The 737,861-nt window shown below is 40.7% G+C and carries 621 protein-coding genes and 12 tRNA genes (1 of these 633 only partly in view); 313 read left to right on the top strand and 320 right to left on the bottom strand.

All coding sequences use genetic code 11. The features are described 5' to 3' along the window. The 9 genes from SLH46_RS06555 to SLH46_RS06515 all read left to right on the top strand — a co-directional run. Positions 1–500 (top strand): DDE-type integrase/transposase/recombinase (locus tag SLH46_RS06555; protein WP_320280361.1); only part of this gene is annotated, 500 nt, incomplete at its 5' end. 308 nt (positions 501–808) lie between these two features. Then, positions 809–1,276, top strand: coding sequence for a toll/interleukin-1 receptor domain-containing protein (locus SLH46_RS06550; protein WP_320280360.1), 468 nt, complete (start codon positions 809–811; stop codon positions 1,274–1,276). Between the two features lie 32 nt (positions 1,277–1,308). Next, positions 1,309–1,899, top strand: a complete 591-nt coding sequence (locus SLH46_RS06545) for a toll/interleukin-1 receptor domain-containing protein (protein WP_320280359.1) — start codon at positions 1,309–1,311, stop codon at positions 1,897–1,899. An 11-nt stretch (positions 1,900–1,910) separates the two neighbouring features. Further along, positions 1,911–2,339, top strand: coding sequence for a hypothetical protein (locus tag SLH46_RS06540; RefSeq protein WP_320280358.1), 429 nt, complete (start codon positions 1,911–1,913; stop codon positions 2,337–2,339). Positions 2,340–2,341: 2 nt separating this feature from the next. Continuing rightward, positions 2,342–3,013, top strand: a complete 672-nt coding sequence (locus SLH46_RS06535; protein ID WP_320280357.1) for a TIR domain-containing protein — start codon at positions 2,342–2,344, stop codon at positions 3,011–3,013. 296 nt (positions 3,014–3,309) lie between these two features. Further along, positions 3,310–3,951, top strand: coding sequence for a hypothetical protein (locus SLH46_RS06530; RefSeq protein WP_320280356.1), 642 nt, complete (start codon positions 3,310–3,312; stop codon positions 3,949–3,951). A gap of 213 nt (positions 3,952–4,164) precedes the next feature. Then, a complete protein-coding gene (locus SLH46_RS06525) occupies positions 4,165–4,602 on the top strand; it encodes a hypothetical protein (protein WP_320280355.1) in 438 nt (145 codons plus the stop codon). 138 nt (positions 4,603–4,740) lie between these two features. Beyond that, on the top strand, positions 4,741–5,493 hold the full coding sequence (bla, locus tag SLH46_RS06520; protein WP_320280354.1) for a subclass B1 metallo-beta-lactamase: 753 nt from the start codon (positions 4,741–4,743) through the stop codon (positions 5,491–5,493). A 104-nt stretch (positions 5,494–5,597) separates the two neighbouring features. After that, entirely contained in the window at positions 5,598–6,698 is a 1,101-nt protein-coding gene (locus tag SLH46_RS06515) for a glycoside hydrolase family 53 protein (RefSeq protein WP_320280353.1), read from the top strand. 292 nt (positions 6,699–6,990) lie between these two features. Here the strand turns inward: SLH46_RS06515 and SLH46_RS06510 are convergent, their stop codons facing one another. From SLH46_RS06510 to SLH46_RS06470, 9 genes are all read right to left on the bottom strand, one after another. Continuing rightward, entirely contained in the window at positions 6,991–8,655 is a 1,665-nt protein-coding gene (locus SLH46_RS06510) for a nucleoside kinase (protein ID WP_320280352.1), read from the bottom strand. Between the two features lie 114 nt (positions 8,656–8,769). Beyond that, entirely contained in the window at positions 8,770–11,640 is a 2,871-nt protein-coding gene (gene uvrA, locus SLH46_RS06505) for an excinuclease ABC subunit UvrA (protein WP_320280351.1), read from the bottom strand. A gap of 75 nt (positions 11,641–11,715) precedes the next feature. Beyond that, a complete protein-coding gene (locus SLH46_RS06500) occupies positions 11,716–12,630 on the bottom strand; it encodes a lytic transglycosylase domain-containing protein (protein WP_320280350.1) in 915 nt (304 codons plus the stop codon). 314 nt (positions 12,631–12,944) lie between these two features. Then, on the bottom strand, positions 12,945–14,222 hold the full coding sequence (locus tag SLH46_RS06495) for an LVIVD repeat-containing protein (protein ID WP_320280349.1): 1,278 nt from the start codon (positions 14,220–14,222) through the stop codon (positions 12,945–12,947). Between the two features lie 12 nt (positions 14,223–14,234). Continuing rightward, entirely contained in the window at positions 14,235–15,005 is a 771-nt protein-coding gene (locus SLH46_RS06490) for a hypothetical protein (RefSeq protein ID WP_320280348.1), read from the bottom strand. A 63-nt stretch (positions 15,006–15,068) separates the two neighbouring features. Continuing rightward, positions 15,069–15,794 carry a hypothetical protein gene (locus SLH46_RS06485; RefSeq protein WP_320280347.1) on the bottom strand — a complete coding sequence of 242 codons (726 nt, stop codon included), beginning with the start codon at positions 15,792–15,794 and terminating at the stop codon, positions 15,069–15,071. Beyond that, positions 15,791–17,440 (bottom strand): hypothetical protein, encoded by a 1,650-nt coding sequence (locus tag SLH46_RS06480; RefSeq protein ID WP_320280346.1) that lies wholly within the window; start codon positions 17,438–17,440, stop codon positions 15,791–15,793. The genes SLH46_RS06485 and SLH46_RS06480 overlap by 4 nt, the downstream gene beginning before the upstream one ends. 10 nt (positions 17,441–17,450) lie before the next feature. Continuing rightward, on the bottom strand, positions 17,451–18,509 hold the full coding sequence (locus SLH46_RS06475; protein ID WP_320280345.1) for a DUF4249 domain-containing protein: 1,059 nt from the start codon (positions 18,507–18,509) through the stop codon (positions 17,451–17,453). After that, a complete protein-coding gene (locus SLH46_RS06470) occupies positions 18,509–21,226 on the bottom strand; it encodes a TonB-dependent receptor (RefSeq protein ID WP_320280344.1) in 2,718 nt (905 codons plus the stop codon). The genes SLH46_RS06475 and SLH46_RS06470 overlap by 1 nt, the downstream gene beginning before the upstream one ends. 225 nt (positions 21,227–21,451) lie before the next feature. On the opposite strand from SLH46_RS06470, the gene SLH46_RS06465 reads away from it, so the two are divergent. The 5 genes from SLH46_RS06465 (at position 21,452) to SLH46_RS06445 (ending at position 29,234) form a co-directional block, all read left to right on the top strand. After that, positions 21,452–23,998, top strand: a complete 2,547-nt coding sequence (locus SLH46_RS06465) for a M14 family zinc carboxypeptidase (protein ID WP_320280343.1) — start codon at positions 21,452–21,454, stop codon at positions 23,996–23,998. Positions 23,999–24,236: 238 nt separating this feature from the next. Next, entirely contained in the window at positions 24,237–24,608 is a 372-nt protein-coding gene (locus SLH46_RS06460) for a hypothetical protein (protein WP_320280342.1), read from the top strand. Positions 24,609–24,741: 133 nt separating this feature from the next. Continuing rightward, a complete protein-coding gene (locus SLH46_RS06455; RefSeq protein ID WP_320280341.1) occupies positions 24,742–24,939 on the top strand; it encodes a hypothetical protein in 198 nt (65 codons plus the stop codon). Positions 24,940–25,174: 235 nt separating this feature from the next. Further along, a complete protein-coding gene (locus tag SLH46_RS06450) occupies positions 25,175–27,937 on the top strand; it encodes a phosphoenolpyruvate carboxylase (RefSeq protein ID WP_320280340.1) in 2,763 nt (920 codons plus the stop codon). A gap of 73 nt (positions 27,938–28,010) precedes the next feature. Beyond that, positions 28,011–29,234 carry a serine hydrolase domain-containing protein gene (locus SLH46_RS06445; protein ID WP_320280339.1) on the top strand — a complete coding sequence of 408 codons (1,224 nt, stop codon included), beginning with the start codon at positions 28,011–28,013 and terminating at the stop codon, positions 29,232–29,234. Positions 29,235–29,259: 25 nt separating this feature from the next. On the opposite strand, the gene SLH46_RS06440 is transcribed toward SLH46_RS06445, so the two are convergent. Further along, positions 29,260–29,727 (bottom strand): hypothetical protein, encoded by a 468-nt coding sequence (locus SLH46_RS06440; protein ID WP_320280338.1) that lies wholly within the window; start codon positions 29,725–29,727, stop codon positions 29,260–29,262. Positions 29,728–29,955: 228 nt separating this feature from the next. Here SLH46_RS06440 and SLH46_RS06435 point away from each other — a divergent pair, with 228 nt between their 5' ends. Continuing rightward, a complete protein-coding gene (locus SLH46_RS06435) occupies positions 29,956–30,264 on the top strand; it encodes a hypothetical protein (RefSeq protein WP_320280337.1) in 309 nt (102 codons plus the stop codon). A gap of 40 nt (positions 30,265–30,304) precedes the next feature. Here the strand turns inward: SLH46_RS06435 and SLH46_RS06430 are convergent, their stop codons facing one another. Next, on the bottom strand, positions 30,305–33,550 hold the full coding sequence (locus tag SLH46_RS06430) for a S41 family peptidase (protein ID WP_320280336.1): 3,246 nt from the start codon (positions 33,548–33,550) through the stop codon (positions 30,305–30,307). A gap of 504 nt (positions 33,551–34,054) precedes the next feature. Between SLH46_RS06430 and SLH46_RS06425 the strand changes: the two genes are divergently transcribed. Both SLH46_RS06425 and SLH46_RS06420 read left to right on the top strand, forming a co-directional pair. Beyond that, positions 34,055–35,905, top strand: coding sequence for a T9SS type A sorting domain-containing protein (locus SLH46_RS06425; RefSeq protein WP_320280335.1), 1,851 nt, complete (start codon positions 34,055–34,057; stop codon positions 35,903–35,905). Between the two features lie 248 nt (positions 35,906–36,153). Further along, positions 36,154–36,774, top strand: a complete 621-nt coding sequence (locus tag SLH46_RS06420) for a YqaA family protein (RefSeq protein ID WP_320280334.1) — start codon at positions 36,154–36,156, stop codon at positions 36,772–36,774. Here SLH46_RS06420 and SLH46_RS06415 read toward each other — a convergent pair. The 8 genes from SLH46_RS06415 to SLH46_RS06380 all read right to left on the bottom strand — a co-directional run bounded on the left by SLH46_RS06415 (position 36,771) and on the right by SLH46_RS06380 (position 47,442). Then, the gene (locus SLH46_RS06415) at positions 36,771–38,552 is read right to left on the bottom strand and encodes an ABC transporter ATP-binding protein (RefSeq protein WP_320280333.1); all 1,782 of its coding nucleotides are present in this window, start codon (positions 38,550–38,552) and stop codon (positions 36,771–36,773) included. The two genes, SLH46_RS06420 and SLH46_RS06415, sit on opposite strands and share 4 nt — an antisense overlap. Then, positions 38,549–40,318 carry an ABC transporter ATP-binding protein gene (locus tag SLH46_RS06410; RefSeq protein WP_320280332.1) on the bottom strand — a complete coding sequence of 590 codons (1,770 nt, stop codon included), beginning with the start codon at positions 40,316–40,318 and terminating at the stop codon, positions 38,549–38,551. The genes SLH46_RS06415 and SLH46_RS06410 overlap by 4 nt, the downstream gene beginning before the upstream one ends. Positions 40,319–40,334: 16 nt before the next feature. Continuing rightward, positions 40,335–41,702 (bottom strand): glutamate--cysteine ligase, encoded by a 1,368-nt coding sequence (locus SLH46_RS06405; RefSeq protein ID WP_320280331.1) that lies wholly within the window; start codon positions 41,700–41,702, stop codon positions 40,335–40,337. Positions 41,703–41,724: 22 nt separating this feature from the next. Next, positions 41,725–42,729 (bottom strand): glutamate ligase, encoded by a 1,005-nt coding sequence (locus tag SLH46_RS06400; RefSeq protein ID WP_320280330.1) that lies wholly within the window; start codon positions 42,727–42,729, stop codon positions 41,725–41,727. Positions 42,730–42,949: 220 nt separating this feature from the next. After that, positions 42,950–43,804: a phosphodiester glycosidase family protein gene (locus SLH46_RS06395; protein WP_320280329.1), complete on the bottom strand. Its 855-nt coding sequence runs from the start codon at positions 43,802–43,804 to the stop codon at positions 42,950–42,952. Between the two features lie 176 nt (positions 43,805–43,980). Then, the gene (locus SLH46_RS06390; protein ID WP_320280328.1) at positions 43,981–44,643 is read right to left on the bottom strand and encodes an O-methyltransferase; all 663 of its coding nucleotides are present in this window, start codon (positions 44,641–44,643) and stop codon (positions 43,981–43,983) included. 144 nt (positions 44,644–44,787) lie between these two features. Continuing rightward, the gene (locus SLH46_RS06385) at positions 44,788–46,143 is read right to left on the bottom strand and encodes an NAD(P)/FAD-dependent oxidoreductase (RefSeq protein ID WP_320280327.1); all 1,356 of its coding nucleotides are present in this window, start codon (positions 46,141–46,143) and stop codon (positions 44,788–44,790) included. A gap of 546 nt (positions 46,144–46,689) precedes the next feature. Next, positions 46,690–47,442 carry a hypothetical protein gene (locus SLH46_RS06380; RefSeq protein ID WP_320280326.1) on the bottom strand — a complete coding sequence of 251 codons (753 nt, stop codon included), beginning with the start codon at positions 47,440–47,442 and terminating at the stop codon, positions 46,690–46,692. A gap of 245 nt (positions 47,443–47,687) precedes the next feature. On the opposite strand from SLH46_RS06380, the gene SLH46_RS06375 reads away from it, so the two are divergent. The 9 genes from SLH46_RS06375 (at position 47,688) to SLH46_RS06335 (ending at position 57,526) form a co-directional block, all read left to right on the top strand. Further along, on the top strand, positions 47,688–48,356 hold the full coding sequence (locus tag SLH46_RS06375) for a hypothetical protein (RefSeq protein WP_320280325.1): 669 nt from the start codon (positions 47,688–47,690) through the stop codon (positions 48,354–48,356). Positions 48,357–48,368: 12 nt separating this feature from the next. Further along, positions 48,369–49,661 carry a pepsin/retropepsin-like aspartic protease family protein gene (locus tag SLH46_RS06370; protein ID WP_320280324.1) on the top strand — a complete coding sequence of 431 codons (1,293 nt, stop codon included), beginning with the start codon at positions 48,369–48,371 and terminating at the stop codon, positions 49,659–49,661. Between the two features lie 5 nt (positions 49,662–49,666). Further along, complete coding sequence (locus SLH46_RS06365) at positions 49,667–50,368, top strand: CPBP family intramembrane glutamic endopeptidase (RefSeq protein WP_320280323.1); 702 nt, start codon at positions 49,667–49,669, stop codon at positions 50,366–50,368. A 74-nt stretch (positions 50,369–50,442) separates the two neighbouring features. After that, positions 50,443–51,585: a helix-turn-helix domain-containing protein gene (locus SLH46_RS06360; protein ID WP_320280322.1), complete on the top strand. Its 1,143-nt coding sequence runs from the start codon at positions 50,443–50,445 to the stop codon at positions 51,583–51,585. A gap of 441 nt (positions 51,586–52,026) precedes the next feature. Further along, the gene (locus SLH46_RS06355) at positions 52,027–52,731 is read left to right on the top strand and encodes a helix-turn-helix domain-containing protein (RefSeq protein ID WP_320280321.1); all 705 of its coding nucleotides are present in this window, start codon (positions 52,027–52,029) and stop codon (positions 52,729–52,731) included. A 221-nt stretch (positions 52,732–52,952) separates the two neighbouring features. After that, positions 52,953–54,140 carry a DUF418 domain-containing protein gene (locus SLH46_RS06350; protein WP_320280320.1) on the top strand — a complete coding sequence of 396 codons (1,188 nt, stop codon included), beginning with the start codon at positions 52,953–52,955 and terminating at the stop codon, positions 54,138–54,140. Further along, a complete protein-coding gene (locus tag SLH46_RS06345; RefSeq protein WP_320280319.1) occupies positions 54,137–54,307 on the top strand; it encodes a hypothetical protein in 171 nt (56 codons plus the stop codon). Before SLH46_RS06350 ends, SLH46_RS06345 begins: the two co-directional genes overlap by 4 nt. Positions 54,308–54,375: 68 nt before the next feature. Further along, positions 54,376–55,104 carry a head GIN domain-containing protein gene (locus SLH46_RS06340; protein WP_320280318.1) on the top strand — a complete coding sequence of 243 codons (729 nt, stop codon included), beginning with the start codon at positions 54,376–54,378 and terminating at the stop codon, positions 55,102–55,104. A 52-nt stretch (positions 55,105–55,156) separates the two neighbouring features. Further along, positions 55,157–57,526 (top strand): TonB-dependent receptor, encoded by a 2,370-nt coding sequence (locus SLH46_RS06335; protein ID WP_320280317.1) that lies wholly within the window; start codon positions 55,157–55,159, stop codon positions 57,524–57,526. Positions 57,527–57,617: 91 nt separating this feature from the next. On the opposite strand, the gene SLH46_RS06330 is transcribed toward SLH46_RS06335, so the two are convergent. The 7 genes from SLH46_RS06330 to SLH46_RS06300 form a co-directional block, all read right to left on the bottom strand. Continuing rightward, a complete protein-coding gene (locus SLH46_RS06330; RefSeq protein WP_320280316.1) occupies positions 57,618–58,604 on the bottom strand; it encodes a 3-keto-disaccharide hydrolase in 987 nt (328 codons plus the stop codon). Positions 58,605–58,893: 289 nt separating this feature from the next. Then, a complete protein-coding gene (locus SLH46_RS06325; RefSeq protein ID WP_320280315.1) occupies positions 58,894–59,451 on the bottom strand; it encodes an OsmC family protein in 558 nt (185 codons plus the stop codon). 166 nt (positions 59,452–59,617) lie between these two features. After that, positions 59,618–60,481, bottom strand: a complete 864-nt coding sequence (locus SLH46_RS06320; protein WP_320280314.1) for a helix-turn-helix domain-containing protein — start codon at positions 60,479–60,481, stop codon at positions 59,618–59,620. Between the two features lie 414 nt (positions 60,482–60,895). Continuing rightward, the gene (locus SLH46_RS06315; protein WP_320280313.1) at positions 60,896–61,147 is read right to left on the bottom strand and encodes a hypothetical protein; all 252 of its coding nucleotides are present in this window, start codon (positions 61,145–61,147) and stop codon (positions 60,896–60,898) included. A gap of 32 nt (positions 61,148–61,179) precedes the next feature. After that, on the bottom strand, positions 61,180–61,614 hold the full coding sequence (locus SLH46_RS06310) for a hypothetical protein (protein WP_320280312.1): 435 nt from the start codon (positions 61,612–61,614) through the stop codon (positions 61,180–61,182). Positions 61,615–61,629: 15 nt separating this feature from the next. Continuing rightward, positions 61,630–62,100, bottom strand: coding sequence for a hypothetical protein (locus SLH46_RS06305; RefSeq protein WP_320280311.1), 471 nt, complete (start codon positions 62,098–62,100; stop codon positions 61,630–61,632). 10 nt (positions 62,101–62,110) lie between these two features. After that, complete coding sequence (locus tag SLH46_RS06300; protein WP_320280310.1) at positions 62,111–62,884, bottom strand: hypothetical protein; 774 nt, start codon at positions 62,882–62,884, stop codon at positions 62,111–62,113. 182 nt (positions 62,885–63,066) lie between these two features. Between SLH46_RS06300 and SLH46_RS06295 the strand changes: the two genes are divergently transcribed. After that, positions 63,067–63,294, top strand: a complete 228-nt coding sequence (locus tag SLH46_RS06295; RefSeq protein WP_320280309.1) for a helix-turn-helix domain-containing protein — start codon at positions 63,067–63,069, stop codon at positions 63,292–63,294. A 10-nt stretch (positions 63,295–63,304) separates the two neighbouring features. Here SLH46_RS06295 and SLH46_RS06290 read toward each other — a convergent pair whose 3' ends face one another. Next, positions 63,305–63,613, bottom strand: coding sequence for a hypothetical protein (locus tag SLH46_RS06290; protein WP_320280308.1), 309 nt, complete (start codon positions 63,611–63,613; stop codon positions 63,305–63,307). Between the two features lie 281 nt (positions 63,614–63,894). Here SLH46_RS06290 and SLH46_RS06285 point away from each other — a divergent pair, with 281 nt between their 5' ends. Further along, complete coding sequence (locus SLH46_RS06285; RefSeq protein ID WP_320280307.1) at positions 63,895–64,242, top strand: hypothetical protein; 348 nt, start codon at positions 63,895–63,897, stop codon at positions 64,240–64,242. Positions 64,243–64,275: 33 nt separating this feature from the next. Here SLH46_RS06285 and SLH46_RS06280 read toward each other — a convergent pair whose 3' ends face one another. The 3 genes from SLH46_RS06280 to SLH46_RS06270 all read right to left on the bottom strand — a co-directional run bounded on the left by SLH46_RS06280 (position 64,276) and on the right by SLH46_RS06270 (position 66,725). Continuing rightward, positions 64,276–65,262, bottom strand: a complete 987-nt coding sequence (locus SLH46_RS06280) for a DUF3871 family protein (protein ID WP_320280306.1) — start codon at positions 65,260–65,262, stop codon at positions 64,276–64,278. Then, positions 65,234–66,163, bottom strand: coding sequence for an AAA family ATPase (locus tag SLH46_RS06275; protein WP_320280305.1), 930 nt, complete (start codon positions 66,161–66,163; stop codon positions 65,234–65,236). The genes SLH46_RS06280 and SLH46_RS06275 overlap by 29 nt, the downstream gene beginning before the upstream one ends. 127 nt (positions 66,164–66,290) lie before the next feature. Next, positions 66,291–66,725, bottom strand: coding sequence for a hypothetical protein (locus SLH46_RS06270; RefSeq protein ID WP_320280304.1), 435 nt, complete (start codon positions 66,723–66,725; stop codon positions 66,291–66,293). 393 nt (positions 66,726–67,118) lie between these two features. On the opposite strand from SLH46_RS06270, the gene SLH46_RS06265 reads away from it, so the two are divergent. From SLH46_RS06265 to SLH46_RS06250, 4 genes are read left to right on the top strand one after another with little or no spacing between them, the layout of a single operon-like run. Further along, positions 67,119–69,326, top strand: a complete 2,208-nt coding sequence (locus tag SLH46_RS06265; protein WP_320280303.1) for a DEAD/DEAH box helicase family protein — start codon at positions 67,119–67,121, stop codon at positions 69,324–69,326. A 3-nt stretch (positions 69,327–69,329) separates the two neighbouring features. Next, entirely contained in the window at positions 69,330–69,542 is a 213-nt protein-coding gene (locus tag SLH46_RS06260) for a hypothetical protein (RefSeq protein ID WP_320280302.1), read from the top strand. Between the two features lie 7 nt (positions 69,543–69,549). Beyond that, complete coding sequence (locus SLH46_RS06255; protein WP_320280301.1) at positions 69,550–71,748, top strand: AAA family ATPase; 2,199 nt, start codon at positions 69,550–69,552, stop codon at positions 71,746–71,748. A 4-nt stretch (positions 71,749–71,752) separates the two neighbouring features. Beyond that, on the top strand, positions 71,753–72,262 hold the full coding sequence (locus SLH46_RS06250) for a hypothetical protein (protein WP_320280300.1): 510 nt from the start codon (positions 71,753–71,755) through the stop codon (positions 72,260–72,262). 11 nt (positions 72,263–72,273) lie between these two features. On the opposite strand, the gene SLH46_RS06245 is transcribed toward SLH46_RS06250, so the two are convergent. The 11 genes from SLH46_RS06245 to SLH46_RS06195 all read right to left on the bottom strand — a co-directional run bounded on the left by SLH46_RS06245 (position 72,274) and on the right by SLH46_RS06195 (position 84,425). Beyond that, positions 72,274–72,810: a 3'-5' exonuclease gene (locus tag SLH46_RS06245; RefSeq protein ID WP_320280299.1), complete on the bottom strand. Its 537-nt coding sequence runs from the start codon at positions 72,808–72,810 to the stop codon at positions 72,274–72,276. Between the two features lies 1 nt (position 72,811). Continuing rightward, complete coding sequence (locus SLH46_RS06240; RefSeq protein ID WP_320280298.1) at positions 72,812–73,507, bottom strand: hypothetical protein; 696 nt, start codon at positions 73,505–73,507, stop codon at positions 72,812–72,814. A gap of 97 nt (positions 73,508–73,604) precedes the next feature. Continuing rightward, entirely contained in the window at positions 73,605–74,714 is a 1,110-nt protein-coding gene (locus SLH46_RS06235; RefSeq protein ID WP_320280297.1) for a phosphoadenosine phosphosulfate reductase family protein, read from the bottom strand. After that, positions 74,707–77,916 (bottom strand): hypothetical protein, encoded by a 3,210-nt coding sequence (locus SLH46_RS06230; protein ID WP_320280296.1) that lies wholly within the window; start codon positions 77,914–77,916, stop codon positions 74,707–74,709. The genes SLH46_RS06235 and SLH46_RS06230 overlap by 8 nt, the downstream gene beginning before the upstream one ends. Beyond that, positions 77,906–78,784, bottom strand: a complete 879-nt coding sequence (locus SLH46_RS06225) for a DUF4007 family protein (RefSeq protein WP_320280295.1) — start codon at positions 78,782–78,784, stop codon at positions 77,906–77,908. Before SLH46_RS06225 ends, SLH46_RS06230 begins: the two co-directional genes overlap by 11 nt. A 248-nt stretch (positions 78,785–79,032) precedes the next feature. Next, the gene (locus SLH46_RS06220; RefSeq protein ID WP_320280294.1) at positions 79,033–81,186 is read right to left on the bottom strand and encodes a DUF3987 domain-containing protein; all 2,154 of its coding nucleotides are present in this window, start codon (positions 81,184–81,186) and stop codon (positions 79,033–79,035) included. Continuing rightward, positions 81,164–81,469, bottom strand: coding sequence for a hypothetical protein (locus SLH46_RS06215; RefSeq protein WP_320280293.1), 306 nt, complete (start codon positions 81,467–81,469; stop codon positions 81,164–81,166). The genes SLH46_RS06220 and SLH46_RS06215 overlap by 23 nt, the downstream gene beginning before the upstream one ends. Next, entirely contained in the window at positions 81,463–81,735 is a 273-nt protein-coding gene (locus SLH46_RS06210; protein ID WP_320280292.1) for a helix-turn-helix domain-containing protein, read from the bottom strand. The genes SLH46_RS06215 and SLH46_RS06210 overlap by 7 nt, the downstream gene beginning before the upstream one ends. A 278-nt stretch (positions 81,736–82,013) precedes the next feature. Beyond that, complete coding sequence (locus SLH46_RS06205) at positions 82,014–82,859, bottom strand: hypothetical protein (protein ID WP_320280291.1); 846 nt, start codon at positions 82,857–82,859, stop codon at positions 82,014–82,016. 20 nt (positions 82,860–82,879) lie between these two features. After that, positions 82,880–84,091 carry a site-specific integrase gene (locus SLH46_RS06200; RefSeq protein ID WP_320280290.1) on the bottom strand — a complete coding sequence of 404 codons (1,212 nt, stop codon included), beginning with the start codon at positions 84,089–84,091 and terminating at the stop codon, positions 82,880–82,882. A gap of 260 nt (positions 84,092–84,351) precedes the next feature. Continuing rightward, positions 84,352–84,425 (bottom strand) — tRNA-Asn (locus SLH46_RS06195). A gap of 213 nt (positions 84,426–84,638) precedes the next feature. Here SLH46_RS06195 and SLH46_RS06190 point away from each other — a divergent pair. The 13 genes from SLH46_RS06190 to SLH46_RS06130 all read left to right on the top strand — a co-directional run bounded on the left by SLH46_RS06190 (position 84,639) and on the right by SLH46_RS06130 (position 103,629). Beyond that, a complete protein-coding gene (locus SLH46_RS06190; protein WP_320280289.1) occupies positions 84,639–85,115 on the top strand; it encodes a superoxide dismutase [Ni] in 477 nt (158 codons plus the stop codon). 183 nt (positions 85,116–85,298) lie between these two features. Continuing rightward, on the top strand, positions 85,299–86,723 hold the full coding sequence (locus tag SLH46_RS06185) for a leucyl aminopeptidase family protein (protein WP_320280288.1): 1,425 nt from the start codon (positions 85,299–85,301) through the stop codon (positions 86,721–86,723). 122 nt (positions 86,724–86,845) lie between these two features. Further along, positions 86,846–87,952: a 4-hydroxythreonine-4-phosphate dehydrogenase PdxA gene (gene pdxA, locus SLH46_RS06180; RefSeq protein WP_320280287.1), complete on the top strand. Its 1,107-nt coding sequence runs from the start codon at positions 86,846–86,848 to the stop codon at positions 87,950–87,952. A 15-nt stretch (positions 87,953–87,967) separates the two neighbouring features. Next, entirely contained in the window at positions 87,968–88,549 is a 582-nt protein-coding gene (gene ruvA / locus SLH46_RS06175) for a Holliday junction branch migration protein RuvA (RefSeq protein WP_320280286.1), read from the top strand. Positions 88,550–88,632: 83 nt separating this feature from the next. Then, positions 88,633–96,102, top strand: coding sequence for a T9SS outer membrane translocon Sov/SprA (gene sov / locus SLH46_RS06170; protein ID WP_320280285.1), 7,470 nt, complete (start codon positions 88,633–88,635; stop codon positions 96,100–96,102). A 438-nt stretch (positions 96,103–96,540) separates the two neighbouring features. Further along, positions 96,541–97,950, top strand: coding sequence for an anthranilate synthase component I family protein (locus SLH46_RS06165; RefSeq protein ID WP_320280284.1), 1,410 nt, complete (start codon positions 96,541–96,543; stop codon positions 97,948–97,950). A 9-nt stretch (positions 97,951–97,959) separates the two neighbouring features. Further along, entirely contained in the window at positions 97,960–98,538 is a 579-nt protein-coding gene (locus SLH46_RS06160) for an anthranilate synthase component II (protein ID WP_320280283.1), read from the top strand. 34 nt (positions 98,539–98,572) lie between these two features. After that, entirely contained in the window at positions 98,573–99,568 is a 996-nt protein-coding gene (gene trpD, locus SLH46_RS06155) for an anthranilate phosphoribosyltransferase (protein ID WP_320280282.1), read from the top strand. A 20-nt stretch (positions 99,569–99,588) separates the two neighbouring features. After that, the gene (gene trpC, locus SLH46_RS06150) at positions 99,589–100,377 is read left to right on the top strand and encodes an indole-3-glycerol phosphate synthase TrpC (RefSeq protein WP_320280281.1); all 789 of its coding nucleotides are present in this window, start codon (positions 99,589–99,591) and stop codon (positions 100,375–100,377) included. A gap of 79 nt (positions 100,378–100,456) precedes the next feature. Further along, complete coding sequence (locus SLH46_RS06145) at positions 100,457–101,083, top strand: phosphoribosylanthranilate isomerase (protein ID WP_320280280.1); 627 nt, start codon at positions 100,457–100,459, stop codon at positions 101,081–101,083. Between the two features lie 75 nt (positions 101,084–101,158). Further along, positions 101,159–102,340 carry a tryptophan synthase subunit beta gene (trpB, locus tag SLH46_RS06140; RefSeq protein ID WP_320280279.1) on the top strand — a complete coding sequence of 394 codons (1,182 nt, stop codon included), beginning with the start codon at positions 101,159–101,161 and terminating at the stop codon, positions 102,338–102,340. Positions 102,341–102,440: 100 nt separating this feature from the next. Next, a complete protein-coding gene (trpA, locus tag SLH46_RS06135; protein WP_320280278.1) occupies positions 102,441–103,223 on the top strand; it encodes a tryptophan synthase subunit alpha in 783 nt (260 codons plus the stop codon). 214 nt (positions 103,224–103,437) lie between these two features. Further along, positions 103,438–103,629 carry a hypothetical protein gene (locus SLH46_RS06130; protein ID WP_320280277.1) on the top strand — a complete coding sequence of 64 codons (192 nt, stop codon included), beginning with the start codon at positions 103,438–103,440 and terminating at the stop codon, positions 103,627–103,629. A 41-nt stretch (positions 103,630–103,670) separates the two neighbouring features. On the opposite strand, the gene SLH46_RS06125 is transcribed toward SLH46_RS06130, so the two are convergent. Next, positions 103,671–104,147: a GNAT family N-acetyltransferase gene (locus SLH46_RS06125; RefSeq protein ID WP_320280276.1), complete on the bottom strand. Its 477-nt coding sequence runs from the start codon at positions 104,145–104,147 to the stop codon at positions 103,671–103,673. A gap of 693 nt (positions 104,148–104,840) precedes the next feature. Here SLH46_RS06125 and SLH46_RS06120 point away from each other — a divergent pair. From SLH46_RS06120 to SLH46_RS06110, 3 genes are read left to right on the top strand one after another with little or no spacing between them, the layout of a single operon-like run. After that, positions 104,841–107,996, top strand: a complete 3,156-nt coding sequence (locus SLH46_RS06120; protein WP_320280275.1) for a SusC/RagA family TonB-linked outer membrane protein — start codon at positions 104,841–104,843, stop codon at positions 107,994–107,996. Between the two features lie 12 nt (positions 107,997–108,008). Further along, entirely contained in the window at positions 108,009–109,589 is a 1,581-nt protein-coding gene (locus SLH46_RS06115) for a RagB/SusD family nutrient uptake outer membrane protein (protein ID WP_320280274.1), read from the top strand. A gap of 11 nt (positions 109,590–109,600) precedes the next feature. After that, a complete protein-coding gene (locus tag SLH46_RS06110; RefSeq protein ID WP_320280273.1) occupies positions 109,601–110,359 on the top strand; it encodes a hypothetical protein in 759 nt (252 codons plus the stop codon). Positions 110,360–110,430: 71 nt separating this feature from the next. Here the strand turns inward: SLH46_RS06110 and SLH46_RS06105 are convergent, their stop codons facing one another. The 3 genes from SLH46_RS06105 to SLH46_RS06095 all read right to left on the bottom strand — a co-directional run bounded on the left by SLH46_RS06105 (position 110,431) and on the right by SLH46_RS06095 (position 111,963). Continuing rightward, positions 110,431–110,826 carry a hypothetical protein gene (locus SLH46_RS06105; protein WP_320280272.1) on the bottom strand — a complete coding sequence of 132 codons (396 nt, stop codon included), beginning with the start codon at positions 110,824–110,826 and terminating at the stop codon, positions 110,431–110,433. A 77-nt stretch (positions 110,827–110,903) separates the two neighbouring features. After that, the gene (locus tag SLH46_RS06100; RefSeq protein WP_320280271.1) at positions 110,904–111,317 is read right to left on the bottom strand and encodes a bacteriohemerythrin; all 414 of its coding nucleotides are present in this window, start codon (positions 111,315–111,317) and stop codon (positions 110,904–110,906) included. A 67-nt stretch (positions 111,318–111,384) separates the two neighbouring features. After that, entirely contained in the window at positions 111,385–111,963 is a 579-nt protein-coding gene (locus SLH46_RS06095; RefSeq protein ID WP_320280270.1) for a peptidylprolyl isomerase, read from the bottom strand. An 89-nt stretch (positions 111,964–112,052) separates the two neighbouring features. Here SLH46_RS06095 and SLH46_RS06090 point away from each other — a divergent pair, with 89 nt between their 5' ends. Continuing rightward, the gene (locus SLH46_RS06090) at positions 112,053–113,354 is read left to right on the top strand and encodes a S28 family serine protease (RefSeq protein WP_320280269.1); all 1,302 of its coding nucleotides are present in this window, start codon (positions 112,053–112,055) and stop codon (positions 113,352–113,354) included. Between the two features lie 115 nt (positions 113,355–113,469). On the opposite strand, the gene SLH46_RS06085 is transcribed toward SLH46_RS06090, so the two are convergent. Further along, positions 113,470–114,381 carry a DMT family transporter gene (locus SLH46_RS06085; RefSeq protein ID WP_320280268.1) on the bottom strand — a complete coding sequence of 304 codons (912 nt, stop codon included), beginning with the start codon at positions 114,379–114,381 and terminating at the stop codon, positions 113,470–113,472. Between the two features lie 487 nt (positions 114,382–114,868). Here SLH46_RS06085 and SLH46_RS06080 point away from each other — a divergent pair, with 487 nt between their 5' ends. Then, entirely contained in the window at positions 114,869–115,690 is an 822-nt protein-coding gene (locus SLH46_RS06080; RefSeq protein ID WP_320280267.1) for a carboxypeptidase-like regulatory domain-containing protein, read from the top strand. Between the two features lie 58 nt (positions 115,691–115,748). Here SLH46_RS06080 and SLH46_RS06075 read toward each other — a convergent pair whose 3' ends face one another. Beyond that, positions 115,749–116,846, bottom strand: a complete 1,098-nt coding sequence (locus tag SLH46_RS06075) for a TlpA disulfide reductase family protein (protein WP_320280266.1) — start codon at positions 116,844–116,846, stop codon at positions 115,749–115,751. A 127-nt stretch (positions 116,847–116,973) separates the two neighbouring features. Between SLH46_RS06075 and SLH46_RS06070 the strand changes: the two genes are divergently transcribed. Together SLH46_RS06070 and SLH46_RS06065 are read left to right on the top strand one after the other, a co-directional pair. Next, on the top strand, positions 116,974–117,855 hold the full coding sequence (locus SLH46_RS06070) for a patatin-like phospholipase family protein (protein WP_320280265.1): 882 nt from the start codon (positions 116,974–116,976) through the stop codon (positions 117,853–117,855). Then, positions 117,848–118,411: a type 1 glutamine amidotransferase gene (locus tag SLH46_RS06065; protein WP_320280264.1), complete on the top strand. Its 564-nt coding sequence runs from the start codon at positions 117,848–117,850 to the stop codon at positions 118,409–118,411. The genes SLH46_RS06070 and SLH46_RS06065 overlap by 8 nt, the downstream gene beginning before the upstream one ends. 88 nt (positions 118,412–118,499) lie before the next feature. Here SLH46_RS06065 and asnB read toward each other — a convergent pair whose 3' ends face one another. From asnB to SLH46_RS06040, 5 genes are all read right to left on the bottom strand, one after another. Continuing rightward, on the bottom strand, positions 118,500–120,188 hold the full coding sequence (gene asnB / locus SLH46_RS06060; protein WP_320280263.1) for an asparagine synthase B: 1,689 nt from the start codon (positions 120,186–120,188) through the stop codon (positions 118,500–118,502). A 459-nt stretch (positions 120,189–120,647) separates the two neighbouring features. Next, positions 120,648–120,947: a hypothetical protein gene (locus SLH46_RS06055; protein ID WP_320280262.1), complete on the bottom strand. Its 300-nt coding sequence runs from the start codon at positions 120,945–120,947 to the stop codon at positions 120,648–120,650. A 62-nt stretch (positions 120,948–121,009) separates the two neighbouring features. Next, complete coding sequence (locus SLH46_RS06050; protein WP_320280261.1) at positions 121,010–121,231, bottom strand: hypothetical protein; 222 nt, start codon at positions 121,229–121,231, stop codon at positions 121,010–121,012. A gap of 4 nt (positions 121,232–121,235) precedes the next feature. Beyond that, positions 121,236–121,634 carry a hypothetical protein gene (locus SLH46_RS06045; RefSeq protein WP_320280260.1) on the bottom strand — a complete coding sequence of 133 codons (399 nt, stop codon included), beginning with the start codon at positions 121,632–121,634 and terminating at the stop codon, positions 121,236–121,238. 155 nt (positions 121,635–121,789) lie between these two features. After that, on the bottom strand, positions 121,790–123,085 hold the full coding sequence (locus SLH46_RS06040; RefSeq protein ID WP_320280259.1) for an acetylxylan esterase: 1,296 nt from the start codon (positions 123,083–123,085) through the stop codon (positions 121,790–121,792). 107 nt (positions 123,086–123,192) lie between these two features. On the opposite strand from SLH46_RS06040, the gene SLH46_RS06035 reads away from it, so the two are divergent. Next, positions 123,193–123,939, top strand: a complete 747-nt coding sequence (locus SLH46_RS06035; protein ID WP_320280258.1) for an SDR family oxidoreductase — start codon at positions 123,193–123,195, stop codon at positions 123,937–123,939. A gap of 2 nt (positions 123,940–123,941) precedes the next feature. On the opposite strand, the gene SLH46_RS06030 is transcribed toward SLH46_RS06035, so the two are convergent. From SLH46_RS06030 to tamL, 25 genes are all read right to left on the bottom strand, one after another. Beyond that, positions 123,942–124,451, bottom strand: a complete 510-nt coding sequence (locus tag SLH46_RS06030) for a hypothetical protein (protein ID WP_320280257.1) — start codon at positions 124,449–124,451, stop codon at positions 123,942–123,944. A 140-nt stretch (positions 124,452–124,591) separates the two neighbouring features. After that, positions 124,592–125,281, bottom strand: coding sequence for a hypothetical protein (locus SLH46_RS06025; RefSeq protein WP_320280256.1), 690 nt, complete (start codon positions 125,279–125,281; stop codon positions 124,592–124,594). Between the two features lie 144 nt (positions 125,282–125,425). Then, positions 125,426–127,291: a helix-turn-helix domain-containing protein gene (locus tag SLH46_RS06020; RefSeq protein ID WP_320280255.1), complete on the bottom strand. Its 1,866-nt coding sequence runs from the start codon at positions 127,289–127,291 to the stop codon at positions 125,426–125,428. A 326-nt stretch (positions 127,292–127,617) separates the two neighbouring features. Next, positions 127,618–128,559: a hypothetical protein gene (locus SLH46_RS06015; protein WP_320280254.1), complete on the bottom strand. Its 942-nt coding sequence runs from the start codon at positions 128,557–128,559 to the stop codon at positions 127,618–127,620. Between the two features lie 167 nt (positions 128,560–128,726). Then, positions 128,727–130,439, bottom strand: coding sequence for an acyl-CoA dehydrogenase family protein (locus tag SLH46_RS06010; protein WP_320280253.1), 1,713 nt, complete (start codon positions 130,437–130,439; stop codon positions 128,727–128,729). Between the two features lie 22 nt (positions 130,440–130,461). Beyond that, a complete protein-coding gene (locus SLH46_RS06005; RefSeq protein WP_320280252.1) occupies positions 130,462–131,481 on the bottom strand; it encodes an electron transfer flavoprotein subunit alpha/FixB family protein in 1,020 nt (339 codons plus the stop codon). A gap of 32 nt (positions 131,482–131,513) precedes the next feature. Next, on the bottom strand, positions 131,514–132,389 hold the full coding sequence (locus tag SLH46_RS06000) for an electron transfer flavoprotein subunit beta/FixA family protein (protein WP_320280251.1): 876 nt from the start codon (positions 132,387–132,389) through the stop codon (positions 131,514–131,516). Between the two features lie 693 nt (positions 132,390–133,082). Further along, positions 133,083–133,409: a DUF3467 domain-containing protein gene (locus SLH46_RS05995; protein ID WP_320280250.1), complete on the bottom strand. Its 327-nt coding sequence runs from the start codon at positions 133,407–133,409 to the stop codon at positions 133,083–133,085. An 11-nt stretch (positions 133,410–133,420) separates the two neighbouring features. Continuing rightward, positions 133,421–137,689: a DNA-directed RNA polymerase subunit beta' gene (rpoC, locus tag SLH46_RS05990; protein WP_320280249.1), complete on the bottom strand. Its 4,269-nt coding sequence runs from the start codon at positions 137,687–137,689 to the stop codon at positions 133,421–133,423. 42 nt (positions 137,690–137,731) lie between these two features. After that, positions 137,732–141,541, bottom strand: coding sequence for a DNA-directed RNA polymerase subunit beta (gene rpoB, locus SLH46_RS05985; protein ID WP_320280248.1), 3,810 nt, complete (start codon positions 141,539–141,541; stop codon positions 137,732–137,734). 105 nt (positions 141,542–141,646) lie between these two features. Continuing rightward, positions 141,647–142,024 (bottom strand): 50S ribosomal protein L7/L12, encoded by a 378-nt coding sequence (gene rplL / locus SLH46_RS05980; protein ID WP_320280247.1) that lies wholly within the window; start codon positions 142,022–142,024, stop codon positions 141,647–141,649. A gap of 33 nt (positions 142,025–142,057) precedes the next feature. Continuing rightward, positions 142,058–142,576: a 50S ribosomal protein L10 gene (gene rplJ / locus SLH46_RS05975; protein ID WP_320280246.1), complete on the bottom strand. Its 519-nt coding sequence runs from the start codon at positions 142,574–142,576 to the stop codon at positions 142,058–142,060. 11 nt (positions 142,577–142,587) lie between these two features. Then, positions 142,588–143,283, bottom strand: a complete 696-nt coding sequence (rplA, locus tag SLH46_RS05970) for a 50S ribosomal protein L1 (protein ID WP_320280245.1) — start codon at positions 143,281–143,283, stop codon at positions 142,588–142,590. Positions 143,284–143,297: 14 nt separating this feature from the next. Next, positions 143,298–143,741, bottom strand: coding sequence for a 50S ribosomal protein L11 (gene rplK, locus SLH46_RS05965; protein ID WP_320280244.1), 444 nt, complete (start codon positions 143,739–143,741; stop codon positions 143,298–143,300). Positions 143,742–143,761: 20 nt separating this feature from the next. After that, positions 143,762–144,310: a transcription termination/antitermination protein NusG gene (gene nusG, locus SLH46_RS05960; protein WP_320280243.1), complete on the bottom strand. Its 549-nt coding sequence runs from the start codon at positions 144,308–144,310 to the stop codon at positions 143,762–143,764. Between the two features lie 20 nt (positions 144,311–144,330). Beyond that, positions 144,331–144,522 carry a preprotein translocase subunit SecE gene (secE, locus tag SLH46_RS05955; RefSeq protein WP_320280242.1) on the bottom strand — a complete coding sequence of 64 codons (192 nt, stop codon included), beginning with the start codon at positions 144,520–144,522 and terminating at the stop codon, positions 144,331–144,333. 136 nt (positions 144,523–144,658) lie between these two features. Then, positions 144,659–145,846, bottom strand: coding sequence for an elongation factor Tu (gene tuf / locus SLH46_RS05950; protein WP_320280241.1), 1,188 nt, complete (start codon positions 145,844–145,846; stop codon positions 144,659–144,661). Between the two features lie 40 nt (positions 145,847–145,886). Continuing rightward, a tRNA-Thr gene (locus tag SLH46_RS05945) sits at positions 145,887–145,958 on the bottom strand. 65 nt (positions 145,959–146,023) lie between these two features. Further along, a tRNA-Gly gene (locus SLH46_RS05940) sits at positions 146,024–146,096 on the bottom strand. A gap of 261 nt (positions 146,097–146,357) precedes the next feature. Then, a complete protein-coding gene (gene hpf / locus SLH46_RS05935; RefSeq protein WP_320280240.1) occupies positions 146,358–146,660 on the bottom strand; it encodes a ribosome hibernation-promoting factor, HPF/YfiA family in 303 nt (100 codons plus the stop codon). 2 nt (positions 146,661–146,662) lie between these two features. Continuing rightward, positions 146,663–147,559 carry a tyrosine-type recombinase/integrase gene (locus SLH46_RS05930; RefSeq protein ID WP_320280239.1) on the bottom strand — a complete coding sequence of 299 codons (897 nt, stop codon included), beginning with the start codon at positions 147,557–147,559 and terminating at the stop codon, positions 146,663–146,665. Positions 147,560–147,601: 42 nt separating this feature from the next. After that, positions 147,602–147,793: a 30S ribosomal protein S21 gene (gene rpsU / locus SLH46_RS05925; protein ID WP_038556031.1), complete on the bottom strand. Its 192-nt coding sequence runs from the start codon at positions 147,791–147,793 to the stop codon at positions 147,602–147,604. Positions 147,794–147,910: 117 nt separating this feature from the next. Next, entirely contained in the window at positions 147,911–148,888 is a 978-nt protein-coding gene (locus SLH46_RS05920; protein ID WP_320280238.1) for a helix-hairpin-helix domain-containing protein, read from the bottom strand. A 299-nt stretch (positions 148,889–149,187) separates the two neighbouring features. Beyond that, entirely contained in the window at positions 149,188–150,552 is a 1,365-nt protein-coding gene (locus SLH46_RS05915) for a sodium-dependent transporter (RefSeq protein WP_320280237.1), read from the bottom strand. 136 nt (positions 150,553–150,688) lie between these two features. After that, entirely contained in the window at positions 150,689–153,037 is a 2,349-nt protein-coding gene (gene tamL, locus SLH46_RS05910; RefSeq protein WP_320280236.1) for a translocation and assembly module lipoprotein TamL, read from the bottom strand. Between the two features lie 91 nt (positions 153,038–153,128). On the opposite strand from tamL, the gene SLH46_RS05905 reads away from it, so the two are divergent. Then, a complete protein-coding gene (locus SLH46_RS05905) occupies positions 153,129–153,899 on the top strand; it encodes an RNA methyltransferase (protein ID WP_320280235.1) in 771 nt (256 codons plus the stop codon). On the opposite strand, the gene porT is transcribed toward SLH46_RS05905, so the two are convergent. The 3 genes from porT to SLH46_RS05890 all read right to left on the bottom strand — a co-directional run bounded on the left by porT (position 153,887) and on the right by SLH46_RS05890 (position 156,481). Continuing rightward, complete coding sequence (porT, locus tag SLH46_RS05900; RefSeq protein WP_320280234.1) at positions 153,887–154,648, bottom strand: type IX secretion/gliding motility protein PorT/SprT; 762 nt, start codon at positions 154,646–154,648, stop codon at positions 153,887–153,889. The genes SLH46_RS05905 and porT overlap by 13 nt on opposite strands. A gap of 61 nt (positions 154,649–154,709) precedes the next feature. After that, a complete protein-coding gene (gene ubiE, locus SLH46_RS05895) occupies positions 154,710–155,441 on the bottom strand; it encodes a bifunctional demethylmenaquinone methyltransferase/2-methoxy-6-polyprenyl-1,4-benzoquinol methylase UbiE (RefSeq protein ID WP_320280233.1) in 732 nt (243 codons plus the stop codon). Then, positions 155,441–156,481, bottom strand: coding sequence for an AIR synthase-related protein (locus tag SLH46_RS05890; RefSeq protein WP_320280232.1), 1,041 nt, complete (start codon positions 156,479–156,481; stop codon positions 155,441–155,443). Before SLH46_RS05890 ends, ubiE begins: the two co-directional genes overlap by 1 nt. 278 nt (positions 156,482–156,759) lie before the next feature. Here SLH46_RS05890 and SLH46_RS05885 point away from each other — a divergent pair, with 278 nt between their 5' ends. The 3 genes from SLH46_RS05885 to SLH46_RS05875 are packed head-to-tail and all read left to right on the top strand — an operon-like array spanning position 156,760 to position 159,241. After that, on the top strand, positions 156,760–157,470 hold the full coding sequence (locus SLH46_RS05885) for a glycosyltransferase (protein ID WP_320280231.1): 711 nt from the start codon (positions 156,760–156,762) through the stop codon (positions 157,468–157,470). Beyond that, positions 157,471–158,532, top strand: a complete 1,062-nt coding sequence (locus SLH46_RS05880; protein WP_320280230.1) for a sensor histidine kinase — start codon at positions 157,471–157,473, stop codon at positions 158,530–158,532. Further along, positions 158,522–159,241 (top strand): LytR/AlgR family response regulator transcription factor, encoded by a 720-nt coding sequence (locus SLH46_RS05875; RefSeq protein WP_320280229.1) that lies wholly within the window; start codon positions 158,522–158,524, stop codon positions 159,239–159,241. Before SLH46_RS05880 ends, SLH46_RS05875 begins: the two co-directional genes overlap by 11 nt. Here SLH46_RS05875 and SLH46_RS05870 read toward each other — a convergent pair. Then, positions 159,238–159,981, bottom strand: a complete 744-nt coding sequence (locus tag SLH46_RS05870; RefSeq protein ID WP_320280228.1) for a nitroreductase family protein — start codon at positions 159,979–159,981, stop codon at positions 159,238–159,240. The genes SLH46_RS05875 and SLH46_RS05870 overlap by 4 nt on opposite strands. A gap of 96 nt (positions 159,982–160,077) precedes the next feature. After that, positions 160,078–165,378 (bottom strand): T9SS type A sorting domain-containing protein, encoded by a 5,301-nt coding sequence (locus tag SLH46_RS05865; protein WP_320280227.1) that lies wholly within the window; start codon positions 165,376–165,378, stop codon positions 160,078–160,080. Between the two features lie 1,180 nt (positions 165,379–166,558). Between SLH46_RS05865 and gap the strand changes: the two genes are divergently transcribed. Continuing rightward, positions 166,559–167,560 carry a type I glyceraldehyde-3-phosphate dehydrogenase gene (gene gap / locus SLH46_RS05860; RefSeq protein WP_320280226.1) on the top strand — a complete coding sequence of 334 codons (1,002 nt, stop codon included), beginning with the start codon at positions 166,559–166,561 and terminating at the stop codon, positions 167,558–167,560. Positions 167,561–167,935: 375 nt separating this feature from the next. Here the strand turns inward: gap and SLH46_RS05855 are convergent, their stop codons facing one another. Continuing rightward, complete coding sequence (locus tag SLH46_RS05855) at positions 167,936–169,180, bottom strand: ABC transporter permease (protein ID WP_320280225.1); 1,245 nt, start codon at positions 169,178–169,180, stop codon at positions 167,936–167,938. A 266-nt stretch (positions 169,181–169,446) separates the two neighbouring features. Here SLH46_RS05855 and SLH46_RS05850 point away from each other — a divergent pair, with 266 nt between their 5' ends. From SLH46_RS05850 to SLH46_RS05840, 3 genes are all read left to right on the top strand, one after another. Then, positions 169,447–170,058 carry an FKBP-type peptidyl-prolyl cis-trans isomerase gene (locus tag SLH46_RS05850; RefSeq protein ID WP_320280224.1) on the top strand — a complete coding sequence of 204 codons (612 nt, stop codon included), beginning with the start codon at positions 169,447–169,449 and terminating at the stop codon, positions 170,056–170,058. Positions 170,059–170,101: 43 nt separating this feature from the next. Next, on the top strand, positions 170,102–170,809 hold the full coding sequence (locus SLH46_RS05845) for an FKBP-type peptidyl-prolyl cis-trans isomerase (RefSeq protein ID WP_320280223.1): 708 nt from the start codon (positions 170,102–170,104) through the stop codon (positions 170,807–170,809). A 174-nt stretch (positions 170,810–170,983) separates the two neighbouring features. Then, positions 170,984–171,355: a DUF3127 domain-containing protein gene (locus tag SLH46_RS05840; RefSeq protein WP_320280222.1), complete on the top strand. Its 372-nt coding sequence runs from the start codon at positions 170,984–170,986 to the stop codon at positions 171,353–171,355. 260 nt (positions 171,356–171,615) lie between these two features. On the opposite strand, the gene yaaA is transcribed toward SLH46_RS05840, so the two are convergent. Then, on the bottom strand, positions 171,616–172,383 hold the full coding sequence (gene yaaA, locus SLH46_RS05835) for a peroxide stress protein YaaA (RefSeq protein WP_320280221.1): 768 nt from the start codon (positions 172,381–172,383) through the stop codon (positions 171,616–171,618). 838 nt (positions 172,384–173,221) lie between these two features. On the opposite strand from yaaA, the gene SLH46_RS05830 reads away from it, so the two are divergent. Further along, positions 173,222–174,490, top strand: coding sequence for a DEAD/DEAH box helicase (locus SLH46_RS05830; RefSeq protein WP_320280220.1), 1,269 nt, complete (start codon positions 173,222–173,224; stop codon positions 174,488–174,490). Between the two features lie 62 nt (positions 174,491–174,552). Here the strand turns inward: SLH46_RS05830 and SLH46_RS05825 are convergent, their stop codons facing one another. From SLH46_RS05825 to SLH46_RS05800, 6 genes are all read right to left on the bottom strand, one after another. Continuing rightward, positions 174,553–175,359 (bottom strand): DUF6090 family protein, encoded by an 807-nt coding sequence (locus SLH46_RS05825; RefSeq protein ID WP_320280219.1) that lies wholly within the window; start codon positions 175,357–175,359, stop codon positions 174,553–174,555. Positions 175,360–175,560: 201 nt separating this feature from the next. Then, the gene (locus SLH46_RS05820; protein WP_320280218.1) at positions 175,561–176,142 is read right to left on the bottom strand and encodes a hypothetical protein; all 582 of its coding nucleotides are present in this window, start codon (positions 176,140–176,142) and stop codon (positions 175,561–175,563) included. A 115-nt stretch (positions 176,143–176,257) separates the two neighbouring features. Continuing rightward, entirely contained in the window at positions 176,258–177,109 is an 852-nt protein-coding gene (locus SLH46_RS05815; protein ID WP_320280217.1) for a S1 family peptidase, read from the bottom strand. Between the two features lie 352 nt (positions 177,110–177,461). Then, complete coding sequence (locus tag SLH46_RS05810; RefSeq protein WP_320280216.1) at positions 177,462–177,665, bottom strand: hypothetical protein; 204 nt, start codon at positions 177,663–177,665, stop codon at positions 177,462–177,464. Between the two features lie 347 nt (positions 177,666–178,012). Further along, positions 178,013–178,630 (bottom strand): class I SAM-dependent methyltransferase, encoded by a 618-nt coding sequence (locus tag SLH46_RS05805; protein WP_320280215.1) that lies wholly within the window; start codon positions 178,628–178,630, stop codon positions 178,013–178,015. Between the two features lie 490 nt (positions 178,631–179,120). Further along, entirely contained in the window at positions 179,121–181,316 is a 2,196-nt protein-coding gene (locus SLH46_RS05800) for an alpha-galactosidase (RefSeq protein ID WP_320280214.1), read from the bottom strand. A 250-nt stretch (positions 181,317–181,566) separates the two neighbouring features. Between SLH46_RS05800 and SLH46_RS05795 the strand changes: the two genes are divergently transcribed. The 4 genes from SLH46_RS05795 (at position 181,567) to SLH46_RS05780 (ending at position 188,996) form a co-directional block, all read left to right on the top strand. Next, entirely contained in the window at positions 181,567–182,154 is a 588-nt protein-coding gene (locus SLH46_RS05795; RefSeq protein ID WP_320280213.1) for an RNA polymerase sigma factor, read from the top strand. Positions 182,155–182,299: 145 nt separating this feature from the next. Next, the gene (locus SLH46_RS05790) at positions 182,300–183,352 is read left to right on the top strand and encodes a FecR family protein (protein ID WP_320280212.1); all 1,053 of its coding nucleotides are present in this window, start codon (positions 182,300–182,302) and stop codon (positions 183,350–183,352) included. A 234-nt stretch (positions 183,353–183,586) separates the two neighbouring features. After that, positions 183,587–187,063, top strand: coding sequence for a TonB-dependent receptor (locus SLH46_RS05785; protein ID WP_320280211.1), 3,477 nt, complete (start codon positions 183,587–183,589; stop codon positions 187,061–187,063). Between the two features lie 13 nt (positions 187,064–187,076). After that, entirely contained in the window at positions 187,077–188,996 is a 1,920-nt protein-coding gene (locus tag SLH46_RS05780; protein WP_320280210.1) for a RagB/SusD family nutrient uptake outer membrane protein, read from the top strand. 345 nt (positions 188,997–189,341) lie between these two features. On the opposite strand, the gene SLH46_RS05775 is transcribed toward SLH46_RS05780, so the two are convergent. The 3 genes from SLH46_RS05775 to SLH46_RS05765 all read right to left on the bottom strand — a co-directional run bounded on the left by SLH46_RS05775 (position 189,342) and on the right by SLH46_RS05765 (position 194,854). After that, complete coding sequence (locus tag SLH46_RS05775) at positions 189,342–191,699, bottom strand: ammonia-forming cytochrome c nitrite reductase subunit c552 (protein WP_320280209.1); 2,358 nt, start codon at positions 191,697–191,699, stop codon at positions 189,342–189,344. Between the two features lie 118 nt (positions 191,700–191,817). Further along, positions 191,818–193,047, bottom strand: a complete 1,230-nt coding sequence (locus tag SLH46_RS05770) for an alpha/beta hydrolase (RefSeq protein ID WP_320280208.1) — start codon at positions 193,045–193,047, stop codon at positions 191,818–191,820. 208 nt (positions 193,048–193,255) lie between these two features. Continuing rightward, entirely contained in the window at positions 193,256–194,854 is a 1,599-nt protein-coding gene (locus SLH46_RS05765) for a sulfatase family protein (RefSeq protein WP_320280207.1), read from the bottom strand. Positions 194,855–195,007: 153 nt separating this feature from the next. On the opposite strand from SLH46_RS05765, the gene SLH46_RS05760 reads away from it, so the two are divergent. Beyond that, entirely contained in the window at positions 195,008–196,216 is a 1,209-nt protein-coding gene (locus SLH46_RS05760; protein WP_320280206.1) for an NAD(P)-dependent oxidoreductase, read from the top strand. Positions 196,217–196,438: 222 nt separating this feature from the next. Here the strand turns inward: SLH46_RS05760 and htpG are convergent, their stop codons facing one another. Further along, positions 196,439–198,493 (bottom strand): molecular chaperone HtpG, encoded by a 2,055-nt coding sequence (gene htpG / locus SLH46_RS05755; RefSeq protein WP_320280205.1) that lies wholly within the window; start codon positions 198,491–198,493, stop codon positions 196,439–196,441. 191 nt (positions 198,494–198,684) lie between these two features. Between htpG and SLH46_RS05750 the strand changes: the two genes are divergently transcribed. Both SLH46_RS05750 and SLH46_RS05745 read left to right on the top strand, forming a co-directional pair. After that, positions 198,685–200,160, top strand: coding sequence for an aminotransferase class V-fold PLP-dependent enzyme (locus tag SLH46_RS05750; protein ID WP_320280204.1), 1,476 nt, complete (start codon positions 198,685–198,687; stop codon positions 200,158–200,160). A 90-nt stretch (positions 200,161–200,250) separates the two neighbouring features. Continuing rightward, positions 200,251–201,000: a patatin-like phospholipase family protein gene (locus SLH46_RS05745; RefSeq protein ID WP_320280203.1), complete on the top strand. Its 750-nt coding sequence runs from the start codon at positions 200,251–200,253 to the stop codon at positions 200,998–201,000. Positions 201,001–201,276: 276 nt separating this feature from the next. Here the strand turns inward: SLH46_RS05745 and SLH46_RS05740 are convergent, their stop codons facing one another. Then, entirely contained in the window at positions 201,277–201,660 is a 384-nt protein-coding gene (locus tag SLH46_RS05740) for a co-chaperone GroES (RefSeq protein ID WP_320280202.1), read from the bottom strand. Positions 201,661–202,110: 450 nt separating this feature from the next. On the opposite strand from SLH46_RS05740, the gene SLH46_RS05735 reads away from it, so the two are divergent. Next, positions 202,111–202,647 (top strand): hypothetical protein, encoded by a 537-nt coding sequence (locus SLH46_RS05735; RefSeq protein ID WP_320280201.1) that lies wholly within the window; start codon positions 202,111–202,113, stop codon positions 202,645–202,647. A gap of 174 nt (positions 202,648–202,821) precedes the next feature. On the opposite strand, the gene map is transcribed toward SLH46_RS05735, so the two are convergent. Continuing rightward, positions 202,822–203,601, bottom strand: coding sequence for a type I methionyl aminopeptidase (map, locus tag SLH46_RS05730; RefSeq protein ID WP_320280200.1), 780 nt, complete (start codon positions 203,599–203,601; stop codon positions 202,822–202,824). 157 nt (positions 203,602–203,758) lie between these two features. Here map and SLH46_RS05725 point away from each other — a divergent pair, with 157 nt between their 5' ends. Together SLH46_RS05725 and SLH46_RS05720 are read left to right on the top strand one after the other, a co-directional pair. Continuing rightward, on the top strand, positions 203,759–204,496 hold the full coding sequence (locus SLH46_RS05725; RefSeq protein WP_320280199.1) for an acyl-[acyl-carrier-protein] thioesterase: 738 nt from the start codon (positions 203,759–203,761) through the stop codon (positions 204,494–204,496). A 195-nt stretch (positions 204,497–204,691) separates the two neighbouring features. Beyond that, entirely contained in the window at positions 204,692–206,827 is a 2,136-nt protein-coding gene (locus SLH46_RS05720; RefSeq protein ID WP_320280198.1) for a glycoside hydrolase family 97 protein, read from the top strand. Positions 206,828–206,874: 47 nt separating this feature from the next. Here SLH46_RS05720 and SLH46_RS05715 read toward each other — a convergent pair whose 3' ends face one another. Continuing rightward, positions 206,875–207,060, bottom strand: a complete 186-nt coding sequence (locus SLH46_RS05715) for a hypothetical protein (protein ID WP_320280197.1) — start codon at positions 207,058–207,060, stop codon at positions 206,875–206,877. A 35-nt stretch (positions 207,061–207,095) separates the two neighbouring features. Continuing rightward, positions 207,096–208,019, bottom strand: coding sequence for a tRNA (adenosine(37)-N6)-dimethylallyltransferase MiaA (gene miaA, locus SLH46_RS05710; RefSeq protein WP_320280196.1), 924 nt, complete (start codon positions 208,017–208,019; stop codon positions 207,096–207,098). A 169-nt stretch (positions 208,020–208,188) separates the two neighbouring features. Between miaA and SLH46_RS05705 the strand changes: the two genes are divergently transcribed. The 3 genes from SLH46_RS05705 to SLH46_RS05695 all read left to right on the top strand — a co-directional run bounded on the left by SLH46_RS05705 (position 208,189) and on the right by SLH46_RS05695 (position 212,234). After that, entirely contained in the window at positions 208,189–208,821 is a 633-nt protein-coding gene (locus tag SLH46_RS05705; RefSeq protein WP_320280195.1) for a copper homeostasis protein CutC, read from the top strand. Positions 208,822–208,850: 29 nt separating this feature from the next. Then, on the top strand, positions 208,851–210,329 hold the full coding sequence (locus SLH46_RS05700; protein ID WP_320280194.1) for an alpha-L-fucosidase: 1,479 nt from the start codon (positions 208,851–208,853) through the stop codon (positions 210,327–210,329). A 300-nt stretch (positions 210,330–210,629) separates the two neighbouring features. Continuing rightward, the gene (locus SLH46_RS05695; RefSeq protein WP_320280193.1) at positions 210,630–212,234 is read left to right on the top strand and encodes a SulP family inorganic anion transporter; all 1,605 of its coding nucleotides are present in this window, start codon (positions 210,630–210,632) and stop codon (positions 212,232–212,234) included. Positions 212,235–212,307: 73 nt separating this feature from the next. Here the strand turns inward: SLH46_RS05695 and hydE are convergent, their stop codons facing one another. Next, positions 212,308–213,396, bottom strand: coding sequence for a [FeFe] hydrogenase H-cluster radical SAM maturase HydE (gene hydE, locus SLH46_RS05690; protein WP_320280192.1), 1,089 nt, complete (start codon positions 213,394–213,396; stop codon positions 212,308–212,310). Positions 213,397–213,716: 320 nt separating this feature from the next. Here hydE and SLH46_RS05685 point away from each other — a divergent pair, with 320 nt between their 5' ends. The 4 genes from SLH46_RS05685 (at position 213,717) to SLH46_RS05670 (ending at position 217,345) form a co-directional block, all read left to right on the top strand. Further along, the gene (locus SLH46_RS05685; RefSeq protein ID WP_320280191.1) at positions 213,717–213,962 is read left to right on the top strand and encodes a TM1266 family iron-only hydrogenase system putative regulator; all 246 of its coding nucleotides are present in this window, start codon (positions 213,717–213,719) and stop codon (positions 213,960–213,962) included. A 34-nt stretch (positions 213,963–213,996) separates the two neighbouring features. After that, positions 213,997–215,388, top strand: a complete 1,392-nt coding sequence (gene hydG, locus SLH46_RS05680) for a [FeFe] hydrogenase H-cluster radical SAM maturase HydG (RefSeq protein WP_320280190.1) — start codon at positions 213,997–213,999, stop codon at positions 215,386–215,388. A gap of 71 nt (positions 215,389–215,459) precedes the next feature. Further along, complete coding sequence (locus SLH46_RS05675) at positions 215,460–216,854, top strand: aspartate ammonia-lyase (RefSeq protein ID WP_320280189.1); 1,395 nt, start codon at positions 215,460–215,462, stop codon at positions 216,852–216,854. Between the two features lie 188 nt (positions 216,855–217,042). Then, positions 217,043–217,345 carry a hypothetical protein gene (locus SLH46_RS05670; protein ID WP_320280188.1) on the top strand — a complete coding sequence of 101 codons (303 nt, stop codon included), beginning with the start codon at positions 217,043–217,045 and terminating at the stop codon, positions 217,343–217,345. 56 nt (positions 217,346–217,401) lie between these two features. Here the strand turns inward: SLH46_RS05670 and SLH46_RS05665 are convergent, their stop codons facing one another. Together SLH46_RS05665 and SLH46_RS05660 are read right to left on the bottom strand one after the other, a co-directional pair. Beyond that, positions 217,402–218,094 carry a response regulator transcription factor gene (locus tag SLH46_RS05665; protein ID WP_320280187.1) on the bottom strand — a complete coding sequence of 231 codons (693 nt, stop codon included), beginning with the start codon at positions 218,092–218,094 and terminating at the stop codon, positions 217,402–217,404. A gap of 4 nt (positions 218,095–218,098) precedes the next feature. Continuing rightward, complete coding sequence (locus tag SLH46_RS05660; RefSeq protein WP_320280186.1) at positions 218,099–219,361, bottom strand: sensor histidine kinase; 1,263 nt, start codon at positions 219,359–219,361, stop codon at positions 218,099–218,101. A 205-nt stretch (positions 219,362–219,566) separates the two neighbouring features. On the opposite strand from SLH46_RS05660, the gene SLH46_RS05655 reads away from it, so the two are divergent. After that, positions 219,567–219,884 carry a hypothetical protein gene (locus SLH46_RS05655; protein WP_320280185.1) on the top strand — a complete coding sequence of 106 codons (318 nt, stop codon included), beginning with the start codon at positions 219,567–219,569 and terminating at the stop codon, positions 219,882–219,884. A gap of 109 nt (positions 219,885–219,993) precedes the next feature. Beyond that, on the top strand, positions 219,994–221,223 hold the full coding sequence (gene hydF / locus SLH46_RS05650) for a [FeFe] hydrogenase H-cluster maturation GTPase HydF (RefSeq protein WP_320280184.1): 1,230 nt from the start codon (positions 219,994–219,996) through the stop codon (positions 221,221–221,223). Here hydF and SLH46_RS05645 read toward each other — a convergent pair. Beyond that, a complete protein-coding gene (locus tag SLH46_RS05645; RefSeq protein ID WP_320280183.1) occupies positions 221,213–221,641 on the bottom strand; it encodes a hypothetical protein in 429 nt (142 codons plus the stop codon). The genes hydF and SLH46_RS05645 overlap by 11 nt on opposite strands. Before the next feature lie 173 nt (positions 221,642–221,814). Here SLH46_RS05645 and SLH46_RS05640 point away from each other — a divergent pair, with 173 nt between their 5' ends. From SLH46_RS05640 to SLH46_RS05585, 12 genes are all read left to right on the top strand, one after another. Next, on the top strand, positions 221,815–223,848 hold the full coding sequence (locus SLH46_RS05640) for a helix-turn-helix domain-containing protein (RefSeq protein ID WP_320280182.1): 2,034 nt from the start codon (positions 221,815–221,817) through the stop codon (positions 223,846–223,848). Positions 223,849–223,966: 118 nt separating this feature from the next. After that, positions 223,967–224,521 carry a hypothetical protein gene (locus tag SLH46_RS05635; protein WP_320280181.1) on the top strand — a complete coding sequence of 185 codons (555 nt, stop codon included), beginning with the start codon at positions 223,967–223,969 and terminating at the stop codon, positions 224,519–224,521. Positions 224,522–224,590: 69 nt separating this feature from the next. Beyond that, positions 224,591–225,838 carry a T9SS type A sorting domain-containing protein gene (locus SLH46_RS05630; RefSeq protein ID WP_320280180.1) on the top strand — a complete coding sequence of 416 codons (1,248 nt, stop codon included), beginning with the start codon at positions 224,591–224,593 and terminating at the stop codon, positions 225,836–225,838. A 134-nt stretch (positions 225,839–225,972) separates the two neighbouring features. Then, positions 225,973–227,607, top strand: a complete 1,635-nt coding sequence (locus SLH46_RS05625) for a helix-turn-helix domain-containing protein (protein WP_320280179.1) — start codon at positions 225,973–225,975, stop codon at positions 227,605–227,607. Continuing rightward, a complete protein-coding gene (locus tag SLH46_RS05620) occupies positions 227,598–228,017 on the top strand; it encodes a hypothetical protein (RefSeq protein ID WP_320280178.1) in 420 nt (139 codons plus the stop codon). The genes SLH46_RS05625 and SLH46_RS05620 overlap by 10 nt, the downstream gene beginning before the upstream one ends. A 784-nt stretch (positions 228,018–228,801) precedes the next feature. Continuing rightward, the gene (gene rpsO / locus SLH46_RS05615; RefSeq protein ID WP_320280177.1) at positions 228,802–229,071 is read left to right on the top strand and encodes a 30S ribosomal protein S15; all 270 of its coding nucleotides are present in this window, start codon (positions 228,802–228,804) and stop codon (positions 229,069–229,071) included. 119 nt (positions 229,072–229,190) lie between these two features. After that, positions 229,191–231,482 (top strand): polyribonucleotide nucleotidyltransferase, encoded by a 2,292-nt coding sequence (locus SLH46_RS05610; protein ID WP_320280176.1) that lies wholly within the window; start codon positions 229,191–229,193, stop codon positions 231,480–231,482. A 257-nt stretch (positions 231,483–231,739) separates the two neighbouring features. After that, a complete protein-coding gene (locus tag SLH46_RS05605; RefSeq protein ID WP_320280175.1) occupies positions 231,740–232,222 on the top strand; it encodes a hypothetical protein in 483 nt (160 codons plus the stop codon). 40 nt (positions 232,223–232,262) lie between these two features. After that, complete coding sequence (locus SLH46_RS05600) at positions 232,263–234,386, top strand: prolyl oligopeptidase family serine peptidase (protein WP_320280174.1); 2,124 nt, start codon at positions 232,263–232,265, stop codon at positions 234,384–234,386. Between the two features lie 309 nt (positions 234,387–234,695). Then, entirely contained in the window at positions 234,696–235,325 is a 630-nt protein-coding gene (locus SLH46_RS05595) for a deoxynucleoside kinase (RefSeq protein ID WP_320280173.1), read from the top strand. A 95-nt stretch (positions 235,326–235,420) separates the two neighbouring features. After that, complete coding sequence (locus SLH46_RS05590) at positions 235,421–237,172, top strand: tetratricopeptide repeat protein (RefSeq protein ID WP_320280172.1); 1,752 nt, start codon at positions 235,421–235,423, stop codon at positions 237,170–237,172. 142 nt (positions 237,173–237,314) lie between these two features. Next, entirely contained in the window at positions 237,315–238,685 is a 1,371-nt protein-coding gene (locus SLH46_RS05585; protein ID WP_320280171.1) for a dipeptidase, read from the top strand. Positions 238,686–238,891: 206 nt separating this feature from the next. Here SLH46_RS05585 and SLH46_RS05580 read toward each other — a convergent pair whose 3' ends face one another. Both SLH46_RS05580 and SLH46_RS05575 read right to left on the bottom strand, forming a co-directional pair. Further along, the gene (locus SLH46_RS05580; protein WP_320280170.1) at positions 238,892–239,137 is read right to left on the bottom strand and encodes a hypothetical protein; all 246 of its coding nucleotides are present in this window, start codon (positions 239,135–239,137) and stop codon (positions 238,892–238,894) included. Positions 239,138–239,376: 239 nt separating this feature from the next. Further along, positions 239,377–241,128, bottom strand: coding sequence for an alpha-L-fucosidase (locus SLH46_RS05575; protein ID WP_320280169.1), 1,752 nt, complete (start codon positions 241,126–241,128; stop codon positions 239,377–239,379). 254 nt (positions 241,129–241,382) lie between these two features. Between SLH46_RS05575 and SLH46_RS05570 the strand changes: the two genes are divergently transcribed. From SLH46_RS05570 to SLH46_RS05550, 5 genes are all read left to right on the top strand, one after another. Beyond that, the gene (locus SLH46_RS05570; protein WP_320280168.1) at positions 241,383–242,165 is read left to right on the top strand and encodes an ATP-binding protein; all 783 of its coding nucleotides are present in this window, start codon (positions 241,383–241,385) and stop codon (positions 242,163–242,165) included. Continuing rightward, positions 242,158–243,330, top strand: a complete 1,173-nt coding sequence (locus tag SLH46_RS05565; protein WP_320280167.1) for a radical SAM protein — start codon at positions 242,158–242,160, stop codon at positions 243,328–243,330. The genes SLH46_RS05570 and SLH46_RS05565 overlap by 8 nt, the downstream gene beginning before the upstream one ends. A gap of 1 nt (position 243,331) precedes the next feature. Further along, a complete protein-coding gene (locus SLH46_RS05560; protein WP_320280166.1) occupies positions 243,332–244,915 on the top strand; it encodes a polyprenyl synthetase family protein in 1,584 nt (527 codons plus the stop codon). Next, positions 244,908–245,741 carry a hypothetical protein gene (locus tag SLH46_RS05555; RefSeq protein ID WP_320280165.1) on the top strand — a complete coding sequence of 278 codons (834 nt, stop codon included), beginning with the start codon at positions 244,908–244,910 and terminating at the stop codon, positions 245,739–245,741. Before SLH46_RS05560 ends, SLH46_RS05555 begins: the two co-directional genes overlap by 8 nt. A gap of 351 nt (positions 245,742–246,092) precedes the next feature. Beyond that, a complete protein-coding gene (locus SLH46_RS05550) occupies positions 246,093–247,889 on the top strand; it encodes a prenyltransferase/squalene oxidase repeat-containing protein (RefSeq protein ID WP_320280164.1) in 1,797 nt (598 codons plus the stop codon). Here SLH46_RS05550 and SLH46_RS05545 read toward each other — a convergent pair. The 8 genes from SLH46_RS05545 to SLH46_RS05510 all read right to left on the bottom strand — a co-directional run bounded on the left by SLH46_RS05545 (position 247,886) and on the right by SLH46_RS05510 (position 259,636). After that, positions 247,886–248,620: a hypothetical protein gene (locus SLH46_RS05545; RefSeq protein WP_320280163.1), complete on the bottom strand. Its 735-nt coding sequence runs from the start codon at positions 248,618–248,620 to the stop codon at positions 247,886–247,888. The genes SLH46_RS05550 and SLH46_RS05545 overlap by 4 nt on opposite strands. Before the next feature lie 22 nt (positions 248,621–248,642). Next, complete coding sequence (locus tag SLH46_RS05540) at positions 248,643–250,259, bottom strand: hypothetical protein (protein WP_320280162.1); 1,617 nt, start codon at positions 250,257–250,259, stop codon at positions 248,643–248,645. Beyond that, positions 250,252–253,233 carry a hypothetical protein gene (locus tag SLH46_RS05535; RefSeq protein ID WP_320280161.1) on the bottom strand — a complete coding sequence of 994 codons (2,982 nt, stop codon included), beginning with the start codon at positions 253,231–253,233 and terminating at the stop codon, positions 250,252–250,254. Before SLH46_RS05535 ends, SLH46_RS05540 begins: the two co-directional genes overlap by 8 nt. Then, on the bottom strand, positions 253,224–254,819 hold the full coding sequence (locus SLH46_RS05530; RefSeq protein WP_320280160.1) for a cytochrome c3 family protein: 1,596 nt from the start codon (positions 254,817–254,819) through the stop codon (positions 253,224–253,226). The genes SLH46_RS05535 and SLH46_RS05530 overlap by 10 nt, the downstream gene beginning before the upstream one ends. Positions 254,820–254,823: 4 nt before the next feature. Then, positions 254,824–256,158, bottom strand: a complete 1,335-nt coding sequence (locus SLH46_RS05525; protein WP_320280159.1) for an NAD(P)-binding domain-containing protein — start codon at positions 256,156–256,158, stop codon at positions 254,824–254,826. 3 nt (positions 256,159–256,161) lie between these two features. Beyond that, positions 256,162–257,031, bottom strand: coding sequence for a hypothetical protein (locus tag SLH46_RS05520; protein ID WP_320280158.1), 870 nt, complete (start codon positions 257,029–257,031; stop codon positions 256,162–256,164). A gap of 331 nt (positions 257,032–257,362) precedes the next feature. After that, positions 257,363–258,640 (bottom strand): M23 family metallopeptidase, encoded by a 1,278-nt coding sequence (locus SLH46_RS05515; protein ID WP_320280157.1) that lies wholly within the window; start codon positions 258,638–258,640, stop codon positions 257,363–257,365. A 117-nt stretch (positions 258,641–258,757) separates the two neighbouring features. Next, the gene (locus tag SLH46_RS05510; protein ID WP_320280156.1) at positions 258,758–259,636 is read right to left on the bottom strand and encodes a YitT family protein; all 879 of its coding nucleotides are present in this window, start codon (positions 259,634–259,636) and stop codon (positions 258,758–258,760) included. Between the two features lie 264 nt (positions 259,637–259,900). On the opposite strand from SLH46_RS05510, the gene SLH46_RS05505 reads away from it, so the two are divergent. From SLH46_RS05505 to SLH46_RS05495, 3 genes are all read left to right on the top strand, one after another. Beyond that, the gene (locus SLH46_RS05505) at positions 259,901–260,761 is read left to right on the top strand and encodes an AraC family transcriptional regulator (RefSeq protein WP_320280155.1); all 861 of its coding nucleotides are present in this window, start codon (positions 259,901–259,903) and stop codon (positions 260,759–260,761) included. Between the two features lie 102 nt (positions 260,762–260,863). Further along, entirely contained in the window at positions 260,864–261,529 is a 666-nt protein-coding gene (locus SLH46_RS05500) for a cysteine dioxygenase (protein WP_320280154.1), read from the top strand. Positions 261,530–261,567: 38 nt separating this feature from the next. Continuing rightward, positions 261,568–261,936, top strand: coding sequence for a DsrE family protein (locus SLH46_RS05495; protein ID WP_045026273.1), 369 nt, complete (start codon positions 261,568–261,570; stop codon positions 261,934–261,936). 71 nt (positions 261,937–262,007) lie between these two features. Here the strand turns inward: SLH46_RS05495 and leuS are convergent, their stop codons facing one another. Next, positions 262,008–264,659 carry a leucine--tRNA ligase gene (leuS, locus tag SLH46_RS05490; protein ID WP_320280153.1) on the bottom strand — a complete coding sequence of 884 codons (2,652 nt, stop codon included), beginning with the start codon at positions 264,657–264,659 and terminating at the stop codon, positions 262,008–262,010. Between the two features lie 234 nt (positions 264,660–264,893). Here leuS and gdhA (SLH46_RS05485) point away from each other — a divergent pair, with 234 nt between their 5' ends. The 7 genes from gdhA (SLH46_RS05485) to SLH46_RS05455 all read left to right on the top strand — a co-directional run bounded on the left by gdhA (SLH46_RS05485) (position 264,894) and on the right by SLH46_RS05455 (position 276,180). Beyond that, positions 264,894–266,249: an NADP-specific glutamate dehydrogenase gene (gene gdhA / locus SLH46_RS05485; protein ID WP_320280152.1), complete on the top strand. Its 1,356-nt coding sequence runs from the start codon at positions 264,894–264,896 to the stop codon at positions 266,247–266,249. A 138-nt stretch (positions 266,250–266,387) separates the two neighbouring features. Continuing rightward, the gene (locus tag SLH46_RS05480) at positions 266,388–267,239 is read left to right on the top strand and encodes a UDP-2,3-diacylglucosamine diphosphatase (RefSeq protein WP_320280151.1); all 852 of its coding nucleotides are present in this window, start codon (positions 266,388–266,390) and stop codon (positions 267,237–267,239) included. A gap of 78 nt (positions 267,240–267,317) precedes the next feature. Next, a complete protein-coding gene (locus tag SLH46_RS05475; protein ID WP_320280150.1) occupies positions 267,318–269,720 on the top strand; it encodes a TonB-dependent receptor in 2,403 nt (800 codons plus the stop codon). A 155-nt stretch (positions 269,721–269,875) separates the two neighbouring features. Continuing rightward, positions 269,876–270,133 carry a hypothetical protein gene (locus tag SLH46_RS05470; protein ID WP_320280149.1) on the top strand — a complete coding sequence of 86 codons (258 nt, stop codon included), beginning with the start codon at positions 269,876–269,878 and terminating at the stop codon, positions 270,131–270,133. A 207-nt stretch (positions 270,134–270,340) separates the two neighbouring features. Then, a complete protein-coding gene (locus SLH46_RS05465; RefSeq protein ID WP_320280148.1) occupies positions 270,341–273,484 on the top strand; it encodes a SusC/RagA family TonB-linked outer membrane protein in 3,144 nt (1,047 codons plus the stop codon). A 26-nt stretch (positions 273,485–273,510) separates the two neighbouring features. Next, positions 273,511–274,989, top strand: a complete 1,479-nt coding sequence (locus SLH46_RS05460) for a SusD/RagB family nutrient-binding outer membrane lipoprotein (protein ID WP_320280147.1) — start codon at positions 273,511–273,513, stop codon at positions 274,987–274,989. 102 nt (positions 274,990–275,091) lie between these two features. Further along, positions 275,092–276,180, top strand: coding sequence for a hypothetical protein (locus SLH46_RS05455; protein ID WP_320280146.1), 1,089 nt, complete (start codon positions 275,092–275,094; stop codon positions 276,178–276,180). 80 nt (positions 276,181–276,260) lie between these two features. Here the strand turns inward: SLH46_RS05455 and SLH46_RS05450 are convergent, their stop codons facing one another. Next, entirely contained in the window at positions 276,261–276,506 is a 246-nt protein-coding gene (locus tag SLH46_RS05450; RefSeq protein WP_320280145.1) for a hypothetical protein, read from the bottom strand. A gap of 82 nt (positions 276,507–276,588) precedes the next feature. Between SLH46_RS05450 and SLH46_RS05445 the strand changes: the two genes are divergently transcribed. The 3 genes from SLH46_RS05445 (at position 276,589) to SLH46_RS05435 (ending at position 280,476) form a co-directional block, all read left to right on the top strand. After that, the gene (locus tag SLH46_RS05445; RefSeq protein ID WP_320280144.1) at positions 276,589–277,224 is read left to right on the top strand and encodes a DNA-3-methyladenine glycosylase family protein; all 636 of its coding nucleotides are present in this window, start codon (positions 276,589–276,591) and stop codon (positions 277,222–277,224) included. 48 nt (positions 277,225–277,272) lie between these two features. Next, positions 277,273–277,749 (top strand): hypothetical protein, encoded by a 477-nt coding sequence (locus SLH46_RS05440; RefSeq protein WP_320280143.1) that lies wholly within the window; start codon positions 277,273–277,275, stop codon positions 277,747–277,749. Between the two features lie 114 nt (positions 277,750–277,863). Then, positions 277,864–280,476, top strand: a complete 2,613-nt coding sequence (locus SLH46_RS05435) for a TonB-dependent receptor (RefSeq protein ID WP_320280142.1) — start codon at positions 277,864–277,866, stop codon at positions 280,474–280,476. Positions 280,477–280,501: 25 nt separating this feature from the next. On the opposite strand, the gene SLH46_RS05430 is transcribed toward SLH46_RS05435, so the two are convergent. The 10 genes from SLH46_RS05430 to SLH46_RS05385 all read right to left on the bottom strand — a co-directional run bounded on the left by SLH46_RS05430 (position 280,502) and on the right by SLH46_RS05385 (position 293,003). After that, positions 280,502–281,737 carry a hypothetical protein gene (locus tag SLH46_RS05430; protein ID WP_320280141.1) on the bottom strand — a complete coding sequence of 412 codons (1,236 nt, stop codon included), beginning with the start codon at positions 281,735–281,737 and terminating at the stop codon, positions 280,502–280,504. Between the two features lie 18 nt (positions 281,738–281,755). Further along, a complete protein-coding gene (locus SLH46_RS05425) occupies positions 281,756–282,340 on the bottom strand; it encodes a hypothetical protein (protein WP_320280140.1) in 585 nt (194 codons plus the stop codon). Beyond that, the gene (locus SLH46_RS05420) at positions 282,337–282,708 is read right to left on the bottom strand and encodes a BlaI/MecI/CopY family transcriptional regulator (protein WP_320280139.1); all 372 of its coding nucleotides are present in this window, start codon (positions 282,706–282,708) and stop codon (positions 282,337–282,339) included. The genes SLH46_RS05425 and SLH46_RS05420 overlap by 4 nt, the downstream gene beginning before the upstream one ends. Before the next feature lie 219 nt (positions 282,709–282,927). Further along, positions 282,928–286,200 carry a WD40/YVTN/BNR-like repeat-containing protein gene (locus tag SLH46_RS05415; RefSeq protein ID WP_320280138.1) on the bottom strand — a complete coding sequence of 1,091 codons (3,273 nt, stop codon included), beginning with the start codon at positions 286,198–286,200 and terminating at the stop codon, positions 282,928–282,930. Positions 286,201–286,408: 208 nt separating this feature from the next. Further along, the gene (locus SLH46_RS05410; RefSeq protein ID WP_320280137.1) at positions 286,409–288,004 is read right to left on the bottom strand and encodes a MutS-related protein; all 1,596 of its coding nucleotides are present in this window, start codon (positions 288,002–288,004) and stop codon (positions 286,409–286,411) included. Between the two features lie 29 nt (positions 288,005–288,033). Further along, the gene (locus SLH46_RS05405) at positions 288,034–288,783 is read right to left on the bottom strand and encodes a LytR/AlgR family response regulator transcription factor (RefSeq protein WP_320280136.1); all 750 of its coding nucleotides are present in this window, start codon (positions 288,781–288,783) and stop codon (positions 288,034–288,036) included. After that, positions 288,780–289,835, bottom strand: coding sequence for a sensor histidine kinase (locus SLH46_RS05400; protein WP_320280135.1), 1,056 nt, complete (start codon positions 289,833–289,835; stop codon positions 288,780–288,782). The genes SLH46_RS05405 and SLH46_RS05400 overlap by 4 nt, the downstream gene beginning before the upstream one ends. 1 nt (position 289,836) lies before the next feature. Continuing rightward, positions 289,837–290,559, bottom strand: coding sequence for a LiaF transmembrane domain-containing protein (locus tag SLH46_RS05395; RefSeq protein WP_320280134.1), 723 nt, complete (start codon positions 290,557–290,559; stop codon positions 289,837–289,839). 101 nt (positions 290,560–290,660) lie between these two features. Then, positions 290,661–291,050 carry a LiaF transmembrane domain-containing protein gene (locus SLH46_RS05390; RefSeq protein WP_320280133.1) on the bottom strand — a complete coding sequence of 130 codons (390 nt, stop codon included), beginning with the start codon at positions 291,048–291,050 and terminating at the stop codon, positions 290,661–290,663. A 249-nt stretch (positions 291,051–291,299) separates the two neighbouring features. Continuing rightward, a complete protein-coding gene (locus SLH46_RS05385; RefSeq protein ID WP_320280132.1) occupies positions 291,300–293,003 on the bottom strand; it encodes a glutamine--tRNA ligase/YqeY domain fusion protein in 1,704 nt (567 codons plus the stop codon). A gap of 110 nt (positions 293,004–293,113) precedes the next feature. Between SLH46_RS05385 and folB the strand changes: the two genes are divergently transcribed. The 6 genes from folB (at position 293,114) to SLH46_RS05355 (ending at position 298,778) form a co-directional block, all read left to right on the top strand. Continuing rightward, positions 293,114–293,464 (top strand): dihydroneopterin aldolase, encoded by a 351-nt coding sequence (gene folB, locus SLH46_RS05380; RefSeq protein ID WP_320280131.1) that lies wholly within the window; start codon positions 293,114–293,116, stop codon positions 293,462–293,464. A gap of 265 nt (positions 293,465–293,729) precedes the next feature. Next, positions 293,730–293,900 carry a hypothetical protein gene (locus SLH46_RS05375; RefSeq protein ID WP_320280130.1) on the top strand — a complete coding sequence of 57 codons (171 nt, stop codon included), beginning with the start codon at positions 293,730–293,732 and terminating at the stop codon, positions 293,898–293,900. Positions 293,901–293,967: 67 nt separating this feature from the next. Next, positions 293,968–294,038: transfer RNA gene (locus SLH46_RS05370), tRNA-Cys, on the top strand. Positions 294,039–294,181: 143 nt separating this feature from the next. Next, the gene (locus tag SLH46_RS05365; protein WP_320280129.1) at positions 294,182–295,174 is read left to right on the top strand and encodes a bile acid:sodium symporter family protein; all 993 of its coding nucleotides are present in this window, start codon (positions 294,182–294,184) and stop codon (positions 295,172–295,174) included. Between the two features lie 137 nt (positions 295,175–295,311). Then, on the top strand, positions 295,312–297,942 hold the full coding sequence (locus SLH46_RS05360; protein WP_320280128.1) for a M14 family metallopeptidase: 2,631 nt from the start codon (positions 295,312–295,314) through the stop codon (positions 297,940–297,942). Positions 297,943–298,031: 89 nt separating this feature from the next. Further along, positions 298,032–298,778, top strand: a complete 747-nt coding sequence (locus SLH46_RS05355) for a lysophospholipid acyltransferase family protein (RefSeq protein WP_320280127.1) — start codon at positions 298,032–298,034, stop codon at positions 298,776–298,778. Here SLH46_RS05355 and SLH46_RS05350 read toward each other — a convergent pair. Both SLH46_RS05350 and SLH46_RS05345 read right to left on the bottom strand, forming a co-directional pair. After that, complete coding sequence (locus SLH46_RS05350) at positions 298,762–300,123, bottom strand: APC family permease (protein ID WP_320280126.1); 1,362 nt, start codon at positions 300,121–300,123, stop codon at positions 298,762–298,764. The genes SLH46_RS05355 and SLH46_RS05350 overlap by 17 nt on opposite strands. A gap of 11 nt (positions 300,124–300,134) precedes the next feature. Then, a complete protein-coding gene (locus SLH46_RS05345; protein WP_320280125.1) occupies positions 300,135–300,770 on the bottom strand; it encodes an O-methyltransferase in 636 nt (211 codons plus the stop codon). 471 nt (positions 300,771–301,241) lie between these two features. Here SLH46_RS05345 and SLH46_RS05340 point away from each other — a divergent pair, with 471 nt between their 5' ends. Together SLH46_RS05340 and SLH46_RS05335 are read left to right on the top strand one after the other, a co-directional pair. After that, positions 301,242–301,679: a peptidylprolyl isomerase gene (locus SLH46_RS05340; protein ID WP_320280124.1), complete on the top strand. Its 438-nt coding sequence runs from the start codon at positions 301,242–301,244 to the stop codon at positions 301,677–301,679. Positions 301,680–302,097: 418 nt separating this feature from the next. Beyond that, entirely contained in the window at positions 302,098–302,421 is a 324-nt protein-coding gene (locus SLH46_RS05335; protein ID WP_320280123.1) for a hypothetical protein, read from the top strand. 65 nt (positions 302,422–302,486) lie between these two features. Here the strand turns inward: SLH46_RS05335 and SLH46_RS05330 are convergent, their stop codons facing one another. Genes SLH46_RS05330 through SLH46_RS05260 form a run of 15 tightly spaced genes read right to left on the bottom strand, consistent with a single transcriptional unit; the run spans position 302,487 to position 319,334 of the window. Then, on the bottom strand, positions 302,487–302,936 hold the full coding sequence (locus SLH46_RS05330) for a GatB/YqeY domain-containing protein (RefSeq protein WP_320280122.1): 450 nt from the start codon (positions 302,934–302,936) through the stop codon (positions 302,487–302,489). A 15-nt stretch (positions 302,937–302,951) separates the two neighbouring features. Continuing rightward, positions 302,952–304,340 (bottom strand): cell division protein FtsZ, encoded by a 1,389-nt coding sequence (gene ftsZ / locus SLH46_RS05325; RefSeq protein WP_320280364.1) that lies wholly within the window; start codon positions 304,338–304,340, stop codon positions 302,952–302,954. A 24-nt stretch (positions 304,341–304,364) separates the two neighbouring features. Continuing rightward, positions 304,365–305,717 (bottom strand): cell division protein FtsZ, encoded by a 1,353-nt coding sequence (gene ftsZ / locus SLH46_RS05320; RefSeq protein ID WP_320280121.1) that lies wholly within the window; start codon positions 305,715–305,717, stop codon positions 304,365–304,367. A gap of 11 nt (positions 305,718–305,728) precedes the next feature. Next, positions 305,729–307,012: a cell division protein FtsA gene (gene ftsA, locus SLH46_RS05315; RefSeq protein ID WP_320280120.1), complete on the bottom strand. Its 1,284-nt coding sequence runs from the start codon at positions 307,010–307,012 to the stop codon at positions 305,729–305,731. Between the two features lie 2 nt (positions 307,013–307,014). Then, on the bottom strand, positions 307,015–307,767 hold the full coding sequence (locus SLH46_RS05310) for a cell division protein FtsQ/DivIB (RefSeq protein WP_320280119.1): 753 nt from the start codon (positions 307,765–307,767) through the stop codon (positions 307,015–307,017). Then, positions 307,764–309,152, bottom strand: coding sequence for a UDP-N-acetylmuramate--L-alanine ligase (gene murC, locus SLH46_RS05305; protein ID WP_320280118.1), 1,389 nt, complete (start codon positions 309,150–309,152; stop codon positions 307,764–307,766). Before murC ends, SLH46_RS05310 begins: the two co-directional genes overlap by 4 nt. A gap of 1 nt (position 309,153) precedes the next feature. Further along, positions 309,154–310,257 carry an undecaprenyldiphospho-muramoylpentapeptide beta-N-acetylglucosaminyltransferase gene (gene murG, locus SLH46_RS05300; protein WP_320280117.1) on the bottom strand — a complete coding sequence of 368 codons (1,104 nt, stop codon included), beginning with the start codon at positions 310,255–310,257 and terminating at the stop codon, positions 309,154–309,156. Continuing rightward, positions 310,241–311,464, bottom strand: a complete 1,224-nt coding sequence (locus SLH46_RS05295) for an FtsW/RodA/SpoVE family cell cycle protein (protein ID WP_320280116.1) — start codon at positions 311,462–311,464, stop codon at positions 310,241–310,243. The genes murG and SLH46_RS05295 overlap by 17 nt, the downstream gene beginning before the upstream one ends. Beyond that, the gene (gene murD, locus SLH46_RS05290) at positions 311,464–312,801 is read right to left on the bottom strand and encodes a UDP-N-acetylmuramoyl-L-alanine--D-glutamate ligase (protein WP_320280115.1); all 1,338 of its coding nucleotides are present in this window, start codon (positions 312,799–312,801) and stop codon (positions 311,464–311,466) included. The genes SLH46_RS05295 and murD overlap by 1 nt, the downstream gene beginning before the upstream one ends. A 1-nt stretch (position 312,802) precedes the next feature. Beyond that, positions 312,803–314,053: a phospho-N-acetylmuramoyl-pentapeptide-transferase gene (mraY, locus tag SLH46_RS05285; RefSeq protein WP_320280114.1), complete on the bottom strand. Its 1,251-nt coding sequence runs from the start codon at positions 314,051–314,053 to the stop codon at positions 312,803–312,805. Between the two features lie 9 nt (positions 314,054–314,062). Beyond that, positions 314,063–315,520 carry a UDP-N-acetylmuramoyl-L-alanyl-D-glutamate--2,6-diaminopimelate ligase gene (locus tag SLH46_RS05280; protein ID WP_320280113.1) on the bottom strand — a complete coding sequence of 486 codons (1,458 nt, stop codon included), beginning with the start codon at positions 315,518–315,520 and terminating at the stop codon, positions 314,063–314,065. A gap of 1 nt (position 315,521) precedes the next feature. Further along, a complete protein-coding gene (locus SLH46_RS05275; RefSeq protein ID WP_320280112.1) occupies positions 315,522–317,621 on the bottom strand; it encodes a penicillin-binding protein in 2,100 nt (699 codons plus the stop codon). A gap of 2 nt (positions 317,622–317,623) precedes the next feature. Beyond that, positions 317,624–317,935: an FtsL-like putative cell division protein gene (locus SLH46_RS05270; RefSeq protein WP_320280111.1), complete on the bottom strand. Its 312-nt coding sequence runs from the start codon at positions 317,933–317,935 to the stop codon at positions 317,624–317,626. A gap of 41 nt (positions 317,936–317,976) precedes the next feature. Further along, a complete protein-coding gene (gene rsmH / locus SLH46_RS05265; protein WP_320280110.1) occupies positions 317,977–318,882 on the bottom strand; it encodes a 16S rRNA (cytosine(1402)-N(4))-methyltransferase RsmH in 906 nt (301 codons plus the stop codon). Positions 318,883–318,887: 5 nt separating this feature from the next. Then, positions 318,888–319,334, bottom strand: coding sequence for a division/cell wall cluster transcriptional repressor MraZ (locus SLH46_RS05260; protein WP_320280109.1), 447 nt, complete (start codon positions 319,332–319,334; stop codon positions 318,888–318,890). Between the two features lie 377 nt (positions 319,335–319,711). On the opposite strand from SLH46_RS05260, the gene SLH46_RS05255 reads away from it, so the two are divergent. Next, a complete protein-coding gene (locus SLH46_RS05255) occupies positions 319,712–320,563 on the top strand; it encodes a 1-acyl-sn-glycerol-3-phosphate acyltransferase (protein WP_320280108.1) in 852 nt (283 codons plus the stop codon). 163 nt (positions 320,564–320,726) lie between these two features. Continuing rightward, complete coding sequence (locus SLH46_RS05250; RefSeq protein WP_320280107.1) at positions 320,727–321,686, top strand: GNAT family N-acetyltransferase; 960 nt, start codon at positions 320,727–320,729, stop codon at positions 321,684–321,686. Positions 321,687–321,765: 79 nt separating this feature from the next. Here SLH46_RS05250 and SLH46_RS05245 read toward each other — a convergent pair whose 3' ends face one another. Both SLH46_RS05245 and SLH46_RS05240 read right to left on the bottom strand, forming a co-directional pair. Further along, entirely contained in the window at positions 321,766–323,664 is a 1,899-nt protein-coding gene (locus tag SLH46_RS05245; protein WP_320280106.1) for an amidophosphoribosyltransferase, read from the bottom strand. Then, positions 323,657–324,121 (bottom strand): SPOR domain-containing protein, encoded by a 465-nt coding sequence (locus tag SLH46_RS05240; RefSeq protein WP_320280105.1) that lies wholly within the window; start codon positions 324,119–324,121, stop codon positions 323,657–323,659. The genes SLH46_RS05245 and SLH46_RS05240 overlap by 8 nt, the downstream gene beginning before the upstream one ends. A 200-nt stretch (positions 324,122–324,321) precedes the next feature. On the opposite strand from SLH46_RS05240, the gene SLH46_RS05235 reads away from it, so the two are divergent. Together SLH46_RS05235 and SLH46_RS05230 are read left to right on the top strand one after the other, a co-directional pair. Further along, the gene (locus tag SLH46_RS05235; RefSeq protein ID WP_320280104.1) at positions 324,322–324,675 is read left to right on the top strand and encodes a carboxymuconolactone decarboxylase family protein; all 354 of its coding nucleotides are present in this window, start codon (positions 324,322–324,324) and stop codon (positions 324,673–324,675) included. A gap of 48 nt (positions 324,676–324,723) precedes the next feature. Then, positions 324,724–325,044 (top strand): NifB/NifX family molybdenum-iron cluster-binding protein, encoded by a 321-nt coding sequence (locus tag SLH46_RS05230; RefSeq protein WP_320280103.1) that lies wholly within the window; start codon positions 324,724–324,726, stop codon positions 325,042–325,044. On the opposite strand, the gene yjjX is transcribed toward SLH46_RS05230, so the two are convergent. After that, on the bottom strand, positions 325,041–325,559 hold the full coding sequence (gene yjjX, locus SLH46_RS05225; protein WP_320280102.1) for an inosine/xanthosine triphosphatase: 519 nt from the start codon (positions 325,557–325,559) through the stop codon (positions 325,041–325,043). The two genes, SLH46_RS05230 and yjjX, sit on opposite strands and share 4 nt — an antisense overlap. Positions 325,560–325,628: 69 nt before the next feature. Here yjjX and SLH46_RS05220 point away from each other — a divergent pair, with 69 nt between their 5' ends. From SLH46_RS05220 to SLH46_RS05190, 7 genes are all read left to right on the top strand, one after another. Continuing rightward, the gene (locus tag SLH46_RS05220; protein ID WP_320280101.1) at positions 325,629–326,075 is read left to right on the top strand and encodes a GNAT family N-acetyltransferase; all 447 of its coding nucleotides are present in this window, start codon (positions 325,629–325,631) and stop codon (positions 326,073–326,075) included. Between the two features lie 38 nt (positions 326,076–326,113). Continuing rightward, positions 326,114–326,776, top strand: a complete 663-nt coding sequence (locus tag SLH46_RS05215) for an AlbA family DNA-binding domain-containing protein (RefSeq protein WP_320280100.1) — start codon at positions 326,114–326,116, stop codon at positions 326,774–326,776. Positions 326,777–326,865: 89 nt separating this feature from the next. Further along, the gene (locus SLH46_RS05210; protein WP_320280099.1) at positions 326,866–328,020 is read left to right on the top strand and encodes an alkaline phosphatase; all 1,155 of its coding nucleotides are present in this window, start codon (positions 326,866–326,868) and stop codon (positions 328,018–328,020) included. Positions 328,021–328,128: 108 nt separating this feature from the next. After that, the gene (locus SLH46_RS05205) at positions 328,129–329,076 is read left to right on the top strand and encodes a bile acid:sodium symporter family protein (protein ID WP_320280098.1); all 948 of its coding nucleotides are present in this window, start codon (positions 328,129–328,131) and stop codon (positions 329,074–329,076) included. A 129-nt stretch (positions 329,077–329,205) separates the two neighbouring features. Next, complete coding sequence (locus SLH46_RS05200) at positions 329,206–330,543, top strand: 1-acyl-sn-glycerol-3-phosphate acyltransferase (protein ID WP_320280097.1); 1,338 nt, start codon at positions 329,206–329,208, stop codon at positions 330,541–330,543. Between the two features lie 40 nt (positions 330,544–330,583). Beyond that, entirely contained in the window at positions 330,584–331,666 is a 1,083-nt protein-coding gene (locus tag SLH46_RS05195; protein WP_320280096.1) for a DNA alkylation repair protein, read from the top strand. Between the two features lie 8 nt (positions 331,667–331,674). Continuing rightward, positions 331,675–332,130, top strand: coding sequence for a GNAT family N-acetyltransferase (locus SLH46_RS05190; RefSeq protein WP_320280095.1), 456 nt, complete (start codon positions 331,675–331,677; stop codon positions 332,128–332,130). Positions 332,131–332,231: 101 nt separating this feature from the next. On the opposite strand, the gene SLH46_RS05185 is transcribed toward SLH46_RS05190, so the two are convergent. Further along, on the bottom strand, positions 332,232–334,574 hold the full coding sequence (locus SLH46_RS05185) for a beta-glucosidase (RefSeq protein ID WP_320280094.1): 2,343 nt from the start codon (positions 334,572–334,574) through the stop codon (positions 332,232–332,234). Between the two features lie 154 nt (positions 334,575–334,728). On the opposite strand from SLH46_RS05185, the gene SLH46_RS05180 reads away from it, so the two are divergent. The 4 genes from SLH46_RS05180 to SLH46_RS05165 all read left to right on the top strand — a co-directional run bounded on the left by SLH46_RS05180 (position 334,729) and on the right by SLH46_RS05165 (position 337,441). Next, on the top strand, positions 334,729–335,307 hold the full coding sequence (locus tag SLH46_RS05180; RefSeq protein ID WP_320280093.1) for a Crp/Fnr family transcriptional regulator: 579 nt from the start codon (positions 334,729–334,731) through the stop codon (positions 335,305–335,307). Positions 335,308–335,358: 51 nt separating this feature from the next. Further along, the gene (locus SLH46_RS05175) at positions 335,359–335,937 is read left to right on the top strand and encodes a hypothetical protein (RefSeq protein WP_320280092.1); all 579 of its coding nucleotides are present in this window, start codon (positions 335,359–335,361) and stop codon (positions 335,935–335,937) included. A gap of 62 nt (positions 335,938–335,999) precedes the next feature. Further along, on the top strand, positions 336,000–336,452 hold the full coding sequence (locus tag SLH46_RS05170; protein ID WP_320280091.1) for a GNAT family N-acetyltransferase: 453 nt from the start codon (positions 336,000–336,002) through the stop codon (positions 336,450–336,452). Between the two features lie 44 nt (positions 336,453–336,496). Beyond that, on the top strand, positions 336,497–337,441 hold the full coding sequence (locus tag SLH46_RS05165) for a hypothetical protein (RefSeq protein ID WP_320280090.1): 945 nt from the start codon (positions 336,497–336,499) through the stop codon (positions 337,439–337,441). A 232-nt stretch (positions 337,442–337,673) separates the two neighbouring features. Here the strand turns inward: SLH46_RS05165 and SLH46_RS05160 are convergent, their stop codons facing one another. Further along, complete coding sequence (locus SLH46_RS05160; RefSeq protein ID WP_320280089.1) at positions 337,674–338,699, bottom strand: NHL repeat-containing protein; 1,026 nt, start codon at positions 338,697–338,699, stop codon at positions 337,674–337,676. 290 nt (positions 338,700–338,989) lie between these two features. On the opposite strand from SLH46_RS05160, the gene SLH46_RS05155 reads away from it, so the two are divergent. The 3 genes from SLH46_RS05155 to SLH46_RS05145 all read left to right on the top strand — a co-directional run bounded on the left by SLH46_RS05155 (position 338,990) and on the right by SLH46_RS05145 (position 343,126). Beyond that, on the top strand, positions 338,990–340,522 hold the full coding sequence (locus tag SLH46_RS05155) for an alpha/beta hydrolase-fold protein (protein WP_320280088.1): 1,533 nt from the start codon (positions 338,990–338,992) through the stop codon (positions 340,520–340,522). 109 nt (positions 340,523–340,631) lie between these two features. Further along, a complete protein-coding gene (locus tag SLH46_RS05150) occupies positions 340,632–341,171 on the top strand; it encodes a helix-turn-helix domain-containing protein (protein ID WP_320280087.1) in 540 nt (179 codons plus the stop codon). Positions 341,172–341,320: 149 nt separating this feature from the next. Continuing rightward, the gene (locus tag SLH46_RS05145) at positions 341,321–343,126 is read left to right on the top strand and encodes a cation:proton antiporter (protein ID WP_320280086.1); all 1,806 of its coding nucleotides are present in this window, start codon (positions 341,321–341,323) and stop codon (positions 343,124–343,126) included. A 102-nt stretch (positions 343,127–343,228) separates the two neighbouring features. Here the strand turns inward: SLH46_RS05145 and SLH46_RS05140 are convergent, their stop codons facing one another. After that, positions 343,229–343,420, bottom strand: a complete 192-nt coding sequence (locus tag SLH46_RS05140) for a cold-shock protein (RefSeq protein WP_320280085.1) — start codon at positions 343,418–343,420, stop codon at positions 343,229–343,231. A 220-nt stretch (positions 343,421–343,640) separates the two neighbouring features. Beyond that, positions 343,641–345,398, bottom strand: coding sequence for an aspartate--tRNA ligase (gene aspS, locus SLH46_RS05135; protein ID WP_320280084.1), 1,758 nt, complete (start codon positions 345,396–345,398; stop codon positions 343,641–343,643). 414 nt (positions 345,399–345,812) lie between these two features. Between aspS and SLH46_RS05130 the strand changes: the two genes are divergently transcribed. After that, complete coding sequence (locus tag SLH46_RS05130) at positions 345,813–346,259, top strand: nucleoside deaminase (protein ID WP_320280083.1); 447 nt, start codon at positions 345,813–345,815, stop codon at positions 346,257–346,259. 238 nt (positions 346,260–346,497) lie between these two features. Further along, positions 346,498–347,592 (top strand): acyltransferase family protein, encoded by a 1,095-nt coding sequence (locus SLH46_RS05125; protein WP_320280082.1) that lies wholly within the window; start codon positions 346,498–346,500, stop codon positions 347,590–347,592. Between the two features lie 87 nt (positions 347,593–347,679). On the opposite strand, the gene SLH46_RS05120 is transcribed toward SLH46_RS05125, so the two are convergent. Together SLH46_RS05120 and aroB are read right to left on the bottom strand one after the other, a co-directional pair. Further along, a complete protein-coding gene (locus tag SLH46_RS05120; RefSeq protein WP_320280081.1) occupies positions 347,680–348,912 on the bottom strand; it encodes a 3-phosphoshikimate 1-carboxyvinyltransferase in 1,233 nt (410 codons plus the stop codon). A gap of 37 nt (positions 348,913–348,949) precedes the next feature. After that, on the bottom strand, positions 348,950–350,014 hold the full coding sequence (aroB, locus tag SLH46_RS05115) for a 3-dehydroquinate synthase (RefSeq protein WP_320280080.1): 1,065 nt from the start codon (positions 350,012–350,014) through the stop codon (positions 348,950–348,952). A 97-nt stretch (positions 350,015–350,111) separates the two neighbouring features. Between aroB and SLH46_RS05110 the strand changes: the two genes are divergently transcribed. The 3 genes from SLH46_RS05110 to SLH46_RS05100 all read left to right on the top strand — a co-directional run bounded on the left by SLH46_RS05110 (position 350,112) and on the right by SLH46_RS05100 (position 353,072). Then, entirely contained in the window at positions 350,112–350,564 is a 453-nt protein-coding gene (locus tag SLH46_RS05110) for a hypothetical protein (RefSeq protein ID WP_320280079.1), read from the top strand. A gap of 20 nt (positions 350,565–350,584) precedes the next feature. Beyond that, entirely contained in the window at positions 350,585–351,688 is a 1,104-nt protein-coding gene (gene dprA, locus SLH46_RS05105; RefSeq protein ID WP_320280078.1) for a DNA-processing protein DprA, read from the top strand. A gap of 61 nt (positions 351,689–351,749) precedes the next feature. Further along, a complete protein-coding gene (locus SLH46_RS05100) occupies positions 351,750–353,072 on the top strand; it encodes a DEAD/DEAH box helicase (RefSeq protein WP_320280077.1) in 1,323 nt (440 codons plus the stop codon). An 85-nt stretch (positions 353,073–353,157) separates the two neighbouring features. Here SLH46_RS05100 and SLH46_RS05095 read toward each other — a convergent pair whose 3' ends face one another. The 11 genes from SLH46_RS05095 to SLH46_RS05045 all read right to left on the bottom strand — a co-directional run bounded on the left by SLH46_RS05095 (position 353,158) and on the right by SLH46_RS05045 (position 364,180). Beyond that, on the bottom strand, positions 353,158–353,628 hold the full coding sequence (locus tag SLH46_RS05095) for an ExbD/TolR family protein (protein WP_320280076.1): 471 nt from the start codon (positions 353,626–353,628) through the stop codon (positions 353,158–353,160). Positions 353,629–353,637: 9 nt separating this feature from the next. Next, entirely contained in the window at positions 353,638–354,213 is a 576-nt protein-coding gene (locus SLH46_RS05090) for an ExbD/TolR family protein (protein ID WP_320280075.1), read from the bottom strand. Between the two features lie 33 nt (positions 354,214–354,246). Continuing rightward, positions 354,247–354,705 (bottom strand): hypothetical protein, encoded by a 459-nt coding sequence (locus SLH46_RS05085; RefSeq protein WP_320280074.1) that lies wholly within the window; start codon positions 354,703–354,705, stop codon positions 354,247–354,249. An 11-nt stretch (positions 354,706–354,716) separates the two neighbouring features. Next, positions 354,717–355,526 carry a MotA/TolQ/ExbB proton channel family protein gene (locus SLH46_RS05080; protein ID WP_320280073.1) on the bottom strand — a complete coding sequence of 270 codons (810 nt, stop codon included), beginning with the start codon at positions 355,524–355,526 and terminating at the stop codon, positions 354,717–354,719. 141 nt (positions 355,527–355,667) lie between these two features. Then, positions 355,668–355,755, bottom strand: a tRNA-Ser gene (locus tag SLH46_RS05075). A gap of 71 nt (positions 355,756–355,826) precedes the next feature. Beyond that, the gene (locus SLH46_RS05070; RefSeq protein ID WP_320280072.1) at positions 355,827–356,870 is read right to left on the bottom strand and encodes an asparaginase; all 1,044 of its coding nucleotides are present in this window, start codon (positions 356,868–356,870) and stop codon (positions 355,827–355,829) included. A gap of 29 nt (positions 356,871–356,899) precedes the next feature. Then, a complete protein-coding gene (locus SLH46_RS05065) occupies positions 356,900–357,664 on the bottom strand; it encodes a TatD family hydrolase (RefSeq protein ID WP_320280071.1) in 765 nt (254 codons plus the stop codon). A 284-nt stretch (positions 357,665–357,948) separates the two neighbouring features. Continuing rightward, a complete protein-coding gene (gdhA, locus tag SLH46_RS05060; protein ID WP_320280070.1) occupies positions 357,949–359,283 on the bottom strand; it encodes an NADP-specific glutamate dehydrogenase in 1,335 nt (444 codons plus the stop codon). A 384-nt stretch (positions 359,284–359,667) separates the two neighbouring features. Further along, on the bottom strand, positions 359,668–362,085 hold the full coding sequence (locus SLH46_RS05055; protein ID WP_320280069.1) for a beta-N-acetylhexosaminidase: 2,418 nt from the start codon (positions 362,083–362,085) through the stop codon (positions 359,668–359,670). Positions 362,086–362,235: 150 nt separating this feature from the next. After that, entirely contained in the window at positions 362,236–363,876 is a 1,641-nt protein-coding gene (gene groL, locus SLH46_RS05050) for a chaperonin GroEL (protein ID WP_320280068.1), read from the bottom strand. A gap of 25 nt (positions 363,877–363,901) precedes the next feature. Further along, the gene (locus tag SLH46_RS05045; RefSeq protein WP_319270296.1) at positions 363,902–364,180 is read right to left on the bottom strand and encodes a co-chaperone GroES; all 279 of its coding nucleotides are present in this window, start codon (positions 364,178–364,180) and stop codon (positions 363,902–363,904) included. Positions 364,181–364,544: 364 nt separating this feature from the next. Here SLH46_RS05045 and SLH46_RS05040 point away from each other — a divergent pair, with 364 nt between their 5' ends. Both SLH46_RS05040 and SLH46_RS05035 read left to right on the top strand, forming a co-directional pair. Further along, positions 364,545–365,123, top strand: coding sequence for a hypothetical protein (locus SLH46_RS05040; protein WP_320280067.1), 579 nt, complete (start codon positions 364,545–364,547; stop codon positions 365,121–365,123). 163 nt (positions 365,124–365,286) lie between these two features. After that, positions 365,287–365,772 carry a hypothetical protein gene (locus tag SLH46_RS05035; RefSeq protein ID WP_320280066.1) on the top strand — a complete coding sequence of 162 codons (486 nt, stop codon included), beginning with the start codon at positions 365,287–365,289 and terminating at the stop codon, positions 365,770–365,772. Positions 365,773–365,871: 99 nt separating this feature from the next. Here SLH46_RS05035 and secG read toward each other — a convergent pair whose 3' ends face one another. The 4 genes from secG to SLH46_RS05015 are packed head-to-tail and all read right to left on the bottom strand — an operon-like array spanning position 365,872 to position 368,597. Next, positions 365,872–366,237: a preprotein translocase subunit SecG gene (gene secG, locus SLH46_RS05030; protein ID WP_320280065.1), complete on the bottom strand. Its 366-nt coding sequence runs from the start codon at positions 366,235–366,237 to the stop codon at positions 365,872–365,874. 6 nt (positions 366,238–366,243) lie between these two features. Then, positions 366,244–366,843 (bottom strand): tetratricopeptide repeat protein, encoded by a 600-nt coding sequence (locus tag SLH46_RS05025; RefSeq protein WP_320280064.1) that lies wholly within the window; start codon positions 366,841–366,843, stop codon positions 366,244–366,246. A 1-nt stretch (position 366,844) separates the two neighbouring features. Beyond that, positions 366,845–367,360, bottom strand: a complete 516-nt coding sequence (lptE, locus tag SLH46_RS05020) for an LptE family protein (RefSeq protein ID WP_320280063.1) — start codon at positions 367,358–367,360, stop codon at positions 366,845–366,847. A 4-nt stretch (positions 367,361–367,364) separates the two neighbouring features. Then, entirely contained in the window at positions 367,365–368,597 is a 1,233-nt protein-coding gene (locus SLH46_RS05015; protein ID WP_320280062.1) for a sigma-54 interaction domain-containing protein, read from the bottom strand. A gap of 242 nt (positions 368,598–368,839) precedes the next feature. Here SLH46_RS05015 and kdsB point away from each other — a divergent pair, with 242 nt between their 5' ends. The 3 genes from kdsB to SLH46_RS05000 all read left to right on the top strand — a co-directional run bounded on the left by kdsB (position 368,840) and on the right by SLH46_RS05000 (position 372,372). Next, positions 368,840–369,574 (top strand): 3-deoxy-manno-octulosonate cytidylyltransferase, encoded by a 735-nt coding sequence (kdsB, locus tag SLH46_RS05010; RefSeq protein ID WP_320280061.1) that lies wholly within the window; start codon positions 368,840–368,842, stop codon positions 369,572–369,574. A 72-nt stretch (positions 369,575–369,646) separates the two neighbouring features. Beyond that, a complete protein-coding gene (locus SLH46_RS05005) occupies positions 369,647–369,994 on the top strand; it encodes a T9SS type A sorting domain-containing protein (RefSeq protein WP_320280060.1) in 348 nt (115 codons plus the stop codon). A gap of 176 nt (positions 369,995–370,170) precedes the next feature. Continuing rightward, positions 370,171–372,372 carry a phospholipase D-like domain-containing protein gene (locus tag SLH46_RS05000; protein ID WP_320280059.1) on the top strand — a complete coding sequence of 734 codons (2,202 nt, stop codon included), beginning with the start codon at positions 370,171–370,173 and terminating at the stop codon, positions 372,370–372,372. A 64-nt stretch (positions 372,373–372,436) separates the two neighbouring features. Here SLH46_RS05000 and deoC read toward each other — a convergent pair whose 3' ends face one another. Continuing rightward, positions 372,437–373,153, bottom strand: coding sequence for a deoxyribose-phosphate aldolase (deoC, locus tag SLH46_RS04995; RefSeq protein ID WP_320280058.1), 717 nt, complete (start codon positions 373,151–373,153; stop codon positions 372,437–372,439). A 121-nt stretch (positions 373,154–373,274) separates the two neighbouring features. Between deoC and SLH46_RS04990 the strand changes: the two genes are divergently transcribed. The 3 genes from SLH46_RS04990 (at position 373,275) to lepA (ending at position 376,795) form a co-directional block, all read left to right on the top strand. Continuing rightward, on the top strand, positions 373,275–374,282 hold the full coding sequence (locus tag SLH46_RS04990; RefSeq protein WP_320280057.1) for an aldo/keto reductase: 1,008 nt from the start codon (positions 373,275–373,277) through the stop codon (positions 374,280–374,282). A 147-nt stretch (positions 374,283–374,429) separates the two neighbouring features. Beyond that, positions 374,430–374,930 carry a putative molybdenum carrier protein gene (locus SLH46_RS04985; RefSeq protein WP_320280056.1) on the top strand — a complete coding sequence of 167 codons (501 nt, stop codon included), beginning with the start codon at positions 374,430–374,432 and terminating at the stop codon, positions 374,928–374,930. 77 nt (positions 374,931–375,007) lie between these two features. Further along, the gene (gene lepA, locus SLH46_RS04980; protein ID WP_320280055.1) at positions 375,008–376,795 is read left to right on the top strand and encodes a translation elongation factor 4; all 1,788 of its coding nucleotides are present in this window, start codon (positions 375,008–375,010) and stop codon (positions 376,793–376,795) included. Between the two features lie 68 nt (positions 376,796–376,863). On the opposite strand, the gene rprY is transcribed toward lepA, so the two are convergent. The 3 genes from rprY to purN form a co-directional block, all read right to left on the bottom strand. Further along, positions 376,864–377,553, bottom strand: a complete 690-nt coding sequence (rprY, locus tag SLH46_RS04975) for a response regulator transcription factor RprY (protein ID WP_320280054.1) — start codon at positions 377,551–377,553, stop codon at positions 376,864–376,866. A gap of 2 nt (positions 377,554–377,555) precedes the next feature. Then, the gene (locus SLH46_RS04970) at positions 377,556–379,100 is read right to left on the bottom strand and encodes a sensor histidine kinase (protein ID WP_320280053.1); all 1,545 of its coding nucleotides are present in this window, start codon (positions 379,098–379,100) and stop codon (positions 377,556–377,558) included. Between the two features lie 122 nt (positions 379,101–379,222). Then, the gene (gene purN, locus SLH46_RS04965) at positions 379,223–379,795 is read right to left on the bottom strand and encodes a phosphoribosylglycinamide formyltransferase (protein WP_320280052.1); all 573 of its coding nucleotides are present in this window, start codon (positions 379,793–379,795) and stop codon (positions 379,223–379,225) included. Between the two features lie 183 nt (positions 379,796–379,978). Here purN and SLH46_RS04960 point away from each other — a divergent pair, with 183 nt between their 5' ends. The 4 genes from SLH46_RS04960 to SLH46_RS04945 all read left to right on the top strand — a co-directional run bounded on the left by SLH46_RS04960 (position 379,979) and on the right by SLH46_RS04945 (position 382,982). Next, entirely contained in the window at positions 379,979–380,212 is a 234-nt protein-coding gene (locus tag SLH46_RS04960; RefSeq protein ID WP_320280051.1) for an acyl carrier protein, read from the top strand. Positions 380,213–380,251: 39 nt separating this feature from the next. After that, positions 380,252–381,493 (top strand): beta-ketoacyl-ACP synthase II, encoded by a 1,242-nt coding sequence (gene fabF, locus SLH46_RS04955; protein ID WP_320280050.1) that lies wholly within the window; start codon positions 380,252–380,254, stop codon positions 381,491–381,493. Between the two features lie 6 nt (positions 381,494–381,499). Beyond that, positions 381,500–382,231: a ribonuclease III gene (rnc, locus tag SLH46_RS04950; RefSeq protein WP_320280049.1), complete on the top strand. Its 732-nt coding sequence runs from the start codon at positions 381,500–381,502 to the stop codon at positions 382,229–382,231. Between the two features lie 64 nt (positions 382,232–382,295). After that, a complete protein-coding gene (locus SLH46_RS04945; protein ID WP_320280048.1) occupies positions 382,296–382,982 on the top strand; it encodes a lipid-A-disaccharide synthase N-terminal domain-containing protein in 687 nt (228 codons plus the stop codon). 42 nt (positions 382,983–383,024) lie between these two features. Here the strand turns inward: SLH46_RS04945 and SLH46_RS04940 are convergent, their stop codons facing one another. Beyond that, on the bottom strand, positions 383,025–383,438 hold the full coding sequence (locus tag SLH46_RS04940) for a MotA/TolQ/ExbB proton channel family protein (RefSeq protein ID WP_320280047.1): 414 nt from the start codon (positions 383,436–383,438) through the stop codon (positions 383,025–383,027). A 218-nt stretch (positions 383,439–383,656) separates the two neighbouring features. On the opposite strand from SLH46_RS04940, the gene SLH46_RS04935 reads away from it, so the two are divergent. From SLH46_RS04935 to SLH46_RS04920, 4 genes are all read left to right on the top strand, one after another. Then, complete coding sequence (locus SLH46_RS04935; RefSeq protein ID WP_320280046.1) at positions 383,657–384,742, top strand: sensor histidine kinase; 1,086 nt, start codon at positions 383,657–383,659, stop codon at positions 384,740–384,742. Next, positions 384,742–385,446 carry a LytR/AlgR family response regulator transcription factor gene (locus SLH46_RS04930; RefSeq protein ID WP_320280045.1) on the top strand — a complete coding sequence of 235 codons (705 nt, stop codon included), beginning with the start codon at positions 384,742–384,744 and terminating at the stop codon, positions 385,444–385,446. Before SLH46_RS04935 ends, SLH46_RS04930 begins: the two co-directional genes overlap by 1 nt. 41 nt (positions 385,447–385,487) lie before the next feature. Further along, the gene (locus tag SLH46_RS04925) at positions 385,488–386,372 is read left to right on the top strand and encodes a cation diffusion facilitator family transporter (protein ID WP_320280044.1); all 885 of its coding nucleotides are present in this window, start codon (positions 385,488–385,490) and stop codon (positions 386,370–386,372) included. A gap of 134 nt (positions 386,373–386,506) precedes the next feature. Beyond that, positions 386,507–388,045, top strand: coding sequence for a family 20 glycosylhydrolase (locus SLH46_RS04920; RefSeq protein ID WP_320280043.1), 1,539 nt, complete (start codon positions 386,507–386,509; stop codon positions 388,043–388,045). Between the two features lie 61 nt (positions 388,046–388,106). Here the strand turns inward: SLH46_RS04920 and SLH46_RS04915 are convergent, their stop codons facing one another. Then, positions 388,107–389,144 carry a WD40/YVTN/BNR-like repeat-containing protein gene (locus SLH46_RS04915; protein WP_320280042.1) on the bottom strand — a complete coding sequence of 346 codons (1,038 nt, stop codon included), beginning with the start codon at positions 389,142–389,144 and terminating at the stop codon, positions 388,107–388,109. A 101-nt stretch (positions 389,145–389,245) separates the two neighbouring features. On the opposite strand from SLH46_RS04915, the gene SLH46_RS04910 reads away from it, so the two are divergent. After that, complete coding sequence (locus SLH46_RS04910) at positions 389,246–390,619, top strand: alpha-L-fucosidase (protein WP_320280041.1); 1,374 nt, start codon at positions 389,246–389,248, stop codon at positions 390,617–390,619. A gap of 29 nt (positions 390,620–390,648) precedes the next feature. After that, positions 390,649–391,926 (top strand): hexokinase family protein, encoded by a 1,278-nt coding sequence (locus SLH46_RS04905; protein ID WP_320280040.1) that lies wholly within the window; start codon positions 390,649–390,651, stop codon positions 391,924–391,926. Between the two features lie 146 nt (positions 391,927–392,072). On the opposite strand, the gene SLH46_RS04900 is transcribed toward SLH46_RS04905, so the two are convergent. Further along, the gene (locus SLH46_RS04900; protein ID WP_320280039.1) at positions 392,073–392,819 is read right to left on the bottom strand and encodes a hypothetical protein; all 747 of its coding nucleotides are present in this window, start codon (positions 392,817–392,819) and stop codon (positions 392,073–392,075) included. A gap of 39 nt (positions 392,820–392,858) precedes the next feature. After that, complete coding sequence (locus SLH46_RS04895) at positions 392,859–394,883, bottom strand: T9SS type A sorting domain-containing protein (RefSeq protein WP_320280038.1); 2,025 nt, start codon at positions 394,881–394,883, stop codon at positions 392,859–392,861. 151 nt (positions 394,884–395,034) lie between these two features. Here SLH46_RS04895 and SLH46_RS04890 point away from each other — a divergent pair, with 151 nt between their 5' ends. Next, positions 395,035–395,475 (top strand): hypothetical protein, encoded by a 441-nt coding sequence (locus SLH46_RS04890; protein ID WP_320280037.1) that lies wholly within the window; start codon positions 395,035–395,037, stop codon positions 395,473–395,475. Between the two features lie 149 nt (positions 395,476–395,624). Here the strand turns inward: SLH46_RS04890 and SLH46_RS04885 are convergent, their stop codons facing one another. The 3 genes from SLH46_RS04885 to alaS all read right to left on the bottom strand — a co-directional run bounded on the left by SLH46_RS04885 (position 395,625) and on the right by alaS (position 403,576). Further along, positions 395,625–397,415 carry an AMP-dependent synthetase/ligase gene (locus SLH46_RS04885; protein WP_320280036.1) on the bottom strand — a complete coding sequence of 597 codons (1,791 nt, stop codon included), beginning with the start codon at positions 397,413–397,415 and terminating at the stop codon, positions 395,625–395,627. 185 nt (positions 397,416–397,600) lie between these two features. Next, complete coding sequence (gene ccsA / locus SLH46_RS04880; protein ID WP_320280035.1) at positions 397,601–400,678, bottom strand: cytochrome c biogenesis protein CcsA; 3,078 nt, start codon at positions 400,676–400,678, stop codon at positions 397,601–397,603. Positions 400,679–400,954: 276 nt separating this feature from the next. Continuing rightward, on the bottom strand, positions 400,955–403,576 hold the full coding sequence (gene alaS, locus SLH46_RS04875) for an alanine--tRNA ligase (RefSeq protein WP_320280034.1): 2,622 nt from the start codon (positions 403,574–403,576) through the stop codon (positions 400,955–400,957). Positions 403,577–403,754: 178 nt separating this feature from the next. Here alaS and SLH46_RS04870 point away from each other — a divergent pair, with 178 nt between their 5' ends. From SLH46_RS04870 to SLH46_RS04855, 4 genes are all read left to right on the top strand, one after another. After that, positions 403,755–404,735 (top strand): M23 family metallopeptidase, encoded by a 981-nt coding sequence (locus SLH46_RS04870; protein WP_320280033.1) that lies wholly within the window; start codon positions 403,755–403,757, stop codon positions 404,733–404,735. Positions 404,736–404,883: 148 nt separating this feature from the next. Further along, entirely contained in the window at positions 404,884–405,234 is a 351-nt protein-coding gene (locus SLH46_RS04865; protein ID WP_320280032.1) for a MerR family transcriptional regulator, read from the top strand. After that, a complete protein-coding gene (locus tag SLH46_RS04860; protein WP_320280031.1) occupies positions 405,224–406,318 on the top strand; it encodes a Nif3-like dinuclear metal center hexameric protein in 1,095 nt (364 codons plus the stop codon). Before SLH46_RS04865 ends, SLH46_RS04860 begins: the two co-directional genes overlap by 11 nt. Before the next feature lie 28 nt (positions 406,319–406,346). Next, the gene (locus SLH46_RS04855) at positions 406,347–407,123 is read left to right on the top strand and encodes a zinc ribbon domain-containing protein (RefSeq protein WP_320280030.1); all 777 of its coding nucleotides are present in this window, start codon (positions 406,347–406,349) and stop codon (positions 407,121–407,123) included. A gap of 589 nt (positions 407,124–407,712) precedes the next feature. On the opposite strand, the gene SLH46_RS04850 is transcribed toward SLH46_RS04855, so the two are convergent. From SLH46_RS04850 to SLH46_RS04840, 3 genes are read right to left on the bottom strand one after another with little or no spacing between them, the layout of a single operon-like run. After that, positions 407,713–408,504, bottom strand: coding sequence for a TPM domain-containing protein (locus SLH46_RS04850; protein WP_320280029.1), 792 nt, complete (start codon positions 408,502–408,504; stop codon positions 407,713–407,715). A 6-nt stretch (positions 408,505–408,510) separates the two neighbouring features. Further along, positions 408,511–408,948 carry a TPM domain-containing protein gene (locus SLH46_RS04845; RefSeq protein ID WP_320280028.1) on the bottom strand — a complete coding sequence of 146 codons (438 nt, stop codon included), beginning with the start codon at positions 408,946–408,948 and terminating at the stop codon, positions 408,511–408,513. A 12-nt stretch (positions 408,949–408,960) separates the two neighbouring features. Further along, the gene (locus tag SLH46_RS04840) at positions 408,961–409,539 is read right to left on the bottom strand and encodes a LemA family protein (protein WP_320280027.1); all 579 of its coding nucleotides are present in this window, start codon (positions 409,537–409,539) and stop codon (positions 408,961–408,963) included. Between the two features lie 210 nt (positions 409,540–409,749). Here SLH46_RS04840 and SLH46_RS04835 point away from each other — a divergent pair, with 210 nt between their 5' ends. The 5 genes from SLH46_RS04835 (at position 409,750) to SLH46_RS04815 (ending at position 416,406) form a co-directional block, all read left to right on the top strand. Next, the gene (locus tag SLH46_RS04835) at positions 409,750–411,753 is read left to right on the top strand and encodes a urocanate hydratase (protein WP_320280026.1); all 2,004 of its coding nucleotides are present in this window, start codon (positions 409,750–409,752) and stop codon (positions 411,751–411,753) included. Positions 411,754–411,933: 180 nt separating this feature from the next. Next, positions 411,934–413,337, top strand: a complete 1,404-nt coding sequence (locus SLH46_RS04830) for a sodium:solute symporter family protein (protein WP_320280025.1) — start codon at positions 411,934–411,936, stop codon at positions 413,335–413,337. Beyond that, a complete protein-coding gene (locus SLH46_RS04825; protein WP_320280024.1) occupies positions 413,334–415,280 on the top strand; it encodes an FAD-binding protein in 1,947 nt (648 codons plus the stop codon). The genes SLH46_RS04830 and SLH46_RS04825 overlap by 4 nt, the downstream gene beginning before the upstream one ends. Next, positions 415,270–415,569, top strand: coding sequence for a 4Fe-4S dicluster domain-containing protein (locus tag SLH46_RS04820; RefSeq protein WP_320280023.1), 300 nt, complete (start codon positions 415,270–415,272; stop codon positions 415,567–415,569). The genes SLH46_RS04825 and SLH46_RS04820 overlap by 11 nt, the downstream gene beginning before the upstream one ends. A gap of 57 nt (positions 415,570–415,626) precedes the next feature. Further along, positions 415,627–416,406 (top strand): DUF3667 domain-containing protein, encoded by a 780-nt coding sequence (locus SLH46_RS04815; RefSeq protein ID WP_320280022.1) that lies wholly within the window; start codon positions 415,627–415,629, stop codon positions 416,404–416,406. 53 nt (positions 416,407–416,459) lie between these two features. Here SLH46_RS04815 and SLH46_RS04810 read toward each other — a convergent pair whose 3' ends face one another. The 5 genes from SLH46_RS04810 to porU all read right to left on the bottom strand — a co-directional run bounded on the left by SLH46_RS04810 (position 416,460) and on the right by porU (position 422,797). Further along, entirely contained in the window at positions 416,460–416,792 is a 333-nt protein-coding gene (locus tag SLH46_RS04810; RefSeq protein ID WP_320280021.1) for a thioredoxin family protein, read from the bottom strand. A 79-nt stretch (positions 416,793–416,871) separates the two neighbouring features. Continuing rightward, the gene (locus SLH46_RS04805; RefSeq protein ID WP_320280020.1) at positions 416,872–417,234 is read right to left on the bottom strand and encodes a CoA-binding protein; all 363 of its coding nucleotides are present in this window, start codon (positions 417,232–417,234) and stop codon (positions 416,872–416,874) included. After that, the gene (gene ispF / locus SLH46_RS04800) at positions 417,234–417,713 is read right to left on the bottom strand and encodes a 2-C-methyl-D-erythritol 2,4-cyclodiphosphate synthase (RefSeq protein WP_320280019.1); all 480 of its coding nucleotides are present in this window, start codon (positions 417,711–417,713) and stop codon (positions 417,234–417,236) included. The genes SLH46_RS04805 and ispF overlap by 1 nt, the downstream gene beginning before the upstream one ends. Continuing rightward, positions 417,713–418,888, bottom strand: coding sequence for a type IX secretion system outer membrane channel protein PorV (gene porV, locus SLH46_RS04795; RefSeq protein ID WP_320280018.1), 1,176 nt, complete (start codon positions 418,886–418,888; stop codon positions 417,713–417,715). The genes ispF and porV overlap by 1 nt, the downstream gene beginning before the upstream one ends. A 174-nt stretch (positions 418,889–419,062) precedes the next feature. Further along, positions 419,063–422,797 carry a type IX secretion system sortase PorU gene (porU, locus tag SLH46_RS04790; RefSeq protein WP_320280017.1) on the bottom strand — a complete coding sequence of 1,245 codons (3,735 nt, stop codon included), beginning with the start codon at positions 422,795–422,797 and terminating at the stop codon, positions 419,063–419,065. A gap of 207 nt (positions 422,798–423,004) precedes the next feature. Here porU and SLH46_RS04785 point away from each other — a divergent pair, with 207 nt between their 5' ends. Together SLH46_RS04785 and SLH46_RS04780 are read left to right on the top strand one after the other, a co-directional pair. Next, positions 423,005–424,459 carry an SUMF1/EgtB/PvdO family nonheme iron enzyme gene (locus SLH46_RS04785; protein WP_320280016.1) on the top strand — a complete coding sequence of 485 codons (1,455 nt, stop codon included), beginning with the start codon at positions 423,005–423,007 and terminating at the stop codon, positions 424,457–424,459. Between the two features lie 78 nt (positions 424,460–424,537). Next, the gene (locus SLH46_RS04780) at positions 424,538–425,833 is read left to right on the top strand and encodes a UDP-N-acetylmuramoyl-tripeptide--D-alanyl-D-alanine ligase (protein WP_320280015.1); all 1,296 of its coding nucleotides are present in this window, start codon (positions 424,538–424,540) and stop codon (positions 425,831–425,833) included. Here the strand turns inward: SLH46_RS04780 and trxA are convergent. Further along, on the bottom strand, positions 425,826–426,197 hold the full coding sequence (trxA, locus tag SLH46_RS04775) for a thioredoxin (protein ID WP_038556556.1): 372 nt from the start codon (positions 426,195–426,197) through the stop codon (positions 425,826–425,828). The genes SLH46_RS04780 and trxA overlap by 8 nt on opposite strands. A gap of 176 nt (positions 426,198–426,373) precedes the next feature. On the opposite strand from trxA, the gene SLH46_RS04770 reads away from it, so the two are divergent. Next, a complete protein-coding gene (locus SLH46_RS04770) occupies positions 426,374–427,780 on the top strand; it encodes a CCA tRNA nucleotidyltransferase (protein WP_320280014.1) in 1,407 nt (468 codons plus the stop codon). Here SLH46_RS04770 and SLH46_RS04765 read toward each other — a convergent pair. The 4 genes from SLH46_RS04765 to SLH46_RS04750 form a co-directional block, all read right to left on the bottom strand. Beyond that, positions 427,777–428,799, bottom strand: coding sequence for an endonuclease/exonuclease/phosphatase family protein (locus SLH46_RS04765; RefSeq protein ID WP_320280013.1), 1,023 nt, complete (start codon positions 428,797–428,799; stop codon positions 427,777–427,779). The genes SLH46_RS04770 and SLH46_RS04765 overlap by 4 nt on opposite strands. Before the next feature lies 1 nt (position 428,800). Beyond that, positions 428,801–430,240: a right-handed parallel beta-helix repeat-containing protein gene (locus SLH46_RS04760; protein WP_320280012.1), complete on the bottom strand. Its 1,440-nt coding sequence runs from the start codon at positions 430,238–430,240 to the stop codon at positions 428,801–428,803. A gap of 96 nt (positions 430,241–430,336) precedes the next feature. Next, entirely contained in the window at positions 430,337–431,788 is a 1,452-nt protein-coding gene (locus SLH46_RS04755; protein WP_320280011.1) for a sodium:solute symporter, read from the bottom strand. A 9-nt stretch (positions 431,789–431,797) separates the two neighbouring features. Next, positions 431,798–432,967: an exo-beta-N-acetylmuramidase NamZ family protein gene (locus tag SLH46_RS04750; RefSeq protein ID WP_320280010.1), complete on the bottom strand. Its 1,170-nt coding sequence runs from the start codon at positions 432,965–432,967 to the stop codon at positions 431,798–431,800. Positions 432,968–433,130: 163 nt separating this feature from the next. Here SLH46_RS04750 and SLH46_RS04745 point away from each other — a divergent pair, with 163 nt between their 5' ends. The 4 genes from SLH46_RS04745 to SLH46_RS04730 all read left to right on the top strand — a co-directional run bounded on the left by SLH46_RS04745 (position 433,131) and on the right by SLH46_RS04730 (position 438,735). Then, positions 433,131–436,082, top strand: coding sequence for a glycoside hydrolase family 3 N-terminal domain-containing protein (locus tag SLH46_RS04745; protein ID WP_320280009.1), 2,952 nt, complete (start codon positions 433,131–433,133; stop codon positions 436,080–436,082). A 247-nt stretch (positions 436,083–436,329) separates the two neighbouring features. Then, positions 436,330–436,581, top strand: coding sequence for a DNA-binding protein (locus SLH46_RS04740; protein WP_320280008.1), 252 nt, complete (start codon positions 436,330–436,332; stop codon positions 436,579–436,581). An 87-nt stretch (positions 436,582–436,668) separates the two neighbouring features. Continuing rightward, entirely contained in the window at positions 436,669–437,463 is a 795-nt protein-coding gene (locus tag SLH46_RS04735) for a 3-keto-disaccharide hydrolase (RefSeq protein WP_320280007.1), read from the top strand. 66 nt (positions 437,464–437,529) lie between these two features. After that, positions 437,530–438,735 (top strand): uracil-xanthine permease family protein, encoded by a 1,206-nt coding sequence (locus tag SLH46_RS04730; protein WP_320280006.1) that lies wholly within the window; start codon positions 437,530–437,532, stop codon positions 438,733–438,735. A 101-nt stretch (positions 438,736–438,836) separates the two neighbouring features. Here SLH46_RS04730 and SLH46_RS04725 read toward each other — a convergent pair whose 3' ends face one another. From SLH46_RS04725 to SLH46_RS04715, 3 genes are all read right to left on the bottom strand, one after another. After that, positions 438,837–440,141 (bottom strand): DUF6340 family protein, encoded by a 1,305-nt coding sequence (locus SLH46_RS04725; RefSeq protein ID WP_320280005.1) that lies wholly within the window; start codon positions 440,139–440,141, stop codon positions 438,837–438,839. Positions 440,142–440,352: 211 nt separating this feature from the next. Continuing rightward, positions 440,353–441,126 (bottom strand): TIGR03915 family putative DNA repair protein, encoded by a 774-nt coding sequence (locus SLH46_RS04720; protein ID WP_320280004.1) that lies wholly within the window; start codon positions 441,124–441,126, stop codon positions 440,353–440,355. Positions 441,127–441,248: 122 nt separating this feature from the next. After that, entirely contained in the window at positions 441,249–442,538 is a 1,290-nt protein-coding gene (locus SLH46_RS04715) for a putative DNA modification/repair radical SAM protein (RefSeq protein WP_320280003.1), read from the bottom strand. A gap of 235 nt (positions 442,539–442,773) precedes the next feature. On the opposite strand from SLH46_RS04715, the gene SLH46_RS04710 reads away from it, so the two are divergent. Together SLH46_RS04710 and amrS are read left to right on the top strand one after the other, a co-directional pair. Further along, on the top strand, positions 442,774–443,574 hold the full coding sequence (locus tag SLH46_RS04710; protein WP_320280002.1) for an XRE family transcriptional regulator: 801 nt from the start codon (positions 442,774–442,776) through the stop codon (positions 443,572–443,574). Between the two features lie 59 nt (positions 443,575–443,633). Beyond that, a complete protein-coding gene (amrS, locus tag SLH46_RS04705) occupies positions 443,634–444,641 on the top strand; it encodes an AmmeMemoRadiSam system radical SAM enzyme (RefSeq protein WP_320280001.1) in 1,008 nt (335 codons plus the stop codon). On the opposite strand, the gene SLH46_RS04700 is transcribed toward amrS, so the two are convergent. After that, the gene (locus SLH46_RS04700) at positions 444,634–445,548 is read right to left on the bottom strand and encodes a Ppx/GppA phosphatase family protein (RefSeq protein ID WP_320280000.1); all 915 of its coding nucleotides are present in this window, start codon (positions 445,546–445,548) and stop codon (positions 444,634–444,636) included. The genes amrS and SLH46_RS04700 overlap by 8 nt on opposite strands. 124 nt (positions 445,549–445,672) lie before the next feature. On the opposite strand from SLH46_RS04700, the gene queG reads away from it, so the two are divergent. Continuing rightward, on the top strand, positions 445,673–446,605 hold the full coding sequence (queG, locus tag SLH46_RS04695) for a tRNA epoxyqueuosine(34) reductase QueG (RefSeq protein ID WP_320279999.1): 933 nt from the start codon (positions 445,673–445,675) through the stop codon (positions 446,603–446,605). A gap of 60 nt (positions 446,606–446,665) precedes the next feature. On the opposite strand, the gene SLH46_RS04690 is transcribed toward queG, so the two are convergent. Then, positions 446,666–450,418, bottom strand: a complete 3,753-nt coding sequence (locus tag SLH46_RS04690) for a glycoside hydrolase family 2 TIM barrel-domain containing protein (RefSeq protein WP_320279998.1) — start codon at positions 450,416–450,418, stop codon at positions 446,666–446,668. Between the two features lie 207 nt (positions 450,419–450,625). On the opposite strand from SLH46_RS04690, the gene SLH46_RS04685 reads away from it, so the two are divergent. From SLH46_RS04685 to SLH46_RS04650, 8 genes are all read left to right on the top strand, one after another. Continuing rightward, on the top strand, positions 450,626–452,050 hold the full coding sequence (locus SLH46_RS04685; RefSeq protein ID WP_320279997.1) for a hypothetical protein: 1,425 nt from the start codon (positions 450,626–450,628) through the stop codon (positions 452,048–452,050). A 140-nt stretch (positions 452,051–452,190) separates the two neighbouring features. Continuing rightward, the gene (locus SLH46_RS04680) at positions 452,191–453,531 is read left to right on the top strand and encodes a BNR-4 repeat-containing protein (RefSeq protein WP_320279996.1); all 1,341 of its coding nucleotides are present in this window, start codon (positions 452,191–452,193) and stop codon (positions 453,529–453,531) included. A gap of 101 nt (positions 453,532–453,632) precedes the next feature. Beyond that, positions 453,633–455,036 (top strand): putative oxidoreductase C-terminal domain-containing protein, encoded by a 1,404-nt coding sequence (locus SLH46_RS04675; RefSeq protein ID WP_320279995.1) that lies wholly within the window; start codon positions 453,633–453,635, stop codon positions 455,034–455,036. Positions 455,037–455,276: 240 nt separating this feature from the next. Then, positions 455,277–455,987 (top strand): LytR/AlgR family response regulator transcription factor, encoded by a 711-nt coding sequence (locus SLH46_RS04670; protein ID WP_320279994.1) that lies wholly within the window; start codon positions 455,277–455,279, stop codon positions 455,985–455,987. 2 nt (positions 455,988–455,989) lie between these two features. Beyond that, positions 455,990–458,107 carry a sensor histidine kinase gene (locus tag SLH46_RS04665; RefSeq protein WP_320279993.1) on the top strand — a complete coding sequence of 706 codons (2,118 nt, stop codon included), beginning with the start codon at positions 455,990–455,992 and terminating at the stop codon, positions 458,105–458,107. Between the two features lie 134 nt (positions 458,108–458,241). Further along, complete coding sequence (locus tag SLH46_RS04660) at positions 458,242–459,624, top strand: S8 family peptidase (RefSeq protein ID WP_320279992.1); 1,383 nt, start codon at positions 458,242–458,244, stop codon at positions 459,622–459,624. Positions 459,625–460,021: 397 nt separating this feature from the next. Beyond that, entirely contained in the window at positions 460,022–461,554 is a 1,533-nt protein-coding gene (locus SLH46_RS04655) for a TldD/PmbA family protein (RefSeq protein WP_320279991.1), read from the top strand. Positions 461,555–461,594: 40 nt separating this feature from the next. Beyond that, positions 461,595–462,929, top strand: a complete 1,335-nt coding sequence (locus tag SLH46_RS04650) for a TldD/PmbA family protein (protein WP_320279990.1) — start codon at positions 461,595–461,597, stop codon at positions 462,927–462,929. A gap of 74 nt (positions 462,930–463,003) precedes the next feature. Here SLH46_RS04650 and SLH46_RS04645 read toward each other — a convergent pair whose 3' ends face one another. The 3 genes from SLH46_RS04645 to SLH46_RS04635 all read right to left on the bottom strand — a co-directional run bounded on the left by SLH46_RS04645 (position 463,004) and on the right by SLH46_RS04635 (position 468,832). Next, positions 463,004–465,493: an FAD-dependent oxidoreductase gene (locus SLH46_RS04645; RefSeq protein WP_320279989.1), complete on the bottom strand. Its 2,490-nt coding sequence runs from the start codon at positions 465,491–465,493 to the stop codon at positions 463,004–463,006. 210 nt (positions 465,494–465,703) lie between these two features. Then, complete coding sequence (locus SLH46_RS04640) at positions 465,704–467,275, bottom strand: M20/M25/M40 family metallo-hydrolase (RefSeq protein WP_320279988.1); 1,572 nt, start codon at positions 467,273–467,275, stop codon at positions 465,704–465,706. Between the two features lie 24 nt (positions 467,276–467,299). Next, positions 467,300–468,832, bottom strand: a complete 1,533-nt coding sequence (locus SLH46_RS04635) for a M20/M25/M40 family metallo-hydrolase (RefSeq protein WP_320279987.1) — start codon at positions 468,830–468,832, stop codon at positions 467,300–467,302. 140 nt (positions 468,833–468,972) lie between these two features. On the opposite strand from SLH46_RS04635, the gene SLH46_RS04630 reads away from it, so the two are divergent. Both SLH46_RS04630 and SLH46_RS04625 read left to right on the top strand, forming a co-directional pair. Next, the gene (locus SLH46_RS04630) at positions 468,973–470,439 is read left to right on the top strand and encodes a M48 family metalloprotease (RefSeq protein WP_320279986.1); all 1,467 of its coding nucleotides are present in this window, start codon (positions 468,973–468,975) and stop codon (positions 470,437–470,439) included. A 28-nt stretch (positions 470,440–470,467) separates the two neighbouring features. Continuing rightward, positions 470,468–470,956 carry a hypothetical protein gene (locus SLH46_RS04625; protein WP_320279985.1) on the top strand — a complete coding sequence of 163 codons (489 nt, stop codon included), beginning with the start codon at positions 470,468–470,470 and terminating at the stop codon, positions 470,954–470,956. Between the two features lie 70 nt (positions 470,957–471,026). Here SLH46_RS04625 and SLH46_RS04620 read toward each other — a convergent pair whose 3' ends face one another. From SLH46_RS04620 to SLH46_RS04590, 7 genes are all read right to left on the bottom strand, one after another. Further along, positions 471,027–472,292, bottom strand: a complete 1,266-nt coding sequence (locus SLH46_RS04620; RefSeq protein ID WP_320279984.1) for a glycoside hydrolase family 5 protein — start codon at positions 472,290–472,292, stop codon at positions 471,027–471,029. Between the two features lie 139 nt (positions 472,293–472,431). Further along, complete coding sequence (locus tag SLH46_RS04615) at positions 472,432–473,097, bottom strand: hypothetical protein (protein WP_320279983.1); 666 nt, start codon at positions 473,095–473,097, stop codon at positions 472,432–472,434. A 204-nt stretch (positions 473,098–473,301) separates the two neighbouring features. After that, positions 473,302–473,374, bottom strand: a tRNA-Gly gene (locus SLH46_RS04610). Positions 473,375–473,380: 6 nt separating this feature from the next. Next, positions 473,381–473,468 (bottom strand) — tRNA-Leu (locus SLH46_RS04605). Between the two features lie 22 nt (positions 473,469–473,490). Beyond that, a tRNA-Gly gene (locus tag SLH46_RS04600) sits at positions 473,491–473,563 on the bottom strand. 235 nt (positions 473,564–473,798) lie between these two features. Continuing rightward, on the bottom strand, positions 473,799–476,420 hold the full coding sequence (gene mutS, locus SLH46_RS04595) for a DNA mismatch repair protein MutS (protein ID WP_320279982.1): 2,622 nt from the start codon (positions 476,418–476,420) through the stop codon (positions 473,799–473,801). A gap of 315 nt (positions 476,421–476,735) precedes the next feature. Further along, on the bottom strand, positions 476,736–477,896 hold the full coding sequence (locus SLH46_RS04590) for a lipoprotein N-acyltransferase Lnb domain-containing protein (RefSeq protein WP_320279981.1): 1,161 nt from the start codon (positions 477,894–477,896) through the stop codon (positions 476,736–476,738). Positions 477,897–478,140: 244 nt separating this feature from the next. Here SLH46_RS04590 and SLH46_RS04585 point away from each other — a divergent pair, with 244 nt between their 5' ends. Next, positions 478,141–479,412, top strand: a complete 1,272-nt coding sequence (locus SLH46_RS04585) for a PSP1 domain-containing protein (protein ID WP_320279980.1) — start codon at positions 478,141–478,143, stop codon at positions 479,410–479,412. Positions 479,413–479,451: 39 nt separating this feature from the next. Here the strand turns inward: SLH46_RS04585 and SLH46_RS04580 are convergent, their stop codons facing one another. From SLH46_RS04580 to SLH46_RS04570, 3 genes are all read right to left on the bottom strand, one after another. After that, a complete protein-coding gene (locus SLH46_RS04580; RefSeq protein WP_320279979.1) occupies positions 479,452–481,326 on the bottom strand; it encodes a sensor histidine kinase in 1,875 nt (624 codons plus the stop codon). Positions 481,327–481,422: 96 nt separating this feature from the next. Further along, positions 481,423–482,061, bottom strand: a complete 639-nt coding sequence (locus SLH46_RS04575; RefSeq protein ID WP_320279978.1) for an O-methyltransferase — start codon at positions 482,059–482,061, stop codon at positions 481,423–481,425. A 6-nt stretch (positions 482,062–482,067) separates the two neighbouring features. Further along, positions 482,068–483,297: a M16 family metallopeptidase gene (locus SLH46_RS04570; RefSeq protein WP_320279977.1), complete on the bottom strand. Its 1,230-nt coding sequence runs from the start codon at positions 483,295–483,297 to the stop codon at positions 482,068–482,070. A gap of 392 nt (positions 483,298–483,689) precedes the next feature. On the opposite strand from SLH46_RS04570, the gene SLH46_RS04565 reads away from it, so the two are divergent. Together SLH46_RS04565 and SLH46_RS04560 are read left to right on the top strand one after the other, a co-directional pair. Then, positions 483,690–483,762 (top strand) — tRNA-Phe (locus tag SLH46_RS04565). Positions 483,763–484,039: 277 nt separating this feature from the next. Further along, complete coding sequence (locus SLH46_RS04560) at positions 484,040–484,807, top strand: fibrobacter succinogenes major paralogous domain-containing protein (RefSeq protein ID WP_320279976.1); 768 nt, start codon at positions 484,040–484,042, stop codon at positions 484,805–484,807. Between the two features lie 454 nt (positions 484,808–485,261). Here SLH46_RS04560 and SLH46_RS04555 read toward each other — a convergent pair whose 3' ends face one another. Next, on the bottom strand, positions 485,262–486,164 hold the full coding sequence (locus SLH46_RS04555; RefSeq protein ID WP_320280363.1) for a peptidylprolyl isomerase: 903 nt from the start codon (positions 486,162–486,164) through the stop codon (positions 485,262–485,264). Positions 486,165–486,240: 76 nt separating this feature from the next. Next, positions 486,241–486,636, bottom strand: coding sequence for a response regulator (locus tag SLH46_RS04550; protein ID WP_320279975.1), 396 nt, complete (start codon positions 486,634–486,636; stop codon positions 486,241–486,243). A 194-nt stretch (positions 486,637–486,830) separates the two neighbouring features. On the opposite strand from SLH46_RS04550, the gene SLH46_RS04545 reads away from it, so the two are divergent. Together SLH46_RS04545 and SLH46_RS04540 are read left to right on the top strand one after the other, a co-directional pair. After that, positions 486,831–487,781, top strand: coding sequence for a D-2-hydroxyacid dehydrogenase (locus tag SLH46_RS04545; protein WP_320279974.1), 951 nt, complete (start codon positions 486,831–486,833; stop codon positions 487,779–487,781). Between the two features lie 98 nt (positions 487,782–487,879). Next, the gene (locus tag SLH46_RS04540) at positions 487,880–488,380 is read left to right on the top strand and encodes a hypothetical protein (protein WP_320279973.1); all 501 of its coding nucleotides are present in this window, start codon (positions 487,880–487,882) and stop codon (positions 488,378–488,380) included. Here the strand turns inward: SLH46_RS04540 and SLH46_RS04535 are convergent. Beyond that, positions 488,357–488,764: a (deoxy)nucleoside triphosphate pyrophosphohydrolase gene (locus SLH46_RS04535; protein WP_320279972.1), complete on the bottom strand. Its 408-nt coding sequence runs from the start codon at positions 488,762–488,764 to the stop codon at positions 488,357–488,359. The genes SLH46_RS04540 and SLH46_RS04535 overlap by 24 nt on opposite strands. Positions 488,765–488,828: 64 nt before the next feature. Between SLH46_RS04535 and SLH46_RS04530 the strand changes: the two genes are divergently transcribed. Further along, on the top strand, positions 488,829–489,365 hold the full coding sequence (locus tag SLH46_RS04530; protein ID WP_320279971.1) for a hypothetical protein: 537 nt from the start codon (positions 488,829–488,831) through the stop codon (positions 489,363–489,365). Here the strand turns inward: SLH46_RS04530 and SLH46_RS04525 are convergent. Further along, positions 489,362–492,430 carry a glycosyltransferase family 117 protein gene (locus SLH46_RS04525; protein WP_320279970.1) on the bottom strand — a complete coding sequence of 1,023 codons (3,069 nt, stop codon included), beginning with the start codon at positions 492,428–492,430 and terminating at the stop codon, positions 489,362–489,364. The genes SLH46_RS04530 and SLH46_RS04525 overlap by 4 nt on opposite strands. Positions 492,431–492,612: 182 nt before the next feature. Between SLH46_RS04525 and SLH46_RS04520 the strand changes: the two genes are divergently transcribed. The 3 genes from SLH46_RS04520 to SLH46_RS04510 all read left to right on the top strand — a co-directional run bounded on the left by SLH46_RS04520 (position 492,613) and on the right by SLH46_RS04510 (position 494,606). Next, a tRNA-Gln gene (locus tag SLH46_RS04520) sits at positions 492,613–492,688 on the top strand. Positions 492,689–493,056: 368 nt separating this feature from the next. Continuing rightward, the gene (locus tag SLH46_RS04515) at positions 493,057–493,566 is read left to right on the top strand and encodes a hypothetical protein (protein ID WP_320279969.1); all 510 of its coding nucleotides are present in this window, start codon (positions 493,057–493,059) and stop codon (positions 493,564–493,566) included. A gap of 29 nt (positions 493,567–493,595) precedes the next feature. Continuing rightward, a complete protein-coding gene (locus tag SLH46_RS04510; RefSeq protein WP_320279968.1) occupies positions 493,596–494,606 on the top strand; it encodes a patatin-like phospholipase family protein in 1,011 nt (336 codons plus the stop codon). Between the two features lie 204 nt (positions 494,607–494,810). Here the strand turns inward: SLH46_RS04510 and SLH46_RS04505 are convergent, their stop codons facing one another. The 5 genes from SLH46_RS04505 to carA form a co-directional block, all read right to left on the bottom strand. Beyond that, entirely contained in the window at positions 494,811–495,410 is a 600-nt protein-coding gene (locus SLH46_RS04505; protein ID WP_320279967.1) for an L-2-amino-thiazoline-4-carboxylic acid hydrolase, read from the bottom strand. A gap of 173 nt (positions 495,411–495,583) precedes the next feature. Further along, the gene (locus SLH46_RS04500) at positions 495,584–496,510 is read right to left on the bottom strand and encodes a DUF4369 domain-containing protein (RefSeq protein WP_320279966.1); all 927 of its coding nucleotides are present in this window, start codon (positions 496,508–496,510) and stop codon (positions 495,584–495,586) included. A gap of 358 nt (positions 496,511–496,868) precedes the next feature. Then, complete coding sequence (gene carB, locus SLH46_RS04495; protein ID WP_320279965.1) at positions 496,869–500,102, bottom strand: carbamoyl-phosphate synthase (glutamine-hydrolyzing) large subunit; 3,234 nt, start codon at positions 500,100–500,102, stop codon at positions 496,869–496,871. Positions 500,103–500,165: 63 nt separating this feature from the next. Beyond that, positions 500,166–500,513: a four helix bundle protein gene (locus SLH46_RS04490; protein ID WP_320279964.1), complete on the bottom strand. Its 348-nt coding sequence runs from the start codon at positions 500,511–500,513 to the stop codon at positions 500,166–500,168. Between the two features lie 58 nt (positions 500,514–500,571). Next, positions 500,572–501,651, bottom strand: a complete 1,080-nt coding sequence (carA, locus tag SLH46_RS04485) for a glutamine-hydrolyzing carbamoyl-phosphate synthase small subunit (RefSeq protein WP_320279963.1) — start codon at positions 501,649–501,651, stop codon at positions 500,572–500,574. A gap of 220 nt (positions 501,652–501,871) precedes the next feature. Here carA and argR point away from each other — a divergent pair, with 220 nt between their 5' ends. The 15 genes from argR (at position 501,872) to SLH46_RS04415 (ending at position 514,540) form a co-directional block, all read left to right on the top strand. Further along, positions 501,872–502,357, top strand: coding sequence for an arginine repressor (argR, locus tag SLH46_RS04480; protein WP_320279962.1), 486 nt, complete (start codon positions 501,872–501,874; stop codon positions 502,355–502,357). A gap of 8 nt (positions 502,358–502,365) precedes the next feature. Further along, positions 502,366–503,019, top strand: a complete 654-nt coding sequence (locus tag SLH46_RS04475) for a GNAT family N-acetyltransferase (protein ID WP_320279961.1) — start codon at positions 502,366–502,368, stop codon at positions 503,017–503,019. Between the two features lie 85 nt (positions 503,020–503,104). Beyond that, positions 503,105–504,298, top strand: a complete 1,194-nt coding sequence (locus SLH46_RS04470; RefSeq protein WP_320279960.1) for an argininosuccinate synthase — start codon at positions 503,105–503,107, stop codon at positions 504,296–504,298. A gap of 1 nt (position 504,299) precedes the next feature. After that, complete coding sequence (gene argC, locus SLH46_RS04465) at positions 504,300–505,268, top strand: N-acetyl-gamma-glutamyl-phosphate reductase (protein ID WP_320279959.1); 969 nt, start codon at positions 504,300–504,302, stop codon at positions 505,266–505,268. 108 nt (positions 505,269–505,376) lie between these two features. After that, on the top strand, positions 505,377–506,513 hold the full coding sequence (locus tag SLH46_RS04460; protein WP_320279958.1) for an aspartate aminotransferase family protein: 1,137 nt from the start codon (positions 505,377–505,379) through the stop codon (positions 506,511–506,513). 37 nt (positions 506,514–506,550) lie between these two features. After that, positions 506,551–507,348: a pyrroline-5-carboxylate reductase gene (proC, locus tag SLH46_RS04455; protein WP_320279957.1), complete on the top strand. Its 798-nt coding sequence runs from the start codon at positions 506,551–506,553 to the stop codon at positions 507,346–507,348. Between the two features lie 4 nt (positions 507,349–507,352). Continuing rightward, positions 507,353–508,456, top strand: coding sequence for a glutamate 5-kinase (gene proB / locus SLH46_RS04450; RefSeq protein WP_320279956.1), 1,104 nt, complete (start codon positions 507,353–507,355; stop codon positions 508,454–508,456). A 168-nt stretch (positions 508,457–508,624) separates the two neighbouring features. Beyond that, positions 508,625–509,875, top strand: a complete 1,251-nt coding sequence (locus tag SLH46_RS04445) for a glutamate-5-semialdehyde dehydrogenase (RefSeq protein WP_320279955.1) — start codon at positions 508,625–508,627, stop codon at positions 509,873–509,875. 80 nt (positions 509,876–509,955) lie between these two features. Next, on the top strand, positions 509,956–510,903 hold the full coding sequence (locus SLH46_RS04440; protein WP_320279954.1) for an N-acetylornithine carbamoyltransferase: 948 nt from the start codon (positions 509,956–509,958) through the stop codon (positions 510,901–510,903). A 22-nt stretch (positions 510,904–510,925) separates the two neighbouring features. Further along, positions 510,926–511,141, top strand: a complete 216-nt coding sequence (locus SLH46_RS04435) for a hypothetical protein (protein ID WP_320279953.1) — start codon at positions 510,926–510,928, stop codon at positions 511,139–511,141. Then, the gene (locus SLH46_RS21665) at positions 511,141–511,413 is read left to right on the top strand and encodes a type II toxin-antitoxin system RelE family toxin (protein ID WP_442873552.1); all 273 of its coding nucleotides are present in this window, start codon (positions 511,141–511,143) and stop codon (positions 511,411–511,413) included. Before SLH46_RS04435 ends, SLH46_RS21665 begins: the two co-directional genes overlap by 1 nt. Next, positions 511,410–512,141: a 1-(5-phosphoribosyl)-5-[(5-phosphoribosylamino)methylideneamino]imidazole-4-carboxamide isomerase gene (hisA, locus tag SLH46_RS04430; protein WP_320279952.1), complete on the top strand. Its 732-nt coding sequence runs from the start codon at positions 511,410–511,412 to the stop codon at positions 512,139–512,141. The genes SLH46_RS21665 and hisA overlap by 4 nt, the downstream gene beginning before the upstream one ends. 31 nt (positions 512,142–512,172) lie before the next feature. Further along, positions 512,173–512,928: an imidazole glycerol phosphate synthase subunit HisF gene (gene hisF, locus SLH46_RS04425; RefSeq protein ID WP_320279951.1), complete on the top strand. Its 756-nt coding sequence runs from the start codon at positions 512,173–512,175 to the stop codon at positions 512,926–512,928. 85 nt (positions 512,929–513,013) lie between these two features. Continuing rightward, positions 513,014–513,631, top strand: a complete 618-nt coding sequence (hisIE, locus tag SLH46_RS04420; protein ID WP_320279950.1) for a bifunctional phosphoribosyl-AMP cyclohydrolase/phosphoribosyl-ATP diphosphatase HisIE — start codon at positions 513,014–513,016, stop codon at positions 513,629–513,631. Positions 513,632–513,859: 228 nt separating this feature from the next. After that, positions 513,860–514,540 (top strand): hypothetical protein, encoded by a 681-nt coding sequence (locus tag SLH46_RS04415; protein WP_320279949.1) that lies wholly within the window; start codon positions 513,860–513,862, stop codon positions 514,538–514,540. A gap of 84 nt (positions 514,541–514,624) precedes the next feature. On the opposite strand, the gene SLH46_RS04410 is transcribed toward SLH46_RS04415, so the two are convergent. The 5 genes from SLH46_RS04410 to SLH46_RS04390 all read right to left on the bottom strand — a co-directional run bounded on the left by SLH46_RS04410 (position 514,625) and on the right by SLH46_RS04390 (position 520,014). Then, entirely contained in the window at positions 514,625–515,248 is a 624-nt protein-coding gene (locus SLH46_RS04410) for a DUF4494 domain-containing protein (protein WP_320279948.1), read from the bottom strand. Positions 515,249–515,555: 307 nt separating this feature from the next. Next, the gene (locus SLH46_RS04405; protein ID WP_320279947.1) at positions 515,556–516,788 is read right to left on the bottom strand and encodes an ammonium transporter; all 1,233 of its coding nucleotides are present in this window, start codon (positions 516,786–516,788) and stop codon (positions 515,556–515,558) included. A gap of 25 nt (positions 516,789–516,813) precedes the next feature. After that, entirely contained in the window at positions 516,814–517,170 is a 357-nt protein-coding gene (locus SLH46_RS04400; RefSeq protein ID WP_320279946.1) for a P-II family nitrogen regulator, read from the bottom strand. Positions 517,171–517,254: 84 nt separating this feature from the next. Continuing rightward, complete coding sequence (locus SLH46_RS04395) at positions 517,255–517,920, bottom strand: hypothetical protein (RefSeq protein ID WP_320279945.1); 666 nt, start codon at positions 517,918–517,920, stop codon at positions 517,255–517,257. 459 nt (positions 517,921–518,379) lie between these two features. Further along, complete coding sequence (locus SLH46_RS04390; RefSeq protein ID WP_320279944.1) at positions 518,380–520,014, bottom strand: ArnT family glycosyltransferase; 1,635 nt, start codon at positions 520,012–520,014, stop codon at positions 518,380–518,382. 71 nt (positions 520,015–520,085) lie between these two features. Between SLH46_RS04390 and SLH46_RS04385 the strand changes: the two genes are divergently transcribed. Next, positions 520,086–520,772 (top strand): hypothetical protein, encoded by a 687-nt coding sequence (locus SLH46_RS04385; RefSeq protein WP_320279943.1) that lies wholly within the window; start codon positions 520,086–520,088, stop codon positions 520,770–520,772. A gap of 46 nt (positions 520,773–520,818) precedes the next feature. Here SLH46_RS04385 and SLH46_RS04380 read toward each other — a convergent pair whose 3' ends face one another. Beyond that, positions 520,819–521,475: a hypothetical protein gene (locus SLH46_RS04380; protein ID WP_320279942.1), complete on the bottom strand. Its 657-nt coding sequence runs from the start codon at positions 521,473–521,475 to the stop codon at positions 520,819–520,821. Between the two features lie 296 nt (positions 521,476–521,771). Between SLH46_RS04380 and argH the strand changes: the two genes are divergently transcribed. The 3 genes from argH to SLH46_RS04365 all read left to right on the top strand — a co-directional run bounded on the left by argH (position 521,772) and on the right by SLH46_RS04365 (position 529,465). After that, positions 521,772–523,103 (top strand): argininosuccinate lyase, encoded by a 1,332-nt coding sequence (argH, locus tag SLH46_RS04375; RefSeq protein WP_320279941.1) that lies wholly within the window; start codon positions 521,772–521,774, stop codon positions 523,101–523,103. 265 nt (positions 523,104–523,368) lie between these two features. Continuing rightward, on the top strand, positions 523,369–527,961 hold the full coding sequence (gene gltB / locus SLH46_RS04370; RefSeq protein WP_320279940.1) for a glutamate synthase large subunit: 4,593 nt from the start codon (positions 523,369–523,371) through the stop codon (positions 527,959–527,961). A 19-nt stretch (positions 527,962–527,980) separates the two neighbouring features. After that, positions 527,981–529,465: a glutamate synthase subunit beta gene (locus SLH46_RS04365; RefSeq protein WP_320279939.1), complete on the top strand. Its 1,485-nt coding sequence runs from the start codon at positions 527,981–527,983 to the stop codon at positions 529,463–529,465. A gap of 610 nt (positions 529,466–530,075) precedes the next feature. Here the strand turns inward: SLH46_RS04365 and SLH46_RS04360 are convergent. From SLH46_RS04360 to SLH46_RS04350, 3 genes are read right to left on the bottom strand one after another with little or no spacing between them, the layout of a single operon-like run. Next, positions 530,076–530,459, bottom strand: coding sequence for a hypothetical protein (locus SLH46_RS04360; RefSeq protein ID WP_320279938.1), 384 nt, complete (start codon positions 530,457–530,459; stop codon positions 530,076–530,078). A gap of 12 nt (positions 530,460–530,471) precedes the next feature. After that, positions 530,472–531,416, bottom strand: a complete 945-nt coding sequence (locus SLH46_RS04355) for a lysophospholipid acyltransferase family protein (protein ID WP_320279937.1) — start codon at positions 531,414–531,416, stop codon at positions 530,472–530,474. A gap of 11 nt (positions 531,417–531,427) precedes the next feature. After that, the gene (locus SLH46_RS04350) at positions 531,428–532,363 is read right to left on the bottom strand and encodes a lysophospholipid acyltransferase family protein (RefSeq protein ID WP_320279936.1); all 936 of its coding nucleotides are present in this window, start codon (positions 532,361–532,363) and stop codon (positions 531,428–531,430) included. Between the two features lie 271 nt (positions 532,364–532,634). Between SLH46_RS04350 and SLH46_RS04345 the strand changes: the two genes are divergently transcribed. Next, positions 532,635–533,411, top strand: coding sequence for a glycerophosphodiester phosphodiesterase (locus tag SLH46_RS04345; protein ID WP_320279935.1), 777 nt, complete (start codon positions 532,635–532,637; stop codon positions 533,409–533,411). A 182-nt stretch (positions 533,412–533,593) separates the two neighbouring features. Here SLH46_RS04345 and SLH46_RS04340 read toward each other — a convergent pair whose 3' ends face one another. Then, positions 533,594–534,202, bottom strand: coding sequence for a class I SAM-dependent methyltransferase (locus tag SLH46_RS04340; RefSeq protein ID WP_320279934.1), 609 nt, complete (start codon positions 534,200–534,202; stop codon positions 533,594–533,596). Next, positions 534,203–535,135, bottom strand: coding sequence for an alpha/beta hydrolase family esterase (locus tag SLH46_RS04335; protein ID WP_320279933.1), 933 nt, complete (start codon positions 535,133–535,135; stop codon positions 534,203–534,205). A gap of 73 nt (positions 535,136–535,208) precedes the next feature. On the opposite strand from SLH46_RS04335, the gene SLH46_RS04330 reads away from it, so the two are divergent. Together SLH46_RS04330 and SLH46_RS04325 are read left to right on the top strand one after the other, a co-directional pair. Continuing rightward, positions 535,209–536,075 (top strand): ChaN family lipoprotein, encoded by an 867-nt coding sequence (locus tag SLH46_RS04330; protein ID WP_320279932.1) that lies wholly within the window; start codon positions 535,209–535,211, stop codon positions 536,073–536,075. A gap of 185 nt (positions 536,076–536,260) precedes the next feature. Then, complete coding sequence (locus SLH46_RS04325; RefSeq protein WP_320279931.1) at positions 536,261–537,034, top strand: LuxR C-terminal-related transcriptional regulator; 774 nt, start codon at positions 536,261–536,263, stop codon at positions 537,032–537,034. On the opposite strand, the gene nadD is transcribed toward SLH46_RS04325, so the two are convergent. The 5 genes from nadD to SLH46_RS04300 all read right to left on the bottom strand — a co-directional run bounded on the left by nadD (position 537,035) and on the right by SLH46_RS04300 (position 541,459). Next, on the bottom strand, positions 537,035–537,658 hold the full coding sequence (gene nadD / locus SLH46_RS04320) for a nicotinate (nicotinamide) nucleotide adenylyltransferase (protein WP_320279930.1): 624 nt from the start codon (positions 537,656–537,658) through the stop codon (positions 537,035–537,037). Positions 537,659–537,795: 137 nt separating this feature from the next. Beyond that, entirely contained in the window at positions 537,796–538,362 is a 567-nt protein-coding gene (gmk, locus tag SLH46_RS04315) for a guanylate kinase (RefSeq protein WP_320279929.1), read from the bottom strand. Between the two features lie 47 nt (positions 538,363–538,409). After that, positions 538,410–539,285, bottom strand: coding sequence for a YicC/YloC family endoribonuclease (locus tag SLH46_RS04310; RefSeq protein WP_320279928.1), 876 nt, complete (start codon positions 539,283–539,285; stop codon positions 538,410–538,412). A 65-nt stretch (positions 539,286–539,350) separates the two neighbouring features. Next, the gene (mnmA, locus tag SLH46_RS04305; RefSeq protein ID WP_320279927.1) at positions 539,351–540,529 is read right to left on the bottom strand and encodes a tRNA 2-thiouridine(34) synthase MnmA; all 1,179 of its coding nucleotides are present in this window, start codon (positions 540,527–540,529) and stop codon (positions 539,351–539,353) included. A 66-nt stretch (positions 540,530–540,595) separates the two neighbouring features. Then, entirely contained in the window at positions 540,596–541,459 is an 864-nt protein-coding gene (locus SLH46_RS04300; RefSeq protein ID WP_320279926.1) for a hypothetical protein, read from the bottom strand. Between the two features lie 226 nt (positions 541,460–541,685). On the opposite strand from SLH46_RS04300, the gene SLH46_RS04295 reads away from it, so the two are divergent. The 3 genes from SLH46_RS04295 to SLH46_RS04285 all read left to right on the top strand — a co-directional run bounded on the left by SLH46_RS04295 (position 541,686) and on the right by SLH46_RS04285 (position 545,432). Further along, entirely contained in the window at positions 541,686–542,381 is a 696-nt protein-coding gene (locus tag SLH46_RS04295; RefSeq protein ID WP_320279925.1) for a response regulator transcription factor, read from the top strand. Between the two features lie 12 nt (positions 542,382–542,393). Then, positions 542,394–543,863, top strand: coding sequence for a sensor histidine kinase (locus SLH46_RS04290; RefSeq protein ID WP_320279924.1), 1,470 nt, complete (start codon positions 542,394–542,396; stop codon positions 543,861–543,863). 333 nt (positions 543,864–544,196) lie between these two features. Next, positions 544,197–545,432 (top strand): spondin domain-containing protein, encoded by a 1,236-nt coding sequence (locus SLH46_RS04285; protein ID WP_320279923.1) that lies wholly within the window; start codon positions 544,197–544,199, stop codon positions 545,430–545,432. Between the two features lie 50 nt (positions 545,433–545,482). Here the strand turns inward: SLH46_RS04285 and SLH46_RS04280 are convergent, their stop codons facing one another. The 8 genes from SLH46_RS04280 to SLH46_RS04245 form a co-directional block, all read right to left on the bottom strand. Continuing rightward, positions 545,483–546,010 carry a hypothetical protein gene (locus tag SLH46_RS04280; RefSeq protein WP_320279922.1) on the bottom strand — a complete coding sequence of 176 codons (528 nt, stop codon included), beginning with the start codon at positions 546,008–546,010 and terminating at the stop codon, positions 545,483–545,485. After that, complete coding sequence (locus SLH46_RS04275) at positions 546,010–547,260, bottom strand: DEAD/DEAH box helicase (RefSeq protein ID WP_320279921.1); 1,251 nt, start codon at positions 547,258–547,260, stop codon at positions 546,010–546,012. The genes SLH46_RS04280 and SLH46_RS04275 overlap by 1 nt, the downstream gene beginning before the upstream one ends. Before the next feature lie 65 nt (positions 547,261–547,325). Further along, complete coding sequence (locus SLH46_RS04270) at positions 547,326–548,186, bottom strand: protoheme IX farnesyltransferase (RefSeq protein ID WP_320279920.1); 861 nt, start codon at positions 548,184–548,186, stop codon at positions 547,326–547,328. Positions 548,187–548,274: 88 nt separating this feature from the next. Then, positions 548,275–549,225 carry a cytochrome c oxidase subunit II gene (gene coxB, locus SLH46_RS04265; RefSeq protein ID WP_320279918.1) on the bottom strand — a complete coding sequence of 317 codons (951 nt, stop codon included), beginning with the start codon at positions 549,223–549,225 and terminating at the stop codon, positions 548,275–548,277. 2 nt (positions 549,226–549,227) lie between these two features. Next, positions 549,228–549,518 (bottom strand): cytochrome C oxidase subunit IV family protein, encoded by a 291-nt coding sequence (locus tag SLH46_RS04260; RefSeq protein WP_320279916.1) that lies wholly within the window; start codon positions 549,516–549,518, stop codon positions 549,228–549,230. A 10-nt stretch (positions 549,519–549,528) separates the two neighbouring features. Then, positions 549,529–550,158, bottom strand: coding sequence for a cytochrome c oxidase subunit 3 family protein (locus SLH46_RS04255; protein ID WP_320279914.1), 630 nt, complete (start codon positions 550,156–550,158; stop codon positions 549,529–549,531). Between the two features lies 1 nt (position 550,159). Beyond that, on the bottom strand, positions 550,160–551,773 hold the full coding sequence (locus tag SLH46_RS04250; protein ID WP_320279912.1) for a cytochrome c oxidase subunit I: 1,614 nt from the start codon (positions 551,771–551,773) through the stop codon (positions 550,160–550,162). A gap of 5 nt (positions 551,774–551,778) precedes the next feature. Then, positions 551,779–552,600 carry an SCO family protein gene (locus SLH46_RS04245; protein WP_320279911.1) on the bottom strand — a complete coding sequence of 274 codons (822 nt, stop codon included), beginning with the start codon at positions 552,598–552,600 and terminating at the stop codon, positions 551,779–551,781. A 671-nt stretch (positions 552,601–553,271) separates the two neighbouring features. Here SLH46_RS04245 and SLH46_RS04240 point away from each other — a divergent pair. The 11 genes from SLH46_RS04240 to SLH46_RS04190 all read left to right on the top strand — a co-directional run bounded on the left by SLH46_RS04240 (position 553,272) and on the right by SLH46_RS04190 (position 565,149). Next, the gene (locus tag SLH46_RS04240; protein WP_320279910.1) at positions 553,272–554,189 is read left to right on the top strand and encodes a 4Fe-4S dicluster domain-containing protein; all 918 of its coding nucleotides are present in this window, start codon (positions 553,272–553,274) and stop codon (positions 554,187–554,189) included. Between the two features lie 19 nt (positions 554,190–554,208). Then, complete coding sequence (gene nrfD, locus SLH46_RS04235) at positions 554,209–555,567, top strand: NrfD/PsrC family molybdoenzyme membrane anchor subunit (RefSeq protein WP_320279909.1); 1,359 nt, start codon at positions 554,209–554,211, stop codon at positions 555,565–555,567. A 6-nt stretch (positions 555,568–555,573) separates the two neighbouring features. Further along, positions 555,574–556,449: a c-type cytochrome gene (locus tag SLH46_RS04230; protein WP_320279907.1), complete on the top strand. Its 876-nt coding sequence runs from the start codon at positions 555,574–555,576 to the stop codon at positions 556,447–556,449. Beyond that, complete coding sequence (gene ccoS / locus SLH46_RS04225) at positions 556,449–556,634, top strand: cbb3-type cytochrome oxidase assembly protein CcoS (protein WP_320279906.1); 186 nt, start codon at positions 556,449–556,451, stop codon at positions 556,632–556,634. Before SLH46_RS04230 ends, ccoS begins: the two co-directional genes overlap by 1 nt. An 11-nt stretch (positions 556,635–556,645) precedes the next feature. Further along, positions 556,646–559,111: a cytochrome-c oxidase, cbb3-type subunit I gene (gene ccoN / locus SLH46_RS04220; protein ID WP_320279905.1), complete on the top strand. Its 2,466-nt coding sequence runs from the start codon at positions 556,646–556,648 to the stop codon at positions 559,109–559,111. A 1-nt stretch (position 559,112) separates the two neighbouring features. Next, positions 559,113–559,307 (top strand): cbb3-type cytochrome c oxidase subunit 3, encoded by a 195-nt coding sequence (locus tag SLH46_RS04215; RefSeq protein WP_320279904.1) that lies wholly within the window; start codon positions 559,113–559,115, stop codon positions 559,305–559,307. A gap of 10 nt (positions 559,308–559,317) precedes the next feature. Beyond that, a complete protein-coding gene (locus tag SLH46_RS04210) occupies positions 559,318–559,890 on the top strand; it encodes a cbb3-type cytochrome c oxidase N-terminal domain-containing protein (RefSeq protein WP_320279903.1) in 573 nt (190 codons plus the stop codon). Between the two features lie 68 nt (positions 559,891–559,958). After that, positions 559,959–561,320 (top strand): cytochrome c oxidase accessory protein CcoG, encoded by a 1,362-nt coding sequence (ccoG, locus tag SLH46_RS04205; protein ID WP_320279902.1) that lies wholly within the window; start codon positions 559,959–559,961, stop codon positions 561,318–561,320. A 167-nt stretch (positions 561,321–561,487) separates the two neighbouring features. Continuing rightward, positions 561,488–561,928 (top strand): FixH family protein, encoded by a 441-nt coding sequence (locus SLH46_RS04200; protein WP_320279901.1) that lies wholly within the window; start codon positions 561,488–561,490, stop codon positions 561,926–561,928. Between the two features lie 48 nt (positions 561,929–561,976). Continuing rightward, complete coding sequence (locus tag SLH46_RS04195) at positions 561,977–562,738, top strand: sulfite exporter TauE/SafE family protein (protein WP_320279900.1); 762 nt, start codon at positions 561,977–561,979, stop codon at positions 562,736–562,738. Positions 562,739–562,758: 20 nt separating this feature from the next. Next, on the top strand, positions 562,759–565,149 hold the full coding sequence (locus SLH46_RS04190; RefSeq protein ID WP_320279899.1) for a heavy metal translocating P-type ATPase: 2,391 nt from the start codon (positions 562,759–562,761) through the stop codon (positions 565,147–565,149). 38 nt (positions 565,150–565,187) lie between these two features. Here the strand turns inward: SLH46_RS04190 and SLH46_RS04185 are convergent, their stop codons facing one another. After that, on the bottom strand, positions 565,188–566,624 hold the full coding sequence (locus tag SLH46_RS04185) for a hypothetical protein (RefSeq protein ID WP_320279898.1): 1,437 nt from the start codon (positions 566,622–566,624) through the stop codon (positions 565,188–565,190). Then, on the bottom strand, positions 566,624–568,921 hold the full coding sequence (locus tag SLH46_RS04180; protein WP_320279897.1) for a hypothetical protein: 2,298 nt from the start codon (positions 568,919–568,921) through the stop codon (positions 566,624–566,626). Before SLH46_RS04180 ends, SLH46_RS04185 begins: the two co-directional genes overlap by 1 nt. A 303-nt stretch (positions 568,922–569,224) precedes the next feature. Here SLH46_RS04180 and SLH46_RS04175 point away from each other — a divergent pair, with 303 nt between their 5' ends. From SLH46_RS04175 to SLH46_RS04165, 3 genes are all read left to right on the top strand, one after another. After that, positions 569,225–571,441, top strand: coding sequence for an amino acid permease (locus SLH46_RS04175; RefSeq protein ID WP_320279896.1), 2,217 nt, complete (start codon positions 569,225–569,227; stop codon positions 571,439–571,441). A 64-nt stretch (positions 571,442–571,505) separates the two neighbouring features. Then, entirely contained in the window at positions 571,506–571,982 is a 477-nt protein-coding gene (gene coaD, locus SLH46_RS04170; RefSeq protein ID WP_320279895.1) for a pantetheine-phosphate adenylyltransferase, read from the top strand. Between the two features lie 5 nt (positions 571,983–571,987). Continuing rightward, positions 571,988–573,409, top strand: a complete 1,422-nt coding sequence (locus SLH46_RS04165; protein WP_320279894.1) for a redoxin family protein — start codon at positions 571,988–571,990, stop codon at positions 573,407–573,409. Here the strand turns inward: SLH46_RS04165 and SLH46_RS04160 are convergent. Next, positions 573,397–574,023, bottom strand: a complete 627-nt coding sequence (locus SLH46_RS04160) for an NUDIX hydrolase (protein WP_320279893.1) — start codon at positions 574,021–574,023, stop codon at positions 573,397–573,399. The two genes, SLH46_RS04165 and SLH46_RS04160, sit on opposite strands and share 13 nt — an antisense overlap. A gap of 21 nt (positions 574,024–574,044) precedes the next feature. Here SLH46_RS04160 and pyrE point away from each other — a divergent pair, with 21 nt between their 5' ends. After that, positions 574,045–574,677, top strand: coding sequence for an orotate phosphoribosyltransferase (pyrE, locus tag SLH46_RS04155; RefSeq protein WP_320279892.1), 633 nt, complete (start codon positions 574,045–574,047; stop codon positions 574,675–574,677). A 75-nt stretch (positions 574,678–574,752) separates the two neighbouring features. After that, a complete protein-coding gene (locus SLH46_RS04150; RefSeq protein WP_320279891.1) occupies positions 574,753–575,202 on the top strand; it encodes a hypothetical protein in 450 nt (149 codons plus the stop codon). Between the two features lie 265 nt (positions 575,203–575,467). Here SLH46_RS04150 and SLH46_RS04145 read toward each other — a convergent pair whose 3' ends face one another. Next, positions 575,468–576,208 carry a biotin--[acetyl-CoA-carboxylase] ligase gene (locus SLH46_RS04145; RefSeq protein ID WP_320279890.1) on the bottom strand — a complete coding sequence of 247 codons (741 nt, stop codon included), beginning with the start codon at positions 576,206–576,208 and terminating at the stop codon, positions 575,468–575,470. A gap of 79 nt (positions 576,209–576,287) precedes the next feature. On the opposite strand from SLH46_RS04145, the gene rsfS reads away from it, so the two are divergent. The 5 genes from rsfS (at position 576,288) to SLH46_RS04120 (ending at position 581,066) form a co-directional block, all read left to right on the top strand. After that, on the top strand, positions 576,288–576,656 hold the full coding sequence (gene rsfS, locus SLH46_RS04140; protein ID WP_320279889.1) for a ribosome silencing factor: 369 nt from the start codon (positions 576,288–576,290) through the stop codon (positions 576,654–576,656). A gap of 6 nt (positions 576,657–576,662) precedes the next feature. Continuing rightward, the gene (gene ftsH / locus SLH46_RS04135) at positions 576,663–578,738 is read left to right on the top strand and encodes an ATP-dependent zinc metalloprotease FtsH (RefSeq protein ID WP_320279888.1); all 2,076 of its coding nucleotides are present in this window, start codon (positions 576,663–576,665) and stop codon (positions 578,736–578,738) included. Continuing rightward, positions 578,739–579,350, top strand: a complete 612-nt coding sequence (locus tag SLH46_RS04130) for a LutC/YkgG family protein (protein ID WP_320279887.1) — start codon at positions 578,739–578,741, stop codon at positions 579,348–579,350. It abuts the gene before it with no gap. Between the two features lie 128 nt (positions 579,351–579,478). Continuing rightward, a complete protein-coding gene (locus tag SLH46_RS04125) occupies positions 579,479–580,306 on the top strand; it encodes a phosphatidate cytidylyltransferase (RefSeq protein ID WP_320279886.1) in 828 nt (275 codons plus the stop codon). A gap of 13 nt (positions 580,307–580,319) precedes the next feature. Next, the gene (locus tag SLH46_RS04120) at positions 580,320–581,066 is read left to right on the top strand and encodes a CDP-alcohol phosphatidyltransferase family protein (protein ID WP_320279885.1); all 747 of its coding nucleotides are present in this window, start codon (positions 580,320–580,322) and stop codon (positions 581,064–581,066) included. Between the two features lie 423 nt (positions 581,067–581,489). Here SLH46_RS04120 and SLH46_RS04115 read toward each other — a convergent pair whose 3' ends face one another. The 8 genes from SLH46_RS04115 to SLH46_RS04080 form a co-directional block, all read right to left on the bottom strand. After that, positions 581,490–582,653, bottom strand: a complete 1,164-nt coding sequence (locus SLH46_RS04115) for a sigma-54-dependent transcriptional regulator (protein ID WP_320279884.1) — start codon at positions 582,651–582,653, stop codon at positions 581,490–581,492. 138 nt (positions 582,654–582,791) lie between these two features. Next, positions 582,792–583,430 carry a rhodanese-like domain-containing protein gene (locus SLH46_RS04110; protein ID WP_320279883.1) on the bottom strand — a complete coding sequence of 213 codons (639 nt, stop codon included), beginning with the start codon at positions 583,428–583,430 and terminating at the stop codon, positions 582,792–582,794. 26 nt (positions 583,431–583,456) lie between these two features. Beyond that, a complete protein-coding gene (locus SLH46_RS04105; RefSeq protein WP_320279882.1) occupies positions 583,457–584,068 on the bottom strand; it encodes a rhodanese-like domain-containing protein in 612 nt (203 codons plus the stop codon). Positions 584,069–584,081: 13 nt separating this feature from the next. Beyond that, a complete protein-coding gene (locus SLH46_RS04100) occupies positions 584,082–584,684 on the bottom strand; it encodes a YeeE/YedE thiosulfate transporter family protein (protein ID WP_320279881.1) in 603 nt (200 codons plus the stop codon). Positions 584,685–584,708: 24 nt separating this feature from the next. Continuing rightward, positions 584,709–585,245: a YeeE/YedE thiosulfate transporter family protein gene (locus SLH46_RS04095; protein ID WP_320279880.1), complete on the bottom strand. Its 537-nt coding sequence runs from the start codon at positions 585,243–585,245 to the stop codon at positions 584,709–584,711. A 21-nt stretch (positions 585,246–585,266) separates the two neighbouring features. Then, positions 585,267–586,208, bottom strand: coding sequence for an NrfD/PsrC family molybdoenzyme membrane anchor subunit (nrfD, locus tag SLH46_RS04090; RefSeq protein WP_320279879.1), 942 nt, complete (start codon positions 586,206–586,208; stop codon positions 585,267–585,269). Positions 586,209–586,227: 19 nt separating this feature from the next. Further along, entirely contained in the window at positions 586,228–586,761 is a 534-nt protein-coding gene (locus SLH46_RS04085; protein ID WP_320279878.1) for a 4Fe-4S dicluster domain-containing protein, read from the bottom strand. Then, the gene (locus SLH46_RS04080) at positions 586,758–589,013 is read right to left on the bottom strand and encodes a molybdopterin-containing oxidoreductase family protein (RefSeq protein WP_320279877.1); all 2,256 of its coding nucleotides are present in this window, start codon (positions 589,011–589,013) and stop codon (positions 586,758–586,760) included. The genes SLH46_RS04085 and SLH46_RS04080 overlap by 4 nt, the downstream gene beginning before the upstream one ends. Positions 589,014–589,604: 591 nt before the next feature. On the opposite strand from SLH46_RS04080, the gene SLH46_RS04075 reads away from it, so the two are divergent. Then, a complete protein-coding gene (locus tag SLH46_RS04075) occupies positions 589,605–589,997 on the top strand; it encodes a QcrA and Rieske domain-containing protein (RefSeq protein WP_320279876.1) in 393 nt (130 codons plus the stop codon). Between the two features lies 1 nt (position 589,998). Continuing rightward, a complete protein-coding gene (locus SLH46_RS04070; protein WP_320279875.1) occupies positions 589,999–592,704 on the top strand; it encodes a multiheme c-type cytochrome in 2,706 nt (901 codons plus the stop codon). Positions 592,705–593,277: 573 nt separating this feature from the next. Here SLH46_RS04070 and SLH46_RS04065 read toward each other — a convergent pair. The 4 genes from SLH46_RS04065 to sqr are packed head-to-tail and all read right to left on the bottom strand — an operon-like array spanning position 593,278 to position 596,053. Next, positions 593,278–593,781 carry a DsrE/DsrF/DrsH-like family protein gene (locus tag SLH46_RS04065; RefSeq protein WP_320279874.1) on the bottom strand — a complete coding sequence of 168 codons (504 nt, stop codon included), beginning with the start codon at positions 593,779–593,781 and terminating at the stop codon, positions 593,278–593,280. 18 nt (positions 593,782–593,799) lie between these two features. Next, a complete protein-coding gene (locus SLH46_RS04060; RefSeq protein ID WP_320279873.1) occupies positions 593,800–594,111 on the bottom strand; it encodes a TusE/DsrC/DsvC family sulfur relay protein in 312 nt (103 codons plus the stop codon). A gap of 10 nt (positions 594,112–594,121) precedes the next feature. Continuing rightward, the gene (locus SLH46_RS04055) at positions 594,122–594,802 is read right to left on the bottom strand and encodes a DUF1641 domain-containing protein (protein WP_320279872.1); all 681 of its coding nucleotides are present in this window, start codon (positions 594,800–594,802) and stop codon (positions 594,122–594,124) included. A 15-nt stretch (positions 594,803–594,817) separates the two neighbouring features. Continuing rightward, complete coding sequence (sqr, locus tag SLH46_RS04050) at positions 594,818–596,053, bottom strand: type III sulfide quinone reductase, selenoprotein subtype (protein ID WP_320279871.1); 1,236 nt, start codon at positions 596,051–596,053, stop codon at positions 594,818–594,820. A 249-nt stretch (positions 596,054–596,302) separates the two neighbouring features. Here sqr and SLH46_RS04045 point away from each other — a divergent pair, with 249 nt between their 5' ends. Beyond that, entirely contained in the window at positions 596,303–596,893 is a 591-nt protein-coding gene (locus SLH46_RS04045) for a Crp/Fnr family transcriptional regulator (protein ID WP_320279870.1), read from the top strand. Here SLH46_RS04045 and SLH46_RS04040 read toward each other — a convergent pair whose 3' ends face one another. Both SLH46_RS04040 and SLH46_RS04035 read right to left on the bottom strand, forming a co-directional pair. Then, a complete protein-coding gene (locus SLH46_RS04040; protein WP_320279869.1) occupies positions 596,894–597,445 on the bottom strand; it encodes a molybdenum cofactor guanylyltransferase in 552 nt (183 codons plus the stop codon). Positions 597,446–597,499: 54 nt separating this feature from the next. Further along, positions 597,500–597,573: transfer RNA gene (locus SLH46_RS04035), tRNA-His, on the bottom strand. Between the two features lie 167 nt (positions 597,574–597,740). Here SLH46_RS04035 and SLH46_RS04030 point away from each other — a divergent pair. The 6 genes from SLH46_RS04030 to SLH46_RS04005 all read left to right on the top strand — a co-directional run bounded on the left by SLH46_RS04030 (position 597,741) and on the right by SLH46_RS04005 (position 601,976). Then, positions 597,741–598,286: an RNA polymerase sigma factor gene (locus tag SLH46_RS04030; protein WP_320279868.1), complete on the top strand. Its 546-nt coding sequence runs from the start codon at positions 597,741–597,743 to the stop codon at positions 598,284–598,286. A 26-nt stretch (positions 598,287–598,312) separates the two neighbouring features. Next, the gene (locus SLH46_RS04025) at positions 598,313–598,819 is read left to right on the top strand and encodes a hypothetical protein (RefSeq protein WP_320279867.1); all 507 of its coding nucleotides are present in this window, start codon (positions 598,313–598,315) and stop codon (positions 598,817–598,819) included. Positions 598,820–598,832: 13 nt separating this feature from the next. Beyond that, on the top strand, positions 598,833–599,930 hold the full coding sequence (locus tag SLH46_RS04020) for a DUF4097 family beta strand repeat-containing protein (RefSeq protein ID WP_320279866.1): 1,098 nt from the start codon (positions 598,833–598,835) through the stop codon (positions 599,928–599,930). A gap of 156 nt (positions 599,931–600,086) precedes the next feature. Next, complete coding sequence (locus SLH46_RS04015; RefSeq protein WP_320279865.1) at positions 600,087–600,803, top strand: head GIN domain-containing protein; 717 nt, start codon at positions 600,087–600,089, stop codon at positions 600,801–600,803. Between the two features lie 12 nt (positions 600,804–600,815). Next, entirely contained in the window at positions 600,816–601,307 is a 492-nt protein-coding gene (locus SLH46_RS04010; RefSeq protein ID WP_320279864.1) for a hypothetical protein, read from the top strand. 33 nt (positions 601,308–601,340) lie between these two features. Continuing rightward, complete coding sequence (locus tag SLH46_RS04005) at positions 601,341–601,976, top strand: hypothetical protein (protein WP_320279863.1); 636 nt, start codon at positions 601,341–601,343, stop codon at positions 601,974–601,976. Between the two features lie 242 nt (positions 601,977–602,218). On the opposite strand, the gene SLH46_RS04000 is transcribed toward SLH46_RS04005, so the two are convergent. Further along, positions 602,219–603,133, bottom strand: a complete 915-nt coding sequence (locus SLH46_RS04000; RefSeq protein WP_320279862.1) for a sugar phosphate isomerase/epimerase family protein — start codon at positions 603,131–603,133, stop codon at positions 602,219–602,221. A gap of 130 nt (positions 603,134–603,263) precedes the next feature. Here SLH46_RS04000 and SLH46_RS03995 point away from each other — a divergent pair, with 130 nt between their 5' ends. From SLH46_RS03995 to SLH46_RS03985, 3 genes are all read left to right on the top strand, one after another. Then, positions 603,264–604,187, top strand: coding sequence for a DMT family transporter (locus SLH46_RS03995; protein WP_320279861.1), 924 nt, complete (start codon positions 603,264–603,266; stop codon positions 604,185–604,187). A 132-nt stretch (positions 604,188–604,319) separates the two neighbouring features. Then, complete coding sequence (locus SLH46_RS03990; protein ID WP_320279860.1) at positions 604,320–604,685, top strand: endonuclease domain-containing protein; 366 nt, start codon at positions 604,320–604,322, stop codon at positions 604,683–604,685. Positions 604,686–604,816: 131 nt separating this feature from the next. Continuing rightward, on the top strand, positions 604,817–605,317 hold the full coding sequence (locus SLH46_RS03985) for a YkgJ family cysteine cluster protein (protein WP_320279859.1): 501 nt from the start codon (positions 604,817–604,819) through the stop codon (positions 605,315–605,317). Between the two features lie 20 nt (positions 605,318–605,337). On the opposite strand, the gene SLH46_RS03980 is transcribed toward SLH46_RS03985, so the two are convergent. Then, positions 605,338–607,764, bottom strand: coding sequence for a hypothetical protein (locus SLH46_RS03980; protein WP_320279858.1), 2,427 nt, complete (start codon positions 607,762–607,764; stop codon positions 605,338–605,340). Positions 607,765–607,998: 234 nt separating this feature from the next. On the opposite strand from SLH46_RS03980, the gene SLH46_RS03975 reads away from it, so the two are divergent. From SLH46_RS03975 to SLH46_RS03925, 11 genes are all read left to right on the top strand, one after another. After that, positions 607,999–608,322 carry a hypothetical protein gene (locus SLH46_RS03975; protein ID WP_320279857.1) on the top strand — a complete coding sequence of 108 codons (324 nt, stop codon included), beginning with the start codon at positions 607,999–608,001 and terminating at the stop codon, positions 608,320–608,322. Between the two features lie 45 nt (positions 608,323–608,367). After that, the gene (locus SLH46_RS03970) at positions 608,368–609,219 is read left to right on the top strand and encodes an aldo/keto reductase (protein WP_320279856.1); all 852 of its coding nucleotides are present in this window, start codon (positions 608,368–608,370) and stop codon (positions 609,217–609,219) included. 83 nt (positions 609,220–609,302) lie between these two features. After that, on the top strand, positions 609,303–610,331 hold the full coding sequence (gene porQ / locus SLH46_RS03965) for a type IX secretion system protein PorQ (protein WP_320279855.1): 1,029 nt from the start codon (positions 609,303–609,305) through the stop codon (positions 610,329–610,331). Between the two features lie 616 nt (positions 610,332–610,947). Further along, positions 610,948–611,646 carry a (d)CMP kinase gene (cmk, locus tag SLH46_RS03960; protein ID WP_320279854.1) on the top strand — a complete coding sequence of 233 codons (699 nt, stop codon included), beginning with the start codon at positions 610,948–610,950 and terminating at the stop codon, positions 611,644–611,646. Then, positions 611,643–612,506: a 4-hydroxy-3-methylbut-2-enyl diphosphate reductase gene (locus SLH46_RS03955; protein ID WP_320279853.1), complete on the top strand. Its 864-nt coding sequence runs from the start codon at positions 611,643–611,645 to the stop codon at positions 612,504–612,506. The genes cmk and SLH46_RS03955 overlap by 4 nt, the downstream gene beginning before the upstream one ends. Positions 612,507–612,548: 42 nt before the next feature. Next, the gene (gene priA / locus SLH46_RS03950) at positions 612,549–615,020 is read left to right on the top strand and encodes a replication restart helicase PriA (RefSeq protein WP_320279852.1); all 2,472 of its coding nucleotides are present in this window, start codon (positions 612,549–612,551) and stop codon (positions 615,018–615,020) included. 93 nt (positions 615,021–615,113) lie between these two features. Then, on the top strand, positions 615,114–616,109 hold the full coding sequence (locus tag SLH46_RS03945; protein WP_320279851.1) for a bifunctional heptose 7-phosphate kinase/heptose 1-phosphate adenyltransferase: 996 nt from the start codon (positions 615,114–615,116) through the stop codon (positions 616,107–616,109). Positions 616,110–616,233: 124 nt separating this feature from the next. Next, positions 616,234–617,034, top strand: a complete 801-nt coding sequence (locus tag SLH46_RS03940; RefSeq protein ID WP_320279850.1) for a ParA family protein — start codon at positions 616,234–616,236, stop codon at positions 617,032–617,034. Positions 617,035–617,054: 20 nt separating this feature from the next. After that, a complete protein-coding gene (locus SLH46_RS03935; protein ID WP_320279849.1) occupies positions 617,055–617,918 on the top strand; it encodes a ParB/RepB/Spo0J family partition protein in 864 nt (287 codons plus the stop codon). A 58-nt stretch (positions 617,919–617,976) separates the two neighbouring features. After that, positions 617,977–618,597: a DUF5683 domain-containing protein gene (locus SLH46_RS03930; RefSeq protein ID WP_320279848.1), complete on the top strand. Its 621-nt coding sequence runs from the start codon at positions 617,977–617,979 to the stop codon at positions 618,595–618,597. A 1-nt stretch (position 618,598) separates the two neighbouring features. Then, positions 618,599–620,188, top strand: coding sequence for a lytic transglycosylase domain-containing protein (locus SLH46_RS03925; RefSeq protein ID WP_320279847.1), 1,590 nt, complete (start codon positions 618,599–618,601; stop codon positions 620,186–620,188). A gap of 9 nt (positions 620,189–620,197) precedes the next feature. Here the strand turns inward: SLH46_RS03925 and SLH46_RS03920 are convergent, their stop codons facing one another. The 3 genes from SLH46_RS03920 to SLH46_RS03910 all read right to left on the bottom strand — a co-directional run bounded on the left by SLH46_RS03920 (position 620,198) and on the right by SLH46_RS03910 (position 622,947). Then, positions 620,198–620,779 carry a PepSY domain-containing protein gene (locus SLH46_RS03920; protein ID WP_320279846.1) on the bottom strand — a complete coding sequence of 194 codons (582 nt, stop codon included), beginning with the start codon at positions 620,777–620,779 and terminating at the stop codon, positions 620,198–620,200. A gap of 67 nt (positions 620,780–620,846) precedes the next feature. Next, positions 620,847–622,079, bottom strand: a complete 1,233-nt coding sequence (locus SLH46_RS03915; protein ID WP_320279845.1) for a glycoside hydrolase family protein — start codon at positions 622,077–622,079, stop codon at positions 620,847–620,849. 73 nt (positions 622,080–622,152) lie between these two features. Then, positions 622,153–622,947 (bottom strand): hypothetical protein, encoded by a 795-nt coding sequence (locus tag SLH46_RS03910; protein WP_320279844.1) that lies wholly within the window; start codon positions 622,945–622,947, stop codon positions 622,153–622,155. A gap of 96 nt (positions 622,948–623,043) precedes the next feature. Here SLH46_RS03910 and SLH46_RS03905 point away from each other — a divergent pair, with 96 nt between their 5' ends. From SLH46_RS03905 to SLH46_RS03870, 8 genes are all read left to right on the top strand, one after another. Then, complete coding sequence (locus SLH46_RS03905) at positions 623,044–623,559, top strand: TrmH family RNA methyltransferase (protein WP_320279843.1); 516 nt, start codon at positions 623,044–623,046, stop codon at positions 623,557–623,559. 116 nt (positions 623,560–623,675) lie between these two features. Further along, positions 623,676–624,617 carry a LysR substrate-binding domain-containing protein gene (locus SLH46_RS03900; RefSeq protein ID WP_320279842.1) on the top strand — a complete coding sequence of 314 codons (942 nt, stop codon included), beginning with the start codon at positions 623,676–623,678 and terminating at the stop codon, positions 624,615–624,617. A 109-nt stretch (positions 624,618–624,726) separates the two neighbouring features. Continuing rightward, positions 624,727–624,807: transfer RNA gene (locus tag SLH46_RS03895), tRNA-Leu, on the top strand. Positions 624,808–624,886: 79 nt separating this feature from the next. Further along, positions 624,887–626,248 (top strand): trigger factor, encoded by a 1,362-nt coding sequence (gene tig, locus SLH46_RS03890; RefSeq protein WP_320279841.1) that lies wholly within the window; start codon positions 624,887–624,889, stop codon positions 626,246–626,248. 119 nt (positions 626,249–626,367) lie between these two features. Then, entirely contained in the window at positions 626,368–627,042 is a 675-nt protein-coding gene (gene clpP / locus SLH46_RS03885) for an ATP-dependent Clp endopeptidase proteolytic subunit ClpP (RefSeq protein ID WP_320279840.1), read from the top strand. Further along, on the top strand, positions 627,042–628,274 hold the full coding sequence (clpX, locus tag SLH46_RS03880) for an ATP-dependent Clp protease ATP-binding subunit ClpX (RefSeq protein WP_320279839.1): 1,233 nt from the start codon (positions 627,042–627,044) through the stop codon (positions 628,272–628,274). Before clpP ends, clpX begins: the two co-directional genes overlap by 1 nt. A gap of 260 nt (positions 628,275–628,534) precedes the next feature. After that, positions 628,535–629,185, top strand: coding sequence for a fasciclin domain-containing protein (locus SLH46_RS03875; protein WP_320279838.1), 651 nt, complete (start codon positions 628,535–628,537; stop codon positions 629,183–629,185). Between the two features lie 168 nt (positions 629,186–629,353). Next, complete coding sequence (locus SLH46_RS03870) at positions 629,354–630,823, top strand: Gfo/Idh/MocA family protein (RefSeq protein ID WP_320279837.1); 1,470 nt, start codon at positions 629,354–629,356, stop codon at positions 630,821–630,823. A gap of 121 nt (positions 630,824–630,944) precedes the next feature. On the opposite strand, the gene pyrF is transcribed toward SLH46_RS03870, so the two are convergent. From pyrF to SLH46_RS03855, 3 genes are read right to left on the bottom strand one after another with little or no spacing between them, the layout of a single operon-like run. Further along, entirely contained in the window at positions 630,945–631,778 is an 834-nt protein-coding gene (pyrF, locus tag SLH46_RS03865; RefSeq protein WP_320279836.1) for an orotidine-5'-phosphate decarboxylase, read from the bottom strand. A gap of 56 nt (positions 631,779–631,834) precedes the next feature. Further along, positions 631,835–632,920 carry a peptide chain release factor 1 gene (gene prfA, locus SLH46_RS03860; RefSeq protein ID WP_320279835.1) on the bottom strand — a complete coding sequence of 362 codons (1,086 nt, stop codon included), beginning with the start codon at positions 632,918–632,920 and terminating at the stop codon, positions 631,835–631,837. Between the two features lie 8 nt (positions 632,921–632,928). Beyond that, positions 632,929–634,098 carry an AIR synthase related protein gene (locus SLH46_RS03855; protein ID WP_320279834.1) on the bottom strand — a complete coding sequence of 390 codons (1,170 nt, stop codon included), beginning with the start codon at positions 634,096–634,098 and terminating at the stop codon, positions 632,929–632,931. Between the two features lie 322 nt (positions 634,099–634,420). Between SLH46_RS03855 and SLH46_RS03850 the strand changes: the two genes are divergently transcribed. After that, positions 634,421–635,908, top strand: a complete 1,488-nt coding sequence (locus SLH46_RS03850) for a S10 family peptidase (protein WP_320279833.1) — start codon at positions 634,421–634,423, stop codon at positions 635,906–635,908. A gap of 96 nt (positions 635,909–636,004) precedes the next feature. On the opposite strand, the gene SLH46_RS03845 is transcribed toward SLH46_RS03850, so the two are convergent. Next, positions 636,005–637,669 carry an AMP-binding protein gene (locus SLH46_RS03845; protein WP_320279832.1) on the bottom strand — a complete coding sequence of 555 codons (1,665 nt, stop codon included), beginning with the start codon at positions 637,667–637,669 and terminating at the stop codon, positions 636,005–636,007. Positions 637,670–637,859: 190 nt separating this feature from the next. Here SLH46_RS03845 and SLH46_RS03840 point away from each other — a divergent pair, with 190 nt between their 5' ends. Then, on the top strand, positions 637,860–638,534 hold the full coding sequence (locus SLH46_RS03840; protein WP_320279831.1) for an HD domain-containing protein: 675 nt from the start codon (positions 637,860–637,862) through the stop codon (positions 638,532–638,534). A gap of 63 nt (positions 638,535–638,597) precedes the next feature. Next, positions 638,598–638,987, top strand: coding sequence for a VOC family protein (locus tag SLH46_RS03835; protein ID WP_320279830.1), 390 nt, complete (start codon positions 638,598–638,600; stop codon positions 638,985–638,987). Positions 638,988–638,989: 2 nt separating this feature from the next. On the opposite strand, the gene SLH46_RS03830 is transcribed toward SLH46_RS03835, so the two are convergent. From SLH46_RS03830 to gpmI, 10 genes are all read right to left on the bottom strand, one after another. After that, positions 638,990–639,322: a hypothetical protein gene (locus SLH46_RS03830; RefSeq protein ID WP_320279829.1), complete on the bottom strand. Its 333-nt coding sequence runs from the start codon at positions 639,320–639,322 to the stop codon at positions 638,990–638,992. A gap of 66 nt (positions 639,323–639,388) precedes the next feature. Continuing rightward, positions 639,389–639,886 carry a hypothetical protein gene (locus SLH46_RS03825; protein ID WP_320279828.1) on the bottom strand — a complete coding sequence of 166 codons (498 nt, stop codon included), beginning with the start codon at positions 639,884–639,886 and terminating at the stop codon, positions 639,389–639,391. A 1-nt stretch (position 639,887) separates the two neighbouring features. Beyond that, positions 639,888–640,451: a hypothetical protein gene (locus SLH46_RS03820; protein WP_320279827.1), complete on the bottom strand. Its 564-nt coding sequence runs from the start codon at positions 640,449–640,451 to the stop codon at positions 639,888–639,890. Then, the gene (locus tag SLH46_RS03815; RefSeq protein WP_320279826.1) at positions 640,448–643,468 is read right to left on the bottom strand and encodes a carboxypeptidase-like regulatory domain-containing protein; all 3,021 of its coding nucleotides are present in this window, start codon (positions 643,466–643,468) and stop codon (positions 640,448–640,450) included. The genes SLH46_RS03820 and SLH46_RS03815 overlap by 4 nt, the downstream gene beginning before the upstream one ends. 2 nt (positions 643,469–643,470) lie before the next feature. Further along, positions 643,471–644,274, bottom strand: a complete 804-nt coding sequence (locus tag SLH46_RS03810; RefSeq protein WP_320279825.1) for a hypothetical protein — start codon at positions 644,272–644,274, stop codon at positions 643,471–643,473. Positions 644,275–644,314: 40 nt separating this feature from the next. After that, entirely contained in the window at positions 644,315–644,878 is a 564-nt protein-coding gene (locus tag SLH46_RS03805; protein WP_320279824.1) for a hypothetical protein, read from the bottom strand. A 119-nt stretch (positions 644,879–644,997) separates the two neighbouring features. Then, the gene (locus SLH46_RS03800; RefSeq protein WP_320279823.1) at positions 644,998–645,567 is read right to left on the bottom strand and encodes a hypothetical protein; all 570 of its coding nucleotides are present in this window, start codon (positions 645,565–645,567) and stop codon (positions 644,998–645,000) included. 509 nt (positions 645,568–646,076) lie between these two features. Next, positions 646,077–646,634 carry a hypothetical protein gene (locus tag SLH46_RS03795; RefSeq protein ID WP_320279822.1) on the bottom strand — a complete coding sequence of 186 codons (558 nt, stop codon included), beginning with the start codon at positions 646,632–646,634 and terminating at the stop codon, positions 646,077–646,079. 248 nt (positions 646,635–646,882) lie between these two features. After that, positions 646,883–647,458, bottom strand: coding sequence for a DUF3109 family protein (locus SLH46_RS03790; protein ID WP_320279821.1), 576 nt, complete (start codon positions 647,456–647,458; stop codon positions 646,883–646,885). 253 nt (positions 647,459–647,711) lie between these two features. Continuing rightward, on the bottom strand, positions 647,712–649,244 hold the full coding sequence (gpmI, locus tag SLH46_RS03785) for a 2,3-bisphosphoglycerate-independent phosphoglycerate mutase (protein ID WP_320279820.1): 1,533 nt from the start codon (positions 649,242–649,244) through the stop codon (positions 647,712–647,714). A 234-nt stretch (positions 649,245–649,478) separates the two neighbouring features. Here gpmI and SLH46_RS03780 point away from each other — a divergent pair, with 234 nt between their 5' ends. From SLH46_RS03780 to SLH46_RS03740, 9 genes are all read left to right on the top strand, one after another. After that, entirely contained in the window at positions 649,479–651,881 is a 2,403-nt protein-coding gene (locus SLH46_RS03780) for a hybrid sensor histidine kinase/response regulator (RefSeq protein ID WP_320279819.1), read from the top strand. A 66-nt stretch (positions 651,882–651,947) separates the two neighbouring features. Further along, a complete protein-coding gene (locus tag SLH46_RS03775; protein ID WP_320279818.1) occupies positions 651,948–653,225 on the top strand; it encodes an MFS transporter in 1,278 nt (425 codons plus the stop codon). Positions 653,226–653,291: 66 nt separating this feature from the next. After that, a complete protein-coding gene (locus tag SLH46_RS03770) occupies positions 653,292–654,638 on the top strand; it encodes a sigma-54-dependent transcriptional regulator (RefSeq protein ID WP_320279817.1) in 1,347 nt (448 codons plus the stop codon). A 733-nt stretch (positions 654,639–655,371) separates the two neighbouring features. Next, the gene (locus SLH46_RS03765) at positions 655,372–656,316 is read left to right on the top strand and encodes a Cbp1 family collagen-binding glycoprotein adhesin (RefSeq protein WP_320279815.1); all 945 of its coding nucleotides are present in this window, start codon (positions 655,372–655,374) and stop codon (positions 656,314–656,316) included. 131 nt (positions 656,317–656,447) lie between these two features. Beyond that, positions 656,448–657,311 carry a DUF4382 domain-containing protein gene (locus SLH46_RS03760; protein ID WP_320279814.1) on the top strand — a complete coding sequence of 288 codons (864 nt, stop codon included), beginning with the start codon at positions 656,448–656,450 and terminating at the stop codon, positions 657,309–657,311. Between the two features lie 392 nt (positions 657,312–657,703). After that, positions 657,704–659,836, top strand: coding sequence for a TonB-dependent receptor (locus SLH46_RS03755; protein WP_320279813.1), 2,133 nt, complete (start codon positions 657,704–657,706; stop codon positions 659,834–659,836). 348 nt (positions 659,837–660,184) lie between these two features. Next, positions 660,185–660,823, top strand: a complete 639-nt coding sequence (locus SLH46_RS03750) for a hypothetical protein (RefSeq protein WP_320279812.1) — start codon at positions 660,185–660,187, stop codon at positions 660,821–660,823. 242 nt (positions 660,824–661,065) lie between these two features. Further along, a complete protein-coding gene (locus SLH46_RS03745; RefSeq protein WP_320279811.1) occupies positions 661,066–662,106 on the top strand; it encodes a sensor histidine kinase in 1,041 nt (346 codons plus the stop codon). Positions 662,107–662,266: 160 nt separating this feature from the next. Further along, positions 662,267–663,034 carry a LytR/AlgR family response regulator transcription factor gene (locus SLH46_RS03740; RefSeq protein ID WP_320279810.1) on the top strand — a complete coding sequence of 256 codons (768 nt, stop codon included), beginning with the start codon at positions 662,267–662,269 and terminating at the stop codon, positions 663,032–663,034. A 15-nt stretch (positions 663,035–663,049) separates the two neighbouring features. Here the strand turns inward: SLH46_RS03740 and SLH46_RS03735 are convergent, their stop codons facing one another. The 5 genes from SLH46_RS03735 to SLH46_RS03715 form a co-directional block, all read right to left on the bottom strand. Next, complete coding sequence (locus SLH46_RS03735; RefSeq protein WP_320279809.1) at positions 663,050–663,568, bottom strand: hypothetical protein; 519 nt, start codon at positions 663,566–663,568, stop codon at positions 663,050–663,052. Between the two features lie 415 nt (positions 663,569–663,983). After that, positions 663,984–664,280: a hypothetical protein gene (locus tag SLH46_RS03730; RefSeq protein WP_320279808.1), complete on the bottom strand. Its 297-nt coding sequence runs from the start codon at positions 664,278–664,280 to the stop codon at positions 663,984–663,986. Positions 664,281–664,405: 125 nt separating this feature from the next. Beyond that, complete coding sequence (locus SLH46_RS03725) at positions 664,406–666,292, bottom strand: C1 family peptidase (RefSeq protein ID WP_320279807.1); 1,887 nt, start codon at positions 666,290–666,292, stop codon at positions 664,406–664,408. Positions 666,293–666,890: 598 nt separating this feature from the next. Beyond that, positions 666,891–667,775, bottom strand: coding sequence for a carbon-nitrogen hydrolase (locus SLH46_RS03720; protein WP_320279806.1), 885 nt, complete (start codon positions 667,773–667,775; stop codon positions 666,891–666,893). Between the two features lie 5 nt (positions 667,776–667,780). Continuing rightward, positions 667,781–668,824 carry an agmatine deiminase family protein gene (locus SLH46_RS03715; RefSeq protein ID WP_320279805.1) on the bottom strand — a complete coding sequence of 348 codons (1,044 nt, stop codon included), beginning with the start codon at positions 668,822–668,824 and terminating at the stop codon, positions 667,781–667,783. Positions 668,825–669,098: 274 nt separating this feature from the next. Between SLH46_RS03715 and SLH46_RS03710 the strand changes: the two genes are divergently transcribed. Beyond that, positions 669,099–669,482, top strand: coding sequence for a VOC family protein (locus SLH46_RS03710; RefSeq protein WP_320279804.1), 384 nt, complete (start codon positions 669,099–669,101; stop codon positions 669,480–669,482). 116 nt (positions 669,483–669,598) lie between these two features. Here SLH46_RS03710 and SLH46_RS03705 read toward each other — a convergent pair whose 3' ends face one another. The 9 genes from SLH46_RS03705 to SLH46_RS03665 form a co-directional block, all read right to left on the bottom strand. Next, positions 669,599–670,057: a hypothetical protein gene (locus tag SLH46_RS03705; RefSeq protein ID WP_320279803.1), complete on the bottom strand. Its 459-nt coding sequence runs from the start codon at positions 670,055–670,057 to the stop codon at positions 669,599–669,601. 140 nt (positions 670,058–670,197) lie between these two features. Continuing rightward, positions 670,198–670,773 (bottom strand): hypothetical protein, encoded by a 576-nt coding sequence (locus SLH46_RS03700; RefSeq protein ID WP_320279802.1) that lies wholly within the window; start codon positions 670,771–670,773, stop codon positions 670,198–670,200. Positions 670,774–670,995: 222 nt separating this feature from the next. Then, positions 670,996–672,132 (bottom strand): hypothetical protein, encoded by a 1,137-nt coding sequence (locus SLH46_RS03695; RefSeq protein ID WP_320279801.1) that lies wholly within the window; start codon positions 672,130–672,132, stop codon positions 670,996–670,998. Between the two features lie 265 nt (positions 672,133–672,397). Beyond that, on the bottom strand, positions 672,398–672,775 hold the full coding sequence (locus SLH46_RS03690; protein WP_320279800.1) for a response regulator: 378 nt from the start codon (positions 672,773–672,775) through the stop codon (positions 672,398–672,400). Continuing rightward, complete coding sequence (locus SLH46_RS03685; protein WP_320279799.1) at positions 672,768–674,306, bottom strand: sensor histidine kinase; 1,539 nt, start codon at positions 674,304–674,306, stop codon at positions 672,768–672,770. Before SLH46_RS03685 ends, SLH46_RS03690 begins: the two co-directional genes overlap by 8 nt. Next, positions 674,306–674,560 carry a hypothetical protein gene (locus SLH46_RS03680; protein ID WP_320279798.1) on the bottom strand — a complete coding sequence of 85 codons (255 nt, stop codon included), beginning with the start codon at positions 674,558–674,560 and terminating at the stop codon, positions 674,306–674,308. Before SLH46_RS03680 ends, SLH46_RS03685 begins: the two co-directional genes overlap by 1 nt. A gap of 196 nt (positions 674,561–674,756) precedes the next feature. Then, a complete protein-coding gene (locus SLH46_RS03675; RefSeq protein WP_320279797.1) occupies positions 674,757–675,332 on the bottom strand; it encodes a DJ-1/PfpI family protein in 576 nt (191 codons plus the stop codon). 172 nt (positions 675,333–675,504) lie between these two features. Beyond that, positions 675,505–676,740 (bottom strand): MFS transporter, encoded by a 1,236-nt coding sequence (locus tag SLH46_RS03670; RefSeq protein WP_320279796.1) that lies wholly within the window; start codon positions 676,738–676,740, stop codon positions 675,505–675,507. A gap of 53 nt (positions 676,741–676,793) precedes the next feature. Then, positions 676,794–677,312: a Crp/Fnr family transcriptional regulator gene (locus SLH46_RS03665; RefSeq protein ID WP_320279795.1), complete on the bottom strand. Its 519-nt coding sequence runs from the start codon at positions 677,310–677,312 to the stop codon at positions 676,794–676,796. 484 nt (positions 677,313–677,796) lie between these two features. Between SLH46_RS03665 and SLH46_RS03660 the strand changes: the two genes are divergently transcribed. Then, positions 677,797–678,741 (top strand): glycoside hydrolase family 43 protein, encoded by a 945-nt coding sequence (locus SLH46_RS03660; protein ID WP_320279794.1) that lies wholly within the window; start codon positions 677,797–677,799, stop codon positions 678,739–678,741. Here the strand turns inward: SLH46_RS03660 and SLH46_RS03655 are convergent. From SLH46_RS03655 to SLH46_RS03630, 6 genes are all read right to left on the bottom strand, one after another. After that, positions 678,728–680,116 (bottom strand): sulfotransferase, encoded by a 1,389-nt coding sequence (locus tag SLH46_RS03655; protein ID WP_320279793.1) that lies wholly within the window; start codon positions 680,114–680,116, stop codon positions 678,728–678,730. The two genes, SLH46_RS03660 and SLH46_RS03655, sit on opposite strands and share 14 nt — an antisense overlap. Next, a complete protein-coding gene (locus SLH46_RS03650; protein WP_320279792.1) occupies positions 680,113–680,256 on the bottom strand; it encodes a hypothetical protein in 144 nt (47 codons plus the stop codon). Before SLH46_RS03650 ends, SLH46_RS03655 begins: the two co-directional genes overlap by 4 nt. Next, positions 680,249–681,520, bottom strand: coding sequence for an arylsulfotransferase family protein (locus SLH46_RS03645; protein WP_320279791.1), 1,272 nt, complete (start codon positions 681,518–681,520; stop codon positions 680,249–680,251). Before SLH46_RS03645 ends, SLH46_RS03650 begins: the two co-directional genes overlap by 8 nt. A gap of 53 nt (positions 681,521–681,573) precedes the next feature. Further along, positions 681,574–683,901, bottom strand: coding sequence for a GH92 family glycosyl hydrolase (locus SLH46_RS03640; protein WP_320279790.1), 2,328 nt, complete (start codon positions 683,899–683,901; stop codon positions 681,574–681,576). 225 nt (positions 683,902–684,126) lie between these two features. Then, positions 684,127–685,503 (bottom strand): DUF4270 domain-containing protein, encoded by a 1,377-nt coding sequence (locus SLH46_RS03635; RefSeq protein ID WP_320279789.1) that lies wholly within the window; start codon positions 685,501–685,503, stop codon positions 684,127–684,129. A 199-nt stretch (positions 685,504–685,702) separates the two neighbouring features. Then, the gene (locus SLH46_RS03630) at positions 685,703–686,503 is read right to left on the bottom strand and encodes a glycogen/starch synthase (RefSeq protein ID WP_320279788.1); all 801 of its coding nucleotides are present in this window, start codon (positions 686,501–686,503) and stop codon (positions 685,703–685,705) included. A 151-nt stretch (positions 686,504–686,654) separates the two neighbouring features. Between SLH46_RS03630 and panC the strand changes: the two genes are divergently transcribed. The 10 genes from panC to SLH46_RS03580 all read left to right on the top strand — a co-directional run bounded on the left by panC (position 686,655) and on the right by SLH46_RS03580 (position 694,946). Then, on the top strand, positions 686,655–687,491 hold the full coding sequence (gene panC / locus SLH46_RS03625; RefSeq protein WP_320279787.1) for a pantoate--beta-alanine ligase: 837 nt from the start codon (positions 686,655–686,657) through the stop codon (positions 687,489–687,491). A gap of 19 nt (positions 687,492–687,510) precedes the next feature. Continuing rightward, positions 687,511–687,861, top strand: coding sequence for an aspartate 1-decarboxylase (gene panD / locus SLH46_RS03620; RefSeq protein ID WP_045031375.1), 351 nt, complete (start codon positions 687,511–687,513; stop codon positions 687,859–687,861). Positions 687,862–687,930: 69 nt separating this feature from the next. Continuing rightward, positions 687,931–688,413, top strand: a complete 483-nt coding sequence (gene rfaE2 / locus SLH46_RS03615) for a D-glycero-beta-D-manno-heptose 1-phosphate adenylyltransferase (RefSeq protein ID WP_320279786.1) — start codon at positions 687,931–687,933, stop codon at positions 688,411–688,413. A gap of 65 nt (positions 688,414–688,478) precedes the next feature. Beyond that, entirely contained in the window at positions 688,479–689,837 is a 1,359-nt protein-coding gene (gene radA, locus SLH46_RS03610) for a DNA repair protein RadA (protein WP_320279785.1), read from the top strand. Between the two features lie 183 nt (positions 689,838–690,020). Beyond that, positions 690,021–690,407, top strand: coding sequence for a DUF4296 domain-containing protein (locus tag SLH46_RS03605; RefSeq protein WP_320279784.1), 387 nt, complete (start codon positions 690,021–690,023; stop codon positions 690,405–690,407). An 8-nt stretch (positions 690,408–690,415) separates the two neighbouring features. Further along, complete coding sequence (locus SLH46_RS03600) at positions 690,416–691,606, top strand: amidohydrolase family protein (protein WP_320279783.1); 1,191 nt, start codon at positions 690,416–690,418, stop codon at positions 691,604–691,606. Between the two features lie 190 nt (positions 691,607–691,796). Further along, positions 691,797–692,810: a tRNA dihydrouridine synthase DusB gene (dusB, locus tag SLH46_RS03595; protein WP_320279782.1), complete on the top strand. Its 1,014-nt coding sequence runs from the start codon at positions 691,797–691,799 to the stop codon at positions 692,808–692,810. 5 nt (positions 692,811–692,815) lie between these two features. Next, entirely contained in the window at positions 692,816–693,196 is a 381-nt protein-coding gene (locus tag SLH46_RS03590) for a YkvA family protein (protein WP_320279781.1), read from the top strand. Positions 693,197–693,492: 296 nt separating this feature from the next. Next, positions 693,493–694,239: a sulfite exporter TauE/SafE family protein gene (locus tag SLH46_RS03585; RefSeq protein WP_320279780.1), complete on the top strand. Its 747-nt coding sequence runs from the start codon at positions 693,493–693,495 to the stop codon at positions 694,237–694,239. Next, positions 694,239–694,946 (top strand): class I SAM-dependent methyltransferase, encoded by a 708-nt coding sequence (locus SLH46_RS03580; RefSeq protein WP_320279779.1) that lies wholly within the window; start codon positions 694,239–694,241, stop codon positions 694,944–694,946. Before SLH46_RS03585 ends, SLH46_RS03580 begins: the two co-directional genes overlap by 1 nt. A 63-nt stretch (positions 694,947–695,009) precedes the next feature. Here SLH46_RS03580 and SLH46_RS03575 read toward each other — a convergent pair whose 3' ends face one another. Next, positions 695,010–696,299 (bottom strand): hypothetical protein, encoded by a 1,290-nt coding sequence (locus SLH46_RS03575; RefSeq protein WP_320279778.1) that lies wholly within the window; start codon positions 696,297–696,299, stop codon positions 695,010–695,012. A gap of 155 nt (positions 696,300–696,454) precedes the next feature. Here SLH46_RS03575 and SLH46_RS03570 point away from each other — a divergent pair, with 155 nt between their 5' ends. Then, entirely contained in the window at positions 696,455–696,886 is a 432-nt protein-coding gene (locus SLH46_RS03570; protein WP_320279777.1) for an FKBP-type peptidyl-prolyl cis-trans isomerase, read from the top strand. Positions 696,887–697,023: 137 nt separating this feature from the next. On the opposite strand, the gene SLH46_RS03565 is transcribed toward SLH46_RS03570, so the two are convergent. From SLH46_RS03565 to SLH46_RS03525, 9 genes are all read right to left on the bottom strand, one after another. Further along, complete coding sequence (locus tag SLH46_RS03565; protein WP_320279776.1) at positions 697,024–699,150, bottom strand: peptidylprolyl isomerase; 2,127 nt, start codon at positions 699,148–699,150, stop codon at positions 697,024–697,026. Between the two features lie 163 nt (positions 699,151–699,313). Next, the gene (locus tag SLH46_RS03560; protein ID WP_320279775.1) at positions 699,314–700,579 is read right to left on the bottom strand and encodes a hemolysin family protein; all 1,266 of its coding nucleotides are present in this window, start codon (positions 700,577–700,579) and stop codon (positions 699,314–699,316) included. A 7-nt stretch (positions 700,580–700,586) separates the two neighbouring features. Then, positions 700,587–701,252, bottom strand: a complete 666-nt coding sequence (gene lptC, locus SLH46_RS03555; protein WP_320279774.1) for an LPS export ABC transporter periplasmic protein LptC — start codon at positions 701,250–701,252, stop codon at positions 700,587–700,589. A gap of 4 nt (positions 701,253–701,256) precedes the next feature. Continuing rightward, entirely contained in the window at positions 701,257–702,900 is a 1,644-nt protein-coding gene (locus SLH46_RS03550) for a tetratricopeptide repeat protein (RefSeq protein ID WP_320279773.1), read from the bottom strand. A 33-nt stretch (positions 702,901–702,933) separates the two neighbouring features. After that, positions 702,934–704,214: a hypothetical protein gene (locus SLH46_RS03545; RefSeq protein WP_320279772.1), complete on the bottom strand. Its 1,281-nt coding sequence runs from the start codon at positions 704,212–704,214 to the stop codon at positions 702,934–702,936. Next, positions 704,198–704,932, bottom strand: coding sequence for a type III pantothenate kinase (locus SLH46_RS03540; protein WP_320279771.1), 735 nt, complete (start codon positions 704,930–704,932; stop codon positions 704,198–704,200). The genes SLH46_RS03545 and SLH46_RS03540 overlap by 17 nt, the downstream gene beginning before the upstream one ends. Next, entirely contained in the window at positions 704,932–705,777 is an 846-nt protein-coding gene (gene nadC / locus SLH46_RS03535; RefSeq protein ID WP_320279770.1) for a carboxylating nicotinate-nucleotide diphosphorylase, read from the bottom strand. Before nadC ends, SLH46_RS03540 begins: the two co-directional genes overlap by 1 nt. Positions 705,778–705,781: 4 nt before the next feature. After that, a complete protein-coding gene (nadB, locus tag SLH46_RS03530; protein ID WP_320279769.1) occupies positions 705,782–707,353 on the bottom strand; it encodes an L-aspartate oxidase in 1,572 nt (523 codons plus the stop codon). Positions 707,354–707,507: 154 nt separating this feature from the next. Further along, positions 707,508–707,846, bottom strand: coding sequence for a cupin domain-containing protein (locus SLH46_RS03525; RefSeq protein WP_320279768.1), 339 nt, complete (start codon positions 707,844–707,846; stop codon positions 707,508–707,510). Between the two features lie 224 nt (positions 707,847–708,070). Between SLH46_RS03525 and SLH46_RS03520 the strand changes: the two genes are divergently transcribed. From SLH46_RS03520 to SLH46_RS03505, 4 genes are all read left to right on the top strand, one after another. After that, entirely contained in the window at positions 708,071–709,249 is a 1,179-nt protein-coding gene (locus SLH46_RS03520; RefSeq protein ID WP_320279767.1) for an efflux RND transporter periplasmic adaptor subunit, read from the top strand. Between the two features lie 17 nt (positions 709,250–709,266). Next, positions 709,267–712,476: an efflux RND transporter permease subunit gene (locus SLH46_RS03515; RefSeq protein ID WP_320279766.1), complete on the top strand. Its 3,210-nt coding sequence runs from the start codon at positions 709,267–709,269 to the stop codon at positions 712,474–712,476. Then, positions 712,469–713,758 (top strand): TolC family protein, encoded by a 1,290-nt coding sequence (locus SLH46_RS03510; protein ID WP_320279765.1) that lies wholly within the window; start codon positions 712,469–712,471, stop codon positions 713,756–713,758. The genes SLH46_RS03515 and SLH46_RS03510 overlap by 8 nt, the downstream gene beginning before the upstream one ends. A 178-nt stretch (positions 713,759–713,936) precedes the next feature. Next, positions 713,937–715,262 carry an ATP-dependent 6-phosphofructokinase gene (locus SLH46_RS03505; RefSeq protein ID WP_320279764.1) on the top strand — a complete coding sequence of 442 codons (1,326 nt, stop codon included), beginning with the start codon at positions 713,937–713,939 and terminating at the stop codon, positions 715,260–715,262. A gap of 16 nt (positions 715,263–715,278) precedes the next feature. Here SLH46_RS03505 and SLH46_RS03500 read toward each other — a convergent pair whose 3' ends face one another. The 4 genes from SLH46_RS03500 to SLH46_RS03485 form a co-directional block, all read right to left on the bottom strand. Continuing rightward, on the bottom strand, positions 715,279–715,602 hold the full coding sequence (locus SLH46_RS03500; protein ID WP_320279763.1) for a MazG nucleotide pyrophosphohydrolase domain-containing protein: 324 nt from the start codon (positions 715,600–715,602) through the stop codon (positions 715,279–715,281). Between the two features lie 4 nt (positions 715,603–715,606). Then, positions 715,607–716,308: an SDR family oxidoreductase gene (locus SLH46_RS03495; RefSeq protein WP_320279762.1), complete on the bottom strand. Its 702-nt coding sequence runs from the start codon at positions 716,306–716,308 to the stop codon at positions 715,607–715,609. 69 nt (positions 716,309–716,377) lie between these two features. Further along, positions 716,378–717,070, bottom strand: coding sequence for a response regulator transcription factor (locus tag SLH46_RS03490; RefSeq protein ID WP_320279761.1), 693 nt, complete (start codon positions 717,068–717,070; stop codon positions 716,378–716,380). 192 nt (positions 717,071–717,262) lie between these two features. After that, on the bottom strand, positions 717,263–719,011 hold the full coding sequence (locus SLH46_RS03485; RefSeq protein WP_320279760.1) for a sensor histidine kinase: 1,749 nt from the start codon (positions 719,009–719,011) through the stop codon (positions 717,263–717,265). 205 nt (positions 719,012–719,216) lie between these two features. On the opposite strand from SLH46_RS03485, the gene SLH46_RS03480 reads away from it, so the two are divergent. Next, a complete protein-coding gene (locus SLH46_RS03480) occupies positions 719,217–720,131 on the top strand; it encodes a hypothetical protein (protein WP_320279759.1) in 915 nt (304 codons plus the stop codon). 63 nt (positions 720,132–720,194) lie between these two features. Here SLH46_RS03480 and SLH46_RS03475 read toward each other — a convergent pair whose 3' ends face one another. The 7 genes from SLH46_RS03475 to SLH46_RS03445 all read right to left on the bottom strand — a co-directional run bounded on the left by SLH46_RS03475 (position 720,195) and on the right by SLH46_RS03445 (position 726,157). Further along, entirely contained in the window at positions 720,195–721,649 is a 1,455-nt protein-coding gene (locus SLH46_RS03475; protein ID WP_320279758.1) for a nucleoside hydrolase, read from the bottom strand. 356 nt (positions 721,650–722,005) lie between these two features. Then, positions 722,006–722,212 carry an RNA-binding S4 domain-containing protein gene (locus SLH46_RS03470; protein ID WP_320279757.1) on the bottom strand — a complete coding sequence of 69 codons (207 nt, stop codon included), beginning with the start codon at positions 722,210–722,212 and terminating at the stop codon, positions 722,006–722,008. Next, the gene (locus SLH46_RS03465) at positions 722,212–723,291 is read right to left on the bottom strand and encodes a C1 family peptidase (protein ID WP_320279756.1); all 1,080 of its coding nucleotides are present in this window, start codon (positions 723,289–723,291) and stop codon (positions 722,212–722,214) included. Before SLH46_RS03465 ends, SLH46_RS03470 begins: the two co-directional genes overlap by 1 nt. 98 nt (positions 723,292–723,389) lie before the next feature. Beyond that, positions 723,390–723,740, bottom strand: coding sequence for an MmcQ/YjbR family DNA-binding protein (locus tag SLH46_RS03460; protein ID WP_320279755.1), 351 nt, complete (start codon positions 723,738–723,740; stop codon positions 723,390–723,392). A 188-nt stretch (positions 723,741–723,928) separates the two neighbouring features. Beyond that, positions 723,929–724,291: a YraN family protein gene (locus SLH46_RS03455; RefSeq protein WP_320279754.1), complete on the bottom strand. Its 363-nt coding sequence runs from the start codon at positions 724,289–724,291 to the stop codon at positions 723,929–723,931. A 207-nt stretch (positions 724,292–724,498) separates the two neighbouring features. After that, the gene (locus SLH46_RS03450; RefSeq protein ID WP_320279753.1) at positions 724,499–725,404 is read right to left on the bottom strand and encodes a S66 peptidase family protein; all 906 of its coding nucleotides are present in this window, start codon (positions 725,402–725,404) and stop codon (positions 724,499–724,501) included. A 99-nt stretch (positions 725,405–725,503) separates the two neighbouring features. Further along, positions 725,504–726,157, bottom strand: a complete 654-nt coding sequence (locus tag SLH46_RS03445; RefSeq protein ID WP_320279752.1) for an HAD hydrolase-like protein — start codon at positions 726,155–726,157, stop codon at positions 725,504–725,506. An 82-nt stretch (positions 726,158–726,239) separates the two neighbouring features. Between SLH46_RS03445 and metG the strand changes: the two genes are divergently transcribed. Then, on the top strand, positions 726,240–728,369 hold the full coding sequence (gene metG / locus SLH46_RS03440) for a methionine--tRNA ligase (RefSeq protein ID WP_320279751.1): 2,130 nt from the start codon (positions 726,240–726,242) through the stop codon (positions 728,367–728,369). Between the two features lie 244 nt (positions 728,370–728,613). Here metG and SLH46_RS03435 read toward each other — a convergent pair whose 3' ends face one another. Further along, complete coding sequence (locus tag SLH46_RS03435; RefSeq protein ID WP_320279750.1) at positions 728,614–729,114, bottom strand: hypothetical protein; 501 nt, start codon at positions 729,112–729,114, stop codon at positions 728,614–728,616. Positions 729,115–729,309: 195 nt separating this feature from the next. Further along, positions 729,310–729,813: a fasciclin domain-containing protein gene (locus SLH46_RS03430; protein ID WP_320279749.1), complete on the bottom strand. Its 504-nt coding sequence runs from the start codon at positions 729,811–729,813 to the stop codon at positions 729,310–729,312. Between the two features lie 548 nt (positions 729,814–730,361). Here SLH46_RS03430 and SLH46_RS03425 point away from each other — a divergent pair. The 6 genes from SLH46_RS03425 to scpA all read left to right on the top strand — a co-directional run. Continuing rightward, entirely contained in the window at positions 730,362–732,026 is a 1,665-nt protein-coding gene (locus SLH46_RS03425; RefSeq protein WP_320279748.1) for a hypothetical protein, read from the top strand. A 45-nt stretch (positions 732,027–732,071) separates the two neighbouring features. Beyond that, positions 732,072–732,686: a cytochrome c3 family protein gene (locus SLH46_RS03420; RefSeq protein ID WP_320279747.1), complete on the top strand. Its 615-nt coding sequence runs from the start codon at positions 732,072–732,074 to the stop codon at positions 732,684–732,686. Continuing rightward, complete coding sequence (locus SLH46_RS03415) at positions 732,673–733,563, top strand: 4Fe-4S dicluster domain-containing protein (protein ID WP_320279746.1); 891 nt, start codon at positions 732,673–732,675, stop codon at positions 733,561–733,563. The genes SLH46_RS03420 and SLH46_RS03415 overlap by 14 nt, the downstream gene beginning before the upstream one ends. A gap of 56 nt (positions 733,564–733,619) precedes the next feature. After that, positions 733,620–734,870: a sulfate reduction electron transfer complex DsrMKJOP subunit DsrP gene (gene dsrP / locus SLH46_RS03410; protein ID WP_320279745.1), complete on the top strand. Its 1,251-nt coding sequence runs from the start codon at positions 733,620–733,622 to the stop codon at positions 734,868–734,870. A gap of 232 nt (positions 734,871–735,102) precedes the next feature. Then, entirely contained in the window at positions 735,103–736,965 is a 1,863-nt protein-coding gene (locus SLH46_RS03405) for a methylmalonyl-CoA mutase family protein (RefSeq protein WP_320279744.1), read from the top strand. A 13-nt stretch (positions 736,966–736,978) separates the two neighbouring features. Continuing rightward, positions 736,979–737,861: the beginning of a methylmalonyl-CoA mutase gene (scpA, locus tag SLH46_RS03400; protein WP_320279743.1), read on the top strand. It continues 1,274 nt past the right edge of the window; the window shows 883 of its 2,157 coding nt (coding positions 1–883); the start codon lies at positions 736,979–736,981; its stop codon lies beyond the right edge, outside the window.

The following is a 737,861-nucleotide window of genomic DNA, read 5'->3' as shown; positions in this document are numbered from 1 at the left end:
TGTCTACTATTATGGACGATTACTCCCGTTATATCATTGCCTGGGAACTTAGCACCAATATGGAAACGGCCGATGCCAAACGGATTGTCAAAACGGCATTGAAAAAAACAGGACTCAATACGGATAATCGGCCAAGACTTTTGTCTGATAATGGATCCTGCTACGTTTCCAATGAGTTCCAAAAATTCATAAGCGACAGTAAAATGGGCCATGTGCGAGGTGCCCCGTACCACCCGCAAACACAGGGAAAGATTGAGCGATATCACCGTTCGATGAAAAATGTGGTAAAACTCGAAAATTACTTCTTCCCTGATGATTTGAGGGCCAATATTGAAGCGTTTGTGGATTATTATAACAATCATCGTTATCACGAATCATTACAAAATGTAACGCCTGCCGATGTTTATTTTGGACGGGCTAAAGAAGTTTTGAATCGTAGAAAAGAAATAAAATTTGAAACCATAAATGAAAGGAGGAGCATGAATAGAAAGTCGGCTTAAATAGCCATTGAAATATTGCTAACTTTCTTAATGCGATGCTAAAAGTTAGCAACATTTCAACAGCAGATAAAAATTATCATAATTATTAATTTTAAATGTAAAAAGTATCTCTTAAGTTTATAGAAAAATTTGTCCAATAGGTTCTGACGTTAAACAATCTAAAAAGTAATATTAAAAATGCACAAATATTTTATTCAGATATTGAAAACCTTGGTATAGAGTATACTGTATTTGATACTTCGTCTCCTGACTACAACATATTAAGAAAAGAACTTTTTTTATATATCTCAAAGTTCTTTAAGTATAAATTGGAGGACGAAAAAGCGAAATACAAAATTTTCATAAGTCATTGCTCAAAGGATAAAGAATATGTTGTAAAGCCTGTCGCTGATTTATTGATTTCCGATAATATTTCTTGCTTTTATGATGATTATGAAATTAAATCGTTCGATAATATATTGGATAAAATAGATTATGGATTAAGGAACTCTCAGTATGTAGTTGCGTTTATACACGAAGATTATTTTGATAGAAATTATACAACTAATGAATTTAAATCATTTCTTCATAATCTTGGGGCTAAAAAAGGAAGAATATTGCCGATTTTATTGGGAACAAAATTAAAAAAGGTTTTTAATGATTTGTCGTTTGCTAACCTTGTTAAACCTTATATTATTGATGATTACGAGAGAGGAATTCCCGTAAAAAGTGCAGAGATAAACGATTTAGTCAATCAGATAAAAAATCTTTTAAATGAATTAAATGTGAAGGAGTAAAAACTATAACCAAACGCTAAAATTCAAGTGTTATGATTTTTGAAAGAGGATATTTCGATGATAATTTGGTCAATGAATCCGAGATAACCAAGTCTCTCGACAATATTAGAAATTTTAACGCAAGTTCTGAATATTCAAGTAGACCCACCGTATTTATTTCTCATAAACATGATGACTTGAAGGACTTGAGAGGAGTCATTGGCTTATTTGAGAAATACGGTGCCAAAGTTTATATAGATAGTATGGATAATAAAATGCCCAAGCAAACTTCAGGCGATACCGCTGCCCGGATTAAAGACGTCATTAAATTTTGTAAAAAATTTGTACTTCTCGCGACTGAAAAGGCAATTGAATCTTATTGGTGTAATTGGGAACTTGGAATTGGAGATACATATAGGTTTAAAAACCATATTGCGATTCTTCCAATGAAAGACAAAGGAACTTCTGACTATAATTATAAGGGAAATGAATATTTACAAATATATAATCAAATCCACTACCGAAATACTTCAGGTTATAATCTTTGGGGAGAATATATTACTTCTGGATTTTATGTTCAAGACTCAAACAGAAAAGATGGTAAAACGTATATAACACCAATAGAAGATTGGTTAAATCAATAAAAATCGAAATTATGGAAAATGAAATAATACATAAGGAAATCGATTTAATTCAAGGAGTAATTAATCGTATGGCAAGTAACTCATTCCTATTAAAAGGATGGTTAGTTTCTTTAATTGCAGTAATTCTTGCTCTTTCAAAAGACTCAATTCTTACCAATGATTTGACATATTTGAGTCTTGTTCTAATATTACCAGTAATTGTGTTTTGGTATCTAGATGCATTTTTTCTTCATAAAGAAAAATGTTATAGAAAGCTTTACGAATGGGTAATTGAAAATCGGAAAAACACTAATGACTTTTTATATTCACTGGATTATTCTCGCTTTAAAAATAAAGTTAGTAGTCTTTTTTCAATAATGTTCTCAAAAACTTTATTCCCATTTTATGGGATAATTGTGCTAATTCTAATATGTATAACAATTTATAACCAAACACGCTAAATATGGGTAGAAAAATATTCGTTTCATACAAGTACAGGGATAATAATGTTTATCCTTTAAACTATAACTACGGAACCACTGTTCGCTCTTATGTTGATAAGCTTGAAGAATACTTTGATTCAACTGACAATATTTATAAGGGAGAATCGGATAATGAAGATTTAAGTCAATTATCAGAAAATGCGATTTGGGAAAGGCTTAAAAATCGAATTTTTGATAGCACAATTACCATTGTCATGATTTCCCCCGATATGAAAGAACCAGGTCGATATGATAAATCACAATGGATTCCTTGGGAGATTTCTTATTCTTTAAAAGAAATGATTCGAAATGACAGGACTAGTAGGTCTAATGCAATCTTAGCAATCGTACTCCCAGACAGAAACAATTCTTATGAATATTTCCTTCAATTAAACCGCTGTAATAATTGCAGTTGTACCACCTATCTGACAAATACTCTCTTTGGGATTTTGTCAAATAACATGTTCAATCAAAAAGAAAAAATAAGATTTAATTGTGAAACAGGGAATCACGGCAATATCTATACTGGCGAGTATTCATATATAAAAACAGTTAAATGGGAAGATTTTGCTAATTATCCAAATGCTCAAATAAATGCGGCGGTAGCTATTAAGGAAAATATTGATGATTATAATGTTGTAAAAGAAGTTTAAATTTAATAAAACCCAGCCCATAACAAGGTACATATTGCAGGGCGGGGTTCGGTGGTACGCCAACCGCAGATTCTCGTTTCGCAGTTCCGTGTCCTTCCGGACAGGAACGCTCTCCGAAATCCGCCCCGACAACATGTACCAACCGTTAGCAGCCAATTTTAACATTGCCAATGAGATACATCTTCACAATATTAATTTTTTCGATTTCATTTTTTTCTTTTGGACAAAATTTAAATGATATTTCTGCTCGAATAAATCTAGAGCCTCTTGACTCGTTACCAAAGTTTGTATTCAAGATGAATGAAACAGAATATTATTTAGATACTATTCCAGATTCAATAAATCCTAATTGGATTGAAAAGATTGAAGTTTTAAAAAGTGAGGAGCAAAAATATATTTATGGAGACGGAAATGGGATAGTTATAATTTATCCTCATAAAAAATATTTCGAGCAGATTAGTTTGCTGCTTAAAGAATATCCAAATTATCAAAAGCAGATTGACAAACAAACATTGGATAGTATTTATATAAAAGCCTTAAACAGCCGATATGATTTGCTATTATCGAGTGGACAAAAATTCATTGAGCCAAATGAGCAAACTGAAAGGATTAAGAATCATTTTGGACAGAATAGCGTTTACAAATTTCTCTCATCAGACGAGTTATTTAATTACACCTACAAACATGGTAAAACTTTGAGGTTGTATAGACTTACTCATAAACAAATTTCAAAAGACACGATTGATATAAACTTCGGGGATTTAGCATTAAAAGTGAAAAAAGGTATTTTCTTAAAAAATGGACTGCATTTTCGAGAAGCAAATTATACTCTTGCTTGTGGTGGAACAAATGGATACATACCCGATTTCAGATTTATTTATGACAATAAAACAAAGACCTGGAAATTAATTGGTGGTAGTTGTAAATATCCAGAGTGAATAGATAAATAAATGATTTTAAAAAAACTGGCTATAACATTTTATATATTGCATAGCGGTTTCTGTGTGTATGCGTAGCTCGGATTCCCGCCTGATTGTCTCAGTCCGTGCCGGACAGACAATCACCCGCAATCCGCTACGACAACATATAATTTACCGTTACCACTCATTTAGAATCGACCAAGTAGTTACATTATAAGTTTTAATATAATTATGTGGAGAAAGAAAAGTGACGATATTATTCAAAAAGAACAGAGAGAAAATGAAAGAAGTAATTTAAAAGAACGGAGCATATTAGCCATAAAACTAGGACTCGGAGGATTTATTGGTGGCTATCTTCTAAATTTAATTACGGCATTAACGCTAGGAACAGATTATAATCCAATCTTCCCACCAGATCACGGTGAAATTATAGCGCTATATGAAATACCAAAGTATAATTATAAATTTATCAACTCTGGAGTCTTTTTTGGAATTGCCATGTTCTTAGCTGCTTTTGTAGTTCCTAAAATTTTCAGCAAAAATACTGATTCAATGAAGTGTGATAAATGTTTCAATGTGAAAAACTTTGACGATAAAAACAAATGTGATTGTGGAGGAACATTTTACCCGCTTAGTTATTATGAATGGATTAATGATGATGAAATATAAAAACGAGTGCTAACAAATTGCAATATGGCAGGCGAGGGTTTTAGCGATCTGATAAGTCAGACCTCGTGCCCACTCTCCTGCGGGTCTGACACTCCCGATTGCATACAAATGACCATTCACAAATAAAGTCAACTAAAAATGAACAGTAAAACCATCTTCCTGCTGCTAATCGGAATCATCACTATCACTTTCTGTAATGCACAAACCGGTGATCAAATTGTGATTAACGACGATATCCAGCTGGTGCATCTTCAGGATTCGGTTTTTCTGCACATTACCTTTGACGAACAGGAAAACTTTGGCCGTTTTTCTTCCAATGGTTTGCTTATTATCCGAAATGGCCACGCACTGATAATCGACACTCCGATGGACAACGAAAAAACCGAAAAGCTGGCGACATACATTCATGATTCGTTTTCTGCCAAAATGGAAAAACTGATATCGGGGCATTACCACAACGATTGTTTGGGTGGTCTCGCCTATCTGCAAAGTATTGGAGTGGAATCAATTGCCAATTCCATGACTGTTGCCAAATGCAAAGAACTGGGATTACCGGTGCCCTCGATAGCTTTCACCGACTCGCTGAGTTTTGATTTTTACGACGAACCGATAGAGTGCCGCTTCTTTGGTGCCGGACATTCGTTTGATAATATTACAGTTTGGCTTCCCCACGAAAAAATATTGTTTGGTGGCTGCCTGGTAAAATCGGCCAATTCGCGAAACCTTGGAAATCTCAGCGATGCTGTCGTCAACGATTGGGATGCAACGGTTCAGCAGGTAAAGTTACAATATCCTGATGCCAAAATTGTAATTCCCGGTCATGGTCCTTTGGGTGGATCAGAGCTGTTAAGTCACACCATCGACCTGGTTGCGACTGCGAAAAACAAATAAAACCGCGCCCCTGCATTTGCCAAATGTGGAGCAAATATTGTCACAGCTGAAGTTGTGTTTTAGCCGCATGAAACGTACATTTGCGATCATAAAAGAAAACAGAAATGATGACTCGAATAACACTGATTTTTTTGTGGCTGCCGGCACTACTATTTTTTGCCTCCTGCTCCGATGATAATAATGATCCTGTTGATCCAACGCCCGATCCGGAAACCAAAGAACTTATCGCAGCCATGGATCTTTCGCAATTACCCGAAATTGAATTAACGAATCCTACGTTTTACGATTCTGAAAACAATACAAAAGACTTTCTCAGTATCGTAAAAGAAAGTGGTGTGAACACCGTTCGTTTGCGTTTATGGGTTGATCCGGCAAACGAACATTCTGGGTTTAACGAGGTAAAAACATTTGCAAGCGAGCTAAAGACAAAAGGTTTCGACATCTGGTTAACGGTTCATTATTCCGATACCTGGGCCGATCCGGGGCAACAAACCAAACCGGCGCGTTGGAGCGATATTTCTTATGCGGCGTTAAAAGACAGTGTGTACGCCTACACTCAAAAAGTTATGACTGAAATTTCGCCCGATTATATTCAGATCGGGAATGAAATAAACACCGGTTTTTTACATCCCGAAGGAAATATTTCTGACCAGACTTACCAGTTTTTGGAGTTGATGGAGAAAGGTATTCAGGCCGTTCGCGACAACTCATCGACCGCTAAAATTATGATCCATTTTGCAGGGCTCGATAATGCCAACTGGTTTTTTAATGTGGTTCGCAACCTCGATTACGACATCATCGGTTTATCGTATTACCCCGTTTGGCATGGCAAAAGTCTGACCAACCTGAAAACAACCATGACGAACCTGAGTGAAACGTTTGATAAAGAAATTGTACTGGCCGAAACTGCTTACCCTTTTACCCTCGACTGGAACGACTGGACCAACAACATCGTGGGCCTGGATGACCAGTTGATACTACCCGATTACCCGGCAACAGCCGCCGGACAACACGATTTTATGGAGCGCATCCGACAGATTTCGTTTGATGAAGTGGAGAAAGGCCGTGGCTTTTGTTACTGGGGTGCCGAACTCATCGCCTGGAAAGGACCGGAAGCTACCGATGCTTCGCCATGGGAAAACCAGGCTGTTTTTGATTTTGATAACAAAGCACTGCCTGTACTTTCGGTGTTTGGGGAGGAATAAAAAAGATTATTCTATTGTTAAGCAACCACTTTTTTCACCCCTAAATCCCCTAAAGGGGACTTTAAGACTTCCACCAACTGACGGAGAGGTTTGGAAAAATCATACTTGTTTGAAATAGATTGCTTCTCCGCCAACCGGCGGATCGCAATGACAGAAAAAGAGATTAAAATTGTCAGGGACATGGTTGACGGCAAAGCCGTCAACCATGTCCCTGTATTAAAAGTCAAACATCGTCATTACGAGCGTAGCGAAGTAATCTCCTATCTTACCATATATTATTTAGAAACTACCTTCAATACGCGAAACTACTGCCTCCTAAAAACTCGCGGAGTAACGAAGTTGGTGGAATTTCTTCGTCGCTGATGGGTTTAAAGTACGACAGGAATCCAAGCAAACGGTTCGACTCGGTATATTCCGGCTGGTTTTCGAGTACCGATTTTAAGATCGGCTCTGCATATTTTTTCAGGACAGCCAGCTCGTAAATGGTTGCCGAGTTAAACATTATATCGGCATTTTCCTGGTAAGGAAAGATGTTTTTCTCCTCGCCTTTACGCACCGACGGCCAGCGTTTTATGGTTTCCGCCGCACGGTAACCACGGTACTTGCTATCGCGTATCATACGGCGCAGCAAACGGTTATCAGCCGTTGAAATATGTGTATGTTCATCAACAGAAATCTGGGTTAGTGCAGAGATAAAAATCTTGAACGTATTCTGCTCCTGAACATCGGTTAACAAACCGGGATTCATGCCGTGAATACCTTCCACAATCAGAATATCATCTTGTTCGAGTTTTAAGGTTTTTCCATTATCCACACGTTTACCGCTATGAAAATCAAACTTTGGCAGGCGCACTTCCTTTCCTTCAAAAAGTTCGATCAGCTGATGATTAAAAAACTCAATATCGATCGCTTCAAGTGCTTCAAAATCGTACTCGCCATGTTCATCTTTCGGCGTGTGCTCGCGGTCGACAAAATAATCGTCGAGCGATAACTGGTAAGGACGCAAACCGTTTACGGCCAACTGCACACCAAGTCGTTTGCTAAATGTGGTTTTCCCCGAAGCCGAAGGTCCGGCTACTAAAACCACCTTTGTTTCATTTCCTCGTTCCGATATCTGGTTGGCAATTTCTGCAATCTTTTTCTCGTGTAAAGCTTCCGATATTTTTATGATATCGCCGCTGCGTTCCTGAAGGGCAAAATCGTTCAAACTGCCAATGGTGGAAACGTTCAGAATTTCGGCCCAGTCCTTTTGTTCCTGGAAAATTTCGAACAGTTTATCATGAAATACAACTTTGTGTAGTTTCTTGAAATGTTTTCGCCGCGGAATTTGTAGCAATATACCATCGAAATACGGAATCAATCCAAAATTTGAAATATAACCGGTTGAAGGTAAAAGGTTGCCATAGAAATAATCTCCCAGATCATTCAGAAAATAAAGAAACGAGTACATCCGTCCCTGCTGTTCAAACAACTGTGCTTTATCTTCGAGCCCCTGTTTTACCAGCAAATCAACAGCATGCGAGGTAATAATGCCCTTTTTCACAAAAGGAATATCGGCATCGATAATAGCTTTCATTTCCTGCCTGATGGAAAATACATCCGACTCGGATATCTCGCGCTCCAAGCCCTGCAATTCACAAAAATAACCGTTGCTGATTCCGTTCTGCACTTTAAAAGCCACGTGCGGAAAAACCTCTTTTACGGCGGCATACAACACAAAAATCAAACTCCTCAGGTACATTCTCATTCCGTCGGGGTGCGAAAAGTCGATAAACTCTATGTGTTTGGGTTTAACCACACAAAACGACAGCTCTTTTACCTGGTGGTTCACAATTGCACCACAAACCTTATTTTGGAGACTTATATTTAAATCTTTACTGATTTCGAGCAATGATGTTCCCATCGGATAAGTATGGGATGTATGTGTATTCCTGCAATAAATTTCAACGTTTTGCATAGCCACTGTTGTCTGTTTTGTAGGGTAAATGTATAAAAATGGTATGAGCAATTACGGTTGAAACCGAAGTTTTTCGGGCAGACTTATCCCTGTATTTTGCAAAAGAGTACAGATTTACAAACCTAACTCTTGTTTCAAATATTTAGCGGTATGCGATTTTTTATTTTTACAAACCTCTTCGGGTGTGCCGGCACAAAGAATTTTACCACCGTGTTTTCCGCCTTCAGGTCCAACATCGATAATATGGTCGGCAACTTTTATTACGTCCATGTTGTGCTCGATAACGATAACCGTATTCCCTTTTTCTACCAGTTTATTCAACACTTCAAGCAACACTCGCACATCTTCGAAATGTAATCCGGTTGTTGGTTCATCGAGAATATAAATGGTTTTCCCGGTGTCGCGTTTGGCCAGTTCGGCAGCCAGTTTTACACGTTGCGATTCACCTCCCGAAAGTGTTGTTGACGACTGCCCCAAAGTAATGTAACCCAAACCTACATCCTGCAGCGTTTTTAATTTTGTTGCAATCGATGGAATATGTTCAAAGAATTCCACTCCCTGGTTGATGGTCATATCCAACACATCGCTGATTGATTTTCCCTTGTAACGTACTTCCAGTGTTTCGCGGTTGTAACGTTTCCCGTTACATTTATCGCAATGCACATACACGTCGGGTAAGAAGTTCATCTCAATCAACTTCAATCCCCCACCCTGACATTCTTCGCAGCGACCGCCTTTTACATTAAACGAAAAACGACCGGGTTTATAACCACGGATTTTTGCTTCGGGTAGCTGAGCAAACAAACTTCTGATGTCGCCAAAAACGTTGGTATATGTAACCGGATTCGAGCGTGGTGTGCGGCCAATCGGCGACTGGTCGACACGAATTACTTTATCGATCAGTTCCAGACCTTCCACCTTTTTGTATGGCAGCGGATCTTTTAACGACTTATAAAAATGCTGGCTTAAAATGGGCTGCAGCGTTTCGTTGATCAAGGTCGATTTTCCCGATCCGGACACACCCGTAACACAAATAAATTTACCCAGCGGAATCTCTATCGTTACATTGTTCAGGTTATTCCCCGAACAGCCGGTGACTTTAAAAATATCTGATTTCCCGTTTCTGCGTTCGGCAGGAACTTCAATCTGTTTTCTATTGTTCAGGTAATCCGCTGTTAACGATTTTGATTTTAGCACCTCTTGCGGTGTTCCTGCAGCTACAACTTCACCTCCATGACGACCGGCATGTGGTCCCATGTCAATCAAGTGATCGGCATGCAACATGGTATCGCGGTCGTGTTCTACCACAACAACCGAGTTACCCGAGTCGCGCAATTGTTCCAGCGCCTGAATAAGTTTCAGGTTATCGCGGTGGTGCAAACCAATACTTGGTTCATCGAGAATATAAAGCACATTTACCAGCTGCGAACCGATTTGTGTTGCCAGTCGAATTCGCTGCGATTCTCCACCCGAAAGGCTTTGCGCCGTACGGTCGAGTGCCAGGTAATTTAATCCCACACCGAGCATAAACCCAAGACGGTCGCGGATTTCTTTAATTACCTCGGCACCAATCTTTAACTGCCGTTCCGAAATGCGGTCTTCCAAACCATTTAGCCACTCGCCCAATTCATCCAAATCAAGTTTGGCCAGTTCAGAAATATTTTTGCCATCGATTTTAAAATGCAGCGACTCATTTTTTAATCGCATGCCTTTACACTCCGGACATTCGATTGTTTTTACAAACTGGTTTGCCCATTTCTGTGCCGTTTTCGAAGTACTTTCTTCGCGCTGATTATCGATGTATTTAATCACACCGTCGTAACTCATCATGTAGTTCATGCTGTTACCAAGCGGTGTATTTTTTAGTTGAATGCGATCGTTAGTTCCGAAGAGCACCTCATTCAGTCCTTCTTCAGGAATATCTTTAACAGGCGTTTTTAAGGTAAATCCATGCTTTTCGCCCAGTGCCTCGATTTGCCAGAAAATGAGTGTATTTTTGTATGGTCCCAACGGTGCAATTCCGCCTTTACCAATACTTTTATCCTTTTCCGGCATAATTTTGTCGAGATCGATTTCGGTTACACGGCCAAGCCCGTTACACTTTGGACAAGCTCCCTGTGGCGAGTTAAACGAAAAATTATGCGGCGCCGGTTCATTGTACGAAATTCCGGTAGTCGGACACATTAACAAACGGCTGTAGTATTTGGCATCGTTAGTATCGTGATCGAGGATCATCAGAATTCCGTGCCCGTGTTTCATGGCCGTTTGCACACTGTCTTTTAATCGTTTTGTGCTGGCTTCGTCAACCACCAGTTTGTCGATCAGAATTTCGATAAAGTGATTTTTGTATCGATCCACTTTATGGTTGTGCATCAGTTCGGTCAACTCCCCGTCAATTCGTGCTGTAAGAAATCCTTTTCGGCGTATTTGCTCAAACAACTCACGGTAATGACCTTTTCGTCCTTTTACCACCGGAGCCAGGATATTTATACGTTTGCCTGCGAAGTCCTTTTTAATGAGGTTAATGATCTTTTCTTCGGTGTACTTCACCATTTTTTCGCCGGTGTTGTACGAAAAAGCTTCGCCGGCACGGGCATATAACAAACGCAGAAAGTCGTAAATCTCGGTAACAGTTCCAACGGTAGAGCGCGGATTTCGGGTAGTAACTTTTTGCTCGATGGAAATTACCGGACTTAAACCCGTGATCTTATCCACATCCGGGCGTTCCATATTTCCCAAAAACGATCGGGCGTAAGCTGAAAAGGTTTCGATGTAACGTCGCTGTCCTTCGGCATAAATGGTATCGAAAGCCAGCGATGATTTTCCACTTCCGCTTAAACCTGTAATTACAGTGAGTTTATTGCGCGGAATTTCAACGTCAATGTTTCGAAGGTTGTGTACACGCGCTCCCTGAACCACGATCTTTTCTTCCGAGTCAAGCTCAATCTGCTCTTCGATTGTTGTATTTTCTTTCTTTGTCGTCATTTTTTAAGCTAAATCGCTAAACTGAACCGGCCATCCAACACCGGTTCGAAGTACTGTATATTCTGAAGTAGGTTCTTATAGTTCAGGAATTTCAACCCAGTATCGTTTTCTACCGGAATACGTTAAATTATTTTCACGCAGCCACGGGTTAAAATCTTTCAGCATTTTATAACTCACGCCTTGTTTTTGCGCGTAATCGGCAAAATTGGCTACCGAACCTTTAATCTCAACTTTTTTTGTTGGAATAACCTGGTATTTATCTTCTTCCGAAATGTAAAAATTATACTTCTCCGGGTTTTCAATAAGCAATTTTAAAGCTACAATACGGTAAACGTAACGTGCTGTTTCTGTTGTAATCAGCAAATCGTAATAGTCATCCTCTTTTTGCCTTACCAGCTGACGGTTGATTCCGTTCATTCCACGGTTGTATGCAGCAGCTACCATGGTCCAGTTGCCAAATTTTTTGTAGGCATCTTTTATGTATTCGCAAGCCACATGCGTTGCTTTTTCGATGTGGTAGCGTTCGTCAACCTCGCTGTTAATTTCCAGTCCATAATCTTTGGCCGTTCCTTCCAGCAATTGCCAGAAACCTGCTGCACGAGCCGGTGAAATGGCCCTCGGATTTAATCCGCTTTCGGCTACCGCGAGGTATTTAAAATCATCGGGAATACCATGCTCTTTAAGAATAGGTTCGATGATCGGAAAATAACGGGGTACCAATTTTATATACCGAATGGTTTGCGAATGAAAATAAGCATTGGAAAGTAATTCGCGGTCGAGTGCTTCTTTCACGTAAAAACGCTCGAGTGGCATTTTTTCGCCTGCAAAACTCACCGATTCGGGCAGTTCTACAGGCTCGTATTTCACTTCCTTTTTTACTACCACTTCAGTAGTTCCCGACTTTGCCGACACCAGAATTATCACTACTGCCACAACATTCATCACCACCAAAAACGGCGCTACATATCTTCTCCAAATTTTCGTCTTCATCCGTTTATTCTTCCTTTTAACCTGAATTCTACTTTAAATAAATTGAAACTGAGATAAAATTTAAAGTAGAACTCAGGTTATTATTTTCAAACAGCAAAAATACAATTTTGCCCCGATTAGCGACTGAATAATACAGATAAGTGTTTGTCGGTACCCAATAAATTCACGTTGCTCTTTATTGGCTTTCAAATAGCTATCGGCAGAACCGGCTGCCCGGGCAAAATGTCTCAAACGGTATAACAATAAAAAAGCCCGACAGTTTGCCGGGCCTTAAAATATCGTAGAGTTTGGAGCATCAAAACTATAATCACTTATTAATCTTCAGCGTAAACCGGAATTTGACTTATCTGTGTGATATTTTGCAAATCGGAATAGTCGTACTGGTAAAAACCATCGTCGCCAATCATAAACAGGTAGCCGCCAAGCGGAATTACGTCGTAAGCATTTATGTTGGCAAAGTGAGAGATCATGTGGTCGTCGATGCCTGTTTTATCGGCAGAGTCGTACACTTTTAACCCGGCGTCGCCATCGCAAACAAACAGTACGTCTCCATCAATTCCCAATCCATAAGGTCCTTCCATCGGGTACGATGCAATCAAATCATTATTCTCGTAATTTTCTCCCAGATGAATTACATCGAGGCGATTAACCGTACTTCCGCAAGTTGTTCCGCCGCGTAAGGTTACATAAGCATAACCATCGGCAATTACCACCGGGTCGCAACTGGTTATGTGCCAGAAATCGCTGACATAAACCGGGTAAGTTGGTACTTCAATGCTAAAAATTCGCATCCCCGATTGTGTTCCCAAAAACATGTGATCGTCGTAGATGAACATAGTCTCGACATTCCAACCCACGTTTTGCTGACCAATTTCCGTTGGGCTCTCGGGTACTTTTACATCGAAAATATGAAGATTGGCCTGATCGACAGCGTACAAATAATCGTCGTACAAACCAAAACGGGCCATCGATCCACCAACGCCAAATGTGCTTCCTGCTGATCCACTATTACTCGATACATCAGCAGTTTCCATCACATCGTAGACACCCCATCTGTATGTCGGGTAATAATGGTACTCCATTGTTTGGCGCACCTTTTTAATCTCCCATTCGATAACCACACCTTTGTCTTCATCCACCTCGGCATAACGATAGGTATCATCTGCCGGTGGCAAAGTATAAGGCAGCACGTTTTTCACGCGGTCAACTTCTTCAGGATTTGTAATAGTGCTGATATCGATAGCAACCAGGTCGACATAACTGTCGGCGTACAGAATATTCTCCTTTATGGCGATGTCGACATTTCCAGGAATTTCAATAAATCCAATATTTTGCGGATCGGCCGGATTTTGGTTATCGATGATGTGAACGCCTTCAAATTGCTCCACAACAAAGAGGTAACCATCTTTAAAATAGATTTTACCCGGATTTACCAAATCGCGCGACTCAGCAGGTTTTACACCATTACGCAAATCTTCGTACGACAGGTAGACAGGTGAATTGGCCGTAAACTCCTCGGTGTATTCGTCCATACAGGCAGAAAAAGCCAAGGTTATAAAAAGCAGCAGAAATATATTTTTGATTGTCTTCATGTTCGGATTTTTTTAGTTGAAAATAATACCAATTTTTACGGTAACACGGTTGTAGTCGATGTCGAGCGAGTAGTCGTTTTCACCCTCATAATTCAATCGGTGAAACTGGTAACCTACGGCAAAGTTTAGCCCAAAATTAGGCGATAACATTTGCTGAAATCCCAGCCCCGGATTGAAAAGCACACCGCCTCGGCAATCCAATCCATCCTGGCCCATGTCGCTTGGCCACGGAGCAAAGCTGCTCCAAATGGGGTACACATCGTAGTAAATTTCGTTGGAGTCTTCGGTTGGCACCTGGTAGCCCGCTTTAAAAAACACATACGGACTTGTCAGTTGTTTTCGGAACCGGTACTCGAAATTGGCAAACACAGGCATGTACGATTCCTTTAGAAATTCAACTCCAAAACCCAGACCGGCCGAGAAGTTTGGAGTAATAACATAATTAGCAGAACCGGTAATCGAAAATGGAGCCGACTGGCTGTTATCGGAGTTTCCGGCCAAAACACCCAGATCGGTCCTGAAAAACCATTTTACATCGGTTACCATATCTTCATCGAACATTGTTTTTCCTTCGCGCTTTGAGGCAATATGATCCACTTCGTCAGCATCAAAAATCCAGACATTTCCGGCTGACCCTACTTTTAATTGTTTTCCGTCGTTGAAATAGGAATATTTTCCTTTGATAATGGAACCGTTTTTCAGATAAACATGACCTTTTTCGGTTTGCGCAAAAACGGAAAGCACCAAAACCGAGAGACACAGCAGCACAATGAGTTTCTTCATAATAGTTTTTTGTTTTTATGAAGATGCAGGACGCTGCGTTCGGGTTGCGTGAGAAAGTAAAATTTATTCTAACAAACCATTTTCCTGCATCAAACCAAGGACTTTTACCATTGATGCTTCGTTGTTTATGTACATATGGTTTTTACGAATGATTTTTCGGATTTCGGTTTTGTGTTCAGGAAAACGAAGAAACAAGGAACGTTTCTTTAGCCTGATTTTTTCTAATCCATTTTTTTCGGTGTACAAATAATAATCTTTGTGCATCACGTAATTTATCGCGCGGGTTATACCGTTTCTGTCGACGTATGGACTAACCGTTTGTTCGTAAATATACCAGTTAACCAAAAGGCTGATATCTGCTTTATACAGCTCTTCGAGGTACATATTGGTTTGCTGATTGTTGTTTTTTACGAGGCGAATAAATTTGCGGGTCCGGTCAGCGTCTTCAAACGAAAAACTTTCTACCAGTTCTTTTTCAACCAGAAATAAAAACCGGCCGTTTTCGTTATACGCAATCAGTTCATCTTCGAAAGCATGGTAGCGTAACTGTAAATTTTCATACACATTACCATTCATTAGCGTAACCGATCCTGTTACCCAATCGTCGGGATACAAAAAGTAGTAAGTTGCGTCGGAACTCAGCACATGAACCTCGCCAAGCATTTTGCCCTGAAGATTGTTGGCAGCACTGTTTAACTGATAGGTATCGATGCCCAAATCCTGAGCCTGCATTGTTAAACAAAACAGCATCCCGAAAACCACACCTGTATATTTTAATAAGCTGATCATTGTACTGCTATTATTTTTGAAGTTCTGTACAGTTCTCCCGATTTTGTGATCGCTTCAACCCGTATTTCAAGTTCGCCTTTTACATCAGAAAGCTGAAAACGAAAAGGCCAGCTTCCACTCTCTTCGAGCATTTCGTTAAAAAACTGCTGCCGGGTATCGGGTTGAGCCAGACCCTCAACTTTTGCTTTGTAATCAACATGTTTTGTATACTGAACACAAGGCACGCTCAACTGAAAAATATTTGGTTGCTGCGCCAGCCAGCCATTCGACTTATCTTTTAATGCCACCGACAATACACCTTTAAAACGCAAATCACCAAATACCCGCTCAGTTTTTACCAGATCTATATATTCTATTTCTGTTGATTTCAAATTCTGAAAAAAGGAGTTTTTGAATACCGGAATTCCATTGATGAGACGAAGCGGTTCTTTGGTAAAAAACCGGTCTTGTGCGTAGTTTAATATTCTAAAGGTAACTTCATCATTTCTGTCACGGTACTGAAGCCCAATCAACAACTCGCGCGATATTTCCTGAAAGTCGGGTAAATCGATAAAATTATCGGGCACAACATGATTATCGGGCCAGCCGTAAAAAGGCATCCCATAAGGATTTGGCATTTCAAACGATTCGTCAGGCCGTATGGAAACACCATAAAAAAGTTTATTAAAGAATGTTCCTTTTATGCTGTTTTCAATCGTTTGGGCTTGTACCGGATTTACAAAAGTGGTATCGAATTTTAATTGTTGAACTCCCGTCATAAATACAGGCGTTACGTTTATATCAAACAGTGTTTCGCCAACAGTAAGAGGTTGCAAAATGATGTTGGCATTACCCATAGCACGAGGCAGAAAAAAGTGGAATACACCTGATGAATCGGGGTAATAATAATCGAGATACGCTCCGTTACCTGCTACCGATAACAATACAAGTTCTTTGGCCGGATTTCCGCTTGCTTTATCGCTAATATTGCCACTAACCACCACCCCGTCTTTTTCGGTAAATGCGGGAATTGTTGTGGTAAGGTCTTTCATCTTAAAATTCAGAAAACCGGTATTGGCTTTCGAAAACGGATCGATCATCCGGGCACTTGCCACCACAAAAACAAACTCATCGCCGGGTACATTTATCGCTCCTTTTACTTCATCCCGTGTTGTGTAATTGCTCTGATCGGCTGAAATATTTACTGTTTTTCCGTTGGTTGCAGGGGTCATTAAAAACGATTTATCCCTCAACACCGGCAATTGTTCAATCGATTCTTCAAAACGATTATAAACATAAACTGCACGTCCTATACATTCCAAATCGTCGGTATTTCGTTGGGCATTCAAAAAGGCATGAACAAAATACAGTCCCGTTTGCAACGAGTCAGGCACAGCGATAAATCCTTCGGCATGTGAGTTGCCGCGTTTTATGGCACCGGTAGAAATTAAATTTCCACTTTGCGACTCCAACTGCAAATGAACGATATTACCAAACTGATGAACTCCCTCCGGCACAAACACTTTTACCCACAAAGTATCGCCCGAAATACAGAAGTCGCGGTCGGCAAACAATACAAGCTCGTTTTTTACCTTATTTTGCGCATGAGCAGTAACACCGGTTAGCGCCCACACAACAAGAAGTAATATTTTTAATGCTTTGCTCATTTGTTCGTTTTTATGGATACTGCCAAAATTCAGGTATTATGTTCTTCATCTCTCCCGATGGCGGAATTTCATAAAACTCCTCGATTGGCCGTAAAATAAAACCATTCTTTTCCGAAATATATCGCACATAATAACGGGTTTCGTTACTTGACGAAATTTCAAAATTACCCAGGATAATCTGATCGGAGTTAGTGGTGCATTCCATGTTACTTCGCGCCTGTACATAGAGCGGATCAAATATTTTCCCTTCGCCGGCAAGCTGTTTATTCAAATCATCATAATAACCATAGGCATTTTCGGTTATTGCATGCTGGTAGAGGATTACAATCCAACCTTCAAAAATATGGCCTACTGAATCTTTCCGGCTATTTTGGACAAAAAACAGTGGATGCTTTTTTATTGCCTTTGATGCAGAATACTCCGGTGGAGATGCAATATTAAATGATTCGGATTGCGGATATACATGTTTCCAACCATAATAATAATCGGGCATGGGAATTAGGCCTTCACCCGGAACAGAATAGGAATACTGCAAAATATAATGGGTTGTAAAGCGGTAATAGGGCATCTCTTCATTCGACGAAATATCGGTATATAAGCGTACTCCTTTTACTTCTTTTACATTATCTACATCGTTTTCGCCACCTTCAAGTTGAACTAACGTTTCTTCCTCTCCGTAAACAGTGTCCATCGACGGTTTTTGCGGTACCTGCTCATATTCCGACTCGTAAACATCTCCGTTATATTCGATTTTTAAATGATACTGCTTATCGGGATTAATATCCAGATTTAAAACATATTGCCCATGCGAATAATGTGGCAACTGGTACTCAAATCCGTCATTATCAATTAAGCTTACAGTGGCATCTGTAACCGCAGGACCAGAACTTGCATTCTCGTAATAACCAACTGATTCGTACAAATAAACGTAATTCAAATCGTTATCGGCAGAAATACGTGCATCGGCAACTAAAACATTGTCCACCTCGTCGATATCTGGTCGGTAAATATCTTCGCACCCCGTCAGCAGAATGAACAACAAAAAACCATATGTAATTAGATGCTTCATTAAAATTTAAAATTATATGTTAATGAAGGTACCGGAATACCAATTACTGAAAGCTTAAATAATGAGTAGCGTGTATAGTGGTTGCTTTCGCCCGGAACTGTTTTTTTGTAATATACAGAATACGGGTTATTGCGACCGTATAAGTTATAAACTGATAAGGTCCAACTGCCTTTCCACATACGTTTTTTGCGCAGGTTTTCATCAAAGGTGATCGAAACATCTAAACGATGATAAGGTGGCATCCGGTATTTATTTCGGTCGGAATAATACACAAGATCTTCGCCGGCAAATTCGTACTTAATCTCGGGAAGAGTTGTTGGCCTGCCCGAAATGAGAACAAAATTACTAGAGAATCGCCACCTGCGACTGATATTGTAAGTTGCCGTTAGTGAGAAATCGTGTGGTTTATCGTAAATCGACGGATAATAGTCGCCGCGCCATAAATTTTCTTCATCAAACTCACTGGTATTTTTTCGCATCGTACGCGAATACACGTAGCTGGCATAACCGGTAAGTCGGCCAAAGTTTTTTCGTGCACTCAGTTCAATTCCGTACGAATAACCCTTTGTTGGCACCAATGCCGTTTCAACATGATCGTTCATTATCAGCTGCGCACCGTTTTTGTATTCAATCAGGTTTTGCAGGTTTTTATAATACACCTCTGCTGAAAGATCGACATTACTCCACAAGGAATTGTTTTCAACGCCCACTGCTATCTGATCCGAAATGAGTGGTTCCAGATGATAATCGGCTGCTTTCCATGTTTCGGCCGGCGATATCACCGCATTATTACTGAGCTGAAAAATATTTTGTCGTGTACGCTGATAACTTAATTTCAGCGTGGTATACATATCAAAGTCATAGTTCATTGCCAATCGGGGCTCAATTCCTCCGTAAGTTGCCGAAGCTTCGTTTTTGCCAAACTGCAGCGAATCGACAACCGATCCCGGTGTTTTGGGCTGATCCTCATCGTACAGGTATACAACCGGCGTACCGATATTACTAAAATGATTGTAACGTAAACCGGCCACAATCGAAAAGTTGGGTAAAATCTGGAACTCGTCGCTGATGTACACCGACCAATCCAGTGTTTTCTCCATTGCTAATTTACGTCCGACAATTACTGTGGTATCGTTGCGCGGAATAATTTCTCCGGGACTAATTTCGTTGTACACCGCTTTAAATCCAGCTTCTGAGTTATGGCGTTCGTTGGGATGCCATTTAAAATTGTAAGCCGCCGAACTGTATTGTAATTGGTTATCGAGATAATAAGCTTCGTAAGGCTTATCATCGGCAAGGTCGGTAAGTCGGTAATCATAACGGCTGTAGGCTGCATCCAGTTCGCCGTAGAATTTCTCGCCAAAGCGATTGTTCAGTTTTAAGTTACCCAAATAGTTCCCGTATTCGGTTATCGACTGCGAACTTGTACTAAACTCGTCGAAACTGGTGTAAGCCATTACACTTATTTTATTGTGCTGATTAAATTTATAAGTCAGCTTTCCCGACACATCGTAAAAATGTGTTACACCTTCATTTAAATCGAGGTTTGGAATTTCTTTTAAAATCCAGTCGGTATATGAGCTCCGGCCACCAATCGCGGTAGTCAGCTTTTTATTTTTTGTAAGTGGCCCGTCAATTGCCAGGCGCGAGTTAATAATACCGATTCCACCATAAACACGCATGGTTTCTTCGTTTCCTTCTTTAAAATCAACCTCCATAACCGAGGCAACCCGCTCGCCGTAACGTGCCGGCATACCACCTTTAAACAGTCTTACATTCTCAACAACATCGGGATTAATAAGCGACATAAAACCAAACAAGTGCGACGAATTAAATACCGGGCTGCCATTCACCAAAATAAGGTTTTGGTCAGTATTTCCACCCCGCACATTAAATCCCGACGACAACTCACTCACCGTTTGAACACCGGCCAAAATGGTAAGCCCTTTTAACACATCAACTTCTCCCATTAATGCCGGCAATTGTTTAATCTCCTTTCCGGTCATTTGAACCATACTCATCTGTGCACGCGGCACATCGGCATCAGTTCCAAGTACGGTTACCTCATCGATATTATGCGATTCTTCAAACAATCGAAAATCGGCAGCACCGTCTTCAATCAAGCGAATGTCTACTGTTGAACCTTCAAAACCAATGTAAGTGATAGTCAATTTAAAATCTCCTGTTGGCAAGTCGAGGTCGAAATTTCCGTTGGCATCCGAGGTGGTACCTTTCTGATGTTGGTTACAATAAACCACTGCGCCGACTAGAGGCGTACCATCTTTACCATCGAGAACGCGGCCTTTAAGTTTTGCTGCTTTGTATCGCCCTAAATTCATCGGATCGCCAACCACCAACGTTTGACTGTAATCATCAAATTTCGACCGGGTATCAGCCGACCTTCTGAAGACCACAATTCCATTGTTTTGGAAGAAATCATAGGTCAGCTCCGAATCATAAAAAACATTATTTAGTGCTTGTAATAAAGGTGTGTTATTAAACTGGTTGGTTATGGTATAATTCTCAATCCACGAATCTTTGTAATAAACTCTTAGGTTATAATTGGTTTCCAGGTCATTCAGAAATTGCTCAAGCGGCTGGTTCTGGTATGAACCGGTAATTTTCACCTCTTCAACTTGCTGGGCATACACAATAGTATTACTCCCAAGCAAAAGAGATAAAAAGAGGAGCATATAATGAACAAGTGATTTTTTCAACTTTTTGAACCTTGGTTTAGAATTTATTTGACTTTGATTTCCTTCTTAGGTTTAATTTCGACACAATTTAGTACAATTTGCTCAACAAATCCTACAATCAATAACACTCTTTTATCCCAGGGTGACTTTTGTTAGCATTTTTATTTGAAAATGTCTGATTTTTTTTCAATCTTTCGTCGCCAATGAACCTAATTGCCATTCTCCACATTTAACAATAGTATTAAAATGAAGCGATCAGTTACAACACTTTTACTTTTATTCGTAATTATTTTTTCTCAGGCGCAGGAAAAACTATCGTATTTCCTTCCTGATGACGTTACTTACAATCCATCAATTCCAACTCCCGAGGCATTTTTCGGGCAAGAAGTTGGAGAGTGGCACCTCACACACGACCAGGTTTTATATTACATAAAAGAAATTGCAAAAAGCACCGACCGGGCTATTTTATACGAGTATGCCCGCTCGTGGGAAAACCGCCCGCTGGTTCATTTGGTTTTCACTTCCGAAAAAAATCAGGAGAAGTTGGATGAGCTAAAACAACTTCATTACGATTTCTCTGAACCGGGTAAAGATATTTCAATCGAAAATGTACCGCTGGTTGTTAGTTTAACCTACGGTGTCCACGGAAACGAATCGAGTGCCACCAATTCATCGGTGCTTACGGCCTATTATCTGGCAGCCGCTGAAGGCAAAAAAATAGACGAACTTTTGGAGAATACCATTGTTATTGTTGATCCGTGTCTGAATCCTGATGGATTTACTCGTCACAGTACATGGGCGAATATGCACCAAAGTTATGCTACTAACGGCGACAATAACTCCCGCCAATTCGACGAGGTTTGGCCAGGAGGAAGAACCAATCATTACTGGTTTGATATCAACCGCGATTATTTGCTGTTGGTACATCCTGAAACCAAAGGCAGGGTTGAAAAATTTCACGAATGGAAACCGAATATTGTTACTGATCATCATGAGATGGGAGCCAATTCAACTTTCTTTTTCCAACCGGGAGTTCCAACCCGAAACAACCCTTTGACACCCGAAAGAAACTACGAATTAACTCACGAAATAGCATCATATCATGCGAAGTTTTTAGACGAAATCGGCTCAACTTATTTCTCCGAAGAACAATATGATGATTATTACTACGGCAAAGGTTCGTCGTATCCCGATGTAAATGCCAGTATTGGAATTCTGTTTGAGCAGGGAGGTTTCCGCGGACGTGTTCGCCAAACCGAAAACGGTGTAAAGAAACTGGCTTTTGGTATTAAAAATCAGTTTACGGTTTCATTGTCGACACTGGAAGCTGCAATGAATATGCACGATAAATTGCTGACAATGCAGAAAGAGTTTTACTCAACAGCTTTTGACATTGCCGACAACACATCGACAAAAGCCTACGTTTTTGGCAGTGAAAAAGACCAGGTAAAAACGCAAATGTTTGTTGAGTTCCTGAACCGTCACCAAATTGATGTTTACGAGAACACCGGCGAAATTACCGCCGATGCCACAACTTTTAAAGCCGGAACCAGCTTCATTGTTCCGTTAAAACAAAAACAGGTAAGGCTAATCGAATCGATTTTCGAGGACATAACCACCTTTACCGACACTACTTTTTACGATGTTTCAACATGGTCGTTTCCGCACGCTTACGACATTACATGTGCGAAATTAACCTCACTTAAAAATACAAACACCGGCGATGAACCTGTAAAAGCAGACTACCCCGATGGAAAGGTCATCGGAGGAAAAAGCGGTATCGGTTACCTGTTCAGATGGGATGAATTTACGGCGCCAAAAGCATTGTACAAACTGCAGCATACCGGATTAATAACCAAAGTTGCAACCGAAAAATTTTCGTTTGAACTAAACGGAACAACTGAAGATTTTAGTTTCGGAACAATTTTTATACCTGCCAGTGGTCAAAACATAGCGCCAGAAAGTGTTTTCAGCTTAATTGAAAAAACGGCTAAAATTTCCGGAATCGACTTTTATGCAGTAACTACCGGACTATCGCCAAACGGGATTGATATGGGTAGTGGCAGTTTTGCGTCGCTTACAAAACCCAACATTCTTATGTTTGTTGGAGGGAGTGCAAACAGTGCTGATGCAGGATCGATCTGGCACATGTTTGACCAACGTTACCAGATTCCGGTTACATTATCAGAATCGGATAGGATTGGCAGGATTAACCTGAGCCAATACAACACCATTATTTTAACCGGTGCTTTTAAAGAATGGAATTCTACCGATATAGAAAAGCTAAAAACATGGGTAAAGGAAGGTGGCACCTTGGTTGCTTATAAAAGTGCAACAACCTGGGCCGCTCAAAACAAATTTGGAAGTACTACTTTTAAAAAACCGGTATCGCCGGATACCACCCGCTATTTAACTTATGCTGAACGTAGCAAAGAGAGAAGCCTGAATTACATTAGCGGGGCCATTTTTGAAACTGAAATAGATAATTCACATCCGTTGTGTTACGGTTACACCGATAAAAAACTGGCCATTTTTAAATCAAGTATCTCTGTTGCCAATTCGTTGGATAAAAAATATACCGAACCTGTAAAATTCACCTCAACACCTTACCTGAGTGGGTGGGTATCGGAAGACAACATTGACCGCTTAAAAAATGCTCCGGTGGTATCTGTTCAAAGCATCGGGCGTGGTAAACTTATCAGTTATCACGATAATATGACGTTTAGAGGTACCTGGCTGGGAACCAATAAACTCTTCTCCAATTCAGTCTTTTTCGGATCTGTTATCAGGTAATTTCTCAAATGCCTGTCCACATTCCTTAAATCGCTAGAGTACAACCTTTTCGAGGGTTACCTTTTAGCGATTTAAGGAATATATAGTAGAAGGACGCGATAAATTCTCTTATTTAACACATAATTATAGTTCATAAGTTTGAACTATTGATGAATCCGTGGTGCAGTGAAAAGATCAGTTTGATCTTAAATGGAGATGATATGAGATGTTGAATACTAACATTTTTAATTTGAAGGAAATGAAACCACTAGCGAAACTTATTCACCAAACCCCGGCCTCTTACTTACCGACAGTATTCCCGGCCCATTATTACGGAATGCCAAATGGAAAAATCTACCTGGTTTTTTCCCGGTTTTACGAAATGGCTTTCGGACAATCGGGCCTCGAGTTTGTTTTTGCGGAACACCGCGACTATTACTACAATTACGAAACCGACGAGATTATCTCAACACGTAAACGGAATAGAAATTTAAAGATTTTTACCGAGCAAGTTGACCATCCGAACCTTAGAGTCACGATATTCAAAACAAAACGTAATTTACAATCGTACGGACAGGCACAGGCATTTTTAAATGATGAAGCCATGCGAATGTGTGCATGCACGGCTTAATCCTGTCTTTAGAAAAATTATTTAGCTTCCAATTACCTTAAGTGTTTTTCAGTATTTATTCCTTTTTGATTCAGCAATCATTATTTGCCTTTTGTGCGTTTCATTCCGAAATTTGTTAACTCAAAGGAATAAGATGAAAAGTAATTCATTCAGATTAGTTGACGAAATAAGAGACATTCAGTTTATTACTGCTGCCGATATTTGCAAACGTGGCTCGCTGCAATTGTGCGTAGTAAATTCCGAAGTTGTAAACAGCAATAATTATAAAAAACTGTTTGAAGAAGTAGAATTAAAACAGTTACTGCGAAACAAGATATTCGGAATCAACTAAACCACCGGAGTTGATTATCGGCTTCTTTAGCAGGATCGAAAAGCCGAAGTCCCAAGCACTTCCATTAAACATAATTCAATGTAAGACCCTGATTACAAAAATCTTTACTCACTTGTTTTTCTGACCATTACACACTCATTCATTTATAACAAAATAGTATTTATTAAAAAAATGCTGTTGTAATCAGCCTTTTTCTGTTTAAATTGTTAGGGTTATAAACAAAAATTTCTGTGCGATGTCGAATCTGCAAATTTTAATGGAAGAACTCGGAAAACCATATTCTGATCTCAAATTTCTTCTCACCTGCTTTCAGGAAGTTTTACGCGAAAACAACGAACCGGAACTGGCAGAAGTAATGCCTTGGATTTGCGATTCTGAAAAAAACACCACCGTCGATTTTACACAAAAACATTTTCACATGTTCTCGGTATGTTTTCAGTTGCTTAACCTGGCTGAAACAAACGGAGCAGTGCAACAACGAAGAAAAATTGAGGAAGGTAATTCTTTGACATCGGTAAACGGATTGTGGGCAAACAGCATAAAATTGCTGCAGGAAAAAGGTATTACGGAAAACAAGATTCTCGATTCGTTAAAAGACATTTCTATTCAACCGGTTTTAACCGCCCACCCTACCGAAGCCAAACGACCGGTGATTCTGAAAAAGTACCGCGAACTTTATTTGCTTTTGGTAAAACGAGAAAATTCGATGTACAATTCGTACGAGCTGGAAGAAAACCGAAACGAAATGAAACGGGTAATTTCTTCCATTTGGCATATCGATGAGTTTTACATGGAAAAACCAACGGTAGAAACTGAGCTCGATAATGTCATTCATTATTTTGTAAATGTTTTTCCGGAAGTGGTGCAAGTGCTAAATCGCCGGCTTGTTCAGGCCTGGGAGTTTTCAGGATTTGATGAAGCAAAACTTATCGGCAATAACAGTTTCCCGCAACTTAAATTCGGAACATGGATTGGTGGCGACCGCGACGGCCACCCGCTGGTTACAGCCGATGTAACGCGGAAGACCCTTCTAAAATTGCGTGTAAATGCTTTTTTAACGGTTAAACAAGAACTCAACAGGCTAGCCGACGACCTGAGTTTTTATTTTGAGATTTCGGAACTACCCGAACAGATGCTCGACCGTTTTAAAGCTTTGGTCGCAGAAACCGGAGGCAAAGCCAAATCGATAGTTTCGGCATCAAAAAATGAGGCTTTTAAATTGATTGTAAAGTTGTTCATCAACAAACTACCGATCAATATTGGCAGTTCGCAATTACTCAAGCTAAAAGATAAAAAAGGCACTTACCAGTGTTCGAAACAATTGATTGAAGACCTCGAACTTTTGAAAGATGCTCTACTTGATAAGAACTACAACGACCTGGCTTATCATTCGGTAAACCGAACCATATATTTTGTAAAAACCTTTGGTTTTCATTTGGCCGAACTCGACATCAGGCAGAACAGTGCTTATTACCACAAGGCGCTGGAACAATTGGTCAACCGCTCCGATCCGTTTAAGAATAACAACAATGATTGGAGCGATGCAGAAAAGAAAACCTTCCTTGAAAAAGAATTACGCTCTGCACGTCCGTTTTCACGTGAGTACCGCGACCTTGAAACAGAAGCGAAGAACACAATCGAGTGTTTTCAGTTGTTGAACAATCATATTTCGAAGTATGCAAACTATTCCATCGGCTCGTTAATTATAAGCATGACTCAAAGTTCGAGCGATCTTTTAACCGTGTACATCCTGGCACGCGAAGCCGGCCTGACACTGTTTAAAGATTCGATGATTATGCGACTGCACGTAGTACCGCTTTTCGAAACCATTCAGGATTTAATGGACAGTCCGGCCATTTTGGAAGAGTACTTTAGTTACCCTGAAGTACAAAACAGTTTGGAATACCAACGCGAACAACGTAACCTTCCGATGAAAACACAGGAGGTTATGATCGGTTACAGCGACAGCAATAAAGATGGCGGAATACTTGCCAGCGCCTGGTTTTTGTATAAAGCTCAAAAAGAAATTACCGAAGTTGGACGGAAGTTCGGCATTCAAATAAAATTCTTTCATGGCAAAGGCGGATCTATCAGTCGTGGAGCCGGACCTATTCACTGGTTTTTGCGATCGCTGCCACATGGAACGCTATCCGGAAACTTTAAAATAACCGAACAGGGTGAAAGCATTGAAAAGAAATTTGCCAATAAAATAAACGCTGCCTACAACCTCGAGTTAATGTTGGCCGGTAATACGCTTAACACCCTGCTTCACCAAAATACAAACGACGACCAAGATGAGATTTCCGACATCATGGAGTTTATGGGACAGGAAAGTTTTAACGTGTATACCGAATTGCTTAATAATCCGCATTTCCTCGATTATTACCAGGAAGCCACACCCATTGATGTGATTGAACAAAGCAAAATTGGATCGCGCCCGGCACGGCGTACAGGCAAACGCAGTTTCTCCGACTTGCGTGCTATTCCGTGGGTATTTAGCTGGGGACAAGCCCGCTACCACATTACAAGTTGGTACGGTGTTGGTTCAACCCTCGAAAAAATGAAGGCTGAACATCCTGAAAAATATGAGCGACTTAAAAAGTTGATTCGTAAAAATCAGTTTGTACGTTATGTGTTTACCAATGTTGACACCAGCCTTGCCAGCACCGACAAAGACATCATGAAACTTTATGCGGGATTGGTTAATAACAAAGAAACGCGATCGGCTATATTAGATTTGTTACTTCAAGAGTTAGAAAAAACACAAACCCTGATGAACGAACTGCTGGGACGCCCAATTAATGAGAGACGCAAGAACCATTATTACTCTACGCAACTTCGGGCCGAGGCACTAATTCCGTTACACAACCACCAGGTTGAGTACATTAAGAAATGGAGAGCCGCACAAAATTCGGATGCTTCGTTAAAAAATGAAACGATTAATCAATTGTTGTTATCAGTGAATGCCATCGCCAATGCAATGGGAACCACCGGTTAATACCAATATAAAACGTTAAATTACACGCTAAAAATCATTTATAATTCCTGCCGGATACACAAAACCTGATACAATGAAAATCCTGTTAAAAGTTTTAAAATTTATTCTGCTGACTCCCCTGGTTTTAATCCTTGGGCTAATCCTCGTGCTGTGCATAAAATATTCGCCAAGATATGTGTACCGACTGGCAACAATGAATGTGCCTGATGTTTACGACTATCAGAAATTTGAAAACAGAAAAATTGAAGGCTCTGCCGATACTTTTAGGTTTGCTGATAATCCGAATGAAGAATATGTTGAAGCATTGTTTGACTACAGGGTGAAACAATCGGGGTTTAATTCGTTTGATGAATGGGCTGAAAAATCGCAAACTACGGCACTTATTTTTATCCGAAAAGACACTGTTTTATATGAAAAATATTTCAATGGCTTTTCGCGCGATTCCTATTTCCATTCGCAATCGATGGCAAAATCGTTTATCTCCTTTTTGATCGGCGCTGCTATCGACGACGGATTGATTGGTAGTGTTAACGATCCGATGACCAAATACATTCCTGAATTAAAGGAACGCGATCCGGATTTTGAAAAAATAACGATTAAAAACCTGCTTGAAATGCGTTCTGGATTAAAGTATTTTACCGGCTATATTCCGGGCACCTACATTCATCTTCCGTGGCATGCCGAAGCGGTTGGTTATTATCATCCAAATGTTCGGAAACTGTTACTCAAAAAGATAGAAATTGATCGGAAACCCGGACAATCATTTCAATACAACAATTACAATACGAGCTATCTGGGACTGATCATTGAACGGGCTACCAACAAAACAGTGTCGCAATACCTTGAAGAAAAATTATGGTCGGAAATTATGGAATACGATGCGCTTTTTTCTATCGACAGTAAAAATTCGGGCTTCGAATACATGCCAAGTAGGTTAATTGCCCGAGCCATTGACTACGCCCGATTTGGCAGGCTTTTCTTAAACAATGGAAACTGGAACGGGAAACAGGTTCTTTCTGAAAATTGGGTAGTTGAATCAACCCACGAAAACAAACAGATTCCAAGAGATATTTATCCCGGTTGGTTTGGCGGCGACAATTGTAAACACGTTTATTACACCTACCAGTGGTGGGGACACGCCAACTGCGATTCAACTTTTCAGTTTGCGGCATCGGGGAACCTCGGACAGAACATTTATGTGATCCCCGACAAAGAAATTATCATCGTGCATTGCGGGAATTCACTCGAATATTATAGCGATTTTGACCTCTGGAATGTGGCTGACAAATTGAGATAAAAACCAGAGTTTAAATCAGTACACGTTATTTCTTTTCTTCCTGAGGCAGGTATCGTTTAAATTTCTCGTAAAACATTTCCTGTTGCTCCCGCGAGAGTTTTTGCTCAAAACGAATACTTTTCCCGGTGTTATCAAAAAATACTTTCAATGATGAAATATTTGTTCCGTAAACTTTGTATGCCGGATCATTGGTAGTCGTGTTGATACTCCGAAATGTTAATCCCTCTCTATTACCGGACATATCGATGGTTGGATTATACGTTATTTTCGACGTATTTGGAGTTTCATACATTCCTTTACTGTAAAACTCATAAACAAATACCTTTCCTCCTTTGCTCCAATCAAGGGTGTGATTCGGCTGACCTAACCGCGCATAATTATCCATTTCAGTTTGGCCAATAAGTGCATATTTAAATGCTTCCTCCGTCAATTTTCCACTTGTTGAACACGAAAAAACGACCGTTATTACAACTATGTAAAGTATACTTTTCACAAACGCTGTGCTTTGGTTGAACTGTGTTTGGATACGAGTCAAAGTTAAAAAAGTTAGTGTAAAGCAATTCCCTACCCACACAACAACACAACTAACTATCAACGCCTTACAAACCCATCCTAAACTATTACTCAAATCCATTTGTTGAATTTAAACTAACAGAAAGGTGTTGTTAAACCCTGATCTATTCAGGCAATAAACACCGTCAGAACAGATAAAACAAAAGCTATGAGTGACAAAAAGAAGGGAACCGTATTGCAATTCGTCCGGTTAAAAACAACACTATCGGAAGAAGACTTGCTAAAAGTAGCACACGAAAGAGAACCACAATTCCAAGCCATTCCGGGCATCGTTCAAAAGTACTACGTGAAACTTGATGCACCGGGAGAATTTGGTGGCGTATACATTTGGGATTCGCATGAATCATTAAATGAATTTCGCCAATCAGAATTAGCCGCAACCATTGGGAAAGCCTACCAGGTAGTTGAACCACCCACGGTTGAAATTATTGATATACTTTTTGAGTTACGAGATTAAATAAAGAAGGCAGAAATTTTTTAATCCTGCCTTCTCATTTTTATCTGTTGTAATCTACTGATTTATCGGGTAATGGTGGGAATTGTGGAATAGTAATTGGCTCCTCCTCCATTTTCTTTTGCAGGAATTTTATTGCTGCTTCCAACTGTGCATCTTTACCTTTAAAAGTTTCGTACGGCAAATTATCCACCACAATATCCGGTTCAACACCGTGCCCTTCAATAAGCCACTCTCCTTCTTCCGAATAAACTCCCATTTCAGAAGCTGTTGCAATTCCATTGTCAACCAACACGTTGCTCGACGACAACCAAATCTCCCCGCCCCAGGTGCGTGTTCCGATAACAGTTCCCAAATCCAGTCGTTTTATTCCTTCCGAAAAGGCTTCACCATCCGAAGCCGTAAACTCGTTGCACAAAACAACAATATGTCCTCTAAAAGCGTACTGCATGTTCCAATAAGGGCTTCCTGCTCGTGTTTGCCAGTAGAACCAAGCTTTTCTTAATAAACGGCTAAGAACCCAGCTGTCGATATTTCCTCCGCGATTGTTCCGTACATCGATGATCAAACCTTCGCGGTTATACACCGGATAATATCCTTTTACAAACTCCTGGAAATTGCCTCCACCCATTGCACGCATATGAAAATATCCAACTCTGCTATCGCTTTGGTCTTCCACCTCCAGACGGCGGGTGTACTCCCACTCGCAATAACGCAAGTTGGCATCTGCATTCATTGAAATCGGTTTTACAATTTCGTCGAAGGTTTCACCACTCGTTCTTTTTAAACTTAGACGCACTTCCTGTCCGGCTTTTTCACTCAGCAATTGTGTGATATGCTCTACTTCCAACACATCAACACCATTCACTTTTGTTATCACGTCGCCCACCTTAATTTTCAAATGAGGTTGCGAAAGTGGCGATCTTTCCTCCGGCAGATCGGGCTCGCCATTAAAAATATGATCAATTTTATATCCTCCATCAGCTGTACTTTTCTCTAATCTGGCACCCAACGATGCCGGTTTAATATCTTCATCGGCTGTGCGTTTATCACCTCCTCGAACAAAAGTGTGAAGGGCCGAAAGTTCGGATACCATATCAATCAGCACATCATCCAGTTCGTATCGGTCAGTTAAACGGTCAACCAATGGCAAATGTCTCTCCAATACCGCATCCCAATCCACTCCGTGCATGTTTTTATCATAGAAATAGTCTCTCTCCAATCGCCAGGCATCCAGCATCAATTGTTTCCAGTCTTCCACCGGATCAATTTTAAATGTCCAGTCTTTAAGACTCACTTTTGCGTCTTTTAATTCCGCTTTCTTACCATTGGCATCCGTAACATATACTCCGTCTGCTTTTCGGATCAACAGTTTTGTACCATCGCCTGACAGAATAAATCCATTGACTTTGTCGGCTACCTCAACCGGTTTATTGTCTTTTTTATTGGAGATTTCGAAACTGAATAACTTTCTATTTCGGCGGTCGTTCACATCGCTCTGCACCCAATACAAATACTTGTCTGAAATTTCCAGTCCTGCAATATTTTCGGCCGGAACAGGAACTTCATACAACCGTGTTATCGCATTTTCCATATCAGTGTCAGGCATTTTTGTTCCTGAATCCTTTTTGTCCTTTTTATTATCGCCGGTCGTGTACAATTCATTATCGGCGAGATAAGGAGAGCGAATAGTGTCGTTTAACGCCAGCATGTATATTTTGCTGGTTTTGTTGTAAAATGGTTCCGGCTGGCGAGGGCCCCACGGACTTCCAACCGAAGTATTAAATGTTCGGTCGGAAATAAAATAAAGCCAGTTGCCATCGGTACTAAAAACAGGATTGTAACTTTCAAACCTATCCGTGGTGAGATGGTAAGCTTTGCCTGTTTCAACATTTAACACCTTAATCTGATCGGCTTGATTATCGGCTGGGTCAACATAAGTAAGCCACTTGCTGTCGGGCGACCACGATAGATAGCCAAATCCCCCAACATTGTCCAAATCAATTTGTTTGGTAGTTTTCTTTTCAACATCGCACAATTTCAGCGCATAATCTTTTTCGGTATAAACCACATACTTTGCGTTTGGCGATGGAAGGAAATTCATAATCAGCACCTCACTTCCAAATGTCAGCTGTTCAGGTTTTGAGAAACCATCATTTGCGGTTTTCCACAATTCCATTTCACCCGATTCATCCGAAAGAAAAAATACAACATCATCCTCGCCACCAAATTTGGCTTGTTTGTAACGAATCCCGCTTTTACGTGTTATTTCAATCCAACGGCCACCTTCAACCGGAGTGGTAAATATTCGTCCGCGCGAGGTTATTACCACTTTATCTCCATTTTCAGAAATGTCTAGTGCCTGTATTCTCTTATCCGGTTCTTCCACCCAATACGGACGCTTTTGATCAAAATCAGAAATCAAATAAATATCCTGCAATTTTTCCTTGCCACTCTCAAGATCGTACACAAAAATATCAGCCTGCTTCTGGTAGATCACTTTACCATCCTGCAGTTTTGCATCTTTTAAATCCCATGCTACTGAATTGGTAAGTTGTTCAAGGTTACTTCCATCGGGCAGCATCGACCATAAATTCATTGTACCATCACGATCCGACAAAAAGTAGATCTTCCCATTGTAAAACATCGGGTTTTTACTTGTTCCGCTATAGTCGGCGGTTAATGGAACGGCTTCGGATGATCCATCAAATTTCCACAAATTCTGCGCTGTTCCACCTTTGTAACGACGGGTAAAACTTGATTGATGCTGTAACCGTGTAAAATACAAATTACCGGCTTCGTCGTAAACACCTTCATCGGCCTGCGCCAGTGGAATCCGGTCATATCCCAGGTTCTCCGGATCAATCAAAACAAGTTGTCGAGCGGGCAAAGTTGAATAATAACTGGTTGAAACAATTAGTTTCCCGTCGCTTGTCCAGCCGTACAATTCCGGTGCTGTTCGTCCCGAAAATCCTTCGTAGGTAATTCGTTTTGGAATACCGCCTTCAAGTGGCATCACATAAACTTCGGTAGGCCCATCGTATTGTGCATTAAATGCGATCCACTTCCCGTCTCCTGAAATTGCCGCATTTGATTCCATTCCGTGGTGGGTTGTCAGGCGAAGCGTTAATCCTGTCTCCTGATTAAACTTCCACAGATCACCTTCTGCAGTGAAAACCACAAAATTCTTATACAAGGTCGGATAACGGTAATATCCTTTTTCCTGTGCGTTAACATTCAAAAACAAGAATGTTAGCGCCAGTAACGAAATTGATTTTACTAAATTCATTGGATAATGTATTTTTTATTTTTTTGAATAGATGCAGAATTCATTAGCTGAAATACCATGCCTAAATTACTATAATCATCTCATATATCATAACTTTCAGCGCTTCTCATCGGCAGGTCTTAAAATAGGAATCAGAAGGTTTTTCCAGTCATTTTGAGACAATAACAAAACTATTCGGGACAAATTCTAAAGTGTAATAAACCATCATGTACTAACTTCGATCCAAAACAAACTTAAAGTCTTTATTTACAATTAAATAACACGAAACAGGTAACTATCAATGATGGAATACGTTTACGTTTTTAGCCGGAATCGCAGAACTCCGGATTAGCGTATTTTAATTAAAGAAAACTGAAAACAAAAAGCCAAAAATGAGTTGTAAGACTCACTGAACTACTAAGATTGCCTCATTTATAAGACACTCTTTCATCAATTCTACGACTAGTATTTAGCCTTAAAATTGAATGCAGATATTCATTTTCAAAAGCATTTAATTTAAACAACATGAAAACAATTTTACACGCATTAAAATGTATTGCCATTCTTTTAATTGCCATACTTCTTTATGGATGCCCGGTATTTAAATCGATAAAATACCCGAAAACAGTTTACCTCGGCGATACGGTAACTGTTCACGTGAATGTTGATTTAATGGGATTCACAGACAACGATGGAGCTGAGCTTGAAATATTTCTTCCGGAGGGATGGCGACTTACTGACAAAGTGATTGATTTTAATGGAACCAGCAATTCGTCATACACACTAAGTCATAATTTGGAAAGTGATGACGACTATTGGAGCACAACTATTTCAGAACCAATTATTTCCAACAACGTTTTATTCGATTTCGATTTAATGAATACAAAGTCTAGCCCTTCGGTGGATACATTCCGGATAGGATTTAGGGCGATAAATCAGATTTATCACAGCGATCAGAAATTTACAATCCAATCCACAAACAATGAGAATATTCCTACACAGTTTAGATACAACAATGATACTCTCGAATGGAAAATCGCAAAAAATAGTACAGATATAAAGGGTTATAACGTTACCGACAATTTAAATTCGTGGTTTACTACCGACAATAAATTTAAAGTAGTTGCAGGAACCGAGCTACACCGTTATTCAGTATCTGCTGTTACCAATACCGATCAGGAATATGCATTGATCGATACCATATCCATATTTCATGGAGATATGCTATTTGTTTCAGGGATGGGGAACGACAATAATTCAGGAAATGAAACTAGCCCTTTAAGATCGTTGAATTTAGCATTGAATGTTATTGATGAAGACTACGTTTTAAGCCAGGATAAAAGCATTCGGCTATTAGATGGCACCTATGTTCTTGAGTCGGAAGCTCAACTACGCGATCGCCTTTCTTTGATAGGAAACGGCCCTCAAAATTCGATTATCTATTGCACCGGCGACGACATAGCATTCAACTCTCCACATTTGAACAGCGGATTTTCTTTAGAAAATTTAAGTATTCGCGCACTGCAAAATGAAGTAATTCTCAATTTCGGTCTCAATTATTTTGGTGAGCCCAGTATTAAACTAAGCCATGTTCAGTTATATAATGACGGGCATACATCAGATGGAATAAGAGCAAATGCCTCAAAGCTTATTATCGATCATTCTGTGGTAGCGGGCATGGACGGAAATGGAATTGTAGGTTTAAACATCCAAATGTATCATTCCGTAGTTGTTCAGAATCACGTAGGACTATTTGTGGCTATATCAGACCTTGCATGGGGAACTTCAAGGATAGTAAACAGTATATTTTTCGAAAACCAAACATCCATTTCCTCAGATTATCTCTCTTCAGATCTGCAAGGCACAGTATTTATCAATAACACTCTTATTGATGAACAATGGATTTATAATGGAAAAGCAAACTTCTACGCTGACCCGCTTTTTATCGATGATGAAAATTATCCCTACCTACTTGATCCGTACAGCCCGGCAGTTGATGCTGCTATTGATTCATCAAAATATTACGATCCTTCTTTAGAGGACGACAGGCAAGCTCTATTCCCCGCTCGAGGTACAATTCGCGGAGACCTGGGTATTTATGGAGGTGAAGGAAATGATTATTTCAACGCTATTGTAACACATCGTATTTATCATGAGTTGGATGTTTATCCCAATCCTGTAAAAGATGTTTTAACCGTACATTGGCCAAATAACAAAATACCGGATAAACTGTGGCTTTCGAATGTGAACGGTGAGAGATTAAACTTCAATTATAGGAATAACGAAATCGATGTGAGCAATTATGCTCCCGGCTTGTACCTATTTTATGCGGAAATTGATGGGAAATATTACCGGTCGAAAATCATTAAAAACTAAAACACAGTGGTTCAGAACAAATAGATTAAATAAGTTAGTTTTTATTGTTAAGCGATATTGCACCCACTCAGACATCTTATGTAAAACACTGATAATAAATGCAACAGGCTAATGAATATCATCTTCGTAGCAATCGGTTAATGAGATGTTAAAATTTATTTATTTAAGCCTCACGGCACAACATTTGACTAGAAACGGTGTTATATAAGATCGTTTTTTGAGTTACCGGTACCAGTAAAAAGAACATAATGATTAGAAATTTACTATATAGTCTGACCCCCAGGCGCCTGTCGATATTGAACCGATATTACCGTATTACGCAGTTTTATCCGTTTCTGAAAAGCACTGCCTACAAAGCAGGAACGATAGCTGCTGTTTTTGTGCTTTTACTTGTTAGCCTCGAAATTTTCCTGTTGGATTTTAATTTAATACTCAACAACCTGGTGGATACTTATTCGCCAAAAATCATTTATTCGGTATTTCTTTTATCCGAAACATTTTTAGGCTTGGTACCTCCTGAAATGTTTATTGCCTGGGCATCGAAACTTGAAATTCCGTGGGGAGCGTTGTTTATTTTAGCAACACTATCCTACATTGGCGGCGTAATTTCGTATTTTCTGGGAACACGCTTGTTTCTTATTCCCTCGGTTAAAAATCACATCGAAAACAAAATTCAAAAGCATATTATTAACCTGCGGAAATGGGGTGGCATATTTGTATTTCTTGGGGCTGTTTCACCGGTTCCCCACTCTGTTGTAAGCCTGGCGTCGGGACTAATCGGATACAATTTTAAAAGCTACTTGCTATGGTCGCTTTTTAGGTATTTCCGTTTTGTAATTTATGCCCTGGTAATTTTCGGAATTTTTTAAGCTTGCTTCTCTTCCTCTTCAAACTGATGTAAAAGCCGGGCATATTTTCCGCCAAGTTCAAGAAGTTGTTCGTGATTACCGTGTTCGATGATCTGACCGTCTTCCAACACCAAAATCATATCCGAATTTTTGATGGTACTTAAACGGTGCGCCACGGCAATAACCGTTTTTTTAGAGAAAATATTTGCGATAGCTTTTTGAATGTATTGTTCAGTAATTGAATCAACCGCACTGGTTGCCTCATCAAGAATAATTAACTCACTATTTCCGGCAATGGCTCGCGCAAAAGAGATCAATTGTGACTGCCCTTTCGAAAGATTATCGCCATTATCCTGAATAACAAAGTTGTACCGATCGGGTAGCTGGTCGATAAAATAATTGGCATAAACAAACGATGCCGACTGTTCCACGTCACTTCGTGAAATCGATTTTCGGCCAAGCGAGATATTAAATTCAACCGTATCGTTAAACATGTAGATATCCTGCTGCATAATCGAAATCGTTTCGCGAAGTTGGCCAATCGGAATTTCCGACAACTCAGTTCCGTTAATTTTTATACTTCCACGATAACCGGTGTATGTTTTTGCCAACAAACGGATGATGGTAGATTTTCCAGATCCGGTGGTGCCGACCAAAGCAAGTCGATCGCCCTTTTGCAATTTAAACGATACATCTTTTAGCACATCCGGTGTGTCTACCGAGTACCGGAAAAACACATTTTTAAACTCAATCTCCTGCAAAACAATCGCTTCGGGAACTGTGTCTAAATCTTCGGCTTTTGGATCTTCCACCTGTTGCTCAAACAATTCGCTGATGTGCTCGAGTGCCGACATTGCCCGTTGGATGGTTGAAATTTGCTGGGCAAACTGTTTTACGGGAACAAACAGTCGTTCTAAAGTGGTTACAAAGACGATTAGAATTCCCAGCGTATAGCCGTAATCCCAGATCTGAACGGCACCGTACCAAATCACCAAAGCCGTGGCAACCGAAGTAATTCCTTCCACAATCGAATAAAGAAACGAATCGTAAACATTCGATTTGTTTTGCGCATCGCAAAACTGTTTGTTCAGGTCGTCGTATTTACTCAGCACCTTATCTTCAGCGGCAAAAAGCTGAACGGTTTTCATCCCGGTTAATGCTTCCTGTAAATAAGCAGCCGATTTTGCCAAACTCGTACGTGAAGTATTGTAAGCTTGTCGGATTTTTTTCCGCAGAAAGTTTACGACCAACACAATTATCGGCACCACCAAAAGTAACACCAAAGTTAGTCGCCAGTTGATGTAAAAAAGATAGCCCACCAAAGCCAGCGTTTTTATACTGTCGGCCAGTAAACCAAGCACTCCTGCTGCAAACGAATCGGACACTGCCTCCATATCGCTGGTCAACCGTGACAAGGTTACGCCAATTGGTTTTTTATCGAAATAACTTAACGGAAAACGTAATGATTTTCCGAACAAGCGACGGCGCAGATCAACAACTGCCAGCCCACCCGCTTTTGAAAAAGAATAACTGTAAACACCGTCGAACAATATATTTAAGATGAGTGCCCCTGCAAGAAAAATACTTTGTCTGATCAGTCCGTCCACATTGCCAGGAACGATGTAATTATCAACAATATCTTCAATCAGCCAAAGAAACAGTATACCGGCCCCGGTGGTAACCGGAATGGAAGCGATGCTCAGGAAAAACCACTTTTTATGCGGTTTAAAATAGCCGGCAAACTTTCGGAACAGTTGCCAGTCGACATTTTTGATAATATTGTTTTTGCCTCTGCTCATAACTGCTCCTCCTTTTTTGTTTCACCTTCCTGTTGCAGTTTCGCAATGTCGCGGTAGAAATCTGAATATTTTAGCAATTCCTCGTGATTCCCTTTCGCCGCCATTTTTCCATCTTCCAGCACAATGGTATAATCGGTTTTCTCCAATACACTAATCCGGTTCGAAATTACAACCAGGCTTTTCACTGCATGATTTTCCACAATCTGTTTGATCAGAAAACGTTCGGTGTCCGTGTCTACAGCCGAGAACACATCATCGAGAATCAACAATTCGCCTTGCGTATAAAGTGCACGTGCCAGGCTAATTCGTTGTTTCTGACCACCCGAAAGCATGATTCCTTTTTCGCCCACCATTGTTTTTCCTCTTTTCGGAAAACGCAACAGTTCGTCAGCGAAAGCACTTTTGTAAATTACATCATCGAAGCGCTTTTCGTCAATCGTTTCATGCGAGGTTAAACCGATGTTGTTTTCAATGGAATCGGAAAACAGAAAAACCTCCTGGCTTACCGTATTTACCACCGAGCGTATATCTTCGCTTCGTATTGAATCGGCGTCAATATCTCCATAAAAGATTTGTCCTTCTCCGGGGCGTAAATAGCCATTCAAACACTGAATTAACGTTGTTTTCCCCGAGCCAACTTTCCCGGTAATCCCAACAATCTGACTCGGTTTTATCGAAAACGAAATATCTTTCAAAACCGGTTTATCGCCATTATGATAGGTGTAATTCAAATTTTCTACGCGAATTCCTTCTTTAAACAGTTCTTCCTTTTTGTTTTCATGCAGCGATTTACGTTCATCATCGGTTCCATTTCGGTCCATGATGGTTTGAATACTGCTGATCCCCACAAATCCCTGCTGAAAAATAGTAAGCACCCAGCCCAGTCCCATAATCGGATGAGCCAGCAGCGCTGCGTAAGCAATATATTCGGTTAATTCCCCAATGGTAAATTTGCCGTTGATAACGTACATGCCGCCAACAAAAAAGATGATGATTTTTAAAATTTGTCCGAGGTTGCCGAGCAAAGGCATAACAAACGAACGAATCCACGCAATTTTAAGGGACGACTCGTAATACGAGATATTTTCTTTCTCCACCTCATTTTCGGCATGCTGGTAGATATTGTAGCTTTTAATCACACTGTTACCCGAAAGAAAAGAGATGATTTTTCCGGAAAGCGTTTGCAAGGTATCCATCCTAGCATGTGTGTTTTTAACCATTATTTTCATCCCGAAGCGGACGATTACAAAAACAACTACCATTGGGATGACACAATATAGCGTGAGCATCGGCGACAGTTTCCACATTTTGTAGGGCGTTAGCGACAACGCCAGCAGAATGTTTCCGATTTGCAGAATGCCAAAACCGGTAATCATTCGCACACCGTTAATGTCGTTATTCACCCGCGAAATAATATTTCCGGTGGAGTTTTCATCGTAATAATCCTTTCCGAAAGAGGCCAGTTTTTGGAACATTTCGCCTTTTAGCTGTCGTTCAATCAGGCGGGCCGGAAAAAAAATCAATATACGTGAAAGTGTTCGTACCAAAATAAGTCCGGCAGCCAGACCTACAATTATCAAAACATTTTTCTGAAACTCACTTTCATTTCCTGTTCGGCCACCTGCAATCAGGTCGATTGTTTTCTGGATAAATCCGGGTATTGTGATCGAAATCAATACGGTAAGCGTCAGGAAGATAATTCCGCCTGTATACCACCAACGGTATTGATGTGTGTATTTAAGTAAGAATTTTAGTTTCGATAACATGATACCTGTTTTGCCGTTAAGCGTCAATATATTTTTGCATCTGCTCGTTCTGCCAGTTGTACACCAGCTCGGGCAAACTCTCGTTGCCCTCATGATAACGTTTCAAAAGCTTTTCAGCTACGGTCATTCCGCTTTCTGTTATTTCCTGAACCGGAGCTAAAAACCGGCTTTCATCTTTTGAACAACGCACTTTGGCACGTCGCGTAAGACCATCCGAAGCAATCCGGCAAATTTGTTTTGCTATTGTTCCGGCGTGCAGGTTTCCACTTTCTGCATTCAGTGCTTTTACAGGCACCTGCGCACGAAGCTCCTGCATGGTGTCAACGTCCCATTTCGAAATAAGTTCATCGGCCTCTGCCAGACTTTCCCCGTCGTATAACAAGCCAACCCACAAGGCCGAAACCGCTGCAATATGCGAGGCACAACTCGCATCGGCACCTCTCATTTCAATAAATTGTTTAAGTCGTACATCCGGAAAAGTAGTTGAAACATGCGTTTCCCAATCTTCCTGCGTTGGTTTTAACGAATGTTTTCCCTCAAAAAATCCACGGAAAGTAAGATCATTTGCCGAAATATATTCCCCATCACGCAAAATGTAATACATCGGAACATCCAGAAGGTAATCTACCCAACGTTCAAATCCGAATCCTTCATCAAAAATAAAGGGTAAAAAACCACAACGATCAGGATCGGTATGGTTCCAAATATGCGAACGGTAAGTTAGATAACCGTTTGGTTTGCCGGCAGAAAATGGTGAGTTGGCAAAAATGGCAGTAACAACCGCTTGCAATGCCTGCGAAACACGCATCTTTTTCACCATGTCGCTTTCGCTGCCAAAATCAAGGTTTACTTGCGTCGATGCAGTGTTTGCCATCATGTGCAGCCCAAGCTCGCCTTTTGTGGGCATGTAATTACGCATCCAACGGTAACGTTCTTTGGGTACCCACGGCACATCGGCAACTTCCGACAGAGGATCAACACCCATTGGCAGACTAAAAAAATTGAAGTGCTGACTTATTTTATTTAGTTCAAGAAAATGTTTTTTGGTTTCGCGGTACGTTTCGTGGATAGTGCTAAAATTAGCACCCGAAAGCTCAAATTGCCCGCCTGGTTCCAGCGTAATTGAGGCACCATTTTTTCGCAAACCGATCGCGATATTGTTTTCAAGAATTGGCGCCCAACCATCCTGTTGCATTTTATTCAGAATCTTCAAGATTCCGCCATCATGATCAAAACAAAGTCGGCCATAATCCTTTCTGCGAAATAAAAACTTTTCGTTTTCCGTACCGATTCCCCATTTTTCGGGCAGTTTACTCCCCCTCTCAAAATAGTCGATCAGTTGCGATTTATGGTTTATTTCTAATCTTTTCTCTTTTTCTGTCATTTGTTTTTTGTTTTGCCAGCTTTTACTTTGAATTCAAAATGCTGTCGAGAACATATTTTTCCACATGGCGGTTTTTCCCGATGTACGGGTAATCGTGCATCGACAGCATTGCCGGTGCATTCAGCTCAACCACAATGTAATTATCATGTGAGGCAGGCTGCTCCATATCTTTGATAATAATGTCGATTCCGGCAATTTTTAGGCCTGCCGATTTTGCTGCTTCAACGGCTACATTTTTATAAAAATCAGGAATATCATCGGTTACATCAATGCTGTCGCCGCCGGTACTCAGGTTTGAATTTTTACGCAGATACACCTTCTCTCCTTCTTTCAAGATCGTTTTCGGTGTCATCGATTGTGCATTCAAATGCCTGATCACTTCCTCATCGATATTTATTTTTAACAGCGGATGCGTGTAATCAATTCCGCGCCCTATATTCTTTTCGTTAACCAATTGTTGAATGGAAGATTTTCCATCGCCGCTTACATTTGCCGGTTCGCGCCAGGCGATGGCACGCACCACATAATCGATTACCAGGAAACGATACTCCTGCCCCGGACAAAATTCTTCAACAATCACTTTATCCGAAAATTTGAAAGCATTATCGATGGCGGCAATTTGCTCCTCGCGGCTTTGAATATTTGTACTTACTGCAATCCCGTGATCGGTATTTGCCGGTTTTACAACAGCCGGCAACGGAATGGCATCCAGCACATTCGCTTGATAACCGGGCTTCAATAAAATGCCATTGGCCTGGTGAATACCTTTTCGCTGAAGGAATTGCCGGGTCATCCATTTATCGTTGGATATCCAAAAGGCAATCAGGCTGTTGGCATCCGAAATAGTTCCTTCATGAATAATATATTCCTTATTGTCGTGTTGAACCGAAATAAGATTGTTATCCGCATCAATGATTTCAAAAGCCAGATTGCGACGGAGAATTTCTGCAATAATAATCTGGGTTGTGGCTTCAAAATGCTCATAACCAGGTAGCGGTTTAAAATTATAGTTGCTTTTTTCCATCATAATAAATTGCTTTTCGGGAAATATTCCAATCCAATAAATGGTTCTCCTTCGTAATAACTTTTGAAATTAACACATTGTGTTTAGAATAGTTTTCGAAAGGGCCAATTATTGCCTGTAATTTAAAGTTCGGTTGAAATGCAGCGTCCCGCAAGTAGAAAGTTACAGGTAATTTGTGAATGTTTGGATTGAAGATAGGATGGTGATTATTTCAAATGGCACTTCAATTTTTAGAGATTATAATACCATTTGCAATGGTCCGGGCACCCTCGTGATCAAAAACCTTGTTATCAGAGGGGAAATTCAGAACTCCCTTTTTATTCGACCAAAGCGTTGTGGAACCTCCTCCGTCAAGATTCATTGCATCCTTGCAATTTAGCGCCTTCATTAAAAGTCCCAATTCTTTTATCGATAACCCACTGGCTTTGTTCTCATGTCTGCCATCGGCGGTTACAAACAGTAGCTCGTAATCAGAGGTAATTCCAATCGCGGATCGCGGATGTTTGGTTACGGTAAATGCTGTAGAATCAGGTTCAATACATTCTCCCTGCTTGATTAAAAGTGGCCCTGAAACCATTATTTCTTTATAGTTCGCCTGCCAGTTCTTCCAGTCATTTTTTGGAAATGCTGCAATTCGAACCGAATCGCCAACCGTAAAAGCAGCTTCGCGAACGATTACCGGTGCGTCCGGATTTGGCGAGGTAATTATTTTATCACCGGACTTGAGAAACACTACCGATCCTCCTTTTTTCATGTCGAAAAAGGTTCCGTTAATGGCAGCCAAGGCCTTTTGTTTTGTTGCCATTTCGCTTAAAAGAACTCGTGTGGAATCGGAAAAAACAACCGACACATCGTACTCATTCTTTTTTAAATTGATTTTAATTACGTTTATACTTTGAGGTTCGCCAAACAATTCGTTGTCTTTAAGCTTGTACCATTCTACTGAACGGAAAATCTTTTTCTTCGACCAATCTTTACCCGATAATGGACTAACATCTATATCTTGTTGATTTTCCTGCGCACAGACAGGACCAAGAACAATAATCAGCACCAGCCAAAACAACATTTTTCTTTTCATGACAGCATATTTTAACGGGTGCACAAATTATGTTTATATTTTTAAAAAGACGAATTCAGGCTATTAATAAAATGTTAGATTATTACGACTAACAAAATTGCTTGCCTTTTAAGCGATTTTTGGGATGGATTAACCGTTCTTGATTAGCCAATATTTTTAAGTCCAGGTCGTGTAGATTATTTCTCAGCGGTTTTATAACTGATCGAAACACCACCTCCATCGTTATTGTAGGTAGTTTTAAAATTGGATTGCGATTCAATGTACTCCATAAATTCTGTAATTCCGTACTGCCTTCTCCGTTGCGTGATATTGTGCGCAGTAAAACAACCGCCAACACTCATTTTCGGAGCCAGATCTTTAAAATAATTGGTGTACCAAACTTTGTCTGCATCGCTGAACACAAAATCGATCGGACCTTCCAGTTGTTTGGCCATTTCGTGCGCATCACACAAACGTGCATCAACATATTCTGAAACACCGGCCTTTTCAAAATTTGCCAAAGCCTCTTTGTATCGTCGTTCGTCAATTTCCATGGTTATTAATTTGCCGCCTGTTTTGCTTAACGCCCAGGCAATCCACACGCCCGAATGACCCGTTGAAGTTCCAATTTCAACCGCATTTCTATAGCCGTTTTCTACAATTATATCGTACAAAAGCTGTCCGTCGGAAGCGGGAACATTCATATCGCGCCACGTATATCGTTTATCCGACAAGAAGGCTTTTACTTTTTTATCGAGTTCCGGATTTTCAGTTGAAGGTTGCGACATTACCGGGGGAACAATCAAGAATAGTAGAATAAACAGAATCTGATACCTGAGTGAAAGCAATGTAGTTTTCATAATCGCCTCAATTTAAGTTTATAATTCAGTTTGCTCCGGTTTATAAACATAGACAAGCGGAACCACCGATAGTTTAACTAATCGATATCCTTTCATCGTAATTGATGGAGTTACCCACTTCGATCATCATCCTGTTCTGCATTGCTAATTTTCAACTGGTCCCTGTTTTTTGATGTTCCCAACCATAATATTCCAAACCAGGTTAAAAATTAGGCCCGGATGTAAAACCCGTTTCAAAATATTGGAATAAGGTGCACTGCCGGTGAAAGTATCCCACAACACATAACTCATTTCACGTTTTAAGCTACTTTTTTGCTGCTCTTTAATCACCATATTTAAAATCCCTCTTTTTAGAAATGAGGCTTTTTGAATTATTGAAGTTACCGAAAATATAAACTTTCCTATTCGATTATCTTTGTCGAGCGTAGTACAAACAGGTTGAAAGTGTTGCTGAAAATCAGCTTTCGAAAATCCGTTAAAAACTGCTGTGGCGGCTGCCGCTTTTCCTGTTATATAGGCCGCGCCGATTCCATTTTTATACAGTTTCGAGGAAGATGAATCTCCAATCAGCACCACCCGGTCGGCGTAGGCTGTTTTAGCGTTCACCACATTAATTCGGGGATAACACTGACAAGGCATAATTTCATTGATATCAATATCCGGAGGGAAACAGTTTTTTACGGTTTCGGCTAACAAAAATTTATTTACAATTTCCAGGTCGATATTTGATCCCAGCAAAACCGAAGTAACATACTGTCCTTTCGGAATTAATGCGCCAAATTTTATATTCGGAATATTCAACAGGAAAACATGCATCGAATTGCCAAAATACTGGTCTATAATTTGGCGATCGAGTTTTAATTCGGCAACGTATGTTTTTGTTGTCTCGGGTGGTTTAAAGTCGCTTATTAAAGGATTAAATAACGCCAGAGTTCGTGCGTTTAATCCGGCGGCTCCAACAACCAAATCGTATTTTTTTATCAGCTCGTTGCGGGTTTTCACGACAATTCCGTCGGTAACTCTGTTCATTTCAATCACTGTATCCTGAATAAATTGAGCTCCCTTTTTCCGGCACAATTCCAAAAGGTAATTATCAAAACTTTCCTGGTCTTTGTTATCGTCGCCAAGTGGCCCGATTCCTCTAAACATCGACGCTATTCGTTGCTCCCGAAACGGTGTTTCGATTACCGTACCACCCTGTTCAAAATGAAGTGTATAGGATTTTATTCCGCGCCGGATAACAGTTGAAGGAAGTTCGATTCCTTCGGTTGAAAGCATCTGAATTAATGATTCCGAAACAATGCCCCCACAATGATTACATCCTCTGGGGCCGGTGCAATTAAAATCTTTCGCTTCAATGATATCGATATTGATTTTAATACCCTGTTGTTGAGCAAAATCCAGTGCAAAATAGGAGAAAAAACTACCGGCAGGCCCACCACCGATCACCCCGATTGTGGAACCATCATGTAACACCAGATTGTTAACGTTATACCCCATGATTATTGCTCAATTAATTATTGCTGTACCTCAATTCAGATACCGGATAACCAAACCTGCTTTTTTCTGTTTTCTTATCTTTTAAAGGCCTGTATTTCGAGACCTGCAATTACAGCACTTAATGAATGGGTATTATATGTTGAAGGAAGATCGCTAATACACATTTAAGCATTACCGATAGTTTTAATTCATCTATCACAGGCAGCCTTCTTTTGAGCTGATGGTAAACACCTGTGTTAAATCGCTTTAGTCTATAAAATCTGTCTTGTTAGTTGGAGTAAATTAAGAAAAAAAGCAATACGATAGAACACTACTATATTTATTCTATAGACTTGGTAGTATTTGTCTTTCAATTTCAATATCTCAAAAATTGCCACAAATCCGGCTTAATCACTTAAATTCAAACGCTTGAACAAACACATACACCAATTTGTACGAATTCAACTTTTCATGTCTTAAGAAATCACATTTGATTGAGGGATCAACATAAAATAATTTTAAATCAGATATTTATAAATGCGAAAACACAAAACGATTCTCGAATACTTACAAATTTCGCCTATTCTCTTCCATTTTATAAATGCGCCACTCGCAAAGCTGTTTAATTCTCGATATCACATTAGTGGTTACGCGGTCATGCACTCCCTCCCAAATCCGGTTGATTAAATTCAACTTATCAAAGTTTTCTTTGCCATAGAAGTTAAAACTTACCAGAAAGAACAATTGACTTTGCGAATTCTCACCCAACTCTTTAATCGAAGACCGCACATACATGGCAAATATTCCGATGGGGTAACCACCGCTGCTTTTGTAGAGCAAATACCTGGCATTATCAAAGTCAAACGAATCAGGAGTTGATTTAATCCGGATAGAGTTAAGCGAAAACAGTGGGATGAAATGAAATCCCAGAAATCCCTTTTTTAAACCAAAAGGATATTTTTTCCATCCAAAAGGCAGTATCTTAATTTTTTCAATTTTGTCTTCTTTTCGTTTGACTTTTGCCACATGATTTGGCCAGCATGTAGAATCGCCGTTCCAGTTCATGAGTTCGTTAAAAACATAACTTACCGGAGCATCAATCCCGATTTTATGGATATTCAAAACCGAATATTTCTCCGTTTTTATTCCAATCCGCTGCATAATCCGATGATTGTATGCTATTCTTTCTTCGGGAGACTCAAACCGGATGCGCGTTTTTATTTTTGGTTTATGCAGTAGAAAATTCCGAACATCGGTTAGTACCGAATTACTTCCTGACGGAGGTGTAATGGAATTATGTCCCTGATTTGAAAAAGTCATTTCGCGCAGAATGAATTTTTAGATAAAATCTATTTAAATGTAGAAATTATTTCTGAATGACCGGAATGATTTCTTTCAATATCAATTAAAATAGTGAGTGCGCTATTATGCTTCAAAATCAGGCACTCCAGCCACACATAATTCAATTTGAATGATCAAAAATCGAGAATAAAAGCGTTCGACTTTATTTATTCGGTCGCACAGTTTCGCTTTTTGAAGCACATTTGTTTTCAAATGAAAATACAATGAGCAAAAGCAAAACAAACGGATGGCATTATACTTTGGAGATACTGGTTGTTTTTATTGGTATAACTGCCGGATTTATTCTGAATAACTGGCGTGAAGACGCCGTTGAGAAAAAACTGGAAAATAAATACCTCAGCAGTTTTTACAGAGACGTTCAGAACGATGATCTTAAACTCGATTCAATTGCATCAAGCAGTCAGTTGAAAGCAGATAAGCTGATTTCCATTTTAAAAGAAACAGAAGTAGTAAACAAGCCGCTAAGCGAAGATCTCGCACGCGAGATTGTGACAGAAATGATGTACATCGAATGGCTTTCAGCCACCAACGACACCTACGAAGACATCATCAACAGTGGAAATTTAAATCTTATTTCGGATTATCAGTTAAAGGAGAAAATAAGTTCGTATTACACTTTTCTGAATGAGGTGAAGAATGTGGAACAGTACTATCAAAAACACATGGATAACTACGGATTTCCTGTTTTATATAAAACTGTCAATTTATTAACGCTGAAATTTGTAAATGAAGAGAGCTATCAAAACCTGGAATTTACCAACATGTATCTTGGCGTAATTTCCCTTATTCAACAAAACAACATTCACTACAGAAAAGCACTGGAGAAAAACAAAGAGCTGCAAGAGGCATTACGCAATTCATTAAAATTATAAGACTAAAAAGCCATGAAAAGAATTTTATCAATACTAATTATCGCCACGGGTTTATTTGGCTGTGGAATACCCGATTCCAAAATATCCAATCAACAGGTTTTGAATAAGCTGGACCATTTAATTGAGGTTTCAGATTATTTCAAACTGAAAGAAACCTACGGCCACAATCTCAATCAACTTTCAGAAACAGACAAACTTTACTACGGAGCATTGATTTACAATGTATTTAATCAGGCAGAAAAATCGAACCAAACCATTGGTGAATTACTCGAAAAACACAGCGCCACTCTTTCCGATTCGATGCGTAACGAGCTGTACAAAACAAAGCTCCTGAATCATGTAAATCTATACGAATATGCAGAGGCCGCAAATGCCAGCGAATTTATTCAAAACAATTTTGCAGCACTGAATGATTCGTCAAAACTGGAAAACCTGCAAAATGAAATCAAAATCTGGCGCGCTTTAAGTGATGTTCCCAAACAGGAAATCATCAAAACCGCCGATGCAATAATTCCTATGACGAGGGATAAAGTCGGTTTGTTTAATATCGATGTAAGTTTTGGGGATTCCACCAAAAACCTGCTTTTTGATACAGGGGCTAATTTTTCGGTAATGGTTCGTTCGCTGGCAAAAAAGCTGAATTTAGAAATAACCGAAGCCGATTTTTATGTAACCGCAGCAACCGGCTTACGTGTAAAAAGCGATATCGCAATTGCCCCCGAACTTTCAATTGGCGGCATTACATTTAAAAATGTCTTCTTTTTGGTTCTCGATGATAAAGACCTTTCTTTTCCGCAAATCGATTATTATATAAACGGTGCAATTGGATTTCCGGTCATTGAAGCCATGGATGAAATTCGGGTGAGCAAGGACAACCAGATTTTTGTACCAAAGGAACCGGTTGAATACTCGTACAATAATTTTGCTTTGGATGGTCTGATGCCAATTATTGCCGCCGAATACAAGGGCGATACTTTACGCTTTAATTTTGATACCGGAGCGTCAACTACATCTCTTTATCCGCAATTTTATAAAGATTATAAAAGCCCGATTGAGAACACTTACGAAAAAGAAAAATTTACAGCCGGTAGCGGCGGTGGTATTCTTGAGTTTGAAGGTTTTGTAATCGACAATCTCAAATTAAAGGTTGCAGACTCAGAAACCAGCATTGACAGCGTTCGTTTACACATTGAAAATATTGGTGGCGAGGAAAACAATTTCCACGGGAACTTTGGACAGGACTACATTAAACAGTTCGATGAAATGATTATCAGTTTTAAATATGCGTCGGTAACCTTTAACTAATTAACATGAAAGCGAGACAAAAAGCGGCATTCTTTCTTACACAGCCCGCCGTAATTCTATCGATTATTTCCTTAATTCTAACACTTTCGATTGCCACCAGTAATTATGGAACTATCCTCGGATTCGTAATAATCCTAATCACTGCCTGGGCGCTAAAATGGGACTGGTCGTTCTTTGGAATTCAGAAAAATCCGTTTGCTAAAACTGTCCTCAAAGCCATTTTGTATACCATTCTCATCATCATTGTAAACGATTTTATCTTTCAACCCGTAATTGAATATTTTTATGGTGCTACCGATTTAAGCAATTTCGAAGGATTAAAAGGAAACTGGCAAAACTACCTTGTTTTTCTGGCCGTTATGTGGATTTTTGCCGCATTTGGCGAGGAATTTTTATACCGCGGCTACATGCTTAAGCAACTAGCCCGCATTTTTGGAAACAGTCAGTCGGCATGGGCAGCAGCAATACTAATTTCATCTTTTGCATTTGGTTTTGCCCATTTATACCAGGGAACCTCGGGAATAATTACCACCGGATTTGTGGCATTGCTGTTCAGTTCGATATTCTACAAAAATCAAAACAACCTGTGGGTGCTGGTTCTTACACATGGATTTTATGATGTTTTTGGAATAACTATGATTTTTCTTGATAAAGAACGTATGATTACAAAGTGGGCACTCGAGAACATTTTCTTCTTTTTGAGTTAGAATATTTCCCATTAATCTGTGTTTTATACAATCTCCATTTATTTGTATTATTGTATGAAGCAAATTCTAACCAAATGGAAATAACGTTCTTAAATGCAATCGAATTACTTGCGGGATTTCAGGCATTTTTGTTTGCTATTTACCTCATCTTTAATAAAGAAGGGAAAAGGCTAAGCAACTTTTTCATTGCCATCTTTATCATGTTGCTGGCTTACAACGTATTGGATTTTTTTGCCGATTTGATATTAAAGCGCTGGTCGGAAAACATAACAGTATTATTGCAACTCTTTATTTACCTGGCAGCTCCTGCGCTGTATTTGCACATAAAAACTTCGTTGTTCCCCAACTACAAATTAAAAACACAAGACTTGTGGCATACCTTGCCATTCTTTATTCTGCTCGGCGTGGTTCTTTCCCTCATCGTTTATGAAATTAGGCAGGAAAATGTGCCGGCGAAAACAGAAAGAATTGTTGGCCTGGCCTTTTACGCCGTACTGTATTTACAAACCTTTCTTTATCTCTATTTTGCAAACCGTCAATTAACAAAACACAAAGAAATTTTCTTCGAAAACTATTCCAACACCAACACAAAAAGGTATGGATATATCTCAAATTTAATTCTGTTTGTTGCCGTGCTTTTTTCTTTATCCATGGTAAATATCTTTACCCGGTGGGTATTTCAATTCGAGAGTTTTTCGTTCATCTCGTATGTTGTCATAACGGCAGTTTTAATTCTGTTTTGCTGGCTCATTATTTTAGGATTACGTTCGCCCGAACTTTTTATTGACGAGACAGAGGCACAACCTTCTGTTCAAAAACTGGTAAAGCAGAATGTAGATAATTCAGCGTTAAAATCGGAGGATGAAAACAACAAAATGGCAGAGCGTGTAAATCAATATATGAAAGAAGAGGAACCATTTTTAGATGCCTCGCTTACACTGCATACGCTGGCAAAAGAAACGAAAATCTCATCACGCGAACTTTCTATTTTGATCAACCACCACCTCAACAAACACTTTTTCGACTTTGTGAACGAATACAGAATTGAAAAAGCGATGGAATTGCTAACTTCTCCCGACCGCAAAGAATATACGGTTTTGGAGATCTTATATGAAGTGGGATTTAATTCAAAATCGTCGTTTAACACAGCTTTCAAAAAACACACAGGATTTACTCCAACTGAATACCGTCGGAAAAACTCGATGGCTGTTGCATAAAACAAACTTTATAGCCGAAAACTTATGGAAATAATCATAACAACTTTAATTTGGGCAGCTGTTTTTCAGGGATTTCTTCTCGGATTCATTTTCATTTTTTCAAAAAAGCACAAAAGCTTCTCGAACAAACTCTTAGGGTTATTTCTGATTACCTTTATATTAGGAGCAGCGACTGATCTTTTACCTTTTAACCAGATAGGAGGATATTCTTTAGAGCGATATTTTACTCTCCCGGAAGTAAAGCTCTTATTTCCTACACTTTTCCTACATTATGTTCTTGTTAAATTACAGCGGGCATCTCCTTATAAATTATTTATTCGCATTCATTATATTCTGGCGTTTATAGTTGTCGGTTTTACTTTCATCAACCTCGGAATATTTGTTCTGAATGGGAATTCGATTTATAGTTATATCGAATTCGATACTGTCGACAAATTCTTTATGGCGATTCAATATTATGCTTATTTACTTACTTTTTCAGCAGTTTCAATTGCCATCGTAGAAACGATAAAATACCGTAACATTGTGAAGAATGAGTATTCCGACATTACACTTTTGGAAATTAACTGGCTCTGGCAATTTGTACTGATCTTCGTTCCGGTTGTCCTTTTATGGGGAATCGAATTAATCCGGATTCTTACGGGTGGAATTGGTCAATCCGATATTGTGGTGGGAATCTGGGGAATCGTTTCCATCATTATTTATATAGTCAGTTATAAAGCATTCACACAACAGGATCTTTTCTACCCAAAAGCTGAGACTACAGAAAAACCTGTTCGAAAAGATTCATCAGAAGAAGACAAATCCAAATCATCGAATACAATGTGTGAAACCGTTAAAAATTCGATGGAAAGCGGACAATACTATTTGAATCAGGATTTATCAATTCACGATTTTGCCAAAGAAATTTCTGTTTCGGCACGTACTATTTCAACCTGCATCAACAAAAAATTTGGCTACAACTTTAACGAATGGGTAAATAATTATCGGGTTGAAAAGGCTCTGAAAATCCTAAACGATAAAAACAACGATCACCTTTCGATTGAAGGGATCGGTTTGGATTCCGGATTCAAATCACGTTCGGCAATGTACATCGCATTTAAAAAGAAAACCGGAAAAACACCCGGAAATTTCAGAAGCAACTAAAATTATTCTCCCTTTTTTCCTTTCAACGATGTCCTGAATCCTGCAGACACAAATTTTCATTGTCCTGATTTCTGCACTACAAATCTCCTTTTGTCCTGAATTCTGCATTCTGGTACTTAGCTTGTTCTGATTTCGGGATACGCGACACCTAAAACTTTCATAAACCACTGATTCACTTGATATTTGCATTAACGATTTTTCAACACGAAAAAGTTTTAACGATGAATCAGAAACAGGAAATACAAGAAACAAGATTACAACAGACAACGAAAAAGAACAGAATTGATTCTGTTGATGCTTTACGCGGATTCGCCTTGCTGGGGATAATAATTGCAAATATTCCTTATCAGGCGAACTCAACGGTAAGTGGTGAACTGGATTCGTTAATGACCTTTTTATTTCACTTCCTGGTCGACAAAAAGTTCATTACCATTTTCTCGATTTTGTTCGGTTTTGGATTTTACATTCAGATGCAACGGGCAGCCGAGAAAAATGTGGACTTCAAAAAGTATTTTATTGTACGAATGTTACTGCTGTTTGGAATTGGCAGTTTACACTCCTACCTGTTATGGAATGGCGATATAATAATGACCTACGCAGTTGGCGGCCTTTTCTTGCTGGCACTAAGGAATTTGTCGTTAAAAAAATTGCTCGTTTTAGCAATAATATTGAATGTTGTTTTAACCGGCGCTCTTTATATCGGATTAACAGCTTTAGGCTGGGCATCTCACAACTACAATTTCGAACTGGCCCGGGAAGTACCGGTTGCAACCTCCTTTCTCCGATATTTGAAGCTAAATTTCATGTTCAATCCCTGGACAAATTTCCTAAGAGACATGCCCTTGACCATTGCTTTCACTTTTGGAAATATGCTGATTGGATTTATCCTGGCAAAAGTCGATTTCTTTAGCCATCCTGAAAAGCACGGTAAACTGACTACATGGGTTATCACCTTAGGAATGACCTTTGGGTTGGCTGCCAGTTTTATATTCTATAAATTATCGGTTGGCGAACTCGAATTGGATTATTCATTAATCTGGGTCCCCTTTGTGTTGGTGGCTGGAATGATTTTGCAAAGCCTTTTTTATATTTCGGCATTCCTTAAACTATACCAATTCAACTCATCCAGAAAAGTATTACAGTTTTTTAAACCCGTTGGACGGACAGCTCTGAGCAATTATATTTTACAATCGTTTCTCTATGTTTTTGTATTCTATCATTGCTTCAACCTCTTTAATCTTTTCGGGAAACTTACAAATTTTCAATCGTGGATGATTGCCATCGGATTTTATGTATTTCAAACCGTTATCACCTATTTCTATCTGAAGCGATTTAACCAGGGACCTATTGAATTTATCTGGAAAAAATACAGTTACAAAATGGCCAAACCCAAAAAACAAACATTATGAAAACGAATCTAATCAAAGCAGCAACAATCGCATTAAACATCACAACTACTGACACTTACAACAAAGTCGAACGAATTGAGGAATTCAATCGAACCAATTATACTGCAATGAAACAGTTCGACTTTACGCAGTCGGTCGATTCTACCTGTACAATGTCTCAATTTTGACAATGAAATCAACTTTTAAAAACATAAAGTTTAAACAATAACATTAGTAACAATTAAAATTTAAAGTCATGAAAACAAAAGTATTTTTAGCAGCAATTTTAGCAGTAGGAGTTTTATTTACTTCTTGCGAAAAGGATCATTTCGATGTAATTCCATCAGCAAAAATCACCACTACCGATTTTCCTGCGTCGGGTGTTAGCCAGTTAGCCATTTCAGACGTTTTCCATGTGTATGTTAGTTTTTCAGAAACAGAAGAATCCGTTCAGATTGAAGCAAACGAAAACTTGCATTCATTTATCGAAATGAATCAAACAGGCGATCTCTTGTCTGTTGGACTAGCGAAGAATACCAACATTAGCGGCGCCCCGGTTTTAAACGTTTACATTACAACCACTTCCCTTTCAAAAGTTCTGGCAGAAGGTGCCTCATCGGTTGAATTCTACGATGCCTTAATTAACGATCAATTTGAAATTGAATTGACAGGAGCCAGCAAGTTTAAAGGATCTCTTGAAACCGGAACATTAACGACACAGATCTCAGGCGCCTCCGAAATGGAAATCGATGGTGTCTGTACCAACTTCCAAATCGATGCGTCTGGAGCATCTGAAATGACCGGATTTAGCTTTGTAAGCGACCATCTAAATGCCGATCTGACCGGAGGATCTGAAATCGCTTTAACCGTTCAGCAAAAACTCGATGTTACTGCAAGTGGAGCCTCAAAAGTTTATTACAAAGGAAACGGAATCATCCAAAGTCAAGACCTGAAAGATGCCTCACAAATTATCAAGATGAATTAGAAAACAAAGCAACAGAAAACAGAAACTCAAGCGAAACAAGAAACAAAAAGCTATGAAAACAATACTATTAACTATTTTGATATGCATCCTCCCTGCGTTTATGTATGCGCAGGAGCTAACTCAAACCGTAAAAGGAAAAATTACCGATGCCGACACAAAAGGTCCCTTGCCGGGTGCCAACGTTGTTTTGCTAACAGGCGGGAGTACGTTAAAAGGTACGGCTTCAGACGCGAACGGGAATTTCAGGATTGAAAAAGTACCGGTAGGAAGACAGAGTTTTAAAGTAACATTCCTCGGTTATGAGGATGTTACTTTGAATGAAATCATGGTTGGCTCAGGTCGTGAGGTGGTTTTAAACATCGAGATGAAAGAATCTATTTCCGATTTGGACGAAGTGACGGTTTACGCTTTCGATGATAAAAGCAAACCCATCAATCAAATGGCAACCATCAGTGCAACTCAAATCACAGTGGAATCTACCTCACGCATTGCTGCCGGAATTAATGATCCGGGAAGAACTGCACAATCCTTTGCAGGAGTTTCTTCTGCAGATGACGAAAACAACGAACTGGTAATTCGCGGTAATTCCCCACGCGGTATGTTGTGGCGAATGGAAGGAATCGAGATTCCAAATCCGAACCATTTTACCAATGGAGAAGGAGGTTCAGGAGGTGGTGTTTCGGCACTGAGCACACAGGTACTGGCCAATTCCGATTTCTTCACCGGAGCATTCCCGACAGAATACGGAAATGCTCTTTCAGGAGTGTTCGACCTAAAGTTGCGAAATGGTAACTACGAAAAACACGAATATGCTTTTCAGCTGGGAGTGCTGGGAGCACAGGCGGCCCTCGAAGGCCCGCTAAAAAAAGGAAGTGAAGCTTCTTACTTGTTAAACTACCGATATTCAACACTGAAACTTTTAAGTAAAGTCGGTATCGATATCAGCGGAGGTGACATCATTCCCGAATGGCAGGACCTGTCGTATAAATTTTATATTCCCACAAAAAAAGCCGGATACTTTTCAATTTGGGGACTGGGAGGAATTAGCTCTGCCGGTTCAACCGTTGTTCAGGACACTTCGCAATGGATGTACCGGTCCGATCGTTTCCGTGACACGGAAGATCATCAACTTGGAATAGTTGGAATTACCCACAATTATCTTTTCCCCAATTCTAAAACGTATATCAAAACGGTGGCTGCCTACTCGCATACCAAAGATGGTGCAACGGTTGATTCGCTGGATTACGATCTAAAACCGGCCACAATCGCCGACGAAAATTTCACCTACAACACATTTAGTTTTAATTCATTTATCAATCACAAATTCAATGCACAGCACGTGTTGATGGGAGGTTTCATTTTCCATAACCGCGGCTTTAATCTCGATGCCACAGATTTGAATTTTGATACCGGAAAAATGGAACAACAAGTAAAAAGCAAAGGAAGTACCCAGGTTTTTGAATCGTACCTTCAATGGAAATACCGAGTGAATGAAAAAATTGATATCAATTCGGGGCTTCATTACACCTTTCTGGCACTGAACAAGAATTATAGTATTGAACCTCGAATAGGAATCCGCTGGGATATAAATAAGCAGCACCGCATTAATTTTGGAGCCGGGTTACACAGCAAAATTGAGCCAATTTCAATTTATCTGGCAGAGAAAGAGTTAAGCGATGGCAGCATCATTCAACCAAATGAAGACTTGGAAATCTCGAAAGCAGCTCATGTAGTTTTAGGCTACAACTGGAATTTTGCACGCGATTTTCGTTTGAAAGCAGAAGTGTATTATCAGTATTTGTATGACGTTCCGGTTGATCCGAACGACTCGACCAACACGGTAAGTGTGCTTAATTTTAGCAGCGGTTTTACCAACAAAAAACTGACAAACCAGGGAACCGGCAGAAATTACGGCTTAGAACTTACCCTTGAAAAATTCTTCTCCAACAACTGGTACATGTTGACTACCGCTTCACTCTTCGAATCGAAATATACCATGCCCGACGGTATTGAACGAAACACCGCATTTAACAGCAAATACATTTTCAACGTGGTTGGAGGAAAAGAATTTCAAGTTGGAAAGAACAAGCAAAACATACTCGGACTAAACATGAGAACCATGTGGAGAGGTGGCTACCGCACCACCCCGCTTGATTTGGAAGCATCGCTTGATCAAAACCGCGAAGTCAGGGATTATTCACGAGCTTTTGAAACCAAAGTATCCGATTATTTCCGTGTTGACTGCGGAATCAGCTACCGCAAAAACAAACCATCGTGGTCGTGGATCGTTTCGCTGGATGTGCAGAATGTAAGCGGCCGGTTAAACGTTTGGGATGAATACTATAGTCCGGAAACCGGAAAAGTTGAAAAAAACTATATGAATGGAATGATTCCGATTCTGAATTACAGGGTAGAATTCTAAAATCGAGGATTAGATTCGAATAGCAAAAAAAGGTCGCCAAAACTGACGACCTTTTCTTTTTCCCCTGATTACAGGGATTTATAAACTATTGTTAGTTAACCGCCGGTGTAACAACAAATTTGCGGAATTCCACCGGTCCGTGATCTCCCTGAATCTGGAATGGACCAGGTTCTCCTTCTTTGCTATCAAGCGAGCCACCTGTAATTCCAGGAATAGGACGGTTCGAAATAACTTCTATTCCATTCAGCAAAACGGTAACATGGCGTCCAACAAGTGTCACATCGTAGGTTTGCCATTCGCCCGGTTTTTTGGCAGCATAAACCGCCGGTGCAATAAAACCGTAAATACCACCGATGCTTACGTCGTCGGTTCTTCCTTTTGAATCTTCGATTTGAAGTTCGTGACGGCCGCGAAGATAAATTCCACTGTTACTTCCTGCCGGATAGCGGAATTCAACGTGCAGTTTGAAATCTTCAAATTTCTGAATACTTACCAGGTTACCACCCGATTCGGTATTAACCATTACACCATCAATCATCTGGAATTTGCAGTTCTGCGGGATGATCCATTTGTCCATGGTTTCGGTAATCAGATCTACAGGATTTCCCCAAATCGGCGGTTCTGTTCTTTCCAGGGAAGGAGCCCGAACACCTGTCCACTCCAATTTTTGACCATTAAGCATTTGATAGCCCGTAAGTTTATCATCTTTTAAAGAAAACTCGAAATAAAGATCTTCAATATCCATCCATTGTGGTGGAATGGTAAAATGAAATTTATCCGTTTTTTCATCGTAAATAAATTCGGCTACAGGTCTTGCACTGCCTTCGTATCCAACATAGTATCCGGTTAGCGTTGAGAAACCAGATAATTTAACCATTAGCCATCCCGGGAAACCATCAGAAGACATTAATCCGTGTCTGAAAAGTCCAAGACTTTCAATCTGAGCAGGAGTCATATTTATGGTAAGATCCCACTTGCCAATTAATGGAGATTCACTTTCAACGCGCTGTGCCTGCGCAGGAACAAAAGCCGTCAAGGCGATTGCAATCAATAAAATAATAGGTTTTAGTTTGTTCATAATATATCCTTTAAATTAGAAAAATTACAATTTTGATTTAGATTGCTACAAAGCTAATAAAAAGTGGTTTTGATTAAGTAAGTCGTCTCTAAATTCTCGGATTTAAACCGGCGATTTTGTGAATTTCATTCCATCCAGAATCATTCTCCATGAAAATTCAGACATAAAAAAAGGAGATTAAAATTGACCTCCTTTTTTGCGTGCTCCCCAAACAGTCGGAAAATGCAATCGAAATACAAGAGGCCATCTCTTTTGAGACAGCCTCTTGTATTTTCAATTCTCCTGAAGTTTAATGAACTGATACTTGTACATCAGTCGGATTAATCAGAGTGTTAAAAACAGGTGACTGTTTGGCAAAACTTATCAATTGTTCTTTTTCTTCATCGCTTACTCCATCGATATCGAAGTTAACACGAATCTGACTGAACGCTTTAGGAATATCAGGATTCATTCCTAAAAATCCCTGAACATCGACATCGCCTTCGATACTGGAAGAAACTCCGGAAACTTCAATTCCTTTACCTGCCGCCAACAAAACCATTGCCGTTGTCATACAGGCAAGCAAACCATGTAAAAGCACTTCGCCCGGATTAGCTCCTTTATTTTCACCCAGCAATACAGGGGGCTCATCGTTGTCGAATACAAAAGGAGTTTCACGCGATGTGTCTTCCTGGCAGGCACCGTAAAATCCCTGGACAAAACTGCGATTGTGTCCGCCTGAAATCCAGGTATTTTTTGCACGTAGTTCAAACTTTGCAATTTCCGGATTTCCCTGTATTGCAGTTACTGTGTTCATAATTCCTTCAGCACTGAAGCCGTTAATCGTTTTTACTTTTGTTGTTTCCATTTTAATTGTTTTTTAGGTTAAAAAATCAAGTAACAATGCAAAGATACAGGCGAACGATGCCTTAGAGGCAGACACTTCAGTCCATAAAATATACAAATAAGACCAAATGATCTTTTTTGTTATTTTATGAAGAATTTTAACGCTAAAAATAAGAGATACAGTGTGCTTAGGCTTTAACTGATCGATATTGCAGCGGAGTACAATTAAGTTTTTGTTTGAACACACGAATAAAACTGGAGGGCTCTTCAAAACCACTTTCAAAAGCAATCTGGCCCACCGTTTTATCTGTGGTTAACAAAAGATGAGCTGCAAGATCGAGCCTCTTTTGGGTTAGCCACTTGCCAGGAGATATATTATAAACAGAATTAAACATCCTTTTAAAAGAACTCAAACTCATGTTGCACAGTTTTGAAAATTCTTCCAACTTCAGATTGAAGGCAAAATTATCTTCCATAACCTGCCTCAATTGTGTAGTCTGATCTTTGCTGAGCGAATGAAGGTATTTGGCAACATTTTTATGCAATGGACGGGTAAAAATATTTAACAACAATTCTTCCAATTTGTGAACCAGCAAATTTCTATCGGGTACAAACTCAGCCTCCAGAAAATAGGCCAGGGAATTGATGTATGCCTCCAGGTATTCGTCAAGTTGGATGCGAATTACAGAATCCAACTCCGATATATCTTCAGATGTTTTACGAACGACTTCAGCAAAACGGGCCATAAATTTTTTAATAAAATCGTCGGGAATAAATATCATCAATGCACAGTAATCCTCTTCAAAATACTGATGAACCAAATTGGCCCCCTTTTTTACAAATAACGAATCTCCCGTTTCTACAACATACTCATTATATATACTTTTCCACATTTTTTTCCCGCTGGTAACAAACACAAAATAATTTGTATCCGACCAAATACCTGCTCTGGTCTCTTCATATACACATTTGTATTCAACAAATAGCAAGTCATCTATAATTAGCTTTTTATAGTGACTGTTATTTCTGATATATGAATGCAGATCAAGCATGTTGTATAAGGTATTCCTTCGTATTAAAAATGATTAAGAGAGATACTCAAATTACAGCTTATACATTAAGGCATAATAATTTAGTACAAACGACCTGATTAATTTGTTCAAACTGTAATGGCGGCATTTTGTATGTTTTCAAACGAATGCGGGAGATAGATTTGTTACCGGCGAATTGATTCCGGATTGGGTGAATTTTCAAAAATTCGGGAATAAAAAAAGGAGATCAAAATTGATCTCCTTTTAGCGTGCTCCCCAGGTTGGACTTGAACCTATCTTAAATTCGCTTTAATATCAATGATTTCAGAGGGCACAAACCATAGTGGTCTCGATTTTAACACCTCTTTTGACACAATCTCAAATAACGTTAACTCAAATATCGTTATAATACTTCAAGAATAAAAATTACTCTGTTTAGACTATTACATGAAAATACTTAACAGAATATGCTTCTTCTCCAATAATAAAAACGTCCTTGTTTTCATTAGTCGTTTGTACTTTATGTACCCAGACTAAATCATTTGCCTTTATGTCCGGAAAGTTCACCTTTGCTTTTACTTCAAAAGGACAGTTCAGCTCAAAAATTTCTCCATCGCTGGAAACTACCAGTACATTGTATGGAGACACATACTCGTAGTATTCGAATTGAATTTCATCATCGTTCATAATGTTTGGATTTAAATTATTTATAAAAAGCTCTACAGACCGTAGATTAGAAAAAGTACAATAAGCGTGATTACAAAAGCACCAATTGCGAAAAAGTATAAGAACTGAACAATTAGTTTGCAATTTTTGAACTGTTTCACTTTACGTGATTCATTGAAATACTCGTATTCCGCGAGCTGATCGTCAAATGATTCTTCGATATGATCCTCGCCTGTCAAGCTATGTTTATTAGAGATTAGGGGAGTCAATATGCAGTACAGTAATTCAACAAATGAAAGTGGTTTATTTCTTGTCTTGTTGCGATAAACCAGTCCCATTCTTGCTGCTGACAGTTCCTTTTCCGATGGATTTCGCTTTTTAAGTTCCTGTTCAGCCTCATTGTATTCAGGGTGGTCTGAGTACTGAAGAATTTCAAGTAAATCGAGTAATGAATATTGGTAAATATTTCTTTTTACCCTGTATCCCATATTATCAGATTGAAACTATTTAGGAAGAAGATTTCTGGATTTATCCTTCATCAAATAGTCCTTTTTCTGACTAGCACCTGCATACGTTGGAAAAATATAAACCTTTCTATCTAAGACCTCGGCTCTATAGGAATATTTTCTTAATTCTTTAATATTTTCCCAATGTTGATCCATTAATCTATATTTTTCATCTTCGTTTAAATATTGAGGAACTTTAAATATGTTCGAAGAGTTAACTTCGTAATTCCAGTTTTTACATTTAAGATCACCGCCACTCCAAGATGTACACAATCTGAGCTTAAGAGCAATAAATGCGAACCGTTCTAATGGTGGATTAGCAATTGCTTCTTGCGTTTTCAGTTCTTTTTCTAATTCCGTGACTCTTTTTTGTAATCTTTCAACTTCAGATTTTAGAAACAGATTTTCTTGTTTGACATTACAAGATAAAAGCGTGATCAGAACAATTAACAAATAAATGTATTTCATAATCCAGTTTTCAATTTATTACTTCCTTCGTTACATATTTAATATCATAAGTTTCAGATATCAACCCAGTTTCAATCACTCTATCTGGAAATCCCATCTCATTGAACTCCCCAGAAAATGAATATCCAAAACTATTGCCGGTTACTCTAATTGGCATATGTTGTCCTGCATAATCCATTAAATCAAAGTCCATAAAAAAGATAGAAAATGCTTTTATGAATGGAACATCTTTAAAAGGAGAGAAATAACTTTGGTTATATTCGATAGTTAAATTTGTGCTTTCTCCACCATGCTTATCCAACCGCTCAATGCCGACAATATCACCATGCTCATTTAAAGAATAATTCTCTGAGAATTCACCCGATAAAGAAACAATATCATCACTAACGTATTCATATTTTCGTAGTAAAACTTCTGAATCAGAAAGGACTTGTCTGATTTCAATAATTTTCCCACTTTCATCGGTGGTACAGTTATAAACTCTTGTCAATTCGGGGAATCTTGGTTGAGAATTTATTAACTGTGACGGAGCATTTTGCTTATACGAAATTTCCCAGATACCCGTAACCGAAAAGTCAGAGTCGTTGATATACTCTACTCTATATAATAAATTACTTTGGTCATAGTAGTATTGTCTTTTGCCACCGCTGTTAAAAACAATCTCCACTGGAAGTATCACTTCATTCGTTTGCTGTATATCAACTTTTTCTTCAGGTTCACAACATAGAATGGTAACAGCAAGGAAAAGTATAATTACAAAATTAGATTTTCTTTTTAGTTTCATAGGACCTAGTTATAAATCCCACCCAAATCCCTAGATGAGGATTAAACAAGAAAAGCGTGGGACTGCAGCCTGATTTGAAGTTCAAAGTAAGCTAACGCTTTTGGTTTTTATTTGCCGTTATCATAAATGATAACCATTTATCAAATATAAAGAGAAAAATTAGTTGTCAGAAATGATAACTAATGAATATTAGTCTGCTTCAACAAAAAATTGGTAACAGAATCAGGGAATTGCGTGAATCCAAAGGAATTTCACAGCAAAATCTGGCCGCTATCTGCAATTTTGAAAAAGCCAATTTATCTCGCTTGGAAGCTGGTCGTACAAACCCAACCATTTCAACTCTTTATAAAATTAGTCAGGCTCTTGAAATTACAATTACTGAGTTAGTAGATGTTGAAGCTGAGAGTTAACTACTACTATTTAGCCTGATAGGTAAATTTCACCTGACTTAAATTCAATTAGCTTGTTGTATATAATGTTTGACCATTTACTAATCATTTCATCCATGTTTAAGTAGGTAGTTTCTGTTACTGCATTTTCCAGCAGTGCAAAATATTGGCTGTATAAAGTGTCAGGTTTATCATCAAATCCAACCAACGTTAATATTGTTTCACTGATGTTCAAGGTGTAGGCTGTACAATCAAATCCAAGTCTTTCTAATCCTTCCATTAGTACCTGATTTCTAATTTGCTCACCTACTAAGTGAATAATTATGTGTTTAGTTTTCATGAATAACATTTTAAATTTTAATTATTGAATTTAGATGTAGTGATATAAAAACAGCCTATATCTTATTGACATAGACTGTTATTGCCTGTACTCATAAGCGATGTAATAATGGTAGTACCTTTGAATTTAACTGAATATCTTCAACTTTGTTACACTCGTTATACGTTGATAAACCATTTCTCAGGCTAGAAAAATACAGTATTAACCAACTCCTTTTCTTCGGTGGCTTTTTAGTGACAAATTCCGTATCTTTAAAGATAGTATCACCAACCTGTTTTATAATGAGTAAACCACATGCTCTTGATGAACAAGACACTATAAAATTACTAAAGAGACCTAATCCCATTGATGGTCATACCACATGGTTAAGACATAGAATAGGTTCTGAGGCAGGTACTATTGATTTGCTTATCCTTGAAGGTAAATACACCATAAAAGACATGATAAGAATTCTGAAGCAAGACCATACTTTTAGAAAAAAGACAGATAAAGAATGGGAAAGAAGAGTGATGAACCACATAGAACATTTATCAACTATTGAGGGAGATGCTCGTAATTTTACAACAGAGGGTCACAATCTAAAGGTTGAAGTATCTGACTCTACGGGAATAATAAGCTTTAACTATTAAACAACCACTCCCTCGTATGAGAGTGGTTAATATTCAGCTCACAAACCAATGATGCTTATTCAATCCAATCGCTTCGTTTAATCCACCAACAAATTGTTGACAAGCTACATTTCGGTCTAAGAAAGAGTCAATATAGCTCATCTTATTTGCTCCTGTAAATAGATTGTACAGCTTCCATAGGTTGATGTTGCCAAGATCGTTCTTGCAAAAAGACTCATCTGAATAATAATCTTTTACCACCAAATTCACTTGACTATCAGATAATGGAAATTGTGGTAACTCTTTCCTGTCTTTGTAAGGCATATTCTGAAACATCCGGGCGCGACCAATTATCTGTGCAAACTGAGATTCGGAAAGCATTGTTGATGGCAAAGTATTGAACTTGTTTATCTCCCTATGGACATTGAAGTTTCCAAAGAGATCATAAGCTCTGCCTGCCAATTCAGCGATAGAACGAACTTTTACATCAGATTTAAAACCATCGGTACTTACACATAAGTTTGTACATACTTGATTCTGAAATCCTATAAAGAGCTTGAATCGTTCCGAAGATTTCTTGGAATATAAGTTCTCCAGATTGTAAGCACGCACTCCTCCAATTGTTAGATTTAAGCCGTTTTCTGCTACTCTGTCATGGATTGATGGTATTTCTATGGCAAAGGCCATTCGCTCGAAATACAAAGTCTTTTCATGCTCCAGAAGCTCTTTCGCGGGTTTGCCTACGGCTGAAGGGATTCGTCCTTTGATAGCATGAGAAACCCTAATTGCAGGCTTTAAAATAGTCTCTCCCCCAAAGATTTGTTCTGTGACAAAAGCGATGGTTTCGATCATCTCTTGGTGAGAAATGGTTGATTCATTATCCTTGGCAAAAACAGGAATCGTATGATTGTTTCTAATTTCATCCAAAGTCATTTCTTTGGTATTTGCCGCCATAAAATGTTTCCCTGATGTTTCTTCTGCCTGTGCAAATTCTACAATTGGGGATACAGGTTTAATTGTCTTTACTTGTGTTTCTTCCATTTTCTGAAAAATTTGTTGGATTAATAATTGATTTTGATAATTCTTCTTTACGTGCTATTGCCAGTGGATTTAGTACATCTTTGTGTTCTGGGTAAAGCCTAAGTATGTTTCGTAGTTCATCTAATGACTTTGCATTTGATATATCACTTTTGATATTATTTAAGCTAGTTCCTGTATTACACCACTTTAATATTCTTATGCCGTATCCAGCTGAAATAATTCCTTCTGGCTTGTCCATAAATAATCCTGTCCGGTCTTTACTTGCTTTGGCATGATGGCTAATATCCAGATCAAATACTACGGTAAATTCGTAGTCCATACCTTCACGAGTTACGCCCTTCAATCCTACTTTTTCAGGAACCATTTTACCGTTCTTCTCAGTCAAGGTATAGTCCTGCTTACTTCTGATGGTAGCAATGATATGACAAGGGCTATCGAGCATCTTCTGAACAAAAGCATTGTGACGAGGGGTAATCTTTGACCAGTTTGTGAAAGAGTTACCAGCCATCGCACTGTGTATGGATAAAACACCACCAGCTCCCTCCCATTCGTGAGAAACGGAGTCAACAATGATTACTTCTATCGAGGAATTTTCACAGGTTTCAATGGCAGTGATATACCTCTCAGGAGTAAAAGGTTTTGAGAGTTGGAGAACGTTATAATCACCAAGATGAGCATAGAGGTCAGCAGAGTGATTTTCAGTGTCAATTACAGCAATTTTATTCCAATCAGTGATACCTGATGCCAGTAAAAGTGCTGACATGGTTTTTCCAGATCCGGAAGGACCTTGCAAAGCAAGTTTTATTTTCGCCTGTTTACGTTGAGCTTGTCTTAATTCCATATTTAATAAGTTTTGATCAAACAAAAAGGGCGAACCATAGTGGCTGCCCTCTTTTTCCATTTTTTCAGTGGCATTTTTTATCGCATACAAATACAGGAAATACCGTCTCAAAAAACGTGTTCAAAAAATTCAGTAAAAAACCTGTTTTAGTTATAAATGTATGTTGCGCAATTCTTTAGTAATCCAGCTAAGCTTCAACCTGCTCAGTGACTTTACCTTCAAAGCGAATTTCTTCTTTAACCGGTACCTGATCATCATGGCCGATGAAATTGATATAGTGCACATCGGCACCTTGTGAGCCTAATTCAAGCGTGCTCTCTTCATCAACTTCTCCCCAAGCCCACTCCCGAGGATTTAATGCGCTTCCCACTTGATACTTGGATTTGTTAGCTTCTTTGAAGTCCTTTGCAGCTTCTTCCGAGTCAAACTTCTCCCTAAAGGTTATAAAGCCAACTTTTCTTCGTTTAACCTCATCATCTTCACTTTTATTAAAAGATCCAACAAGTTCTCTGTTACCGTTTAAACGGCTAGCAATTGCTAAGCCTGCACTGTATGCTCCCTTAGCTTCTTCTCCCGGAGTTTCATACACGAGAAAATTTGAAATAAATAATTTCGTACTCATTTTTTAATTTTTAAATGTGAAACAATAGGTGGCCCATAAGTCCCCGGGGGGGTAGAGCCCAAAAATTCGGAGAAGTGGGTGTACAGTTGAGGTGGTAAGCGCTCTTTTAGATTCTATTATTTTGAGGAGGTATATTTTAGTTATATAATTAAATCGTGAGGGAATTGCAATACACAGTATATACAAATAAATCCTAATATAGACTTGCATGACACTTTTTTATAGTTTGTATGACGCAAGTCTGATTTTACTCTATTATTATGTAAATTCTCTAGAATTTTTCTACATTTATGGTCGTTGTACTGTGAACTCGCTTTTAAGGAAAAACCAATGCCATTTAGTGATTCTCTACACTAATTTATTTTAAATGTTACTAATTTAACCTGTAGTTAGATGTTGTCTGATCTGAATTATCCTAAAACACTAGAATATAGCTCGGATGGTAAAAACTTGCCAATCGAGTTTTATCTAAAAACAATTCCTCATTGTAAACAGATTGACTTGAAACTGGGATATTTTAGCAGTAATGCCATTCGTGCTTTGTCATATGGTTTTGCTCAGTTCATATTTAATGGAGGGACATTAAGAATTATAACAAATCACTTTTTATCAAAGAAGGATAAAAATTTATTGGTAGAAGAACCAGAAGAGAACTACGCAACTGAGGAGACTTATCGATATTTGAATGAAGATTTGGCTGGTTTAGAGGGAATTATAAAAAAGGGAGATCAGCACTTCTTTAACTGTTTAAAATTTCTACACAAACATCATCGCTTAATTATTCAACCAGTAAAGAAAAAGCCGGGGAAATTAGCACATTACAAGCAAGGAATTTTAGATGATGGGAAGAACAAAATTTACTTTTCCGGCAGTTGTAACTTTACGTATAATGGTCTAGTTGAAAACGGGGAAAATCTTGGAATTTCTCGTTCATGGGGAGAATCTTCTGAAAAGGCTAAAATTGAGGAACAGAGTGAAATATTTGAGAATATATTTTCACAAAAGCATGAACTCTTTGAGTATTTATTACCCGATGAGATTGTAGAGGTAATTCATCAAAATGGTCAGGATAAAGATTTGGAGCAATTAGTGGAGGATGAAATTAACATCGTCAAGAAAATAAATATAACACCCAGGCTTATAAGAACTTACACCAAGCAAATAGAGGATTTTGAAAAAAAGGTATACGAGCAAAAAAATAAGCCGAGATTTCCTTACTCAGAAGGACCGAGGGATTACCAACATCAAGCTTTTAAAAACTGGGTTGCTAACAATTATCAAGGTATTTTTGCAATGGCGACCGGTACAGGAAAGACCATTACAGCTTTAAATTGTTTGTTAGAAGTATATAATTCATCCGGCTATTACCAAGCGTTAATTCTAGTCCCCACAAAGGATTTAGAACAGCAATGGATTAAAGAGGTCGCCAAATTTAATATCCACAATACAATAACTGTTGGTGTCGATAGAGATTGGAAACGGAAATTAAGCAAGCTTACTACTTCACTGCAATTTGGCACAGAAAAATCATTTGTTGTGATTTCAACGTATGCATCTTTTATTAGAAATGCTTTGCAGAATTTTCTACAATATTTTCCATCGACGGCAATGATTATTGCAGATGAAGCTCATAATATTGCAGCACCTGAGGTAAAAAAACTGTTACCGAAGACACATCTTAAAAAGCGTATCGGATTATCAGCAACTCCCAAAAGGATATATGATGCTGAGGGAACTGAGGAAATGAATGAATTCTTTAATGACTCACCTCCATATACTTATGAGTTTTCGATGGAAGAAGCTATTGCAAAAGGAATCCTTTGTCAATATGAATATTTTCCACATTTGGTTACGCTTAACAATGAGGAAATGGAAGAGTATCGAAGTATAACATTAAAACTGGTTCAGTTTTTTGACAGTGATACCGGTCAATTTAAAGATAAAGATGCTGCTACAATGTTGCTCATGAAACGTAAACGAATTATTCATAAGGCAACAAATAAGATTGCAAAATTTAGGGCAATTATAGGAGATGAATATAAAAAGCGCGGTAATCTAAAATACACCTTTGTATATGTCCCAGAGGGTTTTGATAATGAGATTGAAGATGAAAGGATAATGGTATATTATAATCAGGCAGTTATGGAAACACATCCCACGTTAAGGGTATCTAGCTTTACAGGTGAAACAAATGATCGAGAATCGCTATTGGAAGCATTTGAACAGGGGAAAATAGATGTGTTATCTGCGATGAAATGTCTTGATGAAGGAGTGGATGTCCCTCGTACAGAGTTGGCAATATTCTGTTCAAGCACAGGAAATCCCAGACAATTTATTCAACGAAGAGGAAGGATATTACGCACACATATTGACAAAAAGCATGCTGTGATCCATGATCTTGTTGTCGTGCCCAATGAATTATCCTCAGATTATACAAGCCCTTCTTTTAAAATGGAGAAATCGCTTGTGGAAAATGAATTGAAACGAGTAGCGGATTTTGCGTTTCTGGCACGAAACCAATACGAAGCAATGGAAAAAGTTGAATTGCTTTGCAGCCACTATGGATTAGATTTATATGAGATTAATGAAAAAATGAAATAGACGATGAACCAAAACCAAGTTTTTAAAAATTTTATCAAAAATCCAGACTTAAAGGAGTATGTGGATATCTCTGAAAATCAAATGAAGAAGATGGACTTGTTTAATCCATCTAGTGACAAATTAATAGAAGTTATTAAAACTGTTATTCTGCATACTGAGGATGAAAGCAGTATAGACCTTTCCGCAAGACGAGTAAACCAACTATTCAAAAAATAAACCTATTATGATTGTTGAATCTATATCTGTAGAAGATTTTCAGTGCTATTCAGGGAAGTTTGATAAGAATCTATTTGAGTTTAAACCGGGACTTAATGTTATTATTGGGGATAATGGGTCTGGAAAATCAAAATTGTATGATGCATTTTATTGGCTGTTGTATGATAAAGTGTTTAATTCTCAAACGCGTAGCTTTGAATCAACAAGCCATGTTGGAATAAATCTATGTTCGGATAGAGCAAAAGCCAATACGAGTGTTGGCGATAAAATATTTACAAAAGTGCAACTTGTGGTAAGTGAAAAGAAACAAAATAGCACGCGCCCTATAAAGTATCTATTAAGTCGTCAAATCGGTTTTGAACGAATTTCTAATTCCAACGATTATAACGATCCTAACAATTGGAAGGTTGATGCCAGGAGTTTAGCCTCAATCGAAAAGAACGACATTTTGAATTTTGAACCGATGAGAGAAGTTGGGGCTTTTGAAAGAATAAGCAGAAAGCTTCTACCTACAGAGATGGAACCATATTTATGGTTTCAGGGAGAGCAGGTTGACAGCCTTATTGACTTCAAAAATGAAGATTCTTTAACAAATGCGATTGATGTTCTCAGTGATATTAAAATGTATGATTTTTATATCAAAATCGCTCGGAAAGTTGCTAAACAAGCAAATGAAGCTTATAAGAGAGAAGAACGAACTAAGACCAAACTTGATACCTCAACAGAATATTTTATCAAGGATAAAGAGCGATACGAAAAACTTATTGAAAAAGAAGAAGAAAACCTTCGTCAGGTAATTGAAAATCTTGAATTTGCCGAGCAGCATAAAGAAGAATTGTTAGGGAAAATAGAAGATGCGAAGGAACTTGAACGGTTAAAAGGAGATTTGACGAATTCGGACAATAGCATTAAACGAGTTGAGGAGGAATTAAAAGATGCAAGAAAGAATTTTAATAATAATCTCTTTACCAAAAAGTGGTTACTTCGAAATGCTAGTCCATATGCTGAGAAGTTTGAGAAACTACAGCAAAAGTACGACGAAAAACGGGAAGATTTAAAACTGGAATATAAATTAGAGTTGCAGCAAGAGGAAGCCAAAAAACATCGTCTTCCAGAAAATGTACCAAACAAGACTTATCTGGAGGCAATGGTTATAGACAATACATGTTTCTTATGTAATCGGAAATTTGAAGATGGAGATGGAGGACTAACTTACATTGAGGATTTGCTAGAAAAAACAAAATCAAATAGGGTAAAGTACACTGATTTTTTAAAACAAAACCTTAAAAAGAATATTCAAGCACTATATAGCAATGCGTATCAGCTTAGTACATATTCTATTCCAAGAATCGATGAATCAATTCAGAAAGAGCTCGAAAAACTTGATTTACTTGAATTTAAATCCCAAAGTAAAAGAGATGATCGCAAGGCTATTGAAGAAAAATTAAACCATTTATTATCTACAGGTAGTATTGGAAAGGACGAGGCTCAAAATATTGTTCGCAACTTCCGGCAATATGATAATTCAAAGGACAGGTTTACAAATACCAAGTTTCAAATAGAAGCGAGACTTAAAGGATACAAAGAACAGCTTGGTAAGATTAATGAAGAGCTGAAAAAAACTGTTGGTAATGAAATTGATCCAATAATTACTGAAAAGAAAGAAGTTCTTGATGGATTCTTGCATCTAGCTCTGTCAACACGTAATATGGTGTATGAAGAACAGATAAAAAGGATTGAAGTAAAAGCCAATGAACACTTTCATAAAATGACACGTGAAAATAAGTCAGTGCAAGGTGAAATTATTTTAGAAAAGCGAGGTAAAAGTTATATGCCAAAGAATGTAGATGATAAAGGAGTAGAACTTACATCTATAAATGATTCCAATATTATCCTAATAAAACTGGCAACGATTATGGCTATTGTTTCTGCAAAAGGAGGAACAGATCTTCATCCTTTAATTTCGGATGCACCAACTTCTAAGTTTAGTGATAATTATACCATTGGTTTTTGTAAAACTCTTAGTGAAGTGTTTAATCAGAGCATTATAATTAGCTATGATTTTTTCCATAATAAAAAACTAAGAGAGAGACTATTAACTGAAGTTGATAGACTTGGGTCTGTTTATGTAATTGAACCTTCTCAACCAGAATCAAAACGCATGAATAGAATTGACTTATCTACTAATATTTCCTCATTAAACTAGTACCATGATTGATATTATTGAAGATTTAGGGCGAAAAAATCCAAGGTACTCTATGAAGTACCGAAAATTAATTGAAGGTTTTGCTCGTAAAGGAGCGATTGATTACCATGAGTCTGGAGAAAAAAGTTATGATTTAGGTAAGTTTTTTACAAACTTCTATGAATTTTACCTTTATGCTTCCTTTATTGGATTATATATTGATAATCCTCTTCCTTTAAGCAAAGATTTTGAAACAGCTACATTTAAAGTTCCAATGCGTGATTGGACTTCAAATGATTCTGCACCAACTGTGCATTACCTCTGGATGGCTACAATTGTTGAGTCCGGATTAGATTTAAATAATCTTGAAAATATGGAAGATAAGGATGTAGAGCGAGAAATGCGGGGAATCAAAGATCGAATTGAAGCTTATGCAAATGGTGGTTTTGATTTTATTACCTCAAAGGTTGATGAAAATCCAGCGTTTTTTGATGATGATGATTGTTTTGTAAAACTTTTAAAAGAAGTGGAATAAATAAACAGAAACTACTTGAAGGAGATAATTTTCTTATAAACAATATTGGCAAGTCTCGAGTCCTGAAGGGCAGAGTGGTTTGAATCTCGATCAAGTTTATAGAAAGATGCTAAATCATTAAGACTGTTTAAATTATTGGGAATTCTATTACTTTCTTTTAAGTAGAAAACTATTGATTGTATATCAATATGTCTATGATAGATTTTATTATACAATCCCATCATATTATTCAAATGACACATTCTTCTAAAGAAAGTTACATCAAAATTTATATTCCATCCAGCAAATCTGTAGTTTGTTCCCATTTCTTTAAAAAACTTGATCAAAACTTCTTTTTGTGTTGGTGCATTCATCAATGAATTTGTATTGATGCCATGAATATTTTTTGCAGAAGCACTTGTCTTTCTTTTACTTTTTGGTTTGATATAGGAATGAAACTCTTGTAAAATATCTCCCTTTTGATTTGTAAGCGTACACCCTATCTCAATAGGATTGTCTTTAAAAACATCAATGCCCGTGGTTTCAAAATCAATAAAACAAATATCCATACTAAATTTTTTCTATTCCTTTGCCTGATTTAAAAATAAAATCTAAATCTTGAGTTACCTTATTATATAAAGCGCCTTCTGTATCAGTATTTTGAGCTTTAATAGTCATTGGCACAAAATCTTTGGATTCATAATGTTTTGATGGTACGAAATAAATCAGATTATCACAAATGTAAAATGAACTATTAAATGGATATTTATTGTTTTTAAACAATTCCATTTTTCCCTTTAATTTATTCTGTTTTATAAGTTCTCCCTTTTTATTTTTTAATAGTTCAAATGATTCTGTAATCTTATTTTTTAGCTGTTCTTCACTATAATTCCACAGTTCAGCGTAGCCTAATGCGAATGGATTTTTTTCCCCCATCAATACAACTTCTAACTTAGAATCCTTTCTTGATAGTAGATCGCTAATATCTTCGGATAACGTATTTAAAATAGTACTACCATACGTTACATAAATTTTAACGTTCTTAGATTTTCTAATATCCTGCCTTAGATTTTCTATACAATCCTTAAAACTTGGATAATATTTTATAATTCCTGCTTTATAAAAATCATCTCTATACTCAATAATTTTAAGATGCTCTTTTGATATTTGATCTTTTAAAACTATTTGAAAATACAATCCAACCAAAAAACTGGAAACTAATGAGAAAAAAATTGCATTAATGATAGTTTTAAGACTATCTTCCATACAAATTACAAAGTTTAATATCAGATAAAGGATAACAAATATTAGAATTAATGTAATGTACCTATACCTTGTCAATATTTTGTAAATATCCATAATGTTAAATAAAACAATTAGCACATAATTCATCACCATCATCCAAAACATCAAGAAGCTTGTTCGATTGCGGTTTTGTAAGCTTCCTTTTTATTTTCTCAAGGTGTTCTTTCTTTATTTGGTGGATACGTTCTGGTTTAATGATGTCATCTAATGTTTCATTGTCCATCCAAGAATAGCCATCTTTCTCGTATTCTTGTGCTGCTTTAAATAGCTTTGGATGGCGTTCGTACAACCAGATCCATTCTATTTTACGCTGGTAAAAACAGAAGAAACAACCGGAACGACTACGGTTATAGGTTCCAGTTTCACCATCTACCACGTATTCAACCTTATCGTAATATCCAGGTACTTTAATTCCGTTATCCTTAAATAGCTGGAAAACACCGTTAATGTCAACACTTTTTTCATCAGTAAGCAACTCGTAGTCCTCTAATAGTGACATTGGAAGATTTGAATCTTTCATAAAGTGGAATACTGCCTTGTTGAAAGTTGTTGTATCTATATCCAAAAGGTCGTTTAGTTTTTGTGAGAAAAGGTATTTTTTAGACTGAGGAGTTTGTAAAACTTCTTCTGTTCGAGTCTTAAGCTCAGGTTTTACAAAATTAGAATAACTCTTCTCTAATTTGTCGATGGAGGTATTGTGTAGCACTTTATGCAGAACTTCAACACTCCATATGTGTCGGCGAAATGGGAAAACGGACTGTATATTAGGCTTGGTTGAAACATAACCTTCTCGGTCTTCATCCCCACGAATTCCCACATATGAGATGGCATAATCGTTACCAATCCACTTTTCAAATGGTTCTAATTTTAGTTTCTTGGTACACCACCGAGCCATCGAAGATGGCAGGAATCCATTGTATTCGTCTAAATGGTGGTCAAAAGGATTTTTATGACTGTTTAGTATATCAAGTTTTTTTATTGGTTTGCCTAAGAAGGTTTCCAATTCGGCGATGAGTTCATAAGTTTCTGCTAGCTCTTTTCCTGTGTCTGTAAAATAGTATTCTATTTTTTCCGATAAGGTTGGGTGATTCTTTTTTAAATAGATAGCAAGTGCCGCACTATCTTTTCCACCTGATATTCCTAATACATGCCTTACTTTTCTATTCATTGTCAATCTCGTCTTGTAACAGTTTAATCAGAATTGCAATGTTTTCCTGCGTGTTTCCTTTGGTAAGTATTGGTTTTATTTGCTCTTCCAATTTATGTATTTTTTTGCTTTTGCTTTTTGGTAAACGAATTAATTTGTTCTGTACTCCTTTAACAAAGGAAGTAATTTCAAGTTTAAGAACATCCTCCTTCTCTTGGTCAATATCGCGTTTACTTAAATCTGTTAAGTTGTCAAGTTCATAAACACGCTTAGGATAATTTAATGCAAACGAGCTAAAATCTTTATCGGTAAAATTATCGAGAGTTTTATTCTCAAGAGCATAAGCAACTGAACTTATCCATGATTTACGGTCATCTAAGGCAGTTACGATTCGATTATAAAATACCTTTTGTTTTGCACTTAGCTCACTTACTTTGATCTTTTTAAAACGTTCCTGTAATTTTTCCTTGTTTTCGGGAAAACTTATGTGTGTCTCTCCAATTTCAGAATTGATTATTTCTTCAATATCATTGTACAGCTTGTCCTGGGCGGCACTTAGTTCACGTGTTGCGTCTTTTAGGCGCAAGGCAAATTGCTCGATCTTTTCCTCGTCTAACAAGTCTTTTCCTGAATAACCTAGTGCACGAGGAATATCTTCAAAAAACACTTTTTCGGGATTGGTTGCATCAGCAATGGCATGCTTTAAACGGATGCTGTTTTGTGTTAGTAATTCTGTTTGTTGTACGAACGGAGTTAGCCTTTTGTAGAAACTCAAAAATGGTTTAACGGTTTCTATAAAGGTTTCACGAGTTGCAGCTTCGGTTTCAGCTTGATTTAGAAAATATCTGTATTGATTAAATAGTTTTGTCTTTTCAGGCGATAGCTTAAACGTATGGATAAAATACTTTTTTGGTTGCTTCATGGCAACATCTAAAGTATCATCAGTAATATCAGGGACAAAAGTATCTCCTTCATAAAATGCAAAGTCATGTTGCTTGATAATTAAAAATAATGGTACCCAAATTTCAATAAGCCCCATTTTTAATCCAAAAGGTTTTTGCTTTAAATTATCTACTAAGTCACTGAGTTTCCTTGGAGACTCGGCACATTCATTCAAAAATAACTCACAATATTGCCAAAGTTTTTCAAAATTGTTTTTTGTTGGTGCTCCCAATTCCCATCTGCTATTTTTCTTTCGATGAATTCCTGTGTCGGCAATTAAGGACTGATAAATAGTTCTTTGTGGAGGGAAATTATCTTTGTCGAAACCAAGAAGTTCCTCTGCGTCATTCTCTAATAAATGTGTTATAAGGGTCCTTCTAGCAGACGAAATTGTTCCCTGAACACGTTGTCTGTTGATAGATTCATTTTTGAAAGTTGGCACATCATGGTAGAAATCCTCACACATCTTCGAAAGGTGCTTGTTCAGTTCGCGTGATGATTTAAATTGTTTCTTTCTCCCTTTATAATACCAATGCACATTTGAGTTCTCGCCATAAAATCCCTCAATAAATTGCGCATTTAAGGTTTCCGTTAATGCTAGTTCGTTATCATTTAATTCTTTTTGAACAATATTATCATCTTTTGCTTGCTCTTTCACCCAGCGAACTTTCTCAATTTCATAAATTGTATCTTTAATTAGTTCACTATTGCTTAGCCATCCTACTAAAATTGGATTTTGAGCACTAGTACTCTCGCCTTTAAGCTTTTTCTCCGAAATGGAATCGTTAATGATCAGTTGAATGTAACCGTCAATTGAGTCAGTAATATCAATATCGACAAACGATTCTCTTAATTTGAATTCAAAGTAGCGTGGAGTACCTGTTTCGTAAAAAGCTTTTTTGGCTTGTAATATAGGGAATGTGAAATAGTTGTTCAATCGACTTAAGAAGTCAAAGTCTTTCGAAACTATTCGTTCTGCTTCAACTAAAGCTTGAGTGATATCAAAATCAGTTCCTTTAAACAATACGAATCTAGAACTGAAGCTTTGGTATCGTATTAGTTGTCTTCTCTCCAGTAGCTCAATAACTTTTTCTGTATCATTGATATTCAATGCGGTTAAGCCATAAGATCTCAAAAATTCTATATCGATTTTTTGTCCAGGCTTTCCAAAAATATTAAGTAGCCCAATGGTTTTTATGATTTTTAAGATGTCCTTTAACCCATCATCAAAAATAGATTCTGCTGTTAATATGGCATCTCTAATTGCTCTCCACTGTAGGTTGTGAGGATTATATTTTGATACAATACTTCCATTGAAATTGTGACTTAAGTAGTCATATACTTGTGGTAAGGCAAAAAATGGGGCTTCCTCGTTTAGGTCTTGTAGTCCCAAATAATCATCCGCCTTTAGAAAATTAAATAGTGACCTTTCATTTTGACCATATGTTTGAAAGGCGAGAATTAAGGTGGATGCCGAGAGCAAATCAAATGGGTAAATCTTTTTCGCAAATTCGATTGAGAAATAATCTTTAAGTGGAAAAGCCTTAGCATTTTGAATTGCCTTGAAAAGCTTTTTAAATTGCTCAGAACTTCCTTTAAAATCTAGCTTCAAGTTCTCAATATGTTTGGAAGCCAAATACAACAGTTGTTCTACTGGTTCATTAAATGGAACCTCGATGTATCTTCCACTAACTTTCTTCCATTCTTTTTTTTGTGATTCTGATAATTCTGCACTATAACCTTCAAACGGTTGATGCAAAGTAGTAAGAAGAATTACATCGTGCTCAGCACTATTTATCAACTCAGCTAGTTTCTGAAAGAAAAACATTTCTTTCTCAGCCGCTTGTGCGGCAGCATATTCAAGATGTTTTCCAAATTCATCAACAACCAATAGGAGCCTTTGATTCCTTTTTGTGTAGGATTTAAATATTTCATCAAGTTTCCCAAAACAATTTTCAGAACTCTTTATATCAAATGTTTCTCTTATTTGGTCTTCAAATGAGATATAATCACCAATAATAAATTCAGAAACGACTTCTTTATTACCATTTGTATATGGGAAGTGTGTTGCTTGCCCATTCAGAACCTTGTTAAAAGCCAAAATAAAAGCAGACTTACCTGTTCCATAGGCACCGATTAAACAGAAGCTTTTTATTCCATTCTCATACGATCGCAGAATAGTATTAAATGCTGCTTCTCCGTTTCGAGTAGGGATATAATCGATTGTTTGGTCCTTATCTCGAATAATATTTATTGAGGGTGAGTAATATTTAGTCGCCATAGTATTCTTTTAAAATGTCCTCTTTCTCTAGACCCTCCGGAATGTTAAGAATGACATTACCTGCAGTTTCTGAAATGAATAATCCTTCTCTTTTATTTTCTTGTTCTTTCAACTTTTTATATAGTCCTTCCCTGTTTAAACAAAATACTTTAGCAGGACAATTTTTATCAGTCAATAAGTTTCTAAATTGAATAGTTTGTCCTTTGTATCTTGATAAAATAAAGTATAATACAATATCAGATGGAAGATTGTGTCTTTCTGTAGACTCAACAGAATACCATTCAACTATTTTGTCATTTGTGTCCTTAACTTTAGAGGATTTCATCAACTCAAGTTCGAGAAATAAACTACTAACCTCATCCTCAAAGTTCTTCTTTGTATTCTTGTAATCCGGCTGGTTATAAGACTTGCACAGAACATTAATATCTTTTTCTATCGTTCCTCTATTAAATCCATTAGCACCAACTTGTCTAAAAATGGCGGACACAAAGTTTTGCAATTGTAATTTTGAAAAACTTGCTTTTTGGATCCTGAATTCATTGAAGAATAAGTTATAAAGTGTAGCATACTCGGTGGTTACCAATTCTGAATGCAACAACCAAATTGTGCCAATATCCTCCAAAAATGGATCATAACCTTCTTCATCTAATATGGTTATAGCGAATCGAGAAACTTTTCCATCTCCATCCAACAAATTCATTGCTTTCATCCAAAACTGAATGGAAGCAACCATGTTTTTTCCAACTCCTAAAATAGAAGGAGCCTCAATGGATGAGAATTTGTTCTGTTCAACAATAAAATCATAGCCTTTTTTGGGCCAAAATGTTCTACATGCAAAGGTTTCGTGTCCTGAGAATTTCAGATTCATAATAACGTTGAAATATAATTGGTAAAGTTAAAAAATCCTACTTGGTATGAAAATAAAAGTTATTAAGAGTACCGGGCTAAAACCTGCCTGGTTCTTGATGCCCCAGGGAGTTAGAGTTATTAACTTGAATATCTCGTTATGTATCTTAGATTCAGCTTAATTGGTTTAATTAAAATAACTCGCCATTTCTGACGAGTTATTTCATTTGTGCAAGAACTGCAAGAACTGCAAGAACTGCAATGATTGCATTAACACTTAATATAAATACCATTCTTTTTGGGTTGCTTCAGAAGTTCTTTCTGCTTTAATTCTTTTAAATAATTAGAAATACTTCTTTTACCATAATCCAAGATAATGGCTCCTATTACTTCAGCCTCTTTTGCCTGAAATTTTTTCGGCAAAAATTCATATAAAAGCAAAGCTCTTGAGTTCGTTTCCGTAGCTTTCGGCAAGGATCGAAACACCGCTAAAGAATGTTCTAAATAGATACTGGATAACTGAATACTTGAATTGAAATCTTTATCACAACATTTTAGTGTATCACTCAAATCATCATTATCAAAATTACGAATAATCGTGAGAACCATTGCAATCCTAAAAGTTATTAGCCCTAATCGATTAACTACACTTCTCAAATCGGTTTCATTGCCAAATGAATTACAGATTCTTTTTACCATCTTATCAAAATGTCTCACAAAAGTTTCCCCCTGCATTTCGCTTAGCGAAAAGGTAATCTGTTCCATAGATTCAAAACGTTTGTAATTATTGTAGACTACGGTTGCCAGTTTTTTGAAATAGGCGGTATAACTTACAACTCCCTCTTTCCTAAAAACATTTTTAAAGAATGGTGCTTCTTCATTCCTGAATGTATAGAATAAAATCCTGCTAAAAAGCCCATCCTCAGTACTTTTAATCAGTCCTGAAGCTTGATTTGGAGTACCGGTTAAACACATTGATATTCTCGGCAGATCAATTTCTTCGATATTTATATCTCCTTTTTCCCCCATCCTACTATACGAGATGGGCTCATGATGAAAAGCTTTTCTAATGATATCAGAATATTCACCCCATTCCTGCCCCAAAGTAGCACCCAATGTGTCAGCTTCCGTCTCACATATAATTCCTCGACCGGAATTCAAATTCAAATTTCTTTTCACGGCTGCCGCACTAGAATCTGCTGCGACGAATAGTGATCTTTGATGTTTAACCTGATTTGTATCGTCATGCAAACTTTTATTCAATTCAAACTTAGCAGTAATTTCAGAATGTATTTCTGCGGCCAAATCACGAGAGTTAATGGATGCAGATTTTCCATTTCCAGGTCCTGCTATAATAAAACAATTAAGATTTGCGAAAACATCTCTTCCATCGTATATACCATTTATTTTTGAAAAACAACCGCTTAACACAGTAAATGCACTGGTTAAAAAAATATCTTTTTCTCTATCCAAAACAAACGCAGCCACTCCCTTTTGTAGAAGATCAGGCAAGTTTTTTCGTATCTCATCCGGAATAGTTGGGGTGTTCACATCTCTTTTCCTTGCAGTCGGTGCTAAACTTGCAGAACTTGCAGTTTGCATATACGAAGTAGAGAATTTCCCATGCTCATCGGTATTTTTGTATGCACTACTAATCGTTGGCCTAATTTCCCTGTCTAATTGAGGATAGTTACTTCTAATGAAAGATTCTGCATCGTGCTTTGATTTCCCAGCACGATTAAAATTATTAGCTAGCTGATATATGTAATTATTACGGTCTCCAGCAACATATGTAATAATCTTATCGGTAAAATCAACAATATACCTAAAATCGTCCATTTCCGCTGATAAGGAGTTGTCCATGAATACGGGTGGTTCAGAAATCGACACCTGGAACTCAAGAGCATTTTCATTTATATACAGTTTTGGATCATAGGAAACAAAACATGCCCTTGAAATGTCTTTTCCTGATTGATCCACTTCAATACCTAATGCCTCTTCGTACAAAGAAGCAACTTGGTCAAATGCATACCTATGAGATTCTGAATCAGTATCAACCTTCACAAGAATTTTTACTCCTTGTCCTCCCGGACTAAGAAACGCAGCATAGGTATTCTCCATCATCCCTGCGCGATCTCGAACAAAAAGCTCATCACCTTCCAGCTTGTCAATATCAAGAATAATGACTGAATTATACGATGATAAACTATTTTCTTTTCTTCTACCATCAAAGGTTCCCGATGGAGTAAAGTGGGGGAGCTGTTTCTTCAACTCCCCGTATTCTTCTTTGTCTTTAATAGAACGTAAATGCTCTATTTCTTCTTTGAATTGGCCGTTTTTAATGGCTTTAAGTATATCCTCCAAATCAACTTCATTCCCCACGTCTCCAAAATATCCATATCTAGTTACTTTCATTTTCTGCATGTCCTCCATTTTTAGGTTTTTTGTAATGCTTCAATAAAATCAGTTCCCTTGCTTCACGGGGATACCAAATCTTATTCCCAATCTGAACGTAAGCAATTAGACCATTCTTTCGCCAATCAGAAAGCAGTCGGGGTGAAACGCCCCAGTTTCTTTCCATATCGAAATTGTCCCATAACTCCTCCTCTGGTTTAACAATAGATTTTACTATATCAACACTCTCTTTTAGCGCCTTTATTTCTTTTCTAAATTCAGAAATCTCAAAATACCAATCATGATTTAACATGTCTTACCTCCTTTAATTTTACCTTCTTCAATAATTGCGTTAATTTCTTCCAACTTATAGAACCAAATACTTCCCAGTTTATAGGCAGGGACGGTCCCATTAATCCGAAGTGTTTGTAATGTTGAATCTGCGATGTTGAGTAGATCTCTCACATCGGCGGAACGTAACCATTGAGGAGTCTCAACAATTCTCCCCGACTGATGCTCTTTTAGCATTTGTTCCATTTTCCCAAAGAATTCTTCTGGGCTAATACTTATCAGTATCATCTTTAATAAAATTTTTATGCTATGCCACATACTTTGCTTTTACAATCGTCAAAGTAGTCAGTCTGGATACGCAAGAAATGTGTTCCATACTGTACTAAGCCACATAGGTGTTCTTGTTGATGCCTTTTGGGAATTAGACATCTGGGCGGGCATTGTTTTACAAAGATAATACAGCTCGGACTCGGACTTATTTTAAAGTCCGAGTATAGATTCATACTCCGAGTAGAAATGTTCCTTTTTTGAGAAATTACAACTGAAGATTACTCAAGTCGGGTAAGCTAATCTACAACATCATCTTCGATATCTTTAGCAATTTGGTCTACTATTGATGTTATTGAGGAGTAGTCCTTACCTCTTGTTGCACTAGATTTCAAAAATCCTTGTTTGGTGTAAAAATCCTTATTGTGAGGTTTAAAAATATTTGCCACGATTTCCCATTTCCCATCATGAATTTTAGTTGCAAAACAATCCTTGTCGATCAGATTATTAATAAATAGTTTTAAACTATGTTGGTCTCCTTGCCAAATCAGATTCCCAGACATATGTCGTCCAGAGAAAGCTTCTATAAAAGTGTTTTCACTAGTTTCTTTAGATAGAAAACCGTCTTCAATCAATATACTGCAATATTCTTTTAGGGACTCCCTGCTTAGCTTAAGCCTAAAGTCGTTATCAATTGATCTTTTTCTTTGAGACTTTGATTTTACAGGTCTCTCTTTAAAACGTATAATTTGCTTGTCCAACATTTCAAAGGTGGAAACATACAACTGCGCTTTTATAATATAAAAAGGTAACCATCCTTTCTTCTGATTTCCATTTATCGCAGCAATCTCGTGTGCAGCCAGTTTTTTATCGAATTCACGCTCATATTCCAGATTGAAGCAAATCAGAAATTTATTTTTAATGTCCTCTAAATATGACAAGAGGTAATAATCTGATCTTTTTTTATTTCGTTCAATGAACTCGTTACACTCAGAGTTAAAGTCCGACATTAAAGAAAACGAGTGGGCTCTGTAATCCTGAATAGGTATTCCACTTATACTTACCTCTCTAGTTTCAGTATCAATATCAATAGCAACAGGCTTATTAAAGTATGCGTAAAGTTTCTTAAAACTAACTTGTTCCATGTAGGCATATTTGCCTAAAATTAGGAAATCTTTTGTTCAACTAACTTCATATCTTCAGAAATTTTTATATCAACTACTTTAGAGTAAATTTGCGTGGTACTGAGATTTTTGTGGCCCAACATCTTTTGTACTGTTTCAATAGGAACACCATTGGTTAATGTTACAGTTGTGGCAAAAGTGTGTCGTCCCAAATGCATAGTAATATGTTTATCAATTTCACAAAGCTCAGCTATTTCTTCTAAATAAGTATTTAATTTCTGGTTACTTTTTACCGGCAACAGCATATTTAATGCTATACACTCCGTATCATTTTTGTACTTATCAATGACAGCCTGTGCAGGTGGCAATATTGGAATACTAGCCCTAACACCTGTCTTTTCTCTCTCATATATAATCCAGTTTTTCCCATCAATACCTTTTGAAATATCCTTTGGTTTTAATTGTTTCAAATCAGAATAAGACAGTCCTGTGTAGCAAACAAAAACAAAGATATCACGCACTAGATCAAGTCGCCTAATTCTAAACCGCTTTTCTTTGATACATTTAAGTTCTTCGGCAGTTAGAAAGCCCCGATTCACTTCAGTATAATTAGTTTTATAGGACGCAAATGGATCCTTATGAATGTAACCAAGCTCCATTGCAAAATGGATCACTTTTTTCAATTGCTTCAAATACTTCATCGTAGTATTATGCCCTATTTTAAACTCAGCTCTTAAAAATATATCGAAGCGGCGAATAAAATTCACATCAAGTTTTGACAATTCAATATCAGAAATGCCATATTCTGACAAAACAAACTTCTTCAACCTTTCAAAAGTTGTCTCATACTGCATAACAGTAGACTTCGCATATCTACTCCCTTGCTCAAGTTTTACTAACTGAGTATTTTCCTTAAAAACCTGCAGTAATAATTTTTCATCAATATCATCACCTAAAAATTTATGTTTAAAATCTCCAACCGTTACCTGATCGTCTTTTTCTAATAGCTTATTATAATAACGAAGTACATCCGTTTCCAACCCGGACAAATAACTATTTAGAACTCTTGCGTTTTCGCTTCTACCTCTAATCCGTTGCTGACTATTATCCCAATTATCAACATTAACCGCCCTTCGAGTGGCAACTTCAATCCGCTTACCATTCACGGTAACTCTTAGATAAATTGGAGCCTTACCATCTCTTCTCTTTTTGTTTCTCTTTAGTTGAAATCCAACTGTAAAATTTTTAATCATAGTTTTTTATTTCGGCTTTTGCCATTATTACAAAAATACTATGAGAAGAGTCGTTTTAGAAGTGCAAAACATTGCAAACAACTGCAAAGCAATCAGGCAGTTACAGGAATCATAGAGACCATTTTTGAGAATTTTGGATTAGGTCTCGATTAAATCCCCTTTTTTTAAGGTTTTTATGCTATTTTAAATGGTGGGTACAACAAAAAAACGCCTGAAATCAATGATTCCAAGCGTTAATGATAAATATAGTTTCTAAAAAGCTCCCCAGGTAGGACTTGAACCTACGACCTACGGATTAACAGTCCGCCGCTCTAACCAACTGAGCTACTAGGGAATATTGTTTTTGTTCTGTAGAACGTTTGCTTTTCAAAAGCGATGCAAAAGTAATAGCTTTTCTTAAAAGTCAAAACTTTTTTTCAAAAAAAATCATTTAAAAAACCGATTCCCCATCGAATGAAATAATTCAGAAAATTCAAACCATATTCTTCTTTTCTTGTTATACAGTCAGTTATTAAAAACAAATCTTTAAAATCAATAAAAAAGAGAGATGAAAAAAATTACACAACTTTTTTCGGTTGCCTTTATAATTGGCATAATTACACTATCAAATTTTCAGGCAAAAGCCCATTGCGAGATTCCTTGCGGTATCTACGGCGACTCAGTTCGCATTGCCCTGTTATACGAACACATCGAAACCATTGAAAAATCGATGAATCAGATTAACGAATTATCAAAATCTGAAAATCCCGATTATAATCAATTGGTACGATGGGTTATGAACAAAGAAGAGCACGCCAAAGAAATGCAGGAAATTGTAAGCCAGTACTTTTTACACCAACGTGTTAAAATAACTTCTTCGGCCGACGAAGCTGCTTACAGAAAATACGTTAAACAACTGGAGCTTTTGCACCACCTTTCGGTATTTGCGATGAAGAGCAAACAAAGTACCGATTTAAGTATTATTGATACCTTGCGCGAAAAACTTCATCTTTTCGAGCATGCCTATTTTGGAGACGATCATTAATAAATACAACGTCAAAATAAAAAAGGACCTTACCAGGGTCCTTTTTTGTTTTTTACAAGACAAACAAAGCGGGCTTACTAAAACATGTCCCCTAAAAAATTAACAGAGTTTTGTGAGTTCTTTGTATTTAACCACTTCAAACAGTCTGCTTATAATCCGTATTTTAGCCTAAAATTTAGAATTATGATCCCAAAAATATCGGTCACTACAAAAATAGACGACAACATTTCGTTGGCAGGAATATGTACTTCTATCGATGAAATAAGATCAATAAAACTTTCTGATTCGGAAAAGAACTATTTGAGTAAAAAGCTGGAAAAGGAAGGTGATTGTTCCATAAACCGCTATCCGCAATTTTTCTTTTTAGGAAAAATAAAGACCGACGTGTTGCCTTACCAGCAAATTGAATCAGCAAGAGTTGCAGGCACAAAACTTTACGATGTAGTAAAAGCAAGTGGAGAAACTACGCTTCAATTGACCAATTTTTGCAATGTAGATCTGCTTGCTGCATTTTTAGAAGGATTACTTCTAAGCACCTACTCGTTCGACAAATACAAAAAAGAGAAGGAAACCTACCTTCTTGAAAACCTTATCCTCGTTGACAAGCAAATTTCTCAAGAAAAGATCAACGAGATCGTAAATACAACAAAAGCAACTTTTGCTGCGCGCGATCTGGTTAACGAACCACTCTCCTACCTTACGGCCGGGCAATTTTCTGTGGAAATTGAGAAACTGGGTAACGAAGCCGGTTTTTCGCTCGAAGTGTTTAACAAGAAAAAGATTGAAGCCCTAAAAATGGGCGGGCTGCTTGCCGTTAACAAAGGCAGTATCGATCCGCCAACTTTTAACATTCTGGAGTGGAAACCTGAAAACGCAAAAAACAAACAAGCGATTGTTTTGGTAGGAAAAGGTGTTGTATACGACACCGGTGGACTGAGCCTTAAACCAACGCCAAACTCGATGGATTACATGAAGTCGGATATGGGCGGTGCAGCCGGAGTTGTTGCTGCTGTTTATGCCGCCGCGCTGAATAAACTTCCTTTACACATTGTTGGTTTGGTTCCGGCAACCGACAACCGCCCCGATGGAAATGCTTACGTTCCCGGCGATATTATTACAATGTTTGATGGCACCACTGTTGAAATTAAAAATACCGATGCTGAAGGGCGTCTCATTCTTGCCGATGCATTAAGCTACGCAAAAAAATACCAGCCACAACTGGTTATCGATTGTGCCACTTTAACGGGCTCGGCCGACATAATTTCGGGGCCGCATGCCGCAGTGGTTATGGGCAATTCACCTGAAAACATGGAGCTGCTAAAACAAGCGGGACTCAATACTTTTGAAAGACTGATAGAAGTTCCGCTTTGGGAGGAATATGCCGCTCCGTTAAAATCGCCAATTGCCGATCTGAATAACCTCGGCACGCGCGAAGGGCAAACAACAATAGCAGGTAAATTCCTGGAACATTTTACCGATTACAACTGGATTCATGTTGACATGGCAGGAACAGCTTTCAGAAAAGAAAAAGATGCTTACCGACCTGCCGGAGGAACAGGTTTTGGAGCACGTTTACTCTACGATTTTTTAAAATCGCTGGTGAACTGATTTTAATTTTATACTTTGGAAGTCGATGAGCAGGGCTGTTCTAACATTTACATGCTCAATTAAATTAAATAAATTAACTTTGCAGGGCTCAAAAAAGGGCAAATTATCTGAATCAAAATACAATGGCAAAACAAGATACAATACGAATAGGAATAACACATGGCGATATTAACGGAATTGGTTACGAAGTAATACTTAAAACGCTCTCAGATCCACGTATTCTCGAAATGTGTACTCCGGTTGTTTACGGCTCGCCAAAAGTGGCAGCCTACCACCGCAAAGCACTCGATATAAATGACGTAAGCTTCAACCACATTCGTAATACAAAAGAACTGTTACCACGAAAAGCAAACATTATAAATTGTGTTGATGAAAATGTTCGTGTTGAATTGGGTAAATCAACCCACGAAGCAGGAATTTCATCGTTTAATGCACTCGACCGTGCAACCAGCGATCTTCAAAAAGGATATATCGATGCACTGATTACTGCGCCGATCAACAAGGACAACATTCAGAGCGAAGAATTTAACTTCCCTGGACACACCGAGTTTCTGGCAGAAAAATTCGACACAAAAGACTATGCCATGTTAATGGTTAGCGAAACCATGAAAATTGGTGTGGTAACAACTCACATTCCAATTTCAAAAGTGTCGGAAAGTTTAAGTAAAGAAACCATCCTTTCGAAGATCCGAATCATTGCCAAATCGTTACAACAGGATTTTGCCATTACAAAACCGCGTATTGCTGTTTTCGGATTAAATCCACACGCCGGCGATAATGGTTTGATTGGAAAAGAGGACAAAGAAATAATTCTTCCTGCAGTTATTCAGGCTAAAAAAGAAGGTATTATGGCACTTGGGCCATATCCTGCCGATGGCTTTTTCGGATCGGAAGATTACCGGAAGTTCGATGCCATTATTGCCATGTACCACGATCAGGGTTTAATTCCGTTTAAACTTGCCTCTTTCGAGCGTGGAGTAAACTATACAGCAGGATTGCCTGCAATACGCACTTCGCCGGCGCACGGTACAGCCTATGCTATTGCCGGAGAAGGAAAAGCATCGCCCGAATCGTTCCGTCAGGCTTTATATCTTGCCATCGACATTCATAAAAACCGAAGCATCTATCAGGAGATCAGTAAAAATCCGTTGAGGAATTACGAGATCAATCCAAACCAAGTGGATGAGAGTGTAGATATTGAGGCATCGGAAGACGAAGAAACTTTATAAGCAGCACAGGTTACCATGTACGAATATATCAAAGGTACTATTGCCGAAATCAGCGCGACAAATGTGATTGTTGAAGCAGCCGGGATTGGCTATTTCATCCATATTTCGTTAAACTCATACAGCGTTCTGAATGGTAAAAAAGAAGTGAAGGTGTTTTTGCATCAGATAGTACGCGAAGATGCGCACACACTTTATGGTTTTGCAACTACCAGCGAGAGGGAAGTATTCCGTAGTCTGATATCGGTAAATGGTGTTGGTGCGAGCACAGCAATTATGATGCTTTCCTCGCTGACAACCGATGAATTGAAAGCAGCTGTAACCACTGAAAATGTAAACGTTTTAAAAGCAGTAAAAGGTATCGGTGCCAAAACTGCACAGCGAATAATAATCGACTTAAAAGATAAACTCGGAAAAATACCGGAATCGGGCCAAATTTTATCAGTAGCGGACAATACTATCCAGATTGAATCGTTATCAGCTTTAGTCATGCTTGGCTTTGCTAAGAAGGATGCCGAAAAGATAGTATCGAAGATACTTCAGGAGCAGCCTGAAGCAAATGTGGAGAGCGTGATAAAACAAGCATTAAAAAGGTTGTAAAACGTACCCTTTCTGAAGAAACAAAAACAATGACTAGCAACTGCTTTTTCAGGAAAGCCTTTTGAAGTAGTAATTTTAATGAAATGACACTGAGCCGAAGTTTACCAAATATATTCTTCATTATTCTTGTATTGTGTGCCCTGGCAAATCCTTTTAACGGAAAAGCGCAGGAACTGCCCGAAATGGATACCACCGGCACCCTACCCTATCCTTTTAAAGATCAACCCGCATTTGGATACACCGATCAGGATTCAGCTAAATTATACCTGAATAAACCCAGCAATATCAGATACGAAATTGAGTACGATCCGGTAATCGGGCAGTATGTCTTTTACGAAAAAGTTGGGTCGCTGAATTATCGTTTGCCGCAAAGTATGTCGCTCGACGATTATATGGAGTACGATTTCGACAAGTCCATTCGCGATTACTGGCGATCGAGAACACAACAGGAATCAAACGATGCACGCGGAGGATTATTACCAAAACTAACCATTGGAAGCGAGGCATTTAACCGCATTTTTGGTGGAAACACAATTAACATTCAACCACAAGGTTATGTTGAGGTAAGCTTTGGCTACCAGGTAAACAAAACCGACAACCCATCGATTCCCGAACGCTTGCGCAAGGTGCCAACCTTCGATTTCGATGAAAAGATTCAGATGAATGTTAATGGCCAGATCGGTACAAAAATGAATATGCGCGTAAACTACAATACCGAGGCTACTTTCGACTACGAAAACAAAATGAACCTTGAGTATACGGGCGATGAAGATGAAATTTTAAAACGTATTGAAGCCGGTAATGTGTCGTTGCCATTAAATGGTTCCCTTATTACAGGAGCATCGAACCTGTTTGGTGTAAAAGCCGAAATGCAGTTTGGAAAGTTAACCGTTACCACCCTGTTCTCGCAGCACCGTGGAGAATCGAAAACCGTTGAAACCGAAGGAGGCGCACAGATTGCCACTTTCGACATTTCTGCTGTTGATTACGATGCCAACCGCCACTTTTTCCTTGCCCAGTATTTCCGCGATCATTATAACGAATGGCTAAAAAGTACTGCTGTACCGCGTTCGCCCATCACCATTAACAAGGTGGAAATTTGGGTAACCAATAAATCAAATGATTTCGACGATTCAAGAAACATTCTGGCCTTTCAGGATTTGGCAGAGCACGATCCGAACATATACAACAATGTTCCTCAATTTCAACAAACAGTGGGATTGCCTTATCCGCAAAGTGTTTTCCCAAACAACGGTGCCAACGGCCTGTATACCGAAATGAGCACTACGTACAGTGCTGTTCGTCAGGTTGAAAACATTACAAGTGTGATGTCGCAATTCGGACAGGATTTTATCGGCGGTACCGATTTTGAGAAAATTGAACAGGCACGAAAACTGAGCGATTCAGAGTTCACGATTAATAAACAATTGGGGTATATCTCGCTGAACAGTGCATTAAACACTGACGAGGTGCTGGCAGTGGCCTTCAATTTTACCTACAATGGTCAGACTTTCCAGGTTGGTGAATTTTCTACCGATGGTATCGATGCGCCAAAAACGCTTTTCATGAAACTATTGAAAGGCACCAACTTATCGCCGGGTAAACCAACGTGGAACCTGATGATGAAAAACATTTATAACCTGAATGCCTACCAGCTTACAAGCGACGATTTTGAGCTGAATGTTGTCTACCAAAACGATTCAACCGGAACATACATCAACTACCTTCCCGATTCACGTATCGAAGGTCACATCCTGCTTGAGGTAATGCGTTTAGACATGCTTAACTCGCAACTCGACCCGACCAAAGACGGTGTGTTCGATTATGTTGAAGGTATTACTGTAAACTCAAATACCGGTCGTATTATCTTTCCGGTGGTGGAACCATTTGGCAGCCATATTTCCGATTCGTTAATGGATCAATCATCCATCGATAAATATTCATTTCAAACTTTATACGATTCTACCCAGGTAAAAGCAGAGCAGGATGCCGAGCACAATAAATTCAGACTGACGGGTAGTTACAAAGGATCGTCAAGTTCAGACATTGCACTTGGTACTTTGAACCTGACTCAAGGATCGGTTACAGTTACTGCCGGTGGCCAGGTGCTTACCGAGAACGTCGATTATACCGTTGACTATACACTCGGTAGGGTAAAAATTATTAACCAGGCCTTGCTTGAGGCCGGAACTCCTATTTCGGTGGCGACCGAGAGTGAAGACCTGTTTACCATGCAACGCAAAACCTTAATGGGTACACATGCCAACTATGCTTTTTCCGATAATTTTAATATCGGGGCAACCATGCTTTGGATGAACGAACGCCCGTTAACAGAAAAAGTAGATTACGGCCAGGATCCGATTTCGAACTTAATGTACGGATTGGATGCCCGTTACAATACAGAAGCTCCGTTTCTGACCAAAGCACTTGATGCTTTACCGTTTTACAGCACCAACGCTGCCTCTGCTATCGATGTGGAAGCTGAATTCGCCCAGTTGGTGCCCGGTAGTTCAAAATCAATTGACGGGGCGGTTTATGTTGATGATTTTGAAGCGACAAAAACAGCCATTGATATGCGTACGCGCTCGGCGTGGATGTTGGCCAGTACACCGCAATATCAAAACGACATGTTTCCGGAGGCCAATCTCAATAACTCGCTGGATTATGGTGTAAACCGTGCAAAACTGGCATGGTACAACATCGACCCGCTGTTTCTTAGAAACAATTCGCTGACTCCTGATCATATTAAGGATGACAGAGCATTGCAGTCGAATCACCTTGTTCGTGAGGTATTTGAACCGGAAATTTTCCCCGAGCGAGAATTTACTACCGGTGAACCAACAAATATTGCCACACTCGACTTAGCATTTTATCCAACAGAACGTGGACCATATAACTACGATGCAGGTAATTCAAACTATTCGGCTGGTGTTAATTTAGACGGTTCATTAAATGATCCGGAATCACGCTGGGGTGGTATTATGCGCGAAATTCAGACCAGCGACTTCGAGAATGCCAATATCGAATACATCGAATTCTGGATGATGGATCCGTTTGTAAACGATACACTGGGTGAGCACACCGGGGGAGACCTCTATTTCAACCTCGGAGAAATTTCGGAGGATGTATTAAAAGACTCCAGAAAATCTTTTGAGAACGGACTGCCAACAACCGCAGAACTAACCAATGTTGATACAACAATTTGGGGACGCGTTTCAACACAACAGTCGCTGGTGAATGCTTTCGACAACTCAACCGATTCGCGCGGATACCAGGATTTGGGTTTTGATGGTTTGAATGATGATGATGAGCAAACTCATTTCGAACAATACCTGAAAGAGCTGGAGCTAAAAGTAAATAACGATGCTTATTTGCAGGCACTGGAAGACCCGTCGACAGATAACTTCCACTATTTCCGTGGAACTGATTACGACGATGACCAACTGAACATTTTAGAGCGTTACAAAAAATACAACGGTCCTCAAGGTAACTCTCCAACTTCGGAAATGTCGCCCGAGAACTACCCAACGTCGGCAACTACCTTACCCGATATTGAAGATATTAATGACGATAACACATTAAATGAATACGAGCGCTATTACCAGTACCGAATTAGTCTGCGAAAAGAGGACATGGAACTTGGAAATAACTTCATATCAGATGTTCGACGCGCACGTGTTGAGCTTAAAAATGGCGAGGTTGGCGAAGTTGACTGGTACCAGTTTAAAATTCCGGTAAACTCTCCGGAGGAGGTTGTTGGTAACATCAGTAATTTCAACTCCATTCGTTTTATGCGTATGTTTATGCATGGATTTGCCGATCCAACAATTCTGCGTTTTGCCACACTTGACCTGGTACGTGCCGACTGGCGTCGCTACACCGGTGATATTCTGGAAGAAGGTGGCCTGCCTTCAGCCGATGCAGAACTGGATATTGCTGCTGTAAGTATTGAAGAAAATTCAAGCCGCGAACCGGTTAACTATGTTTTACCTCCGGGAGTATCAAGAACAATCGATCCGGCAAACCCGCAATTGCGCCAGTTAAACGAACAGTCGATTGAACTGAAAGTAACAAACCTGGAACAGGGTGACGCACGCGCAGCCTACAAATCGTTGTACATGGATTTCAGAAGGTACAAAACCCTGAAAATGGAAGTACACGCTGAAGAGATTGAAGAATACCCGCTGGATGATGATGAACTGTATTTCTTTATCCGTTTAGGATCGGATTACAATTACAACTATTACGAATACGAAGTTCCGTTAAGTCTGACTCCTCACCGTAACTACGACGGCAACCAAGAAAGTGAACGTTACCTGGTTTGGCCCGATGCCAACCGGATAAACATTCCGCTGGAGTTATTTACCGACCTGAAACTGGAACGAAACGATGTTATGCGCACCGAAGGTTCATCCCTCTCAATTCAGGATATATACGTAGGTTCGCATAGCGACTGGAACGATGGTAAAAACCGCGTAAAAGTAAAAGGTAGTCCAAACCTTGGCAATGTTGAAGTAATGATGATGGGAGTTCGAAACAAAAGAGGCCAGGTAAACACCGGACCAAAATCGGTAATTGTCTGGGCCAACGAATTACGCCTTACCGATTTCGACGATGAAGGTGGCTGGGCTGCCAACGCTAGGGTTTCAACACGTTTAGCCGATTTGGGTAGTGTTGTTGTAGCCGGACGTAAACGTACTGCAGGTTTTGGAAGCATCGACGAAAACATTAACAGCCGGTCGATGGACGACCTGGATGAACTTGACGTGTCAGCTTCAGTTGACTGGGGTCGTTTCTTCCCCGAAAAAGCAGGTGTTCGAATTCCAATGTATTATGGTTATTCGAACAGTACAGCAACACCAAAATACGATCCGTTAAATCCGGACATTGAATTAAAAGAATCGTTGGCTCATGCTCAAACCAGTGCCGAGAAAGACTCAATAAAACACATATCGCAGGATGTTGTTGAGCGAAAAAGTATCAACTTCACCAACGTAAAAGTTGAACCGCAACGTCAGAAAGAAAAAACACATTTGTGGGATCCGGAGAACTTTGCTGTTACCTATTCATATAACGAAACATCAAAACGAAACATTACAACGGAATACAATGTGAATAAAACACACCGTTTTATGTTCTCGTACAACTACAGCAACCGCCCAAAACTGATCCAGCCTTTCAGCAAGGTTCAGTTTCTGCAAAAAGGTCCGTTAAAATTAATTGGTGATTTTAATTTCTATCCGCTGCCAACACAAATCTCGTATCGTACCGATTTGTATCGCAAGTATCACGAACGCCAATCGAGAAATATTACCAATCCGAACCTGATTCTTCCGGCAACTTACGATAAGGATTTCTTGTGGAACCGTTACCTCGATATCCGCTATGATGTTACACGCTCGCTGAAATTTGATTTCTCGTCACGCGGTACTTCACGAATTGATGAGCCCGATGGCCGGATCAATAAAAACGATGATGATTACGAATGGAAACGCGATTCGATCCTTACCAACTTATGGAATTTAGGACGACCTACCGTTTACAACCATAGTTTTAATGCTACTTACCAGGTTCCTATTCGCAGTATAAAAGCGCTGAACTTTATGAGCGGATCTGTTCGTTATTCGGGAACTTATGAATGGGCTGCCGGTTCGCTTACCGAGGATGATATTAATATTGGTAACGTTATTACCAACACACGCAACCTGACACTTCAGGGTAATGCCAATTTTCAGACCTTATTTAACAAGGTGCCCTATTTTAAAGAGGTGAATCAGAAATTCAGGCGAACAGGTCGAGGCCGGGGAAGTTTGAACCAACGAAGTACCAGGGGAAATACAAATCAACAAGCCGAACCGCTTCAAAAGAAAGAGGAAGAAACATATACAAGCAGCATGCGCTTAACGGCCGATCAGGGCCAGCAAATTGCGCACAAATTAAATACTAAAAAGGTAAAAGTTCTGGTAACCGGTGTCGATGGCAAGGTTATTCCGGGACGAACAACAATTGTTGATGCCAATACCATCGAGTTCATTCCAACTGTTGATGCACAACAGGCCATGCTTACTGTTTCAGGTAAACGTGGCGACCAGCCATTTATAAAAGATGTTCTGGATTTAACAACACGAATGGTTATTGGGGTACGTACATTCTCGGCAACCTACAACAAAAGCGGAGGTACCGTTCTTCCGGGTTTCCTTCCTGAACCAACATTGTTTGGAGCCAGCACATTTAGTGGCGATTCGGAATGGGGAACTCCTACCATGGATCCAAAATTAGCTCCGGGACTACCATTTATGTTTGGATGGCAAGACCGCAATTTTGCTGTTAAAGCCGCAGAAAACGGCTGGCTCACCATCGATTCAACTTTAAATCAGCCGTTCCAGATTATGGAAAACGAACGAATTAATTTGCGCGCATTGTGGGAACCTCTCCCCGACTTGCGAATTGATTTAACGGCAAACCGCTCGATATCAAAGAACATCACCGAGTTTTATAATTACGACTATAGTGCCGGTGATTTTGTGGCAAACAGCTACTCCGAGAGTGGTAATTTCAGCATGACGACTCTAACATTGGGAACCGCCTTCTTTAAAATAGGAAAAGAAGACGTAAGCAGTTCAGATGCTTTTGAGAACATGAAAGAATACAGGAAAACTATCGCACATCGTTTGGCGGATCAACGTGGTACAAGCGCGGGCTATGTTCCTGGCACACCACACCCCAATTATCCGGACTACCCTTTCGGTTACGGACCAAATTCTGTGGAAGTTCTTGTTCCGGCATTCCTGGCAGCTTATCAGAATAAAGATCCGGAAAGCGTTTCATTGAGCATGTTCCCGTCGTTAAAATACATCCGTCCGAACTGGAGTATTCGATACGAAGGTATGGTTTCGCGTATTCCGGGACTGAACAAGGTAATGCGTTCGCTGAATTTCCAACATACCTACCGTTCAACTTACAACGTTGGATCGTATTCTACCAACCTCAACTTTATCGATGCAGAAGATGGTTACACCATGGTTCGCGACCTGGCTGATAACTTTGTTCCGGCTTACGACTTTAATACCGTTAGTATTGTTGAAGCTTTCAACCCGTTGATCAATATTGACATCATGTGGTTGAGCGACCTGACTACACGCGGTGAGATTAAACGTACACGTAACCTGAACATGTCGTTATCAAACAACCAGCTTACTGAAATTTTGAGTAATGAATACATTTTAGGTGTGGGCTACCGTTTTACGCGAATGGATTTGATCATTAAAACGAAGAATTCGCAACAAGCTTATTCTAACGATTTAAATGTGCGTGCTGATATTTCGTACCGAAAAACAAAAACGTTGTTGCGCCAGCTTGACGAAGCAAACGACCAGATTACTGCAGGACAAGGTAACTTTACGTTAAAAACTTATGCCGACTACCGCTTAAGTGATAAGTTTGAAATGCGTGTTTATTACGATCGTATTATCAACGATCCGTTCACCTCGCTTTCGTATCGTACAACAAATGCAAATTTTGGTGTGAGTTTCCGTTTTACATTGGCCAACTAATTGTTAAACCAACTTTATTTTGAGAAACAGTTTTTAAAGCTTATATCGACAATATTTTGATTTTTCAAAAAAAACGTTTTTCTTGCAGAGGAATTAATTAAAAAAATGCAAAAAATAAATACAATATGGCTTCCGTGGTGGGGTCTTCTTACGTAAGTTAGGAGTTAAGAGCCATATTGCTATTTTTAAAGATATGACAGGCCTGCTTCTAACAAAAGCAGGTTTTTTTGTTTAATAGAACAATAATTATGAGAACAAACAATAACATTTGGTGGTGGCGTAGCAACTTTTTACAAATATCGTGAAGAGAGGATACGTCATTGCATAAATTAAAAGCGGCTCATCGGATTTCACGGTGAGCCGTTTTTAGTTTAAACACCTTGCTGACAACAATTTTGAATTGAAATACAAACAAAGAACAAAACATAAAAAAACAAAATGGAAAAACTCAATTTTAAACCTGTCGTTCGTAAAATACTTGCCGACACCGTAACTCCGGTAAGCATTTATTTGCGACTTCGCACGCTTTATCCTAAGTCGATATTGCTGGAAAGCTCCGATTACCACGGAGTTGAAAATGCTTACTCGTTTATTGCTTTTAACCCTATTGCCAATTTTAAGGTAAATAATGGCGATGTTATCATCGATTTTCCGGGAAGGGAAAAAGAATCGTTCACGCTTTCTCCCGAAAAAAAGTTACACGATGAACTGGACAACTTCTTCAAAACATTTAATGTTGATTCGGATGAAATTGAATTGCCTGCCAACGGTTTATTTGGCTACCTGAATTTTGATGCCATTCAACATTTCGAAAGCATTCGTTTTTCATCACCAAAAACTGAAGAATACCAAACGCCGGAAGTACACTACAGTTTTTATAAATATGTAGTTGCCATTGATCACCACAAAAACCAAATCCACATTGTTGAGAACCTGTTGGAGGGCGAAGAATCGCAAATGGATTACGTTCATCATTTATTGGTAAACCTTAATTTCTCAACAGCTAGTTTTGATGTGCGTGGCGAGGAAAAATCGAACATCACCGACGAAGAATACATGCACATGGTAACAAAAGGTAAAGAGCACTGCTACCGTGGCGATGTTTTCCAGATCGTGTTGAGCCGTCAGTTCTCACAGGAGTTTATTGGCGACGATTTTAATGTTTACCGTGCGCTTCGTTCGATAAACCCATCGCCTTACCTGTTCTATTTCGATTACGGAACTTACAGTATTTTCGGATCGAGTCCGGAAGCGGAGATCAGGATAAAAGACAATAAAGCTTATATTCACCCAATTGCCGGAACGTTTAAACGTACCGGAAATGATGATCAGGATCGTGAACTGGCTGAAAAGTTAAGCAAGGATCCAAAAGAGAATGCCGAGCACGTGATGTTGGTAGATCTTGCCCGTAACGATTTAAGCAGAAATGCCGATAATGTAATTGTGGAAACTTATCGCGAAGTGCAATTCTTCTCGCATGTAATTCATCTGGTTTCGCAGGTTTCGGGAGAAATTACCGACGATACCAACCTGATAAAAGTATTGGGAGAAACTTTCCCTGCCGGAACACTTTCGGGCGCACCAAAATATAAAGCCATGGAACTGATCGACAAATACGAAAACCAGAACCGTGGTTACTACGGAGGATGTATTGGTTACCTTGGCTTTGACAATTCGGTGAACCATGCGATTATGATCCGCTCGTTCTTGAGCAAGGACAAAAAACTGTTTTACCAGGCAGGTGCCGGAATTGTTGCCGACTCGCAGGAAGAGAGCGAACTACAAGAAGTGAATAATAAACTGGCTGCATTGAAAAATGCGATTGAAATGGCTAAAGGTATAAATTAAAAACTTGAAATGATGAAGATATTAGTTATCGATAATTACGACTCATTTACCTACAACCTGGTACATGCCATCAAAAAGATTTCTGGCCAGCCGGTTGATGTATTTCGCAACGATCAGATTGCCTTGGAAGAGATTGACAAATACGACAAGATCGTTCTTTCTCCGGGTCCCGGAATTCCTGAAGAAGCAGGTCTTTTACTCGACATTATAAAAGCATACGCACCAAAGAAAAGCATGCTCGGTGTTTGTTTGGGTCACCAGGCCATTGGCGAAGCTTTTGGCGGTAAGCTGCACAATATGAACCGTGTTTTGCATGGAATTGCCACACCCGTAAAACAAACCGGAATTAAAGCACAATTATTTGAGGGATTGCCCGAATCATTCGATGTGGGCCGTTACCACTCATGGATCGTTCAGGATGAACAGTTACCGGAATGTTTTGAGGTTACCAGCTACGACGAAGACGGTCTGGTAATGTCGATGCAGCACAAAGAATACGATGTGCAAAGTGTGCAGTTCCACCCGGAATCGGTACTAACTCCGCTGGGAGAAAAAATGATCGAAAACTGGTTGTATCCGAACAAATAGTCTATTCTTTTCAAAAAAACTCAAAAGCTAAAAAATGAAAGAAACATTACAATACCTATTTGAAGGAAATACCCTTACTCGTGAAGAAGCAAAAGCTGCATTAACAGGAGTTGGAAAAGGCCTTTATTCTGAAGCCGAATTTGCCGCATTCCTAACTGTATTTAAAATGCGTCCTTTGCAGTCGGAAGAACTCGGTGGTTTTCGTGATGCGATGGTAGAACTCAGTAAAAAAGTTGATCTGTCAGATTACAACGCAATTGATATTGTAGGTACCGGCGGCGACGGCAAAAACACGTTCAACATCTCCACACTATCCTGTTTTATTGTTGCAGGAGCCGGAGTGAATATTACCAAACACGGGAACTACGCAGCCACTTCAACCAGTGGCTCGTCCAACGTTTTGGAATTTCTGGGATACGAGTTCAGCAACGAAATCGACAAACTAAAAAGCGATCTTGAAAAAGGAGGTTTTTGCTTTTTACATGCACCTCTGTTTCACCCGGCAATGAAACACATTGCTCCGGTTCGCAGAGCCTTAAAGGTGCCAACCTTTTTTAATATACTTGGGCCCATGATCAATCCGTCGGAGCCAAAATACCAGGTTCTCGGAGTGAACAACAGCGAAAATTTCGACCACTACAAAAATGTATACAACACAATGGATGTTAACTTTGCCATAGTGAACAGTGTTGATGGTTACGACGAGATTTCGCTGACTGCCGACACGCATTTTGCCACAAAATCGGAAGACAAACTGATTGCTCCGGAAGAATTTGGAATGCCACAAGTTGCCCCCGAAAAGCTTTTTGGTGGCGAGTCGGTTGAGGATGCCGCTAAAATATTTATCGATATTTTGAAAGGCAACGGTACATCAGAACAAACTAATGTTGTTCTTGCCAACGCTGCCGTTGGCCTGCAAGTTGTTTTCCCTGATAAAACATTAGCTGAATGTGTTGAAATGGCGCGCGAGTCTTTACTAAGCGGAAATGCGTTGAAAAAGTTGGAAGCAGTTACAAACAAGTCCTTTTAAGACAGAGCAAATTAAAGACAATGAATATTCTTGATAAAATAGTAGCAACAAAAGAACAGGAAGTAGCTGCCCAGAAAAAAGTGGTTAGTATTGAGCAGCTGGAAAAATACCCGGCTTTTGCGAGAAAATGTAATTCTTTAAAAGAAAACCTGCTGAAAGAAGGTGCTTCCGGGATAATTGCAGAATTCAAGCAAAAGTCGCCATCAAAAGGAGAGATCAATTTCTCAGCAAAAGTGGAAGAAGTTACCGCCGCTTATAACGCTGCCGGAGCTTCTTGTCTTTCTGTACTTACCGATTTTGAATATTTCGGTGGAACGTTGGCTAACCTGGCGAAAGCACGTGAAGCCAATCCCGATATCCCCATTTTGCGTAAAGAATTTATGATCGACACTTACCAGATTGTGGAAGCAAAGGCTTATGGCGCGGATGTGATCCTTTTAATTGCCGCGTGTCTTTCGAAAGAAAAGGCGCTGGAACTGGCAAAAAAAGCAAAGGAACTTGGGCTGGATGTTTTAATGGAAATTCACAATGCCGAAGAATTGGAGATAGTTAACGACTATGTTGATGTTGTTGGCGTAAACAACCGCAACCTTAAAACTTTTGAAGTGAGTGTTGAAACTTCGGTGGAGCTTTCGAAACTTATTCCGGCCAAATTTGTAAAAATATCGGAAAGTGGTTTGGCGGGAGCTGCCGAGATCAACTACCTGAAAGAGCATGGTTTTAAAGGCTTCCTTATTGGGGAAACCTTTATGAAAACTGATGATCCGGGTGCGGCTTGTAAAAAGTTGATTGGGGAGATTAGAGATTAACAATCACCCCCACAGCCCCCTCAAAGGGGCAATTATCCCCTTGAGGGGATTTAAGGGGTGAAACTTAACAAGTGAAGAGATGACAAACAACCTTAAAATAAAAGTATGCGGGATGAAATTCACCCAAAATCGTGAGCAGGTGGAAGCACTTGGAGTGGATCTGCTGGGCTACATTTTTTACGGCCCTTCAAAACGATTTGTTGGTGACACTCCCGATGCCGGACTCTTTCAATCTGACAAATCCAAAGTGGGTGTTTTTGTGAACGAGAATGCATTTGAGATTCTTGGATTAGCTAAAAACTTTGGATTCGAATACATTCAGTTGCACGGAAAGGAAAATCCAAAAACCTGCGGAATATTAAAAAATCAGGGTTTGCGCGTTTTAAAAGCCTTCCCAATGGATGATGATTTTAAATTTGCTACAACAACAGCATACGAGGGAAACGTGGATTATTTTTTATTCGACACCAAAACCAAACAGCATGGCGGTTCGGGTAAAAAATTCAATTGGCAAATTCTGGAAAACTACACCGGGAGTACGCCCTTTTTCCTGAGTGGAGGAATTGGTCCTGACGACGTAGCAGAGATTAAAGAGCTAAACCATCCGATGCTGGCGGGAGTAGACCTGAACAGTGGTTTCGAAGACGAACCCGGATTAAAAAACATTGAAAAACTGAAAAAATTTATAACCGAATTGAAACAATAAAGTACGGAATACGATTATGCCGAAAAGATGGACAAATCTTCCGGCTTCGGTCTTCCGACTTCCAACTTTAATCATATGAAGTATCAAGTAGACGAAAAAGGATATTACGGCGAATTTGGCGGAGCATGGATTCCTGAAATGATGTTCACCAATATTGATGAACTCAAGCGCCGTTACCTGGAAATTATAGAATCAGAAACATTCACAAAAGAATTCGATCAGCTGTTAAAAGATTATGTGGGGCGTCCGTCGCCGCTGTATTATGCCAGCCGACTTTCGGAGCATTACGGCAGCAAAATCTACCTGAAACGGGAAGATTTGAACCATACCGGCTCACATAAATTGAATAACACTATCGGACAAATTCTGTTGGCGCAGCAGCTGGGAAAAACACGCATTATTGCCGAAACAGGTGCAGGTCAGCACGGCGTGGCCACTGCTACAGTTTGCGCACTGAAAGGTATAAAATGTATTGTTTACATGGGAGCTTTGGATGTTTCGCGCCAGGCACCAAATGTAAAAAAGATGAAAATGCTTGGTGCCGAAGTAATTCCGGTGCACAGTGGTAACAAAACGCTAAAAGACGCAACCAACGAAGCCATGCGCGACTGGATCAACAATCCGGAAGATACGCATTACATTATTGGCTCGGTGGTTGGTCCGCACCCCTACCCGGATATGGTTGCGCGTTTCCAATCGGTTATCAGTGCCGAGATGAAAAACCAATTGCTGGCACAAACAGGCTCCGAATTTCCGACACGTATTTTGGCGTGTGTGGGCGGAGGAAGTAACGCTGCCGGGGCATTTTACAACTACCTGGATGATGAGCAGGTGGAACTGATTGGTGTGGAAGCTGCCGGAAAAGGTGTAGATACAGAAGAAACAGCTGCAACTTTAACTGTTGGGTCACCAGGTGTACTTCACTCGAGTAAAACCATGCTGATGCAAAATGATGATGGCCAAATCACGGAACCTTATTCAATTTCAGCAGGACTGGATTACCCGGGAATAGGGCCATTACACGCGCACCTTTTTAAAACCGGTCGTGCGAAATTTTTGGCTGCCACCGACGAGGAGGTATTACAAGCCGTGCTGCTGATAACACAAAAAGAAGGTATTATTCCGGCACTGGAATCGGCTCACGCACTTGCTGCATTGGAGAAAATTAAAATGAATCCTGACGATGTGAATGTGATTAACCTTTCGGGTAGTGGAAACAAAGACATGGAAACTTACCTGAATTATTTTGGATACTAAAAACGAACACTGATAACACAGATTCAAATGATTTCCACAGATAATAATCAACGAGAATCTGCTAAATCAGCGTCACCTGCGTTCTATTAAAACTATTATCATGAACAACAGAATCAATCAACTTTTCGAAAGAAAAAATAAAAACATACTCTCGGTATATTTTACTGCTGGGTTCCCCAATCTAAACGATACCGTTGAAATTATTCAGCAGCTGGAAAAAAATGGTGTCGACCTCATCGAAATCGGGATGCCATTTTCCGATCCAACAGCTGACGGTCCAACCATTCAGCGAACCAGCGAAATTGCCTTAAAAAACGGTATGTCAATCAAAGTGCTTTTCGAGCAATTAAAAACCATTCGCGAATCGGTTTCTATCCCACTGGTTTTAATGGGCTACCTGAATCCGGTTTATCAATACGGTGTAGAGAAATTCTGCCAGAAGTGTAACGAAATTGGTATTGACGGCACTATCCTGCCCGACCTTCCGTTGGATGAATTTGAGGCAGAATACAAAACAATTTTTGAGCAGAATAACCTGCACAATATTCTGCTGATTACCCCACAAACGTCGGAAGCGCGTATTCGTCAGATCGACGATGCCAGCCAAGGATTTATTTACATGGTTTCATCGTCGTCGACAACCGGTGCCGGCAAAAAAGTTGAAGATTTCCACAAGGATTATTTTGAGCGTATTCAGGCAATGAACTTAAAGAATAATCGCCTCATCGGGTTTGGAATTTCCGACAATGCCACTTTTACCAATGCATGTAAATATGCCAGTGGTGCAATCATCGGAAGTGCCTTTGTAAGCTCATTTAACAAGGAGGTAAAAACAGCCGAATCGATTTCGCAGTTTGTTAAAAATATGCTTACATCTGATTAATACTGGAGTTGTAATTTTGGGTGGTAAATGTTCAAGAACACCGGATGTTTTGAAACACAAATTAGATATAAACAACCTAAGCGACACGCGTTCAACAGGATAGAGTTTAACCTTCAGAAAAGCCCCAGTTAATTAGTGTTAAAGAATATTTTACAGCATACTTTAATTGATTTTTGCATGTTATTTTTAGTAGCGAACAATAAATGTAAGAGCCATGTTTGAATACGCAAAAGTAATTCTACCCAAAGTTAGTTTTAGCAAAGAATTGTTCAGGAAAGAGTTATCCAAATGCATTAACTGGGTGGAGCCCGATCAGTTGCAAAACCTACGCGACTGGTGTTATGAAAATTTTAAAGAAATGTACCCCGATGTACTGGCAAAAGCGTTTGCCGACATCGCGGCTTAAAAGTATTAACCGGGCGGGATTTATTCCCGCCTTTTTTATGGTCAAAGTTTTTTGATCATCCAAATATCACACCCGGTGTGACCTGAGTCTCCCATAGGGTTTTCCAATTTTTTAAATCCGCCCCTTTCATACATACCGACTGCATTGTCAAACTCGGGCAAAGTTTCGATATAGATTTCCGTATACCCCAACTCTTTAGCCGATTCAAAACTTTTCTGCATCAATTGAGTTCCCAAACCTTTTCCCCGGGCTTTCGCCAACAAATAGAATTTTACTAATTCTACACAACCTTCTGGCAAACCATCGGTAGGATAAATGCCGCAACAACCTAAAATTTCGCCCTCGTTTTCTGCTACCCAAAGTACCGATCTTTCATTCTCAAATAATTCGAACAGATTGTCGGTGGTTGGATCTGAATACACAGTCCCTTGTTTCGGAGCATCCGATTCTTCAAAAGCCGCCCGGATTATGTTGGCTAAAAATATATTATCACTTTTCTTTACCTTCCTTATATTCATAATTTAATCAGTGTGATTTTTGCAAAAACAATACTATTTATCATCGTATTCGGCAGATTCCATTTTGCTCTGAAAATATATATATAATTAGGCAAATTCCAAACCATTGTTCAGGATTGCAAACAAGTCTAACATAAACAGTAACAATCTGTAAACACCTTCAAATTTGACTAGTAACACCATACTTTTGTCAGTCAACTGTACGATTTAATCTGCCAACAGCATGAAAACCAACAACAAAGCTCAAATCTAAATATCAGCAACTTTAATATACCGAAGTTTACCGTTGGTTGATTAAAAATGCACTGTATTTCTCCAATCCGTAAGTTTGATCGAAAAGCTAAAAATCCGGCAAACGCTAAAAAGCACTAACCGGTATGTAAACAACATTAAACAGGGGGTTCGGGGAAATTAGAATCGTTAACAGCGGCACTCCATTTTTTTACATAGAAACAGAATTAAACAGCATTTAAAATGTAAAAAGTGCATTATCTGGCCGGCTGGCAGATAATTAAACTCCCGTTTCCCCGACGGGAGTTTTCCTTTGGAATAATAACAAAAGCGAAGGGTAATATCGCTTGAGTATAAACATAAGTTTTTGTCTGTGAATCAAACACGATAAATCCTTTCTGAAAAGTGAAGGATTAAAGTGCACGTTTCACCTGGCAATTTAAAATCTACAATTTGAATCATATGAAAAAACTACTTCTATTAGTTGTTGCTTTGTTTTGTGGAATGAGTATACTATTCGCCCAAACAAAGCAAATTAGGGGAACGGTTACTTCATCTGACGATGGACTGCCAATTCCTGGTGTTTCGGTTGCGGTTAAAGGAACTACGACCGGAACAACCACCGATCTGGATGGTAAATTTACATTAACCGTTCCGGACGATGAAATTCTTGTTTTTTCCTTTGTTGGAATGAAACGACAAGAAGTGCCCATAACCAGCGCAACCGTTTATGATGTTACGCTCGAGTCTGATGTTATAGGCGTCGACGAAGTTATGGTAGTAGCTTACGGTACTGCTAAAAAGGAATCGTTTACTGGTTCGGCCGGCGTGGTCGACAACGAGGTGCTTCAGAAAAGACCCGTTGCCGATATCTCGAAAGCTTTGGAAGGACAGGTTGCCGGTGTTCAAACCACATCAGGAACCGGCCAACCGGGCGAAGGCGCAGAAATTATTATCCGTGGTTTTGGTTCTATCAACTCCAGCAACAATCCGTTGTATGTAGTTGATGGTGTTCCTTTCGATGGTAACCTGAACTCTATAAACCCGGGCGATATTGAGTCGATGACCATTTTAAAAGATGCATCGGCAGGTGCACTTTATGGTTCGCGTGGTGCAAACGGTGTGGTAGTAATTACCACTAAAAAAGGCCAGTCGAAAGAACTTTCGGTTGAACTAAAAGCCACCTACGGATTTTCGAGCCGTGCCATAAAACCTTACGAAACACTGAGCACTGCCGACTTTATCGAAGCATCGTTTCAGGGATACAAAAACGCATTGATTTATACCGACGGTATTCATCCTGATCTGGCAGGACCGATGGCGGTTGAAGCCATGGCCGGAAGTACCGGTATTTTTGGTGCAAACGAAATGTACAATCCTTACAACATGCCAATTTCTGAATTAATCGATCCGCAAACCGGTCAGGTTAATCCTTCAGCTAAATTGCTTTACGAGTCGGACTGGCTCAACGAAGTAACCAACAACGAAGCTACAAGACAGGAATACCAGCTATTTATAAATGGTGGTTCCGAAAATTCTAAAGTGTATGCTTCCATAGCTTATCTGAAAGATGAAGGTTTATTGAAAACCACCGATTTCGAACGTATTTCAGGAAGAATTGGCGCGGAGCTGACGCCTAAAACCTGGTTTAAATATGGCGGTAACGTCAACTTCTCAAAAACGGAAACTTCCTATTTGGGCTACGACGGAACCACTTCAAACTCTAACGTTTGGTATTCCGCGCAATTTATGGCACCAATTTACCCGGTTTATATTCAGGACGAAAATGGTAATCCTATTCTTTCTGAAACCGGCGAGAAACAATACGACTATGGTTTAACCCGTCCGGCGGGAGCAAACCCAAACTGGAACCCCGTGGCAACTTTATTCGAAGATGCTTATGAAACCACTGCCGACAACCTGTCGGGAAGATTTAATCTGAACTTATTGGGTCTTGGTCTTGGCAGCTCATTCGACGGGCTTTCATTTACTACAAACGTTGGTTTCGATTACATTAACACGAACCAAACCGTTTATTGGAATCCGGAATTTGGTAACGCTGCCAACATTGGTGGATACTTAGATAAAACGAACACACGAAGCCTTTCTTATACTATTAACCAACTGTTACGTTACGAGAAAGACTTTGGAAAACATAGCATTAATGTGTTGGCCGGTCACGAGTTTTACAAACTTACCATTAACGAACTGGAAGGTTCAAAATCGGGCTTCCCCTACTCCGGAATTAAGGAACTGGCACCGGGATCAACAACCTCGGGTCTTACTTCATTCGAAGATAATTATACAATCGAATCGTTCCTGAGCAATGTTACCTACGATTATGCTGACAGGTATTACCTCTCGGCAAGTTTCCGTACCGATGGTTCATCGCGTTTCCACAAAGATTACCGCTGGGGCGAATTCTGGTCGGTTGGTGGATCGTGGCGTGTTAGTGAAGAGAGTTTTATGGAAGAAATGACTTTTATCGATAACCTGAAACTGAGAGCCAGTTACGGAAAACAAGGTAACGACAATATTGGTACATACTATGGCTGGCAGTCGCTGTATAACCTCGACTGGGCCAATGCCAACCTGAACGGAGCCTTACTTTCATCGCTCGAAAACACTTCGATAAAATGGGAAGAAAACAACAACTTTAACGTGGGTATTGACGCCGTTCTTTTCGAGCGTGTTGATTTTAGTTTGGAATATTACCGCCGTCGTACCGTGGATATGTTGATGGAAAAACCAATGGCAACATCACTTGGTTTCGACAGTTACTGGGCTAACGTTGGCGAAATGCTGAATACCGGTTTTGAATTTAACTCGAACATGAAACTCATCTCGAAACCAAACTTTGTTTGGAATGCCAACATCAACCTTACTACCTTAAAAAACGAGATTGTTGAGCTGGATGGTGAAACAGATCAAATCGTTAACGGTAACACGATTCAGCGTAAAGGCGAAGAAATAAATTCGTACTACCTGGCACAATCTGCCGGAGTTGATGTAGCTACCGGAGCTCAGCTTTACTGGGTTTACGATCTTGATGAAACCGGCGAACCGGGTGAATCATACCTTTCTGACGATTTCCAGAAAGCATCGCAAAGTAAACGGATTTCGGGCAGCCGAATCCCCGACTTTTATGGTGGTTTTGGTAGCAACTTCATACTATTCAAAAACTTCGACATGTCGTTTATGACCACTTTCTCGGTGGGTGGAGAAGTTTACGAGAGTGTGTATAGCAACCTGATGAATCCGGTTTACATTGGTACCAATTACGCTGCCAATGTTGAACGCGCATGGAGAAATCCGGGCGATGTAACTGACGTACCGCGTATTCAGAACGGAACCGGTTTCTCGCGTCCGTTTACCGATAGTCAGTTGATTGATGCATCGTACTTTGCAATTAAAAATATTACGGTTGGTTACACACTTCCGAAAAATATTCTGCAAAATGTGGGTATCGAGAGCGTTCGCGCTTATGTAGCTGTCGATAACCTGGCCATTTTTTCTCACCTCGACGGAATGAATCCGCAGTACAATTTCTCCGGATCTACCGACTTTTCATACACTCCGGTTAGAACAAGTCTTTTCGGAATTGAATTAAAATTTTAAAACAAACAGATCATGAAAATAGATAAAATTCTAATCCTGTTATTTTTATTGTTTGTAGGTTTTGCCTGCCAGGATGAGCTGGATACAAATCCTACCGACAGTACATCGGGCGATGTGTTATTCTCCGATGTTCAGAAGGCAAATGTGGCGCTAAACGGAATTTATCGTGCCATGTATGTAGCCGACGAGTGGTCGGTAAACTGGGCCCACGAGGAATTTGGCGTAACAGCCTTTATACTTACCTACGACCTGATGGGCGACGATATGGTTCAGAACGAAGGCGGTAGCGGTTGGTTCTGGTTCGACTACATGTACAATGTAAAATCGGATTACACGCATAAAAGCGGGCGCCCTTATTCGGTGTGGTTTTTCTACTACACGGTAATTTCGAATGCGAACTCAATTATTGCTGCCCAGGATAATTTAACGGGAGCACCGTCAGAAATAAGCAGCCTTGTTGGGCAGGCTTATGCCTTACGCGCTTATGCCTATTTCAGCCTCATCCGTTTCTACCAGCAGACTTATGCGGGTAACGAAGATGCTCCGGGAGTGCCAATTTATACCGAGCCAACCACCAATGCGTCGGAAGGAAATCCGAGAGGTACGGTGGCCAATGTTTATACACAAATTGAAGCCGATATTCAGCAGGCACTTACATTACTCGATCCTGAGGTGGCGGCACCGCGCACGCATCCCTCGCATATCGATTATTATGCAGCGAACGGGTTAAAAGCACAGGTGGCTTTAGAAAAGCAAGATTGGGCAACCGCCGAATCAGCAGCAACAATTGCCATGAGTGGAGGAACAACAATGCTTTCGTACGACAACCTGGCAAACGGATTTGCATTTAACGATGCCAACTCAGGAACAGTGTTGTGGGGCTTACAAATTATAGCGGAACAAATAGCAGACACCGAATCGTTATTCGGACACATGGATGCCAGCACATCGTCGTATGCTGAAAATGCCCGCAAATGTGTGAGTTCGTGGTTGTACGACCAAATGGCAGATACAGATGTAAGAAAACAAGTGTGGTGGAATGGCCCGCTGGAAGAAGATGCTCCGCTGGGTACACAGTTAAGCTACAACCAGTTTAAGTTCCGTTTCTCAGATCCGTCTAATGCTTTGGGAGATTATATTTTGATGCGTCACGAAGAAATGATGCTGATAAAAGCTGAAGCACTGTGTATGCAATCCAAGTTCGGAGAAGCCCGTACAATCCTTATGGACCTGATGGCAGAACGTGATCCGGATTATAGTCTTTCAGGATTAAGCGATGCCAATACACTTACAGTAAACGATGCAAATGGACCTACGACTCCTCTTGGAGGATCGTCAACTTTACTCGACGAAATTATCCTGCAACGACGTATTGAATTGTGGGGCGAAGTAGGCCGCATTCTTGATATCAAACGTTTAAAAACAGGATTCTCACGCGATTTCGAAGGCAGTAACCACACACAGAAATTGCTGTCGCGTAATACGCTCGATCCGGAATATCCAGATTTTGTGATGTCGATACCACAATCGGAATTCGACGGGAACAACAACATGGACGAGGTGAATGACCAAAACCCATGGGCTGACAATTAAAAAATACGACTATGAAGAATATACAATTAGCACTATTGGTTTTTGTTCTGGCTTTTGCAGCATGCGACCAGGACAATATTGGAGAACTATACGAAACCGATGCGTACGTAGCTTTTAGCTCCTCCATCGTGGTGGACAACCTGCTCACCGCTGAAAATAATTATTCAGTAAGTGTACAGGTGGTGCGTACAGATGGTACAGGAACTGAAACGGTTAGTATAACTCTTGAACCGAACGATAACATCGATGGCGTTTTTGAACTGGAAAGTAATACGGTAACCTTTAACGATGGAGAAACAGTTGCTTACGCTAAAATTGTTCCGCTGGTAGCAGCTACCGAAATTGCACCGGGTGTTACCTTTAACTTTAACATGAGTTTAAGCGATGCCACTGTGTCGGAGTTTTTTGGAACAACTACCTACAAAGCTTCGCTGAAACTTGACTTCACTTCAATTGGTACTGGTACATTCGACTCTCCATTTTGGGGCGAAGTATTACAACCCGAAGTCTACCAGGCCAGTCTGGGTTCGGTAACATTGTATAAAGCAATGGGATTATTCGAAACCGGTTACGATATTATTTTTATTGTTGATGGAACAACAGTAACCGTGAATGACCAACCGGCGTGGTATTACGATGATGAGTACGGCGAAGTTTATATTACCGGTAGCGGTACAATTGACGGCAAAGTTATGACACTTACACTTACACATTTTATTCCTGATGTGTATGCCTGGGATGCTTCGGTTGAAACATTTACTCTACCATAACGAATCCGACCAAAGATAAAACACTTAACAGGGCTGCCTTTTGGGCGGCCCTTTTTTATGTGGCATTCCTTCTAATTAGCCGATTGAGTTACTTTAATGTGATCAAAATAATCACCTGCTTCCAATTCAATTCCTAATTCTCGTTCTGTATCTCCAGTGTTTTCACTCATCGTAATATAAATCTCGGTAGCGTTTTTTCGCTCAATCTTAAATTCAGTCTCTTCAATTATAAAGTCATCTGAATTCGTGTCCTGGTCTTCTAGATTGATGTATGTTCCGTTAAAACGAACGTCTGTAATCCACCACCATTCACCTTCAGTAGTTATGGTAACACTATTTTCGTTAGCATCAAATTCAACTTCCTTTTGAGAGAGTTTAATGTTATCCTCCCATATACCAATCGGTGACTCTTTATCGTTACAGGAAATGATCGTGAATAAACTAAAAAGTAAAAGCAACTTTTTCATAACAGTAAGTTTTTTGTTTAATACATGATGGAGGAACGACAGAATTAGTTGCGTGAGACTCTTATCTTTTAATTTGTTTACCCGATTATTTTCCCCTTTTTTAACTTTTCATATTTAATGTCAACCGATAAAATATGAGACTGCCACCATTTTTCGAGGAACTTTATAATGTCTCCCGGATCCGGCGGATTAGCTCCCAATAAATCATAATTAAACATTGCAATCTTATAAATATATTCGCCGTGCAATCGAATATGTTTATTTAATTCGGGGTAAGCGATTTCTTCCATATACGCCTCTTCCTTTTTAAAATGAGCCAAACTATAATCAGTCATTTTCGAAAGAATTGCTGCAAAATCATTCCGATTACCGTTCGTTTCCATAAAATCAACCAGGTTATTATAGATTTCTATTAGTGATTGATGATCATTGTCCATTACCCTGTTGCCAATAGACAGCTTATCCGACCATCTAATTTTAGTTAAAGTCATCGTGTATTTGATCTTAATGTTTTAACAAGTTTTGGGAAATTTAAAATTAGAATAAAAAAACTGCTTTCTACAAAATTTCCATGACGGAAACTACAACCTTATCCACAAGTGTTTGCTGTTCATCCTTTTGTTGCTGAATTTTACGAACTACATCCATCCCTGAAATTACCTGCCCGAAAGCTGCAAAACCCTGTCCATCCGGATTTCTTTTGCCACCAAAGTCCAGCTCAGGCTGGTCGTTCACACAGATAAAAAACTCGGTGGATGCTGTTCCCGGTTCGCTACGTGCCATCGACAATGTGCCATCCAGATGTTTTAATCCGGTGGTTTCGGTGGTTTCGTGTGCGATTGGCTTTATTGTTTCAAAACGTGGCTCGGTATATATTCCTCCCTGAATCACCTCTATTTTTACGTCGTTATTGGGCTGGTTATCCATCCTTACCACCCGATAAAATAAGGCATTTTTATAAGTGTCCTCCGTCACATGTTCTAAAAAGTTTTTGGCGCTAAGCGGAGCATTTATCGTATCAATTTCAACAATAATATTTCCAAGGTTAGTTTGCATTTTTACACGCGGAAGTTCCTGAGCTGCGGCTCCAAACACCAATAGCAGAACAGGAATAAAAAAGATTATGGCTTTCCTCATAATTTATTTTGAAGATTATGTTTTTCTTGCAATCAAATGTACAAAAAACGGTTTTGGGAAACCAATCATAAAAATAAAACAAAAAGCTCATGAAGAAATTTCAATTTTTGCTGATTCTGCTGTTGTTATCGGCGCTTACTTTTGCACAAAATACACTAAAAGGTTTTCTCGAAAATCAACCTGAGATTAAAAGTGTTGAACAAATGGACTGCACCGATTTTTTTGCAGCCAAATACAAAATAATGGTTGAGCAGCCTGTGGATCATTCCGACCCGTCGAAAGGAACTTTTTTGCAGCGCGTATTGATTGCCGACAAAGGTGTTGACCAACCTGTGGTTTTTATTACCGAAGGATATAACGGTGGATATTCCGAAAATCCAAAATACATTAACGAACTCTGCCCGATTTTGGGTGCCAACCAAATTTGTATGGATCACCGTTATTTTGGTGAATCGATGCCGGAACCTCTTAACTGGGATTACCTGACTGTGCGCAATGCCGCTGCCGATCATCACCATGTTATTCAGCTGATGAAAAAATATTATTCGGGAAAATGGATAAGTACAGGAATTAGTAAAGGCGGACAAACTACGGTTTATCACCGCTGGCTTTATCCCAACGATGTGGATGTTTCGGTTCCATATGTCGCACCGTTGAATTTTGGTGTTGAAGACGGACGTCATGAGCCGTTTATTGCCAATACCACCGGCACTGCCGAAGGACGAGCAAAAGTACGTGCTTTCCAGTTACAGATTCTTAAAAACCGCGAAACATACCTGCCACTTCTCGCGCAATATTGTGCGGACAAAAAACTTCATCCACTGCTAAATAACGACGAGCTGTTGGATTATGTAGTGCTCGAATTTTCTTATGGTTTTTGGCAATACGACAACTCGCTTGATGATATTCCGGCACTGGATGCACCGGCTACTGAATTATTTGCTGAGTTGGTAAAGGTATCGTCGCCTATGTACCTGGCCAGCGAAGGTGTCGATATTTTTAAATCGTTTTATGTGCAGGCGGCACACGAATTGGGTTACTACGGTTACGATGTAGAACCGTTTGCAGCTTATCTGTCGATTAAATCTGCAGAGGGCTGGCTGAATCGTATTTACCTTTCGGAATTAAATATTGAGTACAAGAAAAAGACTGCAAAAGAGGTGAAAAAATTCATCAAAAAAACGGATGCCAACATGTTGTTTATTTATGGTGAATGGGATCCGTGGTCGGCCTCGGCATTTGAAGTTCCGAACAAACCTAATTTCCTGAAAATTGTAAAACCAAAAGGAAGCCACAGCACCCGAATCGGGAATTTACCTACAGAACAAAAACAACAAGTAAAAGAAACGCTTGAAGACTGGCTGGATATGGAAGTGAATATCGAGATTTAGAAATATTTATTCAATAAAAATGTGACCATTAAAGTCACACTGAGCGAAGTCGAAGTGTTGATTCAATAGTCTTCCCTGCCTGTCGGCAGACAGGGACTTCGCTCAGACTTACGCTCTACAAAAAGAACATTGCAACACCTCCAACAGTAATAACTGCCCCCAGAATTTCTTTCCAATTCACCTTCTCTTTAAACAACAGTATTGCAGGTCCGATGATGAGCACCGGAACAATGGCCATTAATGTAGCAGCAATTCCGGTTTGTGTATTTTGAACCGCGAGCAACGAAAAAGACACCCCCAAAAAAGGACCAAAAAAAGCTCCCAGTGTAATTCGTTTCATGGCCGGGCCATTTTTTAATGCAGCCCAAACGCGGGGCCATCGTTTCATAAAAACAAAAAGGATTGATAAACCAATCATCCCCGCCAAAATTCGTATCTGTGTTGCTGAAAAAGCATCATAATCGCCCATTCCCTTTTTACTAAGTACCAAACCGGCAGCCTGTCCAAGTGCTCCGCCTAAAGCCAGTAAGATTCCCTGAACAGGGTACGACGATTTAATCTTTCGGACCTTTACACCGTTTTCTTCGGTTTTCTCCCGTTTCAGAATAACGATAATAATTCCGGTCATGGTAACAGCCATTCCCAGCCAGCTTTGAGGCGAGAGTACCTCATCCAAAAGCAACCAGCCAATAAGCGCTGCAAACGGTGGCGCCAGTGCCATTAATAACATGGCAATTCGTGCTCCGATTAAAACAAACGATTGAAAAAGGAGTAAATCACCAATGACAAAACCAACCAAACCGGAAAAAGCCAGCCATTTCCAGGCGAACAGACTTGCATCGGTTGGAAAGAAAAAACCGCGGCTTATCCAGCTGAACGTCCCCACGAGAAAGAATGCAATTATTAAACGAATTAAGTTCACGGCCAGCGAACCTACTTTTTTTCCTGCCGACTCGAAGGCCAGCGAAGTTACCGTCCAGAAAACTGCGGTTAGCAAGGCGGCTATTTCTCCAAAGTGATTTTGCATGTGGTAAATGTACTAAATCACTTCGATGTATTTATCTATTTCTTAGGAAGTAAAGTGAATCAATTACAGTGGAATGAAGAAAAAGAAACACCTGAAACCGGTTCAATTATCAATTATTGGACAAAAAAAAATCCCGACATTTTATGTCAGGATTTTCCCTCCTCATCTCTAGTCCTATAAACAACTTAATCTTGGTCACACATTCATAAATGGTCCTTCTCCTCTTCCCTCTATCACAACCTAATTCTAACCAAAAATATGTCTTGTTTTATCTCTTTTTCTCAGGTACAAATATAAATGCTAAACAACAAGAAAATGCAACTTTTTAGCTGATTCGAACACCGAAAAAAACTGATTTTCGACTTCCTTTTTACTGAGTATCAAGTAAGTTTTGAGTAGGCCGGGTAATATACAACATAAACCAAATCGTTTCCGTGAAGGAAAATATTCATAATTTTACTACACTATCATTAACTAACTAAAACCAATGAAACGCACAGCTTTACTTAGTTTGCTACTTCTTTTGTTGCTGGCCTGCGATAAAGATGAGTACCCCGGCGTTATACGAGGCAATGTATGGCTAACCGACAATTACAAATTCGTTTACCTTGATTCGTATGATGACAATAGCGGAGTTAAAATATCGCTTTGTGATAAAAACGGTACGGTTACAAAAACCATTTCTGATGAAGATGGTAACTATGAAATTACGAATGTTAAGCCCGGAGAATTTAAACTGCTTTTTGAAAAGGAAGGTTTTTCATTTTATGAGCTTTTTGATATCAATATTGAAGGTGCCGACACAATCGATCTCACCTACCCCCAGAAAGAAGGCGGCGTGATTTGTTTGCAAAAATTAGAGTCGTTTACATTCCAAACAATCAAAGGGCCCTACATTGATTCGTATAAAGGCAGCCTCCCGGAAGGACCATACGAAGGTCAGTTTGGGTTGGTTTACGACATTGTAACGGAAATAGGAGCATCGAGAGATTTTATGTGTATGGCGTATGTTAGTACAGAGGAAGATGTAGATTACATGAATTACCAAATGGCAATATTCTGTCATAATATGCACAGAAAAAGCATCGGCAACAGAATATTAAAATTCAATTTTCATGATCTTGACCGCGAACTGTTCCCGTTAAATACCACAATATACATCCGCTATTATCCGTACGACGGGGATCCGATAATTTACGATCCCTGGTTAAATATTGATAAGTATTGTACCATGCATTTCGATAAAAGTAAACTGGTTTCTTTTACAATACCTGACGATGAAATGTATTTTGAAGGTTCTCCACTATAAAAAAAGAACCATTCCCCTAACTGAGGAATGGTTCCTTTTTATCGTTAATCCCGATTTATTATTGGGCTAAAAACTCAGCAACTGTTGCTCCCAGTTCTTCGCCTCGTTTATTTTTTGCAACGATTTTACCGTTTTTGTCTACCAACAGACTTGATGGAATAGAACTAACCGCATACATTTTGGCAGCTGCATTGTTCCAGTACGCAAGGTCCGAAACATGCTCCCAGGTTAAACCGTCATCTTCAATGGCTTTTAACCATGCATCTTTATCCCTGTCGAGCGAAACACCAAAAACGCTAAATCCCTGGTCTTTGTATTTGTTGTAGGTAGCAACCACATTGGGATTCTCTGCACGACATGGGCCACACCACGATGCCCAAAAATCGATCAGCGTCAACTCGTTTTTCGAATAGATATCTGAGAATTTTACAGGATTTCCATCCGCATCGTTTTGGGTAAAATCAGGTGCATTTTGTCCAACGGATACCTTTTTCAGTTTTTCAATTTTTTCTTTTAAGGTAACAATCTCAGGTACAGTACTTAGTTTTGGATCCAGGGCATTAACCAGAGCTTCCAGTTCAGCCTCATCTTTTTCGTACTGAATTTGTGTAAGCAGCATAGGCGTAACATACGACGCCGGATTGTTTTTTACAAAGTCCTCCTGCAGTGTACCAACACTTGCATATAACTCCTCAACCTGTTTCATCAACTCCTGGGCTTTTGTTGTATCGCCGGCAGCGCTTGCGGTGCGTGCTTCCTGGTACAGTCCCATATATTCTTCACCAATTTTCTGAATTTCGTCGTTTATCTTTTTAAACTCATCGTGAGTAGACGATCCGCTAATCGCAACACCGGCAATAGAATCGGCTTTGCCAGTAACAGCAATATTTGCATTCTCAACAAAAATAATCGCCTTGTTGCGCTGTCCGTTTACTGATAGGTAATACAATCCAGGGAATTCCACTTCGCCTTCCAAAACAGCAACTCCGTCAACAACATCTGCGGTATCAATTCCAATCCACTGGCTTGCTCCACGTTGTTCAAGCACCACTTTCCCGTCGGCACCATCGAGTTTAACAGTAATTTTAAAACCATTTTGCTGTGTGCAGGCGGCAAACAAGGCAACACTAAAAATAACAACTAATAACTTTCTCATTGTACAGTTTTTTTCTATTTATTGAATTCTGGTCGAAGATACTCATTCTAAGTATTCTTCAAAACAGATTGATTTTAATTATGCGATAGAATTTAGTTAAATTGCAAAAGATAAATCAGAACAATAAATGGACAAGGAAATAGCTTTAGTTCTTTCGGGTGGCGGAGCTCGTGGAATGGCTCACATTGGCGTAATTGAGGAACTGGAAGAACGTGGTTACAAAATAAGATCGGTTTCCGGCACATCGATGGGAGCGCTTGTTGGCGGAATATATGCAGCGGGGAAATTAAAAGAATTTAAGGAGTGGGCCGTTTCGCTCGACCGCCACGACATGTTTCGGATGGTTGATTTTTCGTTTGGCGGGAACGGACTAATTAAAGGTGAAAAGGTTTTATCGAAAATACGCGAGTTTGTACCCGATGAACAAATAGAAAAACTGCCGATTGACTACGCGGCAACTGCTGTTGATTTAAAACACCGCGAAGAAGTGGTTTTTACCTCAGGTAGTTTATTCGATGCCATTCGCGCTTCAATTTCAATTCCTACGGTTTTTACTCCGGTGGAGAAAAATGAGCAAATACTTGTCGACGGCGGCGTAATGAATAACCTGCCAATTTCGAATGTTTTCCGCCGAAATAAAGATATGTTGGTTGCCGTGCATGTAAACGCTGCTATTCCGATACCTCTTCAGTTTGTGCAAAAGGAGGATGTTGTTGAAAAAGAATCAGCGTACAGGAAATGGATGAACGAGTTTTACGACTTTCTACATATCCATCATCCTAAAGAAAAAAAAGAACGGCTTGGTTTTCTTTCGCTCATGGAGCAATCCTTGTCTACAGGAATGTTAAAACAAGTGGATTATTCGATTGAAAAAGGTAAGCCCGACGTACTAATAAATATTTCGCGCGATGCCTGCGGAACCTACGATTTCTACAAAGCCAAAGAGTTAATTGAAATGGGACGTTATGCTGCAATTCTTGAGCTTGACAAAGTAAAATACAATGCCTAAAGTTTTAATAGTAAATAATGCAGAACCGGGAATTCGGGAGTTTGCAGAACCAATCGAAAAAATCATTTCGAGCGTAGGTTCTACTTCTGCGTTTATTGAATATGCAGCTTGTGCAACCACTGACTTGAATGCATTCGACGGCATAATTTTAACGGGTTCGCCACAGGGCGACGATATTGTTGAACATCATCTTCCCTATTTCCGCTGGATAAAAGATTTTGAAAAACCCGTACTCGGCATTTGTGCCGGACACCATGTAACCGGTTATTTATACGGCTCGGAACTTTTGAGAAGCAAAGAACCCGAAGCCGGTGATTTTGAAGTGCTGATACTTCAATCTGATCCGCTTTTTACTAGTCTTCCGGAAAAATTTACGGTGAAACAAATGCACAACGACTCCATAACTTTACCCGATGAATTTGTGTTACTGGCAACATCAAACACCTGTAAAAATCAACTTATGAAACACAAGGAAAAACCATTGTACACCTGCCAGTTTCATCCCGAGTTTTATAATCATCAGCTTCTTCGGAATTTTATTACCCTTTGTGAGTAATTTCCTCCCCGAGTAAAAGACACTGATGTAAAAAAAGCCATCCGTGCAATACGAATGGCTTTCTGAATTGATTGATAAGAAATTAGATTTATTTCTTTTTAATATCCTTAAATGTCGCTCCTTGTGAGTGAACAGTGTTAACTGCACGACCTGATGGATCGGCATTTCCCTGGAACGAAGCATCCCACTCAAGAGCAGCAGCAGTACTACATGCAATTGAAGCCTCAGACGGTACACAAGCTGCAGCCGCATCCGACGGGAAGTGTTCGCTGTAAATTTCGCGGTACACATATTCTTCTTTGTTCATAGGTGGGTTAACCGGGAAACGATATTTTGCATTTTCCATCATCTCATCGCTCACCTTATCTTCTGCAATTTGTTTCAGTGTATCGATCCAGCCATAACCAACACCGTCAGAGAATTGCTCTTTCTGACGCCAAGCCACTTCTTCCGGTAAATAACTGGCAAATCCTTCGCGCAGACAATGTTTCTCCATTTTTCCGTCTTTCGCCATTTTGGCTTCCGGATTAAAACGCATTGCAACGTCAACAAATTCTTTGTCGAGGAATGGAACACGGCCTTCAACACCCCAAGCAGCCAATGATTTATTGGCACGCAAGCAGTCGTACATATTCAGTCGGCCAACTTTACGCACACATTCTTCGTGAAATGCTTCGGCATTTGGCGCTTTGTGGAAATACAGGTAACCCCCAAAGATTTCATCAGCACCCTCGCCGGTAAGTACCATTTTAATACCCATCGACTTAATAACACGCGAAAGCATGTACATTGGTGTTGATGCACGAACCGTAGTTACATCGTAAGTTTCGATGTGGTAAATTACGTCTCTGATAGCATCCAAACCTTCCTGGATGGTATAATTAATTTCGTGGTGAACAGTTCCGATATGATCGGCAACTTTACGAGCTGCTGCCAAATCGGGCGATCCTTCCAAACCAATTACAAACGAGTGTAACTGTGGCCACCAGGCATCTTTTTCACCTTCATCTTCAATACGTTTCGATGAGAATTTTTTGGCCAATGCCGATGTTATAGATGAATCCAACCCACCTGATAACAGCACTCCGTAAGGGACATCCGACATTAACTGACGCTGAACAGCATCCTCTAACGCTTGCGACAGTTCTTCAATACTTGCAGGATTATCTTTTACTGCATCAAATTCCTGCCAGTCGCGCACATACCATTTTTTAATTTCGCCGTCTTTGCTATATAAATAGTGCCCCGGAGGAAACTCTTCGATCTTCATACAAAAACCTTCCAACGACTTTAGTTCCGATGCAACATAGTAGTTACCCCATTTGTCCCATCCCTGGTACAATGGAATAATACCAATATGATCGCGACCGATCAGATATGAGTCGTTTTCTTCGTCGTAAAGGGCAAAAGCAAAAATTCCATTCATCTCATCCAGGAATTTTTCCTTTTTGTCGTTGTACAAGGCTAAAATCACCTCGCAGTCAGACTTGGTTAAAAAATCGTACTTTCCTTCGTAACGCTTACGAATTTCACGATGATTATAAATTTCACCATTAACGCCTAATATAAGTTTCCCGTTTTTACTGTATAATGGTTGTCCTCCTGATTCAGGATCGACAATCGAAAGACGCTCATGAGCGATAATCGCCTTCTCTCCGCAATAAATGCCCGACCAATCCGGTCCGCGGTGACGAACCTTTTTACTCATCATCAACACCTGAGGGCGGAGATCCTCTGCTTTAACTTTTAAATCAAATGCTCCTACAATTCCACACATATTCGTAAATTTTCTTAGCTGTCAAATATTTTGCTTCAAAAATAATCACTTTGTCAATACGGCAAAAATATTTGTGACAATTTTCTACTCAAATTAACAATTACCTATCTTTTTAGGATATAAACTCCGATTATTAGATCAAATTAACAATTTAAATTAATCGAAATACCCCCTAAAAAAGACCAGGCACTTTTGGTTTGCTTTACCATTTTTCGGGAACACCCCCTAAAAAACAAAAGCAAGCCTTCAAAAAAGTACATATTTTTTCACAAACACCCTAACAGTAGTCAGTAAAAAAGAATGTTTATCAACAGCTCAAAAATTTAACCAATCTATTAACAAATGCCCCCTCGTGGTAACAAATTAATTCCTGGCATCCACATTTACTTAAATATGAAAGTTACTTGCAGCTAGAAATTTTACGAATATGTAGGTTTGATTGTCAAATATTAGAAAGCGTTACAGGAACCGAATCTGAATATTGTCGTCTACCTGTTCGAAATTAAAATTACCAGCTTGTTCCAGGTCGCATTTCTTTTTTCCACACTCGTTTTTAAGATTCGCGTATATATTCTGTGCATCCTTTTCGGTACAATCTTCATGAAAAAAACAATGCAATTTATCTACGCGCTCCTCATCAAACTGAATGATAAATGCTCCATGCTCCGGAAAAACCAAATCTTCGTAAGCATAAGTAATGTCTAATCCTGTTGCGTTATTTACAATTTGCCGAACGGCTTCGAGATCTCTGTAATTCATAATAAAAGCTTGTAGCCTGAAGTCAGAAGACCGAAGTTTTCTTATTCAGGACGAATTAATAATTATAAAGATGCAAACCACATACGTATCTGCTGATACACTTCGGCCTGCTCGTATGTTTGGCACTTCACCAGTTGCATATTTATCGCATCATCAAATTCAACATCGGTAAAACCAATTTGCTGCATCAGGCTTTCTTTCGATGGCACTTTGTAACATGCTTTTCGAAATTCGCTCTCGGTGGTTGCCTTTTTTACAAAAGTTATTGCTTTGTCGATTGCCATACCTCTAATTTTTACACGATGTTGAACTACATGAATTGCACCCGCTTTCGCATCCCCACAGTTCGCGTGCGGCTTGCGAGGTAAATGACTCCAACTGGTTTTGGGTAAAAAAATCGATATTCTTTGTTACGTTGCTTCCGCGTGCTTTAAACACCGACAATCCATTGCGTGTAAAAATCTGCAAAACCATTGGCGGCAAATACCCGCTGATTACGTTGTTTATCCCCATACGTTTTAACTCCTGCGTGAGGTCTCCCGGATTCGGGCTGATCTCTTTGGTCTCTTTACATTCGAATGAATTCAACTCCGAATCGTAAATACAAACAAACCTCGCATTATGAAAACCGCGTGCAATTTTCGCTTTTTCTGTCTCCTTCTCGGTAATCGGTAACATTACTCTCATATCCTTCACATTAAAATTGTTTGGCATAAGCTGGGCAAAAGCGATACCACAATTTACAGCACACTGAAAACCAATTCCTTGTAAAAAACAGATTTTACTTTAACCATTCTTTTTTGTAAGAAAACACAGCTAATCCTACAAAAATGTAGGGTTTATTATTTCAAAAAGTCTTTAATAAAACGCTGTTTGGATTGATAGACATTTTCCTCCCAAATACCTTGATAATCGTGTTGACTGAGATGATGCCCGCGATATGGCACTGCGTAGGTTATTTTCTTTCCTTCCGCCTTGTTTATTGCGGCATAAATGGCATACGACGGACAGGTGACATCAATCAAACCTATCTCGGTTACAATCGTTGCGGTACTGCCCTTTAGCAAATGAGCGGTGTCGAAATACGGAATTGTTTTTACTAATAAGGATGAATCTGCATCAAACGACATAGGATTTGGCCAGCCAGCAATTGCATTCCCGAAATGACTCACCATGTTTGACATTGCCGGTACAGTTGCAACAACAGCACTTACCCGGTGATCGAGCCCGGCTGCTGCCAATGCCTGTCCTCCCCCCTGGCTTTCGCCTATTACTAAAATACGTTTTCCGTCCCACTCGGGCTGATTGGTTAAAAAATCGAGTGTACGCATCAGGCGTAAGTACATACCTTTAAAATAATACTCATCGCGACTTTCTGCACCTTGTTTCCAATATTCTTTTAGTTCTCCTTCCTCCAGCGCACCGTAATACTCCTGTGGTTCTCCATTTAACATTCCGTGCGCATTTAAATCGAAAGCCAAAGCGCCATTTCCCATCTTAGCGTATCGAAGTGCTTCTTCAGGTCGCGACAAACACCACGATCCCTTTACACCGGCTGCATGAACATATAGTACGATTGGTAAGGATTTTTCTTTGGCATTTTCAGGTTTTGCAAAATAACCACGCGCCGGTTTGGGTACTGTGCTATTTATCTCTACATCCCAACAGTTGTATCCATTCTCATCCGTCGATACAGCTTCCTTTTTCAGCTTCATCGGCAAAGCCTGCAGTTCCTCTTTTTCTTTTGTCCAAAACCGGTCAAAATCTTCCGGACGTTTTGTTCCCGGTTCGAATTTTTCAGGATTAATTACTGCTCCTAACTCAGCATAATTTTCGCCTGCGCTAACTTTTACAATCACTGCTGACGGCTGCTTAAATAATTCGCTAAACACAATAAATTGCCCGCCGGGATTTGCCATTCGTCGTTTCTCCACCTCAAAACTGTAGTTTTTTCTCACTTCCACAACTATCGAATCCGATTCCACACCTTCGAGATTGGCAGTAAAAATTACTTGCTCACCGGTTTTATAAATACCGGTTTCATTGGTTTGTGCAAGCTGAATTTGTTGTGCACCACAAGTAGCAGTTATAAAAACAGACAAAAAAGCTAATGCGAGACAACGCTGAAAATTACTCATTGGAAATTGGTTTAAATTGAATTACAGTATAAAGTAATCTCAATTTGTAAAAAGAACAAAATGAAACTATCGAAATTTGATTAACTTTATTGTAGAACATCATCGATATGAAAAAACATGTAATTATAACCGGAGGCGCACAAGGCATTGGCAAACATCTGGTTCTTGAGTTGCTGAGCGAGAATTATGCGGTGTCGGTTTTTGAAATTGACATAGAGGCCATAGCTGAATTTCAAAAAGAAATTCCCCAGGAAATGGTTCAGATTTATCATGTTGATGTTTCAGATGAGGAGTCAGTGAAAGCAGCAATCTATAAATCGATGGACAAACACAGGAATATTTATGCGCTGGTTAACAATGCCGGGATAAGCATAAATAAAAACCTGACAGATCTTTCGCTTGATGAATGGAACAAGGTTATTGGCACCAATCTCACAGGTGCATTTCTTTGCTCGAAATATGCAACACCATTTATGAAACTTAAGGGGGGCAGGATCGTGAATATGGCTTCAACAAGGGCTTTGCAATCGGAGTCTAACACAGAAGCGTACTCTGCCAGCAAAGGTGGTATTTTGGCGCTTACACATGCGTTGGCTACAAGTCTTGGCCCCGAAATAAAAGTAAATGCCATCAGTCCGGGCTGGATTGATGTTTCAGCTGTGAAAAAGAGCTCTGTTGCCAATCAGGACAAACTTACAAAAGAAGACCATGCCCAACATCCGGCAGGGCGCGTTGGCAAAGCTTCGGACATTGCCAGCATGGTACTCTTTCTTCTTCAGCCCGAGAATGATTTTATTACCGGACAGAATTTTGTTATCGACGGAGGAATGACCAAAAAAATGATTTATGTATGATCTTATTGAGCTGTTATGGTAACCTCGTATAAACCATCGGTATCCTTGTAGGAAAAGTCAGCATTCATATGATTGGCGATTGTGGATATCAGTGCATCCGAACACACCAAAAAATCGTTGTATGAAACTCCGAATGGTCCTCCTTCTTTAAATGACAGATTCATATTGCTCATCGTAAATCGGACCATCTTTTCATTCTGCTCCTTAATTTCCATCTCGCTATACGGATTCACGCCCTTTAAAATAAACATGATCTGGTTTACAAAAGCTGCGAAACCGGCCTCCGGATTCCAGAAAGCTTTAAACTCTTCGCCAATATACTTGCCATACGCTTCAGGCGAAACTCCTTTTTCTTTCGCCATGTTTAGTCCTGCTGTAAAATAAGCATAAACATGGTTATAAAGCACTTCCTTTTCCTGATCGGGAGTGAGCTGCGGAACAGCAAAAGATTCTTGAGCAACGAGTGTGGTAGTGGATAACAATCCGATTAAAACGATAATTAAAGTCTTCATAAGTCTGGTTTTAATAATTTGAAATTGATACGAAAGAAACCCGCCCTGACAATACCAGGACGAGTCTCATGTTGCGATTTTTAATTCATGGAGGATATACGATATTCCTTAACAAAAGTTATAACCTCAATGTCTTACTATTATATTTTGTATTTTCCCAAACCCGGAGCTAAAGGGCTATTGTAGGAATCCATAAACATATCCGGCACGTTGCCAGTGTTTACTTTTTTAATGAGAATTAAAGTTGGCCAATCAGAAGCCAATCCAATCGCTTCGTCATTCTCATTATACCAAACCCCATCTTCAAGATAGTCAGTAGCTCTTTGTGCTACCAGTTTCTGAAACGACGACCATTTTTCACCATCCTTATCCATGCTATAATGAAAGGTTATCCACGCATTAGAGTCTACCCAACCACTGTAATCCCAGGCATATACCGGATAAATTCCATCTTTTGTTATCAGCGCATCATTCCAGTGCATTACTAGTTTACAATCTAACAAGCTTGGATAAATAGGGAAGAAACCGAATTCATTGACAAATTTAACAATAAACTCATCTCCTTCTCCTTGATACGGGCCCTCATTCCACTTATAAAAAGGCATAAAATCATACAAATAGTCTCCCATAACAGCATTCATTAAATAGCCATTAAAATGGTGAGCATTCCAGTTAAATCCCCACTCATCGAAACCATTTAATTTATCATTACCCGAATTTCCACTTTTTAATTCGAGGCTATCAACAGGATCTTCCACAAAGTTTTTTTCGCATCCGGCAAATACCAGGATTAGGGTACATACCACGAATAATAAGATTGATTTTTTCATCACAATTAGTTTTAAAGTTTATGCTACAAAGTTCCGCCGAAAAGGCTTTAACAACTTATCAGCGATGAAGCATAAACTTTAAAAATTGACGCACACCTTACAATTTTGTAGCATGCCAAAAAGATCAGGTAAAAAATAAAGGTGCTAATCAGGAATGTGTATCCGAAGATCATCGGCCAGAGCAATGTAGCGTTTATTGGTCTTTACAGCTTCAAAAACCGGATGAAGCATCAACACGGGTAAGTCCTCATTCCTATATTCGTAAGCAATATCGAGATAATTAAGCGCTCCCTCTTCCCGGTCGACAAGTAGATGAGCCATAGCAATAATAGGAGGATTTGAGCAGTATAATTTATCGCCGGCCGTAAATTTCGTTAGAATAAAATCTACCGAATGAGCAAAATCATTCACTTCAAAAAAGGCAGCCATATCATTATTCCCCATTGTTTTATGTAACTCTTTCCACGAATCTTTTGCCATTTCACTATCTCCATTAAGATAATAGGCAAAGCCAATACCATCCCACGCAAAACTATAATGTGGATATAGCTCAAGTACCTTCCGGAATTGTTGTACCGACTTTTCATACTCTCCGGCATACATATAACGTTCGGCTACCAAACAACCGATACGGGCATTTAACGGATCATATTTTTCAGCGATTAGTGCATACTGAACTGATTTCTGATTATTCCCCTTGATCAGGTAATAATCAGATAAAAGCATGTAGCCATCCTTATTGTTAGGATTCAACTTTAATCCTTTTTCAGCCATCTCCTTCATACCTTCCCAATCCCAATCAACCTTGCGCATAATCAAACCTTTTGTAATATAAGCTTCGGCCAGTGATCCATCCAATTCGATGGCCTTATCTAAGGCCATATTTATTGCCTTTTGGCTCTCCAATCGGTTCTGTAAATTTTCTTCATTATTGCCGGGAAACATTTTGTTCTTTGCCATGTAAGCTTCTGCCAGACTACAGTAAGCAGGTGCAAAATCAGGATTGATCCGGATTGATTCTTTTAAGTAATTGATTGCTGTGCTTACTGCTTCCGGATTTTGTTGCTGCCACAGCTGCTTTCCTCTCAAATAAAGTTCCTGTGCTTTCGGATCAACTTCTACTTTTGGATTCGTGTCATCAGTAGGCAGAACGGCAAGGTTTATCTCATTTGCAATACGGCTGGAAATATCGCCCGACAATCCGCGTAAATCTGTAGCACGGCTGTCATATTTATTGGCCCATAAATGACGTTCTTTTGGGAATGGTTCGATCAACTGCACAATTACACGTAAACTATCGGCACCATAAATCACCGACCCTTCAAGCAACAAATCAACCCCCAGTTGTTCGGCAATTTCGGAATACAGTTTTACGGAATCTCGAAACAACATGGCCGACCCTCTGGAAATTACGCGTAATTCTTTGAAACGCGATAGTTCAAGAGTAATGGCATCGGTTAGTCCCATTGTCAGGTATTCCTTGTCTTTCTTTTCCGACAGATCGAGCAAAGGCAAAACAGCAATCGAAGCATATTGATTGTCAGAATTTGTTTGTTTCGTGAAGTTCGATCCCCAATAACCAAAAACAACCGTAACTATGATAAACGATATGAATAATGCGAGTACTTTGAACCTGTTTCGCGGTGCAGGTTTCGTGTGTGCCTGCTCCTCGACATTAACACCCTTGTCTTCCAGTTTTTTATAATCGCCGGGCGTGCATCCGTATTTATCATGAAAACATTTATTAAAATACGACGGGCTGCTAAAACCAACCTTATAGGCAATTTCTGAAGCAGTTTGATCGTCATTCGCAATAAGTGCGATGGATTCTTCCAAACGGATATCGCGAATAAACTGGTTGGCAGATTTCCCGGTTTCGGCCTTTATCTTGCGTAGAAATTGAGAGCGGCTCAATCCCATTTTGGCGGCAAGCTCACTAACTCCAAACTTTTCATTCTCCAGATTATCGAGAACGATTTGTTTGGCTTTATTAATGAAAGACTCAGGCATAAGGCTCATTCATTTGGTTTTCGAACGCATCACAATCATTTAAATATACGATTTTTACAACACACTGAAAAACAATCGCCTAACTCACCAATATGATAACAATCAATTTCGAACCTATGTAATTTTCATTAAAATGAAATAAAGAAAATTAACCGTAAAATTTTCATCTGTTCTTTTCGTAGCTTATTCTCCATAAAAATGCAGAACGTTGCTTGTTCGCCGGTTGGTTTTTGATGCGATGGAGGTACGTCCATTACCTTAAAAAGAAAAAGCCACCCCCTTGAAGGAAGCAGCTAATTTCGAACGATATTACAAATTAAGAATTTCTATAATTGGGTTAAAAACCAGAATTTGAAGGATGCACCCGATATCTGCGTGCTGCTTTGAGCAACGCCGCCCATGTTACCTTCGGGCATGCCGCCCGTACCTCCGGCACCACCAGGTCCACCTCCCATTCCCGGGCCGCGGCCTCCGCCACCTCCTCCGGGACCACCACCCGGACCTCCCGACATTCCTTCTTGCCCAAATCCTCCACCCTGTTTCATTTCACTACTACTTGAAACCGGTATCGTTTCAATTCCAAGGGCAAGTTCTTCTCCGGGCCGAATATTAATTTCATCGTATGGAATTCGTACACTCAGCATTAAATAGGTAAAATTATAAGGTTCAAACTTCACCTCAACTTTATCCTTAAACATTGTACTGTAGTAGATGATCTCATTTTGGTTTTTCTCTAAACTAACCAAGTTCAATTTCTTACAAATTTGACTCGGGATATTATCTGTCAATCCTCCTTCGTTCCTCATTTCAGGCTTGTCGCCACCGGCTCCACCCATTTCCGGTCGCTCCATACCGCCCTGTGGATTTTCCCTGTTCCCACCCGATGGTCCATCTCCTTGTCCGGGGCATTTCATTCCTTCGCCTTCAATATTTCCCTTTTGCATGTTCGGAGACTTTTCAATAACCAGCACACAATCTTTTTTCTTTTTCCCTGACTTATCGAGGTAAATATTCAGGCCACCCTCCAGCATTTTTGCCATGTGTTTCTGATCGTGAAAACAAAGCTGTAAATACAAATTTTCATTGTCGGTTGAAACACCATAGTCAATATGCTTTTTCGGATTATATTCATTTGCAATTTCCGAGCTTGAATTTACAGGTAATGGTCCTGCTACACTTTTACTCTGATAAACGGGTAGTTTGGCACACGATGACAGTAAAGCAACAGCAAAAACGGATACACCAATAAAGTAGTTTTTGAATTTCATTCTATTCGATTTAATATCTACAATACAGCCTACAACACCAGTACCCTATCGCATTGACATCTTTTAACTATTCCATTTATAAAAAGAAAAAGCCACCTTCCGTCAACCGAAAAGTGGCTTTATTATTTTCTTGCTAAAAGCTAACAGTTCGTTGCTAGCCGCTTTATTTATTGCATTTCAAATTTGTAATCGCCCATGTCGCTTAATTCCGATGCACGGATAAACTCAGCATGTGCTTTAACCTGCGCTTTAGCGAAATTAATATAGTTTTTGGTCGATTTCAGGAACGAAGGTTCGCGGTTGGTATCCAACAACAACAGGTAACTCATAATAATGTGTCCTGCCATTTCAACCAAACGACGTGCATGGAAATCGATAAACTCGTTATCACCGGCAGCAACCACTTTCTTCACTGCTTCTTCGTAATCGGCAGTAAGAATAATAAGCGTACGTTTCAGGTATTCCAGCGTTGGTGATACTTTTTCTGCTTCATATTCACGAATCTGGTTCAGGTAACCACCGGTTGTTACACCACGGATGGCAGCCACAACCTGCAACTGTGTTGTTCCTTCGTAAATCGATGTAATACGCGCATCGCGGTAAATACGTTCAACCGGATAGTCTTTCATAAAGCCCGATCCACCGTGAATCTGAACTGCATCGTAAGCCAGCTGGTTACTGTATTCACTCGCCATTCCTTTTACAAGTGGCGTGTAAATATCAGCCAAACGCTGGTATTTTTTCATCTCATTACGTTCTTCTTTTTCGAGCTTGCGCTCTTCAGCAATGTGCATGTATGTTTTGTACATGTCGACAAAACGCGAAGTTTCGTACAACAAGGTACGAGATGCATCCAATTTGGCTTTCATCAGCGAAAGCATTTCGTAAACAGCAGGGAATTTAATAATGGCTTTTCCAAACTGCATACGTTCTTTTGCATAAGCCACAGCCTCGCGGTAAGCAGCCTCACAAACACCCACCGATTGAGCAGCAATACCCAAACGTGCACCGTTCATAAGCGCCATTACGTATTTAATCAATCCCATTTTACGCGAACCAACCAATTCGGCAGGAGCATCTTTGAATACCAGCTCGCAGGTTGGCGAACCAATGATACCCATTTTGTGCTCGATACGACGAACGGTTACTCCACCATCCTGCTTGTCGTAAATGTACATCGACAAACCACGGCCATCTTTTGTTCCGGGCTCCGAGCGGGCCAGAACAAGCGAAATTTCACCGTCGCCATTGGTGATGAATCGTTTCACACCATTCAGCAACCAAGTTTGTTTCTCTTCGTTCCAGGTAGCTTTTAACTGCACCGCCTGAAGGTCAGATCCTGCATCCGGCTCAGTTAAGTCCATTGCCATTGTGTCGCCGTTGCAAACACGTGGCAGGTATTTTTCTTTTTGTTCTTCTGAAGCGAACTCATTAATGGTTTCAGCACAATCCTGCAAACCCCAAATGTTCACAAAACCTGCATCGGCGCGCGATACAATATCGGCAGCCATAATATAAGGCACAATCGGGAAGTTCAAACCTTCGTATTTGTAAGGTAACGACATTCCCATTAAGCCGGCCTGGTTTAGTGCTTTGATGTTCTCTTCCGTTCCGCGGGCATATTTTACGTGTCCGTCAATTACTTCCGGTCCCTCAGCATCGATACTTTCTGCATTCTCAGCAACAATGTTACCGCAAATCTCTCCAACAACCTCCAGTACACGATCGTAACTGTCAATTGCATCTTCGTAATCCAGTGGAGCAAAATCAAATTCATCCTTGAAAGCGTACTCACGTTCTTTTAAACGAACGATCTCTTTCATTAAAGGGTGATTCAGGTGAAATTTTAAGTCGCTGTTATCTGTATAATAATTTGCCATTTTTTACAATTTTAAGTCGTGACTACTTGGTGTTCTTTTTATAATACTTGATCATTTTAGGAATGATCTCTGCCACATCTCCGGTAATTACATAGTCGGCTATCGCATTAATCGGAGCTTCAGGGTCGGTATTGATCGCGATGATCTGTGCTGATTCTTCCATTCCGGCACGGTGCTGAATTTGACCCGAGATACCACAGGCGATATACAGTTTCGGCCGAACGGTAATACCTGTTTGACCAATCTGACGCTCGTGACCTGCCAAACCAGAGTCAACTGCAGCACGCGAAGCACCAACTTCGCCACCCAGCACTTCTGCCAAATCATAAAGCAACTGGAAGTTTTCTTTCGATCCTACACCGTAACCACCGGCAACAACAATAGGTGCCCCTTTAACGTTCACCTTGCTTTTTTCCATGTGGCGCTCAATAATCTCAACAACAAAGTCTTCGTCGTTTACATATTTTGCCACATCAAGCTTAACAACTTTTCCTTTGTATTTCGGATCAAGAATCTCTTTTTTCATTACTCCCTCGCGCACGGTTGCCATTTGCGGACGGCAATCTGGATTGATAATGGTTGCAATGATGTTTCCTCCAAATGCAGGACGAATCTGATACAACAGGTTCTCGTAATTCTTATCCTGTTTTTTATCGTAATGATCGCCAATTACCAAACTTGTACAGTCGGCTGTTAAACCACTGTGCAAAGCCGACGAAACACGTGGTCCTAAATCGCGACCGATCGACGATGCTCCCATCAATGCAATCTGTGGTTTTTGCTCTTTAAACAGGTTCACCACAACCGAAGTATGCGGCAAAGTCTGGTAAGGGAACAAACGCTCATCGTCTGCAATATAAAGTGTATCTACACCGTAAGGAATTATTTGATCGCCAACTTTATCGAGCTTGTGCCCAACAGCAATGGCTTCAAGTTTACATTTTAATTCATTTGCCAGTGAACGTCCCTTGGTTAGCAATTCCTGACTAACATCAGCTACCTGGCCATCTTCTATTTCGCAATAAACAAATACGTTGCTCATTTCTTCAAATTTTAAATGTTCAATAAATGGCCTTAGCCAATTGTGTGACTCTTAATTAACTCAACCATCATGGCTTCAATCTCGTCGTCGGCAGCAGAAATCACTTTCGAATCTTTAGCCTGCAGAACGACATTCTCAACCGTTTTTACTTTGGTTGGCGAGCCTGTAAGACCAAGCTGGGATGCGTCAGTTTCAATATCGTTAACGGTCCATTCCTGAATCATCAGGTCTGGGTGCTCGTTGTACAATGCAGTGTAATCTTCATTTTCCTTTTGAAGTTCGGTAACTGTTCTCGCCTTTTTGAATTTCATGATTCGTTTGGCGTTACGTGCACGGCAATCAGGAGCCGAACCGTTAACAGTCATTACCAACGGCAGCGGACATTTTGCAGTTTCCACACCATTCTCTAAACGGCGTTTTACGGTAACTGTTTTGTCTGTTACTTCCAATACCTCTTCAACGTATGTAATTTGCAACATACCCAGTTTTTCGGCCACCTGAGGACCAACCTGGGCAGTATCTCCGTCAATTGCCTGACGGCCTGCAATAATCATATCAATTTTACCCATTTTCTTTAACGCCTGACCAATGGCATACGATGTAGCCAATGTATCTGATCCGGCAAAAGCACGGTCGGTAAGTAAAATACCACCATCAGCTCCACGGAATAAACCTTCGCGAATAATATCGGCAGCCCTACCCGGCCCCATGGTTAAAATATTGATTTTTGATTTAGGAAATTGATCTTTAATGCGTAGTGCTTGTTCAAGAGCGTTCAAATCCTCGGGATTGAAGATCGCAGGAAGCACAGCCCTGTTGATCGTCCCGTCAGCCTTCATAGCATCTTTCCCCACATTTCTTGTGTCGGGAACTTGCTTCGCCAAAACAATAATGTTATAAGCCTTCATTCAGTAAGATTTTTGTTGATTGATATATAATTTCTTTATTTTTTCGATCCTATTGCCGGAGTTTTTAACTGCTCCTTCAATTTGAAAGCTAACAAATATAAAAATCGGTGCAAAACTAACCAAAGAGATTAGGACTCAGAGACCTTTAATGTTTGTTAAAATGTAGAGCTGTCAAGGCATTCAGATAAAAAGCACCGCTCAATGGCAATACTGACAAGACTTTAAAACAATCAACTTCGATATTCTAAAATTCTGAGTGGGGAAAGATGAGTACAATTTAAAACCATTTTAAGTTAATATTAGCCTAAAATGAACGTTTATCGGCTGGTTCGGCAGATTATGGAGCAAGGTCCTTTTTTAAAATGGATTGATTACCGCTGGTGTTTTATAAAAGAATGCAAGAAGCATAAAACGACGCCCCTTAAGGAGCACTTATCAACTCAACTAATCATAAAATTGTTTATAACCCATTTTGTTCGACTTAGATAATTTTGCTATCTTCATCGACGGATTTCAAACCAAATCTAACCAAATTAATTTATAGAACCGGCTCATAATGAGTCGGTTTTTTTGTTTTCCGAACTCCCTACTAATTTTTCAGCTCTTTAAATAGAATACCCATTTTGGTACTTAAAGGCACAAAAAAAGAGGAACCAAAACTGATTCCTCTTTGTATATATTGCTCGTTATTATTTATGCCTGAGCGGTAGGCCCACCAAAATTCATTGGTGGCATCATCGGATCGGAACCCGGTTTTACGTTTTTAATCGGGCCGTGCTGAGCTTCGTATTTTGCAACGTTATCCTGCAAAGCCATTAACAAACGTTTTGCGTGTTCCGGTGTAAGAATAATCCGTGATTTGACATTCGCTTTTGGAATACCGGGCATAATCCGGACAAAATCCACTACAAATTCTGAGCTTGAGTGAGTAATAACAGCCAGGTTCGAATACGTACCCTGCGCTACTTCTTCATTCAATTCAATGTTAATCTGTTGCGATTTTTGTTTGTTATCTTCCATGATAATTGTTTTTATCGATTATCTGAATGTCTCATATCAACTAACCTGTCGTATTCTGATTTTGAACCAACAACAAGGTTTTTGTATTCTTTCAATCCGGTACCAGCAGGTATCAGGTGACCACAAATTACGTTCTCTTTCAATCCGTCAAGGTAATCGATCTTACCATTGATAGCGGCTTCGTTAAGAACTTTTGTAGTTTCCTGGAACGATGCGGCAGACAACCAGCTGCGTGTTTGTAACGCTGCTTTTGTAATACCCTGAAGAATCTGGCTTGAAGTTGCAGGAATTGCTTCACGTGCTTCTACCAATGCTTTATCTTTTCTTCTTAGTTGTGAATTCTCATCTCTTAAACGACGTGCAGAAATAATCTGACCAGCTTTTAAACCTTCAGCATCTCCCGGCTCAACAACAACTTTTTTGTTGTAGATCCAGTCGTTTTCCGACATGAATTCGTTTTTGTCAACCACTTGTTTTTCAAGGAAACGAGTATCACCCGGATCAACGATTTCCACTTTACGCATCATCTGACGGATGATAATCTCAAAGTGTTTATCGTTAATTTTTACCCCCTGCATACGGTACACATCCTGAACTTCGTTCAAAATGTACTCCTGAACTGCAGTAGGCCCTTTAATTGCAAGAATATCAGAAGGAGTTGTTGCTCCGTCAGATAAAGGTATACCTGCTCTGATGTAATCGTTCTCCTGTACAAGAATCTGTTTTGACAGCGGTACAAGATATTTCTTCACATCGCCGTTTTTAGCTGTAACGATGATCTCGCGGTTACCACGTTTGATCTTACCTAACGATACTTCACCGTCAACCTCAGAAACAACAGCAGGGTTAGATGGGTTACGTGCCTCGAATAACTCGGTAACACGTGGAAGACCCCCTGTGATATCGCCTGCTTTACCGGCAGCACGTGGGATTTTCACCAAAATTTTACCTGCTTTGACTTCTTCACCGTTATCAACAGAAATGTGACCTCCAACCGGTAAGTTGTATGAACGAATCATTTCACCTGCATCGTCCAGAATCTTTAAGGTTGGGTTTTTAGTCTTATCTTTTGTTTCGATAATTACACGCTCGCTGTAACCGGTTTGTTCATCTGATTCTTTACGGAAAGTAATACCTTCAATCAGGTTCTCAAACTCAACCTTACCGTTAAATTCGGTAATGATTACACCGTTAAATGGATCCCAATCACAAATCATTGCTCCTTTGCGGATTTCCTGACCGTTCTTCACGTACAGTTTACAACCGTATGGAAGTGGGTGCGTAGAAAGTGGGATATTGGTGTTTTTATCAATAATTTTCAATTCGGCCAAACGGCTTACAACTACCTCAACATCGTTTCCTTCGTCGTCTTTGTAAGATACTGAACGAAGTTCTTCAATCTCGCAGTATCCATCGTATTTCGATTCAACTGTTGATTGCGCTGAGATGTTACCCGCGATACCCCCTACGTGGAAGGTACGAAGTGTAAGCTGTGTACCAGGTTCACCAATCGACTGTGCTGCAATAACACCGGTAGCTTCACCTTTCTGAACTTTCTTGCCGGTTGCCAGGTTACGTCCGTAACACTTGGCACAAACACCAACTTTCGATTCACAGGTTAATACCGAACGAATTTCTACAGTTTCAATAGGTGAGTCTTCGATTACTTTGGCAATTTCCTCAGTAATTTCGTCTCCCGATTTGATGATCAATTCACCATTTAACGGGTGATAAATATCGTGAACTGTTGTACGACCAATAATTCTTTCGAATAATGATGCTACAACCTCTTCGTTATTTTTAACGTCAGAAGCTACCAAACCACGTAATGTTCCACAGTCGTCTTCCGAGATGATAACATCCTGGGCAACGTCTACCAAACGACGTGTTAAGTAACCCGCATCAGCTGTTTTAAGTGCGGTATCCGCCAAACCTTTACGAGCACCGTGAGTAGAGATAAAGTACTCAAGTACCGAAAGACCTTCTTTAAAGTTTGCAAGAATCGGGTTTTCAATAATCTGAGAACCTGTAGAACCAGATTTTTGTGGTTTTGCCATCAAACCCCTCATTCCGCACAACTGACGAATCTGCTCTTTCGAACCCCTCGCACCAGAGTCAAGCATCATATAAATTGAGTTGAATCCCTGACGGTCGGTACTAATGGTTTTCATAACCGAATTAGTAAGCTTGGCGTTCGCATGTGTCCAAATATCAATAACCTGGTTGTAACGTTCGTTATTGGTAATGAAACCCATGTTATAGTTGTTGATTACTTCTTCAACTTCAGCGTAACCGTTTCCTACAATGTCAGCTTTATCCTCAGGAATAATAACATCGCCAAGGTTGAACGACAAACCTCCGCGGTATGCCATAGTGTAACCAAGGTTTTTAATATCATCAAGGAACTTAACGGTAATTGCGTTACCGCTTGAGTTAAATACGTCGGTAATAATTGTACGCAACGATTTTTTAGTCAATAACTGGTTTACGTAACCGGCCTGACGTGGAACAAATTCGTTGAAAATTACACGTCCAACTGTAGTTTCGATGATGTGTTTGAAGTAATCTCCATTCTCATCAACGTCTTCTACTTTAACTTTAATTACTGCGTGAAGATCAATTGCTTTCTCTTCGTATGCAATTTGTACTTCTTCGGCCGAGTAGAATGTCATTCCTTCTCCACGACACCCCTGACGTGGTTTGGTCATGTAGTACAGACCAAGAACCATATCCTGCGATGGAACCTGAATAGGTGCACCGTTAGCAGGGTTCAACAGGTTGTGCGAAGCAAGCATTAACAACTGCGCTTCCAAAATTGCAGCATTACCTAATGGTAAGTGAACCGCCATCTGGTCACCATCGAAGTCGGCGTTAAAACCTGTACATACCAACGGGTGCAACTGAATTGCTTTACCTTCGATAAGAACCGGCTGGAATGCCTGAATCGACAGACGGTGCAGAGTAGGTGCCCTGTTCAACATTACAGGGTGTCCTTTTAGCACGTTTTCAAGAATTTCCCAAACTACAGGATCTTTTCTGTCAACGATTTTCTTTGCCGATTTTACAGTTTTTACAATACCTCTTTCAATCAACTTACGGATTACAAAAGGTTTGTAAAGCTCTGCTGCCATGTCTTTTGGGATACCGCATTCGTGAATCCTTAATTTTGGACCAACAACGATTACCGAACGTGCAGAATAGTCAACACGTTTACCCAAAAGGTTCTGACGGAAACGACCTTGCTTACCTTTCAAACTGTCAGACAGTGATTTCAGTGCACGGTTGTTTTCGGTTTTAACGGCATTAGATTTTCTTGAGTTATCGAATAACGAATCCACAGCTTCCTGTAGCATACGTTTCTCGTTTCTTAAAATTACCTCAGGAGCTTTAATCTCGATCAATCGTTTCAAACGGTTGTTACGGATAATTACTCTTCGGTACAGGTCATTCAAATCTGAAGTTGCGAAACGACCACCATCCAATGGCACTAACGGACGCAAATCAGGAGGAATTACAGGTACAACCCTTACGATCATCCATTCCGGACGGTTAAGGTTTTTACTTGCTCTGAATGCCTCAACAACCTGAAGACGTTTTAACGCCTCGTTTTTACGCTGCTGCGATGTTTCAGTGTTTGCTTTATGACGCAATGTGTACGACAATGAATCCAGCTCTAAACGGCTAAGGATATCAAACAATGCTTCGGCACCCATTTTGGCGATGAATTTGTTTGGATCGTCGTCGTCAAGGAATTGATTTTCTTTTGGAAGTGTATCCAGAATATCCAGGTACTCCTCTTCAGTTAAGAAATCTAATTCTTTAACACCATCCTGATGTTTTACACCCGGTTGGATTACAACATAGCGTTCGTAATAAATAATGGTATCCAGCTTTTTGGTTGGTAAACCAAGCAGGTAACCAATTTTGTTAGGCAACGATTTGAAATACCAAATGTGAGCTACCGGTACCACCAATGAAATGTGTCCCATACGCTCACGACGTACTTTCTTTTCGGTTACTTCAACACCACAACGGTCGCAAACGATACCTTTATAACGGATACGCTTGTATTTACCGCAGTGACATTCGTAGTCTTTTACCGGTCCGAAAATACGCTCACAAAACAAACCATCACGTTCAGGTTTATATGTTCTGTAGTTAATTGTTTCTGGCTTCAGTACTTCACCAAACGATCTTTCCAGAATCTCTTCAGGAGATGAAAGGCTTACTGAAACTTTTGCGAAACTAGTCTTTGCTTTATTATCTTTTTTGAATGCCATAATTCAAATTAACTATCAAATTAAAACTGCACCTAACTTATTCTACTCCATTCTCACGCTAAGACCAAGTCCGCGTAATTCGTGTAGCAGTACATTCAGCGATTCAGGAATTCCCGGTTGTGGCATTGGCTCACCTTTCACGATCGATTCGTAAGCTTTTGCACGTCCCATTACGTCATCCGACTTAACGGTAAGAATTTCCTGAAGGATATGAGAAGCACCAAATGCCTCCAATGCCCAAACTTCCATCTCACCAAAACGCTGACCACCAAACTGTGCTTTACCACCTAATGGCTGCTGCGTAATTAATGAGTAAGGTCCGATTGAACGAGCGTGCATTTTGTCTTCAACCATGTGGCCCAGTTTCAACATGTAAATAATACCTACAGTTGCAGGCTGGTCGAATGGTTCTCCGGTTTCACCGTTAATCAAGCGAGTTTCACCGTAACGAGGAATACCTGCTTTATCGGTGTATTCAGAAACTTCATCCAAACTAGCACCATCGAAAATAGGTGTAGCGAATTTCAAACCAAGCTCTTTACCGGCCCAACCAAGTACAGTTTCGTAAATCTGTCCAAGGTTCATACGCGATGGTACACCAAGTGGGTTCAATACGATATCAACCGGTGTTCCGTCTGCAAGGAATGGCATATCCTCGGCACGTACCACACGCGAAACAATACCTTTGTTACCGTGTCGACCTGCCATTTTATCACCAATTTGCAGTTTGCGTTTTTTAGCAATATAAATTTTAGCCAACTGGATAATACCTGCAGGAAGCTCATCACCGATTGTTACATTGTAACGCTCACGACGTGATACTGCCTCTGCTTCTTTCTGCTTCATAATGAAGTTGTTCACCAATCTAAAAATCAAATCGTTTTTAGCTTTATCGGTGGTCCATTTTGAAGGATCGATATTCAGGTAATCCAGTTCCTGTAATTGCTTCAGTGTAAACTTAACGCCTTTAGGAATAAACTCAGTTCCGTAATAGTCTTTAACTCCCTGCGAAGTTTTACCATTAACCAAAGTGAACAGTTTATCCTCCAGTTTAATACGAAGTGCTGCAATGTCTTTCTCCAGTTTTTCGTCGATTTGGTCGAGCAATGTTTTTGTTGCTTTACCTTTTTTATCTTTCGTTACACGAGAGAACAATTTCTTGTCGATTACAACACCTTTTAATGATGGAGATGCTTTTAAAGACGCATCTTTAACATCACCTGCTTTGTCACCAAAGATTGCACGTAAAAGTTTTTCTTCCGGTGATGGATCAGATTCTCCTTTAGGGGTAATTTTACCAATAAGGATGTCGCCAGGTTTAACGTTGGCTCCAACTCTGATCAATCCGTTTTCATCCAGGTTGCGGGTTGCTTCTTCACTTACGTTTGGAATATCAGAAGTAAACTCTTCAACTCCACGTTTTGTGTCGCGCACTTCCAGCGTATATTCATCAACGTGTACCGATGTGAAAACGTCTTCGCGAACAATACGCTCCGAGATCACAATCGCATCCTCGTAGTTGTATCCCTGCCAAGGCATGAATGCCACCTGCAAGTTACGTCCGAGTGCTAATTCTCCCTTATCAGTTGCATAACCTTCAGTTAGAATTTCGCCTTTTTCAACGCGTTGACCTTTTACTACAATCGGTTTTAAGTCAACTGTAGTTCCCTGGTTTGTTTTAGTATATTTCTGCAAATTATAAGTTACAACCTCAGGATCGAAGCTCACGAAGCGATCTTCTTCCGTCATATCGTAACGAACAATAATCTGTTTTGCATCAACAAATTCAATAACACCATCAGTTTCGGCACAAACCATTACTTCCGAATCTTTAGCCACACTGGCTTCCAATCCGGTACCAACAATCGGTGCTTCAGGACGAAGTAACGGTACTGCCTGGCGCATCATGTTCGATCCCATCAATGCACGGTTAGCATCATCGTGCTCAAGGAACGAAATTAACGAAGCTGCAACAGAAGCGATCTGGTTTGGACCAACGTCCATCAGTTCAACTTCTCCTGCATCAACCACAGGATAGTCACCATCCAAACGCGCTTTAACCTTATCGTTTACGAATTTTCCATCTTCAGCGATTGGCGCATTTGCCTGAGCAATAATCTTACCTTCTTCCTCTTCAGCAGTCAGGTAAACAGCACCTTCTTCTGAAAGGTCGACAATACCATTTTCTACTTTACGGTATGGTGTTGAAATAAATCCAAGGTCGTTAATCTTAGCGAATACACACAAAGAAGAGATCAAACCGATGTTCGGTCCCTCAGGTGTTTCAATCGGACATAAACGACCATAGTGAGTGAAGTGAACGTCACGAACCTCGAAACCTGCACGCTCGCGAGAAAGACCACCAGGACCTAAAGCCGACATACGACGTTTGTGCGTCATTTCAGCAAGTGGGTTGGTTTGATCCATAAACTGCGAAAGTGCGTTTGTTCCGAAGAATGAGTTGATAACTGAAGACAATGTTTTCGAGTTAATCAAATCAATCGGAGTAAACACCTCGTTATCACGAACGTTCATACGCTCGCGAATTGTACGTGCCATACGAGCCAAACCTACACCAAACTGGTTGTACATTTGTTCGCCAACCGTACGTACTCTACGGTTGCTTAAGTGGTCAATATCATCAACATCGGTTTTTGAGTTTACCAATTGAATCAGGTTCTTGATAATCTCAATGATGTCGACTTTTGTTAGGACACGGTTTTCCATGTCCACGTCGATTCCTAATTTTTTATTGATTCTGTAACGACCAACTTCTCCAAGGTCGTATCTCTTATCAGAGAAGAACAGTTTATCAATTACGTCGCGCGCAGTAGCTTCATCGGGCGGTTCTGCGTTACGCAACTGTCGGTAGATATGTAGAACAGCTTCTTTTTCCGAGTTACACGGGTCTTTCTGAAGCGTGTTGTAAATAATAGCAAAATCTTGCTGGTTTTGATCTTCTTTGTGTAACAGAATTGTTTTTACACCCGACTCAAGAATTTCTTCAATGTGGTCTTCTTCAATTTCTGTTTCACGATCAATGATTACTTCGTTACGTTCGATGGATACAACTTCACCGGTATCTTCATCAACGAAGTCTTCAACCCACGATTTTAATACACGGGCTGCTAATCGTCTACCAACTACTTTCTTTAAGCCTGACTTAGAAACTTTAATTTCGTCTGCCAGATCAAATATTTCCAGAACATCTTTATCGCTTTCGTAGCCGATTGCACGTAAAAGCGTTGTAACAGGTAATTTCTTTTTCCTGTCGATGTACGCGAACATCACACTGTTGATGTCGGTAGCAAATTCAATCCACGATCCTTTAAAAGGAATAATACGTGCTGAATATAGTTTTGTACCGTTGGCATGTAAACTTTGACCAAAGAATACACCCGGAGATCTGTGCAACTGAGAAACAATAACACGCTCGGCACCGTTGATGATGAAGGTACCTCTGTCGGTCATGTATGGCACAGTCCCTAAATATACGTCCTGAACCACGGTGTCAAAATCTTCGTGTTCCGGATCGGTACAATAGAGTTTTAATTTTGCTTTTAGCGGAACGCTAAAAGTTAAACCACGTTCTATACACTCATCTATTGAGTATCGAGGAGGATCCACCTGATAATCGATAAATTCCAACACGAAATTATTTCGAGTATCCGATATTGGAAAGTTTTCTTCAAAAACTCTGTATAAACCCTCCCCTTTTCTTTTGTCAGGTGTGGTTTTTAACTGAAAAAAATCTTTAAATGATTTAACTTGTACTTCTAAGAAGTCAGGGTAATCAAACCTGGTTTGTGTTGAGGAAAAATTAATCCTCTCTTTTTTTGCTTGTACTGACATGCATTTATACAGGTTAATTATATAAAATATAAATACACAAAAAGGTTTAGAACCCAACTTACGTAGGGTTCTAAACCATATTACCTAAAAAATAGGTAAGCTTGCTTATTTTACTTCAACTTCGGCTCCAGCTTCTTCTAACTGAGCTTTCAATGCTTCAGCTTCGTCTTTAGAAACTTTCTCTTTAAGAGCTTTTGGAGCTTCATCTACTACTGCTTTGGCTTCTTTCAGACCAAGACCAGTAAGTTCTTTAACGAGTTTTACAACTGCAAGTTTCGATGCACCTGCTGATTTTAAAATCACGTCAAATTCTGTTTGTTCAGCAGCAGCTTCTTCGCCACCGCCTGCAGCTGGTCCTGCAACTGCTACTGCAGCAGCAGCTGGCTCAATACCATATTCGTCTTTTAGAATACCAGCTAATTCGTTAACCTCTTTAACAGTCAAGTTCACTAACTCTTCTGCAAGCTGTTTTAAATCTGCCATTTTTATTTCTTTTTAAATATTATTTCAAAAAAATTATTCTTTTTCTTTCAGTGTATCAAGAACACCGTGAATGATATTACCACCAGACTGCAACTGTCCGAGAACTGTTTTCATTGGTGATTGTAACAGAGCAACAACATCAGCAATAAGCTCGTTTTTAGATTTAACGGCTATCAGTGTTTCCAATTGGTCGGCTCCCATATAAACTGATTCTTCAACAAAAGCTGCTTTTAAAACAGGCTTTGCGTGTTCTTTAGCGAACTGTTTGATCAGTTTTGCAGGTGCATTACCGTTGGAACAAAACATTACTGTAGTGTTTCCCTTTAGTGCATCGAAAATCTCTTCGGCCTCTTTAGCAGAGTTCTCAAGAGCTTTTCGTAATAGAGTATTCTTAACAACAACCAGTTTTACATCTTGGCTAAAACATAGTCTCCTTAAATCACTGGTATCTTCAGCGTTTAAGCCTGCAATGTCGGTCAGATAAAAATGGTCGTATGAATCAATCTGTTCTTGTAACTGATTAATAATAATTTGTTTTTCTGAACTCTTCATAATTCCAATTTTTATTCTGCAAACGACTTAGCTTCTACTTGAATACCAGGGCTCATGGTACTAGATAAGTAAATACTCTTAATGTAGGTTCCTTTTGCAGCAACTGGTTTAAGTTTATTAATCATGTTAATAAACTCAACGGCATTGTCTTTGATTTTATCAGCTGAGAAAGAAACTTTCCCAATTGAAGTGTGAACAATACCAAATTTATCCACTTTAAAGTCGATTTTACCTTGCTTAACTTCGGCGATAGCTTTACCAACTTCCATGGTTACGGTTCCACTTTTTGGGTTAGGCATTAAACCACGAGGGCCTAAAATACGTCCTAACTGTCCAACTTTTCCCATAACCGGAGGCATAGTGATGATAACATCAATATCGGTCCAGCCACCTTTTATTTTCTCAACGTACTCGTCAAGACCTACATAATCTGCTCCGGCATCTTTAGCTTCCTGCTCTTTGTCAGGAGTAACCATTGCCAAAACACGTACTTCTTTACCTGTTCCATGGGGTAACGAAACTACGCCCCTAACCATCTGGTTAGCTTTTCTAGGATCAACTCCAAGTCTCACGTCAATATCAACTGAAGCATCAAATTTGGAGAAAGTAATTTCTTTAACCAATTGAGCTGCCTCGTCAATAGAGTACACTTTGCCTTTTTCGAGTTTTTCCAAAGACGCTTTTTGATTTTTCGTAATTCTGCCCATCGTAAAAGATATTTTTAGTTATTGAATGGTGAATCACCTTTAACTCTGATTCCCATACTTCTGGCAGTTCCAGCTACCATTTTCATTGCTGATTCTACTGTAAAGCAGTTCAGGTCGGCCATTTTGCCTTCGGCAATTGACTTTACCTGATCCCAGGTTACCGCGCCCACCTTTTTAACGTGTGGTTCGGGCGACCCGCTTTTCAGTTTCGCAGCTTCTAGTAATTGAACAGCCACAGGAGGTTGTTTGATTATGAAGTCAAAAGACTTGTCTGCATAAACAGTAATAATAACAGGAAGTACTTTTCCTGCCTGGTCTTGTGTACGACCATTAAACTGCTTACAGAACTGCATAATGTTTACCCCTTTGGCACCCAATGCTGGTCCCACCGGTGGTGACGGATTAGCGGCACCACCCTTGATCTGTAATTTAATTAATCCAGCAACTTCTTTCGCCATAACAATAAATTAAAGCGTTACTATTCCTTTTCGACTTGCATAAAGCTAAGTTCCAAAGGAGTTTTACGTCCAAAAATCTTCACCATCACCTGCAGCTTCTTCTTCTCCTCATTGATTTCCTCAATGGTTCCGTTAAAGCCGTTGAATGGTCCGTCGATTACTTTTACAGTTTCTCCTACCACATAAGGGATATTGATTTCTTCGTCGGTTTCTGCTAATTCATCAACCCGACCCAAAATCCTGTTTACCTCGCTTTGCCGCATTGGTACCGGATCTCCACCTTTGGTGTCGCCTAAAAATCCGATTACGTTTGGAAAATTCCTTAGTGTGTGCGCAACTTCACCCACTAACGCAGCCTCGATTAAAACATATCCTGGAAAAAAGTTTCGCTCCTTACTGATTTTTTTACCATTTCGGATTTGATACACTTTTTCCGTTGGAATAAGAACCTGATCTACATACCCTTTCAGGTCTCCTACCGCGATTTCGTTTTCGATATATTCTTTAACCTTCTTCTCTTTGCCACCTATAGCACGCAGAACATACCACTTTTTACTATTTTCGCTCATAAAGCCTTAAGGGTTTTTGATTAATAAAATAATCCATAAATAAAATCCATTATGTTTCTGAAAGACAGATCCATAACGAAAATAACTAATGATATTATAAAGGAAGCAATCATTACTACCAAGGCGCTGCTTTGCAGCTCTTTCCAAGTTGGCCACGTAACTTTATGTACTAGTTCGTCATAGGCCTCTTGTAAATATATTTTTAGTTTCATACGAATGTAACTTATTTTGTTCGGAAGGTAAGAATCGAACTTACTGTTTTATAACCACTCCCATTAATGAGATTCAACCGAAAAGAGTCCCGAACCGAAGTTCGGGACTTTTATTCTTTATATGTGAACTATTGAATTAGTCAATAATTTCAGTTACCTGACCAGCACCTACGGTACGACCACCTTCGCGGATTGCGAAACGAAGACCGATGTTCAATGCTACTGGGTAGATCAATTCAACCTCGATTGATACGTTATCACCAGGCATTACCATTTCGCGACCTTCTTCCAGGTGAATCTCACCAGTTACGTCTAATGTACGTAAGTAGAACTGAGGACGGTATTTGTTATGGAATGGAGTGTGACGTCCACCTTCTTCTTTTTTCAATACGTAAACCTCAGCTTTGAATTTTGTGTGAGGAGTGATTGAACCTGGCTTAGCCAAAATCTGACCACGCTTGATTTCTTTTTTGTCAACACCACGTAATAACAAACCTACGTTATCACCAGCCTGACCATCATCCAAAATCTTACGGAACATCTCAACACCAGTACATACTGTCTTACGACCTTCAGCACCTAACCCAATCAACTGAAGTTCGTCACCTGTGTGAACAACACCAGTTTCGATACGACCAGTTGCAACAGTACCACGACCAGTGATCGAGAATACGTCTTCAACAGGCATTAGGAATGGTTTGTCGATATCACGTGGAGGAAGTGGAATCCAAGAATCACAAGCTGCCATCAATTCAACAACTTTTTCTTCCCACTCTGGCTCACCGTTCAATGCACCAAGTGCAGAACCCATGATTACAGGAGTATCGTCACCTTCGAATTCGTAGAAGTCTAACAACTCACGAATTTCCATTTCAACAAGTTCTAACAACTCTTCGTCGTCAACCATGTCTACTTTGTTCATGAAAACTACCAATTTAGGTACGTTTACCTGACGTGCAAGTAGGATGTGCTCACGAGTCTGAGGCATAGGACCATCAGTAGCAGCAACAACGATAATAGCACCGTCCATCTGGGCAGCACCAGTTACCATGTTCTTAACGTAGTCGGCGTGTCCAGGACAGTCAACGTGCGCATAGTGACGAGTTTCTGTCTGATACTCTACGTGTGCAGTATTAATAGTAATACCCCTTTCTTTTTCTTCAGGAGCGTTATCAATTTGGTCAAATGCTTTTACTTCTGACCAACCTTTTTTAGCTAATACTGTAGTAATAGCTGCTGTCAGGGTTGTTTTACCGTGGTCAACGTGGCCAATAGTACCAATGTTTACATGGTCCTTATCCCTGTTAAAATGTTCTTTAGCCATAATTGCAAAATTTTAATTTATTTATCTTTTAAATCATCTGAGCCGAAGACGAGAATTGAACTCGTGACCTCATCCTTACCAAGGATGCGCTCTACCCCTGAGCTACTCCGGCCTTATACACACAAAGAGACGGGAATTCAGAATAATTGCTTATTCAAAATTCCAATCTCTGTTCTGAGCGGGAAACGGGACTCAAACCCGCGACCCTTAGCTTGGAAGGCTAATGCTCTATCAACTGAGCTATTCCCGCTTATAGTCTACTGGCAAAAAATGCCGTGCGAAATTACAACTTTTTTCGAAACAACCGAATATTTTTTGCTACTCGAGTGCTTTTTTTTCAATTTTTCTCATTTTTCTTTTCGCAAAGCTAAATCTGAAAAATCATTTCAAAAGCTTCAATTATCTGCAAAGCACTACATTTTCAGCTGTCTTCAGAACGCCCCTAAAAAGGGTGTGCAAATGTAAAAATATTATTTTAAAAAACTAAAAATAAAGCTTTAATTTTTAAATATTATTTACTCTTCAGTTTTTCCTTGTATTTAACTAGCTGTTTCTTAATAGCATCAATGACTAAATCTGTCGCTTCTTCAAATGTATCAGCCTGCTTTTTGGCGAACAAATAGTCTTGTGAAGGAATGGAAACTTTTAACTCAGAAACTTTATTATTTGCAGCTTCGGGCTTGGCAACCTTTAAAGTTACCTCTGCCTTTAATATACCATCAAAAAAAGTATCCAGTTTGCTTACTTTTTTATTTACGAATTCCACCAACTTCTGGTCGGCGTTAAAATGCACTGAATTAATTTTTACTTCCATAATCAATCGTTTTTACCACCACGAGGGTGGGCTTGTTTATAACTCTGTTGCAGTTTCTCAAAAGTAGTATGTGTATACACCTGAGTAGCTGCTAAATTTGCATGCCCCAACAATTCTTTTACTGCGTTCAAATCGGCACCATTATTCAACAAATGCGTTGCGTAAGTATGCCTTAACACGTGTGGGCTTTTCTTTTCAAGAGAAGTCACTTTTGCAAGATTACTCTTCACCACCCGATAAACGAGTTTCGAGTAAACCTGCTCTCCTTTCTCCGTTACAAATAAAAACCCACTTTTGTTTACGATTTCACGATCTCTGTTGGTTACGTACTCTTCGAGTAATTTATTAATTTCTCTCGGATAAGGAACAATTCTTTCTTTATTTCTTTTACCCAATACCCGAATCAGGTATTCAGTTGTATTGAAATCCTGGTCTTTCATATTTACAAGTTCTGCCAATCGTACTCCTGTTCCGTAGAACAATGAAACGATTAGCTTATCCCTGCTCCCCCGAAATCCATTTTCAAAAAGATCATCATCTAACAAATGATGTAGATTGTTCTCTTCAACAAAGTTTGGCAACTTCTTCCTGATTTTTGGAAGCGGCACATTGATAGCAGGATTCGTTTCAACAATTTTTTCGCGCAACAAATAATTATAAAAAGACTTAACCGCGGTTACTTTTCTACTAACCGAGCGAGGACTCATGTCGTGCTCCATCAAATCGACTACCCACGAGCGCATCAATTTCAGGTCAACCTTATTAACATGAAAATCCCCGACCATTTTTGTGCAAAATTCCACAAATCGATCGAGGTCTTTTTTATAAGCCGTCACCGTATGAGGAGAGTATCTCTTCTCATACTTCAAAAAATTGATAAACGATTCCTGATAACTCATTGGCCATCTAAACTAATAATCCAGGAATCACTAAATAAAAATTTAGTCTTCCTGTTGCTGCAAACCTTGTACGTAAGCTGCTTTTTTCAATTCTTCCCTTCTTCTTACAGAAGGTTTGGTGAACTTTTGACGGTCGCGTAATTCTTTGATTACACCAGTCTTTTCGAATTTTCTTTTGAACCTTTTTAAGGCTCTTTCAATATTTTCGCCTTCTTTTACCGGAATAATAATCATATCTATCGGTTTTACATTTTTTAAAATTGAGGCGCAAATTTAGAAATAATTCATAGTATATCAAATTTAAAGCAAAAAAATAATATTTCCTATCCCTAAAATTTAGTTTTTGCTTTTTTAACGACAGCTTACATATGGCCTTATTTTTTCAATAAACTCACTGTCAATTGCTTTTAAATCGGTTAATTCCGCTATATTTTTAATCGGTCCGTTTTTATCCTTTTCGTTAAGTATTGCATTCACGATGGATTTATCAAAATATGGATGCCGAATCATTTCTGCGAAATCGGCGTAATTAATTCGGATCTGCCGGAGCGTTGTTGTATCGGCATACACAAATGGCTCAACAGCCAAAAACAATTCGTTAGAAAAACCATAAACCTCTTTTAATTGACTCGTATTGTAATATCCTCCCAATAAATCCCGGTATTTAATGATTCGTTGAGCATATACCTCCCCAATACCGTTAATTTGCATAAGATCTGTTGTTTCGGCACGGTTAATATCAATATATATTTCTCTTTTTGTTTTTACAGGTTCATCAACAAATTCGGATTCAATTCGGATAAAGCTTCTTATTTTGCCAAAGGCGACAGAATCAATACCGTAAATTTTTAACAGATCTTCGGGCTTGCTATAGCTTCCTCCGCTTTCGCGATAGGCAATTATATTATTTGCCTGAAAATCGTTGAGGCCATAATCTTTCATCACTTCGTTGCTTGCTGTGTTCGGGTCGAAACTTCCTTCCAGGATTTTTACAGGAGCGGTTTTAACGCTCTTTTTCTCTTCCGTGAAGCGTTGCTCCGGAATTTCTATAAACGGCTCTATACTGTTGTATAATGAGTCGGTCATTCCATACAACTTCTGTACATCGTTTTTCGATTTAAAGCTACCACCAGCCTCGCGGTATTTTAAAAGATTACGTTTTATTTGTCCGGGAAGTGCAAAAGAATCTAGCCGACTTTCAGTAACGGTATTTGGATTGATAGTAAAAAGAGAAAGTTGTTCATCAAGCTCAACCTGCTGTTTTTCGTTATTCCACTCTAATAAAATTTCTTCGAATTCTTCCTGCGTTAATAATGGTGTTGGTTCCATTCGATCCAGCACAATTTTAAAAGCTATTGATATTACGATTAAAACCGAAAGAATGATTATTCCAACCCGGTCGCCCCGTGAGTAAGACAAAAATCCATTTCGTATTTTAAGCCAGGCTTTTCTCATTGCGTGCGGGCCAGGAATATTGATTGTAAGCCTTACTAAATTACAATATTAGTATTTAGTTAGCAAGACATTTCCTGCAAGCCACCACAATTACCTTAACACCGACTCAATGCATAAACAAAATACAGGTACTACTTACTCCATATTTTCTCTGCCAGATACACTTAAAGAACCTAGAATTTCAACAGCCCGAAATTATTCAACATTACAATGGCAATCGCAATCGGCGCAACAAACTTAACCAGGAACATAAATATCGATAGAATTGCTCCTGAAAGTGTTCCGCCCTGTGCCACTTCGGCCTGAACTTTTTTGCGTCCGTAATGCCAGCCAATAAACAAAGCAATAAACATACCTCCAATTGGCAAGAATAAGTTCGCCGAAATCCAGTCCATCAAATCGAAAATATTTAATCCGAAGAATGTATATGGTGATAATACACCCATCGACAGGGAGCATAATACACCCAAAATTGAAATAAGAACCGTGGCCAAAATAGTAGAAGCCTTGCGGCCCATATTGAATTCCTCTTTAAAGTATGCAACAACAACCTCAAGAATTGAAATTGACGATGTTAATGCAGCAACAGATAAGAGCACGAAAAACATGATTGAAAAGATAAATCCTCCAGGCATTTGATGAAACACATTGGGGAGCGTAACGAAAATCAGACCGGGTCCCTGGCTTGGCTCAATACCAAAAGCAAAAACAGCAGGAAAAATTGCAATTCCGGCCATAAGCGCAATTACTGTATCGGCAACGGTTACATTTATTACTGTACTTACCAGGTTATTATCCTTTTTAATATATGATCCATAAGTAATAAGTGTACCCATTCCCAAACTAAGTGTAAAGAATGCATGTCCCAGTGCACTCAAAACACCATCGGCCGTAAGTTTCGAAAAATCAGGCTTAAATAAAAAGTTCAAGCCGGCTTTTGCACCTTCAAGCGAAACTGATTTAGCACACAAAAACACAAGAATTACAACCAACAAAGGCATTAAAATTTTAGTGTATTTCTCAATTCCTTTCTGAATACCGATAATAACAATTGCGGCACTCAAAACCATAAAAAACAATTGGAATATAACCGGTTTAATGGGTGATTCAATAAGAGTAGTAAATAGCATTCCTATCTCATCAGGACTTTTAGCTGAGAATCCATTCTTCAGCGAAAGGATGATATATTCTAAACTCCAACCTGCTACTACACCATAAAATGATAAAATCAGGAAAGCTGCGCCTACTCCTAAAATACCAATGAATCTCCAAGGTGTTCCGGGCGCAAGAACTTTAAAAGCACCAAAAGCATTTTTTCTTGAGCTTCTACCTATAATCAACTCCGATAACATAACGGGTAAACCAATTGCAACAATAAAAGCAAGGTAAACGAACAAGAATGCTGCTCCCCCATATACACCTGCTATATATGGAAATTTCCATATATTTCCTAACCCTACTGCCGATCCGGCAGCTGCTGCAATAACACCAAATTTTGAACTAAATGAATCACGGTTCCCCGAAGGAAGATTTGACATAGAAACTAATATTTAATAATTTTTTTGAGCCTTTAACTTACAACCTCAAACGGATTGAGCCCCAAAAATGCAAAAAAATAATTCAACACAAACAATCCGATAAAAAAAAGGGGAAAGATTAAACTTTGGTAAAAATTTAAAAAGGATAACCAATGGCAAAGGAGAAGGTAAAATCATCGCCCGTTAATCCGCGATTACCAATGATCCATCTTTCGCCTTTGGCAGCAGCAGGATCGTGAAGTTTCATCCCAACATCAGTTCGAAGAATAAAATAGGATAAGTCGAAACGAAATCCGGTACCTGTTCCGACAGCAAACTGCTTGTAAAATTTATTGAGTTTAAACTGGGCTCCTTCACGGTTATCATTATTATTAATGGCCCAGATGTTACCTGCATCAAGAAATAAAGCCCCTTCCAGAGATCCTAACAAACGAAACCGATATTCAAGATTTGCTTCCAGTTTTATGTCTGACGATTGGTTAGGATAGGCATTTTCTTCCTCCGGTTTGTAAGTTCCCGGCCCCAACGATCGCACCTGCCAGGCACGAATACCGTTTGCACCACCGGCAAAATATTGCTTTTCGTAAGGTAAAACGCGTGAGTTTCCGTAAGGTAATCCAACGCCGGCAAATGCTCTTCCAACCACCGAGTTATATCGGTCGATTTGAATGGCACGCCGGAATTCAATATCGGCCTTTACATATTGTGCGAAACGTATGTTAAAGAAGCGGTAATACTCCAGTGTTTCGTTTGTAATTGTATCCTGCTCAACCAATTTATCCCTGTTAAAAATTTCGGACAATGAATACAACAGATTTCCGGATGATTCAACATTTAAACGTGCATAGGTATAGTTCTTACTCGATGTAAGCCGCTGATTATTGAAGATTATTGAATAATTCATCGCAAAAATCAGGTGATCGGTAAAACTACTTTTGATGTAAAGGTCCTGAATCGAATTAATAAACGTGGAATCAAATTCGTATAAACGGACAACGTTGACATCGAGAAAATTCCAGATATGCTGAAAATCCTGCGAGGTTTTCCAGTCGTAACCAACTTTAAAGTTGGTAATATTACGTGTATACTCAGGACGGCGCTGGTAGTTAAATCCGGCGGTAAAAACTGTTTTTGGTAAATATTTCCCAAAACTCCGGATATACTTCCCGGGTCCGAGAAGTTTTGGAATCATCAGATTTCCTTCTACTCCAAATTCGCGCGTGTTAAAAGCCTCTGTTCCCCCATCTGTAGTTGTTCTGTGCATTCTTTCGGTTGCACCTTTTAAGCGCAACTGAAAAACCTCTGCCCCTTTAAACATATTCCGGTGCTGATAATAAATGTTTCCGGCAACACCGAGGTTACCCGAAGTATTTGTTCCTTCAATATCAAAAGAGGTGGATTGTTTATTAAGTGGGGCCAAACGAATATTGCAGTCCAACAAGTTTGAATCCTGTTCCGGATAGGTTTCATTAAATTGAATGTCGACAAATCGAAATTGTCGCAGGCGGTTGAGAGCATTAAAAGTACTTTCAACTTCGTTTACTTTGTACAAGTCGCCGCTTTTCATTTGGTTGGTTCGGTTAAACAAACCCGGAGGATAAGAAACCTGCCGGTTATTGTACAGCACCGAATTACCCCAACTAATGGTATCCGAGAAATTAAATGAGTTCTGACGGTTAGCCGTAACGGGTGTGTTTCCGGGCATAACCGAATAGTAAAACTTATTTATGTAATAGGGTTTCAGCAACCGGAAACTATCAATCTGGCTGGCTTGTGCTTCTCCAATAAAAAGATCGAGGTTAACCTGCTTTTCGTACAAAGTTGTATCGGCCAGGTAGCGCACCTGGTTTTTCGAAAAATAGTAATAACCGTTGTTCTGGTATAAATTTACAATTCGTTGCTGTTGTTTCTCCAATTCATAAATGTCGAAAGCTGTTCCCGGCCGCATTCTGAATTTTGTAGAGTCGTTAAAAAATATGGCTTGCAACTCGGGTGTTTCAAAATGATAATCAACACGTTTTATCTTGTACTGATCGCCGGACTCAACCAAAAATTTTAATACCGCCTTTTGCTTTTTTTCATTAAAAACTATTTCCTGATCGATTTTTGCCTGATAATACCCGCGCTGATCCATGTATTGTTCCAGCTGTTCAACCGATCGGTCGGCCAGTACCTTATCATAAATTTGTGGTGCTTCTCCAATACGTTTTAACCAATCGTCGGTTTTCTTTTTCGACGACATATTGTACAGCAACAAATAAAACTTAATGAAACCGAGTATTTTATAATTTTCCTTTTGGCGCAAAACAGCTTTCGCCTCTTCCTTGCTTACATTCTGATTGTCAATTTCCAGCTCAACTTTTTGCAACAAATACTCCTGTTCTGAAACAAAACGGGTTTGGGAACACGATGCCAGCAGCATGGCTGATAATACAGCTATCCACTTAAACCTGACTATACTTTTTTTATAATTCGTATTTCCCAATTCCTGCAACTTTTATCCAACAAAAATAACCAAGAGTTTTTTTAGAAACAGTAACTTTACCCTAAATATTATATTAATTGGTTTAAAATAAATGATTGGTAAAAGTACAATAAAACTTATTAATTCGCTGGCCCTAAAAAAATACCGTTCAAAAGAGAAATTGTTTCTTATTGAAGGTGATAAAATGGTGAAAGAAGCATTGGATTCCGACCTGAATATTGAACACCTTATCGTAACCAGTCAGTTTCTGGCCAGATATGACATTGAGCAAACCAATGCTGTCAGACATACAGAAGTTGACGAGCGGGAATTAAAAAAGATGAGCCTGCTGCAGCATCCTCAAAACAGTTTGGCTATTTGCGAGCTACCTGAAAAACCGGAATTCCCTGCCACTCTGCCAGACGGGTTGTCTGTTTATCTCGATGGAATTCAGGATCCCGGAAACATGGGAACAATTGTAAGAATCTGCGACTGGTATGGCATTAAACATATTTTCTGTTCACCCGATTCGGTCGATCTGTACAATCCCAAGGTTATTCAGGCAAGTATGGGATCGTTTAATCGTGTTACACTTTTTGAATGCGAATTCCCTGAGCTTTTTGCCCTGGCACAAAAATCGAATACACCATGCTTTGGAGCTTTTATGAACGGCGAAAACATTTACCAGCAGCAATTGCCCCAACAGGCAGTTTTGGTTATGGGAAACGAAGGAAATGGCATTCGCGAATCAGTGGAAAAATTAATTACCAACAAACTTAGTATTCCAAATTTTTCTGAAAATAATGTAAAAGCTGAATCACTAAATGTTTCGGTAGCCACTGCAATAATTTGCTCTGAATTTAAACGCAGCTATTCAAAGTGAAATGAAAGGGTAAATATTTTCGATCGCAGATTTTTAATCGATTGTGCGTAATACAAACGTTGTGTTGGCGCAGGCAGATCACCCAATTGATCATTCAAGCCAAAACTAAACTTGGCCTCTACTGAAAATCTGAAAAATGCGAAATAATGATCCCAGCCACCTCCTACTTCAGCATAAAGACCACCACTCTTAAGTTTGATTAAGTCTTCCTGTGCAGTTCGCGAAATATCGTGACGGTAAGCACCTCCAAAAATCACGTAAGGCCGGTCGTTGTTGATCCTGCGTGCCTTGTATTTTATCAACACGGGAAAATCGAGGAAGGTAGAACGAATCGTATAATACGGCAATCCCTCGTTACCCGAAGAGTACACATTTATATCGTGAATTGGCACATTAAAAGTTAACTGGCGCTCACCAAATGACAATCCCGGCAAGAACCGGAGATTTAAATCTTTTGAAAGACGCATGCTGGTAATAATACCAACTGTAAAACCGGGAACTAAAGACGCTACATCCGACCGGACTCTGCTATCCCAAACAACACGATCGAGTGGATAAGGTACAAATTCAGGATTTTCGCCAATAGGATTATAATTTACCACATTAAAATCGAGGGTGTTCATTCCGATGGTAAACCCAAAATGAAAAAGCTTATCATCAAAGGTTGTCAGGTAATTGATCTTTTGTTTTTGAGCAAATACAATACCCCCTGCAATTAGCAATATTATTGTGATAAAAACTTTCTTCACTTTGTTAATTTGTTGCTTTTATGAAAAACAAAAAAACGATTGATTTATTGTTTGTTCAGTTCTAATTGTTGGGTTTATGTGCCTTGTAAATGGTAGCTATTCCGAAAGTCTGTCGATAACATTCGTTTCGAACAAATCCCACATCGGCTAAAATAGTCAAAAATCTTTCACCATCGGGAAATTCGTTAACCGATTCGGGCAAATAGGTATATGCCCGGCTATCTTTCGAGATCATTCTTCCAACAAAAGGTAAAATGCGCGTAAAATAGAACATATAAATTTGCTTGAACGGGAACTTTTCCGGCTTGGAAAATTCGAGCACAAAAAAAGCTCCTCCGGGTTTTATCACGCGCAAAATTTCTGCTAAACCTTTTTCAAGATGCTCAAAATTACGGACACCAAATCCTACAATAGCAGCATCAAACGAATCCGCTTCAAAAGGCAGTTCTTCAGAATCAGCTTTTTTAAACTGTATTTGATTATCCAGCTTTTTTGCTGCCACTTTTTGTCTTCCTACATTCAACATTCCTTCCGAAATGTCGATGCCGGTAACTTTTACATCGCCTAATTTAAGGGCAGCAATAGCAAAGTCGCCTGTGCCAGTTGCAATATCGAGAACTTTTTCAGGCTGATAAGGTTTCAGTTTTTTAATGGTCTTCTTACGCCATATCTTATCGATATTAAACGATAAAACATGATTCAGAAAATCATAGCGAGGAGAAATATTGTCGAACATTTCCTCTACCTGGCCTCTCTTGGATTGTTTTGATTGTTTGTAAGGAAGGGCTGCCATTAAGAACCTACAGTCATTTTATCGATGTAACCTAACGACATATCGTCAATTCTAATCTCTCCTTTTGTAACATGCCCAAGTGTAAAGAATGGAACGTTCATTTCCGACATGGCATCAACAAATTCATCCTCTTTATCAGGATTTACACCAACCATCAATCGTCCCATCGATTCACCAAACAAAAAGGCATCGTTCCTGATTTCGGCATCAGTAGTTACATCGAAACCAAGTTCGTTTGGTATTGCCGCACGTAATAAAGTAAAAAACAGTCCGCCCTTTCCTACAGGACTTGCACTTTCAATAAGTTTGTCTTCTATAAGTTTTTTAATTGCTTTTTGTACGGCAATTTCATCTTCAATGTTAAATGCCGGAAGTGCTGATTCTGAAATTCCATGGAAAAATTCGAGGTATTCAGAAGAATTAATATCGTTAAGCGACCGTCCGATCAGGAAAATATGGTTCCCTTTATTTTTAAAGCTATGCGTAATTAAGTTCTCGCCGTTAGGCACACGCGCCATCATACTAATGATAATTGTTGGTGGCACAGGTCCGTGTTGCGAAAAATGATCGAATCGTATTTTACGGTCCGAAATTTTTAGTCCAAACTTACTTGCTGCATTTTCCAGCCCTTTTTTAGCTCCCGATGCAATAAACTGTCCATTTGGATCGGCAAAGTCGATGTGGTACAAAAATGCACTAACAGCAAATGGTTTTACGCCAAAACACAACATTTTTCTGACAGCTCTCGAAATCAGAATTTCAGTTGCCTTTTGAGGATCGCTCTCGAGATGATGATGAAAGGCATGCGTGCTCATGGCCATGCGCGTACCGTTATCATCCAGTTCAAAAATACCGGTTTCATCTGTTTCACTATCACCAATCGATTCAGGAGAAATTCCCTGCTCGCTAAAATCGTTAAAATAGTTAATGGTAGAAAGGTTTGGATTAACCATTAATGAAAACACTATTTCCTCAATGTTTTCAGGTTCCGATATCATATCAATCGAGAACTCCTTTTCAGTTTGAACAGCATCACTCATACAGCATTTCTTTTCTTGTTAACCTCAAGCAAAGGTAATTAAGTAGCCGATTCTACCATAAATTTTACACTATTTTTTATCCGGTGCATCTGTTTCGATTTTTAGAGGTTTGAATATTTGATATTTATGTTTGAACAACCGAAAAAGGAAATTTTAGAACGCCTTGTAACAAAACGCGCAAATTGGTACTACTATATGTGTAGTTTAACTTAATGATTTTGAAAACCAAAATAATAGTTTCACCGATTTAATTAACTTTGCAATTCAATTCAAAAACAATGTCAGAAGCTATTATAATTACTCCGGTTAAAGATTCGTTATCAACAACTAAACGAACTGTTGAGTCTGTGATGAAGGCCGACGGAGATTTCTCGTATTTTATATTTAATGACTTTAGCCAGCCCGAAACAAAAACCTATTTGGATGAAGCTTCAGCTCAACTTGGCTTTAACGTAATCCACCTTGAGGATATCACAGACACTCCATCGCCAAACTATAAGATCGTGCTCCAGCGCGCCCAGGAAATGGCTTTAAAGGAAGGTATTCCGCTTATTATTATTGAATCGGACGTTGTAATATCGAAAGACACAGTCCAAAATCTTCTGGCCGTTATGAATTCGGAAAAAAATCCGGGTTTAGTCGGTGCTATTACAACCGATGAAAAAGGAGATTATAACTTCCCGTACAATTTTGAAAAGATCAAAAACGACGAGATTGTCGACACTTCGCATAGTTTAAGTTTTTGCTGTACATTACTTACTGTACCTTTTCTTAAACAGTTTGATTTTAATGATCTGGCACAAAACAAAGACTGGTTTGATGTTTTTATCAGCCGGCAGTCGAAGAAAATTGGATTTAGCAACTACCTGGCAAAAGGTATTCGTGTAATGCATCTTCCTCACTCCAGTCGCCCTTGGAAAAATCTAAAATATACCAACCCTGTTTTATATTATTTGAAAAAGATATTTCTAAAACGCGACAGGATATAAATGCAGAAGCACCTACTAAATAAACGAAATAAAATTATCGGGCACGTCCTTTTCTGGATGGCCAGTATCGTTTTTTTGTGTTTCATCTTTTTTATCTACAGCCGGAGTATCGACATCCGAACAATTGCAAAATCGATCACCATTAATGCAGGTTTTGCAGTTGGCGTATATTTTAACCTTTATATCCTCATTCCCCGGTTTCTTATTCGCAAACAGTACATCTATTATATATTTTGGCTGGTTGTTCTTATTTCTGTTAGCAGTCTGTTTATCCAGTTTATAATTATTTACCTGCTTCGAGCGATTCTGGATGTTTCCGAAGAATTACACTCCATCAGTTCAGAAACACATTCGGCCTTTTTCTTCGCAACACTATTCTATGTTAGTATAACTACTTTTTTGAAGCTTTTTAAAGACTGGCTTTCGCTTCAGGATATAAATTACCAGTTGGCCAAAACTGAAAAACAAAAACTGGAGGCTGAACTAAAATCGTTAAAAGGGCAACTAAATCCGCATTTTCTTTTTAACTCGCTTAATAATATTTACTCGTTATCATTAATGCAGTCTGAAAAGGTTCCCGATCTTATTTTGCGTCTGTCTGATTTAATGCGGCATATTATCTACGAATCGAGGGATAATTTTATCAGTTTAAACAAAGAGATTGAGTTTGTAGATAATTTTATTGCACTGCAAAAAATACGAACTGCCGATGATACTGTAATTGAGTATAAAAAACCTGAATTTATTCCAACCGCTAAAATCGCGCCTTTGCTTTTCGAGCCCTTTATTGATAATGCATTTAAACATGGATTGCCGGGTACTGAGAACGATTTTATTAAAATTAGCTTCGAGATTAATAATGACATTCTAATTTTTCGCTTGGAAAACAATTATTCTGACGCAGAGAACCACGATAAGAAAAATTCAGGTATTGGTATTTACAACGTTAAACAGCGTTTAAAGCACCTTTACGGCAAGGATGACTATCAACTACTCATTTCACGAGAAAATGCGTTATATTCTGTTCAATTAAAACTTAAACTAAAATACAATGACAATTAAGGCTCTAATTATCGATGATGAACCCCTTGCTCAAAACGTTATTAAACAGTATGCATTAAAAATTCCGTCGCTCGAGATTATCGGAGCATGCAACGATGCAATTTGTGCGCAACAATTCCTGCACGAAAACGAGGTCGATCTCCTATTCCTCGATATTAATATGCCTAAATTGTCAGGCATTTCTTTTTTGAAGAACTTAAAAAAGGATCCACTTGTAATTTTTACCACAGCATACTCAGAATACGCACTTGAAGGATACGAGCTAAATGCCATCGATTATCTAAAAAAACCGTTTTCTTTTGAACGTTTTTTTAAAGCTTACACCAGAGCCGAGGAGTTGCATTTACTAAAAACAAATGCAAAGAATGTACCCGCTGACGCCGATAAAAATGAGTTCTTGTTTATTAAAGCCAATAAAAAGTCGGTTAAAATAAAGTTTAGCGATATACTATATATTGAAGGATTGGGTGATTATATAAAAATACATTTGACCGATGAAAAACTGGTAACAAATCTTTCAATGAAAAAGATATTCTCCCTGCTTCCGCAAGACATGTTCTATCGAACACATAAATCATTTATTATCTCGGTGGACAAGATAGATTCTCTCGAAGGAAATATGGTATGTATTTCGGGCGAAAAACTTCCTATTGGGAACAGTTACCGGCAAGAATTTTTTGAATATGTAAGCAGGTTTTCTGCTGATTAATCAATCAAAAAACCTTGTTCTTTTAACGTCGCCAACATCTTTGCCGAGAAGAACTCGTTATCAGCCTTTTTGTATCGTATATCGGTAAATACCTGCGCTAATGTTTCCTTATTATTCTCCAAAACAAATTGTTTCGACGATTCCAGGTTTTCTTTGAATTCGTATAGTCCTTTTATTCTATTTTCATCGTAATCAGAATATAGTTCATCGTGTATAATCCCTTCTAATGGAATCCGGTCTGTGAGTTCCGGAACTTCTTCAGGATAACCAATTGCTACTGTCGTTACAGGAAAAGTAAGTTTAGGTAGCCCCAATAGATCGATATGCTCTTTCGCATTATAGGCAGTAGTTCCCAGATAACAAATACCAAGTCCGTTATTTTCGGCAGCAATGCATACGTTTTGGGCAACAAGTACCGTATCGATTAAAGCGTTAGTAAAGGATAACAAGTTGTTATAGCCAGGTTCAGCGTGATCATATTCACACCATTTTGAAAAACGATTAAAATCTGCAACAAAAGTTAGAAGAACTGGAGCCGCTTTGGCCACAGGTTGGTTAAAATGCAATGGCAGCAACTTTGCCTTTCTTTCTATATCCTTTGTTACAATTACACTGTATAACTGCATATTTCCTGTTGTAGATGCCCGGGTTCCAGAGTAAATAATACTCTTTAATAACTCGTCATCTACAGACTTTGATAAAAATTTTCTTACAGTAACATGCTTATTCAGTAGCTCCATCGTGATTACTCTTATTAATGTTTATTCAGTTTACGAAAGTATAGAAAATAAAAAAGGGAAGCTAAAAGCTCCCCTTTTTAATCAATCAATTCGGTATTACCTTTTAATAATCCTTTCTGATTTAACGATTTCGTCGTCAGCAATTAATGTAACAACGTAAACGCCGGTAACCAGATTTCCAGTACGGATAACATTACTTGGATATTCAATATCTAAGATTCTTTGACCAGCAATATTCGAAAGAATTACACGGTCAAGTTTATCTGCATTTTTAATGTTAATCTCATTTACAAATGGGTTAGGATAAACGCTGAACTCAAGTGTTTCGATTTCCAGGTCATCAACATCTGTAGGATATACATCTCCAGTTGTGAATTCCCAAACACCGGTTACACCGTCCCAAGCAAGTCCGTCTCCCATTACAACACCACTGTCAACAGCTACTGTATAAGTTGTATTCAAGTCAAGCATTCCAACAACTGTGTAGTCATAATCAACAGTAATAGTATTACCATCAACCATATCAGCAGTGATAGGAATCATAAGAGTAGCCTCAGATGAATCTTTCTGAGTTACTGTTAAATATCCCATTACGGAATCGTTGAATGTTACAACATCTTCGAATACGATGGTGAATATTGCGTGATTATCAGCAATAGTATCAGTTGGTGTTACTGTGTCAAGAACAGGCATTACTCTGTCTTTCTCTGTTACAACCACATTTAATTCTGCAGTACATGCAGTATCAACGTCGTAGTAGAAAGAATACTCACCTGCATATAACATAGTGTCAAGCATTGCGTCTTCCACTACAAATTGTACAGCTTCACCAGTATATGTTTCTAATGTAGTATCGGCAGAAATACCATAAGCTAATTCAACCTCTTCTACAACCATACATTGGTGTGCATCCATTACTGCAATTTCGTATGTTCCACCGCCTAATGCGAATGTTGTTTCAGTGGTTTCAACTCCATTTACAGAGAATGTATAAGGAGCAACTCCACCTGCAGCAATAACACTTATTTCAGTCGAACATTCATCAGCTTCGCCAACAGTTACAGTGAACTCTAGTGGAGCAGTAATAATTTGATCGAATGTCATGGTATCAATATCAGCTACACATCCCTTATCATCTACAACAGTAAACGCATAGTGAATATCATCTATGTTTTCATTATCAAAGATAAACATCTGATCCAATTTGATCGATTCTGCAAACCAAGCTGAAGTATCAGTATATACACCCGATTCAACTTCGAACTGTTGCCACCATACTTGGAACATACGTCCTGGTTCACCAGTAACTTCAACTAATACTGAAGCCATTGTATCATCTGAACATGTAACGTCAGTAAGTTCGAACTCAATTGGTTCTACAGGATCAATTGTGATAACATTTGAAGTATCAGTACATCCGTTCATATCTCTTACTACAACTTGGTACTCATGACCAATTGTAACTAAGAAAGCATCGTAATTTACGTAATCCGTTTTTAGTTCACCATCTTGCCAAAGTTGGAATTCAAAGTATGGCGACCAATTTTGTGCGCTATTTGCACTCTTCATTTCCATTTCTGGTAAAGCTGGAATAGTTCCTCCAGAAACTGTAGCCTGAATAAACCCTTCAGTTGATCCTGGACAAGTAAATTCACCTTCAGCAATATCTAATACTACATCTAAAACTTCAGGATCTTCAATTACTACAGTATCAACACCGTAACAACCTCCTTCGTGAGTAACAACTACTACATATGTTCCAGCACCTACTCCTTCTAAAGTAGTTGTGTCCATTCCGTTAATTGTTACCGTATAAACTGGATCTTCTAATGCTACTCCGTCTTCGTAAATTGTTACATCTTCTACAACAATGGTATCAGTCATGTCACCGTTACAAAGGATCTCTCCAGTAGAAACAGCAGTTACATCCACAACAATGTCAGGATCCGCTACTTTAACACGCCACTCATTTACAGGCATTCCATCAGGACCTACTTCGCCACCAGCGATACATCCATTTACCATATCATATACCCAAATAACATATGTACCAGCTTCTTCTACAGTAAATGTATCAGACATTTGCCATCCGGCGCTATCAGGACTTGGTACGAAGATGTGACCATCATCAAGAACTGAATTATCTGCATAATACATAAACTCACCTGAACCACCTTCAGCAACAACACTAAACTGTCCAGATTCAAGACATGTCATATCGGCAATTAAATTACCATAAAGCGTAATTGTGTCAGGTTCTCCAATAGTAACAGATTTACTAATTGTACAACCTAGTGCATCTTCTACTGTTACTTCATATTCCCCTGCAATCAAATCAGAGAATGTAATCTCCGTTGCAGTTGAATCTTTAGTTCCAACAACAGGTCCTGAAATTGAAGTTAAGTAAGGAGCAGTTCCTCCAGCAATATTAGAAACAACAACAACACCTTCATCACTTCCTTTACAATGTACAGAATCTAATACAACTGCATCGAAAGTTAAAGTATCAGGCGAAGTAATAGTAGCAAAAGCTGTTATTTCGCAACCATTCCATCCATTTTCAGTTACTATAATTTTATAATCTCCAGCTCCCAAGCCAATATAATCAATCGCTATCGCTGAATCAGCTGCAGAAGGAAGAATTGAATCGTTAACTTGTACTGTATAATTAGCACCTGGTCTTCCCCCTGTTACTGTTATCGCAAGAGCTCCGTTTGGATCTTCTCCACAAGTTTTTGTATTATTTGTAGTATCAACTGCTACTAAAATTTCTGAAGGTTCATCAATTGTGTACACAATTGGTTCGCTAAGCGTACAACCGAGAGAATCTCTTACCATTACAGTTACAACTCCAGGTTCTGTAATTAAAACTTCTTCAGAAGCAACACCAGGACCATAAGCAATATCCGGGAATGGAATCCATGTTGAACCATTAATGCTATATTCATAAGGAGGAGTACCTCCGGCAATAGCAAAACCTACAGCTCCGTCACTTGCACCATAACAAGTAATATCACTAGAGTACCATCCAGAAAGATATACTGGAGAATTAGCTCCACTTACAGTGATTACTCCTGTCTCAGCACCGTCACAACCACCTTCATCTGTAACAACCACTTTGTAGTCTCCAACAGGTAGTCCATCAAACACTGTAGAACTTACATTAACATAAGGAGCTACATCCACCCATGTTCCTTCTACATCAACTTGTAGAGTATATGAGAATGTATCATTACCACCTTCTGCAGGGAATACTTCAATTACACCAACACTGTCGCCATAACACACAATATCAGTAACCGACATGGCAGTATCAGTAATAGTTACCATATCTAAACCTCCAATAGTAAATGGGCCATCGTAAGCTTTAGCTCCACATGCATCTTTAACGACTACATAATAAGTACCTTTTCCTACTTGAATATTTACAGAATCAGCACCTTCTGGCCATGCAGTAAAAGCAAGATCTGAAAGATTCATTGCAGCCTGTACAGTATTTGCATGACCGTAGTGAGTTGGCATACCATCTGCTGCATAAATAGTCATTACACCATCAGTAGTACCATAACAACTTGCTACGCCAGTAACGGTTCCTACAACAGTCAATTGACCTTCCTCAGTAATAATAACTGTTAATTCATTTTTAGCAACACATCCCATATTATCTCCAGCGGTAATTGTATAAGTACCTGCTACAAGATTTGAAATTTCATATGTGCCTTCGTTGTATACCAAAGTGTCAGCAAAATCAGCTCCATCAGTAATTGAAACAGTTACACGACGATCATCATCCTCTGTTTGTTTGGCCCAACTTGTAAGCTCAACCTCAACGTAAGAAGATTTTACGCCAAAACACTCATTAGCAGTATCTAAAGTTTCTTCAACTAAAGCAATTATATTTTCGTCTAATGGCTCTACAATAACCATTGCTTCTGAAGCTACATTGTTTACACATGCAGCATCTCTTACATAAACAGTAAATGTATCTGCAGGAACTGCGAAGATGTTATTTACGTACCATACTACGCTATCAAGAGAATATTCTAAGTCACCTCCATCAGGATGTGTTGCACTTACATTAATTACTCCATCATTTCCTCCAGGACAAGTCGGAGATACTGTTGCAGAAGGAGTATTAATAACTACTACTTGTGGATCTTCAAGTACAATTGTTGGCCATGAGATATCACAAGATCCAACTCCTGCATCACTTACGACTACATCGTAAGATCCAGCAACAACTTTCCAAGATGATTCTGTTCCTACTACTCCATTAAGTGAGTATGAATAAGTACCAGAACCGCCAGTTACATTTGTTACTGTAATAACTGAACTATCACCTAAACAATATGCAGTATCAATAACTACATCGTATACTATTTCACCAGGTGCCTGGATTGAAATTACATTACCATTGGTATTAGTATATTGAACAGAATCACAGGCATCATTTTCGTTGTTCAACCATAATTCATAGTATCCAATTGGCAAACCATCAAAAACAATTGTATCATTAGTTGGAAAAACTCCAGCAATCACTGTATCAGCACTTGCAACTGTCCCGTAAATTGAAGAGTCTGCAGGGCCTGTGATATCAAATACATAAATTGCACCTGTGGTAGAATCAGCACAAGCGACATCATCTAAAGCAATTTTAAAAGTAATTGGTGCAGGATCAGTCAAAACAACTGTACTATCAGAAACAACTGAACACATATTACTATCAACTGCCATAGCAGTGTAAGAACCAGCAGGAACAGCAATCCAAGCAGTATCGTTTACAGTAGTTTCGGTGATACCGCCTACAGTAACAGCGTATTCACCTCCATAGCCACCTGAAACAACAACAGCAACCATTCCATCGCCTTCAATACACTCAGGATCCGTACCGTAAATAGTATCAATAACTAACTCAGCAGGAGTACTATTAATGGCAATAGAATCCCATCCTAAACTAGTACATCCATTTACAGATATAATTCTAACGAAATATTCGGTGCCTGGATTTGCCTGAAACTGTGTACCACTATATTCAGTGTAATCTTCACCTGCTTCCATACCACTTTCATAGAAAGTTGCTGAATCTACAAAATTAACTAGGAAACTTTCAGTTCCACCAGCAACAACTGTTAATTCACCCATATCATCGGCACATTGTGGTTGAGTTACCAACAACGTATCAATATAAACAGGCTGAATTAAATTCTCCCCAGGAACTTCAAGAACCTGAGAATAGCAAGCACCGTCTTTAGAACGAACCTGCACAGTAAACCCAGTACCTTCAGTAACCCAGATAGTGGAATCTAATGTAAAACCAGCAGCAGTAGAATCTCCTGCATAGCTGTTAAAGTTAAAATACGTACTGTCCGGAAAACCAGTGACTGCGTACTGTATCAAGTCGCTGTCACACTTTGTGGTAATGTCGGTAAGCAGCACAACGTCATCCAAGCTTATGACATAATCCTCACACTGCGCCTGAACGACGGACAGAGAACTTGCCAGATACATGAATAACGTCAAGCCAAAAAGCCTTGTAAACATTTTTCTCATAGCATTTTTTTTAAATTGAACTTAATTGATTGATTGATTTTAATTTATTTAATTCTTTAATCATTTATCCTTACTATTTGGTCTCTGTAGGTACAGTAAACTCTACAAACGTATAAAATTTTGCATCAATGTACAAAATATAACTTGCATAAAATGCTTTCTTTTACACAATGTTTTCAACAGGGCCATACCAAATCCAAAGCTTAGTTTTTAATATCTATTTATTTTTTGGGTTTGAACGCTATCCAGACTCTGTATTTTAACCTATTTCAATGCAATTTTAAACTTATTTTTTGAAAAACAGATAATAAATGGATTATTTTTTCGCTTATTTAGTGCTATTAATTCAGTTACAATGAGAGAATTCGAGCATAATTATATAAATATCTGCTTTTTAACAGGATTTAATCTTTTTCCCCTACGACAAACATTACGAAATATAGTATATGCACAAAAACATATTATCTTAATAGTTCTGCTCTTATTTCTTATCCTGTTCTCTGTATCGTGCAAATCATGCAAATGCCCGGCTTATAGTTATCAACCAACATCTGAAATTGCGATTAACGATCAATTGAAATCGTAATTCACATATTCTTATTTTTATTCAACTACAATATTGTTGCGGGTAAAAAATTATTCTTCTCCGTTTTTGAATCTCAAACCCTATACATTTCACCGAAAAAAGTAGCCAAATGCAGTAAGAAAGCACGTTTCCTATTTTTCTGAACCATTTAAACAAACAGCAATATCATGCTTATTACATTGATTTTTCGAAACTTATTCGATTTTTAAGCCCGCGAGAATGCGATATTTACAAGCAAGCTGTGGAATTGGCCGAAAAACACGGCTTATTCCATTCTAAAGACTTTAACTAAATATTAAGGTTCTGACGAAAAAAAAAAGAGCACTTGACTCAATAAATAATTTGTACTTACTTTGTGGGGCTTTTTAAAACAGGCAGTTAAAACCTGAAAGCGAAATAATTACAATAATTTCTTTTAAATAAATTAAAACTTTCTCAACTATGATTAAAATAGGTATTAACGGATTCGGAAGAATCGGACGTTTTGTTTTCCGTCAGGCAGTTGCTAAAGGAACGGTACAGGTAGTTGCTATCAACGACCTTATTGATGTTGACTACATGGCTTACATGTTGAAATATGATTCTACTCACGGTCGTTTCGATGGTACTGTTGAAGTAAAAGACGGTGCATTGGTAGTAAACGGAAACGTTGTTCGCGTAACTGCAGAGAGAAATCCAGCTGATATCAACTGGGGTGCTGTAGGTGCTGAGTACGTTGTAGAATCTACTGGTCTTTTCTTGACAAAAGAATCAGCTCAGGGTCACATCGACGCTGGTGCGAAAAAAGTTGTTATGTCTGCTCCTTCAAAAGACGATACTCCAATGTTCGTTATGGGTGTAAACAACAAATCGTACACTAACGATATGACTTTTGTGTCAAACGCTTCTTGTACTACTAACTGTTTAGCTCCTATCGCTAAAGTATTGAACGACAACTACGGTATTGTTGACGGTTTAATGACAACTGTTCACGCTACTACTGCTACTCAGAAAACTGTAGACGGTCCTTCTATGAAAGACTGGCGTGGTGGACGTGGTGCAGGTCAGAACATTATTCCTTCATCAACAGGTGCTGCTAAAGCTGTAGGTAAAGTTATTCCAGAATTGAACGGAAAACTTACAGGTATGGCATTCCGTGTTCCAACTCCTGATGTATCAGTTGTTGACCTTACAGTTAACTTAGCAAAAGGTGCTTCTTACGCTGAAATTTGTGCAGCAATGAAAGCAGCTTCAGAAGGTGAATTGAAAGGAATTTTAGGTTACACTGAAGACCAAGTTGTTTCTAACGACTTCATCGGTGAAACTCAAACTTCTGTTTTCGATGCAAAAGCAGGTATTGCTTTAACTGACACTTTCGTAAAAGTTGTATCATGGTACGACAACGAAATGGGTTACTCAGCAAAAGTTTGCGAATTGATCGAGTACATGGAATCAGTAAAATAATTACACAATTATATACTGTACGTAAAGGGATGTCGAAAGGCGTCCCTTTTTTTATTGTTGAAGTTGGAAGGATTGATGGACTGAGAATTTGAAATCTTCTATAAATGATTAACAGAAGAAGAGATCGAAGCAGATTGAATGAGAGCGAAAAAAGATTGATACTTTCGATTACTGAACAGATCTCTCGCTCCGCTTCGAGATGACAGGTCAGAAAACTTTTGCATTTCCCATATTTTCAGACAATCGAATAAGGCTCATCGGAAACATTAGATGTTGCCAATTAACTCCACCATCTGAAATCTGAAATCGTTAATCAACATTCGTAATTTCTTCTTGCTACTTTTGCCTTTTTACTTGGTTACTTTTGCCTTTCGATTACTCGTAACGCAACGATTCGATTGGATCGAGCTTTGATGCTTTTTGCGCCGGGTAGTAACCCGAAATTATTCCTACAAAAAAACACAAAACCACACCCAGAATTATCCAGGTCCAGGGAATAAAGAATGGCGATCCAATTAATTTTGCCACTCCGTTACCGGCAAGGATTCCAAGGATAATCCCCACAAAACCACCAATTTGCCCCACTAGAATAGCTTCGATTAGAAACTGTTGTTTTACAGTTGAGCCTTTTGCACCGATGGCTTTTCGTACTCCGATTTCGCGGGTACGTTCGGTAACCGTCACCAACATGATATTCATTAAACCAATTGCAGCACCAAACAAAGTTATTAGCCCGATGATTGTAGCAACCAGCGTAATATTCTTAATATTTTCGAGTAACATATTGGCCAGGTTATCACTTTTTTCGATACTGAAATCGGAATCGTCGAGCGGATCCAGGTTTCGAACAATTCGAAACGCAGCTTCAGCTTGTCCAACTGCTGCATCCATCAGTTCCGGCCGGTCAACTTTCACCTGTACATCAAAATTCATATTTGGGCGCGAGAAATATGCCCGCGAATTGGAATACGGAATAAAGCATACCATATCGCTGTTCGTTCCAAAACCACTCCCCTTTTCTTTTAATACGCCAACCACTTTGTATTTCCCACTACCGATACTTATTACCTTTTGTAATGGATTTTCTCCACCTTTAAACAATCGTTTGGCCAATTCGCTGCCTAATAAAACCACACTTCGGCCCGCTTGTATATCCTGATCGCTAAAACTCCGGCCCGTTCCCACTTCGTAACCGGCTGTACCAAGGTAGCTTTCATCAATTCCACGAACTGAAATATTCGGATTTGTTTTTTCAGATTGATATTTTAATGTTGCCGCTCCCGTTGATGAGACCGAAATTGATGTAGTGGCAGGGAAATCAAAATTTTCCTTAAACTCCTGAGCCTGATAGTATGAAATATAGGAATAGTTTTTTACCCGGTAACGAATATTTCCCTGTGTACGAAGTCCACCGCTTGTTATTGAAAAAGTATTTGCTCCCATTGTTGCAAACTCGCTGGTAATTGAATTTTTTATGGAGTCGATAGCTGTTAAAATTCCGACCAAAGCGGTTATACCAACTGCGATAATCAATACGGTTAAAATGGTACGTAGTAAATTGCTTTTCACCGATGACATAGCAACCCTAATATTTTCGAAAAATAGTGTTGTCGATTTCATTACTTCAAAATTGTCATTCGGTTTTGTTCGTTCCGATAAGTTAATTGCATGGTTTTAAATCGGTATTATCAATTGCAAGTTATACAAATATTCTGTTCAAGCTTAATTGCGTTATATAATTCATTCGTAAAAGTTTAGTCGGAATAATTACCCGCAAAACCGATTTTTTTTCGTTTTAACATTCATTACCAAATAATAAAACATCAATCATCTTATTACCAAAAAATTACCTTATCTTCGCCAACTTGAATTCAGAAAAAATTAAGATGGCAGATTTCGAATTAAAAGACGATTTACAAAAGTTTAGTTATGCGCTGGGCATGAGCATCTCAGCAAATCTTATCCAGTCAGGTGTAAAAACCGTACATCCAACAGCTTTTATTACAGCACTTCAGGATGTATTTTCAGGCATTCCTCCAAGAATGAAACCTGAAGACGCCAACCAGATTCTAGAATCATTTATGGCAGAATCGCAAGCTGCTGATGGCAACCAAAACCTTGAGGAGGGTGCTGCTTTCTTAGCAGAAAATGCAAAAAAAGAAGGCGTTATTGAATTGCCAAGCGGACTACAATACGAAGTAATAAACGAAGGCGAAGGTGATTTGCCAACAGCCACCGATCAGGTAAAATGTCATTACCACGGTACACTTATCGACGGAACTGTATTTGATAGTTCGGTAGAGCGCGGACAACCTGCAACTTTCCCGGTTAACGGAGTAATTCAAGGTTGGGTTGAAGCTTTACAATTGATGTCGGTTGGATCGAAATGGAGACTTTTCATTCCTTCAAACATGGCTTACGGACCAAATGGAGCAGGCGGAGTTATCGGGCCAAACGCTACCCTGATTTTCGAGGTTGAATTAATTGAAATAGTATAATCATAAAAAATACGGTCGTTACCGACCAAAAAAACTTTAACAGATGAAAAACAGTATTATTTATCTTTTCGTAGTGGCTTTAATTGTTGGTGCAACATCTTGTCAGCAAGGCGGCCCTGCAAACGTTAAACTTGAAACAAGCGCCGACTCAGTTAGTTATGCAATTGGTGTTTTGGTTGGTTCAAATAACAATCAGCAATTAGAATCGTTACCGGGAAGTGATGAAATTAACCTGGAAGCTTTGGCTCAGGCATTCCGCTTGGTAACTGTTGGAGAAGATGTAACAATTACAGCTGAAGAAGCAAACGCAATTGTTCAGAATTTCATTCGTAGTGCAAGCGAGCGCGAATCACAGGCAAACCTTGAAGAAGGAAATAAATTTCTGGAAGAAAACGGAAAACGCGAAGGTGTAGTAACTACCGAAAGCGGATTACAATACGAAGTACTTACTGAAGGCACAGGTGAAAAACCAGGTGCAACCGACAAAGTGCGTGTTCATTACCACGGAACATTAATCGACGGTACTGTTTTCGACAGTTCTATTGATCGTGGCGAGCCTATTGTATTTGGTGTTAACCAGGTAATTTCGGGATGGACAGAAGCATTACAATTAATGCCTGTTGGATCGAAATGGAAACTTTTCATTCCTTCTGATATAGCTTACGGTGCAAATCCACGCCCGGGAGGTCCTATTGGTCCTAACGCAGCTTTGGTTTTCGAAGTTGAACTACTGGAAATTGTAAAAGAATAACAAACTGTCATTCCGAAAGAGGAACGACTGAGGAATCTCACACTTCAGAGTGTTGCAATAACAGATTTCTCTCTTCGTTCGAAATGACAAAAACTTGTTGAAAAAAACCCTTTGTCTGATTTTAGGCAAAGGGTTTCTTTTTTTATCTTCGTTCCTGAAACTAAAAATTAGGAAATGGCATTAAGTGTAAAAGGAAAAATTGATCAGATTTTAAAACCTGAATCAGGAGTTAGCCGGGCTGGAAAAGAGTGGAGCAAACAGGAATTTGTAATTGAAACCGACGAACAGTACCCACGCAAGGTATGTTTCACCTTGTTTGGCGACAAAGTTGATTTAATTAAGGGATTGTCTGCAGGTGAAGAAGTTGATGTATCCTTTAACATGGAATCGCGCGAGTATAACGGACGCTGGTTCCACAACATTAATGCATGGAAAATTGACAAGGTGAGCGACGACGGTAACTTCCCTGAACCTCCACCGGAATTTGGCATGACCGACATTCCACCGGAGCCAGCTGACGATGCTGCAGGAGATCTTCCTTTCTAAAGGATTAAGGATAAAAGATTAACGATAATAGAAAATGCCATCTTTGTTTGATACAGAGATGGCATTTTTGTTTGTTGTCATTTCGACGAAGAATGAGGAGAAATCTGTTACAGGTTGCAGGTTACAAGTTTTCAGTCGCAGTGTACAGTCTCAGTTCCGGCGTCCGGCGCCAACATTTTAGCTATTCAACAGTTTGACAATTTCTCACAGTCGCAGTTATCATTGTCTCATAGCCCAGTGCCTAATGACCAGTGACCAAGTTACCCCCTCGTAAACAACGGATTACCCGGTTTCGATAAACGTGGATTAAACACATAACCATCCGAGTCAAAAGCCTGCAAGTCATCCACATTGTTAATGTCGTTCTCAACAATAAAACGAGTCATTAGGCCACGTGCTTTTTTGGCAAAGAACGAGATCATTTTGTACTGACCATTTTTCATGTCTTTAAACTGTGGAATAATAATCTCTGCATCCAGTTTTTTGGTGTCGATACTTTTGTAGTATTCGTTCGATGCCAGGTTGATCAAAACCTTACTGCCCGACTCATCAATCGCTTCCTGCACTTTTGGCGTTATTTTGTTTTTCCAGAACGCATACAAATCAGCCGATCGTTGTATTTTAATCTTTGTTCCCATCTCCAAACGGTAGGGTTGCATCAAATCAAGCGGGCGCAACACGCCGTACAGACCGGACAGAATCCGCAACTTCGATTGTAACTTCAGCAACTGTTCTTCGCTCATGGTAGGTGCTTCCAGTCCCTGGAAAACGTCGCCGCTAAAAGCCAGTACAGCTTGTTTGGCATTTTCGGGTGTAAACGGCTGGTGCCAGGTTTGATAACGATCGTAATTTAATTGCCCCAGCGTGGCAGAAATTCCCATTAACTCCGAGAGTTGTTTCGGTTTCATTTTCCGCAGTTTCGGAAGTATCTTTTCCGACTCGTCGAGCATGTCGGGCATGGTGTATGTTGCGGTTACCGGCGGTGTTTTATAATCCAGCGATTTTGCCGGAGATATTACTATTAGCATATGTTCTGATTTTCTTTTTCAAAATTAACAGCTTTTCTTTTTTAATGTTCAGTACGTTGGTATTTATTCGGTTTTAAAACTTCTATGAAAAAATACCCACAGCGATGAAAGCAAAACTATACTTCAACTAACTCTCCCTCACTCCCTCCTCTAACCGTTATACACATTTTCTTATGGATATTCGCGTTAAATTTCGTCCGGAGGAACCAATTAGCTTCGTTCATTTCCTTTCGCCGGACGATTCAAACCAAATTATCCTGACCCAGGGCGACGTAATTCGATGAATTACTCTGCCCTGGGCTATAACAAAACGCACTTTCAGCGCTCTGTTTTTTTTACTATAATCCAACAGTAAATATGTTATAGGGCTGAAAGTCCGTAATAATTTAGCCCCGGGCAAACGAACCGCCGGATGGCGATAAGTGTCGCCCGGGGTTAATGTTAAGCATTAGAACAGGCGCAAATGCAAAAACAAATTGAAAATGAAACGTGTCATGCGCCTCATATATAAATCTTCGTTCAGAAATTGAGCGTAAAATATTTGTGTAAAGGGTAGCTACAATAGAGAGGCACAATCAGGGTGAGTCTATAAATTTCGAAGCAGATTTTGCGATTAACTTTCATTTGACTTTCAGAAAAAGGACAATTGCAACAGAACCTGATTGTGTCTGCAGACAACGCTCGAAAACCCTAAAATTACCTCAATGGTGCGAAGTTATTAATTGTAGTATCTTTGCAGCGGATTAGAACAAAAACAGAGGGGAAGCGTTTTGGTAGCAATGTGCTCTTTATTCACGGTTATTATTTTGTGAGCCCTTGTTTACCATAGAAAACAATAATGAAATTTGAAGATTTAAAATTACATCCTGCCATATTAAAGGCATTAAAGGATGAAAACTACTCGGAACCAACCTCCATTCAGGCGCAGGCAATTCCACTGGTATTAGAAAGAAACGATGTTTTGGGAAGTGCCCAGACCGGAACCGGTAAAACGGCCGCGTTTGCCATTCCTATCATTCAGCATTTAATAAACACTACCCGCCACGAAAAGGGTAAACGACAGATAAAATCGCTGGTGGTTACCCCTACCCGCGAGCTGGCCATACAAATTGGCGAAAGTTTTAACGCGTATGGCAAATACAGCAACCTGCAAAACACCGTTATTTTTGGTGGTGTGCCGCAAAATCCGCAGGTACGCCAACTGCAAAAAGGTGTTGACATACTGGTTGCCACACCCGGCCGTCTGCTCGATTTAATCGACCAGAAGCATATTTCGTTGCGCGATGTAAAGTATTTTGTGCTGGACGAGGCCGACCGGATGCTCGACATGGGGTTTATTCACGACATTAATAAACTGCTGAAGATTCTTCCCAAACAGCGGCAATCGTTGTTCTTTTCGGCTACTATGCCAACCAAAATACTGAAGCTTTCGCAACAAATTCTGGTGAATCCGAAAAAGGTGGCGGTGAACCCGGTTTCCTCAACTGCCGAAACCATACAACAGCACATCTATTTCACCAACAAAAGCGATAAAAAGGACTTGCTGTTGCACATTCTTAAAAACGAAGACATAGAGCAGGTACTGCTGTTTTCGCGGACCAAACATGGTGCCGACCGTATTGTACGCAACCTGCGGAATAAAAATATCGAGAGTGCGGCCATTCATGGCGAGAAGAGTCAGAACCAACGCCAAAAGGCCTTATTGCGGTTTAAAAAAGGAGAAATACGCGTATTGGTAGCCACCGATATTGCGGCACGAGGAATTGACATTGACAAACTGCGGTATGTGATTAACCACGACATACCCAACGAGCCCGAAACCTATGTACACCGTATTGGCCGATGTGGCCGGGCCGGCGAAGAAGGTGTGGCGATATCGCTGTGCGAACCGGAAGAAAATGCCTATGTAAAAAGCATTGAGAAGTTGATAAAACTACGGATTCCGACAGCCAACAACAATCCTTTTCCGCAGACCGACAGGCCGATGAACGCCAGCGAAAAGAAAGAGTTTGAAGCAGAAAAACAACGTAAACGACAGGAGTTTTTTGCCAACCGAAACAAAAAGCGCGGAAATCAAAATCCGGGATTTAGAAGGAAAAGGAGGTAAGAGTTAGTATGTTTCGAACAGGGCACGGATTACAAATCCGCGCCAGCGGAGGCCTACTATCACTAATTATTAGCGGTTGTAGTATCATTTAATTCACTTAAAATTAAATTTTTCAATGCTTCATTTTGATATAATAAATTCTCAATTATCTTTTCCGACAAAACATGATAATGATATATTTTAGGCATCCATCTAATCGCTTCGCTATTTGAAGAAAGTTCCTCAACAATTCTGGCAACCTCTTCCTCTTCAATGTTAATATCAATAAAATGAGTTGATTTTGAACTATCAATCCATTCCGAATTTTCTATTGCAGCTAAGATCTCTGCTGATAGCAAACCTGCTGTTCCTTGGATAAACTCTTTCTGGCAATCGTCTTGATTTAAAATCATTTCCCAATGGTCCGCAGTACCATAGTATTTTAACAACAATTCTCTCAGATTCTCGGATTTAATCAAAGACATGTTTCCGGAACTTAACAATTCATTATAAACTATTCTTGAAAGAGGTAAATAAGAACGCCACGATATTTTTTCAATACTAACGATAATTTGTTTCGGATTTTTATTTACCAGAACTGGATTTTTAATAACATCCGTTAATAAATTGATTTGATTTATTCTTTCCTGTGAAAGGCCTTTAGAAAGGGTTAGCGTTCCATAATCACTTTCAATATCAATAAGTAATCGTTTCAGATAATTTTGTTCAATCGAACTTTCCTTTCTGTCTTCATTCCAATTGTTAATGCTTAAGGCGATCAAGATTCCGATAACCACCAATATAATTTCTCCAATAGCATACTTCAGGTACTTACCTGTTTTTCCTTCTGCAAGCAAAGAGGCTCTTAATTTTCGAAAGAATGTTATCATAGTTCGTTTTTAGTTTTAATAAAGGCTAGCGGTCACTTGCAAGTTCTCCTACGTTGGTGCGGATTCCTGCCTACCGCAGGCAGGTGTAATCCGTACCTCAGCCATCGGCTGATAAGTTCATTTCAATTCTATCGAGGACACACCCATTACAAATCGGCACGAGCGGAAGATTCTCGCATACCACCAAATCTGATATAAAATTTACAGATTATTAGGTTGAGTTTTTATTTTAAAATCTATAAAGAAGTTTTCTAACTCCATTAACATTCCTATGATATAGTCAGCGACATTAAATAAGTATGGTATGTCAACCTGCTGATTTATTTTATTTAATCCTTTCTTTGCTTTTGCGGTTGTCTTCGTTCGAAATATTTGTTTTGTACTCCAGTCTTTGATAATACTTGAATGAAGAATTTGATTTCTAAATTCTTCACACCGATTAAGTGCTTTTATTAGTTCCTTGAAATATTCATCTTCATAGTTTCTAACCATAATAGTAAATTCGAAGCGCGCTTTTAGTTTATAATAAAGAGAAGCAAATAAGTTCACCTTATTCTTAAATGATAATTCAGCAGTAATAATTTCTCCAATTTCTTTGTCAATGTTTAGCAATTGAATTATTCTAATGCTTAATTCATCTTCGAGGGATTGGAAATTCATTGAAATTCTACCAATTACAGCAGGTAATGCTTCAGGAGGTCCAACTCTTTCTTCGTAATTTGTTGGGTCTTGATTCTTTTCAAAACTAAAAACTCTGTCAATATATTCTTGCAATTGGTTCATTTATCTATATATTATTGCTTTTAACTGATTTTACTTTTTTCGTATTGCACACCGATTGCAAATCGGTGCTTGCGGGCGAGTATTAAACCACTTTACAATATGCTCGTTGTTACATTCAGCTTTTCTTTTCTCTAAATGTATCCAATAATTCTATTATGATGTCTGAAGAGACTGCAACCATATATCCGGAGTTATTCATTTCTACTTTTGATATTTGCGGAATATATTCTACTACAATCCCTGTAAGTTTAAGTTTCTTTTCTTTGGGGTAAATGGTAAAAAGAGGTCCTCCGCTATTCCCCCCGTAGGATGGGCAGTCAACTACTATTGTCTTTTTTGTCCGATAAATTCCTGCAATCGCACCTTTACGCAATAATGGTTTTTCATAATCATACTGAGGATATCTTCCTAATCCTAATGTTTTTGGATATCCAAAAATAAAAGCATCATTCCCAATTTTAACATCCTCAAAGGAAACAAGCATTTTTGAATCTATCGTTGTCCAAGAATTTCCATGAGATACTTTTTGCTTAAAATTTGCTACTGAAGCATAATTCATTTTGTTATCGATTATCTTAGCCAAGAATATTATTGCAGCATCATTTCCTTCATTGAATCTCACTAAATTATGATTCAATAAATTTGCAATATCTATAACGACCTTATTTACTGATTCAGAATAAATATCTCCACTATAAGTTATTTCTAACTCATTTCCAAAAAGAGAAAAATTACCATTTGAGTCAGTCTTTCCCAGTACATGTTTTGCTGTAATTAAATATACAAAATCACCAACTGCTGTATTGTCTCTTATTAAAAACCCACTACCAAATTTAGTTTGATTTCCGATTTTATATTCAAGTAAGAGAGCCGTTTCAATTATCTTATTTTTATCAATGGTATATTGAGAATAAGAAACTGTGGAGAACAGAATTAAGATTAGGATTGTCAGAATGTATTTATTCATTTTCGATTTTTTTAATTGATCGTAACATATAAGTAAACTACAATTCACTAAACATACTATTATGAGGTCAATTTTTTTATTGTTATTACAGAATAAGTATTCAACGGGTTGATTCTTTTTTGTTTAAAGTTACTATTCTGTTTAACAAAAACAATATGGGGTCAACGAAAAGCAGAGGTATACAAAAGTAAGGGCTAAAGCCCGTTTACCGGCGGGACTTCACTAACCCCGGGCTTAAGCCCGGGGTTAAGCAGTAAGCAACCCCTCTATCCCTCGTTTGCAACGAGGGATGAACGTATTGTCGTTTTTAACGACTTAAACAAATAGCATTAAAAATGCTTCTGCTTTTCTTTTATAGTTTATCGTTTCCGATACTCATTCCGCTTTTCATTTTACGTTCTTGTTGATTTATGATGGCAATTTGGTTTAATACGGCCAATATCATCAAAGCAATTCCAATTCCCATCATAAGGATTGAATGGTTTCCTGTTCCTATACCGAATAAAATTGATCCGGCAAAAAAGGTGATTATCTGTAGTACATCTAATAGTTTCATCTGATTGTTTATTTGTTCGGTACAAAGATGTGGGCTTTCTGTCCGGCATTTTGCTCAAAAAGGTTCAGATATTATCCCAAAAAGTTCAATCTGCGAAATTCTATAAATGCTGATTATTACAAGGCTAGTAGCAAGGGGATATTTATTTATAATGAATTAATCACTCGCTGGCGCAGATTTGTAATCTGTACCTCAGCCACAGGCTGATAAGTTGATTTCAATTCTATCGAAGACACACCGATTACAAATCGGCGCGAGCAGGGGAGTTCACTAACCTTGGGCTTTAGCCGTGCATAAGCGGCGCGATAGCCGTTTCTAATGACTAGTGACTAGTAGTGACGAATGTCTTACACTGCCAATCTCCTGAAACTGCAAAAAACAAAGTTCTGAAGGGTATTAAAGGGAGTTTTATGGTCGACAGTTATACACCTGATTTTATTAAAGAAATCCGTTAGCAGGCTGGTCATCGTCGTTTCGGAGTACTGTTTTATTTCTATGCCGCTGCACTTTGTGGGGCCTTGTTCCGAGAAGGTTCCTAACACCAGGTAACCCCCCGGTTTTACATACGAACGGATCGTATCGACATAACTGCTGATCTCCTGCTTATCGGTCAGGAAATGAAAGGCCGCCCTGTCGTGCCAGAAATCGTAGGTTTCGGAAGGTTGAAATTCTGCTGCGTCGGCAACGATCCACTTCACCGTTCTGGCTTTTTCTCCCAGCCGCTGCTGAGCCTTATTAATGGCAGTTTCCGAGATATCGAGCACGGTAATGTTGCCGTAGCCCATTTCCAGTAAACGATCAACCATTAAACTGTCGCCCCCGCCCACATCGATAATACGGGCCGTTTTTGGCAGCTCAAACTCTTTTACAAACTGTAGTGATGTTGTAGGTGAAGCCTGGAACCAACTCACCTGCGTGGTATTTTTACTTTTGTAGATTTCTTCCCAATGTTTTTTCCGATCCATTATCGTTCTCCTTTATTATTCTTTTGCCCGGGAAGAATTGCCGGAAAAATAATAATTATCATCGGGATTCACAACCAATAATAAACCCGGTGCTACCGACATTTCGTCCCGATGGGACGTTTTACCTGTTGCCTATTCCTTCTGAAATCGTCAATCATCATTCGCAATTCATTCTACCGATTTATTGAATCCCGGCGCTTACGCACCGCGCTACCGACATCTCGTCCCTACGGGACGTTTTGCCTGGCGGTTATTGGATATTAAAAACCCGGTGCTCACGCACCGGGCTATTTGATTTCGCCCCGATGGGGCTCATTGCCTATTGTTATTTGCCTATTGCCAACTCCTTCAAAAATCTGAATTCGTTAATCATCATTCGGCATTCATTCTACCGACATTTTGCCCCGATGGGGCTCATTGCCTATTGTTATTTGCCTGCTACCAACTCCTTCTAAAATCAAAAATCGTTAATCATCATTCGGCATTCATTCTATTCCACCTCGTTCACCTCCAAAATAACACTGGTGCTGTTCAAAGTTATATGCGGATTAATACCCACTTTCATCAGGAAATCGCCCGAATACTCTTTTTTAGCATCGATCCACGAGCGTCGTCCCGGGTATACGTTCAGTTCTTTTACGGTGTATTTTTTGGCTGCATCCAAACCGACAAACTTAACCGGAAGCACAGACGCCGTTTGTTTATACCTGAAGTTCGACAGGTAGTTGAACACCACTGCCCTGCTCTTTTCTTCGTTCACATACATTAGCGCGGCAAAATCGTTTTCGTACGGATTGACCAAACGATACTGGTCGCCATGCCACACCACATCTTTAAACGAGTTGTAATTCTGCACCGCCTGTTTGGCAAATGTCAAATCGTTTTCACTCAACTCGTGGGCAACAATATCGAAACCCAATTTACCCATGCTGGCCACATCAACGCGGTATTTTAGCGGAAGACCACTCCAGTCAGTTACGTGGCAATCAGTAACAATCGACGGGAAGAAATACGAATAATTCCACTGCATAAACACGCGCTCCAGCGGATCGGTATCGTCGCTTGGCCAAAACTCGGTAAAGTATTTAAACAACTCGTAGTCGCCACGGCCGCCACCACCCGAACATAGCATAATCGGTACTTTCGGGAATTTCTCGCGCACACGCTCCATCACCTTGTACAGGCCTTTGGTGTATTCGATGTAAATATGTGTTTGCGGAATACCTTCTTTTTCGAGATAAGCCGAATGCGCATTGTAAATTACCGAGTTGCAATCCCACTTAATAAAAGCCAGCTCCGGATTTTCAGAGAGCAGCTTGTCCACCACGCCGAATACAAAGTCCTGCACCTCGGGATTCGACAGATCCAACACCAGCTGGTTACGGAAATATTTCTCGGGGCGCTCCGGCTGACGGATCACCCAATCGATATGATTTTCGTACAATTCACTTTTTGGATTTACCATTTCGGGCTCAATCCAGATACCGAATTTTACCCCCTCTTGTGTGGCTTCTTCTACCAGGTAACCAATGCCGTGAGGCAGTTTCTTAACGTTCTCATCCCAGTCGCCCAGACCGGCATTGTCGCCGTTACGCGGATACTTGTTGGCAAACCAGCCATCGTCGAGCAAAAATAGATCAACACCCAGTTCTTTAGCGTCTTTAAACAGGGCGGTCAATTTGTTTTCATCAAAATCGAAATAGGTCGCTTCCCAGTTATTCAGCAGCGTCAGGCGTTCGCCATTTCCATCCAGCACACGGTAATCGCGCGCCCAGCTGTGCAGGTTGCGGCTGGCTTCGCCTGTTCCTTTGTGCGACACCACATAAACCAAAGCGGGCGTTTTAAACACCTCGCCCGGCTGCAATACATATTCTGACGCAAACGGATTAATACCGGCGATAAAACGAACATTGCCTTGCGGATCTACCTCAAAATCGTAGCGGAAGTTCGAGCTCCAGGCCAACTGCCCCACTACCACTGTTCCGTTATTTTCGGCAGCTTTGCCATCGAACGAAAGAATGAAGTTTGGCGACTGCAGCAAGTAAGCACGAGTACCGAGTTTAGAGTCGATGGATTTTATTCCACGCGTTAATTTCTCCTCGTTGCGCTGCATTTCTTTGGCCCATTCGTTACCGTAACTGGTCAGGTAAAATTCGTTACCGGTAAAAAACAGGTTCGCCGATGCAAACTTTTTCAGCGTTACAGCATCTTTCTGGTTTTGTTGAATCTCGGTCCACTGCTCAATTACATTCTCGTTGGTCCACGCCTTGTAAAACAGCTTCACCTGAAATTTATACTGTGCGTCCTCCAAAACAATTGTTGTCAGCACTGCATTATCCGAAGTAGCTTCCGAAGTGTGGCTCACGTATTTTAATTCCAGCGAAGTATTGCCATCGCTTTGTACCACCTCCATGGCCGGCTCCACCAAGTTCCATGTTCCGGCGGTGGTGTATGTTGCATTGTTAATTGCTCCGTTGTTATCGAGTAAATTGTAGCCTCGCGCAACAGCTGCATATTCGGTTTCATTTTCCAGCGGTTCGCCAAAATACACGGTATTTAAACGGCCATCGGGCGATGTTTGCAGCAACATCAGGTTATCAGAAGTTGAAATGGGAATGATCGTTTCCTGCGCATAAACAGCGGCAGATAGCAATAAAACGATTATCACTGAAAAAATGCTTCTCATGATTATTAGATTTAATTGTTTCTATTTAGAAGGACGAAGATACAAAGGAAAATACCTACACGGGTATATTTTGTTTCAAATGGGGTATCCGTTTGTTACCCGCGATTTTCTTTATTTATTTTTTCCGATTCTCAGCAGGTAATCAACTCAATCGTGCTCCGATTCGCAGTAGAGAAGCCGCCGCCGCAGGCCGCAAATTAGCTGATGTGAAAAGTTTTGATATTTTTGTTCTATTCATCAGATAAACATATTGAGCAATACAAAACCAAATAAGGAGCTTATTGAGCAACTCTGCAAAGACGATCAGGTGGCCTTTTACATCATCTACGAACGTTATTTTAAGAAACTGTATGGTTTTGTTTATCGCTACCTGAAAACCGAAGACGATACCGACGAAATCGTGCAGGAGGTTTTTGTAAAGATCTGGGAATCGCGGCATAAGATTCAAAAGTTCGAGTCGTTTGAATCCTTTCTTTTTACCGTGGCTTACAACACTACTATTTCGCTTTTACGAAAACGGGCCAGCGAACAAAAACACATCGAACACCTGTTTTCTATTCAGGAAATCAATCAGGCTCCCACGGTTATCGATGAAATTCATTACAGCGAACTCAATGCAAAAGTTCGGTCGCTGATGAACGAACTATCCGAGCGCCAACGCGAAATTTTTATACTCAGCCGCGACGAAGGATTAAGCCACGAACAAATCGCCCAACAATTGGGAATATCGGTTAATACGGTAAAAAAACATGTTTCTAATGCTTTGGAATTCCTAAGAACCCGGATGAGTAACTCACTGACAATGAGCACGCTTTTTATAACCTTATTTTTTTCTTAAAAAAAGTCCAATTTCTTATACTCCCTCGCTTTTCTTTCTGCGTCTTACAATGTGAATAGCATGAAGTCAATGATTTTCATGGAGTAAAGTTAAGTTAGTTAGTAGTACTTCCCTGAAATAAGGGAAGTGCTTTTACAATTGAATCATGAACCAGGAACTGCTAAATAAATTTTTGAATAACAAGTGTTCGGAAGAAGAGCTTAAAGAAGTATTAAGCTGGATTAAAACAGGAGCGTCTTCTGCTGAAGGGAAAAAACTGCTTAGCAACGACTGGGATGCTTATTCGGCTCCCGAAAATCTGAGTGTTGACAAGAAATTCACGGAGCTGTACGACAAAGTGAGGCAAAAAATCGAAAGCATTTCTTCGGTTCAACCCAAGCAACGTAAATTAACTGTTATCGACTGGCTTACCCGCGCAGCAGCTATTCTGTTGATTCCCGTTTTTGGATTTTTATATTACACGCATTCCGAAAAAAAATCGATACAGACTACTTATGCCGAGGCAGTAGTTGATTCGCTCGAAATTATTGCGCCTATTGGTTCGCGCACGGTTGTGCAATTGTCCGATGGTTCGAAAGTTCATTTGAACTACAGCAGTAGAATGAAATATCCGCAGGTTTTTTCAGGCGATAAACGCGAAATAAAACTCGAAGGCGAAGGCTATTTTGAAGTGGCGCATAATCCCGATATGCCTTTTGTGGTGCATGCAGGTAGTATTGACGTTACTGCTCTGGGAACAACCTTTGATGTTTTGGCCTACCGCGGCGACGAAGAGGTAAAAACCACACTGGTGGACGGTAAAGTATGCCTCGACCAAAACATTGCCGATGGCAGTATAAAATCGATAGGCACGATGGTTCCCGGACAACACGTGGCATACAATACTACAACCGGCGATATTATCAGCACCCGCGGAAACATAGAAAAACACATTGGCTGGATTGATGGGAAACTGGTATTTGAAGATACTCCGATATCAGAAGTAGCAAAAAAACTCAGCCGGATGTTCAATGTCGAAATACAGGTCGATAAGGAGGTTCAGGATTTTATCTACACCGTAACCTTTGTCGACGAACCACTCACCCAAATTCTCGATTTAATGGCTATTGCAACGCCGGTTAAATACCGGATACTTCCACGCAAAAAATTAGCCGACGGAACTTATTCAACACAAGTGATAATAATTGAAAAAAAATAACTGACTAACTACACTTAAACGAATTGCCTATGTAAATAAACACTAAAAAATTTATTAGAACCAAGAGGAAAGAAAACAGGGAAATGTTGGCCCATTTCCCTGCAAGAGATAAGTTTTTAATCCCTGTAATGTCGTACAGGGTAAGTTCAACCTAATCAGTACAAATGTATGAAAAAAATGACATTTAGTCGGGACTGTAATAATGTCTCCGGCTTGAAAAAATTACTTCGTATTATGAGATTAACGGCCTTTTTGATTTTGATGTCAGTAGGTTTTGCCTTAGCCGGAAAAACCTATTCACAAACCAAAATGCTTAGCTTGAAGATGGAAAGCACCAGCGTTAAGGAAGTGCTAGCCGAAATCGAGAATCAAAGCGAATTCTATTTTATGTACAGCGGTAAACTAATTGATGTGAACCGCGAAGTTTCGGTGGATTTCGAAAACAGTAAAATCGATCAGGTTTTACATGAAGTTTTCGATGGTACCGATGTAAATTATGTGGTAAAAGACCGGTTTATTGTTCTTACAACCGATGAGACCAGTAATGACTTACTTTCCGATCAAGAGCAACGTTCGGTAAGCGGTACTGTAACCGACGACAGCGGTTTGCCTTTGCCAGGAGTTACCGTACTTATTAGCGGAACAACACACGGCACTGTTACCAATGTTGATGGAAAATATACCGTAACAAACATACCCGATGGTGCATCGCTGGTATTTTCGTTTGTTGGTATGCGCACGCAAGAAGTTGCAGTAGGAACGCAATCATCAATTGATGTTAGCCTGGTAACCGATGCCATTGGTTTGGATGAAGTTGTTGCCATTGGTTATGGTACCAAGAAAAAAATTAACCTCACCGGTGCAGTTGCACAGGTAAAAATGGATGAAGTTCTTGGCGATCGTCCGGTAACAAGTGTTGCCAGCGCCCTGCAGGGAACAATTCCTGGGTTACAGGTAACAGGAGGTTCTTCTCCGGGTGAATCGAAAAGTTTAAATATCAGGGGTATTACTTCTATTGCAAGTTTAGGAGACAGTCCAACTTCGTCGGGCGAACCACTGGTTTTAATTGATAACGTACCGGGATCAATCGATTTGTTGAATCCTGAAGATATTGAATCAATTTCGGTATTAAAAGATGCTGCTTCGGCTGCAATTTATGGTGCACGTGGTGCTTTTGGTGTTGTTCTTATCACCACCAAAAAAGCTAAAAAAGGAGAAACTTTCACACTGAATTACGGAAATAACTTTGCTTTCCAGACTGCAATTAACCGTCCGCAACAAGCTTCGGTTATCGACTACCTGGAAACCATGAAAGATTTCCTGAATGCGCCGCTTTTGAACAACGTAAATATCGACGATTATATCGGTTATGTAAATGAATACAATGCCGATCCGAGTGGATTTGCAGCAAATCATTCGGGCGATTATTTCGAAGATGGTCGCTTTATACCGGCAGGTGAAGATTACTATTATTACCTCACTGCAGGAAATCCGCAGGAGGCTATCCTTGATGATTATGGATTCCAGCAAACGCACAACGTTTCGGCTACCGGTGGTACCGAAAAACTTTCGTACCGTATGGCAATGGGTTATACCGACCAAAATGGTCCGCTTATTACCAATAAAGATAATTTCGACCGTATCAACCTAACATCATACATCAGTGCCGATGTTACCGACTGGCTGACTCAATCGATTGATGTTGGTTATACAAAGTCGAACAGAAGTTATGTACAGGATGGCGAAATGTGGTCGGTATTTAAAACTTCCGACCCGGTTGTAACACCAACCGGATCGATGCCGGCCAGCTACGATCTTGAAGGTACCGTTTACCCGGTATTCACTCCGGCCAACTTCCTTCGTTACGCCGATCCGTCGAAATGGGTAACCGAAAACACCCGATTGTTTTCAAGAACTGCTATTCATCCTTTTAAAGGATTTGAAGCTATTCTGGAATATACTTACGAATCGAACACCAGAGATTACAAGCGATATACCAATGCTACTGATATGATCAAGATCTCAAATTCAGTGGACAATCAATCAGGAGATCCAAGGTATTACAACACCAAAACGGGCATCGCACTTAACTCGGTTAATGCTTATGCATCGTACACCAAAGAACTGGGTGACGGACATAATTTTAAAGCAATGGCCGGTTATTCGCAGGAAACACGCGATTATGAAGCACTGGCTGTGAATGCCAACCAAATGATCAATCCTGAAAAACCGTCATTTACAAGTGCTACCGGCATCTATTATGTAAGCGATCGTTTTGTGCAATATGCCATCAGAAGTGGTTTCTTCCGTTTGAATTACGACTACAAAGACAGGTATCTTCTGGAAGTGAATGGCCGTTACGACGGATCTTCAAAATTCCCGACTGATACACGTTTCGGATTTTTCCCATCAGTTTCGGCGGGTTGGAGAATCGACAGCGAATCGTTTATGGACGATACCAACGATTGGTTAGACCTTGCAAAACTGCGTGTTTCTTACGGTGAACTGGGTAACCAGGCCGGTGTTGCCGAATACGGTTATATGCCAACAATGTCAGCAGGATTGGCATCGTGGTTGGTGAACGGTCAGTTTCCTGTAACGTTGAATCCTCCGGCATTGGTACGTACCGACTATTCATGGGAAGTAGTTCAAACGCTTGACTTTGGATTTGACATTGCCATGTTGAACAGCCGTTTAAGTTCTACTTTCGACTGGTACAAACGTAATACAATCGGTATGTTGGCTCCCGGAGTACAACTTCCTGCCGTTGTAGGTGCAAGTGCTCCTGATCAAAATGCTGCCGACCTGGAAACAAAAGGTTGGGAATTAAGCGTTCAGTGGAAAGATCGTATAGGTGAATGGCGTTATGGAGTAGGTTTTAACCTGTTCGATTCAAAATCAGTTATCACAAAATATGACAACGAAGCCGGTTTATTCTACGATGCTGCTACAAACAGCAACTACCGCGAAGGAATGGAATTGGGAGAAATCTGGGGTTATGTAACTGATGGTTTCTACACTGCAGATGATTTCTCCGACCTAAGCAACTTTGTATTAAAAGAAGGTGTTCCAAGTTTGAATGGTTATACAGCAAAACCTGGTGATGTGAAATTTGTAAACCTCGACGGTGACGAAGCAAACATTATCAGTACAGGCGAAAATACGGTTTATGCACCTGGCGACAGAAAAATTATTGGAAACAGTACACCACGCTACCAGTATGGTATTAATGCCAATGCTGGCTGGAAAGCTTTCGATTTATCAGTTCTTTTACAGGGAACAGGCAAAAGAGATGCCTGGGTAAGAAACGACCTGATGTTTGGCCCAACCTTGCACTATGTTGGTGTATACGAGGACAACCTGGATTACTGGCAGCCGGTTGATATGGAAAATGGAGATTTCACTGCTGCAAATCCAGATGCATACCTGCCACGTATCTACAGTGAAAACGAGAACAGAAGCTCTAACTACAGGGTACAAACCAAATACCTTTCTGATGCCAGTTACCTGAGGGTGAAAAACGTGACCTTAAGCTATACCTTCCCAAAACAAACGATGAGCCGTATCGGTCTTGCTGCCGGTAAGGTCTTCTTCAGTGGTGAGAATATTTTAACATTCTCGAGCCTTACAAAAGGTGTTGACCCAGAACGACTGGGATGGGGATATCCTTTTTACGCGACTTATTCATTTGGTATTAACCTGACACTATAAAAGCACAATGATTATGAAAAAGATTATTTTGTCAATATACATCGCGCTGTTGTTTGTCTCGTGTAACGACGATTTTCTGGAAAAATATCCGATTGAATCGCAAACAGAAGCAACAGCTTTCGAAACCTATGATAACTTCAAAACATACACCTGGGGTATGTACGATATTATGATGGACTATGCTGGTATAACCCGTACAATTAACAGCTATCGCGGGCCTGCCCGTGGCGACATGTATGCAGGTTACCTGTCGTACATGGATAATGCACCGAACGACTATGCCAGCCAGGTGGCAACAACTTTTGCAGGAGCAAGCGATTCCGGTCCCTACTGGAATTACGCAACCGGGGGCTGGAGTTTCTCTTATATTCGCCGCGTAAACATCATGTTGGCCAATATCGACGACTCGCAAATGTCGGATGAAGATAAAGCGCACTGGCGTTCGGTAGGCTATTTCTTCCATTCATTTTTGTATGCTGAAATGGTAGCACGCTTTGGCGATGTGCCATGGATCGACCAACCAATTTCGGAAGTTGATCCGTTAAAAGACGCTCCACGTGACAGCCGTACAACCGTTATCGACAATATTATGGACAACCTGCTTTATGCTGAGGAGAACATAAAAGAAGATGGCGATGGCGAGAATACGATTAATAAAGCCACTGTTCAGTTCCTGATTTCAAGAATTGGTTTGTTTGAAGGTACCTGGAGAAAATACCATGCTGTTAGCGACGGCGATGCCAAATACAGCCGCACAGCCTTGTTGCAGCAATCGGTTCGTGCATCTGAAGAATTAATGGCTTCGCACCCGGGACTGGGAACTTACGACGAATTGTTTAACAGTCCAAGTTTGGCATCAAATCCGGGAGTTATTCTTTATAAAGAGTTTATAACCGGTGTTGTGACCCATTTTATCGGCCGCTACTGTCGTACCGGTGCAAATGGTTGGGAAGTTCCAAAACATACAGTTGATTTGTACCTGACTCAAAACGGTTTGCCAATTCATAACGCAGCTAACACTGAATATGCGGGCGATCTTACCATGTTTGATCAATTTCGCAATCGCGATCAGCGTTTGTACGCCAGTGTAGTTCCGCCTTTCTACGATGCAGCCTCTGCAGCATTTAGTTATGCACTTCCTGAGGAATTCAACGTCGATTACAATGAGTACGTTGATCTGATGCCGGGTATTTTCCCAAGCGAAACCAGCAAAAGGCTGCCTGCATCAAACTTTGCAAATACCAAGAATGTTCCGCTTTCTCCGAATATCGATAAATATGGAACAGCCTATCTTAAATCGACTACCGGTTATACTTTCTTCAGGTATTATAACCAATGGGAGGTTAACAAGCCTGCAGGTTTGAATGAAGCTGATATGCCTATTTTCCATATGAGTGAAGTGTACCTGAATTATGCCGAAGCAAAATGGGAACTGGGTTCGTTCGATCAGACTGCTGCCGATGCTTCAATTAACAAATTGAGAGCAAGAGCGGGTGTTGCCAATATGGACGTGGCTGCAATCGGTGCTGATTTCGACCCTATGCGTGACCAGACAGTTGACCCTGTTCTTTGGGAGATCCGCCGCGAACGTATCGTTGAGCTATTAGGTGAAGGCGCCGGTTTCGATGATGTACGTCGCTGGAAACGCGCACCGTGGTACATTAACCGTAATGTTGTTGGATGTTATTTACGTTATGCCGACTACACCGATAAATCATCAGGTGATGTATACAGCAAAGTATATAATATCGACCTGGTTGATGCGAACTTCAACGATGTTGAAAAAACTGCAGAAGGTGAAGGATACGTAAAACGTTTTGCAAACCAGGCGTTAATCGGAAAAGGATGGTTGGAAAAATACTATCTGTTGCCATTACCGCTGGAAGAAACTGCATTGAATCCGAACTTATTACCTGATAATACTGGTTGGTAGGATCAGATCAAATACTTAAAAAGAGACTTTTGATTTGGTCTCTTTTTAAGCTAAAATATTGGATTAAAAATCACAACACTACATCTTTCGCATTGATTTTTGTTGGTAAAGAGGAGGCAAAATGTCTCCTCTTTTTTTATATGTGGCGATGTGTTTTTGTTTAAATGATCGGGCTAATTGGCCAGACATTAATTGAGTTGAAACAGATGAGTTGGTTTACCGGGAATTCAATTTGACAGGCTAGAATATAGATGCCTCAGATATAATTATTCCCAAAAAGATTGCATTAATTGAAGCTACAACTAGCATTCATCCTTTATATTTAATCTTTTATCCTTTCCTCCCCTACATGCTCTGCTGTAACATCGTTATGGTTTGCTGAATAGCAGCTCGGTCCTGTTCTGCAATACCTTCCAGCTTTAGTGCATTTTTGTAGAGTTTTATAGCTTCGTTTTTATTGCCTTCGTTAACGTAAATCTCGGCCAGGTATGCCGTTGCCGAAAGGTATTCAGGTGATGTATTGATCACTTTTTCCAAGGTCTTTTTAGCTGCAGAAACCTGACCATTTTGCAATTGGTAGTACGCCAGTGTATAACCGTAATCAGGATCTTCCGGACGTGTTTTATACGCTATTCCGGCATATTTTACGGCCCCTGCAAAATCGCCGCGTTGTGCCACAATCACACTCAGGTTCTTGGCGGCAACCGGTTGGTTTTCGGGGTTTGCTTCCAACGCTGTTCTTAAAGCTTTTTCGGCTCCATCCATACGGCCCTGCTCGGCCAGCAACAATCCGAGATTCAGGTTAGCTGCTTCGTTATTTGGTTCATATTCCAGCACCTTTTGCAGGTTGGCTTCGGCCTTTTCGTTGTTGCCCACATACGAATACAACACACTGCTGTTGATAAGCGGCAATACCGACGGCGGATATAAACGCGCTGCCGTTTCGTAAGAATTCAGCGCCTCGGTCATCTCTCCTTTATTCTGATGATACAGACCAAGATTGTAATGATTACTCCAGTTATCCTGGCGCGAAGTCATCGACGCTACATATTCTTTTTCGGCGCTTCTAATTACTTTCTGTTGTTCGGCGGTGAATTGGTCTTGCGGGAACGTTAAAATCGAATTCGCGGCTTGTATGCGCACCAAACGAATGTCATCCTGACAAGCTTTCAGCAGGGCTGTTTTTACCTCATCGGTAAATATGCCTCCCAAGCCGTATGCTGCCGAAGAACGCACCAGCTCCGATTGGTTGTTTAATGCGTCGATCAGTACTTCAGCTTTCGAAGCATCAGGATAATTCCCCAACAAGCGGATAAAAGAATTAGCCACTACATCGTCGGTTTTAGGATCACGTACATATTCAAACATCTTATCCACATTCTCCCACTTCATTTCGCGGGCTTCTTTTATCAGCTGCGCCCATCGAAGTGTTTCTTCCTGGTAATTGCCATTGGGGCGCGCCTTAACGATTTTATTGGCCCACTCGGGCGTTTTATCCTTATGACAGGAATTACACGCATTTGGCGAACCAAACTTAATGGTTGCCTCGGGCATTGGCGGACGGAACGAATGATCGCTGCGCAGGAAGCGACCTACAAATTCACGTTTTGGCATGTGACAGCTTAAACAGGTGAGTCCTGCCGAAGCCGGGTGCCCGGTGTGTGTCTCTAAATCCTGAGTACGGTTATTATGGCATTTCAAACAAGCCTGGTTAGGATTGTCCTTATTCCGGTCACGTCCGCTCGAAGTATGACAGGTAACACAATGCAACTCGCTGTTTTCAGCACACGCATTCATCATCCACTCGGTCATGGTATAATTCTCTCCTAACGAGCGACCGTCGGGGTAAAAATCACGGTCCTCTAGCGTAGTCAAATTATAATTGTCGAAAAACTTATCGCCGGGCATATAGCTTGGCGTAATCGGGTTCATTTTTGCATGACAAGGCGAACAGGATGCAACATGCTGTTCCTGCGTAAACACATTGGTACTGATCAGGCCCAACTCATCAGCCTCCTCGCCTTCTTTTAATGCCTTAAAAATACGAACGTGCTCGCCCGCCGGCCCGTGACAGGTTTCGCAGTTAATTCCGGGCTCTTTCCAGGTAGTGTGATAAGTATCAGTTGCCAAATCGTAATTGGTATTCAACTGGCTGATGTGACAACTGTAGCAACCGGTGTTAAAAGCAAACATATCGTCTTTCCATGGCAAAGCTTCATCATCGGGCGAATCTCCTCCAAAATGGCGCATACCGGCCATCGGATAATTGAACCACTCTTTGCGGTTGGCATCAAAAGCCAATGGAATGTTCTGTAGTTTTCCTTTCTCAAACGGCGTGAGAAAAGTATAAACATTATGTCCACCCATTGCCCAGATTACATCGTAGGTATTTACCAAATCGTTTCCATCGCGTTCATAAAGCACCATCGTAGAATCTTTAAATTCCACCTGAAACTGGTGTCCTTCCACATCAATTGGTTCGCTGTCTGGGAGCTGGTGCTCGGCCATAAATTCTGCATTTATCGGCATCATAGCCTGTGCATGATACGACGGCTCCCAAAGTTTATAGAAGTTTTCGTGACATTCGATACAACTTTCCGATCCGGAGAATTCGTTGCTTACCTCTTTTGGTCTTTGTTTGCAGGAAATTGTTGCTGCCAATACTGCAACAACCACCAATAATCGGGATTTCTGGAAATTCATAATTAAATGTTTAGCATCATTGAGTTGATTGGGCAAGATACAAAATTCAGAATTTGTAAAATAAAAAAGCAGCTTATTCATAACGAGAATAAACTGCCCTTTTTATAGTTAGATAATGTTAGTTACTTGGATAAAATACTGAATCAAAGAAGTTTTCCATTTCACCGATATACTTGATACCGTATTCTGCAAAAGTTGCTTTTGTTCTGTCATCAGGTTTCCAATCGAAAAAGGCATGGCCTGCACCTTCCACCTGATCGTACTTCACTCGTTGTCCGGCTGCTTCCAATGCATCGACGTAGGACTGTACCATCTCATCTTTTATCAGCATATCAGTAGTACCGCGTGTAAGATAATGTGGAATCTGACGCTCTTCAGCATTTGGAATATTGCTTAATGGAGCAATTCCTTCTTTCCATGTATCGTCGGCTTTAGGATCTTCAGAATAATGATTTAGAAGTTGGCCACCAAAAACACCATAACTAGGTGCGGCTACCTGAATGGCTGCCATCATTTCATCTCTCACCTGCTCAACGGTTTTGTCCTTTGGAATGTACGAAGGCATAAATTCGAATACACCGGGAGTTTTACCAAAACCACCGTCGCCAATTTTGTTTGGCATGGTTGCAGCAACAGCCGAAAGATGTCCACCGGCACTGTCTCCGGTAACAGCAATACGTGTTGGATCGCCGCCATAAATCTTAGCATGCTCCATAATGTGTGCAATGGCTCCAAAAACATCACTAATTAAATCGGGCATGGTATTTCCAACCTCGTCGCCATCCCCTTTACCGGCCCAACGATAATCGATGCTGAAAACAACATATTTGCCATCTTTTACCAATTCACGCGCCATTCCGCGCATAATATCCTCGGTATTCGACATCCATCCTCCACCATGAATAATGACAATACATGGAAGATTTTTAGCTCCTTCGGGTGCAAACACATCGTATTTTAGCTTTTTAACTCCGGGTTGAGCATACACAATATTTGAGGCAACCATCAGGTTTTTCACCTCTTCCTTATCGATAAACGAAGCGCCCAGGTTTTTATCCTGATCGATAACCACCTTAAAAGTTGGAGCTGTACACTCGTGATACATGGCCCCCCAGCGTCCTTTTACCGAATAGTAAACAGCATCAAGCACATAGCCTTTATCGGCCTTTGCAGTAATGGTTAATTCAGTTCCCTCAGCTACCTGCCCGTCTTTTGGAATTGCAGGCTGAACTTTGATTTTTCCGTTTTTAACTTCGTCAACAGCTACAGAGAATGTTTTTTGAGCTTGTAGAATTCCTGAACACGAAACTACGATCAGAAAGACAAGAATAATTGATTTTTGAATCATTGGTTTTAGTTTTAGTTATTAGAATATCAGCATCGGTCTTCTTTTTACGCCATTTATGATCATCCTGTAATATTCCAAGCGAACATAAAATGCTAACGTTCTATAAATTTAACTTTTCAATAGCAATGATCTATATTTTCAGGGCTGTTCTTGAACATCTCAAGAAACAAAACATATAAAAATTCAATTTTGCTTCGTTCAGCAAACCCTATTTCCAATATTCAATTCGTGGATTGGCTTTTACCTTATCTTTGTATTTATCAATAAATTTTTGGTTGAGTTCGTCGTTATCTCCATACTGTTTGCGTAATTCTTCCAACTGCACATGTAACTGCGCCTGAACTTCAGTGTAAGCCGGATCGTTGTACAGGTTATTCATTTCCATCGGATCTTTCTCCAGATCGTACAATTCCCAATCATCAATGTCGTAGTAAAAATGAATTAGCTTGTATTTTTTGGTGGTGATTCCGTAGTGACGCATTACCGAGTGCTCCGACGGATGTTCGTAGTAATGATAATAATGTGCATCGCGCCAGTCGTCCGGCGTTCCGCCTTTTAAAATGGGCAGAATACTTCGTCCCTGCATTTCTTCAGGAATTTCGGCACCGGCTACGTCAATCAACGTTTCGGCAAAATCGAGGTTCGACACCAAATCATTGTTCACCGAACCGGCTTCAATAACTCCCGGCCAGCTGACTAACAGCGGCGTATTTAACGATTCTTTGTACATCCAGCGTTTATCAAACCAACCGTGCTCGCCCAGATAAAATCCTTGATCGGAAGAATAAACAATGATGGTATTTTTGTCTAAACCCGATTCTTTCAGGTAATCAAGTAATTTCCCCACACTTTTATCCACCGCCGAAATACAGGCCAGGTAATCGCGCATGTAACGCTGATATTTGAAGCTCACCAAATCTTTTCCGGTTGGATTTTCTTCCTTGAACTTTTCGAAAATGGGTTGATAAACGGTATTCCATTTTTCCAGTTGCTCTTCGGTTAATCCACCGCGTGGCGCGTCGTTCATTTTTAAATCGTAGTTTAAACGCATGGTGGTGGCGATGGTCATGTTGTTTTTTGCAGCTGCATCGCGGGTGCTGTAATCGTCATAGAGTGTTTCCGGCTCAGGGAAAGTTGTGTTTTCGTACATTCCCAACTCATTAGGTCCGGGTTCCCACGCACGGTGCGGTGCTTTGTGCCACATCATTACCATAAACGGCTGACCCGAGTCTTTTTCACCTTCCAGCCAGTTAATTGTTTTGTCGGTAATAATTTCGGTGGTGTACCCTTCCATTTTATACTCACCCTCCTGGTTAATAAAAGTTGGATTGTAGTAGCGTCCCTGCCCCGGAAGAATATCAAAATAATCGAAACCGGTAGGTGTACCACCTAGGTGCATTTTACCAATCACCGCCGTTTTATATCCGGCTTGCTGAAGTACTTTGGCATACGAATTCTGACTGAAGTCGAAATGCGAACCTCCGGTGTTATCAATAAAACCATTTAGATGACTGTACTTCCCGCTAAGAATTGTAGCACGCGACGGGCCACAAATCGAGTTGGTAACCATACACTGGTTAAAACGCATTCCTCCTTCCGCTAAGCGGTCGATATTTGGAGTAGGTGCCAGTTCGGCCAGCGGACCACCATAAGCACTAATCGCCTGGAAAGCATGGTCATCACTCATTATAAACACAATGTTTGGTCGCTCCTTGATTTCTTCTTTTGACGAAGTAGCACAACCAAAACCAATAAATGCCAGCACGGCAAGTAATAAAATTCGTGTTGAAATAATTTTGTTAGTCATGTCTAGATATTTTCTAAGAATAGTTGATTTGACGCTAAAAATAGTTATTCCGTTTTGATCACCAATTTAACCACCACTACTTTTCCTGCAATATTGGCTGGTAATGCAGGTTAAGATGTAAAATTTCGTACATTCGGAAAAATTTCACAAACCATGATAGTAGGTATTCTTAGAGAAGGGAAAACACCTCCCGATAAACGTGTTCCGTTAACTCCGCAACAATGCGTTGAAGTGCAACAAACATTTCCACATGTTTCAATTGTTGTTCAGCCCAGCCCCATTCGAAGTTACAAAGATGAAGAATACAGCGCTTTGGGTATTCCGTTAAAGGAAGATCTGTCGGATTGCGATGTTTTACTGGGGGTAAAAGAAGTTCGAATTGAGGATTTTCTGCCCGGAAAAATTTACCTGTTTTTCTCGCACACCATAAAAAAACAATCATATAACCGCAAGCTTTTACAAACTGTTTTAGAAAAAAATATCCAGTTGGTTGATTACGAAGTGCTGACTGATAAAGAAGGATTCCGAATTATCGGATTTGGGCGTTTTGCCGGTCTGGTTGGCGCTTACAACGGTTTCCGTGCTTTTGGGTTAAAAAACGAATTATTCAATCTGAAACCTGCGCACGAGTGTGAAGACCTGGAGGAAATGTTACAACACCTCGACGAGGTTACGTTGCCGCCTTTAAAAATTGCAGTTACAGGCGACGGACGTGTGGCCCACGGTGTACTCGAGATTCTGAATCACATGAAAATAATGCGTGTTTCGCCCGAGGCCTATTTAAATGACCAGGAACCGGAACAAGCCATGTATGTGCAGTTGCTACCCGGAAATTATGCCAAACGTACCGATGGAGAACCATTCGACCTGATGCACTTTTTCAATAACCCGACAATGTACGAGAATAGCTTCCATCCTTTTGCAGAAGCAACCGATATGTTGATTGCGTCGGCGTACTGGGATCCAAAATCTCCGGTACTGTTTACTGCCGATGAGATGAAAGAGGATAAATTCCGTATCAGTGTAATTTCGGATATTACCTGCGATATTGAAGGTTCAATTCCGTCGACAAAAAGGGCATCAACAATTGCTGATCCGTTTTACGATTATAATTTGGAAACAGGCGAGTTGGAGGAGGCTTTCTCGAATCCGAACAATGTGTCGGTGCAGGCCGTTGATAACCTACCTTGCGAGCTGCCAAAAGATGCTTCGCTTGATTTCGGTCGTAACCTTATAGAAAAAGTATTCCCTAGTTTATTTGGCGAAGATACCGACGAAATTATCGCACGCGCGTCTATTACAAAAGATGGAGCACTTACCAAAAAGTTCTCTTATTTACAGGATTTTGCTGACGGGAAATAGTTGCTTGCAGATTTCGCGGATAAACGCAGTATAAAAAATTAAAGCCCCGGTCTGTATTCATAAAGAATATACAGACCGGGGCTTTTCTTATGTGATTTTTTCAGCGTTCTCTGCGCAATCTGCGAGAAACAAAAAAACAAACGCCAATCCGTCATTCGACGGACCGACGTTTTACTCACTCTCCCTTCACCTGTCCGTCAGTCAACTAACGGACTTCTCACACTACTTAATCAGTTCAACACTGCGCTTCACAAATTTATCAAGATCGGCACCTTTTAGCAATCCATTTGCCAATAGCGCCAAATCAACCATTTGTTTTGCCAGCTTATTATTTTTACCAAATCCGCTTAGCTCTTCGCGTTTTGCTTCTTCAAGCTTCGCGAGTTCCGAATTCAGCGTTTCCAGTTTTTCTTTTTCTGCCGATGGTATCTCTTCCTCTTTTTTGCCTTCTTTTGCTTTTTCCAATCCGGCAATTTCTTCTTTCTGAGCAGAGATTTTTCCTGTCATTTCTTCCAGTTTGCCACCCAGTTTTTTGTCTTTGGCATCCAACACTTTTTTCACCAGCGGGTGAGCTGTGTTTACAACCAAATTCAACGAGTCCGGCAGATCGCCGTACATACTCATTCCGCCTTGAGCTGCACTCATATCTTTCATACGGCGCATAAATTCGCTGCGGGTAATTACCATTGGAGAACCGGTTTCACCCAAATCCTGGAAATCCACGATGTAGTTATATTCTTTCGACTCAGGACAAACCGCCTGAAATACCGGCGACAATTCCTGTTTTTGCTCCCAGGTCCACTCTTCTTTGGCCGAATCCTCTTTTTTAATCAGGTTTTCAACCACGTCTGAGTCAACACGCACAAAACGTTTATCGGTATATTTTTGCTCGAATTTGTTGATCAGGTGAGGTGCCAAAACATCATCCAAAATCAATACATCGTAACCTTTGTTTTTAGCTTCCTCAACAAAAGTGAATTGTTCCTCAACATTGGTTGTGTACAGGTAAATGGTATTGTTGTCCTTATCTGTCTGGTTTTCTTTCACCAGTTTTTCATACTCTTCCCAGGTGAAATAACTGCCTTCCGTATTCTTCATCAGGAAGAAATTCATTGCACGGTCGTTGAATTTCTCTTCAGTCAACATTCCGTACTCGATAAAAATTTTCAAATCATCCCATTTACTTTCGAAATCTTCGCGGTTGTCTTTGAAGATCTGATTCAAACGATCAGTCACTTTTTTAGAAATGTGGCTGCTGATCTTTTTCACATTCGAATCGCTCTGCAGATACGAACGCGAAACATTTAACGGAATATCCGGTGAATCGATCACACCGTGTAACAGGGTTAAAAATTCAGGAACAATTCCTTCAACCGAATCGGTAACAAAAACCTGGTTGCTATACAACTGAATTTTGTTTTTCTGAACCTCGAAATTGCTCTTGATTTTTGGGAAGTACAAAATACCTGTCAGATTGAACGGATAATCCACATTCAGGTGAATGTTGAATAAAGGCTCGTCGCCCATCGGGTAAAGTTTCCTGTAGAAACCTTTATAATCTTCGTCTTTTAAATCAGCTGGCATTTTTGTCCAGGCCGGAGCAACGTCGTTAATCTGGTTGTCTTCGTCGGTATCAACCTGCTGTCCGTCTTTCCCATCTTTAACTTTTCCGTAAATTACCGGAACAGGTAAAAACTTACAGTACTTATTCAGAATTTCTGACACTTTTGCATCATCAAGGAAACCTTTTTCTTCTTCGCTGATGTGCATTACAATGTCGGTTCCAACACCTTCTTTTTCTACTTCTTCCAGCTCGTATTCAGGACTTCCGTTACAGCTCCATTTCACCGCCTGCGATCCGTCCTTGTACGATTTTGTAATTACATCCACTTTTTCCGACACCATAAACGAACTGTAAAAACCAAGTCCGAAATGGCCGATGATTGCGTTGGCGTCGTCTTTGTATTTATCAAGGAATTCGTTGGCGCCCGAGAAAGCAATCTGGTTAATGTACTTCTCCACCTCTTCAGCTGTCATCCCGATACCATTATCCGAAACCGTAATTGTTTTGGCCTCAACATCTAAATTAACTACCACCCTGGCATTACTCACATCGCCGCTGTACTCGCCTTTTCCGGCAAGTGTTTTTAACTTTTGTGTTGCATCAACTGCGTTTGATACAATCTCACGCAAAAAAATGTCGTGATCAGAATAGAGAAACTTTTTAATAATTGGAAAAAGATTCTCACTGGTTACTCCAATTTTTCCTGTTTGCATTGTTCTATATTTTAAATTTTAATTTCGATTTTTACGTCCGCCAAAAATCAAACGCTGTGCCATTTGTTTTTTGTGACTATTTGACAGAAATTCGCGCATTAAAACTTAAATTATGGCGGAAAGCTGATTTTTCCCCTATATTTATTTCACCCGAAGACGTTTATTTTGCGTCTTCTAATAAAATGTGATTTATGAGTTTGGAAAGATATTTTAACCAATTCAGGAAAAATATTGTCGGTATCGATCAGGAATTTGAAACTCCTTATGGTACAATGAAAATTAACTATGGCGACTGGATTGCCAGTGGCCGTTTGTACCGCCCTATTGAGTGTAAAATTACTGACGAGATTGGTCCGTATGTTGGTAACACCCACACCGAAACCAGCGAAACCGGAATGCGTATGACGCATGCCTACCATAAATCGCATCAACTGATAAAACAGCATGTTAATGCCGGATCGAATGATATTATTATTACTGCCGGTTTTGGAATGACAGCTGTGATCAATAAATTCCAACGGATTCTGGGATTAAAATACTGCGGAAAAGTTGCCGGAAAAACCTGCATTGCCGAGCGTGAAAAGCCGGTGGTTTTTCTAACACACATGGAGCACCATTCCAATCAAACATCGTGGTACGAAACCAGTGCCGATGTTGTTGTTATTGAACCCGGCGAAGGATTGTTGGTCGACCCTGAGAACCTGCGAAAAGCTTTGGAGAAATATAAGGACCGCCCATTTAAAATTGGTTCGTTTACCGCTTGTTCGAATGTTACGGGTGTGCGTACACCGTATCACGAAATGGCAAAAATAATGCACGAATACGGTGGTGTTTGTTTTATCGATTTTGCTGCCTCGGCACCTTACGACGAGATAAATATGCACCCTGAAGATCCGATGGAAAAACTGGATGCTGTGATGTTCTCGCCGCACAAATTTTTAGGAGGACCGGGTTCGTCGGGTGTAATTGTTTTTGATGTGAGCATGTATAAAAATACTGTTCCTGATAATCCGGGTGGCGGAACTGTTGACTGGACAAATCCATGGGGAAAATATAAATATGTTGACGACATTGAAGCCCGCGAAGACGGTGGAACTCCGGGATTTCTGCAATCGATAAGAACCGCACTGTGTTTTGATTTGAAAGACCAGATGGGTATTGAGAATATTCGCAAACGAGAAGAAGAACTGCTGGAGCGTGCATTCGCAGGTCTCGACAAAATAGATGGTCTAAACATTCTGGCCGACAATGTACGCGACCGACTTGGCGTAATTTCTTTCTATGTTGAAGGCATTCATTATAACCTGCTGGTTCGTTTATTAAACGACATGTACGGTATTCAGACGCGAGGTGGTTGTGCCTGCGCAGGAACCTATGGTCACTTTTTGTTGGAAGTCTCGCTCGAGCAGTCGGAAGCGATTACCTCTAAAATCAACCTTGGCGATCTGTCGGACAAACCGGGATGGGTACGCTGGTCGCTTCACCCTACAGCTACAGATGAAGAAGTTGATAATGTAATTGCAGCGTTAAAGGATATTGTTTCGAACATTGAAACGTATAAAAAAGACTATGTGTATGTAAATCGCACCAACACTTTCTGGCACAAAGACGAAAAAGAAAACCAGGAATTGCTGAAAAAGTGGTTTACGCTGGAACACAATAAATAATAACAGCTTAACTTTTATTTCAATCGTATTATTTAATCCCTGCTTTTTGAAACAGTCGTTTCATTTCAACTGCTTTTTTACCTTTGTGTTATGACACAAAAGTATCAAACAGGCTTGGTTTTAAGTGGTGGCGGAACACGTGGTTTTGCCCACCTCGGTGTTATTGCTGCTCTCGAGAAACTGGGCATTCAGCCCGATGTTATTTCCGGAGTAAGTGCAGGTGCCATTGTTGGAGCTTTTATTGCAGCCGGAAAATCGCCCGAAGAAGTGCGTGATACCTTTAAAAGCGGCTGGTTTTTTCAATATACCAAAATTCATTTCCCTGTTGATGGTTTATTAAAACTCGATGGCGTTAAAGAGATTATCGAGAAAGAAATAGCAGTGGAGAACATCGAAGACCTTAAAACACCTTTCTATATATGTGTCTCGAACCTGAATATGGGAACTGTGGAGTACAAAAGCACCGGTAAATTAAGCGATACAGTACTGGCATCAGCATCGATACCCATTATTTTTGCCCCTGTTGAATTGGGTAAATACTTATATGTAGACGGTGGATTGATGGACAATATTCCGGTTGCCCCCATTCGAAAAGATTGCGAGCGGATTATCGCGTCGAACATTAGCCCCATAAATCCAAAGGCCAAAATGAAAAACCTCATACAAATTGCCACGCGAACGGTTTATATGAGTGTGAACCAAAAGCTCGACGAAATAAAAAAACAGGTTGATGTTTATATCGAGCCACGCGGAATTGATGAATACGATGTTTTTCAACGAAAACATGCCGACGAGCTTTTCGATCTGGGCTACAAAAAAACGCTGGAAGTGTTGAAATAAAAACAGAAATGATCAAAAGCGTACCTCCAAAAGAGCTGAAAGAATAACTGACCCCTCCTAACCTCCCCAAGGGGGAGGGATAAGATTCTTGGTCAAAAATATCGTCCGCAACTGTTATCAATAGGCCAAAAAGTCCCCTTTGGGGATTTAGGGGTCAAAATATTAGCTTGAAAGCCAGTGAAGGAATAATAATGTAAATGATTTAAGAGCCGATTCTAAAATAAAAAAGCCGTCCCAAAATAACGGAACGGCCATACTATATATTTTTAGTAGAATCTATTCAAACAAATTCTCATCCCTGATAATCATCAAAATGGCCGAGTGCGGCAAAATGATGTATTTCTCTTTATTAAATTCAATTTCGTGCCCGCTTTTATTTAAATAAATAGCCAGATCGCCAATGTGCGTTTGCAGCGGAACATATTTCACTTCATCCTTTTTTTCTTTCCACGCCTCTTCTTCTTCGCTCACTGCCGGAATCGGGTAACCCGGCCCAACTTTTACAATGTAACCACTTTGCACTTTTTCGTTTTCCTGAACCGATGGCGGCAAATACAAACCCGACTTGGTTTTTCCCGACGGATTTTTTGGTTTTACCAAAACACGGTCGCCAACCATTATAAATTTTTCCAGATCCTTTTCTTCAATTATTAACGACATAAACAATACATTTTATGTTGACAAAGATAAGAGAATTCGATCTTGCCAAAAAAAATGTTTGTCGTCGACGAATTTTTTTTGCGCTGAAAATCACATGTATTCTCAAGCAACCACTATTTACAATTCGAATTATTTGACTTATTGTTCTATTTTTCCACACACTGCAAATATGCTTAAAACCCTCTTTATCTGTTTTTTACGAATTTTATCAAAAAATATTTTCAAAAAATATACTACTTTGTTTTGCATAGTACCATTTTTTGTCCTTATATTTGCAATACAATGTTCAGGCTATAAGCAAGTACATTTTTAAAAAAAGTTCTAAATATTTTGTAACGAATTAAAATTTCAGGCGTCTTAATATCGAAAACAAGAAAACAGAACGAGAAAACAAGAAACAAAAAAGTCAAGCAAAACAAGAAAACAAAAACGGAAACAGGAGGAAAAGTCATGAAAACAAGAAACAATGTTCAGAAAGCAATCACAAAATCACTGGCGGTTATTATTAGTTTGGTTTTGATCAGCATTACAGTTAATGCACAAGATTTTTGGAGGACCGTATTAGAAAACAACAGCTTCAGTCAAATAGCCATGGTTATGACAGATAACTCTGAAGCGAGCACAGCATCAACAGATGCAACAGCAACAACTGATATGAGTGCATATGCCAAATATGCCGAGGTAGAAACAGAAGAAGCATTAGATGTAGAAAACTGGATGCTTACAGAGAACACTTTCTATTCAACTGTAAGTGTTGCTACCGAAACAGAAAGCGCTCTTGAAGTTGAAAACTGGATGACCAACGAAAGCTTTTTCGACGGAATGGCAAGCTACTTTAAAGTAGAAACTGAAGAAGCACTGGAAGTAGAAGACTGGATGCAAAATACCGACTACTTCGGAGTTCCATCAGTAAACATTGAAGAAGAAACAGAAACCGGTTTGGAACTGGAAGCCTGGATGACAGACGAAAAAACCTGGAACATCTAATTACGAATAACTCATTTTACAAAAAAAACCGCTGCTCTAATTTAAGAGCGGCGGTTTTTTATTGCCTTGTTTTATGATGTCATTTCGAACGTAGTGAGAAATCTGTCAAAACTTAGCTTGAGAACTACAGATTTCTCACTTCGTTCGAAATGACAAGTTTTTTAAATGAACTGTCTAAGTTATCGGATAATCATCGTGAATATCGGTAAGTACTTCGCAACCGGTTGGTGTTACCAAAACGGTATGCTCGAACTGTGCCGACAGTTTATTGTCGATTGTTCGTGCCGTCCAGCCATCGTTTTTATCAATTACTGCTTTTGGTTTTCCCTGGTTGATCATCGGCTCGATGGTAAAAATCATTCCCGGTTTCATTTCTGGTCCAGAGTTTCTACGTGAGGCATGATCTACCTGAGGTTCTTCATGAAACTCTATACCCACACCGTGTCCGCAAAACTCGTAAACCACACTGTAACCTTGTGCTTTGGCATAACGCTGAATGACAAAACCGATGTTTCCAAAACGGTTACCGGGTTTTACCTGCTCAATTCCTAAGTCGAGGCAATGTCCGGTAATATCAATCAAATCTTCTGCCTGTTGACTGATATCTCCCACCGAAAACATACGCGATGTATCTCCATAGTAGCCATTCAAAATTGTGGTGATATCAATATTCAGAATATCCCCTTCTTTTAAAACAGTTTCTTTTGAGGGAATACCATGGCAAATCACATTATTTAACGAAATACAACTCGATTTAGGATAACCGTTGTATCCTTTGGTCGCAGGAATAGCTCCATGGGAACGAATAAATTCCTCTATTTTATCGTCGATAAATTCAGTGTTTACTCCAACTTTTACGAACTGCTCGGCAAAATCGAGTGCTTTTGCTGCCAGCTTTGCACTTTGCCTGATGCCTTCGATCTGCTCCGGAGTTTTAATTATTATTTTTCCCATTAATCGTTATATTTTGCTGCAAAATTGAACATTTGTTGTTGATTTTCAAAAACCGAACAATAAATTTGCGAAAAAGTTTACAAAAAGAACGAAGTTGGAAACACTAAGATAAAAGACTACTTCCAAGGTCGTACTTCGAGCTTCAAATCGTTTTAGCATGAAACACAAACAGGAATTAACCACAAAATCATACTTCATTAACCGTTTTGGACAACTTTCTACGTCCTTCCTTTTTTGGCAAATGCAGGACATTGCCTGGGAACATGCCGAAAAATTAGGATTTGGTTTTGATAATCTCCAAAAGGAAAAACAGTTTTGGGTGTTATCGCGCCTACTGGTTAAAATAAAACGCCGCCCGCAGTGGGGCGAAAAATTTACGGTTGAAACCTGGCCGGCAGGAATCGATGGATTACTTGCACTTCGCGACATTCATTTTATCGATGCCAACGGAGAAAGTATTATTAAAGCGACTACCAGCTGGCTGGTGCTCGACCAGAATACCAAACGGATTGTAAAGCTGGAACTCGGATCGATTCCTTTGCACGACGAACGGGTTTTGGAAATGAATGCAGGAAAAGTAAAGCCGGTTAAATCGGAAGACGAAGTGGTTTTTACCCCGGTACTTTTTAACGAAATCGACGTTAATCAGCATTTTAACAGCGGACGCTACCTCGAGCGAATTATCGACAGCTACGATTTTGAGTTTCACAAAACAAACGAACTTATCGAGTTTGAGGTGAATTTTGTAAAAGAAGGAACTGAAAACGACCGCCTGGGAATTAAGAAACAAATAATTGATAAAAATAATCATATTTGCAGTGTTGTTCGCGAAAGCGACGGAGCCGATCTGATTCGCGCCCGATTGGTTTGGAGCCCGCGGAAACAGGCTCTCTGAAACAACAGTTCTTTCAAATCATAACAGTCTCTTTTTCTTTTAGGAATAAGTAGGACAAAATGATCAAAAAAAAATCAGGCAATTTCAAACGTTTGCATTGATTTTTGGCAGCTTATTTTGAATTATTTATAACAACAAAAGCCAATAATTAAAGATTTATTAAAGCTTTAAACTGGCTGCAATACTTAAAAGGAAATGAAGAGATTATTATTGATTTTTGTGCTTGCCGTTGGAACATTCCTGAGCCAGGCTAAAGAAGTTACTTCTCCAAACGGAAAAATGAAACTCAACTTCGAATTATCGGATGGCACACCGGTTTATCAACTTCAGCTAGAAGACAAAACAATTATTAAATCCAGTAAACTTGGCCTCGAATTAAAAGATGCCGAACCACTGCTGACCGGATTTACTATTGCCGACAGTAAAACTTCCACTTTCGACGAAACATGGGAACCGGTTTGGGGCGAGCAAGGCGAAATTCGTAACCATTACAACGAATTGGAAGTGACTTTATACCAGTCGGCCACCAATCGGAAAATGATCATCCGTTTCCGTGTTTTTAACGACGGACTTGGTTTTCGTTATGAATTTCCCGAGCAAGACAACCTGATTTATTTTGTAGTGAAAGACGAGCGTTCCGAGTTTGCCATGGACGGCGATCACACGGCATATTGGATTCCGGGTGATTACGATACGCAAGAATACGATTACACCACATCGAAGTTGTCGGAAATTCGTGGTTTAATGGAAAAAGCGATTACGCCAAATACATCGCAAACACCAATCTCGGCAACGGCAGTTCAAACCGCTTTAATGATGAAAACCAACGATGGTTACTACATCAACCTGCACGAAGCAGCACTGATAGATTATTCGTGTATGCACCTTGAACTCGACGATAAGAACATGGTATTTAAATCGGTTCTAACTCCCGATGCACAGGGAAATATGGCCTACATGCAGGCGCCCTGCACTACACCATGGCGTACAGTTATTGCCGGCAAAAAGGCCGGTGATATTTTACTTTCGAATATCACCTTGAATTTGAATGAGCCTTGCGCTTACGAAAACACCGACTGGATTAAACCGGTGAAATACGTTGGCGTTTGGTGGGAAATGATCACCGGAAAAAGTTCGTGGGCGTACACCAACGTGCCAAGTGTAAAACTGGGTGAAACGGATTATTCAAAAACCACTCCTAACGGTATTCATGCTGCCAACACCGAAGAGGTAAAAAAATACATCGATTTTGCATCGGCAAATGGGTTGGATGCTGTTTTGGTTGAAGGCTGGAACGAAGGCTGGGAAGACTGGTTTGACAAATCGAAAGACTATGTTTTCGACTTTGTAACCCCCTACCCCGATTTTGATGTTGCTGAGTTGCGCGACTACGCAAAAAGCAAAAATGTACACCTGATGATGCACCACGAAACTTCGGGTTCTGTGCGCAACTACGAGCGTCATTTGGATAAGGCTTACCAGTTTATGGCCGATAACAACTACAACTCAGTAAAAAGTGGTTATGTTGGTGATATTATTCCACGTGGCGAATACCACTACGGACAATGGATGGTAAACCACTACCTGTACGCACTAAAAAAAGCGGCCGATTATAAAATAATGATAAATGCGCACGAAGCGGTTCGTCCGACCGGATTGTGCAGAACTTACCCGAATCTGATCGGGAACGAATCGGCACGTGGAACCGAGTACGAAGCTTTTGGCGGAAATAATGTTGATCACACCACTATTCTACCGTTTACCCGCCAGATTGGTGGCCCGATGGATTATACTCCGGGTATTTTTGAAACGCATGTTAGCGAATACAATCCGGGTAATAATTCGCAGGTTAGAACAACTATTGCGCGCCAGTTGGCTTTGTATGTAACTATGTACAGCCCGTTACAAATGGCTGCTGATCTGCCAACAACTTATGAGAAATATATGGACGCATTTCAGTTCATAAAAGATGTAGCTCTCGATTGGGATAAATCGTTGGTACTGGAAGCAGAACCGGGTGATTATATTACTTACGCCCGAAAAGAAAAAGGCAGCGAAAACTGGTTTGTGGGCCGCACAAACGACGAAGAAACCCGCACTTCAGAAATCAGTTTTGATTTCCTGAATCCGGATCAGAAATATATTGCAACGGTGTATTCCGATGCAAAAGATGCCGATTGGAAAACCAATCCGCAAGCTTATGAAATCAAAAAATATTTGGTTTCAAGTAAGTCGGAATTAAAACAGCAATGTGCTCCCGGCGGCGGTTATGCGATTAGCATTGTTCCGGTTTCTGACAAGTCAGAATTAAAAGGACTAAAAAAGTTATAAGGCTAAAAAAGACAGGAGCTCACATCAAGTGAACTCCTGTCTTCTTTCTATCCTTTTTTCAAGTGGTACTGTAGTTTTATTTCAGCACGTTCTTCCTCTCCCAGCGATTTCATATATCCTTTCCAGCCCGGACACCAGTTAATATGCCAGCGCCAAAAACGGCCGGCAAACGATTTAGGTTTTTCATCGTACTTGGCACGAAGTTTACAATCTGCGCAATTTGATTCAGCCATAATAGTTCGGTTTAAATGATTATTGATTTCTCCTTTTACGAAGCTTGTTCCAATAGTTTCAAAATTTCACCAACTTTTTCCTCCATCGGCAGATGCCCGTTCACCCAGTGAATTTTTGTTCCCCGCTTTTCCATTCCCCTGAACCAGGTCATCTGACGCTTGGCAAACTGATGGATGGCAATTTCCAGTTTGCTGAACATTTCATCAAAAGTTAAATCGCCAATTAAATGCAAAGTCAGAAATTTATATTCCAGACCATAGTAAATCAACTGCTCCGGTGTTAATCCTGAATCGAGCAATGTCTGCACTTCATCTAACATTCCCTCATCCAAACGCTGTTTTAAGCGGGTTGTAATTCGTTGGCGTCGCATTTCGCGGTCGAAATCAATCCCGACGTTTAGACTGTTTATCTCCGGCATTTCCGAATCCTCCTGCGGATGTTCGCGATAATAATGTTCTATTTCTATCGCACGAACAGCTCGCCGATCCGTTTCTACATCCGTCTCGTTGTGCAACTCCGGTTTTAACTTTTTCAGGATTTCAGTTAGTTCCTCCAGACTTTTTCCTTCCAATTCTTTGCGCAATTCTTTATTCGGTGGCACCTCAATCAATCGATAATTTCGAAGAACAGCCTCCAGGTACAATCCGCTGCCACCACACAAAACCGGAAATTTTCCGCGCGATTGAATCTCTTTAAAAACCTCAATAAAATCGGTCTGAAAACGATAAACATTGTAATGCACTCCGGCAGCTTCAATATCCACTAAATGCGATGGAACTTCCACGTCATTTACAAAATAATCAGCGTAATCTTTTCCGGTTCCCAAATCCATTCCACGGTATACCTGGCGCGAATCTGCCGAAATTACTTCTCCGTTTAATTGTGCGGCCAAATGTGCTGCCAATCCGGTTTTTCCGGTTGCTGTTGGACCAAGTATTGTAACTAAATTGATTTTCAAAATCCCGTTGTTTTAACTGCAAATTAACGAAATATAAGTGGCTTATCCATTCATTTAAACACTTATTAAAATTTTTAATAAATCATGTTGTGTTATTACAATTTTTTAGCAAATTGCTTTAACTTTGAAGCCGGTTCGTACTGAAGTTGTTTAAAATTAAAGTAAGACGATGATTAAAGAAGCATGTGTAGAATCGTTTACCGAAGCCAAACTGGCGCAGGAAAAGGGAGCTAATAGAATCGAGTTGTGTTCCGACCTGGCAAACGATGGACTAACTCCGGATTTTGAAACAATGAAAAAAGCCTGTTCGGAACTTGACATTCCGGTTATGACAATGGCTCGTCCGCGCGCAGGCAATTTTGTGCATTCGGCTGAAGAAATCGAACAAATGAAAACGGCTATTGATCAGGCAAAGGAAGCCGGTGCTGCCGGTATTGTTTTCGGATTGTTAACTGACGAAAATAAAATTGATGAAGCCAACACGCGTTTGCTGGCCGAATATGCTAAGCCGCTTCCTGTAACTTTCCACAAAGCGATCGACGAAATGGAAAATCCGGTTGAAGGAGTGAATGTTTTGAAAACCATTCCGAATATTAAACGTATTCTTAGCTCGGGAGGAAAAGCAACTGCGATTGAAGGACAGGAAGTGATTCGTCAAATGATAGCCGCTGCTGAAGGAAAAATTACCATTCTGGTTGCCGGAAAAGTTACTGCTGATAATGTAACGGAAATTCAGCAAATTACCGGAACTACCGAATTACACGGTCGCAAAATTGTTGGCGATCTTACATCGAAAGAATAAAAATCAAATAAAAATTAAATAATCAAACAATGAAAAAGTTATTGGTAATAATACCGGTTTTTCTGGCATTTATGGTAAATGCCCAATTGGAGCACGAAATAACGGATTACGTGTGGCCAACCGATCAGGCGGTGCTTGACAAATTAGAAGATTGGCAGGATTTAAAATTCGGATTGTTGATGCACTGGGGAGCGTACAGCCAGTGGGGAATTGTTGAATCGTGGTCGATTTGCCCAGAGGATTATGGATGGTGCGAACGAAAAAAAGGAAGTAATCCTGATGATTATTTTACTTACAAAAAAGAATACGAAGACCTGAAATTGTCGTTTAATCCAACCGGATTTAACCCAGATAAATGGGCAAAAGCAGCTGCTGATGCAGGTATGAAATACGTGGTTTTCACCACCAAACACCACGACGGATTTTGTATGTTCGATTCGAAATACACCGATTATAAAATTACCAGCAAAGAGAGCCCCTTCAGTGTGAATCCAAAAGCAAACGTTGCCAAAGAGGTTTTCGATGCTTTTCGTAACGAAGGATTGTGGGCCGGTGCATATTTCTCGAAACCAGACTGGCACAGCCCGGATTACTGGGATCCTAAATTTTCTCCAATGGACAGAAACGTAAACTACGATCCTGCCGCCCATCCTCAAAAATGGGAAAATTTTGTACAGTTTACGCAGAACCAGATAATGGAATTGATGACTGACTATGGGAAAATAGATATCCTGTGGCTCGACGGAGGTTGGGTTTCAAAGAAATCTCCTGAACAAATAAAAAACTACTACAATCGTGTTGCAGAAAATGCGACTTCAGGATTTCCAATTTCGCGTGCAGTAAATCAGGATATTCGAATGGATGAAATTGCAGCCAAAGCCCGCGAAAAGCAACCGGGTTTGATCGTTGTTGACCGTGCGGTAAAAGGTCCGAACCAAAACTACCTGACTCCGGAAAACAAAGTGCCGGAAACTCAACTTCCTTACCCATGGGAAAGCTGTATTATTGCAGGTGGCGGCTGGTCGTGGGTTCCTGATGCCAAGTTTATGTCTCCAAAACAAGCCATACATATGTTGGTTGACATTGTAGCTAAAGGCGGTAACCTCTTGTACAATATTGCTCCCGGTCCTGATGGAAGATGGCCTGAAGGAGCGTATACACTGCTAGAAGAAATGGGCGAATGGATTAATGTAAATGGTGAAGCGATCTATTCTACACGCGCCATTGCACCATACAAAACCGACAATATTTGTCTGAGTCAGCAAAAAGATACAAAAGCTGTGTATGCTATTTATCTTGAAGAAGAAGACGGCAGTGGACTACCGGCTTCATTCACAGTAAAAGGAATTAAAGCGGCTAAAAATGCCAAACTTACCCTATTGGGTGCCAAAGGATACTTAAAATGGCAAAACACCGACGAGGGAGTAAAAGTTACAATCCCGGCCAGCATCAGAAAAAACCTGCCTTGCGATTTAGCCTGGGCAGTTAAAATATCAGCTATCCAATAGCATTGAAAAGGAGGCGTTTAAACTGCGCCTCCTTTTTATTTTCATCTCCCAAAAGACATTTTACCCCAACATTAACAATCCCTTCTCAAACATGCTCTACAACATATATTCTGAAATTTTACCCTATTTTCGCGCGCTTTAATTGTATGGTCTATTGAACAAATAGTCTTTTTGAATTTTAATAATAATCCAACGGAACGAGGATTTAGAAAAATGTGAACACATTTCTGTTTTCCGGCAAAAGCGCCGGAGTCTCCTACCATCCGGGTTTAAATCCACAACAGAAAATAAGCAGAACGAATGAAATTTGAGTTTAAATTTATAGATAAGAAGCAGGGAAGTATAAAAGATGATATTCTGTCCGGACTAACAGTGTCGCTGGCGCTGGTACCCGAGGCAGTTGCTTTTGCTTTTGTTGCCGGCGTTTCGCCAATTGTTGGTTTGTACGGCGCATTTATGATGGGACTGATCACTTCCATTTTTGGAGGTCGTCCGGGAATGATCTCCGGCGCTACAGGAGCCATGGCCGTTGTTATGGTTAGCCTTATTCAAGAGGGAAATGCCATGGGCGACGGACAAGGTTTGCAATACTTATTTGCCACCCTCGTTTTGGCCGGAACAATACAGGCACTTTTTGGCGTTTTTAAACTCGGTAAATTTATTCGTTTGGTGCCACACTCGGTAATGATGGGCTTTGTAAACGGACTTGCCATTGTTATTTTCCTGTCGCAGCTGAATATGTTTAAAACCGGCGGCGAATGGTTAAGCGGAGCACCTTTATACACCATGCTGATTCTGGTTGCTGTTACTATGCTGATTATGATTATTTTGCCAAAAATCAGCAAAGCCATACCGGCCGCACTGGTTGGAATTTTGGTCGTTACGGCAGTTGTAATCTTCGGAAATATCGAAACAGAAACAGTAAAAAGTTTTATCCAGAGTGGCGGTGGCGACAGTATTAAAGCCGGATTACCAACTTTTAATGTACCGATAATTCCTTTTAATCTGCACACTCTGGAGTTGATCTTTCCTTATGCGTTGATTCTTGCAGCTGTTGGATTAATAGAATCGTTAATGACATTAAACCTGGTTGACGAATTGACAGAAACACGTGGTAGTGGAAACCGCGAAGCAGCAGCACAAGGGCTGGCAAACATCGTTAACGGCTTTTTTGGCGGAATGGGTGGTTGTGCCATGATCGGACAAAGTATCATCAACATAAAATCTGGTGGTCGTGGCCGTTTATCAGGTATTTTTGCTGCCATTATGCTGCTGATGTTCATTCTGTTTGCATCAACTTATATCGAGATGATTCCGATTGCAGCACTGGTTGGCGTAATGTTTATGGTGGTAATCGGAACCTTTGCCTGGAGTACTTTCAAAATCATCAATAAAATACCGGTTTCCGACCTCATCGTAATTATTCTTGTTACGGGTCTTACTGTGGTTTTCGATCTTGCAATTGCAGTATTGGCAGGTGTTGTTGTTTCGGCACTGGTATTCTCGTGGGAGAACGCAAAACGTATTCGTGCACGTAAATCAGTTGATCAGCACGGAATAAAACACTACGAAATTTACGGCCCGCTATTCTTCGGGTCTACAAGTCAGTTTTTAAGCAAATTTGATGCTCAAAACGATCCCGTCGAAGTAATTGTTGATTTTAAAGATTCGCGAATTATGGACCAGTCGGCCATTGAGGCGATTAACAAACTGGCCGAGCGTTATCAAAAAGCAGGTAAAACCATTCACCTGCGTCACCTAAGCCACGATTGTATTAAACTGGTGAAAAAGGCAGAAGCCATCTGTGATGTGAATGTGGTGGAAGATCCAAACTATTTTGTAGCCATCGACAATTATAACAAGCTAACCAAACTGCAGGCAAGTTTAAATGCAACCTCAAAATAAAAAGACTGTCTTTAAGATATAGAAAAGCTTATACGGATTAGCTTTGAAAGCGGCCTGAAACAATAAACAATGTTCAACTTTCAGTTTTAGGCTGCTTTTTTTTGCGCTGTTGAAAATGTTTCGAGTCGCCCCATTCGTCGTATCCGATTTCGGAACCGGCCATGTGAATACGCGCTTCCAAACAATTCCGACACAATTCTGCATCCTCGTCCAAACACGGTTTATCCTCGTAAAGCTGGTATTCTTCGCGATATGATGTTGGTGTTAAATTCGGCATAATTACGTTTGCACCAATTGCAAGCGCTTTTTCACGCCCGGCCGGGTCAATTGCCTGAAGCGCCGTTGCAGCAGCAATATTTATATCGGGCATCAATAAGCGTAATACAGCAATCATATTCAGCGCCAGATCAAATCGTTCCTGCTTTGTTTTTAGCAGGTGACGGTGTTGATATAGGGGTGTATCTTCGTGCTCGATGTATGGCCCCATTCCGCACATGTCAATATCGAGTTTCTTGAAAAACAAAAGGTCGTCGGCAAGATGTTCGTAGGTTTGAAATGGCAAACCGATCATCACTCCGGTTCCAACCTGGTAACCGGCAGTTTTTAAACTCGCCAACGCTTCCAAACGTTTCTCAAATGAATGGATCTCATTTTCAGGATGAATCTTGTAGTACAATTCCCGGTTCGACGACTCGATACGCAACAAATAACGATGCGCTCCACTCTCGAACCAACGTCGATAGGTATCCACACTTTGCTCACCACAACTTAGCGTAATTCCTAATTCTCCGTTCGAAAGCTGCTTGATCTTTTTCAGCAAACCATCTACCCGCTTAACAAATGCCGGCGACGATAATTCGCCTGATTGCAACACCACCGACGCAAAGCGATTTTCCCAGGCAAAACGGCACGATTCGAGGATTTCGTCATCGCTTACATCATAACGAATGACTTTGTCGTTTCCTTTCCGAATACCACAATACAAACAGTCTTTGGCGCAGATATTCGAGAACTCAACCAATCCACGGAAATAAACCTTATTCCCGGTTTCCTTTACCTTCACTTCCTGCGCACGTTTCAACAACTCAGTGCGGTCATTGCCTGTGGTTTTTAGCAATTGTATGATTTCCTGTTTGTCCAAACCAAATAAATTGAGCCACAAAAATAATGCTTTTCTTTTCAATAAGGCTCAGGAACAAAACGGGAGGCTATGTTTTAGAACTACGTTGCATAACATCAGCACTTTACCACATTTATCATGTTCGCCAATTGAAATTAAAGTTACTTTTGTGCCATAATCCTGCGGGAAGGCCACGGCTGACTTTAGGGAAAACGATAAAAGATCAAGGATTAACGATGAAGGATTAATCATTGATCTGCTTTCCATGTATTTCCCGTAGAATTTATTTGTAAAACCAAAGTTGATGTTGTTGACGGAAATTAAACTTCTGTCTTCCAACTGCCAACTTCTAACTTTTAAAGATGAAACGACTGGGTTTTGTGGGAATAATTATCGAAAACCGCGAAAAATCTTCGGGGAGCGTAAACGAGGTACTGAGCCAATTCTCCGAACTTATTTTGGCACGTACCGGCTTGCCCAATGCTAAAGAAAACTATTCTGTAATTACACTGGTAATCGATGCAACAACCGACGAACTCGGTATGCTAACCGGGAAACTGGGCAACCTCCCGGGCGTATCAGTAAAATCAGGTCTTGCAAAAAAATAGAAGAATATTAACTGATCTTTTAACTCAAAAAAATATGTACAACGTACCTGCCGATTTTATAAACGAAGCCAAAGTTTGGGAAGCCCTGGAACAAAACAAAAATCCCGAACCGGCAAAAATTAAAGAAGTACTGGCAAAAGCCGCCGAAATGAAAGGTTTAAACCTGGCTGATGTGGCAGTATTAACGGGTATCAGCGATCCTGAAATGCTGGCCGAACTTTTTCAAACCGCCAACACGGTGAAGGAAACCATTTACGGCAAACGTCTGGTACTCTTTGCACCACTTTATATTTCCAATTTATGTGCGAACGAATGTTTGTACTGCGCGTTCAGGGCCACAAATAAGGCGATTGAAAGGCACGCACTTTCGCAGGAACACATTGCCCGCGAAACAGAGGTGCTCATCAACCAGGGACACAAACGTATATTGCTTGTTGCAGGAGAATCTTATCCGAAAAGGGGGTTCGATTATGTGCTGGAATCTATTCGAACGATATACGGCGTGAAAAACGAACACGGAGAAATTCGTCGTGTGAACATTAATGTTGCACCACTAACAGTTGACGAGTTTAAACTGGCAAAAGCAGAGGGAATTGGCACTTACCAGATTTTCCAGGAAACCTATCATCGCGAAACCTACCAAAAGGTACATGTTGGCGGTAAAAAACGCGATTACAATTGGCGGGTTTGGTCGTTGCACCGTGCTATGGAAGCCGGCATCGACGATGTGGGAATTGGCGTGTTATTTGGCCTTTTTGATTACCGTTTTGAAATACTGGCCATGATGCAACACATTTTTGAGTTGGAAGAAAAATTTGGAGTGGGGCCGCACACCATTAGTGTTCCGCGTATGGAGCCAGCTACCAACAGCGACATTGCTTCGCATCCGCCGTTCCCGGTTTCGGATATCGATTTCCGTAAGATTGTAGCTATACTTCGTTTGGCGGTTCCTTACACCGGTATTATCATGTCGACTCGTGAAACGGCCAAAATGCGCCGCGATACTTTTGCGTTGGGAGTAAGTCAGATTTCGGCCGGAAGTAAAACCAATCCGGGCGGTTATGAAGAGGATGACGCGATTTCAGGACAGTTTAGTCTTGGCGACCACCGCCCGCTTGATGAAGTGATCCGCGATGTGGCATCAATGGGTTATATTCCGTCGTTTTGCACAGCCTGCTATCGTTTGGGCCGTACGGGACAGGACTTTATGGACCTTGCAAAACCCGGCGACATCCGCTTACATTGTGCTCCCAACGGACTTAGTTCGTTTAAAGAATACCTGCAAAATTATGCATCGCCAGAAACCCGTGAGATTGGAGAAGAACTGATTCGCGAAACAATTGCCGGAATGAGCGGAATTGCAAAACAACGTGCCGAAAAACTGGTTAACCGTGTTGCGGCCGGTCGCGATGATGTTTATTGCTAAAAAAGCTACGAGACACGAGCGTTAAGTGACGAGCAACAGTAAAATCATGTAATCCTTTAATCAAGCAAATCATGGTCAAGACAAGAGAAGAAGCAGACTTTATTGGTAAGAAGCAACTGCCAGCCGATGCACTTTGGGGCATTCATACAGCTCGAGCGATGGAAAATTTTCCGATAGCAAAACAGACGGTTCACGCGGAGCTAATCAAAGCTTACGGAGAGGTAAAGCTGGCCTGCGCTCAAACCAATAATTCGCTTGGTTTCTGGGAAGATAAAAGAAAAGCTTCAGCCATTGAACAGGCCGCTTTTGAAATGAGCCAAGGATTGCAGAATGAACACATTTTAGTGGATGCATTGCAAGGCGGTGCCGGCACGTCTACCAATATGAATGTAAACGAAGTGTTGGCTAATCGGGCGCTGCAAATCCTTGGAAAAGAAATAGGCGATTATACAATTGTTTCGCCACTCGACGATATTAACCTTCACCAAAGTACCAACGACACCTACCCCACTGCGCTAAAAGTTGCTGCAATACGTTTATTGCGGACACTGGAACAAAATGTATTGAACCTACAGGAGGCTTTTCAGCAAAAGGAAAAAGAGTTTGCACACATCGTAAAAATTGGCAGAACACAATTTCAGGATGCTGTTCTAACAACCTTGGGCCGCGAAATGAGCGCTTATGCCGAAGCTTTGAATCGCGATCGTTGGCGCATTTATAAATGCGAAGAACGATTGCGTGTGGTTAATCTTGGTGGTACAGCAATCGGAACCGGTTTAGGTGCACCAAAACAATTTATTTTTAGGGTGGTGGACAAACTGCGCGAAAACACCAACATTGGCCTGGCACGAAGCGAAAACCTGATCGACGGAACGCAAAATGTGGATGTTTTTGTTGAAGTTTCAGGGATATTAAAGGCATGTGCAGTTAATTTATTAAAGATCAGCAACGATCTTCGTTTGCTGTCAAGCGGACCGCATGCCGGACTGGGAGAAATTAATTTGCCACAACTTCAGGCCGGATCATCAATTATGCCGGGAAAAGTAAATCCGGTAATTCCGGAAGCGGTTGCACAGGCTGCCATAAAAGTTATGGGAAACGATCAGGTTATAGCTCAGGCGTGCAGTGCCGGCAATCTCGAACTCAACCAGTTTATGCCGCTTATTGCACACAGTTTCCTCGAATCAATCGATTTGCTGACCAGTGCAAGTAAATTATTAAACGAAAAATGCGTGTCGTGTATAAGCGCCAATGAAGATGTTTGCCGCACACATGTAAATAACTCTACCGCTACAATAACTGCACTGGTCCCTGCCATTGGATACCAGCGTTGCTCCGAGATTGTAAAAATGGCAGAAACCAAAGGTTTATCCATAAAGGAAGCTGTCTTAAAATCAGGGTATTTGAGTGTTGAAGAATTTGAACAACTGATCACTCCTGAGGCAGTTTGCAGATTGGGCAATTAAACTATAACAATTTTAACAACGCATTAACACACTCCTTAACGCCTCTTTTTCAATTATTTATTGAACTTTTAATACTTTCGGATGCATTTGTCTTATTTTATGCTTGCATTTGATGATTTAAGTTATTAATATTGAGTCTAAATAAACATTGAGAAACAAATTTTCATTAATAACTAAAATTTTAAATCATGAAAAAAGTATTATTTCTATTAGCGTTTGTTGCTGTTTACGGAGTTTCATTAGCCATGACTGAAGCTGCAGTTGTTACAAACGACGAGATCGTTCAGGTTGTTGACAACGCTGACAAAGTAGAAAAAGAGAAAAAAGAAGAAGGTAAAAAAGCCACAAAAACTGAAGCTAAATCTGAAGGTTGCGCCGGAGCTGACGCAAAAGCTAAAGCTAAATCTGAAGGATGTTCAGGTGAAAAATCAGCAGAAAAGAAAAGTGACTGCAGCAAAACCTGCGGTGGCGAAAAATCAGGAAAATCATAGTTGATTACCACTTATAAAGGAAGTCGTTCATTTAAAATGAGCGACTTTTTTTTTATTTAGCAATGTAAAATGTAACCAACCTTAACCACATTCTCGATAGAAATTGAGGAGTCTTCGGCAAAGTACTTTCTAAGTTTCGAGATAAAAACATCGAGACTTCTTCCGGCAAAATAATCGTTCTCGCCCCAAATGGCAGTCAGAATCTGCTCACGACGAACCACATTCTGTTTCTCCCTGCAAAGCATTAGCAAAACCTCTGCCTCGCGCGTTGTCAGGCGTTTTATATTTCCGTTGTAACTCAGTGAAAGGTTTTCGTAATCGAATTCATAAGCCCCCACCTGGTATACGCTTTCGGTTTCAGTTTGAATAAAATCACTGCGTTTACTGATTGCTACAATTTTACACCACAATTCATCCTCATCGAAAGGTTTCGTAATATAGTCGTCAGCGCCAATATCGTAGCCTTTCATTTTATCTTCTTTCATCGCCCGGGCAGTAAGAAAAACCACCGGAATTTCGGGCTGAATGGCTTTTACCTTTTTAGCCAGTGTAAATCCATCCATTTTCGGAAGCATTACATCGAATATACAAAAGTTGAAATCGGTTGATTTTTTGAAACCGTCTAATCCCTCTTCACCATCGCGGAACAAGGTTACATTTACACCACGACTTTTTAAAAACTCTTCCAATAAAAATCCGAGATTCAGATCATCCTCAACCAATATGATATTTAAGCTTTTCTCCTCCATCTTGTTACGATTTTTTTAATGGCAGTTGAATACAGAATACAGTTCCTTCATCGCTTGTACTTTCAACATATATGGCTCCTTCGTGCGCTTCAACAATTTGTTTCACATAAGCCAAACCAATACCAAAACCTTTAGCGTCGTGAACATCGCCTGTGGGAACACGGTAGTATTTATCAAAGATATATTTTTGAAACTTAGCAGGTATTCCAATTCCGTTATCTTTTACCTGGATGACCAGGTTTTCGTTTTCAACCCGGGTGAGGATGTCGATATTCGGATGACGTTTCGAGTATTTTATGGCATTCGATAGCAGGTTTACAAACACATTTACAAAGTGCAGTTTATCGACAAACACCTGCGCTCCGTCCGAGTTAAAATCGTATTTAATTCGGCCAAACTTTTCTTCTAATAACATTTCGCAAGTGGAGGCGGCTTCTTGTATCACCTCTTCAATCGATGTACTTTCCTTGTTGTAATCAAACTCATTTCGTTCCACCGCTTCCAGTCGTAGCAGACTTTCAACCAGGTTTTGTAGTTTACGGTTCTCTTTAAAAATTAACTCGGCGTAGTTACCCAACTTTTTATCATCGGTTCCATAACGCTTTTTTCGAATCATGTTCGAAGCCAACGCAATCGACGAAAGTGGTGTTTTAAATTCGTGACTCACATTGTTTAACAACTCCTTGGTATGTTTGGCAATTCGTAACTCCCGGTTGTAAATACGTGCGAGATAAAAAAGCGAAAGGATCAGGAACAGAATAAGTACAACCGAGCCGACAAACATGTAACCCGCTGTGGCAAAAAAGAAGCGTGTCCGCGACGGAAATTCAACGATCAGCTGATAACGCGAGTATCCGATTATTCCCCCCATACAACGGGAATAATACAAGCCTTTGGAATCAGCTTCAAGTGTTTTTAATTCTTCCGAATCGTTTTCCAGAATATACATTTCGTACTCCAGATCGATATCGTACGATCGTAATTCGTCTTCGATGGCATCGTGTATTTTCTGCCAAACACCCGAGGTTGTCAGCTGTGTTTTCAACCGAACGGAATCACACTCCAAACATTCTTTAACCTTATTACAAAGTGGTTTGTCGGCAGTTAATGTGCTCATGGTTTCGCCCAACGCCAACTCAACACTTTTTTGAAACACTTTATCCTGGAAACGAATGGAATAAACAATCCATTTTATTTGTGTAGCCAGCAGCGCCAATATGATTAGCATAGCCAGCAGAAATGAATATTTTCTAAAAACTGTTTTCACTAAATACGAACTTACTTTCTCTGAAGATTATTTACTACCATAACCATATTGATATCCAATTGTTTTATGGCATGACGAAAAGTCAAAAGTAACCATTAATACCACACCTGCTTTTCGTGTTAAAAAGATTAACCTCACGTTAACGCCAAAATTGGTTATCAAACAATATATTTGTGGTACAATCAAAAATAAAAACTAAAAAATCATGAAAAGAATTCTCATTGTAGTTGCTCTTATTGCTGCTTACAGTGTTGCTATGGCTAACACAAGTGTTAAGGTTAATACAACAAAAAAAGCTGAAGTTACTGTTGTAGCCGACGATAACAGCGCTGTTGTAATCAGCAAAGAAGAAGACGAAAAAAAGAAGAAAACTGAAAAGAAAGCCACAACCGTAAAAAAGGCTGACAAAAAAGCAACAGGATGTTCTGAGGCACAAAAGAAAAGTTGTGCAGCATCAGGTAAAACCTGTGGCGACAAAGCAGCTACTTCAGAAAAAAAGAGTTGTTGTGGAGAGAAGAAGTAAAATCAACTTCAGATAAATCAATTAAAGGGTGCTTCGGCGCCCTTTTTTTATGGCAATAATTGCGGGAATTGGATTGAATTTGTACTTTCATTCGCGCAAAACAGAGAACATGAGAGCACCAAAATCGTTTCGTTTACATATCGGGATTTTCGGCCGCAGAAATGCCGGCAAATCAAGTATTTTAAATGCACTTACACAGCAGGATGTTTCCATCGTATCGGATGTTGCAGGTACTACAACCGATCCCGTTGAAAAACCGATGGAGTTGCTTCCGTTGGGGCCGGTACTTTTTATCGACACAGCCGGTATCGACGATGTTGGAGCGCTTGGTGAAAAACGAATTGCCAAAACACTGGCCGTTTTCGACCGGACTGACTTAGGTGTAATTGTCTCGAATTTTAATGAATGGGGAGCTTACGAAGAATCACTTATTAATGAATTCAACGAGCGCGAAATTCCGTTTGTGGTGGTTTTTAATAAGTGCGATCTGTACGAGGAAAATTTTGAAATCATCGGTGCCCTCGACGGTAAAAAGATAAAGTTGGTACAAACCTCGGCAACCGAAAAAACCGGTTTGCTTGATCTTCGCCAGTTGTTGCTGAATTCTGCTCCGCAGGATTTTATTAACCGCCCGAGTATTCTGGCCGACCTTGTTGGAGCCGGAGAAGCCGCCGTTTTGGTGGTTCCCATTGACAAAGAAGCTCCAAAAGGACGACTGATTTTACCACAGGTTCAAAGTATCCGCGACTTGCTCGACAACGATGCCTTTTGTATGGTGGTAAAAGAACGTGAATTACGCGAAGCCTTGTCGCGCTTTAATAAACCTCCAAAACTGGTGGTTACCGATTCGCAGGCCTTTTTAAAAGTTGCTGCCGACACTCCTCCCGAAATTCCGTTAACATCGTTCTCCATTTTATTTGCCCGCCACCAGGGCGATCTTAACGAAATGGTTCGTGGAGCCATGGCCATCGACCAACTTAAAACCGGCGATAAAGTGTTAATTGCCGAAGCCTGCTCGCACCACCCAATCGGTGAAGATATTGGAACGGTAAAAATCCCACGCTGGCTAACTCAATACGTTGGAGGAAAATTGCAAATTGACAGTACGCGCGGGCACGATTTTCCGCCTAACCTTTCGGAGTATAAACTAATTATTCATTGCGGAGCCTGCATGTGGAACCGACGCGAAATGTTAAGCAGAATTATGAAGGCCAAACAAGCCGGGGTGCCACTTACAAATTATGGGCTAACGATTGCTTATTCGCTGGGAATTTTCGAGCGTGCGCTGGAACCATTTCCTGCGGCTCTTGATATCTACAAAAACGAAGTTAAGAAGTAGCTTTCATCCTTTTAAAGAATCCAAAAAACTCAATTTTACCCATTGCATCCTTTTTGAGCAGTTTCAGGTTTCCTTTCTCAAAAGCATACTGAAATTCGATGTTGTTTCTAAAATCTTTCGGGTTGATTAAAGTAATAAAGTTTCGGGCGATGCTCCACTTCCCTTCTGTTGTTCCCTCCAGTATTTTTACAGGCGCATTTCCGGCCTCAATAAATTCGTGATTTTCGAGAAATGAAAAAACAAACAGTACTTTGTTTTTCTTAAGTGCATCTGCATCAAAATGTAACAGCTCTTCACCCTCATCTACATAATATTCAAACAAATGCCACTTGCCGGGAATCAGCTTCTTTTTACTACCAAACACCTCGGGAGATTTTAACCAGCTGACAAATTTTGAAAAAATCGATTTTATTTTCATAACGAGCCTGTTACGTTTGGTAAGACCAAAACTCTACAAAAAAGTTTAATGTACAGAATGATTTTAACCGCAAGTAAACTAAAATTTTAGCCGATCGACGATAATGCAACAATAACTTGCCCGTAACGTATTCTGTTGTATGTAGAAAACCGCTAATTCATTCCATTAATCCGATGAACCTCGATTTTATTCACAAGCTCACCCAAATCGTTCTGGAAAATATGCACGATGAAAATTTTGGACCTGAGCAGCTTGTGAAAATCGCAGGAAAAAGTCATTCAACCGTTCACCGAAGAATTAAAGAAAATTCAGGACAATCCATCAGCCAGTTTATGCGTTCAACAAGGCTAAAAAAAGCTAAAGAACTGCTGGTGAGCCAGGAATATACAATCGCTGAAATTGCTTACAAGGTTGGTTTTAGTAGCCCGGCATATTTTAATAAATGTTTTCACGACGAATTTGGGAAACCGCCCGGAGAGTTTAAAAAAGAGATTCTATCGGAAAAAACACCTAAAAAATATAAGTTGCTAATATTTATAGTGCCCGCTCTTATTCTACTTATTTTTCTGCTAGTTCCCTCGCTTCGAAGCACTGTTTGGAAGACCAATAACACAGCTCAAAAAACGATTGCCGTATTACCGTTTAACTATCATGGAACTGAAAAAGACGAAGAACACCTCGCCCAATCAATGATGCTGGAAATTATGACTCGGCTTTCACTGATCGAAGATTTGATAGTAATTTCTACGCCGCTGGATAATCCTGAAAACGGGATAGCGCCTAATCAACTTGCCAAAAAACTAAATACCAATTACCTTCTTGAAGGGAACCTCCATGTTGAAGACAAAAAGATGAAACTAATAGTCAGCCTCGTAAAAACCAAAAATAATGAACTAGTCTGGTCACGTCACTTTAATTCTAGCCTGGAAAACATACTGGAAGTGGAAAGCCGAATCGCACAGGAAGTGGCACAGCAGTTAAATGCGTTTATCACTCCAGAAGAAAAAGTCCGCTTGACCGAAATCCCAACTCTGAACTCCGAAGCCAACGATTTTTATCAGTTGGGCAGGGCCGCGCATATGGAATACTGGCACGATAACCAGGATCTTGAATCGTTAGACAAGGCAGAGAACTATTATCAAATGGCGCTTAAAAATGACTCCTCTTTTGCTCAGGCTTTTGTTGGACTTGCCCGGGTTGCCTACGATAAAACCACCTGGTCAGATATTTTTAAAGACACCTACCTCGACACCGTATTAATCCTGGCAGACAAAGCGTTAAGACTAAACAACACCTTGTCAGAAGCCTATACGCTGAGAGGAGATTTTTACAGTGCAATCCAGTCGGATAAAGCCATTAATGAATACGAGCAGGCCTTACATTTCAATCCTAATAACTGGCAGGCGTTTTATGGATTAGGAAACTTTTACTTACTAAAGAACAACATAAAAGCCGCTGAGAATATTTTTGAGGCCACCAAAAGACGGAAAGGGCCGGAATATCCGATAATGATGGATAAGCTAAATTTTATTTTTATTCTTAACGGACTTTTTGAAGAAGGGAAAGAAATACTCACTCAAAAACTGACATGGGACAACGATTCAGTGTATTATTTCAAACGATTAGCGCTTATTGAAGAGTACAATGAACATTTCGCTAATGCTGTTAATTATGCACAAAAAGCCCGGTCGATCGACTCCATAAACCTCAATGCAAACCAGCTTTTGGCATTTAATTATACTTTACTAAAAGACTATTCTAAAGCAACATTGTACAACAAGAGGGTTATTCAAATAACCGATCAAATGAACTATAAGTTGAACAATGAACATCACCGCATTGGCTATGTATTTCTGGTTAATGGAGATACAATAACTGCCACAAAATACTTTCAACGGCAACTTGAAGTCGACCGGCAATTAATCAGCATGGGTAACAAAGAAGAAGCATTTTACGACCTGGCAGCAACTTATGCTATTTTGGGGCAAAAAGAGAAAGCTTACCAGAACCTGAATAAATTACTTCAGCAGAATTCAATTCTGTGGTTTTTATATTTCTATATGAAAAACGACCCGCTGTTTAACACTATTCGTGAAGAAGATGAATATCGGGAAATATTGAGCCAGGTTAAAATCCGAACCGAAAAAAAACGCGACCAACTCCGAAACTGGGCTCAACAACAGGAGCTATTTCAACCACTCAATTAGCTCCTGACCAATAGTCTAAACATTTGACACCGATTCGAAACAACCTGCACATAGTTGCTATGTTATGCATTTCTAATTTTCAGAAATTGTAGCCGCTAATAACTTTAAACATAGTATTATGAAACGATTAATCTTCTTACTTATCGGAATATTCATCATGGCTACTGCATGCCAGGATGATTTTGTTGAACCTGATGACAGCCTAAAAAGTGCCAAGTACGAAAAAACGCAAACATTTCAGATTAAAGGTTGGGCAACTGTAAATGGCGACGATGAAGCACCAAATATTACATGCACTCCTGAATATTTGGGAATCGAGTTTTGTAGCAGGGGCTGGATAAGCGGCCATGAAAATATTCTAGGAACCATTGTCCACGATGAAAGCACATACGAAAAATTGTGGTGTGTGGCAGAAATTACTCCTGAAGGTCCGGTTGCACTAAATGTTGTATGGGCAGATATGCTGCGAACAAATGGCAACCGAACATTTGGAACCTGCTACATGTACATAAATGTGGTTACGGGAGATATCTGGGGCTATTTTAACTACGAGGGAGGAACCGGCCGTTTTGAAGGACTTACCGGCACAACACAAATATTAAATGCGAAAATGCTCCCGGATGGTGGAATAAGCTGGGATGAAGAAGGCGAAATTACATTGGTACTTAAATAACGACATCCCCATTGGATTAGCTGCACGGATAAAAACAACCTATGCAGCTAATCTTAAAATCTAAATGCCATGAAACAGCTACTATTACTCTTCACACTTTTAGGTTTGTTGCTGTCGGTTTCGGGACAAAACCTGGAAAACGCCGAATGGAGAACCTATATCGACGGGATTAGTATTCACGATATAACAAATGCCGGCGATTACCTGTGGCTTATCGACGGCTCTGCTACGAGGCTTATTAAATTCGACAAAGAATCGGGAAATTTTGAGACGTTTTCTATTCGAGACGTGAATAGTTCTTCGAACGATTATTTTCTAACAGTTGCATGCGACAATAACGGGACTCCCTGGATTGGAACATTTACGGGATCGTATAAATTGATTAATGGGAATAACTGGAAGGTGATTAATCTGGAGCCTGTCGGGAAAATATCCGGAACACAACGTGGAGTTATGTGGATTGGCTATCAGTACGACCTGAGAAGATACGAGGGAGACAGTATAAAAGTGTTTGATGCCTTTGAGTATCGGGGAATAAATTCGATTACAACAGACCCAGATGGTGATTTATGGTTTATAAGCAGCTCTTTCTCCGGGATTTTCAGCAAGGTATGCGAACTGATAAATGAAAACGGAAACTGGAGCATGAATGAATGGTTCGCCGATAGTATGTCTACCCTGGGATCAATAGGTGTTATTTCTTTAAGGAATTTAAGTATCGATACGGGAAATACAAAATGGATGTCGGGGCTGGCAACTTACAATCACGAAGAAGCTACTTACGAGTCGCAATTAATTTCATATAACGATTCTGGCTGGAATTTGTACCAACTTCCTTCGCCAAGTTACATTCATACCGTTGCTGCTGAAGAAGAAAAGGTTTGGTGCGGAACCGATAAAGGTCTGATGTGCCTGCACGATTCAATATGGAGCGTTTATAACACCGGAAATTCACCATTACCTTCCGATAAAGTTTATAAAATTCTAATCGACTCGGATGGTACAAAATGGATTGGAACAGGCAAAGGACTTGTTACATTGAAGGAAGGAGTATCCGCCATAGAAACTGCCAACAATCTCGAAAACCAAATAAGTATCTATCCTAATCCAGCGCGAGATTTTATTCAGCTAGATGTTTCATTACTGCTGGGTGAAAACCAAATAAGTATTTGCGATTTAAACGGTCGAACGTTAAAACAGACTACCTCTGCCCAAAGCCATACAACATTAAACCTGACGCAGCTTACCAGCGGAATCTATTTACTTAAAATTGAATCAGGCAAGGAGGTTTTCACACAAAAGTTTGTCAAGCAATAGATGAGTATACAATATAGCATATCAGTTTACCGCGTCCTTAAAAAAAATTGTTCACACACTGCAACGCAACCATAATCGGCTTACTACGTATTTTGAGGTATGTGAAAAAACCACTAATTCATACCTTAACATAGATGAACCATGATTTTATTCAAAAACTTACCCTGATTGTCCGGGAAAATCTGGAAAATGAGAATTTTGGCCCTCATCAACTTGCCCACGAAATGAATGTCAGTCATTCAACACTGCATCGTTGGCTTAAACAATACACCAATAAAAATATCAGTCAGTTTATTCGCGAAATCAGGCTAAAAAAAGCGTGCGAATTGCTTCAAGGAGATGACCACACCATTTCGGAAATTGCCTACAAAGTTGGCTTTGGAAGCCCCACCTATTTTAACCGATGCTTTCATGAGCATTACGGATGTTCGCCCGGCGAATTCAAAAAACGGGAACTGCCCCATCAACCTGAAACTTCAGAATCAAAAAGAATACGCTCAAAAAGGTACATGTTTATTGCCGCGTCAATTCTCGTTCTTTCAATTCTCGTATTGATTGTGACAAAAAAATATGGCTTCCTCACAAAAAAATCTCCAATAGAGAAATCAATTGCCGTCCTTCCGGTTAATTACCTTGGCGATACGCAACACAAATACCTGGCCGATGGTGTTTGCGAGGATATCCAGAATAACCTGGCAAGAATTAAAGATCTGCGCGTAATAGACGTCAATTCGGTAAAACTATACCAATCGAAGAAAACAACCGAAGAAGAGTTCGTTGAAGAATTAAAAGTTGGTGCTTTGCTAAAAATGACGTTTCAGGAAATAGAAACAGATATTGTACTTTATGTGAGTCTTATTAATGCCGATGATGGAACAGTTCTGTTTTCGGAAAGGTACATCGGCGATCAAAACAAAATATTTGTCACTCAAAGCGAAATTGCACTGGCCGTCGCGAACAAAATGGGAGCCAATATCTCTACTGAAGAAAGACAACGAATTGAAAAAATACCGACAGTAAGTTTAACAGCCAACGATTTTTACCAACGCGCACGCGAACAACAATGGAAATACTGGATAAACGAAGATAAGCGGGCACTTAAAAATGCAAAAGAACTTTATTCGAGAGCGCTGGAATACGACCCCAATTTTGCACCGGTTTATACCGGAATGGCTCTTTTAGAATGGAACCAAAATTTTTGGAAAAGTAGCATCTCCGAGGAATATCTCGACTCGGTGTTATGGCTGGCTGAAAAAGCGCTTTCGCTGGATAAAAATAACTCCGACGCTTATATCATAAAGGCAGAATACAATCGGATAAAAGGCTTTAATGATTTAGCACTTTCAGATTTCGATAAAGCCATTGAACTTAATCCAAATAACTGGATGGCCTATTTTGGTCTGGCACAGTTGTTTACCTGGAACGATTTTTCAATGACAATACTTTACTGCCATATGGCGGCATCGCGTCATAAGGGAGTTATGTTGCCCACCATCCTACGACTGTTGGGATCTGCTTACAGAAGCATTGGATTCCGCGATGAAGCCAGATATTACCAGACAGAAGCCTTTAAACTGGATAGTGACTCGGCTAAATACTTCTTAATTAATGAGTCGCTCGAAGATGTTCGGGGATCTATTCAGCTATTGGAAAAAGCACTCTCTTTTGATTCAACAAACACATCAGTTCTTTGGGACCTGGCTGTTTACAATTCTTTTGCAGCTCAGCAAAACAAGGCATTTCTCTACATGAAAAATACATGGACTTAACTCAAATCCCCACTAATCTTGCCATTAACGACATGCACAGAATTGGTTACATTTATTACCAACAAGGCATCAGGGATACGGCAGCATATTATTTTCAACTGCAGGAACAAGCCTGTCTCGAGGCAATTGAATCAGGCAGGTTCTATTCCAATTTTTTACATTACGACCTCGCTGGTTTTTATGCTTTTTATGGCGAAAAAGAACAAGCCTATTTGTGGTTAAACAAGCTTACCAGGCAAGTTAATATGCCGATTTGGCTAGTTGACCTTATTAAAATAGATCCTTTATTTGATAAGATGAGAGGAGAAACCGAGTTCGAAAATATTGTTGCCGATGTAGAAACAAAATACCAAAACGAACAAGAACGAGTGAAAATCTGGCTCGAGAACAACAATATCCGGTTAGAATAGCGAGCGACGAAAAACGAGCATAAAACACGTTTTGCAAAATATGTTCAATTCGTGCAATATAATTTCAACTCAAAAGCTATACGTACTATCAAGTGATGCTATAATGATAACATAAGTTTCATTTTATTCCCGAACTTTAAACGTACAAAATATCATTTCTTCATCTTCTGATTAATAAGATCGTGAAAGTTAAGTAATCTCATTCTTCCTTACCACCATATTTAGCTGTCTCACTACATGGAACAAACGAATTTGAAGAAATACCGGGGTTTTCCGAACTATGAAAATCTATTTTCTAAAGGAGGGAATTCCAAAGACCTCCATAGACATTAAGTTTTGGGCCACCTCATAACCATGGGGTGGTTTTTTAATTCCCGTAAAAAGAAAAAGGGTAGCCCAACGACCACCCCCACATTCAATAATGTATAATGATAAAAAATAAGGGTAGTACAAGTTTAAGGAATCAATACTAAAATGTTCATTTTTCATTTCTCTACTTATCAACAACTTACCGTGAATAGCATTCTTAACAACTGTTTATCACGAGCGAAATATCTTTAATTTTATCATTCATAACACTGTTATTAACTTTTTGCATTCGTGGTTAAAAACTGTTGTATATTTGTGCTCTCTATCCTGCTTAAACAATATTAATCAGGAAAAAGATTCAACCCTTTGCCAATCAAAATCTTTTAATTACTTTTGCGCCGAATTAATTTTATGCCGTTTCTATTGAAAGCGATGTTGCGGTGTAAACATTGTATAACAAATAGTTCTTTAAAAAATGTATTTAACAGGAGAAAAAAAACAAGAGATGTTTGCCAAACATGGCAAATCAGCTCAGGACACAGGTAGTGCAGAAGGTCAAATTGCATTGTTCACATTCAGAATCAACCACTTGACTGAACACCTGAAACAAAACAAAAAAGACCACAGCACTCGTCGTGCATTGATTAAGTTGGTAGGAAAGCGTAGAAGTTTGCTCGACTACCTGATTAAAAAAGATATCGAGCGTTATCGTGCGATCATCAAAGAATTGAAATTACGTAAGTAGATTATAATGAAAGGCAATGCATTGGTATTGCCTTTCTTTTTTTGTAAATTGCAAAACCTCACCACCCATTGTAATTAACAAAGGCCGCTTACAGGCCGCAAAAATTATTGATTAAAATTATGGTAAACGCTACAGTTAAAACAATCGAACTTGCCGATGGCAGGACGATTACCATTGAAACCGGCAAATTGGCAAAACAAGCCGATGGTTCGGTAGTGGTTCGAATGGGTGACACCATGTTGCTGGCAACAGTTGTGTCGGCAAAAGAAGCTAAAGAAGATGTAGACTTTATGCCGGTATCGGTTGATTACCGCGAAAAATTTTCAGCCGCAGGACGTTTCCCGGGTGGTTTCCTGAAAAGAGAAGCCCGTCCGAGTGACGAAGAAATTTTGGTTGCACGTCTTGTTGACCGTGCCCTTCGTCCACTTTTCCCGGAAGATTACCACGCAGAAACTGCGGTAATGATCTCATTGATTTCGTCAGGTAAAGACGAAATGCCGGATTGTTTGGCCGGATTGGCAGCATCAGCAGCAATCGCTGTTTCAGATGTTCCTTTCACTACTCCAATTTCGGAAGTTCGCGTAGCCCGCATCGATGGCGAGTTCGTAATTAACCCAACTTACTCACAATTGGCCGAAGCCGATGTGGATATTATGGTTGGTGCATCGTTCGACAACATTATGATGGTTGAAGGCGAAATGGATGAAGTTTCGGAAGAAGTAATGTTAGAGGCGATTAAAGTTGCTCACGAAGAAATTAAAAAGCACTGTAAAGTTCAGGAAGAACTGGCCGCAGAACTTGGAGTTGTTAAACGTGAATATTGCCACGAAAACAACAACGAAGAGTTGCGTACCCAGGTAAAAGCCGATCTTTACGAAAAAGCATATGCTATTGCAACACAACAGATCACTAACAAAAGCCTGCGTATGGAGTCTTTTGCTGCTGTTGTTGACGAATATGTTGAAGCTTACCTTGAGGCAAACGCCGAAAACGAGGAGCTTGATTTGGTAGCCAACGAAAAACTTATTCGCCGTTACTACCACGATGTTGAAAAAGAAGCAATGCGTCGTATGATCCTAGACGATTCAATTCGTTTGGACGGCCGTGCTACTAACGAAATCCGTCCGATCTGGGGAGAAGTTGATTACCTTCCAGGTGCACACGGATCTTCAATTTTCACCCGTGGAGAAACTCAATCGTTAACTTCGGTTACATTGGGTACAAAAATGGACGAGAAAATTATCGACCAGGTAACTGTTCAGGGAAGAGAGAAGTTTTTGTTACACTATAACTTCCCTCCATTCTGTGTTGGCGATCCTAAAACACCACGAGGAACCAGCCGTCGCGAGATCGGTCACGGTAACCTGGCACACCGCGCATTGAAGAAAATGATTCCTGCTGACACGCCTTACGTTGTTCGTGTTGTTTCAGATATTCTTGAATCAAACGGTTCATCATCGATGGCAACTGTTTGTGCCGGGACAATGGGATTAATGGACTGCGGTTTAAAAATCAAAAAACCGGTATCAGGTATCGCAATGGGATTGATTACCGATAAAGGTGCTGAAAAATACGCTGTACTTTCAGACATCCTGGGTGATGAAGACCACTTGGGCGACATGGACTTTAAAGTAACAGGTACTGCCGATGGTATCACTGCAACTCAAATGGATATTAAAGTTGACGGACTTCCTTACGAAGTTCTTGCTGAAGCACTTCAGCAGGCAAAAGAAGGTCGTTTACACATTTTGGGTGAAATGATGAAAGTGATTCCTGAAGTTCGCGAAGACTTTAAACCAAATGTTCCTCGTATCGAAACTGTTCAGATTCCTAAAGATATGATCGGTGCGGTAATCGGACCTGGTGGAAAAGTTATTCAGGCTATCCAGGAAGAAACTGAAACTGTAATCGTTATCGAAGAAGTTGACGATGCAGGTTTGGTTCAAATTTCAGGAGCCGGATTGGAACCAATTGAAGCTGCAAAAGCTAAAATTAAAGCCATTACTGCTCTTCCTGAAGTTGGTGAAATTTACCAAGGTAAAGTAAAATCGGTAGTTTCTTTCGGAGCATTTATCGAGATTATTCCTGGAAAAGAAGGTCTATTGCACGTATCTGAAATGGCTTGGGAACGCGTTGAAAACGCAGAAGACTTTGCAAAAGAAGGCGAAATTGTTGAAGTGAAACTGATCGGTGTTGACGAAAAAACCGGTAAACTGAAACTTTCGCGCAAAGTATTGCTTCCAAAACCTGAAGGTTATGTGGAACGTCCACCAAGAGAAAACCGCGGACCTCGTGCCGATAACCGTGGAGGAGATCGTCGACGCGATGATCGCAGAGGTGGTGACAGAAGACGTGATGACCGCAGAGGTGGTGATCGCAGAGAATTCCGTCCTCGTCGCGATAACGACTAAGAGCTGAATAATTTTCAAGCAAAATAATAAAACGCTCCGCCTTTTGGTGGGGCGTTTTTTGTTTCCCGGTAACCAAGGACAAATGATACCGATTAGAAATTAATTGAGCTTTGGATTCGCAAGCTCCCCAAAGCTTTATAATTCTCTATCGGCATTAACCATTGTAATTTCAAAGTTTCGACAAGGCTCTCTTTGAAATACAATTGGTTTAACTTTTAACTTCCTTTTCTTAACTTCGCCACCAAAATTTGTAAAATATGGGCAACTGGTCAGAGAATTTGATAGAGAAAATTGACGAACAATTAGCAAGTGCAAACGATAAAGACCTGCGCTTTTTCCGCATCGACGAGTTTAAACGAAATATTTCGCGCGTTGATGAATATTCAGCTTCCTGTCCGGATTGTAAAAAGGCACAAATCGATATTGCTGAAGCTGTAAAGACCATTGACAAGGCTGTAAACAACGTTGGCAAACAACGCCGTGATTACGACCGGCTGATCACCCGCCTTTCAAAACACATGCAAAAAGAACATGGTTTTTATGCGCCTTATTATTTTACTTACCTCATTTCATTTTTCGGAATTATCGCCGGCTCCATTTTGGGCTACCTGCTTATGCAACTGAATGCCGACCTCAAACTCGAACTTTTTCTTATCGGATTCTCTATTGGTCTTTTGCCAACTTATGTATGGGGGCATTTAAAAGATAAAAAGATCAGAAAAGACAAAAAGCTGATGTAAAAAATATAACTTTACCCCACTGCATAAAATTTTTTACAAAATGAAAAAACTGTATTATTTACCAGTATTACTGGTTCTGTTGTATGCCTGTACGCAGCAACCAAAAATTGATTATCCTGTGACAAAAAAAGGAGATGTAACTGACACCTATTTTGGTGTTGAAGTAGCCGACCCGTATCGTTGGCTCGAAGACGACCACTCAGACGAAACTGCCGAGTGGGTAAAAGCAGAAAACAAAGTAACGTTTGGTTACCTGAACCAGATTCCTTATCGCGAAGATTTAAAAGATAGGCTTTCGACTTTATGGAATTACGAAAAAATCGGAGCACCGTTTAAAGAAGGCGACTGGACCTATTTTTACAAAAACGACGGGCTGCAAAACCAATACGTGGTTTACCGGTTTAAAACCGGCGAAGATCAATCTACAGCCGAGGTTTTCCTTGATCCAAATACTTTTGCAGAAGATGGAACCACCTCGTTAAGTACTTTAAGCTTTTCGGAAAATGGTAAAATCGCAGCCTATTCAATCTCTGAAGGTGGTAGCGACTGGCGCAAAGTAATCATTATGAATACCGACACGAAAGAGCAAATGGGAGACACACTGGTTGACATCAAGTTCAGCGGTATTTCGTGGAAAGCCGACGAAGGTTTTTTCTACTCAAGCTACGATAAACCTGAAGGCAGTGAGTTATCGGCAAAAACCGATCAGCATAAGTTATACTACCACGAGCTGGGTACTGCCCAAAAAGAAGATGAGCTGATTTATGGTGGAACACCGGAAGAAAAACACCGTTATGTTGGTGGTGGCGTAACCGACGACAATAACTACCTGGTAATTACTGCTAGTATTTCTACCTCGGGAAATAAGTTGTTTATTAAAGATCTTACAAAACCCGGCAGTAAACTGATTACGATAATTGGAACCGATGAAAGCGATACCTATGTTATCGACAATGTTGGTACAAAACTATACCTGGTCACCAATTTAAATGCGCCAAATCAAAAAATCGTAACTGTTGATGTAAGCAATCCAACTCCTGAAAACTGGGTGGATTTTATTCCTGAAACTGAAAACGTTTTGAGTCCGTCAACCGGTTGTGGTTATTTCTTTGCCGAATACATGATCGATGCGGTATCAAAAGTTTATCAATATGATTACAGCGGGAAAATGATTCGTGAAGTTGAATTGCCCGGAGTTGGTTCGGTAAGCGGTTTCAGTGCGAAGAAAAAGGATACTGAAATGTATTACACTTTTACCAACTATATCACTCCGGGAAACATTTATCAATATGATAACGAAACTGGCGAATCGGAACTATACCGTAAACCGGCTATCGATTTCAATCCAAACGATTTTGAAAGCAAACAGGTTTTCTATGCCTCGAAAGACGGTACTAAAATTCCGATGATTATAACCTATAAAAAAGGAACTGAGCTGAATGGTACGAACCCAACGATCCTTTACGGTTACGGTGGTTTTAATATCAGTCTTACACCGAGTTTCTCGGTAACCAACGCTGTTTGGTTAGAGCAAGGCGGTGTGTATGCCGTGGCGAATATGCGTGGTGGTGGCGAATACGGCAAAAAATGGCATGACGCAGGAACCAAACTGCAAAAACAAAATGTATTCGACGATTTTATTGCCGCTGCTGAATACCTGATTGCTGAGAACTACACTTCAAGCGATTACCTTGCCATCCGTGGCGGATCGAACGGTGGATTGCTGGTTGGAGCAGTTATGACACAGCGTCCCGAATTGATGAAAGTGGCACTTCCGGCAGTTGGAGTAATGGATATGTTACGTTACCACACTTTTACTGCAGGTGCAGGCTGGGCATACGATTACGGAACTGCTGAAGACAACAAAGAAATGTTTGAATACCTGAAAGGATATTCTCCGGTTCACAATGTAAAAGCAGGAGTTGCATATCCGGCTACACTAGTGACTACCGGCGATCACGACGACCGCGTTGTTCCGGCTCACAGCTTTAAATTTGCAGCCGAATTGCAGGCCAAACAGGCTGGCGACAACCCTGTTCTTATCCGTATTGAAACCGATGCAGGCCACGGAGCAGGAACACCGGTAAGCAAAACCATTGAGCAGTATGCCGATATTTATGGCTTCACGCTTTGGAACATGGGCATTAAAACACTGGATGAATAAAATTCGGAGTCTCGGGATGACGAATATGACTAACCCCATCCTTTAGGGTGGGGACTAACAGATTCAGACTGATCGCAGGAATAAAAGGGAATTTTGTAAATTAAAAATTACAAAATTCCCTTTTATTCCTTTTTCTCTAACTTGTTTTTCGCCCCCGCCTTAAAAGACGGGGCTAGTTATAACTCTTTCCTCAAAGCCTGTTTCATATTAAAAATAAATTACCAAGTACAGGAATTTTCAATCAAGAAATACTACTTTTGGATTCCCGGTAGCACAATTTGTTACCGGGAATTTTTATGTTGAAGGACGATGCAATTTCTGGTAATTGAGGGAAATATAGGGGCCGGTAAATCAACACTTTCGCGAATGATTGCCGAAGATTACAACGCCAAACTGGTGTTGGAGCAATTTGCTGACAATCCGTTTCTTCCGAAATTTTACAAAGACAAAGACCGCTATTCCTTTCCTCTGGAACTTTCGTTTTTGGCCGACCGTTACAACCAGATTAAAAACGAAGTGTTCGATCTCGATCTTTTCCATTCGTTTATGGTGGCCGACTACTATTTTGCCAAAACAGCAATTTTTGCGGAGAATACCTTAAAAAAAGATGAGTACCATCTTTTCCGGCAAATCTTCGATATAATTTTTGAATCGATGCCCAAACCCGATTTGTATGTTTATCTGCATTCGAATGTCGACCGACTAATGAAAAATATAAAAATGCGCGGGCGCGATTATGAACAAAATATGGATCCTGTTTACCTGGCTAAAATCGGTGACGGATACTTTAACTTTTTTAAACAAATTTCCTCCTTTCCCATACTGATTATCGACATTAATGGCATCGATTTTGTTAAAAATCCTGACCATTATCAGCTCTTGAAAACGGCTATTTTTAATAGTGAATATAAATTAGGGATAAACCGTCTGATATTGTGATAAAAACATGAGTTACAGCTTTCATATAATGAAAAGCTTTTTATTTTTGTCTGCTCGAATGTGAATTTTTAATTTAAGTATAAATAATGTCTGTTATGAGAAGAATCAACTTTAAACCTATCGCCCTTTTCGTTGGTGTTGCGGTTGTATTGTCTGGATGTTCCGGACTGAACAAAATGAAAAAAAATGCCGATCAAATTAACTTCAAAGTTACTCCTGAGGTGCTCGAAGCACACGCGAGTGAAGTTGATTTAGCAATCGACGCCCGTTTCCCCGCCAAATACTTCAATAAAAAAGTAACCTTAACAGCCACTCCGGTATTAAAATACGAAGGTGGTGAAACTGCTTACGGTCCTGTTTCAGTTCAGGGTGAAAACGTTGAAGCCAACAATAAAGTAATTAGCTACAACGGTGGTAACGTAAGTTATAAAGATGCTGTTGCATACGATAAAGCGATGGCAAAATCGGAGCTTTACGTAAACATTAAAGCTTCGCAAGGTGCAAAATCAGTTGATTTCGAGCCAATCAAAATTGCTGACGGTGTTATTGCGACAAGCGAAAAAGTAATCATGATCCCTAAAGCTATTTTAGGTGTTCAGCGCGAGGCAAACAACAGCGGCAAATACGATCCGGCTATCGACGCTTTCCAACGCATCGTTCCTGATGAAATGACAGCAGACATCAAATACCTGATCAACCGTTCGAACCTTCGTCGTGAAGAAACTTCGAAAAGTGATGTTACCGCTTTGGAAGACTTCACTAAAAAAGCAAACGAAGAAGAAAGAATCGACCTGAAAGATGTTGAAGTTTCAGCATATGCATCTCCTGACGGTGAGATCGATTTGAACACTGACCTTGCTGCAAAACGTAAAGAAACTTCTTCAGCATTTTTGGCTAAAAAATTAAAAGAAGCCGGTGTTGATGTTGAATTGAAAACAAAATACACTCCTGAAGACTGGGACGGATTTAAAGAATTATTGGAGCAGTCGAACATTAAAGACAAAGAACTGATCTTGCGTGTACTTTCTATGTACAACGATCCTGAAGTTCGTGAGCGCGAAATCCGTAACTTAAGTGTTACTTTCACTGAAGTTGCTGACCAGATTCTTCCTGAATTACGTCGTGCAAAAATGACTACCAGCGTTGATTTGATCGGTAAAACCGACGAAGAATTAAAAGCTGCTGCAAAAGCTGATCCTGCTTCATTAAATCCTGCAGAATTGCTTTACGCTGCTACTTTGTTCGAAGATCTTAACGAACAACTTTCAGTATACAACTCGTTCATGAAAGTTTATCCTAACGACTGGAGAGGACCAAACAACGCAGGTTACGTAATGGTTCAGCAATACAAATATGCTGATGCTAAACCATTATTCGAAAAAGCTGAGAAATTAGCAAACAGCGAGCCTATCGTTAAAAACAACGTTGGTGCTGTTACTTTAACTTCAGGTGATGTTGCTGCTGCTGAAGCTTTATTCGGAGCTGCTGCAGGTGCCGGCGACGCTGTTAACTACAACATGGGTATTGTTAGCGTTAAAAAAGCTGAGTACGACAAAGCAGTTCAGTACTTCAACAGATTTGCTGATGTAAACTCAGGTTTGGCAAAATTACTTGCGGGTAACAACAATGGTGCAGTTAAAGATCTTGACGCTTGTACAATTGAAGGTTGCTACATGACTGAATATTTCAAAGCTGTAATTGGTGCACGTACTGCTAAAGAATCGTTATTGTTCGACAGCCTGAAAGCTGCTGTTGATATGAATGCCGGTTTGAAAGAAGTGGCCAAAACAGATATGGAATTCGCAAAATATTTCGACAATGCTAAATTTAAAGCTATTGTTGACTAATTAAGTTGTGATAAGCTTAGTAGAAAGGGCGGTCGTTTGATCGCCCTTTTTTTGTACAGGTTCATGACAAAACCTCTTTTTTAATCTCTTGGAATACACTATTTTCAACCTCAATTATTTAAGGAAAATACAATTAAAAGTTATGGAATACATTAATAAATATGTAGAGGAAAACAAAGACCGCTTTCTGGAGGAATTATTTGGATTGATTCGCATTCCGTCGATCAGTTCGATTGCCGACCACAAGCCGGATATGTACAAAGCTGCTGAATACTGGAAAAAAACATTGCTGGAAGCCGGTGCCGACAAAGCCGAGGTTTTTGAAACCAAAGGCAACCCGGTAACTTATGGCGAAAAGATCATCGATCCTGCCCTTCCAACTGTCTTGGTATACGGACACATGGATGTTATGCCGGTTGATCCGGTCGACTTGTGGGACACTCCGCCATTTGAACCCGAAATTCGCGACGGTAAAATATACGCCCGCGGTGCCGATGATGATAAAGGACAAAGTATGATGCACGCCAAAGCTTTCGAGCTGATGGTGAAAACAGATACCCTCCCCTGCAACGTAAAATTTATGATCGAAGGTGAAGAGGAAGTGGGATCGCCAAACCTCGGACTTTGGTGCGAGCAGAACAAAGAAATGCTAAAAGCCGATATTATCTTGGTGTCCGACACTTCGATGCTGGCGGCAGACATTCCATCGATTACTACAGGATTACGCGGACTGGCCTACTGGCAGGTGGAAGTTACCGGCCCTAATCGCGACCTGCACTCCGGGTTATTTGGTGGTGCCGTGGCTAACCCGATAAATGTACTTTGTTCGATGATCGACCAAATGGTTGACGCAGATGGCAAAATTACCATTCCGGGATTTTACGATACAGTGATGGAAGTTTCGGCTGAAGAACGTGCTCTGTTGGCCAAAGCTCCCTTTAATGAAGAGGCTTACAAAAAAGCAATCAATGTTGAAGAACTGAAAGGAGAAAAAGGATATACTCCAAGCGAACACACAGGTATTCGTCCATCGTTTGATGTGTGTGGTATTTGGGGCGGTTACACCGGCGAAGGTGCAAAAACGGTGTTGCCATCAAAAGCTTTTGCTAAAATCTCATCTCGTTTGGTACCCGATCAGGATCACGAAAAAATAGCCGTACTTTTTAAAGAGCATTTTGAAAGTATTGCACCAAAATCGGTTAAAGTTGAGGTGACTTCGTTACACGGAGGCCCGGCTTACGTTTGCCCAATCGACATTCCGGCCTACCAGGCAGCTGAAAAAGCCTACACCGATATGTTTGGCAAACGCCCGGTGCCGGTTCGCTCAGGAGGAAGTATTCCAATTATTTCAACTTTCGAGAAGGTTCTTGGAATTAAATCGGTTTTAATGGGATTCGGGCTGGAATCGGATGCGATCCATTCTCCAAACGAGAACTACCCGTTGGAGCAGTTTTATAAAGGCATAAAAACCATTCCGCTATTCTATAAGTATTTTGCGGAGATGAGTAAATAGAAAGATTCGAAAGAACTGTCATTCTGAGCATGGCGAAGAATCTGTCTCAAAACAGCTCTGTTGTAACAGCTCTCTCCGTCAGCAGATGGATCGAGATGACAAAAAATATTCAGCAAATAGTCCCCCGCTGAATTTCTCAAACAAAAAGGATCCGACCTTATAAAATATCGGATCCTTTTTTATCTCCACAAACGCTGATATTCAGTTTAAGATTCTTCTTCTCCTATTTCTTCAGCAGAGGAAGTAATCCATTTTTTGCCATTTGAGGCTTCAACAAAATAAAGCGGCTTTTCATTTCGTAACATATCTGCCAGGTAAACAAAATTCTCTGCCGGAGGAAACCAGTTTTTGTTGCGCCAGGCATCGCCAATTTTATAATGAAAAATCACCCAGGGTTTGTTTGTGTCCATGTCATATCTTAGTACATAATTCTCTATTTTATAAACTGCCATAATGTTTCTTTTTATGATTTATGGTTGGGAATAAAGTATAATCATAGATTACCCATGATAAAAGAGCGCACGCAATGTGCTTGTGGCATGTTAAAAGACTAAAATATCGTCCAATCTGTAGGATCCAAAGATTTAATGGAAATAAAAGTTACGAAGAATATACGTGAAATCATCGTTCAAAATCCTTTTTCCGGATACTGTCACTAATTACACAATGCGAAGAAGAAGCTTTCTCAGCATTAGAGTTTTATCAATTCCAAATACATCAACTGTTTATCTGCAGCGTTTCCGGTAACAGACTGGAGTGAAATGGCTTGCTCGCCACTTTCTGTTATCTCTATCTGACCTAATTTTAAAAGTTCAAACTCTTCCCCGGTGTCCGGTAACTCCGTTATCAATTCCTCATCTCCGAAAGTTACGGTCAAACCACCCTTTTCGTCATTCCACAACAAGGCTTCAATGCGGTATTTTCCCGGTTCAGCATCAAAAGTCCATTCCAAACGTGTTCTCGCATCTATCCAGTTTGTCACTAATGCATTCGAACCACTACCTTTTAATACAGCATGCTCGCCATAACCCGGATTATAAATATCAGCAAAATCAGCAGGTAGTAAAATGCTACCTTCCTTTAGATGCGGTTTATTACTGGTAACGGTTATGTCGCCCCGCATTTTTACCACCACAACGGTGTTTATTTCATCAAATATCACCGAGGGTGCATGAATATTAAGGTCGCCATCTTCAAATTTCCAGGCAAAATGCTGCTTTTGATTGGCCAACAAGTACACATCCCGAACATTTCCTTCCAACCCCGGAACTTTTAACAATCCATCTTTTGGCCAGTCGAATACATGTAAGTACAGATTGGTAACGCCACCTTCCTTTTTTGTGGTGCAGCGTCCCCACGGAAGTTTATAAAACGGGCTGGCACTCGTACCATAAATCGAATTACCATTTTGTTGCATCCAGTGCCCGATTTCTTTTAAGCGCTCAACGCTTGCTTTCGGAAACTCGCCTCTTGCCGTCGGACCAACATTCAGCAACAGGTTGCCGCCTTTGCTGGCAATATCCACCAACATTTTTATCAGCTCTTCTGATGATTTCCAGTTCTCGTCGTACCACTTATAGCCCCAGCTGGTGTTCATGGTCATACACACTTCCCAATCGTAATCGAGCCCTGTTGGCGGCACATGCTGCTCGGGTGTCTGAAAATCGCCCGGCCACGGACGATACAAGCGGTTATTCGTTATCAGATTTGGATAATCATCTGTAACTTCTTTTAAAGCATTGGCTGCTTCTTCAGTCATTCCGCGTGGCGTGTCCCACCACAAAATATCCAGTCCTCCGTAATTTTCAAGAATTTCTTTTACCTGTGGCACTGCTTTCCCGTTGATGTAATTCATCAATGGTTCGCGTTTCAATTCCGGATCCCAGTGTGGTTTTCCCTCTTCAATATTCCAGTATGTTCCACCCGGTTCGTGCCAGTCTTGCGCCTGCGAATAATAAAATCCAAGACGAATATCTTCCCGTTCACAAACTTCCGCCAGCTCCTTCAAGGGATCGCGATCAAATGGTGTAGCATCAACAATATTGTATTTGCTGGCTTTCGAATGAAACATCGCAAAACCATCGTGATGTTTTGAGGTGATCACAATGTATTTCATTCCGGCATATTTTGCCAGTTTCACCCACTCTTCAGCATCGTATTTGTCGGGATTAAAGGTCTCGGCCAATTGCTCGTATTCCTTCACCGGAATTTTAGCATTCGCCATAATCCACTCGCTAATCCCCGGAATACGTTCGCCCTTCCACTCTCCTGCCGGATCGGCATACAATCCCCAGTGAATAAACATTCCGAAGCGGGCCTCGCGCCACCACTCCATTTTTTGGTCGTGAGCCGATAGTTCAACATTATTTTTTGATTTCTGCTTGTTGGAATCACACGATACAAAAAGCAACGCAAACAGGACGAAAAGTAAAAAGCGGTTCATAATACAAAGTTTGTCGGTTTCAATTTACGAGTATAAATTTCCGAATAATTATTACAAAATTAGGCTATTACGACTCTTTGTTCAAATAAAATCAATGTCCGCATTACTTCCTCTGCCAATCGGGTCTACTCATCTGCAAAACAATTTTATTCATCGCGGTTTAAAGCCTATCCGTCTTAATTGATTGTTAAAGCCGCTGAAGCATTTTTAAGTTGAGCAGAAATTTGCTTATTTAGCTTTTCATTACTTGAAGAATGACAAACAAAACTTGCCTGATTTTTTGCAACTGTGGCGCGGGGATCATTTCCGACGACAAAAAGGAAGAGCTTTCCGAAGCTTTTAAACCGCTCGGAGTTGACATATACGAGCTACACGATCTTTGCGCTTTTTCGCTGAATGAAAAGGATTTCCTGCATAAATTAGATAAAGATTATGATAAAAAACTGATTACTGCCTGTTATCCGCGGGCCATAAAAAATATGTTTGAGCAGAACGAAGTGCAGCTCAGCAACTACGAGGTGTTTAATTTCAGGGAAGCCGGCACCGAACAAATTACCGGTGAAATTTCAGCCAAGATCGACGAAATTCAAGACGCATCCTGTTACGAAATAAAAAAAACCGACCTGAAAGTTCCGGCCTGGTACCCGATCATTGACAAAGAGCGCTGCACCCTTTGCGGACAGTGTGCACGGTTCTGCGTTTTTGGAGTTTATTCGTACAACAAAAAAAGTCTGGAAGTCGTCAATCCGCTATCATGCAAAAACAACTGTCCGGCTTGTGGACGTACCTGCCCGGCTTCGGCAATCATTTTCCCTCGTTTACCTGAAAATTCGGCTTTATCGGGTGCTGAACCTACCGGAGAGAAAAAGACATCGGGAAACGATCAAAAAGGGAATTTGTTTGTTATGCTGAACGAGCGCAACAACGCCCGGAGAAATATTTTCAAACAAGGTGCTTTTCAACAAGCCGTAGAAGAGAAAAAAAGAGCCATCGAAGAACTAAAAAACAGCTTTAAAAACCCAAAAGGCGATGCTTAAACAATTGCTGAAAACAGATAAAAAATGCTTGTATAAATTTGCTTATAACATGGGCATAAAAGGTGCCCATGGCATTCAGCGTTTTCAGAAACGAATAAAAAAGGGCGATTTCTTTCCGGCATTTCATTTTATTTCGGTTACCGACGATTGTAACCTGAATTGCCAGGGCTGCTGGGTGACGCATAAAAAACAAAATGCGCGAATGTCGCCCGAAATGCTGGATTCAATCATCACGCAGTCAAAGGCAAAAGGATCATACTTTTTTGGAATATTGGGTGGAGAGCCGCTGATGTACAAGCCACTTTTCGATGTTTTCAAAAAACATTCCGATTGCTATTTCCAGCTATTTACAAACGGAACTTTACTTACCAAGGAAGTTGCTGAACGATTACGTAAGCTGGCCAACGTTTCGCCATTGATCAGTTTTGAAGGCGACAACGAAGTTGCCGATGTGCGGCGCGGAGGAAAAAACGTATACTCAAAAGCACAGGCAGCCATCGATCATTCAACCGATGCAGGATTGATTACAGGTGTGGCCATGAGTGTTTGTAAATCGAATATCGATCTGGCATTTTCGGATGATTTTATCCAATCGCTGATCGATCGCGGGGTGCTTTATTTGTGGTACTACATTTACCGTCCGGCTGGACAAGATGCAACTGTCGACCTCTGTCTTTCGGCAGAACAGATTAAGCAACTTCGACAGTTCATGGTCGATGCTCGTCAGAAATATAGCATTGCCATCATCGATGCATACTGGGATGAAAATGGAAAAGGATTGTGTCCTGCAGCTTCGGGACTGAGTCACCACATCAATGCATCGGGCGATATCGAACCTTGCCCGGTCATTCAGTTTGCCACCAACAATGTAGCCGATGGAGATTTGGAAAGTATTTACCGCAATTCAGCTTTCCTGGCAGGATTTAAAACAGAAATACCAAAACTAACCACGGGTTGTATCGTTATGGACGATCCGCAATGGTTGGTAAATTATACAAATCAACACGCCGCAAAAGATACATCGGGCAGAGACAACGAAGCCGAACGCCTGAGCAAAATGGAAAAAGTTTCCAGTCATGGTTCGGCCAAACCCGTTCGCGAAAAGAGCTGGGTGTATCGCTTTGCAAAAAAACGGGCATTTTTTGGCTTCGGCGCCTACGGTTAATATGAAGGAGACTAACGGCATATTAAAAGTTCCTGAGGAATCGTTCGTGCGCAACAAAATGCGTAAGTCTGCTGCGGCTATGATCGAAAAAATCGGTCTGCGTCCTCCTGCTAATATTCAGAAACTGGAAGAACTGGCAGCTACACTGGTAACTGAACAGGAAATTTCGGATGAATTTATTCCTTTTGCAATGGTTCTGCTGGGCAACGAATCGTGGCGAAAAACGGTAAAAGCCACGCCTATGAACCGCCGGCTATTGTTGCTTCCACAGTGTTTGAATAATAAAGAAAAATGCGAGGGCATGTTCGACGAACTTGGCCTGAACTGTGCCGGGTGTAAAGGCTGCCCTATCGATGATTTACTGATAGAAGCCGAAACGAAAGGTTACGCGAACCTGGTGGCCGAAGGGACTACCGTTGCCGTTGGTTTGGTGGAAGAAGGATCGATTGATGCCGTAATCGGGGTAAGTTGTATGCCGGTGTTGCAACGTTCGTTCGAGCCGGTGTCAAATGCTGCCGTGCCGGTTATTGGTATTCCGCTGCTTTTTGATGGTTGCGAAGACACGCGCGCCGACATAAAATGGATTCTGGATGAATTGCGTTCGTATGAAACGGATGATGAACACCAGCCCATTTCAGTGTCATTGTTAAAGAACCGGATCGAAGTTTTTTTCACCAAAGAAAACATCGGAAAATATATTCAGGGCCGCGATAAAACAGAACAAATTGCACAGGAATATTTGCTTATCGACGGACAAAGGATACGTCCGCTACTTACGGCTATAGGTTACCTGGCCTACTCAAATATTGATAACAATGAGCTTCTGCAGCCTTTAACGCTTATTATCGAGTGTTTCCATAAGGCGTCACTTATTCACGACGATATTGAAGACAATGCCAACCAGCGTTACAATACCCTCACTGCACATGCAAAATATGGTGTTGCTCAGGCCATTAATGCCGGTGATTTCCTTATTGGTAAAGGCTACGAGTTGTTGAGTGATCTCGATGCATCCAATGAAACCATAAAAAATTGTCTCCGTTTTGTATCACGGTCGCATTTACAGTTAACGCGCGGACAAGGCGTGGACATTCTTTTTAACGACGGCAAAATCCAGCTGCTGCCCGATGAGATGATCGAGGTTTTTAAAAATAAAACCGGTGAAGCCATTAAAGTGGCCTTGTTGCTGGGTGCAATTGTGGGTGGAGCAAACAAACAGGAGCAACAAATTCTTGAACAGTTCGCCGATTATATGGGAATTGCATACCAAATTCGCGACGATCTGAATGAATATACAGAACAACACTCAGCCGAAAAAACCGGTGATTATCCTTTCCTGCTGTCCATACTGAATAAACATTTTGCAGATCAGGATAAAGAGACTCCAGCAAACTTATTCAAGCAGGTAGCCGAATTCAGAAAGCTTATTGATGAAAACGGATTACTGGAAGTTGCAAAAGAATACCTACAGAAATACGTCGACAGCTGTTATGCAGAACTCGATAAACTGGAAAATTCCAAGCTACGTCTGAGTCTTTATGGTGTGATGGGAAAAATCTTTAAGTCAGAAACCACCAATGAGTAAAACAAAGAAGATCGCGATCTACAAAAAACTGGTTCGGCGACTTTCTTTAGGATTTGAAACATTATCGCCCGAAATACAACAGGAAATCATTGATTTTATACAAAGTCAGCAACACACTTCGGGAGGCTTTTGCGACCGTGCCGGAAATCCCGATCCTTACTATTCGCTTTTTGGTTGCTGGTTAAGTTTAGCCACCGGACAAAACACAGAAATCGAGCAATTAAAAACATACATCTCTAAACAACCTGCAACATCAAGTACTGTTGAAGAACTGGCGCTAAACCTGATGAAGACAGAGTTGTTTCCGGAACAAAAAAATGAATCAGTGTTTTCTTTGCTCAGGAAAGTTTTTTCGGGGCACAACTTCATGGATATTTCTTACCGTTTTTTTCTGCTGGCTTTAACCATTGACGCCACTGCAAAAAACCGCTTTCTTTTTAACCTGATGGCCCGCGTTTGGTTACCCTTTTATAAAGTGAAAGAAAACTCGCCGTGTAGTTTGATCGCAGCACTTTGTTTTGCACGTTTCGATTTGGGATTAGGATACAAAAAGTACCAAAAACTGTTATTGGAGTTTCACCAGCAGCAGGCAGGATTCAGGGCTTTTGAAACCACTCCTTTCAGCGACACCTTATCAACCGGCGTAGCACTTTTTTCTTTGGCAGAATCTAACTTCGATCTGCGCCTGATCACTCCCGATTGTCTTGATTTTATTCAAATGAATTATCTTTCAGGAGCCTTTCTTTCCGGCGACGGCGATGAAACACGTGATTTGGAATATACATTTTATGGGCTGCTGGCGTTGGGAAGCCTTGTGAAGGATTAATTGGAAGGATGAGGGATTAAAGCTGAATAACGAATTATGATTAACGATTGATGATTTTTAGAGGAGTTGACAGTTGGCAAATAACAGTTGGCATTGAGTCCTGTAGGGACGTAATATCATTAGCCCGGTGCTTTAGCTCCGGGGTTAGAACACACAAACCAACCGCGCTGCACGACGAGACGTAGATTAGAGATCGGTAGCAGTCTGGAGCAAGAAAGATAGAGCGATGATAAAAGAAAAGGAATATTGAATAATGATTTTTGATTTTAGAAGGAGTTGGCAATTGGCAAATTACAATAGGCAAAATTCGAATGCTACCTATGTGCCTAATGTGGTTTAAAAAGGAAGAAATTGAATAAAGAAAAATTGGAAATACGATTTAAGGAATTGAGCGATATTTTGCTTGACGAACTTAACGATGATGGTTTCTGGTCGGGAGAATTATCGTCGAGTGCGCTTGGTGTGGCTGTTGCTGTTGCTGCGCTTCATTTTCACGATGCCAGTCTTCATCAGCAGGAAATTACAAAAGGACTGAAATGGCTTTCGTCGCATCAAAATAAGGATGGTGGATTTGGCGATACACCCGAAAGTCCGGCCAATATTTCCACTTCATTACTTTCTTATGCGGCGCTGAATCTATATGCGGAAAACAATTCTGAAGTAAAAACAACACAGCAAAAACTGGCTGACTACCTGCTTACTCAGAATGTTGATGTTCGCTCCGATCAGGTGGCAAAAGTAATTCTCGATCATTACCAAAAAGATTATACGTTCTCGGTACCGATTTTAACATTGTGCGCACTTTGCGGCATTCCAGGCGACGATGGATTTAATCACATTCCACAGTTGCCTTTTGAGCTGGCTTTGCTGCCGCGCAAATTTTATCGTTTGCTGAATCTGAGTGTGGTTAGCTATGCAATCCCGGCATTGATTGCCGTTGGGATTGTGGTTTTTCGCAAGAAAAAGACGAATGGAATAACACGAGCGATCCGGGCAAAAGCAGAAAAGAAAGCGCTTAAAATACTGGAACGATCACTTCCTGAGAGTGGCGGTTTCCTGGAAGCGATTCCGCTGACCGCTTTTGTTGCCTTAAGCCTGATAAACGCAGGATTGAGAGATTCGGTAATCGTAGACAAAGGAATTGCCTTTTTAAAGCGCACACAACGTGAAGATGGCAGCTGGCCAATCGATATCGACCTTTCAACATGGGTGACCACATTAAGTGTGAAAGCGTTGGGTGATAGAAAAAACGAAATCTTGTCAGAAACTCAACAAAAACGAATTGTCAATCACTTGATTTCAGTGCAGAATAAAACAATCCATCCGTTTAACGGCACTTCTCCCGGTGGCTGGGGCTGGACTAACTACTCGGGATCGGTGCCCGACTGCGACGATACACCGGGAGCGATTCTGGCGCTACTGGATTTGGCGCCACACCACACAATCAGAGAAGAAATATTAGTAGGTGGCGAATGGCTGCTTCAACTACAAAATAATGATGGCGGTTTTCCAACTTTTTCTCGGGGCTGGGGAAAATTACCTTTCGATCAGAGTTGTGCCGATTTAACCGGGCACTGCGTTTTGGCACTTGCTAAACTGCTACATGTATACAAACCGGAGTTGAAATCAAAACAGAAAAAGCAATTCACGACAGCCATAAACAAAGCAGTCGATTATCTTGAAAAACACCAAAAAGAAAATGGTTCGTGGTTGCCACTTTGGTTTGGCAACCAGCACACTAAAAGTCATGAAAATCCGGTGTACGGTACAGCACGGGTACTCACCTATTTCCAAAAAGCGAGATTGTTATTGAATAATGAGCCGGTTCTAACTGAAAGAATTCACAACATGATCGTTGAAGGAACTAACTTCCTGCTTAGCGTTCAAAATGAAGATGGAAGCTGGGGTGGAGACTTTGGAATCGAAGGATCGATTGAAGAAACCGCACTTGCAGTCGCAGCTTTGAACGGCATAAAATCGGAAGCTGAGATAGAAAAGGGATTAGATTGGCTTAATGATTATTACAAAAAAAACGGGCTTAAAAAAGCCCCTATCGGATTGTATTTTGCATCGTTGTGGTACGATGAAAAGTTATATCCTTTAACAGCTTATCTCGAAGCCATTAAAGGATATACTGACTCCAATTAAATTTCGGCAACCTGCTTATTTACCAGTGTTCCGTCTTCCATAATCACATCGTAGAAATAACCTGCGCCAAAATCTTTTTCCAGCGTAAGTTTTCCTTTAAAAGTTACCTCTTCACCAACTTTAACGTCGGCTTGTGTGGTTATTGTCAGATCAAAATTACCACCGTTTCCGGTGCCGTCCTGAATGTGTACCCAGTTTTTGCCCATCACCTGCTCGTTCACTTTGACCACTACCCCACGAATTTCAAATTCTTTGCTGCTGTAATCGGCTTTGTTGGCATAAACATCAGAAATACTCAACTCGCCTTCTGGTTTAGTAATTTCAACTTCGGCATCGCTGACTGCCACTTTCCCCTGGTGCGACGATGGCATACCACCACTCATGGCCGGCTGTTCAGTTCCCGGAGTTTTGCTGATCTTGTTTACAAAATATATTACATCAAATGTTTTATCGATCTCTTTGCTGTGGAAATTTTCCATTGGCAGGGCATCGTAATAATATAAAACTTCACCCGGATTCACCTCTTGTTTTGATACCGCGATCCACTTTGCAATGCCATTTTCGGTAGCACTAATGTAGGTATAACTTCCTCCCTGAATCACTTCCGAAACCTTAATCATATTAAAAGCGCTCTCGGCCTGAGTCTGAGCTGGTGCACCATTTTTATTTTTTACACATGCAAATAACAAGCTGGCAACTGCCAGTATCATTAAGATTTTACTCGTCTTCATCGTCATCATTCTTTTTATTGTTTTAAAATTTAATTCTCAAGTTAAGGTATAATCTGTTAAACAACTGTTGATCCTGAAAAGTTGCCTCGTAATTGGCCGACAAATACAGTTTTTTTCTGAATTGCCACGACAGATCAAGCTCGCCAATGTGCTGCTGCAAATTAGTTAAAGTATTTACATATTGAAAATCTACCCAACGATAATGCAACATTGTATATAATTTTCCTGAAACAAGATCCTTTGATAAACGTGCGCCATAAACCTGCCCGTCGAGATAGCTGGTTTGCATCAAATTGGCGGTTATACTCAACGATGCATTCAGCGCCGGAACTTTTGTCCAGGTGGCAAAGCCGTTCAATGTTTTTGTTGGTCGCGGATCTTCGTCGCGGAAACGTGTTCCGGCGCTGACTCCGACAATAAAGCCATTTACTGGCCGGTAGTTGATCCTTGCCCGAATTCCTTGTCTGCTTGCCTGTTGCAAAATCTCGTCGGCAAAATTCCTGAATGTTTCGTAGTAAATCACATTCTTCCGATTGTCGTACGAACCAAAAAGAGAAAGGCGTTTTGAAAAACGATAACGTGCCGAAAAATACAGACTGGTTAAACTCACGGTGTTTGTGGGCTTTTCATTTTCAAGTTTGTATAAATCGAGTTCAAGCGAAGAAAACAAGATTAGATTTTTAATGGCAGAGTTGGTATGCTGCATGTAAACAAACCGGCGGTCGACATTTCCGGTATTTCGCTGCTCGAAAAAAGCGAGCGACGACTGCATAAAACCATGGGAAGTTTTTTTACCGTGCCCAACGTATGCACCATATTCAAACAGATCAAAATTGTAGCCATAATCCTGGTAATCGGGACGCGAACCACCAACAATTCCGGCAAACATATTTTTAAATTTATACTCGAACTGCACTCCGTCAATTGCTCCAACATTGGCAATGCGCGGATTTATTTTTCGTCCGGCCCAAACAGTTGCCGACGCGTTGATATCATATCTCAGCGCCAGACTGTATACTTTCAATGCATTGTTCAGATTCTCCTGCACCACATCCCACTGACTTAATTTATGCGTGAATGACACATAAGTTTCGGCAGATATTTTTGATCCTGATAGATGCGATGCTTTTGCCGACAAAGTATAACGAAAACGGTGAATATTATCCGCTTCATTTGAAAAATTCGAGTAAGAAGACATGGACAATCTGCCGTTTATATCCTGTGTTCTTGACGGTTCTTTTGTCGGTTCCTGAGTAATTAAAACCTGTTCATTCACATCGTTTTCAGGCAACTCCTCTTGCAGTTGCACAACTTCTTTAACCGGCCTTTTTGTTCTGACAAGAATAACATCATCTACTTTAAAAGTGTGCTCGCCTAATTTACTACACAAACATGAAATGGAAGACTGATGATCAACCAGCAAAGCCGGCGTAAGACCGGTTTCTTCCCGGATAAACAAGGTGTCCCCGTTTTCAATTTGCTCGGTGGAGGCAAAACGCACATAAATATTGTCCCCGGTAATGTACGATACTTTTCCTTCGAGCAAACCTGCAGATTCCTGAGCACTCACTGCGATTGTTCCCAAAATCAAAAGGAACAATGCCATCAATCCGATATTTCGTTTTTCCAGCTTAATCATCGCCTGCTTCACCTGTTGGATGACAATCGAAACAACTCGTTGCTGTGTACACATAACCACTAACATCACTGTGTCTGCTGTCCGTTTCGGTTTGATTGTGTTCGTGACAGATTATACAAGAAAACAAAGCAAAATTGCTTGCCTGATAGTGACAATCGGCACAAGAATTCCATTCACCATTATGCCTCCCACTATAAATTGGGAAGTACTGACCATCGTGGTTAAATGTTGATGGCTCCCAGGCGTTTTCCGAATGACACGATTCACAATCAATCGGGAAATTAGCGGCGGTATGTGATGGATCTGTTGTATTATTATAATCAGCCGAATGGCAACCATAACAAGTAGTTGCCGTTGTGGTATAATTTCCTTCGTGACACAAAAAGCAGTTGGAGGAAACCACGGCATGCGCACCATTCAATGCATAATAATCGTTGTGATTGGGAAAAAGTGCCGGCTCCCACCCCGGATTAGTAGTATGGCAATCGTCGCAATTTACGGACAATCCCAATGACGAATGGTTTGGATTTGCCGTGTTGTTAAAATCTGTAAGGTGACAAGAACTGCACTGCATTGAAGTTCCTGCATAACCATCGGTATGGCAAGCAGTACACTCGGTAGCGATGTGTGCTCCGGTTAAAGGGAACTCCGTTAAATTATGATCGAAGGTAGCACCTTCCCAGCTGTTTACACTGTGGCATTGCAAACAATCAGTCGGATAATTCGAGGCCAGATGATTTTCTGCTGAATTATAATTTTCCTGGTGACAACTGATACATGCCGGATCGGCGGCGGTGGTTGTTCCCAAATGGCAATCTGCACATTGCCGTCCGTCGTGGCCTCCGGTGAGTTCAAAACCGGTTGTTACAGTATGATCAAACGGAGATGGAATCCACGCTGTAGTGGTGTGGCACACTTCACATTCATTCGACAATCCGGCACTGGCATGATCCGGGTTTTGTGCTGTGTTGTAATTTTCGCTGTGGCACGAATTGCAAAGCGTTGACGTTCCTGCATAACCATCCGTATGGCAAGCTGTACATTCAGTTGCGATGTGAGCACCGGTTAAAGGGAACTCCGTTAAATTATGATCGAAGGTAGCACCTTCCCAGCTGTTTACACTGTGGCATTGCATACAATCAGTCGGATAATTCGAGGCCAGATGATTTTCTGCTGAATTATAATTTTCCTTGTGGCAAGTAATACACGCCGGATCGGCAGCGGAAGTTATTCCCAAATGGCAATCTGCACATTGTCTCCCTTCGTGGCCTCCGGTGAGTTCAAAACCTGTTGTTACAGTATGATCAAACGGAGATGGAATCCACGCTGTTGTGGTGTGGCACACTTCACATTCATTCGACAATCCGGCACTGGCATGATCCGGGTTTAGTGCTGTGATGTAATTTTCGCTGTGGCACGAATTGCAAAGCGTTGACGTTCCTGCATAACCATCCGTATGGCAAGCTGTACATTCAGTTGCGATGTGAGCACCGGTTAAAGGGAATTCTGTTAGGTTGTGATCGAAAGTAGCACCTTCCCAACTGTTTACACTATGGCATTGTAAACAATCGGTCGGGTAACCCGAAGCCAAATGATTTTGTGCTGTATTATAATTCTCCTGGTGACAACTGATACACGCCGGATCGGCAGCAGTTGTTGTTCCCAAGTGACAGTCTGCACATTGTCGCCCATCGTGGCCTTCCGTGAGTTCAAAACCGGAAGTTATTGTATGATCGAATAACGACGGAGCCCAGCCTTCTTCATTGTGGCAGGGTTCGCACTCCAAGGAAATACCTGCCAATAAATGATTAGGGTTAGCCGCCTCGTTATAGTTTGGGGTATGACAACTACTGCAAGCACTTGAGGTATTGGCAAAACCATCGGTATGACAGCTCAAACAATCGCTTTGTACGTGTGCACCTTTCAATGGGAATCCGGTAGTTTCGTGGTTAAATGCTCCTTCTTCCCGCCCCAGTGGATGACAGGCGAAACAAGCCAGACTATTGTACGAGTAACCATTTATTCCCCGATGTTCGTCATCCATTTCATTTTGGTTGTGTTCGTGGCAATCGATACAACTGAATAACGAATAATTATTTTGTTGCGTGTGGCAATCAAAACAATCGTTCCATTCACCTCGGTGTGCGCCTGAATAAATGGGGAAATAATAATCATCGTGAACTGTAAACTCTGCCGGACTCCAGCCGGGATCGGTCGTATGGCAGTCGGTACATTGCGTTGAAAATCCACTGCTTTGATGAGATGGATTTGTTGCCGAAACAAAATCAGTTTCATGACAGCTGAAACAATCTGTTGAAACCGGCTCAAAAACTCCTGAAGTATGACATTCGATACAACTGCTTACAGCATGTCCTTTTGTTAAGGGAAAAAAATCGTGATTTATGCCTTGCGCTGACCACGAAAATGCATCTACACGGTGACACTCCATACAATCGGTCGAGAAACCGGACTCAACATGATTGGGCTCGGTAGTTGCATAATAATTTTGGCTATGACAATCGATACATTCCACACCAAGAGGCTGAAACTCCAACAACGATGCACTTGTATGACAGGCCGAACAATCGGCAGTGTTGTGCGCACCCAACAAAGGAAAGCGGCTGGTTTGATGAATTTCGGGAATATTACTGACCAGCCACGAGCGCGAATCGTGACAACGGTGGCAATCGAGGCCAACCGTGTTGTTGTGCATGTCGTTGTGGCAATCGATACAGTTCGTTTTTGCATCGTTAAAAACCAGGGTTGTGTGACACGCTCTGCAATCGGTAAAAGCATGCTGCCCTTCAAGCACAAATTCAGTTGAATCATGCGAGAAACGTGCCGTTGCTTCCGAGAACGTCCAGCCTTCGGTGGTGTGGCATTCGAGGCAATCAAATAAAAGATCCGCACCGTGCGGATTTTCCTGTGCCCACAGCTGAAAAACCGAGAACAACACCACAACTATTAATGACAACTTACGCATGTTATATCTTCAAATTTGTATACGATATAATTACGGATTAAATTATCGGTGGGTTTATGACAGGCAATACAATCCAGACCTTCATGTTTTCCATCGATCTTAAACCGCGCATTATCATGATTGAATTTTTCGGGCAACCAGTTGTTAAACGTATGGCACCGCTCGCAATCATTTTTCCCAGATTCCGCAAACTGCCTAAAATGAATATCGTTATGGCAGTTCGCACAGTCAGCCGCAAGTCCTGCAAATTGTTGCGTTACAACTCCGACTGTTTCGTTAAAGTGGCAATCGCGGCACGATGCCGCTGTATGTTTTCCTTCGAGCTTAAAATTCGTTCTGTTATGATCAAAATTTATCCGACTCCAGATATCTTCGTTATGACAAACCTTACAATCCGAATCAGGCATAAACTTGTTGCTGATTTTATCCTCGTGAATATTTTCGTGACAAGCAACACAAGAAATTTCTTCGAACTCAAAATTCCATTCTTGAGTCTTTTTATGGCACTCGAAACAAGGTGTCGCCATGTGTGCCCCGTTTAATGTAAATTCAGATTTGTTGTGCCGGTCAAAGCCAAATGAAGAAGGCGAAAATCCATTAACAGAATGACAGGAATTACAATCGGGTAAAAGCCCGTTTTTAGCGAATTGACCTTCATGAAAATCGCTGTGGCAATCGGTACAATTAGTATGCGGCAAAGCTTTTGTGTGATTACCCGAGGTGTGACATTCTTTACAATCTACCGCAACATGTTTGCCCTGCAAAGGATAGTCGGTGTTGTTGTGGTTGAATGCGCCAATATTATTCACCTGCGTGAATGAAAACTCATCGTGGCATTTACGGCAGTCGTTACCAAATTTATTGTTGTGCACATCCTCGTGGCAGCTGGTACAGTTCGAGAACTGTACACCTGCAAACTGTTGAAATGCATTGCCATTAAGTGTTGTTTTTTCGTGGCATTTGGAACAATCAACTTCCCTGTGTTTACCAACCAATGGGAATTTAGTTATTGCGTGTTCAAATCCGGCAGCCGGAACAAAAGCCTTTTGATTATGGCAAGTGATACAAGTTTTCGACAAGGTATTCTGATGTACATCGGCATGGCAATCGATACATTCCGTGCCCATTCCGAGATAAGTGCCGGCAGATTTTTTCTGAGAAATATCGTTTTTAATTAACGCGGTTTTATGACAGTCGATGCAGTTAATTTCAGCATGTTTTGCTTCCAGTTTAAAGCCTGTTAAATCGTGATTGAAAGTATCTTTATCAATCCGAACCAACTTAAAATCGCGACCGTAATGTTCGCCATGGCAGGCAGCACATCGTTGTCGGGTAACTTCTGCCGATGCATGATAACCTTTCTTCCTATCCACTAACTTTTTTATTTCCGTATGGCAAGCCAAACATTTTGCCGACGTTTCCTTCTCTCCCAGAACATGACACTTCGTGCAGTTTGTCAGACCTTCTAAATGAGCGTGAACATCGGACAATTCACCCGGCGACAATTGCGCAAAGGCGTTAACAGCAATAAAAAATACTGCCAAAAGAATTCCGATATGTTTACCTACAATTTTCAAACTTCTAAGCGTGTTTCAATATTGCTTCGCCAAATTTTGTGGTTATTTCAATTCCTGCACTTCGTAAAAACTCAGTGGGCAATTCTCCTCCTGCAAAAATGTAAACCAACTGATTTTCAAGCACCAATTCCTCTTGCTGATCTGCAATTTTCAAACGCACACAATCTTCTTCAATAGCATTTACGTTTGAATTCAAAATCACATCCAATAATTTCGAGTCAATGGCTTCGTCAAGTTTTTTTCTGTTTTTCGGTTTTAGGCGCGAAAAGGTTTCTTTCCGGTACGACAGCGAAACTTCATTTTCGGCAGCCAGCAACAAGGCTGATTCGATAGCCGAATCGCCACCTCCAACAACCAATATTTTGTTTCCTGAAATAAGCTCGGGCTCAAGCAACCGATAGGCAACTTTAGGCAAATCTTCTCCCGAAACATTTAACTTCCGTGGCGTGCCACGCCGACCGATGGCCAGCAAAACGCGTTGCGAAGTGTACAGTTCTCCGTTACTGCATTCCACCTCAAAGCCCTGTTCATTTTTAGTGATCTTATTCACCTTTTGTTTTTCTTTAATTTGGATGTCGTTCTTCGACAGAACTTCGTTCCATAAATCAAGCAATTCGGGTTTGCTGGTTTCATACAGTTTAACTTTTCCATACAAAGGCAGATCCATTGGCGAAGTCATTACAATTTTTGCCCGCGGGAAAGTGTAAACAGTTCCACCCAACGTATCCTGTTCGAGGGTAACTGTTTTCAACTTCAAACGTTTTGCTTCAAGTGTGGCAGAAATTCCTGCCGGCCCGGCTCCAATTACAACCAAATCATATTCAGTACCACTTCCTGATTTTATCCCTTTTGCCAGGTTTTGAACAGCCTGCCGGCCTTGCTCCACCGCATTTCTAATCAATCCCATTCCGCCCATTTCGCCGGCAATAAACATCCCTTTCACATTGGTTTCAAAAGTTTGGTTGACATGTGGCAGATCAACGCCCCGCTTTTCGGTTCCGATAAAAAGCGAAATGGCCTGCGTTGGGCAGGCATGAAAACACGCTCCGTGTCCCACGCACTGACTGGCATTGATAACTGTTGCTTTTCCATTTCGGATTCCAAGAATATCATGTTCGGGACAGGCCCGAATACAGGCTCCACTCTGGATACATGAATTAACGTCGACCACCGGATGTAAGGACACAGGTTCGTGCAATCCGTCTTCTTTTGCCCTTTGTATTTTCTCTTCTACAATTCTTGATTCACGTCGCAATTTCCGGATATAAATGAAAACCACCCCCAGCAGAAATAGTACCACTGCACCGTAAATCAATATTTGTTCAAACAAGTTTTCCATAGTTTAAAAAATCCAGTTGTAACCAAACAGCAAAGCCACAACAATATGAACCAGCATAATCACCAGCATAATTAGAGCAAACGGAAGGTGTGCCACATGCCAGTAGCGCATCAATTGCTGCATGGTTGAAAGCCACGCAATTCTCCGGTTCATAATAATTTTCGACTTCAATATTTTTATCGCCTTCCGGTAATTTTTGCCTTTAAAGCCTTTCTCTTTCAGTTCTTTTCGCAACTCCGCAATTAACGACCGCTCAAAACATAATCGATTTGCCAAACGTTTTACATAATTACCTTCCTCGCGATACGATTGTGTTTTTAATGCAACATTTACTTTTTGCAAACCGGCCGATAGTGCTTCATTCCCATTGCTGATTTGTGCCCAAAGTTCGGCTTCCATTTTATTCAACTCGTTAAGACTCATCTCCCGCCCTTCGATGGTGCGCGGAATTTGAAGATAAATAACCCGGCCAATTACACCGCTAATTACCACTGCCACCATACTCCAAAAACTTACGGCCACAATTCCTCCGAACTTAAATGAGGTGTGAAACAGAACCATGATTGGTCCCAGTGTGCATAAAAAGATATGAAACTCGAGCCAGTGTTTTAACACTCCCAACCTCCACAAAAACCTGAATCGTTTGCGCGCCATGTAACCAAAAACGCCAACGACCATTAATGTAGCTCCTATAATTCCAAGTCCGTGCCCGATTAAACCGGTTGGTCTCAATAAAGCATCTTGTTCGTGAAAATGACGTTCACCGATATCTGTGAGGTAATAATCTGCCCCGTAAACAACCAAAAAGACAAGTACTAGAATTGTAATTGCCACTAATGAAAATAAGTACAGTGAATGCCAAAACCGTCCCATTTATCCACTTAAATTTAGGTTAGTAACTTAAAGCTAGAACTAATTTCTTAAATGATATACGTTCAGAACAGGCAGAATAGTATTTTAAACTATCTAGATATTAGAAAGTTACAATTTTAGCCCAAATTATTACAAACTATGGTGCATATTTTCCCTACACAGGAATCACATAGCTTATTAATTGAGAAATAAATTGAAGTTTTTGCTTCGAACAATTTAAACAGCGTCTAAATTTTAGAGGAGGGTGCAAAAATAGAAATTGAAGAATTGTGATTCAGCTTTAAAAGTTGAATCATCAAACAACTCGGCGGATTCAAATTTGGCTATCGCTCTAATTTGAATTGGCAAGAATTTGTTCCAGATCATCCCACTGAATCTTTTGCAATTCCAGCATCAACGAATCTTTTAATAAGGTGAAGCGTTCCATATGCAAGGAATCTACCGGATCTACCGGATCGGCTTTCATTTTCAGAGGATCGATGGCTCTCCCATTCATATGAACTCTAAAATCGAGGTGCGGACCTGTTGCCAAACCCGTTGCTCCAACATAACCAATAACATCACCTTGTCGCACCCTACTGCCGGTACTTATACCTTTTGCATATCCCGACAAGTGCATATAAGTTGTGGTGTAAGTATGGTTGTGTTTTATCTTCAGGTAATTACCTCCGCCACCTTTTTGGTAAGCTTTGGCAATAACAGTACCATCGCCAATGGTCATAACAGGTGTACCTTTGGGTGCTGCGTAGTCCACTCCATGATGTGGTCGACGAATGCGTAACACCGGATGCATCCTACCGTTTGAAAACCGCGAACTTATACGATAAAATTCCAAAGGAGCTTTCAAAAATTCTTTTCTCAAGCTATTTCCTTTGTCATCATAATAATCCCAGATGCTATCCTGCTTGAACCAATATGCATAGTTGGGTTCACCGTAATGTTCAAACTCAACAGCATAAATATTACCAATGCCTATCGATACTGAATCAACGTATTCTTCATCATAAATTAAACGATAGCGGTCACCTTTTTGAATTCCAAAAAAGTCGATGGTCCAGGCATAAATTTTAGACAGTTCCAGCGAGAGTACCGGATCTTGTCCGTTATCAACCATTGCATTCCATAACGACGATTCAACAACACCATGTGCTGTACGTTGCCGTGTTTTAACTTCCTTTGCTCCCTGGTAAATTCCTAACGAATCGGTTAACTCGAACACAGTATACTGTACCGGAGAGTTTTCGTAAACAAAATATTTAGCAACCGGAACTGAGTCGCGGGTAGAAAGAATGCAGAAATTTTCACCGCTTTTAATTTTGCGAACATCAAAAACGTCTCTCGATTTTCGGGCGATTTTATCAATGGTTCCCATTCCCACACCACGTGCATTTAAAATCTGGCTTAGGTACTGGTTGTTCTTTACTTTGCCCATTTCGAGCGTAAACGAATCAACCGGAAGCCCGTATTTTAATACCGGCATTTTTACTTCAACAACAGTGTCTAACACAGGAGTATCAGCTTGTTTGGTATTTTTTGGTGCACACGAAAACAATTGACTCAGTACAATTACGAGTCCCATCCCCACAAATATCGATCTCAATTTCCCCATCTTCAGATTTTAATAAAGGCAAAAATAAGAAAACTGAATAGATAACAATATTAGTATGTATGCTTTATAAAAAATTGAGGTTTTGGAAAGAAAAATTTGATTTCAGAAACGTTCGGCTTACAATTTCAATTTGTCAAATCCCTGACCATAAACACCCATTACGCTACCCATTGAAATAAATGCATCCGGATCGATCTGTTTTATCTTTCGAAAAATAGCACCGGTTTCTTTTTTACGCACAATTGACATAATTACCTTGGTTTCATTTTTTGTATACCAGCCGGTTCCATCGAGCAGAGTAACACCACGTATCGCTTCGGTATTGATATATTCTGCTATTTTCTCGTATTCTTTTGAGATGATAAACATCTGTGCCGAACGGTTTGCCCCACTCAAAAACGAATCGAGTGCGTAGGATACCACCCACATCATGACATAACCGTAAACCAACTTTTCGATGGATTGAAAAACAAAATAAACAGAGGCAATAATTACCACATCGCAAAGCATAATAACACGACCAGGACTCACATTGCGGTATTTGTTAATGATCATGGCAATAATATCGGTACCACCAGTACTTCCGCCACGCGAAAAAACAATACCCAAACCAACACCGCTAATCATACCTCCCAGCACTGCCGACAAAAACATGTCATCTACCAATGGTTCTGAAAGCGCGTCCTGAAACAGGGCAAAAAAGCCGGAAACAACAACAATGCTAAAAATTGTTTTTACACCAAAATTGGCCCCTAAAAACTTTATGGCGATCAATACCAGAAAGATATTGATGGTTAAGTACGTTAAACTTACCGGAATGTTGGTGGCATAATAAACCACTGCGGCTACACCACTAATTCCTCCACCGGCAATCTCGGCCGGTATAACAAAAAGAGTCCATGCCATAGCAAAGAGAAACAACCCAAAAGTCATAATCACATAATCCTGGATTATTTTGATCAGTTTCTTATCCGTAGCAACCAATTTTGTAAACATTCCGTGTATTTATTTTCGTTAAAAAATCGTGCAAAAGAAAGACTAGAAATGCGAATAAATATTGATGATTGTCAGGTAATTGTATTTTAAAGCAAACTTCTGTTAAGTAGCTTGTACTCAAGCATAAAAAGTTACTTCAATTTTATTTTTCAAACCGCCTGAATTTAAAGGCTTTTTAGTCCGTTTTTCGCAATATCTCATCTATCCACCTTGATATTAAGACAATTATATCTTAAATTGTAATAAATAGTTAACATTCTAAAAGTGCTTAATTTCTACAAAATTGTAAAAGAAAATCTAAAATTTAATCGATTTGAATTTAGAGAAACGGTTTGCCTGGAATACACTTGCCCGATCGACGCAGAACAAATCGGTATTTTTTCGCGAAACGACTACATTGTTTATGTGCTAAGCGGAAAAAAAACCTACAAAACAATGAATGGCGAGTGGACACTTACTCCGGGGCAAACGCTCTACCTTAAAAAGGGTGCAGAAGTTATTCATCAGTATTTCGACGACGAGTATTGTATGCTTGGTTTTTTTATTTCAGATGAACTGATCCGCGAAACCATGCAAGAAATCCAGGGAAAACAGGTGCTTAAAATCAACCAAGAGCCAAACAATTTTACGGCACGAAAAGTAAACACTTCCGATTTCCTTGAAGGTTATTTTCATTCCATGCTCACTTATTTTCGCGGCATAAACCGGCCACCCGATCAGATTCTGGTTCTTAAACTCAAGGAGCTGCTGATCACTTTAATTAACTCCGATCCCACCTTAACGAATTATTTCACCAGCCTCACACAGTCTGACAAACCATCGTTAAAGCGAATTATGGAGCAGAATTTCTGCTTCAATCTAAAACTGGAAGATTTTGCAGAACTATCGCACCGAAGTCTCTCCTCATTTAAAAGAGACTTTCAGCAGATATTTCAAGACTCTCCGGGCAAATGGATTTTGAGAAGAAGAGTTGAACACGCAGCCAACATTCTCGCAAATTCTTCCCAAAGTGTTACGCAAGCTGCTTATGAATCAGGTTTCGAAGACGTCTCACATTTTAGTCGTGTATTTAAAAAGATCACAGGAAAAAGCCCTTCCGATTATAAAAAATCACTGGTTTTTTGACCCATTTTGGCGTATTGGACTAAATCGTCAACACTTCGGACTTTTTAGCAAAGTCTGGCGCCCGGATAGTTCTCAACTTTGTACAAACAAAAACAGAGAACGATGAAAAACTTAATTTACACTTCAGAAAACAGATCCGGACAACATAACGGATTCTCACCTTTCTTCTTTATGAAAGGAACCTCAAACAACAGTCATGAAACATATAACAATGTTGGAAGCACAAGTTACCATCCGGAATTTGGCCAAAGTACACTTTTAACTCCTGAAGCTTCATTAGGAATGAGTGCCGGCAATCTGCCGAATCTTAGAAAAGTATGTCGCGATTTGTTCAACACCTTTCGGGAGCAGCAGGCGCCTTATTCAGCACTTCAGTTTATTCCGGTAATGCAACAAGTTTCTGCTTTTGATAAAGAAGAATTGAAACGCTTTCTGAAAAACAAAGAAACCCGCCATGTGTTGGTCAACAACCGCTGGATGAAAGTAGTTCTGATTCACTGGAAACCTGGAAAAGTAAGCGATATTCACGGTCATCCATTTGGTGGATGTGTATTCAAATTAATACACGGAAAACTGGAGGAGTTACGTTACTCGCCCGACGAAAAACAAACCATTCTTTGTTCAAACGGCTACCGGGCCGGCAGCATGGCCTACATCGATGATCGTATGGGCTATCACGCCGTTGGAAATCCATTTGGCAGCTCGGCAGTTAGTCTGCATGTGTACACACCGGGCACTATAAAAACATACAACGAAAATATTTTTTAATCACACAATTCATTTATTCACCATTAAAATTTCACATCATGGAAACAAAACAAAAATTAGTAGTAGTTATTTCGAGAGGTCACGACGACGAACGTTCATCAGTAGCATGGAGCATTGCTAACGGAGGTATTAATAACGGACTGGAAGTTTCAATCTTCCTTGTAAGCTCGGCCATCGATTGGGTACGCAAAGGAGCCGCAGAAAAAGCACGCCCAAATCCGGAAGACCCAACCATTAAAGAAATGATCCAGAATGTATTTAATGCAGGTTGTAATGTAAGTGTATGTCCACCTTGTGCGAAAGTACGCGGTTACAGCGAAGAAGACCTGGTTGATGGCGTTAAAATTGTTGGATCGGTTGCCATTCATGAAAGAATAAAAGAAGGAGCAGCTTTATTGAGCTTCTAAATTCGAAATACTTTTTTCATGAAAAAAGGGATAGCAGTTTGCCATCCCTTTTTTTGATATCTCTTTAAATACTATCCTATAGCAATGTTGATGATCTTTTTTGGTACAAAAATGAATTTGCGAACGGTTTTTCCTTCCATCCATCTGGCTGCGCGCTCATCGGCAAGCACTGTTTTTTCAATTTCATCTTTAGGCATATCCAAAGGAAGTTCTATTTTGAAGCGCATTTTTCCGTTAAACGATACCGGATATTCATGCGAATCTTCGGTCAACAAACTTTGGTCAACTGCCGGCCAAGCTTCGTATGCCAGTGTCTCTGCATTACCATACATCGACCAAAACTCTTCAGCCATGTGCGGAGCATAGGGTGCCAGTATTTTGGCAAAGGTTTCAGCGGTCTGCTTGGTAACTTTTCCCTTTTTAATAGCCAGGTTATTAAATACCATCAAAGCAGAAATACCGGTATTGAACTTCATGTTTTCAATATCGTGCTCCACTTTTTGTATGGTTTGATGCAGCAACTTTGCCACCTCTTTATCTTCTTCTCCGTCAACGATTTTTTCCTGATCAGCAAAGAAACGGTACGCACGCGCCAGGAAGTTGAAAACTCCTTTCACACCATTTTCTGCCCATGGTTTACGCTCATCGAGCGGTCCCATAAACATTTCGTACAAACGCAGCGAATCGGCGCCGTAGTTTGCGATAACATCATCAGGATTCACTACATTCTTCAGCGACTTCGACATTTTTGCAACGATCTGTCTCAGTTCCTCACCTGTTTCTGTATGGAAATATTTTCCGTCTTTTTCCTCCACCAAATCAGAAGCTACTTTGGCGCCAGTTGCTGTTTCGTAGGCAAAGGCCAGAATCATTCCCTGGTTAAACAGTTTCTGGAAAGGTTCGTCGGTTGAAACAACGCCCAAATCGAACAACACTTTGTGCCAGAAACGCGAGTATAACAGGTGAAGAACAGCATGCTCGGCACCACCAACATACAAATCAACTGGCATCCAGTACTGTTCCTTTTTCACATCGAAAATACTGTCTACGTTATTCGGGTCGATGTAGCGCAAATAGTACCAGCACGATCCGGCCCACTGTGGCATAGTATTGGTTTCGCGGCGCCCCTTACGTCCGTTTTTATCGGTAACAACCAGCCAGTCTTCGGCATTTGCCAATGGCGATTCGCCGGTTGAACTTGGTGTATATTCTTCCAAATTTGGCAACTGCAAAGGCAGGTTTTCGTCTTCTACCAAAGTAACTTCGCCATCTTCCCAGTGGATTACAGGGAAAGGTTCGCCCCAGTAGCGCTGGCGACTGAACAACCAGTCGCGCAGTTTAAAGTTTACGGTTGCCTTTCCAATTCCTTTGCCTTCCAGCCACTCAACCACTTGTTGAATACCGGCAGCTTTATTTAGTCCGTTAATATCCAATCCGGTTTCATCGCTCGACGAATTGATGTAGGCACCGTCTTCAGTCCAGCAAGCATCGCCAGCTAATATCTCATCGCGGTTTTCAGCATCTTTCGGATCAAGAATACAGTTAATCTGAATATCAAATTCTTTAGCAAACTCAAAGTCACGGGTATCGTGCGCAGGAACAGCCATAATCGCTCCTGTACCATAGCCCATCAACACGTAGTCGGCTACCCAAATCGGAATCAATTGATTGTTCACCGGATTTACAGCGTAACGACCGGTAAATACTCCGGTTTTTTCTTTTGCCAAATCCGTACGATCCAAATCCGATTTTAAAGCTGCAGCTTTTATGTATGCTTCTACAGCTTCTTTTTTGTCTTCAGTAACAATTTCATTTACCAACTCGTGTTCCGGAGCAATTACCATGTAAGTTGCACCAAACAAAGTATCAGGACGAGTGGTGTAAACACGCAGATTTTTTCCCAATCCATCGATGGAAAAATCCACTTCTGCACCGGTTGATTTACCTATCCAGTTGCGCTGCATATCCTTTACTCCTTCCGGCCAGTCCAGGTTTTCAAGGCCGCTCAATAATCTTTCACCGTAATGCGGAATACGAAGCAACCATTGTTTCAGGTTTTTGCGAATTACAGTGTTTCCACATTTTTCATGCGAACCGTCAGTCAACACCTCTTCGTTGGCACACACTGTTTTACACGAATCGCACCACCAAACCTGTGCATTGTCGTAATAAGCAAGGCGCTTTTCGCTGATGTAATTTTTTACAGCCTCCTCTCCTTCTGCTTTTACAGTTTCAGGAATTACCAGTTCCGAAATCGGACGACCCTTTTGTTGTTCCTCATCAAAATAGGTATCGTACAATTTTTTGAAGATCCACTGTGTCCACTTAAAATATTTTGGATCGGTAGTGTTTATTTCGCGGTCCCAGTCGTAGCTCAAACCAATAGCTTTAATCTGGCGACGGAAGTTATCGCAGTTTTTCTGGGTAGTAATTGCCGGATGCGTACCCGTTTGTATCGCGTATTGTTCGGCAGGCAAACCAAAAGCATCGTATCCCATCGGATGCAACACATTAAATCCTTTCATCCGTTTGTAACGGCTTAAAATATCGGTTGCTGTATACCCCTCAGGGTGACCAACATGCAGTCCTGCTCCCGACGGATAAGGGAACATATCGAGGATGTAATATTTTGGTTTTGAGTAATCGTCTTCGGTTTTAAACGTTTTGTTTTCCTCCCAGTACTTTTGCCATTTCGGCTCTATTTCTGCGAATTTATATTCCATTTTCTTACTTAATAAGATTCTGATTTTAAAGGCGCAAAGATAAAGATTTTGTTGGATGTATCAGGGCATTTTACACATTCAAAATAAATCAAAACAAAATGTTCGAGTTTACAACTGAATTGCCGGCAAATCTATCAGACTAATATTTTTACGCTTCATTAATATGCTGAAAAGCAACAACATAACTTCTGGCATTTTTCGTAACTTCATCATATAAAAACTAAAACCATTAAAATGAACACCAAGAATAGTCAATTATTTGTTGAGGATTTTATGAACTATGTTCGTTCTAAAGATCCGGGACAACCGGAATTTCACCAGGCTGTGCACGAAGTTGTAGAATCGCTTGCCGATTTTCTTCTCGACAATCCAAGGTACCTTCATGCTCAAATTCTGGAACGAATGGTTGAGGCCGAACGCATCATCCAATTCCGTGTTCCGTGGACTGACGACCGTGGAAAAATTCACATCAACCGGGGTTACCGGGTTGAAATGAACAGCGCCATTGGACCTTACAAAGGAGGGCTGCGTTTTCACCCAACAGTAAACCAGGGAATTCTAAAGTTCTTAGCTTTTGAGCAGGTATTAAAAAACAGTCTCACCTCGTTGCCAATGGGAGGAGGAAAAGGAGGTTCTGATTTCGATCCGAAGAACAAATCCGACAATGAAGTGATGCGTTTCTGCCAAAGTTTTATGACTGAATTATCGCGTCATATCGGACCATATACAGATGTGCCTGCAGGCGATATTGGTGTTGGTGGTCGTGAAATCGGCTTCCTGTTCGGACAGTACAAACGCCTACGAAACGAATTTACCGGAGTACTCACCGGAAAAGGAGTGGAATGGGGAGGTTCACTGATCAGACCTGAAGCAACGGGTTATGGTGCGGTGTATTTTGCCAAGGAAATGATGGAAACCCGCGGCGAGAGTTTTAAAGGGAAAGTGGTAGCTGTTTCCGGCTCAGGAAATGTGGCACAATTTGCCACCGAAAAAGTAATTGAACTGGGAGGAAAAGTGGTGACACTTTCTGATTCAAGCGGTTCGATTTACGATCCTGATGGAATTGATCGCGAAAAACTCGATTTTGTGATGGAGTTAAAAAACGTTCATCGCGGAAGGATAAAAGAGTATGCCGATAAGTACGGTGTTCAGTACCTGGAAAAACAACGCCCGTGGAGTGTAAAATGTGATGTGGCTTTGCCGTGTGCAACCGAAAACGAGCTGAATCTTGAAGAGGCAAAAACGCTGATCGACAATGGATGTTTTGTTGTGGCTGAAGGCGCCAACATGCCAAGCACCGAAGAAGCCGTTCACTATTTTATCGAGAAACAAATACTTTACGGACCTGGAAAAGCTGCCAATGCAGGTGGCGTTGCGGTGTCGGGATTGGAGATGACTCAAAACAGTATGCGCCTGTCTTGGAGCCGCGAGGAAGTAGATACCAAGTTGCACTCCATAATGTGCAATATTCACGAAATGTGCATGAAATATGGAAAAGATAAATCCGGATTTACCAACTACGTTAAAGGCGCAAACATTGCAGGATTTGTTAAAGTTGCAAATTCTATGATGGCTCAGGGACTTGTTTAACTACTAACCAATTTTCATATTTCATCCGGTTTGTTTCGGCAGGCCGGATTTTTTATGTAAAAAACTTCACAAATACTTAGCTTTTTGTTTACACATAATTCATTACTGCACAGCATATTTGTAACAGACTCTTGAATTATGGCAAAGCAAGTTAGAAAACCAGATGTTGTTGTTGTTTCCGATTTTCACCTGGCGACACACGCCTGCAAAGCAACCGAAATCCATAAGTATTTAAAATCCATCCTTCCTAAAAAGTTAATCCTGAATGGCGATATTATTGATGCCTGGCGATTTTCGCGAAACTACTTCCCCAAACCACATTTAAAAGTAGTTCGCCAGTTAATTAAAATGATGGAAAAAGGAACGGAAGTGGTTTATGTTACCGGTAACCACGACGAGTTTTTGCGCGAACTTGGAAATACAACAATAGGTAAACTCAGGATTGTAGACCAGATCACCCTAAACCTAAACAACCGGAAAACCTTAATTTTTCATGGCGACCTCATCGATAATGTCATCCACAAAGCAAAATGGCTGGCGAAGTTCGGAGCTGCAGCTTACGGTTTGGTAACCCTTTTTAATAAACTCATCAATCTTCTGCTAAAAACACTGCGGGTTAACAATATTATTTTGTTTAAATGGTTAAAAGAATTGTTTGGTAATTCACACAAGGAAAACTCGAAATTTGAAACCAAACTCGCCAAACTCGCCTACGACAAAGATGTTGATACTATAATTTGCGGCCACACCCACATCGCAGTCGACAAGGTTCTTCTCTACAACAACCGACTGATTCGCTACATAAACACCGGCGATTGGGTAGAAAATTTTACGGCAGCCGAATTCGAAAACGGAAATTGGACTTTATGCAATTACGCTGAAATATTCAAGGCTGTTGAGGCGAACGATACTGAGCCAGAAGACTTTGTACTACCATCGAAAAAAGAGCTTTACGCTGCACTATTGAATCAACTTGCATTTAACAACTAATTATTCAAAATAAGCTCACAAGGGCATAATTTTTGCTGTAATGCGGCCGATTAATACATTTGAACAAAATTATTCTCGGTGAAAAAATTCAATCTAACTCTATTTATAACTCTGTTTTCTATTTATTGTGTTTTAGGTCAATCGTATGTAAGGGTGGTAAATGCAAAAACAGGCACAGCTGTTGAGCATGCGATGCTTATTTCTGAAAACTTTTTTACCCAAACGGATGAAGAAGGCAAGGCCAAACTCGATGGATTTAAACCAGACGAAAAAATCCTCTTCAAACATTCGTCATATATATCTTATGTAAGCACCCGCCAGAAAATTGAAAATCAAAGCCGAACAGTGCTTTTGGTTGAAAGTCCTGTACGTCTCGATGAAGTGGTAATTTCGGTTAACCGTTGGAAACAGTCGAAAACAGAAATTCCGCATACCATAAAATCCATTCAACCCGAAGAGGTTATGCACTACAATCCGCAAACCACTGCCGATATGCTGGGTACCGAAAGTGGTGTTTTTATCCAGAAAAGTCAGATGGGCGGCGGTAGTCCGATGATTCGCGGTTTTGCTGCCAACCGTGTGTTGATTATGGTTGACGGAATACGGATGAATAATGCCATTTACCGTAACGGTAACCTGCAAAATGTAATTTCGGTTGATGCACAAAGCCTGCAAAATACGGAGATTATTTTTGGTCCGGGTTCAGTTATTTATGGTAGCGATGCACTGGGTGGCGTAATGAGTTTTAATACCTTATCGCCCAAACTTTCAACCAGCGATAATTTTGAAAACGCAGGAAAAGTATATACCCGTTATTCGAGTGCCAATTTTGAGAAAACAGGACATTTTTCGTACAATCTGGGCGGTAAAAAATGGGCATCGGTATTCAGTGCCACTTTCACCGATTTTGATGATTTGAAAATGGGAAGCTCGGGACCGGATGAATATTTACGCCCGCAATATGTTTTGGATGCCGCGTTTACCGGAGAAGACCAGATCATTGAGAATAAAAACGACCGGGAACAAAAATACACCGGTTATCATCAATTCAACGTATTGGGCAAGCTGCGTTTCAGACCAAATGAAACGATAGATATGGAGCTTAGTGCACAGCATTCGGAAACCGGTGATATTCCACGCTACGACCGACTTATTGAATACAGTGGCGATAAACTAAAATATGCACAATGGTACTATGGTCCGCAAGATTGGACACTTTTGTCCGGCCGTCTGCAGTTTCAGAAAGACATGTTGCTATTCGACAAAGCAAACTTACTGCTTGGCTACCAGGATTATACCGAAAGCCGCCACGACCGTAAACGAAACAAAGATGTGTTGCGCCACCGAACAGAAAATGTAAATGTTTACTCCGCCAACCTTGATTTTGGCAAAATTATCGATACAAAAAGTGAGCTGTTTTACGGTCTGGAAGGTTATTTTAACAAGGTTGGATCAACCGGATATTCAGAGAACCTGATTACAGGAGAGCAGGAAGATGTTGCACCGCGTTACCCCAACGATTCGAAATATTCGAGCCTGGCAGCTTATTACTCGTTCAAATATTCGATTAGTCCAAAAATTATTTTTCAGATGGGTTCGCGCTTTACCTACACTCACCTGGAAGGCGAATTTGATACCAACTATTACCAGTTCCCTTTTGATGGTTTTAATATGAATAACTCCGCTTTTAACGGTAACCTGGGAATTGTTTGGCATCCAACCACCGATTGGCAGATCAATATTCATGGATCAACCGGTTTCCGCTCGCCCAATATCGACGATGTTGCAAAAGTGTTTGATTCGGAACCGGGAACGGTTATCGTGCCGAATCCCGATCTAAAGCCTGAATATGCACGCAACCTGGAGTTAAGTATTATCCGTTCGTACGAAAACAAAGTTAAAGTTGAAGTCACCGGATTTTATACCTGGTTAAAGGATGCGATGGTACGAAGAGCTTTCGACGGACTTGGACAAGATTCGATTTTATATGACGGAGAAATGAGTCGTGTTGAGGCACTTGTTAATGCCGAGTCGGCAACAATTTACGGAACAACTGCCAATATTGAATACCTTTTTAATAACCAGTGGCGCACACGACACGACATTACAATTACCAAAGGAGAAGATTCTGACGGTTTACCCATTCGTCATGTGCCACCAACATTTGGTTCGTCGCATATTATTTTCGAAGGTCCAAAATTGTATCTTGATCTCTATGTAAACTACAGCGGTAAACTCGATTTTGATGAGCTGGCGCCAGATGAACAGGACAAGCCACATTTGTACCTACCTGATGAAAACGGCAATCCGTATTCGCCATCGTGGTGGACAGCGAATATAAAATCGAACTACCGGATAAACTCGCACCTCACACTGAGTGGCGGTATCGAAAACATTTTTAGCAAACGCTACCGCCCTTATTCTTCGGGAGTTGTATCGGCCGGAAGAAACTTTGTTATTTCAGCGTTATTAAAAATTTAAATTCCGGCACCGTTTTTTATGACAAATACGAGAAAATCCGGAAATTACATAACATAAGATTAATCTTATACTCCGTTTTTAAACCAATTAAATAAGACTAAGAAAACATATTGTTTACAATTAGTCGTCATCTTGCGGACAACAAAATTATCGCAATGAAACGACGAAATTTTCTTAGAGCACATGAAATCACGGCGCTCGATATATCCATATTTTCCTGTAAAACATATGTAAAAGCTGTATTAAGCGAACACGTTCACCCGGCCGACAGAACCGAACATTCGGGCGTGCACGACCGTTGTAACTATTTGGCATGCGGCAGCTGGAGGAAAGGAAACAACCGGGAATTTGGCCCCGCTTACGGCATTATCAACTTTTATGCTGATAGAACCAACAATACCAGTTTTAATTAACTATAAATTCTAAATCCAACTAAATATGTCCAAATAATGGATACCGGATAACATCCAACGCTCCCGCTTTTCGTGGAGCCATTTTTCAGAAACAATAAACACTGCATTTCATAAGATTGACTTACGCAAATAGGTCAAAATGGGATTACTATGATTAAAAAGTAAATAAAAATTGAAACAAATTATTTAAACAAAATCTACGTATTTATGAAACACTTTATTGTATCTATTGGATTTCTGTTGATGGGCTTTGTCCTTTTTGCCCAGAAGAAGGAAATCACGGGAAAAATTACGGAAACGAATGGAATTTCGTTGCCCGGAGTAACCATTATGGAAAAAGGAACTTCGAACGGAACAGTTTCCGACGCTGACGGAAATTACCGAATTGAAGTGAGCGAAAATGCAACACTTTTCTTTTCATTTATTGGTTATGCGGCAAAAGAATTACCTTTTGAAGGCAAAGCACTAATTAATGTTGTACTGGAAGAAGACTTGCAGGAAATTGATGAAGTTATTGTTACCGCGCTGGGTATCAGCCAGGAGAAAAAAGCTCTTGGTTATACTACTCAGGAAGTAAAGTCGGAAAAGCTCACCAGTGTGAATGCACCAAACGTGGGAAACATGCTGAGCGGACAGGTGGCCGGTTTAACAGTCGATACCAAAACTGGTATTTTTCAAAGTCCTGATTTTGAATTGCGTGGAAAATCTCCTCTGATCGTAATTGATGAAGTTCCGGTTGAGACCGACTTTTTCGACGTTTCGTCGGCCGACATTGAAAACGTTGTTGTACTAAAAGGCCCTACTGCGTCGTCGCTTTACGGGTCGCGTGGAAGAAACGGTGCTATCCTTATCACTACTAAAAAAGCAGCAAAAAAAGGTCTTGACATTACCTTTTCGAACAGTACTATGGTTTCTGCCGGATACACTGTTTTTCCGGAAACACAAACCGAATACGGAAACGGATCGAATGGTCAGTACGAATTCTGGGACGGACAAGACGGTGGTATCTCTGACGGTGACATGATTTGGGGACCAAAATTCTCAGATAACCTTGAAATCGCACAGTGGAACAGCCCGATTTACGACAATGTTACCGGCGAAACTATTCCATGGTGGGGAGACGTATCGGGAACGCAATACGATAATAAATCGCGTTATTCGAGGGTTCCAATTCCATGGGAATACCACAACAACCTGAAGGATTTTATGCGCACAGGCGTAATTTCAACTACCAACTTCTCCATCGCTTCGAAAAATGAAAAGGCCTCAACGCGCTTTTCAGGATTTTACCAGTCTGAGCGGGGAAGAGTGCCAAACTCGAACTTAAAAACCGGTGGTTTAACTTTTAATGGCTTGTACAATCTTACTTCAAACTTTACACTCGATGCAAAATTGTCATTCAACAAAGTTTATTCACCTAACTATCCGCGCTACGGTTACGGCCCCAAAAACCATATGTACACCATCCTGATCTGGATGGGTGACGATGTTGACGGGCAAGATTTGAAAGACCACATGTATATTCCCGGGCAGGAAGGTTACCGTCAGGCCAACTTTAACTATGCCTGGTATAACAATGTCTATTTCGCGGCTTACGAGCTGAATCAAAAACACGACCGAAATACGGTTAACGGACAGGTAAAATTAAAGTGGGACATCACTGAAGACTTAAGTCTGCAAGGAAGAAGTTCGGCTGTGTTAAAACATACTTTCGAAGACCGCGAAAGTCCAAAATCATACCTTAACTACGGAGATCCGCGAGAAGGTGACTACAAAACATGGAATACCGACCAGGTAAATATCGATAATGATATTTTGCTGTCGTATAAAAAAGATTTCTCCGATAAATTTGGATTGAGTGCCAACGCCGGTGCATCGATGTTCTACAAAAAATACCAGCAAGAATACAATGCTACCGATGGTTTGGTTGTTCCGTGGGTGTACAGTTTGAACAACTCGCTCGGCAACGTAAAAGCATCTACTTACTATCAGGAACGCGAAATCCGAAGTGTATTCGGAACACTATCAATGGACATGCTGGATGCCTTCTTCTTGACAGTTACCGCGCGTAACGACTGGTCTTCAACCTTGCCAACGTCAAACAACTCGTACTTTTACCCCTCAGTTTCGTTAAGTACCCTGTTATCAAACCTTATTGATTTACCCGATGCAGTTGATTACCTGAAACTGTATGGCTCGTGGGCCGAAGTTTCCAGCGATTTAAGTCCTTACCAAATATCGTCGTATTACAGCAACAGCGGAATGTACAACGGAAACTCAAAAGTTAGTTATCCTGGAACGATTGTTAATCCGAATATCAAACCTGAAAAATCTACCTCGTTTGAGTTAGGTCTGTCGTCGGTATTCTTAAAAAACCGTTTAAGTTTTGATTTTACGTACTACAACATTGTCGACGAAAACCAGATTATCAACCTAGATATTTCCGAAGCCAGTGGTTTCGATTCAAGAAAAGTAAACGGAAACCAGTACACAACCAATGGTTTTGAGGTGATGTTAAGCGCCAACCCTGTGCGCAAAAGCAATTTCCGTTGGGATCTTGGTTTAAACTGGACTACCAGCGTTAAAAAGCTTACTGATATTTATGGCGGGGAAGAAAAATATGGTAACTACTCGCTGAACGAGCGCGTGGATAATTATTACGCCACAGGATGGATGAAAACTGCCGATGGCCAGCTGATCGTTTCGGAAACAACCGGGTTACCATCAAAAGATCCAAATCCTCAATTGTTTGGACACACCGATCCGAACTGGATGTTTGGTCTACAAAACCACTTTAAATACAAAAACCTTTCGCTGGATGTTGACATAGATGGTTCTATTGGCGGTGTAATCAGATCATTATCAGTAGAAAAAATGTGGTGGGGAGGAAAACACCCGAACTCGGTTGAATACCGCGACGCGGAATATGCTGCAGGTCATCCTGTTTATGTTCCGGATGCAGTGAATGTTGTAAGTGGCGAACTGACCACCGACACCGATGGAAACGTAATTTCCGATACACGCGAGTACCAAACCAATGAAACAGCAGTAAGCTGGCAAACCTGGTCGCAAAACTATCCTTACCGCGCAAAAGTATCGCAGGATGAAAGCGAAACCTTTGCCAATATTTTCGATCGCAGCTATGTAAAACTCCGGAAAGTTGCTTTCAACTACGATCTAACCCATCTCATCAATATCAACGCATTTAAGAAAATTGAAGCTACTGCCTACGGTTACAACCTGGCAATGTGGAAAAAGGCCGACATCATTGATCCTGACTATGGCGATGATAACAACCTGCAGGATCCTTCAACACGCTATGTTGGCTTGGGATTAACCGTAACATTCTAGAACACTAACAATTAAATTTTAAAACAATGAAAAAATATATACTATCAGCACTACTTTTTGTCGGGCTATTAAGCTCTTGCAGCGATTTGGAAGAGCTGAACGACAACCCGAATAACGTACCGGAAACGCACCCGCAGCTTTTGCTTACCGATATTGAGTGGAATGCTTTCCAGGTGGAAGGAGTAAGCCCAATGTTTGCCTCGCGAATGGTGGTTCAAACCGATGGAGAAAATGCCAACCAGTATTACAACTGGACACGTGCCGGTTTTGGCGACTATGCACAGCTTCGTAATGTCACAAAAATGATGGAAGAGGCTGAACGAATTGAAAACACAACGTACACCGCTTTAGGAAAATTTTTCCGCGCCTACTATTTTTACAACCTCACACTTACTTTTGGCGACATCCCCTACTCCGATGCATTAAAAGGTGAAACGGATGAAATTTATGACCCGGTTTACGATTCGCAAGAAGATATTTTCAAAGGGATATTGCAGGAACTGGAAGATGCCGATGCACTGTTGGCAAACGACAACAGCATAATTGCCGGCGATATTATTTACAGTGGAAGTACAAGCCAGTGGCGTAAATGTATCAATACTTTTCGTTTAAAAGTACTGATTACTCTTTCGAACAAGGAATCAGATTCCGACCTAAACGTTAAGAGTGCCTTTGCCAGCATTTACAACAGCGCACCATTAATCGAATCGAACGCCGATAACGGACAGCTTGTTTTTGTCGACGAATTGGGTAGCCGTTACACCGAATACAACAGCAGTAGCTACGGTTCTGCCCGATATATGGACTCTACTTTTGTGAAGCGTCTTCAAGATCTTCAAGATCCAAGGTTATTTATTTTCTGCGGGCAAACACGTAATGCAAAAGAGGCAGGTTTGGCCATCAACGATTTTTCGGCTTACGAAGGTGGCGACCCAATTGCGCCATACAACGAGGTAAACCTGAAAGCGGCTGCCGGAAATGCATCGAAAGTAAACCTGAGATACACCACCGACCCGACAACGGAGCCTCACGTGTTTTTGGGTTACTCCGAGCTGCAACTTATTCTTGCTGAAGCAAGTGTTCGTGGCTGGATCAGCTCTTCGGCACAGGAGCATTATGAAAATGCAGTAACCGCATCGTTCGAGTTCTACAATACAAATGCAGCCGATTATGCTGAATATGTGAGTAGCTCTGCCGCAAACGATTACCTACAGGGCGAATTGGTTGATTTTGCAAACGCAGCATCAAACGACGAAAAACTGCAACTTATTATGCTTCAAAAGTATATTCCTTCGTTTTTACAAGGCGGATGGAGAATGTATTTTGACCAGTTGCGCACCGGATACCCCGAGTTCAGGATAGACGGAACAAATACTCCTCCCCTGCGATGGATGTACCCTACCAGCGAATACCAGCAAAACAGCGAGCATGTTAGCTCGGCTATTGCATCTCAGTTTGGAGAAGGTAACGACAAAATCAGGGAAACAACCTGGTGGTTAAAATAGCACTTTTCACTTTTTTCATAAATCATAAAACTAAAGGTCTGCATGTTTATTGGCAGGCCTTTAAATTCTTAGAATTAATAAAACATACATATTTTTATTCCGATGAAAACGAAAATAATTACCGCAATCTGTTTGGTTTTGGGCATTTCCGCTTCTGCTCAAAACGTAAACAACATTCAAATGCCCGAACTTTTAAATAAGAATTCGCGCCAAACGATAAACGTACCAAATATTTTAGGCTACCAAACCTTAAAATGCGATTTCCATATGCATACCGTTTTTTCCGATGGTATAGTATGGCCTACCGTTCGTGTTGATGAAGCATATAACGAAGGACTCGATGCCATTGCAATCACCGACCATATCGAACGTAATCCTTCGAAAAAGGATGTTGCCGGCGACGATAACTCTTCGTACGAAATTGCTTTGCCACGCGCCGAACAAAAAAATATCCTCCTCATTCATGCGGGTGAAATTACACGCAGCATGGCTCCCGGGCATTTTAATGCGCTGTTTCTGAAAAACACGCAGGCACTCGACACGCCAGATTGGCGCGATGCTTTTGCCGAGGCTAAAAAACAAGGGGCCTATTTTATCTGGAATCACCCGGGCTGGAAAGCTCAGCAACCCGATACTTGTTTGTGGTGGGACGAGCACACCGAACTTTTCGAAAACGGAATGCTAAATGCCATTGAAGTTTTTAATGAAAAAGAATGGTACCCGATTGCGCTCGACTGGTGTATGGACAAAAATATTGCTCCGCATGCGGCCTCCGATATTCACGGAATAAACTCGGAAATGTACAACCTAAAGGATTACCACCGCCCGATGACACTTGTTTTGGCGGAAGAACGCACAGAAGAATCGATTCGCGAAGCATTGTTTGCCAACCGCACCATTGCCTATTTTGGAAATAACCTTGCGGGAAAAGAAGAGTTTCTGAAAGCATTCTTTGAAGCTGCCGTTGAGATTTCTTGTTTCAAGGAAAAAGGCAAGGAAAAAAGCTACAGCATCAAAAACACTTCTGATGTGCCGTTCTTTTTATCATCAGAGGATAAAAGTTTTACCATTCCTGCCAACGGAGAAACTATTCTTATGATTAAGAACGATGCTGAAAATATGTACGCGATAAAAAACTTATTTATTAAAGGAACTGAGAACCTGCAAGTTTCACTAAAACTGCAGGACTAAATACCGAATTAAATACTAAAAAAAGACAATCGTCGTTTTTACACACAGAAGGCAGGAAACAATCTTACGAGAGAAGATTTTCATTTATTTAATTCGGTATTGCCTTCAAAGAGGGACGCCAGGCGTCCCTCTTTTTTTGTTCTCAAAAAAACACGAATAATATTTATTCCCATCCTCTTATCCTTCCCTGCCAGCAAGGAAGGACGATTAGTTTGTGTTTCAAAAAATATACTCAATCCCTGCAAGTCTCTTTTGTTTTGGAGGCCAATCGTCTCTCCTTTCATGAAGGGAGAGACAGGAGAGAGGGTAAATTCACCAACTTTCACTTACTGTAAGTAATTCTCAGGAGATGAGTTTTTTGCTAAACAAATTCTCTAAAAATCAGTTCTTCGTTATAACTATTACAAAATGACCAAAATAAAAAACGAAACGCATTTTAAAGAGCTTTGCAACTGGTGCGCCGACATTGAACCAAAATTCGAGGCGGTGATTCGCGAGTACGACTATCCTCCATTCTGGCACCGTAATCCTGATTTTCCAACATTTATTTTAACGATTCTTGAACAACAGGTTTCACTCGCCTCGGCAAAAGCTGCCTACCTTAAACTGGTTGAGAAGATAAAAGATATTACTCCTGAAAACCTACTAATCCTTACAGACGAAGAGTTACGTGCCTGTTATTTTAGCCGCCAGAAAATTCAATATAGCCGGATTCTTGCCAATGAAATAGTAAGCGGAAAACTCAATCTTTCCGAGTTAAACGAAATGGACGAAGCTACCATTCGAAAGATCCTGATAAAACTAAAAGGTATTGGTAACTGGACCATCGATATGTATGTTTTAATGAGTCTGCATTTTGCAGATATTTTTCCTCCCGGCGATTTGGCAACCATAAAAGCAGTTTATGAATTAAATCTGGTTCCACCCGAAGCCACCAAAGAAGAGATCATTGAATACATGAAACGTTTCTCGCCCAACCGCTCGGTAGCAACTTATATTTTGTGGCACTATTACATCCAAAAACGAAAGCTGGTTCTGGAGTAAATTTTGGAAAGGAAATAATTTTCGCCTTCAATTTACTACCTTTAAACCATGCTCGTAAGCAACAAAATCTCAAGAACACTGGAAGGCCCGTATCGTTTTATAGGCTTTTATTTTGTCATCGCTACCGTAATGGCATTGTTCAACCAGGCCTGGGTTCTTTTTAGCATTCACTTCGTTTTAGGGTGGTTTCTTTTGGGCTCCTACTCCGGTGTTGATATCGACACCGAAAAACAACAATTCCGAAGTTTTAATATGTGGTTTGGTGTGGTAAAAACCGGCAAATGGAAGAGTGTTCACAATTTCGTCGGCCTAACTTTGGTCTCGATGAACAAAGTGTATAGTTTGTACAGCCAATCGAACCGCAGCACCACTTCGCGAAAGAAGGAGTTCCGGATTTATTTTGTGAATGAAAAGAAACGACCTGCAATCGCTGTTAAAAAATGTGTTACGCACGATGAAGGTCAAAAATGTATGGACGAGTTGGCTATCTGGTTACACCTTCCGGTTTACAGTGTAATGCACTAATTTATCCTCATTAAACCTTTATTTGTGGTGCAACGTTTATTCTCATTAACAACGATATATTAATTCCCCCGATTTTCCGTTATTTAATCTAACGAACTCAGAAAATAAAAAAACATGAAAGCTTTTCTCAGTATAATTCTCCTTGTAGTTATTGTTTCAACCTCGTTTGGACAAAGTAAACGACGCGATAAAGTAAAACGCAAATACAGGAATGAGGAAGCTGTTTCTCGCGAACAGCCAACCGTTTATGTGCGGGGCTCGGTATACGACAGCGATTACAAGCTGTTACCCGGAGCCACCGTAACGGTTGACGGGACCTACAAAGGCGTGAATACCAACGAAGACGGCGAATACTTTATCACCAACCTGGTTCCCGGAAGAGCACGAATTCGTGTTTCGTTTATTGGCTACGAAACCCGGACTGTAGATATTATTTTGCAGGAAGGCCGGAATGAAAAAAATGTGATGCTACCAACCGCCGACATTCATTTGGAGCCGATACTGGTGAGTGCACAAAAACGCGAACAACAGTTGCTTGATGTTCCAACTGCGATCTCTTCAGTAAGCAATCAATTAATGAACGAAGCAAACATTACCGAACTCAGCACCCTGGGAGAATTTGTCCCCGGAATGTATGTTCGTGAACAGGGCGCAAACCGCCCCACTTTTGCCATTCGCGGATTAAGCAGCGACGAGGTGAGCCCCAGCGCACAACCACGCGTTTCAGTATTTTTTAATAACGTTCCGATAAATCGTGCCAATTCGGCTTCGCTGGAGTTGTACGACATGGACCGGGTAGAAGTGCTGAAAGGACCACAAAACACCCTTTTCGGGCGTGGAGCACAGGTCGGAGCAGTTCATTACGTGAGCAAAATGCCGGAGAATAAATTTTATGGAAGCATTACTGCAGGCTTGGGCGATTACGGTCAGCAAGAATACCGCGGCATGGTTAACGTGCCGATCATCGAAAACAAATTGATGATGCGGGCTGCGGGGATTTACAATTCGCGCGACGGTTACATTGAAAATACTTTTGGCGGTGACCTGATGGGAAAAGAAACGCTTGCCGGACGTTTTTCAGTACGTTTTAAACCAGCATGGAACCACCGTTTTGATCTCACAGTTAACTACCAGAAAGACGACACTCCGGGAATTGCTTTTATGCCCGACAGTCTGCCAAACGCCAACGGCGACATTGGTATTTTTAGTGGTGTGGCCTCGCACGAACAAGGCGAAAACCTGGGGACGGGGAAAAAGATTTTTGATGCAACACTGAACTACCGCCTTTACATGACCGAACATACGTACTGGACAAGTATCACTTCGTACCGTACGACCGATGCCTCATCGCGTTGGGATGGCGACGGTACTGCTTCGGCAGCCATCGATATGGCTGAGTATGCAGGATCATCACAATTCTACCAGGAAATTCGAGGAAACTTCTCGCAAAACAGCCGGTTGAACGGTTCGCTGGGAGGTAGTTTCTGGAGGGAAAAAGCAGACCAGACATACTGGTTCTCACCCAACGAACAACAACTCGCAAATCTTATGCTGGCAAGCCCACCACTACCGCTGGTGGACGCGAGTGGTCAGCCAATTTCAATTCCGGTCATTCCGAACTACGACCCGGAACTGGATACTACATATTATATTTCACTTCCCACAAATCACGAGGAAGAAATGTACAGCAAAGCCACGAACATGGCAGTGGAAGGTTTTATGGATTTGAACTACCAGATTTCGCGCAAGTTTTTTATTTCGGCAGGAGTGCGTGCAGTTTACGATCGCTACAAACTAAGCAGTGAATCGTCTTTTGTGAGTGGTTCTCCTTCGGTATTGGGCTCATATACGGGGAACTATCCCAACGTTTTCTTTTTGCCGTATGATTCAAAACAGATCAAGAAAAATACCTTGTCGTTTACCTGGCACGGAGGTTTAAAATACCGTTTTAACGAATACGGAAATATTTATGCCAACTACTCGCGCGGACGCCGCCCTGCCGTGTTGCAGTTTACCTCAACAGGTGAAGAGGAAGTACTGGAGCCGGAAATCCTCGACAATTTCGAGCTGGGTTTTAAAGGCTCATTTTACGACCGCGTTTTTGTTGATGTGAACGGATTCTATTCGCTTTACAAAGATTTTCATACACGTGCGTGGGTGGCCGACAGCGAAACAGGCGAATACAACCTGCTGTTTAAAGATGGAGGACAAGCAACATCATACGGAGCGGAAGCGAATTTACGCGTTGCTATTATCGAGCAACTCGACCTATTTGCCAATTACGCCTGGTTAAAAACCGAGTTTGACTCGCTTGATGTTGACGGAGCGGAACAATTGTATGCCGGCAACGTTTTTAGCCTGGCACCGGAACACAGTTTTGCTGTCGGACTGAATGCACGCGTGAACATTACACCGAACATCAAACTGTTTGTAACACCATCCTATTCGTATACATCGCATATGTATTTCGAGGATGCCAACACGCCAGGCCTGGAGCAGGACGGTTATGGATTACTAAACATTAACGGCGGACTGGAACTTGCCGATCCGAATATACGCCTAACTGTTTGGGCCAATAACGTGCTCGACGAACAATTTATTACCAGCGCCGGAAATACCGGAAGTCTATTCGGCGTGCCGACTTTTGTGCCCGGCCCTCCAAGGATGGTTGGTACTAAATTGACATGGAATTTTACAAAGGATGATAGGCGGAGAAGGCGACGATAATCACATAGCATTACTATAAAATAAGCTATTGCACTCTGGTTGTGTCAGCTGCCGCCATAACACGATTCATTCTTGTGGTGAGTTTATCTATCTCCAAATTACGACGGACTGTTTCCTCAGGGAATACATGACGCATTTGTTCCACATGCATACTTTGTTTCCAAAGCACGTAGTTAATCTTACTTATCTCTTTTGAACAAATTTCCTGAGTTCGGGAACCATGTTCGAAAGTGACATTTACACGATAATAATGTTTTGTTTTGTCTGCCTCACTTTTAGCATCCAACTCCTTTTTCCATACCTTTAAATCGTGTTCAAATTCGTCCAGATTTTCGTAAGTTTTGCTGCCCAAAACAATCGTTCCATCGTAGCGCACCAATAGTTCAATTGGAATTGGTTCCGGCGAAGGTTTATCCTCAAATGGCAACCAGGTGCTTGTTCTGGGATTTTTTGGTGTTTCGTACGAAAAGCGGATTGGTACGATCTCATTTACTATTTTCTGTTTCTCTTCATCCAGATCGAAATACTTCTTACCAAACAAAATAAATGCTTTTGCTTCTCTGGCTTCGAGGTATGCTTCACCTATTTGTCGTAAAGTAAAGTTTATCGCTTCTCTGGAAGATTCAATATCGTTTCGATACGAAATCCAACCTTCAGAAACTTTTACTTTACCGATTCCTGCAATTTCTTTTTCAATAAAGTCAGGACCTTGGTTACCATCCGGATTTATTCCGTGCAAATAATCCTGAACTATCTGCTTAACATTTTTACCTACAGGATATTGATTTTCTATCAGATACTCATCTTTTGCATTCATTAATATTACCAAAACATTGTTGGCTTTTTGCTGCGCATTTTTGTCTTTCAAACCGGGTTGATAAATTCCATCGCCAATATTATCAATGTTCCATTTTGCGAGCCACTGCTCGGCCTTATTTTCCGTGTATCGTACCGGAATAAAATCTGCTGATTTTGTAATCAAATCGGGTCTTGCAAATGCTTGTAAAAGCACAATTATCAAGGGCACAAAGAGAATCATCTTCACCATGCCCCATTTCTGACGTTTTGTTTTTGTCATCATTTTTAATCGTTTTACAATGGGTTTTTGAGTAAAATGGTGTGCCATGGCAAAACGTCTTTCGCCAACGGCCTTCTCCAATACCAGCAATTGGTATTTTTGTGCATCGATGCCTGTATTAAGAACGTCCTCATCGGCCTGGTATTCGTGTACCAATTTTAAATCGTGGCGTAAAAGCCACATAAACGGATTGAAAAAATGTCACAAGGTGAACAGCTCGCAAAACAGCAAATCGATGGTATGTTTATGCCTGATGTGCGCGTATTCGTGAGCAAGTACAGTATCCTTGTTTTCCGAATAATCTTTCTCTGATAATACGATTCTGTTTAAAAACGTGAAAGGTTGAATAAAGTCTTTTACAACAGCCAAAATAACCTTTTTTAAACGTCTCTTTTCAGCCCGATTTACAATTTTCATTACCTGAATAAAGCCAATAATCAGTCGAATAACCAGCGCAATAACAGGTAGAAGGTAAAAAATGTGCCATGGATTTACAGCAAGCTCAACAGTTTCTGGCTGTTGGATTGCAGCTGAAGTTGTAGGCCCTTTAGAAAACATGGGAGCTGAAACAGTTTCGCGAAAGAACTGAACCGGCTTTGCCTCCATTTCAATATAAAACAATTGAATGTTCAGAAAAGGAATAATGGCCGATATCAGCAAAATACCCAATAACACAAAGCGGTTCGCCGCGTGCATTTTATCGCGACTAAAGGCAAGTTTAAAAACTGCATATAACAGTGTCAAACAAAGCGACGATTTTATGAGCCAAACGAAGAATGGAGTCATTGCGAATCGTTTTGTTGATTTTCAATTTCTTCAATAAGCTTTTTCAGGTCTTCCACCGAAAGGTTTTCTTCCTCCACCAGAAGCGAAACCACATTTTTATACGAGTTGTTAAAATATTTCTTCACCACATTTCCAAGGGTGCCTTTGCTATAATCTTCTTTGCTTACAACTGCAAAATAACGGTGCGTGTTTCCAAATTGCTCGTGGTTTAAAAAACCTTTTTCTTCGAGCGCACGAACCATCGTTGAGAGTGTATTGTAGTGCAGTTTCTGATCTGAATACAACTCCTTCAGTTCTTTTACAAACATGGGGCCTTTCTCCCAAAACAAACTAAGGATTTCTTCTTCTTTAGGCGTAAGTTTTTTCATGGTTCAGACTTTTAAAATTGAAACGAGAAGTTACATCATTGAGAGATTACAAAACAAATGTAACTATATTTTTTAGTTTATCAACTATTTTTTATAGTTATTAAACTATTTCTCTTAGTTATCCATATAAAAAATGCCACCTGCTAATTAATACAGGTGGCATTTTCTATTATTCAGCAGGTGACTTCAAGTCACCTGCTGAATTACCTCGAGGCTAATTTAATTTTTCCATTCCGGCATACGTCCCGGAGTCCAAGGTGCATTCATTTTGTTGAGTTCAGTTTCCAAAGCGGGAACTTCTTTTTCAACAATGTTTTTTAATGCTTCCAATACCGGCGGGAATTCTTCTGTAAGAATTTCGTACGCTTGTTTTTCGGTAGTGGTAATTCCCGTTGTCGATCCCATATGCGTATAGGTAATATGCCGCAAACGGCTGTTAAGCGCAACCTGCGCCGGAGGTACTTCTTCCCCACTTGCTTTTGCCGGCACACCGTTCATTTTAAAGTTAAGCGCTTCCAGCTCCACACCAATGGCGCGTGCCTTATCCATTAATTCCTGGCTGGCACCCGGAGTGGCATAAATAGCTTGTTTAATCTGCTCAACTTTTGCAGTTGTTTCACTGATCATTCTGCTGGTTCCTGTAACCGCCAGCGCCAGTTTATTCACTTTCTGTGCAAACTCAACATTTTCGTTATAATCTGCAGCCGGCAATACCGTATTGTTTAACTTTTTGCAGGTAAATGCAACCGGCTCAACCAAGTCTTTCAATTCACCTTCGTGCCACAATTTCATACCCACTTTGTAAGTTCCCGGCATTACCATAATACCACGGCCGGCTCTGGTAATCGGATCAAATTTATCGCGAATACGAACGTTGGCAGTAGCTGCGTAAGTCATATTCCAGTTAACGCGGTTCACACCTTTCGAAGGAGCTTTAGTAAACTGATCGATCACATTTCCGTCGTTATCGTAAATGGTAAAAATCAGGTGCGTTTTTTCCTGCTGACCTTCCAATTGCAATTCGCGCCAGCTTGGTTGCGGAATCGGCTTTCCTTCCTTGAACAACTCTTTCTCTTCCTCTTTACGAAGCTGCTTTTGTGTTTTTGGCACTTCTTTCAGGAAATAAGTAAAAGTAGCACCGTATTCCGGGTTTTTAGAAGCAAAGTAGTTGCTACCCTGATTATCTTTTCCACTGTTTTGAATAAACATCTTCGCATCTTTAATTGGGAAGATTTCAGCTTCCGAATTTTCAAGATCTGCTGATATTTCGCGCAATGGACTGTAGTCGTCAAGAATGTAGAAACCGCGGCCAAATGTTGCCGCAACAAGGTCGTTTTCACGCTCCTGAATAGCAATATCGAATACCGGAATAGTTGGCATTCCTGATTTTAGCTGCACCCAGTTGGCACCACCGTCAACAGTGAAAAAGATGCCAAATTCAGTTCCCACAAACAACAACTCAGGACGAACAAAATCCTGCATAATTGCGTGAACCGAACCATTCTCAGGAAGATTTCCCGAGATGGAAGTCCATGTTTTACCTTTGTCGGTACTCTTGCAAACGTATGGTTTAAAGTCGTCGCGTTTCAGGTTATCGAAAGTGGCGTAAACCACATTCGCATCAAAACGGTCGGCACAAATGTCGCTAACTATGGTCAGCTCCGGCACTCCCGGGAAGCTTTTTACCTGGCTCCAGTTTTCACCGTCTTCAGTAACCGAAATAATTCCATCGTCGGTTCCGGCATACAACAAACCTTCCTGTAATTTTGATTCTTCAAGTGCCATAATTGTTCCCCACTGCGAAGTAGATACATCGCGAACAACGGCTTCGGCTGGCCAGTATTTACCCATTACCGGAATAGATGTGCGGTCGATTTGAGCAGTCAGATCATCGCTGATCACTTCCCAGGTGTTACCTCGGTCTTCGCTACGGAAAACCTTGTTGGCAGCCATGTACAAACGTGTGCTTTTATGCGGACTGATAAACAAAGGCGTGTTCCAGTTCCATTTGTAGGTCAACTCACCTTTTCTTTCGCGCGGTTTAATACTTAAGCTTTCGCCGCTTTTTTTATCGTAACGATATGCGTTTCCATACTGGTACTCTGAATAAACGATGTCAGGATTTCCGGGCTCAACAGCGCCACCAAAACCATCGCCACCCAATGTCGGGAACCACTCTTCATTGATCACACCATCGCGGCTTGTATTCTGCGAAGGACCACCCATTGAGTTGTTGTCCTGTGTTCCTCCGTACACATTGTAAAATGGCTCAGCATCGTCAAGGTATACTTTGTAGAACTGCGTAACTGGCAGGTTTTCTTTAAAAATAAAAGTTGAACCTGCGTCAAAGCTTTCGTATAAACCACCGTCGCCACCAATCATCAGGTGATCAGTATCAGTCGGGTCAACCCAAATGGCATGATCATCAACGTGACGACCTGAATTTGAAAAACGGTTCCAGGTTTTTCCCCCGTCCTTCGTATAAAACGAGTATGTTTCTGTTGAATATACTTTATCACGATCAACCGGATCGCAAACAATTTCGTTGTAGTACTGGCCACTTGAATGGTGATCGCTCATTTTCGACCAGCTTTCGCCTTTATCGGTAGAGCGGAAAAAACCACCTTTCCCTTCAGCAGCTTCCACAATCAGGTAAACGTAATTCGGGTCAACCGGCGACACATCAATTCCCATTCCACCGATATGAACTGAAGGTAGACCTTTCATGATCTTGCGCCAGTTCTCGCCACCGTCGGTACTTTTATAAACAGCTGATTCCGGACCACCACCAATTTTTGTGAATGAAGTTCTTCGGCGCTGCTCCGATGTTGCATACAAAATATCGGGATTTGAAGCGTCCATTACGATGTTGTTCACACCCGTGTTTTCGCTAATCTCCAACACCTTGTTCCAGGTTTCGCCACCGTCGGTACTTTTGTAAAGGCCACGCTCCTCGCCCGGTCCCCATGCCGAACCTTCAGCTGCTACAAAAACAACATCAGAATTACGCGGGTCGATAACGATTCCACCGATTTGGCGGCTTTCTTTTAAGCCCATATTTTTAAACGACTTTCCTCCGTCGAGCGATTTGTAAACGCCATCGCCATAACCCAGTGCCCGCTGGTGGTTGTTTTCACCGGTTCCTACCCAAACCACGTTTGAGTTATTCGGATCGAGAACAACAACACCGGTTGAATACGATCCGTAGTTGTCGAAAATCGGTTTCCATGTGGTTCCGTTATTTGTGGTTTTCCAAACGTTACCCGAAGCAACCGCCACATAATACTCCTTGTGGTTGTCAGGATTTACGGCTAAATCTGCAATCCGGCCGCTTGCCCATGCCGGACCAATACTACGCCATTTCAGGCCACTAACCAGCCCCGAATTCACAAAAGGCTTGGCTTCTTCTTTTTTCTCCTCTTCGTTCTTTTTGGAGAAGGCTACCGTCGACATTAAAAATACGGCCGCCATTAACAGTGTGAGTTTTTTCATAGAATTATTTTAAATGTGTATTGTCACTTTTTTAGAAAACAACTGATATAAAACCAATCTTGTTTCCGGTTGTTACAAGCGGTTTTGGTTTAGTTTTAAAGTGCGCTTAATATAACAATTAATAAACTTACGAAAGAAGATTAATGTCACGTAGCAATGCTTTCAGGAATTTCGGGTGAAGAAGAATGGAGCTAACTTAGTTACTATCCTAAATTTGTTTCTTATTATCCAACGTTTTAGACAGCACATTCGCTTCCTTTATAATCTGCTCGGGGTAGTCATTAATTTCAAGAATCCGGATTGCATTTCTTGTTTTCAGTTTCCCGTTTTTAATTCGATAGTCGAAATCTACCGTTTTATGATTTACATTTTCACTGAAATGGAACAAAGCATATTCATCACGCAACAAATCTGCCAATTCAATATCGTGCGTGGAAACCAGAACTATATTTTCTCCTCCGGCCAACGAAGACAAAACCGCTTTACCTGCCGAAATCCGCTCGATGGTATTGGTTCCTTTAAATATTTCGTCGAGTAAAAACAAATTTGGTGTGTTCTCTTTGCCAGCGTCTAACATTGTTTTTATAGTAAGCACCTCTTCAAAATAGTAACTCTTGTCATTCAACAAATCGTCGCTGATTCTGATGGCCGAAAACACCCTCATTCGTGGCATTTCAAAATCTGATGCAAAACAGGTATTTAAGGTTAAACCGGTAATTACATTAATGCCAACGGTACGAATAAAAGTTGTTTTGCCCGACATATTTGAGCCGGTAAGCAAAACCGATTTCTGATCAATATCGATGTCATTCTCTACACAATCAGGAAGCAATGGATGATAGATTTGTTTCCCCTGAAGTTTTTTTGCCTGCGCACTAATCGTGGGCACACAATAGTTAGGAACTCCTTTACGAAGTGAAGCGACCGACAATAAAACATCAATCTTTCCAACAAAGCAGAACACGTCTTCCATTTCCTGTCGCATGGCATCCAGCTTTTTTAAAACACCGAACAAAAACATCGGTTCGATAAGAAAAAGTATTTTAAAAAGCTCAAGAATCCCGGATACCAGCGCCGCCAGATCATTATCCATTTTGGCTTCCAATCGGAAAAATGCCATGCGGTTTTTTATGCTTGAAATCCTTCGAAGTGAATTGTCCAACTCTCTATTCTGGGCGGCAAGCCAATCATATTTATGAAGTTCTGTTGCAACTTTTACCAAGCGTAACAGTTGAGGGATCGACTCTAAATACTGGTATAAATTTCTTTTGTTCCAGAAATGAATAACCATGTTTAATATGAAAATCCCAAACAGTAAAAATATTACCTGTTGAGATACCGGAATCAAAAGCACCGAAGCCAAACTCAACACCGAAAGAATCCTGGTTATAAAAAACCACTTCGGCGCCTTTTTGTGCTCATCCTGAAAAAGCGTGCTAACATAATAAGCATCATTACTTTTTAATTCGGCTAACTTTAGCTGGACTGAAATTCTGAATTCCGGATCATTCAGGAATTGATCAATCAGTGTTTCATCTGAATTATCACGCGAGTTTGGGATTGCACGAAGCGTTTGATATAAAAACTGCTGACCAACTTTTGAATGCGTTCGATCGACAAACATAAACGACTCTTCGAAATCGAGATCGTTGCATGTTTTATCCGAAAGCGTTTGAAAAGTATTCGAATTATCTTTCCCCCGGAAATACCTTTCTATCAAATCAAAATGGAAGGAGTCATTTTTAATTTCGCCAAACGACTTTAGCAGTTCTTCTCTAATCTTCCCTTTTTGATTTAGTATCATCAGGCTATTGTTCGAGGATAACTATGAACTTAGAAATTCAACACATTCTTCAGGTTCTTATAACCTGTTTTACTAACTTTTAACTTGGTTTTGTCGTGCAAAATAACAATGTACGATTCCTTTTCGTATTGCTGAATTTCCTCAATTTCGTCTACCTTAACGATGTAGCTGCGGTGAATGCGTACAAAGTTTTTCGGATTCAAAGCAGTCTCGAAATACTTCATGGTTTTTTGTTTCATCCAGCGGCCTTCGCTGGTGTAAATCATTACATAATCGTCCATCGACTCAATGTAACGCACGGCGTCAACCGGAGCGATATGAATTTTATGACGGTCTTTTACCACCACACGATCGAGGTATTCATCTTTTGGAAAATCGCTGACTTTAACGGCCACATCCGATTCTTTTCCTTCGGTTTGAATACGCTCAACCACTTTCTGAATGGCTTCATCCAAACGGTCTTTTGAGTACGGTTTTAAAAGATAATCGGCTGCATTATAATCGAATGCTTTTAAAGCATATTGGTCGTATGCGGTTGCAAATATTATGTTTGGACGGTGCTCGAGTAACTCCAACAATTCAAAACCAGTGATCTTTGGCATTTGAATGTCGAGAAAAACCAAATCAGGCTTTAATTCGTTGATCTGTTTTACGCCCTCGAAGCCATTTTCACATTCTGCAATCAGTTCAATAGCCTCGTTATCGGCCAGAAACGATTTCATCAGGTTACGGGCCAATTCTTCGTCTTCAACAATAATCGTGCGCAATTTCTCGGTCATGGTTTACAATTTTGTGGAATGGTTAAAGTTACGGTAAATTCGTTTTGATTGTCTTGAATTTTAAGCAAATGCGGGTTTCCGTAGATTACCTGCAGGCGGTCGCGGATATTTCGCAATCCGATTCCTTCGCCTTTTTTGCTGAGTACATCTTTATCGTAGGTATTGCTGATGGTAACAACGAGCTTTTCGTCATCGCAGCGGCAATGTGTAATTACATCAATGGTTTCGGTAGCTTCGTACACACCGTATTTTATTGCATTTTCGTACAGCGGCTGGAGGATCATATTCGGAATTTCGGCCTTCAAACAATTGTCTTCAAGGGCAAAAACCGGATTCAGTTTTTTACCAAAACGCACTTTTTCAATCTTCAGATAAAGTCTGTTGTTATCAATTTCCTGCTGAACGGTTACTTTTTCGCTTTGGTCGTGTTTTAGCGAATACCGCATCAGTTGCGAAAGGTTGATCACCATTTCCTGTGCTTTTGCCGGATCGGTCATTGTTAGCGACGAAATGCTGTTCAAACTGTTAAACAAAAAGTGCGGATTGATTTGCGATTTTAAAGCGTGTAATTCGGCTTCTTTTACCAGTGCTTTCAGTTTTGTTTCATTCTTGGTTTTCTCCTTAAACGCCAGGTAATAATTTACAGCATAAAAAAATGCCACGTTAAAAGTATACAGCAAGTAACCGTTATAAAGCCCGGTAAACAGGTAATTATTTTCTTCCTCAAGTTGCGCCGGATTAATAAGTTTGGTGATTACTGTGCCGATGTATAACCAAATGAGAACGATTATTGAGGCGGCAATAACATGTGCCAGAATTACACGACCAAGACTGTTATCTTCGAGCGTACTGAATTTGATAACGTACCAAATGGCAACTCCTAAAAACCCAAACAGAATGACATTTGCAAAGCGGTCGGTCATTGCCGTTAGGAAATCGCTTTCGCCAACCGATACAACAACCAAAACCAATACAACAGCCAAAACCAGCCAAAAAGCAATGTAGGTGATTGCCAGGCGTGGCGTTTTTATAAAAGGATGCCTAAAGTCCATTTTACAGGTATTTGATCTCTACTCCTCCAAAAGCTGCAAAACCTTTTATCACCAAAGTCTTCGACGGATCGGGTACAATCTGATTGAGAGAAGCACCACGTTTGTCGGTGTAGCCGCCAAAAATTGCTGTTACTTCATTTCTTACCGTCCAATCTGGTGGAACTTTAAATCCACAGCCGCCAAATAAAGCCAGCGTGTCGATAACCGCACCATTGGCAGAAAGTTTGGTCTGACGCAAATCGTATTCGGTACCGCCAAATACAGATGTGGTTTTTCCCCCCATAAAATTCTGTGAATTTACATACACTTCGCGGCCTCCGAAAATTACAAAGTCATCAAAATAATCGATTCCTTTTTGTTCGCCCGCCTCAAAATGCGGAGGTTCAACTCCTCCGCGTTTCCCGGTATGCGTTACCAGAATGGCCACGCCAATACCAATTATTAGTACCGGCCATCCAACCCGGCGCAACTCATACGGAATATGCGCCACCTCGGGAACCAAAAAGAATCCACCGATTATAATGAGAACTGTTCCGGTAGTTTTGTTGCCACCGATAATGGAGAAAACTCCGATACCGATAAGCAACATTTGCCACGAGATTAAAATATCATTCCAAAACGACGGAATAAGGTCGAGCCGTTCGAAAATCCACAATGCTCCAACCACAATTAGAAATAAGCCCAGAAAGGCTCTTCTGTTTGTAATCTCCGGTTTATTATCCATGATAAAAGTTTTAAACTGTCCTAAAATATTGATTATCCCCTAAACACTGTCCTATTTTCAGGGAAATTACTCACTTTTCCTTACACTAATTTTCATGCGGGTTAAAACAAACGTGCGATTAACCCGATTCCCAATGCTATTAAAATAACCGGGAACAGAAATATAATTGTCGCTCCTGAGAACAAAAACAGTTTCGGCAATAAAAATATTCCTCCAATAATAAGCAGCACCAATCCGCCCTTATGTTTACCTGCCATCAACAGCGCTCCAATAATTATAAGAATAATCGGCCACGAGAATATAAAATGTCCTACGCCGTGAAAAGCACCTCTTATAGGACTCAGAATTTCATGAAAGTTTAAAAACGAATGTCTGAAAAATAATCCGGTTTGTTGAAGTATCCAAACAATACCAATACCGATTAAGACCAATGCTAAAACCTCTTTTGGATTTTCTTTTCGTTTTGTTTTTTCCTGTGGCAGTTTTTCCATGATGCTGTTTTTTGCTTACTAACATCAAATGTAAAAATCACTATTCTGCCAAACAGTTTCCATTCGGTTAACAAAGGTTATGAATCGGTAAATGGTTAAATCCTCCTATTAACGGAAAAGAGATTGTGCGCGAGAAACTGATAAAATCCAATATTAAAACATAAAGAATTTCAGCAAAATATGAATTAAAACGCAGGAGTTAAGGCATAAAAAAAGGTTGTTCCCGTTTCGAAACAACCTTTTTCTATATTATTTATTTTGCTTTTTAGACCACGAATCGCGCAAAGCAACGGTTCGGTTAAACACCGGTAATTCCGGCGTTGAATCCGGATCCATATTAAAGTAGCCCATTCGTTCGAACTGAAAATGATCGAGCGCTTTGGAACTTTTAATAAATGGCTCCAGGTAGCAGTTGTCGAGCACTTTTAACGATTCAGGATTCATAAATTCTTTAAAATCCACATCCTTGTGCCCGTCCGGTTCCTCATCGTTAAACAAACGGTCGTATAAACGAACTTCTGCTTTCACTGCATGTTTTGCCGATACCCAGTGTACTACACCTTTAACTTTTCTGCCGTCGGAAGATTTGCCGCCTTTCGATTCTGGATCGTAAGTACAATGCAATTCCACAATTTTGCCGTTTTCGTCTTTAATCACCTCGTTACACTTAATGAGGTAACCATAACGCAAACGCACCTCGCGGCCCGGTCCTAAACGGAAAAACTTACGTGGAGGATCTTCCATAAAGTCACCCTGCTCGATATAAACCTCGCGTGAGAATGGTACATCACGACGTCCCATCGATTCATCTTCCGGGTTGTTTACGGCACTTAATATCTCTTCTTTATCCTCAGGATAATTTGTAATAACCACTTTTAACGGATCGAGAACACCCATTACACGCTGTGCAATTTTATTCAAATGATCGCGCACACTAAACTCAAGCAACGACACATCGGTTGTTCCGTCCACTTTAGTTACACCAATTTTATCCGAGAAATTACGGATCGATTCGGGTGTATAACCTCTGCGGCGTAATCCTGAAATAGTTGGCATCCGTGGATCGTCCCAGCCATTTACGTGGCCGTCTTTTACCAGCTCCAGCAGTTTACGCTTGCTCATTACAGTGTATGTAAGATTCAAACGCGAAAACTCGATCTGGCGAGGGCGGTAATCGGTATCCATCAACTGATCGACAAACCAGTCGTATAACGGACGGTGCACTTCAAACTCCAAGGTACAAATTGAGTGGGTAATTCCTTCCCAGTAGTCGCACTGACCATGGGCAAAATCGTACATCGGGTACACACACCATTTATCTCCGGTGCGGTGATGATGCGCTTTCATAATTCGGTAAATAATCGGATCGCGCATGTGCATGTTCGGAGAACTCATGTCTATTTTTGCACGCAAAACTTTTTCACCCTCGTTGAATTCGCCAATTGTCATTCGTTCAAACAAATCGAGATTGGCCTGAACCGAACGATTTCTGAACGGGCTTTCAGTTCCGGGTTTTTGCGGCGTTCCTTTTTGTTCGCTTATGGTTTCGGCGTTCTGATCGTCGACATAAGCTTTTCCTTCTTCAATTAACTTAACGGCAAAAGCATGTAATTTCGGGAAATTATCCGATGCATAATACAAACGATCTTCCCAGTCGAAACCCAACCAACGCACGTCTTCCATTATCGATTCAACATATTCTGTTTCCTCTTTTGATGGGTTGGTATCGTCGAAACGAAGGTTTGTTTTACCGCCATATTTTTGTGCCAGCCCGAAATTTAAACATATCGACTTGGCATGACCAATGTGCAAATAACCGTTTGGTTCGGGAGGAAAGCGTGTATGCACGCGTTTATCATTTTTACCTGCAGCCAAATCAGCATCGATTTGCGCATGAATGAAGTTCGCCTTTTTTGGCGCCTCCGCATTTGTGTTGGTATCCTTTTCTGCCATTTTTTTGAGTTATCCCCTTTTGAATAAGGCTACAAAATTAAAAAATGATTTGTGAGTACACTTAACACCTGTTCAAATTATTACTTTTGTTGCAATAATCTTAATCAGGAATGGGAGTAATTGAAATAGAGGGCATGAAGTTCTATGCCTATCACGGGCATTTTGCAGCCGAACAAATTGTTGGAAATAATTTTGAAGTCTACGTACGACTTGAAACCAACTGCGTTGCTGCAGCCGAAAGCGACAACCTTGATGATGCTTTAAATTACCAGGCTGTTTACGAAACCATAAAAGAAGTGATGCAGGAAAAATCGGCGCTGTTGGAAAATGTTAGCAAACGTATTTTAGATGCCCTTTACGACCGTTTCCCGAAAATTGAAAAAGCCCGCATAAAAATCTCGAAAATGAATCCGCCAATGGGTGGAGAAATGGAACGGGTAAGCGTTACGTTGGAGCGATAATTTCTGATCGAAGTTATACAGAAGTCATCCTGAGCGGAGTCGAAGGATGGAAGGATTGAAAGGCTGATGGATTGAAGGATTGAGATTTTGAATGCTTTAATGCAGAAATGCTTTAATCAAAAAACTCGAAACTCGTAACCAGTAGCTCCCAGCTAACATAACCACATGTTATTAAATATTTAATCCCCAGCCCAATACTGATAACTATCAAATTATTCGAACTTCTTTTTCGTATTTTCGAAAACAAATATTCAACCATTAACCGATGTTTTACAGTTCGAATAATTTAAACGAAGGCAAGTGCCGAAAATCGTGCGCTACCGAAAAGAAAAGAGAGCTCCCAGAGGGAAATAATCCAAAATCAACCGACACAGGTTGGCAGGTGGGTGCCAGCAACTTACACACAAATGCCAACTGGCAAAATCGCAGAAAATAAGCTGATTTTATTTTTTCTGTTGCGAGAACTGCAAAATTTTATATTTTTGCAGTCCGAAAACGTACAAGGTTCCTTGGCCGAGTGGCTAGGCAGCGGTCTGCAAAACCGTGTACGGCGGTTCGACTCCGCCAGGAACCTCAACAAAAAGAGAGCAATAACAGCTCTCTTTTTTTATTTCCCCAAATACCATTCCCAACTTTTAAACAAATTTTAATTCCCTCCACCTTCATAGAGCTCCTTAAATAAAAATCAACATCTTTACATTTTACACCCTGGTGTTTATGATTGAAAAACTAAAAAGATACCTGCCCGATGGTTTTATTATGGGCATTATTGGAATGATCGTTCTGGCGCGAATTGTTCCGGGCATTGGTCACGAAGGAAGTATCATCGAACTTTCGAAAGTGATAAAGGCCGGAATTGCACTGCTTTTCTTTTTCTACGGACTAAAACTCAGTCCCGAGAACCTGAAAAACGACCTGAGCAACTGGCGGCTGCACGCACTTATCCAGGTCATTACTTTTTTAGTTTTTCCGCTAATTATTCTGGCTTTTTACCCCTTATTAAAAGGAAGTTCATACGAGTTGTTATGGTTGGCCGTTTTCTTTTTGGCAGCTTTACCCAGCACGGTTTCTTCTTCCGTAGTAATGGTAAATATTGCAGGTGGTAATTTGCCCAGCGCCATTTTTAACGCCAGTATTTCGGGCGTAATCGGCATTATTCTCACGCCGGCCTGGATGAGCCTTTTTCTCGATCAGCAGGCAACAGGTTTTGAGTTTTCGGGTGTAATTATTGACCTGGTTATTCAGATACTTATTCCTGTAACATTAGGACTCATCATGCACCGCTGGTGGGGAAAATGGGCGCAGCGTAACAAAGCGCGCATCAGCCTGTTTGATAAGTCGGTGATTTTAGCCATTGTATACCGTAGTTTTAGCGACTCGTTTACCAATGATATTTTTAGCAGTATTCCCAATCTGTCGTTGCTGGTTTTGGGTGCGGTGGTCATCAGTCTTTTCTTTTTGGTATTTGAAGGCACCAAACAGTTAAACAAACTGCTCCATTTTAATCGCGAAGACAGTATTACCGTGTTGTTTTGTGGTTCGAAAAAGTCGCTGGTACACGGCTCGGTAATGGTGGGCGTACTTTTTGCCGGCACCACTGAAGGCAGCCTGTTTCTGGTTCCGGTAATGATCTACCACGCCTTTCAGCTCTTTTACATTAGCCTGGTTGCCCGAAAATACAGCCGCGAAATCGCTCCGTCAACTTTATAACCGCTTTCCGGGAAACACCTCAAATGTAAAAATTGCAGATCGATACAATTATCAACGGGCACAAATTAATTATGTATAAATGATCTTTATTATATTCACCGACAACTTTTCTTTGAATACAATAAAATAATTGAAATATGTCAAAAATTTACGCCGTACTATTACTTTTTGCTTTCCTAAGCACCTCGTTTGTTAAAGCTGCAAACGAAGGGGATGAACTCAAACTTCCGAAAGACTTTTTCGGATTTCAGCCCGGAGCCGACCGGATGTTACTCGATTACGAGTCGCTGATCGACTACATGAAACAGATCTCTGAAGTTTCACCGCGGGTAAAAACGCTGGAAATCGGCGAGTCGCCCATGGGAAAAAAGATGTACATGCTGCTATTTTCTTCGCCTGAAAACATTCAGAACATCGATCGTTTAAAAGAAATAAATAAAGAACTGGCGCTAAATCCCGACCTCACCCAATCTGAAATAGAAACATACAGTAAAGAAGGAAAGGTTTTTATTCTTGCCACTTTATCTATGCATTCCACCGAAGTTGGCCCATCGCAGGCTGCTCCGCTGGTGGCATACGAACTGGCAACTTCAACCGATCCCGCGCTGGTAAAACAATTAGATGATGTGGTTTTTATGATGGTTCCGTCTTCGAATCCCGATGGAATGGACATGATCGTGAAACATTACATGGATTCGAAAGGAACAAAATACGAAGGCGGAAGTTACCCTAAAGTGTACCATAAATATGTGGGGCACGACAATAACCGCGATTTTGTAACACTTACGCAGAAAGACAACAAAGCCATTGCGCGTATTTACAATACCGATTGGTATCCGCAGATTTTGGTCGACAAACACCAGATGGGCTCCACAGGGCCACGCTATTTTGTGCCACCGATGCACGATCCGATTGCTGAAAATGTGGACGAAAAAATTTGGAACTGGACCTGGATATTTGGGTCGAACATGGCAAAAGATATGGCCGCCGACAGTCTGACCGGAGTAACCCAAAACTCGATTTTTGATGATTACTGGCCGGGATCGACTGAAACCGGAATCTGGAAAGGAGTAATTTCGATGCTAACGGAATGTGCGAGTGTACAACTGGCAAAACCGATTTATGTTGAAAAAAATGAGTTGCGCGGCGGTGGTTCAGGACTGGCGGAATATAAAAAAAGCATAAACATGCCTGCTCCTTGGGAAGGTGGTTGGTGGCGACTTAGCGACATTGTTGATTACGAAGTGTCTTCATCGCTTTCGGTAGTAAAAACGGCTTCGTTCCATAAAAAAGATATCCTGACTAACCGTAACGCACTTTGTAAGGGCGAAGTGGAAAAAGGAAAAACACTGGCACCTGCCTATTTTATTTTTCCGGCAAAACAACACGACCAAAGCGAATTGATTGCGATGTTGAATCTGCTTGACGAACACGGCGTGCAAGTTTACAAAACAACAAATTCGGTAACCTACAACGGACGTATTATCGAAAAAGGCGATTACATTGTTCCATTGGCTCAGCCTTACCGCGCATTTGTTAAAGAGGTTCTGGAAAAACAAAAATACCCCGAACGTTATTACACGCCGGGTGGCGAAATGATGAAACCGTACGACATTACCAGCTGGTCGTTACCGCTGCATCAGGGTGTTGCTTCATTCCGCATCGACGAAGTGGTGGAACAAATTGATGCCAATATCGCTCAAGTGGCTTTCCCTTTCGAAAATGATTACGAATTGACTGAAGAAAGCAAAACGCTGGTTTTCCCGGTAACGAACAACGAAAGTTTTAAAATCGTTTTTGCTGCTTTGGCAAATAAAATCGACGTTCAACGGGCAAGTAAGGCTTTCAGTCTTGCCGGAGCAGAGTTAAAGACTGGTGATTTTATTATTTCGGCTACCAATAAAAATTCGGATAAACTGAAAGAAATACTTTCGGGCATCACGGTAAAACCGTTGGAGCTTACGGAAGAAATTACCGAAAATACCACCTCAATGGAATTGCCTAAAATTGCACTGGTAGAAACAGCTTTTCACGATATGGATGCCGGCTGGACACGTTTTGTATTCGATTTGTACAACATTCCATTTACTGTTTTCAGTCCTGCCGATATTAAAGCGAAGGAGCTTGATGATTACGATGTAATTGTTTTCCCCGACAACAAAAAATCGCTTTTGGTGGACGGCAAATACAAAAGCAGCGACGGCAAAACTTCTCTTCCGAATTATGATCCGAAATACATAAAAGGAATGGAAAAAGAAGGTGTGCAAAAGTTGTTGAAATTCGAAAACGAAGGCGGAACGATTGTATGCTGGGGCGAGTCGACCGAATTGTTTTTGGGTGTACAAAGCATTAAAATATCCGACGACGAAAAAGAAGAATTTGAATTGCCGGTTAGCGACATTTCAAAAGGAATAAAAGGAAAAGGGTTTTATGCTCCGGGCACACTCTTTAATGTGGAGTTGCTGCAGGATCATCCGCTTACTTTGGGAATGGACAAGACAGCCTGTATTTTTTCGGAAGGCAAACCTGTTTTTGGTACTTCCATCCCCTACTTTGATGTTGATCGCCGGGTAATCGCTACCTATCCGTACGAAAATGTTGTGGCCAGCGGTTATGCCGAAAAAGACGAATTACTGGAAGGGAAACCTGCAATGGTTTGGGCCAAAAAAGGAAAAGGAAACTTTGTATTTTATGGGTTTAATCCGCAGTTCAGAGCATCAACTTCAGGAACCTACAAACTGTTGTTTAACGCTTTGCTACTGGAGTAAAATAAATACTCAGTAAGCCCCGATAAAAGAGTTGGAGAATTGATTCTTTTATCGGGGACTTACTTAAACAGGAACTAAAACTATTGTTAATGAAGATCGTTCGTATCATTTTATTCTCTCCACTGGCCTTAATCCGGCTGTTGTTTGTGGTATTGATAAGTGCCTATGTAACAACAATCGGCTGGGTTTGGCTTAAAACCTTAGGTTTTAGCCGACGTTTGCAAGAATGGGTGGTTGGCACCTGGGGACGATCTATTTTATTTATGTGCGGTATTAAAATAGACAGCAACGAACTGCCAACATCCGAGCACTTCATATTAATGCCCAACCACCGCAGCTACATCGACATATTTATTGTTGCAGCAACAACGCCAGCAGCCATGGTTGGTAAAGCAGAAATTGCCAAATGGCCTTTTGGAGCGCTTGGTGCACGGGTAAGCAACTCTATTCTTGTTGATCGAAAAAACCAGAAGAGCCTTTTGTTAACCATGAAGCGAATAAAAGAATCGGTGGACAAAGGGATGCCTGTAATACTTTTCCCTGAAGGAACAACCTACAAAGGCCCGCTGACCAAAAAGTTTAAAAACGGAAGTTTTAAAATTGCTGCTGATGGTAATATTCCTGTTATACCGATGGCTATCGATTTTAAGGATGTAAATGACGCCTGGGTGGATAAGGATACGTTTGTGGGGCATTTCTTTCGCCAGTTGGGCAAACCATTTACATACGTTACCATTCGCTATGGAAATCCAATTTCTGAGACCGATCATAAGGAACTGCAAACAAAAACAAAAGCACAAATTGATTCGATGCTGACGGCTATTCAGAACGCTTAGCCTTTTTTCGTTTAAACCAGTAAAAAACAGGAATCCCGGACAAAGCCGTTAACACCGCAATACTCGATTCAACAGGCCGTTCGAAATAAGCAAGCACCAGCATAGCCACACTTACTACAATAAAAAACACCTGCACAAAAGGAAAACCGGACAAATGAAGTACCGAGGTTTTCATTCTGCGTAATTTAATGTTTCCGGCAACTGCAATTATTGGGAATATACCCAGCGAAAATCCCATGTAAGTCAAAATCTGTTCAAAGGTTCCGGATAATACCAGCACAATTGCAATCGCAGCCTGCAGGATAATGGCATTCGACGGTACTTTTCGTTTTGCATTTATTTTTGCAATCGAATCAAAAAACAATCCATCGCGGGCCATTTTATAATAAACACGTGGCCCCAGAATTATAAAGGCACTTAATGATGAAAATAGCGCAAAAGATATCAGCAATGAAATAACTGTTTCGGCAGTGGGGCCAAAAGCCAAACCGACAGCCAGTCCGCCAATTTCAGGTTCGTTTCGCATTTGATCTCCGGGAACTGCGTACACAAAAAACAGGTTCAGCAATAAATACAGAACAGTTACCACCAACGTGGAGATCAACAAAGACCTTGGTATCACCTGTTTTGGTTCTTTTATCTCCGAACCAATATATGTGGCAGAGTTCCATCCGCTGTACGCAAACATTATAAACATCAGCGACAACCCGGCTGCTTTCCAGTTTGCAAAGTTAAATTGAAATGCTTGTGCGGGCCGTAAATTTTGCATATCGCCGTTACCAAAACTCAACCCGACAATGATCAAACCTACTACCAAAAGAATCTTTAACAAGGTAAGTCCATTTTGTATTCTTGCGCCTAAAATGATGTCGCGCGAATGAATTACACTAAAACTAATAATTACCAGAATGGCCAAACACCGGCTAAAATTCTCTGTGCTTAGAATTTCGCTTAACAGTAACCAGTTTTGCAGTTTCGGGAAGGCCCACACAAAGTATTTTGAAAAGCCTATTGCCGACGCAGCAATGGGTGCCGAAAATCCAACAATTAACGATAACCACCCGCTCAAAAATCCTAACAGTGGCGAGTAAAGTTTCGAAATAAAAACATATTCACCTCCGGCTTCAGGGAAAGCTGCACCCAGTTCGCCAAACGAAACGGCTCCACAAAAGGCCACCATTCCGCCAATTCCCCATAAAACCAACATCATTACAGGATTTTGCAAAAAACCCATCAAATAACCGGTGGTTGTGAAAATACCGGCTCCAATTATATTGGCAATAACAATATTGGTTACAGAGAACAGACCAAGTCGTCGTTCCAGTTTTTTTTGCAGCTGTTGCAATCTATGTTGTATTACTTTTTAAAGCTTTTGGATATGCCTGACCTACTAGTTTTGTCGATGGTTGTATCGTAGGTATCCAGGCTTTCAACGTAACGCAAAAACTCTCCAATTCCATTCGCACGGGTGGACGTGTTGTGCGCAGTGAAGCATGCTCCCTGCTTCATTTTTGGGTCCATTGCGATGAAATAGTTTTTGTACCAGTATTTATCGGCATCGCAAAAAACAAAATCGAATTCTCCTTTTAATTTTGGTACCATTTCGTGCGCATCGGCCAATCTCACATCGATATATTTCGAAACACCGGCCTTTTTAAAATTAGCTTTGGCCTGTAAATAGCGTGTTTTATCAATTTCAATGGTAATAAGTTTTCCTCCTGTTTTGCTCAAAGCCCAGGCAATCCAAATGGCCGAATGACCAGTTGAAGTTCCGATTTCAACAGCCGAGGTGTAGCCATTCTCCACAATAATATCGTATAAAATCTTTCCGTCGGTTAACGGAACATTCATATCGCGCCATTCGCTGGCATTGTTTTCAAGAAAAGCCTTAATTTTTTTATCCAAAGAATTTTCGGTTTCGGGATATTGTGCATAAGTGGAAAGAACAAAAAATAGTCCCAAAAAACTTAGTGCGATCGATCTGTAATTCATACGTTTAATACTTGTTATCAAATTGGCTTTAGATTATCGGAGCAATAGAAATCCTGTTTTTCTTTTCCTACGTAACAGGAAATCGGTTATAAAGTTAAAAGAAATATGAATTAAATCGGGCATGATTTGGGAAAAAGCAGCTACATTATTTTAACATAATCAAATATATCGACATTTATAGATAAATAGATAAAAATTTGGCCATTTCGGATAAATGTACCGGTACCTATTAAAAAATTCGTTATATTTGTTATGCATTTGGGATTCATCCCATATTGTGTGTTTGGGGGTTAACATTTAGGAAGGAGACTATTGAGTCTCCTTCTTTCTTTTTATACGAAACGCTCAAACTCCCTTTCACGGCAGGCTTTTTCATCAATCTTAATCCAATTACATTCAAGGCCTTGTACATAGGTCATTATGAAAATTGTTGTTTTTTTCTACTTTTGTGCCGAATTAAAATTTTTGAGAATGAAAACAGCTGAAATACATACTTCAAAAGGAGTAATGAAAGTAAAGTTTTACGAAGAGGATGCTCCGGGAACTGTTGCCAATTTTGTTAAGCTTGCAGAATCAGGCTTTTACGACGGATTAACTTTTCACCGCGTTATCCCTAACTTCGTAATTCAGGGGGGATGTCCGGACGGAACCGGAGCAGGAGGACCTGGCTATTCAATTGATTGCGAAACCGACGGAAATAACCAATACCACGATAAAGGCGTTTTATCTATGGCACATGCCGGAAGAAACACCGGTGGATCACAATTTTTTATTTGCCACAACCGCGAAAACACTCAACACCTCGATCGTCATCATACATGTTTCGGACGTGTTTTTGAAGGACTTGATGTTATCGATGATATCAGACAAGGCGACGAGATTGAAAAAATCATTATCGCTGAAGAGTAAGAGCAATTACATCCAGATAGATAAAGGGAACCGTATTCAGGTTCCCTTTTTTTATGTTGTTAATCAACGAATTTTCGATTGGCTTAAATTGATTTCCTCCGATTCAACTTTTCCTTTGTTTATATAGCAAAATAGTACGTTCTATTATTCGCACTTAACTCCCTTCCGGTACAGATTATCCAGCTTTTTCTAAACGACGAGAAAACGCTCACTCCTGCGTTCTTGATAATTCAACTTTTTGACTCAAAAAGTAGACTTACGAAAAATAGAAAAATTAATATTTAGCTATTGCAAATGTCATTTTCATCCTATTTATTTGTTACGGTAATGTGTACTTAAATTTGTAGATTAATAACTATCAATACCGTTAACATATTTCGTTTTTAAGATCATTTTTAACTCAATTAACTGGCACGAAATGGCAAATAACAAACCGAAAGTAATTAAGGATTATAGCAAGCTGGACAAAGAGCTGCAACAGCAAATCAAATTGATTTATGCAGATGGTTTTGCTGAAAATCTAATCCATTTTTTTGATAAAACCGGGCAGAAAATAACAGTTTTACCTTTTGAAACAGAAGATAAATATTACATGTTAAGAATGACCGAAGGCGAAGCCGTTGCTTTGGTTGACGAAGACGACGACTACGATGATGACGGATTCTTAAAAGACGAGGTGAAACAGGATTACGAAGATAAATATTCGGACCTCGACCACGTAGCAGATCAGTTAGAAGATTAAGCATAAAAAAGCAGGTATACATTTCGTACACCTGCTTTTTCACTTTTAATCGGATACCTGGTTTTCTATGCCAACAAGGCTTTAACTTTATCGGCAATATCTTTTCCGTCGGCCTGTCCGGCCAATTTCTTCGAAGCAATTCCCATCACTTTTCCCATGTCTTTCATGCTGCTTGCACCAACCTGTTCAATAACGGCTTTTACAGCTGCCGTTAAATCTTCGTCCGACATTTTTGCAGGCAGGTAACTTTCGAAAATAGCCACCTGTTTCATTTCCTGTTCGTACAAATCGTCGCGGCCCTGCTCTTTGTAAATAGTTGCCGAATCGGAACCTTGTTTCGCCAGTTTTGAAATAATTTTCAGTGCATCCTCATCGGCCAAAACTTCGCCTGCCCCTTTTGCTGTTTGCGCCTCAATCATTACCTTTTTAATGCCACGCAAAGCTTCCAACTTATCTTTTTCGCGGGCTTTCATTGCCGCTTTTATGTCTTCATTAATTTGATCAAATATTGCCATAACTTTTAGTTTTTATTAATCTACGTTATCGTGAAGATAACTGTTTCTGTCTGATATGCGGTTGTCGCGGCCTACTGAATATCCGGAACGGTCGCGCTTGTATTTTGGGTCGTTGATACGAATATTGCGGCGTTTAAAAGCCGGTACATTTTCCAGCTCGTCTACATCGTCGTCGCTTAGGTTAGCGTAATCGTTCACGTCAATTTCTTTTTCGGCACTATTTCGCTCGCGCGAAGTTATCGGATATAGGTTTTCGAACTCATCATCGTCGTTTCCGTTATTGTTGGTGACGTTAAATTCAAAAGTCGACTGGCTTCTGTTTTCTTCATTTTTCTGCTCCGAAAACTGATCATCCTTTGTTGCCGATACGGTTTCTTTTTCGAGTTTATGCGAAACCACTTTTCGCTGGCTTTGCTCTGATAGTTCTGAAATAATACTTGTTGGAAATCCGGTAGCAATAACCGTTACAGAAAGTTTATCGCCGAGACTTTCATCTTTCCCGTTTCCCCAGATCAAATCGGCATCAAAACCAGCCATGTTTTGCACATAATCGGTAATGCGGCCAACTTCATCCATAGTAACTTCTTTGTTTCCCGAGTTGATATTTACCAAGATATTTCGTGCTCCGCGAATTTCATTGTCGTTTAACAATGGCGAGTTTAATGCTTTTCTCACGGCATCTTCTGCCCGATCCTCCTCGTCGCTCACACCGGTTCCCATAACCGCCATACCGCTTTTTCGCATCACGGTTTCTACATCGGCAAAGTCAACATTTATATATCCGGGAACAGTAATAATTTCAGCAATTCCTTTGGCTGCAGTTGATAACACATTATCGGCTTTGGCAAAGGCTTCCGAAATGCCAAAATCGCCAAACATCTCGCGAATGCGTTCATTATTGATTACCAACAACGAATCGACATAAGTTGCCAGTTCTTTAATGCCCTCGTAAGCTTGTTTTATGCGTCTTTTTCCCTCGTTTCGGAATGGGATGGTAACAATGGCCACCGTAAGGTAACCCTGCTCTTTACAGCACTGTGCAATAACAGGAGCAGCTCCGGTTCCGGTTCCGCCTCCCATACCGGCTGTTACAAATACCATTTTAGTATTTTCCGACAATGTCTTTTTTACATCCTCGATGTTTTCAATAGCCGCCTGCCTGCCCACTTCCGGTTTATTACCGGCTCCGCGTCCTTCGGTTAACGACGCTCCAAGTTGCACCCGGTTACGGATAGCACTTGCCTCCATAGCCTGTGCATCGGTGTTGCAGATTACAAAATCCACATCGCGAATTCCGTGCTTAAACATGTGGTTTACGGCATTCCCGCCACCACCGCCAACACCGATTACCTTTATCGCGGCACCGGGAGTTTTTTCCATTACAAAATCAGCCATATCTTCCATTTTCTTCACCTTGTTTTGTCGTTACTAATCAAGAGGTTGATCTTCATCACCATCATTAAAAATCTTGCTGCCAAAATTTTTATAAAACCAGTTATCGATGTTCGATTCAGTAACAGGCTCGTCTTTCTTCTCTGCCTTTTCCCTGGTTTTGGTCTTTTCTTTTGACTTCCAGCTAAAACCCGTTGATTTGGATTTTGGCCTGGCTTTTGGTTTTGGTTGCGGAGGAACAAACATTATGGTTTCTTCCTCTTCCGGCTCTGGCTCGTATGGTTTTTCTTCGTAAAAATCAGATGTAAATGTATCAGCCGTTTCGTTTATCGGCTCTTGCTCGACAACTGTATCTTCCAGATCGTCGTCGAGGCTAAAGTTTTGCACTTCTTTTTCGGGTTGCAATTCTTTGTTGGGATTGGTATCAAAACCTGTGGCCAAAATGGTCACACTAATTTTGTCGCCAAGTCGCTCGTCGTAGCCGTTACCCCAGATGATATCGGCATCCTGACCAGCTTTTTCCTGCAGCGATTCAATAATTTCTCCAATCTCTCCTATCCTGATCTCCTCACTTCCGGAGATAATATTCAGTAGTATATTTTTTGTTCCGAATATATCGTTACTATCCAGTAATGGCGATTCCAGCGCGGCATTCACGGCTTCCATGGCACGACCTTCGCCTGTGGCAAAACCGGTACCCATTATGAATACCTCGCTTTTTTGCATCACTGTTTCCACATCGGTGTAGTCGATGTTTACATTTCCGTGAACGGTTATAATTTCGGCAACTCCCTTAACAGCCGTTGACACAATATTGTCGGCCATTTTAAAGGCCTGACTTGCCGGCAAATCGCCATAAATATGATGCAATCTGTCGTTACTTATAACCAGCATACTGTCGACAAATTCCGCCATTTTATCAATGCCTTCCTGTGCTTGTGCACGGCGTTTATTTCCTTCGGCCGGCGCCGGAATGGTCACCACCGCAATGGTTAAAATGTCGAGTTCGCGGGCCAGGCTTGCAATTACAGGTGCGGCTCCGGTTCCGGTTCCGCCTCCCATTCCTGCAGCGATAAACAACATTTTTGTATTATCTCCCAGCACCTTTTTAAGGTCTTCGTAATTTTCGCGGGCGGCTTCGGCTCCCCTTTCAGGTTTATTTCCGGCTCCCCGTCCTTCTGTCAATGTGGTTCCAAGCTGAATTTTAATCGGCACAGGACTGTTGTCCATGGCTTGCGAATCGGTATTACAGATGATATAATCAACACCCTTAATTCCCTCTTCGAACATGTGATTGACCGCATTGCAACCACCACCGCCAACTCCAATTACCTTAATAATTGATGATGCTGCCTTCGGAAATTGAAAATTTACTAAATCTTCGGTCATATCTTTTTGTTTTAATTAAATTCAAGATCATCGTTGTCGTCGCCAAAAAAGTTGATTGCACTTTGCAAAGCTCCTTTAACGTTGGTCATTATACCACGTCCGCTTCGGTGCACTTTTGGCTCGGGCAATATTCGTTCTTCACCAACATTTTGTGAAATCGAAAGTTTTAAAGCTCCCAATGCCGTTAAAAATGCCGGATTTTTTGCCTCTTCTCTACGATTTGCTGGAAGAATTACCGGGTGTGCCCTACGCGCATCCAAGCCGGTATGAAATTTCACCAGCGTAATAATGTGCCCCAGGTTTGAGGTTCCTCCGGACAGAACAATCCCGGTTCCCAAACGGTCGGCAACTCCCGATTTTTCGATCTCGGCTACCACACAATCCACAATTTCTTCCAAGCGTGCCTGTATAATGTACGCCAGACTTCGAATGGTAATTTCTTTTGGTTCCCAGCCATTGTTTTTGGCGATGGTAACCGTATCCTCCGTTTTAATCTGATCGCCCAAAGCTTGTCCGTAACGCACTTTTAGCAACTCAGCTTTTTCAAGAAATGTAGAACAACCTACTTTTAAATCGTTGGTTATTACTGCTCCTGCAAACGGAATAACAGCTGTGTGAACCAGCGCATTTTCGTAGTAAATAGCCAGGTTGGTAGTACCGGCTCCAATATCGAGAACCATACTACCCATTTCCTTTTCAGGTTTTGAAAGCGCGGCTTCTGCCAGTGCCAGCGACGAGTGAAAAACTTCCCCAAGCTCAACTCCAACACTTTCCAAAACGCGGTTCAGAATCTGGTATTCCTGATCAGGCATAATCACCAGCTTGTAACGGGCTTCAATCTTTTTCCCTGTGGCTCCTACAGGTTTTAGCTCCTCCGTTTCATCATCGATAATAAACGACGTTGGAATAACTTTCAGAATTCGGTAATCATTATTTATCTTCAGGTTTTTCGCTTCACTATACAGCTCATCGATATCCAGGCTTGTTACCACGCCACCTTCGCCGGTAAAACGCGAAGCTTTGTAGTCGATCGTTCGCATACGTTTTCCGGCGTACGCCACATCAACAACCGTAATTTCGTCTTCCAACTGCACATCCAACTGTTCCAGCACTGCCGTAATGGACTCCGTTGCATCAGCAAGATTAAAAATCATTCCTCTTTTAATGCCTTTCGAGGGCACCTGGGCAGTTCCCAGAATTTCCATTTTCCCCTCGGCAGTTGCCCTTCCTGCAAGCGCAACCAATTTTGAGGTTCCCATGTCGATAACAAACGAAAGATTTGTTCTTGAAGCCATAATTATCTTCTTTTTGCTATTACCTGATCTTTATATTTTAAACTGATCGTTTTGTATTTATTCCAATTATTTTTTGCCATAATCTGCTTGTAGAAAGCTTTCATATTCCGCAATTTTTCCGGGTAATTTTCAAGCCCACCAAACTCAATGGTATGGTCGCCAACCAACGGAATCAACAATACATCGCCATCTTTTTGCACATGAATCTGCTCAATCTGTGCGTTCCAGAATTCGTCGTTTTCAATCGTTAAAACGCAAGGCAAAAGTGTTTCTTTTGCATACTCCTCGCTGATGTTTCCGGTAGCAACCAACACATTGGCCGCATAATTTGTCGACACAGGAATTTTACCACCAAACTCATCGAGGTAGTAATTTCCTTTGTCGGAAAAAATACGAACCACCGGTTTTCGGTGTTGTACATCAATGGCCAGCACTCCTTTAAAAGTAGCGCTGTCGGTTCGGGTAACAACTTTATAAACCTCGGCATTTAAAATCGCTTCGTGTTTTTCAACCGCTTCTTCAATTTGTACTGTGTTTATACTATCAAAATCCTTACCGATTAAATTTTTATCGATCGACTTCACCAGATTTACCAGCTCTGTGCGGTCAACTTTTATCACCTCGTCCGGATCGTAATTTATTTCAATACCGTTGCAAGTGGCATGATTGTACTTCAATGAAGTAAACGCCAGCGTTGCCAGCAGAAACGCCAACAACACCAACAAACCACCTATTTTTGCAAACTTCTGTATCATTTTTCTTTACTTTCCATCAATTCAATTATACTTTCCACCATCCGGTCGATGTCGCCGGCGCCTATCGTTACCACGATTTCGTTCGGGTCTGATTTTAGTATTTTTAATACTTCATCGCGCTCGGCCAGCATCCGGTTCTCCAGTTTCATTTCTTTGTAAATGATAGCCGATGAAACGCCGGGAATTGGTTCTTCGCGTGCCGGGTAAAGTGGAATAAGAATGGCTTTATCCAGTAAATCCAGACTTTTTGCAAACTCTAGCGCAAAATCCTTGGTGCGCGAAAACAGATGAGGCTGAAAAATTCCGGTCACCTTTTTATCGGGGAACAAAGCTTTAACCGAAGTAATAAACGCTTCTAGTTCCGCAGGGTGATGCGCATAATCGTCAATATAAATCCGATTCTCCGAACGGTAGCAAATATCAAAACGACGGGCAACACCTTCGTAATCTTCAATACCTGCTTTTATAGCGTTTGCCGAAGCTCCGGCCAACCATGCCAAAGCACTGGCTCCAACTGTATTTTCAACGTTTACCAGTCCCGGATAATTCATTTTGCAGTTGGCAATTATTCCTCCGGGTGTTTTTAAATCGAACGAATAAAAACCTGTTTCTGCATTCAATTGCAAATTCAGCGCAGCAAAATCGGTTCTACCTTTTAATGAGTATGAATAAACTTTTGCGCTGGTTTTCGAAGTGTCAAGTTCAACACCTTCTTTAATCACCAGGCTTCCGTCGGGTCTGATCTGCGAAATAAATTTCTCGAACGACTCAACGATCTTTTCCTTTTCGCCATAAATATCTAAATGGTCGGCATCAACCGAAGTCACCAATGCCAATTGTGGTTTTAGGTGCAGAAATGAACGATCGAACTCATCGGCTTCTGCAACAATCCAAGGCGAATCGTTTTCAGGAAGCACCAAGTTACTCCTGAAATTTTTTGAAATACCCCCCAAAAATGCACCACATCCTTGCTCTGTTTTACTCAGAATATTGGTAACAATAGTACTTGTTGTTGTTTTTCCGTGTGTACCGGAAACGCCAATTCCTTTGCGCTCGTTGCAAATCATACCAAGCACTTTCGCCCGCTTAAATAAACCTATTGGCTGACTTTTAAACCAGTTCAGTTCTTTATGCTCGTCGGGCAAAGCCGGTGTATATACAGCAATGGTTTCAGCCGGGTTCCATTTCGACGGAATATTTCTGATATCATCATCAAAATGCACATCAATTCCCTCTTTCTGAAGCGCATCAGTCAGTGCCGTTTCAGTACGATCGTATCCTGCCACATTGCGCCCCGAATATTTAAAATACCGGGCCAGCGCACTCATCCCTATTCCTCCGATCCCAAGGAAATATACATTCTTTATTTTCTGAATGTTGTCCATTCTATTGTCTCACTAATTTTTCTACTTCATCAACTATTTGTTTGGTAGCCTCAGGTTTCGCCAGCTCTTTACTTTTTGCTGCCAAAGCACTGCAACGCGCTTCATCATTCACCACCTCAAAAGCCAGCGGAAATAATTTCTCGTTGATCTCATTATCCCGCACCATTAAAGCAGCATCCTGTTCTACCAACGCCATGGCATTTTTTGTTTGATGGTCTTCCGAAACATTTGGCGAAGGCACCAATACAGAAGCTTTCCCAACCAAACACAACTCCGAAATTGTTCCTGCTCCTGCTCTTGAAATCACCAGATCAGCCACTTCGTAAGCAAAATCCATGCGTGTTATAAACTTATGGATCTGCAGGTTTTTCGGTTTTGTTTCTTTCAGCTCTTCCTGAATTTTATCGAAATAATATGCCCCAGTCTGCCAGATCACCTGAACTCCGGAAGCAGCTATTTCCTTTATATTTTTAAGTACGGCCTGGTTTACTGAACGCGCACCAAGACTGCCACCAACAATCAATACAACCTTATCTTCCTCGCTTACTTCAAAAAACTCAAAAGCTACTTTTCTATTTTGTTTTTCGGTCAAATTTTCGCGCACCGGATTTCCGGTAAAGATCAGTTTTTCGGCCGGAAAAAAGCGCTCCATTTTTTCGTAAGCCACACAAATTGTATTCACCTTCTTGCTCAGTAGCTTATTGGTGATTCCGGCATACGAATTTTGCTCCTGGATTAAACAAGGTACCTTCCCTTTTGCAGCTGCACGCAGCAATGGACCGCTGGCATAACCACCAACTCCAATTGCTACTTCAGGATTAAAATCGGCCACAATCCTTTTTGCCAACTTCGAACTCTGACGCAACTTTTTAAAGAACGTAATCATTTTCATGCTGGGTTTCCGAGGAAATCCCATCACCGGCAAACCAATAATTTTATAACCGGCGGCTGGCACTTTCTCCATTTCCATCCGGTCTTCGGCACCAACAAATAAAATGTCAGCGTCAGGATTGCGCTTTTTAATTTCGTTGGCAATGGCCAGTGCCGGGAAAATATGTCCTCCGGTACCGCCTCCGCTAATTATGGCTTTATTTATTCTTGTCATCATTCTCAATTTCGTAATCTTCATCCGGAGCTTTAATCATAATAGGTTGCTCCTCAACTTCTTTGTTCTGCTGATTTTGGTGACTCACACTAAGGATCAAACCAAAAGCCAGCGATGTAAACAACAACGATGTTCCACCTAAACTAATCCATGGCAGCGGCTGTCCGGTCACCGGTAACGCTCCACTTGAAACACCTATATTTATCATGGCCTGAAAGACAAGGACCAATGTTAATCCAATTACCATAAATGCCGGGAATGTTCGTGTGGCCCGCCTGACAATCACCACTCCCCTGAAAAAGAAAATCAGGAAAAGCATGATTACAGCAATGCCGCCCAACAAACCATATTCTTCAACGATTATGGCAAAAATAAAATCATTGTACGCAGCGGCCATGTAATTACTTACATCAGAGTGGCCGGGACCTTTTCCAATAATTCCGCCCGAATAAATGGCCAGCTTTGCATAGTCGGCCTGTGTAATTCCCTGTGATGCTTCCGGTGGCGGAGGATTGACAAAACGTTCAATCCTACCTTTGATGGTATGCACACGGCCAATACTATCCGGCAAAAGATCGGCAGTAAAATAAATTGTTACCACCAAAGCTATTCCAATACCAACTAGCGAAAACAAATATTTTAATGGAATTCGGCCGCAAAACATCATCGTCATGATTGTTGCGAAAAGCAATGCCGAGGTTGAGAAATCGGATATAAAAATCAAACCACAGACAATAGCTGTATAAAAAATTATCTTCTTAAAAGCTTCCCACAAATCGCCTTTTGTTTTTTGGCGTTTTCCTAAAATTTTGGCCGAATATAACACCAACGAAATCTTGGCCATTTCGGCCGGTTGAAAAGTTGCTCCCCAGAAATTAAGTGTACGTCCGCTGGACGAAACAAAGGATGTTCCGCGCATCACAACGGAAAATATCAAAAAACCGATACTTGCAAGCAAAGCCCACCATGCCATTTTTGAGTACAACTTTATGGGTAACACATTCACCATGAGCAGAATTACCCCAATTCCAGTACCTAAAAATACTACCTGACGGAACAGGTATTTCATCGTGTTTCCGTGAGCCACACGATAGGCCAATGCGCCTGTTGAACTGTACACAATAAGCAGCGACAACACCGATAACAGCATCAGCACCATCCAAAGCACGCGGTCGCCCTTAAATAATTTCAGAATGGAATGTTGCATTACAAATTCCTTACTTCTTTTTTAAATTGATTTCCTCTGTCTTCGTAATTCTCAAATAAATCGAAACTTGCACACGCCGGCGATAAAAGTACCGTGTCGCCATTTCTTGCCAGGTAGTAAGCGGCTTTTACAGCCTCTTCCATGCTTGAAGCGTCCACGATGTCAGCCACGCAATCCCCAAAAGCTTCATGCAGTTTTGCATTGTTTTTTCCAAGACAAACAATTGCTTTCACCTTGTTAGTCACAAGTCCTTGCAACATGGTGTAATCGTTTCCTTTGTCCACTCCTCCGGCAATCCAGATCACCGGTTTGTGTACACTTTCCAACGCATACCACGATGAATTAACGTTCGTTGCTTTCGAGTCGTTGATAAACTCGATGCCATGAACTTTCAGAAAACGCTCTAAACGATGCTCCACACCAGTAAAGTCGGAAAGGCTTTCTCTCAATTGTTCATCCCTGATTTTTAATACCATGCTTGCGATGCCCGCGGCCATGCTGTTGTAGGTATTGTGTTTCCCCTGTAAAGATAAATCCAGTATCGACATGCTGAATTGATTTTGATTAAAGTTGATAATTATCCGATTGTCTCTCACACCTGCTCCAGGCCCGGCAGCCTCTCCCAACCCAAAAGGAAGTTGAACAGGTTTTATCTCTCTTTTATTTATTTCGTTTTGAATCACTTCATCGTCGTCGCAATAAACGAAGTAGTCATTTGCTGTTTGATTTTGAAGAATCCTGAATTTCGAGTCGGTGTAGTTTTGCATATCGTAGCCGTAACGATCGAGGTGATCGGGTGTAATGTTCATTAACACCGCTACATCGGCTTTGAAATCATACATTCCGTCAAGTTGAAAACTGCTTAATTCGATTACATACACATCAAAATCCTCTTCGGCTACCTGCCATGCGAAGCTTTTACCAACGTTTCCAGCCAGACCAACATTTACACCTGCTTTTTGCAGAATATGATAAGTGAGCAAAGTGGTAGTTGTTTTGCCGTTGCTTCCGGTAATACAAATGGTTTTGGCCGACGAAAACCGACCGCCAAATTCAATTTCCGAAATCACCGGAGTACCTTGCTCCTTTAGTTTTTTAACCAGCGGTGCAGTTTCCGGAATTCCCGGACTTTTCACAACCAGTTCAGCGCTCAGAATCTTTTCTTCAGAATGATGGCCTTCTTCAAAATCGATTTTATAATTTGAAAGAACGTCTTTGTATTTTTCCTTGATTTTTCCAAGGTCGGACACAAATACATCGTATCTCCTTTTTTGTGCAAGAATGGCTGCTCCAACGCCGCTTTCGCCTCCACCTAATATGGCTACCAATCCTTTCACTCTATCTCATTTTTAATGTTGCAATTGTGATCACTGCCAGAATAATTCCGACAATCCAAAAGCGTGTTACAATCTTCGGTTCGGGGAAACCTTTTTTCTGAAAATGATGATGAATCGGGCTCATCAGAAATACTCTTCGTCCTTCACCATATTTTTTCTTAGTGTATTTAAACCACCCCACCTGAATAACCACCGACAGGTTTTCGATCAGGAAAATCCCACACAAGAGTGGAATCAGAATTTCCTTGCGAATGATCACCGCGAACACAGCAAGAATTCCTCCCAGCGCCAAACTTCCGGTATCGCCCATAAAAACCTGTGCCGGGAAAGAGTTGTACCACAAAAATCCGACAGTGGCACCAATGAAAGCCGCAATAAACACAGTCAATTCACCAATGTTCGGGATGTACATGATATTCAGGTAATCGGCGTAAATAACGTTACCACTTACATAAGCCAAAATACCCAGTGTGGCCCCGCTAATCGCTGAAGTTCCGGTTGCCAGCCCGTCTATTCCGTCGGTAAGGTTTGCCGCATTCGACACAGCAGTAATAATCAAAATTATCGCGATGGCATAAACCAGCCATTTCAACCACCCTGCAGCATCGCCTGCAAAAGCTACCAACCATTCATAATCGAATTCGTTCTTTTTAATAAAAGGAATGGTTGTTTTGGTCGATTTCACATCTTCCATTACAAACTGATCTGTTGTCTCGCCGGTTGCCGGGTCAACAACTTGTTCTGTCAGAAAAGTTCCGTTCTCATCACTTACATGCTCACGAACTTTTACATCTTCGCTGATAAAAAGTGTGGCGGCAACAATGAGCCCCAAACTCACCTGACCCAGAATTTTAAATTTACCGGCCAGTCCTTCTTTATTCTTTTTGAAAACCTTGATATAATCGTCGATAAAACCGATCATCCCCAAGAATGCAGTAGTGATCAGCATCAACAGGATGTAAATATTATCGAGGCGGGCAAACAATAAAGTTGGGATAATAATGGCCATAAGAATGATGATTCCCCCCATCGTTGGCGTTCCCTGTTTTTGCATCTGTCCTTCAAGACCAAGATCGCGTACCTCGTCGCCTATTTGTTTACGCTGCAGAACCCGAATCAGCCTTTTCCCAAAAATCGTTGTAATAAACAACGAAAGAATAATTGCTGCTGCCGAACGAAATGAAATACCCGGTAGCATTCCAATTCCCGGAATATCGTATCCTTCTAAAAGCTTGTATAGCCAGTAAAACATAACTCGATTTTAATTTTTTAGTCCAAAACAGTTCCTTACTTCTTCTCTGTCGTCGAAATGATGTTTCACACCTTTTATTTCCTGGTAGTCTTCGTGTCCTTTGCCGGCAATAAGTATGATATCGCCCGGTTGTGCCAGCATCACCGCAGTTTTAATGGCATCGCGACGACTCACAATCGACACCACTTTATTTTTATATTGCGGCTCCACACCGGCTTCCATATCTTTAATTATTTCTTCAGGATCTTCGCTTCTTGGATTATCAGAAGTTAAAATAACTTTGTCGCTTGCAGCTAAAGCTTCCTGCGCCATTTCCGGGCGCTTTGTTTTATCGCGGTCACCACCGGCACCAACCACAGTAATTACCTGCTCGTTTCTTGTTCTAATTTCAGCAATTGCAGCCAACACATTTTTCAAAGCGTCGGGTGTGTGAGCATAATCAACAATGGCGTATTTGCCGTCTTCACTCCGAATGGTTTCGAAGCGGCCTTGTACCGATTGCAAATTGCTGATAATGGTTAACACCTCATCTTTGTCTTGCCCCAATTCAATGGCAGTGGCGTAAACTGCCAACAGATTCGACGCATTGAACAAACCAACAAAACGAGTCCATATTTCCTGCCCGTCCATATTCAGCAGCATTCCGTCAAAGTGGCTTTCAATTACCTTGCAACAGTAATCTGCCATGGTGCGATTTGAGTATGTCAGTTTTCGGGCTTTCGTATTTTGCAGCATCACCAAGCCATTTTTATCGTCAGCATTAACCAATGCAAAAGCATCTTTTGGCAAACCGTCGAAAAAGGCTTTTTTAGCTTTTATGTATTCAGCAAAAGTTTTGTGGTAATCGAGGTGGTCGTGCGTGATATTCGTAAAAATACCTCCCGCAAACTGAATCCCTGCGATGCGTTCCTGATGAATGGCATGCGAACTCACTTCCATAAAACAGTACTCACAACCTGCTTCTGCCATTTCAGCCATTAACTGCTGAATCTTCAATGCATCAGGTGTGGTGTGCGAGGCAACCTCCTCTTTCTCGTTTATTTTGTATGAAATTGTTGAAAGCAGACCAACATTGTAGCCCTGCATTCTGAATAGTTTATGCAATAAACTGGCGATACTGGTTTTTCCGTTTGTACCGGTAACACCAACAACCTTCATTTTTGATGATGGAGAACCATAAAAAGCAGCTGCTATTTCGCCTAACACTTTATTGGAATCTTCAACTTTTATATAAGTGACTGCAGCGGTTTGTTCTTCCGGAAGATCTTCACAAACAATTGTTGTTGCACCTTTTTCTATGGCAGTTCCAATAAAACGATGCCCGTCAACAGAAACACCCTTTTGCGCTACAAACAAATCATTCGCTGTGATTTTCCTTGAGTCGAACTGAATGCCGGCAACTTCTTTATCCATGCTACCAATGCATTCAACAATCCCTATATGTTCCAACAATTTCTCTAGTTTCATCTTAGCTTAATGAGAGATATACCGTTTGTCCCGGGCGATACGAGCTTCCGGGCCTTAACGATTGTTTTTTCACCTTTCCTATTCCGCTTATTTTCACTTTCAAGCCTGCATTTTCCAGGAGAAATATTGCATTGCTGACGCCCATTCCAACTACATCGGGAACAGCATTAACCGGCACCACATTCTCTTCCAGCACAATGATGCTGTCTTGCGTGTTCATCGACACCATTCTTGAATCGGGTAATCCTTGCACATTCTTTAACTCCAGTGCTTCTGCCAAACGAAGAATATCGTCGCGCTGCCCATTTTTTATCTCAGGAACATCCTCGCCGTCACGCTTATCATTTTCAGGCGATGGATTTGTTATCTGGCTGGCGTAAATCTTCTCTGATATCTCTTTAAAAACAGGTCCTGCTACCGCTGCTCCATAAATCGAATTCCGGGGCTTTTTAAAGGTCACTATCAACGAATACATCGGATTATCTGCAGGAAAATACCCCACAAACGAAGCGTAGTAAGCTCCGTATTCGTAACCTTTACCATCCGAACGAGCCACACGTGCAGTACCGGTTTTACCGGCAACTTTAAAATGTTCTCCCTGCACACCACGACCGGTTCCGTTCTGGCATACGCCTTCCAACATAGCCTGCGCTTTGCCAATGGTTTCTTTCGAAACGATCATCGGATTCAACAATTCGGGTTTAAATGTTTTTACCAAAGCACCACTATTGCGAATTTCCTTCACCAAACGCGGTTTTACCATGGCACCGTCGTTGGCAACTGCATTGTAAAAATTCAATATCTGCAATGGCGTAAGACGCAAATCGTAACCGTACGACATACGACCTAAAGTGGTAGTTCCCCACCAATCCGCATTTCCGGGGTATTTTATATATGGCTGTCCTTCTCCGGCCAGTTCCAGCTCCAAAGGTTTTTGAATACCAAATCCATAAATCCGGTCCACATAATCTTTTGGATTATTTGTATACTTCGACAATATCACTTTTGCCGTACCAATATTCGATGACTGCTCCAGGATTTGTTTCACATTTATTTTTCCGCAAGCATGATCGTCAGTAATTTTTTCCTGCGCCCAATAACCGTTTCCGGTATCAAATACATCACTGGTATCCACCACGCCGTCTTCCAGTGCCACCATTAACGAGACCAGCTTAAATGTAGACCCCGGTTCGTAACAACCACGATGACCGAGTGCGTAATTATCTTTTTCATAGAATCCTTCTTCTGTTTTACCGAGGTTCGCAATCGCTTTTATCTCCCCGGTTTTTACCTCCATCAACACCGCAGTAGCCCATTCCGGATTCGATTTCAGCGCCTGTTTGTACAAAGCACTTTCGGTAATGTCCTGCATTTTTACATTAATGGTGGTAATAATATCCATCCCATTTTGTGGCTCAATCTCAGTTCGTGTTACCCAACGACCGGAAAGGTTTTGTTTGTAGCTGATACCGTTTTCGCCACGCAAATACATTTCGTACGAACGCTCCAAACCGTTGTACCCCACCGGAACCGGAGTTAAGGCATTTTCTTTATTTAAACTACCAATAGTTCGCTGAGCCAAAATCCCAAGTGGGTTGAGACGTTTGTTCTCCTGCTCCACGATTAGCCCACCACCAAATCGTCCGCGGCGCAAAATCGGGAAGTTTTTGAATTCTTGTAATTGATTGTAATCTATTTTATCAGGAGTGAGCAGATAACCACGATTCCTGTTTTTATAGGCAGAACGTAAACGTCGTGCATATTCCTTTTTCGATGCATCTTTGTAAAAACCCGATAAATACCAGGCTAGCGAATCCACCTCGTTATCGAAAACTTTTTTAACGCCTTCGGCTGCCAAATCGATGCGGATTTTATATCCCGGAACCGACGTAGCCAAAACACTGCCGTCGTCGGCACAAATTGTTCCCCGCACCGGTGGAATTACAACCGTATTATTGCTCAGGTTTTTCTCAATTTTCTGCCAGCGTTCGTTTTTAATCTGCTGCACAGAAACAAGTTTCACCACAACATAAGCACCAAACAACGTCAACACGAAGTATACAATTGCAATACGCGATAATATGGTTTTCCTGATCCCCACTTCTAATCTTCTTTTTCAACCGTTATTTTTTGCGGCGGACGCATTGGCTCCTGCAAACCAATTCCGGCCTCCTCAACTCGTTTTGCTACTTCCGACGGACGACTGGCGTCCATCAATTTGGCAGAAAGTGTTACCGATTCCGATCGCAACTCTTCCAGTTCTTCCTGCAACACCACAATTTCGCGCAACGTACTTTCCGACCAGTTTCGGTTAGCGATTAACAACAAACCCAAAACAGCAAGAAATCCCACAAACGGCATTTGCCGCAAAGTGCGCTCATCAGTCAAGATGGTACCTCCGATGAAAGACTTCATTCCGGCACGTTTTCTTGTATTTTTATTTTGTTCTGCCATCCTTAAATTAGTTCTGCTATTCTAAGTTTTGCACTTCTCGACCGAGGGTTTGTCTTCAACTCCTCTTCTCCGGCCACAATCACTTTTCGGTTTATGATTTTAAAAGGTGACTGTACATTTCCGTAAAAGTCCTTCTCGATCTTTCCTTCAAAATTTCCCGACTTCATAAAATTCTTACACAAACGATCTTCCAAACTGTGATAAGTAAGAATTACCAGGCGACCGCCGGGTTTCAGAATATCGAGCGAAGTAGCCAGAAATTCGCGCAAGGCCTCCATTTCTTCGTTCACTTCAATGCGAAGTGCCTGAAAAACCTGTGCTAAATATTTATTCTCGATCGCTTTTGGCGCACACAACGATGCAATTTCTTTTAAACGCGTAGTTGTTTTTATCGGCGCTTCGTTTCGGGCTTTTATGATTTGTGCCACCAGTTTTCGGGCGTTTTTCACTTCGCCATACATCCGGAATATCATCTGAAGCTTTTCTTCGTCGTACTCATTCACCACTTTTGCGGCATCAAGTCCGGCTTCGCGATTCATACGCATATCGAGCGGTGCATCAAAACGAAAAGAGAATCCGCGCTCCGCTTCATCAAACTCGTGCGACGAAACACCAAGGTCCGCAAACACAGCATCTACCTGCTCTACATCGTAATACTTCAGAAAATTGCGTACGTAACGAAAATTATGACGACTAAAAAAAAGCCGGTCATCCTCTATGGCATTCCCGGCAGCGTCTTCATCCTGATCGAAAGCAAACAAACGACCACTACTGTCAAGTGCATTCAAAATCATTGCCGAATGACCGCCACCTCCAAAGGTAGCATCGACAACACTGGCCCCGGGATGCAGATTCATCCCTTCGATACTTTCGGCTGCCAAAACCGGTATGTGATAAACATCAGACATCTTCCCTACAAATCAAATTCTCTCAACATGTCCAGATAAGCATCATCAGATATATCGTCGGCTTGCGCCACGATCTCGTTGCTCAGGCTAATAGAGGCGCCCATTCCAAGAAATGTCACCTTGCCCTCCAGGTTCGCGTACTTTAAATATTCATCAGGAATATTTATCCGACCGTTTGCGGCGAGACTAACCGGAGCAAAATTCCGAAAGTACTGACGCAATGCTGCAAAGTGTGCAGGATTGGTACTGGCGCGTACTTTCGCCTGAAACTTCTCCACTTTCTCCTGCCAAACTTCCATCGGATGAATATCGAGGCATTTTCCCAGTCGGTTTTTCTCCAGAACAACCTGATCAGAAATATCATCGCCCATCGCCTTCTTAAAAGCCGACGGAAGAACCACCCGCCCTTTGTCGTCGATGGTTGCCTGATATGTTCCTGCGAAAAATGCCATAAATTCCTAAAAGTCTTTTTATCAAGTGTAAAAATACAATTTTATTCCATTCTATACCATATTATTCCATTTCATTCCACTACGCGTTTTACACTTTTTGTTGATAAACCACTAACAAAGTGTTTAAAACATGTTCATTCTTGTTAAAAACCCAAATTCAAATACTGATTTCCAACCAATTAAAAACATCAAAACAAAACCAACACATCGTTAATAACTCGCTTTTGGCAGAATTTATTTTACCCGCTAACACTTCACCTTCAGAAAATCAGACCGGAAAAAAGCAAAAGAAGAGAATGACGAAACGAAAGATCAGAATCGTCACATTTTTCAGATTAAGCATTTTTTAGTTAATTGCCGATGCAAATAAACCAGAAATGTCTACAGAAAATAGCACAAAAAGCTACAAGCCAATTCGAATCAGGGAGGTATTTGCCGCCAAAAGTCCGGGACTGGCAAAGTTTATCCCGGGATTTGTATATCGCTACCTGAACAACATTTTGCACCTCGACACGGTAAACACTTTTCTTGAAAAGTACGGACACCTTAAGGGGATTGAATTTGTCGACCAGGTAGTTGAGGAGTTTAATGTGCGGGAATTCGTTCACAATAGCGAAAACATTCCGGAGTCAGGTCGTTACATTTTTGCCAGCAACCATCCGCTGGGAGGTTTCGACGGTATGTTACTTATGAAAAACGTGGAAGCACGACTGGGTTCTTTTAAGTTTTTAGCCAACGATATTCTACTGAATATTCCACAACTAAGCCCGGTTTTTGTACCGGTAAACAAACATGGCGGACATGCGCGTGAAGCTGCAAAAAAACTTTCGGAATGCTACAATTCAGACGATCAGATATTGATCTTTCCATCAGGACTGGCCTCCCGAAAAATAAAGGGGCAGATTATGGATCTGGAGTGGAAAAAGCATTTTATCAGCAAAGCAGTACAACACAAACGCGACATCATTCCGGTTTTTATCAGCGGAAGAAACTCGAACCGGTTTTACCGAACGGCAAAATTCAGGAAGTTTTTCAGAATAAAGTGGAATCTCGAGATGTTTTTTCTTCCGGATGAGACAATGAAACACCAAAATACCGATGTACATCTTTATTTCGGGAAACCAATACCATATACCACTTTCGACCACTCGAAGACACACCAGCAGTGGGCCGAGTGGGTAAAAGCAAAAACTTACGAACTGAAAGAAAGTTCTGATACAGTAAATTAAACAATATTATAGAACAGCTTTAGCATGATTTTTTTAATTTTGTATTCCAATTTTCAAAAAGAGGAAGTTTGAAACAAGTGAGTCAAGTCTAGCGTAATGTCTTTTAGACACAATTTCACACACTTGTTTCAGAAATGGGGTACAGATAGTTAAACAGTTTCTTATGAAGGAAATTATAGCACCTATAGATAGAGAAGCAATTTATGCAGAACTAACACCTGAAAAATTACTTCGCAAAACCAACAAAGGTGGCAACGAAATATATATTGTAACAGCTCACGACTCACCTGCAATTATGCACGAACTGGGTCGTTTGCGCGAAATCACATTCAGAGATGCAGGTGGCGGAACCGGCAAGGAAACCGACATCGACAGCTACGACACAGCAACAAAACCATACAAACAACTGATTGTTTGGGATCCGGATGCTAAAGAGATTCTAGGTGGCTACCGTTATGTGTTGTGCGCCGATGCTCCACGCGATGAAAATGGCGACATTAAACTGGCCACATCGCGGGTTTTTCATTTTTCAAAAGAATTCGAAGAAAATTACCTGCCATATACATTGGAATTAGGACGTTCGTTTGTTCAACCGGCCTACCAATCGAGCAAAGCCGGTGCAAAAGCACTTTTTGCACTCGACAACCTTTGGGACGGACTGGGAGCACTTACCGTTGATCATCCGGAAATAAAATATTTCTTTGGAAAGATTACGATGTACGAACACTTCCACAACGAAGCCAGAAACCTGATACAGTACTTCTTTAAAAAATACTTCCGCGACAAGGAAAACCTGGTGTATCCATACAATCCGGTAGAGTTTGATATTGATATGCCTGCCATGAAAAAACTTTTTAATGGCACAAATTACAATGAAGACTATAAAATTCTGGTACAAAATGTAAGAGCATTTGGAGAAAATATTCCTCCGCTGGTGAATGCCTACATGAACCTTTCTCCTTCGATGAAAACTTTCGGAACGATCAGGAACGAAGTGTTTGGAAATGTTTTGGAGACAGGAATCATTGTAACGATCGACGATATTTACAGCGTGAAAGTTGATCGCCACATTGAAACTTACATTAAAGGGAAAGAAGACAGTGAGTGGGAAACTCCTGAATAGAGAATAAAAAAACAGCTATAAAAAATGCCCCGATGCAAAACAGCATCGGGGCATTTTTTTATCTGATCAGAGCAATTACTTAGTAAGCTCTTTCGTCTTTTCCTTCAACAAAGTTAATGAACGATCCGTTTACCACACGGTTTCCTCCGGGCGTTGGATAGTTTCCGGTAAAATACCAGTCACCCAAATCGTTCGGACAAGCTTTATGCAGGTTCTCGATCGACTGATAAACGATCTCCACCTCAGCTTTACACTCTTCCGGTTTTAACAACTCGGCGATTTTATCAGAAATCTGCTCAGCAGTGAATGGCTTATAAATCTCTCGTACGTAATTCACCATTTCTTCTTTTGGCAGATTCTCCTGATCCTTGCATTTCTTGTACACCTTCTGAATCAACGATTCTTTTCCGTGATCTTTTAACAACTCAATAGCGGCGTTAAAAGCAATGAATTTATCCAGGCGAGCCATGTCGATTCCATAACAGTCAGGATAACGAATTTGTGGTGCCGAAGAAACAACGATGATCTTTTTCGGACTCAAACGATCGAGGATACGCAGAATACTCTGCTTTAAAGTAGTTCCCCTAACAATCGAATCGTCGATAATCACAAGCGTGTCTGTATTCTTATGAATTACACCGTAAGTAACATCATAAACGTGAGCCACCAAATCGTCGCGACTGGCATCGTCGGCAATAAAAGTTCGCAGCTTAACATCCTTTATTGCAATCTTTTCCACACGTGGCTCGAACGATAAAATTCGTTTGATATCCTTATCGGTTAACGAACCATTTTTTTGCTGAATCTGATCAATTTTCCAGTCAACCAAATGGTTGCGAACACCTTCTACCAAACCGTAGAAAGCTGTTTCCGCTGTGTTTGGAATATAAGAGAAAACTGTATTCTCGTAGTCGTAATCAACTGCTTTTAAAACAGTAGACGTCAATAAACGTCCCAATTGTTTACGCTCCTCGTAAATAGCCTTGTCGCTACCACGCGAGAAATAAATACGTTCGAACGAACAAGATTTTCTTTTATGCGGCACACGGATCATTTCTTTCGAAACTTTTCCGTCCTTTTTAATGATCAGTCCTTCTCCCGGGCCAATTTCCTGAACTTCTTGTTCCTGCAGATTCATTACTGTCTGGATTACCGGACGCTCTGAAGCCACAACAACAATCTCATCATCGGCATAATAATGTGCCGGACGAATTCCCCAAGGATCGCGAACAACAAAAGCATCGCCGTGTCCGATTAAACCAGCCATGGCATAACCACCGTCCCAATCTTTTGAAGCACGCTCCAGAATATTCTGAATATCAAGATTCTGCTCGATTAATGGCGATATCTGCTCGTTATCGTATCCTTCGTTTTTGTATTTTCTGAAAAGTAACTGGTTTTCTTCATCAAGGAAGTGTCCAACTTTTTCAAGCGCAGTTACCGTGTCGGTGTATGCTTTTGGATGCTGGCCCAGACTCAACAGTACATTAAAAAGTTCGTCGGTATTGGTAAGGTTAAAGTTACCCGCCAAAACCAGGTTACGCGATTTCCAGTTATTCTGACGCATAACCGGGTGCGTAAAGTCGATACTGTTTTTACCAAAGGTACCGTAGCGCAAGTGGCCCAGGTACAAATTTCCGGCAAAAGCAAAATTTTTCTCCGCCCACTCCGGATCATTAATATCAAAATCGTGTCGCTTTGCTTTTTTCAAAGGTTTGTTCACCTTATCAAAAACATCCTTAATCGGGTTGGTCTCAACCGATCGGAAACGACTTATGTAAGGATTTCCGGGATCAAGGTCTGATTTTACACAACAAATTCCGGCGCCATCCTGCCCGCGGTTGTGCTGTTTCTCCATTAAAAGATACAGCTTATTCAACCCATACTTCCAGGTGCCGTATTTTTTTTGATAATAAGAAAGCGGTTTTAACAAACGGATTAAAGCAATGCCACACTCGTGTTTTATCTGGTCACTCATACTGATTTTGTTTCAACAATGGAAATTCGATTACATCAGGAACAATAAACGCAGAAGGATAATCTTTTTGAACTTGCTTATACAATTTCAGAGCCTCATTTTTGGTTCTAAAATCGCCAACACGAACCCGGAAGTTCGGTGCTATAAATTTTATATGAACCGGAAAATCGGGATAGTCTGTAAGGAATTCGGTTTTGGTATTCAGGGCTTGTTCCTTTGCGTCCATACTCGAACTAAAAAAGATTTCAACTCTAAAACCACTCATCCCCTCTCTTTTCTCGTTCTTTTCGATGTGCCATTTTAGCATTTTGTCCAGCCGCGCGTCTCTGTTCACGTCCAACCCGTCGACAATTGCAATGCCTGTTGTATCAACCGACAATTCTGAAATTGTATCAACCTGAGCGAACGAAAATGTTGTGGCCAGCAAACCAACTAAAATCAGCAAAAAAGTCCTCATTGTTCCTTTTTTATTGAGTGGGCAAATATAATTTAAAAACATATAAAACACGAACGGTTTTTATCCACAAAACATTGCCTTTAATCTTTAAGTAATATGAACAAGGCAAAATCCACCTTTTTAGCTGTTAATATTTTTTATGTTTTTAGAATTTAAAACTTCGAATAACTTTGCCCAAAGGAATTACAAGTAAAAGCATTATGGGAAATTTAGTAGAAGAATTTGGCGCGTACAGAGCAAAAATGAATGAAAAGATTCTGGCTGCCGACAACAAAGTTTTAAAACGAATTTATAGTCTGGATACATTAACCTACCAAGACGGCGCTTTGGGTGCCAATGTTAAAGAAATGCTTGGTTTAGCCACATCGCTGGTATTACGTTGCGACGACTGCGTAAAGTACCACCTGGAAAAGTGCCACGAGTTAAATGTTACTACCGACCAGATATTTGAAGTGTTTAGTATTGCCAATGTGGTGGGCGGCACAATCTGTATCCCGCATACCCGAAGAGCCGTTGAATACTGGGAAGAACTTAACAATTTGAAAAAAGATTAAACAATTTGGGATTTAATTGTTATTATTAAAATCTAATTCAGTTTTATTATGAGTAAAATATTCGCGATCACATCCTCAGGCAAAACCGAAAAGTCGTTTCTCGACCTGCGTTTTGGCAAATGTGAATTCCTCGTATTGTTTGATGTGGAAAAGAACCAGTATTCAATTGAAGAGAATCCTTTTATTGGAGAATCGCACAGTGGAATTAAACTGGTTGACTTTTTGAAAAATCATGGTGTAACTACCATTGTTACAGGCGAAGTGGGGCCGATGGTTAGCGAACGTTTAGAAAAAGAAAAACTTCAACTTGTTTTATTGCACGAAGAACGCATTCGCGTTGACGAAATAATGGATCGTATTAGCAATTAGTACAGGTCGGGATTTAAAAAGGGAACCAAAGCCAACTCAACCGCCTGTTTGTACAAGGCGGTCCTGTTTATTTTATTGTTGGTAAGCAATCCCACCGCTCCTGTTTTTTGCTTCGAATTTTCCTGCTTAAATAATATATCGTTGGCATGGCCCAACTCGTAACCCTGCTCAATTAATTCGGCAACTTTTACTGGCAATTGGAATGTGGTTGTTCGTGCTCTGCCTGTTTTCTCGCCCGACGAGATTACAATCCAGGCAAATGCTTCCAGTTTTCCCTGTTTCGAACAAAGTCCACCTTCGATGCCTACCCAAAAATCCGCAGCTTTAGAGTCCGAGCATGCACTCCGCACCCGGTTCTCTGCTCCAAGTAATGTTTCCTCATCACTTTTGGGTTGATCCGAAACACCCGACGCCACTGAAACTCCTTCCACTTCAATCTTCGAATAGTAGGTAGAAAATCCCAATTGTACTGCATTTAGTTTTACCGGATTTTTTGAGGCAACAACAATTTTCATAAAATAACTTTTGGCGGAATTTAGCGATTTCTAAGGAATTATTACTTTCGTTGATCTCAAACTTATAGCATGATAGTAAGACAAGCAACAAAAAAAGATCACGAGGCAATAGTGCAGTTTCAGTTGGCCATGGCGCACGAAACCGAGGGCATTGAACTGCACCAACCAACAGTTATAAAAGGCGTTGAAGCGGTGCTTAATAACGGCGATAAAGGGCATTATTACGTTACCGAAGTTGACGGCGAGGTAGTAGGATCGTTGTTAACCACTTTCGAATGGAGCGACTGGCGCAACGGTACCATACTTTGGATACAGTCGGTTTACGTTAAGCCGGAATTCAGACGCAAAGGCGTTTATCGAAAAATGTATTCTTATTTAAAAGATAAGGTGAGTAAAGCCGATAACCTGAACGGAATTCGTCTGTATGCCGACAAAACAAATCTTCCGGCCCAAAAAACATACGAAACACTTGGCATGAACCAAGATCACTATGTAATGTTTGAATGGTTGAAATAGGGAGAATTCAACTCCAAACAACAGGAAAAAGGGGAAACATGAGCAGTTATCTATATAAACTTATTGCAGAGGGAGAACATCAGCAGCAGGATTTTAAGTTTTGTATTAACGACTCGAAAAAAATTGCAAAATCGTTGGTGGCATTTGCCAATACCGATGGCGGACGTTTGTTGATCGGCGTTAAAGACAATGGTAAAATTGCGGGCATTAGCAGCGACGAAGAGTTTTATATGATTGAAGCTGCGGCTAAAATTTACAGCCAACCTCCCATAAACTTCACTACTCAACAATGGCAGGTTGAAGGAAAAACAGTGTTGGAAATAGGTATCGAAGCGAGCGAGACAAAACCTCATTACGCAAAAGACGAAAATGGGAAATGGCTGGCCTATATTCGTATTAAGGATGAAAACATTCTGGCCCATAAAATTCAGCTTGAGGTTTGGAAAAAGGAACAAAGCACGAAAGGTGTATATTTTACCTATTCGGAAGACGAACGATTCCTCATCGATTTTTTGAAAAATAATGAATCCATTACCTTCTCGAAATTTATGCGTAAGGCACAGCTGCAACGCAAAAAAGCAGAAGAAATATTAAGCAATTTTGTAATCATCGATATAATTAAAATGTGTACCACCCAAAATGGAACACACTTTGTATTAAATACCGAATTCGATCGGGATGAAATCGACAAGTTCGTATGATCCTGAAAACCATTAATGATTTTTTATTGTTTATTTAAAATTCAATTGTAAAAATGAAATACATTTACAGCTCAATAAAAAGAAAAAATATGTTTCAAAGAATTTTTATCGCACTTACCATGTGCATTTTAAGCGTTGGAGCATTTGCGCAAGATGCTTACCTAACTGCTGAATCGGAAGATACCGACAAAATCTACCAGGGTACTGAACCTTACGAGGTAAAAATGTACACTCAAAAATTTAAAACAGATAAACCCAAAAACATCATCTTCCTTATTGGAGACGGAATGGGAGCTGCTCAGGTTTTTTCGGGTATCACAGCAAATCAGGGTAAATTATTTTTAGAAAACTGTCGCCACATTGGGTTTTCAAAAACACAATCGGCTGACAACTATATTACCGATTCTGCTGCCGGCGGAACAGCTTTGTCGTGTGGTGTAAAAACATACAACGGCGCTATTGGTGTTGATGCTGATACCGTTAAAGTAAAATCGATTTTGGAAGCTGCCGAAGAAAACGGGCTGGCAACCGGGCTGGTTTCGACCTCGGCAATTACACATGCCACACCTGCATCGTTTATTGCCCACCAACCCAACCGTGGAATGTACGAAGAAATTGCAGCTGACTTTTTAGAAACTGATATCGATGTTTTTATTGGCGGTGGTATTTCACATTTTATCGCCCGTAAAGATGGCCGTAATTTAATGACCGAATTAAAGGACAAAGGATATACGGTTGAAAGCGACATAAATAAAATAAGCGAGGTAAAATCAGGTAAACTAGCCGGATTAACTGCCCAGGTTCATAACCCGCGTATGAGCGAACGCGGCAATATGCTTCCTGTTGCCACTACAACGGCACTGGATATTCTTGACAATAACAAGAAAGGTTTTTTCCTGATGGTTGAAGGTTCTCAAATCGACTGGGGCGGCCACGCCAGCAGCACAGTTTATGTGGTGGAAGACATGCTCGATTTTGACCAAACTATTGGAAAAGCGCTGGAATTTGCGGCAAAAGATGGTGAGACGCTGGTATTGGTAACTGCCGACCACGAAACAGGAGGAATGGCACTTACTGGAGGCGACATGAGTACAGGAATGGTTAAAGCCGATTTCCCGACAACGGACCATACTGCAGTAATGGTTCCGGTATTTGCTTACGGTCCCGGTGCTGAGGAATTTATAGGTATTATGGAAAATACCGACATTCATAACAAGATGAAAAAACTGCTACTTGGCAAATAGGAAAAACCTTATATTTCATGAAACCGGCATTGACAAATCACGTTCAATGCCGGTTTTTTTTATGATATCTCGGCATTGTTTACTATTTTTCCGCCCAAAACCACTCTTATGAAAGAAGCATTGGAAGTTCTCGATAATGTCAGGTTAAATTTTTCGCCCTCCGGTTTAGTGGCTCTTAATGTAACCATTGCCTTTATAATGTTTGGCGTTGCCCTCGACATTAAAATCGAGCATTTCAAACAACTTGTAATGCGTCCCAAGTCGGTTATTGTTGGTGTAATCTCGCAATTTGTATTGCTTCCGGCGGTAACATTTTTATTTGTTTTATTATTAAATCCCACTCCTACAGTAGCACTCGGGATGCTGTTAATTGCTTCGTGTCCGGGTGGTAATATTTCGAATTTTATGAGTGCGCTGGCAAAAGGAAATCTTGCTTTATCCGTGAGTTTAACAGCCATTGCAACGCTTTCAGCTACGTTTATGACCCCGATAAATTTCGCATTTTGGGGCGATCTGTATATTAATTTCTACAATAATCAAGGTGCCGGCGACTATCTCGTTCCTATAAAAATCGACTTCCTTCAAATGATTCAAACGGTAGTAGTTTTATTAGGAATACCGGTTATTTTAGGTTTGGCAGCAGCGCAGTATCTCCCTAAATTAACACTCAAGATTAAAAAGCCTATTCGTAAATTATCGATCATAATTTTTATTGCTTTTGTGGTTGTTATGCTGAATAATAATTTCGAACATTTTAAAAACTTCATACACCTTATTTTTCTTATCGTCCTGATTCACAACGCACTGGCTTTGCTGGCAGGTTTTAGCATCAGCAGTGTATTCCGACTGCCCAAAATCGATAAACGTACCATTACTATCGAAACCGGAATTCAAAACTCAGCACTGGCACTGGTACTCATGTTTAATCCTAAAATCTTCCCACCCGAACTGGAATTGGGTGGCATGACAATTATTGCGGCCTGGTGGGGCGTTTGGCATATTTTAAGCGGATTTGCCGTATCTTCGTTTATGGCTCGTTTTAAATTAACGAAATAGTTAGTTTTGCAGGATGAAACAAGCATGCTATTTTCAAAACACATAAAACAGAAATAGTACTTATTTTTAGAAGTTCCCTGTTTGCGACAGACGGGCATTTTATAGCATTGCAAAAACAATTGTAAGATAATGAAATACGAAAAGTGGTCATTTGGATACTGGCTTTTTAAACAGTACATCCGTTTTGCCGACTGGATCATTCATGATAAAATCATTTTAACCGGGGAGGAAAATATCCCGAAAAATAAACCGCTACTTTTTGCACCCAATCATCAGAATGCGCTCAGCGATCCCCTGGCAATTCTTTTGCACACCCGTTTTCAACCAGTGTGGCTGGCTCGGGCCGATATCTTTAAACCCGGTATCATTACACTCATTTTGCGCTTTCTGAAAATTATGCCCGTGTACCGGATGCGCGACGGTAAAGATCAACTCGCAAAAAATGAAAAAACTTTTGCCGACTCCATAAAAGTATTGGAAAATAATTTTGCGCTGGCACTCTTTCCTGAGGCAGCTCATTCGGCAAAACGTCAAATGTTATCGCACAAAAAAGCTGTTCCGCGTATTGTTTTTCAGGCTGAAGAAAAAGCCGATGGGAACCTGGATATCCACATTGTACCAACCGGAATTTATTACAGCAGCTACTGGAAATTCAACCGAAGCGTGCTGGTTAATTTTGGTGAGCCACTGTTGGTGAACGACTTTCTGGAAGCCTACAACGAAAATCCCAGTGCGGCGACACTTAAACTTCGCGATGCTCTGGAGAAAGCCATTGAACCACTTACCTTAAATATTAAAAGTAAGGAGAATTACGAGAGTTTTGAGTTGATTCGTTCGATTTTCGGAAATGCTTTTGCGAAGAAATCAGGGTTGCAAAAAGGATTTGTCAACCGTTTCAAAACCGATCAGCAACTTATGAAAAAGCTCGATGAGCTGGAAATAAGCGACAAAGATAAAACCAATAAAGTGTGCCAGGCAACCACAAGTTTCGAAACCAAAGTGAGGAAACACGGATTACGCTCGTGGCTGGTGGAAAACCCGGAGAACAACTTCTGGAAACTTGGATGGAATAAACTTATCCTGTTAATCACGTTGCCGTTTTTTGCTTTTGGCTTTTTATTCAACGCCATTCCATTTTTTATTATCGATACAATTATTCGAAAAAAAATAAAAGACTTTGCCTTTTGGAGTTCATTCTCGCTAGTGTTGGGATTCGTGATTTTCCCCATCGTATATTTACTTGAACTTTGGGCAGTTTCGGCGTGGCTCCCCTTGTGGTGGCATAAATTATTGTTCTTTGCCTCACTCCCTTTTATCGGGAAACTGGCATTTCGCTGGTACATTCTGCTGCTTAAAACAATTGGCCGAGGCCGGCTTTTCCTGCTGAAAAGCTTCAAAAAGGAACAATGGGAAAAGCTAAAAAATCAACAAATCCAACTTTTTAATGAACTCAACGAAATAGTCTGAAACAAATCATAGACAAGCTGAAACCTTAAAAACTACAACCATGGCCGACAAACTAAAAGACACCTTGTTCCCGTTGGAGAAAGTACAACTTTTCGCAAGCGTTTTAAAAGAAGTGTATCCACCATTTCAGTCGGAAGAGTTTGTTTCTGCCGTGTGCGATAAGGACTGGCCGGAACGCGAGTTAAAAGAAAAAATGCGGCATACCACTTTATGTCTGCATCAGTTTTTACCGGAAGATTTTGAAAAAGCAGTTGAATTATTGGTGGCCATTGTACCAAAAGTTACCGGTTTCGAAGCCATTGTTTTACCCGACTATGTTGAAGTTTATGGACTGGAACACTGGGATGTTGCTTTACCTGCTCTCGGAGAACTCACCAAATGTGGAAGTTCCGAGTTTGGAATAAGACCTTTCTTAATAAAGGATCTGGAAGGCGCGATGAAATACATGCTTGCATGGGCCGATAATGATGATTTTAAAGTGCGACGTTTTGCCAGCGAAGGATGCCGGCCGCGCCTGCCGTGGGCTTCGGGAGTTCCTGCCTTGAAAAAAGATCCGTCGCTCATCCTGCCAATTCTGGAGAAATTAAAAGACGATCCGGAAGAGTTTGTGCGAAAAAGTGTGGCCAATAACCTGAACGATATTTCAAAAGATCATCCGGAACTGGTACTTGATATCTGCGAGCGCTGGCAGGGCAACTCAAAAAATACCGACTGGATTATAAAACACGCCTGCCGCACGCTGTTGAAACAAGGAAACAAAAAAGCGATGTTGCTGTTTGGTTTTGCCAATCCTGAGCTGATGAAAGTAGAGGATTTTCAACTTTCCAACACTTCGCCATCCATTGGCGACGACATTTCATTCAGTTTCGATCTCGCCCTCAATATCAAACAAAAGCAAAAAGTGCGTATCGAATACATTGTTCATTTTGTAAAGGCCAGCGGCAAAACATCGCCAAAGGTTTTTCAGATAAAAGAAGTGGAAATGAAACCGGGCGTGCACACCATCAGCAAAAAACACACCTTCAAAAACATGTCGACACGTAAACATTACCCCGGCGAACATACTTTCGAGATTGTAATTAATGGCGATGTAAAAGCATCGGCCAAACTCCAACTCCGATAATTTTATCCATGAATATTGAAATAAGAAAAGCAACTGAAAAAGATTTTCCGGCAATTTACGGACTCATCCGCGAACTTGCTGAATTTGAAAAAGGCCTCGACAAAGTGAGTAACACTTTGGAACAAATGCACGAGCAGAAGGACTGTTTTGAGTGTTTTGTTGCCGAAACCGAAGACAATGAAATTGTGGGAATGGCACTTTATTTTTTCACCTATTACACCTGGGTTGGCAAATCGTTTTACCTCGAAGATTTGTACGTAAAAGAAGCCTGGCGCGGCAAAGGGCTGGGCACTCGATTAATGGATAAAATGATTGAAGTGGCAAAGGCCGAAAAGTGCAAACGTTTCCGTTTACAGGTGCTTCACTGGAATCAGGCGGCCATAAATCTGTACGAAAAAAGCGGTTTTACTGTGGATAAAACGTGGTACAATTGTGACATTCACGATTTGCATTCCTTTGACTAGATAAAGAATTTGCGGAGTCAACAAACTTTACTTCTCAAAATAATTCACAAAAAAAGGGTGCCGACTTACCGGCACCCCTACTAACACTAACTATCTGAAATTTAAAAAGCTTTATGTACTTTTTCCATCCATTCTGTTTTACTTACTGCGAATGGCAACTCTGCTTTAATATCGGCTGATGATGCACCAACCAATACTTTGTAATCACCTGCGTCGGTAATCCACGCTTGCTCCAAAGTATTAAATGAAGCCACATCAGCTTTGCTGAAGGTAAGCGTTACAGTTTCGCTTTCGCCCGGCTGCAATTCTGCAGTTTTAGCAAATGCTTTCAGTTCTTTTACAGGCTTGTCGGCATACTTGCTTTCAGGAGCCGAAACGTACAACTGAACCACTTCTTTACCTGCGTAATCGCCGGTGTTTTTAACGCTTACTGTTACGGTGTACTCTCCATTGCTTTCGCTCAATTTAGCACCACCGTACGCAAAAGTTGTGTATGATTGTCCGTATCCAAACGGATAAGAAACAGGCACGTCATATTTCTCGAAATAACGGTAGCCAACGTAAATACCTTCGGCGTATACAGTGAAATCAACATTTCTGCGTTTGTCGCTTACTGTTCTTTCGGCGCTCATAAATCCGGCAAAGTCAAGTTTTTGCTCTTCGGCAGTTGCAGGGAAGTTTTCTGATGACCAGTGGTCTTCGAATTTAACCGGGTAAGTAGCTGTTAATTTACCCGATGGATTTACTTTACCTGTTAACGCATCAGCAATGGTATTTCCACCTTCTTGTCCGGCCTGACCGGCTAACAACACTGCATCAGGAATATTTTTCCAACTGGCGGTTTCAATTACACCACCAATATTCAGGATAACAATCGATTTTTTACCGGCAGCCTGGAAAGCTTTACTTACAGCAGAAATCAAACCAATTTCGTTTTCAGAAAGGAGGAAATCGCGGTCTAATTTACGATCCATAAATTCGCCTGAAATACGACCGATAGTAATAATTGCTACATCGTTTGCTTTTACAGCTTTTGCCAGCATATCTTCTGAAGGGATGAACTCATCAGGACGGACTTTAGGCAAGAATGCTGAAATCCCCTCAGCTCCCTGTTCATTTTTGGCAGCTTCTGCTGCTAAATACTCCTCGTACGATTTAGTAATATCTTTGCTCAGTTTGTATCCGGCATTTGTCATACCTTCAATTAATGAAACAGTATAAGCTTTATTTACATCGCCCGAACCTGTTCCTCCGGCAATCAAGTCGTAAGAAGTGATACCAAAGGCAGCAACTTTTTTAACTGATGATGACAATGGCAAAACTTCACCTTTGTTTTCAAGTAAAATCATACCTTCTGCCGCCGACTGACGTGTAATCTCAGCATGCTTTTTTAGGTCTGGCTTATTCGAAAACTCGTAAGCTTTAAAACGAGGCGAACGAAGAACAAGCTCCAACACGCGGTTTACACACACGTCAACATCTTCCATAGAAAGTTTTCCGCTTTTCATTCCGGCTACCAATGCGTTAAATTGTTCAGGACGTCCCGGTTCCAGCAAGTCGTTACCTGCTTCAATTTGTGCTACTGCATCAGTACCTCCAAACCAGTCGGTCATTACCAGGCCTTTGAAACCCCACTCTTCACGCAAAATATCAGTCAGCAAGTCTTTTCTTTCCGAAGTATAAACTCCGTTTACATAGTTGTACGAGCTCATTACTGTCCATGGCTGCGATTCTTTAACGGCAATCTCGAAACTTTTCAGGTACAATTCACGCATTGCACGAGGCGAAACACGCGAGTCGTTACCGGTACGGTTCGTTTCCTGGTTGTTGGCCACAAAGTGTTTAATCGATGTTCCAACACCATTACTTTGTACACCACGCACCATGGCAGCAGCAATTTTTCCCGATACAATCGGATCTTCCGAATAGTACTCGAAGTTACGTCCGTTTAACGGGTTACGCTGAATATTCAGAGCAGGAGCCAATAATACATCAGCACCATATTCCAACACTTCGTTACCCATTGCAGTACCAACCTGTTCAACTAACTCGGTATTCCATGTGCTCGCCAATACAGTTCCCACAGGGAAACCCGTACAATAATAAGTATTCTCATCTCCTTCGCGTGTTGGAGAAATACGTAATCCTGCAGGGCCATCGGCCAAAACAACAGCAGGAACTCCAAGACGTGGTATTGGATAGGTTGTACCGGCTGCACCGGGAACAAGACTTTGGGTTTCGCCAATTACAGCATCATTTCCCGAAAAACCGGCCATTCCGGTTCCAATCAGGATATGTGCTTTTTCTTCAATCGTCATCGCACCTATAACCTTCTCAATAGGATCTTTCCCCAATTGCGGAGCATCCTGCGCTACACTAATTTTTGGACTAACAGCAATTGCCAGAAACAGAGCAATGCTAATAGCTAGAAATCTTTTCTTCATCTGTTTTAGTTCTTATTGATTAAATAATTATTGATTTTCCTTCTTTCGCCAAAAATAAATTCAATCTTAAATTTTGCATTTGATATAGATCAGAAAATACTCCACGTGCCCGTTTATTTCTTTCATTCGCTTTCTTTTTTAAATTTGTTTCTTGATGAATGAAGCCAGGAAAATAGTGCGCATGATCTCGGAGAATTTGCATCCGCTCGATCAGAAAGAACAAGAATTGCTTAGCTCAATCCTGAAAGAGGAAAGACTAAAAAAGGGAGAGCTGCTGTTGAATGAAGGCGAAATTGCCAAATATTTGTATTGGGTTGGAAAAGGCATGCTCCGCCAGTTTTACTACAAAGACGGCCGCGAAGTTACCGAACATTTTGCCTGCGAAGACCAGGGTGCACTTTGTATTAACAGCCTCTTTCGGCAAGAACCATCAGCAATGCTGATTGAAGCATTGGAAGAAAGCACCGTTTTGTTGATGCCCTACTTTGAATTTATCGAGCTTGCACAAAAACATCCGCAGCTTGCAACACTACTTCGAAAAATTCTGGAAGGATCGCTAATAATGTCGCAGCAAAAAGCCGACTCGTGGCGCTATGAGACCGTACACGAGCGTTACGAACGTTTTCAGCGCGAATACCCCGATGCTGCCAAACGCGCTTCGGTAAACCATATTGCCTCCTACTTGTTAATGACACCGGAATCGTTGAGCAGGGTACGCGCCGGAAAATTATAGTTAACATCTGCCCCACTCTCACCGATCTCCATTTGTGAAAAATTATCGGATGTGAGTTATTTCAAAAAAATAGGATTGCCTTTACTCGGCTTGTTTCTGCTGTATCGTACCGTTGATTTACTGCGCGATCTGTCCGCTCAAGAACCTACCGGTTATTCTGCCATAGAAACAGTTGTATTGGCATTTTTACTCACACTATTTATTACCGGTGTTTTTGCATTGCCGGGTTTTGCGTTTCCAACAAACAAGATTCTTCCAAATTCATATTATCGCATCAATAATACAGGCAGTCTTCGGCACTCCTACCGTTTTCTGGGATTGAAATATTACCGCTACCTGCTGCTCATATTTTTTTGGGGCCAAAAGAAAAACCGCACGAAATATTTCGATGGTACACGAAACGGATTGGAAAATCTTGATTACCAAAGCCGTCAATCAGAGTTTGGCCACATGGGGGCTTTTATTTTTATTGTAATTGCGTCAGTATACCTGATCTCGATTGAGTATTTTCTCATGGCTGCTATCGCTCTGTTCATCAATATTATTGGCAACTTATACCCGGCTATTTTACAACGGCATCATCGCATGCGTGTTGAAAGCCTGATAAAAAAGTTCAGCCAGAACTCGTAAGTTTTCCGTATTATTATGCCACTTTTTCATCAACCAGTTAGCGGTTGTCAAAATGCGGAATAATGATACAAATCAGAGAAGCCCAAATAAAAGATGCCGGAATAATATTAGAATGTATTAAAGGTCTTGCCGTTCATGTTGATCAACTGGAGATGGTAACTGCCACCGAGCAGGATATTCGTGATTCGGTTTTTGCACCCGACACACACGTAAAAGTTTTTGTAGCCGAAAACGAGGAGCAGAAAGTTTGCGGATTTACACTGCTTTTTAAATCCTTCTCAACCTTTAAAGCCGTTGCCAATTACCACATCGAAGACCTTTTTGTTTTTCCTGAATACCGCAAACTGGGCATTGGCAGTTTGCTTATGGAACACATAAAAACCTTTGCACAAAACAAAGGGGCAAAAGTGGTGGATTGGTATGTAAATAACCGAAACCTGAGCGCCATGGATTTCTACGACCGGATTGGTGCTAAAAAACTCGATTACAAATCAATTTATTACTTCGACGTATAATCATTCTAAAACCTTATTTCAAACAACAAAATCAACTATACAGCATGAAAAAAATAGCGCTAATAACACTTACCGTAATGCTACTGGGCTGTGGCACAAAACAAAATTCAAAAGAAAAACAGGCAGAAGAAACCGCTTTGGAAGCAGTACCGATGCGACAAATTGTTTTTGAAGGAAACCGCTACGTAGTTGATGCCGATTTTGGATTGGAAAAAACGGTGCCGATGATGGTGCATGGTAACGCCAGTTTTTATATGATGCTGACACACGATGTGGCTGAGCAGTTGAATAATGGAGACACGATACCAAAGATCGACGATTATGGATACAGCGAGCGGGGCCGCGGCAAGATAAATGTTGCAGCGTTCAGTGTTGGAAAAAATGTTTTCGAAGGAGTTGAAAATGTACTGGTGTTCGACTGGCCTGAAGATGTTGGAAAAGCAGCGCAGGGAATGTTAGGTGTAAACTGGTTGCAAAAGGAGAAAGTTAAAATCAACTTTGTAAACGAAGAACTTGAAATTGGCGTACCGGTGAATAAAGATCCGGATGCAGCTCTTATTGAAAAAGGTTACAATTACACCCGTTTCGAAATCAGTGACAGCGAAGTTTTTATGCAGGTCTATTTTGAGGCACTTCAACGTGAAATCCCGATTACCATTGGCACCGTGGCTTCGGATTACAGTCTTGATGTGGTAACGTTTAAAAATGATATTGTTCTGAACGCCACACACATCCGCGACCACAGCCCGGACAATACAACACCCGATGTTTATAAGAACTCTGATCCGATAGTTTACAGTATTTCAGGTGTTAATTTTGAAATTCCGGCAAATCAAGCTGAATTCTCTGATTTTGCGGAATACGGCAATACCACCCACGAAGCATTGCCAAGCTTTGGTATTTTTGGTCGTGATTGGATGGTACGCAACCAGGCAGTTATCGATTATGCCAACCTTATACTCTATTTTAAGGCCGGGGAAAAGGAGTAAGTAGGATTAAATGTGAAGGTTCCCTGCCTTCAATCGTTTCTATATAACAAGACAAGGTGATTTTGCACCGTCCTTTAGGGCGGTGTTCACAGTCTGAAAATAAAATTGGCTTCAGCATTCAATTATTAAAGGCTAAAGCCATTCTTTGAGGTAGCCGACTCAACACCAGGCTAAAGCTCCGGTGTAAAAAAGATTACCAACTTCAGGAACGAAAGATTTTAAACCTTATACTCTACAACTTCAGCTTACGAAGTGTATGATTACTCATTTCAACAAAATAGAGGTAACCGTTATAAACACAAATTCCTCGCGGATTGCTGAGTAAAGATTCCAATGGTTCTTTTTCCGAGAAACCTTCTTCACCAGTTCCGACAAGTGTAACCACCCCTCCTTCGGGAGTTATTTTTCGGACACAGTGATTATAGGTGTCGGAAAAATAAATTGTTCCGTCCGATACGGCAAACAATTCGGTTGGCACATTCAAAACTGCCTCTTCTTTTGTTCCGTCAGAAAGGCCTTTGCGGTGATCGGTTCCGGCCAGGGTTGTTACTTTTCCATCCGGAGTAATTTTACGAATACTGTTATTGTTCGCATCAGCTACAAAGATGTTGTCTTGTGCATCAATTGCCAGTCCGCAAGGTGCGTCAAACCGAGCGGTAGTATCTGCTCCGTCTTTCCAGTCATTAACCACCAGTTCTCCACGTTTACCACCTCCGGCAAAAGTAGTTACCATTCCGTCGGGCGAAATTTTCCGGATGCGGTGATTCCAGCAATCGGCCACAAAAATATTTCCTTTCGAGTCAACACAAACACCACGCGGCGAACTAAAAATTGCCTCATCGGCCGGTCCGTCCTGATAACCTTCTTCACCCGTTCCGGCAACTGCTGTCACCTCTCCGTCAGGCGAAATTTTGCGAACATTTTGACCACCAAAACCTGCAACGTACAAATTGCCTTTTTTATCAAAACAAACTCCCGAAGGACTGTTAAATTCAGCACTTTTAAGCTTACCATCTGCAGCTCCCGGATTTCCGGTTCCGGCAAAAACTTCTATTTCACCCTCGGGCGTTACACGACTAATACAATGTTTCCCAACATCGGCGATGTAAAAGTTGCCACTGCCGTCGGAACACATTCCAAACGGCTCCACCAGTAAAGTGGTATCCGAAATTTCTGCAACCGTGGTTAGAATCGATTTAGGCGACTGATTGCACGCTCCTAAAAACAGGATTGGGATAAAAAATAAAAGTGCTTTCATACGGATGGTTTTGCTTTTTGTTATTCTCAATAAATATAAATGATACAGTTGTTTTAAAATGATGGATGACCTTAATTTTTAGTTTCCTCTGGCAATTTTAATATGACTTTTGTTGGTGTGCAATCTTAATTCTTATTCTCTTGCAGCGAAGAGTTGAGGATGCTTTTAAATCTCTCAGAAAATACATTATATTTAGTGCAATAAATTTCAAAACACTGGAACTGCACAAATCACAAGCATTTCAGAAAAAATTAGGTCTCACAAATCTTACTATTTATAAAAAAACAACGATGAACATTAAGATCTTTCTCCTTCTCTCTCTACTTGCAATCTCCGGGATTACCGCTGTCGGGCAACAGGAAGCAACGGCTTTAACATTTTCTATTTCGGTAAACGATGAAATGAAAGCTTCGTTTAATCCCGACGGACGCTTACTAATTTATCTTTCAAAAACGGAAAAACCGGAACCAAGATATTCATCGGTTTTTGATGGTAAGGCCTTTATTTTTGGAAAGAATTTTCATAACTGGAAACCTAACGAAATAAAAGAGATATCCGGCGATAATGATTGGATAAAAACTTCTGAATGGGATTTTAACTCGGTTCCTCAGGGTACCTATTACGTTCAAGCCCTTTGGGTTCAAAACCGCGATGCTGAATCGCGAAGCAACACTCCCGGCAATTTATACACAACTGCAGTAGAAATCAATACAAATAAAACACAATTGGTTAAACTTAGCTTTTCTGAAACCATTCCTGAAAGGAAATTGGAAGACCACGAGTTAGTTGAGTATTTTGAAATGGAAAGTCCGGTTTTAACCGACTGGTGGAACAAATCAATGCATTTGAAAGCTTCTGTTTTACTGCCTTCAGGCTACAAAAACAATCCTGACAAGAAGTATCCTGTACGCTACAATGTAGCCGGGTATGGCGGTCGTTACACCCGAATAAATTCCTTAATTAAAAATGAAGAATTTATGTCGTGGTGGACATCGGAAGATGCGCCGCAAATCATCACTGTTTTTCTTGATGGCGAGGGGCCATTTGGCGATTGCTATCAACTTGATTCAGAAAACAGTGGTCCTTACGGAGAGGCCTTAACAAAGGAATTGATCCCGCAAATTGAAAAGCAGTATAGAATCGAGGGGACCGCCAAAAGCCGTTTTGTAGACGGTTGTTCTACCGGTGGTTGGGTATCGCTCGCTTTGCAACTTATTTACCCGGAAACTTTCAACGGATGCTGGTCGTATAGCCCGGATCCGGTGAGTTTTGCTAAAATGCAGCTGGTTAACGTTTACCAAAATGAGAATGCTTTTTATAATGATCGCGGGTATTTACGACCAAGTATGCGGGATATTTATGGCGAACCCCGATTTTCGATAAAACAGGAAATTACTGCTGAAAATGTGGAGGGCTACTCAAATACATACGTAACTTCCGGTGGGCAATGGGGAGCATGGAATGCATTGTACAGCCCAAAAGGGAAAGACGGTCTGCCGGTGCCAATTTTCGATCCTGTAACAGGTGCCGTAAATAAAGAAGCTGCCGAGCATTGGGAAAAATATGATTTATTGAAACACACTGCTTCTAACTGGCCGGAACTTGGCCCTAAACTTCAAGGTAAAATAAATATATGGATGGGTGATATGGATAATTTTTACCTGAATAATGCAATGCGTGATTTTGATGAATACATGAAAAATACTACAAATCCAAAGTCTGATGCCCAAATTGAATTTACACCAATGAAAGGACATTGTTCGAATTATTCGCACAAAAAGGTTTTAACTGAGATACAGCAAAAACTAGACGAAATGGAATAGACAAACGATGGAATAAAGCCCACAAATAGTATTTGTCGTGTAAATGTCGTGTTCGTGTTGTTGGAAATTAATGGATTCAGCCTGACATTTGGACTAAAAATGAAACAAAATGGAGACCGGAAAACTCATTAAAGAATTACGGATTAAAAAAGGCATGACTCAGGAAGAGCTGGCCGAGAAAACCGAGGTGAGTGCCCGTACCATTCAACGTATCGAAAACGGTCAGGTAGATCCGCGTGCCTATACACTTCAAATGATTGCTAAAGCACTGGAAGTTGATTACAATTTATTTAAATCAATTGAAGCGGATGAAAAAGAAGAAACAGAAAAACAAAATAACATCTGGTTAGGATTTTTGCATTTGAGTGGCATCATTCCGTTGCTCTTTCCAACCCTGTTAATGTGGCGGGCACGCAAACAAAAAACAAAAACAATGTCCGACCATTATCGTTCTGTTATCAGCTTTCAATTGTTGATTTTTGGCGTTCTTGTTGGTTGCCTTTGGGTTTACTGGAAAGTAAACATCACCACCCCGCTACTGGGCGTACTTTTAATAAACACCTTGCTTTCAATTACAAATGCCGTAAAAGTTATGAATGGTGAATCCTACATTTCTTCGCCCTTCGCTAAACACGAAAACAAAGACTAATAGCTGAAAATAAACTTCAAACTCTTCCCCGCTTATTAAAGGTGGTGATTCTGCGGCAATCACATTAACATCTTATTTAATACTTTGAGGTATTTTATATTGTCCGAATTTTATATCTTGTAAAAAGAGACAACATTTAAAACAGGGCTATGGAGGAATTTCACATTAATATTTTGAATATTTCTGCGGTATTGCTGGCGGCATATTTTGGTGGCGTTGCAATACGAAAAATTGGTTATCCGGCTATTCTTGGAGAATTATTGATCGGTATTATTCTTGGGCCTGCCATGCTGGGTTGGCTCGAATATTCGGAGGCTGTTAAAGTGCTGGCCGAAATTGGTATTATCCTGCTGATGGTGTATATCGGAATGGAAATCGATTTTCGCGACCTGAAAAAAGCTTCCTGGGCAGGTCTGCTGGCAGCCATCGGTGGATTTTTTGTTCCTTTTGTTTTGGGCTATTTTGCCATTGTTTGGACAGGCGGAACACCCATCGCCGGACTGTTTGTTGCCATTGCAATTGGAGTAACTTCGCTGGCCACCAAAAGCCGAATTCTAATCGACTTAAAACTACTGAATACGCGCATCGCCTATGTGTTAATGGCCGGTGCCCTGATCTCCGACACACTCGCGCTTGTTATCTTTTCAGGCATTACCAACTTTGCCGAAACCAATGTGGTAAATATTTACGAACTGCTACTAATTGGAGGAAAGATCCTGTTGTTTTTTGGCGTCACCATTTCGATAGGTGTATTCTTTTTACCGCGCCTCGGGAAGTACATCACCCGTTCGGGCATGAAAAACAGCACCGCCTATTTCACACTCATTTTAATCGTTACTTTTGGCTATTGCGAGCTGGCTGAACTTGCCGGAATGCACAGTATTTTGGGTGCATTTATGGCCGGTTTATTTATTAAAGGCAACCTGTTCCCGAAGAAGATATCGAGGGAATTAAACAAAGCATTCTACGATGTTTCCATTGGTTTTATGGCCCCTATTTTCTTTGTCACGGCAGGATTTTTTGTCGACGTTACCGTTTTTAAAACCGATTTAGGCTTACTGATTCTGGTTACTGTACTGGCGATAGTTGGTAAAATTGTGGGAACTGCCTTGTTCTATCTTCCGTCGAGAAATGGCTGGCGCGAAGGTCTAACCATTGGAACAGGCATGAATGGCCGGGGAGCAGTGGAAATCATCATTGCGGAAATCGGTCTTGAAATGGGGATTATTGATAAAACCATTTTTTCGATACTCGTATTTATGGCCATTTTTACAACCCTCACGGTGCCGGTATTTTTAAGCTGGACAACCAAATGGTTACGTAAACGGGGTGAATTGGTTTATATGGAAGAACGAAAAGGAATTGTTTTCCTTGGTGTAAATCCGCTAAGCCTTCTTCTTGCCAAATATTTTAAAGAACAAGAAAACGTTACCCTTATCGACAATAACCCTGAATTGGCTGCAAAAGCAGAAAAAGCCGGTTTTAACCGTCTTTTTGGCAATGCACTGAATGAAGATACCTGGGAAGAAATACAAGCCGACAACCTGGCAAAAGTGGCCGGATTAACAGCCAATAACCGGGTGAACCTTCTGGCGGCAAAAATGGCAAAAGAAAAGTTTCTCATTCCTGAAGTAGTTGTGGCGCTTTCGCCTTCGGAAGAGATAACTGCAACAAACGAAACAGAGAACATTAACCTGTTGTTTGCTTCGCGGGTAAACCTCAATCTGTGGGAGCATAAAATAGTGCATGATGAAGCGGAAGAAAGCAGTGTTCCGATATCAGCGGATCAGTCTTGCAAACAATGGATTGAAGAGATGAAGATCGACATGAGTCACACGCTGCCGGTTCTCATTCAAAACGATAAAGGAGAGGTACGTTTGTTCTGTACAGAAAACACCTTAACAACAGGCGATAATGTTGTAGTTTTAAAAGACAGGGAAAAGATTGCGGAATAAATTATCGTTTTCGTGAATTGGAGCAAAAAGGGTCGCCGAAAATATGCTAAAACAAAAAAGTCCCGCCAAATGGCAGGACTTTCTTTGTGTGCAATATAATAACTATACAAGTTTTACATTTACCGCGTTAAGACCTTTACGGCCTTCTTCCAATTCAAAAGTTACTTCGTCGTTTTCCTGGATTTCATCTTTACATCCGCTTACGTGAACGAAATACTCTTTTGGTGATTCTGCATCTTTAATGAAACCAAAACCTTTTGTGTCATTAAAGAATTTTACTGTTCCTTTATTCATTTTATTTATAAAAAATTATTGGGCGCAAGCTACAACTATTTCTGAAACAAACAACCATGTTTTTTAAATGTGACCGTTTTTTCGTTAAAATGTTAATTATTTGGCAATTGTGACACAAGTATTACCAGCAATATTTTCCACGCATAACAGTACCCTAACATTATAAAAAACAAAAGGAGCCCAAAAAGGCTCCTTTATTCCAGATTGTATGTAATAAAATCTACTTCTTTTCTTTAAGATCCAGTTTCAGATTTAACTCCTCCAACTGTGCTTCGGCAACTGTCGATGGCGAATCGATCATTACATCGCGGCCCGAATTGTTTTTCGGGAAAGCAATTACGTCACGGATCGTATCCAATCCGGCAAATAACGATACCAAACGGTCGAAACCAAAAGCGATACCGGCATGTGGCGGTGCACCATATTTAAAGGCGTTCATCAGGAAGCCAAACTGTGCTTCGGCCTCTTCTTTTGAAAAACCAAGCAGGCTAAACATTTTCGACTGTAATTCTGCGTCAAAAATACGAACAGAACCACCACCAATCTCAACACCGTTAATCACAAGGTCGTATGCATTGGCACGCACTTTCCCCGGATCAGTATCCATTAGTTCAATATCCTCCGGTTTTGGCGAGGTGAACGGGTGGTGCATCGCGTGGAAACGTTTACTTTCTTCGTCCCACTCTAACAATGGGAAGTCGACAACCCATAATGGTTTAAACACATTTTTGTCGCGCAAACCAAGTTGTTTCCCCATTTCGAGACGTAACTCGCCAAGTGCATCCAACATGTGTTTTTTGTCGCCACTCATTACCAGGATCAGGTCGCCGGCTTCAGCACCCGTTTTTTCTGCCCAGACTTTCAGGTCGTCCTGCGAGTAAAATTTATCCACCGACGATTTGTATGAACCGTCTTCGTTACACTTCACATAAACCAAACCTTTGGCTCCAATTTGCGGGCGTTTTACCCAGTTGGTCAGTCCATCGAGTTGTTTACGTGTGTACTCAGCACATCCTTTGGCACAAATGGCACCAATGTATTCAGCCGAGTCGAACACCACAAAATCTTTTCCTTTTACGGTTTCGGTAATATCGTTAATCAGCATTTCGAAACGGGTATCGGGTTTGTCCGATCCGTATTTCTCCATTGCTTCAGAATAAGGCATCCAAGGGAATTCATCCACCTCAACATTCAATGTTTCTTTGAACATGTGGCGGGTTAATCCTTCGAACATTTCCAGCACATCTTTCTGCTCCACAAACGACATTTCGCAGTCGATTTGTGTAAACTCCGGCTGACGATCGGCACGCAAGTCCTCGTCACGGAAACATTTTACAATCTGATAGTAGCGGTCGAAACCGGCAATCATCAGCAACTGCTTAAATGTTTGTGGTGATTGTGGCAATGCATAAAACTGACCTTCGTTCATTCGCGATGGTACAATAAAATCGCGCGCTCCTTCGGGAGTCGACTTAATTAATACCGGCGTTTCTGTTTCAATAAAGTCTTGTGCGTTCAGGTAATTTCGAACGGCATGTGCCATTTTCGAGCGTAACACCAGATTTTCACGTACAACATCGCGACGTAAATCGAGGTAACGATATTTCATCCGCAAATCATCGCCACCATCGGTATCATCCTGAATGGTAAACGGTGGAAGTTCTGCCGGGCTTAACACCTTAATTTCCGACAAAGCAATTTCCACTTCACCGGTTGGAATATTTTTGTTCTTACTCTGACGCTCGCGAACTGTTCCTTTTGCCTGGATCACAAATTCGCGTCCCATCTCCTCAAGCGCGTTGGCAACGGTCTTGTCGGTATTCTCATCAACCACAAGCTGTGTGATACCGTAACGGTCGCGTAAGTCAACAAAAGTCATGGCTCCCAGGTCGCGGACGCGTTGCACCCAACCGGCCAGAGTTACTTCATTTCCTGCATTCTCTATTCGAAGTTCGCCACAAGTATGTGTTCTGTACATGATATCTTTCTTTTATTTAATGTCTGCAACAAAATCCCAACTTCGGCGTTATGCTTGCCCGAAAAATACTCGATTACATCAGTAAACTGCGTTTTTTCGATCTTCGCAAGCCTTGAATTTGCGCTTTTCTTATCAGACACTTACGTTTTCTTGCAATATTATTCAGGGTGCGAAAATAGTGATATTTTGGCAATTATACCGGAAACATTTGGCAGCTTTTCAGGGAATTATACAGCAGTTGCTCTAAAACCGAATATATTTAGCCCCGTCCTTTAGGGCGGGGACAAATAACATGGGACATTCAAGAATTTTTAGGATTTTTGTATTCTAAATTAAAGTACAAAATCCTAAAAATTCTATCTTCATCGCGAATTTAGAAACCCCGCCCTAAAGGACGGGGCTAAATAATAAATTATGATTGAACCGTTTAACGACGAATATTTTATGAAAAAGGCCTTTGCAGAAGCTGTTCAGGCTTTTGACGAAGGCGAAATTCCGGTTGGAGCAGTTGTGGTATCAAAAGGAAAGATAATTGCACGCGCGCACAACCTTACCGAAACTCTTAATGATGTAACTGCTCATGCCGAAATGCAGGCCATTACTGCAGCAGCGAACTTGTTGGGTGGGAAATACCTTAACGACTGCACGCTTTACGTTACATTGGAACCTTGTGTTATGTGTGCCGGAGCATTGGGCTGGTCGCAAATTGGTAAAATCGTTTACGGTGCGTCAGATGAAAAACGTGGTTTTAAAAAATATGCAGCCAAAGCACTTCATCCCAAAACAGAAGTTGTTAGCGGCATTTTTGAAACCGAGTGCGCTGAACTGATACAGGAATTCTTTCAGAAAAAGCGGAAATAAGAAGCTTTGACTTTATCATCTGCTGATCTTTTTCACCACCTCCCCCGGCATAGCCGGGTACTCCTCCTGCCAGGAGGAGAAAATTCGAATCATGCCTGGTTCTCAAACTTTTTAATTAATCGAATAATTTTAATTGGCCGCAATTCTCATCTCAATATTTTTGTTAAGTTTGACTTTCTAATATTTTTAAAAACAATTTTAAACGTATTAGAATATTTTACTAAACCGAATAAACAAAATGGCTGAATTAAAAAGACTTATCTCGCTTGATGCCTTTCGCGGATTTACGATTGCCGCAATGATTATGGTAAACAATCCGGCTACCTGGGCGCACATTTATCCGCCACTGGAACACGCCAGCTGGAACGGACTAACACCAACCGATCTGATATTTCCATTTTTTATATTTATAGTCGGCGTTTCAATTGCTTTGGCTTACACCAAACGACTTAATGCAGGAGTTGCCAAAGGCCCGATGTATAAAAAGATCGTATTCCGATCGATTAAAATATTCGCCGTTGGGATTTTCCTTTGGTTGTTCCCCAGCTTTAATTTTGAACATGTGCGAATTGCCGGAGTACTTCAGCGAATTGCCATCGTATTTTTAGCCTGTGCCTTTTTGTTCCTGAACTCAAAATGGAAAACTCAGGCCATTGTTGCCGGTGCTTTGCTGGTTGTTTACTGGCTTGTAATGATGTTTATTCCAACTCCCGGTTACGGAAAAGTAATGCTGGAACCGGGTGCCAATGTTGCCGCCTGGATCGACAGTAAATTTCTGCCCGGTTATTTGTGGCAGAAAACATGGGATCCGGAAGGATTGCTAAGTACACTTCCGGCCATTGCAACCGGAATTACCGGAATGCTGGCAGGGCATTTGGTGTTAAGCAAACTACCCGCAGAACGAAAGGTTATTTACCTTTTCTCCTTCTCGTTTTTTGCTTTTATAATCGGTTTCTTCTGGAACTATATTTTCCCAATCAACAAAAATATCTGGACCAGCTCGTTTGTATTGGTTACCTCCGGATTGGCAGGAATGGTTTTAGCCACAAGTATCTTTTTTGTTGATATACTCGGCCGCACCCGGTTTACAAAGGCAGGTATTATTTTTGGTTCCAATGCCATTGCAGTTTATGTATTATCTGATGTGTGGCGATTGCCATTTTATACCTGGAAATTTGGAGGAAGCAGCTTAAGCAACCACTGGATGAACCTGTTTGAGAATGCCGGCTGGAGTATGGAACTGGGTAGCTTTTTATATGCCGCCCTGTTTATTGGCTTTAATTTTATTCCGGCCTGGATACTTTATAAAAAGAAGATTTTTATTAAGCTATAGAAATGTCACACTGAACGAAGTCGAAGTGTGAGAGATACATTCTCGACTTCGCTCAGACTGACATCCCGGCAAACAACCGGGATCTTTTTAATCTTCAATCCAAAATCCAACCTGCTTTAGGTCCTCCCAAAAACCGGGATACGATTTGGTAACTACCATCGGATCTTCAATTCGCATAGCAAATCCGGCCAAAGCCATTGGTGCAAATGCCAGTGCCATCCGGTGATCGTGATACGTATTTATTATTGGATTTTCTTCCTGTACTTCCTGATCAAGTCTACCCTCCCAAGCCAGTTCTCCAAATTCAGGTTCAGTGATGGTCGCACCGAATTTTGCCAGTTCATTCTGTAGCGCAGCAATCCGATCGGTTTCTTTTATTTTTAGTGTTTTTAATCCAGAAAAGTGGAACGGAATATTTTTAGCTACACACAAACACGCCATGGTTTGCGCCACATCGGGATTTTCAATAAAATCAAGTACCAGTTTCTCCGGTTGTCTGTTTTTCTTTTTTGTCAGCAAAACACCATTTTCTCGCTGCGTTGAAGTCACCCCAAACTGTTCAAACCAGCTTGCAATGTGTGCGTCGCCCTGTAAACTATCTAGTAAAAGATTTTCGAGCAGAACTTCTCCCTTGTCTACCAAAGCCATAATCTGGTACCAATATGAGGCTCCTGACCAATCGGCTTCGCATGTAAAATCAAGTGCAAAATACTTTTGTTCCGGCACAACAATCTCATTATCGTCCCAGCGGTACTGAATACCAAACTTCGCCATTAACTCCAATGTAAGTTTAATGTACGATCGCGATGTAATGTTTCCTTTCAATTTTAATGTGAGTCCATTTTCAAGGGTTGGCGCAATCAGCAATAGAGCAGAAATATACTGGCTCGAAACACTTCCGTCCAACTCGATGGTTTGCCCTTTTAAATGGGAACCTAAAATCTTCAGTGGCGGACAACCTTCATTACCGAGGTACTCGATTTGCGCCCCAAGTTGGTTTAACGCATCTACCAAAATTGAAATCGGTCGTTGCTGCATACGCTCAGATCCGGTGATCTCCCACTCGCCAACAATTTTTGCTAAAAAAGCGGTAAGAAAACGCATGGCAGTTCCTGCGTGCCCGATGTCGAATTTATTGCTGTTTGAAAACAAGGCAGTCTGCAAAACTATCGTATCATCGCTGTCCGACAAGTTCCTGATCGGATACGGGCTGTAACTCAGGGCATTTATAATCAGCGCCCTGTTACTGATACTTTTTGATGCCGGAAGATTAATTGTTCCGTTAATTTCTTTTATGTCGGTAGTTACCTGGTAGATCATGTCTGAAGTAATAATGAGATTAACTCCGTCTGTGTAATTACAGATTTTTATAATAATTAAGCGCTTCCAGAATCATTTCTTTGCTACAATTCTGGTTGATGGCGATTTCACCAATTGTTGGAAGCAGCGTAAAATTAATTCGTCCCGAATCGTTCTTTTTATCGTGTGTCATTAATTGATACAAAGCTTCAAAGTCTGATTCCTCGATTTCGAATTTTCCGTAAATATCCAACATCCAGCGGGTCTGTTCATCGCAATCTTGTTGCGGTAATCCACACATTTTTACCGACAGGAACAATTCGGCAATCATCGCATAGGCAACTGCATAACCGTGCAAAACAGGCCGATTCTGTTTCATTGCAAGACTTTCGAAAGCATGTCCAACTGTGTGTCCGAAATTCAGTGCCTTGCGAATATTATTTTCAGTAAGGTCGTTGGCTACAAAGTGTTCTTTTACATTCACCGAATGGCGGATGATTTCCTGTAACAGGTCGTAATCAACGTTGTCGAAATCAAAAGCTTTAAGCTCCGCCAGGTGTTCGGGACTGTGAATCAAGCCATGTTTGATCATTTCGGCAAAACCCGAAATAAAATTATTGCGATCGATAGTTTTTAAAAAGTCGGTATTGATAAGAACGGCAACCGGTTCTTTAAATACGCCGATTTCATTTTTCAGGCCATTAAAGTTAAAACCTGTTTTCCCTCCAACCGATGCGTCAACCTGCGACAACAAAGTTGTTGGAACGTTCAGAAAATCAATTCCACGTTTAAAGGTGCTGGCTGCAAAACCTGCAAGATCGGTAAGCATCCCACCACCAATATTGATAAGTAATGATTTGCGGTCGCCTTCATTTTCAGACAAAAACTGCCAAATGCTTTCAACCGAGCCAATCTTTTTATTGTTTTCACCGGCCGGTACAATCACTTTCTTTATGGCGTTTTTTGTCAAAAAATCATCCAGGTTGGCCACCCAAAGTTTATCAACTGTTTCTTCGGTAGCCAGAAATACCTTTCCCTTTGGATATTTATCGATATAAGCCTGCAGTTCCTGTTCCAACTTTCGGCTGTAAATTATTTTAGAGTAAATTTTTGAATTTCCCATAAGTAGCTGCTAAATTGCGTTAAAGTTACAATAAAATTGGCATTGCCTTTTTTAAAGGTTGCCAGCGCAATTAGTTTTTGATATTTAATAACGAAAGATGACGATAAAGAACACCGATAAAGTTTCGAAGATCAAAAAAATATTCTTCCTGGTTTCTATTATAATTGCACTTGGAATGCTGGCGCTGTTTTTACTCGACCATGTGTTGTATGCGCTGGGCGGGCTGGGTGTTTTTTCTGCCTGGTATCTTTATTTTCTTGTGGCCGATTATCAATACATCGAATTTTCAGACGACGAAGACAAGATTATACTCCGATATTATAAAGTAATCAGTTTTGGTGGCAAGGGCTATCATTCTATTGAATTTCCGAAACACCGGTTAAGAAAGGTGCACTTCGAGAATTCATTTTTTGGAAAATTAACCGACCTCACGCTGATTATAAAAACAAAAAGAGGAATAGCAGAATATCCGTCTGTAAGTTTAGCCGGTTTAAATTTCGACGACCGGAAACATATTCAGGAATCGCTAAATTCAATTCTAAAAACCTAAACCAGAGTTTCCCCCTACTTATGAATGATGACCTTAAATACAAAGTTGCCTTATCGATGCTCCCCAATATTGGCGGCATTCTTGCACGCAACCTGGTGGCCTACATTGGCAGTGCCGAAGCTGTTTTTTCGCAATCGGCCAAAGCGCTAACCAAAGTTCCCGGAATTGGAGAACTTTATGCACGCCAGATCAAAAAAAACAATGTGTTGCCACAGGCTGAAAAAGAGTTGGAGTACATTGATAAGAACGGGATCGGCATTCATTTTTATACCGATAAAACTTATCCGCGAAGATTAAAAAATTGTGTTGATGCGCCACTGATTATTTACACAAAAGGAAATATGAACCTGGATGCCGAGCGGGTAATCAGCATTGTGGGCACGCGCAACGCTACGGAATACGGAAGATCGATCGTTGACGATCTGTGTCGCGAATTTGCCGAGCGAAAATACAAAATACTTATTGTTAGTGGACTGGCGTACGGTATCGATGTACAGGCTCACCGAAGTGCGCTGAATCATAACCTGCCAACAGTTGGTGTTATTGCTCACGGATTAGATCTACTCTATCCTGCCCTACACAAACAAACGGCAGAAAAAATGCAGGAAAGTGGCGGAATAGTAACCGATTTCCCAAGTAATACAAAAATCGATCCTGCTAATTTTATTAAACGAAACCGGATTATTGCAGGGTTGGCCGATGCAACAATTGTGGTAGAGTCGGCAAAAAAAGGAGGTTCGTTAATAACTGCCGACATTGCTTCATCGTATAACCGCGATGTGTTTGCTTTCCCGGGACGTGCCGGCGACACCTACTCCAAGGGATGCAACCAACTGATAAGAAATAACGGAGCTACTTTAATTGAGGGCATCAACGACCTGGAATATTTTATGGGCTGGGAGAAAACCGACAAAGTTGAAGCAGTTCAATCGAGTTTGTTTATTGACTTAAATCCGGAAGAACAAAAAGTTGTGGACCTTCTAAAAGAAAAAGGTGACCTTTTTATCGATCAGATTTCTGCAGAAATCAAGCTTCCGGTTAGCCGTATTTCAGCCATGTTGCTTAACCTTGAGTTTAAGAACGTTGTGCTTGCACTGCCCGGCAAAATGTACAAATTGAGATAAGTCGGCTTAATTTTCTAATTTTGCACCCAAACAGACAATTCTGTTTTTTAAATTTTATAGAATGAAAAAGACTTTTGAAGATTTAAAAGTTGCAAAATCGATATTAAAATCGCTTGACGATATTGGGTTTACAACTCCAACACCCATACAGGAAAAAGCAATTCCGAAGATTAATTCGGGAGTGAATGTTGTTGGTGTGGCCCAAACCGGAACCGGAAAAACTGCGGCTTACCTCCTTCCCTTGCTTACGCGTTTAAAAAAGCCGGAAGGAACTGATCCGCGTGTTGTGATTCTTGTTCCTACCCGCGAACTTTCTATTCAGGTTGGAGAAGATATTGAAGAATTAACAGGATACTCGGAATTGCGCCACGCTGCCGTATTTGGCGGTATTGGCTGGACAAAACATGCTGCGTTACTCGAACCGGGTATCGATATTCTGGTTGCCACTCCGGGCCGATTGTGGGATTTATACCAGGCGGGGGCATTGCGATTAAAAAAGGTAAAATATCTTGTAATCGACGAAGCCGACCGTATGTTGGACATGGGATTTATACCCCAGATAAAACAGTTACAGGAAATTATTCCGCCGCGCAGGCAAAACCTGTTGTTCTCGGCTACCTTCTCGGAAAAAATTGAAACACTTGCAGAGGAATTCCTTGATCACTACGATAAACTTGAAGTAGCACCATCGGCAACGCCAGTTGGTTTAGTTACTCAAACTTGCTACAAAGTTCCGAATTACCGAACAAAACTTAACCTGATTAAGCACCTTTTGCAGGATGAGGAAAACTTTAAGCGCGTAGTTATTTTTGTAAAAACTAAAGAACATGCTGAAGGAGTTTACAAAGTAGTTCAACGAAAAGCAGAGGGAGAAAAACGTATACTTCACTCCAATAAAGCGCAAAACTCGCGGATTAATTCTATACAGGCATTTAAAAGTGGCGAAGTTCGCATCCTTATCACTACCGACGTTTCGGCGCGTGGTATGGACGTAAGCCAGGTTAGTCACGTTATAAACTTCGATCTTCCGAATGATTACGACGACTATATCCACCGAATTGGACGAACTGCACGTGCCGGTAATAAAGGCGATGCAATTACTTTAATTGATCCGTCGGCTGAATGGCACTGGAAAAAGATTGAAAGTTTAATGCGCCAGGAAATTCAACTTCTCGATTTACCGGAAGAGGTTGAAGTGGTTGAATCGGAGTTTAAAGAAAACCAGGATATGTTGCGCGAAATTGATAGGCAACGTAAAATCGACGACCCTACTTTTCAGGGAGCTTTTCATCAGAAGAAAAGAAAAGGCTCTTCAAAACGTTCGTTCGAAGATAAATTTGCACGCACCAAAGCGCGTCAGAAAAGGAAGAAGAGAAAGAATTAATACAAGCAAAAAAGCAATTATAAAAGATAAGAGTAACAAAAAAGGGAAGCAAATGCTTCCCTTTTTTTGTATATAATTCAATGAATTATCTTTCAGCTCTTTTCCTTGATGAATAGTTAATGTTTAGTGCAGCCGATTTACGCAATTCCTGCTTTACATCACCTACAATACTCATCCTTGTATTTTCATCAATTTTCAACGAAGTAACCATAAATGGTTGTTCAGCTTCCTCTCGGACTTCGCGTTCAGCAATAATGAAATCTTGCACTTCATCAACTGTCGCGAATTGATCGTTCAACTGAATACGTGGTGCTTTACCAAATGTACTTTGATACATAGGTAGAGGTTCACCAATATAAATGTAACTTACTAAAGATTTCTTTTCCAGCTTACTTAATTCAGTAGCTTCCGGAATATGCATTCGAACCTTTAGTGTTACTTCACGCATAGTTGTACTAACCATAAAGAAGAACAGAAGCATGAACACAATATCAGGCAACGAAGCCGTTGAAATAGGAGGTAATTCCTTACCGTCGTCTTTTCTAAATTTGCTCATAATCTATTCTTAAATATTTTTACCTTTTGGTTCAGCTTCCGAAATTTTCAGAGGATAGATCTTTTTAATGGCATCTTGTTTGTCACTATCCAGATCCTCATAAGCTTTTCCAAACTCTTGTTTAGCCAACTCGTCTCTTAATTCATTAATGGCAGCAACCAGTTCGTTCTGAACGGCGAGATAAACTCCATATTGAGTATCCAAGTCGTTACGTAACGAAATAACCCCTTTGGTAACCATAACTTGTCCGAAGTATGGTAATTCCACTGGTTCTTTCTCAGGCAAATTTTCAGCATTATATGGGTTCGCCATAAATTCTTTTGCCCTATCACGCAAATTCTCAATTTGTTCGTAGTCTCCTTCTACCAATAGGTCGTTATTCTTGTTAACGAGCACAACGAAAATATTTCGTTCGTTGATTTCGTTATTTTGCTCCTCCAATTCTGCAGGATCAACCCATTGCGGAAGTTTTCTACGAAGACCGCTATCAACGTCCATCGTGGTTGTTACCAGGAAGAAGATCAGCAACATAAAAGCAATATCTGCTAACGATGCTGCCGGTATTTCAGGTATTTTCTTAGCCATAACTTTTTCCTGTTTTTATTACCACGATTAAACTTATCTAAACAAACGCATTACTGATGATGATGCAACCGCTAAAACTGCTAATCCTAAAAGGATATATGTTGCATACAAACCAGTGTCTGTTAATTTTGCTACACTCTCATTAAGGGTTCCGTCTGCCAAGAACTTTTCAACACCAATAAATTGTGGAATTTCTGGTGAAGCAAGTAAGTAGGCAACAAGAACCACCACTGCCATGAATCCCAGGGAAATAAGCCCTGACTTTGCAGCTTTTTTGTCGGTGAACATGTGGAACAATCCTGAAAGGACTGCAACACCTGCACCAACAGCTACAAGTATGTAACTCCATACCAAGTTGGAATTAATCCAACTACCCATGGTTGGGTCTGTATCTACGTCACTTATGTTTACAAATAAAGAAACAAGAAGAATGGTAGAAACAATGATAAGAGCCCATAGTACTATCGTAACTATTTTTGCTGTTTTACCCATTTCTATACTCCTTATTTTTTCATGTTATGTTTTACCAACAAGTCTAACAACGAGATAGAAGCATCTTCCATGTTGTTAATGATGCTATCGATTTTAGCTACACAGTAGTTGTAGAAAATCTGAAGAATAATAGCAACAACAAGACCTGATACAGTTGTAATCAAAGCTACTTTAATACCACCAGCCACAAGAGACGGGCTAATGTCACCAGCTACCTCGATAGCATCGAAAGCGCCAATCATACCGATTACTGTACCCATGAAACCTAACATAGGAGCCAAAGCGATGAAAAGTGCGATCCAGCTTAATCCTTTTTCCAAAAGACCGGCTTGAACACCACCGTAAGAAATAACAGTTTTTTCAACTACATCGATACCGTGATCGAAACGATCAAGACCCTGGTAGAAAATACTTGCTACAGGTCCGCGAGTATTACGACAAACTTCTTTTGCAGCATCAACACCACCGCTCTCTAATGCTTCTTCAACATTAGCTAACAATTTTTTAGTGTTGCTGGTTGCAAGGTTAAGGTAAAGTACTCTTTCAATTGCAAAGGCAAGACCTAAAATAAGGGCTACCAATACGAAACTCATGAAAGCTGGATCACCTTCAATAAATTTTTGTTTCATCTGACTGTGAAGTGATTTTCCCTCTTCAGCAGTAGCTGCAGCATCTTCCTCAGCTATTGCAGCAGATGTTTCTTCTACTTGTTCAGTAGCAGTTTCAGTGGCAGCTGCTTCATCCTCCTGAGCAAGTGCTACATTCGATGCCATAAAAAACAGCATCCCAAATACGGCTATTAACGCGAATAGTCTTTTCATAATTGATTTGAATTTTTAATTAATAATCTCTTTGAATTTGTTTTTGTATTGATTTTTAAAATATTAATCCTCAATTCCCACAAAAAACATGCCCTGTTTCCCGGACTTGTTCCCCTTTTTAAAATGAACGACTCATTTTTGCGGAGAGAGAGGGATTCGAACCCTCGGTACCCTTTCGGGGTACACACGCTTTCCAGGCGTGCCAGTTCAGCCACTCCTGCACCTCTCCAATATTTTTTGGCGTGGCCTCCCAAAAATGAGGGCTGCAAATTAATAAAAAATTGTGAAAAAAAAACTTTGCTATTCACTAATTTCCCCACGCAAACTTTTATTGAGGTACATTTTAATTTCGGCCTGTTTCAGGCCTTGCCCCAATAAAAACATCAACTTGGTTATAGCTGCTTCAGTGGTCATATCTTTTGCCGAAACCACTCCGGCATTTAATAGCTCAATACTGGTTTGATATTGGCCCATAAGAACTTTTCCGCCCTGGCACTGGGTAACATTCAACACTACAATTCCCCGTTTAATTGTTCTTTTTATCGCATTGATCAACCAACGGGATGTTGGCACATTCCCCGATCCAAAGGTCTCTAAAACAACTCCTTTTAATCCCGGAGTATTTAGCACCGAATTAAAAACGTTCTGATTTATTCCCGGAAAAATCTTCAGAATTACCACGTTGTCATCAAAATCGGTATTTACTTTTAGTATCCCTTTATTTTCGGGGTAACAGATAAATTCGCTACTGTATTTTATATCGGTTCCGGCTACTGCTAGTGCCGGATAATTCACCGACCGGAACGCACTAAAAAGTTCGGCATCGCGTTTTAAAGTTCGGTTACCCCGGTATAATTTAAAATCAAAATAAATACACACCTCGGGCACAACACTTACTCCCTCGACTTTTGCAGCAGCAATTTCAACCGCTGTAATCAGGTTTTCTTTACCATCGGTGCGAATCATACCAATTGGCAATTGTGATCCTGTTAAAATTATGGGCTTGTCGAGGTTTTCGAACATGTAGCTTAATGCAGAAGCGGTGTACGCCATGGTGTCGGTACCGTGCAAAACAACAAATCCATCGTACATATTATAAAAACGTTCAACCGTTTTGGCAATTTTAATCCAGCTTATCGGATTCATGTTCGAAGAATCGAGCGCCGGATTAAAGGTGATTGTTTTTATTATAAAATCGAATTTTTTCAACTCAGGAACCACCTCCTGAATTTTTTCGAATTTTACGGGTATCAACGATCCGTTTTTAGGATCCTGAACCATCCCGATGGTACCACCTGTATAAATAATTAAAATGGAAGTCTTTTTTGCTGTCTTTCTATTCATTACTATTAATGAAATTAAGCCGCAATTTATCAAATTCCGAACAAATTGCGGGCATTGGAAGTGGTTATTTCGGCAACACGTGTTAGCGGAAGCCGATATACTTCTGCAATCTTTTGCGCAATATGAATAAGGTACGAACTTTCGTTGCGCTTGCCTCGTTTAGGAACGGGCGCTAAATATGGAGCATCGGTCTCAAGAACCAGATGATGTGGATCAATATTACTTAACACCTGGTCGAGATCGCTGTTTTTAAAAGTCACAACTCCTCCGATTCCAAGAAAAAATCCAAGCTCGGTTATTTTCTTTGCTTCTTCTTCGGTTCCGGTAAAACAATGGAAAATCCCTTTCAAAGTACCGTCCTGCTCTTCTTTTACAATCTCGTAGGTTTGGTCAAATGAATTACGAACATGTACAACCACCGGCAGATTTAGTTGTTTGGCCAAACGAATCTGATAACGGAAAGCATCTTTTTGTTCTTTTTCATATTTGCTTTCCCAGTACAAATCAATACCAATTTCGCCAATACCGTAGAACTTACGTCGTTGAAGCCAATAATCAATGGCATCCAGTTCTTCTTTATAATCTTCTTCAACCGAAGTAGGATGCAGACCTATTAAAGGATAACACAGTTGGGGATACGCATCGGCCAGGTCTAACATATGTTTTATTGAACCTGAATCGATATTTGGCAGAACAATTTTTTTAATTCCACTTTCCGAAGCACGTTTAAGTGCCTCATCGCGATCGTGGATAAAATCCTCGGAGTAAATATGAGAATGTGTATCTATTAACATCTAATTGTTTTCTTTTCCCAATGCCTGTTTTGTTTTATCTATCCCTTTTTATTAAAATCTGTAAGACTGAGTGTTTATGAAAAACAATCGAGCGCCATAAAAATTTCCGACAAATGTAAAAAAGTGTTTTTGGCTTCTGCGCTTTTCAACTTTACCTATAAATTAAATTTAACGTTCAACCTTAATTTTTTATTGAACAGAAGGAAGCGGCAATAAAAAAATCCGCCCGGAAACCGAACGGATTTTATAATATATAATTAACTACAAATTATCTTATTCATTTATCAGACAACGCCTTGCGCTAACATGGCCTCAGCGACTTTAACAAAACCGCCAACATTTGCGCCTTTTACATAGTCAACTTTCTTTCCTTTAGTGCCATAACTCACACAGGTTTCATGAATCGCTTTCATAATCCCTTTCAGGCGTTCGTCAACTTCCTCTTTTGGCCAGTTAATTCGCATGCTGTTCTGCGACATTTCGAGTCCCGACACTGCAACACCACCAGCGTTAACCGCTTTCCCAGGAGCATAGTCCATTGCTTCAGTTAAAAAGTCGACAGCTTCTGCAGTACATCCCATATTCGATGCTTCAGCCAATAGTTTACACCCATTTTTAGCAAGCTCTTTCGCATCTTCCAAACCAACCTCGTTTTCGGTGGCACAAGGCATTGCCAAATCAACCGGCACTTCCCACGGGCGTTTTCCGGCAACAAACTCGGCATCAAATTCTTCGGCATACGGCGAAACAATATCGTTATTGGTTGCACGCAACTCAAGCAGGTAATCCACTTTATCGCCACTAATTCCGTTCTTATCGTAGATGTAGCCATCCGGGCCGGAAATGGTTACCACTTTTCCGCCAAGCTCATTTATTTTAGAGATAGCGCCCCAGGCAACGTTTCCAAATCCCGACACAGAAATTGTTTGTCCTTCAATATCTTTTCCAATACGGTGCAACATGTGCTGAGCAAAATATACCGCCCCAAAACCTGTTGCTTCCGGACGAATTAAACTTCCTCCCCAGGCCAATCCCTTTCCGGTTAATACTCCTGTGAATTCGTTTTTTATTCGTTTATATTGTCCAAACAAATATCCAATCTCGCGTCCACCAACACCAATATCGCCCGCAGGAACATCAGTATTTGGCCCAATATGACGATATAATTCAGTCATAAAACTCTGGCAAAAACGCATTATCTCGCCATCGCTTTTTCCTTTCGGACTAAAATCAGATCCTCCCTTTCCACCGCCCATTGGCAAAGTGGTAAGGCTATTTTTAAAAGTTTGCTCGAATCCTAAAAACTTCAAAATGCTCAACGTTACACTGGCGTGAAAACGCAAGCCACCTTTGTATGGCCCCAGTGCCGAGTTAAACTCAACCCGGTAACCGCGGTTAATCTGAACTTCTCCTCTATCATCAACCCAAGGCACACGAAACATGATTACCCGCTCGGGCTCAACCATGCGTTCCAGGATTTTAGCACGCTGGTATCGCGGATTCTTTTCGTAAAAATCCCAAACCGAACCAATTACTTCTTCCACTGCCTGGTGAAATTCATTTTCCCCCGGAGTTCTGTGCTCCAAATTCGCGATGAATTCATTTATATCTGCTTTCATATGGTTTAATTTTAACTGATAACCCAACCTCGGTTATCCATTTACAATCATGTAATCTTAACTTTAATGATCTAAATTTATTATTTGCCAAAGGTAGAGAAGTAAGTACTAAAAAAACAAGCTTTTATCAAGAATCGAGATTATTTCGGAACAACTGATTACCAATGCATTACACACAAATAAAAAGATGTTAAAAAACACAGGGTGACGATTATCAGGATTCCGGGCATCATTCCTCAAAACACCTCAAAAACAGACAATTGAAAGCGTTAACAACCTAAAACTTTCTATTTAATACTTTCTGATTTTATAAAATTGAAAGGTTGTAACAAACTGTTGTTTTATTCTGTCAAAGTGTAAAACACGACCAACTAAATACCGATTTTAAAAACCATTTAACTTTCGGAATCCTTCTGCAACAGCACACAACATTCCATTTTCACCCTTTTCCAGTAATTCTATAGCTTGCTGCAATTCCTGCTTTTGTTGATCATTTGAAGAACCACCTTCTCTCAATTGAGTTAACGATTGTTCTGCAACCATAGAAAACGTTTCAGATAACCTGGCAACTTTTTGCAGTTCCTCAGAAATCAGCCAAGGTTTTAACTTCTCGTGGTTCGCGCTCCAAAGTTGTAGCTGCTCCCGAATCTCCGACTTAAGTAGGTCATTCTCCGGTGAGGCAACGTAATCTTCAACCATTTTATTGAACTTTCGGGCTGAAAGACTTTCAGGACGCGCTGCATCCACAACTCCGTTCATAGGCAAATCGGGCAAATACACTCCGTAAATATTCCCCAAACTCCCAAGTCGTTCATAATATTTCACCTCCTCTAGTTGTTGTACCAAAGTTTTCAAATAAGGCAAACCTTCCTGTGGAATTAGCGCCTGTAAAATCTGATCTTGCTGATGGAAGAATGGATTTCCCCTTTTTATAAGATAGGATGAAAAGCACTCCAAACGCCGGAACATATCATGAGTGTTTGCTGTCAACTCGGCCGGGCTCCAAAGTTTTTCAGCAATAACAGCCGTTCGTGGCCAAATACGCGAATCAACATTATTCTCTCCAACTACCTCCGACCACATAGCAGCTTCGCCGCCCAAAACCATCATTCTTTGTTCTTCATTCAACGGTTTTACAACTTCAATTTTTGGCAATTTTGTACCTGAAATATCAGAACCGGCAACTTGCTTACCATTCGCTTCAAATTTAAAAAGTGCCAGCGATAGTTTACCGGAAAGTGAGTCACCAATAAGTTCACCTGAAAAGTTTAGCGTTCCCATTTGCGATTCTAACTGAAAGGAAATCCGGTCATCCGTTTTTAGTCCGTTTTTAAAACCGGCACGACTTCCCATCACTTCCATAAATCCATAGACACTCTCCGGATTTCGATCAAACACCACCAACTTACTTACCATTTCTCCCGATGGAATTTCAAGAGACAGGTCGTAAACTTTCCAGTGCGTGGTATCCGGTTCCATGTCAACAGCACCGGGCATAATCAACGGATCTACTTCATAATGTTTATCGGAATGTAGCTTTAAATCGAGGTACCAGCCAGCCGACAGAATTCCTCTTTTACCTTGCTGAACAGCTTCGAATAATGACTTCTGCCCTCTCCACGACTGAATTACAATATCATCATCCAAATTTTCGCTTGTAATTTCTTCCCAGCCTACCATGGTTTTTCCATGCTTTTTTACCAACTGGTAGATTCTCGTATTAAAATAGGCCTGTAATTCATGTGCATCTTTGATTTCATTCTTTTTCATAAATTCCTGAACAGATTCACTTTCATTCCAGAATTTTGGTTCCACCTCATCGCCACCAATATGAAAATATTCATCTGGGAAAAGGGAAACCATTTCCTCAATAAACCGATCGAGAAACTCGTAAACAATTTCTTTTGTCGGATCTAACGGTGGGGAAAACATTTCTCCCCCCTCATTAACAAATGTCTGTTCAGTTGAAAGTGTACTTAATTCAGGATAGGCAATCTGCCAGCTTTTTGAATGGCCCGGGACGTCAAATTCGGGAATGATCCGTATTCCTCGTTCCGCTGCATAAGCCACAATTTCACGAATATCATCCTGGGTATAATATTTTCCGTTTGAACCGACTTTGTGCAACTTCGGAAAAACTTTGCTCTCCACCCGAAATCCCTGATCTTCGGAAAGGTGCCAGTGAAAAACATTCATTTTTACGGCCGCCATGGCATCAATTGTTCGCAACACCACTTCTTTGGGCATCCAGTGACGACACACATCGAGCATCACTCCGCGCCACGGGAAACGAGGAATGTCTTCAATTTCTAATTTTGGAAGAACAACTCCTTCGTCGCTCTTCTTAACAAGTTGCAAGATTGTTTCCAAACCATGATTAATACCGAATTTGGTATTTGCCGACAATGTAATGTGTTTGTCAATTTCCAGACTATAAGATTCGTCGTCGCCAAATTGCGGGATTCCATTCTCTGCATTTTCGCTACAAATTATTTGCAGCATAACACCTTTTTCTCCCGATGTTACTCCATAAATCAACTCAAGATCTTCTGAAAATCGATTTGCTGCTTTGTTCAGGAATTCATTCTGCACATTAATAAACGATATATTAATGCCCTTCGACAGATCAACTTCTCCATTGTGGATTTTTAAACTGCCGGGCAAAGGCATAAGTTCAATTTCAGCCCGATCGTCTTCCGAAATTAAAGGAGGACTGTAAATCGCCAATCGATAATAAAGAAAGCCACCAACTACCAAAATAAATATAAGTACGAGAAGGATGTAAAGTATCTTTTTAATCATGAGTTTAGATTACGGTTTAGTATCAAAGGAAATAAAAAATGAGATGAATGGCTCGGGTACATTTATATTATAAAACAGGAGTGTGAAATTTGGGCACAAAAAAAGCCCTTCCCAACGGGAAGAGCTTTCTATATTTTTGTGAGCTGATTCTTACATCATACCGCCCATTCCACCTGGCATACCGCCACCCATTGGAGGCATTGCAGGAGCATCTTCTTTCTCTTCAACAATTACTGTTTCAGTAGTTAAGAACATACCGGCAATTGAAGCAGCGTTTTCAAGTGCAACACGTGTTACTTTTGCAGGATCGATAACACCAGATTCGTATAGTTTCTGGTATTCATCAATGCGGGCGTTGTAACCATAGTCGCCTTCGCCGTCTTTTACGTTTTGAACAACAACTGCACCTTCTTTACCAGCGTTAGCTACAATCTGACGCAATGGCTCTTCAATGGCACGTTTCACGATTTCAACACCTGTTGTTTCGTCATCGTTGTCGCCTTTAAGGTCTTCTAATGCAGCAATCGCACGAACCAAAGCTACACCACCACCAGGAACAATTCCTTCTTCAACAGCAGCACGAGTTGCGTGCAATGCATCGTCAACGCGGTCTTTTTTCTCTTTCATTTCTACTTCTGAAGCAGCACCAACATAGATCACAGCAACACCACCGGCTAATTTAGCCAAACGCTCTTGCAGTTTTTCTTTGTCGTAATCAGAAGTTGTTGTTTCCATCTGAGTTTTGATTTGGTTAACACGAGAAGCAATAGCTTCTTGTGCACCCGCACCATTAACTACAGTTGTATTTTCTTTGTCAACAGTAATTTTTTCGCACTGACCCAACATATCAATTGTAGCCTGCTCCAGTTTCATACCTTTTTCTTCGGTAATTACAGTACCACCAGTCAGGATTGCGATGTCTTCCAACATTTCTTTTCTGCGATCGCCAAAACCAGGAGCTTTAACAGCACATACTTTTAACGAACCACGCAAACGGTTAACAACCAAAGTTGCCAATGCTTCGCCATCTACATCCTCAGAAATGATCATTAATGGACGACCTGTTTGAGCAGTAGCTTCCAACACAGGAAGAAGATCTTTCATTGTGCTGATCTTTTTGTCGTGGATCAGGATGAAAGGGTTATCTAATTCTGCAACCATTTTTTCTGCATCGGTTACAAAATACGGAGAAAGATAACCACGGTCGAATTGCATACCTTCAACTACGTCAACGTAAGTATCAGTACCTTTTGCTTCTTCAATTGTGATAACACCTTCTTTATGAACTTTTTTCATCGCTTCTGCGATAAGTGCACCGATAACTGCATCGTTATTAGCAGAAATTTTGGCAACTGATTCAATTTTAGCGTAATCGTCGCCAATTGTCTGAGCCTGCTCACGAATGCTTGCAATAACCGCTTCTACTGCTTTGTCGATACCACGTTTCAGGTCCATTGGATTTGCACCTGCAGTTACGTTTTTCAAACCAACATTAACAATCGACTGAGCCAAAACAGTTGCAGTAGTAGTACCATCACCAGCATCGTCACCGGTTTTTGAAGCTACTTCTTTAACCATTTGAGCACCCATATTTTCGTATGCGTCGCTTAACTCAATTTCTTTTGCAACAGTTACACCGTCTTTTGTAATTTGTGGTGCACCAAATTTTTTCTCGATTACTACGTTACGACCTTTTGGTCCTAAAGTAACTTTTACGGCGTTAGCCAGTTGATCAACACCACTTTTAAGCAAATCACGTGCTTCAATATCGAATTTAATTTCTTTAGCCATCTTTTCTGATTTTTACTTGTTGAAATTAGTTAATGTATAAAACGTCAGACTGCGACATCAATAAATAGTCTACTCCATCAATGTTCAACTCAGTACCTGAGTATTTACCGTAAAAAACAATGTCGCCAGCTTTTAATTCCATTGGCTCATCTTTTTTATCAGCTCCAACTAATACTACTGTACCAACTTGTGGTTTTTCTTTTGCTGAATCAGGAATAATGATTCCACTCACTGTTTTTTCTTCTGCTTCCTGTGGTTGAACCAGGATCTTGCCAGCAAGAATTTTACCTTTTAAATCTGCCATTTTGTTTTAGTTTTTTATGATTAAATATTTTTTTCGTTTTAACGCACTTGGTGTATCATATTTTATGCCAATTAATAAAACGCCTAACTGCCTCAAAAAACAAAGACAAAATTACACCAACATCATTACCTCAAAAACCACAACACCCCGTCACCACCTCTTTATCAATCATTTATAAGCATGTCAGCATTTCTGACATGGTGACAGAAAAACTTTGAAGAACCTGCACATAAAGTTAATTAAGATTATTTTGTCTTTTTCTGCCGTTTTTCACAACTATTCTGCCATTTTTTTCGTAAATTACATAGTCAGAAAACATGAGCCCGCATACGCGAGGATAGTTAAACATTTAAAACAAGAAGCCATGAAATTCAAGAATTTATTTTGGATTGGGTTGTTGCTATTATCCGTACTTTCATGCGAAGAACCTGACACAACCTATCTCACAGAAACAGATCTCTCTATCGACATTCCCTTAACTTCTCACGTAAACACACTCTCGCAATCTGTAATGGAGTCATACAATTTTAACGGCATTGCCATTTTCTGCCTCGGCTACGACGATGCTTTAAAAAATTGTCCGGGCGATGTAATTCAAATTACTCCGGGAAGCAGATCGCTGCTTTCTTTCGAGGCACTCCAAAGCAGTGAAACAATTGACCAACTTGAACTTTCAATTTCCTACAAAACGCAAAACGAAGCAGAATATAAACAAATTGGATCGATTGATTTACTTCAAGGCAGTTTTTTAAACAGCGAAACCTACATGGTGGAACTGGACGATGCACTTGCAACACTTATAAACCGCTTGAACGAAAATCCCCGCTATTATATTTCACTTGAAATTAGCGGTTCTGCAAATTTTAATATCGATTCCGATGCCCGGTTTAGCGTTCCACTTGTAATCGAAAGCGAGTATCATTCACCAAGATTTACATTGTAATTTTAACATAAAAGAGAAACGTGAGGACTCATTTTGGAATGCTCACGTTTCTCTTTTTCGTTCTTTTGCTTCGCCTTATCAATCTCACAAAAACAACCCTTACTGCTTGATAATCAATATCTTTTTTTGTACTTTTAAGCCAATACACCAAACAAAACTCAATATGGACTCAAAAAAATCGATGGCTAATCACAGTTTTGAGATGCTTGCCCAATCGGGCGAGTTTATGAATTTCGTCTTAAACAATATCACTAGTTGTGTGCTTTTGCTTGATAAAGACATGAAACTTCAGGCCTTTAACGACGCGCTAAAAACGATATTTTCGAATAAGGCGGACGAAGATCTTATGTACATGCGTTGTGGCGAAGCAATTGGCTGCGCTTATCAGATTGAAGAGGCGAAAGACTGCGGAACTACATCAAAATGCTGCACCTGCGAATTACGGCTTGCAGCTTTTGACTCGTACATTAACGACACCGTTGTTTACAAAGAAAACATCACCCGACCGTTTTTTAATAATCTTGGCGAACGCGTAATGAAAGACCTGCAATTCTCAACCAGAAACTTCTATTTCCGAAAAGAGAAATACATTATTTTAATCATTAACGATGTATCGGGGCAAGTTCAATCAGACAACAAGCAGAATTGAGTTCCAACACTGAAATAAAAATACTGTTTAAATTTACCGACATAAAAAAAGCCGTTCTCTTCAGAACGGCTTCTTATATATGTTTTCGATAAGATTATCTTAGTTTTCACCACCTTCATCGTCAGCAGCAGGAGTTTCATCCGTAGTTGCCGGAGTAGTAGTTGGGAAAGTAGGAACCTGTGTTGGATCAACAGCAGTTTCAATCTGTTCCTGAACACGACTTTGGCCTTCATCAATTTGTTCGCGTGGAATAAAACCTGCACCAACAACTGAAAGAAATAATAAAGCTCCGGCCAAAACCCAAGTACCTTTTTCAAGGAAATCGGTTGTTTTACGTACGCCCATTACCTGACCTGAAGACTGGAAGTTACTTGCCAGACCTCCTCCTTTTGAATTTTGTACCAAAACAATCAGTACCAAAAGGATACACACGATAAATAATAAAACGGTGATTAAAATATACATCTTCTTCTAATTATTAGTCTTTAACAATTCAATTTCTTTTATACGGCCTGCAAAGTAAACACTTTTTTCCGGATATTTCAAACTTAATTTTTGATAGGCATCCAAAGCTTTGTCGTAGTTCTTTTGTTGGTAATAAATTGATGCCAGCGTTTCGGTAACCAGGTCTTCATCTTCTTTTACCGACTGCTCCACATTCACCTTGTCGCCATTATTCCCATTTACGCCCAAATTAACTTTACCCGATCGTAAACGCGAACCATCAGTCGACAAAAATTTATCGATCAACGATTTCTCTGATTTGAGTTCAACATCACCCTCAAGGTTATAAAGAGTAGACCGGTCATCTCGCACACTTACCGGCACATTAACAGGCAGTTCGTTATTTAAATACTTAAAAAGCACTTTCCGGTCGGGAACCATTACTGCCACCTTTTTCAAAACAGCATCATAATCCGGATGCTCCAGGTTTTTCAAATTTTTCAGATAGAGCAACCAGCCGGTGGTAAACCACGGAAAATCGGAGGTGAGCTTTTTAACTTCCTCCAACGACTCTGTATTTAAAGTCGCTGTATTTTGCAGGTACAACTGAAATTGCTCTTTCTCCATTTTACCAGTTTGCTATGGTTGCATTAAAAATATCTTCGATCAATTTTTCAATAATCTCAACACTCAATTCTTCCTCAACTGAACTAATAGAAAGACTACTGTCAAAATCTTCGTAGGCAGAAAACGTTTGTTCGAAGTTATCTTCAGGATGTTTACTGTTGACATATTTTAGCTTAACCGTAATTGTTAAACGTGTTTGTGCCGAAACATCTTCTTTTTGAATCGACATCGGACGAAATTCGTAACCGGTAATCTGTCCTTCAAATTCAAGATCTCCATTTTCCGAAAGTTCGTTCAACGATGTTTGGCGTGTAAGTTTTTCACGCATCTGTTCTGTAAAATTCTGGCTAAGTGTTGGATTGACAAGTCGGGCGCGGTTAGGAAAATAATAAACCGTAAAAGTTTTCACATCCTGCGCAATGTTGGCTCCGGTAAAAGTATAGTTCACACTACACGATGGAGCGCTACTTCCAACCAATCCTGCTAACACAAATATAAACAATAGTTTCCGCAACATATTTTTATCCCTTAATGTCGTATTCTTTAATTTTGCGGTACAAAGTACGTTCAGAAATTCCTAATTCCTGGGCCGCATATTTTCGTTTCCCGCGATGTTTTTCAAGTGCCTTTTTAATCAGCTCTATTTCTTTATCCGCCAAAGAAAGCGATTCTTCCACAAACTCTTCCGTATCCTGAATATTATCTTTATCAACCGAAGTTATATGAATTGGATTTTGCACCTGGTCGTTCGATACAAAATTACCGTCGGCAGTGTTATACAGGTTCCGGATTATCTGCGCCTGATCGCCCGAAATCGGAGCATCGCGATTCTCCATCAAATCGAGCACCAGCTTTTTCAGGTCGTTCATGTCGTTCTTCATATCAAAAAGAACTTTGTACAGAATCTCCCGCTCGTTGGCAAACGACTTGTTATCTTCTTGCTGCGACAAAAGTGCGGGCAGATTATTTCTTCCGTCAACAGGAAGATAGGCTCTTAACGATTCCGAATTTATTTCACGTTCCTGTTCAATTATGGAAATCTGCTCTGTAATATTTTTTAACTGACGGATATTTCCCGGCCAGCGAAAATTTACCAGCGAAGCTCTGGCATCTTCTGTTAAACGAACCGGTGGCATTCGGTATTTCTCGGCAAAATCGCGTGCAAATTTCCGAAACAACAGAATTATGTCATCGGAGCGTTCGCGTAACGGAGGAATCAGAATCGGCACTGTATTTAAACGGTAATACAAATCTTCACGAAACTTACCTTCCTCAATTGCTTTCGGGATATTTACGTTCGTAGCCGCAATTACGCGCACATTTGTTTTTATCACCTGCGACGAACCAACTTTTATAAACTCCCCGGTTTCCAAAACACGTAACAAACGTACCTGGGTAGAAAGCGGCAGCTCTCCAATTTCGTCCAGAAAAATCGTTCCGCCATCTGCTTCCTGAAAGTATCCTTTCCGGTCGGCCAATGCACCCGTAAAAGCACCTTTTTCGTGTCCGAACAATTCCGAATCAATTGTTCCTTCCGGAATTGCACCACAGTTTACTGCGATATATTTTCCGTGTTTCCGGCTCGAAAACTGATGTATAATCTGTGGAAAAATTTCTTTACCAACACCACTTTCGCCGGTTACCAAAACCGACAAATCGGTTGGCGCTACCTGAACCGCAACTTCAATGCCTCGGTTTAATCCGGCAGTGTTTCCAATTATTCCAAATCGTTGTTTTATTGTTTGTATATCCATAGTATTTTCAGTCAACAATTTGCAAATTTACAATTTTTCGCGGGCAATGACAGAAAGTCAGTCACAATTAAGTTTTTTTAGGCTTTTATCACATTGAAAAAAACTTGCATCCCTCCATTTAAGATAATTACGAAGAATATGAATATTCTTTTAAGGGATTATTATCTTTGCCCCATCTGTTTATTTTCTCTGACATTTTGTTAGTTCGAAACAGGTCTAAAGCTATTACAAACAGCAGCATTATGAATTTTATCGGAATAATACCGGCACGTTATCAATCAACCAGGTTTCCCGGGAAACCACTGGCTAAAATAAAAGACAAACCCATGATTCAGTGGGTGTACGAAAATGCAGCAAAAGTTTTGCCCTATGTTTGCGTTGCAACCGACGACGACCGAATTTTCGAGGCGGTAAAAGCATTTGGCGGCGAAGTGGTAAAAACTCTTCCTACCCACCAAAGCGGAACCGACCGTTGTGCCGAGGCGGCATTAAAAATTGCCCAATCACGCAGTTTTGATGTTGTTGTAAATATTCAGGGCGACGAACCTTTTGTAAAGCCGGAACAAATTGAATTGATTAAATCATGTTTTCAGGGCGAAACCGAAATTGCAACCTTGGTAAAAAAGATAGATTCGGAAGAAGAACTTTTTAATCCAAACCGACCAAAAGTAGTGCTCGATAAAAACGACTTTGCCATGTATTTCAGTCGCTCTCCGATTCCTTATTACCGTGGAGAAGAAAATAAAGACTGGGTAAAAAAGTACACATTCTGGGGACATATCGGCATGTATGCATTTAAAACCGATGTACTACAGAAAATCACCCAACTTGAGCAAGGAAAGCTTGAATTGGCCGAATCGCTGGAACAACTGCGCTGGCTTGAAAACGGGTATAAAATAAAAGCTGCCGAAACAACTTATCAAACCATTGGCATCGATACTCCTGAAGATTTAGAAGCTGCCTTGCAACTGTTCTGATTTTTTCCTGTCAGTATAAACGGGCATGTTATTTGTTACACATGCTAAGGAAAACAATTAAACAGTATTGCCATGAAATATATTATACTACTTCTATTCATTTTTATCGGGTCACAATCCTTTTCGCAAGAAGCAGGTTTTCAATCAACCGGCTTCGAAGACGAAGTTAAAAACGAAGTAAAAGTTTATCCAAATCCGTGCAAGAACGACAAGGTTACCATCGAATTTTCATCAAAAGAAATCAGTGAAGTACGCCTCACCAATATTGCCGGCCAACAGGTTTTATTAAAAAAGTACGATTTTCCACTTCCTAAAATTCAACTTCGACTTAATGAAGTTCCGAACGGAATCTATTTACTCCAGATTACAACCACCGACAATAAACCCACGGTTAAAAAGCTGATGATATCGAGAAATTAATTTTTTTGAACAATTCGGCCTTTCCCCTGTATTTTACAACGGTATTTAATACTTTCACCAGAAAATTAAATTATAAGTTGTGAAACGAGCATGGATATTTTACACGCAAATGGGAATGACAAAATTCTCTATGCGAGTTCCATGTGATTCCGCTATAAACAAACTATTTTAATCACATGAAAATCTCTACACTCATTCTATTTCTATTTTTAAGCGTTGAGTTATTTGCTCAAACAAGCATCAGCGAAGCACGTCAAAAAGCAGTTGGATCAACCGTTACAGTTTCAGGAGTGGTATCCAATGGCGCAGAACTTGGCACAATAAGATACATTCAGGATAATACCGGGGGAATTGGTCTTTATGATTATTCTGCTTTAGACAACATACTTCGCGGTGACTCAATAACAGTAACCGGGGAATTAGACAGCTACTACAACCTGCTAGAAATCAAATCTTTTTCAAACCTCACTGTACACAAAACTGGCTCACCGTTATACGCTCCGAAAGAAATTATTATTAGCGATATTGGAGAAGATTATGAAAGTGAATTGATTCAGATAGATAATGTCGTATTCATAAATACTGACAACCTATTTGCAGGAGATAAAAATTATTTATTTACTGATGGAACTAATACTGGAGAAATTCGAATTAATCGCGACAATCCACTTGTTGGACAAGTTATACCTACAGATACTTTTGACTTGATAGCAATCTGTTCGCAATGGTCTCTAGACAACCCGAATTCTGGCTATCAACTTCTTCCGCGAGATGTAAACGATTTTATTTTACACACCAATATTCAACTCACTTCAGGACTCGAAGCAACTGAACACACAACCAACTCAATTACAATCGAGTGGAATACCGACACTGAAGGTACTTCTGAAATCCGCTACGGATCAAGCATGGAAGAATCAGCATTAACCGGCTATGCAAGTGGAGAATCGACAGTAAATTCTGACGAATACACTCACCGGGCACAGGTAACAGGATTGGAAAGTGCTGAAATTATTTACATCCAGGCTTTTTCTGCAAGCGAGAGCGATACCGCTTTTTCTGCAATAGGTGCTTTTGTAACCAACTCTAATTCATCAGGCGACATTAAAGTGTATTTTAACAGCGAAGTTGATGAAAGTTATGCAGGCACAACTATTGCAAGCAATCTCAACGATTCAATGGCCGACACTCTAGCCGCTTACATAAACAGAGCTAACGAAACGATCGATTTCTGTATTTACAATATCGACAATTCAACCATAGCTGATGCGCTGAATGCTGCCTACGATCGTGGTGTAACAATTCGTTTTATCACATGCGGATCAACAGGGCACGCCAGTGTTTACAATTTAAATAACAATATTCCGATACTCGAACGTCCGGATTTAGATGACGGAATTATGCACAACAAATTCGTCATTTTTGATGCAAACGCAACAAATGCTAATGCTTCTTGGATTTGGTCGGGCTCAACAAATCTTACCCAGAACCAGTTAACTTACGACAGCAACAACATGATCTTTATCCAGGACCAGTCGCTGGCAAAAGTTTACGAAGTTGAATTTGAAGAAATGTGGGGAAGCGACAGTGACCAACCTGATGCCGGAAATGCAAAATTTGGTGAGGCGAAGATCAATAACACTCCGCACCATATTCAAGTGGGCGATAAATTGATTACCTGTTATTTTAGCCCGTCGGATAACACGAACCAGCAGTTGATAAATGCAATTAATACAGCAGACCACACCCTCGATATTGAAACCATGTTGATCACACGCTCTGATTTAGGCAATGCTATAACAAATGCTTTCGATCGAGGTGTAGATGTTAATGTTTTAATGGAAGAAGAAAATGAATACACACCTTCGTTTATAAAAAATACCCTGCCGCAGGACAAATACATTCTCGACAATGCCGCAGGACAGCTGCACCACAAAATTGCATTAATTGATGCAAACAATGCAGACTCTGATCCGCAAGTTATCACCGGAAGTCATAATTGGAGCAACTCAGCCAACGACAGAAATGATGAGAATACACTGATCATTCACGACGCTGATATTGCCAACCAGTATTACCAACAATTTGCCTATCGTTTCAAAGAGAATAATGGAACGTTGGTAGTTTCTGCTGAGATAATAAAATCAACTTCTATTAAGGTATTTCCAAATCCAACCGAAGGAAGATTGACCATAAATGCAGCGAGGGAAATCACGAACATTTCGGTGTATAACAGCACCGGTGCAAAGATTGACGAATTACAACCAAATGAGAACCTTGCAGAATTCAGTCTGCCGTATAATCTAACCGGCCTCTTTCTGCTGAAAGTTGAACTCAGCAATGGCGATTATAACACTTATAAAATTTTGAAGAAATAAAACCCGAGTTACAAAAAATTCAAACTCAGGTATAAGAAAATGCTTCCCGAAACGGAAGCATTTTTCATTTATCTCCAAACCTTATTTTTGCTTCCTCAAGAATAGCAACAGTAGCTGTTGCTCCACAACGAGTGCATCCTGCTTCGCGCACAGCCAGCAAACCATCGAGCGTTCGTACACCTCCGGCAGCTTTTATTTTTACGCAGGGACCACTGCTCTCCCGCATAAGTTTTAAGTTTTCAATAGTTGCCCCCATGTATGAATACCGGCCATCAACTCCTTTTACAAAACCAAAACCTGATGAAGTTTTTACATAGTCGGCACCAACTTTTGTACATAGTTGACAAAGCTTTATTATATCCTGCTTTTTCACTACATAGTCGGTCTCGAAAATCACTTTTACAATAGCCCCCAATTTATGACAAGCCTGTGTTACTAAATCGATTTCCTGCTCAATATAATCCCAATCACCCTGTAAAACCTTACCAATATTAACCACCATATCGATTTCAACTGCGCCATCTTTACACGCCGTTTCTGCTTCAAAAACTTTTACCGAAATAGCCGAATTGCCGGCAGGAAATCCGATTACACAACCTATTAGCACCTCCGAATCTTTCAAAAATTGTTTGGCAAGTTTTACTGCATATGGTTTTACACAAACCGAAGCCACATTATATTTTGCGGCTACAGCGCATTCATGTTCCAAATCGTAATCAGTCATGGTTGGATGAAGAATCGAATGATCGATCATTTTTGCAAGTCGTTCAACGGTGCTCATTTTTATTGGTTTTAAGTTGGAGTATAAATTTACGAATTAACCTTGAATCAAGAGCCAAGTTTTAAATGTGAACCTTTTTTCGAATAATAAGTATTTAACTTATATATCTAAATTAACTACCATGACCAACAGAAGATCCTTTTTAAAATCGTTAGCCGGCGCCACCGCCGGAATTAGCTTAACAACAGGAGCGATCGCTTCGGGACAAGACAGTCGAGACAGTCTGGGAGAAGTATTACCCAAAAGAAAACTTGGCAGAACCGGAGAGTATGTCACCATGCTTGGCACAGGTGGCTATCATGTAGGATGGACCACCGAAAGAGATGCTCAGGAAGTGATAGAAGCTGCGCTGGAAGGAGGCGTTCGTTTTTTCGACACAGCAGAAAGTTATTCGAGTGGCACCAGTGAAGAGCGATACGGAAAATACCTCACTCCAAAGTATCGCGACCTTATTTTTCTGATGACAAAATCAACGGGACGTGATGCCAAAACAGTACAGGAGCACCTGGAAGGATCGTTACGCAGGTTAAAAGTAGACCAGATTGATTTATACCAGGTACATGCCATTCAAACACCCAACGATGTCGACCAAAGAATTGAAAACGGTGTTTTAGATGTACTTTTAAAAGCGCAACTACAAGGCAAAATCAAACATCTTGGTTTTACAGGCCATCAAAATCCTTACGCCCACTCCCGCATGTTGGAACAAACTGAAAAGAGCGATATTTTTGATGCGGTACTAATGCCCGTCAACCTTCTTGATGTTTCATATTTTAGCTTTATTGAAAATGTTATGCCGAAAGCGTTGAAGCGCAACATGGGTATTTTAGCCATTAAATCGTTGGCCGACGGACGGTTCTTTTCAGAAAAGAAAGAAGCCAACTGGACATCTGACGATCCGGTTATTCCGAACTATGTAAGCATAAAAGAAGCCATGCATTTTGTTTGGTCATTACCTGTTTCGGTTTTAATATCAGGTAACGAAAATGCCACCTATATGCGAGAAAAGATAGCACTGGCCCGCTCTTTCTCAAAACTAACTGAAGAAGAAAAAACGAATCTGATCGAGAAAGTTAAGCCACTTGCTCTCACAGGGAAAATTGAATATTTTAAAAGTAAAGAATTATAAAAAGAAAAATCCCGGGATCAACATCCCGGGATTCAAACTAAACCTAACTAAACCAAACTTATGAAAAAACAGCTTATTGCTGTGAAGTATTTTGTTTCTAATCTGTTTCCTGAACAACGATAAATCGTCTTCAGTTAAATTGTTTTCATGACAACTACAAAATTACAAATACCGTGCCAAAAAATAATTTCTGGTGGACAAACTGGAGTTGACCGTGCAGTTTTAGACGCCTGCCTGCAATATTCCTTCCCTTGTGGCGGATGGTGCCCCAAAAACAGGAAAGCAGAAGACGGCAAAATACCGGATTTATATCCCTTGGAGGAAATGGAAGAAAGCGAATACAAAGCCAGAACAAGAAAAAATGTCATTGAAGCTGACGGCACATTAATTCTTGCACCCGAAAAACTACAAGGCGGCACATTCCTAACCAAACAATTTTCAATCGAGAATAATAAACCCGTCCGGATAATCCGCCCCGAAACCAATCCCGATAAATTATTGATATGGATTATTATCAATAATATCAGTGTTTTAAACATTGCCGGGCCTCGCCAAAGTGAATGGTCGGAAGCCTATTCTGCAGCCTATCGTTTTACCACCGAACTTATTGTAAAAATTAAATTCTCGGCTTCGGATATACAGCCATAACTTTATTTCAAAAAATAAATATCTTTGCGCAAAATTAAAGGGAACCATTTAGTTGAATGGTTGTTAACAGGTAGTAAATGGAGAATATTCGAAACTTTTGCATCATTGCACACATCGATCACGGAAAAAGTACTTTGGCCGACCGACTTTTGGAGTTTACAAAAACGGTAAGCGAACGCGAAATGCACGCCCAGGTACTTGACAGCATGGATCTGGAACAGGAACGTGGTATTACAATTAAAAGCCACGCCATTCAGATGGATTATGTGCATGACGATAAGGCTTATAAGCTCAACCTGATTGACACCCCGGGACACGTGGATTTCTCTTACGAAGTTTCCAGATCGATTGCTGCCTGCGAAGGCGCATTGTTAATTATTGATGCCACGCAAGGTATTCAGGCACAAACTATTTCGAACCTGTACCTGGCCATCGAACACGATTTGGAGATCATTCCTGTTCTGAATAAAATGGACCTTCCGAATGCCATGCCCGAAGTTGTTGAAGACCAAATCATCGACCTGATTGGCTGCGACCGCGAAGACATCATCAAAGCAAGTGGAAAAACCGGTGAAGGTGTTCAGGAAATCCTTGACCATATTATTGATAAAATACCTCATCCTAAGGGCGATCCAAAAGCGCCGTTACAGGCACTTATTTTCGATTCGGTATTTAATTCGTTCCGCGGAATTATTGCTTATTTCAAAATTCAGAACGGTCAGATCAGGAAAAAAGACTTGGTTAAGTTTGTGGCCACAGGCAAACAATACGACGCCGACGAAGTTGGTGTGCTAAAACTAAGCATGCAACCACGCGATGTGCTGGGCCCCGGTGATGTAGGTTATATTATATCGGGTATTAAAACTGCCAAAGAGGTAAAAGTTGGTGACACGATTACACATGTTGCAAATCCTTGTGAACAAGCAATTGAGGGATTTGAAGAGGTAAAACCAATGGTTTTTGCCGGAGTTTACCCTATTGATGCCGACGATTACGAAGATTTGCGTGCTGCCATGGATAAGCTTCAATTAAATGATGCTTCACTGACTTTTGAACCTGAATCATCTGCTGCTCTCGGATTTGGATTCCGATGCGGATTCCTTGGATTATTGCACATGGAAATTATTCAGGAACGACTGGAACGAGAGTTCGATATGAACGTAATTACAACGGTTCCCAACGTTTCGTATAAAGCGCACCTTACGGATGGTACCGAACTTACGGTTTACAACCCATCGGGAATGCCCGCATCAACCACTGTTGACGAAATTGAAGAACCATATATTCGCGCCAATATTATTACCGCCTCCGATTTTATTGGGCCGGTAATGACTTTGTGTCTCGACAAACGCGGCGAACTGGTTAGTCAGAATTACCTGACATCAGAACGGGCTGAGCTTGTTTTCAACCTCCCTTTGGGAGAAATTGTGTTCGACTTTTACGATAAGCTAAAAAGTATCTCAAAAGGTTATGCCTCGTTCGACTACCACATGAGTGGATTTAAACCTGCAAAACTGGTTCGTCTGGACATTCTGCTTAATGGCGAAATGGTTGATGCTTTATCGACATTAATTCACTTCGACAATGCTTATCCTTTCGGTCGTCGAATGTGCGAGAAGCTTAAAGAACTGATTCCGAGACAACAGTTCGATATTGCAATTCAGGCAGCTATTGGTGCAAAAATTATTGCCCGCGAAACCGTAAAAGCTGTTCGTAAAGATGTTACTGCCAAGTGTTACGGTGGTGATATCACGCGTAAACGGAAGCTGCTGGAAAAACAGAAAAAAGGAAAGAAACGAATGAAACAGGTAGGTAATGTTGAAGTACCTCAGAAAGCTTTCCTTGCAGTACTGAAACTCGATTAAAGTAAAATTAAAAGCATAAAAAAGCCTGATAAATATTTATCAGGCTTTTCTTTTATTGTATTCTTCTATCAAACTATCAGTTTGTAACCTTTTCCATGTACGTTGATAATCTCAACCGTAGGTTCATCTTTTAAATGCTTACGCAGTTTGGTAATATAAACATCCATACTACGTGCATTAAAATAATTATCGTCGATCCAGATTGATTTTAAGGCATAATTACGCTCCAAAACCTTATTGGCATTCTGGCAAAGCAACTTTAGCAAATCCGATTCTTTTGTAGTTAATTTTACAATATCGTCTCCTTCGCTAAGTGTTTGTTTCCGGGTATCGAAAGTAAATTTACCCAACGTAAAAACCTGCTGAGCACTCGCCTGACCTTCCTGCGATGTACGACGAAGAATCGCCTCAATACGCATAATCAGTTCTTCCATACTAAAAGGTTTGGTAATATAATCATCGGCACCAAGTTTAAAACCTTCCAGCACATCGTCTTTCATATTCTTAGCCGTAAGAAAAAGAATTGGAATATCGGTGTTTATAATTCGTATGTCTTTAGCCAGGGTAAATCCGTCTTTTTTAGGCATCATAACATCCAAAATACAGATATCGAAATGCTCTTTCATAAATCCTTTGTATGCGGCTTCACCATCAGGGTAAAGTTCTGCATCGTATCCTTTTGCAACTAAATATTCTTTTAATAATAATCCTAAATTCTCGTCGTCTTCAGCCAGTAGTAATTTTGTTTTTTGTTCCATGGTTAATTATTTACTTGTGGGAAATAAATTTTAAACTTCGTTCCTTTATTTAATGCACTTTCAACTTTAATTGTACCGTTATGTAGGTCAACAATTTTCTTCACATAACTGAGGCCCAATCCGAATCCTTTTACATCGTGAACATTACCAGTTGGCACCCGGTAAAACCGATCGAATATCTGAGCCTGATGTTCTTTTGCAATTCCTATGCCATTATCTTGCACCGATATGAGAACCATATCTTTTCTATTTTCGGTTTTCACCCAAATCTCAGGAATATCTTTGCTGTACTTCATTGCATTGTCAAGCAAGTTAAAAATAACATTTGTAATATGCACCTCGTCACCTTTAATATGTGCGTTTTCTGCTGAAATTTCGGTGTGAAGTGTTCCGTTTTTACTCTTAACCCGCAATTCAAAATTAGCGGTTACAGTGCGAACCATTGTATTGGCATCAAATTCGCGCAGTTTCAGTTTTAAGCGACCTTCGTTAAAAACGGCCATCTGCAGCACCTTTTCCACCTGAAAACTCAAACGTTTGCTTTCCTGGTTAATCACACTCGAAACATGTTCAATTATCGATGGTGTATTGGCAACACTTCCATCCTGCAACATCTGACTCGCCAGCGAAATAGTTGAAATCGGTGTTTTCAACTCGTGCGTCATATTATTTATAAAGTCGTTTTTAATGTTCGACAGCTTTTTCTGCCGCATAATAACCATTAATGCATAAGCAAAAATCGCAATCAGCAAACCGGTTAATATTATCGTAGGAATGATCGTCAATCCGGTTTGCCTGAAAAGGTAGCCTTTTTGATTGGGGAAATACACATTCAGGTAATTGGGTTTAGCGCCACCGTAGTCGTTTTGAAATAATGGCTGGCTAAATTCCTTTGTACTTTTGCTGGTGTGATAATCCGTCGCTCCAACCAGGATAGCTTGCCTGCCTAAGGAAGCATTGGTTACAGCATATCGATATTCCAAATTAATCTCTGCCTGATTTATTGCATGAGCAAGAAGCTGAGTAAGACGTGTTGTGTCAATTCGTTCTTCAATTGGACGATCTTCCAGATAAAGTATCTCGAAGTTCTTCCAGTCTACATCTCTAAGCCATTGTTCTCTTTTTCGTTCAATCTCTTGTCGGTTAATTAAAAGTTGTTCGATACTTAAAAACCCACTTCCTGATGCTGAAGTATCCTGATACTGCATCCGGTAACTTTCTTCCAGCTGACCGTATGGTTTTTGTTGCGTAATTGAAAATTGAAAACTCAACAAGCTCCCGCTGTTAGTTCGGGGAAAAACGCCTCCAAACTCATTGGGATTTCCACTCCCGGGAATACCGCCATTGCGAGCATATTGTCGTGCCATATATTCCTCATCGGCTTCTAATTGCCGGGCCACCTGAGCCAAAGCATTAATTACCTGCTTATTAAACTGCTCTTCCCTGATGTTCGCCGCCGATCTAATCATGGAAACCTGTACCAAGATTAATCCCGACAGCACAACTGCCATCAACACAATTAATGTTATTAACATTTTTCGACTCATGCAGCAAAGATAATTTTATTGAAACGCTGAGATTATGGCACTTAACATTATTTAACAGGATACAGTAAATTGTAAAATTAATTAACCAACCTCTCTTATTTAAGGTATTTAATTGACATTTATTAGCTCATTTCGTTGAGTACTTTCTCTATTATGGGCGGAAAATGCTGATATTCCAGCTCGTGTACTTTTTGGGCTACCATTTCCGGAGTGTCATCCGGAAGCACTTCGCATTTTGCCTGAAAAATGATTTTCCCCTCGTCGTAATTCTGATTTACAAAATGAATTGTGATTCCGGTATGTGTTTCTCTGTTTTCAACCACTGCTTTATGCACATTCATTCCGTACATTCCTTTTCCGCCGTAATTGGGCAGCAAAGCCGGATGAACATTAATAATCGTGAAGTTTTCGATCAGGTTTTCGGGGATAAGCCACAAGAAACCGGCAAGCACAATAACATTCACTTTACGATTTCTTAATGTTTCAACAATTTCGTTTGTATTGTAAAATTGATCCCTGTTAAAAACAAAGGTTTTTATATTCAAATTTTGAGCTCTAACGAGTGCATAGGCATCAGATTTGTTCGACCACAGGGAATCGACTATAATTTTTTCATTTTCAGAAAAGTACTTAATAATATTTTCAGCGTTGGTTCCCGACCCCGATGCAAACAATGCAATTCTTTTCTCTTCCATTTTAACGTTTCTTTAGACTTTAGAACTTTTAAACAAATCGTTCAATTTTAGGCACTTAATTATCATATACCTTTTAACGTTAACATCTTTTTTAATTTTTTTCTTGGAGATTTAAAGCGTAAATGTATTACTTTGCAGCGAATTATTTAAAACAAAATTTAGTATTAATTAAAATTAAGAATTATGTCTGACGTTGCAGCAAAAGTAAAAGCAATAATCGTTGATAAATTAGGTGTTGACGAAAGTGAAGTAACTACAGAAGCATCTTTCACAAACGATCTTGGTGCTGACTCACTTGACACAGTTGAATTAATCATGGAATTCGAGAAAGAATTTGATCTTGCTATTCCAGACGATGAGGCAGAAAAGATTTCTACAGTAGGTGAAGCTATCGCTCACATCGAAGCTGCCCTTTAATTTTTTTAGCACAAGAAGTTATATTCATAGAATTCATTTATGGAATTGAAACGGGTAGTAATAACCGGTATTGGTACCGTTAATCCTTTAGGGAATTCCGTTGAAGAGTATTGGGAGAATCTTAAAAACGGAGTAAGTGGAGCTGGGCCTATAACCCACTTCGACGCATCGTTGCATACCACCAAGTTCGCTTGCGAGGTAAAAGATTTTGATCCTCTACAGTACATGGAGAAAAAGGAAATCCGCAAATACGACCTGTATACGCAGTATGCATTTGCATCTTCAGAACAAGCCGTTGTTGACAGTGGCATGGATCTGGAAAAAGTTGACGGTGACCGAGTAGGCGTTATTTGGGGTGCAGGAATTGGAGGCTTACAAACTTTCCACGAGGAAGTAAGAGCTTACAAAGAGGAGCGTCCTCGTTTTTCTCCGTTTTTTATCCCTAAAATGATTGCAAACATTGCAGGTGGTCTGGTATCAATGAAATACGGTTTCAGGGGTCCAAACTATACCACAGTTAGTGCATGTGCTTCAGCATCTCACGCCATGATCGACGCGATGAATACCATTCGTATGGGCAAAGCGGATATGATCTTGACAGGAGGTTCGGAAGCAGGAGTAAACGAATGCGGTGTTGCCGGATTCAACTCTATGCGCGCACTTTCAACACGCAATGATGATCCAAAAACTGCTTCGCGACCATTCGACAAAGACCGTGATGGTTTTGTTATGGGCGAAGGTTCTGCAGCGTTTATATTCGAAGAATATGAACATGCAAAAGCCCGCGGAGCAAAAATTTATGCAGAAATTGTTGGTGGTGGCATGTCGGCCGATGCTTATCATATGACCGCTCCAGATCCGGAAGGAAAAGGTGCTGGTTTAGTTATGAAATGGGCATTGGAAGATGCAGGGTTAAAACCAGAAGACGTTGATTACATTAACGTTCACGGTACTTCAACTCCGCTTGGCGACATTGCAGAACCAAAGGCTATTCTAAAAACATTTGGCGAACATGCTTATAACCTGAGCATCAGTTCAACAAAATCAATGACCGGTCACCTTCTTGGTGCTGCCGGAGCCATTGAAGGCCTTGCCAGTATTCTTGCCATAATCAATGGTATTGTACCACCTACAATCAACCACACTACACCAGATCCTGAAATTGACGAAAAGTTGGATTTCACATTCAACACCGCCAAGGAGAAGGAAATAAATGTAGCTATTAGCAACACATTTGGTTTTGGTGGGCACAATGCAACAGTAGTTTTCAAAAAACTGTAGTATACTGTGGTAAGAAAAATAGTACAACGAGTAAAACTCTTTTCGTCTGATCGAAAAGAGTTTTATTTGTTTTTAAAAGACCTTTTAGGATTTTACCCCCAAAACCTGCGTTTGTACGATCTTGCCTTTATTCACAAGTCGGCGTCGATGGTCGACTCACAAGGTAATTTTGTAAACAACGAACGACTCGAGTACCTTGGCGATGCCATTCTGGGCGCCATAATTGCCGATTTTTTGTACAACCGTTTTCCGCAGGAAGACGAAGGCTTTTTAACCAAAACACGCTCGAAGCTCGTAAACCGCGCCATTCTTACACAATTGACGCACGAAATGGGTTTGCACATTTTTATCGATTCGAATACAACAAAAAACATCGATAAAAGCCACATCTACGGCGATGCACTCGAGGCCCTTATCGGTGCAATTTACCTGGACAAAGATTACAAAGCGGCCAAGTATTTCGTTACGAAAAAAATCCTTCCTCAGTTTGTCGATCTTAATGAGATTGAGCAGGCAGACTCGAACTTTAAAAGCCAGCTTATTGAATGGAGTCAAAAAAATAAGCGCGAAATTGAGTTCGAAACAACGGAAGAAACCGACGAAAAATTGAAACAACCACGATTTAGAGCGGTGGTAAAAATTGATGATAAAGAAGTTGGCAAAGGCACGGGAACTTCAAAAAAAGAAGCGCACCAGAATGCCGCACAGGAAACATTAAAAAAACTCGACGAGTTGTAAACTCTCAACCGTTACCAACATCAATTTCAGATCGTTTATTAAATTTGCCCCGCAATAACAATACATGGAAAGTATTTTAATCATAGGTCTCGGCTTTTTTGCCCAGGGATTGTTTTTTATCCGAACCATTGCTCAATGGTTTAAATCGGAAAAAGAAGGGGAAGTAATTTCGCCCGTTATTTACTGGCAAATCAGTCTGGTAGCTTCTCTTCTGATGCTTACTTATGGTATTTTACGACACGATTTCGCCATTGTAGTCGGACAGTCGTTGGTGTATGGAATCTATATTCGTAACCTGCAGCTAAAAAAAGTATGGTCGCAAATGTTATGGGTATTAAAAGTGCTGGCCCTGGCCATTCCGGTGGCTTACTGGGTATGGCTGCTTACTACCGGTAATTTTGCCAATATACTGCACAACGATAAGGTTTCGCTGTTCTGGATGATTTGGGGAACTACGGCGCAACTGGTTTTTATCTCCCGCTTTTTCTACCAGTGGATCCATTCCGAAAATAAAAAAGAATCGCTTTTCCCGCTGGGATTCTGGATTATCAGCACCTGCGGTTCGTTAATGATTTTTACCTATTCCATTGCCCGTCTCGATCCGGTGCTTTTTGCCTCGCACAGTTTGGGGCTTTTCACTTACATCCGAAACATTTCCTTACATTACGGCAAAAGCAGCTTATTTGACCGATTGAACAACATTCCTGTGCTGAATAAAGTAATCGGTAAGGTTTCGGACAAAATAAAATAGGCCGGCTTAATTAAAAACCGACCTTCATTTTTATTCTTTCTTTTAATTGTTTTCTGGCCATTTTGCTTTTATCACCTCTTTCACGATGTAATAAAGCAATAGCGCAAAAATAAATACGATCAATCCCCAGATTGGAGCGTAAAAACTCACGATAGCTCCCCCCATTACAATCTCAGGCGAAACATCAGCCGCAGCCTTAATAGCCTCCAGGGCCTGAACAATACCAACTACCTGCGATAAAAGTCCGGTAGCGAGTGCCAACGAGGCCGACATTTTTATCAGTCCTACAAGTTTTGTATTCACTTGTTTTTTGGTAACTATTTCGAAAACCTTCCAGGCAGTTATACCCAGAGCGATCAGACCGAAAATCGTTATCCAATGCATAAATGGCCCGCCTATCCTGTAGGCCTGAACCATATAGCCTAATCCGGTTTCTGCTTTGTCTAGTTCAATCATTTTTCTTTGAATTTAAAGTTACAACTGCAAACTAAATCTTCTTCACACATTCGAAAGAATTTTATCGCTGAACGACACAAAAGCAGCATCTTACATCAATTTTCAGCGCATTTAACGACCAGATAAGCGATTCGGTTGTTCATCTGTGATTTGGTGCATTTTATCGATTGATTTTTTAAAGAACGAAAATCAAGCTTATTTTTTACTTTTATTAGCAAATGACAGAGCAACTGCAACATATTATCCGGCAAGCCAGGAGTTCGAAAAATATCCGAATCTCGTATCATATTGTTTTCTGGATAATTGTAGGGTTTTTCTATTTTCTTGTCTTTAACTGGAACAGTGAATTTCCAGAGGTCTCCATTATATTATCCATCGGATTGCTGCCGGTTGCTGTTATCACAACCTGCGTTTTCAATTACCTGTTGATTCCAAAATACCTTGACAAAAAACGGTACGGCTATTTTTTGTATCTCAGCTTTTTTACACTTTTAGTTTCTAGCTGGTTGTCGTTCCTAATTGTTTTTTATGCGCTGATACACATTCTGTATAAAGAAGCTTCTCTCGAACCGGCAGTGTTGCATCCCGAGCTTCAGGTTATTTCGCTGAATTTTATCGTTTTTCTTGCCATTGCCGTAAAACAAATCAAACGCGCCTTTTTTATTCAACAGGAAAAGAATGATTTGGAACAAAAAAAACTAAACACTGAACTAAAACTAAAAGAAGCCGAATTAAAATTACTAAAAGCCCAGATTCACCCCCACTTTCTTTTTAACACATTAAATAACTTGTACGGCCTCACGATGGAAAAATCGGATGAAGCGCCCGATCTGGTTTTGCGTTTGTCCGATATTCTTGATTACATTTTATACCGTTGTAACGAAAAACGCGTGTTACTTTTCGACGAAATCAGCAACCTGCAAAACTACATTGCCATCGAAAAGCTGAGGTATTCTGAAAAGCTGAGTATTACTGTCGATTTCCCGGACGAAACCGACAACCTGCAAATTGCTCCTCTCCTCCTGCTTCCATTTGTTGAAAATGCGTTTAAACACGGCGTGAGTAACAATCCGGGAACGGCTTCTGTTTCTATTTCCTTAAAAGTGCAGCATACAACGATGTCGTTTTACATTACGAATTCGAAGAATCCGTTGAGTGCACAAACCGACAGCTACTCAAAAGGTATCGGACTTAAGAATGTAAAAAAACGACTTGAGCTGCTGTACCCCAATAAATATGACCTGAAGATCGACGAGAAAGAAGATTCTTTTTCTGTAACTTTATCCTTAGAACTAGCTGAATAATGTACCGGTGTATCATCATAGACGACGAACCCATTGCCATTCGTGTAATTCGAAATCACCTTTCGGTTTTTACCGATTTTAAAATTGTTGCCGAGTGCAGCAATGCGCTTGAAGCCATGCCGGTTTTGCAAAAAGAAAAGATCGATTTATTGTTTTGTGATATCCAGATGCCACAAATAACCGGGGTCGATTTTATTCGCTCATTATCGCATCCGCCAAAAGTTATTTTTACCACCGCTTATCGCGATTATGCCATCGATGCTTTTGAATTGAATGTGGTTGATTATCTTCTGAAACCCATTTCGTTCGAGCGTTTTACAAAGGCTATCGACCACTTTATGGCAGTTCAGTCTCCCAAAGATTCACCGGCGGCAGGAGCAACTAATCAAAACAGCAGGGATTTTATTTTTCTGAAAGCCGATAAAAAACATTACAAAGTGAACCTGGATGATGTCCTGTATTTCGAAAGCCTGGGCGATTATGTAATTGCTTTTACTACCGATCAGAAAATTGTTACGAAAGAACGTATCGGTCACCTTTCGGATACCTTGCCAACGAGCCATTTTTTACAAATTCACCGCGGGTACATTATTTCCATCAACAAAATTGAATCGGTCGGAGCCGGTTTTGTCGAAATCAATGGCAAGAAATTACCCGTTGGCAGAAATTACAAACCCGAGCTTCAAAAATTACTGTCGCATTAAACCTTTCCATTTTTAATCTGTTTTTCCTACTTTTAAACCACATGCAGAACAATAAGTATATATTCCGCGAAGGTTGGATTTCTATTATAGCCAACACCGTACTTTTTGCCCTGAAATACTGGGCGGGAATTGTAACCGGCTCGGTGGCTTTAATCGCTGACGCCTGGCACACGCTTACCGACTCGGTTTCGTCGATAATTGTTTTAATCGGTGGAAAAATATCGAGCAAGCCGGCCGACGACGATCATCCTTTCGGACATGGACGAGCCGAACACATTGCAGCCATTATTATTGGTGTCCTGCTGGCAATTGTTGCGTTCGATTTTGTGTTACGATCGATCGATAAATTTGGTACCCGCGAGCAGACGGTTTTTGGCCCGATTGCATGGATTGTTACGATCATTTCAATTGTGGTGAAGGAATTATTGGCGCAGTATGCATTTTGGGGATTCCGAAAAACAAAATCAGCCATTTTAAAAGCTGATGGCTGGCATCATCGCACCGACGCACTTTCTTCGCTAATTATTTTGATTGGTCTTTTTGTAGGGAAATATTTCTGGTGGACGGATGCTATTCTAGGTTTCATTGTGGCGATTTTAATCGGTTATGCCAGTTTCGAAATTCTGTCAAAAGAAATCAAGTCGCTGCTTGGCGAAAGTCCTTCTGATGAATTATTGGAGAAAATTCATAAAACAGTTAGCCTTAATTGTGTAATCCAGGTAAACCTGCATCATATACACTTGCACCACTACGGTCATCACACCGAAATGAGCTGCCACATAAAACTCCCTCCTGAAATGACACTTTTCGAAACTCACGAAATCTGCACAAAAATTGAGAAAGCTATTAATGAGGAATTTGGTTTTTTCACCACCATTCACCCTGAACCATTAAGTGATAAACTCACGAATTTCGAACGTTATTAAAGCAGAGCTTCATCAAAAATTACTTCCGGCAAATTCCAACTTTTTTAATCGTGCAAAAACACAGTTAGTTCGCTTGAAAAATAAATTTTTTCCATATTTTTATCATCTATTTAAATTTTTTAAAAACTAACTAAATGAGAAAAATATCATTATTGTCAATTTTAGTAATCCTCGTGTCTATGTTTCAGTCCTGCACGGAAAAAGTTGAAACCGACCTCACAAAAACAGCTTTTATACCAAAGCCAACCAGCGTTACAGCGAGCGGCGGAGCATATAATCTTGCCAACGCAAAACTGATTTATGTGCAGGAAGGTGCTGAAGGATTGCTCCCCACTGCTGAGATTGTGGCAGAAAAAATAACGCAACTTACAGGTACTGAAGTAGAAATAAAAACAACCAACAGTACCCCCTCGAAAGGAATTTATATTGCAATTTCCGACAACGATCAGTTAAATTCTCAGGGTTACGAGTTGAAAATCAAAAAGTATATCGCCTCAATTACAGGAGCCGACGCAGCCGGATGTTTTTTTGGCGCACAAACGTTTTTGCAGACCTTGCCTGTAAAAAAAGCTGAATCGCCAATCTACGTACCAACCGGAGTTGTAACCGATTCGCCGGAATACGCGTACCGTGGAGCCATGCTCGATGTTTCGCGCCACTTTTTTAATGTTGAAGAAGTAAAACAATACATCGATTTTCTGGCCATGTACAAAATGAATGTGCTTCACCTGCATATTTCAGATGATCAGGGATGGAGAATTGAAATTAAATCGTGGCCAAAATTGACTGAAATAGGCGGACAAACAGAAGTTGGTGGCGGCGAAGGTGGTTTTTACACCCAGGAGCAATACAAAGAGTTGGTTCAGTATGCTGCTGATCGCCAGATCATGATCATTCCTGAAATCGACATGCCGGGGCACACCAACGCTGCTCTTGCATCGTACGCCGAATTAAATTGCGACGGAAAAGCCCGCGAGTTGTACACCGGAACTAACGTTGGATTTAGTACACTTTGTACCGACAAAGAAATTACCTACCAGTTTATCGACGATGTAATTCGCGAGTTGGCTGCAATAACTCCTGGTCCGTACATCCATATTGGTGGCGACGAATCGCATGTAACTGCACACGACGACTATGTATATTTTGTAAATAAAGTTCAGGACATCGTAAAAAAACACGGCAAAAAGATTATTGGCTGGGATGAGATTGCCAACGCCAAATTAATCGACGATGTTACCGTACAATTTTGGGCCGATGTTGAAAACACAACACTGGGTGTAGAAAAAGGAGCTCAGGTATTGATGTCGCCGGCAGCACGTGCCTATCTCGATATGCAGTATGATTCAACAAGTCATCTTGGTCTGCACTGGGCCGGTTATATTGAAGTGGATCATGGTTACAACTGGGATCCTGCAACATTGGTTGAAGGTATAACCAAAGAAAACATTTTGGGAATTGAAGCGCCGCTTTGGTCGGAAACCGTTACCAATATCGACGAAGTGGAATACCTGGTTTTCCCTCGTCTGCCGGGATATGCCGAAATTGGCTGGACAGCACCAAGCGAAAGAAGCTGGGACGAATATAAAACACGTTTAGCAAAACACGGAAAACGTTTTGAAGCGCTTGGCATCGATTATTATAAATCGGCCCTCGTTCCGTGGGAAGAATAGAAAAATATGATTGGATAAAAATAATAAAAACGGGTTGCAGAAATGCAGCCCGTTTTTATTATCAGTTAAATTCAACCTTTGCAATACGACCAGAACTACCAGCAGCAAAACCGGACAATTGTCCCGGAACCGCTCTGAATGTATAGTATCCTTCGCCGGAAAGAAAATTCCAGTTTATACCACCATCTGTAGAAATATCGCAGCCGGTTTTTCCGATTGCAAATACTAATGATTCCTTACCCACTTTTACCTCCTGAACACACGAGCGGTATTCATTTGGCATTGTTACTGCCGGCAGCCAGCTTACACCTCCGTCAACTGTGTACGATGCAATATTGGTATTTAATTCCGGCTGATCGAAAATTCCTCCAACGATTACTCCTTCGTTGTCATTTATAAATTCTACAGAAAAAATTCCGGACGAAGTTAACCCACGAACCATTGGAGTTTTCGCAACTTGCCACGATTTTCCGAAGTCTGCAGAATAAAACACACGCGCCGCTTTTCCACCGCTGGCTATCCAGGCTCTTCCTGATGGTAAATATTCAATACATGTATTTGATGCTGCAAAATTGGCTTCTCCTTCTTCAACAGAAGGCAGATCCGCAACCTGAGTCCAGGAAATTCCGGCATCCTCGGTTCGTAACACAAAAAACTTTCCATCAATAGGGTCGCTTACTGCCAAACCATGTTTTACATCGGCAAATTTTACCGAGTTGAAGAATAAACCACGAGTTGTATCCTGGAATACGACATTCCAGGTAGCACCGCCATCAATGGTTTTGTAACCAAACTCGGGACCGGCAACACCAAAAACAATGGCTGTTTTGTCGTCCCAGGCGTGAATACTCCGGAAATCATTTTTCTCAGTTCCCGGTACCGTAACATCATTCCAACTATCACCGCCGTCGGTCGAAACCAAAACTGTTCCTCCTGAACCACTCGCCCAAACAACGTTTTCATCTACAACTTGCAGGCCTCGCAAGCTGGCTTCGGTATTGGTATTTAGTTCCGAAAAAACAACATCGAATTGTTTTTTTGTAGCAATTTGACAAGAAAATAAAAGCAAAATAAAAGCGGAAGTCAGAAGCAATTTCATGTAAGTATATTTTTTTATAAAACTAAAATAAAAATTATTGTAAGTTTATAGTATCAGAAATCTTTTCTGAATAACTTAAATCATAATCTAAAACCAACAAAATGAAACGACTTATCTTGCCGTTTTTCCTATCTCTTTTACTCACTGTTTCCTACGCTCAAAAATACGAAGCAAACTGGAAATCGATTGATAGCAGACCAGTTCCACAATGGTTCGAAGATGTTAAATTTGGCATTTTCATTCACTGGGGAGTTTATTCGGTTCCGGCCTGGGCACCGGCCAATGCCGATATCGGTGTGTATGCCAAATACGCAGAGTGGTATGGATACCGGATTAATGACGATAGCAAGGCCGGAAAACTTTTCCGCGAATACCATAACAACATGTATGGTGAAAATTTCCTTTACCCTGATTTTGCTCCACAGTTTAAAGCACAACACTGGAATCCGGAGCAATGGGCCGATTTGTTTAAACGCGCCGGAGCAAAATATGTGGTTTTAACATCGAAACACCACGAAGGTTTTACACTGTGGCCCAGCGCCCAAAGCTGGAACTGGAACAGTGTTGACATTGGTCCGCACCGCGATATTTGCGGCGATTTAACCACTGCCGTTAAAGATGCCGGTTTGAACATGGGATTCTATTATTCACTTTACGAATGGTACAATCCACTCTACCACAACAACCTGGAGAAATATGTCGACGACCATATGATTCCGCAAATGAAAGACCTGGTTACCAACTACGAGCCAGATATGTTATGGACCGATGGCGAATGGGAACATCCAAGCGAAGACTGGAAAAGCACCGAGTTTTTGGCCTGGCTCTATAACGAATCGCCAGTGAAAGACCGGATTTGTATTAACGACCGTTGGGGAGAAGAAACGCGCAGCAAACATGGTGGATTTTACACTACCGAGTACGATTTGGTTCACGACGGTAAAAGTGAAGGAATTGACAAAGCGTGGGAAGAGTGTCGCGGAATTGGAACTTCATTTGGCTATAACCAGATTGAAACGGTTGAAAACTACATGAGCTCTGAAGCGCTGATTCATTTACTGATTGAAAAAGTTGCAGGTGGAGGCAACCTTCTGCTTGATGTTGGCCCAACTGCCGATGGTCGCATTCCTGTAATTCAGCAACAACGTTTACTTGATATTGGCGACTGGCTGGCAACAAACGGCGAAGCAATTTACGAAACAAGAAGATGGGAAGGCACAGAAGACAATGCAATCGCTGATGTATTTTTTACTAAAAAAGGAAAAGACTTGTATGTACATTGTACCCAATATCCTACTTCTGATTTAAAAATAAAGGGACTAAAAAAAGCATCAAAGGTAAGTTTGTTAGGTTACCAGGGCAATGTAAATTTCAAAAAATCGGGAAAAACCATTACCATTTCAGCACCGGTTTTAACTCCTGGTAAACTTACCCGCACTTACGCCTGGGTATTTAAACTTGAAGATGTTCTTTAATTCGAAAACCAAATAAACGTAATACGATCATGACTAAAGCAACTGAATTTCTGAGAAGCCACAAGATGACGGCTGACGACATTAAAATGAAAGAGGTGGTGAACGCCTTTTTAGATGAAATGGCAAAAGGATTGGCCGGTAAAGAAAGTTCACTTCTTATGCTTCCAACCTTCATTGAAGCCGACGGAGAAGTAAAAGCCAACGAACCTGTTGTTGCCATCGATGCAGGAGGCACCAATTTTAGAGCGGCCAAAGTTTATTTCGACGATAATCTGAAACTGGTAACCGAAAACATTACAAAGGCAAAAATGCCGGGCGTTGAAAAAGAACTGACCAAAGCCGAGTTCTTCGATACTTTTGCATCGTACCTGGCCGGTTACAAAAACACTTCGGATAAACTGGGATTTTGCTTTTCCTACGCCGCAGAGATTTTCCCGAACAAAGACGGAAAACTGATTGAATGGAGTAAAGAGGTTAAAGCACCCGATGTGGTTGGAGAAATGATTGGCGAAGGGCTATTGAACGCCATGCAAACACCCGAAAAACAACTGGTACTGATGAACGACACCGTCTCTACACTACTTGCCGGAAAAGCAGCACGAGCGGTAAAAGCCTACGATACTTATATTGGTTTTATTTTGGGCACCGGAACAAACACCAGCTATATTGAGGCCAATAAAAACATTACCAAAACTGATGGGCTGAATATGGAAGGCAGCCAGATCATCAACATCGAATCGGGAGCATTTACATTGGCTCCGCGCACCGATATTGATATTGCTTTTGACAACACCACCGAAAATCCGGGTCGTTATGCTTTTGAAAAAATGTTCTCAGGAGGATACTTTGGCGGTTTGTGTACTGCAGCTTTAAAAACGGCAGCTGCAGAAGGTGTTTTTGCCAATCCTGAAGTTTTTGAGAATCTGCAGGAACTAACATCGGAAGAAGTAAATACTTATGTGCACGGTATTGAAAGTGCCCATAATGTATTACCGGGAGTTTTTACCAGCGATTCGGACAAAATGCTTGTCGCAGAAATTATCGACGGGCTCATTGAGCGCGCAGCAAAACTGGTAGCTGCCAACCTGGCTGCTGTAATTCTGCAAACCGGAAAAGGCAAACATCACGAAAAGCCGGTGTTAATGACCATTGAAGGAACAACATTTTATAAGCTTCATAATTTTCAGAAGCTATTTGAAGACTACCTGCAGGATTTCCTTTCAGGAGATAACCAGCGTTATTACGAAATTGTGGAAGTGGAAAATTCAAGCTTACTTGGTGCAGCCATTGCAGCCATTGTAAACTAAACTATTTGATGAGGTTTTCTTAAAGGAATAGATGTTTTAAAAGAACGTCACCCTGAACTTGTTTCAGGGTTTGTTTCCCGCGAAGCAAGATTCTGAATCAAGTTCAGAACGACGGATGAAGCAGCCTGCAGGAAAACCTCATCGCTCTAATTTTCAACCAGCGGAAACACCCGCGCACGCATCAAATCGAGCACAAAAACCTGCTGAAACCGCGACTCAAATTCCTCGTGACTGATCTTATTCAGGAGATTGATATTCTTATCTGCCCGCAGACAATCAGTAGTAATTAAAAGCCAGTATTCCTGCAACTGTTGTTTTTGGTATATCCGCAGTTTTTCATCCTTTTTGGCAATGGCTAAACGAATATCCTCAACCACATTATTCGAAATTCCCAGGTTATTCGAACGCTCCCAAACAGACTCTTTTAACTCGGGGTGATGCGCCATCATAACCTCACCCAGCCCTTCAGGCAAATCGGGATTCGTAAGAATTTTATGAAAAAATGCTCCTTCCGATTTATCTGCAATGGCGGATTTTATGGTTGCCACAGTTTTCGACCGCACCATTAATTCGCGTTCAGGGGAGATCAACTGTTTCTCCGAAAACATAAATTTCACAAAAAGTTTCGCATCTGAACCGGCTTCAAAAAGCTCCTTCATATCATCAACCAATTCGTCTCTGAAGTTTATCAGCGCTTCCTCTTTTTCTGTTTTTGTTATAGCGCTGGCAGGATTTAGCCTGGTAAGTTCAATTCCGAGTTTGTGTGCGTTTTTCATTTTCACCACAAAATCGGGCGACTCGGATGCCACAACTTTCCCTTTCGGAAAATCGGGGTAGCGATCTCTAAAATAGTTCACCAGTAAAACTTCCAGCTGTTTCTTTACTTCCTGCATATTAAGACCGGATTATTCACTAAAAATAAGAGAATTAGGTCAGTTTATAATAAGCTTACCATTATAAATCTGGTCTGATTGGACTACCCTCCAAAAATAAAGTCCAGAGGTGAGATGATTTACAGAAATTGTTTTCCCCTGTAATAAATCTTTACTTAACCGGAGTTTCCCGTTCATATCATACAATTCCATTCTGCATTCAGTTACATTCGAGTCAATATCGAATGTTACATTTTGACTTGCAGGATTTGGATAAACGCGGAAACCAATATCATCTTTTATAACTTCTACGTCAGTTTCAATCTCCGAATAATAATATATGTGTCTAGAAGTAGGTATCCAGTTCCAGGCAACTTCATTCCACAAATAGTTAGTTGAGGTATCCATTCGGTGCTTCTGAACCCAGCTCTGCTCTCTTTTGTATACTCCTTTCCAGTCATTTATTTCATCATCCCACGTATAATTAGCATTATAAATCGGGTCGTTATTGCCGTCATAAATTGAATAAGTTTTATTGCCCCAATAGATATTGACTCCAAAATTAGTTAAGTTGCCATTCATTATCAGGTTGCCATTCACGTCATATTCATATTCCCATTGTAACTGCAGGATCCATTCACTTTGTAAATTATCCCAATTAAAATTCCTTTGCAATATGATAACACCTTCATTATTGTATTCTAGCTCCCCCTTACTCTGCGGTAGCCATTTCTCTTCGTTCGATTGCCATAAATAAGAAATCGAAATCTTCTTTAGCGGCTCATATATATTCTCGTTCTTTTCATAATTAATCAGACTATCTACTGAGTTTGCTCGTTTTGTTATTTTGAGTACAAGCCTGTTTTCATTGTCATACTCATATTCATACGCCTTATGTTCTGATTGTACCCAGTCATTAAGCTCTTCCTCCCACCAAAGTACTTTGTAATCGTATAGTCGGCCATCGGTATATTCATACTCCAATTTGCGTGAACCTATCCATTTTAAACTATCATCATTCCACGAATAGCTGGTCTCCATTTGTTTCTTTCCACTTTCGGTATATAATGTTTCTATTTTGAATTCATTCTTCCATTCATAACTATCACTGTTCCACCTATACTCCATTTTTAAAATCTCATTGCCCATCGTATCATAATCCCATTCTGTACTACTCGAATTAACTAAAGCTTCCTGTTCCATATCCCAGTACAACCCATATCTACGAACTAATAACGTATCCTCATTATATTCCGATATCTCTTCCCCGGAAATCACCCATTCTTCAATATCATAGTTCCACCAATACCAATAAAGAGTGTCAAGTTTATTTTGCACGTTATAGTGCCATTCCAAATAATGCTCGCCACGCAAGGACAAATCCCAGGTTCCTCCCCAGTGCATCACCCTATCCTTCACTTTGTTACCATACTCATCGTAAGCATTTTCCTGAGTCTCAATTGTATCCCAGACGGCTCGTTCCTCGCTCCAAAGCATGTGCATATAAAAGACCTGATTATCACTCGTATCGTAAGTATATTCTTCTTGATTGGTTTGAACCATTTCTCCATTCCTGAGCGGATCATTATACGAAGTCGTCTTTACTGTTCTTTGATCATCGTGAAATTCAACCTGTTCAACTGTTTTTCCATAAAATATCACAGTGTCTTCCATAAGATTTAAACTGCTGTAATATTTGCGTTCATTATATATCTCTTCACCATCCTCGTTCCAACACTGTTCTGAAATCTTAAAATCTTTCCACACTTGGGTGGAATCATTCCATATTTTAATCCATACTGATCCACAGTTACCGTCTTCTTCATAAATTTGATTATACCGTTTCATCCGTACCCATTCAAACGTTGTGGTATCAAATGATTCATATACAATACTGTCTTGAATCAATTCCAATTCTTCGGGAACAACATAATCGGAAATAAACTGAATTTCAGGATTTCCTTCTTCCTCAATGTTTAGGCTCTGAAAATTTTGGGATGGATCAAACGTTACATTTGATTTTGTTTGTGCGAATACTGAAAATAAAGGAAGCAGTACTGTGACTGTAAGGATTAGCTTTTTCATAAGTCTGTTTATTAGTTAATTAGTGCTTCTAAACTATAAATTTATTCTCAGAAATAAAAATTATGTTCCATTTGCTATTCATAAATTTTCTCAATCAGAAAGAACTTATTTCCATTTTCAATGTTATTCAACAAAATATTCTTATAAAATTATGTATCAAGGACTATTACACGCACATAACGGATTTCGCTGGTTGGTTTTAATTATGCTTGTTGTTTCGGTTATTATGGGTTTTGCCGGATGGATTGGCAAACGAAACTGGGGCAAGGCAAATAACCTAACCGGCCTGATACTGGTAATGATAATGGACATTCAGTTTTTGTTGGGAATCGTACTTTATGCTTTTGTGAGCCCAATTACCAAAGCTGCATTTGCCAACTTTGGTGCGGCAATGAAAAATCCTGAACTTCGGTTTTACGCCGTCGAACATTTTCTGATGATGTTTATTGCACTTGCGCTGGTACACATTGGGAGGGCAAAGTCGAAAAAAGATGTAGCACCATGGAAAAAACACCAGGTAACAACCCTGTTTTTTGGAATTGCGTTGATTTTGATTTTAGCGGCCATTCCGTGGGATAGAGCTTTCTTTTAAACAAGAAATAAGCCAAGGACCGGGGCTGTATAAACAGAAATGATACAGCCCCGGTCTTTTCATTTTTAACAAAAAAAGGCTGCAAGCAAAAAACTTGCAACCTTTTAAGTTTGGTTCAGCATGTGCTTACGCACTAATCTTTTTCGAGGCTACTTTTTACCTCCCACGGAATATATATCATCAATTAAGTGCTGGTATTTTACTGCAACGGCGTTTCTCCGCAGTTTCAGTGTTGGCGATAATTCGCCCGATGTTGGTGTCCATTCTTCGTGCACCAAACGGATACGACTGATTTGTTCGTGCGATCCGAGTGTCTTGTTTATTTTGGCAACTTCTTTCTGCAGCTTATTTATTACCTCCGGAAGTTGGATAAGATCTTCATTGTTTTCGTAGTGCAATTTATGCTCGCCGGCCCAATCGTGAAGTATTGGGAAGCAAGGAGAAATAATGGCACTTGCAAATTTCTCGTTGGCACCGATCACCATCACCTGCTCGATCAACTCCGAAGTTTTTAACTTATTCTCAATCATCTGAGGAGCAATATATTTACCTCCAGAGAGTTTAAAAATTTCCTTTTTACGGTCGGTTATTTTCAGGTATTTATCGTCAACCAACATACCAATATCGCCGGTGTGGAACCAGCCGTTCTCATCAATCACCTCATCAGTCAGTTCTGGCGCTTTGTAATAACCTTTCATTATACCCGGACCTTTACACAAAATCTCGCCATCCGGAGCAAATTTCACATCGTAACCTTTCAGGATCGGACCAACTGTTCCGATCATAATTTCCATTGTACTTGGGTCATTTACGGCAATTACCGGCGAAGTTTCTGTTAAACCATATCCTTCGAGGGTAGTGATTTTTGCCATTCCAAAAACACGGGCAATACGAGGTTGAAGCGCTGCTCCTCCGGATACAACATAAGTAATATTTCCACCCAACGCATCGCGCCACTTCGAATAAATTAGTTTATCAGCCACCGAAATTTTCAGTTTCATTAGCGGACCAAACTTTTTGTTGAATTCAAAATGACGGGTAAGATTAAGCGCCCAGAAATAAAGTTTTCTTTTAATACCGGTCAACTCTTTTCCTTTGGCCACAAAACCATCGTAAACTTTTTCGAGCAAACGTGGTACCGAGTTAAACATGTGCGGTTTCACTTCTCTAATCGACGAAACAATTTGAGCCAGATTACCCACATAATAAATTCCCATTCCTTTGTACTGAAAGTGGTAATTCATAGTACGCTCGTATACATGGCACAATGGAAGAAAACTTAAGGCACGATGTTCAATACCCAAGTTGTGCAAATTAACATGTTCAATAAAATTCGATACCAGGTTTGTGTGAGTCAGCATTACTCCTTTTGGCACACCGGTTGTTCCCGATGTATAAATTAAAGTTGCTAAATCGTCAGGTTTTACATCCTTTTTTATGTTTTCCAGTTCGGCTGAAAACTCCTCTTTTTTTGATTCGCCGAGTTCCAAAATCTGCTCGTAATGTTTAGCATCTTCAACTTCTTCAAAAGTGTAAACGGCATCAACACCATCTATCATATTGGCCAGCGGACACATACTTTTGAAAAGCTTTTTATCGCCCGCCAGAATAATCTTCACTTCGGCGTGTTTCAGAATATACTTGTATTCGTCGTCTCCCAGCGTTGGATAAATTGGCACGTGAACAAAACCGCCCATTGCCAATCCCATATCGGCAAAATTCCACTCGGGCCTGTTGGTTGTAACCGTAGCAACTTTATCGCCACGCTTTAAACCTAAAGCCATCAGTCCCATGGCCAACTGGTGCGATTTTTTATAATATTCTTCGGTTGAATAAGTGTACCATTTACCGTCTTTTTTACCGGCTATGGCATCTTCACGGGGAAATTCTTTTAATGCGCGTTCGAGAACATCAAAAGTGCGTGTAACTGTCTGTCCCATATTTCAATTTTAAAAACTTCGAAATATAAGGCTTTTGTTGTTGGTTGATTTACAAAGCGTTTATGCTATTTTTCAGCTTTTATTATTTATAAGCCTTCTAAATAACACTAATTATCTGTATAACAAAATGTTAAAAACCAAGCTATCGACTTTCCGAGCCGGTTGTTCTAAAATTTAAAACCCTATCAATTCTCACCCGACTCAGTTTCTGCTAATAATTGCTGATACTTGTTGTCTTTTACATAGGCCCAAATAATCAATCCCGCCAATAGTAACAATGATACAGGTACTGCCGGATCAACACCATCGGCAACACCTTTACCGTACGAATGCAATCCTGACAGGTAATAGTTCACGCCAAAATACGTCATCATTACTGAAGCAAAACCAAGAATTGAAGCAAAATTATAATTGAAAATTCCTTTTAAGGAAGGAATCAATCGCATGTGTACAATAAACGAGTAGATCACCACAGTAATCAGAGCCCATGTTTCTTTTGGATCCCAGCCCCAGTAACGGCCCCAGCTTTCGTTGGCCCAAACACCTCCAAGAAATGTTCCGACGGTAAGAAAATACAAACCAACCGTTGCCGACATTTCGTTGATGGTTGTTAGCTGTTCGATAAAGCCATTTACTTTTGCCTCGTTCACTCCACTTCGCAGAACGATTAAAATCATAACCAGAACTCCAAGGAACATACTTAGCCCCAGGAAGCCGTAGCTGGCAGTAATAATTGCCACGTGAATAGCTAACCAATACGATTTAAGCACAGGAACCAGGTTTGTCACTTCCGGGTTCATCCAGCTGAGGTGAGCAACAAACAATGCAATTCCGGTTAAGAATGCAGCCGTTCCCACTACCATCGGGTATTTACGGCCAAAAATAATTCCGGCCAGCATTGTAGCCCAAGCCACATACACCACCGACTCGTAACCGTTACTCCACGGTGCGTGACCAGAGATGTACCAACGCACAATCAATCCAATGGTATGCACCAAAAACAGGATTAGAATAAACCCAAAGAATGATATCCGCAGGAATGACGGCAGTTGCTTTTGCCTGAAAATATTTATAAAAAGTACTGTCAGCAGTAAAAATCCGAATAACAGGTAAAATGGAAATACGCGCTTAAACGGATTGACTTTATTAAAAAGAATTTCAACGTTTTTCTTTTTCTCACCGGGCAAAAGATCGGCGCCGTATTTCACCTGAAAATTGCCGACAGCCTGCAAAACCTGTACGGCATCGGTACTTTTATTCTCAATAATCGATTGCAACAACAACTGAAATCCGCTTTTTATAAAAATAGAATCACCATCGCTATATTCAACGGCAGTACTTCCCGGAGCATACCAGGTATCTTCCACTCGTTCGCGCGGGAAAAGATGGAAAATGGAGCCCTGAAATACCATAAAACAGATGTTTACGCGCTCGTCAACATTAATGTATTCTTTATCCATGCGGTTGCGCATTCCGGGAGCTTTGGCATAAGCCGCCCGCACTTCATCCGCAATTTTATAATTGCCGTTTGCATCAAAAAGCGATTCAACCGTAATAAATTTATTCTGTGCGCCGAGCGCCCCTTCCAACGATTTATCTCCCACTTTAACAATAGGCATGGCTTGCCAGATTTCGGGATATGCCATCATGCTCAGCACCACTCCATCGGCCGACAAACCATACAATCCGGATTTGCGGCTTATTTTGCGAACAATCTCGCCCGACAAAGTTGATACCGGCTCAATTCTTCCATCGACACCCTGCACCCACAATTCGCTGAATTCTTTTACAACTTCCTGATCAATTGATGGAATTCCAGCCCCGACTCCACTCTGTGCCGATGCTGAAAAAGCCACACTTCCCAGCAATGCAACAAGCAAAACTATTTTTACCGAACTAGCTTTTAACTTTTTGACTAAATACTGGAAATACGAATTTGGATTTATTAAGGACAGAATTACACCAACAATCAGCAGGAAATAACCGAGGTACGAAATCCAGGTTCCCCAAAAGTCGTAGTTAACCGAGAGGATTGTTCCTTGTTCGTCAACGTCGTACGACGACTGAAAGAATTTGTAACCCCGATGACTGAGTGTGTTGTTCATGAAAATACGAATATCTTCGTTAATGCCTTTTTCCTGATCCACCAAAACAACTTCCGAAGCAAACGACGATGGAGAGTTTGATCCGGGATAATGTTCCAACTGAAAATCTTTTAAATGGATACTAAAAGGAACCTGAAGCGGCAATGCCCCATAAGCCAGTTTTAGTGTACCGTTGCCAAGCGGAACACGCAGGGTATCCGGACGTTGCCCGGAATGACCAAATACCGGAATATTTTGCTGGCGGATACCATCCGAAACCTGCACCATAACCGCATCTTCCCCGGTTTCCATCTGGCTTTTTACCGCCGTAAATGTTGCACTTGGCAAAAACTTGCGAATCAAAAAGCGAAAATTATCATAACCGTATAAAAACATGGGCTTTACCGGAATGGTATCACCGGGTGATAAATCAATTGTCTCCTGGGTGGCCATGGTTGTTTCTTCCAATTGCGCAAAAGAAGTCATAAATAGCGCACCGTCCTTCATAAAAAAGTTGATCACTTTTTCTTCGTCAACGTCAAATCCGGCTGTAAAACCGGGGTACTCAAGTACATCTCCCTCTTTAAAAGAAAACGACTGCATACCCTGTGCACCTGGTGCCGAAAATACAAAATCGATAACCGGCTCTCCCGAATCGGAAGCGATGGCCTTTTTCTCGGCATTCTCGATAAAACCAACTGCTTTTACTTTTACCGGATTGCCGTTTACATTAAATTTTGCGGAATATTGCTTGGGTGTTATCTCTGAAAACCGCACTTGCGAAACCTTTTCCTGGCCTTCAAAACCGGCGTAAAAATAATCGTTGGTAGAGAGAATAGAATTGGCACTCTCTCCTTCGCGGATGTGCATTACTCCCTCAAAACTTATGAAACGAGTAACTGCACCTCCTAAAATCATCACGATAAATGAGACATGAAAAATGCCAAGCGTGATTCGTCGGTTGGTAAAGAACCGATAACGTAACATGTTATTTATGAGGTTGAGTGCAAACAGTCCCCACAGCACCTCGAACCAATGTGTGTTGTACACCAATGCACGAGCCGTTGGTGTTCCATAGCTACTTTCGATGAACGTTGCTATCGCCATTGAAAATGCCAGAGCCAGAAAAATAAATGCCGCAAAAGGCATTGATGTTATAAACGAATAGAATTTTTTCATTAGGTTAATCTTTTAGGTAACTACCTAAGGGAGAAACAAATCGCAATAATTTTTATCTGAATCTCAACCATGAACGGTATTTTTACCATTAAGTAACAAGTCCTTCCGAACTTTGTTCTGAATAATTTAGCTGATGAAAATAATCCTTATTTAGAACAAATCAAAAAAAGAAATAAAAACAAAAGGCCCTTTTGGCATTTTTCATAACATATACCAAAAGAGCCTCTAATATTTCAGAAAGCCCTCACTCAAAATAAGGACTTCTCTGTTTTCAATTTACTGCAAAAACGAAAGCGCTTTTTCTATTGCAGCCTGCAAACCGCTAACATCTTTTCCACCGGCAGTTGCATAAAACGGCTGGCCACCGCCGCCACCTTTAATCTCTTTTCCGGCTTCGCGAACAATCTGCCCAGCATTCAATCCTTTATCGGCAACAATATTGTCTGAAATCATTACCGTAAGATTTGGTTTTCCGTCGATGTCGGCACCAATAACCAAAAACAGATCATCCACTTCTCCTTTTAACTGGAAAGCCAGATCTTTTACCAAAGCAGCATTAGCAATCGTAATCTTATGAGCGATAATATTAACTCCCGATTCATTTAAGATTTTACTCTTCAGGTTCGCCTTGGTTATTTTCAGGTTCTCCTGCTGGAATATATCGATTTGTTTCGACAGATCTGAATTTTGCTGAAGCAGTGTTGTAACACTACCCAAAATATCTTTAGATCCTTTTATTACTTCCTGGATATTCTTAAGAATGTCTAACTGCTCCTTAATATACGTTTCTGCACGGTCGGCAGTAATTGCTTCAATTCGTCGAACGCCGGCAGCAATTGCACTTTCCGATACAATTTTCAACATTCCAATCTGGCCGGTTGCAGCAACGTGCGTTCCACCACACAACTCAACCGATTCGCCAAATTTGATTACACGAACTGCTTCGCCGTATTTCTCTCCAAACAACATCATTGCTCCTGATGCTTTAGCTTCTTCGATTGGCATTTCACGGTTTTCTTCTTTAACCGAGTTTTCACGAATCTTTTCGTTCACCAGTTTTTCTACCGCTGCAATTTCTTCATCAGTCATTTTCTGGAAATGCGAAAAGTCGAAACGTAAATGGTCTGCATTCACCAGCGATCCTTTTTGCTCAACATGCGATCCTAAAACCTCGCGCAATGCCGCATGCAACAAGTGGGTTGCAGTGTGGTTATTTGCAATATTTGTTCTGCGTTTGGCATTTACCACAGCGTAAAAAGTCTCTTCCGGATTTTCAGGAAGGGCGTTTACCAAATGAACGATAAGATTATTTTCTTTTTGTGTATCGATGATCGATGTTTTTACTCCATCAAATTCAATGTATCCGGCATCGCCAACCTGACCACCTGATTCGCCATAAAATGGTGTTTGATCGAATACCAGCTGGTAAAACGATTTTTTCTTTTGTGTTACTTTGCGGTAACGCGCTATTTTAATTTCGGCTTCCAGTTTGTCGTAGCCTAAAAATTCTGTCTTTTCAATTTTGCGCAGTTCCACCCAATCGTCGGTTTCCTGTGCAGCAGCATTTCGTGAACGATCTTTTTGAGCCTGCATTTCCACTGCAAAACCTTTTTCATCAACACCCAAACCATTTTCGCGGGTGATCAACTCGGTAAGGTCAAGCGGGAAACCAAAGGTATCGTACAATACAAAAGCATCTTTTCCGGCAATTTCTTTGGAGCCGTCATTTTTCGCTTTCGAGATAATATCGTCGAGTAATTTAATCCCCGTTGAAAGTGTACGCAGAAACGACTCTTCCTCTTCTTTAATTACCTTTTCAATTAATGTTTGCTGGCTTACCAACTCAGGGAAAGCTTCGCCCATTGTTTCTTTAAGCACGTCAACCAAACGGTAAATAAAAGCATCTTTTAAATCGAGGAAAGTATAACCGTAACGAACTGCACGGCGCAAAATCCTACGGATCACATAACCGGCTTTGTTATTCGATGGCAACTGACCGTCGGCAATGGCAAAAGCAACCGCACGAAGGTGGTCAGCAATAACACGCATGGCAATGTCAACCTTCTCGTTTTCGCCATATTTTTTATTGCACAACTTGCCCATTTCGGCAATTGTATTTTGGAAAACATCGGTATCGTAATTCGACTGAACGCCTTGTAAAACCATACACAAACGCTCGAAACCCATTCCGGTATCAACATGTTTGGCTGGCAGACTTTCAAGGTTTCCGTTTGCTTTTCGGTTAAACTGAATAAATACCAGGTTCCAGATTTCGATAACCTGCGGGTGGTCCATGTTTACCAAATCGCGTCCCGGAACTTTTGCACGTTCTTCTTCCGAACGAATATCTACGTGTACCTCTGAACATGGTCCGCAAGGTCCGGTATCGCCCATCTCCCAGAAGTTATCTTTCTTATTTCCGTTTAGAATGCGATCTTTTGGCAAATATTGCTCCCAATAACCGGCTGCTTCGTTGTCGCGCTCCTGGTTATCATCGGCACTTCCTTCAAAAACCGTAGCATACAAACGGTCGGCATCAATTCCCATACGAGTTACCAAAAACTCCCATGCCCAGTCGATCGCTTCTTTTTTAAAGTAATCGCCAAACGACCAGTTTCCTAACATTTCGAACATGGTGTGGTGGTAGGTATCCAAACCAACTTCTTCCAAATCGTTGTGTTTTCCTGAAACACGTAGACACTTTTGCGTATCGGCCACACGCGGATATTTTACCGGTTCATTACCTAAAAACTGGTCTTTAAACTGGTTCATCCCCGCATTGGTAAACATCAGCGTCGGGTCGCCTTTTACCACCATCGGTGCAGAGTTTACAATCTGGTGTTCTTTCTCGGTAAAAAAGTCGAGAAAAGCCTTACGTATCTCTTTAGAAGTCTTCATTTTCCGTCTGTATGATTTATGAATTCGTTAAAAATATTTAATGCAAAGAAAACAAATTCATTAATTATGAGTTATTTACTTACCTTTGCCGCGTGAAAAATCACGTTTTATTAAATCCATGCAAAGTTATAGGATTTAATGAATAGACATTAAAAAAGAGATAAAACCGGCCTTTTATATGGCAAAAAAGAAATATAAATTTAACCCGGATACCCTCAGTTACGAGAGTGTAGGATTAAGTTGGAAAGCCAAAGCAACAAAAATACTCACCTATTTTTCGAGTAGTCTGGCCTTGGCAATTATAATCACACTGATCTTCGTAAACTTTTACGACACGCCACGATCAAAACGATTGATGCGTGAAAACAAACGTTTGCTTACTCAATACGAGTTGCTCTCGAAGGATCTGGATAAAGTAGAAAATGTATTGACGGAGCTGCAACAACGCGACGACAATATTTACCGTGTGATTTTTGAAGCCGAACCAATTCCTTCAACTGTGAGGAATGCAGGTTTTGGTGGTGCGAATAAATATTCGAACCTGGAAGACATGGACAATGCTGAGTTAGTAATTGCAACAGCTCATAAGCTGGATGTGATTTCGAAACAGGCATATATTCAATCGAAATCGTATGATGAAGTTTTGGAACTGGCGTTGAACAAAGAAAAGATGCTGGCTTCGTTACCGGCAATTATGCCAATTACGAATACCGACTTAAAACGTACTTCGAGTGGTTGGGGTTACCGTATCCACCCGATTTACAAAGTTCGTAAAATGCACTGGGGACAGGACTTTACAGCTCCTGTAGGAACTCCGGTTTATGCAACCGGCGACGGTAAAATTACCGAAGTTAAAGGATCGAAACGCAGTCGTGTTGGACTGGGTCAAAATATTAAAATCGACCATGGTTTTGGTTACGAAACTGTTTACGGTCACCTGAACGAGTTTAATGTAAAACGCGGTCAGCAGGTAAAACGTGGCGACATTATTGGTTACGTTGGAAACACCGGTGGATCAACGGCTCCTCACCTGCACTACGAAGTGCACAAAGACGGACGCAAAGTGAATCCGGCTTACTACATGTTTAAAGATCTTACACCACAGGAATACGACAAAATGATTGCCATTTCGTCGAATATCGGCCAATCGCTGGATTAATCATTTCGAAATTTCCTGAAGAAAATAGTTGCTTCCATCGGTTTATTCCGGTGGAAGTTTTTTTTGCCGCCTTTTGAAATGCAGCAAAAATTCAGTCACCCTTTTGTAACAGGTTTAAAATCTTTTATCTTGCATCTAAATTTTTAGTGTGCCGTACAAAAAACCCAAAATAGAAAAGATACTGTATTCCATTGGCGAAGTGGCCGACATGTTTGGCGTAAACGTTTCGCATATTCGTTATTGGGAAAACCAGTTTGAAGCACTTAAACCGGTAAAAAATAAAAAGGGCAACCGGCAGTTCACTAAAAAGGATATTGAGACCATCCGTTTTATTCATCACCTGGTAAAAGAACGCGGGCTGACCATTGATGGCGCACGAAAAAAATTAAAAGAAAACCCTGAAGACACCATGAACAATTACGAAGTGGTGAAACGTTTACAGGATATAAAACAAGAACTTATCGCAATAAAAGAAGGGCTCGGGGAAAATGAAAATTAAAGACATCACCAATTTTTTAGAGGATTTTGCACCGTTAAAACTACAGGAATCATACGATAATGCCGGACTAATTCTGGGCGATAAAAACGCCGAAATTTCTTCGGTGTTGGTCACATTGGATGTAACCGAAGCTATTGTTGACGAAGCAATAGAGAAAAAAGCAGGATTGATTATCGCCCACCACCCCATTGTTTTTTCGGGCTTGAAAAAAATTACCGGCAAAAACTACATTGAACGCACGCTGATAAAAGCCATAAAAAACGATGTGGCTATTTACGCAGCACACACGAATCTCGACAGTGTTACCGGAGGCGTAAACGGAAAGATTTGTGAAAAGCTTGGATTGAAAGATTGTAAGATCCTTCAATCGTCGGGCGACATGCTAAAAAAACTGGTAACATTTGTTCCGGTCGATCGCGCAGAGAAAGTTCGCGAAGCAGTGTTTACGGCCGGTGCCGGGCACATCGGAAATTACGATTCGTGTAGTTTTAATATCCACGGCCAGGGGACTTTCCGTGGCAGTGAAACCACTAATCCGTATGTAGGTAAAAAAGGTGAACAGCATTACGAAAACGAAATCCGTTTGGAAACCATTTTTCCATCGTATTTGCAGGGAAAAGTAATTAATGCATTGTTGCAGGCACACCCTTATGAAGAAGTAGCCTACGATATATACTCGCTCGACAATAAATTCGATCAGATTGGTGCCGGAATGATCGGTTCATTACCGAAAGAAAAGGAAGAAAAGACTTTTCTCCGTCAGTTAAAGAAAACCTTTGATGTAAAAATGATCAGGCACACCGCTTTACAAGATAAAAAAGTGAAGAAAATTGCCGTTTGCGGAGGATCGGGTTCGTTCCTTTTAAACCAGGCAATTGCGGCCGGAGCCGACTTTTTTGTGACCGGTGATTTTAAGTATCATCAATTTTTTGATGCCGAAAATAAAATAGTTATTGCCGATATCGGACATTTTGAGGGTGAACAGTTCACTAAAGAACTTTTTTATGAGATACTTACAAATAAATTTCCTAAATTTGCAGTCCATTTATCAGAGGTGAATACCAACCCGGTTTTTTACTTCTGATTTTTATGTATAAAAAAATATTACGAGCATGAATGCACCATATTCAAGGCAAGAAGACAAAGACATCTCAGTAGAAGAGAAATTACGCGCGTTGCATGAATTGCAAAGTGTTGTTTCTGAAGTTGACAAAATAAAAACCCTAAGGGGTGAGCTTCCTTTGGAAGTTCAGGACTTGGAAGACGAAATTGCCGGTTTAAAAACAAGGTTGATTAATCTGGATGATGAAATCAAAAACCTGGATACATCAATCAACAATAAAAAGATTGCGATTAAAGATTCGCAAGCTTTGATTGCAAAATATACCGAGCAGCAAAACAACGTTCGTAACAACCGCGAATTTGACTCACTTTCGAAAGAGATTGAATTCCAAAACCTGGAAATCGAACTTTCGGAAAAACGTATTAAAGAATTTACTGCAGAAATGGCTCAGAAAAAAGAAACCATTTCAAACTCGAAAGAGCAGTTGAAAGAGCGTGAGGAAGATTTGGACAGAAAGAAAAACGAACTTTCTGAAATTACCGAAGAAACCAAGATCGAGGAAGAAAAACTGAAAGGTAAATCGGAAAAGATCGAGTCGTTTATCGAACCTCGTCTGTTAGGTGCTTTTAAGCGTATTCGCAAAAATGCACGCAACGGTTTGGCTGTTGTTACCATTCAGCGTGATGCATGTGGTGGTTGTTTTAACAAAATCCCACCTCAGCGCCAGTTGGATATTGCAAGCCGCAAAAAAATTATCGTTTGCGAATATTGTGGTCGTATTTTGGTTGACCAGAATATTAACGTAGTTGAAGATATTGCTGATTAAGCATTAAGATATTTATAAAAAATAGCCGGTTCAATTTTTTGAATCGGCTATTTTTTTTTTAGCGAGACTTTTAAAAGTACCTCCTAATTTATTAAGATCACCAAATCGATTACACCTTTTGCCTGCCGGCGGCCTTCATCTTTGCCTTGAAGCAAAGACGAAGCAGAAAATTCAAGGCAGCTTTTAGTCCTTCCTCTCCGTTATTTTTAATAATAATTTATGCTGATTAGTACAATAAAAAAATCCCGGCGTCCACTCCGGGATTTTTTCTTCATTGCATCTATGCTTCTTTTTGATTGACTCTGTTGTAAAGAGTTTGTATACTGGGTTTGTATACTGCAAATATAGAGCATAAAAGACAATCATCTCTTTATTTCTTGCCTATTATGAATGGATAAAAGCAGTATTTATTTGCACCCAAGCTGCTCACACTCAAAACATTTTTTACCGAGAAAAAAGGTTAAAAAGCCTGACACAGCTAGGCAAAATACCTAAAAAAGCCGTTTCCTTCCGAAAACGACTTCTTCAAACCAGAACATTGTTTTATTGTTTCAACGATGTTGAAAATGTATTTTGTAGTGTGGACTTTCTACCAACTTCCGCCGGCACCACCGCCGCCAAAGCTTCCGCCACCAAAACCTCCAAAGCCTCCGCCGCCAAAACTTCCACTTCCCGATGAAAAGTTTCCAAACGAACCTGATGAACGATGACTTCCTGACATCATTCCCATGGCCAGCCAGAACGGCAAACTTCTTCCGGGTGAATAAAACCTGCGTCGGCGCCCTCTTCCAAAAATCGATATCAGGATAATAAAAAAGATGATACCAAAAGGTATTCCGGCACTGCCGCCCGCATCAACCTTTTCCTGGTAATTTTCGGCAGTATATTCGCCACGCGAAATATCCATTATTACATTTAATCCTGCTGCCAAACCACCGTAATAATCGTTTTGTTTAAAGCGAGGAATCATTTCTTCATTTACAATCGTGGTATTCAGAATGGCATCAGGTAAAACACCTTCCATTCCGTAACCGGTTGCAATAAACACCTCGCCTCTGCTGTTTCCAACTTTGGGTTTTACCAGAACAACAAGACCGTTATCGTTACCTTTTTGTCCAACTCCCCATTTTTCGCCAAGTTCGCTTGCATACTCCGCCCTGTCATATCCTTCGAGGTCGGGAACGGTAACCACAACTATTTGTGTTGATGTTTTTCGTGCAAATTGAACCAATGCACTTTCCATATTTTGCTGTTCGCCATCGCTTAATACGTTGGCAAAATCGTTTACCAAACGAGCCGGTTGCGGACGTTCAGGAATTTGTGCCAATACGCTTGTAGCGGTAACGATCAGTGCAAAAAATAATATTGTAATTCTTTTCATAGCTTCCTATTTTCCAAACGAAATTTCGTCCGACAGTTCATTTACATCGTCATCCTGGTATGGGAAATGAGCCTTCAATTGCTCGCCCGCTTTTATGATACCGTCGGCCAAAGCTTCGGCATATTTAGCTTCCTTTAATTTGATGATTACCAATTCCTTGGTTGTCTCCCAAAAATCATCAGACACTTTCTGATTGATGCCACCATCACCCAAAATCGCAAACTTTTTATCCTCAACCGCAAGGTAAAAAAGAACACCATTTCGTAATTCGGTTTTGTGCATTTCCAGTTTTTCGAATAGATAAGCGGCACGATCAAGCACCTCTCCTTTACAATGATTTTCGATGTGCACCCGGATTTCTCCGGATGTATTTGTTTCTGCCACACGAATGGCATTTGTAATTTTCAGCTGATCTGCTTCGTTAAAATATTTTCGGACTCCCATTCTATCCTCCTTTTAAAATTGCACTTCAGGAGCCTTTTCCGCACCTTTTTCTGCTTCGAAATAGGCTTTCTTTTCAAAACCAAACCACCCCGCATAAATTACGCGCGGAAATTTTCGGATGTAAGCATTATAACCTTGTGTTGTTTGATTAAATTTCCTTCGCTCCATCGCAATCCGGTTTTCTGTTCCTTCCAATTGCGATTGCAATTCTGAGAAATTCTGATTGGCTTTTAAATCAGGATATCGTTCAACAACCACCATTAAACGGCTAAGTGCCGACGACAGTCCTTCCTGTGCCTGAGTAAATTGTTGCAGCGATTGTGCATTTAAATTTGATGGATCAATATTGACAGAAGTAGCTTTCGAGCGTGCTTCAATAACGCCTGTTAGCGTTTCCTGCTCATGCTCGGCATAACCTTTCACTGTATTCACAAGGTTCGGAATCAAATCGGCACGACGCTGATATACGTTTTCCACCTGTGCCCACGATGCAGTAACCTGCTCATCCATTTCTACCATTTTGTTATACCCGCAGCTCGAAAATAACACCACACTTACCAAAGCGATTAATACAATTCTAATTCTCTTCATTTTCTATTTATTTGATTTACGACTCTTTTTTACTTTCATGAATTAACACCGCTAATAACGGTGTTAATTCTGAAACATTACTCAATTCAATAATCAATTCTGACTTATTACTTACAAATATTTTCAAAAGGTGTGAAATATCAGAAGTAAATTCGGGGAAAGGCGATAATTTGCCGCTGTATTTCGAAATAGAAAGATTAAAGCAGAGAGATGATGAATTTAGCAGACTTTAAAACAGCCATTTTACAAGGAATTCCGGACGAACTTCCACTGCCGAAACCCTATAAACCCAACATTAACCACGCCCCAAAAAGAAAAGACATTTTATCGGCGAAGGAGAAAAAGCTGGCTTTAAAAAATGCCTTACGGTATTTTCCTGCAAAATTTCACGAGGTTCTCGCCCCTGAATTTTTAAACGAACTGGAAACATACGGGCGTATTTATATGTACCGTTTTCGTCCCGATTATAAAATGTATGCCCGACCGATTGATGAGTACCCGGCAAAATCAAAACAAGCCGCATCAATTATGTTGATGATCCAAAACAATCTGGATTATGCAGTGGCACAACACCCGCACGAATTGATTACTTACGGCGGAAATGGTGCGGTTTTTCAAAACTGGGCGCAGTACTTGCTTACCATGCAATACCTGTCCGAAATGACCGACGTGCAAACGCTGGTAATGTATTCAGGTCATCCGATGGGTTTGTTCCCTTCTCATAAAAATGCTCCGCGCGTTGTGGTTACCAACGGTATGGTAATTCCGAACTACTCGGGCCGCGACGATTACGAACGTATGAATGCACTTGGTGTTTCGCAATACGGACAGATGACTGCCGGATCGTACATGTACATTGGCCCACAAGGAATTGTACACGGAACTACAATTACGGTTATGAACGCTGCCCGCCTGCACTCGCCTGGCGATTTTGGCGGAAAGATATTTGTTACCAGCGGTCTGGGAGGCATGTCGGGAGCACAACCAAAAGCAACGGTAATTGCCGGAATGGTTTGTATAGTTGCCGAAGTAAATCCAAAAGTGGTTGAATTGCGTCACAGCCAGGGATGGGTGGATGAAGTTTATTCCGATCTGAATGAATTGATGAAACGCGCATTAAAAGCACGCGAAAATAAAGAAGCTGTTTCGCTGGCCTACCAGGGTAACATTGTTGACCTTTGGGAAAAGCTGGCAGAAGAAAATATACCGGTTGAACTGGGATCGGATCAAACATCGTTGCACAATCCTTTTGCAGGTGGTTATTACCCCGCAGGCTTGAGTTTCGAAGAATCAAATAAAATGATGGCAGAAGAGCCGGAGCAATTCCGCGAAGAAGTGTACAAAACTTTGCGTCGACATGTAGTTGCAGTAAATAAATTGACCCAAAATGGCATGTATTTCTGGGATTATGGAAATGCCTTCTTGTTGGAAGCCGGCCGCGCCGGTGCCGATATTACCAATGCTGATGGTGAATTTAAATACCCGTCGTATGTACAGGATATTATGGGACCGCTGTTTTTCGATTATGGTTTTGGTCCTTTCCGTTGGGTTTGCACATCAGGAAAAGCAGAGGATTTAGAGATTACCGATAAGATTGCAGCCGATGTGCTGGCAGAAATAGCCGCTTCCGCTCCGGAAGAAATTACCGGGCAAATGGAAGACAATATTCACTGGATAAAAGAAGCCGGCAAAAACAAACTGGTAGTGGGTTCGCAAGCACGTATTTTGTATGCCGACTGTACCGGTCGAACAAAAATTGCCAAAGCATTTAACGATTCTATTGCCGATGGACGAATCTCAGCTCCTATAGTTTTAGGCCGCGATCACCACGATGTTTCGGGTACCGACTCACCTTACCGCGAGACTTCAAATATATACGATGGCTCATCATTTACTGCCGATATGGCTGTGCAGAACTTTGTAGGCGACGGATTCCGCGGAGCAACATGGATTTCGTTGCACAACGGCGGTGGAGTTGGCTGGGGCGAAGTAATTAACGGGGGCTTCGGTATGACAATCGACGGGAGTCCCGAAGCCGAAGAACGCCTGAAAATGATGTTGCACTGGGATGTAAACAACGGTATTTCGCGCCGAAGCTGGGCACGCAACAAACCTGCTCGTTTTGCCATTGAGCAGGCTATGAAAGAAAATCCGGATTTGAAAGTTACATTACCGGAAGAAGCAGCTGATGAGTTGCTGGATGGACTTTTTTAGTAGATGTAGAAAGATACATTTAAATATAACAAGGGTCTGATTTCTATCAGGCCCTTATTTTTTGTCCCTGTCACCATTATATATATTCGCTCTAAATTTAATCTTTATGACTTTCTAGAGGGTATTTGGTAAGATATTTTTCTGACATTTATCGACCATAATTACTAAAAGTCAATCAACATGAGCGACAAAACCACCGTTTTACTGGTTTGTTTTGCCTATTTTTTCATCATCATTATTGCAGGTATCATCATGATGTCGCGCAATAAAAAGGCCTCCGATTTTCTGGTGGCCGGACGAAAGCTGAGTCTTCCGCTAACCATAGGGACACTGACAGCCGTACAGATCGGCGCAGGAATAATACTGGGAGGTTCCGACACCGGAAACGAAATGGGAATCTGGCCGGGTATGTGGTACGCACTTGGTTGCGGCGGTGGTTTAATCGTTGCCGGCTTGCTTGTAGCTGCCAAATTGAAAAAGAAAGACAGTTTTGTTCCACTCGATTTTTATGAAGACCGTTATGGAAAAAACAAATGGGTACGCATTTGGGCATGGATGAGCAATGTCCCCAGTTTGCTGGGTATTTTTATTGCACAACTTTTGGCTTGCGGAAGCCTCTTATCAGGATTTGGAATTCCGTTTTACCAGGGAGTGATTATTTGTGCTGCGATCATTTTAATATATAGTACACTTAGCGGAATGTGGGGCGTTGTGCTCACCGATGCCATACAGTCGTCGGTAATTCTAATCGGAATTCCGGTGGTTGCCATTGCTTCACTTTTACTCCTCAATAAACAAGGCATCAGCATGGCCGAAGTTTACCACCAACCGTTTATACCAAAAGGCACATTTACTAAATTCATTTACCTGGTTGTTCCTTTTCTAATTGCCATTTCGGTTTCTTACGATGCTTACCTGCGCTTTCAATCGGCTAAAGATGCCAAAACCGCAAGAAATGGAGCAGTCATTGCCGGAGTTCTGGTCATATTTATTGGCATTTTGAGTTCTACAGTTGGCGTGGCCAGCCATCTTCTTTTTCCTGAAATTAAAGAAGGAGTTTTTTCGCACATGGTAATTACAGCGTTGCCTCCGGTATTGGCAGGAATAACCATTGCCGCAGTTTTGGGGGCAGCCATGTCGAGCGGAGCCGGTTTATTAATGGCACTGGGAGCCACTTTTTCGCGAGACCTTCTGAACTGTTTCTTTTTTCGCGAATATCAACTCGACGAGATGCCGCACTCAAAACTGATCTCACGACTGGCGGTGGGCTTGTCGGTTATTGCAGGCGTTTTATTGTCATTCAAAGTAAGTAACATACTCGACGCAATTATAATTTTCAACTATCCGTACATGGGTAGCCTGCTCATTCCGCTGCTGGCCGGCGTATTGTGGAAAGGAGCCACAAAAAGAGGCGCAGTTGCCGCAATTTTTACCGGCGGAATTATCGGAGTTGGCGCATTTCTTTCGGGAATCTACCCTGCGTTCAACAGAATTATCAGTTCAGAATTGGGGCTGTTTATCGCTTATTCGGTTTCGCTGGGCGTATTGATTATTGTTAGTAAACTTGAAACAAAAAAATTATGAACGAAAATAGCTGGCCTTACCCGTTGGAATACGATAAGGAAGAAACCATCTCTTGCGAGGTTTTGGTTTTGGGAGGAGGAATTGCCGGTTGTATGGCAGCAATTTCCGCTGCGCGTGAAGGCAAAAATGTTGTGCTGGTTGAAAAAGGAGCCACCAAAATGAGTGGTGCCGGAGGTTCGGGCTGCGATCATTGGGAATCGGCAGCCACCAACCCGTGTTCGAAAGTAACGCCGGAAGAATTGACGCAGTCGATGCTGGATGACAACGACGGTTACAACAACGGCATTTCGCATTATATCGAATGCCGCGAAGGCTGGGATCGCATGCTCGATATTGAAAAAATGGGCGGTAAAATACGCGACACCGAAGATGAATTCACAGGCGCCGATTTCCGAGATGACAACTCGAAACTGATGTTTGCCTACGATTACGAAAACTGTTTTACGTTGCGTATTTGGGGAAGCACTTTCAAACCGGCCATGTACAAAGAGCTGAAACGTTTGGGCGTAAAAATATACGACCGCATAATGGTCACGTCCTTGCTGACAACCAAAAACGGCGACGACATTCATTGCATCGGAGCCACCGGGATGCACACCCGCACCGGGAAATTTTTCGTTTTTAAAAGCAAGTCGAGCATCATGTGCATGTCACGCCCGGCAAGGATTTGGCTGTTTTCGGCCGAGTTGCCAGGACTGGCAGAATTCCGTCCGACACAATGTATAGGCGACGGTCATGCCATGGGATGGCGTGCCGGAGCCGAATTCACCATGATGGAGAAGTCGGTGGGTGCCGAGTTCTCGGCTGCCGGAAGAAGTTATCCGCCTTACGGAGCCGGCAACAACCACAATACGTGGTATGCCGCGTCGATGATCGATGCCACAGGCAAAGAAATTCCATATGCTGACCGCGACGGAAATATTTTAAAGACCGTTTCCGATCGATTCAAACCAGCCAAAGGACAGAAATATTTTATGAAGGGCGGAAACATCGACGATGCCAACTACGAAATTGACGGGCCGGAAACCTTGTCGCTGGATAAATTTGCAGAAGGAACTTACAAAATACCACTTTATGCAGACCTGAGCACACTGCCCGAAGCCGAACGAAAAGTGATCTGGGGAATGATGATCGGAGAGGAAGGAAAAACCAAGGTGCCAATTTACCAGAATTACACCCGTGCCGGTTTCGATCCGGAAAAACATGTATTGCAATGTTATGGCACGGGCTGGCGCTCGGGACAATTTTTGCCGCAAGAACGACAACTCTTTGGATTACCTGGAGGATTTATGAACGACTGGCAATTGCAATCGAACCTTAAAGGATTGTTTGTAGCTGGCGACGCCTTGTACGCTTCAAACTGTTACGGACATGCAGCAGCAACCGGTTACTACGCCGGACGCCACGCAGCAAAACATGCAGATAATGCAGAATTAAAGGAACCTTCAATCGAACAAATCGAAAACGAGAAAAAACGGATTTATGCTCCGCTAAAAAATAACCCGGCTAAAAGTATTGGCTGGAAAGAGCTGAACATGGGAATTGCCAAAACCATGCAAAACTACTGTGGCGATGTAAAACACGACGAGTTGCTTGACATTGGCCTCACAGTTTTGAAAGAATACGAAGAAGACATTCTTTCGCAAACCTTTGCCTACAATCCGCACGAGCTTACCCGCCTGCTTGAAGTATTTGATATTCTTACGAATGCACAAATTATCCTTCATGCAAGTAAAGCCCGCAAAAACAATTCAAAATCACTCTGTTTTACCAAGGCCGGAAGCACTGATGAGAAAGCATCGGAGAAAAAACTCATCATTCTGAAAAACGAAGAAGGCAAGATCAAACAACGCGAATTGCCAGTTGATTTCTTTGGAAACCTGCAGGAAAATTATGAAAAACACAACACCGATTACCTAAAAACAAACAGCCATGTCGAATAAACTACAAGCCTTAAAAGCTGAAATGCCGGCAGCCAACCCGATCATTATCGATGACGAAAAATGTATTGCCTGCAATAAATGTGTGGAAATTTGCCAGGTCGACCTGTTTATTCCCGGCCCTGAAAAAGGAACATCTCCCATGGTTTTGTACCCCGGAGAATGTTGGTATTGCGGAAACTGTGTGGTTGTTTGTCCGGTTGAAGGAGCCATTACGCTACGTCATCCGCTAATGAACCAGGCCCGTTGGGTCGCCAAAAGCGATCTTCTGAAAGACATTAAAAACAAATAATAACACTGATCTTTAACATTTTAGTACATTTGGAGATGTAATATATACGCATCACAAATGTCTGATCTACCAAAACCCAATCAATGTCCTAATTGTAGCTCAACGGCTATCGACCATTATTGCAGCAATTGCGGGCAAAAGATCTACCAAAAGCGGTTTACGTTAAAAGGCTTTTTAGCTGTAGTTGGTAATGCGCTTAACATGGAACGCGGATTTATTTACACGCTTGTTTGGCTGTTCCGTAATCCGGGAAAAGTTATCGACGATTACTTGCAGGGAAAAACAAAACCATATATAAATCCGCTGAACTATATCCTTGTTATATGCGGAGTTTATGCGTTTTTAATGCTTTCATTAAATATCTACGATACCGGTGTTGAAACGACAAGCCACTTTATAGGCACCGATCAACACACGTCGTCTCCTGAGGTAATGGAATATCAGGAAAAGTTTATGCAAATCATCAAAAGCTACATGAATCTTTTACCTATTTTGATGCTTCCATTTGCCAGTTTAATTTCAAAATGGTGCTTCAGAAGAAAGCGCCTGTATTATGGCGAACATTTAATTTTAAACGCCTACATTTTTGCGCAAAACATTCTGATATCAGTAATCCTGGCCCCGTTTATTTTTATCATTCCTGCGCTGCTTCCCGCTTTTACACTTGTAAGTTTATCAATTACTCTCTTGTATTTTACCTATGCCTTTCACTCATTCTTTAAACGGTCGGTATTTAATGCTTTTGCGGGTACAATTGCGGTTTATGTTGGCGGACTTATCTTCCTGGTCTTGTTTGTTTCATTAAGCTTTATGATTGTAATACTCATTACCAGATGACTTTTAGGAAGGGCTGAAAACGATTTATCTGAATATTTATAGCCAAACAATTGCTATTCAAACAGCATCGAATAATACCGCGCAATCTCGTTTTGTAATTCATCCACGCCAAAGGCACGGCTTTTACGGATTGTTTCACGGCCATCGAAAAAAACCACGATAGTTGGTGCAGCAAATACGCTGTTTTGAGCAGCCACCTCGGGCAACACATCCGATTTTACGTAAACCAACTGCATTTTAGGAAATTGGGCAGTCACCAGTTCTTCAACCTTTGGTTTTAGAACCTTACATACATTACAGGCATCAGTCGAGAAATAGGCCAGCATTGCAGCCTGCTCTTCTTTTAGCGTTAAAAATTCGTCGAGAGATTTTATTTCTTTGAACATGAAGTAAATGTAATGCTATTTTCTGAAAATCATTGTAGTTTTCCGCTCTCCACATCGTCAGACTGAGCGAAGTCGAAGTCTAGTAATTTCCAATACTCAGTAAAACCAAAGTACAAGCTTCTTCCGCTTGAATACCGCTTGCTTCCAATTTGTCAGCAAATTCCGGATTTTCGGTACCCGGATTAAAAATAACACGCTGTGGTTTCATTTGGATAATATCAGCATAATATTCCGGCTGATGTTGTGGCCCCACATAAAGTGTTACTGTATGAATGTCTTCGTCTCCCGGAAAAGCTGTTTGAATAGCAACGTCATCAACAAGTCCGTTGCGTTTGGCGAGCGCTACAACATCGTGGTTGTTACGACGAAGTGCATGAATTGCTTTATTGGAGTACCGTGCCGGATTTTCGCTGGCACCGATAACAAGAGTTCGTTTGCTCATTACGTGCGTTTTAGAAGCACCACCGCATTTACCGACATACCTTCTTCGCGCCCCTCGAAACCAAGCGTTTCGGTGGTTGTTGCCTTCACCGATACACGGTCGACATCAATTTCCAGAACATTGGCCATACATTGTTCCATTTGCGGAATATGCGGCTTTAATTTTGGCTGCTGCGCCTGAACTGTCGAGTCGATATTTACGATTTCGTAGCCCTTTTGTTTTACCAGCTCGTACGACTTTTTTAGCAGAATTTTACTGTCGATGTTTTTAAATTCGGCAGCGGTATCGGGGAAGTGCGTACCAATGTCACGCAGTTTTAAAGCGCCCAGCATGGCATCGCAAATGGCGTGTATCAGCACATCGCCATCAGAATGTGCGACAGTTCCTTTGTGGTGTGGAATCAAAACACCGCCTAGCCACAAGGTTTCTCCTTCGGCCAGACGGTGTACATCATATCCTTGTCCAATTCTGAAATCCATCAGCGTTGGTTACTAAATGCGTCAATATCAAACGCCAGCGAGAAACGCAGCGTATTTTCCAGTGGGTGGTTACGTTGTGTTGGCAACAGGTACGAGAAATCGAGTGCAAACACGTTCATTTTTAAACCGGCACCGGCAGTAATAAACTGGCGGTTACCTTTGTTTTCGTGCTCGTAGAAATAACCGGCACGCAGCGCAAACTGCTTGTTGTACCAGTACTCCACACCCACCGACCAGGTAATTTCCTGAAATTCTTCTTTCATTCCGCCCGGCGCATCGCCAAACGATTTAAAAATACCTTCGATAACACCAATATCGGAATTAATACCACCCGCGTAGATTACATCACCATCGGTATAACTTGCAGAATCAACCGGTGGCGTTGGTACCAACAGTTTATTTGCTTCTAGCGCAAAACTGAATGAGTTGTAATCGTCGAGTTCCATCGTGTACGAAGCACCAAGTTTTAAGTTGGTTGGGATAAAGTCTTTAACTTCTCCCTCAGTATACGATATCTTCGAACCGATATTCTGAATATTGATACCGGCTGCAAAAATATTGTCTTGTCTTCCGGCTCTGAATTCGTTATAATAATAGAATGCCACATCGGCAGCAAACGAGTTACCGGCATTGGTTTCTACTCCGTTTACCAGCTGACCGGCGGTAAGATCGGAACGAATATAACGTACTGCAACCGCTCCCGAGAAAACGTCACTCAATAAGCGCGAATAGCCAAAATCGATGGCAAATTCGTTCGGACTTTGTTGTCCTGTAATTTCTCCCACATCTGATGTAAAAACGATGTCTCCCAGCGCAAAATAACGCAACGAAGCACTAATGGCTTGAACATCATCAATCTTTTTGTATCCTGTCAGGTAAGCCAGGTTAATGTCGTCAACCAGGTTACGCAACCACGGCGAATACGATAAACCAACACCCATTTCGCTTTCCATAAAAACATATTTCGCAGGGTTCCAGTGTTGCGAGTTCACATCAGCAGTGGTACCCACACCGGCATCCCCCATACCACCTGCACGCGAATCGGGCGTAATTGCCAAAAACGGAACGGCAGTGGTAATTGTATTGGCACCCGACAAAGTTCCTTGTGCCATTACATTCTCTGTTACCATGGCTGCAAGAGCCAACACACATAAAATTCGTAATAATTTGATCATACTGTCTAAAAATTGAGCATGCAAAGATATAATATTTGTCTTTGCAACAATAGGTTAAATCTGGCCTCTGAACATTTTTTATCCTGAGTGCTTCTTTTTTCTTCCGTCGTAGCTTTTAAGCATACAAGAATGAAAACGTAGCTTTTTCTTAAAAATTTTACAGAAACGAAAAAATTATTGGGCCACCAACAATTTCCCTGATTTAGAAGTGATTACTCCACTATTATTTTTCAAAAACACCTGATAAACATAAACCCCCTGGGTAAGCGGAATTTTTGATTCGGAAAGGTCCCAGCGAACCGGATTACTGGTGTTTCCGCTTGAGCTGATCTCGGTTTCAAACTGGTCAACCAGTTTTCCGTTAATGTTGTAAATATCGAAAACAGCGGAGAAACTTTCACCTGCCTGATTATGCTCGATTACAAAATAAGTATAATCTGCGATGGGATTCGGATAGTTGCTAACTTCATTAATGATAAAATCGCCGGTAACTTCAAACTCAATTTCCACTTCTGATGAGTTATTGGCCACGTCCCACGCTTTTAGCGATAAGGTATGTGTTCCAACAGAAAGATCGCTTAAAGGATATTGCAACGAACCACTGGTATAATCATCTTTTTCGGCCTGATAATAATTATTCAACACATAAACTTTTGAATAATCGTTATCGATTACCGCCGTAATATCGTGGCCAATTCCGGTTCCAACGGTGTTAATACCGTTTTCATCCGATAGATAAGCCAGCAACGTTGGATTTTTTCCGGTTTTGTCGCCCGATTGAAAGTCTTCGGAATCCAGGTAAAGTTGAATTTCAGGTCCGTTGTTGTCGGCAACTTCCGATCCTTCGCCGCCAATACTAAAATTGGTAAACGCACCATGCGCATCTTCATCGCCGTTTTGGGCATAATAGATAATTTTTCCTGCTCCAATTTTATATGAAATGTCTTTTGGCACCACAAAACTAAAGCTGAAATTTCCATTAGTTACCGTCGCTGTTCCCGAGTAGATAATGTTATTCTGCACCTGAAAAGTCAACTCCCTGTTGTCGTCGCCATTTCCAAGCGTTTTCATATCCATTTCTTTGTCGTAAACTGTATGTGTAATTTCGCCGTTAAAATCGTCTATCCTGTTATCGAAATAATCGGCAACATAACCTTCGATCGTAATCTTCTCGAGTGTACCAATTGTGTCGGTGTTGCTAGCGGCATCTTCACCATTTATCGAAGTCGTAATTACCTGGTATTTTGGGTACGATAGTTTTAAAGCCGGATCGGCCAATAACGAAAAGTTCCGTTTGTTCGTTCCGTTTGCCAGATTCGATTTTGCCAGACGCATAACGTCGCCCATCCGGTAATGCTCGCCATTTTCATCTTTTGCAAAAATAAAACGGTAAAAACTTTTGCTTAACTGAAAGTTAGCCCCCGAAGTTACAACACGGGTTGTTGAGAATAAACCAATACCTCCGCCATTTGGATTCATTAAAACATACTCGCCCGCCGAAACATCATCGGCATCAAAACGACTGAATTCGCAGGTGGCAGTTACATAAATTGGCAGCTGGTTTCGGTTCGACCACGAATTGATGTCGCTCACTTCCAACACATGCTCGTGCGCCAAAAAACGATTGTTGGCATGCCCGATATAATTTAATACAAGAACCCCGTCCTCTACCCTTTCGTTTATGGCGTCGTTTACATCGGGGTAACGCTCGCCTGCCGGGGTAACCTCTTCGGTGTAGGCATCAAAATATATTTTCTCGGTAATAAACTCGCCATGATTTCTGTTGAGCGAATCCGCAATTTGCTCCGCTTGCCGCATATGAATCCCGGTATCGCCGTCGTCGCCAATCATACAAACCACGTTTCGCCAGCTCCCCAACGCTTCAGGCTCGTAATAACGCTTTATCTTATTAACTACCAATTGAGCCTCGTAAGTTGTTGATGCCGGAATCCGGCCAATTCCCAAATCAATAGAACCATACGAAAGTTTTTCGCCGGCATCGAGCATCACAAAATAGTCATCGCTTACGTATGATATGAGAGGATCTAACGAATTTGATGATTGATAGGTTGGAATAAAATTCAGCCCGTTACCATTAATATTTCGGTTGTCGTAACTACCATCGCCAAACAGCAACACATATTTTAATGTACTGCCCCGGTCGTACATCATTTTAACAAAATTACGTATCCCGGTTGCATTTTTACTTCCCGAACTGAACTCGTTATAAACGGCATCAACGTCAACTACTTCAACACTCATTCCGTCGTACGAACGGTGAAAATCAGCCAGTTCTTCGGCAGAACTTAAAAAGTTTTTGTGCGAAATGATTATAAATTCAGGCGTAGAAATCGCGTGCAGATTTTGATTTTCAACATCTTCAACAAACACCGGCTCAGGAAACGAACCGGAAGTATTGAATACTGCATATTCTTTCATGCTTGATGCTTCCTGAGTAAAACTTAGATTTGAACCGTTTGTCTCGGTACTTATTTCTTTTACATTATTAATATCCGAAACATCCATTACTCTGGTGTCGGCACTTGCATCGGCAATTTGAAATTCAACAATGATTTCTTCCCCAACAGTTTTGGAGTCTCTGAAAAATAATGGAGTGTTTCCAACCACCAGATTTCGTCTGTAATTCAACTCGATATAATCCATCCACGCCTCGGCACTGTTGTTTGATGCGTCGTAGGTAACAGCAATGTCCATATCGGTTCCCGACAGCGTTAAATCCAAAGTGTTTGAGTTGTCATCGGCGTAAACACCATAAGTTTCATCGGTGTCAACACTTTTAAAAGCTACGCTACCTGCCAACAAACTGTTAATGTTCACATCAAAGCTCGACGACTGATACGAACGTGCTGCTCCGCTAACTGTAAGTTTTGCTTCAGGCTCTTCTGACAAATCAGCTAATTCAAAACTATAGTTTCGTTTACCATTGTTGGTAAATCGGTTTCCAAACCATCTTTTTCCCGATCCCAAATCCAACAGGTTGTTTTTATCGTTTTCAATAAAATCGTAACAATCAAACTCAGTTGTAGTGTGTGTCGCTTCTTCCGACACAGTTTCCAGAAACTCCGGTTGTTTTGGCGACTCCTTTTCTCCCACAAAGAAAAAGCCGCTGGCAGTATATTCGTTGGAACTATGAATAAAAAGACCTGATTCGTTTTGAGTCCACTCGGTTACGCCCGGTGCATAAAAAAACAAACATTGTTCCCCCCCGTTTTCAGCGGTCCAGATTGCGCTTTCTTCGAGGTCGTCGTAGGTCAGGTTTCCCGGATCTTCCGACAACATTTTTCCGCCACTTCCAAATACACCAACTTGTGTGGGTTCAGAAAAACCCCAATCATTTAACATTGAAAACGGAATTTTATAGATCCCTTTTCCTGAAGTTCTGATTTTTACCCATTTCCCGGATGCCAAAACCGACTCTGATTTCCAATTTATAGCCTCTACCGAATTTTTATAAACATCGGTTGCCGACCTTAATTGGAAACTTTTTAACCGGTAAATTTTCCCGTTTTCTTCCTTAATCGGAATAATTTGAAGTTCGGCTTTTCTTTCGTTTCCCGACCGGAGAATGTTAGTATTCACCTGCAATTCGGAAGGAATTTCTATAGCCATTTTTCCGCTATAAACAGAAGTAACATCTTCATAAACGGGATTAACAACTGTAAAACGTGGAATTTGATTTGGGGTACTAATTGGATAGATTCGGGAATAAACTGGAAGACTTAAATGCGCTAGATCGCCCGACAAATCAGCATTTTGGAAATATTCCAACACATCGCCCCTCATTTCACCGGAATTCTCCTGCCAGGTTAGTACAACAATCTCTTTCTGTACATCACTAACGGTAAATCCAACCAAAACAACAAATAACAGGAGTATATATTTATTCATAAACACGTTCAATCATTATAAGCTTGTAAACGAAAACCGGCATTAAATATTGCAAAGATTACCAGCAAAGTAAGCCGATTATATCAGCAGACAAAGGCAAAGATATTAACATCCTGATTATTTCAAGTATAAAATAATGAAAAGGCTGAACAATAAGAATTGAACAAATTAGTTATATTTGTGTCGATGCGAAAATTTATACAAACAATGAATTTTAACAAATTAAAACCATTCGTTTTTATCGCCTTAGCCGCACTCGTTACCGGATGTGGATTATTCGGAAAAGGCGGTAGAGGAGAATCATCACGAACTACTGGTTGGGAATACAATGCTGAGGAGACCGGAAATATTCCAAATGTTTCGGGTTATGAGCAGGAAGCCGGACCGGGTTTAGTTTTTGTACAAGGTGGTACATTTACCATGGGACGCGTTGAACAAGACGTTATGTACCGCAATGACAATTATCCCCGAAGAGTAACTGTTGCCTCTTTCTACATGGATGAAACAGAGGTTTCGAACCAGGACTATCGTGAGTTTACCCACTGGACCAGCCGTGTTTACCCCGGCGATGTTGCAAAACTTAAAGCCATTACTCCCGACACATCTGTCTGGAGAAAACAACTGGCTTACAACGAACCCTATGTGAATAATTATTTCCGCCACCCGGCCTATTCTGAATACCCGGTGGTTGGTGTAACATGGGAACAAGCAGACGCTTATTGTGCCTGGCGTACCGACAGGGTTAATGAACAGATACTTGTTGATAAAGGAATTATGACCCACGACAATACACAGGCAGGACAAAATGTATATACTACCGACACCTATCTATCTGGTCTTTACCAGGGCACTGAAGGTGACAAGCCTGTTGAAAACCCTGATGGAACAACCCGTCGCCCAAAATGGGAAGATGGAATTATGCTACCAAATTACCGTCTGCCAACAGAAGCAGAATGGGAATATGCAGCTTACGGTTTAATCGGAAACACCGACGGTGAATTACTTACCGACCGTAAATTATACCCTTGGAATGGTTCTTACCTTCGTCAGGATAATAAAAAAGAAAAAGGTCGCTTAAAAGCCAACTTTGTTCGCGGAAGAGGTGATATGATGGGTATGGCTGGAGCATTAAACGATAACGCAGATATTGCTGCTCCTGTTTTCTCATACGAACCAAACGATTACAATTTATATTGTATGTCGGGTAACGTTAACGAGTGGGTGGCAGATGTATATCGCCCTATGTCGTTAAACGATGTTGAAGAATTTAACCCTTTCCGTGGTAACGTAATTACTGAATACCGTCGCGATCAGAGCGGACAGTTAATGCGTAACGAATACGGAGAGTTAATTAGAGATACTATTGCCGGAATGGACTACCGTAATACTTTAGACGGTGATCCGAATTCTCAGGTTGTTGAAGGTGACACATGGATTGGTAACGAAAGAGCAACCGATGGCATGTACATTCAGGATGACCGACCAGGTGCTTTCTCTTCATTGATTGATGATGAAGTACGTGTATACAAAGGAGGATCGTGGCAAGACCGCCCTTATTGGTTGGTACCCGGAACACGTCGTTACCTGGAGCAAACAAAAGGACAGAACGACCTTGGTTTCCGTTGTGCAATGACAAGAGTTGGAAGCCCGGAGGGTTTCTAAATCATAAAAATATTTAGAGAAAAGCTTCGTAAAACTGCGGAGCTTTTTTTATGCCAAATTGAATCGTATTTTTGCTTTATGACAAGTATTGAAACCTTATACAGTTGTTTTCTACAATCAACACAAGTATCTACCGACAGCCGCAAAATTGAGCAAGGTTGTATTTTCTTTGCCTTAAAAGGTGAAAATTTTAACGGCAATAAATACGCCCATGACGCATTAAAAAAAGGTGCTGGTTATGCAGTGGTTGATGAAGAAGAATACGCAACTAATCCGCAAATACTACTGGTTGACGACGTATTAAAAACCTTGCAAGAACTAGCCCATCATCATCGCAAGCGGTTGGGATTACCGATACTTGGAATAACCGGATCAAACGGAAAAACTACCACAAAAGAGTTAATCGCAACGGTTCTAGCAAAAAAATTCAACGTAAGTTTTACCCAGGGAAATTTAAATAACCACATTGGTGTTCCTTTAACGCTGCTTGCAATGGATAAAAACACCGAGTTTGGCGTGGTGGAAATGGGAGCCAATCACCCCGGAGAAATTGCTGAGCTTTGCCAAATTGCCGATCCTGATTTTGGTATTATCACAAACATTGGTCGTGCTCATCTTGAAGGTTTTGGATCGTTCGAGGGAGTGATAAAAACCAAAGGAGAACTTTACGAGTACCTCTACAAAAAAGATGGAACAGTTTTTTACAATACCGATAATCCAATACTGAGTGAATTAAGCGAAAAGATAACTGACCGAATTTCATACGGAAAGTCAGATGCAACGTTCGTTGGGGAAGCTATCCAAAGTCCTCCTTTTATTCATGTAAAAGCAAATTTTAAAAAAGGCGTTCTTTACCTGAACAGTAATCTTATTGGCGATTTTAATTTTGAGAATATACTTGCGGCCGCATGCATTGGGAATCATTTTGAGGTCGACCCTTTAAAAATTCAACAAGCCATTAAGAAATACCATCCAACCAATAACCGATCACAGCTTATTAGCAAAGGCGATATTAAGATTATTATGGATGCGTACAATGCCAATCCTACAAGCATGTCGGCATCCATCACAAGTTTTTTGGAGAACCTGAAAGGCGATAAAATTCTGATTCTGGGAGATATGCTCGAGCTGGGAGAATATTCGGAAGAAGAACACGCAAAAATTATTGAATTGATTCCAACAGAATTAAAAAGCAACACATTTTTGGTTGGCGCCGAATTCTCGAAAGCCAATAAAGATGCAGCTATCAAAACCTTTATTCCTGTTGACGAGTTATGTGCTTATCTGAAAAATTCGCCCATAAAAAACGGGAACATTTTAATAAAAGGTTCCCGTGGTATTCAGCTTGAAAAAGTACTTGATCTTTTTAATTAGCCTGAGGTTTTTCAACTTTTAGCACATCAGAAATTGCTTTCTCGAAAGTTTGTTTCGGAAGTGCTCCCATTGCCATTTGTGGCTGTCCGTCTTGCGGTACAAACAACAATGAAGGAATACTCTGTACACCAAACATTCCGGCCAGTTCCTGCTGCTCCTCAGTATTTACTTTATAAATAACGATGCTATCGCCATATTCCGACTGCAGCTCTTCCAACACAGGTGCTACCATTTTACATGGTCCACACCAATCAGCATAAAAGTCGATTAAACATGGCTTCTCACCTTCGTATTTCCACTCTTTATTTGTTTCAAAATTGAAAACTTTCTCTTTAAATGTTTCTTTCGTTAAATGTTCCAGCATGATTTTTTATTTTTTCTATATTTATATATCTATTTATTTTGATATTTGCATATCAAATATAATACCATTTTATCAATTCCCAAGTTACCACTTAATTTAAACTAAATAATTGTAATTTTGTCACGATTTTTATCAAAGTGGCAGAATAAGCTATTTTGAGTTACGATTTTTGTCAGATGAACAGCAAGCTAAAAGAAACGATTTTTAAAGATATACAGGCAGTTGCCGACCGTGTTGAAACAGAAACCTATGTGATTGGTGGATATGTACGCGATCTGTTTCTCAACCGCCCCTCAAAAGATATCGATATTGTTACCATTGGCAGTGGTATTGAATTCGCCAGCGAGGTGGCCAAAAGTCTAAAGCCACGCCCGCGAGTTAATGTATTTAAAAACTTCGGCACTGCGATGTTAAAATACAACGACCTTGAAATTGAGTTTGTAGGTGCCCGTAAGGAATCGTACCAGCGAAATTCGAGAAAACCGATTGTTGAGGATGGCACGTTGGAAGACGATCAGAACCGACGCGATTTTACCATTAACGCGATGGCTTTTAGTTTAAACGGACTAAATTTCGGAGAATTGGTTGATCCTTTTAACGGGATGGATGATTTGAATAACAAGATCATTCGCACGCCACTCGATCCTGACATTACCTTCTCCGACGATCCCTTGCGTATTATGCGCGCCATTCGATTTGCCACACAATTGGATTTTGAAATCGAGAATAAAACCTTGCAGGCTATTGCCAGAAATAAAGACCGGATTAAAATTGTTTCTGCCGAGCGCATCATCGAGGAACTGAATAAAATTATTATGGCTGCCAAACCATCAAAAGGCTTTAAGCTTTTGGAGGAAACAGGTTTGCTGGCTATAATTTTTCCCGAATTACAAAAGATGAAAGGTGTGGATGTTGTAAATGGTATCGGTCATAAAGATAACTTTTACCACACTCTTGAAGTTCTCGACCGCCTGGTTCCCAACTCCGATAATTTATGGTTACGCTGGTCGGCGTTGCTGCACGATATTGCTAAACCCAAAACAAAACGTTTTGTCGAAGGGATGGGCTGGACCTTTCACGCCCACAATTTTATTGGGGTAAAAATGGTACCAAAAATCTTCAAACGTATGAAACTGCCTTTGAACGAAAAAATGAAATACGTTCAGAAGATGGTAGGATTACACATGCGCCCCATTGTATTGTCAGAGGAAGTGGTAACTGATTCTGCAGTTCGACGTTTACTTTTTGAAGCCGGTGACGATATTGATGATTTGATGACACTTTGTGAAGCCGACATTACTTCAAAAAACAAGGAGAAGGTAAAACGCTACATGAAGAACTTCAAGGTTGTTCGTGAGAAACTGAAGGAAATTGAAGAAAAAGATGCCATTAGAAACTTCCAGCCTCCTGTGGATGGTGAACTGATAATGGAAACATTTAATCTTTCACCTTGTAAAGAAGTTGGATTAATTAAAGATGCTATTAAGGAAGCTATTCTCGACGGAGAGATTCATAATAATTACGAAGAAGCTTTTGAATTTATGATGAAGAAAGCTAAGGAAATGGGAATAACTCAGAACTAATTCTCCTGAAGTTCCACCATAACCGGTAAATGATCGCTAAAACCGCCATTGTACCTATATCCGGTGTAGGTGCGAAATAGTTTTCGTCCGCCATTTTTTTCGTCCGCCTCAAAAAGAAATGGAAGTTTACAAACAGTAGCTTTCTCGGGATTGGTTTGAAGTCCAACACTTTTATCCAACAAACCCGGAGAAACCATTATCTGGTCGAAAACAAACCACTGCCCCTGGTATTTTAGCGTCCCCTCTTCCTGTTTCATCCAGGGCAACGACAGATTGTACAAACTTGCATTTTGGGAGCCAGAGGGATCAGCTGCTCCCATGTATTTTGAAATACTTTCGTCGTTTGGCTGATCATTAAAATCGCCAACAATTATTACATTGGCATCCCTATCCTTTTCGAGTATTTCGTTGTATTTTGATAACAACAAAAGAGCCGCTTGCTGTCTTGCCGGCCGGGTTTCAAGCAAACCTGAATAACGCGAAGGCCAGTGATTTACAAAAACATGTAACGAATCGCCACCGTTTACAATTCCAAACACGTGTAAAATCTCCCTGCTCCTTCTGATGCTTCCATTTTCATTTATCATCGGATAATAGTCATAATCCAACGGGTAAAATGCTTCTGAGTTATAAAGTAAGGCGACATCGATACCTCGCGGATCGGGAGATTCCTTATGTATTATTTTATAAGGTGTAGTTTTCAGCGGACTGTCAGTTATTAGCTTTTCTAGTACATACTTATTTTCCACCTCACACAAACCGATTAAATCGGGCATTCCCCAGCCATCCGCATTTAGTATAACTTTTGACAGATTAAGAACCTTCGCGTCAAAACGTTTCGTAGTCCAATGACGTTCGCCTTCCGGTGTGAATTCATCATCAGCTGTTAAGCTATCATTTCGGGTGTCGAAAAAATTCTCAGTGTTGTAAAAAAGAACAGAAAATTGATCTTTAGCGTTTTGAGCGTTACAAATGGTAAAGAAAAAAATCAGGGATAAACAAAGAAGTGAGATTCTCATTTTATTTCTCGATGCGTTCGTAAGCGCCTAAATCGGGGCCATCATCAGCAGTTCGACTTTTATTTAAAAGATCAATCGGAAAAATTTCGGAATAACGGGTAGTTCCAATATCCTTTGCTGCAGACAAGGTGTCTAATTCGTAGATGAGATTGTTATAGGGATCAATAAATTCCGGCTCATAATCACTACCTAGCATTACATTTATGTAGTGGTTTTTATCGCTGACATTTAGCGTATCAGGAGCCTGAATAATACAATGATCAAACAAGTAGTTAAAAGTATTTTCATTGTTGTTTCCCAGCTCCATTTCCTTACCAATATTACCGTAGATAATACTGTTGCCAAAAGTAGCTTTCGCCAAATCGCCATTGTATGAAATCTGTTCTCCGTTTGAGTTTTCAACGATCAGTACATTTGAAATTACAAGAGATGGTGTGGTTCGTACGCCCGATCCATAATTTCCCCAGTAATTGGCAATTGTTGTATGATAAAACTCGTACTCTCCTCCAACCAGCAAGGCAGCAGCATAATAACCACAGTTTGCAATTACATCGTTGTAAGCGAATATTTTCGACTTCAAGGCAAACAAACCAGCATAGGCCATATTCTCAATTCTTGAGTTGGAAAGCTGCAGCGATGCATAACCTTCGTTTTCAATTGTACCAACCTGCAAACCAATATTTGCATTCTTGATGGTAACAAAATTTAAAAGGTTATTGTGGCTTCCTGAATACAACACAACCCCGTTCCACTGATCTGGAATATTTTCGTACGATGGTTCCAATCGATCGGCCCGCATTATAATCGGCGAATCAAAAGTTCCGTCGGCAACTAAGTTACCACGTACATACAATCCGGCATCTTTATGAAAATAGATTTTTGTACCGGGCTCGATGGTTAATGTTTCAGTACTATCAACATAAGCATAATCGTAAACCAAATAAGGTTTCTCTGCTGTCCATGTTGTAGTTTTTATTCTTTCGCTTTTAATCAGTTTAAAATCCTGACCATAAGCCTCCAATAGTACACTCTGAAAATTCGTATTGGTAGTAAATTCAATAGAATCCTGAACAACCATTGGTAAATTTTGTCCGTTGGGATCGATGGTTACTTCCACAAAAATGAATATACTGTCTTTTGCAGGAAGGGCAACTTCATACAATTCGCTGCCCATATATCCATTAATATTCAGCTTAAAATTAGATGCATCGCCACCAGCAAGTCTGATTCGCGAAATCAAAACATCTTCATCATAAGGATTCTGAACAGTGAATCGGCGGGTAGTAGAACCTATTGTAGTAAAAATAGTATCGAAGGTAACCGTATCGACAGAAAAGTTTAGTTGTGCATCGGTTGACGACATATATCCCTCGTCTTCGCATGAAAAGAGCAAAAGAACCACAAGGGCTGCAGCCAATATTTGAAGTAGATATCTAACCAATTCTAACTATTTTATAAGCTTATAACGTCCACTTTCGATCGTTATTTTACAAATATAAAAAATCAATTCACAATTTTTAACATTTATTGACAATCCTTAGCGATTAACCAGTTCTTTTTCAGATATGAATAACAAACCAAGCATTGTAATTGCCCCATTTAAAACAAGCAATTCGAATCCGAATTTGTAGCCGTTAAACAAAACTTCGGAGTAGGTTGAAATGAAGTAGCATATTATTGGAGATAAAACGCCAATGTACGGCACCCACTTATCATTCACCTTTCGTTTAGTGTACATTCCAAACAGGAATAACCCTAAAATTGGGCCATAGGTATATCCGGCAACGGTAAAAACAGCCATCACAATACTCTGGTTATTTATTGCATCAAAAACAAGAATAACCACAATTAACAGGATTGAAAACATCAGGTGCGACAGCATTTTTAAACGACGTTTTTTCTTTTCATGGAATTGACTGATCTTCAGAAAATCTATCGTAAACGACGTTGTTAAGGCAGTTAACGCCGAATCAGCACTTGAATAGGCTGCTGCCGTAATTCCAAGCAGAAAGGCAATTCCCACAGGCAATCCAAAATATTTTAAAGCGAGTAAGGGATAAAGGTCGTCGGTATTTTCAGGAATACTGATTCCGTGCTCGCGTGCAAAAATATAAAGCATAACACCAAGGCTCAGAAACAACACCACAGTAACCAAAAACGAAAGGCTGAATACCAGCATATTCTTTTGTGCCTCACGCTTATTTTTACATGTTAAGTTTTTCTGCATCATATCCTGGTCCATACCAACCATAACGAGGGTAATAAACATTCCGGAAACAAACTGCTTAAAGAAGTTATTTCCTGAGCGCCAGTCCCAAAAGAAAAGCTGCGAATTATTATCCTCAGCAATGGTTTTTACCAATCCTGATAAATTCAGATTCAGACTTCGTGAAATTGCGATGATGGTAAAAATAACGGCACTCACCAAAAACAGGGTTTGCAGCGTATCGGTCCAAACAATGGTTTTTATTCCTCCTTTAAATGTGTACACCCAAATTAGCGCAATGGTGACAATAACCGTTAATGAAAAAGGGATATTAAAAGCATCGAAAAATGCAATTTGCAGAACTCCTGCCACTAAGAATAAGCGGAAAGCTGCTCCAATTAATTTCGAGATCAGAAAGAAAAAAGATCCTGTTTTGTACGACCTTGGTCCAAACCTGTCATCGAGAAAAGAATAAATTGAAACCAGATTCAGCCGGTAATAAAGCGGCAGCAAAATACCGGCAACAAGCCAGTAGCCCACTAGGTTTCCCAACACAAACTGCAGGTACGAAAATGCCGAATTACCAACTTCGCCCGGAACAGAGATAAAAGTTACTCCGGAAAGTGTAGCTCCCACCATTCCAAAAGCCACCAGGTACCACGGCGATTTCCGGTTTGCCGTAAAAAATGCTTGTGTATCGGCTTTTCGCGATGTCAGCCACGAGATACATATTAAGACAATAAAATAACCAAGAACAATTCCTAAAACGAGATATGGGCTCATAATTTCAGTTTATTCAAAATCGGGGTAAATCAGGTATTTTTTTCGCATTTGCTTGTATTCCTCCAACTCGGGCTTCCAGCTTTCAATAATCTCATCCTCGCTTTTTCCTTCTCTGATTTGTTTAATCAGCGAGTCGGTTCCGGCCAAAAGGTTTAGCCAACGTTCGCGTGTAAGGAAATCGGCTTCATTCTCGTATTTGTTGTAAAAATCGAGGAAGTACTTCAAAGTAAATGTTGGTGTTTCTTCTAAAATCCTTAGATCAACACCGTAACATTTTTTGTCTTTGTTTAGCGGACTTACAGCCACTCCGGGAATACTGCGTGGAGTAAATTCAAAAGGTCCAAGATCTTCATTCAGTCCACCCAACACCTGAAACGGGAAATCGGTTCCACGGCCAACGCTAACACTGGTTGCTTCAAAAAAACATAACGATGGATATAAACGAATTGCAACATCGTTTGGCAAATTTGGCGATGGACGAACCGGTAAAGAATACGTCATTGAATGATCGTAATTTTTAACAGGAATAACTGTCAGATCGCATTTTTTACCTACAGCGTGCCAATCTTCTTCGTTTATCATTTTTGCCAATTCTCCAACAGTGCAACCGTGTACGATTGGAATCGGATCGAGACTTACAAACGACTCAAAACCGTCTTTACGAATTGGACCTGCAATATAGTCGCCATTCGGATTTGGCCGATCGAAAATAATCAACGGAATATTGTTCTCTGCACACGCCTCAATAACGTAATGCATGGTAGAAATGTAGGTGTAAAAGCGGCAACCTACATCCTGAATATCGAAAATCATTACATCCAATCCCTCAAGATGTTCAGGTGTTGGTTTTTTAGTTTTTCCGTACAACGAAAATACCGGCAGCCCTGTGTTTTTATCCAGTCCGTCTGCCACTTCTCCTCCGGCTGAAACATCGCCTCTGAAACCATGTTCGGGGGCAAATATTTTTGCAACCTCAACATTTTGTTTCAACAAAAAATCAACGAGGTGCTCGCCTTCGGCAATCGATGTGTTATTCACAACCAAGCCTACTTTTTTATCTTTTAAGAGTTGCAAATAAAGTGAAGTACGTTCTGCTCCAACAATTATTTTACTATCTTGCAGAGCCATGCATCCGCTGGCCGAAAACCATAAAACTAAGACCAAAATAATCCTGAACATAGGTTTTAAAATATTACATTTGCGCAAACGAAGATAGATTTTAAATTTTTTTAAAAGCAATCATTCGGACAAAAAATGAAATAAAATTATGATACATAGCTTGTACTATTTTATTTCAACATGCGTTTAACTCGTGTTATTAATTTTTAGCGACATTTTGAAGATGAAACCAACACCTAATATAGTTCTGCTTCTGGTATTATTTGTTCTGATTTTTTCCAAAAACACTTCAGCACAGGAACCACCATTTTTGCAATTTAAAGATGATGAATGGGTAAATCAACAGCTCGAAAGAATGAGTTTAGACGAACGCATCGCTCAACTAATGATGATCACCGTTTATCCGAAACAGAACGACGCCGCCAAAGCAATTTTCAAAAGAAGAATAGAACAGTGGAAACCGGGTGGAATTTTGGTAATGCAGGGTTCGCCGGCAAAAAACGCCGACTGGATCAATCAGTTTCAGGAAGCTTCGGAGACTCCACTTTTAGTTGCTATTGACGGTGAATGGGGACCAGCCATGCGAACCGACAGTACAATCGTTTACCCTTACGCGCAGTCGTTAGGAGCAGTGCAAGACACCGCCTTGCTTTATCAAATGGGAAAAGATTTTGCCGACCAGCTAAAACGCATGGGAATTCAAATGAATTTTGCGCCGGTTGCCGACATCAATACTAATCCGTATAATCCGGTAATTGGCTACCGCTCGTATGGAGAAGACAAACACAATGTTGCACAAAAATCGTGGATGGTTGCCAAAGGGATGCAGGATGCACATGTAGTACCCGTGGCAAAACATTTCCCGGGACATGGCGACACCAAAACCGACTCGCACAAAACACTTCCACTCGTTCAGCATTCAAAAAGCCGTATCGACACCATCGAGAGCTATCCCTTCCGGTATTTATCGAAAAGAGGAATTACCGGAATTATGACGGGACATTTAAATATTCCATCGCTCGATGATTCGGGAACAACCTCATCGCTTTCGAATAAAGTGGTAACCAATTACCTTAAAGACGAGATTGGTTATAAAGGTTTTGTGGTTACTGATGCCATTACCATGAAAGGCGTTGTTACTACGCCCGGAAGAGCAGAATTGGAGGCACTGATTGCCGGCAACGATATGATCGAGTTTGTTGAAGATGTATCAAAAGCGGTTTCAACAATAAAGGAAGCTATAGCAAAAGGTGAAATCAGTGAAGCGGAAATTAACGAAAAATGCCGGACAGTTTTGGCGCTAAAACGTTGGGTTGGTTTAAACAACTACCAACCGGCTGATTTAAAAAATATCACTGTCGATTTAAATGCACCTCAATACCAGGTTACCAACCGAAAACTCATCAAACAATCGATGACGGTTTTAATAAATAACAACAATACACTTCCGGTTCAGGACCTTGAAAACCGCAAAATTGCAACCGTAATTATTGGTGGAAATCAGAAATCGGCTTTTCAGAAAATGCTCGCCAAATACACCGACATGGATCATTTTTGGCTACCAAAAGATGCATCTGAAAAAACGTGGGCCAATCTCCGCCAGAAATTGGGTAACTACAATTTTGTAATTGCCGGAATTGAAGGCATCAATAAATATTCAACGAATAAATATGGTATTTCGGAGATCCAGCAACAAGCGGTTATGGATTTGGTGCACGAGCAAAATGTAGTGTTTTCGCTTTTCGGAAGTGCGTATGCCTTGCAATACTTTGCCAATATTCAGCATTCTGATGCATTGATTGTGGCGCATCAGGACAATGAACTTACCCAGGAACTGGCAGCTCAACTTGTTTTCGGCGCATTCAAAGCCAATGGAAAGCTTCCTGTTTCATCGGATCGACGATTTAATGCAGGCGATGGTTTAGAGGTTAAAGCAAATAAAAGTTTTGCTTACACTATTCCCGAAGAAGCCGGAATGAATTCTGCTACTATAACCAGAAAAATAGACTCACTTGCGAACCTGGGAATTTCTGAACGCGCTTTTCCTGGCTGCCAGGTTTTAGTTGCCAAAGACGGACAGGTGGTTTTTCACAAATGTTACGGCTATCAAACCTACGACAGTATTTATCCTGTAAACAAAGAAAATATTTACGATTGGGCGTCGGTTACCAAAGTAACCGGTCCGCTGCCTGCACTTATGAAACTGGTTGACGAAGGAAAAATAAATGTCGACGATAAGTTTAGTAAGTACTGGCCCGATTTTATTGGCAGTAACAAAGAAAACCTGACGTTTCGTGAGATTTTGGCACACCAGTCGAGTTTAGCTTCGTGGATTGCCTTTTGGACCATGACTGTGCAGGAAGACGGCACGCTTGATAAAAATGTATTTAAAGAATCTCCTTCTTCGCAATTCGATGTTCGTATATCGGAACATTTATGCATGAATCACGATTTCAGAAAAACGATGTTCGACACCATTCGTACATCTGAACTGCTAAAAAGAAAAAAATACCTGTATTCGGGACTGAGCTTTTACCTCTACCCCGATATTATTGAAAACCTGACCGGAACACCTTACGAATCGTATGTAAAAAACACGTTCTACGAACCTTTGGGGGCTAAAACAATTACATTTAACGCATACAAACATTTCCCCATGAACCAGATTATCCCGACCGAAGTGGACGACTTTTTCAGGATGGAAAAACTGCGTGGATATGTACACGACGAAGGAGCTGCCATGATGGGAGGAGTTTCGGGGAATGCCGGTCTGTTTGGATCAGCCAACGATTTGGCCAAAGTATTTCAGATGTATTTGCAAAAGGGCTATTTTGGTGGACGGCGATACATTTCAGAAGCTACGGTAAATGAATTTATCCGAATTCAATACCCCGAGAATGAAAACCGAAGAGGCCTTGGTTTTGACAAACCACTGATCGACAATGATGAGAACAAACTGAAAGATGCTTACCCCGCAGTTTCGAGTAGCAAGAACAGTTTTGGACACAGTGGGTACACCGGAACTTTTGCCTGGGCCGACCCCGACAACGGACTGCTTTACATCTTTATGTCGAACCGAGTTTATCCAACACGAAACAACTCAAAACTCTACGATTTAAACATTCGAACAGCCATGCATCAGGGAATTTATGATAGTATTTCTACGGATAAATAGGCATCCTTAAAAAATGTTAAGATGCCAAAAACCAAACCTGTTCTACAACATATAAGCAAAACCTTTACCCACTGTACTACAGCACATTAACAACTCGACGATCTCCTCTAATACACATAATACTCTCCGTTTTTTATAACATTTAACAATAGCTGTTTGTGAAGCTTTTATTATTAAATTATTAATTATAAATTTAAAGCACGTTCTTTAAATAACAAACATTATTAATTAATAATACCACAGCGATATGGAAAAAAGAATAACATTTAACGAGCTGCGTAAAATTAAAGACAGCTTACCTGACGGTTCAATTAGACAAATAGCGCAAGAATTTGAATTAAGAGAAGAAACCGTCAGGAATTATTTCGGAGGCGCTAATTACACAAGTGGAAGAGCAGTGGGAATACATATGGAACCAGGACCAAACGGAGGAATTGTTCTCTTGGATGATACGGCAATTCTCGATAGAGCTCAACAATTAATCGGAGCTTCGGTTTAAAACAGAAAAGATTAAAAAATATTCAGAAACTGTCCTATATTTATAGGGCAGTTTTTTTTTATCAAATAATTATCTAAACCATTCCTCATGAAAAAATGCTCATTTTTCTTATCATTTATTCTAATTACAGTTTTATTCACGTCTTGTGAAGAACCGTGGCAACCATTGTTTAATGGCGAAAACCTCGATGGTTGGGAAACGTTTATCGGAACACCCCTTAAAGGATTCGAGGAAATTCATGCACAAGCCATTACAGACAAAGTTTTTAAAGTAGTTGATGTTGATGGCGAAAAGCTGATACACATTACAGGAGAAGTTAACGGATCGCTGGCAACAGTTGATACTTTTGCCAATTACCATCTTGAATTGGTTTTTAAGTGGGGCGAACAGGTTTACACCACCCGAAACAGCGGACTGTTGTATCATAGTTTCGGAGATTTTGGTGATGCACTGGGCACCTGGATGACCAATATTGAGTGCCAGCTTATGCACGAAAACCTGGGTGATACCTACCTGATGAATAACACATGTTGCGAAACCGAAGCCACTAAAACCGACGAAGGTTTCCGGTTTTCGAAAGGAGGCGAACTCACCCAATTTGGAAAAGACTTTAACGGGCCTGGCATAAAAAAAGCGGTTGATGCAGAAAATCCGCTCGGCGAATGGAACACCGTTGAACTTTACAGTGTGGGGCGCACCACCGTTCACGTTGTAAACGGACAAGTTACGATGGTGAATACCAACACGGGAGTTAACGAAGAAGACGGAATTCGTCCGCTTAGCTCCGGAAAAATCCAGATTCAATCGGAAGGTGGTGATTTGTTTATTAAATCGGTTCGGGTAAAACCAATCAAGGAAATTCCTGCCGAAATCCTTCAATAAAATATTTTATACCTGTTTTAATTACAACGGGTATATTTGCGCAAATTTTAAACGAAAACAAAAAATATGAGTGGTAAATCTTTACGCGAACAATTAACCGTTAAAAACACCGTATTGGGTGTTCAGTTCTTATTTGTGGCTTTTGGAGCTACCGTTCTCGTGCCGCTTCTGGTTGGTATCGATCCGGCTGTGGCACTTTTTACCGCCGGTATTGGCACATTGCTTTTTCACCTGATAACAAAACGACAAGTACCGGTTTTTCTGGGAAGTAGTTTTGCTTTTATTGCCCCAATAGTTGAAGCCACCAAACTCTATGGCTGGCCCGGAACACTTTCGGGAATTATTGCAGTAGGAGTAGTTTATGGCGTAGTTTCGGCACTGGTAAAATTACGAGGAATAACATTTGTTGAGCGACTGTTTCCTTCGGTAGTGGTTGGTCCAATCATTTTGCTTATTGGTTTATCGCTGGCATCAACAGCTGTCGACATGGCAAAAACCGACTGGGCGCTTGCCATTATTACATTGGCAACAGCAATTGTGATTGTGATTTTTGGCAAGAAGATGCTGAAACTGATCCCTATTTTTATTGCCATTGCGGTAGGTTATATTACTGCACTCATTTGGGGAAAGGTTGATTACACCATCGTACAAGAATCAAGTTGGATAAGCATACCTGAATTTACCACTCCAAAATTTAGCTGGCAAGCCATTCTTTATATGATTCCGGTGGCTATAGCTCCTATTATTGAACACGTAGGCGATATGTATACCATCGGTGGAGTTTGCAACAAGAACTTTATTGAAAAACCGGGCTTGCACCGTACCTTACTTGGCGACGGAATTGCGACTGCTTTAGCCGGATTTTTTGGTGGTGTACCAAATACAACTTATTCCGAAGTAACCGGAGCAATTACTCTGACCAAAGTTACCAACCCGTTTATCCTTCGAATTTCGGCCATTACTGCATTGGTATTTGCTTTTGTGGGCAAAATCAGCGGCTTGCTGGAAACCATTCCGCAATCGGTACTTGGCGGAATTATGTTGTTGCTTTTTGGTATGATCGCATCTATCGGTATAAAAACCATGGTTGACTCGAAAACCAACATGGGCGAAACCCGCAACCAGGTAATTGTTTCGCTGGTACTTACCGTTGGAATTGGTGGGGCTGTAATTCAATACGGAACTTTCTCGCTGGCCGGAATTGGTTTGGCAGCTGCCGTTGGTATTATTCTGAATTTATTGCTACCTGCAACTAAAAAAGAAGATTTATAAAAAGCTTCGAGCAGCGAGTCGCTAGCTTCGTGTGATAAAAAAGGATCCGATCTAATAAAAAGATCGGATCCTTTTTTGTGAATATAATCAGACCAGTTTGACTATTCAGCTTTCACGTCATTTGCACTGATAAAGGCTTTTTTCCCATCAATCAGTTCAATATAAACCCAGTTTTTAACCTGGTGAATTACTTTCAACTTAATGTCTCCCGGAATTTTGGCAATTTCTTTCGACGAACTGCTGGCTTCTTCATAAACAGGAAAACGATCGCTCCGGCTTCCTTTTGTAACTACCCTATCGGCCAAAACAGAACTTCCTCCTTCCTGAAACTCATATTTCTGAATAGGGATGCCCATATTGTCGAGGTATTCTTTTAAAGCTAATCCTTGCTGAGATCTCTTGTAAGCTTCATAAAAAGTCTTGTCATCTTCATCCATCATGTAGGAGTTATTGTACAGCTGATTCGCCATTTCAAAGTCGCCTGTAATTTCATATAAGATACCAAGATTATACGAAACCTCCGGATTATAAGGATCTTCATCGTATATCGCTTTATAAACTTTATAAGCCCTGTCTATCTCACCTATCTTCAAGAAATCCAAGGCCTCTTTAGCGCGATCTTTGTATTCCTTAACTTTTGTCTTTTTTAAATCGAAAGCATAATATTCGTAATGTGGCGCAATGTAGTTGGTAAGTTGATTTGCTAATTCCCGGAAAGCCTCATCAGCCAACTGGTTCACCGACTGAACAGCGCTCAGCGGAACACTTCCTTTACTGCTATATTTTTCATCCTTTATTTCATGTTTTGGAGCAAGCGTTCCCAGAACTTCGGCAGTTTTAACGTCGATCACTTTCATTCTCGCTTCAGAAATAACCGAACGGGTCAGGTAGTGCGTACTCTCCTTTTTATCAGTCTTTTTATTGGTGTATTCCGAAACCCTCCTTTCATCTTTCAATTCAAAAGAAAGACTACCGGTTATAATGGCATCAACACCTAATATCTTCCCAATTTGAACAGCCGTATTATCATCGACACGCGACCCCGCCTGAAAATTTTGTTCCCTTAGAATAGCATCCAGCTTACTGCGTTCAATTACCTGGTAGATATTTGTAATTCCACCTGTCATCATCACCTTTTCCATATCTGCACCATGATATTCTTCAATCAGGTTTGCAGTAATGTAATCAGCCAGTTTTGTACCGAAATCCACTTCGGCAGCCTTTGCGTAATAGGGGCCAAGATTATTAAAATTAAGAACAGCTATACGCTGAACAGTGGTCAGTTGCTTTTCGGGAGCCATATAAAGATACGACTTGAATTTTGGTCCGAACTGGGCCATTACGCACTGACCGGAAACCAAAAGTAATACAGCAACAAAGCTTAAAACAGTTAGAGATTTTTTCATAAAAGCGTAGCGTTGATTTTCAATGAATATAATATTTTACTAAAATAACATAATACTACAACTGTCAAAAAAGTCTACGCAATTAATTCCCTGATAATGTTATAATTAAAAATAATTATAAATAAAACGCCACTAATTCATCATCACTTCCTATAACTGAGGATGGCACCTGCATGAATAAATTCATAAACAGATGCCATCCTTTTTCTGATCAATTGGCCTCCTGCTTTTCCGGCAGATAACGCCAAAACCGACGCGGCATATGTTGACGTTGTAATTTCAGATTTTTACGCTCTTCAATATTGATGTGTTTAAAATATGAGCGCCACAACTTTTGATAAAAATCTTCGCCTTCATGCAGCAACTCCTCTTTCACCTGTCCATTGTACGCGTTAAACTGTTTTTTAGTAAGCTCCACTTCTTCCACCTTGTCGTTACCATACAGAATGCCATAGTTACGCTTCAAATCATAAATCAACCAACGCTGATCGGTAAATCGTTTTTGGTAATGATTGATGATTAGCGGAATCACATCGTATTTTGGTTCGATACCACAAAAATACATCCGGTCTTTCGTGCGCTGAAACCGGACAAACTGCATCATTCGCATGGCTTCCTTTTTTACTTTTTGTGAGGCCTGTGTGAGATGTAATACATCAGGATCGCCATAATCAGTTTCCAGGTTCAGATGCCCGCTAAACATCCGGCGCAAAAAACGGTAGATCTTCATCTCAATGCCCAACTCTTCCGACAGGTAAGCGTAAAAAAGCATTTGTTTATTTTTCCCCGACAAGTGTTTCTGAATGCCTTTCCAAACACGCTCGGCCTTTTTCGGATTTGTAGGGATATCAATGCTTTCAACAAAAAGGTAACGCTGCTCGCTATATCGCGAACAAATATCAACCGGAAAATCTTTTCGGTTGTAACAATCGAAAACGCAGGTTAAAAACCCCTCAAAAGTATTATCGTAGGTGTAAATTTTCATGGAATCTTCAGAACATTAATTTTTTAGAAATTTCATACCCCTCACTCCTTCGTCGCGATTCCCCCTTCGAAGGGGGATTAGGGGGATGATTTTCAGCTAACAAACCTGTTATTTTGTATTGACTAATGCAACGTTGGCAGCACCGGCTTAAAATCAGCAAAAAGCTTCAGCTGTGTATCAAGCGACTTTTTGTATTTCGAGTTCATTTCGCACAACAATTTATGTTTTAATCGCTGCGGTTCCCAGTCCATTTTGTGGGCAGGCAACTCGTTGCAGGTAATAAAATACTTGGCTCGTTTCATCACTATTCCCAGCTTTTTTAGATGCAAGGAATTTAACCAGCGGTGCTTTCGCGCCAGAATAATCTTTTGCGCCGACTGCACTCCTACCCCGGGAATCCGAAGAATCATTTCGTAATCCGCCCGGTTTATATCCACCGGAAACAAGTGCATATTTCTCAGCGCAAATCCGAGTTTCGGATCCACATCCAAATCCAGAAATGGCTGGTCTTCGTTTAAAATCTCTTCAGCTTTAAAATGGTAAAAACGCATCAGCCAGTCGCTTTGATAAAGGCGGTTTTCGCGCACCAAAGGCGGTCGGTTAATCGCAGGCAATCGCTCATCGTAACTGTTCACAGGAAGGTAACCCGAAAAATACACGCGTTTCAGGTTTTGATTTTTGTACAAACCCGACGACAGCAAAATAATCTGCCGGTCGGTTTCGGGCGTAGCTCCAACAATCAATTGTGTACTTTGACCGGCCGGAGCAAACCGTGGTGCTTTTCGATACTTTTTGCGTTCTTCTTTCGCCACAAGAATCGAATCTCGAATTTGTCCCATGGGCGTAACAATGTCAGGGTAGTTCTTTTCCGGCGCCAGCTTTTTCAGGTTCGGTTCCGTCGGAATTTCCATGTTTACACTCAATCGGTCGGCCCATATTCCGGCCTCGTGAATCAACTCGCTACTTGCTCCGGGAATCGCTTTCAGGTGAATGTAACCATTGTAGTTCTCTTCGTTGCGCAACTTTTTAGCCACCAACACCATTCGCTCCATGGTGTAATCCGGATTTTTAATTACACCCGAACTCAGGAATAATCCTTCAATATAGTTCCGTCGATAAAATCCAATTGTAAGATCCACAATTTCCTGTGCCGAAAAAGTAGCGCGCGGTCTGTCGTTTGTTCGTCGATTAATACAGTAAGCACAATCGTAAATACAGTTGTTGGTCATCAGTATTTTAAATAGGCTCACACAGCGGCCGTCTTCGGTAAAACTGTGGCAAATGCCACACGCCACACCGCTGCCGATTCCTTTGCTCGTGTTAGCCCGGTTACTTCCGCTCGATGCACACGACACATCGTATTTTGCGGCGTCTGATAAAATTTTTAGTTTTTCATGTACGGAGTCATTCATGGTATTTCATCTCATATTGCAGTTTGTAGTCAAAAAAATCCCCGGCGTTTATGCCGGGGATCAGGAACCTCAGTTCATTTTGGGTTTAAACATTTAGGAACATTAAGGAAATATGTTGATCTAAAACAAATACATCATTTGATAATTACATTATCATTTCTGTCGATAATAAATTAATCATTTCTTTTTAAACTGCAAGAATATTTTTTACTTTTGATGAAATCATTTTTTTCACATGAACTACTTTGGCAAGAATATCAAACTGTTACGTAATCGAAAAAAACGTACACAAAACGAGGTGGCAATTGCACTGGAGTTAAAGCGAACAACTGTTAATGCACTCGAAAATGGAATTAGCCAGCCAACAGTGTCGCATCTGCAGGCTTTCTCGAAATATTTTGGCATTGCCATCGACACTTTGATAAATATCGATATGCAACAACTTTCAGAGAGCCAGTTTGCTGATCTGCAAAATGGTTTTGATGTGTTTATCCGTGGAACGAAACTTCGTGTGATTGCCACAACGGTTGATTCGGACAACAACGACAATATTGAATTTGTAAACGAAAAAGCCAAAGCCGGTTATGTAAATTGTTTTGCCGATCCGGAGTACATCGGGAAATTGCCGGTCTTTCAGTTGCCATTTTTATCGAAGGACAAAAAATACCGGGCGTTCTCCATCGAAGGCGACTCCATGTTACCCATTCCCGACGGATCCATCGTGATTGGCGAGTTCATCCAAGACTTCTACCAGATTAAAAGCAACGAAGCATATATAATTGTTACACGCGACGAGGGTATTGTTTTTAAAATGGTTCAGAACAATATTACTGCTGACCACTCGCTACATCTGATTTCGCTGAATAAGGAATTTCAATCGTACGACTTGCCAATAGCAGAAGTCACCGAAGTCTGGAAGTTTGTTTGTTACCTGAACACCAAAATTCCGGAACCTGAAACCGACATCGATCGCCTGATGAAACAGATGGACGACATGCAGCAGGCCATCAAAAAGCTCGGATCGAAAATTGGGTAAGGCTAAAGAAACTACTCTCACTTTCCTTTCGTAACTTTAAAAAAGTTTGATTTCAGGAAATGCAGGAAGCATCATTTTATAGCAAAACTACCAATTGTCAGGTTCAGTGTGAACTGTGCCCGTGGAACTGTATTTTATCCGATGGTCAAACGGGCAATTGTAAAGTTCGATCCAATCAAAATGGCGTCTTGCTTACCGAAATTTATAACAAGGTGGCTGCACTCGGCTCCGATCCCATCGAAAAGAAACCACTCTATCATTTTTATCCTGGAAAAAACATTTTATCGGTTGGAGAAGTAGGTTGTAACCTGCATTGTTCCTTTTGTCAGAACCACCGGATTTCGCAATGCAGGGCTTCTGAGTTTTCAGGTTTTCATAACATCAGCGCCAAAAAAATTGTTACCGAGGCCCTAAAAACGTGGAATAACATTGGGATTGCCTACACCTACAACGAACCTTTTACTTTTTACGAGTTTTTATTGGACACTGCTGAACTGGTTCAATCAAAAGGATTAAAAAATGTTGTGGTTTCAAACGGTTACATCAACGAAAAACCACTACAAAAGGTACTTCCTTTTATCGACGCCTTTAATATCGATCTGAAGGCTTTCTCGAATGACTTTTATAAAAAACACACCAAAGGCGAATTGCAACCAGTTTTAAATTCGCTGAAAGAAATCGCTGAAAGTCCGGCTCATCTTGAAATTACCACTTTAATAATTCCCGGATTAAATGATGATATCTCCGAGTTTAAAAACATGGTAAACTGGATTGCAAGTGAATTGGGAGAATCAGTTCCGCTTCATCTTTCACGCTACTACCCACAATACAAATTAAGTGCACCGGCCACGCCAATAGAAACTTTAATTGAGTTATACGATTTGGCCAAACAGCATCTGCAACATGTTTATTTGGGAAATGTCAGCGACACAGAACGGTCTGCTACCTATTGTCCCAATTGCAACACAGAACTAATTGCGAGAAACCACTACAAAACGGAAATTACAAAAATTGATACCTGCGGAAAATGTCAAAAATGTGGCTCAACTGCGTCTATAATTATTTAGCAAGCATTTCGTAAAGCACCCCTTCACGCAACGCAAAATCGGTTTGAACCATCTGTTTTATTCCAATGCTTGAGATAAGTGTTTCAATTAAAATTACTGCCGGCACAATCAAATCTACACGTACATAATCCATTCCTTTCATTTGCAAACGTTCATCACGCGTAGATTGCAGCAATTTTTTGTTAACTGCATAAAATTCATCTAATGTAACGACCTGTGTTACCCGTTGTTTCTCGCCCGGATTTACCTCATCAACCATATCGGCAATCGTATCAAAAGCACCTGAGCAACCGATTAAAGTGCCAACTTTCTTTTCCGTGCAGTTCTGAATTGCCGTTTGATGTTCTGCCGCAAAAAACTTCTGAAGTTGTTTAACTTCCTCCTCGTTTATCGGATCTGAGAGATTAAACGAATTAATAATTCGCGACATACCGGTTGGCCGGCTTTCTTTCCAAAGAACTGCTTCTTTGTGAGTTAATATCATTTCATTGCTGCCACCGCCAATATCCAGAATCACCGAAGGATTTTCAATATTTCGGAATGCCAGCAAAACTCCCTTAAAAATCAGTTCGGCTTCACGCTCTCCTGAAATAATTTCAACTGTACAATTGCAAACCTTTTGAATTGCCGCTACAAATTCAGCTTTATTATCAGCCGTGCGTACCGCCGACGTTGCAAAAACTTTTATTTCATCAACACCAAATCTGTCCATCACTTTTTTATGCTCAACAAAAGCATCGGTCGTGCGCATTGTTGCTTCATCACTAATCTGGTTTTCCCTGATCTTTCCGTCGCCCAATTTTACCAGCTGCTTACTTTGGTGCATTAGCTTAAAATCAGAATTAAGCAGTTCGGCAATAAGCAGGTTGCAGGTATTTGTTCCTAAATCGATAACGGCAATGCGCATAAAATAATTTTGAAATGTTGAAGCACCAAATTAATACACCTTTGTATTAATTTCCAAAGCTTTCGTCTTATTTCACCATCACTCCCTGAAATTTGTATTAATTTGCAAAGCAACAATAATTAATATGCTGAAGCAACTAAAGGAAAAAATACAAGCACTTGGATTCCTTGATCACGCCTTTCTTCCAGTTTCGTTTTTACAGGAAGATGAACCACGATTAAAAGAGTGGCTGACAAAAGATATGCACGGTGAAATGGGCTACATGAATCGCAATATCGACAAGCGTTTGGATCCGTCGTTGCTGGTTGAAAATGCCAAAACAATTATTGTTGTGCTGCTGAATTATTTCCCAGAATCAGCACAGAAAGATTCATCAGCCCCAGTACTTTCGAAATACGCTTACGGCACCGATTATCATTTTGTAATGAAAGACAAACTGAAGGAGCTTCTTCAGTTTATTCAGGAAGAAATTGCGCCTTGTTCGGGTCGTCCTTTTGTTGACTCGGCTCCTGTATTGGAGCGTGCGTGGGCTAGAAAAGCAGGACTTGGTTGGGTAGGGAAAAACAGCAACCTTATTTCTCCGGAATACGGCAGTTTCTTTTTTATCGGAGAGCTGATCATCGATATCGAGCTGCCTTACGATGATCCGAAACTGGTGCGCGACCATTGCGGACGATGTACGAAATGTATTGACTCCTGCCCCACAAAAGCCATTATTGCCGACCGCGTAGTTGATGCCCGAAATTGCATCTCGTACCAAACCATTGAAGTGCGTGGCGAAATGGATGCCAATTTAAAAGGACAATTTGAAAACCGTGTTTTTGGCTGCGATATTTGTCAGGACGTTTGTCCGTGGAACTTAAAATCGGAACCACACAACGAAGCAGGTTTTAAACCTCATCCCAAACTTTTATCTCTTCAAAAAGAGGAATGGAAAAATCTGGAACGACCACTGTTTAACGAGCTTTTTAAAAACTCGGCCGTAAAACGAACGGGTTACAAGGGACTGCAACGCAATCTGCGCTTTCTATCTGAGACAGATGATGAACCCAGATAATACACGCGCTTAGCGGTTTTGAACCGCTTAGCGCACAAAAAGTCTTATTCCGAAACTTTTTTAAAACGGTTTAATCGTAATCGTATACTTTTTCACATCGGGCCGCACCCGATACTTTTGCAACTGACGGATAGCTGTTCCTCCAACTCCTGAAACCTCGTAATCCACATTTAAAATGGTATTGGGAGCCTCGTCCAACTGGTAGGTGTACATTGCCCGTGACAAGTTATCGGTAGTGTATTTATGCAGGCTAAAATTCAGCAACTCGTTCCCTTTAATCAGTAATCCATGCTCCTCATCGTTATGTACTTTTAACCATCGCACATCGCTGCGGTTACCGTAATCCTGCGGAATAATATAAGGCACATACATCGAATCTGCTGATGAATGGTACATTCCCACTTTTGCCCCGGTTTTCCGGTCGGGGTAGTTTTCAAACGGTCCGCGACCATACCATTGCACGCGGTTAAAACTTTTTGGCAACTGAAACTGCAGTCCTACTTTCTGCAGCATATCGGGCATTGGTCCGTGCGGAATAACTTCCTGCTCCAACTGAATACTTCCGTCAGCGGAAAATGTCCATGTTTGTTTTTGTTCGAATGCCGAATAAAAAAACCACTGGTCTTTCCGCTTCGACGGATCGAGACTGGAGTTGGCAAATACATCCATTTTCATCGTCACCTTATCATCGTTCACCTGAAGCAGTTCAAATTCTTCAACTTCGGAATCCAAATCGCGCATTCCAAGCATACGTAGCTGATTATCTATACTACGTCCCATTCCGGGCGTAACATTACCTCGACCAAGCATGTAACTTCCCCACGGATCAATATCATTAGCAATTGGAGCGCGCCAAACCATAAATTCAGGGCCACCTTCCAGGTACTCGGCTCCTTTGTATTTTAACGACACAAAACTTCCTGTCTTTTTATAGATCGTATAATTAAAATCGCTGCCACTTATCCGTATATAATTTTCATCCTCTGTGGCAGTTACTTTTGAGGTGTTCTTTTCCTCTTCAACAAAATAAAAATCAGTAGGAACGACAAACTGTTCCCAAGCAATTTCGTGTCCTTTGGGAGCCCAGTTCAGATCTTCTTTTAACAGAAATGAAACTTCCAGCAAACACTCCGTTTTTGATTCAATTCGTGGTCGTCGGTAATCAATGGTAACTTCCCCGGTTTCTCCAGCAGGGATATCGCAATTAAAAAAACCGCGCTGACTGGTTTCTCCATCCACCTTAATTTGCCAGAATCCTTCCAGTTCATTCAAATTTTTAAAATGATGACGATTGGTAACTTTCAGCACTCCGTTTTCAATGTCCAAGGCTTCAATTTTTATTGGTTGTCCCGATCGTTTTATTTGATTGATTTCAGGCTGAACCGTTCTGTCGGGCCAGATTATTCCGTAAGTTCTTCCGCCCAAACCAACTGCATAGAAATCACCGTCTTTTTCATCTTCCTCAAAATTCAGATGGAGCACCAACCCATCTTTCTCCTTCTCGATATTGTTGATATTTAAAGCTTTGTTAAACACCCGAACTTCGTCAATCACCATTTTTGACATGCGGCCGGAATGCTCACCCTGGTCTTGATTTTCTGCTTCGCGACCAATACAAAGCGGGAAAGGTGTTGAACTGATACTCCCATTAAACGAGGCACTTGCAACACGTTTGTTATCAATGTTGAGCTGTAGTTGATTTCCATTGTAAATACCTGAAATGTGATGCCAGTTTTCATAAAAATCCTTTCCAACTTTTGCTGCGGCCGAAATACGTTCGCGTCCATACACATAAAATTCCAGCGTTTCCGGATCTGCCATTTGAATTCCATAACCATGCTCACCTTTTGCTAAAAACACATTGGATTGTGAGATTTCTGACGGTTTTATCCAAAAATCAAGCGTCAACTGATTTCCGGTAATATCCAAACTTGGATCGCGATAAAATTCCACCCAATCATCGTGCCCCGAGAATTCCAGCCCCCAACCGGAAACGCCTTCCTGAAAAGTCGGACGCCCAATAATCTGTCCATCGTTTTTTTCATCAGAAAGATCTGGCACAATCCAACGTGGCGTTTTTATTCCCGGACTGATCCAGTCCCAAATGGCACCGCCCGTTAAACGCGGGTATTTCCATATGTATTCCCAATATTCGTCCATGCCGCCAAGGCCATTTCCGGTTGCAGCCAGGTATTCGTCCATAAACGAAGCACGCATATCGTTAGCCGGTAAAACTTTGTCTTGCGCAAGATTTTTATAATCAACCGGTACCCAGTAGCGTGGCCCCACGATATCTTCAAAAGGAATATAAAATGTATTTCCGCCATACATCCACGCCGGGCGACTTGGATCGATCGCCTTACCGGTTTTAATTACTTCGTTGATATTTTGTCCACTACCCGACTCGTTTCCGGCACTCCAGACAATCACCGCCGGATGATTTCGGTCGCGATACACCAGTTTGCGAGAACGATCGCGATACATTTCAGTCCATTCCGGCTTCTCCGATAAATTAATATTGTTGTGCGCCTCATCGCCAACTTCATCAAAAATGTACATCCCAAGTTCATCAGCCAAAGCAATATATTCCGGTGTTGGCGGATAATGACAGGTACGAACACAATTAATGTTGTACTGTTTCATCAATAATAAGTCCTGCTTTAAAGTTTCCAGCGGTACTGCCTGCCCGTGCTCCGGATGATGCATGTGGCTGTTCACGCCATTCAGTTTTACAGGAACACCATTCACCGTTAAAATCTTATCCTTGTATTCCACCTCGCGAAAACCGATTTTTTGTGTGAATGCTTCGGTCACTTTCCCTTCAGCATTTTTCAGCTGCACAAGCATTATAAAAAGGTTTGGAAACTCAGCAGACCATTGTGGTGGATCAACGACCAAAGTCGAAAGTTTGACTTTCACGGCTCCCATCGAATCAACTTCAAAATCCTGCTGAAGCGATCCGTCTTTTAATATGGAGCGGCCCTCAAGATCATAAACATCTACAATTACTTCGCCCGTTTCGGCCTCCGGTAATTGATTCTGAATATGGGTTTCCACTGTCAAAGTTGCATCCTTGTAGTCTTCATCAAAATCGGTCACCACATAATGGTCGTGTATAAATGTTTTGGGCTGTGCATATAATTTTACATCACGAAAAATACCCGAAAGGCGCCACATATCCTGGTTTTCGAGATACGAACCATCAGAAAAACGTATCACCTGAACCGACAAGTCGTTTTCACCCTTTTTAATAAACGGGGTAAGATTAAATTCGGCCGGCTCAAATCCGCCTTGATTGTAACCAACCTGCTGGCCGTTCACCCAAATGTAGGAAGCTGATTTTATGCCTTCGAAACGCAACATCACCTCTTTATCTTCCCAGCTTTCAGGAATGGAAAATTTTGTTTTGTAGCATCCCGTTGGATTGTAATAGTTGGGAATATTAGGAGGATCATTTTCAAATGACAGTGCTATGTTTCTGAATTTTGGATGCCCGTAGCCTTCCATTTGCCAGTTGGACGGCACTTTTATTTCATCCCATTCTTCCACATCAAAATCGGACTGCCAGAAATCAGCCGGAACCTGATCAGTCGTTTCAACCCATTTAAACTTCCACTGTCCGTTTAACAACTGGTAATTTTCGCATTTTTTTGGTAAGTTCTGAATCGCATCATCAGCCGATGCATAGGGAATATGAAAGGCATGAGGCGCATTTTGTCCCTTTTCAAAAACGGCCGGATTTTGCCAATCGACTTGTTGTCCCAGTAGCTTAAACGAAAAAAATATGAAGAGGATGAAAACAGAGCGGATCATTTTTGTTTGAATGTTATAGTTTCCTGTAAAATTAAACTTAGTTCGTAAAAAGTCCAGACATAATTCATTTAATCTGCCACAATTGGCAAAGGCGGAGATTAATTTGAATTTATCAGGGACAGAATTCTTTCATGAGATTACCATCTAAATTTACAATGTTAAATTGAATTCTTTTCTAATTTTATCTTCCAAATCAAACTAATAAACATGCAGAAAGAAACGATTCTCAAAACACTACTTCTCTTCTTTATTTTGGCAGATCTAACTTTCTCCTTCTTACAATACTACAATTCTCCGCTTTATGGAGATACAGACAGTCACATTCTGCCTGATAAAAATATTCAAAAAGTTATCGACGATCCGTTTGGTTTTAAAGTAATTTCAAGTGGCGAAAAACATGCCAATCCAAACCGCTATTTTGTCCATTATTCTTACATGAAGTATTTTCAGGAAACTCCTTTGTTGCTGCAGAAATTAACAAATCCGATATCGTCTGTATACTTGTCTGCTGCGCTTATAAAGATTATCATTCAAGTTTTATTTATATACTTATTGGCATCATTTATTAGTAAACAACGATCGATTTTCAACCTTAATTTTTTAATAGCTGCTGCGCTTACTCTTCCTCTGTTTCAGGTGTATGGTTACTGGAGCCGGCTGGGCATAAACGACCAATCCATTGCATATACATTTTTTTATGCGCTACCATTAATCCTACTGATGGTATTTTTCAAACCTATTTTTGACAACCTCCACATTGGAAAAAAAGTTAAAACTCACACCTTTATTTTGTTAGCTCCGCTTCTAATAATACTTCCTTTAAGTGGCCCGCTAATTCCTGCCGTATCCGGAATTATTATTTTACTTATCACTCTTCGCGTCCTCATCAGGCTTAACACAACTAAAATCCCGGATATAAGAAATATTCTAAAAAATTTTCCCAACTGGTTTTATATACTACTCGTTCCAATGGCGCTGGTTTGTTTGTATTCAATTTTTCTGAATTCATACAATTCACAAGATCAAGGCGAAGTAGTGACGCTTTCAGAACGTTATATGCTTTTGCCCATGGGTATTTGGAAACACGTATTTCATTCTCTGGGACTTCCTCTTCTTCTGGCTTTAATTTCGTTAAATATATTTTTGATCAAAAAGACTAATTCTGAAGAAGGAAACAAGTTGATAAGCACGCTAAAATGGATCGGTATTTTTTCGTTGATATATATTCTTTTGCTTCCCATGGGAGGGTACAGAACATATCGCCCACTAATAGTTAGATACGATACAATTATGCCCGTTACAGTTGCTCTCATTTACTTTTTCGGAGCATCAACATTTTACTTACTCGAAACCTTAACTGCCAAACATAAGAAGAGGTTTGGAATTCTAATTGTTGTTTGTCTGTCTCTTTTTACAATTGTAGATGCAGAAGGACTTGATAAAAACGATTGCGAAAAAAAGGCTTTTCAGAAAATGGCAAGTTCACAAGAAAAAATCGTCAGACTACCTAAAGACTGTTACGTGATGAATTGGTCGAATATTTACGATTATAAGAAATCGGAAAGAAGAGCTGAACTTATACATTACTGGAAAATCACCCCTGAACTAAAACTCTTTTATAACGAAGAGTGATCATTTTCCTTAAGAACTCTTCCAACTCACAAAAAATACCGGAAACTTCAAATCTTTAACAGAAAAAATAGAAAATTTGATAAGTCTGAATCAAGGTCAGAAAATTCGATTTACTACCTTTGGCTTCCAAATTTAATATTATGAAATCAGTTCTTATACTACCTATTTTATCGCTTGTATTTCTTTTTGCATGTAACTCGTCGACACAGAAGAACGAGAATAATTCAGAGCAACAAACTCCAACTATTCATACACTTTCTGATGATGGTGCATGGTGCTGGTTTTCGGATCCGCGGGCCATTTACACCGATGCCGACAAAATTATTACCGGCTGGGTTAAAAAAGACGGATCGATTGAAGTAGCCTCATTAAATCCGGAAACCAACGAGGCAAAATTCGATACCATTTATCAGCAGTTGGAATTCGACGATCATGACAATCCTGCATTTACAATGCTCCCCAATGGAAATCTCTTTACAATGTATGCCTGGCACTCAACCCGCAAAGGTGTTATAAGTAATACCACAACAAACGGAACTGATATTAAAAGTTTTGGCGAAAGCATCGCTTTCAAACCAAAAACCGACGAATTGTTGGAGAATTACCCGAGAGAAACATACACTTATGCCAATCCTTTTGTGTTAAGTGAGGAAGACAACAAGCTGTTTGTTTTTGGCCGCTGGATCGGTTATAAACCAAATATGATTATTTCGGAAGACAATGGCGAAACATGGAGCGAACAATATGTGGTAATGAGCGACCAACCTTTTACGCCCAATAACCGGCCTTACGTAAAATATTATTCCGATGGTAAGTCTAAAATCCACATGATTTTTACCGACGGACACCCGCGTGTTGAACCAACCAACTCGGTTTATTACTGCTATTACGAAAAAGGTGCATTCTGGAAAGCTGACGGCACAAAAATCTGCGACATTAACGGGTTGCCTTTTCAGGTTACCGATGCAACAGAGGTTTACAAAGCCAACGAAGAAACCGGTCGTGCATGGATTTGCGACGTTGTTGAGAAAGATGGCGCACCCTACATTTTGTATACCCGCCACCCACAGGAAACCGATCACCGTTATTACTACGCCTGGTACAATGCTGACACTAAGAACTGGGAAGATCATGAAATTTGTAAAGCCGGTAAATGGTTTCCGCAAACACAGGAAGGTGAAACTGAACGCGAACCGCATTACATGGGTAACATGACATTCAATCCGAACAAACCCGATGAAATTTACTTGTCGCGCCAAATCAATGGTGTTTTTGAAATTGAAAAACGGACGACCAGCGATGGTGGAAACTCATGGAAAATTGAGCCGATTACCCAAAATTCGACGCTGGACAATGTTCGCCCGTTTATTCCGCGGTATCAACCAAAAGATGCAAAAACCGTGGTACTGTGGATGGAAAACAAAAAATACATTCATTACACCGATTATGATTGCAACATCAAGTACATTGTTGAGCCTTAACAGTTGAAGAAGAGCTTTGCCCGCAACCTTTTTCAAACTGAATTAAAAGTATAATTTTGCGTGTACGCCAACGAAAATCTAATAACTAATAAATTTATTTCATGAAACATCTATCAACGGCGGCCGTAGCACTCGCAATTTTGTTTTCTGCATGTACGGGTGGCAGCCAAAAATCAACTAACGCTGAAAAAGAAAAAGCCATGTTTACCGGAGCAAAAGGAGAAGTAAAAATTATGACCCTCGATCCGGGCCATTTTCACGCGGCTTTGGTGCAAAAATCGATGTACGAGCAGGTTGATCCTGTAGTAAATGTTTATGCGCCTGACGCTGTAGACGTTGTAGATCACCTGAAACGAATTGAAGGCTACAATACCCGCGCAGAAAATCCAACTGCCTGGGTAGAAAAGGTTTATAAAGGCACCGATTACCTTGAGAAAATGCTGGCAGAAAAACCAGGTAACGTAATGGTAACGGCTGGAAATAACGGCAAGAAGACCGATTACATTCTAAAAACTGTCGAGGCAGGAATCAATGTGCTGGCCGATAAACCTATGGTAATTTCGCCAGAGGAGTTTCCAAAATTGGAAAAAGCTTTTCAGGTGGCTGAAGAAAACGGTGTTTTACTCTATGATATCATGACCGAACGTCATGAAATTACCACCATGCTGCAACGCGAATTGTCGCAATTGCCTGAAGTTTTTGGAACCTTGCAAAAAGGAACGGCTGAAAATCCGGCCATCACAAAAGAAAGTGTGCACCACTTTTTTAAATACGTTTCGGGAAATCCGCTAAAACGCCCCGTGTGGTATTTCGACACCAAACAGCAAGGCGAAGGAATTGTGGATGTAAATACGCACCTTGTTGATTTGATTCAGTGGGAAGCTTTCCCTGAGGTAGTTCTTTCGAAAGAAGATGTGGAAATTGTATCAGCCAAACACTGGACAACTGATCTTACGCCGGAAATGTTTAAAAAATCGACTTCGCTTGATGAATATCCGGAGTTCCTGAAAAAAGATGTTGACGGAGATATTTTGCAGGTTTATTGCAACGGCGAGATCAATTATACGCTAAAAGGTATTCATGCCAAAGCATCGGTGATCTGGAATTTTGAAGCACCCGAAGGTGCTGGCGACACACATTATTCCATTATGCGCGGTTCAAAATGTAACCTTGAAATTATCCAGGGCGAAGCTGAAGGATACAAACCCCAACTTTATATTGAAGTAACCGATGCAGACCCGATGGAATTTGCAGGAAGTCTGAATAATGCAGTTACCGGATTAGCAGAAACTTATCCCGGAATTTCCGTTAAAAAAATCGGTGATGAAAAGTGGGTGATGAATATTCCTGATAAATATAAAGTTGGTCACGAAGCACACTTTGGACAGGTAGCTGAAAAATACCTGCAGTATTTGATCGACGGCAAACTCCCCGAGTGGGAAGTGCCGAATATGATTGTAAAATACTACACCACTACTGAAGGATTAAAAGCTGCAAGGCAGTAGTTATATAAAATATTCAAAAAAAAGCTGTTCCGGTTGGGGCAGCTTTTTTTGATTTATATCGTCAAATTCCCATCAAATTCTAAATCGCCTTACTGACAAAATACTATCCATAATAAATGATTTCCCAATTTATCAGGTAGGATTTCGGTCGCCTTCCTTAACAAACTTATAGTGTAAGTAACTGAAAACCTGTGAAAGAATAAAAAAGTTGCTATTTTTATAAAGCAACAATCTAAATCTATGGATAAAATAAGGGTTATCATAGCTGACGATGAAGAAGATGCCATTGAAGTCCTCAGAAATTTATTTACCGATACCGGTAAAGTTGAGGTAGTTCAGGAAATTTCAAATCCCTTCAAAATTGAAAGTGCTGTCAATAAATTAAAACCCGACGCACTATTCCTCGATATTGAGATGCCCGGTCAAAATGGATTATCCCTCCTTGAAAACATTCGCTCCTATAACCAGGAATTATCTGTAGTCTATATTACCGCCTACCATAAATACATAAAAGATGCGATAAAGCTAAACGTGTACTCTTACCTCTTAAAACCCGTTGACAGACAAGAAGTAGCAGAAGTGGTTGCTAAACTCATCGACCTAAAACAAAAGAGAAGTACGCCAAATATCAACAAACTAAAACTCCCCGTAAAAGGTGGATATATATACATTAAACCTGAAGAATTACTCTTGCTTGAGGCCGATGGAAACTACACCCGATTAAAAACCATTGATGAAGAAGAATATATCTCATCATACAACATGGGGCGGCTGCTTAATAAACTCCCGTCCTCATTTTTTAGAATTAACCGGGGCTGTGTTTTAAATGGTGAGTTTATTTATAAAATCAACAAAACCAACAATACCTGCTTAGTAAGATTAAACGGAGGAGAAATCGAATTTAATGTATCGGGGGCATTTATAACCGAATTTAACCGAACTACAAAATAGGCTTGAACAAATTCAGAAAATTCATATCACAATCAGGTATTAATCAATTCAGTTGGCAGAATCCACTTTTTCTGGCTCTTTTTCCGGCCTTAATAATTATTTGGTTGCAGCCCATCAAGTTTACTCCTCTTCTTTTCGAACTTTATCAAGTTAGCCAGGATTTAACTATCTTTTACGAAGACCTTGAAAACGATGGTAAAGCCGAACGTTTTCTTTATGGAAACGATGGAGCGGAAGGACATGCCCACATCCGCTATTATAACGATGAAGAACAATACATCGGGCAATACAATCTTAAATATCCAAAAGATAAAACCAGAGCTTTTTTAGCCCCCTATTCGGCAGACTTTAATAACGATGGGATTAAAGATCTGGTTTTTATGACCATGCATGAAGATTCGTTGTTTATCGATGCCTTTAACTTTAAAACAGAAAAAGGAATTGTAAGAAATCGTTTTATTACCAATATAGGTGGATATAACGGACAACACCTGGACCATAATGTACACTGGCTAGGACATTACGATACGAATAACGACGGTATTCCCGAAATCTATTTTAGTGTCTGTGCCGGATTTGCATGGTATCCCCGAAAAGTATTTCGTTACGACTTTGCAAAGGATGCATTAATCGCATCTGTGAATACAGGAGCTGGAGATTTAACAGGAGAAATTTTTGAACAGAACGACTCAATGTTACTTGTTTGTGGCAGCGCAGCATATGAAAACATCCCGAAAGAATATCCATTTTCCTATCACGACACCACCACCTGGTTTTTTGGATTTGACAAAAACTTAAACCTTGCATTCACTCCAAAACATTATGGGATTAATCCGAGTGGAATTGAAAGCCCGATTTACCTCGATGGATATATTTACTACCTGTTTGCTTCGAATAATGAACAACCCGAGAATAAACTATTTAAAATGAATTGGGAGGGGGAGGTGGTCGACAGTATTGTTTTCGATTTTTATGTGTCAAAAAGTTTTTCAACAATTGAATTCAAGAACAAAACACGGTATTTCTTTACACAATTAGATGAGGACAGGAATATGTTTGAATTTGATATTGACCAGTTCAGAGTGCATAAAAGCAAAATTTTAAAATTAGCCGCCGGAAGTAAGATTTTCAGTCAGGTAGATTTAAATGACGACAACAAGCAGGAATTGCTTGTGACAAAAAACCTGACGAAGCAGGTTGTTGTATACGACAATCGGCTAAAGGAACAAAACAGGCTTGATATTGGTGACTTCATTAGGCTTATAACCTTTAATTTCTCAGATGACCAAAACTATGGCGAACTCATTGTTAATACCGAAAGTAAGGCATTTAACTACCGATACCACGAAAATCCTTATTACTACCTGAAAATTCCGTTATACTTTGCAATTTACTTTGTTTCGATATTGTTTGTGGCACTTATCCAGTTTTTTCAGAATAAACGAACACAACACCGACAAGCCATGGAACAACAACTTGCCGACCTGCAGCTGCAAAACCTTCGCAATCAACTCGATCCACATTTTACGTTTAATGTACTAAATTCGGTTGGAAATGCTATCTACAAACAAGACAAAGAAGGTGCTTACGATTTATTTCAACGTTTTACCCGTATTATCCGCTCATCGCTGATGAGTTCCGACAAAGTGTTTCGCTCGTTAAAAGAAGAACTCCAGTTTACTCAGGACTATCTCGAATTTCAGAAACTCCGTTTTAAAGAACGATTTAGTTACTCCCTCGAAATTGAAAAAGGGCTTGATACATCCAAAATCGAATTCCCTAAAATGCTGATACAGGGTTTTGCCGAAAACGCAGTAAAACATGCCTTTTTTGGAGTTGAATATACCGGGCAAATTACCATCCGTGTTTTTCGTGAAAACAATCTGCTAAAAGTTATAATTGAAGATGACGGCATTGGAATTAATCACTCAAAAGAATTAAAAATTACCTCAGGCACACAAAAGGGTGAGCTTATAATAAAAGAGCAAATAAGACAACTAAATAAACTTTACAATACGAATTATTCCATCCAAATTATCGATAAATCAGATCTTGACAAGGATAAAACCGGTACCGAAATTATCATCTCATCTTCCCTGAGAACACTGGAAATTCAGTAATTCATAAATAAATCAGTGGGCTTACTCAACAATCCCTTGCGTAGATTAAAAATCGCCAACCTTCAAATATGGTGTCTTTTTCATTTATAATTTTAACTGAATCTTTTTCTCAATACTACTTTAAACCTGTTACTATGAAAACTCTAATAAAAACACTCATTCTTCTTTTTGTAGTTTCCGCTTTCAACAGTTGCGACGAATCCTTATCGGTTGGAGATAGTTTTGATGATGTGCAATTAAAAGCTGCAAAACCAAAATTAACAAGTTGGATTATTCAATTTAGCGATAGCCTGCAGAGCAATATCGATCTGTTAAGTGCCCAACTAATATCGGGAGCATACGAAGCTAATAATGCGATAATAGAGCAACTGGCAGTTGATATTTTTGAGAAGTATAATATCACTTACGGTGAAATTGAAAAGGTATATGGCAATTCTATTTGGGGAGTTTGTGTAACAATCAGTACTGATGATGCACTCTTCCTTGAAGAAGAGACTCCAGAAGTGACAAGCGCAGCAAGAAATACAGGTGTAGCTGCCAATGGAAAACCTGTTAAACCTTCAAAAGATGAACCGACTCCTGACCCAGTTCCTGAAAGCCAGGTTATACCATCCGGAGTTAGTATGGTTTTAGGCAACACACAACCGAGTTCTAATAACGAAGGGAAAAGAGTGTGGATAATAGATACCGGTGTAAGTTCACATGATGAGTTGAATGTACTAACAGGTAAAAGTTGTGTTTCGTATACAGGTTCAGCCAACGATGATAACGGACATGGAACTCACCTTGCCGGAATTATCGCAGCAATAAACGACACGATTGGCGTTGTTGGTGTTGCGCCTGGTACAACTATAATTCCCATAAAAGTACTGGATAGCAAAGGTGCCGGTTACGAAGCAGATGCCCTTGAAGGAATTGACTTTGTTGCGGCAAATTGCGAAGCAGGTGACGTCGTTTTGATTGCCTTTAACGGTAACAGCAGGGACTACATGGACTATGCTGTTGAAGCCATTGCTAAAAAAGGTATCAAAGTGGCCATTTCTGCAGGGAACTTGGGTGTAAACGCATCAGCAAATTCTCCGGCCGGAGCATATCACAAGAACATTTATACGGTTTCTGCCTGCGATACCCTTGGCCAGTTTTGGGGTTCTTCAAACTTTGGAAATCCCCCAATAGATATCTGTGCTCCCGGAGTTGACATTTACTCCACATCGCTTAACAACTCCTACTCAACATTGTCTGGAACATCAATGTCTGCTGCTCATGTTGCCGGTCTGTTAGTTCTTGGTTGGGATGGTGAATATGATAATACTGTATCGGGAGATAAAGAAGACCTCTACTACCCCGTTGAGCCAAGGACCTCTCGAGATGATCTTGGGGCCTATGTTGTTTATCGAGACTATGGCAAACCTGATCCTATTGCATTATTAAATGGTACTTACACTATAAATGACTATTGGAAAGTGTTAGATATTATTAGCATTAATCCATTAGAATGGATTCTTTCAGAAAAATAGCGAATAATAATTTTTACATCAACATAAGCTGATGATAAAAAATAATGGTAATGATTTTAAAAGGCCATCTCAAATGCAATTTTGGGATTCCTTTTAAAAGCTCTTATTAATGTATCCCACATTGTTTTAACAAATTAATTCTATTTCTCACCCAAAAAATTGAGGGTTTCACACTTGTGGAGCCCTCAATAATTCTCAGTGTAAATCCGCGTAATCTGCGAGAATTACTTATTTAAGCAATTTCAGAAATCTAGTCAGCTTCTTTAAAACAGGTCTCACTGACATCCAGAAATCACGCATAATTTTGTTAAACAAAATATTCAATTCATGACATCCTCCCCCATTTTTATAAGAATTAAAAGCTACATTTAAGCTTCAAAAAAATCAAATCAACTGCATGATGAAGAATTATTCTGTCAGCGACATACCACGTCGCGATTTTCTGAAGATGAGCATGAAAGGTGGGCTTCTTATTGCCACTACTCCTGCCCTTTTAACCAGCCTTAACGGCTGTAGCCCGGAAGCAGCAATGCAACAAAGCGGCTTTGGCATCGATCCTGTATTACTCAAAAAAGTTATTGCAAAAGCACTGGAGAAAGGTGGCGATTTTGCCGATGTGTACCTGGAGAACAGGGTTTCGCGCCAGATCGTTATGGAAGAATCAAAGTTCAAAAACGGACTTTATGGTATTAGCCAGGGAGCCGGCGTTCGGGTAATTTCAGGGAATAAAACCGGCTATGCTTATACCGATGAAATCACGGAAGAAAAATTATTGAGAGCTGCAGAAGTGGCATCATACGTGGCACGTAACAGTGCTACAACCACTCCGGTTGACATCAATAAAACAGATAGAAAATCATTCATTACCGTTGAACGCCCGCTGGAGGATATAGCCGATTCGCAGCGCATTGAAATGATTCAACGTGCCAATGATGCCGCCATGAGTTACAACCCGGTAATTAAAATGGCATCGGTTGATTATTACGATGAAATCAGGGGCCGGATCATTGCCAATTCAGAAGGCGTTTATCTCCAGGATGAAAATCCGTTGATGTTTTTTATTGTACAAACGATGAGCGATAACGGGAAAGCCCGCCACATGTCGCGCGAAAGATTGAGTAAACATTCAGGTTTTGAGATGTTCGATAAATTCACTCCGGAACAGGTTGCCGAACGTGCTGCCCGCGAAGCTGTTGCCATGCTGGATGCCGAGGCTGCTCCTGCCGGAATGATGGATGTGGTGATGATGAATGGCTGGGGAGGTGTTCTGGTTCACGAAGCTGTGGGACATCCGCTGGAAGCCGACAACATTTCAAAAGGCATTGGTGCATTTACCGGAAAAATGGGACAAAAAGTGGCCAGCGACGTATTTACTATGGTTGACGACGGCTCGATTCCAAATGCCCGTGGAACCATAAACTACGACGACGAAGGAACACAAGCGCAACGGAATGTACTTATTGAAGATGGTATTCTGAAAGGATACATGACCGACGTACTTAGTGCGAAACAATTAGGCATGGAACGCACCGGTAACGGACGAAGAGAATCGTTTAGAAATATTCCAATTCCGCGAATGACCAATACTTTTATCGATTCCGGCGAAAGCGATCCGGCCGATATTCTTTCTTCAACAAAAAAAGGACTGTATGTTCAAAGCCTTAGCGGAGGAAGTGTAAATCCTGTAACCGGAGTTTTCAATTTTACTTGTCGCGAAGCATACCTCATCGAAAACGGCAAAAAGACCAAACCTGTTAAAGGTGCAACTTTGATTGGTTCATGTCTCGACGTTATTTCAAACATCGATGCTGTTGGCAACGATCTTGACTTTGGCCCCGGAATTTGTGGTAAAGGTCAATCGGCTGAAGTTGATGCCGGTCAGCCTACGGTTCGGATCAGAGGAATAAATGTAGGTGGCAGCAGAAGTTAATTGCCTCGATGAATGCATGTTTAACGTAAAAAAAGTAAAAATGAACTATACAGAATTAACAAATAAACTGGTTTCGAAAGCGCTCGACCTGGGAGCAGATGCGGCAGAAGTGTTCCTGGAAACAGGACGAAACCTCAGCATCCAGGTTCTGAACGGAGAGATTGACACCATTGAGGAAGCAGCTTCAGCCGGTGTTGGCTTCCGTGTAATTGTCGACGGCAAAAGTGGCTTTAGTCATTGCAACGACTTTAGCGAGAAATCGATGGAAGAAACGCTGAAAATGGCCATTGAGTTTGCCAAACTCACCACTCCCGACGAGAACAATGTGCTTACTGATAATGAGGGGATAACTGAAGTTGAAGGATTATTTGATCCCGAAATAAGCAGCATTCCCATGGAACAAAAAATCGACATGGCCCTGAAACTTGAGAAAATGACATTGGAAGATCCTAGAATTTCAAAAAGTTCGGGAGCGTCATTTGGCGAGGCTGAAGGCGAGGTTTTCATTGCAAATTCCAATGGGATCTCGAAGAGTTATAAAACCAACGGATGCAGTGTTGGCGTTAGCGTGGTGGCAGAAAAAGGAGAACAAAAAAATACAGGTGGCGAATACTGTTCCCGCCGGTTTTTTAAGGACCTTACAGCGTTGGATGAAATTGCAAAAAAAGCAGCCGATGATGCCGCTGCTTTGATCGATCCGCAAATGATACCCACACAAAAAGCACCAGTAATCGTTCATCCTGATGCAGCCGGCTCGCTGATACGTGGAATTATCAGTGCCCTGAACGGAGAACGTGTTTTGCAAGGTGCCAGTTTCTTAAAAGATTCAATGGACAAGTCATTTGCCAGTCCTTTGCTGACGATCGTTGACGATGGCACCCGCGCAAAAGGTATGGGCAGCGCTCCTTTTGATGGAGAAGGTGTTCCTACCCAAAAACGTGTTTTGGTAGAAAAGGGAGTTGTTAAAGGATTTATTTACAATACGAAAGTTGCAAAACGGGCAGGCGTAAGCAGCACCGGAAATGCTTCGAGAAGAGGATTTGACGGACTTCCGGGAATTGGAACGCACAACATCTATGTGGAACCCGGTGATAAAACTCCTGAAGAAATTATCGCATCCACTAAAAATGGATTGATGGTAACACAAATTACCGGTTACGGAATAAATGCTGTAAACGGAAATTTCAGTGGTGGTGCCAGCGGTTTCTGGATCGAGAACGGTAAAATTAAGCATCCGGTAAAAGGGGTAACCATCGCCGGAACTGCCGACGAAATATTAAATGCCATCGACATGATGGGCAACGATTTAGATCTGAATAAATCATTTTCTGTCCCTACGTTCAGGGTGAAGGAAATGATGATCGGAGGTGCATAAAAAAATAAAGGGTTTCACATTCGTGAAACCCTTTATTTTTATCAGCGTAAATCCGCGTAATCTGCGAGAAATACTTATATAAACAAATTCAGATTCGACTGGTCAGCCTCTTCCAAATAAGTAGCAACGCCACCAATCTCAACACCTTCCATCAGCTCCTCTTTGTCAACACCCATAACATCCATCGACATTTGGCAGGCGATCATCTGCACACCATTTTCCATGGCAGTCTGAAGCATATCTTCCAGCGAATCTACCTTTTTAGCCAGCATGCGCTTTTTCATCATTTTGGCTCCAACTCCCATCATATTCATTTTCGAGAGTTTCAGATCTCCGGCATTCTTTGCCATCATCGATCCAAACATTTTTCCCATAATATCCTTGTCAACATGTGGCTTATCTGATTTTTTAATCACGTTCAATCCCCAGAATGTGAAGAACAAAGTTACCTTGCTTCCCATGGCTGCCGCTCCGTTGGCAATAACCAGCGATGCCAGTGCACGATCCATATCGTCGCTAAAAACCACCATGGTTTTATTTTTTGCCGGTGCCACACTCGTCTTTGCGCTACTTTCCTCTTGCTTTTTGCCTTTTTCAATCAGGGCTTTTACTTTGCCCTTATCAGCAGAAACAGAAACAAGCTTATTGCCCGTCATGTTACACCATGCTTTCACATCTTTCATAAAACCCATGTCGGTGGCAATTTGCTCCAAACGCTCGCCGGGTTCAATGTTTTCAATCTCCTTTTTCAGCTTCAAAATTGGTCCGGGGCATTGCAAACCGCATGCATCAACCTGGATGGTTTTTACCGGGGCTCCTTCAACTACAGCCTGCCCGTTAGTCTCTTTTCCTCGATAAATGTGGTCGTTTTTGGTAATATAGTTGGCCTCGAAAATATCTTCGTTACTTTGTTTGCAAATTGAGTGCTCGTAAGTTTTATACCCTCCGCTGAGGTTGTATACTTCGCTAAAACCCGACTGCGTAAGAACCCGGCAGGCAATGTATCCGCGCAATCCAACACCACAATAAACGATTATCTTTTTGTCTTTTGGAAGTTCATGTAAACGCTCGCGTATATCGTCAACCGGAATATTTACTGAACCTTCAATGTGTCCCAGTTCATTTTCTGCGGCTGTACGAACATCGAGCAACACAATATTATCCGAATGAAAGTTGTGAATCTCGTCCCAGCTTACAATTTTAAGTTTGCCACTTAAAATGTTCTCTGCTGCAAAACCTGCCTGGTTCACCGGATCTTTAGCCGATGAAAACGGAGGTGCATAAGCGTGCTCAATGTCCTGCAAATCGTAAATGCTCCCGCCTTGTTTCAACACTGTTGCGATCAGGTCGATACGTTTGTCAACTCCTTCGTAACCGATCATTTGCGCACCATACAATTTCCCGTTTTCAGGGTGGAAAAGAATTTTCAAAGTGTACGGAAGTGCATCAGGATAATAACCGGCATGTGATGCACCATGAATTATATTTGCCGTGTAAGGCATCATTTCATTCTTCAGCGTCTTTTCAGGAATACCGGTTGATGCCACAGTGATGTCAAACACTTTAGCAATCGCCGTAGCAATGGCACCTTTGTATTTTCGTGTATTTCCACTAACGATGTTATCGGCTACAATCCGGCCTTGTTTGTTGGCCGGACCTGCCAGGTATATATTGCTCAGTTTTCCGGTGATCGGGTGCGGGAAAGCCATCGCATCACCCAACACATAAATATTCTCGTCGTTACTTAGCAAATATTCGTTGGCAATAATTCCGCCATTTGGTGCCAGATCCAGTCCAGCTTCGCGCGCCAGTTTGTTCTCTGGCTTTACACCGATCGACAAAATTACCAAGTCAGTCTCTATTTGACGTCCCGATTGTAAGGTAACATTCAATACACCGTTTTCACGTTTAAACGAGTTAACACCATCTTTCAAAAAGAACTCAACCTGTTTGGTTTTCAGGTGCTGGTGCACTTCTGCCGCCATTTCGTAATCAAGCGGTGCCATCACCTGTTTGGCCATTTCCACAATCGAAACTTTCATTCCTAAGTGGTGCAGGTTTTCCGCCATTTCGAGCCCGATAAAACCGGCTCCAACAACCACAGCTCTTTTGGGCTGTTGCTCGTTGCAGTACGCCTTAACTTTATCGGTATCGGCAACATTTCGTAGTGTAAAAATGGATGGATCTTTAATTCCCGAAATCGGTGGTTTAATAGGCTCCGCTCCCGGCGACAATACCAGTTTATCGTACGATTCGGTGTACTCTTCTCCGGTTTGAACATTACGAACAACAACCGCCTGCTTTTCGCGATCAATTTTTACCACTTCGTTAAAAACACGAACCTCAACGTTCAAGCGTGCTTTAAAACTTTCGGGCGTTTGCAAAAGCAATTTCTCCCGTTCTTTAATTACATCTCCAATATAATAGGGTAATCCGCAGTTTGCATAAGAAATATGCGCTCCGCGTTCGAACATTATTATCTCCGCCTGCTCGTCTAAACGACGTAGCCTGGCCGCCACTGTTGCCCCTCCGGCAACTCCTCCAATGATTAAATATTTAGACATTTCGTATTGTTATATATAGATATCTAGATTTCTAGAGCACAAAAGTATTTATTTAACTTTTGCTCAATTCAGCCACGATGTTGAGCTTGATATAATTAACACAAATTTATCAGTGAAAAATCATGAAATTGGAGGATCGAAGCGCATAAAAACAAAACAGCTCCTTCAGTAAAAACTGAAAGAGCTGTTTCTCTTACACGGATAATAAACCTATTGAACCGGCTTATCAACAACCAAACGTTTGTTTTGATTGGCCACTTTATAAGCAACCGAAAACGCATATTGCGTAACCCGTTTCATTTTATGGAAATCGATCTTCTCTATCTCATCGGTTATTTTGTGGTAATCTTCGTGTAAACCTGTTGACAATCCGAGAATTGGCACGCCGTTTTTATAAAAATGGTAATAATCGCTTCTGGTCAAAAAAGCTTTTGTCAATTCATCGCTCGGAACCAGTCCCAAGTCTTCACAAACCTCATCACTAATTTTCATTAACTCGGTACTTTGCTTTCCGGAAACGATGTACATCCCATTTGGACCAGCCAGACTTTTCGATTCTGAGTCAATAACTTCCAACTCTTTTTCTGCCGATCGTCCAACCATATCAAGGTTGATATCAGCCAAGGTATTTTCCATCGGAAAGATCGGATTTTGCGAGTAATAATCAGAGCCGAGCAGTCCTTTTTCTTCGCCGGTTACCCAGGCAAAAACAATACTTCGTTTTGGTTTCCTTTTCATACTTTGGAAAGCTTCTGCAATCTCGAGCATCGCCACTGTTCCGGTTCCGTTATCGTCGGCACCGTTGTATATTCCACCTTCACCATCGATTCCCAAATGGTCGTAATGCGATGTAAAAACAATACACTCATTTTTTAATACCGGGTCGCTGCCTTCAATTACCGCAACAACGTTTTTACCTTCAACCGTTTCGTTCGATTTTATCAGTTTTACCTCAGCTGTAAGATCGTTTACCGAAAACGATTTTGGACTTTCGCTTTCAAGGATCTCTTTTTGAAGACCGGCCAACGTTTTGCCCGATGCTTCCAACATTTTGTCTGCAAGTTCTTCGGTTCCAAAAATTAATCTTATCGGAATGATCAACGAGCTTTTAGCTCCTTTTAAAGTCAAACTTCCGCCGGTGGCATATTTTCTGATACTTTCAATGTACTCGGGATTCGGATTCATCGGGTCGCTCACCAAAACTATAGCTTTGGCACCTCCCATCATCGCCCGGGACATTTTTTTCATTTCGGTTTCCATCTCCGGTTCAGCGCCTTCTTTCGACTGCTCGAGGGTACGAGTCATCACCAACACAATTTTGTCCTTTAAATCCAGGTCTTTTGTATCATTGTATTTCGTGTCCTCGTTGTACCAGCCAAAACCGGCAAACACAACATCTCCGATAACAGTGTCGTTTTTAGCAGGTCCTCCCAACGAAAAAATATTCTTTGTTTCGTAGCTGACATTCCCGCTGCCGTCTTTTAAACGCATTACCGTTTGATCGGGGTCAGGAGTTACCGCTTCCAATTCAAATTTCTGGAAATAACCTTCAACTCCAGGTTTTAGCCCCATTTTGGCACATTGCGCTTTCAGGTAGTCGGCCGTTATATTTAATCCGGGCGCTTCGGTAAAAAAGTCGCGGCCCTGCAAATTATCACTGGCAATAAATTCAAGGTGAGCTTTCAGATCACTCTCGGTGATGGTTTGCATTTCCTTTTTTTGTGCAAGCGACAAAAAAGATATCGCTACACAAATCAGTGTAAAAAGTAGTTTGGTGTTCATCGTTTCAGGTTTGATGTTTATTGATTAAAATTCAACGTCTTCCAAATTCGCCAAATCAAAACCCACTAAAAAGCAGAGATCGGCAACACGTTTTATTTTCTCAAAGTTAATCTTTTCCACCTCATCGCCGACCTTATGATAATCGGCATGGTAACCGGTGGCATAGTTTAAAATAGGCACACCGTATTTGTGGAAATGGTAATGATCGCTGGCACGCAAAAAACGTTCTTTTGGCAAACTGGTATCCGGAATTAAGCCCAACTCAGCACAGTGCGCTGCATTTAATTTAGCCAACTCGGGCCACACATCGTTTGAAAGCGTGTACAAGCCATCGAAATCTTTTACTTTTTTGGGCGAGTCTTTCCAAACATCGTCGCGCGGACCGTCGTAAACACGGCCTACCATATCGAGGTTAATCGAAGCAATGGTTTTATCCAACGGAAAAACAGGATGATCGCAATAATAACTCGATCCGAAATGCCCTTTTTCTTCGCAGGTCACCCACAGAAAAACGATACTGCGTTTCGGTTTTTCCTTTAAGGAAGCAAAAGCTTCAGCCACTTCCATTATTGCCACTGTTCCCGAACCGTTATCGTCGGCACCGTTGTACACATCACCGTCTTTTCCAATTCCAAGATGATCGTAATGCGCCATAAAAACGATGTACTCGTTCTTCAACACAGGATCAGATCCTTCGATGTAAGCAACAATATTTTTCCCCTCCAATTCTTCAGGTTCAGATCCAATTTTCAAACTAACCGTTTCCGAAACTTCGGTTACAGTTTTCGAACCCGATGCGCTTGCTTGTAAGTATTTTTCATATTGTCCTTTTTTTCCAAGCAAAGCGTCGGCAAGTTCCGGCTTAGCAACTACTACGGCTGGCTGCACAGTAATTTTATCACTTTTCACGCTATATCCCGGACGATTCATCCAGGCCTGTAATTGTTTAAATGCTTTATTCTCCTTGTCTTTTGGCGAAGTGATCATTAACAACGCTTTTGGATTCTTTGCTGTTATCGCATTCATTTTATCACGTTCAGTGCGGTTTTGCCATTCGGTTGACACTTCATCCGAAAACGTTTTGGCACTTCCCTGCGCAGCTACAACAATCTTTCCTTCAAGGTTAAGCGACTCAATGTTATCGCCAAAACCAATAAACACAACCGCTTCGTTTTCCAGACTGAACACTCCGGCATTTCTATCCAACTTTACCAAGTCTTCTGATTTATAAACCGACTTGCCTTTTTTATTTTTCACTTCAATAAAAGCATCTGTACTTTGGGCTGTATGTAGAATCGGCACCGGCTGAAAATAGTTTTCCACTGCAGGTTTTAGCCCAATCTTTTTTGCATAATCTGCCAGGTAATTCGCCGTTATTTCAAGACCATCAACTTCGGTACCAAGGCTTCTTCCCTGCAATTCGTCGGAAGCAATAAAAGTGAGGTACTCTTTCAAATCAGGAATATCGATTTTTGACAGTGCTTCGGACTGTGCATGTGCCGAATACAGGAAGGCCAACAGGCTAAAATAAACAAGTACAGTTTTACGTATTAACATACGGGTAATTTTAAAATGAAGTAAATATTATCTTTGTATAAGAGCGAATTTAATAATTAAGCTTACACACACAAGCTATCGATTACAATTTGACACAAATGAATAAAAATTCTTAACCATACTTCAATATTTTGAGAAAAATGAAAACAATCAAAACACTTTCCATACTTCTTTTAACCGTTTCGTTAGTCCTACTGATTCCGTCGTGTGCCGTTAACCCGGTTACCGGACAGCGTCAGTTAATGCTAATGTCGGAAGAACAGGAAGTTGCACTGGGTACACAGTACGACCCAACGGTTATTTCGACATTTGGTTTGTACGAAGATGAAGCATTGCTGAATTTTATTTCAGAAAAGGGAACCGAAATGGGCAAGATTTCGCATCGCCCCAATCTGCAATACCACTTCAGGGTGTTGGATTCGCCTGTTGTAAACGCTTTTGCAGTGCCCGGCGGATACATTTATTTTACCCGTGGTATTTTGGCGCAGTTTAATAACGAGGCGGAATTAATGGGCGTTTTGGGCCACGAAATGGGGCATGTTACGGCACGTCACACGGCGCAGCAACAAACACGCCAGCAAATCAGTCAGCTTGCACTGGCCGCCGGAATGATAGCAGTTCCGGAAGTGGCGCAGTTTGCCAACGAAGCTGTGGCAGCCATGGAATTATTGTTTCTGAGTTTTAGTCGTGCAAACGAACGCGAAGCCGACCGTCTGGGTGTTGAATATTCGTCGAAGATTGGTTACGACGCGCATAAAATGGCCGACTTTTTTGATGTGCTGAATAAAATGCAAATGGACAGTAGCCACGAAGGTGTTCCTACCTGGATGTCGACACACCCCGATCCGGGCGAACGTAATATTACGGTAAATCAGGTTACAGAAGAGTGGCAGGCAAAACTACCGGCTCAATCATACCAGATTAACACCAACGAATACCTCAAATTAATTGATGGGATTGTTTATGGCGAAAATCCGCGTCAGGGATTTGTAGAAAACAACATGTTCTATCACCCCGATCTGGCATTTCAGTTCCCGATTCCAAAAGGCTGGACACTAATTAATTCACCACTTCAGGTGCAAATCGTTCCTGAAAGCCAGGATGCCGCTATGATTTTTGAGTTATCGCAGGATAAAGGTGCCGATGCAGTTGCGCAAAAAACGATTACCGATTTACAACTTACGCTGCTTGATAAAAGTAATGTTACACTGAATGGGTTAAACGCTGTGGCTACCGTTTCAAAACAGGTTTCGCAAACCGATGCCGGACAAGAGCAGGTGGTTAAGATCCTGTCGTATTTTATCGAAAAGGATGCGATGGTTTATACTTTTCACGGGCTTTGTTTGGATGATAAGTTTAACGGGTATCAAGCGGCGTTTGAAACAACCATGAAACACTTTGCCCGACTTACCGATTCGTCAAAACTTTCGATTCAACCCGACCGGATAAAAGTGATTTCAATCAGAAGTGCGTCGGTTTCGTTAAAAGATGCGTTTGATTATTACAAAGTGCCGCAAGACAAGTTTGCGGAAATGGCACTTCTTAATAACCGGGAACTCACTGACGAACTGAAAAAAGGAGATATGATTAAGATTTTAAGCAAATAACTATTAATACAGAAAACAATTTTTTAAAATGAAAAAGACACTACAAAGAATTGCACTGACAGCGATATTGGCTGTTGCAGGTATTTTTATTGGAAACGCCCAGGAGATTGGGGTACGTTTTGGCGATGTTTCTGCCGGAAGTGTTGCTATCGATGGTATTTTTTCGACAGGAGAATTTAACCGCCTGCACGCCGACCTCTCATTTGGCGACGGTGTGGCAGCCGATCTGTTATGGGATTTCTTTTACCGTCCGCTGGCCGACGAAGCATTTAACTGGTATATGGGAGTTGGTCCGTATCTGGCCATTTTAGATGAGAAAAAGTATTATGAAGATGGCAGTAAAGACAGCGAAACCAACTTTAACCTGGGGGCTGCTTTTGAAATCGGACTAGAATACCGATTTGTGGATATCCCCCTGGCTTTGGGAATTGATTACCGCCCATCGCTTGAGGTTATCGATGAAACCAACTTCCACTGGGGAGGTTTTGGATTAAATGTCCGTTACGTGTTTCAATAATCACTTTAATATCATATAAAAGAAAAGCGTGCCAATGGCACGCTTTTTTAGTATGTATTCCATTTTTTGATTAAGGCTCCATTGCCATCGCACGAATATACCCCTCATTTATTTCACATTTCGCCAGTTTCAGGTTAGCAATGTACTCCATCATCACTTGCTTCACCAACTCCTGATCGGGACGATTGGCCTGCACTGCCTCATACGTGTCGCGTGGTCCTTCTGCAAACTCTACAATCACATCCCAGTTTTCGGGAGTTGGAATGGTAACCATACAACGCGGGCTTCCCATTTTTTTATAGGGCCAGTAGTGGTAGCCGATATTGTTTCTGCTCATCAGACGGGTCCAGGCAGCTATCCACTCATCGGTATTCTCCCCGGTTTCGCCCATGTAAATTGGCAGATTTACGGAGTCGCGGAAATCAACAAAATCCTGAATATTTGCCTGCATGGTATCGCACCAGTAGCGGTGACAGGTATACATCATTTTATCATCGAATTTCGAGTCGGTGAATACTTTAAAATTACCGTTCCACTGTGCACCTCCCAGCAAAACTATGTGGTTGTTATCTACTTCGCGAATAGCTTTAACTGCTTTCATGTACACCGGCTCCAGCTGTTTGTTCAACATGGCCTCATCTTCCGGGAAATGTGTGGCAATGGGTTCATTCAGCAAGTCGTAGCCCAAAATCATTGGCTCATTTTTATAACGGTCGGCAATGTTTCTCCAGATCTCCACAAACAAGTCCTGACTTTCTTCGCTTACCATTAACCACGGATAACCATAACTATCGTCGATATTTGCACCGGTTTGTCCGCCGGGTGCATCGTGCATATCCAGAATAATGTACAAATCAGATTCGCGGCACCACTCTACCAAACTGTCGATGCGTGCAAAACCGTCCTGGTTGGAATAAAGCCCCATGTAATCTTCATCAGTAAACAGTTTGTAATGAAACGGCAGGCGAATAGAATTTACGCCCGTGCTTTTTATATAGCGAATATCCTCGCGAGTGATGTAGTTGTCTTTGAATTCTTTCCAGAATTCGTTGGTAAAATCGGGTCCCACCATTTCGCGAAACATATTGTCGATAAGCCGTGCCGAACTTGTTTTTTGAAACTTGAACATGTAACCTTCCGGATTCAGCCAGTTACCAAGATTGATTCCCTGGATAAAGAATTTTTCGCCGTTTGGTGCGATCAGGTCCGGTCCGTCGATGGTTATGAATTGAGTTGCGTCAGCCTGCGGTTCTGCTTTTTGCGGCGAAGGTTGACATGAAAATAATACGGTACTTAAAAACAGTACCCAGATTGATAGATGAATTTGTTTTTGCATGATTTAGTTTAATTGGTTGGATGTGAAAATAGCAATAATGTTGGGAAAGAAAAAAGGCATCGTACTCTGAGTAGTTCGATAGACAAATAAATACCTTAACGGAGAACTTTTTAATATCCTATATCGGTGGCTAATTGGATTACGGACAATAACATTCTCCACCAATATCAATAAAATCGTCAAGTTCGAACAAACCAATATTGGAAATATAATATCTGAATGTAGTTGTTACAAAATTTGTATCAGGCACTGGTTCCCACAAACCAGTCCGCCAATTTTCATACAACCAATATTCCTGAGCTTCATCAAACATCAAATAAAATCCGAGCATGTTCATTGAATCAGGCCCCCATGGAATCGTATCTATCTCTATTATTTCAAAACTGGTATCATCGCCGATAGGAAGCCGTCCATATTCAAATCCTGCTTGGTAGTACACAACTCCGTCTCCACTTATCCCATTAATACTTAGAACAGGATAACCTTCCCATGGTTTCTTCGTGTAAGGCAGATGGTTTACTGCTGTCAGATCTGAAGTACCAACAACCAGCTGCATCGAATCTGTTGGTATAAAATTGCTATTGCTACAGTATTCTATCGTGTGTGGATTAATATTGTGCCAATACAAATCACATGACCCACAACAAATATCATATTCAATAAAATAGTCCAGCACATTGGATTCCTGATGTTTATATGTACTAGTTACTACAAATGATATTAGTTCCGGTTCTGTGCATTCACAATCGTTATTACAACTTGAGAAAATAGCAAGACACACTAGTGAGGTTAAAATAGTTTTCATGATATAGGAAAGTTAATTTAAAAAGTTGTGGTTTTTCTTTCCCTTAAAGTTATAAATCTTTTGTTAAACAATAATGATTTTTACACATCGGTTATAAGTCATTCAAATTATCAATACGAAGTGTTTGTACAGAAGAGAACCTGAAGCAACAGTGTAAATTTTAGGCATAAAAAAAGGCCTCACAAAAATGTGAAGCCTTTGAAGAGCGAGAAACGAGACTCGAACTCGCGACCCCGACCTTGGCAAGGTCGTGCTCTACCAACTGAGCTATTCTCGCAAAAAATGGTACCCGAGGCGGGACTTGAACCCGCACGATCATAATGATCATTGGATTTTAAGTCCAACGTGTCTACCAATTCCACCACCCGGGCATCCTTTGGATTATCGTGAATGAGCGAGAAACGGGACTCGAACCCGCGACCCCGACCTTGGCAAGGTCGTGCTCTACCAACTGAGCTATTCTCGCAAAATATTTTTCAAATACCGATTTCAACTTTTGCCAAAAAGTTGTGCTCTACCAATGCCGAAAAACTCAAATTTATAATTTGTTAGTTTTTCGAGCATCCTCGGCAAACAATGAAATCAAAGATTTCCGGTTTGTCGGGACTGAGCTATTCTCGCATATTTTATAGAACGTGCTTTTTCAAAAGCGATGCAAATATATTGCTATTTTTTAATCTGACAAAAATTATTGAAGTCCTTTAAGAAATTCCTGTCAATTTCTTTATTTCATTTAGCTTGTTTAAGGCTTCTATTGGCGTGAGATTATTCACGTCAAGCCCGGCAATTTCATCTCTAATTTGCTTTAGCACAGGATCATCCAACTGAAAAAAGCTTAATTGCATTCCCTCTCTGTTTTCTCCAATCTCCATTAAAGGTTTGCTTAAACTTTCCTTCTCTTTTCCTCCTTCAAGCTTTGTTAAGATCTGTTCTGCACGCTTAATTACCGATTTTGGCATGCCGGCCATCCCCGCCACATGAATACCAAAACTGTGATTACTTCCTCCACGAACCAGTTTTCGCAGGAAGATAACTTTGTTCCCCACTTCCTTTATGGAAACGTTAAAGTTTTTCACCCTCGGGAAAGCTCCCTCCATTTCATTCAATTCGTGGTAGTGGGTAGCAAATAAGGTTTTTGCTTTGGCGTAAGCATGTTCGTGCAAATGCTCAACAATCGACCAGGCGATGGAAATACCGTCGTAGGTTGATGTACCGCGCCCCAATTCGTCAAAAAGGATCAAACTTCTATCTGAAACATTATTAAGGATACTGGCCGCTTCGTTCATCTCCACCATAAAAGTTGATTCGCCCAACGAAATATTATCCGATGCTCCAACGCGTGTGAATATTTTGTCTACAAAACCAATTTTTGCCACTTCTGCAGGAACAAACGACCCCATTTGCGCCATCAGCACGATTAATGCAGTTTGACGCAACAACGCCGATTTACCCGCCATATTCGGCCCCGTAATGATAATGATCTGCTGATCTTCCTGATCGAGTTTTACATCGTTAGAAATGTACGACTCGCCAATTGGCAACTGGTGCTCGATAACCGGATGTCGTCCTTCTTTTATTTCTATCGAGGTGGCATCAGTTACCTCCGGTCGGAAATATTTATAAGCTGTTGCACAGCTTGCATACGACAGCAAACAGTCGATTTGAGCCAATATATTCGAGTTTAGCTGAATAGCGGCAATGTATTCCGACAAAGCAAAAATCAACTCGCCAAAAAGTTTAGTTTCCAGCGACTGGATTTTTTCTTCGGCACCCAAAATTTTCTGTTCGTATTCTTTTAATTCTTCGGTAATGTATCGTTCGGCATTTACCAGCGTCTGTTTCCGAATCCACTCGGGCGGTACTTTGTCTTTATGAGTATTCCGCACCTCAATGTAATATCCAAAAACATTATTAAAACTGATTTTCAGCGATGGAATTCCATGTTTTTCGCTTTCGCGTTTTTGGATTTGTGCGAGGTAATCTTTTCCAGAATATGCGATTTTTCGCAGATCGTCGAGTTCTTCCGAAACACCTTCTGCAATTACTTTGCCTTTATTAATAGCCGTTGGCGGATCGGCAACAAGCTGCTTTTCAATTCGCTCCCGAATCAGATCGCAGGGATTTAATTGCTCTGCAAAACGATTTAAGGCCGAATTATCAACTTCGGCACAAGCAGTTTTTATCGGCATAATGGCAGTCAGTGCATTTCGCACCTGCATCACTTCGCGCGGATTGATCCTTCCCACAGCAACTTTCGAGATCAGTCGCTCCAGATCACCCATCTGACGCAGGTGTTCTTCCAGGTTTTCTTTTGTTTCCGGATCTTTCAGAAAAAGCTCTACCACTTCCAGCCGCGCGTTTATCGGATCGATATCTTTTAAGGGCAGCGCCATCCATCGTTTCAGCAAACGCGATCCCATTGGCGTGATGGTTTTGTCGATCACATTAATTAGCGCCTTTCCACTCTCCTGAATCGGCGCAAATAACTCCAGGTTACGAATGGTAAAGCGATCGAGCCAAACATAGTGTTCTTCCTCAATGCGGCTTAATCCTGAAATGTGACTCAGTTTCTGATGTTGGGTGATATCGAGGTAATGCAAAACGGCTCCGGCAGCAATAATTGCCAACTGCATATTATTTACACCAAACCCTTTTAATGAGCTGGTTTCAAAATGTCGTTTCAATCGGTCGTTGGCAGCATCGTCGGTGTACACCCAGTCTTCAAGATTAAAGGTGTAAAATTTTGTTCCGAAAAGATCGTTGAACTCCTTCCCTCTTCCGCGTTGAAACAACACCTCTTTAGGCTGAAACGAATTCAGTAATTTATCGATGTATTCAAAACTTCCTTCGGCCGCCAAAAATTCTCCGGTGGAGATATCAAGAAAAGCAATCCCTGCTCGTTTTTTATCGAAATGAACGGAAGCAAGAAAGTTGTTTTCACGGTTCTCAAGAATATTGTCGTTGATGGAAACACCTGGAGTTACCAACTCGGTAATTCCGCGTTTTACGATTTTCTTGGTCATTTTCGGATCTTCCAGCTGCTCGCATATTGCAACCCGCTGTCCGGCCCGTACCAATTTTGGCAAATACGTATCAAGCGCATGATGCGGAAATCCCGCCAACTCAACATAACTGGCAGCGCCGTTTGCCCGCCTTGTTAGGGTAATTCCCAAAATTTCAGCCGCCTTTATGGCATCCTCCCCAAATGTTTCGTAAAAGTCGCCCACACGAAAAAGTAAAATAGCATCAGGATGTTTATCCTTGATGGTATAATACTGCTTCATCAGCGGCGTTTCAACATATTTCTTTTCCTTTTTGGCCATAGTTGAGCAAAGATAATCGTTTCGAAGCATGGAAGAAATTCGTGACTCAATTGTTCATCCAAACTTTTCAACAATAGGAGCAAAATGCAACCAAATTACATTGAAAAGGTGTCCCTCAAATTATTCTTTGCATCGTTCTTTAGAGCGGTGTAACAAATAGGATATAGTGGTTATGATTTTTCAGGATTTTTGTAAATTCTATTCTACAAAAATCCTGAAAAATCGAGATGAACTGTCAAATAATATATCACCGCTTTAAAAGACGGTGCAAAGGATATTATTTTGCCAAAATCGATTCCCGAGAGTCAGCCCGGATTATTTGCGAGCCGCTTTTAACGACTTAAAAATTAGCAAGGAATGCGCGAGTGCGCGGATAAAAAATGTTGCTGCCAGAATGAAAAACACCGGATGAAATTTCTGTGGCAAAAAAGATGCAGAAGCAAAAAATACGATCATCCACGCAGCAAAAACCAGGTGATAATAACGTACGGCTGGTCGCCACTTTTTTCGTAAGCGAACAACTACAAACAACAAACTTGCCGGCACCAGCCACATGAGGTTATAATTTGGGCTCATTGCCGGATGTTCGGAATAAATGGTAAACCAGGTCAGTAGTAATCCACCAAGTCCGTTAATGCCGTAAAGAATGATATCAAGCGCTGGTTTCAATTCTCCATTTCTAAATTGTTTGTAGGTAAAATAAGCAACAACAAGCAACAAGAATGAAAAAACCACCAGCGGCCCCCAAATCCAGGTCGGTCCCTGTTTTTGCTCAGGTGCCAGATAAAGCACTTTTACAGGTTGGGCTATCAGTTTGTTATTATCATTTCTTTTTGCTGTGGCAAAATGATTCATCACATAATCGGGCAAAAACATTTCTTCTTCCAAGGTTGCCTCACGATCGGAATCGGCTGCTACCAAAAAATCGATGCCAAAATTCAGCCACAATAATTTGCCATGGTAATCTTTTATCAGCGTTCGCAAGGTTTTATGGCTGGCCTTGTCGGTGTAGGTAATTCCGCCATTTACGTTATTGGCAATTACATCGCGCACCCGCGTTGCACAGTTATCAAAGAAAAAATTATAGCGATACACCCTGTTTTCGGGCTGTGCATTCCATACTAAAAAATCAACTACCACTTGTTTTTCCTGAGCTGTAAGGTTGATTTCCTGTTCAAAAACGCTGCGCTTATCGTGTCGGTATTCATTCAGAAAATCGTTAAAACGGTAAGCTCCGAGCAGGTAATCGGTTTGCCCCGCACAAAAACGATATAGAAAATTCGGGCTGCTAAAATCGAAAATTCCGTAGTTAAAAGCCACGTCGTAATTTAACGCCGGATCTTTTACCCGGATGGCAGAATGGCCGTAAACCGAATACATTTCGTTGCCCGGGCTACAAGTAATAATACTTACCACAGCCTTTTCGGATAAAGTGAAAGCAAATCCGTTGAAGCTAAACACAACGAACAGAAGCACTAAAAGCTTTTTGATAGGATTCATATACGATTTTCTGCCTTATTTTAATTTTCAATAAAGGAACAAAAAAGCTTATTTAAGACATAAAGAATGATTAATATTTTAATTTAGACTCAATCCAGATTAGATAATTCAATTCTTTTTCCAATCTTTGCATGGAATTATTAAACATTGATGTGATTAGAACACAGTGCAATTAAAGCACAACAAAGCCACACATCAGACAGAAAGCAGAGAGGATTATATGAGTTGTAATGGATGTTCGTTCAACAATAATTCAACAAATAGTATAACACAAGGATACGACTGGCTAAGCGACTTGCCGGATACCACTGATAAATCAGACATTGTTGAAGTAAAATTTAAGTCTACCCGAAAAGAATATTTCAGGAATATTGAAAATATACCGTTAAAGCGCGGCGACAAAATTGTTGTTGCCACATCGCCCGGGCACGACGTTGGCGAGGTAACCCTAACCGGCTATCTGGCTGAAAAACAGTTTAAACTTCGGATAAAAAATCCATCACGCTACACCTTAAATTCGGTTTATCGGAAAGCTTCCGAAAATGATATTGAGACCCTGAACATGGCCCGCAACCGCGAAAAAGAGACCATGATTCAATCGCGCCAGATCGCTAACGATTTGGGACTGGCAATGAAAATCGGTGATGTTGAATTCAGGGGCGACAACAAAAAAGCAATTTTCTACTACCTGGCCGAAGGCCGTGTTGATTTTAGGGAGTTGATAAAAGTTTATGCACGCGAATTCCGCATTAAAATTGAAATGAAACAGATCGGTGCCCGTCAGGAAGCCGGATTGATTGGTGGAATTGGATCGTGCGGACGTGAATTGTGTTGCTCGAGCTGGCGAACCGATTTTTCAAGTATCTCGTCTGACGCTGCACTAAAACAAGGTTTATCGCCATCGGCACAAAAAATGGCAGGTGCCTGCGGAAAACTTAAATGCTGTTTGCTTTACGAACTGGATGCCTACATTGAGGCCGGAAACGAATTCCCACGCGAATTGCTTGATTTGGAACTGGCATCGGGAATGGCCAAACCGTTTAAAACCGATTACCTGAAAAAAGAAATCTGGTATGGTTTGGAAGGAAGTATGGGAACCACTTTTAACCTGTCGTTAAAACAGGTTCGCGATATTATTCAGAAAAACAAACGTGGCATTAAACCCGAGGTTCATACATTAAGTGCTCCGGTAAAAGAGCAAAATAAAATGGAAGTTACCCTCGACGAGAGCCTGGATCGTTTCGACAAAAAGAAACCTGTGCGAAACAACAAACCACGTCGAAACAAAAAGGGAGGCCGGAATTTCGAGAATAAAGCCAGAAATCCACAAAACAAACAAAACGCTTCGGAGAACAACGGAGATAAGAACAAAAGGCCAAACAAGCCGAAAAACGGTAATCCGAACAGAAAACGGAAGCCGGGTTTTAAAGCTAAAAGGGGTCCACAAACAACAAATAATACCAATCAGGGGAGCACGCCAGCCGGGAAGTAGAATCGTATTTTTATCGCTCTTTACAAGAGCGATATTTCCCTAGGCGGAAGATGATTCATGGCCGGCTACTTTCTTTACAAGTACCTGTTCATGATTACGTGGAAGTACAATGGTAAATTCGGATCCTGTTTTATGCTGCGATTGCAGTTTAATTTTACCGTTTAGCTTTTTAACAATTCCGTTAACAATGGCAAGCCCCAATCCAAAACCTTCGTACGAGCGCGATTGACCTTCTTCAACCTGGCGAAACAGATCGAAGATATAACTTTGTTTTTCCTCTTTTATTCCAATACCGGAATCCTTTACAAAGAAAATAACCTCGTTTAAATCGCTTTTTTCAACTCCGAACGCTATTTTTCCGCGTTCGGTAAATTTAAACGCATTATCGAGCAAATTATTCAAGGCCTGGTAAATCCATTCTTTATCCGAGTACATTATGCGGTCGTCAGTGCTTTCAACCGGTAACATCTCAAATTTAATCCGCTTTAATTTATCGGCGTTTCCCTTTGAATACATGGTATAAACTTCGCGCAAAAGTTCGTTGATATCAATTGGTCGTTTATCGATCTTAATTTGTCCCGACTGAATCATCGAAACATCAATAATATCGTCGATTATTTTCATCAGCCGTTTGCCCGATTTTTCGATAATCTGCCCGTAATACATCCTGTTTTCCTCGGTTAATCCGCCCTGACTTAATAAGCTCGAAAATCCCAGAATACCATTTAACGGCGTCCGAATCTCGTGACTCATATTGGTAAGAAAATGAGTTTTTAAACGGTCGCCTTCTACCGCCTGTTGTTTGGCTTTTTTTAATTCGATTTCCGACTGAATACGGTCGGTAACATCATTTATAGTTGCCACATAATATCCTTTACCCGGCGAATACGCATAAATTTCAACGTGTTTTTTTAACCAGGGAACATACTCTTTAAACAGCTTTGCTTCACCCGAAAGCGCTTTTTTACCCATGTACTGAATCCACCGGTCCGAGATCTGCGGAAACACCTTCCTAAACGACTCGCCCACAACATCTTCACGCCGAACCCCAAATAAGTTCTCGTAACTGGGGTTCACGTCCATTATCACAATATCGCCAACCTGTCCGTTTTCATCGGTTTCAATTTTATGCTGGGCAAATGCACTGCTCATTTTTTTGAAAAGCATCGACAGATACTCCTGATATTCGATATCGATAACATACTTATTTTCAGCCCCCGTAATATCATGGACTATTCCATAAACCATATTTGTCGACCGGTCGTAAGTGGCAATACCTCTTAACGTTCTGATCGCGCCATCGTTCCGCTGAATTTTATATTTCAGATCGAAACCAACTCCTTTCCGAATCAAATCTGCAAAACTCTGCTCGAACAAATCCCTGTATTCTTTTAGATTTTTGGACTGAATTTCCTCGAATGATATAAACTCTTTATCAATGCCATAAATTTCTCTACCTGCCAGCGATGCATTAAAAATGCGTGTTTTCACATCATACTCCCAATAGCTGAAATTTGCCAGATGCGCAATTCGTTCCAGTTTTTCCGAATTACGTTCCGACTCCTCTTTCTTCTTCATGTAAGCAGTTTCGTCCTCAAGAGTAACCAATGCCAGGTCCTTTTTCAACAGCGTCCCCCGCACCCTGAAATAGCACTTTTCATTATCCTTTGTGTATGAATAATGAAATTCGGAATTTTGATTTTTTGTCAGCTTTTGCTGGAACAAACATTTCCCATGGGAAACATCGCACGGATGTTCACTACAGAAGAAAGCCTTGTGGCAGGCAGTGCCAGGCTCAATTTCTTTGTTATTCGTTTGAAGGATGATTTTTTTACGAAGATGTACAACATAATAATCCACAGGAAGTCCGTCCAAAACCTCCTTATGAACAGGGTATTCACTCTTTGTCGACATTCGGGCTTGTTTTAATGATCGGCATTTAAAGAAGCAAGATAGCCATTTTTTAAGAATTTAACTTAATTCCTAAGCCCTTTATAAATATTTTCGAAACTACTTCTTGCGAATAACGGTCATTCCGTCGCGAAGTGGAAGAATAACCTTTTCTACACGGTCGTCGTTTTTTATTAGTTTATTGAATTCCAAAATACCAATGGTCTGGCCGTCGTCGTGACGGGGTTTATTCAACACCTTACCATTCCAAAGTGTATTGTCGGCAATCAGGTAGCCACCGGAATTCATTTTATCGATTAACAATTGGTAATACTCCACATATTCACGCTTATCGGCATCGATAAAAACCAGGTCGAACGTTTGATTGAGCGAAGGGATCAGATCGGTGGCAGCTCCGATTTTTTGCTCGATTAAATTTGCCACTCCCGCTTTTTCGAAGTATTTAGCGGCCAGTGTTTCCAACTCATCGTCCACTTCAATGGTGATCAGTTTACCATCTTCGGGCAAAGCTTTTGCCAGACAAATGGCCGAATAACCGGTAAAGGTACCCAGCTCAAGAATCGTTTTCGGGCCGATCATTTTTGCCAGCATCGTGAGCACCTGTCCTTGTAAATGCCCCGATATCATTCGGGCACCCAGCACTTTCAGGTTGGTTTCACGATCAAGTTCAGTTAATACCGGATCTTCTTCATCGATATGATCCAAAATATATTGGTGCAACGCCTTTTGCCTGTCCATTTGCTGCTATTTATAAATCAACGTACTCATCTGATTTTTGTCCAGTATCATGTTTGCCACCTCCTGAATATCTTCGGCGCTTATCGCTTCAATTTTTTTGAAGATAACACGCAAAGGATCCACTTTATCAAAAAGCATATAGCTTTTCCCAATGGTCAACATCATATCCTCGCGGCTTTCGGTTGAAATGGCAATCTGTCCGATCAGCTGCTTTTTTGCACGGCTTAATTGAACGGCACCCATTTTTTTCTCGCGTAGCAAATCAAACTCTTTATGCACCAATGCAACTGCCTTGTTCAGGTTCTCTTTGTCGGTGCCGAAATACACGTTAAACAAACCGGTATCGGAATAAGCCGTGTAAGCCGACTCCACATTGTAAGCCATTCCGCGACGTTCGCGCATAGCCAGGTTTAAACGCGAGTTTAGCGCGTGTCCACCTAGTACATTATTGAGCAGGACCATAGCAATACGCTTTGGATTTTTAAAATCGAAAGCAACATTCCCCATCACACAATGCGACTGAAAAGTGTCTTTTATTACCTTTTTTGATTGTGGACGGTAATCCAGAAACTGCTCCCGGCTCGCTTGACGCAACCGCTGTTCCACCTCACCAAAATATTTCTTCAGCATTTTCAGCAAAGCAGCAAAATCGATATTCCCCACCGAGCTGATCACCATTTGATCGGTATGGTAGTTATTCTCGATAAAATTGAAAATCTTATCGCGGTTAAACGTGCGCAAATTCTCTTTTGTACCTAAAATATTCCGGGCAATGGGATGACCTTCAAAAACCTGCTCCTCGAATTCATCAAAAATCAATTCCGACGGCGAATCGTAATACGAATTTATTTCCTCTACTACCACCTCTTTTTCGAGCTTGAGTTCCTTCTCGGGATAGGTGCTGTTAAAAAGAATATCGCTCAGCAATTCGGCCGTGCGATCGTAATGCTCGTTTAAAAAAGTAGCATATAAAACGGTTTCTTCTTTTGTGGTGTAGGCATTCAATTCGCCACCAACACCCTCTATACGGCTAAGCACATGAAACGACTTGCGCTTTTTTGTACCCTTAAAAACCGAGTGTTCGATAAAGTGCGCCAGTCCATGTTCATCCTCCTTTTCGTCGCGCGATCCGGTATTTATTAACACTCCTAAATGTGCCACCGGCGAATCGGTTTGCTGATGAATTATTCGAATGCCGCTATGTAATGTATGTGTCAGATAATCAGTATCAACCATTGTCTTTTAAACTAATCGTGCAAAAGTATAAAAAGTATTGGATTGCAGACTCATACGACATATAAAACGCATGAAAGGATTCTATGTACAATCGAAATCATCAATGATTGCTGAAATTTTCAAATCAGCTATTATTGAATTTAAATCATCCTGCCCTAAACGCACCAAGAGAAAAAAAGTCGTCTCATGGGGGACATAGAGGGCCAAGTAATTCAGCTTCAATGAAACAGCCTTAAAAACAGCTAGTCACTTAACACTACGCAAAATTCGCGGATCAGAAAAAATTGATTTTTTTTCACTTTTTTTTGTGTTGAACTTTGTGATTTTAAAAAAATGTATACTTTTGCAACACCAAAATAAAGGGGGTGCTACTTAAAGCCCAACTTTAGAAAGGTGCCATAGCTCAGTTGGTAGAGCAACGGACTGAAAATCCGTGTGTCCCTGGTTCGATTCCAGGTGGCACCACAAAAGGGAAAAACGATGTTTTTCCCTTTTGTTTTTAGATATAGTCTGTACTCCTGTCAACCTTATTGCAATAACAAACCTTAACCGAAATACAGGCCTCATTTAAAACCTTATTTTCGCTTTAAAGCATTAAAACTCTCTGATCACATACACCCCAAAACTTCAGAACGCGCAAGCAAAATACAATCCTAACAATCACTTGCTTAATCATATTGTGAGAAATCCATTATGATCTAGAGCTACAAATTTTTATATTTATAGAAACTAATTTTTAACCATGAAATTCTCAACTCTCAATTTATTATTTCTAATATTTTTTAGTTCTCTTTTATTCAGCTGTGATAAAAATGATATAGACCCTAATAATGGAGGAATCGTCACAGATATTGATGGAAACAAGTACCATACAGTTACCATTGGTTTTCAGGTTTGGATGGTGGAAAATTTGAAAACTACCAGATTTCGAAATGGAGACCCGATTCCATATATAAACCAACTACCAAAATACGGCTATGGAGGTTATGGCTACGAAGTCGAAACCACTGCCGGTTATTGCAATTATGATGATAATGATGAAATAGCGTCAAAATACGGAAGACTTTACAACTGGTTTGCAGTAAAAGACGAGCGAGAGATTGCTCCCGAGGGGTGGCACATACCGACTAAAGATGAATGGGAAGAGCTTGCTGCTTATGCCCAAGCAAATACTCAGCCCAATAGTTCTGTGGCTAAAGATTTAGCCGCAAAAACGGACTGGGTCATTTCTACACTACCCGGAACTATTGGAAACGACTTGTCTTTAAATAATTCTACAGGATTTACAGCTTTACCAGGTGGAATGCTTATAATAAACGAATACGAAGGATTAAGGGCGACCACCAATTGGTGGTGCTCGGATGATAGCTTTGATGTAATAGGAGATGACGTTATACCTGCTGCATATTATTTCAGAATGGATTTTGGTGAATATGATTATTCAAGAGAATTGAAGAGAAGAATAACAACTCTTGATTATAGCCTTTCTGTGCGATGCTTAAAAGACTGAGTTTACTATTATGTGGATTACTTCGGGAATAGTTAGCTTATTGATGCAAGTGGCACCACAAAAGGGAAAAACGATGTTTTTCCCTTTTGTTTTTTTATATCAATTGGCATTATCAAGCTTATTTCGTCATCACCTCTTTTTATAGAACTTGTCTTTCTGTGCGAAATAAACACACTACATAATTGCAGTGCAAGCCACCAACAAGCTCGAACAACATTCTGACTGCACCGCTTTGCTTGCGATACAATACATATTACCCCGCCTTAAAAGACGGGGCTACGGATATTTCATCCCTCCGGGATTAAAATTCATTCGATCTAGCCATTGGCAAAACAGTCCCGTCAGGGACGATACAACGGTAAAACAAAATGCAAATACAGAAACAAGTCCCGGCGGGTCGACACTCTAAAAAATGCTGTTTCTAAAATCGTTAGAAAAGGAGATCTAATTCCAACTACTTACGCTCAATCATTGTTGCCGATAAAATACGCACATCATCAATCGGTTTATCCGCACTGTCAGTTTCTACACGTGCAATACTGTCAACCACATTCATACCTGTAACCACTTCGCCAAAAACGGTATAGTTCTGATCGAGGTGGGCGGCTCCTCCTTCTGTTTTATAAATCTCGCGGTGCTCTTCGGGGAATCGGTAAGGTTGCATTGTTATTAACTCAATTTCGGTTAACGAATCGAACCTCGCTTTTATTGGTTTTATGTCGGCTTGTATGGCACTCATCAACAAACTGTCTGCAGCATTCTCTTTCTCGTATAACGCTTCCATTTTACCGTAAAGCTGCTTAAGTTTCTCCAACTCGGTTTTGTTCTCCGGTTTGTTGATCACATTATTATAAGCCAGCCACCCGTTTATTCTTTTCTCAGCAATAGCCAGCGTGCTATCGGTGTACACCCTGCCCCGAATAATGGTAAACTGTGTGCCATCCGAGGCCCGCTGAGGATTTTGATCATCGCCCATTCGGGCTGCATTTAAAGCCCCTCTTTTATGTAATAAATCCGGCCTGAACTCGGCATCTATCATGTAAGACAACTCCTCACTGTTATTCTCACTCTTTTGCGCGGCTGGTTTTGTTGCCATATCTCCGGTTTGAATCAAAAAGTTTTCGATAACACGATGAAACGACACACTGTCGTATGCCCCCTGGTTTACCAATTTTATAAAGTTATTTCGGTGAATGGGTGTTTCGTCCGACAAGCGAAGAACAATAGTTCCGAAATCGGTAACCAACTGAACATCTTTCGACAAATCACTTTTTCGTACACCTTTTTCAATCTCGCTGTCGCATGAAGTACAAAAGAGCATAATACACCCAACAAATAGTAGCACTAGTTTTCTCATCACTTAATTATAAAGGTTTTATTACCTGTTTAGCATGAACGCTAAATATCGCTCACACTTTGCTTTCAGGCATCTTCTAAAAATGTTTCGCTATAACTTTTAAAAGGTCGGCTTTTCGGATGGGTTTGCTAACATAATCGTTAAAATCATTTCCGTTAATTGCCTCGCTCTGCGTTTCGGGAGCAAAGGCCGACAATGCAAAAATTTTCACCGCCTGATCCGATTCCCGGATAGTTTTTACAGCCTGATAGCCGTCCATTTCGGGCATCTTTAAGTCCATCAGGATTAAATCGATCCCGAGATTCTTTTCATGCAAACTCACAGCTTCCAAACCTGTTGACGCAATTATCAACTCTTCGGCAATATCATTCAACATGTACGAGAACAACTTTTGGTTAATGGCATCATCTTCGGCCAATAAAATTTTCAGTTTTTTCGCGATCGGATCGCTTACCGGGTTATTTGTTTCCATAGGGTTACCAATTACAGAATAATCACAAACCACAGTTATTGGACATACTGTGCCTTTAAATTACCCTCATTAAAACTCGTCCTTATTTATTCTTTTTGTATAACACATTAAATATATGCTTTTCCTTTCGATTCAGAAAATAAGCGTATCACTCATTTTGTTTATTTTTGCCAACACATTAAAAAATCAGAAGCATGAAGATCGTTGTTTTAGATGGCTACGCCTTAAATCCCGGAGATTTGAGCTGGGACGGAATTAAAGCATTGGGAGAATTAACAGTTTACGACCGGACAGCGCCGGGGCAAACCATTGAACGAGCCGTAGATGCAGAAATTATTTATACCAACAAAGTCATCTTGAACCACGAAATTATTGAACAACTTCCCCACTTAAAATTTATTGGAGTGCTGGCAACAGGTTACAATGTAGTTGATACGGCCGCAGCAAACGAAGCAGGTATTACAGTTTGTAATATTCCGGCTTACAGCACGCAGTCGGTAGCGCAGTTGGTATTTGCACATATACTCCAATTTAGCAACAATGTGGCGCTTCATGCAAGTTCGGTTAACAAAGGCGAATGGACTGCCAGCAAAGATTTTGCATACTGGTTGTCGCCGCAAACAGAGCTGGAAGGAAAAACACTTGGCATAATTGGTTTCGGTCAAATCGGACAAGCTGTTGCCCGCATTGCACTGGCTTTTGGAATGAAAGTTATTTTTAACAACCGAAGTAAAAAAACAACGTCGCTGGATGCCCAACAGGTTGATCTCGACACTTTACTGACAGATAGCGATTTTATCAGCATCAACTGCCCGCTTACTGAAGAGAACAAAGGATTCATAAACAAAAGTACGATCGATAAAATGAAACCTTCAGCCTTTCTGATTAACACCGGCCGCGGACCTCTTATTAACGAACAGGATCTGGCAGATGCGCTAAACAGCGACCGTATTGCAGGCGCCGGACTTGATGTATTGTCGGTGGAGCCTGCTTCCATGGAGAATCCATTGCCAAAGGCAAAAAACTGTTCTATTACACCACACATTGCCTGGGCAACACTCGAGGCCCGCCAACGATTGATGAAAATTGCAGCTGATAACCTAAAGGCTTTTATTGATGGCAATCCGATCAACGTGGTAAATTAACAAGTTTAAAAATCGTTAAGAATATATAAAGGCAGGATAAAGCACGCAACCTTTTTAATTCCCCGTGCGTTCTATCAGCACACGAGGGGTAAATTGTGTTGCTAAAAATACTACATATTGTATTGCTGGCATCGGTAAAGTATATTGTCACACTTCCCTATGCCATGATAATCGGGCTTGATTACAAGTACGCACTGTTGGCTGTTCTAACCGGTGGAATTGGCGGATTCCTGTTTTTTTTCTACATCAGCAAACCGTTGAACCGCGGATTAATGCGAATGTGGCCATGCCTGTGTAATGCCATTCCAAATTCAATAAAAGGACGTTACCACGCTTGGTGTATCACCAGAATGAAAAAGAAGCCCAAACGTATATTTACACGCCGAAACCGGTTTATCACCCGAATGCGATCGAACTATGGATTTTGGGGAGTTATTATTGCCACACCGGTACTTTTAACCATTCCCATTGGTGCATTTCTGGCCAACAAATATTATGCTCAACGTCGACACATTGTTTTATACATGATATTATCAATAATTGGCTGGGCAGGAGTATTATCGGGGTTAGTACATTTATTTCCCAAGGTATTCTTTTAATAACTGCAGATTTTCTTTCTTGGTCAACAAACAACGATCAGCTTCAGCCCAGTCCAATTTAGCCAATTCTTCAAACCCCAACCACTTTACAGCAAGGTGATCATTCAGTTTCAATTTACCTGATTTAATTATACAAACGAAAGGGATTAAACGAATGGCTTTAATTTTATAATCGTGCTCTATCGGCATTAGTTCCCCGGCAACCTCAACGGTCAGACTTAACTCTTCTTTTATTTCTCGAACGATACATTCTCGTTCTGTTTCCCCGCGTTTAATTTTTCCCCCAGGAAATTCCCACTGAAACGGATGATCGGAACTTTCGTTATTTTGGGCAGCAAGAATTTTTCCCGCTTCAATTATTATGGCACAAGTAACCTTAATCATACCGTAAAAATAAAAACTTGGAGATTATTTTCTATCTTTTCCGCAGCGTTGAAATCAACTACCGATGACAGAACAAGAACTTTTTGACCATCTCGATGCCTGGGAAAACATTGAAATTATTGCCGCGTCAATGCTAAACGATCCGGCACAGTTCAATACACTCGTTCAGCTTGCCCTAAACGACACCCGAAAAAAAAGCTGGCGTGCGGCTTACCTTGTCGATAAAATTCATGATGAAAAACCGGAACTTCTGCAGCCTTATCTTCCTGCCCTCGTCGAACAACTTAAAACAGAACAAAATGCCAGCAAACGACGCCACTGGCTGAAGCTTATTAGCATGAACAAGATTGACGAGGCGCATTTCGGATTCCTTTTTGATTTTTGTATAAACACCTTCACCTCGGGCAATGAAGCCATTGCAGTGCGGGTGCATGCCATGCAAATTCTGTACAACATTTCGGAAATGGAACCAGATTTAAAGCCCGAAGTTCTGCAACTGATCGAGCAGGAAATGGAATACCATCCAACGGCCGGAATCCGATCGAGAGGAAAAAAACTGGCAACCAAACTCTTTAAACAGATCGGACAAAAGGATTACTAAGAACTTGCTTTTTGCTGAAATTTAGCAATTAGTTCCTGCAACCTGGCATCCAACTCTTTATTCAATTCGTCTTGCTTGTAATTACGCGTTAGAATAACCATGTTTCTCAAGTGCGAAATCTGGCGATTCTGTTCTCCCTGGATAGCCGCAGCCATATTATCCGGTAACGATGCAAAGTAATCAAGAACTGCAAAGCAATTATCAGCCATCACACGCACCTTTTCGTTACCTTTATCAATAGCGCCGGCACCGTAATACTGCCCAACCATCTGGAACGAACTGTAATCAAGCGGAATAATTTCGTTAGGGAAAAGTTCAAACATTTTATCGGCAACTTCAATGGCCCTTTCTTTGTCACCACCGGCAAGCAGCGACTGCGACAAACGCGTAAACATATAACGCGCCTGCATAATATCTATCTGTTTGCGGTTGTATTCGTCCATGTGAATATCCGGATCGTTTACATTCCCCCATTTAAATTTATTCATCACATTATCGTAAAGAATATCTGTATCGATGCGTCCGGCAGTAATACCTTGTTTCGGCGTTTTTATCGGCACAAAACGATAGGCTAATCCTTCAAACTGCAACCAGTCGAGGAAGTGAATATTTCCGGTAAACACCAAACTGTGATCGATATAAATCGGACGCTCCCAATTGTTGGCGGCAATCATATTCAGCACCGCCATTTCGCTTTTGGTAATCATACTACTGGTGATCTTAAAGCTTACCTGATCGGCGATTTTTCCTGCATCTTCAGGTTTTACCGTTCCGGTTTCCACGGCTTTTTGTTTATCAACTGTAATATGGAAATCGCGCGATGGTAAATAATCCATCATCGCACCACTGGTAACCTGTACTTTTGTCCGCACATCGTCGCTTCCCAAAAACTCCATAGCTTCGCTTAGCTCAACCGATCCTTTTATACGATCCTGGAAAAGCACGGCATCCATACGCCCCATGTAGTATTTATCTTTTGTGAACGAGAATGGAACAGGATCAGCTTCGTAAGTTTTAAACTGCTGCTGGTTAATGTACCAATCCATTCCGAGATAACTGATGTTTACAATTTTAATATCCGGACGCACGCCTTCCACTTCCTGCACATACCACAACGGGAATGTATCGTTATCACCATAAGTAAAAAGTATGGCATTTGGCGCACACGATTCCAGGTAATTTATTGCGTAATCGTGCGTCATATATTTTCCCGAACGGTCATGATCGTCCCAGTTTTGTGAGGCCAAAACACCAGGCACGGCAACCACGGAAATAACTGTGGCCAACACCGCACCCGGAGCACCTTTTAATACTTTTTTCAGTCCGGTATAAACAGCCAGCACACCCAAGCCAATCCAGATGGCAAAAGCATAGAAAGAGCCGGCATAAGCATAATCTCGTTCACGTGGCTGGTACGGATACTGGTTCAGGTAAACCACAATGGCAATACCAGTAAGGATAAACAGCAACATGGTAACTGCAAAGGTTTCCTTTCCCTTTTTGCCCTGATTATACTGAAAGAACAAGCCCAACAGTCCTAACAACAACGGCAAAAAGTAATATACATTTCGGCTCGGATCGTTTTGCATCCACTCGGGCATTGTATCGCGCGGCCCAACTTTTGGCTCATCGATAAACGAAATACCACTTACCCAGTTCCCGTTTTCAAAACTTCCGTGCCCCTGAATATCGTTTTGGCGCCCCACAAAGTTCCACATAAAATAACGCATGTACATGTGCCCCAACTGGTAACTTACAAAGAAGCGAATGTTTTCGCCAAAGGTTGGTTTTTGCAGCGTCTTTACTTCGCCACGCTCTCGAATTCGAACCGGAGTACCTTTTACTTTCCCCCACTCTTTATAAGCCTGAATATGGTTTGCTTTATCGCTATACATTCGTGGAAAAACGGTTTCCATTTTTGGTTCATACACCGAACCTCCCGGCATACTTCCGGTTATCTCATATTTACCGTCAACTTTATTGTATTGATCTTTCGGATTTTCGGTACCGATACGAGGTGCATTGTAATAAGGCCCTTTTGCCAACGGACGATCGCCATATTGTTCGCGGTTAAGGTAACGCACCAATGCGAAAGCGTTATCAGGACTGTTTTGGTTCATTGGCGGATTGGCCGAAGCACGAATAACAATCAATGCAAACGATGAGTAGCCGATCAGGATCACAATAATCATAGTTAACGCATTGTTCCAAACTACCATGTTTCTTTTTCGGGTATAATTGATCCCCCAAACCGAACCGGCAGCTATTAAAGCAATCATGAATAATATTCCGGAGTTAAACGGTAGTCCTAAACCATTTACAAAAATGCGGTCGAAAATAAACGCAATGCGTGGCACTCCCGGAATAATTCCGTACTGAATACCCAATAGAATACCCATCGATGCGGCCAGTGCGTAAACAACACCCTTCCACGAAAATTCATATTTTTTGAAATAATACACCAAAGCGATAGCAGGAATCGCCAGCAGGTTCAACAAGTGAACACCAATTGACAATCCCATCAGATAGGCAATTAGCACCAGCCAGCGGTTGGCATGTTTTTCGTGAGCTACATCTTCCCATTTTAGAATGGCCCAGAATACCATTGCGGTAAATAACGACGATAGTGCGTAAACCTCACCTTCCACTGCCGAAAACCAAAACGAATCGGTAAATGTAAACGCCAACGCACCAACCAAACCACTGCCCCAAACGGCAATTTGTTCACCGGTACTCAATTCTTCCGAAGAAAAAAGTTTTTTGGCAAGATGTACAATTGTCCAATACAAAAACATGATGGTAGCAGCACTTGCAATTGCCGACAAGGAATTAACCATAACAGCAGCTTTGGTGGCATCGGGAGCGAACAAGGTAAATATCCGTCCCAAAATCATAAAAGTAGGCGCGCCCGGCGGGTGACCAACTTCCAGTTTAAAAGCACTTGTAATAAACTCGCCACAATCCCACCAGCTTACCGTGGGTTCGAGCGTAGCAAAATAAGTTATACAAGCTACAAGAAATACAAGCCAACCAAGAATGTTATTGATTAATTTTGTGTGTTGCATGATCTGCTATTTTTTTTGAACAAGGGCAAATATAACCTTTTAAACAGGAATGCTGCGAACATAATTATCAAAATGCATTTCACCTTTTTTTCGAAAGGAGTAATTTTTTTTTGCCCAGATATTGCAGAATAAATTTTTTTTATACTTTTGCACCGTCTTTAAAGAAAAGACGCAATAAGGACTGACCCATGGTGTAATTGGCAACACGTCTGATTTTGGTTCAGAAGAGTCCAGGTTCGAGCCCTGGTGGGTCAACCAAGAAAACTTAAAAGCTTGAAATCATTGATTTCAGGCTTTTTTGTTTTATGAAATTTGCTTAAATAATCGCGGGTTCAACCTCCACTTTACCACCAACACAAATCACTGATATTCAATAGCTAAAATCTACCTCCACTCCCACACTAACATACGGTTTGCGGTCATCGTACTAGCAAATCCGAAAAGAATATCGTAAATTGTATAGGCTTTTTGACACAAACTCTTTACGAGCGAACCAGCAACAGTGTTGCTCTTACTACACAGAAACAAACCCATTAAATCTCTCAGCATCCGTTAATGTAGAAGCAATTTCATCCCCAAAAATCTTCTGCGAAAAATTCCGTTTCAAAAACTTAAAAGTCACAAACATGCCCGATTTACAAATTAGTTTGACAAAAGAGCAATTTGATGCAATAATTGCCGAGTATTATGCCAGAGACGAACATCGCCAACGAATGACCCACGAAGAAGTTGAGAGTCTGGCAAAAAAGGTAAACCAAGAGATCAACTTCCCGTTTATGGGCGAAAAAAGAGAAGGAAAAATTCTTATTAAAATCATTGTCAAGGTAGATAATTTCCTTTACGACAACCTACCCAACGAAATTTATGATTTATTCCGGAGTTTAGATGATGGAATCAGCCAGGAAGAGGCAAGACTACTGGCAAGAAGATTAGCCAAATTGGCCAATAAAAAAATTGATGTTCCTTTTATCCCTGAATCTCTTGAATTTGTTTTGTTCAACCTCATTATTGGATTAATCGTAAATGCCATGCGTAAAAACTGGAATTTCAGTGAAGCCATAAATAAGGTAAACAAGGCCATTGTTCCCAACAATTTAAATGCCAGCGAATTGGAAAATATGATCATTCCCGATTAAATTTATATCAACCATTAAACATTTACATCATGAGAATTTTATCACTTGACGGCGGAGGAATCCGCGGAATTATGCCAGGTCAGGTTTTGGTTGCCCTGGAAGAAAAATTACAAAAACTCAGTAAAAACAAAGACGCAAGAATTGCGGATTACTTCGACCTCATTGCAGGAACCAGCACCGGCGGAATCTTAACATGTATTTACCTGTGTCCTTCGGAAGAAGATGCAACAAAAGCAAGATACAGTGCTGCAAATGCAGTTGATTTATACCTCGAAAACGGAGATGAAATATTCGACGTAACAGCCTGGCAAAAAATATCTTCGGGCGCGGGTGTTTTCGATGAAAAATATTCAGCCAAAGAACTTGAGGAGTCGCTGAATGATTATCTCGGCGAATTAAAGCTAAGCAACTTGCTAAAGCCCTGCTTAGTTACATCCTATGACATCAGGAGAAGAAAAGCCCATTTCTTTAAACAACACAAAGCCAAAACAGGTGATGCATTCGACTTTTATGTGAAAGATGTTGCCCGGGCAACATCGGCAGCACCAACTTATTTTGAAGCCGCAAAAGTAAAATCGATGACCTCTGTTCCGTATCCGTTGGTAGACGGTGGTGTATTTGCAAACAATCCAACCCTTTGTGCTTATGCCGAAGCACGAAATTTACCGGGAGCACCAAAAGCAAAAGATATGTTTATACTAAGCCTGGGAACAGGATCGTCGATAAAACCTTACTATTACAAAGAAGCTAAAGATTGGGGATTAGCGCAGTGGGTAAAACCAATTATCGACATTATGATGTCCGGAGTATCAGAAACAGTTGATTTTCAACTTAAACAAATTTTTGATGCGGTTGGTAAACCCAAACAATACGTCCGGATTGAGCCGGAACTTTATAATGCCAGCCCGGAAATGGATGACGCTTCGATAAAAAACCTTGAAGCACTTAGGATTGCGGGACAAAAATGTGCGGATGATAATGACCAGCTACTAAACGATGTAGCGAAAAAATTGATTGCAATGAGTCCTGCTCAAGCGTAATCAAAAGGCCGGTCTCTTTAATTTCTGAAAAACATGGTAGCTCAATATAAAAGCCTGCAGTAAAACCGCGGGCTTTTTTTTACGACCTTTTTTTTGCCTTTAATCACCACAAAACCAATAAAAAAGGGTTTAACATTATTCAGCTAAACCCTTCATTCTTTACCAGTACAAATTAAAAAACGCTTAAGATATATGCAAAAAATCCTATGCTTTCAATTCGATTCTTTCGATACAAACATCATCGCCTTTCATCAAATTTTTGAGACTTTTACAGGTCATTTTAGGATTATAAGCTTTCACGCTTGTATCGCCGGCAGAGCATTCAATTGACCAGCCAATGTCAGCTGCTCCCATTTCTTTGTAGATCTTTGAAACAAGACATTCAGTATATTTAATTTCTATTGCCTTATCGGTTTGTTCGGAAACCTCATATTTTAGGAGAGAATTATATGGCGGACTTCCAAGAACACTTGCCATTAATGTTGCATAATTTTCAATGTTCTTTTCTTTAATGTCTTTCGACATCATTTTAATTGCATTGGCCCAATTCTCGGCAGAAACCTTTTGCAACATTTTATTCAGATTCTCTTCACCCATTTCTTTGGCTAATCCCTTATAAATAGGGATATGGTTTTGATAAACAAACCTTACGGTTTCTTCAACGGCCTTATCAGGTTCAGCTCCATTTTTACCGACAAAATTAGAAGCGAATAATTTTGGACATCCAAAACCTAATAAACTCCCTGCAATGGCTGTCTTAAATAAGAATTGCCTTCGTGATGATTCTTGGTTCTTGTTTGACATAAATACCTCCTTTTAAAAGTTAGTTATTGATTTTTGGTCTGGATTTATCTAGTCAATTGAGAATGAAAGATATAAGTTACGAAATATTGAATAAAAATAAAACCACTTCCCGAAGAGAGTGGTTGAATAAAGTTGTTTATGTATGACGGAAATAATGCCTGGTAAGTGATTCCCTAATATTTATCTTCGATATAAGCTATCAGCTTATCCATTTTTAAAATTTCAAATCCGTCAACCATATAATCGAGAATAAACTTATGAACCTCTTCGTTTTGATTTGTATTTGCCACAATAATATCAATCGCCTTTTCGTATTCAGCTTCTCTTTGATCTTGCGTAAAACCCTTATCGTTACAAAGTACCAGGTAGTTGAATATTCTGTCGGAATAAGCCGATGAGTGAATTAAAGACTCGTCAGTAAAACCAAGACCGTTAAAGTAATTTGCCTTGTAGTCTTCATCCCTTTGCTCGGCAGACAAGTATGCATCGCGGAAAGGTTCGGAATACATTTTAATCATTTTTGCGGCGTATCTACCTGCAAAACTATTTACTGTTTGCGAAATAAATTGTTCCCGATCCATCTGAAGCTGATTAAATTCGTTTGCTTTCAATGTCGCATTCGAGGTATCTTTTTTTGCCCAAAAATAATCCACTTCCTTTTCCATCAGCTGGAGTTCGTCTTTTAAGATATTTTCCTTCTCATTAAAATCGTACCAAATCTTATTCTCTACCGATTGAATAACTTTCAGACCAGCTACAGGATTCTTAAAATCAGTTTGAAGAATAACGTCTTCGTTATTATAAATAAAATCAAGCTGTTGAGGATCTTTGTCCATCACTTTGGCATAAGCAGTTTTACCCAAAACAAGCCGATAAACACCAATTGGATTTGATGATGACAACTGAAACTTAACCGTACCATTTATGGCCTCAGCAGAATCAATTGGAGTGAACTCATCGCCCTTTATTGTTCCCAGAATGATTTTATTATCAGGCTGGTTGCTTATTTGAATGGTTATATCGTGCGACTGCGCCGACGCATTAAAGATTAGAATCACAAAGAAGAACACGCTTGAGAATGTGTATTTTAATCCTTTCATTTTATTGTCATTTATAAACTTTAAAGTTAGAGGAATTATTTTTTCATAATAATTTTATTGCGAGAGAAAATTCTGTATTTCCAACAGTCTCAATCTTCTAAACAAAGATTCGTCCTTGAACAAGCAAGAACGGACTACTTTGTGTCTGCATGAAAACTCACTAAAAACCAAGTCTTTGATAAGAAAGCGTCAAAGACAAGGCTTTCGAAGGTTTGAAAATCAAGGAATTTACTTTCGTAATCGACTGTTTTCAAACCGAGAGTAACGCAGCATTTGGCGTTTTCTTTCAAAGACTACTTATAAAAACAAAAAGCTCCGACCAACGGCCGGAGCTTTTATATTATCGAAATAAAGTCTTCTATTCTTTATATTCGTCCCAGCTCTTAACTTTAACATCCTCGAGGCTGTATTTGCAAATTCCCGACAGGAATGCGCTAGCAACACGAGCATTTGTAATAAGCGGAACATTATAATCGATTGAACTACGACGAATTGTATAACCATTTTTCAACTCGCGGTTGGTATGGTTTTTCGGAATATTCACAACGAGGTCAATTTCCTTGTTCTTGATCATATCAATGGTATTTGGCGATTGATCTGCCTCATCCGGCCAGTGAACCAGCGTATTTTCAATACCGTTATCGCGGAAGAATTTATGCGTTCCTTCAGTGGCAAAAATGTTGTAGCCTTTTTCAACCAGCATTCGTGTACTGTTCAGCAACTCCAATTTACCCCTCGATGGTCCTGATGAAATCAAAATGTTCTTTTTCGGGAAATTGTACCCTACCGACAACATCGCTTTCAGAATCGCCTCGTAGTAGGTTTCGCCAATACATCCAACCTCTCCGGTCGACGACATATCAACACCCAAAACAGGGTCGGCTTTCAGCAATCGTGCAAACGAGAACTGTGGTGCTTTAACACCTACGTAATCCAGCTCGAACAAGGATTTATCCGGCTTCGGCACATCAATTCCCAACATTACTTTCGTTGCAATTTCGATCAGGTTCAATTTCATCACCTTCGAAACAAACGGGAAACTTCGCGATGCACGCAGGTTACACTCAATAACTTTAATGTCGTTATCTTTTGCCAGGAACTGCATGTTAAACGGTCCGGTAATTTCCAGTCCTTTTGCAATCTGACGAGCGATTTTCTTCACCCTGCGAATGGTTTCAACATATAGTTTTTGCGGCGGGAAAACGATGGTAGCATCGCCCGAGTGAACTCCGGCAAACTCCACGTGCTCCGAAATAGCATAAGCAACCATTTCGCCTTTATTAGCCACTGCATCAATCTCAATTTCTTTGGCCTGCTCGATAAACTCGGTAACAACTACCGGATGCTCTTTCGAAACATTTGCAGCCATTTCAAGGAAGTGCTCCAGCTGATCAGGGTTAGAAACCACGTTCATTGCAGCACCTGAAAGTACGTAAGAAGGACGGATCAACACCGGATAACCTACCTCATCAACGAACTTGTGAATTTCTTCGATGGTTGACAAACGTGCCCAGCGTGGCTGATCTACTCCAAGATCATCAAGCAGTGACGAGAATTTCTCGCGGTCTTCCGCATTATCGATCTTTTTGGCTGATGTTCCAAGAATCGGCACATTTTGCCCGTCGAGTTTCATAGCCAGGTTATTTGGAATCTGACCACCCATAGAAACCACAACTCCATGCGGATTCTCCAGGTCGTATACATCCATTACACGCTCGAATGTCAGCTCGTCAAAATATAGCCTGTCGCAGGTATCGTAATCCGTACTCACCGTTTCCGGGTTGTAGTTGATCATTACCGAACGGTAACCTTGTTCTTTAATCGTGTTGATGGTATTTACACTACACCAGTCGAACTCTACCGAACTTCCGATACGGTAAGCTCCCGAGCCAAGTACCATTACCGATTTATGATCGCCTAAATAATGAACGTCGTTTTCGGTACCGTTGTGCGTCAGGTACAGGTAGTTGGTCTGTGCAGGATATTCACCCGCCAGCGTATCAATTTGTTTTACAACCGGTACAATTCCATTCGCTTTACGATAAGCACGAACTTTCAGAATATCCTCATTAATGTCGACATTCTTACTTCTAAGCACCAATCGTGCGATCTGGAAATCGGAATAACCGGCCTGTTTCGCTGCTTTTAACAGTGGAATCGGTAAAGTCTCCAACTCATTAAAAGTCTTCAGCTCCAGTTTTATTTTGTAAATGTTATTCAGCTTCTGCAGGAACCAACGATCGATTTTTGTTTTATCGTGAATCTGATCGATAGAATATCCTTTGTTAAATGCTTCGGCGATTGCAAAAATTCGGCGATCGGTAGGATTAGTCAACTCTTCCTCGATTCCCTCGATTGTAATCTCCTCTTTGTTGGCAACAAAACCATGCATTCCCAAGCCAACCATTCGGATACCTTTCTGAATGGCTTCTTCAAAAGTTCGTCCGATGGCCATAATCTCACCAACCGATTTCATCGAACTTCCGATATTTTTCGAAACACCTACGAATTTGCTTAAATCCCAACGCGGAATCTTCACCACACAGTAGTCAAGCGCAGGCTCGAAACATGCTGTTGTTACTTTGGTAACCGAGTTTTTAAGTTGGTGCAGACCGTAACCCAAACCAAGTTTTGCAGCAACAAATGCCAGCGGATAACCGGTAGCTTTCGATGCCAGTGCCGACGAACGTGATAAACGGGCATTCACCTCAATTACACGGTAATCTTCCGAGTAAGGATCGAGGGCAAACTGTACGTTACACTCACCAATAACTCCAACGCGACGAATAATCTTAATCGAGATCTCGCGCAGCTTGTGGTATTCCGAGTTCGACAGTGTTTGCGAAGGAGCTACAACGATACTCTCGCCGGTGTGAATTCCCAGCGGGTCGAAGTTCTCCATGTTACAAACCGTGATACAGTTGTCGTATTTATCGCGAACTACCTCGTATTCAACCTCTTTCCATCCTTTAATCGATTCTTCAACCAGGATTTGTGGCGAGTACGAAAATGCACTGCCGGCCAGTTTCTCCAGTTCTTCTTCGTTTTCGCAAAAACCTGAACCTAAACCTCCCAGCGTGTATGCGGCACGGATAATAATTGGAAAACCAACCTCTTTGGCCGCAGCTTTTGCTTCAGCCATATTTGAAGCAGCAATACTTTTACATGTCTTAACATTAATTTCATCAAGCATGTTAGCAAAAATATCGCGGTCTTCCGTGTCGATAATCGATTGAACCGGCGTACCTACTACTTCAACATTGTATTTTTCAAGCACTCCTGACTGGTAAAGTGCAACACCGCAGTTTAGCGCAGTTTGCCCACCAAATGCCAGAAGTATTCCCTGTGGTTTTTCTTTTTTAATTACCTCTTCAACAAAATGAGGCGTAACAGGCAAAAAGTAAATTTTGTCTGCAATATTATCAGATGTCTGAATGGTTGCAATATTCGGATTGATAAGAACCGTTTCAACACCTTCTTCTTTCAACGCTTTAAGCGCCTGCGAACCGGAATAATCGAACTCACCGGCCTCTCCAATTTTTAGTGCTCCTGAACCAAGAACAATTACTTTTTTAATATGTGTTTCTATCATGATGCTTTATTGAATTTCGAATTATGATTAACGAATTAAGATTTTAGATTTACCATTTCATTGCTACTTGTTTCTATTCTTTTTAGCAGTCTCAATACTTTTTACGAAGATCGATATCAATTCATTATTCTCGATGTAACAATCTTCAAGCATATTCAGATTTTTAATAAGACCTGACTGTTTTATAATTTTAATCGCAACAAAAGTTTCTCTTAATTCTTTTAAACAAACACTCATTTTATGGATAAAGTCGTTTTTGCTTTCAGCACCTTGTGCTTCTCCATAATTGAGCGCAGGCGATGTACCTGATCTAACGATTTGACCTTTCATGTGATTACCGATTGGAGTATTTGGAAGCAATTCTGCAAGCCCGATAATCATGGCAGCAAATTTTATTAATCTATCTTCCAAATCAAACTTATTCATATCTGCAATCACAAATCGTTAATCGTCATTCTGCGGTTCAATCCTATTTCTTACTCTCGACGATATTTTTAATGAATTCATCGAATAAAAACTCGGTATCTACCGGACCACTTGAAGCCTCGGGGTGGAACTGTGTCGAAAAGAATGGCTTTGTTTTGTGCTTGATTCCTTCGTTTGTCTCATCGTTAACATTCGTAAAAAGTGGCTCCCAGTCGCTTGGCAAAGTTTCTGTAGCTACAGCAAAACCATGGTTCTGCGAAGTGATGTAACATTTGTTTGTTCCTTCAAGCAGCACAGGCTGGTTGTGGCTGCGGTGACCGTATTTTAACTTGTAAGTTTGGGCTCCTGCAGCACGCGCCAGTAATTGGTTTCCTAAACAGATTCCCATAATTGGCTTTTCTTCACCAATTACATTTTTAATGTATTCAACTGTTGCATCGCACATGGCCGGGTCACCCGGTCCGTTCGAAACAAACAATCCGTCAAACTCTTCTTTTGTATAATCGTAATCCCATGGCACGCGGATTACTGTTGCGCCTCTGTCGAGCAGACAACGTATAATATTGTTTTTTACGCCGCAATCAACCAACACTACTTTGTGTTCTCCATCACCGTAAACCTCACGCTCCTTGCAACTGGCAACGGCTACAAGGTTTTCTTTGTTTGGATCGTAAAAATCAATTTCATCTTCAAACTCGATTTTTCCCAACATCGAACCTTTCTCACGTAAAATTTTCGTTAAGGCTCGCGTGTCAATATCGAACAAACCCGGTACATCGTACTCTTTTAACCAGTCACTCAAACTTTTCTCTGCATTCCAGTGGCTGAACTCGAATGAGTAATCAGAGATTATCAGACCGGAAATGTGCAATTTGTGCGATTCATAATATTTGTGTATTCCGTTCTCTTTCTTGTTAAAAGGAACGCCATAATTCCCAATCATTGGGTAAGTCGACACCAGGATTTGCCCGGTGTAAGATGGATCAGTCAAACTCTCAGGATAACCCGTCATTGCGGTATAAAAAACGACCTCTCCGGCCACTGACTTTTCGCTTCCAAAGGATTTCCCCATAAAAACCGTTCCGTCTTCAAGCGTTAATTTTGCCTGTTTTACTTTGTACATATTCCGATTTAATAATTAAAAAAAATGCGCTTGCCCTAAAATAGTTCAAACGCATTTCAGTTATTCTTTATACTTATTTTCAAATACACTTTATCAGCCATAATGTTAAGAACATGATATTAAAATCATTTCCCGGTGCAAAAATAAAAAATATTCTGAAATTCTTACCTGTTATTTTATATAAATGTATATTTTTGCATTACAAATGAATATTTATTCAATGAAGAATAAAGCACAACGACAACGAGAAATCAGAAAAATAATCCAAAGGGGCAGTGTACACAGCCAGGACGAATTACTGGTAGAATTAAAACGCCGGGGATTCGAACTTACACAAGCCACTTTATCACGCGACTTAAAAGTGTTACAAGTCGCAAAAGTTCCACATCCGGCAAAAGGATATGTGTACACAATTCCTGAAAACGCGCAGGTGCAAAAAGCAAGTTCCGAGCACATTAACCGGATAAATTACCTGGCCGACGGATTTAAGGATATACAGTTCTCGGGAAACCTGGCCGTTTTAAGAACGTTGCCGGGATACGCCAGCAGCATTGCTGCAGTAATTGATGGCGCAAATCCATGGGAAATACTGGGAACAGTTGCAGGAGACGACACTATATTAATAATACAAAGGGAAGGAATATCGAAAAATGATTTGACCGAGGCATTATTCAAAATTATGCCGAAGCTTCAAGACAAATTGTAGATCGAATAATGAAGAGTTTAAATAACATTAAGGTTTTGATTGCCGAGGAAGTTCACCTGAAATTCATCGACGACATAAACGATGCCATCGACAGTGCATCGAAACAACGTGGGACTGGTATTGCCCGTCGTACCTACGAATACCTTGCTGACAAAATGAAGCAGGGAAAAGCCATCATCGCATTGGAAGATGGGAAAGTTTTTGCCGGTTTTTGCTACATAGAAACCTGGCAGGAGAAAGGCTTCGTGGCCAACTCGGGTTTAATTGTTGCCGAAGATTACCGTGGAATTGGGCTGGCAAAGGCGATTAAAAAGAAAGCATTTGAGCTTTCGCGTAAAAAATATCCAAACTCGAAAATTTTTGGACTAACCACCGGTTTGGCGGTTATGAAAATCAACCACGAGCTGGGTTATCGTCCGGTTACTTTCTCAGAACTTACGCTTGACGATCAGTTTTGGAAAGGCTGCGAAGGATGTATCAACCACGACATACTGGAAAGAACCGGAAGAACAAAATGCCTTTGCACCGGGATGTTATACAATCCAGAATGGGAAAAACCAACTTTCACCAGCACAAACGGTATTAGAAAACGTAGTTTAATGGATCTTTTACCAAAAAGAAAGTTCAAAAAAGAAAAACAAGTTAATAAAGAAAATAAGTAGAGTGGCGGCAAGATATTCAAGCAGGCAGCTACAGGCTTTGAATTGAAAATAAACTAGGCCGTCACTCTTTTAAAGATATTGAGTTATGAGTAAAAAATTGGTACTGGCATTTAGCGGAGGACTCGACACATCGTTCTGTGTTAAATACCTAAAGGAAGAAAAAGGTTATGATGTTTACACAGCAATTGCTAACACGGGCGGTTTCTCTGATGAAGAGCTAAAAGCCATTGAAGAGCGCGCACTGGCGCTCGGAGCAATTGAACACATTACATTAGACGTAACCAACGAGTATTACGACAAGTGTATCCGTTACATGGTTTACGGTAATGTTTTGCGTAATAACACCTACCCTATTTCGGTAAGCTCAGAACGAGCATTTCAGGCCATTGCAATTATTGAGTACGCCAAAGAAATTGGTGCGCAGTACATCGCTCACGGAAGTACCGGCGCCGGTAACGACCAAATTCGTTTCGACCTTACTTTCCAGGTTTTGGCTCCTGAAATTGAAATCATTACGCCAACCCGCGATATGTTGCTAACTCGTCAGTACGAAATTGATTACTTGAAGAAATACGGTTTCGAGGCCGACTTCACCAAAATGGAATATTCCATTAACCAGGGGCTTTGGGGCACCAGCGTTGGAGGTAAAGAAACCTTGACCACGGAAAAAAACCTTCCTGAAGAAGCTTATCCAAGTCAATTGGAAGCCACCGAAACCAAAACCATCGAGCTTGGTTTTGAGAAAGGCGAACTGGTTTCTCTTGATGGAGAATTCTACGAAAACGGTCCGGATGTAATCCGTGCGCTTGAGGCTGTAGCATCGAAATATGCCATTGGCCGCGACACACACGTTGGCGACACTATAATTGGTATTAAAGGCCGCGTAGGTTTTGAAGCTGCCGCACCGCTAATTACGATTAAAGCGCACCACCTGCTGGAAAAACATACGCTTACTAAATGGCAATCGTACTGGAAAGAGCAGCTGGGCAATTGGTACGGCATGTTCCTTCACGAGGCCATGTACCAGGAGCCGGTAATGCGTAACATCGAAGATTTCCTTGAATCAACACAGGAAAATGTTACAGGTAAAGTGATCGTAAAATTAAAACCTTACCACTTCGAGCTGGTTGGAATTGAATCGGAACACGATTTGATGAATTCAGGATTTGGCCAGTACGGCGAAACTGTTGAGGCATGGACCGCTGACGATGTAAAAGGATTTACCAAGATTTTATCGAATTCACTAAAAATCTATAATAAAGTAAACGGGAATTTATAGGATGATTAAAGTTGGAATAATAGGAGGAGCCGGGTACACTGCCGGAGAGCTGTTGAGAATTTTACTGAATCATCCGCACGCTGAAATTGGTTTTGTGCAAAGCACTAGCAATGCTGGCAACCTTATTTCGGATGTTCACATCGATTTACTGGGAGAAACCGATATCAAATTCACCGACCAAATGCCTTTCGACGAAGTGGATGTTATTTTCCTTTGTATGGGGCATGGCAAGTCGATTGAGTTCATGGAAGAAAATTCGTTTCCGAAATATTTGAAAATTATCGACTTAAGTCACGATTTCAGATTAAAAAGAGAAGGCAACGACTTTGTTTACGGTTTGCCTGAATTAAATCGGGAAGAAATTGAGTCGTCGGAGCGAATCGCCAACCCTGGTTGTTTTGCAACCGGAATTCAACTGGCATTGTTGCCACTTGCTGCTAACGATTTGCTACAGGATGAAATCCACGTTCAGGCCATTACCGGATCAACCGGAGCAGGCCAAAAACCAACTGCAACGTCGCATTTCAGCTGGAGAAGCAGTAATGTTTCGGCTTACAAAATTTTCGAACACCAGCACGAAGGCGAGATTATTCAAAGCCTGACGCAATTGCAACCGGATTTTGAAAAGGATTTCAACTTTGTTCCGATCCGTGGTAATCACACCCGTGGAATATTTGCAGCTTGTTATACAAAATTTGATGGTTCGCTTGAAGAAGCCAACGAAATATATAAAGATTACTACGCCGATCATCCGTTTGTTTTTGTAACCGACAAGAATCCGGGAGTAAAACAGGTAGTGAACACCAACAAAGGCGTAATTTATTTGGAGAAACATGGGAACAAACTGGTTATAATCAGCTTAACCGACAACTTAATAAAAGGCGCATCCGGACAAGCAGTTCAAAACATGAACCTGATGTTTGGTCTGGATGAGAAAACCGGACTGAATTTAAAACCGGTAGCATTTTAAAAATATTGCACGCAGATCACGCGGGTTAACATAGATAAAGTCAGCGTTTTCAGCGAAATCTGCGAGAAACAAAAAACAGGAACGGCTTCGGTCTTCCGACTTAAGAATATGAAACTATTTGATGTATATCCACTTTTCGACATCACCCCGGTAAAAGCAGAAGGCTGCTATGTTTGGGATGAAAATGGAAAGAAATATCTCGATCTTTATGGCGGACACGCTGTAATTTCAATCGGTCACAGCCACCCTACATACGTTGGAAAAATTTCGTCACAACTTTCGCAGATCGGATTTTATTCCAACTCGGTTCAAAATCCCTTACAAAAAGAGCTGGCAGAAAAATTAGGCAAACAGAGTGGTTGCGAAGACTACCAGTTGTTCTTGTGCAACTCAGGTGCCGAGGCCAATGAAAATGCACTAAAACTGGCTTCTTTTATTACCGGAAAAAAGAAGATCATCAGTTACAAAAAAGGTTTTCACGGACGTACTTCTGCAGCCGTTGCCATTACTGACAACCCGAAAATTATTGCTCCTGTTAACGAAACAGAAAATGCGGTAATTCTGCCACTAAACGACATTGAAGCCACGGAAGAGGTTTTAAAACAAGGCGATGTAGCAGCGGTAATTGTTGAGGGAATTCAGGGAATTGGTGGAATTAACATTCCTGAAAACGACTTCCTGACCAAACTAAAACAGCTTACGGAAAAATATGTGGCTGTATTGATTCTTGATGAAATACAATCAGGTTACGGCAGAAGCGGAAAGTTCTTTGCCTACCAACATACCGACATAAAACCAGATATAATTACAATGGCCAAAGGAATGGGTAATGGTTTTCCGGTCGCCGGGGTACTGATCCAACCGGAAATAGAACCGTGGTTTGGAATGCTCGGAACCACTTTCGGAGGAAATCATCTGGCTTGTGCAGCAGCAATCTCCGTTCTTGATGTAATGAAAGACGAGAAACTGGTAGAGAATGCCGAAAAAGTTGGAAATTACCTGATGGAAAAACTGGCAGCTTTGGATGCTGATTTTGAGATACGAGGTGAAGGATTGATGATCGGGCTGGAATTTAAGCAACCAATTGCCGAAATTCGTAAGAAATTACTTTTTGACTACGGTATTTTTACCGGTGTGTCGGGGCAATACATCATCCGACTTTTACCACCACTGAGCCTGACAACCGAGCAGGCTGATACATTTTTGAAGGCGTTTACAGAAGTACTTTCTACGTTCGCTGAATAAATAAACAGAGATTGAAAACATCTACTAAATTAGACCAATGGAAAATAAAAAAATAACAATAATCGGGGTTGGAAATATGGGAGGCGCCATAGCTGTTGGCCTGTTAAAATCAGGATCAGTAAAGGCTTCAGACATCTCGATTTCTGACAGAAAAGAGTCGACGCTCAAGAAAATGAGTGACCTTGGAATCAATGCCTACGACGACAATAAGGAAGCAGCAAAGGACGCTGACATTATTATTGTGGCCGTAAAACCCTATCACATCGAAGGGGTTATCAATGATTTGAAGCCGGTTTTAACACCCGATAAAATTTTTATTTCTATTGTTGCCGGGGTTGGCATCGACGAATTGGGAGAAATGGCCGGAAACGACCTTCCTATTTTTAGAGTGATGCCAAACACCGCTATCGCACTTCAGGAATCGTTAACCTGTATTTCGGCAAATGCCAACACCGAACAGCACCGCGAGTACGTGGTGGAGTTATTCGATAAACTAGGGAAAACAATTGAGATTCCCGAAGAGTTGATGGCTGCTGCAACTGTACTTTCGTCGTGCGGAATTGCTTATGCACTGCGCTACATTCGTGCTGCAATGCAGGGTGGTATCGAAATCGGTTTTAGTGCAGAAATGGCACAGCTTATCACTGCTCAAACGGTAAAGGGTGCAACTGAATTATTGTTACAGTCCGGCCATCATCCTGAATGGGAAATCGACAAAGTAACTACGCCAATGGGCGTTACCATTACCGGATTGAACGAAATGGAACACAAAGGCTTTAGTTCGTCTCTGATACAGGGAGTTATGGCCTCGTACAAAAAAATAAAAGACCACTAGAAAAGTGCAGACCCGTTACAAAAAAATAACAGTAAAAGTTGGCAGCAATGTGCTGGCAAAAGCCGACGGAACACTTAACGTTGCGCGCATTGCCCACCTTGTCGACCAGATTGCCCGGCTCCAGAAAAATGGCGTTGAGGTGGTTTTGGTATCGTCGGGAGCGGTGGCTGCAGGACGTGCTGTTATGAATGAAACGAAAAAGTCTGACGCTGTTTCGCAACGGCAGTTATGGGCTGCACTTGGTCAGGTAAAACTCATTTCGCGTTACTCCGATTTTTTCCACGAAGAAGGACTTACCTGCGCGCAGGTACTCACTACCAAGGAAAATTTCTCGAGCCGCGGACATTACCTGAACATGAAAAACTGTATCACTACACTTCTTGAAAATAAAGTGATACCGATCGTAAATGAAAACGATACGATTTCAGTAACTGAATTGATGTTTACTGACAACGACGAACTTTCAGGACTGATCGCCTCTATGGTAGATTCTGAAGCCTTGATTATTCTCAGTAACATTGATGGAGTTTACACCGCTCACCCGAAAAGCGAGGGCGCTGAACTGATCGAACGTATTGAAATTGCCGACAAAGAACCTGAAAATGCAATATCTTCAGAACGTTCGGATTTTGGCCGTGGCGGAATGCTCACCAAATTTCGTATCGCCAAAAAAGTGGCCAGCGATGGAATTGGCGTTCACGTTGCCAACGGAACCCAACAGGATGTTTTGATCAATTTATTGGACAAAACCCAAAACCTAAAACACACCTATTTCGTACCTAACAAGAAGTCGTCGAGTGGCGTAAAAAAATGGCTTGGCTATTCCGATGGTTTTACAAAAGGACAGGTAACGATAAACGAAGGTGCCCAAAAAGCACTGGCTTCGGAAAAAGCCGTTAGTTTATTACCCGTTGGGATTATAAACATTGACAGTGAGTTTAAAAAGGGAGACCTTATAAAAATAGTTGATCAAAACGGCGAACTTATCGGGCTTGGAAAAGCCTCGTATGGCTCAGAAAAAATTGAAAAAGAGAAACAATCGGAAAAACAAAAACCGGTGGTTCACTACGATTATTTATACATTGAAAATAAAACAAACGGTACATAGAAATTAAAAATAAAATAGCTCAGAGTAACCTTTAACGAGTGTTTGTCCACCAGGACAAACTATCCTTACTCCCCTTTTTTGATGCCTTAATTTGAACTTATTCTGAGCTCCCTCTCCCTCCCCCGGGAGAGGGTTTTTTCTTAAACGACCGCATAAAACTACTGACAGATGAAAATACAGGGGCAATTACAAAAAACACTGGAAGCATCACGCAAGCTCAATCTTGTGGATGACAAACAGGTAACTCAACTCCTGCTCGAATTAGCCAATGCCGCAAGGGAAAACTCGCAATTGATCCTTGCCGAAAATAAAAAAGATCTTGACCGGATGGATCCTGAAGATCCTAAGTTCGACCGGTTAAAACTTACTGAAGAGCGTATTGAAGGCATTGCTTCCGACATGGAAAATGTCGCCCATCTTGAAAGTCCCGTTGGGAGAATTCTAAAAGAAACCACCCGGGATAACGGTTTGAAGATTACAAAAATATCGGTGCCTTTTGGTGTAATCGGAATTATCTACGAAGCCCGTCCGAACGTTACATTCGATGTATTTGCATTGTGTTTGAAATCAGGGAATGCCTGTGTTTTAAAAGGTGGCAGCGACGCAATTTACTCGAACGAGGCGATCATTTCTGTCATTCGCAAGGTATTGACGAAATTCAATCTCGATGAAAATACTGTCACCTTGCTTCCTGCAGGGCGTGAAGAAACAAACGAAATGCTGCGTGCACACGGATATATCGATTTGATTATTCCACGCGGGAGTCAGGGCCTGATTAATTTTGTACGCGAAAATGCCACCATCCCGGTAATTGAAACCGGTGCAGGAATATGCCACACTTATTTCGATGAATTTGGTGATGCCGAAAAAGGCCGCGAGATTATTTTCAATGCTAAAACCCGTCGCGTTTCGGTTTGTAATGCACTGGATTGTTTGGTAATTCACGAAAGCCGTTTGAATGAATTGAATGACTTTGCAAAAAAACTCTCGGAAGAACAAGTCGTGATATATGCCGATGAAAAAGCTTATAAACAAATAGAACCGGTTTATCCAAAGGAGCTGTTGTTTGAGGCCACTAAGGAATCATTCGGAACGGAATTTTTGTCTATGAAAATGTCGATAAAAACAGTTGGATCATTCGAGGAAGCTTTGAATCACATTAATACACACTCATCAAAACACAGCGAGGCCATAATTTCGGAGGATGCCGATCGGATTCAAATGTTCCGCAAAATGGTGGATGCGTCTTCTGTGTATTCAAATACATCAACAGCCTACACCGATGGTGCACAATTTGGGCTGGGCGCTGAAATTGGTATCAGCACACAAAAATTGCACGCCCGCGGACCGATGGCATTGGAGGAATTGACCAGCTATAAATGGATAATTGAAGGAAACGGACAAGTACGTCCAAGATAAAAGGCAAAAGTAAAAAGGCAAAATATAAACATTGGAAGCTGAAACTTCGGTCTTCGTGCTTCCATTTTCAAACTTATAATATGAAAAACTTTACATCAGTAAAAGATATTCCCAGCATTGAAAAAGCGCTGGCAACCGCATTCGAAGTAAAAAATAACAAGTTTGGATTTCAGCACCTTGGTAAAAACAAAACCATGGTTTTGGTATTTTTCAACTCAAGTCTGCGCACACGCCTCAGCACCCAAAAAGCTGCTATGAACATGGGTATGAACACCATGGTGATGAACGTAAACGAAGACAGCTGGCAGCTGGAATCGGAAATGGGCGTGGTAATGGACGGAAAAAATGCTGAACACCTGCGCGAAGCAATCCCTGTTATTGGTAAATATTGCGATGTAATTGGCGTGCGTGCTTTTGCCAAATTTGAAAATCGCGAAGACGATTACGCTGAAAAAATACTGAGCCAGTTTGTTGAATATGCCGGCGTTCCGGTAGTGAGTATGGAAGCGGCAACTCGTCACCCGCTGCAAAGTTTTGCCGACCTAGTAACCATTGAAGAACACAAAAAGGTTGATAAACCAAAAGTAGTTCTCACCTGGGCACCGCACCCGCGTGCCTTGCCGCAAGCGGTTCCAAACTCGTTTGTGGAGTGGATGCGCGAAACGGATTACGAACTGGTAGTTACACACCCAAAAGGTTACGAACTGGCACCAGAGTTTATGGGCGATGTAAAAGTGGAATACGATCAGAAAAAAGCTTTTGAGGGCGCTGATTTTATTTATGCAAAAAACTGGGCTTCATACAACGAATACGGCCAGATTTTATCGAAAGATATGAGCTGGACAGTTGATGAAGCAAAAATGGCGTTAACAAACGATGCCAAATTTATGCACTGTCTTCCGGTACGCAGAAATATGATTGTTACTGATGGCGTTATCGACAGCCCGAATTCAATTGTTGTTGATGAAGCCTACAACCGCGAAATTACTGCCCAAGCAGTACTGAAGATGATTTTGGAAGATAAGTAAGTTGTTGTAATTTTGTAATGTGATGAAAACAATTACAATTGACATATCCGAGAAAGTCTATACTTTATTCAGAGGGCTTTTAAAACAGCTCCCCAAAGGAAGTTATAAAATCTACGAGGAAGATCCTGATGTTCTTACTGCTGAAGAACAAAAGGAACTTTATTCAATTCAAAACAAATTGGACAAAGGTGATCTAAGTGATTTTGTAGATTGGGATGATGTTCAAGATAAGTTTTAATGTATTCCCTGAAAATTCATAAAAAAGCCTTGAAATTCCTTAATGCGCAAACACCAGCGCTAAAGAGCAATATCAGGCAAAAACTCAACCTTCTCAAAGAAAATCCATTTTCTCATGAGTTGCTTGACATAAAGAAATTAAAAGATACATCTGATTATTTCCGGTTAAGAGTAAGGAACATTAGAATTATTTACAAAATTAATGGAGAAGAATTATTAATTCTAATCACCAATGCCGGAAACAGAGGGGATATTTATAAAAAGAAATCATGACCAAAAAAATAGAAATAATTCCTGCCATCGACTTGATTGATGCCAAATGCGTGCGACTTTCGCAGGGCGATTACAACCAAAAAACGGTTTATAATGAGAATCCACTGGAAGTTGCCAAAATGTTCGAAGATGCGGGAATCACCCGTTTGCACCTTGTTGATTTGGACGGGGCAAAAGCCAAGCACATTGTAAACTACAAAGTACTCGAAAACATCGCCGGAAAAACTAACCTGGTAATCGATTTTGGAGGTGGACTAAAATCGGATAAGGACCTGGAGATTGCTTTTAACTCGGGGGCAGCAATGGTTACCGGGGGAAGTATCGCCGTAAAGGAAAAAGATACTTTTCTGAGTTGGCTGGAGAAATTTGGCAGCGAAAAGATCATTCTGGGCGCCGATGCAAAAGACGGTAATATTGCAGTAAGTGGCTGGCTGGAAACGACTGAATTAGGAGTGATCGATTTTATTTCAGAATTCCATAAGCAAGGAATCAGCAAAGTAATTTCAACAGATATTAGCCGCGATGGAATGTTAAGCGGCCCATCTTTTGAATTGTACGCCGACATAATGAAAACGCTTCCTGAGGTGGAAATTATTGCCAGCGGTGGAATTGCCTCCATGGACGACATATTAAAATTAGATGAAATGGGCGTCCCGGGTGTAATTACAGGAAAAGCCATTTATGAAAATCGCATAACTTTGAAAGAAATTGAGAAGTTCATTTCATAGTGATTGAACTTTTAACTCGGAACTTATAAAAATGCTTGCAAAACGAATAATACCATGCCTCGATATCCGCAACGGACAAACCGTTAAGGGAATCAACTTTGTTGATATTAAAGAAGTGGGCGACCCGGTAGAATTAGGCGCAAAATATGCTGCCGAAGGTGCCGACGAGCTCTGTTTTCTCGATATCACGGCAACTCACGAAGGCCGCAAAACTTTTGTTGAACTGGTAAAACGTATTGCTGCTCATATCAACATTCCGTTTACAGTTGGTGGTGGTATCAGCGAATTGAGCGATGCAGAAAAGCTTTTGGCTGCAGGAGCCGACAAGATCTCGATTAACTCATCAGCAGTTCGAAATCCAAAACTTATCGACGACCTGGCACTAAATTTTGGAAGCCAGTTTGTGGTAGTTGCCATCGATGCGCGCGGCGATGAGAACGAACACTGGACTGTTACAGTAAACGGTGGTCGCATTCCAACTGACAAAGAACTTTTTTCGTGGGCAAAAGAAGCAGAAGACCGTGGTGCCGGAGAAATCCTGTTCACTTCGATGAACCACGACGGGACAAAAAATGGGTTCGCCAATAAAGAGCTTTCGAAAATGGCCGATATGCTCAAAATCCCTATCATTGCATCAGGCGGCGCAGGTACCGAAGAACATTTTGTCGATGTTTTTACTGAGGGAAAAGCAGACGCCGGACTGGCTGCCAGCATCTTCCATTACAACGAAATTCCAATTCCGGTTCTTAAGAAATACTTAAAAGAAAAAGGCATCGTTGTTCGATAGCCAATCAAAATAGTAACTTCGCAGCACAATTACAGAATTAAAAATTGCTCCGGGCTTCAGGCTTCGGACTTCCGACTAAAGAATTATGAGACAGCTAACAGATATTTCAACGATCGATTTCAACAAAATGGACGGACTAATTCCTGCCATCATTCAGGACGCAGAAACGCAAAATGTACTGATGCTGGGTTTTATGAACGAAGACGCCCTCGCAAAAACGCAGGAAATTGGCAAAGTGACATTTTTTAGTCGCACCAAAAACCGTTTGTGGACCAAAGGTGAGGAATCTGGAAATTTTCTGAATGTAGTTTCAATGGCAATTGATTGCGACAATGACACATTACTTATAAAAGTAAATCCTGTTGGACCTGTTTGCCACAAAGGCGACGACACCTGTTTTGAAGAAAAAAACTCGGGTAACGATATTCAGTTTTTATCTTACCTCCAGGATTTTATCGACAAACGCAAAGCTGAAATGCCGGAAGGTTCGTATACTACTTCTCTATTCCAGAAAGGGACAAGAAAAATTACACAAAAAGTTGGAGAAGAAGCTGTTGAAACAATTATTGGAGCAATGGCAAACGACGATGAAAACTTTAAATACGAAGCAGGAGACCTGCTTTATCACCTGATTGTGCTGCTAACACACAAAGGTTATCGTATTGAAGACATTGTTCGCGAACTAAAGAAACGACACAAGTAAGACCCTAAGCTTCAGCACATTACAACATTTTAACATTGTTAAATCCCCACTGTAAAAACTGAGAAAAGATTATATTTATCTGATTCTCAATATATTCTATAACATGGTTATGAAACATAGTTCCATAACATAACTATAAAACATTGTAAATTACCACTTTACAATTAGGTATTTTTAATCGTTACTCCGTAGCTTTGTTCTATCTTCTAACTACAAAATACCGCTTTTATGGAAACATTAACCGTTTGTCCTACCAGCACGGCAACCATTTTAGCTTGCCAACAAATTGCAAAAACATTTAAAGAAAACATCTACGAGCTCTCTGTTTTACGTAGAGAGTGGGATCCCGAATTTGCCACTTCTCTTAGTGTTTGGATCGATGATACCATTGATAAACATTATGCTGACGACCTTGATGTGTTACAGGACGAGCACTACCGCGAGTGGCACGACATTATGGTTGAAGGCCTTCAACACCTCAAAGTTTTGAGGGCATCGATGAAAGTAGATTTTAAAAGAGATAAAGCATTTTTGAAAGATTTCTTCCTGAATACAGGTTATTCCGATTATTTCAGCGATGCCAAAAATGGCGACCATATCAGTTTATTTAAGTTCCTAAAAACCTTTGCCGCCAATATAAATGAAGGAGTAAGACAGAAAGTTGTTGAAAAAGGAACACCTGATATTTTGTTCGACAAAATTTTGGTTTGCGCCAACCGGGTAAGCCAATTTGAAGATTGTTTTATCGCATTAGAGGGAGAAGCATCGCTTGACAATTACGGGAAAAACGAAGTGGCACAGATTTATGAGGCCATCCAGGATATTTGCAGGATAGCTATTGCATATTATCAGTTTGATCCGGAAATGCGTTGTAAATTTAATTACTACAAGGTTATGGTAAACCTATAGGACATTTTTCGTCAACTACTTAATAATTAACTTAAATGCAGTCTGCCCATCGGTTTTCCGACAGGCGGACTGCTATTTTTTTAACTATTCTTCTGGTTTTTCTTCAGCCGAATCTGCAATTTCTTCAGCTACTTCAGTTTCTTCTGCAATTTCTTCAGCAGGAGCTGCCTCCTGCTCTTCTTCGGTGAATGGATTTACACCATCAGTAAATATCGGATTCTTTTTCTCTTCAACCACAGATACCGGCACATAACCATCAGGGATTTGTGCTTCCTCCGGATTATAAGGAAAAACATCTACAATCGGACTAACCGCCAACGAAGTAACAACAAAAGGAATAACCAGGTATTCCAAACTTTCATCCAAACGGTTCAATGCTTCCTTAATATCATCGGCCATTATCAGGTAATTTGTTTTTATCTTTTTCTCCTTACCTGCGTCCTCGTCAATTGTAACCAAATTAATGGCTGCTTTAAACCACCATTCACCGTTTTCATACGGAAAAACTTCGGCAATACGCGATTTTTTAATGTCAACAATCTGAAACTCTCCACCTCTAACTATTTGCTGCATCTGGCGGATAATACGCGTTTCGGCATCGGTGTACGATACCGCATCCAACAAAAAGTTTTCTGTTACCATCGACTCGCTTCCACTCTCGGAAACTTTCATATATTTCACTTTACTCTCGAACCAAGTCTGCATCATAATTTCTACATTTTTAAGAAGTGACAAAAATACATAAGCCTCAAATACTTTAGCTTAAAAGCTTTCATTTTTATCAACAAAAAACCGACTACAAAATTGCAGTCGGTCTCCGATTCTTTTAATCTAACTAAACTAACTAATAACTACCCTTGACCTTAATTAACGTAAAACGAAATGTATTATATGCAGTTAAAATAACGTAGTTCTAATTTTCATTTTTAAGTGTTGTAGTTGAAAAGAAAAATGGCCCCGCCCAACGACGGGGCCACAAACAGACAGCTACAGACTTAAAAGCTGAAGAAGATTATTAATTATAGGCACTCTCACCATGTTCGTAAACATCGAGGCCCTCTTCTTCAATGCGCTTAGAAACGCGCAGAATATTTGCTTTCTTCAAGATGAAGAATAATACCAATCCTAAACCGAATGCCCAGGCGAAGAATGCTAACACTCCGATTGCCTGAATACCCAGCAATTTTGCTCCACCACCGTAGAACAAACCTTCAGAAGTAGAGAATAAACCTACTGCCAGTGTACCGAATGCACCGCTCACACCGTGAACAGAGATTGCACCAACAGGGTCGTCAACTTTAATTACCTTATCAATAAATTCAACTGCGAATGGCAGAATGAAACCGGCAATAATACCGATGAATAATGCTCCCATTGGATTTACAGCATCACAACCAGCTGTAATGGCAACCAAACCGGCCAAAGCACCGTTCAACGAAATTGAAAGTGAAGGACGTTTGTAACGGAACCATGCAACCATCATTGCAGTAACAGCACCGGCTGCAGCAGCAAGGTTAGTAGTAACTGCGATGTGACCAATTGCAACAGCATTATCAGTACCGGCAGCTGCTAATTGCGAACCAGGGTTAAATCCGAACCATCCGAACCACAGGATGAATACACCCAATGCTCCCAATGCCAGGTTGTGTCCTGGAATCGCTTTTGCTTTTCCGTCTTTTCCATATTTTCCAATACGAGGTCCAATGATAGCTGCACCAGCTAAACCAACCCATGCACCAACAGAGTGTACGATAGATGAACCGGCGAAATCGTGGAATCCAAGTTGGCTTAACCAACCACCACCCCATGTCCAGTGACCTGAAATTGGGTAAATAACCACAGTAATTACGATACTGAAAATCAAATATGCTTTAAACTCAGTTCTTTCAGCCATTGCTCCCGAAACAATAGTTGCAGCAGTAGCAGCAAATACAGTTTGGAAAAACAAGTCGGCATAATCAGAATAATTGTCGCCAAAACCGTCGCTCATAAAGAACAGGTCAGGCATTCCAATAAATCCTCCTATAGAGTCTCCGTACATAATTGTAAAACCAATGACCCAATACAGTATTGAACCGATTGAGAAGTCCATTAAGTTTTTCATTAAAATGTTCGCGGTGTTTTTCGATCGTGTAAAACCTGCCTCCACCAAGGCAAATCCAGGTTGCATAAACATTACCAGAAATGCAGCAACCAATAACCACATATTATCTATACCTATTTGTAGGCCTTGCAAAGTTTCTTCCATGATAATCTAATCTTTTATTCAGTTACTACTCTTCTTTACCTTTAATAAAAAGTGACTCATCGCCATTCTCTCCGGTTCTTATTCGGTATGATTCTTCGATAGGAAGAACGAATACTTTTCCGTCACCGATTTCACCGGTTCTGGCTGATCCTAAAATGGCTTGAACTGTTTTATCTACATTTTTATCGCGAACGATAATGGACAATTTTATTCTTTCAATTGTACTGGTATCGTAAACAATACCACGGTATGAACGACCTTCGCGAGCCTGGCCAACTCCTCTTACATCCCAGAAAGAGAAGAATTCAATGCCTGCTTCATAAAGAGCGTCTTTTACCTCATCAAATTTTGATTTACGTATTACTGCTTCAATCTTTTTCATCTTATTATATTGTTTGTTTTTTTAAAAGTATAAGATGTAACGAGTCCGATGAACGGACTCGTTTCATTTCAAAATATCTTTCTACTACAGCGAAATACCAACTGCAACGTGGAATCCTCCTGTAGATGGATTTAGCATAACTGCTCCTGAAACCGGCAGACTGAAACTTTCAGTAATTTGAACTTCTTTTGAAGTACCTACCATTATGTTACAGATACTGAAGTCACCATCGTCAGTGTATTGTCCGTCGCCACCACCAAGGGTGATATCAACAGGACCTGCTGAAACGGCTGCTTCAAGATATAGGTCACTTGTCGTGTTAATTTCGTCGTCTCCAAGTCCTTCCATGTAAGCCGCTGTGAAAGTAAAGGCACCTACTCCCAAGCTTACCATTGGTTCGAAATAATGTGATTCTCCTTCTGTCCAGTCTGATCCTGGGAAGTAGTAATCGGTTAAAGTAAAGCTTAACGAAGCATTTTCACCTAAGTCGAAACCATAACCCATATAAAGGTCGGCCTCTGCTGCTTCTTCAGAACCTGTGCTGTAAGATCCCCATGCACCAATGGCAAATCCTCCTGCACTAAATTCAACTCCGGGCTGAAAAGCTGCTCCTGTTCCAAATTTAGCACCACGCCATAAATAACTGCTGTAGATGTCTAAACCTGTGCTCCATTCCTGAGCTTTCACATTCGTTGTAGAAACAACAAAAAGTAGTAACATACTTACTGTAATCAGTAGTGTCTTTTTCATAATCATAAATTTTAAAAGTTAAACTGCTATTTTGTCTTTTTAAATCTCTGCCCTTAATTAAAACAAGGTATGATTTTCGTTTTTGTACCTTTTCGAGGAATCACCCCCTTGTTTTTTGCTGTTGATTCAAATTAAATTACTTTTTTTCAATCAACACCCTATTTTATTGCCCAGTATTAATTCGCTTAACAAATTATTAATATTTGATGCATTATTGTACCTTTTTGATATGTTTCGACGCATTTTACTGCCGTTTTCACATCAAAATGATTGGTTCAGACCACAAATAAACAGTTTCAGAAGAAATTAATTCGGGGATAATTAATGAGAAAAAATGCGTTATGGATAAAACAGGCAAGACACAACAATCCTCTTATCACATTTCAGCCATGTAACAGAAAGATAAAAGCAAAAGAAAATGCTGTGATTTTCGTTTGGGGGCGCGTCAAATGAATTAAACTATTTTAACTCCACAAGATACATGGTACGAAAACGACTGGCTCTTGTTTTTGGATTCAGAAAGCGTGAAGACTGACTGGTTAATTGTTTGTGCCCGGTAAACTTCTTTATAACCTCCATATCGAGGTTCAATTCCTGCATACTGGCATAACCGTCTTCGGTGGTATAGATCCATGCTCCGGGTTTAGGCAAAAATGCCTCCAGGTTTTCTTGTTCTATTAAATATGTTCCGGGCGCCTTCGAGTAAAGCAGAAGATTCCAAAGGCGCGCCTTTTCTCCATATATATTTAATGTAGCACCATCGGGAGCTTTTTCGTTAAAAATTTCAGCTGCTTCAATCGAAGTATGAAACGTCAACATATTAGGCAACAGATTCACATTAACGGTAAAGAGCATTATTGTAACCGTAAATGTTAACATCATTACCTGTTTTGGCAAATCGTTCTTTTTAACTACCATTACTATAACACCTGCAAAAAGGATCAGGTAAACCGCCCAAAACCACACACGTGTTTCCGGGAAAACCACAATCGGAATCACCATCAGAGCCAAAGCTCCAATTACTGCAATTACTTTATTAATAATAGCAACCGTATTTCTTGCTTTTGATTTATCAGCAGAACTAAACAAACGCACCGTCCATTTTGCACTTATTATATACATAAAAGGAACCGCCGAAAGCATATAATGTGGATTTTGCTGTTTCGCTACCGACAGAATACCCAAATAAACCACAACGGCAAAAATGTTTACCACTTCAAAATCGGTAGTTTTATTTTTTCGTAAGCCGATCAGGCTTCTTATTTCCTGAATAAAACCATAAACCATAAAAATGGTCCACGGCAATAATACGTATAACGATGTATGCAGGTAGAAAGAATAATCAGTACTACTTCCGTGGTATGAACCGGTAACACGTCCAACGTTATTGGTCCAGAAATAAAACTTGATTCCCTCGAGCCCAAACTGATTCAACAAACCGGCCATTGCAGGTACGATCATTATCCCAACAATCACCAGCGCAATCAGCCAACGGTAATTGAAAATCTCTTTCCATTGTTTATGAACAAGCAAACTTCCACCAATTGCTGCAGCAGGAATTACAACTCCCACCGGCCCTTTTGCCAACATCGATAAACCAACGCCAACTGCCCCAAGTAAAAAATTCTTCCACCTGTGATTTTTCAGGTAGGCAGAAAATTGCCACACCGAGAAAACCACAAAGTTTGCGAGTAAGGTATCTGTGTGTATATCGTTATTAAAGTGCTGAAATCCCAATGACGTAATCCAAAAGAAAGCTGCCAGCAAACCGGTTTCTTTTCCGTAAAAAAGTTTTGCGAGCCGGTAAGTGGAGTAAATCCCGATGAATGAAAACAGAAGAACGGCCAGTTTGTATGCCGGTATCGACAAACCAAACAACTTAAAAGTAACCGCTGCAATCCAGAACAACATTGGAGGTTTTTGGTCGTAGGCATCGCCACCAATTGTCAGGTTAATCCAGTCGTGGTTCATCAGCATTTCGCGACCAACTTCTGCATATTTTGCAGCGTTTACAACCAAGGGAACCGGCAAAGCCGAGATAATTATTAAAAGAATGGGAATAATAACTGCAAAGTAAAAACGACGATCATTCATTAGTGATGAATTTAAACAAGCGCAAAGGTAAAAAATACTAATTTTACGCCTTCAATAATAATTTGGTACAAATGAAGAAAAATATTTCGTGGATTACAATTATCGACATTGTAGTTTATGCCCTCATTATTTGTTTTGTGGCTTATGGAAAATACCAAAGTACGATTAGTCGCGAGGCTTTTTTCCGTGTAATTCGCGAAGATGGCTGGGTGGAATACCTAACCGCCCTCTTTCTACTTTTAGGATCGATAATTTTTGCCATTAAAGCCGTTCGAGCTAAAAAAGAAAAAAACAGGAAACGAATATTTTTTAATGCATTGGCTTCTTTTGTTTTCTTTTTTGGACTGGGCGAGGAAATCTCCTGGGGGCAACGAATTTTCTCGGTACAATCGGGCGAATATTTTATGCAAAACAACTACCAAGGCGAAACCAATCTGCACAACCTTGAAATTGGCGGAGTAGATTTAAATATCCTCATATTTTCGCAACTAATGTTTGTTGCACTCATCACTTATTTTATTCTTCTGCCAATTCTTACATGGAAAGTAAAAGCAATTCGTAAACTGGTAATAGATTATGGTGTTCCGATTCCACGCCTTCACCATATAATAGTATTGTTTGCCGTAAACGCATTTATTCCACTGGCAATAAATATGATTAAAGAGAGTGAATTGCACGAACTGGCATTAACAGGAATCATGTTTCTCATCCTTTTAAATCCGGCCAAAAAGATTAAAAACATTAGTTTAATCGGCTAATGCATTTTATTCTGGAGGCTTAAAAATTAGTAAAGAAAAGTTTGTTTTACGGAAGAAGCTCTTCCTTCGAATTGTAAGGATCGAGAAACACCAAAAGCAAAACAGACACAAAAATAGCTTCCCACAACTCCCAAATTCTTCGTTCAGGAATAAGCAAAACCACGCCTGTGCACAGCATTATAATTATTGAATACCTTATTTTAGGAACCGGAATTCCCCATAAATCGATCGTGCGTGTGAAGAATGACCACTTTTTATATAGCAGAAGTACTAACGCAAAATAAGCACCGAACACAACTACCAGCCCGGTAGAAAAAATAAGTTTATTCAGGTTCACGCCTCCCACCTCTAAATTGTGCAGGTTGGTTTCTCCCTGAAAATTATGCTGTGAAAAAAACTCTCCGGTTTGAATTGAAAATATACGCTGCCCCCACGAAATCTCTTCGCCAAAACCAAAGAATGCTCCGGCAGCCACAACCACACTCATGGCCACCCAAAGTTTATTTCGGTCGCCATATTGTTTAAACAAACGCACAGCAAACAGCACCGAAATCAACAGCAAAACCAGAGCCGTCAGGTTTTCAAGCGGCCCATCTTCTTTCACCATCATGTGGCAAAAATCATAATTAAAATAAAAACTTGATGCAGCATATAACGATGCAGCAATAATAAGATAAGCTATAGCTAAAAATACTTTTTTCATGGTAGAATTTTCCAAATCGCCCCTGATTTCTGCGCTATCAGCGGCATAAATAACAAAGTGCAAATCTAATAATATTAAGCAAGAAATATCTCTTCCCGTTTAGCTTATCTGATCGCAAAAATTTCAGCACCATTTTATATCTCTGCTCCGTTTGTTATTTATCGGGTTTAGCCCGGCAAATTGAAAGAAGCTTTCATTTGAAATTTTATCTTTGCAATTATTAATAATAGAGGCGCCGAGGTGCAATCCGGCTTATCTTTCCGTATTCTGCTTGTCGCCTTCTAAGCATCTTTAAAATGAAACTCTGGGATAAAGGAACACCTGTTAACAAGGCAATTGAAGAATTTACTGTTGGTAAAGACCGCGAACTTGATCTGTTTTTGGCAACGCACGACATTTTGGGTTCGATGGCACACGTAACGATGCTCGAGTCGGTTGGACTAATCGATAAGGATGAGCTGCCAACACTTCTTGCTGAGCTTAAGAATCTTTATGCCGTTGCCGAAAAAGGAGATTTTACCATTGAAGAAGGTGTTGAAGATGTACACTCTCAGGTTGAATTTATGCTCACCGAAAAACTGGGCGACCTCGGTAAAAAAATCCATAGCGGACGTTCGCGCAACGATCAGGTACTACTCGACCTGAAACTTTTTACCCGCGATGCCATCAAAGAAATTACTGAAACAACATCCGGTCTTATCGATGTTCTGTTAAAACGTGCCGAAGAAACAAAAGAAATTTTAATGCCGGGTTACACCCACTTGCAAGTGGCAATGCCATCATCGTTTGGATTGTGGTTTAGCGCCTATGCCGAAAGTTTGTCCGACGATTTGGAATTACTTTTATCTGCATTCAACATTACCAACCAAAACCCGCTTGGCTCAGCCGCCGGCTACGGTTCGTCATTCCCGTTAAACCGACAAATGACGACTGATCTTCTCGGATTTAAGAACATGAACTACAACGTGGTTTATGCACAAATGGGACGTGGAAAAGTTGAAAAAATTGTTTCGTTTGCCCTGGCTAATCTGGCAGGAACTTTATCGAAACTGGCTTACGATGTTTGTTTATTTATGAGCCAGAACTTCAATTTTGTAAGCCTGCCCACCGAGTTTACTACCGGCTCGAGCATTATGCCGCACAAAAAAAATCCTGATGTTTTTGAGCTAACGCGCGCTCGTTGCAACAAACTACAAGGTGTTCCGGCACAAATCGGCTTAATTATCAACAATTTACCAAGTGGCTACTTCCGCGATTTACAAATGGTAAAAGAAGTTTTTCTACCGTCGTTTAAAGAAATGAACGACTGCCTGAATATTGTTTCGCTGGCCATCGACAAAATGTCGGTAAATACTGATATACTCAACGACAGCAAATACGACTACCTCTTTAGTGTAGAAGAAGTAAACAAACTTGTTCTGCAGGGAATTCCTTTCCGCGAGGCCTACAAACAGGTAGGTGCACAAATAGAAAGTGGAAACTTTACGCCTGAAAAATCCGTAAACCATAGCCACGAAGGAAGTATCGGGAACTTATGTCTCGATAGCATTAAAAATAAAAAAGAGGAGATTGTTAATAAATTTCTATTTAACAAAATAGAAGAAGCAAAAAATAACTTATTGAAATAGCTCTTCAAGTAGCTGAAAACGTGACAAATGTCACAGTTTTAAAATATCCCATAAAAGCTTTTTAGTTTTTTATGATTTTTCTCAAGGTTAATTGTATGTTATTAAACACAATTAACACCTTAATAGATTGCAAATACACACCTCTTTAATTATTTTTGGTTTCACTTCGTAAGTAAATAAGGGATTTTCACTTACAGATTTGCAGTATTTTGGTATTGACAGCGCCAACTACTGCCTAGTGCGAATTTTAAAGAGAAAGGAAATAATGATGCAGACAAAAGAACCTGTAGCAAAGGGATTGTACCGCCCTGAATTTGAACATGGGAGTTGTGGTATCGGGTTTGTAGCGAACCTAAAGGGCAGAAAGAAACACAGTGTGATTTCTGATGCTTTATCGATGCTGGCTCGTATGGAACATCGCGGGGGTACCGGGTTTGATATTAAAAGCGGTGACGGTGCAGGGATACTACTACAAATTCCACACGAACTTTTTATGGAAGAATGTCCGAAAGAGGGCATTAAATTACCTCAATTTGGAGAATATGGCGTGGCCATGATCTTCTTTCCGAAAGAGGACAGAAAACGTTCGGAGTGTAAAGATATTATCGGAAGAAACCTTAAGAAATTTGGTTTACCATACTTAGGTTACAGGAAAGTTCCGGTTGACAATTCAGATCTGGGTCGCGATTCGCTGGCTTCAGAACCATATGTACAACAGCTTTTTATAGGAAAACCTGACGGTATGTCGGTTGAAGAATTCGACCGCAAACTTTTTGTTTTCAGAAAATACACAGAAAAGCTGGTTCGCGAATCGGTTACCGGAATCGGTTATAACGGACTGAATATTATTTCGTGTTCGTATAAAACCATTATTTACAAAGGTCAGTTAACAACCGAACAGGTTACTCTATATTTTAAAGACCTTACAAATCCGTTGGCTGTGAGTGCTATTTCGTTGGTACACTCGCGTTTTTCAACCAACACTTTCCCCTCATGGAAACTGTCGCAGCCTTTCCGTTATATCGCCCACAACGGCGAAATCAACACCAACAAGGGTAATATTAACTGGATGCGTGCCCGCGAAGTGCTTTTGGAGTGCTCGGCATTTACAAAAGAAGAGTTGGAGATGATCTTCCCGATCTGCGATATCCGCGATTCGGACAGTGCCAACCTCGACATGGCCATTGAAATGCTTGTGTTAAGCGGCAGATCGTTACCTCATGTAATGATGATGCTTATTCCTGAAGCATGGCAAAATAATCCTGACATGGATCCGAAAAAGAAAGAGTTCTACGAATTCTATTCTGCAATGATGGAACCTTGGGACGGCCCGGCATCGGTATGTTTTACTGACGGTGTACTTGTTGGAGCAACGCTCGACCGAAACGGTTTACGTCCGTCGCGTTATTGTTTGACAGAAGACGATACGTTGATCATGTCATCAGAAACAGGTGCAATCGATGTTCCGCACGATCAGGTAAAAATTCGTGGTCGTTTGCAACCGGGGAAAATGTTTGTTGCCGATCTGGAACAAGGCCGTATTATTTCTGACGAAGAAGTAAAATCTGAAATTTGCTCAAGCCAACCTTATGGCGAATGGGTAAAAGAAAATATGACTTATCTGGATGAACTTCCTTTTATTCCTGATCTGGAATTAAAAGAGCCGGATAAGAAAACAGTATTTAAACGACAAAAAGCTTTTGGATTTACCCACGAAGATATTGAGGTGATCCTGAAACCGATGGCGATGAATGGAGGCGAAGCACTTGGCTCGATGGGAGCCGACAATCCGCTGGCTGTTCTTTCTGATCGTCCGGTGCATTTGTCGCACTACTTTAAACAATTATTCGCCCAGGTTACCAATCCGCCAATCGACCCGATCAGGGAGCGTATTGTAATGGACTTGAGAACCTACCTGGGAGGTTTCAAAAATATTCTGACAGAATCGCCAGAACATTGTCGCAGAATTGCAGTTCACCAACCGGTTTTAACCAACGAGCAGTTGATTAAGCTGGCTTATGTGGATCACACGCATTTCCAAACAAAAAAGATCAGTATTGTTTTCCATGCCGACGAAAAAGAAGGCACTCTGGAAACCAAACTCGAGCGTCTGTGTCAGTATGTTGAAGATGCTATTGACGAAGCTTATTCAATCATTTTATTGTCTGACTTTGCGATCAGCACCGACCATGCGCCGATTCCATCGTTACTGGCAGCTTCGGCTGTTCACCATCACCTAATCCGTGTTGGAAAGCGTGGTAAAGCCGATATTATTATGGAGGCCGGTGATGTACGCGAAGTTCATCATTTTGCAACTTTGTTGGGATATGGTGTTTCTGCTGTAAATCCATACATGGCCATCGACACCATCAAAAATTTGGTGAATGAAGGTGCACTTGGCGATTTGACCAAGGAACAAGCTATCCAAAACTATGTAAAAGCTATTGGTGGCGGTCTGTTGAAAGTGTTCTCAAAAATGGGTATTTCTACTCTGGCATCGTACCAGGGAGCACAGATTTTCGAAGCTGTTGGAATTAAGCAAGAAGTAATTGACAAATACTTTACCGGTACAGTTAGCCGTGTTGAAGGGCTTAGCCTTGATGACATTGCTAAAGAAGCAATGATGCGTCACCGAAAAGGATTCCCAACTCGTCAGGGCGGAGCAAAAGTCCTGGAACCCGGCGGTGAATACCACTGGCGTAAAGATGGCGAACGCCACTTATTAAGTCCTGAAGCCATTCAACTGATTCAGGAAGCAACAAGAAAAAACGATTACGAGAAATACAAAAAATATTGTAGTGTAGTTGACGATCAGGCAGAAGCCGCATTCACTTTACGTGGACTTATGGACTTTACTTCTGACCGGAAACCAATTCCACTCGAAGAAGTTGAACCGGCAGAAAGTATTCTTACCCGTTTTGCCACGGGAGCGATGTCGTTCGGTTCTATTTCGTGGGAAGCACACACAACGCTGGCCATTGCCATGAACCGCATTGGTTCAAAATCAAACTCTGGAGAAGGTGGTGAAGACCCGATTCGTTACACCAAGTTGCCAAATGGCGACGATATGTGTTCGGCTACCAAGCAGATTGCATCAGGACGTTTTGGAGTAAACAGCTACTACCTGAGCATGGCAAAAGAGCTTCAGATTAAAATGGCGCAGGGAGCAAAACCGGGCGAAGGTGGTCACCTTCCGGGTCATAAAGTAAATGGCTGGATCGGACGCACACGTAACTCAACTCCCGGAGTAGGATTGATTTCTCCTCCACCGCACCACGATATTTATTCGATCGAGGATTTGGCACAGCTAATCTTCGACCTGAAAAACAGTAACCGCGATGCACGTATTAACGTGAAACTGGTTTCTGAAACCGGGGTTGGAACTGTTGCCACAGGAGTTTGTAAAGCAAAAGCCGATGCCGTACTGATTTCAGGATACGACGGAGGAACGGGAGCATCACCTGTTAGTTCGATCAAACACGCCGGTTTGCCTTGGGAACTAGGATTGTCGGAAACACACCAAACACTGGTTCGCAACCGCTTGCGTAACCGCATTGTGGTTCAGTCCGACGGACAGATGAAAACATCGCGCGACCTTGCTATTGCAACATTACTTGGTGCCGAAGAGTGGGGAGTTGCAACAATGGCATTGGTTGTTGAAGGCTGTATTATGATGCGTAAATGCCACAGCAACACTTGCCCTGTAGGTGTAGCCACACAAAACGAAAGATTACGTGGTAAATTCAAAGGAAATCCTGATCACGTTGTAAATTACTTCGAATTCCTGGTTGAAGGGCTTCGTGAGATTATGGCAGAGCTTGGTTTCAGCACCATCAACGAAATGGTGGGTCAGTCGCAGTGCCTGAAGTTTAAAGACGACATTGATAACTGGAAATATAAAGGTCTCGACCTAAGCCCAATTCTTTACAAAGAAACAACGGGTGAAGAAGAAGGACTTTACTGCAGCAAAAAACAAGATCACCAGATGGAAGAAATTCTCGACTGGAAATTTGTTGAAGCTGCACAAAAAGCAATTAAAGACGGCGAAAAAGTGTCGGCAGAATTTGAGATCAAAAATATCAACCGAAGTGTTGGTACTGTTCTGTCGCACGAAGTAACCAAAGTACATAAAGGAGAAGGTTTGCCTGACGGAACGATCCATTTCAAAATGACAGGTTCAGCAGGACAATCGTTTGGTGCATTTGTTTGTAAAGGTATCGAGCTGGAAGTTGAAGGAGATGCAAACGACTATTTCGGAAAAGGTTTATCCGGTGGTCATTTATCGATCTACCCGGCTAAAAATGTACAGTTCATTCCGGAGCAAAACATTATTGTTGGTAACGTAAGTTTCTACGGAGCAACCGGCGGCGAAGCTTATATCCGCGGTGTTGCCGGCGAACGTTTCTGTGTTCGAAACTCAGGTGCACAAGTTGTTGTTGAAGGTATTGGCGACCACGGTTGCGAGTACATGACGGGAGGAAAAGCTGTTATTCTTGGAAAAACAGGACGAAACTTTGGTGCCGGTATGTCGGGCGGTGTTGCTTATGTTCTCGACATCGACGGAACTTTCCCGGGGCTATGCAACAAGGGAATGATTCAGCTGGAAAGAGTAACGGATAGTGCAGAACAGGAAGAACTGAAAGCAATGATCCAAAAACACCTGGACAAAACCGAATCAACGGTTGCTGAATATATTCTTTCCGACTGGGATGAGACTGTAGGCAAGTTTGTAAAGGTAATTCCTACCGATTACAAGCGCATGCTGAACTACATTGAAGAGGCCCGCAAAACGGGTAAATACGAAAAAGAGTCTGATGTTATTGACGCTGCATTTGATATGCATCTGGCTAACTTGTAATTTTTATAGACGCTAAGACATGGGAAAGCCAACAGGATTTTTAGAATATAAAAGAGTTTCCAATCCAACACGAAAAGTTGAGGAGCGCCTCAAAGATTGGAACGAGGTATACATATTACGCGATAAAGAAACTTGCGAAACTCAGGGTGCGCGCTGCATGGACTGCGGTGTTCCATTCTGTCATCGCGGGGCATTATTGCACAACGGCGCTTCGGGATGTCCGGTTTACAACCTGATTCCGGAGTGGAACGACCTGATTTATAAAGGTCGCTGGAAAGATGCATTGGAACGATTGCACCACACCAACAACTTCCCTGAATTTACAGGAAGAGTTTGTCCTGCACCTTGCGAAGCAGGTTGTGTGTTGGGAATTAACGAGCCTGCTGTTACTATTCACGACAACGAGCGTACCATTATCGACAATGGTTTCGAGCAAGGATGGGTTGTTCCTGAGCCACCGGAATCCCGCACAGGAAAATCGGTAGCCGTTGTAGGATCTGGTCCGGCCGGACTGGCATGTGCAGCACAGCTGAACAAAGCAGGTCATACCGTTACAGTTTTTGAGCGCGATGATCGTGTCGGCGGTTTGCTGATGTACGGTATTCCAAACATGAAACTGGATAAAAGCGTGGTACAACGCCGTGTTGACATACTGGAAGCTGAAGGAATTATTTTCAAAACGAATACTGAGGTTGGTAAAGACATTCGTACTAAAAAGTTGCTCGACGATTTTGATGCGGTTGTTTTAACCACCGGATCAACAAAACCACGCGACCTGAATGTTGAAGGTCGCGAACTGGATGGCGTACACTTTGCCATGGAATTTTTATCGGCCAACACAAAAAGTTTGCTCGACAGTAAACTGGAAGATGGAAATTACATCTCGGCAAAAGGTAAAAATGTAATTGTAATTGGTGGTGGCGATACCGGTACCGACTGTGTAGCCACATCCTTGCGCCACGGTTGTAAAAGCATTACTCAACTGGAGATTATGCCGCAACCGCCAAAAGAACGTAACACTGACGGTAATCCTTGGCCCGAATGGCCCGGCAACGAAAAAACCGATTACGGTCAGCACGAAGCAATTTTGGCAAAAGGAAAAGATCCTCGGAAATATTCGATAATGACCACAAAAATTGAAGGTGACAACGGCAAAGTAAAAGCCTTGCACACTGTTGAGGTGGAGTGGATTAAAACCGACAATGGCGGTAGAATGCCACAAGCGATACCAGGAACTGAAAGATACATTAAAGCAGATTTAGTTCTGTTGGCGATGGGCTTTTTAGGACCAGAAGATAAAATTGCTGAGGAAATTGATATGGAGCGCGATGCACGCTCGAATTACAAAGCCGAATACGGTGAATTTAAAACCAGCATTAAAAAGGTTTTTGCTGCCGGCGATGCACGCCGTGGACAATCGTTGGTGGTTTGGGCCATTAACGAAGGTCGTGCTGCTGCCCGCGAAGTAGACACCTACTTAATGGGCGACACTGTTTTGCCGTAAGGCAAACTAGTTCTGTGACAATATAAATTTAGAATTTAGCAGTAGTCGGATTCGACTATGTTATTTTATAGTGCAGTTTTTTCAGGAGTTCCGGCCGAACGAGGAAATCTATTATCCGAAACGAAATCACTTTCCCTTGACCAGAATGTGAAACGCCGGTTCTCCTTTTTTCTTGCAAAATTTTAATTCAAAATAAAGGGTTTCCCGGTTGGGAGGCCTTTTTTTTGTGGGAGTGATGAGTACATATTGTTAATAAGTCGGTTTAAGAATATCTAACCCGTACCGGGTTATCGGCAACAAGCCCCAACTCGCTTTTACTAAACTAAAATTCGTACCGGATTTTTTAATTAGCTGACCGAAAAACTCCATAAGAATTTGATTATAATAACTCAAATATACCGATTGAATTACAACCCCGTCGGGGTTGGATTATTATCTGGAAAAGCCTTGTATTTAAAAAGGGATAGCTGTCTTTTGTTATGCCGGAGGCATCAAATATTTATAGCTCCATTGAATAAAAAAGAATTCGACTCCGGCCGGAGTCGTACCATCCCCCTGTATTTGAATTTTCTATAAATATTTGAATCCACCGGATTCTTTTTTATCCGACCTATTGATGAATCCGAATCCACTCAACCGATGAATCATCCTTAAATTTAACCACCATAAATTTGCTGTGTAGCGGCCAAAAGATCAGTCGTTCCTGTTTAATCAGGTAATAAATGTAGTTTTCGTTGCTGCGGTCGGGTTCGCCAAGTAAATTTAGAATTTGTGGTTTCTGAAGCGTTCGGATCGTATCGTTATAAACAACCTCATTCACCATTTTATCACGATAAGGATATTTTCTCCCCTTTTTTGTATCCCACTTTGTTTTGTCAAAAACCAACTCACTTGTCGGTTTATCCAACATGCCTTTTTCGTAATTCTTAACATCAGAATTGCATGAGATACAAAAAACAAAAACGAGGATGCTCAATACTCTTATCGGTTTCATTTGCCGAGTAGGTTATATGGTTAGCTCAATTCCCTCAGGGCGTGTATGTTTCCAACGACGGTGCGACCACAGATAATATTCAGGCGTTTCCCTGATCACTTCCTCCATCTTGCGAATGTAAGTCAACAGAATATCTTTCGATTCTACTTTCGACGGATCTTCAAACAGCTGCGAAAAGTTTGCTTCGTAGTGTCCTCGTTTTAACTTTTTCAGATGCAGGAAAAATATGGGCTGGTTCGTTTTAATGGCAATTTTCTCCGGGCCTGTAAAAAATGGTGCTTCGCGGTTTAAAAACATGGTCCAGAATGGTGAATTTGCCGGTGGTGTTTGGTCGGCCGCCAACCACAGAGCAGCAGGTTCGCCGCGTTTTACGTATTGAATGGCAGCACGTGCCGATTTATGTACCGGCACCGATTCGCCTCCCCATTTACTGCGCGAGTGTTCAATAAACTTCTCAAAAGCCATGTTGCCACGAATCGGGTTTACAATCATCAGCAGTTTATGCGCTGATTTTGTTTGAATAGAACTGCACCATTCCCAGTTGTTGTAATGAAATCCAAGCAGCATAAGACTTCTGCCCTCAGCAGCATATTTTTGCGGCAATTCCAATCCGGTAACTTTTAAACGTTTATCCATCTGCCTGACACTCATACTGTGCAACTTAATCGTCTCCAACGAAAAATCGCAGAAATGACGGTAATAGCGCGTCATTATCGCATTTATTTCCTGATCGTTTTTTTCAGGAAAAGCATGGCGCAGGTTATCCTGAATCACCTTTTTTCGGTAACCAATTACATAACGAACAATGAGGTAAAAAAAGTCGGAAATGCCGTAAATCACCCAAAAGGGCAAAATAGAAACTAACTTAAGCAGCAGCACTAATAAGCCGTTTAACAGGCGTTTAAAAAATCCTTCGTGATAACGTTTGTCTTTTTTACGTAAACTTTCGTCAACCATTCTGTAAAATCTTATTGAATTAAAGCCGTCCCTTCCGGACGTTTGTGCTTCCATCGTTTGTGGCTCCAAAGATAATACTCCGGATTCGATTTTATGACCTCCTCCATTTTTTCGATGTAGCGCAACAAAATCTCCTTATCATCCATTTTAGCGGGTTCTTCAACCAGCAACTCATAATGATACTGATACTTGCCCCTTCCCAATTTTTGTGCGTACTGAAAAAATACAGGTTGATTTGTTTTTCGGGCGATTTTAACCGGCCCTGCGAAAAACGCAGCTTCACGATTCATAAACATGGCCCACAATTGTGAGCTGGCCAACGCACTTTGATCGGCAATCAATCCCAACACAACTGGTTCCGTTTTCCCAAAATACTGAAAAGCAACCTTTGCTGCACGTCCCATTTGCACGGCTTCTCCACCCCACTTTTGACGGGCATTTTGCAGAAAATCGTCCATGGCTGCGTTATCGCGCATTTTGTTGTAAACCATTAGCAAACGGCAAGTCAGTTGCTGTTGCAAAGCACTCGACCATTCCCAGTTATTGTAATGAAAAGCCAGCAAAATTGCACCATTTCGTTCCTTTGCCATCGCATCTAATTCTTCCGTTCCTGAAAAAGTTATACGCTTTTGAAGCTGTTTTTCCGACAAATGATAAAGTTTAATACTCTCCAACGACACATCGCAGAAATAACGGTAAAACTTATTTCGAAGAATCAGAATTTCGTTTTCACTTTTCTCAGGAAAAGCATGTTTTAGATTTTCGGTTATTACATTGCTGCGATACTTTACGAGGGCTTTTATTACCACGTACAACACATCCGAAAGAAAATACAAACACCCAAAAGGAAGCAACGCAATGGCTTTTAACAACACAACCACAGTCCATTTTCCCGGGTTACTGAAAAAACCTGATGACTTTTGATTTTGAATTTTCTTTTTGCTCATTGCGTGTACTGCAAGCCCTGTTTAAATAGCTTAAAAAGGAGTTTCAAAACTACACTTTTATACCAATACTACATTAAAATAAGCCTTATTATTTCGTTCTTTTAAGCTTATACTTCGTTTAAAAATATCGACAGAACCTGGCTATGCCTCAATTTTTTGCCTTGTCTAAGCTCAAAATATTCAAAACAATTTAAGACTAATTTTAAAATAGAATTGGTATGCTTACATTAGCTAAAAATATTTTTATATTCGATTGATGAAAACTAGAGATATGAAAACAACACTCGCACTAATTCTTCTTTTAACAGGGATTACAACAATGGCTCAAAATACATTTATTGCACACCGCGGAGCCTCGTATCTTGCTCCTGAAAATACGGTTGCTTCGGCTAAACTGGCATGGGAATTAGGAGCCGACGCAGTTGAAGTTGACGTGCACCTGTCGAAAGACAACCGGGTGATTGTTATTCACGACAAAGACACAAAACGAACCTGCAGCGGAAAAACAAACCTGACCATTGCAAAAACACCTTCTATTTTATTGCGCGATCTGGATGCCGGTTCGTGGAAAGGGGAAGAATTTAAAGGCGAAAAGTTACCATTCCTGTCAGAAATTATTGAAACAGTTCCCGAAGGCAAAACACTGGTTGTTGAAATTAAAGCAGGAGGCGACGATATTATTCCTGCACTGCGCCGAACCATTGACAATAGTGAAAAAATCGATCAAATTGTTTTTATCAGTTTTGGATGGGAAACTATCATTAACACCCACAAGGAATTTCCGGATAACAAATGTTACTGGTTAAGTTCGATAAAACCGGGAATAAAGAAAAAAATGGAAGAGGCTGCTGCGGAAGGACTCACCGGCGTAAACTTAAAAAACTCAATTATCGACGAGGAAATTGTGGCACAGGCAAAAGATCTAAATCTGGAAGTTCTATCTTGGACAATTGATAATCCGGAAGAAGCACAACGCCATACCGATATTGGCGTGACAGGAATTACAACCAACCGCCCAAAATGGTTAAAAGAACAAATGAATCAATAAAAAGGGCTGCCTTTTTTTGAAAGACAACCCAACGTTTCTGACGTTTTCTGAATACTTTTTTCTGTATTCTAACAGCTTTATTTTCCTAAATACATTTCAAAAGTAGCTGATAATTCTGTTAAGACGACTTAACTAAGGCAAATTATTGTTAAACAAGATTTAGGAATGTTAAAAGTGTTAAATCACTCGGAATGATTTCGTGCAACAGTCAATTGGAAGGCTCCTTTACCAATGAGTTTCGATCGTTCAACCGTAAAACCACTTGCAGGCAAAATGGCATTTAAACCACCTGCCCGGTTATAACTTTTAAAATTACGGTTGTGCTCAATCCCTGCCAGAAATTCGGCCACTTTACTTCCCGCACCAGCATAGTTTCTGGGTAAAGGAACAGCATAATCCAACACAACTAATTTTTTTGATACCTTTTTTACCTCTGCGAGAATGACCTTATGAAGGCTCGGATCGAACTGGTGTAAAGCCATAGAAAGTATGGCCACATCAAATTTCTGCTGATAAAAAGAACTTAGGTCGGTAGCGTCGCAAACAACAAACGAGGCGTTGCTAATATTTTCCTTTTTGGCTTTGTTAGTAGCATAACGTATCATTGATGCCGAAAGATCAATACCGGTAACCGAACTTGCTGTATCTGCCAGCTCAAACAACTGAGCACCGGTTCCGCAAGCGATATCAATTACCGTATCGCCTTTTTCAATTTCCAGAGCCAGGCGTTTCCGCAAATTTCCCAACAGCGGATCGATAATTGTGCTATAAATAAAACCGGTTTCCAACATTTAATTTGTTTTTATACTTTTAAAAAACTCCCAAATTTCATCACATCCATTAATATCTTCATTCATATTCCCAATCAGCTTTTTCGGCAAATATTGTCGTGTGCCCGGCCAGGTATGGCCACCATTTTCAATGCGAATATTTATTACCCGGATGCTTGCATCTTTTGGATTCTGCCAAACCGTTTTATGCGCCGTACAATCGTCTGCTTTATTTATATTGGGTAATTCTTTTTCTTCTGTCAATTCAAAACAGCCGTTTTGATCTTTCCAGAAATTAACGCTTTTGTCAACGCTTACCACCTCTCCTCTTTTTTGTTTTAAAACCATTACCGGTCCTCCATTATAAGGAACCAGCGGATCGGCAGTGCCACAAATAAACAGCACCGAGACAGGATTTTCAGGAACCATTTTTTGCTGATCTTCGCTCATATTTGCCGCCACCACTCCAATGGCTTTAAAAACTTCGGAGCGTTCCAATGCCAGACGCTGCACCATAAATCCACCGTTCGAAATTCCACAGGCAAAAATACGTTTCTTGTCAATCGAAAGTTTTTTGTCGAGATCGTCGATCATTACATCAAAAAAGCCCACATCGTCGATATTTAATCTTCGGGCGACAGCCAGCGTATCGCGATCGCCATCGTTCCATCCTTTTTTATAACCATTCGGGTAAACGGCGATAAATCCATCGCGCGTGGCCAGATCATTAAACCGGTAACGTGTAAAATGTGGCATTCGGCCGGCTCTTCCACCTCCGCCATGCAGAATAAATACTACAGGATAATTTTTCCCTTCATCATAATCTTCAGGTACAAAAAGTTCGTAAGTGCGCTCCAATCCATCAACATCAACCTGCATTGTTTCCGTCCATCGTTGTGCGAATGAAAATTCGGCAAAAAAAACAAACATTATTGAAAGCAGGATTTTGTACATTTCAGGCTTTTACTTTACTTCATAAACTCTATGAAGCTTTTTTTGTTGTAAACTGTGTTTAAAAATAACTATAATGAAGAACATCCTGATTTTAAGTATCATCTCTTTGCTTTTATTCTCCTCGTTTAAATCCGACAAACCTGCCTACCTTCTCTATAATAAAGAAGGCAAGCCGGCGAAGTACGAAAAAATGCTGAAGGCTATCGAGGACGCCGATATCGTTTTGTTTGGCGAGTTACACGACAATCCAATTTCGCACTGGTTACAAATGGAACTTACAAAAGAACTGTATCAACAAAACGGTAAAAACCTAGTTTTGGGTGCCGAAATGTTTGAAAGCGACAACCAGGTGATTATGGATGAATACTTGTCGGGGAAAATATCGAACCGGAATTTTGAAGACGAAATTCGTTTATGGCCCAATTACAAAACCGACTACAAACCTTTGGTAGAATTTGCCAAAGACAGCGGACTGTATTTTGTGGCAACCAATGTTCCGCGCCGTTATGCATCGTTAGTAAACAAACAGGGTTTTGAAGGGCTGGAAGAATTATCGGACGAAGCAAAAACCTATTTACCTCCACTGCCACCGGCTTACGATTCAACGCTGAATTGTTACGCCAGCATGATGAAAATGGAAGGAATGGGAAGTCATGTAACATCTAATTTCCCAAAAGCCCAGGCGATAAAAGATGCTACTATGGCACATTTTATCCTGAAAAACTGGGAACCGGGAAAGGTGCTTTTGCATTATCACGGTGCCTACCATTCGCAAAATTTTGAAAGTATTTTCTGGTATCTAAAACATGAAAACCCAAATCTGAAAATTGTAACGATACATTCGGTTACTCAGGATGACATTTCGGAGCTGACTGAAAAAAACACCGGACTGGCTGATTTTACGATTTGTGTGGATGAAGATATGACACGGACGAGATAAAAGGAAAAAGCAGGATCCGGATTCCTGCTTTTATGAATTTCGTGTGACCGGAGAACGTCTTTATTCTCGTTTTATGCTTTTTTAAAGCTTCTGCAAGTTATATCACGAATGCCTAAAAGTAAATACCTAAAATTGGGTATTTTTGCGTACATTGCCAGTTGGGAATTTCACACATTTGTTCAGCCATGGACGAAAAGAGTATTAACAAGATAAAAAAAGCCTGGGAGCCTAATAAGGTTAAAATTCCGGTAAAAACGGAGTTATACCTCAATATAATTGAGCAAGTAGTGAATTTATTCACTCCGGGAAGTTTCTATTATTACATCATGAACTTTGGGACCTTCCAGATGGATTACGTTGATGCGCGAATTGAAACGGTTTTAGGTGTAAACATTAAAGACTGGAATCTTGAACGGATGTTTGAGCTGGTGCACCCCGAAGATCAGGCACAAATGCACCGAAAAGAAGCAAAAGCGATAGAATTTATCCTTAACCGGATTCCAAAAGAACAAATATTAAAATATAAAGTCGTTTATCTTTTACGTCTGCGTCATGCCAACGGAAACTACAAAACCATTTTGCAGCAGTCGAAAGCATTGACACTTTCAGAGGACGGCAAGGTGCAACAGGTTTTAGGTATTCACACCGACGTAACTCACCTGAACATGGCTATCGATCATAAGATTTCATTTATTGGCGATGGTTTGCCATCCTATTATTCGCTATCAACCGATGACGAATTTCATCCGGAAGAGCTCAACTATCATACGCTTTTCACCACACGCGAAATAGAAATACTTGCCAATATTGCCAAAGGAAAAACATTTGCCGAGATAGCCGAAGTTTTAAATATCTCGCCGCACACTATTAATACCCACAAAAAAAATATTCTGAAAAAAACCGATTGTAATAACACCACCGAACTCATTGCCCGTTGTGTTCGCGAAGGAGTGATTTAACTACTTGTAGAAATTCATTTCCTCCAGATATTCCCAGCTTTTTTGCGGAAGAAAATGCCTCACATCCTTTCCTTCCTTTATGGCTTTACGAATAAACGATGACGAAATTTCCATCAACGGAGTATCACCTACAATTGTGATATTTTTCTCAACCTGAACTTTCTTTGGATCAAAACCGGGACGCGGATACACAATTATTCCGTAGTCGTCGATAATGGTTTCGAAATTCTTCCACTTGTGAAAACTCTCGAGATTATCCGAACCCATCAATATTTTAAAACGATAGTTTGGATGCTGATCTTTTAAATAGGCCAACGTATCAACGGTGTAACTGGGTTTTGGCAAACTGAATTCGATATTTGAAGCCCGAAAACGATCGTCACCTTCAATTGCGCGATGAACCATTTCCAGTCGCTGGTAATCATCCAAAAGATTTTTTTTCTTTTTAAGCGGATTGTGCGGCGAAACGACAAACCAAAGCTGGTCGATGTCGGTGTATTCAACCATATAATTTGCAATAGCCAAATGCCCGATATGAATGGGATTATAGCTTCCGAAATAAAGCCCAACCGTTAACTGCAGATTGGTTTTAGGTGCGAGTATGTCGGTAACGATGTTACTCATGCGAAATCAATTTCAACTACCAAAATACGAATTTAATTGTCATTTCGAGAGAGTGGAACGAACGAGAAATCTTTTGATCGAAGCTACGAAAGTAACAGATATCTCACTTCGATCGAAATGACAGAAAATCAATTTCGTTATTTCTTCAGAAATTCAGTGATAACCTTTTCGGCTTCCGTAATGGCCTCCTCCAATTTATCGTTTACAATTACTACATCAAATTGTGAAGCAAAACTCAACTCGTGCTCGGCTTTTGCCACACGCATGGCAATTTTTTCTTCACTGTCGGTTGATCGTCCAACCAAACGGTTACGCAACTCTTCAACCGAAGGCGGTTGCACAAAAACGGCCAGCGCCTCATCGCCATAGTATTTTTTAATATTCAGGCCACCAACCACATCAACATCAAAAACCACATTTTTGCCTTGCTCACGAATTCGTTCAACTTCGCTTTTTAGGGTGCCGTAACTGGTTCCTTTATAAACTTCTTCCCACTCGAGGAACTCTTCGTTTTCCACTTTTGCCAAAAACTCTTCACCCGACAAAAAGTAGTAATCTTTTCCGTGCGTTTCGGTGTGGCGCGGTTCACGACTGGTTGCCGATATTGAAAATTCAAGATCGAAACCTTGTTGTAATAAATGTTTTACGATGGTAGTTTTCCCTGCTCCCGATGGAGCTGAAAATATGATTAATTTTCCTTTCATGATTTTTAGCTACTAGCTGCCAGCCACAAGCCGCAAGCTTTTTTCGACTACAGCACGTTCAATAATTGTTCCTTTACGCGCTCCAAATGGTCTTTCATCTGCACAACGATACGTTGAATATTGGTTTCGTTGGCTTTTGATCCGATGGTGTTGATTTCGCGACCAATTTCCTGCGAAATAAAACCAAGCTTTTTACCCAATGCGCCATTCTGTTTTGCCGTTTCAAAGAAGTACTCGCAATGGTTAGCCAAGCGAACTTTCTCTTCGTTGATGTCCAGTTTCTCTAAATAGAAAATCAGTTCCTGCTCAAAACGGTTTTCATCGACATTACCATTCATTTTCAGTGCCTCCAGGTTATCCGTCAGGCGTACTTTTAATGCATCGATTCGTTGTTTTTCGAATGGCTCGATTTGTTTTAATAAATTACTGATGCTTTCAACATTACCAAGAATATCCGCCTCAAGTGCTTCGCCTTCTGTTGCACGGAAATCGTTAATATCGCTTAGTGCCGCAAGAATATTGGCATAGATAGTTTCCCACTCTGATTCGTCGAGTGTTTCGTACTCGGTTTTCACCACATCGGGTAAACGCATGGCTGCCTGTAATGTACTTTGATCAACATCCAAACCAAGTTCTTTACTTATATCACTCAGGTGGTGGTAATAACCTTTTAAAATCGACTCGTTGATTTTTGAATTGGTTTCATCGCCCAGGTTTTCCACATAAATGTTAAAATCAACCTTTCCTCGCATCAGTTTTTCGGCAATCGCCTTACGAATTATAATATCCTTTTCGCGGTACAAGGCGGGAGTACGGGTATTAATATCGATCTGTTTACTATTAAGCGATTTAATTTCGATGGTAATCTTTTTGTTGTTTACCTCGAATTCAGCTTTACCAAAGCCGGTCATTGATTTTATCATGTGAAAATATTTTTCTACGAAATTAATATTAAAGTCGGAAGTCGGAAGACCGAAGCCTGAAGTTTTTATAAAATCGCTCCCGAACCAATCAGTTCATCTTCAAGGTACCAGGCAGCAAATTGCCCCGAGGTTATTCCGCGTTGTTCGTTTTCGAACAGAAACCAGGCACCGTCTTCTTTCATATGAATCGTTCCTTTTTCCAGTGGCTGACGGTATCGAATACGGATATCAAAATCGCGCTTTTCGCCAACCTGCATTTTCAAATCGGGACGAATCCAGTGCACATTTTCAGTAGCCACAAACAATCCTTTGCGGTATAAACCGGGATGCTCAAAACCTTCGCCTACGTATATTATATTGCGTTTTACATCTGTTCCAATTACAAATAGTGGCTCTTTGCGGCCACCAATATTCAGTCCTTTTCGCTGCCCAACAGTATAAAAGTGTGCCCCCTGGTGTTCGCCGATCACTTCGCCATTCCATGGTTTATACGGAAAATGGAAACACAGTTTTTTATAGTTTTCTTCCGAAACTTCAAGCTGTTTTTTCTTTTCCATAAATTTGGCAGGAATCTCGATTACATTTCCAACTTTGGGCTCCAACTGTTGCTGCAAAAAGGTCGGCAAATCAACTTTACCAACAAAACAAATTCCTTGTGAATCTTTACGCTCGGCAGTTGGCAGGTTTTGCTCACGTGCAATTTCGCGCACCTCTGGCTTCAGCAATTCTCCCACCGGAAACATTGCTTTCGAAAGCTGTTTCTGATTTAGCTGACACAGGAAATAGCTCTGGTCTTTATTCGGATCTTTTCCCGCCAAAAGCTGATGAATGGTCTGTCCATTTACTTCAACCTCCGATTTTCGGCAGTAATGACCTGTTGCCACAAAATCAGCATCAAACTTCAGGGCCTCCTCCATAAAAGTATCGAACTTAATCTCGCGGTTACAAAGCACATCAGGATTTGGCGTGCGCCCGGCCTGATATTCGGCAAACATATAATCCACCACGCGCTTTTTATAATCCTCACTTAAATCGACAATATGAAACGGGATATCAAGCTTTTTGGCAACCATTTTGGCAATCAACGAGTCTTCTTCCCAAGTACAAGAACTTGTAAGAACTCCTTCGCGTTCGCGGTAGTTAATCATAAACAAACCAATCACCTCATGCCCCTGTTCTTTCAACAGCCAGGCCGCCACACTCGAATCGACACCTCCGGAAAGTCCAACTACTACCCTGCTCATTTATACATTTTTAGGGCTGCAAAAATACAATGAAAAAGCGAAAAGGCAAAGATTACGGCTTATCTGTTAAAACGGAATTGAAAAACCTAGCATTGGAATGATGACAAAACCACCCATATCTTCCGCTATTGGGATAACTCCCATAAAATCGAGAGCTGCTTTTTTAATGATCCACCGGCCACCCAATCCGAGGATAACACCCGAAGAATCATCAAAAGGTAAAATATAATTCTCGGAAATAAAGTACATCCTTGGTGTAGTCCGGATCAATGTACTTACGTTTATCAATGGTGCATTTGCCATTTCACCGTCGGCAAATCCGTAGGCCAATCCCAACGATATATTTTTATCCCGGCTTCCAAAAGTTGTCGTTCCGTACAATAAACCGAATGTGGTAAAATCGTCTCCAAGAACAGTACCGGCCAAAACGCCTGCTCCAATATTAAACTTATCGGGTTGAATCGGAATGGATACTTTGGGAGAAATAAATATCGGCGTAGGTGAACCATCAAATAAAAAAAGTGGAATAATGCCTGCTCCAATGGAGAAATTATCGGTAATTCCCACCGAAAACTGATTCCAGAGCACCCATATATTTTGGTAATATCCCTCTCCTTTTTTTAGCCCGTAACCATTGGAACCCCAAAAGTATCTTGTTGCCTGAGGATTTTCAAACCAAAGCTGCCCATCTTTAATCTGATCAGGCGATACTAGTGTCCTGGATTTAATGTCGTTTTTAGAAATTGTGAGTTTCCCCAGAGATTTTGTCTCCAGAATAATTATTTCTGCATCTTCATCTACGATTTGCCCAAAAAATTCATTTCCGTCACTGGTTTCAATTTTTACAATACTTGAATCCTGCATTTGGGCAAAAAGAACCTGAGAGCAAAAAAACATGGAAATACATAAAAGAAGAGTCGTGGTTTTCATTGGGTATGAATTTTGGTTAAATAATAGTGGTCTTAATCAAAGATACAACATAATTATATATAAGCTAGCAAATACAATAAATAGTGACTCAAAACGACACATACACGGAAACAAAACCACTATCACGCTGAAAAACAACACCATGAATCACAAGATTTACTCTTTTGTGATACTTCTGTGATAAACCCAAACTACCTTTCGCCTGTTCAATTAAGAAAACAATATCATGGAAAAGGCATTGATCATTGAAGACGACAAGGATATTTCCGAATTGGTTGCCATTCATCTGGCCGATATGGACCTGGAAGTTGACAAAGCATTCGACGGAAAAGATGGTTTAATGAAGGCGCTGAACAACCAGTACCGATTTATTTTGCTAGATCTTCGGCTTCCCCATCTCGACGGTTTTGAGATTTGTAAACGGCTGCGAATGGAAAAGGTGAATACACCAATATTAATGCTCACATCGAAATCGGAAGAGATCGATAAAGTACTCGGACTTGAAATGGGTGCCGACGATTATATCTCAAAACCATTTGGTATTCGCGAGCTTTTGGCCCGGATAAAAGCTGTTCTCCGCCGTTACGATTCTTCACAAAAGAATGACGAAACAGCAGAAAAAGAATATCGTTTCGAAGATCTGTATATTAATGAAGGAATGCGGATTGTGGAATTAAACGGAAACAGAATTGAACTTTCGCCAAAAGAATTCGACCTGCTGATTTACCTGGCGGCGCACCCGGGAAGAACGTACACGCGAATGCAGTTACTCAACCAGATTTGGGGTTACGAATTCGAAGGATTTGAGCACACGGTAAACTCGCACATTAACCGTTTGCGCTCGAAGATAGAGACCAATATGAACGAACCGCAATATATTCTTACGACCTGGGGAGTTGGATACAAATTCAGAGAAAATTAAAAGCAAGACAAGATGAAGACAAAAATATTTAACCGTTTATACCTCCAGGTTTCAGCCATATTTTTGATTGTATTAATTATGTTTACGGCCATTGCGCTGTATATTTCGGTGCAATCGTCGGCCAACTATTCGGTGGAGGTGAACCAGCGTTTGAACCGTGACCTGGCCACCAGCACAGTTGAAGTTATTCAGCCGCTGATGAAAGACGACATTGCCAGCGACGAGGCCATTGCCGACATCATGCACTCGATGATGGTAATCAACCCCATCGTTGAAGTGTATTTACTTGATCCCAATGGAAAGATACTCAATTACGTTGCACCTGAGAAAGTCGTTAAACTCGAAAGCGTAAACCTGGAACCGATCAAAGAATTTATTGCCGATCCGGATCATAGCATTATTTATGGTGACGATCCCCGAAATCCGGGAGAGTTTAAAACATTCTCGGCTGCCACCATTACGGAAGATAATGTTTTAAAAGGATACATTTATATTGTTTTGGCCAGCCAGGAATATGTTTCGGCAGCGCAAACTGTAATCGGCAGTTACATTCTGGGGCTGTCTATCCGCTCGGTTATCATTATTCTGATTATTTCGGTGCTGGTGGGTCTGCTTGCCATTTGGTTTATTACCAAAAAACTGAACCCTATCATTGACGGAATTCAGGAATTCGAAAAAGGAAATCTGGCATCGAGAATTGCTGTTGAAAGTGAAGGCGAATTAGACCGCATTGCCCTTGTTTTTAACCAAATGGCCGACACCATTGAACAAAACATCAGCGAATTGAAAGGTGTCGATAATCTACGACGCGAACTGATAAGCAATGTATCGCATGATCTGCGAACGCCGGTGGCATCAATCCAGGGTTATGCCGAAACACTAATCCTGAAACAGGATAATATTTCGGATGACGAACGCAACAAATACCATCAGATCATTTTTAAAAGTTGTGGTCGTTTGCAGCGACTAGTGGAAGAGTTATTCGAGTTATCGAAACTCGAAACCAACCAGATAGAACTGCACACCGAGCCATTTTCCATTTCTGAGTTGGTGTACGATATCGTAAATAAATACCGTATTCTTTCACAAAAGAAAGGTATTAACATCGATACGGTAATCGCGAAAAATGTCCCTGTGGTAGAAGCTGATATTTCGCTGATTAACCGGGTATTACAAAACCTGATCGATAATGCGATGAAATTCTGCCGCGAGGGCGATAGTATTCATATCGAAATTGATGCAAAACAACCTGAAAAAGTAGAAATCCGTGTGGTAGATTCCGGCCCGGGAATTAAACAGGAAGACCTTCCGAACGTATTTCAGCGCTACTTTAAAGGACGTAACGATGAACACGGCACAGGCCTCGGACTGGCCATCGTTAAAAAGATCATGGACCTGCATCATTCGAAAATCAGGGTGCAAAGCCAGTACGGAAAAGGGGCAAAATTTATCTTCGATCTTCCGATAGCTTTTTCAGCATAATTGAACATCAATCCAGGTAAGAAATAAATCTTTTCACTGCTGTCCGATAAAAATAAATACATACAAATAGATTGCTTCACTTCGTTCGCAATGACAAACTGAATGGGAAAGTGTAGGGCAGCGGACAGGAGAAAATCCTGCCGGAACCACTTTCGTTGATGTCCGCTACCGGTATTTTTACGACTAATCGTCATTGCGAGGGAGCTTGTGACCGAAGCAATCTTAAAATTTTACCACACCATAAAAAAGTTTATAAAAGCTTGAAATCCTTGTGACTTTGTCGTGATACTTTCTTCGGAATTTTGATTTCAGATAACATTAAAATCTAAAAAAATGAAAGCATTACGATTTACAATGGTCGCAGCTTTGGCTGTATTACTTTTTACACAATGTGAAAAGGACGAAATGATGGAACCGGAAACAAAAAGCGGAACCTTACCCGATGTTGTTCCGGCAAAAATGTACACTATAACAGTTGAAAACGTGTCGGTGCACTACAACTATTTTGAGGCAGGAGCTGAATTTGGCGTTACCGGCGGCGATGCAGCACCTCCGGCTCATCCCGGCGAAACGATTACGGTGAATTTTCATGCCGGACCAAATCACAAATTATCATTTGCATCGATGTACGGTGCATCGAACGACTGGTTTTATTCACCCGGCGATGACGGAATTGAACTTTTCCCCGGTGGATCGGCACTGGAAGGCGATATTACCAACATGATTTATTTGTGGGATGCCGGAACAGAGGTTGACGGATCGACAAGCGACGAAGAAGAAAGTAACCCGATTGGCATGGTTTCTACCACTGAAGAAAACATTCAGGTACTGCTTGACTACTCAGGTGAAAGCATGTTTACGTTAACAATTAACGTTTTGCCCGGATCGGCAACACCACTTTCTCCGGTTGCATGGGTTGTTCATTCAATGGATCAACATCCGATTTTTATGGAAGGTGAGCTGGATTATGGAATGGGGCTGGAAGCATTGGCAGAAACCGGAAATGCGGGTCCGCTTGGTGAGTACCTTGAAATGCACAGCGGTTATGTTTCGCCAATAGCTCCCGTACTTTGGGCAGTGCACGAAAAAGATGAAATGCCAATTTTTACCAATAACACTCCTGACCGTGGAGAAGGATTGGAACTATTGGCAGAAACCGGAAATCCGGGTGATTTGGCTGTCAGTTTAGTTGGAATGGGATATAATGCCGGAGCTTACGCAATTCCTGATGGGGGGAATAGTGCAGGGCCACTTTTTCCTGGCGATAAATACACTTTTAGCATCGACGCTAAACCAAACCAGTACCTGAGTATTGCGAGTATGTTGGGTAATTCAAATGATATTTTCTTTGCCTTTGGCGACAGCGGAATTAAACTGAATTTCGGAAACGCAGATCAGGACATTACCGATGAAGTGATGTTGTGGGATGCCGGCACAGAAGTGAACGAATACCCGGGAACAAAATCGATGGATGAAGATGAAGGAGGAGTAGTTCGTTTGCTTGACGACGGCTTCACCTACCCGGATGTAAATAAAATTATTAAGGTAACAATTCGGAAGAGTAAGTAAACGAGGGAAGTTGTAGAGAGGGAATCCGCCGGTGAAAGCCGGTGGATTTTTTATTGTTTCTTCAATCGGTTGGTGCCAAAACAAGCCATTTCACGCTCCGGAAAACCGACATCGAAAACCGTTTCAATTTCGTTGTCGCCTAAAATATTAATCGTAAAACGTGCCCGGCCTCCCGGAACAAAGTTTTCAATTCGTTCGGTTTCAAAAACCAGTTGCTCTGGTGTTGAAATGGAATCATTCAAAGCATATTCGGTAAAATAACCTTCGTTGTGGTATTGACGAAACATTACCACTTTTCTCGCGCTGTCGAAACTTATAATTCCTTTATCGTCGTGTTTTTCTCCTTCGGCATTTTGTGGTGTTGGTTCAAACTCCGAATGGTGTTTAACTTCGATGTATTGTTTGTTCATCAGCCACGAATAATCGGCAGTTATCTGAGATTTTGCATTGCCAAAACCTTCGCCGGTTCCTTCCCAGTGACCAATAATAGTTTCAAAACGACTTAGTGGATTTTCCTGTGCAAATAAGCTAAATGAAGCTAGAACTAAAATGAAAGTGGCTAGTCCTTTCCAATTCATTATTTCTTTTTTTTGTGGTACGACTGACGGTGTTTGTGCTGGCTGTTTCCCTTTTTGTATTTATGAAATTTCCCGTGTTTGTTCTTTTTCTTTTTAGAAGGTGCTCTCCAAGCCGGACCTTCACCAAACTGCTCGGGCAATGGAATTTTAAAAACCTCGCGCTCGATCAACTCTTCAATACGATGAAACTTGTACATGTCGTCTTCGTTCACCAGCGTTAGTGCCACACCTGTTGAGTCGGCACGGGCAGTACGTCCAACGCGGTGTACGTAATCTTCAGCATCGCCCGGCACGTCGTAATTGATTACCAGGTTAATGTCTTTAATGTCGATACCACGGCTCATTACATCGGTAGCCACCAAAATACGAATGCGCCGTGAACGAAATCCGTTCAGCACATTTTCGCGTTCGCGCTGCTCCAGATCCGACGAAATAGCTTCAGCCTGAAAACCATTCTTTTTTAATTTTCGAGCCAGCTCGTTGGTAACCCGTTTTGTTGAGCAGAATATGATGACACTGCTGTAATCGGGATTCTCTGAAATGAGGTGCGCAACCAAGTCGTTTTTCTGTTTATCGTAAGTGAGGTAAGCGGCCTGCAGTACTCCTTCTGCCGGTTTCGACAGCGAAATATTTATTTCTTTTGGTTTATTCAGAATTTCCGATGCCAGCTTCCTGATTTTAGGTGCCATGGTTGCACTGAACATCAGCGTTTGGCGCTCCTTTGGCAGGTACGAAATAATCTTTGTAATGTCTTCGTAAAAACCAATATCCAGCATTCGGTCGGCCTCATCAAGAATCAGAAATTCGATCTTGTCAAATTTTACGTAGCCCAGGTTGAGGTGAGATATCAATTTTCCGGGAGTCGCGATAATAATATCAGCTCCTTTTGTAAGTGCCTTTTTTTGTTGTCCCCATTCGTCGCCATCGCCACCGCCGTACAATGCAATGGAATGAATGCCCATGGTATAACCTATTCCCTGTACCTGCTGATCGATTTGCATGGCCAGCTCGCGAGTTGGAACAATAATCAGCGTTGAGGTTTCTCCTCCGGGTAAATCGGCAATTAAATCAAGAATCGGGAGTAAAAATGCTGCGGTTTTTCCTGTTCCGGTTTGGGCACAGGCTATAAGGTCGCTACCTTCCAGGATAATGGGAATTGCCTGCTCCTGAATCGGAGTCGCATTTTTAAATCCCATGTATTCTATGGCATCTAACAAATCGTAATTAATGCCAAGTTCTTCAAACGTCATTCAATACTTTTAATATGTGCTTACAAATGTAGTTAAAATAAACGGCACAGAAGGGTTACACAGCTTTATGTATGAACCAAACTGTCAACAATTAAAAAGATCATCATAAAAAGGTAAAGGAAGTTGAGTTTGTAGAAAGATGGACGTACTTTAAACTCGTCCTGAACAAAAACTGCCATGGTTAGCGACGAAAGCAAATAAAAGATGTAGAACATCAGCAAGAACATGATCAGTTTGTTGCCGATTACAAAAAAGATAACCAGAAATGCCGATGCAACCGTTGTAAGAATCCATGTATAGGTGACACGTTTTATTTGCAGATCGGAAAATAGTTGATTTAAGCTTGGCATTTTAGCCAGTTTGTATTGTTCGCCAAACATAAGTAGCAACAACCAGAAATGCGGAATTTGCCCGATGAAAAAGAAAGCGGCGACCAACAGAATAATTTCAGAAGAAAGACTTCCTCCAGCTCCGGCCCATCCGATCATTGGAGGAATTGCTCCAACCATCGATCCGGGAATAACTGCAAAAGCCGACACTTTTTTTAGCGGAGTATAAATGCCATTGTAAAAGAAAAGCGTGAGCCAGCTTAAAAACAAAGCCATAGGTGGATTGCTGAGCAGGAGAATAATTGAGCCTAAAACAGCAAAACCAATGGCCACCAACAAAGCATTTTGGGGACTGATTCTTCCACTTGGTAACGGACGGTCTTTTGTGCGTGGCATTTGTGCGTCTACATCGCGCTCCTGCCAATGGTTGATAACACTCGAACTGCAAGCCATTAAAAATACGCCCAGCAACAACCACCACCCTTGTGCATCAACATTTTTGGTGTACAACACATAACCTGTTAATGCCGACAAAGCAATTGGAAGTGATATTCGCACTTTGCCTAATTCGTATATTATTTTTAGCTGCTGTTTCATTGTTATTTGAACCATATAAGGCACATAAGACACAATAGAATCTTAACTATTAGTTCTGAAATCGTTAATCATCATTCGAAATTCACCGTTATTTCACTGTTTTCAGGTATTCAATAATATTGTCGATATCATCATCCGAAAGTTGCCCCTCGTACGAAAGCATCAATCCTTTATTAAAGCCGTCAACGATATCTGCGTTAGGATCGTAAATCGATCTTCTGATGTATTCTTCGTCAACCGTAACCTGTCGTTTTTCGCGTCCGGTTTCAACTGTATGTTCTGCTCCCCAAATTCCTTTAAAACTTGGTCCAACCAATTTGGTACCGTCGAGTGTGTGACAGGCAAAACAACCAATATTTTGCATTATACGTTTACCTGTTGCCGCGGGCGAATCCATTACTGCTGCCGAAGCTGCGACATTGGTGGTATCGGTTATCCACTCCTGAAAAGCATCATTTTCCATCACCTCCACATAAGTGTACATGTAGGAGTGTTGTAATCCGCAATATTCGGCACAATACAACTCGTAAGTTCCCACTTTTTGCGGCTCAAACCACATGAAGTTATCTTTCTTTCCGGGCACCATATCCTGCTTCACTCTGAAAGCCGGAATGTATAGACTGTGTAATACATCCATAGCCACCAGGTTTAACTTAACCGCCTGATCTTTTGGCAGGAAAAGCGTGTCGGTACGACGGCCGTTTTCGTATTCAAAACTAAAGTTCCACATCCGTCCATAGGCGGTAATTTCCATTGCATCTTTTGGTACTTTTTGCATGGGTTTCCAACCTGCCCAACCGTAATAAAACATCAGCATGGTAATCAGAAACGGAACAACAGTCCAAATAATTTCGAGTTTGGTACTTCCTTCAATCTGGGTTGCTTTCGGATTCTTTTTCTTGTTGTATTTAAAAATAAACACCAGCATTACTACCGTTAGCCCTATGAGGAACAAAAACGATATACCCATTATGACAAGAAATGCAGTGTCGACACCCTGAACAAAATTTGAGGCTTTGGTTATTTCTGAGCTATACATAGTTATACTCTATAGAGGTAATCTAAAAAGGTTATCACAATTACAACCACAAAAATGGCAAACACAAAGGCCACCATAAGTTTAATGTATGGTTTGTCGTATTTCAGGTGCATAAAGTAGGTTAACACCAAAATCGATTTTATTATGGCAAATATTAATGCTGCAGCAACGGTAAATTCGCCCAATTCAATTGATGTTATTCCTATCGAGGCAAAAGTTAATGCCAGCAGCGCCACCAAAACGATGACGTATAATCGGTATGGAACGATATGATGATGTTTATCTTCTGACATAGTGTTAGTTTTAATGGATGAGATAAAATAGCGGGAACAGGAAAATCCAGATGAGGTCGACAAGGTGCCAGTACAATCCGCAGTTATCGAGTAAGGACGGGCGTTTGGCATTTACTTTTCCGTTGGCAACACCTCTGATTGCAAATCCCATAATTACGAGGCCCACAATAATGTGCAGTGCGTGCAAGCCGGTCATTACAAAGTACAAACCAAAGAAAAGAATTTCACCCTGGCTCATTTCATTTAGCATCTGTTCCGATCCCGGCCAAATACCGTGCGAAAATTTTACGCCCCACTCAAAATACTTATTCACTAAAAAGCCAATACCGATTATGAATGTTATTACAACCAGTGCAATGGCTACTTTTTTGTGCCCTTTTTGCAAAGCGGTTGTCGACATCGCAATCGTCATACTACTCACTAACAGGATGACAGTATTAAACGCCCCAATAAAGGTGTTTAGTTCTTCGGCCGCAAGATGAAACGCATCGGGATTCATATAACGGTAAACCGAGTATACAATAAACAGGCCGCCAAACAACAGTAGTTCGGTAAAAATAAACAGCCACATTCCGATTTTCGACGACTCAGGATCGTACATATCGGGGTGTTCTATATGCACATGTTGATGTTCAGCCATATTAGTCGTAGTTATAAGGTCCGTCTTTTTCTCCCAATACCGGTTCTTTCTCGAAATTCAATACGGGCGGCGGCGATGGCACTGTCCACTCCAGTGTTTTACTGTGCCATGGATTTACCTCTGCCGGCTCACCTTTTCGGGCCGAACGAACCAGGTTAACAACAATGATGATAAAACCGGTTACCAATACCCACGAGCCTAAGGTGCTCAGGATATTTCCTCCATGGAACTCTTCCAGATAGTCGTAATAACGCCGTGGCATTCCCATCATTCCGAGGTAGAACATGGGGGAATACAAGGCCAGAAAACCAATCGTGAAAACCAGCCAGCCAATATTAGCCCAGGCCTTATCATACATTCTTCCAAATATTTTTGGGAACCAGTAATGCATTGCCGCAAAAAAGGCAAAACCTGTTCCGCCAAAAACAATGTAATGGAAGTGGGCAACAACAAAGGCAGTGTCGTGTACATAAATATCGGTAGCCAGCGAACCCAAAACAAGGCCGCTTAAACCACCAACCATAAACACAAAAATGAATGACACCGCCCAGTAAAAGGGCGTCTGGATATTTATCGATCCTTTATACATCGTCGATATCCAGTTAAAAACTTTTATTGCACTTGGTATGGCAACAATAAATGTGAGGAGTGAAAAATAGTATTGTGCGGTTCCACTCATTCCTGCAGTAAACATGTGGTGGCCCCAAACCAAATAACCCACAAATGCAATTGACAGTGTTGAAGCGATAATTGCTTTATATCCAAAAATATGTTTTTGCGAAAATGTTGGAATAATCTCAGAAATAGCTCCCATAGCAGGCAGAATCATAATATAAACTGCCGGGTGCGAATAAATCCAAAAAAGGTGCTGATACAGAACAGGGTCTCCTCCCAGTGCCGGATCGAAAACACCAACTCCGAATACTCTTTCCAGTGCAACTAATACCAACGTGATTCCAACAACCGGTGTTGCCAATAATTGTATCCAGGCTGTTCCGTACAATGTCCACACGAAAAGCGGAAGTTTTGTCCATTTCAGACCGGGGCAACGCAGGCGGTGAATGGTCACCAAAAAGTTCAACCCTGTTAAGATGGATGAAAAACCCAAAACAAACGCCCCAAATACGGCGGGTAGTAAGTTTGTCCCTGTTTTAAAACTGTAAGGAGCGTAAAATGTCCAGCCGGTGTCGGGCGAACCCGATCCAAACAGCAGCGCACAAAGTACCAAAACCACTCCTGCAATGTACAACCACCACGAAAGCAGATTCAGTTTCGGAAAGGCCACATCTTTTGCCCCGATCATAATCGGCATCATGAGGTTTCCGAAAACCGCGGGCAAGCCGGGCACAACCACCATAAAAATCATTATAACACCATGAACTGTAAACGTTGCATTGTAAGTTTGTGCATCCATAATTGTTTTACCGGGAGCCAGTAATTCAAATTTCATGGCGAGCCCCAACAAAACACCGGTTGCAAACATGGTAGCTATCGAATACAGATAAAGAAGACCAATACGTTTATGGTCAGTTGAAAAAATCCAACCGAGCAAACCTTTGTATTTCCCCTGATAGGTTAAGTAGTTTGCTCCATTAACAGCATTTGTTGTATGCATAAAGTTTAGTTTAATTTTCTTCTTTTCTTTGGTTTTATTACCAGGTACAGCAGTAAAACCAGCGCGAAAAACATAATTATGGTTCCGCTAACTTTAGTTATATTTAATACATATGTTTGTCCTTGCGGATCGTAGGAATAGCAAAATCGTAATACTTTGTTCAGGGTTGCGCCCGATTGCCCTTTCGAGGCTTCAACAATCGCCATTTTCCATTCGAACGGCAAAAAATACAGACCGTTTAGATAACGGGTGATTTTACCATCGGGACTTACGACTGTTAACGATGCTGCATGCAAAAAGTCGTTTCCGGTTTTTTTGTATTTAAAACCCGTTGCAGTGGTAGCTTTAATAATACTCGCACTATCGGAAACAAAAAAGAGCCAACCGGTTTTTGCTTCTTCTATCTTTTCCGGATTATTCATCAACTGTAGGTAATTCGTCTTTTTTCGAATTCCCAGATCAATGGTTTCGCGTGGATCAAAACTTATGGTTAACACCTGGTAATCTTCTCCCGGAACAAGATCTGATTTGTCCATCACCCCGGCCACAGCTTCCATTAAAGGACTGCAAATTCCCGGACAGCGGTAGTACACAAAATTCAGGATGGTTGGTTTATCAATGAGATCGGCCAGCCAAACCTGTTCGCCGGTTTCGTTAATCAGCGAAATACTGTCGGGTAAATAATCGTCGAGGTGTTCAACAATGCCTATTTCAACATCGTCATCGGTAGCCGCGGGATTAATTATACTTTGAGCATTGGAATCAGTGGCAAGTAACAGAAAAATACCTGCAACAGTTGCGATAATATAATTCACAGTTTTTTTCATAGGAGCCAGTTCGATACGGCAAGGTTTATTTTAGTTTTTAAATGAATAGTACGTTATAACAGGTTTTAAGTTTTATCATTTTTCATTTTCTAACGAAACATTATAATACCTTTTTACCTTATATCATATCTTAAAACCACAAAACCCTGATAATGTTTATGTAAAGCATCAGTTTATTTTCATTTTTTATCGATCATGCTTTAGGAGCAGATATTTCGTCGTATAAATAAGAATGTAAAAAGGCTTGAATTTTCAGCTAATACCCTAACTTTAGCCCATCTGAGTATCAACCAGTGCTTATTTAGAATATGTTATTCAGCATGTTTCTATGTGATACTAGTCACAAATATACAACGGTTAATCCGGCAAAAAAATCTTTATTAAACAACACCCCAATACAATTGTTCACCCCAAAAAACTTTTTTTTTATGCTCTAAAACCTATCTGGTCATATATCAAGTTATTATACCAAAAATTAAATATCCGACTGCATAAAATCCCTGTAACTAACTCACTTATAACATTTAAAGTCTTTTTTGTCTTTTATTATTTGATGCATACAAATAGTTTGTAGCTTTGTGCTTATTTTATAAATTCGTAAGGTTGAGAAACTAAATTTAGCTGGGCAACGACACTTTTAAAGCTGTCATCGTCGTAAAAAATGTTAGTCTATGGAAAATAAATCGCGTAGGAGCTTCGTAAAAAGGCTGGGAGTATCCATTGGTGCTGCCGGATTGGTAGGAGGTTCAAGTATATTGAGTTCGTGTAACCAGGTTGAAACGGCCACGGGTGACAAAATAAAGCTACTCACCTCGAGCGGGGAGCTTGTTGAAGTTGACAAAGCGCAACTTAAACCGGCAGATATGCCAAGTCTTTCTGTAAATCAGGAACGTGGAAGAAAAGGACTGCCAAACCGCAAATGGGTAATGGTTATCGACTTATCGAAATGCCGGAATGCACGCCAGTGTATGAAAGCCTGCCAAAACCACCACCAGTTGCGTCCGGAGCAACACCATATTAATGTGTTGCAAATGCAAGATGCCGAGCACACTGCCCCGTACTACATGCCAAAACCTTGTCAGCACTGCGACAACCCGCCGTGTACAAAGGTTTGCCCGGTTAATGCAACATTTAAGCGCGAAGACGGAATTGTATTGATCGATAACGAACGTTGTATCGGTTGTCGTTTTTGTATTGCTGCCTGTCCTTACTCTGCCAGGGTTTTTAACTGGTTTGAACCACGCGATGCCGACAAATACAAAGGTGTTACTTACAACATTGAAGCCAACGTTCCACAGAAAAAAGGTACCATTTCAAAATGCTTGTTTAGTGCCGACCGCCTGCGCGACGGAAAACTTCCATCATGTGTTTCTGCCTGTCCGAATGGCGTTTACTGGTTTGGCGATCAGAACGAGGATGCCGTTACAAACGGAACGACTCACGAGACTACCAGCTTCAGCAAATTGATTAAAGACAATGCTGCATATACTTTAATGGAAGAACTGGGAACTAAACCGAGGGTTTATTACCTGCCACCAAAAGACAGGGCTTTCCCTTTTCAAGGCGAGATTGAAGAACACCACTCATAAACCGACTAATCTTTAAACGATGGAAAAAACAAAATCGCCGGAAGAATCCCGGAAATTACTCGATAAAATTACCTTCGATCTTACCCGCTCGATTGTAAAACGCGACGAACTCACGCATTTTTGGTATTTCTTACTGATAATGTTTGCCGGTGTTGGACTTTGGGGCTGGGGAATCCAGATTCGCGACGGACTGGGTGTTACCGGAATGCGCGACTACGTATCGTGGGGAATGTACATTGCCAACTTTGTATTTTTTGTTGCAATAAGTTTGATCGGATTTTTAATCAGTTCTTCGTTGCACTTATTAAAAATAAAGTGGTCGCACCCCATTTCGCGGGTGGCGGAGCAGATTGCGATTGCCGGGGTAGCTTTAGCCGGTATTATTATTATTAACGACATGGGACGTCCCGACCGCTTTCTCAATGTATTTCTACACGGACGTTTTGCATCTCCAATTATTTGGGATGTTACCGTAGTTACTACTTACCTGACCATTTCAGTATTACTTTATTATATTCCGCTCATTCCCGATCTGGCATTAATTCGCGATCGTGGTGGCGACGATATTCCGAAATGGAAAATGCAGATTTATAAAATACTGGCATTGGGATGGAATGGAAATGCCGAACAATACAAATTGGTTTACCATGCCATGCGTGTTCTGATGATCCTTATCATTCCGGTAGGTTTATCTATTCACACCGTAACTTCGTGGTTATTTGCAGCCACTTTGCGTTCGGGTTGGGATACTACCATTTTCGGACCTTACTTTGTTGCCGGTGCATTTGTTGCCGGTGCGGCAGCGGTGGTAATCTTAATGTTTGCCTACCGGGTTCGTTACGGATTGCGTGATTATTTTGAAGAGTTGCACTTCGACTATATGGGAAAACTGCTGGTTTTTGTTTGTTTGGTTTACCTGTATTTTAATATCAACGAATTTTGGGTACCGGCCTATAAAATGAAAACTGCTGAAGGCATTCACCTTCGCAACCTTTTTGTTGGAAGTTTTGCTCCTATGTTCTGGTGGACACAAATTACCGGATTGATTTTACCTATTTTCCTGATGCTTTTCAAGTTCTTCAGAAAACCTTTACCACTAACTATTATATCAGTTTTTGTACTGATAGCATCGTGGTTAAAACGATACATTATTGTTGTTCCTACCATGGAGCATCCTTTCTTACCGGTACAAAATGTTCCTGATTATTTTAAACATTACTCGCCTTCAAGTATCGAGATAATGATTACGATATTCTCATTTGCAGCGGCTTTACTAATTATTACTGTCCTGGCAAAAATGTTCCCTGTAATTACCATTTGGGAATACGCTGAAGACAAAGGAGTTGACAAAGCAATTCTTTCTGAACCGAAAAAATAAAAGAACATGAAGATCAAAATATTATTCATCGCATTAATTTTCTTTGCACAGCAGGGAATGGCACAGGAATGGTTGGTTCCTGAAGATCAGAAAAATGTTCAGAATCCTTCGGAATATAACCTGGCAAATGTAAAAAAGGGTAAAGACCTGTATTTACAAAACTGTAAGTCGTGTCACGGCGATCCGGGAAAAGGTAACGGATTACCATTGGTTCCTCCCCCACCCGATATTGCCAGCGACATTATGCAGGCGCAGACCGAAGGCGAAATGTTTTATAAAATTACGCACGGACGTGGTGGTATGCCTCAGTTCGAAACGACGCTTTCGGAAGATGACCGCTGGCGTTTGGTAAATTACATTCGCAATTACAATCCTGCCAACGAACCTTTAATAGTTGAAGCACCGCCTAAAAAAGCCAAAATTCTGGCTTCGGTTAACGAAACAGAAAAGTCGGTGGAAGTTTTTGCTGAGTTCCAGGATAAAGACAGTAACTATGTGGTACTTGCCGAAACACCAATTTTTATCGGGGCAAAAAAAGCTTTCGGAACACTGCCAATTGGTGAAATTCTTACCAATAAAGAAGGGCGAGCCGAATACAAAATTCCTGAAACGCTGATCGGAGACGAACAAGGAATGGTAAACATTGTAGTTGAACTGGGTGAAGGTTTTATTACCGATCAGGTTGTATTGGATGCCGCAAAGGTGGGACAACCAAAACCAACACCAAAACTTATACAACGGGAAATACTATGGTCGACCAACGAGAATATTCAAACCTGGTTGCTATTGTCGTACCTGGCAGCGGTTTTGGGAGCGTGGGGAACAATTGGCTACGTGGTATTTCAGATTTTTAAAATTAAACGTGCCGGCAAAGAGCAATAATGAATATTTTTTATCTGCTGATTGGAGTAAGTTTACTGGCAGCTCTCATTTTTTTGGGCGCATTTATCTGGGCCGTTCGATCGGGGCAATACGACGATAACGAAACTCCATCGATGCGGATACTGTTCGACGATGACGACGTTGAACCGGATTCGGAAGAAGAAAAGAAAAATAACAAACAATAATTATCCAACTCATGGAAAATCAAAAATTTAATTACGACAACAAAATAGTAAAGCTCTTTATTCTGGCTACGCTGGTTTGGGGTGTTGTTGGTATACTGGTGGGAGTTGTGGCAGCGTTGCAGCTGGCATTTCCGGTATTCAACTTCGGCCTGGAGTATACAACTTTTGGAAGGGTTAGGCCGGTCCATACCAATGCTATTATTTTTGCATTTGTAGGGAACGCCATCTTTGCCGGAGTTTACTATTCCATGCAGAAACTGCTTAAAACGAGGATGTTCAGCGATAAACTGAGCAAGTTCCACTTTTGGGGCTGGCAAACCATTATTGTTTTGGCTGCCGTAACTTTGCTGGCCGGATTTACAACCGGAAAAGAATATGCCGAGCTGGAATGGCCTATTGATATTCTCATCACACTGGTTTGGGTGGCCTTTGGCTGGAACATGATCGGCACGCTGGTTGTTCGTCGTGTTCAACATATTTATGCCGCCATTTGGTGGTACCTGGCAACCTTTTTAGGAGTAGCTATTTTGCACGTAGTTAACTCGTTTGAATTACCTATTTCGCTGTTTAAAAGTTATTCTATTTACGCCGGAGCACAGGATGCTGTAGTGCAGTGGTGGTACGGACACAATGCTGTTGCATTTTTCCTGACCACACCGTTTTTGGGCTTGATGTACTACTATCTTCCAAAAGCTGCCAACCGGCCAATTTATTCATATAAACTTTCTATCATTCACTTCTGGTCGCTCATCTTTTTGTACATGTGGGCCGGACCACACCACTTGCTTTACCAAGCTTTACCTGAATGGGCTCAGGCGCTTGGAGTAACATTCTCGATAATGTTAATAGCACCGAGTTGGGGTGGAATGATAAACGGTTTACTTACCTTACGTGGTGCCTGGGACCGTGTTCGCGACAGTGCCTCCCTTAAATTCCTTGTTGTGGCAGTTACCGCTTATGGTATGTCAACCTTTGAAGGCCCGATGATGTCGCTTAAGTCAGTTAACCAGATTACTCACTTTACCGACTGGACGATTGCCCACGTACACATTGGTGGTATGGGCTGGAACGGCGGTCTTGTATTTGGTATGCTTTACTGGCTGGTACCGAAACTGTTTAAAACAAAATTGTATTCCGAAAAACTCGCCAACACCCACTTCTGGATGTCTACTTTGGCAATTCTTGTTTACGCAATTCCATTATACTGGGCTGCCGTAACACAGTGGTTAATGTGGCGCGATTACACAGACGAAGGATTCCTGCAATATCCAAACTTCCTTGAAACCGTTGCTCAAATTGTACCGATGTATGCCGTTCGGGTATTCTCTGGCGTGCTGTTCCTTGGTGGATTTATTATCATGGTGGTGAACCTTGCAAAAACAATGAAAGCCGGAAGTTTTGTTAACGACGAAGCATCGGAAGCTCCTGCATTGGTATTGGCAGGTAAACGAAATCCGGTTACAGAAACTGTTCACCGCTGGATGGAGCGCCGTGCAGTTCGCTTTTCGATTTGGGTATTTATTGCGTTGGCGATTGGTGGTGCTGTCGAAATCGTTCCGATGATCTTTATAAAATCAAATGTTCCGACTATCGACTCGGTAAAACCATATACTCCGCTTGAATTGGAAGGAAGAGACCTGTACATTAAAGAAGGCTGTTATGTTTGCCACTCGCAAATGGTTCGCCCATTCCGTTGGGAAACCGATCGTTATGGCGAATACTCAAAAATTGGAGAGTTTGTTTACGATCACCCTTACCAATGGGGATCGCGCCGTATGGGACCAGATTTGGCCCGTGCCGGTGTAATTGGCGGTCCGATGTACAAAAATGCAGCATGGCATTTTAATCACTTTATGGATCCGCAGAAAATGAACGAACAGTCGATAATGCCAAATTATGCCTGGTTGTCGGTTAAAAATGTAGATCTTTCTCAAACGCCGAAAAAGATCAGGGCAATGCAAACGCTTGGAGTTCCTTATCCCGAAGGATACGACGAACAAGCTGTTGACGATTACCTGACACAGGCCGAAGGAATTGTTGCCGATCTTAAAGCTTCCGGAATTGAAACCGATTCGAAAAAACAAATGGTAGCCATGATTGCCTACATGCACAAACTGGGTAAAGATATTATGGATCAGCCCGATGTTGCACAAGTTGAAATGCACGCCGAGTCGTTTACCAAAGATGATGCTGAAAAAGAAGTTAAACTTCTTGAAGCTGCTGAAGATTTGGAAGCCGGAAAGAAAATGTTTCAAACTACCTGCGTGGTATGCCACGGAGCTGAAGGAAAAGGAATAGCAACTTTCCCAAGTTTGGTAGATGATGAATGGCTGCATGGAAACTCTCCTGCAGAAGTTTATCATTCCATTTCGGAAGGAAATGTGGCCAAAGGGATGGTTCCTTACAAATCGCAGTATTCTGAGAAACAAATCACACAGCTGACAAGTTACGTGCTGATTACCTTACAAAACAAATAGCATGAAGATCGTAAGTAATGTATTAACAAGCATAGAAGAAATCCAGATTTTTTACATCATCGGATTGCTGATTTTTGTGATTCTCTTTATCGTCATCTTTATTCGTACTATGCGCAGGCCGAATGAAGAAATGGAAGATTATAAGAATTCAATATTGACGGATAGTGAGTCCGGAGAAATTAAAATTTCAAATTAAACCATTAGCTATGTCAGAAGAAAATAAGCAAATAGTTGAGCAGGAAGACAACATCATGGACCACGATTACGATGGGATAAAAGAGTTGGACAATCCGCCACCACGATGGATAATGCTGATGTTTTATATAACCATTGGATGGTCGATTATATATGCCGCCTATTTTTTCTGGTTAAAAGAAGGCGATCATCAGGATGCTGAATATGCGCGTAAATCGATGGCACATGACGAGAAATACCAAATCGAAACCATTTCGGCCGACGATCTTGCCGCGTTTACCGATGAAGCATCGATTGCTGAAGGAAAACAAATTTATACCGATTTGGCATGTATGGCCTGCCACGGAATGAACGGCGAAGGTAATGCGATTGGTCCGAACCTGACGGATGAATACACGCTGCACGGATGTGATTTTCAGAGCGCTTTTCATACCATTAAAGAAGGAGTGCCTGCAAAAGGGATGACTGCGTATAAGACTCAAATGAGCGACGAAAAAATCCAAAAAGTGGCCAGCTATATTATGACACTGAGAGGCACGAATCCGGCCAATGCCAAAGATCCGCAAGGAGAAAAATGTGAGTAAAAAGTAATACTTTGATATGGAAGTTGGGGAACTGCGTTTCCCAACTTTTTTACCACTAAATTGAACATATGGCAAGTCAACAGCTCGATTTCAGAGATTACCCCATTAACATGAATGAGCGGGGTGGAAGAAAATGGGTTTATGCAAAAAAGCCTTCTGGAAAATGGTTTACCCGGCGAACGATCGTTAGTTGGTTTTTACTGCTATTCTGGTTGGCAGTTCCGTTTATTAAAATTAACGGCAATCCGTTGATCCTGCTTGATATCGCCAACCGAAAGTTTATCATTTTCGGAGCCATTTTTTGGGCGCAGGATACGTTTATCCTTGCATTGTTAATGCTCTCTTTTGTTCTTTTTGTGGTATTGTTTACTGTCACCTACGGCAGGTTGTGGTGTGGCTGGACCTGCCCGCAAACCATCTTTTTAGAGATGGTGTTCCGAAAAATAGAATACCTGATTGAAGGCGATTACCGCGAGCGCCATAAACTCGACAATAGCCCGTGGACGACTAAGAAAATAGTGAAGAAAACATTAAAGCACATTATCTTCATCGTCATCTCGCTTGCCATGACCAATGTTTTTCTAATGTGGTTTATCGGCGCCGATCGGTGGCTGCAAATGATTAGTGAACCTATTGGAAAAAATCTCTCCGGTTTTTTAATCATGCTTGTAGTTTCAGGATTTTTCTATTGGGTTTATTCATTCTTCCGCGAGCAAATATGTACTATGGTTTGTCCTTACGGAAGAATGCAGGGTGTTTTGCTCGATTCAAAATCGATTGCCGTTACTTATGATTATGTGCGCGGTGAACCACGCGGAGGACGCGGCAGTGGCGACTGTACAGATTGTAAACAATGTATTTCGGTTTGTCCAACCGGAATCGACATCCGCAACGGATCGCAACTGGAATGTATTAATTGTACAGCCTGTATCGATCAGTGTAATAAAATTATGCACGTTACCGGAAAAGCACCCGGATTGATTCGCTACGCTTCAGAAGCGCAAATAAAAGGCCAGCACACTTCGGTGTGGACGACACGCACAAAAGCCTACACGGTGGTATTGCTGCTTATATTTTCGTTTTTTGTTTACACCCTGGCTTCAAGGCCGGAAATTGAAACAACTATTTTGCGCAAACCGGGACTATTATACCAGGAACAGGAGGCTACCATTTCAAATGTTTATAATATTAAAATCGTAAATAAAACACACGAAGAACTTCCGCTCGAATTACGTGTTATCTCTCATGACGGTAAAATACAAATGGCCGGAAATACCATGAGTGTGAAAGACCAGGATATGTACGAATCCACTTTTATATTGTTTTTGCCAAAAAGCGAAATAAAAAGCGATAAAACAGAAGTTGAGTTTGGTGTTTTCAGCAGTAATGAATTAATTGAAACTTACAGAGCCACGTTTGTTGGGCCATAAGAAACTGACAGTTGGCAGTTTTCAGTAGAGAATTAAAAAGATGCTGTCATTTCGAACAAAGTGAGAAATCTTTAACAACTCAGCTCAGATGTAACAGATTTCTCCTCATTCTTCGTCGAAATGACAGGAATTATAAAGAAACAGGAATAATAAATTAGAAAATGCGAATGAAGTTTAATTGGGGAACCGGAATATTTATATTTCTGGCATTGTTTTTAGCCGGGTCGGCTGTCTTTATAGTATTTGCGGTGCGCCAACCGGTAAACCTGGTGCACAAAGATTATTACGAAAAAGGTGTTGATTATTCAGAACAAATGAATGTTAATGCCCGATCGAAAGCATTTGCCCATTCTTTTGATGTAGCACTGAGCAACGATGCTCTGATAGTTTCAATTGACAATACGCTGGTTTCAAAGATCGATTCAGGCACTATGCACCTGTTCCGTCCCTCAGACTATACAAAAGATTTAAAGCAAAAAGTTCTTGCAGGAGATCAATCCATCCTGTTTCAGAAAGCCGACCTGATCAATGGCCGGTACATCTTAAAGTTTTCATGGTACACCGATGGTGAACGATATGAAATCGACCGTCCGGTAAATATCCAATAAATTCACTACCTTTAAAAATACTAACCTTTTGTTCATAATAATATTGCCATGACTATTTTTATCTCAGCACTGATTTTAGGATTAATGGGCAGTTTTCATTGTGCCGGAATGTGCGGACCCATTGCCATTGCACTACCACTTCACGGAAATACTGTACCTCAAAAAATATTCGGAGGAACCCTTTATAATATTGGCAGAGCCATTACTTACGGTATTATGGGCGCTATTTTCGGGTTTCTTGGACAAGGTCTCCAATTGATCGGATTTCAGCAAAAAGTATCTGTAATCATGGGAGCACTCATGATCATTTCGGTACTCTTTCCTAAGCTTTTTAAAAACCAGTACAAAATGGATAAAAGCTGGTTTTCGGCAGTGGGCAAACTCAAAAAGAAAATTGGTGACATGTTTTCCATCCGCTCGTTTCAAAGCCTGTTTTTTATTGGCATGTTGAACGGACTGCTTCCCTGCGGTTTGGTTTATATGGCTATTGCCGGGGCCATTGGAACTGGTGGAATTGTAGAGGGCTCGTTGTATATGATCCTGTTTGGACTGGGAACGATTCCTATGTTGCTGGCCATCTCGTTGGCCGGGAATGTGCTGAGTTTAGCCGTTCGCAAAAAAATCAACAAACTGATTCCGGTGCTGGTTGTTATTGTTGGAATTCTGTTTGTGCTGCGCGGATTAAGTCTGGGCATCCCCTACCTTAGCCCGCCTAAACAAAAGATCGAACAGAAATTTGAAAAAAGTCTGGAAAGTAATAGTGCAGAATTGCATACCGAAACAACGGGCGATTGCTGTAAAGTAGATTAGCAGAAAACGGACATTGGAAAATGGGAAAAAAGGAGGAGAATAGTTGCGTACATTGTGGTGCCGATTGTGGAAGTAATCCCGTGGTTTGGAACGACCGGAATTTCTGTTGTAACGGATGTAAAACGGTATATCAACTGCTGAATGAAAACAAACTTTACAACTACTATAACCTGGAAGAAACGCCGGGAATAAAAGTGGAGACCACCACCGAATTTGGCAATAAATATGCTTTTCTCGACAACGATGAAGTAAAAGAAAAGCTGATCTCGTTTACCGAAGGAGCTATTTCAAAGGTTAAATTTTACGTCCCTGTTATCCACTGTGCATCGTGTATTTGGCTGCTCGAACATTTGCACAAGTTGCACAAAGGAATTCTTCATTCGTTTGTAAATTTTACACGAAAGGAGGTTGATATTACCTTCAACGAAAAAGAAATTTCACTGCGAGAATTGGTTGAGCTGCTTTCTTCAATTCATTACATTCCCGATCTGTCGCAAAGTCAGGCCGGTAAACAGGAAGACAAATCATACAAAAAGCTTTTGTACAAAATCGGGGTAGCTGGTTTTGTGTTTATTAATGTAATGACCTACAGTTTGCCGGCTTATTTTAACGGCGAACCACTTAGCGACAAACTGCAATCGCTTTTTAGTATTCTCAGTTACATTCTGGTTATTCCGGTGGCGTTTTACAGCGGTAGCGACTATTATATTTCGGCTATCAAAAACCTGCTGAAAAAGAATATCAGCATTGATTTGCCCATTGCTTTGGGAATTATTGTGCTGTTTCTGGTAACCAGTTACGAGGTGCTATTTACCGGTGGGCCGGGTTACAGCGACAGTTTATCGGGTCTCATCTTTTTTCTACTGGTTGGAAAATGGTACCAAAGCAAAACTTATGAAGCGCTTTCGTTCGACCGGAATTATAAATCGTATTTCCCGATTGCTGTTACCAAAATCAATAAACAGATTGAAGAAAGTATTCTCATTGAAAAAATCGAGGTAGACGATGAACTGATCATCCGCAACAAAGAACTGGTTCCTGCCGATGCCGAATTGGTTGAAGGTGAAGGCCGAATCGATTATAGTTTTGTTACCGGCGAGTCGACACCGATCGTTAAAAAGCCCGGCGACTTTATATACGCCGGTGGTCGCCAAATGGGCGGAATAATTCGTATCAAGGTGAAAAAAGAGGTGAACCAGAGTCACCTCACCAAACTCTGGAACCAGGATAAATCGTACGAAAAACCCAGTGACTCACTAAAAACATTATCCGACCGGATTAGCCAATATTTCACACTGATTGTTATTGCCATTGCCATTTTCGGATTTACTTTTTGGGCGATCCGAGGAGAATATCACACGGCCATTTTTGTTTTCACGGCGGTACTGATTGTGGCTTGTCCTTGTGCTTTGGCGCTTTCAATTCCGTTTACCTTTGGCAATACCATGCGTATTTTTGGCAAAAAAGGTCTGTACATAAAAAACACCGACGTCATTGAAAAGCTTTCGCATATTAACAGCATTGTTTTTGATAAAACAGGCACCTTAACACAGCCCAACCAAAACAAAGTGGTGTATTCGGGAACCGAACTTTCCGCATCAGAAAAAGATGCTGTTTTTTCGCTAACACGTCAATCGACACATCCTTTAAGTACCGCCCTTTCACAATCGTTCAACGGATCCGCATATCATAATCCGGAGCATTTTGTTGAAGTTGCAGGTCGTGGTATTTTTGGGAAAGTAAACGATTTGGACCTGAGAATAGGTTCGGAAGAATATGTTACCAATTCGCCAACACTTGAAAAGAAAAAAACATCGATGGTTTTTGTTGCTATTAACGAGGAGTTCAAAGGACATTTTACTATTAGCAACCAATACCGCAGCGGATTCGACCGGGTTTTAGCGACGCTAAAAGGAGCTTTCAATCTATTTCTCATTTCAGGTGACAATGATGCAGAAGCCGATAATCTTTCGTCATACTTTGATCGTGAGCACATGCTTTTTGATCAAAAACCCGGTGACAAAGCAGCTTTTATAAAAGCACAGCAAGACAAAGGAAATACTGTGCTAATGACAGGAGATGGACTAAACGATGCCGGAGCGTTGATGCAAAGTGATGTAGCCTTAACAATTGCCGATAAAGTATACCACTTCTCACCGGCCAGCGACGCAGTTTTGGAAGCCGAACAATTTAATCAGCTGGCGAACTTTATCCGTTTCACAAAAACTTCGCTGAACATCGTAAAACTCAGCTTCTTTATTTCTTTCTGTTACAATATTATCGGAATTGCCTTCGCCCTCAGCGGAAACCTTTCGCCGGTTGTGGCAGCTATTTTAATGCCAATTTCTTCGGTTTCGGTAGTGGCTTTTGCAACGTTTGCTACGCGGTTGATGGGTAGAATTAAAATCTAGCTGTGGTATCCAGCAAACATTAACTTGCTTATACAGTGCTACTTCTCCTCTTCTAAATCCAAATATGAATACGCCTCTTCCTGCAAAACAAAGTAACTACTATTCAGTCCGTTATAATTATACGATGTATAAAAAGGTGCTACCATCAGGTTATCCTTTTCCTTCATTCTTGCTTTTACTTCATCCAAATTTGGTGCTGTAAAAACAGTTAACGGCTCCATCGTTTTATCCATTGATGAAAGCATCAAGGTCTCAATTCCCATGGCCCAATTGAATACCATTCGCTGGTTATTTAACTGTTCCCGAGTTATAACATGTTTGCGGACGGATTTTTTATTTGCTATTTCAACAATCTCCTTGAGGTAAACGATACGACCATTATAACTGGATGCCGCACCCTTAATCTTTGCATAGCTAGTAACGGCCATTAATACAACCAGAATACCAAGTATAGGCTTACTGTTTATTTTAAATTCAACTAAAGCGTTAACGGTTACGATTGCAGAAAACAACACCAGCGGAAGAAATATCTTTTCCATTTGCATATCAGAGTCACCTGCTTTAAAAGAAGTACATGTAACCACAAAATATACTATCGAATACAGCACAAAAAAGCCTGTTTCCATCCATTTCTTTCTGAACAGGGCCAGCACAACTCCACCCAAAAACAAGATTCCCAAAGGTCGATACAACAGTTTAAAACGCGTATCAAAAAATTTATACGGATAATAGGTTTTAATTTCTTTTAAGATTGACGAGGGGGATGAAATTAAATTTCCGTAGATACTTTCGTGATGTGAATTATCGCTACCAATAAAAACCTCATGCATAAATATTCCCACTGTGAACAGCACCATCAGATATGGGAAAAATGATTTAAGTTTTCTTTCTGATATTGCGTAATAAACAATGACAAAAAGAAGAGAGAATAAGGCGATAGGGTGTGTTAAATATCCAAACACAATTAAAATCAAAGCACCAAAAAAGTTGACAAGTTCTTTCCATTTACCCAATCTTTCCCACCTGTTTGCATAACAAAGCCAGGCATACAGAAGAATACTGTTTAGCATGGCAATTGTACTTTCAGAGGTTGGCCGGAAATAACTTTGCGCAACACCAACAACAGAAATGGCAATAACCCCAAATCCGGCAGCTTTGTTTTTTAGCACATGATTGACAAGTACAAAATAAACAAACCGAACCGCCACAAATGAGAAGGAATAAAGTGAAATCAGTACATGCAATGGTAATTTCAATTTAACACCAATAAGAACCAAAGGCTGGTTAATTACAGCAGTGTATCGCGTTCCCGGCACAAAAAAATCCGATGAATTAATAATATTAAAAAGATAAAAAGCCGGATCAGTTATCAATATACGAGCCTGGGCGTAGAATATTGACCAAAGTGCGAACCATATAAAAAACAGGTAGGCGGCTACATTGAAATAATTTAGATTTTTATATTTGAAATTCATTAAAATGGTAGTTTTCTTCCGTTCTTAAACTTTACATCCGATGCCGGATAGTACACATCTAAATCCTCTTCCCGTATAATCAATTCATCAATAACTAATGTTTCATTTTTTAAGGTAGTGTTTCGAATTGCAAGCTTTATTACTTCGTTTTCAGTTTTTGTTTCAAAATTTAATTCTATCAAAGCCCATTCATTCTGAAATCCTTTTATGTGTCGATGCGCATCGGAATAGAAATAATTACTTACTTCTTTCGTTTTGCCATCTCGCTGAACAAACTCCACAACAGTTCTTAATCTACCGTCTTCCTTGTAGTCACTCATCCAAAAACTAAGCTTGTATTTTTTACCTGCAGCTAAATTTAATGTATCCTCCAATACAACTTTCCAGTGCTCACCAGGGTATTGCAAAGCTCCGGCTCCATAAAAAACATGCTCGGTTGATGCATCATCAAAAGTTTTATGAATGAACATTTTCGCTGAATCAGTCATCAGATAATTTCCCTTTTTGTACAGCTGGGTTCCTTTTATTTCTGATTCTATTTTTTTTAAATATTGATCATGCAGTCCTTCGAGTTTTTCAACCGACAATTTTCTTAACTCCAGAAACTCATCCTGATAGAGCAAATCTCCCGCCTTAATTAATCGCTCTTCTTCCGGTGTTGCATAATGTTTACGATTAAAAAGTAACAAAAATGGTTTTCCGCTTGGCAGGTCAGACAATATTTTAAACGGCTCAAGTGGCTCTGTAACCAATGCATAGTTTTTATACGTTTGCCCAATTGAGGTTCTGCTAAGCTGAACACCAGTGGTTGGTAATCCGGTTTTAAGCGATGCCAACATGGTAAGCTCCTGCGTATTCTGTTGGCTCTCTATCCAAATATTTTCTGAACCAACATGAAAATATGGTAGAGGTAAAATTGCCTGATAGTCCTCCGGATTAATTTCATTAACCCATTTATTTGCCGGCAACTCATTGTTAACGTCAGTCAATAACGGTTTTTCATTCTGAATAGATCTACTGTTAATCCATGTATTCCAGGCTCCATCGTAGAGTAAAAATAATATTGCAATAGTGCCGATGCCGATCCATATTAAATTTTTCCCGCTGTTTTCTATTTTTTTATACAGGGAATAAAAAACCACAATATTCAGCATATAAAAGAACAGCCATGAGAATCGTGCGAGTGCCCGAAGTTGCCTTAGTGGCCCAAGTTGATCAACCAGACTTTCAAATCCAAATTTAAAAGGAAGTCCAAAAGAAAAAAGTAATGCAACAAAGGAAGCCCAAAACAGAATATTTGAAATAAACTGATCGGTAATATTAAATGGATTTTTCTTCTTAAAGAGTTTCCTGAAAAAATAGAATACTCCAATACAAAAACCAAACAAGGCACTCATACCTATAAATGCAAAACTTTCCCAGGAAACATGCCGAAATGCAGTAATTACCCTTGGAACCCAACTATATGGTTTTCCATACGGCAAAAACACCCCTAAAGGATTACCCATGTATGCCCAGAAACCATATGGGAAAGCAGTGCGATCAGTTACCGGATCGTTGACTGAAATTATTAGTTGAAAAAGAATTACCGGGAAAACATATTGAATAAAAAAGAATATAACTCCCTTTAATAAACCAAACTTTCGATTCTTGTGTAGCAACTGCCCCAATAAATACAGACCAATAATAAAACCATAGAACGCTATAAAATACATGTGCATAGCACCTGCAAGAAATGTCACGCATCCTATTACCAATGCCCTAAGATAGTTCGGTTTTTTATCAAAACGAATCACCAACCAAAGCATCAGAGGTATCCAAAACATCCAGGAAAGCGAGAAATGACCACCAAATCGTGCCAATTGAGGAGAAAGCATACATATTCCGGCTGCAACTACAGAAGCAAATACCCAGTCCACGTCTAATTCATAGAATATCAGAAACATACACAGGGCAGCTATAACAATGGAAAATATCATCAGAAGATTCATAATCCCCACCACATTGTCGCCAATATCAAAAATAGTAGTACTAAACAGTTTTATGGCATTTGCAACCAAAGGTTGACATCCGGTAAAGAATACCATTTCGCCATAAGGATAGTTCATTCCGTTCATCCGCATAAATGTTGAATCATGCTGCACATGATACATGGCACCATAGTAGGCTTTAAAACCATCACCATCAGCAGAAAAGCAAAACTCATTCGGATTTTGAATAATTTTTCCAAAAAAAATGAATACCACAAAAAATGCTAAAATCGTTGTAAGAATGATGCCTTTTACTTTATAACTCATAGGGAACTTTTGGCCGTTTAGTATTACAAATTAAAGTATATTTGAACACAAATTAATACACGGCGGATGATTCCATGCAAAAACTTCCATTGTTTGAAATCATTTCTTAATGTTTGTGAAGCCAATTATTGATAACAATTACAGTCAGTTTGCTAATATCTGTATCATGTTTTAGGATCATCCAAAAGAAGAAAGTTAAACCGTATTCCTGCTTTTAAAATATATGCCCATACTTCTTTTATCATCCAATCGTTTGATTTTTCAGAATTAGTTTTCACCTTTAAGACTACAAACAGAGTTAATATGGCAAAATCGCTGGTAAACACTAATGCAAAATTCGGCACCTTACCGGTTTTTCTTACTGCACTTTCCACCATACTTGGCGCAATTTTATTTCTGCGTTTTGGATGGGCTGTTGGTCAGGTCGGGTTTATCGGCGTTATCGGCATAATCGTTTTAGGCCATGTGGTAACCATTCCTACCGCTTTTGCCGTTGCCGAAATTGCCACCAATCAGCGAGTGCAGGGCGGCGGTGCGTATTACATAATAAGCCGTTCATTCGGGTTAAATATCGGAGGAGCAATCGGTATTGCACTCTACCTTTCACAAGCCATTAGTGTGGCGTTTTACGTAATTGCTTTTGGCGAAGCGTTTGAGCCGGTAATAAAATGGATTGGTGAAACTTATAATTTTTTCATCCCCGATCGGCGGTGGATTTCCATTCCAACAATGTTTTTACTTTCCGTACTGATTCTTACAAAAGGTGCCAATGTTGGAATGAAAGCCTTGTATGTTGTGGTTATTGTATTGCTTTCGTCCATTGCCATGTTCTTTATGGGCGATTCTAGCATTAAACCCGAAACGGTTAATTTTCACAGCACCGTACCCAATCATCTTGATTTCTTTTTTGTATTTACAATTATCTTCCCTGCGTTTACAGGACTTGCAGCAGGACTAGGACTTTCAGGTGATTTAAAAGATCCCAAAAAATCGATTCCCCGCGGAACGCTGTGGGCAACTGTGGTTGGTATGCTGGTGTATGTTGCCGTTGCCTACAAATTTGCGATTTCTGCTAAACCCGAGGATCTAGTTGCCGACCAGTTAATTATGAGCAAAATTGCCCTGTGGGGGCCAATAATTCCAATAGGTTTGGCAGCTGCTTCGTTAAGTTCTGCATTGGGTTCAATAATGGTTGCACCACGGACATTGCAAGCCATTGGTTTCGACGATATATTTCCGCAGGGATACCTGAATCGCTGGTTTGCCAAAGGGCGAAAAAGCGACAACGAACCGATTAACGGCTCATTGGTTACCATCCTTATTGCTTTTGTTTTTGTAGTAATCGGCGATGTTGATTTTGTTGCACAGATCATCTCTATGTTCTTCATGGTAACCTATAGCGCTATCTGCCTCATCTCATTCCTGGAACATTTTGCAGCCGATCCGGCTTATCGCCCAACATTCCGTTCAAGCTGGCATTTGTCGCTCATCGGAACTCTGTCGTCGTTTTGGTTAATGTTTAAAATGAATGCCACCTACGCAGCATTTTCTGTGGTAATTATGGCTATCATTTACTACGTTATCATGCTTAACAACGAAGAGAACCAGGGACTGAATAAACTTTTCAGAGGTGTTATTTTCCAGTTGAGCCGCCAGATGCAAATTATGCTGCAGCGCGCCGACAGCGAGAAAGATAAAAGCTGGCGTCCGTTTGGAGTTTGTATTTCGCACGATACGTTTAAACGCCGTTCGGCATTCGACATTATGCGCTGGATTTCGTACAAATACGGTTTTGGCACCTACATTCATTTTATAAAAGGATTACTGAACGAAAAAAATACCGAAGAATCAAAACAAGTTCTCGATCGATTAATTCAGCTTTCTTCCGGAAGTAAAAACCGTGTTTATCTCGACACCATAATTTCGCCATCGTATACTTCGGCAATTGCGCAGGTGGTGCAGCTTTCAGGAATTTCGGGAAAAGGAAACAACCTTATTCTTTTTGAATTCTCGAGAACCGATCCGGGCAATCTAAAAGAAATTACCGGCAATTATCAGATTGTTGAATCCGCAGGTTTCGATATTTGTATTCTAAATACTTCGTACAAAAGTTTTGGCTACAAAAACGAAATTCACATTTGGATTAGTCCGGAAGATTATGTGAATGCCAACCTGATGATTTTGCTAGGATACATTATTCTGGGACACCCGGAATGGAAAAAAGGAAAAATTAAAATTTTTGCGCTTTACCCCGATGAAGATGTTGAAGAGAAACGTAAACAATTACTGGAACTGATAAAAGCGGGCCGTTTGCCAATCAGTCCTTCAAACATCTCGATGGTGCCGTTTGAGTCGGGCGACCGCAAAAATAAAATCATGAAATATTCGGCCGATGCCGACCTTACAATAATTGGTTTTACAACCGATGCACTTAAAAATATTGAAGAGTTTAGCGAAGGCTACAACGACCTTGGCAACATCCTGTTTGTGAGCTCAAACCGTGCAAAAGCAATAAACTAACCGGACTCTTCGTTTTTACGCTTAGTATTTTTCGCTAATTTTGAAGCACTTTAACGATTCAAAAATGGAAAGAATTGCCATATTCCCCGGATCTTTTGATCCATTTACGATTGGACACGAGTCGATTGTTCGGCGTGCCATTTCAATGTTCGACAAAATTTATATCATGATTGGTTTTAACGCCAATAAAAAATCGTTCTTTCCGATTGAAAAAAGGATAAAGTGGATCAACCAGGTATTTAGCGACGAACCTACTATTGAGGTGCGTTTGCACGATGGACTTACCGTTGATTTTTGCAAGGAGGTAAACGCAAAGTATATTTTGCGTGGTATTCGTACTTCATCCGATTTTGAGTACGAACGTGCAATTGCTCAGGTAAATAAAAAGATGCACCCCGAAATTGAATCGGTATTTTTACTCACCCTGCCGGAGCATACGCCGGTCAATGCAACCATTATTCGCGATATCGTTTCTCACGGTGGCGACGCCAGCATGTTTCTGCCAAAAGGTTTGGATATGAGCGAATTTAAAGTTGATTAAAACACATGAGCAATTTCACTCGTTTTTTATTATTACTCATCTTCTTTGCGAATAGTTCGTTTGCAGGTTTGGCTACTGTTGTAACATGTTCGAATAAAGATTACGCGAACGAAAAACTAAGTTTCTATTCGTTTGCCGACCCTGTTTCAAACACTACCGAACTACTATTTACCTTACAATTCGATAATGCAGGGGAAGCACATGCAACAATAGAAACTAAAAATCCGGTTTTTGCATTTTCTGAATTTGGAATTTACCGGGGCTTGCTACTGCTTGAGCCGGGAACAGATATCGAGCTGAAATTGCCACCATTACAAAAGAAAGCATTTGCCGATGAGAAAAATCCGTATTTCACGCCTGTTTCATTCTGGTTTTTCTCAAATAGCGGAAATAAGATCAATGATAAGATCAGCCGGTTTGAACAGAAGCTGAACGAACTTACGGATAAAGATTTTAACGCCCTATATTTTCATCAATCAAAGACTGCATTTAAAACGTTAACAACAGCTATTGATTCAATTTTCCCGCAGACCAACTCCGAAAGTTTTGAGCTACATAAAAAACTACGCTTAAAACTTATTGAGGCTGACATTTTTAGGATGCGTCCGGAAGATTATTCCGTGGTCTTTCAAGACATCCCAACGAAATTCTGGGAACATCAGGCATTTGAAACGCTGTTCAACAAAACCTTTGATAAACAGTTGAGTTTTTCTGCAAAAGCTATTGGCGGGAGAAAAGTTTCGGAGGCGGTAGCCAGTGAAAATATTGAGGCTTTACTCGCGTTTATCAACGAAAAATACAAGCTCTCTGGCGACATGGCCGATCTGGTATTATTAAAAATGCTTCACGATGGATTTTATTCCAAAGAGTTTTCGGAAAAGGCCATAAAAAATATGATCGCCGATAAACATTTTACCAGCCACAGGGAAATTAAAATCCGGGAAACAGCGCAAAATATTACTACCAAAATTACTTTCCTTGAAAAAGGTAGTGAAGCTCCCGCAATTTGTTTGAACGATCTAAGCGGAGAAAAACGTTGTACCAACACCAACCAGGAGAAATTTAAGTACATCGTTTTTGCCGACGTGGAAACGGTAATTTGCCAGGAACATTTAAAATACCTGAGTCGTCTGGATGAACTTTTCAACAAACATCTCGATATTTTTGTGGTACTACGAAATACCGAACGTTCGGGAATTGATAGCTTTTTTAAAGAAAATAACGTGCCCGGAATCGTCATGATCGACAGTAACAGCGAGGCCATTGCTGAGTACAAGATCCGCTCATTTCCACAATGTATTTTATTAAACGAAAAACACCAGGTAGTTTTCGACGATGCAAAAGCGCCACTAAACGGTTTCGAGCAGCAATTTGGAACCTGGCTCCGTAATGAGCTTTTTATGCGCCAGCGCAATCAAGCCCGGTAAAGTTCGATCAGCGCTTTTAAGTTTTCATAAGTATTTTCAAGCACCACATTTAATTCGTTCGGATGAAACCAACGCACCTCCGTTATACCTTCGTCCAGCTGCGGTGTTAACGTTTCATTGCCGGAATAATCCATTTCAAACCAAAAGGTTTCCTTAAAAATCCATTGTCCAAATGTTTTTTTGTAAGGCGATTTGTAAATATGATAGGTTGATGGCAGCGCTTTTTTAATGGTGTGATTGCTGATTCCACATTCTTCTTCCACTTCGCGCAAGGCTGCATTTTCAATACTTTCGCCTTTATCAATTTTTCCCTTGGGAAGATCCCACTTTCCGTTTCTGAAAATAAACAAAAGCAGTTCCCCCTTTTTCACAACGCCACCCGCAGCATCAATTTGTAAAAATGCCGATCTGAATTGCTGAAACACGTTTTCACACTCGGGATGTTTTACAACAGTTTCTGAGATATTGTTCTTTTCAAAACTTTGCACCCAGCCCATTATGTCTTCAACAGTGCTGTTTTTAGTCAAAATCCCGCTTAGTTTACTCAATGTTATATTCGCGCCCGGCACAAATACTATCCTCTTTTCATTCAAAAAAACTTTATACTTTTGCATTGAATTAAAATTGCACAAATTATGGAATCCATTCAAATTGAAGTAACTAAAAAATTACTTGAAATTAATACGATAAAGATACAACCAGATAATCCATTTACATGGGCATCGGGTTGGAAATCTCCAATATATTGCGACAACAGAAAAACGCTTTCTTATCCTGACACCCGCGCATACATTCGCGATGCGTTTGTTAAATTGATCAAGGAAAAATATCCTGAAGCTGAGGTTATTGCCGGAGTTGCCACAGGTGCCATTGCTATTGGTGCTTTGGTTGCCGACCAACTTGGACTTCCGTTTATTTATGTTCGTTCGAAACCAAAAGGACACGGTTTGGAAAACCTGATTGAAGGTGATTTGAAACCATTCCAGAAAGTTGTCGTTGTTGAAGATTTGGTATCAACAGGTATCAGTAGTTTAAAAGCTGCTGAGGCTGTTAACAACTTTGGTGGCGATGTTGTGGGTATGGTATCAATTTTCACCTACAATTTCCCATTGGCAAAAGAAAACTTCGAAAAAGCAGGTATCGAATTAACATCGTTAAGCCGTTACCAGATTTTGATCGACCTTTCGCTGGAAAATGGCGACATTTCAAAAGACCAGGTAGAATCGCTGATGGAGTGGCGCGAAGATCCTGCAAACTGGGGAAAATAATTAGCTGATTAAAAAGACTTTAAATATATAATCCCGCTCCTTTGGTTATTGGGGCGGGATTTTTTTATGACTGTTATGGCTGTAAACAAGTACACAAGCGAGGTGAAAGTAATTGATCACAATCAGCAGATTGTATTTAATTATTTGTCGAATTTCGAAAACCTTTCTACTTATTTAAATTCAGGATTGATTGAAAAGATCACCGAAAAGGTTCCGCAAATTAAGATTACCGATTTTGAGTCGGATCGCGATTCCTGTAAGTTTAACATTACCGGGCTGGGTCTTGCCGAAATAAAGATTGTTAACCGCGAACCTTTTAAAACCATAAAAGTTGAAAGTTCTGGTGGTCTGCCACTTAGCTTTACATTCTGGATTCAGTTGTTGCCGGTTGACGAATACAAAACAAAAATGCGTCTTACGCTGCACGCCGAAATGAGCATGATGATTAAAATGATGGCCGGAAGTAAACTGGAAGAAGGCATTAACCAATTGGCCGATACATTATCGAAATTACCATATCAGTAGCCGTTTCCCAAATTTCAAATGTTGATTAACGATTGTAGATTTTAGAAGGAATATGCAGTTGGCAAATACCAATAGGCAAAAGGTTAAGATTGTAAAACAACTTTGAGAAACTTTGCGAGCACTTAGAGCTCTTTGTGGTAAAAAGAAAACAGAAAAGACACTCAGAGGAAAAAGCAATTTAGCAGTTTAACCATAAAACAATTTAACAGTTCTCTAATTTTGCAATCCCAAATTCAATCCTTCAGTCCTTCAGCCCCTCATAACTTTATACAACAAACTCCACCTCTTTAAACATGTATTCGGTTATGTTTCCGCCCGATTCCTGAAGCCGGAGTTGACCAAAGCTGCCAATTCCTGCAATTCTGGCGCTAAACTCTTTCCCTTTTGTACGGTAAGTGTGCCAACCTTCGCCACGAAACAGGGTGGAAAGATAAGCCCTGTCGACAGCGGATAAATTTCCTTCAATTAAAAAACCTATCAATTCATCCAGTTTCACTAAAAAAGATTTCAAAATCGTTTCCTTCGAAATCTCTTTTCCGAGCAACTGTTTCATCGAAACCGGATTTGGTGCATCCGAAACAAATTTTTCCTGGTTAATATTCATTCCCACCCCAATAACCGACGAATCGAGGCTATTTCCTTTCATGGTATTTTCGATTAAAATACCGGCTATTTTTTTCACGCCCACATAAATATCGTTGGGCCATTTAATTTTTACATCATCGAGGTATTCACTTAAAACCTCAACCAAAGCCAGGCTAACTACCTTAGAAATATAAAATTGCTTACCGGCTTCTAAAAATACCGGGTACAAAATCAAACTAAAAAGTAAATTTTTACCTGCCTCACTTTCCCAGAAATTACCGACCTGTCCGCGGCCATTTTGCTGATATTGTGCCAAAACGACAGTACCCGAAGCCGCCTTTTCAGCAACCAGTTGCTTGGCATAGTTGTTGGTACTGTCAACCTCACTTAGTAAAATGATATTCTTGTCTGTTAAAAACATATAATTCAAAAGTAAACCATTCTCTTAAAAAATGGTTAATTGACAAAAAGATTATCTTTGTAGGGTACAACAAATTTATATGAGCAAAACAAAAGATTCGAAGATTTTATTAGAAGCCATTCTTGAAGGTATACATCGAATAAAAGGAAAGAACATTATACACGTTGATCTTGAAAGCATACAACATACTGAATGTGGTCATTTTATCATATGCCACGGTACTTCATCAACCCATGTTGATTCAATTGCACACTCGATAGAAGAAACGGTAAAAGAAATAACCGGCGAGGATATTTGGCACCGCGACGGCTACCGAAATGCAATATGGATTTTATTGGATTACGGCGATGTGATGGTACATGTATTTCAGGAAGAAGCACGCCAGTTTTATAACCTTGAAGGACTTTGGGCTGACGCAAAAATTACAAATATTGAAGAAGAAGAGTAAAAGACCATGACAGATAAACAAAATAACAAGAAAGATCAGAACAATCTGAACAACCCCTTTGGGAAATTTAGTCCCAAAAAAGGCGACGGAAAGACACCAAAATTTAATGCATATTGGATTTATGGTATCATAGCCGTTGTATTCCTTATTGTACAATTCTACATCAGCAACAGCCGCGGGCCGGTTGACACATCGTGGCCACAGGTAAAACAAATGCTGCAAAACGGCGATGTTGAACGTATTGTTGTTGTGAACGAAAAAATTGCACGTATTTACCTGAAAAAGGATCGCATAAAAAATTACGAATCGCAGTTTGAAGGAAACTTTTCGAAGCCATCGGATATCGGACCACATTTTAAATTCAATACCGGACCGATTGAAAAGTTTGCCGAAGACCTTACTGTTGCACAGGAAAACTCGCAGGATAAAGTTTTCCCGGTTTACGAAGACGAAACCAACTGGGCACGCGATATCATCTGGTCTATCGGACCATTTATTCTGATTATTTTGCTGTGGTGGTGGATTTTCCGCCGAATGAGCCGCGGTGGTGCCGGAGGCGGTGGTGCCGGCGGTATTTTTAATGTTGGAAAATCGCAGGCCAAAGTTTTTGATAAAGACCAAAAAGTATCGACAAACTTTAAAGATGTTGCCGGACTGGCAGAAGCAAAACAGGAAGTTGAAGAAATTGTAGAATTCCTGAAAAGCCCGGCAAAATACACCAAACTGGGAGGTAAAATTCCAAAAGGAGCGTTGCTTGTTGGCCCTCCGGGAACAGGTAAAACCCTGCTTGCAAAAGCTGTTGCCGGCGAAGCAAATGTGCCGTTCTTCAGCATGTCGGGTTCCGATTTTGTTGAGATGTTTGTTGGTGTTGGAGCATCGCGTGTTCGCGACCTGTTTAAACAAGCAAAAGAAAAAGCACCGTGTATTGTGTTTATCGACGAGATTGACGCGATTGGTCGTGCCCGTGGTAAAAACCCAAATATGGGATCGAACGACGAGCGCGAAAATACATTGAACCAGCTGCTTACCGAAATGGATGGTTTCGACACCAACAGTGGAGTTATCATTCTGGCAGCTACCAACCGCGCTGATATTCTCGACCGTGCATTAATGCGTGCAGGGCGTTTCGATCGTCAGATACATGTGGAATTACCGGACCTTAACGAACGTGGTGAGATTTTCAACGTTCACCTTCGTCCGTTAAAACTAAGTGAAGAAGTAAAAGTTGATTTTCTTGCTAAACAAACTCCGGGGTTCTCGGGTGCCGATATTGCCAACGTTTGTAATGAAGCTGCCTTAATTGCAGCACGTAGAAACAGGGATTCGGTAACAAAACAGGATTTCCTTGATGCCGTAGACCGTATTATTGGTGGTTTGGAAAAGAAGAATAAAATCATTTCTCAGCAGGAGAAGAAAACGATTGCTTTCCACGAAGCAGGCCACGCTACCATTAGTTGGTTGCTGGAATATGCACACCCGCTGGTAAAAGTAACAATCGTTCCGCGCGGAAAAGCTTTGGGAGCAGCCTGGTATTTACCTGAAGAACGTTCTATCACCACAAAAGAGCAGTTGCTCGACGAAATGGCTTCGGCATTGGGTGGACGTGCAGCAGAAGAAATTACTTTTGGAAAAATATCTTCGGGTGCGCAAAACGACCTTGAAAAAGTGACCAAACAAGCTTATGCGATGGTTAGCATATTTGGTATGAGTGAAAAAGTTGGAAACGTAAGTTATTACGATTCAACCGGTCAATCGGACTTTACATTTACCAAACCATACAGCGAAAAAACGGCTGAATTAATCGATGAAGAAGTAAAAATTCTGATCGACAGCCAATATGCCCGCGCAAAACAAATTCTGAAAGATAATTCGGAAGGTCATACAAAACTGGCTAATTTGCTTCTCGAACGCGAAGTAATTTTCAGCGAAGATCTTGAAGAAATTTTTGGCAAACGTCCGTGGGATAAAAAACATGTAATTTCTGAAAACGGCAACGGCGAAAAAGCACTAAAAGCCGAAGAAACAGAAAAGAAAGAAACAAAAGCTAAAGAAACTTCGGAAGAAGAATCAACAAAAGAATAAATGGCAACGGCTCGAGAAGAAATATTGAACAGGCTTAAAAAAGCCATTCACCCCGAGCCGGAAAAGCCAGATTTTGATGCTCCCGTTTATCATTCCATTGAAAAAGCTTTAGACAAAGCTTTTAAAGAAAATCTGGAAGCGGTAAACGGGAGTGTTTATTTGTGCAATTCCCATGAGGAACTAATTGACAAGTTAAAGGCACTGCTTGAAAGTATTCCTGAAAATGCAACCTTCTGTGCCGAACAGGAATTAAAGGAACTGCTTTCTGCCAATGCTATTCAATATCAGGATTACGAGCGTGCAAAAGAAATGGAAGCAGGAGTAACTTCCTGTGAATTTCTAGTTGCTCACACCGGTTCGGTTATGGTTAGTTCTGCATTGGAAGGCGGCAGGCAACTATCAGTTTTTCCGCCGCAACATATTGTGATTGCCAAAAGGGAACAATTGGTCGATTTCCTTGAAACTGCATACAACAAAATTCAGGAAAAGTATTCGGAGCAACTGCCATCGCAAATAACACTGGTAACCGGTCCCAGCCGAACTGCCGATATAGAAAAAACACTGGTGATGGGAGCGCATGGCCCCCGCGAACTGCATGTGTTTATTTATTAGCTTCACACTATTTAACTTATTGCAAACCATATTTTTTTAACTTTGCAGCGTAAAACAAGGTTGGGAAATACTTTGTACACAAAAACCAATGTGTAACAAAAACTACAAACCTAATCAAATATTTAAAGGTGAGTAATATTGTAAAACGCTCTTTAACAGGAATTATCTACGTTGCAGTTATGTTGGGTGGCACACTGCTGCATCCCATTATTTTTGCGATTGTTTTTGCAACTCTTTTATTTTTTACCCAATACGAATTCTACGCCATGGTAGAAAAGGCCGGTCATCACCCGTCGCGCATTATCGGAAGTGTATTTGGCGTTATCTTTTTCCTTATTTGTTTTGGCTTGTCAAATAACTATTTACCACGTCAGTTTGGCTTCGCTTTTATTCCTATTGTCGTCATATTATTGGTTGTTGAGATATTCCGAAGTAACAAACACACGCTCGAAAACGGAGGATTCAGCACTCTTGGTTTTGCCTACATCGCATTACCGTTTAGTTTAATGAATTTTGTAGTACACACTTCCGTTAACGGCCAGAATACTTTTTATCCGTGGATAATGGTTGGCGTATTTTTTATTCTTTGGATAAACGACTCGGCAGCTTATGTGTTCGGAACAAGCTTTGGGAAACACAAAATGTGTAAAAATATTTCTCCGGCAAAATCATGGGAAGGCTTGATTGGAGGTGCCGTATTTGCCATTATTATGGGCATTGTAAATGCGGTCATGTTTCAGGCCATTAGTATGGTGAGCTGGGTGGGAATAGCATTGCTGACAGTTATTTTCGGCACACTCGGCGATCTTTTCGAATCGAAAATTAAACGCGAAATCGATGTAAAAGACTCGGGCACCATTCTGCCTGGTCACGGTGGTTTTCTTGATCGTTTAGATAGTTTACTTTTTGTAATACCGGCAATATTTATCTGGCTAATTTTTACCGGAAACGTGTAAAGCGTAAAATCAAATGAGAAGCATAATAAAACAGATACCCAATTTTATAACCACACTCAACCTACTCTCAGGAGTTATTGCAACAATTTTTGCTATTGACGGACACCTGATTTGGGCAGGAATATTTATTTGTGCTGCATCGGTTTTCGACTTTGCCGACGGACTTGCTGCACGAGCGTTAAAAGCCTACTCTGAAATTGGAAAACAATTGGATTCTTTATCTGATTTGGTTTCGTTTGGAGTTGCTCCGGGAGCGATATTATTTACATTGCTGGAGTTTGCGTTGTTCGGAAAAAATCAGCCAATTCATGAAATAAGTGCCGACTGGTGGGAATGGCTCATTCTGTTTTCAGCTTTCCTGGTGCCGGTTTTTGGTGCTTTACGTTTGGCAAAATTTAATGTGTATTTAAGTGACGAACCTTTTTTCCGCGGTTTACCCATTCCTTCAAATGGAATCTTTTGGGCATCGTTGGGATTAATGCTTGAGTTCCCGAAATACTACGAATATTTCGAGTACATCTACACCGCCAAAAACCTGGTTATTTTGGGAGTTTTTATGTCGGGAATGATGGTGATCAACCTGCCGATGTTCTCGCTGAAAGTAAAAAACCTGCATTTAAAAGATAACTGGTATCGTTATCTGTTCCTCGCTTTATCAGCCGTTCTCCTCATTGTTTTTAATGTGTACGGATTGGCGCTGATCATTTTACTTTACATTATTCTCAATGTGATTTTTTACCTTTTCAAGGTGGAGTTTTAGCAATTGAATAGTAGAGTTAATCCAACCCGTACCGGGTTGTGTGCTTTTTTTTCGACTTCTTACTAAAATCGAACTCCTATGGAGTTTTTAAAGATTAATATCGTTTCACGCAAAGGGGAAAAGAAGCGCAAGGTTCGCAAAGGCTTTAGGGTCTGTTTTGCGTTCTTGGCGAAAACCTAGCGTTATCTGCGTGAAATAACTCATATTAACGCTCGGAGTTTTAGCAAAAGAAAAGCCTCTGAAAACGGAAGAAAATATTTTCCCGAGGGAAAGATTAATAATACGCCATGACAAATTGACTTCCGAAACCAGAGGCTAATATCTTTAATTTATAACTTACAGACTGTTATAAACTACTTTGTTACATACTTAACAACAAATCAGTAAAGTTGTTTTTGGATTGGGGAATAATTTAAAATAATTCTATTTTAAAGGTGCAGCAAATTTTAGTACATCGGCATCAGTAATTTCCTTATCGCACAAGATAATCAGCCTTTCAATCACGTTTCTGAACTCACGGATATTACCTGTCCAATTAATTTTTTGCAGCTCCTGAATGGCTTTTGGCGTCATTGTTTTTTCCTGCATTCCGTATTCGCCACAAATTTGTTTGATAAAATGATTCGCCAGAAGCGGAATATCATCAAGGCGTTCGTTAAGCGTTGGAACGTGAATTAAAATAACACTCAAGCGGTGATAAAGGTCTTCGCGAAATTTATTCTCATCAATCTCGTTGGCCAGGTTTTTATTGGTTGCAGCCACTACCCTCACGTCAACTTTTATGTGTTTGTCGCCACCAACACGGCTAATGATACTTTCCTGCAGTGCACGTAAAACTTTGGCTTGTGCTGAAAGACTCATATCACCAATTTCATCCAGAAAAAGTGTTCCGCCGTTGGCTTGTTCAAATTTCCCTTTGCGTTGTTTTACTGCCGAGGTAAACGCTCCTTTTTCGTGACCAAACAATTCACTTTCGATCAATTCCGATGGAATTGCGGCACAGTTCACCTCCACAAACGGACCAGATGAGCGGTTGCTCTGATCGTGAATACGGCGTGCTACTAACTCTTTACCCGAACCATTCGCTCCGGTAATTAAAACACGTGCATCGGTTGGAGCCACACGATCGGCCATTTCAATTATATTGGAGATGGCTTTTGATTCGCCAATAATTTCAAATTTTTTATTGACTTTCTTTTTGAGGATTTTGGTTTCGGTAACCAAACTTGACTTATCCATTGCATTGCGAATGGTAATCAGCAAACGGTTCAGATCTAACGGTTTTTCGATATAATCAAAAGCACCCTTCTTAATTGAATCAACTGCTGTATCGATATTTCCGTGGCCTGAGATCATTACAACGGGCGTATCGGGTGCCAACACCACTAAGCGCTCCAGTACTTCAATTCCATCCAGTCCCGGCATTTTAATATCACAAAGCACAATGTCGTACTCTGCCGAACGAATTTTCTCAATTCCTTGTGTTCCGTCTTCAGCCAGATCAACTTCATACTTCTCGTATTCAAGAATATCTTTCAACGTGTTCCGAATACTTCTCTCATCATCTATTACCAGGATCTTTGACATGTGTTTCTGTTTTTGTTTCGACTTTAAAAATACGTATAGCGGTCGGTTTACAAAAATGATTCCAAACAAAAAATCCTGAAGAGTAATTCTTCAGGATTCTATATCTCAATGAAAGTTGTTTCTATTGAAATCAGGCTGTTAACATCCGCCAGCAGCCACACTTGTTTTTTCGCGTCGACGTACCTGAACAGGTTTGTTATCCTGATCAGCATTTAAATCAGCTCCATCTTTTGGTGCTGCCAACTCAGCGTAGTCGTATCTTGGCATTCCTTTAAAATAGGCATCATCGTTTATGGTTTCGTACAAATCAGCTTCATTTTCTTTGTAGTAAGAGTACCCCCCCAGCAACAGTTTGATGTTGTTAAAACCTACCTGGCGGAAAAACATCCATGGGCCATTTGCCTGCAATTCGTCTGCGCCATACAAAACGATTGTTACACCCATATCGCGAAGTGCTTCCAAACGTTTAATATTATCAGGATCGGCCAAAGTACTTGCTGACAAATTCTCGGCACCCGGAATATGACCTTGTCCGAAAACAAAATTATCGCGGATATCAAATAAAACGATACTGTCGGGTTTATTGGCGATTACATCTTCCAATTCCCACGGATAAAAATAATCCTCCCCGTTAATCAAAGCTTCAACACTTTCTTCCATGCTCTTTTGGTATTCAAACAAAGGTTTTGGCATGGTTAAAAAACCAACAATGAGAACAACCACAAATACTGAAACAGCTATTAATGTTCTCCACGGATTTAGTTCATGTATATGCATGCTATTAATTTTTCAAAGATTAGGAATTAGCAACCACCAGCAGCAACGCTGGTTTTTTCTCTTCTGCGTACTTGTACTTCAACATTATCGCCTTCAGGAGTAGCCGATTCGGCACCGGTAAAATAAATCTGAGCTCCTTTTCTGAATGCATAAAGTTCGTGATCCACCGATGGTGCATCGGCATCAGGTTGTGTTGGATCGATTATGGTTTGCATCCAACAATTTAAACCGCCTTTCATTACGTAAGTACCATCAATTCCCAAACGTTTGGTCAACACCCAGGTTTGATCGGCAGCTATATCGTCATTAGAAATAAACACCACTTTTACTCCCGGAACTCCAAAGTATCCGAGGTTGCCGTCGTTTAGCAATTCCTCAAGCGGAATGTTTAACGAGCCCGGCAAAGCGTACTCTTCGTAGTCAGCTGCAGGCCTTACATCCACCATTAACAGAGAAGGATCTCCCTGAATGATCATTTTTGCCACCTGATCGGTACTAACATACCTGGTTGGCTGAATGATCTCCTGCAATAATTCCTCCGGAGCTATTTGTTTTGGCTCGTCGCTGCCAGTCAGGAACAAGGTTCCAACAGCTAAAACAAGCATCAATATGGTTAGGAAAATATAGTTTCTATTCATTACTTTCAGTCGTTTAGAATTTATATTGCTTCATGTTTTTACGAACACGTTTCTCGATAAACATCGTTCCCCAGAAAGCTGCAAGTGCCATCACTGTAAATGCAACAGCAAAGTATGATGCAGGAATTCCGGTAATGTCCATAAGCGTTACATTGCCCATATCGCCACTGGTAAAGAAGTCTTCGAACAATGGAAATGCCAGTGAAAAGCCGAAAATACCAAGGTAAAGTCCTATAGCAAAAAATACGGCATCGAGTTTACCGATGGCAATTCCGGTGAAGCTTGTACCCGGGCAAAATCCACCAATTACAAATCCAACTCCCATAATTACTCCACCAACAATCATCGGTGTTAAAAATGTAGGAAGCACAAATATTTGTGATAGGTTGAGCCAGCCAACGTAATCGAAATACATTAGCCCAACCATTGCTACAATCAATGCAGTAAAGAATACACGCAGTACAACAAAGTTATACCCGTAAAATACTCCGGCCAGGTTTCTGGATGAAGAAAAGCCGGATGCTTCGAGAATAAACCCGAAAGCGACACCGATCAAAATTGCGATAACAAAATCCCATCCGCCGCCGATTATACCATTAGGAATTAAAGGTCCCATATTATCTGATTTTTTGTCTGATTACTAAATCCAAAATTTTCTAAAAAAGTAAGCTACTGCGTACCCTGTGCCGAAAATGGCAAACATTACAATTACGCCACCCAATGCAAAAGTTGCAGTACCGCTTAAAGCAGCGCCACTGGTACATCCGCGGCCAAACTGGCTACCCAATCCAAAAAGGGCTCCACCAATCAAAGCTAAAACAAGGCGTTTTTTGCTGGTAATTCTCGGTCCGTGATCGGTTCTGAATTTCTTCATCCGTCCGAAAACAATACCCGAAATAATACCACCAAGTAAAACTCCCAGCGATTCGAAAACCAACCATGTCCACATTGGCGAATGATCGCCGCCAATAAACTGACACATGTATGTGTTGGCTTCTGTAGCTTTTGGCGCAATGGTGTTCGATGTTGTTACAACCGCACTTTTAATGGCTCCACTGGCCCCTAAACCACGACCGGTAATAAATACCGTCACGATTATCAGTAACCCGAGCAGCACTCCACCTAAATAAGGATTAATGTATTTAGGTTCTTGTATATTCGTTTTATCTGAACTCATATTCTGTAGTTAAAAAAATTATCAATACAGGTAGCGTGTTATCTGTCCGGCTTCAACCATGATAAAGCGGAACATAAAACCACCAAATAAAATCATTACCGGAGGCAACCATTTTGGTACGTGCATTCCCCAAATTTCGAGGGTTTCGAATAAGGCAGGGAAAATCAAGCCAATTACCACAACAAACACCCAGAAACTTACGGTGAATTCGCCTCCAAGGAAAAGGTTGGCAGCTTCGATTGCTGTTTCCGAACCGGCCAAAAATCCCATAAAAAGGTGAACGATCAAAAAGATTTCTATAAAAATAAAAACCAGGTCAATGCGGCTTAATATTTTCCGCTCGGCGGCATCCTTACTCATCCAGATTATAGCTGCAAGCCCTGTTGAAAATCCCGAAACCAGGAACAGTGGCCCAAGAATGGATGTGTTCCACAACGGACGCGCATTAAATGCTGAAAGTAATATTCCGGTATAAACACCGAGGATAATTGCGTAGATCATCATAATCCAGGCAAGCGGAACTCTGTTCTTAATAACAAAAGCCTCAAACTTTTCCAGAAAATCAAATTTCCAGTTCCAGCCCGGTACCAGTTCTTTCATGTAACTGGCCACCCAGATAAACGATATCGGAGTAATGATCATCAATGTCCAGGCTCCCCAACCCATTGGCGACTCCAATCGGATGGTGGTATACAATTGCCAAAAGAAAAGTTTATGTTTTAAATCCAGAAACAGTGCAAAAAGACCAAGTACCAAAGCAATTGGGGCAATGATCGGCGCAATTTTTACTGTTGTCTTCATTTCTTTTTCTTTACCCCTGACAACAAAATACCCGGCAAAAAACAAGATACCGGCAGCCAAACCACCTAAAAACAAATAGAGTGGAATTTGCCAGTGCCATATATTAAGGTATGGATCAATGTTCGGAATATTTCGTCCGCTTACAAATAATTCTTCTTTCATTTTCTATCAGGTTTAAGTGTTAGGTTAGAAAATACAATTGTGGTTTTGTTCCGGCCTCAGGAGCCAGTACTTTCCATGAACGGTCTTTGATGGCCAAAGAAACTTCGCTGTTCGGATCGTCCAAATCGCCAAAATACAGACACTTGGTAGGACACACATCAACGCAGGCCGTCTTTTGTCCTTTCTTCACGCGGTGCAAACAGAAGGTACATTTATCAACGTATCCTTCAGGATGCGAGTAACGTGCATCGTATGGGCACGACTGAATACAGGCGCCACAACCAATACATTTATGGTGAGTAACGGCAACAATTCCACCTTCTTCTATATGACTTGCCCCGGTTGGACAACATCTCACACAAGGAGAATTATCACAGTGATTACAACGTTCCGAACGAAATTCAAGACTTAAACTTGGGTAAGTTCCGTCAACGCGTTCAACAATCCAGTCGCGACAGTAACCATGCGGTACATTATTTTCAGTTTGACAGGCCACTACACAGTCGCCACACCCAACACATTTTTTTGTGTCGATCGCCATTGCATATCTCATGCTTTAACCTCCTTTCCTTCCAGTGCAGGATCTTCTGTTAAAAATGTTATAAAGTTTCCTCTCATTCCGGTACCACCCATAATCGGGTCAACAGCTACGTTGGTAATCATTTCGGTATCGGCAGCTCCTTTTCCAAAAGCCCTCGAGAGTTTTTTGTTTTTATGACCAAATCCGTGAACCATGTAAACCGAATCCCAACGAATACGTTCGGTTACACGAACTTTTACAGGGAACGAAGTGATCGCATCGTCCTGGTTTTTCAACCAAACTTCCTGTCCATTTTTCAGTTCCCACAAGTCGGCAACTTTTGGATTTACCCAAACGCTGTTTTCGCTCATAAGGTCTGATAAATGTGGGTTATTTGAAGTACGGCTAAAAGTGTGCATTGGTGCACGACCATAAATCAAACGGTAGAAATTCTGAGGTGGCTCCGGATGTTTCGTATAATTCGGAATCGGATCAAAACCATGGTCGGCAAAATCAACTGAATACAGCTCAATTTTTCCGGTTGTGGTATTAAAATCAAACTCTTCGCCATCGCCCAAATAAAGCGGGCCACTCTTACGCGGGTATTTTTTAATACCAATTTTCTTCATTTCTTCCAGCGAGGTACCCAGCTGTTTTAACTGCCAGTCGATTACTTCCGAATAATCATCGTAGTTAAAGTAATCGTGCAATCCTAAACGTTCGCCAATTTGTTTGGCAATCCACCAACCCGGTTTCGAATCGTATTTTGGTTCGATCGCCGGCATACGCAGAGCGATGTTTGGCTCGCGGTTAGCTGCAGAACGAATAACATCGTAACGCTCCAGGTAAGTTGCTTCCGGGAAAACCACATCGGCATAACCGGTGATATCCATTGGCATGGTATCCATAACTGCGATGAACTCAACTGAGTCAGCAGCTTCTTTAAACAACGGTTTATCAGGCATCGACAGTGGCAGGTTTGTTCCGGCCACCAACCATGCTTTTAGCTGGTGTTTATAATTGTATCTTGGAATAGATGCTTTTAAAGCCTCGGTTGTAATTCCCATTGTTGCCAGCGGGTATCGGTCTTCATTCCAGTCTTTCCATGTCCATTTTGGCTCAGGGAAATGTGGGTGAGGATAAGCAGGAACAGAAACGCCTTCAGGGAAATATAAACCTCCGCGTTTTCCCCATGCTCCCAACAAAGCTGTTAGAATTGCCATGGCGCGTCCGCGTTGTGTATCGTCGCCGTACCAAACAACGTGGCGTCCCGGATGAATAATTACCGAAGGAGCTGCATCTGCCATCGCACGTGCTGTTCTTCTGATTTCTTCCGGCTCAATTGTAGTGATGCCATAAGCCCACTCCGGAGTCATATTTTTTACGTGGTCTTTTAAATAATCAAGACCGAATGTGTATTGTTCAACGTAATCTTTATCGTATAAACCTTCGTAAATCAGCACGTGAATCCAGGCCATCAACAAGGCGATATCGGTTGACGGCTTAATTGGCAACCAGTGATTTGAATGCGCTGCTGCTGTTGAGAAACGCGGATCAACCGTAATAATGGTTGCTCCGTTATCAATAGCATCCGACATTTCCTGCACCTGCGAGTTGTGCATGTTCTCACCAAGGTGCGAACCAATTAAAACAAGACATTTTGTATCTCTGATATCGGTACATTCAGGCGAACCTACATATGCACCAAAAGTTGAGAAGTACGCCGATGAACGTGGTCCACGACAGTTGGCAAATGCTGGCTCAGCATTACTCTCCGAACCGTAAGCGCGTAACAAATGGTGGAAATGACCACCCGGAGTACCGTGATTGAACAAACCAAAAGCTTCAGGACCGTGCTTTTCTTTCACTTCCTTCATCTTGTTGGCTACTTTGTCCAGCGCTTCCTCCCAGCTTGCTTCTCTGAAATATTGTGTACCATCCTTGCGCGTATCTCTGATAAGCGGCGTTTTTAAGCGGTCTTCGTCGTAAACCATACCAACACCACCCGTTCCGCGAGGACATAAACGTCCGTTACAGTGCGGGTCGTTTTTGTTACCAACAACTTTTCGTATAGTTCCGTTTTTGTCGACATAAGCCCACGCAGCACATTTCCAGAAACATACTTCGCAATAAGTAGGATACGGAGTAAGATCCTCATCACTTACCGGGTCTTCGGATTTTGATTCGAAAAGACCAAAACCTTTCGATCCAAATGCTTTAAAGCTTATTGCTGCAGCACCGGCACCGGCAGTTGAAATTTTGATAAAATCCCGTCTTGTCTTCATTCGTCTAAATAGTTTATTTTAATGGTAACTCAGGTAATTCCCTTTTATCAAACTAGCGTCTTAAAATTTCCTTACCGGAGTCTTATATATTTCTTCTACATTGAAGTCAATCCTTCTCTTTCTTCCTTATCCTAAACTGTTTTCGAAAAGAGCTATAAAATAAGAGTTTAGCATCTTTTTACAGTTATTCATATATACCTATCTATATTTTTAGATATGGGCGCAAATATAGAAATGATTTTGTACAATGGTTATTAATGCACTTAATTTGAAACCATTAAAAATAAGGATATTAACAGTGAAAAAAGAACGCATCCTACAAAGCCTATAGTGCTTGTTTACAAACATTTACCCCTAAGCAATAAGAGGAAATAAAAATAGCTATAAATAACTGCGCAACCTTATCATGAAACAGGTTTTTTAACATATAGCCTATTCTTTTGAAACGGAGTTTATTTGATCTGTTTGGTTTCGAAATTTGATTTAATAGCGCTATGTGACTTAAAGCACATTCTTTACTTTTATTAAACAGAAAATTTGCAGGTATTGAGATTTTTTCAGATTATTACTTTTGTGCCAAATAAAACAGGAATGGAAACCAAAAACCGAAGAGTATTTTTGAAAGTTGCAACAGCCGGATTACTAGCGTTTTTCGTATTCATTTGGAACAAATTAACGCTCAATCATATTGCCACTTCCAATTCGCAGGAAGCTACTCTTCCACTAAATAAGAACAAAGAGGTGCAGTTTTTCGATCGGTTTATTATTGTTAATTCCGACAATAAAACAACGGTATTTTCATCGCATTGCAGCCATTTAGGATGTAAGATTGATAAAATGGCCGAAGGAAAACTGGTTTGTCCGTGTCATGGATCGGAATACGATCTGGATGGAAATGTAATAAAAGGCCCTGCATATAAAAACCTGACAATGGTAAATTCGACTATATCGGAAGACGGCAAATCAATAATTATAAAAGGATAAAATGGCAAAAAAGAATGATAAAACGACGTTTGGAACATTGGCGGTGGCGATGTTCTGGCTGGTAATTTTATCGGGCATTCTGCTTGCCGTACCTTTTAATGTTGAGTCGCCTTACCTCAGTGTAAGTAGTATGATCGTTACCAATCCGTGGGCAGCACTCATCCGCAATTATCACTACTGGAGTTCGCAATTCTTTTTGATTTTCAGTCTTATTCACCTTTACGATCATTTTCATTACAAAGAAAACATTGGCCTTAAAAAGGGACTCGCATTTCGTTTAAGTATTGGTGTGCTGATTATTTTTCTGGCCATGATCACCGGATTTTTGTTAAAAGGTGATTCCGACAGTGAGCAAGCCCGACAAATATTACAAACACTGGCTGAACGCGTTCCCTTAATTGGCGAATCGCTGGCTTTTTCATTACTCGGTCACCCGGAAAGTTACCAGCTAATTTACGTGCACCACATTGCAACTTTTACGGTTTTTATTGCGGTAATTATGATTGAGCACAGCCGCAGAAAATACTGGCCGCCTGTACTTGATTTTGTTGCGTCGGCGATTGGAGTTATGGTATTTAGCTACCTTTTCAGCGCACCGTTGCACGACAATCTGAATCCTGCAGTAAAAGGGCCGTGGTACTTTGTTGGCTTCCAGGAAATATTGCACTGGCTGAGTCACCCGGCGTGGTCGTTACTGCTTTTTCTGGTTATTCTCGTTTTACTTTACCTGGTTAATTCGGCCAAAGGTAAAACCGTATTTCTGAGTAAACGAAGCCTATTGGTTTTCACAGCTTTCTACCTTGTGCTAACAGTAATCGGTTTGTTTTTCCGTGGAGAACGCTGGCAATGGAAAAATCCGTGGCAGGAAAATTACAGCTACGAAGTACTTAATAATTTTAAATCGCCGATAGTAAAACTAACGCCTGAGTTTGATTTGGGAACAGCAATCGCGTCCCCGGTTATCCAAGGGAGAAAAGAAAGTTGTCTGGCCTGTCATTCCGAAACGCATGGCCTCACCGATTCACATTCACCGGAAGCTATTGGTTGTGTTTCGTGCCATGGCGGAAATCCGTTTGCAACCGGTAAAAATCAGTCGCACAATAATATGATCCTCATTCCGGGAAACCTGGCTACCGCGCCACAATCATGCGGTACAACACAGTGTCATCCGGAAATTGTTGAGCGTGTACCAACCGGGCTAATGGCAACGTTAAGCGGAATGATCAGTGTTGACCGGTTTGTTTTTAATGAACAGGATAATCCGGATGAGCTGGCCAATGTGCACCATCTTGGGAACTCGGCTGCCGACGAGCATCTGCGTAATTTATGTGTTCGCTGCCACCTTGGAAATCCCAAAACTGAATATGGCCCCGTTGACGAAAGCAGTCGCGGCGGAGGATGTCTGGCCTGCCACCTGAATTACAGCCCCGAAGCAGAAATTGCACTTGCTTTAGCAAAAGACTCCATTGTTAATGCACACCCGTCGGTGAGTCTGGCCATCAGTAACAACCACTGTTTTGGATGCCACAGCCGCTCCGGAAGAATTTCAACTAGCTACGAAGGCTGGCACGAAACAACGATTGAAGCCAGACAAATGCCTCAAAACGATACCAACTACCGATTGATTGAGGGCGAACGTGTTTTTGTTAAAAAACAGCAAGACGTGCACCACGAGTTGGGGATGGAATGTATTGATTGTCACCATTCGTACGAAGTGATGGGCGACGGAACACTTTATACCCATCAGGAAAATCAGGCAGATGTGCAATGTATTGATTGCCATTTTGACGGCGTTGCAAAAACCATAAAAGCTGAAAACCTTGACAATGAATCGGCAATTATTGCGGCTTTGCGTTTGGGTAATATTTCTGACAAAGAATTTCTGGTAACAGGCAAACGCAACCATGCTTTGGTAAATACCTTTGTCGAAAACGACACAGCCTTTTTACAAACCAAAAACAGTAAGATAAAAATGGTTTTAACCCGTCCGGCAGAAGTGTGTACACGAAGTAACGTCCACTCGGATTTGGCTTGCTCAAGCTGCCATTCTTCGTGGGTGCCGACATGTATTGGCTGCCACAACGAATACGACCCGAATGAGCCATCGTACAATATGGTTGCGAACCAAGAGCAAACCGGTGGTTGGGTAGAGTTTTTTGGCGAGTACGAAGCTAAACTTCCTTCGCTGGGAATGCGGACTGAGGGCGAAAAAACAGAAGTAATTCCTGTTGCTCCGGGTATGATAATGACCATCGACAAAAGTACGTACACCGACGATGCTGACAATTCCACAATTTTCCATCGTTTATATGCACCGGTTGCACCGCACACTACCACCAAAGAAGGGAGAGATTGTAAAAGCTGTCACAACAGCTCGCTTGCGCTGGGTTATGGCGAAGGAAAACTGGAATACAAAATTACAAACGGAAAAGGCAAATGGTCTTTTTCTCCGCTTTATCAACGTGACGTAAATGACGGCTTACCCGCTGACGCGTGGATTGATTTCCTACAAACAAGAACCGGGAAAGTGGCTACACGTTCCAACGTTTCTCCTTTGAGTGTTGAACAACAACAGGCAATTTTAACGGTTGGTGCCTGTCTTACCTGCCACGATGAAGACTCGAAAATAATGCAAGCCACGCTTAACGATTTTGAGAGGCAGCTACAAAAACGAAGTTCAGCATGTATTCTTCCGGAATGGGAGTAGGACTTTTTAGTTTGTCTCAATCTTCAAATAGCAACATACCCTCTCTCCTGTCTCTCCCTTCTAAAATCTCCCCTTTTAACACAATTATTTTACGCTCAATTTCTGAAAGAAGGTTTCGATATAAGGCGCATAGCACACTTCATTTTCAATTTGCTTTTGAATTTGCGCCTTTTCTAATGCTTAACATTAACCCCGGGCGACACTTTCCGCCTTCCGGCGGTTCGTTTGCCCGGGGCTAAATTATTACGGACTTTCAGCCCGATAACATATTTCCTGTTGGATTATAGCACTGAAAGTGCGTTTTATTATAGCCCAGGGCAAAGTAATTCATCGAATTACGTCGCCCTGGGTTAGGATAATTTGATTTGAATCGTCCGGCCAACGAAAATGAACGAAGCTAATTGGTTCTTCCGGACGAAATTTAACGGCAATATTCATAAAAAGATGTGAATAAAAGGTGTTGCTGGCAGGGAAGGATAAGAGGATGGGTATAATTGGCCTTTAAATTGGAGTTGACTCATTAAAAAAGCGCCACCTGAAACCAGATGACGCTTAACTTCCACATGTCCCTAATCAGGTAAAAATAATTTGGGTTCCTTCACCCCCTGACATAGCGTATAAGTCTCCAACTGTTATAATAGCTTTTACATGCTCACACAGGTCATCCTTTGTGAGTTTAAACATATCGGCGGCCATTTTACAGGCATAAATCTCGCCACCGCCTGCGGTTATCATATCCAAAAATTCGTCAACGGGCGGAACATCCAGCTCGTCCATTTGCTTTTTCATCATCGATGATACTCCGGCTTCTACTCCGGGAATTGCACCAAGCAAAGTGGGGAAAGCCCATCCGTTTGGCATCCGCATTCCCGGATTGCCAACTGTCGCCGTGTGCAATTTGTTCATCTGCTTTTTGGTAATGGCATCAAGTCCGAAAAAAGTAAAAAACAACTTTGCCTCAATACCTTCCATGACTGCCCCATTCGCCATTATTAAACCTGCGTACACATCTTCAATATTGGCTTTGGCTACAATGATCATTACCTTTTTTAAAGGCGTTTCTTTTACTTCAGTCATATTATTAAGTTTTTGGTTTTAAACGCAACTTGCCGGTTTGGAAATACCAGCGTATTTAGAAGATAGTTTCAACGGTCCGCCAGGAAACAATTGGTAAAGTCCTTTAATATCAACGATACCCGATTTCCCAACTTTTCTAATTGTCAGGGTAACACCGGCCGCCTCTTGCTCACGCAAATAATCCAACACTTCGTAGTGTTTGTCGGTTAGTTCAATACCATCTTCTTTTGCCATTTCTGCAGCAAGTTCCTTGCTCCAGTCCGATTTGTTTACCAGGTAGCCTTCATCGGTTACCTCAACAGTTTTTCCTGCGAAAGTCTTTTCTGCCATAATTTTATTTTTAATTGTTGTTTTTATTGGTTTCTGCAGCCATGTTCTTCATAAAGGTTACAAAGAATCCAAGCGCACGTTTCATCTCCGGTTGATTCATTTCGCGCATAACCTTAAAAATGGAATACTCGGGAACATTCTCCATTTCCATGCTTCCGTAAATTTTAAGGCCATTGTTCATCGCACTCATCATTTCGGGTTGTGTTGCCGAACGCACAGTTTCCATAATGGTGACAATGTTATCGGCCAGCTCTTTCACATCTGTCGGTTTGTAATGGGTAATAATATTATCGAAGATCTGTCCGGCTTCGGCAAAGAATTCGAAGTAGCCTTTTTGATCCAACTCATTAAGTTTTTTCGAAAAATCGATGATCACCTCGTTTAGAATTGGTGATGCATCTTTAATCAGATCGTTCATACTTTCGAATAGCTCCAGAAAACGGTTCATATTATCGATGTTACGCAGAATACGCAACATCAACCCTTTCACCTCATCAATATCAAGATGAACCATTCGGTTATCCAGGTCTTCCACCGCCGTGTCGTACATGTCTTTTCCAACGATCGACAGGTCAGAAATCAAATCTTCCACCTCGTTGGTTTTAAGCCGCTGCTGGTTTACGTACTCCAGCAGTAAATCAACCTTTTGATTCAGCTCCGTTATTTGTACTTGTAATGATTTCTCTTCCATAACAGGCTCCTTTAATTAATTCACCTTCTTTTTCCCGGCCATTGTCATTAGCGGCTCAACCGGCAGTTCTTTACCTTTAAGCAGAATGTGCCAGTAAATCCAACGGAACATCACTTTTCCGTAGTGGTTGATTTTGGTATTTTCCAGTAACCCAAACGGTCCGATTCCCGGCAGCGGGAAAGTTCCCGGAAGTGGTTCAGTATCGTAATTAAAATCGATAAGTGCACCTTTGCCAAAACCTGTTTCGATGTAGCAGTTCGCATGACCATCGAATTTGGCGTGCAAAGGACGACCTTCGATGGCGCTCATCAGGTTCTCGAATAAAATTTCGGCAGCAAAGTGAGCTACCGATCCGGCTTTCGATGTTGGAATATTTGAAGCATCGCCCAGCACAAAAATGTTTTCGTGTGCCACCGACTGCAGCGTATGTTTATCGGTTGGAACAAAATTCAAATCGTCGCCCAATCCACTTCTTTCGATCATTTCGTCGCCCATATTTACAGGCACCACGGTAAGCACATCAAAATCTACTTCCTGTTCATCGTAAGAAATAAGTTTTTTGACGTCGTTATCTACCCGTTCGATATAAAAATCAGGAATTACTTCTATATTTTTTTCGGCCAACAATTCCGACAGCATTTTTGTAGCAACGGGTTTGGTAAAAGCCCCGGGCATTGGTGTTACATAGGCAATCTCAACTTTATCGCGGATACCCAATTCGGTGAAATAAGCATCGGCAAGAAAGACAAACTCAAGTGGTGCAACCGGGCATTTGTATGGCAATTCGGTAATCGCCATTACCAGTTTTCCGCCTTCCCAACCTTTAAAGAATTTTTGCAGTGCCAAAGCCCCTTCGATGGTATAAAAATCGAAAATCTCCTTGTACCACAACTTGTCTTTTAAACCCGTAGTTTCATCAGGATTTGTTTTGGTACCGGTTGCCACAATCAGAAAATCGTAATTCAGCACCTGCCCGCCTTCCAAATGTACTTTATTGGCATCGCCTTCGATTTTATCGATTGCCGAATAAATCATAGTCACCCCGGCTGGAATAAAATCGGCCTTTGGTTTTATCACATCCTCCTTCTGGTAGATACCAAAAGGAATAAATAAAAATCCGGGTTGGTAGTAATGTGTTTTAAACTGATCGACAATGGTAATCGCCCACTCGTCTCTGTCGAGTGCCTTCCGTAGCTTATTAGCCATCATTGTGCCCGCAGTTCCGGCGCCAAGAATTACTATCTTCTTCATTTTAAATCGTTCTATTGGTTTATCTGCGTTTTAAAGTTACCGGAGCAGCAACAAGATGCTGTAAAACCTGCTATGATAATTATCAGAGGATAATAAATATCATAAAAAATTGATACATTGCGGGTTAATGAAACACGAGTAAACCGAACTATGGGAAGCACATCTTGTACTTGCGAATATTGTCAGTTAAAAAACATTTTTTTTGCTCACGTTAAAAGTCATGAGCTCGATAATATCTGCGATTTAAAAGTGGAAAGAAGTTACTCAAAAGGGGAATCGATAATTCAGGAAGGCGACCCGATTACCGAATTTGTGTACATGAAAAAAGGTTTGGTAAAACTCTCAAAAGCCTCAATCGACGGTAAAGATCAGATTATCAGTTTTTCGAAACCTTTCGATTTTGTCAGCCTTTTATCAGTATTTTCATCGGATCAATACAAGTATTCGGTTACGGCCATCGATCAGACTACAGTTTGTATTTTACAATTGGATGTGGTAAAAAAATACGCCGAAGAAAATGCACTTTTTGCCATGGATATGATGTCGAATATCAGCCAGATGACCGATAAAATTATTCACGACAGCCTGGAGATAAAACGCAAACACTTGAAAGGACGGATAGCGCATGTACTGCTTTATTTCTCCGATTACATTTATAAAAAGGATGAGTTTGAACTTCCCATCTCGAGACGTGAGATTGCCGAATATATTGGAATGACCACCGAAAATGTAATCCGCACTTTATCAGAATTCAGAAAGGACAAAATCATCAAAATCTTTGGGAAAGACATTTTGATTGCAGATAAAAAAAGATTGAAAAATATTTCAGATTTTGGTTAATTACAAATCTTCAGGACGGTTCAGGTTGGTAAATAAACGGTTATTCTTTTCCAATAACTTTCCGGCATCCAGCCAATTTGTGTTTGCCTCCTTCAACAAATTTTGCATTCTGTAATCTCCTGATTTTAGTTTTATTTCCATTGTTGGACACATGCTTTTGTTGTATAATGCAATCAAAGGTTCAGCACCTTTTTCGGTAAAAGGAACCACCGCATCAGAATCGCCGGTATTTGATAGTAGAAATTCAAGAAAGTTAGAATCGACATAGGCCGCATCAACACTAAGAACAAGATTCCAATCATTCGACGACTGCTTTAAGCAGGAATAAATCCCGCCAATTGGCCCACAGTTTTTAATCTCGTCTTCAACTACACGGTAACCAAAAGTTGTGTGTGACTGATGATTTGAACTGATGAGCAACTCCGAAGAAAAAGGTTTACAAAGGTTTATTGAACGCTGGAGTAAAGTCTCACCATCAAGCTCCAGTAAAGCTTTGTCGGTGCCCATTCGTTTGCTTTTGCCTCCGGCCAGAATTATTGTGGTTATTTGCATGTGCTAAATGTACAGAAATAAAAAAAGCTCCAGAAAAATCTGAAGCTTTTATCGGGTGGATGATGGGATTTGAACCCACGACCTCCGGAACCACAATCCGGCGTTCTAACCAACTGAACTACAACCACCATTTTGTTTGCGGGTGCAAATATAAATATTTTATTCTTTCCACAACTCAAAATAAAATAATTTTTGAAGGCTATTTTTGATTGAAATTACAAAGTCGAGAAATTTATTGCGTACATTATGCAACCCCACGAACATAATCTTGTCACTAAAATTGAAAGTTGAACAATTGAGACAAAAAGAGCACATACATAAAAAAATTATCGAAGCCTGTAAAAAAGGAGACAACAGGGCACGATACGAGCTGTATGGATTGTACTCTAAAGCCATGTTCAATATCTGCTACCGCATGATGAACAATCGCGAGGAAGCAGAAGACATGTTGCAGGAAGCGTTTACTCAGGCGTTTATGAAACTGGAATCGTTCCGGTACGAATCGAACTTCGGATCGTGGCTGAAACGAATAATGGTAAACACCTGCATAAATGCGATAAACAAACGAAAGGTAGAACTAACGTATTGCGAAGAAATCTACCATTATGACAAGACTGAAGAACAAGACGACCACGATCCGGAATTTACTGTAGCCACTGTTACAAAAGCTATGGAACAACTGCCGGAGGGAGGTAGAATGGTGTTTTCGCTGTATTTACTGGAGGGGTACGACCATGCTGAAATTGCACAGATTATGGGAATTACCGAATCGACATCGAAAAGCCAGTTTATGCGCGCCAAACGCCGCATTGTAGACATTTTAAAAGAACAAACCCATTGAGATAATATGGATAAACAATAAGCCATATGGAGAAGAATAGATTAGAAGAATTTGTAAAAGCCAATCGCGAGGAGTTCGATTTTCGGGCACCCTCGCCTGAAGTGTGGGACAAAATTGAAGCTGCCACCAACAAGCCAAAAGTAGTTTCGTTACGACACTATTTTATGCGCGCAGCAGCCGTGGCTGCAATCGTAATTGCAACCGGGCTTGTACTCTGGCAAGCGAGCCTAAACAGCCCGACACGACTGGCAGAAAATGCAGATCCGGAGTTAAAGGAACTCATTGAAGCCGAAGCATTCTATTCGAGCCAGGTGAACCAGAAAATGAAAGAAATTCAGAAGTGTTACTATACTTTCCCGGAGATTAAAAATGAGATTGAAACCGATTTAAACGAACTGGAAGGTATGTACCAGCTGCTTAAAAACGATTTGGAAGAAAATATTTCGAATAAAAGCGTAATTGAAGCAATGATTGAAAACAACCGTTACAGGTTACAACTTTGCGACGATGTACTTGACCAGATTAAATGTTAGAGAAGGGGGAAAAATGAGAATAATAAAATGTAGTATATTATTGGGCCTGCTTATTTTATTGGTGCCGTCGTTTGCAAAAGCCCAGTTTACCGACACCAGGGAAATAAATAAAACTTTTGCCGTTTTGCCAGAAACGCAAGTTGAGATTAGCAATAAATACGGCAAAATCGATTTAAAGACCTGGGATAAAGATTCGGTGAAATTCCTTATCAATATCAGGGTGGAAGAAAAGAAACTCTCGAAACTGGAAGAATCGATTGACGAGATTGATTTTGAGATTTCGAACAACGAACACTACCTGATTGTACGTACGATGGTTGAAAGAAACAAAAGTGCGTTGGGTCAGGAAATCAAAAAGTTTAAAGAAACACTGTTAAGTTCCGACGGCAACATTCAGGTGGATTACACCGTTTGGATGCCCGACTCGAACCGCTTAAAGATCGACAATAAATTCGGCGACATTTATATTGGCGATTTTAACGGCGAGGCTGATATCTCCTTATCAAACGGCAACATGAAAGCCCACGATTTTAACAACATTAATCTCTCCCTTAATTTTGCCGACGCCACCATTAACAACATCAAAAAAGGCCGTTTAGATTGCAACTTCAGCGATTTGTATGTAAAAGAATTGGGCAACATACACCTTCAAAGTAAATCAACGGAATTTGAGTTGGAAAAAGTGGAAACACTTACCGCCTCATCGCGGCGAGATAAATTCCGAATCCGTCAGATCGAATTACTCGATGCACGCAGCAGTTTTACAACGTTCAGAATTAACGAAGTAACCGACCGCGCAAAATTTCAGGCCGAGTACGGCGATATTGAAATTGAAAAAACAGCAAGCGATTTCAGCAGTGTAAATATCGAGTCGAAATCAACCGATATCAATCTTTATTTCAACGCCGAAACACAATTTAGCTTTGATGTAAAACATGTTAAAGCAGAAGTTGACATGGGCCAGGATTTTGTTGTCGACAAAGAAGAAGTGCTGGATGAAAAAGAATCAGAAATAAGAATGACCGGACATTTTGGAAACGACCCGAAAGCCGCCGAAAAGCTCTATATAAATGCCAATTCAGGGAATATAAGCATACGTACATCTTACTAAATTACAGCTCTTTAAATTTTTTAGCACGCATTTTGCAACCTCATCCAAAAACACCTGTCTTTTAAAACAGAAAGAAAACAATTATTAACCACGCGGGACTAGTTTGCCGAAGCCATGAAAACAATTAAACAAACTTTCCCCGGAAAACAACGTGTTATGAAAACAATTAAACTATTCATTTACGGGCTTGCTATGATTATTGCCGCAAGCAGCTGCATCGACGACATTACGGTGGAAGGAAACGGAATTGAAGCCTCCGAGAGCCGTATTGTTTCGAGTTTCGACCGAGTAAATTCATCAGGAAGTTTCAGGGTGCATATTACCGAAGGCACCGAACACGACGTTCTTGTAACTGCCGACGAAAACCTTCTGCAATACATTGAAACCTATGTTTCGGGAGATGTGCTTCACATTGATGTAAAAGGTATCCGTAACCTCAGAAACACACTTCCGATGGAAGTTTATGTAGTTACCCCCGAACTTGAGGGGATAAAACTTAGCGGGTCGGGAACGATTACTACGAACTATTTTTACACAGACAAAATGGACTTGATCCTTTCCGGATCAGGAAGATTAATTGCCGCTTTTGAAGCCGATGAGACAGATGCTTTACTTTCCGGCTCAGGTAGAATTGAACTTACCGGATCGACTGAAGATGCCAGATTTATAATAAGCGGATCGGGAACTATCGACGGTTACACCTTCGACATCTTAGATTGCAATACAACAACCTCGGGTTCAGGCGACATGTACGTTGATGTTTCCCGCAAATTGCATGCTGATATTTCAGGTTCGGGCAATGTCTTCTACTATGGTGACCCCAATATTGAAACACATATTTCCGGTTCCGGGAGTGTAATCAGTCAAAACTAAAAAACCACTACCATGAAACGTTTCCTCATCATCTTGCTATTTAGTTTACCACTGGCTTTATCAGCACAAACATTCAACAAAGCAATCGGTATCCGAGGTGGACTCTCCGCCGGATTTGAATACCGCTTTTACACCGACGATGCCAACTCGTACAAATTACTTTTGGCAACCCGCGACGACGGTATTCAATTTCACGCATTTAAAGAATTTCACGAATACGATCTGTTTAATTTCTCAGAACAACTATCGCTGTTTTATGGGCTGGGAGCACATTTTGGATATGAGCAGTGGGACAAATATTACGTGCAGGATAACACCAGCTGGTACGAAGAACGAACGGCCTTGCTGGCAGGTATCGACGCCGTTGTAGGTGTAGAATACCTATTTTACGAAGTCCCCTTATCGATAGGTTTTGAAGTTAAACCATACGTTGATGTACTGGGCCGCGACTTTTTCGACCTTGAATTATTCGACTTTGCCTTTACAATCAAATATCTTTTTTAAGCCAAAACAATTACTTAAACAAAATTCAGAAAGATGAAACAATTAACAATTTTAGTGGCCATTTTATTGGCATCATGTTTTGCCTTTGCGCAAGACGATTATTACAACGACCAGGTTGAAACTATTTTCTCGAACAATAGAAGCAATGGTGGTTATGGTGCATTCTCGGTTGGATACACCCAAATTGACGGTCGCGATGCAATGGTGGCCGGAGCTCGTGGAGCCTTCATTTTCGATCACTCATTTGCCATTGGTCTGGCCGGTTACGGTTTTGTAAACGACCTTGAATACCACAAATACCAAACGGCCCCGGAGGACCGCTTCTTTTTAGCCGGTGGTTACGGTGGAGTATTTTTTGAGCCTATAGTTGGCGGAACAAAACCCGTGCATGTTTCTTTCCCAATTGTAGTTGGAATGGGAGGAATATCGCTGGTGGAACACACCGGATGGGACTGGGGTTATTACCACGATGAATATCACGAGTTCGACACCGACCTGTTTTTTGTGTTCGAACCCGGAGTGGAACTGGAGTTTAATCTTACGCGCTTTTTCCGAATTGCGGCTTATGGAAGCTACCGTTTAACATCAGACATAAAATTGTATGATACCGATCCGGATGTACTTAGAGGTTTTAATGTGGGAATGACCTTTAAATTTGGGAAGTTTTAATCGAAGAACAGGAACACATTACCCTCTCTCCTGTCTCTCCCTTAAAAATGGAGAGACGATCGGCCTTCAGACAAAACAAAGTCAAATCAGTAATTTATCTGGTTCAACAAAGATCATCCGACCAATCGTCCTTCCTTGCTTGCAGGGAAGGATAAGAGGAAGAGTATAAATAAATCCGGAAACAAAAAGCGGTTGCCCGAACTAGTTCCGGACAACCGCTTTTTTATTGTTTTTGATTCTTGTTATTCGTATAAATCTACGTAATCCTGTGCTTTTAAATACTCCAGACTTTTTGCACAGCTTTCAATTGGTTCAAAGTTGTAATCTTCAACCTCAACAATTCCGTATTCAGCACCTGCTTTTTCGCGCGCAGCAAAAACTCCTACAAAATCCATTTTACCGCTTTCACCCACTTCTTTTTCATCTTTAATGTGCCACAGCTCAAAACGACCGGGATATTTTTCAAAATAGTCAGTAGCGTTTTTGCCGCCTTCGGCAATCCAATATAAATCGAGTTGGAACATCACTTTCGAAGGATCGGTCAATTCCAACATCCAGTCGTAAAGCGGTTTCCCTTCGTATTCAGTGGTAAATTCCTGATCGTGGTTATGATAGCCAAAACGAATACCGGCAGCGTTACATTTTTCGCCAACGGCTTCAAAATATTTGCAATAATCTTTTAAACCGTCGAGGCTTTGGTAAGCAGTTTCGCCCATCCATGGTTGAACAATCCATTTTACACCGGCTGCTTTATGAGCGGCAATACAAGTATCCCACCATGCCATGGTTTCGTCCCAGGTTTCGTCGGTTGGAACTGCTTGTCCGGTGTGTGCTCCCAAAAATTGGAGGCCACTGCTTTCGCACAAATTTTTAAACTCAACCGGATCGATGCCATACATCAGGCCATCGCCATAACCTGCGGTTTCAACAAACTTGTATCCACTTTCGCCAACTGCTTTAAGTGTAGCTGCAACGTCTTCACCCATATTATCTTTTACCGACCACAGTTGAAGTCCGATAAAAATCTCCTTCTTAACTTCGGCACTTTTCTCTTCAGCCTTTTTGGGAGCTGAATTACACGACGTAAATCCTTGCATAAGCAGCGCAGTGATTGCCAGTACTGCCAACGATCTTAAACTAATTCTTTTTGAAATCATTTTTACTTGGTTTTAGGTATTTAAATAGTAGTCTTTAAACAAGACTATCTCACAAATATGGCTTTTTTCATTCATTATTCCCACTCAGGCTTACACTTTAATATTACTTTTGTGGCTTCAATTTTAATCCATGAAAAACAAAGACCTTACCGCGATACTTTCAGCACTGGGAGCTGCTTTCTTCTGGAGCTTCTCGTTTGTTTGGTTTAAAATCGCGTTTATCGCCTACAAACCTATTACGGTGGTAATCCTGCGGTTAACAATCGCAGCCTTGCTTATTACTTTTATTGCCTGGTTTTTAAAACGCCTGCAAAAACCGGAAAGAAAAGACTACAAACTGTTCTTTTTCATGTCGCTATTCGAACCTTTCCTCTACTTTTTAGGAGAAAGCTACGGATTAAAATATGTATCGTCCACCGTGGCTGCGGTAATTGTGGCTACCATTCCGCTGCTCACTCCGGTTGCTGCCTGGTATTTTCACAAAGAGAAGGTAAGAGCGATGAACCTGATTGGATTGATTTTTTCGTTTGTGGGGGTTGCAATGGTGGTTCTCAATGGTAGTTTCAAGTTCGATGCTTCGCCATTGGGCGTTGGTCTTGAATTTATGGCTGTATTATCAGCCATCGGTTACTCCATTATTCTAAAAAACCTGGCATCGCGCTATAATACGCTTACCATAATCGCTTATCAGAATTTTATCGGGGTAGTATTATTTTTACCCATTTGGCTTGTGCTCGATGTGAAAGACTTTATTCATACACCTTTCCATCCACAGGCTTTTAGAGCAATTGTTTTGCTGGCTGTTTTTTCGTCAACGCTGGCCTTTGTATTTTTCACGCAAAGTGTTCGCAACATAGGTGTAACACGCACAAATACCTTTATAAATCTGATTCCTGTTTTTGTGGCCGTTTTATCCTTTTTTATTCTGAAAGATAATCTGGGACTACAAAAGATTGTTGGAATTTTAGTGGTGGTTGCCGGATTGTTTCTTTCGCAAATAAAAAAACGCGAAACCAACGGACGCAAAAAAGCGGTTGAAGTTCACCGGAAATAAAATGATTGTTTTTGATAATTCTCCTCTACCCTTTTGTCTGTCGACATTTTCCCTTACAAAGGGAAAACTCTTTGAGGGAAAGTTCATAAATTTTCAAATTGCTACCTTTATGGAAACTCAAAAACAAATGCAGTGCTCTACGAACTTATCAAGCAGAAAACACGTGCGTTAAGATGGAATGGAACTCCAGCCGAAAAGAAATTATGGAAATATCTGCGTAGAAAACAATTGAAGGGAAGAAAATTCTTGCGACAACATGCCATCATTTATGAAACAATTGGCGACGAACATTTCTTTTATGTTCCCGACTTTTTCTGCTTCAAAGAAAATATGGCGATTGAATTAGACGGAGAAATTCACAAATTCAATAAAAAGCGAGATGAAAGACGGGATGAAATTTTAAGAAATAAGGGAATAAAAATATTACGTTTTCAAAATGATGACCTGGACGAAATCGAAAATGTTTTGCAAAAGATTATCACAGAGTTTAATCAATAATTACTCTACGTTTTAAAGCGAAAAAATCCCTGAAGAATAACCACTGAACCAACTAAATGCCGGCTCTCCTTTTGAGGGGAGCTCCCGACAGGGAGAGGGGTAAAGAAAGATTTATATAACTTGCACGCCAAATGAACATCAATTATAAAACACCGGAAGAATTAAAACTGCTCACCGATAAGAGCAGGCCGGAAACCAACGCCTTGTTGAAAAAGCTGAAAAAGAAAAAGCCTAAACGGCTCGACGATGTGGTACATGCGCTGCATTACGAAGCTTTTGATAATTTCGACTGTCTGGATTGTGCCAACTGCTGTAAAACAATCGGGCCTCGCCTTATTGTTAAAGATATTGAACGACTGGCCAAACACCTGAAAATGAAAGTTCCCGATTTTACGGAACAATACATCAGGGTTGACGAAGACGGCGACTATGTTTTTAAGGACCATCCCTGCCCTTTTCTGATGCCCGACAACTATTGCATGGTGTACGAAAGCCGGCCAAAAGCCTGTCGCGAATACCCGCACACCGACCGGAAACGATTTTACCAAATCCTTGATCTGACGCATAAAAACTGTGAAACCTGTCCGGTTGTGCTGGAAGTTTTTGAAGAATTAAAAAAGAAAAACTTTTAAGAGTTATTGTAGTAATCCCCCTAATTATCTGCTTCGGGAATAACTTCAAAACGCATTTCGCCCAGACAAACGGTGCCGATGGTTGTAATTCCTTCCACCAAAACTTTATAGCGGGCAATATCATCCGAAGTATAAAACGAGATATTCGCCACTCCGTTATTTAGTTTTACTGAAGGATTCCAGTACAACGTTGTACGATAATCCGGTCGTTCTGAATTCCTGTTTTCGGCAGTATAAACTGGCGAATAAAACTCACGGTATTTCGAGAAACCTTTAATTTTTTGTTTTATCACCCCTTTCAAATATTTTTCACGCACTTCATCCGGAGCTCCGCGTTTTGTGTAAATAAAAATCGCACCGTTTGAACCTCTCACTCCGAGTAATGCCATTCCTGTTGGATTGTGCGTAGTGATTATATCAACACGGTCAATACTCGTAACAGTCAAGGGAGGAAAATGGTAAATAGGATCATTCCAAGGAGATCCATCAACATAAATCAACGGTCCTGTTCCGGCAACCATTGACTTAGGCATACGATTCCCAAAAAATGTGGGCGCTTTTTCAAACAGTAATGCATATAAACTATTCGCCATAAAATCTCCCTCTGTTGGTTTTATCATTATATCCGGTTCCGAATAAATCTGCGAAAATTTTACTTCCTCCTGTTCTGGAGCATTTGCAGTAACTTCCACCTCATCAATCATTATAACATCTTTTTCAGGCTCGAATGCTTTTTCGGCAAGACTTGCGTAATAATTCTGCCGGTATAGTTCGAGCGGAATTTTATTTCGTTCGGAATACTGTTTGAATTTAGCTGGATTAAAATCTGCATGAATGGTAGTTAACGGATCAATTGTTACTCTTGTATTTTCACTCTCGTTACTTTTTCGGGCTTGCAGGGTAATTGCTGCCGAATCGGTCAGATTTATATGCTGAAAAACAAACCGACCATCTGCATCGGTGGTTTGCCACGAGGTAAATAAACTATCGTTTTGCACCATAAGCAGAACTTCGCTATCGGCCAACCGCTTATTATTCCACAGGTTGCTTACGTAACCTTCAAGCGTAAAACCTGCAGTTACAGGATACTTAAATTCCTCTTCATCCATGTCTGCAATTTTGTTCCAGATGTAGTTGCTCCAGCCGTGCGTTAACATCAACAGATCAAGTTTCTGTCCGGAAGATATTTCGGGTTCATCGCTGAAATAATCAGCCGGCGATTCAATGCGTCCAATAAGTTCGGCATCAAGGTACAACTGCGACAATATGTTTTGTGATTGGCCAAAAGCATTCAAACTGTTTTCGTCAACAACAGCGATAGAAAGCCGCGCACTATCGGCAAGAAATTTTTCGTCAGGTTTCAACTGAAAAGCTGCCAACTCACGGTTGGATAAAACCGTATCGGGCGATTCAATCAGAATGGTATTTGTTTCAATATTGTTGTTGAAATACAAACGCTCGGAAACCGGGTTTAAATCTTCGTTTAATAACACCAGGCGGTTTATTCCTGCACCAAATTTATTCTTCTCAATTTTTACGCTAAAGTCGTTTTGGGTGGGTCTTACTTTTTTGTAGAAGATCACTTCTCCCCGATTCATGCAGGCCAGCGTATATTTCTCGCGCTGATAATTTTTAGAGTTGCTTAAAATTCCAACATGCAACAGCTCATCAGTATTGTTATACAATTGTAGTTTTATGCCCGCTTCCTCAGGTTCGCAAAACGCAACTTTTAATCTTGGGAAAGCATTTAAAACCACGGTATATTTTTCGCCGCTGTTTGGGTAAAAATCAAACTTCCCCAGCCCTTTGTAGTTGGTCTCGAAACGGGCAACCACCTTATTATTTTCATTTAGCACCACTCCATTGGTATTGATACTTTCACCATTTCTGGCCGTAATTTTTACGCCGATTACATTCGGAGTATGCTCCAATAAAATACCTCCTTCAGGGAAAAAACGGACAAGAGGTTCTACTTCTGCCCTGCGATTTTCTACAGAAGTATCATTTTCAATTTCGAAAGAGTTTTTAGTTTTTTCAATCGTCAGCGACTTATAAAAAAAACAGTCGCTGCCAAAGTTGCGGAGATGGTTGGTGTACGTTCGAAAAACAAGATCACCAGTGAGCACTGAGTCCTCAATTGGAATATTTCCCTCCCCAAATCCACTGTAAACAGGAAAGATTTCGGATTTTAAGATGGCCCCGGTTGAGTCAATCAAATCAACATACAAATTCTGATCTCCTTTTACCGGAGAATGTGTTTTCCCATTGAGCAAATAAGCACTCAGCCAAATGGTATCGCCAAGGAAATAGATTTCGTGATCGGTTTGCACATAGAGTTTCTGAAAACCCGATTGATCACTGGCGGTAATGAAATCAGGGTCGCTTTGTGCATACAGATTTTGAACTAAAACCAAAACCGGAAATAACCATGTTAAAGGATTGAGCATTGGTTTATTGTTGAGTTTCTGTTGATTTCACTTTAAAATTAGCAATAAAAAACACAATGTTCAACAGCATTTCTTAATGAACAACGCTATTTCTGCGACCCACACTATGTTTTACACCATCTTTTTGTAAATCAGCGACTAATACAAACGTTAATATTTTCAAGGTCCGCTTTGAATCCGATTACCGATCAAAAAGAAATTTATAACTTTAAGGCAAAGCAAAAAACCAATCGCATGGGATACAATGGCCTCGGAATGCAACGTTGGATTTCAACAATGAAACCCAGAAAATACCTTGGAAAACGTAGCAAACCCGATGGTGGCGGTGGAGCTCCGTCTGCCGGGCCTGAAGTAAGCAGTTACTATCACATAAAAAAACGGAACTTTTCGGTTTTAAAAAGCAAAACGTACACCGAAAGCTACAAAAAACAGCTTCGGTCAAAGTTGGCAGAGGACAAAAGAAACAGTAATTGGAAGATTGTTATAAGTATTGCAATTGGTTTGGTAATAATTTTGCTTTTGTTTGTTTACTTTAACGACCGCTTAAACTTATTGTAAAATTGGAATCCCATTGAAATGATCTCCTAAAATAAGATGCAGAATATGAAAAAACTACTTTTAAACGATGGAAACGAACTCCCTGTAATTGGTTTCGGAACCTACCAATCGAAAGAACAGGAAGGAATTGAAGCAGTAAAATTTGCCCTGCAAAATGGTTACAGATTGATTGATACTGCCGCATTTTATTTTAATGAAGAAGCAGTTGGAAAAGGGATTAAAGCCAGCGGCATTCCACGTGAAGAGATAATAGTAACCACCAAATTATGGCGCGATTATTTGGGTTATAAATCCACAAAAAAAGAATTGGAGAAATCATTACAAAAACTCGATCTGGATTACATCGACCTGTACCTGATACACTGGCCGGCCAACGCACGCAACTACAACGACTGGCAGAAAGCCAACGCCGACACCTGGCGCGCTATGGAAGAACTGCAGGCCGAAGGAAAAATAAAATCGATTGGTGTTAGCAATTTCTGGGAGGTACATTTTGAAGCACTTTTTAAGACCGCCAATGTTAAACCGGCGGTAAACCAAATAGAGTTTCACCCCGGTTACTGGCAACCGGAGTTAACAGCCTACTGCAAAAAACATAATATTACGATTGAAGCCTGGTCGCCACTGGCACGCGGACGCGTTTTTGACAATAAAACTTTGCAGCAAATTGCAAAAAACTATAATCAGTCAATTGCCAAAGTTTGCCTGCGCTGGATTACGCAACACGATGTGGTGGTAATTCCAAAATCAACTACGCATGAACGAATTCTGGACAATCTTGACATCTTTGAATTTGAACTTACTCCGGAAGAAATGAGCCTGATTGACAATCTCCCCGAAATGGGATTTAGTGGTGAGTTGCCTGATATCTGGCCGGAGCGGCTACCACGTGTGTAGATGCAGTGAGAAATTCACCAATCTGTTTCCCCTATAATAATAATTAAATACCTTTGGCGTTTTAGAAAAAATGACAATCGCGCATGAAGCGAAAATTATACGTATTAATTTTATTCAGCTTATTATTCTTAACCGGCAAAGCACAGATCGGTGGTGAATACACCTACCAGTTTCTGGAGCTGACCAACTCGGCACGTATTGCAGCTTTGGGAGGCACACAAATTGCCATTTACGATTCGAGCGACCTGAACCTGCCTTACGCCAATCCGGCCCTGCTCCACGCGGAGATGGACAACCGTGTTTTGGTGAACTATGTAAATTACCTTGCTGATGTAAATTACGGCTATGCCTCGTATGCTAAAACTTACGATGGGATCGGGAATTTTGCGGTAGGTATGCACTACATCAACTATGGGCAATTCGAGGAAGCCACAGAAACGGGTGAACTTACAGGAGCCACTTTTAATGCAGCCGAGTATGCGCTAAACCTCATTTATTCGAACAGCTATAAACGACTGAATTACGGTGTTAACTTAAAACCTATTTTGTCGTCGTTCGAAACCTATCAGTCGTTTGGAATTGCTGCCGATTTGGGTGCAAGTTTTGCCAGTAAAAACGGTTATACCAACGTAGCATTGGTGGTGCGCAACTTTGGAACACAGATTTCTACCTACTATGATGGAGCCGACAGAGAACGAATTCCACTGAACATTCAGGCTGGAATCAGCAAACGTCTACAACATGCTCCGTTGATTTTTTCAGCCACGATGCAACACCTCAACCACTGGGACCTGGCATCGAGCGATGAAGAAGAAGAGTTTAACGGCGAAACCATTCACCAGCGCGAAGAGAGTTTTGCCAAACAAACCATGCGCCACCTGGTTTTGGGAGCTGAAATATTACCTTCTGAAAACTTTACGTTGCGGGTGGGTTATAACTACCAACGTCGCCAGGAACTTAAATTCGACGATAAAGCTTCAACCGTTGGATTTTCTGCCGGATTCGGCTTAAAGATCAAACGTTTCCATTTTGATTATGCCATTTCCCGATTCCATTTGGCAGGCTCATCGAACTTGTTTTCGGTGTCGGTTAACCTGAATAACAATTTCTAATTGAAATAATTCTGACATTTCTAAAACAGGCTCCCAGCCTTGGAAATCCTGTATAGTTCAATGATCATACATTCGTCTTTCCAGACGGGAAATACTTTTTCCTTTAGCTGAAAAAGTATTCAAAAAAGCCACCGCTGACGATAAAAAGCTAAAAATAAATTCCTCTCACTAAAATCAAGAAACTCCTCCTTTTAGACCTTCATACTTCAGGCCTAACGAGCGTCAAACAGACTTGATTTTTTAACGTTCCCTCCATTTACTTTCTTAACCCTTTTTCTCAAAGGCGGACTTTAAGGCAAATTTTGTGCGGGCTCGTCAAAAATCCGTAAGTCGGGCTAATCTGTTACATTGAAAAAACGTAAAGGTTATTTTTTGACAAGATTTTTGGTTCCTTTTGATCGAATGCAAAAGGAACTGCCCGTCCGGCATGAGGCCAAAAGCTAGAATTTTGATTTACAGCTCAACTCAACAACAGACCTATCGCATATTTTCAAACAATAAAAACATGCATTTCCAAATGAATTTTAATTCTTTAAAACTTTTTAGAACCACCTAAAACGGACAATTGAATCTTAATTAAAATTTCCCCATCTTTGCTTCAAATTCCTACAGAAACATGAACGATAAAAAGATTATCATCGCCATCGATGGCCATTCGTCTTGCGGAAAAAGCACCATGGCTAAGTCACTTGCCAAGCGGCTTGGTTACGTGTATATCGACACCGGCGCCATGTACCGTGTGGTAACGCTGGTTGCCCTGCGCAACGGATGGATTGAAAATAAGATTCCCGATACACAAAAAGTTATCGACGGATTGAAAGACATTAACATCACTTTTAAATGGGATGAGGTCGCCGGCAAAAACACAACTTTCCTGAATGGCGAAAATGTGGAAGATGAGATCCGACAGTTGAAAGTTTCTGAGAATGTGAGCCCAATTAGTACCATCGCAGAAGTGCGCCACGAAATGGTTCGTCAGCAACGCAAGAATGGCAAAAACAAAGGCATTGTTATGGATGGCCGCGATATTGGCACAGTGGTTTTCCCCGATGCCGAACTAAAAATATTTATGACGGCCTCGCCCGAAATTCGTGCACAGCGTCGCTACCTCGAACTCACGGAAAAAGGAGATAAGGTAAACTTCGAAGACATTCTGGCGAATGTTGAGGGGCGCGATAAAATTGATTCAACACGCGCCGTAAGTCCCTTAAAACAAGCCGACGACGCACTTATTCTTGATAATAGTGAGCTAACCCGCGAACAACAACTGGCTTGGGCCGTTAACAAAGTAAAAGAAATTACAGACGGAATATGATTGTTGAGATAGATAGGAGATCGGGTTTTTGTTTTGGAGTAATCAACGCGATCAAAGCAGCGGAGGATGAGTTGAAGGAGTCGAACCAATTATATTGTTTGGGCGATATTGTTCACAACGGGATGGAGGTGGAACGCCTTGAAAAAATGGGCTTAAAATCCATTACAAAAGAGGAGTATTTTACGCTTAGCAACTGTAAAGTTCTAATTCGTGCTCACGGCGAACCGCCCGAAACATATCAACATGCCGAGGCCAACAACATTAAATTGATCGATGCTACCTGTCCGGTGGTACTTACACTCCAGGAGAAAGTAAAAAGTTCGTATAACAAACATTCTCAGATTGAAGGTCAGGTGGTGATTTACGGAAAACAGGGACATGCTGAAATTGAAGGTTTAAACGGACAAACCAATCACAATGCAATCATTATCGAGAGCATTGCCGATGTGGATAAAATTGACAAAAGCCGTCCTGTTTCGCTGTATTCGCAGACAACAAAACGAATTGAAGACTTTCACGAAATAGCCCAAAAGGTAAAAGAAACCACCGATCCGGGTGTTCCGGTTGAAATAAAAGATACCATTTGCCGGCAAGTATCGAACAGGGTACCAAACCTGAAAAAATTTGCCGAACGTTTTGACATGGTGCTATTTGTAGCCGGCCGCAAAAGCTCAAACGGACAATACCTTTATACCATTTGTAAAGAGGTAAATGATGATTCGTATTTCATTTCAAATCTCGATGAAATTAAAAAAGAATGGTTTGATGGCGTGAAGTCGGTTGGTATTTGCGGAGCCACATCTACACCCAACTGGTTGATGGAAGACGTGGAAAAATGGATCCACGCCAATTTCAGCTAAGATCATTTCATAATTTACCGTACTTTTAGGCAAACATTTTTTATGCCTGAACTTTTTGCACAAGTTATATTACCGCTGTCGTTGCACGATAGTTTTACCTACAAAGTACCTGCATCGTTGGAGAACGACATTGCTCCGGGGAAACGGGTAATTGTGCAGTTTGGCAAAAAGAAATTGTATGCAGCACTGGTCATTTCGCTTTCCGACAAAAAACCGGACGATATTGAGGTGAAGGAAGTGCTTGAAATTCTGGATGAGCATCCCATTATTTTTCCGGTGAATTTTAAATTGTGGCAATGGCTGGCACAGTATTATTGTTGCACACTTGGCGACGTTTTTCGGGCTGCTTTACCAACCGGGTTAAAACTCGAAAGCAAATCGAAATTCTTTTTAACCGGTGTTGATGAGCCGGTTAATTTAAATCCCAAAGAAGAAGTAATCATCCGGCAATTGCAGGAAGACGTTTCGCAGCTTTCCGATCTGGAACACAAACTGGGATCCGAATTTTCGTACCAGGCACTACGCTCGTTGTTGGACAAAAAAATTGTTTACGCCGAGGAAAAGATCAGCAGTAAATACAAACCCAAAACCGAGGCTTTTATAAAATTGCACAGCAGCATTACTAGCGAAAAAGAACTTCAGGAAAAAGCGGACTCCTTAAAACGCGCTAAGAAACAACAGGAACTACTGTTTCATTTTTGCGCTGCTACCAATGCTTTTTCTGATGAGCAGATTAGTGAAATACAAAAAAAGGATTTGCTGACAGGAACTGCCTTTTCGGGCAACCTTGTGAAAGAGCTGGTAAAAAAGAAAATACTTGCCGAGCACCAGAAACAGGTTTCAAGACTGGAAGAGAAAAAGATCGAACAGGTAAGCATTAACCTGTTGAACAAATACCAGGCAAAAGCTTACGAGGAAATTAAAACCACTTTCGAAACACAGCAGGTTACGCTGATTCACGGGATTACTGCCAGCGGAAAAACAGAGATTTACATTCATCTTATCGATGAGATGATAAAAACAGGAAGGCAGGCTTTGTACCTCGTCCCGGAAATAGCGCTTACCACACAAATTGTAAAACGACTAAAAAACGTATTCGGCAATAAAGTGGGGATCTATCACTCAAAACTCAACAGCCAGGAACGCGTTGAGATTTGGGAGAAAGTGTTGCAGTTTAACAATGACCCGAAAGAAGGTTACCAGGTGGTTTTAGGTGCACGCTCAACAGTGTTTTTACCATTTTCGAAACTGGGAATTGTAATCGTTGATGAGGAGCATGAAAATTCATTCAAACAATTTGATCCGGCACCACGCTACAATGCCCGCGACATGGCCGTAGTTATGGGTTACCAGAACAATGCAAAAGTATTGTTGGGTTCAGCAACACCTTCATTCGAATCGTATTACAACGCACTAAAAAACAAATACGGGCTGGTAAACCTCACGAAACGCCACTCCGAAATGGAACTGCCCGAAATAATTGTTTCCGATATAAAACGTGCGTACAAGCGAAAGCAAATGCGTTCGTTTTTAACACCCGAGCTTTTTGAAATGATGGAAACTGCACTGGAGAAAAACGAGCAGATCATTCTTTTTCAAAACCGGAGGGGATATTCGCCTTACGTTGAATGTTTCTCCTGTGGCGATATTCCAAAATGCCGCAACTGCGATGTGAGCCTCACCTATCACAAATACAAAAGGCGGTTGAGTTGCCATTACTGTGGTTTTAGCTACCAACTGCCCGACAAGTGCGACAATTGTGGTTCGCCCGAATTAAAAACACGTGGTTACGGAACCGAGAAAATTGAGGATGAGTTGAAATCGCTGTTCCGCAATGCACGAATTGCGCGCATGGATTTGGATACCACGCAATCGAAAAATGCTTTTGCCAAAATCGTTAAAGATCTCGAGGATCGAAAAACGAATATCCTGATCGGGACACAAATGGTTACCAAAGGACTTGACTTTGAACACGTGAGTGTGGTAGGAATTTTGAATGCCGATAACCTGATCAACTTCCCCGATTTTAGAGCACACGAACGCGCCTACCAACTTATTTCACAGGTGGCAGGCCGCGCCGGACGAAAACATAAACAAGGGAAAGTGGTTATTCAAACCTCGCAACCCGATCATCCACTCATTGATTTGATTCGCGATCAAAACTACCAAGCCACACTGAAAGAACAGTTTGAAGAACGCCAGCTTTTTAAATACCCTCCTTTTTTCAGGCTTGTAAAAATAGTGGTAAAACACAAAAATATTGAGACGGTTGACCGGGCAGCCAACCAATTGGCACAACTGCTAAAAAAACACAAACAGCTGATAGTTATGGGGCCCGAATATCCGTTGATAAGCCGTATTCAGCTGTGGCACCACAAAGAGATCTGGATTAAAATCAACCGAAAATTAAATCTCGATCTGGTAAAAAACGAAATCACTTCATCCGTTAAATCCGTTAAACAACTACCAGCCAACAGCAACTGCATTTTTAACATCGATGTGGACCCGGCATAATAGCGTTTTGTCTTGAAGAACATACATTATTTTGCGTTTTGACATTTTTCTACCACTGTTTTTTTCTTAGATTTGTGGCCTTAATAGCGTTTTGTGAATAAGACAGAAGTAAACGAAATATTCGATCGATTTTCGAAAATGCGTGCCATCGTAATCGGCGACGCCATGGTTGACACCTACCTTTGGGGTAAGGTTGATCGTTTATCACCCGAAGCACCAGTTCCTATTGTAGCTGTAAACACCCGCGAAAACCGACTTGGCGGTGCTGCCAATGTATCGCGAAATATACAGGCACTGGGAGCGACACCCGTACTTTTTGCGGTTGTCGGCGATGATGAAATCGGGAAAGAATTTCAGAATCTATTAAAAAAACGCAACGTTTCGGACAAAGGAATTTTCACCGATCCTTCGCGAAATACAACGGTTAAAAACCGGATCATTAGTTCGGGTAAACAAATCGTTCGTGTTGATGAGGAATCAACTCAACATATTTCTGAAGAGATTGAAAATGCCCTGATAGAAGCGATAACAGAAGAGATTGAAACAAATCCTATTGACGTGATCATTTTTGTAGATTACGACAAAGGAGTTGTTACACAAAAACTTTTTAATGCCGTTAACGAACTGGCGCAAAAAAAAGGAATTCCTACCGCTGTTGATCCGAAAAAACGAAACTTCAGAAATTATAAAAATGTATCGCTTTTCAAACCCAATTTTAAGGAGTTTGTAGAAGGTACAGGACTACCGCTTGTTAAAGGTGATTTGGAAGGACTAAAACAAGCCGCTGAAACTTTTAAAACCGAACAGCAACTGAAACTGATTTTTATTACACTTTCTGAGCTTGGAGTATTTATAAGTAACGGTGTAAAAGAGCAGTATTATCCGGTTGCAATTCGCGATATTGCTGATGTTTCGGGGGCCGGCGACACTGTGATTGGCGTGGCCAGTCTGGCTATGGCAGCGGGACTTCCACCAAAAATTATGGCCTTAATGTCTAACCTGGCAGGCGGATTGGTTTGCGAAAAGGTTGGCGTGGTCCCGGTTGATCAAAATCAGCTTAAAAAGGAGATGAAATCTCAAAAAATTTAATGCCTTTTTAATTCAGTTCCAATAGCTTACTAAATTATCCCCTTTCCAAGACTAAAAATATCATTTCGGTTAATGGTAAATTGTTAACTTTGAAACCACTCATGAACTAATAAAGACGCTGTAAATGGGAAAAATTATTTCGTTAGCTAACCAGAAGGGAGGAGTTGGTAAAACTACCACAACGATAAATCTGGCTGCAAGTTTAGCTGTACTCGAACAAAAAGTGTTGGTGATCGATGCCGATCCACAGGCCAATGCAACATCGGGTTTGGGTTTTGATCTGCACAATGTTCAGGCAAGCATTTACGAATGTATTGTGAATGAAATTGACGCAGAAAAAGCCGTTTTACATACCGATATTGAGAACCTGGATTTGATTCCTTCTCATATTGATTTGGTAGGTGCCGAAATTGAGATGTTAAACTTACCCAACCGCGAAAAAGTTCTGAAAAGCGCGTTGGAAACCATTAAAGATAAATACGATTTTATTTTCATCGATTGTTCGCCATCGCTTGGTTTGATAACCGTAAATGCATTAACAGCGTCCGACTCGGTTATTATTCCCGTTCAATGCGAATACTTTGCATTGGAAGGACTTGGAAAACTGTTGAATACGATTAAAATCATTCAAAACCGTCTGAATCCGGAACTGGAAATCGAAGGTTTCCTGTTAACTATGTACGATGGCCGTTTAAACCTGTCGAACCAGGTTTACGAAGAAGTGAAACACCACTTCCAGGAAATGGTTTTCGACACCGTAATTCAACGTAACGTAAAACTAAGTGAAGCACCAAGTTACGGTAAACCAGTGGTTCTTTACGATGCAAGCTCGAAAGGAGCGATAAACCACATGAACCTGGCGCGCGAAATATTACAGCGCAATGCCATGACTCAAATGTCGCAAGACAATGTTGTTATAAATTAAACACTCTTAAGTAAGTTATGATGGCAAAAAGGAATGCTCTTGGAAGAGGATTAGGCGCACTTATCGACGATGCTGAAAAAATGCAGCAGGGCGCCGGACTGGATGAAATTGAATTAAGCAAGATTGAAGCAAATCCCTTTCAACCCCGATCTAAATTCGACGAGGAGGCATTGGCAGAACTTTCGGCCTCGATCAAGGAAATTGGATTGATTCAGCCCATTACCTTACGAAAAGTTAGCGACGATAAATACCAGATCATTGCCGGAGAACGCCGTTTTAGGGCATCGCAACTGGCAGGATTAAATAAAATTCCAGCGTATGTACGCAAAGCCAAAGACGACGGAATGTTGGAAATGGCTTTGGTTGAAAACATTCAGCGCGAAGACCTTGATTCGATTGAAATTGCACTGAGCTACCAACGTCTGATGGACGAGCTGGAATACACCCAGGAAGAACTGAGCGGACGTGTGGGGAAAAAACGTTCGACAATTGCGAACTACCTGCGTTTGTTAAAACTTCCGGCCGTTGTCCAAAAAGGTTTGATCGACAAAGAAATATCGATGGGACACGCTCGTGCAATCATTAATATCGATGATGCCGACACCCAAATTATGATCTTCGAGCAAATCATTAAACACGGTCTTTCAGTACGAAAAGTTGAAGAAGTTGTTCGCGATTTAAATTCAAGCGAGGAAAAAGTAAGCGACACGAAAAAGCCTAAGTTCCCGAATGAATTTAAGATCATAAAAACGCAACTCGATAAAATTTTCAGCCGACGTATCGACTTCTCCATGAACGAGAAAGGAAAAGGGAAGATTACCATTCCTTTTAAGTCGGAAGCGGATCTGGAAAGAATTGTTAAAATAATTGAAAATCAAAAATAAACCTTAAGGATCACACAATTACTGAGGGTATTTTCTATTTTTGCGCAAAATTATTAGTGTGATTAAACGCGTTTTTTCTTCAAAAATATTGCTTTTTATACTTCCCCTGTTCTTTGGTTTTTCCTCATTTGGTCAAACTGTACTGCAGGATTCTGTTGCTGTTGCCAAAGCCAACGTAGAAGAAAAGGTAGAACACTCGCCTAAAAAGGCAACGATCTATTCGGCTGTTCTGCCGGGACTGGGGCAGGCTTACAACAAAAAATACTGGAAAATACCTTTGATCTACGCCGGTTTCGGGACCATTGGTTATTTTATTCACTGGAACAACGATAATTACAAAATCCTTCGCCAAGCGTACAGCGACCTGACCGATGGTGACGAAACAACACGTTCGTACGAAAATCTTGAGGGAGCGGAATATTACGATCTGGATAATCAAACCGACTATAATAATTTTAAAACAGGACTTAGCAAACAACAAAGTTATTACCGCCGAAATCGTGATTTATTGATTATTAGCATGGTTGGTTTTTACGGCTTGAACATTATCGACGCCAGTGTTGATGCGCATTTATTTGATTTCGACATCAGCGAGGACCTTACATTTAACTGGGAACCTACCATGCAGTACCGGAATTTTCAATACGTTTATGGCGTAAGTTGCACTTTTACTTTTTAAGATGAGAACCATTACGATTTTTATATTTTCGATTTTATTTATTACTAATGCTCTGGCGCAGGAAGTTGACACGACACTTACGCTGGACGATTTAAAATTGGACGCGGATACCATCGGTTTTAACCAACTGGATGTTGACGACATGCTGAACACCGTTTTTACGGATAAGATGGACAGTATGATGAGCACCTGGGATATCCAAAACCGTTTTAATTTCGATCGTTCGGAAGTGAGGACACTCAATTTCCCCAAAAACCTTCCCGATTCAGTTTATATAAATCGTTTAGAAGACATTGAGCAGGTAATTGATCTGTCGTACAATAAAGTGGTAAACAACTACATAAAAATGTACACCGAAAAGCGTCGCGACCTCGTTGAAGTGATGCTTGGTTTATCGGCCTACTACTTCCCTATTTTTGAGGAAACGCTCGATAAATACGACATGCCGCTGGAGATAAAATACCTGGCAATTATCGAGTCAGCACTAAATCCAACGGCCCGCTCTCGGGTTGGTGCAAATGGATTGTGGCAATTTATGTACGGCACTGCCCGCAACATGAAACTGGAGATCACCTCGTTTGTTGACGAACGTCGCGATCCAATAAAATCAACCGATGCTGCCGCGCGTTACCTTACCAAGTTGCATGATATTTATGGCGACTGGCATTTGGCCATTGCAGCCTATAACTGTGGCCCCGGAAATGTAAACCGTGCGATCCGCCGCTCGGGAGGAAAAAGAAATTACTGGGAAATATACTACCGTCTGCCACGCGAAACCAGGGGTTATGTACCGGCATTTATTGCCGCAACATACACCTTCGAATATTACAAGGAACACAATCTGGTTCCGCGTTTTCCGGAGATCGAACTTTCGGTTGACACAGTAATGGTAAACGACTACCTGCACTTTGATCAGGTAAGCGCCAAACTACATATCGACAAGGAAGAAATACGTGCATTAAATCCGATGTACCGCCGCGATGTAATTCCGGCCAAAGAAAGTAAGCCTTATCCGTTGGTGTTACCAAACGACGTGATTTTGGACTTCGTTGATCAAGACACCGCTATTTTTGCTTACGAGCGCGACAAATATTTCCCCAACAATACGTTGATGGATCCGACAACGAGCAATAGCAGTTATTTTACTCCTGTTGATATTAAAGGCAAAGCAAAGGTTTTGTACACGGTTAAAGCCGGCGACAATGTTGGTTTTATTTCGTCGTGGTTTCATGTTCGTGCGTCCGATTTACGCTACTGGAACAACATAAACCGCGATATGATTCGGGTGGGACAAAAACTGGCCATTTACGTTCCTGAGAAGGACAAGGAAAAGTACGAGAAAGTTACTTCGATGAGTTTTGCCCAGAAACAGGCTTCTGTCGGAAAAACATCAGCACCAACCACAACGCGCGTAACAAAACCACTCGATCCAAATTACGAATACTACACCGTTCGAAAAGGTGATACTTTGTGGGACATTGCTCAAAAATATGCAGGAATTTCAGCCGATGAGATTATGCGATTAAATGAGCTGAAAAACGATCGTGGTTTGTATATCGGCCAGAAATTAAAAATTAAACGTAAAGGCTAGATTCAATTATTACTTTTTGGAAAGCTGTTTTGTTCTGCGCATACGTTTTGGCCCGTACCATAACCAAAATCCGGTAAGACAGAATAACATTAACGCCAAACCGGTGATCGTGGAATAAAAAAGTTTTAACCCGCCATCGGTGCGAAACCAGTGATCGAGAATTGAACCATCATGAATATTCTCGATTAAATCCGACCATCGACGTTCAATTTGCAAAACCTCGCCAGTGGCACCGTCTAACTGAACACCCCAGTACCCTTCGTTAAACACAAATTTTATTATCCCTTTGCTTTGCCGGACATCAATTTTATCCAATCCCGGCGAAACTGCAGCAGATATAGAATCCTGGTAGACCTGTAAGGCAATAGTGTGCAAACTATCGAGTGGCAACCATTCGCAAAGTTCGGTTGATGTTCCCTTTTGCGTTTTAGGAAGGATCAGTCCGCCACTGTTCTTTTTCCAGGTTAATAAAAGTCCCGACACCGCAACAAAGACTAAAACCACAAACAAAAAAACTCCGGTTACACGATGGATTTTCCTAAAGCGTCTAATCAGTTTTGCCTGGTTTTCAATGTTACGATTTTGGGTCATACAACTAGATTCCTTGTAAATTATCAGTTAAAAGTAGGGATTCAACGCGCGGCCAAAAGTAACATAATTAATTATTTCGAAGAGGGATTTGCACATTAAACGACTCACCCTTTCTAGTTGGGTTAATGTTTATGATTGAACAAGCCGCATAAAGTACCTCAGGATCTCCGTCCTCGTTAATCAGCAATTGAGGGCGCTCCAGCCGGTTTACCTTTATCGTATCTCCGGATTGTAAAACCACTTGCTTTTTCATAAAAAACGGATCGGCAGGTTTTGTCCATTTTATTCCATCGATTGATTCAAGTATTGCCAATCCCGGCTCTGCTCCGGTTATTTTTCCCGAAAAATCCTTAAACACAGCATAAAATTTCTTCTGTGTTTTGTGGTACCAAACATAAGGATCTTCGGCCGATGCGAGCTTTCCTTCTTCGGTTCTGAAATCAAAAATCAGATCGTCAAGCGGCGTAAATGGACCGGTTGGAGAATCAGAAAGTGCAACACCATGAACACCGCGCCAGCCCGGATCGTACAGGTTTCCTTTAAAATACAACAGGTATTTCCCGTCCGACGGACGATAAGTAACCGAAGGATTTACCACAATAATGTTGTCGGGTTTTGGCTGTGTTCCTTCCGGCGACGGGTTAACAATATTATCAGGTTTTACACGGGTCCGTGGTGACAATATTGGCGCATCAGGACGGCTAAAATTACCCTCCATCAGATCTTCGAAACTATCAAATTCAATTACTGCAATTTTTTGGTTTTGCTGAACACGGTTTCGTTTATTCAGTTTTTCGCCGGGAGAACCAACCGACTGAACACCTGGGTCTTTTGAACCTATAAAATAGAGGTAATATTTCCCGTTAAATTTTTTCAGGTGCGGATTCGACACCATTTGCGCATCCCAGGCAGTGCTGTCGCCTTCGAGTGCACGTCCACGCAATACGATCTTTTTAAACACAAATCCGTGGTCGGGATAATCCGAAACGGCATAAGCAAGTTTCGATCCCAGCACCCAGCCATTGCCAAACGCCGGCAACGAATCGCCACACTCGAAAGTATTGTAAATCATGTGGTATTTCCCATCGACTCCCTTTAAAACACTTCCGCCCCAAACAAATCGGTCAGGGTCGTTAATCACCGAAGGACCGGTGAGAATATTTCCGTCAATTTTGGCCTCAACAGCTAACGCTTGTACACTAATGCTTTTTGGGATTTTATTTCCACATCCGGAAAAAACAAAAAGGAATAAGCTGATAAATACGAGCAACGTGCCCGATTGCATGTAATTTGATTTCATAAAAAGAGAGATGTTTCTACAAATTTGTTTTTAATGAAAACGCGAATTAATAGCAGTGATCACTCGTGCGTGATTACTGAATATTAATTTTTTGCCCCAACGCTTTTATCTCCTGCTCCAGGCTATTGCGTTTTTTTATCGCTTTCGACAATGCCAGCGCATCGCGAACAGCTTCTTTATCGTAGGTTTCAAGAATAATATAGTAGTATTCCTTACCCAGAAAAACAGCTTTCAGGTTACGGTCAACATTATTGGCAATAAATTCCATCACGCCATTGTCTTTTCCGTTTCGGTACGATACCTTTTCCCATTTGGCTTCCATAAAATCGCTGCGGTGATTATCTGTCGAACCAACCGGGATTTCCTCAGTCTTTGCATCGTCACCACTATCATAAACACGAAGTCCGGTATGATTGAGCCAGTTTTCGCCATGATAATTACTGCTTAAATACAGTTCGCCACGTTCATCCAAATGCACCTGAATATAGGAACGATCCCAGGCCCGTTTAAAGGTCTGGCGTTTGTGAATGTATTGCGTGTAACGATCAAATTCCGTTTTCTCTTTTACAAACGATTTTTCCAGCTCTGCCACCTGTACTTCTACCGAATCAAGCTCGGCTTCTTTGCGCTGCATCACCTGAAAACGAACTTCCTGCAACAAGTTTTTTGCTGCGTTGGCAGAATACACCGCTTCGGGGAACAGAATTGAAATGCTGTCTAACTGGTTTATGGCTGCAGCTGTATCGTTTTTTGCCAGTAGATTTTTCGCCAGATCAATCTTTACCCGCGCCTTATCTTCATCAGACGGACCACACGAAACAAATATTATCAGAATTAAAAGGACGAGATATTGAGCAGAAATCTTCATTCGTTTTTATTGTTTATTTTTGGCAACTCATGCCTGTTTCATCTTTTGCACAAAAATAGTATTTTAATAGTAACGAAGAAAAGCCACTTTATTATCATGAACACCAATTCAGTAGAGTTTTTTAATGCAAAAGACGACGAGAAATTTCCCGAAACCAGTGCAATAATAATTGCTGCATGGCACTTGTCGAATGCTGAGAATATCGGAAAAATTATTCGGTTGGCTCATAATCTGGGAGCTACCGAAGTTTTATTTGTTCGTGAGTCGGAAAATCACCGTGAATCGAAGATTAAAAAGACCGCCGGTTTTTCATACGACCAAATGAAATGGCGTTTTATTTCCGAGAATGATTTTATTGATCTGCTTGGTGCCGATTACCAGCTCACAATTGTGGAAACCTGCGATGGAGCAACAAATATTTACCGCGAAAAGTTGCCGCCAAAAACCATATTACTTGCCGGAAGCGAATCGCATGGTCTCCCCCAAAATATCATAAAAATGGCCAACAAAAGTGTATATATTCCCATGCCTGGAGGCTGTAAATCATTAAACATTTCAAACGCATTATCGGTGGCCGCCTTCGAATGGTATCGGCAGCAAACGTGCACTTAATGCCTAACGTTCAACAGTTTAAAAACAACCCGCATTTTACAAAATTGAATTAACATCAACTTAAGCTTCATAATAATAGATTTTTTCTATCTTTAAATCAAAAATCGACTTACGCCATGATTACCCTAACCCAGTTGGAGTATATAGTTGCCGTTGACACGCATCGTCATTTTGGCAAAGCTGCCGAGGCATGTTTTATTACACAGCCAACGCTTTCCATGCAAATTAAAAAGCTTGAAGAAGACCTGGAGATCATTATTTTCGATAGGAGTAAACAACCTCTTATTCCTACCGATGTAGGTACCAGAATTATTGAACAGGCCAGGGTGGTTTTAAAACAGTCCGACGAAATAAACAACATTGTAAAAGACCATAAAAACCAGGTTTCAGGGATGTTGCGTATTGGTATTATTCCAACGCTGGCACCTTATCTGCTACCAATTTTTGTGGGAAACTACAAAAAGAAATACCCCAATATTTTTATAAAAGTTGTTGAAGCAACAACCGAAAACATCATCAAGCTTTTGCACAAAGATCTTATTGATGTTGGTATTTTGGTAACTCCGCTTCACGAGGAAAAGATATTGGAGAAACCGGTTTTTTACGAAGAGATGCTGATTTATGCCAATAGCGGACATAAACTACATACCCAAAAAGAAATTACAGTTGAAGACATTGCAACACCCGAAATTTGGTTGTTGAGCGACGGGCATTGTTTCCGCGATCAAGTGGTCAACCTCTGTTCTTATTTGGGAACTACCGATAGTGAATTACCTTTCCATTTTGAAGCGGGATCGCTTGAAACCCTGATGAACATAGTTGATCGCGAAGGAGGAATTACGCTGATTCCGGAGCTTGCCAAAGCAACGATGTCGCAAAAGCGGGCGTACAATGTGAAAAATTTCACCAATATTAAACCGCTTCGAGAAGTTAGTTTGGTTTACTCGCGACATTTTGCAAAACACAAGTTGATTAACCTGCTTTGGAAAGAAATTAAAGATTCGGTGCCGGAAGAATTACAGGACGAAAACCGCGGAACCATTGTAGAATGGCGGTAGAAAGCGGGTATAATCCACAATTTTGTTTGTCAAATAAAACATACTTCCGAATTTTTCTTGCTGAATTTATTGCAGAATAAAATTTTTATATATCTTTGCGCCGCAATTCGCGGATGTGGCGGAATTGGTAGACGCGCTAGACTTAGGATCTAGTACCTATGGTGTGGGGGTTCGAGTCCCTTCATCCGCACTCAAAAAAACCGCCGACCCTACTTTTAAAAAAGGGTTGGCGTTTTTTGCATTTTAGGGGTATAAATAAATTTATCATCATGAATATTAATTTAGAAAACATCGATCAGGTTAATGCGGTAATCAATCTTACCATCGATAAAACTGACTATGAAAAACAAGTTGCCGATGTTTTAAAAGACTATCGTCAAAAAGCTTCAATTCCAGGATTCCGCCCCGGTAAAGTTCCGGCAGGCCTTATCAAAAAAAGATTTGGAACAGCTGTTTTGGTTGAAGAGGTAAATAAATTGATCTCTCAAAACCTTTCGAAATTCATGATTGAGGAAAAACTTCCTGTACTTGGCGAACCAATGCCAAACGAGGAAAAACAAAAACCAATCGACTGGGAAAAAGACGAGTCGTTTGAGTTTACTTTCGACGTAGCTTTGGCTCCTGAGGTAAAAGTTTCGCTCGACAAACGCAACAAATACACTTACTACAACATTGCCGTTTCTGACGACATGATTCAGCAGCAGGTTGACATGGCAGCTTCGCAGTTAGGAGAAAACGTTCCTGCCGAAGAAGCAAAAGACAACAGCACTGTTCGCGGAAACTTTGTTCAGCTTGACGCTGAAGGAAACGAAGTTGAAGGCGGAATTGCTCCTGAAGGTGTACTTTTAGCCGTTGACAAAATCAAAGACGAAGAAGTTAAAAATGCATTTATCGGTTGTAAAAAAGACGATATCCTTGTTTTCGACCCGATAAAAGCTTTCGAAAATAAACACGAAGTTTCGCACATGTTGAACATCAAACATGAAGAAGCAGAAACTTTGGAAAGCGATTTCAGATATACAGTTACTGAAGTTCTTCAGTTCGAAAATGCAGAGTTGAACGAAGATTTGTTTAAAAAGCTTTACGGCGAAGAAACTGAAATCAAAACGCTTGAAGATTTCAAAGCAAAAATTAAAGAAGACCTGGCTCAAAACCTGGTATTCTCATCAGATCATAAATTTGCATTAGACACCCGCGATGCGTTGGTAGAAAAAACTGCTCTTGATATGCCGGAGGAATTTTTGAAGCGTTGGTTAGTGGCTGTAAACAAAGAATTAACACAGGAGCAAATCGAAACTGAATTCCCTGCATTTATTCTTGATTTGAAATGGCAATTGATTAAAGACGCCATAGCAAAAGAGAACGAACTGAAGATTGAAGCTGAAGAAGCTGAAGACTTTGCCAAGAAAATGGCACTGGCACAATACCAGCAGTACGGAATCCACGATGTACCTGAAGATCAGTTGGAATCGTTTGCAAAAATGATGCTTGACAAACCTGAAGAAAAAGAACGCATCTACAAAAAATTGTTGGAAGACAAAGTAGTAGAAGTAGTGAAAGAAAAAGTTACTATTCAGGAAGAAGAAGTATCGCAGGAAAAATTCAATGAAATGATGCAAGCCGCTCAATAGGCACTGCAATCACCTGAAAATATTTTGCTGAGTGTTTCAGCATGAATCTTTTTTATAACTTTGTGAATCGTGACAAACGTATTTGCAAAGTTATTTTTTTACACAAGCACTTATAAAAGATGGACAACAACGAATTTAAAAAATACGCAACTAAGCATGCTGGAATCAGCAGCTTAACAATGGATAGATTTACATCAGCATACGGCAATTATATTTCGCCTACAATTATCGAAGAACGTCAGTTAAATGTAGCATCAATGGACGTGTTTTCGCGTTTGATGATGGACCGTATTATTTTCCTTGGCGTACCAATCGACGATACTGTTGCCAACATTATTCAGGCACAATTGCTGTTCCTCGAGTCAACTGATCCGTCGAAAGACATCCAGATTTATTTCAATTCTCCTGGCGGTTCGGTTTATGCAGGTTTAGGTATTTACGACACCATGCAATACATTTCGGCTGATGTAGCAACCATTTGTACAGGTATGGCCGCATCAATGGCAGCTGTATTGATGACCGCCGGACAAAAAGGAAAACGTTCGGCTCTGCCCCACTCAAGAATTATGATTCACCAGCCAATGGGCGGTGCTCAGGGACAGGCTTCGGATATTGAAATTACTGCACGCGAGATCAAAAAGATCAAGAACGAATTATATACCATTTTAGCCAACCATTCAGGACAAACTTTCGAGCAAATCGAAAAAGACTCGGATCGCGACTACTGGATGACCTCACAGGAAGCTGTTGACTATGGTATGATTGATGAAATTTTAGTTCGAAATAACAAATAATGTCAAATAAAGAAAAGATGGACAAGTGTTCGTTTTGCGGACGGGAAAAAAAAGAAGTAAATCTTCTGATTGCGGGGATTGACGGACACATTTGCGACCGTTGTGCCGAGCAGGCACATTCAATTATTCAGGAAGAGGTGAAAACATCAAGCTCTTTCGATTTGGATGACATCAAGCTGCTTAAGCCAAAAGAGATCAAAGATTTTCTTGATCAATACGTTATCGGTCAAGATCGCGCCAAACGTGTGCTTTCAGTTTCGGTTTATAACCATTACAAACGACTGACACAGAAAGTCGACGATGATGAAACCGAGATTGAAAAGTCGAACATCATCATGGTTGGCGAAACCGGAACCGGGAAAACGTTGCTGGCACGCACAATTGCAAAAATGTTGCATGTTCCGTTTACCATTGTTGATGCAACCGTGCTTACCGAAGCCGGTTATGTTGGCGAAGACATTGAAAGTTTGTTAACACGCTTGTTACAAGCTGCCGACTACAATGTTGAAGCTGCCGAGCGCGGAATTGTATTTGTTGACGAAATTGACAAGATCGCACGTAAAAGCGATAATCCATCGATAACACGCGACGTTTCAGGCGAAGGCGTTCAGCAAGGTTTGTTAAAACTGCTGGAAGGTTCGATTGTAAACGTTCCGCCGCAAGGTGGACGTAAACACCCGGAACAAAAGCTGATTCCTGTTGATACCAGAAATATCTTGTTTGTTTGCGGTGGCGCATTTGATGGCATCGAACGTAAAATTGCCAACCGATTGAATACAAAAGTTATTGGTTACAGCGCCGCAAAAGATGCCGATCGTATCGAGCGCGAAAACCTGCTTCAATATGTTTCGCCACAGGATTTAAAATCTTTCGGTTTAATTCCGGAGATCATTGGTCGTTTGCCGGTGCTTACTTACCTTAATCCATTAGACAAAGAAACGCTGCGCAACATTTTAACCGAACCAAAAAACTCGGTTATCAAGCAGTACAAAAAACTGTTTAAACTGGATGAGATCGACCTGGAATTTGACGAAGAGGCTTTGGAATACATTGTTGACAAAGCAATTGAATTTAAGCTTGGTGCTCGTGGTTTACGTTCGATTTGCGAGAACATTATGAACGACGCCATGTTTGATGCGCCATCGGATGAGATTTCAGAACTGCACATCACCAAAGAATACGCCGAAAGTCAGATTGACAAATCGGGTATCCGACGATTAAAAGCAAGTTAATAGCTTATAAAATATAGCATTAAAAACCGGACTTCTCAGTTCGGTTTTTTTATTGGTATTACTCCCAAATTCATTTTTATCTTTTTGTTTTAACTTTTATTAACACTACTCCGACAAGCCTTTATAAACAAACTATTCAGACATATTCCCATCATAATATTTCTATTTTGTTCATTCTTTTCATTATTTTATTAAACATTATTTACAGAATTCCTGTTTTTCAGATAAATACTTTTTAAAACTCATTAAAATCTACAACAATGAAAACAGTAAATTTGAAAAGCATGTTCAACTTCAGAAGTTTAACGATCGCTGCAGCGATAATTGTAAGTATGGCATTTGTTAGCTGTGAAAAAGAAAATGATGATTACATTCCTCAAAGTGAAATTAGCGATGAATCGTTAAAAGCCGGAAAATCCCTACCCCCCGCTGAAACATCCATAGCTGCAATTGCAATCGATGCCGGTTTTTCAGAACTGGTTAGTGCACTATTCTATGTTGATGGAGAACTGGAAACTGAATTGGTCGATATGTTTTTAAACGGTACAGACCAATACACGGTGTTTGCTCCAACTAACGATGCATTCCAGGCATTGTACGACAGTGAAGAACTGGAGAGTTTATTGGGAGCTGAAGTAAACGGGATTAACGATATACCCGCCGAAGTGGTACTAAACGTACTTCTTTACCATGTCACTGATGGCCGCAGAGCAGCAAACAGTGTAGTTCCGAAAAAGAATCCGAAAACAATTGAGACCCTACTTGATGGAGCAACATTTAATGTAGACAAAGACCTGAAAATTTGGGCAGTTGGAAACACCGCAAATCTGGTACCTCCTTATGTGAACATTTCAGCATCAAACGGAATCATCCATGTAATTGATGCAGTGATTCTGCCAATTGAATTGTGAGAGAAAAGATATACAATCGCCATGAAAACAATAAGGAAGCGGCTTTAACAAGTCGCTTCTTTTTTTGCTGACAGCAAATTAGTGTTAATCTTTCTTCAAAAAGCTTAAACAGTAGGTTAAGCCTAAGATTTTTTCTATTTTTCCGTGTATTTTTTCGAAAACAAGAAAATGAGCAATTTATCACGCAGAAAATTTATAGGCACAACAGCAACTGGTATTGCTGCAGCCACTATTCTTCCCTCAAATGTAATCGCAGGTTTAGGGCATAAAGCTCCCAGCGACAAACTCAACATTGCCGGAATTGGTGTTGGAGGAAAAGGTTTCACCAACCTGAAATTTATGGAAACCGAAAACATCGTTGCTTTATGCGATGTGGATTGGGAATACGCCGGAAGAAACGCGTTTAAACGTTGGTACCGCGCAAAACAATACACCGATTTCAGGGTGATGCTGGAAGAGCAAAAAGATATTGATGCCGTGATGATTGCCACACCTGACCATACGCACGCTCTGCCCGCGTTAATGGCCATGCGCGAAGGGAAACACGTTTTTCTTCAGAAGCCACTGACACATTCGGTTTACGAATCGCGGATAATGACTGAAACAGCGGCGCGTTATGGTGTTGCCACACAAATGGGTAACCAGGGAAATTCAGCTGACGGAATCCGCCAGATTTGCGAATGGATTTGGGCCGGAAAAATTGGCGAAGTCACCCATGTTGACACCTGGACCAACCGCCCGATTTGGCCACAAGGATTAACACGCCCCGAAAAAGGGAAACGTATACCGAAAACTTTAGACTGGGATTTATTTATAGGTCCGGCAAAATTCACCGAATACAACCCCATTTACCACCCGTGGAACTGGCGTGGTTGGTGGGATTTTGGCACCGGAGCACTCGGCGATATGGGATGCCACATTCTCGATCCTGTTTTTAAAGCACTGAATTTACAATATCCGAAAACGGTTGAAGGCAGTTCAACGTCTTTTAACAACGATTCGGCACCAAATGCAGAGTTTGTCCGCTACGAATTCGATCGACGCGACAACCTGCCAAAAGTTGCCATGCCCGAAGTTACCGTGCATTGGTACGACGGTGGTTTTATGCCTCCCCGCCCGGAAGAGTTAAAAGACGGTGAACAAATGGGTGACGATAGCGGCGGTTGTGTTTTCTACGGAACAAAAGGAAAGATCATGTGCGGAACTTACGCTGCAAATCCGACTTTATTGCCAACCTCTGAGATGGCCCATTTCCAGGAACCTGAAAAAACTATCAGACGTATTTCGAATGCGATGGAAGGCGGTCACGAACAAGATTGGATACGCGCCTGTAAAGAAAGTAAAGACTCACGTGTTGAAGCTTCGTCGAACTTTTCTTACGCCGGTCCACTAAACGAAATGGTTGTAATGGGTGTGCTGGCCGTTCGTTTGCAAAGTCTTCAGCGCAAGCTGGAATGGGACGGGCCAAATATGCGTTTTACCAATATCAGCTCGTCGGATACTATTCGCGTATTGAAGAAAGACAATTTTGAGGTGATAAACGGCGATCCAACATTTGACAAAGAGTACGAAACTTTACCGGCGTTAAAAATGGCCGAAGAGTGGATCCGACACACCTACCGAAAAGGTTGGGAGTAGATTTAGAACAATAAACTCCGATATAAACAAAAAGGGATGCCGATAAACGACATCCCTTTTTCTGTATCCTTTTTCAATGCGCTAAGCGGTTTTGAACTGCTAAGCGCTTAGCGATTTATCGTTAAATCAATCCGGCTTCTTTCAACAGAACTTCCATTTCTTTCTGAACTTCTTCAGCAGCAGCACCCGCTTTTGCAGCAAAATCGTCTTCTGATGAGGCGTAAATAATGCCACGTGATGAATTCACCAACAAACCACATTTGCTGTTCATACCATTTTTAGCAACTTCCTGCAGACTGCCACCCTGCGCTCCCACGCCAGGTACCAACAAAAAGTGATTTGGTACAATCTCGCGAATTTCTTTCAGTTTCTCCGCTTTTGTAGCGCCAACCACATACATCAGGTTTTCTTCTGTTCCCCAGTTTTGCGACGTTTTTAAAACAGTTTCAAACAACTTGTCGCCGGTTTCTTTGTCTTCGATAAACTGGAAATCGTAAGCTCCTTTATTCGATGTCAGTGCTAAAAGAATCACCCACTTATCAAGGTAAGTCATAAACGGTTTTACAGAATCTTCGCCCATGTACGGTGCAACTGTAACCGCATCAAAATCCTGATGATCGAAAAATGCCCGTGCATATAAATTCGATGTGTTACCAATATCGCCACGTTTGGCATCGGCAATCACAAAAATTTCAGGGTATTTCGATTTTACATACATCACTGTTTTTTCCAGGCTTTCCAATCCTTTCGAGCCCAAACTTTCGTAAAATGCCAGATTGGGCTTATACGCCACCGAAAATTCGGCCGTGGCATCAATAATTTCTTTATTAAAAGAAAAGATAGGATCTGATGTATCTTTCAGGTGTTGCGGGATTTTTTGAATATCGGTATCCAAACCAACACACAGAAAACTGCGCTTTTTTTGGATCTGCTCGAATAATTGCTGTTGATTCATGATAAAAAAGTCGGAAGCCGGAAGACCGAAGTCCGAAGACTCCCATTTTATTGTTTTTAAATTTCTGCTTCTTTCAGTTTTGCGGCGTTTTCTTCAACCATCAGTTTGTCGATAATCTCATCGATTTCGCCACCAATAATTGCCTGCAGGTTGTACAATGTAAGGTTGATACGGTGATCGGTTACACGGCCCTGTGGCCAGTTGTAGGTACGGATTTTTGCCGAACGGTCGCCGGTAGAAACCATGGTTTTACGTTTCGATGAAATCTCGTCGATGTATTTCTGATATTCCATGTTGTACAAACGCGTACGTAATTCCGCCATCGCTTTGTCAAGGTTTTTTAACTTCGATTTCTGATCCTGACAAGTCACTACGATTCCGGTTGGAATATGTGTTAATCGAATAGCCGAGTAAGTGGTATTCACCGACTGTCCACCCGGACCTGACGAACAGTATTCGTCACGACGGATATCTTCGGTTTTTAATTCCACATCAAACTCATCGGCTTCAGGAAGAACTGCCACTGTAGCTGCCGAAGTATGCACACGTCCTTGTGTTTCGGTTTGTGGCACCCGCTGTACACGGTGCACTCCTGATTCGTATTTCAGGACACCATAAACGCCTTCGCCGGTAATGTTGGCCACAATTTCCTTAAAACCACCAGCAGTACCTTCGTTGGCATTGGTAACTTCCATTCGCCAGCCTTTTTGCTCGCAAAATTTCGTGTACATACGGAAAAGGTCGCCGGCAAAAATACTTGCCTCGTCGCCACCGGTTCCGGCACGTATTTCGAGAATTGCATTTTTTGCATCCTCCGGATCAGCAGGAACAAGTAATAACTTAACTTCTTTTTCAATGCCCGGTATACGTTTTTCCGAGTCCTCGATTTCCTCGCGCGCCATTTCGCGCATTTCTTCATCGGTCTCTTCGGCCAGCATTTCTTTTCCGGTCAATATATTATCGACCATGTTCTTATACTCCTGAAATTTTGCAACTAACTTTTGCAGGTGTTTATATTCCTGGTTCAGCTTTACGTAACGCTGCATATCAGCAATCACCTCAGGGTCGGTAATCTGCTGTTCTACTTCTTCGAAGCGGTGCTTTATCGATTCAAATTTTTCTAATAATGCGTATTCTGCCATGGTATTCCTTAATAAATAAACTCACCTTTTTCCGACTTAATGGTCAATTTCTTACCGTCGAAAGGTTCAACTTTTCCAATAATTTGTGCATCGATGTTAAACGATTTCGAGATTTCAATGATCTCTTCGGCCACATCGGCACTGCAGTATATTTCGTAACGGTGTCCCATGTTGAACACCTTGTACATTTCTTTCCAGTCGGTTCCTGATTGCTCCTGAATCAATTTGAACAGCGGAGGCACCGGGAACATATTGTCTTTAATCACATGAACATTGTCGACAAAGTGCAGCACTTTTGTCTGCGCACCTCCCGAACAATGAATCATTCCCGAGATTTGTGAGCGGTACTTGTCCAGCACTTCTTTCACAACGGGTGCATAAGTTCGTGTTGGCGAAAGAACCAGCTTGCCGGCATCAATATCCAATCCGTCAATAGCATCAGTCAGTTTCTTTCCTCCTGAATAAACCAGATCAGCCGGAACTGCCGGATCAAAACTTTCAGGATATTTTTCAGCCAGGTAATTGGCAAAAACATCGTGGCGGGCCGAAGTCAAACCGTTACTTCCCATTCCGCCATTGTACTCGGTTTCGTAAGTTGCTGTACCCGATGACGACAAACCAACAATTACATCGCCTGCAGCAATTTTATCGGCCGAAACCACATCCGCTTTTTTCATGCGGCAGGTAACAGTCGAGTCAACAATTATTGTACGTACCAAATCGCCAACATCGGCAGTTTCGCCACCGGTTGAATAAATGCTCAGTCCCATTTCGCGAAGAGTGGCCAGCAATTCTTCGGTTCCGTTAATGATTGCAGCAATAACTTCGCCCGGAATGTTATTCTTGTTACGTCCAATGGTCGACGATACCAAAATATTATCGGTCGCTCCAACACAAAGCAGATCGTCAACATTCATGATAAGTGCATCCTGTGCAATTCCTTTCCAAACCGATACGTCGCCGGTTTCTTTCCAATACATGTAAGCCAGTGCAGATTTTGTTCCTGCACCATCGGCGTGCATTATGTTGCACCACTCATCGTCGCCCCCTAAAATATCAGGAACGATTTTGCAAAATGCCTTTGGGAAAAGCCCCTTGTCAACATTCTTAATCGCTTCATGCACATCTTCTTTCGAAGCCGAAACACCCCTCGCACTATATCTTGATTCCGTTACCATTTACTACGTGATTTTTGTGGGTACAAAAGTAACAAAACTTTCATGATTTTATGAAACTATCAAGTGTATAGGACTGTAAGTTCACAATAAATCAATCCGGTTTAATTCGAATGCAACTAAAAAACAAAGACCAGACCTAAAAGTTGACTTTTCTGATTTTCAAGGAAATTAAATACGATTTAAAACTAATGCTAGCAATCGCCAATAATTAAAACCATAATTCTTATTAGATATAATTTTTAGCAACATTTTACTTTCCCCAACATCGATAATACGACAATTTGACTATTTTAGTTGATCATAATGAAACAACATTAAAATCATGAACAAATCAGTTTTAGCTTTTCTATTTTTAATTTTTGCTTTTACTACTGTTAATAGCCAATCGCGCAAAATATCTGCTGATTCGGTTGTAGTTACTCAGCACGAAGTGACCATAAATGGCAACAAGGTTTCGTACACGGCCACAACGGGCACCCAACCTGTTTGGGACGAAAATGGGAAACCAATCGCATCGCTGTTTTTCACCTATTACAAAAAAGACGGAGCAAAAAACGCCGACCGCCCGTTATTGATCTCCTTTAATGGTGGTCCCGGTTCTGCTTCTGTTTGGATGCACCTGGCCTACACCGGCCCGCGTATCCTAAATATCGATGACGAAGGTTATCCTGTCCAGCCATACGGATTTCGCGAAAACCCCTTTTCGGTGCTCGATGTAACCGACATTGTCTATGTTAATCCGGCAAATACAGGTTATTCGCGCACTATTCCTGAAAGCGGAAAAGAAGTTGATAAAAGCAAATTTTTTGGTATCAATGCCGATATTACTTACCTGGCCGATTGGTTAAACACATTTGTTTCACGATACGAAAGATGGGAATCGCCAAAATTTATTATTGGAGAGAGCTACGGAGGAACACGTGTTTCGGGTCTTGCATACGAGCTACAGGAACGTCAGTGGATGTACCTGAACGGCGTGATTATGGTATCGCCTGCCGACTATAATATTTACAATTCGGATGCAGCGATTTCGAACCTCGATTTACCTTATTATGCCGCAACTGCATGGCACCATAATATGCTTCCGAACGAACTTCAACAAAAAGATTTACTGGAGGTCTTGCCCGAAGTGGAAGATTACACACTTAATATACTGATGCCTGCATTAGCGCGTGGCGGTTCGGTTCCAATAGAAGAAAAGGAGCAAATTGCAGAAAAAATGTCGTTCTACTCAGGACTTTCGAAAGAATCAATTTTAGCACACAACCTGCGTGTTCCGACAGACTTTTACTGGAAAGAACTGTTGCGCAAAGATGGATTTACTGTTGGCCGACTCGATTCGCGCTATTTGGGATTAGATGGAATGGACGCCGGTGACAGCCCTGATTTTAACGCGGAAATAAAATCGTGGTTGCATTCGTTTACTCCTGCAATTAATCACTACTTGCGAACTGAACTTGGCTATAAAACCGATCTAAAATATTACATGTTTGGCCCTGTTCATCCATGGAATAATGAGAACAACCGAACACGTGAAAACCTTCGCACAGCGTTGGCAGAAAATCCGTACCTAAACATTTTATACCAGGTTGGTTATTACGATGGAGCGTGTAATTATTTCGCTACCAAATATTCGATGTGGCAAATGGATCCGAGCGGAAAATTAAGCGACCGTATTGATTTTAAAGGCTACCGGAGCGGACACATGATGTATCTTAGAAGCGAAGATTTAAAAACGGCCAACGACGACATTCGCCAGTTCATTTTAAAAAGTCTTCCGGGCGATAAGCCTGCCATCTATAACAGATAAATGAAATTTGCTTGTTTCTTAAAAACAGGCAAACGATATTTAATAAAAAAGGGAAGCCTGAAACCGGACTTCCCTTTTTGTATTTTATTTTTGATTTTATGCATATAAAAAGCGCTTGATTTTACGCGTTGGCGTACGCTCAAACGGCATTGGATGCAGTACAACCTGGTTAATACGTGAGAATTTATTCACTTCCTGGTTTACTTTTTTCATGATCTCCTGAAGTATTTCATCCGAACGATCAGATATAAAATTTTTAGCTTCCAATTTTAAGTGTTTGAAATGCTCTTCTATTTCTTCTGTATTCAGGTGGATCATAGCAACCAGTTTCCCTTTCTTTTCAACCACCAGCGATTCCAATACAAAACGCATTTTGTTGATCACCGATTCGATTTCTTCAGGATAAATATTTTCGCCGCTCGCGCCAACAATCATTGTTTTTATGCGGCCTTTAATGTGTAATAAGTTGTTTTTATCAAACATTCCTCGGTCACCGGTGCGGAACCAGCCGTCTTCTGTAAACACATCTTTTGTAATATCCTCGGCTTTGTAATACCCTTTCATTACATTTTCGCCTAAGGCTTGAATTTCACCCTCTCCAGTTGCCGGATCAGGATTGGCAATTCGCAACGAAACCCCCTGCATAGCAATTCCTGCAGATCCCACTCTGCGGTTTCGTCCAACTGCTCCGGATAATAGTGGCGCAGTTTCAGTTAAACCGTAACCAATGGCATATGGAAATCCTCCTTCAAACAAAAAGCGCTCAACGGTAGAATCGAGTTTTGCACCACCAATTCCGAAAAAGCGTAATTCACCACCAAATGTTTTGTGCAGCTTTTTAGCCGCCACTTTATGCATCAATTTTCGTGTTGGTGCAAAAGACGTTAAAAAGCGCATTGTTCCGCTTTTTTGGAAAGCAGGCTGAATTTTCGCTCTGTAAACTTTTTCAATAATAAGCGGCACCGACAACATAACTGTTGGTTTTACCTTCTGCAACGCCGGCATTAATACAGAAGCAACCGGTGGTTTTCGCAAGTAATGCACCGATGCACCATACATTATGGGCAACAAAAATCCAACAGTATTTTCGAGCGTATGCGACAACGGCAATATCGAAATAAAACGGTCGTCGGGATTAATTTCCTGTAAGGTCCTACTTTGCTGTGCTGTCCACGCCAGGTTTTTGTGCGTTAACATCACTCCTTTTGAACTTCCGGTTGTACCTGATGTGTAAATTATAGATGCCAAATCTTCTTCAGCCACATCAACAGGCAAAAACTTACGTGTTGTTTGCGGAACAGAAGAAGTTAGTATTGATAGGTGATCTGCCGGAGTTTCTTTTGGAATCACCGCAAAACTATCCACCAAAACCATATGTTTTACCTGCTCGCAAACACCTTTACTAACCGATTTGTATAATCCTTCGGAAACAAACAAAAGTTTTGTCTCCGAGTGTTTAATAATGGTTTCGATCTCGTTCGAGTGAAAATCAGGTAAAATTGGAACAGCAACGGCTCCAACAACGGAAGTGGCAAAAAAGGCTTTTCCCCAATTTGGCATGTTTGTGCTCAAAATGGCTACCTTATCTCCTTTGCCAATACCGAGTTCTACTAACAACTCGGCCAAAAGTTCTACATCTTCTCCTAACTGCCTGTAAGTAAAGTCTTCTTCACCGGCAAATTTCACCGAAGTATTTGCAGCAAATTTCTCTACCGAATTGTAAAACAATGCCGGCAAAGTCAATTTTGTTTTGTCAATCATATTTTAGTCCCCTTAAAGCAAGTCTGTCTGCTCAAATAAACGCGGCAAAAATAGCAAAAAAACAATTCTTCAATGTGACTTCAATAACCAACCAGCAAAACGCTTCAATTTACATCTTACTGATTTTCTGCATCTTACAAAATTTCAAATCAAATATTAACGTTTTTTATGGTTTAAAACATTAGTTTTAATGACTAAAATTCGAATTATGGAGTCCAATATTCAACAAAAAGAGTTGATTTCAGCCACTGAACACTTTATAAAACAACACTTTGCTGCCGACAGCTCGGGGCACGACTGGTTCCATATCGACCGGGTGCGCAATATGGCGTTAAAACTTGCTGAAACAGAAGGGGGAAACCGCTATTTAATTGAAATGGCTGCCCTATTGCATGATCTCGATGATTGGAAATTAGGCAATGGAGAAAATTTTTCGAAAACCAAACAATGGTTTCAACAAATAAATATCGATTTAGCTGATGCCGAAAAGATTGAACAGATAATTAAGCAGGTATCATTTAAGGGAGCCGGCGTTGAAACCAGGGCCGAGAATATTGAAGCCAAAATTGTTCAGGATGCCGATCGGCTCGATGCAATTGGTGCCATTGGAATAGCCCGGACTTTTGCTTACGGCGGCAACAAACAACGCTTACTTTATGATCCTGAAATAGAACCAGAGCTACATAACAGTTTTGAGGAATACAAAAAAACTACGGCTCCAACCATCAATCATTTCTACGAAAAGTTACTTCTGCTAAAAGATCGTATGAACACAAAAACCGCAAAAGAAATAGCCGAAAAACGTCATGTTTTTATGGAAGATTATCTCGCACAATTTTTTTTAGAGTGGGGTTGTAAAAAATAAAAATTGGTATTGTTTTTTTAAGGATTGCTTTCGTAAATTTATAGAGCCTTAAAACAATTGTGTATGAAAGTAGAACATCTGGCCATTTGGACCTACAACCTGGAGGGAATGCGAAGTTTTTACATGCATTATTTCGATGCTTCGTCGGGCGAAGTCTACCACAATCACAGCCGCGAATACCGGTCGTATTTTCTTACTTTTGATGGAGACTGCCGTATTGAACTGATGGAAATGCCCGGTATTCCCAAATCGAAAGACAATCCGCTAAAACAGTTTACCGGACTTATTCATTTTGCCCTTAAAACGGGTTCGAAAAACAAAGTTAACGAGCTAACCGAAACACTTCGAAAGGATGGTTACAAGATTGTTAGTGAACCACGCACCACCGGCGACGGCTTTTACGAAAGTGTTTTTTTGGATCCGGACGGGAACCGCGTAGAAATCACAGCGTAATTTTATAATTCATCACCACATTCCCAAATCAGTATTGGCCGGTGTTTGTTTGCATCAAAATCGGCATGATCCACTGTAACGCCCCATTCCACAGGTGTTCCGTTGTAGTGATAAATTTCGCAGTCTGAGCATGACCAGTAATCACAATACAAGTGATAAAAATATTCTTCATTGTATGTCCAGCGCTGAACCCTGCAACCGTAACATTTGTCAGAGCTTTCCAATTCTGCCAATTGAGGTTTTAACCACTCAGGAATCAGTATCGGCTCCGGCTCGTGACTCTCGCAAGCAAACAAAGCAACAATAAAAACGAGTATATAGAACAGTTTTCGCATTTGATCGGTATTTTTTGAAGTTATTCGCGCCCGGTGTCACTTCGGAACACTTTTCAATCAATAAAGTTAATCATCATAAATGGTAAAAACCACATCTGTCTCAAAATCGTTAGCTCCCATGGTCAACGACAAATCTTTAAGTTGGAAAGCCAGCGGGATATTTGCAATCAAACCCATTCCCCTGAAAAAATAATTCGGAGTATCTGATATTTCAGCATATGAAGTTCCATCATGAATATTAGTCCCTCCTTTATTATCAGTGTTTTCGCCATTCCCTTCTCTTTTCACCTCCAGCTTAATTCCATCATTCCATTCAACATTTGATTTGTGTACATATATACGCCACTTTTCATTTTTCATGTCCCAATAATTGTTCGATTCAATAGAAAGTTGAACGCCCGAATTGGATGTAATTGTGCCTTCAATATCCTCACCTGCCTCGCTAATTACTAACTGCGTTTCGTTAAATGTAACCATTCCCGTTAGCGAAATCTGCAAACCCTGGGCTTGCGTAACCACAGCCGAACAGCAAAAAACTATTAATATCAGATATTTTCTAAGCATTCTAATTATCGGTTAAGGTGTAAAGAATTGTGCAATCGATTGATTCGTTTGCCGTTATCCTGTCCATCTCGCTAATGTCGATCTCAAAATTTAACCGGTGTCCGTTGCCAATTCCGTTTCCGGTGTAAGCGCTGCCGATTCCTGTAATTACCGGACGCGGATCACTGCCGATCATCACTCTCCCGGCAGAAACTCCGGTTTCGCCCGACCCGGTTCCCGTGTATTCATTCGCCTGAATGTATAAATCAAGTCCTGTCGGCAATTCAGCCCCTGTCACCTGTGCAACAATCGAACGGTTCTGACTGAATTTCCCCAGCGCCGACGAATAATTAATCCACAATTCCTGATCAACTGTCTGTTTCATCACCGGAGAACTTCCCGGTTCAGCAGCCGGCAAAAGCTCAAACTCGATAAAACCGTTGCCTGCAAATTCAATGTCAATAAGCGCCGCCTCCGGAATCCGAAAGCCAACACTCACCGATTCCTCATCGTATTGCGCGTGTACCATTTCGCACAACAACATCAAAAGAAATGTGGCTCCTATTACAAAATATTTATTCTTCATTCGTCCTGTTTAATTTGCTCATATTGCTGAACACTGTAGACCTTATCACCATCGATCACGACAATAAACAGTTTCCCAAATTTTGATTTCAGCCGGTTGTATTCTTTTTGTGCCACCTGCAAATCAGCAAACTGTCCAATGTAATATTTGTGTAAGTTATCAATTTGTTTTTCGAAATAAAACTGCTCATCCTTAAAAAACGAATCTCCAGCAGGCAGCTTCCGGCTAAAGGCACCCAGCTGAATACTATAATATGCTTTTTCGGTAGGCTGCACCTTTACCGGCTCCGCTTTTTTTGCTTTCAAATTTAAGCCCAATCCGGTTTTTAATTGCGAATTTCCGGCAGGTTTAAAAATAATGTTGTTCTTTTTGGTCGGCAACGTAATCTCAATTTCTTTAGTCTCTCCTTCACTTAACGAGTACTCATATTCAGGCTCTGCAAGTTTATACCCTTTCGGAACTGAGTTGGCATAAATCTTAACCACATACTTACCCGGTTTCAACAGCGGAAAATCAAAAGTTCCGTCATTCGCGGTTGTGACACGGTATTCGTCGAATGCCGACTTAATTTCGATAATAATGTTTCCAGGATTCACATTTTCATCGGCTGCTGCTTTTAGTTTTACCTCTTCCAGTAGAATTCGCCCTTTTAAAAGAGCACCTTTTAATACTCTTACATCAACATTGCTTATCTGATCTTCGAAAACAGCAACTTCCACCGGGTTGGGAATATTGGTCAATTCATCCAGGTTAAAACTGCTTTCGTCGATGGATAAGAGATGAGTTCCGGGCTGCACCATCTCAAAACTGTAATTCCCGTTTTTATCGGTAACCGCAGTATTATTCAGCAGCCTCACCCAAACGCCTTCAATCGGTTCACCATCGGTGTTTGTTATAACTCCCGACACCACTCCAGCTTTTATTATTTGTTTTAAAGGAATTCCAAATTTATAGGTGTATGTTGCCGAAAGCGTAAATTCAGCCTGCTCAAGTTCGGTTTTAAAAATGGTATAGAAACTTCGTAACGAGATGTTGTGATTATTCAAAAATTTGTAATTCAGGTTTAACTGCATCAGGTTGCGGTTTCTGTAATAATCGTCGATATCGTAAGCATTCTGCACATAAAAATTGGCATTAAAATTTTCGGTTATCCGGCTCGACAGCGACATCCCCGCAGTTAGATTCTGTTGTTTCCCCGAAACAAATTCGTTGATATTCGACCAACTTCCGAAAGCCCTGATGTAATGCCTCGAATTAAAATTATACGAGAAGTCGCCCATTCCGCGAAAACTATTCTGTTGGTTTTCGCCGGGATCGAGCAAAAAGTTGGTTGTTTTTCCCGCTTCCCCGGTAACACTGTACTGAAACCTGCTCCATTTTTGGCTAAACCGCAAATTTGCCGACCGGGTTTTATAATGAAATTTATTGTAGCTCAGCCTGTCTTTTCGCTCGTATTGACGCAAAAAAAGTTTAACCCGACTTTGTTCTCCTAACTTATAATCGATACTACTCTGGTAAGATTCGGTAATTGGCGCCGTAACAAAAAAAGTGTCGAGTTGCGCATTCGAAAAATCGCGTCGCCCATATAAACTCACTCCCAATTTTTCGGTTATACGTGCCGAAATATTTCCGGAATAAAACTTTGAATTATTGTAATATCCGGGGTAGTTTTTCCCGGTATTAAAATAATTACCCGAGACATTAAAAATAGAAAAGCGGGAACTCAAGTTTACACGGTAGGCATTGTCTGACTCGTCGTTAAAATAGCCGCGCGAAAGTTCCAACCCAATATTGGTACCTTCAAAAGGAGCAAATTCAGATAAAAAACTGAAGAGCTGCGTCCGTTCATTCAATCCTTCAAATTGTTTCGACACATAATAAATCTCGGCCTTGTTCTTCGGATTAAAACTGTAGCCTAAAACTCCGCCCATTTCGTTTTTTATTTCTTCGTAAAACCGGGGTTCTACATACAAGAATCCCAATTCGAGACCGTTATTCAGCATCACTTTACTTTCCACTCCCAAACCGTAGCGCGAAGATTCGGTAAGCGGCGTGAACATAAAATTCTTTTGCCCGCCAAAAAGCAATAAATTCTGATTTTGGTACGAGAGATAATACTGGTCGTACAAACCCAGGTAGCTTAAATCGGTGTTGTTTGGCCCACGAGCCATAAACTCCAGCTGATGTTTTCCATCTACATCCAGTGCACCGTGCCCGTACAACTGAAACTGATAGGTGGATTCAAACTGATCATTTTTATCAACCGACAGATACGAACCGGAAAAGGTTACGGGAAATCGGAAGTACAGATCTTTCTTTACGTTCTTCGAGGGAAAAATCTGTGACCAGTTATTTACATTTTCTAAAACCTTATTCCCCGATTTTACCCGAATTGAAAAGTACTCGCGCACGCTGGACGTATAATCTTCGGCGGTTGGTTTCACCACCGTAATCACTTTTGATTCACCGGCCTCAATTTTCACCTCTTCACTATCATCAACCTGGCAATTCTGCGCTTCGATAAAATAACTCTTTGTTGTATTCCCCAAATTTTGCAGAATATAAGTGGCACGAATTTCTTCGCCGGCATAAACATAATCGGGGATTTCAATCTTCTGAACCGATACCTTTTCTATCTCCTGAACGTGAACAATAGCCGAGTCGCGCTGAAGCAGAGAACCATTTTCATCGAGAAACCTGGCAAACACCTGGTAGTCGCCAACCGCGTATGCTGCCGGAACCTGCATCGACAAAATCAGAAACTGTTTTTCCGAAGGTTTTAATTGAATCGAGGAAGGAGGTGTAACCAGTTTCCACCCTTCCGGAAAACTATAATCCGGCTGAATCTCAATGTTCTGCTCTGATTTATTCTGAATAAAAAAAGGAAGGTTACAAACTTTTCCGGGATCGGTTGCTGCGTGTTTTTTTACAAAAGTTGTTTGCAACAACTGCTGGGACAGAAGCTCAAAAGGCAATAGCAGGAAAAACAGGAAGATCAGCTTTATCCCCAAACGCATAATTATAACTCTAGTGTTATATTCGTTCCAAAGATATTATCCTCGTCGCAGTCGGCGATTAACACCGCAGCATATTCTCCGGGCTTTACACCCTCTAATGGAAGTTTTAACAAAATTGATGTGGTTGGATATGTTTTCCTGCGCTCTGCTTTAAACACACCTATAGACTCACCATCAGCATTAAAAATCTCAAGATTTAATTCGGGCTTTAAAATACGCTCACCTGTATTTTCAATGGCAACATTTAAAACCTGTGTTTTATTTTCGCCCGGTGTTAACTCCAGACCAAGAAATTGCAAGTCGCGTTTACCTGTGTTTCCAATGTTGGTAATTACCTGCACCGCATAACGAATGGCCGTGTGAATTTTCATTCCGGCGGAAGCAACCGTATCTTGCGGTTCAATACCTTCAACCATAATTACACTCCAATACGTTCCCTTTAGCGTATCGATGCCAGGAACGGTAACTTCAAAATCAATCATCGCCGTTTCGTCGGGCTGAAGTGTAAGTAAAGTCGGGCTCGATTTTATCCAGGCAGCATTCGACCGGGCAAGCGTACCTGCCTCATCGTGGCGGCTTTCGCCCGAAAACGAATACCAGTAATCCTTTTGATATACTTTTATGCTTCGTGGTTCGGTTCCAGAATTCTGCACCTGAATTCCTCCGCGGTAACTTTCACCTGCTTCGGCTGAATTTTCATGCGTCAAACCATTTAAGATAACAATATTGGCAAAACCTTTTGCCACGGTTATCAACATGAAAAAGAAAAATAAAACTGAAAAGCCGATCAACTTTTGAAATGACATAACGGTTGAATATAAGTTTCGGCTAAAAATAATAAGAAAATTAATTGTCGTCGGTTAATGTATACATTATTTGAAGCGATGTGGTGTTTTCCGACAAAAGCGCGTATTGATCAGATTCATCGTCGAGCTCAACTTTATAGCTGATTAAATGGCCATTCTGAATTCCACGCCCGGTGTAACAACTTCCAATATTTGAAATGACATCTACAGTTCCGTTTTTCAGCGTCACCCACGGCACCGGCTCGCCAAGCTGTCCTTTTCCGGCACCCCTGTTTTCCGATGCCATAACTTTCACCACAACTCCCTGAGGAATATCGCCCACCACGGACGCAGTAACTTTTCTTCTCTGATTTGCTTTTACAATCGATGAATAATTGATCCAGATTCCTGATTGTTCCTTCTGCTGAATTTCTATTTGCTGTCCGGCATAACGAGGTTGCACCGCCTCAAAATTTACAGCGTCGCCATTTTCCGACTGAAGACTCAACAAAGCAACTTCGTCAACATCAATTTTCAAGGCATGTTTTGTACTCTCCTGGGCACTAACAGCAACGTGAAAAGTGATAAAAAAAAGAAAACATGATATTGCGTCCAACAACTTCATGTTTTAAAACTACGCTGAATAAAGTAGAAATCAAATAGCTGAGAACAAAATCAGCAAAAAAAAGCGAGCAAATCAGAAATTTGCCCGCTCCCTTATTTTTTATCTTTCTCTTTTTCCTACTAATCTGAAATCGTATAAGTTACAGTTAAATTGTGATCACCGGCTACCAAGTCCTGGTAATTGTCTTCGTCTGCCGAAATACTGTAAACCAACGAGTGTCCCGAACCTTCGCCAGAACCGGTATAACAAGTTTCGATTCCACTTACTACCTGAACACCGCCTGTAGTCAGTGCTTTAGTATAACCTGTTCCTGTTGTTCCGTTTTTTCCTTGTGCAGCTGCAGCGCTAACTGCTACTTCAATGATCAGTCCGTCAGGAAGATTTGAGATTTCAGCAGAAATAGTATTGCTACTACCACTTGATACAACTGATGAATAGTTCAACCACAAAGCACTTTCGCTTGTCTGGCTGAACGTTACTTTATCTCCTGCCACCTCAGCTGCAACTGCTTCAAATACCACGTCAGTTGAAGAAGATCCAGCTAAAGCTATCATTGCGTGTGTTGGTATAGTTATATTTAATCCGTGAGATGCAACTTTCTCGCTTTCGCCTTCAGGCTTTTTTGCCTTGGCGATAGTTGCTACTCCGAAAATCAAAATCGCTGCTAATAAAAATGTTACTTTTTTCATGATGTTGTGTTGTTATTTGTTCTTATTATTTCTTCAAAAAGCTTTTGTATCCTTTAGGGTCGGATACGCTTTCTAATAAGCAATCGAAATGCCAAAACACGCCAAACTTTGATTTTCAATACATTAGACACTGTGCCAAAAACACCACCAGTCTATATATGGGACATTGTTCTGTCATTTGGGACTCGAGACATTTTTTGGGACACGCAAGAAAGCTCTTTCAAAAAAGCAAAAAACACTACCTCAACCCGGAACTTCACTCCCAAAAAAAACTCTTAATAAAGCCACCGTTCAACCTCCTCCAGCTACACCATTACCTCACTCCTTTGCTGTTATATTTATCCTCAAAACGTCTTCTTACAAAAAGCACCTCTGCCTCATCAATAACACAAGGATCTCTCCCCCATAAAAACAAACCGGATACGCTGCTGCATACCCGGTAAAACACAAAAAAAGGCAAGCCTCTCAGCTCGCCCCTGTCCCTATTTTTTATCTTTCTTTTTTTCCTACTAATCTGTAATTGTATAAGTCACTGTCAAGTTGTGATCTCCGGCTACCAAGTCCTGGTAATTGTCTTCGTCTGCCGAAATACTGTAAACCAACGAGTGTCCCAAACTTTCACCTGAACCGGTATAACAAGTCCCAATTCCACTAACCACTTCAACACCGCCCGAAGTCAATGCTTTTGTGTAACCTGTCCCTGTCATTCCGTTTTTTCCATCTGCGGCTGCGGCGCTAACTGCTACCTCAATGATAAGTCCGTCAGGAAGATTTGAAATCTCAGCAGAAATAGTATTACTACTTCCACTTGATACAATTGATGAATAGTTCAACCACAAGGCACTTTCGCTTGTCTGTACAAAAGTTACTTTATCTCCTGCCACTTCGGCTGCAACTGCTTCAAATTCTAAGTCAGTTGATGAAGATCCTGCCAATGCAATCATTGCGTGTGTTGGTATAGTAATGTTTAAACCGTGAGATGCAACCGTCTTACTCTCCTGTGCTTTGGCAATAGTTGCTACTCCGAAAATCAAAATCGCTGCTAATAAAAATGTTACTTTTTTCATGATGTTGTGTTGTTATTTGTTTCTTATTATTTCTTCAAAAAGCTATTGTATCCTTAGGGCCGGATACGCTTTTATAAAAACAATCGAAATGCCAAAATACGCCAATTGCTGATTTTCTGCCACTTAAGGACTGTGCCAAAAATTTCTACAGTCTCTCAACGGGACATATTTTCACCATCTGGGACACGGAGCGTATTTTGGGACACCTAAAAAGTAATAAGTTAAATATAGATTTACAGCGCCAGAACCTATTTCTCCGATAGAAGATAGTCGGCTGCAATTTCGAGTTCTTTGTACCACTCGGCGCCATATTTTGCCGTTAGCGGTTCTTTAAGAAATTTATAGAGCGGAAGTTTTTCAGATGCACCACACTGACGACCGGGCTTACAGATATCAAGCTCCTGGTAGTTTACAGCGTCAAAACGTTTGTATTCGGTTATTCGAATAGGGAATAAATGACACGACAAAGGCTTACGGAATTTGGTCTTTCCATCAAAATGCGCTTTCTCAATGGCACATTTTAAAATACCCTGCTTGTTATAATAAGAATAAACACACTGACGGTCGTTAACAAGCGGTGTTACCAGATCGCCATCGCTATCGATAACCGAGTAGCCTTGTTTTTCCACCTCGTGCTTGTGATTTTCGGGGAGCAAATCTTCATAAGTGTGATATTCTTCTTCAATAAGAATAGCTTCTTCATCCGTAAGCGGAGCGCCTGAGTCGCCTTCAATACAACAGGCACCTTTGCATTTTAGAATATCACAAAGGAAATGTTTCTCAAAAACATCACGACTTACTATGGCACGACCAATTTCTATCACCTCTTTTAAATTTATCAGTTTGCAAATATAAAGAGTCTGTTTAAAATTTATCCATTTATTCTATTACTCATCTTTTTCACTTATCCTGCCGCAAAATCTCCTTAAATAACTGCGGCTATTCTCGTCAATTTTGCATTGTCTAAGTAAAAAATCCTTCATAATATCTCTAAAAAACAAAGTTTAAACAAACTCTAAAAAAACAAACCTTACTTGTCCTGCAAGTAAGGTTTGAGATATTATCTAATGTATATTCTTATTTCTTAATAAGATTTTTTCCTGTCATTTCCGCAGGAACTTCAAGTCCCATGTCGGCCAACAAGGTTGGAGCAACATCAGCTAAAATACCGTTCTCCAGCGTTACGCCTTCTTTTTCTGTTACAAAAATACAAGGAACCGGATTTAACGAGTGAGCAGTATTTTCCGATCCGTCAGCGTTAACTGCATTGTCAGCATTACCGTGGTCGGCAATGATCATGATATCGTAACCACCTTTTTGAGCAGCAGTAACAACATCTTTTGCACAAGCGTCAACGGCTTGAACTGCTTTGTAAACCGCTTCGTAAACACCGGTGTGTCCAACCATATCGCCGTTGGCAAAGTTCAGACAAACAAAGTCAGCTTCACCGTTTTCCAGTTTCGGGACAATTGCATCTCTCACTTCAGGAGCCGACATTTCCGGCTGATGATCGTAAGTAGGAACTTTTGGCGAAGGAATTAAAATACGGCTTTCACCTTCGAATTCTGCTTCGCGGCCACCGCTAAAGAAGAAAGTTACGTGAGCGTACTTTTCAGTTTCAGCAATACGAATTTGTTTTTTACCTGCCTTTTCAACTATCTCTCCCATTGTATTGGTAACATTCTCTTTTTCGAAGATCACGTTAATACCTTTAAAATCGGCTTTGTAAGTCGTCATGGTGTACCACTGCAGATTCATTTTATGCATGTCGAATTCGTGCTTATCCTCTTGCGTAAATGCAATAGTTGTCTGACGCAAACGGTCGGTACGGAAGTTAAAGCAGATCACCACATCTTCGTCTTCGATTTTTGCCAGTGGCTCGCCAGCCTCGTCAACCATTACAATTGGCTTCAGGAATTCGTCTGTTACACCGGCATCGTATGAAGCTTTCATCGAAGCAAGAATGTCGGTAGATGCTTCACCTTTTCCTTTAGTGTACAAATCGTAAGCTAATTTCAAACGATCGTAATTATTATCGCGGTCCATACCATAGTAACGACCAATCAACGAAGCAAATTTCCCAACAGTTCCGTCAAGTGCTTTCAGGTCATTTTCAAGAAATCCGTAACCTGAACGAGGGTCAGTATCACGACCATCAGTTAAACCATGAATGAAAACATCTTCCAGTCCCATATCGGTAGCAATCTGACAAAGCGCTACCATGTGCGAACTTAAAGCATGAACTCCACCAGGGCCAATCAAACCAATCAGGTGAACTTTCTTATTATTGTCTTTTGCGTAGTTGTACGCTTTCAAAATCTGCGGATGCTGCCACAACGACTTGTCTTTAATGGCACGCGTAATTTTTACCATGTCCTGGTACAAAACACGTCCGGCACCAATGTTAAGGTGACCTACCTCTGAGTTACCCATCTGTCCGTCGGGCAAACCAACATGCTCGCCACTTGCCAACAATTGCGAGTGTGGGTATTTTTCCATCAACGAATCAATAAAAGGAGTTGGAGCAGTTGCTACAATGTCACTTTTCGATCCATCACCGATTCCCCATCCATCGAGAATCATCAATAAAGTCTTCTGATTATCAGCCATTATATTCTGTTTTTATTAAATAACAATTTTAGAACGGACAAAAATATCCTTTTTAAATTCATTAAGGAAATAACTGCCAATATGTTCAGGCGGATTTAACAATCTTTTGGAATTAATTGAGCTTATTAATTTAATTTTGCACAGTGCGCTTTGCGAAACTTTGTTCACTACTAATTCTTTCGCACGTGCAACTTCTAAAGCCTGTATCCGTTTTAGTTGTGAAGTAGATTTTTTATGAAACGAGTAAAAATTGAAATACCGGTTATTCTGCTTACCATCGTGATCATCTCTCTGTTGGGATTTTCGGGAAACTTTGTGTATAAAAGTTTGTCGGAAATCGTGAATTCTATGCTATCAGAATCGAAACCCGACAATACGCTTATCCTGGTTAAAGATGTGGCCTTGGAGCTGAACGAAACCGAAAATATGGTAAAACTTTATTCGTTGAGCAACAATAACGATTACCTCGACAATTACAGAAGTGTAAACGAATCGCTCGACACAAAATTTGAAGAATTACAATCCATTTACAACATTGACAGCACCCGGCAAATGCTGATCGATTCGGTGCTGATTCTGGCCCAGCAAAAAGTGGTGGTTTGGGAAAAAATACTGAACCTTCACCTCTCTCGGGGAAACGAACACGAAGCATTTAACCAGTACGTTGAAACGCTCGATACCGTTTTAAGCGTGCAGGACACCATTCATTTTGAAGAGCCTGAGCAAAGAGGCTTTTTTAAACGTGTTTTTGGTAAAAAGCAGGAGCCGCCAACACCTGTTATTGTCGACAGAACAGTTGAAAAACAGCGTTTGCAACAAGAAATTCAATCGCTGGAAAAAGAACTGAAGCAACGCAACCAGCGGATGAGTTCGGCCGAAGCGGTTTATATGCGTAAGAATTTTGAAATCAGCGAAAGTCTTTCGACGATCATAACTGCGCTGGAGCGGCAGGAAGAAGAAAGTTTTCTGCGGCAATCACAGGAAGCAGAACTGCTGGCAAACGAAACTTACGAGCGTCTGTCGTACTTTGCACTGTCGGTGCTTTTATTGCTTCTTTTGGTACTGATCCTATTTTTCCGCGACCTGCGAAAATCGCGCTCCCACCAGAAAGTGCTTCGGAAAGCAAAAACTCATGCCGAAAACCTGGCGCGCACAAAAGAGTTGTTTGTTGCCACCGTGAGTCACGAAATGCGTACGCCTGTTAATGCCATTTACGGCCTGAGCGAACAGTTGCTGCAAAAACATCACGACGAAAAAACGCAGGAAGACCTGCGAGTGATCTTCGACTCCACCAAACATTTGGCCGAACTGGTTAACGACACTTTCGATTTTTCGCGATTGGAAAAACAAAATATTCAGTTAATACCTGTTCATTTTGCGCTGGACGAGCTTTTACACAAGATTGAGTTGTACAACAAATCGAGCGTAGAAGCTAAAAACATCAGTTTTCATATTGAGAATTCTGTAAAAAACGATCTTGTTCTTTTTGGCGACGAAGGCCGGCTAAAACAGATTTTAAATAATCTGGTAACCAACGCGGTGAAATTCACCGACGAGGGAGAAGTAAAACTGGCGGTTACCGCCAAAGAGCAGAAAAAGCAAATCCTTCTCGATTTCGAAATCTCAGACACAGGAATTGGCATTCCGAAAGAAAGTCAGGAACGTATTTTTGAGGATTTTGTACAGCTGGATACCGACATCAATAAAAAAGCGGGTGGTACAGGTTTGGGACTGTACATTGTAAAAAAACTGGTCGATTTACTAGATGGTAAAATCACCGTTGAAAGCGAAGTGAATAAAGGAACGCACTTTTTTGTTTCCATTCCCCTTCAAAAAGGAGATAGCACTAAGATTCAGCAAACATTTAGAAGTTTCGACACACCTGAAGTACTGAAAGGCCAAACTGTTCTAATTGTAGACGACGAAGCTTTTAACCGCCACTTGCTAAAAAGCATTTTAAACAAATGGAAGGTTGATTTTGACGAAGCAGAAAACGGACAGGAAGCCGTTGAACTGGCTGCAAAAAATAACTACGTCCTCATTCTGATGGATATTCGGATGCCGGTGATGGATGGCATTGAAGCTGCACGCACCATTAAACAGACCGGACACAAAGCGAGGATCATTTCGTTGTCTGCAAATTCAGATTCTACAAATCAAAGTGAAAAAAATGTGTTCGACAGTGCCTTAAAAAAACCTTTTGATGAAGCTTCATTGTACAACATTATTTGCAATACGGTGGATGAAAAGCCGGCACAGGTAAATTCGAAACAGGAAGCAAAATTGCTGTATCAACCCGACCTTACCGAACTAAAAAGGATGGGAAATGACGACCCCGGATTCCTGAAAGAAATGATCGACCTGTTCCTGAAAACCAGTGAAGCCAGCATGCAGTCGATCGATAAAAACCTGGGTGACCAGAATTACGAAGCCATTGCAGAACTGGCGCACAAACTGGCATCTCCGGTAAAATACATGAATGTTACCGGGGTTTACAACACCATTAAAGAGTTGGAGCAGCTTGCAAAAAATGGCAACGGTGGAACAGTTATCGAAGAAAAAGCTGCTCAGTTGCATACCGGAATTGAAGCGCTAAACAAAGAACTGGAAACACTTCTCAACGAAAAGTTCGAATAAATTAATTTTCCCAATCCGGGCATATTCAATACATTTGTTTCTACAGAAAACCAAATCCGAAATTATATGCACGATAAACAAGTTACAATACCGGGATGGCTGCGCTGGGTAGCACTGGTAGCCGTTAGTCTCACTATGTTTGGAAGCTACTACATGTACGACAGTGTAGCATATGTAGCTAAAGATTTTATTGAGCTACTGGGTTTTAGCCAAACGAACATCGGACAATTGTACACCATGTACAGTATTGCGGCCGTAATCGTTTTGTTTTTTAGCGGCGTTTTTATCGATAAATACGGCACACGTGTTTCAATGATATTGTTTGGGGCGATTTGTAGTTTGGCCGGTTTTGTTACCGCTTTTAGCGACAATTTATATGTCATTCTGATCGGCCGTTTCATTTTGGGATTTGGTAGCGAACCTTTAATTGTTGCTTTAACTGTTGCATTGGCAAAATGGTTTAAAGGAAAAGAACTGGGTTTTGCACTGGGAATGAACCTGCTTATCGGGCGTGCAGGGTCTTATTTTGTAGACCGTTCGAATACATGGGCCAGTTCGATTTATGATATGGGATGGCAGCCAGTGTTATACCTTGCCGCCGGAATTGGACTACTCTGCTTCTTCGGTGGTGTAATCTATTATTTTATTGAAAAATGGACACAAAAAAGATATGTGCTTGGCGAAGCAGAAGAAACCGAAAAACTCGATTTTAAAGGACTATTTAAATACAGTCCTTCGTTTTGGTTTGTGGTAATTCTTTGTCTCACATTCTATTCGGCCATCTTCCCATTCCGTGGATTTGCGCCAACGTTTTACCAGGACGCTCATGGCGTAACAGAACAAATGGCTGGTAAACTCAATAGCGTTCTAATTATGGCAACCATGTTTGCCACTCCGTTAATCGGTTTATTGATCGACAAAATCGGACGTCGTGCGCTAATGATGTTTATCGGATCAATAATTATACTTCCCGTTTATTTGATGTTCGCCTACGGAAACATGTCGTTGTACATCCCGGTTACTTTAATGGGAATTTCATTTTCGCTGATACCTGCAGTAATGTGGCCTTCGGTAGCTTATATTGTTGAAGAAAGCAAACTGGGAACCGCTTACGCGTTAATGACTCTTTTGCAACAGGTCGGTGTAGCAGCAATGGCCTGGTTAATTGGTGTAACCAACGACGTTTCGGGAGCATCGGCAACGAATCCGGGAGGATATATTCCCGGAATGTGGATATTCAGTATCCTTGGATTTGTTGGCTTACTATTCAGCTTTCTCTTACGCCGTGCAGAAAAAGGACCGAAAGGACATGGCCTTGAGGAACCAAGCGGAAGTAAAGAATAATTTTAGGCAAACAATACAAAACAATATATTGAGTTTAGAATAGCGGATAATTGAAAGTACCGAAGAATGGAAGTTAAGAACATTAAAATATTTGTTGTTGAGGATGATGAATGGTACCGCCGTTTGCTGGTGCATAATCTTTCGCTGAATCCGGATTATGAAATAAAAGCTTTCGGAACCGGGAAAGAATGTCTGAACAACCTGCACGAACTTCCCGATGTTATTACGCTGGATTACCGCTTGCCCGACATGAAGGGTCTTGAGGTATTAAAGCAGATAAAAGCGATTAACGAGGATATTCAGGTAATTCTCATTTCGGAACAGGACGACATTGAGGTGGTTGTTGATCTGCTCAAGCATGGCGCTTACGATTACATTGTTAAGTCGAAAGACATTCGCGAGCGCTTGCTAAATACCGTCAATAATATTGGCAAGGAAGTAAAACTGAAAGACGAGATCCGCTCGCTACGACAAGAAGTTAAACAAAAATACAGTTACGACAATACCATTGTTGGAAACAGTCCGGCCACGCAAAAAATTTACAACCTGATTGAAAAAGCCACCCGTACCAATGTAACAGTTTCCATTAGTGGCGAAACGGGTACCGGAAAAGAACTGGTTGCCAAAGCCATTCATTACAATTCGTCGCGAGCCAAACAACCTTTTGTTCCGGTAAATATGGCTGCCATACCAACCGAATTGATTGAAAGTGAACTTTTTGGTCACGAAAAAGGCGCCTTTACAGGAGCTGCATCACGACGAATAGGGAAATTTGAAGAGGCACATTCGGGTACTTTGTTTTTGGATGAAATTGCCGAGATGGATATTTCGTTGCAGGCAAAACTTCTGCGTGCTTTACAGGAAAAAGAGATCATCCGGATTGGAAGCAACAAAGCAGTAAAAATTGATTGCCGCATCATAATTGCCACCAACAAAAACCTGTTGGAAGAGGTAAAAAAAGGCAACTTCCGACAAGACCTTTATTATCGTTTTTACGGACTGCCCATCGATCTCCCTCCACTTCGCGACAGGGGAAATGACGTTATCGTTCTGGCAAAAAGTTTTATCCATGAATTTTGCAAAGAGAACAAACTGGAGCAAAAACTTCTATCACCTTCTGCCAGCAAAAAATTACTGGCCTACCCTTTCCCTGGAAATGTGCGTGAGTTAAAATCGGTAATAGAGTTGGCAGCAACCCTCGCCGACGAAAAAGAAATTACCGCTGACCATTTATTGCTTGATGACGCAGAAAACATTGAAAGTTTACTGACCGAACAATTAACGCTGCGTGAATACAACCTGCGTTTGGTAAAACGAATGCTCGAGAAATACGATAACAAACCCAAAGTAGTTGCCGACAAACTCGATATTGGCGTTGCTACCATTTATCGTATGCTAAAAGAAGATCAATAATCTCATGGAATGTTTTAAGTGATCCTTCCCAAAATCTATCATCAGCACCATAAAATAAATGATGTAATTGTCTTTCCAGACGGGAAATACTTTTTCCTATAGCTGAAAAAGTATTCAAAAAAGCCACCGCTGACGATAAAAAGCTAAAAATAAATTCCTTTCACTAAAATCAAGAAACTCCTCCTTTTAGCTCTTCGTTCCTCAGAGCTAACGAGCGTCAAACAGACTTGATTTCTATACGCTCTCTTCATTTATTTTCTTAACGCCTTTTATCGAAGGCGGACCTGAAGGCATCTCTTGTGCGGGCTCTTCAAAAATCCCTGCCTACCGGCAGGCAGGCGTCAGTCGGGCTAACCCGTCACATTGAAAAAACGCAAAGGTTATTTTTTGACAAGATTTTTGGTTCCTTTTCTTCGATTGGAAAAGGAACTGCCCGTCTGGCATGAAGACAAAGGCAACCAAATGGTTGAACATTAAGATTAGAGAGATCTGTTACATCTTGGCTAAAACATGGGGACCCGAATCAATATGCAATATCATCCGGTTCCAATAAATTGCAATTTTATTGTGTGAGAAATTCACTGAAAACTGCTAAGATAGATTATCAAATTGATATTCCACTATCATATTGATAGTGATATCGCTTTTTACCCATTTTGTAATCCCCTTATTTCTAGCTCCTTCCTAGTTTTAAAATTTAATGGCACAGCAATTGGCTATTAAGAGGCAGATTATGCAAAAAACTAAAGAGGAGGAAATAATCATGAAAATTAATCGAAAAATACAAGGAGCTGTTAGCATCGTTTTAGTAGTAGTTCTGGTAATTGCTGCTTTGGTTGGTATTTCAACCTACACCGAAAAAACAAACGAGATTAATGAATTGCATATGCAATATGCCGGTATAAACCAGGATTTGCAGGAGCGCGATTCGATGGTAAACGAACTGGTAAGTGCTTTTGATGAAATTGAGCAAAACCTGAAATTTGTAAAAGAGAAACGCCAGGTATTATCGGTTGAATCGAAACAAGAAGGAAATTACGACAGGAAACAGGCCGTTATCGAGGATATTACTCTGATGAATGAAATGCTTGAAAAAAGCAGTGAGCACATTGCCCAACTCGAGCGCAAGCTGAAAAACTCAGGTTTCGAGATCAGTTCATTCAAAAAGAAAATTGCTGCACTAAATAAAAGTATCGATGAGCAAAACACTCAAATAGTTGCACTGCAACAGCAGATTGAGGAACGCGATATTATGCTGGCAGATATGTCGCAAACAATCGACACGATGCAAATCGTTCTTCAGGCAAAACAAGATACTTTACTACAACAGCAACAGCTGATCGACGAAAAAATTTACCAGCTAAACAAAGGTTTTGTTGCCTACGGAACATTTAAAGAGCTGGAAGAACATAACGTTCTAACAAAGGGTGGTGGTTTCCTTGGATTAGGAAAACAGGTAAAACTGAAAAGAAATATGGATCAGGATTACTTTACCGAGCTTGATATTCACGATACAAAAAGTATCCCATTGTTCTCGAACACAGCCACAATAATTTCAGAACATCCTGACAGTTCATACTCATTCGTAGAACAAGACGGAGTGGTTGCTTACCTGAACATCGATAACCCCGATGAATTCTGGAAGATCTCGAAATACGCAGTGATAGAAATTAAATGATATAGGTTTGCTGAAAGCAGAGGCGCGGGCAACAGAGGTTGTTCCCTTCTGCTTTCATTTTAAAACAACAACGCCCCAGAACGGTAACTGAAAACAAACAAATTTTATAAGAAAGCACAAACGAAAAAAACATGAAGGAATTTGGATTAGCACTAATTGTATTCGTATTTGGAATTTTTTTAATGGTATCATGCAACGACGACAGCGAAACAACAACGTTTGCTGAAGGAAACGGAAAAGTGAACGTGTATCTTACCGATGCACCTTTCCCGATCGGGCTGGTGTCTCAAACAATCGTTACAATTGACAAAGTTGAGATTCGGAAACAGGAAAACGATACAACAGAAGCATCGTTTATTACAATTTTGGAAGAGCCATTTGAGGTTGACCTCTTGACGCTTGCGAATGGTATTACTGAACAACTGGCATCAATTGAACTGGAAGCAGGAACATACGACATGATGCGAATGCATGTGAACGAATCGACAGTTATACTAACTAACGGAACTGAATTTGAATTGAAAATACCAAGTGGTTCAAGCAGTGGTTTAAAAATTAAAATTGAACCTGCTTTAACCATCAATAGCGGAGAAACCGCAGATGTATTGCTCGATTTTGATGTAAGCAAGTCGTTTGTTGCCAAAGGAAACTGGCAAGGTGGAAAATTAAACGGTTTCAACTTTAAACCCGTTGTTCGTTGTGTGTTGCTCGACCGCGCCGGAAGAATTGAAGGAATGGTAAGCGACACTTCAAACGTAGCATTAGAAAACTCATCGGTTAAACTATGGATGGAACTAAACGATGTGGATGCTGACAGTTTATTAACCAGTGCGTTTACCGACGAAATGGGACAATATAAATTGATTGGTATTCCTGAAGGACAATATTATATGACTGCCGAAATCGACAGTTTTATTACCGATACGATTTGGAATGTGGATGTATTAAAAGGAGAGTCAACCCAGATTGACTTTGTGTTGACCCCTGAACTTTAATGGTTGCAAGAGTGAGGATCATACTGTATCAATCAGTTTGGTTAAGCTTAGTGGTTTTCAAGTATGGGCTGTCCGTTTTTCGGACAGCCTTTTTTCATGCAATTTCCTTCTGATAATAAAAAGAAAGTTCACACAGAGATCGCAAAGTTATTCGCAAAGCACACAAAGCAAATTATCGCTACTGCTAAACCTTTGCGAACTTCGCGTTTCTTCATCTCTTTGCGTGAAACGATAATTCTATCCTCTCATTCTTATTGCTCCCCCTGTGTAATAAGAATACATTTTTATTTCCTTACAATTCATCCCACCAATTCCACAGTTCGGTAAAGCAAATTTCATGACTTGATGTTTTCGCCGGAATTTTGAAACGGAAAACAAAACGAAAACAAGTCATGAGAACAATTTTAACATTAAGCATCCTTTTTCTTTCTGTTCTTGCTTATGCGCAGGTAACCATTTCCGGAAAAGTAATTACCAAAAACGGCGAGCCCATTCCGGGAGTGAATATTTACATTGAAAACACTTACGACGGAGCCAGCTCAGATGGCGACGGAAATTTTAGCTTCGAAACATCAGAAACCGGAGAACAAACACTTGTAGCTTCTTTTATTGGCTACAAAACCTGGAACCGGATTATCGATCTGCAAAGCAATGTGGTTGTACAGATAGATTTACAGGAAAGCGTAAACAGCATTGATGCGGTTACCATTACGGCAGGAAGTTTTGCCGCCGATGATGAATCGCGGGCTTCGGTAATGAAATCGCTGGATGTGTACACTACGCCAAGTGCCAACGGCGATGTGATGGCAGCCATTCGTACCATGCCGGGCACACAGGCTTCTGCCGACGACGGACGTTTACTTGTGCGCGGTGGCGATGCGTATGAGACTTCAACCTACATCGACGGACTGGTTGCATCAAAACCGTACTACTCAAAAACACCCGATGTGGCTACCCGTGGACGATTCGCACCTTCATTATTCAACGGTGTACAATTTAACACCGGTGGTTACTCCGCTGAATACGGACAGGCACTTTCTTCGGTTTTGGTGTTAAAATCCACCGACCTTCCTGAAGCTGATAACACCGGCATTTCGTTAATGACCATTGGCGCTGAAGCGAACCGCACCAAGCGCTGGGAAAATACCTCGCTGAATGTTTCGGGAGGTTATACCAACCTAAGTTTGTACGATAAGGTTTTTAAAAGTAATGTGGACTGGGAAAAACCTGTTGAATCGGTAAACGGAACCGCAGTTTTTCGCCATAAAACAAGTTCAAGCGGTATGTTTAAAGCCTACGTGACTACTGATTATGGTAACCTCGCCTACCGTGTTCCGGCAGGTAATGAGGGAGAAACCATGAAAATCAGCAACAACGGTACAACCGTTTACTCCAACCTTTCGTACCGCGACTGTTTTTCGGAGAAATCATGCTACCGTATTGGAGTTTCTTCGACTTATCAGGATAACAAACTTGGCCTGGGAGCCGACGATGTAAACACTAAAGAACTCAACATCGAATCGCGCTTTGCCGTCGTTCACGATCTTTCAGAAGGCGTAAAATTAACCTGGGGAGCGAACGAAACTTACAACAAATACGATCAGGATTATATTGAGAATGAAGGCTCAACATACAATGGTTCTTGTGAAGATCATTTGTTGGGTGCTTTTATTGAGCCGGAAATCAAATTCACAAAAAACTTTGGTGTCCGTCCTGGATTACGCACCGAATATTCGTCGGTAATAAATAAATGGAACGTAGCTCCACGTTTTGCCCTGGCACTAAAAACCGGAGAAAAAGCGCAACTGGCCGGAGCATGGGGATTATATCATCAAACACCACAAGCCGACTACCTGAAAATAAACACCAACCTGGATTTTGAGCGGGCCATGCATTATATTCTCAGCTACCAGTTTGGCGACAACTCAGAACGTTTGTTCCGCACCGAAGCTTACTACAAAAAATACAGCGACCTCATCACATATTCGGTTGGAGAAAACGGATTACCTGAAAATCTCCAAAACGATGGAAAGGGTTATGCCGCAGGTTTCGATATCTTTTGGCGCGATCAGAAGAGTATAAAAGGATTCGATTACTGGGTAACTTATTCGTACATCGATACCAAACGAAAATACCAGTACTATCCAGAAAAAGCCACACCTTACTTTATCTCCGACCACAATTTTTCGGTAGTGGGAAAATATTGGGTGAATAAAATCAACACGCAGTTTGGCGCTTCATTCACGGCTGCCAGCGGACGTCCGTTTAATGATCCTAACTCATCGAAATTCAACAGTGAACGCACTAAAATGTATTCCGACCTGAGTCTGAATATGAGTCATGTCTTTTACATTGGCAATCAATATTCGGTGCTGTACTGCTCGGTAAATAATGTGTTGGGAAATGACAATGTGCTGAGCTACCGCCCAACAAATGTTGCTGATGCCCAGGGCAACTATTCACTTGTTCCGGTAAAACGCGACCTGAAACGTTTTGTGTTTATTGGTCTGTTCCTGAATTTTTAGAAAAAGTCCTATCCCGTATTTGTTTACCACCTCCCATCCCGACGAGTCGCGATGTACTCCTCCGAGCAAGAGGAGAAACATCTGCAATTCAATTTAAATTCGGAAGTAATTATCACGCTTATAGCGTTAAAATTTCCCCTCCTCTCAGGAGGGGGAACCGCGTTTACAGCGGTGGGGTGGTCTAAAATAGGGTGTTTGATTGCTTATAAAACCGAGAATTAGACAACACTTACAATTCATCCCAAAAAAACAACAGTTCGGTAAGGAAGAATTTCAAAAATGCCCATTTCAGCGGAACTTTGAATCAGCAAATAAATCAAACAGTAATAATCATTAAAACTCAAAATCATGAAAACAATTATCACCATTCTTCTCGTAGCAATTTCAACTGCCGCCTTTTCTTCGAAGTACGAAGAAACCATGAAAACAAACATCGATAAATTGTATCAATTGCACACTTCTGTGGAACTGCAGGCATTAGCTAACCAGTTTGAGCGAATCGGCAATGCCGAAAAAGACAAATGGCTGCCGAATTATTACGCAGCATATTGTTTTATCCGTTCTACCTTTTTCGATGAAATGGATGCTGATGCCAAACATGTACAGTTGGACAAAGCGCAGGCTTTGGTGGATCAGCTGATGAAAACCAACGACGACGAATCAGAGATCTATGCTTTGCAGGCTTTGTTGTATCAGATCCGCATTACCGACATGAGCAAAGGCGCCAAGTATTCGATGAAAGCTGCCGATGCCATTAAACAGGCAGAACGTTTAAATCCGCAGAATCCACGGGTATATTACCTGCGCGGAAGCAATACTTTCCATACGCCCAAGTTTTTTGGTGGCGGTGCCGATAAAGCAAAACCAGACCTGGAAAAAGCTGCCGAAATGTTTGAATCAGTTCAGCATACCGATCCGCTAATGCCAACATGGGGAAATGTTCATAACAAGCAGTTGCTTCGCCAGTGTGAAGAGCAGGCTGAATGAGATTCCTCTCATTGTAAGGTTGAAACCAAAGGGAAAAACACCCCCCGTTTCAACCTTGCTCCGCTCAGCGGAGTCTGCGGCCTCAACTGTCCCCCAATTGGGGGACGGCTGGAGCCGGAAACTTCGAAGAAGTCCCGGAGAAAGCCGGGGGGTAAAGCCTGTTTTTTCCAATAATCTGCTTATCTTCAACTCATTCTAATTTTACGATCTTGAAAACTCAAAAATCAAATAAAACAATCTACATGCGTAAGCGCGTAATCATTAACTGGCTGGTTGCCATTGTTGTTTCCATTCTTATTGGCATGATTACAACCGTTTTAATGGGTGGTTCCTTAAACGTTCCCTTTATGCAGTTTGTGTGGAACGCGGGTTATTCCTTAAGTCTCGGACTTCCGTTGTTTGCCAACGGCTACCTTTTCGGCTGGTTCGAAAAACGTTATATCGACTGGGTAAATCGTCCGGTTACAAGTGTTATTCGTGCATTGCTGATGCATTTTGTGTATTCCAGTTTTGTCATCTGGACCGTCAACTGGTTCTGGTTTATTCAGGTAATGGGTCGCGACTGGGCCTCATTTATGGAATATAACAGCGGAACCATTATTTCCGAGTATATAATTTTTGTCATTATTGCGTCGATTATTTATGCCATTTCGTTTTTTAAAGCCTGGCGCACCGAGGTACGACAAAAGGAAGAGGTGAAACGCGAATCGCTGGCGCTGCAATACAAAGTGCTACAAGATCAGATCAATCCGCATTTTCTTTTTAACAGTCTGAATGTACTGGGAAGCCTCATCGATATTGATGTGGAAAAGGCGAAACAGTTTACGCGCGAACTTTCGAAATTTTACCGCGACGTGCTTCAATTTAAAGACCTCGATATTATATCGCTGAAAGAAGAAATCGATTTTGTGACCAAATACATTTACCTGCAGCAAATTCGTTTTGGCGAAGCGCTCCAGGTGGATATTATTGCCAACGAAAAGGTGGAAGGGAAAGTTATTCCGCTGTCGGTGCAGGCGTTGGTGGAGAATGCGATCAAACACAACGAAATATCAAAAGCTAATCCATTAAAGATTGTGGTGGCTATTTCCGACGATTATGAGCTGGTTGTTGAGAATAACCTTCAGCCAAAAACACAGACGGAAGACAGCAGCAAAACAGGCTTAAAAAACCTGGCCGGACGTTATGAATACCTTACCGGAAAACAAATGATCGTTTCGAAGAACGGCGGTTACTTCCGCGTTAGTGTTCCGTTGATAAGGGTTGAAGGACTGAGGGACTGAAGGATAGAATGCATGAATAATAATGAAGAAAGTTTTCAGTCGAAGTCGCAGTTAACAGGCAGTCATCCTGAGCTAAGTCGAAGGATAGACGGATTGAATGCAGAAATGCTTTAATAAAAAACTCGCAACTTGAGCTCGTGACTCGTAACTTGAAGAAAAAATGAAAATACTAATAGTAGAAGACGAACCATTGGCAGCGGCACAACTGGCTGCTCATATTTCTGCCTTGCAACCGGAAGCACAGATCCTGGCGGTGTGCGATACCATAAAAGCTACGGTTGAATGGTTACAAAATAACGAAGCGCCTGAGCTGGCGTTTTTTGATATTCAGCTGGGCGACGGACTGAGTTTTGAAATATTTGAACAGACCAACTTTGGCCAGCCCGTAATTTTTACCACCGCTTACGACGATTATGCCATTCGTGCGTTTAAAGTGAACAGCGTGGATTATTTATTAAAACCCATCGAACGTTCGGAACTTAAAAAGGCACTCGATAAGTTTCAGCAGTTGGCCAAACCGGCAACATCTTCTTTTACTCCCGATATTCTGCACGAGGTGGTGGCCTCGTTGAAAAAGAAAAATTACAAGGAGCGTTTTTTGGTGAAAGTGGGTACGCACCTTCGCGTAATTGAAACCACCGAAGTGCTTTACTTTTACAGTTTTGAGAAAGGTACTTACGCCAAACTTTCGGATGGGAAAGATTACTTGCTCGACCAGAGTCTGGAACTGGTGGAAGCAATGGTTGATCCGAATGTGTTTTTCCGTATTAACCGCAAATACCTGGTAGCTTTAAAAAGTATCAGCGATGTTATTGCTTACAGTAACTCCCGTTTAAAACTAAAGGTGCAACATCCCAACGACGATGATTTCCTGGTGGCCCGCGAAAAAGTGAAAAATTTTAAGAGCTGGCTTGAAGGTGGTGTCTAGTTTTCTCTTTAACCTCTAATTCGCCCTATCCGATACCTCTCTGATTAGATTTATCTTAACGGTTTTTTCCAATAAAACAATGGGGATATTTAGCAGGTCGATGGAATAAAAAAAGCGCTGATTATCCGACGGAAGGTGATATAATATGGCAACTTCAGAAGTATTCCACGATCGTGAAGCAAGAATTTCATCATTGGCATCATAAAAGGTGAACAGGAGCTTATCGTAGTTCCGGTTTTTGGTCTCAATTTCTTTCCATACATACGATTCTTTGGCGATAAATTCAAGATGCAAGGACTGATAACCGTAGCCATATGCGTAACCATAACCACTGTAACTTTCCATATTTGATCTATGCTCAGCCTTTTTCTCTGCACGCTGAATAATAAACTGATCGGTAGCTTTTAAATCTACGGTGTCGGAAACGATTTTATAATTGGTGGGAATCCCACCTAGTGTTTCTGTTAAACTTTGTGCTTTCCCGGAAAATACGAAACATTGCAGTAGTACGACCAGGCAGATAATTGTTTTCATGGTTTGTAAATTTGATGTTCGACAAATGGTTACAATACTAATTATATTGTAAACCTGCCAAGGCAAGAATTATACCACGATTCTATGTTTTCCTTTGTGCTTGGGCATTCGGCAACCTTGCTTCATCAGTATTCTCTATGGAATTGTCTTGCTGCTATTTGGAATATCTATGATTCCTTAAGGAATTATGTCTCGGAAATCGTGCTGAGGCTTTCGGCAAGCTTGCTTTATCAATATTCTCTATGGAATTACCTTTCGGATGTTTGGAATCCCTATGATTCTCGTTGGAATTGTCCTTCGGCGATGGTGCTTTATGGTTATTCGCTGCCTCACGATTCTATCGTGTGGTTTTAGCTATTCTTTTACTACGCGAAAGGATTCGCGCGGGAGTTGTGGTTTGTGGACTACTGTTTTTTCAAGAAACAGTCACATTAATTTCTTTTTCCTTTGCATTACTGTTGGTATCCCAGTCTTTATAACCGATTTTTATTGTGCCGATTCCTTTGGTATGCGCTTTAATAAAAAAGATACTTTCGAAAGCACCTTCCTGTTCCGGGTATTTTGTTTGAAGCAAGGTAAGGTTTTGCGGTAACTCAATAAAAGCTTCAAGATTTAAATGCGGCGGTACAACTGCAACTCTGAAGTTTTCAAGGGTAAATTCGCTGCCTACTTTTAGCGTAATTTCATCGGTATTTTCAGTCAGGAAATTCATTGTTTACAATTTTGAAATTGAATTGAATAAGTTACAATAATTTCGGTGTTTGTGCAGGTTTTGATGTGTAGTTTTTAGCGTGGAAAAAACAAACCGGGAGAATCTCCCGGCTTGCTATTGAAATTTTAGATGTAATAGAGCAACTCGATTTTGGCGTACGAATATTTCTCTACAAAACCTACGTTATCGGAAATTACATGCCACCACAGGTCGGCATATCTTCCTCCGCCGGTTTGTAAGGTATCTACATTGTAGGTGTACGACGATGGAACCATAATTCCCCGTTTATACTTGTATCGAGTTCCGTCGTTGTTCAGTACTTCGAGATAAGAGATCTCGAGGCGGTTATTTATTTCCATGTGCATAATTGCTTTGTACGGGCGATTGGTAGTGGTTTTTCCAACTACCACAGCAAAATTCAGCTTACTTGACGGAATTCCGGCATCGTTAATGGTAAGGCTGTTGATGCGGCTTGCAGTCAGGTATTTCATATCGTACAATACGCAAACTTTTGCACCGTTTCGCGGAACCAGATAATTCACTCCGGGTCGAACAGCTTGCCACCAGAAGTCGGCATCGTTTGATGTTTCACGGCCACTGTCGATATCGCAGAGGTAAGTTCCACGTATAACCAGTCCGCTGCGTTTCAGATGTACCGTTCCATTGGCATTGTAAACCATAATATTTTTCAGGTACAGGTTGGTTCCTGCATAAGCCTCACAAACGGCATATCTTCCTTTCGAGGTTTTAAATGCAATAATAGCAGCGCGCAGTCTCGACCGGCTGATTTTTGAATACGAGTAAGGAGCTCTGAGCAGTCTTCCGGGCACACTTTGAGGTTCGTAAGGCACCGGCTGTTTTACTACATATCCGTATTTGAAATAGGTTCGGATATAATCGTAACTTAAGTAAGCATAACCTGCGTGTCCCCATCCGGCACCCCAGCTGTTTTTAACGATGAAGTAGTTCTGCGTTTTGTTGTAGCCGACAACAAGCATGGCATGCCCTCCGCTGTAGATAGGATTTCCATTGGAGAAACGCGGTTCAAGAATTCCGTCATTATCGGTGTCCTGCCAGGCCACCCATGTACCAATTACAATGTTGTAGCCCTGGTATAATAAGGCTTCCAAATAGCGGGTGTTTTTTATACTCTCACCGGTAAGGCCATTGTCCTGAATAATTTTGTAATACTTAACGCCGTAAGTCTGGTCGCTTGTTGCACTAGCCGGTGGTGCGTAAGTGCCGGCGCTTACCAAAGCGTTTACCTGCGATTGATTGCAGAGGTAAGGCCATTCCGATTCCAGACAGATCTTTCCATCACTACGGGCAAGGTATTTTGCCGAGTCGGTTGTTTTTAGTCCTTGATCGGCATTTTGAGGACGCCCAATGAACTCGTTAAATTTATAGTGAAGGTATTGTTCCGACAGATCGTCGGGGATATGGTCGAATGCCTCGAGTACTCCACATGATGCGTGTGCCACACAAGTACCGCGGGTGCACTGATTTTTAACCGGCGACTGGTCGCTTCGGTGGTCGATTGTAGCAGGCAGTCCCATCGATTCGGATTCAACCATGGTTAAGTCGGTAGCTGCCTCAAGGGTATCCTGCGCATAATACGCCTGGAATTGCTTCGTATCGGCGTTAATTGATTTTTCACTTTTCAGGTCTGCATCATCCAGTTCGGGTTCATAATCAAAATCGTCGGGGTGGATCAGCGTCACTTCAAACGATTCGTAATCTTTGTTTTCGTCACGTTTTTCAGCAATTTGTCTCAGAAGATCCTGGTCTTCAATCTCATTGGCTTCCAGCTTTGCGATGGTCTCGTCGCTCAAATCGATATCTTCGTCGAGCAACTCTGCCAGGTTTTGATGCGTTTTGGCATAGACCTTAAATTTTACTTCTTTTTTTTCGGTTGTAAACCATTTTTGGACTTCGCCTTCGGGAACTGAAACAATACGTCTTTTTAGCGCCGAAGCTTGTTCTTTTGTGAACTTTTTAAATTCATCTTTCATTTTGTCAATTTTAATGATTGGAATTTTTAGTTAAAAAATTGCGGGGGGCAGAAAGTGTCCTTCTTCAATAAAAACAAACAAGCTGTTTACTTTTATGAAAAAGCGTAATGATTGGAGAACATTAGACGTGAGTATCAAATACTCAGCATGTTGGGCATATTAGTTTCCTAATTATGGCACGGCCATAGATCGTACGAAGATTGTAATGAGTAAAGCGATGTAAAGTGGGTTGTATTCATTTTTCGGGTTTATAAACTTTATAAAAGTTACGACAATTAAGCATAAACAACAAACCGTTCCCGTTTCGAAAAAGAGTTTTAATTCGTTGATTTTGACTTAAAATGCAGGATTATCGGGGGCGATTATTCGTTTTATTATTTTTCAAAAAATACAATTTTATCTGTTAATTGTATTTTGGTGTTTATTATAATAATTGGGATTATTGGGGTAGATTTTCTTATATCAAGAGATTTCGTGATGCCGGAGGTATCACATATTTATAGAAAATTAGAATGTAAGGCAATGTGCGACTCCGGCCGGAGTCGTATTTGTTTTTGATCTGTGTTTCTATAGCTATTTGAATCCTTTGGATTCTTTCTTAATCGCGGTATCGTTTCAACAGATCGTTGTAGGCATCGATGCGGCGGTCGCGGAGGAAAGGCCAGATGCGGCGTACATCTTCGGTACGTTTCCGGTCGATTTCCACCACCTCAATTTGCTCGTCGTGCGCCGACAGTTGTTTAATAAATTCGCCCTGCGGACCTGCAACAAAGGAATTCCCCCAAAACTCGATACCGTTACCCATACCTGTTTCATCAGGTTCAAAACCGGTGCGGTTAACGCTGATTACCGGCAAACCATTGGCAACTGCATGTCCGCGTTGCGAAATGATCCACGCATCCAGCTGGCGGGCTTTTTCTTCGTCGGTATCTGCCGGATCCCAACCAATGGCGGTAGGATAAATAAGCATTTCTGCTCCGGCCAGTGCCATTAAGCGCGCTCCCTCAGGATACCACTGATCCCAGCAAACCAGCAAACCCAATCGCCCAACAGAAGTGTCGATGGGTTCAAAACCCATATCGCCGGGAGTGAAGTAGAATTTTTCGTAAAAACCGGGATCGTCAGGGATGTGCATTTTGCGGTATTTCCCTGCCATCGATCCGTCTTTCTCAAAAACCACGGCCGTGTTGTGATACAAACCTGGCGCTCGTTTTTCGAACAGCGAAGTCACCAACACAACACCGTTTTCTTTCGCTGCTGCAGCAAATATTTCGGTATCTTTTCCGGGAATCGGTTCTGCCAGATCAAAAAGGTCGACATCTTCCACCTGACAAAAATAAAGACTGGCATGCAGCTCCTGCAACACCACCAATTCAGCGCCCATTTCGGCACATTTTTTAATGGCCGTCAAACTGTTTTGCGTGTTCTCGTCTTTGTTGCCCGAACGTTTCTGCTGTATGATACCTACTTTTAATTTGCTCATGATCTTTAATTTTCAATGTTTAATCCAACCACCTCCGGGTACTGCATGGTTACGCAGTGTAGCGACCCGTGCTGCTCGATCAATACCCTGCAATTTATTGGAATTATTTCTTTTTCGGGAAAAATCCGCTGCAAAATATCAACGGCTTCGGCATCTTGTTTTAATCCGTAAACCGGAAGCAGAACCGCACCGTTGATAATGGTGAAATTTGCATAGGTCGCCGGCAAGCGATTTCCTTCCTCATCGAAACACGAATCGGCAAACGGAAGTTCAACCAGATTATAGGACTTTCCGTCTCCGGTAGTAAACTGTTCCAGTTCTGCTTTCATTTTTTGCAGCGCCTCAAAATGCTCGTCTTCCGGATCGTTACATCCAACATAGGCAATCGTATTCTCGTTACACAAACGGGCAAGCGTATCGATATGCGAATCGGTGTCGTCGCCGGCCAGGTAACCGCTATTGAGCCACAAAATATGTTTTGCCCCAAAGTTCTGTTTCAGAATATTTTCAATTTCTTCCTGAGAATACTGCGGGTTACGGTTTTCCTCCAGCAAACATTCTGTAGTGGTAAGAATCGTACCTGCGCCATCGCTTTCAATCGAGCCACCTTCCAATACAAAGTCGAAACTTTTTAATTCGGCATGCTGAATAAAACCTTGTTCGAACAAACTTTTTGTGATCTGATTGTCGAGTCCGGCTTCGAATTTTTTCCCCCAGCCGTTAAAAATATAATCCTGTACTATGGCTTTTTCGTCTTCAAGAACGGTAATCCCACTGTGGTCGCGCGCCCAGGTGTCGTTCGACGGAGCTTCTGCAAAATAAACATTTGAAGTATCCTTGAAATAAGCACGAACTCGTTCAATATTGTCGCAAACCACCAACACTTTCTGAAAGCGGGCCGCTGCTTCAATGATGTCCACAAAACAGGCACTGGCTTCCTCTAACAGATAAGCCCAATCGCTGTCGGCGTGCGGAAACGTAAGTTGTAAAAACGACTGCGGCTCCCACTCAGCGGGCAAACGCAGATTTTTATCGGATGAATTATTCATGCTTCTTTATAAAATCTTTCGGCTTCAAAAATAAAACGAAATTACACAGGTTCAGCTATCGGGTAAAAGTTTCTCCACTCTTTTACAGGCGACATTCAGAATCGTATTGATCCGTTAGTTCAATCATCGCTCACGACCGGCGTTTATGTGATGATTTAAAACAGGTTTTGGGGCGTGGTTTTTATAACAAAATAAAGTAACTTTTAAACGGTAAAATTTAACGAACCAGGAAAAGAACTACCAATTAAATTGATACTAACCTTAATACTAAATTATGCGAATAAACATCGTTAGCTGGGTTGAAATTCCGGTAAAACAAATGGCGCGCGCCATTAACTTTTACGAAACAGTTTTTAGTGTTGGATTGGAAAAGAATCATGGCAGGGAATTCGACATGGCCTGGTTCCCCTACTCCGAAGGAAAATACGGATCGGGGGCGGCACTGGTTCATCACAAAGAGTTTTACCAGCCTTCGCCCAACGGAGTAGTTGCTTACATGGCATCGCCGGCAGGAGATTTAGACGTGGAACTGGAACGCGTGGAAGATGCCGGAGGAAAAATCCTGCAACATAAAAACAAGATTTCCGATGAACACGGCTTTCTGGCTGTTATCCTCGATACCGAAGGAAACCGGGTCGCGTTGCATTCGAGGGAATAAGGGATTTTTTGCTGGATACTGGTTGCCGGATACCGGATACTGGATACTGGTTACTGGTTGCTGGTTACTGGATAGTTGTGACTTGTAGCTTGAAACTTGTGACTTGTAGCTAGAGGCTAGTAGCTACTGGTTATAAGTTCATTAATTTTTGATTTTACGATTGAACACCCAACAAAATACATAATTGCCGAAAACAGTAATCCAATAATCGTTGATATTAGTATCATTGAGCCGGCAAAACCGGCAATCAAACCGATTAGCAGTCCAATCGAGACGGATAAAAACAATACTGCATCCAGCTTAACTTCCCAAAATATTCTAATTTTCGTTGAATCAATTCTTTCAATTCGAATTAAGCCTTCTCTTACTAATTTCATCGCTTCGATTTTATTCTGACCGGAATGTGTCGTACTTCTCACAATTCTTTTGAACTTTATCGTATCGTTTTCAATTTCTGATTGGGCTTCAAAGTCTCTTAATGTTTCCTGAATTTTTTTCTTGAAAGAATCAATATATACATCCGAATTTACATGAATTGTCTTTTCTTCTGTATTCGAATATTTTAGTAAGCTCATATACTTTTGCTATTTATTTTCTATAATTATTTGAATCCTTCGGATTCTATGGCTAACACACAATGTATCGTTTGGCTTTTGTCTTTTCTTTTTCCATGCAATTGATTTGTGTCGTTACAAATCCGCGCCAGCTCGTTACTCTATTTATCGATGCACCATTTCCACCAGATTTTTGCTTCACCGGTTGAAAATTCAATATGTCGCTCGATTTTATCTCCGGGATTAAACTCGCTGCCAAATTTCTCATCCATACTTACAAATCCCATATCGCGGTCTTTTATCGTACTCAGTACATTCCCGATCATTGGAAATGCTTTTTTTGAAGCCACGAGCCACGGTAAGCCCGATCCCAGAAGATCGGTAACAATTTCGAAAGCATCGCCACCCAGGGTCTTTTGCAGGTCTTTTAGCGTATCGCCCAAACTACGTGTAGTTTTTCGGCTTTGTCGGAGATAAATACGGGCTTTAACTTTTTTGTCGGAAGGTAATTCGCGTTCGATTACAAACAATCCGTCGGCACCGGGATCGCCTTCAGGTTCGAAGTTGATAATGTTCTCTTTGTTGGGTTTTAACCGGATATAAGGATCGGGAAAAGTGGAAACAATCATTTTATCGTGATCCTCGGGATGTTCGGTAACAATAATAAAATACAGCCGCCATCGTTCTCTGCTTTTCAGAATTTGTAGTTTGGAAAATTCAAGGGTGATCGATTTCATACTGGTATAGTTTTAGGTTTTTATCACGCGAATGGAATTTTGTCGTTGCAAACGATATGCTGTTTACCCCTCCCTCGCTGCCGCACGATTCCATCGTGTGGCTTTTTGCTTTATTTTTTTCCACGCGAAAGGATTCGCGCGGGAGCGGTGTCGGTTGCTTCAACCGAGGCACGGATTACAAATCCACGCCAGCGAAGGTGCAAACGAGGAGGAGTTGAGAATCTATTCTTCTCCTAGAGTATCATCTCCGTTCGTTAACATCTTTAATAGCCCTTCTCCAATCCCCGTAATTTCCTTTATCGTATTTCCGCTCTTTTTTATAAGGTTTGCTTTTTCTCGTTTTTCTTCAAATTTCTTCAAATTTTCTTCTTTTTCTCGTTTAATTACATCAACATCTTCTTCCTCAACTTTCTCTGGAGCCGATAATTCCGGGGGGATAATCTCTATTTCAATACCGTTATCAATCGAACGAGCAATAAATCTCATGCCCTTTTTCAGTCCTGTTGTTAATTCTTGTTTTCTACCTTTTTCGATTTCTTTTACATAGGGTTTAATGATGTTTTCAACCGTTGTATCTATTTCTTTATCTATTAGTTCCTTTTCATGTTTTTCAATAGCATCTGTCTCCGAACTTGGAGCCTTTAATTTTTTCAATGCTAATCTATGCTTTCGTATTTCATTTATCGTTAAATAAATAACTCCAATCTTGGATATTATTGTTCCTATTGATTCAGCGACTTCTACCGCTTGATTAAAATATAATTCGATACTTCCTGTACTTGCTCTTGAAACTTTAATATCAGTAGTTTCATTATTTGTTATTTCATTAAGCGTTTTAAGGATGAAATTCCAATTATGTAATTGCTTCTCAATATTTTGAATATTTGTGTAATCATGCTTACAAGGGATTAGCACACCAATTTCATACACTTCATCCACATAAAAATGTGGTTCAATATTTAATTTTTTTAAATCAACAACAATTTGATTAATGGTTACATTGAAGTCATTCCTACTTTTTATAAAATTACTCAGTTCTGCTACGATAGCAGGAGTATTATATTGATTAGAATTAATTACTTTATTCAGTTCATAAAATAGCCCATGACCAAAATATTTTGCCCCTCCAATCTTTTCAAAATATTTGGATTCTCCGACGGTTAAATCATTTAATAAACTATTATTACAGATTCCTGAAATTTCTTCCCATTTATTATCTATATTTTTTCCAATATTCGGATTATTACCTTGTTGGGCTTGAGTAAAAAAATCTCTCAAATTGTTAAGATGAGTGGTAATTTTTGTTTTTTCTTCGTATTGAAGTTTCGTTAGAAGATTTAAAAGTTTTTCAGTATCCATTAGTTTATATTTTATGTACTTTGATTGTATTGCAACTTATTTAGATGTATACACCAATAGCAAATGTTACTTCAATCCCTGGGGTGGCTAAAAAAATCTCTCGCTTCAATCGTTCTGGGTGTCACCGGATTAGGAATTGCAATTTAACAAAATTAATTTTAGAAAGAAATTAAAGTTCGGACTTGTTTAATCGCACGGATAAGATTTTGTTCGGGAGTGATTGAAAAATGGGGAGTGTCTTTTGTTTTGGGTGGAAAAATCAGATTCAGGAGGCGCCGTTGATATGCTTTTTCACCAGTTGTTCGATGGCTCGTTTATTAAAGGGTTTTGTCATGTAATCCACAATTTCGCCCTTCGCTATCGCTTCGGTAATTTCCGGGCCTTGCTGATACCCCGACATAATGGTGCAGGGGATATTGGCGCTGTATGTTTTAATTTCCCGTATAAATTCCAAGCCGCTCATAAGGGGCATTCGCATATCGGAAATTACAAATTTAATGTCGGGATCCGCACGAAACACCTCAATACCGGTTTCCCCGCTACCGGCGGTTACTACCTCAAAAATGTTCGAAAAAGTTAATTGAAATACCGTGGTGTTTATTTCTTCGTCGTCGACATAAAGTATTTTGGGTCGTTCATTCATTACTGTTAACCTTTAGTGGTAATATAACTATTGCAGTTGTGCCTTTGTTTAACTCCGACTCAAATTTTAGCCAACCTCCGTGTTCTTTAATAATCGAGTAGGCAATCGACAGTCCCAATCCTGTTCCCTGGCCGGGTTCTTTTGTGGTGTAAAAAGGATCGGTAATCCGTACCAACTCGTCTTTTGCAATTCCTTTTCCGCTGTCAGTAATCTCAATCCTAACGCGCTCTTCTTCCCTGAAGGTTTTTACCGTTATTTTTCCATTACCGGCGATGGCCTGTTCAGCATTGGAAAGGATATTTAAAAACACCTGGTGGACATTTCCAACATTACCAAATGTAATAAATGTTTCTTTACTGTATTCCTTCGCAACATCAATTCTGCCTTTTAGTTGGTTTTGTAACATTACCAGGCAATTGTCGATAATTTCGTGAATGTTACAAACCTCGTTTATTTTTGGGGTGTTCCGACTAAACTGGTTAAGGCTGTTTACAATATCAGCCACCCGTTCAACACCGGTTTTCAGGGCATTTAAAAGGATGTCGTAGTTTTCGCCCGATGCATTTTCGCCCTGCAATTTTAGGGCTTCGTATGCGCCCATAATATAATTGAGCGGGTTGTTTATTTCGTGGGCAACACCGGCAGTTAGTACACCCAGCGATGCCATTTTTTCCGAATGAAGAAGCTGCGCCTGTGTATTTTTCAGATCGTTAAGCGTGCGAATTAACTTTGCATTCTGTTTGTTAATTATCTCATTTTTATCCGACAACGCTTCGTTAATTACCTGCAACTCGTAATTGGCAGTTTTTAACTCCGATGTGCGTTTATCTACAATATCTTCGAGGTTCTTTTTGTGTTTTTCCAGCTCGAAGCGCGTTTGTTTTATTTCGGTAATATCGCGGCCTTCGGCTATCAAATAAAGTATTTCTCCGTTTACATCGTGCACCGGTTTCAGCGAAAGGTCGACATAAGAGATTACCCCGTTGATATCGGGGTTTGTGGTTTCGTACCTTACCGTTTCGCCCGCAATTGCCTGTTCAATGGCACGTTCCAATCGTTCGCGCTCCTGAGCGGAATGTGCCCACCATTTTGTTTCGGAAAAGAACATTCCTTTGTATTCGTGATTGTTATATCCGATAAAATCACAGGCGGTTGTGTTGGCCTCCAGAATCCGTCCGTCGCTATCGAGCAATCCGGCAAACGAAAAGGTCTGATCAAAAATTCCCTTAAACTTTTGTTCGCTTTTGATACGTTTCCGCAGTTCCCGGCCAATTATACTTTCGTAAATGGCAAAAATAAAAATGGGCAGAAAAAGTATACTTAAAATCTGCTCAAAATCTTCGGCATTTTTTAGTGCTGATGTGTGTTCGTATACATTTATAATGGATCCGGCCAAGAGAATTATTGACGCCACTCCAAACAATATTTTATACTGAACCCGGTCTTTGTACAGCCTTGCAAACACAATTACTGCCGACACGAAAATAACAATTGAGGAGATAATATTTATGGTGACAATATAGTGTTCCATTACAGCTCCTTTTTTAAAATACTCAGAAAAAACAGGATACAAGCAACTAAAAAGAAGGTGTGCTCGAACACATTAAACTGGTTGGAAAAAATAAGCGATTCCAACACGGAATTAGCTTTAGAACCTAAAATAAAAACGACTCCCCAAAACCAGTACGTTTTACTATAGCTTGAGCTTTTGCCAATTAACGACAAGAGGTACATAAACAGTAATGCGCTAATTGAAAAATCAAGTATCTCACTTATATTTTGCATAAAGGAACTAAAGTTGGGGCAAAGATATAAAATATCGTATTGTGGGCTTAAATTCCTGATTTTTAATAATAGTCCTGATTTTATGGGACTTAAATAAGCATTATCGTGACTCCGTGCGCATTGTTCTTTCCGAGTTCATCGTTCTAAACCGGATTTAGATTCACGACCGGGGTGTTTTTGCCGGCGCGAAATGCTTTTAAAATCCCATGAGTTTACGGACTTTATCGGTGTTCTCTTTGTCGGTTAACAGCTCGAGCAACATAAAAGCAACATTGGCAGCGGTTGCGGGATTCCACGAAGTAATCAGCTTATCGTCGGCAACAATGGGCTGATCGAGCACATTTACACCAAAACTTTTTAATTCCTCGCGACGGTCGGCACGCCGGTATGTTGTGCCGTTTTTACCTTTTAAAACACCGCTCTTCCCCAGCGGCAAAGCACCCGCACAAATAGATGCAATAATTTTATCTTTTGCACTGAACTCGCGTATCAGCTCAAGAAATTTATCGCTGTAGGCATCGTTGTAAAAACCATACACTTCAAATCCTCCGGGAATAGCCAGCGCATCGAATTCGTTTACATCCACCTCGTCGATCAGTAAATCGGCAATCAGGCAATGATTAAAAGCGCTTTTAATTTCCTTTGTTGCGCCACAGGTGTACAATTTTGTGGTGTTGTCGCCTTCTTCGAGGTTCCAGCCGATTACATCGATAAAGACACTTGCTTCGAAAAATTCAAATCCGTTGGCCAATAACAGTAATACTTTTTTCATAGGTATAATTTTGGTAAAAGTTGACTTAAAAATGAGTTATTCCTGTTCTTCCATGGGAGACTTTCTCTCGCTGCTGATCTTTATGGGGCTCGCCGGGATACGATGCGAATTTAACAAAAAATAAGTTTAAAGTTAGTGGAAGATAGTCCTGTAATACAAAGTTAATGAAAAGTCACACCCCTGCCGGAGCCAGCTTTTTTCTCGCGCCAAGCTTAATAAAGAGAATCGTAAGAATGAGCAACATTCCGCTAACTACGGTTAGGATTACAAAGTCAACCTGATCGAGCAGAAAACCGTAAAGTGCAAAAGCGATGGGTAAGGTTATGTCGCCAACCAAACCAGAGATGGCAGCAACACGTCCCAGTTTTTCGGGCGGTGTGTTCAGTTGCATAAACGTTTTCCAGTTAATTGATGCGTAAACAATACAACTACCAATTACAAAAACAGGCAGAACAAACAGCAAAAGCGGCAAGCTGCTAAAAAAGGCAATAATACCGATAGTTATGATACTGCATCCCACAAGAATAAACACTTTTGGCATAGCATCTATCCTGAATTTCTCTTCGCTTCGTCGGCTCAGAATAAATGCTCCGGCTACAAATCCTGCTCCTAACGCGGTTTCTAAAATCCCCAGCAGGTTAAGGTTATCATCCGATATAAATTTGGCCATTACCGGAAGCATTACCGACAGAGCTCCGACAAATAAATGCGCTGCAAAAATGTAAAACAACAGGTTTATTAAGCGGGTATTGGTAAACACATATTGTAATCCGGCCTGAATATCACCGACTATTTCGGTGGTTTTCTTCTGCTTTTTATCCGAAGTTTTTCTCCACACCGGCTTCCTGGTATCATACCGGATAAATCCTTCGAAAAATGCCGACAATAAAAAGGAAATTCCATTAATGAGAAATGCCCCGGCGTAACCGGTAGCAACCACCATGGCAACTCCGGCGAATGGTCCGGCCACTTTTGCCAAACCGTCAACCAGTTGCAAAAGCGAGTTGGCTTTGCCGCATTCGCTTTTCGGAACGATACGTGGTACAATACTGGTTACGGCAGGATTAAAAAATGCCGATGCCAGCGAAACAACCACCGTTGTACTGAACACCGAAAATAGTGTAAGACGTTCAGCCAGAAAGAGCAATCCCAGCAATGTTATTCCTACACCACGCACTATGTCGGCAATTATCAAAACACGTTTTAAGTTCGATTTGTCGATAACCGCTCCGGCAACAATCCCCATTACTACCATCGGCAAGGTGGCGGCCAGTAAATACAAGCCCATCATGGTTGACGAGTTGGTAATTTCAAGTATCCACCAGGCAATGGCAATGGCATACATTTTATCTCCGAGTGCAGATACCAGTTTGCCGGTCCACAACAACAATAAATTTTTGTTTTGCATCTTCTTTGTTGATTAAATTACTCGTACAAAGAAACCAAGCGACGCAAACATTTTCATTTACATTTGTTGATAAAATCCTTTCGAGCCCGGCTTAACTGTGTGGGTGTAATTCCTAAAAAATTGGCAATGTGATAGTGTGGAATACGGTTTATCAGTCCCGGATATTCCTTTAAAAAGAGTTCGTATTTCTGTAACGAATCGAGGTTTAGCAATGCTACCAGCCGCGACTGCAACTGTGTATTTAATTGCTGAAAAGCCTCGGTTATCACTTTGGTTATATCCGTATCGACATTTACATGTGCCATTATCGTGGCATAATCGGCAATCGATAATTCGCATTCATCAAGTGCCTCAATACTCATCTGCGTTGGTACATTGGGAATATAACTGCCAATAACCATATCGCCTTCGTTGTAAAAGTGGGTGGTAATTTCGTTACCGTCAACATCGAGAACAAAACCACGAAGCACACCTTTAACCAAACGTCCTATTTTACGGCACTGGCCCCCCTCTTTCAGAAACAAGTCGCCTTTTTTTAAGAACTCGGTAGCATGTAATTTATCGATAAGCATTTGCCGGTTTTGGTATTTCGATGGTTACGAGCAGCGAATTTAATGAAAATCAGCGGCAAACCGGAAAGCTTTACAATTTATCTAATGCGTACTAAAAAAGAAAAGATCGCAAAACGATCTTTTCTCAATAGAGTAAATTTGGGAAATATTATAAAAGGGACTAGTTTGCTATTTAAGTTATATTCCGGCTAGTAGAACTTATACCGTTAGCAATAAAAACAGCAATCCATTAACACTAATAAGGGTCATTTCTTGTATAACATCATCAAGATATGAATAAAACCAATACAAAGTAAAATACTTTTTAGTATTTATTTATCTTTTTAACCAATTTGTAATAATTCTTCATCACCAATATTAAAAATAAGCAGGCTGCTGTGTTTGTGTTTCAAAGAAATTGATGAATGATTTATAGGAAAATTATCCGGCGAAATAACTTCAAATTAAACATCTCATTGATTAATTTTGAGCAAACAAATTAATTATGAAACAATTTCTATTCAGCGTCCTGATTCTAATCGCCTTAGTTTCCTGCCAGTCAAACACCCAACCCAAATCTGTTTACCTGTTCTCTTATTTTAAAGATAACGGACAGGATGGTTTACACTTAGCCTATAGCAGGGATGGTTATCACTTTCAGGCTTTAAACAACGACGCTTCGATTCTTACGCCACAAGTAGCCGACGATAAATTAATGCGGGATCCCTGTATCATTCAGGGGCCGGACAAACGTTTTCATATGGTGTGGACCGTAAGCTGGAACGACGGAGGAATTGGTTATGCCAGTTCAGAAGATTTGATCAATTGGTCGGAACAAAAATTTGTACCGGTTATGCAGCACGAACCAACTGCCAGAAATTGCTGGGCACCCGAAATTATTTACGATGATGAACAGCAACAATACATGATCTACTGGGCAACAACCATTCCCGGGCGCTTTGAAGCCGGCGAGGCACAGGGCGACAGCGAATACAATCATCGTATGTATTACACTACCACCAAAGATTTTGTAACGTTTACACCAACTGAACTATTATATGATGAAGGTTTTAATGTTATCGATGCTGTTATCAAAAAAATTAACGGCGAATACTTTATGTTTCTGAAGGATGAAACCCGTTATCCGCCTAAAAAGCACATTCGTATTGCCAAAAGCACCTCGCTTTACGGTGGATATACACTGAGCTCTGAAGCCATCTCCCCCGATTGGGTGGAAGGGCCAACAGTTGCCAATGTTAACGATTTCTGGGTACTGTATTACGACGAATATACCCGCCATCATATGGGAGCAATGCGTTCTGCCGATTTAGTCAACTGGGAAGTAATAAACGACAGTATCAGCTTTCCGGAGGGAACGCGACACGGAACTGTATTTAAAGTAAAAGAAGCGGTGTTGGATAATTTATTGCAAGCGTTTAAAACGGAGTAGAATCATTCAACTGCTGGTAGATTTGCTCCGCTGTTTGCAGTAGTACTTCTGAATAATTTTCTGTTCCTTTTCTATTATTCACAAATGAAGGATAATCAGGAACCGGGGCGGAAATACCGGCCTTAGCCAATATTCTACCGATTGTATTTTTGGGATCGCTGCAATAATGCTCATAGTTTATCACAAGCGTATTCTCATGTCGAATCGTTAAAACATAACTGTAGTAATTTATCCAGCTCTGTAGCCAGTAATCCAGATTATCCTTATCCGGATCATCGAATTCCGGCGATGCACTGAACTTAAACGCTTTCTGATTTAGGCCAAACTCATGATGCCCCAGCCAATTCATGTACTCCAAAACAAATGGATCATCATTCTGAAGCTTTTTATAATCGCGATGTTTTTCCAATAACGACATGGCATGTGTTAGCGGATGGCGAAATAAAATCACCATCAAAAAATCGTTGTTGAATTTTCTGACCGACTTATACCTTAATAAAAAGTTATTGTTCTTTGCCAGATAAGTTTTTGGATCGTCCTGTTTTATCAGCGACTGGTAATCGAGATAGTCGTTATAATCTTCAGGTGTAATCTCATATTCCGACAGACAATTGTCATCAATATATGAATCCTTGGCTTTTACTTTAAAAAAGTACTCTTCCAGCGCTTCGTTCGAGTTAAGGCCAATCATTATACCATCATTATGGCTACGCTCTTTTGTCGCCTCATTTTTAGGCTTATATAATTTCTTCCAAAGATTAGGAGCCAATAAAAAAGGCATGTTTGCATAGCCCAGCGTTACAAACTCATCAATTTTTGCGAGGTCGTTCATTAAACTCGTTGTACCCGCGCGCGCCAATCCCGACACCACAATAAACAGTTCTTTTGGTTTTGTTTTTTTCGACCTGTTTTTTCGCAACTCGTACTTAAACAACCTATTTTCAAGATAGTAGTTATTCAATGCCATTCGATGTAATAATCTCGACAATTCGGAATAACCATTTTTGTTTTGGGCACCCAATGGAATAAAAAAAGCCAGTGTAGCACCCAGCGAGATGGCCAGAATGGGGTAAAACGTAAAAAACTCGAGCTCCTTTAGGTTTTGATCAGCGAAGAAAGAATAGATGAAGACCGGGACACTGCCAATGCCAATGGCAACTACTAATAGCAAAATAAGTTTAAGAAGGACTACAAGTAATTTATTGGTATGATGCTGAACCTCTACAACCTTCTGTTCTTCCGCCTCGTCCGATAGCAACTGATTTACCACCGAAAGACTGCCTTCTGCTATTGCATAAAACAGGTTTCGATAATATCGAAGGATTATTGCAATAAGAAAAAAACCAATGAACAGAACAGCGTAAAAAATCATCATTTATTTTTCTTCTTGAACAACTGTTTGATCTTGATCCAAAAGATATAACCAAATGCAAATAATACAATTCCACCGATTATAAACATCAGTACAATCGTTCCAATTCCCAGTCCGGGACCTATATACAGTAAATTACTCATAATCTTTAATTATTCTCGTCCAGTTTGTCAGGTGATGATACCCTTTGTGTTGCGACTGAAATACATTTTTATACAAAACCTCATCTTCTTTTATTATCCACACAACACCGGTATTTTGTTCTTCAACAAAGTATGTCGAACTATCCAGGAAATCGACCAGTCCCTCGGTGTATGTAAATATTTTATTGGCCCTGAAAATGGAGTCGCCCACAAACGACAGCTTATCACCTTTAAAATCATACTCAACAAGGTTCGAATAAAAATCGCCCGCAATAACTAATTTGCTCGAATCGGCTGGTACCGCCTTCCCACCGGTCGATCCAACAGCATAGTAGTTATTATTAAAAAATACCAATTTATCGTCGCCAATAAAATCAACATCGTGCTGGCTTACAAACGGTCCTTCAATAACATTTAGTACTTCGTTTGTTGAAGGTCGGTAATGAAAAATTATTGAAGGACTTCTCAGACTTATAAAAAGATCGCCCTCGTTATAATAGGGTGTAGTTTTAAAAGCAGGTTCAATATCGTTAATATGAAGAGGATCTTTAACCACTTCCGACTTTAACAAATAAGCCGCAAGATCGTTCTCTTTCAATATTTCGGCAACCGATTTATGAAACAATATTTCACCGGTATCGGATTCTATTTTCGTAATAAAATTGTCTTTGAAGAAAACACTTTGACCACGCAAATAATACAAGCCAGTGGCGTAATATACCGGCTCAAAAGTACATACCCAAATATCACCATTACTATCGAGGTTCAGCGAATGGTTGGCATGAATCTTATTTTGTTTCCACAAAACATTGCCCAGCGAATCAATTCGCTGCATGCCTTTCCCCTCGAAATTATAAACCAACTCTTTATTCGGAAACAATAAGGGATTATTGATTCTGTCGTGTTCCTGATGCGGATTTTTTACATTCCACTTATAATAGATCGAATCATTTTTCAAATTCTGAAGAACAATCGATCGGGTTCTTCCGGTGTCGGAATAAGCATATAAAGCCAACACATCTTCTTCAAGGTGGTTTATAGATTTAAAATCGTCAGGAGTAGGAACAAATGTTTTTGGTAGTGTTTTTACCTCTTCCACCGATTTTGAAAACATATCAGGAAAGGTGTACATAAACTTTACAGGTCCGGTTAAAAAGCCAAAGTTTTTGTCTCCGTCTTTTATATGGCTTACCATCCATCCAAATACCGCCAGTAAAAAAAGGAATATGACTGTAAACGAAAATGTTGTGAGTGCTTTTTTCATAAAACGTCCGGAAAATTTAAATGAACCACAAATATAGAGATTAATAACAAATATTATTTCAAGGGCTGAATTTCATTACTCATTTCAAACACCAAATCGCCACCTTTTATTAAATCAAAATGCGAGATTTTTGTGCCTTGAATTTCTTTGCCGTTCAATAAAACTTTGCTGACATATACATTCTCTTCGCTTTGATTTTTAGCTGTAATCGTTAACTGATTTCCATTTTCAAAAGAAACAACAGCCTTTTTCACCGATGGGCTTCCTAATTCGTAAAATTCCGATCCGGGTGCCAGCGGATAAAAACCAAGACTGTTAAAAATGTACCAGGCACTCATTTGTCCGGCATCGTCGTTTCCACAAAGGCTGTTAACCTCCGCTCCGTACATTGTTTTTAAGATCATTCGCACCCGGCTCTGAGTTTTGTACGCTTCGTCGGTGTAGTTGTATAAAAACGGAATATGGTGCCCCGGCTCGTTACCATGCACATAGTTTCCGATCATACCATCGCGGGTAATGTCTTCGTTCTTTTCAATGTATTTATCGTCCAGTTCCATGGTAAACAACGAATCAAGCATTCCCGACAAACGTTTTTTACCACCCATCATTTCAACCATATCTTCCACCTGGTGCGGAACATACAAACCGTAGTTCCAGGCATTGCCTTCGATAAATCCTTGGCCGTGTGTGTCCAGCGGATCAAATTCTTTTTTGAATTTACCGTTTGATAATTTCGGACGCATAAAACCAATGGAAGGATCGTAAACTTTTTGATAAGCCGTTGAACGCTCCAGAAATTCGTTTTCAACAGCTGTATTTCCGGTGTTTTTAGCAATCTGTGCTATACACCAGTCGTCGAAGGCATATTCCAGTGTTTTTGAAACGGAGTATGAATTTAAATCCTCCGGCACATAGCCGTATTTCATGTATTCACCAATTCCATGAAAATACGGAACTTTAGCTGTTGTAACCGCTGCTTCCAAAGCTCGCGTCCGGTCAAAATTACCCACTCCTTTTACCACAGCATCCGCCAGAACGGTTGTTGAATGGTAACCGATCATACACCAGTTTTCGTTGGCGTAATGGCTCCACACCGGCAACATATGATGTACACTCTGGTCGTAATGCGCGAGCATCGATTTTATCATGTCGTTGTTACGTTCCGGTTGAATAAGGTTAAACAAAGGGTGTAGTGCCCGGTAGGTATCCCACAGCGAAAAAATGGTATAATTGGTAAATCCTTCCGACTGGTGAATATTCTGGTCCAGTCCACGATAACTGCCATCAACATCTTCGTAAATTATCGGGCTGAGCATGGTATGGTAAAGTGCGGTATAAAATGTTCGTTTATCTTCTTCCGAAATACTTTCCACATCAATTTTTGCCAGCTCGTTATTCCATTTTTCCTGAGTTTCTGATTTTACCTTTTCAAAATCCCAATGCGGAATTTCTGCTTCAAGGTTATTCAAGGCACCTGCTGTACTCACCGGCGACAGCGCAAATTTCACCTGAATCTTTTCGTTTTCAGTTGTACTGAAGTTAAAATAAGCCCGAATGTCTCGCCCGGCCATTTCGGGAAAATTTTCTTCCTGTTTAAAATACCTGTAATGACCATCGTAGTTATCCTCGTCATACTTTTTGTGGCCATAACTTTTAAACGGCTTCGAAAACTGCATAGCAAAAAATACTTTTCTTGTGCGGCCCCACCCTTTTGTTTGACGGTAACCGGTAACCAGCGAATCGTTCTCAACACGCAAAAATGTCCAAACGTTTTTCTGACCGTAATGGTAAATATTATAAACAAGGTCGAGAATAATATGTGCATCATCGGATTTTGGGAAAGTATATTGATGAAATCCCACACGCTCGGAAGCTGTTAATTTGGCGTTTATATTGTAATCATCCAGTTTTACACTGTAAAAACCGGGGGCAGCCTTTTCATTTTCGTGCGAGAAAACAGAATAAAAACCTTTATCGCCATTTTCTTGCTTAAGTGGCTCCAATACCAGATTTCCGGTGGTTGGCATCACCAAAAAGTCGCCAAGGTCGGAATGCCCGGTGCCACTAAAGTTTGTATGCGCAAAACCAATTATTGTTGTGTCGCGATACTGGTAACCGGCACAATATTCATACGTTTTTTTATTGTAGCTGCCATCGGGATTAAAATAGGGCTGCATATCGGTTTGCGGCCCCAGCTGAACCATTCCGAAAGGCGCTGTAGCTCCCGGAAATGTGTGTCCCATGGTGCTTGTTCCAACCATTGGATTTACATATTGGCAATAATCTGTTTTGGTACTTTGGGTGGCTGTAGTTTCCTGCTTTGTATTGCTACACGAGACAAATAATATTAGCAGGATCGCTAAAGAGAATAGTGGTTTCATTAAATTCTATTTTTTGTAAACCGGAAGCCGTGTTAATTGCTTCAGATTTTCTTGACATGATACAGACCTTGATTAAGTCTGAATAATTAAGTTGTTGGTTTCTGCCTGTAAAAATAGAAGTTTCAATGAATATTAATCAGGTAATACAACCCGATTTATTACCATTTATACGATAATAAGAAATGATTTGTGAACTTGTCGTTATAAATTAGAATCAAACGCGGCCTATTCCAAAAATTTGGTATAGGTAATTCGCATTTGCACTCCGTCGTCCTTAGCGCTTTTCAGAATTACCCTGTTCGCAATATCAACACGCTTACCGGTAGTTACATAAAATCCCTGGTTGCCCACAAAAAGGTCGTCTTCAGGATCAGTAACATCTATAATCCGCTGCACGTGCTGCGTAATGTTAAAGCTGTAGGTATAATCGCTGGTATCTAAATATCCGCCATAGTAGGTTGGATTAAAGAAATAATCGATAGGTTGGTATTCTTCGCCATCAGGAGCCACAAAAGTAAAGAGCAACTGGCTTGGCGGAGGATAATTGTGAATATCGCTGGCGATGGTATCCACATGAAAAACAATTTCAGCTTTATTGATTCCCATGTTAACAGAGTCTTTCCAACTTTCAAGTCCGGTAATTGTAATCCGCGATTTTAAACCACCGGTTGGTTGTACATATACCAAATCCTCTTCTACATCTTCGCTATCCAGATTTTCCAGAAACGGAGTGCCGGTGTAATCATGCACAATGGCACTTACACGTGCACTGTTACTGGTAATTAAATAGGCCTGCGACATGGTATCCGGCTCTTCGTCGTCCTCCAGATCGATGGTATTTTCGTCGTTATTGAAATAAACCAACAATGCTGATCCCTGGAAAGTACTGGTTGGAAGTGTATGGATGTTAATCAAAGCACCTTCACCCGAAACATCTTCGCTTTCGATATAAAGCCCTTTAAAATATTGTAAAAACACGTCGTTATTAATCATGTCCAACGAATCGGCGCCAATTAACTTCTCTCCAAGCGAATTCGCCAACGGAATAGTTAACAACTGATAATTGGTATCCTGAGTAGCAGAGTCGAGTTCAACTTTCGGATTAAAATCAAATTCGGCTAAAGGAACAGTTGAAGCCATCGATTTTAAATCGATATCCTGCGTGTATTCAACATCTGTAGCCGGCAAAAGATCGCTTTCCATCTCATACACTTTTAAACGCTGTGTGGTAAGTGTATCACCATAAATGTTTCGGTAAAAAATGTATAAGCGAACCGAATCGACCACAGGATTAGTTCCAAAATCGGGGTATTCGGTTAAACGGAATTGCGAAGCAAAATGTGCAGTAGTTTTTCCAAAAACAGGATCTTTAAAACTACCCAGCAAATTAACGCTGGCTTGATTCGACACAAGATTGCTTTCGGAAAATGTGAAAGATGCAATTTTGTCGGACACTGAAATATTCCGAACATTTATAAGATCTTCTTCAGGCAGGACACCCAGACCCAGGTCGTTTTGCTCGTTATTACATGCTACAAAAGCACTTACCGCAACCAACAAAACGCCCAACATTTTTACTAACTGCACCGTATTGTATTTCATCCTATAATTCCAATTAATTACACGAAGCAGCACACACTGCAGCAAATAAAGCTGAGCTTTTAAACAGTTATGGTTGCTTCTTCAAATTTCTGATTTCTGAAAAATTACACAAACATAGAAAATTACTACAAGAGCGTTTCTGAAATCAGATGAAAATTGAACTTTTTAAATATAATTTTGATTCTTTAACACCAAAAACTTACACTTTGTCGTAAAACTCGTTGTAAGCGTCAATGTAAGTTTCTTTTGGCTGGTAATCAAGGAATAGTTTACCACTATCTTTTATATGCGATACTACATCAGCATTGATGCTTTCACTTCCCTGGATTACTGCGTCAGAGTAATCAACGGCCATTTTGCTAACATTGGCAAACGTTGGATCCTCAATAGCCTTAACATCATCTTTTGTAATACCTTCTAACAGTAACTTTTCGTTGAATTTACTGTCAAGCGTATTTTTAAAATCGTCGTTATAAACCGAATACACCAGTTTCGAATTCTGGAATAACGGATCGTTGTAGTAATACTTTTTAATATACAACGGAACCAGCGAAGTTAGCCAGCCATGACAATGAATGATATCTGGTGCCCAACGTAGTTTTATAACCGTTTCCAGTACTCCGCGCGCAAAAAACACAGCCCGTTCGTCGTTATCTTCAAACTCGCTGCCATCGGCATCGTGCAATACGGCTTTACGTTGAAAATAATCTTCATTATCGATAAAATACACCTGCATACGCGCTGCCTGAATTGAGGCAACCTTTATGATAAGCGGATGGTCGGTGTCGTTAATAACAAGGTTCATCCCCGACAGGCGGATCACCTCGTGTAACTGGTTTCTTCTCTCATTCACACAACCATAACGAGGCATAAATGTCCTAATCTCTCGCCCTTGTTCCTGAACGCCCTGTGGCAGGTATCGTCCAATTTCCGACATTTCACTTTCAGGCAAGTAGGGAGTAATTTCTTGTGAAATATAAAGGATTCTTTTCTTTTCCATGAACCAAATAAGTGCAGTTAAAAACAGGGTGCAAAAATAATAAAAATAAACGAAATGTCAAGTTAAGTTCGTTAGTTCCAGTTACTATCCTTATTTTTTTCGATGTTTTAACAATTAAAATTACTTACTTTGCAGCCGCAATTTTTTAGCTATGAAACTGGTTAGTACAGTACAAGAGTTACAGACTGAAATACAGTGCATTGCCACAGGTAACAAAGTAGGTTTTGTACCTACAATGGGGGCATTGCATCAAGGACATATTTCGTTGGTAGAACAGGCCGTATCGGAAAATCCGATTGTAGTGGTAAGTATTTTTGTAAATCCAACACAATTTAACGATCCGGGCGATTTGGAACGTTATCCACGCACGCTCGAAAACGACATGAAATTATTGGAACCAACAGGTTGTTCAATCGTTTTTGCACCCAATGCTAAGGAGGTTTACCCCGAACCGGATAAACGTAAATTTAACTTTGGAATTTTGGAAGAGGTGATGGAAGGCAAACATCGCCCGGGACACTTTAACGGTGTAGCACAGGTGGTTAGCCGTCTTTTCGACATGGTAAAACCTACCAAAGCCTACTTCGGTTTGAAGGATTTCCAGCAATTGGCCATTGTTAAAAATATGGTGAAACAACTACAACTTCCTGTGGAAATTGTACCTTGCGCCATTATTCGCGAAGAGAGTGGTTTGGCCATGAGTTCGCGAAATGAATTATTGACAGAAGAACAACGGAAAAATGCGGCCGTAATTTCGGAGACTTTGTTTAAAGCCAAAGAACTTAAGGAGCAGAAATCCGTACAAGAAATCACGGACTGGGTGACCGAAACAATAAACAAGAACCCGTTCCTTGATGTTGAATATTTTGAGATCGTTGACGACGAGCAGCTGCAAGCAGTGAAAAACTGGGAAGAAAATTCGACAAAAGTTGGATGCGTTGCTGCTTTTTGCGGAAAGATCAGGTTAATTGACAATATAGTTTTTTAAGACCGAAATAAGCATAGTTATGCAAATTGAAGTTTGTAAATCGAAAATACACAAGGTTACCGTAACTGAGGCTAACCTGCAATATGTTGGAAGTATTACCATCGACGAAGATTTGATGGATGCTGCTAACCTTATCGAGAACGAAAAGGTACAGGTTGTGAATATTAACAATGGCGAGCGCCTGGAGACTTATGTTATCAGGGGCGAGCGCGGATCGGGAACCATTTGTTTAAATGGTCCGGCAGCACGTAAAGTAGCAGTTGGCGATGTGGTAATTATCATTTCGTACGCTTTAATGGATTTCGAGGAAGCCAAAACATTTAAGCCAAGTTTGATCTTCCCCGATATTGAAACCAACACAGTAGTTTAAAATACATTTTAAATAAATACAAACCTCGTGGTTTAACCGCGAGGTTTTTTTATTTTTATACGTATGAACTTGAATACCAAATCAAAGATATTTCGCGATTTTAAATCATTCCACCCTCTTCTTAAAACCTGGAAAGAAAGCGACAACACCATCGTTTTTACCAACGGTTGTTTCGATATTATACATAACGGACATGTCGATTCCCTGCAAAAATCGGCAGCATTTGGCACCAAACTTATTGTTGGCCTGAACTCCGACACATCGGTAAAGTTATTAAAAGGCGATAAGCGCCCGATTTTAAATGAACAGCCACGAGCCGAAATTCTGGCTGCCTTTGCGTGTATTGACGCGGTAATTATTTTTGAGGAAGAAACACCTGCTGATATTATTGCAAAGATTATCCCGGATGTTTTGGTAAAAGGTGCACAATACGAAATTCACGAAATTGCGGGTCACGATACTGTTCTTAATAACGGTGGAAAAGTGGAAACGCTGGAATTAATTGAAGGGATATCAACCAGCGAAATTATTGACAGAATAAAAAAGCTTTGAGAAACTTTGTGGAACCTTAGTGTACTTTGTGGTTAATCTTTTTCACAAACAAACTAGCATACAAAATGGCAAAAACAAAAACCATATACACTTGTCAGAATTGCGGGGCGCAATCGCCAAAATGGTTAGGAAAATGCTCTACCTGCAACGAATGGAATACGTACGTGGAAGAGATTGTAGAAAAAAAACAATCTACGAGTAAACTCTCCGTGCAGATTTCAGGGAATCAACCCATCACGCTCGAAAACATCGAAATGGCCAGAACCCAACGAATTTCGGTTGGTATTGAAGAATTTAACCGCGTTTTGGGTGGAGGAATTGTTCCCGGATCATTGATACTTTTAGGTGGCGATCCCGGAATCGGGAAGTCAACATTGGCACTTCAACTGGCAATGGGTTTAAACGGGAAAAAGATATTATACATTTCGGGCGAAGAAAGCCTGCAACAAATTAAGCTGCGTGCCGAGCGACTGAGTAATAAAACAAGCGACTGCCTGTTTCTGAGTGAAACATCGCTGGAGCACATTATTGCACAAGCCGAACAAGCAAAACCGGAGTTGTTGATCATCGATTCTATTCAAACCATTTCAACCGAACTTATAGAATCATCGCCCGGCTCGGTTGGACAGGTTCGCGAATGTACTTCGGCTATTTTAAAATTTGCCAAGAAAAACCATGTTGCCGTGGTGCTGATCGGACACATTACAAAGGAAGGTAGTCTTGCCGGGCCAAAAGTGCTGGAACACATGGTCGACACCGTTTTGCAGTTTGAAGGCGACACCAATTATATGTACCGCATTTTACGCTCGAATAAAAACCGTTTTGGCTCCACTAACGAGCTTGGTATTTTTGAAATGCGCAGCGACGGTTTACGTGAAATCACCAATCCATCGGAGCAGTTGATTTCAAAGGTAAGCGACGATGTAAGCGGAACTGCAATTGCAGCAACCATCGAAGGTGTGCGACCTTTCCTGATCGAAATTCAGGCTTTGGTAAGTTCGGCTGCATACGGAACACCGCAGCGTTCGTCAACTGGCTTCGATTTGCGACGTTTGAATATGCTTTTGGCGGTGCTGGAAAAACGGGCTGGATTTAAACTCATTGCAAAAGATGTTTTCCTGAATATTGCAGGCGGACTAAAAATAAATGATCCGGCAACCGATCTTGCTGTTATCTGTTCCATTCTTTCATCCAATATCGACATTGCCATTAATCACAAGATATGTTTTGCCGGCGAGGTGGGATTAACCGGCGAAATACGTGCAGTAAGCCGCATTGAGCAACGTATTGCAGAAGCCGCCAAACTGGGTTTCTCACGCATTTATGTTCCCTCGTTGAACAAAGGTTTTGATGCCTCAAAATTTAAGATCGACATTGTTAAAGTAAGCCGCGTGGAGGAAGTATTTAAAACTATATTTGCTTAAAAGAATATAGGAATATCGGTATGATTCGTCACCCTGAACTTGATTCAGTGTCTATGTCGGTAGATGCTGAAACGAGTTCAGCATGACGTTCTAAGAGTAATAAAATTAAAACTACATACAAATAAGCTTTTTTAACGACCTTTTTTTGATAAACGATTCAACTATTTATAATTTGGCGCCACAATGAAAAAGGCTTTCCTGATATTATTTATTGCCGTGTTCGCAATCACAGCTTGCGAAGATGAGATCATGACCAAACCAGAGCATTTGATCAAAGAAAAGAAAATGATCAATATGCTGGTTGATGTGCATTTGGCCGATGCCAGTTTTACGCATTTCAGGTACGATTCAACGATGATAAATCAACGAACTGAAAACTTTTATTATTCGGTTTTAGACAAGTACGAAGTGCCTGATTCAGTTTTCGAGCAATCGCTGGTTTACTATGCCAGTTTTCCAAAAGATTTTGAAAAAATGTACCGAAAGGTAATGAGCCGTTTGAGTGAAATTGAACAGGAACATTCGGGACGTAAAGAAGAACTTCTTAAATTTGAAGAAGAAGAAAAATAATCAATAAGGTGAGAAAAATCGCCGCCACATACGTCTTCCCCGGAACAGCTTCGCCAATAAAAAATGGAAATCTTGTTTGCGACGACGCAGGAACAATAATCGACATACTTGATCGGGGTGATTCATTCAGAGAAGAAGCCGGAGTGGAGTTTTACAGCGGCATTTTGGTTCCCGGATTTGTAAATGCACATTGTCATCTGGAGTTCTCCCATCTGCATAACAAAATCGAAAAACATAATGGCTTTAGCGGATTTCTGGAGCAAATTAACCGATTAAGAGACGAACCGGCTGACAAAGAAAAGGCCATGCAAATTGCCGATCGAAAAATGTGGGCAGCAGGAATTGCAGCTGTTGGCGATGTTTCCAACTCCGAACTTTCGCTTTCGGTAAAACAGAAAAGCAAAAACTATTACCATACTTTTGTGGAAGTTTTCGGATTTCACCCTTCACGTGCCGAAAGAGCTTTTACCAAAGCGGTTGAAGTAGTTGAATCATTTGAAAATGCAAAACTTAGTGCATCTCTTGGTCCGCATTCACCCTATTCGGTATCTCAAGAACTGTTTGAAAAAGTAAAGAATTACGCTGAGCAAAAAGGAGGATTGTTTTGCATTCATAACCAGGAAAGCACAGCTGAAACGGAGTTCTTTTTATCTGGTTCAGGCGATATTTTAACCCATTTCCGAGATAACTTAAAATTAGAAACCACCCATTGGAAACCAAGCGGCAAATCTTCCTTACAATCTATTCTGCAGTATCTGCCAAAAGAAAATCAACTTTTGCTGGTGCACAATACCCACACCAAAATTTCGGATATTGAAGCACTAAAACAAGATCGCGATCTTGCCAATACTTATTTTGTACTGTGTCCGAACTCTAATCTATACATTCAAAACGAGCTGCCTCCGGTGGATCTCTTGCGGAATGAAGATTTGCAAATCTGTTTGGGAACCGACAGCCTGGCATCGAACACTGAACTTTCTATTTTGAAGGAAATGCTCACCATTCAGCAGAATTTCCCCGATGTTTCGTTGGAAGAACTGATCTCCTGGTCTGGCTTTAACGGCGCCAAAGCGCTAAATATTACAGATACGTTTGGCTCGTTTGAAGAAGGCAAAAAACCCGGTGTAAACCTGATTACCGGTATCGATTTCAAAACAATGAAACTGACCACAAATGCAAAAGTTAAGCGACTGATTTAAACCAAGTTCAATCCCAAATATTTGGTTATTTTTGCAGCAATTTTCAGATAAATGATGAAACGAGTATGATTTTATTAATCGTTAAATCACTCGGGAAAAATGATTAATAAAATTATGCGAGAGCGAAGCGGTTCCATGAGTTCAAATTTTTTAATTAACTCGTTTACCGATAATTAAAAACTTTTAACGAATGAAAATTGGAAACATAGAACTGGAGGGCACTCCCCTTTTTCTGGCACCGATGGAGGATGTCACCTACAAGTCGTTTAGGATGATGTGCAAAAAATTTGGCGCCGATGTAATGTACACCGAGTTTGTATCGTCGGAGGCTTTGGTGCGCGACATCGAGAAGACCAAACAGAAAATGCATTTGTTTGAATTCGATCGCCCGGTGGCCATTCAGATTTATGGACATAACATCGACTCGATGGTGCGTGCAGCGCAGGTGGCCGAAGAATTTGAACCCGATTTTATCGACATCAATTACGGTTGCCCCATGAAAAAGATCGTGCGACATGGTGCAGGATCGGCGATGTTAAAAGACGTGGACAAGATGCAGAAAATGACTGCCGAAATTGTCAAGGCCGTTAAAACTCCGGTTACCGCAAAAACACGATTAGGCTGGTCCGCGGGCAACCTTCCAATTGTTGAAGTAGCCGAACGATTGCAGGACGCCGGAATTCAGGCACTTGCCATACACGGACGAACACGCGAACAATTATATACCGGAGAAGCGGACTGGACCTTGATTGGTGAAGTGAAGAATAATCCAAAAATTCAGATTCCAATTATCGGCAACGGCGATATCAACAGCGGTAAAAAAGCCAAACAATTGCTTGATGCAACCGGTGTTGATGCGTTGATGATCGGACGCGGAGCGATCGGTCGCCCGTGGTTATTTCGTGAGGTAAAGCATTACCTGCAAACCGGCGAAGAACTGCCACAACCAACTGTTAACGAAGTTGTGGAAACACTAAAAGAACAACTCCGGTTAAACCTTGAGTGGCGCGACAATGAACGATCGGGGATTTTAATGATGCGCCGTCATTTTGCGAAATATTTCCCGGGATTGCCAAATTTCCGTGAACTTAAAATTCAACTGTTGCGCGCCGAAACAAACGACGATGTTCACGCAATTCTGGAAAACATAATAGAACAGTACGGTGCTATTCAGCTCGATTTTTCAACGGCCAGCTTAAAATAAAAACAATGGACGACAAGTATTCAAAATATTTCTCGGAACAATCGCTGTGGGACAAGCTTAGAAAGTTTGGAAAAGCTGCCGGAGCAAAAGTTGTTTATGCCGTTTTGTTGTTGTTTTATACCTTTCAGGACAAAAGTGTTGGCATAAAAACAAAACTGAGCATTGCGGCTGCACTTGGTTATTTTATTTTACCCACCGATGCCATTGTCGACCTAACTCCAATAATTGGTTACAGCGACGATTTGGGCGTTTTGCTTTTCACCTTGTCGGCCGTTGCTAAAAGTATAACCCCGGAAATCAAAGCCAAAGCACACGAAAAATTACACGATTGGTTTGGTGAAATTAATCCTGAAGATCTTCAGGAAATTGATAAAAAGACTTTTTAGGACTCTTTTACAAGCAAGTTAACAGAGGTTAAAATCCTGCTTTTGTGAAAGTTATGGCACACGCTTTGCATATATGTAAGTAGTTGCATATGTTGTAAGCAACATGTTTTAAATTGAGTGACTAAGATGATTGAGAATAAGGCTTAGGCCTTAACATGGTTTTTGTTTTTTGTTTTTTTGAGAGGGTAGGTCCTACCTTCGAATTGTTAGCTAGACTGGTCCCGCATTGGCGGGACCTTTTCTTTTCTCCCCTGTTTCATATTTATTACTACATTAGCGGTTTAGCGCTATTTACTATGCTCGAACTTGACTTTTCAATTCTTCAGTGGATTTTATTGGCAGTATGCGGAATGCTTGTTGGCATGTCGAAAGTTGGTGTGCCCGGTGTATCGATGCTGGTTGTGCCAACCCTGGCATTAATATTTGGCGGGAAAGCCTCGACAGGAATTTTGTTGCCCATGTTAATGATGGCCGATCTTTTTGGTGTTGGCTATTATCATCGTCATGCTGAATGGAAATACCTGTGGAAACTGCTGCCCTGGGCTTTTGTTGGAATTGGCATCGCCCTGTGGGTTGGCGAAGTTGTAAACGACACCTGGTTTAAAAACATAATTGCCATTTTGGTTTTTCTGTGTATTGGTCTTATGCTTTGGCGCGACCGCAAAAAAGGACAAAACCTGTTCCCCGATACCTGGTGGTTATCGGCACTAATGGGTGTTTTAGGTGGTTTTGCAACAATGATCGGCAATGTAGCAGGTCCGATATTTGCCATCTACCTTTTGGCAATGCATTTACCCAAAAACAGCTTTATTGGCACCGGAGCCTGGTTTTTTCTGATCGTTAATTTCTCGAAATTCCCCTTACATATTTTTGTATGGAAAACCATTAACCTGGATACACTTACACTCGATTTAATGCTTTTACCTGCCATTGCAATCGGTGCTTTTGCAGGTATTAAACTGGTGCAAAAAATATCTGACAAACTTTACCGAACTGCAGTAATTATTGTAACCGCCCTGTCGGCATTTTTACTCTTAATCTAATGGAACAGCTAAAACAATTTTTTGAGGACAAGTCAATCCAAACCTTATTGGATGTTGGAACCGGAAGTGGAGACTTTATTACCGTTTTAAAAGAAACATTCGACAAAACCAAATTCACTGGGATCGATCCGGATAAAAGCTCGTTGGAAGAAGCCGCAAAAGTACATCCCGATGTTGAATTCATGAACATGACCGGCGAGAAATTGGAATTTGCGGACTCTACTTTCGATGCTGCAAGCATTTCAATGGCCATGCACCATTTACCCGATGTGCAACTTACGTTTAAAGAGATGCAGCGCGTAGTAAAACCGGATGGCTGGATTATTGTAAACGAACTGTTCAGCGACAACCTGAATCCTGCACAGGAAGTACATAAACAAATGCACCATTTCAGAAGTACGATCGACCGGTTAAATGGTGTTTGCCACAATGAAACGTTTACAAGAGCTGAAATTACTGAAAAGATTGAAAAGGCAGGATTGAAAATTTACACCGCCTTTAACAACGATAAAGCACTTGTATCTCCCACCGCGGAAGAAATTGCTGAACGAAAAGATAAACTCACGGAAATGCTCGAGCAAGTTAAGGACAAGCCCGAATACGATCAACTAAAAAATCAAATTCCGGCAATTGAAGCAGCATTAAAACAACATGGTTTCCAGATGGCAACACGAGTTGTTGTTATTGCGAAGGTTGAAAAAGATTGAAAAGAGATTAATGTAGATTGATCCTAAAAACTAGCGACTCGCAACTCGAGACTAGCAGCTCTTTTACAGCCTGTTATTCACGATGTTATTATAGATCGATCCAAATTGCACGCGAATACCAACATTAGCGCCCACCTCAAACGACGATGGTAACTGTACTTTATTAAGCAGAACATCCTCTAACGAAATTTCACCTTTAGGAAGGTAGATCTGATCGTGTACATTTTCTACAGTAAAGCCCATTCTTACAGAAAGACCACGTACAATACGAACCGAGAGATCAGTATCAAAAGTTATTCGGTTCTTCCGCCAGTCATGCATATAATTTGTTGCATTTAAACCGGCCTGTACTTCACCCCAGGTTTGCACAATCTGCAAATCAAGACGTAAGGATTGCTCCCACAGACTTTCTTCCATTTTATCGTATATCGATTCTTCGTAGTAACTCATCCACTCCGGCCCAATATAATAAGCAATGGTAAACACTTTACGGTCCGAAACATCCCACGGAAAGATATTGTATTCAACGGCCGGTTTTACCGACATCGAATACTTTGTGTTGCGATAATTGCTGTTATAAAAACTACCGAATAATCCGGTTGACCATCGCGATGACAAGCTTTTTACGGCACTCGACGAGGCATAGGTTGAGGTATTATCCGAACGATACTCTACTCCATCGCTCGTATATTTTTTGGTATTTACCGAACGGCGTGCATTGTTTCTAATCCTGATATCTTCAGTTACTTTATCGGCACGCGCATTAAACGAATAATTGTAATTCGTTTTACTTTCTTCGAGGTTAACGCGACCACTAACATCGCCCCTGAATGTCCAGTTGTGCCACGGATCTTCAACCGGTTCAGCCTTCCCTACTTCCTCATCGCCCCGGTAACGAAAACTTAGCTGATTGGAAGCTTTTGTCTGGTTTACAAAAGGCATTAATCCCAGCGATAATGCATCTTTTAATTTCCGGCGTTGTTCTTCATTGGTATCGTCGGCGATCGTTGTACAGGTTATTGTAAAGTCGCTAAAATTCTCAAAAGTTAAGTTGTTATACATCAAAGAGTACACCATTCCTCCGGAGCCGCTTGTCTGGTTATTTATAATTATATGGACATCGGCCACGGCAGGATCATTCACAAAATCGGCAAAACGCATGTTTCGTCGCATGTAATCCATATCGAGCCGCACACCCTCGATATACACTTTTATTTTTGCGTCGCGTTTGCTATACGACAGTGAGCCACGACTTTTAATTCGAATATCTTTTTCAGGATTATCGGCAGCAAAAGTTTGAATAAATGCAATACAGATAAACAATATAGAAACAGTAAAAAAGCGAAATATCATTTTGGTCCTCCTTATCAGGTTTTCAGTTGGTTGGAAAGAAGTTAAAAGCTTAAACAGTGCGCTAAAGATAAAATTTCGACTGCAATAAATAAAACATATAAGCAGTTTTTGCGATTTTCGTTTACTTTGTGTTAACGGTAAAAAGCTTGGAACAAATGGCACGCAGAGAGAAAAAAGCAAGAAGTAAAGGATCGGCCGGAAATAACAGAAAATCGGGTGAAGATTTTTTAGTGAATAACAAACAAAAAGCCGGTGTTACAGAAACCGCCAGCGGTTTACAATACCTGATTGTTGAAGAAAAACAAGGCCCCAAACCCGGTCTTTTCGACACGGTAAAAATTCATCAACGTGCCTTGCTGCTCGATGGTAAAATTCTGGAAGATACTTATCGCCAAAACCAGCCCGACGAAGTTAAAATTGAAGAACTAATAGAGGGTTTACAGGAAGGTTTACCTATGATGAGCGTTGGCAGTCGCTATAAATTCTGGGTGCCTGCCGAACTGGCCTGGGGCCGCAAGGGAACGGGAAATAAAATTCCGCCAAATGCGGTGCTGAGTTTTGATATTCGTTTAGTGGAAATTTGCTGATAGTCACTCTGTCCTTCTCTATTTACCGCGAGACATTTTAACCCGGTTAACACCAGGATTCCCCAATTCTGATTCCATAGAAAAAGAAAAAGCCGCCCCAAACGGAACGGCTTTCAATATCTTTAGAGAGCTATCTACTAATAGAATTTCGCTCTTTTGTCTTCAATTTCAACCGAGTTGCGGTGTACATTAAACACCTCGGCTCCAACACGGTAAGTATTTGTTTGTGCCAAACGCATTTTTTCAGCGGCCACATCAACACCCATACCTTCGTTAACCGATGTAGGCATTACAATATAAACTCCGTTGTTTCCGGCAATTGGTGCTGAAATTTTGTCAACATCAAGTGCTGCTACAGTTCCAACAACTGCAGGTTCAAGACCCATTCCTGGAACAGAATAAGAGTTAAAGTTAACACCTGTTGCATTCAGAACTTCGGAATCAAGTGTTGCTGCAACACTTTCAAGATCGCTGCTTCCACTTAACGCAGTTTTTGCTTTTTCAATCAACAATTCAGCTTTTTTCTCTTTTGTAACAGCCAGCTCAACACGTGATTTAACGTTCTCGAAAGGAGCAATACCTTCTTCTGTTACACTTGCTAAAATAGCCACTACAAAGTTATCGCCTAATTCAAAAATTCTCGAGTCCTGGTTGTTGGTAAGAATATCGTTAACCTCAGCTTCGTAAGCCGCTCTGATAAGTGGACGTGCATTTTCCAAACCAACAATGTTACGATCGCTTTCGCCAACATTAGCTACACGTTTTGTAAGGTTTTGCTCGCTAACAGCGGTATTAAATGCTTCTGCACTTGGATTTTCGCCTGAAAACTGGCTTGCCTGTGCGTAAACATTCTGGTAAGTTTTAGTACTTGGTACCACGTTGCGTGTAAGGTAAGCTACCTGCACCTGACGGGTAAGTTTACCACGTTTTGTAGTTTGAATCAGGTGAAGTCCGTATTGTGTTGGAACGATAGTTACACTGTCAGTAGTATTTTCGAATGCAACATTTTCAAAAGGTTTTACCATTTGACCGCGCTGGAACCATCCCAAATCTCCACCGTTAATAGCAGAACCCTGGTCGGCTGAATTTGTACGCGCCAATTCAGCAAATGAAGCACCGTTTTCAATCATTGTTTTCAAACTGTCTGCCAATTGTTGAGCGGCAATCAATTCAGCCTGAGTAGTAACCTGCAATAAAATGTGGCGGGCTTCTACTGAATCCGGCATCATTTCTGATTTGTACAGTTTTGCAAGAGTAAAGGCCTCGCCGTCTTTGTATGGTCCGTAAACCTGACCAACTTCGGCCCCTTCGTCGAAAATCCATGCGCCAACAGCTTCTGGAAGATCTTCTTTTTTATCCCATGCATCGTTAAAACTGATATCCGAATTTGTATTAATAAACTGAACGGTGTTTTCCGATTCTTCAAGATCCGATTTAATAGCGGTGATCCACTCTTCGGCTTCAGCAAAATCTTTTTCCGAAGGCTCTACAGGAAAAGCAACATACTCAATTCTTCTGCTTGCTTCAGATTCGTATGTTTCTTTGTGTGCGCTGTAATAATCTCTCAAATCTTTATCTGTAACAGTAATATCGTCGTCGGAAACACTGCTGTGTGGTAAAGCAATATAATCGAAATTAACTGATTTACTTCCTGCAGTTGCACTTGCTTCGGCTTGCTCGCCGGTAACATACATACCTTTCGCCACCATGTTGGCGTATTTTCCTTGTGTACGTTCTTCAACAATCTGCTGCTCGATGTTTAACCAGTATACACGTTGATCGGCAGCAACTGCTCCTTGTTCCATTCCTTTCAGGAAACGAACTACAGCCGCACGATCGAACTGACCAGTTTCTGGATTGCTAAATATTTGACGAACAATTTGGTGAGGATTTGATCCTTGGAGCATATCGAATAACTCGTCTGCGCTTACTTCAATTCCAAGATCTTCATAAGCCTCTCCCATCACTATCTCAGCAATTTTACGTTGCCAAGCCTGTTCACGAACCTGTGCCCAGGTGTTATCATCTAACTGATTTTGTCCGTAGTTTTGCTTGAATATTTCTCCTAACTCTTCTACTTCCTTCTGAAAATCAGGATACTGAATTGATTCCCCATCAATTACTCCTACTTCTAAACGGTTTCTCTGGAACATTGACGAACCTCCCTGCAATAAATCGCCAAGGATAAACGCTGCCAATGAAAGACCGATTACAATTGCTACCAATAATCCTGCTTTCGTTCTAATTTTTTGTAACGTTGCCATTGATTTACAGTTATTTTTAAGTCTAAATCTTTAATTTTTTTCGAGCTACGAAGATAACAATTTTAACTGTTTTACCTCTAATATTGAACATTTTTTGCGACATCATCGAAGCCACTCTGAATATTCTTATTTACAGCATGTTACAATGGATGTTTTTAACGAATTAATCGTCGAGAAGTTTGAGCTTTACCAATTCAATTTTGGTATTTGTTGCTTTTAGGATTTTAAACTGGAACTTTTCGATTTTGATGACACTGTTTACTTTAGGGATACTTTCGTGGTGATAAAGTATTAACCCGGCAAGTGTTTCAAATTCTTCACTCTCGGGCAGGTCGAGAAAATAGTTTTCGTTCAGGATATCGATTTCAGCGCGGGCAGAAAACACAAATTCGGTATCGCTGATTTTCTTCTCCACAATACCTTTAATGTCGTGTTCGTCTTCAATTTCGCCAAAAATTTCCTCCAGAATATCTTCACTGGTAACCATTCCGGCTGTTCCTCCAAATTCGTCAACCACAATGGCGATACTGCGGTGTTCCTGAATAAACGAACTCAGCAGCTTGTTTGCGGGCATGGTTTCGGGTACAATCTGAACACTTTTTATAAACGGATCGATGGTTTCAGGATTCCGAAACAGCATCGAAGAATGTACATATCCTATAATATTGTCGATATTCTCGTTATAAATCAATATCCGCGAATAACCGGTCTCCACAAATTTTTGGCGAATATCACTTATCGATGCACCGGTTTCCATCATTTCAATTTCGGTGCGCGGAATCATAATTTCACGCAGTTTTACTTTTGAAAAATCGAGCGCATTTTTAAACAGTTTGATCTCGGTTTCAACAAATTCCTTTTTTTCGATATTCAGCCCATCGTTTTCGCTGATAAACTCATCAAGATCGATTCTTCTGAACACCTGATTTTTATCCTCGTTGTTTGGTTTTGTCTTAAAAAAGTTCTTTAAAAGGAAATTGGTGATGCCCATTGAGAACCGTGAAATCGGATAAAAAATTACATAAAAGAATGCGAGCGGAAGTGCAAAAATGTTTAACAAAGAATTAGGGAAGATTCGGAATAAAGTTTTAGGTAAAAACTCGGCCAACAACAAAATTATAAAGGTTGAAATTATGGTTTGCAGTAACAAAACCAACGATTCGGATTGAATGGAATTTTGTAAAACCGGCTCCAATACGGCAGCAAAAGCAATACCGTAAACAACCAACGCAATGTTGTTCCCAACCAACATTGTAGCAATATACTGTCCACCGTTTCCGGTAAGAAATTTTAATAGTTTCGAGCTAAACGGATCAGATTGTTTATCGAGCTCGAGGCGGAGTTTATTCGCTGAAACAAATGCAATCTCCATTCCGGAAAAGAAGGCCGAAAGAATGATTGTGATCAGAATCAGCAAATATGAATTCATAATGGTGTTAGTTAAATTTTAACGGATCTTTTGGTGGTGGTGTTGTTTTTACCGATTTACTCACACTGTCAGCCTGTTTAACATTTTGATCGGCCTGAGCATTTGTTTTATTATTATCAACCGTAACAGTTACAAAACCTTTCGGGTTTTTAATCGTCCAGTTTGTCATATTTTGGTCGGATGTTAATCCGGTACCGGTAATCACTTTATCGGCACTGATAATTTGTACGAATTCTTCGGTAAAAATTGTTTCATTCTTTTGGTCGTAGATAAGGTGTTCGGTTTTTAACGAGTCACCCTTTTCGTTGGTTACCACCACATTATTTTTGGCTTCCCACTTTTCTTCTTTAATAAATTCCTTGGCATAATCGGCCTCAATACTGGAAGTTATTTTATGGTTCTCGTTGTACCTTATTAATAAAAGTCCTTCTGGAAATTCGTGAAAAGTTTTTCCGTCGTTCTCAAAACGAAGTAGTTTTTTTGCTTTTAAAAAGAAGCGCACGGTACCGGAATCAGTATTGAGTGTTTCGAAATTGGTGGCCTCTAATATTGGTAATTCTTCGGGGGAACCAAAAGCTTTAATCTTTTCTATGTCGTTTTTCTTACAGGCAAAGAAAAGTATTGCAGTTCCCAACACGAGAACTGCAATACGAAATGATTTTATGATGTTCAATATTTTAGAAGCGAACTTTTGTGTTTTCATTTATCCAACCTCCTACGTGATAGGTGCTACCTTCCTGGAGTCCTTCCATAAATGCTTCTTCCTTATTCGGGAAATATTTTTTGTAATCTCTTAGTTTTTCTGCTGCTTCGATTGAGCAGTCTTCGCCGCGACGTGCTTTTGCAAAATAGTCGCATGCTAACCAGAATACTGCTGATTTTTCCATTGCTGTTCCTTCGAATTTAGAAGAAGCTGTTGCATAAATGTTACCAATCAGCATGTTTGCATCACATAAATCAGGATCCAATTCCAGCGCTTTTCTTGCGTCGTTACGTGCTCCTACATAGTTTCCGTCTTTTGCAAAACGAATTAAACCACGCTCGTAATGATAGGTTGCTTTAAGTTTTGGATCTGTTTCCTGATCGATAGCCATTTGATAATACTCTCTGGCCTTTTCTGTTTCATCATTTTTCAGGAATCGACGTGCCATGTTAAACGCTGCTTCGGCTGAAGGATCAAGCTCATACAAACGCTCTGTTGCAATACCGAAAAGTTCAGTTTCAGTACATTTAGCTCTACCCAAACGACGTAGCATTGATTTAATCCACTCTGCATCACTTGAATTCTCCTGGTACTGTGGAGCGTAAATATTTACTAAGGCCTCGCAATCGGCAGCACCCGATTTACCGAAAATATTTTCGATATAAGGCATTACTGTTTCCTGCGTTTGTTGCACTTTGCTCTCATCTTCGTTTGCTGCAATAATAGCATTCCCAATTGAAGTACACTCTTCGTAATTTTTAACTACTTGTTCTTTTGGCAATTCACCTAGCTTAAACAAAGCAACGGTAGTTTGCATATACAGTAATAATACAGGTGGTTCAGTATTTTCACCCTGAAGCTGAACTGACTCAGACAACCATTCGTAACCCGATTTGTGAATCGTTTTTAAAGCGTCTCCTTCAGGTGCATTGTCTCTTTCTGCGCTAAGTTTGTATTTCAACCATGAAGTACCTTTTCTACCTAACACATAACCACGCTCGCCAAAATACTTTATTCTTTTGTCATACAATTTCATGTACAAATCAATGTATTTATCACGCTCTGCATCAGTTGCTGCATTTTCGATGAGGTTTTCATACATCTTTCCACCATGAATATAAATATTTGTGGTCGACTTAGGATATTGATTGTATAGCTTCTCCCAGTGGGGCATCGCTGATTTAAAATCATTTTGTTTGAAAAACTCTTGCTCTAATGAAAGTTCATTAAGAAAATCTCTATTCTGAGCTTTCATCAATTCTTCCAACGAACTCAGGTTAACATCGCCGCTTTCAACCTCGTCTCCATCTCCTGATGGTATGCTTCCGGTGAATGCAAAATCGAAAACATCGCCTGATTGACCTTCGATGTTTAATCTTTTTCTTTCGTCAATAAAAGTAAAGTTGATGTACTTTGATTTTGCATCAGCTTCAACTTCGTATTTACCATCAAAACTGGTCATCATGCTTCCGCCTTTGTGGGCTTCAACATTAATTCCAGCTGCCGGTTCTCCATCCATATAAACAGTTCCTTTAATCACTCTCTGCGCCTGTGCAACCGTAATACCGACCATTACAACTGCTGCCATCAAAAGAGTTATGCGTAAAATAGCTTTCATAATGAGTTTTATTTGTTTTTCCTTTTTTGATTTTTATTCAATCTTGCGTTGCATAAACCACAAATCGTGTAAACTAACGCTTAAATTAACTTTTGCATATTTTTCGAGCACCAAATTGTGCTCTTTTGTCCCTCTTTGTCCAAACTCTGCTCCCACATTAAGTGTTGAGTTAGAGCGATACATTGGTATTCCGACACCAAAACTTATGCCAAAGTCGTTTATATGTTGCCCGGCAAAGGTGTGGTAAGTCTGCTCGTATTTAAAACCAGCGCGATAAGCAACACGGTTAATAAAACTTCTGATCGAAAACTTATCCGGAATCCACTCAGCCCCAATCGCAAATTTATTTAAATCTGTCAGAAAATTACTTTTGCCACCTAAGAATTCCGCGTTTGCCCATCCTTCGTGGTAATAATCAACGTTAATTTCATACACATTTTCTTTGGCAAACGACAATCCTGTGCCAAAGGTCATCGGGAAAACCATCGATCCGCGTTGCTCTTCCTCGTAATGCAAAGTGTCCTGATCCAGCGTTCCTCCGTACGAAAGGTTCTTCTGAATAATATCGGATACAAAGTCGGTATATTCAGGCGAACTTGCATACACCAAACCTAATGTTAAACTTTTATCATCTTTCATCGGCAGTGTTGCCTGAAGTCCTAAATCTAAACCAAAGTCACGAATTCGGAGTGTCGAATAACGTTGCACATTATAAAACGATGGATCGGCAAAGGTAACCTCAGTGTTTCGGTTTAGTTGCCCAAAACGATAGTTCAGGTTCATACCCACCGAAACATTTTTTATTGGTTCAATCGCCAAACCCCATTTTGCATTCGATATTGTTCCTGCCCCATAGTAGGTAGTATACACGTTACCAACATTATCCATGTCGGCAACCGATGTTACATAATAACCTACATCAGAATAGGGCGACAAACTCAGGCTTGTTGCCATCCATTCTGTTAGCCGGAAACTCATCGCAAAATATTTGAAATTTACATCATTCGACTGCATACTGTTATCATCAGTATAGTACTTGGCAAATTTGCCTTCCAGGCCGAATTCGAATAAAAAATTAAGCGAATCAAGCGATGTTAAACTTGCGGGGTTAGCCACATTTATCTGCATACTGTATCTGCTTGCCAAACTAGCTCCTCCCATTGCAGCCGAACGCCCCAATGAATAGGGTTGCAAATCACCTAATCCGTAACGCGAATATGGCGATGTGGTACTATTATTAAATTGTGCAAACAATACAGCCGGGATAAATAATAACCCGGCAATTAAAAAACTTACTCTACTTCTTCTCCCCATTATGTTGTAAAATGCGGTTTAAACCTAAGCTGGTTAAATTAAAGTGTACAAAGAAAGAATTTTTTAATTTGTAATCAAAAAATTCAGCATCGCCCCCGGTTATAATAACTTTTAAATTATCATAAATTTCCTTAAATGAGGCGATTGCGCCATCAACCTCAAATACAATACCATGTTGCACACCGGCCCTAATTGCCTGCTCGGTTGTTTTACCAATTAGTTCTTTCAATTCTCCCTTTTCTACTTTTGGGAGTTTACCTGTAAACTGGTTTAGTGCTTTATAGCGCATTTCCAAACCAGGAGAAATATTGCCACCAAGATATTTGCCCTCTGCTGTTAGCAAATCAAAAGTTATCGCCGTTCCGGCATCGATTACCAAAACATTAAAACCCGAATACAAATGATAAGCTCCCACCACTGCGGCAATCCTGTCTTTACCAAGCGTATCTTTTGTATGGTAGCAGTTTTCGATGGGCAAAGCCGTTGCCGGCCCCAATTCAACAAAGGTTTTAAATTCGTTGGATAAAGCATTTTTCAGCTCAGCTGAATAATTTGTTACCGACGAAAGAATTGCTTTGTCAAGCCCGGTATATTCCTTTTTTAGTTCTTTTATAATTGAAGGCAAAAACTCATCAACCGAAAAAGTGTCGAGCACCTCGTCTCGGTTGCAGACCGAATATTTGGTCCGGGTATTGCCGATATCAATCACAAGATTCATTAGTCAATAATACGCTGACTGATATCAAGCGCTTTTACCGAATGTGTTAATGCACCAATCGAAATATAATCAACTCCGGTATGTGCCACCTTGCTAATTCGTTTGATGGTCATATTCCCCGATGCTTCAATTTTTGCACGACGATCAATAATTTCCACACACTCTTTCATCATCGACGAACGCATATTATCCAACATGATAATATCAACGTCGGCAGCCAAAGCTTCTTTTACCTGATCGATGGTGGTAGTTTCCACCTCGATTTTGATACTTTTTGGAATCCGTTTACGAATAGCTTCAACAGCTTTTGTAATGCTTCCGGCAACCTGAATGTGGTTATCTTTAATCATTACCATATCGTACAATCCAAAACGGTGGTTCGATGCACCTCCCATTCTAACTGCATACTTATCGAGGTAACGGTATCCCGGAAGTGTTTTTCTGGTATCCAGAATCTCAACTTTTGTACCTTCAATTTCTTTCATACAAAGGTTGGCATAACTTGCAATACCCGATAAACGCTGAAGGAAATTCAATGCTTTACGTTCGCCGCTTAACAATGCACGGTAGTTGCCTTTAAATTCGGCAATAATATCTCCGGGCACAACGTGACTTCCGTCGGGCATGTTTACATTCCATTCCAGGTTTTGGTCGAATTTTCTGAAAACCATTTCAGCTACTTCCAAACCGGCAACAACACCTTCTTCTTTGGCAACAAACTGTGCGGTTTTTACATCGTTGCTATCAATAAGGTTGTTGGTAGTAATGTCTCCGTCGCCAATATCTTCGGCGTACGCCATGTCGAATAAAACTTCGGCCGATTTTAATGTTTTCTGATCCATCATAGCTTTACTTTCTTATGGGTTCAAACTCTATGTTTTTGTTTTTTTGTTGAATAATATGTGTCTTAAAATCAGGATTCTCCTTTTGGAAATCTTCCCGGATATGTCCGCCGCGACTCTCTTCGCGAACCAGTGCCGATTGCGCAATGAGTTTACTGATAACCGACATGTTCCTGATCTTAATTAAATTGTATTCGTTGTTATCGTTTTCGAATTCGGCAGCAATTTCTGAAAAGCGGTTAAACGCAGTTTCCAGGTCTTCCCGGTTTCTGACAATACCCAGTTTTTCGGACATAATTTGTGCCACCTCGTTCTGATATTTCAAAAATAATTGCTCGTTATTTGCATCCAGCGTAATCGGTTCCGGATCTTCGGGCAATTGCTCCGATGCAACCAGTTTTGCAGCTTTTACGCTTGCACGTTTCCCAAACACCAAACACTCGAGCAAGGAATTACTGGCCAAACGATTGGCGCCCATCACTCCGGTTGATGCAGCCTCGCCGCAAACAAAAAGACCCGAAATATTTGTTTCTGCATCGAGATTGGTACGAATTCCGCCAACCATATAATGTGCTGCCGGTGCAATTGGCAATCGGTCTTCAGTTAAATCGAAACCAAACTCCTTTAAATGCCTGTCGATATTTTTAAACCGGTTCCTGATCTTTTCCTTATCCAAATGCTTTAATGACAAAAAGATATGATCCTGACCGGATTTTTGAATCTGGCGAAAAATACTGTAAGCCACCACATCGCGCGGAGCAAGCTCGGCCAGCGGGTGAATATCTTTCATAAAACGCTCGCCTTTGGCATTCAACAACCACGCACCTTCTCCACGAACGGCCTCGCTAATCAGGTAAGCTTCTTTACCCGGCAAGTATAACGCCGAAGGGTGAAACTGAACAAATTCGAGATCGGCCAGACGGGCGCCGGCATCATACGCCAAAGCAATTCCATCGCCGGTTGCTGTGTGCGGGTTGGTTGACCGGGCAAATACCCGCGACAAACCACCTGTTGCAACAATTACGGCTTTTGTTTTAAAAAGTATGTTCTTGTTGGTTTTAAAATCGTAAGCCTGAATGCCCACGATTGCGTTGTTGTGTTTAAGTATTTTTACCGCCACAACATATTCAAATGCCTCTACATTCTTTGTTTCCCGAATCAGGCGCAGTTTAAAACAGGTCAACTCTTTTCCGGTTGCATCGCCGCCGGCATGTAAAATCCGCCGTTTGGTGTGCCCTCCTTCCAGACCAAGGACAAATTCGCCGTTTTCTTTATCGAATTGCATACCCAAATCGATCAATTCCTGAACACGCTCGCGACCCTCGTTAACCAGTATTTCAACGGCATCATTATCGCAAATTCCACGACCTGTAACCAAAGTATCTTGTGCATGTTGCTCAGGCGAATCGTCGTCGGCAATAGCTGCAGCAATACCTCCCTGGGCATAATAAGAATTACTAACATCGAGCTGCGACTTGGTAACTATCGCAACGCGTCCGTATTTTGAAGAGTGATAAGCGGCCGACAGTCCTGCCAGCCCACTTCCTATTACAACCGTATCAAATTCAAGTACTTGCATCTGTTATATATGCTTCCTGCAAACGAGCGTGCAAAGTTAGCATTTCTTTTAAGCAAATACCTAAATTTTATCACTTTGGTTTTACTTTACGCTTACAAAGTGGCACTTTGCTACGAGAAACAAAAAAATGAATTCACGTGCTATTTTCTTGAGCTTAATCAGCATTTTCATCGGGTAAATAATCGGGGCGAATTGGAGTGAATGCCTCTAAAACTTTAGCCTCCTCAATCACTTCAACCTGATGCTCAACATCCTCAGGAATACACCAACTGTCGCCGGGTTCGGCAACAACCCACTCTGTACCGATGCGAAAATTCAATTTACCCGACAGTAAATAGCCGGTTTGTTCGTAAGGATGACTATGCGAAGGGAGCTCGCTTCCTTTTTGTAATTTAAATTCACACAAAATTGTTTTCTCTTCAAAAGCCAGCGGCCGCATTTCAACGCCTGGCAACAATGGTTTAAACGAACGGAAATTACTTTTAGTAAACATCTTATATCATTTTGTGTTTCTGCTAATGTAAAAAAGTTACGCGACTAATTAAACCTTGTTAAATCAAAGATGTCTTTGTAATTATTCACAAGAAGTATTAGGAAGTTAAATGATTTATTCAATGTGTGCTTTTTACAATATAAAAGTCAGAACATTGAATAATTTGATGATTTTTGCGCTTTAAGTGAACGTATGCTGATAAAAAATTCAAATAAAATAAAGCCATGAGTTGGAGAAAAACCACATTCGTTGTTGTTGCCCTTATTGTACTATTAGGAGGTGCAGCAGCCTTGTCAGAACTGTTTATTTCGATGAAACCGGAGCAAGTTAAAAGGCCCGATGTTGAAATAAAACGATCTGTAAAAGTAAAAACAGTTAACTATTCTGAAATTACTTCACCACTGTCGCTACCGGGAGGACGAGCAGTGTCGGGCAGCGAAGTTATTCTTGTTTCTGAAGCATCGGGGAAAATTGAACCCGGAGCTGTTGTGCTGAGAAAAGGTACATCATTTAAAAAAGGACAGTTACTTGCTGAAATTTATAAAGATGAAGTTGAACTTGCCTTGAAAGCCAGAAAAGCAGGGTTTCTTACTGTAATGACTTCTCTGCTTCCGGACATGAAAGTTGACTTCCCAGATCAGTTGAATGCTTACGAAACATTTTTCAGAGCTATCGATCTTGATACAGACCTACCGGAAATGCCGGTTGTTCGCGATGAAAAGCTTAAAATATTTTTAGCCAGCCAGGGAGTTTTAACCGAATACTACGGTATAAAACAAGATGAAAAAAAGTTGAAACGCCATACACTTTACGCACCTTTCGACGGAACATTTACGCAGGTTAATTACGAAACCGGATCGTATGTAAATACCGGTGGACAAATAGCGCAAATGATCCGCACCGACAATGTAGAGATTGAAGTTCCGGTGCCAAACGAAGACAGCGAATGGATTAAAATTGGAGACAAAGTAATAATTCATTCCAACTTAAACGACAAAACAATTACCGGCAAGGTAGTGCGTAAATCAGACTTTATTGAAGCTGAAACCCAATCGCGAAGCGTTTTTGTAAAAGTTAATCAGGCAGACTCTGACCAGGTACTTCCGGGTCAACTTTATGCCGTTCAGTTTCCGGGACAAAAAACTCCGGATGCCATGGAAATTCCTCGCGGAGCTGTTTTTAACACCAACACCGTTTTTATTGTTGTTGACGGCGAGTTGAAAAAACGCGACATAAACGTGATTAAACGCAACGAAACAACGTTTATCATTAATGGTCTGCCAGAAGGCGCAAAAGTGGTTGCCGAACCATTGATAAATGTAAAAGAAAATACTCCGGTTAATATTTTGGGCGAAGAAAAAACCAACAAACAAAAACCCGGAAACCAGGCCAAACCACAATAGTAAAAGGAGATTAATCGATGAAAAAGATAGTTGAACTTTTTGTAAAATTTCCCTTTTACGCGAATCTGATTTTGCTTTTCCTGATTGTTGTGGGTAGCTTAAGTTTTCTTTCGATGAAGAAATCTTTCTTCCCTGAACGCGAATCGCATATGATCACTGTTCGTGTATCTTATCCGGGGGCATCGCCGGTTGAGATGGAAGAAGGGGTAACTTCGAGGATAGAAGAAGCTGTTCGCGCCATTCCCGGAATTTACGAGATCAATTCGGTATCAGCCGAAAACAGCACCAGTGTGCGTATTGAAATCCAACCGGGTTATGATATCGACGAAGCACTGATTGAAGTGAAGAACGCCGTTGATGGAATCTCTGCATTACCAACAGCAGCCGAACGACCAATTGTTGCCAAGTCGAGAACTACATCGCCGGCCGCACGTTTGCTGGTTACCGGCGACGTTGATTTAATGACGCTAAAAACCTATGCCCAACAAGTTGAGGAAGATTTCCTTGGATCGGGAATTATGAGCCAGGTTAGCATTTCTGGTTTCCCAAGTCTCGAAATCTCTGTTGAAGCCGACGAAGAAGACCTGTTGCGCTACGGCTTAACATTCGACGATCTGCAAAGTGCCATTGCCAATAATAACCGTGACGTTTCGGGTGGACAAATCCGATCGAAAGAAGAAGAACTTTTAATTCGTCTGCGTTCAAGAAGCTCCGATCCGAACAAGATTGGGAACATCATTTTAAGTGCCAACCCTGATGGAAGTGTACTTCGTATTAACGACATTGCTGATGTAAAGATGAAATTCTCCGATGTGCCAAACAAAGCCATCGAGAAAGGAAATCCGCTGATCAGTATTACGGTAATGAAATTGATTACCGAAGACCTCGACGAAATTGATCAATACGTAAAAAAATATGTAACCGATTTTAACGCCGAAACACACGGTGTTAAATTAATTTATTCGCGTTCGTACCTCGATTTGTTAAAATCGCGCCTCGATCTGCTGTACCAAAATGGTGGCCAGGGATTGATACTTGTTGTGCTGATTCTCGGAATCATGCTTAGTACACGTTTATCGTTGTGGGTAGCATGGGGTATTCCGGCTTCATTCCTCGGAATGTTTATCGTGGCCAACTTAATGGGCGTTACCATTAACATGATGTCGCTTTTCGGAATGATCCTGGTAATTGGTATCCTGGTTGACGACGGAATTGTGATCGGGGAAAATATATTCCAGCATTTCGAGCGGGGCAAAAGTCCGATGCGGGCAGCCGTCGACGGAACTGTTGAAGTAATTCCGGCAGTTACATCTTCGGTATTAACCACTGTTGTTGCTTTTTCGCCTCTGATTTTTATTACCGGACGAATGGAAATGATGTACGAAATGGCGGTAATTGTAATTGCCAGTTTGCTCATTTCTTTAGTTGAAGCATTTTTTGTGCTTCCGGCTCACCTTGGAAACGAAAAAGTATTAAACCGCAAAACACTTCACCGCAAAGCAAAAGGGATTCGGAAATATACCGAACGCTTTTTTAACTGGCTACGCGATTATGCTTACGACCGAGTTATCAGACTGGTGTTGGAATGGCGTTACATTGTGCTGGGTATTCCTGTGGCAATGATCGTAATTACCCTGGGGCTGATTGGTGGACAGATGATCAAAACCACTTTCTTCCCGCGTATGGAGTTCGACTCATTTAATATCAACATTGCTTTTACTCCGGGATCTGGAGAAAAACAAACGATGGAATACCTCGAGCGTTTCGATAGTATTGTGTGGGTTGTAAACAAGGAGATGATGGAAGAATACAACGACACGCTCCCAATTATCGAAAACAGTATTATCAATCTTGGTTCGGCTTTTAGCCGCGACGAAAGTGGTGCCCACTGTGGTAATATTGATGTATCGCCACGAAATTCGGAAGAAACAGGAATCAGTTCATTTGATATTATCCGCCGTTTAAACAAAAAAATAGGAACCGTTCCTGAAGCAGAGAAATTTACAATTGGTGCAAGTAACCGATTTGGCGATCCTGTATCGATTGGTTTGATGGCGAGAAATACTGACGAGCTGGAAGCTGCACGCGACTTCCTGATGGCTAAACTGCTGGAATATCCGCAACTAAAAGACGTGGTGAATACCAACGCCATGGGTAAACAGGAAATCCTGCTTGAGTTGAAACCAAAAGCATACATGCTCGGCTTAAACGAAACATACATTGCAGGCCAGGTGCGTCAGGCATTTTATGGTGGACAAGCACAACGTATGCAGGTGGGTCGCGACGAAATTCGAATCTGGGTGAGATACCCGGCTGAAGGTCGCGAACGAATTGGGCAGTTGGAAAAAATGAAGATTAAAACTTCTCAGGGCGAATACCCGTTAATGGAACTTATTGATTACGACATGAAACGTGGACCGGTAAACATCAACCGTTTTAACGGAAAGCGCGAAATTCGTGTAAATGCCGATATGGTTGACCCGGATGCTTCAGTTACCGAAACACTCGACCTTATTAAAGCCGAAGTTATACCAGAACTTCAGGTATTACACCCCGGAGTTTCGGTGCTGTTCCAGGGACAACAACGCGAAAGTGAACGAAACATGGGCGACTTGTTCTTCCTGTTCCCGATGGCTTTCCTTGCAATTGTTTTCATCCTGATGATCAGTTTCCGTTCGTTTGAACAACCAATGATCATTATTATCATGATTCCAATCTCGATTTTGGGAGCAGTTTGGGGACACGGTATTCACGGCAAGCCACTATCGATAAATAGTTTGTGGGGAATTGTAGCACTTACCGGTGTAATCGTAAACGACGCGGTGGTACTTTTGGCCAAATTCAACCTACTAATCGAAGAAGGAGTAAAAGTGAAAGATGCAATTATTCAGGCAGGAAAATCAAGACTTCGTGCAATTATTCTAACCACGCTCACTACTGCTTTTGGTCTTTTCCCACTTATCCTCGAAAAAAGTTTCCAGGCACAGTTCCTAATTCCAATGGCCATTGCACTGGTTTATGGGGTTGCTTTCGGAACCATGTTTATCCTGCTGTTCTTCCCGGCACTCATTCTGGTGCTGAACGATATCAGGAAATTTATTCGCGAACAGTGGCACGGAAGAGAATTTGAAAGAGAGCACGTGGAAATTGCATGGCTAAATGCACAACGCAAAATTGATAACAGCATTTATCACGAAGACAACAAGGAGGAGAATACCAATGAATAAGATAATAACACTACTAATACTGCTGGCTACGGGTTTGTTTGCACAGGCCCAGCAGCCACTGTCGCTTACCGATGCGATTGGCAAGGCATTGGAGAATAACTACAATATTGTTATTGCAAAACAAAACCAACAGATTGCCGAAATTGATAACAACTGGGGAACTGCCGGCCGATATCCATACATCAATCTGTCGTTGGGAGACAACAACTCATTAAGAGCAGTTGACGGCGACAACACCACTTCTGTTAGTTTATCGGGTGGTGCATCGGTTAACTGGACAATCTTTGATGGTTTTTCGGTAAAAATCACCAAAAGCCGTCTCGAAGAACTGGAGAACCTTTCGAAAAACAATACAGCCGTTATGGTTGAAAGTACCATTCAGTCGGTTATTTTAGCCTACTACGATGTGTTGCTACAGAAAGAAATTCTTGCAACTTATTACGAAGTAATGCAACTTTCGCAAGACCGTTTCCAGAAAACCGAACAGCAGAAAGAATACGGATCGGCTGTAACTTACGATGTATTGCAGGCACAAAATGCTTACCTGGCCGACCGGGCGAGTTACCTGTTACAGGAAGTTGCCTACAAAAATTCGAAAAGAAACCTGGCCTATTTAATGGCAGAAAAAGAAGCTGTTGATTACGATTATACCAACGCATTTGAAGCCATTACACAGGATTACACAGTTGCTGATCTGAGGGGACAAATGATAGAAAACAACAAGAGTTTACAAAACCAGTACATCAACCAGCGTTTACTGCAAAGTGCCGTTGCATCAGCAAAAAGTTCTTTTTCTCCTTCGTTAGGAGTTACAGGTGGAGTTACAGGAACACATGCCGGCAGCAAAACAGGCGACATGGATATGGACTGGGGCAACTCTGCAAATTTCTACGGCAATTTTACGCTTAGCTGGAACTTGTTTAGTGGTGGAAACAGAAAAAGAGCGCTGCAAATTGCCGAGATCGACAGCAACATCGGAGAAATTGAACTCACCGACATGCAGCACGATCTGGACAATAGCCTGGCTAATCTTTTTGAGTTTTACCAGGTGCGCAAAGAGTTGCTTACAGTAGCCGACGAAAATCTGGCAGCAGCACAACTAAACCTGCAAATTTCGCGCGATAAGTTTGAAGCGGGAGCTATTAACTCGTTCAACTACCGCGATGTACAGGAAATTTATCTTCGTGCCGCACAAGGCCGGCTTCAGGCGATTTACAATTTTATAAATGCTCAAACTTCCTTATTGCGTTTAACCGGCGTAATTGTACAGGAATACGAATAAAAACAAAACAAGCCGATGAAGAGAACTTCATCGGCTTGTTTTTTAATACTCTTCAAACCACGGTCCTTCCTTTTTCAACACATCCCCATTCGCCTGAAAACTATTCTGCTATATCAGGTATTATTGAACCATTATGGTTAAATTTGATAAGTTTTAATGGAACCACAAAAATATGGGTATGGCTGATGAATTTTATGTTGACAGACTGGGAAAGTGCACCGTTAAATCACCGCTCAACCTCTCAACAGTTAAAGGAGACGGAATATTCGATTTTATTCGTGATGACGAACGCATCCTTTACTACAACACAGTAGCAAAAGTAAAAGAGCAATTAGCAAAAGGCGAAGAACCGCTTTCGTTTGAGCGGGCCGGCCCCAGAGAAAACCTGTATTTCGAACCGGCCAAAACGCGCGTTGCAATAGTTACTTGTGGTGGTTTATGTCCCGGCCTGAACAATGTGATTCGCGGTCTTGTAAATAACCTTTGGGAACGATACGGGGTGAAGAAAATTTATGGAATTAAATACGGCTACTCCGGTTTTATTCCCGAGTACAATTTCCCATATATTGAGCTTGATCCGGATGTAGTTGACGATATCCACAAAGCGGGTGGCACAATGTTAGGATCTTCGCGCGGAGTACAACCGGTAGAAACGATCGTAGACTCGCTCGAACGCCTGAATATCAACATTCTCTTTACCATTGGCGGTGATGGAACTCAGCGTGGAGCACATGCAATTGCCGAGGAAATTAAGAAACGGGATCTGAAGATTTCAATCGCCGGAATTCCAAAAACGATCGATAACGACATCAACATGATAGAGCGTTCTTTTGGTTTCGAAACGGCTTTTTCCATTGCCATGACTGTCATTCAAAACGCACACTACGAAGCAAAAGGCGTGTACAACGGTATTGCGGTTATAAAACTAATGGGCCGAGACTCAGGATTTATTGCCGCCAATGCCGCTCTGGCTTGTCCGGATGTAAATTTTGTACTGATCCCGGAAATGAATTTCGACCTGGATGGGGAAAAAGGCTTTCTTACTATTCTGAAAAAAAGGCTTGAAGAAAAGCAACATGCTGTAATTGTTGTTGCTGAAGGTGCGGGCCAGTTCTTTTTTAACGATGATAATGGGAAAGACGCCTCAGGAAATAAAGTTTATGAGGATATCGGCTTGTACATTCGTGATAAAATTCGGGAGGAATTCGAAGCTTCCGATTTCCCCTTTACCATGAAATACATTGATCCGAGTTACATTTTGCGCAGCACACCGGCCAATGCTAACGACAGCAAATTTTGTTTTCAACTGGCACAAAATGCGGTACATGCCGCCATGGCCGGAAGAACTGATTTTGTGGTTGGTTACTGGCAGGGAGCTTTTACCGTGCTACCTATTCCACTGGCAACAAAAGAACGTAAAAAAGTGAACCTCGAAGGAAACTTATGGGGAAGTGTTTTGGAAGCTACCGGGCAACCCGTTTGTTTGCAAAACAACTGCCCCTGATAATTTTATATTCTGATTAAACCCGAACCCATTTTCTTTTTTTGTTCTTTTCCTCTTTGCTGCGAAAAGCCTCTTCCAAATCAATTCCTTTTCGGTTGGCAATGGCACACAGATAAATAAAAATATCTGCCAGCTCATCTGACACTTCGGTAAAGTCAGAATTTGAATCAACGAGCAATCCTTCTGATTTCCTAACGGCTTTAAACAACTCTCCAACCTCTTCGCCCAGTAACAGGCATTTATCGATGGTTGTTTGAGAAGCAAAACCGCGCTCCTGTTCTAATTCGGTTACATATTTCTGAAAATCGGCGAGTCGTGGGTTATCTTTTAATGAAGGCATAGTTTTAACTTATACTTTTTGGTGATTCTAATACTACTTCTTTTACACATGCCGCAGGAGAAAGCTGCAGCAACCATTCGATGGTTTTAAACAAATCTTCGGGCTGAATCATTTCCTCGCTCTCAAGCGGCGTTCCGGCATCATAAGCCATATCGGTGTTTACCCAACCTGGGCACAAAGCTGTTACCTTTATTCCGAGTGGATTTAATTCGCGGTACAGCGACTCGCTTAATCCAACCAATCCAAATTTTGAGGCGCTGTAAGCTCCGCCACCTGCAAAGCCAACTTTCCCTGCACGCGATGCCACGTTAAAAATGTACCCCGATTTTTGTGCTTTCATTACCGGAACAACTTCCTTTAATAACGAAAATTGAGCAGTCAGATTTGTCTTGAGCATTTTTTCAAATTCCTCGTCGGGAAGATCAACAGATCCGTCAAAATAAATCCCGGCATTATTTACAAGAATATCGATGCCTCCCTTTTCTGAAACGATCTTTGCAATGGCTTCTTTTACGGCTGGTCTGTCGGTGATATCAAGCTGCAAAACCTTTGCATTACTACCAATCTCTTGGGCTGCGTTCTCAAGATTTTGTTTGTTTCGGCCAACAAGAATAGTATTGTAGCCAAGCTTTGCCAGCCCGATGGCAATAGTTTTACCAATTCCTTTTCCTGCTCCTGTAACAACAGCAGTTTTGTTTTCTTTCATAGAATTCAATTTGAATCTTAAAGATAGGAAGTGGATTGGATATTATGCGGTTTTTTGTTGTTTTTCCGGTCAGGAGTTCACCTCTAACAGGAATCCGCTGCCGTGAATATTTTTGATCTCGATGTTCGGATCGTCCTTCAAATACTTACGCAATTTGGTAATAAAAACGTCCATGCTGCGTGCTGTAAAATAACCGTCTTCGCCCCAGATCTTTCGGAGAGCCGTTTCACGCGATAGCAATTCGTTTTTATTCTGACAGAGCAGCTTTAGCAAATCGGCTTCTTTTGGCGATAACTTTTGTTTATTCCCGTTACTACTAATTACCCGAAGTTTTGAATCAAACTCATATACTCCGATAGAAAAAACGGTTTCGTCATTTATCGGCTGCACGGACTGCCGTTTTATAATCGCCTGAATTTTACACAACAACACCTCGGTGTCAAAAGGTTTGGTGATATAATCGTCAGCACCCACGTTGTATCCCTTCAGAATATCTTCCTTTAGCGTTTTAGCCGTCAGAAAAACCATTGGGATATTCGCATCAAGCTTTCGTATTTCTGCACCAATCGTGAATCCGTCGATATTCGGCAACATCACATCCAAAATGCAGATTTCGAAAGACCCGGCTTTAAATTTATCCACTGCATATTTTCCGTCGTCCACCCAGGTAACTTCAAAGTCGTTCAACTCGAGATACGATTTTAAAACGGCCCCAAAACTTAGGTCGTCTTCCACCAAAAATATGTGTTGCTTTATTGTCATTCTTGTTACTCTGTCATTCCGAAAAGGAACAGACTCTCATTTTAACAATACCCCCCGGCTTACTCCGAAACTTCTTCGAAGTTACCGGCTCCAGCCGTCCCCCTACAAGTAGGGGGACAGTTGAGGCCTCTGCCCCGATCCATCGGGCAAGGCCGAAACGGGGGTAGGGTTGAAATCAGAATAGCCCTTTATTTACTCCCTCACAAAAGGTAAAAATACATCAAATTTGCTTCCCTTGCCCGGCTCACTGCTTACGGAAATAGTTCCGCGATTGGCTTCCAACACAGCTTTTACATAACTAAGTCCTAAGCCAAAACCTTTTACATTATGAATATTTCCACTGGTTTGGCGATAAAAACGTTCGAATATTTTTGCCTGAACCGCCTTGTTCATTCCAATTCCCTTATCGCTTACCGAAACCACTACGCCTTTTTGCTGGTTAACAGTCCAAACAGTAATTTCAGGTGCATCGCCGGAATATTTATTGGCATTGTCTATCAGGTTATAAACCACATTCGTACAATGAATCCTATCGGTTGTCACCATCGAATTAATGGCTTTTAAATCCAGCTCAATTTTTCCGCCACGTTTTTCTACCTGTAATTTAATTCCCTGAACAGCGTCACTGATCAGGTCGTGCACATCGATGGTTTCCCAATGAAATTCAAAATCTTTTTTGTCGAGTCGTGCAATGGTGAGAATGTCCTCCACCTGCCGGTTCATACGGGTGTTTTCCTTTTTAATCATACCCGCAAAATATTTTATACGCTCCTCGTCTCCCAGCACTTTCGGATTGGTAATCGAATCGGTTGCCACCGAAATAGTTGCAATAGGCGTTTTAAATTCGTGGGTCATGTTATTAATAAAATCCGACTTCATCTCGGAAATTTTCTTCTGCCGGATAATGTAAAAAATACTGAGGGCAAAAGTCATCAAAATAATCACCGAGAATAAAAAGGAAGCGATCAACAACCAGTTCAGCGAGCGATAAATAAAACTGTCGCGTTCGGGAAATACAACGGCTAATTTTATGTCCTTCTGAAAAATATCGTTGGGATAAAGCTCCACCTGAAAAATGGTGTTTGCCACCTCCAGCGAATCGGTTACCGGCTTTGGGAAGCTCAACGATTCCCCTCTGAAAATTCCGTACTCGAAATCGAGCGGAATATTATTTACGTTTAGCTCCTTTTTAAGTACATCGTAAATCAGGTTCTCATCCAGCTGACGAACGTCCCAAGCGGCAACTTCGGTAACCACTTTGTTTGCCATTCGCTTCAGGCTGGTAGCTTTTAATTTTACACGTTTTGAAACATCGGGAGCAAGTATTTCAAAAGTATCCAGATCGGTGAGCAGTGAGTCGATCTTCACCGTGCTAATAGTGTACAGCGAATCGGCACTTCTTATTATGGTGTCGCTTTTTACAAATACAACACTCCCGGGCTCAGGACTGTCGCCTGCAATTACCATATGATTTTTTGCGTTCGTAGAAGTACTTACATTATAAGTGTACGACTGCACGTTTCTACTGTCAGAATCATTGTCGATATGAATTTCAATACGTGCTTCATCATTTTCCGGCGTAAATTCACGAATGATCTTTACGGGGCGCGGGGCAGAGTCAATGCGTTGTCGCCAGGCACGTGCCTGCGCAGGTCGCACATTCCAAATAACTGCATCATCCGAATCGGAATCAAAATCGAAAGTAAAATCATGAACCAGCTCGGCTGAGTCGCCGGCAAACACCATTTCGTTTACCACGCCAAGGTTGTGGAGATCTTCCAAACGACTTACTGTTTGCTGCATCGCCTGGTTTACGCCACGTTCAAACATCTCATTTTTTACCCTGATCGCGTTGTTCATCCAAACCAACTGAACAGCGATAATCCCCAAAATGGAGATCCCCATTAAAATGATCAATCCGGTAAAAAGTTTTCTGTTCATGCCTCAAATATAGGCAAATACACCAGCCCATTGCAGATTTTAACTTTTCCTTAACAGATTTTAACCGGCCTTTAACGGAGTGATTGACAGACCTCACACTATATTTGTTGACGAGAGAACTTTAATTATTTTCCGAATAAAGGAAACGTAAAAATTACTTACTTGTAAACTTAATTTTTGAAACATATTCATAAAAAATAAAAACATGAAACGAATTTTATCACTTACCGGAATTTTAGCCCTGGCCCTGTTATTTACTTCTGCAATCTCAATTAATGAAGCACCGCAAGATCCTCCAACAACTAAAAAAGGGAAGAAGCACATTAAAATGATAAAGCTTGGTGACGACGGCGAGAAAATGGAACTCGATACGGTTATCGATGCCCACGAGGTTTTTGTATGGAATGGTGATACTGTTGGTGGTAGCAAGACTTTAAAATGGGTATCGGAAGAGGATTTCGATTTTGATATGGACTTTGATTTTGACATGGAAAACGACGGAAACGGAAACGTATTTGTATTAAAAGGAAAAGGTGACTCAGAGCCAATGATCTACGAATTCAGAACCGAGGATGGCGACTCAACGAAACACGTAAAGATGAAAGTTATTGCTGATGGCGACGTATCGAACGCGATGAAATGGCACAGCCGAAGTGGCAACGACATGTTTTTTGGTGCGCCAGCAACTGCCGGCCCAAAAATGATTCGTATTGAGAAACAAAAAAATGACAATGTAATCGACTTAAGCGATCCTGGAATTATTTCTTACGAAAAAAAGGAGCTGAAAGACGGCAAGGAAAAGATTGTGATCGTTCGTGAAAAACCAAGTGAAAAAGATGTGGAACTACACGAAGAAATCATCATGCACGGCGGCAGTGCTGCTCCAATGATCATTCACGAAGGCATGCCAAACATGACTAAAAAGATTAAGGTGATTGCCGACGACGAAGGACACGTTGAAATTTTAGAGGACGGAAAAACCTGGAATGTTGAAAAAAGTGATGAAGACGTGCAGGTAATTGAAAAAGACGGAAAAAAGATCATCATCAAAAAGACCAAAAAAGATGGTGAGATGAAGGTTAATGTTGAGGTAGAAGAAGAAATCGAAGAAGAAAACTAATTAAGCGATACGCTCAATATTGAAATGCCGGGGAAGAAATTCTCCGGTATTTTTATGTCCTGTCTACAATTTCTCGATGGTAAAAATCTGATTCCGGTCGAACTCGCTCCAGTAACGAATCGCCAGCTTTTCAATATACAGCCAGTACGGCTCGGTTAACAATCCATAAGTCTGAACACCATATTTTATCTCTTCCTGCATTTGCGCTGCAATTTCAGGCTTTACCGAGATTTTTATTTTTTGCTTATTGAATAAAGCCGTAATAGTCGGTACATCCAAAACGGTATCGGAAACCGTAATCAATCCCTGCCCGATTGTGGCTCCGCTGCTTATTTGAATACCATCATTAAAACAGCTCAGCGGAGGTTTCTTCCCGGCAAAAGTGGTAACGGAAAGGTTATTCACCCCCACATTAAAATACTCCATTGCACGAATACCCATTTTAGCACCGATGATGGAATAAATGCCGGTATGCCCGTGAATTTCATTGGTCATACTTATGGCTTTCCATTCAATCAATCCATAATTTTCTATGGTCGACTCCAGCATTTTGGCGTAAGCCGGTTTATATAAATCAGCAGCTACAGGGAAAGTATTAAATACGCGATTCGTTGTTTGATTTCCCGATACAAGTATTGCAGAAATTGCCTCGTTAACAACTGCGTCAGGCAGTTCGTTTTGCAGGGTTACATAACTTACTTCTCCTCCCGCTTTTTCGGTTTGAAAGAGAATCGGCACTGTTAGATAAAGCGCCACCAGATCGTCCCAAAGTTGCAGGTGTTCGGCTTCCATCCGCGAAACAATTTCAGGATGTTGGTGTACCCAGGCAATCTGTTTTGCATATTTTGAATCGGAACCTTTAATCGTTTCAAGATAAGCTTCATCAACATTGTAACGATCGGTGTTATTTCCCACCACCTCCAGCGGAATGTTCCTTTCTTTGAAATAGGTGTAGCTTTCCGGCGAAACCGATTCATTAAAGTCGGTATCGATATATGGATTATTGTACCACACAATACGTTCGATTTTATCTACATATTCGGGATGCGCTTTAACTAATTCAGCATAAGTTTTAAGCGAACCCAGTGCTACCAAAGTAATTTTATCAGAATAGTTGTTAAACACCGACGAAATCAAATCTACCGAACTTATCTTTTGACAAGCAAGCTGCGAACTCACTGATGATGCCCATTTTATTTTTTGAGTGTAAGCAGCCCACGGTGGCAAATCTGTCTCCAGTTTTTTATCCAATCCAACAGGAATTCCCTCGTGATGAAATGCCGAAAGCAGATTGTTTACTTTCACAAAAATGGAATCGGGAGCCAGTGTTCCCTGCGAGCAGGTGATAGCCAAAACACGCGTGTCGTTCTGCGCCAAAAACATCGAAATAGCCCGCATGTCGTCAATTGCACCATCGGTATCAATAATTACATGATACTTGGGTTTGCCGGAATGTGCCGACACAACCGCATTAAAAACAAGGCTCAAAAACAACAGTGCTATTATCTTTTTAAACATGGACGACGGTTTAATTTGATTGGCTAAAATATTTAATAATTTGAACATTATCTACTTTCAGAAATGTCGGGGAAACAAAGATTAGCATTTGTTTTAAAATCGAGGATGAATTTTCTTTCTCAACAATAAAGATAAGCGACTTCTTTTACCCTCTCTCCTGTCTCTCCCTTAAAAATGGAGAGACGATCAACCTCTAATCATAACAACGAGGTGAATTATATGACTGACACTTAGTTTTGAACTATTTACTGTCGTCCTTCCTTGCTGGCAGGGAAGGATAAGAGGATGGGTAAAGACATACACAAATCATATAGCAAAAAACAAAGCCGGTAATCAATCTTACCGGCTTTATCAGTCTATATTATTTTTATGGTTTCTCCCATAATTTCGAGCACATCGCCTTTTACGAGTTTGGCTCTTTTTCTGAACTCAGGTTCCCCGTTCCGAATCACCTCGCCATCCTCGACGATGATCTTTGCATGGCCGCCGGTTTGCGCTATCCGCAAAAGCTTTAACAGTTTTACCAGTTCGATGTATTCCGTGCTCAGTTGAAATTCGCGCATTATATTCCGAGTTTTGATTTTACGGCGTCAGGAATGGCATCTTTGTGTACCAAAATTGCAATGGTTTTCAAACGCACATAATCTTCAGTCATATGCAGGTAACCGCCATATTCGTTACTATCCGGTCCCCACGAGTTTTTGGTGTAGAAACAATCTTTTCCTTCACCATCTTTTGATAAACCAACCAGGTGCATCAGGTGATCGTCGGTAGTAGTGCGGTCGTAAAACGTTTTCTGACGTTCTTCCTGAGTTACTTTACCCTGCAACTTGCCAGGAACATCGGCTTTTCCGTCTTTGTGTACAAAGGTTTTTTCGCTGGTATCGCCATCCCAGGCAATACTAAAACCGTTGTTCAGTGCGTAGTACATTACATCCAACAGATCGTCCAACGGCATATTATAGTACGATGCGTGCGCCCAGTTATCCGGCACCTCAACAACACACTGTTTCCAAAATGGGTGATGACTGAAAGAAGTCAACTCCACATAATCTTCAGGATTTAATTCGAATTCATCGCGGAGTTCAGTTGCCGAAAAAGTTCCGTTATCAGTAGTCACTTCTTTTGGCAATTTTCCCAGTTCTTTTTTCATTACCGGCTGAAAACCTTTCAAGTCCGATGCATCGATCTTACCCTTTTTCTCTTTATTGATCTTATCAGTTTCTTCGAGCAACTGTTTAATCAACTCCGAATGATTATATTTTCCATCCTTTTGAATTCCGGGAAATTCATCGTACAACATTATTCCCTGATCGGCTACAACTTTTAATACATCGTGCGAAAGACTTCCTTCGCCAAAATTGTTTTTGCCATGATAAAGCAAATACTGAAAAGCTTTGTTTTGATAATTGTAGTACACAAAAAACATTTCCGACAGGTTGGTTTCGGCAAATCCTTTGCGCATAATCTCCGATTCGAGGAAACTGGTGGTAGCAAAACTCCAGCAGGTTCCGGTACGTCCCTGACTGATAACCGGTGTATGCTCCACCTCTTTAACAATGGTAAAATCTTCTTTTTCTCCCTCTGCGTAAACAGTTGACACGAACAGCAGCAACGCCGCAAACAACGATAATAACTTCATATGATTAAAATTTTTAACTTTTTAAGGTATCATATGTAACTCGCACTTAAGTCTTTTCTTTTGATGTATAGACTAATTATGCTCGTTTCATAATAGTGCTATAAATTTTTTAATTCTTCTTTTAACTTTTTTGTCAGGCTCACAACGATCAGATCGTATGATTCGTCGATCATTTCACACATCAATTTTGAAGGAACAGTTCCATTCAGCTCAATGGTGTTCCACATTTGTTTGTGCAAATGATAACCTTCGTAAATGGCCGGGTAATGCGCTCTCAACTCAATATTTTTATCCGGATCATTTTTTAAACTCAACCGAAAATCGTCGAGCCCCAACAAACAAAACATCTTATTCATCACCTTAAATACCAAAGTGGTTTCATCAAAAGGGAAACTTTCAGTAACTCCTTTTTTCTGCAGGCAATACTCTCGAATCTCTTCAATATTCATGATGCTTCAATTGGAAAGTCTAAAAATAGAAGATTCGGGGGGAAATAAAAATGATGTAGTGGTTTATAATTGAAAAAAGAACGTAACATTAACTCACAGTATCACCCCTCTTCAGTTCTCCCCTCAAGGGGAGATGTCGCTCCCGGGCATCGGGAGAGACAGTGGGGTGAATCGCCTGTTAAAGTAATTTACATCGTCGGATAAAATGCATCTTTAAAATGCTCCAGCTCATGACCTTGCTGAAAGAAGATAACGGTGATTACATCAAAACGTGTGTCGAGTTCGCTGTTGTGCTCGATAATGTAGGCATCGGCAGCTTCAACAATTCGTTTGATTTTTGAGTTGGTTACCGCTTCCGACGGATGCTCGTATCGTAATCCTGATCGTGCTTTTACCTCTACAATTACCAGCTCCTCATTGTCTTGAGCAACTATATCCAGTTCTAAATGCCCATGGTACCAGTTGGTGGCTTTAATCTCGTAGCCCAGCTTTCGGAGATAATCCTGTGCCAGGCCTTCTGCCAAATCACCCAATTCGCGTGTTGATACCATGTTATTAGAGTTTAAAGTTCAGTGTTCAAGGTAAAAGTAAAAAGGCAAAAGTACAAAGGAAAAGTTGAGCGAAGCGAAATCCCGGCCATAGTGTCGGGAGCAAGAGTCAGTACTTTTTATTCTCTCGCAAAGTCGCGAAGACGCAATGCAATTTTACAATTTATCAGTTTACCAGTACTTCAGTTCACTAACCATCTCAACTTCAATCTACCCCAATCTTAACCTGGTTCCTCCTTCAGCAACTTCCATTTCCCATTCAAGACCAAAAGCAAGTGCCAGGTTCTTTTTATCGTGTCCTCCCGGAAAGCCAAAACACACGGGATAATCAAACTCTTTTACAGCCTCTGCAAATATCTCATGAACCGTTTGCCCAAAAGGCGATTCATTATCTTTCATGTCGGTAAAATCACCGAGAATCAGACCGGCAAGATTATCCAGCATTCCGCTCATTTTTAGTTGATGCACCATACGGTCGGTGTGATACAAAAACTCGTCAATATCTTCCAGAAAAAGTATTTTACCATCCGTATCGATATCGTATTTGGTGCCATGCAAACTGTTTACAATCGACAAATTTCCTCCAACCAACTGACCGGAAGCCGTGCCCGGACGATCGAATTCAGTTGCATCCACGTTATAACTGATCCCCTCTCCTTTTATCAGTTTCATCATCGACATTAAATCTTCACGCGGTGCGCCTTCCTCATCAAAAAAGTAGCGTGGCATCACGCCGTGAATTGTCGGAACTTCAAGATTATGCATTCGCGAATGTAAAATGGTAATGTCGCTAAAACCTACCAGCCATTTTGGATTTTCAAGAAACTGGGTGAAATCGAGGCGATCGATAATGCGCACCGTTCCGTAGCCGCCGCGCGAGCAAATTATAGCGTCGCAATCGGGATCATCAAGAGCTTCCTGAACATCGGCAGCGCGTTGTTCGTCGGTTCCTGCAAACTGGAAATGTTGAGCAAAAACGTGTTCGCCAAGTATTACTTTATAACCTTGTTCTTCCAGCCACTTAACGGCTGGCATCACATGTTTTTCTTCAATTTTTCCGGCCGGAGAAACAATTCGTATCGTTGAGCCGGGTTGTATGGCTTGTAGTGTAATCATAAAATTCGTTAGAAATTTGAAGATCGAAGCCGGCAGCTAATTATTCATCCAGCTTCAAAATCACAATTGTAAAAATACAAAGTAAACGGCAAAACCAAATTAAAGGGTTAACAGCTCATACAGCTCTTCCACATCCGCAGCAAAATAATCGGGATTGGCGGCACGTAAATCGGCCTCTTTCCCAAAACCATAGCCCACCGCAATGGTAGAAATTTCGTTTTCCTTACCGCCTTCAATGTCGTAAACCGTATCGCCGACCATGACAATTTCTTCCGACGGCACCAGTTGCTGCATGGTCAGTACATCAGCAATGATCTGGTTTTTAGCCGCTTTTTTAGCCTGATAATCCGCCCCTTTTAGTTGTAGAATGTAACGATCCATTTCAAAATGTTCGATAATTTTATTGGCATACTTTTCCAGTTTGGCGGTAGCCACAAACATCTTTTTCCCTTGTGCATCCAGCTCAGCCAGTAACTCCATAATTCCATCATACGGATCGTTTTGGTGCCAGCCATGTTCGCCATAGTACTCGCGGAAATAATCAACAGCTAGTTTTGTGTCTCGCTCGTTCATTCCAAACAGTGTACTAAACCCCCATTGCAACGGAGGACCAATAAAATTATCGAGAATATTTTCGTGGTAACCATCAACCTGCATTTGTTCCAACGCGTACTTCAACGAACTTTTTATACCCTGCGTATTGTCGGTCAACGTACCATCAAGATCGAATATAATGTGTGAAAATTGTGCCATTTAACTAAAGTTTTCGCGAAGGTAACACTTTTGAAATTTCGGATAATGATTGACCAAATTTTTGGAATACAAAGCTTGTTAATTGCTGCCTGAATTTTGTTATCTTTGCAGCCCTAAAAATCAGTTTAAAAGGGAATTGACAGCAATCAGTTTGTTGCGATTCCACCAAAATAGAAATATGAGTAAGTTCAAACGTACGCTGATAACAACAGCACTGCCTTATGCCAACGGCCCGATTCACATTGGCCACCTTGCCGGAGTTTATGTTCCTGCCGATATTTATGCACGCTACCTTCGCCTGAAAAACGAGGATGTAATTATGATCGGCGGTTCTGACGAACACGGTGTTCCTATTACTTTGAAGGCAAAAAACGAAGGCATTACACCGCAGGATGTGGTTGACAAATTTCACGGAATCATTAAAGATTCATTCGAGAAATTTGGTATTTCGTTCGACGTTTACTCACGTACAAGTGCACCTATTCATCATGAAACAGCTGCCGAGTTCTTCAAGAAATTATACGACGAAGGTAAGTTTGTTGAAAAAACATCGGAGCAATATTACGACGAAGCCAACAACCAGTTTTTGGCCGACCGTTACATTATCGGGACTTGCCCAAAATGTAGTTTCGAAAAAGCTTACGGCGACCAGTGCGAAAGCTGCGGAACTTCGTTAAGCCCAACTGAGTTAATCAATCCAACTTCAACAATTAGCGGAAACCAGCCGGTTTTAAAAGAAACCACACACTGGTACCTGCCGCTCGACCAGTACGAGCCATGGTTGAAAGAGTGGATTTTGGAAGGTCACAAAGAATGGAAAACCAACGTTTACGGTCAGTGTAAATCATGGATCGACAGTGGTTTAATGCCACGTGCCGTAACCCGCGACCTTGACTGGGGTGTACCAGTTCCGGTTGAAGGTGTTGAAGGCAAAGTGCTTTACGTTTGGTTCGATGCGCCAATCGGTTATATTTCTGCAACGAAAGAATTGACCGAAGATTGGGAAACTTACTGGAAAGATCCCGAAACCCGCATGTTGCACTTCATCGGAAAAGACAACATTGTATTCCACTGTATTATTTTCCCAAGTATGTTGAAAGCTGAAGGAACTTACAACCTGCCTGAAAACGTGCCGGCCAATGAATTCCTGAACCTTGAGAATGATAAAATTTCAACATCAAGAAACTGGGCTGTTTGGTTACACGAATATTTGGAAGATTTCCCGGGTAAAGAAGACGTACTTAAATATGTACTGACAGCCAACGCTCCTGAAACAAAAGACAACGATTTTACCTGGAAAGATTTCCAGAACCGCAATAACAATGAATTGGTAGCTGTGCTCGGAAACTTTGTAAACCGCGCATTGGTACTTACTCAGAAATATTTCGATGGCGAAGTTCCTGCCCGTGGCGAATTGTCGGATTACGATAAAGAAATACTGGCAGAAATTGCAAAAATTAAAGGCGAAGTTGAAAAGAGTATCGACAACTTCCGTATTCGCGAATCGCTGAAAAATGCAATGGATCTGGCTCGTTTGGGTAACAAATACCTGGCCGACGAAGAGCCCTGGAAAGTGGTAAAAACTGATGCCGAGCGTGTAAAAACGATTATGAACATCTGTTTGCAGATTACCGCCAATCTTACCATTTGCCTGGAGCCGTTCCTTCCTTTCAGCATGGATAAACTGCGCGGCTTCCTGAACCTGGAAAAAATGGATTGGGAAAAACTAGGTGAGACTGAATTGTTGCCAACCGGCCATAAGGTAAACAAGCCTGAATTGTTATTCGAAAAAATCGAAGACAATGTAATTGAAGCACAATTGCAAAAACTGGCCGACACCAAAAAAGCCAACGAAATGGCTGAGGCAAAAGCAGCGCCTGCAAAAGAGAACATTGAATTCGACGATTTTGTTAAAATGGATGTTCGTGCCGGAACCGTTATCGAATGCGAGAAAGTAGCCAAAACCAAAAAGCTGCTGAAATTGACAATTGACACAGGAATTGACCAGCGTACTGTTGTTTCGGGAATTGCAGAATATTACCAGCCGGAAGAACTGATTGGGAAACAGGTTTCTATTTTGGTAAACCTTGCACCGAAAAAACTACGTGGAATTGAATCGCAGGGAATGATCCTGTGTGCTGAGAATGCCGATGGAACTCTGTCCATCGTTTCGCCGGACAAAGCGGTTAAAAACGGATCGGAGATTCGATAAGTCTGAAAAACAATTTTATCACCCCTTTGTCTCACCCGAAACTTCGGGATCGACATCTCCCCTTGAGGGGAGAACTGAAGAGGGGTGACGACCGAGAAATATAAGTTTTGTGATAAATAAAGATTAAGATAATAAGTGCCAACATAGCGTTGGCGCTTTTCCGTAAGGTTTCTTGCCGCACTGGCGGGTAGAAAACTTACTCAACATATATAACCGTTCTTGTACGCAGGAACGGTTTTTTTATTTAGACGATCACAAAGAACAACACCACCAAAATCAGTAGCATAAACAGAATAAACTGGTTACGAACAAATAAACCGAGCAGAATTAGAATTTCAACCTCTTCGTTCATGGGTGTTGCCAGTTCAATTGTTCCTTTGTCTTTTGAAATAAATTCGTGCGAAGTAAACGTGACAATCTCAGCACCGTTGTATTTCCAGCTCCAGCGCGACTGCCAGAAGTTTTTTATTTCCAGTTCAAAACGTTTGCCGTTTATCAGCACATCGCTGCGCGGGTTAAACACATTAACCATTACCATGGCCAGCAAAGACTTACTGTTTCCATCGTAAATCTCCAGTTTCGACAGGAAAAACTCACGATTAAGCGTAAAAAAGCGGCCATTAATAATAGCCTGTGCCTTCGCCCCCACCATGCTGTCCCAATTTATATTTCCAACCTTCTCACCGCCTTGCATGATCTCCAGCTTCGACCCAAATATTTGCTTACTCCACTTTAGCTCTTCCATTTCAACCAATTTCGTAATCAGAAACGCAATTTATGAAAAATAGCATGAATTACTTCAATGAAAAAAACAGCTTCATTTCATTTTTACATTCTTTAACGAAAAAACCGGCTCCTTTCGAAGCCGGTTCAAAGTCATGGAAATCTTAACCTAAGTGTCATAGCGTATTTTTGCAATCAAAATCTATTCACCTGATTTCTATTCAGGAATAAGCACTTTATCAATTACATGTATTACTCCGTTTTTCCCTTTAATATCGGCTGCAATTACATTGCTATCGTTAATTTTTACTCCATTTGACAAGTCTATTTTAATCTTCTCGCCATTCAAGGTTTTCACCGAAGTATTCGACAGATCGCTCGACATTACCTTACCCGAAACCACATGGTAAGTTAAAATCGGTGTTAGTTGTTCTGCTGAAAGATCCTCAACGCCTTTCACGCCCAAACTGGCAAACAATGTTTTAAAGGCGTCGTTGGTTGGGGCGAATACCGTAAACGGACCGTCAGCACTTAAAGCTCCTGCCAAATCGGCTTTGGTAACTGCTTCTACCAGAATTGAAAAATCGGGATTTGATACTGCGATCTCAACTACTGTCGACGATGATGTGTTGTCAGCACTTTTTGCTTCTGAATTTACTGTCAGACCAAAAGTGATTACTGCCACAAGGGCGATCGAAAAAATTTGTTTTACTGTTTTCATGATGTTTAATTTTAAAAGTTAAAAATGTTTTCTGTTTTCGTTCTCTGAAATTGTTTTCTTGTTCTCATTTTGTTTAACTATCAACAAGACAATCTTAAACACTTTTTGTTTATTTTTTTTATCTGATTATTAAACATTAATAATGACAACAGCACTCATACCCCAATAATCACAGCACTTTTGTAGTATTTGTTAATTTTTGTTAATTCAATTTGTTTTAGAAACAAACAAGACTATGGTGAATAGCCGAATAATTTTGAAAGAGCCAATAAGACCCTGTACCGCTCAAGAAAAGTCAGGTAAAGCGGGGCTGTGGTAATAGAATGATTTTAACTTGCTCCAAATTGACATTTATCACAGAAGATCTTGATATTCAAATGGCAACTGCTTTTTATCATAGTAAAACAGTAGGATAATTCGATCAATTCTCTTAATTTTAAACTGACACGATCTGAAAACAAAATGATAGCCGGCCAAGAAGCTTGGTTTCTATCAATTATACTGCCTGAGAGCTGTTTGTATTCTTCGTAACCTGACATTTTTGGACCATGCAAAAGGACAAATCCGATTTCCTGGAAATTGAACTCCTCAGAAAAGATATTTTTGTCCTAACCCAACGTTTAAACCGTGTTGAAACCAAACTGGAAGAACTGCAAACAAAAGGGGATTCGAGCAACAAGAATGTCCCTGTTGAACAAGTTGAAGATTTTGATGTACAATTTTCTTTCAAAGAAAAAGGCTCCATAGAGTTTGGAGTTGGAGAATCAGGAATGGCCTGGTTAGGCAACATTGTACTTTTTATTGGTATTACCTTTCTTGGTTCATACATTCAAAATACGGGCTCAGCAATTCTTTCTTCGTTTGTAGGATTTGTTGCTGTGACAGGATTATATATAAGTTCATGGCTTACGCGCCGTTCTTACTCATTTCTTTCAAAACTATTTGCTTTTAACGGCCACTTACTGATCTTTTATTTCACCCTGCGTCTGCATTTTTTTCAGGAAAATCCATTAATAAAAAGCGAGACTTTCGGCCTGATCCTTTTGTTTCTGGTGAGCTATTCGTTGTTGTACATTTCATACCAGAAACAATCAAAGATAATGTCGGCCATCGTTCTTATCATGTTGCTGTTTTGCGGAATTTTAGGAAAAGAAGTAAGTATTGTATCGGGAGTAACTTTACTTGTTGCAATTATTTCTATGTTTTTATACTACCGCTTTGGGTGGCTGAAACTTACATTTGCATTCATTTTCCTGGTTTATCTCGCCCATGTAAATTGGCTGATCAACAACCCGGTACTGGGCAATAATCCTGAATTTATTCCCTCACCAGGTTTCGGTTACTGGTTTTTTATTCTAAGCTGGTTTAGTTTCTCCATGCTGGCACTCATTCCTCGCAAAGAAACAAATTCAAACGAATTTGTTATTGCTTCGGTGGTATGGAACGGACTTGGTTTTATCGTAATTCTCGGTCTGATCGTCGTTACCTACTTCACCGAAAATTATATCCCAATATTTGTCCTGCTGACCATTTTCTGCCTCATCTATTCCGTAGTTCTAAAACTATATTCGACATTAACCATCACTGCTCCAATGTACGTGCTCTTTGGATTTTTGTCGTTAAGTGTTGCCATCTATGGCATTTTCGGACTACCCGAATCGCACTCGTTTTTTGCACTCCAAAGTTTGTTGGTTGTGTCGATGGCCTTGTGGTACCGCTCGAGATTTATTGTGATAATGAACACGCTCCTTTTTCTGACATTACTTTCGGTTTACCTTTCGCAAAATGAAAGCCAAAACCAGATTAACCTGTCGTATATGCTTGTGGCTTTTGTGTCGGCGCGCATAATCAATTGGAAAAAGGAACGCCTCAACATTAAAACAGAAATGGTTCGCAACCTTTATCTGCTGACAGGCTTTGTAATGACGCTCGTAACTTTTCACCATTTATTCCCCGTATCATACAATACCGCGTCGTGGATTTTTGCAGCAGTACTTTTCTTCATCGTAAGCCTGCTGCTAAAAAGAAAAAAATACCGCTGGCTGGCTATCGCATCGCTTGTTGCTTCGGCCATTCGACTGTTATTCGTCGACATGAAAAACGTAAATATCGGATACCGTGTTCTCATATTTCTTGCTCTGGCTATTATTTCGATTACGGTATCCATCTTATACACAAAATACTATAGCAAAAAGAAGGAAGACCTGGAATGATTCCTTCCCTGAGAATAAAATTCGCAACTGACTAATCAAACAAATATGAAGCTCAAAAAAAATCAAAATGGTCCATTACTCCTCATGGTTCTGGGACTATTTATTTTCTGGTACAGTTGTTCAAATCAATCCTCTGATGCTGACAACCCGGAAATAAATTATTCTACAGAACAAAGCACAGTTAAAACAGCCAACATCACAGAAATTGCCGTTGAAGCCCCCCCATTAACCGATGGCATTTTCCCTTGCAATGATTGTCATTCGGAGATAGAACCCAATCCGGACAGAAGAGAATTGGTAGATATGCACGATGATATTACTGCAATGTTTAACCATGATAGTAAAAACCGATGGTGTCTGGATTGCCACGACCTTAACAACCGCGATTCGCTTCGTTTAGCCAGTGGACAATTACTGGATTTTAAAGAATCGTACAAATTGTGCGGACAGTGCCATGGATTAAAACTTCGTGACTGGAAAGTAGGAGTACACGGCAAAAGAACCGGCGAATGGAACGGGAAAAAGGAATATTTGCTTTGTGTGCATTGTCATAATCCGCATGCGCCAAAATTTGAGCCACTAACACCGGAGCCCCCGCCGGTAATGCAGGAAAGTATTAGCTACATGAACCTTAAAGTGAACGACGATGAAACAGAATAAATCAAGACGGTCTTTCCTGAAAAATATATCCCTTGCTTCACTGGCTACACTTACCGCTACCGGATGTAACATGAAAGAACTGGAGGAATTTTTCCAGCGAAACTTCAGAACATTGTCAGATAAGGAGAAGGAAGACATCATCAGGAATTTGGAGCAGAAATACATAGAGAAATACAACAAGGAGTTTCAGGTTTCGGCAGAACCGGCAATGGAGCAGGTTGAATTTGCTTATGGACTCGATTTATCAAGATGTATCGGTTGCCGCAAATGTGTTTATGCCTGTGTCGGCGAAAACAATCAATCGCGGTCGCCACAAATTCACTGGATTCAGGTGCTTCAAATGGAAAAGGAAAAAGGAGTTGATTTTGCCCATTCCGATGTGCATTACAACCCGGAGAAGGTTCCTGAGAAAGGACACTTTTATCTGCCTGTTGCCTGCCAGCAATGCCGCACTCCGCAGTGTACAACCGTTTGCCCGGTAAAAGCAACCTGGCAGGAACCCGATGGAATTGTTGTAATCGATTATAATTGGTGTATTGGATGCCGGTATTGTATGGCAGCCTGCCCATACGGAGCGCGACACTTTAACTGGGGCGAACCGGAAATACCCGAAGAAGAACTCAATACCGACATGCACTATTTGGGAAATCGCCCAAGGGTAAAAGGTGTAGTTGAAAAATGTACTTTCTGTATTCAGCGAGTACGAAAAGGCAAATATCCGTCGTGTGTTGAAATTTGTCCGGTTGGAGCCCGCAAATTCGGGAATCTGCTCGATCCGGAAAGTGAGATCAGATACATACTCGAAAACAAACGGGTACTGGTGCTTAAAGAAGAGTTGAACACACAGCCGCGGTTTTACTATTTCTTCGGCGTTTAACACGTTTCTGCAAGCTATTAAAAAAAGAATTTAAGGAATAACTAAGAATTTTCGCTATGAATTTTATTCGCTTTATAAACGGGAGTGTCAAATTAATCCTAAAAGGATCCAAGGCTTATTACACCTGGTTGTTCTTTCTTATTGCACTGGTACTTTGGGGAGCATTTGGTTATGCTGATCAGCTGAAAGACGGCCTGATTACAACAAATATGCGCGATTCCGTTTCGTGGGCCTTTTATATTGGCAACTTCACGTTTCTGGTGGGAATTGCAGCTGCCGCAATTATGCTTGTAATTCCGGCATACATTTACAACTGGAAACCCATAAAAGAAATCGTGATTTTTGGAGAATTACTCGCTGTTTGTGCAGTAATTATGTGTATTGCATTTATTGTTGTCGACATTGGAAATCCCCTGCGTTTCTGGCACATGCTTCCACTGCTGGGCACCATGAACTTTCCTTATTCAATGCTCTCGTGGGACTTTTTCTTCCTGCTCGCCTACCTTATTGTTAACCTCACCGTAGTTACACATCTCTTGTATTCCATTTTCTACAAAAAACCCTACAATAAAAAAATGGTACAGATCATCGTGCTAATTAGTATTCCTATGGCCGTTGGAATTCATACGGTAACTGCATTTTTATACAATGCTTTGCCTGCCCGCCCGTTTTGGAACAGCGCCTTGCTGGCACCAAGGTTTTTAGCCTCTGCGTTCTGTTCGGGACCGGCCATACTTATTATTCTATTTCAGATACTCCGTAAAATCACCAAGTTCGAAATTCAAGACAAAGCAATCTGGACCATCGCCGAGTTGATGGTATATTCCATGTTTATCTATTTGTTTTTCACCATTGCCGAACTCTTTAAAGAGTTCTATTCGGGTACTGAACACCTGTTGTATTGGAAATACCTGCTATTCGGAATTGACGACTCGAAAGAAATTGTGCCTTACAGTTGGTCATCCATAACGATGGGATTTATAGCCTTTGTGCTCTTCCTTATCCCCAAAACCCGCAAAAATTTTGTGACGCTAAATATTGGAGCTGTGTTAATTTACGCCAGTGTGTACGTTGAAAAAGGAATTGCCCTGATTATCCCCGGATTTACTCCAGATGTTTTGGGCCAAATTTACGTTTACACACCTTCGATGACGGAAATCAGAACGGCAGCAATGATCTTTTCGCTGGGATTTTTACTGTTTACATTTCTGGTAAAAATTGCCATTGCCATTGTTTTTGAGAATTATAACATATCTGACATTAGCAAAAAAGAAACGCATTTAATTCGGGAAATACCAACGACATAGAAATACAATTTATTTACATTTCGCACGCATAAAGTCTGTATTTATACATTTACAGACTGCTTTTTTTAACCTAAAAATTGAGAACAAAATGTTTATAGTTTAAGCAAACCTTAAGCCCAAACGATCATTAACATGATTTTTGTTAACATTAGTCAAAAACCATAGTGATATTGAGGTGCGTACATTTAAAACCCCTAATTTTGCGACTCGATTTTCAATAACAATTTTCAACATGGCAGATAAAGAGCAAAAACTGTTCACCGATTTTGCACCCATCACAACAGAAGAGTGGGAAGCAAAAATTAATGCCGATTTAAAAGGCAAAGACTACGAGCGCTCTCTCGTTTGGAAAACTTACGAGGGATTCAAAGTACGCCCGTATTACCGTCAGGAAAACCTTGCAGGAAAAGACTACCTGGAAAACTTACCGGGAGAATTTCCATATGTGCGGGGAAACAATAAAACCAACAACGATTGGTTCATTCGTCAAAACATCTTTGTTACCGATTTTGAAGAAGCTAACAAAAAAGCTTTAGAAGTTCTTGGAAAAGGTATTACTTCATTGGGATTCCTTTTCAGCGAATGTGGTTCGGTTACCAAGGAAAGCCTGGGAGTGTTGCTAAAAGACATTTGTCTGGAAGCAGCCGAAGTTAACCTGGTTTGCCCTTGCGATAACAACCACTGCGCTGAAGCTTTTGCAGCTTACGTGGCAGAAGGAAGCTGGGATAACGATAAAGTGATCGCTTCGGCATCACTCGATCCTATCGGAACTTTCACTTTAAAAGGTAAAATTGAAGAAGATGCAGTAGCAAAACTGGTTCCGGCTGTAGAGGCTGCAAAAGCCGTTAAGAATTTCCGCGTAATTGGCGTTCACGGAAAATTCTTCGCAAACAGCGGATCATCTATCGCTCAGGAGTTGGCGTTCGCGCTGGCACAGGGAGCTGAGTACTTAACACAACTCACCGAAGCCGGTGTTAGTGCTGACGATGCAGCTAAAGCGATTAAATTCAACATGGGTATCAGCAACAACTATTTTATGGAAATAGCCAAGTTGCGTGCCGGCCGACTTTTATGGTCGAAAATTGTTGAAGCTTACGGACCGGAGTGCAAATGTTCGGCAAAAATGATCGTTCACAGCGAAACTAACCGTTTCAACAAAACGGTTTACGATCCGTATGTAAACATGCTGCGTACACAAACCGAAGCGATGTCGGCCACTTTGGGTGGTGCACACTCGGTTACTGTACTTCCTTTTAACGCTATTTACGAAGAAACTACTCCATTCTCGGAGCGTATCGCTCGTAACCAGCAAATCCTGTTAAAAGAAGAATCGCATTTCGATAAGATTGCCGATCCTTCAGCAGGTTCGTACTACATTGAAACACTTACTGAAGCGTTGGCCGACCAGGCCTGGGAACTTTTCCTTGCTGTTCAGGAAAAAGGTGGTTTCATTGCGGCGTTCAAAGAAGGTTTTGTTCAGGCAGAGGTAAAAGCAATGGCTGCTGACCGTGATAAAAAAATCGCACAGCGTCGTGAAAACCTGTTAGGAACCAACCAGTTCCCTAACTTCACTGAGAACATGAAAGCTGATTTCGACGGTTCGTTGTTCGAAGCGGTTGATCTGGCTGAAGAAGGTGCTGAAGTGGAAACACTGAAACCTTACCGCGGTGCTCAACCATTTGAAGCATTGCGCTACACAACCGACATGTACTCGCGCGAAAACAAACGCCCACTGGCATTTATGCTTACCATGGGTAACCTTGCTTTCCGCAAAGCGCGTGCACAGTTCAGCTGTAATTTCTTTGCAGTTGCCGGTTTCGATGTACAGGATAATAACGGATTCGCAACAGTTGAAGAAGGTGTTGCTGCAGCAAAAGCAGCAGGCGCCGACATTGTTGTAGTTTGTAGTTCGGATGATGAGTATGCTGAGATTGTTCCTGCAATTGCAGAGCAATTGGGTGAAGAAATTTTGGTGGTTGCAGGTGCTCCTGCTTGTGCAGACGAGTTGAAAGCAAAAGGCATCACAAACTTCATTCATGTAAAAAGCAATATTTTGGAAGAACTGAAGGGATATCAAGACAAGTTGGGAATCTAAAAAAAGCAGTACAATGAAACCGAATTTTAAAGATATAAATATCAAAGCAGCGGCGGCACAGAAAGACCTGGCCGACTGGACTGCAAAAAATAACATTAAAAAAGACTGGGTAACACCGGAGCAGATTCCTGTAAAACCGGTTTACACCAAAGAAGACCTTGAAGGAATGGAGCACCTGAACTATGCAGCAGGTTTGGCACCTTACCTTCGCGGACCTTACTCGGCAATGTACGCTATGCGTCCCTGGACAATTCGTCAGTACGCTGGTTTCTCAACTGCCGAAGAATCAAATGCATTCTACCGTCGTAACTTAGCGGCCGGTCAGAAAGGTTTGTCAGTGGCATTCGACCTTGCTACACACCGTGGATACGACTCTGATCACGAACGTGTGATTGGTGACGTTGGTAAAGCAGGTGTGGCTATCGACTCTATCCTGGATATGAAGATCCTTTTCGACCAGATTCCTTTGGATAAAATGTCGGTATCGATGACCATGAACGGCGCTGTTCTTCCTGTATTGGCATTCTACATCGTTACAGGTTTGGAACAAGGCGCTACTCTGGATCAACTTTCAGGAACAATTCAGAACGATATTCTGAAAGAATTTATGGTGCGTAACACATACATTTACCCACCTGAGTTCTCGATGAAAATTATTGCCGACATTTTTGAGTATACTTCTCAAAACATGCCGAAATTCAACTCGATCTCAATTTCGGGTTACCACATGCAGGAAGCAGGTGCAACTGCCGACATTGAAATGGCTTACACGCTTGCCGACGGATTGGATTACTTACGTACAGGTGTTAAAGCTGGTTTGGATATCGATGCTTTTGCTCCACGTTTGTCGTTCTTCTGGGCAATTGGTATGAACCACTTTATGGAGATTGCAAAAA

The sequence above is a fragment of the Draconibacterium sp. IB214405 genome, assembly GCF_033963885.1.
GTDB lineage: Bacteria > Bacteroidota > Bacteroidia > Bacteroidales > Prolixibacteraceae > Draconibacterium.
Note: the sequence above shows the minus strand (reverse complement) of the source record. Positions and strands in the feature narration are given on the sequence as shown.

What these genes read in the sequence shown, in the direction of transcription:
- SLH46_RS04065 (WP_320279874.1), bottom strand. Translation starts at nt 593,781, where the DNA reads ATGACTGAAGTAAAAGAAACGCCTTTAAAAAAGGTAATGATCATTGTA.
- SLH46_RS03405 (WP_320279744.1), top strand. Translation starts at nt 735,103, where the DNA reads ATGGCAGATAAAGAGCAAAAACTGTTCACCGATTTTGCACCCATCACA.
- SLH46_RS05655 (WP_320280185.1), top strand. Translation starts at nt 219,567, where the DNA reads ATGAAAAGAATTCTCATTGTAGTTGCTCTTATTGCTGCTTACAGTGTT.
- SLH46_RS03870 (WP_320279837.1), top strand. Translation starts at nt 629,354, where the DNA reads ATGAGCAATTTATCACGCAGAAAATTTATAGGCACAACAGCAACTGGT.
- SLH46_RS05200 (WP_320280097.1), top strand. Translation starts at nt 329,206, where the DNA reads ATGAAATACGAAAAGTGGTCATTTGGATACTGGCTTTTTAAACAGTAC.
- SLH46_RS04535 (WP_320279972.1), bottom strand. Translation starts at nt 488,764, where the DNA reads ATGATTAAGGTTACTTGTGCCATAATAATTGAAGCGGGAAAAATTCTT.
- map (WP_320280200.1), bottom strand. Translation starts at nt 203,601, where the DNA reads ATGGGAAAAATAATAATTAAAACTCCGGAGCAGATCGAAGGCATCAGG.
- SLH46_RS04650 (WP_320279990.1), top strand. Translation starts at nt 461,595, where the DNA reads ATGAACTATACAGAATTAACAAATAAACTGGTTTCGAAAGCGCTCGAC.
- SLH46_RS04230 (WP_320279907.1), top strand. Translation starts at nt 555,574, where the DNA reads ATGAAGATCAAAATATTATTCATCGCATTAATTTTCTTTGCACAGCAG.
- SLH46_RS03980 (WP_320279858.1), bottom strand. Translation starts at nt 607,764, where the DNA reads ATGCTCAATCCTTTAACATGGTTATTTCCGGTTTTGGTTTTAGTTCAA.
- SLH46_RS05875 (WP_320280229.1), top strand. Translation starts at nt 158,522, where the DNA reads ATGACAATTAAGGCTCTAATTATCGATGATGAACCCCTTGCTCAAAAC.
- SLH46_RS05920 (WP_320280238.1), bottom strand. Translation starts at nt 148,888, where the DNA reads ATGGAACCAACACCATTATTAACGCAGGAAGAATTCGAAGAAATTTTA.
- SLH46_RS05260 (WP_320280109.1), bottom strand. Translation starts at nt 319,334, where the DNA reads ATGGCATTTTTCGCAGGAACATATCAGGCAACCATCGACGACAAAGGG.
- SLH46_RS03525 (WP_320279768.1), bottom strand. Translation starts at nt 707,846, where the DNA reads ATGTTTACTAAAAGTAATTTCCGTTCGTTTAAACCATTGTTGCCAGGC.
- SLH46_RS06535 (WP_320280357.1), top strand. Translation starts at nt 2,342, where the DNA reads ATGGGTAGAAAAATATTCGTTTCATACAAGTACAGGGATAATAATGTT.
- SLH46_RS04990 (WP_320280057.1), top strand. Translation starts at nt 373,275, where the DNA reads ATGACCAACAGAAGATCCTTTTTAAAATCGTTAGCCGGCGCCACCGCC.
- SLH46_RS03940 (WP_320279850.1), top strand. Translation starts at nt 616,234, where the DNA reads ATGGGAAAAATTATTTCGTTAGCTAACCAGAAGGGAGGAGTTGGTAAA.
- ccsA (WP_320280035.1), bottom strand. Translation starts at nt 400,678, where the DNA reads ATGAAAAAATTCTATTCGTTTATAACATCAATGCCTTTTGCGGCATTT.
- SLH46_RS05095 (WP_320280076.1), bottom strand. Translation starts at nt 353,628, where the DNA reads ATGAGCAAATTTAGAAAAGACGACGGTAAGGAATTACCTCCTATTTCA.
- SLH46_RS04270 (WP_320279920.1), bottom strand. Translation starts at nt 548,186, where the DNA reads ATGAAACAGCAGCTAAAAATAATATACGAATTAGGCAAAGTGCGAATA.
- SLH46_RS05635 (WP_320280181.1), top strand. Translation starts at nt 223,967, where the DNA reads ATGAAACGATTAATCTTCTTACTTATCGGAATATTCATCATGGCTACT.
- SLH46_RS03470 (WP_320279757.1), bottom strand. Translation starts at nt 722,212, where the DNA reads ATGCGCGAATTTCAACTGAGCACGGAATACATCGAACTGGTAAAACTG.
- SLH46_RS03545 (WP_320279772.1), bottom strand. Translation starts at nt 704,214, where the DNA reads ATGGGGAGAAGAAGTAGAGTAAGTTTTTTAATTGCCGGGTTATTATTT.
- SLH46_RS06035 (WP_320280258.1), top strand. Translation starts at nt 123,193, where the DNA reads ATGAAAAAACATGTAATTATAACCGGAGGCGCACAAGGCATTGGCAAA.
- SLH46_RS06530 (WP_320280356.1), top strand. Translation starts at nt 3,310, where the DNA reads ATGAATGAAACAGAATATTATTTAGATACTATTCCAGATTCAATAAAT.
- SLH46_RS04715 (WP_320280003.1), bottom strand. Translation starts at nt 442,538, where the DNA reads ATGAATGACTCCGTACATGAAAAACTAAAAATTTTATCAGACGCCGCA.
- SLH46_RS05420 (WP_320280139.1), bottom strand. Translation starts at nt 282,708, where the DNA reads ATGAAAAAACTTACGCCTAAAGAAGAAGAAATCCTTAGTTTGTTTTGG.
- nadB (WP_320279769.1), bottom strand. Translation starts at nt 707,353, where the DNA reads ATGCAAGTACTTGAATTTGATACGGTTGTAATAGGAAGTGGGCTGGCA.
- ftsA (WP_320280120.1), bottom strand. Translation starts at nt 307,012, where the DNA reads ATGGCTTCAAGAACAAATCTTTCGTTTGTTATCGACATGGGAACCTCA.
- SLH46_RS06310 (WP_320280312.1), bottom strand. Translation starts at nt 61,614, where the DNA reads ATGGGATACAGGGTAAAAAGAAATATTTACCAATATTCATTACTCGAT.
- SLH46_RS06130 (WP_320280277.1), top strand. Translation starts at nt 103,438, where the DNA reads ATGTTTGAATACGCAAAAGTAATTCTACCCAAAGTTAGTTTTAGCAAA.
- SLH46_RS06305 (WP_320280311.1), bottom strand. Translation starts at nt 62,100, where the DNA reads ATGAAATACATTTATTTGTTAATTGTTCTGATCACGCTTTTATCTTGT.
- SLH46_RS06185 (WP_320280288.1), top strand. Translation starts at nt 85,299, where the DNA reads ATGATCCCAAAAATATCGGTCACTACAAAAATAGACGACAACATTTCG.
- SLH46_RS04470 (WP_320279960.1), top strand. Translation starts at nt 503,105, where the DNA reads ATGAGTAAAAAATTGGTACTGGCATTTAGCGGAGGACTCGACACATCG.
- SLH46_RS04445 (WP_320279955.1), top strand. Translation starts at nt 508,625, where the DNA reads ATGAAAATACAGGGGCAATTACAAAAAACACTGGAAGCATCACGCAAG.
- SLH46_RS04725 (WP_320280005.1), bottom strand. Translation starts at nt 440,141, where the DNA reads ATGAAAAAATCTCTAACTGTTTTAAGCTTTGTTGCTGTATTACTTTTG.
- SLH46_RS03605 (WP_320279784.1), top strand. Translation starts at nt 690,021, where the DNA reads ATGAAAAAGGCTTTCCTGATATTATTTATTGCCGTGTTCGCAATCACA.
- SLH46_RS04240 (WP_320279910.1), top strand. Translation starts at nt 553,272, where the DNA reads ATGGAAAATAAATCGCGTAGGAGCTTCGTAAAAAGGCTGGGAGTATCC.
- SLH46_RS05245 (WP_320280106.1), bottom strand. Translation starts at nt 323,664, where the DNA reads ATGAGTGACCAGATAAAACACGAGTGTGGCATTGCTTTAATCCGTTTG.
- SLH46_RS05150 (WP_320280087.1), top strand. Translation starts at nt 340,632, where the DNA reads ATGGAGACCGGAAAACTCATTAAAGAATTACGGATTAAAAAAGGCATG.
- SLH46_RS05820 (WP_320280218.1), bottom strand. Translation starts at nt 176,142, where the DNA reads ATGAACCAATTGCAAGAATATATTGACAGAGTTTTTAGTTTTGAAAAG.
- argH (WP_320279941.1), top strand. Translation starts at nt 521,772, where the DNA reads ATGAAACTCTGGGATAAAGGAACACCTGTTAACAAGGCAATTGAAGAA.
- SLH46_RS05120 (WP_320280081.1), bottom strand. Translation starts at nt 348,912, where the DNA reads ATGATCTACCAGGTAACTACCGACATAAAAGAAATTAACGGAACAATT.
- SLH46_RS04515 (WP_320279969.1), top strand. Translation starts at nt 493,057, where the DNA reads ATGCCCGATTTACAAATTAGTTTGACAAAAGAGCAATTTGATGCAATA.
- SLH46_RS05190 (WP_320280095.1), top strand. Translation starts at nt 331,675, where the DNA reads ATGAATATTGAAATAAGAAAAGCAACTGAAAAAGATTTTCCGGCAATT.
- SLH46_RS03725 (WP_320279807.1), bottom strand. Translation starts at nt 666,292, where the DNA reads ATGAAAGATGAATTTAAAAAGTTCACAAAAGAACAAGCTTCGGCGCTA.
- SLH46_RS06055 (WP_320280262.1), bottom strand. Translation starts at nt 120,947, where the DNA reads ATGAATTACAGAGATCTCGAAGCCGTTCGGCAAATTGTAAATAACGCA.
- SLH46_RS04200 (WP_320279901.1), top strand. Translation starts at nt 561,488, where the DNA reads ATGAAGTTTAATTGGGGAACCGGAATATTTATATTTCTGGCATTGTTT.
- SLH46_RS03415 (WP_320279746.1), top strand. Translation starts at nt 732,673, where the DNA reads ATGAAACAGAATAAATCAAGACGGTCTTTCCTGAAAAATATATCCCTT.
- SLH46_RS05785 (WP_320280211.1), top strand. Translation starts at nt 183,587, where the DNA reads ATGAGATTAACGGCCTTTTTGATTTTGATGTCAGTAGGTTTTGCCTTA.
- SLH46_RS05620 (WP_320280178.1), top strand. Translation starts at nt 227,598, where the DNA reads ATGGACTTAACTCAAATCCCCACTAATCTTGCCATTAACGACATGCAC.
- SLH46_RS04560 (WP_320279976.1), top strand. Translation starts at nt 484,040, where the DNA reads ATGAAATTCTCAACTCTCAATTTATTATTTCTAATATTTTTTAGTTCT.
- SLH46_RS05525 (WP_320280159.1), bottom strand. Translation starts at nt 256,158, where the DNA reads ATGGAAAACTTGTTTGAACAAATATTGATTTACGGTGCAGTGGTACTA.
- SLH46_RS06125 (WP_320280276.1), bottom strand. Translation starts at nt 104,147, where the DNA reads ATGAATATAAGGAAGGTAAAGAAAAGTGATAATATATTTTTAGCCAAC.
- SLH46_RS05005 (WP_320280060.1), top strand. Translation starts at nt 369,647, where the DNA reads ATGAAATATATTATACTACTTCTATTCATTTTTATCGGGTCACAATCC.
- SLH46_RS03475 (WP_320279758.1), bottom strand. Translation starts at nt 721,649, where the DNA reads ATGTTTAAAAAGATAATAGCACTGTTGTTTTTGAGCCTTGTTTTTAAT.
- SLH46_RS05460 (WP_320280147.1), top strand. Translation starts at nt 273,511, where the DNA reads ATGAAAAAATATATACTATCAGCACTACTTTTTGTCGGGCTATTAAGC.
- nusG (WP_320280243.1), bottom strand. Translation starts at nt 144,310, where the DNA reads ATGAGCGAAAATAGTAAAAAGTGGTATGTTCTGCGTGCTATAGGTGGC.
- SLH46_RS06225 (WP_320280295.1), bottom strand. Translation starts at nt 78,784, where the DNA reads ATGAATCTGAAATTCTCAGGACACGAAACCTTTGCATGTAGAACATTT.
- SLH46_RS04195 (WP_320279900.1), top strand. Translation starts at nt 561,977, where the DNA reads ATGACTATTTTTATCTCAGCACTGATTTTAGGATTAATGGGCAGTTTT.
- purN (WP_320280052.1), bottom strand. Translation starts at nt 379,795, where the DNA reads ATGGAAGAGAAAAGAATTGCATTGTTTGCATCGGGGTCGGGAACCAAC.
- SLH46_RS04670 (WP_320279994.1), top strand. Translation starts at nt 455,277, where the DNA reads ATGGATAAAATAAGGGTTATCATAGCTGACGATGAAGAAGATGCCATT.
- SLH46_RS05745 (WP_320280203.1), top strand. Translation starts at nt 200,251, where the DNA reads ATGACACAAAAGTATCAAACAGGCTTGGTTTTAAGTGGTGGCGGAACA.
- SLH46_RS05070 (WP_320280072.1), bottom strand. Translation starts at nt 356,870, where the DNA reads ATGAATAGAAAGACAGCAAAAAAGACTTCCATTTTAATTATTTATACA.
- SLH46_RS06485 (WP_320280347.1), bottom strand. Translation starts at nt 15,794, where the DNA reads ATGATCAGCTTATTAAAATATACAGGTGTGGTTTTCGGGATGCTGTTT.
- SLH46_RS03905 (WP_320279843.1), top strand. Translation starts at nt 623,044, where the DNA reads ATGAACACCAATTCAGTAGAGTTTTTTAATGCAAAAGACGACGAGAAA.
- SLH46_RS03480 (WP_320279759.1), top strand. Translation starts at nt 719,217, where the DNA reads ATGAAACGAATTTTATCACTTACCGGAATTTTAGCCCTGGCCCTGTTA.
- SLH46_RS05760 (WP_320280206.1), top strand. Translation starts at nt 195,008, where the DNA reads ATGATAGTAGGTATTCTTAGAGAAGGGAAAACACCTCCCGATAAACGT.
- ubiE (WP_320280233.1), bottom strand. Translation starts at nt 155,441, where the DNA reads ATGGCAGCCCTTCCTTACAAACAATCAAAACAATCCAAGAGAGGCCAG.
- SLH46_RS05825 (WP_320280219.1), bottom strand. Translation starts at nt 175,359, where the DNA reads ATGATAACATTCTTTCGAAAATTAAGAGCCTCTTTGCTTGCAGAAGGA.
- SLH46_RS06365 (WP_320280323.1), top strand. Translation starts at nt 49,667, where the DNA reads ATGAAAGCGAGACAAAAAGCGGCATTCTTTCTTACACAGCCCGCCGTA.
- SLH46_RS06455 (WP_320280341.1), top strand. Translation starts at nt 24,742, where the DNA reads ATGAAAAGTAATTCATTCAGATTAGTTGACGAAATAAGAGACATTCAG.
- SLH46_RS05130 (WP_320280083.1), top strand. Translation starts at nt 345,813, where the DNA reads ATGATTGAACCGTTTAACGACGAATATTTTATGAAAAAGGCCTTTGCA.
- SLH46_RS03495 (WP_320279762.1), bottom strand. Translation starts at nt 716,308, where the DNA reads ATGAAAGAAAACAAAACTGCTGTTGTTACAGGAGCAGGAAAAGGAATT.
- SLH46_RS04675 (WP_320279995.1), top strand. Translation starts at nt 453,633, where the DNA reads ATGAAACATCTATCAACGGCGGCCGTAGCACTCGCAATTTTGTTTTCT.
- SLH46_RS06045 (WP_320280260.1), bottom strand. Translation starts at nt 121,634, where the DNA reads ATGAGAGTAATGTTACCGATTACCGAGAAGGAGACAGAAAAAGCGAAA.
- SLH46_RS04685 (WP_320279997.1), top strand. Translation starts at nt 450,626, where the DNA reads ATGCAGAAAGAAACGATTCTCAAAACACTACTTCTCTTCTTTATTTTG.
- SLH46_RS03425 (WP_320279748.1), top strand. Translation starts at nt 730,362, where the DNA reads ATGCAAAAGGACAAATCCGATTTCCTGGAAATTGAACTCCTCAGAAAA.
- SLH46_RS04015 (WP_320279865.1), top strand. Translation starts at nt 600,087, where the DNA reads ATGAAAACAATTAAACTATTCATTTACGGGCTTGCTATGATTATTGCC.
- uvrA (WP_320280351.1), bottom strand. Translation starts at nt 11,640, where the DNA reads ATGACGACAAAGAAAGAAAATACAACAATCGAAGAGCAGATTGAGCTT.
- SLH46_RS05850 (WP_320280224.1), top strand. Translation starts at nt 169,447, where the DNA reads ATGGCAGATTTCGAATTAAAAGACGATTTACAAAAGTTTAGTTATGCG.
- SLH46_RS05700 (WP_320280194.1), top strand. Translation starts at nt 208,851, where the DNA reads ATGAAAAAGTTATTGGTAATAATACCGGTTTTTCTGGCATTTATGGTA.
- rplA (WP_320280245.1), bottom strand. Translation starts at nt 143,283, where the DNA reads ATGGGCAGAATTACGAAAAATCAAAAAGCGTCTTTGGAAAAACTCGAA.
- SLH46_RS04410 (WP_320279948.1), bottom strand. Translation starts at nt 515,248, where the DNA reads ATGATGCAGACTTGGTTCGAGAGTAAAGTGAAATATATGAAAGTTTCC.
- SLH46_RS05365 (WP_320280129.1), top strand. Translation starts at nt 294,182, where the DNA reads ATGATTGAAAAACTAAAAAGATACCTGCCCGATGGTTTTATTATGGGC.
- SLH46_RS06105 (WP_320280272.1), bottom strand. Translation starts at nt 110,826, where the DNA reads ATGAAAAAGTTGCTTTTACTTTTTAGTTTATTCACGATCATTTCCTGT.
- porQ (WP_320279855.1), top strand. Translation starts at nt 609,303, where the DNA reads ATGAAGCGAAAATTATACGTATTAATTTTATTCAGCTTATTATTCTTA.
- SLH46_RS06100 (WP_320280271.1), bottom strand. Translation starts at nt 111,317, where the DNA reads ATGACTTTAACTAAAATTAGATGGTCGGATAAGCTGTCTATTGGCAAC.
- pyrE (WP_320279892.1), top strand. Translation starts at nt 574,045, where the DNA reads ATGGAATCCATTCAAATTGAAGTAACTAAAAAATTACTTGAAATTAAT.
- SLH46_RS04900 (WP_320280039.1), bottom strand. Translation starts at nt 392,819, where the DNA reads ATGCAGGAAGTAAAGAAACAGCTGGAAGTTTTACTGGTGAACTATTTT.
- SLH46_RS04770 (WP_320280014.1), top strand. Translation starts at nt 426,374, where the DNA reads ATGAACAGCAAGCTAAAAGAAACGATTTTTAAAGATATACAGGCAGTT.
- SLH46_RS03445 (WP_320279752.1), bottom strand. Translation starts at nt 726,157, where the DNA reads ATGGCACAATTTTCACACATTATATTCGATCTTGATGGTACGTTGACC.
- SLH46_RS05595 (WP_320280173.1), top strand. Translation starts at nt 234,696, where the DNA reads ATGCAATTTCTGGTAATTGAGGGAAATATAGGGGCCGGTAAATCAACA.
- SLH46_RS06230 (WP_320280296.1), bottom strand. Translation starts at nt 77,916, where the DNA reads ATGGCGACTAAATATTACTCACCCTCAATAAATATTATTCGAGATAAG.
- SLH46_RS04250 (WP_320279912.1), bottom strand. Translation starts at nt 551,773, where the DNA reads ATGCATACAACAAATGCTGTTAATGGAGCAAACTACTTAACCTATCAG.
- SLH46_RS05430 (WP_320280141.1), bottom strand. Translation starts at nt 281,737, where the DNA reads ATGTGGCTTTTACGCCACGATTTAAAATTGGTACACGAATACCAGGCC.
- SLH46_RS05145 (WP_320280086.1), top strand. Translation starts at nt 341,321, where the DNA reads ATGGAGGAATTTCACATTAATATTTTGAATATTTCTGCGGTATTGCTG.
- SLH46_RS05630 (WP_320280180.1), top strand. Translation starts at nt 224,591, where the DNA reads ATGAAACAGCTACTATTACTCTTCACACTTTTAGGTTTGTTGCTGTCG.
- SLH46_RS04660 (WP_320279992.1), top strand. Translation starts at nt 458,242, where the DNA reads ATGAAAACTCTAATAAAAACACTCATTCTTCTTTTTGTAGTTTCCGCT.
- SLH46_RS03675 (WP_320279797.1), bottom strand. Translation starts at nt 675,332, where the DNA reads ATGAAAAAAGTATTACTGTTATTGGCCAACGGATTTGAATTTTTCGAA.
- SLH46_RS05035 (WP_320280066.1), top strand. Translation starts at nt 365,287, where the DNA reads ATGGACTCAAAAAAATCGATGGCTAATCACAGTTTTGAGATGCTTGCC.
- SLH46_RS03820 (WP_320279827.1), bottom strand. Translation starts at nt 640,451, where the DNA reads ATGAAGAATAAATATTTTGTAATAGGAGCCACATTTCTTTTGATGTTG.
- SLH46_RS05415 (WP_320280138.1), bottom strand. Translation starts at nt 286,200, where the DNA reads ATGAAAAAACTCACACTGTTAATGGCGGCCGTATTTTTAATGTCGACG.
- SLH46_RS06465 (WP_320280343.1), top strand. Translation starts at nt 21,452, where the DNA reads ATGAAGCGATCAGTTACAACACTTTTACTTTTATTCGTAATTATTTTT.
- SLH46_RS05055 (WP_320280069.1), bottom strand. Translation starts at nt 362,085, where the DNA reads ATGATTAAAAAGATACTTTACATCCTTCTCGTACTTATATTTATTTTG.
- SLH46_RS04550 (WP_320279975.1), bottom strand. Translation starts at nt 486,636, where the DNA reads ATGGAAACAAATAACCCGGTAAGCGATCCGATCGCGAAAAAACTGAAA.
- bla (WP_320280354.1), top strand. Translation starts at nt 4,741, where the DNA reads ATGAACAGTAAAACCATCTTCCTGCTGCTAATCGGAATCATCACTATC.
- SLH46_RS03985 (WP_320279859.1), top strand. Translation starts at nt 604,817, where the DNA reads ATGAACATCAATTATAAAACACCGGAAGAATTAAAACTGCTCACCGAT.
- SLH46_RS06400 (WP_320280330.1), bottom strand. Translation starts at nt 42,729, where the DNA reads ATGATGGAAAAAAGCAACTATAATTTTAAACCGCTACCTGGTTATGAG.
- SLH46_RS05810 (WP_320280216.1), bottom strand. Translation starts at nt 177,665, where the DNA reads ATGAAACTATTAGATGTACTACAGATAATCACCTTTTTTGCCGGATCA.
- SLH46_RS05435 (WP_320280142.1), top strand. Translation starts at nt 277,864, where the DNA reads ATGAAAGCTTTTCTCAGTATAATTCTCCTTGTAGTTATTGTTTCAACC.
- SLH46_RS05125 (WP_320280082.1), top strand. Translation starts at nt 346,498, where the DNA reads ATGGCTGAATTAAAAAGACTTATCTCGCTTGATGCCTTTCGCGGATTT.
- SLH46_RS05375 (WP_320280130.1), top strand. Translation starts at nt 293,730, where the DNA reads ATGTTTTACAGTTCGAATAATTTAAACGAAGGCAAGTGCCGAAAATCG.
- SLH46_RS04730 (WP_320280006.1), top strand. Translation starts at nt 437,530, where the DNA reads ATGAGTGGTAAATCTTTACGCGAACAATTAACCGTTAAAAACACCGTA.
- SLH46_RS05335 (WP_320280123.1), top strand. Translation starts at nt 302,098, where the DNA reads ATGGCAAATAACAAACCGAAAGTAATTAAGGATTATAGCAAGCTGGAC.
- SLH46_RS06500 (WP_320280350.1), bottom strand. Translation starts at nt 12,630, where the DNA reads ATGAAGACGAAAATTTGGAGAAGATATGTAGCGCCGTTTTTGGTGGTG.
- SLH46_RS06270 (WP_320280304.1), bottom strand. Translation starts at nt 66,725, where the DNA reads ATGAGTACGAAATTATTTATTTCAAATTTTCTCGTGTATGAAACTCCG.
- SLH46_RS06110 (WP_320280273.1), top strand. Translation starts at nt 109,601, where the DNA reads ATGAAGAATATACAATTAGCACTATTGGTTTTTGTTCTGGCTTTTGCA.
- SLH46_RS04290 (WP_320279924.1), top strand. Translation starts at nt 542,394, where the DNA reads ATGAAGACAAAAATATTTAACCGTTTATACCTCCAGGTTTCAGCCATA.
- ftsH (WP_320279888.1), top strand. Translation starts at nt 576,663, where the DNA reads ATGACAGATAAACAAAATAACAAGAAAGATCAGAACAATCTGAACAAC.
- SLH46_RS03430 (WP_320279749.1), bottom strand. Translation starts at nt 729,813, where the DNA reads ATGAAAACAGTAAAACAAATTTTTTCGATCGCCCTTGTGGCAGTAATC.
- trxA (WP_038556556.1), bottom strand. Translation starts at nt 426,197, where the DNA reads ATGCTGGAACATTTAACGAAAGAAACATTTAAAGAGAAAGTTTTCAAT.
- SLH46_RS05280 (WP_320280113.1), bottom strand. Translation starts at nt 315,520, where the DNA reads ATGAAACTAGAGAAATTGTTGGAACATATAGGGATTGTTGAATGCATT.
- SLH46_RS05180 (WP_320280093.1), top strand. Translation starts at nt 334,729, where the DNA reads ATGAATGAAGCCAGGAAAATAGTGCGCATGATCTCGGAGAATTTGCAT.
- SLH46_RS05040 (WP_320280067.1), top strand. Translation starts at nt 364,545, where the DNA reads ATGAAATTCAAGAATTTATTTTGGATTGGGTTGTTGCTATTATCCGTA.
- SLH46_RS06300 (WP_320280310.1), bottom strand. Translation starts at nt 62,884, where the DNA reads ATGAAACTAAAAAGAAAATCTAATTTTGTAATTATACTTTTCCTTGCT.
- SLH46_RS05410 (WP_320280137.1), bottom strand. Translation starts at nt 288,004, where the DNA reads ATGATACTAAATCAAAAAGGGAAGATTAGAGAAGAACTGCTAAAGTCG.
- SLH46_RS04275 (WP_320279921.1), bottom strand. Translation starts at nt 547,260, where the DNA reads ATGACGTTTGAAGAACTTGGCATTAATTACGATTTGTTAGATGCCATA.
- mraY (WP_320280114.1), bottom strand. Translation starts at nt 314,053, where the DNA reads ATGTTTTACTGGCTATACAAGCTTTTAGAAGGATACGATATTCCGGGA.
- SLH46_RS04825 (WP_320280024.1), top strand. Translation starts at nt 413,334, where the DNA reads ATGAACGAAAATAGCTGGCCTTACCCGTTGGAATACGATAAGGAAGAA.
- SLH46_RS06290 (WP_320280308.1), bottom strand. Translation starts at nt 63,613, where the DNA reads ATGAAAACTAAACACATAATTATTCACTTAGTAGGTGAGCAAATTAGA.
- SLH46_RS06190 (WP_320280289.1), top strand. Translation starts at nt 84,639, where the DNA reads ATGAAAAAAATTACACAACTTTTTTCGGTTGCCTTTATAATTGGCATA.
- SLH46_RS06010 (WP_320280253.1), bottom strand. Translation starts at nt 130,439, where the DNA reads ATGGCAAATTATTATACAGATAACAGCGACTTAAAATTTCACCTGAAT.
- coaD (WP_320279895.1), top strand. Translation starts at nt 571,506, where the DNA reads ATGGAAAGAATTGCCATATTCCCCGGATCTTTTGATCCATTTACGATT.
- SLH46_RS04970 (WP_320280053.1), bottom strand. Translation starts at nt 379,100, where the DNA reads ATGAGTCGAAAAATGTTAATAACATTAATTGTGTTGATGGCAGTTGTG.
- SLH46_RS05600 (WP_320280174.1), top strand. Translation starts at nt 232,263, where the DNA reads ATGAAAAAACTGTATTATTTACCAGTATTACTGGTTCTGTTGTATGCC.
- SLH46_RS04365 (WP_320279939.1), top strand. Translation starts at nt 527,981, where the DNA reads ATGGGAAAGCCAACAGGATTTTTAGAATATAAAAGAGTTTCCAATCCA.
- gltB (WP_320279940.1), top strand. Translation starts at nt 523,369, where the DNA reads ATGATGCAGACAAAAGAACCTGTAGCAAAGGGATTGTACCGCCCTGAA.
- SLH46_RS03505 (WP_320279764.1), top strand. Translation starts at nt 713,937, where the DNA reads ATGGCTGATGAATTTTATGTTGACAGACTGGGAAAGTGCACCGTTAAA.
- SLH46_RS04845 (WP_320280028.1), bottom strand. Translation starts at nt 408,948, where the DNA reads ATGGGAGTCCGAAAATATTTTAACGAAGCAGATCAGCTGAAAATTACA.
- SLH46_RS03690 (WP_320279800.1), bottom strand. Translation starts at nt 672,775, where the DNA reads ATGAATGAACGACCCAAAATACTTTATGTCGACGACGAAGAAATAAAC.
- gmk (WP_320279929.1), bottom strand. Translation starts at nt 538,362, where the DNA reads ATGAAAGGAAAATTAATCATATTTTCAGCTCCATCGGGAGCAGGGAAA.
- SLH46_RS04745 (WP_320280009.1), top strand. Translation starts at nt 433,131, where the DNA reads ATGAAACCAACACCTAATATAGTTCTGCTTCTGGTATTATTTGTTCTG.
- SLH46_RS04160 (WP_320279893.1), bottom strand. Translation starts at nt 574,023, where the DNA reads ATGCAAAAGTATAAAGTTTTTTTGAATGAAAAGAGGATAGTATTTGTG.
- SLH46_RS05995 (WP_320280250.1), bottom strand. Translation starts at nt 133,409, where the DNA reads ATGGAAGATAACAAACAAAAATCGCAACAGATTAACATTGAATTGAAT.
- SLH46_RS05110 (WP_320280079.1), top strand. Translation starts at nt 350,112, where the DNA reads ATGACGATAAAGAACACCGATAAAGTTTCGAAGATCAAAAAAATATTC.
- rpsO (WP_320280177.1), top strand. Translation starts at nt 228,802, where the DNA reads ATGTATTTAACAGGAGAAAAAAAACAAGAGATGTTTGCCAAACATGGC.
- SLH46_RS06510 (WP_320280352.1), bottom strand. Translation starts at nt 8,655, where the DNA reads ATGCAAAACGTTGAAATTTATTGCAGGAATACACATACATCCCATACT.
- SLH46_RS04100 (WP_320279881.1), bottom strand. Translation starts at nt 584,684, where the DNA reads ATGGGACCTTTAATTCCTAATGGTATAATCGGCGGCGGATGGGATTTT.
- SLH46_RS05610 (WP_320280176.1), top strand. Translation starts at nt 229,191, where the DNA reads ATGGTAAACGCTACAGTTAAAACAATCGAACTTGCCGATGGCAGGACG.
- SLH46_RS04575 (WP_320279978.1), bottom strand. Translation starts at nt 482,061, where the DNA reads ATGGACAGGCAAAAGGCGTTGCACCAATATATTTTGGATCATATCGAT.
- deoC (WP_320280058.1), bottom strand. Translation starts at nt 373,153, where the DNA reads ATGAGCACCGTTGAACGACTTGCAAAAATGATCGATCATTCGATTCTT.
- SLH46_RS04010 (WP_320279864.1), top strand. Translation starts at nt 600,816, where the DNA reads ATGAAACGTTTCCTCATCATCTTGCTATTTAGTTTACCACTGGCTTTA.
- clpX (WP_320279839.1), top strand. Translation starts at nt 627,042, where the DNA reads ATGTCAAATAAAGAAAAGATGGACAAGTGTTCGTTTTGCGGACGGGAA.
- rsmH (WP_320280110.1), bottom strand. Translation starts at nt 318,882, where the DNA reads ATGTCTGATGTTTATCACATACCGGTTTTGGCAGCCGAAAGTATCGAA.
- SLH46_RS03510 (WP_320279765.1), top strand. Translation starts at nt 712,469, where the DNA reads ATGAATAAGATAATAACACTACTAATACTGCTGGCTACGGGTTTGTTT.
- SLH46_RS05575 (WP_320280169.1), bottom strand. Translation starts at nt 241,128, where the DNA reads ATGAACCGCTTTTTACTTTTCGTCCTGTTTGCGTTGCTTTTTGTATCG.
- SLH46_RS06260 (WP_320280302.1), top strand. Translation starts at nt 69,330, where the DNA reads ATGAACCAAAACCAAGTTTTTAAAAATTTTATCAAAAATCCAGACTTA.
- SLH46_RS04325 (WP_320279931.1), top strand. Translation starts at nt 536,261, where the DNA reads ATGGACGAAAAGAGTATTAACAAGATAAAAAAAGCCTGGGAGCCTAAT.
- SLH46_RS06250 (WP_320280300.1), top strand. Translation starts at nt 71,753, where the DNA reads ATGATTGATATTATTGAAGATTTAGGGCGAAAAAATCCAAGGTACTCT.
- groL (WP_320280068.1), bottom strand. Translation starts at nt 363,876, where the DNA reads ATGGCTAAAGAAATTAAATTCGATATTGAAGCACGTGATTTGCTTAAA.
- SLH46_RS05330 (WP_320280122.1), bottom strand. Translation starts at nt 302,936, where the DNA reads ATGGCAATATTTGATCAAATTAATGAAGACATAAAAGCGGCAATGAAA.
- SLH46_RS04830 (WP_320280025.1), top strand. Translation starts at nt 411,934, where the DNA reads ATGAGCGACAAAACCACCGTTTTACTGGTTTGTTTTGCCTATTTTTTC.
- SLH46_RS03760 (WP_320279814.1), top strand. Translation starts at nt 656,448, where the DNA reads ATGAAGGAATTTGGATTAGCACTAATTGTATTCGTATTTGGAATTTTT.
- SLH46_RS04935 (WP_320280046.1), top strand. Translation starts at nt 383,657, where the DNA reads ATGACAGAGCAACTGCAACATATTATCCGGCAAGCCAGGAGTTCGAAA.
- SLH46_RS03490 (WP_320279761.1), bottom strand. Translation starts at nt 717,070, where the DNA reads ATGACAATAAAGCAACACATATTTTTGGTGGAAGACGACCTAAGTTTT.
- alaS (WP_320280034.1), bottom strand. Translation starts at nt 403,576, where the DNA reads ATGAAGACTTCTAAAGAGATACGTAAGGCTTTTCTCGACTTTTTTACC.
- SLH46_RS03435 (WP_320279750.1), bottom strand. Translation starts at nt 729,114, where the DNA reads ATGGAAGAGCTAAAGTGGAGTAAGCAAATATTTGGGTCGAAGCTGGAG.
- SLH46_RS06495 (WP_320280349.1), bottom strand. Translation starts at nt 14,222, where the DNA reads ATGAAGACAATCAAAAATATATTTCTGCTGCTTTTTATAACCTTGGCT.
- SLH46_RS05295 (WP_320280116.1), bottom strand. Translation starts at nt 311,464, where the DNA reads ATGCAACATTCCATTCTGAAATTATTTAAGGGCGACCGCGTGCTTTGG.
- SLH46_RS06525 (WP_320280355.1), top strand. Translation starts at nt 4,165, where the DNA reads ATGTGGAGAAAGAAAAGTGACGATATTATTCAAAAAGAACAGAGAGAA.
- SLH46_RS05870 (WP_320280228.1), bottom strand. Translation starts at nt 159,981, where the DNA reads ATGGAGCTACTGAATAAGCATGTTACTGTAAGAAAATTTTTATCAAAG.
- SLH46_RS05905 (WP_320280235.1), top strand. Translation starts at nt 153,129, where the DNA reads ATGATTGGTAAAAGTACAATAAAACTTATTAATTCGCTGGCCCTAAAA.
- clpP (WP_320279840.1), top strand. Translation starts at nt 626,368, where the DNA reads ATGGACAACAACGAATTTAAAAAATACGCAACTAAGCATGCTGGAATC.
- SLH46_RS04500 (WP_320279966.1), bottom strand. Translation starts at nt 496,510, where the DNA reads ATGAAAGGATTAAAATACACATTCTCAAGCGTGTTCTTCTTTGTGATT.
- SLH46_RS04855 (WP_320280030.1), top strand. Translation starts at nt 406,347, where the DNA reads ATGAATGCACCATATTCAAGGCAAGAAGACAAAGACATCTCAGTAGAA.
- SLH46_RS04735 (WP_320280007.1), top strand. Translation starts at nt 436,669, where the DNA reads ATGAAAAAATGCTCATTTTTCTTATCATTTATTCTAATTACAGTTTTA.
- SLH46_RS04960 (WP_320280051.1), top strand. Translation starts at nt 379,979, where the DNA reads ATGTCTGACGTTGCAGCAAAAGTAAAAGCAATAATCGTTGATAAATTA.
- SLH46_RS04025 (WP_320279867.1), top strand. Translation starts at nt 598,313, where the DNA reads ATGGAGAAGAATAGATTAGAAGAATTTGTAAAAGCCAATCGCGAGGAG.
- trpC (WP_320280281.1), top strand. Translation starts at nt 99,589, where the DNA reads ATGAATATTCTTGATAAAATAGTAGCAACAAAAGAACAGGAAGTAGCT.
- SLH46_RS04475 (WP_320279961.1), top strand. Translation starts at nt 502,366, where the DNA reads ATGAAGAGTTTAAATAACATTAAGGTTTTGATTGCCGAGGAAGTTCAC.
- SLH46_RS03835 (WP_320279830.1), top strand. Translation starts at nt 638,598, where the DNA reads ATGAAAGTAGAACATCTGGCCATTTGGACCTACAACCTGGAGGGAATG.
- SLH46_RS06425 (WP_320280335.1), top strand. Translation starts at nt 34,055, where the DNA reads ATGAAAACAATTTTACACGCATTAAAATGTATTGCCATTCTTTTAATT.
- SLH46_RS04530 (WP_320279971.1), top strand. Translation starts at nt 488,829, where the DNA reads ATGACAGAACAAGAACTTTTTGACCATCTCGATGCCTGGGAAAACATT.
- pyrF (WP_320279836.1), bottom strand. Translation starts at nt 631,778, where the DNA reads ATGAATCAACAGCAATTATTCGAGCAGATCCAAAAAAAGCGCAGTTTT.
- SLH46_RS05235 (WP_320280104.1), top strand. Translation starts at nt 324,322, where the DNA reads ATGGGAAATTTAGTAGAAGAATTTGGCGCGTACAGAGCAAAAATGAAT.
- SLH46_RS05740 (WP_320280202.1), bottom strand. Translation starts at nt 201,660, where the DNA reads ATGTCGTTAATAATTGAAGAAAAGGATCTGGAAAAATTTATAATGGTT.
- SLH46_RS04390 (WP_320279944.1), bottom strand. Translation starts at nt 520,014, where the DNA reads ATGAATGATCGTCGTTTTTACTTTGCAGTTATTATTCCCATTCTTTTA.
- SLH46_RS06240 (WP_320280298.1), bottom strand. Translation starts at nt 73,507, where the DNA reads ATGGAAGATAGTCTTAAAACTATCATTAATGCAATTTTTTTCTCATTA.
- SLH46_RS06445 (WP_320280339.1), top strand. Translation starts at nt 28,011, where the DNA reads ATGAAAATCCTGTTAAAAGTTTTAAAATTTATTCTGCTGACTCCCCTG.
- rpsU (WP_038556031.1), bottom strand. Translation starts at nt 147,793, where the DNA reads ATGATTATTATTCCGGTAAAAGAAGGCGAAAATATTGAAAGAGCCTTA.
- SLH46_RS05465 (WP_320280148.1), top strand. Translation starts at nt 270,341, where the DNA reads ATGAAACACTTTATTGTATCTATTGGATTTCTGTTGATGGGCTTTGTC.
- SLH46_RS05770 (WP_320280208.1), bottom strand. Translation starts at nt 193,047, where the DNA reads ATGATTCAAAAATCAATTATTCTTGTCTTTCTGATCGTAGTTTCGTGT.
- SLH46_RS04105 (WP_320279882.1), bottom strand. Translation starts at nt 584,068, where the DNA reads ATGAATAGAAACTATATTTTCCTAACCATATTGATGCTTGTTTTAGCT.
- SLH46_RS03695 (WP_320279801.1), bottom strand. Translation starts at nt 672,132, where the DNA reads ATGGATACTGAAAAACTTTTAAATCTTCTAACGAAACTTCAATACGAA.
- SLH46_RS06220 (WP_320280294.1), bottom strand. Translation starts at nt 81,186, where the DNA reads ATGCAGAAAATGAAAGTAACTAGATATGGATATTTTGGAGACGTGGGG.
- SLH46_RS03565 (WP_320279776.1), bottom strand. Translation starts at nt 699,150, where the DNA reads ATGGCAACGTTACAAAAAATTAGAACGAAAGCAGGATTATTGGTAGCA.
- SLH46_RS03500 (WP_320279763.1), bottom strand. Translation starts at nt 715,602, where the DNA reads ATGCCTTCATTAAAAGATAACCCACGACTCGCCGATTTTCAGAAATAT.
- SLH46_RS03750 (WP_320279812.1), top strand. Translation starts at nt 660,185, where the DNA reads ATGAAAACAATTATCACCATTCTTCTCGTAGCAATTTCAACTGCCGCC.
- SLH46_RS03765 (WP_320279815.1), top strand. Translation starts at nt 655,372, where the DNA reads ATGCAAAAAACTAAAGAGGAGGAAATAATCATGAAAATTAATCGAAAA.
- SLH46_RS05400 (WP_320280135.1), bottom strand. Translation starts at nt 289,835, where the DNA reads ATGGACTTTAGGCATCCTTTTATAAAAACGCCACGCCTGGCAATCACC.
- SLH46_RS05015 (WP_320280062.1), bottom strand. Translation starts at nt 368,597, where the DNA reads ATGGATATACAAACAATAAAACAACGATTTGGAATAATTGGAAACACT.
- SLH46_RS05625 (WP_320280179.1), top strand. Translation starts at nt 225,973, where the DNA reads ATGAACCATGATTTTATTCAAAAACTTACCCTGATTGTCCGGGAAAAT.
- SLH46_RS05100 (WP_320280077.1), top strand. Translation starts at nt 351,750, where the DNA reads ATGAAAAAGACTTTTGAAGATTTAAAAGTTGCAAAATCGATATTAAAA.
- SLH46_RS04750 (WP_320280010.1), bottom strand. Translation starts at nt 432,967, where the DNA reads ATGTTCAGGATTATTTTGGTCTTAGTTTTATGGTTTTCGGCCAGCGGA.
- fabF (WP_320280050.1), top strand. Translation starts at nt 380,252, where the DNA reads ATGGAATTGAAACGGGTAGTAATAACCGGTATTGGTACCGTTAATCCT.
- SLH46_RS04755 (WP_320280011.1), bottom strand. Translation starts at nt 431,788, where the DNA reads ATGAGCCCATATCTCGTTTTAGGAATTGTTCTTGGTTATTTTATTGTC.
- SLH46_RS06115 (WP_320280274.1), top strand. Translation starts at nt 108,009, where the DNA reads ATGAAAATAGATAAAATTCTAATCCTGTTATTTTTATTGTTTGTAGGT.
- SLH46_RS05590 (WP_320280172.1), top strand. Translation starts at nt 235,421, where the DNA reads ATGAGAAGAATCAACTTTAAACCTATCGCCCTTTTCGTTGGTGTTGCG.
- yjjX (WP_320280102.1), bottom strand. Translation starts at nt 325,559, where the DNA reads ATGAAAATTGTTGTTGCCTCAAAAAATCCGGTAAAACTAAATGCAGTA.
- SLH46_RS05065 (WP_320280071.1), bottom strand. Translation starts at nt 357,664, where the DNA reads ATGTTAATAGATACACATTCTCATATTTACTCCGAGGATTTTATCCAC.
- SLH46_RS06030 (WP_320280257.1), bottom strand. Translation starts at nt 124,451, where the DNA reads ATGAAGACTTTAATTATCGTTTTAATCGGATTGTTATCCACTACCACA.
- SLH46_RS05425 (WP_320280140.1), bottom strand. Translation starts at nt 282,340, where the DNA reads ATGACTCCATTCTTCGTTTGGCTCATAAAATCGTCGCTTTGTTTGACA.
- SLH46_RS05775 (WP_320280209.1), bottom strand. Translation starts at nt 191,699, where the DNA reads ATGAATTTCCAGAAATCCCGATTATTGGTGGTTGTTGCAGTATTGGCA.
- SLH46_RS03815 (WP_320279826.1), bottom strand. Translation starts at nt 643,468, where the DNA reads ATGCGTTTGGGGATAAAGCTGATCTTCCTGTTTTTCCTGCTATTGCCT.
- SLH46_RS04150 (WP_320279891.1), top strand. Translation starts at nt 574,753, where the DNA reads ATGGCTGTAAACAAGTACACAAGCGAGGTGAAAGTAATTGATCACAAT.
- SLH46_RS03580 (WP_320279779.1), top strand. Translation starts at nt 694,239, where the DNA reads ATGGAACAGCTAAAACAATTTTTTGAGGACAAGTCAATCCAAACCTTA.
- SLH46_RS03845 (WP_320279832.1), bottom strand. Translation starts at nt 637,669, where the DNA reads ATGATTGACAAAACAAAATTGACTTTGCCGGCATTGTTTTACAATTCG.
- SLH46_RS05160 (WP_320280089.1), bottom strand. Translation starts at nt 338,699, where the DNA reads ATGAAAGCACTTTTATTTTTTATCCCAATCCTGTTTTTAGGAGCGTGC.
- SLH46_RS03900 (WP_320279842.1), top strand. Translation starts at nt 623,676, where the DNA reads ATGATTACCCTAACCCAGTTGGAGTATATAGTTGCCGTTGACACGCAT.
- kdsB (WP_320280061.1), top strand. Translation starts at nt 368,840, where the DNA reads ATGAATTTTATCGGAATAATACCGGCACGTTATCAATCAACCAGGTTT.
- SLH46_RS03515 (WP_320279766.1), top strand. Translation starts at nt 709,267, where the DNA reads ATGAAAAAGATAGTTGAACTTTTTGTAAAATTTCCCTTTTACGCGAAT.
- SLH46_RS05670 (WP_320280188.1), top strand. Translation starts at nt 217,043, where the DNA reads ATGAAAAAAGTATTATTTCTATTAGCGTTTGTTGCTGTTTACGGAGTT.
- dprA (WP_320280078.1), top strand. Translation starts at nt 350,585, where the DNA reads ATGAATGATGACCTTAAATACAAAGTTGCCTTATCGATGCTCCCCAAT.
- sov (WP_320280285.1), top strand. Translation starts at nt 88,633, where the DNA reads ATGACACTGAGCCGAAGTTTACCAAATATATTCTTCATTATTCTTGTA.
- SLH46_RS03770 (WP_320279817.1), top strand. Translation starts at nt 653,292, where the DNA reads ATGGAAGTTAAGAACATTAAAATATTTGTTGTTGAGGATGATGAATGG.
- SLH46_RS05455 (WP_320280146.1), top strand. Translation starts at nt 275,092, where the DNA reads ATGAAAACGAAAATAATTACCGCAATCTGTTTGGTTTTGGGCATTTCC.
- sqr (WP_320279871.1), bottom strand. Translation starts at nt 596,053, where the DNA reads ATGAAGAAGATAGTAATTCTTGGCGCCGGAACTGCGGGCACAATGATG.
- SLH46_RS06065 (WP_320280264.1), top strand. Translation starts at nt 117,848, where the DNA reads ATGCCTAAAGTTTTAATAGTAAATAATGCAGAACCGGGAATTCGGGAG.
- SLH46_RS05215 (WP_320280100.1), top strand. Translation starts at nt 326,114, where the DNA reads ATGAGCAGTTATCTATATAAACTTATTGCAGAGGGAGAACATCAGCAG.
- SLH46_RS21665 (WP_442873552.1), top strand. Translation starts at nt 511,141, where the DNA reads ATGTATTCCCTGAAAATTCATAAAAAAGCCTTGAAATTCCTTAATGCG.
- SLH46_RS05765 (WP_320280207.1), bottom strand. Translation starts at nt 194,854, where the DNA reads ATGACTAACAAAATTATTTCAACACGAATTTTATTACTTGCCGTGCTG.
- SLH46_RS06435 (WP_320280337.1), top strand. Translation starts at nt 29,956, where the DNA reads ATGAGTGACAAAAAGAAGGGAACCGTATTGCAATTCGTCCGGTTAAAA.
- SLH46_RS05495 (WP_045026273.1), top strand. Translation starts at nt 261,568, where the DNA reads ATGGAAACAAAACAAAAATTAGTAGTAGTTATTTCGAGAGGTCACGAC.
- SLH46_RS05390 (WP_320280133.1), bottom strand. Translation starts at nt 291,050, where the DNA reads ATGGAAAAACTGCCACAGGAAAAAACAAAACGAAAAGAAAATCCAAAA.
- ruvA (WP_320280286.1), top strand. Translation starts at nt 87,968, where the DNA reads ATGTACGAATATATCAAAGGTACTATTGCCGAAATCAGCGCGACAAAT.
- SLH46_RS03460 (WP_320279755.1), bottom strand. Translation starts at nt 723,740, where the DNA reads ATGAATATTGAAGAGATTCGAGAGTATTGCCTGCAGAAAAAAGGAGTT.
- SLH46_RS06025 (WP_320280256.1), bottom strand. Translation starts at nt 125,281, where the DNA reads ATGAAAAAATCAATCTTATTATTCGTGGTATGTACCCTAATCCTGGTA.
- SLH46_RS06405 (WP_320280331.1), bottom strand. Translation starts at nt 41,702, where the DNA reads ATGACAGAAAAAGAGAAAAGATTAGAAATAAACCATAAATCGCAACTG.
- SLH46_RS03645 (WP_320279791.1), bottom strand. Translation starts at nt 681,520, where the DNA reads ATGAAAAAAGCACTCACAACATTTTCGTTTACAGTCATATTCCTTTTT.
- SLH46_RS05640 (WP_320280182.1), top strand. Translation starts at nt 221,815, where the DNA reads ATGAACCTCGATTTTATTCACAAGCTCACCCAAATCGTTCTGGAAAAT.
- SLH46_RS04785 (WP_320280016.1), top strand. Translation starts at nt 423,005, where the DNA reads ATGAATTTTAACAAATTAAAACCATTCGTTTTTATCGCCTTAGCCGCA.
- SLH46_RS06050 (WP_320280261.1), bottom strand. Translation starts at nt 121,231, where the DNA reads ATGGCAATCGACAAAGCAATAACTTTTGTAAAAAAGGCAACCACCGAG.
- SLH46_RS03855 (WP_320279834.1), bottom strand. Translation starts at nt 634,098, where the DNA reads ATGGTAACGGAATCAAGATATAGTGCGAGGGGTGTTTCGGCTTCGAAA.
- SLH46_RS05355 (WP_320280127.1), top strand. Translation starts at nt 298,032, where the DNA reads ATGAAGATCGTTCGTATCATTTTATTCTCTCCACTGGCCTTAATCCGG.
- SLH46_RS05240 (WP_320280105.1), bottom strand. Translation starts at nt 324,121, where the DNA reads ATGAGGACTTTTTTGCTGATTTTAGTTGGTTTGCTGGCCACAACATTT.
- SLH46_RS05360 (WP_320280128.1), top strand. Translation starts at nt 295,312, where the DNA reads ATGTCAAAAATTTACGCCGTACTATTACTTTTTGCTTTCCTAAGCACC.
- SLH46_RS04765 (WP_320280013.1), bottom strand. Translation starts at nt 428,799, where the DNA reads ATGAGAATCTCACTTCTTTGTTTATCCCTGATTTTTTTCTTTACCATT.
- SLH46_RS03915 (WP_320279845.1), bottom strand. Translation starts at nt 622,079, where the DNA reads ATGAAATCAAATTACATGCAATCGGGCACGTTGCTCGTATTTATCAGC.
- aspS (WP_320280084.1), bottom strand. Translation starts at nt 345,398, where the DNA reads ATGTACAGAACACATACTTGTGGCGAACTTCGAATAGAGAATGCAGGA.
- SLH46_RS03630 (WP_320279788.1), bottom strand. Translation starts at nt 686,503, where the DNA reads ATGGAAAAGAAAAGAATCCTTTATATTTCACAAGAAATTACTCCCTAC.
- mutS (WP_320279982.1), bottom strand. Translation starts at nt 476,420, where the DNA reads ATGGCCAAAAAGGAAAAGAAATATGTTGAAACGCCGCTGATGAAGCAG.
- SLH46_RS05705 (WP_320280195.1), top strand. Translation starts at nt 208,189, where the DNA reads ATGATTAAAGAAGCATGTGTAGAATCGTTTACCGAAGCCAAACTGGCG.
- SLH46_RS04545 (WP_320279974.1), top strand. Translation starts at nt 486,831, where the DNA reads ATGAAGATCGTTGTTTTAGATGGCTACGCCTTAAATCCCGGAGATTTG.
- SLH46_RS04395 (WP_320279945.1), bottom strand. Translation starts at nt 517,920, where the DNA reads ATGAAAAAGACACTACTGATTACAGTAAGTATGTTACTACTTTTTGTT.
- SLH46_RS06265 (WP_320280303.1), top strand. Translation starts at nt 67,119, where the DNA reads ATGTTGTCTGATCTGAATTATCCTAAAACACTAGAATATAGCTCGGAT.
- SLH46_RS05790 (WP_320280212.1), top strand. Translation starts at nt 182,300, where the DNA reads ATGAACCAGGAACTGCTAAATAAATTTTTGAATAACAAGTGTTCGGAA.
- SLH46_RS03585 (WP_320279780.1), top strand. Translation starts at nt 693,493, where the DNA reads ATGCTCGAACTTGACTTTTCAATTCTTCAGTGGATTTTATTGGCAGTA.
- SLH46_RS03775 (WP_320279818.1), top strand. Translation starts at nt 651,948, where the DNA reads ATGCACGATAAACAAGTTACAATACCGGGATGGCTGCGCTGGGTAGCA.
- SLH46_RS04635 (WP_320279987.1), bottom strand. Translation starts at nt 468,832, where the DNA reads ATGTTAATACGTAAAACTGTACTTGTTTATTTTAGCCTGTTGGCCTTC.
- SLH46_RS04190 (WP_320279899.1), top strand. Translation starts at nt 562,759, where the DNA reads ATGGGAAAAAAGGAGGAGAATAGTTGCGTACATTGTGGTGCCGATTGT.
- SLH46_RS06450 (WP_320280340.1), top strand. Translation starts at nt 25,175, where the DNA reads ATGTCGAATCTGCAAATTTTAATGGAAGAACTCGGAAAACCATATTCT.
- trpA (WP_320280278.1), top strand. Translation starts at nt 102,441, where the DNA reads ATGAACAACAGAATCAATCAACTTTTCGAAAGAAAAAATAAAAACATA.
- SLH46_RS06080 (WP_320280267.1), top strand. Translation starts at nt 114,869, where the DNA reads ATGAAACGCACAGCTTTACTTAGTTTGCTACTTCTTTTGTTGCTGGCC.
- SLH46_RS05780 (WP_320280210.1), top strand. Translation starts at nt 187,077, where the DNA reads ATGAAAAAGATTATTTTGTCAATATACATCGCGCTGTTGTTTGTCTCG.
- SLH46_RS04920 (WP_320280043.1), top strand. Translation starts at nt 386,507, where the DNA reads ATGAGAAAAATATCATTATTGTCAATTTTAGTAATCCTCGTGTCTATG.
- SLH46_RS03740 (WP_320279810.1), top strand. Translation starts at nt 662,267, where the DNA reads ATGAAAATACTAATAGTAGAAGACGAACCATTGGCAGCGGCACAACTG.
- tuf (WP_320280241.1), bottom strand. Translation starts at nt 145,846, where the DNA reads ATGGCTAAAGAACATTTTAACAGGGATAAGGACCATGTAAACATTGGT.
- SLH46_RS04580 (WP_320279979.1), bottom strand. Translation starts at nt 481,326, where the DNA reads ATGTCGACAAAGAGTGAATACCCTGTTCATAAGGAGGTTTTGGACGGA.
- cmk (WP_320279854.1), top strand. Translation starts at nt 610,948, where the DNA reads ATGAACGATAAAAAGATTATCATCGCCATCGATGGCCATTCGTCTTGC.
- SLH46_RS05220 (WP_320280101.1), top strand. Translation starts at nt 325,629, where the DNA reads ATGATAGTAAGACAAGCAACAAAAAAAGATCACGAGGCAATAGTGCAG.
- SLH46_RS06085 (WP_320280268.1), bottom strand. Translation starts at nt 114,381, where the DNA reads ATGCAAAATCACTTTGGAGAAATAGCCGCCTTGCTAACCGCAGTTTTC.
- proC (WP_320279957.1), top strand. Translation starts at nt 506,551, where the DNA reads ATGGAAAATAAAAAAATAACAATAATCGGGGTTGGAAATATGGGAGGC.
- SLH46_RS06040 (WP_320280259.1), bottom strand. Translation starts at nt 123,085, where the DNA reads ATGAGTAATTTTCAGCGTTGTCTCGCATTAGCTTTTTTGTCTGTTTTT.
- SLH46_RS04710 (WP_320280002.1), top strand. Translation starts at nt 442,774, where the DNA reads ATGAACTACTTTGGCAAGAATATCAAACTGTTACGTAATCGAAAAAAA.
- SLH46_RS05340 (WP_320280124.1), top strand. Translation starts at nt 301,242, where the DNA reads ATGAAAACAGCTGAAATACATACTTCAAAAGGAGTAATGAAAGTAAAG.
- SLH46_RS06460 (WP_320280342.1), top strand. Translation starts at nt 24,237, where the DNA reads ATGAAACCACTAGCGAAACTTATTCACCAAACCCCGGCCTCTTACTTA.
- yaaA (WP_320280221.1), bottom strand. Translation starts at nt 172,383, where the DNA reads ATGCTAATAGTAATATCTCCGGCAAAATCGCTGGATTATAAAACACCG.
- SLH46_RS05815 (WP_320280217.1), bottom strand. Translation starts at nt 177,109, where the DNA reads ATGAATAAATACATTCTGACAATCCTAATCTTAATTCTGTTCTCCACA.
- SLH46_RS04095 (WP_320279880.1), bottom strand. Translation starts at nt 585,245, where the DNA reads ATGAGTTCAGATAAAACGAATATACAAGAACCTAAATACATTAATCCT.
- SLH46_RS04120 (WP_320279885.1), top strand. Translation starts at nt 580,320, where the DNA reads ATGAGAAGCATAATAAAACAGATACCCAATTTTATAACCACACTCAAC.
- SLH46_RS06090 (WP_320280269.1), top strand. Translation starts at nt 112,053, where the DNA reads ATGAAGAAATTTCAATTTTTGCTGATTCTGCTGTTGTTATCGGCGCTT.
- SLH46_RS03650 (WP_320279792.1), bottom strand. Translation starts at nt 680,256, where the DNA reads ATGAGTAATTTACTGTATATAGGTCCCGGACTGGGAATTGGAACGATT.
- SLH46_RS04860 (WP_320280031.1), top strand. Translation starts at nt 405,224, where the DNA reads ATGAAAATTAAAGACATCACCAATTTTTTAGAGGATTTTGCACCGTTA.
- SLH46_RS04130 (WP_320279887.1), top strand. Translation starts at nt 578,739, where the DNA reads ATGGCAACGGCTCGAGAAGAAATATTGAACAGGCTTAAAAAAGCCATT.
- SLH46_RS04285 (WP_320279923.1), top strand. Translation starts at nt 544,197, where the DNA reads ATGAAAGCATTACGATTTACAATGGTCGCAGCTTTGGCTGTATTACTT.
- SLH46_RS04780 (WP_320280015.1), top strand. Translation starts at nt 424,538, where the DNA reads ATGACAAGTATTGAAACCTTATACAGTTGTTTTCTACAATCAACACAA.
- SLH46_RS04070 (WP_320279875.1), top strand. Translation starts at nt 589,999, where the DNA reads ATGGCAAAAAAGAATGATAAAACGACGTTTGGAACATTGGCGGTGGCG.
- SLH46_RS03995 (WP_320279861.1), top strand. Translation starts at nt 603,264, where the DNA reads ATGAAAAACAAAGACCTTACCGCGATACTTTCAGCACTGGGAGCTGCT.
- priA (WP_320279852.1), top strand. Translation starts at nt 612,549, where the DNA reads ATGCCTGAACTTTTTGCACAAGTTATATTACCGCTGTCGTTGCACGAT.
- SLH46_RS06420 (WP_320280334.1), top strand. Translation starts at nt 36,154, where the DNA reads ATGATTAGAAATTTACTATATAGTCTGACCCCCAGGCGCCTGTCGATA.
- SLH46_RS06275 (WP_320280305.1), bottom strand. Translation starts at nt 66,163, where the DNA reads ATGGAAAAAGAGGGCAGCCACTATGGTTCGCCCTTTTTGTTTGATCAA.
- SLH46_RS03640 (WP_320279790.1), bottom strand. Translation starts at nt 683,901, where the DNA reads ATGAAACCACTATTCTCTTTAGCGATCCTGCTAATATTATTTGTCTCG.
- SLH46_RS06000 (WP_320280251.1), bottom strand. Translation starts at nt 132,389, where the DNA reads ATGAAGGCTTATAACATTATTGTTTTGGCGAAGCAAGTTCCCGACACA.
- SLH46_RS04310 (WP_320279928.1), bottom strand. Translation starts at nt 539,285, where the DNA reads ATGATAAAATCAATGACCGGCTTTGGTAAAGCTGAATTCGAGGTAAAC.
- SLH46_RS05915 (WP_320280237.1), bottom strand. Translation starts at nt 150,552, where the DNA reads ATGTCAAATCTTCCTTCGGGGAACCGTGATTCATTTAGTTCAAAATTT.
- SLH46_RS05170 (WP_320280091.1), top strand. Translation starts at nt 336,000, where the DNA reads ATGATACAAATCAGAGAAGCCCAAATAAAAGATGCCGGAATAATATTA.
- SLH46_RS04005 (WP_320279863.1), top strand. Translation starts at nt 601,341, where the DNA reads ATGAAACAATTAACAATTTTAGTGGCCATTTTATTGGCATCATGTTTT.
- SLH46_RS04380 (WP_320279942.1), bottom strand. Translation starts at nt 521,475, where the DNA reads ATGAAAAAAGTATTTTTAGCTATAGCTTATCTTATTATTGCTGCATCG.
- argR (WP_320279962.1), top strand. Translation starts at nt 501,872, where the DNA reads ATGAAGAATAAAGCACAACGACAACGAGAAATCAGAAAAATAATCCAA.
- SLH46_RS04180 (WP_320279897.1), bottom strand. Translation starts at nt 568,921, where the DNA reads ATGAGTTATAAAGTAAAAGGCATCATTCTTACAACGATTTTAGCATTT.
- SLH46_RS04615 (WP_320279983.1), bottom strand. Translation starts at nt 473,097, where the DNA reads ATGAAAACTATTTTAACCTCACTAGTGTGTCTTGCTATTTTCTCAAGT.
- SLH46_RS03920 (WP_320279846.1), bottom strand. Translation starts at nt 620,779, where the DNA reads ATGACCCAAAATCGTAACATTGAAAACCAGGCAAAACTGATTAGACGC.
- SLH46_RS04985 (WP_320280056.1), top strand. Translation starts at nt 374,430, where the DNA reads ATGACAACTACAAAATTACAAATACCGTGCCAAAAAATAATTTCTGGT.
- SLH46_RS03795 (WP_320279822.1), bottom strand. Translation starts at nt 646,634, where the DNA reads ATGAAAAAAGTAACATTTTTATTAGCAGCGATTTTGATTTTCGGAGTA.
- SLH46_RS03825 (WP_320279828.1), bottom strand. Translation starts at nt 639,886, where the DNA reads ATGCTTAGAAAATATCTGATATTAATAGTTTTTTGCTGTTCGGCTGTG.
- SLH46_RS04720 (WP_320280004.1), bottom strand. Translation starts at nt 441,126, where the DNA reads ATGAAAATTTACACCTACGATAATACTTTTGAGGGGTTTTTAACCTGC.
- SLH46_RS06345 (WP_320280319.1), top strand. Translation starts at nt 54,137, where the DNA reads ATGAAAACGAATCTAATCAAAGCAGCAACAATCGCATTAAACATCACA.
- SLH46_RS06395 (WP_320280329.1), bottom strand. Translation starts at nt 43,804, where the DNA reads ATGAAAAGAAAAATGTTGTTTTGGCTGGTGCTGATTATTGTTCTTGGT.
- SLH46_RS06350 (WP_320280320.1), top strand. Translation starts at nt 52,953, where the DNA reads ATGAATCAGAAACAGGAAATACAAGAAACAAGATTACAACAGACAACG.
- SLH46_RS06540 (WP_320280358.1), top strand. Translation starts at nt 1,911, where the DNA reads ATGGAAAATGAAATAATACATAAGGAAATCGATTTAATTCAAGGAGTA.
- SLH46_RS06255 (WP_320280301.1), top strand. Translation starts at nt 69,550, where the DNA reads ATGATTGTTGAATCTATATCTGTAGAAGATTTTCAGTGCTATTCAGGG.
- SLH46_RS04060 (WP_320279873.1), bottom strand. Translation starts at nt 594,111, where the DNA reads ATGGCAGAAAAGACTTTCGCAGGAAAAACTGTTGAGGTAACCGATGAA.
- SLH46_RS05210 (WP_320280099.1), top strand. Translation starts at nt 326,866, where the DNA reads ATGTTTCAAAGAATTTTTATCGCACTTACCATGTGCATTTTAAGCGTT.
- SLH46_RS05695 (WP_320280193.1), top strand. Translation starts at nt 210,630, where the DNA reads ATGAAATTTGAGTTTAAATTTATAGATAAGAAGCAGGGAAGTATAAAA.
- SLH46_RS06205 (WP_320280291.1), bottom strand. Translation starts at nt 82,859, where the DNA reads ATGGAACAAGTTAGTTTTAAGAAACTTTACGCATACTTTAATAAGCCT.
- trpD (WP_320280282.1), top strand. Translation starts at nt 98,573, where the DNA reads ATGAAAGAAACATTACAATACCTATTTGAAGGAAATACCCTTACTCGT.
- SLH46_RS04850 (WP_320280029.1), bottom strand. Translation starts at nt 408,504, where the DNA reads ATGAAAAGAATTACAATATTATTTTTTGCACTGATCGTTACCGCTACA.
- SLH46_RS05195 (WP_320280096.1), top strand. Translation starts at nt 330,584, where the DNA reads ATGGCCGACAAACTAAAAGACACCTTGTTCCCGTTGGAGAAAGTACAA.
- SLH46_RS05205 (WP_320280098.1), top strand. Translation starts at nt 328,129, where the DNA reads ATGAAAGAAGCATTGGAAGTTCTCGATAATGTCAGGTTAAATTTTTCG.
- rplL (WP_320280247.1), bottom strand. Translation starts at nt 142,024, where the DNA reads ATGGCAGATTTAAAACAGCTTGCAGAAGAGTTAGTGAACTTGACTGTT.
- SLH46_RS05725 (WP_320280199.1), top strand. Translation starts at nt 203,759, where the DNA reads ATGAAACACAAACAGGAATTAACCACAAAATCATACTTCATTAACCGT.
- SLH46_RS03655 (WP_320279793.1), bottom strand. Translation starts at nt 680,116, where the DNA reads ATGATGATTTTTTACGCTGTTCTGTTCATTGGTTTTTTTCTTATTGCA.
- SLH46_RS03710 (WP_320279804.1), top strand. Translation starts at nt 669,099, where the DNA reads ATGCGAATAAACATCGTTAGCTGGGTTGAAATTCCGGTAAAACAAATG.
- SLH46_RS05735 (WP_320280201.1), top strand. Translation starts at nt 202,111, where the DNA reads ATGAAAACAAGAAACAATGTTCAGAAAGCAATCACAAAATCACTGGCG.
- lptE (WP_320280063.1), bottom strand. Translation starts at nt 367,360, where the DNA reads ATGTTGCGGAAACTATTGTTTATATTTGTGTTAGCAGGATTGGTTGGA.
- SLH46_RS04625 (WP_320279985.1), top strand. Translation starts at nt 470,468, where the DNA reads ATGAAAAAGACACTACAAAGAATTGCACTGACAGCGATATTGGCTGTT.
- SLH46_RS06095 (WP_320280270.1), bottom strand. Translation starts at nt 111,963, where the DNA reads ATGAGGAAAGCCATAATCTTTTTTATTCCTGTTCTGCTATTGGTGTTT.
- SLH46_RS06165 (WP_320280284.1), top strand. Translation starts at nt 96,541, where the DNA reads ATGGAAAAACTCAATTTTAAACCTGTCGTTCGTAAAATACTTGCCGAC.
- SLH46_RS03850 (WP_320279833.1), top strand. Translation starts at nt 634,421, where the DNA reads ATGAACAAATCAGTTTTAGCTTTTCTATTTTTAATTTTTGCTTTTACT.
- SLH46_RS06245 (WP_320280299.1), bottom strand. Translation starts at nt 72,810, where the DNA reads ATGGATATTTGTTTTATTGATTTTGAAACCACGGGCATTGATGTTTTT.
- argC (WP_320279959.1), top strand. Translation starts at nt 504,300, where the DNA reads ATGATTAAAGTTGGAATAATAGGAGGAGCCGGGTACACTGCCGGAGAG.
- SLH46_RS05500 (WP_320280154.1), top strand. Translation starts at nt 260,864, where the DNA reads ATGAAAAACTTAATTTACACTTCAGAAAACAGATCCGGACAACATAAC.
- SLH46_RS05585 (WP_320280171.1), top strand. Translation starts at nt 237,315, where the DNA reads ATGGAATACATTAATAAATATGTAGAGGAAAACAAAGACCGCTTTCTG.
- panD (WP_045031375.1), top strand. Translation starts at nt 687,511, where the DNA reads ATGCAAATTGAAGTTTGTAAATCGAAAATACACAAGGTTACCGTAACT.
- SLH46_RS05270 (WP_320280111.1), bottom strand. Translation starts at nt 317,935, where the DNA reads ATGAAGTCTTTCATCGGAGGTACCATCTTGACTGATGAGCGCACTTTG.
- SLH46_RS04840 (WP_320280027.1), bottom strand. Translation starts at nt 409,539, where the DNA reads ATGAAGAGAATTAGAATTGTATTAATCGCTTTGGTAAGTGTGGTGTTA.
- SLH46_RS05445 (WP_320280144.1), top strand. Translation starts at nt 276,589, where the DNA reads ATGACCAAAATAAAAAACGAAACGCATTTTAAAGAGCTTTGCAACTGG.
- gdhA (WP_320280152.1), top strand. Translation starts at nt 264,894, where the DNA reads ATGAACACCAAGAATAGTCAATTATTTGTTGAGGATTTTATGAACTAT.
- SLH46_RS05440 (WP_320280143.1), top strand. Translation starts at nt 277,273, where the DNA reads ATGCTCGTAAGCAACAAAATCTCAAGAACACTGGAAGGCCCGTATCGT.
- ccoS (WP_320279906.1), top strand. Translation starts at nt 556,449, where the DNA reads ATGAATATTTTTTATCTGCTGATTGGAGTAAGTTTACTGGCAGCTCTC.
- amrS (WP_320280001.1), top strand. Translation starts at nt 443,634, where the DNA reads ATGCAGGAAGCATCATTTTATAGCAAAACTACCAATTGTCAGGTTCAG.
- SLH46_RS05155 (WP_320280088.1), top strand. Translation starts at nt 338,990, where the DNA reads ATGAACATTAAGATCTTTCTCCTTCTCTCTCTACTTGCAATCTCCGGG.
- SLH46_RS04890 (WP_320280037.1), top strand. Translation starts at nt 395,035, where the DNA reads ATGTATCAAGGACTATTACACGCACATAACGGATTTCGCTGGTTGGTT.
- queG (WP_320279999.1), top strand. Translation starts at nt 445,673, where the DNA reads ATGCTGAAGCAACTAAAGGAAAAAATACAAGCACTTGGATTCCTTGAT.
- SLH46_RS06490 (WP_320280348.1), bottom strand. Translation starts at nt 15,005, where the DNA reads ATGAAGAAACTCATTGTGCTGCTGTGTCTCTCGGTTTTGGTGCTTTCC.
- SLH46_RS04440 (WP_320279954.1), top strand. Translation starts at nt 509,956, where the DNA reads ATGAAAAACTTTACATCAGTAAAAGATATTCCCAGCATTGAAAAAGCG.
- SLH46_RS04700 (WP_320280000.1), bottom strand. Translation starts at nt 445,548, where the DNA reads ATGCGCATTGCCGTTATCGATTTAGGAACAAATACCTGCAACCTGCTT.
- SLH46_RS03590 (WP_320279781.1), top strand. Translation starts at nt 692,816, where the DNA reads ATGGACGACAAGTATTCAAAATATTTCTCGGAACAATCGCTGTGGGAC.
- SLH46_RS05580 (WP_320280170.1), bottom strand. Translation starts at nt 239,137, where the DNA reads ATGGCAGTTTATAAAATAGAGAATTATGTACTAAGATATGACATGGAC.
- SLH46_RS03745 (WP_320279811.1), top strand. Translation starts at nt 661,066, where the DNA reads ATGCGTAAGCGCGTAATCATTAACTGGCTGGTTGCCATTGTTGTTTCC.
- SLH46_RS04245 (WP_320279911.1), bottom strand. Translation starts at nt 552,600, where the DNA reads ATGAAAAAAACTGTGAATTATATTATCGCAACTGTTGCAGGTATTTTT.
- SLH46_RS06210 (WP_320280292.1), bottom strand. Translation starts at nt 81,735, where the DNA reads ATGATACTGATAAGTATTAGCCCAGAAGAATTCTTTGGGAAAATGGAA.
- asnB (WP_320280263.1), bottom strand. Translation starts at nt 120,188, where the DNA reads ATGTGTGGAATTGTAGGAGCATTTGATTTAAAAGTTAAAGCAGAGGAT.
- SLH46_RS06005 (WP_320280252.1), bottom strand. Translation starts at nt 131,481, where the DNA reads ATGAGCAACGTATTTGTTTATTGCGAAATAGAAGATGGCCAGGTAGCT.
- SLH46_RS04175 (WP_320279896.1), top strand. Translation starts at nt 569,225, where the DNA reads ATGGCAAAATCGCTGGTAAACACTAATGCAAAATTCGGCACCTTACCG.
- SLH46_RS04870 (WP_320280033.1), top strand. Translation starts at nt 403,755, where the DNA reads ATGGCAAAAAAGAAATATAAATTTAACCCGGATACCCTCAGTTACGAG.
- SLH46_RS06215 (WP_320280293.1), bottom strand. Translation starts at nt 81,469, where the DNA reads ATGTTAAATCATGATTGGTATTTTGAGATTTCTGAATTTAGAAAAGAA.
- nadD (WP_320279930.1), bottom strand. Translation starts at nt 537,658, where the DNA reads ATGAGTAACATCGTTACCGACATACTCGCACCTAAAACCAATCTGCAG.
- SLH46_RS06515 (WP_320280353.1), top strand. Translation starts at nt 5,598, where the DNA reads ATGATGACTCGAATAACACTGATTTTTTTGTGGCTGCCGGCACTACTA.
- SLH46_RS06070 (WP_320280265.1), top strand. Translation starts at nt 116,974, where the DNA reads ATGGACAAGGAAATAGCTTTAGTTCTTTCGGGTGGCGGAGCTCGTGGA.
- rplK (WP_320280244.1), bottom strand. Translation starts at nt 143,741, where the DNA reads ATGGCGAAAGAAGTTGCTGGATTAATTAAATTACAGATCAAGGGTGGT.
- SLH46_RS05230 (WP_320280103.1), top strand. Translation starts at nt 324,724, where the DNA reads ATGAGTAAAATATTCGCGATCACATCCTCAGGCAAAACCGAAAAGTCG.
- SLH46_RS04300 (WP_320279926.1), bottom strand. Translation starts at nt 541,459, where the DNA reads ATGAAAACCACGACTCTTCTTTTATGTATTTCCATGTTTTTTTGCTCT.
- SLH46_RS05570 (WP_320280168.1), top strand. Translation starts at nt 241,383, where the DNA reads ATGACAAACAAAACTTGCCTGATTTTTTGCAACTGTGGCGCGGGGATC.
- SLH46_RS06295 (WP_320280309.1), top strand. Translation starts at nt 63,067, where the DNA reads ATGAATATTAGTCTGCTTCAACAAAAAATTGGTAACAGAATCAGGGAA.
- SLH46_RS03665 (WP_320279795.1), bottom strand. Translation starts at nt 677,312, where the DNA reads ATGCTTATCGATAAATTACATGCTACCGAGTTCTTAAAAAAAGGCGAC.
- SLH46_RS04340 (WP_320279934.1), bottom strand. Translation starts at nt 534,202, where the DNA reads ATGTTGGAAACCGGTTTTATTTATAGCACAATTATCGATCCGCTGTTG.
- SLH46_RS05540 (WP_320280162.1), bottom strand. Translation starts at nt 250,259, where the DNA reads ATGATTAAGCTGGAAAAACGAAATATCGGATTGATGGCATTGTTCCTT.
- SLH46_RS06320 (WP_320280314.1), bottom strand. Translation starts at nt 60,481, where the DNA reads ATGCTTGATCTGCATTCATATATCAGAAATAACAGTCACTATAAAAAG.
- SLH46_RS04805 (WP_320280020.1), bottom strand. Translation starts at nt 417,234, where the DNA reads ATGAGCAAACGAACTCTTGTTATCGGTGCCAGCGAAAATCCGGCACGG.
- SLH46_RS05140 (WP_320280085.1), bottom strand. Translation starts at nt 343,420, where the DNA reads ATGAATAAAGGAACAGTAAAATTCTTTAATGACACAAAAGGTTTTGGT.
- SLH46_RS03420 (WP_320279747.1), top strand. Translation starts at nt 732,072, where the DNA reads ATGAAGCTCAAAAAAAATCAAAATGGTCCATTACTCCTCATGGTTCTG.
- SLH46_RS06145 (WP_320280280.1), top strand. Translation starts at nt 100,457, where the DNA reads ATGACAAACAACCTTAAAATAAAAGTATGCGGGATGAAATTCACCCAA.
- leuS (WP_320280153.1), bottom strand. Translation starts at nt 264,659, where the DNA reads ATGGAATATAAATTCGCAGAAATAGAGCCGAAATGGCAAAAGTACTGG.
- SLH46_RS05080 (WP_320280073.1), bottom strand. Translation starts at nt 355,526, where the DNA reads ATGAAAAGACTATTCGCGTTAATAGCCGTATTTGGGATGCTGTTTTTT.
- SLH46_RS04570 (WP_320279977.1), bottom strand. Translation starts at nt 483,297, where the DNA reads ATGGTTGATACTGATTATCTGACACATACATTACATAGCGGCATTCGA.
- SLH46_RS05555 (WP_320280165.1), top strand. Translation starts at nt 244,908, where the DNA reads ATGAGTAAAACAAAGAAGATCGCGATCTACAAAAAACTGGTTCGGCGA.
- SLH46_RS05855 (WP_320280225.1), bottom strand. Translation starts at nt 169,180, where the DNA reads ATGAAATCGACAACACTATTTTTCGAAAATATTAGGGTTGCTATGTCA.
- SLH46_RS06160 (WP_320280283.1), top strand. Translation starts at nt 97,960, where the DNA reads ATGATGAAGATATTAGTTATCGATAATTACGACTCATTTACCTACAAC.
- SLH46_RS06020 (WP_320280255.1), bottom strand. Translation starts at nt 127,291, where the DNA reads ATGCCTGAGTCTTTCATTAATAAAGCCAAACAAATCGTTCTCGATAAT.
- SLH46_RS04355 (WP_320279937.1), bottom strand. Translation starts at nt 531,416, where the DNA reads ATGGTTGACGAAAGTTTACGTAAAAAAGACAAACGTTATCACGAAGGA.
- SLH46_RS04885 (WP_320280036.1), bottom strand. Translation starts at nt 397,415, where the DNA reads ATGGGACAGACAGTTACACGCACTTTTGATGTTCTCGAACGCGCATTA.
- SLH46_RS03805 (WP_320279824.1), bottom strand. Translation starts at nt 644,878, where the DNA reads ATGAAGTTGTTGGACGCAATATCATGTTTTCTTTTTTTTATCACTTTT.
- SLH46_RS04085 (WP_320279878.1), bottom strand. Translation starts at nt 586,761, where the DNA reads ATGAGATATGCAATGGCGATCGACACAAAAAAATGTGTTGGGTGTGGC.
- SLH46_RS05665 (WP_320280187.1), bottom strand. Translation starts at nt 218,094, where the DNA reads ATGGAGGAGAAAAGCTTAAATATCATATTGGTTGAGGATGATCTGAAT.
- SLH46_RS06075 (WP_320280266.1), bottom strand. Translation starts at nt 116,846, where the DNA reads ATGAGAAAGTTATTAGTTGTTATTTTTAGTGTTGCCTTGTTTGCCGCC.
- pdxA (WP_320280287.1), top strand. Translation starts at nt 86,846, where the DNA reads ATGGCAAAACAAGATACAATACGAATAGGAATAACACATGGCGATATT.
- SLH46_RS05890 (WP_320280232.1), bottom strand. Translation starts at nt 156,481, where the DNA reads ATGAGTGATGCTGTTCAAACTGAAAAGGAGTTCTCGATTGATATGATA.
- SLH46_RS04655 (WP_320279991.1), top strand. Translation starts at nt 460,022, where the DNA reads ATGATGAAGAATTATTCTGTCAGCGACATACCACGTCGCGATTTTCTG.
- SLH46_RS03540 (WP_320279771.1), bottom strand. Translation starts at nt 704,932, where the DNA reads ATGAATCTTGTGATTGATATCGGCAATACCCGGACCAAATATTCGGTC.
- dusB (WP_320279782.1), top strand. Translation starts at nt 691,797, where the DNA reads ATGAAAATTGGAAACATAGAACTGGAGGGCACTCCCCTTTTTCTGGCA.
- SLH46_RS04350 (WP_320279936.1), bottom strand. Translation starts at nt 532,363, where the DNA reads ATGAGCAAAAAGAAAATTCAAAATCAAAAGTCATCAGGTTTTTTCAGT.
- SLH46_RS06475 (WP_320280345.1), bottom strand. Translation starts at nt 18,509, where the DNA reads ATGAAGCATCTAATTACATATGGTTTTTTGTTGTTCATTCTGCTGACG.
- ispF (WP_320280019.1), bottom strand. Translation starts at nt 417,713, where the DNA reads ATGGATTTCAGAATTGGACAAGGATATGATGTACACCGTCTGGCCGAA.
- SLH46_RS04525 (WP_320279970.1), bottom strand. Translation starts at nt 492,430, where the DNA reads ATGCAACACACAAAATTAATCAATAACATTCTTGGTTGGCTTGTATTT.
- SLH46_RS04690 (WP_320279998.1), bottom strand. Translation starts at nt 450,418, where the DNA reads ATGATCCGCTCTGTTTTCATCCTCTTCATATTTTTTTCGTTTAAGCTA.
- SLH46_RS04645 (WP_320279989.1), bottom strand. Translation starts at nt 465,493, where the DNA reads ATGTCTAAATATTTAATCATTGGAGGAGTTGCCGGAGGGGCAACAGTG.
- SLH46_RS03800 (WP_320279823.1), bottom strand. Translation starts at nt 645,567, where the DNA reads ATGAAAAAAGTAACATTTTTATTAGCAGCGATTTTGATTTTCGGAGTA.
- SLH46_RS06390 (WP_320280328.1), bottom strand. Translation starts at nt 44,643, where the DNA reads ATGAAAACTACATTGCTTTCACTCAGGTATCAGATTCTGTTTATTCTA.
- SLH46_RS05880 (WP_320280230.1), top strand. Translation starts at nt 157,471, where the DNA reads ATGCAGAAGCACCTACTAAATAAACGAAATAAAATTATCGGGCACGTC.
- SLH46_RS04640 (WP_320279988.1), bottom strand. Translation starts at nt 467,275, where the DNA reads ATGAACACCAAACTACTTTTTACACTGATTTGTGTAGCGATATCTTTT.
- SLH46_RS03910 (WP_320279844.1), bottom strand. Translation starts at nt 622,947, where the DNA reads ATGAAGATTTCTGCTCAATATCTCGTCCTTTTAATTCTGATAATATTT.
- rsfS (WP_320279889.1), top strand. Translation starts at nt 576,288, where the DNA reads ATGAGCAAAACAAAAGATTCGAAGATTTTATTAGAAGCCATTCTTGAA.
- SLH46_RS04405 (WP_320279947.1), bottom strand. Translation starts at nt 516,788, where the DNA reads ATGGAAGAAACTTTGCAAGGCCTACAAATAGGTATAGATAATATGTGG.
- SLH46_RS06385 (WP_320280327.1), bottom strand. Translation starts at nt 46,143, where the DNA reads ATGGGGTATAACGTTAACAATCTGGTGTTACATGATGGTTCCACAATC.
- SLH46_RS03735 (WP_320279809.1), bottom strand. Translation starts at nt 663,568, where the DNA reads ATGAAAACAATTATCTGCCTGGTCGTACTACTGCAATGTTTCGTATTT.
- hisIE (WP_320279950.1), top strand. Translation starts at nt 513,014, where the DNA reads ATGAGACAGCTAACAGATATTTCAACGATCGATTTCAACAAAATGGAC.
- SLH46_RS04895 (WP_320280038.1), bottom strand. Translation starts at nt 394,883, where the DNA reads ATGAAAAAGCTAATCCTTACAGTCACAGTACTGCTTCCTTTATTTTCA.
- SLH46_RS05510 (WP_320280156.1), bottom strand. Translation starts at nt 259,636, where the DNA reads ATGTTTACAAAATTGGTTGCTACGGATAAGAAACTGATCAAAATAATC.
- SLH46_RS04815 (WP_320280022.1), top strand. Translation starts at nt 415,627, where the DNA reads ATGTCTGATCTACCAAAACCCAATCAATGTCCTAATTGTAGCTCAACG.
- trpB (WP_320280279.1), top strand. Translation starts at nt 101,159, where the DNA reads ATGAAGTATCAAGTAGACGAAAAAGGATATTACGGCGAATTTGGCGGA.
- SLH46_RS05250 (WP_320280107.1), top strand. Translation starts at nt 320,727, where the DNA reads ATGAAGGAAATTATAGCACCTATAGATAGAGAAGCAATTTATGCAGAA.
- SLH46_RS03970 (WP_320279856.1), top strand. Translation starts at nt 608,368, where the DNA reads ATGAAAAAACTACTTTTAAACGATGGAAACGAACTCCCTGTAATTGGT.
- SLH46_RS05470 (WP_320280149.1), top strand. Translation starts at nt 269,876, where the DNA reads ATGAAACGACGAAATTTTCTTAGAGCACATGAAATCACGGCGCTCGAT.
- SLH46_RS06280 (WP_320280306.1), bottom strand. Translation starts at nt 65,262, where the DNA reads ATGGAAGAAACACAAGTAAAGACAATTAAACCTGTATCCCCAATTGTA.
- gdhA (WP_320280070.1), bottom strand. Translation starts at nt 359,283, where the DNA reads ATGAAAGCAGATATAAATGAATTCATCGCGAATTTGGAGCACAGAACT.
- htpG (WP_320280205.1), bottom strand. Translation starts at nt 198,493, where the DNA reads ATGCAAACAGGAAAAATTGGAGTAACCAGTGAGAATCTTTTTCCAATT.
- ftsZ (WP_320280121.1), bottom strand. Translation starts at nt 305,717, where the DNA reads ATGACCGAAGATTTAGTAAATTTTCAATTTCCGAAGGCAGCATCATCA.
- SLH46_RS03720 (WP_320279806.1), bottom strand. Translation starts at nt 667,775, where the DNA reads ATGAGCAAATTAAAAGTAGGTATCATACAGCAGAAACGTTCGGGCAAC.
- panC (WP_320279787.1), top strand. Translation starts at nt 686,655, where the DNA reads ATGAAACTGGTTAGTACAGTACAAGAGTTACAGACTGAAATACAGTGC.
- SLH46_RS04435 (WP_320279953.1), top strand. Translation starts at nt 510,926, where the DNA reads ATGAAAACAATTACAATTGACATATCCGAGAAAGTCTATACTTTATTC.
- SLH46_RS03660 (WP_320279794.1), top strand. Translation starts at nt 677,797, where the DNA reads ATGAAACAATTTCTATTCAGCGTCCTGATTCTAATCGCCTTAGTTTCC.
- SLH46_RS04280 (WP_320279922.1), bottom strand. Translation starts at nt 546,010, where the DNA reads ATGAATTGGAAAGGACTAGCCACTTTCATTTTAGTTCTAGCTTCATTT.
- SLH46_RS04165 (WP_320279894.1), top strand. Translation starts at nt 571,988, where the DNA reads ATGAGCAATTTCACTCGTTTTTTATTATTACTCATCTTCTTTGCGAAT.
- carB (WP_320279965.1), bottom strand. Translation starts at nt 500,102, where the DNA reads ATGATAGAAACACATATTAAAAAAGTAATTGTTCTTGGTTCAGGAGCA.
- SLH46_RS04915 (WP_320280042.1), bottom strand. Translation starts at nt 389,144, where the DNA reads ATGAAATTGCTTCTGACTTCCGCTTTTATTTTGCTTTTATTTTCTTGT.
- SLH46_RS06545 (WP_320280359.1), top strand. Translation starts at nt 1,309, where the DNA reads ATGATTTTTGAAAGAGGATATTTCGATGATAATTTGGTCAATGAATCC.
- ftsZ (WP_320280364.1), bottom strand. Translation starts at nt 304,340, where the DNA reads ATGGAAGATATGGCTGATTTTGTAATGGAAAAAACTCCCGGTGCCGCG.
- SLH46_RS03875 (WP_320279838.1), top strand. Translation starts at nt 628,535, where the DNA reads ATGAAAACAGTAAATTTGAAAAGCATGTTCAACTTCAGAAGTTTAACG.
- SLH46_RS06375 (WP_320280325.1), top strand. Translation starts at nt 47,688, where the DNA reads ATGAGCAAAAGCAAAACAAACGGATGGCATTATACTTTGGAGATACTG.
- SLH46_RS05685 (WP_320280191.1), top strand. Translation starts at nt 213,717, where the DNA reads ATGAAACGACTGGGTTTTGTGGGAATAATTATCGAAAACCGCGAAAAA.
- SLH46_RS05565 (WP_320280167.1), top strand. Translation starts at nt 242,158, where the DNA reads ATGCTTAAACAATTGCTGAAAACAGATAAAAAATGCTTGTATAAATTT.
- dsrP (WP_320279745.1), top strand. Translation starts at nt 733,620, where the DNA reads ATGAATTTTATTCGCTTTATAAACGGGAGTGTCAAATTAATCCTAAAA.
- SLH46_RS05715 (WP_320280197.1), bottom strand. Translation starts at nt 207,060, where the DNA reads ATGGCTGAATCAAATTGCGCAGATTGTAAACTTCGTGCCAAGTACGAT.
- gap (WP_320280226.1), top strand. Translation starts at nt 166,559, where the DNA reads ATGATTAAAATAGGTATTAACGGATTCGGAAGAATCGGACGTTTTGTT.
- SLH46_RS05515 (WP_320280157.1), bottom strand. Translation starts at nt 258,640, where the DNA reads ATGGGGAAATTGAGATCGATATTTGTGGGGATGGGACTCGTAATTGTA.
- SLH46_RS03780 (WP_320279819.1), top strand. Translation starts at nt 649,479, where the DNA reads ATGAAACGAGTAAAAATTGAAATACCGGTTATTCTGCTTACCATCGTG.
- SLH46_RS03450 (WP_320279753.1), bottom strand. Translation starts at nt 725,404, where the DNA reads ATGATTACACTACAAGCCATACAACCCGGCTCAACGATACGAATTGTT.
- SLH46_RS04620 (WP_320279984.1), bottom strand. Translation starts at nt 472,292, where the DNA reads ATGCAAAAACAAATTCATCTATCAATCTGGGTACTGTTTTTAAGTACC.
- SLH46_RS03685 (WP_320279799.1), bottom strand. Translation starts at nt 674,306, where the DNA reads ATGGAACACTATATTGTCACCATAAATATTATCTCCTCAATTGTTATT.
- SLH46_RS03455 (WP_320279754.1), bottom strand. Translation starts at nt 724,291, where the DNA reads ATGGTATCAACACGCGAATTGGGTGATTTGGCAGAAGGCCTGGCACAG.
- SLH46_RS06480 (WP_320280346.1), bottom strand. Translation starts at nt 17,440, where the DNA reads ATGAGCAAAGCATTAAAAATATTACTTCTTGTTGTGTGGGCGCTAACC.
- SLH46_RS03485 (WP_320279760.1), bottom strand. Translation starts at nt 719,011, where the DNA reads ATGAACAGAAAACTTTTTACCGGATTGATCATTTTAATGGGGATCTCC.
- tig (WP_320279841.1), top strand. Translation starts at nt 624,887, where the DNA reads ATGAATATTAATTTAGAAAACATCGATCAGGTTAATGCGGTAATCAAT.
- SLH46_RS06430 (WP_320280336.1), bottom strand. Translation starts at nt 33,550, where the DNA reads ATGAATTTAGTAAAATCAATTTCGTTACTGGCGCTAACATTCTTGTTT.
- SLH46_RS05345 (WP_320280125.1), bottom strand. Translation starts at nt 300,770, where the DNA reads ATGAATTACAGATCGATCGCACTAAGTTTTTTGGGACTATTTTTTGTT.
- rpoB (WP_320280248.1), bottom strand. Translation starts at nt 141,541, where the DNA reads ATGTCAGTACAAGCAAAAAAAGAGAGGATTAATTTTTCCTCAACACAA.
- SLH46_RS03700 (WP_320279802.1), bottom strand. Translation starts at nt 670,773, where the DNA reads ATGAAATCGATCACCCTTGAATTTTCCAAACTACAAATTCTGAAAAGC.
- SLH46_RS04255 (WP_320279914.1), bottom strand. Translation starts at nt 550,158, where the DNA reads ATGGCTGAACATCAACATGTGCATATAGAACACCCCGATATGTACGAT.
- gpmI (WP_320279820.1), bottom strand. Translation starts at nt 649,244, where the DNA reads ATGGCTGATAATCAGAAGACTTTATTGATGATTCTCGATGGATGGGGA.
- SLH46_RS03705 (WP_320279803.1), bottom strand. Translation starts at nt 670,057, where the DNA reads ATGAGCTTACTAAAATATTCGAATACAGAAGAAAAGACAATTCATGTA.
- rpoC (WP_320280249.1), bottom strand. Translation starts at nt 137,689, where the DNA reads ATGGCATTCAAAAAAGATAATAAAGCAAAGACTAGTTTCGCAAAAGTT.
- hisF (WP_320279951.1), top strand. Translation starts at nt 512,173, where the DNA reads ATGCTTGCAAAACGAATAATACCATGCCTCGATATCCGCAACGGACAA.
- SLH46_RS03520 (WP_320279767.1), top strand. Translation starts at nt 708,071, where the DNA reads ATGAGTTGGAGAAAAACCACATTCGTTGTTGTTGCCCTTATTGTACTA.
- SLH46_RS04505 (WP_320279967.1), bottom strand. Translation starts at nt 495,410, where the DNA reads ATGTCAAACAAGAACCAAGAATCATCACGAAGGCAATTCTTATTTAAG.
- SLH46_RS05720 (WP_320280198.1), top strand. Translation starts at nt 204,692, where the DNA reads ATGAAGAGATTATTATTGATTTTTGTGCTTGCCGTTGGAACATTCCTG.
- SLH46_RS04345 (WP_320279935.1), top strand. Translation starts at nt 532,635, where the DNA reads ATGAAAACAACACTCGCACTAATTCTTCTTTTAACAGGGATTACAACA.
- SLH46_RS04925 (WP_320280044.1), top strand. Translation starts at nt 385,488, where the DNA reads ATGCAGAACAATAAGTATATATTCCGCGAAGGTTGGATTTCTATTATA.
- radA (WP_320279785.1), top strand. Translation starts at nt 688,479, where the DNA reads ATGGCAAAAACAAAAACCATATACACTTGTCAGAATTGCGGGGCGCAA.
- SLH46_RS04000 (WP_320279862.1), bottom strand. Translation starts at nt 603,133, where the DNA reads ATGATTTCAAAAAGAATTAGTTTAAGATCGTTGGCAGTACTGGCAATC.
- SLH46_RS04555 (WP_320280363.1), bottom strand. Translation starts at nt 486,164, where the DNA reads ATGAGAAAACTAGTGCTACTATTTGTTGGGTGTATTATGCTCTTTTGT.
- SLH46_RS04075 (WP_320279876.1), top strand. Translation starts at nt 589,605, where the DNA reads ATGGAAACCAAAAACCGAAGAGTATTTTTGAAAGTTGCAACAGCCGGA.
- folB (WP_320280131.1), top strand. Translation starts at nt 293,114, where the DNA reads ATGGGAGTAATTGAAATAGAGGGCATGAAGTTCTATGCCTATCACGGG.
- SLH46_RS06235 (WP_320280297.1), bottom strand. Translation starts at nt 74,714, where the DNA reads ATGAATAGAAAAGTAAGGCATGTATTAGGAATATCAGGTGGAAAAGAT.
- SLH46_RS03955 (WP_320279853.1), top strand. Translation starts at nt 611,643, where the DNA reads ATGATTGTTGAGATAGATAGGAGATCGGGTTTTTGTTTTGGAGTAATC.
- carA (WP_320279963.1), bottom strand. Translation starts at nt 501,651, where the DNA reads ATGTACAAAGTAAAACAGGCAAAATTAACGCTTGAAGACGGAACGGTT.
- SLH46_RS03755 (WP_320279813.1), top strand. Translation starts at nt 657,704, where the DNA reads ATGAGAACAATTTTAACATTAAGCATCCTTTTTCTTTCTGTTCTTGCT.
- SLH46_RS05310 (WP_320280119.1), bottom strand. Translation starts at nt 307,767, where the DNA reads ATGATACAGAAGTTTGCAAAAATAGGTGGTTTGTTGGTGTTGTTGGCG.
- SLH46_RS04335 (WP_320279933.1), bottom strand. Translation starts at nt 535,135, where the DNA reads ATGTACAAAATCCTGCTTTCAATAATGTTTGTTTTTTTTGCCGAATTT.
- SLH46_RS05185 (WP_320280094.1), bottom strand. Translation starts at nt 334,574, where the DNA reads ATGAAGAAAAGATTTCTAGCTATTAGCATTGCTCTGTTTCTGGCAATT.
- SLH46_RS04820 (WP_320280023.1), top strand. Translation starts at nt 415,270, where the DNA reads ATGTCGAATAAACTACAAGCCTTAAAAGCTGAAATGCCGGCAGCCAAC.
- SLH46_RS05405 (WP_320280136.1), bottom strand. Translation starts at nt 288,783, where the DNA reads ATGACCGAGAAATTGCGCACGATTATTGTTGAAGACGAAGAATTGGCC.
- nrfD (WP_320279909.1), top strand. Translation starts at nt 554,209, where the DNA reads ATGGAAAAAACAAAATCGCCGGAAGAATCCCGGAAATTACTCGATAAA.
- SLH46_RS04510 (WP_320279968.1), top strand. Translation starts at nt 493,596, where the DNA reads ATGAGAATTTTATCACTTGACGGCGGAGGAATCCGCGGAATTATGCCA.
- SLH46_RS04145 (WP_320279890.1), bottom strand. Translation starts at nt 576,208, where the DNA reads ATGTTTTTAACAGACAAGAATATCATTTTACTAAGTGAGGTTGACAGT.
- SLH46_RS05885 (WP_320280231.1), top strand. Translation starts at nt 156,760, where the DNA reads ATGTCAGAAGCTATTATAATTACTCCGGTTAAAGATTCGTTATCAACA.
- SLH46_RS05645 (WP_320280183.1), bottom strand. Translation starts at nt 221,641, where the DNA reads ATGAAAATAAAATCGATTTTTTCAAAATTTGTCAGCTGGTTAAAATCT.
- SLH46_RS05255 (WP_320280108.1), top strand. Translation starts at nt 319,712, where the DNA reads ATGTCTACAGAAAATAGCACAAAAAGCTACAAGCCAATTCGAATCAGG.
- hydG (WP_320280190.1), top strand. Translation starts at nt 213,997, where the DNA reads ATGTACAACGTACCTGCCGATTTTATAAACGAAGCCAAAGTTTGGGAA.
- SLH46_RS05045 (WP_319270296.1), bottom strand. Translation starts at nt 364,180, where the DNA reads ATGGCAGATTTAAAAGGTAAAATTCTTGCTGGCAAGATCCTGGTTCAA.
- ccoG (WP_320279902.1), top strand. Translation starts at nt 559,959, where the DNA reads ATGGCAAGTCAACAGCTCGATTTCAGAGATTACCCCATTAACATGAAT.
- aroB (WP_320280080.1), bottom strand. Translation starts at nt 350,014, where the DNA reads ATGGGAAATTCAAAAATTTACTCTAAAATAATTTACAGCCGAAAGTTG.
- secG (WP_320280065.1), bottom strand. Translation starts at nt 366,237, where the DNA reads ATGTATATTTTAATCACCGTTTTATTATTTATCGTGTGTATCCTTTTG.
- SLH46_RS04215 (WP_320279904.1), top strand. Translation starts at nt 559,113, where the DNA reads ATGAAGATCGTAAGTAATGTATTAACAAGCATAGAAGAAATCCAGATT.
- SLH46_RS04080 (WP_320279877.1), bottom strand. Translation starts at nt 589,013, where the DNA reads ATGAAGACAAGACGGGATTTTATCAAAATTTCAACTGCCGGTGCCGGT.
- porU (WP_320280017.1), bottom strand. Translation starts at nt 422,797, where the DNA reads ATGAATAAATATATACTCCTGTTATTTGTTGTTTTGGTTGGATTTACC.
- SLH46_RS03465 (WP_320279756.1), bottom strand. Translation starts at nt 723,291, where the DNA reads ATGAAGTTATTATCGTTGTTTGCGGCGTTGCTGCTGTTCGTGTCAACT.
- SLH46_RS04810 (WP_320280021.1), bottom strand. Translation starts at nt 416,792, where the DNA reads ATGTTCAAAGAAATAAAATCTCTCGACGAATTTTTAACGCTAAAAGAA.
- SLH46_RS03560 (WP_320279775.1), bottom strand. Translation starts at nt 700,579, where the DNA reads ATGAATTCATATTTGCTGATTCTGATCACAATCATTCTTTCGGCCTTC.
- SLH46_RS04330 (WP_320279932.1), top strand. Translation starts at nt 535,209, where the DNA reads ATGAAGAACATCCTGATTTTAAGTATCATCTCTTTGCTTTTATTCTCC.
- SLH46_RS05805 (WP_320280215.1), bottom strand. Translation starts at nt 178,630, where the DNA reads ATGGATCGGAAAAAACATTGGGAAGAAATCTACAAAAGTAAAAATACC.
- nrfD (WP_320279879.1), bottom strand. Translation starts at nt 586,208, where the DNA reads ATGAAAGAAGAATTATTTGTAAGCGGACGAAATATTCCGAACATTGAT.
- secE (WP_320280242.1), bottom strand. Translation starts at nt 144,522, where the DNA reads ATGAAACTAAAAATATATTTACAAGAGGCCTATGACGAACTAGTACAT.
- SLH46_RS04185 (WP_320279898.1), bottom strand. Translation starts at nt 566,624, where the DNA reads ATGAATTTCAAATATAAAAATCTAAATTATTTCAATGTAGCCGCCTAC.
- SLH46_RS06360 (WP_320280322.1), top strand. Translation starts at nt 50,443, where the DNA reads ATGGAAATAACGTTCTTAAATGCAATCGAATTACTTGCGGGATTTCAG.
- SLH46_RS03680 (WP_320279798.1), bottom strand. Translation starts at nt 674,560, where the DNA reads ATGCAAAATATAAGTGAGATACTTGATTTTTCAATTAGCGCATTACTG.
- SLH46_RS03730 (WP_320279808.1), bottom strand. Translation starts at nt 664,280, where the DNA reads ATGAATTTCCTGACTGAAAATACCGATGAAATTACGCTAAAAGTAGGC.
- SLH46_RS04110 (WP_320279883.1), bottom strand. Translation starts at nt 583,430, where the DNA reads ATGCATATACATGAACTAAATCCGTGGAGAACATTAATAGCTGTTTCA.
- SLH46_RS03635 (WP_320279789.1), bottom strand. Translation starts at nt 685,503, where the DNA reads ATGAAATACAATACGGTGCAGTTAGTAAAAATGTTGGGCGTTTTGTTG.
- SLH46_RS05845 (WP_320280223.1), top strand. Translation starts at nt 170,102, where the DNA reads ATGAAAAACAGTATTATTTATCTTTTCGTAGTGGCTTTAATTGTTGGT.
- SLH46_RS04835 (WP_320280026.1), top strand. Translation starts at nt 409,750, where the DNA reads ATGATGAATTTAGCAGACTTTAAAACAGCCATTTTACAAGGAATTCCG.
- murG (WP_320280117.1), bottom strand. Translation starts at nt 310,257, where the DNA reads ATGACAAGAATAAATAAAGCCATAATTAGCGGAGGCGGTACCGGAGGA.
- SLH46_RS05675 (WP_320280189.1), top strand. Translation starts at nt 215,460, where the DNA reads ATGGTCAAGACAAGAGAAGAAGCAGACTTTATTGGTAAGAAGCAACTG.
- ccoN (WP_320279905.1), top strand. Translation starts at nt 556,646, where the DNA reads ATGGAAAATCAAAAATTTAATTACGACAACAAAATAGTAAAGCTCTTT.
- SLH46_RS04040 (WP_320279869.1), bottom strand. Translation starts at nt 597,445, where the DNA reads ATGCAAATAACCACAATAATTCTGGCCGGAGGCAAAAGCAAACGAATG.
- SLH46_RS06315 (WP_320280313.1), bottom strand. Translation starts at nt 61,147, where the DNA reads ATGAACGATGATGAAATTCAATTCGAATACTACGAGTATGTGTCTCCA.
- SLH46_RS04910 (WP_320280041.1), top strand. Translation starts at nt 389,246, where the DNA reads ATGAAACGACTTATCTTGCCGTTTTTCCTATCTCTTTTACTCACTGTT.
- SLH46_RS06285 (WP_320280307.1), top strand. Translation starts at nt 63,895, where the DNA reads ATGAGTAAACCACATGCTCTTGATGAACAAGACACTATAAAATTACTA.
- SLH46_RS06380 (WP_320280326.1), bottom strand. Translation starts at nt 47,442, where the DNA reads ATGACTTTTTCAAATCAGGGACATAATTCCATTACACCTCCGTCAGGA.
- SLH46_RS05930 (WP_320280239.1), bottom strand. Translation starts at nt 147,559, where the DNA reads ATGAGTTATCAGGAATCGTTTATCAATTTTTTGAAGTATGAGAAGAGA.
- SLH46_RS04930 (WP_320280045.1), top strand. Translation starts at nt 384,742, where the DNA reads ATGTACCGGTGTATCATCATAGACGACGAACCCATTGCCATTCGTGTA.
- SLH46_RS05000 (WP_320280059.1), top strand. Translation starts at nt 370,171, where the DNA reads ATGAAAATCTCTACACTCATTCTATTTCTATTTTTAAGCGTTGAGTTA.
- SLH46_RS05090 (WP_320280075.1), bottom strand. Translation starts at nt 354,213, where the DNA reads ATGGCTAAGAAAATACCTGAAATACCGGCAGCATCGTTAGCAGATATT.
- SLH46_RS06325 (WP_320280315.1), bottom strand. Translation starts at nt 59,451, where the DNA reads ATGGAAACAACAAAAGTAAAAACGATTAACGGCTTCAGTGCTGAAGGA.
- SLH46_RS03575 (WP_320279778.1), bottom strand. Translation starts at nt 696,299, where the DNA reads ATGATATTTCGCTTTTTTACTGTTTCTATATTGTTTATCTGTATTGCA.
- hpf (WP_320280240.1), bottom strand. Translation starts at nt 146,660, where the DNA reads ATGGAAGTAAAAATTAATTCAGTGCATTTTAACGCCGACCAGAAGTTG.
- lepA (WP_320280055.1), top strand. Translation starts at nt 375,008, where the DNA reads ATGGAGAATATTCGAAACTTTTGCATCATTGCACACATCGATCACGGA.
- SLH46_RS03925 (WP_320279847.1), top strand. Translation starts at nt 618,599, where the DNA reads ATGAGAACCATTACGATTTTTATATTTTCGATTTTATTTATTACTAAT.
- prfA (WP_320279835.1), bottom strand. Translation starts at nt 632,920, where the DNA reads ATGGCAGAATACGCATTATTAGAAAAATTTGAATCGATAAAGCACCGC.
- SLH46_RS05830 (WP_320280220.1), top strand. Translation starts at nt 173,222, where the DNA reads ATGAAATTTGAAGATTTAAAATTACATCCTGCCATATTAAAGGCATTA.
- SLH46_RS04945 (WP_320280048.1), top strand. Translation starts at nt 382,296, where the DNA reads ATGGAAAGTATTTTAATCATAGGTCTCGGCTTTTTTGCCCAGGGATTG.
- SLH46_RS06335 (WP_320280317.1), top strand. Translation starts at nt 55,157, where the DNA reads ATGAAAACAATACTATTAACTATTTTGATATGCATCCTCCCTGCGTTT.
- nadC (WP_320279770.1), bottom strand. Translation starts at nt 705,777, where the DNA reads ATGATGGATCAGAAAACATTAAAATCGGCCGAAGTTTTATTCGACATG.
- SLH46_RS06340 (WP_320280318.1), top strand. Translation starts at nt 54,376, where the DNA reads ATGAAAACAAAAGTATTTTTAGCAGCAATTTTAGCAGTAGGAGTTTTA.
- SLH46_RS04210 (WP_320279903.1), top strand. Translation starts at nt 559,318, where the DNA reads ATGTCAGAAGAAAATAAGCAAATAGTTGAGCAGGAAGACAACATCATG.
- hisA (WP_320279952.1), top strand. Translation starts at nt 511,410, where the DNA reads ATGACCAAAAAAATAGAAATAATTCCTGCCATCGACTTGATTGATGCC.
- SLH46_RS05480 (WP_320280151.1), top strand. Translation starts at nt 266,388, where the DNA reads ATGGCAAAGCAAGTTAGAAAACCAGATGTTGTTGTTGTTTCCGATTTT.
- SLH46_RS05605 (WP_320280175.1), top strand. Translation starts at nt 231,740, where the DNA reads ATGGGCAACTGGTCAGAGAATTTGATAGAGAAAATTGACGAACAATTA.
- SLH46_RS03550 (WP_320279773.1), bottom strand. Translation starts at nt 702,900, where the DNA reads ATGAAAGCTATTTTACGCATAACTCTTTTGATGGCAGCAGTTGTAATG.
- SLH46_RS06200 (WP_320280290.1), bottom strand. Translation starts at nt 84,091, where the DNA reads ATGATTAAAAATTTTACAGTTGGATTTCAACTAAAGAGAAACAAAAAG.
- SLH46_RS05085 (WP_320280074.1), bottom strand. Translation starts at nt 354,705, where the DNA reads ATGGGTAAAACAGCAAAAATAGTTACGATAGTACTATGGGCTCTTATC.
- SLH46_RS04055 (WP_320279872.1), bottom strand. Translation starts at nt 594,802, where the DNA reads ATGGAAGAGAAATCATTACAAGTACAAATAACGGAGCTGAATCAAAAG.
- SLH46_RS06415 (WP_320280333.1), bottom strand. Translation starts at nt 38,552, where the DNA reads ATGAGCAGAGGCAAAAACAATATTATCAAAAATGTCGACTGGCAACTG.
- mnmA (WP_320279927.1), bottom strand. Translation starts at nt 540,529, where the DNA reads ATGAGCAGGGTAGTAGTTGGACTTTCCGGAGGTGTCGATTCGAGTGTG.
- SLH46_RS04680 (WP_320279996.1), top strand. Translation starts at nt 452,191, where the DNA reads ATGAAATCAGTTCTTATACTACCTATTTTATCGCTTGTATTTCTTTTT.
- SLH46_RS03935 (WP_320279849.1), top strand. Translation starts at nt 617,055, where the DNA reads ATGGCAAAAAGGAATGCTCTTGGAAGAGGATTAGGCGCACTTATCGAC.
- SLH46_RS05560 (WP_320280166.1), top strand. Translation starts at nt 243,332, where the DNA reads ATGAAGGAGACTAACGGCATATTAAAAGTTCCTGAGGAATCGTTCGTG.
- porV (WP_320280018.1), bottom strand. Translation starts at nt 418,888, where the DNA reads ATGATCAAATTATTACGAATTTTATGTGTGTTGGCTCTTGCAGCCATG.
- SLH46_RS06120 (WP_320280275.1), top strand. Translation starts at nt 104,841, where the DNA reads ATGAAAAAACTACTTCTATTAGTTGTTGCTTTGTTTTGTGGAATGAGT.
- SLH46_RS03840 (WP_320279831.1), top strand. Translation starts at nt 637,860, where the DNA reads ATGACTAAAATTCGAATTATGGAGTCCAATATTCAACAAAAAGAGTTG.
- SLH46_RS04940 (WP_320280047.1), bottom strand. Translation starts at nt 383,438, where the DNA reads ATGATTGAACTAGACAAAGCAGAAACCGGATTAGGCTATATGGTTCAG.
- SLH46_RS04020 (WP_320279866.1), top strand. Translation starts at nt 598,833, where the DNA reads ATGAGAATAATAAAATGTAGTATATTATTGGGCCTGCTTATTTTATTG.
- SLH46_RS05165 (WP_320280090.1), top strand. Translation starts at nt 336,497, where the DNA reads ATGAAAAAAATAGCGCTAATAACACTTACCGTAATGCTACTGGGCTGT.
- SLH46_RS05025 (WP_320280064.1), bottom strand. Translation starts at nt 366,843, where the DNA reads ATGGAGAAAGAGCAATTTCAGTTGTACCTGCAAAATACAGCGACTTTA.
- SLH46_RS04905 (WP_320280040.1), top strand. Translation starts at nt 390,649, where the DNA reads ATGACTAAAGCAACTGAATTTCTGAGAAGCCACAAGATGACGGCTGAC.
- SLH46_RS04460 (WP_320279958.1), top strand. Translation starts at nt 505,377, where the DNA reads ATGAAACTATTTGATGTATATCCACTTTTCGACATCACCCCGGTAAAA.
- SLH46_RS04630 (WP_320279986.1), top strand. Translation starts at nt 468,973, where the DNA reads ATGAAAACAATCAAAACACTTTCCATACTTCTTTTAACCGTTTCGTTA.
- SLH46_RS05800 (WP_320280214.1), bottom strand. Translation starts at nt 181,316, where the DNA reads ATGAGAAGCATTTTTTCAGTGATAATCGTTTTATTGCTATCTGCCGCT.
- rplJ (WP_320280246.1), bottom strand. Translation starts at nt 142,576, where the DNA reads ATGAAGAGTTCAGAAAAACAAATTATTATTAATCAGTTACAAGAACAG.
- SLH46_RS03830 (WP_320279829.1), bottom strand. Translation starts at nt 639,322, where the DNA reads ATGCGAAAACTGTTCTATATACTCGTTTTTATTGTTGCTTTGTTTGCT.
- SLH46_RS04115 (WP_320279884.1), bottom strand. Translation starts at nt 582,653, where the DNA reads ATGTCAAAGATCCTGGTAATAGATGATGAGAGAAGTATTCGGAACACG.
- SLH46_RS03975 (WP_320279857.1), top strand. Translation starts at nt 607,999, where the DNA reads ATGGGATACAATGGCCTCGGAATGCAACGTTGGATTTCAACAATGAAA.
- coxB (WP_320279918.1), bottom strand. Translation starts at nt 549,225, where the DNA reads ATGTATAGCTCAGAAATAACCAAAGCCTCAAATTTTGTTCAGGGTGTC.
- SLH46_RS06015 (WP_320280254.1), bottom strand. Translation starts at nt 128,559, where the DNA reads ATGAAATTCAAAAACTACTTTATTGGTGTATCCGTTTTTGCTGTTGCT.
- hydF (WP_320280184.1), top strand. Translation starts at nt 219,994, where the DNA reads ATGAGAGCACCAAAATCGTTTCGTTTACATATCGGGATTTTCGGCCGC.
- SLH46_RS04415 (WP_320279949.1), top strand. Translation starts at nt 513,860, where the DNA reads ATGGAAACATTAACCGTTTGTCCTACCAGCACGGCAACCATTTTAGCT.
- SLH46_RS05395 (WP_320280134.1), bottom strand. Translation starts at nt 290,559, where the DNA reads ATGGATAATAAACCGGAGATTACAAACAGAAGAGCCTTTCTGGGCTTA.
- SLH46_RS03670 (WP_320279796.1), bottom strand. Translation starts at nt 676,740, where the DNA reads ATGCAAAACAAAAATTTATTGTTGTTGTGGACCGGCAAACTGGTATCT.
- SLH46_RS03570 (WP_320279777.1), top strand. Translation starts at nt 696,455, where the DNA reads ATGGCACGCAGAGAGAAAAAAGCAAGAAGTAAAGGATCGGCCGGAAAT.
- SLH46_RS06330 (WP_320280316.1), bottom strand. Translation starts at nt 58,604, where the DNA reads ATGAACAAACTAAAACCTATTATTTTATTGATTGCAATCGCCTTGACG.
- SLH46_RS06370 (WP_320280324.1), top strand. Translation starts at nt 48,369, where the DNA reads ATGAAAAGAATTTTATCAATACTAATTATCGCCACGGGTTTATTTGGC.
- SLH46_RS04360 (WP_320279938.1), bottom strand. Translation starts at nt 530,459, where the DNA reads ATGAAACCGATAAGAGTATTGAGCATCCTCGTTTTTGTTTTTTGTATC.
- SLH46_RS05520 (WP_320280158.1), bottom strand. Translation starts at nt 257,031, where the DNA reads ATGGGACGGTTTTGGCATTCACTGTACTTATTTTCATTAGTGGCAATT.
- SLH46_RS05840 (WP_320280222.1), top strand. Translation starts at nt 170,984, where the DNA reads ATGGCATTAAGTGTAAAAGGAAAAATTGATCAGATTTTAAAACCTGAA.
- SLH46_RS03810 (WP_320279825.1), bottom strand. Translation starts at nt 644,274, where the DNA reads ATGTCATTTCAAAAGTTGATCGGCTTTTCAGTTTTATTTTTCTTTTTC.
- SLH46_RS04385 (WP_320279943.1), top strand. Translation starts at nt 520,086, where the DNA reads ATGAAGAAAAATATTTCGTGGATTACAATTATCGACATTGTAGTTTAT.
- SLH46_RS05385 (WP_320280132.1), bottom strand. Translation starts at nt 293,003, where the DNA reads ATGGCAGAAAAGGATACCAACACAAATGCGGAGGCGCCAAAAAAGGCG.
- SLH46_RS04400 (WP_320279946.1), bottom strand. Translation starts at nt 517,170, where the DNA reads ATGAAAAAGATTGAAGCAGTAATACGTAAATCAAAATTTGATGAGGTA.
- SLH46_RS04260 (WP_320279916.1), bottom strand. Translation starts at nt 549,518, where the DNA reads ATGTCAGAAGATAAACATCATCATATCGTTCCATACCGATTATACGTC.
- SLH46_RS04585 (WP_320279980.1), top strand. Translation starts at nt 478,141, where the DNA reads ATGAGTTGTAATGGATGTTCGTTCAACAATAATTCAACAAATAGTATA.
- SLH46_RS04295 (WP_320279925.1), top strand. Translation starts at nt 541,686, where the DNA reads ATGGAAAAGGCATTGATCATTGAAGACGACAAGGATATTTCCGAATTG.
- rprY (WP_320280054.1), bottom strand. Translation starts at nt 377,553, where the DNA reads ATGGAACAAAAAACAAAATTACTACTGGCTGAAGACGACGAGAATTTA.
- murC (WP_320280118.1), bottom strand. Translation starts at nt 309,152, where the DNA reads ATGGACAACATTCAGAAAATAAAGAATGTATATTTCCTTGGGATCGGA.
- SLH46_RS03715 (WP_320279805.1), bottom strand. Translation starts at nt 668,824, where the DNA reads ATGAATAATTCATCCGATAAAAATCTGCGTTTGCCCGCTGAGTGGGAG.
- SLH46_RS05750 (WP_320280204.1), top strand. Translation starts at nt 198,685, where the DNA reads ATGAGTTTGGAAAGATATTTTAACCAATTCAGGAAAAATATTGTCGGT.
- SLH46_RS04740 (WP_320280008.1), top strand. Translation starts at nt 436,330, where the DNA reads ATGGAAAAAAGAATAACATTTAACGAGCTGCGTAAAATTAAAGACAGC.
- SLH46_RS05545 (WP_320280163.1), bottom strand. Translation starts at nt 248,620, where the DNA reads ATGAAGACGAGTAAAATCTTAATGATACTGGCAGTTGCCAGCTTGTTA.
- SLH46_RS06355 (WP_320280321.1), top strand. Translation starts at nt 52,027, where the DNA reads ATGGCGATTCAATATTATGCTTATTTACTTACTTTTTCAGCAGTTTCA.
- SLH46_RS06410 (WP_320280332.1), bottom strand. Translation starts at nt 40,318, where the DNA reads ATGTTATCGAAACTAAAATTCTTACTTAAATACACACATCAATACCGT.